At 62.0% G+C, this 922746-nt stretch carries 739 protein-coding genes, 22 tRNA genes, 76 pseudogenes and 2 riboswitches (1 of these 839 cut by a window edge); of the genes and pseudogenes, 330 read left to right on the top strand and 507 right to left on the bottom strand.

The features are described from left to right. Positions 1-1990: the 3' portion of a TonB-dependent siderophore receptor gene (locus AB5975_18310; protein XDR18574.1), read on the top strand. 497 nt of this gene lie to the left of the window's left edge; only the last 1990 of its 2487 coding nucleotides appear in the window; its start codon lies off the left edge, out of view; the stop codon is at positions 1988-1990. Here AB5975_18310 and AB5975_18305 read toward each other — a convergent pair. Continuing rightward, a pseudogene (locus AB5975_18305) lies at positions 1987-2962 on the bottom strand (LysR substrate-binding domain-containing protein). The gene AB5975_18310 and the pseudogene AB5975_18305 overlap by 4 nt on opposite strands. 213 nt (positions 2963-3175) lie before the next feature. Here AB5975_18305 and AB5975_18300 point away from each other — a divergent pair. Together AB5975_18300 and AB5975_18295 are read left to right on the top strand one after the other, a co-directional pair. Further along, positions 3176-3619 (top strand): acetyltransferase, encoded by a 444-nt coding sequence (locus tag AB5975_18300; protein ID XDR18573.1) that lies wholly within the window; start codon positions 3176-3178, stop codon positions 3617-3619. 100 nt (positions 3620-3719) lie between these two features. Further along, positions 3720-4457 (top strand): GntR family transcriptional regulator, encoded by a 738-nt coding sequence (locus AB5975_18295; protein XDR18572.1) that lies wholly within the window; start codon positions 3720-3722, stop codon positions 4455-4457. Between the two features lie 24 nt (positions 4458-4481). Here AB5975_18295 and AB5975_18290 read toward each other — a convergent pair whose 3' ends face one another. Both AB5975_18290 and AB5975_18285 read right to left on the bottom strand, forming a co-directional pair. Then, positions 4482-7562 carry a MexW/MexI family multidrug efflux RND transporter permease subunit gene (locus AB5975_18290; GenBank protein XDR18571.1) on the bottom strand — a complete coding sequence of 1027 codons (3081 nt, stop codon included), beginning with the start codon at positions 7560-7562 and terminating at the stop codon, positions 4482-4484. Further along, positions 7559-8656, bottom strand: a complete 1098-nt coding sequence (locus AB5975_18285; protein ID XDR18570.1) for an efflux RND transporter periplasmic adaptor subunit — start codon at positions 8654-8656, stop codon at positions 7559-7561. Before AB5975_18285 ends, AB5975_18290 begins: the two co-directional genes overlap by 4 nt. 84 nt (positions 8657-8740) lie before the next feature. Between AB5975_18285 and soxR the strand changes: the two genes are divergently transcribed. Both soxR and AB5975_18275 read left to right on the top strand, forming a co-directional pair. Continuing rightward, positions 8741-9196: a redox-sensitive transcriptional activator SoxR gene (gene soxR, locus AB5975_18280; protein ID XDR18569.1), complete on the top strand. Its 456-nt coding sequence runs from the start codon at positions 8741-8743 to the stop codon at positions 9194-9196. A gap of 259 nt (positions 9197-9455) precedes the next feature. Beyond that, positions 9456-9704, top strand: coding sequence for a CsbD family protein (locus AB5975_18275; GenBank protein ID XDR18568.1), 249 nt, complete (start codon positions 9456-9458; stop codon positions 9702-9704). A 52-nt stretch (positions 9705-9756) separates the two neighbouring features. On the opposite strand, the gene AB5975_18270 is transcribed toward AB5975_18275, so the two are convergent. From AB5975_18270 to AB5975_18255, 4 genes are all read right to left on the bottom strand, one after another. Further along, positions 9757-11010, bottom strand: a complete 1254-nt coding sequence (locus tag AB5975_18270; protein XDR18567.1) for an OprD family porin — start codon at positions 11008-11010, stop codon at positions 9757-9759. Between the two features lie 67 nt (positions 11011-11077). Beyond that, positions 11078-12382 carry a CitMHS family transporter gene (locus AB5975_18265; protein ID XDR18566.1) on the bottom strand — a complete coding sequence of 435 codons (1305 nt, stop codon included), beginning with the start codon at positions 12380-12382 and terminating at the stop codon, positions 11078-11080. A gap of 123 nt (positions 12383-12505) precedes the next feature. Next, on the bottom strand, positions 12506-13822 hold the full coding sequence (locus AB5975_18260; GenBank protein XDR18565.1) for a dicarboxylate/amino acid:cation symporter: 1317 nt from the start codon (positions 13820-13822) through the stop codon (positions 12506-12508). Positions 13823-13895: 73 nt separating this feature from the next. Next, a complete protein-coding gene (locus AB5975_18255; protein XDR18564.1) occupies positions 13896-14975 on the bottom strand; it encodes a 4-oxalomesaconate tautomerase in 1080 nt (359 codons plus the stop codon). 147 nt (positions 14976-15122) lie between these two features. Here AB5975_18255 and AB5975_18250 point away from each other — a divergent pair, with 147 nt between their 5' ends. Beyond that, on the top strand, positions 15123-16016 hold the full coding sequence (locus AB5975_18250) for a LysR family transcriptional regulator (GenBank protein XDR18563.1): 894 nt from the start codon (positions 15123-15125) through the stop codon (positions 16014-16016). A gap of 103 nt (positions 16017-16119) precedes the next feature. Here the strand turns inward: AB5975_18250 and AB5975_18245 are convergent, their stop codons facing one another. Continuing rightward, a complete protein-coding gene (locus AB5975_18245; protein XDR18562.1) occupies positions 16120-16416 on the bottom strand; it encodes a DUF3144 domain-containing protein in 297 nt (98 codons plus the stop codon). A gap of 395 nt (positions 16417-16811) precedes the next feature. Here AB5975_18245 and mtlD point away from each other — a divergent pair, with 395 nt between their 5' ends. After that, positions 16812-18956, top strand: a complete 2145-nt coding sequence (gene mtlD, locus AB5975_18240) for a bifunctional mannitol-1-phosphate dehydrogenase/phosphatase (protein ID XDR18561.1) — start codon at positions 16812-16814, stop codon at positions 18954-18956. Between the two features lie 102 nt (positions 18957-19058). On the opposite strand, the gene AB5975_18235 is transcribed toward mtlD, so the two are convergent. Continuing rightward, a complete protein-coding gene (locus AB5975_18235) occupies positions 19059-19532 on the bottom strand; it encodes an N-acetyltransferase family protein (protein ID XDR18560.1) in 474 nt (157 codons plus the stop codon). A 183-nt stretch (positions 19533-19715) separates the two neighbouring features. On the opposite strand from AB5975_18235, the gene AB5975_18230 reads away from it, so the two are divergent. From AB5975_18230 to AB5975_18215, 4 genes and pseudogenes are all read left to right on the top strand, one after another. Next, the gene (locus tag AB5975_18230) at positions 19716-20498 is read left to right on the top strand and encodes an aldolase (protein ID XDR18559.1); all 783 of its coding nucleotides are present in this window, start codon (positions 19716-19718) and stop codon (positions 20496-20498) included. Positions 20499-20542: 44 nt separating this feature from the next. Continuing rightward, a complete protein-coding gene (locus AB5975_18225) occupies positions 20543-21430 on the top strand; it encodes a dihydrodipicolinate synthase family protein (GenBank protein XDR18558.1) in 888 nt (295 codons plus the stop codon). A 76-nt stretch (positions 21431-21506) separates the two neighbouring features. Further along, positions 21507-22720: pseudogene (locus AB5975_18220) on the top strand (benzoate/H(+) symporter BenE family transporter). Between the two features lie 58 nt (positions 22721-22778). Further along, complete coding sequence (locus AB5975_18215; protein ID XDR18557.1) at positions 22779-23996, top strand: MFS transporter; 1218 nt, start codon at positions 22779-22781, stop codon at positions 23994-23996. Positions 23997-24025: 29 nt separating this feature from the next. On the opposite strand, the pseudogene AB5975_18210 reads toward AB5975_18215, so the two are convergent. Next, a pseudogene (locus tag AB5975_18210) lies at positions 24026-25335 on the bottom strand (DUF2235 domain-containing protein). A gap of 227 nt (positions 25336-25562) precedes the next feature. Between AB5975_18210 and AB5975_18205 the strand changes: the two are divergent. The 9 genes and pseudogenes from AB5975_18205 to AB5975_18165 all read left to right on the top strand — a co-directional run bounded on the left by AB5975_18205 (position 25563) and on the right by AB5975_18165 (position 37969). Further along, a pseudogene (locus AB5975_18205) lies at positions 25563-26521 on the top strand (AAA family ATPase). 4 nt (positions 26522-26525) lie between these two features. Continuing rightward, positions 26526-27470, top strand: coding sequence for a DUF58 domain-containing protein (locus tag AB5975_18200; GenBank protein XDR18556.1), 945 nt, complete (start codon positions 26526-26528; stop codon positions 27468-27470). Further along, the gene (locus AB5975_18195) at positions 27467-27961 is read left to right on the top strand and encodes a DUF4381 domain-containing protein (GenBank protein ID XDR18555.1); all 495 of its coding nucleotides are present in this window, start codon (positions 27467-27469) and stop codon (positions 27959-27961) included. Before AB5975_18200 ends, AB5975_18195 begins: the two co-directional genes overlap by 4 nt. Then, on the top strand, positions 27954-29030 hold the full coding sequence (locus AB5975_18190; protein ID XDR18554.1) for a VWA domain-containing protein: 1077 nt from the start codon (positions 27954-27956) through the stop codon (positions 29028-29030). Before AB5975_18195 ends, AB5975_18190 begins: the two co-directional genes overlap by 8 nt. Then, positions 29027-30744: pseudogene (locus AB5975_18185) on the top strand (tetratricopeptide repeat protein). Before AB5975_18190 ends, AB5975_18185 begins: the two are co-directional and overlap by 4 nt. Further along, positions 30741-32375, top strand: coding sequence for a BatD family protein (locus AB5975_18180; protein ID XDR18553.1), 1635 nt, complete (start codon positions 30741-30743; stop codon positions 32373-32375). Before AB5975_18185 ends, AB5975_18180 begins: the two are co-directional and overlap by 4 nt. Before the next feature lie 125 nt (positions 32376-32500). Beyond that, positions 32501-33739, top strand: coding sequence for an exonuclease SbcCD subunit D C-terminal domain-containing protein (locus AB5975_18175; GenBank protein XDR18552.1), 1239 nt, complete (start codon positions 32501-32503; stop codon positions 33737-33739). Continuing rightward, positions 33736-37380, top strand: coding sequence for an SbcC/MukB-like Walker B domain-containing protein (locus tag AB5975_18170; protein ID XDR18551.1), 3645 nt, complete (start codon positions 33736-33738; stop codon positions 37378-37380). Before AB5975_18175 ends, AB5975_18170 begins: the two co-directional genes overlap by 4 nt. Beyond that, positions 37377-37969, top strand: a pseudogene (locus tag AB5975_18165) (glutathione S-transferase). The gene AB5975_18170 and the pseudogene AB5975_18165 overlap by 4 nt, the downstream one beginning before the upstream one ends. Positions 37970-38101: 132 nt before the next feature. Here AB5975_18165 and AB5975_18160 read toward each other — a convergent pair. From AB5975_18160 to AB5975_18110, 11 genes and pseudogenes are all read right to left on the bottom strand, one after another. Then, positions 38102-38281, bottom strand: coding sequence for a hypothetical protein (locus AB5975_18160; GenBank protein ID XDR18550.1), 180 nt, complete (start codon positions 38279-38281; stop codon positions 38102-38104). Positions 38282-38403: 122 nt separating this feature from the next. Then, complete coding sequence (locus tag AB5975_18155; GenBank protein ID XDR18549.1) at positions 38404-39534, bottom strand: lactonase family protein; 1131 nt, start codon at positions 39532-39534, stop codon at positions 38404-38406. Then, positions 39500-39790 carry a DUF5629 family protein gene (locus tag AB5975_18150; GenBank protein XDR18548.1) on the bottom strand — a complete coding sequence of 97 codons (291 nt, stop codon included), beginning with the start codon at positions 39788-39790 and terminating at the stop codon, positions 39500-39502. The genes AB5975_18155 and AB5975_18150 overlap by 35 nt, the downstream gene beginning before the upstream one ends. 63 nt (positions 39791-39853) lie before the next feature. Next, a complete protein-coding gene (locus AB5975_18145) occupies positions 39854-42229 on the bottom strand; it encodes an RND family transporter (protein XDR18547.1) in 2376 nt (791 codons plus the stop codon). A 20-nt stretch (positions 42230-42249) separates the two neighbouring features. After that, a complete protein-coding gene (locus AB5975_18140; protein ID XDR18546.1) occupies positions 42250-43278 on the bottom strand; it encodes a WD40/YVTN/BNR-like repeat-containing protein in 1029 nt (342 codons plus the stop codon). Between the two features lie 184 nt (positions 43279-43462). Continuing rightward, entirely contained in the window at positions 43463-46120 is a 2658-nt protein-coding gene (gene pepN, locus AB5975_18135; protein XDR18545.1) for an aminopeptidase N, read from the bottom strand. Positions 46121-46133: 13 nt separating this feature from the next. Beyond that, positions 46134-46964, bottom strand: coding sequence for a DUF2797 domain-containing protein (locus AB5975_18130; GenBank protein ID XDR18544.1), 831 nt, complete (start codon positions 46962-46964; stop codon positions 46134-46136). Then, positions 46961-47221, bottom strand: a complete 261-nt coding sequence (locus AB5975_18125; protein XDR18543.1) for a YeaC family protein — start codon at positions 47219-47221, stop codon at positions 46961-46963. Before AB5975_18125 ends, AB5975_18130 begins: the two co-directional genes overlap by 4 nt. A 13-nt stretch (positions 47222-47234) precedes the next feature. After that, a pseudogene (locus tag AB5975_18120) lies at positions 47235-48123 on the bottom strand (rhomboid family intramembrane serine protease). Continuing rightward, complete coding sequence (locus tag AB5975_18115) at positions 48120-49091, bottom strand: metallophosphoesterase (GenBank protein XDR18542.1); 972 nt, start codon at positions 49089-49091, stop codon at positions 48120-48122. The pseudogene AB5975_18120 and the gene AB5975_18115 overlap by 4 nt, the downstream one beginning before the upstream one ends. After that, entirely contained in the window at positions 49091-49981 is an 891-nt protein-coding gene (locus tag AB5975_18110) for an NAD(+) kinase (protein ID XDR18541.1), read from the bottom strand. The genes AB5975_18115 and AB5975_18110 overlap by 1 nt, the downstream gene beginning before the upstream one ends. On the opposite strand from AB5975_18110, the gene AB5975_18105 reads away from it, so the two are divergent. Both AB5975_18105 and AB5975_18100 read left to right on the top strand, forming a co-directional pair. Next, entirely contained in the window at positions 49980-51002 is a 1023-nt protein-coding gene (locus tag AB5975_18105; GenBank protein XDR18540.1) for a DUF1853 family protein, read from the top strand. The two genes, AB5975_18110 and AB5975_18105, sit on opposite strands and share 2 nt — an antisense overlap. Before the next feature lie 136 nt (positions 51003-51138). Beyond that, positions 51139-51684 (top strand): cytochrome b, encoded by a 546-nt coding sequence (locus AB5975_18100; protein XDR18539.1) that lies wholly within the window; start codon positions 51139-51141, stop codon positions 51682-51684. On the opposite strand, the pseudogene AB5975_18095 reads toward AB5975_18100, so the two are convergent. Next, positions 51675-52567: pseudogene (locus AB5975_18095) on the bottom strand (1-aminocyclopropane-1-carboxylate deaminase/D-cysteine desulfhydrase). The gene AB5975_18100 and the pseudogene AB5975_18095 sit on opposite strands and share 10 nt — an antisense overlap. Before the next feature lie 97 nt (positions 52568-52664). Next, positions 52665-54700 (bottom strand): annotated as a pseudogene (locus AB5975_18090) (FAD-dependent oxidoreductase). Positions 54701-54892: 192 nt separating this feature from the next. Here AB5975_18090 and AB5975_18085 point away from each other — a divergent pair. The 9 genes and pseudogenes from AB5975_18085 to AB5975_18045 all read left to right on the top strand — a co-directional run bounded on the left by AB5975_18085 (position 54893) and on the right by AB5975_18045 (position 65932). Continuing rightward, positions 54893-56011: a nitrilase-related carbon-nitrogen hydrolase gene (locus tag AB5975_18085; protein ID XDR18538.1), complete on the top strand. Its 1119-nt coding sequence runs from the start codon at positions 54893-54895 to the stop codon at positions 56009-56011. 4 nt (positions 56012-56015) lie between these two features. Then, a complete protein-coding gene (locus AB5975_18080; protein XDR18537.1) occupies positions 56016-57056 on the top strand; it encodes an AraC family transcriptional regulator in 1041 nt (346 codons plus the stop codon). A gap of 279 nt (positions 57057-57335) precedes the next feature. Further along, on the top strand, positions 57336-58481 hold the full coding sequence (locus AB5975_18075; protein XDR18536.1) for a tyrosine-type recombinase/integrase: 1146 nt from the start codon (positions 57336-57338) through the stop codon (positions 58479-58481). Continuing rightward, complete coding sequence (locus AB5975_18070) at positions 58481-60160, top strand: hypothetical protein (protein ID XDR18535.1); 1680 nt, start codon at positions 58481-58483, stop codon at positions 60158-60160. Before AB5975_18075 ends, AB5975_18070 begins: the two co-directional genes overlap by 1 nt. Next, positions 60157-62001 (top strand): integrase, encoded by a 1845-nt coding sequence (locus AB5975_18065; GenBank protein XDR18534.1) that lies wholly within the window; start codon positions 60157-60159, stop codon positions 61999-62001. The genes AB5975_18070 and AB5975_18065 overlap by 4 nt, the downstream gene beginning before the upstream one ends. Further along, a complete protein-coding gene (locus AB5975_18060; GenBank protein XDR18533.1) occupies positions 61998-62414 on the top strand; it encodes a TetR family transcriptional regulator in 417 nt (138 codons plus the stop codon). The genes AB5975_18065 and AB5975_18060 overlap by 4 nt, the downstream gene beginning before the upstream one ends. An 876-nt stretch (positions 62415-63290) precedes the next feature. Beyond that, a pseudogene (locus tag AB5975_18055) lies at positions 63291-64407 on the top strand (alcohol dehydrogenase catalytic domain-containing protein). 45 nt (positions 64408-64452) lie between these two features. Next, positions 64453-64992: a cupin domain-containing protein gene (locus AB5975_18050; protein ID XDR18532.1), complete on the top strand. Its 540-nt coding sequence runs from the start codon at positions 64453-64455 to the stop codon at positions 64990-64992. Between the two features lie 22 nt (positions 64993-65014). Next, positions 65015-65932, top strand: coding sequence for a transporter (locus AB5975_18045; protein ID XDR18531.1), 918 nt, complete (start codon positions 65015-65017; stop codon positions 65930-65932). On the opposite strand, the gene AB5975_18040 is transcribed toward AB5975_18045, so the two are convergent. After that, complete coding sequence (locus tag AB5975_18040) at positions 65927-66592, bottom strand: GntR family transcriptional regulator (protein XDR18530.1); 666 nt, start codon at positions 66590-66592, stop codon at positions 65927-65929. The genes AB5975_18045 and AB5975_18040 overlap by 6 nt on opposite strands. 226 nt (positions 66593-66818) lie before the next feature. Between AB5975_18040 and AB5975_18035 the strand changes: the two are divergent. The 8 genes and pseudogenes from AB5975_18035 to AB5975_18000 all read left to right on the top strand — a co-directional run bounded on the left by AB5975_18035 (position 66819) and on the right by AB5975_18000 (position 74186). Continuing rightward, positions 66819-67861: pseudogene (locus AB5975_18035) on the top strand (3-carboxyethylcatechol 2,3-dioxygenase). 22 nt (positions 67862-67883) lie between these two features. Beyond that, positions 67884-68741 carry an alpha/beta fold hydrolase gene (locus AB5975_18030; protein ID XDR18529.1) on the top strand — a complete coding sequence of 286 codons (858 nt, stop codon included), beginning with the start codon at positions 67884-67886 and terminating at the stop codon, positions 68739-68741. Between the two features lie 11 nt (positions 68742-68752). Next, entirely contained in the window at positions 68753-69547 is a 795-nt protein-coding gene (gene mhpD, locus AB5975_18025) for a 2-keto-4-pentenoate hydratase (protein ID XDR18528.1), read from the top strand. A gap of 13 nt (positions 69548-69560) precedes the next feature. Then, entirely contained in the window at positions 69561-70499 is a 939-nt protein-coding gene (locus tag AB5975_18020) for an acetaldehyde dehydrogenase (acetylating) (GenBank protein XDR18527.1), read from the top strand. 11 nt (positions 70500-70510) lie between these two features. Further along, positions 70511-71521 carry a 4-hydroxy-2-oxovalerate aldolase gene (gene mhpE / locus AB5975_18015; GenBank protein XDR18526.1) on the top strand — a complete coding sequence of 337 codons (1011 nt, stop codon included), beginning with the start codon at positions 70511-70513 and terminating at the stop codon, positions 71519-71521. A 403-nt stretch (positions 71522-71924) separates the two neighbouring features. Further along, the gene (locus AB5975_18010; GenBank protein XDR18525.1) at positions 71925-72257 is read left to right on the top strand and encodes a transposase; all 333 of its coding nucleotides are present in this window, start codon (positions 71925-71927) and stop codon (positions 72255-72257) included. Next, positions 72254-72589: an IS66 family insertion sequence element accessory protein TnpB gene (gene tnpB / locus AB5975_18005; protein ID XDR18524.1), complete on the top strand. Its 336-nt coding sequence runs from the start codon at positions 72254-72256 to the stop codon at positions 72587-72589. The genes AB5975_18010 and tnpB overlap by 4 nt, the downstream gene beginning before the upstream one ends. A gap of 61 nt (positions 72590-72650) precedes the next feature. Continuing rightward, positions 72651-74186 carry an IS66 family transposase gene (locus AB5975_18000; protein ID XDR18523.1) on the top strand — a complete coding sequence of 512 codons (1536 nt, stop codon included), beginning with the start codon at positions 72651-72653 and terminating at the stop codon, positions 74184-74186. A 33-nt stretch (positions 74187-74219) separates the two neighbouring features. On the opposite strand, the gene AB5975_17995 is transcribed toward AB5975_18000, so the two are convergent. The 3 genes from AB5975_17995 to AB5975_17985 form a co-directional block, all read right to left on the bottom strand. Then, a complete protein-coding gene (locus AB5975_17995) occupies positions 74220-74753 on the bottom strand; it encodes an NUDIX hydrolase (protein XDR18522.1) in 534 nt (177 codons plus the stop codon). A 92-nt stretch (positions 74754-74845) separates the two neighbouring features. After that, complete coding sequence (locus tag AB5975_17990) at positions 74846-75697, bottom strand: universal stress protein (GenBank protein ID XDR18521.1); 852 nt, start codon at positions 75695-75697, stop codon at positions 74846-74848. An 11-nt stretch (positions 75698-75708) separates the two neighbouring features. Beyond that, positions 75709-77196, bottom strand: a complete 1488-nt coding sequence (locus AB5975_17985; protein XDR18520.1) for a SulP family inorganic anion transporter — start codon at positions 77194-77196, stop codon at positions 75709-75711. Positions 77197-77597: 401 nt separating this feature from the next. Here AB5975_17985 and mhpT point away from each other — a divergent pair, with 401 nt between their 5' ends. The 5 genes from mhpT (at position 77598) to AB5975_17960 (ending at position 85386) form a co-directional block, all read left to right on the top strand. After that, positions 77598-78812 carry a 3-(3-hydroxy-phenyl)propionate transporter MhpT gene (gene mhpT, locus AB5975_17980; protein ID XDR18519.1) on the top strand — a complete coding sequence of 405 codons (1215 nt, stop codon included), beginning with the start codon at positions 77598-77600 and terminating at the stop codon, positions 78810-78812. 41 nt (positions 78813-78853) lie between these two features. Continuing rightward, on the top strand, positions 78854-80122 hold the full coding sequence (locus AB5975_17975; GenBank protein XDR18518.1) for an OprD family porin: 1269 nt from the start codon (positions 78854-78856) through the stop codon (positions 80120-80122). A 62-nt stretch (positions 80123-80184) separates the two neighbouring features. Continuing rightward, entirely contained in the window at positions 80185-81426 is a 1242-nt protein-coding gene (locus AB5975_17970; GenBank protein XDR18517.1) for an MFS transporter, read from the top strand. A gap of 373 nt (positions 81427-81799) precedes the next feature. Further along, on the top strand, positions 81800-83548 hold the full coding sequence (locus AB5975_17965) for an FAD-dependent oxidoreductase (protein XDR18516.1): 1749 nt from the start codon (positions 81800-81802) through the stop codon (positions 83546-83548). Positions 83549-83742: 194 nt separating this feature from the next. Beyond that, on the top strand, positions 83743-85386 hold the full coding sequence (locus AB5975_17960) for an acetolactate synthase large subunit (protein XDR18515.1): 1644 nt from the start codon (positions 83743-83745) through the stop codon (positions 85384-85386). Between the two features lie 18 nt (positions 85387-85404). Here the strand turns inward: AB5975_17960 and AB5975_17955 are convergent, their stop codons facing one another. Both AB5975_17955 and srpS read right to left on the bottom strand, forming a co-directional pair. Continuing rightward, complete coding sequence (locus tag AB5975_17955) at positions 85405-86055, bottom strand: TetR family transcriptional regulator (protein XDR18514.1); 651 nt, start codon at positions 86053-86055, stop codon at positions 85405-85407. Between the two features lie 5 nt (positions 86056-86060). After that, positions 86061-86840, bottom strand: coding sequence for a solvent efflux transporter transcriptional repressor SrpS (srpS, locus tag AB5975_17950; protein ID XDR18513.1), 780 nt, complete (start codon positions 86838-86840; stop codon positions 86061-86063). Between the two features lie 227 nt (positions 86841-87067). Here srpS and srpA point away from each other — a divergent pair. The 5 genes and pseudogenes from srpA to AB5975_17925 all read left to right on the top strand — a co-directional run bounded on the left by srpA (position 87068) and on the right by AB5975_17925 (position 93497). Next, a pseudogene (srpA, locus tag AB5975_17945) lies at positions 87068-88217 on the top strand (solvent efflux RND transporter periplasmic adaptor subunit SrpA). A 13-nt stretch (positions 88218-88230) separates the two neighbouring features. Then, positions 88231-91379: pseudogene (gene srpB, locus AB5975_17940) on the top strand (solvent efflux RND transporter permease subunit SrpB). Then, positions 91369-92781, top strand: a complete 1413-nt coding sequence (srpC, locus tag AB5975_17935) for a solvent efflux RND transporter outer membrane subunit SrpC (protein ID XDR18512.1) — start codon at positions 91369-91371, stop codon at positions 92779-92781. The pseudogene srpB and the gene srpC overlap by 11 nt, the downstream one beginning before the upstream one ends. 52 nt (positions 92782-92833) lie before the next feature. Beyond that, positions 92834-93217 carry an antibiotic biosynthesis monooxygenase gene (locus AB5975_17930; GenBank protein XDR18511.1) on the top strand — a complete coding sequence of 128 codons (384 nt, stop codon included), beginning with the start codon at positions 92834-92836 and terminating at the stop codon, positions 93215-93217. Next, a complete protein-coding gene (locus AB5975_17925) occupies positions 93204-93497 on the top strand; it encodes a LysR family transcriptional regulator (GenBank protein XDR18510.1) in 294 nt (97 codons plus the stop codon). Before AB5975_17930 ends, AB5975_17925 begins: the two co-directional genes overlap by 14 nt. Positions 93498-93916: 419 nt before the next feature. Here AB5975_17925 and AB5975_17920 read toward each other — a convergent pair whose 3' ends face one another. The 3 genes from AB5975_17920 to AB5975_17910 form a co-directional block, all read right to left on the bottom strand. Then, positions 93917-94921, bottom strand: a complete 1005-nt coding sequence (locus AB5975_17920) for an AraC family transcriptional regulator (protein ID XDR18509.1) — start codon at positions 94919-94921, stop codon at positions 93917-93919. A 104-nt stretch (positions 94922-95025) separates the two neighbouring features. Then, positions 95026-96135: an alcohol dehydrogenase catalytic domain-containing protein gene (locus AB5975_17915; protein ID XDR18508.1), complete on the bottom strand. Its 1110-nt coding sequence runs from the start codon at positions 96133-96135 to the stop codon at positions 95026-95028. Between the two features lie 151 nt (positions 96136-96286). Further along, the gene (locus AB5975_17910) at positions 96287-97222 is read right to left on the bottom strand and encodes a LysR family transcriptional regulator (protein XDR18507.1); all 936 of its coding nucleotides are present in this window, start codon (positions 97220-97222) and stop codon (positions 96287-96289) included. 101 nt (positions 97223-97323) lie between these two features. Between AB5975_17910 and AB5975_17905 the strand changes: the two genes are divergently transcribed. The 3 genes and pseudogenes from AB5975_17905 (at position 97324) to AB5975_17895 (ending at position 99449) form a co-directional block, all read left to right on the top strand. Next, positions 97324-98088, top strand: a complete 765-nt coding sequence (locus tag AB5975_17905) for an SDR family oxidoreductase (GenBank protein XDR18506.1) — start codon at positions 97324-97326, stop codon at positions 98086-98088. A 15-nt stretch (positions 98089-98103) separates the two neighbouring features. Continuing rightward, on the top strand, positions 98104-98553 hold the full coding sequence (locus AB5975_17900; protein XDR18505.1) for a lipocalin-like domain-containing protein: 450 nt from the start codon (positions 98104-98106) through the stop codon (positions 98551-98553). Between the two features lie 351 nt (positions 98554-98904). Next, positions 98905-99449 (top strand): annotated as a pseudogene (locus AB5975_17895) (transposase). Between the two features lie 219 nt (positions 99450-99668). Here the strand turns inward: AB5975_17895 and AB5975_17890 are convergent. The 3 genes from AB5975_17890 to AB5975_17880 all read right to left on the bottom strand — a co-directional run bounded on the left by AB5975_17890 (position 99669) and on the right by AB5975_17880 (position 104966). Then, on the bottom strand, positions 99669-102002 hold the full coding sequence (locus AB5975_17890) for a P-loop NTPase fold protein (GenBank protein XDR18504.1): 2334 nt from the start codon (positions 102000-102002) through the stop codon (positions 99669-99671). A gap of 410 nt (positions 102003-102412) precedes the next feature. Then, on the bottom strand, positions 102413-104125 hold the full coding sequence (locus AB5975_17885) for a hypothetical protein (GenBank protein ID XDR18503.1): 1713 nt from the start codon (positions 104123-104125) through the stop codon (positions 102413-102415). 28 nt (positions 104126-104153) lie between these two features. Further along, positions 104154-104966: an abortive infection family protein gene (locus AB5975_17880; protein XDR18502.1), complete on the bottom strand. Its 813-nt coding sequence runs from the start codon at positions 104964-104966 to the stop codon at positions 104154-104156. 234 nt (positions 104967-105200) lie between these two features. On the opposite strand from AB5975_17880, the gene AB5975_17875 reads away from it, so the two are divergent. Continuing rightward, positions 105201-106106 (top strand): hypothetical protein, encoded by a 906-nt coding sequence (locus AB5975_17875; GenBank protein ID XDR18501.1) that lies wholly within the window; start codon positions 105201-105203, stop codon positions 106104-106106. Positions 106107-106260: 154 nt separating this feature from the next. On the opposite strand, the gene AB5975_17870 is transcribed toward AB5975_17875, so the two are convergent. Beyond that, on the bottom strand, positions 106261-106665 hold the full coding sequence (locus AB5975_17870; protein XDR18500.1) for a hypothetical protein: 405 nt from the start codon (positions 106663-106665) through the stop codon (positions 106261-106263). 192 nt (positions 106666-106857) lie between these two features. Here AB5975_17870 and AB5975_17865 point away from each other — a divergent pair, with 192 nt between their 5' ends. Continuing rightward, positions 106858-107415, top strand: coding sequence for a hypothetical protein (locus tag AB5975_17865; protein XDR18499.1), 558 nt, complete (start codon positions 106858-106860; stop codon positions 107413-107415). Positions 107416-107860: 445 nt separating this feature from the next. Here the strand turns inward: AB5975_17865 and AB5975_17860 are convergent, their stop codons facing one another. Beyond that, the gene (locus tag AB5975_17860) at positions 107861-108211 is read right to left on the bottom strand and encodes a hypothetical protein (GenBank protein ID XDR18498.1); all 351 of its coding nucleotides are present in this window, start codon (positions 108209-108211) and stop codon (positions 107861-107863) included. A 161-nt stretch (positions 108212-108372) separates the two neighbouring features. Here AB5975_17860 and AB5975_17855 point away from each other — a divergent pair, with 161 nt between their 5' ends. Beyond that, positions 108373-108669 (top strand): helix-turn-helix domain-containing protein, encoded by a 297-nt coding sequence (locus tag AB5975_17855; protein ID XDR18497.1) that lies wholly within the window; start codon positions 108373-108375, stop codon positions 108667-108669. A gap of 294 nt (positions 108670-108963) precedes the next feature. Here the strand turns inward: AB5975_17855 and AB5975_17850 are convergent, their stop codons facing one another. The 17 genes and pseudogenes from AB5975_17850 to AB5975_17770 all read right to left on the bottom strand — a co-directional run bounded on the left by AB5975_17850 (position 108964) and on the right by AB5975_17770 (position 124667). Further along, a complete protein-coding gene (locus tag AB5975_17850) occupies positions 108964-109776 on the bottom strand; it encodes a DUF2242 domain-containing protein (protein ID XDR18496.1) in 813 nt (270 codons plus the stop codon). 201 nt (positions 109777-109977) lie between these two features. Further along, a tRNA-Asp gene (locus AB5975_17845) sits at positions 109978-110054 on the bottom strand. Positions 110055-110194: 140 nt separating this feature from the next. Next, a tRNA-Asp gene (locus AB5975_17840) sits at positions 110195-110271 on the bottom strand. 99 nt (positions 110272-110370) lie between these two features. After that, a tRNA-Asp gene (locus AB5975_17835) sits at positions 110371-110447 on the bottom strand. Positions 110448-110512: 65 nt separating this feature from the next. After that, positions 110513-110588 (bottom strand) — tRNA-Val (locus AB5975_17830). A gap of 128 nt (positions 110589-110716) precedes the next feature. Next, entirely contained in the window at positions 110717-111490 is a 774-nt protein-coding gene (locus tag AB5975_17825) for an SDR family oxidoreductase (GenBank protein XDR18495.1), read from the bottom strand. After that, the gene (locus AB5975_17820; GenBank protein ID XDR18494.1) at positions 111487-112698 is read right to left on the bottom strand and encodes an O-succinylhomoserine sulfhydrylase; all 1212 of its coding nucleotides are present in this window, start codon (positions 112696-112698) and stop codon (positions 111487-111489) included. The genes AB5975_17825 and AB5975_17820 overlap by 4 nt, the downstream gene beginning before the upstream one ends. Positions 112699-112714: 16 nt before the next feature. Next, entirely contained in the window at positions 112715-114220 is a 1506-nt protein-coding gene (gene purF, locus AB5975_17815) for an amidophosphoribosyltransferase (GenBank protein ID XDR18493.1), read from the bottom strand. Between the two features lie 42 nt (positions 114221-114262). Beyond that, positions 114263-114820 (bottom strand): CvpA family protein, encoded by a 558-nt coding sequence (locus AB5975_17810; protein XDR18492.1) that lies wholly within the window; start codon positions 114818-114820, stop codon positions 114263-114265. Between the two features lie 191 nt (positions 114821-115011). Next, positions 115012-115662, bottom strand: coding sequence for an SPOR domain-containing protein (locus tag AB5975_17805; GenBank protein XDR18491.1), 651 nt, complete (start codon positions 115660-115662; stop codon positions 115012-115014). After that, positions 115646-116953: a bifunctional tetrahydrofolate synthase/dihydrofolate synthase gene (gene folC / locus AB5975_17800; protein XDR18490.1), complete on the bottom strand. Its 1308-nt coding sequence runs from the start codon at positions 116951-116953 to the stop codon at positions 115646-115648. Before folC ends, AB5975_17805 begins: the two co-directional genes overlap by 17 nt. After that, positions 116953-117846, bottom strand: a complete 894-nt coding sequence (gene accD / locus AB5975_17795; GenBank protein ID XDR18489.1) for an acetyl-CoA carboxylase, carboxyltransferase subunit beta — start codon at positions 117844-117846, stop codon at positions 116953-116955. The genes folC and accD overlap by 1 nt, the downstream gene beginning before the upstream one ends. A gap of 222 nt (positions 117847-118068) precedes the next feature. Further along, positions 118069-118689 (bottom strand): phosphoribosylanthranilate isomerase, encoded by a 621-nt coding sequence (locus tag AB5975_17790; GenBank protein ID XDR18488.1) that lies wholly within the window; start codon positions 118687-118689, stop codon positions 118069-118071. A 61-nt stretch (positions 118690-118750) separates the two neighbouring features. After that, positions 118751-119610, bottom strand: a pseudogene (truA, locus tag AB5975_17785) (tRNA pseudouridine(38-40) synthase TruA). Between the two features lie 130 nt (positions 119611-119740). Further along, the gene (locus tag AB5975_17780; protein ID XDR18487.1) at positions 119741-122479 is read right to left on the bottom strand and encodes a FimV/HubP family polar landmark protein; all 2739 of its coding nucleotides are present in this window, start codon (positions 122477-122479) and stop codon (positions 119741-119743) included. Positions 122480-122550: 71 nt separating this feature from the next. Next, complete coding sequence (locus tag AB5975_17775) at positions 122551-123555, bottom strand: aspartate-semialdehyde dehydrogenase (GenBank protein ID XDR18486.1); 1005 nt, start codon at positions 123553-123555, stop codon at positions 122551-122553. 83 nt (positions 123556-123638) lie between these two features. Beyond that, the gene (locus AB5975_17770) at positions 123639-124667 is read right to left on the bottom strand and encodes a surface lipoprotein assembly modifier (GenBank protein XDR18485.1); all 1029 of its coding nucleotides are present in this window, start codon (positions 124665-124667) and stop codon (positions 123639-123641) included. A 134-nt stretch (positions 124668-124801) separates the two neighbouring features. Between AB5975_17770 and AB5975_17765 the strand changes: the two genes are divergently transcribed. Next, positions 124802-125098, top strand: coding sequence for a hypothetical protein (locus AB5975_17765; protein XDR18484.1), 297 nt, complete (start codon positions 124802-124804; stop codon positions 125096-125098). Positions 125099-125201: 103 nt separating this feature from the next. Here the strand turns inward: AB5975_17765 and AB5975_17760 are convergent, their stop codons facing one another. The 10 genes and pseudogenes from AB5975_17760 to leuC form a co-directional block, all read right to left on the bottom strand. Then, positions 125202-125960 carry a Slam-dependent surface lipoprotein gene (locus AB5975_17760; GenBank protein ID XDR18483.1) on the bottom strand — a complete coding sequence of 253 codons (759 nt, stop codon included), beginning with the start codon at positions 125958-125960 and terminating at the stop codon, positions 125202-125204. An 87-nt stretch (positions 125961-126047) separates the two neighbouring features. Then, complete coding sequence (locus AB5975_17755) at positions 126048-127151, bottom strand: TonB-dependent receptor (GenBank protein XDR22989.1); 1104 nt, start codon at positions 127149-127151, stop codon at positions 126048-126050. A 605-nt stretch (positions 127152-127756) separates the two neighbouring features. Continuing rightward, positions 127757-129184, bottom strand: coding sequence for a TonB-dependent receptor plug domain-containing protein (locus AB5975_17750; protein XDR18482.1), 1428 nt, complete (start codon positions 129182-129184; stop codon positions 127757-127759). 109 nt (positions 129185-129293) lie between these two features. Next, positions 129294-130292, bottom strand: a complete 999-nt coding sequence (locus tag AB5975_17745) for a FecR domain-containing protein (GenBank protein XDR18481.1) — start codon at positions 130290-130292, stop codon at positions 129294-129296. 60 nt (positions 130293-130352) lie between these two features. Further along, complete coding sequence (locus AB5975_17740; GenBank protein ID XDR18480.1) at positions 130353-130844, bottom strand: RNA polymerase sigma factor; 492 nt, start codon at positions 130842-130844, stop codon at positions 130353-130355. 210 nt (positions 130845-131054) lie between these two features. Further along, positions 131055-132167, bottom strand: coding sequence for an aspartate-semialdehyde dehydrogenase (asd, locus tag AB5975_17735; protein ID XDR18479.1), 1113 nt, complete (start codon positions 132165-132167; stop codon positions 131055-131057). 63 nt (positions 132168-132230) lie between these two features. Continuing rightward, positions 132231-133313, bottom strand: a complete 1083-nt coding sequence (gene leuB, locus AB5975_17730; GenBank protein ID XDR18478.1) for a 3-isopropylmalate dehydrogenase — start codon at positions 133311-133313, stop codon at positions 132231-132233. Positions 133314-133367: 54 nt separating this feature from the next. After that, positions 133368-134132: a class I SAM-dependent methyltransferase gene (locus AB5975_17725; GenBank protein ID XDR18477.1), complete on the bottom strand. Its 765-nt coding sequence runs from the start codon at positions 134130-134132 to the stop codon at positions 133368-133370. 90 nt (positions 134133-134222) lie between these two features. Further along, positions 134223-134867 carry a 3-isopropylmalate dehydratase small subunit gene (leuD, locus tag AB5975_17720; GenBank protein ID XDR18476.1) on the bottom strand — a complete coding sequence of 215 codons (645 nt, stop codon included), beginning with the start codon at positions 134865-134867 and terminating at the stop codon, positions 134223-134225. Beyond that, positions 134864-136298 (bottom strand): annotated as a pseudogene (gene leuC / locus AB5975_17715) (3-isopropylmalate dehydratase large subunit). Before leuC ends, leuD begins: the two are co-directional and overlap by 4 nt. 131 nt (positions 136299-136429) lie before the next feature. Here leuC and AB5975_17710 point away from each other — a divergent pair. After that, a complete protein-coding gene (locus tag AB5975_17710) occupies positions 136430-137308 on the top strand; it encodes a LysR family transcriptional regulator (protein ID XDR18475.1) in 879 nt (292 codons plus the stop codon). 62 nt (positions 137309-137370) lie between these two features. Beyond that, complete coding sequence (locus AB5975_17705) at positions 137371-140667, top strand: PAS domain S-box protein (GenBank protein XDR18474.1); 3297 nt, start codon at positions 137371-137373, stop codon at positions 140665-140667. A 57-nt stretch (positions 140668-140724) separates the two neighbouring features. Here AB5975_17705 and AB5975_17700 read toward each other — a convergent pair whose 3' ends face one another. From AB5975_17700 to AB5975_17680, 5 genes and pseudogenes are all read right to left on the bottom strand, one after another. After that, positions 140725-141168, bottom strand: coding sequence for an Hsp20 family protein (locus AB5975_17700; GenBank protein ID XDR18473.1), 444 nt, complete (start codon positions 141166-141168; stop codon positions 140725-140727). Between the two features lie 172 nt (positions 141169-141340). Continuing rightward, on the bottom strand, positions 141341-142312 hold the full coding sequence (locus tag AB5975_17695; GenBank protein ID XDR18472.1) for a tRNA dihydrouridine synthase: 972 nt from the start codon (positions 142310-142312) through the stop codon (positions 141341-141343). Between the two features lie 51 nt (positions 142313-142363). Continuing rightward, the gene (locus tag AB5975_17690; GenBank protein XDR18471.1) at positions 142364-142798 is read right to left on the bottom strand and encodes an acyl-CoA thioesterase; all 435 of its coding nucleotides are present in this window, start codon (positions 142796-142798) and stop codon (positions 142364-142366) included. A 108-nt stretch (positions 142799-142906) separates the two neighbouring features. Then, positions 142907-143739, bottom strand: a pseudogene (locus tag AB5975_17685) (alpha/beta fold hydrolase). 15 nt (positions 143740-143754) lie between these two features. Continuing rightward, positions 143755-144294 carry a TetR/AcrR family transcriptional regulator gene (locus AB5975_17680; GenBank protein ID XDR18470.1) on the bottom strand — a complete coding sequence of 180 codons (540 nt, stop codon included), beginning with the start codon at positions 144292-144294 and terminating at the stop codon, positions 143755-143757. 219 nt (positions 144295-144513) lie between these two features. Here AB5975_17680 and AB5975_17675 point away from each other — a divergent pair. Then, positions 144514-146060 (top strand): IS3 family transposase gene (locus AB5975_17675; GenBank protein XDR18469.1). Its coding sequence is split into 2 segments (ribosomal slippage): positions 144514-145000 and positions 145000-146060, totalling 1548 coding nucleotides; the frame shifts between segments, so codons are not numbered across the junction. 65 nt (positions 146061-146125) lie between these two features. Here AB5975_17675 and AB5975_17670 read toward each other — a convergent pair. The 7 genes and pseudogenes from AB5975_17670 to gltX all read right to left on the bottom strand — a co-directional run bounded on the left by AB5975_17670 (position 146126) and on the right by gltX (position 148613). Beyond that, positions 146126-146201, bottom strand: a tRNA-Glu gene (locus AB5975_17670). A 42-nt stretch (positions 146202-146243) separates the two neighbouring features. Then, positions 146244-146319, bottom strand: a tRNA-Ala gene (locus AB5975_17665). A gap of 62 nt (positions 146320-146381) precedes the next feature. Continuing rightward, a tRNA-Glu gene (locus AB5975_17660) sits at positions 146382-146456 on the bottom strand. Between the two features lie 42 nt (positions 146457-146498). Next, positions 146499-146574: transfer RNA gene (locus tag AB5975_17655), tRNA-Ala, on the bottom strand. Between the two features lie 53 nt (positions 146575-146627). Next, a tRNA-Glu gene (locus AB5975_17650) sits at positions 146628-146703 on the bottom strand. 72 nt (positions 146704-146775) lie between these two features. After that, positions 146776-146851 (bottom strand) — tRNA-Ala (locus tag AB5975_17645). Positions 146852-147132: 281 nt separating this feature from the next. Further along, positions 147133-148613, bottom strand: a pseudogene (gene gltX, locus AB5975_17640) (glutamate--tRNA ligase). Positions 148614-148756: 143 nt separating this feature from the next. On the opposite strand from gltX, the gene AB5975_17635 reads away from it, so the two are divergent. Continuing rightward, positions 148757-149812 (top strand): HlyD family secretion protein, encoded by a 1056-nt coding sequence (locus AB5975_17635; GenBank protein ID XDR18468.1) that lies wholly within the window; start codon positions 148757-148759, stop codon positions 149810-149812. A gap of 49 nt (positions 149813-149861) precedes the next feature. Beyond that, complete coding sequence (locus AB5975_17630; protein ID XDR22988.1) at positions 149862-151352, top strand: MDR family MFS transporter; 1491 nt, start codon at positions 149862-149864, stop codon at positions 151350-151352. 71 nt (positions 151353-151423) lie between these two features. Here AB5975_17630 and uvrB read toward each other — a convergent pair whose 3' ends face one another. Continuing rightward, on the bottom strand, positions 151424-153439 hold the full coding sequence (gene uvrB, locus AB5975_17625; GenBank protein ID XDR18467.1) for an excinuclease ABC subunit UvrB: 2016 nt from the start codon (positions 153437-153439) through the stop codon (positions 151424-151426). A gap of 287 nt (positions 153440-153726) precedes the next feature. Between uvrB and AB5975_17620 the strand changes: the two genes are divergently transcribed. Then, the gene (locus tag AB5975_17620) at positions 153727-154923 is read left to right on the top strand and encodes an amino acid aminotransferase (protein XDR18466.1); all 1197 of its coding nucleotides are present in this window, start codon (positions 153727-153729) and stop codon (positions 154921-154923) included. Positions 154924-154985: 62 nt separating this feature from the next. After that, positions 154986-155061 (top strand) — tRNA-Asn (locus AB5975_17615). A 57-nt stretch (positions 155062-155118) separates the two neighbouring features. Here the strand turns inward: AB5975_17615 and AB5975_17610 are convergent. From AB5975_17610 to AB5975_17530, 17 genes and pseudogenes are all read right to left on the bottom strand, one after another. Further along, complete coding sequence (locus AB5975_17610; protein ID XDR18465.1) at positions 155119-155520, bottom strand: cupin domain-containing protein; 402 nt, start codon at positions 155518-155520, stop codon at positions 155119-155121. A gap of 135 nt (positions 155521-155655) precedes the next feature. Further along, on the bottom strand, positions 155656-156216 hold the full coding sequence (locus AB5975_17605; GenBank protein XDR18464.1) for a DUF1285 domain-containing protein: 561 nt from the start codon (positions 156214-156216) through the stop codon (positions 155656-155658). 10 nt (positions 156217-156226) lie between these two features. Beyond that, positions 156227-156832 carry a DUF4823 domain-containing protein gene (locus AB5975_17600; protein ID XDR18463.1) on the bottom strand — a complete coding sequence of 202 codons (606 nt, stop codon included), beginning with the start codon at positions 156830-156832 and terminating at the stop codon, positions 156227-156229. A 66-nt stretch (positions 156833-156898) separates the two neighbouring features. Continuing rightward, a complete protein-coding gene (locus tag AB5975_17595; GenBank protein ID XDR18462.1) occupies positions 156899-157867 on the bottom strand; it encodes a GTP 3',8-cyclase MoaA in 969 nt (322 codons plus the stop codon). A 110-nt stretch (positions 157868-157977) separates the two neighbouring features. Then, positions 157978-158613 (bottom strand): TetR/AcrR family transcriptional regulator, encoded by a 636-nt coding sequence (locus AB5975_17590; GenBank protein ID XDR18461.1) that lies wholly within the window; start codon positions 158611-158613, stop codon positions 157978-157980. A gap of 1120 nt (positions 158614-159733) precedes the next feature. Beyond that, complete coding sequence (locus AB5975_17585) at positions 159734-160516, bottom strand: TatD family hydrolase (protein ID XDR18460.1); 783 nt, start codon at positions 160514-160516, stop codon at positions 159734-159736. A 30-nt stretch (positions 160517-160546) separates the two neighbouring features. Next, a complete protein-coding gene (locus tag AB5975_17580) occupies positions 160547-161533 on the bottom strand; it encodes a DNA polymerase III subunit delta' (GenBank protein ID XDR22987.1) in 987 nt (328 codons plus the stop codon). After that, positions 161526-162158, bottom strand: coding sequence for a dTMP kinase (gene tmk / locus AB5975_17575; protein ID XDR18459.1), 633 nt, complete (start codon positions 162156-162158; stop codon positions 161526-161528). Before tmk ends, AB5975_17580 begins: the two co-directional genes overlap by 8 nt. A 9-nt stretch (positions 162159-162167) precedes the next feature. Continuing rightward, positions 162168-163370, bottom strand: coding sequence for an endolytic transglycosylase MltG (mltG, locus tag AB5975_17570; protein XDR18458.1), 1203 nt, complete (start codon positions 163368-163370; stop codon positions 162168-162170). 4 nt (positions 163371-163374) lie between these two features. Next, positions 163375-164192: pseudogene (gene pabC, locus AB5975_17565) on the bottom strand (aminodeoxychorismate lyase). Next, positions 164192-165436 carry a beta-ketoacyl-ACP synthase II gene (gene fabF, locus AB5975_17560; protein XDR18457.1) on the bottom strand — a complete coding sequence of 415 codons (1245 nt, stop codon included), beginning with the start codon at positions 165434-165436 and terminating at the stop codon, positions 164192-164194. The pseudogene pabC and the gene fabF overlap by 1 nt, the downstream one beginning before the upstream one ends. 189 nt (positions 165437-165625) lie before the next feature. Next, a complete protein-coding gene (gene acpP / locus AB5975_17555) occupies positions 165626-165862 on the bottom strand; it encodes an acyl carrier protein (protein XDR18456.1) in 237 nt (78 codons plus the stop codon). 203 nt (positions 165863-166065) lie between these two features. Further along, positions 166066-166806, bottom strand: coding sequence for a 3-oxoacyl-ACP reductase FabG (gene fabG, locus AB5975_17550; protein ID XDR18455.1), 741 nt, complete (start codon positions 166804-166806; stop codon positions 166066-166068). Positions 166807-166821: 15 nt separating this feature from the next. Then, positions 166822-167760: an ACP S-malonyltransferase gene (fabD, locus tag AB5975_17545; GenBank protein ID XDR18454.1), complete on the bottom strand. Its 939-nt coding sequence runs from the start codon at positions 167758-167760 to the stop codon at positions 166822-166824. 127 nt (positions 167761-167887) lie between these two features. After that, positions 167888-168897: pseudogene (gene plsX, locus AB5975_17540) on the bottom strand (phosphate acyltransferase PlsX). A gap of 3 nt (positions 168898-168900) precedes the next feature. Continuing rightward, the gene (rpmF, locus tag AB5975_17535) at positions 168901-169083 is read right to left on the bottom strand and encodes a 50S ribosomal protein L32 (GenBank protein ID XDR18453.1); all 183 of its coding nucleotides are present in this window, start codon (positions 169081-169083) and stop codon (positions 168901-168903) included. 13 nt (positions 169084-169096) lie between these two features. Then, a complete protein-coding gene (locus tag AB5975_17530; protein XDR18452.1) occupies positions 169097-169624 on the bottom strand; it encodes a YceD family protein in 528 nt (175 codons plus the stop codon). Positions 169625-169719: 95 nt separating this feature from the next. Here AB5975_17530 and AB5975_17525 point away from each other — a divergent pair, with 95 nt between their 5' ends. Then, positions 169720-170298 carry a nucleoside triphosphate pyrophosphatase gene (locus AB5975_17525; GenBank protein ID XDR18451.1) on the top strand — a complete coding sequence of 193 codons (579 nt, stop codon included), beginning with the start codon at positions 169720-169722 and terminating at the stop codon, positions 170296-170298. A gap of 40 nt (positions 170299-170338) precedes the next feature. Here the strand turns inward: AB5975_17525 and AB5975_17520 are convergent. The 3 genes and pseudogenes from AB5975_17520 to rluC form a co-directional block, all read right to left on the bottom strand. Continuing rightward, positions 170339-171327: pseudogene (locus AB5975_17520) on the bottom strand (S49 family peptidase). A 6-nt stretch (positions 171328-171333) separates the two neighbouring features. Then, complete coding sequence (locus tag AB5975_17515; protein ID XDR18450.1) at positions 171334-172008, bottom strand: HAD family hydrolase; 675 nt, start codon at positions 172006-172008, stop codon at positions 171334-171336. A 3-nt stretch (positions 172009-172011) separates the two neighbouring features. Further along, the gene (gene rluC, locus AB5975_17510) at positions 172012-172968 is read right to left on the bottom strand and encodes a 23S rRNA pseudouridine(955/2504/2580) synthase RluC (GenBank protein ID XDR18449.1); all 957 of its coding nucleotides are present in this window, start codon (positions 172966-172968) and stop codon (positions 172012-172014) included. A 796-nt stretch (positions 172969-173764) separates the two neighbouring features. Between rluC and rne the strand changes: the two genes are divergently transcribed. Beyond that, the gene (gene rne / locus AB5975_17505; protein ID XDR18448.1) at positions 173765-177025 is read left to right on the top strand and encodes a ribonuclease E; all 3261 of its coding nucleotides are present in this window, start codon (positions 173765-173767) and stop codon (positions 177023-177025) included. Positions 177026-177130: 105 nt separating this feature from the next. Here the strand turns inward: rne and murB are convergent, their stop codons facing one another. The 8 genes and pseudogenes from murB to AB5975_17465 all read right to left on the bottom strand — a co-directional run bounded on the left by murB (position 177131) and on the right by AB5975_17465 (position 183951). After that, positions 177131-178150: a UDP-N-acetylmuramate dehydrogenase gene (gene murB, locus AB5975_17500; GenBank protein ID XDR18447.1), complete on the bottom strand. Its 1020-nt coding sequence runs from the start codon at positions 178148-178150 to the stop codon at positions 177131-177133. Further along, positions 178147-178611 (bottom strand): low molecular weight protein-tyrosine-phosphatase, encoded by a 465-nt coding sequence (locus tag AB5975_17495; protein ID XDR18446.1) that lies wholly within the window; start codon positions 178609-178611, stop codon positions 178147-178149. The genes murB and AB5975_17495 overlap by 4 nt, the downstream gene beginning before the upstream one ends. Beyond that, positions 178611-179375: a 3-deoxy-manno-octulosonate cytidylyltransferase gene (gene kdsB, locus AB5975_17490; GenBank protein XDR18445.1), complete on the bottom strand. Its 765-nt coding sequence runs from the start codon at positions 179373-179375 to the stop codon at positions 178611-178613. The genes AB5975_17495 and kdsB overlap by 1 nt, the downstream gene beginning before the upstream one ends. After that, a complete protein-coding gene (locus AB5975_17485) occupies positions 179372-179557 on the bottom strand; it encodes a Trm112 family protein (GenBank protein ID XDR18444.1) in 186 nt (61 codons plus the stop codon). The genes kdsB and AB5975_17485 overlap by 4 nt, the downstream gene beginning before the upstream one ends. 44 nt (positions 179558-179601) lie before the next feature. After that, positions 179602-180602 (bottom strand): annotated as a pseudogene (lpxK, locus tag AB5975_17480) (tetraacyldisaccharide 4'-kinase). After that, positions 180602-181036 (bottom strand): ExbD/TolR family protein, encoded by a 435-nt coding sequence (locus tag AB5975_17475; GenBank protein XDR18443.1) that lies wholly within the window; start codon positions 181034-181036, stop codon positions 180602-180604. The pseudogene lpxK and the gene AB5975_17475 overlap by 1 nt, the downstream one beginning before the upstream one ends. After that, complete coding sequence (locus AB5975_17470; protein ID XDR18442.1) at positions 181033-181668, bottom strand: MotA/TolQ/ExbB proton channel family protein; 636 nt, start codon at positions 181666-181668, stop codon at positions 181033-181035. The genes AB5975_17475 and AB5975_17470 overlap by 4 nt, the downstream gene beginning before the upstream one ends. 67 nt (positions 181669-181735) lie before the next feature. Further along, positions 181736-183951, bottom strand: a pseudogene (locus AB5975_17465) (DNA internalization-related competence protein ComEC/Rec2). Between the two features lie 142 nt (positions 183952-184093). On the opposite strand from AB5975_17465, the gene AB5975_17460 reads away from it, so the two are divergent. Then, complete coding sequence (locus AB5975_17460; GenBank protein XDR18441.1) at positions 184094-184732, top strand: DUF2062 domain-containing protein; 639 nt, start codon at positions 184094-184096, stop codon at positions 184730-184732. Here AB5975_17460 and AB5975_17455 read toward each other — a convergent pair. The 3 genes and pseudogenes from AB5975_17455 to AB5975_17445 form a co-directional block, all read right to left on the bottom strand. Further along, positions 184616-185395: an ABC transporter permease gene (locus AB5975_17455; GenBank protein XDR18440.1), complete on the bottom strand. Its 780-nt coding sequence runs from the start codon at positions 185393-185395 to the stop codon at positions 184616-184618. The genes AB5975_17460 and AB5975_17455 overlap by 117 nt on opposite strands. After that, a pseudogene (locus AB5975_17450) lies at positions 185392-186323 on the bottom strand (ABC transporter ATP-binding protein). Before AB5975_17450 ends, AB5975_17455 begins: the two are co-directional and overlap by 4 nt. Positions 186324-186456: 133 nt before the next feature. Next, positions 186457-187080 (bottom strand): glutathione S-transferase, encoded by a 624-nt coding sequence (locus AB5975_17445; protein ID XDR18439.1) that lies wholly within the window; start codon positions 187078-187080, stop codon positions 186457-186459. Between the two features lie 202 nt (positions 187081-187282). Between AB5975_17445 and AB5975_17440 the strand changes: the two genes are divergently transcribed. The 4 genes and pseudogenes from AB5975_17440 (at position 187283) to AB5975_17425 (ending at position 191707) form a co-directional block, all read left to right on the top strand. Next, positions 187283-189730, top strand: coding sequence for an acyl-CoA dehydrogenase (locus AB5975_17440; protein XDR18438.1), 2448 nt, complete (start codon positions 187283-187285; stop codon positions 189728-189730). Between the two features lie 79 nt (positions 189731-189809). Further along, positions 189810-190219: pseudogene (locus AB5975_17435) on the top strand (PA2817 family protein). Between the two features lie 218 nt (positions 190220-190437). Then, on the top strand, positions 190438-190914 hold the full coding sequence (locus AB5975_17430; GenBank protein XDR18437.1) for a fimbrial protein: 477 nt from the start codon (positions 190438-190440) through the stop codon (positions 190912-190914). 58 nt (positions 190915-190972) lie between these two features. Further along, the gene (locus AB5975_17425) at positions 190973-191707 is read left to right on the top strand and encodes a molecular chaperone (protein ID XDR18436.1); all 735 of its coding nucleotides are present in this window, start codon (positions 190973-190975) and stop codon (positions 191705-191707) included. A 9-nt stretch (positions 191708-191716) separates the two neighbouring features. Here AB5975_17425 and AB5975_17420 read toward each other — a convergent pair whose 3' ends face one another. The 8 genes and pseudogenes from AB5975_17420 to AB5975_17385 form a co-directional block, all read right to left on the bottom strand. Continuing rightward, positions 191717-193180: a hypothetical protein gene (locus tag AB5975_17420; protein XDR18435.1), complete on the bottom strand. Its 1464-nt coding sequence runs from the start codon at positions 193178-193180 to the stop codon at positions 191717-191719. A gap of 49 nt (positions 193181-193229) precedes the next feature. Beyond that, positions 193230-195430: pseudogene (locus AB5975_17415) on the bottom strand (autotransporter outer membrane beta-barrel domain-containing protein). 147 nt (positions 195431-195577) lie between these two features. After that, positions 195578-197158, bottom strand: coding sequence for a hypothetical protein (locus AB5975_17410; GenBank protein ID XDR18434.1), 1581 nt, complete (start codon positions 197156-197158; stop codon positions 195578-195580). A 16-nt stretch (positions 197159-197174) separates the two neighbouring features. Further along, positions 197175-197603 carry a hypothetical protein gene (locus AB5975_17405; GenBank protein XDR18433.1) on the bottom strand — a complete coding sequence of 143 codons (429 nt, stop codon included), beginning with the start codon at positions 197601-197603 and terminating at the stop codon, positions 197175-197177. Between the two features lie 188 nt (positions 197604-197791). Next, on the bottom strand, positions 197792-201136 hold the full coding sequence (locus AB5975_17400; GenBank protein XDR18432.1) for a sugar-binding protein: 3345 nt from the start codon (positions 201134-201136) through the stop codon (positions 197792-197794). Between the two features lie 17 nt (positions 201137-201153). Beyond that, the gene (locus tag AB5975_17395; GenBank protein ID XDR18431.1) at positions 201154-201729 is read right to left on the bottom strand and encodes a hypothetical protein; all 576 of its coding nucleotides are present in this window, start codon (positions 201727-201729) and stop codon (positions 201154-201156) included. 27 nt (positions 201730-201756) lie between these two features. Beyond that, a complete protein-coding gene (locus tag AB5975_17390) occupies positions 201757-204744 on the bottom strand; it encodes a hypothetical protein (protein ID XDR18430.1) in 2988 nt (995 codons plus the stop codon). Between the two features lie 127 nt (positions 204745-204871). Beyond that, positions 204872-206683 (bottom strand): hypothetical protein, encoded by a 1812-nt coding sequence (locus AB5975_17385; GenBank protein XDR18429.1) that lies wholly within the window; start codon positions 206681-206683, stop codon positions 204872-204874. Between the two features lie 524 nt (positions 206684-207207). On the opposite strand from AB5975_17385, the gene AB5975_17380 reads away from it, so the two are divergent. The 4 genes from AB5975_17380 (at position 207208) to AB5975_17365 (ending at position 217099) form a co-directional block, all read left to right on the top strand. Next, positions 207208-208170: a hypothetical protein gene (locus AB5975_17380; protein XDR18428.1), complete on the top strand. Its 963-nt coding sequence runs from the start codon at positions 207208-207210 to the stop codon at positions 208168-208170. After that, positions 208167-213236 carry an RHS repeat-associated core domain-containing protein gene (locus AB5975_17375; protein ID XDR18427.1) on the top strand — a complete coding sequence of 1690 codons (5070 nt, stop codon included), beginning with the start codon at positions 208167-208169 and terminating at the stop codon, positions 213234-213236. Before AB5975_17380 ends, AB5975_17375 begins: the two co-directional genes overlap by 4 nt. Positions 213237-213578: 342 nt before the next feature. Continuing rightward, positions 213579-216020: a fimbria/pilus outer membrane usher protein gene (locus AB5975_17370; protein XDR18426.1), complete on the top strand. Its 2442-nt coding sequence runs from the start codon at positions 213579-213581 to the stop codon at positions 216018-216020. Further along, entirely contained in the window at positions 216017-217099 is a 1083-nt protein-coding gene (locus AB5975_17365; GenBank protein XDR18425.1) for a fimbrial protein, read from the top strand. The genes AB5975_17370 and AB5975_17365 overlap by 4 nt, the downstream gene beginning before the upstream one ends. Before the next feature lie 108 nt (positions 217100-217207). Here AB5975_17365 and AB5975_17360 read toward each other — a convergent pair. From AB5975_17360 to AB5975_17340, 5 genes are all read right to left on the bottom strand, one after another. Further along, positions 217208-217283, bottom strand: a tRNA-Gly gene (locus tag AB5975_17360). Positions 217284-217367: 84 nt separating this feature from the next. Next, positions 217368-217443: transfer RNA gene (locus tag AB5975_17355), tRNA-Gly, on the bottom strand. A gap of 3 nt (positions 217444-217446) precedes the next feature. Continuing rightward, positions 217447-217522 (bottom strand) — tRNA-Glu (locus AB5975_17350). Between the two features lie 91 nt (positions 217523-217613). Continuing rightward, a tRNA-Gly gene (locus AB5975_17345) sits at positions 217614-217689 on the bottom strand. Positions 217690-217691: 2 nt separating this feature from the next. Beyond that, positions 217692-217767 (bottom strand) — tRNA-Glu (locus AB5975_17340). Positions 217768-218100: 333 nt separating this feature from the next. On the opposite strand from AB5975_17340, the gene AB5975_17335 reads away from it, so the two are divergent. Then, positions 218101-218868 (top strand): hypothetical protein, encoded by a 768-nt coding sequence (locus tag AB5975_17335; GenBank protein ID XDR18424.1) that lies wholly within the window; start codon positions 218101-218103, stop codon positions 218866-218868. A 158-nt stretch (positions 218869-219026) separates the two neighbouring features. Here the strand turns inward: AB5975_17335 and AB5975_17330 are convergent, their stop codons facing one another. Both AB5975_17330 and AB5975_17325 read right to left on the bottom strand, forming a co-directional pair. Beyond that, positions 219027-219509 carry a GAF domain-containing protein gene (locus AB5975_17330; GenBank protein ID XDR18423.1) on the bottom strand — a complete coding sequence of 161 codons (483 nt, stop codon included), beginning with the start codon at positions 219507-219509 and terminating at the stop codon, positions 219027-219029. Beyond that, a complete protein-coding gene (locus AB5975_17325) occupies positions 219510-220397 on the bottom strand; it encodes an ATP-binding protein (GenBank protein ID XDR18422.1) in 888 nt (295 codons plus the stop codon). Between the two features lie 76 nt (positions 220398-220473). Between AB5975_17325 and AB5975_17320 the strand changes: the two genes are divergently transcribed. Next, the gene (locus AB5975_17320) at positions 220474-222831 is read left to right on the top strand and encodes a response regulator (protein ID XDR18421.1); all 2358 of its coding nucleotides are present in this window, start codon (positions 220474-220476) and stop codon (positions 222829-222831) included. On the opposite strand, the gene AB5975_17315 is transcribed toward AB5975_17320, so the two are convergent. After that, positions 222821-223309, bottom strand: coding sequence for a glutathione peroxidase (locus AB5975_17315; protein ID XDR18420.1), 489 nt, complete (start codon positions 223307-223309; stop codon positions 222821-222823). The genes AB5975_17320 and AB5975_17315 overlap by 11 nt on opposite strands. Positions 223310-223322: 13 nt before the next feature. Then, positions 223323-223718 (bottom strand): peptide-methionine (R)-S-oxide reductase MsrB, encoded by a 396-nt coding sequence (msrB, locus tag AB5975_17310; protein XDR18419.1) that lies wholly within the window; start codon positions 223716-223718, stop codon positions 223323-223325. A gap of 167 nt (positions 223719-223885) precedes the next feature. Between msrB and AB5975_17305 the strand changes: the two genes are divergently transcribed. Together AB5975_17305 and htpX are read left to right on the top strand one after the other, a co-directional pair. Further along, complete coding sequence (locus AB5975_17305) at positions 223886-225097, top strand: pyridoxal phosphate-dependent aminotransferase (GenBank protein ID XDR18418.1); 1212 nt, start codon at positions 223886-223888, stop codon at positions 225095-225097. A gap of 228 nt (positions 225098-225325) precedes the next feature. Further along, positions 225326-226213 carry a protease HtpX gene (htpX, locus tag AB5975_17300; GenBank protein ID XDR18417.1) on the top strand — a complete coding sequence of 296 codons (888 nt, stop codon included), beginning with the start codon at positions 225326-225328 and terminating at the stop codon, positions 226211-226213. Positions 226214-226267: 54 nt separating this feature from the next. Here htpX and AB5975_17295 read toward each other — a convergent pair whose 3' ends face one another. Beyond that, a complete protein-coding gene (locus AB5975_17295) occupies positions 226268-226918 on the bottom strand; it encodes a thiopurine S-methyltransferase (GenBank protein XDR18416.1) in 651 nt (216 codons plus the stop codon). 101 nt (positions 226919-227019) lie between these two features. Between AB5975_17295 and AB5975_17290 the strand changes: the two genes are divergently transcribed. Then, a complete protein-coding gene (locus AB5975_17290) occupies positions 227020-227787 on the top strand; it encodes a class III extradiol ring-cleavage dioxygenase (protein ID XDR18415.1) in 768 nt (255 codons plus the stop codon). An 85-nt stretch (positions 227788-227872) separates the two neighbouring features. On the opposite strand, the gene AB5975_17285 is transcribed toward AB5975_17290, so the two are convergent. Together AB5975_17285 and AB5975_17280 are read right to left on the bottom strand one after the other, a co-directional pair. Then, positions 227873-229546: a DEAD/DEAH box helicase gene (locus tag AB5975_17285; protein ID XDR18414.1), complete on the bottom strand. Its 1674-nt coding sequence runs from the start codon at positions 229544-229546 to the stop codon at positions 227873-227875. A gap of 464 nt (positions 229547-230010) precedes the next feature. After that, positions 230011-230766: a spermidine synthase gene (locus AB5975_17280; protein ID XDR18413.1), complete on the bottom strand. Its 756-nt coding sequence runs from the start codon at positions 230764-230766 to the stop codon at positions 230011-230013. Positions 230767-230882: 116 nt separating this feature from the next. On the opposite strand from AB5975_17280, the gene AB5975_17275 reads away from it, so the two are divergent. Then, positions 230883-232229 carry a class II 3-deoxy-7-phosphoheptulonate synthase gene (locus tag AB5975_17275; GenBank protein ID XDR18412.1) on the top strand — a complete coding sequence of 449 codons (1347 nt, stop codon included), beginning with the start codon at positions 230883-230885 and terminating at the stop codon, positions 232227-232229. On the opposite strand, the pseudogene AB5975_17270 reads toward AB5975_17275, so the two are convergent. Further along, a pseudogene (locus AB5975_17270) lies at positions 232210-233426 on the bottom strand (winged helix-turn-helix domain-containing protein). The gene AB5975_17275 and the pseudogene AB5975_17270 overlap by 20 nt on opposite strands. A gap of 83 nt (positions 233427-233509) precedes the next feature. Next, a complete protein-coding gene (locus AB5975_17265) occupies positions 233510-233728 on the bottom strand; it encodes a DUF1127 domain-containing protein (protein ID XDR18411.1) in 219 nt (72 codons plus the stop codon). Between the two features lie 97 nt (positions 233729-233825). Here AB5975_17265 and AB5975_17260 point away from each other — a divergent pair, with 97 nt between their 5' ends. Next, positions 233826-234677 (top strand): LysR substrate-binding domain-containing protein, encoded by an 852-nt coding sequence (locus tag AB5975_17260; GenBank protein XDR18410.1) that lies wholly within the window; start codon positions 233826-233828, stop codon positions 234675-234677. A 31-nt stretch (positions 234678-234708) separates the two neighbouring features. Here the strand turns inward: AB5975_17260 and AB5975_17255 are convergent. After that, a pseudogene (locus AB5975_17255) lies at positions 234709-235457 on the bottom strand (sulfite exporter TauE/SafE family protein). A 113-nt stretch (positions 235458-235570) separates the two neighbouring features. Between AB5975_17255 and AB5975_17250 the strand changes: the two are divergent. The 3 genes from AB5975_17250 to AB5975_17240 all read left to right on the top strand — a co-directional run bounded on the left by AB5975_17250 (position 235571) and on the right by AB5975_17240 (position 237607). Continuing rightward, a complete protein-coding gene (locus tag AB5975_17250) occupies positions 235571-236524 on the top strand; it encodes a LysR family transcriptional regulator (protein ID XDR18409.1) in 954 nt (317 codons plus the stop codon). 58 nt (positions 236525-236582) lie between these two features. Next, on the top strand, positions 236583-237038 hold the full coding sequence (locus tag AB5975_17245) for a MarR family winged helix-turn-helix transcriptional regulator (GenBank protein XDR18408.1): 456 nt from the start codon (positions 236583-236585) through the stop codon (positions 237036-237038). Between the two features lie 140 nt (positions 237039-237178). Beyond that, the gene (locus AB5975_17240; GenBank protein ID XDR18407.1) at positions 237179-237607 is read left to right on the top strand and encodes an organic hydroperoxide resistance protein; all 429 of its coding nucleotides are present in this window, start codon (positions 237179-237181) and stop codon (positions 237605-237607) included. A gap of 57 nt (positions 237608-237664) precedes the next feature. On the opposite strand, the gene efp is transcribed toward AB5975_17240, so the two are convergent. Both efp and earP read right to left on the bottom strand, forming a co-directional pair. Next, positions 237665-238234, bottom strand: coding sequence for an elongation factor P (efp, locus tag AB5975_17235; GenBank protein XDR18406.1), 570 nt, complete (start codon positions 238232-238234; stop codon positions 237665-237667). Positions 238235-238282: 48 nt separating this feature from the next. Further along, positions 238283-239416: an elongation factor P maturation arginine rhamnosyltransferase EarP gene (gene earP, locus AB5975_17230; protein XDR18405.1), complete on the bottom strand. Its 1134-nt coding sequence runs from the start codon at positions 239414-239416 to the stop codon at positions 238283-238285. Positions 239417-239545: 129 nt separating this feature from the next. On the opposite strand from earP, the gene AB5975_17225 reads away from it, so the two are divergent. Further along, complete coding sequence (locus tag AB5975_17225) at positions 239546-239944, top strand: hypothetical protein (protein XDR18404.1); 399 nt, start codon at positions 239546-239548, stop codon at positions 239942-239944. Between the two features lie 2 nt (positions 239945-239946). Continuing rightward, positions 239947-240417, top strand: a complete 471-nt coding sequence (locus AB5975_17220) for a GreA/GreB family elongation factor (GenBank protein XDR18403.1) — start codon at positions 239947-239949, stop codon at positions 240415-240417. 71 nt (positions 240418-240488) lie between these two features. Here AB5975_17220 and AB5975_17215 read toward each other — a convergent pair whose 3' ends face one another. Continuing rightward, positions 240489-241427, bottom strand: a complete 939-nt coding sequence (locus tag AB5975_17215; GenBank protein ID XDR18402.1) for a LysR family transcriptional regulator — start codon at positions 241425-241427, stop codon at positions 240489-240491. Between the two features lie 118 nt (positions 241428-241545). Here AB5975_17215 and AB5975_17210 point away from each other — a divergent pair, with 118 nt between their 5' ends. After that, positions 241546-242295: a 3-oxoacyl-ACP reductase family protein gene (locus AB5975_17210; protein XDR18401.1), complete on the top strand. Its 750-nt coding sequence runs from the start codon at positions 241546-241548 to the stop codon at positions 242293-242295. A gap of 40 nt (positions 242296-242335) precedes the next feature. On the opposite strand, the gene AB5975_17205 is transcribed toward AB5975_17210, so the two are convergent. Then, complete coding sequence (locus tag AB5975_17205) at positions 242336-243220, bottom strand: LysR family transcriptional regulator (protein XDR18400.1); 885 nt, start codon at positions 243218-243220, stop codon at positions 242336-242338. 105 nt (positions 243221-243325) lie between these two features. On the opposite strand from AB5975_17205, the gene AB5975_17200 reads away from it, so the two are divergent. The 3 genes from AB5975_17200 to AB5975_17190 all read left to right on the top strand — a co-directional run bounded on the left by AB5975_17200 (position 243326) and on the right by AB5975_17190 (position 247227). Next, the gene (locus AB5975_17200; GenBank protein XDR18399.1) at positions 243326-244513 is read left to right on the top strand and encodes an MFS transporter; all 1188 of its coding nucleotides are present in this window, start codon (positions 243326-243328) and stop codon (positions 244511-244513) included. A gap of 124 nt (positions 244514-244637) precedes the next feature. Then, positions 244638-245018 (top strand): hypothetical protein, encoded by a 381-nt coding sequence (locus tag AB5975_17195; GenBank protein ID XDR18398.1) that lies wholly within the window; start codon positions 244638-244640, stop codon positions 245016-245018. 76 nt (positions 245019-245094) lie between these two features. Further along, entirely contained in the window at positions 245095-247227 is a 2133-nt protein-coding gene (locus AB5975_17190) for a TonB-dependent siderophore receptor (GenBank protein XDR18397.1), read from the top strand. Between the two features lie 148 nt (positions 247228-247375). Here the strand turns inward: AB5975_17190 and AB5975_17185 are convergent. Further along, positions 247376-247465 (bottom strand) — tRNA-Ser (locus tag AB5975_17185). Positions 247466-247663: 198 nt separating this feature from the next. On the opposite strand from AB5975_17185, the pseudogene AB5975_17180 reads away from it, so the two are divergent. From AB5975_17180 to AB5975_17170, 3 genes and pseudogenes are all read left to right on the top strand, one after another. After that, positions 247664-248352, top strand: a pseudogene (locus tag AB5975_17180) (crotonase/enoyl-CoA hydratase family protein). Between the two features lie 111 nt (positions 248353-248463). Next, a complete protein-coding gene (locus tag AB5975_17175) occupies positions 248464-249177 on the top strand; it encodes a lysophospholipid acyltransferase family protein (GenBank protein ID XDR18396.1) in 714 nt (237 codons plus the stop codon). 68 nt (positions 249178-249245) lie between these two features. Further along, positions 249246-250217: a magnesium and cobalt transport protein CorA gene (locus tag AB5975_17170; GenBank protein ID XDR18395.1), complete on the top strand. Its 972-nt coding sequence runs from the start codon at positions 249246-249248 to the stop codon at positions 250215-250217. 33 nt (positions 250218-250250) lie between these two features. Here AB5975_17170 and AB5975_17165 read toward each other — a convergent pair whose 3' ends face one another. Continuing rightward, positions 250251-250982, bottom strand: a complete 732-nt coding sequence (locus tag AB5975_17165) for an amidotransferase (GenBank protein ID XDR18394.1) — start codon at positions 250980-250982, stop codon at positions 250251-250253. A 528-nt stretch (positions 250983-251510) separates the two neighbouring features. Between AB5975_17165 and AB5975_17160 the strand changes: the two genes are divergently transcribed. Then, positions 251511-252311, top strand: a complete 801-nt coding sequence (locus AB5975_17160) for a cytochrome c (GenBank protein XDR18393.1) — start codon at positions 251511-251513, stop codon at positions 252309-252311. Between the two features lie 54 nt (positions 252312-252365). On the opposite strand, the gene AB5975_17155 is transcribed toward AB5975_17160, so the two are convergent. The 4 genes and pseudogenes from AB5975_17155 to AB5975_17140 all read right to left on the bottom strand — a co-directional run bounded on the left by AB5975_17155 (position 252366) and on the right by AB5975_17140 (position 255649). Then, entirely contained in the window at positions 252366-252698 is a 333-nt protein-coding gene (locus tag AB5975_17155; GenBank protein XDR18392.1) for a ribonuclease E inhibitor RraB, read from the bottom strand. Between the two features lie 176 nt (positions 252699-252874). After that, complete coding sequence (locus tag AB5975_17150; protein XDR18391.1) at positions 252875-253111, bottom strand: hypothetical protein; 237 nt, start codon at positions 253109-253111, stop codon at positions 252875-252877. A 124-nt stretch (positions 253112-253235) separates the two neighbouring features. Beyond that, positions 253236-255292 (bottom strand): annotated as a pseudogene (locus AB5975_17145) (LTA synthase family protein). 165 nt (positions 255293-255457) lie between these two features. After that, positions 255458-255649 carry a PLDc N-terminal domain-containing protein gene (locus AB5975_17140; protein ID XDR18390.1) on the bottom strand — a complete coding sequence of 64 codons (192 nt, stop codon included), beginning with the start codon at positions 255647-255649 and terminating at the stop codon, positions 255458-255460. Between the two features lie 113 nt (positions 255650-255762). Here AB5975_17140 and AB5975_17135 point away from each other — a divergent pair, with 113 nt between their 5' ends. Beyond that, the gene (locus tag AB5975_17135; GenBank protein ID XDR22986.1) at positions 255763-256713 is read left to right on the top strand and encodes a ZIP family metal transporter; all 951 of its coding nucleotides are present in this window, start codon (positions 255763-255765) and stop codon (positions 256711-256713) included. 149 nt (positions 256714-256862) lie between these two features. On the opposite strand, the gene AB5975_17130 is transcribed toward AB5975_17135, so the two are convergent. Together AB5975_17130 and AB5975_17125 are read right to left on the bottom strand one after the other, a co-directional pair. Further along, positions 256863-257393, bottom strand: coding sequence for a hypothetical protein (locus AB5975_17130; protein XDR18389.1), 531 nt, complete (start codon positions 257391-257393; stop codon positions 256863-256865). A 60-nt stretch (positions 257394-257453) separates the two neighbouring features. Then, positions 257454-257978: an ankyrin repeat domain-containing protein gene (locus tag AB5975_17125; GenBank protein XDR18388.1), complete on the bottom strand. Its 525-nt coding sequence runs from the start codon at positions 257976-257978 to the stop codon at positions 257454-257456. A gap of 266 nt (positions 257979-258244) precedes the next feature. Between AB5975_17125 and AB5975_17120 the strand changes: the two genes are divergently transcribed. Beyond that, on the top strand, positions 258245-258517 hold the full coding sequence (locus AB5975_17120; protein XDR18387.1) for a DUF3509 domain-containing protein: 273 nt from the start codon (positions 258245-258247) through the stop codon (positions 258515-258517). Positions 258518-258578: 61 nt separating this feature from the next. Here AB5975_17120 and AB5975_17115 read toward each other — a convergent pair. The 3 genes and pseudogenes from AB5975_17115 to aroC all read right to left on the bottom strand — a co-directional run bounded on the left by AB5975_17115 (position 258579) and on the right by aroC (position 261433). Further along, positions 258579-259114, bottom strand: a pseudogene (locus AB5975_17115) (oxidase). Beyond that, a pseudogene (locus AB5975_17110) lies at positions 259114-260267 on the bottom strand (MFS transporter). Before AB5975_17110 ends, AB5975_17115 begins: the two co-directional pseudogenes overlap by 1 nt. 74 nt (positions 260268-260341) lie before the next feature. Beyond that, positions 260342-261433: a chorismate synthase gene (aroC, locus tag AB5975_17105; GenBank protein ID XDR18386.1), complete on the bottom strand. Its 1092-nt coding sequence runs from the start codon at positions 261431-261433 to the stop codon at positions 260342-260344. A 130-nt stretch (positions 261434-261563) separates the two neighbouring features. On the opposite strand from aroC, the gene AB5975_17100 reads away from it, so the two are divergent. Beyond that, entirely contained in the window at positions 261564-262526 is a 963-nt protein-coding gene (locus AB5975_17100; GenBank protein ID XDR18385.1) for an alpha/beta hydrolase, read from the top strand. 65 nt (positions 262527-262591) lie between these two features. After that, positions 262592-263374 (top strand): hypothetical protein, encoded by a 783-nt coding sequence (locus tag AB5975_17095; protein ID XDR18384.1) that lies wholly within the window; start codon positions 262592-262594, stop codon positions 263372-263374. 150 nt (positions 263375-263524) lie between these two features. On the opposite strand, the gene prmB is transcribed toward AB5975_17095, so the two are convergent. Beyond that, the gene (prmB, locus tag AB5975_17090) at positions 263525-264433 is read right to left on the bottom strand and encodes a 50S ribosomal protein L3 N(5)-glutamine methyltransferase (protein ID XDR18383.1); all 909 of its coding nucleotides are present in this window, start codon (positions 264431-264433) and stop codon (positions 263525-263527) included. A gap of 179 nt (positions 264434-264612) precedes the next feature. On the opposite strand from prmB, the gene AB5975_17085 reads away from it, so the two are divergent. From AB5975_17085 to AB5975_17065, 5 genes are all read left to right on the top strand, one after another. Next, the gene (locus tag AB5975_17085) at positions 264613-265203 is read left to right on the top strand and encodes a cysteine hydrolase family protein (GenBank protein ID XDR18382.1); all 591 of its coding nucleotides are present in this window, start codon (positions 264613-264615) and stop codon (positions 265201-265203) included. A gap of 85 nt (positions 265204-265288) precedes the next feature. Continuing rightward, positions 265289-265609, top strand: coding sequence for a hypothetical protein (locus AB5975_17080; GenBank protein ID XDR18381.1), 321 nt, complete (start codon positions 265289-265291; stop codon positions 265607-265609). A gap of 105 nt (positions 265610-265714) precedes the next feature. Then, the gene (locus AB5975_17075; GenBank protein XDR18380.1) at positions 265715-266275 is read left to right on the top strand and encodes a Smr/MutS family protein; all 561 of its coding nucleotides are present in this window, start codon (positions 265715-265717) and stop codon (positions 266273-266275) included. A 70-nt stretch (positions 266276-266345) separates the two neighbouring features. Then, entirely contained in the window at positions 266346-266891 is a 546-nt protein-coding gene (gene folE, locus AB5975_17070; GenBank protein XDR18379.1) for a GTP cyclohydrolase I FolE, read from the top strand. Positions 266892-266950: 59 nt separating this feature from the next. Further along, positions 266951-267322 carry a glutaredoxin family protein gene (locus tag AB5975_17065; protein XDR18378.1) on the top strand — a complete coding sequence of 124 codons (372 nt, stop codon included), beginning with the start codon at positions 266951-266953 and terminating at the stop codon, positions 267320-267322. Between the two features lie 69 nt (positions 267323-267391). On the opposite strand, the gene AB5975_17060 is transcribed toward AB5975_17065, so the two are convergent. Next, on the bottom strand, positions 267392-267994 hold the full coding sequence (locus AB5975_17060) for a glutathione S-transferase family protein (GenBank protein ID XDR18377.1): 603 nt from the start codon (positions 267992-267994) through the stop codon (positions 267392-267394). 145 nt (positions 267995-268139) lie between these two features. On the opposite strand from AB5975_17060, the gene AB5975_17055 reads away from it, so the two are divergent. Next, complete coding sequence (locus AB5975_17055) at positions 268140-269330, top strand: benzoate/H(+) symporter BenE family transporter (protein ID XDR18376.1); 1191 nt, start codon at positions 268140-268142, stop codon at positions 269328-269330. A gap of 113 nt (positions 269331-269443) precedes the next feature. Here the strand turns inward: AB5975_17055 and AB5975_17050 are convergent, their stop codons facing one another. Both AB5975_17050 and AB5975_17045 read right to left on the bottom strand, forming a co-directional pair. Beyond that, complete coding sequence (locus AB5975_17050; GenBank protein XDR18375.1) at positions 269444-271384, bottom strand: methyl-accepting chemotaxis protein; 1941 nt, start codon at positions 271382-271384, stop codon at positions 269444-269446. 251 nt (positions 271385-271635) lie between these two features. Beyond that, complete coding sequence (locus AB5975_17045) at positions 271636-272397, bottom strand: SDR family oxidoreductase (protein XDR18374.1); 762 nt, start codon at positions 272395-272397, stop codon at positions 271636-271638. Between the two features lie 177 nt (positions 272398-272574). On the opposite strand from AB5975_17045, the gene AB5975_17040 reads away from it, so the two are divergent. Together AB5975_17040 and AB5975_17035 are read left to right on the top strand one after the other, a co-directional pair. After that, a complete protein-coding gene (locus tag AB5975_17040) occupies positions 272575-273576 on the top strand; it encodes an NADP-dependent oxidoreductase (protein ID XDR18373.1) in 1002 nt (333 codons plus the stop codon). A gap of 271 nt (positions 273577-273847) precedes the next feature. Then, positions 273848-274765 carry an acyltransferase gene (locus tag AB5975_17035; protein XDR22985.1) on the top strand — a complete coding sequence of 306 codons (918 nt, stop codon included), beginning with the start codon at positions 273848-273850 and terminating at the stop codon, positions 274763-274765. 101 nt (positions 274766-274866) lie between these two features. Here the strand turns inward: AB5975_17035 and pyrF are convergent. After that, positions 274867-275567, bottom strand: a pseudogene (pyrF, locus tag AB5975_17030) (orotidine-5'-phosphate decarboxylase). Positions 275568-275748: 181 nt separating this feature from the next. On the opposite strand from pyrF, the gene AB5975_17025 reads away from it, so the two are divergent. Then, positions 275749-275916, top strand: coding sequence for a DUF2897 family protein (locus AB5975_17025; protein ID XDR18372.1), 168 nt, complete (start codon positions 275749-275751; stop codon positions 275914-275916). 131 nt (positions 275917-276047) lie between these two features. Next, entirely contained in the window at positions 276048-277028 is a 981-nt protein-coding gene (locus AB5975_17020) for an IS5-like element ISPa41 family transposase (protein ID XDR18371.1), read from the top strand. 308 nt (positions 277029-277336) lie between these two features. Here the strand turns inward: AB5975_17020 and AB5975_17015 are convergent, their stop codons facing one another. Next, complete coding sequence (locus tag AB5975_17015; GenBank protein ID XDR18370.1) at positions 277337-277672, bottom strand: ComEA family DNA-binding protein; 336 nt, start codon at positions 277670-277672, stop codon at positions 277337-277339. A 685-nt stretch (positions 277673-278357) separates the two neighbouring features. Here AB5975_17015 and wecB point away from each other — a divergent pair. From wecB to AB5975_16965, 10 genes are all read left to right on the top strand, one after another. Beyond that, on the top strand, positions 278358-279500 hold the full coding sequence (gene wecB, locus AB5975_17010; protein XDR18369.1) for a non-hydrolyzing UDP-N-acetylglucosamine 2-epimerase: 1143 nt from the start codon (positions 278358-278360) through the stop codon (positions 279498-279500). After that, complete coding sequence (gene wecC, locus AB5975_17005; protein XDR18368.1) at positions 279497-280759, top strand: UDP-N-acetyl-D-mannosamine dehydrogenase; 1263 nt, start codon at positions 279497-279499, stop codon at positions 280757-280759. The genes wecB and wecC overlap by 4 nt, the downstream gene beginning before the upstream one ends. 168 nt (positions 280760-280927) lie before the next feature. Continuing rightward, positions 280928-282163 carry a glycosyltransferase family 4 protein gene (locus AB5975_17000; GenBank protein XDR18367.1) on the top strand — a complete coding sequence of 412 codons (1236 nt, stop codon included), beginning with the start codon at positions 280928-280930 and terminating at the stop codon, positions 282161-282163. Further along, the gene (locus tag AB5975_16995; protein XDR18366.1) at positions 282160-283407 is read left to right on the top strand and encodes a glycosyltransferase family 4 protein; all 1248 of its coding nucleotides are present in this window, start codon (positions 282160-282162) and stop codon (positions 283405-283407) included. The genes AB5975_17000 and AB5975_16995 overlap by 4 nt, the downstream gene beginning before the upstream one ends. Positions 283408-283539: 132 nt before the next feature. After that, a complete protein-coding gene (locus AB5975_16990) occupies positions 283540-285633 on the top strand; it encodes a glycosyltransferase (protein XDR18365.1) in 2094 nt (697 codons plus the stop codon). After that, entirely contained in the window at positions 285630-286394 is a 765-nt protein-coding gene (locus AB5975_16985) for a hypothetical protein (protein ID XDR18364.1), read from the top strand. The genes AB5975_16990 and AB5975_16985 overlap by 4 nt, the downstream gene beginning before the upstream one ends. After that, a complete protein-coding gene (locus AB5975_16980; protein ID XDR18363.1) occupies positions 286283-287791 on the top strand; it encodes a glycosyltransferase in 1509 nt (502 codons plus the stop codon). The genes AB5975_16985 and AB5975_16980 overlap by 112 nt, the downstream gene beginning before the upstream one ends. 17 nt (positions 287792-287808) lie before the next feature. After that, positions 287809-289401 (top strand): heparinase II/III family protein, encoded by a 1593-nt coding sequence (locus AB5975_16975; GenBank protein ID XDR18362.1) that lies wholly within the window; start codon positions 287809-287811, stop codon positions 289399-289401. Positions 289402-289450: 49 nt separating this feature from the next. Further along, the gene (locus AB5975_16970; GenBank protein ID XDR18361.1) at positions 289451-289888 is read left to right on the top strand and encodes a hypothetical protein; all 438 of its coding nucleotides are present in this window, start codon (positions 289451-289453) and stop codon (positions 289886-289888) included. Positions 289889-289962: 74 nt separating this feature from the next. Then, positions 289963-291720: a hypothetical protein gene (locus AB5975_16965; GenBank protein ID XDR18360.1), complete on the top strand. Its 1758-nt coding sequence runs from the start codon at positions 289963-289965 to the stop codon at positions 291718-291720. A 47-nt stretch (positions 291721-291767) separates the two neighbouring features. Here the strand turns inward: AB5975_16965 and AB5975_16960 are convergent, their stop codons facing one another. The 30 genes and pseudogenes from AB5975_16960 to mtnA all read right to left on the bottom strand — a co-directional run bounded on the left by AB5975_16960 (position 291768) and on the right by mtnA (position 329166). Further along, positions 291768-293267 (bottom strand): heparinase II/III family protein, encoded by a 1500-nt coding sequence (locus AB5975_16960; protein XDR18359.1) that lies wholly within the window; start codon positions 293265-293267, stop codon positions 291768-291770. Positions 293268-293418: 151 nt separating this feature from the next. Beyond that, on the bottom strand, positions 293419-294507 hold the full coding sequence (locus AB5975_16955; GenBank protein XDR18358.1) for an acyltransferase family protein: 1089 nt from the start codon (positions 294505-294507) through the stop codon (positions 293419-293421). Positions 294508-295837: 1330 nt separating this feature from the next. Next, entirely contained in the window at positions 295838-296719 is an 882-nt protein-coding gene (gene rfbA, locus AB5975_16950) for a glucose-1-phosphate thymidylyltransferase RfbA (protein ID XDR22984.1), read from the bottom strand. 5 nt (positions 296720-296724) lie between these two features. Beyond that, positions 296725-297620: pseudogene (gene rfbD, locus AB5975_16945) on the bottom strand (dTDP-4-dehydrorhamnose reductase). After that, positions 297617-298687: a dTDP-glucose 4,6-dehydratase gene (gene rfbB, locus AB5975_16940; protein ID XDR18357.1), complete on the bottom strand. Its 1071-nt coding sequence runs from the start codon at positions 298685-298687 to the stop codon at positions 297617-297619. Before rfbB ends, rfbD begins: the two are co-directional and overlap by 4 nt. 102 nt (positions 298688-298789) lie before the next feature. Further along, on the bottom strand, positions 298790-300787 hold the full coding sequence (locus AB5975_16935; GenBank protein XDR18356.1) for a polysaccharide biosynthesis protein: 1998 nt from the start codon (positions 300785-300787) through the stop codon (positions 298790-298792). A gap of 58 nt (positions 300788-300845) precedes the next feature. Next, positions 300846-301859 carry a glycosyltransferase family 4 protein gene (locus AB5975_16930; protein ID XDR18355.1) on the bottom strand — a complete coding sequence of 338 codons (1014 nt, stop codon included), beginning with the start codon at positions 301857-301859 and terminating at the stop codon, positions 300846-300848. Then, positions 301856-302827, bottom strand: coding sequence for a UDP-glucose 4-epimerase family protein (locus AB5975_16925; protein XDR18354.1), 972 nt, complete (start codon positions 302825-302827; stop codon positions 301856-301858). Before AB5975_16925 ends, AB5975_16930 begins: the two co-directional genes overlap by 4 nt. Beyond that, positions 302827-303927 (bottom strand): DUF1972 domain-containing protein, encoded by a 1101-nt coding sequence (locus AB5975_16920; protein ID XDR18353.1) that lies wholly within the window; start codon positions 303925-303927, stop codon positions 302827-302829. Before AB5975_16920 ends, AB5975_16925 begins: the two co-directional genes overlap by 1 nt. Further along, entirely contained in the window at positions 303917-305008 is a 1092-nt protein-coding gene (locus tag AB5975_16915; protein ID XDR18352.1) for a glycosyltransferase family 4 protein, read from the bottom strand. The genes AB5975_16920 and AB5975_16915 overlap by 11 nt, the downstream gene beginning before the upstream one ends. Then, positions 305005-305712, bottom strand: coding sequence for an acyltransferase (locus AB5975_16910; protein XDR18351.1), 708 nt, complete (start codon positions 305710-305712; stop codon positions 305005-305007). The genes AB5975_16915 and AB5975_16910 overlap by 4 nt, the downstream gene beginning before the upstream one ends. After that, positions 305709-306557 carry a hypothetical protein gene (locus AB5975_16905; GenBank protein XDR18350.1) on the bottom strand — a complete coding sequence of 283 codons (849 nt, stop codon included), beginning with the start codon at positions 306555-306557 and terminating at the stop codon, positions 305709-305711. Before AB5975_16905 ends, AB5975_16910 begins: the two co-directional genes overlap by 4 nt. Continuing rightward, positions 306517-307782, bottom strand: coding sequence for a hypothetical protein (locus tag AB5975_16900; GenBank protein ID XDR18349.1), 1266 nt, complete (start codon positions 307780-307782; stop codon positions 306517-306519). Before AB5975_16900 ends, AB5975_16905 begins: the two co-directional genes overlap by 41 nt. Before the next feature lie 2 nt (positions 307783-307784). After that, the gene (locus AB5975_16895) at positions 307785-309221 is read right to left on the bottom strand and encodes a hypothetical protein (protein ID XDR18348.1); all 1437 of its coding nucleotides are present in this window, start codon (positions 309219-309221) and stop codon (positions 307785-307787) included. 3 nt (positions 309222-309224) lie between these two features. Beyond that, a complete protein-coding gene (locus AB5975_16890) occupies positions 309225-310496 on the bottom strand; it encodes an O-antigen translocase (protein ID XDR18347.1) in 1272 nt (423 codons plus the stop codon). Between the two features lie 3 nt (positions 310497-310499). Next, positions 310500-311612: a DegT/DnrJ/EryC1/StrS family aminotransferase gene (locus AB5975_16885; protein ID XDR18346.1), complete on the bottom strand. Its 1113-nt coding sequence runs from the start codon at positions 311610-311612 to the stop codon at positions 310500-310502. Beyond that, complete coding sequence (locus AB5975_16880; protein XDR18345.1) at positions 311605-312072, bottom strand: acyltransferase; 468 nt, start codon at positions 312070-312072, stop codon at positions 311605-311607. The genes AB5975_16885 and AB5975_16880 overlap by 8 nt, the downstream gene beginning before the upstream one ends. Beyond that, positions 312065-313039 (bottom strand): dTDP-4-dehydrorhamnose 3,5-epimerase, encoded by a 975-nt coding sequence (gene rfbC, locus AB5975_16875; protein ID XDR18344.1) that lies wholly within the window; start codon positions 313037-313039, stop codon positions 312065-312067. The genes AB5975_16880 and rfbC overlap by 8 nt, the downstream gene beginning before the upstream one ends. Positions 313040-313114: 75 nt before the next feature. Continuing rightward, positions 313115-314176 carry an LPS O-antigen chain length determinant protein WzzB gene (locus AB5975_16870; protein ID XDR18343.1) on the bottom strand — a complete coding sequence of 354 codons (1062 nt, stop codon included), beginning with the start codon at positions 314174-314176 and terminating at the stop codon, positions 313115-313117. A 242-nt stretch (positions 314177-314418) separates the two neighbouring features. Next, positions 314419-315852 (bottom strand): MBL fold metallo-hydrolase RNA specificity domain-containing protein, encoded by a 1434-nt coding sequence (locus AB5975_16865; GenBank protein XDR18342.1) that lies wholly within the window; start codon positions 315850-315852, stop codon positions 314419-314421. 102 nt (positions 315853-315954) lie between these two features. Then, positions 315955-316218, bottom strand: a complete 264-nt coding sequence (locus AB5975_16860; GenBank protein ID XDR18341.1) for a lipopolysaccharide assembly protein LapA domain-containing protein — start codon at positions 316216-316218, stop codon at positions 315955-315957. A 19-nt stretch (positions 316219-316237) separates the two neighbouring features. Further along, on the bottom strand, positions 316238-316534 hold the full coding sequence (ihfB, locus tag AB5975_16855) for an integration host factor subunit beta (GenBank protein ID XDR18340.1): 297 nt from the start codon (positions 316532-316534) through the stop codon (positions 316238-316240). Positions 316535-316726: 192 nt separating this feature from the next. After that, positions 316727-317785, bottom strand: coding sequence for an acyltransferase family protein (locus tag AB5975_16850; GenBank protein ID XDR18339.1), 1059 nt, complete (start codon positions 317783-317785; stop codon positions 316727-316729). Between the two features lie 91 nt (positions 317786-317876). Further along, positions 317877-319552 (bottom strand): annotated as a pseudogene (rpsA, locus tag AB5975_16845) (30S ribosomal protein S1). A 124-nt stretch (positions 319553-319676) separates the two neighbouring features. Then, on the bottom strand, positions 319677-320363 hold the full coding sequence (gene cmk, locus AB5975_16840; GenBank protein ID XDR18338.1) for a (d)CMP kinase: 687 nt from the start codon (positions 320361-320363) through the stop codon (positions 319677-319679). Further along, positions 320360-322665, bottom strand: a pseudogene (locus tag AB5975_16835) (bifunctional prephenate dehydrogenase/3-phosphoshikimate 1-carboxyvinyltransferase). Before AB5975_16835 ends, cmk begins: the two are co-directional and overlap by 4 nt. Before the next feature lie 94 nt (positions 322666-322759). Next, on the bottom strand, positions 322760-323854 hold the full coding sequence (gene pheA / locus AB5975_16830; protein ID XDR18337.1) for a prephenate dehydratase: 1095 nt from the start codon (positions 323852-323854) through the stop codon (positions 322760-322762). Beyond that, positions 323854-324939, bottom strand: a complete 1086-nt coding sequence (gene serC / locus AB5975_16825) for a 3-phosphoserine/phosphohydroxythreonine transaminase (GenBank protein ID XDR18336.1) — start codon at positions 324937-324939, stop codon at positions 323854-323856. The genes pheA and serC overlap by 1 nt, the downstream gene beginning before the upstream one ends. A 98-nt stretch (positions 324940-325037) precedes the next feature. Then, positions 325038-327803, bottom strand: coding sequence for a DNA gyrase subunit A (gene gyrA, locus AB5975_16820; GenBank protein ID XDR18335.1), 2766 nt, complete (start codon positions 327801-327803; stop codon positions 325038-325040). A 286-nt stretch (positions 327804-328089) separates the two neighbouring features. Continuing rightward, positions 328090-329166 (bottom strand): S-methyl-5-thioribose-1-phosphate isomerase, encoded by a 1077-nt coding sequence (gene mtnA / locus AB5975_16815; GenBank protein ID XDR18334.1) that lies wholly within the window; start codon positions 329164-329166, stop codon positions 328090-328092. A gap of 110 nt (positions 329167-329276) precedes the next feature. On the opposite strand from mtnA, the gene ubiG reads away from it, so the two are divergent. From ubiG to AB5975_16800, 3 genes are read left to right on the top strand one after another with little or no spacing between them, the layout of a single operon-like run. Continuing rightward, entirely contained in the window at positions 329277-329975 is a 699-nt protein-coding gene (gene ubiG / locus AB5975_16810) for a bifunctional 2-polyprenyl-6-hydroxyphenol methylase/3-demethylubiquinol 3-O-methyltransferase UbiG (GenBank protein ID XDR18333.1), read from the top strand. Positions 329976-329977: 2 nt separating this feature from the next. After that, positions 329978-330649, top strand: a complete 672-nt coding sequence (mupP, locus tag AB5975_16805; protein XDR18332.1) for an N-acetylmuramic acid 6-phosphate phosphatase MupP — start codon at positions 329978-329980, stop codon at positions 330647-330649. 21 nt (positions 330650-330670) lie between these two features. Beyond that, a complete protein-coding gene (locus AB5975_16800) occupies positions 330671-331411 on the top strand; it encodes a YciK family oxidoreductase (protein ID XDR18331.1) in 741 nt (246 codons plus the stop codon). A 122-nt stretch (positions 331412-331533) separates the two neighbouring features. Here AB5975_16800 and AB5975_16795 read toward each other — a convergent pair. The 7 genes and pseudogenes from AB5975_16795 to AB5975_16765 all read right to left on the bottom strand — a co-directional run bounded on the left by AB5975_16795 (position 331534) and on the right by AB5975_16765 (position 339264). Continuing rightward, positions 331534-332318 (bottom strand): annotated as a pseudogene (locus tag AB5975_16795) (TenA family transcriptional regulator). A gap of 30 nt (positions 332319-332348) precedes the next feature. After that, the gene (locus AB5975_16790) at positions 332349-334805 is read right to left on the bottom strand and encodes an EAL domain-containing protein (GenBank protein XDR18330.1); all 2457 of its coding nucleotides are present in this window, start codon (positions 334803-334805) and stop codon (positions 332349-332351) included. 124 nt (positions 334806-334929) lie between these two features. Then, positions 334930-336762 (bottom strand): ABC transporter ATP-binding protein, encoded by a 1833-nt coding sequence (locus tag AB5975_16785; protein ID XDR18329.1) that lies wholly within the window; start codon positions 336760-336762, stop codon positions 334930-334932. Continuing rightward, complete coding sequence (locus tag AB5975_16780; protein XDR18328.1) at positions 336755-337387, bottom strand: DsbA family protein; 633 nt, start codon at positions 337385-337387, stop codon at positions 336755-336757. Before AB5975_16780 ends, AB5975_16785 begins: the two co-directional genes overlap by 8 nt. 3 nt (positions 337388-337390) lie before the next feature. Beyond that, the gene (locus AB5975_16775; protein ID XDR18327.1) at positions 337391-338323 is read right to left on the bottom strand and encodes a rhodanese-related sulfurtransferase; all 933 of its coding nucleotides are present in this window, start codon (positions 338321-338323) and stop codon (positions 337391-337393) included. 109 nt (positions 338324-338432) lie between these two features. Continuing rightward, on the bottom strand, positions 338433-338729 hold the full coding sequence (locus tag AB5975_16770) for a BolA family protein (GenBank protein ID XDR18326.1): 297 nt from the start codon (positions 338727-338729) through the stop codon (positions 338433-338435). 10 nt (positions 338730-338739) lie between these two features. After that, positions 338740-339264 carry a DUF2059 domain-containing protein gene (locus AB5975_16765; GenBank protein XDR18325.1) on the bottom strand — a complete coding sequence of 175 codons (525 nt, stop codon included), beginning with the start codon at positions 339262-339264 and terminating at the stop codon, positions 338740-338742. Between the two features lie 154 nt (positions 339265-339418). Between AB5975_16765 and AB5975_16760 the strand changes: the two genes are divergently transcribed. After that, a complete protein-coding gene (locus AB5975_16760) occupies positions 339419-340813 on the top strand; it encodes a class II fumarate hydratase (protein XDR18324.1) in 1395 nt (464 codons plus the stop codon). A 45-nt stretch (positions 340814-340858) separates the two neighbouring features. Here AB5975_16760 and AB5975_16755 read toward each other — a convergent pair whose 3' ends face one another. After that, positions 340859-341821 carry a DMT family transporter gene (locus AB5975_16755; GenBank protein ID XDR18323.1) on the bottom strand — a complete coding sequence of 321 codons (963 nt, stop codon included), beginning with the start codon at positions 341819-341821 and terminating at the stop codon, positions 340859-340861. Between the two features lie 193 nt (positions 341822-342014). Further along, on the bottom strand, positions 342015-343508 hold the full coding sequence (gene pap / locus AB5975_16750; protein XDR18322.1) for a polyphosphate:AMP phosphotransferase: 1494 nt from the start codon (positions 343506-343508) through the stop codon (positions 342015-342017). A gap of 136 nt (positions 343509-343644) precedes the next feature. Between pap and mnmC the strand changes: the two genes are divergently transcribed. The 5 genes and pseudogenes from mnmC (at position 343645) to AB5975_16725 (ending at position 350961) form a co-directional block, all read left to right on the top strand. Then, positions 343645-345609, top strand: a complete 1965-nt coding sequence (gene mnmC / locus AB5975_16745) for a bifunctional tRNA (5-methylaminomethyl-2-thiouridine)(34)-methyltransferase MnmD/FAD-dependent 5-carboxymethylaminomethyl-2-thiouridine(34) oxidoreductase MnmC (protein XDR18321.1) — start codon at positions 343645-343647, stop codon at positions 345607-345609. 143 nt (positions 345610-345752) lie between these two features. Beyond that, positions 345753-347538 (top strand): annotated as a pseudogene (locus AB5975_16740) (N-acetylglutaminylglutamine amidotransferase). 3 nt (positions 347539-347541) lie between these two features. Beyond that, the gene (gene ngg, locus AB5975_16735) at positions 347542-349287 is read left to right on the top strand and encodes an N-acetylglutaminylglutamine synthetase (protein XDR18320.1); all 1746 of its coding nucleotides are present in this window, start codon (positions 347542-347544) and stop codon (positions 349285-349287) included. A gap of 181 nt (positions 349288-349468) precedes the next feature. Next, positions 349469-350653: an osmoprotectant NAGGN system M42 family peptidase gene (locus tag AB5975_16730; protein XDR18319.1), complete on the top strand. Its 1185-nt coding sequence runs from the start codon at positions 349469-349471 to the stop codon at positions 350651-350653. Between the two features lie 80 nt (positions 350654-350733). Then, a complete protein-coding gene (locus AB5975_16725) occupies positions 350734-350961 on the top strand; it encodes a YheU family protein (GenBank protein XDR18318.1) in 228 nt (75 codons plus the stop codon). Here the strand turns inward: AB5975_16725 and csrA are convergent. After that, entirely contained in the window at positions 350958-351140 is a 183-nt protein-coding gene (csrA, locus tag AB5975_16720) for a carbon storage regulator CsrA (protein XDR18317.1), read from the bottom strand. The two genes, AB5975_16725 and csrA, sit on opposite strands and share 4 nt — an antisense overlap. 120 nt (positions 351141-351260) lie before the next feature. Next, a pseudogene (locus tag AB5975_16715) lies at positions 351261-352068 on the bottom strand (SDR family oxidoreductase). A gap of 239 nt (positions 352069-352307) precedes the next feature. On the opposite strand from AB5975_16715, the gene AB5975_16710 reads away from it, so the two are divergent. Then, positions 352308-352460, top strand: a complete 153-nt coding sequence (locus tag AB5975_16710) for a DUF3309 family protein (GenBank protein ID XDR18316.1) — start codon at positions 352308-352310, stop codon at positions 352458-352460. A gap of 75 nt (positions 352461-352535) precedes the next feature. Here the strand turns inward: AB5975_16710 and AB5975_16705 are convergent, their stop codons facing one another. The 3 genes from AB5975_16705 to AB5975_16695 form a co-directional block, all read right to left on the bottom strand. Continuing rightward, entirely contained in the window at positions 352536-354200 is a 1665-nt protein-coding gene (locus AB5975_16705; GenBank protein ID XDR18315.1) for a cation acetate symporter, read from the bottom strand. After that, the gene (locus AB5975_16700; GenBank protein ID XDR18314.1) at positions 354197-354508 is read right to left on the bottom strand and encodes a DUF485 domain-containing protein; all 312 of its coding nucleotides are present in this window, start codon (positions 354506-354508) and stop codon (positions 354197-354199) included. The genes AB5975_16705 and AB5975_16700 overlap by 4 nt, the downstream gene beginning before the upstream one ends. Positions 354509-354750: 242 nt before the next feature. Then, on the bottom strand, positions 354751-355611 hold the full coding sequence (locus AB5975_16695; protein ID XDR18313.1) for a glycine betaine ABC transporter substrate-binding protein: 861 nt from the start codon (positions 355609-355611) through the stop codon (positions 354751-354753). A gap of 197 nt (positions 355612-355808) precedes the next feature. On the opposite strand from AB5975_16695, the gene AB5975_16690 reads away from it, so the two are divergent. Then, entirely contained in the window at positions 355809-357377 is a 1569-nt protein-coding gene (locus tag AB5975_16690) for a beta (1-6) glucans synthase (protein ID XDR18312.1), read from the top strand. A 121-nt stretch (positions 357378-357498) separates the two neighbouring features. Here the strand turns inward: AB5975_16690 and AB5975_16685 are convergent, their stop codons facing one another. After that, positions 357499-357876, bottom strand: a complete 378-nt coding sequence (locus tag AB5975_16685; GenBank protein ID XDR18311.1) for a hypothetical protein — start codon at positions 357874-357876, stop codon at positions 357499-357501. A 190-nt stretch (positions 357877-358066) separates the two neighbouring features. On the opposite strand from AB5975_16685, the gene AB5975_16680 reads away from it, so the two are divergent. Together AB5975_16680 and AB5975_16675 are read left to right on the top strand one after the other, a co-directional pair. After that, a complete protein-coding gene (locus tag AB5975_16680) occupies positions 358067-359365 on the top strand; it encodes a serine/threonine protein kinase (protein XDR18310.1) in 1299 nt (432 codons plus the stop codon). Next, positions 359358-360182 (top strand): VacJ family lipoprotein, encoded by an 825-nt coding sequence (locus AB5975_16675; protein ID XDR18309.1) that lies wholly within the window; start codon positions 359358-359360, stop codon positions 360180-360182. The genes AB5975_16680 and AB5975_16675 overlap by 8 nt, the downstream gene beginning before the upstream one ends. A 68-nt stretch (positions 360183-360250) precedes the next feature. Here the strand turns inward: AB5975_16675 and AB5975_16670 are convergent. Together AB5975_16670 and AB5975_16665 are read right to left on the bottom strand one after the other, a co-directional pair. Continuing rightward, positions 360251-361398 (bottom strand): annotated as a pseudogene (locus AB5975_16670) (patatin-like phospholipase family protein). Positions 361399-361424: 26 nt separating this feature from the next. Beyond that, positions 361425-362360 carry a lipid A biosynthesis lauroyl acyltransferase gene (locus AB5975_16665; protein XDR18308.1) on the bottom strand — a complete coding sequence of 312 codons (936 nt, stop codon included), beginning with the start codon at positions 362358-362360 and terminating at the stop codon, positions 361425-361427. A gap of 111 nt (positions 362361-362471) precedes the next feature. Between AB5975_16665 and minC the strand changes: the two genes are divergently transcribed. The 7 genes from minC (at position 362472) to AB5975_16630 (ending at position 369074) form a co-directional block, all read left to right on the top strand. Further along, complete coding sequence (gene minC / locus AB5975_16660) at positions 362472-363233, top strand: septum site-determining protein MinC (GenBank protein ID XDR18307.1); 762 nt, start codon at positions 362472-362474, stop codon at positions 363231-363233. A 109-nt stretch (positions 363234-363342) separates the two neighbouring features. Beyond that, positions 363343-364155 carry a septum site-determining protein MinD gene (gene minD / locus AB5975_16655; GenBank protein XDR18306.1) on the top strand — a complete coding sequence of 271 codons (813 nt, stop codon included), beginning with the start codon at positions 363343-363345 and terminating at the stop codon, positions 364153-364155. A gap of 3 nt (positions 364156-364158) precedes the next feature. Next, entirely contained in the window at positions 364159-364413 is a 255-nt protein-coding gene (gene minE, locus AB5975_16650; protein XDR18305.1) for a cell division topological specificity factor MinE, read from the top strand. A gap of 148 nt (positions 364414-364561) precedes the next feature. After that, positions 364562-365197: an RluA family pseudouridine synthase gene (locus tag AB5975_16645; protein XDR18304.1), complete on the top strand. Its 636-nt coding sequence runs from the start codon at positions 364562-364564 to the stop codon at positions 365195-365197. Positions 365198-365304: 107 nt separating this feature from the next. Continuing rightward, complete coding sequence (locus tag AB5975_16640; GenBank protein XDR18303.1) at positions 365305-366594, top strand: M18 family aminopeptidase; 1290 nt, start codon at positions 365305-365307, stop codon at positions 366592-366594. Positions 366595-366708: 114 nt separating this feature from the next. Next, positions 366709-366876, top strand: coding sequence for a hypothetical protein (locus AB5975_16635; protein XDR18302.1), 168 nt, complete (start codon positions 366709-366711; stop codon positions 366874-366876). Between the two features lie 44 nt (positions 366877-366920). After that, positions 366921-369074, top strand: a complete 2154-nt coding sequence (locus AB5975_16630; protein XDR18301.1) for a mechanosensitive ion channel family protein — start codon at positions 366921-366923, stop codon at positions 369072-369074. A 6-nt stretch (positions 369075-369080) separates the two neighbouring features. On the opposite strand, the gene AB5975_16625 is transcribed toward AB5975_16630, so the two are convergent. Beyond that, positions 369081-369794: a UTRA domain-containing protein gene (locus tag AB5975_16625; protein XDR18300.1), complete on the bottom strand. Its 714-nt coding sequence runs from the start codon at positions 369792-369794 to the stop codon at positions 369081-369083. A 328-nt stretch (positions 369795-370122) separates the two neighbouring features. Between AB5975_16625 and AB5975_16620 the strand changes: the two genes are divergently transcribed. The 6 genes and pseudogenes from AB5975_16620 (at position 370123) to AB5975_16595 (ending at position 375421) form a co-directional block, all read left to right on the top strand. Then, positions 370123-371181, top strand: coding sequence for an ABC transporter substrate-binding protein (locus AB5975_16620; GenBank protein ID XDR18299.1), 1059 nt, complete (start codon positions 370123-370125; stop codon positions 371179-371181). Positions 371182-371337: 156 nt separating this feature from the next. Continuing rightward, positions 371338-372144: an alkaline phosphatase family protein gene (locus tag AB5975_16615; GenBank protein ID XDR18298.1), complete on the top strand. Its 807-nt coding sequence runs from the start codon at positions 371338-371340 to the stop codon at positions 372142-372144. Next, positions 372141-372980 carry an ABC transporter permease gene (locus AB5975_16610; protein ID XDR18297.1) on the top strand — a complete coding sequence of 280 codons (840 nt, stop codon included), beginning with the start codon at positions 372141-372143 and terminating at the stop codon, positions 372978-372980. The genes AB5975_16615 and AB5975_16610 overlap by 4 nt, the downstream gene beginning before the upstream one ends. Then, positions 372970-373764, top strand: a complete 795-nt coding sequence (locus AB5975_16605; protein XDR18296.1) for an ABC transporter permease — start codon at positions 372970-372972, stop codon at positions 373762-373764. The genes AB5975_16610 and AB5975_16605 overlap by 11 nt, the downstream gene beginning before the upstream one ends. 1 nt (position 373765) lies before the next feature. Next, positions 373766-374753 (top strand): annotated as a pseudogene (locus AB5975_16600) (ABC transporter ATP-binding protein). A 14-nt stretch (positions 374754-374767) separates the two neighbouring features. Then, positions 374768-375421: an HAD family hydrolase gene (locus AB5975_16595; GenBank protein ID XDR18295.1), complete on the top strand. Its 654-nt coding sequence runs from the start codon at positions 374768-374770 to the stop codon at positions 375419-375421. A 103-nt stretch (positions 375422-375524) separates the two neighbouring features. Here AB5975_16595 and AB5975_16590 read toward each other — a convergent pair whose 3' ends face one another. Beyond that, on the bottom strand, positions 375525-376487 hold the full coding sequence (locus AB5975_16590; GenBank protein ID XDR18294.1) for an NAD(P)H-quinone oxidoreductase: 963 nt from the start codon (positions 376485-376487) through the stop codon (positions 375525-375527). Between the two features lie 140 nt (positions 376488-376627). Here AB5975_16590 and AB5975_16585 point away from each other — a divergent pair, with 140 nt between their 5' ends. Together AB5975_16585 and AB5975_16580 are read left to right on the top strand one after the other, a co-directional pair. Further along, complete coding sequence (locus tag AB5975_16585; GenBank protein ID XDR18293.1) at positions 376628-378709, top strand: carboxy terminal-processing peptidase; 2082 nt, start codon at positions 376628-376630, stop codon at positions 378707-378709. A 118-nt stretch (positions 378710-378827) separates the two neighbouring features. Further along, complete coding sequence (locus AB5975_16580; GenBank protein XDR18292.1) at positions 378828-379748, top strand: EAL domain-containing protein; 921 nt, start codon at positions 378828-378830, stop codon at positions 379746-379748. A 29-nt stretch (positions 379749-379777) separates the two neighbouring features. Here AB5975_16580 and AB5975_16575 read toward each other — a convergent pair whose 3' ends face one another. From AB5975_16575 to AB5975_16540, 8 genes and pseudogenes are all read right to left on the bottom strand, one after another. Then, entirely contained in the window at positions 379778-380146 is a 369-nt protein-coding gene (locus tag AB5975_16575) for a hypothetical protein (GenBank protein ID XDR18291.1), read from the bottom strand. After that, complete coding sequence (locus AB5975_16570; protein ID XDR18290.1) at positions 380143-380481, bottom strand: multiprotein-bridging factor 1 family protein; 339 nt, start codon at positions 380479-380481, stop codon at positions 380143-380145. The genes AB5975_16575 and AB5975_16570 overlap by 4 nt, the downstream gene beginning before the upstream one ends. Positions 380482-380598: 117 nt before the next feature. Further along, positions 380599-381039 carry a YkvA family protein gene (locus AB5975_16565; protein XDR18289.1) on the bottom strand — a complete coding sequence of 147 codons (441 nt, stop codon included), beginning with the start codon at positions 381037-381039 and terminating at the stop codon, positions 380599-380601. Positions 381040-381327: 288 nt separating this feature from the next. Then, entirely contained in the window at positions 381328-382092 is a 765-nt protein-coding gene (locus AB5975_16560; protein XDR18288.1) for an FKBP-type peptidyl-prolyl cis-trans isomerase, read from the bottom strand. Positions 382093-382321: 229 nt separating this feature from the next. Then, complete coding sequence (gene pcaQ, locus AB5975_16555) at positions 382322-383254, bottom strand: pca operon transcription factor PcaQ (protein ID XDR18287.1); 933 nt, start codon at positions 383252-383254, stop codon at positions 382322-382324. Positions 383255-383294: 40 nt separating this feature from the next. Next, positions 383295-383657 (bottom strand): nitrite reductase small subunit NirD, encoded by a 363-nt coding sequence (gene nirD, locus AB5975_16550; GenBank protein ID XDR18286.1) that lies wholly within the window; start codon positions 383655-383657, stop codon positions 383295-383297. Further along, positions 383657-386210: pseudogene (gene nirB, locus AB5975_16545) on the bottom strand (nitrite reductase large subunit NirB). The gene nirD and the pseudogene nirB overlap by 1 nt, the downstream one beginning before the upstream one ends. A 302-nt stretch (positions 386211-386512) precedes the next feature. Next, positions 386513-390528 (bottom strand): annotated as a pseudogene (locus AB5975_16540) (molybdopterin-dependent oxidoreductase). Positions 390529-390726: 198 nt separating this feature from the next. On the opposite strand from AB5975_16540, the gene map (AB5975_16535) reads away from it, so the two are divergent. Next, positions 390727-391569 (top strand): type I methionyl aminopeptidase, encoded by an 843-nt coding sequence (gene map / locus AB5975_16535; protein XDR18285.1) that lies wholly within the window; start codon positions 390727-390729, stop codon positions 391567-391569. A gap of 87 nt (positions 391570-391656) precedes the next feature. Here the strand turns inward: map (AB5975_16535) and AB5975_16530 are convergent. From AB5975_16530 to AB5975_16515, 4 genes are all read right to left on the bottom strand, one after another. Continuing rightward, positions 391657-391733, bottom strand: a tRNA-Asp gene (locus AB5975_16530). A 13-nt stretch (positions 391734-391746) separates the two neighbouring features. Further along, positions 391747-391822: transfer RNA gene (locus tag AB5975_16525), tRNA-Val, on the bottom strand. Positions 391823-391992: 170 nt separating this feature from the next. Then, positions 391993-392069, bottom strand: a tRNA-Asp gene (locus AB5975_16520). A gap of 13 nt (positions 392070-392082) precedes the next feature. After that, positions 392083-392158: transfer RNA gene (locus AB5975_16515), tRNA-Val, on the bottom strand. Positions 392159-392374: 216 nt separating this feature from the next. Here AB5975_16515 and rdgC point away from each other — a divergent pair. From rdgC to sugE, 3 genes are all read left to right on the top strand, one after another. Beyond that, positions 392375-393295 (top strand): recombination-associated protein RdgC, encoded by a 921-nt coding sequence (gene rdgC, locus AB5975_16510; protein XDR18284.1) that lies wholly within the window; start codon positions 392375-392377, stop codon positions 393293-393295. Positions 393296-393418: 123 nt separating this feature from the next. Then, positions 393419-394393 (top strand): bile acid:sodium symporter family protein, encoded by a 975-nt coding sequence (locus AB5975_16505; protein ID XDR18283.1) that lies wholly within the window; start codon positions 393419-393421, stop codon positions 394391-394393. A 104-nt stretch (positions 394394-394497) separates the two neighbouring features. Beyond that, a complete protein-coding gene (sugE, locus tag AB5975_16500; GenBank protein XDR18282.1) occupies positions 394498-394815 on the top strand; it encodes a quaternary ammonium compound efflux SMR transporter SugE in 318 nt (105 codons plus the stop codon). A 9-nt stretch (positions 394816-394824) separates the two neighbouring features. On the opposite strand, the pseudogene AB5975_16495 reads toward sugE, so the two are convergent. The 4 genes and pseudogenes from AB5975_16495 to AB5975_16480 all read right to left on the bottom strand — a co-directional run bounded on the left by AB5975_16495 (position 394825) and on the right by AB5975_16480 (position 399770). Continuing rightward, positions 394825-396702 (bottom strand): annotated as a pseudogene (locus AB5975_16495) (1-acyl-sn-glycerol-3-phosphate acyltransferase). Between the two features lie 112 nt (positions 396703-396814). Continuing rightward, the gene (locus AB5975_16490) at positions 396815-397648 is read right to left on the bottom strand and encodes an amidohydrolase (GenBank protein ID XDR18281.1); all 834 of its coding nucleotides are present in this window, start codon (positions 397646-397648) and stop codon (positions 396815-396817) included. A gap of 24 nt (positions 397649-397672) precedes the next feature. Beyond that, positions 397673-398947, bottom strand: a complete 1275-nt coding sequence (locus tag AB5975_16485) for an MFS transporter (protein XDR18280.1) — start codon at positions 398945-398947, stop codon at positions 397673-397675. Positions 398948-399038: 91 nt separating this feature from the next. After that, entirely contained in the window at positions 399039-399770 is a 732-nt protein-coding gene (locus AB5975_16480) for a GntR family transcriptional regulator (protein ID XDR18279.1), read from the bottom strand. Positions 399771-399923: 153 nt separating this feature from the next. Here AB5975_16480 and AB5975_16475 point away from each other — a divergent pair, with 153 nt between their 5' ends. Next, positions 399924-401102: an MFS transporter gene (locus AB5975_16475; GenBank protein ID XDR18278.1), complete on the top strand. Its 1179-nt coding sequence runs from the start codon at positions 399924-399926 to the stop codon at positions 401100-401102. Between the two features lie 125 nt (positions 401103-401227). Continuing rightward, complete coding sequence (locus AB5975_16470) at positions 401228-404707, top strand: NahK/ErcS family hybrid sensor histidine kinase/response regulator (protein ID XDR18277.1); 3480 nt, start codon at positions 401228-401230, stop codon at positions 404705-404707. Here the strand turns inward: AB5975_16470 and rmuC are convergent. Both rmuC and AB5975_16460 read right to left on the bottom strand, forming a co-directional pair. Beyond that, on the bottom strand, positions 404679-406052 hold the full coding sequence (gene rmuC, locus AB5975_16465) for a DNA recombination protein RmuC (GenBank protein XDR22983.1): 1374 nt from the start codon (positions 406050-406052) through the stop codon (positions 404679-404681). The genes AB5975_16470 and rmuC overlap by 29 nt on opposite strands. 205 nt (positions 406053-406257) lie before the next feature. Next, positions 406258-406677: a tetratricopeptide repeat protein gene (locus AB5975_16460; protein ID XDR18276.1), complete on the bottom strand. Its 420-nt coding sequence runs from the start codon at positions 406675-406677 to the stop codon at positions 406258-406260. A gap of 949 nt (positions 406678-407626) precedes the next feature. Between AB5975_16460 and AB5975_16455 the strand changes: the two genes are divergently transcribed. From AB5975_16455 to AB5975_16445, 3 genes are all read left to right on the top strand, one after another. Further along, positions 407627-407851 (top strand): hypothetical protein, encoded by a 225-nt coding sequence (locus AB5975_16455; GenBank protein XDR18275.1) that lies wholly within the window; start codon positions 407627-407629, stop codon positions 407849-407851. 249 nt (positions 407852-408100) lie between these two features. Next, positions 408101-408583 carry a hypothetical protein gene (locus AB5975_16450; GenBank protein ID XDR18274.1) on the top strand — a complete coding sequence of 161 codons (483 nt, stop codon included), beginning with the start codon at positions 408101-408103 and terminating at the stop codon, positions 408581-408583. Positions 408584-408730: 147 nt separating this feature from the next. Further along, positions 408731-409996, top strand: a complete 1266-nt coding sequence (locus tag AB5975_16445) for an OmpP1/FadL family transporter (GenBank protein XDR18273.1) — start codon at positions 408731-408733, stop codon at positions 409994-409996. A 42-nt stretch (positions 409997-410038) separates the two neighbouring features. On the opposite strand, the gene AB5975_16440 is transcribed toward AB5975_16445, so the two are convergent. Continuing rightward, complete coding sequence (locus AB5975_16440) at positions 410039-410968, bottom strand: LysR family transcriptional regulator (GenBank protein XDR18272.1); 930 nt, start codon at positions 410966-410968, stop codon at positions 410039-410041. A 114-nt stretch (positions 410969-411082) separates the two neighbouring features. Here AB5975_16440 and AB5975_16435 point away from each other — a divergent pair, with 114 nt between their 5' ends. After that, positions 411083-411343, top strand: coding sequence for a DUF2798 domain-containing protein (locus tag AB5975_16435; protein ID XDR18271.1), 261 nt, complete (start codon positions 411083-411085; stop codon positions 411341-411343). 228 nt (positions 411344-411571) lie between these two features. On the opposite strand, the gene AB5975_16430 is transcribed toward AB5975_16435, so the two are convergent. From AB5975_16430 to cobO, 14 genes are all read right to left on the bottom strand, one after another. Then, positions 411572-412123 carry a glutathione peroxidase gene (locus AB5975_16430; protein ID XDR18270.1) on the bottom strand — a complete coding sequence of 184 codons (552 nt, stop codon included), beginning with the start codon at positions 412121-412123 and terminating at the stop codon, positions 411572-411574. Between the two features lie 46 nt (positions 412124-412169). After that, entirely contained in the window at positions 412170-412292 is a 123-nt protein-coding gene (locus tag AB5975_16425) for a hypothetical protein (protein XDR18269.1), read from the bottom strand. Then, a complete protein-coding gene (locus AB5975_16420) occupies positions 412289-413482 on the bottom strand; it encodes an MFS transporter (GenBank protein XDR22982.1) in 1194 nt (397 codons plus the stop codon). Before AB5975_16420 ends, AB5975_16425 begins: the two co-directional genes overlap by 4 nt. 73 nt (positions 413483-413555) lie before the next feature. Continuing rightward, positions 413556-413960: a MarR family winged helix-turn-helix transcriptional regulator gene (locus tag AB5975_16415; GenBank protein ID XDR18268.1), complete on the bottom strand. Its 405-nt coding sequence runs from the start codon at positions 413958-413960 to the stop codon at positions 413556-413558. Between the two features lie 69 nt (positions 413961-414029). Next, entirely contained in the window at positions 414030-414752 is a 723-nt protein-coding gene (locus AB5975_16410; protein XDR18267.1) for an adenosylcobinamide-GDP ribazoletransferase, read from the bottom strand. A 1-nt stretch (position 414753) separates the two neighbouring features. Further along, the gene (gene cobC / locus AB5975_16405) at positions 414754-415320 is read right to left on the bottom strand and encodes an alpha-ribazole phosphatase family protein (protein ID XDR18266.1); all 567 of its coding nucleotides are present in this window, start codon (positions 415318-415320) and stop codon (positions 414754-414756) included. Beyond that, positions 415317-416372, bottom strand: coding sequence for a nicotinate-nucleotide--dimethylbenzimidazole phosphoribosyltransferase (gene cobT, locus AB5975_16400; GenBank protein ID XDR18265.1), 1056 nt, complete (start codon positions 416370-416372; stop codon positions 415317-415319). Before cobT ends, cobC begins: the two co-directional genes overlap by 4 nt. Next, positions 416369-416890 carry a bifunctional adenosylcobinamide kinase/adenosylcobinamide-phosphate guanylyltransferase gene (cobU, locus tag AB5975_16395; protein ID XDR18264.1) on the bottom strand — a complete coding sequence of 174 codons (522 nt, stop codon included), beginning with the start codon at positions 416888-416890 and terminating at the stop codon, positions 416369-416371. The genes cobT and cobU overlap by 4 nt, the downstream gene beginning before the upstream one ends. Before the next feature lies 1 nt (position 416891). Then, the gene (locus AB5975_16390) at positions 416892-418346 is read right to left on the bottom strand and encodes a cobyric acid synthase (GenBank protein ID XDR18263.1); all 1455 of its coding nucleotides are present in this window, start codon (positions 418344-418346) and stop codon (positions 416892-416894) included. Further along, the gene (gene cobD / locus AB5975_16385) at positions 418343-419335 is read right to left on the bottom strand and encodes a threonine-phosphate decarboxylase CobD (GenBank protein XDR18262.1); all 993 of its coding nucleotides are present in this window, start codon (positions 419333-419335) and stop codon (positions 418343-418345) included. Before cobD ends, AB5975_16390 begins: the two co-directional genes overlap by 4 nt. Beyond that, positions 419328-420236 (bottom strand): adenosylcobinamide-phosphate synthase CbiB, encoded by a 909-nt coding sequence (cbiB, locus tag AB5975_16380; GenBank protein XDR18261.1) that lies wholly within the window; start codon positions 420234-420236, stop codon positions 419328-419330. Before cbiB ends, cobD begins: the two co-directional genes overlap by 8 nt. Further along, positions 420233-420883: a 5,6-dimethylbenzimidazole synthase gene (gene bluB / locus AB5975_16375; GenBank protein XDR18260.1), complete on the bottom strand. Its 651-nt coding sequence runs from the start codon at positions 420881-420883 to the stop codon at positions 420233-420235. The genes cbiB and bluB overlap by 4 nt, the downstream gene beginning before the upstream one ends. Beyond that, positions 420880-422175: a cobyrinate a,c-diamide synthase gene (locus AB5975_16370; protein XDR18259.1), complete on the bottom strand. Its 1296-nt coding sequence runs from the start codon at positions 422173-422175 to the stop codon at positions 420880-420882. Before AB5975_16370 ends, bluB begins: the two co-directional genes overlap by 4 nt. Then, a complete protein-coding gene (gene cobO / locus AB5975_16365; protein ID XDR18258.1) occupies positions 422172-422783 on the bottom strand; it encodes a cob(I)yrinic acid a,c-diamide adenosyltransferase in 612 nt (203 codons plus the stop codon). The genes AB5975_16370 and cobO overlap by 4 nt, the downstream gene beginning before the upstream one ends. A 118-nt stretch (positions 422784-422901) precedes the next feature. Next, positions 422902-423124, bottom strand: a riboswitch (cobalamin riboswitch). 235 nt (positions 423125-423359) lie between these two features. Between cobO and AB5975_16360 the strand changes: the two genes are divergently transcribed. Next, positions 423360-424724 carry a sorbosone dehydrogenase family protein gene (locus AB5975_16360; protein XDR18257.1) on the top strand — a complete coding sequence of 455 codons (1365 nt, stop codon included), beginning with the start codon at positions 423360-423362 and terminating at the stop codon, positions 424722-424724. An 11-nt stretch (positions 424725-424735) separates the two neighbouring features. On the opposite strand, the gene AB5975_16355 is transcribed toward AB5975_16360, so the two are convergent. The 6 genes from AB5975_16355 to AB5975_16330 form a co-directional block, all read right to left on the bottom strand. Next, on the bottom strand, positions 424736-427282 hold the full coding sequence (locus tag AB5975_16355; GenBank protein ID XDR18256.1) for a DUF6543 domain-containing protein: 2547 nt from the start codon (positions 427280-427282) through the stop codon (positions 424736-424738). Positions 427283-427457: 175 nt separating this feature from the next. Continuing rightward, complete coding sequence (locus tag AB5975_16350; protein ID XDR18255.1) at positions 427458-427991, bottom strand: C40 family peptidase; 534 nt, start codon at positions 427989-427991, stop codon at positions 427458-427460. A 139-nt stretch (positions 427992-428130) separates the two neighbouring features. Then, a complete protein-coding gene (locus AB5975_16345; protein ID XDR18254.1) occupies positions 428131-428775 on the bottom strand; it encodes a C40 family peptidase in 645 nt (214 codons plus the stop codon). A gap of 127 nt (positions 428776-428902) precedes the next feature. After that, positions 428903-429610 (bottom strand): DnaA regulatory inactivator Hda, encoded by a 708-nt coding sequence (gene hda, locus AB5975_16340; GenBank protein XDR18253.1) that lies wholly within the window; start codon positions 429608-429610, stop codon positions 428903-428905. A gap of 181 nt (positions 429611-429791) precedes the next feature. Further along, positions 429792-430865, bottom strand: coding sequence for an AI-2E family transporter (locus tag AB5975_16335; GenBank protein ID XDR18252.1), 1074 nt, complete (start codon positions 430863-430865; stop codon positions 429792-429794). Positions 430866-430877: 12 nt separating this feature from the next. Then, positions 430878-431945: a DUF2066 domain-containing protein gene (locus tag AB5975_16330; protein ID XDR18251.1), complete on the bottom strand. Its 1068-nt coding sequence runs from the start codon at positions 431943-431945 to the stop codon at positions 430878-430880. A 255-nt stretch (positions 431946-432200) separates the two neighbouring features. Between AB5975_16330 and purM the strand changes: the two genes are divergently transcribed. The 4 genes from purM to AB5975_16310 all read left to right on the top strand — a co-directional run bounded on the left by purM (position 432201) and on the right by AB5975_16310 (position 435013). Further along, positions 432201-433259, top strand: coding sequence for a phosphoribosylformylglycinamidine cyclo-ligase (gene purM, locus AB5975_16325; GenBank protein ID XDR18250.1), 1059 nt, complete (start codon positions 432201-432203; stop codon positions 433257-433259). Further along, positions 433259-433912, top strand: a complete 654-nt coding sequence (gene purN, locus AB5975_16320) for a phosphoribosylglycinamide formyltransferase (GenBank protein ID XDR18249.1) — start codon at positions 433259-433261, stop codon at positions 433910-433912. Before purM ends, purN begins: the two co-directional genes overlap by 1 nt. Positions 433913-433920: 8 nt before the next feature. Continuing rightward, positions 433921-434631, top strand: coding sequence for a DUF3108 domain-containing protein (locus tag AB5975_16315; GenBank protein ID XDR18248.1), 711 nt, complete (start codon positions 433921-433923; stop codon positions 434629-434631). Positions 434632-434830: 199 nt separating this feature from the next. Then, positions 434831-435013 carry a hypothetical protein gene (locus AB5975_16310; protein ID XDR18247.1) on the top strand — a complete coding sequence of 61 codons (183 nt, stop codon included), beginning with the start codon at positions 434831-434833 and terminating at the stop codon, positions 435011-435013. Between the two features lie 46 nt (positions 435014-435059). Here AB5975_16310 and AB5975_16305 read toward each other — a convergent pair whose 3' ends face one another. From AB5975_16305 to AB5975_16275, 7 genes are all read right to left on the bottom strand, one after another. Continuing rightward, entirely contained in the window at positions 435060-435599 is a 540-nt protein-coding gene (locus AB5975_16305; protein ID XDR18246.1) for a DUF2058 domain-containing protein, read from the bottom strand. Between the two features lie 26 nt (positions 435600-435625). Continuing rightward, complete coding sequence (mazG, locus tag AB5975_16300; protein XDR18245.1) at positions 435626-436459, bottom strand: nucleoside triphosphate pyrophosphohydrolase; 834 nt, start codon at positions 436457-436459, stop codon at positions 435626-435628. 62 nt (positions 436460-436521) lie between these two features. Next, complete coding sequence (gene relA, locus AB5975_16295; protein XDR18244.1) at positions 436522-438762, bottom strand: GTP diphosphokinase; 2241 nt, start codon at positions 438760-438762, stop codon at positions 436522-436524. Positions 438763-438858: 96 nt separating this feature from the next. Then, positions 438859-440217: a 23S rRNA (uracil(1939)-C(5))-methyltransferase RlmD gene (rlmD, locus tag AB5975_16290; protein XDR18243.1), complete on the bottom strand. Its 1359-nt coding sequence runs from the start codon at positions 440215-440217 to the stop codon at positions 438859-438861. Beyond that, positions 440218-441117, bottom strand: coding sequence for a cysteine synthase CysM (gene cysM, locus AB5975_16285; GenBank protein XDR18242.1), 900 nt, complete (start codon positions 441115-441117; stop codon positions 440218-440220). 167 nt (positions 441118-441284) lie between these two features. Then, positions 441285-442658 carry a sensor histidine kinase gene (locus AB5975_16280; GenBank protein XDR18241.1) on the bottom strand — a complete coding sequence of 458 codons (1374 nt, stop codon included), beginning with the start codon at positions 442656-442658 and terminating at the stop codon, positions 441285-441287. A 3-nt stretch (positions 442659-442661) separates the two neighbouring features. Continuing rightward, on the bottom strand, positions 442662-443381 hold the full coding sequence (locus AB5975_16275) for a response regulator transcription factor (GenBank protein ID XDR18240.1): 720 nt from the start codon (positions 443379-443381) through the stop codon (positions 442662-442664). Between the two features lie 194 nt (positions 443382-443575). Here AB5975_16275 and AB5975_16270 point away from each other — a divergent pair, with 194 nt between their 5' ends. The 4 genes from AB5975_16270 to AB5975_16255 all read left to right on the top strand — a co-directional run bounded on the left by AB5975_16270 (position 443576) and on the right by AB5975_16255 (position 448250). Beyond that, positions 443576-446329 (top strand): response regulator, encoded by a 2754-nt coding sequence (locus AB5975_16270; GenBank protein ID XDR18239.1) that lies wholly within the window; start codon positions 443576-443578, stop codon positions 446327-446329. 61 nt (positions 446330-446390) lie between these two features. After that, positions 446391-447380 (top strand): 2-hydroxyacid dehydrogenase, encoded by a 990-nt coding sequence (locus AB5975_16265; protein ID XDR18238.1) that lies wholly within the window; start codon positions 446391-446393, stop codon positions 447378-447380. Positions 447381-447411: 31 nt separating this feature from the next. Beyond that, positions 447412-447849 carry a hypothetical protein gene (locus AB5975_16260; GenBank protein XDR18237.1) on the top strand — a complete coding sequence of 146 codons (438 nt, stop codon included), beginning with the start codon at positions 447412-447414 and terminating at the stop codon, positions 447847-447849. Beyond that, on the top strand, positions 447846-448250 hold the full coding sequence (locus tag AB5975_16255) for an META domain-containing protein (protein ID XDR18236.1): 405 nt from the start codon (positions 447846-447848) through the stop codon (positions 448248-448250). The genes AB5975_16260 and AB5975_16255 overlap by 4 nt, the downstream gene beginning before the upstream one ends. A gap of 35 nt (positions 448251-448285) precedes the next feature. Here AB5975_16255 and AB5975_16250 read toward each other — a convergent pair whose 3' ends face one another. Beyond that, positions 448286-448750 carry a TlpA disulfide reductase family protein gene (locus AB5975_16250; protein XDR18235.1) on the bottom strand — a complete coding sequence of 155 codons (465 nt, stop codon included), beginning with the start codon at positions 448748-448750 and terminating at the stop codon, positions 448286-448288. A gap of 85 nt (positions 448751-448835) precedes the next feature. Between AB5975_16250 and arsC the strand changes: the two genes are divergently transcribed. From arsC to AB5975_16235, 3 genes are read left to right on the top strand one after another with little or no spacing between them, the layout of a single operon-like run. Further along, the gene (gene arsC / locus AB5975_16245) at positions 448836-449189 is read left to right on the top strand and encodes an arsenate reductase (glutaredoxin) (GenBank protein ID XDR18234.1); all 354 of its coding nucleotides are present in this window, start codon (positions 448836-448838) and stop codon (positions 449187-449189) included. Further along, entirely contained in the window at positions 449186-449791 is a 606-nt protein-coding gene (gene wrbA, locus AB5975_16240; GenBank protein XDR18233.1) for an NAD(P)H:quinone oxidoreductase, read from the top strand. The genes arsC and wrbA overlap by 4 nt, the downstream gene beginning before the upstream one ends. Further along, entirely contained in the window at positions 449784-450197 is a 414-nt protein-coding gene (locus tag AB5975_16235; protein XDR18232.1) for a DUF2069 domain-containing protein, read from the top strand. Before wrbA ends, AB5975_16235 begins: the two co-directional genes overlap by 8 nt. 40 nt (positions 450198-450237) lie before the next feature. Here AB5975_16235 and AB5975_16230 read toward each other — a convergent pair whose 3' ends face one another. Both AB5975_16230 and ttcA read right to left on the bottom strand, forming a co-directional pair. Beyond that, positions 450238-450909 (bottom strand): DNA-3-methyladenine glycosylase I, encoded by a 672-nt coding sequence (locus AB5975_16230; GenBank protein ID XDR18231.1) that lies wholly within the window; start codon positions 450907-450909, stop codon positions 450238-450240. 4 nt (positions 450910-450913) lie between these two features. Continuing rightward, on the bottom strand, positions 450914-451738 hold the full coding sequence (ttcA, locus tag AB5975_16225; GenBank protein XDR18230.1) for a tRNA 2-thiocytidine(32) synthetase TtcA: 825 nt from the start codon (positions 451736-451738) through the stop codon (positions 450914-450916). 262 nt (positions 451739-452000) lie between these two features. Between ttcA and AB5975_16220 the strand changes: the two genes are divergently transcribed. Together AB5975_16220 and AB5975_16215 are read left to right on the top strand one after the other, a co-directional pair. After that, the gene (locus AB5975_16220; protein XDR18229.1) at positions 452001-452600 is read left to right on the top strand and encodes a Yip1 family protein; all 600 of its coding nucleotides are present in this window, start codon (positions 452001-452003) and stop codon (positions 452598-452600) included. A gap of 131 nt (positions 452601-452731) precedes the next feature. Further along, a complete protein-coding gene (locus AB5975_16215; GenBank protein XDR18228.1) occupies positions 452732-453226 on the top strand; it encodes a SprT family zinc-dependent metalloprotease in 495 nt (164 codons plus the stop codon). An 87-nt stretch (positions 453227-453313) separates the two neighbouring features. Here the strand turns inward: AB5975_16215 and fpr are convergent, their stop codons facing one another. Continuing rightward, positions 453314-454093 carry a ferredoxin-NADP reductase gene (gene fpr, locus AB5975_16210; protein ID XDR18227.1) on the bottom strand — a complete coding sequence of 260 codons (780 nt, stop codon included), beginning with the start codon at positions 454091-454093 and terminating at the stop codon, positions 453314-453316. 118 nt (positions 454094-454211) lie between these two features. On the opposite strand from fpr, the gene finR reads away from it, so the two are divergent. Beyond that, complete coding sequence (gene finR / locus AB5975_16205) at positions 454212-455138, top strand: LysR family transcriptional regulator FinR (protein XDR18226.1); 927 nt, start codon at positions 454212-454214, stop codon at positions 455136-455138. Here finR and AB5975_16200 read toward each other — a convergent pair. The 3 genes and pseudogenes from AB5975_16200 to AB5975_16190 form a co-directional block, all read right to left on the bottom strand. Next, positions 455135-455500 (bottom strand): diacylglycerol kinase, encoded by a 366-nt coding sequence (locus AB5975_16200; protein ID XDR18225.1) that lies wholly within the window; start codon positions 455498-455500, stop codon positions 455135-455137. The genes finR and AB5975_16200 overlap by 4 nt on opposite strands. 73 nt (positions 455501-455573) lie before the next feature. Beyond that, positions 455574-456223: pseudogene (erdR, locus tag AB5975_16195) on the bottom strand (response regulator transcription factor ErdR). A 179-nt stretch (positions 456224-456402) separates the two neighbouring features. Continuing rightward, positions 456403-457113: a tRNA-uridine aminocarboxypropyltransferase gene (locus tag AB5975_16190; protein XDR18224.1), complete on the bottom strand. Its 711-nt coding sequence runs from the start codon at positions 457111-457113 to the stop codon at positions 456403-456405. A 218-nt stretch (positions 457114-457331) separates the two neighbouring features. On the opposite strand from AB5975_16190, the gene AB5975_16185 reads away from it, so the two are divergent. Further along, positions 457332-457751, top strand: a complete 420-nt coding sequence (locus AB5975_16185) for a quorum-sensing-regulated virulence factor family protein (protein ID XDR18223.1) — start codon at positions 457332-457334, stop codon at positions 457749-457751. Positions 457752-457766: 15 nt separating this feature from the next. On the opposite strand, the gene AB5975_16180 is transcribed toward AB5975_16185, so the two are convergent. Beyond that, on the bottom strand, positions 457767-457976 hold the full coding sequence (locus AB5975_16180) for a hypothetical protein (GenBank protein XDR18222.1): 210 nt from the start codon (positions 457974-457976) through the stop codon (positions 457767-457769). A 160-nt stretch (positions 457977-458136) separates the two neighbouring features. Here AB5975_16180 and AB5975_16175 point away from each other — a divergent pair, with 160 nt between their 5' ends. Next, complete coding sequence (locus AB5975_16175; protein XDR18221.1) at positions 458137-459258, top strand: LOG family protein; 1122 nt, start codon at positions 458137-458139, stop codon at positions 459256-459258. Between the two features lie 49 nt (positions 459259-459307). Here AB5975_16175 and recX read toward each other — a convergent pair whose 3' ends face one another. The 4 genes from recX to AB5975_16155 all read right to left on the bottom strand — a co-directional run bounded on the left by recX (position 459308) and on the right by AB5975_16155 (position 462575). After that, positions 459308-459778 (bottom strand): recombination regulator RecX, encoded by a 471-nt coding sequence (recX, locus tag AB5975_16170; protein ID XDR18220.1) that lies wholly within the window; start codon positions 459776-459778, stop codon positions 459308-459310. 20 nt (positions 459779-459798) lie between these two features. Further along, entirely contained in the window at positions 459799-460866 is a 1068-nt protein-coding gene (gene recA, locus AB5975_16165) for a recombinase RecA (GenBank protein XDR18219.1), read from the bottom strand. 103 nt (positions 460867-460969) lie between these two features. Then, a complete protein-coding gene (locus AB5975_16160) occupies positions 460970-461452 on the bottom strand; it encodes a CinA family protein (protein XDR18218.1) in 483 nt (160 codons plus the stop codon). Between the two features lie 64 nt (positions 461453-461516). Continuing rightward, the gene (locus AB5975_16155; GenBank protein XDR18217.1) at positions 461517-462575 is read right to left on the bottom strand and encodes a hypothetical protein; all 1059 of its coding nucleotides are present in this window, start codon (positions 462573-462575) and stop codon (positions 461517-461519) included. A gap of 186 nt (positions 462576-462761) precedes the next feature. Between AB5975_16155 and mutS the strand changes: the two genes are divergently transcribed. Then, positions 462762-465335 (top strand): DNA mismatch repair protein MutS, encoded by a 2574-nt coding sequence (gene mutS / locus AB5975_16150; protein XDR18216.1) that lies wholly within the window; start codon positions 462762-462764, stop codon positions 465333-465335. 140 nt (positions 465336-465475) lie between these two features. Then, positions 465476-465799 (top strand): ferredoxin FdxA, encoded by a 324-nt coding sequence (gene fdxA, locus AB5975_16145; GenBank protein ID XDR18215.1) that lies wholly within the window; start codon positions 465476-465478, stop codon positions 465797-465799. Positions 465800-466333: 534 nt separating this feature from the next. Here fdxA and rpoS read toward each other — a convergent pair. From rpoS to AB5975_16105, 8 genes and pseudogenes are all read right to left on the bottom strand, one after another. Beyond that, on the bottom strand, positions 466334-467341 hold the full coding sequence (gene rpoS, locus AB5975_16140) for an RNA polymerase sigma factor RpoS (protein XDR18214.1): 1008 nt from the start codon (positions 467339-467341) through the stop codon (positions 466334-466336). 108 nt (positions 467342-467449) lie between these two features. Next, positions 467450-468307, bottom strand: coding sequence for a peptidoglycan DD-metalloendopeptidase family protein (locus AB5975_16135; GenBank protein XDR18213.1), 858 nt, complete (start codon positions 468305-468307; stop codon positions 467450-467452). A gap of 229 nt (positions 468308-468536) precedes the next feature. Next, on the bottom strand, positions 468537-469175 hold the full coding sequence (locus AB5975_16130) for a protein-L-isoaspartate(D-aspartate) O-methyltransferase (GenBank protein XDR22981.1): 639 nt from the start codon (positions 469173-469175) through the stop codon (positions 468537-468539). Positions 469176-469210: 35 nt separating this feature from the next. After that, the gene (gene surE, locus AB5975_16125) at positions 469211-469960 is read right to left on the bottom strand and encodes a 5'/3'-nucleotidase SurE (GenBank protein XDR18212.1); all 750 of its coding nucleotides are present in this window, start codon (positions 469958-469960) and stop codon (positions 469211-469213) included. Continuing rightward, the gene (gene truD, locus AB5975_16120) at positions 469948-471006 is read right to left on the bottom strand and encodes a tRNA pseudouridine(13) synthase TruD (GenBank protein ID XDR18211.1); all 1059 of its coding nucleotides are present in this window, start codon (positions 471004-471006) and stop codon (positions 469948-469950) included. The genes surE and truD overlap by 13 nt, the downstream gene beginning before the upstream one ends. After that, positions 471003-471476 (bottom strand): 2-C-methyl-D-erythritol 2,4-cyclodiphosphate synthase, encoded by a 474-nt coding sequence (gene ispF, locus AB5975_16115; protein ID XDR18210.1) that lies wholly within the window; start codon positions 471474-471476, stop codon positions 471003-471005. The genes truD and ispF overlap by 4 nt, the downstream gene beginning before the upstream one ends. 76 nt (positions 471477-471552) lie before the next feature. Then, positions 471553-472406: pseudogene (fghA, locus tag AB5975_16110) on the bottom strand (S-formylglutathione hydrolase). An 8-nt stretch (positions 472407-472414) separates the two neighbouring features. Next, the gene (locus tag AB5975_16105; GenBank protein XDR18209.1) at positions 472415-473527 is read right to left on the bottom strand and encodes an S-(hydroxymethyl)glutathione dehydrogenase/class III alcohol dehydrogenase; all 1113 of its coding nucleotides are present in this window, start codon (positions 473525-473527) and stop codon (positions 472415-472417) included. Positions 473528-473634: 107 nt separating this feature from the next. Between AB5975_16105 and AB5975_16100 the strand changes: the two genes are divergently transcribed. Beyond that, the gene (locus AB5975_16100) at positions 473635-474531 is read left to right on the top strand and encodes a LysR substrate-binding domain-containing protein (GenBank protein ID XDR18208.1); all 897 of its coding nucleotides are present in this window, start codon (positions 473635-473637) and stop codon (positions 474529-474531) included. Between the two features lie 69 nt (positions 474532-474600). Here the strand turns inward: AB5975_16100 and ispD are convergent, their stop codons facing one another. The 23 genes and pseudogenes from ispD to rpsB all read right to left on the bottom strand — a co-directional run bounded on the left by ispD (position 474601) and on the right by rpsB (position 500710). Next, positions 474601-475308 (bottom strand): 2-C-methyl-D-erythritol 4-phosphate cytidylyltransferase, encoded by a 708-nt coding sequence (gene ispD, locus AB5975_16095; protein XDR18207.1) that lies wholly within the window; start codon positions 475306-475308, stop codon positions 474601-474603. Then, complete coding sequence (gene ftsB, locus AB5975_16090; GenBank protein XDR18206.1) at positions 475305-475586, bottom strand: cell division protein FtsB; 282 nt, start codon at positions 475584-475586, stop codon at positions 475305-475307. The genes ispD and ftsB overlap by 4 nt, the downstream gene beginning before the upstream one ends. Before the next feature lie 166 nt (positions 475587-475752). After that, the gene (gene eno / locus AB5975_16085) at positions 475753-477042 is read right to left on the bottom strand and encodes a phosphopyruvate hydratase (GenBank protein ID XDR18205.1); all 1290 of its coding nucleotides are present in this window, start codon (positions 477040-477042) and stop codon (positions 475753-475755) included. 154 nt (positions 477043-477196) lie between these two features. Further along, on the bottom strand, positions 477197-478042 hold the full coding sequence (gene kdsA, locus AB5975_16080) for a 3-deoxy-8-phosphooctulonate synthase (GenBank protein XDR18204.1): 846 nt from the start codon (positions 478040-478042) through the stop codon (positions 477197-477199). A gap of 3 nt (positions 478043-478045) precedes the next feature. Then, positions 478046-479673: pseudogene (locus AB5975_16075) on the bottom strand (CTP synthase). Between the two features lie 269 nt (positions 479674-479942). Continuing rightward, positions 479943-481225, bottom strand: a pseudogene (tilS, locus tag AB5975_16070) (tRNA lysidine(34) synthetase TilS). A gap of 141 nt (positions 481226-481366) precedes the next feature. Then, positions 481367-482314 carry an acetyl-CoA carboxylase carboxyltransferase subunit alpha gene (locus AB5975_16065; GenBank protein XDR18203.1) on the bottom strand — a complete coding sequence of 316 codons (948 nt, stop codon included), beginning with the start codon at positions 482312-482314 and terminating at the stop codon, positions 481367-481369. A 107-nt stretch (positions 482315-482421) separates the two neighbouring features. Beyond that, complete coding sequence (dnaE, locus tag AB5975_16060) at positions 482422-485946, bottom strand: DNA polymerase III subunit alpha (protein ID XDR18202.1); 3525 nt, start codon at positions 485944-485946, stop codon at positions 482422-482424. A gap of 178 nt (positions 485947-486124) precedes the next feature. After that, complete coding sequence (rnhB, locus tag AB5975_16055) at positions 486125-486748, bottom strand: ribonuclease HII (protein XDR18201.1); 624 nt, start codon at positions 486746-486748, stop codon at positions 486125-486127. Between the two features lies 1 nt (position 486749). Next, complete coding sequence (gene lpxB / locus AB5975_16050; protein XDR18200.1) at positions 486750-487877, bottom strand: lipid-A-disaccharide synthase; 1128 nt, start codon at positions 487875-487877, stop codon at positions 486750-486752. Position 487878: 1 nt separating this feature from the next. Beyond that, positions 487879-488655 carry an acyl-ACP--UDP-N-acetylglucosamine O-acyltransferase gene (gene lpxA, locus AB5975_16045; GenBank protein ID XDR18199.1) on the bottom strand — a complete coding sequence of 259 codons (777 nt, stop codon included), beginning with the start codon at positions 488653-488655 and terminating at the stop codon, positions 487879-487881. Further along, positions 488652-489092, bottom strand: coding sequence for a 3-hydroxyacyl-ACP dehydratase FabZ (gene fabZ / locus AB5975_16040; protein XDR18198.1), 441 nt, complete (start codon positions 489090-489092; stop codon positions 488652-488654). The genes lpxA and fabZ overlap by 4 nt, the downstream gene beginning before the upstream one ends. A gap of 114 nt (positions 489093-489206) precedes the next feature. Continuing rightward, positions 489207-490262, bottom strand: a complete 1056-nt coding sequence (lpxD, locus tag AB5975_16035; protein ID XDR18197.1) for a UDP-3-O-(3-hydroxymyristoyl)glucosamine N-acyltransferase — start codon at positions 490260-490262, stop codon at positions 489207-489209. Position 490263: 1 nt separating this feature from the next. Further along, positions 490264-490767 carry an OmpH family outer membrane protein gene (locus AB5975_16030; GenBank protein XDR18196.1) on the bottom strand — a complete coding sequence of 168 codons (504 nt, stop codon included), beginning with the start codon at positions 490765-490767 and terminating at the stop codon, positions 490264-490266. 44 nt (positions 490768-490811) lie between these two features. Beyond that, entirely contained in the window at positions 490812-493175 is a 2364-nt protein-coding gene (bamA, locus tag AB5975_16025) for an outer membrane protein assembly factor BamA (GenBank protein XDR18195.1), read from the bottom strand. A 74-nt stretch (positions 493176-493249) separates the two neighbouring features. Then, positions 493250-494601: pseudogene (gene rseP / locus AB5975_16020) on the bottom strand (RIP metalloprotease RseP). A gap of 71 nt (positions 494602-494672) precedes the next feature. Further along, on the bottom strand, positions 494673-495863 hold the full coding sequence (ispC, locus tag AB5975_16015; protein XDR18194.1) for a 1-deoxy-D-xylulose-5-phosphate reductoisomerase: 1191 nt from the start codon (positions 495861-495863) through the stop codon (positions 494673-494675). Continuing rightward, positions 495860-496675, bottom strand: coding sequence for a phosphatidate cytidylyltransferase (locus tag AB5975_16010; protein ID XDR18193.1), 816 nt, complete (start codon positions 496673-496675; stop codon positions 495860-495862). Before AB5975_16010 ends, ispC begins: the two co-directional genes overlap by 4 nt. Next, positions 496675-497430: a polyprenyl diphosphate synthase gene (uppS, locus tag AB5975_16005; protein ID XDR18192.1), complete on the bottom strand. Its 756-nt coding sequence runs from the start codon at positions 497428-497430 to the stop codon at positions 496675-496677. Before uppS ends, AB5975_16010 begins: the two co-directional genes overlap by 1 nt. 15 nt (positions 497431-497445) lie before the next feature. Then, the gene (gene frr, locus AB5975_16000; protein XDR18191.1) at positions 497446-498003 is read right to left on the bottom strand and encodes a ribosome recycling factor; all 558 of its coding nucleotides are present in this window, start codon (positions 498001-498003) and stop codon (positions 497446-497448) included. Further along, complete coding sequence (gene pyrH / locus AB5975_15995) at positions 498000-498743, bottom strand: UMP kinase (protein XDR18190.1); 744 nt, start codon at positions 498741-498743, stop codon at positions 498000-498002. The genes frr and pyrH overlap by 4 nt, the downstream gene beginning before the upstream one ends. Before the next feature lie 180 nt (positions 498744-498923). Then, entirely contained in the window at positions 498924-499787 is an 864-nt protein-coding gene (gene tsf, locus AB5975_15990; protein ID XDR18189.1) for a translation elongation factor Ts, read from the bottom strand. Positions 499788-499972: 185 nt separating this feature from the next. Continuing rightward, entirely contained in the window at positions 499973-500710 is a 738-nt protein-coding gene (gene rpsB / locus AB5975_15985; protein ID XDR18188.1) for a 30S ribosomal protein S2, read from the bottom strand. A gap of 345 nt (positions 500711-501055) precedes the next feature. Between rpsB and map (AB5975_15980) the strand changes: the two genes are divergently transcribed. The 4 genes and pseudogenes from map (AB5975_15980) to AB5975_15965 all read left to right on the top strand — a co-directional run bounded on the left by map (AB5975_15980) (position 501056) and on the right by AB5975_15965 (position 506184). Then, a complete protein-coding gene (map, locus tag AB5975_15980; protein XDR18187.1) occupies positions 501056-501838 on the top strand; it encodes a type I methionyl aminopeptidase in 783 nt (260 codons plus the stop codon). 42 nt (positions 501839-501880) lie between these two features. Further along, a pseudogene (locus AB5975_15975) lies at positions 501881-504582 on the top strand ([protein-PII] uridylyltransferase). 30 nt (positions 504583-504612) lie between these two features. Further along, positions 504613-505812 carry a succinyldiaminopimelate transaminase gene (gene dapC / locus AB5975_15970; GenBank protein XDR18186.1) on the top strand — a complete coding sequence of 400 codons (1200 nt, stop codon included), beginning with the start codon at positions 504613-504615 and terminating at the stop codon, positions 505810-505812. A 141-nt stretch (positions 505813-505953) separates the two neighbouring features. Beyond that, entirely contained in the window at positions 505954-506184 is a 231-nt protein-coding gene (locus AB5975_15965; GenBank protein ID XDR18185.1) for a hypothetical protein, read from the top strand. Positions 506185-506240: 56 nt separating this feature from the next. On the opposite strand, the gene AB5975_15960 is transcribed toward AB5975_15965, so the two are convergent. Continuing rightward, positions 506241-507887, bottom strand: a complete 1647-nt coding sequence (locus tag AB5975_15960) for a Na+/H+ antiporter (protein XDR18184.1) — start codon at positions 507885-507887, stop codon at positions 506241-506243. Between the two features lie 308 nt (positions 507888-508195). Between AB5975_15960 and AB5975_15955 the strand changes: the two genes are divergently transcribed. From AB5975_15955 to AB5975_15940, 4 genes are all read left to right on the top strand, one after another. Then, positions 508196-508543, top strand: coding sequence for an ArsC family reductase (locus AB5975_15955; protein ID XDR18183.1), 348 nt, complete (start codon positions 508196-508198; stop codon positions 508541-508543). A gap of 31 nt (positions 508544-508574) precedes the next feature. Continuing rightward, positions 508575-509609 carry a 2,3,4,5-tetrahydropyridine-2,6-dicarboxylate N-succinyltransferase gene (gene dapD / locus AB5975_15950; protein ID XDR18182.1) on the top strand — a complete coding sequence of 345 codons (1035 nt, stop codon included), beginning with the start codon at positions 508575-508577 and terminating at the stop codon, positions 509607-509609. Between the two features lie 81 nt (positions 509610-509690). Further along, entirely contained in the window at positions 509691-510896 is a 1206-nt protein-coding gene (locus tag AB5975_15945) for a cysteine desulfurase (protein XDR18181.1), read from the top strand. Then, positions 510893-511303 (top strand): SufE family protein, encoded by a 411-nt coding sequence (locus tag AB5975_15940; GenBank protein ID XDR18180.1) that lies wholly within the window; start codon positions 510893-510895, stop codon positions 511301-511303. The genes AB5975_15945 and AB5975_15940 overlap by 4 nt, the downstream gene beginning before the upstream one ends. A gap of 162 nt (positions 511304-511465) precedes the next feature. Here AB5975_15940 and tcdA read toward each other — a convergent pair whose 3' ends face one another. Continuing rightward, entirely contained in the window at positions 511466-512275 is an 810-nt protein-coding gene (gene tcdA, locus AB5975_15935) for a tRNA cyclic N6-threonylcarbamoyladenosine(37) synthase TcdA (protein XDR18179.1), read from the bottom strand. A gap of 119 nt (positions 512276-512394) precedes the next feature. Between tcdA and AB5975_15930 the strand changes: the two genes are divergently transcribed. Continuing rightward, positions 512395-514983, top strand: a complete 2589-nt coding sequence (locus tag AB5975_15930; protein ID XDR18178.1) for a glycosyltransferase — start codon at positions 512395-512397, stop codon at positions 514981-514983. Between the two features lie 30 nt (positions 514984-515013). Here the strand turns inward: AB5975_15930 and AB5975_15925 are convergent, their stop codons facing one another. From AB5975_15925 to AB5975_15910, 4 genes are all read right to left on the bottom strand, one after another. Beyond that, complete coding sequence (locus AB5975_15925) at positions 515014-516162, bottom strand: DUF1120 domain-containing protein (protein XDR18177.1); 1149 nt, start codon at positions 516160-516162, stop codon at positions 515014-515016. A 98-nt stretch (positions 516163-516260) separates the two neighbouring features. After that, complete coding sequence (locus tag AB5975_15920) at positions 516261-518480, bottom strand: fimbria/pilus outer membrane usher protein (protein XDR18176.1); 2220 nt, start codon at positions 518478-518480, stop codon at positions 516261-516263. A 44-nt stretch (positions 518481-518524) separates the two neighbouring features. Next, the gene (locus AB5975_15915) at positions 518525-519238 is read right to left on the bottom strand and encodes a fimbria/pilus chaperone family protein (GenBank protein ID XDR18175.1); all 714 of its coding nucleotides are present in this window, start codon (positions 519236-519238) and stop codon (positions 518525-518527) included. Between the two features lie 106 nt (positions 519239-519344). Continuing rightward, positions 519345-519992, bottom strand: coding sequence for a DUF1120 domain-containing protein (locus AB5975_15910; protein XDR18174.1), 648 nt, complete (start codon positions 519990-519992; stop codon positions 519345-519347). Positions 519993-520198: 206 nt separating this feature from the next. Between AB5975_15910 and dapE the strand changes: the two genes are divergently transcribed. The 3 genes from dapE to AB5975_15895 are packed head-to-tail and all read left to right on the top strand — an operon-like array spanning position 520199 to position 522558. Further along, positions 520199-521350: a succinyl-diaminopimelate desuccinylase gene (gene dapE, locus AB5975_15905; protein ID XDR18173.1), complete on the top strand. Its 1152-nt coding sequence runs from the start codon at positions 520199-520201 to the stop codon at positions 521348-521350. Then, on the top strand, positions 521350-522162 hold the full coding sequence (locus AB5975_15900; protein XDR18172.1) for a putative RNA methyltransferase: 813 nt from the start codon (positions 521350-521352) through the stop codon (positions 522160-522162). Before dapE ends, AB5975_15900 begins: the two co-directional genes overlap by 1 nt. An 18-nt stretch (positions 522163-522180) precedes the next feature. Further along, positions 522181-522558, top strand: coding sequence for a hypothetical protein (locus AB5975_15895; protein ID XDR18171.1), 378 nt, complete (start codon positions 522181-522183; stop codon positions 522556-522558). Between the two features lie 64 nt (positions 522559-522622). Here the strand turns inward: AB5975_15895 and AB5975_15890 are convergent, their stop codons facing one another. Next, positions 522623-522832 (bottom strand): cold-shock protein, encoded by a 210-nt coding sequence (locus tag AB5975_15890; protein ID XDR18170.1) that lies wholly within the window; start codon positions 522830-522832, stop codon positions 522623-522625. 247 nt (positions 522833-523079) lie between these two features. Between AB5975_15890 and plsB the strand changes: the two genes are divergently transcribed. The 3 genes from plsB (at position 523080) to AB5975_15875 (ending at position 526749) form a co-directional block, all read left to right on the top strand. Further along, positions 523080-525551, top strand: a complete 2472-nt coding sequence (gene plsB, locus AB5975_15885; protein XDR22980.1) for a glycerol-3-phosphate 1-O-acyltransferase PlsB — start codon at positions 523080-523082, stop codon at positions 525549-525551. A 76-nt stretch (positions 525552-525627) separates the two neighbouring features. Then, a complete protein-coding gene (locus AB5975_15880) occupies positions 525628-526026 on the top strand; it encodes a YbaY family lipoprotein (protein XDR18169.1) in 399 nt (132 codons plus the stop codon). Positions 526027-526059: 33 nt separating this feature from the next. After that, positions 526060-526749 (top strand): DUF4197 domain-containing protein, encoded by a 690-nt coding sequence (locus AB5975_15875; GenBank protein XDR18168.1) that lies wholly within the window; start codon positions 526060-526062, stop codon positions 526747-526749. Between the two features lie 36 nt (positions 526750-526785). Here AB5975_15875 and AB5975_15870 read toward each other — a convergent pair whose 3' ends face one another. Together AB5975_15870 and AB5975_15865 are read right to left on the bottom strand one after the other, a co-directional pair. Beyond that, the gene (locus tag AB5975_15870) at positions 526786-529851 is read right to left on the bottom strand and encodes an efflux RND transporter permease subunit (GenBank protein ID XDR18167.1); all 3066 of its coding nucleotides are present in this window, start codon (positions 529849-529851) and stop codon (positions 526786-526788) included. A 6-nt stretch (positions 529852-529857) separates the two neighbouring features. Continuing rightward, complete coding sequence (locus AB5975_15865) at positions 529858-530958, bottom strand: efflux RND transporter periplasmic adaptor subunit (GenBank protein XDR18166.1); 1101 nt, start codon at positions 530956-530958, stop codon at positions 529858-529860. 283 nt (positions 530959-531241) lie between these two features. Between AB5975_15865 and AB5975_15860 the strand changes: the two genes are divergently transcribed. Continuing rightward, positions 531242-532483 carry an acyl-CoA dehydrogenase family protein gene (locus AB5975_15860; protein XDR18165.1) on the top strand — a complete coding sequence of 414 codons (1242 nt, stop codon included), beginning with the start codon at positions 531242-531244 and terminating at the stop codon, positions 532481-532483. Between the two features lie 36 nt (positions 532484-532519). Here AB5975_15860 and AB5975_15855 read toward each other — a convergent pair whose 3' ends face one another. Next, positions 532520-533905 (bottom strand): LLM class flavin-dependent oxidoreductase, encoded by a 1386-nt coding sequence (locus AB5975_15855; GenBank protein ID XDR18164.1) that lies wholly within the window; start codon positions 533903-533905, stop codon positions 532520-532522. Between the two features lie 237 nt (positions 533906-534142). Here AB5975_15855 and AB5975_15850 point away from each other — a divergent pair. Further along, positions 534143-534783: pseudogene (locus AB5975_15850) on the top strand (TetR/AcrR family transcriptional regulator). 232 nt (positions 534784-535015) lie between these two features. On the opposite strand, the gene AB5975_15845 reads toward AB5975_15850, so the two are convergent. Next, entirely contained in the window at positions 535016-535792 is a 777-nt protein-coding gene (locus AB5975_15845) for a class I SAM-dependent methyltransferase (GenBank protein XDR18163.1), read from the bottom strand. Between the two features lie 103 nt (positions 535793-535895). Here AB5975_15845 and AB5975_15840 point away from each other — a divergent pair, with 103 nt between their 5' ends. After that, positions 535896-536516: an energy transducer TonB gene (locus tag AB5975_15840; GenBank protein ID XDR18162.1), complete on the top strand. Its 621-nt coding sequence runs from the start codon at positions 535896-535898 to the stop codon at positions 536514-536516. Between the two features lie 2 nt (positions 536517-536518). Here the strand turns inward: AB5975_15840 and AB5975_15835 are convergent, their stop codons facing one another. From AB5975_15835 to ppc, 7 genes are all read right to left on the bottom strand, one after another. After that, positions 536519-537208 carry an extensin family protein gene (locus AB5975_15835; GenBank protein XDR18161.1) on the bottom strand — a complete coding sequence of 230 codons (690 nt, stop codon included), beginning with the start codon at positions 537206-537208 and terminating at the stop codon, positions 536519-536521. Next, entirely contained in the window at positions 537208-538038 is an 831-nt protein-coding gene (locus AB5975_15830) for an oxaloacetate decarboxylase (GenBank protein XDR18160.1), read from the bottom strand. Before AB5975_15830 ends, AB5975_15835 begins: the two co-directional genes overlap by 1 nt. A 28-nt stretch (positions 538039-538066) precedes the next feature. Further along, complete coding sequence (locus AB5975_15825; GenBank protein ID XDR18159.1) at positions 538067-538936, bottom strand: DUF72 domain-containing protein; 870 nt, start codon at positions 538934-538936, stop codon at positions 538067-538069. A gap of 3 nt (positions 538937-538939) precedes the next feature. After that, on the bottom strand, positions 538940-539230 hold the full coding sequence (locus AB5975_15820; protein XDR18158.1) for a hypothetical protein: 291 nt from the start codon (positions 539228-539230) through the stop codon (positions 538940-538942). Positions 539231-539361: 131 nt separating this feature from the next. After that, positions 539362-540036, bottom strand: coding sequence for a tRNA (adenosine(37)-N6)-threonylcarbamoyltransferase complex dimerization subunit type 1 TsaB (tsaB, locus tag AB5975_15815; protein XDR18157.1), 675 nt, complete (start codon positions 540034-540036; stop codon positions 539362-539364). Positions 540037-540127: 91 nt separating this feature from the next. Further along, positions 540128-540778: an adenylate kinase gene (adk, locus tag AB5975_15810; protein ID XDR18156.1), complete on the bottom strand. Its 651-nt coding sequence runs from the start codon at positions 540776-540778 to the stop codon at positions 540128-540130. Positions 540779-541035: 257 nt separating this feature from the next. Continuing rightward, on the bottom strand, positions 541036-543663 hold the full coding sequence (gene ppc, locus AB5975_15805) for a phosphoenolpyruvate carboxylase (protein ID XDR18155.1): 2628 nt from the start codon (positions 543661-543663) through the stop codon (positions 541036-541038). 165 nt (positions 543664-543828) lie between these two features. Here ppc and AB5975_15800 point away from each other — a divergent pair, with 165 nt between their 5' ends. The 3 genes from AB5975_15800 (at position 543829) to AB5975_15790 (ending at position 545703) form a co-directional block, all read left to right on the top strand. Further along, positions 543829-544173 (top strand): pilin assembly protein, encoded by a 345-nt coding sequence (locus AB5975_15800; protein ID XDR18154.1) that lies wholly within the window; start codon positions 543829-543831, stop codon positions 544171-544173. A 274-nt stretch (positions 544174-544447) separates the two neighbouring features. After that, on the top strand, positions 544448-544861 hold the full coding sequence (locus tag AB5975_15795; protein ID XDR18153.1) for a DUF4398 domain-containing protein: 414 nt from the start codon (positions 544448-544450) through the stop codon (positions 544859-544861). Positions 544862-544911: 50 nt separating this feature from the next. Further along, positions 544912-545703, top strand: coding sequence for an OmpA family protein (locus AB5975_15790; GenBank protein XDR18152.1), 792 nt, complete (start codon positions 544912-544914; stop codon positions 545701-545703). Positions 545704-545807: 104 nt separating this feature from the next. Here AB5975_15790 and AB5975_15785 read toward each other — a convergent pair whose 3' ends face one another. The 15 genes and pseudogenes from AB5975_15785 to AB5975_15715 all read right to left on the bottom strand — a co-directional run bounded on the left by AB5975_15785 (position 545808) and on the right by AB5975_15715 (position 561875). Beyond that, positions 545808-546134, bottom strand: a complete 327-nt coding sequence (locus AB5975_15785) for a hypothetical protein (protein ID XDR18151.1) — start codon at positions 546132-546134, stop codon at positions 545808-545810. After that, a pseudogene (locus AB5975_15780) lies at positions 546131-547052 on the bottom strand (alpha/beta hydrolase). The gene AB5975_15785 and the pseudogene AB5975_15780 overlap by 4 nt, the downstream one beginning before the upstream one ends. Further along, positions 547024-548301 carry a flavohemoglobin expression-modulating QEGLA motif protein gene (locus AB5975_15775; protein XDR18150.1) on the bottom strand — a complete coding sequence of 426 codons (1278 nt, stop codon included), beginning with the start codon at positions 548299-548301 and terminating at the stop codon, positions 547024-547026. Before AB5975_15775 ends, AB5975_15780 begins: the two are co-directional and overlap by 29 nt. A gap of 51 nt (positions 548302-548352) precedes the next feature. Next, positions 548353-548900 (bottom strand): annotated as a pseudogene (locus AB5975_15770) (hypothetical protein). A gap of 29 nt (positions 548901-548929) precedes the next feature. Further along, positions 548930-549634 carry a TetR/AcrR family transcriptional regulator gene (locus tag AB5975_15765; GenBank protein XDR22979.1) on the bottom strand — a complete coding sequence of 235 codons (705 nt, stop codon included), beginning with the start codon at positions 549632-549634 and terminating at the stop codon, positions 548930-548932. A 144-nt stretch (positions 549635-549778) separates the two neighbouring features. Beyond that, entirely contained in the window at positions 549779-551281 is a 1503-nt protein-coding gene (gene lysS / locus AB5975_15760) for a lysine--tRNA ligase (protein XDR18149.1), read from the bottom strand. A 93-nt stretch (positions 551282-551374) separates the two neighbouring features. Further along, a protein-coding gene (gene prfB, locus AB5975_15755) for a peptide chain release factor 2 (GenBank protein ID XDR18148.1) occupies positions 551375-552470 on the bottom strand; the annotation gives its coding sequence in 2 pieces (ribosomal slippage) (positions 551375-552397 and positions 552399-552470; 1095 coding nt in all). A 131-nt stretch (positions 552471-552601) separates the two neighbouring features. Next, positions 552602-553606 carry a Wsp signal transduction system regulator diguanylate cyclase WspR gene (gene wspR / locus AB5975_15750; protein XDR18147.1) on the bottom strand — a complete coding sequence of 335 codons (1005 nt, stop codon included), beginning with the start codon at positions 553604-553606 and terminating at the stop codon, positions 552602-552604. Positions 553607-553657: 51 nt separating this feature from the next. After that, positions 553658-554671, bottom strand: a complete 1014-nt coding sequence (gene wspF, locus AB5975_15745; GenBank protein XDR18146.1) for a Wsp signal transduction system protein-glutamate methylesterase WspF — start codon at positions 554669-554671, stop codon at positions 553658-553660. After that, positions 554668-556971, bottom strand: a complete 2304-nt coding sequence (locus AB5975_15740) for a hybrid sensor histidine kinase/response regulator (protein ID XDR18145.1) — start codon at positions 556969-556971, stop codon at positions 554668-554670. Before AB5975_15740 ends, wspF begins: the two co-directional genes overlap by 4 nt. Then, entirely contained in the window at positions 556968-557633 is a 666-nt protein-coding gene (locus tag AB5975_15735; GenBank protein ID XDR18144.1) for a chemotaxis protein CheW, read from the bottom strand. The genes AB5975_15740 and AB5975_15735 overlap by 4 nt, the downstream gene beginning before the upstream one ends. Beyond that, on the bottom strand, positions 557630-558904 hold the full coding sequence (locus AB5975_15730) for a CheR family methyltransferase (GenBank protein XDR18143.1): 1275 nt from the start codon (positions 558902-558904) through the stop codon (positions 557630-557632). Before AB5975_15730 ends, AB5975_15735 begins: the two co-directional genes overlap by 4 nt. Continuing rightward, complete coding sequence (locus AB5975_15725; protein XDR18142.1) at positions 558901-559407, bottom strand: chemotaxis protein CheW; 507 nt, start codon at positions 559405-559407, stop codon at positions 558901-558903. Before AB5975_15725 ends, AB5975_15730 begins: the two co-directional genes overlap by 4 nt. Positions 559408-559412: 5 nt before the next feature. After that, positions 559413-561035: a methyl-accepting chemotaxis protein gene (locus tag AB5975_15720; GenBank protein ID XDR18141.1), complete on the bottom strand. Its 1623-nt coding sequence runs from the start codon at positions 561033-561035 to the stop codon at positions 559413-559415. 159 nt (positions 561036-561194) lie between these two features. Continuing rightward, a complete protein-coding gene (locus tag AB5975_15715; GenBank protein ID XDR18140.1) occupies positions 561195-561875 on the bottom strand; it encodes a tellurite resistance TerB family protein in 681 nt (226 codons plus the stop codon). Positions 561876-562092: 217 nt separating this feature from the next. Here AB5975_15715 and ydcS point away from each other — a divergent pair, with 217 nt between their 5' ends. The 5 genes from ydcS to AB5975_15690 all read left to right on the top strand — a co-directional run bounded on the left by ydcS (position 562093) and on the right by AB5975_15690 (position 567515). Further along, entirely contained in the window at positions 562093-563244 is a 1152-nt protein-coding gene (gene ydcS, locus AB5975_15710; GenBank protein XDR18139.1) for a putative ABC transporter substrate-binding protein YdcS, read from the top strand. An 88-nt stretch (positions 563245-563332) separates the two neighbouring features. Continuing rightward, positions 563333-564364: an ABC transporter ATP-binding protein gene (locus AB5975_15705; GenBank protein ID XDR18138.1), complete on the top strand. Its 1032-nt coding sequence runs from the start codon at positions 563333-563335 to the stop codon at positions 564362-564364. A gap of 1 nt (position 564365) precedes the next feature. After that, the gene (locus AB5975_15700; GenBank protein XDR18137.1) at positions 564366-565277 is read left to right on the top strand and encodes an ABC transporter permease; all 912 of its coding nucleotides are present in this window, start codon (positions 564366-564368) and stop codon (positions 565275-565277) included. Further along, positions 565267-566073, top strand: a complete 807-nt coding sequence (locus tag AB5975_15695) for an ABC transporter permease (GenBank protein ID XDR18136.1) — start codon at positions 565267-565269, stop codon at positions 566071-566073. Before AB5975_15700 ends, AB5975_15695 begins: the two co-directional genes overlap by 11 nt. Before the next feature lie 17 nt (positions 566074-566090). Then, complete coding sequence (locus AB5975_15690) at positions 566091-567515, top strand: gamma-aminobutyraldehyde dehydrogenase (protein XDR18135.1); 1425 nt, start codon at positions 566091-566093, stop codon at positions 567513-567515. 69 nt (positions 567516-567584) lie between these two features. On the opposite strand, the gene AB5975_15685 is transcribed toward AB5975_15690, so the two are convergent. Beyond that, positions 567585-568691: an NADH:flavin oxidoreductase/NADH oxidase gene (locus AB5975_15685; GenBank protein XDR18134.1), complete on the bottom strand. Its 1107-nt coding sequence runs from the start codon at positions 568689-568691 to the stop codon at positions 567585-567587. 108 nt (positions 568692-568799) lie between these two features. Here AB5975_15685 and AB5975_15680 point away from each other — a divergent pair, with 108 nt between their 5' ends. Next, the gene (locus AB5975_15680; protein XDR18133.1) at positions 568800-569045 is read left to right on the top strand and encodes a hypothetical protein; all 246 of its coding nucleotides are present in this window, start codon (positions 568800-568802) and stop codon (positions 569043-569045) included. Between the two features lie 149 nt (positions 569046-569194). Here the strand turns inward: AB5975_15680 and recJ are convergent, their stop codons facing one another. Beyond that, positions 569195-570904, bottom strand: coding sequence for a single-stranded-DNA-specific exonuclease RecJ (gene recJ, locus AB5975_15675; GenBank protein ID XDR18132.1), 1710 nt, complete (start codon positions 570902-570904; stop codon positions 569195-569197). 8 nt (positions 570905-570912) lie between these two features. Beyond that, a complete protein-coding gene (locus AB5975_15670; GenBank protein ID XDR18131.1) occupies positions 570913-571455 on the bottom strand; it encodes a YaeQ family protein in 543 nt (180 codons plus the stop codon). Between the two features lie 131 nt (positions 571456-571586). On the opposite strand from AB5975_15670, the gene AB5975_15665 reads away from it, so the two are divergent. Further along, on the top strand, positions 571587-572786 hold the full coding sequence (locus tag AB5975_15665) for a CaiB/BaiF CoA transferase family protein (GenBank protein XDR18130.1): 1200 nt from the start codon (positions 571587-571589) through the stop codon (positions 572784-572786). 20 nt (positions 572787-572806) lie between these two features. Beyond that, positions 572807-573682, top strand: a complete 876-nt coding sequence (locus tag AB5975_15660; GenBank protein ID XDR18129.1) for a TIGR02285 family protein — start codon at positions 572807-572809, stop codon at positions 573680-573682. A 183-nt stretch (positions 573683-573865) separates the two neighbouring features. Here AB5975_15660 and AB5975_15655 read toward each other — a convergent pair whose 3' ends face one another. From AB5975_15655 to xerD, 6 genes are all read right to left on the bottom strand, one after another. Further along, the gene (locus AB5975_15655) at positions 573866-574147 is read right to left on the bottom strand and encodes a DUF3509 domain-containing protein (GenBank protein XDR18128.1); all 282 of its coding nucleotides are present in this window, start codon (positions 574145-574147) and stop codon (positions 573866-573868) included. Positions 574148-574226: 79 nt separating this feature from the next. Further along, a complete protein-coding gene (locus tag AB5975_15650; GenBank protein ID XDR18127.1) occupies positions 574227-574646 on the bottom strand; it encodes a response regulator in 420 nt (139 codons plus the stop codon). Between the two features lie 131 nt (positions 574647-574777). Next, positions 574778-576187: a threonine synthase gene (thrC, locus tag AB5975_15645; GenBank protein XDR18126.1), complete on the bottom strand. Its 1410-nt coding sequence runs from the start codon at positions 576185-576187 to the stop codon at positions 574778-574780. 61 nt (positions 576188-576248) lie between these two features. After that, positions 576249-577553: a homoserine dehydrogenase gene (locus tag AB5975_15640; GenBank protein ID XDR18125.1), complete on the bottom strand. Its 1305-nt coding sequence runs from the start codon at positions 577551-577553 to the stop codon at positions 576249-576251. 83 nt (positions 577554-577636) lie between these two features. Further along, a complete protein-coding gene (locus AB5975_15635; protein XDR18124.1) occupies positions 577637-578380 on the bottom strand; it encodes a thioredoxin fold domain-containing protein in 744 nt (247 codons plus the stop codon). A gap of 153 nt (positions 578381-578533) precedes the next feature. Continuing rightward, on the bottom strand, positions 578534-579430 hold the full coding sequence (gene xerD, locus AB5975_15630) for a site-specific tyrosine recombinase XerD (protein XDR18123.1): 897 nt from the start codon (positions 579428-579430) through the stop codon (positions 578534-578536). Between the two features lie 68 nt (positions 579431-579498). Between xerD and AB5975_15625 the strand changes: the two are divergent. Beyond that, positions 579499-581303, top strand: a pseudogene (locus tag AB5975_15625) (cation:proton antiporter). 3 nt (positions 581304-581306) lie between these two features. Here the strand turns inward: AB5975_15625 and AB5975_15620 are convergent. The 6 genes from AB5975_15620 to ffh all read right to left on the bottom strand — a co-directional run bounded on the left by AB5975_15620 (position 581307) and on the right by ffh (position 585385). Continuing rightward, positions 581307-581714 (bottom strand): acyl-CoA thioesterase, encoded by a 408-nt coding sequence (locus AB5975_15620; protein XDR18122.1) that lies wholly within the window; start codon positions 581712-581714, stop codon positions 581307-581309. A gap of 94 nt (positions 581715-581808) precedes the next feature. Next, the gene (gene rplS, locus AB5975_15615; protein XDR18121.1) at positions 581809-582159 is read right to left on the bottom strand and encodes a 50S ribosomal protein L19; all 351 of its coding nucleotides are present in this window, start codon (positions 582157-582159) and stop codon (positions 581809-581811) included. A gap of 42 nt (positions 582160-582201) precedes the next feature. After that, on the bottom strand, positions 582202-582954 hold the full coding sequence (gene trmD / locus AB5975_15610) for a tRNA (guanosine(37)-N1)-methyltransferase TrmD (GenBank protein XDR18120.1): 753 nt from the start codon (positions 582952-582954) through the stop codon (positions 582202-582204). Positions 582955-582957: 3 nt separating this feature from the next. Beyond that, positions 582958-583494: a ribosome maturation factor RimM gene (gene rimM / locus AB5975_15605; GenBank protein XDR18119.1), complete on the bottom strand. Its 537-nt coding sequence runs from the start codon at positions 583492-583494 to the stop codon at positions 582958-582960. A gap of 5 nt (positions 583495-583499) precedes the next feature. Further along, on the bottom strand, positions 583500-583751 hold the full coding sequence (gene rpsP, locus AB5975_15600; GenBank protein ID XDR18118.1) for a 30S ribosomal protein S16: 252 nt from the start codon (positions 583749-583751) through the stop codon (positions 583500-583502). Between the two features lie 257 nt (positions 583752-584008). Further along, entirely contained in the window at positions 584009-585385 is a 1377-nt protein-coding gene (gene ffh, locus AB5975_15595) for a signal recognition particle protein (protein ID XDR18117.1), read from the bottom strand. A gap of 229 nt (positions 585386-585614) precedes the next feature. Here ffh and AB5975_15590 point away from each other — a divergent pair, with 229 nt between their 5' ends. From AB5975_15590 to AB5975_15580, 3 genes are all read left to right on the top strand, one after another. Further along, a complete protein-coding gene (locus tag AB5975_15590) occupies positions 585615-586424 on the top strand; it encodes an inner membrane protein YpjD (GenBank protein XDR18116.1) in 810 nt (269 codons plus the stop codon). Between the two features lie 9 nt (positions 586425-586433). Further along, positions 586434-587639, top strand: a complete 1206-nt coding sequence (locus AB5975_15585; GenBank protein ID XDR18115.1) for a transporter associated domain-containing protein — start codon at positions 586434-586436, stop codon at positions 587637-587639. A 274-nt stretch (positions 587640-587913) separates the two neighbouring features. Then, complete coding sequence (locus AB5975_15580; protein ID XDR18114.1) at positions 587914-589212, top strand: MFS transporter; 1299 nt, start codon at positions 587914-587916, stop codon at positions 589210-589212. A 32-nt stretch (positions 589213-589244) separates the two neighbouring features. Here the strand turns inward: AB5975_15580 and purT are convergent, their stop codons facing one another. The 5 genes from purT to AB5975_15555 all read right to left on the bottom strand — a co-directional run bounded on the left by purT (position 589245) and on the right by AB5975_15555 (position 592390). After that, on the bottom strand, positions 589245-590426 hold the full coding sequence (gene purT / locus AB5975_15575) for a formate-dependent phosphoribosylglycinamide formyltransferase (GenBank protein XDR18113.1): 1182 nt from the start codon (positions 590424-590426) through the stop codon (positions 589245-589247). Positions 590427-590502: 76 nt separating this feature from the next. After that, the gene (locus tag AB5975_15570; GenBank protein XDR18112.1) at positions 590503-590970 is read right to left on the bottom strand and encodes a VUT family protein; all 468 of its coding nucleotides are present in this window, start codon (positions 590968-590970) and stop codon (positions 590503-590505) included. 64 nt (positions 590971-591034) lie between these two features. Then, positions 591035-591232, bottom strand: coding sequence for a DUF1289 domain-containing protein (locus AB5975_15565; GenBank protein XDR18111.1), 198 nt, complete (start codon positions 591230-591232; stop codon positions 591035-591037). Continuing rightward, on the bottom strand, positions 591222-591746 hold the full coding sequence (locus tag AB5975_15560; GenBank protein ID XDR18110.1) for a gamma carbonic anhydrase family protein: 525 nt from the start codon (positions 591744-591746) through the stop codon (positions 591222-591224). The genes AB5975_15565 and AB5975_15560 overlap by 11 nt, the downstream gene beginning before the upstream one ends. Positions 591747-591790: 44 nt before the next feature. Next, a complete protein-coding gene (locus AB5975_15555; GenBank protein XDR18109.1) occupies positions 591791-592390 on the bottom strand; it encodes a CoA pyrophosphatase in 600 nt (199 codons plus the stop codon). A 123-nt stretch (positions 592391-592513) separates the two neighbouring features. Here AB5975_15555 and AB5975_15550 point away from each other — a divergent pair, with 123 nt between their 5' ends. The 4 genes and pseudogenes from AB5975_15550 (at position 592514) to AB5975_15535 (ending at position 600047) form a co-directional block, all read left to right on the top strand. Next, positions 592514-593071: an NUDIX hydrolase gene (locus AB5975_15550; protein ID XDR18108.1), complete on the top strand. Its 558-nt coding sequence runs from the start codon at positions 592514-592516 to the stop codon at positions 593069-593071. Between the two features lie 25 nt (positions 593072-593096). Continuing rightward, the gene (locus AB5975_15545; GenBank protein ID XDR18107.1) at positions 593097-593651 is read left to right on the top strand and encodes a murein L,D-transpeptidase family protein; all 555 of its coding nucleotides are present in this window, start codon (positions 593097-593099) and stop codon (positions 593649-593651) included. Positions 593652-593811: 160 nt separating this feature from the next. Then, positions 593812-595494 (top strand): ShlB/FhaC/HecB family hemolysin secretion/activation protein, encoded by a 1683-nt coding sequence (locus AB5975_15540; protein ID XDR18106.1) that lies wholly within the window; start codon positions 593812-593814, stop codon positions 595492-595494. A gap of 27 nt (positions 595495-595521) precedes the next feature. After that, a pseudogene (locus AB5975_15535) lies at positions 595522-600047 on the top strand (hemagglutinin repeat-containing protein). Between the two features lie 70 nt (positions 600048-600117). Here AB5975_15535 and gspN read toward each other — a convergent pair. The 12 genes and pseudogenes from gspN to AB5975_15475 all read right to left on the bottom strand — a co-directional run bounded on the left by gspN (position 600118) and on the right by AB5975_15475 (position 610539). After that, complete coding sequence (gspN, locus tag AB5975_15530) at positions 600118-600777, bottom strand: type II secretion system protein N (GenBank protein ID XDR18105.1); 660 nt, start codon at positions 600775-600777, stop codon at positions 600118-600120. After that, positions 600774-601160, bottom strand: coding sequence for a type II secretion system protein GspM (gspM, locus tag AB5975_15525; protein ID XDR18104.1), 387 nt, complete (start codon positions 601158-601160; stop codon positions 600774-600776). The genes gspN and gspM overlap by 4 nt, the downstream gene beginning before the upstream one ends. Then, positions 601157-602230, bottom strand: coding sequence for a type II secretion system protein GspL (gspL, locus tag AB5975_15520; GenBank protein ID XDR18103.1), 1074 nt, complete (start codon positions 602228-602230; stop codon positions 601157-601159). Before gspL ends, gspM begins: the two co-directional genes overlap by 4 nt. After that, positions 602227-602817, bottom strand: coding sequence for a prepilin-type N-terminal cleavage/methylation domain-containing protein (locus AB5975_15515; GenBank protein XDR18102.1), 591 nt, complete (start codon positions 602815-602817; stop codon positions 602227-602229). The genes gspL and AB5975_15515 overlap by 4 nt, the downstream gene beginning before the upstream one ends. After that, positions 602814-603182, bottom strand: coding sequence for a type II secretion system protein GspI (locus AB5975_15510; protein ID XDR18101.1), 369 nt, complete (start codon positions 603180-603182; stop codon positions 602814-602816). The genes AB5975_15515 and AB5975_15510 overlap by 4 nt, the downstream gene beginning before the upstream one ends. Next, positions 603179-603609: pseudogene (gene gspH / locus AB5975_15505) on the bottom strand (type II secretion system minor pseudopilin GspH). The gene AB5975_15510 and the pseudogene gspH overlap by 4 nt, the downstream one beginning before the upstream one ends. A gap of 3 nt (positions 603610-603612) precedes the next feature. Next, positions 603613-604047 (bottom strand): type II secretion system major pseudopilin GspG, encoded by a 435-nt coding sequence (gene gspG, locus AB5975_15500; protein ID XDR18100.1) that lies wholly within the window; start codon positions 604045-604047, stop codon positions 603613-603615. A gap of 17 nt (positions 604048-604064) precedes the next feature. Next, positions 604065-605267: a type II secretion system inner membrane protein GspF gene (gene gspF / locus AB5975_15495; GenBank protein XDR18099.1), complete on the bottom strand. Its 1203-nt coding sequence runs from the start codon at positions 605265-605267 to the stop codon at positions 604065-604067. Positions 605268-605270: 3 nt separating this feature from the next. After that, a complete protein-coding gene (locus tag AB5975_15490; GenBank protein ID XDR22978.1) occupies positions 605271-606719 on the bottom strand; it encodes a GspE/PulE family protein in 1449 nt (482 codons plus the stop codon). Then, positions 606719-608473, bottom strand: coding sequence for a type II secretion system secretin GspD (gene gspD, locus AB5975_15485; protein XDR18098.1), 1755 nt, complete (start codon positions 608471-608473; stop codon positions 606719-606721). The genes AB5975_15490 and gspD overlap by 1 nt, the downstream gene beginning before the upstream one ends. Positions 608474-608476: 3 nt before the next feature. Next, positions 608477-608902, bottom strand: a complete 426-nt coding sequence (locus AB5975_15480; protein ID XDR18097.1) for a pilus assembly protein PilZ — start codon at positions 608900-608902, stop codon at positions 608477-608479. Then, complete coding sequence (locus AB5975_15475; GenBank protein ID XDR18096.1) at positions 608899-610539, bottom strand: lipoprotein UxpA; 1641 nt, start codon at positions 610537-610539, stop codon at positions 608899-608901. The genes AB5975_15480 and AB5975_15475 overlap by 4 nt, the downstream gene beginning before the upstream one ends. A 224-nt stretch (positions 610540-610763) precedes the next feature. Between AB5975_15475 and AB5975_15470 the strand changes: the two are divergent. Then, a pseudogene (locus AB5975_15470) lies at positions 610764-612838 on the top strand (PhoX family phosphatase). 40 nt (positions 612839-612878) lie between these two features. Here AB5975_15470 and gspK read toward each other — a convergent pair. Next, positions 612879-613844 (bottom strand): type II secretion system minor pseudopilin GspK, encoded by a 966-nt coding sequence (gspK, locus tag AB5975_15465; GenBank protein XDR18095.1) that lies wholly within the window; start codon positions 613842-613844, stop codon positions 612879-612881. A gap of 145 nt (positions 613845-613989) precedes the next feature. Between gspK and tatA the strand changes: the two genes are divergently transcribed. The 3 genes from tatA to tatC are packed head-to-tail and all read left to right on the top strand — an operon-like array spanning position 613990 to position 615271. Then, complete coding sequence (gene tatA / locus AB5975_15460) at positions 613990-614223, top strand: twin-arginine translocase TatA/TatE family subunit (protein XDR18094.1); 234 nt, start codon at positions 613990-613992, stop codon at positions 614221-614223. Continuing rightward, positions 614223-614513: a Sec-independent protein translocase protein TatB gene (gene tatB, locus AB5975_15455; protein ID XDR18093.1), complete on the top strand. Its 291-nt coding sequence runs from the start codon at positions 614223-614225 to the stop codon at positions 614511-614513. Before tatA ends, tatB begins: the two co-directional genes overlap by 1 nt. After that, positions 614510-615271: a twin-arginine translocase subunit TatC gene (tatC, locus tag AB5975_15450; GenBank protein XDR18092.1), complete on the top strand. Its 762-nt coding sequence runs from the start codon at positions 614510-614512 to the stop codon at positions 615269-615271. Before tatB ends, tatC begins: the two co-directional genes overlap by 4 nt. Positions 615272-615311: 40 nt before the next feature. Here the strand turns inward: tatC and AB5975_15445 are convergent, their stop codons facing one another. Both AB5975_15445 and purL read right to left on the bottom strand, forming a co-directional pair. Continuing rightward, on the bottom strand, positions 615312-615623 hold the full coding sequence (locus tag AB5975_15445) for an NGG1p interacting factor NIF3 (protein ID XDR18091.1): 312 nt from the start codon (positions 615621-615623) through the stop codon (positions 615312-615314). Positions 615624-615626: 3 nt separating this feature from the next. Continuing rightward, positions 615627-619525, bottom strand: a pseudogene (purL, locus tag AB5975_15440) (phosphoribosylformylglycinamidine synthase). A gap of 232 nt (positions 619526-619757) precedes the next feature. Here purL and mltF point away from each other — a divergent pair. After that, complete coding sequence (mltF, locus tag AB5975_15435) at positions 619758-621215, top strand: membrane-bound lytic murein transglycosylase MltF (GenBank protein XDR18090.1); 1458 nt, start codon at positions 619758-619760, stop codon at positions 621213-621215. Between the two features lie 11 nt (positions 621216-621226). Here mltF and tadA read toward each other — a convergent pair whose 3' ends face one another. From tadA to AB5975_15405, 6 genes are all read right to left on the bottom strand, one after another. Further along, positions 621227-621706, bottom strand: a complete 480-nt coding sequence (gene tadA / locus AB5975_15430; protein XDR18089.1) for a tRNA adenosine(34) deaminase TadA — start codon at positions 621704-621706, stop codon at positions 621227-621229. Continuing rightward, positions 621706-623088: a multicopper oxidase family protein gene (locus tag AB5975_15425; GenBank protein ID XDR18088.1), complete on the bottom strand. Its 1383-nt coding sequence runs from the start codon at positions 623086-623088 to the stop codon at positions 621706-621708. The genes tadA and AB5975_15425 overlap by 1 nt, the downstream gene beginning before the upstream one ends. A 204-nt stretch (positions 623089-623292) precedes the next feature. Then, on the bottom strand, positions 623293-624870 hold the full coding sequence (gene guaA, locus AB5975_15420; protein ID XDR18087.1) for a glutamine-hydrolyzing GMP synthase: 1578 nt from the start codon (positions 624868-624870) through the stop codon (positions 623293-623295). A 78-nt stretch (positions 624871-624948) separates the two neighbouring features. Then, positions 624949-626418, bottom strand: a complete 1470-nt coding sequence (guaB, locus tag AB5975_15415; protein ID XDR18086.1) for an IMP dehydrogenase — start codon at positions 626416-626418, stop codon at positions 624949-624951. Between the two features lie 86 nt (positions 626419-626504). Further along, entirely contained in the window at positions 626505-627062 is a 558-nt protein-coding gene (locus tag AB5975_15410; GenBank protein XDR18085.1) for a sugar ABC transporter ATPase, read from the bottom strand. 47 nt (positions 627063-627109) lie between these two features. After that, on the bottom strand, positions 627110-627865 hold the full coding sequence (locus AB5975_15405) for a sulfite exporter TauE/SafE family protein (GenBank protein ID XDR18084.1): 756 nt from the start codon (positions 627863-627865) through the stop codon (positions 627110-627112). A 97-nt stretch (positions 627866-627962) separates the two neighbouring features. Between AB5975_15405 and AB5975_15400 the strand changes: the two genes are divergently transcribed. The 4 genes from AB5975_15400 (at position 627963) to leuA (ending at position 633183) form a co-directional block, all read left to right on the top strand. Continuing rightward, on the top strand, positions 627963-628841 hold the full coding sequence (locus AB5975_15400; GenBank protein ID XDR18083.1) for a LysR family transcriptional regulator: 879 nt from the start codon (positions 627963-627965) through the stop codon (positions 628839-628841). Positions 628842-628927: 86 nt separating this feature from the next. Further along, complete coding sequence (xseA, locus tag AB5975_15395; GenBank protein XDR18082.1) at positions 628928-630307, top strand: exodeoxyribonuclease VII large subunit; 1380 nt, start codon at positions 628928-628930, stop codon at positions 630305-630307. Between the two features lie 3 nt (positions 630308-630310). Next, positions 630311-631138 (top strand): peptidoglycan DD-metalloendopeptidase family protein, encoded by an 828-nt coding sequence (locus tag AB5975_15390; protein ID XDR18081.1) that lies wholly within the window; start codon positions 630311-630313, stop codon positions 631136-631138. 371 nt (positions 631139-631509) lie between these two features. After that, the gene (gene leuA, locus AB5975_15385; GenBank protein ID XDR18080.1) at positions 631510-633183 is read left to right on the top strand and encodes a 2-isopropylmalate synthase; all 1674 of its coding nucleotides are present in this window, start codon (positions 631510-631512) and stop codon (positions 633181-633183) included. 152 nt (positions 633184-633335) lie between these two features. Here the strand turns inward: leuA and AB5975_15380 are convergent, their stop codons facing one another. From AB5975_15380 to zwf, 3 genes are read right to left on the bottom strand one after another with little or no spacing between them, the layout of a single operon-like run. Beyond that, entirely contained in the window at positions 633336-634016 is a 681-nt protein-coding gene (locus tag AB5975_15380) for a bifunctional 4-hydroxy-2-oxoglutarate aldolase/2-dehydro-3-deoxy-phosphogluconate aldolase (protein ID XDR18079.1), read from the bottom strand. A 17-nt stretch (positions 634017-634033) separates the two neighbouring features. Next, positions 634034-634747 (bottom strand): 6-phosphogluconolactonase, encoded by a 714-nt coding sequence (pgl, locus tag AB5975_15375; GenBank protein ID XDR18078.1) that lies wholly within the window; start codon positions 634745-634747, stop codon positions 634034-634036. Then, positions 634734-636203, bottom strand: coding sequence for a glucose-6-phosphate dehydrogenase (gene zwf, locus AB5975_15370; protein XDR18077.1), 1470 nt, complete (start codon positions 636201-636203; stop codon positions 634734-634736). The genes pgl and zwf overlap by 14 nt, the downstream gene beginning before the upstream one ends. Before the next feature lie 211 nt (positions 636204-636414). Between zwf and hexR the strand changes: the two genes are divergently transcribed. Next, a complete protein-coding gene (gene hexR / locus AB5975_15365) occupies positions 636415-637278 on the top strand; it encodes a DNA-binding transcriptional regulator HexR (protein XDR22977.1) in 864 nt (287 codons plus the stop codon). Here hexR and AB5975_15360 read toward each other — a convergent pair. From AB5975_15360 to edd, 10 genes and pseudogenes are all read right to left on the bottom strand, one after another. Then, a complete protein-coding gene (locus AB5975_15360) occupies positions 637271-638125 on the bottom strand; it encodes a D-hexose-6-phosphate mutarotase (protein ID XDR18076.1) in 855 nt (284 codons plus the stop codon). The two genes, hexR and AB5975_15360, sit on opposite strands and share 8 nt — an antisense overlap. A gap of 117 nt (positions 638126-638242) precedes the next feature. Further along, a complete protein-coding gene (locus AB5975_15355; GenBank protein XDR18075.1) occupies positions 638243-639586 on the bottom strand; it encodes a carbohydrate porin in 1344 nt (447 codons plus the stop codon). Between the two features lie 40 nt (positions 639587-639626). Continuing rightward, the gene (locus tag AB5975_15350; GenBank protein ID XDR18074.1) at positions 639627-640781 is read right to left on the bottom strand and encodes an ABC transporter ATP-binding protein; all 1155 of its coding nucleotides are present in this window, start codon (positions 640779-640781) and stop codon (positions 639627-639629) included. A gap of 3 nt (positions 640782-640784) precedes the next feature. Next, entirely contained in the window at positions 640785-641630 is an 846-nt protein-coding gene (locus AB5975_15345; protein ID XDR18073.1) for a carbohydrate ABC transporter permease, read from the bottom strand. Continuing rightward, positions 641623-642531 carry a carbohydrate ABC transporter permease gene (locus AB5975_15340; GenBank protein XDR18072.1) on the bottom strand — a complete coding sequence of 303 codons (909 nt, stop codon included), beginning with the start codon at positions 642529-642531 and terminating at the stop codon, positions 641623-641625. Before AB5975_15340 ends, AB5975_15345 begins: the two co-directional genes overlap by 8 nt. A gap of 181 nt (positions 642532-642712) precedes the next feature. Next, positions 642713-643998: pseudogene (locus AB5975_15335) on the bottom strand (ABC transporter substrate-binding protein). 145 nt (positions 643999-644143) lie between these two features. Beyond that, positions 644144-645598, bottom strand: a complete 1455-nt coding sequence (locus AB5975_15330; GenBank protein XDR18071.1) for an ATP-binding protein — start codon at positions 645596-645598, stop codon at positions 644144-644146. Continuing rightward, on the bottom strand, positions 645579-646304 hold the full coding sequence (gene gltR / locus AB5975_15325; protein XDR18070.1) for a two-component system response regulator GltR: 726 nt from the start codon (positions 646302-646304) through the stop codon (positions 645579-645581). The genes AB5975_15330 and gltR overlap by 20 nt, the downstream gene beginning before the upstream one ends. Before the next feature lie 165 nt (positions 646305-646469). Next, the gene (locus AB5975_15320; GenBank protein ID XDR18069.1) at positions 646470-647432 is read right to left on the bottom strand and encodes a glucokinase; all 963 of its coding nucleotides are present in this window, start codon (positions 647430-647432) and stop codon (positions 646470-646472) included. Beyond that, positions 647429-649255, bottom strand: a complete 1827-nt coding sequence (gene edd / locus AB5975_15315) for a phosphogluconate dehydratase (GenBank protein ID XDR18068.1) — start codon at positions 649253-649255, stop codon at positions 647429-647431. The genes AB5975_15320 and edd overlap by 4 nt, the downstream gene beginning before the upstream one ends. Before the next feature lie 264 nt (positions 649256-649519). On the opposite strand from edd, the gene gap reads away from it, so the two are divergent. The 6 genes from gap (at position 649520) to AB5975_15285 (ending at position 656248) form a co-directional block, all read left to right on the top strand. After that, positions 649520-650521: a type I glyceraldehyde-3-phosphate dehydrogenase gene (gene gap, locus AB5975_15310; protein ID XDR18067.1), complete on the top strand. Its 1002-nt coding sequence runs from the start codon at positions 649520-649522 to the stop codon at positions 650519-650521. Positions 650522-650767: 246 nt separating this feature from the next. Next, a complete protein-coding gene (locus AB5975_15305) occupies positions 650768-651280 on the top strand; it encodes an RNA polymerase sigma factor (GenBank protein XDR18066.1) in 513 nt (170 codons plus the stop codon). Positions 651281-651367: 87 nt separating this feature from the next. Then, a complete protein-coding gene (locus AB5975_15300; GenBank protein ID XDR18065.1) occupies positions 651368-652330 on the top strand; it encodes a FecR domain-containing protein in 963 nt (320 codons plus the stop codon). Between the two features lie 126 nt (positions 652331-652456). Further along, complete coding sequence (locus tag AB5975_15295) at positions 652457-655045, top strand: TonB-dependent receptor (GenBank protein XDR18064.1); 2589 nt, start codon at positions 652457-652459, stop codon at positions 655043-655045. A gap of 141 nt (positions 655046-655186) precedes the next feature. After that, the gene (locus AB5975_15290; GenBank protein XDR18063.1) at positions 655187-655780 is read left to right on the top strand and encodes a biliverdin-producing heme oxygenase; all 594 of its coding nucleotides are present in this window, start codon (positions 655187-655189) and stop codon (positions 655778-655780) included. A 54-nt stretch (positions 655781-655834) separates the two neighbouring features. Further along, entirely contained in the window at positions 655835-656248 is a 414-nt protein-coding gene (locus tag AB5975_15285) for a YbaN family protein (GenBank protein ID XDR18062.1), read from the top strand. Here AB5975_15285 and arcD (AB5975_15280) read toward each other — a convergent pair. Next, a complete protein-coding gene (arcD, locus tag AB5975_15280) occupies positions 656228-657655 on the bottom strand; it encodes an arginine-ornithine antiporter (GenBank protein ID XDR18061.1) in 1428 nt (475 codons plus the stop codon). The two genes, AB5975_15285 and arcD (AB5975_15280), sit on opposite strands and share 21 nt — an antisense overlap. A gap of 436 nt (positions 657656-658091) precedes the next feature. On the opposite strand from arcD (AB5975_15280), the gene arcD (AB5975_15275) reads away from it, so the two are divergent. The 13 genes and pseudogenes from arcD (AB5975_15275) (at position 658092) to AB5975_15215 (ending at position 673682) form a co-directional block, all read left to right on the top strand. Continuing rightward, a complete protein-coding gene (arcD, locus tag AB5975_15275; protein XDR18060.1) occupies positions 658092-659519 on the top strand; it encodes an arginine-ornithine antiporter in 1428 nt (475 codons plus the stop codon). Positions 659520-659552: 33 nt separating this feature from the next. Then, positions 659553-660812 (top strand): arginine deiminase, encoded by a 1260-nt coding sequence (gene arcA / locus AB5975_15270; protein ID XDR18059.1) that lies wholly within the window; start codon positions 659553-659555, stop codon positions 660810-660812. A gap of 69 nt (positions 660813-660881) precedes the next feature. Further along, positions 660882-661892: an ornithine carbamoyltransferase gene (locus tag AB5975_15265; protein ID XDR18058.1), complete on the top strand. Its 1011-nt coding sequence runs from the start codon at positions 660882-660884 to the stop codon at positions 661890-661892. Between the two features lie 69 nt (positions 661893-661961). Then, positions 661962-662891: a carbamate kinase gene (arcC, locus tag AB5975_15260; protein ID XDR18057.1), complete on the top strand. Its 930-nt coding sequence runs from the start codon at positions 661962-661964 to the stop codon at positions 662889-662891. Between the two features lie 56 nt (positions 662892-662947). Next, positions 662948-663316 carry a DUF5064 family protein gene (locus AB5975_15255; GenBank protein XDR18056.1) on the top strand — a complete coding sequence of 123 codons (369 nt, stop codon included), beginning with the start codon at positions 662948-662950 and terminating at the stop codon, positions 663314-663316. Positions 663317-663475: 159 nt separating this feature from the next. Beyond that, positions 663476-664984 (top strand): sigma-54-dependent transcriptional regulator, encoded by a 1509-nt coding sequence (locus AB5975_15250; GenBank protein ID XDR18055.1) that lies wholly within the window; start codon positions 663476-663478, stop codon positions 664982-664984. A 127-nt stretch (positions 664985-665111) separates the two neighbouring features. Next, positions 665112-666317: pseudogene (gltS, locus tag AB5975_15245) on the top strand (sodium/glutamate symporter). A 278-nt stretch (positions 666318-666595) separates the two neighbouring features. Next, complete coding sequence (gene gcvH / locus AB5975_15240; GenBank protein XDR18054.1) at positions 666596-666979, top strand: glycine cleavage system protein GcvH; 384 nt, start codon at positions 666596-666598, stop codon at positions 666977-666979. A gap of 11 nt (positions 666980-666990) precedes the next feature. After that, positions 666991-669846, top strand: a complete 2856-nt coding sequence (gene gcvP, locus AB5975_15235) for an aminomethyl-transferring glycine dehydrogenase (protein XDR18053.1) — start codon at positions 666991-666993, stop codon at positions 669844-669846. Between the two features lie 152 nt (positions 669847-669998). Then, on the top strand, positions 669999-671375 hold the full coding sequence (locus AB5975_15230; GenBank protein XDR18052.1) for an L-serine ammonia-lyase: 1377 nt from the start codon (positions 669999-670001) through the stop codon (positions 671373-671375). Between the two features lie 27 nt (positions 671376-671402). Further along, the gene (gene gcvT, locus AB5975_15225; GenBank protein ID XDR18051.1) at positions 671403-672524 is read left to right on the top strand and encodes a glycine cleavage system aminomethyltransferase GcvT; all 1122 of its coding nucleotides are present in this window, start codon (positions 671403-671405) and stop codon (positions 672522-672524) included. 365 nt (positions 672525-672889) lie between these two features. Then, complete coding sequence (locus AB5975_15220; protein XDR18050.1) at positions 672890-673102, top strand: cold-shock protein; 213 nt, start codon at positions 672890-672892, stop codon at positions 673100-673102. A gap of 91 nt (positions 673103-673193) precedes the next feature. After that, the gene (locus AB5975_15215) at positions 673194-673682 is read left to right on the top strand and encodes an RDD family protein (GenBank protein ID XDR18049.1); all 489 of its coding nucleotides are present in this window, start codon (positions 673194-673196) and stop codon (positions 673680-673682) included. A 60-nt stretch (positions 673683-673742) separates the two neighbouring features. Here AB5975_15215 and lptG read toward each other — a convergent pair whose 3' ends face one another. Together lptG and lptF are read right to left on the bottom strand one after the other, a co-directional pair. Beyond that, the gene (gene lptG, locus AB5975_15210) at positions 673743-674804 is read right to left on the bottom strand and encodes an LPS export ABC transporter permease LptG (GenBank protein ID XDR18048.1); all 1062 of its coding nucleotides are present in this window, start codon (positions 674802-674804) and stop codon (positions 673743-673745) included. After that, positions 674797-675912, bottom strand: coding sequence for an LPS export ABC transporter permease LptF (gene lptF, locus AB5975_15205; GenBank protein XDR18047.1), 1116 nt, complete (start codon positions 675910-675912; stop codon positions 674797-674799). Before lptF ends, lptG begins: the two co-directional genes overlap by 8 nt. Positions 675913-676213: 301 nt before the next feature. Here lptF and AB5975_15200 point away from each other — a divergent pair, with 301 nt between their 5' ends. The 5 genes from AB5975_15200 to rlmF all read left to right on the top strand — a co-directional run bounded on the left by AB5975_15200 (position 676214) and on the right by rlmF (position 682680). Further along, positions 676214-677707 carry a leucyl aminopeptidase gene (locus AB5975_15200; GenBank protein ID XDR18046.1) on the top strand — a complete coding sequence of 498 codons (1494 nt, stop codon included), beginning with the start codon at positions 676214-676216 and terminating at the stop codon, positions 677705-677707. Positions 677708-677755: 48 nt separating this feature from the next. Beyond that, on the top strand, positions 677756-678184 hold the full coding sequence (locus AB5975_15195; GenBank protein XDR18045.1) for a DNA polymerase III subunit chi: 429 nt from the start codon (positions 677756-677758) through the stop codon (positions 678182-678184). 5 nt (positions 678185-678189) lie between these two features. Then, positions 678190-678555, top strand: coding sequence for a DNA polymerase III subunit chi (locus AB5975_15190; protein ID XDR18044.1), 366 nt, complete (start codon positions 678190-678192; stop codon positions 678553-678555). A gap of 164 nt (positions 678556-678719) precedes the next feature. Then, positions 678720-681566: a valine--tRNA ligase gene (locus AB5975_15185; GenBank protein XDR18043.1), complete on the top strand. Its 2847-nt coding sequence runs from the start codon at positions 678720-678722 to the stop codon at positions 681564-681566. A 163-nt stretch (positions 681567-681729) separates the two neighbouring features. Next, positions 681730-682680 (top strand): 23S rRNA (adenine(1618)-N(6))-methyltransferase RlmF, encoded by a 951-nt coding sequence (rlmF, locus tag AB5975_15180; GenBank protein XDR18042.1) that lies wholly within the window; start codon positions 681730-681732, stop codon positions 682678-682680. Between the two features lie 50 nt (positions 682681-682730). On the opposite strand, the gene AB5975_15175 is transcribed toward rlmF, so the two are convergent. Then, complete coding sequence (locus tag AB5975_15175; protein ID XDR18041.1) at positions 682731-683012, bottom strand: HU family DNA-binding protein; 282 nt, start codon at positions 683010-683012, stop codon at positions 682731-682733. Between the two features lie 370 nt (positions 683013-683382). Between AB5975_15175 and yejK the strand changes: the two genes are divergently transcribed. Beyond that, on the top strand, positions 683383-684390 hold the full coding sequence (yejK, locus tag AB5975_15170) for a nucleoid-associated protein YejK (protein XDR18040.1): 1008 nt from the start codon (positions 683383-683385) through the stop codon (positions 684388-684390). Here the strand turns inward: yejK and AB5975_15165 are convergent. The 4 genes from AB5975_15165 to AB5975_15150 all read right to left on the bottom strand — a co-directional run bounded on the left by AB5975_15165 (position 684338) and on the right by AB5975_15150 (position 687164). Beyond that, complete coding sequence (locus AB5975_15165; GenBank protein ID XDR18039.1) at positions 684338-684679, bottom strand: GIY-YIG nuclease family protein; 342 nt, start codon at positions 684677-684679, stop codon at positions 684338-684340. The genes yejK and AB5975_15165 overlap by 53 nt on opposite strands. After that, positions 684672-685148: a nuclear transport factor 2 family protein gene (locus AB5975_15160; GenBank protein ID XDR18038.1), complete on the bottom strand. Its 477-nt coding sequence runs from the start codon at positions 685146-685148 to the stop codon at positions 684672-684674. The genes AB5975_15165 and AB5975_15160 overlap by 8 nt, the downstream gene beginning before the upstream one ends. A gap of 71 nt (positions 685149-685219) precedes the next feature. Next, positions 685220-686500, bottom strand: a complete 1281-nt coding sequence (locus tag AB5975_15155) for a CynX/NimT family MFS transporter (protein XDR18037.1) — start codon at positions 686498-686500, stop codon at positions 685220-685222. A 13-nt stretch (positions 686501-686513) separates the two neighbouring features. Then, complete coding sequence (locus tag AB5975_15150; protein XDR18036.1) at positions 686514-687164, bottom strand: FadR/GntR family transcriptional regulator; 651 nt, start codon at positions 687162-687164, stop codon at positions 686514-686516. Between the two features lie 138 nt (positions 687165-687302). On the opposite strand from AB5975_15150, the gene AB5975_15145 reads away from it, so the two are divergent. After that, complete coding sequence (locus AB5975_15145; protein ID XDR18035.1) at positions 687303-688553, top strand: alkaline phosphatase family protein; 1251 nt, start codon at positions 687303-687305, stop codon at positions 688551-688553. On the opposite strand, the gene hisC is transcribed toward AB5975_15145, so the two are convergent. The 10 genes from hisC to AB5975_15095 all read right to left on the bottom strand — a co-directional run bounded on the left by hisC (position 688501) and on the right by AB5975_15095 (position 696423). Further along, positions 688501-689547 carry a histidinol-phosphate transaminase gene (hisC, locus tag AB5975_15140; protein ID XDR18034.1) on the bottom strand — a complete coding sequence of 349 codons (1047 nt, stop codon included), beginning with the start codon at positions 689545-689547 and terminating at the stop codon, positions 688501-688503. The genes AB5975_15145 and hisC overlap by 53 nt on opposite strands. 2 nt (positions 689548-689549) lie before the next feature. Then, positions 689550-690875, bottom strand: coding sequence for a histidinol dehydrogenase (gene hisD / locus AB5975_15135; GenBank protein XDR18033.1), 1326 nt, complete (start codon positions 690873-690875; stop codon positions 689550-689552). 126 nt (positions 690876-691001) lie between these two features. Continuing rightward, positions 691002-691637 carry an ATP phosphoribosyltransferase gene (hisG, locus tag AB5975_15130; GenBank protein XDR18032.1) on the bottom strand — a complete coding sequence of 212 codons (636 nt, stop codon included), beginning with the start codon at positions 691635-691637 and terminating at the stop codon, positions 691002-691004. 92 nt (positions 691638-691729) lie between these two features. Further along, on the bottom strand, positions 691730-692995 hold the full coding sequence (murA, locus tag AB5975_15125; GenBank protein XDR18031.1) for a UDP-N-acetylglucosamine 1-carboxyvinyltransferase: 1266 nt from the start codon (positions 692993-692995) through the stop codon (positions 691730-691732). A 23-nt stretch (positions 692996-693018) separates the two neighbouring features. Next, positions 693019-693258 (bottom strand): BolA family protein, encoded by a 240-nt coding sequence (locus AB5975_15120; GenBank protein ID XDR18030.1) that lies wholly within the window; start codon positions 693256-693258, stop codon positions 693019-693021. A 117-nt stretch (positions 693259-693375) separates the two neighbouring features. Continuing rightward, positions 693376-693678 carry a lipid asymmetry maintenance protein MlaB gene (locus AB5975_15115; GenBank protein XDR18029.1) on the bottom strand — a complete coding sequence of 101 codons (303 nt, stop codon included), beginning with the start codon at positions 693676-693678 and terminating at the stop codon, positions 693376-693378. Then, on the bottom strand, positions 693675-694322 hold the full coding sequence (locus AB5975_15110) for a phospholipid-binding protein MlaC (GenBank protein ID XDR18028.1): 648 nt from the start codon (positions 694320-694322) through the stop codon (positions 693675-693677). The genes AB5975_15115 and AB5975_15110 overlap by 4 nt, the downstream gene beginning before the upstream one ends. A 9-nt stretch (positions 694323-694331) precedes the next feature. After that, a complete protein-coding gene (gene mlaD / locus AB5975_15105; protein ID XDR18027.1) occupies positions 694332-694817 on the bottom strand; it encodes an outer membrane lipid asymmetry maintenance protein MlaD in 486 nt (161 codons plus the stop codon). Next, positions 694817-695614, bottom strand: a complete 798-nt coding sequence (gene mlaE, locus AB5975_15100; protein ID XDR18026.1) for a lipid asymmetry maintenance ABC transporter permease subunit MlaE — start codon at positions 695612-695614, stop codon at positions 694817-694819. The genes mlaD and mlaE overlap by 1 nt, the downstream gene beginning before the upstream one ends. Then, entirely contained in the window at positions 695614-696423 is an 810-nt protein-coding gene (locus tag AB5975_15095) for an ATP-binding cassette domain-containing protein (GenBank protein XDR18025.1), read from the bottom strand. Before AB5975_15095 ends, mlaE begins: the two co-directional genes overlap by 1 nt. 248 nt (positions 696424-696671) lie before the next feature. Between AB5975_15095 and AB5975_15090 the strand changes: the two are divergent. The 10 genes and pseudogenes from AB5975_15090 (at position 696672) to AB5975_15045 (ending at position 703683) form a co-directional block, all read left to right on the top strand. After that, positions 696672-697645: pseudogene (locus AB5975_15090) on the top strand (SIS domain-containing protein). Between the two features lie 12 nt (positions 697646-697657). After that, complete coding sequence (locus AB5975_15085) at positions 697658-698182, top strand: KdsC family phosphatase (protein ID XDR18024.1); 525 nt, start codon at positions 697658-697660, stop codon at positions 698180-698182. An 8-nt stretch (positions 698183-698190) separates the two neighbouring features. After that, the gene (gene lptC / locus AB5975_15080) at positions 698191-698763 is read left to right on the top strand and encodes an LPS export ABC transporter periplasmic protein LptC (protein XDR18023.1); all 573 of its coding nucleotides are present in this window, start codon (positions 698191-698193) and stop codon (positions 698761-698763) included. After that, positions 698750-699274: a lipopolysaccharide transport periplasmic protein LptA gene (gene lptA, locus AB5975_15075; GenBank protein XDR18022.1), complete on the top strand. Its 525-nt coding sequence runs from the start codon at positions 698750-698752 to the stop codon at positions 699272-699274. Before lptC ends, lptA begins: the two co-directional genes overlap by 14 nt. Further along, positions 699275-700000: an LPS export ABC transporter ATP-binding protein gene (lptB, locus tag AB5975_15070; GenBank protein ID XDR18021.1), complete on the top strand. Its 726-nt coding sequence runs from the start codon at positions 699275-699277 to the stop codon at positions 699998-700000. Between the two features lie 175 nt (positions 700001-700175). Continuing rightward, a complete protein-coding gene (locus AB5975_15065) occupies positions 700176-701669 on the top strand; it encodes an RNA polymerase factor sigma-54 (protein XDR18020.1) in 1494 nt (497 codons plus the stop codon). Positions 701670-701748: 79 nt separating this feature from the next. Next, positions 701749-702057: a ribosome-associated translation inhibitor RaiA gene (gene raiA / locus AB5975_15060; protein XDR18019.1), complete on the top strand. Its 309-nt coding sequence runs from the start codon at positions 701749-701751 to the stop codon at positions 702055-702057. Positions 702058-702069: 12 nt separating this feature from the next. Continuing rightward, positions 702070-702534 (top strand): PTS IIA-like nitrogen regulatory protein PtsN, encoded by a 465-nt coding sequence (gene ptsN / locus AB5975_15055; protein XDR18018.1) that lies wholly within the window; start codon positions 702070-702072, stop codon positions 702532-702534. 2 nt (positions 702535-702536) lie between these two features. Next, entirely contained in the window at positions 702537-703391 is an 855-nt protein-coding gene (gene rapZ, locus AB5975_15050) for an RNase adapter RapZ (GenBank protein XDR18017.1), read from the top strand. 19 nt (positions 703392-703410) lie between these two features. After that, positions 703411-703683 (top strand): HPr family phosphocarrier protein, encoded by a 273-nt coding sequence (locus AB5975_15045; GenBank protein XDR18016.1) that lies wholly within the window; start codon positions 703411-703413, stop codon positions 703681-703683. Between the two features lie 45 nt (positions 703684-703728). Here AB5975_15045 and AB5975_15040 read toward each other — a convergent pair whose 3' ends face one another. The 6 genes from AB5975_15040 to pmbA all read right to left on the bottom strand — a co-directional run bounded on the left by AB5975_15040 (position 703729) and on the right by pmbA (position 708982). Continuing rightward, positions 703729-704622: a ZIP family metal transporter gene (locus AB5975_15040; GenBank protein XDR22976.1), complete on the bottom strand. Its 894-nt coding sequence runs from the start codon at positions 704620-704622 to the stop codon at positions 703729-703731. A gap of 11 nt (positions 704623-704633) precedes the next feature. Then, a complete protein-coding gene (locus AB5975_15035; GenBank protein ID XDR18015.1) occupies positions 704634-705245 on the bottom strand; it encodes a superoxide dismutase in 612 nt (203 codons plus the stop codon). Position 705246: 1 nt separating this feature from the next. After that, positions 705247-705708, bottom strand: coding sequence for a hypothetical protein (locus AB5975_15030; GenBank protein ID XDR18014.1), 462 nt, complete (start codon positions 705706-705708; stop codon positions 705247-705249). Between the two features lie 28 nt (positions 705709-705736). Continuing rightward, entirely contained in the window at positions 705737-707113 is a 1377-nt protein-coding gene (locus tag AB5975_15025) for a class II fumarate hydratase (protein ID XDR18013.1), read from the bottom strand. Continuing rightward, positions 707106-707507, bottom strand: a complete 402-nt coding sequence (locus AB5975_15020) for a FagA protein (protein XDR18012.1) — start codon at positions 707505-707507, stop codon at positions 707106-707108. The genes AB5975_15025 and AB5975_15020 overlap by 8 nt, the downstream gene beginning before the upstream one ends. A gap of 128 nt (positions 707508-707635) precedes the next feature. Beyond that, a complete protein-coding gene (pmbA, locus tag AB5975_15015) occupies positions 707636-708982 on the bottom strand; it encodes a metalloprotease PmbA (GenBank protein ID XDR18011.1) in 1347 nt (448 codons plus the stop codon). A gap of 109 nt (positions 708983-709091) precedes the next feature. On the opposite strand from pmbA, the gene yjgA reads away from it, so the two are divergent. Then, positions 709092-709613, top strand: coding sequence for a ribosome biogenesis factor YjgA (gene yjgA, locus AB5975_15010; protein XDR18010.1), 522 nt, complete (start codon positions 709092-709094; stop codon positions 709611-709613). A 57-nt stretch (positions 709614-709670) separates the two neighbouring features. Here yjgA and tldD read toward each other — a convergent pair whose 3' ends face one another. The 8 genes and pseudogenes from tldD to mreB form a co-directional block, all read right to left on the bottom strand. Continuing rightward, complete coding sequence (gene tldD, locus AB5975_15005; protein XDR22975.1) at positions 709671-711110, bottom strand: metalloprotease TldD; 1440 nt, start codon at positions 711108-711110, stop codon at positions 709671-709673. 42 nt (positions 711111-711152) lie between these two features. Beyond that, positions 711153-711965: pseudogene (locus AB5975_15000) on the bottom strand (carbon-nitrogen hydrolase family protein). An 8-nt stretch (positions 711966-711973) separates the two neighbouring features. Next, positions 711974-715795, bottom strand: coding sequence for a YhdP family protein (locus AB5975_14995; GenBank protein XDR18009.1), 3822 nt, complete (start codon positions 715793-715795; stop codon positions 711974-711976). 82 nt (positions 715796-715877) lie between these two features. Next, positions 715878-717335: a ribonuclease G gene (gene rng / locus AB5975_14990; protein ID XDR18008.1), complete on the bottom strand. Its 1458-nt coding sequence runs from the start codon at positions 717333-717335 to the stop codon at positions 715878-715880. A gap of 57 nt (positions 717336-717392) precedes the next feature. Next, on the bottom strand, positions 717393-718001 hold the full coding sequence (locus AB5975_14985; protein XDR18007.1) for a nucleoside triphosphate pyrophosphatase: 609 nt from the start codon (positions 717999-718001) through the stop codon (positions 717393-717395). Positions 718002-718033: 32 nt separating this feature from the next. After that, positions 718034-718522: a rod shape-determining protein MreD gene (gene mreD / locus AB5975_14980; protein ID XDR18006.1), complete on the bottom strand. Its 489-nt coding sequence runs from the start codon at positions 718520-718522 to the stop codon at positions 718034-718036. Continuing rightward, positions 718522-719528, bottom strand: a pseudogene (gene mreC / locus AB5975_14975) (rod shape-determining protein MreC). Before mreC ends, mreD begins: the two are co-directional and overlap by 1 nt. Positions 719529-719724: 196 nt before the next feature. Beyond that, complete coding sequence (mreB, locus tag AB5975_14970; GenBank protein XDR18005.1) at positions 719725-720762, bottom strand: rod shape-determining protein MreB; 1038 nt, start codon at positions 720760-720762, stop codon at positions 719725-719727. A 205-nt stretch (positions 720763-720967) separates the two neighbouring features. Here mreB and gatC point away from each other — a divergent pair, with 205 nt between their 5' ends. From gatC to AB5975_14940, 6 genes are all read left to right on the top strand, one after another. Beyond that, a complete protein-coding gene (gene gatC, locus AB5975_14965) occupies positions 720968-721255 on the top strand; it encodes an Asp-tRNA(Asn)/Glu-tRNA(Gln) amidotransferase subunit GatC (GenBank protein ID XDR18004.1) in 288 nt (95 codons plus the stop codon). Positions 721256-721270: 15 nt separating this feature from the next. Beyond that, positions 721271-722722, top strand: coding sequence for an Asp-tRNA(Asn)/Glu-tRNA(Gln) amidotransferase subunit GatA (gene gatA, locus AB5975_14960; GenBank protein XDR18003.1), 1452 nt, complete (start codon positions 721271-721273; stop codon positions 722720-722722). An 11-nt stretch (positions 722723-722733) separates the two neighbouring features. Continuing rightward, positions 722734-724179, top strand: a complete 1446-nt coding sequence (gene gatB, locus AB5975_14955) for an Asp-tRNA(Asn)/Glu-tRNA(Gln) amidotransferase subunit GatB (GenBank protein XDR18002.1) — start codon at positions 722734-722736, stop codon at positions 724177-724179. A gap of 146 nt (positions 724180-724325) precedes the next feature. Then, positions 724326-724700 carry a septal ring lytic transglycosylase RlpA family protein gene (locus AB5975_14950; GenBank protein XDR18001.1) on the top strand — a complete coding sequence of 125 codons (375 nt, stop codon included), beginning with the start codon at positions 724326-724328 and terminating at the stop codon, positions 724698-724700. Positions 724701-724760: 60 nt separating this feature from the next. Continuing rightward, on the top strand, positions 724761-725804 hold the full coding sequence (locus AB5975_14945; protein ID XDR22974.1) for a calcium/sodium antiporter: 1044 nt from the start codon (positions 724761-724763) through the stop codon (positions 725802-725804). 10 nt (positions 725805-725814) lie between these two features. Continuing rightward, positions 725815-726189 carry a carboxymuconolactone decarboxylase family protein gene (locus tag AB5975_14940; GenBank protein XDR18000.1) on the top strand — a complete coding sequence of 125 codons (375 nt, stop codon included), beginning with the start codon at positions 725815-725817 and terminating at the stop codon, positions 726187-726189. Positions 726190-726253: 64 nt separating this feature from the next. On the opposite strand, the gene AB5975_14935 is transcribed toward AB5975_14940, so the two are convergent. The 4 genes from AB5975_14935 to AB5975_14920 form a co-directional block, all read right to left on the bottom strand. Next, positions 726254-727612, bottom strand: coding sequence for an amino acid permease (locus tag AB5975_14935; protein XDR17999.1), 1359 nt, complete (start codon positions 727610-727612; stop codon positions 726254-726256). A 56-nt stretch (positions 727613-727668) separates the two neighbouring features. Then, a complete protein-coding gene (locus AB5975_14930; protein ID XDR17998.1) occupies positions 727669-728610 on the bottom strand; it encodes an AEC family transporter in 942 nt (313 codons plus the stop codon). 155 nt (positions 728611-728765) lie between these two features. Then, entirely contained in the window at positions 728766-729326 is a 561-nt protein-coding gene (locus tag AB5975_14925; GenBank protein XDR17997.1) for a response regulator transcription factor, read from the bottom strand. Further along, positions 729326-730582, bottom strand: coding sequence for an ATP-binding protein (locus AB5975_14920; protein XDR17996.1), 1257 nt, complete (start codon positions 730580-730582; stop codon positions 729326-729328). Before AB5975_14920 ends, AB5975_14925 begins: the two co-directional genes overlap by 1 nt. Positions 730583-730783: 201 nt before the next feature. Between AB5975_14920 and AB5975_14915 the strand changes: the two genes are divergently transcribed. The 13 genes from AB5975_14915 to AB5975_14855 all read left to right on the top strand — a co-directional run bounded on the left by AB5975_14915 (position 730784) and on the right by AB5975_14855 (position 746555). After that, positions 730784-731500: an SIMPL domain-containing protein gene (locus AB5975_14915; GenBank protein ID XDR17995.1), complete on the top strand. Its 717-nt coding sequence runs from the start codon at positions 730784-730786 to the stop codon at positions 731498-731500. Positions 731501-731829: 329 nt separating this feature from the next. After that, on the top strand, positions 731830-733455 hold the full coding sequence (locus AB5975_14910; GenBank protein XDR17994.1) for an ABC transporter substrate-binding protein: 1626 nt from the start codon (positions 731830-731832) through the stop codon (positions 733453-733455). A 147-nt stretch (positions 733456-733602) separates the two neighbouring features. After that, positions 733603-735195, top strand: a complete 1593-nt coding sequence (locus AB5975_14905) for an ABC transporter substrate-binding protein (protein XDR17993.1) — start codon at positions 733603-733605, stop codon at positions 735193-735195. Between the two features lie 229 nt (positions 735196-735424). Further along, positions 735425-736804, top strand: coding sequence for an OprD family porin (locus AB5975_14900; GenBank protein XDR17992.1), 1380 nt, complete (start codon positions 735425-735427; stop codon positions 736802-736804). Between the two features lie 78 nt (positions 736805-736882). Then, complete coding sequence (locus AB5975_14895; GenBank protein XDR17991.1) at positions 736883-738493, top strand: ABC transporter substrate-binding protein; 1611 nt, start codon at positions 736883-736885, stop codon at positions 738491-738493. 93 nt (positions 738494-738586) lie between these two features. Further along, on the top strand, positions 738587-739597 hold the full coding sequence (locus AB5975_14890) for an ABC transporter permease subunit (protein ID XDR17990.1): 1011 nt from the start codon (positions 738587-738589) through the stop codon (positions 739595-739597). 10 nt (positions 739598-739607) lie between these two features. Beyond that, positions 739608-740534 (top strand): ABC transporter permease subunit, encoded by a 927-nt coding sequence (locus AB5975_14885; GenBank protein XDR17989.1) that lies wholly within the window; start codon positions 739608-739610, stop codon positions 740532-740534. A gap of 10 nt (positions 740535-740544) precedes the next feature. Further along, the gene (locus tag AB5975_14880; protein ID XDR17988.1) at positions 740545-741513 is read left to right on the top strand and encodes an ABC transporter ATP-binding protein; all 969 of its coding nucleotides are present in this window, start codon (positions 740545-740547) and stop codon (positions 741511-741513) included. Beyond that, complete coding sequence (locus AB5975_14875; GenBank protein XDR17987.1) at positions 741513-742481, top strand: peptide ABC transporter ATP-binding protein; 969 nt, start codon at positions 741513-741515, stop codon at positions 742479-742481. The genes AB5975_14880 and AB5975_14875 overlap by 1 nt, the downstream gene beginning before the upstream one ends. A gap of 271 nt (positions 742482-742752) precedes the next feature. After that, positions 742753-743577 (top strand): helix-turn-helix domain-containing protein, encoded by an 825-nt coding sequence (locus AB5975_14870; GenBank protein XDR17986.1) that lies wholly within the window; start codon positions 742753-742755, stop codon positions 743575-743577. A 64-nt stretch (positions 743578-743641) separates the two neighbouring features. Further along, positions 743642-745048: an NAD(P)/FAD-dependent oxidoreductase gene (locus AB5975_14865; GenBank protein ID XDR17985.1), complete on the top strand. Its 1407-nt coding sequence runs from the start codon at positions 743642-743644 to the stop codon at positions 745046-745048. Positions 745049-745081: 33 nt separating this feature from the next. Further along, complete coding sequence (locus AB5975_14860; protein XDR17984.1) at positions 745082-745423, top strand: cupin domain-containing protein; 342 nt, start codon at positions 745082-745084, stop codon at positions 745421-745423. Positions 745424-745475: 52 nt separating this feature from the next. Further along, on the top strand, positions 745476-746555 hold the full coding sequence (locus AB5975_14855) for a polyamine ABC transporter substrate-binding protein (protein ID XDR17983.1): 1080 nt from the start codon (positions 745476-745478) through the stop codon (positions 746553-746555). A 33-nt stretch (positions 746556-746588) separates the two neighbouring features. On the opposite strand, the gene AB5975_14850 is transcribed toward AB5975_14855, so the two are convergent. Next, entirely contained in the window at positions 746589-748172 is a 1584-nt protein-coding gene (locus AB5975_14850; protein ID XDR17982.1) for a peptide chain release factor 3, read from the bottom strand. Between the two features lie 618 nt (positions 748173-748790). On the opposite strand from AB5975_14850, the pseudogene AB5975_14845 reads away from it, so the two are divergent. The 4 genes and pseudogenes from AB5975_14845 (at position 748791) to AB5975_14830 (ending at position 752176) form a co-directional block, all read left to right on the top strand. After that, positions 748791-749443 (top strand): annotated as a pseudogene (locus tag AB5975_14845) (ABC transporter permease). A 14-nt stretch (positions 749444-749457) separates the two neighbouring features. Beyond that, complete coding sequence (locus AB5975_14840; protein ID XDR17981.1) at positions 749458-750372, top strand: glycine betaine ABC transporter substrate-binding protein; 915 nt, start codon at positions 749458-749460, stop codon at positions 750370-750372. Beyond that, the gene (locus AB5975_14835; protein XDR17980.1) at positions 750369-751022 is read left to right on the top strand and encodes an ABC transporter permease; all 654 of its coding nucleotides are present in this window, start codon (positions 750369-750371) and stop codon (positions 751020-751022) included. The genes AB5975_14840 and AB5975_14835 overlap by 4 nt, the downstream gene beginning before the upstream one ends. Beyond that, complete coding sequence (locus AB5975_14830) at positions 751019-752176, top strand: betaine/proline/choline family ABC transporter ATP-binding protein (protein XDR17979.1); 1158 nt, start codon at positions 751019-751021, stop codon at positions 752174-752176. Before AB5975_14835 ends, AB5975_14830 begins: the two co-directional genes overlap by 4 nt. A gap of 105 nt (positions 752177-752281) precedes the next feature. On the opposite strand, the gene AB5975_14825 is transcribed toward AB5975_14830, so the two are convergent. From AB5975_14825 to AB5975_14815, 3 genes are all read right to left on the bottom strand, one after another. Beyond that, on the bottom strand, positions 752282-754711 hold the full coding sequence (locus tag AB5975_14825; protein XDR17978.1) for a TonB-dependent siderophore receptor: 2430 nt from the start codon (positions 754709-754711) through the stop codon (positions 752282-752284). A 108-nt stretch (positions 754712-754819) separates the two neighbouring features. Beyond that, positions 754820-755782 carry a FecR domain-containing protein gene (locus AB5975_14820; protein ID XDR17977.1) on the bottom strand — a complete coding sequence of 321 codons (963 nt, stop codon included), beginning with the start codon at positions 755780-755782 and terminating at the stop codon, positions 754820-754822. 20 nt (positions 755783-755802) lie between these two features. Beyond that, on the bottom strand, positions 755803-756300 hold the full coding sequence (locus AB5975_14815; protein XDR17976.1) for a sigma-70 family RNA polymerase sigma factor: 498 nt from the start codon (positions 756298-756300) through the stop codon (positions 755803-755805). A gap of 494 nt (positions 756301-756794) precedes the next feature. Here AB5975_14815 and AB5975_14810 point away from each other — a divergent pair, with 494 nt between their 5' ends. Next, positions 756795-757958 (top strand): type III PLP-dependent enzyme, encoded by a 1164-nt coding sequence (locus AB5975_14810; protein XDR17975.1) that lies wholly within the window; start codon positions 756795-756797, stop codon positions 757956-757958. Between the two features lie 39 nt (positions 757959-757997). Here AB5975_14810 and AB5975_14805 read toward each other — a convergent pair whose 3' ends face one another. The 3 genes from AB5975_14805 to AB5975_14795 all read right to left on the bottom strand — a co-directional run bounded on the left by AB5975_14805 (position 757998) and on the right by AB5975_14795 (position 760074). Next, complete coding sequence (locus tag AB5975_14805; GenBank protein XDR17974.1) at positions 757998-758531, bottom strand: hypothetical protein; 534 nt, start codon at positions 758529-758531, stop codon at positions 757998-758000. 109 nt (positions 758532-758640) lie between these two features. Further along, complete coding sequence (locus AB5975_14800; GenBank protein XDR17973.1) at positions 758641-759390, bottom strand: tetratricopeptide repeat protein; 750 nt, start codon at positions 759388-759390, stop codon at positions 758641-758643. A 3-nt stretch (positions 759391-759393) separates the two neighbouring features. Continuing rightward, positions 759394-760074 carry a Fe2+-dependent dioxygenase gene (locus AB5975_14795; GenBank protein XDR17972.1) on the bottom strand — a complete coding sequence of 227 codons (681 nt, stop codon included), beginning with the start codon at positions 760072-760074 and terminating at the stop codon, positions 759394-759396. Positions 760075-760296: 222 nt separating this feature from the next. Between AB5975_14795 and AB5975_14790 the strand changes: the two genes are divergently transcribed. Next, entirely contained in the window at positions 760297-762603 is a 2307-nt protein-coding gene (locus tag AB5975_14790) for a TonB-dependent receptor (GenBank protein XDR17971.1), read from the top strand. 102 nt (positions 762604-762705) lie between these two features. Further along, a pseudogene (locus tag AB5975_14785) lies at positions 762706-765260 on the top strand (PepSY domain-containing protein). 57 nt (positions 765261-765317) lie between these two features. Here AB5975_14785 and AB5975_14780 read toward each other — a convergent pair. The 21 genes and pseudogenes from AB5975_14780 to trmJ all read right to left on the bottom strand — a co-directional run bounded on the left by AB5975_14780 (position 765318) and on the right by trmJ (position 783960). After that, the gene (locus tag AB5975_14780; GenBank protein XDR17970.1) at positions 765318-766109 is read right to left on the bottom strand and encodes an amidohydrolase; all 792 of its coding nucleotides are present in this window, start codon (positions 766107-766109) and stop codon (positions 765318-765320) included. After that, a complete protein-coding gene (locus AB5975_14775) occupies positions 766097-767245 on the bottom strand; it encodes a pyridoxal phosphate-dependent aminotransferase (protein ID XDR17969.1) in 1149 nt (382 codons plus the stop codon). The genes AB5975_14780 and AB5975_14775 overlap by 13 nt, the downstream gene beginning before the upstream one ends. Positions 767246-767384: 139 nt before the next feature. Further along, positions 767385-768848, bottom strand: a complete 1464-nt coding sequence (gene der, locus AB5975_14770; protein XDR17968.1) for a ribosome biogenesis GTPase Der — start codon at positions 768846-768848, stop codon at positions 767385-767387. A 116-nt stretch (positions 768849-768964) separates the two neighbouring features. After that, a complete protein-coding gene (gene bamB / locus AB5975_14765) occupies positions 768965-770107 on the bottom strand; it encodes an outer membrane protein assembly factor BamB (protein ID XDR17967.1) in 1143 nt (380 codons plus the stop codon). After that, a complete protein-coding gene (locus AB5975_14760; protein ID XDR17966.1) occupies positions 770108-770749 on the bottom strand; it encodes a tetratricopeptide repeat protein in 642 nt (213 codons plus the stop codon). A gap of 39 nt (positions 770750-770788) precedes the next feature. Continuing rightward, a complete protein-coding gene (gene hisS, locus AB5975_14755; GenBank protein ID XDR17965.1) occupies positions 770789-772078 on the bottom strand; it encodes a histidine--tRNA ligase in 1290 nt (429 codons plus the stop codon). Between the two features lie 25 nt (positions 772079-772103). Then, positions 772104-773213: a flavodoxin-dependent (E)-4-hydroxy-3-methylbut-2-enyl-diphosphate synthase gene (gene ispG, locus AB5975_14750; GenBank protein ID XDR17964.1), complete on the bottom strand. Its 1110-nt coding sequence runs from the start codon at positions 773211-773213 to the stop codon at positions 772104-772106. A 3-nt stretch (positions 773214-773216) separates the two neighbouring features. After that, entirely contained in the window at positions 773217-774251 is a 1035-nt protein-coding gene (locus tag AB5975_14745; protein ID XDR17963.1) for a RodZ domain-containing protein, read from the bottom strand. Beyond that, complete coding sequence (gene pilW / locus AB5975_14740; GenBank protein XDR17962.1) at positions 774248-775009, bottom strand: type IV pilus biogenesis/stability protein PilW; 762 nt, start codon at positions 775007-775009, stop codon at positions 774248-774250. Before pilW ends, AB5975_14745 begins: the two co-directional genes overlap by 4 nt. 14 nt (positions 775010-775023) lie before the next feature. Continuing rightward, positions 775024-776169 carry a 23S rRNA (adenine(2503)-C(2))-methyltransferase RlmN gene (rlmN, locus tag AB5975_14735; protein XDR17961.1) on the bottom strand — a complete coding sequence of 382 codons (1146 nt, stop codon included), beginning with the start codon at positions 776167-776169 and terminating at the stop codon, positions 775024-775026. A 28-nt stretch (positions 776170-776197) separates the two neighbouring features. Continuing rightward, a pseudogene (ndk, locus tag AB5975_14730) lies at positions 776198-776622 on the bottom strand (nucleoside-diphosphate kinase). Between the two features lie 88 nt (positions 776623-776710). Further along, on the bottom strand, positions 776711-776911 hold the full coding sequence (gene iscX / locus AB5975_14725) for a Fe-S cluster assembly protein IscX (GenBank protein ID XDR17960.1): 201 nt from the start codon (positions 776909-776911) through the stop codon (positions 776711-776713). A gap of 10 nt (positions 776912-776921) precedes the next feature. Then, a complete protein-coding gene (gene fdx / locus AB5975_14720) occupies positions 776922-777263 on the bottom strand; it encodes an ISC system 2Fe-2S type ferredoxin (GenBank protein XDR17959.1) in 342 nt (113 codons plus the stop codon). A gap of 3 nt (positions 777264-777266) precedes the next feature. Beyond that, complete coding sequence (gene hscA / locus AB5975_14715; GenBank protein XDR17958.1) at positions 777267-779129, bottom strand: Fe-S protein assembly chaperone HscA; 1863 nt, start codon at positions 779127-779129, stop codon at positions 777267-777269. 42 nt (positions 779130-779171) lie between these two features. Then, positions 779172-779693, bottom strand: a complete 522-nt coding sequence (gene hscB, locus AB5975_14710; GenBank protein XDR17957.1) for a co-chaperone HscB — start codon at positions 779691-779693, stop codon at positions 779172-779174. Positions 779694-779701: 8 nt separating this feature from the next. Beyond that, entirely contained in the window at positions 779702-780025 is a 324-nt protein-coding gene (gene iscA / locus AB5975_14705) for an iron-sulfur cluster assembly protein IscA (GenBank protein XDR17956.1), read from the bottom strand. 25 nt (positions 780026-780050) lie between these two features. Then, complete coding sequence (gene iscU / locus AB5975_14700) at positions 780051-780437, bottom strand: Fe-S cluster assembly scaffold IscU (protein XDR17955.1); 387 nt, start codon at positions 780435-780437, stop codon at positions 780051-780053. A gap of 46 nt (positions 780438-780483) precedes the next feature. Then, on the bottom strand, positions 780484-781698 hold the full coding sequence (locus AB5975_14695; GenBank protein ID XDR17954.1) for an IscS subfamily cysteine desulfurase: 1215 nt from the start codon (positions 781696-781698) through the stop codon (positions 780484-780486). Positions 781699-781744: 46 nt separating this feature from the next. Beyond that, positions 781745-782236 carry a Fe-S cluster assembly transcriptional regulator IscR gene (gene iscR, locus AB5975_14690; protein XDR17953.1) on the bottom strand — a complete coding sequence of 164 codons (492 nt, stop codon included), beginning with the start codon at positions 782234-782236 and terminating at the stop codon, positions 781745-781747. A gap of 179 nt (positions 782237-782415) precedes the next feature. Continuing rightward, on the bottom strand, positions 782416-783201 hold the full coding sequence (cysE, locus tag AB5975_14685) for a serine O-acetyltransferase (protein XDR17952.1): 786 nt from the start codon (positions 783199-783201) through the stop codon (positions 782416-782418). Positions 783202-783204: 3 nt separating this feature from the next. Next, the gene (gene trmJ / locus AB5975_14680; GenBank protein ID XDR17951.1) at positions 783205-783960 is read right to left on the bottom strand and encodes a tRNA (cytosine(32)/uridine(32)-2'-O)-methyltransferase TrmJ; all 756 of its coding nucleotides are present in this window, start codon (positions 783958-783960) and stop codon (positions 783205-783207) included. A 151-nt stretch (positions 783961-784111) separates the two neighbouring features. On the opposite strand from trmJ, the pseudogene suhB reads away from it, so the two are divergent. Then, positions 784112-784929, top strand: a pseudogene (gene suhB / locus AB5975_14675) (inositol-phosphate phosphatase). Positions 784930-785036: 107 nt separating this feature from the next. Here the strand turns inward: suhB and AB5975_14670 are convergent. The 6 genes from AB5975_14670 to queA all read right to left on the bottom strand — a co-directional run bounded on the left by AB5975_14670 (position 785037) and on the right by queA (position 791100). After that, entirely contained in the window at positions 785037-785579 is a 543-nt protein-coding gene (locus tag AB5975_14670; protein ID XDR17950.1) for a glycine zipper 2TM domain-containing protein, read from the bottom strand. Between the two features lie 118 nt (positions 785580-785697). Then, positions 785698-786606 (bottom strand): protein translocase subunit SecF, encoded by a 909-nt coding sequence (gene secF / locus AB5975_14665; GenBank protein ID XDR17949.1) that lies wholly within the window; start codon positions 786604-786606, stop codon positions 785698-785700. 10 nt (positions 786607-786616) lie between these two features. Continuing rightward, positions 786617-788479: a protein translocase subunit SecD gene (gene secD, locus AB5975_14660; protein ID XDR17948.1), complete on the bottom strand. Its 1863-nt coding sequence runs from the start codon at positions 788477-788479 to the stop codon at positions 786617-786619. A gap of 63 nt (positions 788480-788542) precedes the next feature. Further along, positions 788543-788878, bottom strand: coding sequence for a preprotein translocase subunit YajC (yajC, locus tag AB5975_14655; GenBank protein XDR17947.1), 336 nt, complete (start codon positions 788876-788878; stop codon positions 788543-788545). A gap of 42 nt (positions 788879-788920) precedes the next feature. Continuing rightward, a complete protein-coding gene (gene tgt / locus AB5975_14650; protein XDR22973.1) occupies positions 788921-790036 on the bottom strand; it encodes a tRNA guanosine(34) transglycosylase Tgt in 1116 nt (371 codons plus the stop codon). 14 nt (positions 790037-790050) lie between these two features. After that, a complete protein-coding gene (gene queA, locus AB5975_14645) occupies positions 790051-791100 on the bottom strand; it encodes a tRNA preQ1(34) S-adenosylmethionine ribosyltransferase-isomerase QueA (GenBank protein XDR17946.1) in 1050 nt (349 codons plus the stop codon). 106 nt (positions 791101-791206) lie between these two features. Here queA and AB5975_14640 point away from each other — a divergent pair. After that, positions 791207-791291 (top strand) — tRNA-Leu (locus tag AB5975_14640). Positions 791292-791413: 122 nt separating this feature from the next. Here the strand turns inward: AB5975_14640 and AB5975_14635 are convergent. The 3 genes from AB5975_14635 to AB5975_14625 all read right to left on the bottom strand — a co-directional run bounded on the left by AB5975_14635 (position 791414) and on the right by AB5975_14625 (position 795455). Next, complete coding sequence (locus tag AB5975_14635; protein ID XDR17945.1) at positions 791414-793909, bottom strand: TonB-dependent siderophore receptor; 2496 nt, start codon at positions 793907-793909, stop codon at positions 791414-791416. Between the two features lie 101 nt (positions 793910-794010). Continuing rightward, the gene (locus tag AB5975_14630) at positions 794011-794952 is read right to left on the bottom strand and encodes a FecR domain-containing protein (protein ID XDR17944.1); all 942 of its coding nucleotides are present in this window, start codon (positions 794950-794952) and stop codon (positions 794011-794013) included. Next, positions 794952-795455, bottom strand: a complete 504-nt coding sequence (locus AB5975_14625; protein XDR17943.1) for a sigma-70 family RNA polymerase sigma factor — start codon at positions 795453-795455, stop codon at positions 794952-794954. The genes AB5975_14630 and AB5975_14625 overlap by 1 nt, the downstream gene beginning before the upstream one ends. 304 nt (positions 795456-795759) lie before the next feature. Here AB5975_14625 and AB5975_14620 point away from each other — a divergent pair, with 304 nt between their 5' ends. The 3 genes from AB5975_14620 to AB5975_14610 all read left to right on the top strand — a co-directional run bounded on the left by AB5975_14620 (position 795760) and on the right by AB5975_14610 (position 797975). Then, the gene (locus tag AB5975_14620) at positions 795760-796407 is read left to right on the top strand and encodes a trypsin-like peptidase domain-containing protein (protein ID XDR22972.1); all 648 of its coding nucleotides are present in this window, start codon (positions 795760-795762) and stop codon (positions 796405-796407) included. A gap of 103 nt (positions 796408-796510) precedes the next feature. Further along, positions 796511-796990 carry an N-acetyltransferase family protein gene (locus AB5975_14615; GenBank protein XDR17942.1) on the top strand — a complete coding sequence of 160 codons (480 nt, stop codon included), beginning with the start codon at positions 796511-796513 and terminating at the stop codon, positions 796988-796990. 97 nt (positions 796991-797087) lie between these two features. Then, positions 797088-797975: a bestrophin family protein gene (locus tag AB5975_14610; GenBank protein XDR17941.1), complete on the top strand. Its 888-nt coding sequence runs from the start codon at positions 797088-797090 to the stop codon at positions 797973-797975. A 14-nt stretch (positions 797976-797989) separates the two neighbouring features. On the opposite strand, the pseudogene phnE reads toward AB5975_14610, so the two are convergent. The 4 genes and pseudogenes from phnE to AB5975_14590 form a co-directional block, all read right to left on the bottom strand. Next, positions 797990-798756: pseudogene (phnE, locus tag AB5975_14605) on the bottom strand (phosphonate ABC transporter, permease protein PhnE). Further along, positions 798753-799580 carry a PhnE/PtxC family ABC transporter permease gene (locus AB5975_14600; protein XDR17940.1) on the bottom strand — a complete coding sequence of 276 codons (828 nt, stop codon included), beginning with the start codon at positions 799578-799580 and terminating at the stop codon, positions 798753-798755. Before AB5975_14600 ends, phnE begins: the two are co-directional and overlap by 4 nt. Then, positions 799574-800383, bottom strand: a complete 810-nt coding sequence (locus AB5975_14595; protein ID XDR17939.1) for a phosphonate ABC transporter ATP-binding protein — start codon at positions 800381-800383, stop codon at positions 799574-799576. Before AB5975_14595 ends, AB5975_14600 begins: the two co-directional genes overlap by 7 nt. Further along, complete coding sequence (locus tag AB5975_14590) at positions 800380-801234, bottom strand: putative selenate ABC transporter substrate-binding protein (GenBank protein ID XDR17938.1); 855 nt, start codon at positions 801232-801234, stop codon at positions 800380-800382. The genes AB5975_14595 and AB5975_14590 overlap by 4 nt, the downstream gene beginning before the upstream one ends. A gap of 138 nt (positions 801235-801372) precedes the next feature. On the opposite strand from AB5975_14590, the gene selD reads away from it, so the two are divergent. Together selD and mnmH are read left to right on the top strand one after the other, a co-directional pair. After that, a complete protein-coding gene (gene selD / locus AB5975_14585; protein XDR17937.1) occupies positions 801373-802407 on the top strand; it encodes a selenide, water dikinase SelD in 1035 nt (344 codons plus the stop codon). After that, positions 802407-803519: a tRNA 2-selenouridine(34) synthase MnmH gene (mnmH, locus tag AB5975_14580; protein ID XDR17936.1), complete on the top strand. Its 1113-nt coding sequence runs from the start codon at positions 802407-802409 to the stop codon at positions 803517-803519. Before selD ends, mnmH begins: the two co-directional genes overlap by 1 nt. 138 nt (positions 803520-803657) lie before the next feature. On the opposite strand, the gene AB5975_14575 is transcribed toward mnmH, so the two are convergent. The 16 genes and pseudogenes from AB5975_14575 to hmpA form a co-directional block, all read right to left on the bottom strand. Then, on the bottom strand, positions 803658-804044 hold the full coding sequence (locus tag AB5975_14575; protein ID XDR17935.1) for a lysozyme inhibitor LprI family protein: 387 nt from the start codon (positions 804042-804044) through the stop codon (positions 803658-803660). Positions 804045-804064: 20 nt separating this feature from the next. Further along, a complete protein-coding gene (locus AB5975_14570) occupies positions 804065-804604 on the bottom strand; it encodes a hypothetical protein (protein XDR22892.1) in 540 nt (179 codons plus the stop codon). A gap of 66 nt (positions 804605-804670) precedes the next feature. After that, the gene (locus AB5975_14565; protein ID XDR22891.1) at positions 804671-807196 is read right to left on the bottom strand and encodes a TonB-dependent siderophore receptor; all 2526 of its coding nucleotides are present in this window, start codon (positions 807194-807196) and stop codon (positions 804671-804673) included. 76 nt (positions 807197-807272) lie between these two features. Then, positions 807273-808244 carry a FecR domain-containing protein gene (locus AB5975_14560; protein XDR22890.1) on the bottom strand — a complete coding sequence of 324 codons (972 nt, stop codon included), beginning with the start codon at positions 808242-808244 and terminating at the stop codon, positions 807273-807275. Beyond that, positions 808241-808770: pseudogene (locus AB5975_14555) on the bottom strand (sigma-70 family RNA polymerase sigma factor). Before AB5975_14555 ends, AB5975_14560 begins: the two are co-directional and overlap by 4 nt. Before the next feature lie 56 nt (positions 808771-808826). Then, on the bottom strand, positions 808827-809390 hold the full coding sequence (locus AB5975_14550) for a GNAT family N-acetyltransferase (GenBank protein ID XDR22889.1): 564 nt from the start codon (positions 809388-809390) through the stop codon (positions 808827-808829). A 180-nt stretch (positions 809391-809570) separates the two neighbouring features. Next, positions 809571-809954 carry a YkgJ family cysteine cluster protein gene (locus AB5975_14545; protein XDR22888.1) on the bottom strand — a complete coding sequence of 128 codons (384 nt, stop codon included), beginning with the start codon at positions 809952-809954 and terminating at the stop codon, positions 809571-809573. A 126-nt stretch (positions 809955-810080) separates the two neighbouring features. Then, entirely contained in the window at positions 810081-811208 is a 1128-nt protein-coding gene (locus AB5975_14540; protein ID XDR22887.1) for a hypothetical protein, read from the bottom strand. A gap of 113 nt (positions 811209-811321) precedes the next feature. Further along, a pseudogene (gene alaC / locus AB5975_14535) lies at positions 811322-812528 on the bottom strand (alanine transaminase). A 266-nt stretch (positions 812529-812794) separates the two neighbouring features. Further along, entirely contained in the window at positions 812795-813682 is an 888-nt protein-coding gene (cyoE, locus tag AB5975_14530; GenBank protein XDR22886.1) for a heme o synthase, read from the bottom strand. An 11-nt stretch (positions 813683-813693) separates the two neighbouring features. After that, complete coding sequence (gene cyoD / locus AB5975_14525; protein XDR22885.1) at positions 813694-814026, bottom strand: cytochrome o ubiquinol oxidase subunit IV; 333 nt, start codon at positions 814024-814026, stop codon at positions 813694-813696. Continuing rightward, entirely contained in the window at positions 814026-814652 is a 627-nt protein-coding gene (cyoC, locus tag AB5975_14520; protein XDR22884.1) for a cytochrome o ubiquinol oxidase subunit III, read from the bottom strand. The genes cyoD and cyoC overlap by 1 nt, the downstream gene beginning before the upstream one ends. A gap of 3 nt (positions 814653-814655) precedes the next feature. Further along, positions 814656-816674 carry a cytochrome o ubiquinol oxidase subunit I gene (gene cyoB, locus AB5975_14515; GenBank protein XDR22883.1) on the bottom strand — a complete coding sequence of 673 codons (2019 nt, stop codon included), beginning with the start codon at positions 816672-816674 and terminating at the stop codon, positions 814656-814658. A gap of 3 nt (positions 816675-816677) precedes the next feature. Next, entirely contained in the window at positions 816678-817619 is a 942-nt protein-coding gene (gene cyoA / locus AB5975_14510; GenBank protein XDR22882.1) for a ubiquinol oxidase subunit II, read from the bottom strand. Positions 817620-818178: 559 nt separating this feature from the next. Further along, positions 818179-818685 (bottom strand): disulfide bond formation protein B, encoded by a 507-nt coding sequence (locus AB5975_14505; protein ID XDR22881.1) that lies wholly within the window; start codon positions 818683-818685, stop codon positions 818179-818181. A 388-nt stretch (positions 818686-819073) separates the two neighbouring features. Continuing rightward, a complete protein-coding gene (gene hmpA, locus AB5975_14500) occupies positions 819074-820252 on the bottom strand; it encodes an NO-inducible flavohemoprotein (protein XDR22880.1) in 1179 nt (392 codons plus the stop codon). Positions 820253-820406: 154 nt separating this feature from the next. Between hmpA and norR the strand changes: the two genes are divergently transcribed. The 15 genes and pseudogenes from norR (at position 820407) to AB5975_14425 (ending at position 860897) form a co-directional block, all read left to right on the top strand. Further along, positions 820407-821963: a nitric oxide reductase transcriptional regulator NorR gene (norR, locus tag AB5975_14495; protein ID XDR22879.1), complete on the top strand. Its 1557-nt coding sequence runs from the start codon at positions 820407-820409 to the stop codon at positions 821961-821963. A gap of 191 nt (positions 821964-822154) precedes the next feature. Further along, positions 822155-843657 (top strand): annotated as a pseudogene (locus tag AB5975_14490) (BapA/Bap/LapF family large adhesin). Between the two features lie 63 nt (positions 843658-843720). Beyond that, positions 843721-845157, top strand: coding sequence for a TolC family outer membrane protein (locus AB5975_14485; protein ID XDR22878.1), 1437 nt, complete (start codon positions 843721-843723; stop codon positions 845155-845157). Further along, a pseudogene (locus AB5975_14480) lies at positions 845154-847321 on the top strand (type I secretion system permease/ATPase). The gene AB5975_14485 and the pseudogene AB5975_14480 overlap by 4 nt, the downstream one beginning before the upstream one ends. Further along, positions 847318-848502 (top strand): HlyD family type I secretion periplasmic adaptor subunit, encoded by a 1185-nt coding sequence (locus AB5975_14475; protein ID XDR22877.1) that lies wholly within the window; start codon positions 847318-847320, stop codon positions 848500-848502. The pseudogene AB5975_14480 and the gene AB5975_14475 overlap by 4 nt, the downstream one beginning before the upstream one ends. A gap of 141 nt (positions 848503-848643) precedes the next feature. Beyond that, positions 848644-849543 (top strand): chemotaxis protein, encoded by a 900-nt coding sequence (locus AB5975_14470; protein XDR22876.1) that lies wholly within the window; start codon positions 848644-848646, stop codon positions 849541-849543. Between the two features lie 88 nt (positions 849544-849631). Beyond that, positions 849632-849943 (top strand): hypothetical protein, encoded by a 312-nt coding sequence (locus tag AB5975_14465; GenBank protein ID XDR22875.1) that lies wholly within the window; start codon positions 849632-849634, stop codon positions 849941-849943. Further along, positions 849940-850674: a YkgJ family cysteine cluster protein gene (locus AB5975_14460; protein ID XDR22874.1), complete on the top strand. Its 735-nt coding sequence runs from the start codon at positions 849940-849942 to the stop codon at positions 850672-850674. Before AB5975_14465 ends, AB5975_14460 begins: the two co-directional genes overlap by 4 nt. 268 nt (positions 850675-850942) lie before the next feature. Further along, positions 850943-852106 carry an efflux RND transporter periplasmic adaptor subunit gene (locus AB5975_14455; GenBank protein XDR22873.1) on the top strand — a complete coding sequence of 388 codons (1164 nt, stop codon included), beginning with the start codon at positions 850943-850945 and terminating at the stop codon, positions 852104-852106. Further along, positions 852103-855195 (top strand): multidrug efflux RND transporter permease subunit, encoded by a 3093-nt coding sequence (locus tag AB5975_14450; GenBank protein XDR22872.1) that lies wholly within the window; start codon positions 852103-852105, stop codon positions 855193-855195. The genes AB5975_14455 and AB5975_14450 overlap by 4 nt, the downstream gene beginning before the upstream one ends. Before the next feature lie 9 nt (positions 855196-855204). After that, a complete protein-coding gene (locus AB5975_14445; protein ID XDR22871.1) occupies positions 855205-855879 on the top strand; it encodes a heavy metal response regulator transcription factor in 675 nt (224 codons plus the stop codon). Continuing rightward, positions 855854-857251, top strand: a complete 1398-nt coding sequence (locus tag AB5975_14440; protein XDR22870.1) for a heavy metal sensor histidine kinase — start codon at positions 855854-855856, stop codon at positions 857249-857251. Before AB5975_14445 ends, AB5975_14440 begins: the two co-directional genes overlap by 26 nt. A 156-nt stretch (positions 857252-857407) precedes the next feature. Beyond that, positions 857408-857632: a hypothetical protein gene (locus AB5975_14435; GenBank protein XDR22869.1), complete on the top strand. Its 225-nt coding sequence runs from the start codon at positions 857408-857410 to the stop codon at positions 857630-857632. Positions 857633-857837: 205 nt separating this feature from the next. Beyond that, the gene (locus AB5975_14430; protein XDR22868.1) at positions 857838-859172 is read left to right on the top strand and encodes an OprD family porin; all 1335 of its coding nucleotides are present in this window, start codon (positions 857838-857840) and stop codon (positions 859170-859172) included. 234 nt (positions 859173-859406) lie between these two features. After that, positions 859407-860897 (top strand): sensor domain-containing diguanylate cyclase, encoded by a 1491-nt coding sequence (locus tag AB5975_14425; protein XDR22867.1) that lies wholly within the window; start codon positions 859407-859409, stop codon positions 860895-860897. Here the strand turns inward: AB5975_14425 and AB5975_14420 are convergent. Beyond that, entirely contained in the window at positions 860894-861370 is a 477-nt protein-coding gene (locus tag AB5975_14420) for a PA2169 family four-helix-bundle protein (GenBank protein ID XDR22866.1), read from the bottom strand. The two genes, AB5975_14425 and AB5975_14420, sit on opposite strands and share 4 nt — an antisense overlap. Positions 861371-861572: 202 nt before the next feature. Here AB5975_14420 and AB5975_14415 point away from each other — a divergent pair, with 202 nt between their 5' ends. After that, entirely contained in the window at positions 861573-861794 is a 222-nt protein-coding gene (locus AB5975_14415) for a DUF3820 family protein (protein ID XDR22865.1), read from the top strand. A 147-nt stretch (positions 861795-861941) separates the two neighbouring features. Here AB5975_14415 and AB5975_14410 read toward each other — a convergent pair. From AB5975_14410 to ptsP, 3 genes and pseudogenes are all read right to left on the bottom strand, one after another. Continuing rightward, positions 861942-863683, bottom strand: a pseudogene (locus AB5975_14410) (PTS fructose-like transporter subunit IIB). Then, a complete protein-coding gene (gene pfkB / locus AB5975_14405; protein XDR22864.1) occupies positions 863680-864627 on the bottom strand; it encodes a 1-phosphofructokinase in 948 nt (315 codons plus the stop codon). Before pfkB ends, AB5975_14410 begins: the two are co-directional and overlap by 4 nt. Further along, positions 864628-867480: a phosphoenolpyruvate--protein phosphotransferase gene (gene ptsP / locus AB5975_14400; GenBank protein ID XDR22863.1), complete on the bottom strand. Its 2853-nt coding sequence runs from the start codon at positions 867478-867480 to the stop codon at positions 864628-864630. 284 nt (positions 867481-867764) lie between these two features. Here ptsP and cra point away from each other — a divergent pair, with 284 nt between their 5' ends. Both cra and AB5975_14390 read left to right on the top strand, forming a co-directional pair. Then, positions 867765-868760, top strand: a complete 996-nt coding sequence (gene cra / locus AB5975_14395; protein XDR22862.1) for a catabolite repressor/activator — start codon at positions 867765-867767, stop codon at positions 868758-868760. A gap of 2 nt (positions 868761-868762) precedes the next feature. Continuing rightward, complete coding sequence (locus AB5975_14390; protein XDR22861.1) at positions 868763-869539, top strand: TatD family hydrolase; 777 nt, start codon at positions 868763-868765, stop codon at positions 869537-869539. Between the two features lie 39 nt (positions 869540-869578). On the opposite strand, the gene ampE is transcribed toward AB5975_14390, so the two are convergent. The 3 genes and pseudogenes from ampE to AB5975_14375 form a co-directional block, all read right to left on the bottom strand. After that, positions 869579-870409, bottom strand: a complete 831-nt coding sequence (gene ampE, locus AB5975_14385) for a regulatory signaling modulator protein AmpE (protein XDR22860.1) — start codon at positions 870407-870409, stop codon at positions 869579-869581. Continuing rightward, positions 870406-870976: pseudogene (gene ampD / locus AB5975_14380) on the bottom strand (1,6-anhydro-N-acetylmuramyl-L-alanine amidase AmpD). Before ampD ends, ampE begins: the two are co-directional and overlap by 4 nt. An 87-nt stretch (positions 870977-871063) precedes the next feature. After that, the gene (locus AB5975_14375) at positions 871064-873223 is read right to left on the bottom strand and encodes a DUF1631 domain-containing protein (protein ID XDR22859.1); all 2160 of its coding nucleotides are present in this window, start codon (positions 873221-873223) and stop codon (positions 871064-871066) included. A 242-nt stretch (positions 873224-873465) separates the two neighbouring features. Between AB5975_14375 and nadC the strand changes: the two genes are divergently transcribed. Next, positions 873466-874314 (top strand): carboxylating nicotinate-nucleotide diphosphorylase, encoded by an 849-nt coding sequence (gene nadC / locus AB5975_14370; GenBank protein ID XDR22858.1) that lies wholly within the window; start codon positions 873466-873468, stop codon positions 874312-874314. Between the two features lie 58 nt (positions 874315-874372). On the opposite strand, the gene trxB is transcribed toward nadC, so the two are convergent. Beyond that, a complete protein-coding gene (gene trxB, locus AB5975_14365) occupies positions 874373-875335 on the bottom strand; it encodes a thioredoxin-disulfide reductase (GenBank protein ID XDR22857.1) in 963 nt (320 codons plus the stop codon). Positions 875336-875657: 322 nt separating this feature from the next. Here trxB and cysZ point away from each other — a divergent pair, with 322 nt between their 5' ends. Then, positions 875658-876386 carry a sulfate transporter CysZ gene (gene cysZ, locus AB5975_14360; protein XDR22856.1) on the top strand — a complete coding sequence of 243 codons (729 nt, stop codon included), beginning with the start codon at positions 875658-875660 and terminating at the stop codon, positions 876384-876386. A 36-nt stretch (positions 876387-876422) separates the two neighbouring features. Here the strand turns inward: cysZ and AB5975_14355 are convergent, their stop codons facing one another. Further along, positions 876423-877739, bottom strand: a complete 1317-nt coding sequence (locus AB5975_14355; protein XDR22855.1) for a methyl-accepting chemotaxis protein — start codon at positions 877737-877739, stop codon at positions 876423-876425. A 178-nt stretch (positions 877740-877917) separates the two neighbouring features. On the opposite strand from AB5975_14355, the gene AB5975_14350 reads away from it, so the two are divergent. Then, positions 877918-879108 (top strand): glycosyltransferase family 4 protein, encoded by a 1191-nt coding sequence (locus tag AB5975_14350; protein ID XDR22854.1) that lies wholly within the window; start codon positions 877918-877920, stop codon positions 879106-879108. A gap of 127 nt (positions 879109-879235) precedes the next feature. Here the strand turns inward: AB5975_14350 and AB5975_14345 are convergent, their stop codons facing one another. Both AB5975_14345 and AB5975_14340 read right to left on the bottom strand, forming a co-directional pair. After that, positions 879236-879718, bottom strand: coding sequence for a glutathione peroxidase (locus AB5975_14345; protein ID XDR22853.1), 483 nt, complete (start codon positions 879716-879718; stop codon positions 879236-879238). A gap of 145 nt (positions 879719-879863) precedes the next feature. After that, positions 879864-880349: a peptidylprolyl isomerase gene (locus AB5975_14340; protein XDR22852.1), complete on the bottom strand. Its 486-nt coding sequence runs from the start codon at positions 880347-880349 to the stop codon at positions 879864-879866. On the opposite strand from AB5975_14340, the gene AB5975_14335 reads away from it, so the two are divergent. After that, entirely contained in the window at positions 880348-880650 is a 303-nt protein-coding gene (locus AB5975_14335; GenBank protein ID XDR22851.1) for a DUF3565 domain-containing protein, read from the top strand. The two genes, AB5975_14340 and AB5975_14335, sit on opposite strands and share 2 nt — an antisense overlap. 31 nt (positions 880651-880681) lie before the next feature. Beyond that, on the top strand, positions 880682-882769 hold the full coding sequence (gene pta, locus AB5975_14330) for a phosphate acetyltransferase (protein ID XDR22850.1): 2088 nt from the start codon (positions 880682-880684) through the stop codon (positions 882767-882769). Between the two features lie 61 nt (positions 882770-882830). Here the strand turns inward: pta and AB5975_14325 are convergent, their stop codons facing one another. The 8 genes from AB5975_14325 to AB5975_14290 all read right to left on the bottom strand — a co-directional run bounded on the left by AB5975_14325 (position 882831) and on the right by AB5975_14290 (position 895338). Next, positions 882831-883529: an OmpA family protein gene (locus AB5975_14325; protein ID XDR22849.1), complete on the bottom strand. Its 699-nt coding sequence runs from the start codon at positions 883527-883529 to the stop codon at positions 882831-882833. 109 nt (positions 883530-883638) lie between these two features. Next, positions 883639-884283, bottom strand: a complete 645-nt coding sequence (locus tag AB5975_14320; GenBank protein XDR22848.1) for an MBL fold metallo-hydrolase — start codon at positions 884281-884283, stop codon at positions 883639-883641. Positions 884284-884581: 298 nt separating this feature from the next. Continuing rightward, entirely contained in the window at positions 884582-885274 is a 693-nt protein-coding gene (locus AB5975_14315; GenBank protein ID XDR22847.1) for a sensor histidine kinase, read from the bottom strand. Next, positions 885271-886878, bottom strand: a complete 1608-nt coding sequence (locus AB5975_14310) for a response regulator (protein ID XDR22846.1) — start codon at positions 886876-886878, stop codon at positions 885271-885273. Before AB5975_14310 ends, AB5975_14315 begins: the two co-directional genes overlap by 4 nt. Positions 886879-887037: 159 nt before the next feature. Further along, positions 887038-889755: a LuxR C-terminal-related transcriptional regulator gene (locus AB5975_14305; protein XDR22845.1), complete on the bottom strand. Its 2718-nt coding sequence runs from the start codon at positions 889753-889755 to the stop codon at positions 887038-887040. Between the two features lie 292 nt (positions 889756-890047). Then, positions 890048-891412, bottom strand: coding sequence for a DUF1329 domain-containing protein (locus tag AB5975_14300; protein XDR22844.1), 1365 nt, complete (start codon positions 891410-891412; stop codon positions 890048-890050). Between the two features lie 25 nt (positions 891413-891437). Further along, positions 891438-893324 carry a DUF1302 domain-containing protein gene (locus AB5975_14295; protein ID XDR22843.1) on the bottom strand — a complete coding sequence of 629 codons (1887 nt, stop codon included), beginning with the start codon at positions 893322-893324 and terminating at the stop codon, positions 891438-891440. Between the two features lie 331 nt (positions 893325-893655). Beyond that, positions 893656-895338, bottom strand: coding sequence for a fatty acid--CoA ligase (locus AB5975_14290; protein XDR22842.1), 1683 nt, complete (start codon positions 895336-895338; stop codon positions 893656-893658). 161 nt (positions 895339-895499) lie between these two features. Between AB5975_14290 and AB5975_14285 the strand changes: the two genes are divergently transcribed. The 3 genes from AB5975_14285 (at position 895500) to AB5975_14275 (ending at position 898370) form a co-directional block, all read left to right on the top strand. Next, entirely contained in the window at positions 895500-896465 is a 966-nt protein-coding gene (locus AB5975_14285) for a 2-hydroxyacid dehydrogenase (protein ID XDR22841.1), read from the top strand. A 54-nt stretch (positions 896466-896519) separates the two neighbouring features. Beyond that, positions 896520-897518 carry a methyltransferase gene (locus AB5975_14280; GenBank protein XDR22840.1) on the top strand — a complete coding sequence of 333 codons (999 nt, stop codon included), beginning with the start codon at positions 896520-896522 and terminating at the stop codon, positions 897516-897518. A gap of 39 nt (positions 897519-897557) precedes the next feature. Next, positions 897558-897697: riboswitch (yybP-ykoY riboswitch) on the top strand. Between the two features lie 88 nt (positions 897698-897785). Next, positions 897786-898370: a TMEM165/GDT1 family protein gene (locus AB5975_14275; protein XDR22839.1), complete on the top strand. Its 585-nt coding sequence runs from the start codon at positions 897786-897788 to the stop codon at positions 898368-898370. 42 nt (positions 898371-898412) lie between these two features. Here the strand turns inward: AB5975_14275 and AB5975_14270 are convergent, their stop codons facing one another. From AB5975_14270 to AB5975_14255, 4 genes and pseudogenes are all read right to left on the bottom strand, one after another. Further along, positions 898413-899231, bottom strand: coding sequence for a M48 family metallopeptidase (locus AB5975_14270; GenBank protein ID XDR22838.1), 819 nt, complete (start codon positions 899229-899231; stop codon positions 898413-898415). A 76-nt stretch (positions 899232-899307) separates the two neighbouring features. Further along, positions 899308-899927 (bottom strand): annotated as a pseudogene (locus AB5975_14265) (SOS response-associated peptidase). 15 nt (positions 899928-899942) lie between these two features. Next, positions 899943-900203 (bottom strand): DUF2007 domain-containing protein, encoded by a 261-nt coding sequence (locus AB5975_14260; GenBank protein ID XDR22837.1) that lies wholly within the window; start codon positions 900201-900203, stop codon positions 899943-899945. Next, the gene (locus tag AB5975_14255) at positions 900203-900385 is read right to left on the bottom strand and encodes a CPXCG motif-containing cysteine-rich protein (GenBank protein XDR22836.1); all 183 of its coding nucleotides are present in this window, start codon (positions 900383-900385) and stop codon (positions 900203-900205) included. The genes AB5975_14260 and AB5975_14255 overlap by 1 nt, the downstream gene beginning before the upstream one ends. Before the next feature lie 121 nt (positions 900386-900506). Between AB5975_14255 and AB5975_14250 the strand changes: the two genes are divergently transcribed. Beyond that, positions 900507-901676, top strand: a complete 1170-nt coding sequence (locus tag AB5975_14250) for a 1-acyl-sn-glycerol-3-phosphate acyltransferase (GenBank protein XDR22835.1) — start codon at positions 900507-900509, stop codon at positions 901674-901676. Positions 901677-901796: 120 nt separating this feature from the next. On the opposite strand, the gene AB5975_14245 is transcribed toward AB5975_14250, so the two are convergent. Continuing rightward, positions 901797-902057: a hypothetical protein gene (locus tag AB5975_14245; protein XDR22834.1), complete on the bottom strand. Its 261-nt coding sequence runs from the start codon at positions 902055-902057 to the stop codon at positions 901797-901799. A 159-nt stretch (positions 902058-902216) separates the two neighbouring features. Between AB5975_14245 and AB5975_14240 the strand changes: the two genes are divergently transcribed. After that, the gene (locus AB5975_14240; protein ID XDR22833.1) at positions 902217-902423 is read left to right on the top strand and encodes a hypothetical protein; all 207 of its coding nucleotides are present in this window, start codon (positions 902217-902219) and stop codon (positions 902421-902423) included. A gap of 57 nt (positions 902424-902480) precedes the next feature. Here the strand turns inward: AB5975_14240 and AB5975_14235 are convergent, their stop codons facing one another. Then, positions 902481-903065, bottom strand: coding sequence for a YajG family lipoprotein (locus AB5975_14235; GenBank protein ID XDR22832.1), 585 nt, complete (start codon positions 903063-903065; stop codon positions 902481-902483). A 145-nt stretch (positions 903066-903210) separates the two neighbouring features. Between AB5975_14235 and AB5975_14230 the strand changes: the two genes are divergently transcribed. After that, positions 903211-903444, top strand: a complete 234-nt coding sequence (locus tag AB5975_14230; protein ID XDR22831.1) for a hypothetical protein — start codon at positions 903211-903213, stop codon at positions 903442-903444. A 599-nt stretch (positions 903445-904043) separates the two neighbouring features. Further along, the gene (gene mqo, locus AB5975_14225) at positions 904044-905552 is read left to right on the top strand and encodes a malate dehydrogenase (quinone) (GenBank protein ID XDR22830.1); all 1509 of its coding nucleotides are present in this window, start codon (positions 904044-904046) and stop codon (positions 905550-905552) included. 56 nt (positions 905553-905608) lie between these two features. Here the strand turns inward: mqo and AB5975_14220 are convergent, their stop codons facing one another. The 4 genes from AB5975_14220 to AB5975_14205 all read right to left on the bottom strand — a co-directional run bounded on the left by AB5975_14220 (position 905609) and on the right by AB5975_14205 (position 907522). Beyond that, the gene (locus AB5975_14220) at positions 905609-905899 is read right to left on the bottom strand and encodes a PA4642 family protein (protein XDR22829.1); all 291 of its coding nucleotides are present in this window, start codon (positions 905897-905899) and stop codon (positions 905609-905611) included. 67 nt (positions 905900-905966) lie between these two features. Further along, positions 905967-906437: a hypothetical protein gene (locus AB5975_14215; protein ID XDR22828.1), complete on the bottom strand. Its 471-nt coding sequence runs from the start codon at positions 906435-906437 to the stop codon at positions 905967-905969. Between the two features lie 51 nt (positions 906438-906488). Further along, complete coding sequence (locus AB5975_14210; GenBank protein XDR22827.1) at positions 906489-906962, bottom strand: WbuC family cupin fold metalloprotein; 474 nt, start codon at positions 906960-906962, stop codon at positions 906489-906491. Between the two features lie 2 nt (positions 906963-906964). Beyond that, entirely contained in the window at positions 906965-907522 is a 558-nt protein-coding gene (locus tag AB5975_14205) for a hypoxanthine-guanine phosphoribosyltransferase (GenBank protein ID XDR22826.1), read from the bottom strand. 162 nt (positions 907523-907684) lie between these two features. Here AB5975_14205 and upp point away from each other — a divergent pair, with 162 nt between their 5' ends. Together upp and AB5975_14195 are read left to right on the top strand one after the other, a co-directional pair. Continuing rightward, on the top strand, positions 907685-908323 hold the full coding sequence (gene upp / locus AB5975_14200) for a uracil phosphoribosyltransferase (protein XDR22825.1): 639 nt from the start codon (positions 907685-907687) through the stop codon (positions 908321-908323). A gap of 2 nt (positions 908324-908325) precedes the next feature. Further along, entirely contained in the window at positions 908326-909600 is a 1275-nt protein-coding gene (locus AB5975_14195; GenBank protein XDR22824.1) for a uracil-xanthine permease family protein, read from the top strand. A gap of 118 nt (positions 909601-909718) precedes the next feature. Here AB5975_14195 and hemH read toward each other — a convergent pair whose 3' ends face one another. Both hemH and AB5975_14185 read right to left on the bottom strand, forming a co-directional pair. Beyond that, on the bottom strand, positions 909719-910732 hold the full coding sequence (gene hemH, locus AB5975_14190; protein ID XDR22823.1) for a ferrochelatase: 1014 nt from the start codon (positions 910730-910732) through the stop codon (positions 909719-909721). A 13-nt stretch (positions 910733-910745) separates the two neighbouring features. Next, positions 910746-911651 (bottom strand): TIGR01777 family oxidoreductase, encoded by a 906-nt coding sequence (locus AB5975_14185; protein ID XDR22822.1) that lies wholly within the window; start codon positions 911649-911651, stop codon positions 910746-910748. A 186-nt stretch (positions 911652-911837) separates the two neighbouring features. Between AB5975_14185 and AB5975_14180 the strand changes: the two genes are divergently transcribed. From AB5975_14180 to AB5975_14160, 5 genes and pseudogenes are all read left to right on the top strand, one after another. Next, positions 911838-912824, top strand: a complete 987-nt coding sequence (locus AB5975_14180; GenBank protein XDR22821.1) for an NAD(P)/FAD-dependent oxidoreductase — start codon at positions 911838-911840, stop codon at positions 912822-912824. 100 nt (positions 912825-912924) lie between these two features. After that, a pseudogene (locus AB5975_14175) lies at positions 912925-913892 on the top strand (YbgA family protein). Beyond that, positions 913882-914781 carry a MerR family transcriptional regulator gene (locus tag AB5975_14170; GenBank protein XDR22820.1) on the top strand — a complete coding sequence of 300 codons (900 nt, stop codon included), beginning with the start codon at positions 913882-913884 and terminating at the stop codon, positions 914779-914781. Before AB5975_14175 ends, AB5975_14170 begins: the two are co-directional and overlap by 11 nt. After that, complete coding sequence (phrB, locus tag AB5975_14165; protein ID XDR22819.1) at positions 914772-916199, top strand: deoxyribodipyrimidine photo-lyase; 1428 nt, start codon at positions 914772-914774, stop codon at positions 916197-916199. The genes AB5975_14170 and phrB overlap by 10 nt, the downstream gene beginning before the upstream one ends. A gap of 11 nt (positions 916200-916210) precedes the next feature. Beyond that, a complete protein-coding gene (locus AB5975_14160) occupies positions 916211-916909 on the top strand; it encodes an SDR family oxidoreductase (protein ID XDR22818.1) in 699 nt (232 codons plus the stop codon). A gap of 56 nt (positions 916910-916965) precedes the next feature. On the opposite strand, the gene AB5975_14155 is transcribed toward AB5975_14160, so the two are convergent. The 6 genes from AB5975_14155 to hemA form a co-directional block, all read right to left on the bottom strand. Beyond that, positions 916966-917484 (bottom strand): acyloxyacyl hydrolase, encoded by a 519-nt coding sequence (locus AB5975_14155; protein XDR22817.1) that lies wholly within the window; start codon positions 917482-917484, stop codon positions 916966-916968. A gap of 105 nt (positions 917485-917589) precedes the next feature. Then, complete coding sequence (gene murI / locus AB5975_14150) at positions 917590-918387, bottom strand: glutamate racemase (protein ID XDR22816.1); 798 nt, start codon at positions 918385-918387, stop codon at positions 917590-917592. Beyond that, complete coding sequence (locus AB5975_14145) at positions 918380-919135, bottom strand: molybdopterin-synthase adenylyltransferase MoeB (GenBank protein ID XDR22815.1); 756 nt, start codon at positions 919133-919135, stop codon at positions 918380-918382. The genes murI and AB5975_14145 overlap by 8 nt, the downstream gene beginning before the upstream one ends. Further along, positions 919129-919959, bottom strand: coding sequence for a peptide chain release factor N(5)-glutamine methyltransferase (gene prmC, locus AB5975_14140; protein ID XDR22814.1), 831 nt, complete (start codon positions 919957-919959; stop codon positions 919129-919131). Before prmC ends, AB5975_14145 begins: the two co-directional genes overlap by 7 nt. After that, positions 919959-921041, bottom strand: a complete 1083-nt coding sequence (gene prfA, locus AB5975_14135) for a peptide chain release factor 1 (protein ID XDR22813.1) — start codon at positions 921039-921041, stop codon at positions 919959-919961. Before prfA ends, prmC begins: the two co-directional genes overlap by 1 nt. Then, positions 921038-922315, bottom strand: coding sequence for a glutamyl-tRNA reductase (gene hemA / locus AB5975_14130; GenBank protein ID XDR22812.1), 1278 nt, complete (start codon positions 922313-922315; stop codon positions 921038-921040). Before hemA ends, prfA begins: the two co-directional genes overlap by 4 nt. Positions 922316-922746: the final 431 nt, after the last annotated feature.

Here is a 922746-nt window from a genome sequence, read left to right as displayed (position 1 = left end):
CACCGTGATGACCCGCAAGATGCTTGACGACCAGAACCTGAACACCCTCGAACAGGTACTGGACAAGACCCCTGGCATCACCGTGTATGACTCGCCCATGGGCGGCAAATACTTCTACTCCCGTGGTTTCAACCTGGACGGCCAGTACCAGTACGACGGCGTGCCGCTGGACGTGGGTGGCAACTACGTGCAGGCCAACAGCTTTTCCAGCGACATGGCGTTCTACGACCGCGTCGAAATCCTCAAAGGCGCGGCCGGGATGATGAAGGGCTCCGGCTCCTCCGCTGGTGGTGTCAACTTCGTGCGCAAGCGCGGCCAGGACAAGGCCGCGACCACTGTCACCCTGTCCGCCGGCAGCTGGGACAACTATCGCGGCCAAGTCGACGTAGGCGGCCCGCTGAACGAGTCGGGCAGCGTGCGGGGCCGCGCGGTGGCAGCCCTGCAGGACCGCCAGTATTTCTATGACACGGCCAAGCGCCAGGACCAGATACTGTATGGCGCCATCGACTGGGACGTCAGCGCCGACACCACCCTGGGCTTCGGCCTGGCCTACGAGGACGTCGATGCCACACCGTGCTATGCCGGCGTGCCACGCTACGCCGATGGCAGTGACCTGAAGCTGTCGCGTTCCACCTGCCTGGGGGCCAGTTGGAACGACCTGCAAAGCCAGCGTATTACCGGCTTTGCCGACTTCAAGCACCGCTTCAACGATGACTGGACACTGAACTTCGCCTCGGTCTACACCCACAACGACCAGGACATCGAATACGCCTACTCCGAAGGCACGGTGCCGGTCGGCGCCAACACTGCCAGCATGGCCGTCCGCGCCGGTCGTTTCGACTACGACCAGGACGACTACGGCTTCGATAGCTATATCGATGGCAAGTTCGAGGCGTTCGGCCTGCAGCACGAGCTGATCATCGGCGCCAACGCCAGCCGGCAGAAAACCCATGATTACTTCGCGCTGATTCTACTGGACGGCAAGCAGAACCCGTTCAACCCCTCCCCGAACTTCCCTCGCCCGTCCAAGGACGATTACCTGGTCAACCCGACCCGTGGTGGCAGCGTACCAACCGATTCCACCACCACCCAATACGGCACCTACGCCAACCTGCGCTTGAAGCTGGCAGAGCCGCTTACCCTGGTACTGGGCGCGCGGGTCAGCTGGTACCGCAACAAGAGCGACTCCTACACCGAGTTCTACGATTACTGGGTGAACAACCGCAGTGAGGAAAACGGCCAGGTCACGCCGTTCGCCGCCGTGCTTTACGACCTGAACGACCAGTGGACCGCCTACGCCAGCTACGCCGACATCTTCCAGCCGCAGAGCGACAAGGTGAACGCCGAGCGGCAGCCACTTCAGCCCAAGACCGGTGCCAACTACGAGATTGGCATCAAGGGCGAGCTGCTTGACGGCGCGCTGAATACCTCGTTCAACCTGTTCCGCACCGTCGAGAACCACCGCGCGGAAAGCGACTACATCGAGACCTGCCCGTCAGGCGACGGGTATTGCTACACCGACAGCGGCAAGGTGCGCGCGCAGGGTTTCGAAGCCGAGATCAGCGGCTCGCCGATCGAGCGCCTGCAACTGTTGGCGGGCTACACCTACACCCAGACCAAATACCTGAAGACCATCGAAGACAGCGACCCCACCGAGCTGACGTTCACCTCCAGCTTCATTCCACGGCACATGTTCAAAGTGTGGGGTGACTACCAGCTGGGCGGTGCCCTGGAACGCTGGACCCTCGGTGCCGGTCTGAACAGCCAGAGCGAGAACTTCCGCACCACCCGCAACACCCGCGTCGAGCAGGCGGGCTACACCGTGTGGAACGGCCGCGTGCAGTATCGCCTGGACCAGAACTGGACCGTCGCCCTCAACGGCAACAACCTGTTCGACAAGAAGTACTACGCCACCATCGGTGCGCCGGGCTGGGGTAACTTCTATGGTGAGCCGCGTAACTTCATGGTGACCTTGCAGGGGGCGTTCTAAACCTGGCCACCGTCCAACGAGCGCACGCCGCCCATGTAGTGCTCCAGGCGGCTGCGCAGCCAGCGCTCGGCGGGGTCGCTGTCGGTAGTGCTCAACCAGACCATCGCCAGCTCCAGCGCCGTGGTTTTCGAACGGCAACTGCTCAGCCTGCAGGTTGCCCCAACGCTCCATGCCCTGTGCGGCATAGTCCGGGCAACAGGCCAGCAGGTCGGTGCCAGCCAGAATCGCCGGCAGCGAACTGAACTGCGGCACCGACAACACCACCTTGCGTTCGCGGCCAATCTCTTTAAGCCAATCGTCTACCACACCCTGGGTGTTGGCGGTGGGCGAAACCTGAACGTGCGGGCGGGCGCAGAACTCATCCAGTGTCAGTGGCGTGGCCGACTTGTCGGCGCGCACTACCCTGCCCTGCATCGTGCGCAGTACCTTGCGCTTGGCATTGGCAGGCAGCCCCTTGGTCTGGCTGATGCCGACCGTTACATCGCCCGCTGCCAGCAAGTCGGGGATGCGCCAGTAATCCACATGCTGCACGACCACCACCACATTCGGCGCCTCGACCCGCAACGCCCGCAACAGCGGCGGCAACAGCCCGGACTCGACGTCATCGGACAAACCGATGCGGAAGGTCATCTTGCTGGTCAAGGGGTCGAAATCGTGGGTCAGGCTGAGGGCGACGGACATCGCATCCAGGGCCGGGGTGAGGTACTTGATCACCTCTTCGGCCCTGGCCGAGGGCTCCATGCGGTTACCCACACGGACCAGCAACGGGTCGTTGAACATCGCACGCAACCTGGCCAGCGCGGCGCTGACCGTGGGTTGGGCGACGAACAGCTTTTCCGCGGCACGGGTGAGGTTGCGCTCCTGCATCAGGGCTTCGAACACCACCATCAGGTTGATATCGGCTTTGCGCAGTTCGTTGCGGTTCATTGGCGCCCCCGGCCCGTTCGTGTTGTGCGGGTTCAATTCCAGCATCGACAAGCAGCCTAGTCGAGTCAAAACCTGCAGCGCACCGCCATTGCCCCACACTGCGCAATCCGGGTAATCTTCCGCACTCTTCCCTTCCGGCCTCCCCTGCCGTGCACCGCCCAGGCGTTAACTCGCGAAGCGGTCATTCATGATGCCGACCCCGCATGGCCGCCACCTGTTGGCGCGCCCATCCGCCATCAATTCACTCAGGATGACCGCATGATCATTCGCCAAGGCATCGCTGCAGACTACCCGCAGTTGCTCGACATCTGGCTGCGCGCCGTACGCGCGACGCACCACTTTCTACAACCCTGCGACATCGACGCGCTGTTGCCACAGCTGCGTGACCTGTATTTTCCGGCCGTCGAGCTGTGGGTTGCAGTAGACACCGATGACCAGCCACTGGGCTTCATCGGCTTCAATGATAACCACGTGGAAATGCTCTTCGTCGACCCCGCGCGCCACGGCCAGGGCATTGGCCGCGCACTGCTGGATTTCGGCCGCCAGTCGCGCAGCACGATGAGTGTCGATGTCAACGAGCAGAACCCGCAGGCAACAGGGTTTTACCAGCACTATGGCTTTGTCCAGACCGGCCGCTCGCCGCTGGACGGTGAAGGCCGCCCGTTCCCTTTGCTGCACATGAGCTTGCCCGCCGATCCATGACCGACACTGGGCGACCAACCTGCAGAGGGCCGGTGAAGCGTTCGAAATTCTGTCGCTGATACACTATCAAGCGATGAAGTTTGCGAGACCGAGCAAAGGTATGAACCCGACGCGCTATTCCACCGTGGCAAAGGACTTGATGGAAGGCATTGCCAGTGGCCGCTACCCGGTAGGCAGCCTGCTGCCGACCGAGTTCGAGCTGTGCGACCTTTACGAGGTGAGCCGCCATACGGTGCGCGCAGCGATCGACCAGTTGCTCAACCAGGGGCTGGTGTCGCGGCGCAAGCGCGTGGGCACTCGGGTCGAGGCCAGCAGCCCGCGCGGCGGCTATTCGCAATCGCTGGCCAGCGTGGCCGACCTTGCACACCTGGCCGAAACCCAGCAGCGGGAAATCCAGAACGTGCGCCACTTCGTCGCCGACCTGAGCGAGGCCACGCGGCTGGGGTTGGTGCCGGGGGAGCATTACTTCTGCGTGTCGAGCATTCGCGTCGACCGCCTGCACAATGCCGCACCGCTGTGCTGGACCGATGTGTATGCACAGCGCGACCATGCCGAGGTTATCGAGCTGGCGCGCGAACACCCCGACCAGCTGATTGCCGGGCTGATCGAGCAGCACTATGGCCGGTCGATCGCCGTGGTCGACCAGCAGGTGCGGGCGGTGTTGCTGACCGCTGAAATGGCCCGGGTGCTAAGGGCCGAGGCGGGTTCGCCTGGGCTGAAGATCACCCGTCATTACCGCGAGGAAAACGGTGACCTGATGGCGGTTTCCGAGACCGTGCACCCGGATGACCGCTTTACCCTGGTCACCCAGATGCGTCGCGACCGTTCGCCATCCTGATCGCGCAATCGGGGCTGCTGCGCTTCACATACCCAGAACGCGTTCAGCCTCCAGCAACTGCTGCGCCCGCCCCGTGGTCACCCGATGATCTCGCGCCAACCACCGATAGATCGTCGGCAACACGAACAAGGTAAATAACGTCCCCACCAGCATCCCGCACACAATCACCACCCCCAGCCCGAAGCGGCTATTGGCCCCGGCACCACTGGCGAACAGCAGTGGCAGCACGCCAAAGGTCATCGCCGCCGTGGTCATCAACACCGGCCGCAAGCGTATCTGCGCAGCTCGGACAATGGCGGCAGCACGATCAAGGTTGTCGCGCACCTGGATCTCGTTGGCGAACTCCACCATCAGGATGCCGTGCTTGCTGATCAGGCCGATCAGCGTCACCAGGCCAATCTGCGTGTAGATGTTCAACGTGGCCCAGCCCAGCGCCAGCGGCAGCAGTGCGCCGCAGATCGACAGTGGCACGGTCACCAGAATGATCAACGGGTCGACCAGGCTTTCGTACTGCGCTGCCAGCACCAGGTAGATCACCACCAAGGCAGCGAGAAACGCCCACATCAAGGCAAAACCCTCCTGCACATACTGGCGCGACTCCGATTGCCAATCGTGGCTGAAGCCCGGCGGCAGTTCGGTGGTGAGCTGTTCGAGAAATGCCACGGCGTTGCCCATCGACACTCCTGGCGCCGGGATCGCCTGCAGGGTACTGGCGTTCTGCTGATCGAACTGCAATAGGCGGTTGGGCGCCACCTCGATATCCAGGTGCACCACCGTAGCCAACGGCACCAGGCTGCCGTTTTCGGCGCGCACGTATTGACGATTGAGCGCCGCAGGCGTCAGGCGCTGGTCCTGAATACTCTGCGGGATCACGTCATAGGACCGCCCGAACAGGGCGAAACGGTTGAGGTACTGCTCGCCCACCAGCACCCCCAGCGACTCGCCAATGGCCTGCATGCTGATGCCCAGGCTAGCCGCCTTGGCGCGGTCGACGCGCACCTTGACCACTGGGTTGTTGTAGTCGAGGTCGCTGTCCACCACGGCAAACAGCCCGCTGTCGCGGGCGCGCTGCTTGAGCACCTCCATGGTCTGGTACAGCTCGGGGTAATCCTGGGCACTGCGCAGCACCATCTGCACCGGCAGGCCGCCACTGGAACCCGGCAGCGAAGCGACCTGGAAGGCGAAGATGCTGCTGCCTTCGATATCCGCCACTGCCTGCTGCAACTGTGCCTGCACCTGCGCGGCAGAACGCTCGCGCACCTGCCAGGCGCTGAGGTTGATGCCACCAAAACTGGCGGCCGGGCCGTCGGTGCCGTTGATGATCCAGGTGTCGGTGGTTTCGCCGATGGACTTCATCACCTCGTCCAGTTTCAGCGCAAAGTGCTCCACATATTCCAAGCTGGCATGCTGCGGCGACTTGATGGCGGTCAGCACCGCCGCCTGGTCCTCGGCCGGGGCCAGCTCACGCTGGGGCAGCAGGTACAGCCAGGGCAGGCTCAGGCACACCAGCAGCGCCACGCCGCCACTGATCCAGCGATGTGTCAGGGTGTAGGCCAGCACCCGTCCATAGGCGCCAGTCAACCCAGCGAACAACCGATCGGCCATGTTGGCCATCGCGCCATGCTGCTGTCCGGGTTGCAATAGCAACGAGCTCATTACCGGCGACAACGTCAGCGCCACGATGCCCGAAACGATCACCGCTCCCGCCAAGGTCAGGGCAAATTCGCGGAACAGCGTGCCGGTCAGCCCGCCCATCAGCCCGATCGGCGCATACACCGCCGCCAGGGTCAGGGTCATGGCGATCACCGGCCCGGCGATTTCCCGTGCCCCGATCAATGCCGCAGCGACCGGTGACCTGCCCTCTTCGATATGCCGGTGCACGTTCTCCACCACCACGATGGCATCGTCCACCACCAAGCCGATGGCCAACACCATCGCCAGCAACGTCAGCAGGTTGAGGCTGAAGCCGAACAGCAACATCAGGCCCGCGGCACCGAGCATCGACAGCGGGATGGCAACCACCGCAATCAGCACGCTGCGCAGCGAACCCAGGCACAGCCAGATCACCAGCACCACGATCAGCATCGCCTCCACCAAGGTGCGCAGTACTTCATGGATCGAAGCGTCGATGAAACGTGCGGTCTCGTAGGCCAGCGCCACATGCACACCGGGTGGCAGGGTCTGCTGAATCTGCGGCAACAGTTGGCGAATACCCTCGACGATCACCAGTGGGTTGCCGGTCGGCGTGGGGAACAGCCCCAGGTGCACGGCAGGCCTGCCATCCATGGTGGCGCTGGTCTGGGTGGCCGCCGCATTCAGCTCGACGGTGCCGACATCGCGCAGGCGTACCAAATCGGTGCCATCGTTGCGAATGATCAGCTCACGGAAGTCCTCGACCCGGGTCAGGTCGGTGTCCACCTGGATGTCGGCCAGCACGTATTGTCCGCGCACCTGGCCCGGCGTCGCCTGGTAGTTGTTGGCACGCACCGCCTGCGCCACGTCCGCTGCTGTCACCCCGCGCCCAGCCATCTGTTCACTGTCCAGCCACAGGCGCATGGCCAGGCGCTGCCCGCCAAACGACTGCACCTTGGCCACGCCGTCGATGCCAGAAAACTGCGGTTCCACCACCCGCGACAGGTAATCGCTCAGCTCCGGTATCGACAGGCTGTCGCTGGCAAAGCCCACGTAGGCTACCGCCGTGGAGTCGCCAGCCGAAAGCTCTACCACCGGGTCGTAGGCCTTTTCCGGCAGGCGATAGCGCACCTGGTTGACCTTGGCCATGGTCTCGGCCAGCGCCTGGGTCGAGTCGCGGTTGAGCACCATGCGCAACGTGATCAGACTGCGCCCCTGCTGCGAGGACGACGACAGGTAGTCGATGCCCTCGACCGACGACACCGCCTGGGTAATCGGCTGGGTCACAAAACCCTGCATCAGCTCGGCGGAGGCGCCGGGGTACTCGGTACTGATGGTAATGGTCGAGCTTTCCAGCAAGGGGTACTGGCGGATCGGCAATTTGCCCATGGCAAACAGCCCCATCAGGATGATCAGGCTGCTGACCACCAGCGCCAGCACCGGCCGGCGCACGAAGACATCGGTAAACTTCACGACTGCCGCCCTCCCTGGTTGGCCTGCAGGCTGTCCTGCGCCACGGGCTCGACCGGCATGCCGTCACTGAGCTTCAACTGGCCGGAAACCACCACCCGGTCACCGGGCGCCAGGCCGGACGTGACCTCCACCCGCCCTTGCCAGCGCTCACCGGTGGTTACCCGCACCCGGCTGACCCGAGTGCCATGCGCCGGGTCCTGGGTCGCAACGAATACCGTCTGGCCATAAGCGGTGTAGGTGATCGCGGTTTCCGGCACGGCCAGCACGGTCGACGGCTGCGCGGCATCCAGGCGCACGCCAGCGTACATGCCCGGCTGCAACTGCCCATCCGGGTTCGGCAAGGCTGCCTGCACCTGCACCAGGCGCGCCTTGCTGACCACCGGATCGACCGCCACCACCCGGGCCTGGAAGCCTTGCCCGCGCACTGCGTCCACCGTCAGTGCCAGCACTTGCCCGACGTGCACTTCGGGGGCAGCCTGCTCGCCCAAGGCAAAATTCACATGCAACTGGCTGATGTCAGCCAGGCTGACAATCGCCTCGCCGGCGCCCAGGTATTGGCCCTGATGCACCCGACGGATGCCGAGCTTGCCGGCAAACGGTGCGCGAATGGCCTTCTGCGCGATCAACGCCTCGACATGCTGCAGCTCACCACTGGCCACGTCCACGGCAGTGGCGGCGTTGTCCAGCAGCTCTTGCGACACGGCATTCATCGCCCGCAGCTTGCGGCTGCGCTGCAGCACCACTTCAGCGTTACGCAATTTTGCCCGCAACTGCACCCGCTGGGCCTGCTCCGGCGCGTCGTTGAGCTGCACCAGCAACTGCCCGGCCGTTACCGTCTGCCCCGACTCGAAGGCGATGCGGGTAATGCGCCCCGCCGTCTCAGCCGCCACCTGCACCTGGTTGACCGCCTCCAGCTCCCCCGAAGCAAAGTTCTGCCGCGCCAGCTGCACCTGCTCGGCCGTGGCCAAGGCCACCTTGGTCGCCGGCCACGCCGCCGCAGCGGGTGGCGCCGAGCCGCTACCCACCAACGCATAGGCAGCGGCCAGCACACCGGCTACAGCGCCGGCCCAGGCCAATAACGTCCGTTTGTTCATGCAGAGCTCCGATCATGAGGAAAGCGGTTGCGGGGAAGATCGGGCAGGACTATAAGAGCTCAACTTAACTTGAGGTCAACACGCATGGCGGTGGACAACACGCGAATGCTCACAGTGGGTGAAGTGGCCAAACGCAGTGGCGTGGCGGTGTCTGCGCTGCATTTCTACGAAACCAAGGGGCTGATCGCCAGCGTCCGTACGGCGGGCAACCAGCGCCGCTACCCCTCACTGGTGCTGCGTACACTGGCGATTATCAAAGTGGCACAGCGCACCGGTATTCCGCTGGAGGACATCAAGCAGGCATTCAGCCGTTATGCGCCCAACAGCAAGCTTACGGCGGCGCAGTGGGGCGAGATGTCCACGGCCTGGCGCGAAGACCTTAACGCCCGGATTCGCACGCTGGAGGCGTTGCGCGACAGCCTGGACAACTGCATTGGTTGCGGTTGCCTGTCACTGGAGGACTGCCCGCTGCGTAACCCCGAGGATGTGCTGGCCAAGGAAGGTAGCGGGGCGCGAATTCTTGAGAAGAAGGCCCGCTAGCCTCGCCCTCTCAAGCCAGGTGCGATCCCTTGTAGGAGCGGCCTTGTGTCGCGATCGGGCTGCAGGGCAGCCCCGGCAATGTGTGCGTCGTTGCTGAGATCCTGGGGCCGCTTTGCGGCCCGATCGCGACACAAGGCCGCTCCTACAGGGACCGCGTGGCCTGACGGTAATAAGCAATCGTTTGGAACCATTGCGGCCTGCCAACGCCCTAAGCCTGTGCTGTTAACCCTAGCCGTTCACAGGAAGGAACTAAGCCATCATGAAACGCGAACAGATCGAAGGTGTTGCAGAGAACCTTGCAGGCAAGGCGCAGAGCGCTGTCGGCCGGCTGGTCGAAGACCCCTCGCTGGAGGCCGAAGGCGATGCGCGTCAGGCTGCAGGCCAGGTGACCAAGACCTATGGGGATGCCCTGGACACGGTGTCTTCGTTCGTCAAGGAAAAACCTATCGCCGCGCTGGCAATCACCGCCGCTGTCACACTGGTGATTTCTCGCCTACTGCGCCGTTGACCCAGGGCGCAGCAGCCGGTTCAGGGCCGGACATGTGGTCCGGCCTGCACCCTCACCAGATGGCGATATCGTAGGTAAGGTACAAGCGATTGCTGTCGCGCCCGCGGGCAAAATCCGAACGATAGATATAGTTGCGCAGCTTCACACCCAAACCTTTCAGCGGCCCGCCCTGCACCACGTAGGCAAGCTCGGCGTCACGTTCCCACTCCTTGATGCCCTCGGCACCCGAGCGGCCATTATCGCCACTCAGGTATCGCGCCATGAAGGTCAGGCCCGGCACGCCTGCTGCCGCAAAGTTGTAGGCGTAGCTTGCCATCCAGGTCTTTTCTTCTTCCTCGATGAACTTGCCGATGCCGACGTTGCTGAACGAATACACCGTCGCACCGCTGATGTAAGGCAACCCTGCCTCACCGTCGAGCACCTGGTAGCCGGCACCGAGGGTATGGCCCGAATGGGCATAGGCCATCTGCCCGCTGAACATGTCGTTGTCGATTGCGCCGCCCTGGGCGGCACCGCTGTCGCGGCTCTTGAAATAGCGCAGGTCAGTGCTCAACACACCACCCGCCAGCGGCAGTTCGTGTACCAGGCCGGCGAAGTCCTGCCGGTAGAAGTGCTCGAGCTGGCCATGGAAGTAGCTCAGGCGCAGTTGTTTGCTGACGGCATAATCGGCGCCGGCGAAGTTGAAGTCACCGGACCTGCCGCCCGCGTACCCATCCAGGTACAGGCCGGTGCTGTCCGATGAATCACGCTGTTTGAAGCGGTCCAGGTGGCCCGCTGTCAGTGTCAGCCCGTCGATATCCGTACTGGTCAGCTGGGTACCCTCGTACGTCTGCGGCAACAGCCGCGCGTCGTTGTAGACCAGCACCGGCGTTTTCGGCAGCAAGGTACCGTGCTTGACCACAGTCTGCCCGACGCGGGCCTTGGCCGTTACCCCGGCGCTGGCAAATTCGTCCGCCGCACGACCGTCGTCATGAACCGGCAGCAGCCCGGTGCCGCTGCGCCCACGGCCAGAGTCCAGCCTGACACCCACCAGCCCGAGGGCGTCCAGCCCCACGCCCAATGCGCCGGGCGTGAATCCGGATTGGTAGTCCAGCAGAAAACCCTGTGCCCACTCCACCCGCTCGCTTTTGGCGCTAGCGGCAGCACGTGCACTCATGCCGTGTTCGTCGCGGAAATTCTCGTTGAAGTAGACGTTGCGTAGTTGAAGCTTGAGCTTGCTGTCATCGACGAAACCGGCAGCGCCGGCAACAGGCAGCCAGCCGCAGAGCAGGCCACACGTGGCCCCACGGAACACAGCACGGGACATGATCGGTACTCTTGTTGTTGTTTTCAGGATGCACAAGGTGCCGGGCGCCGGGCAGCGCCCGTAACGCTCAGACGAAGAAGGACAAGGCCCCTGTGAGCAAAGCCAGTGCAGTGATCACCAGCGAGGTGAGCACGGCCCACTTGAAGGTCGCCTTCTGGAAGTCACCGATGTCGCGGTCGACCATGCCGACCAGCAGCAACGTCGACGCCACCAGCGGGCTCATCAGGTGCACCGGCTGGCCGAGCACCGAGGCGCGGGCAATTTCCAGCGGGTCGATGCCGTAAGCCGCTGCGGCGTTGGCCAGGATCGGCACCACGCCAAAGTAATAGGCGTCGTTGGACAGCACGAAGGTCAGTGGCATGCTGGTCAGCGCCACCACCAACGGGAACCAGTGGCTCCATTCTTCGGGAATCCAGTCCACCAGGGTTTGCGCCAGGGCGTCGACCATCTTGGTACCCGAGAAGATCCCGGCAAAGATACCCGCGGCGAACACCAGCAGCACCACCGTCATGGCGTTACCCGAGTGCGCCAGAATGCGCGCCTTCTGCAGTTCCAGCTGTGGGTAGTTGATCATCAGCGCGGCGACGAAGCCGATCATGAACAGGATGGCGGCATGCATCAGCCCCATTACCAGCGCAGTCATGACGGCGATGACCAGCAACAGGTTCACATAGGCCAGGCGCGGGCGCTTGTACGGGTTGTCGCCGAGGATTTCCTTGATGTAGCAGTTGCCGCCACCGGACTCCAGGGCGATGTTGCCGATGCGGCGGCGTTCGGTGCGCCCCAGCAGGAAGGCCGTGAACACCACCCAGGCCGCACCGCCAATCATGGTCGGCAGCATCGGGATGAAGTACTCGCTGGCGTCCAGCCCAAGCGCGGCAATGGCCCGCGTGGCCGGCCCGCCCCACGGGCTCAGGCCGCTCATGATGCTTAGCGACAGCATCGACACCGTGGCCAGAATCATCGGGTTCATGCCGATACGCTTGTAGAGCGGCAGCATGGCGGCACAGGTGATCATGTAGGTGGTCGTGCCATCGCCGTCCAGTGCCACCAGAAGTGACAGCAGTGCAGTGCCGATGGCGATCTTGACCGGGTCGCCATTTACCCGCTTGAGGATCTTGCGGATCAGCGGGTCGAACAGGCCGGCATCGATCATCAGGCCAAAGAACAGGATGGCAAACAGCAGCAGCGCTGCCGATGGCGCAACCATTTTCAGGCCGTCGAGCATCATCTTGCCCAGTTCGGGGGCAAAGCCGCCGATGACGGCGAACACGATCGGGACAACGGTCAGCGCAACGATAGGCGACAGGCGCTTGCTCATGATCAGGTAGGTGAAGGTCACCACCATGATCAGGCCCAGGAGTGCGAGCATGGTCTTTCTCTCTTGTTTTTATTGTGCGTGGCCGCCCGCCGGGCAGGCAGCCTCCAACCCCACTCGGCATCGCTGCGACGCTGAGTGGAATTTTGAGTCAATGTTCAGTAGTACGAAGGGCGTTCAGCCCTGGCGGTGCGGCTCGGCGGGCCAAGTGGCCTGGCCAGGCGTAGCGCAATCCGGCTGTACCGGTTGTTCACCGTTGAGTGTGCGCAGCAGCGTATCCCGCTCACAGGCATTCTCGGACAGCGAGATCACCACGGTGGCCACTGCATTGCTGGCAAGGCTGGTCAGGGCGCGGGCTTCAGACATGAAGCGGTCGACGCCGATCAGCAGCGCCAGGCCGGCCAGAGGGATGTCGTGAATCACAGTCAGGGTCGAGGCCAGGGCGACGAAACCACTGCCTGTCACCCCGGCGGCGCCTTTGGACGACAGCAACATGATCGCCAGCATGGTCAGCGTCTGCCCCAGGGTGATGTCGATGTTGCAGGCCTGGGCGATGAAGATGGCCGCCAGCGACAGGTAGATGGCTGTGCCGTCGAGGTTGAACGAGTAACCGGTTGGCAACACCAGGCCTACCACACCTTTCTTGCAGCCCAGCTTTTCGAGCTTTTCCAGCATGCGCGGCAGCACCGGCTCGGTGGACGAAGTACCCAGCACCACCAGGAATTCCTCGCGAAAATAGCGCAGCAGTTTCCACAGGCTGAAACCATGGGCACGGCAGATGCCACCCAGTACGACCAGTACGAAGAACGCACAGGCGATGTACAGCGTACCCACCAGCTTGGCCAGGGCACCGAGCGAGGTGATGCCGTACTGCCCGACGGTAAAAGCCAGCGCACCAAAGGCACCCACCGGCGCAAAGCGCATCAGGTAGCCAAAAATGCGGAACACCATGGTCGAGGCAGACTCCAGCACATCCAGCACTGGCTTGCCCTTGTCCCCCATCGACGACAGGGCGAAGCCGCTGAGCACGGCAATGAACAGCACCGGCAACACTTCACCCTTGTTGAAGGCACCGATGAAGGTATCGGGAATGATGTGCATGAAGAAGTCGACCACGCCCAGCTTGGCTGCCGACGCGGTGTACTGGCTGAGGCCTTCGGTGCTGAGGGTGGCGGGGTCGATGTTCATGCCCACACCCGGTTTGAACAGGTAAACCGCCGCCAGGCCAATCACCAGGCTCACCACCGTCAGGCCCAGGAACAACAGCAACGTCTTGCTCATCAGGCGCCCCAGCGAGCGCTTGTCGGTCATCCCGGCGATGCCGGTGACAATGGTGCAGAACACCACCGGGGCGATCATCATCTTGATCAGCTTGATGAAGGCGTCGCCCAAGGGCTTGAGCGCAACGGCCTGTTGCGCCCAGAAGTGGCCGACCAATACGCCCAGCAGGACGGCGCAAAGGATCTGGAAATACAGCGATTTGGCGAGTTTCATGGGGCATCACCATTGTTGAAATTGTGCGGATGCGCTTGGTGCATGTATGAAGCAGGCGGCATGCCGCCTTTGACTACCCTGCCAGCCTGCGCAAGGTAGGGGCGTAGACAAAGCCTGAGAAGAGCCGCCGAGCGGTTCGTACCACCGAAACCTGGGTTGTCTTGCCGTCGGCAGCACTGCGCGACAGCGCCACATCGATACCGCCGCTCGGGTGCTCCAGGCGCACGTCGGTCAACTGCCGGGCGCCCTCGCCAAGCAGGTCGCCAATTACCGTACCGGGGCTGACGCAGGCTGTCGCCAGCCCTACCGCCCCGGTGATGGCCAACGCACGGTGACAGTTGTGCGGCATGAAGTAACGCACCTGCAATGTGCCGTCGTAGCGTGGCGCAGACACCAGCACCGGCTTGGGGATTACCATGCCACTGACGTCGCCAAGGCCCATGGCCTTGCCAGCTTTCAGGCGCAGTGCTTCAAGGCGCTTGAGCAGTTTTTCATTGGCGTCGAGTTCTGCAGGGGTTTCCGATCCGGTCACCCCCAGTTGACTGGCCTGCACGACCATCATGGGCATGGCCATGTCGATGCAGGTTACCGGTACGCCATCGATCACATCCGTGGCCTTGCCGGTGGGGAACAGCTTGCCGGTCTTGCTGCCCACGGCATCGAGAAAGGTCAGGTGCACCGGGGCGGCAGTGCCCGGTACGCCATCGATTGCCGTGCGGCCTTCGTAGCGCACGATACCGCCGGGGGTTTCCACCAGCGAATTGACCAAGGTACCGGTGTTCAGGTTACGGATGCGGACCAAGGTCTTGCCATCCTGCCCTTTGACCAGGCCTTGCTCGATGGCGAACGGGCCCACGGCGCACAGCATGTTGCCGCAATTGGGCGCGGTGTCGACACGGCGCTGGGCAACCATCACCTGAACGAACAGGTAATCGACATCAGCCTCGGGGTGCAACGAAGGGCTGACGATCGCCACCTTGCTGGTTTGCGGGCTGCCGCCACCGATGCCATCGATTTCCAGCTCATGGCCAGAGCCCATCAGGTTGATCAGCAACTCGTCACGTTCGACCACATTGGCAGGCAGGTCCCAGGCGTGGAAGAACGGCCCTTTCGAGGTACCACCGCGCATGAGTACGCAAGGAATACGTTGCATGATTTTGCACTCTTGTTGATCAATGGACATCATTGATGCTGTGAGCAAAAGAGTGACAGGCCTGGATAAATCAATCCAATGCAAATATCGTAGCCATTATTGCGATTCAAACATCAATCAAACACGGCGACAGTAGCGGGTTTTCTTATGGAATATGAGCTGCAAGACATCAGATCTTTCGTGAAAATCGCCGAACTCGGCAGTTTCCACGAAGCCGCCGAAGCACTTCACCTTTCCCAGCCGGCCTTGAGCCGGCGGATCAAGAAGCTGGAGGAAGGCCTGGGCACCTCGCTACTGGAGCGCACCACCCGCCGGGTCAGCCTGACCAGCGTGGGCCGCGACTTCCTGCCCAAGGCCAGGCGCCTGCTGGATGATTTTGAAGACTCGATCCTCAGCATTCGCGAGCTGGCCGAACGCCAGACCGGCCAGGTTACCCTTGCTTGCATCCCCACCGCAGCGTTCTACTTCCTGCCGTCGGTGATCCGCGATTACAACGAGCAATACCCGAAAATCCGCATTCGCCTGCTGGACCTTAGCGCCAACGACGGGCTCGAAGCCGTGCTGCGCGGCGAGGCCGATTTCGGCATCAACATGATGAGCGGCCAGCACCCGGACATCGAGTTTGTCACACTGGTGCAAGAGCACTTTGTGCTGGCCTGCAGGCGCGACCACCCACTGGCGAACCGGGCCTCCGTTACCTGGACGGAACTGGCTGACTACCGCCTGATCGGCGTCGGCCGCCTGAGCGGCAACCGCATGCTACTGGACCACGCGTTGTCCGGGCTCAACCTGCGACCCAAATGGTTCTACGAAGTGCAACACCTGTCCACGTCGCTGGGCATGGTCGAGGCCGGGCTGGGTGTGTCCGCCATGCCCAGCCTGGCCATGCCCGACGCCGACCACCCGACGCTGGTCAGCGTGCCGCTGATCGAGCCGCAGGTTAGCCGCACGCTGGGGTTGGTATACCGGCGCGGCGCATCGTTGTCGCCTGCGGCGGAGAAGTTCGTTTCGATCTTGCTGGAGAAATGGACCAATCGCTGAGGCTTGGCCCACCCTGCCGCTGCCTCATCTGTGACCACCCACAGGTTCCCCGTTGAGTGCAGGGATACGCTATCCCTGTGGGAGCAGGCATGCCCACGCAGCCTCAGTCGTTCTTGCCCAGCATGTACTGGTCAAAATGCTCGATATGCTCGTCAAGGTTGTCCTCGAGCATCATCCGGTACTGCTCACAGAAGTACTTCAGAATCTCTTCCCGCGCGGCGCCAAGCTCGGCGCCGCTCTTGAAGCTGCGGGCGCTCATCCAGGCGCTGAAGCGGGCGGCACCGAAGGTCAGCGAGGCGCTTACCTTGCCCAGGTCTTCGAACTTTTCGATCTGCTGGTTCGCCAGTTCGATGTGCGCATCGGCACGGTCATAAAAAGCCTGGTCGGTAGCTTGGGTCATTGCGGTTCACCTTGTTGCGGGATTGGAGCGGGAGGCCAAGCCTTGCATGTCGCGGCGCATACGTGCAAGGCTGAAAAAGGATCACCCATGACGAAAAAGGACGCAAACCACCTTATGCTTGGAATCACACGTATCCATCGCTATTTGCGCCCACTGCCTGCAAAACCGACTGCAGCCAGTGGGCGTGACCTCAAGGCCAAACGCGCCGCCCGCCTCGCTTCAAAGGTTGCAAACCTCCTCTGCACTCCCCGCTCTGCCCCGCCTTATCTCTGTGTCACGCCTGAGCGTGCACCTGACAAACGCGTGCCCCCGACCTGACTGCCGACGCTGCAGTTCACACGCCGTACTCGCTTGCTACAGGCGAGATGTCCGACGCACCCACGGGGCAACACTCGATGCTTTTCTTCCAAGGTAAACAGCTTCTCAGCGCCATCTTCGATATGGATGGCACCCTCTTCGACACCGAACGCTTGCGCTTCAAGACACTCAAGCAAGCCTCTCTTGAAATCTTCGGCAAAGCGCTGAGCGAGGACACTTTGATCGGCTCGCTGGGTTTGAGCGCGAAAAAAGCCGAGGCCCTGGCCAAGGCGCATAACGGTGAAGACTTCCCATACACCGAGATCCGCAAACGCGCGGATGAACTTGAGCTGGCGTACGTGCGCAATCACGGCGTACCGATCAAGGCCGGCCTGCTGGAGGTACTGGAACGCCTGCGCAAATCGGGCTTGACCATGGCGGTGGCCACGTCCAGTCGCCGTGCCATTGCCGAGGAATACCTGATCAACGCCAACGTGCTGAAGTACTTCGACATCACCGTCTGTGGCGATGAAGTCAGCCAGGGCAAACCCCACCCCGAGATTTTCCTGAAAGCTGCCCGCGCGCTCAATTGCGAGCCTGGCCAATGCTTCATGGTCGAAGATTCGGAGAACGGCATGCTGTCGGCCATCCGTGCTGAAGGCCAGGCGATACTGATCGAGGACATCAAACCGCCTGCCCCAGAAATCAAGGCGGCCGCGCTCAAGGCCTACCGCAGCATGACCGAGTTCCTGGCCGACTTGAGCGAGTGCGTTCCCGACCTGGGCATGCCCGAACTGAACGAAAGCTTCCCGGCCTCCATGAACCAGTTCCGCGTGGGCATTCATGGTTTCGGCGCCATCGGGGGTGGCTACCTGACGCAGGTCTTTTCCCATTGGGATGGCTACACCCGGCCTTGTGAAATCATCGCCGCGACGCGCTCGCGCATGCTGCGCGAAAGCGTCAATGCCTTCGGCCGCTACAGCGTGCGCTATGGGGCTACATCGTTCGACCAGACCATCGACAACGTGCGCATGATCGACCTGGACGATGACGACGCGGTAATCGGCATGTACACCACGGCCGAAATCATCGGCCTGAGCCTGCCCGAGCAGGCCATCCGCAACCAGGCGAAGGTGATTGCCAAAGGGCTGCTGCAACGTTTCGAACGACGTGGCCGTGAGCTTACGTTGCTGATCGTGCTTAACAAGGTGGGCGGCGCCGCGTTCGTGCGCCGCCATGTGCAAGCGGAGTTGGCCTTGCTGTGCCCGCCAGCCATCGGCAAGCAAGTGCTGGAAAAGACCCATTTCGCCGAAACGGTGGTCAGCCGCATCGTCTCCAAGCTCAGCAACGACGCACTGGTGCGGCAACTGCGCATCAAGTCGCAGATGTTCCAGAACAGCCTGGAAGACGAGCCGGCAGTTGCCACAAAGGCATCGACGCCAGTGCCTGAATACGAACGCCTGATCGGGCGCTTCAGGCCCTTTGCCCAGCCCAGCAGCGCAATGAGCCAGCTGCACCTGATCCTGTTCAACAGCGAGCCCGACATGCCGCTGTATGTAGAGCACGGCAGCGACCTGCTCGAACGCCTGCGCCAGGTGAAGACGGTGCCTGACATTGCCCAGATCCAGGTCATCAAGAACCGCCTGTGGAACGGCCCGCACGCCATCGTTGCCTGGTACGCCAGCCTGCTGGGCCATGACTCGGTAGGCCAAGGCATGGGCGACGCGCGCGTATGCGAGCTGGCCGAGCGCCTGATTCGCCAGGAAGTCGGCCCCGCACTGGTGGCGGAGTACCCGCAAATGGCAGAGGTGGTCAGCCGTTTTGCCGATACCTTCCTGGAGCGCTGTAAAACCTCGTTCAAAGACCCTTGCGCCCGGGTGGGACGCGACCCGTTGCGCAAGCTACAACGCAACGAACGCATCCTCAGCAGCATCGACCTTGCCCGCAAGCAGGGTATTGAAACCCCGGCGCTGGCCTTTGGCGCCGCCCTGGCCATTCACCATGCCCTGCGCTGCAAGGACGACAAAGCGCTGGAGGCCCAGGCCATCAGGCAGGTTTACAGGGACAACGGCGCCAGTGTCGAGGCTGTGCTTACCCATGACGTTGACTGTAATGGCAAGCGTTTTCCTGGGCTGGACCCGATCACGGACGCGCAGCTGATCAGCGCCATTTCAGACGCTTTCCGGCAGTACCCGCAAAGGGATGTAGCAAACCGACTGGACGACCTTTGCATAGGCGCTTGAACCATTGACGCCGCAGCAACGGGCTATGCCCTGTAGGTGCGGGTTCACCTGCGAAGTATCCAACGTGGCAGATGACACCGGCTTTGCCGGTGTTTTCGCGCATCAGGGCCTTATCTTTACAAAAACAAGCTCTGGGTCACCTTCGTCCAAGTTTTCAACCTGACCACTGCCGATAAAACCGCACTTTGCAAGCAGCGCCTGCATCGGCAGGTTCGACGCGTTGGTCGAGGTGAACAACTTGGTCCCAAAGGACCGGGATTCCAGCCCACGCAGAATGGCTGCGCCTACGCCACGGCGACGCGCCGAATCCCCTACCACCACCAGCGCAATGAAGTCCTGCCCGAAAAACGACTTGTCCAGTACGCCATAACCCAAGAGCACCGCAGTGTTGGCAGCGTCCGTTGCCGCCCAGCAATGGCCGCAGGCTACCGAGTAGGCAATGAATGCCCGCCGGCTTTCTTCGCGCTGCGCAATAACATCCAACGCAAAGAGTGCATCGAGGTCGGCTTCGCAAGCGAGCCGCACGTGTAAATCCAGAAACATGCTTAGACCGTATCGAGGGTTGGATCTGCTCATGGTACTCGCCTGCCACGACCGGTTCATGGTTATGAGGGCAGCAAGCTTGCGAGCATGAGGTTGCAAAGCTGTCACGCGGAGGTGTCACGCAAAGCTTGAAAATGACACAAGGTGTCATTAAGATCGCCAAGTGTCCTGAAAACACCCCTGGTCACTCAGCCTTTCATCAAGCAGGTACCGCCCATGACGACCACCATGCACACCCCCAAGGACCAGTTGGTCAAACTCGCCCAGCAGCAGATGCTGACGGCGCTGGCCGACAATACCTACACCGCCCGGCAAAAACTTGCCCTCACCTGCCGCATCCTCTTCGACGGCGGCCACGACTCTGGCCTGGCCGGGCAGATCACCGCGCGCGCCCAGGAACCTGGCACTTATTACACCCAACAACTGGGCCTGGGCTTCGACGAAATTGCCGCCTCCAACCTGCTGGTGGTGGACGAAGACCTCACCGTGCTGCAAGGCCGTGGCATGGCCAACCCGGCCAACCGCTTCCACAGTTGGCTGTACCGCGCCCGCCCCGACGTCAACTGCATCATCCACACCCACCCGCTGCACAGCGCGGCCCTGTCGATGCTGGAAGTGCCGCTGGCCATCTCGCACATGGACCTGTGCCCGTTGTTCGACGACTGCGCATTCCTCAAGGAGTGGCCCGGCGTGCCGGTGGGCAACGAGGAAGGCGAAATCATCGCGAAGGCGATTGGCGATAAGCGCGCGATCCTGCTTTCTCACCACGGTTTGCTGATTGCCGGTGGTTCGATCGAAGAAGCCTGCGTGCTCGCCCTGCTGTTCGAGCGCGCGGCAAAGATGCAACTGCTGGCCATGGGCGCCGGTGACATCCGCCCCATCCCCGAAGCACTGGGCAAAGAAGCCCACGACTGGATCTCCACCCCCAAACGTCATGGTGCCGCGTTCAGCTACTACGCGCGCCGTGCCTTGCGTGCCCATGGCGACTGCCTGGGCTGATCGAAGCTGTACTCTTTCCTCAACAACGGCAAAGGTGCCTGGTCATGTCTACTTCTGTAATTCGCGGCGTCATCGGCTACACCATCACTCCCTTCACTGCAGACGGCACACTCGACCTGGATGCCCTGGGCATGTCCATCGATAGCCTGATCGCAGGCGGTGTGCATGCCATCGCACCGCTGGGCAGCACCGGCGAAGGGGCCTACTTGTCCGACAGCGAATGGGAAACCGTGGTGCGCTTCAGCCAGGCACGCATTGCCGGGCGCGTGCCCAGCGTGGTCAGCGTGTCCGACCTGACCACCGCGCGCACCGTGCAGCGCGCCCGCCTGGCACAGGCCTGCGGCGCTACCGCTGTGATGGTGCTGCCCATCTCGTACTGGAAACTCACCGAAGCGGAAGTGATTGCCCACTACAAAGCAGTCGGCGCGGCCATCGACATCCCGATCATGCTCTACAACAACCCGGGCACCAGCGGCACCGACCTGTCGGTGGAACTGATCCTGCGCATCCTTGGCGAAGTACCCAATGTGACCATGGTCAAGGAAAGCACCGGCGACATTCAGCGCATGCACCGCCTGTTCAAAGCCACCGATGGGCAGGTGGCGTTCTACAACGGTTGCAACCCGCTCACCCTGGAAGCCCTGGTGGCCGGCGCAACGGGTTGGTGTACCGCCGCGCCCAACCTGATCCCGGCACTGAACCTGGCGCTGTGGGACGCCGTACAGCACGGTGAGCTGGCCGAAGCCCGCACGCTGTTCTACCGCCAGTACGAGCTGCTGGAGTACATCACCCGCCGTGGCCTGCCCACCACCATCAAGGCCGGCCTGAAAATGCTCGGCCAGGATGTCGGCGCGCCGCGCCTGCCCCTGCAACCGCTGGATGGACAGGGCAGCACTTACCTGAAAAGCCTGCTGGTAGCGCTGGCCAACTGACCCTCAAACCTGCCCGGCAGCCAGTCGCTGACGGGCAGCGTACTTCTGCAGCACCTGACCATTACCAGAGGCCATCATGGACGCGCCTGCACAAAGCTCTGCAACCCCGTTAAAGCTGACAGACATCCTTCACCCGGTGATAGCCGGGTTCGTTTCGGTCATCGTCAACTACGGCGGTACATTCATCCTGGTGTTCCAGGCGGCCAAGTGGCCGGGCTGAGCCCGGAACTGACGTCATCGTGGGTCTGGGCAGTGTCGATCGGCGTCGGCCTCAGCGGCCTGGCGCTATCCTGGTACAGCCGCGAACCGATCATCACGGCCTGGTCCACGCCAGCCGCCGCGTTCCTGGTCACCGCCCTGGCCAATGTGCCTTATAGCGAGGCCGTAGGTGCGTACCTGCTGTCAGCCGCAGGCTTCGTGGTGCTGGGGCTGAGCGGGTGGTTCGAGCGCCTGGTCCGGCTCGTTCCGGGCGGCATTGCCGCCGGCCTGCTGGCGGGCATCCTGTTGCAGTTCGGCATTGGCGCCTTCGCCAGCCTGTCGGTCGACCCCGCCCTGGCCGGGCTGCTGATTGCAGCCTATGTGGCATTCAAGCGCTTCACCGCCCGTTACGCCGTGGTCGCCATTCTGTTACTGGGCCTGGGCTACCTGTTGCTACAGGGGCACGTGGGCCTGACAACCTTACGGCTGGAGTTCGCCTCACCGGTGTTCACCGCACCCACGTTCTCCGTCAATGCCGCCCTCAGCGTGGCCCTGCCACTGTTCCTGATCACCCTCACGGGGCAGTACATGCCTGGCATGCTGGTGCTGCGCAATGACGGCTTCAAGACCAGCGCCAGCCCGATCGTCGCGGTCACTGGCCTGGGTTCGTTGCTGATGGCCCCTTTCGGCTCACACGCCTTCAACATCGCCGCTATCACGGCGGCCATCTGCACCGGCAAGGAAGCCCATGAAGACCCGAGCAAGCGCTGGGTGGCGGGGATCGCTGCCGGTGTCTGCTACATCCTCGTGGGGGTGTTCGGCGTCACCCTGGCGAGTGTGTTCATGGCCCTGCCCGCCACCTTCATCACCACCCTGGCAGGCCTTGCACTACTGGGCACCATCGGCGCCAGCCTGGCCAGCGCAATGGCCGATGCCCGCTCACGCGAGGCCGCACTGATCACCTTCCTGGCAGCGGCTGCGAATATCAGCCTGCTCGGCATTGGCGGGGCCTTTTGGGGCTTGGTGATTGGCCTGCTGGCCCATGCTGCGCTGAACGGTCGCCTGCCCGGCTTCGGCGGCGCCTCCCGCTAACCGGGCTTCCACCTCCTTGCTGTGCGCCAAAGGCGCACGCCGTTCGACAGGTATCGACATGCCCCAAGCTGGCCCCAAGCTACTCACTCAAATTGCTGCCGTGCACTTCGTCAGCCATGTACACATCATGCTGATCCCGGCGCTACTGCCCGTGCTGCCTGGCCTGCTGGGGGTGGGCTTCGTCGAGCTCGGCGTAGCCCTGGCGGTGTTCAACATCGTTTCGGCCCTGGTACAGGCCCCGCTGGGTTATGCCGTCGACCACTATGGAGCGCGTAAAGTGCTCAAGGCCGGGCTGTTGCTGGGCAGCCTCAGCTTCCTGCTGCTGGCGGCCAGCCCCAGTCACGCGGTATTGCTGGTGGCAATGGCCATGGCCGGCCTGGCCAATGGCGTGTATCACCCGGCAGACTATGCACTGCTGGCCAATGGCATCGAGCCGGCACGCCTGGGGCGGTCGTTCTCTGTTCATACCTTCGCCGGCTTCCTCGGCTCGGCAGTTACGCCGGCACTTTTCCTCGGCATCGCCACCGTGTTCGGCACACCGGCAGCCCTGGCGGTGGGCGCGGTGTTCGGGGTAGCTGCGCTGCTGCTGATATCGATACCGGGCAGTGGCGTGTACCAGGCCGCCAGGCCTTGCAACAAAGAAGGCGCAGGCCTGGCGCCAACAACAGGCCGCCTGCGCGTGTTCACACCGATGATCGGCGTGCTGACGGTGTTGTTCATCCTGCTCAACCTGAGCACCAGTGCCATCGAGAAGTTTTCCGTAGCCGCCCTGATTCAGGGCCAAGGCCTGACACTGGCCTGGGCCAACACCGCACTCACCGCTTTCCTGCTGTGCAGCGCTGCCGGTGTACTGTGCGGTGGCGCCTTGGCCGACCGTACCCGGCGCCACGGTCTGGTGGCGGCGCTGGCCTTCGCACTGGCAGCGGCACTGACCGCGCTGGTGGCCCTGGGGCTGCTGCAGGGCTGGGCACTGGTGGTTGTATTGGGCGCCATTGGCCTGCTGACCGGGGTCATCGCCCCATCGCGGGACATGCTGGTCAAGGCGGCGGCGCCGCCAGGTGCCGAGGGCAAAACCTTCGGGCTGGTGTCGACCGGGTTCAACATCGGCGGCGCCCTCGGGCCGGTGGCGTTCGGCTGGATGCTCGACCAGCACCTGCCCAACGGGGTTTTCATCGCATCGGTCATGTTCATGCTGCTGACGGTGCTGCTGACGCTGGCGCAGGAGGCGTACCTGGCCAGGGCCCGCAACGCTGAACGACTGGCGCGCACCCTGTAGAAGCAGCCTTGCCCAGTCATTTCGATGGCTCAGTGTGCCGGGTTCGCATGCACCACTCGCCCGCCTGCCCCCGGCCGATTGACGAACAGCACATCCAGCACACTGTTGCGCAAGCCCTTCAGTGCATTCCAGTTCGCCGACGCATGCACGTACTTCTCGCGCAACAGCTGCTGCTCTTGCTCACTCAACCCCAGCTGGGTAACTTCTCCAAGGGCAAACGCATGCAACTTGCGGCTAATCGCCAGCAATTCATCCGGCACCCCATGTTCAGCCTGCCCGCCCAACGGCGCAAACGGCACGCCAGCCCGTACCGCCAACGCCCGCATCACGCTCAAGTACACCCGGGACAACTGCCCCGCCACCTGCCGCTCGCGGTACACCGCTGCGTACACCTGCTTTTGCGCCTCATCCGGTCGGCCGCCGGCAATCGGCTCCTCCCAGGTCGTTACTTGCGGCCTGGGTTCGCCCATATTGGCAAACGCCGAAGCCAGCAAGGCACTTGCCGTGGCATGCACGCGGCTCTGCTCGGCACGCATACCCACCGGCACACGCTGTGACTGCGGCTTGCACAGCAGTACCTGTTCCAACGTGGTTTCCGGGTACCCACCCCCTATATTCGAGTGCACGCCCGGCAGCACGATGTCGTGACCACTGCACACCAGCGGGAAGTTGTGCCGCAGCTCGTCCCCGCCACCAGTTGCACCACCTGTCGGGCTATACCCGCAGCCAGCCCCAGGCGCAGGTTGCCATGGCGGCCGTTGGCGGGATCGAAGTCACCCTGCAACGGCGCGATGATCGCCGCTACGGTGTCGAACAGGCCGATAAAGTTGATCGAGGTTTCACACACCACCGGCAACACCCCGCCCGCGCCATCGTTCAGCAGGTTGGCCAGGTGCCGCACCGCCGCCGCTCCGCGGCTGAACCCGAACAGATCGAACTCGACCCGCTCCAGCAGTGCCTGCGGATGCGCCCGCTGCCACACCTGCAGTTGCTCGGCCATGCCCTGCAAAGCCTCGGCAACCCGCGCCTCGGCCCCCGTACGCCCACGCCCGGTGGCAGAGGCGTAGACATGGTCGGCTTCACCGGCCAGGGTGCCCACGCCCTCCACATATTGTTTCAAAAACGCCTGCGGGCCATTGGCATTGGCTGCATCTGCCGGATACAACGCATGCAAAAGGGCCACATTGCTCAAGGCATTGCCATAACTGCAGCCCTTGCTGCCCTGCTCATCCATCGCCGTGGCATTGTGCTGGTTGTTACCAGTGCCATCGAAGAACACGCCAAAACGCAGGGTGACCGGCGTTGGGGTTGGCGTGCTGCCGCTGCTCATTTTCATCATCGTGCCTTCTGCTTGCCCAAAAAGCACAAGCAGGCGCCAGCACACCGGCGCGGAACATCAGGCAATGGCCAGCCATACGTAAGACATTTCTGTAGCAGCACACCCCAGCGCGAAGATAAATTTACCCGCCGCCATTAGTCGCCGCCCCCCGGATGGATTAAAGTATCAGCCCTTGCCAGGGCAGCTGCCTTCAGCCGCCTCAGGCCCTCTACCAGGAACCGTCGCCGATGGAACACCGTGAAGCGCTGATCGCGCTGCGCACCTTTCTTCTTCCCAGATCCTAGGCCAGGAGAAACTGGTCGAGCGGCTGTTGATCGTGCTGCTGGCCGACGGCCACATGCTGGTCGAAGGTGCCCCGGGCCTGGCCAAGACCAAAGCCATCAAAGAACTCGCCGAAGGCATCGAGGCACAGTTCCATCGCATCCAGTTCACCCCCGACCTGCTTCCGGCCGACATCACCGGCACAGAAATCTACCGCCCGGAAACCGGCAGTTTCGTGTTCCAGCAAGGGCCGATCTTCCATAACCTGGTGCTGGCCGACGAAATCAACCGTGCCCCGGCCAAGGTGCAGTCCGCGCTGCTCGAAGCCATGGCCGAGCGCCAGGTCAGCGTGGGCCGCAGCACTTACGACCTGTCGCCACTGTTCCTGGTCATGGCCACGCAGAACCCGATCGAGCAGGAAGGCACCTACCCGCTGCCCGAAGCCCAGCTCGACCGCTTCCTGATGCACGTAAAAATCGGCTTCCCCGACGCAGCGGTAGAACGGCGCATCCTGGCGCAGGCCCGTGGCGAAGCCCTGGGCGGCGAGACCAAGCCCGAGCGCCGGGTCAGCCAACAGGCCATCTTTGCCGCGCGCAAGGAAATCCTTGGCCTGTACATGGCCGATGCGGTGGAGGAATACCTGGTGCAGTTGGTCATGGCCACCCGCACCCCGGCCAAGTTCGACACGGAACTTGCCGACTGGATCGCCTACGGCGCCAGCCCGCGCGGTTCCATTTCGCTGGACCGTTGCGCGCGTGCCCACGCCTGGCTGGCCGGGCGCGACTTCGTCAGCCCCGAAGACATCCAGGCCGTGCTGTTCGACGTGCTGCGCCACCGCATCATCCTCTCGTTCGAGGCCGAGGCGGCAGGGATCGACCAGGACCGCGTGGTCCAGCGCATCCTCGACGTCGTCGCCGTTGCCTGAGCCCATGCCCACTGCGCAGCTGACCGAACCTGGCATCCGCATCGGCCTTGCCGAGCTGATCGACATGCGCCACCGCGTGCGCGAAATCCAGCTGTTTTCCAAGCCCGGCCAGCGCAGCCCGCTGGTGGGCCTGCACCATTCCAAGCTGCGTGGGCGCGGCGTGGACTTCGACCAGGTGCGCGTGTACCAGGCCGGCGATGATGTGCGCAACATCGACTGGCGGGTCACTGCACGTACCCAGGAACCGCACACCAAGCTGTTCCACGAAGAGCGCGAGCGGCCAATCTTCATCCTCGTCGAACAAAGCCAGCGGCTGTTCTTCGGTTCGGGGCTGATGTTCAAATCGGTGCTGGCGGCCCAGGCCGCCGCACTGTTCGGCTGGGCCGCGCTGGGCCACAACGACCGCATCGGCGGCCTGGTGTTCGGCGACAACGAACACCACGAAATCAAACCCCGGCGCAGCAAACAAAGCCTGCTGCAATTGCTCAATCGCCTGGCCAAGGTCAACCAGTCGCTGCACACCGAGGCCACGCCCGGGGCCGACAGCCTCGGCCTGGCCTTGCGCCGTGCCCGCGAAGTGCTGCGCCCCGGCAGCCTGGCCATCGTGATCTGCGACGAACGCTCGCTCAGCGCCCAGGTGGAACAGCACCTGGCCATGCTCTCGCGGCATTGCGACCTGCTGTTGTTGCCGGTGTCCGACCCGCTCGACCATGCCCTGCCCGCCGCCGGCCTGCTGCGCTTCGCCCAGCGCAGCGCCCAGCTGGAGCTGGACACCCTCGACGCCAACCTTCGCCAGGCCTACCGCCAACAGGCCGAAGCACGCATCGAGCGCTGGGAGGTGCTGGCGCAAAAGCTGCGGGTGATACTGATGCCACTGAGCACGCAAAGCGAAATGATCGAGCAACTGCGCGAGTACCTGAACGCCCAGCGCCCACGGAGCGCGTCATGAACCCGCTCGATCAATTGCACCCGCTGATCGCTCCGGCACCGATCAGCCTGTGGCCACCGGCACCGGGCTGGTGGCTGCTACTGGCCGTGTTACCGCTGCTGGGCTGGGGCCTGTGGCGGCTGCGTCGCTGGCGCCCGGGCAAGCGCCGCATCGTGCGCGCCGAGCAACCTCTGGACCCGGTGCGCGTGGAAGCCCTGGCCGAGCTGGCCCGCCTGCCACGCCCGTACGACGGCGCCCCGGCGGGCGCCTGGCTGCAACAGATCAACGCCCTGCTCAAGCGCCTGTGCCGCAACCACTACCCAGGCGCCAATAGCCACACGCTCAACGGCCGCCAGTGGCTGGCATTTCTCGACAACCGTTGCCCGGCCGCCGGCCTGACCCGCTGGATGGTACTGGTCGAAGGCGCCTACAAACCCGAGTGCAAACTCGACGACAAGGCCATTGCCGGGCTCAGCCAAGCCGTCGAAACCTGGATCCGCAAGCATGTTTGAACTGGCCTGGCCGTGGGTCTTCGCCCTGTTGCCGCTGCCTTGGCTGGCGCGCCTGCTGCTGCCGGCCGCCGACAGTGGCGAGCCGGTACTCAAGGTAGGCTTCCTCAGTGAACTGGAAGGCCTGGCCGGGCGCCGTGCGCGGCTTAACCTGCCAACCTGGCGCCAGCAGGCGCCGTTCGTCGTCATCTGGCTGCTGCTGCTGTGCGCTGCTGCTCGCCCGCAATGGCTGGGCGAACCGGTGCCAGTGGCCGCCAGCGGCCGCGACCTGCTGGTAGCGGTGGACGTGTCCGGGTCGATGGACTTCCCCGACATGCAGTGGAAAAACGAAGACATCAGCCGCCTCGACCTGGTCAAAGCGCTGATGGGCGATTTTCTGCAAGACCGTGAAGGCGACCGCGTGGGGCTGATCCTGTTCGGCAGCCAGGCGTACTTGCAGGCGCCGCTCACCTTCGACCGACGCACCGTGCGCACCTTCCTCGACGAAGCGCAAATCGGTATCGCCGGCAAGAACACCGCCATCGGCGACGCCATTGGCCTGGCGGTCAAACGCCTGCGCCAACGCCCGGCTCAAAGCCGAGTGCTGGTACTGATCACCGACGGTGCCAACAACGGCGGGCAGATCCACCCACTGACCGCCGCCCGCCTGGCGGCCCAGGAAGGGGTACGCATCTACACCATCGGTATCGGCGCCAACCCCGAAGCCAGTGGCACCCCCGGCCTGCTCGGTCTCAACCCGAGCCTGGACCTGGACGAAGCCGCCCTCAAGGAAATTGCCGACATCACCCACGGTGCCTACTTCCGCGCCCATGACGGCGCCGAGCTGGACGCCATCGGCGACACCCTCGACCAGCTGGAGCCGGTGGCCCAGCAACCGACCCAAGCCCGCACTGCTCAGGCCCTGTACGCCTGGCCATTGGCCCTGGCGCTGCTGCTCAGCGTGCTACTGGTAGTGGCCGTGCAGTGGCCCGACAACCTGCTGCAACGCCTGCTGCGCAAGCCGCGTTTCCTGCAGCCGCACCCCGAATGGCGCCAGCGTTTGAAGCGCCTGCGCTTGAGGAGGCGGCGATGATCGACCTATGGCCGCAATGGCTGCGTCCGCTCTGGTTGCTGGCGGTGCCCCTGCTCGGCTGGCTGCTGTACAAGCTGTGGCACCGGCGCAAACGCGCCGGGCGCTGGCAGATGATTTTGCCGCCCGCCTTCCATGGCGTATTGCTGGGCGGTGGCAGCGGCAGCACCAGCAAATTGCCGTGGATAGCCCTGGGCCTGGCCTGGGCGCTGGTGATCCTGGCCTTGCTCGGGCCCAGCTGGCAGCGCGTGGAAGAAAGCCGCCAACGGCCGGCCGACCCACTGGTGATCCTGCTCGAACTGACCCCGCAGATGCTCGCCGAAGACAGCCCGCCCAACCGCCTGGAACAGGCCCGGCGCAAAATCCTCGACCTGCTTGAACACCGCCGCGACAGCCAGACGGCGCTGGTGGTGTATGCCGGGTCCGCGCACACCCTGGTGCCGCTGTCCGACGACCTGGCCACCACCCGCAACTTGCTCGAGGCCATCGACCCATCGATCATGCCCAAACCCGGCCAACGCGCCGACCTGGCCGTGCAAAAAGGCCTGGCGCTGCTGGCCCAGAGCGGGCTCGGACAAGGCCGCCTGCTGCTGATCGCCTCGGCCCTCAGCGCGCCAGAGCGCCAGGGCATTGCCCAGGCCCTCGGCCGCCAAGGCCCAAGCCTGCTGATGCTGGGCATCGGCAGTCGAGAAGGCGCCCCCGTGCGCCAGGCCAACGGCGAATACCTCAAGGACGACCAGGGCGGCATCCTCCTGCCACGTCTGGACAGCGCCAGCCTCAAAAGCTTTATCAGCGGCACCGGCGGGCGCTACAGGCATGCCCGTATAGACGACCTCGACCTGCGCGGACTGGGCCTGTTCGACAACCCACGGGTCGGGCGCAATGACGGCCAGACCCTGCAGCTGGACAGCTGGGCCGACCAGGGTTACTGGCTGCTGATCCCATTGCTGCTGCTAGCCGCCTGTGCCGGCCGGCGCGGCTGGCTGTTCTGCCTGCCTCTGCTGCTGGCCTTGCCGCAGCCCAGCCAGGCTTTCGAATTCAACGACCTGTGGCTGCGCCCCGACCAGCAAGGCCAGCGGCTGCTGGAGCAAAATCGCCCGGCCAGCGCTGCGCGCCACTTCCAGGACTCGCAATGGCGCGGCATGGCCTTGTACCAGGCCGGCGACTATGCCGGAGCCGCCGAAGCATTTTCCCAAGGCGACACCGCAGCCGCCCACTACAATCGAGGCAATGCCCTGGCCCACAGCGGCGAACTGGAAGCCGCCCTGGACGCCTACGAGCAAGCCTTGGAGCGTCAGCCCGACCTGCAAGCCGCGCTGGACAACCAGGCACTGGTGCAACAACTGCTGCAGCAGCGTGAAGCCAAGGCCGAGGAACAACCGCCCAGCAGTGATGCCCAAGGCACACCTGGCAGCGAAACCGAAGGCAACAGCAGCTCGGCTGGCAGCCCGGCCCAAGGCACACCCGGCAACGACCAGGAAGCCAACGCCGAACAAGCTGGCGAAAGCAGCAGCAACAACCAAGCCGCACCCGGCAACCAGGCCGGGGGGACGACAGCGTCATCCAGCCGCCACAGCGCCCGGTGTCCACCAACCTCGATACCGAACAGCGCCAGGCCCTGGAACAATGGCTGCGGGAAATCCCCGACAACCCGGCGGAGCTGCTGCGGCGCAAGTTCTGGTATGAACAGCAATTGCATCAGGAAAACCCACGATGAGTCGCTTCGGCGTCTTTCTCCTCACCCTGCTATGGGCCGTTCTGGCTCAGGCCGAACCGCTGCTGCAAGCCAGCGTCGACCGCACTCGCCTGGAGGCCGGCGAAAGCCTGGAACTGACCCTGGAAAGCCAGGACGTTACCCAGTTCGGCAAGCCCGACCTACGCGCCCTGGAAGGTGACTTCGAAGTGCGCGGCACGCGCCAGCTGAACAGCTTGCATACCCTCGACGGCGAAACCCGCGCCAGTACCCGCTGGATCATCACCCTGCTGCCACGGCGCAGCGGCAGCCTGCGCATTCCCGAGCTGCAACTGGGCCAGTCGCACAGCCAGGCCATCGAACTGCAAGTGCTGCAAGCCGATGCCAGCCGCCCGGACAGCGCCTCACAGGTGTTCATCGAGGCCACCCTCGACAGCAACGACGTCTATGTCCAGGCACAGGCCGTGCTCACCCTGCGCATCTACCACTCGGTAGCCCTGTACGACGACAGCAGCCTGACCCCGCTGCAACTGGAGAACGCCAAGGTCGAGCCACTGGGCGAATCACGCACCTATGAAAAGGAAATCAACGGCGTGCGTCACGGCGTGATCGAAACCCGCTATGCAGTGTACGCCCAGCAAAGCGGCAGCCTCGACATCCCGCCACTGACGTTCACCGCCACGGCCGCCGCCAGCAACGACGAGGCGCCACAGGCCAACGGCACCGCCCGCGCCGGCCGCCAGGTGCAGGTCAGCTCGCTGCCGTTGCGCCTCACTGTTCGGCCTATTCCGGCCGCCTGGCCCGCCGGCGTGCCGTGGCTGCCAGCGCGCAACCTGACCCTGGAAGAGCACTGGAACCCCGACCCCGGCAGCCAGAAGGTGCAAATTGGCGACTCACTGACGCGCAACATCACCTTGCGTGCCGAAGGCTTGTCCAGCACCCAACTGCCGCCGCTGCCGGCCACGGAGATCATCGGCCTGCGCCGCTACCCCGACCAGCCGCTGTTGCGCAACGAAATCAACGAACGCGGCATGACCGCCAACCGCGAAGAGCGCGAAGCCCTGGTGCCCACCCACGCCGGCACGTTGGCCTTACCGGCGCTGGAAGTGGCCTGGTGGAACACCCGCGAAGACCACTTGGAACACAGCAGTTTGCCAGCGCGCACCTTGAACGTGCAGGACAACCCGGCGCTGAGCGCCGACACCCCGGCGGGCGAAAACAGCAACGCCAGTACCCTGCTGTGGCCTTGGCAGCTAGCCACACTGCTGTTCGCCCTGACCACCGTGCTGGGCTTTGCCCTGTGGTGGCGCGCCCGCTCGCGGCCTGCGGTGCTGCGTGCCGCGCAGAACGGGCCAAGCCCGCGTACCCTGCTGGATGACCTCAAGCGCGCGTGCCAGGCCAACGACCCACAGGCCACGCGCCAGGCGCTGGATGCCTGGGCCCGGCAACAGCCGGAAACCCTGGCCGAGATGGCGGCGCGCTTCGTGCCGTTGTCGGATGCGCTGGATGGGTTGAACGGGGCGTTGTACAGCGAGAGTGGCCAATATTGGCAGGGGGAGGATTTGTGGCGGGCGATCGGGACGATTCCGCCGGCCGAGCAGGTGCTGTTGCCGGCGGGTGAGACCGGCACCTTGCCGCCGCTTTATCCCAAGTAACGCGCTGCCTGCACGATCCCTGTAGGCGCGGCCTTGTGTCGCGATTGGGCCGCACAGCGGCCCCACGCTTGGGTTACCATACCGCCCTTCCCCCGCTTGCCCGATTCGACACCAACAGGTCATCCATGCGTCTGTTTCATACCTCCGACTGGCACCTGGGCCAAAGCCTGCACGGCCAGGAACGCGACTTCGAACACGCCTGCTTCCTCGACTGGCTGCTCGGCCAGCTGCACCTGCGTCAACCCGATGCGCTGCTGATCGCCGGCGATATCTTCGACACGGTCAACCCGCCGGTCAAAGCCCAGGAACGCCTCTACGACTTCATCGTCCAGGCCCACGAGCAACAGCCCAAGCTGGACATCGTGATGATCGCCGGCAACCACGACTCGGGCTCGCGCATCGAACTGCCCGCCGCGCTCATGCGGCGCCTGCGCACCCATGCCCTGGGCCGTGTGCACTGGCTGGACGAAGGCCAGCTGGATGCCGAGCGGCTGCTGATTCCGCTGACCAACGGCCGTGGCAAGGTCGCTGCCTGGTGCCTGGCCCTGCCTTTCCTGCGCCCGGCTGAAGTGACCGGCCCGCACCTGGGTGACGACTACCTGCAAGGCATCACCCAGGTGCACCAGCAACTGATCGCCGCCGCGCAAAAAAAGCGCAAGAAAGACCAGGCGCTGATCGCCATCAGCCATGCACACATGGCCGGTGGATCCGTGTCGGAAGACTCCGAGCGCAGCCTGATCATCGGCAATGCCGAGGCGCTGCCGGCCAAGCTGTTCGACAAGGCCATCAGCTACGTTGCCCTGGGCCACCTGCACAAACCGCAGAAGGTCAACCGCGAAGAGCGTATTCGCTACAGCGGCTCGCCGATTCCGCTGTCGTTCGCCGAAATCAACTACCCACACCAGGTGCTGGAAGTGGAGCTGGACGGCGCTGGCCTGGTCAGCGTCGAACCGCGCCCGGTACCGCGCGCGGTAGCCCTGCAACGGGTGGGCCCGGCACCGTTGGGCGAGCTGCTGCAGCAACTGGCCGACCTGCCGGTGATCGACCTGCTCGAAGACCCCAACCGCCAACCCTGGCTGGAAGTGCGGGTTGTTCTGGACGAGCCGCAACCCGACCTGCGCCAGCAAATCGAAACCGCGCTGGAGGGTAAGGCGGTACGGCTGATCCGCATCAGCGCCGAATACGCTGGCCGCACCAACGCCGAAGATGACGACTTGGCCTTTGTCGAACTGGCCCAGATGACCCCGCAAGATCTGTTCAGCCGTGCCTGGGAGCAAGCCTACGGCAACCCCGCCGACGAGCAGGCGCTGGCCGACTTCGCCCTGCTGTTGCAGGACGTGCAGCAGGAAGAGGAACAGCCATGAAGATTCTCGCCATCCGCCTGAAGAACCTGGCATCGCTGGCCGGCCCGGTCGAAATTGACTTCACCGCAGAACCCTTGGCCAGCGCGGGCCTGTTCGCCATCACCGGGCCGACCGGTGCCGGCAAGAGCACCCTGCTCGACGCCTTGTGCCTGGCGTTGTTTGGCACCGTGCCACGGCTCAATGACATCGGCCGAGAGGCCAAGGTGCCGGATGCCGACGGCGAAATCCCCACGTCAGACCCCCGCAACCTGCTGCGCCGTGGCACCGGCAGCGGTTTTGCCGAGGTCGATTTCGTCGGCATCGATGGCCGCCGCTACCGTGCCCGCTGGGAAGCCAACCGCGCCCGCGACAAAGCCAACGGCAAACTGCAACTTAGCCGCCAGAGCCTCTACGATCTCGACAGCGAGCAAGTACTGGCCAGCGCCAAGAACGAGTTCAAGCCACTGGTCGAGGCCAGTCTGGGCCTGAACTTCGAGCAGTTCACCCGTGCAGTGATGCTGGCCCAGAGCGAGTTCGGCGCGTTCCTCAAGGCCGACGACAAAGAGCGCAGCGAACTGCTGGAAAAGCTCACCAACACCGCCATCTACACCCGCCTGGGCCAGCGCGCCTTCAGCAAGGCGCGTGAAGCCGGCGAGGCGCACAAAGCCCTGAATGACCGCGCCAGCCACTTGTTGCCGATGGCCGTCGAAGCCCGTACCGAGCTCGACCAACGCCTGGAGCAGGCGCAGCAACAGTTCAAGGCCGACCAAACCGGCGAGCGCCAACTTGAGCAGCAACGCAGCTGGCTGAATGAGCAACGCCAGCTGCAAGCCCAGCACGTCGAAGCCGGCACCGCACTGCAGGCCGCTGAACAGGGCTGGCAGTTGCTGGCCGAACCCCGCCTGGACTTGGTACGCCTGGAGCGCCTGGCGCCACAACGTCACCAATTTCATCGCCAACAGGCACTCAGCGCACAACTGGCGCCAGTGGCCGCGAAAATTGCCGAGCAGCAACAGCAGCAAGACGCACTGCAGGTGCGTACCCACGAGCTGGAGCAGGCGCTGAACGCTGCCCGCCAAGCGCTGGCCGATCGCCAGGCCCAGCATGGCGAAAACACCCCACGCCTGCGCCAGGCCTTTGCCGCCCAGGACAACCTGGCCCGCCTGGACCAGGAGCTGGCCACCCAGCGCAGCAGCAACCAACAGGCTGAACAGCAAGTCGCTGACGGCCAGCAGCAGCTGCAGCAGTTGGAAGACAATCAGCAGCGCAGCCTGCAGCAACTGGCACAGATCGACACCGCGCTTGCCGACAGTCAGCACCTGGCGGGCCTGACCGATGCCTGGCACGCCTACTTGCCGCAACTTAAACAGGTGATGCTGATAGGCGGCCGCCTGAGCAAAGGCCGCGACGAGCTGCCCGGCCTGCAGGCCCTGGCCAGCCAGGCCAATGCACACTTGCAGGCCGAGCGTGACGCCTACGACCTGCTGTTCCGCGAGGCCAAGGCCGAACCACAGGCCCTTGCCGAGCAGATCGACCTGCTGGGCGGCATGCTGCAGGACAACCGCAAGCAGCAGCGCGCCGTCGAGGAACTGTCGCGCCTGCACGCCCGTGAACGGGAGCTGCGCCAGCAGTTGGACGCCGCGCGCGAACGGCAGCAGCAGGCCATGCAGCAGCGCCAGCAGCTGATTACCGAGGGCACCGCCGCCAAGGCCGAGCTGGAGGCCGCCGAACAGGCGCTCACCCTCACCCGCCAGTTGCTGGAGCGCCAGCGCCTGGCACGCAACACCAGCGTCGAAGAACTGCGTGGCCAATTGCGCGACGGCGAACCCTGCCCGGTATGCGGCAGCGCCGAACACCCGTTCCATCAGCCCGAAGCGCTGCTGCAGAGCCTGGGCCGCCATGACCAGGCCGAAGAAGACGCCGCCCAGAAACAGGTCGAAAGCCTCAACAGCAAACTGGTGGAGCTTCGTACCCAGCTGGGTGTGGTCAATGCTCAACTCAAGGACTACCAGCAGCAACAGCAACACCTGAGCGAACAGCTGCAGCCAATAGTGGCCCAGGTACAGGCGCACAGCCTGTGGCCTGCCCTCGCCCCGCAGGACGACATCGCCCGTAGCACCTGGCTCGACAGCCAACTGCGGCGCCTGGACGAACACATCGGCCAGGACGAGAAGCGCCAAAAAGTCCTGCTAGCCCTACAAAAAGACGCCGCCCGCCTCAACCAGCAACTGCAGGCCGCCCACGACGCCCAGCAGCAGGCCCAGCGCCACCTGGAGCAACAGCACCAGGCCCTGGCCAACGATGAGCAGCAGTTGCAGCAAGGCCTGAGCGACCTGGCCGGGGTTCTGCCCGAGGAAGCCCTCAAGGCCCTGAACGAAGACCCGGCCAATGCCTTCCTGGCCCTTGACCAGCAAATTGCCCTGCGCCGGCAACACCTGGAACAGCGCAAGGACGAACAGGAAGAACAGCAAGCCCGCCAAACCCAGCTGGACAAACTGCGCGACCAACAACAGGCGCGCGTGCAAGGCCAGCAGCAGTTGCAACAAAAGCTGGCTACCCTCGACGAGCAACGCCAGCAAGCCCAGGCCTCGCTCGGCGAGCTGCTCGGCGAACATGCCAGCGCCGAAGCCTGGCAACAGCACATGGACACCGTGCTGGAGCAAGCCCGTGCCCTTGACGCCGACACCGCCCAGCACCTGCAGGAACTGCGCACCCAGGGCGTACAACTGGCCAGCGAGCTCAAGGCCAATGCCCAGCAGCAACAGGCGCTGACCAGCGAATGCCAGCAGTTGCAGGGCCAGATCGCCCAATGGCGCAGCGAGCACCCGGAACTGGATGACGCCGGGCTGGACCGCCTGCTGGGCATGGATGATGCCCAGGTGAATGAACTGCGCCAGCGCCTGCAAAACGCTGAAAAGGCCATCGAACAAGGCCGGGTGCTGCTGCAAGAACGTGAGCAGCGCCTGCAGCAGCACGCCGCGCAAATGACCGTGGACACCTCGGTCGAAGCCCTGGAGCAAGCCCTGACCGAGCTACGCGAGCGCCTGACCCTGCACGAGCAACAGTGCGCAGAATTGCGCGCGCTGCAGGCCGACGACCAGCGCCGGCAGCAGGCCCACCAAGCACTGGCGGCAGAAATCGATGAGGCTCGCCAGCAATGGCAACGCTGGGGTCGCCTGAATGACCTGATCGGTTCGGCTTCGGGCGACGTGTTCCGCAAGATTGCCCAAGGCTACAACCTCGACCTGCTGCTGCACCACGCCAACGCCCAGCTACGCCAGCTGGCCCGCCGCTACCGCCTCAAGCGCGGCGGCAGTGCCCTGGGCCTGCTGGTACTGGATACCGAGATGGGCGACGAACTGCGTTCGGTGCACTCGTTGTCGGGCGGGGAAACCTTCCTGGTATCGCTGGCCCTGGCCCTGGGCCTGGCGTCAATGGCCTCCAGCACCCTGCGCATCGAATCGCTGTTCATCGACGAAGGCTTCGGCAGCCTCGACCCCGAGTCGTTGCAACTTGCCATGGACGCCCTCGACGGCTTGCAGGCCCAAGGCCGCAAGGTGGCGGTGATTTCCCACGTGCAGGAAATGCACGAGCGCATCCCGGTGCAGATCCAGGTGCGGCGCCAGGGTAATGGCCTGAGTGACGTGGAGGTGTGTGGGTGATCCTCTACTCGTTCCGCCGCTGCCCCTGGGCCATGCGCGCGCGCCTGGCCCTGCGCTACGCCGGCTGCGCGGTGGAAGTACGCGAGGTGGCGATGAAGAACAAGCCGGCAGAATTGCTGGCCTTGTCGCCCAAAGGCACGGTGCCGGTGCTGGATACCGGTGCCGGAGTGCTGGAAGAGAGCCTGGACATCATGCGCTGGGCGCTGGCGCAAAATGACCCGCAGGATTGGCAACTGCAGGCAGACCCTGCGGCGGCGCAGCACGCTGAAGCCCTGATTGCGCGCAACGACACTACGTTCAAGGCGCAGGTGAACCTGTACAAGTATGCCGAGCGTTACCCGGCGTATCCCCGCGAGCATTACCGCCAACAGGCCGAAGCCTGGTTGGCGGAGCTGGAAGGCCTGCTCGAAGGCCGGCCTTACCTGCTGGCCGATCATCCGAGCCTTGCCGATGCCGCGTTGCTACCCCTGATGCGCCAGTTTGCCGGGTCGAACCGCAGTGGTTCGCCGAGGCGGCTTATCCGCAAGTGCGGAGCTGGCTGGAGGGGTGGCTGGCTTCGGAGCTTTTTAAGTGGGTAATGGCCAAGTAATCAGCTTTCGACTTTACGCGAAGCCCTGTGGGAGCGGATTTACCCGCGAAGCAGGTCGCGCGGTGCATGGCAAGGGCTTCGCCCTTGTTCGCGGGTAAACCCGCTCCCACAGGGTACGCGTGAGGCTTGGCATCAGTGGTTGTGCTTGCCACTGAGGGCCGCATGGAAATTGGCACTCTGGCGCAGGTACTGCTCGGTGTAACTGTGGGTAGCAGAAGCCTTGCCGCTGCTGTCGGCATGGGCGTGCGCTGGCAGTACGACCGATGCGGAAATGGCGGATGCGGCAATGACCGGGAAGAGATTGAAGTTCATCTGGGCTGACCTCGACGGCGGTGGTTTGACAGTGGCCCGTTTGGGCCTTGGGTCAAACTTACGCCGCCGACGCCGAACGCAAAAATTCATTGCAGCAGTATCGATTATCACGCCGATCGATATCACTCGATGAACTTCAGGTCCGAAGGTGCTTCCTGCTTCAGTGTCTGCACCGTCTCCAGCAGCTTGCCACTGCGCGGATCGCGGCGCATCACCACGATCTGGTTGCTCTTCTGGTTGGCCACCAGCAGGAAGTTGTCACTGGGGTCCAGGGCAAACTCACGGGGATGATCACCTTCCACCGAGCGACGTTGCAGAAACGCCAACTGGCCATCGTCCTTGCCCACACTGAACACAACGATTTCGTTGGCCGTTCCGCGATTGCTCACGTACAGGAAGCGCCCATCTGCCGACAGGTGCAAGCCTCCCGCCGCCTTGGCCGCAGGGTCCTGCTGTTCGGCCAGCGGCAAGCGCTGGCGCTCGAGCAAGGCATCGTCCTTGACATCGAACATCACCACTTCGCCACTCATTTCCAGCGTCAGGTAGGCATGCCGGCCCTTGGCGTCAAACAGCAGGTGACGCGGCCCGCTACCTGGCGGCAAGTCCACCGAGGCCGGGATTGCCGGGCTCAACGGCTTGTCCACACTGGCACCGTCGTAGCGGTAGATGAACACCTTGTCTGCACCCAGGTCGCAGGCATACACATGCTGGCCATCGGGCGACAGCACCAGTGAATGCACGTGGGCACCGGCCTGACGCTCGGGGTTGACCCCACTTGCCTTGTGCCGGGCCTGTTGCACCACGGCCTTGAGCTTGCCGTCCTTGGCCACCGGGATCACCACCAGGCTGCCGCCGGGGTCGGGCTTGACCGCGTAGTTGGCCACAAACAGGTAACGCTGGTCACGGCTGAGGCTGGCGTGAGTCGGTTCGTCACCTTGGGTGGCCACCTGGTTGAGCGGCTTGATCTCACCCTTGGCACTGACGCTGAAACTACTGGCATGCCCACCCTGGGTTTCATTGACCGCGAACAGCAGGCGCTGGTCGGCCGACAGCACCAGCCATGAAGGGCTGACGCTCTTCACCACTTGTTGCGGTGTGGGGTCGATGTGGCCGGCCTTTTCATCGAACTGGTAGCGGTAGATACCCTGGCTGGCGCCATCGGTGTAGCTGCCCACCAGCAAGGTGGCGGCGTGGGCATTGATTGTCAGGCTCATCAGGCTAGCGGTCAGCAGGCTCGTCCAGGTCCGGTTCATCTTGGTCTTCATCCGGGGCGCGAAAGGCACTCATACAGACTAGCCGATGCGCGCCGTTGGCATCGTTGAGTTGCCACTCATCGCCGGTGGCAACGGCGCCGGCGACTTGCTCGGGGGTGAATGACCAGCGGCGCAGTTGGCGGCCGTCCATGCATTCGATGGTAAGGCCGGACTCATCGGCGGTGAAGTCGAAGGCGTGCAGGCCGTCGATGAGGAGCATGTCGCAGGACTGCAGGGCGTTGGCGAGGGGGGACATGGGGGTACCTGTGGAAGAAGTGGCGGCATTATAACCTGGGGCCGCAAAGCGGCCCCCTGCCATTTAATGGGCGAAAATCGACCCACCCTCCTTGCCCACCATTTTTTCAGGCTTGATGAGGAACCGCGCCAGGGCCGGCAGCAGCCAAAGCGCGCCAAACATGTTCCACAGCAGCATGAAGGTCAGCATCAAGCCCATGTCCGCCTGGAATTTGATCGCCGAGAAAATCCAGGTGCACACGCCGATGGCCAGGCACAAACCGGTGAACAACACCGCTTTACCGGTCGAACGCAGGGTCTGGTAGTACGCTTCCTGCAACGGCAAGCCGGCGCGCAGGAAGCTTTCCAGGCGGCTGTAGATGTAGATACCGTAGTCCACGCCAATTCCCACACCCAGCGCCACCACCGGCAAGGTCGCCACCTTCACCCCGATGCCCATGTAGGCCATCAGTGCGTTGCCCAACACCGACGTCAGCACCAGCGGCAGCACGATGCACAGCGTGGCAGCGAACGAGCGGAAGGTGATCAGACACATCACTGCCACGCAGATGTACACCAGGATCAGGATGGTCAACTCGGCTGACTTGATCACTTCGTTGGTCGCAGCCTCGATCCCGGCGTTGCCCGCTGCCAGCAAGAATTGCAGGCCCTCCTTGTTGTGGCTGTCGGCAAACGCCTTGGCCACGGCGGTAACCCGCTCCAGGGTTTCAGCCTTGTGGTCGTTGAGGAACACCAGCACGGGTGCCAGTGAGCAGTCGCCGTTGTACAGGCCGTCGGCACGAGCAATGGAGTTGTTGAGGATGTCCGGGTTACGCGACAGGGTTTCCCATTTCAGGCTGCCCTCGTTCATGCCCTTGATCACCTGCTTGGACACGGTCACCAGGGAAATAGCCGACTGCACGCCCGGCGTGTTCTGCATGGTCCACATCAGCTCGTCGATCGGTGCCATGGTCGAGTGGACAGAGCACTTCTCCGACGGGGTCTTGACCATGATCACCAGCACGTCGGAGCTGGTCGAGTAGTTGCTGATGATGAAGTTGTTGTCCTGGTTGTAGCGTGAGTCAGGGCGCAACTCCGGCGCGCCCTGGTCGAGGTCGCCGATCTTCAGGTTCTGGCTGTACCACAGGCCACCGGCGAAGGCGACCAGTGCCAACAGCACCGAAACCGGCGCCACCTTGGCACTGGCAAAGTTCGACAACAGCCGCCAGAACGGGTGCTCGCGCGTCGCGTCCTTCTTGCTGCGCTCGATGGCCTTCTTGCTGATGCCAACGTAGGAAATGGCCACCGGCAACAGGATCAGGTTGGTGAACACGATCACCGCCACGCCAATGGAGGCGCCGATGGCCAGCTCGCGAATCACCCCGATGTCGATGATCAGCAAGGTGATGAAGCCCACCGCGTCGGCAAGGATAGCGATCATCCCCGGCAGGAACAGCTGGCGGAAGGTACGCCGTGCCGCGGTCAGGGCGTTGTCGGCGTCACTCGACTGCAAGGCAATACCGTTGATCTTCTGCACCCCATGGGAAATACCAATGGCGAAGATCAGGAACGGCACCAGCATCGAGTACGGGTCCAGGCCAAAGCCCACCGCATGCATCAGCCCCAACTGCCAGACCACCGCCACCAGGGTGGTGATGAGCACGGCGATGGTGCTGCGGATACACCAGGTGAACCAGTACAGCAGTACCCAGGTGATGGCCAGCGCGACGCCGAAGAACATCGCCACCATCACCAGGCCATCGATCAGGTCACCGACCTTCTTGGCGAAGCCGACGATGTGAATTTTCACATTGGGGTTTTGTGCCTGGAACTTGTCGCGGACCTTCTCTTCAAGCAGGTGCGAGAACTGTTGGTAGTCCAGTTTCACCTGTTTGCCTGGGTCTTGCGGGTCGGGATAGCTTTCCAGCAGCGGTACATCGACGATGCTGGACTTGAAGTTGTTGCCCACCAGGCGCCCCACCTGGCCGGACTTGAGCACGTTGTCACGCAGGGTGTCGAGGCTGTCCTGCGAGCCGTTGTAGGTGTTGGGGATTACCTCGCCACCGGAGAAGCCCTCTTCGGTGACCTCGCTCCAGCGCACACTGGGGCTCCACAGCGACTTCAGCCCGGCACGGTCGACACCGGGGATGTAGAACACTTCGTCATGGACCTGGCGCAGGGTCTCCATGTAGTCCTTGTCGAAGATATCGCCGTTCACCGCCTCCACCGAGATGCGCACGGTGTTGCCCAGGTTGGCCAGGTCGTTGCGGTGCTCCATCATCTGCTCGATGAACGGGTGCTGCAGCGGGATCATCTTCTCGAAGCTGGTGGACGGGCGAATCTGCGTGGCCTGCCAGAACAGGAAAATGCTGACCAGCACGCACAGGGCGATGACCACGGGGCGATTGTTGAAGATCAGGCGTTCAAGCAGCGTGGCCTTGTCCTGGTGATGCGGGTGCATGGTAATGCTCTCCCTGCTGGTCATCGGCTCACCCCCTCGGCGCCCTGGGCATCAGCCAGGTGTACGCCACCCTGCCCCACCAACAGCAGGCCGCCGTTGGCCAAGCCACTGACGCCGGCCAGGGCGATGCGGTCGGCACGGTTGTACACGCTGAAGGTTTGCCCATCATCGGTGCTGCGCAACACACTGCCGCCATTGCCGACCAGCACCAGGCTGCCATCATCGACAAGCGTAGCGCCTGCCAGGCCGAATTCGAGGTTACCGCGTGCGGCCTTGAGTTCGATCGGCTGCCAGCTGTCACCGAAGTCGCTGGAGCGGAACAGGTTGCCGCGCAGGCCGTAGGCCAGCAGTGTTTGCGGTTTGGCGGTACCGATCACGCCGAACAGCGAGCCCTCGTAGGGGCCCTGTACCTTGGCCCACGTCTGGCCGTTGTCGGCGGAGCGGAACATGCCGCCCTGCTCGCCGACGATGAACAGGCCGGCTTCGCGCACCCGAGCGATGCCGTTCAGGTGCAACTGGTCGGGGTTGTCCAGCCGCTCGGCCACGTCTTGCCAGTGCTGGCCACCGTCGGTGGTTTCCAGCAAGGCGCCGTAGGCCCCCACGGCAAAGCCGTGCTGGGCGTCGAGGAAGGTGACATCGAGCAAGGGGGCTTCACGGGCGAGGTCTTCGTATTGCTTGCTCCAGGTCGCGCCGCCGTCGCTGCTGGCGAGGATCTGCGCGTCATGGCCGACTGCCCAACCACGCTTGTCGTCGAGGAAGTACACCGCCGTGAGCAGTTGCCGGGTCGGTACACGGGCTTGGGTCCAGGTGCTGCCCTGGTCATCGGAGAACAGGATATGGCCACGATCACCCACCACCACCAGGCGCTTGCCAGCATGGGTGGCGCCGATCAACAGGCTTTGGCTGGCCTTGGCCGATTCGGTGGAATATTCGTCGGCCCCGGCGGCCTGGGCACTGTCGGCCCACACCCCCAATGCCAGTGCCAGCACTGCGCTGGCCGCCCATGGCCAGGCACCACGCCTGGCTGGCGCCTGTAGCTGTTCCCTCATGACTGCCCCCTGTTGTGTTCTTGTTGGTGGGTCAATGCATTGCAGGTACTGCGAAAAGCCTGATCTAGAGGCCTGCAATAGCTTGAGGGGATCGTAGCGGGGATGTTTGCGGGAATACAACGGGCGGGGTGTTATGTTTTGTTATCCGGGAATGCAGGGGGCTGCTGCGCAGCCCCCTTGGCCCTTAAGCCAGGCTCTTGCTCACAACCTCATACACATCACTGGACAGCTCACCAGAAGCGAGAATCCGCTCCAGCTCACCTTTCATCAGGGCCTGGCGCGCCTCGTCATACTTGCGCCAGCGGGTCAGCGGCGCCAGTTGGCGCGAAGCAATCTGCGGGTTCAGTGCATTCAGCTCGATCACCAGGTCCGCCAGGAAGCGATACCCCGAGCCATCGGCCGCATGGAAGTTGACCAGGTTCTGACCGGCAAAAGCACCGATCAGTGCACGCACCTTGTTCGGGTTCTTCAAGGTGAACGCCGGGTGCTGCATCAGCGCCTTGACCCGCGCCAGCCCGCCCGGCAAGGCGCTTGCCGCCTGCACGCTGAACCACTGGTCCATGACCAGCGGGTTGTCCTTGAAGTGCTCGGCAAAGGCTTCCAGCGCCTTGGCACGCTCGGCTTCGAACGGCGAGTTGACCAATACTGCCAGCGCGGTCAGGCGCTCGGTCATGTTGTCGCAGTGCTCGAACTGCTCCAGGGTCGCTTCCAGCACCTGCGGCTTGCCGCTCTGCATCAAGTACGACAGGGCGATGTTCTGCAAGCTGCGGCGGGCAAAGTGCTCGGCAGACGCCACATACTCGGTGCTGCGCGACACTTCTCGGTTGGCCTGATAGCGCGCCCACAGGGCGTCGAACAGTTGCTCGGCGATCTGCTGGCGGGCGAATTCGCGGGCGGCGTGGATGGCGTCCACATCGGCCACCTGGCTGATCTCGGTGAGGTAGGCCTCACCCGGCAGCGAGAGCATTTCGGCAACCATGGCCGGGTCCAGCGACTCGTTGCCGAGCACGGTGCCCAGGGCGGTGATCAGGCGCTGGTCGAGCTTCAGCGCTTCGCCGCGCTGATGCTGGCCGATCAGCTCCTGCAACACCTGCACCGACAACTGCTGGCCCGCTTCCCAGCGGTTGAAGCCGTCGCTGTCGTGCTGCATCAGGAACATCAGCTGGTCGCGGTCGTAGGGGAAGCTCAGCTTCACCGGGGCGCTGAAGCCACGCAGCAGCGATGGCAGCGGTTTGGCCTGGATGCGCTGGAAGGTGAAAGTCTGCTCGGCTTCGGTCACCGACAGCACGCGGCTGGTGCCCTGCGCCGTCGCTTCACCGGCCAGTTGCAGCGGCAGGTCGTTGCCTGCGGCGTCCAGCAGGCCCAGCTCCACCGGGATCACGAACGGCAGTTTTTCAGCCTTGTCCGGGGTTTGCGGGCAACTCTGGCGGAACGTCAGGCTGTAGGTCTGCGCAGCGGCGTCATAAGCTTCGCTGACCTCCAGGCGCGGGGTGCCGGCCTGGCTGTACCAGCGTTTGAACTGGGTGAAATCGACGCCGTTGGCATCCTCCATGGCCTTGATGAAGTCGTCGGTGGTCACCGCCTGGCCATCATGGCGTTCGAAGTACAGGTCGCTGCCCTTGCGGAAGCCTTCGGCACCCAGCAAGGTTCGCACCATGCGCACCACTTCGGCGCCCTTCTCGTACACGGTCAGGGTGTAGAAGTTGGAAATTTCGATGAAGCTGTCCGGGCGCACCGGGTGGGCCATGGGGCCGGCGTCTTCGGCGAACTGGTGGGTGCGCAGGTAGGCGACGTCTTCGATGCGCTTGACCGTGCGCGAGTTCATGTCGGCGCTGAACTCGGCATCGCGGAATACCGTGAAGCCTTCTTTGAGCGACAGCTGGAACCAGTCACGGCAAGTGACACGGTTGCCCGACCAGTTGTGGAAGTACTCGTGGGCGACCACGCCTTCGACGCGCTGGTGCGCGGCATCGGTGGCGGTCTCGGCACGGGCCAGCACACAGCTGGAGTTGAAGATGTTCAGGCCCTTGTTTTCCATGGCGCCCATATTGAAGTCGTTTACCGCGACGATCATGAAGATGTCCAGGTCGTATTCACGGCCATAGACTTCTTCGTCCCAACGCATGGACTTCTTCAGGCTGACCATGGCGTGGTCGCACTTGTCGATGTTCTCGGGTTCAACATAGATGCGCAGGATCACGTCACGGCCGGACTGGCGGGTGAAGGTGTCCTCTACGCACCACAGGTCGCCGGCCACCAGGGCGAACAGGTACGCCGGCTTCATGAACGGGTCTTCCCAGGTCGCCCAGTGGCGGCCGTCTTCGGCCGGCCCGCTGCCGATCGGGTTGCCGTTCGACAGCAATACCGGGTAGCGATGCTGCTCGGCGATCACCGTGGTGGTGAACGTGCTCATCACGTCCGGGCGGTCGAGGTAGTAGGTGATCTTGCGGAAGCCCTCGGCCTCGCACTGGGTGCAGAACATCTTGCCCGACTTGTACAGGCCTTCCAGCGCGGTGTTGCTCTCGGGGTGGATCTTCACGCTGGTGTCGAGGGTGAACCGCTCGGCCTTGGGGTGCAGCGTCAGGCTGTCGGCTTCAAGCTGGTAGTCGCCCGCCTGCAGTTCCAGGTCGTCCAGCGAGGCCCGCAGCAATTCCAGCTGCTGACCGTCGAGCACCAGTGGCGGCAGGCCGGCACCGCGTGCCGGGTTGCGGCGCATGACCAGTTGCGCGTGAACCAGGGTGTGGTCCTCGAACAGCTCGAAGGTCAGGTGCGTCTCGTCGATCAGGTACTCGGGCGCCTGGTAATCCTTGAGGTAGATCACTTGCGGTTGTTCGGTACGCATGTGCAGGTCCTTTTTACTGGAGCACGGCCAACTGGTAGGCCGTGTACTTGCGAATGTTGATCACACCGGTGTCGAAGATCAGGTACTGGCCCTTGATGCCCAGCAGCGTGCCTTCGGCCACCGGGTCCTTGTCGAGGTTGAAGCTGACGATCTTTTTCGGGTAGGCCTCGACCGGGTACTTCATCTGCACCACTTCGGCATCGGGCAGCGGCTGGATCGCTTGCAGGCCAAAGCGCCCCTGCAGCTCGCGCAGGCCGTCGGCGCAGGCATCGAAGATCTGCTCGCGGATGGCCGGCAGGTCGAGCACCTCGGCGTCGCCCTTGAGCAGCGCACGCCAGTTGGTGCGGTCCGGCACCTGACTGCGCAGCACGTCTTCGACCAGGCCCGACTGCTGACGAGTAGCCACGCGCATGATCGGCAGGGCCTGGCTGGCACCCTGGTCGAGCCAACGGGTGGGCAACTGGGTGGCGCGGGTGATGCCGACCTTGATCCCCGAAGAGTTGGCCAGGTAGACCACGTGGTCGGTCATGCAGAACTGTTCACCCCACGACGGTTCGCGGCAGGTGCCGGCGTCGTAGTGGCATTTTTCCGGGGCCATGATGCACACGTCGCACTGGGCCAGCTTGGTCATGCAGGGGTAGCAGTAACCCTGGCTGAAGCTGGTCTTGGTGCGCTTGCCGCAATGGCTGCAGTGAATGGCGCCGAGGTATTCCAGGCGCAGACGCTGGCCGATCAGCGGGTTGACCGGCACCTGTGTGTCATCCAGGCAGAAGCTGTACTGCACCACCGGCGCCTGCAGGCTTACCGCCATTTTGCTCAACGAGCCACGAGCGAGTTCGATCAATGTACCGAGTCCGACTTGAACAGAATGTTGGCGATCGGCGCGGACTTCGATGCGCATTCCTGCGGGCCCATGTAGCCGGTACGCTGGTCTTCAGGCAAGTTTTTCATTTCCCAGGCGATGACCGCCTGCAGCGACAGCTCTTTCTGCTCGGCAGTGAGCTTGCGGCCATCCGACCATTTGCCGATTTCCACGGCCAGTTTCAGGCTCTCGTAGATTTCCGGGGTGATGTTTTCAATCATTTGCGCGAAAGTGGACATACAGTCTCCTGATTCAAGCCGACAGTTTACGCCGGGCCAGCGCCCCACCCAAGAGCCCGGTCAGGCATCCGATGAGCAGCCCGCCGACGTGGGCGGCATTGGCGATCTGGCCAAGGCCGAGGGTGCCGACCACACCGGTCAGGCACACCACCAGCCAGATCAGCATCATCACCAGCACACCCTTGGGCAGGTTGAAGTAACGGTTGGGCGCCAGCCACTGGAACAGCCACACATGCCCGAGCAGGCCGTACAGCACGCCGGACAGGCCGCCAAACAGGCTTGGCCCGCTGGTGTAGTGCTGGGCCAGGTTGGAAACCAGGCTGAACAACAGGGTCAGGCCCAGCAGCATCCAGGGCCCTTGGCGCAGCTCGATGCGCTTGCCCAGCTCCCAGTACCACAGGCTGTTCATGGCCAGGTGCAGCACGCCGAAATGCAGCAGCATGGGCGATACCAGGCGCCACCACTGGCCTTCGTCCAGGCTTTGCGCCAGCGAGCTGAAGTACAGGTAGTCGCCCTGGACGCGGAAGTCGAGGAAAGTGAACCAGCTGATGGTGGTGAAGTTGTCACCCAGGCTGGTGAGGCCGGCGACAATGAAGCACAGCAGCAGAGTGAGGGTGGTGACCTTGCAGGCTTTGGCTTGTTCTACCAGGGAGGGTTGTGCGGGGCTGATTCGCGGGCAGGCCCGCTCCCACAGGGGCCTGTGCAAGTTCGAGGTCGGCGTTGCCGTCGGGGTAGCGCTGGTACAGCTGCAGCACGTCTTGGGCCAGGGTATCGGGGGCCCAGAGGACCTGGGCATCGCCCTCCTCGCTGACCCGGTGTGGCACCTGCAGGCGCTGCAGCAGGTGAACGAAGCCGCTGAGGTCGACCGACAGCGGCAGGCGCATCACTTCGATAATGTTCATTGGTTGGCCTGTGGGCGGTCGACGTCGACCCAGACGAACTTGTGCGGGTCGATGCGGGTTTCATCATCCAGCCGGTAGGCGGCCAGCTTGCCGTAGAGCACGGCGCTGTAGTCCAGGCAGGCCAGGTTGGCGCGGATCGGCGCCGGGCGGCCGCTGCGCCAGTAATGGCCAACGAACAGCAGCGGCTCGTCTTCGTCATAGCGCAGCAAGGCGTTCTTCTGGCTGTGGCTGAGCGGGGTACTGGCCACCTCCGCGGGCAGGGCATCGGGCTGGAACACGATGTCGCCATAGGTTTGCGGGTCTTCTTCCCAGAACTTGGTGCGGAAGAACGCCCGGGTCAGGCCATCACCGCCAGTCAGGGTCAAGCCGTCCGGCAGGCGCATGTCGGTACCGCGCAACAGGCGGTTGCACACGGTGTCGGCAAAACTGCCGCTGACCGCCGAAGCCTGGATGAAGTGTTCATCGATGCGCCCGTCGGGGTATTGCTGGCGCAGCGGCTCGATCAGGCGCGGGTCCCAGCAGGCGTGCACCAGGCGGAAACGCCCAGCGTCAACGAACAGTGGCAGTTGGTAGAACCAGTTGACGAAGTCGTGCCAGTCGCCGGGGTGGTGGGCGAATTGGGTCAGGGTTTCATCGATCAGCCGGGCATGGCGTGGCGTGTGTTCACGTACATAGGCCTTGCCGCTGCCGGGCAGCGCCGGGGTCACCCAGCCCAGGGCGTTGTACTCGTGGTTGCCCATGATGCAGAACGCCTGGCCGGCTTCGACCATGTCGTGGACGATGTGCAGCGCCTCGCGGATACGCGGCCCACGGTCGACGATATCACCGAGGAACAACGCCTGGCGTCGCGGGTGGCGCCACACGCCGGCCACGCGCTTGTATCCGAGAGTGTCGAGCAGGCGTTCAAGGGTCAGCGCACAGCCGTGCACGTCACCGATGATGTCGAAACTTCGCGCCGGATCGAACATCAGTCGTCCCTGCTCCCCAGGCGGCTGCCCCACCCCAGCTTGGTGCGGCAGACCTCGTAGTAATTGTGGTCCAACGGGTGGATCAGGCGCAGTTTCTGCGGTTTCTTGCTCACCGTGATGGTGTCGCCGGGGGCGCAGGTGAAGTGGTTCTGGCCGTCACAGGACACCTGCGGGTAGATCTGCAGGTCCTTGGAGACCACGATCTTCAGCTCGCTGTTGCCATCGACCACGATCGGCCGCCCCGACAGGGTGTGCGGGTACATCGGCACGATCACGATAGCGTCGAGCTTGGGGTGCATGATCGGCCCACCGGCCGACAGCGCATAGGCGGTGGAGCCGGTGGGGGTGGCGACGATCAGGCCGTCGGCCTTTTGGCTGCAGACGAACTGGCCGTCGATGTAGATCTCGAACTCGATCATGCGCGTGGACTTGCCGGGGTGCAGCACCACGTCGTTCAGCGCATCACCCTGGCCGATGGCTTCGTGGTGGCGGCGCACCTCGGCCTGCAGCAGGAAGCGGTTTTCTACCAGGTAGTGGCCATCGAGCACCTGGGCGACCTTCTCTTCCAGCTCGTCGGGGCGGATGTCGGTGAGGAAGCCCAGGTTGCCACGGTTGATGCCCAGCACCGGAATGTTGTGCCGGGCCAGGGCACGGGCAGCGCCCAGCAGGCTGCCGTCGCCGCCGACCACGATGACCAGGTCGCAGACCTCGCCCAGCAGCTTGCGGGTGGAGGTTTGCAGGCCATGGCCAGGCAGCACTTCGGCGATGGTGTCCTCGAGGATCACGTGCAGGTGGCGATCGAGGAGGAATTTTTTCAGTCGGCGAATGGTGTCGAGCACCTGCGAGCTGCCAAGGCGACCGATGATACCGATATTGCGAAATTGCTCCATGGGGCTCCTGCGAGGCTCTGCGGCGGGTGACGATGCGCCGATTATGGGCGAAAGCACCGGGCAGCGGCAAACCGGCTATGCTCGCAGGATGACGCCATTCACCTTGCTCCAAGACCTGCCCCGACAATTGCAGCGCCCCGCCGTGCGCGATTTGGCCTGGGCCCTGCTGTCGCCGCCACTGCTCAGCGCCCCGCCCTGCCCCCAGCGCCACCCGCTGGCAGGCAGCCTGTGGGCGCAGCAGCCACAACGCCTTGAACAGTGGTTGCGCGGGCTGGATGACGACGACCGCCCGTTGCGCGAATGGCTGGCGAAACTGGGCAGCCGGCGCCTGGGGCATTACTACGAACGCCTGTGGCAATTCGCCCTGGGCCAGGCGCCGGGCATCGAACTACTGGCGGCCAACCTGGCGATTCGCGACGGCGGGCGCACCTTGGGCGAGCTGGACGTGGTACTGCGCGACGGCGACGGCGTACACCACCTGGAACTGGCGATCAAGCTGTACCTGGGCCCTGAAGGCGGCGGGCTCAACCCGCACACCTGGCTGGGCCCAGGCTGCCATGACCGGTTGGGGACCAAGCTTGCGCATCTGGCCGGGCACCAGTTGCCCATGTCCAAGGGCGCGCACAGCCGCGAGCTGTTGGCCACGCTGGGGGTTGAGCAGGTGCAGGCCCATGTATGGCTGGGCGGCTATCTGTTCTATCCGTTGCCTGGGCATGCCGAGCCACCCGCCGGGGCCAACCCGCAGCACTTGCGCGGGCGCTGGGTGCGACGGCGGGACTGGGAGATGGCAGAGGGTGAGCATTGGCAGCCGCTGCAGCGGCATGCCTGGCTGGCACCGGCGCGGGTCGAAGCAGGCGAATGCTGGACGGTGGAGCAATTTGCGGCATGGTTGCATGTGCTGGAGCGGCAAGCGCCGGCACAGTTGCTGGTGAGGTTGGAGCAGGCGGGTGATGGTGTATGGCAGGAGGTGGAGCGGGTGTTTCTGGTGGCTGACAATTGGCCATTTTTACCCGAGGCATGATGTCGCCCGTTAAAAAGGCCGGTGCAGGCAACACAATTTTCACAGACCCAGCGCAAAGATTTGTTCCCGGTAACCTTTACAGTGGTACCTGAGCGCCAGCAAGAGCGCCATTCCGACCTGATGACGAGGACCGATCATGGTTTCATCCACCCCCGCGACCCATTACGCACGCCTGTCCATCGCCCTGCATTGGCTGATGCTGGTACTGCTGGCCGCTGTCTACGCCCTTATCGAACTGCGTGGCCTGTTCCCCAAGGACAGCGCCGAACGCAACCTGATGAAGGACCTGCACTTCATGCTCGGGCTCAGCGTGTTCGTACTGGTCTGGCTGCGCCTGGCCATGCGCCTGAGCCGCCCGACCCCGCCCATCGTGCCCAAGCCGCCAGCCTGGCAAACCGGCCTTGCACACCTGATGCATTTGGCGCTTTACCTGCTGATGATCGGCCTGCCGCTGGCCGGCTGGCTGATCCTCAGCGCCGCCGACAAACCGGTGCCGTTCTTCGGCCTGGAACTGCCACACCTGATCGGCCCGAACCCGGACCAGGCCAAGTTCATCAAGGGCTGGCATGAACGTATCGGCAGCTGGGGCTACTGGCTGATCGGCCTGCACGCACTGGCCGGGCTGTACCACCACTATGTTCAGCGCGACAATACACTGTTGCGCATGCTGCCCTACAAGTAACCGCGCCGGCCCTGCAGGCCACCTGTGTGGACGAATATCAGGCGGCTGCCGGGCGTGAACAGCCCGGCAGCGACCTGATTACGCAGGGCCAGCAGGGCCTTGCCGGTGTAGAGCGCTTCGAACGGCACCCCCGTGTGTTGCTCGCACTCGGCAATGAAGGCCAGCAGTTCATCGTCGAACTTGCCGAAACCACCACGGCAGGCGTCGTGTAGCTGGTAACCAAGCGTGCCGGCCAATGCAGCTACCGTCTCCGGCACACCATGAGCCCTGGGCACGGCAAGTGCGCCATGTACCGCATGTGCCCCCGCCTCGGCCAGCACCAGGCCGGCCAAGGTAGTACCCGTTCCAGCAGCCAGCCACCAGGCGTCGTAGCCCGACCACCCCAGCGTCGCAATTTGCGCCTGCGCCTGCTGCATGATCAGCGCGCAGCCCTGCGCGCCAGCTTGCCCGCCACCGCCTTCGGGGATGCAGTGCCAGCCTGGGTAACGTGCCTGCCAGGGGCCCCAGAAACCGGGCTCGTTGCGTGCGCGGTAGCCGCCATAGCCCAACCAGTGCAGCGCCATGCCCAGCGCCTGCAGGTCACGCACGGTTGGCGTGTCCTGGGCGTGACCGCGCAGCAGGCCGACAGTGGCGAAGCCGAAGCGTTTGCCAGCGGCGGCCAGGGCGTGCAGGTGGTTGGAATGGTTACCGCCGAGGCTGATCAGCCCGGGGGCGTTATCGGCACTGGCCTGATCCAGGTGATGGCGTAGCTTGAACCACTTGTTGCCGCTGATCAGCGGGTCGATCAGGTCCAGACGCAGGATGGCGGCTTCGACCTGTGCGGTTGCCAGCCAAGGCAGATCCAGGCGTTGCAGGGGGCTTGAGGAAGGTCGAATACAGGCATGGCCGCAGTTTACAGGGATGGACGAAGCGAAAGGTTACGCGATCCTTGTGCGAGCGGCCTTGGTCGCGAAAAGGGCCGCGAAGCGGCCCCTGCCCATTCAAAGCTCAGCCGCTAATCGCGACCCCTGGTTGATCGCCCGCTTGGCGTCCAGCTCGGCCGCCACATCCGCGCCACCAATCAGGTGCACCGACTGCCCCGCCGCCACCAGCCCGTCCTGCAACTCGCGCAGCGGTTCCTGCCCGGCGCAGATCACCACGTTGTCCACCGGCAACACCTGCGGCTCGCCGTCCGCCACGCGAATGTGCAAACCGGCATCGTCGATACCCAGGTACTCGACGCTGTTGAGCATCTGCACCCGCTTGTTCTTCAACCCGGTGCGGTGAATCCAGCCGGTCGTCTTGCCCAGGCCATCACCCACCTTGGACTTCTTGCGCTGCAACAGGTAAACCTGCCGTGCCGGGGCATGCGGCTCGGCCTTGATCCCGGCCACCCCACCGCGTGCCTCAAGATGGGTATCGATGCCCCACTCTTTCCAGAATGCGTCACGGTCCTGGCTGGAGGCCACGCCCTGGTGCACCAGGTACTCGGACACATCAAAGCCAATGCCTCCCGCGCCAATCACCGCGACAGCCTTGCCCACCGGCTTGCGCTCGAGCAACACATCCAGGTAGCTGAGCACCTTGGCATGCTCCACACCCGGAATGGCTGGGGTACGCGGGGCGATACCGGTGGCCAGGATAATTTCATCAAAGCCACCCTCCACCAGTGCCTGCACATCGACGCGAGTATTCAGGCGCAGCTCCACGCCCGTGCTTTTGACCTTGTTGCGGAAGTAACGCAGCGTTTCAAAGAATTCTTCTTTGCCCGGCACCCGCTTGGCCACGTTGAACTGGCCACCGATTTCGCTGGCGGCGTCAAACAGGGTCACGGCATGGCCCCGCTCGGCCGCCACGGTGGCCGCCGCCAGGCCTGCCGGCCCGGCGCCGACCACGGCGATACGCTTCACCGCGCGCACAGGCAAGTAGTTGAGTTCGGTTTCGTGGCAGGCACGCGGGTTGACCAGGCAACTGGTCAGCTTGCCGCCAAAGGTGTGGTCCAGGCAGGCCTGGTTGCAGCCAATGCAGGTGTTGATTTCGTCGGCTCGGCCAGCGGCGGCCTTGTTGACGAAATCCGGGTCGGCGAGGAACGGTCGAGCCATCGAGACCATGTCGGCATCCCCCTCGGCCAGCACCGCCTCGGCCACTTCCGGGGTATTGATGCGGTTGGTGGTGATCAGCGGAATGTTCACCACACCGCGCAGTTTGGCGGTGACTTTGCTGAACGCCGCACGCGGCACCTTGGTGGCGATGGTCGGGATACGCGCTTCGTGCCAGCCGATGCCGGTGTTGATCAGGGTCGCACCGGCCTGCTCGATAGCCTTGGCCAGCAGCTCGATTTCGTCCCAGGTGCTGCCACCCTCGACCAGATCGAGCATCGACAGGCGGAAGATGATGATGAAGTTCGGCCCTACCGCACCACGCACCCGGCTGACGATTTCCACGGCCAGGCGCATGCGGTTTTCATAGCTGCCGCCCCAGCGATCGGTGCGGTGGTTGGTGTGGGCGGCGAGGAACTGGTTGATGAAGTAGCCTTCCGACCCCATGATCTCGACACCGTCGTAACCGGCGCGCTGGGCCAACGCCGCACAATTGACGAAGTCGGCAATCTGTTTCTCGATGCCCGCCTCGTCCAGCTCCTTGGGCTTGAACGGGTTGATCGGCGCCTGGATCGCGCTAGGCGCCACTTGCCGTGGGCTGTAGGCATAGCGCCCGGCATGCAGGATCTGCAGGCAGACCTTGCCACCGGCGGCGTGCACCGCCTCGGTGACGATGCGGTGCTTGTCAGCCTCTTCCTCGGTGCTGAGCTTGGCCGCGCCGGAATACACCCCGCCTTCATCATTGGGCGCGATGCCGCCAGTGACCATCAAGCCAACGCCACCCCGGGCGCGCTCGGCAAAGTACGCGGCCATGCGCTCGAAACCACCGGGGCGTTCTTCGAGGCCGGTGTGCATCGACCCATCAGGGTACGGTTGCGCAAGGTGGTAAAGCCTAGGTCCAGCGGAGCAAGCAGGTGCGGGTAGCGGTCGGCGGCCATGGAAAGGTCCCCTGGTGGCGTGATCACGGTATGCGGGCACCTCACTGGTCGGCGGGGCCCGTCGTTTGTCTGTCAGCGACATTAAACAGCCGTTTGAATTGGCTCAATGATCGAAACTGACAAGTTATTGATCCTGGCATACAGCGCGACTAACCTAGGGGACCCTCACTGTCCAAGGTGCCGTACTGCTTCATGCGAAAACTCCTGGCAAGCGCCCTGGCGCTGGTGATGATCGCCGCGCTTTGCGGCTACGGTTTCTGGACTCAACAGCGCCCGGAAGGCCACTACCTGTCCGACCTGCGCATCGAGTTGGCACTCAACCATGGCGTGCCGGGCGAGCATGGCAACCTGCTCGGTGTGGAGCCGCTGCTTTACCCAGGCGACTACCAGAACCTGCAACGCCTGCACCGCAAGCTCGCCGCTTACCTGGAGCAAGCCCGAGCCCAAGGGCTGGTGGGCCCACGCACGGTGGTGGTGCTGCCAGAGCACATCGGTACCTGGTTGTGGGCGCGCGGTGAGAAAAACGAGCTGTACCAGGTCACTCAGAGCCGCGAGGCTCAACAATGGCTGGAGCTAAGCAACCCGCTGCGCTACGGCCTGGCCATGCTTGGCGCCGACGGCGACGACTGGCGTGCCGATGCGCACCTGCGCATGAAGGCCGAGCAGATGGCCGCAGACTACCAGCAACTGTTCGGCGGCCTTGCCAAGGAGTTTGGCGTCACCTTGGTGGCCGGCTCGATCGTGCTGCCCGAACCCTACGTGAAACAAGGCGTGCTGCATGCCGGCCGTGGTCCGCTGTTCAACAGCAGCGTGGTGTTTGCCGGCGACGGCTCGCTACTGGGCCAGCCCCAACGCCAGCAATACCCTGACAGTGAAATGCGTCGCTATGTCCACGACGGCCGCCAGCACCCGCTGCAAGTCGTGCAGACTCCCGCCGGGCGCCTGGGGGTACTGGTGGGCAGTGACAGCTGGTACCCGGAAAACCACCAACAACTGGCACAGCAAGCAGTACAGCTGATCGCCAACCCGGTGTTCCTGAGCGGCAAAGGCAGCTGGGAAGCGCCATGGCGTGGCAATCGCCACCAGGAGGCCACCGCTGGGCTGGCCCTGCAACGTGGCGAAGTCAGCGAGCAGAACGCCTGGCAGCGCCTGACCGAGGCAGCCGGGGCCGGCGTCAGCAGCATGAGCGTGTTCATGCGCGGGCAGTTCTGGGAACAGGCCAGCGACGGCCAGGGCTTTGCCCGCCAGTCGGGTGAACTGCTGGCGGGTACTCCTAGCCATGGCGCCCGCCTGCTGAACCTGTGGCTGTAGGCCCATGGCCCGCCCCCGCGTACGCCTCGGCGACCTTTCAGTAGGCTTTGTCCAGCCGCTGACCGAAGCCCTGCGCGAGCGGGGTCATGACCCCGAGCCCCTGTTGCTGCGCTATGGCCTGGATGCCCCACGCCTTGCCGAAGCCGGCGCGCGCTTGTCGATCCCCCGCTACATGCACCTGGGCCACGCAGCCATCGAGCTGAGCGGCGAAGCCGCACTCGGCCTGCACATGGGGCGCTTGAGCCGCCTGGCACATGCCGGCCTGGCCGGAGTAACCGCCGCCCAGGCCCCCACCCTGGGCGAGGCGGCGCGCACGCTGCTGCGCTTCGAGCCCCTGTACGCGGCCAACTACCGTGGCCGTTCCAGCTTCGTGGAAGATGCCCAGGGCGCTTGGTTGCGCTTCTATTCCATCAGCCCCTACAACGCCTACAACCGCTTCGTGGTCGATTCACTGCTTGCCGGCTGGCTGGCGCAACTTGCCGACCTGGCCGGCATGGCGATACAGGCAGAACGCCTTAGCATCGAATTTTCCGCCCCCGCCTATGCTGCGCGCTATCAGGCGCTGTGCAGCACGCCAGTGCAATTCACGGCCGAAGCCAATCAACTGCGGCTAAGCCGCGCAACACTGCAACTAGCCAACCCCAGGCACTGCCCGAGCACCTGGCAGCACCTGCTGCAACTGTGCGAAGCAGAGTTGCTACAGCGCACACGGGTACGCAGCCTGGGCGAGCGCATCACCCATCTGCTGGGCCCGCTGCTCAATGGTGGCCGTGAACCGGACCTGGAAGAAGTGGCGCTGCACCTGCAGCTGCCAACCTGGACCTTGCGTCGCAAACTCGCCGAGGAAGGCACGCGGTTTCGCGACCTGCTCAACGAAACACGGCGCGACCTGGCAGAGACCTACATCCGTGACACGGAGCTGGCCTTTGGCGAGATTGCCTATCTGTTGGGGTTTGCTTCAGCCGAGGCCTTCCAGCGCGCGTTCAAGCGCTGGACGGGCCTCACGCCGGGGGAGTTCCGCCGCAGCCAGCGCCGGGCGGGTTAAAGCTCGGTGGCATCGTCGGCCGGTTCCGGGGTGTCCAGTTCATAAGCCTGGGTTTCGAGTAGTTCTTCCTGATATTCATCCATAGCCCTGCGTCCTCTTTGCTCATTTTGTCTTCGTGGGTATCGCCTTCAGCCTAAGCAGGTGGGATGAAGCGATGATGACAAGCGTATGATCCGGTACGTAGCAACCGTTACATCGTTGTGCTATTTGCATATTAGACCTTTTTGAGGAGGTGGGGAGCAGCGCCCCATCACAAGGCTAATGCACGGAGGGATGCAGATGGAGCTTGTATGGAGTACTGAGGATTTCTTGATCGCAGGGCGTCCTTACCCCGGGTTTCCCATTCTGCTTTGGGACTCAATGGCCAGTTGCACCGAGGCTAATCAGTTCCTTCGTCACTACCTGCTTCGCGGGAGCATAGGTTCCCGAAACTCTTGGCCCAATACCGGACGAGCAATATTCGACTTTTTCAGTTTTTTGCAGGTGCATGAACTTGATTGGCGAGAAGTAGATCGTGGTGACGCTAAGAGCCTTGTAGCTGCTTATCGAGATTATTGCTTGCACACATGCGGATTAGCAAAGACAACTACACGGCAACGCCTGACGTATATTTGCAGTTTCTACGAGTTCGCGCTTAAAAATGGCTGGATAGAGCGCCTGCCTTTTAGTTATGAGGAGCGGTTTGTACAGCGCACTACGAGCTTCCTTCAGCATATTTCCGTCAAGGGTGGCAAGTCGCTAGCAAAAGATGTAATGCCCCGCCACCACAAGAATCCTCCGAAATTTTTAGGCATGACCGAAATCAGGTCTCTTCTTTCTGCATCGGAAAATCAGCATCACCGAGTCATGATTAGGTTAGCACTACACACCGGCCTCCGCCGCAACGAACTTGCAACTTTCCCACTGACTTATATTTTCGATCCTGACAAGGCTAACCGAACCGAGCGAAATCTTCGTATTCGACTCGATCCTTACGACGGCAGCGGTATGGAAACCAAGGGTAACAAGGCGAGGCATATACATTTCAGTCGGAAATTCATGAAAGAGCTTCACCACTATGCCTCCAAAATTCGCGGAGAGCGAGCATCACTGAAAAACAACCAAAAGACATTACTTCTCAACCAGTTGGGGGAACCTTTTGGAAGCGACGGAAAAAGCTTAAATCGGATCATTGCCGACATTGGAAAGAAGGCCGGAATCAAAGTCAATACACATATGCTACGACATACTTACGCAACTCACACCCTCGTTAATCTTCGGCGCAACCCTCAAAATGGAATTGATCCGCTAGTATTCCTTCAACGTCAACTTGGCCACAGCTCAGTTCATACCACAATGGTTTACCTGCACCTTGTCAATGAAATGGTAGATGAGGCGATATTGGCATATGATGATGAGTTAAGCGAAATGACGGAAGACGACTAATGGGTAGGCGAAAAACATTCATTAGGACTGAGCTGAGCACTCCAGAAGATGAGCGCGCTCTCGCCACAGAAAGAAAAACAATAATACCATCGGAATCTATCCCACCGAAAAATACCATAGTCAATTTCAAGCGTAACGCAATCGGCAGTCGAAGCTTTGATTTCACACCATGGTATGGCGTCAAAATAGATACCATCACTTATGCGTGTCAACGCCAAATTGAGCGCTTTCTGGCGGGTCAAGACAACATCATATCGACCTCAACCATCAGTGCATACTGCCACACTGGACTACGCAGCTTCCTAGAATACTGCTCCCTCAGGGCAAAAGCCATTAGACGAAAGCTTACACCCTCAGATATAGATAGAAATCTTATCGATGGTTACCTGCACTATCTAAAAAAATTAGCTATTACAACCACATCCCAAAAAGAATATTACGCCAAAGCGAAGGCAGTACTCAGAGCGCTTGGACTGCGTAGGGTATTCCCCCTCATCAGCACCGGCGACAATGCTACTTTTCCGAAAAATCCATTCCCGAACAACTCCCGAAAATACAAGAGCGCAACTGCACTATCAAAGCGAGAACGAAAGGATTTCACAAAAGCGCTACAAGAAGCCATTGGACCAATTTGGATGGTGGATACTAGCATTACAGCGAACCTTTTATCATTCGCACTACTAGCAATAGCACTCCATACCGGACGCAATACTACCCCCTTGCTGGAAATGGACCGCAACTGCTTGCACCCACATCCGAAAGAGAACACCGCATTCTTAGTTTTATGGAAGCGACGCGGCCACACCCACAGCAGAGTGGCTCTTAGGGTGAAAGCGAACACAAAACTTCGGCTTGAATCCATGTTCAGCGTGAAAAATAGCGTAGAAAATCTTATCCGTCGAGTCATGGCCCTGACAGAGCCACTAGATTCAGAGGCTCCGGATGAGTATAAGGGGCGTGTGTGGTTATATCGCAGTCGCGCCAACGCTTCAACCGGACAAGTCACAGCACTAACAAGCATGGCATTACACAAATCGATAGACCTGCTTGTTAAAAACTACTCTCTTAAGGATAGTAACGGAAAACCACTGCGTATCAACATTTCGCGACTGCGGAAAACTTTCGCAAACCGCATCTTCGAACTATCAAATGGGGATCTCTTAATCACGGCAGCTGCCCTCGGCAACACCCCACGCGTAACCGATCAAAACTATCTGGCGCCTGGAGAAGATAGTCGCCGAAACTGGCAATTCATGGGAGGCATATTAGTAAATGAATTACTGACCGCTACCATTGGTGCGACTTATAAGGAAACCCCTACCGGCCGCTGCGCTGACCCAGTCAATGGCCAATATGCACCAAAGCGAGAAGGTGCGACTTGCATGAACTTCATGAGTTGCTTGCGGTGCAAACATTACGCAGTGACTTCTCAGGACCTATATAAATTATTCAGCTTCTACTTTCGGGTTCTAGCAGAACGCTCACGAATGGACAAACGCCGCTGGGCCCGAGATTACAGTCATATCCCTCGCTTGATTGACGACTATATCGTTGCTGAAGGATTGCGTCGTAAAATCTTTAAAGCATCGATGATTGATGCTACACGTGAGCACGCTAGGTCTCAACCGCACCCGTTCTGGTCAGTAGACCTTGTTGGAAGCCTGGAGATTTTCTCATGAGCCACTCTACCCTGGATGTGATCAAACTTAAATCCTTCCCCGGCCAGCCTATCGATACACTTGGACTACTTGAATCGGAACGCGATAGTCTAATCATAGCCGCAACCAAAATAAATGGACAGTGGACCACAATTAGCCGGTACGGAGATAACATCTGGCATCTACGTGACCAGCCAAGTAATGTCCCTGACAGCAGGAGGAAAATAAACTTTGACAATGTGCCATTAGCTTTCCGCACAGTGATGAAAGCGATGATGTACCGGCACATAATGCGGGGTCGTATCGGTTCAGCGCGACCCAAGGGCGGCACAACACGGGTCGCCTTTGAGCACTCACTCCCATTCTTTCGGTACTTGGAAAAACTTAAGATCTCCAAGCTATCCGAAATATCACCTATAATCACCCAAAACTATGCCACCACTTACAAAGATCGCAATGCAAATTCGGGATTTTTTACATCGGTTGAAGTCATCTACGAACTAAGCCAGTTTACTGACCAACCAATGCCACAGCATCCATGGCCCGACACCTCCGCATTTATACTATCAGGCAGCGCAGGAAAATCTCGCGGAGGCGCAACTCCGCTCATCCCAGATGATGTATTTTGCACACTCTTCTCGCATGCGTATCAGCAATTAGAAAACAGCAAAATAATACTTGATCTCCGTGACGAACTTGATGTCTTGGCAGTAGAGTGGAAGGGTCGTACTCACGGAGGTCTCAATCTTGCTAAGACACGGTACCTGAAGGCTAAAGGTTGGAGCGGCGGAATAATGAGGCTGTCAAAATCGCTAAATAGTCTACGCACCGCCTGTTACATTGTGCTTGCAAGCACTTCAGGCTGTCGAAATCATGAGCTATGTAATTTGCAGATAGGTTCGCATCACTGCACCGAGGACGATGAAGGTACGATATATCATTGGATGCGCTCCAAATCCGAAAAAACTGATGCAGGGATAATTAAATGGATGATCCCAGAAGTAGGCGTACTTGCCCTGCGCGCCATGGAACGCTGGTCCACGCCTTACCGCGCATTGATCGCTGAGGAAATTGTTCGGCTATATCGTATCAACCCACACCACGCGCAAATCGCTGAGGCAGAGAAGCACCGAAACTCGCTATTTCTGAGCATCGACAGGACTGGAAAATTGAGAGTCCGCACACTTACCCTCGCAGGTTGGCAAAAAAACCTACAAGCATTCGCCAAAAATTGCGGACTTAGCTGGAACCTTACCAGCCATCAATTTCGTCGCAAGTTCGCAAACTACGTCGCGCATAGCAAATTTGGCGACTTACGCTATCTCAAGGAACATTTTGCTCATTGGACTTTAGATATGTCCTTGGGTTATGCGATGGATGATACCTGGGGACAGCATCTGGATCTTGACCTTTATGACGAAATTCAAGACGAACTGGTAGATATAAAAATCACCACTGTAAGTGGCTGGATAGAGGGTGAGAGCCTGGCAGGAGGATACGGATTGGCTATTAAAAAATGGCAGAGGGAACCACATAATCTACTGATATTTAAAGACCATGCTGCGATGATCAAATCCATCGCTGAAAGCACTTGCATCCGCAGCAATGGACATGCATGGTGCACTGCAGATAGTGATGCCTGCATCGGCAACACCATTGAGCGCACTCGCTGTAGTGGTTGTGATCATTCGGTCATCGGACCGTCTCATGCGCCGATGTACCAGCGTCTTTATAACGATCTCAAAGATTTGAGAAACTGCACTGACATCGGCGAGTCTGGTCGCCGACGTGTAGAGCGCGACCTCAGCCGCAGCCAAGAAGTATTAACCCAACTCGGAATGCCACAGGATCTGATTTCGTGAAGCCTAAGACGAAGGCTGTGAACAACTACAAGCCGGCTGCGGATCGTGAAAAGGATCTGAAGCTAGCCCTCAGTCGTATCAAAAAGGGCCGCGCCCACACTGGCGAGACCAAGCTCAGTATCGCGGCAGTAGCTCGCGAGGCGGGCGTCTCAACAGCGTTAATTCACAACCAGTACCCCAGAATTGCGGAGGCGATCCGCGATGCTCAAGGGCGCTCAAGCCGTGCTACGCGTGATTCAAAACATCAAGAGTTGACTGCCGAACGTAATAAAGGCGCTGGATATCGCTCAGAAATAGCGGAGCTTCGGGCGAAAATAGCACGACTAGCATCACTCAATGAGGTGTTGCTGGAAGAGAACCTTGTGCTCAAAGCTAAGCTAAAGGACATGAAGGTCATCGAAATTGTGAGATGAGCTCAACCCAAATTTTTGAGCACTGTCAATTCAAGGTGGCGGCAGACGCCCACCTTACCAACCGCTGCCGGACCTCAGAAGGCCCATCTGGTGAGCAGCCCTACACGGAGAATCGTGTGTCCCGCGTCGCTGAACCCCGTCTACTCGAACCACAGCTTGCTGAACGAGTACAGCTTTGCGCTGCGCCAGGACATCGAGATACTCGATCCAAAACCACTCGCGATGGTTGTCAGCGCGACGACCAGCTCATAATTCCATCAGGACGATCCTGCTTTAAGAGGCACCCACGAGGTCCCTTTAGGGCAGCGGTGTAAACCTGTTTTTTTCACTGTAAACCACTGTGGTTTACAGTGAAAAAAACTAGTTTACAAGGCCCTACTGGCGGGGCTTTCCGGCGATTCGACTCCTACCAGAGCACTCAAATTCACACCACTTTCTCCTCCCCTAGCCGATTGGTGCTGAGACAGAGCCGGTCATCGCTGTTACGCCGCGTCTTCTCCAACCCCAGCTCAGCGCCTAGCTAGGAATTACTCAGGCACCTGACTACGTGATCAGCAGGTCTAGGCGTTGTAAAGTTCCCGCCCAGGTGATCTTCCATCTGTCGAAATGCCTCTTGCATGCTAGCATTCCAGTGAGGCATGATAAATCCATAACTACAAACAAGCGGTGCCCATCATGGTCAGCATTGCGTGCAAAGACTCATCGCCCCTCTTGTCACGCCGGCATGTGACGAGATCCTCCAATGGCTGCCATCGAGGCAACCTTCTCCGACTCGTTTTCCCAGACAGATAAACCCTTTCGCTATCGCGAGCTGGAGGGGTTCCCTTCTGTTCAGTGCCCACGGCCTCTGGCCCAATGAAAATAAGGAAAATAGAAATGAGCATGATGAAAGCTGCCCGCCTTCATAAGGTTGGTCCGACCTTCCAACTCGACTCGATCGAGGTCCCTGAGACCCCGTGCACATGACGTGGTGGTAGAGGTGAAGGCTTGCAACTTGGTACCTAACCTTCGCAATGTCATCGAGAGCTACTCCACTTGGTTCCCCTACCTCCCGCTTCCGAAGCTGCCGGCGGTTTACGGTTTGGATGCTGCCGGCATCGTCAAAGAAGTGGGAGAAGGCGTGCACGGCATCAAAGTCGGAGACCGCGTGTACGTGAATCCCGGCCGTAGCTGCGGCTCCTGTCATGCCTGTCTGCGCGGTCAGCACATAAACTGCACTGCGTTCACCTTCCAGGGCTACTTCGGGTTTGGCCCAGGCTCCCAAGAAATCTTCGAAGACTACCCCTACGGCGGATTGTGCCAATACATGACCGCGCCGGCATCGGGCTTGGTCAAGCTCCCTGAAGCGATATCCTTCGAGCAAGGATGCCGGTTTGGCTATCTCGGCACCGCCTATTCGGCCCTTCGGAAAGCAGGTGTGTGTTCTGGTCAGTCTGTGCTGATCAGTGGCGCCACCGGAACGCTAGGACTCGGGGCCGTCCTGCTTGCCTTGGCCATGGGGGCTACAAAAATCTTCGCGATGGCTCGTAACCGCCAACTCTTGGAGCGAGTTCGCGCTCTCGCCCCAGATCGTATTTTGACGATTTCCGTCGGCGATGAGCCACTGGGTGATTGGGTACGTAAGCACACTGATGAGCTCGGTGCTGACGTCTTCATTGATGCGGTTGGCCCTGGCGCTCCTCACGAACTTACCGTTGACGCAATTGGTGCCCTTCGCCGCGGCGGCCGCATGGTGGATATCGGGGGTATGTCTGAGGACCTGCCAGTACCGATGTTCAAACTCATGTGCTTCCAGATCAGCGTGATCGGCTCCCTCTGGTTCACTGTGGCAGAAGGTCAGGACATGGCTGAAATGGCTGCCGCTGGCACCTTGGACCTATCGGTATTCGACCAGGAAGTATTCGCCATCGAACAGGTGAACGAGGCGATGGATGCGATAGCAGACCGCAAAGGCGGTTTCACCAACGTTGTAATCAATCCCAGCCTGACCTGAAACGCAGCGCCGCTCGATCGGGCGGCGCTCAGTCGGAGATCCAACATGAAAGTGAGACGAGTAGTTGCAGGCACGCAGAATGGTAAAGCTGTATTCCTAGCCGACGGTTTCGCGCCTCAGACCCATGAGTACAAAAATATTCCAGGATTCGCTACTTCTTTAATATGGCAAACGGTGGCATCTCCGTCCCTTCCTGAAGCATTTGACGATCCAGTTCAAGCCAGCTCTTCACTGCTGCCTCAGCCTGGAGAAACCAAGTGTCTGGCGGTGAGCTTCCCGCCTGACTCAATCTTCCAGTCCTCGGATTTCAATCCCGAGGAGGCCCATGCTGAGCAGCAACGCCACCTGCTTGGACTGTATGAATGCTTCGACCTTGAGCGACCAGGCATGCACGCATCTCCGACAGTCGACTACGGCATTGTGGTCAAAGGCCCTCTCATTCTCGAACTGGACGACGGCCAGATCAGGGAGCTCGCGAGCGGAGACATCGTGGTGCAGCAAGGCAATATACATGCTTGGCGAAACCCCGGGACCGAACCTGCGTTGGTTACATTCGTCCTGATTGGCGCCCACGTCCTGCGGTAAAAAATTACATAGGATAATAATAATGAAAAGTTATGTAACACGCGCCGGCGTTGCTAGCGCGTTCGGATGCTCTTTGCTCGTTTCTTCGCTATGTTACGGTACTGAAAGTGGAGATACCGTTTGGCCGCTAGGCGTACAGACCGTTCTTCCGGCAATCCTGCCCCCACCAGGTGAAACCTCTTTGTACAGTTATACCGCCTACTACAAGGCGGATAGCTTTAAAGACAACAGTGGCAAATCCTCTGTCCCAGGGTTCAGCTTGGAGAATTTTGTTCAAGCTATTCGTGTGGTGCACACGTGGGACGTGAAATTCGATAGCGGCGTTACTCTCAGCAGCGGAATCATCGGGTCAGCGAACAAGATCAAGGTTGAGGCATTCGGAAACAGTGATACAGACTCCGGCTTCAGGCAGCTGTACCTTACCCCTCTATATGTCGGCTACTCGCCTTCCGAAAACTTGCACTTGCTAACGGGATTCAGTGCCTTTGTCCCATTGGGAAACTATGACGGTAATAAGTTAGCGAATAGCCCGCCAGGCTATGCGAGCTATACTCAGGAATTTGACCTAACCTGGTTCCCCCACCCTAACTGGGAGGTCTCGATTGCACCGACCTTCACCATCAATGCGAAGAACGACGACACCGACTATCGCTCGGGCAACGTGTTCAACGTCGACTACCTGCTTGGCTACAGGCTGCAGTCCAATCCCAAGGTTCAGCTGGGTTTGGTGGGATATTACACCAAGCAGGTCACCGATGATCGCTACGACCATGGTGACCTCGATGATGGGAACCGGCTGAGTAAATTCGCCGTTGGCCCCCAAATCTTCTATGCGTTTGATCAGAAGTCAGGGGTCGTGCTCAAGTGGATGCGTGAGACCGCGGTCAAGAACGGTCCCAAAGGCGACTCTCTATGGCTTGAGTTCGCTTTCCCGCTATGAGGCTAGCTTCTCAGCCTCAGGCATTTTAGATACGACATCCTTCGCCACACTGTGAATATGGCTCGCAGCCGCATTGGCTGCAGCCTTTTTGTTCCTGGTTTTAAGCGCTGCAAGAATCTCATCATGCTCATCAGTAGCAGCCCCCAAGTGCACTTGGAAGCCGCAGGTTTGCACGATGAAAAAGTCGGATAGCTCGAAATTTGCTACTTGGCGTGACGAGAGTATTGGCGATTTCGCCATTGAGTGCAGCACGCGATGGAATTCTACGTTCAAATTCCGATAACTGTCGGCAGCATCGCTGTGAGCTGGATTGATGCTTCTAATTTTGTCGTTGATCTCGGACATACGCAGCACATCATCAGGGGAGCCACGCTCAGCAGCAAGCCCTGCGATAAGCGCTTCGTTGTTCGCAAACATTTGGTAGAAGTCATCAACTTCCAAACGTGTAGGGTGCACAACCTCACATCCAACCTGGGCAGTGATCACGACAAAGCCCCTCTCCTGCAGGCTGTTCAGTGCGGTCATGATTGGCTGACGACTGACACCCGTTTCCTCGCTGATTTCCTTTACCAGGATTTTTTCACCGAACGCATATCTACGATTCAGTAGGCGTTCCAAAATGTGCTGATAGATAGCGGTCTTCTTGTTTGCCACTTGCATCGGTGTGATCTTCCTAGGACTGAGTGCGCGATTCAACATTTCGCTAACTGGCTTGCATACTAGCATTTCGGATAGTAAACCAGATTTTCGCACCAATCGCTTCGTCATCCGTCGCGACCCATTCCCAACGCGTGAATCCATACGACGATGAGCGGGCATCTCTAAGCTTGCATGCTAGCATTCTAGCGTGCATGATGATCAGGCAGACAAAAACAAATCTACCTGCATGGCGCTGCCCCTCTGCCGTAAGGCATTGAGGAAAGCGCTCATGCCGTCCCAGTGCGAGGCGGCCTGCACTGGGGCACGACGTAAAGGTTTCGTATCGATGAACGCTTACCTGCATTGCCTATCGCACACGCCCCTCATTGGGCATTTCGATCCGCCCAAGAACGTGCTCGATGAAGTAGATGAGGTGATCCGCGCCGCCCGTGCACGCATCGCCGCTTTCGATCCTGAGCTCGTGGTGCTTTTCGCTCCAGACCATTACAACGGCTTCTTCTACGATGTCATGCCCCCTTCTGCCTGGGCATGGCGGCAGAAGCCATCGGCGATTTCGGCTCGCTCGCCGGCACCCTGTCTGTCCCCAAATCCATCGCTGAAGCTTGTGCTGAGTCTCTGCTGAGCAATGGCATCGACATGCCTGTTTCGTATCGCATGCAGGTCGACCACGGCTTCGCTCAACCGCTCGAATTCCTTCTCGGCGGCCTGGACAAGTATCCGGTCTTGCCGATCTTCGTGAACTGTGTGGCCCCGCCTCTGCCTACCTTCGAGCGAGTCAGGTTGATGGGTGATGCGGTCGGTCGATTTACGCGCACCCTGAACAAGCGGGTGCTGTTCCTGGGATCGGGGGGCCTTTCACACCAACCTCCAGTTCCGGAGTTAGCCAAAGTCGATGCCCGGATGGCTGATCGGCTCATGGGCAGTGGCCGCAACCTGCCAGAAGACGAGCGCACCGCTCGCACCCAACGCGTGGTCATCGCAGCTGAGCGATTTGTCGAAGATCAGAACACCCTCCACCCGCTGAATCCCGAGTGGGATCAATACTTCCTCGACGTTGTTGAGCAGGACCTGTTGAGCGATCTGGATCAGCTCCCCAACGCACATCTTTCCGAATTGGCCGGCAAATCCACGCATGAGGTCAAGGCCTGGGTCGCTGCGTTCTCAGCGCTCGCTGCCCACGGCGCATACACCGCAACTGATCGCTACTACCGAGAGATCCCGGAGTGGATCGCAGGCTTCGGCTCTATCAGTGCGCACTCTCAGCGCTAACAACCTTCACGGAGAATCAATCGTGACTGCAATTACTGAAAAAGACACCAGCAAATTCGTTCGCGTCCAAGACGGCGAGCTGGATCTGAATATTCATTACAACGACTGCGGTGAAGGCAAAGAAACGGTTGTCATGCTGCACGGTTCTGGCCCTGGTGCTAGCGGCTGGGCCAACTTCAATCGCAACATCGAGCCACTGGTAGAGGCTGGCTTCCGGGTCATCCTCATGGACTGCCCTGGCTGGAGTAAAAGTGATTCGATCGTCAGCACAGGCTCTCGCTCCGATCTTAATGCCCGTGTTCTGAAAGGTTTGGTCGATAAGCTGGACCTGGACAAGGTGCACTTGCTCGGCAACTCCATGGGTGGCCATACAGCCGTAGCCTTCACGCTGACTTGGCCTGAGCGCGTAGGCAAACTCGTGCTTATGGGCGGAGGCACCGGCGGGGTCAGCCCATTCGTATCAATGCCGACTGAAGGCATCAAATTACTCAACGGCCTGTACCGCGAGCCAACGATCGAAAACCTCAAGAAGATGATGAACATCTTCGTCTACGACACCAGCGACCTCACCGAGGAACTGTTCCAAGCGCGCCTGGACAACATGCTGGCTCGAAAAGACCACCTCGAAAATTTCACCGCGAGCCTCGCTGCGAACCTCAAGCAGTTCCCTGACTTCAGCCATCGCCTCGGCGAGATTCAGGCCGAGACCCTCGTAGTTTGGGGTCGCAATGACCGCTTTGTCCCGATGGACACCGGCCTACGCCTGGTTGCCGGCATCCCCAACTCTCAACTGCATGTCTTCAACAAATGCGGCCACTGGGCCCAATGGGAACACGCGGACACGTTCAACCGCATGGTTCTCGACTTCCTCACCCACTGATCGAGGTCACGATGAACATTACACAAGAGACCCTTGAGCGCTTGGCGGCTGATCTGCGCAGAGCTGAAGGAAAGGGCGAGCCTGTTGGACCACTGCGTGACGTGATCGGCGCCACAAACGTGGAAAGTGCCTATGCGATTCAACGCTTGAACCAAGCCCATGCCATCGCAAATGGACAGCGTCTGGTTGGCCGCAAGATTGGATTGACCAACCCCAAGGTCCAGGCCCAGCTGGGCGTAGACCAGCCGGACTTCGGCTGCCTGTTTGCAGACATGGCGTACGGCGACAACGAAGTGGTTCCGTTCGAACGTGTTCTGCAGCCCAAAATCGAGGCAGAAATTGCACTGGTTCTGGAACGCGACCTGCCTAGCGCTTCCACAACTTTCGCAGACGTCATCGCCGCAACTGGCTGGGTTCTCCCGGCGCTTGAAATTGTCGGCAGCCGCATTGAGGGCTGGAACATCAAATTCGCCGACACCGTGGCTGATAACGCATCAAGCGGGTGTTTTGTCCTTGGCGGCCCTGCACAGCGCATTGATGGCCTAGACCTGCGCGGCGCAACGATGCGGCTCTCTAAAAACGGTGAGGTCGTCAGCTCTGGCAGTGGTGCCGAATGCCTGGGTAATCCGCTGAATGCAGCTGTTTGGCTCGCTCGCACAATGGCTGAGTTTGGTGAACCTCTCAAAGCAGGCGACATCATCCTCACAGGTGCCCTGGGACCGATGGTCGGCGTAAGCGCAGGTGATCATTTTGAAGCCGAAATCGAAGGCCTTGGCCGCGTCGGCGTGTCGTTCAGTGTCGAGTGATGGAGATCTAGAAATGACTACAAAACGCAAAGTCGCCATTGTCGGCTCCGGAAACATCGGCACCGATTTGATGATCAAGATCCTGCGCAATGCCAAGCACCTGGAAATGGCCGTGATGGTTGGTATCGACGCTGCTTCTGATGGTCTGGCCCGCGCAGGCCGAATGGGCGTGGCTACCACTCACGAAGGTGTCGCTGGCCTGGTCAAAATGCCAGAGTTTGCTGACATCGATTTCATCTTCGATGCTACCAGTGCCGGTGCTCACGTCAAAAACGACGCCATGCTGCGTGAGTGCAAGCCAGGCATCCGGGTGATCGACCTTACTCCGGCAGCTATCGGCCCTTACTGCGTACCAGTGGTTAACCTCGAAGAACACGTCAACGCGCAGAACCTGAACATGGTCACGTGCGGCGGCCAGGCAACTATTCCAATGGTCGCTGCAGTATCGCGTGTTGCCAAAGTGCATTACGCAGAGATCGTCGCATCAATTGCCTCCAAATCGGCGGGCCCAGGCACCCGAGCGAACATCGACGAATTCACTGAAACCACCTCGAAAGCCATCGAAGTCATTGGCGGCGCAGCCAAAGGTAAAGCCATCATCATCATGAATCCGGCTGAGCCTCCTCTGATGATGCGCGACACCGTCTACGTGTTGTCTGAAGCAGCGGACCAGGATCAGGTTGAGGCCTCCATTGAAGAAATGGTTGCCGCAGTGAATGCGTATGTCCCCGGCTACCGCCTCAAGCAGAAAGTGCAGTTTGAAGTCATCCCTGAATCTGCCCCACTGAACATTCCCGGCCAAGGCAAATTCAGTGGCCTGAAGACCTCTGTTTTCCTTGAGGTCGAGGGTGCTGCCCATTACTTGCCATCGTACGCAGGCAATCTCGACATCATGACTTCTGCTGCGTTGGCTACCGCCGAGCGCATGGCACAGTCGATGAGCCAAGCCTGAGGAGCGCAGATATGAACGGTAAAAAGCTCTACATTTCGGACGTGACCCTGCGTGATGGTATGCACGCTATTCGTCACCAGTACTCACTGGATCAGGTCCAGGCAATCGCTCGAGCACTGGATGTCGCCAAGGTCGATTCGATCGAAGTAGCCCATGGTGACGGCCTTCAAGGCTCCAGCTTCAACTACGGCTTCGGCGCACACACCGATATCGAGTGGATCGAAGCTGCCGCCGACGCGGTGAAGCACGCCAAGATTGCAACACTGCTGCTCCCAGGGATTGGTACTCTACACGACCTCAAAGCGGCCTATACCGCAGGCGCTCGCGTCGTCCGTGTCGCCACCCATTGCACCGAGGCAGACGTCTCCAAGCAGCACATCGAATACGCCCGTAAGCTCGGCATGGACACGGTTGGCTTCCTGATGATGAGCCACATGCAGACCCCCGAAGGCCTCGCGCAGCAGGCAAAACTGATGGAAAGCTACGGTGCCACCTGCATTTACGTCGTCGACTCCGGCGGCGCGATGAATATGGATGACATTCGTGAGCGCTTCCGCGCAGTGAAAGGGGTGCTTGATCCGGCCACTCATACCGGTATCCACGCACACCACAACCTGAGCCTCGGCGTAGCCAACTCGATCGTCGCCGTGGAGGAAGGCTGTGACCGCATCGACGCGAGCCTGTCAGGCATGGGCGCCGGTGCTGGTAATGCCCCACTGGAAGTGTTCATTGCGGCAGCAGACAAGCTGGGCTGGAATCACGGCACTGACCTGTACGCCCTGATGGACGCAGCAGATGACCTGGTTCGCCCACTCCAGGATCGCCCGGTACGTGTTGATCGGGAGACTCTCGCGCTCGGCTACGCCGGTGTGTATTCGAGCTTCCTTCGCCATGCAGAAGTTGCAGCTGCGCGCTATGACATCAAAGCAGTAGACATCCTGGTCGAGCTGGGCAAACGCCGCATGGTCGGTGGCCAGGAAGACATGATCATCGATGTCGCACTGGATTTGCTGAAGCGCTGAGGTTCGCAGACAGCTCCACGCAAGCTGTCTGCAGCAATCCCCTCCCGTCAGGGAGGGGGTCTATGAGACAACAATAAGAGAGACCACCCGACATGAATGCCTCGCAAAATCCCTACTGGCAGCACCTCCGAACACGCAGTGATCAGCCCACCTACTCACTCTTTTCTGAGTGATTACTGAGCTGATGTAGCTCCACATTACTGGCGTTACTAAAACCACAATCACGTGTTTTCTGAAGACCTTTCAAGGGCTTCGGAGGGGGTCGCTATGACTGACAAAACTGACAAGACCAAACTTTTCGTAACCGTCCGGCCAACTCACCTTCCTGACCCCGACGCCAAAGGCGATGGTGTCCACCTAATTTAAGTGGACACCATTTCTAGCCTTTTAAGCGGGTCTTTCCATGCAGTCACAACGCCGTTCCTATTCAAAATCCTTCAAGGCCCAAGTTGTCCAAGAGTGCGCCCAGCCCGGCGCATCGATTGCCAGCGTCGCGCAGAAGCACAGCCTTAACGCGAACCTCGTACATAAATGGATTAGGGTACTCACGAACAAAACTATGGCGCTGCAACCTGCTTTCATTCCAGTGCCCTTGCCGCTAGCCGGAGGACATTCGCAGGCAGCTTCATCAAGTATCTGCATTGAAATCCAGCACCCGCGTGGCACCGTCAAAGTGAACTGGCCGACCGAAAGCGCTGTCGCCTGTGCCACCTTTCTGCGAGACCTGTTGGAATGATTCGGATCGATGCCATCTGGCTTGCCACCGAGCCTATGGACATGCGCGCCGGTACCGAGACCGCGCTGGCCAGGGTGATCGCGGTGTTCGGTGTGGCGAAGCCGCACTGCGCATACCTCTTCGCTAATCGCCGTGCCAACCGAATGAAAGTCTTGGTGCATGACGGTGTGGGCATTTGGCTGGCAGCGCGACGATTGAACCAAGGCAAGTTTCATTGGCCCGGCATCCGTCACGGATCGGAAGTCGAACTCGATAACGAGCAACTTCAAGCCTTGGTACTGGGTTTGCCGTGGCAGCGGGTCGGCGCAGGCAGCGCGATCACAGTGCTTTAGCCCCTGCCATTAGCCCATCGGTTTATCGCTGTTGACGACCTGCTCTGACACAATCAGCGGCATGACTTCCTCGCCCAATCTCGACCAGATGACACCGGAACAGCTGCGCGGCTTGGCCGAACAGGCTATGCAGTTGCTGTCCCAGGTCGACTCCATGAGCCAGAAAATCCAACGCCTCGAAACGGTCAACGAGCAACTGGCTCATGAAATCGCCATCCTCAAGCGACACAAGTTCGCCAAGCGCAGCGAGCAACTGAGCCCCGACCAAGGCAGTCTGCTTGATGATCTGCTCGATACCGATATCGCAGCTATCGAAGCCGAGCTGAAGGCAGCCAATCCGCCGGCCGCACCGGCCGAGCCACGTCATAAGCCCAAGCGTGCACCACTGCCGCCGCAGTTTCCGCGAACCGTGATCCGTCACGAACCAGAGAATACTCAGTGCGTGTGCGGCTGCCAGCTTCAGCGAATCGGCGAAGACGTCAGCGAGAAGCTCGATTACACTCCGGGCGTGTTCACAGTTGAGCGGCATGTGCGTGGAAAATGGACGTGCCGTCAGTGTGAAACACTGATCCAGGCGCCTGTACCGGCCCAAGTGATCGACAAGGGCATCCCGACCGCAGGCCTTTTGGCCCACGTGATGGTGGCGAAGTTCGCCGACCATTTACCGCTGTACCGGCAGGAGAAGATTTTTGGTCGGGCCGGACTGCCCATCGCCCGTTCGACACTGGCGCAATGGATCGGACAGACCGGTGTGCAGCTCCAGCCTCTGGTCGATGCGCTGCGTGAGCATGTGTTGGCCCAGGGCGTGATCCACGCCGATGAGACCCCGGTTCAGATGCTCGCACCAGGCGAAAAGAAAACCCACCGCGCTTACGTGTGGGCCTATAGCACCACGCCTTTCTCGGCCCTAAAGGCCGTGGTCTACGACTTCAGCCCCAGCCGTGCCGGCGAACATGCGCGTAACTTCCTGGGCACGTGGAACGGTAAGCTGGTCTGCGATGACTTCGCCGGCTACAAGGCCAGCTTCGAGCTGGGCATCACCGAAATCGGCTGCATGGCCCATGCACGCCGCAAATTCTTCGACCTGCATGCAGCCAATAAAAGCCAGTTGGCGGAGCAGGCGCTTCACTCGATTGGCGGGTTGTATGAAGTCGAGCGACACGCCAAGGAAATGAGCGACGAAGCCCGCTGGCGATTACGTCAGGAAACAGCGGTGCCCATCGCTGAAAAACTGCATGAGTGGATGTTGGCCCAACGCGAACTTGTGCCCGAGGGTTCGGCCACGGCCAAGGCCCTGGATTACAGCCTTAAACGCTGGGTAGCGCTGACGCGCTACCTGGAAGATGGTGCTGTGCCCATCGACAATAACCAGATCGAGAATTTGATCCGGCCGTGGGCGCTTGGGCGCTCGAACTGGTTATTTGCCGGGTCGCTGCGCAGTGGAAAAAGGGCGGCGGCAATCATGAGCCTGATCCAGTCGGCGCGTATGAATGGGCACGATCCGTATGCCTATCTCAAGGATGTACTGATGCGGCTTCCGACACAGCGGGCGAGCGAAATCACGCAATTACTCCCGCAGCATTGGATGCTTGCCTGAGGCAGGCTAAGTGGACTTCGCCAAATAGTCAGCTCAAAGGCTGATTGGCATCAACAATTCGGAAGCGACTTTTCTCAGCATGTAGGTTTCGCGCAGAATTGACTGCCCCATCGAAGACTCGTGACGCTGCATGACGGCTTCATTGTGTGCGATGGCTTCATGCAGGTTGATCCAGACAGGCCGCATACCATTAGCGATTTCGTGGCTTTCCATTCTCACCGGCTCTAGCTGGGGCGCTACTTCGCATTGATAAAAATGCGAGGTCATGTGCATCAGATCGTACTGTGGCTTTTGGTAGGGCCGGTACTCCTCGATGTAACCGTAGTGCTGGAGCACCTGTATTTCACGAGCACCAGTCTCTTCCTCAAGCTCACGCTTCAGGCCTGCGACAATGTCCTCGTCACCATCAAGGCCGCCTCCAGGAAAGCTGAAATCGTTATAGCGCTCGGTGAACAGCAACAGGATCTGTTCACCCCGCATCACGATGCCGCGAGCTGCATGTCGACGGAATACTCTGCCCTGCTTGGATTTCAGCTCGGGGTGAACAATTTCAGTTATGAGTTGCATGTGGTCTCGTAGCGGCAAGATCAGTTAGTCATCGTCCAGGGTGGCCACGGTATTTCCTCAGTTCTGGAAATACTGTGGCCAGTGGAACTGGCTCAGCGAAGCAGCAATAAGGGTACAGTGGATGTACGCAGCATCGTCGTGGTCGTGCTGCCTATCAGAAAGTGCCTGATGCGTGAGTGCCCGTACGCCCCCATGACCAAGAGGTCAATGCCGTGCTCTGCCTGATACGCATGCAGTGTGGACTCTACTTCGCCTGGGCGGATCTCGGAATGCACCAGCGAGCCGGAAGACGCAAGCGTGGTTCGTGCCTTCTCCAGCGCGTTCTGGTTGTCTTCAGAATCCGTTCCAACCATGACGATATGAATTGGCAGGCCTTCGCACAGCGGGCTTGAAGCAAGCATCTGTAAGGTCTTGTGGCCTGTTGCGCTGCCGTCAAATGCCACCATGACCGTTTCAGGTTTCCTGAAATGGCTGGTTGTAATCAGGGTGGGGCGGTGGATAGTTCGGACTATCGCTTCAATCTGGCTGCCAAGACTTTGGGCACTGCGCGTGCTGTCCTCACCGACTCTTCCAATCACCAGTAACCGAATATCGTCTTGGAGATCGCTCAGGCTCTCGACGAGATGGCCATGGCGCTGCTTCATATCAGGTGACATGGCGCCAGAGTGAACTGTTCGCTCGCGAGCTTTTTCAAGCATGTGCTGCCCATGCTCCAACGCCAGTTTTGCCCGCTGCGCATCCAGCATGGCCAACTCTTCCAGCAGATGTTCTCTGCTACCGAGACCGATATTGCCGCTGAGGTCAGCGGATGCAGGATATTTCTCCTTATCCAGCACATGAAGCAAGGTCAGGGGAGCGCTGAGTCGTTGCGAGGCCCATGCTGCGTAATCGCAGACCGCCAATGAGGATTGTGAGTTATCAATGCATGCCATTACGCGGGTCATTGTCGTTCTCCTTAGTGGCTCATGAGCTTGTCGATGGCACCGGGTTTGTCATGCACGCCGAAGCGGTCAACGATTGTCGCGCTGGCTTCATTGAGACCGAGCACTTCAACCTCAGCGCCTTCGCGTCGGAACTTGATCACGACCTTATCCAGCGCTGCGACGGCGGTGATATCCCAGAAATGCGCCTGTGTGAGATCGATGGTGACCTTGTTGAGCGCCTCCTTGAAGTCAAAAACCTCAGTGAACTTGTCCGCAGAGCTAAAGAACACCTGGCCCACGACGCGGTAAGTCCGATGCGATTTCGTCTCTTCAAGAGTGCTCTTGATATCCAGGTAGTGCCCGACCTTGTTTGCGAAGAACAGGGAGGCCAGCAGCACACCTACCAGTACGCCGTAAGCCAGATTGTGAGTGGCCACGACGACCACGACGGTCGCCACCATGACGAGGTTGGTCGACAGCGGATGCTCTTTCAGATTACGCAAGGAATCCCAGCTAAAGGTGCCGATGGACACCATGATCATCACAGCCACGAGTGCCGCCATAGGGATTTTGGAGAGCCACTCGCCAAGAAATACCACCATCAGCAGCAGGAAAACGCCGGCACACAATGTCGAGAGACGGGTGCGGCCACCAGATTTCACGTTGATGATCGACTGGCCGATCATGGCGCAACCTGCCATGCCGCCAAGCATGCCGGCAGCGATGTTGGCCACACCCTGGCCTTTGCACTCGCGGTTTTTGTTGCTGGTGGTGTCGGTAAGGTCGTCGACGATGGTCGCGGTCATCATTGATTCGAGTAGACCCACTACTGCCAACGCAGCCGAGTACGGGAAAATGATGCGCAGGGTTTCAAAATTCAGCGGAACTTCAGGCCAGAGGAAGATCGGGAGCGTATCAGGCAGTTGGCCCATGTCACCGACGGTGCGGATATCCAAACCGAGGTAAATGGCGATGGCAGTCAGCGTCAGAATGCACACCAATGGAGAGGGAATCACCTTGCCGATTTTCGGTACATACGGGAACAGGTAGATGATTCCCAGGCCCGCAGCGGTCATGGCATAGACATGCCAGGTGACATTGGTCAGCTCAGGCAATTGCGCCATAAAAATCAGAATCGCTAATGCGTTTACGAAGCCGGTGACTACCGAGCGTGAAACAAAGCGCATCAACGAGCCGAGCTTCAGGTAGCCGGCAAGGATTTGAAGTACGCCACATAGTAGCGTCGCGGCCAGCAGGTACTGGAGTCCATGCTCTTTTACCAGCGTAACCATCAGCAGTGCCATGGCGCCTGTCGCCGCCGAGATCATTCCGGGGCGCCCGCCGACAAAGGCGATGACAGCACAGATACAGAAGGAGGCGTAGAGACCGACTTTGGGATCTACCCCGGCGATGATGGAAAAGGCGATGGCTTCCGGGATCAGCGCGAGTGCGACCACCAGCCCCGCGAGCACGTCGGCACGGACGTTGGAAAACCACGTTTGTCTAAGTTTTTGCAGCATATAAATATCCAAGGCAAAGCATCGCGCACGCCAAGGGAGTGGCGAGCGAATCGATACAAATTCAAATTTTGAGGATTTTTTGCTGTGTGCTTAAGGTGTAAAACCAGGCGTACAGCAGTGAGCACCCGCGAGCGAGGCTAGCGGAAGCAGGTTGTTGCGAGGGGGCGTAGCGCTAAGGCGGCGTAGGCTGCCAGTAGATCGTTTGGAGTACAGTCATGCTGATGTTCCTGTAGCTCAAGGGGTATGCGGAGCCGAAGTATACAATGAAGCCATCGTCGATTGCGACCCGCTGGCAGGCTCTGCATGACCTACGTCAGATACAGGCTTATTCAATGGGTATACCTGCGGGCAAGGCTTTGTTTTCCACCCGTTCTTGTCCGAGCTGGTCTGTGTGCTGAGGGGTGGAGTTGGCCAGACGGTTACAACTTTTCATCACCATCGCGCTTTGCTTCCTCGTAGCATTGATGGAAGGCTTGGATCTCCAAGCCCCAGGGATCGCGGCTCACGGCATGTCTGCCGACTACAGCTTGGATAAGCTGGAAATGGGCTGGGTCTTCAGTGTTGGCGTACTTGGTATGCTCCCAGGCGCTTTCATTGGCGGCCGCCTTGCTGATCGCTATGGCCGGAAGAAAGTACTCATCGTCTCGGTTGCACTATTCGGCATCTTCTCCCTCGTCACTACGGTTGCCTGGAGCTTCAGCGCGTTGCTGTTCGCCCGGCTCCTGACAGGCGTGGGGTTGGGAGCATCGCTGCCCAACCTGATCGCACTCGCCTCTGAAGCCGCTGGTGAGCGCATGCGAGGCACGGCAGTAAGCTTGATGTACTGCGGTGTACCGCTGGGGGCCGCGTTGGCAGCCGCCATTGGGCTGCTGGATTTCGGGGCTGGCTGGAAGCTCGTCTTCTACGTCGGCGGCGTGGTCCCTTTGGTCATCGTTCCCTTGCTGGTTCTCTTCCTGCCCGACGTGTACAAGCAATCAATTGCAGCCACCACCACGATCGAAGTTCCCTCCACCAAAGCCATCCTGGTTGAAGGCGGTGCACTGAAGAAAACCCTGCTCCTGTGGGTTAGCTTCTTCTTCACACTGATGGTCACCTACATCCTGATCAACTGGCTGCCAAGCATCCTGATTGGACAGGGATTCAAACCGAGCGAGGCAAGCGTCGTCGTATTGGCCATGCAGCTTGGAGCGGCCGTGGGTACGTTGATGCTCGGCGTTGCCATGGATCGCCTACCTATCTGGGCCATGTCGGCACTGGTTTATGGGGGCATTCTGATTTCCTTGGCCTGCCTGACCGTGGCGGCTTCACTCCCTACCATGATCGGTGCAGGATTCTTGGCCGGCATCTTCACAACGGGTGGCCAGTGCGTGCTCTACGCCCTTGCTCCTCAGTTCTATCCCGCCAATGGCCGGGCGACCGGGACCGGCGCAGCACTCGCTGTCGGTCGTATTGGTGCCATGACGGGACCACTCGTCGTAGGAAAAATGATGGTCCTGGGGGCCGGTGCGGGCGGCGTAATGTTGGCCTCGGCGCCGGGCATCGTTCTAGCGGCTATCTCGCTGCTTTATCTCTCGTCTCTGAAGAAGCGCCCTGAGCTGAGTGCTTCAGCGGTTTGACCGAAATTGCGTCATCACAAAAACAAAAAAGAAGACACGACATGAGCAAATCAACAACTATTGCATTCGCCGGGCTGCTGGCTATGCATGCTGCTTCACTCCAGGCAGCCGGGTTCGTGGAAGATTCGAAAGCTAAGGTAACGCTGCGCAACTATTACTTCGATCGCAATTACATCAACCAGACGCCGCAAGCTGCGGCGCGAGAGTGGGCCCAAGGCTTCATCGTCAATTTCAACTCGGGCTTCACCGAGGGCGTGGTCGGCTTTGGATTGGATGCTCAAGCCATGATGGGTTTGCGCCTGGACTCCTCACCAGACCGGGTAGGCACTGGCCTCTTGCCGTTCTCTGCCGCCACCAGGGAGCCCGCTAAGGATTACTCCGAGCTAGGGCTCACAGCGAAGATCAAAGTTTCCAAAACCGAGCTGCAGTACGGCACTGTGAGTACGTTCTTGCCGATCGCATTCGCAAGTCCAACACGGCTGCTGCCACAGACTTTCCGCGGGACCTACCTGCGCTCGCAAGACATCAGCAATTTGTCACTGCACGCGGGGTGGTTGGACCGAATCAACCTACGAGATTCAACTGATTACCAAAAGATGCGAGTTTCAGCGCCGAACGGACGTTTCAACGGAGCTGCGGAGTCTGATGCCTTCTATTTCTTGGGCGGCGATTACGCCTGGTCCAAAAACCTAACCCTCAAGTACTACTACGCAGAGCTGGAAGACATCTACGACAAGAACTACCTCGGTTTCGTCGACACCCGTGAGCTGGGTTCAGGACGGCTCACTTCCGACTTCCGCTTCTATGACTCCAAAGACAATGGATCCGCAAAAGCTGGGCAGGTAGACAACCGCAATACTGCATTGATGATGACCTACCAGCTCGGCGTGCATCGTCTCGGCGTTGGCTTCATGCAGCTGACCGGCGATACCGCTATGCCCTATCTCTTTGGTACTGAGCCTCTGGTGATAACCGAAGGCACCCTAAGCTCGGAGTTCCTAAACCCTAAAGAGAGAAGCTGGCAGGTCAAGTACGACTATGACTTCGCTGGGGTTGGCGTCCCAGGACTGAAGGGCATGTTGCGTTACGTCAGCGGGGACAACATTGATCTTCCGAACCTTGGCGGCGGCAATCTCAAAGAGTCGGAAAAAGACGTCGAGCTTTCCTATGTCATCCAGAGCGGTACCTTCAAAGATGTGGCACTCCGAGTAAGGCACGCTTGGTATCGAAATGATTTCGGTCCTGGCGCTACTCACCGTGATGACAATGAGCTGCGAGTGAACGTCGACTACACATTTGCTTTGTGGTGAAACGACGCGCTAGTGCCGTTTCAATCCGGGGAAGAAAAAGAGTGACGACATAGGAGTTGAGCATGACAGGTCGCAGCACACTAGGGATCTGGTTTACTTTTCTGTTTGGTGCGATCTGCGCGCTTGGCCCAATGTCAATTGACATGTCCTTGCCTGGGATTCCTAACTTGGAGCATGAACTGGGTGTGCAAGGGGGAAAAGGCTCGTTGACCTTGGCGATATTCCTCGCTGGGTTCTGCTCAACACCTCTTGTCAGCGGGCTGATCGCTGATCGCTTCGGTCGTCGCATCACGCTACTAGTCAGCCTATTATGCTACAGCCTCGCAGCTTTAGCCTGTTCACACTCCAGTGACTTCACGGCTCTGCTTGTGGCTAGAGCTTTCCAGGGTGCCGCTGCCGGTGCATGTGTTGCCCTTCCGTTCTCGATTGTCAGAGAGAGTCTTCCAGAACAGACAGCACGCACCCATATAGCCAGCTTGACGGCGGTTGTGGGTCTCGGACCATTGATCGCGCCATTGCTTGGCGGCGTGATCACTGATTTCTGGTCCTGGCGTACGGTTCACCTGGTACAGGCGCTGGCGGGGGCCGCCATTTGGCTTGGGCTCTGTTTAACCTATAAAGAAACACTTATACCGACCCTGCGTAAGCAAATCTCGTTCACCTCAGCAGTCATTCGATGCGCGGCATTTTTGAAGAACCTGGTTTTTTCCTGCTCATCAATCATCTATGCCGCTTGCTTTACCATCATGTTCGTATTCATCACGGCTTCGCCAAAAATTTTTTACGGTGATTACTCTGTAACGGGGCTTCAATTTTCATTGCTTATTTCTCTCATCTCAGGTGCCGCGTTTTTTGGCTCCTTGACCACCGCTGCCTTGAACCGTCGAGGCTGGACCGACAGAAGGGTCATGGTGATCGGCTGTTCAGGCTTACTGATTAGCATCGCAGCACTCGTACTGCAGAGAACGCTCGGCGAAATTTCGTTAACCATGCTTGTCGTATTTACCAGCCTAACGATCTATTTTTTTGGATTGGTATCCCCAGCAGCAACCCACAGTGCACTTTCAACGGCAACGGAGGATAGAGGCACCGCCTCAGGACTCCTCCGGACTGTTCAAATGCTTTTCTCCGCAGGGATTAGTGTGACTCTTCCTTGGTTCTACGAGCTGATGCCGGCCTTGAGTGCAGCGTTGCTGTTGATGAGTTTCTGCCTAGCTGCGGCCCTCATTGCTCTGGTAGGTATGATAGCTACTTGTCGCCCCATATCAGAAAGAGAAGAAATTGAAGCGGTTGAAAAAACTTAACTGCTTGCGCGCTGAGTGCCCCCAGGGGATGGGCAAAAGCAGGCACTAGAGAGGCTGACGAAATGCAGCTTCGGCCTCGTTGTCTACGCCATGCTTGCATGCTGGCATGCAAGCATGGGTTGGCGGCAGGCTACTCCTCGCACTTTGCGTTGACCTGATTGCCCTGAACCTAAAGAACAATAAATATCCGGAGGTCCCATGCAGCAGCCCCTCATCACATACGCGCACTCTAAGTCGCAGCGTTCTGACGTTCGTCCTTAAAAGCTGGCACTACCTGACGCCTAGTTCGTCGGCGTTCCGGTTTCCAGCACCAAAACTGATCCGAGCCTTTGCGAGCTCGAAACGACCTTTGTAACGCCTGGAGAATAAGAAAATGACTACCTCCAATAGCTTTGACACCGATGTTTTGGTGATCGGCACTGGCCCTGCTGGTGCGACCACTGCCCTAGCACTCGCCACCTACGGTGTGCGGGTAAAAATGGTCACCATGTTCAACTGGCTGGCAAACTCGCCGCGCGCTCACATCACGAACCAGCGTGCCATGGAGGTCGTGCGTGACCTTGGGTTGGAAGAGGAGGTGGTGAGAGCGGCCACGCCCTGGGATCAGATGGGCGATACGCTGTTCACCACCAGTTTGGCAGGTGAAGAAATCGCACGTATGCGCACCTGGGGCACTGGCGACAAACGCAAGGGCGACTACGTCCAGGGCAGTCCATGCACCATGCTGGATCTCATCCAGCCTGAAATGGAGTCTATCCTGCTCAAGCATGCTGCAGCACGCGGTGCTCAAGTGAGCTTCAACACCGAATACTTGAGCCATAAGCAGGATGCCGAAGGTGTAACTGCTCGCATGAAGGACGTTCTGACCGGTATCGAATACGAGGTCCGAGCGAAGTATCTGGTGGGCGCCGATGGAGCCAACTCCAAAGTAGCCAAAGAAATCGACCTACCGATCGTAGGCGAGATGGCAAGGGCTGGAACCGCTTACGTCATTTTCAACGCAGACCTGAGCAAGTACGTAGAACACCGTCCAAGTATCCTGCAGTGGATCGCTACTCCAGAAGCTGGTTTCGGTGAGATCGGCATGGGTTTGTTGCGCGCCATCCGTCCGTGGGATCAGTGGATTGCGGGTTGGGGCTTCGACATAACCAAAGGCGCTCCGGATCTATCCCCAGAAGTGGTACTAGACAAGATTCGTCTTTTGGTCGGTGATCCCAAGCTGGAAGTTCAGATCGAACGCATGTCGACCTGGTATGTAAACCAAGCACATGCCACCGAGTACTCCCGTGGCCGAGTGTTCTGTGCTGGCGACGCTGTTCACCGTCACCCACCATCAAGCGGCCTGGGCTCCAACACCTGTATGCAGGATGGCTTCAACCTTGCCTGGAAGCTGGCTTACGTTCTTAAAGGCTTTGCCGATCCGAATCTGCTGGAAAGCTACACCGCAGAGCGTGCTCCCGTGGGCAAGCAGATCGTGGCACGTGCCAACCAGTCGCGTAAGGACTATGCCCTGCTGAAAGAGTGCTTCAACTTTGGCAATGGCGTGGACACCATCGCCAAGCTGCTTGATCGCATGCGTGACCCCAGCCCGGCTGGTGTGGAAGTTCGCATGAACCTGCAGAAGGCGCTGGAAATCAAGAGTCGCGAATTCAACGCTCAAGGTGTCGAGCTGAACCAGCGCTACGTGTCCTCTGCCGTTAAAGCTGATCCTAGGGATGGTGTTGAACTCTGGGCTCGTGACAAAGAACTGTACCTGCAGGCTACCACTCGCCCTGGTGCCAAGCTTCCTCACGCTTGGCTAGTTAACGAAAGCGGCCACCGGATTTCTACACTCGATGTCGTGGGTAAAGGGCAAATGACGCTTATCACGGGCCTTGCCGGCCAGGCATGGGTGGCTGCTGCAGAAAGCTTAAACCAGCCATTCCTGAAAACCGTTGTAACAGGCGCAAAAGGGACCGCGGACCTCTACTGCGATTGGCAATCGGTTCGTGAGATTCACGAGGCAGGCGCGCTTCTGGTTCGACCTGATGGCTATGTCGCTTGGCGGCACAGCAACGCTGTTTGGTCGGCCGACGAAGCAGTTTCAGAACTGCAGCAGGCTCTCCAAAGCGTCCTCGGTTAAGCATTACCTCGGAGGCCCGGCTCGATGCCGGGCCTTCTTTTTATTTGCTCCAACTGCGCTGGAGGCCACTCGGCCGCTGCGCTGCAAACACTAGATGTAAAAACCAACCGATAAGAGCCCGTGGGAGAGTGGCGCACCTGCTGCTGCGCCTCCCTCTCAGGTCCAAACTGCCTCGAGTGCGATGAGGGTGAACTATGGCTAAGGCCGCTGATGTCGTTGTGCAATGCCTGGAAAACGAAGGTGTCGAGTATGTATTCGGCATTCCCGGTGAGGAGAACCTCGACCTACTGGAATCCCTGCGCAAGTCGAAGATTAAGCTGGTATTGACCCGTCACGAGCAGTCCGCGGGCTTCATGGCCGCCACCTATGGTCGCCTGACCGGCAAGACCGGCGTCAGCCTGTCGACCCTCGGCCCTGGCGCGACCAACTTGGTGACCGCCAGCGCCTACGCCTATCTCGGCGGCATGCCGATGATGATGATTACCGGCCAGAAGCCGATCAAGAAGTCCAAGCAGGGCCGCTTCCAGATCATCGATGTGTGCGGCATGATGGACCCCATCACCAAGTACACCCACCAGTTCGCCTCGGCCGACAACATCCCGGCACGCATGCGCGAAGCCTTCCGTCTGGCTGAAGAAGAGAAACCGGGCGCCGTGCACCTGGAACTGCCGGAAGACATCGCCGCCGAGCAGACCGACAGCTTGCCAATTCCACCGAGCCTGCACCGCCGTCCGCTGGCCGAGCACGTGGCCATCGAAGCTGCCATCGAGAAACTGCGCACCGCACGCAGCCCTATCCTGGTAATCGGTGCCGGCGCCAACCGCAAGATGACCGCCAAGGTCCTCAAGCAACTGGTCGATAAGACCGGTATCCCGTTCGTCACCACCCAGCTGGGCAAGGGTGTGGTTGACGAGCGCAGCCCGCGCTTCCTGGGTAATGCTGCGCTGTCGTCCGGTGATTTCGTGCACCGTGCAATCGAAGCGGCCGACCTGATCGTCAACATCGGCCACGATGTGATCGAGAAGCCGCCGTTCTTCATGCTCCGTGGCGGCACTGAAGTCATCCATATCAACTTCCGTTCTGCCGAAGTCGACGCCGTGTACTTCCCGCAGATCGAAGTGATCGGTGACATCGCCAACGCCGTCTGGCAGATCGCTGAAGGTCTGGGCGACACCTCGCACTGGGACTTCACCCGTCTCATGGCGATTCGTGAAGCCAACGAAGCCCAGATCGCCGAAGGCGCCGACGATGACCGCTTCCCGGTCTATCCTCAGCGCCTGGTGGCCGACATCCGTCGCGTGCTGCCGTCCGAAGGCATCGTCGCTCTAGACAACGGCATCTACAAGATCTGGTTCGCCCGTAACTACAAGGCGCACAAGCCCAACACCGTGCTGCTCGACAACGCCCTGGCGACCATGGGCGCCGGCCTGCCGTCAGCCATGGCCGCCCATTTGGTGTACGCGGATCGCCCGGTGATTTCGGTGTGTGGCGACGGTGGCTTCATGATGAACAGCCAGGAATTGGAAACCGCGGTTCGCCTGAACATGCACATTACCGTGGTAATCCTGCGTGACGACGGCTACGGCATGATCCGCTGGAAGCAGGCGAACATGGGCTTCACCGATTTCGGTCTGGACTACGGTAATCCGGACTTCGTCAGATACGCCGAAGCCTATGGTGCCCATGGACACAGGGTGGAAAGCGCGGATGCATTGCTGCCACTGTTGGATCATTGTATTGCCAACCCCGGCGTTCACGTCATTGACTGCCCGGTCGACTACAGCGAGAACGACCGCATCCTGAACAGTGAACTGCGCGAGCGAGCGCTGGCGGTGTAATCAGTGGCAGAAACGGCGCTACTGCTGACAGTACTCTGTTGAGGCTTGCGGAACTTGAACCTCCTCACACAGAAAGTGGCGAGGAGGCTCCTTGAGCAACGCCAAGAATGATCTCAGCGCGGCTTTGATGACTTGAGACGGTTGATGCTGGCTGCGTAGGCCCTCATAAAGCAACCCGGTGACCAACCCTTTGAAGACGGCTATCGAAGTGTGAAGGTCCAGAGTCTGCGGCAATTCACCTTGAATAATCGCATGCCTAAGCACCTGATGAATGTACTGCAGGAATCGATTACTCGCTTGCTCCATGCGGCTATGGATCAGACCCGATTCGTCCACCCCCTGATAAATCAAGATTTCCGAGAACTGCTTTGACTGGGGGCTGTTAACAGCATCAAGCATGGCGGTCACCACTGCTTCCCAGGAGAGTTCGATCCCGTCGTCGGCGGAGAACTCCAATTCAAGTGGATGCTGCCGCGATGTCAGCACCGCCTGAAGTACTTCTTGCTTCCCATTGAAATGCCAATAAACGGCGCCACGAGTGACGCCTGCCTTTCGGGCTATTTGGTCCAGCGTAGCGTCTGGAACTCCTTGGGCAGCGAACACCTCGACAGCCGCGTCGATGATGCGCTGTCGTGTCTCCTCAGCCTCGGCTACCGTCTTCCTGGCCATTTTAACTAGGGCGCTTTCTTTGACGCGCGACCGATGGCGCGCTCTATATTCTGCTTGCTCAATAGCAGAGCTTTTTTGATGGTGTCGGACTGCTTGCTCGCTCTGGAACTCGGCATTACGACTGCGAGGGAGTAATAGCCAAGGTAGGTATCCAAAAGCGTTGCGAATGAGCAAACGCCATCGATATGTTCATCCAGATCGCTTGCCACCCCACTCGCCCTGACTTCACTCAGCTGTTTGATCAGCGCCTGTCGTTCGAGCGTGTTTGGGGTGAACACTGGAAGTTGATCACTGAGTGCTGCTGGGAGTGACTCCTCAGGCAGCGCTGCCAAAAGGACCTTACCTGCGGCGGTCGCAGCGGCGGGCACATTGATGCCAATCGGGAACACCACACGCAGCTCTCGTTCTGACACGATGCGATCCAGCACGTAGATTTTATCGCCGGCTAGAGAAGCCAGGCAGACCGACTCTTCAAGCTCCTCCGCCAATGAGCGTAAGTACGGCTTTACCAACGAAAGAATGTCTGATTGTGCCTGGTTGATGAGCTGGCCAAGCGCCGGCCCAAGGCGGAAGCCTCCGCTAGGGCCCAATGCCTCAACCAAAAACTCTTCTTCCAGGGCGTTGATGATTCTCTGGACGGTAGAGCGCGGCAGCCCGACCAACTGCGCGATAGCCGCCAAACTCAAGCCATTCGGATGACTGCCAAGGGCTCGCATTATCGAAGCAGCTCTGGCGATGACTTGAATACCCCCCGCCTTTCCACCGATTTCGTCTGATTGGTTCATATCTCTCCTCAGCGTGCACCGCTGCAGCATCTGTTATGGCCGCCACTTTAGAGCTCCGTGCCTCGCCTAGCCAGTCACACGTTCCAAACACCCATCTCACCAAAGTTCGACCGATGGTCGTTACTGCTTGCTTGCGCTCATCGTACCGCATAATGATACACTTGCCCACATTGTGATTCAGCAATTACAAGTCCCCGCCATAGGGGGCGCAGAGATGGAGCAAATCGGTGAGACAGATACGATCCTCGCGTGCATTACATGCAATTCCTCTAACGGCGCTGATGCTGGTGACCGCCTGTGGTGAAAAAGACCACGTCGCCTCAGCTCCGCCCCCCCCCTGACGTGGGCGTATACACCGTCCGCTCACAATCTCTGACCCTAACAACCGACCTGCCCGGCCGGACCTCGGCCTACCGGGTAGCGGAAGTGCGCCCACAAGTATCGGGGATCCTTCAAAAGCGGTCCTTTGTTGAGGGGACTGAGGTCAAGCTGGGTCAGCAGCTCTATCAAATTGACCCGCGTACCTATGAGGCGCAATTGCGTCGGGCCGAAGCTAATCGAACTACTGCGCAGAACCTGGCGCGACGATATGAAACGTTGTTGAAAACCAAGGCTGTGAGCAAGCAGCAGTACGACGATGCCCTTGCCGCATGGAAACAGGCGGAGGCCGACTATCAGGTCGCTCGTATCGACGTTCAGTACACCCGTGTGCTTTCGCCGATCTCAGGCCGCATCGGACGGTCGACAGTTACCGAGGGTGCACTCGTTACTAACGGTCAAGCACAGTCGCTCGCCACTGTTACTCAGCTGGACCCGATCTATGTTGACGTCACTCAGCCGATCACGAAGCTGCTGGGCCTGCAACAGGCATTGGAGTCAGGGCGACTTCAGAAGACAGGTGAGAACCAGGCCGAAGTCAGCCTGACCCTGGATGACGGTAGTGCTTACCCAATCCCGGGCACCCTTAAGTTTTCTGAGGTCAGCGTTGATCCGACCACAGGTTCAGTAACCCTTCGCGCCGAATTCCCGAATCCTAATCGCAAGTTGCTTCCAGGCATGTTTGTTCACGCCCTCCTGAAGGAAGGTGTGCAGCAGGCGGCGATCCTGGTTCCACAACAAGCCATCAGCCGCGATACGCGTGGCGTGCCAAGTGTCTGGGTGGTGAAGGCCGACAACACTGTTGAGGCCCGCGAGGTCCAGACCCTACGAACTGTGGGCAACGCCTGGCTGATCAGCAAAGGCGTATCCGAGGGAGAGCGAATCGTGACCGAAGGTGTTCAACGTGTCCGCAGCGGCATCGCCGTCAATGCGGTAGAAGCCAAAAATGTGGATTTGGTAGCTGACTTCGCCGCTACCACTGAAGCCTCGGCTAACTGAGGGGGCGCCGTAAATGTCTCGCTTCTTTATCGACCGGCCGATCTTCGCTTGGGTTCTCGCTATCGTGGCAATGCTCGCCGGCGCGCTCTCGCTGGCCAAGATGCCGATTAGCCAATATCCAAACATCGCGGCCCCTGCCGTTTCGATCCAGGTCAGCTACCCAGGTGCTTCTGCACAAACCGTCCAGGACACGGTGGTCCAGGTCATTGAGCAACAGCTCAGTGGTCTTGATGGGTTCCGATATATGTCGGCTGAGAGCGCCTCTGACGGCAGCATGACCATCATCGTGACCTTTGAACAGGGGACCGATCCGGACATCGCTCAAGTTCAGGTGCAGAACAAGCTGCAACTGGCGACACCTCGTTTGCCGGAGGAAGTTCAGCGTCAGGGGCTTCGCGTAGTGAAGTACCAGATGAATTTCTTCTTGGTCATGAGCTTGGTGGATCGCTCGGGGAAGCTCGATAACTTCGACCTGGGCAACCTGATCGCTTCACAGCTTCAGGATCCCATTTCGCGCATTCCAGGCGTCGGTGATTTCCAGCTGTTTGGCTCGCCTTACGCAATGCGTATCTGGCTAGATCCAGGCAAGCTCAACAGCTATCAGCTGACACCTACTGATGTAGCCAATGCTATCCGGGAACAGAACGTCCAAGTGTCCTCTGGCCAGTTGGGTGGACTACCAACTCGCTCAGGCGTCCAGCTGAATGCCACCGTTCTCGGCAAGACGCGCATGACAACGCCTAGCCAGTTCGATGAGATCTTGGTCAAGGTGAACGCGGACGGCTCACAGGTACGAGTGAAGGATGTCGGACGTGCCGAACTGGGGGCTGACAGCTTCGCCATTTCCGCGAAATACAAGGACTCCCCAACCGCAAGCCTGGCGCTGCGTTTGTCCACCGGTGGCAACCTGCTGGAGACCGTAGAAGCTGTCAAGAAGCTGATGGAGGAGCAGAAGGCCTATCTGCCAGATGGCGTGGAGGTCGTTTATCCCTACGATACAACACCTGTCGTTGATGCCTCGATTGAGTCGGTAGTACACACTATTTTTGAGGCGGTGGTACTGGTCTTCCTGGTTATGTATCTGTTCCTACAGAGCTTCAGGGCCACACTGATCCCCACCCTGGCAGTTCCCGTGGTGCTGCTCGCCACATTCGCACTTCTGCCCTATTTCGGCCTCAGTATCAACGTACTCACCATGTACGCCATGGTGCTCGCCATCGGCTTGCTGGTCGATGATGCGATCGTCGTGGTCGAGAACGTTGAGCGGCTCATGCACGACGAAGGGTTGACGCCACTTGAGGCTACCCGTAAGTCAATGGACCAGATTTCCGGGGCCTTGGTGGGTATCGGCATGGTGCTGTCGGCTGTGTTCGTACCGATGGCTTTCTTTGGTGGATCCGCTGGCATCATCTATCAACAGTTCGCGATCACCATCGTGGTCTGCATGGGACTGTCGATCTTTGTCGCGCTTGTGTTCACTCCAGCACTTTGCGTGACCATCCTCAAAGCTCCGGAAGGCGTTTCCCACCACGAGAAAAAGGGCTTCTTCGGCTGGTTCAACCGCATCTTCGACCGCGGCACTCTGCGATTCGAGCGAGGCGTCGGTGCAATGCTGAAGGGGCGCGGTAGATACCTGCTTGCGTTCTTGCTGATCACTGGAGGAACCGGCTATCTGTTCACCCAGATCCCGAAGGCATTCCTGCCCAACGAAGATCAGGGCTTGATGATGATCGAAGTGCGTACGCCGGCAAATGCTTCAGCGGAGCGCACCGAGGGTGTGCTTCAAGAGGTGCGAGACTACTTGAGCAATGATGAAGGTGCGTTGGTTGAGCACTTCCTGACGGTGAATGGTTTCAACTTTGCTGGTCGTGGTCAGAACTCGGGGCTGGTACTGATTACCCTTAAGGATTGGAAGGAGCGTCACGGCGCTGGGCAAGACGTATTCAGCATCGCGCAACGGGCTAATCAGCATTTTGCCAAGATCAAAGATGCCAGCGTCATGGCGTTCGTGCCCCCTGCCATTCTGGAAATGGGGAACGCGATGGGCTTCAACTTGTACCTACAGGACAACCTAGGTCTTGGTCATGAAGCATTGATGGCAGCTCGAAACCAGTTCCTGCAACTGGCAAGCGAAAACCCCAAACTCCAAGCAGTGCGTCCAAACGGTAAGGACGACGAGCCGCAATTCCAGGTGAACATTGATGACGAAAAGGCCCGTGCGCTGCAGGTAAGCATCGCGTCTATCAACGAAACGATGTCGGCAGCCTGGGGCTCGATGTATGTCAACGACTTCATCGACCGCGGTCGGGTCAAACGGGTGTACGTACAGGGCGAAGACATCTCGCGAATCTCTCCAGAAGACTTCGATAAATGGTACGTGCGCAATAGCCTTGGCCAGATGGTTCCGTTCTCGGCGTTTGCAACCGGTGAGTGGGCGAACGGCTCACCGAAGCTGGAGCGCTACGGTGGCATTTCTTCCCTGAACATCCTCGGCGAGCCAGCCCCTGGATACAGCACTGGTGACGCGATGATTGCCATCGCTGAAATCATGCAAAAGCTGCCTGCTGGCATCGGCCTGAGCTACACCGGTCTCTCTTATGAAGAAATACAGACTGGCGACCAGGCACCGTTGCTCTACGCATTGACTGTGCTGATCGTATTCCTGTGCCTGGCCGCACTGTATGAAAGCTGGTCGGTACCGGTCTCGGTGATCATGGTTGTTCCTCTGGGTATTTTGGGCGCCGTGCTGGCAACGCTTTGGCGCGACCTGACGGCGGATGTGTACTTCCAGGTGGGCTTGATGACGACAGTTGGCCTGTCCGCCAAGAACGCCATCCTAATCGTGGAGTTCGCAAAGAGCTGTATGAAAAGGAAGGTTATCCGATCGTCAAAGCTGCGATAGAGGCCGCCAAGCTGCGTTTGCGTCCGATTTTGATGACCTCGCTGGCATTCACATTCGGTGTGCTGCCGATGGCCATTGCATCGGGCGCAGGCGCTGGGAGCCAGCACTCCATTGCTACGGGCGTCGTCGGAGGCATGATCACAGCAACCGTGCTGGCCGTCTTCTTTGTTCCGCTGTTCTACGTGGTAGTTGTCAAGCTTTTCGAGGGGCTCATGAAACGAAAGCCAAAAGCGGTCAAGGAGGTGACTCATGAAGTTTAAGTCGCTCCCCGTCTTTGCATTGCTGATGCTCAGCGGATGCAGCTTGATGCCCGACTACCAGCAGCCAGCCGCCCCCGTGCAGGCGCAATGGCCAACGGGCGAGGCCTACGGCGGGCAGGGAGACCAGCGTAGTATCGCGGCGGCTCTCCCCGAGGCAAAAAATTTCTTCAAAGATCCAGCGCTGGTCCGCCTCCTCAATGCGGCGTTGGAGAACAACAGAGATCTTCGAATCGCTGCCAAAAATGTTGAATCCTACAGAGCGCTTTACCGTATCCAACGAGCGGAGCGGTTTCCCACACTTGATGGCGAAGCATCTGGAAATCGAACCCGCTTGCCTGATGATTTGTCCCCCACCGGCGATTCTCGGATCGATAGCCAGTACCAAGTCGGCCTGGTGACTGCCTACGAGTTGGACTTATTTGGCCGAATCCGAAGCTTGTCCAGCCAAGCGCTTGAAAAGTATCTGGCTACTGAGGAGGCGCAACGCAGCGTTCAGATCGCACTGATAGGCGATGTGGCAACCACTTATTTTCTGTGGCGAACCGACCAAGCACTTTTGGAGCTGACCGAAGCGACGCTGACCAGCTATGTCGAAAGCCTGGCAATGATCGAGTCCAGTGCAGCGGCGGGTACTTCGTCGGAGCTGGATGTTCGACAGGCGAGGACGCTGGTTAACCAAGCCCAAGCACAGCAGGCTTTGTACACCCGGCGTATCGCGCAGGATGTAAACGCACTGCAATTGTTGCTGGGCTGCAAGATTCCAACTGATTTGCCACAAAACTTGCCACTGGCCATGAGTGCCATAGGGAAGGTTCCAGCAGGGCTACCAGCAGATCTGCTACTAAACAGACCGGACATCCGTTCTGCCGAGCATCAGCTTATCGCCGCTAATGCAAACATCGGGGCGGCTCGTGCGGCATTTTTTCCACGCATAAGCCTGACAGCGTCAGCGGGCTCAGCCAGCAGCGATCTGGACGGACTATTCAACGGCGGATCTGAAAGCTGGAGCTTCGCTCCACAAATCAGTGTGCCGATCTTCAATGCAGGAAAGCTGCGAGCCAATCTCGATTACGCTGAAATTCAGAAGGATGTGGGCGTTGCGACTTATGAAAAGAGTATCCAAACGGCTTTCCGGGAGGTAGCCGACGGCCTCGCTGCGAGGGGAACTTATGGCAAGCAGCTTCGTGCTCAGAACGAATTGGTTGATAACTACAAATCGTATTTTGGCTTAGCGCAGCAGCGATACGACCAGGGCATTGATAGCTACTTGACAGTACTGGATGCCCAACGCGAACTGTTCGCCTCACAACAGAAGCTATTGAATGATCAGCTCGATCAAATCAACAGTGAAGTCCAGCTTTACAAAGCCCTTGGGGGCGGCTGGAGCGTAAGCCAGAACTGAGAATCTGGGGCAGCGCCTTACAGAAGTGCTGCCCTACTTTTCAAGAGAATGCTTGAATAAATTCTTCGACCTAAAGTGGCGAGCCAACGCCAATTTTAAATCGGGAGCAATAGCAATGTCGTTGACATCAGCAAGCGCGATAGAGGTTCGCTTTGATAAGCGTCCTGACGATGATGTTCTTTTAGCCATAGACGAGCTGGTCAACGTGCTCCGCACCGAGCCGGGGTGCATGAGCTACTCGATAATCGCGCTAAACAAATACTTCAGCTCGATGATTATTAGCGGCTTCTGGACCAACGAAAAGGATATGATTGATCATTTTTCAAATTCGAGTTTCGCAGCGTTGATAGCGTGCTTGACATCCAGCTGCCGAAGCATCTGCTTCAGATCATTATTTATGGATAGTGAAATACGGAGCCAACATGCAGAGCCCTGAAAAAATCTTGCTGAATGCAGACTTACATAGTTTAATCACTTTCTTGGTGGTGTACCAAGAGAAAGGAGTGACACGAGCATCCCAACGCTTGGGGGTAAAACAGCCAGCCATCAGCAATACCATAGCCAAGCTTCGCAAACGATTTGGCGATGAGCTCTTTTTGGGTAAGCGGCCTTGGATACCAACAGAGCGCGCTGACCAGCTCGCTACTGCTCTAGGACCTGCATTCCACACTTTGCAGGAGGCACTCGCCAGCGTGGATAAAGAGAGCGCTCAGTAAGTTAAGTGCAATATTTAAACCGCCTTCCCCCAGGCGGCTTCACCCTATTCCAAATCGAAGACGTAAAAAAACTATGGCCTAACGGCCATAGTAAAGGGAGGTTATTTATACCATCCAAGGAGCCAAAATTAAGGCCACTACGCGCTCATCTGAGAAGCAACGACTTAAAGAATTTTGGTAAAAAAGCCGCTTGCGGGCAAGCGGCAACACCAAAGGGCAATGAAGGACACTCGCTTGGTACAAGGAAGGGTACCGCGCCTCACTTCATCGAGATGTACAGTAATGGAAAACCTCCAACCGGTGAAATCAAACATAATAATAGTCACTATCGATAGACTTCTTCGCTCAACACCACCCTGCTTGTTCAACTACAATTTATCATAGGACTACACTATTAGCAGACGCTGAACAAAGCTCATTTATCCCCCTCTCCGCTTGATCGTCATGGAAGGTGATTCTCCGAATCGCTGCTTGTAATCAGAGGAAAATCGACCGAGATGGGTAAAGCCCCATTTCAATGCGGTGGACGAAACTTGAACGTGAGCATGCTGCGGGGTCTCGAGCTCTACACGAACGCGCCGCAGGCGAATCTCCTTCAAGAATTGCATCGGTGACAGTCCGCGGAAGCGTTGAAAACTCAGCTGAACTGTTCGAGCAGTCACGCCAGCGTGCCTTGCAATCTGCGAGATCGTGAGGGGCTCTTGAGCATGCTCTTCCATGAACTCCTCAATCATCCGTACAACCGCGGGGACTACTTTCTTTTCGGCCGAATCCCGCAGCGCCTGGCTGTGATTACTTTCATGGAACTCGAGCAAAGAAGAGGCCAGCACCTCACCAATTAGGCTTTGTAGATGCGATGAATGTAATGACTTGGACGACAGCTGGCTGTAAGCCCACCCCAGTGTCTGCAGCCAATTCTGGCCAGCGAAGGTATCCATTGGCAACTGAGGCTGAAAGGAAATGTCCTGCTTGATACTCCTCCCCAGCTGACGTTGAAGCATGGTTTCCAGCAGCGTTCGATCAATACGGACGAGCAGCTTGTCAGTGCCAGGGAAATGATTGAAGAAGGAGTGCCGGTGGTAGTTGAAAACGGTGGCATGCCCCGGGTTGCAGTTGAGGCGTAACTGATCACTGATCACGTGTTCATGGCCAGTGAGGACCGACTGGACCAGCACGATATTATCCAGCTTCCCTGGATGGATAGCGACCTCTCCCCCAAAGGACATTCTGGCAACCCCAGCCTCGCCAGCCGACCGATGAAAAAATTGAGCCTTGAACTCGGTTCCCTTTTTTTCAAGCCGGTTCTTGCAAAACATCCGCTCACCGCACAGCACTGCCTCCTCAAGATTCGACGACTCGCAGACGCTGAAATCCGCGAGAACCTGATCAGATGGTACGAATGGGGCGACGTTGGGCCAGGCCATAGAGAGCCCTCAAAAAGGCAATGAGTTATACGAGCAACCTAGCAACAAAAGGGAACTGAGAACAACGTCATGGCGACGATCTGTATCGTCGCCCTGCTCCGCCATTAGCTGTGCACGATGTAGTAGTTCAGGAAGCCGCTGGCATCGGTTTTGATGTCTTCAAGGGCTTCGTTGAGCTGGTCCAGTGTGTAGGGTCGAGGTGCCCACTGATTGGTGTCGAGCAATCCCGTTCTGATCAACGCCATCAGCTCCTGGGCTTCTGCGGTGGTGAACCACAGGGAGCCGATGTACTGAAGCTGTGTACACATGAACGGGTGAGGATCGATAGGAATAGGTCCGCTGACACCGCCGATCTGTACGATCTTTCCTCCCGACGTAACGGCGTTCATGGCCGAAACAGAAAGCTCCGCCGGAGCCTTCGCGCCAAGCGTATCAACGACTGCATCAACTCCGCACGTAGCCATTTCACGAATGCTTGAATGCAAGTCGGTACTCGTGATTTGCAGCGTGCGAATGCGCTTTGGGGCCAGTTGGCGGAGCCGTTCGAGTGCAGTCCCATCTCGTGCTGCCACGATGATATCCGTCACGCCCATCGCTACTGCGGCCAGTGTCGCACCGATACCCAAGGTTCCAGAAGCCCCCAGTACCAGCAAGCTCTGACCTGGCGTGAGTTCGAGCTTTTTCAACGCAGAGTAAGCAGTGCCTAGGTATCCAAGGCGTGTGGCTAGCTCGAATGACAAGTCGTCAGGCAAAGTGATCAGGTTACGCGCAGGTGCTCGGAGAAATTGGGCGTACCCGGCATGGCGATACTCGCGGAATACCTCTTTCGAAGACGGGCTGAATCCGAAATAGCCCATGAAGGTATAGCTAGCGCACCGCGTCGGAAGTCCGACCAGGCACTGTTTGCATGTACCGCAACTCAGTCCAGGATTGACGTAGACCCGGTCGCCTTCCTTGAAATCTTTCACAGAGCGACCAACCGATACCACGGTGCCAGCGGCGTCCAAACCGAACACAGCAGGCAGCTCAGGCAGCGGTAGAAACGGGTACCACTCCGGGAAATTTGTGACGACGTTGCGCAGATTGGGGATAACAGCGCAGGCGGCAGTTTTGATCAGGACGTCATGCTCTCCAACATCAGGAAGAGGAATTTCGTCCACGGTAAATTTGCCACCAACTTCGTGGAGGCGAGCGGCCAACATCGTACCTGGCATGAAGCAAACCCTCTTTTTTTCGTTGTCAGGGCTGTGGGGCTCTTGGGAGCCGTTAAGGTGTGACCGGCGCATCCGAGGCCACAGCTCTAATTATCCGCTCGACTTCAAACGTAGCTATCCAGGCCCAGTAGCCGCTATACAGATAACGAAATTAATTGGCATCACTCGGTGCGGGTTGAGGTGATGCAGCCAGATTTTGGGCCAACTGACGCAGCCAGCGATTAGCCGGGTCAGCATCATCCCTCGGATGCCAAGCCATCACGAGTTGGAAAGGCTCGCTTTTAAACGGCAACTCAAACGTCTCGATGGCTTCGTGCTGGGACTGAATAAGCATGCGAGGCATCGTACAGACCAAGTCCGTCGACATCAGGACCCCTGGGACCATCCCAGCGGTCGGCACGGTAAGGTTGATCCTTCGGCTCATGCCGGCGGAGCGCAAATACTCATCCATGTAACCCCTGAAGCTCTCCCGTTCTGGCGATACGACAAGATGATTGAGTTCACAGTACCCATCCAGGGTAAGAGGCTCGCGTCCACGAGGGTGATCTTTGCGCTGCGCCATGACGAACTCATCGTTCCCCAGTGCTGTGAGTTTTACCCCCTGCGGAACGCCGCGGCTTGAGTCGATCAGCAGATCGAAAAAACCCTCCTCCATTTGCCGTCCTATGAGTCCAGGATCAACGGCATTGAGAGACACCTGAATCTGCGTGCCTGCGTGCTTGGTGATTGAGGCGATCAACGGCTCGCAGATGGTGCTCAAGGCTGTATCACAGGCGGCTATCCGGAAGACCCTCTTGTCGTTCAAAGGATCGAATCCCAACTCACATTGAATGACTGAACCGAGAGTCTTCAATGCCGAGCGAAGAGGTCCCCGCAACGCCAAGGCCCGGGCAGTAGGGGTCATGCTCCGGCCTTTTTGTATAGGGACCAACAGCGGATCGTCCATGAGCTCGCGCAAGCGTGACAGCTGTGCAGACATTGCTGGCTGGCTGATATGAAGCCGTGTAGCTGCCCTGGTCACGTTCAGCTCAGCCAGTAACGTGTCAAGCGAAACCAAGAGATTGAGGTCGATACGCGATAGGTCCATGACCAATCCATCCTGATGATAGGTCGCATAACGATAAACAATTTCATGGATAGCTTCACGGGAATCTATTGTTCTCCCAGAGCATTTATTGGGAATCAATCATGACCAAGCAGAAAGTACTGATAACAGCGGGAGCATCTGGTATCGGGCATGCGATCGCGCTGGCATTCAACAGCCGCGGCGCCGACGTCACGGTAGTCGACATCGACACTGAGGGCTTAAGCCGCCTCAAATTAGAGCATCCTTCTATCCGCATCGCAGTGTGCGATATAGCTGATCGCAGCAGCCTTGAACTCAGCATTCCAGGCATCATCGATGCCATGGGTGGTTTAGATGTTCTCGTCAACAACGCTGGGGTATCCGGCCCCACCGCTCCGGTTGAGCAGCTTGACCCTGATGTGTGGGACAAGGTCATGCAGATAAACCTGAATGGTACCTTCAACGTTACGCGCCTGGCCGTTCCTGCGCTCAAGCGTTCATCCCGCCCCTCAATCATCAACATGTCTTCTGTTGCGGGACGACTGGGCTACCCCGATCGTTCCCCCTACTCGACCAGTAAATGGGGACTGATTGGTTTCACTAAGAGCCTTTCACGCGAGCTCGGCGCGTATGGGATCCGTGTAAACGCCATTCTGCCCGGAGCTGTCGAAGGGGAACGCTTTGAGAACGTGCTCAAAGGTAGAGCCAGTCTCAGCGGCAACTCCGTGGAGGAAGAACGTAGGAAGGCGCTTTCGGTTCAATCCCTCCAACGCCTCGTGGACCCGAAAGACATTGCAGAACTAGCAGTCTTCCTGGCATCGGACGCAGGCAAGTCAATCTCTGGGCAGCTTTTGCCAATCGATAATGACATGCAGCAGACGATGTGAGGTACGACTATGAGCATGCGAGAAAAACTGATTGGAACCTGGGTGCTCGAAACCTACACAGAATACCCAGTGGACGGATCTGCCCCTGTATACCCCTTCGGTGAACATCCTGAAGGATTCATAATCTACTCGGCAGATGGCTATATGTCGGCTCAGTTGAGCATGCCGAATCGAGCATCGTTTTCATCAGGTGACTGGTTCGAGGGTACTGATGCGGAGTACCGCTCTCAAGGCCTGTCGTACATCTCCTACAGCGGCCCCTTTGATGTAGACGAACACTCGGGTGAGCTCACCCACACCATCGCAGTCTCGATGTTCCCGAATTGGATAGGCCAAGTGCAGCCGCGAACCGTGAAGCTTGTAGGAGATACGTTGGAACTGGGTAATACCAGTCAATATCGGTCGTTAGGACGTGCGGTGAATGCACGGATCCTCTGGAGTCGAGCAAGTCGCATTCTTGGCTGAAGCGCTGAAATACGATTTGGAGTGCACCCTTCCTTTGTCAGGTACGGCTTGGCTTGCACTTCCGGCCTGACGAGGAATTGACTCTGGTGGTTCAGGGATAGGTCGCGTTGTATGGTGCGTTAAGGCGCGGCCTTCGAATTTGACTGACACGCCTGTCAGCTCGTGTATCCTTACAGCTGAGGGCTGCAACTGCGCATCTGTCGGGACTGGGTACCAGCAAAAGCCCCCCGCAACTTTGGCAGCAGAGGAAGCTGGTTTCTCTGAGGTAGTGACGACGGGCATAGCCGGTCGGATTCTGAACCCAAGGTCGCAAGGCTGGGAGCTAAAGGATCGCTGCGACTACCCCTCAAAATTTTCTCGACCCTCGGGACACCAGCGGCGTTCCATTCGCGTCTAGTTTTTTAGGACGATTACATCACCGAAGAAAACCCAGTTCGGGTGGTCGACGTTTTCGTCGATGAACTCGACCTGGGAGCACTCGGCTTCGAGGGTGTCGATCCGGCTGCAACGGGTCGTCCGGCCTACCATCCAGCAATCCTGCTGAAAATCTACATCTATGGCTACCTCAACCGGATTCAGTCCAGCTGCCGGCTTGAGCGCGAGGCAGAGCGCAATGTCGAGCTGATGTGGCTAACGGGCCGGTTGGCTCCCGACTTCAACGAATGCCGACTATCGCCGGGACAACGGCAAAGCCATTCGCAGCGTGTGCCGGCAATTCGTGGTGCTGTGCCCAATCGATCATTGCCATCGACGGCAGCAAATTCAAAGCCGTAAATAACCGCGACCGCAACTTTACCCAGGGCAAGATCAAGGCGCGAATGCAGCACATCGAGCAGAGCATTGACCGCTATCTTGCGGCGATGGATTCGGCGGATCGGGCAGCGCCCGAGGTCGCCGAGGCAAGCAAGCAGCCGCAGGTGGCATTGCGCTCATCAACCGCTGTCGGCTGGCTCAAGGATGTTACTGAGTCGTTTACCGCCGGGTTGATCGGCATGGCGTCTATGCTCTGCTTGGCCACCGTGCTGACCGTTGTTCTCAGTCTGATGGTCAAGCAAAAAGCCTAGGCAGTGAGTTGGGTGTAAGGGAGCAGGCCCATCAAGTGAGCCTGCCACTTTTCACATGTAGAGAAGATCACCCTCATTCTCCCGCCAAGCGTCCAGGTGTCTTTTCAGAGTGCATAAGGAATCCTCATGCTCTGGGAACCGGGCCGGATTGATCGCATCGCAGCGTACCTGGGCTTCGTCAAGACCAATGAAATCTTCAACCGCCTCCCGACTGAACATTTTATGTACCTTGGAAACTCGATCCCTTACCGAATGGCTTTTGCCAGTGCTCATCATGGCCGAGACGATCTTTGCAAAGTCCTCGTCGTCCTTGATGGCTTCTGCCATCCAACGTCGAGGCTCTTCATTGCTCTTCGCGTAATCCCTCCAGCGATACAACAGCGATACAAGGTCGTCCTCTGCGATCAGCGCGACGTCGGCTGCAGCGTGGGCTCTGATGATTTTCACCCAGAGCGCCTTCATCGCCTCCACGGTTCCTTCATCTAGTGCGGGATCAAATTTATCCCTATCACCAGGCTTGTTATCTGCGGGGTCGCTTAAGTGGATAAGCATTGCAGCCACTGATAGCGCTTTGGTCGTGCGGAGCGCCTCCAAAACCAGCCCGCCACGTTCCGCAGGAGGAATCGCTTTGAGATACCAAGATGTTGCTCTCCACGCAGATACGTATGGAGAGCTGAAAGGGTCGCCACGAAACCGTACCAGCTTCTGAGCAATACTGAACATTCCTGGTAGAAGCACCGCAGCATTGTCTGGAGGGAGACGGTCAACGGACTCGTCGAGCCTACTGACCAACGAGGGGAGCAACCCATCAGTTTCGATATAAGCGACGGCAGCGGCTAACTCCTTCTCTGATGCTGTCGCCTCTAAAAACTCCACGAAGCGACGCTCTGATACCTCTCCAAGTGCCGTCTGCAGCTCAAAGTATCTTGGGAAGTAGCGAGACGAACAAACCCGCTTTGCCACCAGCCATTGACTTCGGAACCCACCGTCGTAGTGGGTACCGCCTAGCGCCCATTCGAGCGGTGGGAAGAGTTCCTTGAGCGTGTCACGGGCCACTGACCGGCGCTCCTCCGGCACCTTGTTCAGCAGTTGCTCAACACCTTGCTTTACCACCTCTTGGCGGCGCTCGTTCACAGCATTGCGCTCTTGCAGAACCAGATCCCGTTCTCGGAACAATGCTTCGTGTAGATCTGGCTCGAAGACGCGCAGTGTCTCCAGGACAAGGAAATCCACGATATTCACTTCGAAGACGCTGCCCGAAGCGTGCAGTGGCATATGCACGGTGATAGATGAAAGCAGGCGCTGCGCATCTCGCATGTTACGCAGTCTGGGTTGGATGCAGCCGACCAGAGCGTTGCCCCATCGAACTTGATCAAACCCATTGGCCTCGGTCGCGAGCCATCCGGCTACTTGGGTAAGCTGCTCACCAAAGATCCGATAAACCATGTGCGCTGGCACTGCAGGCAGGTCGAAGCTCGCCTGGACGATTTTTTCAAGGAAGGCACGACCATTGTTGTCCGCCACCGGATCAAGCGCTCGCTCAACAATGCTGGGCTGGAACAGCAACACGAAGACGATGTTCGGCAGGTTAGCGTTGGCCTTGACCTGCCTTACCAGCAGCCGGATCTGATCAGGTTCTAACCGGTCGATGTCATCGACGAAAACAATCAGCGGCTTGGTGAGCTTGCCAAGACGCTTCTCCAGCGCTTCGCGGACCTTGTCCAAGGGTTCGTTGCTCTTATCACGCCCCCAAAATCGCAACACACGGCCAATCCCAGAAGTGACAATCGAAAGGCCAGCCAGTGCCGCAGCAACCACGGCAACGGTTGGGAGATCGAATCCGATAGCTGATGCGGCAACAATTACGGAAGCATTTGTCAATACAGCGGAGATCTGCACATTGGATTCACCCGCTTTTTTAAGTGGAGCACTCGCTCCTTCCAGGATTGCTCCGTAGCGTCTCAGGGCTTCCGCCCGGGCAATTGCAGCTTTGGAATTCTCGCCACCCAATCGATCGGCGATCTGGCCAAAGAGGGCTCTGGAAATAGCGTTGCCATCGCCCCATTGCCAAGGATTGAAATCAAGCCAGTCCGCAGCCTTGTCCTGGGATTCAAGCCTCTCAATCACGAGGTATTTCAGGGAAGACTTACCAAACCCCCACCCACCGCGGATGGCGAAAACACGACCCTCACGTGGACTGAGTTCGGATAGCACATCTGCTATGTGGCTTGCAAAGTCGGCTCGCCTAAGGAGGTCCTCGGATTTCGTCCGGATGGGAGCTTCAGAGCCAACCTCAACGGATTGATGCACTGTAGGTTGCTCAGGGGAGCCTGCATTGTTGCGGGCGGACCACCACGCTCTCAGCCGAGCGATCTTGCCAGTCATTGCCCGGCCTGCCGGTTAGTTGCGCAGGTACGCTCATACCAACGCGACATCTGGGAAACGGTAGGACTGCGCCCCACACAATGACTTGCTCCTTCAACTCCAGTGCTCCGACACATAGCATCCATCCATTCAGCCTCCGAAATGATCCGGCCATCCTAGCCGATCAGCAGCATGGCCAGTGACCTGTTTCGGATTGCCTCATCAGGCTGACCGGTGGTCGAGCCAGCTACTTGCAAGATGGAACCGTTTGATCAAGCAAGGTATGGGTGGATGGTGGCTTACGGCCGTTGAGCTATTACCCCAAGCTAGTTTTTACGACAGTCCAAATCGGCTAGCCTGGCCGCGCAGTGGATTCTAGATATCGCCTACCAGCTCACAGGCGCGAGCTGGTTATGACTACTTCAGCGTCTTCACTCCTCTAGTTCAAAATCCAAGGCTCTCAACACAGCGACAAGGGCTTGATCACAACCTTCGGCAAGGTGAAAGAAATGGGCTCGAAAATTGCCATGGGTAGTTCGGGCTTCTCGAATGGCGACAGCTTTTTTCTCGTGAGTAGCATGACCTCGAATCTCATTGCGTAGCTCATGAAGCCTTCTCATAGGCGCCAGAATTTCCCTGGCATCATCGGCGCTGATCGAGCTTGCCACTAAGATTTCGTACAACAGCTTAAGCGAGCGCCATGTAGACTCGAGAACGCACCCTTTTCCTTCGGCTACTTTGCGCAATGGCTTGTCGAGAAAGCCTTCCACCAAGCATTGATCAAGAGCCATGATTTCATCACCCCATTCCTTGGGTGAATCTGTGGCAGGTGCTAGCACGCTGTCGAGCAACGCCTCTCCGCGAGGGTTCCACCATGCTGGCTTTCGTTTGTCTAGTTCACGCACCTTACGCTTGAGGGAATCCAGCGGCTGATATTCAGTGTACCAATCACCTTCAATATCCGTTCTATATGCTCGCTGAGAGATTGGAGCCTTTGGCCATTCGTTGAAGGCCTTCCAGTACAGCTGCTCATCGTATGGAAGTTTCGAGAGATCCCAGATCCATACATGAACCTGCCCGGCCTCATTGATATCGTAAGACTTCAGAAACCAAGCCCCTCTGCAAGAAATGCTCCGGTCTTCCAGCGTGTATTTTTCCGGATCCCCTTTGAAGCGATTAAGCACCTCTGCCCTGAAAAAAGCCGGCGAAATCTGCCAGGGAAGATCGCTTTCCTCGAAATAACTGACGATGTGCTCGGGGCTGCAAGAGGTCTCGACCTGGCGGTCATTTTTGCGGTCATAGATTTTAAAGACCGCATAATCACGATCTGGATCATCGTCAAAATCCTTGCGCCACACTTCTTCTTGCTCTTCAACCGTGGTCCTTGACCTAACCACCATAGCCCCATTCGCGAAGCTAGCTCGCCTTATCGATCCACCGTGGAAAAACAGATCCGACTCGTCTCGGTGATATCGAGTGGCGCCATGCCAGCTGTCGAAGCTACCCGGCACGTATCTGGTGAAATCAAATTTTAGGACCAACGCCAAGTCCGCAAGGGCCATGTAGTTGTCCAAATCTTTACGAAGAATCGTGACAACCTCGCGACCCTCTATCTGGTCGGGAACTGCCAACGTCAAGATTCTGATGACATCTTCGATGTCGCCATTGTCGTTGAGCCGACAGTACGCTTTCCGCTCTTCGACATAATGGACGTCGAGGCAATGCACGAGCTTTTGGTTAATCTCGATCGGCGTTGGTCCGGTATGAACTCCCTCAAGACGTCGACGGATGACAAGTGGCTCCCCCCCAGCTAAGGCAGATCCGCTGTCATCAGGGAAAGCGGGTTCAATGTAGACGCGGTGTCCTTCACTTGAACTCCAGGACCTTTGAATGCACCAGGTTGCATTGGTAGTTAGCGTAAGATTATGTAGCGCACTCCCATCTGGCGGAGTGACATTGTCAATTGGGGCGAGCGCCCCCACGATGAGCAGGAAGGGTGCACTCACGTAAATCACAATCTCGTCTGATTCCGCGTTTGCTGTTATGTACTGCACAGCCTGCTCAGCATTTACATACCAAGGATCATCCTGGTCTTTCGGAGCCGTCGCCAAAGCAATCAAAGGTTTGGTATCGAAACGACGCATGTCCACTCCCGCAAGCTGGTTGATGATTTCAGGTGTTGGTCCGGTAAGCCTGATCGTGCAAAAAGATGATCGCAGAAGCAGTCATATTCATCGTGTACTTCGCCACGTGCTCCGGCACTACCTTCTGCACCTCCCCGGCCCCATGCGACGTGCTCACTTTGTTACGAAGCGTACCGACGGTCATCAGTGGCTGCTCCCAGAAAGAGTCCATCGCCGTCTTCTCCATAATGGTACGAATAAGCTTGGCTGTTGTGTCTCCCTGGGAATACCCGAAACCCTTCTGGCCGCAGATCACCTTCATGACGCTCTCATAGCTGCTGTTGCACTTGGTGACGCAGTCACCGAATTTTCCGTGCCGAAAATCCTCCAGAGCTGCCATGAACTCGGAATTGGCATTAAGGAAAGCTGGCTGACGTAAAAGCTTCAGAGCGGGCTCAATCGCCGTCTCGTGGATAGCTTGGCTTTCCCTTGGGATAACCTTCGCGTGCACACGAATTCCGGTGAACTTAGTGAGCTCTCCCCTGTACATTTTCTCAGTGGTTTGCCATACCGGTTTCGTAACGAAATAGGGAAGATCGTCAATGTTCAAAAACTCGTTTAAACGATCAATCACAGGCTCATGGTAACCGCCGATGTAATGCCATCCGTCCTGATGGACAAGATACTCAATGGCATCAAGGAAATGAGGGTCACTGCAAGTGTGCAGAAAGCTGAAGGCGTCATCAGCGTAGGAGACGTTCTTGTTTCCAGATAGGTTTTGGCGCCCGGTGAGATAGGAGAGCTTATCGTGTAGAAACTCAAGGGTCTCGACCATTCCGGGGCCCACGTCGCGGATGAGCATGAACGTCCTTTGCCGAAATTGCTCTGTAAGCTGCTTTTTCGGCTGGCTCTGACTATCCTTGCGGCGCGAAAAAACATTGAAAATATTCCCAATCACCGCAGTACCCTGCCTCCGTTTAAAGGAACATCATAGACAGGAAAGATATCCCATTGCCATCACAGTGCTTGTGACCGCTGCTACCGCGAGCCAGCACGGTATGCATGGCTTTAATCACAGAACCCCAAGGAGTCATCAGTGCTAGATCGGATCGCAGAATGGAAGCGGGTTTTTGAGACCGAGGAGAACGCCATCACTAAGGCGTTGAATCAAATGGCGTGGGACATCGCAGCGTATTCATGTGTCGTAGAGATGGTGCGGCAAGCTCCCACGGTCAGCGGTGAAAAACAGCTAAACATTTTGATCATGGACATGCTGGCGAGCGGATTCTGGGCAGGGACGATGCAGGGAATCCGCAGACTCGTGGAAGTCGAACCTATCCGCGGCCCGAGAAGTGTGTGCTCATTAGGTAGCTTGATCGCTGACATCCGCGCCTCGCGTGGAAAGCTCACGCGCCTAGTATACGTCAGGGATATCGCGGAGCTGAACTACAACTACCACAGTACACACGCCGCTTATGACACCTTTGCTACTGAGCAACTCCAACAGGGAAAGCGTTCGTATTGGGTGCCCTCGAAATACCACTATGAGCTCGCGGTTAAGCGGCACGAGGAGTTCGACTGGCTAAGCGGGGTAAGCGCAGGTGCATCCACACCAGATGATCTAATACGAATCGAGGTATTCGACATGCTGGAGTCCCGCCTAGGCCGGCTTTCGTCCGTCATTGAACATGTGAACGTGGATATCGCCCACGCTGCCACTGAGGCCAGTCGTCAAGGGCGCATGCTGGAGCGGTGGGGTCTGGCAGATGCCAAGCAAGCTTTGCGTGAAATTGCAGAAATCGCCCAGGTAGTGGGCTCCTGGTTCTGCTACAGCGGCGCTGGCACTGTTTTGCCATCCGCCAATTTCGATCAGTTCGCTCATTTGGATAGCCCCTTATTCCAAGGTGACCGTGCCAAGCTGCAGGAGGTTTGGACGGACTTTGATCGCGAAGCACAATCATGGCACCTGGTCGATCCCGCAGAGTGGATGCCGAGCCAATAGCGAATATTGAAAGGATCAGAAAGGCGCTTGACCAACCTCGCTAGGAATCCGCTCACTGGAGTACCTCGCACAGGCTGTCGACCTCAGCGCCCGTTAGCTCATTGCGCGCAGCTTTGCCAAATCAATGGATGAATGACTGACCGGACCAAGTCCCTCATGCGTCCTTTGCGCCATACCCGGCATGGCACTTGGGGCATTCCCACTGACCGACAAATCGGAATTCACTAGCCAAGTCGGTCAAGCGCATCTTGCGTTCATCGCTGTCCCAGCAGGCCGTGCAAAAGCGACCGACCTCGCCTTCAAAGGTATACACCCCCTCTGAGTTATAGGTGGGTTTGCCTTTATCTCGCTGCTCGATCAGCTGCTTCAGCCTGACAATCTCCTCTTGCGCCAATGCCAATTTCATCTTCAACTCCCCAGACTCAAGTTTCGCATCAGCCAAGGCACTGTGAAGATCTGCCAGTATCATTTTGAAATCCGCATCTTCAACCTTTTTCGAAAGGTCTCGCAGCTTCCCTGACGCTTCAAGCGCCTGCTGAATCAGAGCCATCAAATCCATAGAAATACACCACCTTGCTTAGTGATATCGGTTGAACGTAGTCAATTGGATGATTGTAGGTGCGAAAGCGAAAAAGGTTGGCCCCTTAGCCGCTCAGCCAGCCTTTATCAGAAGGCCGTGCCTGAAGGCGATCTTGACCATCTTCATCGTGCCGGCGGAAAATCATCGGCGACCTTAATCCTCGAGCTGAGTATGGATGAGCATCGCGATCCACCTGTACGACTCGACTATTTCCGCTTAGTCAAACGCCTCAACGAGCATCTGGCCAGCCTTGGTCAGGAGCGCATAGATGAGGACATACAGGAAGCTTGGGCCGGGTACTTTCAGGAAATGGCCCTCACTCAGGACGAAATCGACACTATCGGCCCTTGGTACAGCAAGCATTACTCCATTAGTCTCTCAATCCCTTCGCTGCGTCAGTGCGTGGAGCATCTTCGCCGACACTCCACCTTGCCAGACCGGCGTATCACTGGCGGAACCGAAAGCGATGCGGTCGCCATCCTAGAAGCATGCGCAGCACTGGAGCTCGATAGATATAGGCTTTCCGACGCGCTTTTCCAGGCTGCCGCATTGGTTCATCACGCGGCCTATCGTGTGGATCTTCCAAACATTGATCCAGAATACATCCGGCAGGAGATAGAGGGCCGCGCACGGCTCGCAGATTACTTCTCTCGTGACATTCTCAATGAGGCCCAGAAAGGTGTTGGAGCCGCAGCCAAACTAGGAAGAACGCTTTTTCCACGACATTGAGCATCATGATGCCCCGACCAAGGCGACTGGTACGCTTGGGCGAAAGACTCATTTTTTCTGTCACGGCGTGCGATACGAGACGACTTAGCGAGCAGCCACCGCCGGTCACTTAAGCCTGCGTCGCGATGCCCGTTATAGATTGGTGTGGGCCGGTGAAGATGGGCCGGACCTAAGTGATCCGGCTCAAGCTTGAGCACTAGAAATACAAGAGTGGTGTGATCAGAAACGATAATCGACCCTGAGGCTAGCGCTGCTGGGAGCACCAGGGTAGCTGGAGTTGTCGCATCATGAACGACGGATGGTGAGTGGAGAGCTAGACGCGTACGCGAGCAACAATGACCTTTCGAAATCGCAAGTTCGAACGGGGCGACATTGAAAACTGGGCGTCAGCGTAAGCGGAGCCTCAAGGCTCGTCGGAAAACTGCTAGATTCCTCACTCGGGCACTTAATGCTCCGAATGCAAACGATAAAGTACCTCTTCAAAGCCGTGCGTGCTTCGAGCAGCGGGATCAGGATAGTAATAAACCCTTCCATCCTGGAGAGTGAACCTTACAGCTCCTTCCAGTTGGTTTTGCGCAATCTCTGTAAGAGCATTCATTTCCCATCCCTTGCCTCCTCTTAACCAGCCAGGAGAAACGAGCTGAAGGGATTCCAACGACATCCCCTCCTGACCCGATTCAATCCATGTGATGAGGGATGGTAGAGAATCGATAAACACCGTAGTGCGGGTATCAAAGCCCTCATCACATGTCACCACAGTGGCATGGAACCACGGTGACATTTGAGGCTTCAGCATGACGTGCCACCCACGCTGCCCTGGCTCAAGAAGTGCTGCCAGACCTTTGACCTCCGCCCTGCTGTCGGAAACGAACATAACAATGCCTCAAAATGAACAGTATACTGTGTAGCGATATACTGTTCAAAACGGCTTCATCGTTCCTTTTGCGGATTGAGCAAATGGAACTGAAAAAAGCTTTCGGAAAGGTGTTTCGCTGGTTCCGGAAAGAGCGCGCGATCAGCCAGGATGATTTATCCGAGGTTTCCGGCCGAACCTATATCAGCTCACTCGAACGTGGCATGTATTCTCCGACGATTGAAAAGCTCGACGCCTTGGCGCCGATGCTGCACATTCATCCAGTCACCCTGCTGGTATGCACTTATGCCGAAAGAGAGGGGGTCTCGACCGAGCTTTTGCTAAAACGGGTGCAGGAAGAGATCAATCTGTCGGAAGCGCCTTGGAAATCATCCAACTGACGATGAGTGCCGCATGCCGCTGGGCTTGCAGCGCACAAGTGTAGAGTGCGACACGCTTACCCCCACCAAACAGCAATTCACTCCGAGCATTTCGGTATCTGGCCAACCGCCTGTCGCATTCACAATTCAACATCAAAAAACGTTAGGTCCCATAAGGCACTGAGCCTCATGGCATTTTCTTGAAGTAACGGTTAACGACGCTCCGGAAGAAAGGAGTGATAAACGTAGCAGGTGTTCAGGAAGTTATCGCGGGGTGTCTGTAACAGGGGATGTGTACAGCCTGTACCGGCTTTATCAAAGGGAAGGCGGCACAGCCTCGGCAGGCTGTGCATCCTGCTGCACCTGAATCGGCGCAGCCTCCACGGGCGGTGCGACCGGCTGCGAACCCTGACTGTCATCCACCACCGGTGCCGCGACTGCCTCACTTGCCGGGGAAACAGCCGCAGGCGCGGGTGCAGCTTCCTGGGCAGGGGCAGGCGCCACTGGGTTCGCCGCAGCCTGCTCGGGCAACCCCAGGTCAACCGCCGGCTTTTCAACCTTCGGCACTGGTGCGTCGACCTTGGCCTTTTCGACCTTCTTCGGTTTGGGCAAATAGCTCTCCACCAAGGCGAAATAGCGGTCATAGAACTGCGCCGCAGTCACGGTCTCGCTGGCTACCTTGACCATCGAGTCGTCACTGGAGCCGATCGGCATCGACACCGACCCCAGCACGCCCACACCCAGGCTGGCGGAGGTATTGGACTTTTTCAGTGCATAACGGTCCTGCAGGGCGTTGGCGAACATGGTCGAGCGCTGTTCGTCGCTCACATCCGGCGCGCAGGTGACGTTGAAGCTGATCTGCAGGTGGTTCTCGCTGTTCTGCTGGAAGCTCTTGTTGCCCACCACCTGGTTGGCACCGCTGCTGGTAATGATGTACCCCTGGCTGAGCAAGGCACGCCTGGCCGCCTCGCAAGAGCCAGCATCGCTCACCGGAAAGCTGCGCGAGAACGTACCTGAGTCATCGAAGTTTTCGTGCTCATAGACGGCCGCTTTTTTCGAGGAACAACCGGTCACGCCCGCCAGCACCAGGGCCAGCCCGAGCGCACCAAAGACGGAAGATCTGGTCATTGCGAATTCCGGGTATGTCGAGAAGGTGCCTATTGTGCAACACAGCAGGCAGGCACAGGAACCGCTGGTCGGTGAAGAACCTGTCAGGTTGGTGTAAATCTGGGTAAAGGCAGGCAATTTACCAGGCGCCAGAACGAAAAAAGCGACCCGAAGGTCGCTTTGACGTTGCTTCAAGGCGTTCATGGGGCCTTGAGGCGAAGATGGCGCAGCGGACGGGACTCGAACCCGCGACCCCCGGCGTGACAGGCCGGTATTCTAACCGACTGAACTACCGCTGCGTATCATTCAGGCTTGCGCCCGATTGAAACCTGGGTCTACCCTTGCGCCGCAATGGCATCGGGCAGGCACAAAAAAAGCGATAACGTGATCGCTTCTCTTGTGTTTGCTTCAAGGTGTTCTAGGGACCTTGAAACGAAGATGGCGCAGCGGACGGGACTCGAACCCGCGACCCCCGGCGTGACAGGCCGGTATTCTAACCGACTGAACTACCGCTGCGTATCGTTCAGGCTCGCGCCTGATTGAAACTGGGATCAGCCCAAGGCATTTGCCTTGTGGCTTCAGACCGGTGCCAGGCACCCATCTGTTACTGAAAAATGGCGCAGCGGACGGGACTCGAACCCGCGACCCCCGGCGTGACAGGCCGGTATTCTAACCGACTGAACTACCGCTGCGCAGTGCGTTCCTCTCTGGCTATCGACTTCTTGCGAACCCGATGCTTTAGGAACATCTCAGGAAGTGGTGGGTGATGACGGGATCGAACCGCCGACCCTCTGCTTGTAAGGCAGATGCTCTCCCGGCTGAGCTAATCACCCTCGCGATGTTGCTTGTTGCGTTTGCTTCGCTGAGGCCGCGAAATTTACGCAGATGGCGGAGCTAAGTCAATAGCCCCATTGAATTTTTTTCAAAAAAGACAAAAGCGGCATAGGTTGGACGGGAAGCCTCAGGTGTAGATCATCTTGCGGGTCATGCCGCCATCGACCACGAACTCCTGGCCGGTGACGAACGCCGCCTGGCGCGACAACAGCCAGGCAACCATGGCCGCCACATCTTCCACCGTCCCTACCCTCCCCGTCGGGTGTTGGGCATGATCGGCCTCGGTCAACGGCTCGGCACGGCGCTGCGACGGGTCACGGGCATCGATCCAGCCCGGGCTCACCGCATTGACGCGAATCTCCGGGCCCAAGCTCATGGCCAGAGCATGGGTCAAAGCCACCAGGCCGCCCTTGCTTGCCGCGTAAGCTTCGGTGTCGGGCTCGGACTGCCGCGCCCGAGTAGACGTCAGGTTGACGATCGCCCCATTGTGCGCACGCAGGTACGGCGCACAATGCTTGGCCAGCAGCATCGGGCCGTTGAGGTTGACCGCCAACACCCGGTTCCATTGCGCCAGGCTCAGGCTTTCGAGGGTCTGGTTGTGCGGGTTGGCAATGGCCGCATTGCACACCAGCGCGTCCAGCCGACCGAACTGCCCGAGCACTTCGGACACCCCGGCACTGACCTGGGCCTCGTCGGCAACGTCCATGGTGATGAACCAGGCGTTGTCACCCAACGCCTTGGCCACCTTGGCGCCGCGCTTGCGGTCCAGGTCACTAAGCACCACCTGCCAACCTTCGCAGATCAACCAAGCGGCAATGCCCAGGCCGATGCCGCGCGCGGCACCGGTGACCAAGGCTACCCGGCCATTGTGGCCTGGGGTACTGCCGCTGATTTCGATCACAGTGCAGCCAGCCCGCGCGCCAGGTCGGCTTGCAGGTCGGCCACGTCTTCCAGGCCTACGGCAACACGGATCAGGCTGTCGCGGATACCCGCAGCTTCACGCTCCTGCGGCGACAGGCGACCATGGGAGGTGGTGGCCGGGTGCGCGATGGTAGTTTTGCTGTCACCCAGGTTGGTGGTGATGGAAATCACCCGGGTGGCATCGATGAAGCGCCAGGCACCCTCTTTACCGCCTTTGACTTCAAAGCTGACCACCGCACCAAAACCGCTCATCTGGCGCTTGGCCAGTTCGTGCTGCGGGTGGCTCGGCAGGCCTGCGTAATGCACCTTTTCCACGCCTTCCTGCTGCTCCAGCCATTCGGCCAGGGCCTGGGCGCTTTCGCAGTGCGCACGCATGCGCAGGCGCAACGTTTCCAGGCCCTTGGTGAAGATCCAGGCGTTGAACGGGCTGAGCGTCGGGCCTGCGGTACGCAGGAAACCGACCACTTCTTTCATCTGCTCGGCACGGCCGGCGACCACACCGCCCATGCAGCGGCCCTGGCCGTCGATGAACTTGGTGGCCGAGTGGAACACGATATCGGCACCCAGTTTCAGCGGCTGCTGCAGCGCCGGGGTGCTGAAGCAGTTGTCCACTACCAGCATGGCGCCATGGGCATGAGCGATTTCACTGAGCGCGGTGATATCGACCAGCTCGGCCAGCGGGTTGGACGGCGATTCGACGATCAGCAGCTTGGTGTTGGCCTTGATGGCCTTCTCCCAGCCATTGAGGTCGACCAGTGGCACGTAGTCCACTTGTACGCCAAAGCGCTTGAAGTACTTCTCGAACAGGCTGATGGTGGAGCCAAACACGCTCTGCGACACCAGTACATGGTCACCGGCGCTGCACAGCGACATGACCACGGCCAGGATTGCCGCCATACCGGTGGACGTACCCACGGCCTGCTCCGCGCCTTCCATTGCAGCCAGGCGCTCCTCGAAGGCACGCACTGAGGGGTTGGTGTAGCGCGAGTAGACGTTGCCCGGCGTTTCGCCGGCAAAGCGCGCAGCAGCATCAGCCGCTGTGCGGAACACATAGCTGGAGGTCAGGAACAGCGCTTCGCTGTGTTCGCCTTCCGGTGTACGGTTTTGACCGGCGCGCACCGCCAGGGTGTCGAAACCGACACCCTCGAGGTCACTGTCCAGTCGCCCGGCATCCCATTGATCCGTCATGCCGTCGCTCCCAAAATCAGTTGTTGTAGAGGTCGATGATCGCGCTGACGGCCTGGTTCTTGACCTTGGCCAGGTCATTACGGGCCTGCTCGATACGCTCGAGGTAGGCTTCGTCGATATCGCCGGTGACGTACTCACCGTTGAACACCGCGCAATCGAAATGATCGATCTTGATCTTGCCGCCACCGACCGAGTCGATCAGGTCTGGCAGATCCTGATAGATCAGCCAATCGGCGCCGATCAACTCGGCCACCTGTTCGGTGGTACGGTTGTGGGCGATCAGTTCGTGAACACTCGGCATGTCGATGCCGTAGACGTTGGGGTAGCGTACTGCAGGGGCTGCGGAGCAGAAGTAGACATTTTTGGCGCCGGCTTCGCGGGCCATCTGGATGATCTGCTTGCAGGTGGTGCCGCGCACGATCGAGTCGTCCACCAGCATCACGTTCTTGCCACGGAATTCCAGCTCGATGGCGTTGAGCTTCTGGCGCACTGACTTTTTGCGCGCGGCCTGGCCGGGCATGATGAAGGTACGGCCGATGTAACGGTTCTTGACGAAACCTTCGCGGAACTTGACGCCCAGGCGGTTGGCCAGTTCCAGCGCAGCAGTGCGGCTGGTATCCGGGATCGGGATGACCACGTCGATATCATGCTCAGGGCGCTCGCGCATGATCTTGTCAGCCAGTTTTTCACCCATGCGCAGACGGGCCTTGTACACCGAGATACCGTCAATGATCGAGTCCGGGCGGGCCAGGTAGACGTGCTCGAAGATGCACGGCTGCAACTTCGGCGCTTCGGCGCATTGCTTGGTGAACAGCTGGCCTTCTTCGGTGATGTACACCGCTTCGCCCGGCGCCAGGTCGCGGATCAGGGTAAAGCCGAGCACGTCCAGGGCCACGCTTTCCGAGGCGATCATGTATTCCACGCCTTCATCGGTATGACGCTGGCCGAACACCACCGGGCGGATGCCGTGGGGGTCGCGGAAGCCGACGATGCCGTAGCCGGTGATCATCGCCACCACGGCGTAACCGCCGACGCAGCGGCTGTGTACATGGGAAACCGCCGCGAACACGTCTTCTTCGGTTGGCTGCAGCTTGCCACGCACCGCCAACTCATGGGCGAACACGTTCAGCAGCACTTCCGAGTCGGAGTTGGTGTTGACGTGGCGCAGGTCGGACTCGTAGATCTCCTTGGCCAACTGCTCGACATTGGTCAGGTTGCCGTTGTGGGCCAGGGTGATGCCGTACGGCGAGTTGACGTAGAACGGCTGGGCCTCGGCCGAGGTCGAGCTGCCCGCCGTCGGGTAGCGCACGTGGCCGATACCGATGCTGCCCACCAGGCGCTGCATGTGGCGCTGCTGGAACACGTCGCGCACCAGGCCATTATCCTTGCGCAGGAACAACCGGCCGTCATGGCTGGTCACGATACCGGCAGCGTCCTGGCCGCGGTGCTGGAGGACCGTAAGCGCGTCATACAGCGCCTGATTGACGTTCGACTTACCGACGATACCGACGATGCCACACATGCGACGCAACCCCTACTTTGACGAAACTTGAGTGAATAGCGCTCAGGGCTTGGACGGCCCGAGCAACTGTTCCTTGAACGGAAGATCAGCGGGAGCGCTGATCAACCCACTGGGCGACCACTGACCGGTGAAACCCAGAATCAGGTTTTTCGACCAATCGGCGACCAAGAGAAATTGTGGTATCAGGCGTGATTCCTGCCACCAGGTGTCCTGTTGAACCGGCCCCAGGCTGATCAGGCCTATGGCCACCACTACCAGCAAGGCCCCGCGCGCGGCACCGAAGGCCATGCCCAGGAAACGATCGGTGCCGGACAGCCCGGTCACGCGGATCAGTTCGCCGACGAGGAAGTTGACCATGGCCCCCACCAGCAAGGTGGCGACGAAAAGAATGGCGCAGCCAGCGATGACGCGCATCGATGGCGTCTGGATATAGCTCTCAAGATACACCGAGAGCGAACCGCCGAACATCCAGGCAACCGCACCGGCAATGATCCAGATGAGCAAGGACAAGGCCTCTTTGACGAAGCCGCGCTTGAGACTGATCAGTGTGGAGACGGCGATGATCGCAATGATCGCCCAATCAACCAAGGTAAATGCCACGGTGCTGCCTGCAGACGTTTGAGGCGGCGCATTTTACCAGAGCAGAGGGCTGGGAGTAAGCGGAATGTCGGGGATTAGCGCCACCTGGGTGTGGGAGCGGCCTTGTGTCGCGAAAGGGCCGCAAAGCGGCCCCAGCAGTTCTGGCTGTACTGCAGAGATCTTAGGGGCCGCGCAGAAGCCTACGGCCTGAATTAGCTGCGTTCTGGCTGGAACCTCACCACAAAGCCCTTGAGGCTGTTCTGGCGATTGATCGCATCACGCACGCGCTCGGCTTCGGCCCGCTCGATCAACGGCCCGACATACACCCGGTTCATGCCACCCGCCGAGCGGATATAAGCGTTGTAACCCTGGCTACGCAGCGTTTGTTGAAGTTTTTCGGCACCGGCACGGTTTGACAGGCTGGCCAGCTGGATCGACCAGCTGACTGGCAGACCATTGACGTCGATCTTCGAAGGCGCTGCCGGCGCTGGGGCTGCAGCGGCCTTGGCCTCGACCTTTGGCGCTGGCGCGGGTGCTTGCGGCTTGGGCGGTTGAACCTGTGCCTGAGTCTGTGGTGACGGGGTAATGGGCTGGCTGGGCGTGCTCGCCGGCGCAGTGGCTTCATCGATCACCACCGGCGCCTGCTGAGGCGCCTCCGGGATCACCTGCGGTTGCGGCACGGCAACCGGCTCCACCTTCACTTCCGGCAGGCTGGGCATGGCCGGTGCCTGCGGGGTTTCGACGTGCACCTGGCGCATCTCGTCCTCGCGGCTGAACAGCATCGGCAGGAAGATCACCGCCAGCGCCACCAGCACCAGCGCACCGACCATGCGCTGCTTCATCCCTTTATCCAGCACTGCCATCTACTCCACCCTCCTGGGCATGCCGCTCCAGCCATTCCAGCGCCTGGGCGACACAGAAAAACGAACCGAACAGCAGGATCTGGTCATCCGCCGTCGCCTGCGCGCATTGCCCTTCAAGGGCGGCGTCGACGCTGGCATAAGACTTCACTGCGGCGCCATGGTTCGTCAAGGCCGTGGCCAGTTCCGCAGCCGGGCGGCTGCGCGGGGTGTCCAGCGGCGCCACTGCCCATTCGTCGACCAGGCCCTGCAGCGGCGCGATAACGCCGCCCAGGTCCTTGTCGGCGAGCAAGCCGAACACCGCGAAACGGCGCCCATTCAGCGGACGGGCCGCCAGGCGGCGGGCCAGGTACTGCGCCGCATGCGGGTTATGCCCGACATCCAGCAACAGCTCAACTGGCTTGCCCTGCCAGTTCAGCTGGCGGCGGTCGAGACGCCCGGTGATACGGGTATCCAGCAATGCCTGGCGAACCTGCGCCGCATCCCACGGCAGCCCCATCAACAGGTAAGCCTGCAACGCCAACGCGGCGTTTTCCATGGGCAGGTCGAGTAAAGGCAGGTCACTCAGCGCTACCTGCGCACCATTGGCCGCGGTACCACGCCAGCTCCAGCTGCCATCGGCGCTGGCCAGGTCGAAATCACGACCGCGCAGGAACAGTGGCGCGGCCAGTTCGCCAGCCTTGTCCAGCAACGGCCGTGGCGGGTCCAGGTCGCCGCACAGGGCCGGCTTGCCGGGGCGGAAGATGCCGGCCTTCTCGAAGGCCACAAGCTCGCGGGTATCGCCCAGGTAATCGACATGGTCGACGCCGATGCTGGTCACCAGGGCCAGGTCGGCGTCCACCACGTTCACGGTGTCCAGCCGGCCACCAAGGCCCACTTCCAGCACCACGGCATCCAGCTGCGACTGGTAGAACAACCAGAACGCGGCCAGCGTACCCATCTCGAAGTAGGTGAGGGAAATATCGCCCCGCGCCGCCTCAACGGCGGCGAAGGCTTCGCACAAGCGCTCATCGCTGGCTTCTTGGCCCTCGATCAGCACCCGCTCGTTGTAACGCAACAGGTGCGGCGAGCTGTACACGCCGACCTTGAGGCCCTGGGCACGCAGCAACGAAGCCACGAAGGCGCAGGTCGAACCTTTGCCGTTTGTGCCTGTTACCGTCACCACGCGTGGCGCCAGCTTGCCCAGCGCCAGCCGGGCAAGCACCTTCTGCGACCGCTCCAGGCCCATGTCGATGGCCGAGGGGTGCAACTGCTCGAGGTAGGCGAGCCATTCGCCCAGGGATCGTTGTTTCATCACGCGACGGCAGCCGCCTCACGCGCTTGCTCCGGGGTGTCCTGGCCGGTCATCTGCGCCAGCAGGCGGGCCAGACGCGGGCGCAACTCGCCACGGGAGATGATCAGGTCGATGGCACCGTGCTCCAGCAGGAACTCGCTGCGCTGGAAGCCTTCTGGCAGCTTCTCGCGGACGGTCTGTTCGATCACGCGCGGGCCGGCGAAGCCGATCAGCGCCTTTGGCTCACCGACGATGACATCGCCGAGCATTGCCAGGCTGGCAGAGACACCACCGTACACCGGGTCGGTCAGCACCGAGATGAACGGGATGCCTTCTTCGCGCAGGCGTGCCAGCACGGCCGAGGTCTTGGCCATCTGCATCAGCGAGATCAACGCCTCCTGCATGCGCGCACCGCCCGAAGCGGAGAAGCAGACCATCGGGCAGCGATGCTCCAGGGCGTAGTTGGCCGCGCGCACGAAACGTTCGCCGACGATGGCGCCCATGGACCCGCCCATGAACGAGAACTCGAAGGCGCTGACCACGATCGGCATGCCCATCAAGGTGCCACTCATGGAGATCAGCGCGTCTTTTTCGCCGGTCTGTTTCTGGGCGCCGGTCAGGCGGTCCTTGTACTTCTTGCCGTCACGGAACTTCAAGCGGTCGACCGGCTCCAGGTCGGCACCCAGTTCGGCACGGCCTTCGGCGTCGAGGAAGATGTCGATGCGCGCACGTGCGCCGATGCGCATGTGGTGGTTGCACTTGGGGCAGACATCCAGGGTCTTTTCCAGCTCCGGACGATACAGCACGGCCTCGCAGGACGGGCACTTGTGCCACAGCCCCTCAGGCACCGAGCTCTTCTTCACCTCGGAACGCATGATCGAAGGGATCAGTTTGTCGACTAACCAGTTGCTCATGCTTTCTTTCTCCAGTATTGGCAGGCGGGGGGCGGTGTCGCCGGCCCTGCCCTGCCCTTGAGCTCAAAATCTTTTACAAAACGATGGTGGACCGGCCGCCGGGGCTTCCAGCGCGCCACTCCACCGCTAATGTGTTTTCTTGCCGCCATAAGCGCTGGCGGCGGCCCCGCAGGGCTGCGAAAGCTATGGACGATGGCGCGCAGCCAGCCGTCACATCTGCCATCACGCCTGCTTCACCGCTCGCATGAACGCCTCGATCTTCGCCGCGTCCTTGATGCCCTTGGCCTGTTCGACGCCGCCACTGACATCCACCGCATAAGGCCGTACCTGGGCAATGGCCTGGCCAACGTTATCGGCTGACAGCCCGCCCGCCAGAATGATCGGCTTGCTCAGGTGCGCCGGTACCAGTGACCAGTCGAACGCTTCACCGGTTCCCCCAGGCACGCCCGCCACGTAGGTATCCAGCAGAATACCGCGGGCACCTGCGTACTGCTTACAGGCCGCCTCCAGGTCGTCGCCAGGGCGCACACGCAGGGCCTTGATCCAGGGGCGGTGGTAGCCTTCGCAGTCCTGCGGGGTTTCGTCGCCGTGGAACTGTAGCAGGTCCAGCGGAACCACTTCGAGGATCTCGTTCAGCTCGCAGCGCGAGGCATTGACGAACAACCCGACCGTGGTCACGAACGGCGGCAGCTCGGCGATGATCGCCCGCGCCTGGCGCACGTCCACCGCCCTCGGGCTTTTGGCATAGAAGACGAAGCCGATGGCATCGGCACCCGCTTCGGCGGCGGCCAGCGCATCTTCGATGCGGGTAATCCCGCAGATCTTGCTGCGAACATAGCTCATGGAACGCGAACCCTGGTTATTGCGGCGAAAGGCCGGATGTTAGCAAATGGCTTTTCGCCCGTCAGTCTGCCAACGCCTCGTAACCGCTCAAAAAGTGTGGGCCGATGTAACGCTTGGGCAGCGCAAATTCCTCGGGGTACTCCACCTGCACCAGATAAAGCCCGTACGGGTGGGCGGTTACCCCACCTTCGCGGCGGTTACGCCCTTCGAGCACCTCGCGCGCCCAGGTGACTGGGCGCTCACCGGCGCCAATGGCCATCAGCACACCGGCAATGTTGCGCACCATGTGATGCAGAAAAGCAGTGGCACGCACGTCCAGCACGATCATCTGGCCATGACGGGTAACGCGCAGGTGGTAGATGTGCTTGATCGGTGACTTGGCCTGGCACTGGCTGGCGCGGAAGGCGCTGAAGTCGTGGGTGCCGAGCAGAAACTGCGCGGCCTCGGCCATGCGCTCGACGTCCAGCGGACGGTGGTTCCAGGTCACTTCCTCGGCCAGGTGCGCCGGGCGGATCGGGTCGTTGTAGATGACATAGCGGTAGCGCCGGGCGCAGGCCTTGAAGCGGGCATGGAAGTCGGCCGGCATTGGCTGCGACCAGACAACGCTGATGTCGTGCGGCAGGTTGAAGTTGGTGCCCATGGTCCAGGCGCGCTCGTCACGCACGGCACGGGTGTCGAAGTGCACGATCTGCCCGCTGCCATGGACCCGGCGTCGGTACGCCCGGCGCAAATCACCGAAATCGGCTCGTTGGCAACCTTGGACAGGGCTTGTTCCAGGGCCTGCTGGACACTCGGTACACCGCTGGCCTGGCGCTGCCAGCCGCGGTAGCGCGCGCCCTTGTATTCCACGCCCAGGGCGATACGGGAGAAGCCTTCGGCCGCGGATTCGGCGGTAGCGGTGTCGATGATGTCCAAGCGCATGAAACCTGTGGGTGTACGGAATGGCGGGGATTATAACGACAACGGCAGCCGTGTAGGGCTGCCGTTGGATATGCACTGCGTTTGAGGGCCTCTTCGCGGGCTTGCCGCGAAGAGGCCGGCGCAGTCAACCTCAGACCAGGCGAGAGAGCATGTCCTCGGCTTCCTGGCGCTGGCTGTCGTCGCCGTCCTTGACCACTTCGTCGAGGATGTCGCGCGCACCCTGGCTGTCGCCCATGTCGATATAGGCACGGGCCAGATCGAGTTTGGTAGCCACTTCGTCACTGCCGGAGAAGAAGTCGAAGTCCAGGTCGTCCAAAGGCTCGGGCTCGGGCTGCGCAACCGCGTCCTCGCGGGTGAAGTGCGGCTCCAGCGATGGCGATTCGAGGCTCTGCGACAGCTTGTCCAGCTCGGCGTTGACGTCGTCCAGCTCCGAGGCAAAGCGCTTGGCTGCGGGCGAGTCGTCTTCCAGCGACAGGGACAAGTCGAAGTCCGACGGCATATCGAACTCGGACACTGGGTCAAATGCCGGCTCGCTGTCGAAGGCGGCCAGTTCGGCGGCGACATCAACCGGTTCTTGCGCCAGCGCGTCAGGAGCAGCTGGGGCAACCGGCTCGCTGATATCGAGGTCGAAATCAGACAGGTCCACGGCAGATTGTGGCTCAGCCTGAGCCAGCATGGCCTCGAAATCAGCGTCGGCGCTGTCTTGCAGCTCGGCATCCACGGCGAACGGCTGTTCTTCTGGCTGAGCGTCTTCCAGCTCTGGCTCATCCAGCACAGGCTCGGCGATGACCAACTCGTCGGGCACAGGCTCCTGGGCCATCGGCTCATCCAGCAACGGCGCTGCCAGCGGGTCTTCCTCGGGCAGGTCTTCACCCAGGCTCAGGTCGAATGCGCTGTCCAGATCCTGCTCATCCAGGCCCGAAGCATCGAGTGTCGGCACGTCATCGAAGGCCTCCAGCTCTGCTTCAGGCTCTGCTTGCGCGACAACCTCGGGTTCGGCCTCTACTTGTGGCTCGAACTCAGGCACCTCGTCAGGCACCACATCCGCAACCACCGGGGCCTCGGGCTCGTCGTGCAGCAGCTCCTGCACGTACTGTTCATCCATCTCGGCAGCCAGCGCCGCCGCACCCAGGCCGGCAGCAGCCAGGCCGAGCATGGCAGGATAACGCTCTTTCAGCCCGGCGACTTCGGCAACGTTCTGCTCGCCGGCCGACAGCTGGCGCTCCTGCTCGGCGAACGCGCTCTGGTCACCCTGGCGAGCGTACACATCCATCAGCTTCAGACGCAGGTCGTCACGCTCCGGCGCTGCGGCCACAGCGGGCTCCAGCAGGTCGGCGGCGCGATTCAGACGGCCTTCGGCCAGGCACTGATCGACTTCTGCAAGCAGTGCGGCGTGCGGGTCTGCTTGTGGTTCAAGCTCGGGCTCTGCCTCGGCAACGGGTGCCGACACTTTTTCCGCAGCGACAGCGGCGGCGGCGGAAGCTGCGACCACAGCCGGCGACAGGGTCACGCTCGGTTCCGAGACTTCGACGCCATCGAGGCTCTCGGTATCGCTGTCGAAGCCTGTGCCCTGCTCTTCTTCCAGCGCACGCGCCATGCGCAGGTGCTTTTCAGCTTCTTGCTGGGCCTTGCGCTTGCGAGCCAGCAGCAATAGCAGAAGCAGCAGCACCAGGAACGCGCTACCGGCGATCAGCCACAGCAACAGCGGGTTGCCCATGATTTCGTCGACAACTCCTTGCGACTGGGCGGCAGGCGCCGGCTTGGGCGCGGTGGCGGCGGCAGGTGCCGGCTTGGCCGCTGGCGGCACGCTCGCCGCCGCAGGGGCCGAGGCCGGTGCAGCAGCCGCTGGGGCCGGCGTGGCTGCGCCTTGGGCTTCAAGGCGGGCCAACTGGTTGTTCTTCAGCTCGATAAGACGCTGCAGCTTGTCCAGCTGGCTCTGCAGGTCGCTCATGCGGCTCTTGAGTTCTTCATTGTCGCGGCGGCTGGTGTCAAGGCTTTCCTGGGCCACCGCCAGCTTGTCATTCAACGCCTTGGCCTGGCCGGCACCGGCCTGGTTGCCCGGGCTGACCAGGCGCAGGTTGTCGCCTTGGGCGATACGCGACGGCGCGGCCTCGGCAGCGCCACGGCGGGTGGCATCCAACTGGCGCGCACGCGGCCCCAGGCGGCGGCCTTCTCGCCAGGCGGCATATTGTTCGGCCACCTCGCTGTTCGCCTCGGCCTGCGCAATGTTCTGGATCTGCTGCTGGTCGGGCAGGCGCAGCACCTGGCCAACCTTCAACTGGTTGATGTTGTTGCCAATGAAGGCGTCCGGGTTCAACGCCTGGATCGCGATCATGGCCTGCTGGATAGAGCCACCCTGGGTGTTGCGCGCGGCAATTTGCCACAAGGTGTCGCGGCGCTGGGTGGTGTAACTGCTGGCACCGGTTGTAGCCGGCGTGACATTGCCCGCCGCCGGTTTGTCGCCCTGGGCCTTGGCCTGGTCGAGCAACACGCTGTAGTCACGCAGCAGGCGGCCCTGCGGCCACATCACCTGGACCAGAAACTTGACCACTGGCCCTGGCAGCGGCTGGCTGGAAGTCACCCGCAGCACGCTCTTGCCGTTGGGGTTGATCACCGGTGTGAAGGTCAGGTCTTCGAGGTAGGTCGGAAATGCCACCCCGGCCTTGCTGAACTCTTCCGGTGGCGCCAGGCTCGGCGCCACTTCGGCGGCTTTGAGGTCGCGCACGTCGAGCAATTCGATCTCGGCGTCCAACGGCTGATTCTGTGCCGACTTCAGGGTCAGCTCCCCCAGGCCCAGCGCATTCGCCATGCCAGACGACAGCGCGGATGCTGCAGCCATGGCCAGAACCAGTTTGCGAATTCGAAGCATGACCTCTTCCTTTGTATGAATCGTCCCGAAACCTGCATGCGGAGCAGGACAAAAGTGCTCGACAGTATCTTTTACGGCATGTGTTTAATCAACAATTGCGCCACTTGCACGGCATTGAGTGCGGCGCCTTTGCGCACGTTGTCGGTGGTCAGCCAGAGGTTGAGCTGCTGGTCTTCATCAACACCGTGACGTACACGACCAACATAGACCACGTCTTGGCCCACTGCGTCACCTACCGGGGTCGGATAATCATCACGCTCCACCAGCTCAACACTTTCGGCGCTCTCCAGGGCCTGATTGACCGCTTCCAGGTCAACCGGGCGACGGCTCTGCACGGCCACACTGAAGCTATCGCCGAAAAACACCGGGACTTGAACACAGCTCACGGAAATCTTCAGTTCAGGCAGCCCCAGCAGCACGCGCAGCTCGCTGACCAGCCGGCGCTCCAGTGCCGTATGGCCCTGTTCATCGGCAGCACCGACCTGGGCCAGCAGGTTGAACGCTACCTGGCGGTCGAAGAAGCGCGGCTCCAGCGGCCGGGCGTTGAGCAGTTCGGCGGTTTGCCGGGCCAGTTCGCTGACCGCTTCACGGCCTTGCGCAGACACCGCCAGCGCGGCCATCACCTGTACCCGCTCGATGTCCAGCAGGCCCTTGAGCGGCGCCAGCGCGACCGCCAGGGCAACCGCCGCCGAGCACGGGCTGACAATACGCGCCGGCAGGGCCAGGCCCGTCAGGCGTTGCGCGTTGGCTTCAGGCACCAGGGCCAGGCCACCGTCCAGCTCACCGGACAGGTCGATGACCGTGCAGCCCGCCTGCAGCGCCTTGCCGGCAAAGCTGCGGCTGACGGCGGCGCCAGTGGCGAAGAAAGCCAGTTTTACCTGGGCGAAATCGAAGCTGTCGACCTCGCGCACCTTCAGCTTCTTGCCGGCGAACATCACGCTGCTGCCTGCCGACTCCATACTGGCCAGCAGGTGCAGGGTGGCGACCGGGAACGCCAGTTCTTCGAGCACCTGTACCAGGGTTTCACCGACGCTGCCGGTGGCGCCGACGACGGCGATATCGAATGTAGGGTTCATGATGCGGTCTGCCTCTGGCGAAACGGGAGCGGCACTTTACTCGCATTGCCCGATCGAGGCCAACGCCGTCGCTAGGCTGGCAGTCAGAACTGCTTCTCCAGCTTGAGGCTGACGCTGTTGCGCTCCCAGCTGTACAGCCAGTCGACGTTGCTGTTCACCTTGTTGTACTTGAAGGTCAGGCTGGGTACCAGGTCGTGGAAGGCCAGGCCCGGTGCGCGCACGATAAAGGTATAGCCCTGCTCCTCTTCATGACGCCGGTCATCGAGCAAGGCACTGTAGGCGTCGTACTGGCGGGTGCGCCAGGAGGCGAACAGCACAGTGCTCAGGCCGATGTCGAAGTCCTTGGCAACGCCCAGGCGCAGGCCCCTCTGGAAGTAGGCTTCGGTAGCATCGCGGGTGTTGCGGTCGGTGAGGTCGAAGCCGCCGAACAGCACCCACTGCTGTGGCAGGGCTTGCCACAAAGTGGCGTACACGGAGGCTGCGCTGCCGTCATAGGTGTCCGCGGCCTGGCGGCGGTAGGCCATGTCCTTGTATTCGCCTTCCAGCTTGAGCATGCGCGTGACCGAAAGGTTGTGCATCCATTCACCGCGCAGGCCCCAGGCTGAGTACATCGGGTCACTGCCAATGCGGTTGTATTCGAACTGTGGGCCCAGGCTGTACTGGTTGCGCCCGTCCTGATAGCTGTAGCCGGTGTTACCGATGAAGGTGTCTTCGTTGTACTTGCTCTCTTTGTCGTAAGCCTGCCCGTAGGCGAGCGCCCGGCCGAATACGCCATGGTGGCCGGACAGCGCTACGCGCTTGTTCAGTGTGGCTTCGTAGTCGATGCCTTGTGCCGACACTGCCTTGGGCATCTTGCGCTCGACCAGGTACACCCCGTCACTGGTTTCCAGGCGGTAGTGGGTGGTGCTCTCCGAGGACTGGTTGAGGTTGTCGTTCCAGGTCGGGCCGATGGCAAGCGAGCCTTGCCAGCTTTCGCGGTGGTCCAGCGCCTCGATGAAACTGTCGACGGTATTGCCCAGGCCCTGGTTGCGCGCATCGGCTGGGCCCAGGCTTTGGCTGATCTGACGGAAAGCCTCAGCTGACTCGCGGTCCTTGCGGTTTTCGAACAGCACCCGGGCCAGTTCGAGCTGGCCGGGAGAAAGTCGCCCTGCAACGTCAACAACTGGCGGTAGTGCGCCTCGGCTTGCTCCAAGTCGCCACGCGAGCGAGCCAATGCGCCATCGGCGTAGGCCAGCAGCATCCGGTCGTGGCCTGGCAGCGCGACGTAGCGGGCGCGGAATGCAGTCACAGCCGCCCATTGCTGGCGCTGCACCGAAACATAAAGGGCACGGCCCAGGTCATCAAGGTTGTTCTCTACCCGGTACGTCTGGCCATCGATGACCAGCGTCGTGCCAGCGATTTCGTCCTTGAGCAGCTCTCGCTCCTGACGGTTGGCGCGGTATTCAATGCTCTGGTTCAGGCGCAGGTTGGTGTCCTGGTCGGCCAAAGCAGTGAGGGGGAAAGAAAGCGGGAGGGACAGCAACAAGACGTAATGCAGGCGTGAAGGCTGGGGCATTGCTTGGCTCTCGGGGGGCCTTGAAATAGCTGCAATCAGGGCCGCAAGGCGGCCCTGATGCACTTAACTGACCAGCATCAAGCGGGTCGGCTTACTTCTTCACACCACCGAACGCGGTGTCGTAGTTACGGTTTTCGAACTTGGCGATACCGGCCAGGGAAGCGGCAGCGCCCGCGCCGAAGAAACTGCCCTGAGTGGTGCCCTTGGACAACTGCGCGTTGTTGGTCGGGTTGAGTGCCAGGGCCGCGCCAGAGAAGGCAGCGGTCGATTTGTCGATGTTGGCCGCCAACTGGACTTTCAGTGCACCGTTAGCCAGGTTACCGGTCAGGGTCGGGGCAGCAGCGCCGAAGCTCGCAGTCAGGTCACCCGACAACAGGTTGCCACCGGAGTAGTTGCTGATGCCCTGGACGGCATAGGAAACGTTGGTGGTCGGCAGCACGCGCCCCGTGGTATCACCGGAGTAGTAGACGACGCGGGTCGGGTCATTGTTGGTACCGTTCTGCGACCATTCGCCGAAGTAGACTTGCTGGGTGGAAACCTGCTTGAAGTCAAAGTTACCCAGGGTAGCGTGCGATGGCGGCATCATGGCTGTAGTGATAGTGGTCACACCATGGGTATCAGCCGCGACCATGCCCTTGAGGCCGCTGAACGCAACTTTCGTACCGTTGTAGAAAGCCGACACACCCACGGCAGGCGCGCCCGCTTCACCGGGATGATTGGTAGAGTTGCCTTGGGCGCCACCCACTACGATGGCGCCTGTGTAGCTCTGCCCCGAGGCGGTGTCAGCCTGCGCAACACCAGCCAGACCCAGGAGTGCAACTGCAAGTACGGAAACATTGAACGCTTTCATTTCATAATCCATTGATAAGTTAATAGTATCCAACACACAAGCACGTCCGACGTTCGGCGCCGTTCACCCGTCCATAATCAATTCACCTCAGAAGTTTGCTGTTAAACCGATTTTCAGTGTTCGGCCTGGTGCGGGCATGGCCGACCGGGTCAAAGGGTCCAAATAATAGAGATTGGTCAGGTTGGTGCCGACCAACTCGACACTCACGTCGTCGGTGAGCTTGTAGTTGACATACGCGTCATAGGTCACAATGTCATCCCAGGACAATGGCGTATTCAGGTAGTAACTAACCATGGGATTACCGCTGTAGTTACTGTGAAACTTGCTGTCATGTCCCTTGTAGTAAATGACACGCCCACCCACTTCCAGGCGACGGTCAAGGAAACGTGCGCCCAACCCAAGGTTGGCGGACCATTCAGGCATTGCCATACCCACCAGGTAACCACCGATAAAGCCGTCATCCACGCAGTTCGGGGTAGCGCCGGTGGCGTCCAGTTGCATCGCCGAGTTTTCATCGCACACTTCATTCTTGAGCACATGCGCCACGCTCAAGTCAGTGAAAAAACCGCCATTATCGTATCGGCCTTGTAACTCAACGCCTGCGGTAGTTTGTTTCTCTATATTGGAGAACACCAACTGCGGGCTACGCTCGATGACGTCATTGGTCGTGTTGTGATAATACGTTAGCTTTACATCCGCCTGCTCACTGCCCCACCAACCACTCAGGTTATGGATATAGGCGACTTCATAGTTATGCGCATGTTCAGGCTTCAAGTCCCATGGCGTCAGCGAAGCCGAGAAACCAACGGTACTTTCGAACATGCTTGGGTAACGGATCGCTTCGCTGTAACGAAGGTAAAATCGGCCGTTCTCCGACGTGTAGAATGTGGCGGACAGGTTGGGCACCCACCCCTGATCCTTGCGGTGCCGCGCAGAGGTATCGACTGCCTGATTGACCAGATTACCCTCACTGTCGACAGCATCTGCAGCACCGCTGTACAGGGCAGCGCTGCATGTCACTATTTCCTCGCCAGCGGCTGCAGCCGCGATGCACGGGTTGTTACTACGCTGATACTTTCCCTTGCCGTCATGCGCCCAGTGTTTTTTCTGGTCCACATCGAGAACGTACGGCGTACTCGCTTCAATAGATGCCTTATCAGCCTGCCGTTCGGCTTCGCTATAGCCGAACATGTCCCAGAACATTTGTGCGAATTGAAGTTTTTCATCCACAACTGCGCGCCACTCCTCCTGCGACAGCTGTTTACGCGTGGTATACCAGAGCTCTTTACCGCTTGGGACAACCTGAGTACTCACGCCCGTGTCACGCTGCTGACGCTTGAGAAAATCATCGAACGACCAGTACGAGGAGTAGCGCCCACCCGCTGTGAAGCGTGCAAAGGAAACGGGCTGCCAATCGAAGTTGAAGTTGTATTCCTGCTCTTCGCGACGCCCGGCCCTGGGAAACAGACGCGTTGCCGAGAACGTGGTCGGGTCATAGATGCTGTCGCCCGAACTTAGCTTTTCATGCTGGTAGCTCCCGCCCAACGTCAAATCCAGGCTGTCGAGCAACTTCAACTTGTTGCTGACCGTGAGCCCGGCCCGGTCATGCTTGGCATTGGCCACAGCGGTATTACGAAACTCGCGATTCTGCGCCGTGGTTTCGTTGGGAACGCCACCCGAACTGTAGGTATCGCTGACGGTCCGGGTCATCCACAAGTTCGAGTAGAAGTCGACCCAGCGGTTGTCTTCTGGGTTGAGCTTGTACTCCACGTTATAGGCCTTGCTGTCTACATGGCTCAGCGGCCACTGCGGCACGCCGTAGGTCGCGGCATCATAGGTACTCCCCGGTGTGAAAAATGAAATACGCGAGGGCAGGATCTCGCCATACAACGAGTCAGTGGCACGGTAGCCAAATTCCAGGCGCTGGCCCTCGTCGATCTTCCAGGTAGCCTTGGCCAGCCACGACTCCATCTTGCTGGAACTGTTCGGTACTTCATCGCCAGGCTTGTAGATGCGCGCCAGATTGGGCACGTAGTCCCACTTGCCATCCACCAACTCGCCACTGGCGTAGTAACTGCTCTTTTTCTTGCCCGCGTAGTGGTTGCCCTTTCCCGGTAGGCGTAGGCGCCCATCAGGTCGAAATGCTCCTGGCGCGTACCCAGTGCCAACCGGTAGGCCTTGTCGTCGCTCGACAGCAGGTCGTTGCTGCTACTGGTGCGCGGGTGCTTGTACAGCGACGGGTCGTAGTACGAATTGATCGGAATGTACTGGTAATCCGCACCGGGCATCTGCCCGGTCATCAGTGTGGGCAGCTTCGGGGATACCGAATTGTTGCTGCCCTCGATCTTGAACTCGCCGCCGAATGCTTCGCCCTCCTTGAGGATGTCATCGACGCTCAGGGTATTGGCCACCACCGCGCCGCCGACACCGCTGTAGACATTGCGCTCCAGGTTCGGCCCCTTGATTACCTTGATCGAACCGATCAGGTTGGGGTCGATGTAGTTGCGGTTGTTGGCCCCCATGTAGCCGCGGTACACGGTCAGCGCCTGCTCGGTGCCGTCGATGGTCAGCGGCACCCGCCCAGGGCCCTGGATGCCACGTACGTTCGGGTCCAGCGCACCGCTGTTGCGGGCGTCGCCGCTGTAGACGTTGAGCATGCCCTTGAACACGTCGGCGGGGGCGGCGCCCTTGTAGCGCTCGATCTGCTCCTTGCCGGCGTAGACGGTGGAAATGTCCTGGTCGTAGATGTCGCTGTAGCCCTTCTCGTCCCGCGAGCGGCCGTCACGCTGGCCGTACACGTAGGTCGGGTGAAGGTCATCGGTGCCAGCGCTGGTGGCCGATTGCAGGTGGATCACCGGGCGGTCGGGCCCGCCACTCAGGCTGAAGCTGATCGGCAAACCACTCAGCAATTGCTTGAGCGCACCTTCCAGAGAGAAACGGCCCTGTACCGGGTTGGCGTACAGGCCATTGAAGGCCTCGCCGGTCAGGTAAAGCTCGGCGCCCGCCTGGCGTGCCAGCTGCAACATGGCATCTTCAAGTGCCCCGCCCTTCACATCGAATTGATGGTACTGGCCGGCCTGGCTGCGTGCGTCGCCAGCCGGGTCGGTGGCGGCCATGGCAGGCAGTACCGGCGTGGCGCCGCAGCAGGCCAACAGTGCCAGCTGAATCCCCAGGCTCAGCGTTCCACGTTGGGGGGCAAGACGCCCTGAAGCTCCCTTTGACATCGTTTCCAAGCACCCTAGCTAAAGACAAATAAGAGTTATTTGCATTCATTAACGTGCGAAGCTGGAAAACACAGTAGAGCGATATGATCTATTAAATGGTTTTTTTAGATCAGTAAATCAGCATTAGACCTGGAAGCTCCAGCACCCGGGCATGTGCCTGCCTGGCCAACTGCCTCAGGGAGTCATCGACGTGGTCGACCCGTGCCACGGCATTCACCGGCAGGCGCCGCAGCGCATCGCCGCGCACCAGCGTCAACCCTGCGCGATAACGGCCTAACTGCTCGACTGCCTGGGCCAGGGTCTGCTGGCGCAGCACCACCCTGCCCTCCTGCCAGCTGGCCAGTTCCTCCGGGGATTGCTCCAGTGGCTTGAGCCCGGCATGTGGGCCGAAATACAGACTGTCGCCTTGCTGCAGCACGGCAGATGCCGAAACATCGTCCAGGCCATGGGAAACCAGGTTGATTTCAACGCTGTGCTGCAGCACGCCCACCCAGCCAGAGCGGTCATCCCTGTCGACCGCGACCAGATAACGAGTGCCACGAGCGGTGATGGTTGCCCCTGGCGTGCTGACAGTGAAGGGTCGTGGCTCCGCTTCGCCAACGGGTGAAGGGCTGAAGACTGCCTCGCCGTGCTTGAGGCGCACCATACGTCGCTGGCCGTCATACGCGATGCTGAGAATACTGCGGCTGCCCAGCACAAGCTGGCTACCATCGCCCAATGTGACATGGCGCACTTCGCCATAGCCGGTCTGGTAGTCGGCGCCCAGGCCCTGCACCCAGAATGGCGGTGCCAGCCACAACCAACAGGCCATCGCGAATCCGCTGAGTACGCCACCACTGGCCCATGGCCGTTGCCATATAGCCTGTAGCCAGCCCTGCGGCCCGGCGGCGCGAGCTGGACGCGGTGGCCGCACATACCCCTGACGCAGCGCCGCACTGGCTTGCCAGGCGCGGTCGAAGCGCTGGGCGACGGCAGCATGCCGGGGGTCGGCTTCCAGCCAACGCCGATAGGCCGCTTGCTCGGCGGGACCGAGGCGACCTTGGCGGTGTTTCATGACCCAATCGGCGGCCTTGCGCTCGATCGGGTCAACAGGTTCTGAGGGGTTCACGGTGCGATGTTTGCTGCCTGTTGGTGTTTTTCTGGTAGCCCGGCCAGGTCAGCGCCTGGTCTAGTGATCAGGCTCAAGCCCTCGGCCGATCCTGGCCAGGGCACTGGCCAGGTGTTTTTGTACGGAACTTGTGGAAATTCGTAAATACTCGGCAGCCTCTTTGTGCGTCATGCCCTCCACCCGGCACAGCAGGAACACGTTGCGGGTGCGCTCGGGCAGCAACTCCAGGGTTGCGTGCAGGCGCTCAAGCTCTAATGCGCCCAGGGCCTGGTCCTCTGGCGAACTGGCTTCATCGATCAGGCCGTCGAAGATACTGGCCGGCTCGGCCTCGTAGCGCTTGCTGCCATAGCGCCGATGATGGTCGATCATCAGGTTGTGGGCAACGCGGAACAGGTAGGCCGGGGTCGCGAGCAGCCGCTCTACTCCATCCATCTGTGCCAGGCGCAGGAACGTTTCCTGGACGATGTCCGCTGCCAGGCTGGGCGTGCAGTTCTTGCGCAGCAGGTAGCGGTGCAAGGCGGTGGCATGTTCGTTGAAGAGTTGTTCCAGCACGTCAGCACTTTCCTATGCTCAGGCAAACTGGGGAGGCCGATTATAATGAGAATATTTCTCGTTAAGCCAGGCATTTTGCCACTCCAGGACGCCGCTGTTACAAAACAAAAAAAGCCTGGCAGAAGGCGATTTTTGTAGGAGCCGCGCCGCATGCTGGTAATAAAAAACCCGCGCTGTCACCAGCGCGGGTTTTTAGTCAAAGCAGAGCGATCAACGCTCCAGCAGAATCCGCAGCATGCGGCGCAGCGGTTCGGCGGCGCCCCACAGCAGCTGGTCACCCACGGTGAACGCGCCCAGGTACTGCGAACCCATGTTCAGCTTGCGCAGGCGGCCAACCGGGATGTTCAGGGTGCCGGTGACCTTGGTTGGGGTCAGTTCCTGCATGCTGATTTCACGCTGGTTAGGCACCAGCTTCACCCATGGGTTGTGCTGGCTGATCATGCCTTCGATGTCGGCGATCGGCACGTCTTTGTTCAATTTGATGGTCAGCGCCTGGCTGTGGCAACGCATGGCGCCGATTCGCACGCAGATGCCATCGACCGGGATCGGGCTCTTGAAACGGCCGAGGATTTTGTTGGTCTCGGCCTGTGCCTTCCACTCTTCGCGGCTCTGGCCGTTCGGTAGTTCCTTGTCGATCCACGGGATCAGGCTGCCAGCCAGCGGCACGCCGAAGTTTTCGGTCGGGAACGCTTCGCTGCGCATGGCCTCGGCAACCTTGCGGTCGATGTCGAGGATGGCGCTGGCCGGGTTGGCCAGGTCTTCGGCAACGGCGGCATGGGTGGCGCCCATCTGCTTGATCAGCTCGCGCATGTTCTGCGCGCCGGCACCCGAGGCCGCCTGGTAGGTCATGGCGCTCATCCACTCGACCAGCCCGGCTTCGAACAGGCCGCCCAGGCCCATCAGCATCAGGCTGACGGTGCAGTTGCCGCCGATGTAGTTCTTGGTACCGGCGTCCAGCTGCTGGTCGATGACCTTGCGGTTGACCGGGTCGAGAACGATCACGGCGTCATCCTGCATACGCAGGGACGAAGCGGCGTCGATCCAGTACCCCTGCCAGCCGGCTTCACGCAGCTTGGGGAAGACCTCGTTGGTGTAGTCGCCGCCCTGGCAGGTCAGGATCACGTCGAGGGTCTTGAGTTCTTCAATCGAATAAGCGTCCTTCAGTGGCGCTGTATCCTTGCCCACGTTCGGGCCCTGGCCGCCAACATTGGAGGTAGTGAAGAACACCGGCTCGATAAGGTCGAAGTCCTGCTCCTCCAGCATCCGCTGCATGAGCACGGAACCGACCATACCGCGCCAACCGATCAGACCTACACGTTTCATCGCAACTACACCTTTGCTAAAAGTGGGCCGCCACCGGGAATTTTGGGTGGCGGGCCAGAGAGATTACAGATTCCGCAGCGCTGCGACTACTGCGTCGCCCATTTCCTGCGTACCAACTTTGCGGCAGCCTTCGGAGAAGATGTCGCCGGTGCGCAGGCCCTGGTCCAGAACCAGGCTCACGGCCTTCTCGATCGCCTCGGCGGCAGCCGACTGATTGAAGCTGTAACGCAGCATCATCGACACCGACAGGATGGTCGCCAGCGGGTTGGCGATGCCAAGGCCTGCGATGTCCGGCGCCGAGCCGTGGCACGGCTCGTACATGCCCTTGTTGTCGGCATCCAACGACGCCGAAGGCAGCATGCCGATGGAACCGGTCAGCATGGAAGCTTCATCCGACAGAATGTCACCGAACATGTTGTCGGTCACCATCACGTCGAACTGTTTGGGGGCACGAACGAGCTGCATGGCCGCGTTGTCGACGTACATGTGGCTCAGTTCCACATCCGGGTAGTCCTTGGCCACGTCTTCGACCACTTCACGCCACAGCTGGCTGGAGGCCAGGACGTTGGCCTTGTCCACCGAGCACAGCTTCTTGCCGCGCACGCGGGCCATGTCGAAGCCGACACGGGCAATGCGGCGCACTTCGCTCTCGCTGTAAGGCAGGGTGTCGTAGGCCTGGCGCTCGCCGCCTTCCAGCTCGCGCTGGCCACGCGGGGCACCGAAGTAGATACCACCGGTCAGCTCACGAACGATGAGGATGTCCAGGCCCGAAACGATTTCCGGCTTCAGCGACGAGGCATCGGCCAGTTGCGGGTAGAGGATGGCCGGGCGCAGGTTGGCGAACAGGCCCAGTTGCGAACGGATTTTCAGCAGGCCGCGCTCCGGGCGAATGTCTCGCTCGATCTTGTCCCACTTCGGGCCACCCACGGCGCCCAGCAGCACGGCATCGGCCTGGCGCGCACGCTCCAGGGTTTCGTCGGCCAGTGGCACGCCGTGCTTGTCGATGGCGGCACCGCCGATCACGTCGTGCGCCAGGCTGAAACCGAGCTGGAACTTGTCGTTGGCCAGCTCCAGCACCTTGACCGCTTCGGCCATGATTTCCGGGCCGATACCGTCACCTGGGAGAATCAGAATCTGCTTGCTCATGCTTTCCTCTATCCATTCACGCGGTGCGGCCAAACGGGCCCCACCGAAAAGTGCTTAACGCTCGGCCCACAGCACCAGCACATCGGTGCTGAACGAGCCATCGGCCTCGATTTGGTAATACTGCCGTACTTCTTCGCCCATGGCTTGCTGCAATTGGCGGATGGCCACTCGCATCGGTTCTGGGGTGCGCATGCGCTCTACCCAGGTGTTCCACTCCAGGCGCAGCGGCTGACGGGTGTGGCTGCGCACATGCAGGCCGGCTTCGCTGACCTGGCGCTGCCATTCGGCGGCGGAGTAGTCGCGCACATGGCTGGTGTCGCGCAACACTTCGACCGTTTGCAGGTAGGTGTCGAGCAACGGGCTGCCCGGCGACATCACGTCGATGAACGCCGCCACGCCACCCGGCTTGAGCACCCGGCGCACTTCGCGCAGGGCCAGGCCCAGGTCGCTCCAGTGATGGGCCGAGTAGCGGCTGAAGACGAAGTCGAACGAGGCATCGGCGAACGGCAGGCGTTCGGCGGCGCCGCGCTCGGTGGCGATATTGGCCAGGCCGCGCTCGGCAGCGGCGCTGGCGACCACGTCGAGCATGGATTGCGAGAGGTCGTAGGCGACCACCTCGGCGACCAGCGGGGCGACGTGGAAGCTGACATGACCGGCACCGCAGCCCAGGTCCAGCACGCGAGCATGGGCCTGCCCTGCCAGCTCGGCTTGCAGCAGGGCAAACTCACTGCCCTGGGCGTGCACGGCGCTGCTGAGGTAGGCGTTGGCCTGTTCGCCGAACTGGCGTTGGACCACGTCGGTGTGGGTGGTGCTGGTCATGGGAGCATTCCTTTCGATTGTCATCACCAGTGCCGGCCTCATCGCGGGACAACCCCGCTCCCGCAAGGCCAGCACTCACTGCTATATCACTCAGGCATCACGGAACAGCCAAGGCTGCCCGGCGCGGTGCTTGCCTTCGAAGGCCTTGATCGCATCGCTGTCCTGCAAGGTCAGGCCGATATCGTCCAGGCCGTTGAGCAGGCAGTGCTTGCGGAACGCGTCGATCTCGAAGTGCAGTACCTTGCCATCCGGGCGAGTCACTGCCTGGGCCTGCAAGTCGATGGTCAGTTGGTAGCCGGGGTTGGCTTCGACCTGCTTGAACAGCTCGTCCACTTCCTCATCGCTGAGGATGATTGGCAGCAAGCCGTTCTTGAAGCTGTTGTTGAAGAAGATATCGGCAAAGCTCGGCGCGATGATGCTACGGAAGCCATACTCGTCCAGCGCCCACGGGGCGTGCTCGCGGCTGGAGCCGCAACCGAAGTTCTCCCGCGCCAGCAACACGCTGGCACCCTGGTAGCGCGCGTGGTTGAGCACAAACTCCTGGTTGACCGGGCGCTTGCTGTTGTCCTGGTAGGGCTGGCCCACGTCCAGGTAACGCCACTCGTCGAACAGGTTCGGGCCAAAGCCGGTGCGCTTGATCGACTTCAAGAACTGCTTGGGGATGATCTGGTCGGTGTCGACGTTGGCACGGTCCAACGGCGCGACGAGGCCAGTGTGCTGGGTAAAGGCTTTCATGCTGCGCTCCCTTGGATCAACTCGCGGACATCGATGAAATGGCCGGCTACCGCAGCAGCGGCGGCCATGGCCGGGCTGACCAGGTGGGTACGACCACCGGCGCCCTGGCGGCCTTCGAAGTTGCGGTTGGAGGTGGACGCGCAATGCTCGCCGCTCTCCAGGCGGTCCGGGTTCATCGCCAGGCACATCGAGCAGCCCGGTTCACGCCATTCGAAACCGGCTTCGAGGAAGATCTTGTCCAGGCCTTCACGCTCGGCCTGGGCTTTGACCAGGCCCGAGCCCGGTACGACGATGGCTTGCTTGACGCTGGCGGCCACCTTGCGGCCCTTGGCGATTTCCGCCGCGGCGCGCAGGTCTTCGATACGCGAATTGGTGCACGAGCCGATGAACACGCGGTCCAGTTTGATATCGGTGATCGCCTGGTTGGCGATCAAGCCCATGTACTTCAACGCACGCTCGATCGAACCACGCTTGACCAGGTCGGCTTCGGCAGCCGGGTCCGGTACGCGCTGGTCGACGGCCAGGACCATCTCGGGCGAAGTGCCCCAGCTGACCTGTGGCTTGATCTGGCTGGCATCCAGCTCGACCACGGTGTCGAACACGGCGTCTTCATCCGACACCAGGTCTTTCCACGATTCGACCGCTTGCTTCCATTGCTCGCCTTTCGGCGCGTACGGGCGGCCTTCGACGTAGGCAACGGTAGTGGCGTCGGTCGCCACCAGGCCCACACGGGCACCGGCTTCGATGGACATGTTGCAGATGGTCATGCGGCCTTCCATCGACAGTTCGCGGATGGCGCTGCCAGCGAACTCCATGGCGTGGCCGTTGCCACCGGCCGTGCCGATCTTGCCGATCACGGCCAGCACGATGTCCTTGGCGGTAACGCCGGCTGGCAATTGGCCTTCCACGCGCACCAGCATGTTCTTCATCTTCTTGGCGACCAGGCACTGGGTGGCGAGCACGTGCTCGACCTCGGAGGTGCCGATGCCATGGGCCGAAGGCACCGAAGGCGCCGTGGGTGGAAGTGTGCGAGTCACCGCAGACCACGGTCATGCCCGGCAAGGTGGCACCCTGCTCCGGGCTGATGACATGGACAATACCTTGGCGCTCGTCATTCATCTTGAATTCGACGATGCCGTATTCGTCACAGTTCTCGTCGAGGGTCTGCACCTGCAGGCGCGACACCTGGTCGACGATGGCCTCGATACCGCCCTTGCGCTCTGGCGTGGTCGGCACGTTATGGTCGGGCGTGGCGATGTTGGTGTCGATGCGCCACGGTTTGCGGTTGGCCAGGCGCAGGCCTTCGAAGGCCTGGGGCGACGTCACTTCGTGGATGATGTGGCGGTCGATGTAGATCAAGGACGAGCCGTCATCACGGCGCTTGACCTCATGGGCTTCCCAGAGTTTGTCGTAGAGCGTTTTGCCAGCCATCAGACTGTTCCTCATCAGCGTCTTTCTATGCCAAAGACCCCTTGGCTTGTACGGACGATGCTAGGGGGTTAGATTGAATAACTCAAATTCATAATTTTTATGCTTTGGATAACCCAAAGGAATACAAAACCATGGACCTGGCCAACCTCAGTGCCTTTATCGCCATAGCCGAAACCGGCAGCTTTTCCGGCGCGGCTGAACGCCTGTTCCTGACCCAGCCGGCCATCAGCAAACGCATCGCCGGCCTGGAACAGCAGTTGGACGTGCGCCTGTTCGACCGCCTGGGCCGCGAAGTCACCCTGACCGAAGCCGGGCGCGCCCTGCTGCCACGGGCCTACCAGATCCTCAACGTCCTTGATGATACCCGACGGGCGCTGACCAATCTGACCGGGGCCGTGAGCGGTCGCCTGACCCTGGCCACCAGCCATCACATCGGCCTGCACCGCCTGCCCCCGCTGCTACGGGCGTTCACCCGTCAATACCCGGCGGTGGCGCTGGATATTCAGTTCATGGATTCGGAACAGGCCTACGACGAGATTCTGCATGGCCGCGCCGAAATTGCCGTGATCACCCTCGCGCCCGAACCGCATCACCTGGTCAAGGCCGTGCCGGTGTGGGACGACGCCCTGGACTTCGTCGCCGCCCCCGAGCACCCACTGGCCAGCAACCAGGCGGTCAGCCTGGCTGACGTCGCCCGCCACCCAGCGGTATTCCCCGGCGGCAATACCTTTACCCACCATATTGTCCAGCGCCTGTTCGAAAGCCAGGGCCTGACGCCAAACATCGCCATGAGTACCAATTACCTGGAAACCATCAAGATGATGGTGTCGATCGGCCTGGCCTGGAGCGTGCTGCCACGCACCATGCTCGACGAACAGGTTGCACCCATCGCTTTGCCCGGCATACAGCTGTCGCGCCAGCTAGGCTACATCTTGCACACGGAGCGTACGCTATCGAACGCGGCCAGGGCATTCATGGCCCTGCTCGACAGCCACGCAGGGCCCGCCTGACCGGCCGTCAGCCAGGTATTTCCGATTCCAAGGACGCGTCATACGCCAAAGGTCTGGTACCGATGCCCAAATCAGCAAACCGCTTTTTGCGCCTGCCGCGAATACCTGCGGCTGATCCCCAGGAGTCCGAGCAGGCCTGGCAGAACGCGCCACAACTGCTGGCCGCGCTCAACGGCGCGCGCCTGGGCGCCTGGCTGTGGGACATCGAAAGCGGCAGGGTCAGCTGGTCGCGGGGCACCCAAGCCCTGTTCGGCTTCGATCCGCAGCGGCCACTGCCCGCCGATATCGATTACCTGGACCTGCTGCCCGAGGAGGATCGCGCCCGCACCCGCCAGGTGTTCCAGGCGGTGTTCAACGGCGAGCCCGTGGAGCAGGCCATGCGCCACCGTATCCGCTGGCCGGACGGTAGCCTGCACTGGCTTGAGATCAACGGCAGCCTGACCCACGACCCGCAGGGCCGGCCGCAGATGATCGGGGTGATCCGCGAAATCACCCGCCAGCGCGAACGGGAAACGGCGCTGATCAATTCGGAAAAGCGCTTCGCCACGCTGTTCCACCTCAGCCCCAACGCTATTTTGCTGACCCGTCGGCACGACGGCATGATTTTCGAAGTGAACCAGCATTTCGAGGACATGTTCGGCTGGCCCGGCAGCCAGGTGATCGGCAAGACCAGCCTGGAGTTGGGCCTGTGGGTCAACCCCGAACAGCGCCACCAGGTCATGGAATCCACCCGCGCCAACGGCGGCCCGCTGATCATGGAGGTGCAGTTCCGCGCCACCAGCGGCAAAGTGCATGACGGCATCCTCTGCACCCAGGGTATCGAGCTGGAGGGCGTGACCTTCCTGATCAGTACCTTCGTCGACACCACCGAACGCAAGCGCGCCGAGCAGGCCCTGAAAGACAGCCAGGAGCGCCTGGACCTGGCCCTGGACTCGGCGCAGCTGGGCACCTGGGACTGGCACATCCCCAGCGGCATGCTCTACGGCTCGGCCCGCGCCGCGCAGCTGCACGGCCTACCGCCGATCCCCTTTCATGAATCGTTCGATGCGTTTTTCGAAGGGGTACCGGAGCAGGAACGCAATTCGATGCGCCAGGCCTACCGCAGCCTGCGCGAAGGGCCTGCGGGCAATTACCAGATTACCTACCGGGTGCAGCTGGAAAGCGGCATTTCACGCTACATCGAAAGCCGCGCGCGGCTGTACCGCGACGAGCAGGGCAACCCGCTGCGCATGGCAGGCACCCTGCTCGACATTACCGACCAGGTGGAACGCGAGCAGCGCCTTAGCGCCTCGGAGGAGAAGTTTGCCAGCCTGTTCCAGGTCAGCCCCGACCCGATCTGCGTCACCCGCCAGGACACGGGCCAGTTCATCGAGATCAACCCGGCATTCACCCAGACCTTCGGCTGGAACGGCGAACAGGTACTTGGCCGCACTGCAGAAGAGATCGGCCTGTGGGCCGAGTCCATCGAGCGCGCGCAACGTATCGAGCGAGTGATCCGCGAGCAGGCCCTGAGCAACGTTGCCGTGGTGGTCAATCACCGCAATGGCGCGCCCCTGACCTGCGTGATTTCCAGCCGCCTGATCACCGTCGACGACCAGCCCTGCAGCGTTACCACCCTGCGCGACATTACCCAGCAGCAACGTGCCGAGGCCGCGCTCAAGTCCAGCGAAGAAAAGTTCGCCAAGGCCTTCCACTCCAGCCCCGACGCCATCACCATCACCGAACGCCACAGCGGCCGCTACCTGGAAATCAATGACGGCTTCTGCCGCCTGACCGGTTACAGCGCAGCCGAAGTGGTGGGCCACACGGTGTACGAGATCGGCATCTGGGCCGACGACAAGCAGCGCAGCGCACTGCTGGCCGAACTGCGCGAGCGTGGCCGGGTGCACCACCGCGAGATGCTCGGGCGCAACAAACGAGGCGATATCCTCACCGTTGAGGTTTCGGTGGAACCGATAACCCTCAATGAAGTGGACTGCCTGCTGCTGAACGCCCGCGACGTCAGCCAGCTGAAGAACGCCCAGGCACAGATACGCCACCTGGCCTACCACGACCCGCTGACCAACCTGCCAAACCGTGCCCTGCTGATGGACCGCCTGAGCCAGCAGATCGCCCTGCTCAAGCGCCATAACCTGCGCGGCGCCCTGCTGTTCCTCGACCTCGACCACTTCAAGCACATCAACGATTCGCTGGGCCACCCGGTGGGCGACACCGTGCTGAAGATCATCACCGCCCGACTGGAGGCCAGCGTGCGCCTGGAAGACACCGTGGCGCGGCTGGGTGGCGACGAATTCGTGGTGCTGCTCAGCGGCCTGGAAGGCAGCCGCGAACTGGTGGAAGAGAAGGTGCGCGAGCTGGCCGACACCCTGCGCGAACTGCTGGCCGAGCCGATGTCGCTGGATGGCCAGCGCCTGCAGGTGACACCCAGCATCGGCGTGGCACTGATCCCCGACCACGGCGCCACGCCGGCCGACCTGCTCAAGCGTGCCGATATCGCCCTGTACCGGGCCAAGGACTCGGGACGCAACACCACCCAACTGTTCCACACCACCATGCAGAAGGCCGCCAGCGAGCGCTTGCGCATGGAAAACGACCTGCGCCTGGCATTGGCCCGTGGCGAACTGGCGCTGCACTTCCAGCCGCAGGTGGATGCCCGCGACAACCGCATTGTCGGCGCCGAAGTGCTGCTGCGCTGGCACCACCCTCAACTGGGCCAGCAACCGCCCGCACAGTTCATTCAGGTGCTGGAAGAAAGCGGCCTGATCCTTGAAGTTGGCAGCTGGATTCTCGACGAAGCCTGCGACGCCTGCGCCCGCATGCTGACCGACGGGCTGATCGACGCCGATGACTTCAGCCTGTGCGTGAACATCAGCCCCAGGCAGTTCCGCCAGAACGACTTTGTCGGCCGGGTGCTGCGCAGCCTGGACGACTATCGCCTGCCGCGGCATATGCTGAAACTGGAAATCACCGAAGGCATTGTCATCCAGAATCTGGAAGACACCATCAGCAAGATGCGCGAACTGAAGCGCTACGGGGTGAGTTTTGCCATGGATGACTTTGGCACCGGCTATTCCTCGCTGACCTACCTCAAGCGCTTGCCGGTGGATGCGTTGAAGATCGACCAGACCTTCGTGCGCGATGCACCGATCGACCCCAACGACGCCGAAATCGTCCGCGCCATCGTCGCCATGGCCCGCAGCCTGGACCTGGCGGTGATTGCCGAAGGGGTGGAGCTGACCGAACAGCTGGAGTTTCTCGAACGGCTGGGCTGCCACCTGTACCAGGGCTACCTGCACAGCCGGCCGCTGCCGTTGCCGGAGTTTCGGCAGATGCTACTGGAGGCGCCCGCAGATTATTGAGCCGGCGTGTAAACGCAAGAAGGGCACCCGAGGGTGCCCTTCTTCACATCTGCGCCTTCAGTTCAGCGCTGGCTTGTCGCCATTGATCGGGATGCGCTTGGCCTTGGCTTCTTCAGGCACGATGCGCAGCAGGTCGATGCTGAGCAGGCCATTGGCCAGGCCGGCGGCCTTGACTTCGATATGGTCGGCCAGGCGGAACGACAGCTTGAAGGCGCGTTGCGCGATACCTTGGTGCAGGTAGGTCACCTCAGTGGCGCCATTTTCGCGCTTGCCACCGGTTACGGTCAGGACACCTTTTTCAACCTGCAGGTCGAGGTCCTGCTCCTGGAATCCGGCTGCGGCAACCACGATGCGGTAGTGGTCATCACCATGCTTTTCCACGTTGTAGGGCGGGTAGCTGCTACCGGCCTCATTACGCGCCGCGGACTCGAACAGGTCGTTGAAACGGTCGAAACCAACGGAATGGCGGAACAGTGGAGCGAGAGAGAAAGCGGTGGTCATGGTCATAAACTCCTGAGAATCAGCAAGTAAGTCATTACGCGACCCGACTTCGGCATCGCGTACTCAAGAGATATGGCCGAGGGAAATGCTTTCAAGGGGCAAGCAGAAAAAATCTGATTTCTTGCACGGGATCTGGTGGCTGCTTCGTCGGCAACCCCGCGAAGCAGCCGACTCAGGCAACACATGCTTCCAGAGCTTGAGGCTCAACCCCAAGCAAACGGCTGATCCGCGCGCAATCATCCTCCCGACGCAACTCGGCAAACAACACCACCGCTTCGGGGTAACTGCGGGTCAACATCGCCAGCCACTGCTTCATCCGCCCTGGCGCATAGCGCGGCGACAACTTGTTCTGGGCCTGGCGCCAGAACTCGCGCAACAACGGCAGCAGGTCATCCCAGCTCATCGGCTGATAGTCGCGCCCCTCACGCGCGGCGGCTATCTGCAGGCCCAGGTCTGGGCGCGACACCAGCCCACGGCCCAGCATGATATCTTCGGCCCCACTGACTTCACGGCAACGCCGCCAGTCGTCGACGGTCCAGATCTCGCCATTGGCGAACACCGGCACCTTGACCACATCCTGTACCCGCGCCACCCACTCCCAATGCGCGGGTGGCTTGTAGCCCTCGACCTTGGTCCGTGCGTGCACCACCAGGTGCGCAGAACCGCCTTCGGCCAGCGCCGTGGCGCACTCCAGCGCCCCATCAGGGCTGTCGAAGCCCAGCCGCATCTTCGACGTGACCGGGATATTTGCCGGAACCGCACGGCGTACTTCACGCACGATGGCATGCAGCAACTCCGGCTCCTTGAGCAGCACGGCACCACCGCGTGACTTGTTCACGGTCTTGGCCGGGCAACCGAAGTTCAGGTCGATCACCGGCGCCCCCAATTCACAAGCCAGCGCGGCGTTCTCCGCCAGGCACACCGGGTCCGAACCCAGCAACTGCACGCGCATGGGCACCCCGGCAGCCGTGCGCGCGCCCTGGCGTAATTCGGGCGCCAGCTTGTCGAACGAAGAAGGCGGCAGCAGGCGGTCGCACACGCGAATGAACTCGGTGACGCACCAGTCGATACCGCCCACGCGCGTCAGCACGTCGCGCAGGATGTTGTCGACCAGCCCCTCCATGGGGGCCAGGGCAATTTGCATGTTGGGGTCTCGGGGTAAAAAGCCGGCAGTCTAACAAAAATTGCCGGCGATTCAGGCGCCGATCAGCGCCGGACCGTAACCCTCGATGAATTCCGCCGGCATACGCTTGGGTTTACCGCTGGACAACTCGATGCAGGCAAAGGTGGTTTGCGCGCGCAGCAGGGTTACACCGTCACGTGGGCGCTTGAGCTGGAAGCGCCGGGTCATGCGCAGCCGCTGGTCCCAATCGATGATCCAGGTGGCCAGTTGCAGCTCGTCGTCCTCGTAGGCGGCAGCCAGATAATCAATTTCGTGACGCACCACGGCCATCGCCCGGTCCAGGCGCCGATACTCGGCCAGGTCCAGGCCCAGGCGCTGGGAGTGGCGCCACGCGCAGCGCTCCAGCCAGGTGACATAGACTGCATTGTTGGCGTGGCCGAGGCCGTCGATATCCTCGCTGCCGACGCGCAGGTCGATGACGAAGGGTGTTGCCAGGTCCCAGCTCATGTTCGCTTCCTTGGCGCAAAAAGTGAATTTAGCAGCGACCTGCAGAAGAATGTCCAGCCCTACCGCCCTGACACGGCCACTCCTGCAACGACAGGGGCAGCCTGCCAATCAGGCGCTTTGCCGCGCCGGTGCGGCTGCGCGGGCCAGCAATTCGAGCACGGCTTCACCCAGACGCGGGTCAGCCAGCACCCGCTGGTGGCCGCCCTCTTCCAGCAGCATCAGGCGGCTATCGAACCAGGCCTTATGGATTACATGGGCTTCATCGGGAGCCACCAAGGCATCATCGGCGGCATGCACCACCAACCCCGGCAATTCCAGCTGGTAACCGGTCACATCCAGCCGCGCGATCTGCATGCCCACATCCCGCTCAATCTGGCGAATGAACGCCGCCCGTGCCCGCGCCGGCAACCCCAGATGATGGGCAAAACCTCGCAACACGCCTAGCAGCCGCGCCGGGGCCGCAATGCTTACCGCCGATTCTGTGCGCAACCCCATCTGCAGGGCCAGCAACACACTGGCCCCCCCATGGAATGGCCAATGACCGCACGCAGTGGCGGTAACTCGGCGGCAGCCTCAAGCAGCGCTCGGGCAAACAGCACCACATTGGCCTGCTCGCCAGGCGAACGCCCATGCCCCGGCCCCTCCAGCGACACTACCGTGTGCCCGGCCTGGACCAGGGTTTCGATCAAGGCGGCAAACTGGGTCGGGCGCCCTTCCCAGCCATGCATCAGCAGCACGGTCGGCCCCTGGCCCCAACGCAAGGCCGACAGGCCGAAGCGCAGGGTAATGCGCTCGGCGCTGGCCAGCATGGGCAGCTCCCAGTCCCGCGGCGGCAGGTTGCGCGGGGTCATGAAGGCACGACGCATCTTGCCCGCGACATGCTCAGGGGCCAGGCGGCCCAGGGTGCCATTGACACCACGAATCCAGCTCAGGGTGGTCATCGCCATGCTCCAGGGTTAAAGCACCGCCGATTTGGCGGCGCGCAGAATACGGTCAGACAGGTCACTGGTACCCAAGGCCCGCGCCAGCGCCAGGCCACCGACCATCAGCGCCAGGTCGGCCAGCGCCTTGTCGGCATCCTCAGGGCGGTCAACCATTGCGGCGGTCATCAATTCGATGTGCTCGGCCAGCACCTCACGGAAAACCTCCGGCAGGCGCTGCATTTCGCCCAGTGAGTTAGGCAACGGGCACGCGTGCACTTCGGCGTCCCGGTGCTTGCGCGACAGGTAGAAGGCCCCGGCCAGCGCACGCCGCCCGGCACCATCGAGATTGGGGTCGATCTGGGCGAGCAAGGCGCGGCGCTCGCCCAACAGCTGGCGGAATGCTTCGAGCATCAGCTCGTCTTTGCTGTCGAAGTGGGCATAGAAGCCGCCGACGGTCAGGCCTGCCGCGCCCATCACCTGACTGACGCTGGGCTCCGCCGGGCCATGCTGGATCAGCGCACTGCGCGCAGCTTCCAGAATGCGTTCACGGGTTCTGCTCTTCTTGTCGCTCATCAGGGCACTCACCATGCAAAATATGATGATCGAAATATTATTCTCATCATATTTTTTTGCAAGCAAAATATTCAACCGTCGGTCGGTAGTGGTTTTTGGGAGAGGGGAGAAAAACAAAAGGCCCATTCAATAAGCGAATGAGCCTTCCCGCCGCGTCAGGATAGTTGTCGTGTGAGTTGATTCGATGAGTCTTGGTCGGTGGGCGGAAGTGAGAGCCGTGTGGCGCGTTATTCGATAGAGCATCGGGAGTGGGTGGTGCGGCAGATGATGCCGCCCTTGAACCGGACGGTGCCGGAGCTGGTGGAAGCGACAGGCATTACTGATGCCACCCTGTATGCTTGGCGCAAACAGGCCAGAGCAGCGGGAGCAGTGGTGCCGGCAGATGGACAGCAGGCCGACCAGTGGTCGAGCCAGGACAAGTTTCGGGTGGTGCTGGAAAGCGCCAGCCTCAATGCGGCTGAGCTGGCGGAGTACTGCCGGCGCAAAGGCCTGTATGTCGAGCAGATCAACGCCTGGCGCGAAGCCTGCGAGCAGGCCAACAGCCTGGCTCAGCCGAGCAAGACCCGGCGCGAACGCGAAGAGGAAAAGGCCGCGAAGAAGCGCATCAAGCAGCTGGAGCGTGAACTGCGGCGCAAGGATGCGGCGCTGGCAGAAACCGCAGCTCTGCTGGTGTTGCGAAAAAAAGCCGAGGCGCTCTGGGGGAAGGACGAGGACGAATGATCAGCGCCCCGGATCGCCGTGAAACGCTGCAGTTGATCGAGGGCGCCGTGGCGGCGGGAGCGCGGCGGGCGCAGGCCTGCGCCGAACTGGGCCTGTCGCTGCGCAGCCTGCAGCGCTGGCAGCACTGCCCGGAGGATCGGCGTCCTTCGGCACAGCGAGCTGAGCCGGCCAACAAGCTGACCCCGCAAGAGCGCTGCCGCGTGCTGGAGGTCGCCAACCAGCCCGAGTTTGCCAGCCTGCCGCCGCAGCAGATCGTGGCGCGGCTGGCCGATCAGGGCACCTGGCTGGCCTCGGAGTCGACCTTTTACCGGTTGCTGAAGGACGCCGAACAGCAGCATCCGCGCGGCCGTAGCCGCCCACCGGTGAAACGAGCGCTGACGACCCATGTGGCCGACGGCCCGAACCAGCTGTGGTGCTGGGACATCACCTGGCTGCCGACCACGGTCAAGGGCCGTTACTTCTACTGGTACATGATCAAGGACGTCTACAGCCGGAAGCTGGTGGCCAACGAGGTGCATGAAAGTGAAAGCGCCGAGCAGGCCGCCCAGCTGCTACGCCAGGCCTGCCTACGTGAACAGCGGGCAGGCCAGCCGCTGGTACTGCACTCGGACAACGGCAGCGCGATGAAGGGCTCGACCATGCTGGCGGCCATGCAGAACCTGGGTGTGATGCCCTCGTTCAGCCGCCCGCGGGTGAGCAATGACAACGCCTATGCCGAGGCCTTGTTCCGCACGGCGAAGTACTGCCCGCTGTGGCCGGAGCGGCCCTTCGACACGCTGGAGCAGGCCAGGAACTGGGTGAACAGCTTCGTGGCCTGGTACAACCATGAACATCGCCACAGCGCCCTGAAGTTCGTGACCCCGGCGCAGCGACATACTGGCCAGGCAGAAGAGTTGCTGCGCAAGCGTATCGAGCTGTACGAGGCGGCGCGTGCACGGCACCCGGAGCGCTGGAGCGGCAACATCAGGAACTGGGTGCTGGCACCAATCGTGTGCCTGAACCCGGAGCGGGAAGCGGTACTGCAGCAAACATCAAAGGCAGCGTGACACGCTCACGCGACAACTACCTTGAAAATCGCCGCCTTTAAAGTCCCGCAAAACGCGGGTAAATGTGGCGTCCCCTAGGGGACTCGAACCCCTGTTACCGCCGTGAAAGGGCGGTGTCCTAGGCCACTAGACGAAGGGGACGTAACCTTCGCGAAGGTCCACTTGCGTGAACCCTGGCAGAAATGGTGGAGCTAAGCGGGATCGAACCGCTGACCTCCTGCATGCCATGCAGGCGCTCTCCCAGCTGAGCTATAGCCCCGAAACAAAAGGCTCATCAATAATCGACGAGCCTTTTTAAGCCCTGCAAAACGCAGGAAAAAGTGGCGTCCCCTAGGGACTCGAACCCCTGTTACCGCCGTGAAAGGGCGGTGTCCTAGGCCACTAGACGAAGGGGACGTAACCTTCGTGCCGGCCCGCCAAAGCGAACCGCGGCAAAATTGGTGGAGCTAAGCGGGATCGAACCGCTGACCTCCTGCATGCCATGCAGGCGCTCTCCCAGCTGAGCTATAGCCCCAGATTTATAGCCTCGCGGCCCAGCGACATCGTGAAACATCGCTTGTGTAAAACTGGCGTCCCCTAGGGGACTCGAACCCCTGTTACCGCCGTGAAAGGGCGGTGTCCTAGGCCACTAGACGAAGGGGACGAACCTTCTTACCTTCAAGACCCGGTTGCTGGACCCGGTCTTGCTTATCAGCCTTGGCTGCTAAGCGGAATTTGGTGGAGCTAAGCGGGATCGAACCGCTGACCTCCTGCATGCCATGCAGGCGCTCTCCCAGCTGAGCTATAGCCCCACAATGTCGCGTTGAACCGAAGCGCTGGCTGGGTGCCTGGCGTTTCGTTTTCGTTCATCGCTGTGGACGGGGCGCATATTAAGATCGGATTGCAAAGCTGTCAAACTAATTTTTCAAAATATTCAAAAAAATTTTCACAGATAACAATCACTTACCGCCCTGCCCCAGTTCTTGGAGGTTTAGTTGAACCTGCAGGAGCGGGCTTGCCCGCGAATGCGGTGTTGAATTTACCATCGCATTCGCGGGCAAGCCCGCTCCTACAGGTTAGGGGTAAAGCTGAATCAGGCGATGGAAGCCAGCAGCTTTTCCCACTCTTTGTTTTCTTTCTTAGACACACCGCCCAGCAGGTCCAGGGCCTGGCGCAGGCGGTAGCGGGTCAGGTCGGGGCCGAGGATTTCCATGGCGTCCAATACCGAAACCGAGCTGGCCTGGCCGGTGATGGCGGCGAACATCAGCGGCATGGCATCACGCAGCTTCAACTCCAACGCCTCGACCACGGCCTGGATGCAACCGGTGATGCGCTCTTTTCCCACTGGCGCAGGCTTTCGAGCTTCCACAGGATCAGCTGGATCACCTGGCGCACCTGGTCGGCCGACAGTTTCTTGCTTTCGAACAGCTTGGCATCCAGCTTCAGCGCACCTTCGAAGAAGAACCCGCCCAGCGGGGCAACCTGGCTGAAAGTCTCGACCCGGCCCTGCACATGCGGGGCGATCTTCATCATGTAGTCGCTGTTGAACGCCCACTTCTGCAGACGAGTGGCAAACTCTTCGACCGGCAACTCGCGCAGCCACTGACCATTGAGCCAGGACAGCTTCTCGATGTCGAAGATCGGGCCGCCCAGCGAGATACGCGACAGGTCGAAATGTTCGACCATCTCGGCCAGCGAGAATTTCTCGCGCTCGTCAGGCATCGACCAGCCCATGCGGCCCAGGTAGTTGAGCATCGCTTCCGGCATGAAGCCCATGCGCTCGTAGAAGGTGACCGAGGTCGGGTTCTTGCGCTTGGACAGCTTGGACTTGTCCGGGTTGCGCAGCAGCGGCATGTAGCACAGCTTGGGCTGCTCCCAGCCGAAGTACTCGTACAATTTGATCAGCTTGGGTGCCGACGGCAGCCACTCTTCCCCACGCAGCACGTGGGTGATGCCCATCAGGTGGTCGTCGACCACGTTGGCCAGGAAGTACGTCGGCAGGCCATCGTTCTTCATCAGCACCTGCATGTCCATGCGGTCCCACGGGATTTCGACATCGCCGCGCAGCATGTCCGGCACCACGCAGATACCTTCGCTCGGGACCTTCATACGGATCACGTGCGGCTCGCCAGCATCCAGGCGGCGCTGCACTTCTTCGGCGCTCAACAGCAGCGCGCGGCCGTCATAGCGTGGGGTTTCGCCGCGAGCTTGCTGCTCGGCGCGCATCTGCTCCAGCTCTTCGGCGGTGCAGAAGCAGTAGAAGGCGTGGCCGGCGTCAACCAGTTCCTTGGCGTATTTGGCGTAGATATCGCCACGCTCGCTCTGCCGGTATGGGCCATGCGGGCCGCCCACGTCCGGACCTTCGTTCCATTCGATGCCGAGCCAACGCAAGGCGTCGAAGATTTGCTGCTCCGACTCGCGCGTGGAGCGCAGCTGGTCGGTGTCTTCGATGCGCAGGATGAACTCACCGCCGTGCTGCTTGGCAAAGCAGTAGTTGAACAAGGCGATGTAGGCGGTGCCGACATGGGGGTCGCCGGTAGGCGATGGCGCGATACGCGTGCGTACGGTGGTCATGGAGAGTCTCGAACGAAAGATGAAACAAAGGCGGGATGTTAGCAGGAGGCAGGCACCGGGCTCCAGCAATGGCGCGAACGTCACTTGTCGACAGGCCCTGCGGCGCTGTTAAATTTGTTTACATTTTTGGAACGATAGTCCCCATGCCTGCTCAACTCAAACGCCGCCTGGCGATCTTCTTTACTCTGGTGGCCATCATCGCCCTCGCCTTCCTGGCCCACTGGTACTTCAAGGGCCGCTTCTACGAGAGCACCGACAATGCCTATGTGCAGGGCGAGATCACCCGTATCTCCAGCCAGCTTGGCGCACGTATCGACACTGTGCCGGTCGAGGACAACCAGCACGTCAACAAGGGCGACCTGCTGGTGCGCCTGGAAGCCGCCGACTTCGAACTGGCTGTCGAGCGCGCACACGCCGCCTTGGCCACCCGCGAAGCCGAGTACGCGCAGGCACAGAGCCGCCTGACCCAACAAGGTAGCCTGATTGCCGCTGGCCAGGCTCAGGTGGCGGCCAACCAGGCCACGTTCGACCGCTCACGCCTGGACCTGAGCCGCGCCGAGAAGTTGCGCAAGCCGGGTTATGTCTCCGAAGAGCGGGTCACCACCCTGTCGGCGGACAGCCATGTTGCCGGCTCCCAGGTCGACAAGGCCCGGGCCGACTTGCAGAGCCAGCGCCAGCAGGTCAACGCCCTGAACGCCGACCTGAAACGCCTGGATGCGCAAATTGCCAACGCCCGCGCCGACCTGGCCCAGGCCGAGCTGAACCTGACCCGCTGCGAAATCCGCGCGCCCATCAGCGGTACCATCGGCCAGCGCAATGCGCGCAATGGCCAGGTGGTACAGGCCGGCGCTTACCTGCTGTCGATCGTGCCGGACGAAGATATCTGGGTGCAGGCCAACTTCAAGGAAACCCAGATTGGCCACATGCAGCCTGGCCAGCGTGCCGAGCTGTTGTTCGACAGCTACCCCGACACCCCCATCGAAGGGCGGGTGGACAGCCTGTTCGCCGCCTCGGGCGCGCAGTTCAGCCTGCTGCCGCCAGACAACGCCACCGGCAACTTCACCAAGGTGGTGCAGCGTATCCCGGTAAAACTCACCTTCAGCGCCGACAACCCGTTGCACGGGCGTATCCGCCCTGGCATGTCGGTCACCGCCACCGTCGACTTGCGCCGCGAAGACGAAGGCCAACATGGCCGGTGATACGTTGCTCCGCCCCACTGCGGAGCCGACTCGGCGCGACTGGATCGCAGTGATGAGCGTGATGCTCGGTGCCTTCATGGCGGTGCTGGACATCCAGATCACCAACTCCTCGTTGAAGGACATTCAGGGCGCATTGTCAGCGACGCTGGAAGAAGGCTCATGGATTTCCACTTCGTACCTGGTGGCGGAAATCATCATGATCCCGCTGACGGCCTGGCTGGTACAGCTGCTGTCGGCGCGGCGCCTGGCCGTGTGGGTATCGGGCGGCTTCCTGCTGTCGTCGCTGCTGTGCTCGATGGCCTGGAACCTGGAGAGCATGATCCTGTTTCGCGCCTTGCAGGGTTTCACCGGCGGCGCGCTGATTCCGCTGGCATTTACCCTGACACTGATCAAGCTGCCCGAGCACCACCGCGCCAAGGGCATGGCGATGTTCGCCATGACCGCCACTTTCGCGCCCTCCATCGGCCCCACCCTGGGCGGCTGGCTGACCGAGAAATGGGGCTGGGAGTACATCTTCTACATCAACATCCCACCAGGCCTGGTGATGATTGCCGGCCTGATGTATGGCCTGGAGAAGAAAGAAGCGCACTGGGAACTGCTGAAAAGCACCGATTACGCCGGCATCGTCACCCTGGGCCTGGGGTTAGGCTGCCTGCAGGTGTTTCTGGAAGAAGGCCACCGCAAGGACTGGCTGGAGTCGAACCTCATCGTCGGCCTGGGGAGTGTGGCCCTGGTCAGCCTGATCACCTTCGTCATCTTGCAGTTTTCCAAACCGCACCCGCTGATCAACCTGCGCATCCTGGGTAACCGCAACTTCGGCCTGTCGAGCATCGCCAGCCTGGGCATGGGTGTGGGCCTGTACGGGTCGATCTACCTGTTGCCGCTGTACCTGGCGCAGGTGCAGGGCTACAACGCCTTGCAGATTGGCGAGGTGATCATGTGGATGGGTATTCCGCAGCTGTTCCTGATCCCCTTGGTGCCGCAACTGATGAAGGTGGTGTCACCCAAGGTGTTGTGCGCGTTGGGGTTCTGCCTGTTCGGGGCTGCCAGTTTCGGCTCTGGGGTGCTCAACCCGGACTTTGCCGGGCCGCAGTTCAACCACATCCAGATCATCCGCGCCCTGGGTCAACCGATGATCATGGTGACCATTTCGCTGATCGCCACAGCGTATATCCAGCCGCAGGATGCAGGGTCGGCGTCGAGCTTGTTCAATATCCTGCGTAACCTGGGCGGGGCCATCGGCATTGCCCTGCTGGCCACCCTGCTGGATGCGCGGACCAAGGTGTATTTCGACTACCTTCGCGAATCGGTGGTGCCGAGCAACCCCCAGGTAGCGGAAAGGCTGGCGCAACTGGCGGAGCGCTTGGGCAATGACAACGCGGCGCTGGGCAAGCTGAGCGAGATTACCCACCAGCAGGCCATGATCATGGCTTACAACGATGCGTTCCATTTTGTCGGGATAGGCTTGGCGGTAAGCATGGTGGCGGTGTTGCTGACCCGGAAGTTGCCGGAAGGGTTGAAAGCCGGGGAAGCACATTAAACACTCAAGGTGCTACGCGGCCACCGTGGGGGCGGCTCTTTCGCGACACAAGGCCGCCCCCACGTCATACTTCAGCTGGTAATCAACCGCTCGCGCAACTGGCTGATCTCGTCGCGCAACTGCGCCGCAGCCTCGAACTCTAGGTCGCGAGCGAACTGCATCATTTTCTCCTCCAACTGCTTGATACGCTTGGTGATCTCGCCCGGCGTACGCAGTTCGGCCTCGTAACGGGCGCTCTCCTCCGCCGCCTTGGCCATGCCCTTGCGCTTCTTGCTGCGCGCTCCAGGTACCGTGGCACCTTCCAGGATGTCGGTGATGTCCTTGACCACGCCCTTGGGCACGATACCGTTGGCCTCGTTGAACGCGATCTGCTTCTCGCGGCGGCGCTCGGTTTCATCGATCGCTCGCTGCATCGAGCCCGTCACATTGTCGGCGTAGAGGATGGCCCGGCCATTGAGGTTACGCGCAGCACGGCCAATGGTCTGAATCAGTGAGCGCTCGGAACGCAGGAAGCCTTCCTTGTCCGCATCGAGGATCGCCACCAGTGACACCTCGGGCATGTCCAAGCCTTCGCGCAGCAGGTTGATACCTACCAGCACATCGAAGGTGCCCAGGCGCAGGTCACGGATAATCTCCACTCGCTCTACAGTGTCAATGTCCGAGTGCAGATAGCGCACCCGCACGTCGTGATCGGCCAGGTAGTCGCTAAGGTCTTCGGCCATGCGCTTGGTCAGGGTTGTCGCCAGCACACGCTCGCCTGCCGCGACACGCTTGCGGATCTCGGACAACAAGTCATCGACCTGAGTCAGCGCCGGGCGTATTTCGACCTGCGGGTCGACCAGGCCGGTCGGGCGCACCACCTGCTCCACCACGCGCCCGGCATGCTCTGCTTCGTAGGGGCCAGGGGTCGCTGAAACGAAAATGGTCTGCGGGCTGACATCCTCCCACTCGTCGAAACGCATCGGCCGGTTGTCCAGTGCCGAAGGCATGCGAAAGCCATACTCGACCAGGGTTTCCTTGCGTGAGCGGTCGCCCTTGTACATGGCGCCGACCTGCGGAACGCTGACGTGGGATTCGTCGATCACCAGCAGCGCATCGGGCGGCAGGTAGTCGTACAGGGTAGGCGGCGGCGCCCCGGCCGGGCGCCCGGACAGATAGCGCGAGTAGTTTTCGATGCCATTGCAGTAGCCAAGCTCGAGGATCATCTCCAGGTCGAAGCGGGTGCGTTGCTCCAGGCGCTGCGCCTCGACCAGCTTGTTGGCCTTGTGCAGGTATTCCAGGCGCTCCTTCAGTTCTTCCTTGATGCCCTCCACTGCTTCCAGCAGCGTTTCACGCGGGGTGACATAGTGGCTCTTGGGATAGAAGGTGAAACGCGGCAGCTTGCGGAAAACCTCGCCGGTCAGCGGGTCGAAGGCGGCGATGTTCTCCACCTCATCATCGAGCAGCTCGATGCGGATGGCCTCCAGGTCCGATTCCGCCGGGAAAATGTCGATCACATCGCCCCGCACGCGGAAGGTGGCACGGGCAAAGTCCATTTCATTGCGGGTGTACTGCAAGTCCGCCAAGCGGCGCAGCAGCGCGCGCTGGTCGAGCTTGTCGCCACGGTCCACGTGCAGGACCATTTTCAGGTAGGTCTCGGGGCTGCCCAGGCCATAGATGCACGAGACGGTGGTGACGATGATGGCGTCGCGCCGCTCCAGCAGCGCTTTGGTCGCCGACAGGCGCATCTGCTCGATGTGGTCGTTGATGGAGGCGTCCTTCTCGATGAAGGTGTCCGACGACGGCACGTAGGCTTCCGGCTGGTAGTAGTCGTAATAGGAGACGAAGTACTCCACCGCATTGTTGGGGAAGAACGCCTTGAACTCGCCGTACAGCTGTGCGGCCAGGGTCTTGTTCGGCGCCAGCACCAACGTCGGGCGCTGCACGTGCTGGATGACGTTGGCAATGCTGAAGGTCTTGCCCGAGCCCGTCACGCCGAGCAGCGTCTGGTGCGACAGCCCCGCCTCGATGCCTTCGACCAACTGGCGGATGGCCTCGGGCTGGTCGCCTGCCGGCTGGAAACGGGTGACGAGCTGGAACTCGGACATGACGGACCTCGCGGCGCTGCGGTAACTGTAAATTTAGCCAGTAGTCTATACCCAAATGCGCCCGCTCGGGGGCGCTTTCAAGGCATAGCTGTGAACGCGTGTAACGGTGGACCCGGCAATTAGACCAATGGTCGAAAAATATTTGCGCAAATAACCGGAAAAGCTGCGCCAGAGTGTCGCGGTGACCGGTCGGTATCACTATACTGACTCCCCGTTTGTGCACCGCTTCAGTGCATTCGGCTGGAGCGTGTACGTCCTATCACTCTCCAATCAGAGCCGAAGTAACAATGAGCCTGTTTTCCGCTGTCGAGCTGGCACCCCGCGACCCTATCCTGGGCCTCAACGAAGCATTCAACGCCGACCCACGTACCGACAAGGTCAACCTGGGCGTGGGCGTGTACTGCAATGAGGAAGGCCGCATCCCGCTGCTGCGCGCCGTGATCGAAGCCGAGACCCAGCGTGCCGCACAGCACGCCTCGCGCGGCTACCTGCCGATCGACGGCATCGCCACTTATGACCAGGCCGTGCAAAAGCTGATCTTCGGCGCCGAGTCGCCACTGCTGGCCGCTGGCCGTGTGGTCACCGTACAGGCCGTCGGTGGTACCGGCGCACTGAAAATCGGTGCCGACTTCCTCAAGCGCATCTCGCCTGACGCCGTGGTCGCCATCAGCGACCCAAGCTGGGAAAACCATCGCGCGCTGTTCGAGTCGGCCGGTTTCCCGGTGCAGACCTATCGCTACTACGATGCGCCGACCAACGATGTGAACCGCGGCGGCATGCTGGAAGACCTCAACGCCCTGCCATCGGGCTCGATCGTCGTGCTGCACGCCTGCTGCCACAACCCGACCGGCGTCGACCTGAACCTGGACGACTGGAAAAATGTCCTGGAGGTGGTCAAGGCCAAGGGCCACGTGCCGTTCCTCGACATGGCCTACCAGGGCTTTGGTGATGGCATCGCCGAAGACGCCTTCGCCGTTCGCCTGTTCGCCGAGTCGGGCCTGGAGTTCTTTGTTTCCAGCTCGTTCTCCAAATCGTTCTCGCTGTACGGCGAGCGCGTCGGCGCACTGTCGGTCGTCACCGCCTCCAAGGACGAGAGCACTCGCGTGCTGTCGCAGGTCAAGCGCGTGATCCGCACCACTTACTCCAACCCACCAACCCACGGTGCAACCATCGTAGCCACCGTGCTGAACAGCGCCGAACTGCGCCAGATGTGGGAAACCGAACTGGGCGAAATGCGCCAGCGCATCCACGGCATGCGCAAGCAGATGGTTTCGCTGCTGGCCGAATATGGCGCCAATCGCGACTTCAGCTTCGTTGGCCGCCAGGTCGGCATGTTCTCCTACTCGGGCCTGACCGTTGATCAGGTGGCCCGCCTGAAGAACGATTTCGGCATCTACGCCCTGGACACCGGCCGTATCGCCGTGGCCGCGCTGAACCAGAGCAACATCCATGTGGTCACCAAGGCTATCGTGGAAGTGCTGTAACTCATTGTTTTGCCTAGGGGTGGCTTGACTTCCCCTGGGCAATCAGTAAGATACGCGCAGATTCCGCGATAGCTCAGTCGGTAGAGCAAATGACTGTTAATCATTGGGTCCCTGGTTCGAGTCCAGGTCGCGGAGCCAAACACTGAAAAAGCCCCCAGATGCGCAAGCAACTGGGGCTTTTTCGTTGCATCGGGTTTATTGGCCCGGCGCTTCGGTCACCGGCTTGCCCTCATCCACCAGGCTCCAGACCAGCAGCTTGGCAGGCTGGGTCTTGCTGGCATTACGTGACACGCTATGCACGGTGCCGGGCGCCTCGTACCAGTACTGGCCGGCCTTGTAGGTCTTTTCCTGCTCGTTGTTGAGCTTCGATACCACCGCACCTTCCAGCACGTAGGCCATCACTGCACCTGGGTGCTGATGCGCAGGGGACGCTTCGCCGGGTGCGTAGCTGACGGTAAGCATGACGGCGGTTTTGCCGGGGGCATTCGAGGGTTGTTGCTGCTGCAGGACTGTGACCTGGTCGGCAACGTCGCCGTGGGCCCAGGCGGGGGTTTGGGCGGCGAGCAGAGCGAAAAGGATGAGCGTTGAGGGTTTCATGCTGGGCTTCTCCTGGATGGCAATTGCCAGCAGGTTAGGCCCTGACAGGCTGAAGACAAATGGCCAATCCTGGGGAAAATCAGGAGGCCGATTGTTGCCAGTGCCGGCCTTTCGCGGGCACTGGCAACAGAGCATTCAGCTGCTGCGCCCAATCGGATAAAACTCGCCCTGGCTCCATACTCCAAGCCATTCCTCACCCTCGATCTCACGCGGCACCGCCAGCTCCACCAGTTGGTAGAACACATTGCGGTGTATCAACGCCTCAAGGTTGCTGCGCATCAGCACATACGGCGACGGCTCCTGCGTCACCGGATCGATGACCACCCGCAGAGGATTGTCCGGCCCGGCCTCGACCTGGTCCTCGACATTGCTGGTAAAGCGCAGCACTTGCTGCTTGCCCTCGCCCTGCACGTCCAGCGCTACAGCCACGAACGGGGCATCGTCAACGCGAATGCCAACCTTCTCGACCGGAGTAATCAGGAAATAGTCATCGCCATCGCGGCGAATGATGGTAGAAAACAGCCGCACCATCGGTTTGCGCCCGATCGGCGTGCCCAGGTAGTACCAGGTGCCATCGCGGGCAATGCGCATGTCGATGTCGCCGCAGAAGTCCGGGTTCCACAGATGCACCGGCGGCAGGCCCTTGGCCTTGGGGATCTGCGCCAGAAGGTCATTGGCCTTGCCGGAATCGCTCATCACGCTTGCCTCATTCACTCATGCCCAGAAGGCTACGAGCGTACTCGCGCATCGGCGCACCAAGCAAATCCTCCGGGGTATTGTCGTGGAACGTCAACAAACCGCCACGACTCTTGATGCGGGCGGTGTCGATCAGGTAGCGGGTATTGGTTTCGATCAGCATCATCTGCACCACGCCACTGTCCCAACCCACGCGGTCGACGGCCTGTTCGTCGTACCACTCGTCACCATTGCCGATGCGGTCGTCGGTGCGCGCGAAACGCGTATACAACACGTAATCGGCGCCTACCGAGCGCGCCTGGGCAATGGCCTCCTCCAGGCCCAACGGGCCCTGGGCGCGGCGTACCAGCGGGAAATACTCGACGAAGCTCTTGAAGGCTTGCTCTGCCACTGCGTTCTGCCGTGGCACTGGCCCCTTGCCCGGCGGCACGAATGCACCCTGGCCGATGAAAATGAACGAGTCCGGTTGCAGGCGGATCGACAAGGTGCGGCGGGTTTCACTGTGATCCAGCAGACCGGCATCGCTCATGTGATAGCGAACGCCCTCGCCCATATCACTGACATTCATGCAGCCGCCCAGCGCCATCAGCGCCAGCAGCAAGACCAGGCTACGCATCTTTCCTCCAGTGGCCGGCGACGAAAAACCGGCGAATAGCCGGCGGATGCAGCTTTTGCGCCAGCTTCAGCCACCGATCACCTTCATCACCGTAACGCCCCCGGAAAACGCCAGCTCCTGCTTGTCTGCCAACGCCTTGACCAACAACCGTTGCAGGGCTGGCAGCGCCTGATGGCGTGGCTTTTCCAGCAGGTCACCGACGAAGTGGCGGTTGCCTGACGACAGACAGCCATGCAACCAGCCCGTTGAAGACAGGCGCAACCGTGAGCAGGTACGGCAAAACGGCACAGTCTCGTTGGCGATAACACCGAAGTAGCCCTTGCCGGGGATTTGATAACGCAAGGCAGTGGCATCCAAGGGCGCGTCGACCTGGGCATAGGTATGCTTGCCGCCAATCAGCGTGAGCAGCTGGTCGAGGCCGACGAACTGCTGCAGGAAAGCATTGTGATCACGGGCCAGATGGCCCATGCGCATCAGTTCGATGAAGCGCAACTCGAAGCCGCGCTCAAGACAGTATTCCAGCAGCGGCAGCACCTGGTCGAGGTTCTGCCCACGCATCGGCACCATGTTCACTTTCACCTGCATGCCCAGGGTACTGGCTTGCTGCATACCCGCCAGCACGCAGGCCAAGTCGCCGCCTCGGGCGATACGGCGGAAGGCTTGCGGGTCGAGGGTGTCGAGGGAAACATTCAGGCGACGAATACCGGCCGCCTGCAACTGCGGCAATTTGCGCTCCAGCAGCTGGCCATTGGTAGTCAGCGAGATATCGTCGAGATCAAGTTTGGCCACGCCAGCCAGAAAGGCGTCCAGGCGCGGGCTGATCAGCGGTTCACCGCCGGTGATGCGCAGGCGCTCGACGCCGGCAGCTTCGATCAGGTAGGCCACGCCACGGGCCAGGGAGTCTGCTGAGAGTTCGTCCTGCGCCGCCACCAGGCGCTTACCGTCGGGTACGCAGTAAGTGCAGGCGTAATTGCAGGCAGCCGTCAGGCTGACACGCAGGTTGCGAAAGCGCCTGCCTTGACGATCGACAATCATGAATGACTCCGGCATGGATGATGAGGGGCAGGCGAAACCTAACTCATAAATCAGGTTTTTGCAAGCCCCCACCGCACCCTACCGACTTCAGCGGGAAGTGACGAAGCGCTTCAGTTGGTTGGTTCCGGGTCGCGCTTACGCTTGTTGCCCATACGCACGCCAATGTCCATCAGAAACTGGAAGAAGCCTTCCTGGTCTTCCAATACATTGCTCCAGAACGGCGAGTGGTACAGCGCCACGGCGCCATGCACCAGCGCCCAGGCGGCGCAGTAATGGAAGTACGGCGGCACGTCTTCGAGTTTACCTTCGCTGATACGACCCTTGATCAGTTGGGTCAGGCGATCGAAGTTGGAAGCGCGGATGCTGTGCAACTGCTCGACCATTTCTGGCACCTGGTTGCCCTTGACCACCTTTTCTTCAAGGCGATCGAACAGCCGGTATCGTTGCGGATCGCGCATGCGGAACTCGAAGTAGGCGCGCGACAGGGCTTCCTTGTCACGGTCGACGTCGGCCGAGTGCAACAGCGCGTTCAGGTCGCGCTCGTAGTCGAGCATCAGGCGCAGGTAGATTTCCGCCTTGGACTTGAAGTGCTTGTAGATCGTGCCTTTGCCGATGCCCACGGCGTCGGCGATCATCTCGACGGTGACGCTGTCTTCGCCCTGTTCGAGAAACAGCTTGAGCGCGGTGTCGAGGATTTCCTGTTCGCGACGGCGAAACTCACGGACCTTACGAGGTTCTTTCTGCATGGGAAGGACTGGATGACAATCGAAGCGGTTTATTATGCCTAACTTGCGGGAAATTGCACGGATCATCCAAGCATGGCAGTGTTTCACGATGCATACGGCCATGCGATGCGGGAGGAACGGAACGGCGGCGTATTCCAAATCTGTTTAAAAAACGACCAATATGCACTGGCACTGCGCCAAACCTGACCAATACTTGAAGTGTTGGCGCGGCGCATCCCCCCAAGTGGCGCGCCGATAAAGGTGCTCAGGGACCGCGTACCTTTGTTTTACTCCTAATGGTCTTAACCCGGATTCCTCCCCCAGAACCCGGGTTTTTTTTTGCTTACGCGACGGGCCGCAAAGCGGCCCGCACTCCCGCTCGACATTTGTACTGTGCTTTTGATCTTGATCTTGATCTTGATCTTCGCGACTTCAGGAGGCCGAGCGCAGGCCTTGCGGAGGGAGGTGACGGGCATGGATGCCCGTCAAGCGCTGGGCCCCAGGATGGGGCCTGCAGCGCGGTCCTCCCGGGAGCAAGGCCGGAGTGAGGGAACCCCGGAGCGCAGCGCAGGGGCCGGATGATGGGAGCGCAGCGTTTTTTGGTTACTTTTTGTCGCGTTTGACAAAAAGTGACTCGCCGTAAGGGCGAAAAGGTGAGTCAGCGTCGCCATCGCAAACGGACTGTTCGCTGAGTCAAAACAGACAAATTCTGCTTTTTGCTTTTTGCTTTTTGCTTTTTGCTTTTTGCTTTTTGCTTTTTGCTTTTTGGATATGGGCCTTCACACCGAGTAAACATTCATTCGCGCGGGTGGCGCACAGTCACCTTTCCGCCCTTACGGTGGGTCCCTTTTTGTCGTGGCAAAAAGGAACCAAAAACCGTCCGCTCCCATCATCCGGCCCCTACGCTACGCTTCGGGGTCCCCTCGCTCCGGGCTTGCTCCCGGGAGGACCGCGCTGCAGGCCCCATCCTGGGGCCCAGCGCTTGACGGGCATCCATGCCCGTCACCTCCCTCCGCAAGCCCTGCGCTCGGCCTCCTGAAGTCGCAATCTGCGTCGCCTGAACTACCGCGCGCTTAGAAGCAAAAGCCGAAGCAAGAGCAAGAGCAAGAGCAAGAGCAAGAGCAATCAGGCTCGTGCTCTATCAGGCCACCCGCGCCAACGGGAACAACCGCTTGAAGTTGGCGGTGGTCTGCTCGGCCAGTTGCTCATAACTGGCCCCGCGCAACGAAGCCACATACTCCGCCACTTCCCGCACATACTGCGGCAAGTTCGGCTTGCCGCGATACGGAATCGGAGCCAGATAAGGCGAATCGGTCTCCACCAGCAACCGATCAACCGGCACCTGCCGCGCCACCTCACGCAGGGCATCAGCATTGCGGAAGGTCACAATGCCAGACAGCGAAATGTAATACCCCAGGTCCAGTGCGGCCTTGGCCATGTCCCAGTCCTCGGTAAAGCAGTGCAGCACGCCAGCCTGCGGCAAGCTGGCCTCGCGCAACAGCGCCAAGGTATCGGCACGGGCCGCCCGCGTATGCACGATCACCGGTTTGCCGGTCTGCCGCGAGGCCTCCAGGTGCAAGCGGAACGAGGCCTGCTGCAGCTCGGCAGCCTCCGGCTCGTAGTGGTAATCCAGCCCGGTTTCGCCAATCGCCACTGCATGCGGGTGGGCCAGTTCGCGCAACAGCCATTCCAGCGCCGGGGTTTCGCCTGGAGCCAAGTCCAGCGGGTGCACACCCACCGAGCAGTCGACGTCAGCGTACTGCTCGCTAAGCGCCTTCACCGCGCCAGCATTCTCGGCACTCACGCCAATGCACAGGAAATGCCCGACCCCGCGCTCACGCGCCGCCTGCAGGGCAGCATCGAGCGAGCCCTGGTGGGCGCTGAGGTCAAGACGGTCGAGGTGGCAATGGGAATCTACAAGCATGGGATAACAGCACACATGAAAAATGGGATATCAGCGGGCGCCGGGCAGTTGCAGCCAGTGGGCCAGCAGCGATTCAAGCAGCAGGGCACGGTTGAGGTTGGCCTTGCCCAGCACCTTCTGGCGCTGCTCAAGGATCCACGCCTGCACCTCCAGCACCTTGGCCTGACGGCTCTTCTGCGCAAGGTATTGCACCACCTTGCGCATATCCGCCAAGCCTAACCCCTCCTCGTCCTGGGTCAACTGGTAGCGCAGGATCAGGTGCGCCCAATCGCAGAACCAGTCGAACAGCCGCAACAACGGTACAGCGTTCCAGGCGTCGGCCAACTGGCTGGGCGATTGCTGCTGCTTGAGCAGCTTCTTCACCCCGTCGGTAACCAGCGCGCGTTGCTCGCGCACACCCTGAGCCTGCAGGCTAACCGCCATCAATGGCGAACCGGCGGCCAGGGTCAGCAGCTCATCGCGCTCAGCCTCATCACTGTCGGGCAACGCGCCAGCCAGCCAAGCCTGGCTCTGGGCCAGGCTGGGCTGCGGGCAGGCAACCTGCTGGCAACGACTCTTGATCGTTGGCAACAGGCGACTTGGCTGATGCGTGACCAACAGCAGCACGGTATCGCCGGAAGGCTCTTCAAGGCTTTTCAGCAGCGCGTTGGAGGCGTTGACGTTCATCGCTTCCACCGGCTCGATCAACACCACCTTGCGCCCACCCAGTTGCGCCGTCTGCACCACGAAGGCCACCAGCTCACGGACCTGGTCGACCTTGATCGGTTTGTCGGCTTCCTCGGGTTCGAGGACAAAGTTGTCCGGGTGGCTGCCAGCCTTGAGCAACAGGCACGACTTGCACTCGCCACAGGCCTCCAAGCCCAGCGGTCGCTGGCACATGAGGCGGGCCATCAGGCGCTCGGCCAACGCTCGCTTGCCGATGCCTTGGGGCCCGTGCAGCAAGTACGCATGGGCGTGCTGGCTGCGCCCAGCCAGTTGCTGCCACAGCGCTTCCTGCCAAGGGTAGGCCTCAGCCACGGCAACGCTCCACAATGCCTGGCAGCAGAGCGTCGATGTCACGCTGCACGGCCTCCAGGGATTGTGCGGCATCAAGCAAGCTGTAGCGCTGCGGCGCACGCTGGGCGCGCTGCAGGTACGCCTGGCGCACGGCTTCGAAGAAGGCCTGGCCCTCCTGCTCGAAACGGTCCAGGCGGCCACGGGCTGCGGCGCGGGCCAGGCCCACTTCCACCGGCAGGTCGAAGACCAAGGTCAGGTCCGGGCGCAGGCCGCCCTGGACGAACTGCTCCAGGGTTGCGATACGCTCGACCGACAAACCACGGCCACCGCCCTGATAGGCATAGGTGGCATCGGTGAAACGATCACACAGCACCACGGCCCCACGGGCCAATGCCGGACGGATCACCTGCGCCAGGTGCTGGGCGCGCGCGGCGAACACCAGCAGCAGTTCAGTGTCGGCCGCCATGCTTTCATCACTGGGCGCCAGCAGCAGTTCGCGCACCCTTTCCGCCAACGGTGTACCACCAGGCTCACGGGTCAGCACCACGTCCAGGCCGTGCTCGCGCAGGCGCGCGGCCAGGTAGTCGCGATTGGTGCTCTTGCCCGCGCCTTCGGGGCCTTCCAAAGTAATAAACAAGCCGCTCACAGGCAGTCCTCAATGTTGTTCGTCAGGCGTTGGCCGTTCGGCCGCTTGCGCACCGCCGGCAGGGGCATCCTGCACGGGCGGTTCATCGGGCGCTGGCTGCGCGGCCGGCTCGTCCGCCGCTGGCGGCTCAGGCTGCTGCGCGTCGTCGGCGTCATCCACGCCTGGCTTGGTGTCTTGCTGCGGCGCGGGGCTGGAACGGTAGTCCGCCCGGCGCTTGAGCTGGAACTCGCGCACCGCCGAGTTATGATCATCGAGGTCATCGGAGAACACATGGCTGCCATCGCCACGAGCGACGAAGTACAGGCTGGTGCCATCGGACGGGTTCAGTGCCGCGTGAATAGCCTCGCGGCCAACCATGGCGATCGGGGTCGGCGGCAGGCCTGTCATGGTGTAGGTGTTGTAGGGCGTAGGCTCGCGCAGGTCGGCGCGGGTGATCTTGCCGTTGTAGCGTTCACCCATGCCGTAGATCACTGTCGGGTCGGTCTGCAGCATCATGCCCAGGCGCATGCGCCTCACGAACACGCCGGCAATCTGCCCGCGCTCCTGCGGAATTCCGGTTTCCTTTTCCACAAGGGAGGCCATGATCAACGCCTGGTACGGGTCGCGATACGGCAGGTCGGTCGTGCGTTCGGCCCACTCCTTGGCCAACACTTCATCCAGGCGCATGTAGGCCTGCTGCAGCAACTCGACGTCACTCATGCCCCGTACGAAGCGGTAGGTGTCCGGGAAGAAGCGGCCTTCGGGGAACACACCGGTATGGCCGAGCTTGTCCATGACCTCGGCGTCCGACAAGCCCTCCAGGGTATGTTTGATCTTTTCATGCTTGGCCACGGCCGAGCGCACCTGGCGGAAGGTCCAGCCTTCGACCAAGGTCAGGTTGTACTGCACCACGTCGCCCCGGCGCCAGGCATCGAACAGCTGCTCGACGGTCATGCCGGGGGTAAGGCGATACTCTCCGGTATGCAGCGGGGTACCCGCCATGTTGAAGCGCCAGTACAAGCGCAACCAGACGGCGTCGTCGAGCAACCCTTCCGTTTGCATGCGATAGAACATGCGGTTGGGGGTAGTACCATTGGGCACGTCGAGCAGGCGCTCCTGCGTCACGTGCAAGGGCTGCTCCAGGACCGAGTTGACCTTCCAGGCCGACCAGCCTAGCGCCAGGCCGGCGAGGATCAGACCCATTTCCAGCAACAGCAGGAATTTACGTCTCACGAATTCAGGTTTCCAGTAACGTACGGGCAACGGCCTGCAGTGTTCGGGTGAGCGGGCCCGGCGACCAGTTTAGCGCGGCTACGCCACGTACGGGCCAGACACCGTAGACGCTGTTGCAAACAAATACTTCATCAGCCTGCTCCAGCGCATCGTAGGGCAGGTCGCAGACCTGCACCACAATACCCAGCAGTTGGGCCTGCTCAGCAGCAACGCGCCACGCATCACCCCAGCCACACCACAACGGCCAAGGTCGGCGGTGAGCAGCACGCCATCACGTACAAGGAACAGATTGCTGTACACCCCTTCGATCACCCTGCCCTGCCCGTCACGCATCAACCCTTCGGCATGTTCACTGTCCTGCCACTCGGCACGGGCCAGTACCTGCTCAAGGCGATTGAGGTGTTTGAGGCCGGCCAGCAAGGGTTGTTCCCCAAGGCGTGTCTGGCAAGGGAACAAACGCACGCCGTGTTCGGCATGCTCGACAGGATAGCTGGGTAATGGGCTGCCTTGCAGGATGCGCCGCGGCGCGGCACCCGCAACCGGCGCATAGCCACGCTGGCTGTCGCCACGCGTAAGAATGAGTTTGGCGACGCCTTCACCGAGCTGGCTGGCGTAACGCAGCAGTTCGTCGCGCACCAGCGCCAGGTCGGCGCCGATCGCCAGGCGCTGACACCCCAGCGCCAGGCGTGCGAGATGACCGTCCAGCAAGCTGGGCCGACCGCCACGCACGGCGATGGTTTCGAACAACCCATCGCCGTAGGCCAGGCCGCGATTCTGCAGGTTGACTGCAGTCGCCGGCTGGCCATCGATCCAGCTGTGCATCAACCGGCGAACCGGCGGAACACCAGCGAGCCGTTGGTGCCGCCAAAGCCGAACGAGTTGGACAACACCACGTCGATCGGCATGCTGCGCGCCTGGTGTGGCACGAAGTCGAGGTCGCAACCTTCGTCCGGCTCGTCCAGGTTGATGGTGGGCGGGGCCATCTGGCTGTTGATGGCCAGCACGCTGAAGATCGCTTCCACCGCACCCGCGGCACCCAGCAAGTGGCCGGTCATCGACTTGGTCGAGCTGACCGCCAGCTTGTAGGCATGCTCGCCGAATACGCGCTTGATCGCAGCCACTTCGGCCACATCGCCCGCTGGGGTCGAGGTGCCGTGGGCGTTGATGTAGCTGACTTCTTCCGGCTGGATGCCAGCATCGCGCAGCGCGTTGGCCATGCAGCGGGCAGCGCCTTCACCGGTGTCGGGTGGCGAAGTCATGTGGTAGGCGTCGCCGCTCATGCCAAAGCCAACCAGCTCGGCGTAGATGGTCGCACCACGGGCCTTGGCATGCTCCAGCTCTTCGAGTACCAGGGCACCGGCACCGTCGGACAGCACAAAGCCGTCACGGCCCTTGTCCCACGGGCGGCTGGCACGGCTTGGCTCGTCGTTGCGGGTGGACAGTGCACGCGAAGCACCGAAACCGCCCATGCCCAGGCCGCAGGCTGCCATTTCGGCACCACCGGCGATCATCACGTCAGCTTCACCGTAGGCGATATTGCGCGCGGCCATGCCGATGCAATGGGTGCCGGTGGTGCAAGCGGTGGCGATGGCGTAATTCGGCCCTTGCAGACCCAGGTGGATCGACAGGAACCCGGAGATCATGTTGATGATCGAACCTGGCACAAAAAACGGCGAAATGCGGCGCGGCCCCGAATCGTGCAGGGTGCGGCTGGTTTCTTCGATGTTGGTCAGACCACCGATACCCGAGCCCATCGCCACGCCAATACGCTCGCGGTTGGCGTCGGTGACCTCAAGGCCAGCATTACGCACCGCCTGGAAACCGGCCGCCAGGCCGTACTGGATGAACAGGTCAAGCTTGCGGGCCTCTTTGGCCGACAGGTACTGCTCAACCTCGAAGCCTTTCACCGAGCCGCCAAAACGGGTGGAGTAGGCAGACAGGTCCGTGTGTTCGATCGGACCGATGCCACTGCGGCCAGCCAGAATGCCCTGCCAGGTGCTCGGTACATCGGTACCCAGTGGCGACAGCATACCCATACCGGTGACCACGACGCGTCTACGCGACACAGTACTCTCCTTTTCTAATAACAGAGTCTCTTGCGATTACATTCAAGCGCTGGAATGGAATGGCAACAGGCTCTTGGTGCGCGGTGAGCGAAGCCGGCTCGCCAAGATGCAGCGCGTTCGCAAAGAAAAAACCGCACGCCGGCAAAGGCAGTGCGGTTTTTCTCGTCAAGAAGCGACGACTACAGCGTCTTAGGCCTTGTGGCTGTTGACGTAGTCGATAGCGGCTTGAACGGTAGTGATTTTCTCGGCTTCTTCGTCAGGGATTTCGGTCTCGAATTCCTCTTCCAGAGCCATCACCAGCTCAACGGTGTCAAGCGAATCGGCACCCAGGTCATCGACGAAGGACTTCTCGTTGGTCACTTCATCTTCCTTCACGCCCAGTTGCTCGGCGACGATTTTCTTGACGCGTTCTTCGATGGTGCTCATACCTAGTTTTCACTCCTAATGGACATATGTCAGGCAGCTGGCCGGTGGCTAATTTTATAGAAAGACGTTCGCTTTTCAAGCGAAACGCACCTTCAGGCTAGTCACCGCACCCGCTGCCTGGAATCTGGTTGCAGCTTTATAACGGATTTTAGGCTCGCAGTATGACTCTTTTTTTACGAAATCCGTCACATTGAGTTGCAGTGTTACATGTACATCCCGCCGTTGACCGGCACGGTAGCGCCAGTCACGTAGGCTGCACCGTCGGACGCCAGGAACGAAACCACCTTGGCGATTTCGTCGGCCTGGCCCAGGCGGCCCAGCGGAATCTGGGTCTGCAGGGCTTCGCGCTGCGCTTCTGGCAGTTCGCGGGTCATGTCGGTGTCGATGAAGCCCGGGGTCACCGAATTGACGGTGATGCCGCGCGAACCCACTTCACGCGCCAGGGCACGGCTGAAGCCTTCCAGGCCAGCCTTGGCGGCCGCGTAGTTGGCCTGGCCAGCGTTGCCCATGGCACCGACGACCGAGCCGATGCTGATGATACGGCCCCAGCGTGCCTTGGTCATGCCGCGCAGCACGCCCTTGGACAGACGGTAGAGGCTGTTCAGGTTGGTGTCGATCACGTCGAACCACTCATCGTCCTTCATGCGCAGCATGAGGTTGTCGCGAGTGATGCCGGCGTTGTTGACCAGGATTGCCGGTGCGCCGAACTGCTCGGCGATGGCGCCCAGCACAGCTTCGACGGACTCGGCGCTGGTCACGTTCAGTTCCATGCCGGTACCGGCGATACCGTGCTCTTTCAGGGTGGCAGCGATGCGCTCGGCGCCGGACGCCGAAGTGGCGGTGCCGATCACGGTCGCGCCCTGGCGGCCCAGCTCGAGGGCGATGGCCTGGCCAATGCCACGGCTGGCGCCGGTGACCAGTGCAACTTTACCTTGCAGGCTCATGCAAGCTTCTCCAAATCAGGCCAGCGCCGCACGGGTGGCGGCGACGGCGTCAGGGGTATTGAGGTTGTAGGTGGTCACGCCGTCGGCGCAACGCTTGTTCAGGCCAGCCAGAACCTTGCCCGGGCCACACTCGACCAGGTTGACCGCACCATTGGCGGCCAAGGCCTGTACGCACTCGACCCAGCGTACCGGCTGATACAGCTGTGCCAGCAGGTCGTGCTTGAGGGCATCGAGGTCGGCGGCGACTGCGGCGGTGACGTTCTGCACGACCGGGATCTGCGGGGCCTTCCATTCGATGGCGTTGACCGATTCGGCAAAGCGCTCGGCAGCCGGCTTCATCAGGGCACAGTGCGACGGTACGCTGACCGCCAGCGGCAGGGCGCGCTTGGCACCCTTGGCCTTGCACAGCTCCATGGCGCGGTCTACCGCAGCCTTGTTGCCGGCGATGACCACCTGGCCTGGCGAGTTGAAGTTCACGGCGCTGACCACTTGGTCTTCAGCCGCTTCGGCGCACAGCTCAACGACCACAGCATCGTCCAGGCCGAGGATGGCGGCCATGGCACCATGGCCGGCCGGCACGGCTTCCTGCATCAGCTGGCCACGGCGCTCGACCAGGCGAACGGCGTCTGCCAGGGTGATGCTGCCAGCAGCTACGAGGGCGCTGTATTCGCCCAGGCTATGACCAGAAACGAAGGCTGGCTGTGCGCCGCCCTCTTCCAGCCACAGGCGCCACAACGCGATGGACGCGGTGAGGATGGCCGGCTGGGTCTTGTCGGTCTGGTTGAGTTGCTCCTCCGGGCCTTCCTGGACCAGCTTCCACAGGTCGTAACCGAGTGCCTTGGAGGCCTCCTTGAAGGTTTCGACGATCACTGGCTTCTCGGCGCCGAGTTCGGCGAGCATGCCCAGCGACTGGGAACCTTGACCGGGAAAGACGAATGCGAGAGATGCAGACATAGAACAAGCCCTTATGATCTTGTCGTCGGATAGGGTGCGCCAGGCCCTGGGCCAGGCGCGGAATCTGAAAACTTGGATGGATGCACAGACCAAGCGGTCACATTTAAGCACTTCATGGGCAAAACGCCTAAAGCAACAGGTCTTCGAGGCGCCCATGCAAGCGCTGCGGCAGGTTTTCCTGAATCTCGATCAACGCCCGCTGAATGGCACTCTGAAAGCCCTGCACGCCCGCCGAGCCATGGCTCTTGATGACAATGCCCTGCAACCCCAGGAAGCTCGCACCATTGTGCCGCGCCGGCGCCAGGTCAGCCTGCAGGCGTTTGAGCAGCGGCATCGCTACCGCCCCGGCGGCCCGCGATAACACGCCACCCTTGAACAACTGCTCGATGCGCGCGCCGATCATGGTTGCCAGCCCCTCGCTGGACTTGAGCAGGATATTGCCGACAAAACCGTCGCACACCACTACATCAGCCTCGCCACGGTACAGCCCGTCACCCTCGACAAAGCCTACGTAGTTGAGCCCACGGGCGTTCTGCAACAGGCTGGCCGCCAGCTTGACCTGCTGGTTGCCCTTGATGTCCTCGGTGCCGATATTCAGCAGCGCCACACGCGGCCGATGCACGCCCAGCGCCTGGGCGGCCACCGAGCCCATCACAGCGAACTGGTAGAGGTTCTCGGCGCTGCAATCGACGTTGGCCCCCAGGTCGAGCAATTGGCAGTAACCCGCCTGGGTCGGAATCGCCGCCACCATGGCTGGCCGATCGATACCCGGCAAGGTCTTGAGCACGAAGCGTGATAGCGCCATCAGCGCACCGGTATTGCCAGCACTGACGCAGGCCTGAGCCTTGCCGTCGCGAACCAGCTCAAGGGCGATGCGCATCGACGAGTCCGGCTTGCCGCGCAACGCCTGAGATGGCCGCTCGTCCATGCCGATCACCTCACTGGCGGCGACAATCTGCAGGCGCGCGCGATCCGCAGCCGCAAGGCCGCTGACAAGATCTTCTAGGAGGGAGGGTTGACCGACGAGGGTCAGGTGCAGCGAGGGGGTAGCCGAAAGGCAGGCAATGCTAGCCTGGACAATGCTGCGGGACCGAAGTCCCCGCCCATTGCGTCGATCGCGATGATCTGAGCGGACAAGGATTACTCGTCAGCGCCCTTATCGACCACTTTGCGACCACGGTATACGCCTTCTGGCGAAACGTGGTGGCGCAGGTGAACTTCACCGGTGGTTTTCTCTACCGACAGCGCGTTTTCCGACAGGGCGTCGTGCGAACGGCGCATGTCACGGGCAGAGCGGGATTTTTTGTTCTGCTGAACAGCCATAATTGATTAACTCCTAAACGTTTGGGTCACGCTTTAACTGCGCCAAAACACTGAACGGGTTGGACCGCGATACCTCGTCCTTGCTCGAATCGGGCTCGTCTGCGCCCGCCGGCTGCTGGCATTCTTCCGGATGATGAGCAGGCACGATTGGCAAGGCGAGCAGAAGCTCCTCCTCGACCAGCGCCTGCAGATCCAAAGGATCTTCGCCCAGTTCCAGCACGTCATAGCCTTTCGGCAACGACTGGGTATTCGCACCCTCCTTCACCACGGCGTAAGTACATTCGCTGTGGATCGGTAGGGTGACCAGCTCAAGACAACGCTGGCAAACCATCTTGACCTCGACGTCCAGCTCGCTGTGGATAACCACCACGTGCTGTTCATCTCGTTCAAAATCGAACTTCGCCTGCACCGTACCGACATTGTCGGAAAGCGGGTCGCAGAGTCTTTCCAAATCAGCGAGTTGCAGCGAACCGTTAAGGGTTACGCCACGATCGGCTAATTTGCGCGGGTCAACGTGAGGTGGAATCGGGTCATTCAACATAGGCGCAGCATTCTAGGGATGCCCCCGCCCCTGTCAAAGGAAATTAGGCGGCATCGTGCGTGATAGAATTGGTTCAACCGAACCCGGAGTCTACCATGCTTCCTTTGTTACTGGCTTCCAGCTCTGCCTATCGCCGCGAACTGCTTGCACGCCTGCGCCTGCCCTTCACCTGGGCAAGCCCCGACATAGACGAGCAGCGCCTGGCCGACGAGCCTGCCGTAGAGCTGGTACGCCGGCTTGCCAGACAAAAGGCCGAAGCCCTGGCAGACAGCAACCCAGGGCATTTGATCATCGGTTCGGACCAGGTGGCCGTGTTGGGCGAGCAGGTGCTGGGCAAACCCCACACCTTCGAGCGGGCTTGCGAGCAGCTGCTGGAGTGCAGCGGGCAGCAGGTGAGCTTTCTGACCGGACTGGCATTGCTCAACAGCGCGACCGGGCACTGCCAGGTGGACTGCGTGCCATTTACGGTGACGCTGCGCGAATTGAGCAGGGAACGGGTGGAGCGCTATGTGACGGCGGAACAGCCGCTGGATTGCGCCGGGAGCTTCAAGGCGGAGGGTTTAGGGGTAAGCTTGTTCCAGAGCACGCACGGGTGCGATGCGACCAGCTTGATCGGCCTACCATTGATTCGATTGGTGGATATGCTGACCAAGGAAGGCGTTGTCATCCCTTGAGACTTGGGGGCGCTTGCGCCCCCAGCGACCTCAGCGCGAATCAGCGCAACTGCGGCCCTTGAAAGCCCATCCACATCGCCAGGTGCTCAGCCACGCTGGCCCCCACGCGCTTGGAGAAGCGATCGAACGGCGATTCCTGCACGGTGAAGTCGACCAACTCCTTCTCACCAACGATCTCGCGCGCTACATAGCTGGCACTGCCCAGCCCATCCACCAGCCCTAGCGCCTTGGCCTGCTCACCCGACCACACCAGACCACTGAACAGCTCCGGGTGCTCCTTGTCCTTCAGCCGCTCGCCGCGCCCCTGCTTGACCATGGCAATGAACTGGTTGTGCGTGGTGTCCAGCACGCCCTGCCAGAATCGGGTCTCTTCGGGCTTTTCCGGCGAGAACGGGTCAAGGAAGGCCTTGTGCTCGCCTGACGTGTAGGCGCGCCGCTCCACCCCCAGCTTCTCCATGGTGCCGACAAACCCATAACCGGCCGCCGTCACACCGATCGAGCCCACCAGGCTGGCCTTGTCGGCGTAGATCTCGTCCGCCGCACTGGCAATGTAATAGGCCCCGGAAGCACCAAGGTCCGAAATCACCGCATACAACTTGATGGCCGGGTATTCGGCACGCAGACGACGGATTTCGTCATACACGTAGCCTGCCTGCACCGGGCTGCCACCCGGGCTATTGATACGCATCACCACAGCCTTGGTCTTGCTGTCCTTGAACGCATCGCGCAGGCTCTTGACGATGTTGTCGGCGCTGGCAGCCTCCTGATCGGCAATCACCCCACGCACCTCGACCAGCGCGGTATGGCTGGCGCTGCGCGAGGCGGCCTTGTCCATGTCCATCAGCGGGGTGAACAACACCAGGATGCCGAACAGATAGACGAAGGTCAGCAGCTTGAAGAAGATCCCCAGCGCCGCGAGCGGCGCTGCTCCTGCACGCTGGCCAGCAAGGTCTTTTCCAGCAGCTTCCAGCTTTTGCGCTCTTCGCGCTCCTCGGGCTCGGCCTCGGGGGCCTTCCATTCGTCTGCCATGCTTACCTACCTTGGAAGTGGAATTGCAGTACCACCCAGCCACTCGCGCAGCTGGGAAAAGTGATCGATGCAAACCTGCGGCCCAAACTCGGCCAGCGCCTGTAGCGACATGGCACCATAGCCCACCGCCACCGAATGCATGCCGGCATTGCTGGCCATCTGCAGATCGAATGCAGAATCTCCGACCATCAGCGCACGCCCCGGTTCGACGCCGCAATGCGCGAGGATCTCCTCAAGCATCAGCGGGTGCGGTTTACCACGGGTTTCGTCGGCAGCGCGGGTGATGTCGAAGAACTGCTCCCAACCATTGGCCTTGAGCACCCGATTCAACCCGCGACGAGCTTTGCCGGTGGCCACCGCCAGGCGGTAACCCTCGGCGCGGAAGGCATCCAGCGACTCGACCACGCCCTCGAACAACGGCGAGGGCTGCTGATCCAGCGCCATGTAGATATCGGCATAGTGCTGACGAAAGCGCTCCACCTGCGCAGGCGCCAGGTGCGGGTACAGCGTATGAATGGCCTCGCCCAGGGCCAGGCCGATGATGCCCTTGACTGCATCGTCGCCACTGGGCGCCTCGCCAGCACGCTCGGCGGCGGCATTCATCGCCTCGACGATACGCCCGATGGAATCAGCCAGCGTGCCGTCCCAGTCGAAAATCAGTAGCTCATAGCCCTTTTTCATAGATCAGGATGCACTCAAACGCTCAATGGTTTTCGCCCACACCTCATCCACCGGCGCCTCGAGTTTAAGCTCGCCTCCGTCCGGCAGCGGCACGGTCAGCGCATAGGCATGCAGGAACAGGCGCTTGCCGCCCAGCTCGCGAATCTCGCGACTGAAGTCTTCGTCACCGTATTTGCTGTCGCCGGCAATCATGTGCCCGGCGTGCAGGGTGTGCACACGGATCTGGTGGGTACGACCGGTGATCGGACGCGCCTCGACAATGGTGGCGAATTCGCCAAAACGGCGCAGCACGCGGAACAGGGTCAGTGCCTCCTTGCCCTCGTCGTTCACCTCGACCATGCGCTCACCGGAACGCAGGTTGCTCTTGAGCAATGGCGCATTGACCTGTTTTTTCGAGGTCGGCCAATGGCCACGCACCAGCGCCATGTAGCGCTTGTCGACACCATCGCCGCGCAGGGCGGCATGCAGGTGGCGCAGCATGCTGCGCTTCTTGGCGATCATCAGCAGGCCGGAGGTGTCGCGATCCAGGCGGTGCACCAGCTCCAGCTCCTTGGCATCCGGGCGCAGTTGGCGCAGCGCCTCGATCACCCCAAAGCTCAGGCCGCTGCCGCCGTGCACGGCAATGCCGGCGGGCTTGTTCATCACGATCAGCGCCTTGTCTTCGTAGACAATCGCGGCCTCCAGGCGCTGCAACAGGCCCTGGGCCACCGGTGCCGGTTCGTCACGTTCCGGCAGGCGGACGGGCGGCACCCGCACGATGTCGCCGGCCTGGATTTTGTACTCCGGCTTGACGCGGCCCTTGTTGACCCTCACCTCACCCTTGCGCAGGATGCGGTAGACCAGCGTCTTGGGCACGCCCTTGAGGGCCGTGATGAGGAAATTGTCGATGCGTTGGCCGGCAAGCTCCGGCGCGACTTCGATCAGCTGAACGCCGGAAGTCGGAGGGGTATTGGTCGTCATGGCGGGATCATAACAATTTTTTATGGAATTGAAGCACTTAATCATTGCTGCTATAGTCGCGAACGCCGCCAAAAGCGGCAGGCCAGCGGCACCAGGCTCTTCGCCGGTCCCTGACCTTCGCAATTCTCCAGGACGCGAGGCCGTCCTACGGGGTTTTCGCCAGTTTACCGAATTGCCTGGAATCGCCACCAGCGCTGTGTAGAGAAGACCGAAAAAAAACGACAAGTGCGGTGTTTCACCTGCTTACCCGATTCTTTTCGCTGCACCTCTGCCCGCGAGTCGCTTCCACGCAACGCCCGGCGAATGCTTCGGAAATACCTGCCTTGGACATGAATGGCGCCAGCGCAGAACCAGCGCTGGCGAAAAATGCAACCCGTTGCGGATTCAGCGCGCGGCAGCACCCGAATTATCAGGGATACGTGCAGGGTGGAGATGCACAGCCCTCGGACCGTGTAGCACCGCGTCCGGCCACCAGCCCACTCACGGCTGGCGAGCGGATAAGGTCCTGAACAGATGCCTCCGGGCGTCCACGGCTGACGGTTGATTCCTCCTCCTGACTGAGTGCACAAGGCCCGCTTGGTTGATTCGGATACCTATTCGAAGCCACCGGGGCCTTGTTGGCACCGCAGCAAACAGGACGCGTCGTCGCGACAACGGCAGGCTGGGCAACCGGCTGGTGCCGAACGTCGCTCGACACGGGGGTGGCCCGGCCACCCTTTGCGCACCTTGGCACCGACCATGAGACGTCGTGTGTGCCGAACGCCGTTTCCGGCAGCCCGGAAACCGACGGTACAACATGAAAAGAATGCTGATTAACGCGACTCAACCCGAAGAGTTGCGTGTAGCCCTGGTGGACGGCCAACGTCTCTACGACCTGGACATCGAGTCCGGTGCGCGCGAGCAGAAAAAGGCCAACATCTATAAAGGCAAGATCACCCGCATCGAACCCAGCCTCGAAGCCGCCTTCGTCGACTTCGGCTCCGAACGTCACGGCTTCCTGCCGCTGAAAGAAATCTCCCGCGAATACTTCAAGAAGGCCCCTGAAGGCCGGGTCAACATCAAGGAAGTACTCAGCGAAGGCCAGGAAGTCATCGTCCAGGTCGAGAAGGAAGAGCGCGGCAACAAAGGCGCCGCCCTCACCACCTTCATCAGCCTGGCTGGCCGCTACCTGGTTCTGATGCCCAACAACCCGCGTGCCGGCGGCATCTCCCGCCGCATCGAAGGCGAAGAGCGCAACGAACTGCGTGAAGCCCTGAACGGCCTGACCGTGCCGGGCGACATGGGCCTGATCGTGCGCACTGCAGGCCTGGGCCGCAGCAGCGAAGAAATGCAGTGGGACCTCGACTACCTGCTGCAGCTGTGGACCGCCATCAAGGAAGCGTCCCTGGACCGCGCCGCGCCATTCCTGATCTACCAGGAAAGCAACGTCATCATCCGCGCCATCCGCGACTACCTGCGCCAGGACATCGGCGAAGTGCTGATCGACAGCATCGACGCCCAGGAAGAAGCCCTCACCTTCATCCGCCAGGTGATGCCGCAGTACGCCAGCAAGGTCAAGCTGTACGAAGACAGCGTGCCGCTGTTCAACCGTTTCCAGATCGAAAGCCAGATCGAGACCGCCTTCCAGCGCGTGGTCGACCTGCCTTCCGGCGGCTCGATCGTGATCGACCCGACCGAAGCCCTGGTGTCCATCGACATCAACTCGGCGCGCGCCACCAAAGGCAGCGACATCGAAGAAACCGCCTTGCAGACCAACCTGGAAGCGGCCGAGGAAATCGCCCGCCAGCTACGCCTGCGTGACATTGGTGGCCTGATCGTCATCGACTTCATCGACATGACCCCGGCGAAAAACCAACGCGCCGTGGAAGAACGCGTCCGCGAATGCCTGGAAGCCGACCGCGCCCGCGTGCAGGTTGGCCGCATCTCCCGCTTCGGCCTGCTGGAAATGTCCCGTCAGCGCCTGCGCCCGTCGCTGGGCGAAAGCAGCGGCATCGTCTGCCCACGCTGCTCCGGCACCGGCATCATCCGCGATGTCGAGTCGCTGTCGCTGGCCATCCTGCGCCTGATCGAAGAAGAAGCCCTGAAGGACCGCACCGCCGAAGTGCGTGCCCAGGTGCCGATCCCGGTGGCCGCGTTCCTGCTCAACGAGAAGCGCAACTCGATCACCAAGATCGAACTGCGCACCCGTGCGCGCATCATCATCTTGCCAAACGACCACCTGGAAACCCCGCACTTCGAAGTCCAGCGCCTGCGCGACGACAACCCGGAAGTGCTGAACAACCAGTCCAGCTACGAGATCGCCGCCGCCGAAACCGAAGAAGCGCCGCAGCCGACCGCCACCCGCACCCTGGTACGTCAGGAAGCTGCTGTGAAAACGGCCCCGGCACGCGCCAATGCGCCGGTACCGGCCGCCGCTGAAGAGCCGCAGGCTGCCGCACCGGTCGCCCCTGCCCCGAGCGCTCCGGAGCCAAGCCTGTTCAAGGGCCTGGTGAAGTCGCTGGTCAGCCTGTTCGCCGGCAAGGACGAGCCTGCCGCCGCACCGGTGGTTGCCGCCGAAAAACCGGCCGCTGAGCGCAGCCCACGCAACGAAGAACGCCGCAACGGCCGCCAGCAAAGCCGCAACCGCAACGGCCGCCGCGACGAAGAGCGCAAGCCGCGTGAAGAACGTGCCGAGCGCGCACCGCGCGAAGAGCGCCAGCCACGCGAGGAACGCGCACCGCGCGAAGAGCGTGCACCACGTGAAGAGCGCGCCCCACGCGAAGAACGTGCGCCGCGCGAAGAGCGTGCACCACGTCAGCCACGCGAAGACCGCCGCAGCAACCGTGGCGAAGAGCGCGTACGCGAGCTGCGTGAGCCGCTGGATGCTACCCCGCCAGCCGAACGCGAAGAGCGCCAGCCGCGCGAAGAACGTGCAACCCGCGAAGAACGTGCTCCACGCGAAGAGCGTGCACCGCGTGAAGAGCGTGCTCCACGTGAAGAGCGCGCACCTCGCGAAGAGCGTGCCCCTCGTGAAGAACGTGCTCCACGCGAAGAGCGCGCCCCTCGCGAAGAACGTGCCCCACGTGAAGAACGTGCCCCGCGCCCACCACGCGAAGAGCGTCAGCCACGTGCCGCAGAAGAAGCGGCCGAACAGGCTGCCGAGCTGGCCGAAGAGCAACTGCCAAACGATGAGCTGCTGCAGGACGAGCAGGAAGCCACCGATGGCGAGCGCCCGCGCCGCCGCTCGCGTGGTCAGCGCCGTCGCAGCAACCGTCGTGAGCGCCAGCGCAACGCCAATGGCGAGCTGATCGACGGCGAAGAAGAAGGCAGCGAAGAGCAACCACAACAGCACCAGGCCACTGAGCTGGGTGCCGAACTGGCCGCCGGCCTGGCAGTGACTGCCGCTGTTGCCACCAGCAACATCAGCACCGACGCCGAAGCCCAGGCCAACCAGCAGGCCGAGCGCGCCACCGCTGAAGTCGCCACCGCAGCAGAAACTGACAACAGCGAAGCCGCCCAACCCGTCGAGCAGGTTGAAAAGGTAGAGCAGGTCGAAGCTGTCGCCAAGGCTGAGGAAGTGGCCGTAGCACCTGCGGTCGAGCAACCGGTTAGCGAGCCAGTGGCCGTGGTCGAGGCAACCGCCGAGCCTGTGGTCGAAATCGCTCCGCAGGCCGCCGTCGAAGCGACACCCGTTGTCGAGCCGGCCGTGGTTGCCGAAACCGTGGCTGCTGAAGCGCCAGTGGAAGCCCCAGCCGTGGAAGCCGGTGAAATCGAACAGGCCCCGGCCGTTGTCGAAGCGGCTTCGGTTGCCGAGCAACCCGCACCGGTAATCGAAGCTCAGCCAGAAGCAGTGGCCGAGCCTGCACCCGTGGTCGTCGAACCTGCAGCGATCGAAGCCCCAGCCGCAGTAGAGCCGGCCACCGTCATGCTGGCGAACGGCCGCGCGCCGAACGACCCGCGTGAAGTGCGCCGTCGCAAGCGTGAAGCCGAGGCTGCCGCCAAAGCCGCACAGGAAGCTGCCGCCACCGAGGAGCCAGCCCTGGAAGCCGCCGATGAGCACAAGCCTCATCACGGTTGATAGCCAAGGCTGAATAAAAAGCCCCGCCAGTGCGAACTGGCGGGGCTTTTTCTTGGCCAAGTGAACGTGGTCGCTGGGTTGGGGCCGCTACGCTGCCCCCTTCGATCAGTAGAGGTTAGGCTCCATTTCCAGCTCAACCCCGAAACGCTCCAGGATATCCGCCTGGATCCGCAGCGCCAGCGCCTGCATCTGCGCCCCGCTCGCCTGGCCATAGTTGACCAACACCAGCGACTGCAGGCGATGCACGCCCGCATCACCATCGCGATGCCCTTTCCAGCCCGCCTGTTCGATCAACCAACCCGCCGCCAACTTCACCCGGCCATCAGCCTGCGGATACGCCACAACGGCCGGATACTGCGCACGAATATGCTCGACCAGACCAGCCGGCACCACCGGGTTCTTGAAGAAGCTCCCAGCATTGCCAAGTTCAGCCGGGTCCGGCAGCTTCTCGCGGCGAATGCTGCAAATTGCATCACTGATCGCCTGCGCAGTCGGCTCGGTTACGCCCTGTTCCGCCAGGCGCTGACGCACTGGGCCGTAATCCAGATGGGCCTGCAGGGTGCGTGTCAGGGCAAAGCGCACACGCAGGATCAACCAGCGCCCGGGGTTGCGCTTGAAAAGACTGTCGCGGTAGCCAAAGGCACACTCCGCCAAACCGAAGTCACGCAGCTCGCCGGTCTCGCGGTCCAGGGCTGTCAGGCCGGCGAATACGTCCTTGATCTCTACCCCATAAGCACCCACGTTCTGCATGGGTGCCGCGCCCACGGTACCAGGGATGAGGCTGAGGTTCTCCAGCCCGCAATACCCCTGCGTCAATGCCCATTGTACGAATGCATGCCAAGGCTCACCGGCCTCGGCCTCGACCACGACGCGCTCGCCATCGTCACTGAGCACGCGCCGGCCACGGCTGGCCATGTGCAGCACCAACGCATCGATATCACGGGTCAGCAGCAGGTTGCTGCCGCCACCGATCACCAACACCGGGAGGCCTTGCTGCTGCGCCTGGCTCAGCGCCTGGCGTACCTGCAGGTCATCCTGCGCCTGGCTGAAATAGCGCGCCTTCACGTCGATACCGAAGGTGTTGTAAGGCTTGAGCGATACCTGCTCCTGCCACTGCACTGTCATAGCCGCCCCTTGATTTCCAGCACCAGCGCCTGGCAAGCCGCTTCGACCAGGTCGAGCACCTGCTCGAACCCGTCGGCGCCGCCGTAGTAAGGATCTGGCACTTCATCCAGCGCCCCCTGGTAGCGGCGCAGGAACAAGTCGAGCTCACCCACTGCAGTGGACGGGCGCAGGGCGCGCAAATCGCGCAGGTTACTCTCGTCCATGGCCAGAACCAGATCGTATTCGGCAAAGTGCGAAGCCCTGACCTGCTGGGCGCGCTGTTGCGACAAGTCGTAACCGCGCGCCAGCGCCGCCTTGCAGGTACGGCTGTCTGGCGCCTTGCCGACATGCCAGTCGCCGGTACCGGCCGACGCCACCTGCACCTTGTCGGCCAGCCCGGCGACCTGCAATTGATGGCGCAGCACGCCTTCGGCAGTGGGCGAGCGGCAGATGTTGCCCAGGCACACGAACAGAACGCGCATCAGGCCTCCAGCAAGCGCCGTACGCGCTCCAGGTCTTCGGGGGTATCCACACCCACGGCAGGCGCCTCGATAGCGTCCTCGACGTGAATGCGCACGCCGTGCCACAGCGCACGCAGTTGCTCCAGCGCTTCAGTCTGCTCGAGCCAGCATGGGCCCCAGCCGACGAAGTCTTGCAGGAAGCCGACGCGGTAGGCGTACATGCCGATGTGACGGCGATACGGCACGCCCTCCGGCAGCACGTTGCGGTCCTTGGCAAAGGCATCGCGAGCCCAGGGCAGCGGCGCACGACTGAAAGTCAGGGCCAGGCCGTTCTTGTCGCTCACCACCTTGACCGCATTGGGATTGAACACGGCTTCCGGCTCATGGATGGGCTCTGCCAGGGTGGCAATACCAGCCTCCGGGTGGGCTGCCAGGTTGGCGGCCACCTGATCGATGATCACCGGTGGGATCAGCGGCTCGTCGCCCTGCACGTTGACCACGATGGCATCAGCCGGCAAGCCGAGGTGCGCGACCACTTCAGCCAGGCGGTCGGTGCCGGATTCATGGTCGGCACGGGTCATCAGCACTTCGGCGCCAAAGGCCTGGCAGGCCTCGAGGATGCTGGCGTCGTCGGTGGCGATGACCACGCGGCTGGCACCGCTCCTGCGTGCCTGCTCCCACACATGCTGCACCATCGGCTTGCCGGCGATCGGCAACAACGGCTTGCCCGGCAAACGCGTGGAGCGCAGCCGGGCGGGGATCACCACGGTGAAGTTCAGGCTCATTTGTCCAGACGCTCGTCGTCGGTCAGGGTACGCGCCTCGCTTTCGAGCATGACCGGGATACCGTCGCGAATCGGGTAGGCCAGGCCCGCGCCCTTGCTGATCAGCTCGGTCTTGTCGGCGCTGAGCTTGAGCGGGCCTTTGGTGATCGGGCAGGCCAGGATATCGAGCAGTTTGGTGTCCATTGAAAGCTTCCTTTAGGCCAGGTGGCCGGAAATTGAAAACGGGCTCAGGGCTTGCGCAGCAAACGCTGTAGCTGGTTGTCTAACCAGGCGCTGAAAGCCGGCGTGGGCTGTGCCTCGACGGCCAGGTACCACCAGTCGTCAGCGGCAAAGGCCCGGCATTTCACCGCGTCCTTCTCGGTCATCACCAGCGGTAACTGCGGGCTGAAGGCCAGGCTCTGGGCGCTGAATTGCGCATGGTCGGCGAAGGGGTGCGGCACCGGCTGCCAGTTTAGCCCCAGCAGGGTATTGAAGAAACGTTGCGGGTTACCGATACCGGCCACCGCATGCAGGCGCTGGCCTGCGGGGAAATGGTCGAGCGCACGGCGCTCGCCGCTGCGCAGGTTAACCAGCGCGGACGGCTGCAGGCAAAAGCCAAAGCCATCGGCGCGGTCAGCATTGGCACCATTGAACAGCACGGCATCTGCATCCAGCAGGCGTTCGGCGGGCTCGCGCAAAGGGCCGGCCGGCAGGCAGCGGCCATTGCCCAGGCCACGGGCGGCATCGATCAGCACCAGTTCCAGGTCACGGGCCAGGCGGTAATGCTGCATGCCGTCGTCGCACAGGATCAGGTCGAGCGGTTCGCTGGCCAGCAACGCCTGCACGGCGCGGGAACGGTCGGGTCGATCATCAGCGGCACGCCGGTGCGCTGCACGATCAGCAGCGGCTCGTCGCCCGCCTGGTCGGCGCAGTAATTGGCCTGCACGCGCCAAGGTAACTGCGGCGGCTTGGCCCCATAGCCACGGCTGACCACGCCCACCTTCAGCCCCTGTTGGCGGCAGTGTTCGATCAGCCAGAGGATCATCGGCGTCTTGCCGGTGCCGCCCACGGTGATGTTGCCCACCACGATCACCGGCACTGGCGCCCGATAGCTGGCGCTTTCGCCACTGAGAAAACGTGCCCGTTTGCGCGTGACCACACGGCGATACAAAGCCTCCAGCGGTCGCAGCAGCGCCAAAGCCGGGTGCCCGGCGTACCAGGCGGCGAGCAAACGGTCGGCGAAAGCCATCAAGGCGTGCCCTGGGCCGCCTCGACGGTGGTCATGCGCAACTGGCTGAAACCGAGCTTGCCGGCGGCATCCATTGCGGTGACCACAGCCTGGTGCGGGGTCTTGCCGTCGGCGCTGATGGCCAGCGGCAGCTTGTTGTCGCCGCCCGACTCACGCTCGATGGCCTCGCTCAAGGTGGCCAGGTCGCTCTTGGGCAGCAGGTGGTTGTTCACCGAATACACGCCTTCGGCGCTGATGGTGATTTCCACCAGTTTGCCCTGATCGGCCGGCGCCTGCTCGGCACTGGCAGCTTCAGGCAGCTCGACGCGCAGCTGGGTCTCGCGAGTGAAGGTGGTGGTGACCACGAAGAACAGCAGCAGGACGAACACCACGTCGATCAGCGACGCCAGGTTGATGTCGACGTTTTCCCGCTGGCGATTGCGCCGGAACTTCACGCCTTGCCTCCGGCCACTTCCACTTCACGGTCGCCCTGGATCACTTCCACCAGCTTGATCGCTTCTTGTTCCATGCCCACCACCAGCTCATCGATGCGGCGCAGCAGGAAACGGTGGAAGAATACCGCCGGGATACCGACCATCAGGCCGGCCGCCGTGGTAACCAGGGCCTTGGAGATACCACCGGCCAGCACGGCGGCGTTGGCGGTCATCTGCGAGCCCATGAAGGCGCTGAAGATGTCGATCATGCCCAGTACGGTGCCCAGCAGGCCCAGCAACGGAGCCATGGCAGCGATGGTGCCGAGGGTGCTGATGTAGCGCTCCAGTTCGTGGATGACACGCGAAGCGGCTTCCTCGATGCACTCTTTCATGATTTCACGACCATGGCGCGAGTTGGCCAGGCCCGCAGCAAGGATTTCGCCCAGTGGCGAATCGGCGCGCAAGGCTTTGAGCTTGTCACTGGTCAGTTGCTTGTCCTTGATCCACATCCACACCTGGCCCAGCAGGTGCGGCGGGGTGACGCGGCTGGCGCGCAGGGTCCACAGGCGCTCGACGACGATAGCCATGGCAGCGATGGAACTCAGAATGATCGGCAGCATCATCCAACCACCGGACTTGACCAATTCCCACACAGTAAACGCCCCTTCGGAAAAGGCCGCCACTCTACCATAGGACCGCTGGGGGCTCATCTGCCGGAGGTCAGGGAATTGCGACCTCACGCCAGAATCGCCGCTGCACCCGCACACCTTCCGCTTCCCCGTGCCGCCCCAGCACCACCCGCAACGCCCCCTCCACCGCCGTGTCATGCATCACCGCCCCGTGCCGCCGATACCGCTCCACGACCTGCGCATGCGGGTGCCCGAAGCTGTTGTTGCGCCCACGCGAAACCAAAACCCCACGCGGTGCGGTAGCACGGATGAACGCCTCGGTGGACGAACTGCGGCTGCCATGGTGTGGAGCCTGCAGCCAGTCGATTCCGGGCACTTCAGTGGCTGCCAGCCAGGCCCGTTCGGCGCCAGCCTCCATATCACCAGCCAACAACAATCGCTCGCCCTGGGCCTCGACCAGCAGCACGCAGGAGCGGTCGTTGCTGCTCTGCCCATCAGCCCAGTGCCACAGCGAAAAGCGCACGCCGTCCCATTCCCACTGTTCACCACTCACACAAGGCTGCAGCTCAAAGTGTTCCAGCGCTTCACCACCGATAACCCGCTTGACCGGCAAACCCCGCTGAATGGCCCCCGCCCCACCCGCATGGTCGGCATGCGCATGGCTGATCACCATCAGGTCTAGGCTGGCCACCCCCAGCTTATGCAAAGTCGGCAGCACCACTCGCTCCCCCAGGTCACTTTCGCCCTTGGCCGGCCCGGCGTCATACAACAGGTTGTGGTGCTGGGTACGCAACAGCACCGCCAGCCCCTGGCCAACGTCCAGCTGCCAGACCTCGACTTGCCCGAGCGGCACCGGCTCCCTGGGCACCCACAGCGCCAGCAGCATCACCGCTCCCAACCCGCGCAGCGGCACACCGCGGGGTAGCAAAACCAACAACGCACCCAGACAGACCAACAGCCAGGCCCACAGTGGCAAGGCCGGCGGCACCCATGCCGGGCGCTGCTGCGCCACCAGTGCCAGCAGCCGGAACAGCCAATCCAGCAAGCCGCCCGCCAGCCACAACAGCGCCTCCCCTACTCCGCCCAGCGGCAGCAACAACGTACCCAGCAACGCCAACGGCAAAACCGCCAGGCTGATCCACGGCACTGCCACAAGGTTGGCCAGCGGTGCACTCAGGCTTACCGGCAAGCCTGTAGCCAGCAGTACCGGTAGCAAGCCGATGGCAATAACCCATTGCGCACGCGTCCAAGCCTGCCAAGGCCGCCAAGCGCCCAAGCGAGCACTGAAGCAATAGATGAGCGTGGCCACGGCAGCAAACGACAGCCAGAACCCAGGAAGCAGCGCCGCCAGCGGCTCAACCAGCAGCACAGCAACGAGCGCCAGCAACAAGGGTAAAAAAGCCCCAAGGTGGCGAAAGCGCAGGCGCCAGAGCAACACCACAGCCAGCATCAGGCAGGCGCGCTGCACGGGCACACCGCCGCCGGCCAACCAGCCGTAGCCCAGCGCCGCGGTCATGGCCAGACCGCAGGCCCAGGGTAGCCATGGCAGCCGTGCCGGCCACAGCCCCCAACGCGCCAGCACGGCAACCAGGCCGTAGAGCAAACCGGCGACCAGGCCGATATGCTGGCCAGAAATTACCAACAGGTGCACCGTGCCGGTGGCCTGCAATGTCTGCCAGTCCTCCCTGGCCAGGCCCGCTCCATCGCCCAGCACCAACGCCACCAACGCTTGCTCACGACCATTGGCCTCGACCGCAAGCAAGCGCTGACGCAGCGCATCGCGCCAGCCACCGGTCACGGGAGCCAGCAGCTGCCCCGCCTTGACCGTGCCCGTGGCGCCCACTCGCCGCGCCAGCAAATAGGCCTCCCGGTCCGGCCCATGCGGATTGAGCAGCCCAGCCGGACGCTGCAAGGTCACGGCCAGCCGCCACTGCTCGCCCGCCCTCAGTGTCGGCCCTTCGAACCAGCTCAATTGCAGGCGCTGCGGTAGTTCGGCCCGCCGCGAGCGTGCCGCCTCCAACTCGAAACGCACGCCTTGTGCTGTTCGGGTCGGCAAACCAACCACCCGCCCTTCCAGCCACAGGGTGCGGCCATCCAGACCGCTAGCCAGGCGATCATCGAGCGCCTGCTGCGCAGACCAGCAAGCCCAACAGAAGCCCAGGAGAAAACAGCCCAACGGCCAACCCCGGGTAAACAGGCTGACGACAGCGCAGCCGGCCAGCACCAGCAGCCATCCGACCGATGGCAACGCGGGAGAAAGCCCAGGCACAAAAGCCCGAGCGCGAGCGCAAACATCCCTGTGCGCATGAGGTAGAGCTCCAGAAGGCAAATTACCTTCTGAGGCATAGCCCATTTGCCGGCAACGCTTGCTCAACAATTGTCACAAACTCTAAACGAGCCTGAGCAGGATTAAGGGCATACTTCCCGGATCAACGCTCCGGGAGCCTACATGCCGCGCCGACTTTTCAAACGCTACATGCCGGACCCGACCAGCATTCGGGAACACAAGTCCTTACGCTTTTTCGGCAAGTTGCTGCACGACCCGAACCTCTGGCACCTGAACCGCCATTCGGTGGCACGGGCCATGGGCGTTGGCCTGTTCGCCGCGCTGATCCCGATGCCCGCGCAGATGCTACTGGCTGCCGCGCTGGCCATTCCGGTGCGCGGCAACCTGCCTATCGCCGTCAGCCTGGTGTGGCTGACCAACCCACTTACCATGCCACCTGTGTTCTTCGTCACCTACATGACAGGCGCCTGGCTGATGCAGGTGCCGCCACGCAGCTTGCCCGATGCGTTGACCTTCGAGTGGATCACCGACCAGTTGGCCACGGTGTGGCAACCGTTTCTGCTGGGTTCGGTGGTGTGCGGGGTGGTGCTGGGCATCGTCGCCTACTTCACCACACTGTTGTACTGGCGCTGGTGGATTGGCCGGCAGTGGCGCCGGCGCAAGCTCAGGTGTTCGCAGCAGGGGTCATGCACGCATGCCGCGACCGCTGACCAGCAGGCGCACGCACAGCAGGTAGAGCACCGCAGTGGCCACCAGCATGAAGGTGATCGCCGTGCCAATGCTGATATCCGACACCCCTAGGATGCCGTAGCGGAATGAGTTGACCATGTGCAGCACCGGGTTGGCCAACGACACGGTCTGCCAGAACGGCGGCAGCAGGTTGATCGAGTAGAACACGCCGCCCAGGTAGGTCAGCGGCGTCAGCACGAAGGTCGGGATGATCGAGATATCGTCGAAATTACGGGCGAACACCGCGTTGACGAAGCCCAGCAGCGAGAAGATGGTGGCAGTGAGCAGCACCACGATCACGGTCACGCCCAGGTGATGCACCTGCAGGTCGGTGAAGAACATCGACAAAATGGTCACGATCACCCCAACCGCCAGACCGCGCAGCACGCCCCCCAGTACATAGCCGACCAAGATGGTGTGCGGCGACACCGGCGACACCATCAGCTCTTCGATCGAGCGCTGGAACTTGCTGCCGAAGAAGCTCGACACCACGTTGCCATAGGAGTTGGTGATCACCGACATCATGATCAGCCCCGGCACGATGTACTGCATGTAGGTGAAACCACCCATATCGCCGATCTGCCGACCGATCAGGTTACCGAAGATGACGAAGTACAGCACCATGGTGATCGCTGGTGGCAGCAACGTTTGCGGCCAAATGCGCAAGAAGCGCCGCACCTCGCGGTAGACGATGGTGTTCAGGGCGACCCAGTTGGTGCGCAGTTCCACACTCATACGGCCACCTTCGACAAGTTTTTTTCCACCAGGGACACGAACAGCTCCTCAAGTCGGTTGGTCTTGTTGCGCAGGCTCTGCACCTCGATGTTCTGCAGCGCCAGCTGGCCGAACAGCGCGGTGATGCCGATGTCCTTGTCCACCTGCACCTCCAGGGTATGCGGGGTCAGCAGCCGGCTCGGGTAGCCTTGCAGCACAGGTGCACTGGCCAGGTCCTGCTTGAGGTCGAGCACGAAGGTTTCCACATGCAACTTGCCCAGCAACTGGCGCATGCTGGTGTTCTCGACGATGGTGCCGTGGTCGATGATGCCGATGTTACGGCACAGCTGCTCAGCCTCTTCCAGGTAATGGGTGGTGAGGATGATGGTGATGCCCTTCTGGTTCAGCTCGGTGAGGAAGCTCCACATCGAGCGACGCAACTCGATGTCCACACCCGCGGTGGGCTCGTCAAGGATCAGCAGGCGCGGCTCGTGGATCAGCGCGCGGGCAATCATCAGGCGGCGCTTCATGCCGCCGGACAGCGAACGCGACTGCACATCACGCTTGTCCCACAGGCCCAATTGGGTCAGGTACTGTTCGGCGCGTTCCTTGGCCAGCTTGGGCGGGATGCCGTAGTAGCCGGCCTGGGTCACGACAATGTCGAAGGTTTTTTCGAACTGGTTGAAGTTGAACTCTTGGGCACCACGCCCAGGCAACGCTTGAGCGCCGAGGGCTCGCGGTCCAGGTCGTGGCCAAACACGTTCACCGTGCCACTGGTCTTGTTCACCAGGGTGGAGAGAATGCCGATGGTGGTGGACTTGCCGGCGCCGTTGGGGCCGAGCAAGGCGAAGAAGTCGCCTTCGGCAACATCGAGGTCGATGCCTTTGAGGGCCTGAAAGCCATTGCCGTAGGTCTTGGTCAGCTGTCGGATGGACAGGGCGGAACTCATAGCGGGTCACTTACCGAGGAAAAAGGTGCAGGACACGCCAGGTAAAGTCACTGGCGCAGTGAGTACGGCCATGGTGCAAGGCAAGGCCGCACAAGTACAGTCACATCTATTGATAATGACTATCGAAGCAGGGTCAGGTGAGCGCCGTCATCACCGCGGCCTGGTAGGCCGGGCGCTGTTTCAGGCGCTCATACCAGGCTTCGAGATGGTGCATGGCCGGGCGTTCGATGGGCATTTCGAACCAGGCGTAGATGAAGCTACCCAGTGGGATGTCGCCCATGCCGATCTGGTCACCGGACAGATACGGCTGCTTGGCCAAGGTTTCGTCGGCAATGGCCAGCAATTGCGCGCACTGCTTGTGCGCGGCGTTGATCGCCACCCAATCGCGCTGGTCTTCCGGGGTGCGCAAAAGGCCCCAGAACAGCGGGCGGAAGGGTGCGGCGAAGGACGAGGTGGTCCAGTCCATCCACTTGTCGGCCAGGGCGCGCTGGCGTGGGTCTTCGAGGTACCAGCCCTGCTCGGCGCCGTACTCGGCGCACAGGTAGCGGACGATGGTGTTGGATTCCCACAGGGTCAGGTCGCCGTCTTCGAGCATCGGCACCAGGCCGTTGGGATTGCGGGCGCGGTAGTGCGGCTCGTTGACCACACCGAAAGCGCCGCCGGCGTCGATGGAGTCGAAGTCCAGGCCCAGCTCGTGGGCGATCCACAGCGCCTTGCGCACATTGCTCGAATTCTTGCGACCCCAGATCTTCAGCATGGCAACGTCCTTATGAATGCACAGGTGTTGCAGTCTACTCCAGACCCTCGCCGCCTGTACCCATGAAGAAACCAGCACAGGCAAGCACATGAACTGAAACTCCCGCTGCCACACCCTGTCACTGTTCAGAACATGCCGTTCACAGCGTTGCGTCTAAGCTGTCTGGGACGGCTCAAGCCCTTGGTTCCAAGGAGGACCGATTATGTTGCTGTTGTGGTTGGTAGTGCTGGTGATCGGCGCGGCATACCTCACGCATCGGCGCCTGGCGCCCTTGCAGATTCTGGGCATCATGGCGGCCTACGTGCTGCTGATGGGCATTTTCAGCAGTGCACCCGGCTGGTTGCTGACCCTGATCTGGGGGGTACTGGCCTTGAAAATCGCCCTGGTTGCGCTCCCGGACTGGCGCCGCAAGGTGTTCACCGGGCCGGTTTTCAACTGGTTCCAGCGTACCTTGCCGCCCATGTCGCAAACCGAGCGCGAAGCGATCGATGCCGGCACGGTGTGGTGGGACGGCGAACTGTTCAGCGGCCGCCCCGACTGGCGTACCTTGCTGGCCTACCCGGCACCGAAACTGACCGACGAAGAACAGGCCTTCATCGACGGCCCCACTGAAGCGCTGTGCGCCATGGTCAGCGACTGGCAGATCGGTCAGGACCTGGACCTGCCACCCGAAGCCTGGGGTCACATCAAGCAGCATGGCTTCTTCGCCCTGATCATCCCCAAGAAATACGGCGGCAAAGGCTTTTCGGCCTACGCTCATTCCCAGGTGGCGATGAAACTGGCCACCCGCAGCGGCGATCTCGCCTCCACGGTGATGGTGCCCAACTCGCTCGGCCCGGCCGAATTGCTGCTGCATTACGGCACCGACGAACAACGCAACCATTACCTGCCACGCCTTGCCCGCGGCGACGAGATCCCCTGCTTTGCCCTGACCGGCCCGTTGGCCGGCTCCGATGCCGGCGCCATGCCCGACACCGGCATCATCTGCAAAGGCCAGTGGAACGGCGCAGAAGTGCTGGGCCTGCGCCTGAACTGGGAAAAGCGCTATATCACCCTGGGCCCGGTCGCGACCTTGCTGGGCCTGGCCTTCAAAGCCTACGACCCGGACCACCTGTTGGGCGACGAGCAGGAGCTGGGCATCAGCCTGGCCTTGATCCCCACCGACACGCCTGGTGTCGAAATCGGCAAGCGCCACCTGCCGCTGGGCGCCGCCTTCATGAACGGCCCCAACAGCGGCAAGGACGTGTTCGTGCCGCTGGACTTCCTGATCGGTGGGCAGGCCATGCTCGGCAAGGGCTGGATGATGCTGATGAACTGCCTGTCGGTAGGCCGTTCGATTTCCCTGCCTGCGGTCGGCACCGGCGCGGCCAAGTACACCAGCCTGGTCACCGGCCAGTACGCCAATATCCGCGAACAGTTCAACGTGCCACTGGCCGCTTTCGAAGGCATCCAGGAATCGCTGGCACGCATTGGCGGCAACGCCTGGCTGATGGACAGCGCCCGCCTGCTGACCGCCAAGGCCGTGGACCTCGGTGAAAAGCCTTCGGTGCTGTCGGCGATTCTGAAGTACCACCTCACCGAGCGCGGCCGCGAATGCATCCAGCACGCCATGGACGTGCACGGCGGCAAGGCCATCATCATGGGGCCGAACAACTACCTGGGGCGCAACTGGCAAGGGGCACCGATCTTCATCACGGTCGAAGGCGCCAACATCCTTTCGCGCAACCTGATGATCTTCGGCCAGGGCGCCATCCGCTGCCATCCGTTCGTGCTCAAGGAAATGGCTTTGGTCGGCCGTGAGGACCGTGACCAGGCGCTGCGGGAGTTCGACGAGCTACTGATGAAGCACATCATGTTCGCCGCCGGCAACGCGGCCAGCACGTTGGTGTTCAACCTGGGGCTAGGGCGCTTCGAGTCGGTACCGGGTGATGCATTGAGCCAAGGGTATTTCCGCGCCCTCAACCGCCAGGCTGCCGCTTTCGCCCTGCTGGCCGACCTGTCGATGATGCTGCTGGGTGGCGCGCTCAAGCGCCGCGAACGCCTGAGTGCGCGCCTGGGCGATGTGCTCAGCTACCTGTACCTGTCCAGCGCCGCGCTCAAGCGCTACCACGACCTGGGCTCACCCGAGCACATGCAGCCACTGCTGCGCTGGGCCATGGAAGAAAGCCTGGGCCAGGCGGAAAAGGCGCTGGACCGGCTGCTCGACAACTTCCCCAACCGATTTGTCGGTTGTGTTCTGCGCGTGCTGGTGTTCCCCTTCGGCCGCCGCCATACCGGGCCGAGCGATGAGCTGGATGCCGAAGTGGCGGCGCTGATCGGCCGCAGCAAGGGCGACCCGGCGCTGGAGGAATTGCTCGCCGGCTGCTTCCGACCCCAGGCCGAGGGTGACCCGGTGGCAGCATTGCAACGGGCCTGCAACCTACTAGACGAGACTGCGCCACTGCACAAAGTGCTGCATCAGGCGCTTAAGGAGGGCAAGGTACAGCCGGCACCTGGGCAGTCGGCCATCGATGCGGCAGTCCAGAGTGGTGCATTACAGGCTGACGAGGGTCAACGCTTACAGGCGGCGGAGCAGGCACGCCGGGCAGTGATCGATGTGGATGCCTTCGACAAGGCGCAACTGCTTCCGGAGCAGGGCAAGGTGCGATGAAACAGGGGGCCGTTTTGCGGCCCCTTCCCCAACCGGCGTATACTCCGGCCCCGTTTCAACCACCCCGAGGACCGCCCCCATGGCCACCCCCCATCAGGCATACCACCTACAACTTCTGAACCACCTGCGCACCATTCTGGCTGCCCTGGGGAAGCCGAGCAGGTACCGGAGGAAAGCCACGTCCTGTTCCTCGAGCGCTTTGACGAGTTGTTGACCCTGCTACCGCAGGACCCACTGGAAAGCCAGTACCTGGGCCAGGACCTGATCTGCCAGGTCATCCAACGTTACCCGCAAATCGCTCACCTGGTGCCGCGCGACCTGCTGTGGTTCTTTGCCGGCGATTGCCTGCACTTCATGCCGGATGAAGAACTGGCCTTGTACCAGGCACTGGAAGAACGCCGCTACGAATGCGAACAGCGCGGCGAGGCATTCGACTGGTTCGAACAGAAGCAGCTACTGGCGTCGGCAACAGCTGATACCCGCCACTAAGCTCGCGAAGTACCGCTATGGCGAAGGCGTGTTGAACTACACAAGCGCTTCCCTTTTTTCCCGGGAAGCTCAGCCTTCGCCTACAGACCCCCTGAGGTGCCCTGCGTACTCTGCCGACGCGCTGAGACACATGAGTTTCCAGCGATCAACCAGACAGGGTTCATCCAATGAAAAAAACACTATCCGTGCTTGCACTTAGCCTCTGCAGCAGCGCGGCAATGGCCTCGATCATCAACTTCGAAGGTACTGTCAGCGGGCCTGGCACCTGCCCGATCGAAGTCGTTACCCCTGGCGGCCCAAGCCTGCCGCTGATCCACCTGGGCAACTATAATACGTTCAACTTCACCAAGGTCGGGGAAGAAACCTCTCCGAAACACTTCGCATTGCGCGTCCCGGCAAGCTGCGTGACCGGTACTCAACAGGCCTACGCGACCTACCAGGCAGGCTACGGCGCCGACCAGACCAATCCCAACCTCTATGCCCTCAAAGACGGCCTGGGCTACAGCACCGGCCTGGGCCTGGCCATCAACGACCTTGCAACCCGCCTTGCGCCGGGTACTGAGTCGATGAGCTACGAGGTTAACGACACTACCGACACCGACATGGTGTTCTCGGCGCGCCTTGTCACCACTTCGGCAACAGTGACCGAGGGGCAGATCGACACCAACGTCTCGTTCTCTGTCGATATTCGCTAATTCAAGCCCCCTGGCACTGCCAGGGGTATTTCGTTTCGCCAATGAAACCGGCCCGACCATGTCTACTACTCTGCTGCGCAAGTACGCGCTCAGCTTCGCCTGTCTGGCGACGCTTTCTTCAACCACCGAAGCGGCCTTGACGATCAGTGCCACGCGCGTTGTCCACCCTGGCGACCAACACAGCAGCTCGATCGTTGTCGCCAACCCAAGCAACATTACCTACGCCACGCAAGCCTGGGTCAACACCGCAGCCGACGACACCAGTACCGCTGTCCCCTTTGCCGTATCCCCGACCTTGTTCAGGCTCGACCCTAAGCGTGAACAACTGGTCAAGATAAACGCACTGCCAAACAACCTGCCCACCGATCGAGAATCGCTGTTCTACTTCAATGTTCAGGAGATCCCCCAGATAGACAGCGGGCAGGACAACGTACTGAAAATCGCCCTGCGCACCCGCATCAAGCTGTTCTATCGGCCCAGCCAGGTGAAGGGTGTGCCCGAGCAGCACCTGGACAGCCTGCAGTGGTCATTGGCAAGCAACAACGGCAAGACCTTCCTGCAGGTCCTTAACCCCACGCCCTATCACTTCACCTTTGGGCGCTTGGAAGTGGGCGCACCGGGCAAAATCGAAAAAATCGATACCGCCTTGATGGCCATGCCTATGCAGACGCAGTCCTTTGAACTGAAGACAACCCAGGCCAGCAAGGGCCTTCAAGTACAGTTCACCACGATCAACGATTATGGCGGCACCACACGCCTGGTAGAAAAACCGCTATCCGTAACGGCCATTTAGCACGACCGCTCAATCGCGCAGGCCCAGGTCAAGCAGCGGGAAGTTTGCTTCTTCTGGCCAGGTCTCGCCCTGATCAAAACTGACAAAAACCCTGACGCTTAACTTGTCGCGCTTAAGCGACATCAAAAAAGGCTTGGTCGCCTTGACCGTATCGTCGAACCCCAAGCCGTTTTGCACCTCCGCCGGGGTCAAGGCATGTTCTTTGAGCACTTCTTGCGTCGATGGCTGCCCCTGGGTGTCCACGCCGCCGACGACCAAGGTGACCCTGTGATCCGCATGAATGTATTTCCAGGCAGCAAGGGTAATGGTCAAGCCATCAGCCGGGACCTGGGACAGGTAGACCGTATCATTCGAGGATGGGTGAACGTCCGGCCTGGGAAGCCCTTGATTCAAGGGCAAGCACAACACTAACCGGGATAATGACGTATGAACGTTACCACCCGTTGTTTCTGTCACCTCAAAATACACAGTCAACACCTTGCCACTGTGTGGCGCGATCCTGTCCAGCGGGATCTCGTACTCATGGGGGAAGCCCGACGCTTCTGCACTTGTCTGATAGCTGCCCACACGCCCAGGCTCGCCCCAGAAAACCTCGATCGTTTCACCGGGTAACGCCGCCCCTGTTGGCACCTTGACCCGCATGTAAGTCATGCGTGAATTCAGGTCCAAAACAACCTGCTGCTCCTCTCCCACAGCATGGGAAACCTCTGGCCAGCTCAAATCTCTGGGCACCGGCGCCGCATCGACCTGCAACTGGACGACTTTCGGCTCCACTGGCGTGCTTGGGTTACCGGCATAGTCACATAGCAGGTAGTGTGCAAAACGCGCCCCATCCCCTCGATCCAGGATGACATCGCCAGGAATCTCCACTGTGACGGGGAGATCCCCCTGCTCGAGGACTTTTTCGGCGACAAGATTGTTTTCATACAATTGCGTGTCCCAGAACCAGCGAATATGGTCTCCAGGCACAAAGGTCTGATAATCCGGAAGCAGAGCGATAACAGGATCGTGACGATTTAGGTAATCCTCCGTTATGCCATCTCTCATCACCTCATCATCGAACAACAGGGCCCCGCGGTCCGCCCCCAGGCTGGGCCCCGTCAAGTCCAGGGTTATCGTTAGCGGGGCCGAATCCTGTTCAGCCCCGTTGTACGCTTTGACCCTGTAGGTCAAATCGGGCGTAGCGTCATTCTTGAGATCTTGAACGGGAATCTCGACGAAGTAATCATCTGCGGCAATGGGTGCCGTCCATTGCTTGAGCGCACCTACCTGTACGCCGTCCCACATCAGCATAAGTGTCTCTGGCCTCCCAGGGGTTGGGGGCGAACCACTGTCCCAGGGCGTGACATCCACACGTAGGGGGGCTTTGAGCAAATCGAGAGGGATGACGTTCAGCGCGCCACCCACCAGGTTTGCAAGCGAGCCTTCCACCCACGGTGGAGGAAAAAGCGCGTCCGACTTGTTGCTTGGCATCACTCAACCTCCAACGTGAATGGTTTGCTGCTATAAAGGTGCCTGCTGCTTACCAGCTGTAACGCACGCCCAGGTTGGCACCCCAAGGTTGTTCCAGCGCCTTGCCATTGCTGTAGTCGAAATCGGCATGCAGTTGCAGGCGCTCCGTCAGCGATACCGCTACCCCCATGCCTAGCTCCGCGCGCGAGCCTGACAGGTCGTTGTCGAAACGGTGATCGTTGACCTTGACCAGGTTGTTGTTGGCGAATTCGTGCACATAAGCCAGGCGCACATAAGGTTGCAGCCACTGCCCACCCTCAAGCTTCAAGGTACGCCCCGCCGTGGCGCCGGCCTTGCCCAGCACCGAGTGCGTCGTATCACCGTCGGCCTTCAAGCCATTGTCCAGGTGGTAGTCCTTGCCCTGGATACCAACGACCGACAGTTGCCCGAAAGGCTCGACGAAATAGCCATCATTCAGCGCCAGGTGGCGACCGAACTCTACCGACGCCCCCACGCCAACGTTGTCATAATCGCCCTCGGTACGCTGGCCATCACTGAGACTTACCTTGGCCTGGTTGTCGAAGCGGTTCAGCTTGACCACGCTGTCGAGGTAATAGCCGGTCTGGGCATCCAGCCAAGTGGCATACAGCCCCAGGTAATAGCTTTTCACCTCGCCCGAAGCGCCTCGGGTCAGGTTCAGGTCTGAGCTGCTGTAGCCCGCCATAACCCCGGCCAGCCATTGACCATCGCCCCACGGCAACGGCGTATCGGCCCCCAGCGAGAAGCCCTGCTGAACTTGGCTGTAGGGCGTACCGGTCGAGGCCGAAACGTTATATTTGTTGCCATAGCTGCGGGCCCACAGGCCCGCATTGCGCTCGTCAAGCCGCAACTCACCCATGCGGCTGCGCAGGGAAGACAACTCGCCGTACCACACCGTGGGCGCAGTATTGAACAAGGCCATGGCCGCCTCGGTACCTGGGCTTATCGTTTTGGTCGCGCCATCCAGGAACCAGTCATTGCCGCGCTGCACAAGGCTATAGGAGAACGCCCCGAGGTCCACCGGGCCGTTAAGCAGCGAGAACTGCGCATCCCCCGCCGCCGCATGAACCAGGTGCAGGCTGTTTTCCTGCGTGGGTTCATTGCCGCTGCTGCCGACCAGCAGACTATGGTTGCCGGTTGCCGTGCCGGTGATGTCCAGGAAGTCGGTTTCGCCTGTACTGAAATCGGCATCCATGATGAACGTGCCACTGCCCGACAAGTTGCCAAGGGTCAGGCGCTGGTACTGCGTGGCTTCACCGAAACGTACCGCCCCCCCGCCATGGCCAGTTGTGCGACCTCACTGTCCTCGACCATGTTCCAGCGCCCGCCGTCATTCAGTGCCAAGCTCTCGACATTGGTCAGGCGCCCGGTCAGGCTGGCCTGGTTGCCCAAGGTCAGCTTGGCGCTGGAACCGTCCTCCACCAGGACATCACCTACCAGGTTGCTACCCTCCACCAGCATCGTAGCGTTGGAGCCGTTCGCCACTTCCAGCAGGTTGCCATTGCTGCCAACCAGCGTAGTACCGCCGCTGATGGTGATCGCCGCATCGCCGGGCGCCTGGTTTGCGCTACCCACCCGGATGGCAGCGCCATTCTGGCCCTCCACCCGCGAGCCCTGCAGATTGAGCGATGCAGCTTCAGTCGAAAGCGCATCGCCCACCACCCGGATGCCATCCGTGGCACCGGTCAGCTGGCTGTTGGTCGCATCCAGCCGAGCATCGCCAAATAGCAAAGCAGCACCGGCTGCCCCGGTACTCACCAGGGTGCTGTCGGTCAGGGAAAGATGAGAACTCCCGGCCACCCTGGCACCGCCGACCCCGCCTTCGATATGGCTGCCCGTTACCGACACCGTTGAACCCGCCGTCGCACTGCGCAGTACATCGAGGCCAAACAGGTTGCTGGTCAGGCGCGAGCCATTGGCGATGGTTGCCGAAGCACCGCCATTGACCATGACTGCAGCGACACCCGTGGCGGATACCGTGGAGCCCTCAAGCTGTAGACCTCCGCCTGTGCGCACGTCGATCTGCTGAGTGGTAGCCCCCTCGGCTACCAAGCGCCCGCCGTCATTGACCCTGTAGCTGTCAACCGGGGTACTGGCACCGATTTGTTGCTCATCGTCCACCAGCGCCAGGGCACCTGCAGGCCCAGTGAAGAGCACAGCAGAGGCGCCTAGCAAGAGTTGCCCAATGGCTGACGCCAAGGGGGACAGGGTGAAGTTGCGCCTTTTGATCATTGCACTTTAGCCTCATCGATTAACCCGCAAACGGGCAGCAAAAACGTGAGAAAGGCTATTAAGAAATCACCCAATCGCGAGTAGGAAAAGTCCTGTAATTGATGCGACTTTTCAGCAAACCCAGCCCGCATGCCGGATCGCCAACACTCAAGGACGAACAAGTAGGCATTCGGCGGTAAACGAGTGCATGGATACCACTGCCACGGCAGGCTCGGATGTGATCGTTTTACCATTACGTTCAAATGCATAAATGAAAGTCGCCAGCCCATCATAAGTAACTGCCTGATTGAACTCGTAAATCGGCTTCAGGCCATCGGCATAAGGGATTCGCCAAACGAACCCGGTGGGTGGGTTAGTCGCATTCAACTGAATAGTTTTTTCAAACTTAGCATTTGGTATATCGAGCCCACCAGGAGCAGTTCCCTGGGTCGCCGTCCAGGTCAGTGTCAAGTCTTCACCGTTGGCCAACCATTTGCTCAGGTCAGGGATATTGATACGCACATCAGGGTTAACATCAGTTGGATCCGCAGGGTCAAACAACGAAGTGCAGTTCAGCCACAGGCGCCCTCCGCTTACAAAACCACCCAGGATCTCCGCAGCTTCCGGGTGTATGACAATAGCCTCCACCACAATTGGCTGAGGTCCAGAAGCAGCCTTGTTCGGCACACCTGCACGGCTGACTTCATAGTGAGCAAAGCGGTTGCCGTTGTCGTGTCGAAGAATGTATGCCCACGGGATGGTCACTTTGATTTCGTTGCCAGGGTCGGCCTGCTCAAGTTTATAATCCGCTTCGATGACATGTTCATCGGTGTAGTAAAACTCAACCAGATCATCTTCCGCGAATGCAGCGTCGATCGTTACTCTCAACTCGGCATCGGCGCCATCATCGTTCTCGGTCAGGTGATTTTTCTGGTTATCATTGCCTCCATATACATCCGGCAGGGCCATTTGCGGATTTACAGGCCCCGGCCACTCCGGATCAGGGTCGGGCACGATCGGGCCAATGCGCTCAAGGTTGACATCGAATGTGTCACTCTCACCGCCCAATGGGTGATCGCCACGCCGCACTTCATACGTTACATCGACCGGTTTGACGCCTGTAGAGCCTTTGCCGTAAATATCCAGAATAACACTGGCAGGAATAGCCTGCTTGACCGGGAACGTACCCACTGCCCGCTCAGCGAAATCATGTGTGCCCCAATGGAGGGTAATCAGATCCGACGATTTGAAATGCTGGAAGGCATCAATCTGCACTTCTATACCTTTAAGCACGGCGTCCTGATCCACCACACCGTTGTTCATGTCTAACACCAGAGGCTTCTGGAAATCCGCCGGGACAGGCAAATTCCCTAGCGCCACCGTAACGCGCGTGGCCCTAGACACGGCACTGCGATTACCGGCCTTGTCCTGAAGAATGTAGGCGATAAGGATGCCACCGTCCCCCTCATCCTCAATAACATTCTGAGGCACCGGTATCGTCAGAGGCACTGTAGTGACAAGCGCGGTGCCGTCTGGTACCAGGTCACCCGGATCAACAGGCACTTGCTTGCGCCAGACCCACCCTACGGTATCTTTAGCATCCCAACCGGGATAAGTGGTGTCACTCGGAAGTGGATAGCCAGGCAATGTGAGCTCAACCGAACCAATATTGGTGTCTAACACGGCAGCAATAGCCGGGAATGGATTGGGCATTTGATTGGGGTAGGGAGCGACACGATCAAAGATCAAGTGTAACGGGGAAAATCTACAGGCAGGGGGTTGTTATAAGGGACGACCCTGATAAAAAAGTATGACCGCCTTCACCCCATCTTTTTACCTGATCCTTATCCAGAGTAACGTCAAAGGGGAAAACACTGTTTCTATCATACTGACCATTGTGCAGCTCCTCCTCGGCCCCACCGTCTGGCAGATGCAACAGCCACATCTGGTCAAACTCCCCTACATTGGGATCACCTGCTGCCCCCCAATCAGTGATGGTCAAATCAATATCGACTGCATCATCTGTCAAGGCCGAGCTCAGCATCGTATTATCGGTGGGGTCTGCTATCAGGGCCGGATCGATCTGAGGTGAGACAGGCGCAAAAACACGCTTACGGCCTGAGGGCTTGCTTTTTTTACCGCTCACCTTTTCTTTAATTTTTACTTTAATTTTCCCTTTCAATTCTACTTTCATATTAGACACTCAACATAAGGGGCTGCGCGGACAGCTACGTGATCATTGAAATCCACATCCTCCCCCCGCACAACTGGCAAATTTGTCAGTTGCCAACATGGCCGTTATATTATCTGCGTACCGGCCAAAACAAAAAAAACCCGCGCTAGCGCGGGCTCTCAAGGGGTAGCAAGGCTACAAGCACAGGATCAACTCTGCCCACTCAAACGATCAACACCATCATAGTAATAGTTCGAGGTCCCCCCCGCCTTGACGACTGACCTCAGCCTACCCGTGGCGTCATATTCCATTTCCATGCCCTCACCATCGTCTTCAAGGTTGCCGTCATCGTCATACGTCAACCTCTGCTCGGCTGTATACCCTTCATAGCTATTGGTTATTTTGCTGAGCTGCGCAGGGTCTTCATATTCGAAGAAGTACTCGGCCACATTTTCACCCGGCGCGTCCGTGTCTTTATCTGTCAGTTCGGTGATAACCAGCACAATATTGTCCAGGGCATCAAACTCAAATGCCTGGCCACGGATCACATGCCCTTGCGGGTCGACTGGGGCCAATTCGCCACTGCATTTATAGTCATACAAGCGACCGCGACTCTCGTACGCATAGACCTCGTTCCTGAGCCAGTTTTCTCCGTTCAGCACACCGCCAGCTCCCGAATTAAAGGGCTTGTGCTTTGCGTAGATGTTTTTCAACCGCTCATTGACATCTGCAGACGCGGCGGGTTGAAACACCTTGCCCCGAACACGATCAGCGTACACCTCGGCTTGTCGCCGCTGGTCTTCTCCCGGCTCCCCTGGCCACAAGGTTTTCACCACGATGCGGTCACATTCATCGTACCGCTGGGTCAACGTCTGTATCTCACCCTTCATATCGAAACGGCGAAGCGTCTCACGATCGAAATCGTCATATTCCAACTGAGTAATGAGGAAGTTGTCGCCATCACGCGTTGCGATTTCCGACGTTCTGCCCAGCGTGTCGTACGCGAACATTGCTACCGTCGAGCCCAGCGTGGTCTGCAGCAAACGCCCGGCCGCGTCATACTCATAGTCTTGCACCTGGCCCAGCACATCGGTGTAGCTCAGCATGCGTTCGCGGTAGCTGAATGCATACTGCATTTCAAAGACTTCGTCGCCCTCCTTGCGCCTCTCCAACTTCATCTGCCCGGTACTGAAATACTCCCTTTCCAGGGTTTGCCCATCTTCGGTACAGCTCAACAGCCGGGCGTTTTCCGAATCGTACTGGTAATCAGCCGTGAACCGGCTGGATACTCGCTTTAGCGGCTCTTCACCCAACACGGGGTTATATTCGTAATCGACCCATTGCTTGGAGGGCGTAAACACCCTCTCCGGCCGGTTTTGCCCAGGTTTATAGTACAGAGTGCGCTTACGCCCACCCGTATCAGACTTGTATAGCCGCTTGAGGCCATCGAAGGTTTGTGTGCCCAGCTCGATGCCATTGACACCGATGTATGCCGGAAGGTCGCCACTGTCGAAGTCCGCATAGCGGCGGGTTACCACCGACCTGTCGGGGAGGGTCTGCTCCAGCAACCGGCCGAAGGGATCGTAAGTACTCAGCGTGACGGACTGATCGGCCGCCACTTCCCGGGCCACACGCCCCAGGCCATCGTAATGATAGGTATGTTGGCTGTATGCAACGGTATCGTCCCTGGACTTGAAGCGCCTGACCTGGGTGGGTTCATCGAACCGGTTGAACCAAGTTTCGGTCACGCCACTTGCGTCAGCGCGATCTTCTGACTCCCGCCAACTGCGCTTGATAGGCATAAACGCCGAGTTCTGGTTACCCACCGGGTTCGTCTCTTCAACGTGGCGGATAGCATCAGGCCCAATTTGCCACGCCTGCTGGCCCCAGTCATCGTAGCCATAGCGCACCGTCAACGGCAGGTCGACTGGACGGTGAACCCCCTGCTCGGAAACCTCATCCGCCATCCAGTCGTATTCGGTTTCTTCCTCAAGTTGGCCGTAAGCGTTGTAAACAGCCGAATAGCTCTTGCGATACGCCTGGCGTCGCCATACTTCGGCACTATCGGCGTCCATACGCTCCTCTTCGAATACACGGCCCAAACCATCGAGTTTCGATCGGGTCGTTACGCGCTTGACATCGCTCGACGTCTGCACAGCCGGTTCGTCAAGAACCGCCAGCACATAGCTGTAAGTGCGATAGGCCCTGTAAATGGGATCGTTGGGTGCAACGGTCTCACTGATCACACGGGCCAGTCGATCATAGGCATAGGCAATTTCCACATCGTTGTCATCCCGGTTGAACAATGGCTCACCGATCAATGCCGAGTGCTTCAGGACGATAGTTTTCTGAACATCGCGAAGGGTGCCGTCTTCCAGCGCTTGGCCATGATCGAAGCCCGTCACCACTTGAGTGGCCACCAAGGCTGGATGGTGTTCCACGACCTCTGTCGTGTAGGTGTACGACGTGGTCGTATCCTGGTCGCCCATGGTGAAAGTCGTGATGCTTGGCCGCCCATAACTCAACAAGTCCGCTGTGGATTCATGGTAATCGGTAAGCGAATGGCTCAGCGGTACCGGCACCTTGGCGTCACCTTGCAGCTCAAAAAAATGCTGTTCTTTTTCCACGAGCCACTGTTTGGCAATATAGTCGGGCGTGCCGTCGGGCAGCGGAACCGGGTCGAGCGCTTTATAGACGAACTGCGTGCGCGTGGTTGCGGCCTCGCCTACGGATGATGGGTTAATGGTCTGGCTCTTGCGCCAGCGCACAAAGTTCTGCGGGTCTGCCGGGCAACTGCCCAGCTCGCCTGCAGCGGGGTAATATTCGTACAACGTCTCGACGCCCGTGGCGGGCACTTCGCTTATCAGGTTGCCAAACACGTCATAGGTGGTAGCGTGTTCGGCCTTGCCAATCGCCGCATTTCCCTCCACTTGCCAGGTCTGGGTCGAAAGGCTCGCCAGCTGGAAGTTCGCAGGTTGCTTTATGAAGGGCTCCGCCGGATTGCCAGGGTATTGGCTGACCGTGGTATTCACACATTGGCCCTGAACCTGTTTTACCTCGACACTGCGGTGGAAGCGGTCGTAGGTTGACAAGACGGTGCGATCCGCCTGTCCTGGGCAGCGCTCGGTGGTTTTACTCCAATAGGAATAGTTGGCATCCGTCACCTCGTAGAGGTTATCGCGGCCATTGTTGTTCCAGACGATTGAGCTGCCATTGCCCACGAAGTTGGTCGTGGAATAGTCATACTCGGTCACTGTATCGGGTTGGCCAAAACCCGGAACAATGCGGTGGCGCTTGACCCGCGGCAAATATTGCTCAACCCCTGGGAGCTTGTGGCCAGGGTCACCGTCAACACCGTACTCGATATGCTCGACCGCGCCCGTCGGCGTTCGCACCCGGCTCACACAGGTTTGCCCATGCACCTGCTGGTAGGAAAACTCCCAGTACGCCAATTCATCGGTGGGCAACACCACACGTTCCAGCCGCCGCCCGTTGAACTTGAGGGTGTAACTGGCCCTCGCCTCCGGTTGATCCGGGTACAAGGTGATGACCATATCGCCCGAGTACTCAATCAACAACAGGCGAGCTGGCCGCCCCCACCCACACCTGAATCAAACACTTCACTCAGGCAGGGGGTACCTGGCAATTGCGGATTGTCACGATAGACGAACTCCAAGCAACGCCTTGAATCGGCATAGATTTTTTTCGGCAGCATCAACTTCCTTGTACCGATATTAACGGGCTGCAGCACTTCCGTCAGTGGTGTGTCCTTGTGCTCGACCCGGTACAGCCCATCGCCATCCTTGTGAAAATGGAAAAAGTCCAGCTTTTTCTCGCTAATACTCTCCACGCCGTCCACTGTAAATCGCTCACCGGTATACAGCGAAAGTGCCCCTCCCCCGGCAGGGTAGGCATCCTCGATGAAACTACTTAGATTGATATCCCAACCTTGCCCATATCCAAAGTCCCCCGCCCCCATCGAGCTATAGCTGAGCCTCAATGGAAACTCCACCCCCCCAAGATAGTCACCACGCAACACAGGCAACGCGATACTCAGGCCATACTGGCCTGTACGCGGATCAACACCATTACTGATGAAACTCAAGAAATTGAACGCACCGGAATGCAACGCCGTTTTACCAGACATACCAAGCCTCCTAAATAATCCATTTGATTAGTTGATCGCGTAAGTCAGCTTGTCGCGACTACCCTGCAGACCATTCGCCAAATGGAATGAAACCCTGAGCTTATGCCAATTACCGTTCTGATCCATCAGGCGGAACGACAAGGGCTTTTCCAGTTCGGCTCGCCACTGCCTTTCAATGGGGTTTTCTTTGTCGTAAATAATAGGCAGGTCCGATACCCGGTGCAGAGCAAAACAAACGTCGCCCGCCGCAGCTTTATAGTCATCAAGCAGCTCTGTATCCAAATAGGTATCGAGCTGGGTTTGGTATTGCACCAACGCCTGCAACAAGCCGTCATGTACAAGGTATTTTTCAGGGTCCTCTGGGTTGTCTGTTTCGTTACCGAGCTGGCTGTTCTCACGAACAAATGGGGTGAACGCATAACCGGTAAAACTGCAGTACTTTTCCCTTCGCTGATCAGACTCCCAGCGCATCGTCGACACGGGGCTGTCGTCTTCGAACTTCAGCCTGAGAAACTTCAGTGTCTGGAAGGCATCATCTTTTGCTCCCGCCAGTATCCAATAGTCGGTGGTATCGTCTACCTTGTGAAAGTCTTCATCACCCACGCCTTCCCAGCCTTTCACCGGGACACGCGTGAACGTGTAGGCATCCCTGGAAAAAACAGGCACGGACTCAGCAACCACCGTTACTTTCTGGGTACCGTCGACGTAATCGGTAGAGCGATAGACTGCATTATCGTCACCTTTGAACTGGGCAGCCACTTCCAGCGTGCCAACGGCGGTACTCTGCAGGAAAAACCGCTTGTATCGGGTACTGTCTTCCCCTCGCGCGCTGCCCTGCATAACCTGAGTACGTGATCCCACCCGATTGGCACTATTATTCACGACCCAATTTTTAGGGCCGTCGCCTGGTTCAAGGCCTTCTTCACCGTCAGGTAGGAATTCAAGCACCTTGCCGCCCTCAACGTTGTACAGTTTGAGGCTGGCGAGTTCTTTATCGCTGATCGGTGGCGAAATAACCCCCGGCCTATCAACTTTTGTCTCGATGGTTATTCTTACTTCAATCTGCTGCATACCGTTGGCAAAACATTTGCCAACGCTGAGCAGTTCGACGGCAAACCTGAGAAGGCCATCCCAGCTACTGGCCACGGGTGCGGCGGTTGCGACCGGTCGGTGTTCGATGATTGCGTACCCGTTCCGCGAGTCATTGTAATCGGCCATTACTACGGTAACCGGCAATTGGGCGTTCTCGGGGGGGGTATCGACACCGTTCTGGTCTACATCACCTTCTCCAAACACATGCCACGTCAGGTCGCTGGGCGCATCCGTGACTTTGAATGGCACGGTGGCGTTGGGCTTGTAGCCCGCCACATAGAATGGCTCGACAAAATAGCGCTGGGGCCAGTTCACGATTACCACTGTCGCCTCGGCATAGGCGTTCGTTCGAGTATCCGTGACGCGAATGACCTGGAACAGGATTTCGGGTTTACCTGGTTCGATCATTGCCGGCGTGAAACGGGCCTTGCCATTACCCAGGTCTTCCAACCTGCCCAGGTCCAACTCGTATGCGCTGCTGTGGTCGCGCTTGTCGAGGTTACCGGCCCGTCCCGGTCCTCGTGAAGCGCGTAATGCTTGCGGTGTATCGATCTTATCCCACTTAAGGGTACCGCCATTCACGCTTGAGGCAGACAGTTCGATCGGCACTCCATTGGCGCCGGTGACCATGATTCGAGGGGATATCTGCACCGGCTTGACGTGCTCGACCACCACCGCACTACGTGACTGCTCACTGCCACTGCCATCCAGGTACTGCCCCGTCACCACCGAAACCTGGCTATCGGCGATGAACCGATCTGCATCGCCCGACGAATAAATGCCGGCGGCGCTAATTGTGCCACTGGCAGAAACACTCCTCAGGTTAGCGGTTGCCCACGCCGTGACGGGCGTAACCCCATTGAGCGCGAAGGGCACGCTTCCCTGCGCCACGGTACTTGCCGTGGCTGGGTCTACCCGGTAGGTGTTTTCTGTGGGCGAAATCTGACCAAAGCCGACCACATCGGCTGGCTCGTACTTGTCAGCGTCTTCGTACGTGTAGCGATACGCGTTGGGTATCCGTACCGGCCTGAGTACCTGAGCCAATGGCTCGCCACGCTTGCGATCGTTGATTGGGTCAAGCAACAGCGAGCATGAATGCTCGGCCCCTGTGGCGGCTGTGCCGGGACTTAGATAGGGGAAGTTGTTGCCGGGTTGCGGAAGCGTGCCCTGCAGCAGATGCGAGCGTAACTGCATCATCAACACCACCGCGCCATCGCCTTCGCTAGCGGCCTTGTCCTTGAACAGTTTGTCTGTCTTGGCCCCCCAAGGTGCCCTCTGGGTCAAAACCTTGATGCTCTTGGGCGACATCGACGCGTAATCTTCGCCATCGAACTCGACCAAGGTATAGACCTGGCGAGCGCTAGGTTGGTTGAGCCAATGGTCGTAAACCGCTTTGCCTATCTGTTTCGATGCATAGTCGGTGGTACCCAGGTCACATTGCAGCGTATCGGTCCGGGCATCTGAAAGCGCCAGCACCAATTGGGTATACTGCCCGCTCACGCTTTGCTGCAGTTTCAGCTCTATGTGCGCGCTGACCGCATAGCGCATGGCCTCATTCACACTGTGAGCCCGCAACAGTACAGGCGGGCTGCCCGGCAAATAAGCATGCTGAATGTAATCGCCCGAGAGCAGGGTCATTCGCACGGTCGTGACGGCCGACAGCAAGTTGGCCTCTTCGAAATACAGCTGTGGCGGGCCAAATACCAGGTTGCGAAACTCGCCACGCAACTGGCCGCCCTCGTCCAGGTCAAACGCCATGCTCATGGGTTCGATGAACGTTTGATTGGTATAGCTTTGTAGCCACTGGTCCGACAATAACTGGTTGATCTGATCTCGCCCCACTTGGGCAATAGCAGACCAACCCGCCATGACCGTGCCGCCAGCCAGCTGCTGGAGTATCTGTTCTTTAGTAAGGTTTGTCACGACCAATCCCTCGCTTCATCGAGCCTGTTCAGCCCTGCAAATAAATTCAAGCGGCCCGCTTTAAGTGGCCGTTCCTTCACTGTTTCAACACGGCAAATAACCGAGCGCATCCCGACAACGCTCACCTTCATACCTTGAGCGTCAGGTCTAGTTTCGGAAAGTCCGTCCATTGGACGCCATCGAAACTGACACTGGCCCAAACCAAAAATTTTTGGTCCGGCTGTAGCTTGCTCAACAGCTCATGAGTCAGTAAATCGTCTACACCCTCTTTCACCTGCAACTCGGTAACCGGCACCTGATCGCGCAACACTTCCGTTACCGGTACCGACCCAGCCCCTATACCACTAAGGTGAATGCTCAGTAGCTGGTCTTTCTTGATAAATAACCAGGGTTCCAACTTCAGCCTGCCACCCGCGGGCACCAACACCAGCTCTTCATCGGCGTTTGCATCCGGGCAATCAATAGGTTCATACCGTGTTTCATCCACCGGCAACACCAGCAACTTCACCGCTTTACTATCCCAATGAAGCCCTGTATTCGTTTCCACTATCCGATAAAAAACTTCGAACCGCTTGGGCGGCGTGACACCCATATTGGCCGGGACAAACTCGGCAGGCACGTTGAATACCAACGGGCCTTCCGCATCTGGGTATTGAATGATTGTTCGGCCACCGTTCGGGTCGCCTTGCCAGTGCACTTCAACGTGTTCATCCGGGCGCAGATCGGCTTCGCTGGGGATGAGGACGTAGGCCCCATTTCTCCTGATATCCCAGGCATTAATATTATATTCATCTGCCGCACCGGCATTTGTGCTGCCCCTGACAGTAGGCATGGGAGGCACTGCGCGAGGCGCCGTCACGTCTAGTGGCACTGCGTCTGACGTCAACGAGGCGCCTTCACGCGCGTACTGGTAAAAAACCTGTACCGCCCCCAGGCTGGCAAGTAACAGTGCCGGTTCGATCAGCAGGGAAAATCGCCCGGCGACCAGGCTGCTTTCATCCAGACGAATAACTTGCACGCTGGCTTCGCCCGACGGCAACACCCAGGCCAGCAGCAAATAGTCACCTACGGCAGGCTGCGGATAACCGTCGATGATAATCGGTAAACCGTCTGGGTAGTTGCCAGGATCAATTTCGCTACCACCACCATTGCCCACCTTAGGTGCAGGCAACAGTGTACCCGTGTCCTCTGCGTCGCTGATCAAGAACGTTTGCGTACGCGAGGGGGCAAGTTCGCGACCGTCCTTGAGTTTAACGGTATAACTCATTTCAAGACGCCCACCCACATCGACTGTATTCAGGTCCGATTTGGGTATCAACCATTCCAACGGCTCACCGTTGAACTTCTGTTCCGGGCGCAACGGCTTTTCCAGCTTTGACAACTCTTGCCCCGCACTTCTGAAGCGTCGAACTGTCAATGTAACCTGATCACCGTCCTGAATGGCCTGGTAAGCAGCCGCCACCACGTGGGCATGCTGCTGCAACTTATCTTTATTGATCTTCAAACCGTGCGATTGCAGTACGTGCACCACCGGTAGTCTACTGGGACCACGCAAACCCACATAACAGAACTGCCGCATAGACTCTGGCGCTGTCACATCATTAACCTGGTACGACAGGAACGCATAACCGCCACTGGCATTCGTCACGGTCCGATTATCTATGTTTAAAACTACATTATCCGGGTCTTGTACCAGGGTGACCTCCCTGACCAAGTCAAATGGGACACCCTCCCGATCCACCCCTAACCAATTGGAATAAACACGGTCTCCGAGACTCAGCCCTGCCCCTCGAATAACGGCGCTGAGGCTGTCGCTACCCAAGCGGTCCAGGTCCACTTCAAGGCTCTGCGTCAACCCTTCAATGACCGGCTTGGGATGGATGAAAGTTGCGCCCTCCCCCACGCTGCCGATCGCGCAGTTTTCCGTTTTTGAAATCATTGCTCTTACTCCATATCAGGCTTGCCGGAACCAAGTTTTACGCCTGCAACCGGTGCTCGACCACTGGCAAAAATACTAGGCCCAAGCCCGTGCCCGGCGGCACTGCACGTCTTGGCTGGGCCTGCGCCCTACCTGTTATTTATGCCAGGTGCCAACCGAATCCAGCTGTTTTAGCCTGAGCGTTACCGGGCCATCCCTGCGAGGAGTGGCCTGCTAATCAGCAGCTTGATCAATAAACAACGGAGTTCGACCATGATAAATACAACACGGGGAAGCCGTACCCACCGCGCCCCATCCCCGCCTCTTCTCTTGACGTTAACGTTCATTTTTTGTGGCTTAATTACCCCCTATGCCAGCGCAGGTACAATTACCCTGATTTCAGCGCCAACCGGAGACTTTGGAGAACGCCGTTGCACCATTGATATCCCCCAGCCGGTGCAGGAAAAACATTAAAACTCTCCGTGGCGGAGCGCGGGGGGATAGGCGTGGGTAATTGCTATGACATCAAGCCCAGCGATATCGTGATGCACGATATTCCCTCCTCCGCAGAAATCCTGCTGACCGATGATTGGTTGTGCGACACGAAATTAGACGATACGTTTTACACAGAGGACGACCCCGAAGATAACAAAAGCTTCGTTATCCGACTGGAGACGACGCGCAATCCCTCGCAACTCCCTGAAATTGGCATTGACCGCCTGACAGAGTTCGAGGTAGGCAAATACATTGACTACACCAACGATGCCGGCGAAAAACCTGTCGGTTTCAAACTGGCCGCCAAAACCCACAATGACGCAGGAAGAATCACTAGGAAACTGAGTTGCCTGCAAATAAACATTTCCGAAGACTCCAACACACCAACACTCACGCCTGTGCCCTTGGGCGAAAAGACGACCACCACGATAGAAAAAGAACACGACCACGAGTTTGATTGCGCAAGCGACGAAGTCATGGTCGGCCGTGCGCACAGTGGCGATGAACACGGTGATCATAAAGATGACTGGACGAAATACACCTGCCAGACCGTGAAAGGCGATGGGAAGGTGAAGATTGTGATTAAACAGGATTATACCGCCGCCAGGATCTCTGAATGTGGCAGGCGCAAACCTGAAAGCACGAGCGAAAAACAGCCCGACAAAAGCTGTACAGAAGCCGTTACTTACAACAAAGATAAGGTCGACCCCATTTACTTCACGTGCCCGACGGACAGCGTGATGGTCGGGCGCGGCCATAAAGGCGATGAAACTGGGTACACCACCTACCGCTGCGCCACGCTTTACAAAGACACGGAAGCTGTCGAAAACAAAATGATCGTCGTACCCGGTGATTGGGAGAAGGAAGTCAAGGAGTCAAATTCCGATTTCACCTGTGGCCTTGGCAAAGTCATGATCGGCCGCGCGCACAAGTCCGACGAAAATGGCCCTACCAAATACCGCTGCGGCCAGCTGTTCTACCCAACCAACCCGACAACGCAGGTGACCCCATGAGCAGCATGGCCGCGCACTCCAATGCCAATAACTTCGCCGTCGAAAAGCGTGTCGACCCACGTACCGGCCAATATGGGCTGAGCATCGCGATTCCTGAATTGGTTGCCGACAGCGGCGCCGGTGCCAGTTTCTCGCTAAACCTGGCCTACAACTCAATGGCCGCGGGCGATGTCGGGTATGGCGAAGGATGGGATTTGAACCTTTCCCGCTTTGTCGAGCATGCCTACCCTGAAGGCGGTGGCGCCCTGTCGCTGTTTACCGGCGAACAGTTCACCGTGGACGGCATCGAGAGCATCAGCGAGAAAAAACTCGATACCTTCCACTTCCACAAGGATGGCGAAGGGCGCTTCCGCGTCGTGCACCGTAGCGGCGTGGTCGAAATACTCGAAGAGATGGGCGCGGGCGCACAGCGTGCAGCCTTGCCGACGCGCATCTACGCACCCTCCGGGCACTGGCTCGAACTCACCTACGCAAGTAACTCGGTTACCCCGGGTTGGTTTTGCTTGACGCACGTACACAGCGGGCATCCCGATGGCGCAGGTAAAGGCCGCCTGTTGCTGCAGGTAACCTACGGCGGCACGACTGAGTTCACCCTGTACCCTGGCGCCGATGATGTGCAAGCCAGCCAGGTACTGAAGTTCAAGGGGCGACAACTGCAGAATGTGGTACTGCCCGACCAGACTCAGTGGCAATTCGACTACCAGACCGTGCATGGGCAGACCTGCGTGACCAAAGTGGTCTCGCCCACAGGCGCTGTAGAGCACATCGAATACGGCATCGACGGGGATCCTGGCCATGCATTGCCGGGCGTCGACAAGAAGCTGCCACGGGTCAAACGCCATCGCGTTCAGCCAGGGCAAGGCCAGCCGGAAATGCGCACGGACTATGACTACTCCACTGAAAACTTCATGGGTAATGGCAGCACCATTACCTGGCGCAACAACGGGCGCGACAATTTGTACGACGTTGTCGACCCAGGCTACAGCTATTGGTGCAAGACCACCCAGCGTTGCCCGGGCCAGGCTGACCGCACCGTCACCACCCACTACGACCGCTTCCACCGCAGCACCCAGGAAACCCGCGCTCAGGGCAAACAGGTCACCCGAACCCAAATCGTCTATCACGGCGAGTTGGGCGACCCCTTCAGCAAACAGCCGCCCATTTACCTGATGGCGAATACGGTAACGACCTCTTGGGAAATGGAGGACGATGCCAACAAAAAGCGCTTTGAAACCATCACCACCGAATACGATCGAGAGGGTAACCTCACCAAGGAAATTCAGCAGGATGGCGGGTACACCGTGCTGGAGTACTACGACGCCAACGGCGAACCTGGCAAATGCCCCGCTGATCCGAACGGCTTCAAGAAGCATGTAAAAAGCCAGACGGTCTACCCGAGCACGCTTGCCAACGTGGTAGAAGGCGCCACCGTGCTACGCACCGATTTTACCTATGGTGCGCTGGGGACCCTGCAGGGTCGCATCGACCTGCCCGAACACGGCGAAATCGCCTCGACATGGCTGGCCATCGAACAGGAAGTGCTGACGGACGCCGCCAACCCGCAGGCCCTGCGCGCCCTTAGCACGGTCAAACGGACCTACCTCAGCAGCCCCAGCAATGCTCACTACCACGGCCGCATGAGCAAACGTGAAACTACACTGCATGCCGAGCATGATGGGACGAAGCTGGGTAAAGTGCTGGCCGACACCACCACAACGCTTGAGTGGAAGTACAGCCTCTCCTCGCACAAGGCGCTGGGCGATGTCCTGCAGACCACCCAGACGACCATCGGGCATAACCTGAGCCAGAAGGTTTCTAAACAGAGCCAGCATCCGCTGACAGGCCAGGTGCTGGAAAACCTCGACATTCACGACACGGTCACGCGCTTCAGCTATGACACAAGCAATCGGCTGACCAGCGAAACCTCCGCACCGGACGATGACGAAAAGCGCGCCACTGTCCGCTATCGCTATGCCGTGTCGGCTGAGCAGAACCTTCAGGAAACCGAAGACAACCTGGGCGTAATCAGCCGCGTGTTGTTCGACGGCCTCAACCGCATCATCAAGGAAGAGCGGGTATGCGAGGCGGTGGCCTCGAAGGCCAGGCAACAACAGACGTATCAGGTTTATTCCGCCGCTTACAACGCCTTCGGCCAGCTGGAAAACGAAACCACCTACGACCAACTGCCCGACCGCGAACTGGCCTTGACCAGCCAGCATCGATACGACAACTGGGGTAACCGTTGCGCTACCGTGCGCCCGGACGGGGTGACCGTGTTCACCGACCGCTCCCCGTTCGGCGCCGAGGGGGATATCGTCACCACCTGGGAGGAGTACCCGGACCAACCCGGTGTGCGAAATAGCCAGAGCACCACCTCCTTCAATCGCTTCGACAAACCAGAACAGGTGCAAACGCTGGATGAGCACGGTGCCTCGGCATCGACACGCGCCTACAGCTATGACGGCTTTGGCCGCAGCGTCGCAGAAACCTATACCTTCGGCGTGCCGGCAAGCGGCAAGCACACCGCACGTGCCGAACACAAACGCACCACCGGTTACAGGTACGACATCTGGGGGCGCATGCAGCGCACCGATCGCGCGGACGGCTCGGCGTTGAGCCGGGAGTTTGCCCACCACAGCACCGATGAACTGGCGACCACCCTGCTGCTGCACCCGCAACGCAACGATGAAGGGCGTTCGGTGTGTGGACGCGAGTTCGACGATATCGACCGCCTGGTCAAAGTGACCGTTGGCCCCCACCAGGAAACGCGCGAGTACAGCGGCTCACAGTTGCTGCCAGAGAAGCGAATCATGGGCTCTGGCCGCACGTTCAACTACGAGTACGACCTGGCGGTCGGCACCGCGCCAACACGTATCACAGCGGGGAAAAACCAGAAGCCTTCCAGCTTCAAGTACAGCATGGCCTCCGCAGCCATTACCGAAGCGCAGAACGAGCAAGGTACACGCAGCTACAGCTACACCGACCAGGGTTACCTGCTGAGTGAAAGCTGGGCAGACAAACAATCGGGCGATGTCTACACGCGCGACTTCGTCTATTCGTTGCAAGGGCGCATGCTGACGTGCAGCGACAGCGACAACAGCCGAAAAGCATACGAATACGATGAACTTGGCAGGCTGCACTCGATCACCCAAGGCACGCTGCAAGCGGTATTCACTTACAACAGTGCAGGCCTGTTGCATACCACGCTGACCACCAACAACGCCGAGGCCGCCAACCCGCAGAAACTGCTGTGCACCCAGGCCTATGACCACCGCGGCCGGGAAACGTCGCGCACCCTCAAGCTGAGCCGGCTTGACACCACCCTCGATGAGCGCGCGCTCGAACAAGTGTGGCGCGACGACAACATGCTGCACAGCCGCACGCTGATCAAAGCCGGTACGGCGGTGCTGACGGAGCGCTTTGATTACGATGACCGTGACCGCTTGTACAACCACAGGTGTGAAGGCAGCGCGCTGCCTACCAACAGCAAGGGCCGTGCAATCACCAACCAGGCGTTTGAGTTCGACGCGTACGACAATATCTACTTTTGCCTCAGCGAGTTCGCGGATGGCGAAGTCGACGAAGCGTTCTACGAATACTTCGAAGATTCACCGTTCCAGCTGAAAAGCGTAAGCCATACGCTGACAGCCGATTACCCCGCTTTGGTGAAGTTCAGCGAGGACGATTACGACGCCGATGGCAACATGCTCAAGGACGAGCAGGGCAACCGCCTGGTGTACGACGAGGATACCGGCCAACTGGCCAGCGCTGCGGCACCGGGCGGCACGGCCCTGGCCAACTTCCGCTATGACGGCCACGGGCAACTGCTGGGCGTGCGCCACGGTGCGCAGGCCGAGGAGCAACGGCGTTACGAGGGCTATCGGGTCAGCAGCACCTTGCGCGATGGCTTGCTCACCGAGTACCTGTTTGCAGGCGACTCCCCGCTGGGGCTGCAACAGTCGGGCAAAAGCAACGAGACACGCCTGTACATGGCCAGCAACAACAACAGCGTCATCGGCGAATGCGCGGCCAATGATGAGGTGCATGAAGCCAACTACAGCGCCTATGGGGAGGTGCAGGAAGGCAAGCTGCTGGGCCTGCTGGGCTTCAATGCCGAAGCGCGCGAGCAGGCACTGGGCTGGTACCTGCTGGGGCGCGGCTACCGTGCCTACAACCCCAGCCTGATGCGCTTCCATAGCCCGGATAACCTGGACCCTGAACTGGCGGGCATCAACCCGTACGTGTACTGCCTGGGCAACCCGGTCATGTGGCAGGACCCTACCGGGCATTACAGCCGCGGCTGGGGCTCGAACGATGACCCGGTGAAAGAGAAGCAGAAGCGCGGGGCTGAGTTCTGGCTGAACATTGGCGTTTTGGTAATGAACATAGGCTTGACCATTGGCTTTGCCGTGATGACCGCAGGTGCCGCCACCCCGCTCGTCATTGGCGTACTGGCGGTAGGTATCACCGCAACGCTTGCATCGGCGGCTACACAGGTTGCCGCGGAGTTTGTGAAAGACCCGGAAAAGAAAAAGAAATTGGGCATCGCGTCTATGTCACTGTCCATCATCGGCACGATGACGTTGACGGCAGGGATGGTCAAGGCAGGGTTCGACAAACGTGCTGCGGCCAGGAGGCAAAGCGTTGCCGAAGTGGGGGATGCTGGGGGTGCCGGTGACGGGGGCCTACGGCGTAACAGCACAAGGAGCAACGGGGCCCAAACAGATGACATTTCACCAGTAGAGGACAATTTGCCAGCGGACATAAATCAGCCGTCTGCGCGCTCATCGAGCGCGGATCGTAATCCACCTCCAGCTCCAGCTTTGCCACAACGTGCCGTACCTGAACCAACCCCTGACTACGACACATCACCACGTGGCTCATTGATCACGGTTGAGCTAGAGCAAACGGACATCATGGGTGTTCCCTTGGCTCCAATTAGTAGCTCCAGACTTCTCAGGGTCACCGGGACTAGGGTGAAATCAGCCATTCCAGGAGGGGCACGTACTAACTCCTTCGCTACTCCAGAAGCTGCCCAGGCGTTTGCTAACACGCTTCAAAAATAACTAGCGCCAACAGGTTCGGCGCTGCAGATATCATCTGCAGCGCCGTTCTTCTTACGGGTTTTTGTGTTTCACCATCCTGACCCAAAAACACATCGACTTATCCCCTCCCCCCCCCAGACTAGCCCTACAGTCCTCCCCCAACTTTCTCCTTATCTTTCCGCCCCACCAAGCGACCGCCTCATTCCAACCCCAAACGCCTCGCTTGTCACCGCCAGCACCGCCTAACCGCCGCGCTCCAATGTCCAAACCAGGCATCTGTCATGCTCAAGCCCTTCAAACACCAGCAGGCGCTGTCACGCCTGCGCTTCCACCCTTCCCGCTCTCAGCGCAAGCCTGCTGAGCATGCCGGCCCTGGCCGCCCCCGCCGACCTGCAGTTCGAGCCCGGCTTCATTCGCCAAAGCCCAGGCCAACCCGCCGATGCCGGCGCCCTCGCGCTGCGTGCCCTGGCCGAGCAGCGCCCACTCGCCGCCGGCCGCTACAGCCTGGAGCTGTACCTGAACCTCAGCCCCTTGGGCAAACGGGACATCACCCTCGACGACAGCCGCGATGGGCAAACCCTGGCGCCATGCCTGAGTGCCGATCTGCTGGATGAAATCGGTGTGCGCGAACAACACCTGGGCGCCAGGCAACCCGGCGATGAAGGCCACTGTATCGACCTGCCCACGCAACTGGCCGGCGCCAGTGCCGAACTGGATGCGGGCAAGTTGCGCCTGAACCTGTCGATACCACAGTCCTACCTGCGCCGCGATACCAGCGGCGCCATTGCCGAGCACCACTGGGACGAAGGCATAAACGCCGCCTTCGTCAATTACCAGGCCTCGGCCCAGCACAGCAACCGCCGCGGTAACGGCACCCACAACAGCCATGACCTGTACCTGAACAGCGGCGTCAACCTGTACGGCTGGCGTCTGCGCAGCCAGCAGGCGCTGCGCGAAAACCGGCAGGGCGAGCTGCGCTGGACGCGCACCAATACCTATGCCCAACGCGACCTGCCGGCACGCTGGGGTACCCTCACCCTCGGCGAAACCTTTACTCAAGGCGAGGTGTTCCGCAGCTTGCCGTTCAAAGGCGTGAAACTGGCCTCCGACACCGAGATGCTGCCAGACGCCATGCAAAATTACGCCCCCGTGTTGCGCGGCGTGGCGCAAACCTACGCCAAGCTTGAGGTGCTGCAGAACGGTTACCCACTCTATTCCACCTTCGTCGCCCCTGGCCCATACGAAATCGACGACCTGGCCGTGGGCGCCAGCAGCGGTGAGCTGGAAGTGGTTCTGACCGAAGCCGATGGCCAGGTGCGCAACTTCATCCAACCCTACTCCACCCTGGGCAACCTGATGCGCGCAGGCGTGTGGCGCTACGACCTGGCCCTGGGCCGCTACCACGGCGCATACGAGGCCGACACCCCCGCGTTGTGGCAAGGCACGCTGGCCCGCGGCATGGGGTGGGAAAGCACGCTGTACGCTGGCGTGCTCGGGGGTGACTACTACCGCGCCGCCACCCTCGGCCTTGCGCGCGACTTCGGGGCGTTTGGCGCGCTATCGCTGGACGCCACCCAGGCCACCAGCGACCTTGGCCCAGCACTGGGCCAAGTGCAAGGCAACAGTTTTTCGGCCCGCTACGGCAAGGCCTTCGACAGCGGAACCAACCTGCGCTTCGCCGGCTATCGCTATTCCACTGTCGGCTACCGCGACTATGACGAGGTGGTGCAGCAACGCAACGCCTCCGATCACTACCTGGGCAACCGCCGCAGCCGGCTGGAAGCCTCGGTGTACCAGCACTTCGGCAGCGCCGGCAGCCTCAGCCTGACCCTGTCGCAGGACGACTACTGGCACAACAGCCTGCAACGGCGCCAGTACCAGGCGCAATACAACACGCAGCTACCGCACAATATCAGCCTCAACCTGTTCGCCTCGCAGTCGCTCAATTCGTCGCGCCACAACGACCGCATCATCGGCCTGAGCCTAAGCCTGCCCCTGGACTTCAAGCACGCCTCCAGCGCGACCTTCGACATGCAGCACAGCGCTGGCAAGCACAGCGAACGCGCCAGCCTCAGTGGCCACTTCGATGACCGGCGCCTGAACTACCGCGCCACGCTGGCCAACGACACCCAGCAAAGTGGCAGCCTGTCGTTGGCCTACCAGGGCAGCCATGCCAACTACGGCATGGGTTACAGCGAGTCCGCCGATTACCGCAACCTATCGCTGAGCAGCAGCGGTGCCCTGCTGGCGCACGGCGGCGGCATGCTGCTGGCGCCGTTCATGGGTGAAACCAATGCCGTGGTGCATGTGCCGGGCATCGAAGGGGTTGGCGTGGGCCAGGCACAACAGGGCAAGACCAACCCTGCGGGCTATGCACTGGCACCGTACATGCGCCCCTATCGGGCCAACCAGCTGGTACTGCAACTGGACCAGCTCGACCCGGAAATCGAAATCGACAACGGCACCACGCAGGTGGTGCCACGCCGCGGCGCCGTGGTGCTCGCCAAGTTCCCGGCGCGCCGGGTCAACCGCCTGGTACTGACCCTGTTGCAAGCAGACGACCGCCCCCTGCCCTTCGGCGCACAGGTCAGCGATGCCCAGGGCCAGGTATTGGCCGTGGTCGGCCAAGGCGGCCAGGCACTGGTCGCCACCCACCTCGAGCAGCAGCAACTGCTGGCCAGGTGGACGGCGGGCAGCGAGCAGCAATGCCGCTTCGATATCACCCCCGCCACCTTGCCGCTTGAACAAGGCTATCGCCTGCAAACCTTGCGCTGCGAAGCTTCTTCCGACTGGAACCGCCAATGAACGCCACCCATCGCCTCACCCTGCTATCCACCTTGCTGCTGGTCAGCCTGCCCTTCATTCACCTGCCGGCTGCCCACGCTGCGTCAGGCTGCGTCATCAACAATGGCCCAGGCCCTGCCACCTTCACGGCAGATTTCCAGAATGTGTGGGTGCCCAGGGACTTGCCGATCGGCGACCAAATCACTCGACTGCGGGTTCCCGTGACCTCCGACCCGGCAAACAGGGCTGTCTCTTGTCACAACAGCTCCGATCGCCTTCTGGAAGCGCAAGCCGACTACACCGCGCCGTTTGCCTACGATGTGCCAGTGCGACTTGGCAGCGGGCGCTTCGCCAATAGCATCATCAGAACCCGGACCCCGGGGGTTGGTGCCGTCATCGAACTGGGCCACCCGTTCAGCGGCGGGGCACCCAATACGTTCAGCTCAAGCACGGGCGACACCTTCCTGCCTTACCGCGGCACCAACATGGCCAGCATGGCCATCCCGATCCTGATCGGTCCGATCAGCATGACCGTCACACTGGTCAAGATCGGGGCCATGGCGCCCGGGCCAGTCTTGCTGGATGAAGAAGTAGCCCGTGGCAGCACCTCAGATCAGCCTGACGCCTTCCGCCTGCGAATCAGCGGCAACCTGAACCAGGCACAGTGCACATTGAAAAGCGATGCGGTCAGTGCCGACCCGGTCGATCTGGGCAGCCATACCGTGGCGGACTTCCCGGGCAGGGGCAGCACCACGACCAGCATGCCGTTCCATATCACCCTGAGTGACTGCGAGGACGACCCCAACTCAAGTACCGCTACGGCCTATATCTACCTGACAGGCACCGATGGCTCGGCCGCCATCGACCCTAAACTGGGCCTGTTCAGCTTGGGCAACGGTTCGACGGCGACCGGTATTGGCATCCAGATAACCGATGACAGTGGTGTTCCCGTGCCATTGGCAGAGCACGTATCGACCAACCAGAGGCTTCAGCTGCCTGTAACCCGCCTGCCTTATCGTGCGCACTTCTACCAGACGAACGATCGGGTGACCCCTGGCGTGGCAAAGGGCGCGCTCGATTTCACCATCAGTTATCGCTGAGTGCAGCCCTGCCCTGCGCGAACGCGATGTTCGCACAGGCGGGGCGCAAAAATCAGGCACGCAAAAACGCAAAAAGGAACCCGAAGGTTCCTTTTTGCGTTACATGTTTGGAGCGGGAAACGAGACTCGAACTCGCGACCCCGACCTTGGCAAGGTCGTGCTCTACCAACTGAGCTATTCCCGCATTGTGAAACTTTACCGCTACGGCGTGAAGCGCCATCAAGACCTTCACCACCACTGCACCGCATAGACGCCACAGTATTTAAACTGGAGCGGGAAACGAGACTCGAACTCGCGACCCCGACCTTGGCAAGGTCGTGCTCTACCAACTGAGCTATTCCCGCAAATGGCGTCCCCTAGGGGACTCGAACCCCTGTTACCGCCGTGAAAGGGCGGTGTCCTAGGCCACTAGACGAAGGGGACACACAACACTTTTCAGTGCACCAGGTTTGAACCTCACGATTCAGCCTGGGTTTTCTTTTCCTGCCCCGCCGTTAAGCGTTGCCGGAGAAACTGGAGCGGGAAACGAGACTCGAACTCGCGACCCCGACCTTGGCAAGGTCGTGCTCTACCAACTGAGCTATTCCCGCATTGGCGTCCCCTAGGGGACTCGAACCCCTGTTACCGCCGTGAAAGGGCGGTGTCCTAGGCCACTAGACGAAGGGGACACGCTACAAGCATTACTGCTTGCTTTCACTCCCTGCCGCGTTTCGCTGTGTGCTTTACGCTGCAAGTGGCGCGCATTCTATGGATGGTTGGTACAGGCGTCAACCCCTTTGTAGAAATTTATTTAAATCAATGACTTCCGGGTATACCCAGCGCTGTTTCAGGCAGCCCACAGGCGTTTGCCGTTGATTTTCTGGCGTCAAGTCAGCATTAATGTGCCAGCATCCAGTCATGGCGCAGTTTGCCGATAGAAAAAGAGAATGGCTGCCTGGGCCTCTCGCGAGCACGCTCGCTCCTACACTCAATAATGCAAACCTATTCATGAGGCATTAACGGTGACACCACTTCTGATCACCCTGCTCATCGTGGCGGGCATCGCGCTGCTGATCGTGATCGGCTACCTCAACAATGTGGTCGAGAACGGCAAGCTGGAACGCGCCCGGACGAAGATCGAACTGGCCGACCGCCTGCGCCGCTGTGGCGAAATCACCGAGACCTTCCCCGGCCAGTTCATGACCCCAGCCCTCAAGCTGCTGCTGACACGCCTGGAGCTGAACCTCAACCAGCGCCTGCTGGCGGTGGACAAGCACAATGCCGAACTCAAGGCGCGCATCGCCGAACTGGAAGGGTTGATTGCCCTGGGCGACAGGATACCGGTGAACAACCCGCCGAACCCGATCCACACTGAGGTCAAGGCAAAGGACGTGCGCTTCTTATTGGAGGCCATGCACAACCAGGTGACCCGTGCGGCCCAGGAAGGCTTCCTGGCCACGCCCGAGGCCAAGCACTGGATCAAGGAAATTCGCCATATCCTGGTGCTGCTACATATCGAGTTCTTCAACAACCTCGGCCAGCAGGCCCTGCAGAAAGGCCAGCCCGGCCAGGCGCGGCTGGCGTTCGAGCGCGGCGTGCAATACCTGCGCAAACAGCCGGAGCCGAAGGTGTATGAAGAGCAACTGACCTATCTTGAGAAACTGCTGGCCCGCGCCAACGCCCAGGTGCTGGACCGCATGACCCCGGCCGAGGACGAGCACAACGAATTGACCGACGGGCTCAAGACCGATGAAGAGGAAACCTGGAAGAAGAAGGTGATGTACGACTAAGCCCTGCGCCGTTCCCCTGTAGGAGCGGCCTTGTGTCGCGATGGGCCGCAAAGCGGCCCCGGCGACTTCAGCGTTAATGCATAGATCCGGGGCCGCTTTGCGGCCCATCGCGACACAAGGCCGCTCCTACAGGGATAGCGCCGGCCATTGGACAGTGGTCAGCAGTCAGTCAGCTCAAGGAAGATCGCCGCCAACCGCTCCAACCCCACCTGATCTGCTTCACTGAACCGCCCAACCTTCGGGCTATCCAGGTCCAGCACCCCAATCAACTTGCCTTCCTTGACCAACGGAATCACCAGCTCGCTGTTGGATGCGCTGTCACAGGCAATGTGCCCTGGGAACGCATGCACATCTTCCACCCGCTGGGTTTGCCGCGTAGCCGCCGCTGCCCCGCACACGCCCTTGCCGAATGGAATGCGCACGCACGCCACCTGGCCCTGGAACGGCCCCAGAACCAGTTCTTCGTTTCGGTTCAGGTAGAACCCCGCCCAGTTCAGGTCGTCCACCTGGTTAAACAGAAACGCCGAAAACTGCGCGGCATTGGCGATGAAATCACGCTCGTCGGCAAACAGTGCCTGCACTTGCGCTGCCAGCAGGTTGTAGCCGTCGAGGCCTGCGCCACTGGCATTGATGTCGATCATTTACTTTTGCTCCAGCAATTGCAGCCCAACCCAATAGCGGGCGAACTGATAGGCACAACGGCCATTACGGTTACCGCGCCCGGTGGCCCAGCGCACGGCGAGGATGTCGAGCTGCTCGTCACGCTGCCAGGCCAGGCCCGCAGGGCGTGCCAACTGGCCGATCCAGTGCTCGACAACATTCAGGAAGTGGTCCTGGGTGAACGGGTAGAACGACAGCCACAGGCCAAACCGGTCAGACAGGGCAATCTTGTCTTCCACCGCTTCGCTGGGGTGCAACTCGCCGTCCACACGCTTCCAGTTCTCGTTGTCGCTCTCTTTCTCCGGCACCAGGTGGCGGCGGTTGGACGTGGCATACAGCAGCACGTTGTCTGGTGCCTGCTCCAGCGAGCCGTCGAGCACGCTCTTGAGCACGCGGTAGTCGCCCTCCCCGGCTTCGAACGACAGGTCGTCGCAGAACAAGATGAAGCGTTGCGGCAACTTCTGCAGTTGCTCCACCACCCGTGGCAGGTCGGCCAGGTGGTCGCGTTCGATTTCGATCAAGCGCAGGCCGGCGCTGGCGTGCTCGGCCAGCAAGGCGCGTACCAGCGACGACTTGCCGGTACCGCGCGAGCCCCACAGCAGCGCGTGGTTGGCCGGCAGGCCGTTGATGAACTGGTGGGTGTTACGCCCTAGCTGGTCACGTTGTTTGTCGACGCCGATCAGGTCGGTCAGGCGGATGTCCAGGCTGACTTCCAGCGGTAGCAGGTAGCCGCTGCGGCCATCGCGCTGCCAGCGGGCGGCCAGGGTGGTGCCCCAGTCGATGTTCGGGCGCGGTGCCGGCAACAGGGGTTCGAGGCGCGCCAGTACCGATTCGGCGCGGTCCAGGAAAGCAATCAAGCGAGCGTCCATGACGACTCCTAACAAGACAGGTGAGATTTCCAGCTGAATGTGTGACAGGCCCGCCAGCTGCCGGGGCTATTCGGCTATGCTTGCGCAGCGCAAGGAACGTGAAACCGGCTCGGGACTCATGGATATCAAGTTCACCAATCGCCTGTCATACAAGCAAGCCCGGTTGACAGTCCTGGTCGGCTTCATCCTGGGAACATTGCTCAGTCTCATCCAGATCGGCATCGATTATGCCAGCGAAGACGCGTCCATCAACCGTGAAGTGCGCGCCTTGCTGCAAATCAGCCACAACCCGGCCTCGCGCATTGCCTACAACATCGATTCCGAGCTGGCGTTGGAGCTCACCCGGGGCCTGCTGCAGTCGCCGGCCATCATCCGCGCCCGGCTGATCGACAACAACGAAACGGTGCTGGCCGATGTCGAGCGGCCAAGGCTGCAGGACCGCTACCGGCTCCTCAGCGACTTCCTGTTTGGTGAGCAGCGCCAGTTCAAAGAGCGCCTGTTCCTGACCCATATGCCAGAGGAATACCTTGGCACCCTGTATCTGGACGTCGACACCTACGCCTTCGGCAGCCGCTTTCTCGACCGTGCCGGCATCACCCTGCTCAACGGCTTCGCCCGCAGCCTGGTGCTGACCGGCATCCTGCTGGCGCTGTTCTACATGATGCTGACCAAGCCGCTGGTGACGGTGATCGGTGCGCTCAGCGGCAGCGACCCGCGAAAACCCCGGCAAACGCGCCTGGAATGCCCGCATGGTCATGAGCACGACGAAATCGGCGTGCTGGTGAAGGTCGCCAACCAGCAGTTCGTCAGCATGGCCACCGAAATTGAACAGCGGCGCACGGCAGAAAACCGCCTGACCCAGTACCTGAACGAACTGGAAGACATCGTGTCGGCGCGCACCGACGAGCTGAAAGCCAGCAACAGCAGCCTCAGCCTGTCCAACCAGGAGCTGGAGCAAGCCCGCCGCCGCGCGCTGGACATGGCCCAGGCACGCGCCGCCTTCCTGGCCAACATGAGCCACGAAATCCGCACCCCGCTCAACGGCATGCTTGGCATGATCGCCCTGGCGCTGGACAACCCGCTGCCCAGTGAACAACGCCAGCAACTGGCAATTGCCCACGATTCGGGCAAGGTGCTGGTGGAGCTGCTGAACGATATTCTCGACCTGTCCAAGTTCGATGCTGGCCAGCTGGAGCTGGAGCGTATCCCCTTCGACATGGGGTCGATGGTGGAAGACACCGCCAACCTGCTGTCGCAGAACACCGCGCAAAGCGTGGAACTCACGTGCCTTATCGCCAGCGACTTCCCTAGCAGCGTGCTCGGCGACCCCACGCGGGTGCGGCAGATCGTCAGCAATCTACTGTCCAACGCGCTCAAGTTCACCCGCTTCGGTCGCGTCGATGTGCGCCTGGTGACGATCGTCGGCGGTGTGCGCCTGGAGGTACGTGACACAGGCATCGGCATCCCCGAAGAGGCCCAGGCGCGCATCTTCCAGCCCTTCACCCAGGCCGGTGCCGGCATTACCCGCCAGTACGGCGGCACCGGCCTGGGCCTGGCGCTGACGCGCAACCTGTGCAAGGCCATGCAGGGCCACCTGCACATTCGCTCCGAGCCGGGCTTTGGTAGCTGCTTTACCGCCGAATTACCGCTGGCCGTGCACACCGAAGCCATCCCGCCGGTGCCCCTGCATGGCCACGTGGCCGCCCTGAGCGCAGGCGGTAGCGGGCTTGATGAACTGCTGCAGAACTTGCTGCCCGCCTGGGGCCTGACCTACCAGCGCCATGACAGCAGCGCCACGCTGGACGGCGCCGCGATCGACCTGTTGATCAGCGACGATGTGGACCACCTGTTCGAACTGCGCCAGGCACTGAAAACCCCGATACTGCTGGTGACCGCCTACGGCAACTTCCTGCCCAACGAGCAGTCGCTGGCCTTGGCCCCGTTGCATCAGCTGGCCCGGCCACTGGCGCGCAACGCCCTTTACCAGACGTTGCGCCGCACCTTGCAAGGCCATGAGCCCGAACACCCGCTGGCCACCCCGGCCATTACCCTGGAGCAAGGCCGCGCGCGGATTCTGCTGGTAGAGGACAACCCGGTAAACCAGTTGGTAGCCAAGGGCATGCTTGCCAAGCTTGGCTGCCAGGTGCAATTGGCCACCCAGGGCGCCGAGGCGCTGGAACTGTTGCAGCATGACGACTTCGACCTGGTGCTGATGGACTGCAACATGCCGGTGATGGATGGCTACGAGGCCAGCCGGCGCATCCGACAGAGCGGCCGCTGGCCCGAACTGCCAATCGTTGCCCTCACCGCCAACGCCATGCCCGAGGAGCGCGAACGCTGCCGGGCGGCAGGCATGAACGACTACCTGGCCAAGCCGTTTCGCCGCGAAGAGCTACTGGCCCTGATCGACCACTGGGTGCCGCTCAACGGCTGAGCAAGCGCTCGATGTCCGCTTCCAGGGCCTGTGGCTTGGTGGTGGGGGCATAGCGCGTGACCTGACCGCTGGCAGGGTCGATCAGGAACTTGGTGAAGTTCCACTTGATCTTCTGCGAGCCGAGCAAGCCCGGTGCACGCTGCTTGAGTTCGACGTACAGCGGGTGGGTGCCGGGGCCGTTGACCTCGATCTTGCGAAACAGCGGAAAGCTCACACCGAAATTGCGCTCGCAAAACTGCGCGATTTCACGCGCATCGCCCGGTTCCTGCTTGCCAAACTGATTGCATGGAAAGCCCAGCACCACCAGGCCGCGCTCGCGGTAGGTTTGCCAGAGTTGCTCCAGGCCCTTGTACTGTGGGGTAAAGCCGCACTGGCTGGCGGTGTTGACCACCAGCAGCACCTTGCCTGGGTAGTCGCCGAGCGTTTTGTGCTCGCCGCCGAGGGTCACGCAGGGGATGTCCAGCATCGATGCAGCCATGATCGGGCTCCGGTCAGTCGCGTGGGCGCAGGTCGATGCACACCGAGTTGATGCAGTAGCGCAGGCCGGTCGGTGGCGGGCCATCGGGGAACACGTGCCCCAGGTGCGCGTCACAACGGGCGCAGGTGACTTCGGTACGGATCATGCCGTGGGAAGTGTCACGGATCTCGATCATGGCGCTGTCTTCGATCGGTGCGTAGAAGCTCGGCCAACCGCAGCCCGAGTCGAACTTGGTTTGCGCGTCGAACAGTGGCAGGTTGCAGCAGATGCAGTGGTAGATGCCGTCGCGGCGTTCACTGTTGTACTTGCCGCTGAATGGCCGCTCGGTGCCCTTGAGGCGGCATACCTGGTATTGCTCGGGGTCGAGCATCGACCGCCATTCATCCAGGGTTTTTTCGATCTTTTTCATGTAGGGACCTCGGCAGGCTGAATTTCACCCCGCGCCGTCTTTTCCGGGGCGCGGGTGGCACGTATATTAGTTGGCTTCGTGTGCCAGGCGTTCAGTCTGGCACCCGCTTCCTGCCGTTTCAAACCTTTCGGCATGGGTTGCGCGTTTTCTCATATCGGGATCCCATCATGCAGTTCAGCAAATCGAACAAGCTCGCCAATGTCTGCTACGACATTCGCGGCCCAGTGCTCAAGCACGCCAAACGTCTGGAAGAGGAAGGCCACCGCATCCTCAAGCTGAACATCGGCAACCCGGCGCCGTTTGGCTTCGAGGCGCCCGATGAAATCCTCCAGGATGTGATCCGCAACCTGCCCACCGCCCAGGGCTACAGTGACTCCAAGGGCCTGTTCAGCGCGCGCAAGGCGGTGATGCAGTACTGCCAGCAAAAGGAAATCGAAGGCGTCACCATCGAGGACATCTACCTCGGCAACGGTGTGTCCGAGCTGATCGTCATGTCGATGCAGGCGCTGCTGAACAACGGCGACGAAGTGCTGATCCCGGCCCCCGACTACCCGCTGTGGACCGCCGCCGTGAGCCTGGCGGGCGGCAAGCCGGTGCATTACCTGTGCGACGAGCAAGCCGACTGGTTCCCCGACCTTGAAGACATCAAGGCCAAGATCACCCCGAACACCAAGGCCCTGGTGATCATCAACCCGAACAACCCGACCGGCGCCGTCTACTCCAAAGAGCTGTTGCTGGGCATGCTGGAGCTGGCCCGCCAGCACAACCTGGTGGTGTTCTCCGACGAGATCTACGACAAGATCCTGTACGACGAAGCGGTGCACATCAGCACCGCCTCGCTGGCACCCGACCTGCTGTGCCTGACTTTCAACGGCCTGTCCAAGTCGTACCGAGTGGCGGGTTTCCGTTCTGGCTGGCTGATCATCTCCGGGCCCAAGCACCACGCCCAGAGCTACATCGAAGGCATCGACATGCTGGCCAACATGCGCCTGTGCGCCAACGTGCCGGCCCAGCATGCCATCCAGACCGCGCTGGGCGGCTACCAGAGCATCAACGACCTGGTATTGCCGCCAGGCCGCCTGCTGGAACAGCGCAACCGCACCTACGAGCTGCTCAACGACATCCCCGGCGTAAGCTGCGTGAAGCCGATGGGTGCACTGTATGCGTTCCCGCGCATCGACCCAAAGGTGTGCCCTATTCTCAACGATGAAAAGTTCGCCCTTGACCTGCTGCTGTCGGAGAAGCTGCTGATCGTGCAAGGTACGGCGTTCAATTGGCCGTGGCCGGACCACTTCCGCGTAGTGACCCTGCCGCGCGTGGACGACCTGGAAGCGGCGATTGGCCGGATTGGCAATTTCCTGCGGACTTATTCGCAGTAGGGTTCGACGGCATTATTGTGGTGGCGCTCGATCTCACAGGCGCCACTAACCTCAAGGCATACCTCGCTTCTTACATCCTGCAACGCTCTATCCCACAGCCCCCGCGCCATCCTCTGCCATACTCCGCCGTACACAGTTTGAAATAGTCGCCCGATTGAATCGGCACGGCAGGCCCCTTATATACCCCGCAGTAAGCGACAACTCATCCGTCAGGAGAACGTAACAACCATGATGCGCATTCTGTTGTTTGTAGCCACCAACCTTGCGGTGGTGCTGGTTGCAAGCATTACCCTGAGCCTGTTCGGTTTCAACGGGTTCATGGCCGCCAACGGGGTCGACCTGAACCTCAGCAGCCTGCTGGTGTTCTGCGCCGTGTTCGGCTTTGCCGGCTCCCTCGTCTCGCTGTTCATCTCCAAGTGGATGGCGAAGATGAGCACCGGCACCCAGATCATCAGCCAACCGCGCACCCGTCACGAACAGTGGCTGCTGCAAACGGTCGAAGAGCTGTCCCGTGAGGCGGGCATCAAAATGCCCGAAGTGGGTATTTTCCCGGCCTACGAGGCCAACGCCTTCGCCACCGGCTGGAACCGCAACGACGCGCTGGTAGCCGTGTCCCAAGGCCTGCTGGAGCGCTTCTCGCCCGATGAAGTGCGTGCGGTACTGGCCCACGAAATCGGCCACGTTGCCAACGGCGACATGGTCACCCTGGCGCTGGTGCAGGGTGTGGTGAACACCTTCGTGATGTTCTTTGCACGCATCATCGGCAACTTCGTCGACAAGGTCATCTTCAAGAACGAAGAGGGCCAGGGCATTGCCTACTACGTGGCCACCATCGTTGCCGAGCTGATCCTGGGCATCCTGGCCAGCATGATCGTGATGTGGTTCTCGCGCCGCCGCGAATACCGCGCCGACGAAGCCGGTGCGCAGCTGGCTGGCACCTCGGCCATGATCGGCGCCTTGCAGCGCCTGCGTGTGGAACAAGGCCTGCCCGTGCACATGCCCGACACCATGAAGGCCTTTGGCATCAATGGCGGCCTCAAGCACGGCCTGGCCGGGCTGCTGATGAGCCACCCGCCGCTGGAAGACCGTATCGAGGCCCTGCGCCGTCGCGGTTGATCCACCTGGTAATGTTGAAAGGGCGACTTCGGTCGCCCTTTTTGCATGCGCCGGTCAGCGCTTGACCCGGTACACCCGCTCCAACAGGCTGCAAGCCCCGGCCTGCAAAAACTTCGGGCTCTCCTGAATAAGCTCCACCACCTCCAGCTCATCCATCTGCCACCCCGCAAACCCCTGCAGCACTTCTTTATCCCCTACTGAAAACGGCGGGCCGCCCAGCAGCGACTGGTCATAATCCAGGGTCACCAGCAACCCCCTGCAGCCCGCAGGCAGCCACGCCGACAGCAACCGCATGTACGCCGCGCGCATCTGCGGCGGCAATGCGATTAGCGCCGCCCGATCATAAAGGCCCACGCAGTCGGCGATATCCTCCGCCTGCAGCGTAAAGAAATCGCCACACCACAGCTCGATTTCGCCACTGCGCCAAACCTCGAAAGCTCCATGCTGCAAAACGTCGGCATCAAGCCCATGTTCACGGAAGAAGCCCTCCACCGCCTGCCGAGACAGCTCCACACCAAGCACGCGGTACCCCTGCCCAGCCAACCAGGCCAGGTCCAGGCTCTTGCCGCACAGCGGCACCAGCACACGACTGGCCGGCGCCAGCTGCAACTGTGGCCAATACTTCTGCAGGTAGGGGTTCACCTGCGCCTGATGAAAGCCAATCTGGTTATCGGCCCACCGCTTTTGCCAGAACGCTGGCTCCATGATCACTCCCGATTTTTAGATGGTTTTCCGGTAAAACTTGGTTTGGATTTCGATGTTTATTTGATCGAAGATGATTGCATCTTAACCTTCAGGACCTTGCCATGCTGCCCAGCCTGTTCATTTCCCATGGTTCCCCCATGCTCGCGCTGCAACCCGGCGCCAGCGGGCCGGCGCTAGCCGGGTTGGCCAATGTGCTGCCACGGCCAAAAGCGGTCGTGGTGGTGTCGGCGCACTGGGAAAGCCGCGAGCTGCTGGTTACCGGCAGCGCACAACCAGAAACCTGGCATGACTTCTACGGCTTCCCACCGGCCTTGTATGCGGTGCAATACCCGGCGCCGGGCGAACCTGCCCTTGCCGGCCAGGTCAGTGAGTTGTTGAAAGCGGCGGGTCTACCCGCGCGGCTGGACGCGCAGCGGCCGTTCGACCACGGCGCCTGGGTACCGTTGTCACTGATGTACCCTGATGCGAGCATTCCAGTGGTGCAGGTTTCACTGCCCAGCCAGATGGGCCCGGCGTTGCAGGTCAAGGTGGGGCAGGCGTTGGCGGGTTTGCGCGACGAGGGCATTTTGCTGATGGGGTCGGGCAGTATCACCCATAACCTTGGGGAACTGGACTGGCATGCCGGGCCGGACGTGATCGAGCCCTGGGCGCTGGCATTCAGGGATTGGGTGGTGGACAGACTGCTGGAAGATGACCAGACATCTTTGCTGGATTACCGCAAGCAGGCGCCCTATGCGGTGCGCAACCATCCCAGTGATGAGCATTTCCTGCCGCTGTTCTTTGCCCTCGGGGCTGGGGGCAAGTTTGGGGTGGTACACCAAGGGTTTACCCTGGGGGCGCTGGGGATGGACATTTATCGGTTCGACTGAAGAGCGCAGGGCGCGCTTTGCGCCGTAAAATCCCACAGGCAAAAAAATCCCCAGCCTAGGCCGGGGATTTTTCATTGCGCAAGGATCAATCCTCGCGGTAGCGACGCAGCTTCAGCTGCTTGCCAGCCACGCGGGTGTCCTTGAGCTTGGACAGCAGCTTCTCCAGGCCGTCTTCCGGCAGCTCGACCAGGCTGAAGCTGTCGCGTACCTGGATACGGCCAATGGCGTCACGCGCCAGGCCACCCTCGTTGAGGATCGCGCCCAACAGGTTCTTGGCAGCGATACCGTCACGGGCACCCAGGGCGGTACGGCAACGTACACGGCCTTCGGCCAGCGGCAGCGGCGCGCGGCGCTCGCGGTCACCACGGTCAGGGCGCTCGCCACGGTCAGGACGCTCGCTACGCGGGGCACCAACGCCCGGCACCAGCGGCTGCTCACGCTCTACCGCAGCCAGGTCCAGCGCCTGGCCATTGGTGGCTTTGCGCAGCAAGGCCGAAGCCAGGGCACGCGCACTGCAACCCAGGTCGCTGGTCAGGCGGTCGAACAGCTCGCCGTGGGTGGCTTCAGCTTCAGCTACCAGTGGCGCCAGGCTCGACGTCAGCTTCTTGATGCGAGCATCCAGCACGGCCTGAGCATTCGGCAGGCGCGCTTCGGCAACTTTCTGCCCGGTAACACGCTCGATCACCTGCAGCATGCGGCGCTCACGCGGGGTGACCAGCAGCAATGCGCGGCCATCGCGACCGGCACGGCCGGTACGGCCGATACGGTGTACGTAGGACTCCGGGTCGTACGGCATATCAACGTTGAACACGTGAGTGATGCGCGGTACGTCCAGGCCACGGGCAGCGACGTCGGTAGCAACGACGATATCCAGGCGGCCATCCTTGAGCGAGTCGATCACACGCTCACGCTGGTTCTGGGCGATGTCGCCGTTAAGCGCGGCAGCCTTGTAGCCCTTGGCTTCCAACGCGGCGGCCAGGTCCAGGGTGGCTTGCTTGGTGCGCACGAAGGCGATCAGTGCGTCGAACTCTTCCACTTCCAGCAGACGCAGCACAGCCGGGATCTTCTGGTCGGCGTGGACCATCAGGTGGGCCTGCTCGATCGCGGTAACGGTCTGGGTCTTGGTCTGGATCTTGACGTGCTTGGGTTCGCGCAGGTGACGCTCGGCGATCGAACGGATCGACGACGGCAGGGTAGCGGAGAACAGGACGGTCTGACGGGTAGCCGGGATTGCGTCGAAGATCACTTCGAGGTCATCCATGAAGCCCAGCTTCAGCATCTCGTCGGCTTCGTCCAGTACCAGGTACTGTACGGTCGACAGGACTTTTTCGTCACGACGCAGGTGGTCGCACAGACGGCCCGGGGTGGCCACGACGATTTGCGCGCCATTACGGATTGCGCGCAGCTGTGGGCCCATCGGGGCACCACCGTAGACGGCGACAACGTTAACGCCCGGCATCTGCTTGGCGTAGGTTTCGAAAGCGGTAGCAACTTGCAGCGCCAACTCACGGGTTGGCGCCAGGATCAGGGCTTGCGGTTCGCGCTTGCTCACATCGATCTTGTTGAGGATCGGCAGGGCGAAGGCAGCGGTTTTGCCGGTGCCAGTCTGCGCCTGGCCGATCATGTCGTGACCGGCGAGGATGATCGGGATCGATTGTTGCTGAATGGCGGACGGCTCTTCGTAGCCGGTAGCCACAACGGCAGCAACAATGTTCGGATTAAGATCGAGAGCGGCGAAGCCGCCGGTTTCCTGGGTCATGGGTCTGCCTCTAGGTGCATCCGCAAAGACCCATGCTCCAAAGCTGCACATGCCTTGAAAGACCGTCAGGTCACCCAGGCAGCTTTGGCGGCGGGGATTTGCGAAAACGATTGAAAAAGAAAACTTGGGAAGGTCCGCCTAGCGGACGTGCAGCCGAAGCTGGACTCGGAGGATTTGCACCACCTGATTTTGAGGTCCGCTAAAAGACCGGCGCGTACTATACCCGAAATAGTGGGGGACGTGAGGAATTTTTTCAGGGTGCAGGGCCACTGTCGGGCCATCAATTACTCCTCGCTGAATCGATAATGCCCTGCCCCCTGACGCGCTCAGTGTAGGAGCGGCCTTGCGTCGCGATAGGGCCGCAAAGCGGCCCCTGCAATGTACGCGGCGAAGCTGAGATCCTGGGGGCGCTTCGCACCCCTTTCGCGACGCAAGGCCGCTCCTACACTGACCGCGTCAGGCATTCAAGTAGCTGGCCGAATCTCGCAAATCAACCCCTCCAGGCTATAACCCAGTCGCGGCGCCAGCGCCTCGGCCCGGGCCCGCAAGCCATCCAGGTCCAACGCCTGCTCCAGGTCCGCCGGCACCAGCAAGATCACATTGCCCTCCTTCACCGGCAACTCCCAGTAATGCCGGTGGTACAAGCCGCGCAGCAACGCCGCGCCCAGCGGCTTGCCGTCGTCGGTGGCCCACTGGTTGATCACCAGCCAGCCGCCTGGGTTCAACTGCTGCTGGCAGTTCTCCAGGAAGTTCCATGCCAAGTGCCCCACACCCGGCCCATGGTCGGTGTACAGGTCGACGAACAACAGGTCGGCCTTCTCCGCCGTGGGCAGCAACTCGATGGCGTCACCGATGCGCACGTACAACCGAGGGTCGTCATCCAGGCCCATGTACTCCATGGCCAGGCGCGGCACATCAGCGCGCAACTCGATGGCCTCGATGTCATCAAGCGGCAGAAACTTCATGCACGCCTGGGTCAGCGTGCCGGCCCCCAGGCCAAGAAACAGCGCGCTCTCCGGCTGTTCATGGCACAGCGCGCCCACCAGCATGGCACGGGTGTAGTCGTACTCCAGCCAGCTGGGGTCAGCCGTGAACACGCAGCTTTGCTCGATGGCATCGCCGAATTCCAGAAAGCGGTAGTCGTCCACTTCGTACACGCTGATGACGCCAAAGGCATCCTCCACCCGTGCCAGCAGCCGCTCTTGCCGTTCCGCCGTCATGCTCACCACCCACCCGCGCAAAAACGCGCATTGTCCGCCAACACCCTTGATGCAACAAGCGCAGCGCCAACTGTTACCATGGCCTGAAGCCTACAACCGACAAGACCGAGCCCGAGATGAACCAACCGTGGAGCCCTGACAGCTGGCGCGCCCTGCCGATCCAGCAGCAACCGACCTACCCCGATGCCGCGCACCTGCTGAAGGTTGAACAGACCCTGGCCAGCTACCCGCCGCTGGTGTTCGCGGGCGAGGCACGCGAGCTGCGCAGGCAGTTTGCCGAGGTGACCGAAGGCCGTGCGTTCCTGCTGCAGGGTGGCGATTGCGCCGAGAGCTTCGCCGAGTTCTCGGCGGCGAAAATCCGCGACACCTTCAAGGTGCTGCTGCAAATGGCCATTGTCATGACCTTTGCCGCTGGCTGCCCGGTGGTCAAGGTGGGGCGTATGGCCGGGCAGTTTGCCAAACCGCGCTCATCGGGCGATGAAACCATCGGCGACATCACCCTGCCCGCCTACCGAGGCGATATCGTCAATGGCATCGGCTTTGACGCCAAAAGCCGCATCCCCGACCCGGAGCGCCTGCTGCAGGCTTATCACCAGGCCACCGCCAGCCTTAACCTGCTGCGCGCTTTCGCCCAGGGCGGGTTTGCAGACCTGCACCAGGTGCACAAGTGGAACCTGGACTTCATCGCCAACTCGGCGCTGGCCGACAAGTACCACCAGCTGGCCAACCGCATCGATGAAACCCTGGCTTTCATGCGCGCCTGTGGCCTGGACAGTGCGCCGCAGCTGCGCGAAACCAGCTTCTTCACGGCCCACGAAGCATTGTTGCTGAACTATGAAGAAGCCTTCGTGCGTCAGGACAGCCTGACGGGTGACTACTACGACTGCTCGGCGCACATGTTGTGGATCGGCGACCGCACTCGCCAGCTCGACGGCGCCCATGTGGAGTTTCTGCGCGGCGTGCACAACCCGATCGGGGTCAAGGTTGGCCCAAGCATGAACCCAGAAGAGCTGATCCGCCTGATCGACACGCTCAACCCGGCCAACGACCCTGGGCGCCTGAACCTGATCGTGCGCATGGGCGCGAACAAGGTCGGCGACCACCTGCCGGGGCTGATCCGCACTGTCGAGCGCGAGGGGCGCAAGGTGTTGTGGAGCTCGGACCCGATGCACGGCAACACCATCAAGGCCAGCAGCGGCTACAAGACCCGCGATTTTGCGCAAATTCTGGATGAGGTGAAGCAGTTCTTCCAGGTGCATCAGGCCGAGGGCAGCCATGCCGGCGGCATCCATATCGAGATGACCGGGCAGAACGTCACTGAATGCATCGGCGGTGCACGGCCGATCACCGAGGACGCGTTGTCTGATCGGTACCACACCCATTGCGACCCGCGAATGAATGCCGATCAGTCGCTGGAGTTGGCGTTTTTGATTGCCGAAACGCTCAAACAGGTGCGGCGCTAAGTGCCCGGCGCAGCTGGCTGCCCTCTATGCGCGGGCAGTTCAGTTGCACCCTCTCCAGACCCAACCAGTTGGCCAGTCGCAACAAATGGCCCGCCAGCGCGTCATACCCCTCCTCGTCTAGCCCAGGTGTTTCTGCATGCACGGCGTGCACTGCCAGTTGCCCTTGGGTGCGTTCGGCACGCAGGTCTACCCGCGCGACGATCCGTTCGCGGTATAGAAACGGCAGCACGTAGTAGCCATACACCCGTTTGTGCGCCGGGGTGTAGATTTCCAGGCGGTAGCGGAAGTCGAACAAGCGCTCGGTACGGTTGCGCTCCCAGACCAGCGAATCGAACGGCGACAGTAGCGCGCTGGCTTCGATGCGCCGGGAATGCGCGGCATACCAGCGCAATAGCCGGGTTGCTTCCACCCCTGCACCGCGACCGCTTGCAAGCGACCGTCGGCCAGCAGCTCGGCCAGCGCCGCCTTGCCCTGCGCCGGCTCCAGGCGAAAGTAGTCGCGCAGGTCACGTTCGGTGCCAACACCCAGGGCAGCGGCGGCGTGAAGCATCAAGCCCTGATGCGCCTCGGCCTCGCGGGGTAGTGTCTGGTCGAGGATCGCCTTGGGCAAAACCTTTTCCGGTACATCGTAAAGCCGCTCAAAACCACGGCGGCCCGCCACAGTCACTTCGCCTGCGGCGAACAGCCACTCCAACGCGTGCTTTTCCTCGCTCCAGTCCCACCAGGGTCCGGCGCGTTCCTCGCGGGTGGACAGGCTGCCCGCGCCCAGTGCGCCCTGTTCACGAACAGCAGCCAGTACCCGGGCGATCACGTCCTGGCGCTCGCGGCCAAACTGCGCGAGCTGGCGGTAGATACCGCGACCATCGGCAGCATGGGCCATGCGCCAGCGCAGCAGCGGGTACAGGCTCAATGGCAGCAGCGAGGCTTCGTGCCCCCAGTATTCGAACAACTGGCGCTGGCGGCCCCGGCCCCAGGCAAGCTGGTCGAGGGTGGCAGGCGAATAGTCGCCCAGCCGGGAGAAAAGCGGCAGGTAGTGGGAGCGAACCAGAGCGTTGACCGAGTCGATCTGCAGCACGCCCAGGCGTTGCAGCATGCGCTTCACTGCGGGCAGGGTTGGCGGTGCTTCCGGGTGTTTGCCGAAGCCTTGGGCAGACAGTGCCAGGCGGCGGGCCTGGTTGATGGACAGCTTGAGGGACAAGCCTGGTCTCCTTGTATTGCCTGCTCTGGCCTCTTCGCGGGTAAACCCGCGAAGAGGCCGGTAAGCCCAACGACAAACTTAGCCTATTTACGCAGCGGATCATCCCAGAAATGCCGCTCGGCCTCTTGTTGGATATCCGCCCGGCTCAACCCCAGGTCATGCAAGGTTGCATCACTGAGGCGGGCCAGTTCCTGCCGCTGGCGGTACAGCTGCAGCCAGCGCACCGGGCGCTGCAGGGCCGCATGCCACAGGTGGTTCAGGGAAAAGGCAGGTTGCTGGATGCTGCTGACATGACCTTTCATCGTGAAGCCCTCCGTGTTGGATGGCCTCAGTTTCACGCCGGGCTTAAGATCAATCCAACGAATGTTTCTGATGCGATGCATCTCGGAGATTGATGCAATGTCCCAGTACCAGAGCCTCGATGCGGACGTGCTGCGCACCTTCGTCGCCATCGCCGAGCAAGGCGGCTTCACCCGCGCCGGTGAGGTGGTCAACCGCACCCAGTCGGCGGTAAGCATGCAGATGAAACGCCTGGAAGAAGACATCCTGCAGCGCCAACTGTTCGAGCGCGATGGCCGCCAGGTAAGGCTGACCGCCGAAGGCCAGGTGCTACTGGGCTATGCCCGGCGCATCCTCAAGCTGCACGGCGAAGTGTTCAACACCCTGCGCATGCCGCACATGGTCGGGCTGGTGCGCATCGGCACACCAGACGACTACGCCATGCGTTTCCTGCCGACCATACTTTCGAGCTTTGCCCAGGCCTACCCGCTGGTGCAGGTGGAGGTGCACTGCGACTCCTCCAAGCAGCTGATGCTGCGCCAGGACCTGGACCTGACCATCGTCACCCGCGAGCCGGGCAACGAGGTTGGCCAACTGCTGCGTCAGGAACGCCTGGTGTGGGCTGCCGCCGAAGGCTTTTGCCCACAGGAACAGCGGCCGATGCCGGTGGCGCTGTTCAACACTGATTGTTTCTGCCGGGCCTGGACCTGCAATGCCCTGGAAGCCCAGGGCATTGATTACCGCATTGCCTACACAAGCCCCAGCTTGGCGGCGATCTTTGCCATAGTCACGGCCGGCTTGGCCGTGACGGCGCAGTTGCAAAGCCTGATTGGCGGAAACATTCGCATACTGGGTGAACAGGATGGGCTACCGCAGCTGCCAGTGGCCAATGTGATGCTGGTGCGCGGTACTCAGCACCCTTCGCCTATTACCGATTGCATGGCGGACTATATCGTCGAAGGGTTCAAGTAATTTGGGGCTGCTGCGAATGGGCCGCAAAATCTCAAAGCTCAAACCCCAGCATCACCGCACACACAACCAGAAACACACAGAACATCGCCCGCAATACCTTCTCCGGCAGCGCATGGGCCAACTTCACCCCCAACTGATACTGAGCAAGCCACCCACCGCCAACGGGATCCCCACTCCCCAGTCAACGCTGTGGTGCACGCCATAGGTCACCAAAGTCACCAAGGTACTCGGCGCGGCAAGTGCTAGCGACAGCCCTTGCGCCACCACCTGGGTGGTACCGAACACACTGGTCAGGATCGGCGTGGCCACTACCGCCCCGCCCACGCCGAACAAGCCGCCCATGGTGCCGGCAAAGCTGCCCAGCACGCCCAGCCATGGCCAGGCATAACGCAGTTCGGCACTGGGCGGCGACACCTTCATGAACATCCGCGCCACGTTCCACACCGCCAGCGCCACCAGAAAGCCGACAAAGCCCAGGCGCATGGAATGCGCATCCAGCCCAACCGCCCAGATCGACCCCAGCCACGCGAACAAGAAGCTGCACGCCGACAGCGGCACGGCATGGCGCAACTCGATGCGGTTGCGCTGGTGATAACGCCACAGCGCCAGCAGCACGTTCGGCACCACCATCACCAGCGCCGTCCCCTGTGCCAGCTGCTGGTCCAGGCCAAACAGCACGCCAAGTGCCGGAATCGCAATCAACCCGCCACCAATGCCGAACAAGCCACCCATGGTGCCCAGGGCTGCACCCAGTACGATATACAACAACCACTCGATCATCAGGGCCTCGCCCGCCAGTGCCAATAATGCCAGCATGCTAACGACTGTGCGCTGGCGGGGAAACGCACAGCAGCGCACAATGGCTGTGCGCTTTTCGCAAAAGCAAGGCAGCCATGAGCCCCGATACCCTGACCGACCAACTGAGCCTGTTCCTCGATGTGCTGGAAACCGGCAGCTTTTCTGCCGCCGCTCGTCGCCACCCGCTGACGCCTTCTGCGGTAGCCCGGCGCATCGACAACCTTGAAAGTGCCGTCGGCAGCCGCCTGTTCACTCGTAGCACCCACGCCGTGAGGGCCACTCCTGCCGGCAATGCATTTGCCGAGCGGGCCAGGCGCATCATCGAGGAACTGCGCCTGGCCCGAGCCGAAGCGGTGTCGCTGAGCAACGCCCCCGAAGGGCTGATCCGCATTGACGCCCCCGCCGCGTTCGGCCGCCGCCACCTGGCCCCGGCGATTGCCGACTTCCTGGTGGCCTACCCAGGCCTGGACGTGCAACTGCGCCTGATCGACAGCTTCGTCGATCTGCATGGCAGCCACCTGGGCGAGGTCGACCTGGTACTGCGCGCCGGCCCCTTGGCCGACACCCGCCTGGTCGCCACGCCGCTGGCCTACATGGTGCGTATCGCCTGTGCCAGCCCCGCCTACCTGGCAAGCCGCGGCATACCCACCTGCCCCAGCGAACTGCCAGGGCATGACGGGCTGGACTGGGACGGCCTAGCGCCGCCGTTTGCCTGGCGCTTCAGCGTAGCCGGGCAAACCCGCCTGTACCGCCCCGCACGCATGCGCATGGCCGCCAACAACGCCGAAACCCTGTTGTTCGGCGCCCTCGCCGGCTTAGGCATAGCCCACCTGCCCACCTGGCTCATCAGCGAATACCTGCTGCGCGGCGAGTTGATCCCGTTGTTTTGCGAGGGCGGCCTGCCGGAAGCCGAGAGCAGTGGTATTTACGCGCTACGCCTGGAACACGAAACGAACTCTCGCAGCCGTTTGCTGCTCGAATTCCTCAAGAGCCGCTTCAGCCCGATTCCACCCTGGGACCTGGCTTTACGCAGTGAACTGCGCGAGTAATGCGCGCACTAATGATCAGCGTGCCAGAATTTCCCATTGATTACCTTGAAGGACCTGCATGAACGCCGACACCCACGCATCCTGTGACGAGCTGCTGCTGGACAACCAGGTCTGCTTCGCCCTGCACTCCACCTCGTTGCTGATGACCAAGGTCTACAAACCGCTGCTGCAGGCGCTGGGCCTGACCTACCCGCAATACCTGGCCATGCTCGTGTTGTGGGAGCGTGACGGCCTGACCGTGGGCGAAATCAGCCAGCATCTGCTGACCGACCCAGGGTCGCTGACCCCGCTGCTCAAGCGCCTGGAAAGCGAAGGCCTGTTGCAGCGCAATCGCAGCCGCGAGGATGAACGGGTGGTGATGGTGCATCTGACCGACAAGGGCCGCGCCCTGCAACAGCAGGCCAAACAGGTCCCGCAGTGCATCCTCAAGGCCAGCGGGCGCACCCTGGAGCAATTGCAGCAACTGCAGGCGGACCTGCTGGACCTGCGTGAGAGCCTGCAGAAAAACCTCTGAGGACTATGCTGTGCTGTGGCCGTTCGGATGAGCGGTGACGATTTATCTTGCGCACTAACTAATTGCGCGCTAACTTAAATCCCACACCAACCCGCGCCCTCCTGCAAACGGGAGCGCACAGCACATTAGCGAGGCTCAAGATGCAAAAGGTCACTCCGCTGTACATCGCAGAAGCTACCTCCACCGGTGGGCGCGACGGCAAATCCAAGTCCAGCGACGGCAAGCTGGTCGTCAGCCTGAGCACCCCCAAGGAACTGGGCGGCGCTGGCGGTGACGGCACCAACCCTGAACAGATGTTCGCCGCCGGATATTCGGCATGCTTCATCGGCGCCCTGAAATTCGTGGCCGGGCAAGAGAAGAAAGCCCTGCCGGCAGATGCCTCGATCACCGCCAAGGTGGGTATCGGGCAGATCCCGGGCGGTTTCGGCCTGGACATCGACCTGCACATCAACCTGCCGGGCCTGGCCCAGGCGGATGCCGAAGGGCTGGTGGAGAAAGCGCACCAGGTCTGCCCGTACTCCAATGCCACCCGCGGTAATGTGGATGTACGCCTGCATGTGACGGTGTAAGGCCCAGGCATAAAAAAACCCGGCCAAGGCCGGGTTTTTTGCGTCTCGCAAGAAGAATTACTTCTTGGAACGGCCTTTGAAGCTGTTGTCGCGAGTGTCGATGTCGATCCACTCGTCGATCTGGATGAAGTCGGCAACCTGGATCTCGGTGCCGTTCTTCAGTTTGGCAGGCTTCATGACCTTGCCCGAGGTGTCGCCGCGAGCAGCGTTCTCGGTGTAGACAACCTGACGGCTGATGGTGGTCGGCAGTTCAACCGATACCAGGCGGCCTTCGAAGAACACGGCTTCGCAGATGTCTTCCATGCCTTCTTCGATGTACGGCAGAACGGCGTCGATGTCTTCGGCGTTCAGTTCGTACATGGTGTAGTCGGTGGTGTCCATGAAGGTGTACGAGTCACCGCTGATGAACGACAGGGTCGCTTCTTTGCGATCCAGGATCACGTCGTCCAGCTTGTCGTCCGCACCGTATACGGTTTCGGTCTTGTAGCCGGTCAGCAGGTTCTTCAGCTTGGTCTTCATGATCGCGCTGTTACGGCCCGACTTGGTGAACTCAGCTTTTTGAACCAGCCACGGGTCGTTGTCGATCCGCAGGACGGTACCGGGTTTCAGTTCTTTACCAGTTTTCATTACGAAGTATCCGAATCTGGATGGATTTATAAAAATCGAGGCCGCGTATCATAGCGAATTTCGGTAAAAGTGTACTAGCGCTGTGGCAAGGTCCGGCTGAGCGGCCTGTCTCACCACCCAACGCCGGGCATGTTGCTGCAGTTCTGGCCAATGCTGGCGGGCCGCCTGCCAGGCCTGGCCCATGTCGAAATCCATGTTCCAGGCGCGCCACAGGCCAAGCAAGGCGGCATCGGCATCGCCTGACAAGCCACGGCGATAATGCGCCAGAAACGCTTCGAGCTTTTCCCAATGGGCATTCTCGTCCTGCACATAGATGTGCCACAGCATCGGCTGCCCCGCCCACTGCGCACGCACGAACGAGTCCTCACCGCGCACGGCGTTGAAGTCGCAACTCCACAACAGCCTGTCGAAGTCGTCCTGGCTGACGAAAGGCAGCACCTGTACGGTCAGCGCCCCACGCGTGCGCACATCGCCCACCTGCAGTTGCGCCTCGCCAAGCCACTGGCTGAGCCCTGCGACGATGCGCCCTTGCGGCACCAGCAGGTGACACGGTTGCGCACCTGTAGCCAGGGCATCGAGCCAGCTGGCCAACTGTGGGTTTTCGTAGGCGAACAGCGAGACCAGCAACGCCCCCGGCACAGGGTTTACGCCAAGCCCTTGCAGGAAGGTTTGGCGCGCATCGGCGGACTGCTGGAACGCGTCACGCCGCGCCAGCAGCGAGCCCTCGCGCAGCAAGCCACCGGTTCTTTCGGTAAACCCCGGGAAGAAAAACACCTTGCGCAGGCCGTTGGCCTGCGGTGAAGGCAAGCCATGGCAACCCTCCACCCAATCCTCGGCGCTAAGGTACTCAAGGTTCAGCCACAGCGGCGGCAGCGGGCGGGCACGCATGGCTTCGACATAAGCCGCCGGTAGCTGGCAGGCGAACGCGCCGATCACCACATCGGCCGGCACCACCGGCAACCACTGCGCCGGCCAGTGGCGTACATCCACACCGTGCTGCCACTGCTGCGCAGCGGTGGCATCGGCACCGGGGCACATGGGCACGAAGGCGTTGAGGTCATCCACCCACAGGCGCACGGCCATGCCATGCTCGGCCACCAACTGCCGGGCCAGGCGCCAGGTCACGCCGATGTCGCCGTAGTTGTCGACGACGCTGCAGAAGATGTCCCAGGTGGCGTTCATGCGCCCCTCCCGTGCTGATGCAAAAACCGCGAATTCTGCGCATAAATTGTCGCCGACAAAAGCACCTGCGCGGAAAAATGCCCATGCGCATGCGACAATGCACCCCGACCACCTTGCCAGGAGGCTGCCATGCCCCGCCACCGTGAACTGAAAATCACCCTCAAGCCGTTGCAGTTGATCCTGTGCGTTGCCTTGGGCCTGTGGCTGGGCGCCGTGGCCATTGCCGTGAGCCTGTGGCTGGCCCAGCAATGGTGGCCACAGCAGGTACAACCTCTGGCCCAGGCTGCAGCACCCAACGCGTACCGCCCCGCCGCACCACCTGCGCCGGCTGCGGCCCAGGATACCCAGGCCGAAATGTTCGAGCGCTACAAGGACATCCTGCACAAGCAGGAACTGCAACAGGCCGCCGACGCCGCCCAGGGCAACCCGCGCAACCTGAACAGCCCCAAGTGCCAGTTCTGGCTGCAGCAGAACCGTACCGCGCCCACCGACAAAAGCCAGGCCAACGTGCTGGAGTTCTGTTACTGACCATGAACAAGCCCCACCTGCTGGCGCTGATCGTCGCCACCCTCGAGCACGACCTGGATGTGCTGACCCGCGCAGCGCAAACCGCCTACGAGGCCGCCACCGCCGAAGAGAACATTGCCGAGAACAAGTACGACACCCTGGGCCTGGAGGCCTCGTACCTGGCCACCGGCCAGGCCCGCCGCAGCGGGGAAATCCGCCAGGCGCTGTTGATTTACCAGCAACTGCTACTGCGTGACTACGACCCGGCGCGCGGGGTGCAGGTGAGCAACCTGGTGACGCTGGAGGATGAGCTTGGTGGGCAACGCCGGCTATTGCTCGGGCCAGAAGCCGCTGGGTTGAAAATTGGCGAGGGGGATGGGCTGGTGACAGTCATTACCCCACGCTCGCCGTTGGGGCAGCAGTTGATGGGCAAGAAGATCGATGACGAGGTGAATCTGGGCCAGCAGTTATTGTTCATTGTTGATGTTGCCTGACCCGGCCTCTTCGCGCCTGGCCTAACGCGGTCATTGCAGGAGCGCATCAACCCAGGAAAAGTGCTGCAACGTCAAAGGGCCTGCAAAGCATCGAACCGCCCCGCCAACCCCTGCTCGGCAAACTGCTCCACGACAAAATCGATGAACGCCCGGGTCTTGCCCGGCATCAGCTTGTGCTCGGCGAAATACAGGCTGATATGCCCATCATCCACGTACCAGTCCGGCAACACCCGCCGCAGCCGGCCTGCCTGAAGGTACGGCACGGCAAACGGCAAGCTCACCAGGGCAATACCCAGCCCTTGCTCGGCCACCGCGCAAGCCGCGTCCGAATCGCTCATGGTCATCGCCTGGCGCAATTGCAGTGGCTGCTGCGCCTGCCAGCGACTGGTCAGCGGCCATGAGCGCACCCGCCCGGTCTGCGGTGAACGAATCAGAATACCCTCATGGCGGTGCAGCACCTGCGGGTCGTCGATTGGCGCGTGCTGCTGCAGATAGGCCCGTGCCGCCACCAGCACCCGGTGCGCCGGGGTCAGCTTGCGCGCCACCACGCCTGGCGGCAGTTCGAAACCACCGCCAATCGCGGCATCGAAGCCTTGGCCAATCAGGTCGACCTGGCGGTTGTCGAAATGCCAATCCGGGGTAATCGCCGGGTAGCGGCGCAAGAATTCGCTCAGCAACGGCAGCACGTACAAACGCCCGAACACCGTGCCCATGCTCACCCGCAGCAACCCGGCCGGCTGGCCTTCGGCGCTGGCCAGGTTGGCCACGGCGTACTGGATAGTGCGGAAGCTGTCGCTGACCTCGCCAAGAAAACGCCGCCCTGCTTCAGTCAAGGTCAGCTTGCGGGTACTACGCTGGAACAACCGCACACCCAGACGCGCTTCCAATTGGGCAACATGCTTGCCCACAGCAGCCGGGGTAATGCTCAGGCGCCTGGCCGCCTCGGCAAAACTGCCGACTTCGGCACTGCGGATGAAGCATTCCAACGCGTTGAACGATTCCACGGCCATGATTAGCAACCCAAGGTTTACTCTGCTGATAGTGATTGCCATCTTATCAGCAGGTAATCAAGCGCCGATACTTTGCCCATCCAAGGCATTTCGGCCTGGCTTCCAGCAGGAGATCAGCATGTCCAAGCAACTTTCACTCGAAGGCAAAGTGGCCCTGGTTCAGGGCGGTTCCCGCGGTATTGGTGCGGCCATCGTACGGCGCCTGGCCCGCGAAGGCGCGCACGTGGCCTTCACCTATGTCAGCTCTGCCGGCCCGGCAGAAGAACTGGCCCGCGAAATCAGCGAAAACGGTGGCAAAGCCCTGGCCCTGCGGGCCGACAGCGCCGATGCAGCGGCCGTGCAACTGGCAGTGGATGACGCCGTGAAGGCCTTCGGCAGGCTGGATATCCTGGTCAACAACGCCGGCGTGCTGGCGGTGGCCCCGCTGGCCGAATTCGACCTGGCCGACTTCGACCGCATGCTGGCGGTGAACGTACGCAGTGTGTTCGTCGCCAGCCAGGCCGCCGCACGCTACATGGGCCAGGGTGGGCGCATCATCAACATTGGCAGCACCAATGCCGAGCGCATGCCGTTTGCCGGCGGTGCGCCGTACGCCATGAGCAAGTCTGCGCTGGTTGGCCTGACCCGCGGCATGGCGCGTGACCTCGGGCCGCAGGGCATTACCGTGAACAACGTACAACCGGGGCCAGTGGACACCGACATGAACCCGGCCAGCGGCGAGTTTGCCGAGAGCCTGATCCCGTTGATGGCGATCGGCCGGTATGGCGAGCCAGAGGAAATTGCCAGCTTCGTGGCTTACCTGGCGGGGCCTGAAGCCGGGTACATCACCGGGGCCAGCCTGACGGTGGACGGTGGGTTCGCAGCCTGATTGAAGGTTTGCCTGTTCCGGCGAGAAAACCGGAACAGGTTCAACCATTCCCAGCACCCAGACGCTGTTCCATCACCTCCAGAAAAGCCCGAGCAGCAGGCGTCGGGCTGCAGGACCACACGGCATACAGGTGCCGCACCGGCGCATCCACCACCCGCGCCAGCGCCACACCTTCAAAGCCCTGGGCCACCCGCTCCGGCACCAAACCCACCGCCATGCCCCGCTGCACGAACTTCTCCACCAGGCGCACATGACCGATCTCGAACTGCACCCGACGCTGCAACCCCGCCGCCTGAAACGCCTCATCGGTCTGCCGTCGCGCTCCGGTGCCTTCAGGGAAGTCCACCAGCACTTCGCCCGCCAGGTCAGCCAGCGCCAGCTGCCCCCTGCCCGCCAGCCGATGCCGCAACGGCAACAACGCCACCAGTTCCTCCCTGGCCAGCAAACGGTGCTGCACGCCCTGCACCACCTCGCCCTGCCACAGGCCTATGAAGCCCACGTCCAGGCGCCGCTCGAGCACATCGGCGATCAGCAATTCACTCTTGGCCGTCAGCCAGCGTACATCCACGTCCGGGTAACGGTCGTGGAACACCGCCAACAGGTCGACCAGGTCCAGCGCGGTGAGCGAGCTGATTTCGCCAATCGCCAACCGCCCGCGTACCTGGCCGCAGGCCGCCGCCACGTCATCGGCAATGCGCCCAGCCGCTTCCACCGCCGGTCGGGCACTGAGCACAAAGGCCTCACCTGCCGGCGTCAGGCGTACCCGCCGCGAACTACGCTCGAACAGGCTCACGCCCAGCTGTGCCTCCAGCCGCGCCACCTGATGGCTGAGGGCCGACTGCACCACATGGCAACGCTCGGCCGCGCGGGTAAAACTGCCTGTGTCGGCCACGGCAAGGGCGTATTCGAGCTGCTTGAGGTTCATCGATCTATCTGCTTTCAAGATTGATAAGTTGAAAACTATACATTGGTGTCATGACACACACTTCCTGATAATCATCCCAACACTACCGCCCGCCACGAGAACCGCATGCACACCCCCACTCTCAGCCGCGCCCTGATCCTGCTGATGGCTACTGCCACCGGCCTGGCCGTGGCCAGCAACTACTACGCCCAACCGCTGCTGCACAGCATCGCCCAGCAGTTTGGCTTGAGCACCGCCAGCGCCGGCAGCATCGTGATTGCCGCGCAGCTCAGCTATGGCGCCGGCCTGTTGCTGCTGGCACCGCTGGGCGACCTGTTCGAGCAGCGCCGGCTGATCACCGTGATGACCGTTATTTCCACCCTGGGCCTGGTCATCAGCGCCTGTGCGCCAAGCCTGCCCTGGCTGATCCTTGGCACAGCGCTGACCGGGCTGTTCTCGGTGGTGGCGCAGATCCTCGTGCCGATGGCCGCGACCCTGAGCGAGCCGCATCAGCGAGGGCGCGCGGTCGGCACGCTGATGAGCGGCCTGCTGCTGGGCATTCTGCTGGCGCGTACCGCTGCCGGCTTCATGGCCGAGTTGGGCGGCTGGCGCAGCATCTACGTGCTGGCCGCCGTGCTGATGGCGATCACCGCCGTGGCGCTGTACCGCAGCCTGCCGCAACACCACAGCCATGCCGGGCTGAAGTACCCGGCGCTGATCGGCTCGGTGTTCCGCCTGTTTCTTGAAGAGCCGGTACTGCGCCTGCGCTCGTTGCTCGGCCTGCTGTCGTTCAGCCTGTTCGCGCTGTTCTGGACACCGCTGGCATTTTTGCTGGCTAAAGGCCCCTACCATTATTCGGATGCGGTTATCGGCCTGTTCGGCCTGGCCGGCGCAGCGGGTGCGTTGTCGGCCAATTGGGCCGGGCGCCTGGCCGACCGTGGCAAGGGCTCGCTGGGCACCACCGTCGGCCTGGTGGTGTTGCTGCTGGCGTGGCTGCCGCTGGGCTTCGCCGAGCAGTCGTTGCTGGCCTTGCTGCTGGGCGTGCTGATGCTCGACCTGGCGGTGCAACTGGTGCACGTGAGCAACCAGAATGCGGTGATCGCCCTGCGGCCCGAAGCGCGCACGCGGCTCAATGCCGGGTACATCACCTGCTACTTCATTGGCGGGGCACTGGGGTCGTTGCTGGGTACACAGTTGTTCCAGCGCCAAGGCTGGATGGGCATTGTGGTCGCAGGGTTGGTCATTGGCGGGCTGGCGTTGTTGGCGTGGGGGCTGGCCGAGCGCAAGCGCAAGAAAACCCTGCCACTGGCATGAAACGTTTCAATCAACCATGGCGACAAAGCACCGCACGACCCTCCGTCGCATGGCCGTTGACTTGCCTGCCTGGGCAGCGCTCAGTAGGCGCTGGAAAATGCCCTTTCCCTGACAGGACGACTTTATGACAAGACTCACGGTGCAATCCGGCGATTTCTTGCAAGGTGAAGGCGAGTATCGCAACGGATCGCTCACACTCAAGACTCCGCGCAGCCCCTCCCCCGGCGAGCGGATTTCCCTGGCCCGCATCAGCGACTTGCGGCTGGCCAGCCTGGAACCGAGCCGCAGCCTGGGCAGCGCCTTGGGCTGGGGCGTGGCCGGCGCCCTGGTGGCAGGGCCAGTGGGGCTGCTGGCCGGGCTGTGGCTGGGTGGCAAGGAAGAGGAAGCGACCTTCCTGGCCACCTTCAAGGATGGGCGAAAGCTCTTGGCCATCACCGATGGCAAGACCTGGTCGAAAATCGATGACAACTGGCGGCAGCACAAGCGGCCGACCGGTACAGGTTGAATTTCGCGGGGCCCCGATCGTTCTCTGTTGAAGGCGGCTGTTAAGATGCCGCCTTTTTCATGGTCGGAGCCCCCGCATGCCCTCGCGTCACCCCCGCCTGCCCCTGAGCCTGCTCAGCCTGGGCCTGGCCCTGCAGTGCCAAAATGTGCTTGCCGAAGACAGCGTGGTGCTGGCCCCACTGCAGGTCTCCGACACCTACGCCAATGACGGCTACCAGGCACGCCAGGCCGCTGTGAGCGGCTTCCAGCCTGCGCCGTTGCTCGATACACCGGCCTCTGTCAGCGTGTTCAGCCAGCCACTGCTGGAAGACCGCCAGGTGCGCATGCTCAGCGAGGTGCTGCAAAGCGACGCCTCGGTCGGCGAAAGCTATGCGCCCATCGGCTACTACGAGAACTTCAATGTACGCGGCTTCGAACTGAATGCCGCCAGCAGCTATCGCATCAATGGCCAGACCATCGCTGGCGAGCAGAACGTGGCCCTGGAGAACAAGCAACAGGTGGAGCTGCTCAAGGGCCTGTCCGGGCTGCAGAGCGGCGTTTCAGAACCGGGCGGCCTGATCAACTATGTGACCAAGCGCGCCGAAGAGGTACGCAGCCTTACGGTGTCGACCAACGAACAAGGCGAACGCTACCTGGCCACCGACCTGGGCGGTTGGTTCGGCAGCGAAAAGCAGTTCGGCCTGCGCGCCAACCTGGCCCACGAAGATATCCGCTCCTACGTCGACCACGCCGACGGCAAGCGCGACTTCGCTTCGTTGGCATTCGACTGGCAGATCAACCCAGATGCCACCCTGCAGCTGGATGCCGAGTACCAGCACCGCGAACAACGCTCGGTGCCGGGTTACCAACTGCTCGGCGGCACTGAAGTGCCCCATGGCATCGACCCGGATGATCGCTTGGCCTACCAGCACTGGGCAAAGCCTGTGCAAAGCGACTCGCTGAACCTTGCCGGGCGCTTCGAGTACCGTTTCGACGAGGCCTGGACCGGCACCTTGAGCGCCTCGCGCAGCAAGGTGGTGATCGACGACTACAGCGCGTTTGCCTGGGGCTCGAGCGAAGGCGCGTTTTTCGGCAGTAATGGTGACTATGACATCTACGACTTCCGCAGCCCCGACGACACCCGCCGCACCGACGAGGCGCAGGCCATGCTCAACGGGCGGTTCGATGCGCTAGGTGTGGGGCATGAGTTGACCATGGGTGCCAGCGCGCAGCGGCGCACACTGGATCAGCGGCCCAGCTATATGGAATGGGTAGGCACAGGCAACATCCATACCGGTGCGCCCGCCTTTGACCCCTCCGACAATCCCATCAAGTCTAGCGAGCGCCGCCTCGATAGCCGCCAGTACGGCCTGTTCATCAGCGACCGGATCAGCTTCAACGAACAATGGCAGACCGTGCTGGGCGCCCGAGAAGTGCGCCTGGATGAAAAGACCTGGGACGAAAACGGCCTTGCCGGGCGCCACACCCGTCAATACGAGCTGCTGCCCAGCGCCGCGATCATCTTCAAACCGCAGCCCAATACCACGGTATATGCCAGCTACGCCAAAGGCCTGTCAGCGGGCGGTACTGCCCCCTGGTTCGCCGAGAACACGTTCGAGATCCTTGCGCCGACAACCTCCCACCAGCTGGAACTGGGCCTCAAGCACGACTGGCAGGGCCTGAGTTTCAGTGCCGCGCTGTTCCAGATCCGCCAGGCTTACCAGTACGCGCGCCCTGACGGTGCCGGCCACTTCACTTACGTGCAGCAAGGCCAGCAAAAAAACACCGGCCTGGAACTGGGCGCCAGCGGCTGGGTGACCTCGAACTTGCAGTTGCAGGCCAGCGCAGCCGCCATTCGCGCACGGGTGCAGAACAGCGGTACCGAGGCTTATGAAGGGCACCAGGCGATCAACGTGCCAAAATTCCGAGCAGCGATGCACGCGGAATATTCGCTGCCGGTTCCGGGGCTGGCGCTGTTGGGCGGGGCGCGGTACAGCGCCAGCAAGTACGCGAGCCAGGCGGGGAATGTGGAGGTTGGCGGGTATACCGTGTTCGATCTCGGCAGCCGCTACCGTACCCGTATTGGTGGGTATGACACGGTGCTGCGGTTGACCGTGGATAACCTGTTCGACAAGCGCTATTGGCACGATGTGGGGGATTATCTGGGGGATAACTACCTGTTCCAGGGCGCGCCACGTACCGCCCGGCTTTCGGCTTCGGTCAGTTTCTAAGCTTTTGGGGCTGCTTTGCGGCCCACTCTGAAATTGACGCGATCCCTGTGGGAGCGGCCTTGTGTCGCGATGGGCTGCGCAGCAGCCCTAATGGCCCTGAAAACAAAAAGCCCCCGAGCTTTTCAGCGCGGGGGCTCTTCGTAGAATGTGGCGGTGAAGAAGGGATTTGAACCCTTGATACGATTTCTCGTATACACACTTTCCAGGCGTGCTCCTTCGACCACTCGGACACTTCACCGTTTCTCTTCAAGCCGTGCGGCCCGTCGAGGTGCGCTAATTTAGTGAAAGACATTCCCTTTGGCAAGCACTTTTTTCAAATTTTTCATGTATTTGCATTTGAGGCGCGGTGAACGCTGACCGACCAGTCAGCCTTGCTGCTTTACCTGGCCTCTGGCGCTGGGTAACGTCGTCGCCACGCCAACAAAAGGACTCTGCCATGAGCGAGCTGATTACCTACCACGCCGAAGACGGCATCGCCACCCTGACCCTCAACAACGGCAAGGTCAACGCCATCTCGCCGGACGTCATCACTGCCTTCAACGCAGCGCTGGACCGCGCCACCGAAGAGCGTGCGGTGGTGATCATCACCGGGCAGCCGGGCATTCTGTCAGGCGGTTACGACCTCAAGGTGATGACCAGCGGGCCGAAGAGGCCATCGGCCTGGTCACTGCCGGCTCCACCCTGGCCCGCCGCTTGCTGTCGCACCCGTTCCCAGTCGTGGTCGCCTGCCCAGGCAATGCCGTGGCCAAAGGTGCCTTCCTGCTGCTGTCAGCCGACTACCGCATTGGCGTGGAAGGCCCGTACAAGGTGTGCCTGAACGAAGTGCAGATCGGCATGACCATGCACCATGCTGGCATTGAACTGGCTCGCGACCGCCTGCGCCGCTCGGCCTTCCACCGCTCGGTGATCAATGCCGAAGTGTTTGACCCACAGGGTGCGGTGGATGCCGGCTTCCTCGACAAGGTCGTGCCGGCCGAGCAGTTGCAGGACGCGGCGTTGGCCGCCGCGCGGGAACTGAAGAAGCTGAACATGCTGGCGCACAAGAACACCAAGCTGAAAGTGCGCAAAGGGCTGCTGGAGGCGCTGGACAAGGCAATCGAGCTGGACCAGCACCATATGGGCTGACCGCACCGGCCCCTTTCGCGGGTAAACCCGCGAAAGGGGCATACGCCAAGGTTTGCCCCAGCCAGTGCACATCCGTACACTCCCCGGCGACTGTCTGGTGTGAGCCGTACCATGCTTTATTCATTGCGCATGCTTTTGCTGGCGCTGCATTTTCTTGCCGTTGGCGCCGTGGGCCTGCTCATTGGCCTGTGCCGCCCGTTCAACCCCGACAACAGCCGCCTGTTCGCCCACCTCTACAGCTTGCCGGCCACCTGGCTGATGCGCATCAAGGTCAAGGCTGAGGTCGGCCCGCTGTGGGACCAACCGCCCGGCTGTGTGATCGTTGCCAACCACCAGTCCAACTTCGACCTGTTCGTACTGGGCCAGGTGGTGCCGCAACGCACCGTGGCCATCGGCAAGAAAAGCCTGGGCTGGATCCCGCTGTTCGGCCAGCTGTTCTGGCTGGGCGGCAACGTGCTGATAGACCGCAAGAATGCCTACCAGGCACGCAAGGCCATGCAGAAAACCACCCGTGTTCTGCAGAACGACACCTCGATCTCGATTTTCCCCGAAGGCACCCGCAATGCCGGTGAGCGTTTGCTGGCGTTCAAGAAAGGCGCGTTTCACATGGCCATCGAGGCCGGTGTGCCGATCGTGCCGGTATGCGTCAGCCGCTATGCCGGGCGCCTGAGCCTGAACAGCTGGCACCCACGCACGGTGATCGTGCGCTCGCTGCCACCGATTGCCACGGCGGGCATGACCCTGCAGGACCTGCCGCAACTGATCGAGCAGTGTCGGGGGCAGATGCAGCAGTGCATTGACCGCATGGAAAACGAGCTGGCCTGATCCGGGTTGCTCTTGAGCCGGGTACAGACCAAGCTGTACCCGTGTTCAACCGGAATAAGCGGACAACCATGGGGCGAGTCGTGGCATCGGCGGTGTACAGCGCCGGCAGAAAGGTCACCAACATCAGCATCGACGAAGGCAGCGAGTGGGCCCGCAAGCCGGGGCATTTCGTGTGGATCGGCCTGGAAGAGCCCAACGCCGAGGAACTGGCCAACTTGCAGTGCCAGTTCAACCTGCACGAACTGGCCATCGAAGATGCCCTGGAAAAGCACAGCCGGCCCAAGCTTGAAACCTTCGGCGACGCGCTGTTCATCGTCACCTATTCGCCAGTGCGCCACGAGGGCAAGCTGGAGTTCATCGAAACCCATATCTTCGCTGGCAACGGCTATATCATCACCTGCCGCAACGGCCACTCCAAATCCTACGCCATGGTTCGCCAGCGCTGCGAGGCGCGGCCATTGCTGCTGGAGCATGGCGAAGACTTCGTGCTGTATGCCCTGCTCGACTTCGTGACCGAGAACTACCAGCCGGTCAGCGAGGCCATTCATGGCGAGATCGAAGAGCTGGAGCAAAGCGTGCTGGGTGGTTCGCTGCAAGAGGATGACATCCGTCGCCTGCACAGCCTGCGCCGCGATATCCTGCGCCTGCGCCGCTACGTGGCACCGATGGTGGAAGTGAGCGAAGAACTGCAGCGGCTGAACTTCCCATTCATCGACAAGAACATGCGCCCGTACTTCCGTGATGTGCAGATCCATGTGACGCGGCAGATGGAGGACCTGGCCGGCATCCGCGACATCGCCAGCCAGACCATCGAGATCGGCATGCTGCTGGAGTCGTCACGGCAGAGCATCGTGCAGCGCAAGTTCGCAGCCTGGGCGGCGATCCTGGCGTTCCCCACGGCCATTGCCGGGGTTTACGGAATGAACTTCCAGAATATGCCGGAGCTGAGCTGGCACTATGGGTACTTTGCGGTGCTAGGGGTGATAGCGGCGGGGTGCACAGGGTTGTATGCCAGTTTCAAGAAGTCGGGCTGGCTTTGAAATTGTCGGGGCCGCGTCGCGGCCCCTTTGCCATCATGCAGCGGTATCTTTGCTCGCCGGCTGCTGGATAAAGCGCAGCATCCACTCCCCCACCAGGTCGCCCTGGTGCTCGGTGGCCAGGCTGGCCACAGCCTTGTGGTACACCTCGTCACCCAGGTAGTCCTGGCGCGCATCGAGCAGCGCGCGGGAGTAGTCATGCACGAACTCCGGGTGGCCCTGGAAGCACAGCACCTGGTCGCGAATGTGGTACGCCGCGTTCGGGCAGAAATCGCTGGAGGCAATCACCGTCGCGCCTTCCGGCAGCTCGGTCACCTGGTCCTGGTGGCTGATCAGCAAGGTCAGCTCCGACACCTCCGGGTCCATCCACGGCGCATGCGCCGCCAGCGAGTAGCGATGGATGCCCACGCCCCAGCCTTTCTCGGCCCGCTCGGCCTTGCCACCCAGGGTCAAGGCCAGCAATTGATGGCCAAAACACACACCCAGCAGCTTCTCACCGCGCTCGTACAACTTGAGCAGGTAGGCCTTGAGGGTTTGGATCCACGGGTCGGTTCCGAACGAATCGGCTTTGCTGCCCGTCACAAGGTAGGCATCGAACACTTCGTTGTCGGCGGGGTAGTCGCCGTTCATCACGTTATACACACGGAATTCGGCGGCGATCGGCTGACGCGAGAAGAGCTGCTCGAACATCCTGCCGTAGCCCTGATACTGCGCGGTCAACTCCGGTCGCAGGACATCGGTTTCAAGGATGCAGACGCGTAACGACATAGGGGTAGTCCTGAACGACATGGGTGGGAATCTGCTGTAGAGACTGACGCGAAAGGCACGTACAAGCAAGTAGGCTGCACTGACGAACGGTCACATTTCGTCGGTGCGCCGCTGGCACTTGCGCCACCGTCTAGCCAGAGCATGCCAGCCAGCTGGCACATGGCCTCATAGCAAAACGAAATCATTGAATCTGGCCATTAGAACAAAGGGTTCTCAAACATGGATGACGCACACCCTACTGTTGGTTGTATATCCACGTTCAAGAGGCAAGCAGTTCAGGCGCCACACAACGCTACTGCGATCGACCCGAAACGCGACAAGGAAGCCAACGGGTATTCAGGAATAACAACAAGAAGGCGGTCCGCCATGTTCAGACAATCGAAACTTCGCCAAGCTGGGCTTATTCTCTTCGCCACGACTTTGCTGCTGATCCTGCCGAACCTCACACGTTTGTTCGGCTGAGTGCAGCGGTGGCGGCAATGGCCAGCGCACAGGTAACCTGCTGACCTCGATGGTCGGAGATTGCCCATGCGCCACTGCCTTGCCCTGTTAGCGTTGCTCCTGAGCCTGCCACTGTCGGCGGCGCAACTGCACCTTGAACTGGGCGTCACTACGCGCCAGTGGAGCAGCGCCGAACTGCTTGACCACCCGCAAGCCCGGGATATCAGTATCGAGCAGGACGTTTCCTACAAACGCCCCATGCGCTACCGGGCAGTGCCGCTGGCCACACTGTTGGAGGGCGTGAACGCCAGCGATCACCTGCAGGCCGTGGCGCTGGATGGGTTTGCCGCCGAGATGCCCGCCGCACCACTGCTGCAGCAAGGGCCGGCACAGGCCTGGCTGGCCGTGGAAGACCCCGGCAAGCCGTGGCCGCCACTGGGCCAGGGCAAGCCAAGCGCGGGGCCGTTCTACCTGGTGTGGACTGCACCGGAGGCCAGCGGCATCCGGCCGGAACAGTGGCCGTTTCAGGTGTCCACTCTGCGCAAACTGGCCCCGGTGGAACAGCGTTTTCCCGCATTGCTGCCCGACCCGAAGCTGCCAGCCGACAACCCTGTGCGTCAGGGCTTTGCGTTGTTTCAGCAGAACTGCCTGGCATGCCACCGGCTGAACGGCGCGGGGGACGCGCAGGTGGGGCCGGATTTGAATGTGCCGCACAACCCGACCGAGTATTTTCAACCCGCCTATCTACGCAAGTTGATACGTGACCCGCAGAGCCTGCGACGGTGGCCGCAGGCGAAAATGCCTGGGTTTGCCGAGAGTGTTTTGAGCGAGCAGGAGTTGGATGCGCTGTTGGCCTATTTGGGGCATATGGCTGGGCGCAGGCCCTGAAGGCGGTGCGTGCTTCTTCGCAGGCAAGCCCGCGAAGAAGGCAACACAATACGTTCAGGCAATGGGCCGCTCTTGCTTGACGCCCCAACCTTCCACCTCTCCCCCATAAGGTGTCACCAGCTGCTCGAATGCCTCTTCGAAGTCACCGATCCCACCATGGGTGGCGTACATGACCTTGCTCAGTTCCAGGTGCCAGGCACCGTCACCCAGTTCCTTCACCTGGGCATTGAGCGATTCCCCGCGAAACTGCCCAGCCGCACGGCGGGCCCCTGTTTCATCCGGGAAAACGGCGTAGAACTCGATGGGGTGGACCTGGGTGAAGTCGAAACCGCCTGCTTTCATCTGGCGCAGGACGTTGCTGCTGATATCGTCGTTCTGGCTGCTCATGAATCGTCCTCCTGAATAAAGCAATGGATAGACTTTCCGTGCACTACGCACCTGCCGGCAGCGGCCGGGCAGTTCGAGCTGATGCAAGACGCGAATTGATGCAGTGCCCACCCACAGATCAGGCAAGCACCTTCCACCAGCGTAGTGCCTGCAAGAGCACCACGCAAACGTGTGGCTCAGAGCGCTTCGTGGATGCTGGTGATGGTCACGCCGCTATGCTCCTTGAGCCAGCGGGCGGTCGGGGAAATGGTGCGGTCCTGGAAGTCGTTGAGGTCCAGCTCGTCCATCACCGGAAACAGGTGCGAACGAATGGCCCGCGCGGCGTCCTCTTCGCTGGGACAGTGCTCGGCCCGCAGCGTCATGGTGGACGGTTCGCCTTTCTGATCGGCAAAGATGACTTCCCACTCTTTCATTGAACGCGCCCTCTCAATTCAAGAACACCAGTTGGGTGATGCCTGAATAAGTGACCTTGGGGCTGAAGGAATGTTCAGTCCGCTTTAACCGCGAATGGGCCGCATAGCGGCCCGGTTTACGGCCTTACTTAGGTGTGCCGTGCACGACACCGGCGGTGTTATCCAGCAGGCTCTTGGTCGCGGTCTGGATATACGCTTCCAGCTTCTTGAGCATTTCCGGCTGGTCTGGGCTTTCGATCAACTCGGCCTTGAACTCGCTGCCCAGCTGGTAGCGGTACATGCGCGGGGACATGTCCTTGGACTCGATCAGGATGCGGTCGCCCTGCACCAGGCCGACGATCTGTTCGCTGCCAGACGGTTTGATCATGCCAACGCCCTGGTCGCCCTCAGGCAGGTTGAGCAGGTCACGGCCCCAGCACTGATGACGGGTCTGGCCGCCCAGGCGGCCCATGATGGTCGGCACAATGTCGACCTGGGTACCCACCGTGTGGTTGACCGCACCAAACTTCTCCTGAATGCCCGGGGCAATCAGCAGCAGCGGTACGTTGAACCGGCCAAGGTCCAGCTCGGTGACCTGCTGGTGGTTGCCAAAGCCATGGTCGCCGACGATGACGAACAGGGTGTCCTTGAAGTAAGGCTCTTTACGCGCCTTCTCGAAGAACTGGCCCAGCGCCCAGTCCGAATAGCGCATGGCGGTCAAGTGCTCGTCCAGGCGGCCCTGGCCAGTCACCTTCTCTACCGGCAGGTCTTTGGGCAGCGCATAGGGCGTGTGGTTGGACAGCGTCTGCAGCAGCGCGTAGATCGGCTTCTTGCCGTCGTGCTTGGCCAGCTCCTCGTTGCCGCGGTCGAACATGTCCTGGTCAGACACACCCCAGGTCGGGTCGGAGAACACCGGGTTCACGAAGTCGTTACGGCCGATGAAGGTGGTCATGCCCTGGTTACCGAAGAAACCGGACTGGTTGTCCCAGGCAAAGTCGCCGTTGTAGACGTACACGTCGTCGTAATCACGGGCGCTGAGCAAGGCCGGCAGGCCAGACAGCTTGTGGCCGCCTTCCGGGGTCTGCATCAGGTATTCGAAACCTGGCAGGTTGGGGAAGCAGGCCATGGTGGCGAACATGCCCTGGTGGGTATGGGTGCCATTGGAGAAGAAACGGTCGAACAGCAGGCCCTCTTTGGCCAGCTTGTCGAAGTACGGGGTAATGTTGTTGGGGCTGCCCAGCGCGCCTACCGAGTGGCCGGCGAAGCTTTCCATCAGGATCACCACCACATTCTTGATCGGCAGGGTGCGCTCAGCCGGCGGCACGAAGTCGCGGCGGATGGCTGCCTCGTCGGCATCGACCAAGGTGTCGTTGGCGGTCAGCAGCTGCTCGCGCACGCTTTGCGTGGCCAGGTTCTGCTCCAGCACCGGCTTCCAGATATTGGCGCGGTCCTCGCCGAAGCGGCTCTTGGCAGCGTCGATCAGGGTCAGGGTGCCGTTCAGGCCCAGCTGGTTGACGAAGTTGGAGTCGGTGGTGAAGGCATCCCCCAGCGCATCGGTGGGCCCTGGCGCAGGGTGCCACGGGCAGCGACCACGGCCACCAGCAAAATCACCATGAACACCGCCACACGCTTGTACCACGGCGCCACGCGCTGCAGGCCATCGCCACGGGTCGCGCGGTCGATACCTTTGAACAGCAGGCTCAGCAGCCAAGTGCCGAAGGCCCAGGCCAGCAGGTAGCGCACCACCGGGAAACCGTACCAGAGCATGCTCATGACGGTTTTCGGGTCTTCCTTGATGTACTGGAACACCAGGCCGTTCAGGCGCTGGTGGAACTCGCGGTAGAAGTCCATTTCCATCAGGCCGAGGAACATCACCACGCTCGAGGCGAGGGTCAGCCAGAAACGGAACACGCCGCGCCGCGCCATGGCCCAAGGGCTGAGGATGGCCAGCAGCAGCGGAATGCTGATGTACACCACCACCCGCAGGTCGAAGCGCAAGCCGTTGACGAAGCCTTCGGCGACGGTCGAATAAGGGGTCTCGCCGATCATGTCGCTGTTGTAGACCAGCAGCGCCAGGCGCACGAGGCTGAGCATCAGCATGATCACCAGGCCGCTGAGCAGCGTGTAGGCCAGGTGGGATTTCAGGGTCGGCGAAAGCGACGTTCGCGCGCCCTGTTGCTTCAAGGCGTCCGTGTTAGCCATGAATGGGAAGGTCCTAGGATTGCGGTTTGCGAAGAGGCGGTGGCGCTAGACCAACGCAGCATTGTGCGGGTGCGGATTCTGTTTAAACCAATGTGAAAATTTTGTCACGGCCCCATTACCGCTTATGTCTGTTTCACCGCACCCGCAGCGAGCAACTCACATGGCTCAGATCCGCACATTCCCCCGCGGCCCGGCAATCGCCCAGATCACCAGCCCTACCACCGGCAGCAGGGCAATGAGCAGTATCCACAACACCTTGATGCCCACCTCGCTGCCACTCTTGATCACATTGAGGATGGCCCAGATGTCCAGCGCCAGAATGATCAGCCCGATCAGGCTGTTGAATGTAGACCCCATGCCTAAACTCCTGTCCAGAGGCTTTGCTGCACAGCATAGTCAGCTATCGCGCCAATAGAAGGGAATCCTTGGCGATTGGCGCAGGTCCCTGAGTAGACTGCCAGTATTCATTGATTCGAGGTTCGCATGCCCCCGCCCATAGCCAAAGCGCCGCTCCATCCTCACTGCTGCACGCCTGGCGCCAGCAGGTTACCAGTACCCCTTGGCTCAGCGCCGGCCTGGGGCTGAGCCTGCTGGCCGTGTGCGTGCTGCTGGCCGCCAGCTTCTGGAACGCAGTGAACGGCGACCATGCCGACAACCTGCACCTGGCCGTACTGGGCGGGCTGTCCGGTTTTGGCGCCACCGCGCTGGGCGCGGTGCTGGCGGTGGTGCTGCGCGATGTCAGCGCGCGTACCCAGGACGTGATGCTGGGCTTTGCCGCCGGCATGATGCTGGCCGCCAGCTCGTTTTCGTTGATTCTGCCGGGCCTGGACGCTGCCCGCGAGATCACCGGCAACGGCCCGGCTGCGGCGTTTACCGTCGTGTTGGGCATGGGCCTGGGGGTGCTGCTGATGCTGGGCCTGGACCGTTTCACCCCACATGAACACGAAAGCACCGGCCCGTGCGGCCCCGAAGCCGAGCGCATCAGCCGAGTCTGGTTGTTCGTGCTGGCGATTACCCTGCATAACCTGCCTGAAGGCATGGCGATTGGCGTGAGCTTTGCCAACGGCGATATGAACATCGGCCTGCCGCTGACCAGCGCCATTGCCATCCAGGACATCCCCGAGGGGCTGGCCGTGGCGTTGGCCTTGCGTGCCACGGGCCTGTCGAACCTGAAGGCCGCGCTGGTGGCGATAGGGTCGGGGCTGATGGAGCCGCTGGGGGCGGTGATCGGGCTGGGGATCTCGACCGGCTTTGCCCTCGCCTACCCCATCAGCATGGGGCTGGCGGCGGGGGCCATGATCTTTGTGGTAAGCCACGAGGTGATTCCCGAAACCCACCGCAACGGGCACCAGACAGCAGCGACCCTGGGGTTGATGGGTGGGTTTGCGGTGATGATGTTCCTGGATACCGCATTAGGCTGAGGCTAAACACCGGCCTGTAGGAGCGGCCTTGCGTCGCGATGGGGCGCGAAGCGGCCCCAGCATTTTCAGCTTCGCCGCATAAAATGCCGGGGCCGCTTCGCGGCCCTTTCGCGACACAAGGCCGCTCCTACAAGGAACCGCGCCAGGCTTTAGATGTGTACGGCGACTTTCAGGGCTTCCAAGGCCGGCTCGACCTTGATGCCCAGCTCTGCTCCCAGCTTCAGCACCCGCGCCAGGTCGTTCTGCCCCACCATCACCATCTGCAGTTCGTCGTCCAGCAGTTGGCTGAAGTTCAGCAGCACATAACCACCGGCCTCCTTGTTCAGCGCGCCCATCTGCACCTGGATGCGATTGAGCGCGGTCAGTGGCTCGGTACGGGCCAGCTGCTTGGGCTTGAGGGTAAACGGCACGCTGTTGTCGAACGAATCGCTGATCTGCTGGAACAGGTCCTGATAGCTGTCGGCCTGGAACACCACGGTGTCCGGCAGGCTGCCCAGCACCACCCATTCGCCCAGCGGGATCGGGAAGCTGTCGTCGTAATTGATATCAGGGTTGGCGGCCAGGAAGGCGACAGGGTCGGCGTAGGCCTCGGCGGCCTCGGCGGCGATGCGCTCGATGTCTGCCTCGCGCATGCAGCCGGCGCCAATGAGGCTGATGAATTCGAGCAACTGAGTTTTCATGAAAGGGGGCCTGCGACGGGTGAAAAGTCGCCAAGGATAGCCGCAAATGCCCCCAGGCGGTTAGCCGGCCAGCGCTTGCAGGCGTGCGGCGGCGTCCACCGCGCCCATGGTCTGGGCCGCCATCAGCGCCGTGGCGCCGCGTGCATCCTGGCGCGCCGGGTCGGCGCCCTGGGCCAACAAGTAGTCGATGATTTCGCTGCGGTTGAACATGGCTGCCAACATCAGCGCAGTACGCCCATCCTGCGCGGCGGCATCCACTGGCACACCGTGCTCAAGCAACAGGCGAATCATCGCCAGATCCCCCTTGAACGCTGCACCGGCAATAGGCAGTTGGCCGTTGTCGTTGGCAATCAATGGGTCGGCACCTTGCGCCAGCAACACGCGCACCGCGTCATGCTGGCCATGGTAACTGGCCAGCATCAGCAGGGTGTCGCCCTTGTGGTTGCGCAGGTTGGGCGGCAGGCCACTGGCAAGCAGGCGCCCGAGCATGTCGGCGTCGCCCTGACGGGCACGTTCGAACACCTGCTCGGCGAATGCAGCGGCTTCGTCATCGTTCATGGTGGCGGGTGCGGTTTGGCTGGACATCGGGAACCTCCTGGCATATTTGATTGCCCAAGTTTTCGTCAGGCATGCCATTGCGGTCAAAGGTTCAGATTCTATAGGGCCGATAGGCAAATCCCGACCCGTGCAAAATGCACTGTGCAAAATGCACGACCATGCAGCCTGCACGATGCCGCTTCCGTAAATAACCCGTAAGAGCCTGTATTTACTGGGCTTTTCGCTAATCAGCGTTCTGGCACGGTCACTGCAACCATCAACTCACGTCTGCCCTACAACAGCCAGGAGTTGATATGGACCTCATCCAGCAAAAGTTCGTTTCGGTATTTTCGGCCTATCAGGTGAATACCCAAGCCCGCCCCGATGGCGGTGTGCTGCTTACCCTGCGTGCGGCGGATGGCAAGGTTACCCGCCGGGTGCTGACCTATGGGCAACTGCACAGTGCCGAACAGCTGTCCTGGGCGATCAGTGCCATCCGTCGCGACTTGGCCGAGCAGGCCAGTGAGTTGCCGGTGATTACCATGCTGCAGAGCCAACAGCGGTTTGCCTTGCCGACCTACCGTTGAATTTGAAACTGCCTGACATGGCCTCTTCGCGGGCTTGCCCGCAAAGAGGTCGGTAGGGCCACTACAGTTCGTCAATCCCCAAAAACGCCCGTGCAGCCACATCCCCGGTGAACCGCGCCTGCACGCCCTGCTCGCTGCCGTACAAGCGCAACGCCAGGCAAAACGGCGTGTCGCCCAGCTCAACCCAGCGGCGCGTCCCCGCCGGTATCACAAGCTGGTCACCTTTCTCGCACAGCACCGAATACACCCAGCCGCCCAACCGCAGGCCCACCTGCGCACGCCCTCCGACCACGGCAAACACCTCGTCGGCGTCATGCACATGCTCATCGCGCACATCGACCTGTACCGGGTCCTCACCGTCACGGTTCAACAGCACGAACGCCTTGCTGCCATGCCCCGTCATCAACTGGTCCAGGTATACACGGCAAGCGCCCAGCACCTCATCCTGGGCCGTACCGGGCGCACCCGCAGGCCATGCTCGGCATGGGCAAAGCGCACTCCGTGCTCGGCCAATGTGGCAGCGATGTCATCGTGGTGAGTCAGCACCTTGTTCGGCAGTGCCGGGCTGTCGGGGTGGAAAACGCTGAGAATACTCATCAGGGGCGGGTCCTGGTCGATTGCGAACGAAGGGCAATGATAACGGCTGCGGCCAAGGCTGCGGCACTGGCCATACCAAAGGTGAAGGTGGGGCCCAACAGCTTCCAGCTGTAGCCTGAGTACAACGCCCCCAACGCACCGCCGGTACCCGACAGCGCCGCGTACAGCGCCTGGCCCTGACCCTGCTGACGGGCGCCGAAGCTGGCCTGCACAAAGGCAATGCTGGCGGCATGGAAGCAGCCGAAAGTGGCCGCATGCAGCAACTGGGCGAATATCAGCACGGCCGGCTCACCTGCCAGATTGCCCAGCAACAACCAGCGTATGGCCGCCAGCAGGAAGCTGGCCAGCAACACCCGCTGCACGCTGAAACGGGCGAACAGGCGGCTCATGACCATGAACATCAGCACCTCGGCCACTACCCCCAGCGCCCACAACAGGCCAATGGCACCGCGCGTGTAGCCCAGGTGCTCCAGGTGCAGGGTAAGGAACGTGTAATACGGCCCGTGGCTGAGCTGCATCAACGCCACGCAGGCGTAGAACGCCATCACCCCCGGGGCGCGCAACTGCTGCAGGAAGCCACCCGCGCCGCTGCGCTCGCCCTGCTCCAGCGGCTGGGCATTGGGTACCCACAGGCTGGCGGCGACGATGCCAGCCATGATCGTGACCAGCGCCACCGGGTAGATATCCAGGCTCAGCCATTCGAACAAGCGGCCCAGGCCAACTACCGTGAGAATGAAGCCAATCGAGCCCCACAGGCGCACCTGGCTGTAGCGCGACGTTTGCCCGTGCAGGTGGGCCAGGGTGATGACTTCGAACTGCGGCAGCACCGCATGCCAGAAGAACGCGTGCAGGGCCATCACCAGTGCCAGCCAGGCGTAGCTTTTGCCGAAGAAGATCAGGGCGAAGGTGGCCAGTGTCGACAACGCGCCCAACCGCACGATCAACAACCGCTGGCCGGTACGGTCGCCCAGCCAGCCCCACAGGTTGGGGGCGATGCAGCGCATCAGCATGGGGATGGCCACCAGCTCGCCGATGCGTGCCGGGAAAAACCCAGGTGGTCGAAGTACAGCGCCAGGAAGGGGGCGGTGGAGCCTAGCAGGGCGAAGTAGAACAGGTAGAAGCTGGACAAGCGCCAGTAGGGGATGGGCTGCATGAGATAGCCTTGTGGCGACCTGCATCGGCCTCTTCGCGGCGGTTAGACGCCGCGAGGAGGCCGGCACGGGTGGATCAGAGCTGGCCCAGCACCGGGGTATTCACCTTCACATCGGCATTTTGCGCGCGGTGACGCAGCAGGTGGTCCATCAGCGCGATGGCCATCATCGCCTCGGCGATCGGCGTGGCACGGATGCCCACGCACGGGTCGTGGCGGCCTTTGGTGATGACGTCCACCGGGTTGCCGTCGATATCGATCGAGCGGCCTGGGGTGGTGATGCTGGAAGTGGGTTTCAACGCCAGGTGGGCAACGATCGGCTGGCCCGAGGAGATGCCACCCAGGATGCCGCCAGCGTTGTTGCTGAGGAAGCCTTGCGGGGTCAGCTCGTCACGGTGTTCGGTGCCGCGCTGGGCAACGCTGGCGAAACCGGCGCCGATTTCCACACCTTTGACCGCGTTGATGCTCATCAGTGCATGGGCCAGTTCCGCGTCCAGGCGGTCGAAGATCGGCTCACCCAGGCCAGGCATGACACCTTCGGCGACCACGGTGATCTTGGCGCCCACCGAGTCCTGGTCACGGCGCAACTGGTCCATGTAGGCCTCAAGCTCTGGCACTTTGTCCGGGTCGGGGCTGAAGAAGGCGTTCTGCTCCACCGATTCCCAGGTTTTGAACGGGATTTCGATCGGGCCCAGCTGGCTCATGTAGCCGCGCACGGTGATGCCCTGGCTGGCCAGGTACTTCTTGGCGATAGCACCGGCCGCCACGCGCATGGCGGTTTCACGGGCCGAGCTGCGGCCACCGCCACGGTAGTCGCGAACGCCGTACTTGTGATGGTAGGTGTAGTCGGCGTGGGCCGGGCGGAACAGGTCCTTGATGGCCGAGTAGTCCTTGGACTTCTGGTCGGTGTTGCGGATCAGCAGGCCGATCGAGCAGCCGGTGGTGCGGCCTTCGAACACGCCGGAGAGGATTTCCACCTCGTCGGCTTCCTGGCGCTGGGTGGTGTGACGGCTGGTGCCGGGCTTGCGCCGGTCGAGGTCGTGCTGCAGGTCGGCGAGGGAAATTTCCAGGCCTGGTGGGCATCCATCGACAATGGCGACCAACGCCGGACCATGGCTCTCGCCAGCGGTGGTGACAGTGAACAGCTTGCCGTAGGTATTGCCGGACATGGACGCTCCGCGAGATCTGCCTGAAATGGACGAAAAGCAGGCAGTATACAGATGGATGGGTTGTCTGTGCTGGCCTTCGAACCTTCCCGCAAACATTGGGTCAAAGCACCATCTCCCCATGTAGTACCGCATGATGCCGCGCCTCGTCGCTTTCCTCTTCCTGCTGTGCACCGGCCTGGCCCAGGCCGCCGCACCCACCGTACTGCAACGCCCGATCGACCTGGACACCGGCCAAGGCGTGTTGCACGGCAGCCTGCTGCTGCCACAACAGGCCACGCCGCCGCCGGTGGTACTGATCATTGCCGGCTCCGGCCCCACCGACCGTGACGGCAACAACCCGGCCTCGGGCAGGGTCGACAACCTCAAGCGCCTGGCCCTGCTGTTGGCCAACGAGCACATCGCCAGCGTGCGCTACGACAAGCGCGGCGTGGCCGCCAGCCAGCCGGCCACACCTGACGAGCGTGACCTCAGCGTGGAGCGCTATGTAGCCGATGTGGTCGCCTGGAGCCACAAGCTCAAAGCCGACCCGCGCTTCGGCCCGCTGATCCTCATCGGCCACAGCGAAGGGGCACTGATCGCCAGCCTGGCCGCCGAACAGGCCGGTGCCAGCGCGGTGATCACCCTGGCCGGCAGCGGCCGGCCTATGGCCGACGTATTGCGCGAGCAACTGGCCCTGCGCCTGCCCCCGGCGCAACTGGCCGGTGGCAGCGCCCTGCTCGACCGCTTGCAGGCCGGGCAAACCAGCCTCGAAGTGCCGGCACCCTTGCGCCAGGTGTTTCGCCCCAGCGTGCAGCCGTACCTGATCTCGCTGTTCCAGCAAAACCCGGCAGCCGCCTTTGCCCGCCTGCCCATGCCCGCGCTGATCGTGCAGGGGCGCAACGATGTGCAGGTGGACGTGGCAGACGCCCAACGGCTGAAGGCGGCCAAGCCGGACGCGCAGCTGGTGCTGATCGACGGCATGAACCACATGCTGCGCATCAGCCCCAAAAGCATGAGCCAGCAGCGCGACAGCTACCTCAACCCCGAACTGCCGCTGGCGCGCGAGCTGGGTGAGCGAATTGTGACGTTCATCCAGCATTTGCCTTCGGCGTGAGGCAATGGGGCTCAGGTCTCGGGCAAGCCTGCCGATACAGCAGGCATAGCCGAGGACAAGCCCTGATGACCATCGCCCCCGCCGCCGTAGAGCCGGCCGAAGCCCCCCAGGAAAGCCCCGCCCTGCCCTGGGCCGAGCTTGCCGCCGAACACTTCCAGCTGCTGCGCCTGGCCGCACTGCCCACCGACCGCAGCACCGGCGCCCGGCCGCTGCGCTTTGTGCAGTTCGGCTATGCCGAGCGCCATGACAAGGCGCACAGCCTGCTGCGCATGGAAATCCAACTGCCCGGCCAGAAGGTGCACAAAGAGCAGAACCGCCTGGACATCCGTGTCGACCATGCCGAGCGCCTGGTGCGCATTGGCAATGAGCATGGCCTGCAACTGGAGCCCGTGAACCGTGGCATCGGCCGCTTCATGCTGGCCCAGGCGGCGCAGTGGCTGCAGCGCAAATGGTCGCACTACCAGGTAGTGGGCATGGCGTTGCCAAGCAAGGATGCGCTGAACGAAGACTCCCGCCTGCGCCGTGACAACTGCCTGCGCGGGGTAGGTATCGAGGTGGAATACGAGGACAGCCAGCACCTGAAGGGCCGTACCGTGGACATGACCGTCGGCCAGCTGAAGGCCGCCTGGAGCAACGAGCGCCTGCAGCGGGTTGACATTCTGGATGCTGCCAACCTGTTGCAGCAGGCGGACCAGCAGTTGCAGGAAAAAGAAGCGCAACTGCGCGAGCGCGATGAGCGGGTGGCCAAGTACCACCGCGAAGACAGCGGTTTGCGCTTCACCATTACCTGCCTGGTGGCGTTTGCGGTGTTTCAGGCAGGGTTGTTGATCTGGATTGCCACCCGCTGAGGCCGCTTCAGCCGGTGGGGATTGGGGCCGCTTTGCGGCCCATCGCGACACAAGGCCGCTCCTACAGGGGCAGCGTAACCTTGGGGGAAACGCGTCTGCCTGTAGGAGCGGCCTTGTGTCGCGATGGGCTGCAAAGCAGCCCCAAATGGGTCAGACCCGGGCCTTGAACAATTCCTGATGCTGGCGGCACTGCTCAGCCGTCAGCATGAACACCCCATGCCCGCCGCGCTCGAACTCCAGCCAGGCAAAGTCCACTTCAGGGTACAACGCCTCGACATGCACCTGGCTGTTGCCCACTTCGACAATCAGCAAACCTTTGTCGGTCAGGTGGTCGGCCGCTTCGGCCAGCATCCGCCGTACCAGGTCCAGGCCGTCGTTGCCGCAGGCCAGGCCCAGCTCGGGCTCGTGGTGGTACTCGGCCGGCATGTCGTCGAAGTCTTCGGCATCGACATACGGCGGGTTGGACAGGATCAGGTCGAAACGCTGCCCCGGCAAACCGCCAAAGCCATCGCCCTGCACGGTATACACGCGGGTGTCCAGGCCATGGCGCTCGATATTCTGGTTGGCCACTTCAAGGGCCTGGAACGACAAGTCGGCCAGCACCACCTCGGCCTCGGGGAACACCTCCGCGGCGACGATGCCGATGCAGCCCGAGCCCGTGCACAGGTCGAGAATGCGTGCCGGCTCGCTGGCCAGCCACGGCTCGAAACGTTTTTCGATCAGCTCGCCAATCGGCGAACGCGGCACCAGCACCCGCTCGTCGACGATGAACGACATGCCGCAGAACCAGGCCTCGCCCAGCAGGTAGGCGGCCGGCACGCGTTCTTCGATACGGCGTTTGAGCAGGTGCTGCAGGCGTACCCGCTCGTCGTCCTCGAGCATGCAATCCAGGTAGCTGTCGGCCACCTCCCATGGCAGGTGCACCGCACCGAGCACCAGCAGGCGGGCCTCGTCCCAGGCGTTGTCGGCACCGTGGCCGAAGAACAGGTCGTGCTCGTGGAAGCGGCTCACCGCCCAGCGGATGTAGTCGCGCAACGTGCGCAGACGGGATGTGATCACGGGGTACTCCTATTTCAGACCGGACAAAAGTCTAACAGTCCCACCCGCACATTTGTTCGTTTGCCTTGCCCAAAGGCTAGCCACAGGCCAGTAACCATGCCGCTTGCGTTGTCAACCATTCCCATTGGCGTCAAGGCAGGGGACAATAGGTATACAAAAGCCCTTCCAAGGAGCCCTTGATGTCCGTTCCAACCACGATGTTCCGCCTCACTGGCCGCGACTACCCGCCGGCCAAGCTGAGCCACGCCAGCCTGATCATCATCGATGCGCAAAAGGAGTACCTCAGCGGTCCCCTGCAGCTGTCGGGCATGGACGAGGCCGTGGCCAACATCGCCAGGTTGCTCGACGCCGCGCGTAAAAGCGGCCGTCCGATCATCCATGTTCGCCACCTGGGCACTGTCGGTGGCCGCTTCGATCCACAGGGGCCGGCCGGCCAGTTCATTCCGGGGCTCGAGCCACTGGAAGGCGAAATCGTCATCGAAAAACGCATGCCCAACGCATTCAAGAACACCCAACTGCACGAAACGCTGCAGGCGCTGGGCCACCTGGACCTGATCGTCTGTGGTTTCATGAGCCACTCCAGCGTCAGCACTACCGTTCGCCGCGCCAAGGACTATGGTTACCGGTGCACCCTGGTGGAAGACGCCTCGGCCACCCGCGACCTGGCCTTCAAGGACGGGGTGATCCCGGCCGCACAGATTCACCAGTGCGAAATGGCCGTGATGGCCGACAACTTCGCTTGCGTGGCACCCACCGCCAGCCTGATCTGAACCACTGGCAAGACCGCCCGGCAGCCGGGCGGAACCCGATGGGCGGCAGCAGGTCGAATTCCGGATATCCACAGAGGAGAGCGGAATGAAGCTTAAAGGCAGTTTCGACGCCAAGCGCCTGCGCACGCGCGAGCCGCGTAACTGGGGCGCCCGCCTGGCGGCCGGCCTGTCGGCGCTGCTGGCGACCCTGGGCGTGCTGCTGGCCATGGCCGGCTTTGCCGGCCTGCTGGGCAACTACCCCGCCCTGCAGGAACTCAATGCCAACAAACCGCTGTCCAGCATCCTTACCGGGGCTGGGTTGCTGCTGCTATGGCTGGGCGTGCGCTTCTGGCGGCGCAGCCGTATCCGTTTGCGCCGCGGGCGGGAATTGAACCTGTCGCCGCACCTGATGAAAAAACACGACTGACAGCTATGCTGCGGTCGCGCCCCTTGTGGGAGCGGCCAATCAGACCCGACATGGCTGCACAGGGCCCCACAGTCGCGTAAACTACGCCGCCTACGTGGAGGCATCATGCAAGACGACGATTTTTCCCTGTTCAAGGCCGAAGTGCGTGGCGTAAAGCAAATCCGCCACGACCGCGCCGAAGTCGGCAAGCCCAAGGCCGACCGCCAGAAACTGGCTGGCCTGCGCCAGGCGGCGACCGTGCGCAGTGACAAGGCCCTGGTCATCGACGGCATGTCCGACCTGTTCGTCATCGACGTAGGCGCCGAAGACGAACTGATGTGGCGCCGCGACGGCGTGCAGGAAGGCCAGCTGCGCAAGCTCAAGCTGGGGCAGATCCCGTTCGAGGGCAGCCTCGACCTGCACGGCATGACCGTGGAAAAGGCCCGCGAAACCCTGTGGGACTTCATCGCCGAAGCCACCAAACTGGAAGTGCGCTGCGTGCGGGTGACCCACGGCAAGGCCGCACGCCTGGATGGCAAGCGCCCGATGATCAAAAGCCACGTCAACACCTGGCTGCGCCAGCACCCGCAGGTGCTCGGTTTTGCCTCCTGCAGCGCCCGCCATGGCGGCACTGGCGCGGTGTATGTGATGCTCAAGCGAACCATGCTCGAAGGCCGCGACGAGTAACGCCGCGCTTGCAGCGCCGCCCTCACCGCCGTACCCTTCGTTTTTGCGATTTTTTCCCACAGGTAGATCCATGTCCCTGGAACAGAACTACACCGAGATCCTCAGCCAGATTGGCGAGGACGTCTCCCGTGAGGGCCTGCTCGACACGCCCAAGCGGGCTGCAAAGGCGATGAAGTACCTTTGCCGCGGTTATGAGCAAACACTGGAAGAGGTCACCAACAACGCGCTGTTCAGCTCTGATAACAGCGAAATGGTGCTGGTCCGGGACATCGAGCTGTATTCGATGTGCGAACACCACATGCTGCCGTTCATCGGCAAGGCACACGTGGCCTACCTGCCCAAGGGCAAGGTCCTTGGCCTGTCGAAGGTGGCGCGCATCGTCGACATGTACGCCCGCCGCCTGCAGATCCAGGAAAACCTCAGCCGCCAGATCGCCGAAGCCGTGCAGCAGGTTACCGGTGCCGCCGGTGTGGCCGTCGTGGTCGAAGCCAAGCACATGTGCATGATGATGCGCGGTGTCGAGAAGCAGAATTCGACCATGATCACCTCGGTGATGCTGGGTGAATTCCGCGAAAACGCCGCCACCCGCAGCGAGTTCCTCAGCCTGATCAAGTGATTGGCTGCTGACCCCGAGCCGACCCCTGCGGGTCGGCTTTTGCATTTCAGGAGTTGCCCATGATCGTCAAAGCCCTGCGGGTTGGCCTCGGCCAGCTTATCGTCTTCGGTGACTGGATCAGCCGCCCGGCCAAGCGCAAGCGTGACGCCGCCGCCCAGGCCCGCGTCGAGCAAGCGGCCAAGGGCCTGGCGCTGTACCAGTTCCATGCCTGCCCGTTCTGCGTCAAGACCCGCCGCACCCTGCATCGCCTGAACGTACCGGTAGCGCTGTGCGACGCCAAGAACGACCCGGTGCACCGCCAGGCCCTGCAGGAAGGTGGCGGCCGGGTGAAAGTGCCTTGCCTGCGCATTGAAGAAGCCGGCAAGGTGACCTGGATGTACGAGTCCAAGGCCATCATTGCCTACCTGGATGAGCGGTTTGCTTCGGTCTGACAGGTCGTAGCTTTCGTGTATCGGCCTCTTCGCGGGCAAACCCGCGAAGAGGCCGATACAAGCTGAAGATCATCCCACCATCGGCACATGCCGTGGGTGGCTGCTGACCCGCTCCAGCCAGGCCCTTACCGCCGGGTAATCGGCCAGGTCGAAACCGCCCTGCTGCGCCACATGGGTGTAGGCATACAACGCCACATCGGCAATCGAGTATTGCTCACCCACCAGGTACGGCGTCATCTGCAGCTGCCGCTCCATCACCTTCAGCGCCTTGTAGCCGCCCTTGTGCAGCTTGCGGTACTCCTCCAGGCGCTCGTCCGGCAGCCCCAGGTAAAACTGGATGAACCGCGCCACGGCGATGTACGGCTCATGGCTGTACTGCTCGAAGAACTGCCACTGCAACACCTGCGTGCGCAGGCGCGGCTCGCTGGGCAGGAACTCGCTGCCATCGGCCAGGAAGTTGAGAATGGCGTTGGACTCCCACAGGTAGCTGCCGTCCTCCAGCTCCAGTACCGGCACCTTGCCGTTGGGGTTCATCGCCAAAAACTCGGGCGTTTCGGTCTCGCCCTTGAGGATGTCCACCGGGTGCCATTCATACGGCCGACCCAGCAAGCTCAACATCAGCTTGACCTTGTAGCAGTTGCCCGACTGGTAGTCGCCATAGACCTTGTACATCGCCCCTCCACTGCCAAGCAGTTTTGCAATTGCGCCCAATAGTTGGTGACTGTACGGCTAAATGCAATGGCCGCTGTATGGCAAGGATCAACCTTGCGCGCTGTAGTCTGAAAAAACTGCTTACACCTTTACAAGGATTTTGTTCATGACCGATGCCACCTCCGCACGCCTGCGGCCCCTGGCAGACACCTCTCCGTCGGCTGTGGTTGCAGGCTTCATTGCCATGCTCACCGGCTACACCAGTTCGCTGGTACTGATGTTCCAGGCCGGCCAGGCGGCCGGGCTGACCACTGCGCAGATTTCGTCATGGATCTGGGCGCTGTCCATTGGCATGGCGGTGTGCAGCATCGGCCTATCGCTGCGCTATCGCACCCCCGTCACCGTGGCCTGGTCCACCCCAGGCGCTGCCTTGCTGATCACCAGCCTGGGCGGGGTCAGCTATGGCGAAGCCATTGGCGCCTATATCACCTGTGCCGTACTGGTCCTCATCTGTGGCCTGACCGGCAGCTTCGAGCGCCTGGTCAAACGCATTCCGGCCTCGCTGGCCTCGGCACTGCTGGCGGGCATCCTGTTCAAGATCGGCAGCGAAATCTTCGTCGCCGCCCAGCACCGCACGTTGCTGGTGCTGGGCATGTTCTTCAGCTACCTGCTGGTCAAGCGCCTGTCGCCACGCTACTGCGTACTGGCCGCGCTGTTGGTGGGCACGGCATTGTCCGGCGCGCTGGGCCTGCTGGACTTCAGCGGCTTCCACCTGGAAGTGGCCAAACCAGTATGGACCACACCCAGCTTCTCGTTGGCGGCAACCATCAGTATCGGCATTCCACTGTTCGTAGTGGCCATGACCTCGCAGAACATGCCCGGCGTGGCCGTGCTGCGTGCCGACGGCTACCAGGTGCCCGCCTCGCCGCTGATTTCGGCCACCGGCTTTGCCTCGCTGCTGCTGGCGCCATTCGGCTCGCATGGGGTCAACCTGGCGGCGATCAGCGCAGCGATCTGCACCGGGCCGCATGCCCATGAAGACCCGAGTAAACGCTACACCGCGGCGGTGTGGTGCGGGATTTTCTACGGCATTGCCGGGGTGTTCGGGGCGACCTTGGCGGCATTGTTTGCGGCATTGCCTAAGGAGCTGGTGCTGTCGATTGCCGCACTGGCGCTGTTTGGTTCGATCATGAACGGGCTGACCGTGGCCATGAGCGAGGCGCGCGAGCGTGAGGCGGCGGTGATTACCTTCATGGTCACGGCTTCGGGGTTGACCCTGTTCTCGATAGGCTCGGCATTCTGGGGGATTGTGGCGGGGGTGCTGACCTTGATGATCCTGAATCCGCGCAGGGGATGACGGTAGAGAGGCGCTGGGGTTGAGATTGAGCGCCGCCCGCGCGGCGCTCGATCTCAAAACCCACAAAGCACTTTGAACCTGGCACCTGGCACCTGGCACCTGGCACCTGGCACCTAAAGCCTGAAATGCTCCACCATCCCTTTCAAATCAGCCCCCAACTGCGCCAGCTCCACACTCGACCGGGCATTGTCCCGCATCGCCAACGCCGCCTGATCCGCACTACCGCGAATCTGCGTGACGCTACGGCTTATCTCCTCCGCCACCGAGCTCTGCTGCTCGGCCGCCGCGGCGATCTGCTGGTTCATCTGCTGAATCAATGACACCGCCGCGGCAATGCTGCCCAGCGCACTTTCCGTCTGCAGCGCATCGGCCACCGCCAGGCGCACCAGCTCGGCACTGCCACGGATCTGCGCCACCGATTGCTGGGCATTACCGCGCAGGCTGGCGACCAGTGTCTCGATCTGCTCGGTGGATTGCCGGGTACGCCGCGCCAACGCGCGCACCTCATCGGCCACCACGGCAAAACCACGCCCTTGCTCACCGGCGCGAGCTGCCTCGATGGCGGCATTGAGCGCCAACAGGTTGGTTTGCTCGGCCACGCTCTTGATCACTTCCAGCACGTCGCCGATGGTGTGAATTTCGGCACTGAGGCTGTCGATGCCAGCGCTGGCGGTTTCCGCCGCCGCCGCCAACTGCTCGATGCGCTGCATGCTCTGGCGCACCACCTGCTGGCCGGTGTCGACTTTCTCGTCCGCTGCCTGGGCCGCTTGCGCCGCCTCTTCGGCATTGCGTGCCACATCGTGCACGGTGGCGGTCATCTGCTGCATGGCGGTGGCGACCTGCTCGGTTTCTTCCTTCTGGCTGCCCACCTCGCGATTGGTCTGCTCGGTCACCGCCGACAACGCCTGGGCGTTGCCAGCCAATTGTTCGATGCCCTGCTGCAGGCCGCTGACAATACCCGAAAGCCCCGCCGCCATCTGCTGCATGGCCTGCATCAGTTGCCCCACCTCGTCCCGGCGCGGCGCCTGGGCGTCCAAGCCCAGCTCACCCGCAGCGATACGCTGGGCGCGGGCGATGACATGCTGGAGAGGGCCGACGACCGCACGGGTAATCATCCAGGCCGCCAATACACCGACGATCAAGGCCAGCACCGTGGCCAGGCCGATGGCAACGGCATTACGCTGCAGCTCGCCCTGCAGAGCCTGCTCCTGCCCCAGATAGGCCTGGTCGACTTGCCCGGTCACTTGCTCGGCACTGGTTTGCAACTGCGCCTTTAGCCCCTGCTCGCGGGCCAACTGGTCGGTGTATTCGTTGAGTTTTTCCGAGAAGCTGCCAATGTGCCCGGCCACTTCGCCAAGCACACTCTGGTAACCGGCATCGCCAACCGCACCCTGTAGTTGGCTGACCAGGCTGGCGGCCTCCACCGTCTGGGCAATTCGCTCCTGGCTCACGCCCTCTTCGCCCTTACGGCTTTTTTCCAGGCGCACCCGCGCTTCGTCCATGGCCTGCAGCATCAGCCGCGACACCTGTGCCACTTGCCCAGCTTGCTCAAGGAACTCGCCACCCTGCTGGCCCTGGGACTGCTTGAGCGTGTACACACCGTCATCGGCCAGGCCGGCCTGCAGCACATCGAGGTTGTTGGCCACGCTGGACACCGACCAACTGGCCATGTCCAGCGCCAGCTCCTTGGCCTGCACGGCCTCGACAAAGGCCTCGAATGCCTGGCCATAGGCAGCAAGATCGGTTTGCGCCGCCGCCAGCGCCGGCAGGCCGCGGGCACGTTCGACCAGGCCCTGCAGGCCGCTGCGCAAGGCCTCGGCCTGCTGCAGGTCGGAGCGCAGGGCAAACGCCTGCTCGTGCTGGCGCAAGCGCAACAGGTCGGTATTGAACTGGGCCAGCTGACGCAAGCTGTCGAAGCGCTGGCCGACGCCATGCAACGCGGCGATGCCGATGGCCGCCACCGCCAGCGTCAACAGCAGCACCAGGGCAAAGCCCAGGCCGAGTTTGCGGGCCATGCCCAAGTTGGCCAGCACACCGTGCTTGCTCGCGCCCATCGCCGACTCCCCTTCTGCTTGCGAGGTTATCCGAAGGCCAAGGGTGGCAACGTTGCCAGCCGATGAACAAGGGCCTGGCGTCAGAATAGTGTCAAATAGCTATGAGCGTGTCGTTATCAGCTTGCCAGAGGTCGCCCTGGGTGCTGGTATTCGCGGGCTTGCCCGCTGTCACACGAAGCGCATCCGACCTCAGGGCAGCCCTGTACCTGTGGGAGCGGGCGCGCCCGCGAAGAAGGCCACGCGCTATCCGCTCAGATCGCCGTAGCCCCACCATCGACCGTCAGGCAATGCCCGGTGGTAAACGCCGCACCGTCGCTACACAGGTACAGCACCGCACTGGCGATTTCCTCGACCTTGCCAATGCGCCCCACCGGGTGCATGGCGGCGGCGAACTCGGCCTTGCGCGGGTCGGCCTCGTAGGCACGGCGGAACATGTCAGTGTCGATCACCGCCGGGCACACGGCGTTCACGCGGATGCCCTTCTTGGCGTACTCGATGGCCGCCGACTTGGTCAGGCCAATCACCGCATGCTTGCTGGCGCTGTAGATGCTCATCTTCGGCGCCGCCCCCAGCCCCGCCACCGAGGCCGTGTTGACGATGACCCCACCGCCCTGGGCCAGCAGCAAAGGCAGCTGGTACTTCATGCACAACCACACGCCCTTCACGTTCACACCCATGATGGCATCGAACTCTGCCTCGCTGCCTTCCGCCAGACGGTGTTGCTCGATCTCGACCCCAGCGTTGTTGTAGGCATAGTCCAGCCGACCGCAGGTGGCGATCAGGCGCTCGTGCAGCTGGCGCACCTCGGTGTCGCGGGTAACGTCGCAGGCAATGAACAGCGCTTCGCCACCCGCCGCGTGGATCAGCGCCACAGTGGCTTCGCCGCCGACCGGGTCAAGGTCGGCCACCACCACCTTCAGGCCCTCGCGGGCGAAAGCCAGGGCGGTTGCCCGGCCAATACCGGCGGCAGCGCCAGTCACCAGGGCTACCTGGCCAGAAAAGGTCATGCTCATCGCGTGCTCCTGTGGGGGGTTAGGTGGGGTTCAGAGCATAGCCAGCCACCGCTCGGCCGGGCAGCATCATCACACCAACGGTTGGGCTACCATGCCTGTCAGTGATGTTAACGACCTGCCTAAATCAACAAGGTAGATTGAACACCTCACTCCCTCCACTGCCCACAAGGACCCGCCATGACCCAGACCAACCGCCGCTTCCTGCTTGCCAAACGCCCGGTCGGCGCCGTGCGCCGTGACGACTTCAGCTTCGAGACCGTGCCCGTCGAACAACCCGGCGAAGGCCAGGTGCTGGTGCGTAACCTGTACCTGTCGCTGGACCCCGCCATGCGCGGCTGGATGAACGAAGGCAAGTCCTACATCCCGCCCGTGGCCCTGGGCCAGGTAATGCGTGCGCTGGGTGTGGGCGAAGTGGTCGCCTCCAACCACTCGGCATTCAAACCAGGCGACCACGTCAGCGGCGCGCTTGGGGTGCAGGACTATTTCACCGGCGAGCCCCAGGGCCTGCACAAGATCGACCCCAACCTGGCCCCCCTGCCCCGCTACCTGTCGGCGCTGGGCATGACCGGCATGACGGCCTACTTCGCCCTGCTGGATGTTGGCCAGCCCAAGGCCGGCGATACCGTGGTCATCTCCGGCGCGGCCGGTGCGGTGGGCAGCATTGTCGGGCAAATTGCCAAGGTCAAAGGGTGCCGCGTGGTCGGCATTGCCGGCGGCGCCGAGAAGTGCCGGTACCTGCTGGACGAGCTGGGCTTTGACGGGGTGATCGACTACAAAGCCGAAGACGTACTGGCTGGCCTGAAGCGCGAATGCCCCAAAGGCGTGGACGTGTACTTCGACAACGTCGGCGGCGAGATCCTCGATGCCGTGCTGACGCGCATCAACTTCAAGGCCCGCATCGTGATTTGCGGCGCGATCAGCCAGTACAACAACAAGGAAGCGGTGAAGGGGCCAGCCAACTACCTGGCGCTACTGGTGAACCGTGCGCGTATGGAAGGGTTTGTGGTGATGGACTACAGCAAGGACTACGGCAAGGCCGCGCTGGAGATTGCCGGGTGGCTGGCCAGTGGGCAGGTGAAGAGCAAGGAAGATGTGGTGGAGGGGTTGGAGACCTTCCCCGAGACGTTGCTGAAGCTGTTCAGTGGGGAGAACTTTGGCAAGTTGGTGCTGAAAGTCTAACCCTCAAAAGCCTGCGCCGCCCCTCCTTTAGGAGCGGCGCCCCATTGAAGTCGGGCCTCAGCCCGTGTTGTGGCACTTTCACCGCTTGCAGTTTCCCCCTTCCACCGTACATTCAGGCATCTACAAGAACCCATTGCGCAAGGTAGCGACAAGGTGGGCAACCAATGCAGCAACGCTTGAATGCCGGACTCGACCTTTGCAGGATCGCCGCCTGCTTCATGGTGATAATCCTTCACATCGCATCAGCCGGGGCACTGCAACTGGATGACAACTGGATGTCCTCCAACATCTACAACTCCTTGGTCAGGTCTTGCGTCCCCTGTTCCTGATGCTGTCTGGCGCCCTGCTGTTGAACCGAACAGAGGGTGCAATCACGTTCTACCAGAAGCGCTTTGTGCGCATACTGCCGCCGCTGCTGTTCTGGTCGGTGTTCTATGCGCTGTGGCGCACGACCCTGGGCACCGGGCACGGCAGCTTGTGGCAAGCGGCAGTGGCCATGCTCCACGGCCCTGTCTACTACCACCTCTGGTACCTGTACGCGATCATCGGCATTTATTTGTTCATGCCCTACATGGCCAAGGTCTACCAGCATTGCGGGGCACAGGAGAAGCGAGTGTTCCTGGGCCTGTGGCTAGTGATCAGTTGCCTGCTGCCCACCGCCGCACAGTTCAACCCTACATTGGCCAACGTGGTCCATACCTATGAGCTGTTTACGTTCATGGGGTTTGCCGGCTATGCATTCCTGGGCGCCTATGTTTACGAACAAATTCGGCTGCACGGCCCGGGCAACGCCTGGGTAAACCTTGCCGGCTTCGCCACCAGCGGCGCCCTGACCGCCGCCGCCACGCATGCCGTGTCCATGCAGCACGGCGAGCCCAACCAGGTTTTCTATTCCTACGTATCTCCGTTGGTGGTGCTGGCCGCCATCTGCGCCTTTCGCCTGCTGCTTGCGCTGGGCGGGCACCTTGTACAGCACAGTAAGCTGCTGGCCGAGCTGTCGGGTTGTACGTTGGGGCTGTACTGCTTGCACGTGTTCATCATGAACAGGGCCAGCATCTTCTATGGCCCGCTGATCGAGGGGCATTCGCTGGCGTGGTTGATACCGTTGCTGGCAGTGGCTGTTTTCGTGCTGACTTTGGTACCGATCTACTTGCTCAGGCTGTTCAAGCCGGTGCGCGCAGTGATCTGATTCCAGCTACCGAAGATGGGTGAAAAACCTGCACACACAGCCTGCAGAAACAAAAAAGGCCAGCACGCTCGTGCTGGCCTTCTTCCACAATCGCAGGCTACTTACGCGCGAATCTCCGCCACCACTGCCGCCAGCGCTTGCGCTGGGTCGGCTGCCTGGCTGATCGGCCGGCCGATCACCAGGTAATCCGAACCCGCATCCAGTGCCTGGCGCGGAGTGAGGATACGGCGCTGGTCATCCTGCGCGCTACCCGCCGGGCGAATGCCCGGGTCACCAGTTGCAGCGACGGGTGCGCCGCCTTCAGCGCGGGGGCCTCAAGCGCCGAGCACACCAAACCGTCCATGCCGGCCTTTTGTGCCAGTGCCGCCAGGCGCAGCACCTGCTCCTGCGGGTCGACGTCCAGGCCAATGCCAGCCAGGTCTTCGCGTTCCATGCTGGTCAGCACGGTCACGCCAATCAGCAACGGCTGCGGGCCGCTGCGCTTGGCCAGCTCTTCGCGGCAGGCAGCCATCATGCGCAGGCCACCGGAGCAATGCACGTTGACCATCCACACACCCATCTCGGCGGCGGCCTTTACCGCCATGGCGGTGGTGTTGGGGATGTCGTGGAACTTCAGGTCGAGGAACACTTCGAAGCCCTTGTCGCACAGGGTTTCGACAATGCCCGAAGCGCTGCTGGTAAACAGCTCCTTGCCAACCTTTACCCGGCACAGCGCAGGGTCAAGCTGGTCAGCCAGCTTCAGGGCGGCCTCACGGGTAGGGAAATCCAGGGCGACGATCAGGGGCGTCTGGCAGGCGGACATGGCAGGGTCTCTTGGCAAGTCGAAAACGGCGCGCATTGTAAACGAAGTGACGCAAGCTTTGGGGCCCGCGGGTCACGGAATTGGCCCGGCAGTGGCTGGCTTCTATAATTGAACCAATGGAACGGGCAAATGCTCAAAATTCGTACAAGCGCTGCCCACTAGCCGCTATAGGAGAACGACAATGCCCTGGTATGCCTGGCTGATCCTCATCATAGCCCTCGGCTCCATCGTCGGTGGGTTGATGATGCTGCGCGACACGGCAAAAAAATTGCCACTGACCGAAGACCAACTGCGCAAGGTGCATGAGCGCAATGCCGAGGCAGATGCCAAGGACGCGCAGGACCGTTAAAAGGGTTAAACAATGGGTTTGAGACGCCGTGGCTTCAGGCAACTTTTTGACGCTCGGCAAAACACTTAAGGAATCTCCGAACAAGCCTTCAGTTATGCGAGAATCCCCGCAACACCTGATCCGAGCCGCCCATGAGCCAGATGAGCTTTTCCGACTTTGAGTACGCCGGCAAGCGCAAGCAAACCCGCCGAGAGCGCTTCCTCGCCGAAATGGATCAGGTGGTGCCCTGGGCAGGCCTGCTGGAGCTGATCGAACCGTTCTACCCCAAGGCCGGCGGCGGTAGAAAACCCTATCCTCTGGAAACCATGCTGCGCATCCATCTGTTGCAGAACTGGTTCTCCCTGAGCGACCCGGCCATGGAAGAAGCGCTCTACGAAATCACGCCCATGCGCCAGTTCGCACGCCTGACGCTGAGCGCGCCAATCCCCGAAGACACCACGATCATGAACTTCCGGCACTTGCTGGAGAAGCATCAGCTCGCACCGGCAATCCTTGCGGTCATCAATGGTTATCTGCAGGAAAAAGGCCTGTCGCTGCGCCAAGGCACCATCGTCGATGCCACCATTATTCATGCCCCCAGCTCGACCAAAAATAAAGAAGGCAAGCGTGATCCCGAGATGCACCAGACCAAGAAAGGCGGTCAGTATTTCTTCGGGATGAAGGCGCACATCGGTGCCGATGTCGAGTCCGGCCTGGTGCATCACGTCCATGGCACCGCTGCCAATGTGGCCGATGTCACGCAGGTGGCTGAACTGCTGCATGGCGAAGAAAACGCCGTGTATGCAGATGCCGGTTACACCGGTGTCGAAAGGCGCGAAGAGCATGAAAATCGGGGGGTGATCTGGCAGATTGCAGCGCGTCGCAGCACCTATTCCAAGCTGAACCAGCGCAGCGTACTGTACAAAGCCAAGCGCAAGATCGAGTTCTGCAAGGCTCAGACACGGGCCAAGGTCGAGCATCCGTTTCGCGTGATCAAGCGGCAGTTTGGTTACGTGAAAGTACGTTTTCGTGGGCTGATGAAAAACACGGCTCAGTTGACCACGCTGTTCGCCCTGGCAAACCTGTGGAGGGTTCGAAAACAGCTCATGGGTATGGGTGAGGTTCGCGTTTAACACGGAGAACCGGTCGAAAAAGCTCTCCGTACATGATTTTTCGGTCACTTTTCGTCCAATGACGCTGTAGGTGCCTGGAAAATTGCAACTTGCCGCGGCTGCACGACAAGTTGATCGGAGCATCCTTAATTAACCTATTGTATTGTCTCGTTTTTTATTTTTATAAACGCCCCCCCTTTTCCAAACAAAGCCGCACCCACAAGCGATTGCATCTCTCTTGTGGGCGCGGCCTCGCGCCGCGATGGGCTGCAAACCAGCCCCAAAAAAGCAATTAGCAGCCCCAAGCCAGCTGGCTGCCTGCCCGTCCCTTACTCCACCATCACCTTGTCACGATTCCGCTCCAGCAGGGCATTGCCTATCCCCTTGATCTCCAGCAGTTCATCCACCGAAGCAAACGGCCCATGGGCCTCGCGGTAGGCCACGATGGCTTCGGCCTTGGCCTTTCCTATCCCGTTCAACTCCTTCTGCAAAGTCAGCGCATCGGCCTTGTTCAGGTCCAGCCGAGGCGCTTGCTGGGCCTGCGCCTGAGCCACCACGGGTACCGCTTCGGGCGCCGACGGGGCGCTGGCCGGTGCTGCGCTAAGGGAGAACGACAGGCTGGCGAACAGTGGCAGCAGCAGGTACGACAGAACGTTGTTACGCATGGAAGAACACTCCTTGGGTTGGTCGATTTTCAGCAGCCGCTTTCCTTCGGCTGCGCAACTAACCCTAGCGGCCCTGCCATTTTGCGAACAACAACTAGGCCCGTTTAATCGTTACGGGATCAGACATTGAAAAAACCAACTTCGGCCATCCAAAAATGATGGCGTTACGCCATGTTTCAAGTTAACTTCATGAAAAAGAGGCAATGGCAAAACGCCGCCAGGTAAATTCCCGTTTAACCTCGGCTTCATTCAGACCAAACGCCGTTGCTTTTCCTACAAGCCTTGCCGGACAAGGCCCCCGCCCGTTCGTCGTATACGTTAGTGATATTGACTTTGTTGGCATGATGTCTGAATAACATCAAACAATCGTTTTTATTGATGACTTATACGCAAATAGGATCCAATCCATCGATAATCCATAGGAAAATTCCTCGGATCACGGAAAAATACGTGCCAGATGGGATGTCATAATGATGACGAAATGATAAATTTGCGGACTTAGGACAACCGCTTCGCTTGAAGGATCCGAGCAGAATGAATTTTTTTTCACCTCCCCCACTGACCTTGCCCGATTTCCATCGTGCGGCGTCAGCAGGCCACCCCCGGCCGACCTGAGCAACACCCCAGATCCTTGCCCGTAGCACCTGTTCCATCCGCCTTTACTCACACACAGAAGACCGTCGCCGTGTCCCTCAAGACCCTCATCGTATTTGGCACCCGCCCAGAAGCCATCAAAATGGCACCGCTGGCCCTCAACCTTGCCCAGGACGACCGTTTCGAGTCGCGCGTCTGCGTCACCGGCCAACACCGCCAGATGCTTGACCAGGTACTGGAGCTGTTCGAGATCAAGCCCGACTACGACTTGAACATCATGAAGCCCGGCCAGGACCTGACCGACGTGACCACTGCCATCCTGCAGGGTCTGAAACCTGTGCTGGCCGAGTTCAAGCCCGATGTGGTGCTGGTGCACGGCGACACCGCTACAACCCTGGCCACCAGCCTGGCCGCTTACTATCAGCAGATTCCGATCGCCCACGTGGAAGCGGGCCTGCGCACCGGCAACCTGTATTCGCCATGGCCGGAAGAAGGCAATCGCCGCCTGACCGGTGCCTTGGCCGCGCTGCATTTCGCGCCCACCTCCACCTCGCAGGACAACCTGCTGCGTGAAGGCACCGATGCCGCGACCATCTACACCACCGGCAACACAGTGATCGATGCACTGCTGGAAGTCGTTCGCAAGCTGGAAAGCCCAGCACTGAAAAACCAGTTCGAAGCCCAGTTCAGCTTCCTGAACCCAGAACGCCGCATGGTGCTGGTCACCGGCCACCGCCGCGAGAACTTCGGTGATGGCTTCGAACGCATCTGCCAGGCGCTGGTGCAAACCGCGCGTCAATTCCCTGACGTGGACATCGTCTACCCCGTGCACCTCAACCCGAACGTGCGCGAACCGGTGAACCGCCTGCTGGCCGACGTCAACAACATCCACCTGATCGAGCCGCTGGACTATCTGCCGTTCGTTTATCTGATGACCCGCTCGTACCTGATCCTCACCGACTCCGGCGGTATCCAGGAAGAAGCCCCAGCGCTGGGCAAGCCGGTACTGGTCATGCGTGACACCACCGAGCGCCCAGAAGCCGTGGCCGCCGGCACCGTCAAGCTGGTGGGGACCGACGTGGAATCGATTACCGAAAATCTGGCGAAACTGCTCACCGACGACGCGACCTACCGCGAGATGAGCATCGCCCACAACCCTTACGGCGATGGAAAAGCGTGCGCGCGAATCCTCGACGCACTCTCCGCATTCTCTAACTCCAAGGACGCAGCATGAGCTTCAACAAGATTTCCGTCGTAGGCCTGGGCTATATCGGCCTGCCAACCGCCGCCGTTTTCGCAGCCCGCAAGAAGCACGTTATCGGTATCGATGTTAACCAGCACGCAGTCGACACCATCAACCGTGGCGAAATCCACATCGTCGAGCCCGAGCTGGACATGGTGGTACACGCTGCCGTGACCGAAGGTTACCTGCGCGCCTCCACTGTTCCAGAAGCCGCCGACGCCTTCCTGATCGCCGTACCGACCCCGTTCATGGACGATCACCAGCCGGACCTGAGCTACATCGAGTCCGCCAGCAAGGCCATCGCGCCTGTGCTGAAAAAGGGTGACCTGGTGATCCTGGAGTCCACCTCCCCGGTCGGCGCCACCGAACAGATGGCCTTCTGGCTGGCCCAGGCCCGCCCAGACTTGAGCTTCCCGCAAACCCACGGTGAAGACTCCGACGTGCGCATCGCCCACTGCCCCGAGCGCGTACTGCCAGGCCACGTGCTGCGCGAGTTGGTAGAAAACGACCGCATCATCGGCGGTATGACCAAGAAATGCTCCGAAGCGGCTGTACGCCTGTACCGCACCTTCGTCGAAGGCGAATGCATCGTCACCAACGCCCGCACTGCCGAAATGTGCAAGCTGACCGAAAACAGCTTCCGTGACGTGAACATTGCCTTCGCCAACGAACTGTCGATCATCTGCGACAAGCTGAACATCGACGTGTGGGAGCTGATTCGCCTGGCCAACCACCACCCACGCGTAAACATTCTGCAGCCTGGCCCAGGTGTTGGCGGCCACTGCATCGCCGTGGACCCATGGTTCATCGTCAGCCAGACCCCTGAGCAGGCTCGCCTGATCCGCACCGCCCGCGTGGTCAACGACAGCAAGCCTGAGTGGGTGATCGACAAGGTCAAGATGGCCCTGGCCAACTTCCTGATCAAGAACCCGGGCAAGTCGGCCCATCAAGTGAAAATCGCCTGCTACGGCCTGGCCTTCAAGGCCGACATCGATGACCTGCGCGAAAGCCCGGCCCTGAGCATTGCCGAGCGCCTGGGCAACGAGCTGGAAGCCACACTGCAACTGGTCGAGCCGAACATCGAAGCCCTGCCGCAGCGCCTGTCGCGCCACGAGCACGTTGATTTCGTTTACGCCCAGGACAGTGCAGATATTCACGTTCTGCTGGTCAAGCATCGTGAGTTCAAAGAAACCTTCAACGTTCGTGACGCTGCATTCGTAATCGATGCTGCCGGCGTTACTCAAAACTGAAGTCTTTGCTCCGATGGAACATTTTGATCCCGCCCTCACGCTTTACCGGTTAACCCGGCGAGCCGTGGTGGCTGGTCAAAATGTTCAAGCATCTGTGTTTACGCAATGTGGCAGATCCCGTTCCTCATTGCGGATTGTTTCTGCCACATCGATGCAGGTGTCGCGATCATGAAAAAAATAGCCATGATCGTATGGAATGAGTTTCTGAATGATGCCCGTGTGCTCAAAGAGGCTCAGACCCTTCAAAAAGCAGGTTACCAGGTTCGGGTGTTCGCACTGCACAAACCTGGTGTTACCCAGCCATATGAAACCTTGGTTGACGGTATTCAAGTACTGCGCGTAAGACCTGACCTGCTCTCGATCTGGCCGGCAAGAAAGCAGCGCCCGCTGGAGACAGCTGCCAAGGCGGGCCCGCAACGAGAATCTCGCACTTCTGCACTCATGTTGTTGCTCCGCGCTTGCGCACGAGGCTGGGCGCATCTGAAGTTCTTCGCCTATGTCGTTAAGTATCGGCCTGACGCGGTACATGCTCACGATGTGAATACGCTGCCCACGGGTTGGCTAGCAGCCATTGCAAGCCGTGCAGCGCTGGTTTATGACGCCCATGAAATAAGCACCAGCCGAGAAGGCTACAAAGGCATCCGGCGGGTAGTTGGCGTTATCGAGAAGCATCTGATGCCCCGTGCAGCGGGAGTCATCACAACCACTGAAGCTCGCTCCAAGTTCTTCGCCAGAGCGTATGGTGTTCCACGCCCTACGATTCTTCAGAACCGACCACGTTACCTGTCGAGTTCCCGCACTAACCGAATTCGTGATGAATTGGGCCTGGAAAAGCAATGGCCCATCGTCCTCTATCAAGGTGGCCTACAGCAAGGCCGCGGCTTACACAAGCTTGTGCATGCTGCAGCCCTTGTTCCTAACGCCTACTTCGTCTTCGTCGGCGGCGGCCGCTTGACACAATCGCTGATCAACCTAAGCCAGTCGCTGGGTGTGAGTGATCGTGTGCATTTCATTCCAACTGTCAAATTGGCTGAGCTGCCTGAATACACTGCTTCCGCAGACATTGGTGTTCAGCCCATTGAAAACACTTGCTTCAACCACTTCACTACAGACTCAAACAAGCTGTTTGAGTATTTGATAGCCGGCCTTCCCATTGTCGCGACCAACTTGCCTGAGATTAGAAAGGTTGTTGAGAAACATGAGGTCGGTTTGCTTCTGAACGGAAAGGATATCCAAGCACTCGCAACCGCAGTGAAAACCTTGGTTGATAACCCAGACATGCGAAAAGTCATGGCGGGCAACTCGGATCGTGCGGCATTGGAACTTAACTGGGAAGAACAGGAAAATAAATTGGTTGAACTGTACAACCAGTTACTTCGTAGAAGCGTTGGGGTCCGCTCATGAGCCCTAGAATCCTGATTCTCAGTTTCTATTACACGCCTGACCTCTCCGCAGGAGCATTTCGTGCAGAAGCACTGGTGAAGTCGCTTCAGCATGAGCTTGGGGACAATGCTCAGATCGACGTGATTACGACACGCCCGAATCGCTATCATAATTATATAAAAGATGCACCAAAACTTGAGCAAAGTGGATCTCTCAGCATCCGAAGAATCGACCTTCCCAGCCATCAAAGCGGGATAATTGATCAAGCGATTGCATTCGCTGCGTATGCCAAAGCGGTCCTCTCATCGTTGAAGCATCAAAAATATGATTTAGTTGTAGCTACCTCTTCCAGACTAATGACTGCCTCACTTGGAGCCTTAGTAGCGAAACGAGTTCGAGCAAGCCTATACCTCGATATTCGCGATATTTTTGTTGACACTTTACCCGAGCTGTTCCCGTATCGACTTGGCAAGTTAGCCGCGACTATTTTTTCGCCAATCGAACGTTGGACAATTCGCCAAGCAAGTCGTGTAAACCTGATTTCACCAGGATTTCTACCGTACTTTTCACGGCGATATCCGGAGCTTGAGTTTGCACAGTACACCAATGGTGTTGACGAATTATTTTTGCGAATGAGGCCCTCGGAACCTCGTTCGATGAGTACTGATGAGAAGGCGAAGCTACGTATAGTCTATGCCGGAAATCTCGGTATCGGTCAAGGCTTGCATATCATCATACCTAAATTGGCTAAGCGATTAGAAGATCGCGTTGAGTTTCATTTGATTGGCGCGGGCGGGGCTTCAGATCGACTGTTTCGGGAACTACAGTTGCATGGTGTTTCCAACGTTTTGATTAGCCCGCCAATGAAGCGCGACAAATTACTTAAGGCTTACGAATCGGCAGATGTACTGTTTCTACACCTGAACGACTTGAAGGCGTTTCGAAAAGTACTGCCATCTAAGCTCTTCGAATACGCAGCAACAGGTAAGCCTATCTGGGCCGGGCTGACTGGCTATGCGCGTCGATTCGCCAACCACCGTATAAACAATATTGCTGTTTTCTCACCCGGCAATATAGAAAGTGCTATCGAGGCTCTTGAGAAACTAATTTTGGAGCCCGTTTGTCGAAAAGACTTTGTCGCCGAATACTCCAGGTCGTTCATCAAGCAAAAAATGGCTCAAGACATATACCAGACCCTCCCTGCAAAACGCAAAAATGATTCTGCACCGGAGAGCACGAACACGCTTGCGAATACTGAAACATGACTCAAATTATCATGGAAGATTATATAGAGCACATAAAAATTTAATAACCTGATTAGCGCCAAGCAATCAGGTACATTTCAAAACAGTTAACACTTATCAATATTTCAGTTCTAAGTTTTACGGGGAAGGCACATGAAAAAATGGGGGCGTCGATGGCTAAAGAAAATGGCGCAAAGTCTAGGTATCTACGAGTCTTTGGTGAAAAACCGAAAGGTAGCCATTCGCATTGGAGTGGAGAAGAATGAGCCACTTCCAACTGTCGAAGTAGTTGAAAGCAATCGCATCACCTTGACTGCCTCCCCTCAGTGGAACAGTGCCGCTGTCAAACCAGGTGATACCGTTTCCGTTCGTGTTGCAGTGACATATGAAAATACTGCCGATCTCAACCGTAAAGCGCTGCTGCTGGTTAAGCTGCTGGATCTTGATGGCGAAGAGATTATCGAGCTAGGCGGCAAGCTTGCACGCTCGACAAAGCTGAACTCGTATTATAAATACCTGCCTTGCACCCTTGGTAAAGTAGTAACGCTTCACGAATTTAAAGTACCTGATGGTGGCGTCAACCTTGAAATTGGATTCTGCACGTTCAACGCAGCTCCTAACGATGCCATTCATATTGATCAGATTGAAATAATCTCGCGGCAACTCAAGGAGGAGCTGATTCAACTGATCCCTCCTTCTGCTGAGGTTCAGGCGATCAGCATCTTGGGCTGGCCAGAATACCCAGAGAACGGCAAACCATATGTAATCGGTGTCATGGATGAATTCACAACCGGCTGCTTCGAGCAAGAAGTCAATCTGATTCAACCACGGCCAGATAACTGGTATGCCCTGGCTGAAAAGTACAAGCCGGCCGCGTTCTTTATCGAGAGCGCTTGGAAAGGTAACCAGGGTAGCTGGCAGTTCCGAGTTGCAGAATACTCCAACAAGCCTGGCCCAGAAATCGCGTTAATGTCCCAATACGCTAGAGAACGTGGAATCCCCATGGTCTTTTGGAATAAAGAAGACCCCGTTCACCATGACAAGTTCATGTGCAGCGCGAAATTAGCCGATCATATCTTCAGTACGGATGCTAATACCCGCCCTTCGTATCGCAAGAAAACGGGCAATTCGAATGTTCATGCCCTTCCCTTCGCTGCGCAGCCAAAACTGCACAAGCCTGCTCCTCTGGAAGGACGTCTTCAGCGTGCCTGTTTTGCAGGTAGCTGGTATGGCAATCGACATGCGAAACGTGGCCGTGCAATGCGCTGGTTGCTCCAAGCCGGCAACAAACACGGCCTGGACATCTACGATCGTAACTTTGGAACCGGACTTTTTTCATTCCCCGAAGAATATCAGGCCGGCATCAAAGGCAGCCTTCCGTACAAAGAGCTTTGTGCCGAGTACAGCAGGTATCGGCTGTTCCTCAATGTAAACTCCGTAACTGATTCGCCTACGATGTTTTCACGTAGGGTATTCGAGCTCATGGCGTGCGGTACTCCTGTAGTCAGCACCTACGCTAAAGGTATTGAGGAACTCTTCGAGTCGGACGCTGTATGGATGGTGAGCAGTGAGCAGGAAGCTGAAGAAGCTATCCATACACTGCTGACAGATGACAAAGAATGGCGCAGACGTAGCTTGCTTGGTATCAGAGAAGTATTCAGCAATCATACCTATGCACACCGAATCAACCAAGTATTCACGAGCGTTGGCATGCCGCCCGTGAGCAACGTCAACCCCAATATTTTGTTGGTTGCGAAAGCTTACGATGAGATTGATGTACACAGCTTGGTAAAACTGTGTGACCAGCAAATTTATCGTGAATTCTCGATGATTATTGAGTGTCATGGCGGACCGGACCTCCTCGGATTACCAAGACCAAACGGAGTAGAACTGGTTCCACCAGGATATTTCGCTAGCGCTTCGTTCGAGAAAAAAGCACTGGAATACAGCGCTCTTGGCTGGTTGAACCCGCTGGCTGGCTATGGACGTTATTACCTGCGCGACCTGGCAAATGCGATGAGCTATCAGCCAGATGCTAAAGGCTGGGCCAAGTCGCTCAATCGGGACACATTTGATTTCAATCATGAAGCCCAATTGGACGGTGCACTTTGGGACCCTAAGGCTTTCTTGGAAAGCTGGCGTTTTGCCGAAGCAGGCACGCTAATCACTGCACCACAGCTATATTGTGCCGACAGCAGAGAGTTTTACAGAGCCATGAGTAATCAGAAGGTATCGGGGTTTAAATGATGACCATTAACAAGCGTGTACTTGTCTGCGCCGCCCCCGACTTGAACTTCATTGACGGCTCTTCAATCTGGGCTCAAACCATTACTCTGGCGCTAGCGAGCACCCAATGCGCCGTCGTAGACTTTGTAGCAAAGAGCAAACCAGAGCGACACGAGCTTTTTCAACCCTTAATTGATCACCCAAACGTTAACATTATCGATGGCACGCACTCGCGTTATTGGAAGGGTTCGTCTAAGCGGCGCCTTGACCTCACTCAAATGGCGGAGCTTGCTGTAAAGCTCTCACTTGAGGAAAAATATGACGTTTGCTTGGTACGCGGCCTTGAAATCGCAACTAACCTTCTGAAGCACCCCGAGATTTTCAGTCGAACATGGGTTTATTTGACCGATATCCCGCAGGATGTTGAGCATTACTCGTCCGAGCAGCGTGACCTCATGCGCAAAATGCGGCGGGCTGCGCTAAGGTACTTTGTCAAACTCAGGGTTTTGCGGCCTTATGGAAAGCGCTTGCCCCTGGTCTTGATGACAGCAAGATTGATATCTACACGCCTGTCATCAATGACTTTAAAGTGCCATCGAAGCCGCTTTCCGAGCGAAATCGTATTGCGATATACGCGGGAAAATTCAAAAGCCAGTGGAAAACACTGGAAATGGCTGAAAGCTGGCCAAAAGTTCACAACCTCGTCAACGGCAGCCAATTTATTGTTATTGGAGATAAAATCCATAACGACGCCAAGGCGAAGGAATATAGTGCACGAATGAAACATGCACTGGAAAACACTGCGGCCCTTAACTGGCTTGGCGCCAAAAGTCGCGAAGGTGTATTTGATGAGTTAAAGCTAGCGAAGGTCGGGCTTTCATGGCGCGATGAAAGCATGAACGACACCGTAGAGTACTCTACGAAGATTCTTGAATATGGCGCCGCTGGTTGTGCCGCCATTCTGAACCGAAATTCTTTGCACGAGCAACTGCTCGGTAAAGACTATCCTCTATTTGCCAACAGCATCGAAGAGTTCGAATCGGCGCTGGAGGTCGCGTTGCTGGATGACGAGAAATCGCAGCTGGCTGCTGAACGTCTTCAATCACTAGCAAGCCGGCATACATTCTCGGCCCGGGTGAAAATGATTCATGAGTGGCTAATGACCAGCCAAGCGATTATCGCCGACAAGCCACCCAGCACAAAGAAGCTCAAAGTTTTGGTAGCCGGACACGACCTGAAATTTTTTGGCACCTTGCAGCAAAAGCTCCAAGAGTCTGGATCTTTTGAATTTACCGTGGACCAGTGGAAGGGTCACGATCTTCATGACAAACAGGCCAGTCTGAAATTACTTAAAGACGTAGATATCATATTCTGTGAGTGGTGTCTTGGGAATTTGAAGTGGTTCTCAAACAACAAACTTCCACATCAAAAGCTAGTAGCGCGATTCCATGCTCAAGAATCGAAGCTTCCATATGTAGCAGAAGCTAACTGGAAAAACATTGACCATATTGCTTTCGTAAGCGAGAGCATTCGCACTATTGGACTAAGTGCCCTCAAAGGATTTCCAATTGAGAAAACCAGTGTTATCCCAAATATTTTGGATGACTCTAAGTTTACCGCCAAGAAAAAAACAGGTGATGCAGCATTTACGCTTGGCATGATCGGTGTAGCGCCAAAGAGCAAAAGATTGGACCGAGCAATCGACCTTCTGGAAGTCCTTCTAGAGCAGGATTCACGCTATTGCCTCCGCATCAAAGGAAAGCATCCTCTTGATTATGGGTGGCTTTTGAAGCGCAACGAAGAGCGTAACTATTACTCTGCCCTATTCCAAAAAATTAACAGCAACGCAAAACTCAGACATAAAGTCATTTTTGATCCTCCTGGAGATAATGTGAATGACTGGCTGACGATGGTTGGATATGTACTTTCCCCGTCTGATGCGGAATCCTTCCATATGGCAGTAGGCGAGGGAATGCTTAGCGGCGCAGTTCCAGTTATTTGGAACTGGAACGGTGCTTCTCAAATATGGCCTAAAGAGAACATCATCAACTCATTAGATGACGCAATAAAATTGATTGTATCCGAACGAAACAACATCGGCACAATCAAGCACGAGATGTTATTGAGGAACTATTCGCCAGAATTGGTATCCAATCAATGGAAAAATATTCTTCAATAATTCAATGAGCTGAGTTAATGCTTATCAAACGTCCATCCGATCTGACTTGTCTAGCTAAAAAAAGCGCGATCGATTTTATTAAAAAAAATCTTACGACCAATAATCGTAACGATCTAAAAACACTAGAGTCCTGCGCAAAAAATAACGTAGTGGAGCTGCGCGGGTTCGCGCGCGAGACTATTAATCTGCGTAATTTTGACTGGAATGAGTTCGGAAAAGATCGTAGTTGGTGGTGGCAAATTCAAGCGTTGCCATTCTTAACTTGGTTCATTTCAAGCTATGATCTTCAGACACCCGAAGAACGAGAAACTTACTATAGTTACTGCCTTGATTGCCTGAACAACTGGCAAACGAATAGCATGTCCAATAAAGCTTCTCCACTCGCTTGGCACGATCATGCCGCTGCGTTTCGGGTGCGTAATATCGTGAATTGGGCGATATTCACTTCGCATGCAGGTCTCATCCCCTCAGACGAAAGTGCTAGAAAAAATATTCTGAATCTGATTGAGAAGCATCTGAAGTGGCTGGCAGAGAGCAGTAACTACTCCAAGCATACAAATCATGGATTTGATCAGTCCCTGATAATGTATACGATCGCAATGTATTTCGGAGAAAATTATCCAAAATATATAGAACTTGGTCAACGACGCTTGATTGATGAGCTTGACTTCGCCTTCACCGAGCAAGGTGTGCATAAAGAAAATAGTCCAGGCTATCAAAAATTTATGCTGTCTCGACTTAATAATCTTTTATCGCTCAGCGACCTAGGCGACAAAAAAATCTCAACGCGCGCGGAAGAATTTACCGACAAAGCAACGGCATTTCTAAAAGCGATTACTATGCCCAACGATTTACTTCCAATGATTGGAGATACTCGTTGGGATGATAGAAGCAAAAGCGAGGTCCTTTCTGAGCATCTAATCATTCACGATTATTCGGCCTCTGGATACCTGATTGCCAAAGGCAAAGACTCCACGTCTAAAGACTTCTATCTCGTCTTCAAAAACTGCCATGATTCAAACTATCATCGCCATGATGATGATCTCTCGATTATATTCTACTATGATGGAAAACTTGTATTTGGAGACGGCGGGCTTTTGAGCCACAACGAAAAGGATGAGAAGAGGATCTTTGTAAGATCCCCACTCGCGCACTGCCTACCAATATTGCCATTTAAAGCTGAACGTGATCGCTCAAAATTAGTGTCCACCCCAACACTAAGAATCGATGAATCGGGACGATTCTATGGCACCAGCCATATGTTCGGGAAAAAAGTCGAGCGCTCAATTGATATTTCGAACATTCGATCTGGACAGATAGTAATTACAGACTCGAGCTCTACGGGTGTACCAATCAACTCAAACTTTCTAATTCCAGAAAAATCCAGCATGCGATTCAAAAACAGCTCGGTTACATTGAGCTTCGATAGCTTTGAAGTCCGCTTGGACACAGGTGAAAAGCACCTAGAGGCATCCACGTGTCTTGGATGGAATGCACACGCCCCTGAGTTCAGCGCCATTATCTCTAAACATCTCGGCATAACGGAAGATGTTAGTCGCCTATGGATTTCTACAGGGGAAGAAAATATTATAACTGTAAATTTTAGATAATTAAAAACAGCCTTTAAAGCCAACCTCACTACTAAACAGCGTAAACATCATGAAAAAACATATTGTACCAGCCCTTCTCGTTGCTCTCTTTGTTGCCGGCTGCGGAGAAACCAAAGCTCCCGAATCTACCCAGCATCAGGACACTAAAACAAAGCAGTCTTTGGTAAGTGGACCCGACAGCAAACAAACCCTGACGCTTGCAGACGGTACCGTATTGAACTTCAATGGCAAGCTCATTCGTGAGACTGTTTCGAAAAAGGAAGAAGGTGATTTTCAACGGTATATTTTCGAGCTGCCGCAAGAGTCTATGGCTGTTGAAGGTGAAATCTTCGCCGCTCTCGCCAAGTCCGGTTACGCTCGGATCGTAAAAAATAGCGATAAAGACGTGTACTCCGTGCATTACAAGAAAAAAGGACAAGCCCCTATTGGCGCGACCTACACAAATGTTGAAAAAAGCACTCAGTTGATGCTGCTGTGGAAAATCTAAGGTAAATCTGGTTCTAGCAAGGTCGTGCATCAAGCTCGGCCTTGCCATCAAACTTACACGCGTCCAGGAGCTGAGTGTCTGATATGTTTTCATTTTATGCAGACGCAAAAAATTTTATTTTCTGGCTTAAATCTGTAGGCCTGAAACTTACACGGATCGTTCCACTTCAGACCCTGATTGTGGTTACTGCGACACTTGTATCCCAAGCATCTTTGCTTATTTCATATTTTCTACCACTAAAAGTAATAATAATAATAGGCTCAGGTAGAACGCCGAACTACTTCCCATCTTACTTGCAAAGTATCGATCACAAAAATTTGGTCATAGCGCTAAGTATTGCGACTGTACTTTTTTACGGCCTCTATGCATTGGCGGAAAATGTTATCGTAAAATTTTCCGAGCGTGGCGCACTACAGTTAATTCAAAAAAGCCAAAAGATTGTTTTATTTAACAACCAAGATGAACTTGCCGCCCAAGCGTATCAACGTTACTCTCGCAGCCTAGCAGCAGGAATATTTATTTCCGCTGCAAGCACAGGCCTTTTAATTATCAATCCGTATCTCTTTGCCACTTTAGCGATCTATGGCATAATTTTCACAACTATAATATCTATCATTTATAAAAAAATTGAAATTTTCAATTCCATCAGCAATACAAGCAAGCTGTCAAATCTTGCCGCTTCGCTCGGCTTTCTGCTAACTTTCTTCTATATCGTTGGAGAGTACCTTACCTTAGGAAACTCCAGTGCCTTGATCGCAATTGTTTCAATTCTAATAGTTAGACAAACGCTACAGCGCCTTAGCAATTTAATAGTAGACCTTAACTATCTGCACCTAAATCGCATACAGGTGAATGCACTGTTCTTCCATGGGCACGCACTAACTTCTCCTGACCAAGTTAAAGACCAAGATTTTTGGAAAGCCTTGGAGCTATCGGAAAGAAATACTTGGATTCAAAGCGCACTAAATGAAGTCACTGACGACTCTATTAATGTACTATCATCCAAATGGTTTCAGGTAGCCACTACTGACACAGCGGCCTTCGAGGTCACTGTCCGTTCAGAGAAAAATAGCGATGATAGAGTATATCTTGTTAAACTATTTAATAAATCAAGACGCGATTTGGCACTACAAGAGGCTACCATCTTAGCCGCATGCAGGGATCTTAAACTCCCAACCTTGGAATTTTCTGGCACTACGATGGTACAGGGCTTTCATTGCGTAATTTTTCTTATGGATGGCGAGACCCAAATTACGTTCCGGGAAGTTAAAGCAAAAAAACTAGAGTTGTTTGGAAGTCTGCTTGCTATTGAGCCCCCTGCGTCACTTGCTTCTCGCTTCTTACGTTCGAAGCCTTTGCTCTGGGGCCGTTTGAATGATGCAATGATTGACAGGATCGCTGTAGCGGCCAGTGATGATTCCACACGCGAGAATATCAAGGCATTCAAGTCTGAGCTGCCTGCGATCAAGGCCACCTTACAAAAACTGCCTTTACAGTTTGTGAATACAGATATTACGCCCGACACAGTAAGAATTGACCGCAGTGGCCATGCAAAGCTAAGCCAATGGGGAAGGTGGACGCTAGAACCTATTGGTGCATGCTGGCCCGTAACGGAAAGTGAACTTAAATGTATTTCGCCCTGGATAAAGAAATCCAGGGCAGTTCGAAAGTCACTAGCCAATGTCGATAACAAAGAGATTTTACTGGCTGCCTTTGTACACTCATTTGAACGTTGCGTAGCACGTCAACAGTTTTTGGCAGCGAACGAATTGGTACCGGAAATATTAAGAATTAATTGCGAAATCCAAGCCCTGACGCCTTCACTGGCTTGAGCTAGCAAATTTGGCAGAAAGAGACTTCCTCTTTCTGCCAATGCTGCTCAGAAATTAATACCTGAAAAATTGAATGAAAACTTACGCTCAGATTTGATTGGCGCTTTGTATGCCACACGCAATGTCTGCGCTAGATTATGTCTATCGCTGCCAATGTAATGAATCGTGGTAACAACCCATTCGCCATCAAACTCTTCCGGCTTTATTACTCCCAGAACGGAATAGTCTCTGTACAACCATACCCCGCCGCCTTCAAACCGAATATGAATATCTGGTGCAAGCACAAAACCATGCTCACTTTCTGACTTCTCAGTTGCAGAAATGTAATCAGAAACCCGTAGAGAATTATTAGTTAACTCGAACCGTCGACTAACCTTTAAACCCGGCATGCGCTGCTGTTGTCCGGCGAGGACAAAGCCTTCATCTGTTTCATGCCACTCAGTAAACTTAGATTCACCGTTAGTTTTGCCGCGATTTGAATACTGAACATTATCTACAGATACTGTACTATGGTGATCAGCATTTCTCAGCGCGTTAGTCGTCTCTTTATCTACTTGATCCGAATAGCCTGGATCATCGAAAATCATTTGCCCATCGAGTTCAAGACAGAACGATAAATCATCATCCTGTTTGTGGTTCGCTGAATGCCAGGCGCAAACGGAAACAAAATGGATACGGCGCCTTGAGTCGGACTGTTTCACATAGGAAAAAAATCCATTCTCACAGAACAGTCTATTATTTGGAAGCCCAAGAGAAACAACATTTTCTTCAGAGGGGACTATTTCAGGGCACAACTTCCGAATACTCGCATTCGGACGCCTGAAGGAGTCGCCAACTGGAATATACTCTCCGTTAGTCCGAGTGAAGAAATTTAGCAACTTCTTTGTCGCACCTAACAAATCTATGTTGCCAAAGTCAGTTTCAAGGTTGTCAAATTTCGATGCTGCCTTTAGAAATTTATTGGCAACAGGATAATTATACTCTTGATACGATATAGAGTGCTCCTGAGTCAAGCCACTGGAATCAAATATACTCTGGAGTGACTTAAGCCCCCTACTGACAACGTACTGCACTACACCCTTATCGGGATGGCCAACAGTCGAAATTGCATTAAGAAGCGAGATATCGGCCATGACCCCATGATTATGTCCGCTTCTATATACCTTCTCCGACAAGAGCGTTGCCATGTCTATACGCAATATTTCTTCACAGCATTCTGATACTACACGATCCTCTACCGCTAAGAATTCATTTCTAAGTCGCAATATTTCATCAATACGTATGGATGTTGTATGATCACCAATGCGAGTACCAACCATATCGTTGGCTTTCTTTTTCTTACAGTGGAAATCATGAAAACTTACGATGACAGCTCGCTTAGTTTCCAAGGGTACGGTTTTAATCAGCCATCGTAGACTCAGGAAATTGTGCCGCCAGTTAAGCACTTTGAATGGGTCCATAGCCCAATCTATGGGCTCGATCAATTGGACATTATCAAACTTTCCATATTTAAGTAAATACACAGATCCATCCACACTGTTGCCCACTAATTTTTCCTCGACGAATTCGCAAGCTGAAAACAAACCATGCAAATTAGAATTTTAACTTATGCGGAGCTCAGATGAAACTCCGCACGCAGCAATTTAGCGAGACTCGAATCTTGCATCCGCCCAGCTACTTGATTTAAACCAATCCAACTTAAGTCACCTGCAGTCGTGTCGTGACCATATTGCGCTGGAAATACTTATTATGCAAATTTTTGCCAATTCGGATGAATGGCTTTTCCACAAAATTATAGATTATTGTAGCCACAAAGATAGTGATTACAGTTGCCAAAAGCATCCTTGAGAACCCTAATGTATCGCTCCAAATAGGCGGATTGTACTTCAATAGAATCTTAATAATCAGGAAGTGCGATATGTACATGGAATAGGAAATGTCACCCAGGAAACTCAGTATACTGCTCTTAAAGATTTCGACATTAGCTTTTTCTAGAACAACAACACCCGAGACGAGAACTATGGCTCTAATCCCATATCCCTGCGGACCAAATCCGGGCTTATAATTCGCGGCAAACATAACCACAAATAGTCCGAGACAGGCCCAAAAATAAGCTAATGCGGGCGCCCGAGGTATAACAATGCTCTTATTCATATAGAAACTGGCAAACATCATACCAACCACAAACTCAAGCAAGTAGGTTGAAGACAGCATCTTGAGAATCCCAGCCCACTGAGATGTCGTTGGTAAATCTAAAGTCTTGGCAGCACTGAGTTCCACAGAGCCATTAAAAATCAGGTTGAGCGAGACAATGCTTGTAACCAGTATCGCAGAAGCCAGTAGCGCCCGATGTTTATGACTGATTGAAATAGCCAAGCAAAAAACGGCGTAAAACAAAATTTCATACGTCAGCGTCCAAGGTGGCCCCATGAGATTGAAGCCAAATGTGGGTGCGGGCATATTATAATCTTTATTAAGGGGTACAACTGACTTCAGTAGCTCTACGGCAGGTTGATTACTATAGATTGTGAGGCAGCCGACCACCCAGCATATAATTAAGGCCGGGTAAACTCTAAACACCCTTCTTGTCAAGAACGAGCCAGGTCTATTCGCCTCTTTGCTAGCAGATGCAACCATGATAATAAAACCGCTTATCATGAAGAATATATCAACACCTGACGCGCCCGACTGCAATAGGTTTCTACCCAAGTTTGCATCAGCATAGACATTGTTCAACAATCCACGAAAGTGAAAAAGTACAACAATGAGCGCGGCGATGCCTCGCATGTAATGAATTCCAAGAAGCACTCATTTCTCCCCAAGTTTAAATCGCACCGAATTTTCCAGCGCCAAATTTCTATTGCCCATAAGGACGACAGCATCCATGCCTTGCAGATAAGAACCAAAGCTTTATGCGGCACATGAACGAATTGTATATCTAAAGCTTTCGGGAACCAAGCACATGTAAAAATGTCGCATGATGTCGACTCAATAAGAATGGCTGCGCTCTTCAATTTAACAGACCCATCCGGAAACCCTGCATACCGAGCTTCACGCGGTCCTCATTGGTTTTCGGCTCATTTCAGTCTGTACCTCCCCGCAGAAGTCCATTTGGCGCCCTTCGAGGTCTGAGATTTTGTAGAGTCTCCGTCATCAGCGGAAGGAATTCTTTGATGGCAACGCGTTACGAATTCTCGGATGAGGACAGGACTGTGGTTCCCAATCTATTCAGCGAAACCAACGGGCGGGGGGGGGCGCAGCCCGAAAGATCGCCTTATGCTCGATGGCGTGCTCCGGGTGCTCTGTACTTTGCTCAGTTGCCGCGTGGCGAGATATGCCAGAACGCTTTGGCCCGTCGTCAACGGTCTATCACCGGTTCCGAGGCAGGCAAAAAACACAGGATATTCAATCAGATACTTAGACGCTTGTACCAGCGATGGGATGAGCAAGGCGTGATCGGTTGACAAATGTGGATATTCGACTCAATCGCCGTACCTGCTACCAAAGCCTCATCTGGCACTGGGAATAAAAGGGGCCTGACGGTCATGCTTTAGACCCCAGTCACGGTTGTATAACAATCAGAATCCACATGCTTTACCACAACAACGCGACACCGTTGCGCTTCCTTTTTTCTGGCGGTCAAGCCAGAGACATCAGCTACGCTCATCCACTGTTGGACGAAGTCAGTACTCCATTGAGCCAATGGTGGCCGCTCGCACAAACACAGTAAATGGCTTTTTCCCAGCAACGGCTACGCAGCTATTGCGACCTATTTCGAATGCAACACGTCAGGCCGCTGCCTTCAATGAAGCGCAAAACCAAGTATGCCTACCACGACCGTTTATTTGACCCACGTGCAGACAGCACAACATCCTCGAATACATGTACGGCTGGCAGAACGAGACCCGCCCGATAGTTATCCGCTGGAACAAGCTCACGAGAAGCTATTCCGCTATGATCTCGCTGGCTTGTTCCATGCGGTGTTGGTGACATCTCTTTAGCTTTCAGCAATCAAGCATCTAGAACAAAACAGGGGCACCGTCAGCGGATCGCTGTGTGCTCTCAGCATGGACTTCTCAGGAGAATAGTTGGGCCAATCCATAAGCAACCCGACTTATCAATAAACCCTATCCCCCACCAACCGCTTCAAATACTGCCCATACCCATTCTTGGCCAACGGCTCAGCCAGCTTCAACAGCTGCTCCGCCCCAATCCACCCCTGCCGGTACGAAACCTCCTCCGGACAAGCCACCTTCAACCCCTGCCGCCGCTCAATCGTGGCGATGTACCCGCTAGCCTCCAGCAGCGAGTCATGCGTCCCGGTATCCAGCCAGGCATACCCGCGCCCCATGATCTCCACGGACAGCCGGTTCTGCTCCAGGTACACCCGGTTCAGGTCGGTAATCTCCAGCTCGCCTCGAGGAGAAGGCTTGATGCCCTTGGCGATTTCGACCACGTCCTTGTCGTAGAAGTACAAGCCGGTTACGGCATAGCTGGACTTCGGCTTGGCGGGCTTTTCTTCCAGGCTGATTGCCTTGCCCTTGTCATCGAACTCGACCACACCGTAACGCTCGGGGTCGTGCACGTGGTAGGCGAACACGCTGGCGCCTTCGCCGCGGTCCATGGCGTTGCGCAGCAACTGCTGGAAGTCATGGCCGTAATAGATGTTGTCGCCCAGCACCAGCGCCGACAAATCGTTGCCAATGAAGTCTTCACCAATCAGAAACGCTTGCGCCAGGCCGTCTGGCGAGGCTTGCACGGCGTAGCTGATGTTGATACCCCACTGGTGGCCGTCGCCCAGCAGTTGCTCGAAGCGAGGTGTGTCTTGTGGGGTGGAGATGATCAGGATGTCCTGAATGCCCGCCAGCATCAACGTGGTCAGCGGGTAGTAGATCATCGGTTTGTCGTACACCGGCAGCAGTTGCTTGGAAATTGCCAGGGTCGCGGGGTGCAGGCGGGTACCCGACCCGCCCGCCAGAATGATGCCTTTACGCTTCATAGTGGTCATTTCTCGTGTATTTCCGTGAGCATGCGGGCCACTCCCTGGCGCCAGTCTGGCAGGTTCAGGGCAAAAGCCTTCTGCAGTTTGTGGGTATCAAGACGTGAATTGGCCGGTCGCTTGGCCGGGGTCGGGTAGGCGTCGGTCGTCAAAGGGTTGACCTGTTCGGCGTGGGTTTTCAACGCCACGCCTTGTGCCGCCGCCTGCTCGAGCACGAAGCGGGCATAACCGCACCAGGTGGTTTCGCCGCCAGCCGCCAGGTGGTACAGGCCGGCCAGGGCCGGGTTGCGACGGGTGGCGGTGATGGCGTGGGCGGTGATGTCGGCGATCAGTTCGGCGCCAGTCGGGCGCCGTGCTGGTCGTCGATCACGCCCAGGCTGTCACGTTCGCCGGCCAGGCGCAGCATGGTTTTGGCGAAGTTGTTGCCGCGGGCGGCATACACCCAGCAGGTGCGGAAGATCAGGTGCTGGCAACCGGCAGCCTGGATGGCTCGTTCGCCTGCCAGCTTGCTTTCGCCATAGGTATTCAGCGGGCCAACTGCGTCGTCTTCGCGCCAGGGCTGGGTGCCCTGCCCAGGGAACACGTAGTCGGTGGAATAGTGCACCAGCAGTGCGCCGCAGTCGGCGGCAGCACGGGCCAGCACGCCGACGGCTTCGGCGTTTACCTTGAAAGCTTGCTCGCGGTCGCTTTCGGCCTTGTCGACGGCGGTATAGGCGGCGGCGTTGACGATGACATCTGGGGCGTAGGCGCGCACGGTTTCGGCCAGGCCTGGCAGGTTGGCCAGGTCGCCGCAGTGCGCCTGGCTGCGGCTGTTCAGCGCCAGCACCTGGCCCAGCGGGGCCAGGCTGCGTTGCAGCTCCCAACCTACCTGGCCGTCCTTGCCCAGTAGCAGAAGTTTCATGCCGAGCGCCCTGCGTAGTTCTTCTCTACCCAGTCGCGGTAGCTGCCGGACTGTACGTTCTGCACCCACTCCTGGTTGTCGAGGTACCAGGCCACGGTCTTGCGAATGCCGGTTTCGAAGGTTTCAGCGGGTTTCCAGCCCAGCTCGCGCTCCAGCTTGCGGGCATCGATGGCGTAGCGGCGGTCATGGCCGGGGCGGTCGGTCACGTAGGTAATCTGTTCGGCGTAGGGCTTACCGTCGCCGCGTGGGCGCAGTTCGTCCAGCAGTGCGCATACGCGGTTGACGATTTCCAGGTTGGGCTTTTCGTTCCAGCCGCCAACGTTGTACACCTCACCGGTGGTACCGGCTTCCAGTACGCGGCGAATGGCGCTGCAGTGGTCTTTGACGTACAGCCAGTCGCGAATCTGCTGACCGTCGCCATACACCGGCAGTGGCTTGCCGGCCAGGGCGTTGACGATCATCAGCGGAATGAGTTTTTCCGGGAAGTGGTACGGGCCGTAGTTGTTCGAGCAGTTGGTGGTCAGTACCGGCAGGCCGTAGGTGTGGTGATACGAGCGCACCAGGTGGTCGCTGGCGGCCTTGCTGGCGGAATACGGGCTGTTTGGCTGGTACTGGTGGGTCTCGGTGAAGGCCGGTTCGTCGGCGGCCAGCGAGCCGTACACTTCGTCGGTGGATACATGCAGGAAGCGGAACGCCTGGCGTGCCTGGTCATTCAAGCCACCCCAATGGGCGCGGACGGCTTCCAGCAGGCGGAAGGTACCAACGATGTTGGTTTCGATGAAGTCTTCGGGGCCGTGGATAGAGCGGTCGACGTGGGACTCGGCAGCAAAGTTGACGATCGCGCGCGGCTGGTGCTCCTGCAGCAGGCGGGCTACCAGCTCAGAGTCGCCGATGTCGCCGTGCACGAAGATATGGCGCTTGTCACCCTGCAGGCTGCTCAGGGTTTGCAGGTTGCCTGCGTAGGTGAGTTTGTCGAGGTTGACCACAGGCTCATCGCTACCCGCCAGCCAGTCGAGCACGAAGTTCGCGCCAATGAAACCCGCACCACCAGTTACCAGAATAGTCATCGTTCAGTTTTTCCCATTTCCCGCTGTCAAACTTCACTGCGTTTGAAGTTCATATGGGCGTTGCTTTGCAGGCAACACCTGTTCTGTTTGTTTGTGCCGCGCTCAGGGCTCCAGACGCCGACGCTGGTACAGCCAATCGACAATTTCCCCGCCGGGCACATAGCCGCTCACGGTGTCGCGCAACAGCTGGCGCACGGTGGCGAAGTCATCGACCGAAGAGGCGGCCCGCAGCGCCTCCAGGCGCTGCTTCAGCACATCCCAGGGCAGGTAGTCTTCGTTGGCGCTCATGATCATGGGGTGGCGCGTGGCAATCACGTTGTCGCCGATCAGCAACTCTTCGTAAAGCTTCTCACCCGGGCGCAAGCCCGTGAAGTTGATGGCGATATCGCCCAGCGGGTTGCGCTCGGAGCGAATGCTGAAGCCGGACAGGTGAATCATTTTTTCCGCCAGCTCCACAATCTTTACCGGCTCGCCCATGTCCAGCACGAACACATCCCCACCCTGCCCCATGGAGCCGGCCTGAATCACCAGTTGCGCGGCCTCGGGAATAGTCATGAAGTAGCGGGTGATTTTTGGGTGGGTCACGGTCAGCGGCCCGCCAGCCTTGATCTGCTTGTGGAAGAGCGGGATGACCGAGCCCGACGAGCCCAGTACGTTGCCGAAACGCACCATGGTGAAGCGGGTTTTGTTCACCTGCGACACGTTGCCGGTGTCGCCCATCAACACGGGTGCCAGCTCGCGGCTAAGGGCCTGCAAAACCATTTCGGCCAGGCGCTTGGTGCTGCCCATCACATTGGTGGGGCGCACGGCCTTGTCGGTGGAAATCAACACGAAGTTGGCAACACCGGCCTGCAGCGCGGCCTGGGCGGTGTACAGGGTGCCGAACACGTTGTTCGACAGGCCTTCGGCAATGTTGTGCTCGACAATGGGCACATGCTTGTAGGCGGCGGCGTGGTACACCGTATCCACTTGCCAGGCACGCATCACGTCCAGCATCTTGGCCTGGTCACGTACCGAGCCGAGGATCGGGATCAACTGCACGGCCAGCCCTTCGCGAACGATGCGCTGTTCCAGCTCGCCGGCAATGGTGTACAGGTTGAATTCACTGTGCTCGAACAACAGCAAGGTACGCGGGGTTTGCCCGAGAATCTGGCGGCACAGTTCGGAGCCGATCGAGCCACCGGCGCCGGTCACCATCACCGTCTGGTCGATGATGCAGTGCTGCAACAGGTCGCCTTGCGCAGGCACCGCGTCGCGGCCCAACAGGTCGGCGATGTCCACTTCCTGGATGTCGTCCACCTTCACCCGGCCGCTGGCCAGGTCCATGAAGCCGGGCACACTGCGCACGTGCAGCGGGTAGCCTTCCAGCAGGTTGAGGATTTCACGGCGACGGCTGCGGCTGACCGAGGGCAACGCCAGCAGGATTTCTTCGGCAGCAGTGTCGTCGATCATGCGTTGCAGCTGTTCTGGCTGATACACCTGCAGGCCGGCGATCACCCGGTCGGTGATGCTGGCGTCGTCGTCGATGAACGCCACCGGGCGCATGGCCTTGCCCATGCGCAGGGCCGCCACCAACTGGTTGCCTGCAGAGCCCGCACCGTATACAGCTACCCGTGGCAGGCCGTCATCACGGTTGGCGAAGGGCACGTGCTGCACGGCGGTGGCGAACCAGTCACCGAGGAAGTACTGGCGCATGGCCAGGCGCAGGCCGCCGACCATGATCAGGCTCAGCCACCAGTAGTTGAAGGTGATCGAGCGTGGCACCACGTTCTGGTGGTTGCTGGCCCAATAGATGATGAAGCCCAGGATCAGCGCCGACAGGGTCACGGCCTTGATGATGGCGATCAGTGCATCATTGCCGAAATAGCGCATCACCGCCCGGTACAGGCCAAAGCGGATGAACAACGGAATCGAGATGATCGGCGCGGTGATGAACAACCAGGTGTGATCACGAACAGGGTTGGCCAGGTCGTCGATACCCAGGCGCACGACAAACGCCATCCACAGCGCGAACCAGACCAGAACCACATCCGTCGCTACCTGAATCAGCCGTTTGTGACGTCGAGGTAGTCCAAGCAGTCTTGAGCGCAGCTTATCCATAAAACCTCTTAGGGCTTTCCAAAGTGACATGTCTACTGTCTTCGTCCTATCACTTTAGCTAGTGTTCGAGTTCACCGGCGCGCCAGCGCACGGCCAGATATGCCAATGGCAGGTAGGCGATGATCACGCCCCACACGCCGTCCAGGCCCAGTAACAGCACACACAGGGCTACCGGCAGTAGCCAGAACAGGTTGATCACTGCCACCGCCAGGGTGACCGGTAGGTGTTTGCCATAGTGCCGCGAGGCAAACTGGTAAGCGTGGCTGCGGTGTGCTTCGTACACCTTGTCACCGCGCAACAGGCGGCGGATCAGGGTGAAAGTGGCATCCACGACGAACACCCCCAGCAGGATCAACCAGCACCAGAACAACTGCGGCGAAGCCCATGCGGCCTGCAGCGACAGGCCCGCCAGCACGATGCCGAGGAAGCCGCTGCCGGCGTCGCCCATGAAGATCTTGGCTGGCGGGAAATTCCAGAAAAGGAAGCCCAGCGTGGCCGCAGCCAGCAACAGCGGCAGCGCCATCAACTGCGGCACACCGGCCAAGGCCGACAGCAGCACCATGCCCAGGCAGGCGGTGACCGCTTCGACGCTGGCAATACCATCAATGCCGTCCATGAAGTTATACAGGTTAAGCATCCACACGGTGTAGAACGCCGCCAGAATGAAGCCGAACCACTGCAGGTCGAGGGTAAAGCCGAACACCTGCAATGGCGCCAGGCCACCCAACCAATACAGCATCCACGCGGCTGCAGCGAAGTGGCCGAGCAAGCGCCAGCGGGCCGCGATGTGCCCGTGGTCGTCCATGAAGCCGATGACCGCGATCAACGCCCCTGCCCCACCAATGGCAACCAGCGCCGCCAGCGGCACGGCACCGACCAGGCCCAGCACCGGCAAGCAAGCCAGAAAGCTCAGCACAATGGCCACACCGCCTCCCCTTGGCGTAGGCACGGTGTGCGAACTGCGCGCGTTGGGCACGTCGATGATCTGCTTGTTCAGGGCGTAGCGCCGCAGTGCTGCGGTCAACAGCAGGGATGCACCTGCGACCAGGGGGATAAGCCACCATGCCGTCATTTGTCTTGCTCTTTCAAAAAGTTGAGTGCCGTGGCCCGCAATGCCTGGTCCACGTCCAGCGGGGGCTGCCAGCCCAGCAATTCACGGGTTTTGCCACTGTCTACCTGCAACGAACCGCACAAACGCTGGGCCAGGGCGCCCTTGCCGGCCAAGGTCGCCGCCCCCTTCAACCAGGCAGCGGGAACGGGCAGCAACCTGGCGGGCTTGCCCAGTGCCTGGCCAAGCCGTTGCAGCAACTCGGTGGTGGACAGGTCGTGGCCATCGCTGGCCATGAACGTCTGGTTGGCCGCTGCCGGGTGATCGATACAGGTAAGCAGCAGGTCCACCAGGTTATCCAACGCCACCAGGCTGCGCTTGTTGTGAATGGCGCCGAATGGCAGCGGCACGCCTTTGCTCAGCCAGTTCATCATGCTGCGGAAATTGGCTTTTACGCCTGGGCCATACACCAGAACCGGGCGCACGATTACCACTTCCAGCCCGGTTTGCGCTGCCAGTTGGCGCAGGCCATCTTCGGCTTCACGCTTGGAAATACCGTAGGGGTCTGATGGCGCAGGGGCTTCGTCGGCCGAAAAAGGCTGGCGGCCGTCGGTGGTTTCACCGTTCACCTTCACCGAGCTGACAAAAATGAAGCGCCGCACGCCGGCCTGGGCAGCTGCCCGGGCCAGGCTCAAGGTGCCTTCAACGTTTACCCGACGGAACTCGGCCAATGGGTCGGTTGCGGTTTCCCGCATCACATGCACGCGCGAGGCCAGGTGAATCACGGTGTCCACTTGCTCGAAATGGCCGGATGCCACATCCACCGCCGCGAGTTCCCTGAAGGGCTGGTAGTCGACACCGGCCAGCCGCTGGCCGGGCAGCTTGCGCACCAACGCCCGCGGCGCCCAGCGGGCGTCGCGGGCTAGCCGCTGCAGCAGCACCGTGCCGACGAAACCACTGCCGCCTGTGACCAGAATGCCTTGCTCGACCATCAACGATTACCCAGCAGGCGGATGAACACACTGCGGTACTGCTCCGCCACCACCGACCAGCGATAACGGCGGTTGGCAATTTCATGCAGGCGCGTCGACAGGTTTGCACGCGCCTCGGCATCGCCCAGCAGCGCCTGCACATGGTTGCGCAGCGAGGCGCTGTCGGCAAAGTACAGGGCCTGGTCTTCGGTGGTGGCGCGGTTGAACGACACATCAAAGGCCACCACCGGAAGGCCCAACCACATGGCTTCCACCAGCGAAGGGTTGGTACCGCCGGCGCTGTGGCCATGCAGGTACACCGTGGCATTGCTGCGCAGCGGGCTCAATTGCTCCACATCGTAGATCGGGTCCAGCAGGTGAATGTTGCTCACCCCTTCATACTGCTTGCGCAGTTGCACCCCGTATTCGCTGTGGTTCCAGTTGCCGATAATCGCCAACGGCATGCCAGACCCGGCAAAGGCCTCGAGAATGACATGGATGTTGTTCTCCGGCTCGATGCGGCACACCGTGAAGGCGTAAGGTGCAGCAAGGAACGGGTACGCTTGACGGGCTTGCACGCTCGGCTCGCCGGCTCGGGCCTGGTCACCACCGTAGGCAATCAATTCGCTGGGCTTGTTGTATTCGGCGGTCACGTATTCCTGCAACACCTTGTTGTCGGTGATGACAGCGTGAGCAAAGCGCACCGCCACTGCTTCGGAAAGTTTCAGGAACCAGCGGGCGAAGTTGGACCACTTGGCGCGCTTCCATTCATAGCCGTCGATGTTCACCACGATCGGCTTGCGCGTCAGTAGACGCATGAATGGCAAGGCGATGCAGCCGGAAACCCCCAGGATCAGCATCAGGTCATGCTTGCGGTACGCGTGCAGCATGCTCAGCACGTCGTACGGAATGCTTTGCACGCCATTGGCCTTGAGGTTCAGGTAAACCAGACGGGCACGTTCAAAAAACTTCGGGCGCTGGGGGTAATGCGGTGCGCTGCAATACACGGTGAGTTCACAGTCACTGGGCAGGTTGCGCACCAATTGTTCGGTCAATGTTTCCCAACCACCGTATTGAGCGGGCAAACCTACCGTACCAATCACTGCAATCTTATAGGTCATCAAACACCATCACGATATTTTTCTGGAAGTTGGCGGTGGAAAACTCACTCGCTTTCATGCGTGCGTGCTCGGACAATGCCTGGCACGCCTGTGGGTCCTGCGACAGGCGCGCAACCGTGCGCAGCAACTGTTGGTGGTGCTTCGAATCGATCTGGTAACCCTCTACCCCATCGCTGACCAGTTCGACCGGGCCGCCTACCGGGGGCACGATGGTGGGAATGCCGAATGCCATGGCCTCGAGAATGGTCAGGCCAAAGGTTTCCACCCAGCCATCCACATGGGACAGGTTCAGCACCAGGCTGGCCTCGCGGTAAAACTTCGCAACATCTGCGCTGGCCGGGCTGAGCACCAGGTTTGCCGGCAGCGCCTTGCCTGCGAAGTAGCTATCCACTTCCTGCGGGCTGGCGTTGAGTACCAGGGTAAATTTCAGCAGCGGGTCGCCAGCCAGCGCTGTGGCCAGGGCGACAAACTCGTCCACCCCTTTGTAACCCTTCAACGACGCCAGCATCAGCACATTGAAACGGCCGGCATGCAAGTGTTGGTACGGCGTGGCCATCGCCTGCTGTTGAAAGCCCTCGGCCAGGCCGTTATACACAGTCACTGCTGGCACCCCGGCCACACCCTCTTGCACCTGCAGGTACTTCGACACGTAGACCACCTTGCTGGCACAGCCGGCTATCACCCGGCGCAAGAACGCCTTCAACAGCGCTGGCCGAATGGAGGTTTCGTGCACGTGGTACACCACCTTGGCACCGCGCAAGCGTGCAGCCAGGGCGGCGCCAAAGGGCAGCATGGTGTTGATCAACACCACGTGCCCTGGTTGCACGCGGCGCAGCATGCTGAAGAACAACGCCACCTGAGAGCCGGCATAGGCCAGCAAGGTCAGCCAGCGGTTGTCGAAACGCTTGTATGCAAACTTGCAGGTGCGAACCTGCAATTCGTCGAGCACGCCGTGGCCACTGCTGCCTACATGCAGCGTGCAATCGGCGCCACTTTGCTGAAGTGCGGTAATAGTCTGGTTCAGAACCCGGGGGCTACCACTGTAGTCATTCAGTAGATGGACAAAGTGCAACGTTTTCATGCCGCCCCTTCTTCAGCAACCCGCGCCTTGATGAACTTGGCCGGCACACCGCCATAAATCGAGTTCTTGCGGTAAACACCCGCAGCTACCACCGCCCCTGCAGCAAACACGCAACCGTCTTCGATCACCGCGCCATCAAGCACGGTTACCTTGGCACCGAGCCAGCAGTTGCGGCCAATCCTGATGCCCTGGCGGGTTACGCCTTGCAGGCGGATGGGTTGCAGCGGGTCTTCGAAGTTGTGGTTTTCCGAGTGAAAGCTGACAAAGTTGCCGATGATGGTATCGCTGCCAATCTCGATGCCGCCGGCGCAACCCAGGAAGCAACCGGCACCCAGGCCGACGTTGTCGCCAATCACCAGGCCCTTGCCGATGTTGGCCAGGCTGCCGGTGCATTCGATGATGATGTGCTTGTTCAGTGACACGGCGGTGCCGAAGCGTATGCCGTCATTGGACAACGCATCCACAAAGCAGCCTTGATCGATCACCAGCCCGGGGCCGTAGTCGATCTTGCTTACTTCCTTCAGGGTTACCCCCGAGCCGATGAACGCCAACCGCCGCCGGCGCAGGCGAATCACCCCGCGACAGGCCATCAGCAGCTTGCTCACGATCAGCCCAAGCAGGTAGCCCGACGAGATCCGCCGGTCGATTACCATTGGGCGCTTCTTGACCAGCAACACCAGTTTTTCGAGCAAGGCATGCATCATTTCACGGCCCTCACCTGGGTAAACAAGGCTTTGACGAAGGCCGGGCTGCGGTAGGCAACCGCCTTGCGGATAGCGGCGTAGACCAGATACAGGTCAAGCAGGCCGCGCTGCAGCAGGCTGTGGGAATGAAAGCTGATGCGCAAACCGTGAATCATTTCTTCAAAGCGGAACAACGCGCGCTCAGGGGTATCGGCGCTGTGCTCGGACAGGTCGTGGGCAATTTCCACATCCAGTACGCAGGCCTTGGAGTAATAGCCTTCGTAGCGGATGAAAAAGTCGGTGTCGGTGGCATAGAAGCGCAGCCGCTCGTCGTAGAACGGTTTCATGCGCTGGAAGCACTGGCGAGTGAAAATCAGCCCGCTGTTGATGCCAAGCAGGTTTTTCGAGGCCACCAGGCCGGGGGCCACATCGGGGGTAAGGCGGCCCATGAACAGCCAGCGCTGGCCGGGGCTCACCAGTTGCCCATGGCTGACCAAGCGGGGCATGAACACGCCTACCTGATCGCCGTCTGGCGCACTGCGCACCTGGCCGATCTGCGCCAGGCAGCTGGACAGGCGAACGTCCGAATAGTTGGTATCGTCGTCCGAGATCATGAAAAGCTCGACGCCAGCAGCGAACGCCTCTGCGGCGACCTGGTTGTAGATCACCGACAAGCGTTGATTGTGCGCCTCGTACCAACGCACACCCGGGCACGGCTGCGCCACGCCAGGCGAGTTGTTCCAGACGTACAGTTGCAGGTCGATACCCTCTTCATGCAGCAATGCCTGCTGTGCAAGCAGCGACTGCAGGGCAATCGAGTCCTGGCTAGTTTTCCGATACAGAACGATCAGTACTGCCAAGCTCAACTTTTGTTCTTCTGTTTTCACCAATGATCACCATCACCACGATCGCGAATATGTAAAGGACCACGCTGTTCGTATAGGACTGGAAAAAGAACGAGCTCAGGAAGAACGGGTAGCTGGCAATCACGAAGTTGCCCAAGCCGTTTTTCCACGCGCTGGCATGCGGCCTGTCCCGAACGATGATCGTCACCAGCTTGTGATACCAAAGAATCAACCCCGCCATGATCAGCGCCCCGACCCATCCGCAGGTGGCCAGCAGGTTGAGCCAGAACGAGTCGAACCAGTACGGCTGGCCTGGCCCTACCGAGCCGAAGCCATAGCCCATCGGGTGCGCATTCAGCACCTGGTACATATGCAACCACTGGCGCTCACGGTCCAGTGCGGACAAATCCTGGGTGTAGCCCATCGACAGGTAGGCGAAGATCGCCATGGTCAAGCCAAAGAACTGCAGGTAACCCAGCAGCGAAATCAGCCAGGCCGTACGCAGCACCCTGGTCACCACCAGCATCGCGCAGATACACACCAGGCCGATCATGGCCGTACGCACCGAACCAATTGCGATCAACACACACAGCAGCAAAAACGCAGCGCTCAATAGCAGACGCCGGGTAAGCGACCAATCGCGCCCGCTGAGCAACACAGCCAGCGTCATGGCGGCGGTGTTCAGGATGACAGCGGAAAACTCCAGCGTGCCGGTGAAAAAACCGGAAATCCGCGGCAGCCCGTCACGCATCGAGTTATAGGGCTGTAGCTCGTAGCCTTTGGCGCTTAGCAACGGCCAGTACCAGAACTGCTCGACCGAGGCGATGGTCAGGTACTGGTACAGTGCATACAGGCCGGTGAGTACGCTCATGGCCAACACCGACCAGTACACATGGCGCAGCTTTTTCTCGGTCGACACCGCCTGCGCCCAGATGGCCACAGCCATGCCGACAAACACCGGCACGGCCAGTGCACGGAACATACGCACCGATCCCGCACTTAAGTCGCCAAACAGCAGGTACAGGAAGGCGAAGAACAGCACAATCAGCAACGACCGGCCGACTTCGAGGTTAACCATGCCACGCGCAGTGATGCTGGCCAGGGCACGCAGTAAGAGCCACATGACCAGCAACAGGCTGATCATTTCACGCCAGCCGGCAAAGGCGCTGCCCAGCCCCAATGTCAGGACGATGTAATCGCTCAAGAAAAGCAGGCAGAACAGCACGCCGATAAAGATCTTGATCACACTCACCCTCGCGCTCTAGCAAACCTGGCCAGCCGCAACAGCGTGACCTTGATCAGGATCTTGATGCGCGGCACCCAGGCGTAGGAAAGCAGCGTTCGCAACGCCAGGTTTGTGTCCATACGGCACAGGGCGTCGAAAACATCCGCAGGGATCATGCTAGTGACCTTACCTGTCGGTTTCATGAAATCGAGATTGCCCGACCACGGCAGCATGGCCGTCAGCTGGTTTTCGCTGTATTCACCCCGTTCGATGCAGGCCAGGTAGCGCGCTTTCACCGCTTCCACCGAGTTCACCTGTTGCACGGCTTCGACCACCGCTGCGCTGGGCTGCGGTTGCTCGATGCTGGCCAGCAACTGGTCGACGCTGGCCACCTTCAGGCTGTCTGCAGGGGAATAGCCCTGAATCGGCGCAACCAGCCCAACACAACGCCGGCCCTTGAGCAATTGCTCGGCGAACGCCGTACCGCCAGGTATCGGGTAGCTGTCCAGGTAGAAGTCGGCTTTTTCCGCAAAGGCCAGGTAGTCCTTGTACGGCAGGTGGCGGCGAATGAAAAAACGTCTGGGGTAACGCAGTTTCACTGTCCACCACCAAGTGTTGGTCAGTGGGTTGGCACCAATGATCCAGCACTCGGCGCTCGGGAACCTGTCAAGAATGGCCTTAATCGATGGGCGCATGTCCAGCCCGCCATGGGGCTTGTACTTGGCGGCAGAGGCTGCGCTGAACACCTTGATCCGCTCATGCGCAGGCACAGCGTCCGGCACCTTTGCTCCGCTGGTTTCAATCGGGATCGCCAGGAAGCTCTTTTGGCAGGTGAGGTGCTTATTCTTGTCCAGGTGATGCCCGTAGGCGCTGATCTCGAAGTACACATCGGCCACCGAAGCACCAAAGCTGAACACATGGTCCGCGTGGTTGACAAAATACACCGTCACCGCAGCGCCACGCTGCTGTTTCAGCAGGCCACAAGCAACGGTGGTGATTATGTCGTCCGGATGGATATGCAGCACCACCTTGTCGTATTGGGCTAGGGTGTCGACAATGGATTGCAGCCGGGCGCACGGGTCATCGCCATGCGCCACTTCGATATGGGCAAAATAGCCGGCCAGCCGTTCGAGCACCTGGGGTTTAGCGCTGCGTGCAACCAGCAGGTCCACAGGCTCTTGGTGCATGTGCGCCAGGCGCTCCATCAGTCGGGTGTGCCCGCCTTGCAGGTAGGGCTCGCTGACCACATGCAGGCAACCCCGCGATTTGCCGCTGGCAGCCGGTACCGTGACCTGGCTGGCGCACTGGGCGACCAGGTGGCGCTCCAGTGTTGCAGCATCATAGATACCCAGATCCACCGCCCACAGCAGTGCGCCATAAACCTGCGCCTGTATCAGGGCTTGGTCAGGTTCGCCGTCAAGAATGCGTCCGTGTAACTGTTCGATGACGTCCTTCATCATTACTCAGCTCCGCGCCGTATTCCCAACAATGGTGTGCAAACGGCGGAACACCGCAAGATACATGACTATTCCGTACAGCAGGTAGTTAACAGCGTAGGCAAGGGTAACCTTTTCATATCCCCACAACTGGGTTAAATAAACCGTCAATGCGTACAGCGAGAGCGTCGAAAGAATCTCTGTCACCAGATACAACCGAGTAAGCGCCTTGCCTAGCATCAGGTAGGCCATCAACCAACTCACTACCTTCAAGCTGTCTCCGACCATCTGCCATGCGAACAGTTCACGCATGGGCAGAAAGGACTCAGAGAACAGCACGTGAATGATGAAATCCCTGAGCAGATATATGACCAGGCCAGCGGAGACAGTCAAAGGCAGGATCAGCTTATACCCCTGTATGATTTCCCTACGCAGCTCACCTGCATCAGAAAGCTCGGAAAGCCTTGGCAGGTAATAGACGGCCAGTGTTGTGGTGATCAGCATGAGGTAGGCCGTGCTCAGACGCCACATGGCCTCCCAATAACCTGCATGATCCCACCCCAATTCCGTGCCCAGATAGTCACGGATGAACACATGGCACACGGGTATCGAGCACGCTGTCACCACAGCCATCAAGGCAAACTTGCCAAGCCTGGACAGCGACTGCTTGTCCAGCTCCCCGATGAAGTCGGTGATGCGGAACCATTGCGTTCGCATGCAAATGACAAGTGTGGCCATAAAGCTCAATGACTGGTAGACCGCCAGCGAAACCAACGCTCCGTACAGCCCCAGCTTTACTGTCAACGCACAGGTCACTGCCAGCGATATCAGGCTGCCAAGAATGTTGGCGAGTACATAGCGCTGCACATCCTTCTTGCCGTTCAGGATGCCGAGCAGCAGTGAGTTGAACGCAAAGAACACCAAGGTGCAGGCAAACCACACCAGTACAGGTGCAAGCGTTTCGTCATTGAAAAACCAGCCTGCCAAAGGTGCCTGCAAAACCACAATCAGCACGGCCAGCACCGCCGAGATCAGCAGTGACAGCGTGCCGGCGGTACGCCAGATCTTGCGTTGCTCAACCGGTTCATCCGCAAACTCCGCCGTGTACTTGGTAACGCCGGTGCTGACAGCACCACTGGCCAGAGTGGTGAACATAGTCACGGCATTTTGCAGCTGCCCGATAGCAGCGTATCCCGCTGGCCCTACATAAAGGGCCAGCACTTTGTTAAGCCCCAGCAATGTCGCCATCTTTACAAAAACAGCAATAGCATTCAGCAAACTGGTCTTGATCAACGTCATTAATTAATGCCCGGATACAGTAAAGCTGTTGCAGGCATCAATGACCGTCTGGATATCCGCTTCGCTCATGGTAGGGTCTACAGGCAGGCTGATTACCTTGTCATGAATCCTTTCCGTAAGCGGCAGATTCAAACCATGGTACTGGCTGTAGGCCTGCTGCTTGTGAGGAGGGATCGGATAGTGGACCAGTGTCTGCACGCCCTGCTCTCGCAGGTGCTGCTGCAGCTCGCTCCTGTATGCCGTACGGGCAACATACAGATGCCAGACATGCCCTTCGGCAGATGCAACCTGCGGCTGGGCAATATGCGGATTGTGAATACCAGCACGATAACGCGCAGCGATATGCCGACGCCTGGCGATCTCGTCGTCAAGATGCTTGAGCTTCACGTCCAGCATTGCAGCCTGGATTTCATCCAGCCGACTGTTCACACCTACGTACAAGTTCTTGTATTTTTCGTGGGAGCCGTAGTTTCTGAGAGCCCTCAGCACTTCCGCCAATTCGGGGTCCGAGGTCGTGATAGCCCCTGCATCGCCCAGCGCTCCCAGATTCTTACCTGGATAGAAGCTGAAACCCGAGGCATCTCCCCAACTCCCCGCACGCTTGCCATCAATGGAGGCACCGTGTGCCTGGGCCGAGTCTTCGAGCACGAGCAATCCGTACTCGGTGGAAATTTCGTTGATTGCTTTCATATCAGCAATCTGCCCATACAAGTGAACAGGCAAGATGACACGCGTTCTGTCGGTGATCGCCCGGCGAATGAGGGATTCGTCGATATTGAACGTTGCAGCATCTGGTTCGACAAACACAGGCTCCAACCCACTGGCAGTAATTGCCAGAATGCTGGCAATGTAGGTGTTGGCCGGGACGATAACCTCATCCCCCTGCTTGATTCGCCCAAGTTGTTTCCAGGCAGTCAGGGTCAGCGTCAGTGCATCAAGGCCGTTTGCTACGCCAATACAATAGGCAGTACCGCAATAAGCGGAAAAGTTGCTTTCAAAGCGCGCCAGTGCGTTACCGCCGATGTACCAGCCAGAATCGATGACATCGGCACATGCCTGCAGCAACTCTTCACGATATTGTTTATTAACGGCCTTGAGATTCAGAAAATCAACCATGCTCTAGCTCCCTTATTATTTTTGCAGGATTACCCACTACCACGCAGTAGTCGGGTACATCCTTGGTCACGACGGCACCAGCACCTACCATGGCATGACGCCCAATTGTGACGCCCGGGAGCAATGTCGCATTGGCCCCGATGCTGCACCCCTCTTTCAGCACCGTAACTTCATAAGCTTCGGGGTAGCACTTGGAGCGCGGTACCCTGTCATTGGTGAATGTAGCATTAGGGCCTATAAAGACATTGTCCTCTATCACCAGCCCTTCCCAGAGAAACACACCACTTTTTACAGTGACATTATCCCCCAACACCACGTCGCCCTCGATCAGGGTATGGGCGCAAATATTGCAGTTGCTGCCAATCTTTGCCCCCTTGAGGATGACCGCGTATTGCCAGATTCTGGTTTTTTCCCCGATGGCATCGGTTTGCACATCGGCCAACGCATGAATACTAGTCATGTGCGACCAACCTCTTGAAGTCGTCATAACCGCGAATATAATCGCGCTCGTCGTAAGTCTCACTGGCAATGACCATCAGCACGCAATCCTCGCTGAAGTCATGCATTTCCCGCCAGACCATGTTCTTGATGAGCAAGGCTTTGTGTGGCGCATCAAGCAAATGATCAACTCGACCGCTCCCGTCATCCAATGTCATACGGCAACTGCCGGCTAAGCAGATGATCAGTTGCTGGAGATCTCGATGAGCGTGAAACCCCCGGCTGACACCTGGTCTTGTACCAAAAATGTAATAAACGCGGCGGATCGCAAATGGAATGTTCAGCGCTTTCTCTATGCTGATCAGGCTGCCGCGGTCGTCACCGATAATTGGAAGCTCCAGGTCCTCTGTCTGCCCCCTAAGAATCAGGGGCGGCAGATCTGCCTCGCCAAGCGTAGGTGCTACTGCATCCTTGTCACTGATCAACAACCCTTCCACTTGCGGCCATTCGATCGCCAGATCTGGGTCATTCCAGGCAATACTGCGCTCATGCTCTTTGGAGTACACATTGGTAGTCCGGTACTGGAAAACAGTGTCATCCTCCAACGCAATAAAACCGTGGGCAAATCCTTCTGGCACCCACATCATCTTGCGGTTGGCTGCGGACAGCTCCATTCCTACCCACTGGCCGAAGGTAGCTGAACCTTCGCGAATATCCACAGCTACATCGAATACTGCCCCCTGAACCACACTCACCAACTTACCCTGGGCAAACGGATAAAGCTGATAGTGCAGCCCGCGCATAACTCCCTTTTTGGACAGCGAGCAATTTTCCTGAACAAAAGAGGGTGGAAGGGTTATGCCTTGCACACTAAGCAACGCATGGAATTTTGGCTCACTGTAAGACTCATAGAACCAACCCCTGTCGTCCTCGTAAACAGTGGGCTCAAACACTACAACGTCCGAAATATTTGTTTCTATGAGCTTCACGCAACCAGCCTCTTTTTAAAATTCACTAATACAGTTCAACATATCCTGCCTCGGGCAGGCCTGATATCTGGAAACTCAGGCACGCTTGAGGCGGCGCATCCTTTCAGCAGAAACCAGATGAGTAAACGAAGCCAGCAGGACGCCAAGCACCAGCCCCGCGAACGCGCCCCCCATAACAATCAGAAGCTTGCGTAGCCGGACTGGGCTATCTGGGACTTCAATGGCTCCATCCTGTTGAAACACCTCAATAACAGCAGCATTCAGCGTCAGGTTGCGATAAAAATCGAGCTTCTCCTGAACCTCACGTAAATCGGCGACGAAAGGGTCATCGGACTCCCTTGCACGAAGGTTCGCAAGCTCGGCCTCCAGCGCCTGACTGCCCCGCATATAAGTCAATGCACCCTGCATGCTGCCAGACACTTCAGCGTTTAACCCATTGGCAATGATGGGTGGCTTGCTCAGGCTAACTGCCCTGGCAACTTTCAGTGCCTCTTCCAAACGAACAATCTGGTCTTCACGTTGCCTGTGTGCCGCGTCCCTCGCACTCCGAACCTGTTGCTCCAGGTTTTTTACCAGCACTTTCACTTCCGTATCAGCATCTTCCACCAGCGTTTTTTTTGCGCGGTCGCTGGCCATTTCCGAAAACCGCGTTACCCACTTCACGCTCATGTCAGGGTCGTCGCTCAACGCCCTGACTAGAATGCGCCCGGCACTGTCTCCTGCCACAGGGTCTACAGTCAATACCTTGCCAAACTGATCATAAAGTGCATCCTGAGAACCTTGGCGAGCAGCCTCAGGAAGATTAGGCAAATAGACGGTACGGAAAAACTGGCGCCGCAGTGATTCGGACTGCAGGGAACGGAGGTAGATCTCGTAAACGTCCTTAGGCGTGAATATCTCGAGACCGCTGGCCTCGGTACGCCCGTAATTAAGCTGTGCAATGTCATTTTTTGTGGGAGGAAGGATAAAAGACTTTGCTTCGTACAAAGGCGTCTTGAGCGAAACATATACAAACGCAGCTACGGTAACTAAAGCGATACTCGACAAGATAAGCAGCTTGCGGTTCCACAGCACATCCCAGAGCTCGAGGACATCAAGGTCATCATTTCCGACTTCACGGCTACGTTCATTTCGCATTTATTCTGTTTTTCCTCAGATCCGATCACTTGCATGATTCCTGTGCTAGCAAGGCTAAGCCTTGGCTCCGACAGATCCGTCATCAGGATCTGCCGAACCTCAGCGTAGCGGCAATTTGCTACTCCACCGCAAACCGCACGAAACGGCTTACAGCTTTAGCACTAATCCGACCTAAGAGGAAGACACCGCCTACAAAGTTCCACCGCAGCTCCGCGAACCGACGGCCTGCGACCCGCGACCTGCTAAGAGGCAACCATGACGTCGACCTCTATTCCGTCCTGAACACTGCGCCTGACGAGCGCCTGGGCCAAGACCATCTTCGCCCGCGCCTCTCCATGAACCAGGACAATTTTCCGGGACGCATGAGTACCGTCAAACGCGAAACTCACCAAACCCTCCTGATCCGCATGGCCACTGTACCCCGGTAAAGTTACTATTTTTGCGCGCACCTCATACATCCGCCCATCCAGATCAACCTGCACAAACCCTTCCGCCCCTTCGCTAGCCTGTATCACCGCCCCCGGCGTACCCTTGGCCTGATAGCCCACAAACATCACCTCATGCCGCGGATCTGCCAGCATGGCCTTGAGGTAATTGACGATACGCCCACCCGAGCACATGCCATTGCCGGCAATCACAATCGCCGGGCGACCGGTACTCTTGAGGTAGTTGACCACCTGCTGGTGGCGAGCATGGGTATCCACGCTGATCAGCTGACTGAAGCCGAGCGGATCACGCCCTTCAGCAACACGCGCCCTGGCCTCGTCATTCCAGTATTCGTGCAGCTCCCGGTAAACGCTGGTGATGCGCTGAGCCAGAGGCGAGTCGAGGATGATGGGCAACTGGGACCAGTCGATCGGCTCACCCTCAGGGGCTGGACCGGCTGCGCCCAGTAGTGCCTTGCGGTGCAGGATATCTTCCAGCTCAAACAGCACTTCTTGAGTGCGACCAAGACTGAATGCAGGGATCAGAATAGTGCCCTTGTCGGCGAGGGCGCGATCAATGGCATCTTCCAGCCGCCGCCTACGGTCGTCGACATGCGAATGCAGGCGGTCGCCATAGGTACTTTCCAGTACGAGCACATCAGCACGCTCTGGTGGCTGAACCGGACGCAGCAAGGGGTTGCCACACGCACCCAGGTCGCCGGAGAACACATAACGGCTGTTGGATTGCCCATGCTGCATGTCGCACTCGACATAAGCCGAGCCCAACAGATGGCCTGCGCGCTGCAAGCGAATGCGGCAGCCAAGGCCGGGATGCTCAACCAACGTGTGCCACTGCTCGAACGGCAGCGGCACAATAAGGTCACGAATAAAATCGATATACCGCGCCACCTGCGCAGGCTCACTGCTGATGGTCAGTTTGTAGGCATCTTCCAGCACCAACGGCAGCAGCCGGGCTGAGGGCTCGCTACACAGGATGGGGCCGCGATAGCCGGCGGCAAGCAGCGCCGGGATTCGACCAACGTGGTCGAGATGTACGTGGGTGATAACCAGAGCCCGGATACCCTGAATGTCGAAGCCGAGCGCCGCGCTTTCCGCACCCGGCGCCGCTTCGCTTCCCTGCTCCAGGCCGCAGTCGATCAACAGGCTGGTTGACGGATCGACGTGCAACTGGTGGCAAGACCCGGTGACGCCGCGGGTACCACCGTGATGGGAAAGGCTGGGATATTCCATGCTGCGCACACTCGCCTGGGCCGAAAATGAAGTGCGCTATTACTCCATGTCAACCGATGTATGCATAGGTGAAAGTTTCCTAAGCAGGTGTAGGAAATTTCCTTAATTTCCGCTTAGTGCCGCCTGTCGCGCAGAGGCCCTGATTTTGCGCTTGCTGCGCTGCACACCATAAGCCCCCAGCAATGGCCCTACCGCCAGACCAATGACCAAAGCTGCCAGTACCAGTACGGCTACCGGCATGGCCGGCGCGGCCCAACCGAACAGAACCAACGACACGGCCTGCTGGTTCTCCAGCACGAAGAACAGCACCACAGCCGCCAACAGCAGCACGAATACCGCCGCCAGGGCGCGCTTGAGGTTACGCATCAGATTCCTCCTTGGTTGATCAGGCTTCAGCCTCGTCTTCTTCATTGACCCGATCACGCAGCTCTTTGCCGGGCTTGAAGTGCGGCACGAATTTACCTTCGAGGCTGACCGACTGGCCGGTTTTTGGGTTGCGACCCACACGAGGTGCGCGATAGTGCAGCGAGAAGCTGCCAAAACCGCGAATTTCGATGCGATCGCCAGTGGCCAGGCATTGTGACATCTGCTCAAGCATGGTCTTGATGGCCAGCTCCACGTCCTTGGACGAGAGCAGCCCCTGATGGGTGACAATACGTTCGATCAGCTCCGACTTCGTCATATTTTTCCCTTCGTTATCAAGCAGCTAGATCATTGCTTAACCAGTTTGTAGCACGCCGGGAAGGTTTTGAACAGGGTGGTTCTTGACTTAATAAAAAAATTCAAGATTGAAGTTTTACAAGAATGGTCTAGCAGAAGGGGCTCACCATGACCCAACTCAGCGCGGGCATGCCAGCCACCCCCGCGCGCACCCTCACGCCAATTGCCGTCGAGGCCATTCATTCGAAAAGCGCCTTCTCATCAGCAATGCTGGCTTTTCCACCAGCTGCCACGACACATACCCTGCCAACCAAGAAGCCGGCACTGCGGCCAACATTAGCCAATACGGCCCGGCCCACGGCATCGCTCCCGCCAAAATCTGCTGGATCGGAAATGCATACAGATAGATCCCGTAGGAATAGTCCTGCACCAAAGAAGGCAGCCTCAATTGCGGGCAATACGCAAAATACAATGTCGCGTAAATAGTCAGGGTGGCGAAGGTAAATACCTCAAAGCGCCCACCCTTGCTCAATAAGAACAATCCAGCGCATAAGAGCAAAAGCCAGCCGGCATGCGGAATCATCGCCCTGCACGAATAGAACGCCGAGCCCGCCAGGAAACACACCACCAGCTTGAACGGGTAGTCTGCATAGGCAGGATGCAGGGTGTGCAACCCCAGCGAGACCAGCAGCGCCATCAGCGTCAGCCCCGATGCCGGCCAACGGAAAAACCTGGCCACAAGCACCAACGCCCCGAGAACCAAGTACATGCGCATTTCAAGCGGTATGGTCCACAAACTGCCATTGACCGAAACCCCTTGGAAGCGCGGGGTAAACGTCACTCCAGGCAGCACGAACTGGGCATCCTTGAAAATCAGCAGTGGGCTATAGAAGTACTTGTATACCTGGCCTTGCGAGAAATACTCGGCAAGCGGCAGCGAGGTAATCACAGGCCCCAGTACGAAAGCCATGAGGAACAAACACACCAACAGACCGGGCAGAATCCTGAGTGCACGCGCCAGGTAGAAATCCTTGACGCTGTTCCTCTCACCACTGGCAGCGATCAAAAATCCGCTGACCATGAAGAACACTTCTACACCTAGGCTGTGCACCGGCACCGGCATCCCCAACTGCATCCCCGGATCAGTGCAGCTCAGGCACTCCAGGTAAGAGAGCGCGAAGGAATGCCCAACCACCACCGCAGTTGCCGCCAGCAACCTGATGATCAGGAAATTGTTATCACGCCCACGACCTTTCATAACGTCGCCAAACATCAACATAACCGACCTGCCCCTCCGATTAGAGCCATTTTCGGCACAAAAAAGGGCGACCCGAGGGTCGCCCTTTTTACCGATCAAACAGAACTCAGTTCTGCTTGGCCATTGCTTCGCGCAGCAGCGCAGCCATGGTGGTGTCGGCAGCCGCTTCCGGAGCGTTTTTCAGGCTCTGGATGGCTTCGCGCTCTTCAGCGTCGTCTTTCGATTTGATCGACAGGCTGATAACGCGGGACTTGCGGTCAACGCTGATGATCTTGGCTTCGATCTCTTCGCCTTCCTTCAGAACGTTACGCGCGTCTTCAACGCGGTCACGGCTGATTTCGGAAGCTTTCAGAGTAGCTTCGATGTCGTCGGCCAGGGTGACGATGGCGCCTTTGGCGTCAACTTCTTTCACGATGCCCTTGACGATAGCGCCCTTGTCATTGACAGCAACGAAGTTGGAGAACGGATCGTCTTCCAACTGCTTGATGCCCAGGGAGATGCGCTCGCGCTCTGGGTCGACCGACAGGATGACGGTTTCCAGCTCGTCGCCCTTCTTGAAACGACGTACGGCTTCTTCGCCGGTTTCGTTCCAGGAGATGTCGGACAGGTGAACCAGACCGTCGATGCCGCCGTCCAGACCGATGAAGATACCGAAGTCGGTGATCGACTTGATGGTACCGGTGATCTTGTCACCCTTGTTGAACTGGCCGGAGAAGTCTTCCATGGGTTGGACTTGCACTGCTTGATGCCCAGGGAGATACGACGACGCTCTTCGTCGATGTCCAGAACCATGACTTCCACTTCGTCGCCAACCTGAACGACTTTCGACGGGTGGATGTTCTTGTTGGTCCAGTCCATTTCGGAAACGTGTACCAGACCTTCAACGCCTTCTTCCAGCTCAGCGAAGCAGCCGTAGTCGGTCAGGTTGGTAACGCGAGCTTGTACGCGAGTACCTTCTGGGTAACGGGCAGTGATAGCTACCCACGGATCTTCGCCCATCTGCTTCAGACCCAGCGATACGCGGTTGCGCTCGCGGTCGAACTTCAGAACGCGTACGTCGACTTCGTCGCCAACGTTAACGATTTCCGATGGGTGCTTGATGCGCTTCCAAGCCATGTCGGTGATGTGCAGCAGGCCGTCGATACCGCCCAGGTCCACGAATGCGCCGTAGTCGGTGAGGTTCTTGACGATACCCTTGACTTGCTGGCCTTCCTGCAGGGTTTCCAGCAGGGCTTCGCGCTCGGCGCTGTTCTCGGCTTCCAGCACGCTGCGACGCGAAACAACAACGTTGTTGCGCTTCTGGTCCAGCTTGATGACCTTGAATTCCAGCTCTTTGCCTTCCAGGTGGGTGGTGTCGCGCACTGGGCGGACATCAACCAGGGAGCCCGGCAGGAACGCACGGATGCCGTTAACGTCGACAGTGAAGCCGCCTTTAACCTTACCGTTGATAACGCCCTTGACCACTTCTTCGGCGGCGAAAGCTGCTTCCAGAACAATCCAGCACTCGGCGCGCTTGGCTTTTTCACGGGACAGTTTGGTTTCGCCAAAGCCGTCTTCGACCGCGTCCAGCGCAACGTGCACTTCGTCACCGACCTTGATGGTCAGCTCGCCAGCTTCGTTGTAGAACTGCTCGAGCGGGATGACGCCCTCGGACTTCAGGCCAGCGTGTACGGTAACCCAGTCGCCGTCGATGTCGACAACGATACCGGTGATGATCGCACCCGGCTGAAGATTGAGGGTTTTCAGGCTTTCTTCAAAGAGTTCTGCAAAGCTTTCGCTCATTTTAATTCCTGTAGATTCGGGCGAAACAAACGCCCATAACCACATTCCAGACAATGTGGGTTCGTTTTAAGTAAAGGAAAGCCGGCAGGACGTTGACTGGTGCCCCTGCCTGCTTTCCTGGCTATCAGGCGAGATCGCGCTGGGCGATTTCACTTCTGATACGTTGCAACACCTGCTCGATGGACAACTCGGTAGAGTCCAACTGAATGGCATCGGCCGCTGGCTTCAGCGGGGCCACTGCACGTTGGGTGTCGCGCTCATCACGCGCACGAATCTCATCCAGCAGACTCGACAGACTAACATCTTCACCCTTGCCCTTCAACTGCAGGTAACGGCGACGTGCGCGCTCCTCCGCACTGGCGGTGAGGAAGACCTTCAATGGCGCGTCCGGAAACACCACGGTACCCATGTCGCGGCCGTCGGCGATAAGCCCCGGCACGTCGCGGAATTCACGCTGGCGCACCAACAGTGCATCACGCACGGCCGGCAGCGAGGCCACCATCGACGCACCCGCGCCGACGGTTTCGGTACGGATGACGTTGCTGACGTCCTCACCCTCGAGGATGATTTGTTGCAGCTTACCGGGCTCGGCGGCGATGAACTGCACATCCAGATGGGCGGCAAGCTTGGTCAGCAACTCTTCGTTGGTCAGGTCGACGCCGTGGTTGCTGGCATTGAATGCCAGCAACCGGTAAAGCGCGCCAGAATCCAGCAGCTTCCAGCCCAGCTCTCGGGCCAGCAGGCCGGCGACCGTGCCCTTGCCCGAGCCGCTCGGCCCGTCGATGGTGATGACCGGTGCCAGCAAATTCACGACTTGCCCTCTTCCGCCACGCGGATGCCCACTTCGGCGCACAGTGCCAGGAAGTTGGGGAACGAGGTGGCGACGTTGGCGCAGTCGTGGATGCGGATCGGCGCACTGGCGCGCAGCGAGGCCACGCTGAAGGCCATGGCGATGCGGTGGTCACCATGCCCGTGTACTTCGCCGCCGCCCAACTGGCCGCCGTCGATGATGATGCCGTCCGGGTCGGCTCGCACTTGATTCCCAGCGTGATCAGGCCGTCAGCCATGACCTGGATGCGGTCGGACTCCTTCACCCGCAGCTCTTCGGCGCCACGTAGCACTGTGCGCCCTTCAGCGCATGCAGCCGCGACGAACAGCACCGGGAATTCGTCGATGGCCAGCGGCACCAACGCTTCTGGAATATCGATACCTTTGAGCTGGGCACCGCGCACACGCAGGTCGGCCACTGGCTCGCCGCCGACTTCACGCTGGTTTTCCAGGGTGATGTCGCCACCCATCAGGCGCAGAATGTCGATTACGCCGGTACGGGTCGGGTTGATGCCAACGTGCTCCAGCACCAACTCGGAGCCTTCGGCGATAGAAGCTGCCACCAGGAAGAACGCCGCCGAGGAAATGTCGGCCGGCACTTCGATGCGGGTAGCGGTCAGTTTGCCGCCGGACTGCAGCGAAGCGACTGGGCCGTTGCTTTCGACCGAATAGCCGAAACCACGCAGCATGCGCTCGGTGTGGTCACGGGTAGGCGCAGGCTCGGTGACAGTGGTCTTGCCTTCGGCGTACAGGCCAGCCAGCAGCAGGCAGGATTTTACCTGGGCGCTGGCCATCGGCAGCGTGTAGGTCAGCCCCTTGAGCTTGTGGCCACCACGGATGGTCAGCGGCGGGCGGCCTTCCGGACCGGTCTCGACCACGGCACCCATTTCGCGCAGCGGGTTGGCCACACGGTTCATCGGGCGCTTGGACAGCGAGGCGTCGCCCGTCATGGTCACGTCGAACGACTGACCGGCCAACAGGCCCGACAGCAGGCGCATCGAAGTACCGGAGTTACCCACATACAGCGGGCCAGGCGGCGGCTTGAGGCCATGCAGGCCGACACCATGAATGGTCACTCGACCATGGTTGGGGCCTTCGATGACCACACCCATGTCACGGAATGCCTGCAGGGTCGCCAGCGCGTCTTCACCCTCGAGGAAGCCTTCGACCTCGGTAGTGCCTTCGGCCAGCGAGCCGAGCATGATCGAGCGGTGGGAAATCGACTTGTCGCCCGGTACGCGAATCCGCCCGTTCAGGCGGCCACCCGGTTGGGCCAGGAAAATCAGATCGTTGGCGTTCATAGCGTCCACATAGGCCCGGCGGGCCAGGATTTTACTGAAATGCTCGCGGGCAACCCGAGCGCGGGTGAATACACCCAGCAGTTGGTGCCCGTCCCCTTCAGCGATCGCGTCGCGCAAGGCGTCGAGATCGCTGCGATATGTATCAAGCGTGCGCAGGACAGCGTCGCGGTTGGCGAGGAAGATGTCGTGCCACATGGTCGGGTCGCTGCCGGCGATTCTTGTGAAATCGCGGAAGCCTCCCGCAGCGTACCGGAAGATCTCGAGGTTTTCATTGCGCTTGGCCAGCGAATCGACCAAGCCAAAGGCCAGCAGGTGCGGCAGATGACTGGTGGCGGCCAGCACTTCATCATGGCGCTCGACCGACATGTGCTCCACGTCGGCATCCAGCGCACGCCACAGGCGGTCGACCAAGGCCAGCGCCGCCGGGTCGGTTTCGACCAGCGGCGTGAGAATCACCTTGTGCCGACGGAACAGGGTGGCGTTTGAGGCCTCTACCCCGCTTTGCTCGGAGCCGGCGATGGGATGGCCTGGAACGAAGCGTGGCAGGCGCTGCCCGAAAACGGCGCGCGCCTCACGAACGACGTTGCCCTTGGCACTGCCGACGTCGGTGATGATCGCATCACCCAGGTCGAGCCGGGCCAAGCGGGCCAGGACTTTCTCCATGGCCAGGATTGGCACGGCCAGCTGGATGACATCGGCACCGACACAGGCAGCAGCCAGGTCTTCTTCGCAGCGGTCGACCACGCCCAGGGCCACGGCCTGCTTGCGCGAAGGGGCATCCAGGTCGACCCCGACCACTTCCCGGCACAGGCCGCTTTCACGCAGGCCCTTGGCGAACGAGCCTCCGATCAGGCCGAGGCCGACCACGACCAAGCGGTTGATGATTGGCGCGGGTTTGGTTTTTGCTGCATTTACCACTGATGCGAACCCTGTTCTGAAATCTGGACAGCCTGTGAGACCGCAGGGGGCTGCTTTGCAGCCCATCGCGACACAAGGCCGCTCCTACAAGGGACTGCGTACTCCTGTAGGAGCGGCCTTGTGTCGCGATGGGCCGCGCAGCGGCCCCGGCAACCTTGAATCAAAGCACCGCCTTTGGATAAGAGCCCAGCACCTTCAGCGCCACAGCCTCCTGGCTGATCTGCTCGAGCACCGCCTTGATCAGCGGGTCGCGGTGGTGGCCAACGAAGTCGATGAAGAACACGTAGGTCCACTTGCCGCTGCGCGACGGGCGGGTCTCGATACGGGTCAGGTCGATGCCGTTCTGGTGGAACGGCACCAGCAACTCGTGCAGGGCACCTGGCTTGTTGCTCATCGACACGATGATCGAGGTCTTGTCGTCACCGGTCGGTGGCACTTCCTGGCTACCAATCATCAGGAAGCGCGTGGAGTTGTCCGGGCGGTCTTCGATTTTCTCGGCCAGGCGGGTCAAACCGTACAGGTTGGCCGCCATGTCGCCGGCGATCGCCGCCGAGTTCCACTCGCCCTTGACCCGTTTGGCCGCTTCGGCGTTGCTCGACACGGCCACGCGCTCAACGTTCGGGTAATGCGCGTCCAGCCACTTGCGGCACTGGGCCAGCGACTGGGCGTGGGAATAGATGCGGGTGATGCTGTCGGTCTTGGTGTTCTCGCCCACCAGCAGGTGGTGGTGGATACGCAGCTCGACTTCGCCGCAAATCACCATGTCATGCTCGAGGAAGCTGTCCAGGGTGTGGCTGACCGCACCTTCGGTGGAGTTTTCCACCGGCACCACGCCGAAGTTGACGGCACCGGCCGCCACTTCACGGAATACTTCGTCGATGGCCGCCATTGGCCGGCTGACCACCGCGTGGCCGAAGTGTTTCATGGCCGCGGCTTGGGTGAACGTACCCTCGGGGCCGAGGTAGGCGACTTTCAGCGGCTCTTCCAGGGCCAGGCACGACGACATGATTTCGCGGAACAGCCGCGCCATCTCTTCGTTGCCCAGCGGGCCCTTGTTGCGCTCCATCACGCGCTTGAGCACCGCAGCCTCACGCTCGGGACGGTAGAACACCGGCTTCTCGCCTTCTTTCAGCGAGGCGGTCTTGACCCGGGCCACTTCTTCGGCGCAACGGGCGCGGTCGCTGATCAGCTCGAGGATTTTCTCGTCGAGGCTGTCGATGCGTACGCGCAGCGCCTTGAGCTCCTGTTCGGACATCAGCCGTGCTCCTTCTCGAATTCAGCCATGTAGCCCACCAGCGCGTCCACCGCCTCCAGGCCCAGGGCGTTGTAGATGGAGGCGCGCATGCCGCCAACCGAACGGTGGCCCTTGAGATTGAGCAGGCCACGGGCGTCGGCGCCGGCGAGGAAGGCCTTGTCCAGGCGCTCATCAGCCAGGCGGAACGGCACGTTCATCCACGAACGAGCATTGACGCTGATCGGGTTGGTGTAGAAATCGCTGTTGTCGATGAAGCCATACAGACGCTCTTTCTTGGCGCGGTTGCGCTGCTCCATGGCGTCGACGCCACCCTGCTCTTTCAACCACTCGAAGACCAGGCCCGAGAGGTACCAGGAGTAGGTGGCCGGGGTGTTGTACATCGAACCGTTGTCGGCCGACACCTTGTAGTCGAGCATGGTCGGGCAGCTGCTGCGGGCGCGGCCCAGCAGGTCTTCACGGACGATCACCACCACCAGGCCGCTTGGGCCGATGTTCTTCTGCGCGCCGGCGTAGATCAGGCCGTACTGCGACACATCGATCGGACGCGAGAGGATGTCGGACGACATGTCGACGACCAGCGGCACGTCACCGGTTTCCGGCACCCAGTCAAACTGCAGGCCGCCAATGGTCTCGTTGGACGCATAGTGCACGTAGGCCGCGCTCTTGGTCAGGCTCCACTCGTTCTGACCTGGGATGGCCAGGTAATCGTATGGCTTGGCGCTGGCGGCGACATTGACGTTGCCAAAGCGGCGCGCTTCCTCGATGGCCTTCTTCGACCAGATACCGGTTTCGATGTAGTCGGCGGTACCGTTTTCCGGCAGCAGGTTCAGCGGGATTTCAGCGAACTGCTGGCTGGCACCACCCTGCAGGAACAACACCTTGTAGTTGGAGGGGACGGACAGCAGGTCACGCAGGTCCTGCTCGGCCTTTTCGGCGATGGCCACGTAATCGTCGCTGCGATGGCTCATTTCCATCACCGACAAGCCCTTGCCACGCCAGTCCAGCATCTCGGCCTGGGCGCGCTGCAGGACAGCGTCAGGAAGCGCGGCAGGGCCTGCGCAGAAGTTAAAGGCTCGTTTGCTCACATCCACTCTCGCTCTGCCAAATAGAACAAATTCGTTGTTGCCTGCTGCAATCAGTCAAACGGGGCGACCTTGGTCGCCCCGCTCGGGTTTACGCTTGCTTACTCTTGCGGGGCCTCTTCGGCGCCAGCAGCTTCTTCGTTGTCTGGCGCTTCAGCCTCGACACCCTCCTCGTCCGCCTCGACCACATCATCGAGTTCGTCCTCGGACGGCTCCTGGATACGCTCCAGGCCCACCAGCGTCTCATCAGCCGCCAGCTTGATCAGCGTAACGCCCTGGGTGTTACGGCTCAGGCTGGATACCTCGCCAACCCGGGTGCGCACCAGCGTACCCTGGTCGGAGATCAACATGATCTCCTCGCCTTCCTGCACCTGGATAGCACCGATCAGCAGACCGTTGCGCCCCTTGGTACCCATGGCGATCACACCCTGGCCACCACGGCCGCGACGCGGGAACTTGGACAGCGGGGTGCGCTTGCCGAAGCCACGCTCGGACGCGGTGAGGATCTGCGAGCCCGACTCGGGGATCAGCATGGAAATGATGCGCTGACCTTTACCCAGTTTCATGCCGCGCACACCACGCGCGTTACGGCCCATTTCACGCACTACGCTCTCGGCGAAGCGGATGACCTTGCCGGCGTCGGAGAACATCATGACTTCTTTGGCGCCGTCGGTGATGGCCGCTGCAATCAAGGTATCGCCTTCCTTGAGCTTCAAGGCGATCAGGCCGTTGGAGCGCGGACGGGCGAACTGCACCAGCGGGGTCTTCTTGACGGTGCCGGAGGCGGTAGCCATGAAGATGTACGCGCCGGTCGGCTCCGCCACCCACTCCGGAGTGTCGCCGTCTTCTTCGTCGACTTCCTCGGCCTCTACCAGCTCACCTTCGAGCACGGTGTCATCCGCTTCTTCCAGCTCTTCGTCGAGGTCGGCGTTCTGCTGCAGCGCTTCGAGGTCGATCTGCAGCATGGCGGTGATGCGCTCACCCTCCTCCAGCGGCAGCAGGTTGACCAGCGGGCGACCACGGGCAGCACGGGACGCTTCGGGGATTTCGTAGGTCTTCTTCCAGTACACCTTGCCCTTGCTGGAGAACAGCAACAGGGTGGCGTGGCTGTTGGCGACCAGCAGGTGCTCGATGTAGTCCTCGTCCTTCACGCCAGTCGCCGACTTGCCTTTGCCGCCACGGCGCTGGGCCTGGTAAGCGGACAATGGCTGGGTCTTGGCATAACCACCGTGAGAGATGGTGACCACGCGCTCTTCTTCCGGGATCATGTCGCCGTAGTTGAGGTCGTGGCTGGCATTGAGGATTTCGGTACGACGGGCATCGCCGTATTCGGCGCGAATGGCCTCCAGCTCTTCGCGGATCACTTCCATCAGGCGCTCGGCGCTGCTGAGGATGCGGATCAGTTCGCCGATCTGCTCGAGGATTTCCTGGTACTCGGCCAGCAGCTTCTCGTGCTCCAGGCCGGTCAGGCGGTGCAGGCGCAGGTCGAGAATGGCCTGAGCCTGCTCAGGCGACAGGAAGTACTTGCCATCATGCAGCCCGTACTGTTCCGGCAGGTCCTCTGGGCGGCAGGAGTCGGCGCCAGCGCGCTCAACCATGACCTGCACGGCGCTGGATTCCCACGGCGTGGAAACCAGGGCTTCCTTGGCTTCGGACGGGGTCGGCGAGGCCTTGATCAGGGCAATGACCGGGTCGATGTTGGACAGCGCGACCGCCTGGCCTTCAAGGATGTGGCCACGTTCACGGGCCTTGCGCAGCTCGAACACGGTACGGCGGGTCACCACTTCACGGCGGTGACGGACGAACGCTTCGAGCAGGTCCTTGAGGTTGAGCAGGCGCGGACGGCCATCGACCAATGCCACCACGTTGATGCCGAACACGCTCTGCAGCTGGGTTTGCTGATAGAGGTTGTTGAGCACCACCTCCGGCACCTCGCCGCGACGCAGCTCGATGACGATGCGCATGCCGTCCTTGTCGGACTCGTCGCGCAGCTCGGTAATGCCTTCGATCTTCTTCTCTTTGACCAGCTCGGCGATCTTTTCGATCAGGCGTGCCTTGTTCAGCTGGTACGGCAGCTCGGTGATGACGATCTGCTGGCGGCCGCCTACCTTGTCGATGTCTTCGATCTCGGAGCGGGCACGCATGTAGATGCGGCCCCGGCCGGTGCGATAGGCCTCGATGATGCCCTGGCGACCGTTGATGATGCCGGCAGTCGGGAAGTCTGGCCCAGGAATGAACTGCATCAGTTCATCAATGGTGACGTCCGGGTTGTCGATCAGCGCCAGGCAGCCGTCGATGACCTCGCCAAGGTTGTGCGGCGGAATGTTGGTCGCCATGCCCACGGCGATACCGCTGGAGCCGTTGACCAGCAGGTTGGGAATACGGGTCGGCATGACCGCCGGAATCTGCTCGGTGCCGTCGTAGTTGGGCACCCAGTCGACGGTTTCCTTGTGCAGGTCGGCCAGCAGCTCGTGGGCCAGCTTGGTCATGCGCACTTCGGTGTATCGCATAGCCGCGGCGTTGTCGCCGTCCACCGAACCGAAGTTGCCCTGACCGTCGACCAGCAGGTAGCGCAGCGAGAACGGCTGGGCCATACGCACGATGGTGTCGTAGACCGCGGTGTCGCCGTGCGGGTGGTACTTACCGATCACGTCACCGACCACACGGGCGGATTTCTTGTACGGCTTGTTCCAGTCGTTGCCCAGTTCGCTCATCGCATAGAGAACGCGACGATGCACGGGCTTCAAGCCGTCACGCGCATCGGGCAGCGCTCGCCCGACAATCACGCTCATCGCGTAGTCGAGGTAAGACTGTCTCAGTTCGTCTTCGATATTGACCGGGAGGATTTCTTTGGCCAGTTCGCCCATGAGAAGCCTGATTCCTTTTTCTGGTGAAACTTCGCAGCTCCATCAAGGGCCGAACGAAGCTCGCCGCCGCAGCGCATATGGGTGCGACGACTTACGACAAATCAATGAGTTGTGCCATGGATCTGCGCAATGAAGGCCGCCGTGATGGGCGGTCCTGGAAACTGCCGGATGTTATCACAAAGGCGGGGGCGGTGGGGAGATGTGGCAGGTGGTCTCAGGTGGGTTTGAATCTTGAATTTTCATTGCCTGTACCGGCCTCTTCGCGGCGGTACAGGCAATACAGGCATCAGTGCAACCGCTTACGGCAAATCAGCTGGGCCAGCTTGGCAGTATCCGGGCGCTCGACGATGCCGCGCTCGGTCACGATCACATCGATCAGGTCGGCCGGGGTCACGTCGAATACCGGGTTGAACACCTCGACATCCGGCACCGCCGGGGCACCGCCAAAGTCCAGCCACTCGTCGGCGTCACGCTCCTCCAACGGGATATCCTCGCCCGTGGCCAGGTTCAGGTCGATGCTGGTGCTCGGCGCTACCACCATGAACCGCACACCATGATGCATGGCGCTGACCGCCAGCTGATAGGTGCCGATCTTGCTGGCCACGTCGCCGTTGGCGGCAATGCAGTCCGCCCCCACCACCACCCAGGTGATGCCTTTGGTCTTCATCAGGTGGGCCAGCGCCGAATCGGCGCACAGGGTCACCGGGATGCCTTCGTTGGCCAGCTCCCAGGCGGTCAGGCGCGAGCCTTGCAACCAGGGACGGGTCTCGCCGGCATAGACCCGCTCGACCATGCCCTCCAGGTAACCGGCGCGAATAACCCCCAGTGCGGTACCAAAGCCGCCGCTGGCCAGGGCGCCGGCGTTGCCGTAGGTGAGCAAGGCCTGGGCATTGCCCTGATGGCGACGGATCAGCTCGATACCTTGCTGGGACATGGTCAGGTTGGCTTCACGGTCGCTTTCATGGATAGCCACGGCTTCGGCTTCCAGCGCGGCGAGCACGTCTTCGTCCGCTCGCAGGCGCAGCAGGCGCTCGCGCATGCGGTTCAGCGCCCAGAACAGGTTGGCAGCAGTGGGGCGCGCTTCGGCCAGGGTGAGAAAGTCTTCTTCCAGGTCCATCTCCCAATCGCCACCCTGGGCCAGCCGCTCTTCAAGGGCCAGCACCAGGCCGTAGGCGGCGGCAATGCCGATGGCCGAAGCCCCGCGCACCACCATGTCGCGGATCGCCGCAGCCACCTGCGCAACATTGTCGCAGGCCAGCCAGCGCTCTTGCGACGGCAGCAGACGCTGGTCGAGCAGGTGCAAGGCGCCGCCCTGCCAGCGGATCGCGGTCACCTTCTCCGCCGCCAAAAGTCGCTCGCGCATCACCTCTCCCTGTCGTTCGGATATCAAAAGCCGGCGATTATAGCGACCCTTGGGGCTGAGCGCTCGGGTATACTCCGGCGCAATTTTGCGAAGTTTCAGAGGACTGTTCAATGAGCAACGTCGACCGCGCCGAAATCGCCAAGTTCGAAGCGCTGGCCCACCGCTGGTGGGACCGCGAAAGCGAGTTCAAGCCGCTGCACGAAATCAACCCGCTGCGCGTCAACTGGATCGACGAGCGGGCCAGCCTGGCCGGCAAGAAAGTGCTGGACGTAGGCTGTGGCGGCGGCATCCTCAGCGAAGCCATGGCCCTGCGCGGCGCCACGGTCACCGGTATCGACATGGGCGAGGCACCGCTGGCAGTGGCCCAACTGCATCAGCTGGAGTCGGGCGTGCAGGTGGAATACCGGCAGATCACCGCCGAAGCGCTGGCCGAGGAAATGCCTGAACAGTTCGACGTGGTCACCTGCCTTGAAATGCTCGAGCACGTGCCCGACCCGTCTTCGGTGATTCGCGCCTGCTACCGCATGGTCAAGCCTGGCGGCCAGGTGTTCTTCTCCACCATCAACCGCAACCCCAAGGCCTACCTGCTGGCCATCGTCGGCGCCGAATACATTCTGAAAATGCTGCCGCGCGGCACCCATGACTTCAAGAAGTTCATCCGCCCGTCCGAGCTGGGTGCCTGGAGCCGCGATGCCGGCCTGCAGGTAAAGGACATCATCGGCCTCACCTACAACCCGCTGACCAAGCACTACAAGCTCAACAGCGACGTCGACGTCAACTACATGATCCAGACCCTGCGCGAGGAATAAGCATGCGTTTGCGAGCAGTACTCTTCGACATGGACGGCACCTTGCTCGACACGGCGCCGGACTTCATCGCCATTTGCCAGGCCATGCTCGCCGAGCGCGGCCTGCCGGCCGTTGACGACAACCTGATCCGCGGCGTGATCTCTGGCGGCGCGCGCGCCATGGTTGCCGCCACGTTTGCCATGGACCCGGAAACCGAAGGCTTCGAGGCCCTGCGCCTGGAGTTCCTCGAGCGCTACCAACGCGACTGCGCGGTACACAGCAAACTGTTCGATGGCATGGCCGAGCTGCTGGCCGACATCGAAAAAGGCAACCTGCTGTGGGGCGTGGTCACCAACAAGCCGGTACGCTTCGCCGAGCCGATCATGCAGCAACTGGGCCTGGCCGAACGCTCGGCACTGCTGATCTGCCCGGACCACGTGAAAAACAGCAAACCCGACCCCGAACCGCTGATCCTGGCCTGCAAAACCTTGAACCTGGACCCGGCCAGCGTGCTGTTCGTCGGCGACGACCTGCGCGACATCGAGTCTGGCCGCGACGCTGGCACCCGCACGGCGGCGGTGCGCTACGGCTATATTCATCCAGAGGACAACCCGAACAACTGGGGCGCCGACGTGGTGGTGGACCACCCGCTGGAGCTGCGCAAAGTGATCGACAGCGCGCTGTGCGGCTGCTGAACTAGAGACAGGGAATACACAATGTTCGACTACACCGCCCGCCCCGACCTGCTGCAAGGCCGGGTCATTCTGGTGACCGGCGCCGGCCGTGGCATTGGTGCTGCTGCTGCCAAGGCCTATGCCGCACTGGGTGCCACCGTGCTGCTGCTGGGCAAGACCGAGGCCAACCTGAACGAGGTCTACGACCAGATCGAAGCCGCCGGGCACCCACAGCCGGTGGTCATCCCGTTCAACCTGGAAACCGCCCTGCCCCACCAGTACGACGAGCTGGCGGTCATGATCGAAGACCAGTTCGGCCGCCTCGACGGCCTGCTGAACAATGCCTCGATCATCGGCCCGCGCACGCCGCTGGAGCAGCTGTCGGGCGACAACTTCATGCGTGTGATGCACATCAACGTCGATGCCACCTTCATGCTCACCAGCACCTTGCTGCCACTGCTGAAGCTGTCGGAAGACGCCTCGGTGGTGTTCACCAGCAGCAGCGTCGGGCGCAAGGGCCGGGCTTACTGGGGCGCCTACGGCGTGTCGAAGTTCGCCACCGAGGGCCTGATGCAGACCCTGGCCGACGAACTGGAAGGCGTGGCGCCGGTGCGCTCCAACAGCATCAACCCGGGCGCCACGCGTACGGCGATGCGGGCTCAGGCTTACCCCAGCGAGAACCCGCAGAACAACCCGCTGCCGGAAGAGATCATGCCGGTGTATCTGTACCTGATGGGGCCGGACAGCAAAGCAGTCAACGGGCAAGCGCTCAACGCCCAGTAAGGCTTGAGACTGCCGGGGCTGCTGTGCAGCCCATCGCGACGCAAGGCCGCTCCTACAAGGGTACGCGATCTCTTGTAGGAGCGGCCTTGCGTCGCGATGGGCCGCGCAGCGGCCCCAAGGCCCTAACCCGCCGCCAACGCCGGGCGCATACGCCCCTGCTGGCGCCCTTCCAGCTGCATGCACCGTTCCAGGAACAGGTACATGCAGTCGTAACTCTTGCAAATCGCCCTGCGCAACTCGGTACGCAGCCCCAGCGTCGGGTTCTCACCGGCCAAGGTACAGATGATCTCCAGCGCCTCCCACGGGTGCGCATCGTCATACTGGGCGTGCATCTTCAGCCACTTCATCGCCCGCTTGCGCTGGTCTTCCGGGAAGCCTTGCGCGTAAGTATCGGTCGAGCACACCACCGCCGACCACTCGCCGGTCGCGCCTTCGATGGCATAGTTGGTCGCCGCCATGGAAATGGCCAGGTTCTCGGTGGCACACACCCGCCAGCACCAGTCGTTCAGGCCGTTCAGCTCGGGCGGCACTTCCTGCGCCTGCAATTCGTGCAGGTGCACGCCGTGCGCCTGGCACCAGTTCACCCAGTAGTCGGCATGGTTCAACTCGACGCGAATGTTGCGCATCAGCCAACGCCGGGCCATGTCCTCGCCCTGGTGCCGGCCGTAGCGGGTCTTGGTCAGGTTATGCGCCATGTACAGCGAAAACTGCTCCACCACCGGCCAGCCACCGATCAAGTACTGGCGGATGGTCGATTGTTTCAGCTGGCCATCGCGCAGACGCGCATAGAACTCATGCTCCACCACCCGACGCTTGCTCTCGCGGCAGTCTTCAATCAGTTGCTGGGCCCATTGGGGGTAACTGGCGGGTCCATCAAAGGCCCGATACGTACGAATGCATCAATCACTTTCAGCTCCTTGATCCTTGTGATTTCTAGCTAGCGAAACGTGCCAGGTGCCCGCTGCAACAGAGGCCGGGCGGCGATCCGTTGGCGCTGCAGACTGTCACAGGTGAACACCTGGGGGCGTTCGATCAGGTAGCCCTGGGCGTAATCCACGCCAATTTCCTGCAAGGCCTGCTCGATCAAGGGTGTTTCGACGAACTCGGCAATGGTGCGCTTACCCATCACATGGCCGATATGGTTGATGACCTCGACCATGGCCCGGTTGACCGGGTCGTCGAGCATGTCCTTGACGAAACTGCCGTCAATCTTCAGGTAATCCACGGGCAAATGCTTGAGATAGGCGAACGAGGACATGCCAGCGCAGAAATCATCGAGCGAAAAGCGGCAACCCAGCCCCTTCAACTCGTTGATGAAACGGATGGCGCTGCCCAGGTTGGCGATGGCACTGGTTTCGGTAATTTCAAAGCAGATCATTCGCGGCGGGATGGCGTACTCGACGAACAACCGCTGCAGGTATTCGAGAAACTTGTCGTCGCCGATGCTCGACCCCGACAGGTTGATCGCACAGATCGACAACGGCCCTTCGCGCCCTTCGTCCAGGCACTGGCGTATGACCAGAAACACATTGCGCACCACCCAACGGTCAAGCGCGGTCATCAGGCCGTAGCGTTCGGCCGCCGGGATAAAGCTGCTGGGCAGGATGGTACGGCCGCTTTCGTCGTGCAGGCGCAGCAGAATCTCGATGTGCCCCGGGCCTTCGAAGCTTTTCAGCGGGGCGATTTCCTGGGCATACAGGCAGAAGCGGTTTTCTTCCAAAGCCACATGCAAGCGCTGGATCCAGGCCATTTCGCCGAAGCGCATGGACAGTTCGCTGTCATCGGCATGGTACACCTGCACACGGTTGCGCCCCTTCTCCTTGGCCATGTAGCACGCCATGTCGGCAGCGCGCAGCGAAGCCTCCAGCGTGCCCGGGGCCTGGGCCATGTGCACCAGCCCGATGCTGACCGTGGTGACGAACGGCCGCCCTTTCCACACGAAGTGCAGGCTCTGCACCATCTGGCGCAATTGCTCGGCGATGCGCTCGGCCTGATCGGGCGGGCAGTTTTCCAGCAACACGCCAAATTCGTCGCCACCCAGCCGCGCCAAGGTATCGCCTTCGCGCAGGCCGGACTGCAGTACGGCGCAAATGTGCCGCAACAGCTCATCGCCAGCCGCATGGCCGCAAGTGTCGTTGACCAGCTTGAACTGGTCGAGGTCGAGGAACATCAGCGAGTGCCGCCCGGCCTGGCGCGCCAGGCCGTTGAGCGCCTGCTCCAGGCGGTATTCGAACTCGCGGCGGTTGGCCAGCCCAGTCAGCGCATCGTGGGTGGCCTGCCAGGACAGGTTGGCGATGTACTGCCGCTCCTGGGTCATGTCGTGCAGCACCAGTACGATACCGCTGACCTGGCCGTCACTGACGATAGGCGAACCGACCAGGTTGATTGACACGGTGCTGCCGTCCAGCCGCTGAATCAACCTGGCGTGTTCCGCGCCGCCCTTGAGACTGCCACTGAGCACCTGCTCGACCAGGCTGCGACCCTCCTCCTCGGCCTGTTCGTCAACCAGGCTGAACATTGCCGACAGCGGCAGGCCCAGCGCCTGGCTGGCTTGCCAGTGAGTCAATTGCTCGGCGGCCGGGTTCATGTAGCCGATACTGCCCTCCACATCGGTGGTGATCACCGCATCACCGATGGCTTGCAACGTGATCTGCGCCCGCTCTTTTTCTTCCTGCAGGGCGCTGGCAAATGCCTGGCGCTGAGCCAGCAGCTTGCTGGATCGGCGCCAGGCAATGGTAATCAGCACCATTGCCGTCAGCAGGTTAGTGATCAGCAGCACCCGCAGCAACATGCGCGAGCCTTCGCCCAAGGCATCTCTGAACGCTTTGGCCGCAGGCGTGACCCCTTCGTTGATGGTGACGATACGCGCCTTCCAGTCGCTGACCGTGCCGGCATCAACCGGGCCACTGCTCAAGCGCTGGCGCATCTCGCCAGCCAGCACATCCAGCTTGGCCAGGTAATCGTCGCCGACATCCCAGTAGTCGATGGCCGTCTGCATGTAGCTGACGTTGCGGAAATTGCGGTAGAACCAGATGATCCGCTCGACATCGTCAGGGTGGTTGCCCCCTTGCAGCACTGCCTGGCGCGCGGCCTCCAGATCAGGGTTGGGACGGTCGAGCACCTCGCGCAACTGATGGTCGCCCTGAGGTACGGTAATGGCCTGGCGATAACGCTGGTAGGTGCTGTCGTCGCGTGTTTCAGCGTACAGGTTGAGGTAGTAGATGGCGTCTTTCTGCGCCTTGGACCACAGGCTTTCGCCCGCGACATACGCGCGCACGGCCGAGAGCGTATAAAGGCTGAGGCTGCCCAACGCCACCTGGAGGACCACAACGGCGATGAAGGGCCAGGTGATACCGAGCAACTTTGGCGCTTCTAGAGTGCGATGTCCCTTCATGGAGTCCCTGTCACAGAGCAGATAAGGCGCAAATCAACCCAGACAAGCACAGCGTAGGCCATTTGCCATCGTTGTGGAGGGGATTTTTATGACAGGGAATCGGGGGATTTGTACATCCTGAAATTCAGCTCTGCTGCAGGTGCCCATACAGCTTGGCATACAACCCGCCTTCGGCAATCAGCTGCTGGTGGTCGCCATCTTCAGCCACATGCCCACTATCGAACACCAGTACTCGATCAGCCTGCTTCACCGCCGAAAGCCGGTGGGCGATGATCAGCGTGGTGCGGCCGCTGAGGAAGCGCGCCAGGGCCTGATGCAGGTTGTACTCGGTGGCGGCATCCAGGGCCGATGTGGCCTCGTCGAGGATAACCACCTTGGGCTCGGCCAGCACCATGCGGGCAATCGCCAGGCGCTGCCGCTGGCCGCCAGACAAGCGCACCCCAGAACGCCCCAGCACACTGTCCAGGCCCTGGGGCAAGGCAGCGATGGTGGCATCCAGTTGAGCAATGTGCAGCGCCTGCCAGCAGGCATCGTCACTGCAATCACGGCCCATGGTCAGGTTGGCACGCACGCTGTCGTTGAACAGTGACGGGTGCTGCAACACCACCGCGACGTTCTCGCGCAGGGTTTCAAGGCCGATTTCCTGCAAGCTGGCCCCGCCGAAGCGGATGGTTCCGGCCTGGGCGCTGTAAAGGCCCAACAGCAGTTGCACCAGGGTGCTCTTGCCGCCGCCGCTGGCACCGACAATCGCCACCTTCTCGCCTGGGGCAATCGACAGGTCGAGATGCTCCAGCACCGGCTCGTCGGCATAGGCAAAGCGCAGGTCGCGCACTTCGATACCCACGGTCTGGCGACCGGCGAACGGGTCGCTGGCGGCGGGGTACTGCGGCTCGTCGTCACGCGCCAGTAGCTCGTTGAGGCGGCTCAGCGCACCACCGGCGGCGTAATAGGCATATTGCAGGTTGAGCAGTTGCTCCACCGGGCCGATCATGAACCACAGGTAGCTGAACACCGCCAGCATCTGGCCGATCGACAAGTCTGAAAACAACACGGTAAGCATCGCCGCGGCGCGGAAGATGTCGATGCCGAACTGGAACAGCAGGCCACTGGCACGGCCACTGGCGTCGCTTTTCCATTGAGAGTCCACGGCGTAGTCGCGCACCTCACGGGCACGCAAGCCCAACCGGCCAAGGAAATAGCCCTGGCGGTTGCCCGCGCGGATTTCCTGGATGGCATCGAGGGTTTCCGCCAGTGCCTGGGTAAAGCGCGCGGTGCTGTCGTTTTCGAGCTTTTTCAGGTGTTTTACCCGCTTGCCCAACTGCACGGTGAAGTAGATCACCAGCGGGTTGAACAGCAAGATCAGCAAGGCCAGTTGCCAGTGCATCCAGATCAGGATGGCTGCCGTGCCGGTCAGGGTCAGCATGGCCACCAGGAAGCGGCTGAGGGTTTCGCCGACGAACTTGTCGAGGGTGTCCAGGTCGGTGACCAGGTGGGTGGTCACCGTGCCGCTGCCCAGGCTTTCGTATTCCTTCAGCGAAATACGCTTGAGCCGCTCGATCAGGCGAATGCGCAGGCGGTAGACGATATCCTTGGCCAAGCCGGCGAACAGCTTGGCCTGAATCACGTTGAACGCCAGCGCAGCCAGGCGCAGGCACAGGGTGAGTGCCAGCATCAGGCCAATGTAGCCGGCGGCCACCTGCCAGCTGGACGGCAGCAGGTGGTTCATCCACTTCAACGCGGCATCACCATGGCCGAGCAGCACCTCATCCACCAGCAACGGCAGCAGCAGCGGAATGGGCACACTGCAGCATGCCGCCAGCACAGCGATGAGGTTGGCAGACCAGAGGTTTTTCTTGTGATGCAGGGCCAGGCGGCGGATTTCCGCCCAGCTCAGTCGATCGGCCGCACTGTATGGCTTGCCCGGCACCGGGTCGGGTGACCCAGGCACATCAAGCACAGGCAGCCTGCTGCAGCCAACGGCCGAGCAAGGGTTGCAGGCGCTCCAGCGGCTGATAGCCGTTGGTCAGCAAGGCCAGTTGGCCGTTGCGCTCGGCCAACAGGGTCGGGAAGCCGGCGATACCCAGGTCCTGCGCCCAGGCGAAGTCGGCCGCTGTGGCAGCACGGGTGTCGGCACGGGCGAAGGTTTCGGCGAACACGGCACGGTCGAAGCCGGCCTGTTCAGCCAGCTCGACCAGCTGTGGCGCGGTGGTCACATCCATGCCTTGCTCGTAGAACGCACGCTGGATCAGCGCCAGCAGCGGCCAGACGCGCTCGGCGTCCAGCTCACGGGCTGTGACCAGAGCACGGCAGGCCGGCTCGGTGTCGTAGACGAAGCCGTCGGGCATGGCACCCTCGAAGCGGAACGGCTGGCCGGTAGCCTCAGCCACCGCCTGCCAGTGTTCGAGGATGTACTTGCGGGTGGAGCTGTCCAAGGCGCTGCCGCCGGTACGCAGCCCACCCGGCACCAGACGGGTGGCAACGCCTGCCTCACGCGCCTGGGCGATCAGGGCCGCGGCCACTGGCGCGAAACCCCAGCACCAGGAGCACATCGGGTCCATCACATAGATCAGGCGTGCAGACATGCATCAGGCCTCGGCTTTGTAGTTGTAACCGATCGGGTGCGGCAGGTTGCGGGCCTTGGCCAGCTCGATCTGCTTCTGCCGGTCGATGGCACTGCGCCGGGTCTTTTCGCTCAGGGTGTCCCAGCAATGCGGGCAGCTGACACCTGGCGAATAGTGCTCGGACGCACGCTCCTGTGCATTGATCGGGTGGCGGCAGGCGTGGCACTGGTCGTACTCGCCTTCGCTCAGGTCATGGCGCACCGTGACGCGGTTGTCGAAGACGAAGCAGTCGCCGTCCCACAGGCTTTCTTCCTGAGGCACTTCCTCGAAGTATTTCAGGATGCCGCCCTTAAGATGATAGACCGCATCAAAGCCTTCACCGAGCATGTAGCTGGAGGCTTTTTCACAGCGGATGCCACCGGTGCAGAACATGGCCACTTTCTTGTGCTTGCTCGGGTCGAAGTTGGCCTTGATGTACTCCGGGAATTCACGGAAGGTTTCGGTCTTCGGGTCGATGGCGCCCTTGAAAGTACCGATGGCCACTTCGTAGTCGTTACGGGTGTCGATCAGCAGCACTTCCGGGTCGCTGATCAAGGCGTTCCAGTCCTTGGGCTCGACATAGGTGCCGACTGCCTGGTTGGGGTCTACGCCCGGCACGCCGAGGGTGACGATTTCTTTCTTGAGCTTGACCTTGGTGCGGTAGAAGGGCTGTTCGTCGCAGTACGACTCTTTATGGTCGACATCGACCAGGCGCGGATCGTTGCGCAGCCAGGCCAGCAGGCCGTCGATGCCTTCGCGGGTGGCCGACACGGTGCCGTTGATGCCCTCGTGGGCCAGCAGCAGGGTGCCTTTGACGTTGTTGTCGAGCATGGCTTGCAGCAGCGGCTCGCGCAGCTCGATGTAGTCTTCCAGGGTGACGAACTTGTACAGCGCCGCGACGACGATGGCTTGGGACATGAAGCAGATTCTCCAGGTGGTTGCCCTCGTAAGGGGCGGACCGGATTGACAAATAAAAACGCGCCGACAAGCGGCGCGTTGCGAATTCTACCAGAACGACAAAAAGGTTTCAGTGCCCGCCGCCCGCACACACCGGCGAGGCCGGTGCAACGCCGACCTTGGCCCACTCTTCGGCGGTGTAGGTGTGGATAGCCAGGGCGTGGATCTCACCCATCAGCTCACCCATGGTGGCATAGACCTTCTGGTGGCGCTTGACGCTGTTCAACCCGGCAAACTGCTCGCTGACGATCACTGCTTTGTAGTGGGTCTCCTGACCACGACTGTGCATGTGGCTTTCGTTGAGCACTTGCAGGTGTTGCGGCGCCAGCGTGGCCAGCTGCTGTTCGATACGCTGTTGCATGGTCATTGCGGCGTACTCACTTCTTCGCAGGGGCGGCGGCCTTGCCTGCGTTCGGGTCCAGTTCCTTGGTCATGTCTTCCAGCAGCTTGTTCACCACCGGCACTGCTGGTTCCAGGCTCTGTTGGGTCAGCTGCGCCGACTGCTGGGTAACCTTGGGCATTTCACGCAGCACTTTCTTGCCCAGTGGCGATTCATAGAACTTGACCAGGTCCTTGAGCTCCTGCTCGGTGAAGGTCTGGGTGTACAGGTCGACCATCTTCGGCTTCAGCTTGTTCCAGCCGATGGCGTTGTCCAGTGCCGCGTTGGCCTTGGCCTGGTAGCTTTCCAGTACCGGCTGTTTGGCGGCCGGGGCCTTGGTCTGGGCGAAACGCTGGGCGAACATTTGCTGTACTTGCATGTACACCGGGGTGCCCAGCTTGTCGGCGTTGGCCAGGGTCAGGAATTTCTCGGCAGCAGCGTTGTGGCTGGCGGTGGCAGCGAGTACCTGGCCGCTGGCGCAAACCAGGGCAACGGCGGCACAAAGGACACGGAGACGGGTCATTGCATTTCCTTCAAAGAGACGGAGGCGGGTACCTCAGAGTAGAGCATTCTGCGCCGTGGTGGCGATGTGCTCAAGTGGCACGACGAGCGACGGAACCGCTCGGTCGAATCAGGGCCTAAACTGCGATTTCGAACTACACAGGAGTGAGTACAGAATGAGCCGTATCGAGACAGACAGCCTGGGCCCGGTCGAAGTTCCGGAGGACGCCTACTGGGGTGCGCAGACCCAGCGTTCGCTGATCAACTTCGCCATTGGCAAGGAACGCATGCCCCTCGCGGTGCTGCACGCCCTGGCACTGATCAAGAAGGCCGCGGCGCGCGTCAACGACCGCAATGGCGACTTGCCGGCCGACATCGCCCGGTTGATCGAACAGGCCGCCGATGAAGTGCTGGATGGCAAGCACGATGACCAGTTCCCGCTCGTCGTCTGGCAAACGGGCAGCGGCACCCAGAGCAACATGAACGTCAACGAGGTTATTGCCGGGCGCGCCAACGAGCTGGCCGGCAAAGGCCGTGGCGGCAAGGCGCCAGTACACCCCAACGACCACGTCAACCGCTCGCAAAGCTCCAACGACTGCTTCCCCACGGCCATGCACATTGCTGCTGCGCAGGCAGTGCATGAACAGCTGCTGCCAGCGATCGCCGAGCTGTCGTCAGGGCTGGCCGAGTTGTCGGCGCGCCACAACAAGCTGGTGAAAACCGGCCGCACGCACATGATGGACGCCACACCGATCACCTTCGGCCAGGAGGTTTCGGCCTTCGTCGCGCAACTCGACTACGCCCAGCGCGCCATCCGCGCCACCCTGCCGGCGGTGTGTGAACTGGCCCAGGGCGGTACCGCCGTGGGTACCGGGCTCAACGCCCCGCATGGTTTTGCCGAAGCCATCGCTGCCGAGTTGGCGGCGGAGTCCGGGCTGCCATTCGTCACCGCGCCCAACAAGTTTGCCGCCCTCGCTGGCCACGAACCGCTGACCAGCCTGGCCGGGGCCCTGAAGACCCTGGCTGTAGCCCTGATGAAAATCGCCAACGACCTGCGCCTGCTGGGCTCTGGCCCGCGCGCGGGACTGGCCGAGGTGCGCCTGCCGGCCAACGAGCCGGGCAGTTCGATCATGCCGGGCAAGGTCAACCCGACCCAGTGCGAGGCACTGTCGATGCTGGCCTGCCAGGTGCTGGGCAATGACGCGGCGATTGGTTTTGCCGCCAGCCAGGGGCATTTGCAGTTGAACGTATTCAAGCCGGTAATCATTCATAACCTGCTGCAATCGGTCGAATTGCTGGCCGATGGTTGCCGCAATTTCCAGCTGCATTGCGTGGCGGGTATCGAACCGGATGCCCAGCAGATGGCTGCGCACCTGGAACGCGGGTTGATGCTGGTGACCGCGCTCAACCCGCACATTGGCTATGACAAGGCAGCGGAAATTGCCAAGAAGGCTTACAGCGAAGGCAAGACCTTGAGGGAGGCGGCATTGGAGTTGAAGTATCTGACCAATGAGCAGTTCGACCAGTGGGTGCGGCCAGAGAACATGCTGGCCCCAGGGGGGCATGGCTAACTCGGCCAGCCGCTCATTACCCGGGCATTGTGGGAGCGCGTAGGCTTAATGAACCTGGGCCAATCGCGCTTTGCGGGCCCGCCACCCGGCCACCAGCGATGGCCCCAGCGCCACCACCGCCGAGCCGAACACCACGGTTACCGCTCCCACATAGCCCAGGGCATTGATGTCCTCGGCATGTACGTACGCTGGCCAAATCACCGCCGCCAGCGCCACCGCGACAAAGGTCACCAGCGGCGTCAGCGCCAGGGTGGCACTCACTCGCGACGCCTCCCAGTGCGCCAGCGCTTCGGCAAACGCGCCATAGGCCACCAGGGTATTCAGGCAACAGGCCAGCAGCAGCCAACCTTGCACTGGGGTCAGTTGCAGCGCTTCCAGCGGGTGCACCCAAGGCGTGAGCAGCGCGGCGCAACTGAGGTAGATCACCATCATTACCTGTTGCGAATGCCATACGGTCAGCAATTGCTTCTGGCTCAGGGCGTAGAACACCCAGATGCTGGTGGCCAGCAGGATAGTCAGCACCCCGGTGGTGTAGGTGCCCAGCGACGTCAGCAGTTCTTCCAGGCGCTGGTTGAAAAACAGCCCAAAACCCGCCAGCAGAATCAGCAGGCCCACGCCCTGCCCCAGGCTGAAGCGCTCGCGGAACACGAATACGCTGGCCACCAGTAACAGCACCGGGCCGATTTGCACCACCAGTTGCGCGGTGCCGGGGCTGAGCAGCTTGAGACCGATCAGGTACAGCACGTAGTTACCCATCAAGCCAAGCACGGCCAGCACCACCAGGCCTTTGCCCTTGGGCGTAAGTTTGCGCACGGACGGCAAGCGCCGCTGAGCCGCCAGCCAGGCGAACAGCAGGCCGCCGGAGACCGACAAGCGATACCAGGTGACGGTGATCGGGTCGACCACTTGCAGCACCTGCTTGAGCTTGATCGGCAAGATACCCCAGAGCAGCGCCGTCAGAAGCGCCAGGAACAGCCCATAGCCCCAGCGGCCGGAAGTGGTGTGCATAAAATCCTCGATCAAACCCGTGGTGGGGGTGATTGGATTCTACGGACTTGGAGGGCCGTGGCGGGAAAGCGTGCCGAGAAAAGAATTCATCAGGTCATTCTTCGGCGGCATGGCTTGGTAAATGTGATGCCTGTTCTGGCCTCTTCGCGGGTAAACACGCGAAGAGGCCAGAACAGGCAACCAGGAACTTCGATTATTTCTTGTCCTTGGCAAACGCCGCTTCCAGCGCCTGGTTGATGGTGCGCAACACCTTCACCCGCGCCCAGCGCTTGTCATTGGCCTCCACCAGCGTCCACGGTGCAATCTCGCTGCTGGTGCGGTCGACCATGTCGCCCACTGCCTGGGTGTACTCGCCCCACTTGTCACGGTTGCGCCAGTCCTCCTCGGTGATCTTGTAGCGTTTGAATGGGATCTGCTCGCGCTCTTCGAAGCGCTCCAGCTGGGTTTGCTGGTCAATCGCCAGCCAGAACTTGACCACCACCACGCCGGCGTTCACCAACTGCTCTTCAAAGTCGTTGATCTCGCTGTACGCGCGCATCCAGTCGGCCGGGCTGCAAAAGCCTTCCACCCGCTCCACCAGCACCCGGCCATACCAGGAACGGTCGAAGATGGTGAACTTGCCACGCGCCGGTATATGCCGCCAGAACCGCCAAAGGTACGGCTGGGCGCGCTCTTCTTCGGTGGGTGCGGCAATCGGCACGATGCGGTACTGGCGCGGGTCCAGCGCAGCCGCCACGCGGCGGATGGCACCGCCCTTGCCGGCGGCGTCGTTGCCTTCGAACACCGCCACCAGCGCATGCCGGCGCATATGCTTGTCACGCAGCAGGCCTGCCAGGCGGGCCTGTTCGGTGACCAGCTGTTCCTGGTAGTCGGCCTTGTCCAGGCGCAAGGTCATGTCCAGGGCGCCAAGCAGGCTGCGGTCGTCGATGCTGCGGCCAAGCGGGGCCACGTTGCCCTGGTGCTTGCCCTTGGGGTTGTTGGCCAGGGCGGCTTGCAGGCTTTCCAGCAGGATGCGCCCCACCGCCAGGCTGCGATAATTCGGGTCGACCCCTTCGACGATATGCCACGGGGCATAGTCGCGGCTGGTGCGGCGCAGCACGCGCTCGCCAAAGCGCACGAACCGGTCGTAGGTTTCTGACTGCTGCCAGTCCAGCGGGCTGATCTTCCAGCTGTGCAGCGGGTCGTCCTTGAGCGATTTCAGCCGTGCCTTCATCTGCTTCTTGGACAGGTGGAACCAGAACTTGATGATCAGCGCACCTTCGTCACACAGCATCTGCTCCAGGCGCTCGGCGCCCATGATGGCCTGATCGAGCACGGCGTCCTTGAACACCCCATGCACCCGCCCCTGCAGCATCTGGCTGTACCAGTTGCCGAAGAACACGCCCATCCGCCCCTTCGGTGGCAAGGCCCGCCAGTAACGCCAGGCGGGTGGCCGGGCCAGTTCCTCGTCGGTCTGCTGGTCGAACGTGAGCACATCGATCATGCGCGGGTCCATCCACTCGTTGAGCAGTTTTACCGTCTCACCCTTGCCGGCGCCTTCGATGCCGTTGATCAGCACGATCACCGGGAAACGCGCCTGCTGCTTGAGTTCGTACTGGGCTTCGAGCAGGGCCTCGCGCAAAGCGGGCACCTCGGCGTCGTAAGCCTCCTTGTCGATGCTGTGGCCGATTTCGGCAGATTCGAACATGCACTGGCTCCTTCAATGGATAACCAAGACTAGCGGATTTCATTTCTGCCTGTACTGGCCTGTTCGAGAATGAACGCGCTCCCACAGCTGACCCGGATGACATAAAATCTCGCCATCCGCTGCAACCGAGCCAACCATGTCCACCCTCCTCCAGCACGCCCAGATCGACTGGGACGACCAGGGCCGCCCCCACTCGCGGCAATACGACGACGTCTATTTCGCGGTCAACGAAGGCATTGAAGAAACCAAGCACGTGTTCCTCGGCCAGACCCGCCTGGCCGAGCGCTTTGCCAACCTGGCGCCGCATACCTGCGGGGTGATCGGCGAAACCGGTTTTGGCACCGGGATGAATTTTTTCTGCGCCTGGCAGCTGTTCGACCAGCACGCTCACCGCGACGCGCGCCTGCACTTCGTCAGCGTCGAAAAGTACCCCCTTGGCCACGCTGACATGGCCCGCGCCGTAAGCCTGTGGCCTGAGCTAGCTGCCTATACCGAGCCGCTGCTGGAGCAATACGTGGCGGTACACCCAGGTTTTCAGCAGTTCACCTTCGCCAATGGCCGGGTCACCCTCACGCTGTTGATCGGCGATGTGCTGGAACAGCTGCCGCAACTCGATGCACAGATCGATGTGTGGTTCCTCGATGGCTTCGCCCCTGCCAAGAACCCCGACATGTGGACCCCAGAGCTGTTCGCGCAGCTGGCGCGGCTATCGCACCCGGGCACAGTGCTGGGCACGTTCACCACCACCGGCTGGGTACGCCGCAGCCTGGTCGAAGCTGGCTTCGCCATGAAGAAGGTGCCAGGCATCGGCAAGAAGTGGGAGGTGATGAGCGGCGCCTACGTCGGCCCCGTCCCCGGCCCCAAAGCCCCCTGGTACGCACGCCCAGCGGTTGCACAAGGGCCGCGCGAAGCGCTGGTGATCGGTGCCGGGCTCGCCGGCAGCACAACCGCTGCCAGCCTGGCCCGGCGTGGCTGGCAGGTCACTGTGCTGGAGCGCCACGAAGCCCCGGCCCAGGAAGCTTCGGGCAACCCGCAAGGGGTGTTGTACCTCAAGCTGTCTGCCCATGGCACCGCGCTGTCGCAGATGATTCTGTCCGGGTTCGGCTACACGCGGCGCCAGCTCCAGCGCTTGCAACGTGGCCAGGACTGGGATGCCTGCGGCGTGCTGCAGTTGGCCTTCGACGCCAAGGAGGCCGAACGCCAGGGCAAACTGGCCGCCGCCTTCGACCACGACTTGCTGCACGCGCTGGAGCGCGCCGAGGCCGAAGCCATCGCCGGGGTGGCCTTGCCAGCCGGTGGGTTGTTCTACCCCGAAGGGGGTTGGGTGCACCCGCCGGCGCTGTGCCAGCAGCAGTTGCAGCACCCAGGTATTCGCCTGCTGACCCACCAGGACGTCATCGAGCTGCGCAACATTGGTCAACACTGGCAAGCCTGGGCTGGCGATCGCCTGCTGGCCAGCGCACCGGTGGTGGTCCTGGCCGGCGCTGCCGATGTGCGCCGTTTCGAGCCTTGCGCGCAGTTGCCGCTCAAGCGCATCCGTGGGCAGATCACCCGCTTGCCGGCCACCGCCAGCAGCCGGGCGCTGCGTACCGTGGTGTGCGCGGAAGGCTATGTGGCACCACCGCGCGGGGATGAACATACCCTGGGCGCGAGTTTTGATTTCCACAGCGAAGACCTTGCGCCGACGGTGGCCGAACACCAGGGCAACCTGGCGCTGCTGGACGAGATTTCCGTCGACCTGGCGCAGCGGCTGGGCGTGGCTGAACTGGACGCTGAACAGTTGCAGGGGCGTGCAGCGTTCCGTTGCACCAGCCCGGATTACCTGCCAATCGTCGGGCCGCTGGCCGACAGCCAGGCGTTTGCCGAGGCCTATGCGGTGCTGGGCCGGGATGCGCGGCAGGTGCCGGATGTGGCCTGCCCATGGCTGGGCGGGTTGTACGTGAACAGTGGGCATGGCTCGCGCGGGTTGATCACAGCGCCGTTGAGTGGCGAGCTGGTGGCGGCCTGGGTGTGCGGGGAACCGTTGCCGTTGCCCCGCGCGGTGGCAGAAGCTTGTCATCCGAACCGGTTCGCCTTGCGTAGGTTGATTCGGGGCAAGTGATAGCTCTCGGGGCGTAGTGCGCCCCCAGGACTCAACGTCATATAACAGATTGTTCTAAAACTCTCGCAAAGTACACAGGTCAGTTCCTGAAGGTGCCCTAATCCGGGGCACCACCTCCCCAACGGAAAAACCGGTAAGGACTTATGTGCGGATTAGCAGGAGAGTTGCGTTTCACCCCTATCGACCAAGCCCCTCGCCCAGCCGACCTGGCTGCGGTAGAGCGCATCACCCATCACCTGGCGCCACGCGGCCCGGATGCGTGGGGCTTCCATAGCCAAGGCCCGATTGCCCTTGGCCACCGGCGCCTGAAAATCATGGACTTGTCCGATGGCTCGGCGCAGCCGATGGTCGACAACACCCTGGGCTTGTCACTGGCTTTCAACGGTGCCATCTACAACTTCCCCGAACTGCGCCAGGAACTGCAAGACCTGGGCTACAGCTTCTGGTCCGACGGCGATACCGAGGCTGCTCAAGGGCTACCACGCCTGGGGCGCGGCACTGCTGCCCAAGCTCAACGGCATGTTTGCCCTGGCCATCTGGGAGCGCGATAACCAGCGCCTGTTCCTGGCCCGCGACCGCCTCGGCGTGAAGCCCTTGTACCTGTCGCGCAACGGCGAGCGCCTGCGCTTTGCCTCTACCCTGCCGGCGCTGCTCAAGGGCGGCGACATCGACCCGATGCTCGACCCGGTGGCGCTCAACCACTACCTGAACTTCCACGCCGTGGTGCCAGCACCGCGCACCCTGCTGGCCAACGTGCAAAAGCTGGAACCCGGCACCTGGATGCGCATTGACCGGCATGGCGAAGTAGAGCGCCAGACCTGGTGGCAACTGCAATACGGCGCCAACCCGGACGAGCGCGATCTCGACCTGGAAGGCTGGACCACCCGCGTGCTCGACGCCACCCGTGACGCCGTGGCCATTCGCCAACGGGCTGCCGTCGACGTGGGTGTGTTGCTGTCCGGCGGGGTCGATTCCAGCCTGCTGGTGGGCCTGTTGCGCGAAGTGGGCGTGGACGACCTGTCGACCTTCTCCATCGGCTTCGAGGACGCCGGCGGCGAGCGCGGCGACGAGTTCCAGTATTCCGACCTGATCGCCAAGCACTACGGCACCCGCCATCACCAACTGCGCATTGCCGAACACGAAATCATCGACCAGTTGCCGGCCGCGTTCCGCGCCATGAGCGAGCCGATGGTCAGCCACGACTGCATCGCCTTCTACCTGCTGTCGCGGGAAGTGGCCAAGCACTGCAAAGGCGTGCAGAGCGGCCAGGGCGCGGACGAACTGTTCGCCGGTTACCACTGGTACCCGCAGGTGGCCGGCGCCGAGGATGCCTTTGCCGCCTACCGCGACGCCTTCTTCGACCGCAGCCATGCCGAGTACCGCGATACCGTACAGGCCCCTTGGCTGTTGGAAACCGACGCCGCCGGTGACTTCGTGCGCGAGCACTTCGCCCGCCCCGGCGCACGGGACGCGGTGGACAAGGCCTTGCGCCTGGACAGCACGGTGATGCTGGTCGACGACCCGGTCAAACGGGTGGACAACATGACCATGGCCTGGGGCCTCGAAGCACGCACGCCATTCCTCGACTACCGCCTGGTGGAACTGTCGGCACGCATCCCGGCGCGCTTCAAGCTGCCCGACGGCGGCAAGCAGGTGCTCAAGCAGGCAGCACGGCGGGTGATCCCGCACGAGGTAATCGACCGCAAAAAGGGCTACTTCCCGGTGCCGGGCCTGAAACACCTGGAAGGTGCCACCCTGGGCTGGGTGCGTGAGCTGCTGACCGACCCCAGCCAGGACCGTGGGCTGTTCAACCCGGCCATGCTCGACCGCCTGCTGAGCAACCCCCATGGCCAGCTGACACCGCTGCGCGGCTCCAAGCTGTGGCAGCTGGCGGCGCTGAACCTGTGGCTGAGCGAACAAGGAATCTGACCGATGAAAGCCCATGAAATCGCTTACGGGCAGCGCCTGCTGCGCGGCCAGGCGCCGTCCTATGAGCGCCTGCAGGCGCGCCTGGCCGGCGACGGCAGCCAGCCCCACGACCAGCCGCGAGCCGTGCACTGCGGCTGGGGCCGGCTGCTGATCGGCCACACCTACCCCGACCCGGTTTCGCTGGCCGAGGACTTGCTCGACGAATGCCCCGGCGAGCGCGATATCGCCCTGTACGTGGCCGCGCCCCAGCAATTGCTGGCCCAGGCCCCACAGCAGTTGTTCCTGGACCCGTCCGACACCTTGCGCCTGTGGTTCACCGACTACCGCCCGGCGCAGCGGGTGTTCCGCGGCTTCCGCGTGCGCCGGGCGCAGAACCCCGCCGACTGGCAGGCGATCAACACCCTGTACCAGGCACGCAGCATGCTGCCGGTGGACGCCGAACTACTGACCCCTCGGCACCTGGGCGGCCCGGTGTACTGGCTGGCCGAAGACGAAGACAGCGGCGCTGTGATCGGCAGCGTCATGGGCCTGAACCACGCCAAGGCGTTCGATGACCCTGAGCATGGCAGCAGCCTGTGGTGCCTGGCCGTGGACCCGCACTGCACCCGCCCAGGCGTGGGTGAGGTGCTGGTGCGCCACCTGATCGAGCACTTCATGAGCCGGGGCCTGGCCTACCTCGACCTGTCGGTGCTGCACGACAACCGCCAGGCCAAGCGCCTGTACCAGAAGCTGGGCTTTCGCAACCTGCCCACCTTTGCGGTCAAGCGCAAAAATGGCATCAACGAGCAGTTGTTCCTCGGGCCCGGGCCGCAAGCCGACCTTAACCCCTATGCCCGCATCATCGTCGACGAGGCGTTGCGCCGGGGCATCGAAGTACAGGTGGATGACGCCGCTGGCGGCCTGTTCACGCTGAGCCTGGGTGGGCGGCGCATTCGCTGCCGTGAATCGCTCAGCGACCTGACCAGTGCCGTGACCATGACCCTGTGCCAAGACAAGCGCCTGACCCAGCACGCCCTGCACAACGCTGGGCTGCAGGTGCCGGCGCAGCAACTGGCGGGCAATGCCGACGACAACCTGGCGTTTCTCGACGAGCATGGCGCAGTCGTGGTCAAGCCGGTCGACGGTGAGCAAGGCCAGGGCGTGGCGGTGAACCTGACCTGCATCGACGACATCACCCGCGCCGTGGCGCACGCCCGCCAGTTCGACAGCCGCGTGTTGCTGGAAAGCTTCCATGCCGGCTTCGACCTGCGCATCGTGGTGATCGGCTACGAAGTGGTGGCCGCCGCCATCCGTCACCCGGCGCAGGTGCTGGGCGATGGCAAGCACAGTGTGCGCCAGTTGATCGAGGCCCAGAGCCGCCGGCGCCAGGCCGCCACCAGTGGCGAAAGCCGCATCCCGCTGGACGACGAAACCGAGCGCACCTTGCGCGCGGCGGGCTTGGGCTATGACGACGTGCTGCCTGCCGGCCAGCGTCTGGCCGTGCGGCGCACCGCCAATCTGCACACCGGCGGCACCCTGGAAGACGTCACCGAGCGCCTGCACCCGGTACTGGCCGACGCTGCTGTGCGCGCTGCTCGGGCGCTGGAAATTCCGGTGGTGGGGCTGGACTTCATGGTGCGTGACGCCGGGCAGCCGGAGTACGTGATCATCGAGGCCAACGAACGTGCCGGCCTGGCCAACCATGAACCGCAGCCAACGGCCGAGCGCTTTATCGACTTGCTGTTTCCGCATAGCCGACCTTTGGCCTGACAACTGCTCGGCGTTTTGTAGGAGCGGCCTTGTGTCGCGAAAAGGGCCGCAAAGCGGCCCCAGCAATCTAAGCAGCGAAGCTGAAATCCTGGGGGCGCTTCGCACCCCTTTCGCGACACAAGGCCGCTCCTACAAAGACCGCGCCACAGCCTGGAATATCAACCCGACCGGAGGCCTGGACATGTCCGAACGACTCCCCGAACCCGATCTCGACTACCTCAAACGTGTGCTCCTGGAAATGCTCGCCATCCCCAGCCCCACCGGGTTCACCGATACCATCGTGCGCTACGTTGCCGAACGCCTGGACGAACTGGGCATCCCCTTCGAGCTGACCCGCCGTGGCACCATCCGCGCCACCCTCAAGGGCCGGCAAACTTCACCCGACCGGGCCGTGTCCGCCCACCTCGACACCATCGGCGCCAGTGTGCGCCAGCTGCAGGACAACGGCCGCCTGGCCCTGGCGCCAGTGGGTTGCTGGTCCAGCCGCTTCGCCGAAGGCAGTCGCGTCAGCGTGTTCACCGATACCGGGGTGTTCCGCGGCAGCGTTCTGCCGCTGATGGCCAGCGGGCATGCCTTCAACACCGCCATCGACCAGATGCCTATCAGCTGGGATCATGTGGAAGTACGCCTGGACGCCTACTGCGCCACCCGCGCCGACTGCGAGGCACTGGGCGTGAGCATCGGTGACTTCGTGGCCTTCGACCCTTTGCCCGAGTTCACCGAAAGCGGCCACATCAGCGCCCGCCATCTGGACGACAAGGCTGGCGTAGCCGCATTGCTGGCAGCATTGAAGGCCGTGGTGGAAAGCGGCCGGCAACCTTTGATCGATTGCCACCCGCTGTTCACCATCACCGAAGAAACCGGCTCAGGGGCAGCCGGTGCCCTGCCTTGGGACGTCAGCGAGTTCGTCGGCATCGACATCGCCCCGGTGGCGCCCGGGCAGGCGTCCAGCGAGCATGCCGTGAGCGTGGCCATGCAGGACTCGTCGGGGCCTTACGACTACCACCTGTCCCGGCACCTGCTGAAACTGGCCGGCGACCACGACTTGCCCGTGCGGCGTGACCTGTTCCGCTATTACTTCAGCGACGCCCATTCGGCCGTGACGGCGGGGCACGATATTCGCACTGCGCTGGTGGCGTTTGGCTGCGATGCCACCCATGGGTACGAGCGTACCCATATCGACAGCCTGGCAGCGCTGAGCCGGTTGTTGTCGGCGTACCTGTTGAGCCCACCGGTGTTCGCCAGCGATTCGCAACCGGCCAATGCGTCGCTTGAACGCTTCAGCCATCAGCTGGAGCATGATGCGCAGATGGAGAGCGATACGCGGGTGCCGACGGTGGATAGCCTGGTTGGCAATAAAGGCTGAAGGCCCTGGGGCTGTTATGCAGCCCCAAAACTCGAATGTTTCGCGTAGCATGGCCACACCTACTTCAGACACCACCCACCATGCTGATCCCCTACGAGCAACTGCAAGCCGAAACCCTGACCCGCCTGATCGAGGACTTCGTCACCCGCGACGGCACCGACAACGGCGACGACACCCCGCTGGAAACCCGTGTGCTGCGGGTGCGCCAGGCCCTGGCCAAAGGCCAGGCGTTCATCCTGTTCGACCCGGAAAGCCAGCAGTGCCAGTTGCTGGCCAAGCACGATGTGCCCCGTGAGCTGCTCGACTAGCAGCTCTTGCCTTGTTTGGCCTCCTGGATGCGCTTGTATACCTCGGCCCGATGCACCGGGACCTCGCGCGGCGCATCCACGCCAAAGCGCACCACCCCCTCACGGGTTTCCACCACCCTGATGCGAATATCATCGCCAATCACGATGGTCTCACCCACTTCGCGTCCTATTACCAGCATGGTCCGGTCCTCCACCGAAAGGGAAAACCGGAGCCTGCCGTGTCGGCATTCCCCTACTCAATAGCTCTGCAGTGAATCAGAAGAACCCTACTCCGCCAGGTAAAATCTCCTACAGATTATTCATCGCGCCTGGGCCTTGGTGCGCATTTTCACCGCCATTTCCGCCATCTCGTCATACAGCCGCTCGGGGGCCTGGCGCTTCAATTGCCAGGCTTGGCGCCCTGCTTCGTGGGGCAGTATCAGAAACTCACCCGCGGCGACCTGCTGATGGATGTAATCGGCAATGTCCGCCGCGCTGATCGGCGAGCCTTCCAACAGCTTGCCAACCTGCGCCTTCATCGCCGGGTTCGGCCCACGGAACGAGTCCAGCAGGTTGGTCTGGAAGAACGACGGGCACACCACATGCACGGCCACTTCCAGCTGGCGCAGCTCCACCAGCAGGCTCTCTGAGAGTGCCAGCACGCCGGCCTTGGCTACGTTGTAGTTGCTCATGCCCGGGCCCTGCATCAACGCGGCCATCGAGGCGACGTTGATGATGCGCCCCTTGCTGCGCTCCAGCAGCGGCAGGAACGCCTTGCAGCCCTTGACCACGCCCATCAGGTTGACCGCGATCTGCCAGTCCCAGTCCTCAAGAGACAGCTCGGCGAAGAATCCGCCGAAGCGACCCGGCGTTGTTGACGATCACGTCGATGCCGCCGAACTGCTCGGTGCAGGCCTGGGCCAGTGCGGTGAGCTGGCTGTAGTCGCGTACGTCGCAACGCTGGACAAACCCTTCGCCGCCGGCTTCGCGCACCCGCTCCAGGGTTCCGCGCAGGCCGCTTTCGTTGACATCGGCCAGCGCCAGGCGCCAGCCCTCGCGCGCCCAGCGCAGGGCGATCTCGCGACCGAGGCCGGACCCGGCGCCGGTGATCATGATGCGGTTTTGCATGGTGGCTGGCCTTGTTTCAAGTGGTTGTGCCACGAGTCTAATCAAGGCCGAGTAGGCAGGCAGGGTTCATCAGGGTAGTGAATGGCCGGGCATGACCATGCGGTCAGTCCCGGCCCAGCCAGCGACAGGGCCAGTGCAGGCAGCACACAGATGGAATCTTTCATAAGCGGCACCGGTCCGAACATACAAGAGGCCAGCAGTCCGAGGCCCTTGACCCTCAACCACGCAAGGATTCTGTCATGACCACGATTCTGATCATCATCCTGATCCTCCTGCTGATTGGTGGCTTACCGGTCTTCCCGCACTCGCGCAGTTGGGGTTATGGCCCGTCGGGCATCGTTGGTGTGGTGCTGGTGATTCTGCTGGTGTTGTTGTTGCTTGGCATGATTTGACGCCACACCTGGCGCAGGACCAAAACGACAACGCCCCGATTGACGGGGCGTTGTGTTCAAGCAAGAAGCGTTTTTTTAGTGGGACACCGCCCCACTGGCACCCAGGCCCGTCTGCGAACGCACGAACTGCGGGTAGAACAGCGCACGCTCGTCATCAGCAGCCTTGGACTTGTCGGTGACCGAGAAGAACCAGATGCTGACGAAGGCAATGGCCATCGAGAACAGCGCCGGGTACTCGTACGGGTAGATTGGCTTCTCGTGGCCAAGGATCTGCACCCAGATGGTCGGGCCGAGGATCATCAGCGTCACCGCACTCACCAGGCCCAGCCAGCCGCCGATCATGGCGCCGCGGGTGGTCAGTTTCTTCCAGTACATCGAAAGCAACAGTACCGGGAAGTTGCAGCTGGCGGCGATGGAGAAGGCCAGGCCTACCATGAAGGCGATGTTCTGCTTCTCGAACAGGATGCCCAGGCCGATCGCCAGCACGCCCAGCGCGACGGTGGTGATCTTCGACACGCGGATCTCGTCCTTGTCGTTGGCCTTGCCCTTGCGCCAGACGCTGGCGTACAGGTCATGGGACACCGCCGAGGCACCGGCCAGGGTCAGGCCGGCAACCACCGCCAGGATGGTGGCGAAAGCCACCGCCGAGATGAAGCCGAGGAACACGCTGCCACCTACCGCATTGGCCAGGTGCACCGCTGCCATGTTGTTGCCACCCAACAGTGCGCCGGCGGCGTCTTTGAAGTCCGGGTTGGTGCTGACCAGCAGGATCGCGCCAAAGCCGATGATGAAGGTGAGGATGTAGAAGTAGCCGATGAAGCCGGTGGCGTACAGCACGCTCTTGCGCGCTTCCTTGGCATCGCTGACGGTGAAGAAGCGCATCAGGATATGCGGCAGGCCAGCGGTACCGAACATCAGAGCCAGGCCCAGCGAGAACGCCGAGATCGGGTCTTTGACCAGGCCGCCGGGGCTCATGATCGCCTCGCCCTTGGCATGCACCTTGATGGCTTCGGAGAACAGCGTGTTGAAGTCGAAGCCCACGTGCTTCATCACCATCAGCGCCATGAAGCTGGCACCGGACAGCAACAGCACAGCTTTGATGATCTGTACCCAGGTGGTGGCCAGCATGCCGCCGAACAGCACGTACAGGCACATCAGGATACCGACCAGGATGACCGCCACGTGGTAGTCCAGGCCGAACAGCAGCTCGATCAGCTTGCCGGCACCCACCATTTGCGCGATCAGGTAGAAGGCCACCACCACCAGCGAACCGGAGGCCGACAGGGTGCGGATTTCCTTCTGCCCGAGGCGGTACGAGGCCACGTCGGCAAAGGTGTACTTGCCCAGGTTGCGCAGGCGTTCGGCAATCAGGAAGAGGATGATTGGCCAGCCGACCAGGAAACCGATCGAGTAGATCAAGCCGTCGTAGCCAGAGGTGAACACCAACGCGGAAATACCCAGGAACGAGGCCGCCGACATGTAGTCGCCAGCAATCGCCAGGCCGTTCTGGAAGCCGGTGATCTTGCCGCCGGCCGCGTAGTAGTCCGCTGCCGACTTGTTGCGTTTGGAGGCCCAGTAAGTGATGCCGAGGGTGAAGGCGACGAAGGCCACGAACATGGCGATGGCGGAAACGTTCAGCGGTTGTTTCTGCACCTCGCCGGTCAGGGCATCGGCGGCCCACACGGCGGGTGCGAAGGCTCCGCAGGCCAGTACGGCCAGGGCTTTGGCGTGGCGAATCATTGTTGCGCCTCCTTCAGGATTTCCTTGTTCAGCTCATCGAATTCGCCGTTGGCGCGGCGTACGTAGATGGCGGTCAGGACGAATGCCGAAACGATCAGGCCGACGCCCAGGGGAATGCCCCAGGTAATCGACGACTCAGGGCTGAGCTTGGCGCCCAGTATGTGAGGACCGTAGGCGATCAGGAGGATGAAGGCGCAGTACAGGCCGAGCATGATCGCCGAGAGCACCCAGGCGAACCGTTCGCGTTTGGTAACCAGCTCCTTGAAACGGGGGCTGTTTTGTATCGAGAGGTAAATGCTGTCGTTCATTGTTTTTGTCCTAGCAGCACAGATAGGGGATGGAACCCACGCCCTTACTTTATGCGGCTGTTGAACGCCAACCAGACGACCTTAGTCTTAGATGCAACGGTGTTTTACCGATTGCGTAACAAAGTGGCGGCCCTTTCGCGGGTAAACCCGCTCCCACAGGGATCACACAGGCGTTGAAACCTGCGCAGTACCTGTGGGAGCGGGTTTACCCGCGAAGAAGCAAAATTGGCAGTAACGGGTTGTTACTTGCCAGTCCACTCCTTCACACGATCAGGGTGCTTGGCCACCCAATCCTTGGCCGCGGCTTCAGGCTTGGCACCTTCCTGAATCGCCAGCATCACCTCGCCAATCTCGTCCTTGGACTGCCAGTTGAACTTCTTCAGGAACTCCGCCACTTCCGGAGCCTTGGTCGCCAGTTCCTTGCTGCCGATGCTGTTCACGGTTTCCGCCGCGCCATACACACCTTTCGGGTCTTCGAGGAACTTCAGCTTCCACTTGGCGAACATCCAGTGCGGAACCCAACCGGTCACCGCAATCGACTGCTGCTTGGCGTAGGCACGGCCCAGTTCCGCAGTCATCGCGGCGCCCGAGCTGGCCTGCAGCTTGTAGCCGGTCAGGTCGTAGTCCTTGATCGCCTGGTCGGTTTTCAGCATCACACCGGAGCCTGCGTCAATGCCGACGATCTTCTGCTTGAAGCTGCTATCGGTCTTGAGGTCGGCGATGCTCACCGCCTTGACGTACTCGGGGACGATCAGGCCGATCTTGGCATCCTTGAAGTTCGGGCCGTAGTCGACCACGTTGTCCTTGTTCTTGGTCCAGTACTCGCCATGGGTCACCGGCAGCCAGGCCGACAACATGGCATCGAGTTTACCGGTTGCCACGCCCTGCCACATGATCCCCGTGGCCACGGCCTGCAACTTCACGTCGTAGCCGAGCTTTTGCTTGATCACTTCGGCGGCCACGTTGGTGGTCGCCACGCTGTCGGCCCAACCATCCACGTAACCTATGCTTACTTCTTTAGCCATTGCCTGTGCAGCGCTCATGGCCATTACCAGGGCGGTGCCCACACCCAGGAAACGTCGCATTTTTTTCAAAGTCGCCATCAAAGCATCCCCTCGTCAGGTCTTGGAGATTGCATCATCTTCCTGCAACACAGGTCGACCTGATCCAGCTGCGACCTGCACCCGCCCCATATGCGACAGCACTGTGCCATTAGCGCCATCGGCCTACGCCGGCCTGCGCGATCCTTGCATGCCAAAGCATTGGCGCCGGGCTACTATCTACCCTTTTGCGCCTGACGATGGACCGCCCGATGCCCAGTTCTGCCCGCCTGCTGTTGCCGTTGTACCTGCTTGCCTGCCTGTTGGCCCTGCTTGGGCTTGGAGGGCTCTGGTACGGGCTGGGTAAGCCGGTACACCTGGCCGATGCGGCCAGCCCGACGCACAAGCTGCAGTGCGCCTCGTACACGCCGTTCGACAAAGACCAGTCACCCTACGACCAGCCATTACAGCTGCGCCCGGCACGGATGGACGCCGACCTTGCTTTGCTGGCTGAGCGATTCCAGTGCATCCGCACCTATTCCATGAGCGGCCTTGAGGCAATCCCGGCGCTGGCACGCAAGCATGGCCTGAAGGTGATGTTGGGCGCCTGGGTCAACGCTCACCCGGCCGACACCGACAAGGAAATCGACCTGCTGATCGCCACCGCCAACGCCAACCCGGATGTGGTCAGCGCGGTGATCGTCGGCAACGAGACACTGCTGCGCAAAGAGGTGACCGGTGCACACCTGGCCAAGCTGATCGCCCGAGTGAAGCAACAGGTCAAAGTGCCGGTGACCTACGCCGATGTCTGGGATTTCTGGCTGCAGCACCCGCAGGTGGCACCGGCGGTGGACTTCCTGACCATCCACCTGCTGCCCTACTGGGAGGACGAACCGCGCGGCATCGACGATGCCTTGGCCCACGTTGCCGACGTGCGCCGGGTGTTCGGCACGCGCTTCGCGCCCAAGGACATCCTGATCGGCGAAACCGGCTGGCCCAGCGAAGGCCGCCAGCGCGAGACCGCTGTGCCCAGCCGAGCCAACGAGGCGCGCTTCATTCGCGGCTTTGTGGCCATGGCCGAAAGCAACGGCTGGCGCTACAACCTGATCGAAGCCTTCGACCAGCCGTGGAAGCGTGCCAACGAAGGTGCTGTAGGCGGTTACTGGGGGCTTTACGATGCCGACCGGCAGGACAAGGGCGTGCTCGAAGGGCCGGTGAGCAACCTGCATTACTGGCCACAGTGGTTGCTGGCGAGTGCGGTGTTGATGTTGGTCATGTTGATGCTCGCCGGGCGCCCCGCGACTGTGCAGGCGGCAGTGTTGCTGCCACTGCTGGCGGCGTTTGGCGCGGTTTGCCTGGGGCTGTGGGGCGAGTTGATGCGCACCCATGCACGCTTTGTCGGGGAGTGGGTGTGGGCGGTGGCACTGGCCGGGCTGAACCTGCTGGTATTGGCCCATGCGCTGCTGGCCTTGGCGCAACGGGCCGGCTGGCGCGAACGTTTATTCGCCTGGCTGCAGGCGCGGGCCGGCTGGCTGTTGCTGGCGGCGGGTTTTGCCGCAGCGGTGAGCATGCTGGCGATGGTGTTCGACCCGCGCTACCGCAGCTTCCCCAGCGCTGCGCTGGCGTTGCCGGCGCTGGTGTATGTGCTGTGGCCGGTAAGGGCGCGGCGGGCGGAGGTGGCGCTGCTGGCGTTCATCGTCGGCGCCGGGGTGGCGCCGCAGCTGTTCGTGGAAGGGCTGGAGAACCAGCAGGCCTTGATCTGGGCGGTAGTGAGTGTGCTGATGACAGCAGCGTTGTGGCGGAGCTTGCGAATGACTCGAAAAGCCTGAAAACACAGGTAACTGTAGGAGCGGCCTTGTGTCGCGATGGGCCGCAAAGCGGCCCCAGAATTCGAGAAGCAGCACAGATTGCCGGGGCCGCTGCGCGGCCCATCGCGACGCAAGGCCGCTCCTACACAGACCGCGTCGCCTTGGCTTTTCTTACAAGCCGCAGCCCCGCTAGCACCAGCGCAAACACGGCAATGCTGGCGGTGTACAACACCAGCGCAGGCACCGCGAACACCAATGCCACCACCGCCAGCCACCAGCCGGCGCGGCCGGAAACCACCTGTGCCAGCAGCGCCAACGCCAACCCACTCCAGGCCAACACCTGATGATGAATACCCAAGCCCAGCAGCGCGCGTACTTCACACTGCCAATACGCCGCAGGCGACGTGCACAGCCCTACCCACTGGCCATCCTCCATCAGCCCATAGCGCACGCCGTAACTGGCCGCGAGCCACAACCCCAGAAGCAGTACCAGCAGCGCAGCCGGCAGCGAACGAGACATCCAGTTCTCCAATAGCGGTAATCGAATTCATCCATGATCGCTTAAGCCCGGTTGTAAGGCAAAATCACAAACCTGCAGCTATGTTGCAGATAACCAGCACACCAAAGGCCACCGCGCCAGGCAACTTTGCCTGCGTTGATGTGGTCCTAGCCTGCACACTGCTCGACCTTGCGTTCTTTTGGGGGATTACATGCTTCGATCTTTGCGCCTCGCTGCCTTGCTCGGCAGCCTGCTTATGGCTGTGGCCGCTTCAGCGCGGGATATCGACGCCGCGAGCTACGGCTACCCCTTGACCAACCCGTTCGAAGCCACCATCGCCACCACGCCGCCGGACCAGCGCCCGACCCTGCCCAGCGACGACGAAATCAACCAGTCCGACTACAGCCTCAACCTGCGCCCGGAGCGCGAGTTCACTCTGCCCGACAACTTCTGGGCGGTGAAAAAGCTCAAGTACCGCCTGGCCCGCCAGGATCACGAGGCACCACTGATTTTCATCATTGCTGGCACCGGTGCGCCCTACAGCAGCAGCATCAACGAGTACCTGAAGAAGCTGTTCTACCAGGCTGGTTTCCACGTGGTGCAGCTGTCGTCACCCACCAGCTACGACTTCATGAGCGCCGCCTCGCGCTTTGCCACCCCCGGCGTCAGCCAGGAAGACGCCGAAGACATGTACCGGGTCATGCAGGCCGTGCGCGCCCAGCACCCACGCCTGCCAATCAGCGAGTTCTACCTCACCGGCTACAGCCTGGGCGCGCTCGACGCCGCCTTCGTCAGCCACCTGGACGAAACCCGCCGCAGCTTCAACTTCAAGCGCGTGCTGCTGCTGAACCCGCCGGTCAACCTGTACACCTCGATCAACAACCTGGACAAACTGGTGCAAACGCAGGTCAAGGGCATCGACCGCAGCACCACGTTCTATGAGCTGATGCTGCAAAAACTCACTCGCTACTTCCAGGACAAGGGCTACATCGACCTGAACGACGCCCTGCTGTATGACTTCCAGCAGTCGCGCCAGCACCTGTCCAACGAGCAGATGGCCATGCTGATCGGCACCTCGTTCCGTTTCTCGGCGGCCGACATTGCCTTCACCTCCGACCTGATCAACCGCCGTGGCCTGATCATTCCGCCGAAGTTCCCGATCACCGAAGGCAGCAGCCTCACGCCGTTCTTCAAACGCGCCTTGCAGTGCGACTTCGACTGCTACATGACCGAGCAGGTGATCCCCATGTGGCGTGCGCGCACCGATGGCAACAGCATCCTGCAACTGGTGAACCAGGTCAGCCTGTATGCCCTGGAAGACTACCTGCGCAGCAGCGACAAGATCGCCGTGATGCACAACGCCGACGACGTCATCCTCGGCCCGGGCGACATCGGCTTCCTGCGCCAGGTGTTCGGTGACCGCCTGACCCTTTACCCCCACGGCGGCCACTGCGGCAACCTCAATTACCGCGTCAACAGTGACGCCATGCTGGAGTTCTTCCGTGGTTAACAAACTCCTCTTCGCCACTGCCCTGCTGGCCGCCGGCCCAGCCCTGGCCGCCGAAACCGCCCCTCGGGCCAGCGTGATCGAGGCCGACCCGCAAGTGACCGCCGCACCACTGGCGCCCGAAGCCGACGGTTTTCTCGACCCGCTGCGCGAACTGAAATTCAACCCGGGGCTGGACCAGCGCGAGTTCGAGCGCTCCACCCTGGAAGCGTTGAACGTGTACGACCCGCTGGAGTCGATCAACCGGCGCGTCTACCACTTCAACTACCGGCTGGACCAATGGGTACTGCTGCCGCTGGTGAGTGGTTACCAGTACGTCACCCCGCGCTTCGTGCGTACCGGGGTGAGCAACTTCTTCAACAACCTGGGCGATGTGCCGAACCTGTTCAACAGTGTGCTGCAGCTCAAGGTCAAGCGCTCGGCAGAGATCACTGCCCGGCTGATGTTCAATACCATCATTGGTGTGGGCGGGCTATGGGACCCGGCGACCAGCATGGGCCTACCACGCCAGAGCGAAGACTTTGGCCAGACCCTGGGCTTCTACGGTGTGCCAGACGGGCCCTACCTGATGCTGCCGGTGCTGGGGCCATCGAACCTGCGCGATACCACCGGGCTGGTGGTGGACTATGCGGGCGAGCAGGCCATCAACTACCTGAACGTGCCCGAAACCAGCACCGACCACCCGGAAATTTTTGCCCTGCAGGTGGTGGATAAGCGCTACACCACCAAGTTCCGCTATGGCCAGCTGAACTCGCCGTTCGAGTATGAAAAGGTGCGGTATGTGTATACCCAGGCGCGCAAGTTGCAGATAGCCGAGTAACCTGTGCCGGCCCATTCGCGGCGGTTCGCCGCCTCGATGAACCCGCGAATGGGCCGTAACTGACAACGTCAAATCCCCAGGAACTGACACAACTCCCGCTTCTTGGCCAAAGCATCCCGTCGCCCCAACTCGATCAGTTCACTGCAATAACTCGCCTCGAACAGCAGATAGCTCAACACCCCCGCTCCACTGGTCCGCGTAGCCCCGGCCCGCGCAGGAACAAGCGCAACGCCGCCGGCAGCTCACGCCGGTGCCGGGCGGCGATTTCGTCCAGCGGCTGGCTGGGCGCCACGACCAGCACCTCGACCGGCGCCAGCCCCAGGCGCCGGGCATCCAAGTGCGCTGGCAGCAAGCGGCTCAGGTGGTTGAGCCGCTGCAGCAACTCGATGTCGTCTTCCAGGCTGTCGATGAACGTGCTGTTGAGCATGTGCCCACCGATCTGCGCCAGGCTCGGCTGCTGGCCACTGAACACGCGCTGAGTGGGCAACGGCGGTGCCGGCCGCTGCGGGTTGCCGCTGACCCCGACCACCAGCACCCGGCTGGCGCCCAGGTGCAGGGCCGGGCTGATCGGCGCCGACTGGCGCACCGCACCGTCACCGTAATATTCGTCGCCCAACTGCACCGGGGCAAACAGCAGCGGAATGGCCGCGCTGGCCAGCAGGTGGTCGATGGTCAACGGCGTGGGCACGCCGATGCGGCGATGGCGCAGCCAGGCTTCGATGGTGCCGCGCCCTTGGTAGAAGGTGACCGCCTGGCCGGACTCGTAGCCGAAGGCGGTGACGGCCACGGCGCGCAACTGCTCGGCCGCCAGAGAATGGCCGATACCATCCATGTTCAAGTGTGCCTCCAGCAGGCTGCGCAGTGGGCTGCTGTCCAGCAGCGCCACCGGCGCCTGGCCACCCAGGCCCAGCAGGCTATGGCCAACGAAACGGCTGGCTTGGCGAACGACTCCGGGCCAGTCACTGCGTATGACCAGATGGCTGCGAAAGTTCTGCCAGAAGGCAGTAAGCCGTTGCACGGCCTCGTTGAAATGAGTGGCGCCGCTGGCCAGGGTAACGGCGTTGATGGCACCGGCAGAGGTACCGACAATGACCGGGAACGGATTATGTGCGCCGGCAGGCAGCAACTCGGCAATGCCGGCAAGGACGCCAACCTGATAGGCGGCGCGGGCGCCGCCGCCAGAAAGGATAAGACCGGTTACCGGGGGTGGGGCCATGAAGTCCTTCCTGGATCAGCTATTTTTCAGCGCTTTTTCTTCTCATACAGCCGTGGTGCACCCTCGGGCCGTGACTTGAACCGGCGGTGCGCCCACAGGTACTGCTCCGGACACTCGCGCAACACACCCTCGACCCACTGGTTGATACGCAGGCAGTCGGCCTCTTCGCTTTCGCCTGGGAAATCCGCCAGTGGCGGGTGGATTACCAGACGATAGCCGCTGCCATCCTCCAGGCGCTTCTGGGTGAACGGAATAACCTGCGCCTTGCCCAGCCGGGCGAACTTGGTGGTGGCGGTTACCGTGGCTGCGGGGATGCCGAACAGCGGCACGAAAATGCTCTGTTTGGCGCCGTAGTCCTGGTCGGGTGCGTACCAGATCGCCCGGCCCGAACGCAGCAGCTTGAGCATGCCACGCACGTCTTCGCGCTCCACTGCCAGCGAGTCAAGGTTATGCCGCTCACGGCCGCTGCGCTGGATGAAATCGAACAACGCGTTGCCATGCTCGCGGTACATGCCGTCGATGGTGTGCTGCTGGCCCAGCAGCGCGGCGCCGATTTCCAGGGTGGTGAAGTGCACCGCCATGAGGATGGCGCCCTGCCCCGCCTGCTGGGCGGCCTGCAGATGCTCCAGCCCCTCGATATGGGCCAGGCGCGCGAGCCTGGCCTTGGGCCACCACCAGCTCATGGCCATTTCGAAGAAGGCGATGCCGGTAGAGGCGAAGTTGGCCTTGAGCAAACGCTGCCGTTCGTCGACCGACAGTTCCGGGAAGCACAGCTCCAGGTTGCGCGCGGCGATGCGCCGACGCTCACCGGCGAAGCGGTACATCACGGCACCCAGTGCGGCACCGATTTTCAACAGCACCCGGTACGGCAACTGGACCACCAGCCACAGCAGGCCCAGGCCCAGCCACAGGCCCCAGAACTTGGGGTGAAGGTAATAGGGACGAAAACGCGGGCGTTCCATTGAAGCATCCGGAAAGACAAAGGCCGCGCATTCTACAACGGATCAGCGCATGTTGCGGGCAACCGGTGTTCTCGTTATAAGTCAGGGCACTTTTTTCGCAGCAAGCCGTCTATGCAGACCATGAGCCCAAACCACACACCCGACACCGCCTCCGTGTTCCAGCTCAAGGGCAGCATGCTCGCCATTACAGTACTGGAACTGGCGCGCAATGACCTTGAAGCCCTTGACCGCCAGTTGGCGGCCAAAGTCGCCCAGGCACCGAACTTCTTCAGCAACACGCCGCTGGTGCTGGCGCTGGACAAGCTGCCGGCCGACGAAGGGGCAATCGACCTGCCCGGCTTGATGCGCATCTGCCGCCACCATGGCCTGCGTACCCTGGCCATCCGCGCCAACCGCATCGAGGACATCGCCGCCGCCATCGCCATCGACCTGCCGGTGCTGCCACCGTCCGGCGCGCGCGAACGGCCGCTGGAGCCCGAGCCCGAGGTGGTCAAAAAGCCCGAACCCGCCCCGACGCCACCACCGGCCCCCGAACCCGAAGTGCGCCCGACCCGCATCATTACTGCGCCAGTACGCGGCGGCCAGCAGATCTATGCTCAGGGTGGCGACCTGATCGTTACCGCCTCGGTCAGCCCGGGTGCGGAACTTCTGGCCGATGGCAACATCCATGTGTACGGCGCCATGCGTGGCCGCGCCCTGGCCGGCATCAAAGGCAATACCAAGGCGCGGATCTTCTGCCAGCAGATGACCGCCGAAATGGTTTCAATCGCCGGCCAGTACAAAGTCTGCGAAGACCTGCGCCGCGACCCGCTGTGGGGTACCGGCGTGCAAGTCAGCCTGTCTGGTGACGTGTTGAACATCACCCGTCTTTAACGGATACTTGCCAGCATTTTTAGAGCAACTTTTTTACCGTTGCCGTCATTTACGCTATTTCAGTTATTTGCAGGGACTTGTGTCCCGACTATTTTAGGGGTGAAACACCTTGGCCAAGATTCTCGTGGTTACTTCCGGCAAGGGGGGTGTGGGCAAGACCACCACCAGCGCCGCCATTGGTACCGGCCTCGCACTGCGCGGCCACAAGACCGTCATCGTCGACTTCGACGTGGGCCTGCGTAACCTCGACCTGATCATGGGCTGCGAACGCCGCGTGGTGTACGACTTCGTCAACGTGGTCAACGGCGAAGCCAACCTGCAGCAAGCCCTGATCAAGGACAAGCGCCTCGAGAACCTGTACGTGCTGGCCGCCAGCCAGACCCGTGACAAGGACGCGCTGACCCAGGAAGGCGTGGAAAAGGTATTGATGGAGCTGAAGGAAACCTTCGACTACGTCATCTGCGACTCGCCGGCCGGTATCGAGAAAGGCGCGCACCTGGCCATGTACTTCGCCGACGAAGCCATCGTGGTCACCAACCCCGAAGTGTCCTCGGTACGTGACTCTGACCGCATGCTGGGCATTCTGTCGAGCAAGTCGCGCCGCTCCGAGAACGGCGAAGAGCCAATCAAGGAACACCTGCTGATCACCCGCTACCACCCAGAGCGCGTGGAAAAGGGCGAAATGCTGAGCATCGCCGACGTCGAAGAAATCCTGGCGATCAAGCTCAAGGGCGTGATTCCCGAGTCCCAGGCAGTGCTGAAGGCCTCCAACCAGGGTATCCCGGTCATCCTCGACGACCAGAGCGATGCCGGCCAGGCCTATAGCGATACCGTCGACCGTCTGCTGGGCAAAGAAAAGCCCCTGCGGTTCATCGAAGTGCCGAAGCAAGGATTCTTCGCGCGACTGTTTGGAGGCAAGTAAACCATGAACCTTTTTGACTTCTTTCGTGGCAGACAGAAACAGACCAGCGCGTCGGTAGCGAAAGAGCGTCTACAGATCATCGTGGCGCACGAGCGCGGCCAACGCAGCGAGCCGGACTACCTGCCGGCGCTGCAGAAAGAACTGCTGGAGGTGATCCGCAAGTATGTGAACATCGGCAACGATGACGTGCATATCGAGCTGGAAAACCAGGGCAGCTGCTCGATTCTGGAGCTGAACATCACCCTGCCGGATCGCTGATCAGGCTAAAGCTGGGGCTGCGTTGCAGCCTTTCGCGACACAAGGCCGCTCCCACAAGGGTTATGCACTCCCCTGTGGGAGCGGCCTTGTGTCGCGAAAGGGCCGCAAAGCGGCCCCAGCGTTTTCTGCTACTTTCGTGAGAACTGCAATGCCGCTGTCGAATGTCCAGATCCTCTTCGAAGACGCCGCCATCCTGGTGATCAACAAGCCGACCCTGCTGCTGTCGGTGCCCGGCCGCGCCGAGGACAACAAGGACTGCCTGATCACCCGCCTGCAGGAAAACGGCTACCCCGACGCACTGATCGTGCACCGTCTGGACTGGGAAACCTCCGGCATCATCCTGCTGGCCCGCGATGCCGACAGCCACCGCGAGCTGTCGCGCCAGTTCCACGACCGCGAAACCGAAAAATCCTACACCGCCCTGTGCTGGGGCCAACCCGCGCTGGACAGCGGCAGTATCGACCTGCCGCTGCGCTACGACCCGCCAACCAAGCCACGGCATGTGGTGGACCACGAGCAGGGCAAGCATGCCCTGACGTTCTGGCGCATCGTCGAGCGCTGCGGCGACTACTGCCGTGTGGAGCTGACGCCGATTACCGGGCGTTCGCACCAGCTGCGCGTGCACATGCTGTCCATCGGCCACCCGCTGCTGGGTGACCGGCTGTATGCCAACCCCGAAGCGCTGGCGGCCCATGAACGGTTGTGCCTGCATGCGTCGATGCTGAGCTTTACCCACCCGGTCTCGGGGGAGCGGTTGAAGTTCGAGTGCCCTGCACCCTTCTGATTTTTGGCTGGCTGTTCCGGCCTCTTCGCGGGCTTGCCCGCGAAGAGGCAGACACAAATTGTCGACATTCTGCGCTAAACTCGCGCCACTGCTGTCTGGAGTGAGCTATGCGCGACGCACTGAATACTGGCCTTATCGACTTCCTCAAGGCCTCCCCCACGCCCTTCCACGCCACCGCCAGCCTGGCCCAGCGCCTCGAGGCTGCCGGCTACCAGCGCCTGGACGAACGCGACAGCTGGGCCACCGTGCCTGGCGGCCGTTATTACGTCACCCGTAACGACTCTTCGATCATCGCCATCAAGTTGGGCAAGCAGGCCCCACTGTTGAACGGCATCCGCATGGTCGGCGCCCACACCGACAGCCCGTGCCTGCGGGTCAAGCCACAGCCCGAACTGCAGCGCCAGGGCTTCCTGCAACTGGGCGTGGAAGTGTATGGCGGTGCCTTGCTGGCGCCGTGGTTCGACCGCGACCTGTCGCTGGCCGGACGCGTCACCTACCGCCGTGACGGCAAAGTCGAAAGCCAGCTGATCGACTTCAAGCTGCCGATCGCGATCATCCCCAACCTGGCCATTCACCTGAACCGCACCGCCAATGAAGGCTGGGCGATCAACCCACAGAACGAGCTGCCGCCCATCCTGGCCCAGGTCGCCGGTGACGAACGTATCGACTTCCGCGCCCTGCTCACCGAGCAACTGGCCCGCGAGCACGAGCTGATCGCCGACGTGGTCCTGGACTACGAGCTGAGCTTCTACGACACCCAGGACGCCGCGTTGATTGGCCTGCACGGCGACTTCATCGCTGGCGCCCGCCTGGACAACCTGCTGTCGTGCTATGCCGGCCTGCAGGCCCTCTTGGCCGCTGACAGCGACGAAACCTGCGTGCTGGTGTGCAACGACCACGAAGAAGTCGGCAGTTGCTCGGCCTGCGGTGCCGACGGCCCGATGCTGGAGCAGACCCTGCAGCGCCTGCTGCCCGATGGCGACTCCTACGTGCGCACCGTCCAGCGCTCGCTGATGGTGTCGGCCGACAATGCCCATGGTGTGCACCCCAACTACGCCGACAAGCACGACGGTAACCACGGGCCCAAGCTCAATGCCGGCCCAGTGATCAAGGTGAACAACAACCAGCGTTACGCCACCAACAGCGAAACCGCCGGCTTCTTCCGCCACCTGTGCATGGCCGAGGAAGTACCGGTGCAAAGCTTCGTGGTGCGCAGCGACATGGGCTGCGGCTCGACCATCGGGCCGATTACCGCCAGCCACCTGGGCGTGCGCACGGTGGATATCGGTTTGCCTACCTTTGCCATGCATTCCATTCGCGAGCTGTGTGGCAGCCACGACCTGGCGCACCTGGTGAAGGTACTGACCGCCTTCTACCGTAGCCGCGAATTGCCTTGATGCAGGCAGGTGCAAGCAGGCCCGGGCCTGCTTACACCTGCTCAAGGTCAATCCCGCCTCGCTTGCCAAGCGCTATGCTTGTTACATGGCCCCACTGCATAAGGATTGCTGTCCATGTCCCCGTTCCTGTCCCTGTTCGTGCCGGTGTTCCTGTTCCTGCTGCTGCTGACCATCGGCTTCAGCATGCGCGAGCGCAATATCGGTGTGCTCATGATGTGGATCGGCACTTTGGGGATCTTCGGCCTCACCTGCTGGAAGATCCTCGAGAAACTGCCGACATAAACCTCTACACTCGGTCAATCGTTTGACCTGAGGTAGATTTGCCAGTGCCTGCCCTCCTGCGTTACCTGTTCCTGCTGCTAGTGCTGTTCATCACCCCGGTACAGGCGGCGGGCCTGCCCGGCCTGCTGGGCGGCAGTGCGCCCGCGCAACCGGAGGCCACCGAGCCGCTGGGCAAGTCGCTGGACGAGGTGATCAAAAACCTTGAAAACGATCAGCAACGGGCCAAGCTGCTGGCCGACCTGAAAAAGCTGCGCGACGCCACGAAGCAATCGCAACCCAGCGTCGAGCAAGGCGTGCTCGGCCTGATCGGCGGCGCCCTGCATGACTTTGAGAAACAGTTCAGCGGCGATGCCAGCCCGTTCCACCGCTGGGCCGCGGAAATCGAACAAGCCCAGGCCGAGCTGAGCGAGCTGATGGTGCCGGTGCACCAGTGGCCTGCGATCCTGTTCGGCTTTGCTGCAGTGATTGCCGTGTGGAGCGTGCTGGCCTACGCCTTCAACTGGGTCGGTCACCGGGTACGCCTGCGCTTTGGCCTGAGTGAAGAACTGCCACAGCACCCGCGCACCTGGGACCTGGTGCGCTTCGCCCTGCGCAAGCTCGGCCCCTGGCTGGTGGCGCTGGTGTTCACCGTGTACCTGAGCTTCGTGCTGCCACCGTCGCTGGGCAAATCGCTGGCGATGGTGTTGGCCTACGCGCTGGTGGTCGGTACCTGCTTCTCGGCCATCTGTGTCATCGCCTTCTCGCTGCTGGACGGCCCACACCGCCACCGCGCCCTGCACATCCTGCGGCACAAGGCGTTCCGCCCACTGTGGCTGATCGGCAGTTTCGCCGCCTTTGGCGAGGCAATGAGCGACCCACGCATGCTGGTGGCCCTCGGTACCCACCTGGCCCACGCCCTGGCCACCCTGGCCAACGTGGTTGCAGCACTGTGCACCGGGCTGTTCATCCTGCGCTTTCGCCGCCCGATCGCCCACCTGATCCGCAACCAGCCATTGTCGCGGCGCCTGACCCGCCGCACCCTCAGCGACACCATCGAGATCCTCGGCAGCTTCTGGTTCATCCCAGCGCTGATCCTGGTGGCCATTTCGCTGTTCGCCACCTTCGTCTCCGCCGGTGACACCAGCACCGCCCTGCGCCAGTCGCTGATGTGCACGGTGCTGGTGGTGGTGTGCATGGTGCTCAACGGCCTGGTTCGCCGCCACGCCGCCAACCCCAAACGCGCCAACAAACGCCAGGCGGTGTACACAGAGCGCCTGCGCAACTTCGGCTATTTGCTGGTGCACCTGTTCATCTGGCTGGTGTTCATCGAACTGGGCCTGCGCGTGTGGGGCGTGTCGATGATCAGCTTCGCCGAAGGCGACGGCCACGACATCAGCCTGCGCCTGCTGGGCCTGGCGGGCACGCTGATCGTCGCCTGGCTGGTGTGGATCCTGGCCGACACCGCCGTACACCATGCCCTGGTGCGCTCGCGCCGGGGGCTGGCCAATGCCCGCGCGCAAACCATGATGCCGCTGATCCGCAACGTGATGTTCGTGATCATCTTCATCATTGCGGTGATCGTCGCCCTGGCCAACATGGGCATGAACGTCACACCGCTGCTGGCCGGTGCCGGTGTCATCGGCCTGGCCATCGGTTTTGGTGCGCAGTCGCTGGTGGCCGACCTGATCACCGGTCTGTTCATCATCATCGAAGACTCGCTGGCCATCGACGACTACGTGGATGTCGGCGGGCACCTGGGCACGGTGGAGGGGCTGACCATTCGTACCGTGCGCCTGCGCGATATCGACGGCATCGTGCATACCATCCCGTTCAGCGAAATCAAGAGCATCAAGAACTACTCGCGGGAGTTCGGCTACGCGATCTTCCGCGTGGCCATCCCGCACAGCATGAACATCGACCAGGCGATCACGCTGATTCGGGAAGTGGGGCAAAAACTGCGCAATGACCCGCTGATGCGCCGCAACATCTGGTCGCCGCTGGAGCTGCAGGGGGTGGAGAGCTTCGAGTCGGGTTCGGCAATCTTGCGGGCACGCTTCAAGACCGCACCGATCAAGCAATGGGAAGTGTCGCGGGCGTTCAACCTGGCGCTCAAGCGGCAGCTGGATGAGGCGGGGCTGGATCTGGCGACGCCGCGGCTGTCGGTGCAGGTGGTGACGGCCGGTGGAGGAACAGTCGCAGACTCCGGTTCCTCCAGTTAGGGCGTCCTAGCCAGCCAGGGCGCGGATGCGGATGGCATCATGCCGCCAGTACTCCAGGTCACAGTCGATCAGGTGCCCATGCTGGTCGCTGTTGACCCGAGTGATGTGCAACCCCGGGCTACCCACCGACACCTTCAACGCCCCCGCCGCCTCCACCGGCAACGCCGTCGGCAAAATTTCAAAGCACACCTGCCCATACTCGATGCCATACACTCGCCCATAAATCTCCGTCAGCGACTGCGCCAGATCCTGTTCGAGAATCTCCGGGAAATACCGGGGGTTGAGGTAGTGCTCGGCATACAGCACCGCCCGCCCGTCAATCCGCCGCAAGCGGCAGATAAGCACCACGCTGGACAACGCCGGCAACTGCAAGCGCGCGCAGATGGCCGCCGAAGCCGGCTGCAGCCGCGCCGACAGCAGTTCGGTACTGGCCACCCGACCCTGCTCGCGCACCATGGCATGGAAGTGACTGCGCTCGATCAGGTCGTAGGTCAACCGCTCGGGCGCGACAAACCAGCCGCGGCGCTCTTCGCGGTAGATCAAGCCCTGGGCCTCCAGCTGGGCTAGCGCCTCGCGCAGGGTGATACGCGTGGTGTCGAACACCTCGCTGAGCCGGCGCTCGGCCGGCAGCTTGCCGCCCGGCGCCAACAGGCCGTGCTCGATCTGCTCCTGCAGGGCATGGCAGATGGCTGTTACCGCTCGCGGTGGCATCGGCTGCATCAAGGGTTACCTATCTGGACTATTCCAGCCCCAGAACAGGGCATTTGGAGAATAGTGCAAGCCTAGGCAGGGCTGATGAACATCCTGTGACAAGGTTGCGCCCAGAGCACTGCCAGAATCGGGCCAGCCCAGCAAAACCGGGGCTGCGCCATGGTCTACGCTGTATTGCCAGGAGCCCTCGGCCACCTGCGCGGGCCCTTCCCTACATCAAACTGTCACGCAAGCGGCCTACCTTGGCTCAAGGTTTGCTGACCTAGACCAAAGGTTCCAGGCAACGGTTTCACTCATAACAACGATCGGTAAAAGGCACCCACCCAAGGAGCTACGGATGAAAAAGTTGTTCATGGCGTCACTGCTCGGCTCTGCCATCGCGTTCTGCACCTCGGCCATGGCCGCGGACCTCAAGGCCCTGGAAGATGCCGCCCGCAAGGAAGGCACGGTCAACAGCGTGGGCATGCCCGATGCCTGGGCCAACTGGAAAGGCACCTGGGAAGACCTGGCCAGCAAGTACGGCCTCAAGCACAGCGACACCGACATGAGTTCGGCGCAGGAGATCGCCAAGTTCGAAGCCGAGAAGGACAACGCCAGCGCCGACATCGGCGACGTGGGTGCCGCCTTCGGCCCGATCGCAGTGACCAAGGGCGTCAGCCAGCCCTACAAGCCAAGCACCTGGGACCAGGTGCCGGAGTGGGCCAAGGACAAGGACGGCCACTGGGCACTGGCCTATACCGGCACCATCGCCTTCATCATCAACAAAGACCTGGTCAAGGAAGGCGAACGCCCGACGTCCTGGCATGACCTGGAAAAAGGCAAGTACAAGGTCGCCATCGGCGACGTCGGCACCGCCGCCCAGGCCGCCAACGGCGTGCTGGCCGCGGCCATTGCCTACAAAGGCGACGAGAGCAACGTGGCGCCGGGCCTGCAGCTGTTCACCAAGCTGGCCCAGCAGAAGCGCCTGTCGCTGGCCAACCCGACTATCCAGACGTTGGAAAAGGGCGAAGTGGAAGTTGGCGTGGTGTGGGACTTCAACGGCCTGAGCTACCGTGAACAGATCGACCCCAAACGTTTTGAGGTGCTGATCCCGTCGGACGGTTCGGTGATTTCCGGCTATACCACGGTCATCAACAAGTACGCCAAGCACCCCAATGCGGCCAAGCTGACCCGCGAGTACATCTTCAGCGACGCCGGGCAGATCAACCTGGCCAAGGGGCATGCGCGGCCGATCCGTGCCGAGCACCTGAAGCTGCCAGCGGATGTGCAAGCCAAGTTGCTGCCTAACGAGCAGTACGGTGCTGCCCAGCCGATCAAGAACGCCGAAGCCTGGGAAGCCACCTCGAAGAAACTGCCGCAGATGTGGCAGGAGCAAGTGATCATCGAAATGGAGTAAGGCAGGACCATCCTGGGGCTGCTGCGCAGCCCATCGCGACGCAAGGCCGCTCCTACAGGGCCCGCGTCGCCCCAGAGGTTTTCGCTGTCCCTGTGGGAGCGGCCTTGTATCGCGAATGGAGGGCGAAGCCCTCCCGGTTCCTTTGCGGAGTATTGAATGAGCCACAACGTCATCCTGGTCCTGCTGGACGGCCTCAACTACCAGGTCGCTCACCACGCCATGGGCCACCTGCACGCTTACGTCGAGGCCGACCGCGCCGCGCTATACCGGGTGGAATGCGAGCTGCCGTCGCTGTCGCGGCCGCTGTACGAATGCATCCTCACCGGCGTGCCGCCGATCGACAGCGGCATCGTGCACAACAACATCAACCGCCTGTCCAACCAGCGCAGCGTGTTCCACTACGCCCGCGAGGCCAACCTGGGCACCGCAGCCGCGGCCTATCACTGGATGAGCGAACTGTACAACCGCTCGCCCTTCGACCCGCAGCGCGACCGCCACACCCATGCGCCCAAGCTGCCGATCCAGCACGGGCTGTTCTACTGGGACGACCGTTACCCCAACTCGCACCTGCTGGCCGACGGCGAGTACCTGCGCCGCCGTCACGCCCCCAACTTCCTGCTGGTGCACCCGATGAGCGTTGACGACATCGGCCACCGTCACGGCCTGGACAGCAGCCAGTACCGCAACGCTGCGCGCAGCGTGGATATTTTGCTGGCCGACTACCTGCCGGGTTGGCTCGAAGAGGGCTATCAGGTATTGGTTACCGCCGACCATGGCATGAACAACGACCGCTCGCACAACGGCCTGCTGGCCGAGGAGCGCGAAGTGCCGCTGTTCGTGTTTGGCGACGCCTTCAGCCTGGACCCGGCCGCCAAACCGCTGCAGACCGAGCTGTGCGGCACCATCTGCGAGCTGCTGGGCGCCGCGCACGACAAAACGGTTTGCCGGGAGTTGCTGAAGTGAATGGCGGCGCCCGTGGCCGCTACCTGGCCCTGCTCTGCCTGCTGCCGTTCGCCGTGTTCTTCGTCATCTTCCAGGTCGCCCCGCTGGCCTGGGTGGCGACCAACAGCCTGCAATCGGACGCCGGCTGGGGCATCGACAACTTCAGCAAGGTATTCGCCTCGAAGTTTTACCTGCAGGCATTGCAACGCAGCCTGGAAATCAGCTTCTGGTCGAGCCTGTTCGGCATCGTCATCGCCACCCTCGGCGCCTATTCACTGCGCCGGGTGGACTCGAAGCTGCGCGACTTCGTCAGTGCCTTCGCCAACATGACCAGCAACTTTGCCGGGGTGCCGCTGGCCTTCGCCTTCATCATCCTGCTGGGTTTCAACGGCGCACTGACCCTGCTGCTGAAGCAGGTCGGCCTGCTGGAAGACTTCAGCATCTATTCCAAGAGCGGGCTGATCCTGGTGTACACCTACTTCCAGATCCCGCTGGGCGTATTGCTGCTGTACCCCGCCTTCGACGCGCTGCGTGAAGACTGGCGCGAGTCGGCCGCACTGCTGGGCGCCAACCACTGGCAGTACTGGCGGCACATCGGCCTGCCGGTGCTGACCCCGGCACTGCTGGGCACGTTCGTCATCCTGCTGGCCAACGCCCTCGGTGCCTACGCCACCGTGTACGCACTGACCACGGGTAATTTCAACGTACTGCCGATCCGTATCGCCGGCCTGGTGGCCGGCGACATCAGCCTCGACCCGAACCTGGCCAGCGCCCTGGCCATGGTGCTGGTGGGGCTGATGACGCTGGTCACGGTGGTGCATCAATGGCTGCTGAAGAGGAGCTACCATGCGCGCTGACGCCCTTTCCGGCGGCTGGTACCATCGCGTGGTGGTGTACCTGCTGTTCCTGATCCTGCTGCTGCCATTGGCCGGCACCCTGCTCTACTCGCTGGCCACCAGTTGGTCGGCCAGCCTGCTGCCCAGTGGCCTGACCCTGAAATGGTATGCGGCATTGTGGAGCGAGCCGCGCTTTCTGGCAGCCTTCGGCCAGTCACTGCTGGTGTGCGTGGGCGCGCTGTTGCTGTCGGTGGTGCTGATATTGCCGCTGCTGTTCGTGGTGCACTACCACTTCCCCAAACTCGACGCACTGATGAACATCCTCATCCTGCTGCCCTTCGCGGTACCGCCGGTGGTGTCGTCGGTGGGGTTGCTGCAACTGTACGGCAGCGGGCCGATGGCCATGGTCGGCACACCGTGGATCCTGATCGGCTGCTACTTCACCATCGCGCTGCCGTTCATGTACCGGGCCATTACCAACAACCTGCAGGCCATCAACCTGCGCGACCTGATGGACGCCGCGCAGTTGCTCGGCGCCAGCACCTGGCAGGCAGCACTGCTGGTGGTGCTGCCCAACCTGCGCAAGGGCTTGATGGTGGCGTTGCTGCTGTCGTTCTCGTTCCTGTTCGGCGAATTCGTATTCGCCAACCTGCTGGTCGGCACCCGCTACGAGACCCTGCAGGTGTACCTGAACAACATGCGCAACAGCAGCGGCCACTTCAACAGCGCACTGGTGATCTCCTACTTCGCCTTCGTGCTGATACTGACCTGGGTCGCCAACCGCCTGAACAAGGACAAGACCTGACATGAGCTTCGTCAGCGTACAGAAACTGCAGAAGAGCTACGCCGGCAGCCCGGTATTCGAGAACATCGACTGCCACATCGAACGCGGCGAGTTCGTCACCTTGCTGGGCCCGTCCGGCTGCGGCAAATCCACCCTGCTGCGCTGCATCGCCGGGCTGACCCCGGTGGACAGCGGGCAGATCCTCCTCGACGGCCACGACATCGTGCCGCTAAGCCCGCAAAAACGTGGCATCGGCATGGTGTTCCAAAGCTACGCACTGTTCCCCAACATGACCGTGGAGCAGAACGTCGCCTTTGGCCTGCGCATGCAAAGTCAAAGCCGACGAAAGCCAGCTGCGAGTGCGCGAGGCCCTGGAGCTGGTTGAGCTGGGCACATTCGCCGGGCGCTACCCGCACCAGTTGTCTGGCGGCCAGTGCCAACGCGTGGCCCTGGCCCGCTCGCTGGTCACCCGCCCGCGCCTGCTGCTGCTCGACGAGCCGCTGTCGGCACTGGATGCGCGTATCCGCAAGCACCTGCGCGAGCAGATTCGCGCCATCCAGCGCGAGCTGGGGCTGACCACCATCTTCGTCACCCACGACCAGGAAGAGGCGCTGACCCTGTCCGACCGCATCTTCCTGATGAACCAGGGCCGCATCGTCCAGAGTGGTGATGCCGAAACTCTGTACACAGCGCCTGTGGACCTGTTTGCCGCCGGCTTCATCGGCAACTACAACCTGCTCGACGCCGACAGCGCCAGCCGCCTGCTGCAGCGCCCGGTGGCCAGCCGCCTGGCGATCCGCCCGGAGTCGATCACCCTGGGCGTGAACGGCGAACTAGACGCAGAAGTGCGTAGCCACAGCCTGCTGGGCAACGTGATTCGCTACCGCGTAAAGGTGCGCGAAGTGGAGCTGGTGGTCGATGTGCTCAACCGCTCGCCGGCAGACCTGCACGCGGACGGAAAACGGGTAAGCTTGTCGATCGACCCCACGGCGCTGCGGGAAGTGGCCTAAGGAGACTCAACACAATGGCACTGGCAATTTTCGATCTGGACGAAACCCTTATCCACGGCGACTGCGCGTCGCTGTGGAGCGAGCAGATGGCCCGGCTGGGCTGGGTCGACGGCAAGGATTTCCTGCGCCGCGACCATGAACTGATGGAAGCCTACGGCAAGGGCCACCTGCAGATGGAGGACTACATGGCCTTCAGCCTGGAGCCGATTGCCGGGCGTACCCTGGAAGAAGTCGAGCACCTGGTGGAGCCGTGGGTGGAAGACGTGATCGAACCGATCATCTATGGCGACGCCTGCCGCTGCATTGCCGAACACCGCAAGCGTGGCGATCGCATTCTGATCATTTCTGCTTCGGGGACGCACCTGGTGGGGCCGATTGCGGCGCGGCTGGGGGTGGACGAGTACCTGGCAATCGAGCTGGAGGCGGTGAACGGGGTGTATACCGGCAAGACCCACGGGGTGCTGACCTACCGCGAGGGCAAGATCACCCGGCTGCTGGAGTGGTTGGATCAGGAGCAGGAAAATCTGGAGGGGGCGAGTTTCTATTCCGACTCACGCAATGACCTGCCGTTGTTACTGAAGGTGGACCATCCGCATGTGGTGAACCCCGATGCGGTATTGCGTGAACATGCCCAGACCAATGGCTGGCCGATCCTGAGCTGGACCTGAAAGTACTTCATTGCCTGTTCTGGCCTCTTCGCGGGTGAACCCGCTTCCACGAAAGGGTGCGATCCCTGTGGGAGCGGGGTACCCGCGAAGGGGCCAGGCCTGCTTACACCAGGCTCGCGTCGATCACCATCACCAGCTTTCCTGACACCTGATTGGTCTCAAGCTCGGCATACGCCGCCTGGGCAAACTCCACCGGGTAGGTATCGACCAGCTGCGGCGACAAGCGCCCTTCGGCAAACAGCGGCCACACCTGCTGCTGCAACTCACTCAGCAGTTCGGCCTTGAAGCCGTCATCACGGTTACGCAGCGTGGAGCCGGTAATCTCCAGGCGCTTGCCCAGCACCTGCGCCAGGTCCAGCTCGAACTTGCGCCCGCCCATCAGGCCGATGATCACCCAGCGCCCGTCACGGGCCAGCAGCTTCAGGTTGAGCTCACCGTAGCTGGCGCCCACCGGGTCGAGAATCACGTCGAACGGGCCAAAACCTTCCAGCGCGTCCAGGTTCTCGTTACGTACCACACCACCCGCGGCACCCAGCGCTTGGCAATAAGCCAGGCGGTCCTGCGAACCGACGCTGACCCACACCGGGCTGCCAAACGCCTTGCACAGCTGGATGGCGGCCGAGCCAACGCCACTGGCACCGGCGTGCACCAACACCTTCTCGCCAGCCTTCACAGCACCGAGCTGGAAGATGTTCAGCCAGGCGGTGGCATACACCTCCGGCAACGCCGCTGCTTCCTGCAGGCTCAGGCCTTCGGGCACCGGCAGTACGTGACGGGCATCGACCACCACTTCCTCGGCCATCGCGCCGCTGGCCAGCAGCGCGCAAACGCGGTCGCCCACCCGCCAATCGGCACCCGCACCTACCTCTTCAACCACCCCGGCACACTCCAGGCCCATGTACGGGCTGGCCCCTGGTGGTGGCGGGTACAAACCTTTCATCTGCAGCAGATCAGCGCGGTTCAGCCCCGCTGCGGCCACGCGAATGCGCACTTGGCCCGCGTCACAGGCCGGGCGTTCGGCCTCGACCCACTCCACATGTCCGTCAACGCCTTGCAATGCCTTCACAGTGCCTCCATAGTTGAATCATGACTGGGCCTGGGGAACGCACACCCCAGGCTTTTTGCAGTATTTGCCCGGTTCCATGGAACCGGCAACGGAAAAGACGGCCTACTATGCGTGATCAATTGCCTCCACGTCGAATCAGCATGAAGCATTTCCTCCCAAGCACCGCCCTCGCTGTCATGATCGGCCTGGGCAGCCTCACGCTCGGCGGCAATGCGGCGGCCGCCAACAAGTGGGACAGCCTGCAACCGGACCGCGACGAGATCGTCGCCAGCCTCAACGTGGTGGAATTGCTCAAGCGCCACCACTACAGCAAGCCCCCCCTGGACGATGCCCGCTCGGTCATCATCTACGACAGCTACATCAAGCTGCTGGACCCGGCGCGCAGCTACTTCACCGCTGCCGACATCGCCGAGTTCGACAAGTGGAAAACGCAATTCGACGATTTCCTCAAGAGCGGTAACCTGGACCCAGGCTTCACCATCTACAAACGCTACCTCGACCGCGTCAAGCAACGCCTGGACTTCGCCCTGGCCGAGCTGAACAAAGGCGTGGACAAGATCGACTTCACCACCAAGGAAACCTTGCTGATCGACCGCAAGGACGCACCGTGGATGAAGGACCAGGCCGAGCTCGACGACCTGTGGCGCAAGCGCGTGAAAGACGAAGTGCTGCGCCAGAAAATCGCCGGCAAGGAACCCAAGCAGATCCAGGAAACCCTGACCAAGCGCTACAAGAACCAGCTGGCGCGCCTGGACCAGACCCGTGCCGAGGATATCTTCCAGGCCTACATCAACACCTTCGCCCAGTCCTACGACCCGCACACCAACTACCTGTCGCCGGACAACGCCGAAAACTTCGACATCAACATGAGCCTGTCGCTCGAAGGCATCGGCGCGGTGCTGCAAAGCGACAACGACCAGGTCAAGATTGTGCGCCTGGTGCCGGCAGGCCCGGCCGCCAAGACCAAGCAAGTGGCCCCGGCCGACAAGATCATCGGCGTGGCCCAGGGCAACAAGGAAATGGTCGACGTGGTCGGCTGGCGCCTGGACGAAGTGGTCAAGCTGATCCGCGGCCCGAAAGGTTCGGTGGTGCGCCTGGAAATCATCCCGGCCAGCAACGCACCTAGCGACCAGACCAGCAAGATCGTGTCGATCACCCGTGAAGCGGTGAAGCTTGAAGAGCAGGCAGCGAAAAAGTCGGTACTCAAGCTCAAGCAGGACGGGCGTGACTACAAGCTGGGCATCATCGAGATCCCGGCCTTCTACCTGGACTTCAAGGCCTACCGTGCAGGTGACCCGGAGTACAAGAGCACCACGCGTGACGTGAAAAAACTGCTCACCGAACTGCAGAAGGAAAAAGTCGACGGCGTGGTCATCGACCTGCGCAACAACGGCGGCGGCTCGTTGCAGGAAGCCACTGAGCTGACCAGCCTGTTCATCGAGAAAGGCCCAACCGTGCTGGTGCGCAACAGCGATGGCCGCGTCGACGTGCTGGAAGACGAAAACCCAGGTGCCTTCTACAAAGGCCCGCTGGCGCTGCTGGTGAACCGGCTGTCGGCCTCGGCTTCGGAGATCTTCGCCGGCGCCATGCAGGACTACCACCGCGCACTGATCATCGGTGGCCAGACCTTCGGCAAAGGCACCGTGCAGACCATCCAGCCACTCAACCATGGCGAACTGAAGCTGACCCTGGCCAAGTTCTACCGGGTTTCTGGGCAAAGCACCCAGCACCAAGGCGTGCTGCCGGACATCGACTACCCGTCGATCATCGACACCAAGGAAATCGGCGAGAGCGCGCTGCCCGAAGCCATGCCGTGGGACACCATTCGCCCGGCGATCAGGCCGGCGTCCGACCCGTTCAAGCCGTTCCTGGCCCAGCTCAAGGCGCAGCATGAAGCACGCAGTGACAAGGATGCCGAGTTCACCTACATCCGCGACCGGCTGGCCCTGACCCAGAAGCTGATGAATGAAAAAACCGTCAGCCTCAACGAACAGGAACGCCGTGCACGCCATGATGAAATCGAGGCCAAGCAACTGGCGCTGGAAAACGTCCGCCGCAAGGCCAAGGGTGAAGAGCCGCTGAAAGAGCTGAAGAAAGAGGATGAAGACGCGCTGCCGGCCGAAGATGAAAACACCAAGCCGGAAGACGACGCCTACCTGTCGGAAACCGGTCGCATCCTGATCGACTACCTCAGCGCCAGCACCAAGGTGGCCAAGAAGTAAGGCAACGCGGCAATGATGGCAAATTAATGTGACCTGTCATCAAACAGTCATCGCGCTGTCGTGAAATACGAGGGCCGGGCATGCAGATGCCCGGCCCTTTCATTTTCAGGATTACGTCATGACCGTTGCCGAACAGCTCGATGCCTTGAGTGCCATCCTGGCTCAACGCAGTATCCACAGCTTGTTCCAGCCGATCATGTGCCTGAGCGAGCAACGGGTGTTCGGCCATGAAGCGCTGACCCGTGGCCCTTCCAACAGCCCGCTGCACGCGCCGCTGAACCTGTTTACCATCGCCCGCCAGGCCGGCCGCCTGACCGAGCTGGAGGCCGCCTGCCGGGAGAGTGCCTGCCGACGCTTCAGTGAGCAGCAACTGCAAGGCAAACTGTTTCTCAACATCTCGCCCGAATCGCTGCTGGAGCCACACTACCCCTCCGGCCTGACCCTTAAACTGCTCGAACAGGTCGGGCTGCCCCCCAGCCGGGTCGTGATCGAGTTGACCGAACACACCCCCACCGACGACTTCCAGCTGCTGTCCAATGCCCTGCACCATTACCGCGATATGGGCTTTTCGATCGCCATCGACGACCTGGGGGCGGGCTATTCGAGCTTGCGCCTGTGGTCGGAGCTGCGCCCCGAATACGTGAAGATCGACCGGCATTTCATCGACGGTATCCACCGCGACCCGCTCAAACGCGAGTTCGTCGGCTCAATCTTGCAGATCGCCCGGGCGTCAAAGGCGCAGGTGATTGCCGAAGGCATCGAGCTGGCGGAGGAACTGGCGGTGCTGAGGGAGATGGGGGTAGACCTGGTGCAGGGTTACCTGCTGGGACGGCCGCAGGAGCTGGGGGTGCGGGAACTACCGGCGCTGACGAGCCTGCCGCCGGCCGAGCAACCGACAGTGCGCTTGAATGCCACGATCGGGCAATTGCTGGAGCTGCTTGGACGGCATCAGCACCTGAATGTACTGGAGGTGGTGGATGCGGACGGCAGGGCCTGCGGATTGATCCACAGGGATGCACTGCTTGTTACGGCCTCTTAACAGACCGATTCACCCGTGAAGAAGCCTGATCAGGCAGACTCGGGGTAGCTGTACTCGAACACCCGGACCACCTCGGAGGCATGCCAAGAAGCGGCCTCCATACCATCGACCGGCCCGGTAAACCGCCCCAGCCGCTCGACACACTCAAAAAAGCCAGTACGCGGCAAACGGCTGGCGCCCTGGCTGATCACCAGCGAACTGCGCAAGGGCTGCTCGGCACGGGCATCCAACACGGCCAGGTATTCCAGCGCGGCGGTCAGCGTCTGCATGGCCGGGCTGGGTAGTTGCAAGCGCTCGATCAACGCTCGGTACGTCAGCAGGTGACGTTGTCGACGGGCCAGGTCAAGCTCGCCCAGCAGGTTATCCCAGTGCTGACGGCTGATCCTGACCTGGCTCATGATGGCTCGCTCCAGCCAGCCACCCCAAGATGCCAGGCCAAGGCGCGGCGGATGGCAGCATCCGGTTGGCGCTCGCCCGATTCGATCATGGCCAGATACGCCGGGCTCACCCCGACATTGCGCGCCAGTTGCTCAGGGGCAATGCCCTTGGCCTGGCGAATCTGGGCGACTTCGCTGAAGGCCGGTAATGGCGCACTGGCTGCCCCCACCTGCGCTTCACTGACAACCGCCTCGGCAGGTGCCTGCCCCGCAGCCTTGAGCAAGGCCTGGTATTGCTCCCAGGGAACGACTGCGTACTCGGGCTGACCGTCCCGGCTGATGACCTGAATACCCATTACAAACCCCTTTAAAAAGGATTACAGCATGTAATCCGTAGGCATAACCCTTATGCCAATTATATTACCAACTCTGGGGTCTGTGCAGTTGAGGTGCAGTGAAGGCTCAGGCCGCTCTTAGTGCGTATTGCGTTCCAGCCGCAGCGCCTGCGGGGTGGCTGGCAGGCGCTCGACCACGCGCAGCCGTTCGGGCGCCTGGCTATCGCGCCAGGCTTTGAAGCGCGCCAGCTCGTCGGACACGGTTTTCAGCACCCAGCCCAGCACCGCGATGTCATCAAGAAAACCCACCCCCAGCAGCCAGTCGGGGATGGCATCGATGGGGCTGACGAAATACAGCAGGCCAGCCACGATGGTGACCAGCGCCCCAGGGCTGATGGCGCGGTACTCGCCGCGCCACCAGGCCAGGCACAGCGACTGTAACAGCTTCACATCTTCACGCAGCTGGCCGAGGCGCGGGCCTTTGCGCGCCACCGCGAACAGCAAGGCCGGCAAGCGGCCGCGGCTGAGCAGGCGCTCGGCCAATGGCAGAAAGCGGGCGAAATTCCAGGGTGCGCTCATGGAGCCTCCGAGAGGAAAAGGTTATCCACATTTATTGTGGATAACCTTGTGAACAGGGCGATATTTCTGACCTCCGGTGCCTGCCAGGCAAGGGTCCCGGTCAGATCGGGCGTTTTTTACACAGTCGTTTCACACCGGGGCTGGCTAAGCCGCAAACGATTTGCGTCAGAAACGTCCTACATCTTTACGCTTCATCTCCTCGGACAGTATCAGCTGTTGCAGGTTCGTCCAATCGGCACAAACGAAAACGCCCCGTCAGTGCGGGGCGTTTGCGACTACCAGCCAATGTTACTTGGCAGGTGCTTCCGTAGGCGCTTCGGCCGGGGCCTCACCTTCAGGCTCGGCACCTTGCAGCTGGGCCGGGTCCTTGATGGCGATCAGTTCCAGGTCGAACACCAGTACCGAGTTGGCAGGGATCAACGGGCTCGGGCTTTGTGCGCCGTAGGCCAGTTCAGCCGGAATGAACAGCTTGTATTTCTCGCCAACGTGCATCAGCTGCAGGCCTTCGACCCAACCTGGGATCACGCCGCTGACCGGCAGGTCGATCGGGCTGCCACGCTCTACGGAGCTGTCGAATACCTTGCCATCGATCAGCTTGCCTTCGTAGTGGACAGTGACCACGTCAGTCGGCTTAGGCTGCGGGCCGTCGGCCTTCTTGACCACTTCGTACTGCAGGCCCGAAGCGGTGGTGACCACGCCTGGCTTCTTGGCGTTTTCTTCGAGGAATTTCTTGCCGGCGGAGGCGGCTTCTTCGCTGGCCTTGGCCAGGCGCTCTTCGGCGCGCTTCTGCAATGCGGTGAACGCTTCTACCAGCTCTTCATCCTTGATGCGCTGCTCTTTCTTGCTGACGGCGTCTTCGATGCCGAGGGCGACTGCTTTGGAATCAAGGTCTTCCATGCCTTCCTGAGCCAGGCTCTTGCCCATGTTCAGGCCGATACCGTAGGAGGCTTTCTGCGCCGGAGTCTTCAGCTCGGGGCTGCTGGCCTGTTGGTCACAGCCAGCCAGTACCAGGCCTACCAGGGCAACCGCAGCCGCCAAACGATGCTGTTTCATGCTATTTCCTTGTTCATGCGCCATAAGGGCAATCAGGGTAAAGCCGCGAGCTTAGCAGGCGGCCATGACCAATGGCTACCGGCATAGGAGCGGGTTTTAGTAAGGAAGTTCAGTTGTTAAACGCTTATTAATGTGAGCGTTTGCAGCCATTGGCCAGTATTGACCCGTTGTGCCGTTTTTGCGCGGTCCAACCAGGGATTTATTTCGCTGGATTCTGAAAAGCCTGCAATCAGGGGTATTGACCCTCGCGATACTCCCCTGCCACCTCACGCAGTACCTCGCACACCCATTGCCCCGGCAAGCTTTGCGGCAGGGCGGCGTTACGGCAGATGCCGACCGAACCGCCCGGCTCGCGCACGCCCAGGTCGAGCTCGACCAACTCGCCATGGCGCAGGTCCAGCAAGACCGCGTCGCGGGGCGCCACCCACAGTCCATCACTGCCCAGCAGGTAACGCCGGCTCAGGGCCAGCGACAAGGTTTCCAGGCGCTGCGCCGGCATCTGGATACCGCATTGCACAAACAGGCTGTCGGCATGCTGGCGGATGGTGGTGCCCGCCGGTGGCAGCACCAACGGGTAACGCCCCACCTGGGCTCGCTCCACCGGCGCGCTGGCCAGCAGCGGGTGACCGGGGCGTACCACCAGGCTCATCGATTCGCTGTACAGGTGCTCGAACGACAGGCCCTGGATCTGCGGGCTGTCGGTCATGCGCCCGACCACAAGCTCCAGTTCGCCCAGGTGCAGTTGGCCGAGCAGCTGAGCACTGACCCCGGTGACCACACTGATCACCAGCGCGTCATGGCGCTGGTGCAGGCGGCACAACACCTCGGGCATGAGCAGGCCCTCGACCGTGGACAGCACGCCTATACGCACCTGTGACGGCGCCCGCGCTTCGCCACGCAAACTGCTGACACCATCGCGCAGGGCCTGCACGCTGGGCCCGGCATAACGCATGAAGCGCGTCCCGGCGGGGGTCAGCTCGACACCCTGACGGCTGCGCGCGAACAAGCGCGCCTCCAACAGGTCTTCAAGTTCCTTGAGGGTTTTGGAGATGGCCGGCTGGCTGATCGCAAGCACGTCGGCAGCCCTGGCCAGGCTGCCCTGCCGGGCAATCTCCAGGAAGCACAGCAGGTGGCGGTATTTAATGCGGGTATCGAGGTTCATGCGGCAAGCTTAACGCATCGCCGCAAGCAGCAGCTGAACATCAGGCCACCGCCAACTCCACCGCCTCGCCATTGAATCGCACCGACCACACCCGAAGCTGTTGCCCGGCATCCTCCAGGCACTCGCCGCTCTGCAGGCTGAAATGCTGCTTGTACAACGGCGCCGCCACCACCAACTCACCCTGCACACTGCCTACCAACCCACGGCCGATGATGTTGGCGCCGGAACGCGGGTCGCGGTTGTCCACGGCATACAGCGGCTGGGCCTGCCCCGGCAGGTAGAACAGCGCCACCTGGGTGCCATCCAGCCACACGACCACCCCGGACTCGGCTACCAGGTCTTGCACCCGGCACACCACCTGCCAGGTCGCTTGGGTTTTCACAGCAGCATTGGACAGGTTCATCAGACAGCCTCCTCGACAGTTGGAATCAGGTGCAGCGGCGCAGCAGGCCGGCGTTGTTCGCGTTCGCGCACGAAGTGCATGTCCGGGTCGGCACGCCGGTCATTGACGAAGGTGCGGAAGCGCTTGAGCTTCTCCGGGTCGTTGAGGGCGTTGGCCCATTCGCATTCGTACTGGTCGACCACATGCTGCATCTGCGCTTCCAGCTCGCTGGCCAAGCCCAGGCTGTCGTCGATGATCACCTGCTTCAGGTAGTCCAGCCCACCGTCCAGGCTCTCGCGCCAAACCGAGGTGCGCTGCAGCTTGTCGGCGGTACGGATGTAGAACATCAGCACGCGGTCGATCAGGCGTACCAGGGTTTCGTCGTCCAGGTCGGTGGCGAACAGTTCAGCATGCCGTGGGCGCATGCCGCCGTTGCCGCACACGTACAGATTCCAGCCCTTGTCAGTGGCGATCACGCCGATGTCCTTGCTCTGCGCCTCGGCACATTCGCGGGTGCAGCCGGACACGGCGAACTTGAGCTTGTGCGGGCTGCGCAGGCCTTTGTAGCGGTCCTCCAGGCGCAGGGCCATGCCGACACTGTCCTGCACGCCGTAACGGCACCAGGTGCTGCCCACGCACGATTTCACCGTGCGGGTCGATTTGCCGTAGGCGTGGCCGGTTTCGAAGCCGGCTTCGATCAGCTCGCCCCAGATCAGCGGAAGTTCATGCAACTGGGCACCGAACAGGTCGATGCGCTGGCCGCCGGTGATTTTGGTGTACAAATCGTACTTCTTGGCCACCTGGCCAATGACGATGAGCTTGTCGGGGGTAATTTCCCCCCCCCGGTATGCGCGGCACCACCGAGTAGGTGCCGTTTTTCTGCATGTTGGCCATGAAGGTGTCGTTGGTGTCCTGCAGCGGCACCAGCGCCGGGTCCATGATCGGCTGGTTCCAGCACGAGGCGAGAATATTGCCCACCGCCGGCTTGCAGATGTCACAGCCAACGTGGCCTTTGCCGTGGCGTTCGAGCAGTTCGCCGAAGGTGCGAATACCCTCAACCCGCACCAGCCCGTAGAGTTCCTGACGGGTGTAGGCGAAGTGCTCGCACAGGCTCTTGTCCACCGCCACGCCGCGGGCGGTCAATTCATGCTCGAACACCTGCTTGAGCAGGGCCGCGCAACCACCGCAACCACTGGCAGCCTTGGTGCAGCCCTTGACCGCCGCAAGATCGCTGCAACCGCTGTCGATGGCCGCGCACACCGCGCCCTTGCTGACGTTGTGGCAGGAGCAGATGGTCGCGCGGTCGGGCAATGCGTCAGCGCCCAAGGCCGGTGCGCCACCGCCTTGCGGCAAGATCAGCGCTGCCGGGTCGGCCGGCAAGGCAATGCCGTTCTGGGCGTATTGCAGCAGGGTGTCGTAATAGCTGTTGTCGCCCACCAGCACCGCGCCGAGCACATGCTTGCCGCTGGCGTCCACCACCAGCCGGCGGTAGGCGCTGTTGGCCTCGTCGATGAAGCGGTAGCTGCGCGCGCCAGGGGTGGCGCCGTGGGCATCACCGATCGAGCCGACATCCACACCCAACAACTTGAGCTTGGTCGACATGTCGGCGCCGGTGAACGCGACCGCCGCCTCCCCCATCAGCAACGCCGCCAGGTTGCGGGCCATGCCGTAGCCTGGGGCAACCAGGCCGAAAACGCTGCCGTTCCACGAGGCGCACTCTCCAATGGCAAAGATGCGTGGGTCGCTGCTGCGGCAGTGATTGTCGATCACCACACCGCCGCGCGCGGCGATCTCCAGGCCGCAGGCTCTGCCCAAGGCATCCTGTGGGCGGATACCAGCGGAGAACACGACCAGGTCGGTTTCCAGGTGCTCGCCGCCGTCGAAGTTCATGCGATAGCGGTAGCTTTCACCGTCGTTGATCGACTGGGTGGCACGTGACAGGTGCACCCCCACGCCCAGCGCCTCGATCTGCGCTTTAAGCGCGGCACCGCCCTCACCGTCCAACTGCACCGGCATAAGCCGTGGAGCGAATTCAACGACGTGGGCCTCCAGGCCCAGCGACTTGAGGGCGTTGGCGGCTTCCAGGCCAAGCAGGCCGCCACCGACCACCACGCCACGACGCGCACCGGCTGCGGCAGCGCGAATGCCATCAAGGTCGTCCAGGGTGCGGTACACCAGCCGGGCATTGCCGCTGGAGCCTTCGATCGGCGGTACGAAGGGGTAGGAACCGGTGGCCAGCACCAGTTGCTCGTAGCCGTATCGGCCCTCGGCGGTGACCACCTCGCAGCGCTCGCGGTCGATCTCCAGCACAGCCTCACCCAGGTGCAGGTGCACGCCGTTGGCGTTGTAGAAATCGTGCTCGCACAGGGCCAGGGTTTCGGCACAACTGCCACCGAAGTATTCGGACAGGTGCACGCGGTCGTAGGCGCGTTGGCGCTCTTCGCCGAACACCCGCACCTCGAAGCGCTGCAGGGCGCCACGGCTGACCAGTTGTTCGACGCAATGGTGGCCGACCATGCCGTTGCCGACGATGACCAGTCGCTCTCGTTGCCCGCTGCTCACTGTTGCCTTCATAAGCCGATCCTCGATCAAAAAAAAGGCGCCTGGAGCCGAAGCTCCAGGCGCCTTTGCCTGTATTCATCACGGTAGGGGCCCGGGTTGATCGCCGTTGATCAGCGGGGCTTGTTGTATTGGAGATAAAGCAGGGACTGTGCCAATTGCTTTATCTGTGCCGGTCTCTTCGCGGGTAAACCCGCGCCCACAGGGATCTCCAAAGGTCGGCAGACTTGTACGGTACCTGTAGGAGCGGGTTCACCCGCGAAGAGGCCGGCACAGGTATGCACATTCACAGTGCACAACAGCCCATCCCGGTGCGCTCAGTACACATCGCGCCTATACCGCTTGGCCTTGTTCAATGTTTCGACATAGGCATCCGCATCCACTTTCCCGTGCACGGCAATGACTTCACGTAACGCCGCATCCACATCCTTGGCCATGCGCTGGGCATCCCCGCAGACATAAAAATACGCGCCTGCCTCCAGCCATTGCCATACCTGTGCTCCCTGCTCTCGCAGGCGTTGCTGTACATAGATCTTCTCGGCCTGGTCGCGGGAAAACGCTGTATCCAGCCGTAGATGACCACCTGCCTGCCAGGCCTGCAATTGTTCCCGGTAATAGAAGTCGGTTGCCGCGTACTGCTCGCCAAAGAACAGCCAGTTACCGCCTTTCGCCCCCGCGCCTCCCGTTCTTCGAGGAAGGCGCGAAACGGCGCAATACCAGTGCCAGGGCCAACCATGATTACCGGCACATTGTCGTCCTCGGGCAGGCGAAAGTGCTTCGACACCTGCGGGAAAATTGCCACCTTGAGTGCCTGCGCACGGTCAGCAAGGAAGCTTGAACACACGCCTTTACGTTTGCCATAACGCACCGTGGAAACCGTCAGGTGCACCTGCTCCGGGTGCGCCAGCGGGCTGGAGCTGATCGAGTAGAGCCGCGGCTGCAACGGCTTGAGCAGCTCCAGCCAGTGGGCCAGTGGCAACTGCTGGGGGAAGGCGCGCAGCACATCGGTCAACTGCCGGCCCCACAACCAGTCCTGCAGCTCGGCCTTGCACGCGGGCTGCAGCAGGCGCTGCAGGTCGGGCGCATTGCCTGCAAATGCTTGCAGCTGTTGAGGGCTTACCTTGGCAATTTCCAGATGCGCCTGCAGGGCTTCGGCCAGTGGCATGGCAGGCTGGCCTTTCAACTCGACCAAGGCCTGGCCATCAAGCTGCGTCAGTGCCAGCAGCTCGTCGACCAGAGCCGGGCAATTGCGCGGCCACACGCCCAAGGCGTCACCGGCGGCGTAGGTGAATCCGCTACCGCTCAGGTCGAAGACCAGCTGGCGGGTTTCCTTGCTGGCACCGGGGCCATTGAGCAGGCGATTTTCCCGCAAGGTGGCAGCCCAGGGTTGTTGCTTGCTGTAGGCCGCCACGGGTGCGGGGTCGCTGGCCGGTAGTGGCGCCGTGGCACTGCCCAGCTCGGCTAGCAATGCCTCGAGCCAGCCCGCAAAGGCTTCGTCAAAATCCGGCTCGCAGTCCACCCGTTGCAGCAGGCGCCGCCCTCCCAGCTCGGCCAGACGCAGGTCGAGCTTGCGGCCAAAGCCACAGAACTGATCGTAACTGGAGTCGCCCAGGGCCAGCACGGCATAGGGCAGCTCGGCGCAGTGGGCGCCCCCCTCGCCCTGCAGTGCCTGCCAGAATGCCGCCGCGCTGTCGGGTGCATCGCCATCGCCAAAGGTACTGGCAATCAACACCACACTGGCAGCGCCCTGCAGCTGGCTTGGGCTGACCGCCTCCATGCAGCGCAGTTGCACACTCAGGCCGGCACCGCGCAGGCGCTCGGCACAGCGTTCGGCCAGCAGCTCGCCGTTGCCGGTCTGCGAGGCCCACAGCACCTGATGCAGTGGCACTGTCAGCGCCGCTGGGGGCGCAGTGGCGGGCTGGGCGAACAGCCCGGCCAGCAAACCGTCGACGAACAGCCGCCGGTTGGCAGCCAGCGGCGCACTGGCCGGCAGGGCGGGCACGCCCTCGGCGCGGGCTTGGTCCAGGCCCAGCAGGAAACCTTGCAGGTAATGGCGCTCTTCTTCGGCCAGCACCGGGGTCGGCAGGGTGTCCAGGCCAAGCAGACGGGACAGGGTGGCGGTCGGCATGCGAGCAGGCTCCGAAGTGGCAGTGTTCAGGTCAAGGGCATCGATGCGCTCACTTGCGACCCGCTCCAGGGCCACGGCGCAATGTTTGAAGGCAGGCTGCAGTGACAACGGGTCGACCGCATCGCAGGTCACGGCATTGATTGCCAACTGCTCGCCGATCAGGTCGTTCCAGTGAAACGGCGCGAAGCAGTTGCCCGGCATGACCCGGTCGCTGATACGCGCCGGTAGCACGGCTTGACCACGTCGCGAGCGAATGGCCACCTGGTCCTTTTCTGCCACTCCCAACCGGGCAGCATCTTCGGGGTGGATTTCGACAAAGGGACCAGGCTCCAACTTGTTCAGCGCCGGCACCTTGCCGGTCTTGGTGAGGGTGTGCCATTGGTGCTGCACGCGGCCGGTATTCAGCACCATGGGGTAGTCGTCATTCGGCAACTCCGGCGCCGGCAGCCAAGGCCGAGCGAAGAAGCGCGCCTTGCCGCTGGCGGTCGGGAAGGCCAGGGCCGGCCGCTGCCCCTGGGCATCGAGCAACAGCGCCTGGCTGCTGCCGTCGTTGAGGTAGCGCAGTGGGCTTCGCGCCTGTTCACGGCCCGGCGCACAGGGCCACTGGCGCGGTTGCGTACGCAGTTCGGCATAGCCGATGCCGCGCAGATCGTAGCCGGTCAGCGGGTTGTGGAAGCGGCGAATTTCCTCGTACACCGCTTCGGCATCGGGGTAGTCGAATGCGTCGGCATAGCCCATGGCACAGGCCACACGGGCAATGATCTGCCAGTCGGGCAGGCTTTGCCCTGGCGGCTGGACGGCGCGCGGCATCAGCGTCAGGTTGCGTTCGCTATTGATCATCACACCCTCGCCTTCGGCCCACAGCGCGGCCGGCAGCAAGATGTCGGCGTAGCGGTTGGTTTCGGTGTCGAGGAATGCATCCTGGGTAATCACCAGTTCGGCCTCGCGCAGCCCGTCGATTACTTGCTGGCGGTTGGCGACACTGGCCACTGGGTTGCTGCAGATGATCCAGCAGGCTTTCACTTCTCCGGCCTTCATCTGCTCGAACAGCGCCACCGTGCCCTCACCGCCTTCGCTGCGCAGGCTGCCCGGCGCCAGCTGCCACTGCTGCTCGACAAAGGCGCGGTCCGTTGCCACCAACGCCGAGCGCTGGCCTGGCAAGCCAGGCCCCATGTAGCCCATCTCGCGGCCGCCCATGGCATTGGGCTGGCCGGTCAGCGAGAACGGGCCGCTACCGGGGCGGCAGATGGCGCCCGTGGCCAGGTGCAGGTTGCAGATGGCGTTGCTGTGCCAGGTGCCGTGGATGCTCTGGTTAAGGCCCATGGTCCAGCAGCTCATCCAGTTGCTGGCGCTGCCGATCCAATCGGCGGCCTGGATGATATCGGCCTCCGCCAGCCCGGTGATGGCGGCTACGCGCTCGGGGGTATAGTCGTCGAGGAAGGGTGGCAGTTCGTCCCAGCCTTCGGTGTGGCGGGCGATGAAGTCGGGGTTGGTGTGGCCGTTGCGCTGCAGCAAGTGCAAAAAGCCGTTGAGCAAGGCCATGTCGCTGCCTGGGCGTACTTGCAGGAACAGGTCAGCCTTGTCGGCGGTAGCGCTGCGCCGGGGGTCGACGACGATCAGCCTGGCCCCGGCCTTGACCCGGTCGAGCAGGCGCAGGAACAGAATGGGGTGGCAGTCGGCCATGTTGGCGCCGATCACCAGGAATACGTCGGCGTGCTCGAAGTCCTGGTAGCTGCCGGGTGGGCCATCGGCGCCCAGCGACAGCTTGTAGCCGCTGCCGGCGCTGGCCATGCACAGGCGCGAGTTGGACTCGATATGGCGGGTGCGGATAAAGCCTTTAGCCAGCTTGTTGGCCAAGTACTGGGCCTCCAGCGACATTTGCCCGGACACGTACAGCGCGACGGCGTCAGCGCCGTGCTGGTCGATGATGCCGCGCAGGCGCATGGCAGTGTCGGTGATGGCCTGGTCCATGCTGGTGCGCACCGGCGGCTGGCTACGTTGCTGGCGCACATAGGCGTCAGCCATGCGCCCGGCGGCGCTCAGCGGCAGGTGTGCGGTGAGGCCTTTGGTGCACAGGCGGCCGAAGTTGCTGGGGTGCTGCTTGTCGCCACTGATCTTGCCGACCTTGCCATCGGCAACGCTCATGACGATGCCGCAGCCAACGCCGCAGTAGGGGCAGACGCTGCGCACTTCGCTGTTGGCCATGGGCGGGCTCCTGTGGGGAACGCAAAAAGGCGCCGGCTGCTCCGGCTTGCGCAAGCAAGCGGGGCAACACGGCGCCTTTGTCGTGAGGTTGTGTGGGCTGTCGACGTTGACCGCCCTGGATGGGAGGTAAGTCAGCAATTAATGGGCCAGCCGCCTCACGCTCCCACAAAGGCCGTGCTGTGGCCTATCTTGCGCACCATGCGGTGGCAACTTCACAGCCCCAGGCGCTATGCTGGGGCACATTCCAGCATGAGCAACTGCCCTCCCCCTATGTCTCAGGTGATCATCAAGACCCCCGCCCAACTCGACCTGATGCGCCGCGCCGGCCAACTGCTGGCCCAGGTGTTCGCCGACCTCGACAGCTTCATCCGCCCCGGTGTCACCACCATGCAGATCAACGATCGCGCCGAGGCATTCATCGTCAATACACTCAAGGCGCGGCCAGCGAGCAAAGGCCAGTATGGCTTCCCCTACTCGCTCAATACCTCGGTGGACCATGTGGTGTGCCACGGCATACCCAAAGTCGATGAAGTGCTCAAGGAAGGCTCGATCATCAACGTCGACATCACCCTGGAACAGGGCGGCTACATTGCCGACTCTTCGAAGATGTATGGCATCGGAGCGATCAGCGATGAAGCCCGGCGGTTGGTCGACACTACCTACGACGCATTGTGGAAAGGCATCGAGCAGGTGCGCCCTGGGGCGACGCTGGGTGATATCGGCCATGCCGTGCAGGCCCATGCCGAGGCTGCGGGCTACAGCGTGGTACGCGAGTATTGCGGGCACGGCATTGGCCAGCAGATGCATGAGGGGCCCGAGGTGCTGCACATTGGCCAGCGCGGCATGGGCATGAAGCTGAAGCCGGGCATGGTGTTTACCATCGAGCCGATGATCAACCAGGGTAAGCGTGGCACGCGAGAAATGAAGGACGGCTGGACGGTGATTACCCGTGACCACAGCCTGTCGGCGCAATGGGAGCACACCGTGGCAGTGACCGAGCAAGGGTTCGAGGTGCTGACGCTGCGGGAGGAAGAGCGCTGACGCTGAAACTGCAGGCACAAAAAAAGCGACCCTAAGGTCGCTTTCTTTGTTACTTCCGGGTGTTCAGTGGGCCCTGGAAGTGGAATATGGCGCAGCGGACGGGACTCGAACCCGCGACCCCCGGCGTGACAGGCCGGTATTCTAACCGACTGAACTACCGCTGCGCTATACATCGAGTGGTGGGTGATGACGGGATCGAACCGCCGACCCTCTGCTTGTAAGGCAGATGCTCTCCCGGCTGAGCTAATCACCCATGTCTCTCGGTGTGGCGCGCATTCTACGGGCGACTTTGCGCTCTGGCAAGCACTTATCGAAGTTTTTTCAAACTTGGATCAAACAGCAAAATACAGGCACAAAAAAAGCGACCCTAAGGTCGCTTTCTTTGTTACTTCCGGGTGTTCAGTGGGCCCTGGAAGTGGAATATGGCGCAGCGGACGGGACTCGAACCCGCGACCCCCGGCGTGACAGGCCGGTATTCTAACCGACTGAACTACCGCTGCGCTATACATCGAGTGGTGGGTGATGACGGGATCGAACCGCCGACCCTCTGCTTGTAAGGCAGATGCTCTCCCGGCTGAGCTAATCACCCTTCGTCTCGGTGTGGCGCGCATTCTACGGACGGCCCCATACCCTGGCAAGCACTTTTTAAACTTTTTTCAAAAAAAACCTCATGCCTTTCAAAGACCTAGCGTTGGCGTGCGTTTCTTTCCCGCATTAGTCACTGCTGGCCCTGTGACAGGGCTGGCCTCAGATCAGCGCACGGAGAATAATGCCCGCCTTATGCATTAAGGAGAGATTGCCCCTCATGTGGTTCAAGAACCTGCTGACCTACCGCCTGACCCAGGAAGTTCCGTTCGAGCCTGAAGCGTTGGAAGCCGCCCTGGCCAGCAAGCCGGCCCGCCCATGCGCCAGCCAGGAGCTGACCACCTACGGTTTCGTCGCGCCGTTCGGCAAAGGCGAAGACGCTCCCCTGGTGCATGTCAGCGGCGAGTACCTGCTGATTGCCGCACGCAAGGAAGAACGCATCCTGCCTAGCAGCGTGGTCAACGACGCGGTCAAGGAAAAGGTCGAAGAGATCGAGACCGAGCAAATGCGCAAGGTCTATAAAAAGGAACGCGACCAGATCAAGGACGAGATCATCCAGGCCTTCCTGCCGCGCGCGTTCATCCGCCGCTCGATGATCTTCGCCGCCATCGCCCCGCGCCTGGGCGTGATTCTGGTCAACTCGGCCAGCGCCAAGCGTGCCGAAGACCTGTTGTCGACCCTGCGTGAAGTGATGGGCTCGCTGCCGGTGCGCCCTGCCACGGTAAAAGTTGCACCGGTTGCCACCATGACCGACTGGGTCAAGTCGCAGCAAGCCGCCGAAGGCTTCCATGTGCTGGACGAATGCGAGCTGCGCGACACGGCCGAAGACGGCGGTATCGTGCGCTGCAAGCGCCAGGACCTGACGGGCGAGGAAATCCAGCTGCACCTGAGCACTGGCAAGGTAGTGACCCAGCTGGCCCTGGCCTGGCAGGACAAGCTGTCGTTCATTCTCGACGACAAGATGGTCATCAAGCGCCTGAAGTTCGAAGAGCTGCTGCAAGAGCAAGCCGAGCAGGACGGTGGCGATGAAGCTGCGCAGCAGTTCGATGCCAGCTTCCAGCTGATGATGATGACCTTTGCCGAGTTCCTGCCGGTGCTGTTCGAGGCACTGGGTGGAGAAGAGATTCCGCAAGGGGTCTGATGTTCTCTTGAAGGACCGGTGCTGGCCTGGAAGTGATTTTTTGCCTGCACCGGCCTCTTCGCGGGTAAACCCGCGAAAGGGCCAATAAAATCCACACAGCTATAAAAAGAAAAGGAATTGCCCATGCGTGCCCTCGCCGCCTTAAGCCGCTTCGTCGGCAATACCTTCGCCCTGTGGGTGCTGGTTTTCGCCGTGCTGGCTTTCCTGCAACCGCAATGGTTCATCGCCCTCAAGGTGGCCATTGTGCCGCTGCTGGGGCTGGTGATGTTCGGCATGGGCCTTACCCTCAAGCTCGACGACTTCGCCGCCCTCGCCCGCCAGCCTTGGCGGGTGATGTTGGGCGTGGTCGCGCACTTCGTGATCATGCCCGGCATGGCCTGGCTGCTGTGCCAGCTGTTCCACCTGCCGCCGGAAATTGCCGTGGGCGTGATCCTGGTTGGTTGCTGCCCAAGCGGCACGGCATCGAACGTGATGGTCTGGCTGTCGCGTGGCGACCTGGCGCTGGCCGTGGCGATCGCTGCGGTCACCACCCTGCTGGCACCGCTACTGACCCCGGCGCTGATTTGGTTCCTGGCATCGGCCTGGTTGCCGGTGTCCTTCATGGACATGTTCTGGTCGATCCTGCAGCTTGTCATGCTGCCGATCGTGCTCGGCGTGCTGGCCCAGCGCTTGCTCGGTGCCCGCGTGCAGGCGGCGGTGCAGGTGCTGCCACTGGTGTCGGTGGTGAGTATCGTGATGATCGTGTGTGCGGTGGTGGCGGCCAGCCAGGCGAAAATCGCCGAGTCGGGGTTGCTGATCATGGCGGTGGTGATGCTGCACAACAGCTTCGGCTATTTGCTGGGGTACCTGACCGGCAAGCTGTGCAAGCTGCCGCTGGCCCAGCGCAAGTCACTGGCACTGGAGGTGGGCATGCAGAACTCCGGGCTTGGCGCGGCACTGGCAGCAGCGCACTTCTCGCCACTGGCGGCGGTGCCGAGCGCCTTGTTCAGTGTTTGGCACAATATTTCCGGGGCGCTATTGTCCACCTGGTTCCGGCGGATGAATGAGCCGGCGGTGGAAACCGAAGCAGTGGAACCCGCCCGCACAGGCTTGCCCTGAAACCTTCAGGTGTGCACCATAGTGGCCACTGTGAGGACGACCTCACGACGCACCGCGTGACCATTCCGGGACGGCCCCATCATTCAAACGATGGAGACACACTCATGTCCTGGATCATCCTGTTCTTTGCCGGCCTGTTCGAGGTCGGCTGGGCCGTCGGCCTGAAATACACCGACGGCTTCAGCAAGCCGATTCCCACCGTACTTACCGTCGGCGCCATGGTCATCAGCCTTGGCCTGCTGGGCCTGGCCATGAAGGAGCTGCCACTGGGCACCGCCTATGCCATCTGGACTGGCGTCGGTGCCGTGGGCACGGTGATCGCTGGCATCATCCTGTTCGGCGAATCGATGGCCCTGGTACGGCTGGTCAGCGTGGCACTGATCGTCTGCGGCCTGGTCGGCCTTAAAGTCAGCGCCAGCTAACCCCCTCCCCTAGCGCAGGTTACCGCGCAAACGGCTGACCTGCTCGCGCAACAACTCTGGCTGCGCCGCCTCCACTGGGATGGCGGCGCCTGCCACAATGGTCACCCGCGACCACAGGCGCTTGAAAAAGCCCTTGGCCGGGTCGCGGCTGAAGAAGCTGCCCCACAGCCCCTGCAAGGCCAGCGGAATCACCGGCACCGGCGTTTCTTCGAGGATGCGGTTGACGCCGCCCTTGAACACATCGATTTCGCCATCACCGGTCAACTTGCCTTCCGGGAAGATGCACACCAGCTCCCCCTCGGCCAGGTACTGGGCAATTCGCGCGAAGGCGCGCTCGTAGGTCGCCAGGTCTTCGTTACGCCCGGCTATCGGGATGGCGCCAGCGGTGCGGAACACGAAGTTGAGCACCGGCAGGTTGTAGATCTTGTAGTACATGACAAAGCGGATCGGCCGGCGGATAGCCCCACCCAGCAGCAGCGCATCGACGAATGAAACGTGGTTGCACACCAGCAACGCCGCGCCTTCGTCAGGGATGCGTTCAAGGTCGCGATGCTGCACGCGATACATCGAATGGCTGAGCAACCAGATCAGGAAGCGCATGGTGAACTCGGGCACGATCCTGAAGATGTAGGCGTTGACCGCGATGTTGAGCAGCGACACCACCAGGAACAGCTGCGGGATGGTAAAGCCTGCCAGCCCCAGCAGGCCAATGGTGAGCACCGCCGACACCACCATGAACAAGGCATTGAGGATGTTGTTGGCCGCGATCACCCGGGCCCGCTGGTCTTCGGCCGTGCGGGCCTGGATCAACGCATACAACGGCACGATGTAAAAGCCGCCGAATACCCCCAGACCGACGATCGACAACAAGATCCACCAGGCCTGGCTCATGCCCAGCAGCGCCAGCCAGTCGTGCGGCGCCGCCGCAGCCGGAACATCACCGGAATGCCACCACCACAGCAAGCCGAACAGGGTCAGGCCGAACGAGCCGAACGGCACCAGGCCGAATCTCCACCTTGCGCCCGCTAAGGCGCTCGCACAGCAATGAGCCCAGGGCGATACCCACCGAGAACAGCGTCAGCACCAGGGTCACCACCGTGCCGTCACCGTGCAGCCAGTCCTTGGCGTAGGCCGGGATCTGCGTAAGGTAGATGGCGCCGACGAACCAGAACCACGAGTTGCCGACGATCGAGCGCGACACCGCTGGCGGCTGGCCCAGGCCCATGCGCAGAATCGCCCAGGACTGCTTGAAGATGTTCCAGTCCAGTGTCATCTGCGGCGATGCGGCGGCAGCCCGGGGGATCCAGCGGCTGGCCAGGTAGCCGAGCACCGCCGTGCCGACCACGCCACCGGCCACCACCGAGGCGTAGCTGTCGGCCGACATCATCACCCCGGCACCGATGGTGCCAGCGAGGATGGCGAGGAAGGTGCCGGTTTCCACCAGCCCATTGCCGCCAACCAACTCTTCCTCACGCAGGGCCTGCGGCAGGATTGAATACTTCACCGGGCCAAACAGTGCCGAATGGGTGCCCATGCCGAACAGCGCCACCAGCATCAACGCCAGGTGGTTGGTGATAAAGCCCAGCGCACCCACTGCCATGATCGCGATTTCGGCCAGTTTGATCGCGCGGATCAACGCGTCCTTGGCGAACTTTTCACCGAACTGCCCGCCCAGTGCCGAGAACAGGAAAAACGGCAGGATGAACAGCAAGGCGCACAGGTTGACCCAGATCGACCGGTCGCCGTCGCCCAGGCTGAGCCTGAACAGGATCGCCAGAATCAGCGACTGCTTGAACAGGTTGTCGTTGAAGGCACCCAGCGACTGGGTGATGAAAAACGGCAGGAACGCCGCTTGCCGAGCAAGGTGAATTGCGAGGAGTGACTCATCGTCCATGGTCCTGAGGGCTTTTCAATTGGAGGCGCGCCGGGCACGCCAGGCCACAAATCTGCATGGGAAATGCGTTGACTGGCAAGCCGAGCCTTCAGAACAGGTACTGCATCACTCGAAACCGAACAACGCCTGCGCGGTATCCAACAACAAGGCCCGGCGCAACTGCGCCGAACAGCCCAGGGCGTCGAACTGCTCGACAGCGGTGCCGAAACTCACTGCCGATTCATGCTGGGTATGCGGCCAGTCACTGCCCCACATCAACCGCTGCGCCCCGTAATGGGCTTCCAGCGCGCATAGCGTCTGACGGGCGAATGAAAGGTTCTCCTCGGGCGAACCTTCCAGCCGATAGATGCCAGACACCTTCACCCAGACCTTGCCCCGTCCGCCCAGGGTCAGCAGCTCGGCGAACCCCGGCTGGCCGAGGCCACGGCGGGCATCGGGCCGGCCAAAATGGTCGATCACGATGTCCAGCCCATAGGGTTCGAGGGCCCGCACCAACGCCGGTATGTCGGCCACTTGCCGATGCAGCTCCAGGTGCCAGCCCTGCTCGCCAATGCGCTCCAACATAGGCCGCCATTCGGCGCCGGTCAGGTCAGGCAAGGCCTGCCCCATGAGGTTCAAGCGCACACCCCTCACGCCCAACCTTGCCATTTCGTCCAGGCTCGCCCGTTCGACATTTCGCTCCAGCATCACCACCCCGCGCAATTGCCCCGGCACGGTCTGCAAGGCACTGAGCAGGTAACGATTGTCGGTACCGAGGAAGCTGGGCTGAACCAGCACGCCATGGCTGAAACCATGGGCCAGCAACTGGCCCAGGTAGTCGCCCAGCGGCGCATCGTAGCTGGGCGCGTAACGCCGCACGCTGGCCAGGTTCAACCCACGGCTGAATACGTGGGCGTGGCTGTCGATGGCAGTCAGGTGTAAAGCAGGAGCGTCGGGCATGGTTCTCATACAAACAAGGTCAGGTTACTTGGCAGCAGCACCGGCCATTTCCGGCGCGGGTGCAGATTCAAGGTTACGGCCACGGGTTTCCGGCAGGCACAGGGCAGCGATCACCGCCACGCCATAGGCAATGCCAGCATCGATGCCAATGGCACTGCCCAGCGACATCGACTCACTCATGTGGCCGACCAGGAACGGGAATACCGCCGACAGCACGCGGCCAAAGTTGTAGCAAAAGCCCACCCCGGCCCCGCGCACATCAGCTGGGTACAGTTCATTGAAGAACGCGCCCAGGCTGGCCGGGATGCCGGCAGCGAAGAAGCCCAGCGGGAAGCCGAGGAACAGCATCTGGGTATTGGTCAGCGGGAAGAACACATAGGCCTGCACGGTCAGCACGCAGCACAGCGCGAACAGCAGGATGTTCTTGCGGCGCCCAATGCGGTCGATCAGCAGGCCACTGACCACGCAGCCGCACCAGAAGGCCAGGATGATCACCGCCAGGTAACCGCCGGAGTTCAGCACTGAAAGGTTGCGTTCGGTTTTGAGGAAGGTCGGCAACCAGGTCATCACCGCGTGGTAGCCACCGTGAGCACCCAGGCCGAGCAAGCCGCCCAGCAGGGTCACGCGCAGCAGTTCCGGGCGGAAGATGCCAGCCATCGACTGCAGGAAGCGGGTGGGGATGGCGTTTTCTTTCTGCAGGCGCTGGAAGCTGTCCGGCTCGGGCACATTGCGGCGTACCCAGATGATCAGCAGTGACGGCAGCAGGCCGACGAAGAACATGACCCGCCAGGCGAATTCCTGCGGCACCAGCGAGTAGATCAACGTGAACAGCGCCACCGCCAGGCCCCAACCCACGGCCCAGGCGCTCTGTACCGTGCCCATGACCTTGCCACGATATTTCGGGTTGATGGTTTCGGCCATCAACACCGCGCCGGCCGCCCATTCGCCACCGATGCCGAAGCCTTGCATGGCCTTGACGAACAGCAGCGGGTAAAAGCCGGTGACGAATGCCGAGAGGAAAGTGAAGAAGGAGAACCAGAGAATCATCCATTGCAGGGTTCGCACACGGCCGTAACGGTCGGACAGCGTGCCGCCCAGCCAGCCACCGATTGCCGAGGTCACCAGGGTCAGGCCACTGATCAGGCCGGCATCGCCCTTGCTCAGGGAGAACGCAGCGATCAACGCAGGGATAGCCAGGCCGAACATCTGCACTTCAAGCGCATCGAGCGACCAACCGCCGAAGCAGGCCCAGAACGTCTTGCGTTCCCGTGAAGTGATCTGGCGATACCAACTGAACATGATTGTTATCCTTTTAGTGTGTTGCGGGCAGGCGAAGCCACTGCGCCGTGGCAAAGCGGCGCAGACGGGTAACGGGGGTGAAGCGGCCGGCTTAGCGGATGTCGATGCGGTAGCGGAAGTGCTGCGCATGGCCGCGCGAGCGGCGCCATTCCAGCGGCTGGCCGGCGTAGTCACGGGCCAGGCGCTCGATCACCACCACCGGGCTGTCGACTGGTAGTTGCAATAGGCGGCCATGCACCGCGTCGACCGCTTCGGCAGTCAGGGTCTCTTCGGCGTAGGCGACTACCTGGCCGCACAGTTCTTCGTAGATCGGGTACAGCAGCGGGCCCTTGCTGTTCAACTCCACATCCAGCAACGGCTGGAAGGTCTGGCGCGGCAGCCAGATTTCCTCCGCCAGCACGGGCTGGGCGCCAAGCAGACGGGTACGAACGATGCGGATCACATCGGTTTCGAGCGCCAGGCCCAGGGCCTCAGCCACCGCCGATGGCGCCGCCAGCGGCTCGATGGACAGGATGCGGCTTTCTGGCACCACGCGCTCGCCATTGGCGGCCTCGAAGCGAAAGAAGCGAAACAGCGAAGACTGGAACTGTGGGCGGCGGATAAAAGTGCCGCGGCCCTGCTGGCGTTCCAGCACGCCTTCGGCCACCAGCACATCGACGGCCTTGCGCACGGTGCCGACCGACATATCGAATTCGGAAGCCAAGGCTGCTTCGGTCGGGATCGCTTCGCCGGGGCGCCAGCGGTTGTTGGCGATCTGCTCGACCATGTGGTCGCGCAGTTGTTGGTAGCGGGGCAGTCGAGCATCACCGGTCAATGGGTGCATGGGTCTCGCTCTCGTCTTGTTATATAAACATATATATGAATTTTTCGTGAGTATTCCCCGTGGCATACGGGTTGTCAATCCTCCGCCTGTCGCCAGGCACCGCGCCTGGCTTATGCTTGTGCCTGGGAACACCAGAACAACAAGGACGTGGCAATGCTCGCCGCCATCAAACGCTACCCGCACACCGTACGCCTGCTGCTGCTCACCACCTTCAGCCTAACCGTCGCCCGCGCCCTCACCCTGCCCTACCTGGTGGTGTACCTGGCCGACAACTTTCAGCTGCCGATCAGCCAGATCGGCCTGCTGATCGGCGGCGCGCTGATCATTGCCTCGCTGCTGAGCCTGTATGGCGGCCATCTGGTCGACACCTTGCGCAACCACACGCTGGTCAGCGCCAGCACACTGCTGTTCGCCCTGGCCTTCATCGGCGCGGTCGCCAGCCGTTCGGCGCTGTTGTTCTTCTTGTGCCTGGTGCTGATCAACCTGGCCCTGGCAGTGGTCGACATCGCCGCCAAGGCGGGCTTCTGCGCGTTGCTGCCGGTGGAGGAGCGGGCCGAGGTGTTCGCCATCAAGTACACCCTCAGCAACGTCGGCTACGCCGCCGGCCCGCTGTTGGGCGTGGCCATGCTGGAGCTGAACGACCATATGCCGTTCATCGCCTCTGCCGTGCTTGGCCTGGTCATGTGCGTGGCTTACTGGCGCCTTGGCGACCGCAGCCTGCAGGCCAGCGCACCCGAAAAGCCTGCGGCCGGCTTCGGCCAGGTGGCGCTGGGGCTGGCGCGTGATCGCCGGCTGGTGTGCTTCACCCTGGGCGGGGTGCTCAGCGCGGTGGTGTTCGGCCAGTTCACCGCCTACCTGTCCCAGTACCTGGTGGTAACCAGCAGCCCGGCCGAAGCGGCGCGCCTGGTCGGCTACCTGGTGACCACCAACGCGGTGACGGTGATTGCCCTGCAGTACCTGATTGGGCGCCGCATCAGCCGCCAGCGCCTGATGCCCTGGCTGCTGGCCGGCATGGGCCTGTTCATTGCCGGGCTGCTGGGTTTCGCGCTGGCCGGCTCGGTACTGGCCTGGTGCCTGGCGATGCTGGTGTTCACCCTGGGCGAGATCATCGTGATCCCGGCCGAGTACATGTTCATCGACCTGATCGCACCGGAACACTTGCGCGGGGTGTATTACGGTGCGCAGAACCTGTCCAACCTGGGGGCGGCGCTGGGGCCGGTGATGGTGGGGTTCGCCCTGGTGCATCTGTGGCCGGGGGCGATCTTCTACCTGCTGGTGTTGTCGGTGATACTGGCGGGCGTGTTTTATGGGATGGGCACCCGAAAAGATTGATGTTTTGTTTCAGATCAATCACGCGCAAGCTCAGGCCTACAACCATCGTCTGCGCTGACGAAGCGGCACCTGCGTGCCAGACTGATTGATCGGGACCGCGTTACCTTTTTTGCTTCGGAGTCTTCATGTCGTTGTCCAGCGGGCTGATCGCCGTGGTCGCCCTGGCCTATATGGCCATCATGTTCGCCATCGCCTTCTATGGCGACCGCCGCAGCACGCCGTTGCCGCCGAAGCTGCGTGCCTGGGTGTACAGCCTGTCGCTGGCCGTGTACTGCACCAGCTGGACCTTCTTCGGCGCCGTCGGCCAGGCCGCCGAACAGCTCTGGGCGTTCCTGCCCATCTACCTGGGTCCGGTGCTGCTGCTGATCTTCGCGCCTTGGGTGCTGCAGAAGATGGTGCTGATCAGCAAACAGCAGAACATCACCTCGATCGCCGACTTCATCGCCGCGCGCTATGGCAAGTCGCAGACACTGGCGGTGGTGGTGGCGCTGATCTGCCTGATCGGCGTGCTGCCGTACATCGCCTTGCAGCTCAAGGGCATCGTGCTGGGCGTGAACCTGCTGATCGGCGCCAACGCTGATGCAACCGGTACCCGCGTGCAGGACACCGCGCTGGTGGTGTCGCTGGTGCTGGCACTGTTCGCCATCGTGTTCGGCACCCGCAGCCTGGACGTGACCGAACACCACCGTGGCATGGTCCTGGCGATTGCCTTCGAATCGCTGATCAAGCTGCTGGCCTTCCTCGCCGTCGGTATCTTCGTGGTCTTCAACCTGTATGACGGTTTCGACGACCTGTTCAGCCAGGCCCGCCAGTCGATCCACCTGCAGGACTATTGGCAGGAGACCATCAACTGGCCGTCGATGGTGGTGCAAACCGCCGTGGCGATGATGGCGATCATCTGCCTGCCACGGCAATTCCATGTGACCGTGGTGGAGAACATCGAACCCCAGGACATGCGCCTGGCGCGCTGGGTCTTCCCAATGTACCTGGCACTGGCCGCGCTGTTCGTGGTGCCGATTGCCCTGGCCGGGCAGATGCTGCTGCCAGGCACGGTGATTTCCGACTCGTTCGTCATCAGCCTGCCACTGGCCGAGGCGCACCCAAGCCTGGCCCTGCTGGCGTTCATCGGCGGCGCCTCGGCGGCCACCGGCATGGTCATCGTCGAGGCCGTGGCGTTATCGACCATGGTGTCCAACGACATGCTGCTGCCCTGGCTGCTGCGGCGCAACAACGCCGAGCGGCCGTTCGAAGCGTTCCGCCACTGGATGCTTTCGGTACGCCGGGTGACCATCGTGGTGATCCTGCTGCTGGCCTATGTCAGCTATCGCCTGCTGGGCTCTACCGCCAGCCTGGCGACCATCGGCCAGATCGCCTTTGCCGCCGTGACTCAGCTCACCCCAGCCATGCTCGGCGCGCTGTACTGGAAGCAGGCCAACCGCCGTGGCGTGTTCGCCGGCCTGGCCGCTGGCATTTTCCTGTGGTTCTACACCTTGGTGCTGCCAATCGCCGCGCACAGCCTGGGCTGGTCGCTGCAGCTGTTCCCAGGGTTGGCGTGGCTGCACGGCAACCCGCTGAACCTGCCGATCAGCCCGCTGACCCAGGGCGTGGTGCTGTCACTGGCGGGCAACTTCACCCTGTTCGCCTGGGTGTCGGTGCTGTCGCGCACGCGGGTTTCCGAACACTGGCAGGCCGGCCGCTTCATCGGCCAGCAAACCAGCGCCCGGCCCAGCAGCAAGCCGCTGCTGGCGGTGCAGATCGACGACTTGCTGACCCTGGCCTCGCGCTTTGTCGGTGAGGAGCGCGCGCGGCAGAGCTTCATCCGTTTCGCCTACCGCCAGGGCAAGGGCTTCAACCCCAACCAGAACGCCGACGGTGACTGGATCGAGCACACCGAACGGTTGCTGGCCGGGGTGCTCGGCACCTCGTCGACCCGCGCTGTGGTCAAGGCCGCCATCGAAGGCCGCGACATGCAACTGGAAGACGTGGTGCGCATCGCCGACGAAGCCAGCGAGGTGCTGCAGTTCAACCGCGCCTTGCTGCAAGGCGCCATCGAGAACATCAACCAGGGCATCAGCGTGGTCGACCAGAACCTGCATCTGGTGGCCTGGAACCGTCGCTATCTGGAGCTGTTCAACTACCCCGACGGGCTGATCAGCGTCGGCCGGCCTATTGCCGACATCATCCGCTACAACGCCGAACGTGGCCTGTGCGGTCCGGGCGAGGCCCAGGTGCATGTGGCGCGTCGTCTGCACTGGATGCGCCAGGGCCGCGCGCACTCCTCCGAGCGGCTGTTCCCCAATGGCCGCGTGATCGAACTGATCGGCAACCCGATGCCCGGCGGCGGCTTTGTCATGAGTTTCACCGACATCACCCCGTTCCGCGAGGCCGAACAGGCCCTGCGCGATGCCAACGAAGGCCTTGAGCAACGGGTGGCGGAGCGCACCCACGAGCTGTCACAACTGAACCAGGCACTGTCCGAAGCCAAGAGCCAGGCCGAAGCGGTAAGCAAGTCCAAGACCCGCTTCCTGGCGGCGGTCAGCCATGACCTGATGCAGCCACTGAACGCCGCCAGGCTGTTCTCCGCCGCCTTGTCGCAGCAGGCCGAGGGCATGAATGAAGAAGCCCAGCAACTGGTGCAGCACATGGACAGCTCGCTGCGCTCGGCCGAAGAGCTGATCAGCGACCTGCTGGACATCTCACGCCTGGAGAATGGCAAGATCACCCCGGATGCCAAGCCGTTCGCCCTCAACGAACTGTTCGACACCTTGGGGGCCGAATTCAAATTGCTGGCGGCGGAAAAAGGCCTGGAGTTCCGCCTGCGCGGCAGCCGCCTGCGGGTGGACAGCGACATGAAACTGCTGCGCCGGGTGCTGCAGAACTTCCTCACCAATGCCCTGCGCTACGGCAAGAGCCCAATCCTGCTGGGCGCGCGCCGACAGGGCGAGCGCCTGTGGCTGGAGGTATGGGACCGCGGCCCGGGCATTGCCGACGACAAGCTGCAGGTGATCTTCCAGGAGTTCAAGCGCCTGGACAGCCACCAGACCCGCGCCGAGAAGGGCCTGGGCCTGGGCCTGGCGATCGCCGACGGCCTGTGCCGGGTGCTGGGGCACCCGCTGGAAGTGCGCTCATGGCCGGGCAAGGGCACGGTGTTCCGCGTCAGCGTGCCGATTGCCCGCCAGGCCGCCCCGGTGCCAAGTGCCCCGGTGGAGCAACAAGGCGGCCAGCCACTGGCCGGGCTGCAAGTGCTGTGCGTGGACAACGAAGACAGCATCCTGATTGGCATGAACAGCCTGCTCAGCCGGTGGGGTTGCCAGGTATGGACCGCGCGTAACCAAGCTGAATGCGAAGCCCTGCTGGCCAAAGGCATGCGCCCGCACCTGGCGCTGGTGGACTACCACCTGGATGACGGTGAAACCGGCACCGGGCTGATGGGCTGGCTACGGGCGCGCCTGGGTGAACCGGTGCCCGGTGTGGTGATCAGTGCCGACGGCAGCAAGGAAACCATCGCCCTGGTGCATGCATCGGGCCTGGATTACCTGGCCAAGCCGGTGAAGCCAGCAGCCCTGCGCGCCATGCTCAATCGCCATCTGAGCCTGGTTCAGTAACCGCCTCGTCAGGCAGTGCCTCGTCGGACAGCGCCCGCTCCAGCAGGTCTGCCGGCAGGCTCTTGCTGGCCCGGGCGCCCAGCAACTTCAGCTGTTCGCTGCGGCTGACCAGGTTGCCACGCCCTTCGCACAGTTTATTGCGGGCGGCGGCATAGGCCTTGTCCACCTGCTGCAGGCGGTTGCCCAATTCGTCCAGGTCCTGGATGAACAGCACGAACTTGTCGTACAGCCAACCGGCGCGCTCGGCGATCTCGCGGGCGTTCTGGCCCTGGCGTTCCTGCTTCCACAAGCTGTCGATCACCCGCAGGGTGGCGAGCAACGTGGTGGGGCTGACGATCACGATCTGCCGGTCGAAGGCTTCCTGGAACAAGTTCGGCTCGGCCTGCAGGGCTGCCGAGAAGGCCGCCTCGATGGGTACGAACAGCAGCACGAAATCCAGGCTGTGCAGGCCTTCGAGGCGGTTGTAGTCCTTGCTCGACAACCCTTTGACGTGGCTGCGCAGCGACTGCACGTGCTGTTTGAGCGCGGCCTCGTCATTGCCGGCAACGAACTGCTGGTACGCGGTAAGGCTGACCTTGGCGTCCACCACCACCTGCTTGTCGCCAGGCAGCATGATCAGCACATCGGGCTGGAAGCGCTCGCCATCGGCGCTCTTGAGGCTGACCTGGGTCTGGTATTCACGGCCTTTTTCCAGGCCAGCATGCTCCAGCACCCGCTCGAGGATCAGCTCGCCCCAGTTACCCTGGGTTTTCTGGCCCTTCAGGGCTTGCGTGAGGTTGGTGGCTTCGTCGGAGAGGCGCAAGTTGAGCTGTTGCAGTCGTTCCAGCTCCTTGCCCAGCGAGAAGCGCTCGCGGGCTTCTTGCTGGTAGCTTTCCTCCACGCGTTTTTCGAAGGACTGGATACGCTCCTTGAGCGGGTCGAGCAACTGCCCGAGGTGCTGCTGGCTGGTCTGGGCGAAGCGCTGCTCGCGCTCGTCGAAAATTTTGGTGGCCATGTCGGCGAACTGGGCGCGCAGCGTGTCACGGGCCTCCTGCAGGTCTTCCAGACGCTGCTGGTGGCTTTCCTGCTGCTCACGCAGTTCGGCCTCAAGGCGGGCGGTTTGCGCTTCCAGCCGGCGCAGTTCGGCTTCACGGTTGGCACGTTCAAGGTGCCAGGCGTGAGCTGCGTCACGGGCGTTGTCGCGGTCTATCTGCAGCAGCTCAAGCTCGCGGCCCTGGGCGGCCAGCTGGGTCTGCTTGACGGTGTTCGCTTCGCTGAGGTCGCTGACTTCGTCGCGGCTGGCGTCCAATTGCGCCTGCAAGCCGGCCTGAGCCAGTTGGGCGGCGTTCAGACGCTCTTCGAGCAAAGCCTGCTCACCTTGCCGCGCGCCCTGGCGGCGCTGCACCTGCATGACCCACCCCAGGCAGGGTAAAGCGCCTGCCACCAAGCCCAGCAGAATGCTGGCCAGATCCACTGTCATGCTTACCCCGAAAGATCCTGGACGATTGATGCGCAGCTTATCAGCCTGAGCACTGTGTTGCCTGTGCGGGCCTGTTCGGGGTCAGCACACCTCAGCCAGGAAACCACTGCCGCAACAGCCGCCGCGCTTCCTGCGACCCCTGCCCTGCCGCAAGCTCCAGCCAATAGCGCGCCTGCTCAGGCTCGTTATGCTGGCACTGCCGCGCGTACTCCAATTGCGCCCGCCGATCCCCTGCACGGGCGGCCTGGCGCAGCAGCTCATGGCCAATGCGCCGGTCGCGGGCGTTGCCACAATCGCGGCACAGCATCTGCCCCAAGCGGCTTTGCGCCACCACCACGCCCTGGCGCGCTGGCTGCTTCAACAGGCGCCCGGCCAGATGCTTGACCTGGGGCTTGTCGCCCAGGCGCGGGCTGTCGAGCAGCCACAAGGCCACTTTCAGGGAAAAGCGTTTGGCGGGAGGCGCAGGTGTCGATGCAGCGGGGCTGGCGAGGTGTTTACCGCGGAACTTCATGAGCAACAGGTTTGGCAACTCGAAAGGCGCGCCACTCTACTCTTTTTTTTTCACCCTGACCTGTCGATTTCTGGAGGATTGAAAAAAAATTTCAATGATCTTTTCTTGACGTTTTCAGGAGGGTGACCACCCGGTCTGTCGGGGCATGTCGATTGTCGGACAGTTCCTTCTATTGCTGGCACGCCCGTGCTAGAGCAAGCGCCCGGGACAATCCACAGTTCCTGTGGATAACTCGGTGGACAACCCTCTCCTATTCCCCGCAAACCCCCGTAAATTGGGGGCTTTGCTCAAACTGACGATTTTTTCACCAGCTAAAAATAGTGTTTTTTTTCATTGACTTAACCATGCAGTCAAGTCATTGGCGAGGTTCTCGAAGCCTGTTGCCAGGCTGTTACAGAGGATGCCCCGAATGTGAACAAGTGCACCATAACCCTCCAATTGAGTGCACGAAAAGGGCACATCGGCCCGCATACGGGCCATTTGCCCCCTCTTCACAGCAGCGAGAATTCGCGCCATACTGCGCGGCTCACCTGAACAAACGTAGTGCTTGCTATACCTGTGCACTTGCGGTAAGGTGCGCCTCGTTAGTACCAAGCTGAAAGTCAATTCTGGCCACAAGCGTCCTTGCAGAACCGCTCCCCCAAGAGCGACCCTGCTGAAACCAGGACCGGCCCATTCAATGATTCTGTCGCCAGCCTTGCGCTGTTCAAGCACGAATCACATGACAGATTGATCAGGATCCCACCCCGACGGCCTAGAACCTTGGCCCCGGCGTGCTGCCTGCCTTCCGAAGTACCTACCAGTCAGCCCAAGCGCCCACATTTGATTGCGCCCCCTCTGGCTGCCCTGTTCCAGTCAGGTTCGTTCGTCCCTTAATAAAGGCGTCACTGGAACGTTTCTATCATGCACGGATCATATCCCCGTGTTTAAAGCAGGAACCTCCAACAATATGCAAACTCATCATCAAATTCAGGCTGCCATTGGCACCCTCTCCCAGGCCTTCTCGCCGTTGAAGTGCCTTATCGTTGCCCCACGCAAGGGCAGCTTCAGCTTTACCCTGGTAGACGAACACGGCGTTGCCTGCCACACCGAGCGCCTGTACCCCGAACAGTACAGCCGCAATGAACCGCTGCAGGCAGTGATCGCCCGGACTCGCCAGTCGCTCACCGCGTGAGCGGCGAATACCGCGTCATTCAAGCGCTGAATCATCGAGTCGCAAGCCTGCCTGAACGTTCTTGGCGTAATTGCCTTAGGGCATATAGCGTGGAACGTCAGGCAGCAATCGATTTAAAAACAGCTCTTTACACCACGATTATCACACTACACTTCAACTCGAGCGGTGCTTGCCGCTTCCGGCGGGCCTGATCATTCACCAGCTGCCAAGCTCCAGCGCCCGTCCGGCCCTTACCTGCTCGAGGGCATCATGGGTATCGCGGCGAATGAATTGTGTCTGTATGTGATCCGACCCACCCTGGTCTACCTGAACCGTCACTGCGCCAGCGCCGAAGCCTTGCTGCTGGGCATCGCCGCCAGCCAGTCGGCACTCGGCTCAGCCTTGCATGACCGGCGCGGCCACGGCCTCTACCGTATTGGCGAACATCGTCACCAGGCGCTCTGGGACGATTATCTAGCCCGTGACCCCGACCTCGCCAGCCTGATCCGCGGCCTGGCCAGCCAACACGCCTTCCTGGGTGGCCCGCACTTGGAGCTCACCGTCAACCTGCGCTATTCCACTGCGATTGCCTGGATGCTCATCGAAGAGCAGGCCACCCCACTCCCTGCCGCTGACGACTTGCTTGCACTGGCGCGGATCTGGCGCCAAATTTTCAACCCTCAAGGCCGCCTGCGCGACTTCACCCATGCCTGGCATGCCTGCATAGATCAGAAATTGCCACAGGCATCTTGAGACACGTCCTACAACTGAACCGGAAAAAAGGGAATTTTGGTCGGATTGTCCTACAAAACCGCTCTAACTCCTGCGATTGAGCCTATAGCGCGGCGCGTGATTTGTTGGTAGCTTTTCGCCCCGGAGATCCCAAGGAGTTTTCTAATAATGAAAAAAGTAATGCTCAAAACCTCCCTCGGCGTTGCCGTTGCTCTTGCATCCAGCCAACTGCTCGCCAGCGGCTTTGCGCTCAACGAACAGAGCATCAGCAGCATGGGGACAGGTTTCGCGGGACGTTCTTCTTCTGCCGATGATGCCAGCACCGTGTTTGGCAACCCTGCAGGCATGTCCCGCCTCAAACGCGAACAATTCACCGTGGGCGGCGCTGCCGTCATCGCCAAGTCCGATATCTCGGGCCCGGGCAGCAACCTCGGGGGGGAAACCGATGGTGACATGGTGCCTTTCGTTGGCGTACCCATGGGTTACTACGTCAAGCCAATCGATGACCACTGGAGCGTCGGCTTCGGTGTCTATGTACCCTTCGGCCTGGTAACCGACTACGGCAGCGATGATGCCGCACGTTACTGGGGCAAGAAGAGCCACGTCGAGGTAGTCACCTTCCAGCCGACCGTCAGCTACGCCTTCAACGACAAGGTATCTATCGGTTTCGGTCCTACCATCAACCGCATCAAGGGTGAGCTGGGCTCGAGCCTGATCAACCCGTTCACCCCAGGCCGCAACGACGGCGAAGTAAAGATCAAGGGTGACGATACCGCCGTTGGCTACAACATCGGCGTTCTGGTACAGGCCACCGACCGTACCCGCGTCGGCCTGACCTATCACTCGATGGTGGACTACAAGCTCGAGGGCAAGACCCGCGTCAGCACCCCGCTGATCGGGCCATTCAACGGCAACAAGTTCGACGCCAGCTTGAAGATCAAAACGCCTGAGTCCGTCGACCTCTCGGTTACCCATGAGCTGGACGACCAGTGGACCCTGTACGCAGGTAGCACCTGGACGCGCTGGAGCCGCCTGAAAGACATCACCGTGCAGAACGATGTCCCCGCACCGCTGGCAGGCTCGGCGTTCCAGACCATTACCGAGGAACAGAACTGGCATGACACCTGGGCTCACGCCATTGGTGCATCGTACAAGGTCAACAAGGAGTGGGTGCTGCGCACCGGCTTCACCGTCGACCAGTCGCCAACCAACAACCACGACCGCTCGCCACGCATCCCGACTGGCGACCGTAAAGTGTTCAGCGTGGGTGCTGGCTGGAGCCCGAGCGACGACATGACCATCGACGTTGCCTACTCCTACCTGTGGGAGGAGGACACCAAGGTCAACCAGGTCAGCGCGACCAAGGGCAGCTACCAGGCCAAGTACGAGAACAGCGCTCACGGTATCGGTGCATCCCTCACCTACCGCTTCTGATTCGTACGCGTCACATGAAAAACCGCCCTCGTGGCGGTTTTTTCATGCCTGCACCTGACAGCGAGCCCCCAGACAGTCGCGCAGGTAGTCCATGAACACCCGCACTTTGGTGGTCATGGCAAAGCGGTCGGCCAGGCACAGGTAGATATCCATCGGCTCGGTCTGGGCATAGGCCTGGCCGCTGTCGCTGAATTCGAAAAGCGGTACGAGCGCACCGGAGGCGAGGTGAGGCCGGACAATGAACTCGGCCAGGCGGGCGATGCCACCATCATGCAGTGCCATTTGGGTCAGGGCATCGATATCGTCACTGATCAATACGCTGCCGAACTCCGCGTCAAAACGCAGCCCGTCGCGCACGAAGCCCCAGCGCAGAAACCGCCCATCCACCGGGTAGCGAAACACCAGACACCGGTGAGTGAGCAATGACTCGGGCGTAGCGGGTACACCTGCGCTGTGCAGGTATCCGGGTGAGGCACAGCAAATGAACGGGATGCGGGCAATGTGCCGGGCCAGCAGTTGGTCTTCCAGTTGCGGGGCAATGCGCAGGCTTACGTCGATGTCTTCACGGGCATGGTTTACCCGGCGATCAGTCGTTATCAACTCTATCGAAAGTAGGGGATATCGGGCACTGAATGCGGGTATCAGCGGCGCCAGCACGTGTCGGCCAAAGGCGGACGTCGAGGCGATGCACAGCCGCCCCTGGGGCTCGCTGTCTGGGGTTGTAACCGCCTGTTCGGCCAAGGCCAGGTCACGGTCGATGTGCTTCACGCGCTCGTAATACTGGGTGCCTGCAGGCGTCAAGGCCATGCTGCGTGTGGTGCGGCTGAGCAGGCGTACCCGCAGGTGGCCTTCGAGTCGCGCCAGGTTCTGGCTGACGGCTGCCGGGCTAAGGCCGAGATTACGCGCACCAGCGGCGATGCTGCCAGCCTCGACCACCTTGATGAAACAGCGGATGGCGTTGAGCAGGTCCATGAAACGCTCTTTGATTCGTAAGAATTTCTTTATAAAGAACTCAATAGCGCGGGTCTACAGTTACGTGCCGGAGCATTGCTAACCTGCGCCTCCATTCAACTTTCAGGAGTTCGCATGAGCAACCTGTCCCAGTCGCGCAGCCGACGCAAATTGCACCCGGTCGCCACGCCCTATGTTTTCGCGTTCTACATGTCATCGATCATGGCGCTGTTGATGTGCTTCGTGATCACCGCGGCTAATGCCGGGGTGACACCGGAGTATCTGGGCAATGTGCTCAAGGCTTATCAGTTGGCGATGCCAGTAGCGTTTTTGTGTGTGCTGGTGGTCAGGCCGGTGGTGGTGCGATTGGTGGCGATAACGGTGCACGCACAGTAACCCACCCAACCACGGCCCGGCTCTTGATCTTGATCTTCGCGACTTCAGGAGGCCGAACGCAGGCCTTGCGGAGGGAGGTGACGGGCATGGATGCCCGTCAAGCGCTGGGCCGGATGAGGGGAGCGCAGCGTTTTTTGGTGGGCCTGCCCCGTGACAACAGACGCCAAGAAGCGATACCTACATCGCTATCTTGGAGGTTGTCATGTACCCAACCACCACGCACTTCAGCTACGGCTGTGAAGCGATGGCCTTTTCGATGGCTGCACGGAACGCAGGATCATCCGGTTTGGTCAGGCTGGAGAAGTTACCAATCACCTTCCCCTTACGATCGACAACATACTTGTAGAAATTCCACTTCGGCGCACTGCTCTGGCTGGCCAGCTCCGCAAACAGCGGTATCGCATCCTTGCCCCGCACAGCTTGCGTCTTGGTCATGGTGAAGGTAACGCCATAGTTGGCATAGCAAACCTTGGCGGTCTTTTCGCTATCGGCGTCTTCCTGCTTGAAGTCATTGGACGGCACGCCCAGCATTTCCAGGCCCTGCCCGTGATATTCCTTGTACGTCGCCTCAAGCCCCTCGAATTGCGGGGCAAAACCGCAATAGCTGGCGGTGTTCACCACCACCAGCGGCTTGCCGGCAAAGCGCTCGCACAGCTCGACCTGCCCCTTGCCGCGCAACTCTGGCAGGCTACCCTGCAACAATGCCGGGCAATCGGCAGCCCAGCTTGATGTGCTGGCAAGCAGGGCCAGCACCGGCACCGTCAACCAATGTGCACGCATGACTCGTTTCTCCCGCATGACAATCCTTGAGCTTGCAGGGTAGCGCCTAACAAACACTCATGCCCAGTTGCATCAGCGCCATCCCACCTTGATGCCAGCCCCACCACACCAGTGCCAGCAGCAGCAGGGCGGCGATGGCCAGCAGCCCACGGGCCAGGTAGCGGTTCATGCGGCCTGGGCCTGCAGGCGGGCGACCGGGCGTTCGCGCACCGGCCAGTTGAGGGCTGCGGCCAGCAGGCTGAGCAGGATGGAAATCTGCCAAACCAGGTCGTAGCTGCTGGTGCGGTCATACACCACCCCACCCAACCAGCCGCCCAAGAACGCACCTAACTGGTGGAACAAGAACACGATACCGCCGAGCATGGACAGGTTACGCACCCCGAATACCGTGGCCACGGTGCCATTGGTCAGCGGCACCGTGGACAGCCACAACAGGCCCATGGCGATGCCGAACAGGTAAGCACTGAACTCGCTTACCGGCGCCCACAGGAATAGCACGATCACCACCGCTCGCAGCAGGTACAGCCCGGTCAGCAGGCGCGGCTTGGACATGCGCCCGCCCAACCAGCCAGCAGTGAAGGTTCCGACGATATTGAACAGGCCAACCAACGCCAGCACCGTGGTACCGGTGGTCGCAGCCAGGTGCTGATCAACCAGGTAGGCCGGCAGGTGCACCCCGATGAACACCACCTGGAAGCCGCAAACGAAGAAGCCCAGTGCCAGCAACCAGAACCCAGGATGGGAACATGCTTCGCGCAGCGCCTGGCCCAGGGTCTGCTCGGCACCATGGCTGGGCAACGGGCGGTCGCGCAGCAGGCCGACGAAGGGCACGATAAACGCCACCATCAGGCCCAGCACCAGCAAGGCTGCGGACCACCCCAGCCACTGGATCAGGCCGAGGGTGCCCGGCAGCATGGCGAACTGGCCAAACGAACCGGCGGCGCTGGCAATGCCCATGGCCATGCTGCGCTTCTCTGCCGGTACGGCACGCCCGACCACGCCGAGGATGACCGAAAACGATGTGCCAGACAGGCCGATGCCAATCAGCAAGCCGGCACTGAGCGACAACGACCAGGCGGAGTCGGCCATGCCCATGAAGACCAAGCCGATGGCGTAGAGAATGCCACCGATGATCACCACCCGCGCTGCGCCCATACGGTCGGCCAAGGCACCGGCGAATGGTTGCGCCAGCCCCCAGACCAGGTTCTGCAAGGCAATGGCAAAGGCGAACACCTCCCGCCCCCAACCAAAATCGGCGCTCATCGGCGCCAGGAACAAACCAAAGCCGTGCCGCACACCCAGGGACAGCGCCAGGATCAAGGCCGCCCCCACCAATACCCACCCGCTGGTTCGCCACACCGAAGTCATTGTCGTTTTCTCCAGCACATCGCAAGGTTTTTGCGGGTATATACCCGCTTATAGTCGTATCAATTCACGCCAGTTGGTCCAGCAAACGCACCAGTTCATCCCGCGGCCCTTCGCCCAACCGCTCCACCAGCTTGATCTGGGCTTGTTCCCAGGCCGGATACGCAGCACGCAGCAGCTGCGTACCGGCCTCGGTCAACAGCACCACACGGTTACGCTGGTCGTCGCCATCAGCCAGGGCCACCAGCCCTTCCGCCTCCAGCACCCGCAGGTTGCGGCCTAGGGTACTGCGCTCCAGGCCCATGGCCTCGGCCAAGGTGGTGATACTGGGGCGGTCGAGCCGTTGCAGGTGTCTCAGCAAGGAAAACTGCGCAACATTGACCCCGAAGCCGGAGAGGGCCTCGTCGTAATGCCGGCTCACCCCACGGGCGGCACGACGCAGATGGGTACAGATGCATTCACTGGTCAGCATGGATACGTGTATATACCCGCACCTTAGATGTTGCAAGAAATTTCATATCTGCGTAGGCCTGAAAAGACTTCAGAGGCCCAAGGCCAACCCCAGCACCACCGCCAATTCGAGTAACTCGAGCAGCGCGCCGGCAGTATCCCCAGTGGCCCCACCCAGCCGTCGGTACATCAGATGTCGCAGCCAGGCAAACACCGCCACCGCCAGCAGCACTACCCATCCGCCCAAGAGCAGGCAGAAAAGCGCACAACACAGCAACACCCACCCGGCAGCACGCCGGGGCAGATGTTCGGCCAGCGCCTGCCCCAACCCACCGGGGCGCACATACGGCGTGCAAAGGAACAACCCCAACATTGCCGTTCGCCCGATCAACGGCGCCAGCAGCAATTGCGCCCCGACACCCTGCTCGACCAGCACCCATAAGGCGCAAAACTTCAACAACAGCACCAGCACCAGGGTGACCACGGCAATCGGCCCGCTGCGCGGGTCCTTCATGATCTGCAGGGTGCGTTCACGGTCGCCGAAGCCACCCAACCAGGCGTCTGCGCTGTCCGCCAGGCCATCCAGGTGCAAGGCGCCACTGAGCAGCACCCACGCTGTCAGCAGCAACGCCGCATGCAGCGGCGCCGGTGTACCTTGCAGCAGATGGCTGGCCAACCACAACAGCAGCCCGAACAATAGCCCGACCAGCGGGTAGTACAGCAGCGAACGCCCCACCTCACGCGCTGCCGGCATGCCCGGCAAGCTCACCGGCAGGCTGCTGAGAAACTGCAAGGCGATCAAGAAAGGCAGCATCTCAGCGGGCCTCGACCAACTGCCCGTCAACACCCGGCACCAGGCGCATCAACGCGCCATGCCCGACTTCGACCTGCAGCAATTGTTCCCTCGGCAAACCCCGGGCACGCGCCAGCAACAACCGCATTACCCCGCCATGGGTGACCAACAGCACGCGCTTGCCGGCATGTTGAAGGTGCAAACGCTCGACAGCTGCCAGCACCCGTTCGGCAAACGCCTCGACCGGCTCGCCGTTGGGCGGTGTGAAGGCGTAAGGGTCCGCCCAGAACCGCCCAAGCGCGTCGGCCTGGTGCTCCATGATCTGCGCGGCGCTACGCCCCTCCCAATCGCCGAAATGCAGCTCTTGCAGGGCAGGCTCACGCTGCACCGGCACGTTCAACCGCGCGCCCAGCTCATCGGCGAACCGCGCACAGCGCTGCAGCGGCGAGCTGACCAAAACCTGCCACGGGCCGGCCTCGGCCACGGCACTGCGCATTTGCGCCCACCCCTTGTCGGTCAGGGCATCGTCAAGGCTGCCGCGCAGGCCGCCCTGTTCCGTTTCACCATGGCGCAGCAGGTCGAGGATCATGCCGGGCGGTCCGCCACCGCGGCCTCGGCAAAGGTCGCCATTTGCCCATGCAGCGCACAGGCCAGGCGCAGCAGCGGCACCGCCAGGGCAGCACCACTGCCCTCGCCCAGGCGCAGGCCCAGGGCCAGCAACGGCTCGGCCTGCAGCGCAGCCAGCAAGGCCTTGTGCCCAGGCTCGGCACCCTGGTGGGCGAACAGCAGCCAGGCCCGGCACTGCGGGTTAAGATGCACTGCCACCAACGCGGCGACACTGCAGATGAAACCATCCACCAGCACCGCAACACCCGCCTGCGCGCAGCCGATGTAGGCGCCAGCCAACGCCGCTATCTCGAATCCGCCAACACAGCCCAGCGCCTGCAACGGGTTTTCAGCACGCAGGCCGTGCAGGCGCAGCGCCCGCTCGATGACCTCGGCCTTGTGCCGCACGCCGGCATTGTCCAGCCCAGTGCCTGGGCCGCTCAGCTGTGCCGCCGGGCAGCTCAGCAGGACGCTGGCCAGGGCTGCGGCGGCCGTGGTGTTGCCGATGCCCATCTCGCCACCGATGAACAGCTGAGCACCCTGTTCAGCGGCGCGCAGGGCGCTGTCGCGGCCGGCCTGCAAGGCTGCTTGCAACTGGTTCTCGGTCATCGCGGGCTGGCAGGCAAAGTTGGCGGTGCCGGCGCCCAGGCGCAGATGGCGCACACCGGGCAGCTCCAACTGCGCGTCGATGGTGCCCAGGTCGACCACTTCCAGGCTGGCTTGCAGTTGCCGCGCCAGTACACTGATCGCCGCACCGCCGCCGACGAAGTTACGCAGCATCTGCCCGGTCACCGCCTGCGGGTAGGCCGAGATGCCTTCTTCGACCACCCCGTGGTCGCCGGCAAAAATGGTAATTGCGACCTGATCCAGGATCGGCCGCTCACACCCTTGCAGGCCTGCCAACTGGATAGCCAAGCCCTCCAGCTGGCCGAGTGAGCCGGCAGGTTTGGTCAGTTGCTGCTGACGGGCGTGGGCCTGGTCCATGGCATCGTTGTCGAGGGGATGGCAGGCGTCACGCCACCAGGCTTGGGTCATAGTGCAGGTCCTTTGAGCATTAGGGGCAGGCCGGCCACCGTCAGCACCACGCGCTGACAGCGTTCGGCCACGGCTTGGTGCAGCCAGCCGGCCAGGTCGACATAGCGCCGGGTCAGCTCGCCCATGGGCACGACGCCCAGGCCGGTTTCGTTACTGACCAGGACAAGGGTGCCAGGCAACTGCTCCAGGCAGGCCAGCAGGGCATCACGCTCCTCGGCCAGGCGCTGGTCGTCTTCCAGCATCAGCAGGTTGGTCAACCACAGGGTCAGGCAATCCACCAGCAGGCATCGCCCTTCGGCCGCTTCGGCGCGCAGCACCGCGGCCAAGGCCAGGGGTTCTTCGATCAGCCCCCAGTCATCGGGGCGGCGCTGGCGATGCAGCAACACGCGTTCGTTCATTTCACCATCCAGCGGTTGGCTGGTGGCGATGTAGGTCACTGGCAGGCCACTGGCGCTGGCCAGCTGTTCGGCCAGCCGGCTCTTGCCGGACCGGGCGCCGCCGAGGATCAGGTTGCGCATGTCAGGCCACCCCGCACAGTTGGCGCAGCAGCGCGGTGTCCAGGTGCTTTTCCACCAGGTCGGCCAGGCGCTCGATGTCGCGTTCGCGCAACGCTTCGTAGTCGATCGCCTGCACATCCTCCAGCCCGGCCCAGCGCAGCAGCGCGGCACACGACTGGCTGCCTTCGAACAAACCGTGCAGGTAGGTGGCGAGGATCTGGCCATCCGCGCTGACAGCGCCATCACAGCGGCCATCGGCCAGTTGCACGGCAGGTCGCTCAAGGGCTGGACCCGAGGTGACCCCGGCATGAATTTCATAACCGGCAACCGCTGCAGCTTCAAGGTTCAGTGTGCCGGCAACGTTGCGCAGTTGCTTCTCGGCTTCAAGCACCGTGGCATAGTCAAGCAAGCCGAGCCCCTGGCTTGAGCCGGCGGCCCCTTCCAGCCCCAGTGGGTCATGCACTTGGCGCCCGAGCATCTGCAAGCCACCGCAGATACCGATCAGCTTGCCACCATAGCGCAGGTGCCGCTCGATGGCCTTGTCCCAACCGCGCTCGCGCAGCTGTGCCAGGTCACCGCGCACACTCTTGGAGCCCGGCAGGATGATCAGGTCGGCAGCCGGAATCGGCTGGCCTGGGCCGATGAACTGCAGGTCTACCTGCGGGTGCAGGCGCAGCGGGTCGAAGTCGGTGTGGTTGCTGATGCGCGGCAGTACCGGCACGATCACCTTGAGTACACGCGCGAGCTTGGCGCCCTGGCGCACATCGATACCGTCTTCGGCTTCCAGATGCAGGTCGGTGACGTAGGGCAGTACGCCCAGTACCGGCTTGCCGGTGCGTTGCTCCAGCCAGTCCAGCCCCGGTTGCAGCAAGGCGATATCGCCACGGAAGCGGTTGATCACAAAACCTTTGACCCGCGCCTGCTCACTGGGCGACAGCAATTCCAGCGTGCCCACAAGATGGGCGAACACACCGCCACGGTTGATGTCGGCGACCAGGATCACCGGGCAGTCCACCGCTTCGGCAAAACCCATGTTGGCGATGTCGCCGGCACGCAAGTTGATCTCTGCCGGCGAGCCTGCGCCCTCGACCATGACCACCGGGTACGCGGCGCTCAGGCGCTGGTGCGATGCCAGCACTGCCTGCATGGCCGTGGCCTTGTAGTCGTGGTAGGCCACTGCATTCATGCTGGTGACTGCGCGGCCATGAATGATCACCTGGGCACCGGTATCGCTATTGGGCTTGAGCAATACAGGGTTCATGTCGGTATGGGGTGCCAGCCGGCAAGCCTGAGCTTGCACTGCTTGAGCACGGCCGATTTCACCGCCATCGGCGGTCACTGCGCTATTGAGCGCCATGTTCTGCGGCTTGAAGGGCACCACACCGACACCCTGGCGCAGCAGCCAGCGGCACAGCGCGGTCACCAGCGTGCTCTTGCCGGCATCGGAGGTGGTGCCTTGCACCATGAGAGTGGTCATGCCGTTTCCTTTTGATAAGCCGCCAGGGCCTGGGCCAGGCGCTGTTCGTCCGCCGCGCAAGCCGGCAGCCCCAGGCGCACCGCCGCTGGTTGTTCGAACAGGCGCACCAGAATGCCGCGACGGGCGAGAAAGTCGTGCAGTTGTGCCGCATGCTCGCTGCGCACGTACTGGAACAGGTCGCAGCCACCGCTGGGCACCAGGCCGGCACTGCACAATATTGCCGCAAGCCGCTGGCTGGCGGCAGCACAGCGCTCGGTCTGCTGGCGCTGGGCGGCTTGGTCAGCCAGGCTAGCCTGGGCCAGCACCCGGGTCGGGCCGTTGACGGTCCACGGGCCGAGCAACTCGGCCAGGCGTAGCAGCAGGCTGTGCTCAGCCACGACAAAGCCCAGGCGCACCCCGGCCAGGCCGAAGAACTTGCCGAACGAGCGCAGCACGATCAGGCCCGGCCGTTCGGCGCAATCCACCACGCTGTCTGCCGGGGTGTTGTCCATGAAGGCTTCGTCGACCAGCAGCCAGCCACCACGAGCAGCCAGGCGAGCATGCCAAGCCAGCAGGCGTTCGCGCGATACCCGGCGGCCGGTCGGGTTGTTGGGGTTGACCAACACCAGCACATCGAGGCTGTCGAGCGTCGCCTCGACCTGCGCTTCATCCAGCTCAAGCAGTTGGTGGCCCGCCCGTTGCCAGGCATACGGGTGCTCGGCATAGCACGGCGTCAGCACGCCTACCCGGCCCGCTGTGCGCAGCAGCGGCAAGGCCTGGATCGCGGCCTGCGAGCCGGCTACCGGCAGCAGCTGGCGGGTGCCGTAAAACGCGCGCGCGGCGTCTTCCAGGCCGTCCTCGGTCTCCGGCAGGCGGGCCCAGGCATCGACGGGAATCGACGGAATCGGGAACGGCCAGGGCGCAATGCCACTGGACAAGTCGAGCCACTGCTCACGGGCGATACCGTATTGCCGCACCGCGCGCAGCAGGCGACCACCGTGTTCAAGCATTGATATAAGCCCCCAGGCAGATCACCAGCAGCCACAGCCACACACCGCGCTGCACCAGGCCCCAGCCGCGTTCGATGGCGTCGGCATCGGCCATCGGCCCCTCGCCCAGGCGTGGGCGCTCATGCAGCTCGCCGTGGTACACCGCCGGGCCACCCAACTCCACGCCCAACGCACCGGCACCGGCAGCCATCACCGGGCCGGCATTGGGGCTGTCCCACAGCGGGCCTTGCTTGCGCCAGCAGGCCAGGGCCAGGCGGGTCTTGCCCAGTAGCGCGTAGGTCAGCGCCACCAGCCTTGCGGGTACATAGTTGAGCACATCGTCGATGCGCGCCGCGCACCAGCCAAAACGTTCGAAGCGTTCATTGCGGTAGCCCCACATGGCATCCAGCGTATTGCTCAAGCGGTACAGCACCACACCCGGCGCACCCGCCACCACAAACCAGAACAACGCGGCGAACACCGCGTCGCTGCCGTTCTCCAGCACTGACTCGGTGGCTGCTCGAGCTACCGCCGGCTCGTCCAGTTCGCGGGTTTCGCGGCTGACCAGGTAACCGACCCGGCGCCTCGCCTCTTCCAGGTCGCCCTGGCGCAAGGCGTTGGCCACCGGCAGTACATGCTCGCCCAGGCTGCGCAGCCCCACGGCGCAATACAGCGCCAGCACGTCCACCAGCCAGCCGATGTACGGCAGCCACGACAGCACCAGTGCCACCAACGTCAGCGGCACCACCGCCAGAAACCAAGCACTTACGCCGTGGCTGCGCCAGCCACGTCCGCCGGCATTCAGGCGACGCTCAAGGTTACTGGCCATATTGCCGAAGGCCACCAAAGGGTGGCGCCGCTGCGGTTCGCCCAGCAAGGCGTCCAGGGCAACCCCAGCCACGGTCAGCAAGGCCACGCTCATTGACGCTCTCCCCATTGGTTTTCGTAAAGCATTTCACTCAAGGGCCGCTCTTGGGCCCAGTTTTCCTGCACCAGCATGGGCACCGGGTAGAACTCGGTGACCGGCCCCAGGCACAACACCGCAACGGGCTTGGCCCCGGCCGGCATGCCCAGCAACGCTGCCAGCGCAAGCGGGTCGAACAGCGACACCCAGCCCATCCCCAGTCCTTCGCCACGCGCAGCCAGCCATAGGTTCTGGATGGCACAGGCCAGCGAGGCCAGGTCCATTTCCGGCAGGGTACGGCGGCCGAAAATGTGCGGCTCGCGGTTGTCCATCAAGGCTGCCACCAGCAGCTCGGCACAGTCGTTGATGCCTTCTACCTTCAGTTTCATGAAGTCATCGGCTCGCTCGCCCAATGCCTCAGCCGTGCGTACACGCTCCGCTTCTACCAAGGCCTGGATGCGGCTGCGCAGGTCTCGCTGGGTAATCCGGATGAAGCGCCACGGCTGCATGAGCCCGACACTGGGCGCCTGGTGCGCGGCGGCAAGCAAGCGGGCAAGCAGCTCCGGCGCCACCTGGCCACCGGCAAAATGGCGCATGTCGCGGCGCTCACCGATGGCCCGGTAGATCGCGGCGCGTTCAGCGTCGCTGTAAGCGTGTTCGCTCATGGCCGCAACAGCGCCGCCGCCGCATCGGGGTTGGACGGGAAGTAGAAGTGCACGTAGGAAGCGGTCAACCGACCCAGGCGATACACCGCTTCGTTGCCCCGCCCGCCGTTGGGGCTCAGGCCACGAGCGATCGGTTCCAGCGCAGTGCTGGTCAGCGAGTGGTGATAGGTGTGCCCGCGCAAGGTACCCTCCGGCAGTTCCACCGCCTGCAGCGCCAGGGCCGCCAGGCGCTTCTGCATGGTCGCCTCACCCGGCAGCAGCCCCAGCAGCTCGGCACGTTCGCCTGCCACGTCAGTCAGGGCATCGAGCAGGTACAGCATGCCGCCGCACTCGGCCAGCAACGGCTTGCCCTGCGCATGATGGGCGCGAATCGCTGCGCACATCGGTGCGTTTGCGGCCAATGCGTGGTGATGCAGTTCGGGGTAGCCGCCCGGCAGGTACAGGCTGTCTACCGGTGGCAGCTCGCGGTCGTGCAGCGGCGAGAAAAACGCCAGCTGTGCGCCAAGGTTGCGCAGCAGGTCGAGGTTGGCGCCATAGGTGAAGGCAAACGCCTCGTCCCGCGCCACACCAATGCGTACACCTGCCAACGAGGTAGAGCAGGCCTGCGGTTCGGGCTCGGCAAAGGTTACCGGCGGCGGCAAAGCCGCGTCGCAACTGGCGCCCAGCGCCTCGGCAGCAGCATCCAGGCGGGCCTCCAGATCATTCAGCTCGCTGGCCTGCACCAGCCCCAGGTGGCGGCTAGGCAGCTCGATGCCACGCTCGCGGGACAAGCCGCCATACCAGCGCAACCCTTGGGTCAGGCTGCCTTCCAGCAGTTGCGCATGGCGCAGGCTGCCCACCCGGTTGGCCAGCACGCCGGCGAACGGCAGGTCGGCCTGATAGCGCGCCAGGCCCAGAGCCAGGGCGCCGAATGTCTGAGCCATGGCCGTGCCGTCGATCACCGCCAGCACCGGTACGCCGAAATGGCGGGCCAGGTCGGCGCTGGACGGGGTGCCGTCGAACAGCCCCATCACCCCTTCGATCAGGATCAGGTCGGCCTCGCCGGCAGCGTCCCACAACAGGCGACGGCTTTCATCTGCACCGATCATCCACAGGTCCAGCTGGTACACCGGCGCGCCACTGGCCCGCTCGAGAATCATCGGGTCCAGAAAGTCGGGCCCGCACTTGAACACCCGCACCTTACGCCCGAGGTTACGGTGCAAGCGTGCCAGAGCAGCAGTGACAGTGGTCTTGCCCTGGCCAGAGGCTGGTGCCGCGATCAGCACGGCGGGGCAGTGGCGCGATCGACTCACAGCTCGACGCCCTTCTGTGCGCGGATACCGGCCTGGAAAGCGTGCTTGAGCATGCCCATCTCGGTCACGGTGTCGGCCAGTTCGATCATTTCATCCTTGGCCGCACGGCCAGTGACGATCACATGCTGCATCGGCGGGCGGGCCTGAATGTCGGACAGCACCTGGTCCAGGTCGAGATAGCCATGCTTGAGGGCGATGTTGAGCTCATCCAGTACCACGAACTGCACACTTGGGTCTTGCAGCAACTGGCGCGACACCGCCCAGGCGGCTTCAGCGGCAGCAATGTCGCGCTGGCGGTCCTGGGTTTCCCAGGTAAAGCCTTCGCCCATGACGTGGTAGCGCACTTGCTCGGGGAAGCGGCGGAAGAACAGTTCTTCGCCGGTGCTGTTGCGGCCTTTGATGAACTGCACCACACCGCACTGCATGCCATGGCCCAGGGCGCGTGCGAGCATGCCGAAGGCCGAGCTGCTCTTGCCTTTGCCGTTGCCGGTCAGCACCAGCAGCAGGCCGCATTCGTTGGGGGAATTGGCGATGCGTTCGTCGATGACCGCCTTCTTGCGCTGCATGCGCGCCAGGTGGCGTTCGTCGCGTTCGGTGGATTCGCTCATGGGGTTCTCCGCTGGCTGGCACCACGGCAACGCGCGGCGGCAGGTAATAGGCAGGCAAACGGAGAACGCGCAGGGGCCATGGCAGGGCGCCACGGTGCACCGCGCATCACCCTCCGTGATGCCGTTGGCAGTAACAGGCCGGTCTCCGGGCTTGTGAGTGGGCGTTAGGCCCTGGCCTGCGCGCCTTCCCGGATGCTGGCATCCAGTGGCCTTGCGCGGCCTTCTGCTCACTTACCGTTGCGGGGGCAGCGCCGGATTCGCGCCATGCAGGCGCCCACCGGCTTCCCAGTTTCACCCTGCCCAGTCGAAGCTGGCAGGGCACCTGAAACACGCGCGAAGGTTAGAGGGTTGCACCGGGAGCGTCAATCGAAGCGGGTGTTGCAGCTATTTATGCTCTTGATCTTTATCTTGATCTTCGCGACTTCAGGAGGCTGAACGCTGAAGTCGCAATCTGCGTCGCCTGGACTATCGCGCGCTTTGAAGCAAAAGCCGAAGCAAGAGCAAGACCAAGGGACGGAACCCTGCGCGCCCTCGCGCCCTCTCAATCCCATAGGCCTGCTTCAGAGGACGCTGCCCATGAACCGCCTGTTGCCTTGGTTAGTCGCCGCCAGCCTGGCAGGCTGCGGCGAAACGGCCCTGTTGAACGTAAGCGAGGGCAGCGGGCCAACACCCGAGTTGCCTGCCCCCGTCACGACATTGATCCCCACCGTGAACATCGCCCCCGCAGTCGGCTGGCCAAAGGGCGGCAAGCCCACCGCAGCACCAGGCACTCAGGTCACCGCTTTCGCCAGCGGCCTCGACCACCCACGCTGGCTCTACTTGCTGCCCAACGGCGATGTGCTGGTAGCCGAAACCAACGCGCCCCCAAAGCCCGAAGATGGCAAGGGTATTCGCGGCTGGGCCATGGGCAAGGCGATGAAGCGCGCCGGTGCGACCGCCCCCAGCGCCAACCGCATCACCCTGCTGCGCGATGCAGACCATGATGGTGTGGCAGAAATCCGCACCCCGTTCATCGAGGGGCTCAACTCCCCCTTCGGCATGACGCTGGTAGGCAAGAATCTATATGTTGCCGACACCGACAGGCTGCTGCGCTTTCACTATGAACCAGGCGCCATGCAGATCACCGAAAAGGGTTACCTGGTTACCGAGTTGCCCGGCGGGCCGCTGAACCATCACTGGACCAAGAATGTAATCGCTAGCCCCAACGGCCAAAAGCTTTATGTGACGGTTGGCTCGAACAGCAATGTGGGTGAAAACGGCCTGGACAAAGAACAGTCGCGTGCCGCGATCTGGGAAGTGGACCCGGCAAGCGGCAATCATCGGCTGTTCGCCACCGGCCTGCGCAACCCCAACGGAATGGCCTGGGAGCCTCGCAGCGGCGCCTTGTGGACGGCGGTCAACGAACGGGACGAAATCGGCAGCGATCTGGTGCCGGACTACATCACATCCGTCAAAGAAGGTGGTTTCTATGGCTGGCCCTACAGCTACTACGGGCAACACGTAGACGAGCGAGTGCAGCCACAGGCCCCGCAGAAGGTAGCCCAGGCACTGACACCGGATTATGCCGTCGGCCCGCACACCGCATCGCTAGGGCTGGCATTCATAGAGCCTGGCGTACTGCCAGCACCCTTTGAACAAGGCGCACTGATAGGCCAGCATGGTTCGTGGAACCGCAAACCACACAGTGGCTACAAGGTGATATTCGTGCCATTCGACCACTCAGGCAAACCTGCAGCCCCCCCCATCGACCTGCTGACCGGGTTTCTGGATAGAGAGGACAATGCGATGGGGCGACCGGTGGGCGTGATCAATGATGGCCGCAGTGGTGTACTGGTGGCCGACGATGTCGGCAATGTAGTCTGGCGAGTAAGCATGACCGCCAGGGCCCGATTGAACCAGGGCACTGCTGCTCAAACCAGGCCAAACAGCAGTCCCGAATGACAAACCCGATATCAGGCTGGGAAAAAACGTTGCGCCAGCGCAGGCGTACGGAACTGCGCCCGATAAGCGGCCACATCGAACAGTAGCCCCGTACGCAAGTCATACACCGGGCCGGAAACAGGCTTGCCGGTTTGGGCCAACGTCACCTTGATAAAGCGATAATGCTCACCATACACCTGCTCCAGGCCCTCGATGCGCAAGTAGTTACCCGGTAGCATCAGTGATTCACCCTCCTGCCAGAAGATAGAAAACGCGCTGATCGGTGTTGCCCCCCTATATCGCCCAGCCACCAGCTCGAACACCACCGAACTGTCGTCGAACAGCCCAGGCAAACTGCCCGGCGCCCCGGCGAAGGGCAAGCAGGCGAACTCGGTAACCTTGTACGGGTTTTCGGTGAACGAAGTCAGGTCGGTATTGACCAGCACATCACCCACCCGCAAATGGCCGTTTCGATAGAACTCGCCACCGGTACCACGCGAGCGGTGCCCACCGCGATACAACGTGACCTCGTTGCTCTTGGGTAGCCGCCCCAGGCTATCGGCCAGATCATTGATATAACTGTCTTCATCGCCGTACTGGTACCGTCCGGTGCGCATGACATCGTTCACGGTGGACTCGTTGCTGGTGTACCACTCGACCAGCGAATTGAAGTACTCATGGCCGTAGCGGTAGGAATAGCGAGGCAAGCCATCAACCTTGACGCAATCCAGCCCACGCTCGTCCAGGTCTGGTGCCCGCCCATTAGGCAGCTCGGCGACAGGCCACTTCTCCAGCAATGCTTTCTGGCGCTGTAGAGACTGCTCGGCCAGCCGCGTGCTCGACGCGTCATCAATGGCTGTGTAGGTATCCCAGAACGGCGAGGGAACACTTGGCATGCCTTCCACCGCCGGAGGGCTGCCGCCCAGCAACCGAGGAGGCCCCAGCAGCTCCCACTCACCCGCCGCGTTCAAGCGCACGGGCCTAAGCGGGACGAAGGCATAGGGATTGTTTACGGGCACCACTAACCAGACGGCCAGTTCATGACTGTATCGCACCCGGTAAGTGAGACCATTCAATGTAATCCAGCACTTGCCATCGTCAGTCATGCGAACACCACGCAGGCGTCCACTCGCGCCCAACTCACCACTCACCAGCGCGTTGGTCTCCTCGCCCTCCACTAAGCGTGTGGCACTGCTATCGGCTTGCCAGACCTCTAGCTCGACACCAACTTCATGGGGTGGTGCCTGGCGCAAAACACTCCCCAGACTTGGCTGTGTCGTTACATCCAACAAGTTGAAACTTGCGAACACGCTGTCGAGCACTGCAGAACGCAGTGCACTCATGCGCGATTGCGCGTCTGTCGCGTTAAGGGCTTCATCAATATCCAGGGCGACCTTCGCCACACCCGCCCCGAGCAACATCAGGGATATCGGCCACCCCAAAGGAACGAAGCCGCCGAAGACGCCGATGAATGCTGACAGATAACCGCTGAGCATTGCCTTGCGCAAACTTGTGTTATCACGCATCAGTTGCGCATTACGGCGCATCTCGTCGAGCGCCTGCTCTATGATGCAGGTGAAGAAGTTGCCATTGAGCGGACGCTCGAACAGCTTGAGCGCGATCAACGCCGCCTCATCCGAACGGCTGTCAGCGATGCCTTTTAGGTGCACCTTGATCAACTGCTGCCTGGCGGCATCGTGCCGGTTGCCATGCCCTTGCGCGATAAAGCTGTCCAATGCCTGCGGCGTTTGCCATCGCGTCACAAGCCAGCGGACCATTTCCAGCTCGGAATCGAATGCCCTGAGCGCCTCAGCGTGCCAAGGCAAGTACGCCAATACCCTTCCACCCTGTGCGTGGAAGGTGAACAGGCAGCCCCTGTCTCCCTCGCCAAACACGTAGCGAACGACCGTGAGCGGAGGCTCGTCATTGTCCTGACGCAACTTCTGCAGGGTGGGCAGCTCTACGCCCGAAAGCGTCTCGCTTACCATGGCGCACAGATGTCGCCAGTCCGACTGCGAGATCCGCTGGCAAGTCAGCGCAAGCCTTCCTTCACCCAGCAGGTTGACTTTGGCCAGTACTCGAAAACTCTTCTCGTGAGCCGCCCAAAAACGCTCGACCTCTCCGCGGTAGAGTGATGCGAAATCCAGTGCCCACAAGTCCTGCTGCACCGCGCTACCCAGCATGCGGACTTCATTACGCTCGTCGTAAAAAGCCGCGTGAGGCCCCTGCCAATAGAAGCCGCCGCGCAGGTCCAGCTCATCTACAGCATCCTGAAAGTAGTCATCGAACCGCTCTACTACCAGCTCGGTAAGCACCAGCGACTTCTGTGGCGGCCCTCTGTGCTGCCACCCCGTGAAACTGCGGCTGCTGGAACTCTCGGTATTGAACTGGTGCCACCAGACGAACCGCGGATCCACACGCTTGCCAGTGTGTTTGAACACAATCTGCTCTGCGTGCCTGCTCGCTAGCAGGTAGGGATCAGGGTAAGCGTGCAGCACTTCATCGACCAGCCGGATCAAGGGGATCACGGCATCAGCCAATTCAAGGCTATGACGGGTTTGTTCTTCGATCTTGCTCATGACCCACTCCAGATGACACCCAAAGAAGGCATCATCGTCTTGCCATGGCATGAATCAGCGGTAGGTGTGCACTGCCACGAAGCGTGACGCGGTGGCCAGACCTGCAAGGCTGGACAAAACCTGCGCTGCAGGAACCGCGCTCAGCGGCTCCTGCAACGCCACACCCCAAGCGCTGTCAGGGGTTCTGTGCGAGGTGCCCTTGCGGGATCACACGCTTGGCCTGCAGGTAGGCTTTGGCCCAGTAGCTGTTGGACAGGTAGTCCAGGCGCACGGTACCGCCGGTGGAAGGGGCATGCACGAAGCGCCCTTCCCCAACATAAATGCCGGCATGGCTGACCTGCGAGCCACCACTGGTGGCGAAGAACACCAGATCACCGGACTGCAGCGACTTGGCGTCAACCGTCGGCGCGCGCATGACGATCATTTCTCGCGTGGAACGCGGCAGGCTGATGCCGGCAGCATCACGGTACACATATTTGATCAGGCCGCTGCAGTCGAAACCGGAATCCGGTGTATTGCCACCCCAACGATAAGGCGTACCCACCAGCCCAATGGCGCGAATCAACACGTCATCGGCAATCGGCGAAGGGTTGGGTTGGCTGTAGGTGACCTGCGGCTGTACCACAGGGGCCGGCGCAGGCGCACGGCTGGAGCAGGCAGCGAGTAATGCCGCCAGGGAGAGAAATGCGAAGCGCGCCATCTTTACCATGGCCAGAACATCCTGTCTGAGACCGCTGCGCCGCAGCCGAAAAGAGTTGAGAATTTAGATTAGACGCTTTCTGTAAATGCGCACGGCGGCGAGCTTTTTTCAAAGCATCGCCGCCGCGGCAGGGTACATCATTTTGCCATCAGTTGCGCGCGATGTTGGTCGGCGCCATGGCCAAGGCTCGCTTGGCTTCGATGAAGGTCTTGCTCCAGTAGCGGTCACCGAGGCTGTCGATGCGCACACCGCCGCTGCGGCGGCTGCTGGAGTGGATGAACTGGTTGTCACCCAAGTAGATGCCAGCATGGCTTACGCGACCGCGGCCATTGGTGCTGAAGAACAGCAGGTCACCTGGCTTGAGCTTGTTGCGGGCCACTTTCGGGGCATCGACGTTGATCATTTCACGCGTGGAGCGCGGCAGGGTCATGCCCGCCTCTTCGCGGAACAGGTAGCCGATGAAGCCACTGCAGTCGAAGCCGGACTTTTCCGAGGTACCACCGAAGCGGTAGCGGGTGCCGATCAGCGACATGCCGCGCTCGAGAATGCTGTCAGCCAGCACTGGCAGCTGGTAAGGCTTGCTGCTGGAGAACGACTCCAGGTCATCTTCAGTGGCCAGCTCCTCCGGCTCGCCGAATACCGACGAGGACGAGGCTTTGGCCTTGATTGCCGATTGTGCGGCGATCGGGGTGTGATCCTGAGGCTCTGAATGAGACGCTGGGCCTTGGGCCGCGCAGCCAAAAAGCAGGGTCACGAGTGCGAGTGGCACGAGGGGTGCGAAGCGCTTCAGCATGGGCACGACCGTGTCTGTAATCCTTTAGAAGGGTGAAACTATGCCCTCTATCATGGCCATTTGCAAATTTTATCGAAAAAGATGTGACTTTTTTGTTTTGCCGCTCTGGCCCAGCGTTTTCAAGGGGTTACCAGCCCAGGGTTTCTTTCAGGAATGGGATGGTGAGCTTGCGTTGCGCCTGCAGCGAAGCCTGGTCGAGGCGTTCGAGCAGGTCGAACAGCGCACTCATGCTGCGCGCACCGCGGGTGAGGATGAAGTGACCGACTTCGTCGGTGAGGTGCAGACCACGGCGCGAAGCACGCAGTTGCAGGGCCCGCAGCTTGTCTTCGTCGGACAGGCCACGCATCTGGAATACCAGGGCCAGGGTCAGCCGCGACTTCAGGTCCGGCAGCTTCACCGGCAGTTCACGCGGTGATGCCGAGGCAGCCAGCAGCAAGCGCCGGCCACTGTCGCGCAGGCGGTTGAACAGGTGGAACATGGCTTCTTCCCAGTCAGCCTTGCCGGCGATCACGTGCAGATCGTCGATGCACACCAGTTCGTATTGGGCCAGGTAGTCGAGCAAACCTACGCCACGATCGAGCAGTTGCGCCAGTGGCAGGTAGACAGCGGGTTCGCCCCGTTGCTGGAAGCGATGAGTGGCGGCCTGCAACAGGTGGGAACGGCCAACACCCTGCTTGCCCCACAGGTAGATAAGGCTCTCGGTCCAGCCGGCGTCGGCTTCGCATAGCCGCTCGACGTAACCCAATGCCGCAGCATTGGCGCCCGGATAGTAGTTGATGAAGGTGGCGTCATCGCGCAGGCGCACACCCAGGGGCAACTGGATCGGTGGTTTCATGCTCGCGGGCGGTCTACAGGACCGCAGGGGGCCTTTGGTGAACAATGTGCAAAGTCTATACCTGCAACGCGGGGCGCACAATCTCGGCTGCAGATAGCGCAAGCAAAATCAACAAGTTGCACTACTTTCAACCGTTGCAGAGGCTGCCATGTACCGGGCGGGCAGCACGGCAGCCCCACCGTTACAAGTCAGGATCGATATCTCCCGCGTACATGTCCGACTCCTTGTACAGGTCATGCATATGCCGCAGCAACACCATGATCACCGCCGCCACCGGCAAGGCCAGCAGCACCCCGGTAAAGCCGAACAGCTCACCACCGGCCAGGATGGCGAAGATAACGGCTACCGGGTGCAGGCCAATGCGGTCCCCCACCAGTAGCGGGGTCAGCACCATGCCCTCCAGCGCCTGCCCGACCATGAACACCGCAACGATGCCCAGCATCGGGTACAGGTCGCCGCCGAACTGGAACAGGCCAGCCACCAGCGCGGCACCAATGCCAATGATGAAGCCCATGTACGGCACGATGGCAGCAAGGCCGGCGAGCATGCCGATCAGTAGGCCCAGTTCGAGCCCCACCAGCATAAGCCCGGCCGAATAGATGATGCCCAGGGCCAGCATTACCATCAGTTGCCCGCGCACGAATGCCCCCAGCACTTCATGACACTCGCCCGCCAGGCCCATCACTTGCGGCTCACGCTGGCGCGGCAGCAGGCCGCGCAGCTTGCCCATCATCAGGTCCCAATCGCGCAGCAGATAGAAGCCCACTACCGGGATCAGCACCATATTGGCCAGCCAGGCCATCAACGCCAGGCTCGAAGCGGTCGCGTGGGACAACAACATGCCAACGATATCGGTGGTCTGGCCCATGTGCGCACCGATGGCGGCCTTGATCTTGTCGAACTTCCAGAAGCCATCGGCCAGGCCCAGACGGCTCTGCGCCCAAGGCAGCGCCACCTGTTCGAGCCAGTCGAGCATCTGCGGCGCCAACTCGTACAGACGCACCAACTGCTTGGCAAGCATCGGCACCAGCACCAGCAGCAAGGCCAGCAGCACCAGGGTGAACAGGCCGAACACCACCACCACGCCCCAAGTGCGCGACAGGCCCAGGCGTTCGAGGCGATCGACCAGAGGGTCGGCCAGGTAGGCCAGCAGAATGCCGACCAGGAACGGGGTAAGAATATTGTGCAGGCTATAAAGCAGCACAGCGATAAGCAGGGCGGCACCCAGCCAGATCCAGCGACGCATGTCGGTCACGGTGTGCTCCCCTTACCAGCGAAAACGCAGGCCGTCGAACGGCTTGGGCGCAGGCTGCGCGGGCGCGGGCTGCCCGGCGACGGCATCGGCGGCTGGCGCTGGCGTAGCAGGCACTACCGGCGCCTGCTCTGCCGGCATTTCCTGCAGCTTGGCCAGGCCAAGCTGGGCGCGCAGCTGCTCACGATTGCCAGTCACCCCGTAGGTCAGGGTAGTGCCTTCGGCCATTTGCAAACGAGGGCCATACGGCTCCAGTACACGGGCCAGCTCGGCGTAGCGATGCAGGTTCATGCCCTGCACTTGCACTTGCATTTGGCTGCTGGCGCCCGGCCGGGTGACGTAGCGCGGCGCCAGGCGGCTGCTTACCGCCAGCATCACCGCATCGGCAAGAGCTGCCTGGTCCGCGCCCTCGGCACTCCCCTGCTCACGCTGGTCGCCCAGCCACAGCCGCCACTTAGCCTGCCACTTGCCGTCGGCCTCCTGGGCATGTACCGCCAGCAATGCATCGGCGCCATAGCGTTCTGAGGCTTCGCGCAGCGGCGCCGGATCGCTGCCTTCGATCTGCTTGGCATTGGCGACCAGTTGCTCCTGCAGGTCGCCCAGCGGCAAGCGCAACGGCAGGCCACGGTGCTGGGCGGCGCGACGCAGGGGCTGGGCAGTCGCCTGGCCATCACCGACCAGGTTGCTGCCTTCGACGCTGTCGTTCAGCCACCACCCCAGGATCGAGGGCCGGTTACTGCCCCACAGGGCCAGGCCAGCCTTGCGCAAAGCACGCTCGGTGCTGCCGGGGTCGAACTCGACCACCACCGACTCGGGCGGGCCGGCTTCGCTGCCCACTTGATTGATGATTTGCTGTGGGTCCTTACGCAGCTCGGCCAATGCCGGGCTTTGTACGGCCTTTGGATCGCCGGTCAGGCGTAGCGCCAGCGTGTCGAGGGCGTTGACGGTGGCTGCTGTACGGGCTTCGGCACCCTGCCCGGTCACCGGCTCGCGTACCTGATAAAGGCCTGAGACATTTTCAGCCACGGCTGTGGCCGAGATCAGCGCCAGGCAACCGGCTGCCAGAATATTGAACAAACGCATGGAGGATTCCTGTCCAGTCGAGCATGAAGCTCGCTACTTGCAGCTTATACACATGCAACCGCATCAACCACCCTCGGCCCTTTTTCAACAATTTACCGCCCTGCCCGTCGGCCTGAGGATGGCCGCTGCCCGGCAACCCTGATAAAATCGCGCGCCTTCACAGACCACTGACGTTTCAGGCAGCCGCCGCTTACCCGCCGGCCTTGGCCGTCATGGTCGTTTTTAAGAATCCCTCCCTCCTAAAGGCCTGGATCAATGAGCAAGCAACCCTCCCTGAGCTACAAGGACGCCGGTGTAGACATCGACGCCGGCGAAGCACTGGTCGAACGCATCAAGGGCGTGGCAAAACGCACCGCACGCCCTGAAGTCATGGGTGGCCTGGGTGGCTTCGGCGCCCTTTGCGAGATCCCGGCTGGCTACAAGCAGCCGGTGCTGGTCTCCGGCACCGACGGCGTCGGCACCAAGCTGCGCCTGGCATTGAACCTGAACAAGCACGACAGCATTGGCCAGGACCTGGTCGCCATGTGCGTCAACGACCTGGTGGTATGCGGCGCCGAGCCGCTGTTCTTCCTGGACTACTACGCCACTGGCAAGCTGAACGTTGACGTGGCTGCCACCGTGGTCACCGGCATTGGCGCCGGTTGCGAACTGGCCGGCTGCTCGCTGGTCGGTGGTGAAACCGCCGAAATGCCTGGCATGTACGAAGGCGAAGACTACGACCTGGCCGGTTTCTGCGTCGGCGTGGTGGAAAAGGCCGAAATCATCGATGGCTCCAAGGTTGCCACTGGCGACGCACTGATCGCTCTGCCGTCCTCGGGCCCGCACTCCAACGGCTACTCGCTGATCCGCAAGATCCTCGAAGTGTCGGCTACCGACATCGAAAACACCCAGCTGGACGGCAAGCCGCTGACCGACCTGCTGATGGCGCCGACCCGCATCTACGTCAAGCCGCTGCTGCAACTGATCAAGAACACTGGCGCAGTCAAGGCCATGGCCCACATCACCGGTGGCGGCCTGTTGGACAACATCCCGCGCGTGCTGCCGAAAAACGCCCAGGCCGTGGTTGACGTGGCCAGCTGGCAGCGCCCTGCGGTATTCGACTTCCTGCAGGAAAAAGGCAACGTCGACGAGCACGAAATGCACCGTGTGCTGAACTGCGGCGTGGGCATGGTCATCTGCGTCGCCCAGGACCAGGTCGAAGCGGCCCTGAACGAACTGCGCGCCGCCGGTGAACAGCCATGGGTGATCGGCCACATCGCCGAAGCCGCCGAAGGCGCCGCCCAGGTCGAGCTGCAGAACCTCAAGGCACACTGATGCCGAGCAAGACCTGCAATGTAGTGGTACTGCTGTCGGGCTCCGGCAGCAACCTGCAAGCCCTGATCGACAGCTGCCAAGGCCAGGACAGCCCGGTGCGCATCCGTGCGGTGGTTTCCAACCGCGCCGATGCCTACGGCCTGCAACGCGCCACGGCAGCGGGCATCGAAGGTGCCGTGCTTGACCACACCCAGTTCGACGGCCGTGAAGCTTTCGATGCCGCCTTGATGGCGCGCATCGACGGCTTTGCGCCGGACCTGGTGGTGCTGGCCGGCTTCATGCGCATCCTCAGCGGCGGCTTCGTGCGCCACTATCAGGGCCGCCTGCTCAACATCCACCCGTCGTTGCTGCCCAAGTACAAGGGCCTGCATACCCACCGCCGGGCGCTGGAAGCAGGCGACGCCGAGCATGGCTGCAGCGTACACTTCGTGACTGAGGAACTCGATGGCGGCCCACTGGTCGTACAGGCTGTGGTACCGGTGGCGTCTGACGACACCGTCGAAAGCCTGGCCCAACGGGTACACCGTCAGGAACACCTGATCTACCCGCTGGCGGTGCGCTGGTTCGCTGAAGGGCGCTTGCGTCTTGGCGAACAGGGCGCATTACTGGACGGCCAGCCACTGGCGGCCAGCGGTCACTTGATTCGATCCTAGGAGAATTTATGCGTCGCGCCCTGCTCTTGGCTCTCGCCGTGCTCGCCCTGCCCCTCCAGGCAGCTGATCTGAAGCCCTTCTCGGCCAGCTACACCGCCGACTGGAAGCAGCTGCCCATGAGCGGTACCGCCGAGCGCAGCCTGGTCAAAAATGCCAACGGTACCTGGGACCTTAATTTCAAGGCCTCCATGATGATCGCCAGCCTGACCGAGCAAAGCACCCTGCGCCTGGAAAACGACACCCTACTGCCGCAGAAGTATCACTTCGAGCGCGGCGGCCTGGGCAAGGCCAAGAAGGTCGACCTGAACTTCGACTGGAGCGCCAAGAAGGTCACCGGCAGCGACCGTGGCGATGCCGTGAGCCTGCCGCTGAACCGCGGCGTGCTGGACAAGTCGTCCTACCAGCTGGCCCTGCAGCATGACGTGGCCGCCGGCAAGAAGAGCATGACTTACCAGGTGGTTGACGGTGACGAGATCGACACCTACGACTTCCGCGTGCTGGGCACCGAAAAGGTCACAACCAAGACCGGCCAGGTCGATGCGGTCAAGGTCGAGCGTGTGCGTGATCCAAGCCAGAGCAAGCGCATCACCGAGCTGTGGTTCGCCAAGAACTGGGACTACCTGCTGGTGCAACTGCGCCAGGTAGAAACCGATGGCAAGGAATATGTGATCGTGCTGCAAGATGGCACGGTGGATGGCAAGTCGGTGAAGGGTAACTGAGCCAGCGCCGCCTGCTGTACCCGAAGCCCCGCCCAGTGCGGGGCTTTTTCATGCCCGGCCGAAAGCAACCCTTGTGGGAGCGCTCTGGCTTTCATGAAACTTGTTTCATGCCCGTTTTATTTACTTAGCCTGCTAACAAACTCTATAAAGAGGGTGTGCGACACACTGTCGCAGCCATCTGAAGAAGTGGAGTTTACCGATGACTGTCCAAGTAACCGAACGCGACGAATCGAAAATGTCCCACGAAGGCCTGGCCGCTGGCGTGCGGATCTGGGATGTGCACCAACAAGGCCAGCTGGTGGGCATGTTCCATAATGAGCATGAAGCACACCAATACCGTGTAGAGCTGGAAGACCTGGAAAACCAGCGCACCACGCAATGACCCAGTCTTCAAATGGAAAACCCCGCCAAGGCGGGGTTTTTCGTTTTTACCACATCAGATCATCAGGGATCTTGTAGGCCGCGTACGGGTCATCTTCGTCCGCTTCCTCGACATGGGTATTGAGCAACAGGATACGGCTTGGGTCGCGCTCCTGGATTTTCACCGCCGCCTCACGAGGAATGATCTCGTAACCGCCGGCATGGGCGACCACGGCAAGCGCGCCGTTGCTCAGCTTGGTTCGCATCAAGGCGTTGACCGCAATACGCTTGACCTTCTTGTCGTCGACGAAGTTGTAGTAGTCCTCAGTGTTCAGCTTGGGCAGGCGGGTGGCTTCGATCAGTTGCTTGACCTGCGCGGCACGGGCCTTCTGCTCGGCCTTTTCCTGCTGCTGGCGATTCAGCTCCTGGTCGCGCTTGACCTTTTCGGCCATGGCTTCCTTGGCTATGCGCTGCTGGCTGTCGTCGACTTCGACCTGGCCTTTGTGCTCCATGCGCTTCTGTTTCTTTTCAGCTTTGTTGGTCTGCGAGACCTGTTTCTGGTTGACCAGACCGGCTTTGAGCAATTGGTCGCGAAGGGAAAGGCTCATGAATGTTCACTCACTTATGCAACAGCTCAGCCGCAGCTGGGCAGGTTCTTTTCCTGACGTTTGGCCTCACCCCAAAGGGCGTCCAGCTCGTCAAGGTTACAATCTTCAATGGGGCGGCCACTGTCGCGCAATGCCTGTTCGATAAAACGGAAGCGTCGCTCGAACTTGCGATTGGCGCGGCGCAGGGCGTTTTCCGGGTCGTGCTTGAGGTGGCGAGCCAGGTTGACCGCGGCGAACAGCAAGTCACCCACTTCATCTTCCAGGGCATCGGCATCGCCATCAGCCATGGCCTGCAGCACCTCATCCAGCTCTTCACGGACTTTGTCCAGCACCGGCAATGCCGCCGGCCAATCGAAACCGACCGTGGCCGCGCGTTTTTGCAGTTTGGCTGCCCGCGACAGCGCCGGCAAGGCTGCCGGCACGTCGTCGAGCAGCGACAGCTGTTCGGGCTGGGCTTTTTCCGCGCGCTCTTCGGCCTTGATTTCTTCCCAACGCGACTTGACCTGGGCCTCGCTCAAGCTGGGGGTATCCACCGGCGCGTACAGCTCGCCGGTGGGGAATACATGCGGGTGGCGGCGGATGAGCTTGCGGGTGATGCTGTCGACCACGCCCGCGAACTCAAAACGCCCCTCCTCCCGGGCCAGCTGGCTGTAATAGACCACCTGGAACAGCAAGTCGCCCAGCTCACCTTGCAGGTGCTCGAAATCGCCCCGCTCGATGGTGTCAGCGACCTCGTAGGCTTCTTCGATGGTGTGCGGGACAATACTCGCGTAGTTCTGCTTCAGGTCCCATGGGCAGCCGTACTGCGGGTCGCGCAGACGGGCCATGAGGTGCAGCAGGTCTTCGAGGGTGTAGGTCATGTAAACAGGTCCTTCGGCGGTGGCTTCTTCGCGGGCGAACCCGCGAAGCAGGCGACGCAGTCTCAAGGGGTACGATTACGCCGCGTCTCGATGATGTTCGGCAGCTGCGAGATCCGCCCCAGCAGGCGACCCAGCGCGTCCAGGCCTGGAATCTCGATGGTCAGCGACATCAGCGCGGTGTTGTCTTCCTTGTTCGAGCGGGTGTTCACCGCCAATACGTTGATCTTTTCGTTCAACAGCACCTGCGACACGTCGCGCAGCAGGCCCGGGCGGTCGTAGGCACGGATGACGATGTCGACCGGGTAGGTCTGCACCGGGATCGGCCCCCAGCTCACTTGGATCATGCGCTCCGGCTCCTTGCCTGCCAGTTGCAGCACCGAGGCGCAGTCCTGGCGGTGAATGCTCACGCCACGGCCCTGGGTGATGTAGCCGACGATGGCATCGCCCGGCAGCGGCTGGCAGCAACCAGCCATCTGCGTCAGCAGGTTGCCGACACCCTGGATCTGGATGTCGCCACGCTTGCCGGTACGAGGCCCGGTTGGCTTGCGCGGCACCAGCTCGATCTGCTCGATGCGCTCGGGCTCCAGCAACTGCTGGGCGGCATTGACCAGGTGCGCCAGGCGCAGGTCGCCAGCACCGAGCGAGGCGAACATGTCCTCGGCGGTCTTGACGTTGGTCTTCTCGGCCAGGCGTTCGAAGTCCACTTGCGGCAGGCCCAGGCGGCTGAGCTCGCGCTCGAGCAAGGTCTTGCCGGCAGCGACGTTCTGGTCGCGCGCCTGCAGCTTGAACCAGTGGACGATCTTGGCCCGCGCTCGCGAGGTGGTGACGTAGCCCAGGTTGGAGTTCAACCAGTCACGGCTGGGGTTGCCATGCTTGCTGGTGATGATCTCCACCTGCTCGCCGGTTTGCAGGCTGTAGTTCAGCGGCACGATACGGCCGTTGATCTTCGCGCCCCGGCAGTTGTGGCCGATCTCGGTATGCACGCGGTAGGCGAAGTCCAGTGGCGTGGCGCCCTTGGGCAGGTCGATGGCGTGGCCGTCAGGGGTGAACACATAGACCCGGTCGGGCTCGATGTCGACCCGCAACTGCTCGGCCAGGCCACCGATGTCGCCCAGCTCTTCATGCCATTCCAGCACCTGACGCAGCCAGGAGATCTTCTCTTCATAGTGGTTGGAGCTGGGCTTGACGTCGGTGCCCTTGTAGCGCCAGTGGGCGCACACCCCAAGCTCGGCTTCTTCGTGCATGCCGTGGGTACGGATCTGCACCTCCAGCACCTTGCCCTCGGGGCCGATTACCGCTGTGTGCAGCGAGCGGTAGCCGTTCTCCTTGGGGTTGGCGATGTAGTCGTCGAACTCCTTGGGAATGTGCCGCCACAAGGTATGCACGATACCCAACGCGGTGTAGCAGTCGCGAATTTCCGGCACCAGCACACGCACTGCACGCACGTCGTAGATCTGGCTGAATTCCAGGCCTTTGCGCTGCATCTTGCGCCAGATCGAATAGATATGTTTCGCCCGGCCGCTGATGTCGGCGTTCACACCGGTGGCCAGCAGCTCGTTCTGCAGTTGGTTCATCACGTCGCTGATGAAGCGCTCGCGGTCCAACCGGCGCTCGTGCAACAGCTTGGCGATCTGTTTGTACTGGTCGGGTTCGAGGTAGCGGAAGGACAGGTCTTCCAGCTCCCACTTGATGTGGCCGATACCCAGGCGGTGCGCAAGCGGTGCATAGATGTCGAACACCTCACGCGCGACGCGCAGGCGTTTTTCGTCGTCGGCGGCCTTGACCGCACGGATTGCGCAGGTGCGTTCGGCCAGCTTGATCAATGCCACCCGCACGTCGTCGACCATGGCCACGAGCATCTTGCGCAGGTTCTCGACCTGCGCCTGCGAGCCCAGTACCAGCGACTGGCGTGGGCTGAGGCTGGCACTGATAGCGGCCATGCGCAGCACGCCGTCGATCAGCTTGGACACGACCGGGCCAAAACGCTGGCTGACTTCGGCCAGGGTAACTTTGCCCTCGCGCACCGAGCGGTAGATGACCGCTGCCACCAGGGAATCCTGGTCGAGCTTGAGATCGGCGAGAATTTCGGCGATTTCCAGGCCCGCCTGGAAGCTCGACGTACCGTCCGCCCAGGAATGCTTGGCCGGGTTGCCCTTTTTCTCTACTTCATGAGCAAACTCGCAGGCTTCTTTCAGCGCTGCGCGATCCAGTGCCGAATCGACGCTTACCACATGGTCCAACCATGCTTCGAGATTGATACTGCCGTCAGTGTTGACCGGCTGGTGCACTCTCACCTGTACCATCTTTGTTATACCTTTCCATACAGCGCACCACGCGGGTGCGCTGGCGATCACCGTGCGGCCGCCATTCCATGGCAACCGCACCAAGGGGCCAGTCAGCTAGCCCGCTTCGAATAACGCCATGGCCTCGACATGCGCCGTCTGAGGAAACATGTCGAGAATCCCGGCCCTTTTTAACCGGTACCCCTGACCGACCAGCACCTGGGCGTCTCGCGCCAGCGTGGCCGGGTTGCACGATACATAGACCAGCCTGCTGGCCTTGAGGCGGGCGATGCCTTGCACCACCTCGAAAGCACCGTCGCGCGGTGGATCCAAGAGTACCGCAGAAAAGCCCTCGGCGGCCCATCCGGTGCCTGCCAAAGGCTGCGATAAATCGGCCTGAAAAAACCGTGCGTTATGCACATTGTTGTTCCGGGCATTGGCTGCTGCCCGATCGACCATGGCCTGCACACCTTCTACTGCCACCACCTCGCGCGCCTGGCGGGCCAGCGGCAGGGCGAAGTTGCCCAGGCCACAGAACAGGTCCAGCACGCGCTCGTCGGCCTGTGGTGCGAGCCAGGCCAAGGCCTGCTCGATCATGGCCGTGTTGACCTGGGCATTCACTTGCACGAAGTCGCCAGGGCGCCAGGCCAGTTCCAGCTGCCAGGGCGCCAGGGCAAAGCCCAGTTGCGCGGCCGGGTCCACGGGTGCCGGCTCACCTTCGCCTTGCAACCACAGCTGGGCATTGGCCTGCTCGCAGAACGCCTGCAGCCTGGCCAGGTCCTCGGCCGGTAGCGGCGCCACGTGGCGCACCAGCACCGCCTCGGCAGTGCCGCTGAATAGCTCCACATGGCCTAGCGCCTGCGGTTTGTTCAACGAGCGCAGCACCGTCGGCAAGTGCCGCAGAATCGACTGCAAGGGCTGTACCAGCACAGCGCAATCATCGATGGCAATGATGTCCTGGCTGGCTTCGGCACGGAAGCCTACCTCCAGTTGACGCGCCTTGATGTCCCAGCGTACGGCCACGCGAGCCCGGCGCCGGTAGCCGAATTCCGGCCCGCTCAAGGGGGCGGCCCATTCCTCGGGCTGCACGCCGGCTACCCGCTGCAGTTGCTCAGCCAGGGTGCGCTGCTTGAGCGCCAGCTGCGCTTGGTGCGGCAGATGCTGCAGGTTGCAGCCACCACAGCGGTCGTAGTAGCGGCACGGCGCCTCACGGCGCTCGGGGCTTGCCTGCAGCAAACGCTCGAGGCGGGCCTCGACCACTTTGCCACGGGCATTGAGCACGCGCGCCTCCACGGCCTCGCCGGCCAGGGCACCACTGACGAACCAAGTGCGCCCTTCGTGGAACGCGATGCCACGGCCGTCACCGGCCAGGCGCTCGATGTCCAGGCGTTGTTTCTTGCCTACGGGAATCTGGGCGCTGCGGTTGCCGCCGGTCGGCTGGAAGCGCAGGCCACTGTTGGTTTTTTTCTTGGACATTTAGCTCGGGTCAAACAGGCCGGTGGACAGGTAACGGTCGCCACGGTCGCAGATGATCGCGACCATCACGGCATTTTCCACTTCGCGGGACAGGCGCAGCATGGCAGCGACCGCACCACCGGAGGACACACCGCAGAAAATGCCCTCTTCACGGGCAAGGCGACGGGTGGTGTCTTCGGCTTCCTGCTGCGACATGTCGACCACACGGTCGACGCGGGTGGCGTCGAAGATCTTTGGCAGGTATTCCTCGGGCCAGCGGCGGATACCTGGAATGGCCGAGCCTTCCATCGGTTGCAGGCCGATGATCTGCACCGCCGGGTTTTGCTCCTTGAGGTACTGCGAGCAGCCCATGATGGTGCCGGTGGTGCCCATGGAGCTGACGAAATGGGTAATGCTGCCCTGGGTCTGCTGCCAGATCTCGGGCCCGGTGCTGTTGTAGTGGGCAATTGGGTTGTCGCCGTTGGCGAACTGATCGAGCACCAGGCCACGACCTTCGGCCTGCAGCTTCTCGGCCAGGTCGCGGGCGCCTTCCATGCCCTCCTCCTTGGTCACCAGGATCAGCTCGGCGCCATAGGCGGTCATGGCGGCCTTGCGCTCGGCAGTGGAGTTGTCGGGCATGATCAGGATCATCTTGTAGCCCTTGATCGCCGCCGCCATCGCCAGGGCGATGCCGGTGTTACCGGATGTGGCTTCGATCAGGGTGTCGCCAGGCTTGATCTGCCCACGCAGTTCGGCGCGGGTGATCATCGACAGCGCCGGGCGGTCCTTCACCGAGCCGGCAGGATTGTTACCTTCGAGCTTGAGCAGGAGGGTGTTGCTGGTTTCACCAGCAATGCGCTGCAGGCGAACCAGGGGCGTATTGCCGACGCAATCGGCGATGGTTGGGTACTGCAAGGTCATGGCGTATTTCACAATCCGGACGGCAGGGGCGCCTATCATACCGGCAAACCCTCCGTGGCCATATCACGCAATCTGTGGTGCATATAGCTACAAGCTATAAGCTATAAGCTGCGACCTGTGCCAGCCTTTTCGCGGGTAAACCCGCGCCCACAGGGATTGGGCTGCCTTCAGGTGAAATGTGGTACCCGCGAAGAGGCCGATACATGTGACGGCAAACGCATCCACAGCCGCAACCCATGCTTGCCATTCTGCGCCCACAAGGTCCCACCCTGGCGCTGGATGGCGCTGCGGGCAATGCTCAGCCCCAGGCCAAAACCACCATCCCCCGGTCGCGAGCCATCCAGCCGCGAGAACGGCGCGAAGATCCTCTCCAGGTCTTCTTCGGCCACCCCGCCGCCCTCATCCTCCAGCCACAACCACCAATAGCTACCCTCACGCTGCCCGCCCAACCGCACGACACCCTCGGCCGGTGAATGGCGGATGGCATTGCGCAGCATGTTCTCCAGCGCCTGGGCCAGGTGGTTGAGGTTGCCCTGCACCCAGCAGTCGGCCGGCACTTCGCAGCGCAAGCGGGCAGGCGACCAGCCGCTTTCATAGCAGGCATTCTCAGCCAGCAGCTCCCAAAGCGCGTGCACTTCGATCGGTTCCAGGTTCATCGGCGCACGTTCGGCGTCCTGCCAGGCCAACTGCAGGGTGCCCTCCACCAGCTGCTGCATGCAGTCCACCTCACGGGTCAGGCGCTCACGCAGGCGTTGCAGGTCGGTTTCGCCGTCGCAAGCGACCCGCAACCGGCTCAGCGGCGTGCGCATTTCGTGGGACAAGTCGCGCAGCAACTGCTGCTGCATGGCCACCGTGCCCTGTAGCCGCTCGGCCATCTGGTCGAAGGCACGGGCCAGCTCGCCCAGCTCGTCGTGCCGGGCGATGGTGCGCGAGTCCAGGCGTGCCGACAGCTGATCGGCGCGCCAGGCATTGGCCTGCTCGCGCAGCTGGTTCAGCGGCACGATCAACATCCGGTACAGGCCCACGCACAGCAACAAGGTGAACAGACCGGGGATGATGCCGTTGGTGACAATGCGCCACAGCAAGCGGTACTGGTCCGGGTTGAACCGCTGTGGCAGCTCGATCACCAGCATGCCCTGCTCCGGCGCCCCCGGGAAGGGTATGCGCACCCACGGCTGGTCGACGCTGCGCCGGCTCATCGGCCAGTCGACACCGCGCAGGCGGGTCAGCCGCTGCATGATCTGCGGGTTGAGGGTAGCGCTGTCGAGCGGCCGCAGGTTGATGTCGAGCACGCCCACCCAGCCCCGTTCACGCTGATGCATCGCCGCCACCCACTGGTCCAGCCCCGCCCGCCCACCGCTGCGCCAGGCCTGTTCAGCCTCGCCGGCGTAGCCCCGCAATGCCTGCCGGGCCGGCTCCGATAGGAAGGCATTCTGGGTTTCCATGTGCCGGCCCCAGGTGTAACTGAGGCCGATCATCAGCAGGCAGAAACCCACCAGCAAAATGGCGAGTTTCCAGAACAGCGAGTGGCGATCCAGCATGGCTCACTCCGCCTCGCCGGCGCTGAGCACATAACCCTTGCCCCACACGGTGCGTATCTGTCGTTCGTGGTAGCCGATACCCTTGAGCTTGCGACGGATCTGGCTGACGTGCATGTCCAGGCTGCGGTCATGCCGCGAATAGCCGCGCTGCAACACCTGCTGGTACAGAAACGGTTTGCTCAGGACCTCTTCGAGGTTGCGGTTAAGGATGTCCAACAACCGGAACTCGCTGGGGGTCAAGCCTGCCAGATGGCCATCCAGGCGCACATCGCATAGCTCCTCATCGAACTCCAGCTCACCGCAGCCAGCCTGCTCCAATGGAGCTTGATAGCGCCGCTCAAGGGCCACGCGGCGCAGAATCGCCTCGATGCGCACCTGCAACTCGGCCATGCTGAACGGCTTGGGCAGGTAATCGTCGGCCCCTCGCTGAAAGCCGCTGATACGGTCGGCCTCGGCCCCCAGCGCCGACATCAGGATCACCGGTGTGGCGCTACGCTTGCGCAATTGCGCCAGGGCATCCAGGCCATTGAGCCCCGGCAGCAGGATGTCCATGAGCACCACATCGAAGATTTGGCGACCCGCTGTTTCCAAACCCTCCAGGCCATTACGGCACCAGGTGACCTGAAAACCACCCCGTTGCAGCTCTTCGTGCAGATAGGCACCCAGGACCGGGTCGTCCTCGATGGCGAGGATATTGGAGTTGTGAATAGCTACAGGATTCATTGGCAACTGCCATGCATTCTCAATTGTGCAATTATTGAGCATCCACCGCCTGCCAGGCAACCGCCCTGCGACCAATGCCCCGGCAATGCTGCAAATCAGCTATTGAAAGAGGTGCAATGGTGCGGCAGGCGGAGTAACTTCGCGGCTTGACCGTCACCACCTGACGGCTACCAGGCACATCACAGGAGGCGAGTGTGCTCGATCGTTTGGGAATTCGCAGCCGGGTACTGCTGCTGGCACTGCTGCCGGCCGGCTTGATGGCCCTGGTGCTGGGCAGTTACTTCACCTGGCTGCAACAGAACGACCTGCGCACCCAGTTGCTGCAGCGCGGCAAGATGATCGCCGAACAACTGGCGCCACTGGCAGCACCTGCCATGGCCCGGCTTGCGCCTGCGCAACTGGAACGCATTGCCGCACAAACCCTGGAGCAGGCCGATGTGCGCGCCGTCGCCTTCCTGGCCCCGGACCGCACGCGCCTGGCCCACGCCGGCCCGAGCATGCTCAACCTGCCACCCAGCGGCGGGACCGGCACGCAACTGCTGCAGCGCAGTGGCAATGACGCCACCCGCTACCTGATGCCGGTGTTCGGCCACCACCGCGACCTGGCCACCGATGCCGTGCCGGCCGAAGCCGAGCGCCTGCTGGGCTGGGTAGAGATCGAGCTGTCGCACGACGGCACGCTGCTGCGCGGCTACCGCAACCTGTTCACCAGCCTGTTGCTGATCTTCGCCTGCCTGGTCCTCAGCGGCCTGCTGGCGCTGCGCATGAGCCGCACCATCAACGACCCCATCGAACGCATCAAGCACGCGGTCAACCAGCTCAAGGACGGCCACCTCGAAGAACGCCTGCCGGCCATGGGCAGCCATGAGCTGGACGAGCTGGCTCGCGGTATCAACCGCATGGCCGAAACCCTGCAAAACGCCCACGAAGAACTGCAGCACAGCATCGATCAGGCCACCGAGGACGTGCGCCAGAACCTGGAAACCATCGAAATCCAGAACATCGAGCTTGATATGGCGCGCAAGGAAGCCCTTGAAGCCAGCCGTATCAAGTCAGAATTCCTGGCCAACATGAGCCACGAGATCCGTACCCCGCTCAACGGCATCCTCGGCTTCACCCACTTGCTGCAAAAAAGCGAGATGACGCCGCGCCAGCTGGACTACTTGAGCACCATCGAGAAGTCCGCCGACAACCTGCAGGGGATCATCAACGAGATCCTCGACTTCTCCAAGATCGAGGCCGGCAAGCTGGTGCTCGACAGCATTCCGTTCAACCTGCGCGACCTGATCCAGGACACCCTGACCATCCTTGCCCCGGCCGCCCACGCCAAGCAGTTGGAATTGCTCAGCCTGATCTACCGCGACACGCCGTCCTCGCTGATCGGCGACCCGTTGCGGCTCAAGCAGATCCTCACCAACCTGGTCAGCAACGCCATCAAGTTCACCCGCGAAGGCACGATCGTGGTGCGCGCCATGCTCGACGACGAGCACGAAGACCACGCGCAACTGCGCATCAGTGTGCAGGACACCGGCATCGGCCTGTCGCCGCAGGATGTGCGCACACTGTTCCAGGCCTTCAGCCAGGCCGACAACTCGCTGGCCCGGCAGCCGGGTGGCACTGGCCTGGGGCTGGTGATTTCCAAGCGCCTGATCGAGCAGATGGGCGGCGAAATCGGTGTCGACAGCACTCCGGGTGAAGGTTCGCAGTTCTGGATCAGCCTCAACCTGCCCAAGGCTCACGACGATGTCGAGGAGCTTCCGCTGCAGCCACTACTGGGCCGCCGCGCAGCCATTGTCGATGGCCACGAACTGGCGCGCCAGGCGCTGGAGCACCAGCTGGAAGACTGCGGCCTCAGCGTGAGCCTGTTCGCCTCCTACGACCAATTGCTGCATGGGGTGCAGGCCGCCAGCCAAGCCGGCCTGCCGTTCGAGTTCGCCGTGCTCGGGGCCAACCTGGGCAACCTGTCGCCCGAGCAACTGGGCCACTATCACCAGCAGCTTGAGCGTTACCATTGCCAATGCGTGGTGCTGTGCCCGACCACCGAGCAGGCGCTGTACCACCCGTACCTGCCCAACGGCCATGGCCAGTTGCTGTCCAAGCCCACCTGCACCCGCAAGCTGCGGCGCCTATTGCTGGAGCTGGTGCAGCCGCGTCGACCGCTGGCCGAGGTGAACAACGTCAACGGCCAGCGCCAGCCGAAAATACTCTGCGTCGACGACAATGCCGCCAACCTGCTGCTGGTGCAGACCCTGCTCGAAGACCTGGGTGCTGAGGTGCTGGCCGTCGACAATGGTTATGCTGCGGTACAGGCCGTGCAGGATGAGCCGTTCGACCTGGTGCTGATGGACGTGCAGATGCCTGGCATGGACGGCCGCGCCTGCACCGAACAGATCCGCCTGTGGGAAAACACCCAAAGCGGCAACCCGCTGCCGATCGTCGCCCTCACGGCCCATGCCATGGCCAACGAAAAGCGCGCGTTGCTGCACGGCGGCATGGATGACTACCTGACCAAACCGATCAGCGAACGGCAACTGGCCCAGGTGGTGATGAAATGGACCGGCCTGAGCCTCGGTGCACCGCACCAGGCGCAGGCCGAGTTGCCGGCCAACGGCGATGAACTGAAGGTGCTCGACCCGGAAGAGGGCCTGCGCCTGGCCGCTGGCAAGGCAGACCTGGCGGCCGACATGCTGAGCATGCTGCTGGCCTCGCTGGATGCCGACCGCGAAGCCATACGCGCTGCCCGCGAGGCCAATGACCGCGAAGGGCTGATCGAGCAGGTGCACCGTCTGAACGGCGCCTCGCGCTATTGCGGCGTGCCGCAGTTGCGGGCAGCGTGCCAGCGCAGCGAGACGTTGTTGAAGCAGGACAATCCGCAGGCGCAGCAGGCCCTGGATGAACTGGACAGTGCGATCGGCCGGCTGGCTGCGCAGGCGCGGCTGAGCGCCTGAGTGCCTGGCTTGATACAGGCAACCACCACCCCAAGACATGCACCACAAAGGAAACCCCACCATGCGCGCCCTGTTGTTCAGCAGCCAGCACTACGACCAAGAAAGCTTCACCGAGGCTGCCAACGGCACGTCGCTGGAGCTGCATTTCCAGCCCGCCCGCCTGACCCTGGACACCGCCGCACTGGCCGATGGTTTTGAGGTGGTGTGCGCCTTCATCAATGACGAACTCGACGCCACGGTGCTGCAGCGCCTGGCCGCAGGTGGCACACGGCTGATCGCCCTGCGCTCGGCCGGCTACAACCACGTAGACCTGGCTGCCGCCCAGCGCCTGGGCCTGGCCGTGGTACGCGTGCCGGCCTACTCGCCACACGCCGTGGCCGAGCACGCCGTGGCGCTGATCCTGGCGCTCAACCGGCGCCTGCACAGAGCCTACAACCGTACCCGCGAAGGTGACTTCACCCTGCACGGGCTAACCGGCTTCGACCTGCACGGCAAAACCGTGGGCGTGGTCGGCACCGGCCAGATCGGCGCCGCCTTCGCCCGCATCATGGCAGGGTTCGGTTGCCAATTGCTGGCCTACGACCCCTACCCCAACCCAGAGCTGCTGGCCCTTGGCGCGCGTTACCTGCCCCTGCCCGAGCTGCTGCGCGAAGCCCGCATCATCAGCCTGCACTGCCCGCTGACCGAACACACCCGCCACCTGATCAATGCGCAAAGCCTGGCCCAGTTGCAGCCCGGCGCCATGCTGGTCAACACCGGTCGCGGCGCGCTGGTCGATACCCCTGCGCTGATTGACGCGCTGAAAAGCGGCCAGCTTGGCTACCTGGGCCTGGACGTCTACGAAGAAGAAGCCCAGCTGTTCTTCGAGGACCGCTCCGACCTGCCACTGCAGGACGATGTGCTGGCCCGCCTGCTGACCTTCCCCAACGTGATCATCACCGCCCACCAGGCCTTCCTCACCCGCGAGGCGCTGGATGCCATTGCCCAGACCACGCTGGACAACATCAACCGCTGGGCGGCAGGCAATCCACAGAATCTGGTGATGGGTTAGTGCTAGGATACGCGGCATTTCTGGAGGACCCATGGTCGAGCACGATTTCCGCTACACCCTTTTCAACCCGCAACACACCCTGATCGAGTGCCGTGCCTTGGTGCCGGGCCGCTACCAGGTCACTGGCAACGGCGGCTCGATGCACAAAGGCGACACCCTGCTGGTCACCCTGAAGGGCAGCAAGGACTTGTCCATGCGCCTGACCGTGGAGAGCGTACGCCACCTGATCAACCCACGCGGCCAATGGGTTGCCGTGGCTGCTGGCCCGGTGTTCAACGAGCTGGAAATCCTCACCTGGCAGGTCGAGTGCGACAACTGCGACGCCGTGCTGGACTTCGAGTTCGCGGTAGATGCCAAACTGGGCAAGAAAGCCCGCCAGCCTGCCGCCAGCGCGCGCATTGCCGAGCTGGGCTGGGTCAGCCGTGGCGAAAAACACCTGTGCCCCCATTGCCAGGAGAGCGCCGCGTGAAAAACCTGCTGACCGGCGCGCTGATTGCCACCGGCCTGCTCGGCTGCGCCGCCGAACCGTCCAAGCTGCAGCAGGAGCGCAGCTATGTGTTGGAGTGGATTGGCGAACGACCACTGATGGACTACAGCCACCTGACCCTGACCCTGGCCAGCGACGGCCGTGCCTACGGCAACGGCGGCTGCAACCACTGGTTTGCACCGTACACGCTCGATGGCGAGCACCTGAGCTTCGGCAAGGTCGGCAAGACCCGCAAGCTGTGCGCACCGGCGCTGATGGAGCAAGAAAAGCGCTTCCTGCAGGCGCTGGAAACGGTAGAGCGTTGGGACGTATCGCCGGTGGAGCAGATGCGCTTCTGGCCGGCCGAGGGCAAGCCGCTGCGCTTCTGGCCTGAAGAAGGCTGATAATCAATGGGGCCGCTTTGCGGCCCCGGACTGCATCAGGCGCCTTTCAGCGCCTTGATCTTGGCTTGCAGCCCTTCCAGCGTCTGCTCGCCCAGCAACTGCTCACGCACCTTGCCCTTGTCATCGATGATGTAGGTCACCGGCAGCGCCTCGCTGCGCGGCAGGTCATAGCGCTCGGCCGGGTCCTGGGCCAGCACGGTGAAACCGATACCCAGGGTTTCAGCGGCCTGCTTCAAGTCCTGCCCCTGCAAACCATCGAAGTTCACCCCCACCACCTTGATGCCATCAGCCGCCCACTGCTTGGCCGCTGCGTTCAGTTCCGGGATCTCGGTACGGCACGGCCCGCACCATTCAGCCCAGTAATTGAGCACCAGCCAGTGCCCTTCGATCTGTTCGGCCTTAACCGTATTACCGTGTTGGTCCACGCCATAATCGGCACCGCAACCACCGAGCAACAGGCTCGCGGTGATGGCCAGTACTGCTGCCAGACGCCTTGCCATGGGTCAATCCTTCTCGAGTTTTAAAGCAAATTGGTCAGTCGCTGCGGTTAGAATAGCCGCCACACCCAGCTGGATGCGACCCGACATGACTGACCTCACGCTCTATCATAACCCGCGCTGCTCGAAATCCCGCGGCGCGCTGGAACTGCTCGAAGCCCGCGGCCTGGCACCGACCATCGTGCGCTACCTCGAAACCCCGCCCGACGCAGCCACCCTCAAGGCCCTGCTCGGCAAGCTGGGCATCGCCCCACGCCAATTGCTGCGTACCGGCGAGGACGAATACAAAGCGCTCAACCTGGCCGACCCGGCACTGACCGACGCGCAACTGATCGAAGCCATGGCCCAGCACCCCAAGCTGATCGAACGGCCGATTCTGGTCGCCGGTGACAAGGCCGTGGTCGGTCGCCCACCGGAAAAAGTGCTGGAGATCCTGCCGTGAGCGTGCCCTACATCCTGGTGCTGTATTACAGCCGCCATGGTTCCACCAGCGAAATGGCCCGGCACATCGCTCGCGGCATCGAGCTGGCCGGCATGGAGGCACGCTTGCGCACGGTGCCGGCGATTTCCACCGAATGCGAAGCGGTGGCCCCGGATATCCCAACCAGTGGCGCGCTGTACGCCACCCTCGACGACCTGCGCCATTGCGCCGGCCTGGTACTGGGCAGCCCGACCCGCTTCGGCAACATGGCGGCGCCGCTGAAGTACTTCCTGGATGGCACCAGCAGCCTGTGGCTGGGCGGTGAGCTGGTCGGCAAGCCAGCGGGCGTGTTCACCTCCACCGCCAGCCTGCACGGCGGCCAGGAAACCACCCTGCTGTCGATGATGCTGCCACTGATGCACCACGGCATGCTGGTAATGGGGCTGCCCTACAGCGAGTCGGCGCTGCTCGAAACCCGTGGCGGCGGCACCCCTTACGGCGCCAGCCACCACGCCGGTGCCGATGGCAAACGTGAACTCGACCAACACGAGATTGCCCTGTGCCGCGCCTTGGGCCAACGCCTGGCGACCACGGCCAAGGCCCTGGAGGCCGCGCGTGGCTAAAAAGCCCAAGGTGTTGCCGCCGCTGGAATGGCTGGCACCTCGCCTGCGCCTGACGCGGGCGTTGAGCCTGGCGTTCTTCTTCGGCCTGATCGCCCTGCTGGTGGTGAACAACCTGTGGTTCGCCAACCTGCATGGTGCGCGGGTCGAGGTGATCCTGGCGATCGAACTGGTGCCGTTGCTGTTGCTGCTGCCAGGCATGCTGACAGGCAGCGCCCGGGCACATGCCTGGACCTGCTTCGTGGTGAATATCTATTTCATCAAGGGCGTGCTGGCGGCATTCGACCCGGCGCGAGCGGTATTTGGCTGGGTTGAAGTGCTGGTGAGCCTGGGGCTGTTCATTGCCGGGCTGCTCTATGTGCGCTGGAAGTTCCAGCATGAGCGGCGCCTGGCGGGCGAAGGCAGTTAGACGCTTCGCGGGCTTGCCCGCGAAGAAACCAACACACCCGTCAATGGTTGACGGTATGCGCCAGCATCACCGACAACTGGCACAGCGGCCGACCGCTCTCTGCGTGCCACTGGTTGAATGCCTGCTGCACCAAGGCCAGGTCACGCTGGCTGGTCGGTTGCTTGTCTATCACCTTCTGCGCGATCAACGCCGCCGCCATGTCATCGGTAGGGATGAAGGTGTCCTTGCCAACCATGCGCAGAAAACGCGGCGCCGACAACCCGCCCAACTGGTTGCCATGCTTGGCCAGGTACTTCCACAAGCCGACGATATCGGTCACCGGCCAGTCGGCGATGAACGCGCCGAAACTGCCCTTTTCCTTGGCCACGTCGAGAATCATCTGCGCATTGCGCGGCACGCTCTTGAGCTTGCCCAGGTGGCGGATGATGCGCTCGTCATGCATCAGCCGCTCCAGGTGCTCGGCGCCCATCAGCACTACCTTTTCCGGGTCGAAGCCGAAGAACACCTGCTCGAACGCCGGCCACTTGGCATCTACCAGGCTGTGCTTGAGCCCGGCGCGGAACACGCGCAAAGCCAGGGTCGACAGGTAGCGGTCGTCACTGATGTCGCGCAATTGCGCCGGGGTGCGCGGCTGCGGCAGAAAGGCCTCCAAGGCCTGGGCCGAGCCAAAGCGGTTCAGGCAGTACTCGTGCAGCCACTGGTAATCGCGCATAGGCTCAGATGTTCAGCACATCGAGAAAACGCGGGGTGGCGTTTTCGTCGATCTTCAGGCTGGTGAAATCGAACAGGTTGCGGTCGGCCAGTTGCGATGGCGCCACGTTCTGCAGCGCCCGGAAGATACTCTCGGTACGGCCCGGGTGCTTGCGCTCCCACTCCACCAGCATGTCCTTGACCACCTGGCGCTGCAGGTTTTCCTGCGAGCCGCACAGGTTGCACGGGATGATCGGGAATTCCTTCATGTCCGAGTAAGCCTGGATGTCCTTCTCGCTGCAGTAGGCCAGCGGCCGGATCACCACGTTGCGGCCGTCGTCGGCGCGCAGCTTCGGCGGCATGCCCTTGAGCGCGCCGTTGAAGAACATGTTGAGGAAGAAGGTTTCGACGATGTCGTCGCGGTGGTGCCCCAACGCCATCTTGGTCGCGCCGATTTCGTCGGCGAAGGTGTACAGGGTGCCACGGCGCAGGCGCGAACACAGCGAGCAGGTGGTCTTGCCCTCGGGCACCAGCTCCTTGACTACCGAGTAGGTATCCTTCTCGACGATGTGGTACTCGACGCCCAGCTCCTTGAGGTAGGCCGGCAGCACATGCTCGGGGAAGCCCGGCTGCTTCTGGTCCATGTTCACCGCGACGATCTCGAACTTGATCGGCGCCACCTTCTGCAGGTGCAACAGAACGTCGAGCATGGTGTAGCTGTCCTTGCCGCCGGACAGGCAGACCATGACCTTGTCGCCATCCTCGATCATGTTGTAGTCGGTGATGGCTTCGCCGGCGAGACGACGCAGGCGTTTTTGCAGTTTGTTCTGGTTGACCGAGAGGGTGCCCATAGCGCTTGGATCCGCGAGGTGTGACAAAAGCCGGCTATTTTACGCACAAACGCGGCATCGCTGTAGGCATTCCGATAAAGACTTCAATGTAATCAACAGCACGCCTTACAGCGCAATTTGCTCTAAAAAGCACGGTTTGTGCCGGTAACCGCTTCCTATACTGCGACATAAGGCCACATTACCGCTTGCATCGGTGTTCGGGCCTCGGGCCGCTTGCGCTCCATCTGGGGGGCGTTTGGCAACATTGAGAGGAGTGATCGGCATGATTCATCACGTTGTGGGGCTGTTTACCCATCCCGATCAGGAATGGCGGGAAATTCGTGGCGAAGAAGAAACCATCAGCCACATGTACCTGACGCACACCCTGATCCTGGCGGCAATCCCTGCCATTTCAGCCTTTATTGGCACAACCCAGGTGGGCTGGGTGATCGGCGACCGGCCGGCAGTGATGCTGACCATGGAAAGCGCCATCTGGATGAGCATCATGTCGTACCTGGCCATGCTCGCCGGGGTGGCGGTAATGGGCGCGTTCATCCATTGGATGGCTCGCACCTACGACGCCAACCCTTCCATGGCTCAGTGCATCGCCTTTGCCACCTACACTGCCACCCCCTTGTTCATCGGTGGCCTCGCGGCACTGTACCCGCACCTGTGGCTGGGCATGCTGATCGGCACTGCCGCCATCTGCTACACGGTGTATTTGCTGTATGTCGGCTTGCCGACGTTCATGAACATACCGTCCGACGAAGGCTTCCTGTTCTCCAGCTCGGTGCTGGCGGTGGGCCTTGTGGTATTGGTGGCGATCATGGCCGCCACGGTGATTATCTGGGGACTGGGCGTGGGGCCCGTCTACACCAACTAGAACAGACTCAACCAACACTGGGGCATCAACCAGGGGCCGCCGCAAGGCGGCCTCTGGCTGTGCGCTGACCGGTGGCTCGGCAGGCCGCCGATGCTTGCGGCATAATGCCCGGTCAGGAGAACCGCCCCACCATGCCCGAGCTGCTCAAAGAACGCGTCGAAACCTGTTACCAGCAAGCCGAAACCTTTTTCAAACGCCCCTTCCCGCGCCCGGAAGTCAGCTTCAAGCTGCGCGGGCAGAAAGCAGGTGTCGCCCACCTGCACGAAAACCTGCTGCGCTTCAACCTGCAGCTCTACCGTGAAAACCAGGAAGACTTCCTGCGCCAGACCGTGGCCCATGAAGTGGCGCATCTGGTGGCCCACCAACTGTTCGGCGATAGCATCCAGGCCCATGGCGAGGAGTGGCAACTGATCATGCGTGGGGTGTACGAGCTGCCACCCAACCGTTGCCACAACTATGAGGTGCAACGGCGCGCGACGACCCGCTACATCTACCGTTGCCCGTGCCCGCAGGGTGATTTCCCGTTTACCGCGCAGCGGCACAAGCTGGTGCGCCAGGGGCGGCGCTACCTGTGCAAGCGGTGCCGGGCGATTCTGGTGTACAGCGGCGAGACGCGCGTCGAATAGGCACACCGACCGCCCCACAAACAGCGCATTTCTCAGAAGCAATAAAAAAGGCGACCCCAGGGTCGCCTTCTTGTACCAGCCTGCGCCTTACTTCTCGACGAAGGCTCGTTCGATCAGGTAATCACCCGGCTCGCGCATGCGGGCAGAGACTTTCAGGCCGAAGCTGTCCAGCACTTCGCTGGTCTCGTCGAGCATGCTCGGGCTGCCGCAGATCATCGCGCGGTCGTCCTGCGGATTGATCGGTGGCAGGCCGATGTCACTGAACAGCTTGCCGCTGCGCATCAGGTCGGTCAGGCGGCCCTGGTTTTCGAACGGCTCGCGGGTCACGGTCGGGTAGTAGATCAGCTTTTCGCGGACCGACTCACCGAAGAACTCGTTCTGCGGCAGGTGCTCGGTGATGAACTCGCGGTAGGCCACTTCGTTCACGTAGCGCACGCCGTGCACCAGGATGACTTTTTCGAAGCGCTCGTAGGTTTCCGGGTCCTGGATGACGCTCATGAACGGCGCCAGGCCAGTACCGGTGCTCAGCAGGTACAGGTGCTTGCCTGGGTTCAGGTCGTCGAGCACCAGGGTACCGGTAGGCTTCTTGCTGATGATGATCTCATCGCCTTCCTTCAAGTGCTGCAACTGCGAGGTCAGCGGGCCGTCCGGCACCTTGATGCTGAAGAATTCCAGGTGCTCTTCCCAGTTTGGCGAGGCGATGGAATAGGCACGCATGAGCGGGCGGCCGCTTTCCTGCTGCAGGCCGATCATCACGAACTGACCGTTCTCGAAGCGCAGCCCCGGGTCGCGGGTGCACTTGAAGCTGAACAGGGTGTCGTTCCAGTGGTGCACACTGAGGACACGTTCGTGGTTCATGTTGCTCATCGATGGGGCTCCTGAAGAAAAACGCGGCGCGCAAAACGCGCAGTTGCGCGATAGTTTAGGGGCAGCGACAATATCTGTTAACTGGATTATCAAGATATGTGTTATCGGTTATATCGATATGCGATTCACACTTCGTCAACTGCAAGTCTTCGTCGCCGTCGCTCAGCACCAAAGCGTCTCTCGGGCCGCTAGCCTGCTGTCGCTGTCGCAGTCGGCCGCCAGCACCTCCATCACCGAACTGGAGCGGCAATCGAGCTGCCAACTGTTCGACCGTGCCGGCAAACGCCTGGCCCTCAATGCCCTGGGCCATCAACTGCTGCCACAAGCGGTGGCCCTGCTCGACCAGGCCAAGGAAATCGAAGACCTGCTCAACGGCAAGTCCGGTTTCGGTTCGCTGGCGGTCGGCGCCACGCTGACCATCGGCAACTACCTGGCCACCCTGCTGATTGGCAGCTTCATGCAGACCCACCCGGAAAGCCAGGTAAAGCTGCACGTACAGAACACTGTGCATATCGTGCAACAGGTAGCGCACTACGAAATTGATCTAGGTCTAATCGAAGGCGACTGCAACCACCCGGACCTGGAAGTGCAGCCGTGGGTCGAGGACGAACTGGTGGTGTTCTGCGCGCCGCAGCATCCGCTGGCCAAGCTGGGCCGTGCCGATATAGACAACCTTTCGCAAGAGGCGTGGATCCTGCGCGAGCAAGGCTCAGGCACACGCCTGACCTTCGATCAGGCCATGCGCCATCACCGCGCCAACCTCAATATCCGCCTGGAGTTGGAGCACACCGAAGCGATCAAGCGCGCAGTGGAGTCGGGCCTGGGTATCGGTTGCATTTCACGCCTGGCCCTGCGTGACGCCTTCCGCCGTGGCAGCCTGGTACCCGTGGAAACCCCGGAACTGGACCTGATGCGCCAGTTCTACTTCATCTGGCACAAACAGAAATACCAGACGTCGGCCATGCGTGAGTTTCTCGAGCTATGCCGCAACTTCACTGCGGGCTTTACCCGCAGTGACGAAATTGTGTTGCCGCCAATCGCTTAAAGCAGGATCACGCCCCACACCAGCGCCACCATGGTCAGTGCCACCAGTTGTGCGGCGCTGCCCATGTCCTTGGCATTTTTCGACAGTGGGTGGCGCTCCAGCGAAATGCGGTCGATGGCCGCCTCTACCGCCGAATTGAACAGCTCGACGATCAGCCCCAGCAGGCACACCGCGATCATGATTGCCCGCTCGGCACGGCTGACCGGCAGCCAGAAGGCTATCGGGATCAGCAGCACGTTGAGCAGCACCAGCTGGCGGAATGCGGCCTCGCCCTTGAAGGCGGCGCGCAGGCCGTCCAGCGAGTAGCCGGCGGCGTTGAAGATGCGTTTGAGGCCGGTCTGGCCTTTGAATGGCGATGTCATGTGAGTCACTTCACAACAGAAAGGCCAGCAGACTAGACCGGCTCGGGTCAAAAAAGCGTGAAGCCACGCGCAGTCAGTTGCTGGCAACCGATTCAAGTTGTTGCAGCAGCAGCGCGGCCTGGGTCCGGGTACGCACGCCCAGCTTGCGGAAGATCGCGGTAACGTGGGCCTTGATGGTCGCTTCCGACACGCTCAGCTCATAGGCGATCTGCTTGTTCAGCAGGCCTTCGCAGACCATGGTCAGTACGCGGAACTGCTGCGGCGTGAGGCTGGCCAAGCCCTCGCTGGCGGCCTTGGCCTCGGCCGAGACATCCACCTTCTCGAACGCCTGCGGCGGCCACCAGACCTCGCCATCGAGCACCTTGCGCACCGCATCCTGGATCACTTCCAGGGGGCTGGATTTGGGAATGAAACCACTGGCGCCAAACTCGCGGGACTTGACCACCACGGCGGCCTCTTCCTGCGCCGAAACCATAACCACGGGGATCTGCGGGTATTGCCCACGCAACAGCACCAGCCCGGAAAAACCGTAGGCACCCGGCATGTTCAAGTCCAGCAGCACCAGGTCCCAGTCGGCTTTTTCGCTCAGGCGGGTTTCCAGTTCGGCAATGCTCGCGACTTCGACCAGGCGTACATCCGGGCCCAGGCCAAGGGTAACGGCCTGGCGCAGGCGCCACGGAACAGTGGGTGGTCATCGGCAATCAGGATTTCGTAAGTGGCCATCGATCTAAGGATCCTGTTCTGTGCCAGGCGCTTGGGGGTAAAGGAGGCGCCCGGCGGGGAATCGGCGCCAAGGATGCCGAGCACGGTCAAGGGTGGTCAAGCCAATCGCCCTGCCGTCTCGCCCACCCTGGCTGCCAGCTCCGTCATTATGAACCAAAGCAGGGGTTGTGCCCCTTGGACTATAGGAAGGTATGCAAACGTTGGTGGGTGTCGTCCTGCTCGTCCAGCGGCAGGCGCTGCTTGCCGCTCAGGTAATGCAGGCTGAACACATCCAGGTACGCATCCAGCGCCTGGGAGGCCTGGCTGTCGCCGGCCAGGTCCAGGCACATGGCCGCGACTTCCGCCGTGCAGAAATGATCGTCGCGCTTGGAGCGACGCAAGCGGTAGCGCGACATCTGTTCGGCCTGCAGGCTCAGCACCGGAAAACGGTCCAGGTACGGGCTTTTGCGGAACATCTTGCGTGCTTCGGTCCAGGTGGCATCCAACAGGATGAACAGCGGGCGCTTGCCAGGCTCGCGCACCACCTCGCTGACCACCCGCTCCTGAGCAACGAACTCGCCCGGGAAAACGATATAGGGCTGCCAGCGCGGGTCGTCGAGCAAGGCCAGCAGGCGCTCGTCAACCGAGGTGCGCAACCAGCCGAAGGCCGCGGTGTCTTCGATCAGGTCGGCAATCAGCCAGCCGGTGTTGGTGGGCTTCAGCGGCTCGGTGTCATGCATCAGCAGGCATACACCGGCGTCAGCCTTCACCCGGGGCTTCCAGGCACACAGGCAATGGGTAGCGATGACCCGGCAATCCGGGCAACGCTCTGCTCGCGAGCCACGGGCGATGAAAGGCTTGTTGCTGCGGGCCAGGCGTTCGGCGCGCAGGCGCGCTACCGCATGGCTCATGCCGGCAGGCCTCTGGACAGGTTGGAAATGGGCACAAGGATGACTCGGAGAAAACAAGGGTGCCAGTCTACCAGAACAGGGGGCAATTGCTGTGCAGGCGGCAAGGTGGCCCTTATAATCGGGGTTTTATCGCGCCCGGTAGTCACCACCGCGCGATTTCACGGAACGCCGTCGACCCGCGCATGTCAAAGCGCCAGTCATCGAACCAGGAGAGATTCATGCTGCGCCTTATCGCCCCCGCCCTGAGCTTGTTGCTCGCCCTGCCTCTGGCAGCCCAGGCGGCTTCCAAGCAGGATTACGACCTGAACAAGATGCTGGAGAAGGTTGCCAAAGAGAGCAGCGTCGGCACCCCGCGTGCGATCAACGAGGACATCCTCGATCAGGGTTACACCGTTGAAGGCAAGGCGCTGGTCAACCACCTGAGCGTGCGCCAGAGCCACGCTGAACGCATGCAGGCCAACCCTGCACAGGTGCGTAGCCAACTGGGCGACAGCGTCTGCCGCAATAGCGGTTTTCGCAACCTGATGTCCAAGGGCGCGGTGATGGTCTACCGTTTCACGGTTTACAAGACCAACCAGCCAATCATGGACCAGGCCTTCGACAGTGCCAGTTGCGTTGCCGGCAACAAGAAGAAGTAAAGGCAGCCCTCCCAGCTATACCTTCTCGTCCTCGCGGGCACTCCAGTGCCCTTCGGCGGCGTCGGCGCGCATCTCGGCCAATAACGCCTGCAAATAGCGCGACTGACACTCCAGCCCCGCCAACCTGCGGCGGCACTCGGCCTCAAGGCTCAGGTGATGCACCTGGGCCGCGTTCTCCAGCTGCTGAAAGAGCTGCCGGTCCACCTCGATGATCAAGCGATGCATACCGCCACCTCCTGCATCGATACGTTTCGCCCTACCAGTTAACCAAACCCATGCGGCCGGTGGCCGCATGCCGACGGGCGGCGGTGGCAAACAGCCCGGCACAATCGGTCGCGAGGGTCTAGATTGAGGTCAGAGGTATTGGTGCAGAAGGAGACGTTGCATGCCTTACCAATCGAATGAACTGCTGTTCAGCCACTTCCGTGACAACAACATCGACTTGAACCACATCGACGCACAACTGCAACTGGTTGCACCCGACAGCCCCAACCTGCCGCTGTACCGCGACATGATGCTGACCATCCTGCGCATGGCCCACGACGACAGCGACCGCTGGAACGCCAAGATTACCCTGCAGGCCCTGCGCGAGCTGGACCACTCGTTCCGCACCCTGCAGCGCTACAAAGGCCGACGCAAGGTGACCGTGTTCGGTTCGGCGCGCACCCCGCTGGAACACCCCATGTACGCCCTGGCCCGCGAGCTGGGTGCCACCCTGGCGCGCTCCGACTTGATGGTCATCACCGGCGCCGGCGGCGGTATCATGGCCGCCGCTCACGAGGGTGCCGGCAGTGCCCACAGCCTGGGCTTCAATATCACCCTGCCCTTCGAACAACATGCCAACCCCACGGTGGATGGCACCGACAAACTGCTGCCGTTCCATTTCTTCTTCATCCGCAAACTGTTCTTCGTCAAGGAAGCCGACGCTTTGGTATTGTGCCCCGGCGGCTTCGGCACCCTTGATGAAGCGCTGGAGGTCCTGACCCTGATCCAGACTGGCAAGAGCCCGCTGGTACCGGTGGTACTGCTGGACTCGCCAGGCGGTAGCTTCTGGCGCGACTGCCTGGACTTCATCAGCCGCCAGTTGGAAGAAAACCGCTACATCCTGCCCAGCGATCTGAAGCTGGTGCGCCTGGTGCACAGTGCCGACGAGGCAGTGGAGGAAATCAACCAGTTCTACAGCAACTACCATTCCAGCCGCTGGCTCAAGAGCCAGTTCGTTATCCGCATGCATCACCCGCTCAGCGAGGCCGCGCTGTATGACATCCAAGAAGGCTTTGCCGACTTGCGCCTGAGTGGCAAATATCACCAGCAAGCTGATAGCAGTGCCGAGCATGAAGTAGGCAATTTCAATCACCTGACCCGCCTGTCATTCGCCTTCAATGGCCGCGACCAGGGCAGGCTGCGCGAGTTGGTGGATTTCATCAACTTGCCCGAGAACTGGGCCAAGCCGCAACCCATGCATACCACGCAGCGGGCCAGGGAGGCGTTGAAGGTCAGTTCATAGGTGTTTGCTGCAGGGGGGCCGCAAAGCGGCCTCAGCCTTTCAGCAATGCTCAGTAATCGTCGAGATCACGCCCACTGAGCAGGCGGCCGATCATGTCCATGGGGAACCCACGGTATGCCAAAAACCGGGTCTGCTGGGCACGACTGCGCGGGTCTTGCGGGCGCTGCCCGGCAAACTTGCGCTGCCATACGTCATGCATACGCTCGCGCCAATCCACTTCGCTCTCGCGCAATGCCTGCTCGATATCAGCACGCGCCAAGCCACGCTGCCCCAGCTCCTCACGAATACGCGAAGGACCGTAGCCAGAGCCTGAACGATAGCGGATGAAGCTTTCGAGGTAACGGGCTTCACTCAGCAGCCCTTCTTCGGCGAGCCGGTCGAGCTCAGGCTCTATCAACTCGTCCGAAGCGCCGCGCTGACGCAACTTGCGCGTCAGCTCGACGCGACCGTGCTCACGTCGCGCGAGCAGGTCCATGGCTGTCCGCCGGATGGCGACGGGGGTGTCGAGTACGGCGGACATATTGGCTATCTACCGCGCAATCAATAACCGGCTTCGGCGTCAGCCACATCGTCGGCACTGGCATCAACGGCGGCAGCCTTGCCGGCTTCAGCGGCAGCACCGGCTTTCAACAGCTTTTCACGGATCTGCTTCTCGATCTCGGCACCAATAGCCGGGTTTTCCGCCAGATACTTGGCAGCGTTGGCTTTACCTTGACCGATCTTGTTGCCCTGGTAGGCGTACCAGGCACCGGATTTCTCGACCAGGCCCTGAGACACACCCAGGTCAATGATCTCGCCGTTACGGTAGATACCTTTGCCGTAAAGAATCTGGAACTCGGCCTGACGGAACGGAGGCGATACCTTGTTCTTGACGATCTTGACGCGGGTTTCGCTACCGACCACTTCGTCGCCTTCCTTGACCGCGCCGGTACGACGGATATCCAGACGCACCGAGGCGTAGAACTTCAGGGCGTTACCACCGGTGGTGGTTTCCGGGCTGCCGAACATCACGCCAATCTTCATACGGATCTGGTTGATGAAGATGACCAGGCAGTTAGCGTTCTTGATGTTACCAGTGATCTTGCGCAGCGCCTGGGACATCAGGCGAGCCTGCAGGCCGACGTGCATGTCACCCATCTCGCCTTCGATCTCGGCCTTCGGCACCAACGCGGCCACGGAGTCGACGATGATCACGTCAACGGCGTTGGAGCGCACCAGCATGTCGGTGATTTCCAGGGCCTGTTCGCCAGTGTCCGGCTGCGAAACCAGCAGGTCGTCGACGTTGACGCCCAGCTTGCCGGCGTACTCAGGGTCGAGGGCGTGTTCGGCGTCGACGAAGGCGCAGGTGGCACCGTTTTTCTGAGCTTCGGCGATGACCGATAGGGTCAGCGTGGTCTTGCCCGACGATTCCGGGCCGTAGATCTCGACGATACGGCCTTTTGGCAGGCCGCCGATGCCAAGGGCGATGTCCAGGCCCAGCGAGCCGGTGGAGATGGCCGGAATGCCTTGACGCTCCTGGTCACCCATGCGCATGACCGCGCCTTTACCGAATTGACGTTCGATCTGACCCAGGGCCGCAGCCAAGGCGCGCTTCTTGTTGTCGTCCATTGAAATCCTCACGTGTTCGACTTGGCCCTGACGGCCGGAATACCTGTATAAGTAGCCAGTATTATTCCACAGGCCGGCGCCCGCGCAAACCCCTGTCGTCGATTTACTCGGCACCAAGCTGTAACAAGCCGTCTAACGCGGCGATCACCGTCTGTCGGCGCACCGCTTCGCGGTCACCGTCAAACTGGCGGCGCTCGCTGAACACCCGGTTGCCATCGCCCCAGGCCAGCCACACGGTACCTACCGGTTTGGCTGGCGAGCCGCCGTCGGGCCCGGCCACCCCGCTCACCGCCACGGCAAAGCGCGCCCCGCTGGCAACCTGGGCCCCGCGGACCATGGCTTCGACGACTTCCTGGCTGACCGCGCCTACCTGGCCGAAGAACACCTCGGGCACACTCAGCAGACGGGTTTTCTGGGCGTTGGAGTAGGTCACGTAGCCAACCTCGAACCAGGCCGAGCTGCCAGGTACGCGGGTAATGGCTTCGGCAATGCCACCGCCAGTGCAGGATTCGGCGGTGGTCACCTGCGCATTGAAACGGCGCAGGTGTTCACCCAGGCGGGTAGCAAGCGTGGTGATCGGGTCCATGTCGGGGCTCCTTGTAAACGGCCCTCTACCCTATCACCCCGCGTCGGGCCCTGGCTCAGGAAACCTACAGGCTGTCCCGGGCAATTTCGCTGAACGCACGCTCGTCGCGCCGACCGAGGCGCGGCAGCCCTTCAGGCCACTCCTCGCGCCAGTCGAAGCCGTCCAGCTTGCGCATGTCTTCGATTGCCGAACGCCACCAGATCACTTTGCACGCGCGCTGATAGTCATCATTACTCATCACGCTGCCGTACAGCAGCTTGCGGCCGATGCCCCGCAGCTCGCGCGGCACCCGCTTCAGGCTCCACTTCACCGACAACCGCGCCAGCCACGAAGGCACAGGACGATACGCCGGCACCTTGAGGGCCAGGCTTGGCATCTGCGGATGGAAGCCCTCGCCGTGCTTGGCGAAGAAGATTTCCAGGATGGCATGCACGTACTGTTTCATCGCGAAGTAGTGGCTGATCACCCCACGCGCTTCGTTGACCTGCGCCCCGTGCAATTCGAAGGAAAAGGCGATCTGTTCGATGGTGTGCAGGTCACCGGTGTAGGGCGTCCAGGCATCGATGCGGGGGATGGCGCGCTCGGCAATGCCGACATTGCAGCGGGTGAAACCCATGACGCCGCTGTTGCAGAGCCGCAAATCATCGGCCGGCGCATTTCCAGCCTCGGCCAGCCCGGCGCTGAAGCGAAGGTAGTCACTGCTGCGCGACGCCTCGGCCCAGCTCGTCTCCACTTCATCGACCAGGAACTGGCCGGCATCGACCTGGCTGAACAGCTTCAACGGCGATTGCAGGAACACCGTATCGGTATCGATGAACACGGTCTTGTCCGCCCACTGCCCGGCCTGAGCAATGGCGCAGGCCTTGCGCCGGTGGGTGTAGCCGCCGTCGCCGGTCCAGGCCTGCAAGGTCTGCTCGTCCAGCGTGATCACTTCCACCGGCCAGCCAGCAAAAGCCTGTGGCTGATCGGTAAGTACACGGATCACTGGCAGCTCAGCCGGTTTGCAACGCGCCATGGCGGTGAGGATGCTGAGTTTGGCCTCCAGCTGATAGATCCGGCGCTCGCCATAAAGGAGGTAGATCAGCTGTTGCTTTACATAGGGAACTGGGCTGGACACATTCATCGTACGGGTCACGGCTAGAGGCGTTTGTCGAGGGCCGCGCATTCTAGAGGTTAACGCCGCACGGCTCCACCTTTGCCGCCAGGCTGCGCGAACATGCCCCAATGCCTGCGCCTGCATCTCGCTGAAAAAGCCTGTACCATTGCCGGTTTACCCTTGCCAACCAGATCACCCGCTGTAAGGCCCTGAATGTCAGATCTTTCCGCACACACACCGATGATGCAGCAGTACTGGAAGCTGAAAAACCAGCACCCAGACCAGCTGATGTTCTACCGCATGGGCGACTTCTACGAAATCTTCTACGAAGATGCGAAAAAAGCCGCGAAACTGCTGGATATCACCTTGACCGCCCGCGGTCAGTCGGCCGGCCAGTCCATTCCCATGTGCGGGATCCCGTTCCATTCGCTCGAAGGCTACCTGGCCAAGCTGGTCAAGCTGGGCGAATCGGTGGTGATCTGTGAGCAGATTGGCGACCCAGCCACCAGCAAGGGCCCGGTGGAGCGCCAGGTGGTGCGCATCATCACCCCTGGCACGGTCAGTGACGAGGCCCTGCTCGACGAGCGCCGCGACAACCTGATTGCCGCGCTGCTCGGCGACGAGCGCCTGTTCGGCCTGGCCGTACTGGACATCACCAGCGGCAACTTCAGCGTGCAGGAGATCAAGGGCTGGGAAAACCTGCTGGCCGAGCTCGAGCGGCTGAACCCGGTCGAGCTGTTGATCCCGGACGACTGGCCGCGCGATTTGCCTGCGGAGAAACGCCCTGGCGCCCGCCGCCGCGCACCGTGGGACTTCGACCGCGACTCGGCGCGCAAGGCCCTGTGCCAGCAATTCGCGACCAAAGACCTCAAAGGCTTCGGCTGCGACAAGCTGACCCTGGCCATCGGTGCCGCCGGCTGCCTGCTGACCTACGCCAAGGAAACCCAGCGCACCGCCCTGCCCCACCTGCGCAGCCTGCGCCACGAGCGCCTGGACGACACGGTCATCCTCGATGGCGCCAGCCGCCGCAACCTGGAGCTGGACATCAACCTGGCCGGCGGGCGCGACAACACCCTTCAGTCGGTGATCGACCGCTGCCAGACCGCCATGGCCAGCCGCCTGCTGAGCCGCTGGCTGAACCGCCCGCTGCGCGACCTCAAGGTACTGCAGGCACGCCAGGATTCGATCCGCTGCCTGCTCGACAGCTATCGCTTCGAGAAGCTGCAGCCGCAGTTGAAGGAAATTGGCGATATCGAGCGGATCCTCGCTCGCATCGGCCTGCGCAATGCCCGCCCGCGCGACCTGGCGCGCCTGCGTGATGCCTTGGGCGCATTGCCCGAGCTGCAGAACGCCATGACCGAGCTCGAGGCACCGCACCTTGCGCGCCTGGCAGCCATCACCGGCACCTACCCGGAACTGGCCAGCCTGCTGGAGCGGGCGATCATCGACAACCCGCCGGCGGTGATCCGCGACGGCGGCGTGCTCAAGGCCGGCTATGACAATGAGCTGGACGACCTGCTGGCGATCAGCGAAAACGCCGGCCAGTTCCTGATCGACCTGGAAGCCCGGGAAAAGGCTCGCACAGGCCTTGCCAACCTCAAGGTCGGCTACAACCGCGTGCACGGCTACTTCATCGAGCTACCGACCAAGCAGGCCGAGCAGGCCCCAGGCGACTACATTCGCCGGCAGACGCTCAAGGGCGCCGAGCGCTTCATCACCCCGGAGCTGAAGGCATTCGAGGACAAGGCACTGTCGGCCAAGAGCCGCGCCCTGGCCCGCGAAAAAATGCTGTACGACGCCCTGCTGGAAACCCTCATCAGCCACCTGGCGCCGCTGCAGGACAGCGCCGCTGCCCTGGCCGAACTGGATGTACTCAGCAACCTGGCCGAACGTGCACTGAACCTTGACCTGAACTGCCCGCGCTTCGTCGACGAGCCGTGCCTGCGCATCGTGCAAGGCCGCCACCCGGTGGTGGAGCAGGTATTGACCACGCCGTTCGTGGCCAACGACCTGGGCCTGGACAACAGCACACGCATGCTGATCATCACTGGCCCGAACATGGGCGGTAAGTCCACCTACATGCGCCAGACCGCCTTGATCGTGCTGCTGGCACACATTGGCAGCTTCGTGCCGGCGGCCAGCTGCGAGCTGTCGCTGGTCGACCGCATTTTCACCCGCATCGGTTCCAGCGATGACCTGGCCGGCGGGCGCTCGACGTTCATGGTCGAGATGAGCGAAACCGCCAACATTCTGCATAACGCCACCGACCGCAGCCTGGTGCTGATGGACGAAGTCGGCCGCGGCACCAGCACCTTCGACGGCTTGTCGCTGGCCTGGGCCGCCGCCGAGCGCCTGGCCCAGCTGCGTGCCTACACGCTGTTTGCCACGCACTACTTCGAACTGACCGTGCTGCCGGAGAGCGAGCCGCTGGTGGCCAACGTGCACCTGAACGCCACCGAGCACAACGAACGCATCGTTTTCCTGCACCACGTGCTGCCTGGCCCTGCCAGCCAGAGTTACGGCCTGGCCGTGGCGCAACTGGCCGGCGTACCGACAGTGGTCATCCAGCGTGCCCGCGAACACCTGGGGCGCCTGGAAACCACCAGCCTGCCGCACGAGCAGCCCCCGGCCGCAAAAGCCAAGGATGCGCCGCAGGTACCGCACCAAAGCGACCTGTTCGCCAGCCTGCCACACCCGGCCATCGAGAAGCTGGGCAAGCTGCAGCTGGACGACATGACCCCGCGTCAAGCTATCGAAATGCTATATCAACTAAAGAACCTGTTATAACGGCGCCCACTACAAGCTGATAGAATCCGCCGCGGTTTGCTGGTGCTGCAGGTTATTAGCCTGGCCTGCAGCCACATACCTGTAAACCGCGCGGCCCTGAGAGGAAGGGCCGCCGCCGTCGCCTGAGGAGAGAATTAGAAATGACCTTCGTCGTCACCGACAACTGCATCAAATGCAAATACACCGACTGCGTGGAAGTCTGTCCGGTGGACTGCTTCTACGAAGGCCCGAACTTCCTGGTCATCCACCCGGACGAGTGCATCGACTGCGCCCTGTGCGAACCGGAGTGCCCAGCGCAAGCCATCTTCTCGGAAGACGAAATCCCTGCAGGGATGGAGAACTTCATCGAGCTGAACGCCGAACTGGCGGAAGTCTGGCCGAACATCACCGAGCGTAAGGATGCCTTGCCTGACGCCGAAGAGTGGGATGGCAAGACTGGCAAGATTGCCGACCTGGAGCGCTGATAACGCCCAGATGCGAAAAAGGCCCCTCGGGGCCTTTTTTGTTTTCTGCGGGCAAAAAAAGGGGCGGTTTGACCCGCCCACATTTTTTCCGTAGTCCCTGCTTGTCCCAAACATCATCCTGATGAAATCGCTTCTTGCGACGTCCTTGGCCTTCGTCCTGAAAGCCTGTGCATGTCCCTGTGCACAGTTCGAATACTAGCGGGTTGAGCCGGACGGGCAAGCGCGAACCCTCACAAGGTATTGCCGGGGACATATTCCCTCACAGCAAAATAAGCCATTGTTTTCAATGAGTTGGAAAAATACAGAGGCTGAAAACGACAATGATTTACTGAGACTTGCATAGATAGCTTACAAAACAAGTAAGAAAAGGCTTACATGGAATGTTACTGGGGTAGCGCAATACACATTGGATATCTGTTATGCCCAGGTTTTGAGGCAGCTTTGCAGCCCTGCAATCTCGGATGGGGATAACTCTTTTAGCCACACACAAAAACGCCCCGAGGTCATCGGGGCGCTTTGTGTTACGAGCCTTCGCTACTGGAACAACGACTCGCTGGACAAGCCGTTCTTCTCCAGGATCTCGCGCAAGCGCTTAAGCCCCTCTACCTGAATCTGCCGCACCCGCTCCCGGGTCAGGCCGATCTCCAGGCCAACATCTTCAAGGGTACTGCTCTCATGCCCGCGTAGGCCAAAGCGCCGCACCACCACTTCACGCTGCTTGTCGGTCAACTCACCCAGCCACTGATCGATGCTCTGCGACAGGTCATCATCCTGCAGCAGCTCGCACGGGTCGGTCGGGCGGTCGTCGGTCAAGGTGTCGAGCAGGGTCTTGTCCGAGTCCGGGCCAAGCGGCACATCCACCGAAGACACCCGCTCGTTCAAGCCAAGCATGCGCTTGACCTCGGCGACCGGCTTCTCCAGCAACGTGGCGATTTCTTCTGGCGAGGGTTCGTGGTCGAGTTTCTGGGTCAGCTCGCGTGCAGCGCGCAGGTAGACGTTCAGTTCCTTGACCACATGGATCGGTAGGCGGATGGTGCGGGTCTGGTTCATGATCGCCCGTTCGATGGTCTGGCGAATCCACCAGGTCGCATAGGTCGAGAACCGGAAACCACGCTCTGGGTCGAACTTCTCGACCGCACGGATCAGCCCCAGGTTGCCCTCCTCGATCAGGTCGAGCAGCGACAGGCCACGGTTCACGTAACGACGGGCAATTTTTACAACCAGGCGCAGGTTGCTTTCGATCATGCGCTTGCGGCCGGCAGGATCGCCCTTTTGCGACAAGCGCGCAAAGTGCACTTCTTCTTCCGGCGACAGCAGCGGCGAGAAACCAATCTCGTTGAGATACAGCTGGGTGGCATCGAGCGCCCGGCTGTAATCGATGTACTTGTGTTGCTTGAGCGAAGAGCCCGACTTGGCCCTCGTCCGAACCGAAGATACAGCAGGTTCGTCTGACACCACATCCGTTTCCAAAACGATACCCGTCTCCATCAGGAGGACGTCATCGTCGATGTCAAACTCCGGCACTTCTTTACTGAGAGCCATTGTTATAGTCCTTTGCTGAGTTCGAACTCAGACTCGAGCGGCACCTTTATCCCTGGCAGCGCTTGAGCCTGTCCCCTCTACATCACAGGAACAGGCCGGGTACAACGATCAACGGCGTGGCAGGAACTGGAGCGGATCGACGGGTTTGCCCTGGCGGCGAATCTCAAAATGCAGCTTCACCCGATCTGTGCCCGTAGACCCCATTTCAGCAATCGACTGCCCTGCCTTGACCTGCTGCCCCTCCCGAACCAACAGCCTGCGGTTATGGCCGTAGGCACTGACGTAGGTATCGCTGTGTTTGATGATGATCAGCTCGCCGTAGCCCCTCAAACCACTCCCGGCGTAAACCACCGCACCATCAGACGCAGCAAAAACAGGCTGTCCCAAATCACCGGCGATATCAATGCCTTTATTCAAACTACCGTTTGAAGCAAATTTTCCAATCAACACGCCGTTGGCAGGCCAGGTCCAGCCGCCTACCGCGCGCTCCGCAGCCGGCACGGTGGCAACCACTGGCGCACTGGTGGAAGGGGCCGGAGTAGCTGGTTTGCTGGTGCTGGCCGGCGCCGTGGCGGGGCTGCCCACAGGCCGCCGCGTGACCGTGGTGCGGCTCGACGAGGAAGGGTTGGATACCACCGTGGTACTGCTGCTAGAACCGCTGCTGAAACGAATCGCTTGGCCCGGGCGGATGGTGTAAGGCGCCGGGATACCGTTGCGTGCGGCCAGCTCCTTGTAGTCCCAGCCATAACGGAAGGCGATGGAGAACAGGGTGTCGCCAGGCTTGACGATGTATTGCCCGGAAGTCACCGCCGGGCGCTTGGGCACGCTGTTGTTGCGGTCGACCACCCGCGCGCTGTTGCTGCTGGTGCTCGAGCAACCCACCAGTAGCGTGCCCATGGCCAATGCAATCACCAGAAGCTTGAAACCTGACCCGTCCTTGCGCTGCCGAATGACTGTGTGACCCACCCGCGCTCCCCTCATGGTGCCGAAAACGATATGAAGACAAGAAATGCAATATTGTTGCAATTATAACCAAGCCAGCCGGTATTGGCAGACTGGAGCAATAGGCTGTTGCAAAGCCCCGGTGTACGCTGGCGCTTCGCCCCGCCAGATAGACAGGGCGAAGCGGCAAGAATTCGCTGCAGGCCCAAAAATACCGCGTGGTGCCTACCCAAACAGCCAATGCAAGCTGGGCTCAGGCCAACGGACCATTGAGCAGCGGCACGAAACGCACAGCCCCCAGCACGCGACGGGAGAACCCATGCTCCTCGCGCACGATCAGCATCAGTTGCTGCGCTTCGCCGGCCGGCCCCACCGGGATGACCATGCGGCCTCCAGGTGCCAGCTGGTCGAGCAATGCCTGCGGCACTTCCGGCGCCACGGCAGTGACGATGATGCCGTTGTACGGCGCCAATGCCGGCCATCCCTCGCAACCATCGCCCCAGCGGAACACCACGTTGCGCAGGTTCAGCTCCACCAGGCGTTCTTTGGCCCGATCCTGCAATACCTTGATGCGCTCCACCGAGAATACCCGCTCGACCAGCTGGGCCAGGATCGCCGTCTGGTAACCCGAGCCGGTGCCGATTTCCAGCACCTTGTCCAGCGGCCCGGCTTCGAGCAGCAGCTCGCTCATGTGGGCAACCATGAACGGTTGCGAGATGGTCTGGTTGTGGCCGATCGGCAACGCGGTGTCTTCATAGGCGCGATGTGCCAGCGCCTCGTCGACGAACAGGTGGCGCGGGGTACGACGGATCACGTCGAGCACCTTGGTATTCGACACACCCTCTTCGCACAGGCGCTGGATCAGCCGCTCCCGGGTACGCTGGGAGGTCATGCCGATACCACGCCGCAGCATATCGTCCTCGCGCATCAGAGCAGGCCCTCCAGCCAACCGTCGAGCTGCTCGAAGGCATCATTGAAGGTGCGATCGAGTTGCAGCGGGGTGATCGATACGTAGCCCTGCATGACCGCGTGGAAGTCGGTGCCCGGCCCCCCATCCTCGGCATCACCGGCCACGGCAATCCAGTAGCCTTCCTTGCCGCGCGGGTTGACCACCTTGGTCGGCGCCGCCGCCCGCGCCCGATGACCGAGGCGGGTGAGCTGGATGCCACGGATGTGCTCCAGCGGCAAGTTGGGGATATTGACGTTGAGTACGGTGCGGGGCGGCAGCGCCAGGCGCGACTGTGCCTCGACCAATCGACGGGCGATATAGGCAGCGGTCGGCAGGTTGTCCGGCTGGCGCGACAACAGCGAGAACGCCAGCGAGGTACCGCCGAGGAAACGGCCTTCCAACGCCGCAGCGACCGTACCCGAATACAGCACGTCGTCGCCCAGGTTGGCACCGAGGTTGATCCCCGACACGACCATGTCTGGCGCCTGTGGCAACAACCCATTGAGGCCCAGGTGCACACAGTCGGTTGGCGTGCCGTTGAGGCTGATGAAGCCGTTGGCCAGGGTCTGCGGGTGCAGTGGCCGGTCCAGCGTCAGCGAACTGCTGGCGCCGCTCTTGTCTTGATCCGGGGCGATCACCGCGCACTCGGCGTAATCCGCCAGCGCAGCGTGCAACGCGGCGATGCCGGGTGCGGTAACACCGTCGTCGTTCGAAATCAGAATACGCATGGGCTGTCCGTCTGCCCTGCCGACACCAGATCCACGACTTCACGCACCACCACGGTGGCGAAGCATCCGGCCGGCAGGACGAATTCCAGTTGCAGGATATCAGGCTCGGGATAATGCCACGTCAGGCCGCCAATAGGGAGCCGCAGAATTCGCCGTTCGTGATCCATGCCCGCCTGGGCCAACCACTGGCAAAGTGCCGGCTGCCGTGCGCCAACGGCGTTTTCCAGCTGGGCAGTGGCTGCGCCAGCAGGCGAGGCGCCCTCGCCCCACATAGGGCCAGTCGGGTGCAGATCGAGAATCGCCAGGCGCGGGTCGGCACATTCCGCCTCACCGGCCGGGAAGAAACTACGGCTGTCAGTGAACGCCAGCAGGTCGCCGACCTGGGCGCGAGCCCAGCTGCCGTCAGCGACACGCGCAGCCAGCAGTTGATTGAACAGGAAGCTGCGCCCAGCCGAAAGCAGCCGCGAACGCACGTTGCGCTGCTCAGGCAAAGCCTTGCGGGCAGCCCACTCGAGGGCGTCATGCACGTTACCACCGCCGTGGCCGAAGCGCTGGGTGCCAAAATAGTTGGGCACACCGTTCTGCTTCAGCTGTTCCAGGCGCGTGTCCAGCGCCTGGTGATCGGCTGCCAGAGCCGTCAGGCGCAGGGTAAAACCGTTGGCCGAATGCGCGCCGCGCTGGAGCTTGCGCAGGTGGCGCACCTGCTTGAGCACACGCAGGCTGGCATCCTCGGCCCGCGACAGGTCCGGGTCGGCCTTGCCCGGCAGGTGCAGGCTGAACCACTGGCGGGTCAGCGCCTGGCGGTCCTTCAGGCCGGCATAGCTGATGCTGCGCACGGGCACGCCTGCGGCACGGGCCAGGCGGCGGGCGGCCTCTTCAGTGTTCAGGTCACGCTTCTCGACCCACAGCCACAGGTGCTCGCCCTGCCCCGACAGGGGGATATCCAGCACTTCGTCGACCTGGAAATCCTCGGCCACCGCCTTGAGTACGGCGGTGCCCAACGGTTCGCCCGATGCGCGCGGGCCCAGCAGTTCCAGTTCGGTCATGCTGGCAGCAGCAGGGCGACCGAATGCACGGCAATCCCCTCCTCGCGGCCGGTGAAGCCCAGCTTTTCAGTCGTGGTGGCCTTGACGTTGACCTGGTCGAGCTCGACCTGCAGGTCTTCGGCGATCAGCTGGCGCATGGTCTCGATGTGCGGGGCCATCTTCGGCGCCTGCGCGACGATGGTGGCGTCGACATTGCCGACCTTCCAGCCCTTGGCCCTGACGATGCCGACCACATGGCGCAGCAGCGCTCGGCTGTCGGCCCCCTTGAACTGCGGGTCTGTGTCGGGGAAGTGCTTGCCGATGTCGCCCAGCGCCGCGGCGCCCAGCAAGGCATCGCTCAGGGCGTGCAGCAGCACGTCGCCGTCGGAATGGGCCAGCAGGCCGTATTTGTGGGGGATACGCACCCCGCCCAAGGTAATGAAATCACCGTCGCAGAAACGGTGCACATCGTAGCCATGGCCAATACGCATAGAAAAACGCCCTGAATGAGTCAGGGCGTGATTCTACCTGCTTTGCAGCGGGTTTGGCGGCTTTTGGCCCAGGGTGCTACACCCGCCCCAGTGCCACCGCATGATGGCGCAGGTGCTCCTCGATGAAGCTGGCAATGAAGTAGTAGCTATGGTCATAGCCCGGCTGCAGGCGCAGGGTCAGTGCATGGCCCCCTTTGCGTGCGGCCTGCTCCAGCGCTTCGGGCTTGAGCTGTTTCTCGAGAAAGTCGTCACGGTCGCCCTGGTCAACCAGCAACGGCGGGCACTCGCCGGCAGGGGTTTCGGCCAGCAACACGCTGGCATCCCACTCGCGCCAGCGCGCCCGATCTTCACCCAGGTAGCGGCTGAAAGCTTTCTCGCCCCACGGGCAATCCATCGGGTTGCTGATGGGGAAAACGCCGACACCGAACGGTAGCGCCCTGGGTTGCGCAAGGCGCACACCAGCGCGCCATGCCCGCCCATGGAGTGGCCGCTGATGCTGCGCTCGCCCGACGCCGGGAAGTGCGCTTCGATCAGGGCTGGCAACTCCTGTACCACATAGTCATGCATGCGGTAATGCTGGGCCCAGGGCTGCTGGGTGGCGTTGAGGTAGAAGCCGGCCCCAAGGCCGAAGTCCCACGCGCCATCCGGGTCGCCCGGCACCTGCTCGCCACGCGGGCTGGTGTCGGGGGCGACGATGATCAGCCCAAGCTCGGCGGCCAGGCGCTGAGCGCCGGCCTTCTGCATGAAGTTCTCGTCGGTACAGGTGAGGCCACTGAGCCAGTACAACACCGGCAGCTTCTCACCCTGTTCGGCCTGCGGCGGCAGGTACACGGCGAACACCATGTCGCAACCCAGCACCTTGGAGTGATGCCGGTAACGCTTGTGCCAGCCGCCGAAGCTCTTCTGGCAGGAGATGTTATCCAGGCTCATGGCGTACCTCAGAAGTGGATCACGCTACGGATGCTCTTACCTTCATGCATCAGGTCGAAGGCCTTGTTGATGTCTTCCAGGCCCATGGTGTGGGTGATGAAGGTGTCCAGCGGGATTTCGCCCTTCTCGGACATTTCCACGTAGCTTGGCAGCTCGCTGCGGCCTCGCACGCCGCCGAACGCCGAACCGCGCCATACCCGGCCGGTAACCAGCTGGAACGGACGGGTGGCGATTTCCTGGCCGGCACCCGCCACACCAATGATCACCGACTCGCCCCAGCCCTTGTGGCAGCATTCCAGGGCCGCGCGCATCAGTTGCACGTTGCCGATGCACTCGAAGGAGAAGTCCACGCCACCGTCGGTGAGGTCGACAATCACTTCCTGGATCGGGCGGTCGTAGTCTTTCGGGTTGACGCAGTCGGTGGCACCCAGTTGACGGGCGATTTCGAACTTGGCCGGGTTGATGTCGATGGCGATGATACGCGAGGCCTTGGCCTTGACCGCACCGATCACCGCCGACAGGCCGATACCGCCGAGGCCGAAGATGGCCACGGTGTCACCCGGCTTGACCTTGGCGGTGTTGAGCACCGCGCCGATACCGGTGGTGACGCCACAGCCCAGCAGGCAGACCTTTTCCAGGGGGGCTTCCTTCTGGATTTTGGCTACGGAGATTTCCGGCAGCACGGTGTACTCGGAGAAGGTCGACGTGCCCATGTAGTGGAACAGCTGCTGGCCCTTGTACGAGAAACGCGTGGTGCCGTCCGGCATCAGGCCTTTGCCCTGGGTGGCACGAATGGCCTGACACAGGTTGGTCTTGCCCGAGAGGCAGAACTTGCACTTGCCGCATTCCGGGGTATACAGCGGGATCACGTGATCACCGACAGCTACCGAGGTCACGCCCTCGCCTACCGCTTCGACGATCGCGCCGCCTTCGTGGCCGAGAATCGACGGGAAGATACCCTCCGGGTCCGCCCCGGACAGGGTGTAGGCGTCGGTATGGCAAACACCGCTGGCGACCACGCGCAGCAGCACTTCACCGGCCTTGGGCATGGCCACGTCGACTTCGACGATTTCCAGGGGTTTCTTGGCCTCGAAGGCTACGGCAGCACGGGACTTGATCATCAAAGGTCTCCAGACAGAGGGTCGATTCAGACTTGCAGTGTAATTCAGCCGCTTTTGATGAATAATCCGGGCAAAGACAAAACATTATTGCCATACAGGGATAATCAATGAGCAGCCGCTGGGAAGGCATCGACGAATTCGTCGCCGTAGCCGAATCAGGCCAGTTCACCGCGGCCGCTGAACGGCTGGGAGTATCTTCGTCACATATCAGCCGGCAGATCGCTCGCCTGGAGGAGCGCCTGCAGACGCGCCTGCTGTACCGCAGCACCCGCCGGGTAACCCTGAGCGAGGCCGGGCAGACCTTTCTGCAGCATTGCCAGCGCCTGCAGGATGGCCGCGAGGAAGCCCTGCGCGCCATGGGCGACCTGGCCAGCGAGCCCAAGGGTTTGCTGCGCATGACCTGCGCGGTAGCCTATGGCGAGCGCTTCATCGTGCCACTGGTAACGCGGTTCATGGCGCTGTATCCGCAACTGCGGGTGGATGTGGAACTAAGCAACCATACCCTCGACCTGCTGCATGAAGGCATGGACCTGGCCATCCGCCTGGGCAGGCTGGCCGACTCTCGGCTGGTGGCCACCCGCCTGGCACCCAGGCGCATGTACCTGTGCGCCTCGCCGGCCTATCTCGAGCGCTATGGCCGACCACACAGCCTTTCGGAGCTGGCGCGGCACAATTGCCTGGTGGGCAGTTCGGATTTGTGGGCGCTGCAGCAGGATGGCCGTGAAATCAGCCAGCGGGTGCAGGGCAATTGGCGCTGCAACAGTGGGCAGGCGGTGCTGGATGCGGCGTTGCAAGGGATAGGGTTGTGCCAACTGCCGGATTATTACGTGCTGGAACACCTGAACAACGGTGCGCTGGTGTCACTGCTAGAGGCGCACCAGCCACCAAATACAGCGGTATGGGCGCTATATCCGCAGCAGCGGCACCTTTCGCCGAAGGTACGGCGGTTGGTGGATTACCTGAAGGAAGGGTTGGCGGGGTTGCCGGAATATCGTCTCGGCTGAAGGAGTGCGCTGCTTGTACTGGCCCTTTCGCGGGCATGCCCGCGAAGAAGCCAGCACTGGTCCAAAGCCTTAGCGACGCCCTGCCCAACGCTGGCGCAACCACTCCAGGTCTTCCGGCCGGGTCACCTTGATGTTGTCACTTCGCCCTTCAACCAGCCGCGGCGCTTGACCGGACCACTCGATGGCCGAAGCCTCATCGGTCACCACGACATCCGACACCAGGCACTCGGCCAACGCACGGTGCAACGCACCCAGGCGGAACATCTGCGGCGTATACGCCTGCCAGATGGTGCTGCGGTCCACGGTAGCGCTCACCCGGCCATTGCCATCGGCACGCTTGAGGGTATCGCGCGCCGGCACCGCCAGCAGGCCACCCACCGGGTCGTCTGCCAATTCCGACAACAGCTTGTCCAGGTCGCTGCGCGCCAGGTTTGGCCGCGCGGCATCGTGCACCAGTACCCAATCGCTGTCCGAGGCCCCTTGGGCATGCAGCACCAGCAAGGCGTTGAGCACCGAGTCAGCGCGCTCACGCCCACCTGCCGCGCGCTGGATGCGCGGGTCGCTGGCGTAGCGCAGGCCAGGCCAATACGGGTCGTCATCGGCAATGCTGACTACCACCCCTGCAAGCGCCGGGTGGCCAAGAAAACAATCGAGGCTGTGCTCGAGAAGGGTCTGCCCAGCCAGCTCCAGGTATTGCTTGGGGCGGTCGGCAGCCATGCGGGCACCAACGCCCGCAGCAGGAATCACGGCCCAGAAGGCCGGCAAGGTATTGATCATTTCTGTGGCAACTGGAAGAGGGTTTCGCCCTCTTTGACCATCCCCAATTCATGGCGAGCCCGTTCTTCAACGGTCTCCATGCCTTTTTTCAGCTCCAGCACTTCGGCATCGAGCACGCGGTTACGCTCAAGCAAGCGCTCGTTTTCGGCATGCTGGTCGGCAATCTGCTGCTTCAGCTCGGTCACTTGCGCCAGGCTGCCGTTACCCACCCACAGGCGGTACTGCAGGCCACCCAGCAGCAGGAGCAGAACGAGGAACACCCAATAGGGACTGCGCATCACGTTATCCAGGTTAAAAAGGCTGCCGCATACTTTTTTACGGGGCCTCGAATAGCACGAAGCCTGGCCGAGGCCAGGCTTCGTTGACAGAAACCCGTTGGAACGTAGTTAAGTTCAGTACGAACGTTCCTACCGCTCCGGCTGCTGCCTTTTTACCATCTCTTGCTTAGCCGCGAAACTCGGCACGACCACGGTAAACCGCTTTGGCGCCCAGTTGCTCTTCGATGCGCAGCAGCTGGTTGTACTTGGAAACGCGGTCGGAACGGCACAGCGAACCGGTCTTGATCTGACCCGCGGCAGTACCCACGGCCAGGTCGGCAATGGTCGAGTCTTCGGTTTCACCGGAACGGTGCGAGATCACTGCAGTGTAGCCAGCAGCCTTGGCCATCTGGATCGCTTCCAGGGTTTCGGTCAGCGAGCCGATCTGGTTGAACTTGATCAGGATCGAGTTACCGATGCCCTTCTCGATGCCTTCCTTGAGGATCTTGGTGTTGGTCACGAACAGGTCGTCACCGACCAGCTGGACTTTTTCACCGATCTTGTCGGTGAGGATTTTCCAGCCAGCCCAGTCGGACTCGTCCAGGCCGTCTTCGATCGAGATGATCGGGAAGCGCTCGGTCAGGCCTTTCAGGTACTCGGCGAAGCCTTCGGCGTCGAACGACTTGCCTTCGCCGGACAGGTTGTACTTGCCGTCTTCGTAGAATTCGGAAGCCGCGCAGTCCAGGGCCAGGGTCACGTCGGTGCCCAGCTTGTAGCCGGCTTTTTCGACCGCTTCGGCGATGGCGCCCAGGGCGTCTTCGTTGGAAGCCAGGTTAGGCGCGAAACCACCTTCATCACCTACGGCGGTGTTCAGGCCACGGGCCTTGAGCACGGCTTTGAGGTGGTGGAAGATTTCGGTACCCATGCGCAGGCCGTCGGAGAAGGTCTTGGCGCCAACCGGCTGAACCATGAACTCCTGGATGTCGACGTTGTTGTCGGCGTGCTCGCCACCGTTGATGATGTTCATCATCGGCACCGGCATCGAGTACTGGCCAGGAGTGCCGTTCAGGTTGGCGATGTGCGCGTACAGCGGCAGGTCCTGGTCCTGGGCGGCAGCTTTGGCGGCAGCCAGGGAAACAGCCAGGATGGCGTTGGCGCCCAGCTTGGCCTTGTTCTCGGTACCGTCCAGTTCGATCATGGCGCGGTCCAGGGCCTTCTGGTCGGAAGGGTCCTTGCCCAGCAGCAGCTCACGGATCGGGCCGTTGATGTTGGCGACGGCCTTCAGCACGCCCTTGCCCAGGTAACGGCTCTTGTCGCCATCACGCAGCTCCAGCGCTTCGCGCGAGCCGGTGGAAGCACCGGACGGCGCGCAAGCGCTGCCGATGATGCCGTTGTCGAGCAGTACATCGGCTTCCACGGTGGGGTTGCCACGCGAATCGAGAACTTCACGACCTTTGATGTCGACGATTTTTGCCATTGTTGTAAGCACTCCAGAATTTGACGAAAACAACTTAGCTTAGGAAATTCTTGCCGTTCACCGGGCGGACTTGCTTTGGGCAGGCCAGGTGAAGGGAGCCCCTGACCGACTGGTCAGGGGTGGATCGGGCGGTACTTTACCCGAGAAATGAGCTTTACGCGGTTTCTACCGTCGGAAAACTTTTCACCAGGTCGTCCAATTGCTTGAGCTGGGCCAGGAACGGCTCCAGTTTGTCCAGGCGCAGGGCGCATGGGCCATCGCACTTGGCGTTGTCCGGGTCGGGGTGGGCCTCGAGGAACAGCCCGGCCAGGCCCTGACTCATGCCGGCCTTGGCCAGGTCGGTGACCTGGGCACGGCGGCCACCCGCCGAATCGCTGCGGCCACCCGGCATTTGCAGGGCGTGGGTCACGTCGAAGAACACCGGGTACTCGAACTGCTTCATGATGCCGAAGCCGAGCATGTCCACCACCAGGTTGTTGTAGCCGAAGCTCGAACCACGCTCGCAGAGGATCAACTGGTCATTACCGGCCTCTTCGCACTTGGCCAGGATGTGTTTCATTTCCTGGGGGGCGAGGAACTGGGCCTTCTTGATGTTGATCACCGCGCCGGTCTTGGCCATGGCCACCACCAGGTCAGTCTGCCGCGACAGGAAAGCCGGCAACTGGATGATGTCGCACACCTTGGCGACGGGCTCGGCCTGGTAAGGCTCGTGTACGTCGGTAATCACCGGCACGTTGAAGGTGCGCTTGATCTCTTCGAAGATCTTCAGCCCTTCTTCCATGCCTGGGCCACGGTAGGACGTCACCGACGAACGGTTGGCCTTGTCGAAGCTGGCCTTGAACACATACGGGATACCGAGCTTTTCGGTAACCCGCACATACTCTTCGCAGACCTTCATTGCCAGGTCACGGGATTCCAGGACGTTCATGCCGCCGAACAGGACGAACGGCTTGTCGTTGGCGATCTCGATGTTACCGACGCGAATGATCTTCTGGGTCATTGATCAGGCCTTGTTCTTCTGAGCCAGAGCTGCCTTGACGAAACCACTGAACAGCGGGTGGCCGTCACGTGGGGTCGAAGTGAATTCTGGGTGGAACTGGCAAGCGACGAACCATGGGTGGTCCTTGGACTCGACCACTTCCACCAGCGCGCCGTCTTCGGAACGACCGGAAACCACCAGGCCTGCGTCGACCAGCTGCGGCAGCAGGTTGTTGTTCACTTCGTAGCGGTGACGGTGACGCTCGGTGATCACGTCCTTGCCGTAGCAGTCGTGCACCTTGGAACCGGCAGCCAGCTGGCAGTCCTGAGCACCCAGGCGCATGGTACCGCCCAGGTCGGAAGCCTCGTCGCGGGTCTCGACGGCACCGGTGGCATCGGCCCACTCGGTGATCAGGCCGACCACAGGGTGGCCGCTGTTACGGTCGAATTCGGTGGAGTTGGCGTCTTCCAACCCATCACGTTACGGGCGAATTCGATCACCGCCACTTGCATGCCCAGGCAGATACCCAGGTACGGCACCTTGTTCTCACGGGCGTATTGCACCGCGGTAATCTTGCCTTCCACGCCGCGCAGGCCGAAACCGCCAGGCACCAGGATGGCATCGGCGCCTTCGAGCAGGCTGGTGCCCTGGTTCTCGATGTCTTCCGAGTCGATGTAGCGCAGGTTGACCTTGGTGCGGTTGGTGATGCCGGCGTGGCTCATTGCCTCGATCAGCGACTTGTACGCATCCAGCAGTTCCATGTACTTGCCGACCATGGCAATGGTCACTTCGTGCTCTGGGTTGAGCTTGGCATCGACCACTTTGTCCCACTCGGACAGGTCGGCGCCATTGCACTGCAGGCCGAAGCGCTCGACGACGAAGTCGTCCAGGCCCTGTGCGTGCAGTACGCCCGGGATCTTGTAGATGGTGTCGACGTCTTCCAGCGAAATCACCGCACGCTCTTCAACGTTGGTGAACAGCGCGATCTTGCGACGCGACGAGGCATCGACCGGGTGGTCGGAGCGGCAGATCAGCACATCAGGCTGCAGGCCGATGGAGCGCAGCTCCTTGACCGAGTGCTGGGTCGGCTTGGTCTTGGTTTCGCCAGCGGTGGCGATGTACGGGACCAGGGTCAGGTGCATCAGCATGGCGCGCTTGGAACCCACTTCGACGCGCAGCTGGCGAATGGCCTCGAGGAACGGCTGCGACTCGATGTCACCCACGGTACCGCCGATTTCCACCAGGGCCACGTCGGCATCGCCGGCGCCCTTGATGATGCGACGCTTGATTTCGTCGGTGATGTGCGGGATGACCTGGATGGTCGCGCCCAGGTAATCACCACGGCGCTCCTTGCGCAGCACGTGCTCGTAGATACGGCCGGTGGTGAAGTTGTTGTTCTGGGTCATGGTGGTGCGGATGAACCGCTCGTAGTGGCCCAGGTCGAGGTCGGTCTCGGCGCCATCGTGGGTGACGAACACTTCACCATGCTGGAACGGGCTCATGGTGCCCGGATCGACGTTGATGTACGGATCCAGCTTGAGCATGGTGACCTTCAGGCCCCGCGCTTCCAGGATGGCCGCCAGGGAAGCCGAGGCAATGCCTTTCCCCAATGAAGAAACAACACCGCCCGTGACGAATATGTAGCGCGTCATGAAAAACCCTAGAAGTCTGCGTTAAGGCGGCCAGCGCCGCCGGAGAAAGCGAAGGAAGGCCGAAGCCCCCGATCACCTGCGTCAATCACAGTGCATCTCGAAAAACTGCCGCGTCTGTACAGACCAGGGGTATCCCCGGCATGGAGCTCGCTCGTCATTTCCAGAATCAGCCCAGCAAAAAACTGCTTGGTAATCGGCAACCCCTGTGTTTTCGCGGAACCCACAGAAGTTGTATCAAGAAGGGAGGGTAGTCTACCGGAATGTACCCTTCAGCTCAAACCTTGCGCGTTCGTCGGTAACTGCCAATGCAGCTGGCAATCCGCCTGCACCTGCCTGGGCAAGTTGGCCACTGCCAGCAGGCGTTCGCCCCGATACAGCAGCGGCAGGCGCGAACGCAGGAAATGCGGCACTTGCTGCTCGTTGAGCAGGCGCTTGAGGTCGCGCCGTCCACGGCCGGGGATCTCCAGCATTTCACCACCCAGGCGGTAGGCGATGCGCAACCCATCGAGCTGGCCTGCGCCAACAAGACGCACACTACCATTGCCCGGCAACAGCAACGGCTCGTCAGGATCAGCCCAGGCCAGCTGGCCGATGGGTGTCTTCAGCCAATCGCCACTCAACCACCAGACGCGCCCTTGGCTACGCAGCAACCGCCCATCGGCAAGCGACCAGACTGGCTGGGCATCGGCGCCGGCATCGCGCAGGTCTGCCCAGCCAGCCCAATGCCGCGTGTCGGGCAAACGGGTGCGCTGGCTCAGCCAATATTGCAAGGCATTGCGTTGACGGGACGGCGAAAGCGTCGCCAGGGCAGCCAGGCCGAGCGATGGTAGCGCCGACCACGCGGCGGGTGCCCCCTCCTGCGCGCGCGCCAGGTCGGCCTGGGCCAGCTCGTCCAGCAGGCCCAGGGCCTCACCCAAGTGCTCTGCAGCGCGGGCGAGGTTCTGACTGGCTTGTGGCCAACGTTGTTGCAAGCGCGGGAACACCTCGCCGCGCAGGTAGTTGCGGGCGAAATGTGTGTCAGTGTTCGACGGGTCTTCGATCCAGGCCAGCCGGTGGGCGCTGGCGTAGTCCTGCAACTGTTGCCGGGCACACCCCAGCAACGGCCTGGCCAGGCTGCCCTGCCCTAGCGCCCGCTGCCCCGGCATTGCCGCAAGGCCACGCAGACCGGCGCCGCGCAGCAGGCGGAACAGCAGGGTTTCAGCCTGGTCGTCGCGGTGCTGGCCGGTGAACAGGATGTCGCCAGGGCCGAGCGTTTGCTTGAAAGCGGCATAGCGGGCGTCGCGAGCGGCCTGTTCGACACTCGCGCCAGGGCTGACCTGGACGTGGATGACCTGGAGTTCGATGCCGAGATTGTCGCAGATGGCTTGGCAATGGGCAGGCCAGGCGTCAGCGGCGGTTTGCAGGCCGTGATGGACATGAATGGCGCGCAACGGGGGGACGCGTGGTTGCGGGCGTAGTCAGCCAGCAGGTGCAGGAGGACGGTGGAGTCGAGGCCGCCGGAGTAGGCGATGTACCAGTTGGGGGCATTGAGCCAGGGGTTGAGGTTGATCATCTAGCCCTCGCTCGATTCAACAAATCATTCGCGGGCACGCCCGCTCCCACAAGTATGCCGCTAGCCCCGAGGGTAGAGCATTACCTGTGCAAGCGGGCGTGCCCGCGAACACCGGCAAAGCCGGTGCCCGTCATCTCGCTATCAGAGGCCGTAGCTCATCAGGCGCTCGTAACGGCGTGCCAGCAGCGCGTCGTTGTCGAACTTGCCGAGCATGTCCAGTTGCTGCACCAGGTCGGCACGGATGGCTTCCGACATCTTGGCCGGGTCACGGTGGGCGCCGCCCAGCGGCTCCTGGATGACCTTGTCGACAATGTTCAAGCTCTTCAGGCGCTCGGCAGTGATGCCCATTGCCTCGGCGGCGTCAGCGGCTTTGTCGGCAGTCTTCCACAGGATCGAAGCGCAGCCTTCCGGCGAGATCACCGAGTAGGTGGAGTACTGCAGCATGTTCAGTTGGTCGCACACGCCGATGGCCAGTGCACCGCCAGAACCACCCTCACCGATCACGGTGGCGATGATCGGGGTTTTCAGGCGCGCCATCACGCGCAGGTTCCAGGCGATTGCCTCGCTCTGGTTGCGCTCCTCGGCGTCGATGCCTGGGTATGCACCTGGGGTGTCGATGAAGGTCAGGATCGGCATTTTGAAGCGCTCGGCCATCTCCATCAGGCGGCAAGCCTTGCGGTAGCCTTCCGGGCGCGGCATGCCGAAGTTGCGACGCACCTTCTCGCGTACTTCGCGGCCCTTCTGATGACCAATGACCATGACTGGCTTGCCGTCCAGGCGGGCGGTGCCGCCTACGATGGCAGCGTCATCGGAGAAGTGGCGGTCACCGTGCAGCTCTTCGAACTCGGTGAAGATGTGCTCCAGGTAGTCCAGGGTATAAGGACGACGTGGGTGACGGGCCAGGCGGGCGATCTGCCAGCTGGTCAGGTTGCCGAAGATGCTTTCGGTCAGGGTGTTGCTCTTGTCTTGCAGACGGGCAATTTCATCGCTGATGTTCAGCGAGTTGTCGTTACCTACCAGGCGCAGGCCTTCGATCTTGGCTTGCAGGTCGGCAATCGGCTGTTCGAAATCGAGAAAATTCGGGTTCATAGTCATCCGTCTTGGGTCTACGGCCAGGCGGCCGGCCGGTTGATCCGTTTGGCGCCATACCTTAAGGGATCAGGCGCATTCAGGTCGAGATTAAATGTTTTGTCGGTTCAACGATATTGCAGGAAGACGTTCTCACGCCCGAACTGGTCACGCAGCGCCTGAATCAGCCCGTCGGCCGGGTCGATCGCCCACTGCTCGCCGAACTGCAACATGGCCTTGGCGTCGCTGCCGGTGTACTCCAGGGTGATCGGGCAAGCACCGCGATGGCGGGTGATCAGCTCACCCAGCCACTTCAGCCGGTCGCCCTTCAGGGCATCGTGCGCCACTTTCAGGCGCAGGCTCTCGGCCAGCTTGGTGCGTGCGTCTTCCATGGTCATGACCTGCTTAACCCGCAGGCGCAGGCCGCCGGAGAAGTCGTCGTTGCTGACCTCGCCTTCGACCACCACCATGGCATCGGCCTGCAGCAAGGACTGTGCCGCGATGTAGGCATCTGCGAACAGGGAAGCCTCTATGCGCCCGGAGCGGTCATCCAGGGTAACGAAGCCCATCTTGTCGCCCTTTTTGTTCTTCATCACCCGCAAGGCGATGATCATGCCGGCGATGGTCTGGGTTTCGCGCGACGGCTTGAGGTCGATGATGCGCTGGCGGGCGAAGCGGCGGATCTCGGTCTCGTACTCGTCGATCGGGTGACCGGTCAGGTACAGGCCAAGGGTGTCTTTTTCGCCCTTCAAGCGCTCCTTGAGGGTCAGCTCGCGGACCTTGCGGTGGTTGGCATAGACGTCGACTTGCGCCTCGTCGAACATGCTGCCGAACAGATCGACGTGACCGCTGTCAGCGGTGTGGGCCGCTTGCTCGGCAGCCTTGATGGCCTCACCCAGCGCCGAGAGCAAGGTCGCACGGTTGATGTCGATGTTGGCCTGGTAGGCCTTTATCTCGTCATGGAAGTGCGGGCCCAGCCGGTCCAGCGCGCCGCTGCGCACCAGCGCATCGAGGGTACGCTTGTTCACCCGTTTGAGATCGATGCGGTCACAGAAGTCGAACAGGTCCTTGAACGGGCCGCCCTGGGCACGGGCCTCGACGATTGCTTCCACCGGCCCTTCGCCGACGCCCTTGATGGCACCCAGGCCGTAGACGATACGGCCGTCGTTGTTGACGGTGAACTTGAAGTCGGAGAAGTTCACATCTGGCGCGTCCAGACGCAACTTCATGCTGCGAACTTCTTCTACCAGCACCACCACCTTGTCGGTGTTGTGCATATCCGCCGACAGTACCGCAGCCATGAATGGCGCCGGGTAGTGGGTTTTCAGCCAGGCGGTCTGGTAAGACACCAGGCCATAGGCTGCGGAGTGAGATTTGTTGAAACCGTAACCGGCGAACTTTTCTACCAGGTCGAAGATGTTACCAGCCAGGTCCGCATCGATATTGTTGGCCACGCAACCTTCGATGAAACCACCGCGCTGCTTGGCCATTTCCTCGGGCTTTTTCTTACCCATCGCCCGGCGCAGCATGTCGGCGCCGCCCAGGGTATAGCCTGCCATCACCTGGGCGATCTGCATCACCTGTTCCTGGTACAGGATGATGCCGTAGGTGGGCGCCAGTACCGGCTTGAGGCCTTCGTACTGGTAGTCCGCATGTGGGTAGGCCAGCTCGGCGCGGCCGTGCTTGCGGTTGATGAAGTCGTCCACCATGCCCGATTGCAGCGGGCCGGGGCGGAACAGTGCCACCAGTGCGATGAGGTCTTCCAGGCAGTCGGGCTTGAGCTTCTTGATCAGCTCCTTCATGCCCCGCGATTCAAGCTGGAACACGGCCGTGGTTTCGGCCTTCTGCAACAGCTCGTAGGTCTTGCGGTCATCCAGCGGGATGAAGTCGATGTTCAAGTCGGGCAGGTTGTTCTTGGCCTGCTCGCGGTTGATGATCTCCATCGCCCACTTGATGATGGTCAGGGTACGCAGGCCGAGGAAGTCGAACTTCACCAGGCCGGCGGCCTCGACGTCATCCTTGTCGAACTGGGTGACCAGGCCACCGCCTTCTTCATCACAAGCGATCGGCGAAAAATCGGTAAGCTTGGTCGGCGCGATAACCACACCACCGGCGTGCTTGCCGGTACCCCGGGTCACACCTTCCAGCTTCAGGGCCATGTCCCAGATTTCGCGGCCGTCTTCGTCGCTTTTGAGGAAGTCGCGCAGGATTTCTTCCTGCTCGTAGGCCTTCTCCAGGGTCATGCCCACTTCGAACGGGATCATCTTCGACAGGCGATCGGCCAGGCCGTAGGACTTGCCCTGCACCCGCGCCACGTCACGCACCACCGCCTTGGCGGCCATGGTACCGAAGGTGATGATCTGGCTTACCGCGTTACGGCCGTAGGCCTCGGCCACGTAGTCGATGACCCGGTCGCGGCCGTCCATGCAGAAGTCGACGTCGAAGTCGGGCATGGAAACACGTTCAGGGTTCAGGAAGCGCTCGAACAGCAGGTCATAGGCCAGCGGGTCAAGGTCGGTGATCTTCAGTACGTAGGCCACCAGCGAGCCGGCACCCGACCCCCGCCCCGGGCCGACCGGCACATCGTTGTTCTTGGCCCACTTGATGAAGTCCATGACGATCAGGAAGTAACCGGGGAAGCCCATCTGGATGATGATATCCAGCTCGAACTTCAGGCGGTCGAGGTAAACCTGGCGCTTCTCTTCGTAATTGGGCGTGGTGTCTTTCGGCCACAGCACCGCCAGGCGCTCTTCAAGGCCCTCGTAGGACACATGCCGCAGGTAATCGTCGATGCCCATGCCGTTGGGCGTCGGGAAGTCAGGCAGGAAGTATTTGCCCAACTGCACCTGGATGTTGCAGCGCTTGGCGATTTCGACCGTGTTGGCGATGGCGTCGGGCAGGTCGCTGAACAACTCGGCCATTTCCTCGGCCGACTTCAGGTACTGCTGGTCGCTGTAGCCACGCGGGCGGCGTGGGTCGTCGAGGGTCCAGCCTTCGCCGATGCATACACGGGTTTCGTGGGCGTCGAAGTCCGACTGCTTGATGAAACGCACGTCGTTGGTGGCCACCAGCGGCGCGCCAAACTTGTCGGCCAGGGCTACCGCAGCGTGCACGTATTCTTCGTCGCGGGCGCGATTGGTGCGCTGTACTTCTACATAGAAGCGCTCGGGGAACATGCCCATCCAGTCTTGCAGCAGGGCTTGGGCTTCATCGTCTCGACCATTGAGCAAGGCCATGCCGATGTCGCCTTCCTTGCCCGCAGACAGGGCAATCAGGCCTTCGCTGGCGGGGGCGATCCATTCACGCTGGAGGATGACCAGGCCGTTTCGCTGGCCGTCGGTCCAGCCCCGCGAGATCAATTCGGTGAGGTTGCGATAGCCCTGGGGGTTCATGGCCAGGAAGCAAATGCGCGACAGCGGGGCTTCCGGGTCGGCACCGGCCAGCCACAGGTCGGCACCGCAGATCGGTTTGATGCCGGCGCCCATGGCCGTTTTGTAGAACTTCACCAGCGAGCACATGTTGCTCTGGTCGGTGATCGCCACCGCTGGCATGTTCATCCCGGCCAGCGCCTTGGCCAGCGGTTTGATCCGCACCAGACCGTCGACCAGCGAGAATTCGGAGTGGACGCGCAGGTGAACGAAGGGAACCGACATGGAAGATCCTGTAGCAGTGCTTAACGACAAGGGCGGGATTGTAGCTTAAATGGGGAGGGGATTTGGGGCTGCGTCGCAGCCCTCCGCGGGCACCCCCGCTCCCACCGAGAGATTGCTGCCATCAGCAGCGACGCCGCACCTGCGGCAGCGGGCAAGCCCGCGAAGCGGCCCTGGCAGGTCAGATCAGGGAATCGGTGACGCCTTCACGCGCTTCCCACGCCGCCCGCACCGGGGCAAACGAACGCCGATGAATGGGCGTAGGCCCCAGGCGCGCGAGCGCCTCAAGGTGCACGGGAGTCGGGTAACCCTTGTGCCCGCCGATGCCATACCCTGGGTAGATCAGTTCGAATGCGCTCATTTCCCGATCACGGGTTACTTTGGCCAGGATCGATGCCGCCGCAATGGCCGGCACCTGGCTATCGCCCTTGACCACAGGCGACGCCGGCACGGCCAGCTTCGGGCAGCGGTTGCCATCGATCAAGGCCAGCTTGGGGGTAATGTGCAGGCCTTCCACCGCACGTTGCATGGCCAGCATGGTGGCTTGCAGGATATTCAGGCGGTCGATTTCCTCGACCTCGGCGCGGGCGATGCAGAAGCTCAGGGCCTTTTCGCAGATCTCGTCGAACAGCGCCTCGCGTTTGGCCTCAGTGAGTTTCTTCGAATCGTTCAGGCCAAGAATCGGTCGCGCAGGGTCGAGGATCACTGCCGCCGTAACCACTGCGCCGCACAGCGGGCCACGGCCCACTTCGTCAACGCCGGCAACCAGGTCTTCGACCAGGTTGAAGTCCAGTCCAATTTGCATGTCAGCGGTCCTTGAGCAGGGCCAGTACCGCCTCGGCCGCCTGGTTGGAGGCGTCACGGCGCAGGGTGCGGTGAATTTCGTCGAAACGTTCGGTCTGTTGGCTACCATCGCGCACCAGCGGCGCAAGGGTGTTGGCCAACGCTTGGCTGGTGGCTTGGTCCTGCAGCAGCTCGGGCACCAGCTCGCGCTGGGCCAGCAGGTTCGGCAACGACACGTAGGGGCTTTTCACCAGGCGCTTGAGAATCCAGTAGGTCAACGGTGCCAGGCGGTACGCCACCACCATCGGCCGCTTGTACAGCAGCGCTTCGAGGGTCGCGGTGCCCGAAGCGATCAACACCGCGTCACAGGCCGCCAGGGCTTGGTGCGACTGGCCATCGAGCAAGGTCAGCGGCAGCTGGCGCCCTTCAAGCATGTGCTCGACCTGGGCACGCCGCGCAGCGTTGGCACAGGGCAGCACAAAGCGCACACCCGGCACCTGCTGACACAGGTGCTCGGCTGCATCGAGGAATAACGCGCCCAAGCGCCCTACTTCACCACCCCGGCTACCGGGCATCAGCGCCACTATCGGCCCTTCGCCCAGGCCCAGTGCGGCACGCGCGACCGAGCGGTCAGCTTCAAGCGGGATGGTGTCGGCCAGCGGGTGGCCGACAAAGCGCACCGGTACACCTTGCTCTTCGTAGAAGCGCGCCTCAAACGGCAACAGCGTCAGCATCAGGTCGCAACCTTCGCGAATCTTCAGCACACGCTTCTGCCGCCAGGCCCACACTGATGGGCTGACGTAGTGCACGGTCTTGATGCCGGCCTGACGCAGTTTCAGTTCGATATTGAGGGTGAAGTCCGGGGCGTCGATACCGATGAAAACGTCGGGTTTTTCGTCGATCAACGTCTGGATCAATAGCTTGCGGCGCTTGAGCAGCTCGCGCAGGCGCCCCAGTACTTCGACCAGGCCCATGACGGCCAGGCGCTCCATGGGGAAATAGGATTGCAGGCCTTCGGCTTCCATCAAAGGGCCGCCGACGCCGATAAAACGTACATCAGGGTGACGTGCCTTGAGGGCACGCATCAAGCCTGAACCCAGAATATCGCCGCTGGCCTCACCGGCGACCAGCGCTACGCAAAGCTGGGCCATATCAGCGTGTAATACCGCGGGCGGAGCTCACGATCGACTGACGGAACAGCTCGACCTCAGGATGTTGCGCGGCCGGCTCGGCCAGTTCCTTGAGCGCGTCTTCGACGGTCAGGCCCTGACGGTAGACAATCTTGTAGCAACGACGCAGCACGTGGATCACCTCGTCGCTGAAACCACGGCGGCGCATGCCCTCGAAGTTCATGCTGCGGGCTTCGGCCGGGCTGCCGAACACGGTCACGAAAGCCGGAACATCCTTGCCAATCGCCGTACCCATGCCGGAAAACGCGTGGGCGCCAATGTGGCAGTACTGGTGAACCAGGGTGTAGCCGGACAGGATCGCCCAGTCACCCACATGCACATGACCGGCCAGCGCCGTGTTGTTGACCAGGATGCAGTGGTTGCCGATGACGCTGTCGTGGCCAATGTGGGCGTAGGCCATGATCAGGTTGTGGTCACCCACGGTGGTCTCCGCGCGGTCCTGAACAGTACCACGGTGGATGGTCACCCCTTCGCGGATCACATTGTGATCGCCAATCACCAGGCGCGTCGGCTCCCCCTTGTACTTGAGGTCCGGGGTGTCTTCACCGATCGAGGAAAACTGAAAGATACGGTTGTGCTTGCCAATACGGGTCGGCCCCTTGAGCACAACATGCGGGCCGATAACGGTGCCCTCCCCGATTTCTACATCAGGGCCAACGATCGACCAAGGGCCGACCTCGACCCCATCGGCCAGCTTGGCCGACGGATCGATAATGGCCCGAGGATCAATCGAATTCATAGGGAGCGTTCCGCGCAGGTGATTTCTGCCGAGCAAACCGGTTTGCCATCGACCAGGGCGCGGCATTCGAACTTCCAGATCATGCTTTTGCGGCTGAGGAACTTGGCTTCCAGCACCAGCTGGTCACCCGGCAGTACCGGCTGACGGAAACGCAGTTTGTCGGAACCGACGAAATAGTACAGGGTGCCATCGGCCGGCTTGGCATCGAGCATCTTGAAACCAAGGATGCCGGCCGCCTGGGCCATGGCTTCGATGATCAGGACGCCCGGCATGATCGGGTGCGCCGGGAAGTGGCCATTGAAAAACGGCTCGTTGATGCTGACATTCTTGTAGGCACGAATGCTCTGGGCCTCGAAGTCCAGATCCGTCACACGATCCACCAGCAGGAACGGGTAGCGGTGAGGCAGGTATTCGCGAATCTCGTTGATGTCCATCATTTCGGGGGGGAAGCCTGTAATAAGAATAGGGAGCGCAGGTGCTGACCACACGCTCCTTTTGCAATCCAAAGAGGAGCCAGCTAGCGACTGTTCACTCTTGCTCAGGGAATGGTATCAGCCTTCTGATGTCGGCAGGCCACCTGAGGTCACGGTATCGACGCGTTTTTCCAGCTGCTGAAGACGTTTGGCCATGTCATCCAGCTGGCGGATACGCGCAGCGCTCTTGCGCCAGTCAGCCAGAGGCTGCATGGCTGTGCCGGATGAATAGGAACCGGGTTCGGTGATCGAACGGGTTACCATTGTCATCCCGGAAACAAATACGTTATCGCAAATATCGATGTGCCCCACCAGGCCCACGCCGCCGGCCAGCATGCAATGCTTGCCGATGCGTGTACTGCCGGAGATGCCTACGCAAGCGGCCATAGCCGTGTGGTCACCGATCTGCACGTTGTGGGCGATCTGGATCTGGTTGTCGAGCTTGACCCCGTCCCCGATCCGCGTGTCGGACAGCGCACCACGGTCAACGGCAGTATTGACGCCGATTTCCACGTCATCACCAATGGTGACGCCACCAATCTGGGCAATCTTGCGCCAGATGCCCTTCTCATTGGCAAAACCGAAGCCTTCGCCGCCGATCACAGCACCCGACTGGATGACCACACGCTTGCCGATGGTGACGTCGTGATACAACGTAACCCGCGGCGCCAGCCAGCCGCCCTCACCTACAACGCAACGCGCACCGACGAAGCAATGTGCGCCGATGCTGACATCAGCCTCGATACGTGCACCACTTTCGATGACCGCGAACGGCCCGATGCTGGCGCTGGCGTCTACCTGCGCGTCCTCAGCCACCACGGCGCTGGGATGGATTCCCGCCACAGCCTTGGGTTTAGGGTCGAACAGGTGGGAAATACGCGCATACGCCTGGTAGGGGTCGGCCACGATCAGGGCATTGCCAGCGAAACTCTCGGCATCCGCGGCCTTGAGCAATACCGCACCCGCCTGGCAGTTATCCAGGTACTTGCGGTACTGCGGGTTGGCGAGGAAGCTCAACTGACCGGGGCCAGCCTCTTGCAAGGTGGCCAGCCCGGTAATCTGCAGCGCCTCGGGCCCCTTGAGGGTGGCACCGAGGGCCTCGGCCAGTTGGCCTAGCGTCATGGTCACACTCATATCAACGGGCTTGGTTCATGCGCTCGATGACCTGGCGGGTGATGTCGTACTGAGGTTTGACATCGATGACCGCACCACGCTCGAGAACGAGGTCGAAACCGCCTTTCTTGATCACTTCCTCGACGGCGCCATCCAGCTTCGGCTTCAGCTGCTTGAGCATATCGCGGTCAGCGACGGCCTTGGCTTCGTTCAGCTCCTTGGACTGGAACTGGAAGTCGCGGGCCTTTTGCTTGAACTCGAGCTCCAGGCGCTCACGCTCCTGCTGCTGCATCTTGTCACCGCCCTTGATCAGGCGGTCCTGGATGCCCTTGGCGCTGCTTTCCAGGCTTTTCAGCTTGGTCAGTTGCGGGCCGAACTTCTTCTCGGCATCGACCGCGTACTTCTTGGCGGCATCCGACTCGAGCAGGGCCATCTGATAGTTCAGCACGGCTACCTTCATTTCGGCGAAAGCCGGGGTGGCGACCAGCGCCGCGGCCACTACGGCCAGTTGAGCCAATTTACGCACGATGCACTCCTGGATAAACCGTTGTCATTAAGCAGGGGCCGACCTTAGAAGGTCTGGCCCAGAGAGAATTGGAACACCTGGGTATCGGCATCGTCCGGCTTCTTGACCGGCATTGCCAGGCTGAAGCTCAGCGGGCCCAGTGCGGTAATCCAGGTGACACCCAGGCCGACCGAACTGGCCATGCCCGAGAAGCCGACCTTCTCGCAATCAGGTTTGTTGCCGCAATTGGTGTCGAACACGTTACCCACGTCCCAGAACACGGACGTGCGCAGCGAACGCTGATCCTTGACGAACGGCAGCGGGAACAGCAATTCGACGCCACCTTGAACCAGCACGTTGCCACCGAACGGCAGCGGATCCTGGTCCGGGTCACGGATGGTACCGGGTTTGCCGTTAGGATCATCCGCGCCACGGCTCGGGGTACTGCGCGGGCCCAGGCTGCTGTCCTTGAAGCCACGGACAGAGTTGAAGCCACCTGCGAAGTAGTTCTCGTAGAACGGCAGGCCCGATGTACTGCCATAACCATCACCATAGCCCAGTTCGGTGTGCAGGCGCAGGGTGTAGTCGTTGCTGATCGGCTGAAACAGCTGCCCACGGTAGTCGAGCTTGAAGAACGACAGGTCGCTGCCCGGAATGGTGGATTCCAGGGTCAGGCTTTGCGAGTGACCACGGGTGGCCAGCACGCCTTTGTTCAAGGTCGATTCGGACCAACCGATCGAAGCCTTGAAGTTCAGGAAGTTGTCGCCTTCCTGGTCGAGGAAATCGAAGATCTCGTCAACGGTGTACTTACCGGTCTTGATCTTGTCCTGCTGCACGCTCAGGCCGTAGGTCAGGCGCGAGGTTTCGCTGATCGGGTAGCCCAGGCTCACGCCGGCACCGTAGCTGTCGACCGCATAGCTGGCCACGTCGACGTCGAGGTCGTCGTAGTCGGTGCTGCGGTAGAAGGCGTTGTAGCCCAGGCTGACGCCATCGGCAGTGAAGTAGGGATCAACGAAGCCGAAGTTGTAGCGGGTCTGGTATTCCGAACGGGTCAGGCCGACGGATACTTTGTTACCGGTACCGAGGAAGTTGCTCTGGCTGATCGAACCACCGAGGATCAGGCCGGCGCTCTGGGCGAAACCGACGCTGGCGGTGATCGAGCCGGAGGCCTGCTCTTCGACGCTGTAGTTGACGTCGACCTGGTCGTCGGTGCCCGGCACCGGTGGGGTCTCTACGTTGACTTCCTTGAAGAAGCCCAGGCGCTCCAGACGGGTCTTGGACTGGTCGATCAGGTAGGTCGACGCCCACCCGCCTTCCATCTGGCGCATTTCGCGGCGCAGCACTTCGTCTTCGGTCTTGGTGTTGCCGCGGTAGTTGATGCGGTTGACGTAGGCACGCTTGCCCGGGTCGACCACGAACATGATGTCGACCGTGTGGTCCTGGTCGTTCGGCTGTGGCACGCCGTTGACGTTGGCGAAGGTGTAGCCTTCGTTACCCAGGCGGCGGGTGATCAGCTCGGAGGTGGTGGTCATCACCTTGCGCGAGAATACCTGGCCTGGCTGCACCAGCAGCAGCGACTTGACCTGGTCTTCCGGCACCTTGAGGTCACCGGACAGCTTCACGTCGCGAACGGTGTACTTCTCGCCTTCGTTGATGTTGACGGTGATGTAGACGTGCTTCTTGTCCGGCGTGATGGACACCTGGGTGGAGGCGATGTCCATGTTGATGTAGCCGCGGTCCAGGTAGTAGGAACGCAGGCGCTCCAGGTCACCGGAGAGTTTTTCACGGGCGTACTTGTCATCGTTCTTGAAGAACGACAGCCAGTTGGTGGTCTTCAGCTCGAACAGCTGCCCCAGGGTTTCATCATCGAACACGTTGTTGCCAACGATGTTGATGTGCTGGATGGCGGCGACGGTGCCTTCGTTGATCTTGATCTTCAGCGCCACACGGTTGCGCGGCTGCGGCACCACTTCGGCGTCGACCTCGGCCGAGTAGCGGCCCTGGGCCACGTACTGGCGCTGCAGCTCGTTACGCACACCTTCGAGGGTGGCACGCTGGAAGATTTCGCCCTCGGCCAGGCCCGATTGCTTCAGGCCCTTCATCAGGTCTTCGGTGCTGATCGCCTTGTTGCCTTCGATCTCGATGCTCGACACCGACGGGCGCTCGACCACGTTGATGATCAGCACATTGCCATCGCGGTTCAACTGGATGTCCTGGAAGAACCCGGTCTTGAACAGGGAACGGGTCGAGTCCACCAAGCGGCGGTCATCGGCCTGGTCGCCGACGTTCAGCGGCAGGGCACCGAACACACTGCCGGCGGAAACCCGCTGCAGGCCGTTGACGCGAATATCGGAGATGGTGAAGGACTCGGCGTGAACTTCAGCGATCATCAGTGCGGACATGACCGCAGTTAGCAGCAGACGTTTCATGAAGTCCTTTTATTCCAACTGGCAATAAACAACCTACCGCCACAAAACGGCAGGTTCGCAATTGAGCGAAGCTTTTATAGTCGACCCAGATCGTTGATCAGGGCGAGCAACATCACCCCTATGACCAAACTGATACCGATCTGGACCCCCAACCTTGCACCCGATCGGATAGCGGACGACCGCGCGCCCACTCGACCAGGTAAAACAGCAAATGCCCCCCATCCAGTACTGGAATGGGCAGCAGGTTAAGAACCCCCAGGCTTATGCTCAGGTAGGCCAGGAAATTCAGGAAATCCCCCACGCCGGACTGGGCTGAAGCGCCCGCCACTTTAGCAATGGTTATCGGTCCACTCAAGTTTTTTACCGAGAGCTCCCCGAACAGCATTTTCTTCAGCGATTCAAGGGTCAGGACGCTCATGTTCCAGGTGCGCGACAAGCCCTCACCCACCGCATCCAGCGGGCCGTAGCTGACTTCGCGGAGCATGTTGGCAGGCCATTCGCCACCTTTTACCCCGGCACCCAGATAGCCACCAACTGCCTTGCCCTCGCCCTTGCGGGCCAGGGTCACCGGCAGCTCCAGGGCCGCACCGTCGCGCTCCACACGCACCACTACTTTGGCATCTGGGCGGGCGCGAACACTGTCGACTACTTGCTGCCATTCAGTGACGGCCTGGCCATCGACAGCCAGCAACTTGTCACCGGTTTTCAGGCCCGCAGCGGCTGCCGGCCCCTTCGGATCGATCTCGGCAAGCACTGGCGTGATCGCCGGGCGCCAAGGGTGCAGCCCCAGAGACTGGATCGGGTCCGGCTCGTCAGCGCCCTTGAGCCAGCTGTCCAGCTTGACCTGCAGTTGGCGCTCAGCGCTGGCGCCCTCTTCAAGCACGCCAACCTGCAACGTACCGCTCTCACCCAGGCGACGAACCAGTTGCAGATTGACCGCTGACCAACCGTTGGTCGCTTTGCCATCGATAGAAACGATTTCCTGACCTGCGGTCAGACCGGCCGATGCTGCCAGGCTGCCACTATCGACCGCACCGATTACCGGACGGACCTGCTGGGTACCCAGCATCGCCAGCACCCAGAAAAACAGGATAGCCAGCAGAAAGTTGGCAATCGGGCCTGCCGCGACGATCGCGATACGCTGGCGTACCGACTTGCGATTGAACGATTGCCCAGCCAGCGCTGGCGGCACATCGCCTTCGCGCTCGTCGAGCATCTTGACGTAGCCCCCCAACGGGATAGCCGCAACCACGAACTCGGTGCCGTGGCGGTCATGCCAACGCAGCAGCGGCGTGCCGAAGCCCACCGAAAAACGCAACACCTTGACGCCACAGCGGCGCGCCACCCAGAAGTGGCCGAATTCGTGGAAAGTGACCAGCACCCCCAAGGCCACAAGGGTGCCGATAATCATGTAGAGCGCTGTCATGTCCATCTCCGAATGATGTTCAGCGGGCCGGTGTCACGCCCAGCCCCCTCACGAACCGTGGCGAGCCTGCATCAGCGACCGTGACGCCTCAGCCACTCACGGGAAAGCTCCCGGGCACGCTGATCGGCGGCAAACACCGCGTCCAGCGACGGCAGCGGCACGACGGGCTCCTGGTCGAGTACCTGTTCGATCATACCCGCGATCTCCGGGAAGCGGATACGCCGCTCAAGAAATGCCTCGACCGCCACTTCGTTGGCCGCATTGAGCACGGCGGGCGCGCTATTGCCGGCCTCGGCAGCCTGCCGCGCCAGGCGCAGGCAAGGGAAGCGTTGTTCGTCGGGCGCCTGGAAATCCAGACGGGCGATGGCGAACAGGTCCAGCGGCGCGACCCCGGAGTCGATCCGTTCAGGCCAGGCCAAGGCATTGGCGATCGGTGTGCGCATGTCCGGGTTGCCCAGTTGCGCGAGCACCGACCCGTCCACATAGTCGACCAGCGAGTGGATCACGCTCTGCGGGTGCACCACCACCTCGACCTTGGCCGGCGCAGCATCGAACAGCCAGCAGGCTTCGATCAGTTCGAGCCCCTTGTTCATCATGCTGGCCGAATCCACGGAAATCTTGCGCCCCATGGACCAGTTAGGGTGCGCGCAGGCTTGTTCCGGGGTCACGTCCAACAACGCCTCGACCGGCGTCTCGCGGAACGGACCACCGGAAGCGGTCAGCAGGATCCGGCGCACACCAACGGCACTCAAGCCTCGGGCGTAGTCGCCAGGCATGCACTGAAAGATCGCGTTGTGCTCACTGTCGATCGGCAGCAACACGGCGCCACTGCGCCGCACTGCCTCCATGAACAGCGCGCCCGACATCACCAGCGCTTCCTTGTTGGCCAGCAATACCTTCTTGCCAGCCTCGACAGCCGCCAGCGTAGGGCGCAGGCCGGCGGCACCGACAATGGCCGCCATCACTGCATCCACTTCCGCTGCCGACGCCACCTGGCACAGCCCGGCCTCGCCTTCCAGCACCTCGGTGGCGCAGCCGGCTGCAGCCAGGCTTGCGCGCAGCCTTGCGGCTGCCTCGGCGCTCGGCACCACGGCGAACGCCGGGCGATGACGCACGCACAGCGCCAACAGCTCGTCGACGCGCGAATAGCCACTGAGGGCAAACGCCTGATAGCGATCAGGGTGCCGCGCGATCACATCCAGCGTGCTCAGGCCGATGGAGCCAGTGGCCCCGAGCACGGTAATACGCTGCGGGCGACTCACATCACACCCCATTCGGCAGCCCACAACAGCACCGCAAAAATCGGGATTGCCGCAGTCAGGCTGTCGATGCGATCAAGCACGCCACCGTGGCCGGGCAGCAGGTTGCTGCTGTCCTTGATGCCGGAGCGGCGCTTGAACATGCTTTCGGTCAGGTCACCGACTACCGAGGCCATGACCAGCAGCGCGGCGCCCAGCAGGCCGAGCAGGACCTGACCAAAGCTCCAGTCGCGGCTGATGCCGACACCCAGGGTAATCAGCAGGCTGACCGCCAGACCACCGTACACGCCCTCCCAGCTCTTGCCCGGGCTGACTTGCGGGGCCAGCTTGCGCTTGCCGAACGCCCGCCCAGAGAAGTACGCGCCAATGTCGGCAGCCCACACCAGCACCATGACCGACAGGATCAACCCGTTGCCCAGCGGCCAGTGCTTGAGCAGCACCAGCCCCTGCCAGGCGGGCAGCAGCACCAGCAGGCCGATCAGCAGCCGGCAGGCAGCACTGGCCCACAGCTCGCTGCTGCGCGGATAGGTCAGCACCAGCCAGGTTGCCAGCCCCCACCAGATCACCGCGGCGCCCAGCACCCAGGGCGCCAGCTCTGGAAGGATGTACAGCAGCATCAGCGCCCCGGCGACCACCGCGGCATAGGCAATACGCAGCGGCTGGGCCATCAGCCCGGCAAGGCGCGCCCACTCCCAGGCACCGAGGGTCACCACGAAGCCGATGAACAGGGCGAAATCGCCACCGTTGAGCAGGAAGAAACCGCCCAGCGCGATCGGCAGCAGGATCAGCGCAGTAATGATGCGTTGTTTAAGCATTAAGCACGAGCTCCAGCCTCGACCTGCTCGCTGGTCTTACCAAAGCGGCGCTGGCGCGAAGCGAAATCGGCCAGGGCATTGCGCATGGCCTCGTGTTTGAAGTCCGGCCAGTACAGGTCGGAGAAATACAACTCGGCATAGGCCAGCTGCCACAGCAGGAAATTACTGATGCGGTGCTCGCCACCGGTGCGGATGCACAAGTCCGGCAATGGCAGCTCGCCGGTTGCCAGGCAGGCCTGCAAAAGGCCCGGGGTGATGTCTTCCGGGCGCAGGTGCCCAGCTTGCACTTCCCGCGCCAGCCGCTGGGCGGCCTGGGCGATGTCCCACTGGCCACCGTAGTTGGCTGCAATCTGCAGGATGAAGCGATTGTTACCGGCGGTCACTGCCTCGGCTTCGCGCATGGCAGCCTGCAGCTCAGGGTGGAAACGCGAACGGTCACCGATGATGCGCAGGCTGATGTTGTTTTCATTGAGGCGCTTGGCCTCACGGCGCAGGGCCGAGAAAAACAACTCCATCAGCGCACCCACTTCTTCGGCGGGGCGCTGCCAGTTTTCGCTGGAGAAGGCGAACAGGGTCAGCACCTCGACCCCGGACTTGGCACAGACTTCGATGACCGCGCGAACGGCGTCGACACCCGCCTTGTGCCCGGCAACGCCGGGCAGCAGGCGTTTCTTCGCCCAGCGGTTGTTGCCATCCATGATGATCGCGACATGACGCGGCACCGAGGACGGCACCGCTGGCTTGGTCTTTTCCATTAAAAAACCCCGGCCTTAAACGGCCATCAGGTCCTTTTCCTTGGCTTTGAAGGCAGCATCGACTTCGGCAACGAACTTGTCGGTCAGCTTCTGGATCTCATCAGCGGCGCGACGTTCTTCGTCTTCACTGATTTCCTTGTCCTTGGTCAGCTTCTTCAGGTCAGCCAGGGCGTCGCGGCGCACGTTGCGCACAGCTACCTTGGCGTCCTCGGCCACACCGCTGGCCTGCTTGGTGTAGCCCTTGCGGGTTTCCTCGGTCAGGGCCGGCATCGGCACACGAATGGTGGTACCGGCGCTGGATGGGTTCAGGCCCAGGTCGGAGGTAAGGATGGCCTTCTCGATGGCAGCGCTGAGGTTCTTGTCGTGAGCGACGATCTTCAGGGTGCGAGCATCTTCGACGGTGATCGCGGCAACCTGGTTCAGCGGCATTTCGCTGCCCCAGGCAGTGACCTTGACGGTATCCAGGATGCTTGGGTGCGCGCGACCAGTGCGGATTGCCGCCAGGTTGCGGCCCAGGGCCTCGAGGGACTTGGTCATGCGCTCCTGCGCGTCTTTCTTGATGTCGTTGATCATGCTTGGCCTTCCTCGATCAGAGTACCTTCAGCGCCACCCACCACGATGTTCAGCAGGGCGCCAGGCTTGTTCATGTTGAATACCCGCAATGGCATCCCGTGGTCGCGACACAGAACGATTGCAGTCAGGTCCATCACACCCAGCTTGCGATCCAGGACCTCGTCGTAGGTCAGGTGATCGAACTTCTCGGCGTGCGGGTCCTTGAATGGATCGGCAGTGTACACACCATCGACCTTGGTCGCCTTCAGCACCACATCGGCATCGATTTCGATGGCACGCAGGCAGGCTGCGGAGTCGGTGGTGAAGAACGGGTTGCCAGTACCGGCGGAGAAAATTACCACATCCCCGGAGTTGAGGTGGCGAATAGCTTTGCGACGATCGTAATGATCGGTGACACCGACCATGGAAATGGCCGACATGACCAGGGCCGGGATGTTCGAGCGCTCCAGCGCGTCGCGCATGGCCAGGCCGTTCATCACGGTGGCCAGCATGCCCATGTGGTCACCGGTGACACGGTCCATGCCGGCTGCGCTGAGCGCGGCACCGCGGAACAGGTTGCCACCGCCGATCACCAGGCCGACCTGGACACCGATCCCTACCAACTGGCCAACTTCAAGGGCCATACGATCCAGCACTTTCGGGTCGATCCCGAAGTCTTCCGAGCCCATCAGGGCCTCGCCGCTAAGTTTGAGCAAAATGCGTTTATAGCGAGGTTGGCGACCACTCACCTGCTGAGCCATTGCGAGTCTCTCCTGCGGCGTACTTTTAGAAAATTCATGCGGGCTGTTTGCAGCCTGCTAACTGTAGCGTGGCACCGTTTTGGCGCCAGCGGCGGCGGGCCTTATAAACCCTTTGCCGTTTTGACAAAGAGGCTGCGCGCGTGAGCGGGCAGCCTCTTTGGGGCGACAGACGAGGCTGTCTTACTGCTTGGCAGCAGCTACCTGAGCGGCAACTTCAGCAGCGAAGTCGTCGACTGGCTTCTCGATGCCTTCGCCTACTTTGAAGTAGGTGAAGGAAACGATTTCAGCACCGGCTTTCTTGGCCAGTTCACCAACCTTGACTTCTGGGTTCATGACGAAGGCTTGCTCTTTCAGCGAGGCTTCGGCCTTGAACTTGGTGATACGGCCGTTGATCATGTTTTCAACGATGTTTTCCGGCTTGCCGGCGATCTTGTCGGCGTTCAGCTGCAGGAAGACACCCTTCTCGCGCTCGATGGCCTCGGCGGAGATTTCCGACGAATCCAGGAACTCAGGGTTCGACGCTGCAACGTGCATGGCGATGTTTTTCGCCAGCTCTACGTCACCGCCTTTCAGAACGACGACAGCGCCGATCTTGTTGCCGTGCAGGTAGGCACCGACAACGTCACCTTCAACGCGCACCAGGCGACGGATGTTGACGTTCTCGCCGCACTTGGCAACCAGGGCTTCACGAGCAGCTTCACGCGAGGCGATCAGCGGAGCAGCATCGGTCAGCTTCTGGGCGAAGGCTTCTTCGAGGCTTTCGGCAACGAAGTTCTTGAAGTCGTCTTGCAGGGCCAGGAAGTCGGTCTGCGAGTTCACTTCCAGCAGGACGGCGGATTTACCGTCGGTCTTGACGGCGATAGCGCCTTCAGCAGCGACGTTGCCAGCCTTTTTGGCGGCCTTGATGGCGCCCGAGGCACGCATGTCGTCAATGGCTTTTTCGATGTCGCCGCCGGCCTTTTCCAGGGCCTTTTTGCAATCCATCATGCCTTCGCCGGTACGCTCGCGCAGTTCTTTTACCAGCGCTGCAGTAATTGCTGCCATTTCAAAATCCTCTTGGAAAGTTTTTCAACCATTCCACCCGTTGATCACGGGCGTTCAATTCTGCTAATCCGCTGTTTTCATTTCAGCACGCCCATGATGCGGGGCCGATGCTGACAGCAGGATTTCAAGGTGGCAAAAAGGGGGCAGAGCCCCCTTTTTGCGTGCCAAGTAGACGCTAGCGCCTATTACTCAGCAGCAGGTGCAGCCGCTTCTTCAACATAGACTTCGGTGCCGCCAGCAACGTTGTTGCGGCCGCGGATGATGGCGTCAGCCATCGAAGTCATGTACAGCTCGATGGCGCGGATGGCGTCGTCGTTGCCTGGGATGATGTAGTCAACACCTTCCGGGCTGCTGTTGGTATCGACAACGCCGATAACCGGGATGCCCAGCTTGTTTGCTTCGGTGATAGCAATGCGCTCGTGATCAACGTCGATCACGAACAGGGCATCAGGCAGACCGCCCATGTCCTTGATACCACCCAGGCTGCGGTCCAGCTTTTCCAGATCGCGCGAACGCATCAGGGCTTCTTTCTTGGTCAGCTTGGCAAAGGTGCCGTCTTCGGCCTGGGTTTCCAGGTCGCGCAGACGCTTGATCGAAGCGCGGATGGTTTTGTAGTTGGTCAGCATGCCGCCCAACCAGCGGTGATCAACGTATGGCGAACCAGCGCGAGCAGCTTGCTCGGCGACGATCTTGCCGGCGGAACGCTTGGTGCCGACGAACATGATCTTGTTCTTGCCCTGAGCCAGACGCTCTACGAACGCCAGAGCGTCGTTGAACATTGGCAGGGTTTTTTCCAGGTTGATGATGTGGATCTTGTTACGCGCGCCGAAAATGTACTTGCCCATTTTCGGGTTCCAGTAACGGGTCTGGTGGCCGAAGTGCACACCGGCCTTCAGCATATCGCGCATATTGACTTGGGACATGATAGTTCCTTGATAAGTCGGGTTGGGCCTCCACGCGTCCCAATGACCAACCCGCAAATTCGAGAATCCGGGGCACCCAGGTCATCGTGTCGACACGTGTGTGGGTTTAAGCTGACGGGGTCGTCCCCGAAAGCGGCGCATGTTATACCACAGACCGCGAGCGAACGAAACCCGGATGAGGTCGCGTCCGTCAGCGGTTTTTGCAGCGCCCCGTCAAACAGGCCAAAATGCCTCCTGTAGAGAGCAGCATGGCCGCCTTTATCCCGACAGAATGCCGCCCTGCTCTGCTAGAATCCGGCCTTTCCCGTTTGTTCGCGCCGCATGCGGCGCTGTAGAGAGCCTGTAATGACCGTCAACATCAAGACCGCAGAAGACATCGAGAAGATGCGCATCGCCGGCCGCCTGGCCGCCGACGTGCTGGAAATGATCGAGGAACACGTCAAGCCCGGTGTTACCACCGAAGAGCTCGACCGCCTGTGCCATGACTATATCGTCAACGTCCAGCAGGCCATCCCGGCGCCGCTCAACTACAAGGGCTACCCGAAGTCGATCTGCACCTCGATCAACCATGTGGTCTGCCATGGCATCCCCAACGACAAACCGCTCAAGGACGGTGACACGCTGAACATCGACGTCACCGTGATCAAGGACGGCTACCACGGCGATACCAGCCGCATGTTCCACGTCGGTAACGTGCCGGTATGGGCCGAGCGCCTGTCCAAGGTTACCCAGGAGTGCATGTACAAGGCCATCGAGCTGGTCAAGCCGGGCTGCCGCCTGGGCGATATCGGCGAAGTGATCCAGAAGCACGCGGAAAAGAACGGCTTCTCCGTGGTGCGCGAGTTCTGCGGCCACGGCATCGGCAAGGTGTTCCACGAAGAGCCGCAGATCCTGCACTACGGCCGCGCCGGCACCGGCATGGAGCTTAAAGAAGGCATGACCTTCACCATCGAGCCGATGATCAACCAGGGCAAGGCCGACACCAAGGTGCTGGGCGACGGCTGGACTGCCATTACCAAGGATCGCAAGCTTTCAGCCCAGTGGGAACACACCCTGGTGGTGACCGCGACCGGCTACGAGATTTTCACCCTGCGCAAGGACGACACCATCCCGCGCACTTCGGCCTGACCTCGCCCCCCACAGGCCACCCCACGACAGGAATGTGACGCGATGCCCCAGGTGGATCCCGAGCTGTTCGACCGTGGCCAGTTCCAGGCGGAACTGGCCCTCAAGGCGAGCCCTATCGCCGCCTTCAAGAAAGCCATCCGTCTGGCCGGCGAGGTGCTCGACAAGCGTTTTCGTGCTGGTAGCGAAATCCGCCCACTGATCGAAGCCCGCGCCTGGCTCGTCGACAACATCCTGCAACAGGCGTGGAACCAGTTCGACTGGGGCGACCAAAGCGGCATCGCCTTGGTCGCGGTAGGCGGTTACGGGCGCGGTGAGCTGCACCCGCACTCGGACATCGACCTGCTGATACTGCTGGGCGCTGCCGAGCACGAGCAGTACCGCGACGCTATCGAACGCTTCCTTACCTTGCTGTGGGACATCGGCCTGGAAGTGGGCCAAAGCGTGCGCACCGTCGACGAATGCGCCGAACAGGCCCGCGCGGACCTGACGGTCATCACCAACCTGATGGAAAGCCGCACCATCTGCGGCCCAGAGGCCCTGCGCCAGCGCATGCTGGAGGTGACCAGCACCGCGCACATGTGGCCGAGCAAGGAGTTCTTCCTGGCCAAGCGCGCCGAGCTCAAGGCCCGCCACCACAAGTACAACGATACCGAGTACAACCTGGAACCCAACGTCAAAGGGTCGCCAGGTGGCCTGCGCGACATCCAGACGGTGCTGTGGGTGGCCCGCCGCCAATACGGCACCCTGAACCTGCATGCGCTGGCCGGCGAGGGTTTCTTGCTGGAAAGCGAGAATGAACTGCTGGCCTCGTCCCAGGACTTTTTGTGGAAGGTGCGCTACGCCCTGCACATGCTTGCCGGACGCGCCGAAGACCGCTTGCTGTTCGACCACCAGCGCAGCCTGGCCACACTGCTGGGCTACGGCGACGACAACCCCAAGCGGGCGATCGAGCAGTTCATGCAGCAGTATTACCGGGTGGTGATGAGCATCAGCCAGCTGTGCGACCTGATCGTCCAGCACTTCGAAGAGGTCATCCTCGCCGACGAGGAAAGTGGCAGCACCCAGCCGCTCAATGCGCGCTTCCGCCTGCATGACGGCTATATAGAAGCGGCCAACCCGAACGTGTTCAAGCGCACGCCGTTCGCCATGCTGGAAATTTTCGTGCTCATGGCCCAGCGCCCGGAAATCAAGGGCGTACGTGCCGATACCGTGCGCCTGCTGCGCGAGCACCGGCACCTGATCGACGACACGTTCCGCACCGATATCCGCAACACCAGCCTGTTCATCGAGCTGTTCAAGTGCGAAATCGGCATTCACCGCAACCTGCGGCGGATGAACCGCTACGGCATCCTTGGCCGCTACCTGCCGGAGTTTGGCTTGATCGTCGGGCAGATGCAGCATGACCTGTTCCACATCTACACAGTCGATGCGCACACCCTCAACCTCATCAAGCACCTGCGCAAGCTGCAATACACGCCGGTATCCGAAAAATTTCCGCTGGCCAGCAAGCTCATGGGGCGCCTGCCCAAGCCCGAGCTGATCTACCTGGCCGGCCTGTACCACGACATCGGCAAGGGCCGCCAGGGCGACCACTCGGAAATCGGCGCGGTGGACGCGCAAAAATTCTGCGAGCGCCACCAGTTGCCGGCCTGGGACAGCCGCCTGATCGTCTGGCTGGTGCAAAACCACCTGGTGATGTCGACCACTGCCCAGCGCAAGGACTTGTCCGACCCGCAGGTGATCAATGACTTTGCCCTGCACGTGGGCGACGAGACCCGCCTCGATTACCTGTACGTGCTGACCGTGGCCGATATCAACGCCACCAACCCCAGCCTGTGGAACTCATGGCGGGCCAGCCTGCTGCGCCAGTTGTACACCGAGACCAAGCGCGCCCTGCGTCGCGGCCTGGAAAACCCGCTGGACCGCGAAGAGCAGATTCGCCAGACCCAGTCATCAGCGCTGGATATCCTGGTGCGCGAGGGCACCGACCCAGACGACGTGGAACAATTGTGGTCGCAGCTGGGTGACGACTACTTCCTCAAGCACAACGCCGCCGATGTGGCCTGGCACACGGATGCAATTCTCCAGCAACCGGCCGATGGTGGGCCGCTGGTACTGATCAAGGAAACCACCCAGCGCGAGTTCGAAGGCGGCACGCAGATCTTCATCTACGCCCCCGACCAGCACGATTTCTTCGCCGTGACGGTGGCGGCCATGTCGCAGCTGAACCTGAACATCCACGATGCGCGCATCATCACGTCGAGCAGCCAGTTCACCCTCGACACCTACATCGTGCTGGACAACGACGGTGGCTCGATCGGCGACAACCCGCAGCGGGTAAAGCAGATTCGCGACGGCCTGACCGAAGCGCTGCGCAACCCCGAGGACTACCCGACCATCATCCAGCGCCGAGTGCCGCGCCAGCTCAAGCACTTCGATTTCCCACCGCAGGTGACCATCCTCAACGATGCCCAGCGGCCAGTGACCATCCTCGAAATTACTGCACCCGACCGCCCTGGTCTGCTGGCCCGGCTGGGCGGATTTTCCTGGAGTTCGACCTGTCGTTGCAGAACGCCAAAATCGCCACCCTCGGTGAGCGGGTGGAAGACGTGTTCTTCATCACCGATGCCGACAACCAGCCGCTGTCGGACCCGCAGCTGTGCAGCCGCCTGCAGGAAGCCATCGTGCAGCAGCTACAGGCCGGCCAAGGTAGCGACACCAGCCCGACCCGCGTGACTTTTTAACGATTAGACGATTGACGAGACCTTGCGCAGATGAACCATGCCTTGACCCAGCTTCAGCCTTACCCGTTCGAAAAGCTCCGCGCCCTGCTGGGCAGCGTGAAGCCTGCGGCGGACAAACGCGCCATCGCCCTGTCGATCGGTGAGCCGAAGCACGAATCGCCGGCGTTCGTCGCCCAGGCCATGGCCGACAACCTCGACAAGCTGGCGGTATACCCCAGCACCCTCGGCTTGCCGGCCCTGCGCCAGGCTATCGGCCAGTGGTGCGAACGGCGCTTTGGCGTACCGGCCGGCTGGCTGGATGCCGACCGCCACATCCTGCCGGTAAACGGCACCCGTGAAGCCCTGTTCGCCTTCACCCAGGCCGTGGTCAACCGTGCCGATGACGGCCTGGTCATCAGCCCCAACCCGTTCTACCAGATCTACGAAGGCGCAGCACTGCTGGCCGGTGCCACCCCGCACTACCTGCCGTGCCTGGAAAGCAACGGCTTCAACCCCGACTTCGACGCCGTCCCGGCCGAGGTATGGAAGCGCTGCCAGGTCCTGTTCCTGTGCTCGCCAGGCAACCCCACCGGCGCGCTGGTGCCGATGGACACCCTGAAAAAGCTGATTGCACTGGCCGATGAGCACGACTTCGTGATTGCGGCCGACGAATGCTACAGCGAGCTGTACTTCGATGAGGACGCACCGCCACCGGGCCTGCTGACCGCCTGCGCCGAACTGGGCCGCAGTGACTTCAAGCGCTGCGTGGTGTTCCACAGCCTGTCCAAGCGCTCCAACCTGCCGGGCCTGCGCTCGGGCTTCGTCGCTGGCGATGCCGAGATCATCAAGCCGTTCCTGCTGTACCGGACCTACCACGGCTGTGCCATGCCCGTGCAGACCCAACTGGCCAGCGTCGCCGCCTGGCAGGACGAGGCACATGTGCGCGCCAACCGCGACCAGTACCGAGCCAAGTACGATGCCGTGCTGGATATCCTGCAACCGGTGCTCGACGTACAACGCCCGGACGGCAGCTTCTACCTGTGGGCCAAGGTGCCGGGCAACGACGATGCCGCCTTCACCCGTGACCTGTTCGAAGCCGAACACGTGACCGTGGTGCCAGGTTCGTACCTGTCCCGCGAAGTCGACGGCGTGAACCCCGGTAGCGGGCGTGTGCGCATGGCCCTGGTTGCCCCCCTGGCCGAGTGCATCGAGGCGGCGGAGCGTATTCGCGCGTTCTTGCAAAAGCGCTGAGCCGTCCTGAAAACCTTGCCGACCGGCAGGGCAGATCGACGCCGTCGAATTGCCCTACCGGCCAGGCTGAATACGCCAATATCGCCCCAATCACCCCGACCTTAAGGTTAAGCCTCCTCCACCGCAGACGAGGCAACACCCATGACCCGGATCAGCAGCGATATATGTCAGGATGCCAAAAGCTGGCTCCTCGAAATGGACGACAACGGCGACGGCAAGGTTTCGCTGGAAGAATTCAAGAACCGCTTCGACAACTTGCACAGTAGCGATGAGAGGGATGCCATCCTGGCACTGATGGATGTGAACGGCGACGGTTTCATAGAGGTGGGCGAAACCCTGCTGCGCCTCGATGGCTCCCCTGCCTGCAAGTAAGCCAGGCAACGCCCGTGCTCTCGGTGAGCGCGGGCAATCCTCGCCATTTCGACGCCCTACCTGACTTGCCCAAGGTTCGCTTCACTCATGTCCAGCTCCCCCAGGACCTGGCGCACCACTTCATCACCGACCAGGTGCTGGCGATGCAGGTTGTATAGCTCCAACCGCTGCGCCCTCAGTGCACGCAAGCGCAAATGCCGCTCCAGCAGGTCCATCTGCTCGGCCAGCGCCTTGGCTTCGGCGCTGTCGTTGTAGCTGTCCAGCTCATCCCGGTATTCTGCCATCAACCGCGCTTTCAGTTCGGTCGCCAAGGTCGCCTGCGCGGCGTCCTGCGGCGCATTGCTGTCGATCACCTCCTCTGCCTCCAGGGCATGGATCGCCGCTTCGGCCGTGCGCCGCCAGGCTTCCTGCACTTCCTGGCGCAGGCGCTCGTCCGGGCTCTTGGTCACCCCGCGCAGCAACAACGGCAACGCGATACAGGCACTGATCAACGACAGCAGGATCACCCCGGCGGCAATGAAGATCAACAAGTCACGTTCCGGGAAGGCCTTGCCCGCCCCCATCAGCAACGGCACCGACATCACACCTGCCAAGGTCACCGCACCCCGCACCCCGCCCAGGGTCAGCAGCCAGCAGGAGCGCGCTGTAGGCATCAGCACCAGCGCCGGTTTGCCACGCCAGCGACGCACCACGCCGATCGAGCGCCAGATGCTCTGCACCCAGATGTAACGCAGCAGGATAAGCGCGGCAAAGATCGCCACCACATCCAGGCAGCGGTAGGCCAGGGTCGGCCAGACGGTGGGTTCGTGGCTGACCACCGCCTTGATGATGTCCGGCAACTGCAGGCCCAACAGCAGGAAGATCAGGCCGTTGAAGGCGAACTCCAGCAGCGACCAGACGCTGCGGTTGAGCAGGCGGGTGCTGGTTTGCCGTGGCAGCAGGTCGAGCCAGCTCTGCATCATGCCCGCCGCCACCGCCGAAAGGATGCCCGACACGCCAAGACGCTCGGCCAGCACATAGGCAGCAAATGGCAACAGCAGCATGAACACCACATGCGTGGCTGGGTCGTCCCAGCCGCGAGCGATCATCCAGGCGCGCAGGCGGCCGACCAGCCAGCTCAAGCCCACACCCACCGCCAGACCGCCAAGCGCGACCAGGACAAAACTGAAGCTTGCATCGGTCAGCGAGAACACCCCGGTAATCGCCGCTGCCAAGGCAAACTTGAAGGTCACCAGGCCCGACGCATCGTTCATCAGGGCTTCGCCCTGCAGCATGTGCATCAGCGGCGTGGGCAGGCGGTCTTGGGCAATGGCCGAAACCGCCACGGCGTCGGTTGGCGAAAGTACCGCTGCCAGGGCGAAGGCCACTGGCAACGGGATGCTCGGCAGCAGCCAGTGAATGAAGTATCCAGCCCCAACCACGGTGAAAAGGACCAGCCCGACGGCCAGCGCCACCACGGGCCCGCGAATGCGCCACAGCTCCCGCTTGGGGATGCGCCAGCCGTCGGCAAACAGCAGCGGCGGCAAGAACAGGAACAGGAACAGTTCGGGGTCAAGGGCCACATGCAGGCCCAGTGTCGGCAAGGCCAGCAAGGCACCGGCGGCGATCTGCACCAGCGGCAAGGGCAGCGGAATCATGCGGCCGACCAGCTTCGACAGGCTGACCAGCGTCAGCAGGATGAGGACGGTGTAGGCGGACTGCATCCGGGAGAGCTTCCTTTGTGAACCAGAAACGATAGCAGGGCGAAACATCGCCATTGAAACAATATGTTAGCGGCGACCGACGGTTTGGGGCCGCTGCACGATAGTCGCAGGTGGCAGGTGAATATGTAACATGATGATACTTCTTCGTCTGTGAGATCGAGCGCCGCACGGCCGGCACCCAATCGCCGACCCACTGCAAGACTCAAGGCGAGCACACCCGTGGCGCTCACAGTTTGGTTCCCGCATAATCCCGCGACTGACATCGAAAAACGGAGAGATTGGGGCAACCTGCACCCCCAATGTACACAATGACCTACACGCTCTACGGCATAAAAGCCTGTGACACCATGAAAAAGGCGCGTACCTGGCTCGAAGACAAGGCCATCGCCTACGAATTCCACGATTACAAGACCCAAGGCATCGACCGTGACAGCCTGAACCGCTGGTGCGACGAACACGGCTGGGAAGTCATCCTCAACCGTGCCGGCACCACATTCCGCAAGCTGGACGACGCCAGCAAGGCAGACCTCGACCAGGCCAAGGCCGTCGAGCTGATGCTGGCCCAGCCGTCGATGATCAAACGCCCGGTGCTGGACCTTGGCGCGCGTACCCTGGTCGGCTTCAAGCCCGACCTGTACGCCGCTGCCCTGGCCTGAGCCCCTACCCTATTTCGCACGAGGTAATCACATGTCCAATACCCTGTTCAGCCTGGCCTTCGGTGTCGGCTCCCAGAACCGCCAGGGCGCCTGGCTGGAAGTGTTCTACGCACAACCTTTGCTTAACCCGAGCGCCGAACTGGTTGCTGCGGTAGCCCCTGTTCTCGGTTACGAAGGTGGCAACCAGGCCATCGCCTTCAGCAACGGCCAGGCCGCCCAACTGGCCGAAGCCCTGAAAGGCGTTGATGCTGCCCAGGCCGCCCTGCTGACCCGCCTGGCCGAGAGCCACAAGCCGCTGGTCGCCACCCTGCTGGCCGAAGACGCTGCCCTGACCTCCACCCCAGAGGCCTACCTCAAGCTGCACCTGCTGTCGCACCGCCTGGTCAAGCCACACGGCGTCAGCCTGGCCGGTATCTTCCCGCTGCTGCCGAACGTGGCCTGGACCAACCAGGGCGCGGTCGATCTGGCCGAACTGGCCGAGCTGCAACTGGAAGCGCGCCTTAAGGGCGAGCTGCTGGAAGTGTTCTCGGTGGACAAGTTCCCGAAAATGACCGACTACGTGGTCCCGGCCGGCGTGCGTATCGCCGACACCGCCCGTGTGCGCCTGGGCGCCTACATCGGCGAAGGCACCACCATCATGCACGAAGGCTTCGTCAACTTTAACGCGGGCACCGAAGGCCCAGGCATGATCGAAGGCCGCGTGTCCGCTGGCGTATTCGTCGGCAAAGGTTCGGACCTGGGCGGCGGTTGCTCGACCATGGGCACCCTGTCCGGTGGCGGCAACATCGTCATCAAGGTCGGCGAAGGCTGCCTGATCGGCGCCAACGCCGGTATCGGCATTCCGCTGGGCGACCGCAACACCGTCGAAGCCGGCCTGTACATCACCGCCGGCACCAAGGTGAACCTGCTGGACGAGAACAACGAGTTGGTGAAAGTGGTCAAGGCCCGCGACCTGGCTGGCCAGACCGACCTGCTGTTCCGCCGCAACTCGCTGAACGGCGCCGTAGAGTGCAAGACTCACAAGTCGGCCATCGAGCTGAACGAAGCACTGCACGCCCACAACTGAGAACCTTGTCGGGTTTGAAGTGTTAAGATCGGGTCTGGCGCCAACGCGCCAGACCCGATTTTCATTCCAGGCCCCGCGAACATGTTCCAGCCCTCCCCCTGGCGTGCCGACTTTCCCGCCATCGCCGCCCTGCAACGGCAGCACCAGACCTACCTGGACAGCGCCGCCACCAGCCAGAAGCCGCAAGCCCTGCTCGATGCCCTGAGCCATTACTACGGCCATGGCGCAGCCAACGTGCACCGTGCCCAGCACTTGCCCGGTGCGCTGGCGACCCAGGCCTTCGAAACCAGCCGCGACAAGGTCGCCGCCTGGCTCAATGCCGCAGACTCACGGCAAGTGGTGTTCACCCACGGCGCCACCTCGGCACTGAACCTGCTGGCATACGGCCTGGAACACCGCCTCGAAGCCGGGGACGAAATTGCCGTCAGTGCCCTGGAGCACCATGCCAACCTGCTGCCCTGGCAACAGCTGGCGCACCGGCGCGACCTGCGCCTGGTGGTACTGCCGCTGGACGCTCATGGTTGCATCGACCTGAACCAGGCACTGCAACTGATCGGCCCGCGCACCCGCGTGCTGGCAGTCAGCCAGCTGTCCAACGTACTGGGTACCTGGCAACCGCTACCGGCGCTGTTGGCCCATGCCCGCGCCCAAGGCGCGCTGACCGTGGTCGATGGTGCCCAGGGCGTGGTGCACGGCCGCCATGACGTGCAGCAACTGGGGTGCGACTTCTATGTGTTTTCCAGCCACAAGCTGTACGGCCCGGACGGCGTCGGCGTGCTTTATGGCCACAGCCAAGCGCTGGGGCTGCTGCGCCACTGGCAGTTCGGTGGCGAGATGGTGCAACTTGCCGAGTACCACAGCGCCAGCTTCCGCCCGGCACCGCTGGGGTTCGAGGCAGGTACGCCGCCCATAGCCGGGGTGATCGGCCTTGGCGCAACCCTGGGCTACCTGGCCAGCCTCGATGCCCAAGCGGTCGCGGCCCACGAAACCAGCCTGCACCAGCACCTGCTGCGCGGCCTGGCTGACCGCGAAGGCGTGCGCATACTCGGTACGCCACAGGCGGCCCTGGCCAGCTTCGTCATCGAGGGCGTGCACAATGCCGATATTGCCCACTTGCTCACCGAGCAAGGCATTGCCGTGCGCGCCGGTCACCACTGTGCCATGCCGCTGCTGAAAGGCTTGGGCCTGGAAGGCGCAATTCGGGTGTCGCTGGGCTTGTACAACGACAGCGATGACTTGCAGCGCTTTTTCACGGCGCTGGATCAGGGCCTGGAGCTGCTGCGATGAACATGCCGGAGCAGGCACGCCAGGCGCTGGACGCTTTTGAACAGGGCAAGGGCTGGGAGCAGCGCGCGCGGCTGCTGATGCAATGGGGCGAGCGACTGGAACCGCTGGCCGAGACTGAAAAGACCGAAGCCAACCGGGTGCATGGCTGCGAAAGCCTGGTCTGGCTGGTGGCCGAGCAGGTCGACGGCTTGTGGCGGTTCAAGGCCAGTAGCGATGCACGCCTGTTGCGCGGGCTGCTGGCGTTGATGCTGGTGAGGGTGCAGGGGTTGGCCAGTGACGAGTTGGCCATGCTCGATCTGCGCGCGTGGTTTACACAGCTGGGGCTTGAGCGCCAACTGTCGCCGTCGCGCAGCAATGGGCTGCATGCGGTGCTGCAGCGGATGGCGGAGTTGGCGTCCAACCGCTAAATCCAGGGCAACGCTGCTCCCTGTAGGAGCGGCCTTGTGTCGCGATGGGGCGCGCAGCGGCCCCCACATTTTCAGCTTCGCCGCCAAAATTGCTGGGGCCGCTTTGCGGCCCTTTCGCGACACAAGGCCGCTCCTACAAAGACCGAGTAGGCCTGAGAATGGTTACTCAGGTTTGATACGCTCCGAAGGGCGCCGCGCACCGGCCACCAGCTTCTCGATCGCCTTGCTGGCTGCCACCATGCCAAAGGTCGCGGTCACCATCATCACCGCGCCAAAGCCACCCGCGCAGTCCAGCCTTACGCCCTCACCCACGAAGCTTTTCTGCAGGCAAACGCTGCCATCGCCCTTGGGGTAACGCAGCTGTTCGCTGGAGAACACGCACGGTACGCCATAGTTGCGGCTGACATTGCGCGAGAAGTTGTAGTCGCGGCGCAGGATTGAGCGCACCCGCGAAGCGAGCGGGTCGTTGAAGGTCTTGTTCAGGTCGGCGATCTGGATCTGCGTCGGGTCGATTTGCCCACCCGCACCACCGGTGGTGACAATCGCGATCTTGCGCCGCCGGCACCAGGCGATCAGCGCCGCCTTGGCCATCACGCTGTCGATGCAGTCGATCACGCAATCCAGCTGCTCATGGATGTACTCGACCATGGTCTCGCGGGTGACGAAGTCAGCCACCGCATGCACCTTGCACGCCGGGTTGATCGCTCGCAGGCGTTCGGCCATGACCTCAACCTTGGGCCGCCCCACCTGGCCTTCCAGGGCATGGGCCTGGCGGTTGGTGTTGCTGACGCAGACATCGTCCAGGTCGAACAGGGTGATTTCGCCCACGCCACTGCGGGCCAACGCTTCGGCCACCCAGGAGCCCACTCCGCCAATACCGACCACCGCCACATGGGCCTGGCCCAGGCGTTGCAGCCCCTGGTCGCCGTACAGCCGGGCAACGCCGGCGAAGCGTGGATCTTCTGTGCTCATGTTCATACCCCAAAAAACCGGCGCGCATTATATGCCAGCGGGCCCATCGCCTGCATCGTTAGGAAAGAGACTACCAACCCTGCTTTAATGTCCTATCACTTCGACACAAATGGACGACAATGTCTTCACGTAAATTCGGCCTGAACCTGGTTGTGGTGCTGGCCATCGCCGCGCTGTTCACCGGGTTCTGGGCACTGATCAACCGCCCGGTTTCCGCCCCCGCCTGGCCAGAGCAGATCTCTGGCTTTTCGTATTCGCCATTCCGCCTGGGTGAAAGCCCGCAGAAGGGCCAGTACCCTACTGACGACGAGATGCGCCAGGACCTGGAGCAGTTGAGCAAACTGACCGACAGCATCCGTATCTACACCGTGGAAGGCACCCAGGCCGACATCCCGCGCCTGGCCGAGGAGTTCGGCCTGCGGGTGACGCTGGGCATCTGGATCAGCCCGGACCTGGAACGCAACGAACGCGAAATCGCCACCGCCATCGAGCTGGCCAACACCTCGCGCAGTGTGGTGCGGGTAGTGGTCGGTAACGAGGCGCTATTCCGCGAAGAAGTCACCCCGGAAAACCTGATCAAATACCTGGATCGGGTACGTGCGGCCGTAAAAGTGCCGGTGACCACCAGTGAGCAATGGCACATCTGGAAGGAACACCCAGAACTGGCCAAGCACGTCGACCTGATTGCCGCGCATATCCTGCCCTATTGGGAGTTCGTGCCGATGAAGGACTCGGTCGAGTTCGTCCTCGACCGCGCCCGTGAGCTGAAGCACCAGTTCCCGCGCAAACCCCTGCTGCTGTCGGAAGTCGGCTGGCCAAGCAACGGCCGCATGCGCGGGGGTGCCGATGCCACCCAGGCCGACCAGGCCATCTACCTGCGCACCCTGGTCAACACCCTCAACCGCCGTGGCTACAACTACTTTGTCATCGAAGCCTACGACCAGCCGTGGAAAGCCAGCGACGAAGGCTCGGTAGGCGCCTACTGGGGCGTGTACAACGCCGAGCGCCAGCAGAAGTTCAACTTCGACGGCCCGGTGGTGGCGATCCCGCAGTGGCGTGCTCTGGCGGTGGCCTCGGTGGTGCTGGCGATGATCGCCCTGATGGTGCTGTTCATCGACGGCTCGGCCCTGCGCCAGCGTGGCCGGACCTTCCTCACGTTCATCACCTTCCTGTGCGGGTCGGTGCTGGTGTGGATCGCCTACGACTACAGCCAGCAGTACAGCACCTGGTTCAGCCTGACCGTGGGCGTGCTGCTGGCCCTCGGTGCGCTGGGCGTGTTCATCGTGCTGCTCACCGAAGCCCACGAACTGGCCGAGGCCGTCTGGATACACAAGCGCCGCCGCGAGTTCCTGCCGGTGCAGGCCGACAGTGCCTACCGGCCCAAGGTGTCGGTGCATGTGCCGTGCTACAACGAACCGCCAGAAATGGTGAAACAAACCCTCGACGCCCTGGCTGCCCTGGACTACCCCGATTACGAAGTGCTGGTGATCGACAACAACACCAAGGACCCAGCCGTGTGGGAGCCGCTCAAGGCCCACTGCGAGAAGCTCGGCGAGCGCTTCAAGTTCTTCCACGTCGCGCCCCTGGCCGGTTTCAAGGGTGGCGCGCTGAACTACTTGATCCCGCACACGGCCAAGGACGCCGAAGTGATCGCGGTCATCGACTCGGACTACTGCGTCGACCGCAACTGGCTCAAGCACATGGTGCCGCACTTCGCCGACCCGAAAATTGCCGTGGTGCAGTCGCCGCAGGACTACCGCGACCAGCACGAAAGCGCCTTCAAGAAGTTGTGCTACAGCGAATACAAGGGCTTCTTCCACATTGGCATGGTCACCCGCAACGACCGTGATGCGATCATCCAGCACGGCACCATGACCATGACCCGGCGCAGCGTGCTGCAAGAGCTGGGCTGGGCCGAGTGGTGCATCTGCGAGGACGCCGAACTGGGCCTGCGGGTATTCGAGAAGGGCCTGTCGGCCGCCTATGCCCACAACAGCTACGGCAAAGGCCTGATGCCCGACACCTTCATCGACTTCAAGAAGCAGCGCTTCCGCTGGGCCTACGGCGCCATCCAGATCATCAAGCACCACGCCGGCGCCCTGCTGCGCGGCAAGGGCAGTGAGCTGACCCGTGGCCAACGCTATCACTTCCTGGCCGGCTGGCTGCCATGGATCGCCGATGGCATGAACATCTTCTTCACCGTCGGTGCGTTGCTGTGGTCGGCGGCGATGATCATCGTGCCGCACCGGGTCGACCCGCCACTGATGATCTTCGCCATCCCGCCACTGGCGCTGTTCTTCTTCAAGGTCGGCAAAATCATCTTCCTCTACCGCCGTGCGGTGGGGGTGAACCTGAAGGATGCCTTTGCGGCGGCGCTGGCGGGGCTGGCGCTGTCACATACCATCGCCAAGGCGGTGCTGTACGGGTTCTTCACCAGCAGCATGCCGTTCTTCCGCACGCCAAAGAATGCCGACAGCCACGGGTTGCTGGTGGCGATTTCCGAAGCGCGTGAAGAGCTGTTCATCATGTTGCTGCTGTGGGGGGCGGCGCTAGGCATCTACCTGGTGCAGGGGCTGCCGAGCTCGGACATGCGCTTCTGGGTGGCGATGCTGCTGGTACAGTCGTTGCCTTATCTGGCGGCGCTGGTGATGGCGTTCCTGTCATCGCTGCCCAAGCCTGCACCCCAGGTACATCCCGCGCACACTTGACCTGGACTGCCGGCCACCTGCAGCTCATCCTCACAGATAGATGAGCTCCAGCGTGGCCGCCCCATCGATGAGCGTCTCGTCACGCAGGTCGAGCTGGCGCATAGGCGCAACATACAGCTCGACCATCAGCATAGCGTCGAGCTGCCTGATCAAGGTAGGCCCGGCAGCAGTGCGTTCGCTGGCCGCGAACCCGTGCAGGCGATTGTCGGTGTGAAGGAACGCTGTTCGTGGGGTTGGCTCCCAGCCAGCACCACCTTGAGAGGAATACAGGGGTTGCAATGCAAGCCCATCGCCTACCACCGCACCGTCGAACCGCAACGACCACGCCAGGCTGTCGCTGGCCTTTTTACCCGCGCCAAACAAGACAGAACGTGCAAGGCCTTGCACATGGGCGAACGTTCCTGACTGGCGGTTGTCAATCGCGCGAAGGGCAAACCGAGTGGGGCTGTCACAAGTCACCGCGGCGGACAAAGACCGTCGCAAGGTACTGGTTTTACTGGCAGACAACTCCCCGGTCGCGATCACGCCAAAATCCACGAGGCCGTCATTGCCCAGATGCAATTTACACGCTGCGGGTACAACATTGGCTTGCAGTGCCAGGCTCACGGCAGCATCGTCGACAGCCATCATGCCACTTGCCTGCAGCTCGGCCGTGCTCGACAGATCCGACGTTGCGTCGAGCCATGCATCAACGGTCAGGCGAGCCGTGAAGGTTGTGCCTTGAAGGGGTACATTGGCCTCTAGTGGCGCGAGCTGCATTGCTGGCAACCAGTGAACCTTGTCGCCCTTCATCTGCCAGGGGCTGCGCGCGCTTGCTGCTCCCAAGGCCACCGGACGGCCATCGAGCCGCGCATCAGAAAGCAGCAGTGAATACTGCCCTCGCTCAGCAAAACCGAAAACATCGCCATTGATGCCATCAGCCAGATAGCTGAGGACCATATCGGTATCTCTGGAACACTGGACTGTCATCTGCAGGTGCCGCTCTCCCAGTAGGTAGCGATTGCCTTGTTTCTGCAACTGGGTCTTGTTGACCTTGCCGTAATCGATCTGGGGCTGGCCGAGCGTAATCTGACAACCCTGTGCGGCCGCAGCACAGCTCATGCCCATCAACAGCAAGGCCAGGCACAGCTGTCTGCACACGCATTCAGATCGCATGGCAGCGTGCGGTGGTCGTTTCATAATATTGCTCCGGGTCCGGGCTGTCGCTGAGGGTGAACTCAAGGGCACAACCAGAGCCGTCTGGCGAGGTCACGTGGTAGCGCTCTTCCTCTTGGAAGTCATGCAGGAATATCAAGCCTCCGGCCTGCACCATGGTCACGAAGCTTCCGTTGGCATCCACTACCATGGAACTGTCCGCCAAGGGCAGGCCCGTCGCCCTGCAAAGTCTGCAACAGCACGCGCCTGGTCCGCTCGACGATGAAACTCAATTGGGAAACCGCGCCTCGACCTGCCCGTACGATGCCAAGGCTGTTGGCCAGATCGACACTGCGCGGCAGGCTTCGGGGCTGCACCTGCACTCGATTGTCTGCGTAGGGGGTAATCCGTGAGGCAATGGCTCGGCCTTGGCGATCGGTCCATACGGGGCCGCTGGGCGTATCGACCTTCACCCCGTGAAGATCACCCACTTCGATGAGCGCGAAAGTATCCTGAATGGAATAAGGTGCTAGCGTGATGCCCTGTGCATGCCCAAGGGCCCCACCGCGCAGGTTGGCTGCCAGGGTTCGTGCAGAATCGCCAGTCTTTGAGTAATCCAGCTGCACCTGGCTGAAGGGGGCCAGCCAGGAAACCCCCACACTGGGTAGCAGCGCCGGATCATGGCTATCGTGACTGCCACTCAGGCGATAACCTAACGTATCGCTGACCTGTTCTCGCAGGTTGAATGAAGAACGGTAGTGGTCACCTGAAGCTCGGGTCGAGGCACCAAGACGACGATTGGTGCCCAATGGCACGCTAGCGCTCATGTAAAGAAGACGCCCTCGATCATCTGCTCCTCTGAGGCTCCATTCCACACCAGCATTCAATGACACCTGCCCCAACGTCGCTCCCCAGCGCAGGTTTGCCTGGCTGCTGGTCTGGCCATTACGCGTGCGCGATTGGCCGCCCCCGACACTGAAGTTGCCCAGCCCAGTGCCCTGCCATGACAGGCCGACGCTGAAAAAATCGCGCAAGCCCTCCAAGCGACCTGACGGCTCAAGCGCCTGCTGGAGGTCCTGATAACTTTGGCTCTGCAGCCCATAGGTCAAGCCCGCTCCCCATCCGCCGGCAAACTGCTGGTTCAGGGTCATCTGGCTTTGCATCCCCCTCTCCTGATGCAACGGCTGCGAGTAGCCCAGCGACCATTGCATCTGAGCCTGCGTCCACGGCTGAGCACCGAGCGCGAACCCGGTAGCCTGATAGCTGTCGGTCGCAATTAGCCCTCCCCCCACTTCCAAGCCATCAAGCACACTCCCGCTCCACCCGGCGCTAAGCACCCAAGGTGACGCGGCGCGACTGTGGCGAAGTTGACCAATGCCGAACTGGTATCCTCCTGACAACCCCGCCGCCATCGGCGAGGCAGGCAAGGTCAGGCGACGCTCCTCACCGTCCGCTTCATGGATAACCATTTCCAGTTCAGCAAAGGCATCGACTGGCGCAGGGCTATCAATGGAAAACGGGCCTGGCGGCACGACGGTGGCATACACCAGGCGGTTGCGCTGGTAGATCTCCACCCTCGCTTGGGACTTGGCGATGCCTTGAACCACGCGACGTTGTTGTAGATGGCCCAACGCCTGCTCGGAAAACAGCTGAAAACCGTCAACCGAAACGCCGCTCAGCACGGGGTTACCCATCTGGATCTGACCGACCTGCAGGACAGTCGCCTGATCGGCGAACGTTCGCTGGGCGTAGGCTTCCAGTGCGTTGAGCCGACTTGCCTGTTGCCCCAGACTGGCAATCTGACGGCTGCGCACGATCCAGTCCCCCAGGTTCAAACCCGGCTCGGTAAGGGCAGTCCAGGATCTGCTGCTGCCGTCCTTGAAACGCGTATCGAGCATCGACACGTCGTAGTTGAACATTGCAGCGAACCCACCTGAGTCATAAGCCGAAAGGTCATCACCTGCGGCGGCCGGGCGCAGGGCTTGCGCAGGCACCACCATGGTCACACTGGCGGACTGAGGGTCTGCCTGTATCTGACTCTGTGGGTAGCTTGACAGCAAGTCGATGCAGGAGCCCTGGCTTTCGCTCGCCGCAGCCGTCGGCAACCGAATCCCACCCGCCTCGAGCAGGCCAGTGTCAATGCACAAGCTGCCGTCGTTCAGAAAGCGTGCCTGTACCGTTCCTGATCGTGAGCCGTTTATAGTCAGGCTCACGATGTGATTGCCTGGGGTGAAGCGCGGCATGTCACGAAAGTAGGCCGCAAGCTCCTCACTCAAACCCCGTTGACGCAGGAGTTCGAGATCGAATGTCAGGCCATCGCTGGCTCTGCACTCAAGAAATAGAAAGGCCCAAGGGAGCGCCATCAGACATTGCCAGTTCGCTGTTCGGCTGCTCTTGGCCCGCCCATTCAATTGCCGCCCCTGAGTAACGGCGCTTCAAATTCATCGACGGCAAAGCCGTACACTGTGGCCGGGAACAGCCTGACACTTTGCGGGGCCTGTGGGGCTGGCGATTCCAGGCGAACCTCAAGCGACTCGCCAGGCAAAATGTAGGCGCGTGGCAAGTAGCCTTGCGCATTCGCAGGCATCAACCTCACTTCCTGCGCCAGCCTAACCACATAGGGCGTCGGGTTATCAACCTGTAAACCTTGCGTGCCGTAGCGCCACTGCAAGCCCTCCCAGGGCGAGCGGTTGGGGGCCAGGCCCTTGGGGTGAATGATGACCGGCAGGTTCTGCCTTACACTGACCCCCACCCTGGCAATACGCTTACCGGCCACTTCCTGCTGTGGCACGCCTTCGAATACAACCCGCTTCAACCGCTGGGTGTGCAGAGGCGCGGTTGCACGCAGCATGAACCTCACCTGCTGCTGCTCGCCGGCCTCGACACGCCAGGCGGGCTGGGTGAGGAACAACAGGGGCTCCTCATCCTCCGGCAGGTTCTGCAGGGTTACCAGTAACAGCGCTGGGGCTGGATCATCATTTCGCACCGTGATCGTTGCCTCGCCTTCGGCTTCATTGACGATCACCACGGAAGTTTCCGGGACCATGCCGGCGGCCTGGGCGCCGCTGATCGACAGCAGCATGCAGCCAGCACTCAACAGCAATTGCTTCAATTTGCTCATGCTCGACTCGATACAAGACAGGCTCGCTGCCCGAAAGGCAGCGAGCGAGGGAAGGGACCGAGCCCGCGCTTGCCATCGTAGCGACAAGCGCGCGCTCGGTGCGCCCTTAGAGGTAGGACACCTCGATGGTCGAAGCACCATCGATGGTGATGTCGTCGGTGACCGTCAGGTTCTTGAGCGCGGAGATGCTCATGTCGACCTGCAGGTCAGCGGTCAACTGCTTGATGGCAGTAGGTATCTGCGCGTCTACCGCAAAGCCGTGAAAGTGGCCCTCCTTACCGTTGTACAGGCTGAAATTAATTGAGTTGCTGTCCGGCGCCCAGGATTTGCCGCTGTCGGCCGTAATCAGACGAGTCACTGAACTGTTCCCGTCGACGACAACAGAGCTTCCAATCCCTTGCAGGAAATAAGCCCCAATACGCTGATCGAGATCATTGGTACCCAGGCCGAACGTAACGTTGGAAGGCAACATATTGCTGTCTGCCCGACCATCAACGCCCCGCAAGGCGAACCGAGTTGGCGCACCACAGTTCACGGCAAGCTGCTGGGGCTGCGATTTGAACCGGGTCACGCGATCCTCTCTGAGCTCGGCAGCCGTGATGACACCAAAGTCGAACGTTCCGCCTCCGCTGAGCGACGGCGTGCATGCACTTGGCTTGATCACTCCGCTGACGATGACATCTGTAGTATTGGCGAACACGGCTGTACTGCATCCCAGTGCCATACCCATGGCAATCCACTGCTTGATATTCATAGCGCTCTTCTACCTTTCGATACGAGTTGGTTGACCCTCTAGGGGCCGATGCAACCTACCCCCACCCGCACTGCGTATTCAGCGTGAAATACCTCCCCTCAAGGCAAGCGTTCTGTTGCGATCAATCGACACCACACGCTTCACACATAGGTTTTGCTTTAAACTACCGCTCCTTGCCTGCCTTGCCCTGCTTTCGGAGATTTACCATGACGGCGCCTGCCGAGCTCTCGCCTACCCTTCAACTGGCCTGCGACCTGATCCGCCGTCCCTCGGTCACCCCCGTCGACGCCGACTGCCAGGCGCAGATGATGAACCGCCTGGGCGCCGTGGGCTTCGAGCTGGAACCAATGCGCATTGAAGACGTCGACAACTTCTGGGCCACCCACGGCAGCCAGGACGGCCCGGTTCTGTGTTTCGCCGGCCACACCGACGTAGTGCCCACCGGCCCGGTGCAGCAATGGCAGCATGAACCGTTCGAAGCACTGATCGACGCCGACGGCATGCTCTGCGGCCGAGGCGCCGCCGACATGAAGGGCAGCCTGGCATCCATGGTGATCGCCAGCGAGCGCTTCGTGCAGGACTACCCCAACCACCGCGGCAAGGTCGCGTTCCTGATCACCAGCGACGAAGAAGGCCCGGCCCACCACGGCACCAAGGCAGTGGTCGAGCGCCTGAAAGCGCGTAACGAGCGCCTGGACTGGTGCATTGTCGGCGAACCGTCCAGCACTACCCTGCTGGGTGATGTGGTGAAAAACGGCCGCCGTGGCTCGCTGGGCGCCAAACTGACCGTGCGCGGCAAGCAGGGCCATGTGGCTTACCCGCACCTGGCACGCAACCCGATCCACCTCGCCGCCCCGGCGCTGGCAGAACTGGCCGCCGAGCACTGGGATGAAGGCAACGCATTCTTCCCACCCACCAGCTTCCAGATCTCCAACCTCAATTCCGGTACCGGCGCTACCAACGTGGTCCCGGGCGAGCTGACCGCGCTGTTCAACTTCCGCTTCTCCACCGAGTCCACCGTCGAAGGCCTGCAGGCGCGGGTGTCGGCGATTCTCGACAAGCATGAACTGGACTGGTCGATCGACTGGGCACTGTCGGGCCTGCCATTCCTCACCGAACCGGGCGAACTGCTCGACGCGGTAGCGTCCAGCATCAAGGGCGTCACCGGGCGCGACACTCAGCCGTCCACCAGCGGTGGCACTTCCGATGGTCGCTTCATCGCCACCATGGGTACCCAGGTGGTCGAACTGGGCCCGGTCAATGCCACCATTCACCAGGTGGACGAGCGGATCCTGGCCAGCGACCTCGACCTGCTGACCGAGATCTACTACCAGACCCTGGTCCGGTTGCTCGCCTGATGCTCGCCTGCCCTCTTTGCCAGGCGCCCCTGGCGCAAGTCGACAACGGTGTGGCGTGCCCGGCAGGCCACCGCTTCGACCGCGCCCGCCAGGGTTACCTGAACCTGCTGCCGGTGCAGCACAAGAACAGCCGCGACCCAGGTGACAACCAGGCTATGGTCGAGGCCCGCCGCGACTTCCTCGACGGTGGCCACTACGCGCCGGTCGCCCGTCGCCTGGCCGAGCTGGCTGCCGAGCGTCAACCTGGCGCCTGGCTGGACATTGGCTGCGGCGAGGGTTACTACACCGCGCAGCTCGCCCAGGCCCTGCCGGCCGCCGACGGTTATGCACTGGACATTTCCCGCGAAGCGGTCAAGCGTGCCTGCCGCCGTGCACCGGAAGTCACCTGGATGGTCGCCAGCATGGCCCGTGTGCCGCTGGCCGACGCCAGCTGCCAGTTCATCGCCAGTGTGTTCAGCCCGCTGGACTGGGCCGAGGCCAAGCGCCTGCTCAGCCCTGGCGGTGGGCTGATGCGGGTCGGACCGACCAGCGGCCACCTGATGGAACTGCGCGAAGTGCTCTACGATGAAGTGCGCCCTTACGCCGACGACAAACACCTGGCCTTGATCCCTGAAGGCATGGCCCATGCCCACAGCGAAACCCTCGAGTTCCGCCTGAGCCTGGCTGCGCCCAAGGCCCGCGCCGACCTGCTGGCCATGACCCCGCACGGCTGGCGCGCCAGCGCCGAAAAACGTGCCCGGGTGATCGACCAGCCCGAGCCGTTCGAAGTTACGGTTTCCATGCGTTATGACTATTTCGTGCGCCAAGACTGAGCACACCCGGAGCCCTTTATGCGCCAACCTGATATCGAGATCTACCTGAAGGACGCCGACGTCGACCACAAGCAGATTGCCGAGTGGCTCACCCAGGCAATCGGCCCGTGCAGCGAATGGCAGCAGAAAGGCCATACCTTCAAATGTCGGGCCGGTAACATTCCGGTCACCTGGTTACCCAAGGCTGTAGGGAAATGGAACAGCCTTTACTTGGAAAGCGACCAGACGCCGTGGGCTGATGACGTGGCCTGCGCCCACGCCGCATTCGCCGCACTCGGTGTGGAAGTACGCTGCGCGCCGGGTGGCTGGGTCGAGGAAGACGGGGAAGAAGATGCCGACCGCTGGGTCCGCATCAGTGCCGATGGTGAAGAGGAAATCACCTGGCGTACCAGCTGAAACAGGTTGCTTCAGGCTGCAAGTTACACGGTCAACTTGCAGCTTGAGGCCTACCGCAAAAGGCTCAGAGGCCCACTACGTCTTCGGCTTGCAGGCCTTTCTGGCCCTGCACGCAGGCGTATTCCACCCGCTGCCCTTCGACCAGGGTACGATGCCCCTCACCGCGGATCGCCCGATAGTGGACGAATACATCCGCACCACCTTCGCGCTGAATGAAGCCATAACCCTTGGCATCGTTGAACCACTTTACATTCCCAGTCTCACGAGACGACATCTGAACTACTCCGGTTTTTTATTGTGAAGATCGCCTTGCAGGCATGAGGCGACCTGCCCCGTGCCAACGCCGCTTGCTGAAATATCCTGCAAGTGGCAGGCCGAGTATATGACACAGAACAAAAAAAATTGATGACGGTCCCGCAGTTGGCCGATTTTTGCTGAACTTACGCCGATACGGCAGACTAAATAGCTGGATACTCACCTGAAAATCACACCCAGGGCACACACCCCATGACCCGTTCCCCCTGCACCGCCTGATCTTCGGCGGCCTGCGTCGCCTGTTGTACCTGTGGGTGCGCTCCGAGACCATCAACCAGTCTTCCATGACCCTCAACCTCGACCGCAGCCGGCCAGTGTTCTATGCCCTGCCCTCGCCGTCGCTCACCGACCTGGCCGTGCTCGACCACGAATGCACCAAGGCGGGGCTGCCGCGCCCGGTGCTGCCGGTAGCCGTCGGCCCACTGCAAGAGCCGGCCGCGTTCTTCTACCTGACCCCCGACCCGGACTGGCTCGGGCGCCAGGACAAAAGTGGTGCCCCGCCTACGCTTGAGCGCCTGGTGGCGGCGGTCAGCCAGCATGCCGAAGAAGATGCGCAGATCATTCCAGTCAGCGTGTTCTGGGGGCAGACCCCGGCCAGCGAATCCAGCCCATGGAAGCTGCTGTTCGCCGACAGCTGGGCGGTGACCGGGCGCCTGCGCCGGCTGCTGACCGTACTGATTCTGGGGCGCAAGACTCGGGTGCAGTTCTCCGCGCCGATCCACCTGCGTGAACTGGTGCAGCACAACAAAGGCCACGCGCGCACCGTGCGCATGGCCCAGCGCCTGATGCGCGTGCATTTTCGCAACCTCAAGACTGCCGTCATCGGCCCGGACATCTCGCACCGGCGCAACCTGGTCAAGGGGTTGGTTCACGCGCCACTGGTGCGCCAGGCCATCGCCGACGAGGCCCAGCGAGAAAACCTGCCGCTTGCCAAGGCCGAAGCCCAGGCACTGCGCTACGGCAACGAAATCGCCTCGGACTACACCTACACCGTCATACGCTTTCTCGAAGTGGTACTCAGCTGGTTCTGGAACAAGATCTACGACGGCATCAAGGTCAACCACATCGAACAGGTTCAGGGCATAGCCCCCGGCCACGAAGTGATCTACGTGCCGTGCCACCGCAGCCACATCGATTACCTGCTGCTGTCGTACCTGCTGTTCCGCAACGGCCTCACCCCGCCGCACGTGGCTGCGGGCATCAACCTCAACATGCCAGTGGTGGGCAACCTGCTGCGCCGCGGTGGCGCGTTCTTCATGCGCCGCACCTTCAAGGGCAACCCGCTTTACACGGCGGTGTTCAACGAGTACCTGCACACCCTGTACACCAAGGGCTTCCCGGTCGAGTACTTCGTCGAAGGCGGCCGCTCGCGTACCGGGCGCATGCTGCAGCCGCGCACCGGGATGCTGGCCATTACCCTGCGCAGCTTCCTGCGTTCGTCACGTACGCCAATCGTGTTCGTGCCGGTGTACATCGGCTACGAGCGCGTGCTCGAAGGCCGCACCTACCTGGGCGAACTGCGCGGCGCCAGCAAGAAGAAAGAATCGGTGCTCGACATCTTCAAGGTGTTCGGTGCACTCAAGCAGCGCTTTGGCCAGGTCTACGTCAACTTCGGCGAACCGATCCGCCTGGCCGGTTTCCTCGACCAGCAGCAGCCCGGCTGGCGCGAACAGGATCACGGCCCGCAGTACCGCCCGGATTGGCTCAACGCCACCACCACCCGCCTGGGTGAAACCGTGGCCCGTCACCTCAACGAGGCGGCCGCCATCAACCCGGTCAACCTGGTGGCCCTGGCTTTGCTGTCCACCAGCCGCCTGGCCCTGGACGAGCGCGCCCTGACCCGCGTGCTCGACCTGTACCTGGCCCTGCTGCGCCAGGTGCCCTACTCGCCGCACACCACCTTGCCCGATGGCGACGGCCAGGCGCTGATCGAACACGTGCGCAGCATGAACCTGGTGGCTGAGCAGAAGGACGCCCTGGGCCGCATCCTCTTCCTGGATGAAGGCAATGCGGTACTGATGACCTATTACCGCAACAACGTGCTGCACATCTTCGCCCTGCCGGCGCTGCTGGCCAGCTTCTTCCTCAGCAGCTCGCGCATGAGCCGCGAACTGCTGGGCCAGTATGTGCACGCGCTTTACCCCTACCTGCAGGCCGAGCTGTTCCTGCGCTGGGCGCCGGAGCAGCTGGACGAGGTCATCGACCAATGGCTGGCCGCGCTGGTCGAGCAAGGCCTGCTACGCCAGGAGAACGACGTGTACGTACGCCCGGCGCCAAGCTCGCGGCAGTTCGTGCTACTAACCCTGCTCGCCCGCACTATCACCCAGACCCTGCAGCGCTTCTACATGGCCACTTCGCTGCTGATCAACAGCGGGCAGAACAGCCTCAGCGCCGAAGCGCTGGAAGACCTGTGCGTGATGATGGCCCAGCGCCTGTCGATTTTGCATGGCTTGAACGCCCCGGAATTCTTCGACAAGACGCTGTTCCGCCACTTCATCCAGACCCTGCTGCAGCAAGGCGTGCTGCACACCGACACACAAGGCAAGCTGGGGTATCACGACAAGCTCGGCGAGCTGGCCGAGGGCGTGGCCAAGCGTGTGCTGTCGGCCGAATTGCGCCTGTCGATCCGCCAGGTGGCCCTGCACCGTGACGACGGGCTGGAATCTTCGACCATCTGAGGCTTTATCCGTCGGGAAAATCCGCTACAGTCCCTGGGGTTGGCCACAAGCCAACGCCAAGGACTTCGGAGATACCATGAAAAAGCTCTTTATGCTGTGTTGCGCATCCCTGCTCGCAGCCTGTTCCAGCCAAACCCCATCCAACCAGGCCAGCCTGGACGGTGAAGTCTTCTACCTGCAGCGTATCGCCCTGCCACCTGCCGCCACCCTGAGCGTGGAACTGCAGGACGTGTCGCTGATGGACGCACCCGCCGTAACCCTGGCCCGCCAGGCCGGCCCGGTCAAAGGCAACGTACCGTTGCCGTTCCACCTCACCTACGACCCGGCCCAGGTCAAACCTGGCCACCGCTACGCGGTAAGCGCGCGCATCGAGCTGGATGGAAAGCTGCTGTTCATCAATACCGAACACCATGGTGTCGCGCTCGACGGCAGTGACCCACAATCGGTACGTATCAAAGTCGACCCGATTCGCTGATACCCGTATTCATCCGTTTACAAGGAAAGCTTCATGATCCGCACTTCCCTGCGCTTCACTACCCTGTGCGCCGGCCTGCTGCTGTCGGCCAGCGCCCTGGCCTTGTCGCTGGGCGACCTGAGCCAGAAAGACGCCACTGGCGGCCTGAAAGATACCCTGACCCAAGGCGCACAGCTCGCCGTCAAGCAGTTGAGCACCCCAGGTGGCTTCAGCAACAACCCCGACGTGCGCATCGAATTGCCTGGCAACCTGGGCAAAGCGGCCAAGGCCATGAAGATGTTCGGCAAAGGTGAACAGGTCGATGCCCTTGAAGCCAGCATGAACAAGGCCGCCGAAGCCGCCGTGCCGCAGGCCCAGGCGATTTTGGTGGATGCCGTGAAGAACATGAGCGTGACCGATGCCAAGGGCATTCTCAGCGGTGGTGACGACTCGGCCACCCAGTACCTGAACAAGAGCAGCCGCGAGCAGATCCGCGCCAAGTTCCTGCCAATCGTCAAGCAGGCGACCGACAAGGTCGGCCTGGCCCAGCAGTACAACAACTTTGCCGGGCAGGCGGTGGCACTGGGCGTGGTCGACGCCAAGAGCGCCAGCATTGAGAACTACGTGACCGAAAAGGCGCTGGATGGCCTGTTCGAGATGATTGGCAAGCAGGAGCAGAGCATTCGCCAGAACCCGGCGCAGGCGGCTACCAGCCTGGCCAAGAAGGTCTTCGGCGCCCTGTGACGGCCCAGGGGGAGGGCTATGCCCTCCCCCGCGCCTTCAGCCCTTTTTCACCCTGAACCACGCCGCATACAACGCCGGCAGGAACAACAGCGTCAGCACCGTGGCCACGATCAAACCGCCCATGATCGCCACCGCCATCGGCCCGTAGAACACACTGCGCGACAACGGGATCATCGCCAGCACCGCCGCCAACGCGGTCAGCACGATTGGCCGGAAGCGCCGCACCGTGGCCTCGATGATCGCCTGCCAACGCTCCATCCCCGCCGCGATGTCCTGCTCGATCTGGTCCACCAGGATCACCGAGTTGCGCATGATCATCCCCGCCAGGGCAATGGTGCCGAGCATGGCGACAAAGCCGAACGGCTGGCGGAACACCAGCAGGAACAGGGTCACGCCAATCAGCCCCAGCGGCGCGGTGAGGAACACCATCACCGTGCGCGAGAAGCTGCGCAACTGGATCATCAGCAGGCTTAGCACCACCACCACGAACAACGGCATGCCGGCGTTCACCGACTTCTGCCCACGCTCGGCGTCTTCAACCGTGCCACCCACTTCCAGCAGGTAACCATCGGGCAGCTTGGCACGGATGTCCTGCAGGGTCGGCAGAATCTGTTTCACCAGTGTGGCCGGCTGCTCCTTGTCGTAGATATCGGCGCGCACGGTCACCGTCGGCAAGCGGTTGCGGTGCCAGATAATGCCTTCTTCAAAGCCGTACTGCAGGGTCGCTACCTGCGACAGGGCCACGCTCTGGCCGTTGTCGGTGGGCAGCGCCAGGCTGCCGAGGTTGCCCAGTTCGCTGCGTTCCTGCAGGGTGCCGCGCAGCAGGATCTCGATCAGCTCATTGTCCTCGCGGTACTGACTGACCGTGCTGCCGATCAGCGAACTCTGCAGGAAGCTCGCCAGGTGCGCGGTACTCACGCCCAGGGCGCGGGCACGGTCCTGGTCGATTTCAAGGAACACGGCCTTGCTCGGCTCCTCCCAATCCAGATGCACGTTCACCACATGCGGGTTCTCACGCACCTTGTCAGCCACTTCCCTGGCCAAGGCACGGGCCTTCTCGATGTGTTCGCCGGTGACCCGGAACTGCACTGGGTAGCCCACGGGTGGGCCGTTTTCCAGGCGCGTGACCCGGGCACGCAAGTCTGGGAACTGCTGGTCCACGGTGTCGATCAGCCAGCTGCGCAGGCGCTCGCGGTCTTCCATCGACTTGGCCAGCACCACGAACTGGGCAAAGCTGGCTGCCGGCAGTTGCTGGTCCAGCGGCAGGTAGAAGCGCGGTGAACCGGTGCCCACATAGGCCACATAATTGTCGATGCCGTCCTGCTGCTTGAGCAGCGCCTCCAACTGCTTGACCCGCTCTGCGGTATTGGCCAGCGAAGCGCCTTCGGCCAGCTTCAGGTCAACCATCAACTCCGGGCGCCCGGATGCCGGGAAAAACTGCTGGGGCACAAAGCGGAACAGCACGATGCTGCCGACAAAGGCGGCAACGGTCAGCAGAATCACCGTCTTGCGCCGCCGTACACACCACTCCACCACCCGCCGCACACGCTGGTAGAACGGCGTGGCGTAAGGGTCTGGCGCGTGGCCGTCCTTGCCGTGGCGCGCGGCATGCAGCTTGGCCAGGTCTGGCAGCAGGCGCTCGCCCAGGTACGGCACGAACACCACGGCCGCCACCCACGAGGCCAGCAACGCAATAGTGACCACCTGGAAGATCGACCGGGTGTATTCGCCGGTGCTGGAGGCCGCCGTGGCAATCGGCAGAAAACCTGCCGCCGTGATCAGGGTGCCGGTGAGCATCGGGAAGGCCGTGCTGGTCCAGGCATAACTGGCCGCTTTAAGGCGGTCGTAGCCCTGCTCCATCTTGATCGCCATCATCTCCACGGCAATGATCGCATCGTCCACCAGCAGGCCCAGGGCCAGCACCAGCGCACCGAGGGAGATCTTGTGCAGGCCGATGCCAAAGTAATGCATGGCGGCAAAGGTCATGGCCAGCACCAGCGGGATGGCCAGCGCCACCACCAGGCCGGTGCGCAGGCCCAGCGAGAAGAAACTCACCAGCAGCACGATGACCAGCGCCTCGGCCAACACCTGGACGAACTCCCCCACGCCGGCCTTCACCGCCGCCGGCTGGTCCGAGACCTTGCGCAGCTCCATACCGGCCGGCAGGTTGTGCGCCAGGCGTTCGAACTCACCTTCCAGGGCCTTGCCCAGTACCAGGATATCGCCGCCGTCTTTCATCGACACCGCCAGGCCAATGGCATCCTCGCCCATGAAGCGCATGCGCGGCGCGGGCGGGTCGTTGAAGCCACGGTGCACCTCGGCCACATCGCCGATGCGGAAGGTGCGGTCACCCACGCGAATAGGGAACTGGCGGATCTGCTCGACGCTGTCGAATCGCCCGCTCACGCGCAGCTGCAGGCGCTCGCTGGGCGTCTCGAAGAAGCCGGCGGTGCTCACCGCGTTCTGCTCTTGCAACGCCTTCTGCACGGCTTCCAGCGGCACGCCCAAGGTGGCCAGCTTGAGGTTGGACAGCTCGATCCAGACTTTCTCGTCCTGCAGGCCGATCAGCTCGACCTTGCCCACGTCCTTGACCCGTTGCAGCTGGATCTGGATACGGTCGGCGTAGTCCTTGAGCACCGCATAGTCGAAGCCCTCGCCAGTCAACGCATAGATATTGCCGAAGGTGGTGCCGAATTCATCGTTGAAGAACGGGCCCTGGATTTCCGGCGGCAAGGTGTGGCGGATGTCCGCGACCTTCTTGCGGATCTGGTACCACAGCTCGGGGATGTCCTTGGAATGCAACGAGTCGCGGGCCATGAAGGTGACCTGCGATTCGCCGGGGCGGGAGAACGAGACAATCTTCTCGTACTCGCCGGTTTCCATCAGCTTCTTCTCAATACGCTCGGTCACCTGGCGCGACACTTCTTCGGCGGTGGCGCCGGGCCACAGGGTGCGAATGACCATGGCCTTGAAGGTGAACGGCGGATCCTCGCTCTGGCCGAGCTTGGTGTAGGACATGGCGCCAATGGCCGCCAGCAAAATCATCAGGAACAGGACGATCTGGCGGTTGCGCAGCGCCCAGGCAGAAAGGTTGAAACCCATCGGGACTTACTCCTTGGCCGTCAGGTTCACTACACGGTTGCTGCGGTCCACAGGCCGTACCGCCTGGCCCTCGCGCAGTACATGGCCACCGGCGGCAACCACCCAGTCGCCGGGGGCAAGGCCCTCGAGCACCGGTACGCTGTCGCTGCCGTAGGCGCCCAAGCGCACCACTGCCCGCTCCAGGCGGCTGTCCTTGTTCACCCGCCACACGTAGGCCTGGCCGTTTTCCGCCGTCACAGCCGACAGCGGTACCGCCAGCGGGATCTGGCCTTCATGGGCAATGAACACCCGGGCGCTCTGGCCCAGCTCGGCCGGTGTGGCCGCCGTGGCAAAGGCGATACGCGCCGCGAAGGTGCGCGAACGCGGGTCGGCAGCCGGTGACAGCTCGCGGATGCGCCCCTGGAAACGCTCCTGCGGGTGCGACCACAGCTCCACGCTTACCGGTTGGCCCACGGCAAAGCGGGCGAACTGCTGCTCCGGCAGGCCGATGGCCACTTCCCGCTCGCCATCGGCGGCGAGGGTGAACACGGTCTGCCCGGCGGCGACCACCTGGCCCACTTCAACCTGGCGCTTGGCAATCACCCCGGCCTGTGGCGCACGCAGCACGGCGTACTCGGCCTGGTTGCCGGCCACGTCGAACTCGGCCTTGGCCTGCTTCAAGCGGGCAAGGCCTGCACGGTAGAGGTTTTCGGCATTGTCGTACTGCGAGTGGCTGACCATCTGCCGCTCCAGCAGCTTCTGGTAGCGGTCGCGCTCGGCACGCACCAGCGACAGGTTGGCCTCGGCGGCCGCCATCTGGGCGCGGTTGGCTTCCAATTGCAAGCGCACGTCTTGCGGGTCCAGTTCGGCCAGCGGCTGGTCGGCCTTGACCCGCTGGCCCTCTTCGACCAAGCGCTTGCTGACCTTGCCGCCAATGCGGAAAGCCAGCTCCGGCTCGAAGCGCGCACGCACTTCACCGGGGTAACTGTCGGCAGCGGCTGCGGCCGGCTGCGGCTGCACCACCAGCGCCGGGCGGGGCGCGGCAGGTGGGGCGGCTTCCTGGCCGCACGCCGCCAGAAACAGCACGGCGGCGGCGGGCAAGGCGATGGACAAGGCATGGCGCAACATGATGAATCCTTTCGCGGTGGGCACTTCGAATATTTGTACTGGCGGGTATATTAAGTCAGCCGAGCGATGGCGTGAAGCCAGCGTTACAAAGAAATCCTGGCGCTTTTCCAACCGCTACCCGCTGTTGTTCGGCCCACAGCCAATCAACAACTTGCCCTGTCCCGCCACAGCCCGCAAACTGCGAAACACGCCGCAAACCCCGGCCCCCGTGCGTTTCAGCGCTCGGCACGACCTGTGCAATCACCGGGTACATACCCCTCCTTCATGTACCTGGAGTATTCCGATGACTGCCCTCGAACAACACCTGCCCGTCCCCGCCAACGGCACCGACTACGCCACGCTTGCCGCACGCTTCAGGCCCATCTTCACCCGCATTGCCGATAGCAGCGTGGAGCGCGAGCGCAACCGTACCTTGCCCCATGCACCTATCCAGTGGCTGAAGGAGGCCGGCTTTGGCGCCGTGCGCGTGCCGATCGAGCATGGCGGTGGCGGGGCATCCTTGCCGCAGTTGTTCCAGTTGCTGATCGAGCTGGCCGAAGCCGACTCCAACGTGCCCCAGGCCCTGCGCGGCCATTTCGCCTTCGTCGAAGACCGCCTCAATGCCCACGCCAGCGCACCGCAGGATGTCTGGTTCCAGCGTTTTGTCGCCGGTGACCTGGTGGGTTGTGCCTGGACCGAGATCGGCGCAGTGAAGATTGGCGATGTCATCACCCGCGTTTCGCGCCTGGGTGAGCAGTGGGTAGTCAACGGCACCAAGTACTACAGCACTGGCAGCCTGTTCTCCGACTGGATCGACCTGTTCGCCCGGCGCGAGGACACCGGCGCCGATGTAATCGCTGCCATCCGCACTCAGCAGCCCGGTATCCGCCAGAACGATGATTGGGACGGCTTCGGCCAGCGCACCACCGGCAGCGGTACTTCGGTGTTTGAAAATGCCGTGGTCGAGGAAGAGAACATCATCGATTTCGCCACCCGTTTCAAATACCAGACCGCGTTCTACCAACTGGTGCTGCTGGCGGTGATCACCGGCTCCGGGCGTGCAGCCGTGCGCGACTTCGGCCAGGAAACCAGCAAGCGCACACGGGTATTCAGCCATGGCAACGGTGCTGCCGTCAGCCAGGACCCACAGGTGCTGCAAGTGATCGGCAAGGCCTCGGGCCAGGTGTATGCCGCCGAAGCTGCGACCCTGCGTGCCGCCGAGGCCATCCAGCAGGCCTACCTGGCACGCTTCGCCAATGATTCGGCCGCTGAGCAGCAGGCCAATGTGGTTGCCGAGCTGGAATCGGCCCAGGCGCAAGTGGCCACCATCGATCTGGTACTGCGCGCCACCAGCGACCTGTTCAATGCCTTGGGCGCTTCCACCACCAGCACCAGCCGCCAGCTCGACCGCCACTGGCGCAACGCCCGCACGGCGGCTTCACACAACCCGGTGATCTACAAGGAGCGGATTATCGGCGACTGGCAGGTGAACGGTACCGAACCACCGTATGTATGGCAGATTGGTGGGGGTGCCAAGCAGTCCTGAGTCATCGACTGGGGCTGCTGCGCAGCCCCGGGTATTTCAGACAGGTTCGGCTTGACGGGCAAGGTCGCGGTAGCCAGCGGCCGGGTGGCTGGCCGGCAGCCGTGGGCCGTCGCCGAACAGTTTCTCGCGCAGGGTGCCGGGGCGGTACTCGGTCTTGTAGGCGCCACGTTGCTGCAGCTCGGGCACCAGCAGCTCGACCACATCGCGGAAGGTTTCGTGGGCCAGGGCATAGGTCAGGTTGAAGCCATCGACATCGGTTTCTTCGACCCAGGCCTGCAGTTCATCCGCCACAGTTTGCGCACTGCCGACGATCAGCGGGCCAAAGCCGCCAATGCCGACCCAGTCGGCCAGTTCCTGCACCGTCCACTGCTTGTTCGGGTCGGCGGTGGAAAACGCCTCCACAGCCGATTGGATGGCATTGGTGTGGATATGCTCCAGCACCTGATCGGGCTGGTACTCGCTGAAGTCGATGCCGGTCCAGCCTGAAATCAGCGCCAGGGCGCCTTCGTAGCTGGCGTAGCTTTTCAACTCCTGCCATTTGGCTTGGGCCTTGGCGTCGGTTTCGTCGACTATCACCGTCTGCATGTTGAAGATCAGCACCTTGCGCGGATCGCGCCCTGCCTCGGCGGCCCGGCGACGAATGTCGGCCACGGTCTTTTTCAGGATGACCTTGGAGGGCGCGGCGACGAACACGCACTCGGCGTGGCCCGCGGCGAAGTTTTTACCACGGCTGGACGCCCCTGCCTGATACAGCACGGGAGTGCGTTGCGGGGACGGTTCGCACAGGTGTATGCCCGGAACCTGGAAGTGCTTGCCCTGATGACGGATCTCGTGGACTTTGCGCGGGTCGGTGAACAGGCCGGTCTCGCGGTCGCGCACCACCGCACCGTCCTCCCAGCTGCCCTCGAACAGCTTGTACAGCACCTCCAGGTACTCGTCGGCGTAGTCGTAGCGAGCATCATGGTCGCTCAGCGCCTTCTGTCCCAGGTTGCGTGCACCGCTGTCGAGGTAAGACGTGACGATGTTCCAGCCGATGCGGCCCTTGGTCAGGTGATCCAGGGTCGATAACCGACGGGCGAACGGGTACGGGTGCTCGAAGGTGAGCGAGGCGGTCAGGCCGAAACCAAGGTGCTCGGTCACCAGTGCCATCGGGGTGATCAGGGCCAAGGGGTCGTTCACCGGCACCTGGGCCGCCTGACGGATGGCCGCGTCGCCATTGCCGCCCAGCACATCGTAGATGCCGATCACGTCGGCGATGAACACACCGTCGAACTTGCCGCGTTCCAGCAGCTTGGCCAGGTCGGTCCAGTAGTCCAGGTCCTTGTATTGCCAAGCGCGGTCCTTGGGGTGGCGCCACAGGCCGGGCGACTGATGGCCGACACAGTTCATCTCGAAGGCGTTCAAACGAATTTCACGTGGCATGGGGACTCCTGTTCAATAGGCTCGGCACCCTTGTCAGGCACCCTTGATGCTCTATCAACACGATTCATGCCAACAAAATAATGCTTATAAATCAGTAATTTATTTAAAAACACAACAACCTGGTGCCTGAACGACGACATCACTGTCGATCAACTGTCGGCTGGCGGACAGCAGGCAATGTGACCGGGTTTTAGCCGGATCGCGCTTGACCCGTTAAGATGGTGATTCTTCAACCAGATGCAGACCACAATGTCCAACGACGCACCCATCGGCCCGGGCCGGCCCAAGGACCTGGCCAAGCGCGAGGCGATTCTCGAAGCGGCCAAGACGCTGTTCCTCAGCCTTGGCTACGCCAACACCAGCATGGATGCGGTCGCTGCGGCGGCAGGTGTTTCAAAACTTACCGTGTACAGCCACTTCACCGACAAGCAGACCCTGTTCTGCTCGGCGGTCATGGCCACCTGCCAGATCCAGCTGCCAGACCTGCTGTTCGAGTACCCCGAGGGGGCACCGGTGGACGAAGTGCTGCTGACCATTGCCCGTGGCTTCCAGGCGCTGATCAGCAGTGACGAGGCGGTCAAGCTCAGCCGCCTGATCATGGCCCAGGGCAGCCTGGACCCGAGTTTTGGCGAGTACTTCTACGAAGCCGGACCCAAGCGTGTGCTGGCCGGGATGGAAGCGCTGCTGCGCGGCGCACATGAGCGCGGGCTGCTGCGCGTCGACAACCCGTTGCGAGCGGCGGAGCACTTTTTCTGCCTGGTCAAGGGTGCCCGGATTACCGCTTGCTACTGGGGTGCGCAGCACCACTGGAAGGGGATGAAGCCGAGGCGCATGTGCGCGAGGTGGTAGGGGTGTTCTTGCGGGCATTCAAACCCTGAGGCAGCAGGCTGACTGTACTGAGCCTATCGCTGGCAAGCCGGCCCCCACAGGTAGAACGTAAAGCTGTCAGGCGATGCAATCACTGTAGGAGCGGCCTTGTGTCGCGAAAGGGCCGCAAAGCGGCCCCGGCAATTTTCGCGTGAGCGCCAAAATCCTGGGGCTGCGTTGCAGCCCTTTCGCGACACAAGGCCGCTCCTACAACGACCGCGCTTGCCGGTCAGATTTCAGGAATCAGGCTTTCAGCGCTTTCTTCGGGTAAATGTCATACCGGCTCGACTTGCCTTCCAGGCTATGGCTGGGCTTCGGCCCGTCGATGATCGGCGCCTTGCGCGGGCGCTTCACCACCACCCGGTGGCTGGCCAGCGCCAAGGCTGCTTCGAGCAGGGCCGGGGCATCCAGGTCATCACCCACCAACGGCCGGAATACGCGCATTTCTTTTTTCACCAGCGCACTCTTGTCCCGGTGCGGGAACATCGGGTCGAGGTAGATCACCTGTGGTGGCTCGCCTTCCCAGGCGCGCATGCGCTCGATGGCGTTGCCGGTCAGCAGGCGCATGCGCCCGACGATCGCCCCCACTTCTTCATCCGCGCGAGCCCGTGCCAGGCCATCCTCCAGCAGCGCGGCAATCAGCGGCTGGCGTTCGATCAGGGTCATCTGGCAGTCCAGGCTGGCCAGTACGAACGCGTCCTTGCCCAGCCCCGCCGTGGCGTCCAGCACTTGTGGCCGCACGCCTTGGGCAATGCCCACGGCCTTGGCGATCATTTGCCCGTTGCCACCGCCAAACTGGCGCCGGTGCGCGGCCTGGCCTTCAACGAAGTCCACCCGCACCGGCCCAGGCGCCTGGGGCCCCAACTGTTGAATCTGCAAGCCATCAGCGCCAACCTGCACGGCGAAATCAGCGGCCTCGTCGTGCAGCGGCAGCTCCAGGCGCTCAGCCCACGCAGCGGCTTGCGCCGCAAATTCAGCCGACAACGCCTCGACCCGGATACCTGTGCCCTGCTCTTCCATCACATACACCTGAAAATTGAACCCCGCCATTAATGTATCGGCCGTCACAGCCGATACAGGCAATATCCCGCTATTCTGCCAGAGCACAACGCGCGCGACTGCCATGTCAGATACTCTTCCCATCGGCTTGACCTATTTGTCGCCAGTCGGCAACTACAGTCAGCACAACACCCAGGCACTCGGGGGCGTCAGCCACCTGTGGCAGGATTTTTTTGCCCGGGCCATGGCCGAGCAACAGGAAGAGCCGGTAGACAGCGTCAGCCAGTCGTTCGCGCAATACGACCAGCACAGCGGCGAACCCGTCGGCGGTGCGCGTGCGCTGGCCATGATCGACGCCCAGCGCGCCTGCCCGGTGCAAGACACCGTGGTGGCACCACCCGAACCGCTGTTCCTGCCCAAGGCAGAGCTTGAAGCCAAGTTGCTGCCACCGGCCCCCGAGCCGTTCAGCGCCATCGAGCTGATCGAGCAGCAACGCCAGCTGGACATCAACAACAGCTGGCTGCGCCCCGTCGTGATGAACCAGGGCCAACCGCTTGCCGAGCCCGGCCCAGGCCCTGCTCCGCGCTCGCTGTTCCTGCCCATCGCCGAGTTCGAGACCAACCTGCTGGACCCAGCACCCGAGCCGTTCGACCATGCCACCCTGGCCAAGCAGCAGAACGACCTGGAGTTCGACATGCACTGGGCGCGCCCGGTGGTGCTGAACAATGTGCGCGTTCACGCCTGAGGCTAACGGCAGATCTGCCAGCGCCCCATGTCCATGTGATAGTGATTACGGTGCGCGGCGTTGTAGTCCGGGCCAAGCACCGTGCTGAAACTCTTGCAAGCCGCCTGCTGCACCTGACGCAAGAACTCCGCCCTCTGCCCACCCGCCTGCCAGTCACGCGCCAGCACGATGCGCTGACCGTCCTGCAAGCGGAAACCGCTTATATCCAGCGCATTGGCCGTCGCGTGCTGGCTCAAGCGGCCTTGCTTGCGGTGGTAGACATTGCGGCAGGCAAAGCTGCCCAGGTGATCGACTTGCGCCACGGGTTGGCCCAGTAACCGCTGCGCCACCGGTTGCAACCCATGCTTCTCGAACAGCGCATAGGCCACCGCCAACGGGCAACTGGCCAGGAAGCTGCTGCTGAGCCGCGCCTGGCCGCCGTCAATGCGCCAGATATTTTGCAGCGGGCAGTCGGCCGAAGCCTGACTGTCAGCTTGTGCCCGGTAGCGCAGTTGGCTGGTTTCAAGCGCTTGACGGCACAACGCCGGGTCATCGCGCAAGCGCGAAAGCTTGTACGGCGTCAGCAGGTTGGGCGGCTGGCGCACGTCCAGCGGCGCCCACGGGTTCCATGCGCCAGGCAGGCGCCAGCCGAGGTGCCAGGCCAGGCCCGCCAATAGCAGCAGGCCGGCCAACAGCGCCAGCACTGCCCTCATCAGCGGCGAAACAGGTCGTTGAGCTGAGCGAACGGCAGTGCCTGCTCACCATAGCCGAACGTGCCCTCATCACGAATTTCCAGCGCGGCCCGGTGCAAGGCCCCGAGTGCAGCACGGGCCAGCGACGAACCAACACTGATACGGCGCACCCCCAGGTCCTGCAACTGGTTCACGCTCAGCGGCACGCCCGCCATGCCCATCAGCACATTCACCGGGCGCGGTGCGACGGCTTGCACCACCGCGCGCACTTCTTCCACCGTGCGCAGGCCGGGGGCGTACAGCACATCGGCGCCGGCCTCGGCATAGGCTTGCAGACGCAGGATGGTGTCGTCCAGGTCCATGCGGCCGTGCAGCAGGTTTTCTGCCCTGGCGCACAAGGTGAACGGGAATGGCAGGCTACGCGCCGCCTGCACAGCGGCGCGCACACGCTCCACGGCCAACCCTAAATCGTAGATGGGCGCATCACTGCGGCCACTGGCATCTTCGATGGAGCCACCGACCAGGCCGACTTCGGCAGCACGCAGGATGGTCTGGGCACAGGTTTCAGGCAAGTCGCCAAAGCCGTTCTCCAGATCGGCGGCCACCGGCAACGCGGTGGCATCGACGATCTCGCCGGCATTGTCCAGGGTATCGTCCAGGCTCAAGGCGCCTTCGGCGTCTGGCCGACCCAGGCTGAAGGCCAGGCCCGCACTGGTGGTGGCCAGCGCTTCGAACCCCAGGCTGGCGAGCAACTTGGCAGAGCCGGCATCCCACGGGTTGGGGATGACGAACGCGCCTTCGCGCGCGTGTAGCGCCTTGAAAGCTTCGGCTCTCAGGGTTTGCACGTCCATGGTTCAACCTCCGGCAGTCAGGGAAAGGTCAGAGTAGCCCCAGTTGTTCGACCTCGGGCGCGCGGGGCAATTCCGGCAAAGGTGCAAGGCCCGGCAGGCGTGCCATCAGCCGCTGGTGAAAGCGCTGAGCCAAGGCGGCTGCCAAGCGGTTGTCCGATGTGTGCAGGAAGATGTACGGGTTGCGGCCCTCCTCGATCCAGCCAGCAACCTTGTCTACCCAGGGCGTAAGGAAGGTTTCGTTGGCCTGCAGTTCGGGATGGCCAATGAAGCGCACCTGCGGATGCTGGCTGAAGGCGGCCGGCCGTGGCGGCACCTTGGGCTTCTTGGACTGCGCATGCAGCACGGCAGGGTCGCGGGAGGTGCAACTGAACAGCGCACGCGGGTCAAGGCAGATACGTTCGACGCCACGTTCGTGCAGCAAGCGGTTGAGCAGCCGCTCTTCCTCCCCCTTGGCGAAAAAGGCCTGGTTGCGCACTTCCACCGCCACTGGCACGGCAATTTCATCGAGGAAGTGGCATAGCTCGCCCAGGCGTGCAGGGCCGAACTGAGCCGGAAGCTGCAGCCAGTAGGGCGATACGCGCTGGCCCAGCGGGGCCATCAGCCGGGTGAAATCGAAGGCAGGCTCAAGCTGATCGCGCAGGTCGCCCTCGTGGCTGACGTCCCTTGGAAACTTGGCGGTAAAGCGAAAGTGCGCGGGCATCACCTGCGCCCAGCGGGCAATGGTGCCGGGGGCGGGGCGTGCGTAGAAGGTGGTGTTGCCTTCGACGGCGTTGAACACCTGGCTGTAGAAGCCAAGCATTTCATTGCTGCTGGCGTCGGCGGGGTACAGGTAGTCGCGCCAGGCGTTTTCGCTCCATGACGGGCAACCGAGAAAGTAAGGCAGTGGGGATGGACTCATCCACTAAATGTACAGGTCGAGCCCCAGTACTTCCATGTCCCAGTCGTTAAAACCGGCGGTGCTCAGGTAGCTGGCCAGCGCGGTGGCAGTGCGGCGGTCACGGGCGCGGGGGAAGACCATGTCCTGCTGGCGGGCTGGCAGGCCACCGCTGCGGCGGCGGGCGGTGGCTTCCTGCGGGGCGGTTTCGGCCTCCTCGACCACCTCGGCATCGTCGATGGCCTCGTCACGCACCGCTGCCTTGCGCGGGGCGCGCTTGACCGGATAGGACTGCGAGGAGAAACCGTCGATACGCATGGCATGAGCACTCAGGACCAATGATGGCAATTTAGCAGCATCAGAGTTCCGTCGCTAATGCTTGAGTGATAACTGGACCACAGATCGCACAAAAGGTTTTAGCGTGATCGGCGATAACCGACGAACAGCACTCAGTGCTTCTTGGGCGTAGCTACATTATCGCGCAGATACACCGGTTGCGCCTGCTCGGCGACGATTGCCTCGCCACGTGCCCAGGCAAAGGTCGCCAGGCTGAGCACGTCCAGGGCATTGGGCAACGCGCCAGGGTTGCTGGCCGCCACCTGCACCGCCAGCCGCTCTGCGTAGCCCCACCCGGTGCCGGCACCGAACCACTCGCCATTGCTGCCCGCCGGCAGAGCCACCTGCTCAGGCGGCAATACCGCCTCACGGCCGACCAGGCGCATTTCGCCCGCCGTAGCCTGGTAGCAGCCCCAGTACACTTCATCCATGCGCGCATCAATGGCAGCCGCCACCTGCTGCACGCCCTGCTCGCGCAACGCACCCTGGGCCAGTGCGGCCAGGTTGGACACCGGCAGCACCGGGCGCTCGAGGGCAAAGGCCAGGCCCTGGACCACGCCGATGGCGATGCGCACACCGGTGAACGCACCTGGGCCACGGCCGAAGGCAATGGCATCCAACGCATTCAATGCCACGCCAGATTCGGCCAGCAGTTGCTTGATCATCGGCAGCAGCTTCTGGGCATGCATGCGCGGGATCACCTCGTAATGGCTGGTTACCTTGCCGTCATGCAGCAGCGCGACGGAACAGGCTTCGGTGGCGGTATCCAGGGCCAGCAGGGTGGTCATCGAACGGGTATCCAGGTGCGAATGAAAAGAGCGGCAGTATAAACGACAACGGCCCGCAAGCGGGCCGTTGTCGATGTGCGTCAATCCAGGATCAGCTCAGGGCTGCCAGGACCTTGGCAGTGATGGCGTCGACCGAACCGACACCTTCGATGTGGCTGTACTTCGGCTTGCCAGCATTGGCGGCCGACAGCTTCTGGTAGAAGTCCACCAGCGGCTTGGTCTGGGTGTGGTAGACCGACAGGCGATGGCGAACGGTTTCTTCCTTGTCGTCGTCGCGCTGGATCAGGTCTTCGCCAGTGACGTCGTCCTTGCCTTCCACTTTCGGCGGGTTGTACTGAATGTGGTAGGTGCGGCCCGAGGCCAGGTGCACACGGCGGCCAGCCATGCGGCCGACGATTTCTTCGTCATCCACGGCAATTTCGACCACGGCGTCGATGTCGACACCAGCAGCCACCATGGCTTCGGCTTGCGGGATGGTGCGTGGGAAGCCATCGAACAGGCAGCCGTTGGCGCAATCAGGCTGGGCGATGCGCTCCTTGACCAGGCTGATGATCAACTCGTCGGAAACCAGCTGGCCGGCATCCATGACTTTCTTCAGTTCCAGGCCCAGCGGGGTGCCGGCCTTGACGGCGGCACGCAGCATGTCACCGGTGGAGATCTGAGGGATACCGAACTTTTCGGTGATGAACTTTGCCTGAGTACCTTTACCGGCCCCGGGAGCTCCCAGCAGAATTACGCGCATCTCGTGCTCCTCAAATTTTTTTATGAAATTCAATGGATTCGGCAACCAGGGCCAAGTCCGGAAAATCGGGTATGACCATAAATCGGTCAGAAGGCTGCTCAAGATACACAGCGCTCGGCAGCCAGACAAGCGTCCCAAAGTTGCAGGAATGCGCCACTTGCGGCTCAGCAGACTGGCGGTTGCGCCCGGCGCAACCACCCTCCCCGTCCTTGTGCCGGGCCTGCTCGGCACTCGCCAGGCATGGCCCGGGCATGCCCTCAGCCGGTGTTGCGCAACCCGGCGGCAATACCCGCCACGGTCACCAGCAAGGCCTGCTCCAACGGGCTGTCCAGAGCGGCTTCGCGGCTGCGCGAGCGAGCCAGCAACTCGGCCTGCAGGCGGTGCAGTGGGTCCAGGTAGGTATTGCGCAGGCTGATGAATTCCAGCGTCTCGGGGCTGTGCGCCAGTAGCACCGGCTGCCCGGTCAGGCCCAGCACCACCTGGCACGACTGCGACAATAGGTCGCGCAGGTGCGCACCTAAAGGAAGCAAGTGCGGTTGCACTAGACGTTCGTCGTAGGCCTCGGCAATTTGCGCATCGGCCTTGGCCAGCACCATTTCCAACATATCGATGCGGGTGCGGAAGAACGGCCACTGCTCGCGCATCTGCGCCAGCAACTCACCCTGGCCACGGGCCAAGGCGTTGCTCAGTGCGGTCTCCCAGCCCAGCCAGGCCGGCAACATCAGCCGGGTCTGGGTCCAGCCGAAGATCCATGGGATGGCCCGCAGGCTTTCGATGCCCCCGGCGCGGCGCTTGGCCGGGCGGCTGCCCAGCGGCAGGCGCCCCAGCTCCTGTTCTGGCGTCGACTGGCGGAAGTACTCGACGAAATCGGGGTTCTCCCGCACCACGCTGCGGTAAGCCTTCACACCATCGGCGGCCAACTGGTCCATCAACTCGCGCCAAGCCGGCTGCGGTGGCGGAGGTGGCAGTAGTGTGGCTTCGAGTACGGCCGCCAGGTACAGGTTGAGGTTTTGTTCGGCGATACCCGGCAAGCCGAACTTGAAACGGATCATTTCGCCCTGCTCGGTAGTGCGAAAACGCCCCGCCACCGAACCCGGTGGCTGCGACAGAATCGCCGCATGCGCCGGGCCACCGCCGCGCCCAACGGTGCCGCCACGGCCGTGGAACAGCAGCAGCTCGACCTGATGCTCGGCGCAGATTCGCACCAGGTTTTCCTGGGCACGGTACTGTGCCCAGGCAGCGGCGGTGGTGCCAGCGTCCTTGGCCGAGTCCGAGTAACCGATCATCACTTCCTGCGGGCCACGCAGGCCGGCGCGATAGCCCGGCAGGCCGAGCAGGCGCTGCATCACCGGGCCGGCGTTGTCGAGGTCGGCCAGGGTTTCGAACAGCGGCACCACGCGCATGGGGCGAGTCAGGCCAGCTTCCTTGAGCAGCAGTTGCACGGCCAGCACATCCGAGGCGGCACCCGCCATGGAGATGACATACGAGCCCAGCGAGGCAGCCGGCGCGGCGGCGACTTCTCTGCAAGTGGCCAGCACTTCGGCGGTATCCGCCTGCGGTTTGAAATGCGCAGGTAACAGCGGCCGGCGGTTTTTCAGCTCGGCCTGGAGGAACCCGATTCGCTGCTCTTCGTCCCAATCGGCATAACGCCCCAGGCCCAGGTAATCGGTGATCTCGGTCAGCGCATCACGGTGGCGGGCAGCGTCCTGGCGCACGTCCAGGCGGCCCAGGAACAGGCCGAAGGTAACGGCGCGGCGCAGGCAGTCGAGCAGCGGCCCCTCGGCGATCACACCCATGCCGCAATCATGCAGCGACTGGTAGCACAGCTCCAGCGGCGCGATCAGGTCGCGGTTATCCACCAGCACCTCGGCACCGGCCGGCTGGTTGCTGGCCAGGGCCGAGTGCGCCCAGGCTCGTGTCGCCCGCAAGCGGTCGCGCAGTTGCTTGAGCACGGCGCGGTAAGGCTCGGCACTGTCGCCGACCCGTTCGCGCAGGGCGTCGTTGGCCTGCTGCATCGACAGCTCCGCAGCCAATGCATCGATGTTGCGCAAGAACAGGTCGGCGGCCATCCAGCGCGCCAACAGCAGCACTTCGCGGGTGACGGCAGCGGTCACGTTGGGGTTGCCATCACGGTCACCGCCCATCCACGAGGCAAAGCGGATTGGCGCGGCCTCCAGCGGCAGGCGCAGGCCAGTGGCCTCCAGCAGGGCCTTGTCGACCTTGCGCAGATGGCTGGGGATGGCGTGCCACAGCGAATGCTCGATCACTGCGAAGCCCCACTTGGCTTCGTCTACCGGCGTGGGGCGGGTGCGGCGGATTTCTTCGGTGTGCCAGGCTTCGGCGATCAGCCGGCGCAGGCGTTCGCGAACCTGCTGGCGCTCGGCCGGGCTCAGGTCGCGGTGGTCCTGCGCGGCCAGTTGACCTGCAATGGCGTCGTATTTCTGGATCAGCGTGCGGCGGGCTACCTCGGTGGGGTGAGCGGTGAGCACCAATTGGATGTCGAGCTTGGCCAGTTGTCGGGCCAAGGCATCGTTGCTGTGGCCAGCCTGCTTCAGACGCGCCAGCAACTCAGGCAACACCCGCGCTTCGAAAGGCTCGGGCTGATCGGCGTCGCGGCGGCGGATCAACTGGTACTGTTCGGCCATGTTGGCCAGGTTGAGGAACTGGTTGAAGGCCCTGGCCACAGGCAACAGGTCGTCTTCGGCAAGGTCCGCCAGGGTCGAGCTCAGTTGCTCACCGGGGCCACGGCGGTCGGCCTTGGCACTGTGGCGAATGTCCTCGATCTTCTGCAGGAACGCATCACCGTGCTGCTGGCGAATGGTTTCGCCAAGCAGTTCACCCAACACATGGACATCTTCACGCAAACGCACATCGATATCGGTCATTGGCCCTCTCTTTGGCGCGGCTCTGGCGCACTCCTGTACACAGCTCTGTCAAAGAGTGCCCCTTGCCGCGCAGCCATGGCAAGCCGTGATCGGTCAAAGCAAACTAAAGTGAAAGCACAGCACTCCCATGCCATGCAGCCTTAGCAGGCGTAACCAGAGGTCATCATGAAAATCCGTGAACTCGCCCAGCACTGGGAACAGAATGCCGCTGGCACGCTCAGTCGCACAGGGCATGTCTTGCATCTGGACCTGGAGTCCGAGGCGCGCCTGGCCGCGCTGATCGACATGTACCCCAAGCGCACCGCCGAAGAACTGCTCGGCGAACTGGTCGCCGCCGCCCTCGAAGAACTTGAAGCCAGCTTCCCCTATGTGCAGGGCCGGCAGGTCATCGCCACCGATGAAGAAGGCGACCCGCTGTACGAGGATGTCGGCCCTACTCCACGCTTTCTCACCCTGTCGCGCCAGCACCTGCACAGCTTGAGCAACACTGCCGTCGATAACGAAAAATAGCCTGCCCTCCATGTTCCGGGCCCCTGAAAGGCCCGGAATACCGCCCTCGGCCGAGAAAGTTCCAGCAAATCCTCGCTGACCAATCAGTCAGAAAAAAATCCGCTCGCAGCGCATTTTTTTCTGAACCATTCGAAAAACGGTCGAGTCGGAGCCAATAGCCATCACGCTAAAACCCTGCACACTGCCCTCGTGCACCGTTGAGCTGAAGCGCGCGGTTTTGTCAGGGATTGAGCGATGGACTGCTACGGACATCGTCGTTATCAGGAGTGATCCAATGGAGCTGACCATCATGAAGACCCGCACCCGCAAACTGTCATCCACTCATGTGCGCGGGTTCAAGCTGGCCGCGCTGGCCCTCGGCAGTAGCCTGGTCCTGGCCGGCTGTGCGGGCAACCCACCCACCGAGCAGTATGCCGTTACCCAGTCTGCTGTGAACTCCGCCGTCAGTGCTGGCGGTACCGAGTTTGCCGCCGTGGAAATGAAAGCGGCCCAGGACAAGTTCAAGCAGGCCGAGATCGCCATGCATGACAAGAAGTACGACGAGGCCAAGCGCCTGGCCCAACAGGCCGAGTGGGACGCACGCCTCGCCGAACGCAAGGCCCAGGCGGCCAAGGCCCAGAAGGCCGTGCAGGATGCCCGCCAGGGCATTCAGGACGTACGTGAGGAAGGCCTGCGCAGCGCTCAGTGAGCCCTGCCCCGCCAACCTTAGCCTTCGCACACGATCAAAGGATGAACACTATGCGCAAACACGTCATGATTCCCGCCCTGCTGGCCCTGAGCGTCGGTCTCGCTGCCTGCTCGCACGACCCGAATGCCAACCTGGAAGCGGCCCGCACCAATTTCTCCTCGCTGCAGAGCGACCCGCAATCGAGCAAGGTCGCGGCCCTGGAGACCAAGGACGCCCAGGACTGGCTGAACAAGGCCGACAAGGCCTACATGGACCGTGAAGACCAGAAGCAGGTCGACCAGCTCGCCTACCTGACCAACCAACGTATTGAAGTGGCGAAACAGACCATTGCCCTGCGCACCGCCGAAGGCGAGCTGAAAAATGCCTCGGCCCAGCGTGCCCAGGCCAAGCTGGATGCCCGCGACGCGCAGATCGCCAAGCTGCAGGACAGCCTCAATGCCAAGCAGACCGACCGCGGTACGCTGGTGACCTTCGGCGACGTGCTGTTCGACTTCAACAAAGCCGAACTCAAGAGCAACGCCTACCCGAACATCACCAAGCTGGCCCAGTTCCTCCAGGAAAACCCGGAGCGCAAGGTGATTGTCGAGGGCTACACCGACAGTGTCGGCTCGGCCAACTACAACCAGAGCCTGTCCGAACGCCGCGCAGGCTCCGTGCGCATGGCACTGGTGCGCGCCGGCGTGGACCCTGCACGCATCGTGTCCCAGGGTTATGGCAAGGAGTACCCGGTAGCGGACAACGGCAGCAACTCGGGGCGGGCGCAAAACCGTCGGGTGGAGGTGACCATCTCCAACGACAACCAGCCGGTGGCACCGCGTACGGTGAGTCAGGCCCAGCAGTAAGACTGGCCAGCTGAAATGACAAGCCCCGCGATCGACGCGGGGCTTTCTTTTGCCTGTTCCGACCTCTCGCGGGCACGCCCGCTACGGGGCCGATACAGGCAACATCACTGCACCTGCTGTGGGGTTTCCTCGCCCATGCAACGCACGGCGCGCTTGCGGTTGTCCACCAGCACGCCGGTCAGGCCTTTTTGCTGGGTGTCGAACAGCACCAGCACGCCGTCCACACACTGGGCCACCTGCGCCGCCGGGTCCAGCGACACCTTGTAGTCTTCGCCGGGGATGGTCTTGAGCATGGTGAAGTCCTGCAGCAACAGGGCATCCTCGGGTTTGGCGAAATGCAGGTAACCGTAGTACCACAAAGCCCCCACCGTCACGATGATGCTACCGATGCCGGTCAGGATCAGCGGGATGGCGTTGCGTTCTTCACTCATTGCTTGTTCTTCTCGTCAGGGAAATTGGGCACTTCGGCAAGCCGCCGCAGGCCGTTGAAATGGCTGGGATCATCAAGGAAACGCAGCATCACCTGGCGCCAGGTCGGGTCAGCGAAGGTCTGTACATGGCCGCCTCGGGTCAGTTGCAGCACCCTTGGTGCTGGTGCGTGCTGGTACAGGCGAATGCCGTTGTCCATCGGCACCAGGTTGTCGTCGATGCTGTGGAAGAACAGTTTGGGCGGGCTGCTCAGCTGCTCGATCGAACGGATCGCGCTGTCGCCGTCCGGCACCAGCCACGACAGCGGCACCTGCAGCGGCCAAGTCATCCACGAGGTGCTGAGGGCATAGCGCCCCACCTCGCGGTAACTGGCCGGCACGCCATCGAACACCAGCGCGCTGAAGCGCTGGCGCTGCTCAGGGTGGGCCGCCAGATAATGAATGGCCATGGCGCCACCCAGGCTCTGCCCCAGCAGCACCAGTGGCTTGCCCTTTACCTCGGGTGCCTGGTCCAGCCAAACCATGGCGGCGGCAATGTCCTGGTACACGTCCGGCAGGCTCGGCTGGCCCTGGGACAAGCCGTAGCCGCGATAATCGATCATCAACACCTGGTAACCCTGCTCCGGCAGCCAGTAGCTCCCCCCAGGTGTCCAGGCAGGTTGCCGCCGTTTCCATGCAGGTGCAGCACCGTGCCTTTGACATCGACCCGGCCTTGGCCGGCAGCCACCAGCCGTGCAGGCGCAGGCCATCAGCAGTGTTCAGGGTGACATCGCGATACGCCAGCTTGGCCCGCTCAGGGGTGAAGGCCTGGCCACGCTCGGGGTAGAACAGCAGGCTGCTGCAGCCGCCAAGCCCCAGCAGAACCAAGCCCAGGGCCAGCAGGCGGCAGCACTCAGAGAATGTTCGCGTAGTCGGCTTCAATACGATCCAGGCTCAGGTGGTTGAGGAAGTTGGAGAAGCACATCCAGGCCGACAGCGCGTTAAGGTCGCGGAACTGTTCGGGCAGGTACTTGGGTGGCTCGACCAAACCCTCCTCGACCAGCTGACGCAGGGTGCGCATGTCTTCCAGGGTGGTCTTGCCACAGAACAGCAACGGGATCTGTTCGAGCTTGCCCTTCTTCACGGCCAACTGAATGTAGTTGTAAACCATGATGAAGCCCTTGAGATAGGACAAGTCCTTGGTGAATGGCAGGCCATTGGGCACCGAGCCGCGGAACACCCGGCTGGCGTTGCTGTAGCTCTGCGCCATCTCGAAGCCCTGCTCGCGGAAGAAGTTGAACACCTGGAGGAAATCGGCGCCCTCCTCGACCATGTGGATCGCGCGGGTGCGGTTGGTGAGCTTGCGCAAGCGGCTGGGGTAGGACGCAAAGGCGATCACTTCCATGAGGATGGCCAGGCCTTCCTGGGTCACCGTCGACGAGGGCGGGCCCTTGGCCAGAAAGGTACAGATAGGCTGGTTCTGGCCATTCAGTGTGGTGCCCACGTGCACCAGCCCTTCGTGCACCTCCAGGGCGCGCACGTCGCGGACGTTGAACATGGCGTCGGCGCGCACCTTGATGTAGTCGGCACCGGCCGCAGCATCGGCGACGATGCCGTCAGACTCGAATACGCGAATGGTTTCCTCGGCCTCGCCGAACACCTTGTTCAGCCGGCGCTGGAGAATGTCCACGGCCTCCTTGGCCGTCAGATTCTTGGGTTCGTCCTTGAGGTCGCCACGGCCGTCAATGTTGTTCAGGTAGTCTGAGAACATCATGCCGAGGTCGGCCAGGGTCGGGTCACCGGCGTGGAAGGCATCCGAGGCCGCGCCGTACAGCTCCTGGGAGATCAACCCGAAGTCCTCGGTGCCGCGCGCTTCGAGCATGCGCACGACCATGCGGTACTCGCGGCACATGCGCTTCATGATCTGGCCAACCGGGTTGAACTGGCCGAGCTGGCGAATGATGTCGCGCTCGATGCCCTGAAACTCGGCCTTGACCGCGCTGGAGTCGAACGACAGCGGGCGCGACTGGTAGTAGGCGCGGTCAACCGCCGGCGGCTCCTTGCCCTTGGCCTTGAGGAAGCCCTGGCGAATGTTGTCGTCCCACTTCACCGCGTCCAGGACCCGGATCGGGGTCTGCGCCGCGACGATGCGGTCGGACAGGGCGCGGATGGTTTGCTGGTATTCGTCCACCGGGGACTCCTTTCTAGTACAAGAAACCTGCCCGCGAGGAAGCCAACACGGTCATTTGCCGGAGCGCTGGAACCGCGCCACCTCGACGAACAGGTCGGAGTTGGCCGGGTCGTCCAGATACGCCAGCACCCGCGCCGACGGGCTGTCGATCAACACGCCATCGCCGTTGTCTTCTGGCACCTCGGTGCTACGCCCGGTCAGTTCTTTCTTGTCCACCGCCTGCTGCACCTGCTCGACATCCAGGTTGTAGACCACCAGTTCCTTGCCATCGACGATGTCGAAACCGCCAATCAGGAAGTTGCCACCCAGGCGCTTGGGCACACCAGCCGACAGGTACCAGCGGTTGCCGTGGCGCGACACAGTGAACACGTATTCTTCAGGGGCCTTGCCCTTGGCCGTGGCCACTGCCTTGTAGGCATCGCCACCGCTGCGGCTGATGGTCAGCTTCAGCGGCTCGCCCAGGCGTCCTTGCTGCTCCACTTGCCGAGCAGGGCCTTGGGCGCCGCCTGGTTGCTGGGCAATGGCTCATGGAAGGTCACCAGACAACCGCCCAGCAGCAGGAATGACAGAGTCAACAACACCACACGCCAGGCTTTCATCAGGTTCTCCTTGAAAAGTCGATCTCGGCTCAGGCCGATGCCAGCACAAGCTGCAGGTATCGGGTAAGCATAGCGAGCATCTGCCCATCGGCTTGCGCATTCGCATCCTTGAGCAGGCCCTGATATTCCATCTGCTCGATAATCGCCGTCAACATCTGGGCGTCCTGTTCCGGTTGCCGCGAACCCACTACCTGCAGCAATTGCCGGGTGCCGTGCAACAGGATCTGCTCATGGGCGCACACCAGCTCGGCCAGGCGCGGGCAAAGCAGCGCCTCCTGGCGGAAGGCCTGCTCGGCCATCAGGAAGTCACGGCGGTTCAGCAGTTGCCGCTGCACATAGTCAGCGGTCATGCGCGCCACTTCGTCGGCCAACCGCGCCCGTGCCTGCTGGCTGCCATCGCCCTGGGCCAGCAACTGGCGCAACACCACCTCGGTGTTGGCCCACAGCTTGGCCATGTAGGCCGCGCTCCGCTCGACGTACTGGGCGAAGGTATCGGTGAGCAGGTCCTCGATGTCCTTGAAGTAGTAGGTGGTGGCCGACAATGGCACACCAGCCTCGGCGGCCACTGCGCGGTGGCGCACGCCGCGTACACCATCGCGCACGACGATGCGCATGGCGGCGTCGAGGATCAGCTGGCGACGCTGTTCGCTGCCTTGGCGGGCAGTCTTGCGCCCTTGGTATTGCACGCTTTCGGCGACGGCGGTGGCAATGCCGGCGGCGCCCTGGTCAGGCATGGCGGGTGTCACGGGTATACCTCATTGGACAACGTTTCATCAGTGCCGGCCTCTTTGCGGGCGTGCCCGCAAAGAGGCCAGTACAAACAACATAAAGCTTCAGGCAAGAAAAAGCCGCCTCGAAAGGCGGCTCGTTCAAATCACTCAGGCCTGCGGACGCATGTGCGGGAACAGGATCACGTCGCGGATCGACGGCGAGTTGGTCAGCAGCATCACCAGGCGGTCGATGCCGATACCCTCACCGGCGGTCGGCGGCATGCCGTACTCCAGTGCACGCACGAAGTCGGCGTCGTAGTGCATGGCTTCGTCGTCACCGGCGTCCTTCTCGGCCACCTGGGCCAGGAAGCGCTCGGCCTGGTCTTCGGCATCGTTGAGCTCGGAGTAGGCGTTGGCGATTTCACGGCCACCGATGAACAGCTCGAAGCGGTCGGTAACGGCTGGGTTGTCGTCGTTGCGACGGGCCAGCGGCGACACTTCGAACGGGTACTCGGTAATGAAGTGCGGCTGCTCCAGCTTGTGCTCAACCAGTTCTTCGAAAATCATCACCTGCAGCTTGCCCAGGCCTTCGTGGCCCAGCACCTTGGCACCGGCCTTCTTGGCGATGTCGCGGGCGCGGTCGACGTCCTGCAGGTCGGCAGCGGTCAGCTCGGGGTTGTACTTGAGGATCGAGTCGAACACCGACAGGCGCACGAACGGCTCGCCAAAGTGGAACACCTTGTCACCGTACGGCACGTCGGTGCTGCCCAGTACCAGCTGCGCCAGCTCACGGAACAGTTCCTCGGTGAGGTCCATGTTGTCGCGGTAGTCAGCGTAGGCCTGGTAGAACTCGAGCATGGTGAATTCAGGGTTGTGACGAGTCGAAACGCCTTCGTTACGGAAGTTGCGGTTGATCTCGAACACCTTTTCAAAGCCACCCACCACCAGGCGCTTGAGGTACAGCTCCGGCGCGATGCGCAGGAACATGGCCATGTCCAGGGCGTTGTGGTGAGTTTCGAACGGCTTGGCCGCCGCGCCGCCTGGAATGGTCTGCAGCATCGGCGTTTCGACTTCGAGGAAGTCACGCTCGATGAGGAACTTGCGGATGTGCGAGATCACCTGCGAACGCACACGGAAGGTGTGGCGGGTTTCTTCGTTGACCATCAGGTCGACGTAACGCTGACGGTAGCGCTGCTCGGTGTCGGTCAGGCCGTGGTGCTTGTCGGGCAGCGGGCGCAGCGACTTGGTCAACAGGCGCACATTGGTCATTTCGACGTACAGGTCGCCCTTGCCGGAACGGGCCAGGGTGCCTTCGGCACTGATGATGTCGCCCAGGTCCCAAGTCTTGACCGCAGCCAGGGTTTCTTCGGGCAGGGTTTTGCGGTTGACGTAGACCTGGATACGGCCAGTCATGTCCTGGATAACCATGAACGAGCCACGGTTGAGCATGATACGGCCGGCAACCTTGACCGGGATCGCGGCTGCTTCCAGCTCTTCCTTGGTCTTGTCCGCGTACTGTTTCTGCAGGTCGTTGCAGTAGCTGTCGCGACGGAAGTCGTTGGGGAAGGCGTTGCCCTTGGCGCGCTCGGCGGCAAGTTTTTCCTTGCGCAGGGCGATCAGGGCATTTTCTTCCTGTTGCAGGTCTTGCGATTCGGTCTTGAGGTCGCTCATGTCGTCATTCTTTCCATCAGGTATTCGTTGCCCTTTTCGGGCAGGGCACGCGATACCGGCGGGCAGCCAGGTATCGCGGCAGTGGAGTGCGGCTTACAGCCCTTGCTTGAGGCTTGCTTCCAGGTACTGGTCGAGGTCGCCGTCCAGCACTTTCTGGCAGTCGCTGCGCTCTACGCCTGTGCGCAGGTCTTTGATGCGCGAGTCATCCAGTACGTAGGAACGGATCTGGTGGCCCCAGCCGATGTCCGACTTGCTGTCTTCCAGCGCCTGCGATGCGGCGTTGCGCTTCTGCATTTCCAGCTCGTACAACTTGGCCCGCAGCATTTTCATGGCGGTGTCTTTGTTGGCGTGCTGGGAGCGTTCGTTCTGGCACGCCACCACGGTGTTGGTCGGTACGTGGGTGATACGTACGGCCGAGTCGGTGGTGTTCACGTGCTGACCACCGGCACCGGAGGAGCGGTAGGTGTCAATGCGCAGGTCGGACGGGTTGATCTCGATCTCGACCTTGTCGTCGATTTCGGGCGACACGAACACTGCCGAGAACGAGGTGTGGCGACGGGCACCGGAGTCGAACGGGCTCTTGCGCACCAGGCGGTGCACACCGATTTCGGTACGCAGCCAGCCGAAGGCGTACTCGCCCTTGATGTGCACGGTGGCGCCCTTGATGCCGGCGACTTCACCTTCGGAAAGCTCGATGATGGTGGCGTCGAAACCGCGCTTGTCAGCCCAGCGCAGGTACATGCGCAGCAGGATGTTGGCCCAGTCCTGCGCTTCGGTACCACCAGAGCCGGCCTGGATGTCCAGGTAGGCGTTGTTCATGTCCATCTCGCCGCTGAACATGCGACGGAACTCAAGCTTGGCCAGGTTTTCTTCCAGCTCTTCCAGCTCGGCCACGACGTCGCCGACGGCGTTTTCGTCATTTTCCTCGACGGCCATGTCGAGCAGGTCCTGGCAGTCACCCAGGCCGTTGGACAATTTGTCCAGGGTCTCGACCACCTGCGCCAGCATGGCACGCTCGCGGCCCAGGGCCTGGGCGTACTCGGGCTTGTTCCAGACGTTGGGGTCTTCCAGCTCGCGGTTGACTTCGATCAGGCGGTCATGCTTGTGATCGTAGTCAAAGATACCCCCGAATGGACTGGGAACGCTCGGTGAGGTCCTTGATGGTGTTCAGGATCGGTTGGATTTCCATGGGCTGGCTACTCGCACGAATTCGGTGAAAAGCCTGCGAGTATAACCGAGTCCGCTGCATGGCGGCAGACCCGCCGGGCGGTAGTCTGTTCAGAAAGCTGCACCGCGCCTACACGGTCCGCGCAATCCTGCTCAGGCGATGCCAACCTGATTACGCCCGCTGTTCTTGGCTTGGTACAGGCCTTTGTCCGCTGCCGAGATCAGCTGCCGGCAATGGCTGCCGACGGCCGGGGTCTGGGTAGCCAGGCCAATGCTCACGGTCAGGAACGATTCGGCCACCGGCGCAGTATGCGGGATGCCCAGGCCAAGCACGGTTTGACGCAGCTTTTCGGCCACCAGGCGTGCCCCGCCTGGCGAGGTGTTGGGCAGCACCAGGGCGAACTCTTCACCGCCATAGCGCGCCGGCAGGTCGGTCGGCCGCGAGCACGAGCCACGAATGGCTTCGGCCACCTGGCGCAAGGCCTCGTCGCCGGCCAGGTGGCCGAAGCTGTCGTTATAGGCCTTGAAGTAGTCCACGTCGATCATCAGCAACGACAGCTGCTGCTGTTCACGCATCGCCCGGCGCCATTCCAGCTCCAGGTACTCGTCGAAATGGCGGCGGTTGGACAGCCCGGTCAGGCCATCGGAGTTCATCAGCCGCTGCAGCATCAGGTTGGAATCGAGCAGTTGCTGCTGGCTGACGCGCAAGGCGCGGTAGGCCTCGTCGCGCTGCAGCAGCGTCAGGTAGGAGCGCGAGTGGTAGCGGATACGCGCCACCAGTTCGATGGTGTCCGGCAGCTTGACCAGGTAATCGTTAGCCCCGGCGGCAAACGCCGCGCTCTTGACCAGTGGGTCTTCCTTGGTCGACAGGACAATGATCGGAATGTCCTGGGTCGCCGGGTTGTTGCGGTACTCGCGCACCAGGGTCAAACCGTCCAGGCCAGGCATGATCAGGTCCTGGAGAATGACCGTAGGCTTGATGCGCATGGCCTGGAGCACCGCCTGGTGCGGGTCGGCACAGAAGTGGAAGTCGATGTTGTCCTCATTGGCCAGACCACGCCGCACCGCTTCGCCGATCATTGCCTGATCGTCGACCAACAGCACCATCGCCGAGTTCTCGTTGGTGGTCGCGAAACCTTCGATCGGTAAGTCATTCATACCTGTTCACCCGATCACTACCGGCCTTGCGGCGTGATTCAATACGTTTCGTCATTTTGCGAAAAAGTCCGTCAAGCGCCCGGCTATGCGTTCCAGCGGGCGAATTTCCACTGCGGCATCAATGGCCGCAGCAGCTTTGGGCATGCCGTACACCGCGCTGCTGGCCTGGTCCTGGGCAATGGTCAAAAAGCCCTGCTGACGCATCAGCTTCAGGCCTTGGGCACCGTCACGGCCCATGCCGGTGAGCAGCACGCCCACGGCATCACCATTCCAGTAACGTGCCACACTCTCGAAGAACACATCGATCGAGGGCCGGTAGATTTCATTGACAGGCTCGGCAGTGTAGGCCAGTTGGCCGTTCTGTAGCAGGCGAATGTGGTGGTTGGTCCCCGCCAGCAACACCTGCCCTGGCTGCGGCGGTTCACCTTCACGGGCCAGGCGCACCGGCAGGCCGGCTGCGCTGCTGAGCCATTCGGCCATGCCTGCGGCAAACACCTGGTCCACATGCTGGACCAGCACGACGGCCGCCGGAAACGCTGCCGGCAAGCTCTTGAGCAACACTTCGAGCGCCGCCGGGCCGCCCGCCGACGAGCCAATTGCCACCAGCCCGCGACGCTGCGAAGCCTCGCGCAGCGGAGCGGCTACCGGCCTTGCGGCTGGGGCACGCTGCTGACCGACCAGCCAGCCGATATCGAGGATTTTGCGCAGCAGGGGGGCCGCCGCTTCGCGGGCATCGCCAGCACCCAACGCCGGGGTGTCGACCACATCGAGAGCGCCATGGCCCATCGCCTCGAACACCCGGTGCACGTTTTGCTTGCGGTCGACCGTGACGATGACGATGGCGCACGGGGTTTCGGCCATGATCCGCCGGGTCGCCTCGACACCGTCCATCACCGGCATGATCAGGTCCATGAGAATCAGGTCGGGCAGTTGTTCGCAGCAGCGCTGCACCGCCTCGGCACCATTGCTGGCCACCCACACCACCTGGTGCGCGGGCTCGAAGGCCACTGCCCGGCGTAACGCCTCCACGGCCATGGGCATGTCATTGACGATGGCGATCTTCATCCCTGAGCACCTCCGATCAGCTCGACTACAGCATCCAGCAACGCATCGTCGTGGAAACTGGCTTTCGCCAAATAGTAGTCCGCGCCAGCATCCAGACCACGCCGTCGGTCTTCCTCACGGTCTTTGTAGGACACCACCATCACCGGCAACGACTGCAGCCGCTGGTCGCGACGCACCAGGGTGACCAGCTCGATGCCGTCCATGCGCGGCATGTCGATGTCGGTGATCAGCAAATCGAAGTCCTCACCGCGCAGGGCGTTCCAGCCGTCCATGCCATCGACTGCCACTGCCACGTCGTAGCCACGGTTACCCAACAGCTTGCGCTGCAGTTCGCGCACGGTCAGCGAATCGTCGACCACCAGGATGCGCTTGCGGGCCACCCCACGGGCACCGCTGCTGCCGCGCTCGATGCGCTCCAGGCTACCGGTGCTGAGCAGTTTTTCCACCGACCGCAGCAAGTCTTCGACATCGACGATCAGCACCACCGAGCCATCATCGAGCAAGGCACCGGAGGAAATGTCCTGTACCTTGCCCAGCCGTGGGTCGAGGGGCATCACCACCAGCACCCGTTCGCCCACCAGCCGCTCCACGGCCACGCCGTACAGCTGCTCGCGCTCACGGATCACCACCACCCGCAGGCTGGCTTCGTCGCTTTGCCCGGCCGGGCGGTTGAGCAACTGGCTGGCGGCCACCAGGCCAATATGCCGGCCTTCGTGCCAGAAGTGCTGACGCCCTTCGATCTGCACGATCTGTTCGGCGGTCACTTCCAGCGTGCGTTCGATATGGGCCAGCGGGAAAGCGTAAGCCTCACCGCCCACCTCGACCACCAGGCTGCGCACCACCGACAGGGTCAGTGGCACCTGCAGATGGAAGCGACACCCCTGCCCCGCCACCTGAGTCAGCTCGATCGAGCCGCGCAGCTCGCGGATCATGTGCTGCACCGCATCCAGCCCCACGCCGCGCCCGGACACTTCGGTAACCTTGTCGCGCAGGCTGAAACCGGGCAGGAACAGGAACGTCAGCAGCTCCGCTTCACTCATCCGCGCCACCGTGTCGGCCGGCGACAGGGCACGCTCGACGATGTTGCTGCGCAAGCGCTCCAGGTCGATGCCGGCGCCATCGTCGATCAGCTCCAGGCTGAGCATGCCGGCCTGGTGCGACGCCCTCAGGCGGATCTCCCCCTCGTCCGGCTTGGCCGCCAGCAGGCGCCGCTCGGGCAGTTCGATGCCGTGGTCGACGGCATTGCGCAACAAGTGGGTCAGCGGTGCTTCGAGTTTTTCCAGCACATCGCGGTCGACCTGGGTTTTCTCCCCTTCCACCACCAAGCGCACCGGTTTGCCCAGCGAGCGGCCCAGGTCACGGACCATGCGGCTCTGCCCAGTCAGCACGTCGGCAAACGGCCGCATTCGGCAAGCCAGAGCCGTGTCATACAGTAATTGTGCACGCTGGCTGGCCTGCCAGCCGAATTCGTCCAGGTCCGCAGCCTGTTGCTGCAGGATCTGCTGGGTTTCCGCCAGCAGGCGCTGGGTTTGCGCCAGGGCTTCGAGCACCTCGCTGCGCTGGCCACTGTCTTCCAGCTGCATACGCAAGCCATCGAGCGCCTGCATGCCTTGGCCGTGCATGCGTTTGAGGCGCTGCAGGGTGGCCAGGTAAGGCTTGAGCCGCTGGGTTTCCACCAGCGACTTGCTGGACAGGTCGAGCAGGCTATTGAGGCGGTCGGCGGTAACACGCAGTACCCGCTCGGCACCTTCCCCGGCGCGCTTGCCGGCCTTGCGCCGCAGGGCCGGCTGGGGCTCGGGCTCTGGTTCCGGCGGTTCGGCTGGCACCACCAACGGGGCCGACGTCGGGGTTGCCGGGGGTGGCTCCGGCAGCACGGGTGCCACCAACGGCGCCGCAGGAATGGCAGCAGCGCCTGGGTCAAGCAGGTTGGCCATTTGCGCAAGAAACACCGGCAAGGTCGCCTGCGCGCCGGCATCGCCTGGCGTGGCGATGCGCATCAGCAGGTCGGTGCCTTGCAAGAGTGCATCGATATGCTCGGCGGTCAGCCGCAGACGGCCTTCCTGGGCCGCTACCAGGCAATCCTCCATGACATGGGCGACACTGACGCCCGCATCCACCCCGACGATGCGCGCGGCCCCCTTGAGCGAGTGGGCGGCGCGCATGCAGGCCTCGAGCTGGTCGGCCTGGGTGGGATTGCGCTCCAATGCCATCAGGCCGGCACTGAGCACCTGGGTCTGCGCCTCGGCCTCTAGGCTGAACAGTTCGAGCAACGATGCGTCGCGCATTTGCTCTGGGGTCATGACAAGCTCCGCTGCACGGCAGACAGTAAGTGTTGATCGTCCAGCACCCGCACACTGCGGCCGCGCCACTGCAGGACTGCGGCGGTGAAGCGTGTGGCGTCCTGGCCGCTGCCAAGCAACAGTGGGTCGAGCCGGTGAATACCGTCGATTTCCTCGACGGCCATCACCACCGGCCCACCTTCGGCGGCCAGAATCAGCATGCGTGGCATCGCCCGGCCGCCACGCTGCTCGGCGGTACCGGCTTGCACACCCAGCAAGTCAGCCAGTGACAGGCACGGCACCAACGCACCGCGCACATTGGCAACCCCCTGCAGCAGCCGCGAGCGCTGATGCGGCAGCGAATGCACCGCCTGCAACGGGGCGATCTCGGCCAGGCAGGCGGTAGCCAGCGCCAGCCACTCTTCGCCCAGGCGGAACAGCAGCATGGAGCGGCCGGTGTTTTCTTCGACCGGCTGCGCTACTGCAGCCTGGTGGTCCTGCATCAGCGCATAGCGGTCGAGCAAACGCGTGGCCGCGGCGGCATACACCTCGCAATTGCGGCAATGAACATGCTGCTCCAGCAGCGGGCACTGCTTGTCGCCATGCACGCCAATGCGGTTCCAGCAGTCGTCGATGTGCGCGTCATCCTCGGCCAGCAACTGCATCGCGGATTCACTGTTCATCGTTCAGACTCCCGGCCAGCCCGCGCCGCCCGTTCCTGCAGGCGCCGGGCACCGGCCAGGTCACCCTGGGCCGCCAGCAAGGCCGCCAGGTGCACCAGCGCCTCGGGGTGCTGTGGTTCCAGGTACAGGGCCTTGCGGTAGTGGGTCAGCGCCTGCTGCGCATCGCCTTCGGTATCACTGAGCAGCCCCAGCCAGTAGTACACCTGCGCCGACGGCGGGTACTGGCCCAGGTAGCGCTGGCACTCGCCCCGGGCCTGCTCGCTGGCACCGGCATTGGCCAGGCGGGCAATGCTGGCCAGCAACTCACTGGCCCCCTCGTGCTTGTGCTCGCGGGCCGGCGCCGGCCTGGCCGCCACAGGCAACACTCGCAGCGGCGGTGGCAACGGCGCGCTGGGCGGTGGATACCCCGCTGTGGGCAACGTCGCCAACGTTCGCTTCACCGGTTGGGCGGGTACCACGTCCATCGGGGCGCTGTCGCCTTCCTGACGCACATAGGCAAACGACTGGGGGATCCCCAGCGGACGCATGCCCAGGCGTGCCAGCAAGCTGCCCTCGGCCGGGCCGATGAACAGCACACCCTGCAGATGCAGCAGGCGTTTGAGCACCTCGAACACACGCTGCTGGGTCGGCACGTCGAAATAAATCAACAGGTTGCGACAGAACACGAAGTCATACAGGCCATCGCGGCTGGCCAACGCCGGGTCAAGCACGTTGCCCACCTGCAGGCTGACTTGCTGGCGTACCCGTTCATGCAGGCGATGGCCTTCGTCGAGGGCATCGAAGTAGCGCTCACGAAAGCCCAGTTCGCTGCCACGAAAGGCATTGCGCCCATACACGGCCAGCCTTGCCTTGGCTACCGAACTGGGGCTGATGTCCATAGCATCAATCAGCAATGCCCCTGGCGCGATGCCAGCGTCGAGCAAGGCCATGGCCAGCGAATACGGCTCCTCGCCGGTCGAGCACGGCAGGCTGAGCAGGCGCAATGGGCGTGCACCCGCCAGCTGGGCCAGGCGTTTATGGGCCAGGCTGGCCAGCGCAGTGAAGGATTCGGGGTAACGGAAAAACCAGGTTTCCGGGACGATCACCGCTTCGATCAGCGCCTGTTGCTCATCCGCCGACTGCTGCAGGCGCAGCCAGTAATCGTCCAGGTCCATCGCGCCTGCAGCCACGCAGCGCTGGCGCAGTGCGCGCTCGACCATGGGCGCGCCCACCGACTCCACGTCCAGGCCAATGCGCTCGCGCAAGAAGCGGAAGAAACGCTGTTCGTTCATGTAGGCATCCCTGTCGGGTCTTGCGTGTACAGCAATTCGTGCACAGCGTCGGGCAGCAGGTCATTGACTTCGATGCGCTGCAGCATGCCCTGGGCATCCTGGCGCACCGGGCCCAGATAAGGCGCATCGCCGGTGTCCACCCCATAGGGCTGAAACTCGTCGGGTTGGCAACGCAGGGTTTCGGTGGCCTGCTCCAGAATCAAACCAAGCTGCAGGCTGCCACGGTAGTGCACCAACACCAGGCGGGTGCTGGTGCGCTGCGCCGCTGGCTGGCCAAAGCTCAGCGCGGCAAGGTCGATCACCGGCACCAGCTGGCCACGATGAGCGAGGATACCGGCGACCCAGGCAGGTGCCTGGGCAATCGGCTTGAGCGGCTGACGCGGCAACACCTCGATCACCTCGTGCACGCTCAGGGCAAAACGCTGCGCCCTGATGCGAAACTGCAGGTACAACGCCCCCTTGGCGTTTTTCGCCCGCGCGGGGCGCGGTTGCAAGTCGTTCATCGCGGTCAGACTTTGAAGCGCGACACGCCGCCACGCAGGCCCGCGGCCACCTGGCTTAGCTCATCGATGGCAAAACTGGCCTGGCGCAGCGACTCGACGGTCTGGGTGCTGGCATCGCTGAGCTGGGCCAGCGCCTGGTTGATCTGCTCGGCACCGGTGGCCTGGGCCTGCATGCCTTCGTTGACCATCAGCACGCGCGGTGCCAGGGCCTGCACCTGGTGGATGATCTGGCTGAGCTGCTCGCCCACCTGTTGTACTTCGAACATGCCGCGGCGCACTTCTTCGGAGAACTTGTCCATGCCCATGACCCCAGCCGACACGGCCGACTGGATCTCGCGCACCATCTGCTCGATGTCGTAGGTGGCGACGGCGGTCTGGTCGGCCAGGCGGCGCACTTCGGTGGCGACCACGGCAAAGCCGCGACCATATTCGCCGGCCTTTTCTGCCTCGATGGCGGCGTTGAGCGACAGCAGGTTGGTCTGGTCGGCAACCTTGACGATGGTGACCACCATCTGGGTGATGTTGCTGGCTTTCTCGTTGAGGATGCCAAGCTTGGCGTTGACCAGATCGGCTGCGCCCATCACCTGGTGCATGGTCTCTTCCATGCGCGCCAGGCCCTGCTGCCCGGAGCCTGCCAGGCTGGAAGCCTGGTCAGCGGCGGTCGTCACTTCGGTCATGGTGCGCACCAGGTCGCGCGAAGTGGCGGCGATTTCTCGCGAGGTGGCGCCGATTTCGGTGGTGGTGGCGGCCGTTTCGGTGGCGGTGGCCTGCTGTTGCTTGGACGTGGCGGCAATTTCGGTAACCGAGGTGGTCACCTGCACCGACGAACGTTGCGCCTGGGCTACCAGGTTGGCCAGTGCTTCGGCCATCTCGTTGAAACCGCTTTCGATGGCACCGAACTCGTCCTTGCGGTCCAGGCTCAGGCGCATGCTCAGGTCGCCCGAGCGCAGCTTGTCGAGGGCATGCACGATACGTTGCATGGGCGCGGTGATGGCGCGCATCAGCAGCAAGCCGCAGATGCCAGCGGCAACGATTGCCAGCAGCAGCGAAACGACCATGCTGCCCTTGGCCGTGCTCACGGCGCTGACGATCTCGTTGGTGGCGGCGTCGGCTGATGCCCGGTTGTTCTCGATCACTTCATTCAAGTGCTTGCGCCCATCTACCCAGGCCGGGGTCAGCACTTCGATGATCAGCCGTTCGGCTTCGGCGTAGTTGTGCTGGCGGTAAGTATCCAGCACCTGGTTGACGATCTTCAGGTAGCCCTCTTCCAACTGCACGAAGTTGTCGAAGCGGGTTTGATCATCCTTGTCCTGGATGGTGGCCTGGTAGCTGGCCATGTGTTGCTTGAGCCGGTCTTCGAAGCTTTTGAACAGCTCCATGTCGGCCGAAGTGATTTCACGGTGGTTGGACAGGCCCACCAGTTGCTGGCTGGTGACGTAGCTATCGACCCAGGCGCTGCGGATCATCGAGCTGTAGTAGACCCCGGGAATGCTGTCGGTCCCTACCGCCTCTTCGGCGGTTTCGATGGTCACCAACCGCGAATAGGCGGCCACGATCATCAGCAGCATGATGGCGATGATCACGGCGAAACTTGCCAGGATCCGTTGGCGCAAGGTCCAGTTTTTCACATTCAGCCCTCAGGAATTCACAACGAGCGGGAAAAATCGCCGAAGTATAGCCTAGAGGCCTTACGGTTTTGCGGGTGAAGTGAAGGGTAAACAGGCAGCAGTGCTGATGGACACGCCATTTGGGCAAAGGCAATTGGGGCCGCTGCGCGGCCCCGATCACTAACCTGCGGCAAGCCGCGCCTGGCTATCCAGCGCCTGGCGCAAGCCTGGGTCCAGGCGCAACTGACGGGCCAGCTCGTCCAGGTAGGCCCGCTCCATGAAGTTTTCCTCGTCGACCATCATCACGCTGGCCAGGTACATCTCGGCAGCCATCTCCGGCGTTTGCGCGGCGCGGGCCACTTCAGCCGGGTCCAGCGGCTTGTTCAACTCGGCATGCAGCCAGTGCTGCAATTCGCGGTCGCTGTCCAGGCGGGTGAACTCGCCCTCGATCAACGCCCGCTCGCGCTCGTCGATATGGCCATCGGACTTGGCCGCTGCCACCAGCGCCCTCAGCACCGCCTGGCTGTGCTGCTCGACCTGGGCCGGCGGCAGGCGGTCGACGGTTTGCGGCTCGCTTGCAGCTACCCGCTGATTGGCCTGCCAGTTGCCGTAAGCTTTGTAGGCCAACACGCCCAGCGCGGCCAAGCCACCGTAAGTCAGAGCCTTGCCGCCGTACTTGCGCGCCTTCTTGTTCCCCAGCAACAAGCCCAGCGCCCCCCCACCCAACAGGCCGCCGCCTGCTCCAGACAACAGCCCGCCAAGCCCGCCTGACGCGCCGCCAGGCTTGTTGGCGCCGCCTTGTTTTTCAAGCAATTGCTGGCCGGACTTGAGGAGCTGATCAAGCAAACCCCGAGTATTCATGCGCGTGTCTCCACGTAAGAAGATTCAAGCGCCAGAGTAAGGCTTGGCGCAGCACACGCCATGCAGGGATTTGCTTCCGGATGTTGCGTTAGCTGGCAAAAAGCCAACTAGACTCGATATCGCCAATACCTCGCACCCGCGCACTACGCTTATAACGATTGCTTCACCGCTTGCTTGATGACTGCCCCGAACAAGATCGCCAAGAAGAGGGAACACCATGTCAGTGCACAAGACCGCATTGCTCGGCGCCATGACTGGCGCCGTGCTGGCCAGCGCCAGCCTGCAGGCCGCCGAACCGCCCAAGGCCCTGGGGGCCGGTGAGGGGCGCCTGGACATCGTCGCCTGGCCCGGCTACATCGAGCGCGGTGAAAGCGACAAGGCCTACGACTGGGTGACCGGTTTCGAGAAGGAAACCGGCTGCAAGGTCAGCGTGAAAACCGCCGCCACCTCGGACGAAATGGTCAGCCTGATGACCAAGGGCGGCTATGACCTGGTGACCGCCTCGGGCGACGCCTCGCTGCGGCTGATCGTCGGCAAGCGCGTACAGCCGATCAACACCGCCTTGATCCCCAACTGGAAAAACATCGACCCACGCCTGCAGAACGGCGGCTGGTACGTGGTCGACAAGCAAGTGTATGGCACCCCGTATCAATGGGGGCCGAACGTGCTGCTGTACAACACCAATACCTTCAAGCAGGCGCCAACCAGCTGGAGCGTTGTGTTCCAGCCGCAGGAGCTGCCTGACGGCAAACCGAACAAGGGGCGCGTGCAAGCCTATGACGGGCCGATCTACATCGCCGACGCCGCCCTGTACTTGAAGTCGGCCAAGCCCGAACTGGGTATCAAGGACCCGTACGAACTGAACGAGGAGCAATACAAGGCCGTGCTGGAACTGCTGCGCCAGCAGCAACCGCTGATCCACCGCTACTGGCATGACGCCACGGTGCAGATGAGCGACGTGAAGAACGAAGGCGTGGTCGCCTCCAGTTCATGGGGCTACATGGTCAATGGCCTGAAGGCCGAGAACCAGCCAGTGGCCTCGACCATTCCCAAGGAGGGTGCGACCGGCTGGGCCGACACCACCATGCTGCACGCCGAGGCCAAGCACCCCAACTGCGCCTACAAGTGGATGGACTGGTCGCTGCAGCCGAAGGTGCAGGGCGACGTGGCGGCCTGGTTCGGCTCGTTGCCGGCGGTGCCGGCTGCCTGTACAGGCAGCCAATTGCTGGGCGCCGAGGGCTGCAAGACCAATGGCTTCGACAATTTCGACAAGATTGCCTTCTGGAAAACCCCACAGGCCCAGGGCGGCAAGTTCGTGCCGTATAGCCGCTGGACCCAGGACTACATTGCAATCATGGGTGGGCGCTGAGGTTGCCTGAATGCCTGATCCTGCCTTTTCGCGGGTTTACCCGCGCAAAGGCAGGATCAGGAGCAAGCCCATTGCCCGGAGCCCACGCATGCCCCTAGCCGTCCAGTTCACCCAGGTTTCCCGCACCTTCGGCGAGGTCAAGGCCGTCGACCAGGTCAGCATCGATATCATCGATGGCGAGTTCTTCTCCATGCTTGGCCCTTCCGGCTCGGGCAAGACCACTTGCCTGCGCCTGATCGCCGGCTTCGAACAACCCTCCAGCGGTTCAATCCGCATCCACGGGGTGGAGGCCGCTGGCATGCCGCCCTACCAACGTGACGTCAACACCGTGTTCCAGGACTACGCACTGTTCCCGCACATGAACGTGTTGGACAACATCGCCTATGGCCTGAAGGTAAAGGGCGTGGCCAAGGCCGAACGCCATAGTCGCGCCGAAGAAGCCCTGGCCATGGTGGCCCTGGCCGGCTACGGCACGCGCAAACCAGCGCAACTGTCTGGCGGCCAGCGCCAGCGTGTGGCCCTGGCCCGTGCACTGGTCAACCGGCCGCGCGTGCTGCTGCTGGACGAGCCGCTGGGCGCACTGGACCTGAAGTTGCGCGAACAGATGCAAGGGGAGCTGAAAAAGCTGCAACGCCAGCTGGGCATCACCTTCATCTTCGTCACCCACGACCAGACCGAAGCGCTGTCGATGTCCGACCGGGTCGCGGTGTTCAACCGTGGCCGCATCGAACAGGTCGACACCCCGCGCAATCTGTACATGAAGCCCGCCACCACCTTCGTCGCCGAATTCGTCGGCACCTCCAACGTGGTACGTGGCGAGCTGGCCATGCAGCTCAACGGCAGCCCGGCCCCCTTCTCCATCCGTCCCGAGCACATCCGCCTGGGCGACCTTGTGGTCACCAGCCACGAAGTGCAGGTAAGCGGCCTGTTGCGCGATATCCAGTACCAGGGCAGCGCCACCCGCTACGAGCTGCAATTGGACAACGGCCAACTGCTGGCGGTAAGCCAGGCCAACGACCGCTGGCAGGCACAGGCACAGGCCTGGCAGACCGGGCAGCGGCTGCAGGCGCACTGGCCCCGCGAGGCAATGACGGTGCTGCAGGAAACCGAGGGCCGCTGACATGAGCACACTGCGCGGCCTGTCCAACCTGCTGTACCGGCGCCCCAACCTGTACCTGGCACTGCTATTGATACCGCCGCTGACCTGGTTCGGCGCAATCTACCTGGGCTCGCTGCTGAACCTGCTGTGGCAGGGTTTCTATACCTTCGACGATTTCACCATGGCGGTGACCCCGGACCTGACCCTGGGCAACTTCGCCGCGCTGTTCAACCCGTCGAACTTCGACATCATCCTGCGCACCCTGGGCATGGCAGTGGCGGTGTCGCTGGCCAGTGCGGTGCTGGCCTTCCCCATCGCCTACTACATGGCGCGCTATACCAGCGGCAAGACCAAGGCATTTTTCTACATCGCGGTGATGATGCCGATGTGGGCCAGCTATATCGTCAAAACCTATGCCTGGACCCTGCTGTTGGCCAAGGGCGGCGTGGCCCAGTGGTTCGTCCAGTTGTTGCACCTGGATGCCCTGCTGCAGGCGGTGTTGGCGGTGCCGGGCGTGGGCGGCAGCACGCTGTCGACCTCGCACCTGGGGCGCTTTCTGGTGTTCGTGTACATCTGGCTGCCGTTCATGATCCTGCCCATCCAGGCCTCGCTGGAGCGCTTGCCACCGTCGCTGCTGCAAGCTTCGGCCGACCTCGGCGCACGGCCGGGGCAAACGTTCGTGCAGGTGATCCTGCCGTTATCTATCCCCGGCATCGCCGCCGGCTCGATCTTTACCTTCTCGCTCACCCTGGGCGACTTCATCGTGCCGCAACTGGTCGGCCCACCCGGTTACTTCATCGGCAGCATGGTCTATGCCCAGCAGGGGGCGATTGGCAACATGCCGATGGCTGCCGCGTTCACCTTGGTGCCCATCGTGCTAATCGCGGTGTACCTGTCCATCGTCAAGCGCCTGGGGGCCTTCGATGCACTCTGAAAAAGCATCACCGGGGCTGCGCCTGGCGGCCTGGGGCGGGTTGCTGTTCCTGCACTTCCCGATCCTGATCATCTTTCTGTACGCCTTCAACACCGAAGACGCGGCGTTCAGCTTCCCGCCCAAGGGCTTCACCCTGAAGTGGATTGGCGTGGCCTTCGCCCGGCCCGATGTGCTGGAGGCAATCAAGCTGTCACTGCAGGTGGCCTGCCTCGCCACGCTGATCGCGCTGGTACTGGGCACACTAGCCTCGGCTGCGCTGTACCGGCGCAGCTTTTTCGGCAAGGAGAGCATTTCGCTGATGCTGATCCTGCCCATCGCCCTGCCCGGCATCATCACCGGCATCGCCCTGCTCTCGGCGTTCAAGACCTTGGGGATCGAGCCTGGTGTGTTCACCATCGTGGTCGGCCACGCCACGTTCTGCGTGGTGATCGTCTACAACAACGTGATCGCCCGCCTGCGGCGCACCTCGCAGAGCCTGATCGAAGCGTCGATGGACCTGGGCGCCGATGGCTGGCAGACCTTCCGCTACATCATCCTGCCCAACCTCGGTTCGGCGCTGCTGGCCGGCGGCATGCTGGCCTTTGCCCTGTCGTTCGATGAAATCATCGTCACCACCTTCACCGCCGGCCACGAACGCACGCTGCCGATCTGGCTGCTCAACCAACTCAGCCGCCCGCGTGACGTACCGGTGACCAACGTGGTCGCCATGCTGGTGATGCTGGTGACCATGCTGCCAATCCTTGGCGCCTATTACCTGACCCGTGGCGGCGAAAGCGTCGCGGGCAGTGGCAAATGACCCTGGAGGAGTCCCCGATGCAAACGCAGATGCTGATCAATGGCCAACTGGTCGCGGGCCAAGGCCCCGCCTGGACCGTGCTCGACCCGGCGCAGGGCACCGCCCTGGCGCAGATCAACGAAGCCACCGAGGCCCAGGTGGACAGCGCCGTGCGCGCCGCCGACCAGGCTTTCGACAGCTGGTCGCAAACCAGCCCCAAAGACCGCTCGCAAACCTTGCTGGCGCTGGCGGACGCCATCGAAGCCCACGGCGATGAACTGGCCCGGCTGGAATCTCAGAACTGCGGCAAGCCCCTGAGCGCCGCGCTGAACGACGAAATCCCGGCGATTGCCGATGTGTTCCGCTACTTCGCCGGTGCGGCGCGTTGCCTGGGCGGCTTGGCGGCCGGCGAATACCTGCCAGGCCACACCTCGATGATCCGTCGCGACCCGCTGGGTGTGGTGGCCTCGATTGCCCCGTGGAACTACCCATTGATGATGCTGGCCTGGAAGATCGCCCCGGCCCTGGCAGCCGGCAATACCGTGGTGATCAAACCCTCCGAAATGACCCCGCTGACGGCCCTGCGCCTGGGCGAGCTGGCCCAGGACCTGCTGCCACCGGGTGTACTGAACATTCTGTTTGGCCGCGGCCAGACCGTCGGCAACCCGCTGGTCAACCATCCAAAGGTGCGCATGGTGTCGCTGACCGGCTCGATCCCCACGGGTGCACACATCATCAGTGCCACCGCCGACAGTGTGAAGCGCATGCACATGGAGCTGGGCGGCAAGGCCCCTGTACTGGTGTTCGACGACGCCGACATCGACGCCGCTATCGATGGCATCCGCACCTTCGGCTTCTACAACGCCGGCCAGGACTGCACCGCTGCCTGCCGCCTGTATGTGCAGGACGGCATCTACGAACGCTTCGTCGAGCGCCTGGGTGAAGCCGTCGCCAGCCTCAAGCCCGGCCTGCAGGAGGCCGAGGACACCGAGCTGGGGCCGCTGATCAGTGCCCAGCACCGCGACAAGGTCGCAGGCTTGGTGCAGCGGGCCATCGCCCAGCCGCACATTCGCCTGGTAACCGGTGGCAAGGCGATTGACGGCGACGGCTTCTTCTTCGAGCCGACCGTGCTGGCGGATGCCCAGCAGGACGACGAGATCGTGCGCAACGAAGTGTTCGGCCCAGTGGTATCGGTCACCCGCTTTACCGATGAAGCGCAGGCGCTGGAATGGGCCAACGACTCCAACTACGGCCTGGCCTCATCGGTATGGACCCGCGACACAGGCCGCGCCCACCGCCTGGCGGCGCGCTTGCAGTACGGCTGCACTTGGGTGAATACCCACTTCATGCTGGTCAGTGAAATGCCCCATGGCGGGCAGAAGCACTCAGGGTATGGGAAGGACATGTCGATGTATGGGCTTGAGGATTACACCTGCGTGCGGCATGTGATGATCAAGCACTAGCCCGCTGAACATACGCGGTTGTTGTAGGTGCGCGCATGCGTTCCTACAACAACCGCGTAAAGGCCTGGATCAGTCCCGCAGATCCGACTCGTGAATCGGGTTGGCCCGGCTGGTCGCGCGCTGGTACTGCGCAGGCCAGGTCGCCTTGTTGCCGCCCAGGTCGTCATCGGCATGCAACGGCCAGTACGGGTCGCGCAGCAGTTCACGGGCGAGGAAGATGATATCGGCCTGGCCGGTGCGCAAAATATGCTCGGCCTGGGCCGGTTCGGTGATCATGCCCACGGTGCCGGTGGCGATTTCCGATTCCTTGCGCACGCGCTCGGCGAAGCGGGTCTGATAGCCAGGGCCAGTGGGGATTTCAGCGTTTACCGAGGTCCCGCCAGAGGACACATCGATCAGGTCTACGCCCAACCCTCGCAGACGTCGGGCCAGTTCAACGGTTTCATCGGGGTTCCAGCCATCTTCGACCCAATCGGTTGCCGATACCCGCACGAACAATGGCAACTCGGCCGGCCAGACCTTGCGCACGGCCTCCACCACTTGCAAGGTCAGGCGGATGCGGTTTTCGAAGCAGCTGCCGTACTCGTCGCTGCGTTGGTTACTCAGCGGCGAGAGGAACTGGTGCAACAGGTAGCCATGGGCAGCATGAATTTCCACCACCTTGAAACCGGCCTTCAAGGCGCGCTCAGTCGAGGCAACGAAGGCGTCGATAACACCCTGGATCTCGTTCTCGGTCAGCTCGCGTGGCGCTGTGTGCTGCGGGTCGAAGGCGATCTTCGAAGGGCCCACCGGCTGCCACCCGCCGTCTTCGAGCTTCACACTACCCTGCTTGCCCAGCCATGGGCGATAGGTGCTGGCCTTGCGCCCGGCGTGTGCCAGCTGGATACCGGGCACGGCGCCTTGGGCGGTGATGAAGCGAGTGATGCGTTGCAACGGGGCGATCTGCGTGTCGTCCCACAGGCCGAGGTCTTCGGCGGTGATGCGGCCATCGGCGGTGACCGCCACGGCTTCGGTGATCACCAGGCCCGCACCACCGACGGCGCGGCTGCCTAAATGGACAAGGTGCCAATCGTTGGCCAGGCCATCGATAGCGGAATACTGGCACATCGGCGAGACGGCGATGCGGTTGGGCAGGGTCAGCTGACGCAGGGTGTAAGGCTCAAGCAGCAGGCTCATGAGGGCACCTCCCAAGGACTCCAATGGTGATCCGGCCCGGACACTCAATTGCACGTCCCTGGCCCAGGTCCGGTCATAACTTCAGACTAGACCAGAATGGGTGGGGGGATGTTCCGTGGGATTTTGGGGTGGCTGGCGGTCGGTCAAAGGCAGATTTTAGCGGGCCCATACCTGATAGGAATTTCAGATGTTCCCTACGACTCAGATCTGGTGTATGTGATCGAGACGTACAACCGGGAAGCAGTGGAAGGCATTGTGTTCTTCTCACTGCTTGGTTTGGCCTCGTTTGTCGCAGCAGGCGTAATGCACTGGCAAAACCGGCAGCGGAAAAAACAATCCGAGATCAGTCAATAGCCGTTGCACCTGACACCGGGGGCGGGTTTACCCGTGAAGAATGTGACGCGGTGAATGGCACCGGCTTTGCCGGTGTTCGCGGGTAAACCCGCTCCCACAGGTACTGCGCAAGCCCTGAACCAGCCGCCGGCCCTCTGGGAGCGTTGGGCTCAGCGTGGCTCCATGTGGGCAATCATCAACTGCACACTTTCATTGCCACGAAACTCGTTCACATCCAGCTTGTACGCCAGTTCGACCCAGCGCACGGTCGGGTTCGGCCACACTTCGCGGTCAACGCCGAAGGCGATGCCATCCAGTCGCACCGAACCACACTCGCTCTTGAGCACCACCTTCAGGTGCCGCTCGCCCACCACGCGCTGCTCCACCAGTTGGAACACGCCGTGAAACAGCGGCTCGGGGAAATGCTGGCCCCACGGCCCGGCATGGCGCAAGGCCTTGGCCAGGTCGAGGTGGAATTCCTCCACGGCCAGGCTGCCATCAGACAACAGCCGGCCTGTCAGGTCTTCCTCGCGCAGCTGGCGCCGCACTTCTTCGTCGAACGCCTCGGCAAACGCCTGGAAATTGCCTTCAGACAACGACAACCCCGCCGCCATGGCGTGGCCGCCGAATTTGCTGATCAGTTGCGGGTGGCGGGCCGCTACGGCATCCAGCGCGTCGCGGATATGGAACCCTGGTACCGAACGCGCCGAGCCTTTCAGCATGCCTTCGCCGGCATCGGCAAAGGCAATGGTTGGACGGTGATAACGCTCTTTAAGGCGCGACGCCAAAATACCGATTACACCCTGGTGCCAGTCGGCATCGAACAAACACAGACCATACGGCATCGACTCGACCGGCAGGTCCTTGAGCTGGGCCAGGGCTTCGCGTTGCATCCCCTGCTCGATGGACTTGCGGTCCTGGTTCAGGTCGTCTAGCTGCTGGGCCATGTCCTGGGCCAGTGCCGCGTCTTCGCACAGCAGGCATTCAATGCCCAGGCTCATGTCGTCCAGGCGACCGGCGGCGTTCAGCCGTGGGCCGAGGATGAAACCCAGGTCAGTCGAGGTGATACGCCGGTGATCGCGGCGGGCCACTTCGAGAATCGCCTTCAGCCCTGGCCGGGCACGACCGGCGCGGATGCGCTCGAGGCCCTGGTGCACCAGGATGCGGTTGTTGGCATCCAGCGGCACCACGTCGGCAACGCTGCCCAACGCGACCAGGTCGAGCAGTTCGCCTATGTTCGGCTGTGCTTGCGTCTCGTAACGGCCCAGGCTGCGCAGTCGCGCGCGCAGGGCCATCAGCACGTAGAAGATCACCCCTACCCCGGCCAACGACTTGCTGGGGAACGTACAGCCCGGCTGATTGGGGTTGATGATGGCGTCTGCGTCGGGCAACTGCTGGCCTGGCAGGTGATGGTCGGTGACCAGCACCTTGAGCCCAGCGGCCTTGGCCGCCGCCACACCCTCGACGCTGGAAATGCCATTGTCCACGGTAATCAGCAGTTGCGGCTGGCGTTGCAGCGCCACTTCGACGATTTCCGGGGTCAGGCCATAGCCATACTCGAAGCGGTTGGGTACCAGGTAATCGACATGGGCCGCACCCAGTAGGCGCAGGCCCAGCACCCCTACGGTGCTTGCGGTGGCACCGTCGGCATCGAAATCGCCAACAATGAGGATACGCTGGCGCTGGTCGAGCGCCTCGACCAGCAGGTCGACACCGGCCTCGATGCCCTTTAGCTGCTGGTACGGCAGCAGGCGCGCCAGGCTTTTGTCCAGCTCGGCCTCGCTCTGCACGCCGCGCGCGGCGTACAGACGGGTGAGCAAAGGTGGCAGATTACCCAGAAATGGCAGGGTCGGCGGCAGAGGGCGAGGTTCGATGCGCATGGGTTGCTTCAGCCACGCTCACCAAGCAGCCACTGCAGTTGTACCTCATGCTGGCCACGGTCGTCGGTGACGAATACCGTGCCTTCGCTGATCATCACGTCCCACTTGATGCTGCGCGGCATGTCGGTCGCCAAGGTTTCCAGCACCTCTTGCGGTACAGCGGCAATGCTCAGGTTCTTCAGGTTCTTGACCGCGCTCACCACTTTGCCCTCCCACACCCGCAGGCTGCCGTAGGCCAGCAGGCTGGTGCGTTCGGTACGGCGCGAGCACCAGGTCAGGCGGTCGGCGTCTGGCTGGCCCACTTCGATCCAATGCAACACGCGATCGTCCAGGCTCTTTTCCCAAAGCGCCGGCTCATCGACATCCGACAGGCCACGGCCAAACGACAAGTTCTCGTTGTACCAGAGCGCATACGCCAACAGACGAACCGCCATACGCTCTTCGGTTTCCGAAGGGTGGCGAGCGATGGTCTGCTTGACGCTTTCGTAGACGTTGCGGTCAAGGTCGGTGAGATTCAATTCGAACTTGTAGGTGGTGGACGGCTGGGCCATGGTCGACGGGCTTCGTGCAAAAGAAAAGTGGCACAGTCTACCCCATCCGCACCTTCCATGCGCCGCAGCAGTACCCGGCGAAACCGACGTGTGATAAAACCACGGCACTGCCCAACTGCCACGGATGCCCCATGTCGACGCCCAGCAAACCCCTCGCCGGCCTTAAAGTTGTCGAACTCGGCACCTTGATCGCCGGGCCGTTCGCCTCGCGTATCTGTGCCGAATTCGGCGCCGAGGTGGTCAAGGTCGAATCGCCCGATGGCGGCGACCCGTTGCGCAAGTGGCGCAAGCTGTACGAGGGCACGTCGCTATGGTGGTTCGTGCAGGCCCGCAACAAACAGTCGCTCACCCTCAACCTCAAGCACCCCGAGGGGCGCGAGATTCTCAAGCGCCTGCTGGCCGAGGCCGACATCCTGATCGAAAACTTTCGCCCAGGCGTGCTGGAAAAGCTTGGCCTGGGCTGGGATGTACTGCATGCGCTGAACCCGCGCCTGGTAATGGTGCGCCTGTCAGGCTTTGGCCAAACCGGGCCGATGAAAGACCAGCCGGGCTTCGGCGCGGTGGGCGAGTCGATGGGCGGCCTGCGCTACATCACCGGTTTCGACGACCGCCCGCCGGTGCGCACGGGCATTTCCATCGGTGATTCGATTGCCGCCCTGTGGGGGGTGATCGGCGCACTAATGGCGTTGCGCCACCGGGAAGTCAATGGCGGCCAGGGCCAGGTGGTGGACGTGGCGCTGTACGAAGCGATCTTTGCCATGATGGAAAGCATGGTCCCGGAATTCGATGTGTTCGGTTTTATCCGCGAACGCACCGGCAACATCATGCCAGGCATTACGCCCTCCTCCATCCACACCAGCGCCGACGGCAAGCATGTGCAGATCGGCGCCAACGGCGATGCGATCTTCAAGCGCTTCATGCAAGCGATCGGCCGCGACGACCTGGCCGACGACCCGACCCTGGCCAGCAACGACGGCCGCGACCTGCGTCGTGACGAGTTGTACGGGGTGATCGATCGCTGGGCCAACAGCCTGCCGCTGGAGCAATTGATGCAGGTGCTTACCACCGCCGAAGTACCGGCCAGCCGTATCTATTCAGCCGAAGACATGTTCAACGACCCGCAGTACCTGGCACGCGAGATGTTCCTGCAGGCCAAGCTGCCGGATGGCAAGCCATTTCGCATGCCCGGCATTGTGCCCAAGTTGTCGGAGACCCCCGGTTCCAGCGAATGGGTCGGCCCGGCCCTTGGCGAGCACACCGAGGCACTGCTCGCCAGCCTGGGCTATGACGCGGCGGCCATCGCCAGCCTGCGCGTAGCAGGCACGGTCTGACTCTGGCGCTGCCCGGTTTCATGCGCGCGGCCCGCTGCCTACGTCACCTGGTCCTGCTGTGCGGGCTATTGCCCGCACTGCTGCTACAGCCTGTCAGTGCCAAGGAACACATCTTCTGGCTGGTGCGCGACCTGCCGCCGTTCACCATTTTCGAAGGCCCGGAAAAAGGCCAGGGGGTGATCGACCAGTTGTTGCCACTGCTGATCGGGCAGATGCCCGAGTACGACCACACCATTTTGCGGGTCAACCGCGCCCGCGGCCTTCAGATGCTGCAAGACCGCAACAGCTTCACCTGCGACCCGACCCTGCTATGGACCCCGGAACGGGCCGAATACGTGCGTTTTTCCATGCCGTCGCTGGGTGTGGTCAGCGGCGGGCTGGTGCTGCGCAAGGAAAACCAGGCGCTGATGGCGCCCTACCTCGACGGCCAGCAGGTAGACCTGCATGGTTTGCTGAGCAACAACGCGCTGAAGCTGGGGATTGTTGCAGAACGCAGTTACGGCACGCAGATCGACGCCATTCTGCGTCAGTTGCCCGACACCGCGCTCAGCCGCCATTATGGCAACGACGCCACTGCCAACCTGCTGCAGATGCAACAACTGGGGCGTTTGCGCCTGGTGCTCGGCTACTGGCCTGAGGTGCGCTATCTCATCCAGCAACAAGGTGGTTCACTGGCTGATTACCAGTTTCATCCTGTGCAGGGGGTAGAACGCTATCAGTTTCTGCATGTGGGTTGCTCGGACAACCCTCTGGGGCGCGAAGCGATTGCGCATATCGATCAGCTGTTACCCAGGCTGCGCCAGGATGTATTGCCGGCGCTGTATGCGCGCTGGCTGGACCCTGCGTTGCAGGAAGACTACCTGGAAGAGAGCAAGCGTTTCTTCGAAGCGCAGTAGTTGCAGCCCATCGCGCCAAAAAAAGCCGCGCCTACAGGCGACTGCGCAGAACCCAAAAAGAAACCCCGGACGCTGGGGAAGACGCCGGGGCCAAGCGAAAGTCCTTGGAGACTTCCCGTGACAGCCCTGCCAGCGCCGGAGCAAAGCGCTGGCCGGCTGCCCCTACTGTGTCTGATAAGCCACTCAGGCAAAGGTTCCCTGGGGTTGCTGACGCTGCTGCAATGCGGCAATCACACACGGCTGCAAACGCCCTTCTGCTATTTGCAAGTCACGGTGCAAGCCATCCACCAAATCGATCAGCAGGCGTTGCTCCTGCAACTGTCGCTCGCTGACCATGCGCCGCAAGGTAATACCGGCAAGGTGGTCATGAACGGTCAATTGGCGATTGCCACTGGCATCGGCGCTGCCGAGGTGTGCCTGATAGGGGGCTAGGGCGTCGTTGAGCAGGCTGCAGATTCTTTCCATCCGGATCACTCGCTGCGTGGTGGGATCTAAAGGAACTGACCAACAGGCACAGCAGAAAGTTCGTCACACTGCGGCTGTCTCAGTGAGCATGCGGGGCCGACATGACAGCTTTACTACACCGCCCTGGGCGCACCTGCAGTGTTTGCAGGGCGTGCTGCAGGCCCGGCATCGACAGCGGCCAGGGCAGCTCGGCGAGCACCCACAGGCCGCGTTTTCTGGCCTCTTGGGCAAGGTTTTGACGATTGGGCGCGGGCTGGCCGACGAACAGCAATGCGCGCGCATTGTGTTGCTGGGCGAGCAAGGCAAGACCGGCCCGCGTTGGCATGGCGTGGTCGAGGATCAGCAAATCGGGGCGATGCTCAGCGCTGAGGCAGGCATCCAGGTCACCGGTGCTCGCGCTGATGCGCACGTTGAAGACACCCTGGCTATTGAGCGCCTGGTGCAGCAGGATCTGGTGGGATGGGCGTGCCTGGTGGATCAACACGTAGGTCTGGTGCATGAGCCGCTCCGGATGGGAGGACCGGCTAATCTAGGCGTTGCGCCCAGCAGGCTGAATAGGGTTTTTCAGAGGCGATCGTGGGAAAAGTCCGAGAAGCTGGGGCCGCGTAGCGGCCCCCCAAACCCACTCAGTTACAGCGGCTTGCCGCGGTTGCCGTGCTGGCTGACAAAGCCCTGTACAGCTTTCAGGTCATTGGCCAGCACCGTGCAACGCTCTTCACGGCTGAACAGGTCGCTGAGGTGCGCCGGCAGTTCCAGCGCCTTGCCCACACCGGCCTTCTCCACCGCTTCCGGGAACTTGACCGGGTGCGCGGTGCCCAGCACCACCATCGGCGTATCCAGGCTACGGCGGCACTCGCGGGCAGCCTTGACGCCGATCGCGGTATGCGGGTCGAGCACTTCACCGGTGGCGGCGAATACTTCGGCAATGGTCTCGCAGGTTTGCTCGTCGCTCACAGCCAGCGAGTCGAACAGCTTGCGCGCTTCGGTCCAGCGGTCTTGCTCGACGCTGAAGCCGCCACCTTGCTTGAAGTTGGCCATCAGCTCGGCAATCGCCCCCCCGTTGCGGCCGTGCAGGTCGAACAGCAGGCGCTCGAAGTTGGACGAGACCATGATGTCCATCGACGGCGACAAGGTCGCGTGCAGGGTGTCCTTGACGTACTGGTTGCCGCTCATGAAGCGGTGCAGGATGTCGTTGCGGTTGGTGGCGACGATCAGCTGGCTGACCGGCAGGCCCATGTTGCGCGCCAGGTAGCCGGCGAAAATGTCGCCGAAGTTGCCAGTCGGTACCGAGAACGCCACCGAGCGCGCCGGGCCGCCCAACTGCAGCGCTGCGTGGAAGTAGTAGACGATCTGGGCCATGATCCGCGCCCAGTTGATCGAGTTGACGGCTACCAGGCGGGTGCCCTTGAGGAACGACTGGTCGGCGAAGCTGGCCTTGACCATTTCCTGGCAGTCGTCGAAGTTGCCTTCGATGGCGATGTTGTGGATGTTGTCGCCGAAGATGGTGGTCATCTGCCGACGCTGCACTTCCGACACGCGCTGGTGCGGGTGCAGGATGAAGATGTCGACGTTGTCGCAACGGCGGCAGCCTTCGATGGCGGCAGAACCGGTGTCACCACTGGTGGCGCCGACGATCACCACGCGCTCGTTGCGCTTGGCCAGCACGTGGTCGAGCAGACGGCCGAGCAACTGCAGGGCAAAGTCCTTGAACGCCAGGGTCGGGCCGTGGAACAGCTCCAGCACCCATTCGTTGCTGTTCAGCTGGCGCAGCGGTGCGACCGCCGCGTGGGCGAACTCGCCGTAGGTTTCTTCGAGGATCTTCTTGAAGTCGGCGTCGGCGATGCTGCCTTCGACGAACGGGCGCATCACTCGGAAAGCCAGCTCGTGGTACGGCAGACCGGCCCACGAGGCGATTTCTTCCTGGGTGAAGCGTGGCAGGTTTTCCGGCACGTACAAGCCGCCGTCACTGGCCAGGCCAGCCAGCAGCACGTCTTCGAAATTCAGGGCCGGTGCCTGGCCGCGGGTACTGATATAGCGCATGGGTGCAAACCTTCGATGCTGGGGCCGGGGCCGCGCTGGCGGCCCGACGGCACTAATTTTGTTAGTTGAGCTGTTCGACGCGAATGCGCACAACCTTGCCGACCACGTCCTGCAGGGCTTCCAGGGCGATGATGGCATCGTTGATACGCTGCTCGACCACACCATGGGTCAGCAGGATCATCGGCACCAGGCCGTCCTGCTCCTCGGCTTCCTTCTGCATGATCGACTCGATGTTGATGCCACGCTCCGAGAGAATGCTGGCCACCTGGGCCAGTACGCCCGGGTGATCCTTGGCCTGAATGCGCAGGTAGTAGGCGCTTTCGCAGGCTTCAATCGGCAGGATCGGGTGGGCCGACAACGAGTCTGGCTGGAAGGCCAGGTGCGGCACGCGGTTTTCCGGGTCGGAGGTCATGGCACGGACCACGTCGACCAGGTCGCCGACCACCGACGAAGCGGTGGGCTCCATACCAGCGCCCGCGCCGTAGTACAGGGTAGACCCGGCCGCGTCACCGTTGACCATGACGGCGTTCATCACGCCGTTGACGTTGGCGATCAGGCGGTCGGCTGGGATCAGCGTCGGGTGCACGCGCAGCTCGATACCTTCGGCGGTGCGACGGGCAACACCCAGGTGCTTGATGCGGTAGCCCAGGGCCTCGGCGTAGTTCACGTCCGCCGTGGTCAGCTGGGTGATGCCTTCGGTGTAGGCCTTGTCGAATTGCAGCGGAATGCCGAACGCGATGGACGCCAGGATGGTCAGCTTGTGCGCGGCGTCGATGCCTTCGACGTCGAACGTCGGGTCGGCTTCGGCGTAACCCAGCGCCTGCGCTTCGGCGAGCACGTCCGGGAAGGCGCGGCCCTTCTCACGCATTTCGGTGAGGATGAAGTTGCCGGTGCCGTTGATGATGCCGGCCAGCCAGTTGATGCGGTTGGCCGACAGGCCTTCGCGGATAGCCTTGATGACCGGGATGCCACCGGCCACAGCCGCTTCGAAGGCGACAATGACGCCCTTCTCGCGGGCTTTAGCGAAAATTTCGTTGCCGTGCACGGCAATCAGCGCCTTGTTGGCGGTGACCACGTGCTTGCCGTTTTCGATGGCCTTGAGCACCAGGTCGCGGGCGATGGTATAGCCACCGATCAGCTCGATGACAATGTCGATCTCCGGGTTGCTCGCAACTTCGAACACGTCAGCGGTAATGGGGGTACCGGTAATCTGGCAGTTCGGGTTCTGCGAGCGCATGGCGATCTGTGCCACTTCAATACCGCGCCCGGCACGGCGGGCAATCTCCTCGGCGTTGCGCTGAAGTACATTGAAGGTTCCGCCACCGACGGTCCCCAACCCACAGATGCCTACTTTGACCGGTTTCACTGTGAACTCCCCATTGAACGGTCGACACGCTTGCCGACCGTGAAACATGCCGTCACCCCATGACGACGGCGTACTTGATTGAATTACTTGGCAAGTGCCAGCTTGGCAACTTGCGGTGCCGGCTGGTAGCCCGGAATGACCTGGCCGCTTTCAAGGACGATGGCCGGCGTGCCATTGACACCGATCGACTGGCCCAGCTGGAACTGCTTGCTGACAGGATTGGTGCACTTGGCGGCCTTGATTTCTTCACCTTCGACCATTTTGTCCATCGCCCCACGGCGGTCGCTGGAGCACCACACCGCCTGCAACTGCTGGTCACCCGGCGAGCCGAGGCCCTGACGCGGGAACGCGACATAGCGCACTTCGATACCGCGACGGTTCAGCTCGGGCACTTCGGCATGCAGCTTGTGGCAGTACGGGCAGGTGGTGTCGGTGAACACGGTGATATGCGACTTGGTCTCGCCCTTGGCAGGATAAACCACCATCTCGGCGGCTGGAATGCCGTTGATGAGCTTGGCGATGCCTTGACGTTCGGTCTTCTCGGTGAGGTTGACCGGCTTGCCGTCCTGGATCTGGAACAGGTAACCCTGCATCACGAACTGGCCGTCGGCGCTGGCGTAGAGCACGCGACCGCCCTGCAGCTTGACTTCATACAGGCCGTTGAGGGGGCTGCTGGCCACGCTTTCCACGGGCACTTCCAGCTCTAGGTTCTGCAACGATTTACGGATGGCCTGCTCGGCACCGGCGTTGCTATCGGTTGCCGCAGCGACGGCAAAGGTACTGGCCAGCGCCAAAGCGGCGGCGGCGAAAAACTGGGTCACGCGCATGGGAACTCCTGAAGGCGGACAGGGGCCGGAGGGCGCCACCTGCGGAAAATACGCGGTGACCGTGCGGCCCTTGGTGCAAACCGCCCAAGCCTACCACATCACGCTGCCGGTGAAGGGGCTGGCAAGGACCGGCCGGCGGAACATGAAAAACATTCATCCACGCGGGTGGTGCTGGGCGTGCAACTGCTGCAGGCGGGCCTTGGCGACGTGGGTATAGATCTGCGTGGTCGACAGGTCGCTGTGGCCCAGCAGCATCTGCACCACACGCAAGTCGGCACCGTGGTTGAGCAGGTGGGTGGCGAAGGCATGCCGCAAGGTGTGCGGCGACAGCGGCTTGTCGATGCCAGCAACCCGGGCATGATGCTTGATGCGGTGCCAGAAGGTCTGGCGAGTCATCTGCTCGCCTCTCAGGCTGGGGAACAGCACGTCGCTGGGGCGGCCGTTGAGCAGTTCGGCGCGGCCATCGCGCTGGTAGCGTTCCAGCCACACCACCGCCTCTTCACCCATGGGCACCAGGCGCTCCTTGCTGCCCTTGCCCATTACCCGCAGCACACCCTGGCGCAGGTTGACCTGGTCGAGGGTCAGGCTGACCAGCTCGGTGACGCGCAGGCCGCAGGCATAGAGCACTTCGAGCATGGCACGGTCGCGCTGGCCGATGGCTTCGCCCAGGTCCGGTGCCTGCAGCAGGGCTTCGACATCGGCTTCGGAGAGTGACTTGGGCAGTGGTTTGCCCAGTTGTGGCATGTCGACCTGCAAGGTCGGGTCGATGGCCACCAGCCTTTCCCGCAGCAGGTAGCGGAAAAAACCACGCAGGCCGGACAGGAAGCGCGCCGTGGAGCGCGGCTTGTAGCCTTGGTCGAGGCGCCAGGCCAGGTGATCGAGGATAAGCTCGCGGCCGGCATCCGGCAGCGACACTGCCTGCTCCTGCAGCCAGCCATTGAACAAGGCCAGGTCACTGCGGTAGGACACTCGGGTGTTGTCGGACAGGCCTTTTTCAAGCCACAGGGCGTCGAGAAACTGGTCTATCAGGGGGTGATCGAGGGCGGGCATGAAGACTCGGTGGCAAACGGCGAATTGACGCTTAGTCTTTCATAACACTGCAGGCATAGGGAGCCCGTATGAGCGAACAGCAGATTCTTCTCAGCGTCGGCGGTATCGGTGCCGCCGCGCTTGCCTGCCAATGGCTGGCCTGGCGCCTGAAACTGCCGGCGATTCTGTTTCTGCTGCTGGCCGGGATCATCGCCGGCCCGGCACTGGGCTGGCTCGATCCCGAAGCACTGTTCGGCCCGTTGCTGATGCCGCTGGTGTCGCTGGCAGTGGCACTGATCCTGTTCGAAGGCAGCCTGACCCTGCACCTGTCGCAGTGGCGCGAGATCGGCAGCGTGGTGCATCGCCTGGTCACCGTGGGTGCCCTGCTCACCTGGCTGGTGATCGCCCTGGCGACCCACTGGCTACTCGGGTTCGACTGGCCGCTGTCGATTCTGTTCGGCACCCTGACCCTAGTGACCGGGCCCACGGTGATCGTACCCATGCTTCGCGTGGTGCGGCCAAAGTCGACGATCGCCAACATCCTGCGCTGGGAGGGGATCATGATCGACCCCATCGGCGCGCTACTCGCCGTGGTGGTGTACAGCTTCATCATCGCCAGCGCCGATGGCAACGGGCTGAGCCAGAGCCTGACCACTTTTGCCGGGGTGATTTTTTGCGGCACAGCCTTGGGCGCGGCCGGCGGGTGGCTGCTGGGCAGATCATGCGCGAGCAGTGGCTACCGGAGTACCTGCACAACCTCGCATCGCTGGCGGCGGTACTGGGCATTTTCATCGCCGCCAACCAGATCATGCATGAATCCGGGCTGCTGGCGGTGACTGTGATGGGCATGTGGCTGGCCAACATGCGCGGGGTCGATGTGCGACAAATCCTGCACTTCAAGGAAAACCTCAGCGTACTGCTGATTTCCGGCCTGTTCATCCTGCTCGCCGCGCGCCTTGACCTGCATGCCCTGCTAGGCCTCGGCCCTGCGGTGCTGGCCTTGTTGCTGGTGATCCAGCTGGTGGCACGCCCGCTCAACGTGTGGCTGTCCACGCTGGGCTCGACACTCAGCTGGCGCGAGCGCGCACTGCTGGCCTGGATTGCGCCCCGCGGCATCGTCGCAGCCGCTGTTTCCGCTATCTTTGCCATCCGCCTGCACCAGGCCGGCCACCAGGACGCCCTGCTGCTGGTGCCGCTGACCTTCGCGGTGATCATCGGCACGGTGGTACTGCAAAGCGCCACGGCCAGGCCGCTGGCACGCCTGCTCAAGGTCGCCGAACCAGCACCCAGCGGGTTTCTCATCGTCGGTGCCAACGAACCAGCCCGCGCCATCGCCAAAGCCCTGCAGCAGCTGGGCTGCCGGGTGTTGCTGACGGACTCCAGCTGGGAAAACATCCGCGCTGCGCGCATGGACGGTCTTCCGACCTATTTTGGCAACCCCGCCTCGCAGCATGCCGATGCCCACCTGGACCTGGTCGGCCTCGGGCACTTGCTGGGCCTTTCTCCCGCTGGCGAAATCAATGCCCTGGCCTGCGCAAGGTTTCGCCATGATTTCGGGCACGGGCGGCTGTTCGTGCTGGCCAGCGGCCTGGAGAAACAACGTAGCGACAAGCACCGGGCGGCCGAGGAGCATCGTGGCCATCTGCTGGGGGCCAACCCGATGACCTACCTGCAACTGGCCAACCGCCTGCATCAAGGCGCCGAGTTGTACAGCACCAACCTCACCGAAGGCTTTGGCTGGGATGCCTACCAGGCACTGCATGGCGAACGTGCACTCCTGCTGTTCGCCCGCGATGGCCATGGCTGGGTGCATGTAGCCAGCCCCGACAACCCGCTGCAGCCGCAACCGGGCTGGACCCTGGTGGCGTTGATCGAGCCAGCGCCAGAACCCTGATCTTCAGGCGCTTGGCAGCACGGGCACCGGGCGCTTGTCCTCGTCGATGGCGACGAAGCTGAACACCCCATGGATCGCCCGCTCACGGCCGTCCAGGTACATGTTCTCGACAAACACATCCACCTGCACCTGCAAGCTGGTATTGCCGACCTTGATCACCGTCCCCACCAGCTCGACGATCGAGCCCGCCGGGATCGGGTGCTTGAAGTCGATGCGGTCGGTAGAAACGGTCACCAGCGGCAGGCGGCAGAAGCGCGTGGCGGCGATGAACGACACTTCGTCCATCCAGGCCAGTGCGGTGCCGCCGAACAGGGTGTTGTGGTGGTTGGTGGTGTTGGGGAACACCGCCTTGGTCACGCGGGTCACCGACAGCTCGGTGCGGCGCTGGATTTCCTGGTCTCGGGTAGTCATGGCAATCACATCTTCGGGGTTTCAAAACGCAAAAAAGCAGCCCGAAGGCTGCTTTTTTCTCGCTAGGCGGCCTCGGCCACCGGGCAAACTGTACTCAGGACAGTTTTTCCTTGATGCGAGCGGCTTTGCCGGACAGGTCGCGCAGGTAGTACAGCTTGGCTTTACGCACGTCACCACGACGTTTCACGGCCAGGCTGTCGATTTGCGGGCTGTAGGTCTGGAAGGTACGCTCTACGCCAACGCCGCTGGAGATCTTGCGCACGGTGAAGGCGCTGTTCAGACCGCGGTTACGCTTGGCGATAACGACGCCTTCGAACGCCTGCAGACGGGAACGCTCACCTTCCTTCACTTTAACCTGAACGACAACGGTGTCGCCTGGTGCGAAGGTCGGGATTTCCTTGCTCATCTGCTCGGCTTCGAGCTGCTGGATGATCTTGTTGGTCATGCTGTGCTCCTAAGATGGATACGTGATCCACCATCGATACGTTTAACTATCGTCCCGCTCGCGGAGATATTCCTCGAGCAGCTTCTTCTCTTCTCCAGAAAGCGAGCGACTTTCCAGAAGATCGGCGCGTCGTTCGAAGGTCCTACCAAGGGACTGCTTCATCCTCCAACGCCGGATATGTGCATGGTTGCCACTTAGCAACACGTCGGGAACACGCTGATCCGCATACACCTCAGGTCGGGTGTAGTGCGGGCAATCGAGCAGACCGTCGGTGAAGGAATCTTCTTCCGCCGAGTCCACATGCCCTAAAGCTCCGGGCAGCAGCCGCGTAACCGCATCGATCAGTACCATGGCCGGCAGCTCGCCACCGGAAAGCACATAGTCGCCAATCGACCACTCCTCATCGACATGAGCCTCGATAAAGCGCTCGTCGATGCCTTCATAACGACCGGCGATCAGGATCAACGATTCCTGTTCGGCCAGGCCTTTGACCGCCTGCTGAGTCAGCTTGCGGCCTTGTGGCGAAAGGTAGATCACCTTTGCCGCAGCTCCGGTCGCTTGCCTGGCGCTAACCAGGGCATCTTCCAGAGGCTTGATTTTCATCACCATGCCCGGACCACCGCCAAACGGCCGATCATCTACCGTGTGGTGACGATCTGTGGTGTAGTCCCGCGGGTTCCAGCAAGTTACCTGAAGCAACCCCTGTTTCACCGCGCGGCTGGTAATGCCGTACTCCGTGATGGCCGAGAACATCTCGGGGAACAACGTGATGACGTCTACGCGAAGGTTACCCATCGTTTAGAAGTCCGCGTCCCACTCAACCCGCATCACGCCTGCTTCCAGGTCGATTGCCAGCACGCATTGCGCCGTATAGGGCAACAGACGCTCGCGATCATCCAGGCTGCCTGCGCAGGGTTTGACCACCATTACATCGTTCGCACCGGTCTCCAACAGGTGATCGACCTTGCCGAACAGGTGTTCGTCCTGGTTGATGACCTTCAGACCGACCAACTGGTACCAGTAGTACTCGTCGGCAGCCAGGTTGGGCAAAAGGCTCCGCGCAATGCAGATTTCGTAACCGCTCAGAAGACGGGCTTCATCGCGATCTTCGAGGCCTTTGAGCTTCACGACCAGGCCCTTTTGGGAGCCACGACCGCTGACCAGCTCGACCTGCTTTACCTTGCCTTCGTGCCGAAGCGTCCAGCGCGGATAATCCAACAGGTTTTCAATCGGATCGGTAAAGGAATACACCTTCACCTCGCCGCGAACGCCGTGAACCGAAAAAATCTTGCCAACGACGATCAGGTCGTCAGCCTTTTCTGGCGTCGCGTTCATACTGTTCAGGCAGCGGCCTTGGCAGCTTCCTTCAGCAGCTGAGCAACACGCTCAGACGGCTGTGCACCCTGGCTCAGCCAGTAGGTGACGCGCTCTTGGTTGACCGACAGTTTAACTTCGGCGCCAGCAGCGATCGGGTTGAAGAAACCTACGCGCTCAACGAAACGGCCATCACGGGCGTTACGCGAGTTGGTCACGGTCAGGTGGTAGAATGGGCGCTTTTTCGAGCCGCCACGGGCCAGACGGATGGTTACCATGTGAACATCGTTCCTATAGTCGGTGCTGCAGTTGATACAGCAGCTGGTACTGCAAATCTGAATGCCAAATAGGCACACGGGTGCCCAAAAGGCCGCATATTCTCGGGGAATACACGGACATTTGCAAATGACTTTTTCGGCAAGGCCATGCCCTACCGTCCAGATTTGCCGGTTGTGCCGCGAAATCCGCGGCCGTTACCCCACTACAGCGGGGGTTCTGGGCGCCAGCCCGACGAAAGGCAGGCACCCGGAATAAGTTACAGCTTCGGCATACCGCCGCCTGGCAGCATCCCGCCCAGGCCGCGCATCATCTTGGCCATGCCGCCTTTGGCAGAGAATTTTTTCATCATCTTCTGCATCTGCTTGTGCTGCTTGATCAAGCGGCCGATGTCCTGCACCTGGGTACCGGAACCCAGGGCGATACGGCGCTTGCGCGAACCGCTGATCAGGTCAGGGTCACGGCGCTCGGCCGGGGTCATGGAGTTGATGATCGCTTCCATCTGTTTGAACTGCTTCTCGGCGGCGCCCTGGGCGTTGCCCATCTGCGACAGGTTGACCCCGCCGATGCTCGGCAGCTTGTCCATCAGGCCACCGAGGCCGCCCATGTTCTTCATTTGTTGCAGCTGGTCGCGGAAGTCTTCGAGGTCAAAGCCCTTGCCCTTCTTCAGCTTCTTGGCCAGCTTGTCGGCCTTGGCCTTGTCGATGGTCTGCTCGGCCTGCTCGATCAGGCTGAGCACGTCACCCATGCCGAGAATGCGCGAAGCGACGCGATCGGGGTGGAACGGCTCGAGAGCCTCGGTCTTCTCACCCATACCGATGAACTTGATCGGCTTGCCGGTGATGGCACGCACCGACAGCGCAGCACCACCACGGGCGTCACCGTCGACCTTGGTCAGTACCACACCGGTCAGCGGCAGCGCCTCGCCAAAGGCCTTGGCGGTGTTGGCGGCGTCCTGGCCGGTCATGGCGTCGACCACGAACAGCGTCTCGATTGGCTTGACCGCGGCGTGCAGCGCCTTGATCTCGTCCATCATGTCGGCGTCGATGTGCAAACGGCCGGCGGTGTCGACGATGACCACGTCGATGAACTTCAGCTTGGCTTCACGGATGGCCGCTTCGGCAATGGCCACCGGCTTCTGGCTGATATCGGACGGGAAGAAGGTGACACCGATGTCGTTGGCCAGGGTTTCCAGCTGTTTGATCGCCGCCGGGCGATAAACGTCGGCGGACACCACCATCACGCTCTTTTTCTTGCGCTCTTTAAGGAAGCGCGCCAGCTTGCCGGCGGTGGTGGTCTTACCGGCGCCTTGCAGGCCGGCCATCAGCACCACGGCAGGCGGGGCGGCGTTCAGTGCGAGGTCTTCGTTGGCCGCGCCCATCAGGCTTTCCAGCTCGGCCTGGACGATCTTCACGAATGCCTGGCCCGGGGTCAGGCTACGCGAGACTTCGGTGCCGACCGCACGTTCCTTGACGCTGTTGACGAAATCCTTGACCACCGGCAGGGCAACGTCGGCCTCGAGCAGGGCCATGCGCACTTCGCGCAGCGTGTCCTTGATGTTGTCTTCGGTCAGCTTGGCCTTGCCGGTGACATGGCGCAGCGTCTGTGACAGGCGGTCGGTCAGGTTTTCGAACATGGTGATCCTTTCAGGCCCAGTAAAAGCCGAGGTTTGTCAGGCGCCCAGGGAAATACACACCCGCCGGGCACAGCAAGGCGGCGATTATAGCGAAGTGCGGCGGCGGCGCACACCTTGGGAGATATTCGGTGGCTTTACCCGCGAATGCCGCGACGCGGCCTACCAGTCTTCCTAGAGCAGCGGAATCTATGCCAAACTCCGTCTCTTTAAGGCTCGCCAACCAGGACTTATGGTCTCCTCTCCCAGCCTCATCCCCAACCTGATCGCTGCCGGCCTATATATAGCTGCGGCCATCTACCAGGGCTCGTACCTGGCCCAGGGCCGCAAGGCCGACAAGCGCCTGCTTGGCCTGCTGGGCGCCGTCGCGGTGCTGGCCCAGGCCGGCGCGCTGTTCTTCCAGTTGATCACCCCGCTGGGCCTGAGCCTGGACTTCTTCAGCGCCGCCAGCCTGATCGCCGTGGCCGTCATCACCCTGACCCTGCTGGCCTGCCTGCGCATACCGGTAGAAAACCTGCTGTTGTTGCTGTTCCCGCTGGGCGCGGTGACAGCGTTGCTGGCGCAGTTCGCACCACCCGGCACGGTGCCACTGATAAACGAAGAACCGGGCATTCTCGCCCATATCCTGTTGTCGATCCTGGCCTATGGGCTGTTCACCATCGCGGTTTTCCAGTCACTGCTGTTGCTGCTGCAGGACCGCCAGTTGAAGAACAAGCACCCGTCCGGGCTTATCCGCAACTTCCCACCGCTGCAAACCATGGAAAGCCTGCTGTTCGGCTTTCTCTGGGCCGGCTGGTGCCTGCTGTCGCTTTCGTTGATCTCCGGCTGGCTGTTCCTCGACAACCTGTTCGCCCAGCACCTGGTGCACAAGACGTTGCTGGCCTGTGTCGCCTGGGTGGTGTTCAGCGTGCTGCTGTGGGGCCGTACCCGCCTGGGCTGGCGGGGCCACAAGGCCATCCGCTGGACGCTGGCCGGTTTCTGCCTGCTGATGCTGGCCTATTTCGGCAGCAAGCTGGTTCGCGAATTCATCTTGCATATCTGACGGCCGCCCATGGACACCCTGCCGTACGCACCGCTATTCGGCACACTGGCACTGGCCCTGTTGTGGTCAGCACTGTTCACCGCCGTGGATGCCGCCCGCTTGCAACTCAATGGCACGCAACGCGCTGGCGAAGATGGCCAGCCCATGCTGCCAGCCCAGGCCCTGGTGCTGTGTGCCAGCCTGGGCAAACTGCTGGTACTGGGCCTGGCCTGCCTGGTGGGCCAGCGCTACAGTGGCGAGCACGGCTTCTGGCTGGCCGGTCTGGCCGCCACCCTCAGCTTGCTGGTGTTCGCCGAATACCTGCCGCGGCGCCTGGCCCGGCGCAACCCGCAGGCGTTCGTCAGCCTGGGCACCAGCCTGCTGAAAGTCCCCCTCGCCCTGCTGCAGCCGCTGGCCTACCTGCTGGACGGCTTCGCCAAGCTGCTGCTGCGCCCGTTCCGCGTACAGCCCACAGCCGTGGCCTTGCATGCTCAGGAATCGGATGACTTCGACGACGACGAGGAACACGAACCACCTCGCCACGGCCTGCTCGACGGCCTGCAGTCGCTGGACAAGGTCACCGTCAACGACATCCTGGTGCCACGTAACGAAGTGGACGGCATCAACCTCGACGAGCCGATCGGGCGCATCATCGAGCAGTTGATCGTCAGCCGCCACACCCGCCTGCCGGTCTACCACAACGACATCAACCAAGTCGAAGCCATCCTCAACACCAAGCTGATCAGCCACCTGCTGCCCAAGGCCGAGCTGACCCTGGATGCGCTGCACAGCGCCTGCTACGAACCCTATTTCGTACCCGAAAGCACGCCCCTGCAAATGCAACTGCTGAACTTCCACAAACAACAACGCCGCTTGGGCGTGGTGGTGGACGAGTACGGCGAGGTACTGGGCATCGTCACCCTGGAAGACATCCTCGAAGAGATCGTCGGCGAGTTCGAGGACGAGCAAAGCCTGGAAAACCCTCACGTGCACCCGCAGCCCGATGGCACCTTCGTCATCGACGGCACGGCTTCGTTACGTGAAATCAACCGCACCTTGGGCTGGCACCTGCCCTGCGACGGTGGGCCGAAAACCCTCAACGGGCTGGTTACCGAAGCGCTGGAAAGCATCCCGGAGAGCGCTGTTTGCCTGAAGATCGGCCGCTATCGCCTGGAAATCCTCGAAACAGAGGACAATTGTGCCAGCAAGGTACTGGTGTGGACCGTGACCCGATAGCTATACTCGGGTCACGCTTACCCAGCCCCGCCGTCACGCCTGCTACCCGCACCCGGCGCTCCACGGCCAGTCCGCTCCACTGACACGCCCCGCGGTCCTGCTTCAACACCCCGAACAGTGCCCGCCCCGCCCCTATCCCCCTTGGGCTATCGTCAGTCGGGCGCGCACAACAACAAAACGCTCCGGCGCCCGCGCAACCGTGCCTGCCCTTTGCATTGCACGCCGACGCTGGCCAAGCCCATGGAGCCGGACCAGACTGTTAGGGACCTACTTAATGACAAGCAGCACCTATGCCCAAGCGCCTGCCGCGCCGGTCAACTCGCCTGCGCGGGTCGCCACCGCCAGCTTCATCGGCACCGCTATCGAGTTCTACGATTTCTACGTCTACGCCACTGCCGCAGCCCTGGTGATCGGCCCGGTGTTCTTCCCGTCCGAGTCGGGCACCGCGCAAATGCTGGCTGCCTTCCTCACCTTCGGTATCGCCTTCCTCGCCCGCCCGCTGGGCTCGGCGTTGTTCGGTCACTTTGGCGACCGCATTGGCCGCAAGTCGACGCTGGTCGCTTCGCTGCTGCTGATGGGCGTTTGCACCACGGCCATCGGCGTACTGCCGGGCTACGACAGCATTGGCATGTGGGCACCGATCATCCTTTGCCTGCTGCGTTTTGGCCAAGGCCTGGGCCTGGGCGGGGAATGGGGCGGCGCGGCCCTGCTGGCTACCGAGAATGCCCCTGAAGGCAAGCGGGCCTGGTTCGGCATGTTCCCGCAGCTAGGCCCTTCGATCGGCTTCTTGGCTGCCAACGGGCTGTTCCTGACCCTGGCCTTGGTGCTCAGTGACGAGCAGTTCCGTGAGTGGGGCTGGCGTATTCCGTTCCTGCTCAGCGCCGCGCTGGTGCTGGTGGGCCTGTATGTACGCCTGAAGCTCGAAGAAAGCCCAGTGTTCGCCAAGGCCGTTGCCCGCCATGAGCGGGTGAAAATGCCGGTGGTCGACCTGTTCTCCAAATACTGGCTGCCAACCTTGCTGGGCGCTGCGGCCATGGTGGTGTGCTACGCGCTGTTCTACATTTCCACGGTGTTCTCGCTGAGCTATGGCGTGACCACGCTGGGCTACAGCCGCGAGACGTTCCTTGGCCTGCTGTGCTTCGCAGTGGTGTTCATGGCCCTGGCCACACCGTTGTCGGCGTGGCTCAGCGACCGCTACGGGCGCAAGCCGGTGCTGATCGTGGGCGGCCTGCTGGCGATCGCTTCGGGCTTTACCATGGAACCACTGCTGACGTCGGGGTCGACCACGGGCGTGGCGCTGTTCCTGGCCATCGAGCTGTTCCTGATGGGCGTGACCTTCGCACCGATGGGGGCACTGCTGCCTGAACTGTTCCCGACTCATGTGCGTTATACCGGGGCTTCGGCGGCGTATAACCTGGGCGGCATCGTCGGCGCCTCGGCGGCACCGTTCTTTGCCCAGAAGCTGGTGAGCATGGGCGGCTTGAGTTGGGTGGGGGGTTATGTGTCGGCAGCGGCGGTGATCAGCCTGATTGCTGTGCTGTGCCTGAAAGAGACTCGCAATACCGAACTGTAAGCAATTGGGGCCGCGTTGCGGCCCCAGTCGAATCAGAACTCTACCTTGACCGCCTGCGAAGCGCGGGTCGCCTTGGCCCGCGCCAGCTCCACCGACTCGTCACGCGCCAGGCACACGCCCATACGGCGGGTACCATTGATTTCCGGCTTGCCAAACAAGCGAATGGCGGTATCGGGCTCGCTCAGCGCCGCCCCCAGGTTGGCGAAGCTGGTCTGCTGCGACTGCCCTTCCGGCAAGATCACTGCCGAGGCCGACGGACCAAACTGACGCACCACTGGAATCGGCAGGCCAAGAATGGCGCGGGCATGCAGGGCGAATTGCGACAGGTCCTGGGAAATCAGGGTTACCAGCCCGGTGTCATGCGGGCGCGGCGACACTTCGCTGAACCACACCTGGTCACCCTTCACGAACAGCTCTACGCCAAACAGGCCGCGACCACCCAAGGCATCGGTGACCGCCTTGGCCACGCGCTGCGACTCAGCCAGCGCCTTGGGGCTCATGGCCTGTGGCTGCCAGGATTCCTGATAGTCGCCCTTCTCCTGACGGTGGCCGACAGGTTCGAGGAAGGTGGTGCCCCCCACGTGGCGCACGGTCAGCAGGGTGATCTCGTATTCGAAGTCGATGAAGCCCTCGACGATCACCCGGCCTTTGCCAGCGCGGCCGCCTTCCTGGGCGTAGTCCCACGACTTCTGCAGGTCGGCATCGCTGCGCAGCAGGCTCTGGCCCTTACCCGACGAGCTCATCACCGGCTTGACCACGCACGGGTAGCCCACGTCGGCAACGGCCTTGGCGTAGTCCTCGAAGGTGTCGGCGAAGTGGTACGGCGAGGTTGGCAGGTCCAGCTCTTCGGCAGCCAGGCGGCGGATGCCTTCGCGGTTCATGGTCAGTTGGGTGGCACGCGCGGTCGGTACTACGTTGAAGCCTTCGTTTTCCAGCTCGACCAGGGTGGCGGTGGCGATGGCTTCGATTTCCGGAACGATGTAGTGCGGTTTCTCGGCCTCGATCACCGCGCGCAGGGCAACGCCATCGAGCATGTTGACCACATGGCTGCGGTGCGCCACCTGCATGGCCGGGGCATTGGCGTAACGGTCGACGGCGATTACTTCGACGCCCAGGCGCTGCAGCTCGATCACCACTTCCTTGCCCAGCTCGCCACAGCCGCAGAGCAGTACACGGGTCGCGGTGGGCGACAATGGGGTTCCGATACGGGTCATTTCAGGTCCTCGAAGGCATCCGGGGCCGCACCAGGCTTGGTGTGGCCCGCTGAAAAAGGACCGCTATTCTACACCATCAACCCGCGACGGCAGCCCGCCGGGCGCGAAATGCCATGGCCAGCCACACGGCGGTGACACCGGCGAACTTCGAGGCCATGGCCGTGCCGACCACCGCCGGGGTCAAGGCCCCGATCATGCCGAAGAAGATGAAGGTGTCCACCGGAATACTCAGCGCCGAGCTCAGCCACAGGCGATCGCGCAGCGGCCGACGGGTGATGCTGAACACCAGCCAGTCGATCAGCTCGGAGATGAAGAACGCAGTGGCACTGGCCAGCGCGATGGCCGGCTCGGAAGTGACATACGACAGCACCAGCGCCACCAGCATGGCGACCAGGGCACCGTGACCGAAGCGGGTCTGCACCATGTCGCGCAGGATGAATACCAGGCCGCCCCAGGCAGACCAGATGATGTCCAGGTGCGGGGCACTGGAGAAGGCGTAGTTGATCAGCACTACGCTGCTGATATAGGCAATCAGATAGAACATGGCGGGTCATCTGTGGGCAAGCCCTACAGAGTACCGCTAGCCCCCTCGACAGGCAACGCCGCGCCTAGAGGACGAGCCCGGCTTGTACTGCGCGCTCATGGCACAACTTCAGCACCGCCCGGCGCTCGTCATTGTCCATCCGCCCCCAGCGGCCGATTTCGGCCACGGTACGCTGGCACCCGGTGCAGATATCCTGCTCATCCAGCGCGCAAATGCTGACGCACGGCGAGGCCACCGGCCGCTCTACCCTTTCACTCATCATCAACCACCAACTCACGTGCATAACGCTGGGCATTGTGCACGTAATGCGCGGCGCTGGCTTCCAGCATGCGCTTCTGCTGCTCGGTCAATTCGCGCACGACCTTGCCCGGCGAGCCCATCACCAGCGAACCGTCTGGAATTTCCTTGCCCTCGGGGATCAGTGCATTGGCGCCGATGATGCAGTGCTTGCCAATGCGCGCACCATTAAGGATGACGGCATTGATACCCACCAGGCTGTAGTCGCCTACCGTGCAGCCATGCAACATGGCGTTGTGACCAACGGTCACCCCCTTGCCCAAGGTCAGCGGTGAGCCCATGTCGGTGTGCATTACCGTGCCATCTTGCACGTTGCTGCCCTCGCCGATGTCGATCAGCTCGTTATCGCCGCGCAGCACCGCGCCGAACCACACGCTGGCATCGGCTTGCAGGCGCACGTTGCCAATCAGCGTGGCATTGGGGGCAGCCCAACTGGTGGGGTGGGTTTCGACGCGCAGGTTACCCAGGCGGTATTTCATGAACGCTCCTCAGGCTGCAACGCAGACGACGGGGTAGGCCCCGTTCAGTTTTTGATGTAACGCTCAGGGGGCTGGTGCAAGCTGATGCCGGCATCGAACAGCACGTTGACCAGCTCGACGATCATGATCGCCGACAACCCCCAGATCTTGTATTCACCGTAGCGATAGCTTGGCACATACCAGCTACGTCCCTGGTAATCGATACGGTGGGTATGGTCACGCGGGTCCTGCCGGAAGAACTCCAGCGGTACGGTGAATACTGCCGCGATTTCGGCGTCGTTGGCGCGGTATTCGACGAAGTCGGGGATAAGCCCGACGAATGGTGTCACTTTCAGGCCATGCAGTGAAATAAGCGGGCTGAGCGGGCCGATCACCTCTACCAGGCCAGGCGGCAGGCCGATCTCTTCCTCGGCTTCACGCAGGGCGGTAAATACCAGGTCTGGGTCTTCCGGGTCACGCCGACCACCGGGAAAGGCGACTTCACCGCCGTGGGTAGACAGCCCCTTGGCGCGCAGGGTCAATACCAGTTCGGGCGCTTCGCTGCGGGTAATGGGCAAGAGAACCGCCGCTTCGGGAAACCGTCGGTCGGTTTCCAGTGATGCGGGGTGATGGTTGCTCATTCGGCGAAGTAGCTCGTCCAGCATTGCGCACGCTCATGTCCAAGGCCTGTCTTGCATGATGCACGAAAGCCGCGAAGCACCCAAGCCCCAGCGCTTGCGGCGGCACGGTGGCCGCGCCAAGATAGCCGTGAACATAAGGATCTACACATGAAATTCTGCAGCGCGTGCGGCCAACCGGTCACTCAACAGATCCCCCAGGGCGACAGCCGCCTGCGGTATGTCTGCGAGTCTTGCCAGACCATCCACTACCAAAACCCCAATATCGTTGCCGGTGTATTGCCGACCTGGGGCAGCCAGGTGCTGCTGTGCCGGCGCGCCATCGAGCCGCGTCGGGGCTTCTGGACCCTGCCCGCCGGTTTCATGGAAAACGGCGAAACCCTCGACCAGGCCGCCCGTCGCGAAACCGTCGAGGAAGCCTGCGCCAGGGTCGGGCCAACGTCGCTGTATCAACTGTTCGATTTGCCGCACATCAACCAGGTGCATGTGTTCTTCCGCGCCGAATTGACGGACCTGGACTTCGCCGTCGGTGTCGAAAGCCTGGAGGTGCGCTTGTTCGAAGAACATGAGATACCGTGGGGCGAGCTGGCTTTCCGCACCGTCACGCGCACACTAGAATGCTACTATCGCGACCGCCTCGGGCAGCATTACCCCATAGGTCATGAATACCTGCCGCCGATGAGCGTCACGACCACCACCTCTACATAGAAGAAGCCTTCAGGGATACCGTTACATGCGCTGGTTGCTTGCCCTTTTCTGCCTTTGCGTTACCTCGGTGTCCCAAGCGGCCTTCACCGAGACCATCATCCGCAAGCCCGTGCCGGCAGCGCAAACGCCCTCGCCTTCGCAGCAGGCCATGCAGCCGTTGATCGACAAGGTGCTGGTAATCAAGTCCGAGCGCCGCCTGCAGTTGATCAGCCGTGGCGAGCCGCTGAAAACCTACCGTATCTCGCTTGGCAAGCAGCCCAAGGGCGCCAAGGAGCGCGAGGGCGACAAGAAAACCCCCGAGGGTTTGTACTGGCTGGACTGGCGCAAGCAGAGCGACCGCTTCAACCTGGCCATGCACATCAACTACCCGAACATCAGCGATGCCGCCCGCGCTACCCGTGAAGGGGTGAGTGCCGGCAGCATGATCATGATCCATGGCACGCCGATCAACGATGAATACCCGGAATGGTACTTCCATACCCTGGACTGGACCGATGGCTGCATTGCCATGCGTAACCGCGACATGCAGGAAGTATGGGAACTGGTACGCGATGGGACGCTGATCGAGATCCGGCCCTGATATAGGGCCTTCCAGCAAAGGTTGTAGGAATCTTCCCGCGACTTTGCGAGAACTTGCCTGACAAGCGCTTAGGCAGGGTACTGCATCCAGGCGAATGACTTAATTCTTAGCATCCACGCAGACGAGTACGAAAACCGTACATCATTTGCGGGGTGCTTCAATGCCGTGCCTGATTCACCGCATCGCCCGTTGGCTGCCAGCCTTTTGCCTGTCAGGCGTGCTGTCCATCACCCAGGCGCTGGCCGACGACCCAGCCAGCCAGCAGTTGCGCGACCAACAGCATGGGCTGCGACAGCTGGAGCAACAGCAGCGTCTTGAGCGCTGGCAGCGTATACCCGCCCCAACCGCCCCCAGCGACACCACTGCCGCCCTCCCGCACCACGCTCGCTGCTGGGCCGTCGATGGCGTGCGCGTGGCCGGCAACCAGCAGCTTTCGAACCCAGCGCTGGCGCCAACCATCCGTGCCCTCACCCCTGCCTGCATGGGCATCGCCGACATCAACCGGCTACTGAAAGCCATCACCCTGCGCTACGTGCAGGCCGGCTACCCGACCAGCCGGCCTTACCTGCGGCAACTGCCAGAAGACGGTGCACCGTTGGATATCGTCATTGTCGAAGGCTTTGTCGAGTCCATTGAACTGGCAGGCCCCGACCTACCCTTGTCCCTCGCCAATGCATTCCCCGGCCTGCTTGGGCAGCCCCTGTACCTGCCGGACCTTGAGCAAGGCCTGGACCAACTCAACCGCCTGCGCGCCTACGAGCTGGGTGCCGCTCTGCTGCCCGGCGAACTGCAGGGCGGTACCCGCGTTGTCGTGCAGCCACACAAAGTGGCTTCACGCTGGCACCTGGACAGCCGCTTCGACAACCGTGGCAGCGAATTGACCGGCCGCCACCGCATCAACCTCGGCATTGGCCTGGACAGCCCTTTGGGCATCAATGACGACCTGCGCCTGTCGATGACCACAACGGTGCTCGAAGCGCCTGGGCAAAGCCAGGGTGTGTCGCTGTACTACAGCATCCCCTACGGCGCCTGGACCGTTGCGCTCAGCGCCAGCCAGCTACGCTACCGGGCGCCACTTCCCCACAGCGACAAGGCGGCCGACGGCAGCAGCAGTTACCAGGGCCTGAGTGTCGAGCGGGTGTTGTGGCGCAACCAGCAAGGCATGCTCAGCGCCAGCATCCGCCTGGACCGCAAGCAACTGATCAACCGCAGCGCTGGCGCGGTCATCGTCCAGCAGAGCCCGACACTGGCCTCGGTAGAGGCCGGTATCAACCTGTTGTGGCTCGAAGAGGGCTTGTGGAATGGCTACTTCGGGGTTGCTCAAGGCATCGACGCCCTGGGCGCTGACCGCTCGCCGCTGGGTGCGCAACGCCTGCGCCCGAACTTTCGCAAGTACCGCGCCAACCTGCTGCATTTGCGTCAGGGCCCGGCCCCTGCCCCGTGGCGCTGGCAGAGCGAGCTGGGTGTGCAGTACAGCCATGACCCCTTGCCTGCCGTCGAACAGTTGCTGGTCAGTGACGACTCGGCTGTGCGCGGCTTTCGCCAGCGCACCTACTCCGGCGCCAGCAGCGCGGTTTGGCGCAACACGCTCAGCCAACCGCTGCCCCTGACCTGGGCCTATCCCATCGAGGTACGCCCCTACATCGGCCTGGACCTGGGCTGGGCCCGCACGGCCGAAGGCAAACCGTCACAGCGCCTGGCCGGGGCCGCCGCTGGGCTGGAACTGAGCCTGCCCGGCAGTCGCCTGCGCCTGGACTATCAACGCGCCTTGTACACCAGCGACCTGCCCCGCCCACTGCTGGAGCCCGGCTTCTGGGTAATGGACTGGACCCTGAACATCTGATTCACCCACAACAAAGAGAACGAGAAAATGCAAACACTCTCGCAGTTACCACCTATCCGCCCAAATATCTTGCGCTGGTCCATCTTCCTCACGTTGCTGGGCCCCAGCGCCGCTCTGGCCCAGAACGGCCTGGATGCAACAGCCGGCCCGGCAGGCACCCCGATCATCCACAACGGCCATGGGGTACCGGTCATCGACATCGTGCCGCCCAACGCCAGCGGGCTGTCGCACAACCAGTTCATCGACTACAACGTTGGCACCCCTGGCTTGGTGTTGAACAACGCCACCGAGGCCGGGCGGTCGCAGCTGGCCGGTGCCCTGGCGGCCAACCCGCAGTTTCAGGGCCAGGCCGCCTCGACCATCCTCAACGAAGTGGTCAGCCGCAACGCCTCCTTGATCGAAGGGCCACAGGAAATCTTCGGGCGCCCGGCCGACTACATCCTGGCCAACCCCAATGGCATCACCCTCAATGGCGGCAGCTTCATCAACACCACCCGTGCTGGCTTCGTGGTGGGAACCCCGGCTTTCGAAGAGCAGCAGCTCAAATACCTGGACACACTCACGGCCAGCAGCACCCTCCAGGTACTGGAAAATGGCCAGAGCAATGCCAGTGGCGCGCTCGAGCTGATTGCACCGCGCGTGGACAGCAAAGGCCTGCTCACGGCCGGCGAAGCGCTCAACATCACGGTTGGTCGCAACCGTGTGGACAGTCGCAGTGGCGACGTTGTGGAACACCTGCCCAGCCCCTCTTCGAGCATTGATGCCAGCCTGTTCGGTGCAATGCGCGCTGGGCGTATCCGTGTGGTGAGCACTGCCGAAGGCGCGGGAGTGCGCATGGGGGCATCACAGGTCATGGGCACCGAGGGCGTCGACATCCAATCGGCAGGCGGTTTGCATATCAGCGGCAACGTCGACAACCCCACCGAGCTACGTAGCGAGCGCGGTACACTGAAACTCACCGCTGCCGATGACCTGATACTTGATGCGGTCAACGGCCAGGCCGCAAGCATCGAAGCCCGCGCCGGCAAGAAGCTCACACTGGACGCCCAGACCCGCAAGCACATCGAGCACAACAACGACAGCTGGAACAAGAAGTTCTTGTTCATCACCCGCGAAACCTACAGCCGCAAAACCACCACCACTCACCAACAGCAGCAGGGCAGTCAATTGCAGGGCAGCGACAGCGTGCTGTTGCAGTCTGGCGAGGACATGCGCCTGGCTGCAGCAAAGGTGGACGCAGGCAACGAGCTGATCGTCGACAGTGGCGCCGGCCTGGACATCGTGGCCGGCATCGATAGCCAGCGCACTGAAGAGCAGGTGCGCCACCGCAAGGATTTATGGCGCGGTGACAGCGATACCGACCAGCTCAAGGAAACCGCAAAGGGCAGTACGCTCGGCGCCAAGCACATGGCGATCAAGGCAAGCGGCAAGCTCGATGTGCAAGGCAGCAGCCTGCACAGCCGCGGCGATTTGGCCATCCAGGCAAAACAGGCAGACATCGGCACCACCACATTGCAGGAACGCGGAACCAAACGCGACTATCGCGGCGACCTGGTATCGGGCACCTTCTTTGGTGATCGCCAAGGCAAGGACACCGAGGGCAAGGCCGTTGCAGGCAGCACGGTCGCCAGCGAGGGCAAGCTCACCGTGGCTGCCGAGCAGGTCGCTATCACCGGCAGCAGCGTGCACGGCAAGCAGGACGCCGTGCTCTACAGCGAAAAAGGTTCGCTGGCCATCGAGGCAGACCACGCCAGCAGCACCTCCACCAACCGCTCCAGCGACAGCAAACTGTTCGGCCTGATTGGCAGCGAACACGAAGGTACAGACCGCAAACAGCAGGTGCTGGTCAGCGACGTCAGCTCGGCCAGCAACCTGCGCCTGGCCAGTGCCGAAGAATTGCGCATTCAGGGCGCCAAGGTCGAAGCGGGCAAACACCTGCAAGTGGAGGCCAAAGGCGACCTGCTGATTGGCAGTGCACAATCGGTCGATGAACGCGAAACCCGCGACCAGCAACGCGGCTTCACGGCCAGCGCCAGGCAAACCCAGGAAGCCGAGGATGGCAAGCCAGAATCCCGCCAGTACGCGGCTGGCGTGGCATATGAGGTCGCCAACAGCACCAGCAAGCAGCGCACCACCCACCAGGTTGCCAGTGAGCTTAAGGGCGCCTCGGTGGGCATGAACAGTGGCGCGCACCTGCAGGTCAAGGGCAGCAAGGTCCAGGCCACTGCCGGCGACCTCGACGTACAGGCTCAGGAAGTGACGCTGGGTGCGGCCCGTAATGAGCGTGACGCGACCACCACTACCACCCATAGCGGTGGCGGGTTGACGGTAACCGGCGGCATCGACCGCTTGGGCAGTTTGTTCGAAGGCCATCACAACCGTGAGGTGCAGACCGAGCGCGAGAGCAAGGTGCAGCGCAGCGCGTTGCAGGCCAGCGGCGATCTGAAATTGCGCAGTGATGCACTGCTCACCGAGACCGCGCACGTCGAGGCCGGCAACTCCCTGCAGGTGACCGCCGAACGCATCGATAACCGCGCGCTGCAGGATACCCAGGAACATGAGCAAAGCCGTGACAACTGGTCTGCCAGCCTGGGCGCCAGTGTCGAGTACCGCGACCTTACCCGCCCCATCGAACGCCTGGTGCTGGGTGAGGAAGCCGCACGCTTCCAGCAAGCCTCGCCCGAAGATGCCATGGCGCCACCCAGCATCGGTGCCGACATGACCGTCGAACACCTCAAGCGCCTGGAAAACCAGCGTCGCAGCTTGGCTCGGGTGAGCGAGTTTTCCGGGGCCAAGGTCGAGGTCAAGGCCGACACCCTCGCAGACCAGGGAACAGCTTGGCAGGCCAACGCCGGCGCGCTGCAGATCGAGGCGCAGCAGCACCAGATGCACGCGGCCGAGAACACCCAGGAAGTGACCGTGCAACGCCTGGCCTATGGCGGCGACGTGCGCCTGGACACCAGCACCGGCGAGGACCTGAACGTACGCGCCGCTGGCCAGGGAGGGTCGCTGGAAAGCAAGGATATCGCCTGCACCGCCGTGCCCGGCAGCCTGTACGGGCAACAGGGTATCCAGGTACAGCTGGGCAGCGATGGCCGCTACGAAGGGGCCCGCATCGATGGCGGCGAAGGTAGCGTGGTCATGCACAGTGCTGGCTCTCTAACCTTGTCACAGGCGACCGACCAGGCCGAACAACAGTCACGCCAGCTCGATGGCAATGCCTGGGCCAAAGTTGGCAACCGTCCGGGCAGCACCGGCGTCAATGGCCGTGGCTATCTCGACCACAGTCAAACGCTGAGCACGCAGAGCACGGCTCAAGTGGCACAAGTCGACGCCAAGGGCGAGGTGCGACTGACCAGCGGTGCCGACCTGCTGCTCGAAGGTACCCGCATTGGCAGCCGCGAGGCCAAGGTTGGCGACATCCTGGTGCAGAGCGGCGGCCAACTGCGGGTCAAGGCCGCCAGCAATACCCAGCAAGCCACAGGCGCCAAGCTGGGCGGCGGCCTGGAGCTGGCGGTCAAGGCAGGCACGACCAAGGGGGAGCATTGGGTGGCCACTTCAGCCACGGCAAACAGGAAGAAAATGCACACCAGGCGATTGATGCCCAGTTTGCCAGCAACGGCGCACTGACCCTGAGCAGCAACGCCCGCGAGGATATCGCCCTGCACCTGCAAGGCCTTCAGGCCTCGACCGAACGAATGACCCTCGACGCTTCGAACGGCGGCATGCTGGTGGAAGCCTCTTCCAACCAGGAGCGACGCGACAACCTCGACATCACCGCCGGCGCCGGTTTCGACATGGCCAAGGGCGCGCTGGATACCCGCGGCCTGCATGGCCGCCTCAAGGTAGAGTTCGACAAGCGCGACAACCTCACCTGGAATGCCAATGACCTGCGCGCCGAGCGCATCGACCTGCAAAGCCGCGGCGATACCCGCATCGAAGGCGCCACCCTGGTAGCGGGGCATATTGGTGGCGTGATCGACGGTGACCTGCGTATCGCCAGCCGCAAGGACCGCGTCGACACCCTGAGCGTCAAAGGGGATGCCAGGCTGAGCCAGGAGAAAAACCCGCAGGGCTATGTCAACGCGGCCACTTCGGTGGCCGGGCCTCTGGGGGGCAAGGTCGAGAAAAAAGCCGGCTCCGCCTTGAGCAAGGCAGACCCAGGGCTCTCGCCGACCCTAAGCCTCGACGTTTCGCACGTGCAGCGTGACAGCGTGGCCCATCAGGCCACGCTCAAAGGCAGCGATGGTATCGACCTGCAGGTGGGTGGCAACGCTCATCTGGTGGGGGCACGTTTGCAGTCGGCCAGGGGCGCCGTGGGGCTCGACGCCGACTCGATCACTCAAGAAACGCTGAGCGGTAATGACTATCGCCGGGACGTATCGATCGATGCGTCCAACTCACCGGTGGACCTGGGCACGGCAATCGCCGATATGGCCAAGGGCAAAGGGGCAGCGGATGGCGAGAATGCGCTGGACCTTGGGTTGTTGAGAACCAGTGGGCATAGCCGCAGCGAGCAATGGGCTTCGAGTGTGCAGGGCAAGAAGCAATAGCCACAAGCGCGACCCAACGCAAGGTTGCTTCCGCATCGACAGTGTCGCCATGCAGTAGCAACCTTGTCGCCTACCAGCGAAGGTCTCGCTGCCCCACCAGTGCCTGTGGCCCAAGCCATTGGGCGCCCCGCAACAATGGGGTCAACGCCGCCTCTGGCTGCAGCTCGAACAGCACCTGTGCCCGGCCCCCGGGCAGGTCGGCATCCACGCTCAATTGATGCTGCCCCGGCTGCGCCAACTGCCCGCGCAGGTGCCAGCCGCTGCGGCAATCCATTTCCAGCCAACCCTGCCCCAAGCCCAGCGACCATGGCTCGCTCAGGGCAAGATCAGCCACTGTCAGCCGGCCTTCGCTGGCTTGACACTCGCTGCCCGCCCCCTGCATACGCAGCGTGCCCTGCCACTGCCCGGCCAACCGATAATCCATGTGTACAGTTGCCTGGGGGCCCATGGCTGCTGCTTCCAGCCGCCAACGCCACGGCCAACCTTCGCCGCGCAGGTGCCAGCCTTGGCCCTGCAAGCCCAACTGTGCGCTTGCCTGCAGGCGCCAAGGCTGTACTGTCCAGCGCAACGGCCCGAGTGGCCCCAACTGCTGCGCCTGGCCTTGCCACAGGCTGCCACTGACATCACGCGCGGGCAGGCCAAGCCCGCGCGCCAACCAATCGGCAGGCAGTTCCACGAGCAATGTCAGTGCGAAAACCAAACACATCCACACCACGCTGCCGCGCCTCATGGCTGCACCACCACGTCGAACTGCAACCCCTTGCCATGCTGCTCCAGCCCCCATTGCAAGGTCTGAACGCCTTCTGCACGCAAGCTCTGCAACCACCCTTGCAGCGCTTGCTCATCGGCCACCTCGCCGCGCAACTGCCAGGCGTTGCCTTGGGCATCGACGTCGGCCAGCTCGATCTGCCGCGCATGGGCCGACTGGCGCAACCGCTCCAGGCTCAACCCCGGCCCGCCGTGCAGGCCGGCGGCCTGTTCGGCCAGCCCGCGCCACAGGCTGAGCTCGCGCCACTGCTCGACGCCTGCGCGCAGGGCCAGGAAGGCCAGCAACAGGGCAATCAATGCCCAGGCAAACGTCAAGCGATGACGCTGCAGCCAGTCCCGGTTCATGAGGCCGCTCCCAGGTCGAAGATCACTTGGTCGCCTTGAATCTGCACCGTGGCGCCAGCGGCAGCGGCCATGTCGCTCCATGGCGGCGTACTGCCCTCGCCTGCCAGACTCAGGTGCCAGCGTTGTCCATCGAAACGCACCGCCTGCAGGCGCCAACCGGGGTTTTCACGCATCCAGGCCTGCAAACGTACTTGCAGGTCGTCCAGCTGACGGGTGCGCAGTTGCTGTTGCAGCGCACGCTCGCGCAGGCCCTTGAGTGCCTGTGCGGCATGCCGGGGGCTGGCTTGCTCGCCAGTCACGGCAATGACCTGGCTGCGCCAGAGTTGCGCCTGGCGCCATTGCTGGCTCAACCAAAGCCCCGCCCAAACCGCTGCCAGCACCAGGCAAGCCGCAAGCAGCCGCTGTTGCTGGCGGGACGGCACCGGCAAAGCGCGCGCCTTGCGGTCGCGATCGAACAGGCCAGGCAGTGAGTCGAGCGATGCAAACGCAGTTGGCCAGTTACCGCTCAGCGATGTCTTGTGCAACTCGTCCCACGGGTGCGACGGCGCGTTACCCAAGGCATCTGGCCAAGCCAGCCAGTGTTCCTGCCCGTCTTCGCTCAGCCCTTTGTACAAGGACATGCCGGGGGTGCGTTGCCATAACCAGGCGCCCCCTGCCTCGGGCAATGGCAGTAACTGCAACTCGGCCCAGCAACGCTCCACCTGCAAACCCCATTCAGCACATTGCCCGCGCCAGTCGTCCAATTGCTGACGCGCCACGACCAACAGGCGAAGGTGCCCGGGCTCACGGGCCAGGCAGGCACAGGCCACCTCATCCGTGGCCTGTAGCAGGCGGTCTTCGAGCAGCAACGGCCATTCTTCGCGCTTGAGGCCGGGCGGGGCCGGCACGCGGAAATGGCTGCAGGCCTCGGCAGGCAGGACCAACGCAATACGCGCCTGCAGGTTTGCCGGCGGCTCACCCTGCCCATCACATTGCACGATACCGCCCTTGACCAGTGCCCACTGCCAGACCCCGCCCGGCCGCAGCAATAGCCATGGCTGGGCCGACGGCCGCCGCCATTCACGTTTCATGAGCGCCCCCATGGGAGGGCGAAGGTGCAGACATAAGGGGCTCCATCACGCTGCAGTTCCAGGCGCACACCACGGCCGGGGTGCGCCGGTTGATCGGAAGGCCAGGCCAGCCAGCGGCCGCCCTGGTAGTACAGAACATTCATTGCACTGACCCGGTCGAGCCGTTCACGCTGTATCCATCGAGGGGCAGCGGCGGCGTAAAGGTCGGCCGAACTTTCCAGCAGCAGGCGCTGCTCACGGGCCTCGAAGCGCAGGCGCTGGCGTTGCAGGCGCGATCCGCCTTCGGCTGCGGGTAGGCCGGTGCTGGCGACCCACAGCAACTGGTGGCTGGCGGGCTGCCAGTCCAGCCAGCGGCTGGCCAGGGGTAGGCGCTGGTCGTAGACCCGGCGCAGTACCGGGCTGTCGAACCGCCGCTCCAGGGCCAGGCAGAACTCCAGCACCGAGCTTTCCTGCGTGGTCACCAGCAGGCGTTCGCGCACCTTGAGCCAGCCATTGACCAAGGCGGCGAGCATGATGCCAAGCAAGGCGGTCAGGGCCAGGGCGACCATCAGTTCGATCAGGGTCAGGCCCGCCTGGTAGCGTTTCATGGGCGCTCCAGAAACACGGTGTACTGGCCCAACGGCAGGCGCTGGTCGCGGTCGGCGAAAAGCCGCAGTTCACCACGGCGTAAGTCGCGCACCCCGGTACGGCGCAGTTGCAGTTGCCAATGACATGGCAAGCCGCCCTGGCTCAGCTCGCCATTCACCTGATTGGCAGCAGGCCAATACTGTTCGACGGCAAAGCGGGTTTGCAGCTCGCGCGCGCACAGCAGGCCAAGGCGGTGCTGCTGCAGGTTTTCCTGCACCGCCAGGCGCTGGCGCAGAACCTGGCTGGTGATGACGGCCAGCACGGCAGCAATCGCCAAGGCCACGGTCACTTCCAGCAAGGTGAAGCCGCACTGACGCGGCTTCATGGCGCCACCTGCAAACGACCATCGCGGTCCCACGCCCAGCGCTGGCCGCCATCAGCCCAGCGCCAACGCACGCTGCCCGGCTGAGCCCAGCCATGGGGGGTGAACATCAGGCGGGGCTGTGGGCTGACGGGCCAGTCCGGTGCAGGCCCTTGGGCCAGTCGCCGAGCGCGACCGCTTCAACCACCCAGGCATTGCCCTCGCGCCGGACGAACTCCGGGCGCTGGCCATTCCAGCGCAGCCCGCGCAATTGCCCGGCATGCCTGGCCAGCGCGGCCTGGCTGCGGGTCTCAGCCACCAGCCGTTGCAGAGCCTGCTCGACACCGACCTGGCCACTGCCGAACCCGGCTACTGCCAGCCCGGTCATCAGCCCGGCGATGGCCAACACCACCAGCAACTCGATCAGGCTGAAACCCCGCTGACCACGCACCGGTTACAGCGCCCAGTTGCCCAGGTCGGCGTCCTGACCTTCGCCGCCCGGTTGGCCATCGGCGCCCAGCGAGTACACATCGACCCGGCCATGCTCGCCCGGCATACGGTACTGGTAAGGGGTGCCCCACGGGTCTTGCGGCAGGCGGCGTACATAGCCGTCACTGCGCCAGGCCCGTGGCAGCGGCTCCTGGGCCGGCTTTTTCACCAGCGCGGCCAGGCCCTGTTCACTGCTGGGAAAGCGCAGGTTGTCCAGCCGATACATGTCCAGCGCTTGCTCCAGGGTAGCCAGGTCGGCCATCACCTTCTGCTTCATGGCCTTGTCCTGGTTGCCCAGCACGCTGGGGGCAACCACGGCAATCAGCAGGCCGATGATGAAGATCACCACCATGATCTCCATGAGGGTAAAACCGCGTTGGCGATTACGTCGATGCTGCATGGCAATACTCCTTGTCGTCACAGTTGCAGGCCCTGGTTGAGTTGCATGATCGGCAGCAGCACCGCCAGCACGATGAACAGCACCACGGCGCCCATCACCAGAATCATCAGGGGTTCGAACAGCGCCATGGCGGTATCCACCTGGCGGGCAAAGCCGCGCTCCTGGTCGTCGGCCACACGCTCGAGCATGTCGGCCAGGGTGCCGCTGGCCTCGCCGCTGCCGACCATGTTCACCAGCAGCGGCGGGAATTGCTGGCAGGCATCCAGCGCACGGTGCAGGCTGGTGCCGCCCTGCACTTGCTGGCGTACCTGCTCCATGGCCAGGCGGATACGCCGGTTGCCGATGGTGTCGGTGGCCACGTGCAAGGCTTCGAGCAGGGCCACGCCGCTGCCACTGAGAATCGCCAGGCTGCGTGCCAGGCGTGCGCTTTCCAGCACCTGCACCAGGCCGCCGATGCGCGGCAGGCGCAACAGCAGTTGGTCGCGGCGCAGACACCAATGCGGCTTGCGCAGCAACCAGCCACCCAGCACGGCGAGCATCAGCGCCAGCCCTACCATCCACGGCCCTGCCAGCACCAAGCCCTGGCTCAGGCCAATCAGCAACGAGGTGATCAGTGGCAGGCTCTGCCCGGCATGGGCAAATTGTTCGGTGAGTTTGGGCACGACGAATGTCATCAGGCCGATGACCACGGCAAGCGACACCCCCATCAGTACCGTGGGGTAGATCAGCGCAGTGCGGGCCTTGTGCTGCTGCCGTTGCACCTGTTCCAAATGATCGGCCAAGCGGGTCAGCACCTGGGCCAGGCGCCCGGAACGTTCGCCAGCCTCGACCAGCGCGCAGTACAGGCCAGTGAAAGGTGCGCCCTGCCGGGCCAGGCTGCGAGCCAGGCCCAGGCCTTCGGCAAGCGAGCCGCGCAGGGCCACCAGCACACTGTGCAAGGCGGGCTGGCGCAGTTGCCGTTCCAGGGTGGCCAGGGCATCGACCAAGGGGATGCCGGCCCCGATCAAGGTGGCCAGTTGACGGGTCAATTCACACAGCTGGGCGCGGCTAAGCCGCTGGCGCCGGGGTCGCTGGACACCGGCTTCGTGGCGCTGCAACTGGCGGGCAAACAGGCCCTGCTCGCGCAACAGCTGGCGGGCGTGGCGCTCATTGTCAGCCTGCAGGCTGGCCTTGTGCGATTTGCCCGCGAGGTCCACGGCCTGGTAGCGATAGGTCGGCATGCCTTAGCCCTGCACCGCGCGCAGCACTTCGGCCAGGCTGGTCTCGCCACGGGCCAGGCACTCGCTGGCCATCGCCACCAGGCTTTGCCGGCGCTCACCGAGGTAGGCCTGCATGGCCAGTTCGCTGGCGCCGTCATACAACAGGCCGATCAGCCCGGCGTCCAGTTCGATGAATTCGTACAGGCCCAGGCGGCCGATGTATCCGCTGCCCTGGCACTGCTCGCAGCCGACCGCGTGGTAACTGCTGCCCAGTGCAGCCAGCTCTGGCCACAGGTCACGCTCGGCCGGTTGCAATGGGTGCGCCACGGCACAACTGCACAAGCGCCGCACCAGGCGCTGGGCCAGTACACCGCGCAGACACGAGGCAATCAGGAACGGCTCGATACCCATGTCACGTAGCCGGGTCACCGCGCCCACGGCACTGTTGGTGTGCAGGGTAGAGAGCACCAGATGGCCGGTGAGGCTGGCCTGCACGGCGATCTGTGCGGTCTCCTGGTCGCGGATTTCGCCGAGCATGATCACGTCCGGGTCCTGACGCAGGATGGCGCGCAGGCCACTGGCGAACGTCAGCCCGGCACGCGGGTTGATGGCGGTCTGGCCAATGCCTGCGATGGCATACTCCACCGGGTCCTCAACGGTGAGGATGTTGCGGCTGCCGTCGTTGAGGCTGTTGAGGCTGGCGTACAGGGTGGTGGTCTTGCCCGAACCGGTTGGCCCAGTGGACAACACGATACCGTTGGGCCGCGCCAGGCAGCTGCGCAGGCCCTGCAACACCGCCGCCGGCATGCCCAGGTTTTCCAGCGCCAACAGGCTGGCCTGCTTGTCGAGTACCCGCATCACCACCCGCTCGCCATGGATGCCGGGCAAGGTCGAGACCCGCACGTCCACTTCGCGTCCCGCCGCGCGCAAAGTGATGCGCCCATCCTGGGGCTGGCGTTTTTCTGCGATGTCCAGGCGGGCCATGACCTTGATCCGTGACACCAGCATCGCCGACAACGCTCGCGGCGGGCGCAGCACTTCGCGCAGGTGGCCATCGACCCTCAGGCGCACCACCAGGCTTTGTTCGAACGTCTCGATATGAATGTCCGAGGCACGCAGGCGCAGCGCCTGGCCGAACAGGCCGTTGATCAAGCGGATTACCGGGGCTTCGTCGTCGCTTTCCAGCAAGTCTTCGATGCGCGGCATCTCGCTCATCAGGCTGTCCAGGTCGACCTGGTCGCCAATCCCTTCGATCAGCGCTGCAGTGGCCGCATCGCCGGCCTGGTACAGCTGGCCCAAGCGCTCATCGAATACTGCGGGCTCCAGGTATTCAAGCGCGCAGGGTTGGCCATGCACGCGCAACAGCTCCTGCAACTGCGCGCTGTCGGCGTCGGGCCTTAGCCACAACTGCCAACCCTGCTCCGTCGCAGCCATGGCCACCCCGCTCAGCCGTGCCTGGCGATAGGGCAGCATCACCAGTCACCGCCTTCCAGGCGCGCGCGGCTGGAGGGAAATACCTGCAACAGTGGCGTGCCCTGTGCAAGGTCTGGCAATTGCAGCGGTGTGGTCTGCTGCAAGGTGCGGTATTTGTCTTCGCTGAGCCCCGCCAGGCTGGGCCCATCGCGCAGGATGCGCGGGCGGATGAACACCATCAGGTTCTGCTTGGTGTTCTTGCTGGCATCGGAGCGGAACAACCGGCCCAGATAAGGGATGTCGCCAAGCAGCGGCACACGCTGGTTGCTGGTGCTCAATTCGTCGCTGATCAGGCCGCCGAGAATCACCAGGCCGTTGTCCTCGACCATGACCTTGGTCTTGATCTCGCGCTTGTTGGTGATCACGTCACTGGCCGCGCTGGAGTCGGCAATCGACGACACTTCCTGGACGATGTCCAGGCGCACGCTGTTGTCGATGTTGATCTGCGGCTTGATGCGCAGCTTCACCCCGACTTCCTTGCGTTCGATGGTCTGGTACGGGTTGGCGTTGTTCTGCGTCACCGAGCCGGTGACGAAAGGCACTTCCTGGCCGACCAGGATCGACGCTTCGGCGTTGTCCAGGGTCAGCAAGGTGGGCGTGGACAGCAGGTTGAAGCCGCTTTTGCCCTTCAGCGCGTTGACCAGCATGGCGAAGTTGAAGCCGCCGCCGAAATGGCCGATGCCCGCCGTGGCACCCGCCGTGGTGGACAGCAAGTCGCCGAGGGCCTCGTTGTCACCACTGGCGGCGGCCCCGGCGATGTTGGCGATATTCACGCCATTGCTGCCGAAGTTGACGATACCGGCACCGAACTTTTCGTCGGCGAACAGCCATTGCACACCCAGCTCCTGAGCGCTGCTGTCCGATACCTCGGCGATGATCGCCTCGACCACCACCTGGGCGCGACGAATGTCCAGTTGCTCGACAATGGCACGATACGCCGCCAGCTCGCTGTCGGGGCCGACCATGACCACGGCGTTAGTGCCCTCTTCGTACTCCAAGCGGATACTTGGGCCTGCGGAGGCGGCCATCACCGGCCTGTCCTTGCTTTCTCCTTCTCCGGGCGCTTCAGCTGGCACCGCACCTTCCTGGCTGAGCCCGCGCAGCACCTTGACCACTTCACCGGCATTGGCATGGCGCAGGTAGATCACCTGGGTACTGCCGCTGCCTTGTGCCTCCTCTGGGCGGTCGAGCTGGCGCAGCAGGCTGGCGATGCGTTCCAGGTTGCTGCGCCAGTCGGTCACCACCAGCTGATGCGCCGCCGGATACGGTGTAATCACCCCAACCCGTGGGTCGATCAGCGGCTTGAGAATGCCCAGGACTTGTTCACTGGCGGCGTTACGCACGTTGAATACCCGAGTGGCCACGCTGTCGCTGCCCTCGCCCTGCTGCCCGCCCGCCTCCACCGGCACCGGTTCCAGGCGTGCGGCCTGGTCGGGGACGATCTTCACGCTGCCGTTGGGCAGGTCGACGGTGGCATAACCCTGGGCGCGCAGTTGGGCCAGGAAGATGTCATAGATGGCATCGGCGTCGTGCAGGTCGACGGTGCGCACGGTGACCTTGCCCTTGACCCTGGGGTCGACGATGAAGGTGGTGCCGGTGATGCGCGACACACTGTCGATGAACTCGCCAAGCTCGGTATCGACGAAGTTCACTTCGTACATCGGCGTGCCGTTGTCATCGAACACCGGTTCTTCAGCGCAGGCCATGGACAAGGCCACGCTCAGCGCGGCCGCCACGCAGTATCTAACAGGCATCGTTCATCCTTGCCGCTTGAAGCCGGTCACGGCAGGGCGTGGCGGCCAGGGCAGGCGTTCGCGCCGCCCCTGGTTGTTGAAAATCAGGCCATCGCTGTCGATGTCCTGCAGCACGATCCCAGGTGCCAGGCGCTGGCCACGGGCTAGAGTGCGTACTTGCTCGCCGTAGCGCAGCACCACCACACTGGATGCCAATGGCTGCGCCTTGAGGCCGCCGAGGTATTGCAGTGGCAAGCGAGTAAGGGCAATGGCACCGTCGTCGATGGGCGCTTGCCAGTGGCCAACCATCAGCCCGGGCAGCGGGCTGTCGACCGCCGCAGGCGCCGTGGCGGGTTGCGGCTGACGGCTCAGTTGCAGCACACACTGTGCAGCGAGCCAGCCGGCCAAGGTCAGGCCAGCGCCCGTGAACACGCGCGAGGCGAGGGTCACGAGGCCAACTGCCGTGGATGCCAGCCCGGGTGCCCCTGCACGTAACGCACTTCGGGCAGTTGCAGCGGCACCAGTTGCCAGTCGGCACCTTGCCGGGCCAGCCAGGCTTCGACCCGCTGCCACAGGGGCTCGCCGGCTTGACTGTCGAATTGCAGGCCAAAGGTGCGGCACAGGCCCTGCACGGGCTCCAGGCCAGTGATGCGCTTGCCTTGCGGGCTGTAGCTGACGCGCCAGGCCTGGCCCTGCCAGCGCGGCAGGTCCTGGCTGTTGTCCAGCAGCAGCGGGTCGCCGAACAATTGTTCTGCAGCGTTCTCCAGCACTTGCTCGACCTGCCGAGCCGGCGCTTCGACCACCGGCGCCGGGTAACCGCCGGTAAGGCTGATCAAGTGTTCGCGGGTGATGGACGCTCCCGCCGGCAGCGGGTAGTCATAACGCAGGCCCGGCAACAGCACGGGCATGCTGCTGTCGTCAGCCAGGGCTTGATGCAGCAGGCGGTCCCAGCTGCCGCCTCGGGTATCGCGGCGCCACAAGGCCTGGGGTGCGCGGGCCAACGGCTGATCGAGCCAGGCCGCGTGGCCGGCACGTTGCTGGCGTAGTTGTGCCTGAAACTGCGCGACGCGCAGCTGCGCGGCAGGCGCCAGTTGTTGTTCAAAGGCCGGGAAGAAGCGCCCGTCGAACTGCCACAGCCCGGCCACACGTTGGCAGCGCAGGCGGAACGCACCGCTGCCCCGGCAGCCGGCGAACAACACCGGCACGCGGCGGCCGCTGGCCTGGGTTACTTCGACCGGCGCCGGCCACAAGTCCTGGCCACGGGCGCACAGCAGCACATCGATTTGCGGCAACCGTTCAGCCAGCCACAGGCCGGGGCCTGTGCCCACATCGGCCATGGCCACCACCAGGTCCGCCTCGCGCCGGGCCTGCTCGAATACCGGCTGCAGTGACTGGTACCACTGTTTGAGCGAAGCTTTCTGGTCCTGGGCATAAGGGTCGGTCACGCCAACCACCGCAATGCGCGCACCGCCGCGCTCGAAGACGTGCAAGGCTTCCAGGCCGAATGCCTGGCGTTGCGCGTCTGCCAGCCCGGCAGCCAAGGTAAGGGGGCTTGCCTGGCGATAGAGCCCTGGGCTGCGTTGTGGCCACAGTACCCGCTCGTCGCTGCTGACCCGCGCTTCGACGCCCAGCAGTTGGCTGCCTTGCACTCCACTTTCGCCCTGGGTCAGGTAAGCCAGGCCACTGCCATTCCAGCCTTGGCCGTTTTCCAGGGTGAGGCTGTTGCCGGCACCGGCCTCGCCGCGCAGCTGCTCCAGCAACGCCGCCAGCACCGCATAGCCGCCCAACTGGGCAGCCCCAGCCTGATTCGCATCGAGCAGCGGCGCCAGTTGCGGGTAGGCGATGCTGGCGCTGCTGCCTGTCATCCATGGCGCGCGGCCCAGGTGGCTGACCGGTCCCAGCCGGGTAGCCGGCACCACGGCCAGGCCAGGTTGGCGGGCATCGAGGGTATCGGCTACATAGAGCAAGTCGAGGTGGGCGTTACCGCCCTGCTGCCCTGGGAAGGCAGTGCAGGCGCCGAGCAGCGGTGCCAAGGCACCGATACCCATCCAGCCGATCACTTCGCGCCTGTGCACACTGCTCGCCATCGCACCCGCCATCCTTTTCCGCGTTCATTCAGGGCCCCGGATGTTGCGGCGTTGGCATTACAGTTTGATGGCAGAAATCCGACAGACATTCCAAATTGATCTGTCAGAAGCTTTTCTAAGAGCGAGTCGTTTTAAAAACCCCTTAACATTTCTGCCAATGAATCATCATATTTTCCCCCTAAAGTCGCGGGTTCTTCTAACTCAGCCAATATAAGGACACCCTGATGAGTCGAGATACCGGCGACAACCTGAACCGGAACCAAAGCGGCAACCTGCCGATGGCCAACGTCATGGACGCCTACCTGAGCCGTCGCAGCGTGATGCGCGGTAGCCTGGGCGCCGCCATCGCAATGATCGCCGGTACCGGCCTGACAGGCTGCTTCGACGGTGGCGGCTCCGATCACGATGACCCCGTCACCGAGCCACCGGTGACCGAGCCGCCAGTCACCGAACCGGAAGTACCGAAACTGGCGTTGGGCTTCCAGTCCATCCCAGGTTCGCGCACCGACGCCTGTGTCGTCGCCGCTGGCTATAGCGCCTACGTGCTGGCGCCCTGGGGTACGCCGCTGAACAGCAACGGCAACCCGTGGAAGTCCGACGGCAGCAACACCTCGACCGACCAGGCCAACGCCATGGGCATGCACCATGACGGCATGCACTTCTTCCCCATCAACGGCAGCTCGGAAGACGGCCTGCTGGCGATCAACTTCGAATACATCGACACCGCGGCCCTGCACCCGGCCGGCCCGACCACCGATGTGAACGGCAAGCGCCCGGCCGAAGAAGTGCGCAAGGAAATCAACGCCCACGGTGCCGGCGTGGTACGCCTGCAGAAAATCAACGGCCGTTGGCAGGTGGTCGACAACGACCCGCTGAACCGCCGCTTCACCACTGCCTCGCGCATGGAAATCACCGGGCCGCTGCGCGGCACCGACCACGTCAAGACCAAGTACTCCACCGCCGGCACTCACTGCCGTGGCACCAACAACAACTGCGGCAACGGCTATACCCCGTGGGGCACCTACCTGACCTGCGAAGAGAACTGGCCGGGCATCTTCGTCAACAAAGGCACCCGCCCCGAGGACCAGCGCCGTATTGGCGTGGGCACCTCCAGTGGCCAGTACAAGTGGGAAAGCGCTGCCGGTGACAGCACCGAGGTGGCCGACGAATTCGCCCGCTTCGACGTGACCATCAAGGGCGCCAGCGCCAGCGACGACTACCGCAACGAAGCCAGCACCTACGGCTACATCGTCGAGATCGACCCCTACAACAGCAGTACCCTGGCCACCAAGCGTACCGCGCTGGGCCGTTTCCGCCACGAGGGCTGCGCCCAGGCCTTCCCGTCGCGGGCAAGCCGCTGGTGTGGTACATGGGTGACGACTCGAACAACGAGTACCTGTACAAGTGGGTGTCCACCGCCGTGTGGGACGCCGCCGACGCCAACCCGGCCGACCGCCTGGCCACCGGCGCCAAGTACCTCGACCAGGGCAAGCTCTACGTGGCCCGCTTCAATGCCGATGGCACCGGCGTATGGCTGCTGCTGGACGTGGGCACCGCCACCAAGGCCGGCAGCACCCTGGGTGCACTGTATGGTGACCTGCCAGGCATCATCCTCAACACCCGTGGTGCCGGCGATGCCGTGGGCGCAACGCCGATGGACCGCCCGGAATGGACCACGGTCAACCCACTGAACGGCGACGTGTACCTGACCCTGACCAACAACAGCGCACGCACCCCGGAAAAGGTCGATGCAGCCAACCCACGTGGCCCGAACCGTCACGGCCACATCATTCGCTGGCACGACAGTGACGACCAGCTGAGCTTTACCTGGGACATCTTCGTGTTCGGCGCCAACGCTGCCGGCACTGCCGACATCAATCGTTCCGGCCTGACCGAGCTCAACCAGTTCGCCAGCCCCGACGGCATGAGTTTCGATAGCCGTGGCATTCTGTGGTTCGAAACCGACAACGGCGAAACCACCTTGACCGACTACACCAACGACCAACTGCTGGCGGTGATCCCCACCGACCTGGTGGATGCCAGCGGCAAGCAGGTACCGGTGAACGCACAGAACCAGGTGGCCCTGCGCCGCTTCTTTGTCGGGCCGAATGATTGCGAGGTGACCGGGATTTCCTTTACCCCGGACAACAAGACCTTGTTCGTCAACATTCAGCATCCGGGGAACTGGCCTTATACCGACAAGGCCACCGATGCTACGCCGGCTGGGGCGACTGTAAGGCCACGGGCTTCGACGGTGGTGATTCAGCGCAATGATGGCGGGGAGATCGGCACCGCCTGATCGATCTGGGGCCGCTCTGCGGCCCCAGTACTCTCAAGCTTTACCAGGCCATGGGCTCCCGGCTACGCACCCGCACCTGCTGTGCTGGCACCCGCGCATGCCATTGCACCACCCCAAGCGCCTCTACCTGAAACTCGCTGCGCATCATCCTGCCCTCCTCTTCGAACGACAGCTGCAACAGGAAGTACCCACTGTTGAGCAGCAAGCCTTCACTCAGTCGTTCGAACGTCTCGTCATCCACCGCCCCCAGCGCCTGGCGCAACGCGGCCGCATCCGCATACCCCGACGCCGGTCGCCCGGTGATGATGCGGCTGAGCAAAGAGCGCGAATAGCGCCCTTCGTACAGCGCTTCCAGCAACGGTAGGTGCTCCAGCCCCAGCGCATTGGCATTCAGGCGCCAGCCGGTGACCTGGGGCAAGGCGCACAGCATCGGATAACGAGCCTGGCGAGCGGCATCCGGCTCCAGCAACAGGTTCAGCTCGCTGGTGTCGAGCATCGGCTGATTGGCCGCCAGCCGTGCGGGTTGCTGACGCAGGTACTGGGCACTCTCGGCGCCCTGCAGACGGGTATCACTGTCGGCGTCGAGCCAGTCGGCCAGTGCATCGACCAGGCGCTCGGCAGCCATGTCGTCGCCCAGCAGATAACGCAATTGGTGCTCGGCACGTTCGCCATCGGCACCCAGCAACGCATTGACGTTGAAGCATGTGTGCTGGTCGTGCACCCGCAATTGCGCCTGGCCCGTGCCAAAATCGTAGTTCAGTGGCTGCCCGCGCAAGGCTTGCCAGAACAATGGGCTAAGCCGCCAGGCGGGGTCCCGCAGAGCCTGCTCGGCATAGGCAAGGCCCGCCTGCTCCATGGCGCGCACCTGCACCCGCTGCTGCAACAGACGCACCTCATCCACCTGGCGCCGACCATCTTCCACCAACCAAGCCATGCCCGCCGCCAGCATCGCCAGCACCACCATCACCATCAACAGGGCCGCCCCCTGCTGTTGCCTGCCACCCATCCGTGCGTGCCTCGCTCGCGAAGTAAAAACGCCAGTCAACACGCCGCTTGTTGCAGGTAGATGGCAATGCCCGTTCGTCATGCGCATGTCATCTAGGCGATGCAGGATTGCCCTTCCTTTTCATGGCCTTACAGGAGTGGTCGCAATGGGTGGCATTGGAATCTGGCAACTGGTGATCGTACTGCTGATCGTATTTCTGCTGTTTGGGACCAAGCGCCTCAAGGGCCTGGGCAGCGATGTGGGCGAGGCGATCCAGGGTTTTCGCAAGTCCATGGGCGGTGACAATGACGCCAGCACACCCGGCCAGGCGCAGATGCAGCAACAGGCCCCGCTGACCGGCCAGGCCACGCAGCAACCGCAAGCGGACCGTCAGGCCTGATGTTCGAGGTAGGCTTCAGCGAGTTGCTGCTGGTCGGCGTCGTCGCCCTGCTGGTGCTGGGCCCGGAGCGCCTGCCAGTGGCGGCACGCACCCTTGGGCGTGGCCTGGGCCAGGCGCGCCGGGCCATGCACGCCTTGCGTACGCAGGTGGAGCGCGAAATCGAGCTGCCCCACCTCGACAGCGCACCCTTGCAGCGCCTGGAACAGGAGATCCGTCAGGGCATCAGCCTGAATACAGAGCCGGCCAATGATGCGGCTACAGTCACGCTACCCAAGGAAAACGCCTCATGAGCAGTGCCATGGACCCGACGGCCAGCATGCCGTTGATTGAACACCTGCGCGACCTGCGCAAACGCCTGGTGCGTTGTCTGGGGTTGGTGGCATTGGTGTTCGCCGGCCTGTTCCCCTTCGCCCAAACGCTGTACACGCTCATCTCCGAGCCGCTTCGGCGCTTTTTGCCGGAAGGCGCGAGCATGATCGCCACCAGCGTCACCTCGCCTTTTCTGACGCCGTTCAAGCTGACCGCGATGTGCGCACTGTTCGTGGCCATGCCGCTGCTGCTGCACCAGGCCTGGGGCTTTCTGGCACCGGGGTTGTACCGCCGTGAACGGCGCATTGCCCTGCCGCTGCTGGTGTCGAGCATCGTGCTGTTCTATGCCGGCATGGCGTTCGCGTTCTTCCTGGTGTTTCCGATGATGTTCGGCTTTTTTGCCAGCGTGACACCGGACGGTGTGGCGATGATGACTGACATCAGCCAGTACCTGGACTTTATCCTGGCGCTGTTTTTGGCATTCGGGCTGGCATTCGAGATCCCGGTGGCGACCTTCATCGTGGTCTGGGTGGGGTTGGCCGATGTGGCCACATTGCGGCGCAGCAGGCCCTACGTGATCGTCGGGTGCTTTGTGGTGGGGATGATCCTGACTCCGCCGGATGTGTTTTCGCAGACGATGCTAGCGGTGCCGATGTGGATACTGTTCGAGGTGGGATTGCTGGCTTGTGCCTGGTTGAAGCGGCCTGAGCCCGGCAAGGAGATTGTGGCCGGCTTATAGAGCCCTTTCGCGGGCTTGCCCGCGAAGGCCTTGATGCAGTCTAGAACTGGGCGAGCTGCCAGACTTCGTAGGCTGGCGTCTCGTAGGGGTGGTTCTGCTTCAGGGCAGCGACGACCTGGGCTACCAGACCGTCAGCCACCACAAGCTCCACCTTCCACTCTTCCACCACCTCGACCTGGCCGGTTTGCCCGAGGAACGGCTGGCTGCCGTCCAACGGGCGGAACTGGCCCTGGCCCAGGGTTTGCCAGGCGCAGTGGTCATAGTCACCGATGCGCCCGCCACCAGCAGCGAACACAGCGGCCTTGACCACTTCGACGTGGCTGGCGGGGACGAAGAAGGCGAGCTTGTACACGCCTTAGTTCACCCACACCCGCGCGTTGCGGAACATACGCATCAGCGCAGCATCTTCCTGCCACTCGTCTGGGCGCCAGGAGTTCTGCACGGCGCGGAATACGCGCTCCGGGTGCGGCATCATGATGGTCACACGGCCATCGCGGCTGGTCAGGCCGGTGATACCACGCGGCGAGCCGTTCGGGTTGGCCGGGTAGGCTTCGGTGACCTTGCCGTGGTTGTCGACGTAGCGCAGGGCCACGCAACCGGACAGATCGGCTTCCAGCAATGCCGCTTCGTTGGCGAATTCGGCATGGCCTTCACCGTGGGCGATGGCGATCGGCATGCGCGAACCGGCCATGCCCTGCAGGAAGATCGAGTTGGACTTCTGCACCTCGACCATGGCCACGCGTGCCTCGAACTGCTCCGAGCGGTTACGCACGAAATGCGGCCAGTACTCGGTGCCCGGGATCAGCTCGTGCAGGTTGGACATCATCTGGCAACCGTTGCACACGCCCAGGGCGAAGCTGTCGGTACGCTCGAAGAAGGCCTGGAAGGCATCACGGGCACGGGCGTTGAACAGCGCCGACTTGGCCCAGCCTTCACCCGCGCCCAGCACGTCGCCGTAGGAGAAGCCACCGCAGGCGACCAGGCCCTTGAAGGCCTCGAAGTCGACACGGCCAGCGAGGATGTCGCTCATGTGCACGTCGATGGCAGCGAAGCCTGCGCGGTCGAAGGCAGCGGCCATCTCGACCTGGCCGTTGACGCCCTGCTCGCGCAGGATGGCCACTTGCGGGCGCACGCCCTTCTTGATGTACGGTGCGGCGATGTCATCGTTGACGTCGAAGCCCAGCTTGACCGACAGGCCCGGGTTGTCTTCCTCGAGCAGCAGGTCGAATTCCTGGTCGGCGCAGTCGGCGTTGTCGCGCAGGCGCTGGATTTGGTAGCTGGTCTCGGCCCACTGGCGCTGCAGCATGCGACGGTCATCGTCGAACAGCACCTCACCGTTCAGGCTGATGGACACTTCACCGTTGTTGACCGGCTTGCCGATCACTGCCACGCAACCTTCACCCAGGCCGGCTGCGCTGAACTGTGCCAGCACGTCCGGGGTGGCATCCTGGCGAACCTGGATGACCGCACCCAGCTCTTCGTTGAAGAGGATGGCTGGCACGTCGCCTTTGCTGTCGGTCAGCGGGTCGAGCTGCAGGTCGAGGCCGCAGTGGCCGGCGAAGGCCATTTCCAGCACGGTGGTGAGCAGGCCGCCGTCGGAGCGGTCGTGGTAGGCCAGCAGATGGCCGTCGGCGTTCAGGCCCTGGATCACGGCGAAGAAGGCCTTGAGGTCTTCGGCGTCGTCGACGTCCGGTGCCTGGGCCGCGATCTTGCCGTAGGTCTGGGCCAGGATCGAGGCGCCCATGCGGTTCTTGCCACGGCCCAGGTCGATCAGGATCAGGTCGGTCTCGCCCTTGTCCATGCGCAGTTGCGGGGTGAGGGTCTTGCGGATGTCGGTGACCGGGGCGAAGCCGGTGATGATCAGCGACATTGGCGAGGTGACGCTCTTCTCCACGCCCTCCTCGCTCCACTTGGTCTTCATCGACATCGAGTCTTTGCCGACCGGAATGGTAATGCCCAGTTCCGGGCACAGCTCCATGCCGACGGCCTTGACGGTGTCGTACAGGCGGGCGTCTTCACCTGGGTGGCCAGCGGCGGACATCCAGTTGGCCGACAGCTTGATGTCAGACAGCTTCTCGATACGCGAAGCGGCCAGGTTGGTGATGGTCTCGCCGATGGCCATGCGGCCGGAAGCCGGGGCATCCAGCAGCGCCAGCGGGGTACGCTCGCCCATGGCCATGGCTTCACCGGTGTACACATCGAAGCTGGTGGCGGTGACGGCGCAGTCGGCTACCGGAACCTGCCACGGGCCGACCATCTGGTCGCGGGCAACCAGGCCAGTGATGGTGCGGTCGCCGATGGTGATCAGGAAGCTCTTGCTGGCCACGGCCGGGTGGTTCAGCACGCGCTGCACGGCGTTGTCCAGGTCCAACTTGCTCGGGTCGAAGTCATCGCCCAGCTCGGCTTCGCGGGTAACCGAACGGTGCATGCGCGGTGGCTTGCCCAGCAGCACGTCCAGCGGCATGTCCACCGGGGTGTTGCCGAAGTGGCTGTCGCTCACGGTCAGGTGCGGCTCTTCAGTCGCTTCGCCGACCACGGCAAACGGGCAACGCTCACGCTCGCAGATGGCCTGGAAACGCTCGAAGTCGACCGCGCTGACAGCCAGCACGTAACGCTCTTGCGATTCGTTGCTCCAGATTTCGTGCGGGGCCATGCCCGGCTCGTCGTTGGGCACGTTGCGCAGCTCGAAGCGGCCGCCACGGCCACCGTCGTTGACCAGCTCCGGGAAGGCGTTGGAGATACCCCCGCGCCCACGTCGTGGATGAAGGCGATCGGGTTGTCGTCGCCCAGCTGCCAGCAGCGGTCGATAACTTCCTGGCAGCGGCGCTCCATTTCCGGGTTTTCGCGCTGTACCGAAGCGAAGTCCAGGTCAGCCGAGCTGGCACCGGTAGCCACCGACGAAGCCGCGCCGCCGCCCAGGCCGATCAGCATGGCCGGGCCGCCGAGCACGATCAGTTTGGCGCCGACGGTGATCTCGCCCTTCTGCACGTGGTCTTCACGGATGTTGCCCATGCCACCGGCGAGCATGATTGGCTTGTGGTAACCGCGCACCTCTTCACCGTGCGGGGTGTTGATGGCCTGCTCGAAGGTACGGAAGTAACCGGTCAGGGCCGGGCGACCGAATTCGTTGTTGAACGCCGCGCCACCCAGAGGGCCTTCGATCATGATGTCGAGGGCGTCGACGATACGCTCAGGCTTGCCGTAGGCCTGCTCCCAAGGCTGTTCGAAGCCTGGGATGCGCAGGTTGGACACGGTGAAGCCGGTCAGGCCCGCTTTGGGCTTGGCGCCACGGCCGGTTGCACCTTCGTCGCGGATTTCACCGCCGGAGCCAGTCGATGCACCGGAGAACGGGGCGATGGCGGTCGGGTGGTTGTGGGTTTCCACCTTCATCAGGATGTGCACCGGCTCCTGCACCGCGCCGTACTGGCGGGTTTCAGGGTTCGGGAAGAAACGGCCAGCCACGTTACCGACGATGACCGAGGCGTTGTCCTTGTATGCGGACAGCACGCCTTCGTTGTGCATCTGGTAGGTGTTCTTGATCATGCCGAACAGGCTTTTTTCCTGAGCCTGGCCGTCGATGTCCCAACTGGCGTTGAAGATCTTGTGGCGGCAGTGCTCGGAGTTGGCCTGGGCGAACATCATCAGTTCGATGTCGTTCGGGTTGCGCTTGAGCCCCTGGAAGGCAGCGACCAGGTAGTCGATCTCGTCTTCGGCCAGGGCCAGGCCCAGGTCGATGTTGGCCTGGGCCAGGGCGTCACGGCCACCGGCCAGGATGTCCACCGAGGTCATCGGCTTGGGCTGGGCGTGGCTGAACAGGTCGGCCGCCTGCTCCAGCTGAGCCAGCACACGCTGGGTCATGCGGTCGTGCAGTTCGGCGGCGATCAGTGCAGCGTCAGCGTCGCTCAGGGTGCCGGCAACGTAGTAGGCGATGCCGCGCTCCAGGCGCTGGATCGACTGCAGGCCGCAGTTGTGGGCGATGTCGCTGGCCTTGCTGGCCCACGGCGAAATGGTGCCCAGGCGCGGCACGACCAGGAACAGGCGGCCGGTCGGCTCCTGTACCGGCACGCTCGGGCCGTACTTGAGCAGACGGCCCAGCACCTGCTGCTGGTCGGCGGTCAGCTCGCCGTCAACATCGGCGAAGTGGGCGAATTCGGCATACAAACCAGTAACAGCGGGGACTTTCTGGCTCAGTTGCTCGAGTAATTTACCGTGGCGAAAGGCAGAAAGGGCAGGAGCGCCGCGCAGGATCAACATCGTCGGGACAGCCTCAGGAAGGGGTGTGCTTAGAGGCCGTGCATTCTAGCCTAATTCGATGGCTTTCGGCACCTGCTCTAAGCCACGGCTGCCGGGCGGCGGAACCGGACTTTCGGGTCAAAAAAAAGCAGTACGCATGCAATCAATGCGGGAACAGCACATAACGCGCTACCAGACAACCTAACCGTTGTCGAGATATGGTTGGGCCAGTCCTTTGCGTATACTGCAACCTATGTTCGCCCACACTGCTTTGCGCCAGCGTTGCGCCAAATGGCTTTTCGCAACCGGACTCTTTCTGCTGCTCGGTGCCTGCGTTGAAAAACCCAGCACCCTCGAGCGCGTGAAGGAGGATGGCGTGCTGCGCGTGATCACCCGCAACAGCCCGGCCACCTACTTCCAGGACCGCAACGGCGAAACCGGCTTCGAATACGAGCTAGTCCAGCATTTCGCCGAAGATCTCGGCGTAAAGCTGCAGATCGAGACCGCCGACAACCTCGACGAGCTGTACGACGCCCTAGGCAAACCCTCTGGCCCGGTACTGGCCGCAGCCGGCCTGGTCAGCAGCGAGCGGCGCAAGGCCCAGGTGAAATACTCGCACCCGTACCTGGAAGTGACGCCACAGGTCATCTACCGCAACGGCCGCCCACGCCCGACCAACGCCAAGGGTCTGGTCGGCAAGAAAATCATGGTGCTCAAGGGCAGCAGCCATGCCGACCTGCTGGCTGAGCTGAAAAAGCAGAACCCTGGCCTGGAATATGAAGAGTCCGACGCCGTCGAGGTGGTCGACCTGCTGCGCATGGTCGATGAAGGGCAGATCGACCTGACCCTGGTCGACTCCAACGAACTGGCGATGAACCAGGTGTACTTCCCTAACGTGCGAGTCGCCTTCGACGTGGGTGATACCCGCGACCAGCGCTGGGCCGTGGCGGCAGGCGAAGACAACAGCCTGCTCAACGAGATCAACGAGTTTCTCGACAAGGCGCAAAAGAACGGCACGCTGCAGCGCCTGAAAGACCGCTACTACGGCCATGTCGATGTATTGGGCTATGTCGGTGCCTACACCTTCGCCCAGCACCTGCAACAACGCCTGCCCAAGTACGAAAAACACTTCAAGAGCTACGCCAAGGTCGAGCAGGTCGACTGGCGCCTGCTGGCCGCGATCGGCTACCAGGAGTCGATGTGGCAGCCGGAAGTCACCTCCAAAACCGGCGTGCGCGGCCTGATGATGCTGACCCAACGCACCGCCCAGGCGATGGGTGTGTCCAACCGACTGGACCCCAAGCAGAGCATTCAGGGCGGCGCCAAGTATTTCATGAAGATCAAGGAAGAGCTCGACGACAGCATTCAGGAGCCGGACCGCACCTGGTTCGCCCTGGCGGCCTATAACGTGGGTACCGGCCATCTGGAAGACGCCCGGACCCTGGCCAAGCGCGAAAAGCTCAACCCGAACAAGTGGCTGGACGTCAAGAAGATGCTGCCACGCCTGTCACAGAAGCAGTGGTACCGGCAGACCAAGTACGGTTATGCCCGTGGCGGCGAGCCGGTGCACTTCGTGGCCAACATCCGTCGTTACTACGACATCCTTACCTGGGTGACCCAACCGCAGCTCGAAGGCCAGGTGGCCGAGGGCAACCTGCATGTGCCTGGGGTGAACAAGGACAAGCCGGCGGATCAGTCGCCGCCGATGTAAGCCAATACAGGTCAGCCTTTGGCCCGGCGGGCCTTGAAGAACTCGCTGAGGATCTGCCCGCACGCCTCCGCCAGCACTCCACCCTCCACCATCACCCGGTGGTTCAGAAACCCTTGGCCGAAGAACTGCCCCTGGCTCTGTACGATCCCCGCCTTGGGCTCCAGCGCGCCAAACACCACCCGCATCACCCGCGAATGCACGATCAGCCCTGCACACATGCTGCACGGCTCCAGGGTCACGTACAGGGTGCTGCCGGGCAGCCGGTAGTTGCTGGCCGCTTTCGCCGCTGCGCGGATGGCCACCATTTCAGCATGCGCACTCGGGTCGCTGTCGATGATCGGCCGGTTGAAGCCCTGGCCAATCACCTGCCCATGCTGCACCAATACCGCACCCACCGGCACCTCGCCCAACGCCGCGCCCTCGGCAGCCAGCGCCAGGGCCAGGCGCATGAACTCCTGATCGCGGCTGCGATCGATGATCTGCGGACGCATCAGACCACCGCGATCGCGGCCATCAGGCCGGTTTCCATGTGGTCGATGACGTGGCAATGGAACATCCAGGTACCTGGGTTATCCGCCACCAGTGCAACCTGGGCGCGCTCGTTCTTGCCCAGCAGGTAGGTGTCGGTAAACCACGGCTCCTTGATGTCGTGGCGATTGGAGCCGATCACCTTGAAGCTCATGCCATGCAGGTGGATCGGGTGCTGGTACTGGGTCATGTTCTTCAGCTCGAAAATGTAGCTCTTGCCCTTCTGCAACGTGGCGATGGGGCGGTCGGCGCAGGTCTTGTCGGTGATGTCCCAGGCCTGGCCGTTGATCTGCCACATGCTGGACGGTTTGTCGGGGTCAGGGGTAACCGTGACGCTCGCCGCCCACTCGAAATTGAAGTTGAGCTTTTCGGCATTCTCCAGGTCTGGCTCGGCGATCGGGTTGGGTGGCAGCGCTGGCGGCCAGTCGCTTGGCGCGTCATTGCTGGCCACTGAACGCAGGGTGCCCAGGCGCACGAAACCGTCGCGCAGGGAGATTTCCTCACCCGCTTGGGGAATGCGGATAGCCAGGCAGATACGCATGCCGGGGCCAAGCCAGTAGTCGTCTTCCAATGGCCGTGGGGTCACTGGGTTGCCGTCCAGGGCATAGATTTTCGCTTCGCAGTTGCCCTTGAGATTGAGGCGGTAGGTCCAGGTGTTGTCCAGGTTCAGCAGACGCACCCGCACCACCTGGCCGGCTGGCAGCTCGGTGACCGAGTCGGCCTGGCCATTGATGGTGATCAAGCGCCCGGCGGTGCCGTTGCGCGCGGCCTCACGCGGGATGCTGAAGGGCAGCCAGGCGCCTTGCTCGTCTACATGCCAGTTCTTCAGGCTCAGCGTGCGCTCATGAAGGAAGCCAGTCGGTTCGCGCTCTTCGACGATCAGCGGCCCAACCAGGCCACGGCCCAGCTCTTCGGAGCTGCTGACATGCGGGTGATACCAGTAGCTGCCGGCGTCTGGTACGCGGAACTTGTAATCGAAATACTCGCCCGGCTTGACTGGCAGTTGCGAGACATACGGCACGCCGTCCATTTCCAGCGGCAGGCGGATGCCGTGCCAATGGATGGTGGTCTCGACCGGCAGGTGGTTGATGAAGCGTACCCGCAACCAGGTGCCCTGGCGCACGCGCAGCTCGGTACCCGGTGCCGACGGGCCGAATGCCCAGGCCTCGGTCTTGAAGCCCGGCACCAATTCGACGTCCAGGGGCGCTGCAATCAGCTCATAATCGTGGCCGGCGTTGTCATCTTCGACCTTGCCCAGCCAGTAACGCGCCGCGCCACCGGCGCCCAGGCCAACCACAACCAGGCCAGTGAGGCCCTTGAGCATTTGTCGACGGGTGAAGGACATCGGTGCGGGTACCTCGTGTTCTGCGCAATCAAGCTGCCAGCATTGGCTGGCGATGAAGGGCGAATACGATACACCTGCAAATGGGAAAGATTAAGTGAAGTCTTGTATCGGCCTGTGCTGGCCCCTTCACGGTTTTACCCGCGAAGGGGCCAGCACAGGAAACAGATACGACAAGGGCGCCTTACGGCGCCCTTGTGGCTCAACTTATTCCCACTCGATAGTGGCAGGCGGCTTGCTCGACACGTCGTAAGTAACGCGCGAGATACCGTCGATTTCGTTGATGATACGGCCGCTGACGGTTTCCAGCAGCTCGTACGGCAGGTGCGCCCAACGCGCGGTCATGAAGTCCACGGTCTCGACGGCACGCAGGGCCACGACCCAGGCGTAGCGACGGCCGTCGCCAACGACGCCAACCGACTTGACCGGCTGGAACACCACGAACGCCTGGCTGGTCTTGTGGTACCAATCGGCCTTGCGCAGTTCTTCGATGAAGATGTGGTCGGCGCGACGCAGGATGTCGGCGTATTCCTTCTTCACTTCACCGAGGATACGCACGCCCAGGCCCGGGCCTGGGAACGGGTGGCGGTAGACCATGTCGTACGGCAGGCCCAGCTCCAGGCCGATCTTGCGCACTTCGTCCTTGAACAGTTCACGCAGCGGCTCGACCAGCTTGAGGTTCATTTCCTCTGGCAGGCCACCCACGTTGTGGTGCGACTTGATCACATGGGCCTTGCCGCTCTTGGCACCCGCCGACTCGATCACGTCCGGGTAGATGGTGCCTTGGGCGAGGAACTGGATGTTTTCCAGCTTGCTGGCTTCGGCATCGAAGATGTCGATGAAGGTGCGGCCGATGATCTTGCGCTTCTTCTCTGGGTCGGCTTCGCCTTCCAGGTTGTCGAGGAACTGCTTTTCAGCATCGGCACGGATCACCTTGACGCCCATGTTCTCTTTGAACATGGCCATCACCTGGTCACCTTCGTGCAGGCGCAGCAGGCCGTTGTCGACGAATACGCAGGTCAGCTGGTCGCCGATGGCACGGTGCAGCAGCGCGGCAACCACCGAGCTGTCAACACCGCCGGACAGGCCCAGCAGGACGTTGGCCGAACCTACTTGTGCACGCACCTGGGCGATGGCGTCTTCGACGATGTTGGACGCGGTCCACAGGGCTTCACAGCCGCAGATGTCCTGCACGAAGCGGGACAGGATGCGACCGCCCTGCTTGGTGTGGGTCACTTCCGGGTGGAATTGCACGCCGTAGTAGCCGCGGGCATCGTCGTACATGCCGGCGATCGGGCAGCTTGGGGTGCTGGCCAGGATGTTGAAGTTGCCCGGCATCTGGGTGACCTTGTCGCCGTGGCTCATCCACACGTCCAGGCCCAGCACGCCGTCGTCGTCAACGTGGTCTTCGATGCCGTCGAGCAGGCGGCTCTTGCCGACCACGTCCACGCGGGCATAACCGAACTCACGCAGGTCGGAACCTTCGACCTTGCCGCCCATTTGCTCGGCCATGGTCTGCATGCCGTAGCAGATGCCCAGCACGGGTACGTTCAGGTCGAACACGGCCTGCGGCGCGCGCGGGCTGTTGGCTTCGTGAACCGACTCGGGGCCGCCGGCGAGGATGATGCCGCGCGGGTTGAATTCGCGGATCGCTTCATCGTCCATGTCGAACGGGTGCAGTTCGCAGTACACGCCGATTTCGCGCACGCGGCGGGCGATCAGCTGGGTGTACTGGGAACCGAAATCGAGGATCAGGATGCGGTGAGCGTGAATGTCGAGGGCCATGACTCAATCTCGTCAGTGGAAATCGGAAACGACGCGGGGCTGTCGTGACAGCCCCGCTTTAGGTTGTAGCTGGAAGCCTCAGCCTACGCGGTAGTTAGGGGCTTCTTTGGTGATCTGCACGTCATGCACGTGCGACTCGGCCATGCCGGCACCGGTGATGCGCACGAATTCCGGCTTGGTGCGCATCTCTTCGATGGTTGCGCTGCCGGTGTAGCCCATGGACGAACGCAGGCCGCCCATCAGCTGGTGGATGATCGCGGCCAGGGCGCCTTTGTAAGGAACACGGCCTTCGATCCCCTCAGGAACAAGCTTCTCGGCGCCGGCCGAGGAGTCCTGGAAGTAACGGTCGGACGAGCCTTGCGCCTGTGCCATGGCACCCAGCGAGCCCATGCCGCGGTAGGCCTTGTAGGAACGGCCCTGGAACAGTTCGACTTCGCCTGGGGCCTCTTCGGTACCGGCGAACATCGAACCCATCATCACGCAGGAAGCACCGGCAACGATGGCCTTGGACAGGTCACCGGAGAAGCGGATGCCGCCGTCGGCGATCAATGGTACGCCAGTGCCTTCCAGTGCGGCTGCGACGTTGGCGATGGCGCTGATTTGCGGCACGCCGACACCGGCAACGATACGGGTGGTGCAGATGGAGCCCGGGCCGATACCGACCTTGACGGCATCAGCGCCCGCTTCGGCCAGGGCCTTGGCAGCAGCGCCAGTGGCGATGTTGCCGCCGATCACCTGCACTTGCGGGTAGGTTTCTTTCACCCAGCGCACGCGGTCGATCACGCCTTTGGAGTGGCCGTGGGCGGTGTCGACCACCACCACGTCAACGCCTGCGGCTACCAGGGCAGCAACACGCTCGCCGGTGTCCTTGCCGGTGCCGACGGCGGCGCCGACACGCAGGCGACCTTGGTCGTCCTTGCTGGCCAGCGGGTAGGCCTTGGCCTTTTCGATGTCCTTGACGGTCATCATGCCTTTGAGGTTGAACTTGTCGTCAACGATCAGGACTTTTTCCAGGCGGTGCTTGTGCAGCAGCTCACGGACTTCGTTCTTGTCGGCGCCTTCGCGGACAGTGACCAGACGCTCTTTGGGCGTCATCACGTCGCGGACCTTGGCGTCCAGGCGGGTTTCGAAGCGTACGTCACGGGAGGTGACGATGCCGACCAGGTCGCCATTCGCCAGTACCGGAACGCCGGAGATGTTGTTCAGGCGGGTCAGGTCGAACAGGTCGCGCACGGTGGCGTCGGCCTCGATGGTGATCGGGTCCTTGACCACGCCAGCCTCGAACTTCTTGACCTTGCGTACTTCGCCGGCCTGCTGTTCGATGGTCATGTTCTTGTGGATGATGCCGATGCCGCCTTCCTGGGCCATGGCAATGGCCAGACGCGCTTCGGTCACGGTATCCATGGCGGCGGAAACCAGCGGAATGTTCAGCTCGATGCCACGGGTCAAACGGGTCTTGAGACTGACTTCATTAGGCAGTACCTCGGAATAGCCAGGTACAAGGAGGATATCGTCGAAGGTCAGGGCTTCTTGGCTGATACGCAGCATCGCGGGGGCTCCCGGGCGGGAAAAATGGAAGCGCGCCATTATACTCATGCACGGCGCGCCGCTCAATGCAAAATAAGGGCCTTCGGTCAGCCTTGTGGCAGTTTTACCTGTACCACGGCCACCGGCTGGTCGAGCCAGTCGGCGAAGCTGTCGAGAAAGGCCTGGGTGAACCCGGCCTCGCCCCAGTTGTTGAAGATGAACCCCAGGTTGGAAAAGGCACATGGCTGCAGGTAAATGAAGCCATTGATGTCATCTTCGAAGCCGCACAGCGGGCACGTGAAGTTATCGCTCACTCCCGGCATCCACTCTTCCAGGCTTTCGAACAGCGGCTCGCCCACCTCGCGCCGGCACTCCGGGCAACCGGCTTCTTCGAGGAAGCCCTCGGTGGGGGTATAGATGCAGCGCTTGAGCATCACTTCCAGGCCGTTGGCCTGCGCGCCGAAAGGCAGTTTTTCCGGGTGCAGGGCCACCTTGCGCGCCCCTGCCGCCAGGGCATGGCCCATGCGGTTGCCGGTGCGGCCACAGGTGGTCAGCTGTTCCTCGACCACCTTTTCGCGCACCAGCCAACGCAGGATGGCGCGGGCACGGGCTTCGTGCACCGGGACGGTAGACAGTTTGGGAACGATGATGCTCTGGGTGTTCATGAACGGGTCAAGCCTGAAAGACTGCGGTAATGGCGCAATTCTACCGCTCAGGCGCTCAGGTAGCGACCGATCAACGCCAGGCCGCTGGCTAGCACCAACCAGGTGACCAGGCGCACGAAAGCTTCACGGGACAGCCGGTTGGTCAACCTGCGCCCCACCCAGAGCCCGACGAACATCACTGGCAGCAAGCAGGCGGCGAGCAGCAGCAGGCTTTGGTCAGCATAAACGCCGGCAATCAGGAACAGCGTCAGGCGCACTACCGTGCTGCAACTGATGAGCGCGCTTTGAGTGGCACGCACCTGCTCTTTGACTTCCAGCCGCGCGCTCAGGTAAAGGGCGTAAAGAAACCCACCGCTACCGAACAAGGCCCCGAACAACCCGCCTGCCGTCCCCATCGGCACCGCCCACAAGCCCGACAGACTGGCCGGCCGCACTTTGACTGCCAGCCCGTACAGCGCATAGGCGGTCACGAACACCCCCATCAACAGCAGCAAGAGGTCGGACTTCAACTGCAGCAGGAACACCACGCCCAACGTGCAACCCAGGGCCATGAACGGCAGCAGCCGCAGCAACTCGCCGCGCACTACATCCCGGCGCGACGGCAGCAGGTTGCCGAAGGCGGCGACAAAGTCCAGCAACACCAGCAGCGGGATGATGCGAGACAAAGGCATGAAGTGGATCAACACCGGGCCGGCCACCAGCGCGGTGCCAAAGCCGGCGATACCGAAGACGATGTAGGCAACGCCGACACCCAGCAGAATGGGTAGCCAATCAAGGCCGGAAAACGACAATTGAGCAAGCATGGCGGCAGTTCCTGGGAAGACAGGCAAAGGTTAGCCAGCGATGAGTCATGCCGACTAATATGCCTTTATCGCCACAGCCATCTCGAAAAGGCATGACATGACGTCGATCCGCCAGTTGCGTTACTTCGTGGAAATCGCCGAATGCGGCAGCTTCAGCGGTGCCGCCGAGCGGTTGTACATCGCCCAGTCGGCATTGAGCCGGCAGATCACGGCGTTGGAACAGCAACTGGGCACGCCGCTGTTCGAGCGCACCGCGCGCCTGCCACGCCTGACACTGGCCGGGCAGGCATTTCTGGAGCGGGCCCGCCGCTTGCTGGCCGACCTGGCACAGGCCGAGCGGGTTACCCGCGACATCGGCGACGGGCTGAAAGGCAGCCTGCGCCTGAACCATTCCAGCACCGTACCGGTGACAGGCCCGTTGCTGGGTCGCCTGGGCAACTACCTGAAGGACAACCCCGGGGTTTCACTGGAGATTGCACAGCAATCGTCGGAGGCACAGCTGGAAGATATTGCTGGCGGGCGGTTGGATATCGGCCTGCTGCGTTTGCCGGTGCTGCGCCAGCATGAAGGTGTGGTGCTGCATGAACTGTTCCGCGAGCCCTTGCTGCTGGCGGTCGCCGCTGGGCATCCCTTGGCCAACGCCCAGCAAGTTCAGTTGGAGCGACTGCGGGAAGAACGCTTCATTTCCATCCCGCACCGAGATCGCGGCGGCTTGAGCTATCTGTCGGCCTCGTTGTGCATGGACGCTGGCTTCTTCCCGCAGGCGGCGCAGGTGTTGTCACGCAAGACGACGCAGTTGCAGCTGATTCAAGCGGGGTTTGGGGTGGCGCTGTTGCCAGCGTGCATGCGCGAAATCGCGCCGGCGTCGGTCAGCTTCGTGGCGCTGGAGGGTGACTGCCAGAGCACAGTGGCGCTGGCCTGTCGACGCGATGCGGGGCAGATGGTGCGGCAGTTCGTAACGACGATGCAGGCTTGAAGCTGCGACCGCGACAGGTCCGACCACAGATGCGGTGACAGGGCCGGGACAGACAACCGGGGCTGATGTCCTTTATGATGCCTGCCATGATCAAAGACCCCTTCGAACGACTCGGCCTGGACCGCGAGGTCCTTACCGTCAGCCAACTCAATGGCCGCGCCCGCGTGCTGCTGGAAGACGTGTTCCGCAGCGTCTGGGTGGAAGGCGAAATCTCCAACCTCGCCCGCCCGGCGTCCGGCCACATGTACTTCACCCTCAAGGACAGTGGCGCCCAGGTGCGTTGTGCGTTGTTCCGACAGAACGCCACACGGGTGCGCCAGGCCCTGCGCGACGGCCTGGCGGTGCGGGTGCGCGGCAAGGTTTCGCTGTTCGAGGGGCGTGGCGACTACCAGCTGATTCTCGACACCGTCGAGCCGGCCGGCGATGGTGCCTTGCGGCTGGCCTTCGAGGCGCTGAAGGAAAAGCTCGGTGCCGAGGGGCTGTTCAACACCGAACGCAAGAAGCCGCTGCCAGCCCACCCGCAACGCATCGGCATCATCACCTCGCCCACGGGCGCTGTGATCCGCGACATCATCAGCGTGTTCGGCCGCCGCGCCCCGCAGGTGGAACTGAACTTGGTTCCTACGGCAGTACAAGGCCGCGAAGCCATCGCGCAGATCGTGCGCGCCATTCGCCTGGCCGACAGCCTTGGCTTCGATGCACTGATCCTGGCCCGTGGTGGCGGCTCGCTGGAGGACCTGTGGTGCTTCAACGAAGAAGCCGTGGCGCGTGCCGTGGCCGCCTGCGTCACCCCGATAGTCAGCGCCGTGGGCCATGAAACCGACGTATCGATCAGCGACTTCGTCGCCGACATGCGCGCGCCCACCCCGTCTGCCGCCGCCGAGCTGCTGGCCCCCGACAACAGCGGCCTGCAGCAACGCCTGGATGGCCTGCAGCGGCGCCTGCTGCTGCGCATGCAGAACCGCCTGACCCACGACCGCCTGCGCCTGGAGTCACTGACCCGGCGCCTGCGCCACCCAGGCGAGCGCTTGCGTCAGCAGGCACAGCGCCTGGACGACCTGGACATGCGCCTGCGTCGCGCCTTCATGCTCAACCTCAACCAGCGCCGCGAACGCCTGGCGCGCCTGGACACCCGCCTGGCCGCGCAGCACCCGGGGCGTAACCTGAAGCTGTTGAAACAACGCCTGGACAGCCTGGCCGAGCGCCTGCCACGGGCCATGCGCGATGTGTTGAAAGACCGTCGCCAACGCTTCCAGGCCCAACTGCAAACCCTGCAGGTGGTCAGCCCGCTGGCCACCCTCGCCCGCGGCTACAGCATCCTGCTGGACGACCAGGGCCAGGCCATTCGCAGCGCCGAACAAACCCGCAATGGCCAGCGCCTCACCGCCCGCCTGAACGAAGGCGAGCTGCTGGTGCGGGTCGAAGACAACCACCAGACCCCGGTCACCCTCTCACTACTGGACTGACACATGCCCCGCCTGTTCGCGCCCCTGCTTGCCCTTTCCCTGCTGCTGCTGGCTGGCGGCGCCCAGGCCAGCTACATCACCCGCACCCTGAACAAACCGGTCCCGGGCGGCGTGGCAGTGGTCGACCTGGGCCCCGCCGCCAGCGCGCCCAGTGCCCGTTTCGACGGCAAGCCAGTGCTGGTGGTGAAGGAACAGGACAACTGGCTGGCCATCGTCGGCATCCCGCTGACCCAGAAGCCCGGCACCGCAATGCTGAACCAAGGCGGGCGCTCCCTGCCTTTCAGCGTCGGCAGTAAAAAGTACCCTGAGCAGCGCATTACCCTGAAGAACACCCGCCAGGTCAACCCGAACCCGGCCGACCTCAAGCGCATCGACCGCGAGCTGGCCGAGCAGATCAAGGCCTACCGCAGCTTCAGCCCGAGCCTGCCGAGTAACCTGATCCTCGACAAGCCGGTCAACGGCCCGCTGTCGAGCAAGTTCGGCGTGCGCCGTTTCTTCAACGGTGAAGAACGCAACCCGCATGCCGGGCTGGACTTCGCGGTGCCTGCGGGCACGCCGATCAAGACCCCGGCCAATGGCAAGGTGATCCTGGTGGGGGATTACTTCTTCAATGGCCGCACGGTATTCGTCGACCATGGGCAGGGCTTTATCAGCATGTTCTGCCACATGTCGAAGATCGACGTGCAGGTGGGGCAGCAACTGCGCCGGGGCGAGGTGGTCGGGCGCGTAGGTTCGACCGGGCGGGCAACCGGGCCGCACATGCACTGGAACGTCAGCCTGAATGATGCGCGGGTGGACCCGGCGATTTTCATTGGCGCGTTCCAACCCTGAGACCTGTGCCAGCCCTATCGCGGGTTTACCCGCGATAGGGCTCACACGGCCTGCAGCAAAACCTCTGTGTTGCGCCTTCGAAAAATACTACGCAAGCATCCAGAAGCACCTAACAAAATCCAGCTATAAAATCTCGCCGAGCAGCTTTTTTTAAGCATTTCTCTCAATTTTCCCCGAACACTTGCCATCCCCCACCCCACTGGTTAAGTTTGAAGGCATGAAAACCTTCAGCACCCTCATCCTGCTCCGACAACATCGCAGCCTCTGCCTGGTCAGCGCCCGACTACCAGGCTGAATCGCGTCGCCTCGCCTCCTCATCTCGTTATTGCTCGGCAGGCCCGATCTCGGCCGCACACAAAAGGATTGCTTCCATGACCATGCTCAAAGACCCTTCGAAGAAGTACCGCGCTTTCCCGACCATCGACCTGCCTGACCGCACCTGGCCGTCGAAGACCATCACCGAAGCACCTATCTGGTGCAGCTCCGACCTGCGTGATGGCAACCAGTCGCTGATCGAGCCGATGGATTCGGAGAAGAAACTGCGCTTCTGGAAGACCTTGGTGCAGGTGGGCGTGAAGGAAATCGAAGCCTCGTTCCCGTCTGCCTCGCAGACCGATTTCGACTTCGTGCGCACCCTGATCCAGGACGGCCACATCCCGGACGACACCACCATCCAGGTGCTCACCCAGGCCCGTGAAGACCTGATCGCCCGCACCTTCGAGTCGCTGCGCGGTGCCAAGAAAGCCATCGTCCACCTGTACAACGCCACCAGCCCGTCGTTCCGCCGCATCGTCTTCAATCAGGACAAGCAAGGCGTGAAGGACATCGCGGTGAACGCGGCCAAGCTGTTCGTCAAATACGCTGCCCAGCAGCCGGAAACCCACTGGACCTTCCAGTACTCGCCAGAAACCTTCAGCGCCACCGAAATGGAATTCGCCAAGGAAGTCTGCGACGCGGTCATCGAGGTGTGGAACCCAACACCTGAACACAAGATCATCCTCAACCTGCCGGCCACCGTGGAAGTGTCCACGCCAAACATCTACGCCGACCAGATCGAGTGGTTCTGCCGCAACGTCAGCCGCCGCGACAGCGTGATCATCAGCCTGCACTGCCACAACGACCGTGGCACCGGCATCGCAGCCACCGAGCTGGGCCTGATGGCCGGTGCCGACCGCGCCGAAGGCTGCCTGTTCGGCAACGGCGAGCGTACCGGTAACGTCGACCTGGTGACCTTGGCACTGAACCTCTACACCCAGGGCATCGACCCGCAGCTGGACTTCTCCGACATCGACGGCGTGCGCAAGGTGGTCGAAGAGTGCAATCAGCTGCCAGTGCACCCTCGCCACCCGTATGTTGGCGACCTGGTCCACACCGCGTTCTCCGGCTCGCACCAGGATGCCATCCGCAAGGGCTTCGCCAAGCAGCAGGAAGGCGAACGGTGGGAAGTGCCGTACCTGCCGATCGACCCGGCCGACATCGGCCGCAGCTACGAGGCGGTGATTCGCGTCAACAGCCAGTCGGGCAAAGGCGGCATCACCTACCTGCTCGAACAGGAATATGGCATCAGCCTGCCGCGCCGCATGCAAATCGAGTTCAGCCAAGTGGTGCAAGGTGAAACCGACCGCCTTGGCCTGGAAATGACCGCCCAGCAAATCTACAGCCTGCTGCACAAGGAATACCTCCAGGCCAACGCGCCATACGCATTGGTCAGCCATCGCCTGCAGGAAGAAAACGGCCACAGCGCCGTGGAAGTGGAAGTGGCCGGTGAAGGCGAAACCACCCTGCACTGGCGCGGCAAGGGCAATGGCGCCCTGGAAGCACTGGTGGCTGGCTTGCCGATTGCCGTGGAGATCATGGACTACAACGAGCACGCCATTGGTGCGGGCACCAATGCCAAGGCAGCGGCCTACATTGAACTGCGCGTGGCCGGTGGCCGCCCGGTACATGGCGTAGGCATCGATGAAAACATCACCACCGCCAGCTTCAAGGCACTGTTCAGCGCGCTGAACCGCTCGCTGAGCCAGCAGGAGGCCAAGGCGGCCTGAGCCCTACGGCAAGCATGAGAAAGCCCGCATCGTTTGATGCGGGCTTTTTATTGCCTGTGCCCGCGATAGGGCCAGCACAGGCACTGCAAAAAAACCGGACAAAAAAGGGGCGCCGACCAAGCGCCCCATAAGCCGTAAAGCACACAACAAATTCAGTTGGCGTCCAGCAGCGCCATCGCCTCCGCACTGCACGCCTCAATCCGCGCCCAGTCGCCGTTCTTGATCCAGCTGCTGTCGAGCATCCAGGTGCCACCCACGCACATCACATTGGGCAGTGCCATGTAGTTGCGCACATTGGCCGGGTTCACGCCGCCCGTGGGGCAGAAGCGAATATCACCGAACGGGCCGCCAAAGGCCTTGATTGCCGCCACACCGCCGCTGATTTCCGCCGGGAACAACTTGAAGCGACGGTAGCCCAGGGCGTAACCCATCATGATTTCGGATGGCGTGCTGATGCCTGGCAGCAGCGGAATTTCACTGTCCACGCCCGCTTGCAGAATGTCCTGGGTAATGCCCGGTGTAACGACGAACTGCGCGCCGGCAGCCTCGACGGCGGCGAACATACTGCGATCAAGCACGGTGCCGGCGCCTACGCACAACTCCGGGCGCTGTTCACGCAGCACCTGGATGGCCTTCAGGCCATGCTGCGAGCGCAGGGTCACTTCCAGGGTACGGATGCCGCCAGCGGCCAGGGCATCAGCCAGCGGCAGGATGTCTTCCTCACGGGCGATGGTGATGACCGGCAGGATGCGCGCCTTTTCGCAAATGGCGTCGATCCGCGCGGCTTTATCAGCCATCGAGAGCTTGGGCTGTGGGCGTTCGAGGGTGGTCATGACTGTGGATCCTTGGCTCATGGGCACCAGTAGATGTCCAGGGGGTCGTGAAGAAAAGCGCGAATCGGCATTTCAGTAAGGTCGTTGCCAGCCAGCGCGGCGCGCAGGGTAGCGAGTTTGCCCTGGCCTTGCACGGACAGCGCGATAAAGCCAGCACTGGCCAGCAGCGAGCGGGTCATCGACAGGCGCTGGTGCGGCACGCTCGGCGCCAGCAAGGGCAGGCAGCGGCGCGGGCTGGCCAAGTCCAGGCCTGCCTCCAGGTTGGGGCTGGCCGGAAACAGCGAGGCGGTATGGCCATCGTCACCCATGCCCAGCACCAGCACGTCGATTGGCGGTAGCGCGACCAAGCCCTGGTCGGCCTTGAGCGCAGCGGCATCGAGGTTTTCCGCCTGCTGGTACAGGCCAACGAAGCGGGCCTTGGCCGCCGCGCCCTTCAACAGGTGGCGGGCCAACAGGCCAGCATTGCTGTCAGCATGCTCCACCGGTACCCAGCGCTCGTCGGCCAGGCTGACGGTGACCTTGGCCCAGTCCAGGTTTTCGCTGGCCAGGTTCTCCAGGAACGGCACCGGGCTGCGGCCACCGGACAGCACCACGCAGGCTTGGCCCTTGGCGGCAATGGCCGCGCGCAGCCGTTCGGCCACGTCGTGCGCCAGGGTTGCAGCCAGTGCCTTGGCGTCCGCCAGGCTATGTGCCTTCACGGCCGCTGGCAGTTTCAGTTCAGATATCCCCATACCACGCCCTCCCATCGCGTGTGATCAGTGCAATCGAGCTCATCGGCCCCCAGGAGCCCGCAGCGTAAGGCTTGGGCGCATCGCCCGCATTACGCCAGCCGGCGATCAACTGGTCGCACCATTTCCAGGCATACTCGATTTCGTCCTTGCGCACGAACAGGTTCTGGTTGCCGCGCATCACTTCGAGCAAAAGCCGCTCGTAGGCATCCGGAATTCTTGCGCTGCGCCAGGTGTCGGAAAAATTCAATTGCAAAGGGCCACTGCGCAGTTGCATGCCCTTGTCCAGGCCTTGCTCCTTGGTCATCACCCGTAAAGAAATGCCTTCGTCCGGTTGCAGGCGGATGATCAGCTTGTTACCGATCTGCAAACGCTGCTCCGGGGCGAAGATGTAGTGCGGCGTTTCCTTGAAGTGGATGACGATCTGCGACAGCTTCTGCGGCATGCGCTTGCCGGTACGCAGGTAGAACGGCACACCCGACCAGCGCCAGTTGCGGATGTCGGCGCGCAGGGCAACGAACGTTTCGGTGTCGCTCTGGGCGTTGGCGTTGTCTTCTTCCAGGTAACCAGGCACCGGTTTGCCTTCGCTGTAGCCGGCAATGTACTGGCCGCGCACCACACGGGTGCTCAGGCCGTCGCCGGTGATCGGTGCCAGGGCCTTGAGCACTTTCACCTTTTCGTCGCGAATGGCATCGGCGGACAGCTCGCTGGGCGGGTCCATGGCGATCAGGCACAGCAGCTGCAGCAGGTGGTTCTGAATCATGTCGCGCAGCTGGCCGGCCTTGTCGAAATAACCCCAACGGCCTTCGATACCGACCTTTTCCGCGACGGTTATCTCCACGTGGGAGATGGAATTCTGGTTCCACTGGGTTTCGAACAGGCTGTTGGCGAAGCGCAGGGCAATGAGGTTTTGCACGGTCTCTTTGCCCAGGTAATGGTCGATGCGGTAGACCCGGTTTTCAGGGAAGAAGCGCGCCACGGCATCGTTGACCCGGCGCGACGACTCAAGGTCGTGGCCGATGGGCTTTTCCAGTACCACGCGCGTGCGCGGGGCCAACCCGACCTTGTCGAGGTTTTCGCAAATGGCCCCGTACACCACTGCCGCGGTGGCGAAGTAAGCGATCAACGGCTGCTCGCCGGGCAGTTGCTCGGCCAGGGCCTGGTAGCCCTCGGGCTGAAGGAAGTCCAGGTGCTGATAGCTCAGCCGGGCAAGGAAGCGCCCCAGCGAAGCAGGCTCGATATCGGCTTCGGGCACATGCCGGCGCAAGTGCGCCTCGATGGTGTCCAGATGCACCTGCGCACTGCCGGCCTCGCGGGCCAAGGCCAGCAGGCGGGTGTCCGGATGCAGCAAGTTGGCCCGGTCGAGCTGGTAGAGCGCAGGAAACAGCTTGCGCAATGCCAGGTCGCCGAGGGCGCCAAACAGGGCAAAGGTGCAAGGTTCGACACTGATCGCAGCCATGATGTTGGTTCTTTCCTAAAGTTGGTCTAGGAATACCGCTTTCACATACGGTTTTCAAGGGATAATGTAGTAAAAACCACAACATTACACACAAGTGTTACAGACAAGTGGTACGCCAACCGCACCGACAGTACGATAGACGACCGTGCAAAAAGCCTGCTGCTTGCGCAGCCGGCTGTCTTCCCGACCCAAGGACACACCCATGGACCGCGTGCGAAACCTCCTGGAACAGATCCAGGGACGCCTCGACGAGCTGAACAAGGCCGAACGCAAAGTCGCCGAAGTCATCTTGCTCAACCCGCAACAAGCCACTCGTTTCAGCATCGCTGCTCTGGCCCAGGCGGCCAAGGTCAGCGAACCGACCGTCAACCGCTTCTGCCGCTCGTTTGGCGTCAGCGGCTACCCGGAACTCAAGCTGCAACTGGCGCAGAGCCTGGCCAGCGGCGCCGCCTATGTCAGCCGCGCGGTAGAAGCCGACGATGACCCGGCAGCCTACACCCAGAAGATCTTCGCCAGTGCCATCGCCTCGCTCGACGGCGCTTGCCAGCAACTGGACCCGCAGCAGGTCAGCCGTGCGGTGGACATGATGATCCAGGCCCGACAGATCCACTTCTTCGGCCTAGGCGCCTCGGCCCCGGTGGCCCTGGATGCGCAGCACAAGTTCTTCCGCTTCAACCTGGCGGTGTCAGCCCATGCCGACGTGCTGATGCAGCGCATGCTGGCCTCGGTGGCGCACACCGGCGACCTGTTCGTGATCATTTCCTACACCGGGCGCACCCGCGAACTGGTCGAAGTGGCGCGCCTGGCACGCGAAAACGGCGCCTCGGTGCTGGGCCTGACCGCCGCAGGCTCGCCACTGGCCAATGCCTGCAGCCTGAGCCTGCACATCCCACTGCCGGAAGACACCGACATCTACATGCCGATGACCTCGCGGATCATCCAGCTGACCGTGCTCGATGTGCTGGCCACCGGCATGACCCTGCGCCGCGGCGTGGACTTCCAGCCGCACCTGCGCAAGATCAAGGAAAGCCTCAACGCCAGCCGCTACCCGATCGAGGACGACGAACTCAACTGAGCCGGTGCGCCTGCAAGCGCAAGTGCGCACGCTGGCCCGGCGCCAGGCTCAGGCCCTCGCCGCTGCCGCTGGCGGCCTCGACACAAACGAAACGCTGGCTCTCGCGCCCACTCACGCCCATCAGCGGGCGGTTGCCGGGGTGCCAGACCACGGTGTCGTCGCTGTCACCCGTGTCGATGCACAGCTCGCGCTGCCACGCCGGGTCCTGCAGCTGCACCCGAGGCGTGCTCGGGTAGACCTTCTGGCAGCCGCCCTTGAGCTTCAGCGCACCCTCCTCACGGCAGGCCTGGCGGTTGAGGCGGTCGTAGCCTTCGATATCCTCTAGCCCAGACAGCGCTATCTCGGACACGTCACTGATGCGCCAATAGGCCAGCAGCGCATGGCTCAACTGGCACGGTTCGCTGTCTTGATGCTCGGTGCTCAGGCTCAGTTCCATGCGGCTGCCCAGGCGAGCATGCAGGTCGACCTGCCAGTCGCACAGGTCCAGCCGCCATTTCAGGCTCACGCCATCCTCGTCCTCGCGGCTGTCCACCAGCTTCCAATCCAGCAGGCGTGCCCAACCGTGGGCCGGCCACAGGTCTTCGCTGGGGTGGCGGCCATACCACGGCCAGCACACCGGCACCCCACCCCGAATCGCCCCTACCTGCGGCCACTGCTCGGCGCACCACAGCCACGGCCGCTCACCGGCCGGTTGAAAGTGCAGCAACTGCGCACCCTGGCGGCTGAATACCGCCTGGCAACGGGGATGATCGATGATCAGCACATCGCGCTGCTGGTAACGCTCCCACTCGAATGTCGGCCTTGGCCGCTGCGAGGAAAAGAAGCGATGGAGCGGATGTTCGGGCATGGTTCAGAGCTCTTGTTGTTTGAGATAGCGCTGTCTCGGCCTATTCCCGACAACCACTGCAGGCCAGTGGGTGCCGGGAACCGAAAATGGATTGGCGTAAATTTACAACAAATGCCCTCAGAATGACGACTGAATCTTCAAACCTGCGACCAGCGCGTTGTCCACCTGGTCTACCCCGCCGGGGCTTTTGATGTACTGCAGGTTGGGCCGCACGGTGAGCCAGTTGGTGACGTGGAAGCCGTAATAGAGCTCGGCGTTGTACTCGGTGCGTTGCAGCGGCACGAAGCCTGGGTTGTCGTAATCGTTGATGCCACTCTGGGCGTTCAGCAGTTCAGCGCGCTTTTTCACGTCGTCATTTACATGAATACGCGCCACGCCAAAGCCGATGTCATCCTTGGGCCGGGCGTCGAAGGCGCCTTTGTAGACCAGCCCCACCTGCTGGTAGTTGTCGACCACGTTGGTGGCCTTGTCGTGCACGGTGAAGTTGGCGAACAGGCTCAGGCCACGGTTGACGTCGCCACCGTGAGCGGTGACTTGCTGCTGCGCCACCACCCACCAGCCGTGCTTGCTGGAATGCGACTTGAAGGCCTCGCCGCTGAGCGCCTGCGGGTTGCCGTTGACGTCGTCAAACACATCGTCGGCCTTGGCCGTGCTGTAGTAGTAGCCCAGGCGGTACTCACCAGGCAGGCCGTTGACCTTGGGTGACCACACCGCTTCCACCGGCAAGATCGCCCCCTTGGTACCACTGCCGCTGAGCTTGAAGCCGTTGCCGGTTTCCAGGTTGGAAGGGTTCTGCTCGAAAGCGCCGACCTGCACGAAGAATTCCGGGGTGATGTTGTATTTCACCCGCAGCGCCCACTGGCTGACCGGCCAGTTGTACCAGATGCCGCCGACCCAGTTGCCCACCTGCGAGCCACAGAAGGCCAGGTTCTGGAAATCGCAAGGGAAGCTGTTGAAGTCCTCGCCCTCGCCGAAGCGGCCGAATTTGACGTCCAGTGCGCCGTCGAAGTACTTCTGCTTGACCCACATCTGCGTCAAGCGCCAAGTCTGACCACGGCCCCACACCTCCTGCACCGAGCTGAACTGCCCAGCGCGTGGGTCGCTGATGCGGTCATTGGACAGGTTGCGGCCGCTGCGCTCGGTGATCGCCAGCTTGAACTCGGCATCGTGCCAGCCAAGTATTTTCTGCAAGTCCAGGTGCGCGCCGAGGGCGAACTGGTCGCTGTAGCGGGCGGTCTTGTCGTCGTTGTAGCCGCCGTGCAGGTTGCCGGCTACCTCGCCGACATAGTCGAGGGTGAAGTCGTAGCCCTTTTCCAGCAGCTCGGTACGGGTGCCGCCCCAGTCGCCAGTCATCCATTTCGACTCACTGGAAAAAGCCTCGGCAGCCTGCACGCCGCCGCTGCCGACAACGGCGAGCAAGGCCAGCGAGCCCAATGTGCTGATGCGTTTGCGCTGTTCCATCCCTTTGCGTCCTCTTTTTCTTATTGATGGTGTAGACGATTCAACGGCCTTTGAAGTGAGCCACGTTGTCCTTTGCGGTTGCCCCAGTGCTGGCCAGGTGCACGCGTTCGCCGCTTTCGGCGTCGAACAGCAGCACCCGAGCCGGGTCGAATTGCAGGTTCAGGGTGTCACCCACCCGGCACGCCACATCCGGCGCCAGGCGGCAGCACACCTTGGTCTGGTTGAGGGTGACGAACACCAGCAGGTCCGGCCCGGTGGGCTCGGTAACCTGCACCTCGGCGCGAATGCCCGGCAGGCCATTGCCCTCTGCGGTGCCCAGGGCGATCTGCTCAGGGCGGATACCCAGAATGATCTCGCGACCGTCCAGCTCGTCGGCAGCCAACCCCAACGGCAGCTCGCAACGTGCCTGGCCACTGTCGAGCAGCGCCAGCACGCGGCCATCCTGCTTGGCCAGGCGCACCGGTATGAAGTTCATTGGCGGCGAACCAATGAAGCTGGCGACGAACTGGTTGGCCGGGTCGTTGTAGATCTGCTGCGGGGTACCGAACTGCTGGATGATGCCGTCCTTCATCACCGCCACCTTGTCGCCCAGGGTCATGGCCTCGATCTGGTCATGGGTGACGTAGACGGTCGTGGTCTTCAGGCGCTGGTGCATCAGCTTCATTTCGGTGCGCATCTCGACCCGCAGCTTGGCGTCGAGGTTGGACAAAGGTTCATCGAACAGGTAGATCTTCGGCCGCCGCGCCAGCGCCCGCCCCATGGCCACACGCTGTTGCTGGCCACCGGACAACTGCGCCGGCTTGCGCGCCAGCAGGTGCTCGATCTGCAGCAGCTTGGCCACCCGCGCCACTTCCTCGTCGATGGCGGCCTGGGGCAGCTTGCGGATTTTCAGACCAAACTCGATGTTCTCGCGCACGCTCATGGTCGGGTACAGCGCATAGGACTGGAACACCATGGCGATGTCGCGGTCCTTGGGGCTCATGCCACTGACGTCCTGCTCGTCGATGAGGATCGCGCCACCGGTGATCTGCTCAAGGCCGGCGATGCAGTTCATCAAGGTGGACTTGCCGCAGCCCGAAGGGCCGACCAGGATCAGGAATTCGCCGTCCCTGATCGACAGCTGGATGTCCTTGAGGGTGTCCGGCAGGCCGCTGCCGTAAGTCTTGTTCACATTGCGAAGTTCGAGCGTTGCCATGGCTTACCCCTTGACCGCGCCGGCTGTCAGCCCGCGCACGAAATATTTGCCTGCCACCACGTAGACCAGCAGGGTTGGCAGGCCGGCGATCATCGCTGCCGCCATGTCCACGTTGTATTCCTTGGCCCCGGTGCTGGTGTTGACCAGGTTGTTCAGGGCCACGGTGATCGGTTGCGAGTCGCCACTGGAGAACACCACGCCGAACAGGAAGTCGTTCCAGATCTGGGTGAACTGCCAGATCAAGCAAACCATGATGATCGGCGTCGACATGGGCAGGATGATGCGGCGGAAGATGGTGAAGAACCCAGCACCGTCCAAGCGCGCGGCCTTGACCAGCGCATCGGGAATGCTCACGTAGAAGTTGCGAAAGAACAGCGTGGTGAAGGCCAGGCCGTAGACCACGTGCACCAACACCAGGCCGCTGGTGGTGCTGGCCAGGCCGAGCTTGCCGAGGGTGAACGAGGCGGGCAGCAGCACGGTCTGGAACGGCAGGAAGCAGCCGAACAGCAGCAGGCCGAAAAACAGCTGCGAGCCACGAAAACGCCACATCGACAGCACATAGCCGTTCAGCGCACCGATGATGGTGGAGATCAGCACCGCTGGCACGGTGATCATGATCGAATTCCAGAAGTAACCGCTGACCGTGCCCCAGGCCTTGACCCAGCCAATGCCGGTAATCACCGCGGGCCAACTCAGCAGGTTGCCGGTACTGATGTCTTCGGGGGTCTTGAAGCTGGTCAGCAGCATCACCACCAGCGGCACCAGGTACAGCACCACAGCGATCAGCAACACCGCGTGTATGGCAATGCGGCTCAGGCTGAGCGCTGGTTTGTCGACAGGGCTATGCATGGCGTTTGCTCCGCAGCTCCGAATACAGGTAAGGCACGAGGATCGCCAGGATCGCCCCGAGCATCAGGATGGCGCTGGCCGACCCCATGCCCATCTGGCCGCGGCTGAAGGTGAACGAGTACATGAACATCGCCGGCAGGTCGGACGAGTAACCCGGGCCACCGGCCGTCATTGCCGCCACCAAGTCGAAACTCTTGATGGCAATGTGCGAAAGGATCATCAGTGCACTGAAAAACACCGGGCGCAGGCTAGGCAGCACCACGGTCCAGTAGATGCGCGGCAGGCTGGCGCCATCCATTTGCGCTGCGCGGATGATCGACGGGTCGACCCCGCGCAGGCCGGCAAGGAACATCGCCATTATGAAGCCCGAGGCCTGCCACACGGCCGCAATCACCAGGCAGTACACCACCCGGTCAGGGTCGATCAGCCAGTCCAGGCGAAAGCCCTCCCAGCCCCAGTCGCGCAGTAGCTTGTCCAGGCCCATGCCGGGGTTGAGCAACCACTTCCAGGCGGTGCCAGTCACGATCATGGACAGTGCCATGGGGTACAGGTAAAGGGTGCGGATAAAACCCTCGCGGCGTATGCGCTGGTCCAGCAGCACCGCCAGCAGCACGCCGATAACCAAGCTGATGGCAATGAACAGGCCGCCAAACACCAGCAGGTTCTTGCTTGCCACCCACCAGCGGTCGTTGTCGAACAGCCGGGCGTATTGCGCAAGGCCTGCCCATTTGTAGGTGGGCAGGAAGGTCGAGGTGGTGAAGGACAGCACGAACGTCCAGAGGATGTAGCCGTAGAAGCCCACCAGGACGATGAACATGCTGGGCGCCAGCACCAGCTTGGGCAGCCAGCGCTGAAGCGCGTCCAGGGGCGAGGCCCGCAGTTGGGCGGTAGTTGTTGTCATGGTTCACCTCAAAGGCGCCGCACTCCCTGTAGGAGCGGCCTTGCGTCGCGATAGGGCTGCGCAGCAGCCCCAAAAGACTCACGGCCAACACCTACCTGGAAGATCGAGTGCGCAGTTTTGGGGCTGCTGTGCAGCCCTATCGCGACGCAAGGCCGCTCCTACAAAGGGAGATGGCGTCGCGTTACCGGGCAGCCTTGATCGCCGCCGCCAGCTTCTTCGCCGCATCGGCCGGATCGGCCTTGGGATCGTTGATGTAGTTGGTCACTACATCGAAGAACGCACCCTGCACGGCCAGCGTGGTGGCCATGTTGTGCGCCATGCTCGGCTGCAGGCCGCCATTCTTGGCATCGGCCAGGAAGTCACTGGCAGAGCGCTGCGCGCAAGCATCGAAGCCATACTTGGCCATGTCGGCCAGCATGTCGTTGCGCACCGGGATCGACCCTTTGTTGGTGCTGAAGACTTTCTGGAAGTCCTCACCCATCACCTTGCGGGCAATGTCCTGCTGGCCGGCAGAAGTGCCTGCGTTGTTCTGCTTGAACACCACCAGCGAATCGATGTTGTAGAGGAAGGCCTTGTCGGTACCCGGGAACGGCACGCACTGGTAGTCCTTGCCGGCGGTCTTCTTCGCCAAGGTCCATTCGCTCTTGGCCCAGTCGCCCATGATCTGCATGCCGGCCTTGCCGTTGATGACCTTGGCCGCCTCCAGGTTCCAGTCCTGGCCTTTGCCATCCGGGTCCATGTAGTTGGCGACCTTTTCAGCTCGGCCAGCGCCTTGACCATGTCCGGGCCGGTCAGGGCCGCATTGTCGAGGTCGACCATGGCCTTTTTGTAACCCTGCGCGCCCATCACCGAGAGCACCACGCTTTCAAACACGGTGCTGTCCTGCCACGGTTGGCCGCCATGGGCGAGCGGGATGAAGCCAGCGGCCTTGAGCTTGTCGGCAGCGGCATAGAATTCATCGAGCGTGGCCGGCGCCTTGTCGATGCCGGCCTTCTTGAAGACTTCTGGGTTGATCCAGAGCCAGTTGGTACGGTGGATGTTTACCGGTACGGCAACATAGTCACCGTCATACTTCACGTTGTCAGCGACCTTCTTGTCGAGCAAGGTGTCCCACTGCTCTTGCTTGGCCACATCCTTGAGCACTTCGCCGTCGAGCAAACCGGTGGCCGCCCAGTCCTGGATATCTGGCCCTTTGATTTGTGCGACACCCGGCGGGTTGCCCGCTACGGCGCGGCTCTTGAGCACGGTCATGGCCGTGGCGCCGCCACCGCCGGCGACAGCGCCATCCTTCCACGTGAAGCCGTCTTTCTCGACCTGGGCCTTGAGCACATCGACGGCCGCCTTTTCACCACCGGAGGTCCACCAGTGCACCACCTCGACACTGCCTTTGGGTTCGGCAGCCTGGGCACTGAGCGGGAGTAAGGAAGCCAGGGAGATTGCGGCAGCGAGACGGAGCGTGGAATTCATCGAAACACCTTTCTTGTTGTTATGCCGTGCAAGTCGATCGCTTGCGTTGCATGGAGTCTAAACAGCACGCCCGCCGCGCCGGGTAACGAAGCGATGCATGAATGTCATCGTTTGGTTACATTGCCGGTACAGGTAACGCAGCGTTTCACTCCACGCCCCGTGGCAGGTACAACGTCACCCGCAACCCACCCTCTCGCAGATTCAGCAAACTCACCTCGCCCCCATGGCTGTGGGCGATATTGCGTGCAATCCCCAACCCCAGCCCATAGCCCTGCTGCTGCCCTGCCAGCCGGAAATGCGGCTCGAACACCTGCTCCAGCTGCTGCTGCGGTACGCCCGGCCCCTGGTCGTCCACCTGCAGCACAAAGCCCTCGGCACTGTCGATGATGCGCAGCCGCGCCCGCTCGCCATACTTGATGGCGTTGTCGATCAGGTTGCCGATGCAGCGTCGCAACGCCAGCGGCTTGCCTGGGTAAGGCGCCAGCGCCCGGCCGTCGACCGTGATACGGCCATCACGCAGATACGGCTCTGCCAGAATCTCCAGCACCTGATTGAGGTCGACCGGCTCTATGTTCTCGTGGATATCGGTGTCCTTAACGCACTGCAAGGCGCCTTTGACCAGCAGCTCCAGTTCGTCCAGGTCCTGGCTGAACTTGGCCTGCAGGCGCTCGTCCTCCAGCAGTTCGACACGCAGGCGCAGGCGGGTGATCGGCGTGCGCAAGTCATGGGAGATGGCGCTGAACAGCTGGCTGCGTTCGGTCAGGTAGCGGCTGATGCGCTCACGCATGCTGTTGAATGCCCGGCTAACCTCGACCACTTCGCTACCCCCGCCTTCCGCCACCGGCGCCACATCGGCGCCCAGCGACATCTCCCGTGCGGCCCGCGCCAGGCGCTTGAGCGGCCAGCTCTGCCAGTGCACCAGCAGGCCGATGAACAACAACAGCAAGGCCGTGGTGAGTACGATGAAACCGATCTGCTGCCGTGGCAGGCGCTCGGCCTCCAGGCTGGTATAGGGTTCAGGCAGCAGCGAAGCGATGTACAGCCACTCACCCTCGCCCAGGCGAATCTGCGTCACCAGCACCGGCGGGTTGAGCGGCTCCAGGGTCAACGAGTAATGCGCCCAAGAACGTGGCAGCTCGTCTAGCTTAAGGCCGCTGTTGAAGATACGCAGGTCGTCGGGGGCGACGAACTCCACGGAAATGTCCATCTGCGACCCTAGGCGCTCGTGCAGCACCTGCTGGAACACATCGATCACCGCCTGCTTACGTGGGGTAATGGGCAATACCGGCATGTCCAGCGGCTTGGCGTTGAGCGACACGAAAAAGCGCGTGCCACCCATGCTGCGCAACTGGTCGAGCACCATCGGCCGATAGGCCACCGGCAGCGAGCGGAAGTAACTGACACTGGCGCTCATCGAGTGGGCCAGGCTGCTGGCACTGGCGCGCAGGCCCTGCAACTGGCTGGCCCGCAGTTGGGCAACCCAGATGATGCTCGACAGGCCCTGGGCCAGCAGCACAACCAACAAGGTCAGCAGCAGCATACGCCCCAGCAATGAGCGCGGCAGCAGGCGCCAGCGCCGCTCAGGGCGCACTGCAGACATGCGCCGCCAACAGGTAGCCACTGCCGCGTACCGTGCGGATCAGCCGGGGTGGCTTGTCGGTATCACGCAGACGCTGGCGCAAGCGGCTGACCGCCATGTCGACGATGCGGTCCAGCGGCATCGGCTCGCGACCACGGGTGGCGTTGCCGATGGTGTCGCGGTCGAGAATCTGCTGCGGATGGTCGAGAAACAGCTTGAGCAGGGCAAAGTCGGCGCCAGAAAGAATCACCTCTTCACCGTCGTGATGGAACAGGCGGTGGCTGACCGTGTCCAGGCGCCAGTCATCGAAGGCCAGCACCGCACTGCCCGGCGCCGCCTGGCCGAATTCGGCGCGACGCAGCAGGGCCTTGATTCGCGCTTGCAGTTCACGGGGGCTGAACGGTTTGCCCAGGTAGTCGTCGGCGCCCAGTTCCAGGCCAATGACCCGGTCGGCCTCGTCGGAGCTGGCGGTGAGCATGATGATCGGCACGCGCGCCTGGCGCGGGTGCTGGCGTACCCAGCGGCACAGGCTGAAGCCGTCTTCGTCGGGCAGCATGACATCGAGGATGACCAGGTCGCAGGGCGTGCTTTCCAGCGCACGGCGAAAGCCTTTGCCGTCGGCTTCGGCATGCACCTGAAAGCCGGAGCGACTCAGGTAGGTTTGCAGCAGTTCGCGGATTTCCTGGTCGTCGTCGACCATCAGGATCGATTTGCCGGCAGTGCTCAAGGTGGTCCTTCCTCTTGTTGTTTGCAGATCTTTTGCCTGCTGTTGGGTGTTGCCTTCTGGGGCTGCTTTGCAGCCCATCGCGACACAAGGCCGCTCCTACACACTGCGCGATCCCTGTAGGAGCGGCCTTGCGTCGCGATGGGCCGCGCAGCGGCCCCCTTACGCCTAGCTATGACCCAAAGCCTGCTGCAAGGCCACCCCGGCTCCCAGCAACCCGGAAAACTCGGCCGTCACCAGCCACACCGGCACGCCAGCAAAATAACCACTCATACAACCCTTGTCGGCAAAACTGGCGGCAAACCCGCTACGCAGGAACAACTCGGCGAAGCGCGGAATCACGCCGCCGACGATATAGACCCCACCTCGCGCGCCCAGCGTCAGCACATTGTTACCCGCCACGCGCCCAAGAAACCGGCAGAACTGCTCGACCACCGCCAGCGCTCGAGGCTCGCCGCCCAGTGCGGCATCGGTGACCTGCGCCGGGGTCTTGTGCCTGGGGGTGTCGCCGTCCAGTGCGCAGATCGCCTGGTACAACCGCACCAGGCCACCCCCACTAAGCACGGTCTCGGCGCTGACATGGCCAATCTGCCCATGGATGTGTTGGTGGATCGCCGCTTCGCGGGCATTGCCCACCGGCAGGTCAACATGCCCGCCTTCACCTGGCAGGGCTTGCCAGTGCTGCTCACCAAGGCGCAGCAGCGAGCCCACACCCAGGCCTGTCCCTGGCCCGATCACCAGCGCCGGCCGCGAAGGGTCGGCCTGGCCGGGGCACACTTCGCGGAACTCCTCTTCGCGCAGGCGAGTCATGCCCAGCGCCATGGCAGTGAAATCGTTGATCAGCAACAGCTGATCGACCTGCAAGGTCTTGCAGAAGGCGGTGCGGCTCAGACGCCAATGGTTGTTGGTGAAGCGGAATTCATCGCCATCAACCGGCCCAGCTACCGCCAGGCATACCGCCGCCAATCCACCGCGGGCGATGCCCTGGCCTTCGAGGTAAGCCTCGATGGCCTGCTCCGGGCTGGTGTAGTCTGCAGTGGCGAAAACCTTCACATCATGTAGCTGGTTGTCACGCCACAACGCAAAACGGGCATTGGTGCCGCCGATGTCGCCAACCAGCAGGTCTTTCATTTGAGGTTCTCCAGGGCCGAAGTGAACGCACTCGCGCCCTGCTCTGCCGGGCTGAACGCCATGCGCATGAAGCCGAACAGCTCGCGCCCGCAACCCAGGTCATTGCCCTGGGGCGCCGGCGGCAGATCGCGGCTGGCCAACTCTTCGGCCGAGACCATGACCCGCAAGGTACCTTCGACACCATCGACCCGCACGATATCACCATCGCGCACACGCGCCAGCGGGCCGCCGTCGTAAGCCTCGGGGCAAACGTGGATAGCCGCCGGGATCTTGCCCGAGGCACCCGACATACGCCCGTCTGTAACCAGCGCTACCTTGTAGCCACGGTCCTGCAGCACACCGAGGAATGGCGTTAGCTTGTGCAGCTCTGGCATGCCGTTGCAACGTGGCCCCTGGAAGCGCACCACGGCGACAAAGTCACGCTCAAGCTCACCGGCCTTGAACGCATCGGCCAGCGACTGCTGGTCCTGGAACACCCGCGCCGGGGCCTCGACCACCTGATGTTCGGCGGCGACGGCGGACACTTTCATCACGCCACGGCCCAGGTTGCCCTCCATCACCCGCAGGCCGCCTTCGGCGGAGAACGGCCGCGCCACCGGGCGCAGGATGCTCTCGTCCAGGCTCTGCTGCGGCCCTTCGCGCCACACCAGCTTGCCGTTGTCGAGGAACGGTTCCTGGGTGTAGCGACGCAAGCCGTGGCCGGCCACGGTATTGACATCCTCGTGCAGCAGCCCGGCGTCGAGCAGCTCGCGGATCAGGAAGGCCATGCCACCAGCCGCCTGGAAGTGGTTGATGTCGGCCTTGCCGTTGGGGTAGACGTGCGACAGGGTCGGCACCACTTCGGAAAGGTCGGCCATGTCCTGCCAGGTCAGCTGGATACCCGCAGCCTGGGCAATCGCTGGAATGTGCAGGGTGTGGTTGGTCGAGCCGCCGGTAGCGTGCAGGGCGACGATGGAGTTGACCAACGCTTTTTCGTCGACGATTTCACCCAGCGGCATGAAGCTGCCACTGGCCTTGGTCATGCGTGTCACCTGCTGCGCAGCCTCGGCGGTGAGTGCGTCGCGCAGCGGTGTGTACGGGTTGACGAACGAAGCGCCCGGCAGGTGCAGGCCCATTACCTCCATCACTAGTTGGTTGGTATTGGCGGTGCCGTAGAAGGTGCAGGTGCCTGGGCTGTGGTAGGAATTCATCTCCGACTCCAGCAGTTCCTCACGGCTGGCCTTGCCTTCGGCATAGCGCTGGCGCACGTCGGCCTTCTGCTTGTTGGAAATGCCGGACACCATTGGCCCACCCGGTACGAAAATGGTCGGCAAGTGGCCGAAACGCAGCGCGCCCATCATCAGGCCAGGAACGATCTTGTCGCATATGCCCAGCATCAGCGCGGCGTCGAACATGTTGTGCGACAGCGCGACAGCCGTGGACATGGCGATCACTTCGCGGCTGGCGATGGCCAGTTCCATGCCCGGCTCGCCTTGGGTCACACCGTCGCACATGGCCGGCACGCCACCTGCGAACTGGCCGACCGAGCCGACCTCACGCAGGGCCTGCTTGATTTGCTCGGGGAAATGCAGGTACGGCTGGTGGGCGGACAACATGTCGTTGTAGGCCGAGACGATAGCCACGTTGGCCGCGTTCATCAGGCGCAGCGTGTGCTTGTCTTCGCTGCCGCAACCGGCCACGCCGTGGGCGAAGTTGGCGCACTGCAGGCTGGCACGCATGGGGCCTTCACTGGCCGCGCCGCGAATCAGCTGCAGGTAACGTTCGCGGGTGGCACGGCTGCGTTCGACCAGCCGCTGGGTGACCTCAAGGATGCGCGGATGCATGTACTGGACTCCAGGCTAATTGTAAGGGCGGTTTACCGGGCATTTCCCCTCCAAACGATTGCGGCCTAGGCTCAAGGTGAGGAGCCCGCTGCATCGGTGGAGGCACGTCGCCCAACCACTCGTTGTATGTTTAAACAAAATACTGCCACTAAAAAGGCTTGTTTTCTATCGGCCAGTGAATAATCTTGTAATTCCAACAACAAAACCGTTTCAGTGAAGCTCCTTTGTGCCACAGGTTTCACTCGGACTGCCAGAGGTACTGCCATGACCCTTCGCATCGCCATCAATGGATTCGGCCGCATCGGGCGCAACGTCCTGCGCGCACTGTATACCCAAGGCTACCGCCAGGACCTGCAGGTCGTCGCCATCAACGACCTGGGCGACAGCGCCATGAATGCCCACCTGCTCAAGTACGACAGTGTGCACGGCACCTTCGACGCCAGTGTCGAGGCCGACCACGAGAGCCTGACGGTCAATGGTGACCGTATCGCGGTCAGTGCCATCCGCAACCCGGGCGAGCTGCCCTGGAAGGCCGAGGCGATCGACGTGGTGTTCGAGTGCACCGGGCTATTCACCGACCGCGCCAAGGCCGCTGCACACCTGGCCGCCGGGGCGGGCAAGGTGATCGTCTCGGCACCCGCCAAGGGTGCCGATGCCACCGTGGTGTACGGGGTCAACCACGACATCCTGCGGGCCTCGCACCAGGTCATTTCCAATGCCTCCTGCACCACCAACTGCCTGGCGCCGATCGCCCAGGTGCTGCACCGCGAGTTCGGCATCGAACAAGGCCTGATGACCACCATTCACGCCTACACCAATGACCAGGTGCTGACCGACATGTACCACAGCGACCCATATCGCGCGCGTTCGGCCACCCAGTCGATGATCCCGAGCAAGACTGGCGCCGCCGAGGCCGTCGGCCTGGTGCTGCCAGAGCTGGCCGGCAAGTTGACCGGCATGGCGGTGCGGGTACCGGTCATCAACGTGTCGCTGGTGGACCTCACCGTCAACCTCAAGCGCGAGGCCACCGCCGAGCAGGTCAACCAGCTGTTCCTTGAAGCCAGCAAGCATTCCAAGGTATTGGGCTACAACGCCTTGCCATTGGTTTCCTGCGATTTCAACCACAACCCGCTGTCGTCCATTTTCGATGCCAACCATACCCGGGCCAATGGGCGCATGCTCAAGGTGCTGGCCTGGTATGACAACGAGTGGGGGTTCAGCAACCGGATGCTGGATAACTGCTTGGCGTTGTGCAGCGCCCGCTAAGATTTGACACACGCCCTGTAGGAGCGGCCTTGTGTCGCGATGGGCCGCAAAGCGGCCCCGACAATTGGTGCTGGAGCCGAGACTTCGGGGCTGCTGCGCAGCCCATCGCGACACAAGGCCGCTCCTACAAGGGACCGCGCAGCGACGGAGCTCTCACAATCTTTACCTTTTCCTAACATTTCACCACTTGACCTACGACACAGATGATAAGCATTATCATTAACCTTTCGTCGACCAGGTTTCCCCGTGAGTCAGTCCCGGTTCAACTCCGTCTTCCTCGTCCAGCGCCTTACCCTGCTGCGTACCCTGCAGCGCATGGTCGGCAACCCCAGCACGGCCGAAGACCTGCTGCAGGAAACCTACCTGCGGGTATCCCGCGCCCTGGGCGAGCGGCCCATCGAGCACATCGAGCCGTTCGTGTTCCAGACCGCGCGCAACCTGGCGCTGGACCACCTGCGCGCACGCCGGGTGCAGGCGCGCATGCTGGTCGACGATGTGCCCGACGAAGTGCTGCACAGCGTGGCCGCCCCCGCCACCAGCAGCGAGGATGCCGCCCATGCCGAGCAGTTGCTCAAGCACCTGAGCATCAGCCTCAATCAGCTAAGCGAGCGCCAGCAACGCATTTTCATCCTCAGCCGCCTGCATGGCGCCACCTACCTGGAAATTGCCGAACAACTGAGTGTTTCGCCCAGCACGGTACAAAAGGAATTGAAACTGATCATGGCGATCTGCATGGGTGTTGCCGAGCGCCTCAAGTGAGCTGAGCGCAGGCGAACGGCAACGCAAAGCCCTTGCCACACCCCGCCTTAGCCTTGATCATTCGCAAAAACCATTCAAGGATTCACCGTGACCGACAGCCCTGCCCCTCGCCCGTCACCTGCCGGGCCCAGTGCCCGTGCTCGTGCCATGGACGAGGCGCTGGACTGGCTGGTACGCCTGCAATGCGCAGATGCCGCAGACACCCAGGCCTTTGAAGCCTGGCTGAGCGCCGCGCCGGAGAACGCCGAGGCCTATGTCGAGGCAGAGGCATTGTGGAACGGTACGCCGTTGCACCAGGCGGCCACGCAGATGCACCAGCAGCAACGCCGCTCATGGCGTGGGCGCCTGCGCAGCCACTGGAAACCCCTGGCCACCGCCGCGGTGCTGCTGGTGGGGCTGTTCACCGTCGGTAACCTGCCCATGCGCCTGCAGGCGGATCACCTGACCGTGGTGGGCGAGCGCCAGCGCCTGCAACTGGACGACGGCGCAAAAGTGCTGCTCAACACCAATTCGGCCTTTGCCAACGACCGTCGGGACGGCCGCCAGGTCGCCCGCCTGTTACAAGGCGAGGCGTACTTCCAGGTACCGGAGGGCGCGCTGTTGCCGCTGGAGGTGCAGGCAGGGCCTGTGCGCGCCCAGGTGCGCGACACCGATTTTGCCGTGCGCTACCTCGACGGCGAGGCCCAGGTGCGGGTGCAACGCGGCGATGTCGACCTGCAAGGCGCACGTGACCAGCGTATCCGCCTGAGTGCCGGCGACAGCATCAGCGTCGGCCCGCAAGGCTTTGGCCAGCGCCAGCGCCCCGACATGCAAAAGGACCTGGCCTGGATCGATGGCCGCCTGGTGTTCGAGAACTGCCCTTTGAGCCAGGTGCTGGCCGAAGTGCGGCGTTACTACCCAGGCTGGATCATCAACCGCAATGCACAGCTGGAAGACGTTGCCGTCACCGGAAACTACCGCCTCGACCAGCCGCTGGAAACCCTGCGCGCGCTGGCCCACATCACCTCGGCACAGCTGCATGAGTACCCGGCGCTGGTCATTCTGAACTGACCCTGAAATTATTTTTACGCGGTCGTGCTACCCCGCTCGTCTCGTTATAGCCAATGCAACTGATTCTTGTTTGAAAACGAGAACAGTCATCACCTATAACAGTCCGCGCGTCTGGGAGCGCTTCCGATGTCCACTGGTCCTACCCGCTCGTCCACCCTTCCCCGCCGTACAGGGCAACTGTCCCTATTGACCCTGGCCCTGCTTGCCAGCGGTGCCTGCAGCCTCCCGGCGCTGGCCGCCGAGCCGGCCCAGGCCAGCAGCCCGCGCATGGGCGACTATCGCTTCAGCATCGGCCAGCAGCCCCTGGTGTCGGCGATCAACGCCTTCAGCCAGGTCACCGGCTGGCAGGTCGGCTTCAGCGCCGAGCTGGCCGACGGCGTGGCCTCGCCTGGGGTACAGGGTTCGCTGCCGCCAGATGCCGCACTCAAGCGCCTGCTGCATGGAACGGGCCTGAGCTTTCGCAAGATCAGCAACGGCAACGTGGTTCTTGAGCGCCAGACCGTCGGTAACGTGATCGCTTTGCAGCAGGTGACCGTCAGCGCCACCCGCAGCGCCCAGGACGTCAGCCAGGTGCCGAGCACGGTCAGCGTGCAGACCCGCGAGCAACTGGACCGGCAAAACGTCAACAACATCCAGGACCTGGTGCGTTACGAGCCGGGTGTGTCGGTGGCAGGTACCGGCCAACGCAGCGGCCTGAACGGCTACAACATCCGAGGTATCGACGGCGAGCGGATCCTCACCCAGGTTGACGGCGTGTCGATCCCGGACAGCTTCTTCTATGGCCCCTATGCCCAGACCCAACGCAACTACGTCGACCCAGAAATCGTCAAGCGCGTGGAAATCCTCCGCGGCCCGGCCTCGGTGCTGTACGGCAGCAACGCCATCGGCGGCGCGGTCAGCTACTTCACCCTCGACCCGGACGACATCATCAAGCCTGGCAAAGACGTGGGTGCACGCCTGAAAACCGGTTACAGCTCGGCTGACGAAAGCTGGCTGACCTCCGCCACCGTCGCCGGCCGCGAGGGTGATTTCGATGGCCTGCTGCACCTGAGCCAGCGCAACGGCCACGAGACTGAAACCCACGGCAGCCACAGCGGTGCCGGCCTGTCGCGCACCGAAGCCAATCCAATGGATGTGCGCACCACCAACGTGCTGGCCAAGCTGGGCTGGAACTACGCCGATGACGCGCGCCTGGGCTTCACCTACGAACGCTACAAGGATGACCGCGACCAGAACATCCTCAGCGCGGTGGGCGGGCCGTTCATTCCGGGCTTTGGCGGCATGGGCTACTACAAGGCGCGCAATGGCAACGACACCATCACCCGCGAGCGCTTTGGCATCAACCATGAGTTCGGCCTGGATTCGCTGGTCGCCGACCACGTCAAGTGGAGCCTGAACTACCAGATCGCCAAGACCGACCAGCACACCGAAGAAGTCTACGCACCGCCTGGCCGCCAGGTGCTGCGTACCCGCGACACCACCTACAAGGACCGCCAGTGGGTGTTCGACGCCCAGCTGGACAAGGCCTTCAGCATCGGCGCCACCGACCATCTGCTGACCTATGGCACCACGATCAAGCACGAGAAAATCACCGGGTCCCGCAGCGGCACCGGCACCTGCCTGACCGTGGGCTCCGGTTGCTCCGCCGCTGGCGCCGAACGCCCGGCAGACGGCCAGGTTCTGGTCAGCGACTTCCCGGACCCGACCGTAAACACCTACAGCCTGTTCGTGCAGGATGAAATCCGCTGGAACAACTGGACCTTCATGCCCGGTGCGCGCTACGACTACACGCGCATGGAACCCAAGTTCACCGACGAATTCCTGCGCGGCCTGGAGTCCACCGGCACGGCACCCACCTCCCAGGACGACTCGGACAAGAAGTGGCACCGTGTGTCGCCCAAGCTCGGCGTGACCTACGCCTTCAACGACAACTACACCTGGTATGGCCAGTACGCCGAAGGCTTCCGCACCCCGACCGCCAAGGCCATGTACGGAAAATTCGTCAACCTTGAGGAAGGTTACCGCGTAGAAGGCAACCCCGGCCTGGAACCGGAAAAGAGCAAAAGCTACGAAACCGGCCTGCGTGGCAACTTCGACGCGGGTAACTTCGACGTGGCGGTGTTCTACAACAAGTACCGCGACTTCATCGACGAAGACGCCGTGCAAAGCGCCAACCTGGAACAGACCTTCCAGGCCAACAACATCAAGCACGCCACCATCAAGGGTGCCGAGGTCAAGGGCCGCCTGAACCTGGACCACTTCGGCGCACCGCAGGGCCTCTATACCCAGGGCTCGATTGCCTACACCTATGGTCGTAACGATGACACCGGTGAACCGCTGAACAGCGTCAACCCGCTGAAGGGCGTATTCGGCCTGGGTTACGAGCAGCAGAACTACGGCGGCCTGCTGAGCTGGACACTGGTCAAGCGCAAGACCCGTGTCGACGACTCCAGCTTCTACTCCCCCGACGGTTCGAGCTCGAAGTTCCGCACCCCGGGCTACGGCGTGCTGGACCTGACCGGCTTCTACAAGGTTACCGACGACGTGACCATCAACGCCGGCCTGTACAACCTCACCGACAAGAAATACTGGCAGTGGGATTCGGTACGCAGCTACGACGGCCAGGGTGAGGCAGCTGTGACCCAGCCAGCCAACATCGACCGCTTGACCATGCCAGGGCGCAACTTCGGTATCAATGTGGTTTGGGATATCTGATCCCTCACGCCTGTACCGGCCTCTTCGCGGGTAAACCCGCGAAGAGGCCGGTACAGGCAACACAAATACTGGCTTTTTTTACTGTCACGCCCCCGCTGTTTCGTCTTGTATCTAGACGCCCCTTTTTCCAAGGACTGCCCCATGACCGAACGCCCAGCCCTGCGCTCCCAGCGCCTGAACCAGATCACCCACGCCCCGCACGCCGAGCTGGATGCCCTGGTCAAATCCCACGCGCCCTTCGACAGCCGCGAAAGCTTCGCCCGTTTTGTCGTTGCCCAGTACCTGTTCCAATCCGAGCTGCAGGCGCTGTACAACGACCCACAACTGATCGCCATCGTCCCCGACCTGGCCGAGCGCTGCCGCGCAGACCAGGCCCGTCTCGACCTCGCTGACCTCGACACCGAAGTGCCGGCCGCCGTGCCAGGTGCCGTGGGCAACCCAAGCCTGGGCGAGGCAATGGGCTGGATCTTCGTCTCCGAAGGCTCCAAACTGGGCGCTGCGTTTCTGATCAAGCGTGCCGTGGCCCTGGAACTGTCCGACAGCTTCGGTGCCCGCCACTTGGGCGAGCCAGCCGGTGGCCGTGCCGAAGGCTGGAAGCAGTTCACCCGCATCCTTGATGGGCTGGAACTCTCGGCCGAAGAGGAAGCCGCTGCCGAGCGCGGCGCGGTTGCCGCTTTCGAGCGTTTCACCGAGCTGCTCAAGCACGCCTATGCCGCGGATGCCGCGCTGGTTTGATACGCCGTAGCCGGCCACCCCTCCGGTGGCCGAACCGTTTTATGCAGTGAGAACATGACCCAACCAGCCCGCTCGAAACTCGCCCGCCTGTTGTATGGAATCCTGGCTTACGTGAGCCTCGGGGTGGGCCTGGTCGCCATCGTGATTCCCGGCTTGCCGACCACCGAGTTCATCCTGCTGGCCGCCTGGGCCGCCACGCGCAGCTCACCGCGCCTTTCGGCCTGGCTGGAGAACCACCGGTTGTTCGGGCCGATCCTGTACAACTGGCGCAACGGCAAGGTGATCCAGCGCCGGGCCAAGGTCAGCGCGACCCTCAGCATGCTGCTGTGCGCCGGGCTGATGCTGACCTTCCTTGAACACCACTGGCCAGTGTTCCTGGCTATCGCCGGCATGACCCTGGGCAACCTGTGGATCTGGTCGCGCCCGGAGCACGCCTGCCCCGCCCCATCACAAGCTCAGCAGCCCTGAATACAAGGCGTAGGCCGCCAGCGCAGCGCCCACCAGCACAGCGGCGAAAATCAGCTTTTCCCAGCTAGTGAACAGGGTCTGGCCTTGCTCATGCTTGGCCCTGGCGAACAGGATCACACCTGGGGCGTACAGCAGCGCCGACAGCAACAGGTACTTGAGCCCGCCCGCATACAGCAGCCACACGGCATACAGCAAGGCAACCAGCGCCACCAGCAAGTCCTTGCGCCGCAACCCCGGCTGCCCGGCATAGGTTTCTGCGCGCACCGCCAGCAGCACGGCATAGGCCGCCGACCACAGGTAGGGCACCAGGATCATCGACGAGGCCAGGTAGATGAGGCTGGTGTACGTACCGGCCGAGAACAGCGTAATCAGCAGGAACCCCTGGATCATGCAGTTGGTCAGCCAAAGGGCGTTGGCTGGCACATGGTTGGCGTTTTCCTTGGCTAGAAAGCGCGGCATGGTCTTGTCCCGCGCCGTGGCAAACAGGATCTCGGCACACAGCAGCGCCCACGAAAGCAAGGCGCCGAGCAGCGAGACCGCCAAGCCAAGGCTGATCAGCAAGGCGCCCCAGGGGCCGACAATATGCTCCAGCACCGAGGCCAGCGAGGGGTTCTGCAGCCCGGCCAACTCCGGCTGGGTCATCACCCCCAGCGACAACACGTTGACCAGCACCAGCAGCGCCAGTACACCGAGAAAGCCGATGACCGTGGCCTTACCCACGTCAGAACGACGCTCGGCGCGCCCGGAATACACGCTGGCGCCCTCGATGCCGATGAATACGAACACGGTCACCAGCATCATGTTGCGCACCTGCTCCAGCACGCTGCCGAACTGCGGGTTGCTGAGGCCCCAGATATCCCGGGTGAAGATATCGGCGCGGAAGGCGAATGCCGCGATCACTACAAAGATCAACAGCGGCACCACCTTGGCTACCGTGGTCACCTGGTTGATGAACGCGGCTTCCTTGATGCCTCGCAGCACCAGGAAATGCACAGACCACAGCAACAGCGAGGCGCAGCCGATGGCAATGGGCGTGTTGCCTTCACCGAAAACGGGAAAGTAGAAGCCCAGGGTGCTGAACAGCAGTACGAAATAACCAACGTTACCCAGCCAGGCACTGATCCAGTAGCCCCAGGCCGAGGAAAAGCCCATGTACTCGCCGAAACCGGCCTTGGCATAAGCGTACACCCCTGAGTCCAGCTCGGGCTTGCGGTTGGCCAAGGTCTGGAACACGAAGGCCAGGGCCAGCATGCCAACCGCGGTGATCCCCCAGCCGATCAACACAGCCCCCACATCGGCGCGCGCGGCCATGTTCTGCGGCAGCGAGAAGATCCCGCCACCGATCATCGAGCCGACCACCAGCGCGATCAGCGCGCCCAGGCGCAGCTTCTGTCCCGGTTCGCTCATGAGCCTCCCTTTTTTCAAGCCCTGTCATGCATTTGTAACCGCTTTGCGGGCCATATAAATGTTGTTACTTATACTGTAGACGCGGGTTAAACCTATAGCACTAATAACTGCTTTGTCTATGCAGCCCTTCTCTCAAAATTAGCAGCAGTACGGCAACTAGAAAAGAAACTGATAAAACTCAAAATTCTTGTGAAAAATTTGCGAAAGCGGCAAAAGCGGCTAGTTTCAAGCTTCGCAGGCTGAACAGAGCGTTTGCTCTAGAAGGACATGGAGGTGCCAGCGCGCAAGGCCTGCAGCTTAAGCTGTCGGCACTCTCCAGGAGCACCCGTGAAGGAAATTTCCTACCTTCACATCGCCTTAAACTGACGCAAGTCAGGTTACGGCAAAGGCGTCGGATCTATTCTGTCGTCAACTTTCTCCTGGCAGGAGTTGTTAAATGTCTGATTCATCCGGAAAACTAAAGCTTGGTGCGTTAGTTGCACTTGTCGTCGGTTCGATGATTGGTGGCGGGATCTTCTCGCTGCCGCAAAACATGGCCGCCAGCGCAGGGGTTGGCGCGGTGTTGATCGGTTGGGGCATCACCGCGGTCGGCATGCTGACCCTGGCGTTCGTGTTCCAGACCTTGGCCAACCGCAAGCCTGATCTGGATGGCGGGGTATATGCCTACGCCAAGGCCGGTTTTGGCGACTACATGGGCTTCTCCTCAGCCTGGGGCTACTGGATCAGTGCCTGGCTGGGCAACGTCGGCTACTTCGTGCTGTTGTTCAGCACCTTGGGCTACTTCTTCCCAATCTTCGGTGAAGGCAACACGCCGGCCGCCATCATTGGCGCGTCGATCCTGTTGTGGGCCGTGCACTTCCTGGTATTGCGCGGTATCAAGGAGGCAGCGTTCATCAACCTGGTCACCACCGTGGCCAAAGTGGTGCCGCTGGTGCTGTTCGCCCTGATCTGCCTGTTCGCCTTCAGGCTCGATATCTTCACCGCCGACATCTGGGCCGTAGGCACACCAGAGCTTGGCAGCGTGATGAACCAGGTGCGCAACATGATGCTGGTCACCGTGTGGGTGTTCATCGGCATCGAGGGCGCGAGCATTTTCTCGTCCCGGGCGGAAAAACGCTCTGACGTGGGTAAGGCCACGGTCATCGGCTTCGTTACCGTGCTGCTGTTCCTGGTGCTGGTCAACGTGCTGTCGCTGGGCATCATGACCCAACCAGAGCTGGCCAAGCTGCAGAACCCGTCGATGGCCGCCGTGCTGGAACATGTGGTCGGCCACTGGGGCGCGGTGCTGATCAGCGTCGGCCTGATCATCTCGCTGCTGGGGGCCCTGCTGTCGTGGGTGCTGCTGTGCGCCGAGATCATGTTCGCCGCCGCCAAGGACCACACCATGCCGGAGTTCCTGCGCCGCGAGAACGCCAACCAGGTACCGGCCAACGCCCTGTGGCTGACCAACGCCATGGTGCAGATCTTCCTGGTGATCACGCTGTTCTCCAACAGCACCTACCTGTCGCTGATCTACCTCGCCACCTCGATGATCCTGGTGCCCTACCTGTGGTCGGCGGCCTACGCCTTCCTGCTGGCACTGCGCAGCGAAACCTACGAACAGGCCCTGGCCGAGCGCAAGAAAGACCTGATCATCGGCGGTATCGCCTTGTTGTACGCCGTCTGGCTGCTGTACGCCGGCGGTGTGAAATACCTGCTGCTCTCGGCCCTGCTCTACGCACCTGGCGCCATCCTGTTCGCCAAGGCCAAGCGTGAGGTAGGCCAACCTGTCTTCACCAACGTGGAAAAACTGATCTTCGCAGCCGTGGTCGTCGGCGCCCTGGTGGCAGCCTTTGGCCTGTACGACGGCTTCCTGACCCTTTGACCCACGTCTTCGTTCAATTGGAGGAATGAAACCATGTCCGCTGAAAAACAGAAGTACGGTGTCCACTCCGAAGCCGGCAAACTGCGCAAAGTGATGGTTTGCGCCCCGGGCTTGGCGCACAAGCGCCTGACGCCGAGCAACTGCGACGAACTGCTGTTCGACGATGTGATCTGGGTCGACCAGGCCAAGCGTGACCATTTCGACTTCGTCACCAAGATGCGCGAGCGTGGCGTGGATGTGCTGGAAATGCACAACCTGCTGACCGACATCGTGCAGAACAAAGAGGCCCTGAAGTGGATCCTCGACCGCAAGATCACCCCCGACACCGTCGGCGTGGGGCTGACCAACGAAGTGCGCAGCTGGCTCGAAGGCCTTGACCCGCGTCACCTGGCCGAATTCCTGATCGGTGGTGTGGCGGGCCAGGACCTGCCACAGAGCGAAGGCGCCGATGTGGTCAAGATGTACAACGACTACCTGGGCCACTCCAGCTTCATCCTGCCGCCACTGCCCAACACCCAGTTCACCCGCGACACCACCTGCTGGATCTACGGCGGCGTCACGCTGAACCCGATGTACTGGCCGGCGCGCCGCCAGGAAACCCTGCTGACCACCGCCATCTACAAGTTCCACAAGGAATTCACCGGCGCTGACTTCCAGGTGTGGTACGGCGACCCGGACAAGGACCACGGCAATGCCACCCTCGAAGGCGGTGACGTGATGCCGATCGGCAATGGCATCGTGCTCATCGGCATGGGCGAGCGCACCTCGCGCCAGGCCATTGGCCAACTGGCGCAGAACCTGTTCGCCAAGGGCGCCGTCAAGGAAGTGATCGTTGCCGGCCTGCCGAAGTCCCGCGCCGCCATGCACCTGGACACCGTGTTCAGCTTCTGCGACCGCGACCTGGTCACGGTCTTCCCGGAAGTGGTGAAAGAGATCGTGCCATTCATCATCCGCCCGGACGAAAGCAAGCCTTACGGCATGGATGTGCGCCGTATCAACAAGTCGTTCATCGAAGTGGTCGGCGAGCAGCTTGGCCTCAAGGGTGGCCTGCGCGTGGTCGAGACCGGCGGCAACAGCTTCGCCGCCGAGCGCGAACAGTGGGATGACGGCAACAACGTGGTGGCCATCGAGCCCGGCGTGGTCATCGGCTACGACCGCAACACCTACACCAACACCCTGCTGCGCAAGGCCGGCATCGAGGTCATCACCATCAGCGCCGGCGAACTGGGCCGGGGCCGGGGCGGCGGCCACTGCATGACCTGCCCGATTGTGCGCGACCCGATCGACTACTAACGACCATTACGCCCGGCCGCACCCACAAAGTGGCGGCCGGGACATCACCGGACTCAAGGAGAAACTGTCATGGCGTTCAACATTCACAACCGCAACCTGCTCAGCCTGGAACACCACACCACGCGCGAGTTGCGCTACCTGCTTGACCTGTCCCGCGACCTCAAGCGCGCCAAGTACACCGGCACCGAACAGCAGCACCTGAAGGGCAACAACATTGCCCTGATCTTCGAAAAAACCTCCACCCGTACCCGCTGCGCGTTCGAAGTGGCCGCCTATGACCAGGGCGCCAACGTTACCTATATCGACCCCAACTCTTCGCAGATCGGTCACAAGGAGAGCATGAAGGACACTGCCCGTGTGCTCGGGCGCATGTACGACGCCATCGAATACCGTGGCTTCAAGCAGGAAATCGTCGAAGAGCTGGCCAAGTTCGCCGGCGTACCGGTGTTCAACGGCTTGACCGACGAATATCACCCGACGCAGATGATCGCCGACGTGCTGACCATGCGCGAACACAGCGACAAGCCGCTGCACGACATCAGCTACGCCTACCTGGGCGACGCCCGCAACAACATGGGCAACTCGCTGCTGTTGATTGGCGCCAAGCTTGGCATGGATGTGCGCATCGCCGCGCCCAAGGCGCTGTGGCCACACGACGACCTGGTCGAACGCTGCAAGAAGTACGCTGAAGAAAGCGGCGCGCGCATCACCCTCACCGAAGATCCGAAAGCCGCGGTCAAGGGTGTGGACTTCGTGCATACCGACGTGTGGGTATCGATGGGTGAGCCGATCGAGGCCTGGGGTGAGCGCATCAAGCAGCTCAAGCCTTATCAGGTGAATGCCGAACTGATGAAGTCCACCGGCAACCCACGGACCAAGTTCATGCACTGCCTGCCGGCGTTCCACAACTCCGAAACCAAAGTCGGCAAGCAGATCGCCGAACAGTACCCAGACCTGGCCAACGGTATCGAAGTGACCGACGACGTGTTCGAGTCACCCGCCTGCATCGCCTTCGAGCAGGCGGAAAACCGCATGCACACGATCAAGGCGATCCTGGTTTCGACCCTGGCTGACCTCTGACGGCGTACCTCGCCCTCCTTGTGGGGGGCGAGGTGTACCCCTCTTCTGCAAATGCAAAGGACATTCCCCATGCGTATCGTTGTTGCATTGGGCGGCAACGCCCTGCTGCGTCGCGGCGAGCCCATGACCGCTGACAACCAGCGCGCCAATATCCGCACCGCCACCGAACAGATCGCCAAGATTCACCCCGGTAACGAGCTGGTCATCGCCCACGGCAACGGCCCGCAAGTCGGCCTGCTGTCGCTGCAGGCCCTTTCCTACAAGCCGGACGAAGCCTACCCACTGGACGTGCTGGGTGCCGAAACCGAAGGCATGATCGGCTACATGATCGAACAGGAACTGGGCAACCTGCTGGCCTTCGAGGTGCCGTTCGCCACCTTGCTGACTCAGGTGGAAGTGGACGCCAACGACCCAGCGTTCAAGGACCCGACCAAGTTCATCGGCCCGGTCTACAGCAAGGAAGAAGCCGAGCGCCTGGCCAAGGAAAAGGGCTGGGTAGTCAAGGCCGACGGCGACAAGTACCGCCGCGTGGTGGCCAGCCCGAAACCCAAGCGCATCTTCGAAATTCGCCCGATCAAGTGGCTGCTGGAAAAGAGCAGTATCGTGATTTGCGCCGGCGGTGGCGGCATCCCCACCATGTACGATGAAAACCGCAAGCTCAAAGGCATCGAGGCGGTGATCGACAAAGACCTGTGCTCGGCGCTGCTGGCCGAACAATTGGAAGCCGACCTTCTGATAATCGCCACCGACGTCGATGCAGCCTACATTGACTGGGGCAAGCCAACGCAGAAAGCCATTGCCCAGGCCCACCCGGACGAACTCGAACGCTTGGGCTTCGCTGCCGGCTCCATGGGGCCGAAGGTTCAAGCAGCCAGTGATTTCGCCCGCAATACCGGCAAGGTCGCCGTGATCAGCTCGCTGGAAAACATCGAGGACATCGTCAAGGGCACCGCCGGCACTCGGGTTTCTACCGAGAAGCCTGGGATCAGCTACCGTTGAATGCAGTCGGCGGGCTCACGGGGCCCGCCATTTTCGACCTTCCAAAGGAGCTAACCATGGCCCAGTACCACCCCGGTCATGTACACATCGAGCGCACTGCGCTGAACAATGCCGACCACAGCTACGACCTGAACATCGAGTACGAGGCCGTGTCGGACCCCAGGGAAGGCAGAGGCATTCAATTCCACATGCATGGCAGCATCGAAGGCAAACCGGTGGAAGAAAAGTTCTTCCTCCCCAAGGACCAGGTACTGCCCAGTTTCCTCATGCTGCTGACCCGCAAGGCCCAGTCGTACCTGGCGCCGCCAAAGAAGTTCGAGACCCTGAGTTCGCCACACAAGCTCTATGACTATATGTTCGCGGACATCCGCGAAAAGCTCGATGTGAAATCGGGCGACCCGATCAAACCTGAACATCTCGAGTGATTTCAGCATTTTGCGGCTGCTTTGCAGCCCAAGGCCGCTCCCACAACTGAATGCGTAAACGTTGTGGGAGTGGCCTAGTGTCGCGATAGGGCCGCAAAGCGGCCCCGGCGATGTTAAGGCATACTACCGCCCTCCCCGGCCACCACCTTTCGCCTCCCCATGCGCATCCACGTCAGCTTCATCGACCGCGTCGGCATCACCCAGGAAGTCCTCGCCCTGCTCGGTGCCCGCAACCTCAACCTGGACGCCGTGGAGATGGTCCCGCCGAACGTCTACATCGACGCCCCCACCCTCAGCCCCGCCGTGCTCGAAGAACTGCATGACGCGCTGTTCGAAGTACACGGCGTGCAGTCGGTGGACGTGGTCGACATCCTCCCCGGCCAGCGTCGCCACCTGCAACTCGATGCCCTGCTAGCGGCCATGAGCGACCCGGTGCTGGCGGTGGACAGCGCAGGCCTGGTGTTGCTGGCCAACCCGGCGCTGATCGAACTGTGCGGCCGTGAATCCGCCGGGCGCTCGGTGGATGAACTGTTTGGCGACCCTGCACTGCTGCAGGCCCTGCTGGACAACAACTTCCACCTGCCCATGCGCGAAATGCAGTTGAACGGCCAGAGCCTGCTGCTGGACGCCATGCCGATCACCAACGCCGGTGGCCTGCTGACGCTGTACCCACCTTCGCGCATGGGCGAACGCCTGTCGGCCCTGCACCACGACCACGCCGAAGGCTTCGATGCCTTGCTTGGCGAGTCGCCGGTCATACGCACCCTGAAGGCCCGCGCCCTGCGCGTGGCAGCGCTTGATGCGCCACTGCTGGTACATGGTGAAACCGGCACGGGTAAAGAGCTGGTCGCCCGCGCCTGCCATGCCATCAGCAGCCGCCATGCGGCACCGTTCCTGGCACTGAATTGCGCCGCGCTGCCCGAGAGCCTGGCCGAGAGCGAGTTGTTCGGTTACGCCCCCGGCGCCTTCACCGGCGCGCAACGCGGTGGCAAGCCCGGGCTGATGGAGTTGGCCAATCAGGGCACGGTGTTCCTTGATGAAATTGGCGAAATGTCACCGTACCTGCAGGCCAAGCTGCTGCGCTTTCTCAGCGACGGCAGCTTCCGCCGGGTGGGCGGTGACCGCGAGGTGAAGGTGGATGTGCGCATCATCAGCGCCACCCACCGCGACCTGGAGCGCATGGTTGCCGAAGGTAGCTTCCGCGAAGACCTGTTCTACCGCCTGAACGTGCTCAACCTGCAGGTGCCGCCACTGCGCGACCGTGGCCAGGACATCCTGATGCTGGCGCACTTCTTCATGCAGCAGGCTTGCACGCAGATCCAGCGCCCAGCCTGCCGGCTGACTCCGGCCACCCATTCGGCACTGCTGGCCAACCCTTGGCCGGGCAATGTGCGTCAGTTGCAGAACGTGATTTTCCGCGCGGCGGCCATCTGCGAGAGCAACCTGGTGGACATCGGCGACCTGGACATTGCGGGGACCTCGGTGGCACGCGGGCAAGAGGGTGAAGTGGCCAGCCTGGAACAGGCCGTGGGAGATTTCGAACGCGAACTGTTGCAGCGCCTGTATGCCAGTTACCCATCGACGCGGCAACTGGCCGGGCGCTTGCAAACTTCGCATACCGCCATCGCCCAGCGCTTGCGCAAATATGGAATACCCGGCAAACCCTGATAGTTATCGTCAAAACTGGCGGATGGTTCAGACTTTTCCTAACCGCGCAGCCGCAATTGACGGGAGTGCTCGCCGTAGAATGGTGACGTTGTAATTTCGCTTGTCACCCTGAACGAAGAGTACCCTGATGATTTAACTCGATTTTTACGGGACACTTGTAGCCGCCTCTTTAGTATTGCTACTGGGGCGTAGTTTGGTCGCACGAATTGGTTTCCTGCGTACTTACAATATCCCGGAGCCTGTTGCAGGCGGCCTGGTCGTTGCCTTGTCACTCTTGGCCTTGCGCAGTTTCGATGTACACGTCCAGTTTGATACCTCGCTGCAAACGCCGTTGATGTTGGCATTCTTCGCCACCATCGGCTTGAGTGCAGACTTCGCCAGCCTGAAAAAGGGCGGGCGCGTGGTGGCGGTGTTTTTGCTGGTGGTCACAGGCTTGCTGCTGGTTCAGAACGCCATGGGCATCGGCCTGGCAACAGCATTGGGGCTCGATCCGCTGATGGGCTTGCTGACCGGTTCTATCAGTTTGTCGGGGGGCCACGGTACAGGCGCTGCCTGGGGCGCAACCTTCACCGAGAGATTTGGCCTGGCTTCGGCATCCGAACTGGCAATGGCCTCTGCCACCTTCGGCCTGGTGCTGGGCGGTTTGATTGGTGGTCCCGTCGCCAGGATGTTGATCAAGCGCGTCAAGGCACCCGGTATCGAAGAAGAAGTTCCGCAGTTACCAAAGGGTTTCGAACACCCGCATAAAGAGCGCCTGATTACGCCATTTACATTTATCGAGACCCTCGCACTTATTGCCGTCAGCTTGCTGGCCGGCACACTACTTAATAGCGCATTGAAAGGCACAACATTTGAACTACCGACCTTCGTCTGCGTACTCTTCGTGGGGGTAGTGTTGCGCAACGGGCTTTCAGCAATCGGCTTTTACCGTGTATTCGAGCGGGAAGTGTCAGTAATGGGCAACGTGAGTTTGTCCCTGTTCCTGGCCATTGCCTTGATGTCGCTCAAATTGTGGGACCTGGCAGCCCTGGCCTTACCCTTCTTCATCTTGTTGGCCGTGCAGACACTGGTCATGGCGCTATTCGCGATCTTCGTGACCTTCAGGGTGATGGGGCGCAACTACGATGCGGCAGTCCTGGCCGCAGGGCACTGCGGCTTCGGCTTGGGTGCGACGCCGACGGCCATCGCCAACATGCAGGCGGTGACCCAGCGCTACGGCGCCTCCCAGATTGCCTTTCTGGTGGTACCGATGGTGGGCGCGTTCTTCATCGACATCATCAATGTCGTCGTGATCAAGTTGTACCTGGCATTGCTCCTCCTTATCGGAGGATGAACCCGGCTCTCAAGGCTGTATCGATTTCAGTACGCCGGATTGAAATCGATACACAACCATTCAGATGCGTCTGCACAAGGGTTTGATCACAAAACCCTTTCTCTCCCCTCGCCAACTGTAGCGTTATCGTTCCACAAAAATGTCAAACGCATTGCAGAAACAATATAAGCATATGATTTATAACGATTTTTTGTGATTGGCCGCGATATTGCTTAGGGAATCGCAACCCAAGAGCGCGGAGCCACCGCGCCCAACGCCCTGCTTCCCGAGGATTCCCCATGAGCGAGTTGCGTTTCACTGAAGATCACGAATGGCTGCGCGTCGAAGCCGATGGCAGCGTCACCGTGGGTATCACCGCCTACGCCCAGAACGCCCTTGGCGATGTGGTTTTCGTGCAACTGCCCGAGTTGCAGCAGTACGAGAAAGGCAGCGAAGCGTCCACCGTTGAATCGGTAAAGGCCGCCAGCGGCGTGTACATGCCGCTGAGCGGCGAAGTGGTCGCGGTCAACGACCAGCTCGAAAACAGCCCAGAGCTGGTCAACGAAGACCCGATGGGCGAAGGCTGGTTCTTCCGCTTCAACCCGGCCGACATGAGCGAAGTCAGCGCACTGCTCGACCAGGACGCCTACGACCGCCTGATCAAAGCCAACGACGACGCTTGAGGAACTGCGCCATGACCATCAACCTCGGCACCGCCAACGAATTCATCGCCCGCCACATCGGCCCGCGCGCCGTTGACGAACAGGCCATGCTCGCCGCCCTGGGCTTCGACTCGCTGGACGCCATGACTGCCGCAGTCATCCCTGACAGCATCAAGGGCACCAGCGTGCTTGGCTCGCACGACGGCCAGAGCGAAGCCGACGCGCTCGCCGCGCTCAAGGCCATCGCCGGCAAGAACCAGCTGTTCAAAAGTTACATCGGCCAGGGCTACTACAACACCCACACTCCGGCGCCGATCCTGCGCAACCTGCTGGAAAACCCAGCCTGGTACACCGCCTACACCCCGTACCAGCCAGAAATTTCCCAGGGCCGCCTGGAAGCGCTGCTGAACTTCCAGACCTTGATCAGCGACCTGACCGGCCTGCCGATCGCCAATGCCTCGCTGCTCGACGAAGCCACTGCCGCCGCAGAGGCCATGACCTTCTGCAAGCGCCTGTCGAAGAACAAGGCCAGCCACACCTTCTTCGCCTCCGTGCACTGCCACCCGCAAACCCTGGACGTGCTGCGCACCCGCGCCGAGCCGCTGGGTATCGAGGTCGTGGTCGGCGACGAGCGCGAGCTGGGCGATGTCAGCGCCTTCTTCGGCGCCCTGCTGCAGTACCCAGCCAGCAACGGTGAAGTGTTCGACTACCGTGAAGTGGTACAGCGCTTCCACGCCGCCAACGCCTTGGTCGCCGTCGCTGCCGACCTGCTGGCGCTGACGCTGCTGACCCCTCCGGGCGAGTTCGACGCCGACGTGGCCATCGGCAGCGCCCAGCGTTTTGGCGTACCCCTGGGCTTCGGTGGCCCGCACGCGGCCTACTTCGCCACCCGCGACGCGTTCAAGCGCGACATGCCGGGCCGCCTGGTCGGCGTATCGATCGACCGCTTCGGCAAAACCGCCCTGCGCCTGGCCATGCAAACCCGCGAGCAGCACATCCGCCGCGAAAAGGCCACCAGCAACATCTGCACCGCACAGGTACTGCTGGCCAACATCGCCAGCATGTTTGCCGTGTACCACGGCCCGGCCGGCCTCAAGCGCATTGCCGAGCGTACCCATGCGCTGACCGCGATCCTGGCCGCCGGCCTGAAGGCCCTGGGCGTACCGGTAGTGGGCACCAGCGCCTTTGACACCCTGACCCTGGCCACCGGTACCGCCACCACCAGCTTGCATGACAAGGCACGCGCCCAGGGCATCAACCTGCGCCAGATCGACGCCGCCCACCTGGGCCTGTCGCTGGACGAAACCAGCAGCCAGGCTGACGTCGAGTCGCTGTGGCAGCTGTTCGCTGGTGACCAGGCACAACCTGACTTCGTCGCCCTGGCCGCCAGCACCGGTTCGCTGCTGCCCACCGCCCTGCTGCGCCAGTCGGCCATCCTCGAACACCCCGTGTTCAACCGCTACCACAGCGAAACCGAGTTGATGCGCTACCTGCGCCGCCTGGCCGACAAGGACCTGGCGCTGGACCGCAGCATGATCCCGCTGGGCTCGTGCACCATGAAGCTGAACTCCGCCAGCGAAATGATCCCGGTCACCTGGGCCGAGTTCGGCAACCTGCACCCGTTCGCCCCGGCCGAGCAGAGCCAAGGCTACCTGCAGATGACCACCGAACTGGAGGCCATGCTGTGTGCCGCCACCGGTTATGACGCAGTATCGCTGCAGCCCAACGCCGGCTCGCAGGGCGAATACGCAGGCCTGTTGGCCATCCGCGCCTATCACCGCAGCCGCGGCGAAAGCCACCGCGACATCTGCCTGATCCCATCGTCGGCCCACGGCACCAACCCGGCCACCGCACACATGGCGGGCATGCGCGTCGTAGTCACCGCTTGTGACGCCCGCGGCAACGTCGATGTCGAGGACCTGCGCGCCAAGGCCATCGAACACCGCGAGCGCCTGGCCGCGATCATGATTACCTACCCGTCGACCCACGGTGTGTTCGAGGAAGCGATCGGCGAAATCTGCGCAATCATTCACGACAACGGTGGCCAGGTGTATATCGACGGCGCCAACATGAACGCCATGGTCGGCCTGTGCGCCCCTGGCAAGTTCGGTGGCGACGTTTCCCACCTGAACCTGCACAAGACCTTCTGCATCCCGCACGGTGGCGGCGGCCCGGGCGTCGGCCCGATTGGCGTCAAGTCGCACCTGGCGCCGTTCCTGCCTGGTCACGCGAAACTGGAAAACACCGAAGGTGCGGTGTGCGCCGCACCGTTCGGCAGCGCCAGCATCCTGCCGATCACCTGGATGTACATCCGCATGATGGGCGGTGCCGGCCTCAAGCGTGCCTCGCAGATGGCGATCCTCAATGCCAACTACATCGCCCGCAGCCTGGAAGAGCACTATCCTGTTCTGTATACCGGCGGTAATGGCCTGGTGGCTCACGAGTGCATCCTCGACCTGCGCCCGCTGAAGGACACCAGCGGCATCAGCGTCGACGACGTGGCCAAGCGCCTGATCGACTTCGGCTTCCATGCCCCGACCATGTCCTTCCCGGTGGCAGGCACGCTGATGATCGAACCGACCGAAAGCGAGTCCAAGGAAGAACTCGACCGTTTCTGCAACGCGATGATCCAGATCCGCGAAGAAATTCGCGCGGTCGAGAACGGTAGCCTGGACAAGGACGACAACCCGCTGAAAAACGCCCCGCACACGGCGGCCGAGCTGGTTGGCGAATGGGCCCATGGCTACAGCCGCGAACAGGCGGTGTACCCGCTGCCGAGCCTGGTGGAAGGCAAATACTGGCCGCCAGTCGGCCGGGTCGACAACGTGTTCGGCGACCGTAACCTGGTATGCGCCTGCCCGTCGATCGAGAGCTATCAGGACGCCTGATAGCTTTCGGGCCCGTTCCCTGAGTTGAGGTGTGGGCCTCTGTGGGAGCGGGTTTACCCGCGAATGCGATGGTGGCTTTACCGCCGCATTCGCGGGTAAACCCGCTCCCACAGGGTTCACCGTCCGTCCTGAAACCCTGGCAGGAGGTCACCATGTCATTGAGTGTCTTCGACCTGTTCAAGATCGGCATCGGCCCCTCCAGTTCACACACAGTCGGCCCGATGCGTGCCGCTGCGCGCTTTGCCGAAGGGCTGCGCCGTGACGGCCTGCTTGCCAGCACCGCCAGCGTCAGGGCCGAGCTGTATGGCTCACTGGGCGCCACCGGCAAGGGCCATGGCAGTGACAAGGCCGTGCTGCTGGGCCTTGAAGGCGAACACCCAGACATTATCGACACCGACAGCATCCCGGCTCGGCTGCAGGCCATCCGCGACAGCGGCCGCATCAACCTGCTGGGCGAGCACAGCATTGCGTTCATCGAAAAGCAGCACCTGGCGATGATCCGCAAGCCGCTGGACTACCACCCCAATGGCATGATCTTCCGCGCGTTCGACGAGGCCGGCCTGCAAATCCGCAGCCGCGAGTACTACTCGGTGGGCGGCGGTTTCGTGGTGGATGAGGACGCCGCCGGCCATGACCGCATCGTCGAGGACAGCACTGTGCTGGCCTACCCCTTCAAGACGGCCAAGGAACTGCTAGGCCATTGCTCTGCAATGCAACTGTCAGTCAGCCAAGTGATGTTGGCCAACGAGGCCGCCTGGCGCCCAGAGGCAGAAACCCGCGCCGGGCTGCTGCGCATCTGGCAGGTGATGCAGGATTGCGTCGAAGCCGGTTGCCAGCACGAAGGTATCTTGCCAGGAGGGCTCAAGGTAAAACGCCGGGCACCAGCCCTGTACCGCCAACTGAGCCGCCACCCGGAGGCCAGCCTGCGTGACGCCCTGTCGGTGCTTGACTGGGTCAATCTCTACGCTTTGGCGGTGAACGAGGAAAACGCCTATGGCGGGCGTGTGGTTACCGCCCCCACCAACGGTGCGGCGGGCATCGTCCCGGCGGTACTGCACTACTACATGCGTTTCGTGCCGGGTGCCAGCGAGGACGGGGTGGTGCGCTTTCTGCTCACCGCTGCGGCCATCGGCATCCTGTACAAGGAAAACGCCTCCATCTCCGGCGCCGAAGTGGGCTGCCAGGGAGAAGTCGGCGTCGCCTGTTCGATGGCCGCCGGGGCGTTGTGCGAAGTGATGGGCGGCAGCGTGCAGCAGGTGGAGAACGCCGCCGAAATCGGCATGGAACACAACCTGGGCCTGACCTGCGACCCGATCGGAGGCCTCGTGCAGGTGCCCTGCATCGAACGCAATGCCATGGGTTCGGTGAAAGCCATCAACGCGGTGCGCATGGCCTTGCGCGGGGACGGCCAGCACTTCGTGTCCCTCGACAAGGTCATCCGCACCATGCGCCAGACTGGCGCCGACATGAAAAGCAAATACAAAGAGACCGCCCGAGGCGGCCTGGCCGTCAACATCATCGAATGTTGACCCGACAACAACAGCAAGGAGTCACCGATGTCCGAAACACTGCTCAAGACCCCACTGCATGCCCTGCACCTGGAATTGGGGGCGCGCATGGTGCCGTTCGCCGGCTACGACATGCCAGTGCAGTACCCGCTGGGCGTGCTCAAGGAACACCTGCACACCCGCGAGCAGGCCGGCCTGTTCGATGTCTCGCACATGGGCCAGATCATCCTGCGCGGCGCCGATGCCGCCAAGGCCTTGGAAAGCCTGGTGCCAGTGGACATCATCGACCTGCCGGTGGGCATGCAACGCTATGCCATGTTCACCAATGAACAAGGCGGTATCCTTGACGACCTGATGGTGGCCAACCTGGGCGACGACACCCTGTTCCTGGTGGTGAACGCCGCTTGCAAGGACCAGGACCTGGCCCACCTGCAAACGCACATCGGCGGCCGTTGCGAGGTGCAGCCATTGTTCGAGCAGCGTGCCCTGCTCGCCCTGCAAGGGCCGGCAGCGGTCAAGGTGCTTGAGCGCCTGGCCCCGGAAGTGGCCGGCATGACCTTCATGCAGTTCCGCCCGGTGAAACTGCTGGGTGAAGACTGCTTCGTCAGCCGCTCGGGCTACACCGGCGAAGACGGCTACGAGATTTCGGTACCGGTCCAAGGCGCCGAAGCTTTGGCCCGCCGCCTGCTGGCCGAGCCGGAAGTACAACCTATCGGCCTGGGCGCGCGCGACTCGCTGCGCCTGGAAGCCGGCCTGTGCCTGTATGGCCATGACATGAATACCGAGACCACTCCGATCGAAGCCAGTCTGCTGTGGGCGATTTCCAAAGTGCGCCGTGCCGAGGGTGCGCGTGCTGCAGGGTTCCCTGGCGCCGAGGCAATCTTCGCCCACCAGCGCGAGGGAGTGGCGCGCAAACGTGTCGGGCTGTTGCCACAAGAACGTACCCCAGTACGTGAAGGGGCGGACATTGTCGATGCAAACGATAAACCGGTAGGTAAAGTGTGCAGCGGTGGCTTTGGCCCGACACTCGGCGCCCCTGTTGCAATGGGTTATATCGAGAGTGAACATGCTGCACTCGACACCCCCCTGTTTGCCGTAGTACGCGGCAAGAAGGTTGCCTTGAAAGTCAGCAAAATGCCTTTCGTGGCACAACGTTACTACCGTGGTTGAAACGGTTCTGTGAAGGTTGTGGGCAGGTTCGACATATTCGTTTTTCGTTTTCGAACCTTCCCAATAACTTTTGAACATGGCGCCAGGCCAGGCGCCACGCCGTTTCCGACAAAGCGGTCGGTTATCGGCAGACGGTCATTTTTCCATACGACCAAGGGCTTGTTTTTCGCTCGGGAGTTGGCGTAGAGTCACTGCACTGTGTTTGCATGGGTCGCAACAGTTCGTGACCTGGGCCAGTAGCCGAGATTTGCTACAACCCGTTCGACGTCTCTTACTTTCCTGCAACCCAGCCCAGTAATCTTTCGCTTACAAACAAGTGCGAAAGTAACTGTCATCAAAATTCAAGCTTCATAGGAAATAAGACAATGGCTGAGCGTCAGAACGGTACCGTCAAGTGGTTTAACGACGAGAAAGGTTACGGTTTCATCACCCCAGAAAGCGGTGCTGATCTGTTCGTGCACTTCCGTGCTATCGAAGGCAACGGTTTCAAAAGCCTGAAAGAAGGCCAGAAGGTTACCTTCGTAGCCGTCCAGGGCCAGAAAGGCCTGCAGGCCGACCAGGTTCAGGTCGTCGCATAAGCGAATACCAGACACCCAAAAGCCCCTGCCAAGTGCAGGGGCTTTTTTTTTGCCCGTAGAATAGCGGCTTCGTCTTCTGGAGCCGTCCTGCATGTCCAAGCCTCTGCTCACACCCCAGGGTGATTTTCCGCCGGTCGGCCTGGGCCGGCGCCTGGCGGCGATGTTCTATGACTTTCTGCTGTGTACGGCACTGCTGATCGTAACCGCTGGTGCCTACAAGATGATCCAGATGTCGATTATCGGCGAGGCGCGTATGCGCGAGCTGACCGAGGCCGGCGCACTGGATGGCGACCCTCTGCTGTCAACGGTGTTGCTGTTCGCCCTGTTCGGCTTCTTTGCCAAGTTCTGGACCCACGGTGGGCAGACCCTGGGCATGCAGGTGTGGGGTGTGCGGGTGCAGAACGCCGATGGCTCGGCCATCAGCCTGTGGCAGGCGCTGTTGCGCTTTGTGGTATCGATCGCCTCATGGCTGTGCCTGGGGCTGGGTTTTTTCTGGGTGCTGATCGACAAGCGCAAGCGCGGTTGGCATGACATCTACTCGGAAAGCCAACTGGTGCGGGTGCCGAAGCAGAAGAAATGACCCAGAACGGGCCTACGAAAAAGCCGACCCTAGGGTCGGCTTTTTATGCAGCTCAGGCCATCAACCCGCTCGGCGCAACAACCACACACCCGCCAGCGCACAGATGCCTGCCGGGATCACCACCGCCAGCAGCGGCGGGAAGCCGAACACCTGGCTCGAAGGCCCCAGCAGGTCCTGGCCGATGCGGAACACGAAGCCCACCAGTACACCGGTGAACACGCGCTGGCCAAGCGTCACCGAACGCAGCGGGCCAAAGATGAACGAGATCGCCATCAGCACCAGTGCCGCCGTCACCATCGGCTGCAGCACCTTGGTCCAGAACGCCAGCCAATAACGGGCGTTGTTCAGGCCCTGGTCGGACAAGTAGTGGATGTAGTCCCACAGCCCGGTGATCGACAGCGACTCCGGCGCCAGAATCACGGTATTGAGCAGTTCTGGCGTAAGCGAAACGTCCCAGCGCTCCTGCGGCGCGTTGACCACTTCGGTGTGGTCGCCACGGAAGTAGGTGGTGCGCACGTCAGCCAGCAGCCAGTGGTCGTCCTGGTACTGCGCGCGGCGGGCGAAGCTCGAGGTGACGATCTTGCGCTCGTTGTCGAAGCGGTAGCGGGTTACACCCAGCAGCAGGCCGTTGGGCTGCACGGCGTTGATGTGCACGTATTCCTCGCCCTGGCGGTGCCACATGCCGCGTTTGGAGCTTTGCGCTTCACCGCCACCCTGGGCCAGGGAACGGTCGGCCTGGGCCTTGTTCTCGGTCACCGGTGCCACGTACTCGCCAATCAGCAGGCCAACCAGCATCAGCACCAGCATCGGCTTCATCACCGCCCAGACGATACGGCCGATGGAAACACCCGCCGCACGCATGATGGTCAGTTCGCTGCTGCTGGCCAGGCTGCCCAGGCCGATCAGGCAGCCGATCAATGCCGCCATCGGCAGCATTTCGTACAGCCGCCGTGGTGCGGTAAGCAGGACGAAGTTGCCCGCTTCCATCACCGTGTAGGTGTCACTCAGGTCGCTCATCTCATCGATGAAGGCGAACAGCGAGGCCAGGCCGAGGATGATCCCCAGCACAGCCAGAATGGCCATCAGCACGCTCTGGCCGATGTAGCGGTCGAGCTTAGCCATGGGCCACCTCCGCACGGCGAGCGGCGCGTTTGAGGCGCAGAGGCTCCCAGTACATCAGACCAAGGCCGATCAGCAGGAACAGGCCGTGGACCCACCACATGCCCAGGGCGATCGGCAGTTTGCCCTTCTCGAGGGCGCCGCGTACGGAAATCAGCATTGTCAGGTAGGCCATGTACAGAAGAATTGCTGGCAACAGCTTGAGGAAGCGGCCTTGTCGCGGGTTGACCCGTGACAGCGGCACCGCCAGCAAGGTAACGACAAACACCAGGATCGGCAGCGATATCCGCCATTGCAGTTCGGCGCGCTCACGCAGGCCTTTCTTGCCAATCAGCTCGGAGGTAGGGATAGCTTCGCGCTCGGTTACCTCCTCGGCGACTTCCGGCTTGGGCAGCAGCACGCCGTAAGTGTCGTACTTGATAGCACGGTAGTCGGCCTGGCCCGGGTTGCCGTCGTAGCGGTAGCCGTTCTCCAGGACCAGGTAGCGGTTGCCGTCGGCCTGGATCTCCTGGTGGCCTTTCTCGGCGACCAGCACCGACGGGGCACGGTCCTTGGTCTTGTCCTGGTTGAAGCGCTTCTCGGAGATGAACACCCCAGCCAGGTTGATGCGGTCATCCGACAGTTGCTCGGTGTAGGTTACCCGCGAGCCATCACGTAATGTCTGGAAGCGGCCCGGCACCAGAGTGTCGAACTCGGTCAGGGCATCCTGCTGGCTGATGATCTGCTGCACCTGGGCTACGCCCAGCGGTGCCAGGCTCAGGCTCAGCCAGGCCACCAGCAGGGCGACCAGGGCAGCCGGCGCCATGGTCAGGCCCAGCAAGCGCTGCTGGCTCATGCCCGTGGCCGACAGTACGGTCATCTCGCTTTCCAGGTACAGGCGCCCGTAAGCCAGGAGAATGCCGAGGAACAGCCCCAGCGGCAGGATCAGCTGCAGGAAGCCCGGCAGGCGGAAGCCCATGATCAGGAACAGCACACCCGGATCGAGCACGCCTTGGGCAGCCTGGGCCAGGTACTTGATGAAGCGCCCGCTCATGATGATCACCAGCAGCACAGCGCTGACGGCGCTCAAGGTCACCAGGACCTCGCGGGACAGATAACGAAAGACGATCAAACCAGACACTCCTGGGTTGTCAGGGCGGACTGCCATGCAATGGCGCCAAACAATGACTTAGTACATCCAAGACCAATGCCGGTTCGCCAAAGGCGAACCTCCATGTAAAGTGCGCGCATTATCCTGTGATTGGCCGCCCCTGTCACTTGGCCGCGCATGAAGGTGCACAACGGGGTTGTCAGCACGCTTGCCGCAGGCTCAAACTGGCAGCTTTTCTGCTGGTGCGCGACGACGCGGCCAGGCCCGTCCAGAGCGCTGGAACGCACAGCGCCATACGTATCGATCATTCGGGGACCCTGACATGGAACTGGTTGTAAAAAGCGTAGCTGCTGCATCCGTAAAAACCGCCACGCTGGTCATTCCGGTAGGTGAAAATCGCAAGCTCGGCGCTGTTGCCAAGGCAGTCGACCAGGCCAGCGAAGGCGCCATCAGCGCCGTGCTCAAGCGCGGCGACCTGGCCGGCAAGCCGGGGCAGACCTTGCTGCTGCAGAACCTCGCGGGCCTGAAGGCCGAGCGCGTGCTGCTGGTTGGCAGTGGCAAGGAAGAAGCCCTGGGTGATCGCGCCTGGCGCAAACTGGTTGCCAGTGTCGCTGGCGTACTCAAGGGCCTGAACGGCGCTGATGCCGTACTGGCTCTGGACGATATCGCTGTCAGCAACCGCGACGCCCACTACGGCAAGTACCGCCTGCTGGCTGAAACCCTGCTCGACGGCGAGTATGTGTTCGATCGTTTCAAAAGCCAGAAGGCCGAGCCACGCGCCCTGAAAAAGGTCACCCTGCTGGCCGACAAGGCCGGCCAGGCCGAAGTCGAGCGCGCGGTCAAGCACGCCAGCGCCATCGCCACCGGCATGGCCTTCACCCGCGACCTCGGTAACCTGCCGCCCAACCTTTGCCACCCAAGCTTCCTGGCCGAACAGGCCAAGGACCTGGGCAAGGCGCACAAAGGCCTCAAGGTTGAAGTGCTGGACGAGAAAAAGATCAAGGACCTGGGCATGGGCGCTTTCTACGCCGTGGGCCAGGGCAGCGACCAGCCGCCACGCCTGATCGTGCTCAATTATCAGGGCGGCAAGAAGGCCGACAAGCCGTTCGTGCTGGTCGGTAAAGGCATTACCTTCGACACCGGCGGTATCAGCCTCAAGCCAGGCGCCGGCATGGACGAAATGAAATACGACATGTGCGGCGCCGCCAGCGTGTTCGGCACCCTGCGTGCCGTGCTCGAGCTGCAACTGCCGATCAACCTGGTGTGCCTGCTGGCCTGCGCCGAGAACATGCCAAGTGGCGGCGCCACCCGCCCGGGTGACATCGTCACCACCATGAGCGGCCAGACCGTGGAAATTCTCAACACCGACGCCGAAGGCCGCCTGGTGCTGTGCGATACCCTGACCTACGCCGAACGCTTCAAGCCACAGGCGGTGATCGACATCGCCACCCTGACCGGCGCCTGCATCGTTGCCCTGGGCAGCCACACCTCCGGCCTGATGGGCAACAATGACGACCTGGTCGGCCAGTTGCTCGATGCCGGAAAGCGCGCCGACGACCGTGCCTGGCAGCTGCCGCTGTTCGACGAATACCAGGAGCAGTTGGACAGCCCGTTCGCCGACATGGGCAACATCGGCGGGCCGAAGGCCGGTACCATCACCGCTGGCTGCTTCCTGTCGCGCTTCGCCAAGGCCTACAACTGGGCGCACATGGACATCGCCGGCACCGCCTGGGTAAGCGGCGGCAAGGACAAGGGCGCCACTGGCCGCCCGGTCCCCCTGCTGACCCAGTACCTGCTGGACCGCGCTGGCGCCTGACGCCGTGAAGCCGGTGGTGCCCTGCGCCACCGGCCGGCGAGACCAACCATGAGCAAAGTCGACTTCTACATCTTGCCCACCGACTCGCTGTCGGCGCGGCTCGATTTCGCCTGCAAACTGTGCGAAAAAGCCTGGCGCCTCGGCCACCGTGTTTATCTGCACTGCCAGGATACTGAACAGCGCAGCGAGCTGGACCAGCGCTTATGGCGTTTCAAGGGCGAGGCGTTCGTGCCCCACGACCTGGCCGAAGTGCATGCCGATGCTGACGTGGCCCTGGGCCTGGCTGACAACGCAGGCGAGCACCACGACCTGCTGATCAACCTGGGCGCCAGCGTGCCGGGTTTTGTCGGCCAGTTCGAGCGGGTAGCCGAAATCGTCGTCGAAGAGCCTGGTATCCGCCAATCAGCCCGTGAGCGATTCCGTTTCTACCGTGAACAGGGCTATGCTCTGCAAGACCACCGCTTACAGCGACTTTGACGACGATGGACAAGCCCTCCCCTTTGCCCGACTCCGCCCACCTGCTCGATGACCTTGAGTCGATCCGCCAGCTGCTTGGCGACGCCGACCTGCAACCGCCGCTGCTGACCGAGACGGTAGAGCAGATCCCGTTGCTGCTGGAAGAGCCTGCCGGCAAACCTGCCCCTGTTGCCAAACCGGTAGCTGTAGAACCCGAGGAAGACCCGCAGACCCGCCGCCAGGACACCCTGCTGCACCTGGAAAGCGAGCTGCGGGCGGCTGCGCAGTTGATCATGCAGGACGTGATCAACGACTTTACCCCGCACATCGAGAACGAGATCAAGCGCCGGCTGGATGCGCGGATCGAGCGGTTGATCAAGCGTTCGGAGTGACCTTCGCGACACAAGGCCGCTGCCACAGGAGGAAGGCGTTCATCTGTGGCAGCAGCCTTGTGTCGCGAAAGGGCTGCAAAGCAGCCCCCGGCCTGTCGCCTAAACCCTGTGCCTTCGTTATACTTTTCGGCTTTCCCGAATAAATGCACAGGGTCCCGCCGCGCATGGATAAGACCTACCAGCCGCACGCTATTGAAACTTCCTGGTACAACACCTGGGAGTCCGAGAACTATTTCGCCCCGCAAGGTGCAGGCGAGTCCTACACCATCATGATCCCGCCGCCGAACGTCACCGGCAGCCTGCACATGGGCCACGGGTTCAACAACGCGATCATGGACGCCCTGATCCGTTTCCGTCGCATGCAAGGCCGCGACACCCTGTGGCAGCCAGGCACCGACCACGCCGGTATCGCCACGCAGATGCTGGTCGAGCGCCAGCTCGAAGCCAAAGGCCAGAACCGTCATGACCTGGGCCGCGAAAAGTTCCTGGAAAAGGTCTGGGAGTGGAAGGATCAGTCCGGTGGCAACATCAGCCGCCAGATCCGTCGCCTGGGCTCGTCGGTAGACTGGAGCCGCGAGCGCTTCACCATGGACGACGGCCTCTCCGAAGCCGTTAAAGAAGCGTTCGTGCGCCTGCATGAAGACGGCCTTATCTACCGCGGCAAGCGCCTGGTCAACTGGGACACCAAGCTGCACACGGCCATCTCCGACCTCGAAGTGGAAAACCACGACGAGAAAGGCCACCTGTGGAACCTGCGCTACCCGCTGGCCGACGGCGCCAAGACCGCCGAAGGCCAGGATTACCTGGTCGTTGCCACCACGCGTCCAGAAACCCTGCTGGGTGACGCCGCCGTGGCCGTCAACCCGAACGACGAACGTTACCAGGCACTGATCGGCAAGTTCGTTGAACTGCCACTGGTCGGTCGCCGCATTCCGATCATCGCCGACGACTACTGCGACCCAGAATTCGGTACCGGTTGCGTGAAGATCACCCCGGCCCACGACTTCAACGACTACGAAGTCGGCAAGCGCCACAACCTGCCGCTGCTGAACATCTTCGACAAGAACGCCTTCGTGCTGGCCAGCGCCCAGGCCTTCAACCTCGACGGCAGCGTCAACGAGCAGGTCGACACCCGACTGCCGGCCCAGTACGCCAACCTCGACCGCTTTGTCGCGCGCAAGCAGATCGTCGCCGACCTGGACGCCCAGGGCCTGCTGGTCAGCATCGACGACCACGCGCTGAAAGTGCCGAAAGGCGACCGCTCCGGCACTGTCATCGAGCCGTGGCTGACCGACCAGTGGTACGTTTCCACCAAGCCGCTGGCAGAACCCGCCATCGCCGCTGTGGAAGATGGCCGCATCCAGTTCGTGCCCAAGCAGTACGAGAACATGTACTTCTCCTGGATGCGCGATATCCAGGACTGGTGCATCAGCCGCCAGCTGTGGTGGGGCCACCGCATTCCGGCGTGGTACGACGAGGCCGGCCAGGTCTATGTCGGCCGCGACGAGGCTGAAGTGCGCACCAAGCATAACCTGGGCGCCGACGTGGTCCTGCGCCAGGACGACGACGTGCTCGACACCTGGTTCAGCTCGGGCCTGTGGACCTTCTCCACCCTGGGCTGGCCGGAACAGACCGAATTCCTCAAGAAGTTCCACTCCACCGACGTGTTGGTGACTGGCTTCGACATCATCTTCTTCTGGGTTGCGCGCATGATCATGCTGACCATGCACCTGATCAAGAACGAAGACGGCACCCCGCAGGTACCGTTCAAGACCGTGTACGTGCACGGCCTGGTACGTGACGGCCAGGGCCAGAAGATGTCCAAGTCCAAAGGCAACGTCCTGGACCCGCTGGACATCGTCGACGGCATCACCCTCGATGCCCTGCTGGAAAAACGCACCAGCGGCATGATGCAGCCCAAGCTTGCCGAAAAAATCGCCAAGCAGACCAAGGCCGAGTTCCCTGAAGGTATCGCCAGCTACGGCACCGACGCCCTGCGCTTCACCTTCTGCTCGCTGGCCTCCACTGGCCGCGACATCAAGTTCGACATGGGCCGCGTCGAAGGCTACCGCAACTTCTGCAACAAGATCTGGAACGCTGCCCGCTACGTGCTGGACAAGGGCGAAGACTGCGGTCAGAACGGCGAAGCCTACGAACTGTCGCTGGCCGACCGCTGGATCATCTCGCAACTGCAGCGCACCGAAGCCGAAGTGACCCGCCAGCTGGAGCAGTTCCGCTTCGACCTGGCCAGCCAGGCGTTGTACGAGTTCATCTGGAACCAGTACTGCGACTGGTACCTGGAGCTGTCCAAGCCGGTACTGTGGGACGAAAACGCCCCGGTCGAGCGCGCCCGTGGCACCCGCCGCACCCTGGTGCGCGTGCTGGAAGTAGCGCTGCGCCTGGCGCACCCGTTCATGCCGTTCATCACCGAAGAAATCTGGCAGCGCATCGCGCCGCTGGCTGGCATCGATGGCAAGACCATCATGCTGCAGCCGTGGCCAGTGGCCAATGAAGCGCGCATCGACGCCGCTGCAGAAGGCGACATCGAGTGGCTGAAAGAGCTGATGGTCGGCCTGCGCAACATCCGCGCCGAGATGAACATCGGCCCCGGCAAGCCGCTGCCGCTGTTCCTGAAGAACGCCAACGCCGACGACCAGCGCCGCCTGCAGGAAAACGAAGCGCTGCTGAAGAAGCTGGCCAAGGTCGAGTCGTTCACCGTCCTCGGCGATGCCGACGAAGCGCCGCTGTCGGCCACCGCACTGGTGGGCGATCTGCAGGTGCTGGTGCCGATGGCAGGCCTGATCGACAAAGACGCCGAGTTGGCTCGCCTGAACAAGGAAATCCAGCGTCTGCAAGGTGAAGTCCAGCGCGTGGGCGGCAAGCTGTCCAACGCCGCCTTCGTCGACAAGGCGCCGCCTGCGGTGATCGAGAAGGAGCGCGCCAAGCTGGCCGAGTCCGAGCAGGCCCTGGCCAACTTCACCGAGCAACATGCGCGGATTGCAGCGCTGTAACAATCTGATAGACCGCAGGGGCCGCGTTGCGGCCCTTTCGCGACACAAGGCCGCTCCTACAGGGACGGCGCCGGTTTGAAGGGCGCCGCTATCCTGTAGGAGCGGCCTTGTGTCGCGAAAGGGCTGCAAAGCAGCCCCACGGCCTGCAACACCGGATCCGACCATGACAGAAAAACCCACCCTGCACCCGCGCAACCGCCACCAGGGCCGCTACGACTTCCCCAGCCTGATCAAGGCCCACCCTGACCTGGCCCGCTTCACCATCACCAACCCCCACGGCAAACCCAGCATCGACTTCGCCAACCCCGAAGCCGTGCGGGTGTTCAACCGCGCCCTGCTCAAGGCCCAATACGGCATCCAGCACTGGGACATCCCCGCCGACTACCTGTGCCCGCCCATTCCAGGTCGCGCCGACTACATCCACGTGGCCGCCGACCTGTTGGCCGACGACAATGCGGGTGAGGTCCCCAAGGGCGCCCAGGTACGTGCGCTGGACATTGGCGTAGGTGCCAATTGCATCTACCCGCTGTTGGGCCACAGTGACTACCGCTGGCGCTTCCTCGGCTCGGACATCGACCCGGTGGCACTGGCCTCGGCCAAGGCCATCGTCCAGGCCAATGGCCTGGGCAAGGCCATCATCCTGCGCCAGCAGGCCAACCGTGCACACATCCTCAGCGGCCTGCTGCAAGAGGGCGAACGCTTCGACCTGACCCTGTGCAACCCGCCCTTCCATGCCTCACGCGACGAAGCCACCCGCGGCAGCCAGCGCAAGTGGAAAAACCTGGGCAAGCAGGACCCCAAGCGCAAACTGCCCGTGCTCAACTTCGGAGGCCAGAACAATGAACTGTGGTGCGAAGGCGGCGAAATCCGCTTTGTCAGCCAACTGGTTGGCGAAAGCGTGCAATATGCCGAGCGGGTGCTGTGGTTCACCAGCCTGGTGTCCAAGGCCAGCAACCTGCCAGGTATCGAGGCGGCGCTGAAAAAGGCGGGCGCCAAGGCCGTGCGCATCATCGAGATGGGCCAAGGGCAGAAACAGAGCCGCATGGTCGCCTGGAGCTTCCATGACGCCGCTGCGCGCCTGGCCTGGCACGCCCAGCGTAAATCACAGGCATGAAAAAACCGCGCCCGGGCAAGCCGGGCGCGGTTTCGTCAACGCTTCAACAATTACTTGTTGATGGCGTCGGTCAGCACTTTGGCTGGAACGAACTTGACGACTTTCTTGGCAGCGATTTCGATGGCAGCGCCAGTCGAAGGGTTGCGGCCGGTACGGGCAGGACGCTCGGAGACTTTCAGCTTGCCAATGCCTGGCAGAGTGATTTCAGCGCCGTTTTCCAGTTGGTCGGCAACGATCTGGCCCAGTTGCTCCAGAGCGTTCTTGGCGGTGGCTTTTGGCGCGGCGATCGATTCGGCGATGTCGGCAATCAGTTGGTCTTTGGTCAATGCCATGGTGGTGTTCCTTCCCTATCAAATTCGATGGTTATGCAGCGAACTACGACGTTATCGGGCCAGCCCCTTTTAGTGGAGGGCCGCGCCAATCGCGTATGTAGATACGTAAATCGGCGTTTGGTTCGACACGACGAAAGCACGCTGCCAGCAATGCGCCACACGAGGGGCGCAAGACCGCGCAAAACTACCACAGGAATGGATAAATATCCGCTGCACGCTTCGATTTAATGCAGGTTTTTCGGGGGTTTTAGCTTAATTCGTACAAAATTGAACAAAAAACGAACAACCGACATATCTGCCAACATACGGCCACTGCATCACCTTGCGTGTAGGGTAAACTTGGCGACTTTTGCAGCTCGCCGAGAATTCCATGCCAATTCGTCATTGCATCGTTCACCTGATCGACAAAAAGCCCGATGGCAGCCCCGCCGTGCTGCATGCTCGCGACTCTGAACTGGCGGCCTCCGATGCCATCGAAAACCTGCTGGCCGACCTCAATGACAGCTATAACGCCAAGCAAGGCAAGGCCTGGGGGTTTTTCCACGGCGAATCGGGGGCCTACCCGCTGAGCGGCTGGCTCAAACAGTACCTGGATGAGGAAAAGGACTTCACCGCCTTCAGCCGCGTCGCTGTCGAGCACCTGCAGAAGCTGATGGAAGAGTCCAACCTGTCCACCGGCGGGCACATCCTGTTTGCCCACTACCAGCAAGGCATGACCGAGTACCTGGCAATCGCCCTGCTGCACCACAGCGAAGGCGTGGCGGTGAACGCCGAGCTGGACGTCACCCCGTCACGTCACCTCGACCTTGGCCAGCTGCACCTGGCGGCGCGCATCAACCTGTCGGAGTGGAAGAACAACCAGAACTCCAAGCAGTACATTTCGTTCATCAAGGGCAAGAACGGCAAGAAGGTCTCGGATTACTTCCGCGATTTCATCGGCTGCCAGGAAGGCGTTGATGGCCCGGGCGAAACCCGCACCCTGCTCAAGGCCTTCAGCGACTTTGTCGAAAGCGAAGACCTGCCGGAAGAATCCGCCCGCGAAAAGACCCAGACCCTGGTCGAGTACGCCACCACCCAGACCAAGCTGGGCGAACCGGTGACGCTGGAGGAACTGTCCAGCCTGATCGACGAGGACCGGCCCAAAGCGTTCTACGACCATATCCGCAACAAGGACTACGGCCTGTCGCCGGAAATCCCCGCGGACAAACGCACACTGAACCAGTTCCGCCGCTTCACCGGGCGCGCCGAAGGCCTGTCGATCAGCTTCGAGGCGCACTTGCTGGGTGACAAGGTTGAATATGACGAAGCTGCGGGCACCCTGATCATCAAGGGGCTGCCGACGACGTTGGTCGATCAGCTGAAGCGCCGCAAGGACTGATTCCCCCAACGCCTTTGAAGGAGGCCACCAGTGCCTCCTTCGCCGACTTGCGCAGCCGCTTCACCAACCGTTCCTGGCGCAACGCTTCGCCTTTATCCGGCCACTGCTCCACATACACCAGCGCCTGGGCCGGGCTGGTCTTGAAGTAGCGGGCGCCCTGCCCCTTCTGATGTGCCACGAAGCGCCGTTGCGGATCATCGCTGATGCCGCAATACAACGAGCCATTGGCCGCCCGTACCAGGTAGACAAACCAGGGTTTACCAACCACAGGTTCGACGACTTCACTCACCTTGGGCCTGCTGGAAGGCGCGCAAACCCTTGAATGCTTGCAGGCGGACCTTGTTCTGCAACAGCGGCGACCAACCCAGCAACATGCCGGGCACCCCAAGCGCCTGCCGCGACCAGCGCCACAGGTCGAACGTGTCGTCATGCTGGCAGATCAGCCCATCGCGAATGACAAAGCGCGCCTGGATGTCATTGACCACGACACGGCCGGTCTGGCTGAACAGGTAGGTTGCCACCCAGTGCGCAGCACCCGTGCGCTCATCAGCGCGGACGCTGTCGAACGTCAGGGTGAAGTTTTTGGCGCGGCTGGTGAGCATCCGCCACATATCGCCCGCGTCCTTGCCGCGCAGGGTCCCGAACACCGGGTCGCTGAAAACGATATCGTCGCTGTAGCAGGCCAGCATGGCCTCGGCATCCAGGCGCTGGAAGGCCTGGTAGAAGCGGGTGATCAGGTCGCGGTTGGCGTCGCTCATGGGGGCTGGTCCGTCCTCGGGTCGAAAGCAGCACGATAATCCGCCCCGAAGGCTTATACCAGTGCCGGCACTCAGACCTTCTCGCTTGTCACCTGTACATGCAACGCCCGCCCGGCACCCAGCCCGAACACGATGGCGCCAGTACCCAGCACCGCGAAAATCCACCCCACTGCCGCCCAGCCCCCGGTCATGTCATGCACCAACCCCACCGCAAATGGCCCCATTGACGCCAGGGTGTAACCGACCCCCTGGGCCATGCTCGACAGGTTTGCCGCAACGTGCGCGTCCTTCGAGCGCAGCACGATCAAGGTCAGCGCCAGGGCAAAAGTACCGCCCTGCCCCAGACCAAGCACCACGGCCCAGCCCCACAGCCCGGAGATCGGTGCATACAGGCAACCGAACAACCCCGCCAGGGTGATCAACATGACCACCACGATAGCCAGCCGTTGGTCCTTGCCACGGGTGGCCAACCAAGGTGCTGTGAGCGAGCTGATCAACTGCACGATCACCGAGCCCGACAGCACCAGCCCCGCCTCGGTCGGGCTTAGGCCGCGGCCGATCAGGATCGACGGCAACCAGCCAAAGACGATGTAGGCCAACGACGACTGCAGCCCCATGTACAGGGTCACCTGCCAGGCCAGCGGGTCGCGCCACAGGCCACGCACGCGATAGGCAACCTTGTGCAGGCCATGCCCGTGCCGGGCCTGAGGCAGCCACACCAGCATGGCCAGCAAGGCCGGCAGCCCCCAGAAGCCCAGCCCCAGCGCCCAACTACCGTCGAAATGCTGGGCCAAGGGTACGGTGGCCCCCGCCGCCATGGCCGCGCCCAGGCACAAAGCCATGGTGTACACACCGGTCAGCGTGCCAGCGTGCTGCGGGAAATCGCGCTTGACGATACCCGGCAGCAACACGCCGATAATGCCGATGCTGGCACCCGCCATCAGGCTACCGAGAAACACCCCGGTGACGCCAAATGTGCTTCGCACCCCGATACCCAGCGCCAGGGTAACCAGAATGCCGACGATCACCCGCTCGCTGCCAAAGCGCCGTGCCAGCGCAGGCGCCAGCGGCGCGAACAGGCCCAGGCACAGCACCGGCAAGGTGGTCAGCAAGCCTGCCTGCGAGGCATTGAGCCCCAGGCCCTCGGACACCTGGCCCAGCACCGGCGCCATGCTCGACAGCGCCGGGCGCAAGTTCAACGCCACCAGCACCAGGCCCAGCAACAAAAACCAGGGCCGCCTCAGCAGCACGGGCTGCTGCTGCACCTGCTCGTCGTCAGCTTCAGCGTCGATCAGCAGCTCATCGAGCTCGCGCTCCTTTGGCGGGGTATTGCGTGTGATTGATTCAGCCATGGCCTTCTCGGAGTCAGGATTCGATGAGGGTACGGCTCAGGCGCTTGGCCCGCTCCGCGTCGCGTTGCTCGATGGCGTCGAGGATCTGCCCATGCAGGTCGAACGTGGCCTGGCAGCGTGGCACGGTCGCCATGTTGCGCTGCAGCGCGGCAGCCACCACCCCGGAAAAGTAACGATACAGCTCGCTTAACGCCGGGTTGTGGGCGGCATCGACCAGCCGTTGGTGAAACACCAGATCACACGTCACATAGGCATCGACATCCCCGTGAAAGTGCCCGGCACTGCCTGCCAGGGCATCACGTAGCGCCTGCAGGTCGGCGTCGGTACGTCGCAAGGCCGCCAGGCCGATAGCCTCGGTTTCGAGGATATGGCGGGTTTCACGGGCCTGCTCGGGGGTGCAGCGCGACATTGCCTGCACCGCCTGCAGCGGGTCCTGGGCCGTGCGCAGGTAGCTGCCATCACCCTGGCGGATTTCTACCAGGCCACTGAAAGCCAGCACGCGCATGGCCTCACGGACGGTGTTACGGCTGATGCCCAGCTGCAGGGCCAGTTCCGGTTCGGTCGGCAGGCGCTGGCCGACCTGCCAGTCGCCCAAAACGATGCGTTCGCGCATACGTTCAACCGCCAGTTCCACCAAGGAACGCTTGGTCAATTCTGTACTCATGCCACTCAACCAATCATCCGATGAATTTGCGCAGCTTACTGGATAGCGGGCAACGCCGTAAACCACCTGTCATTTCTGCCAGTTGTGGGCATAGGCCTTTGTTGCAACGCTCACAACGTACTCTCAAGGTATACGTTGATGCGACGCGTGAACCTGTTGTTACTGCTGCTCCTGGCCCTGCTGCCGGGCTGCGAGCCGGCCCGGCATCCAAGCCAGCCCAAAGCCTTGTTCATTGGCCTTGGCGGCGTGCAATTGCAGCAGTACCTGCAACTGGGCGACGCCACCAACTTGGCGCAACGGCTTTACTACGGCAAGGCCTACGCCGGTGGCATCAATGGCACGGCCAGCGAACAACCGACCTTGAGCGGTCCCGGCTGGGTCACCTTGCTGACCGGCGTGTGGAGCAACAAACATGGCGTTGACTCAAACGCCGACTCACAGCGGGTAAACCCGGCCTTTCCCAGCCTGTTCAAGCGGTTACGCCAGGCTTTCCCTAACGCTTACCTTGCCAGCATCGTCAACTGGCCCCCCATCAACACGGCATTTCTGCTGGAAGACGCGCACGGCGCCGACGTGCGCGAAAGTGGTTTGACGGATGCACAGGTGACCGAACGTACGTTGCAGATCCTCGGCAATACACCTGCCGACTTCACCTTCATTCAACTGGACGAACCTGACCAAGTCGGCCACAACGAGGGTTACGGCCAGCGCTACCTGCAGGCATTGCGCAAGGTGGACATCGAGATCGGGCATTTACTGGACAAGGTGGACCAGCGGCGCCGCATGTTCCCGCAGGAAGACTGGCTGGTTATCGTCAGCACCGACCACGGCCGGGATTATTGGGGAAAAGGCCACGGCAGCGTTTCAGAGCAGGAGAAGAGCATCTTCATCGCCAGCAGCAAGCCGCTGAATCAGGAACTGACCGAACTGAGCATTCCCGCAGAAATGCCTGGCCCCAACAACCTGTATGGGCTACCTGCGCAAACCTCGGTAGCGCCCACGGTGTTGCGCCACATGGGCCTCAAGCTGCAGCCGGAGTGGCTACTGGACGGCACACCTTTGCTGGGCAACACCGGCGTACGCAAGGTGCGGGCCGATGAGAACACAGGGCGGCTGCGCTGGAACAGCAACGCCGATGGCTACCTGACGATCATCAAGAACGGGCAAGTGGTTGCCCAGGTAGCAGCCAGCGACGGGCAATGGACTGATCCGGAGGGCATGGGAAAGCAGAACGATTATGTGCTGGTGCTCGATGGTACACCGGCGGCGGTGCGCAACCGGCCGGCGGCCAAGGCGTTCGTCACCCCAGGCCGCCCCGCGAAGGCTGCGGATACAGTCAGCTCAACGCGTCCAGCAGCGCCTGGTTCATCTCCGGTGTACCGATGGTGATACGCAGGAACTGGGCGATGCGTGGCTGTTTGAAGTGGCGCACGATCACGCCCTGCTCGCGCAGCCGTGCCGCCAGCTCGCCGGCATCCTGCTGCGGGTGGCGGGCGAAGATGAAGTTGGCCGCTGATGGCAACACCTCGAAGCCCTTGGCCTGCAGCTCGCCGACCAACACTTCGCGGCTTTCGATCACCTTGCGGCAGGTTTGCTCGAAGTACTCGCGATCCTCGAACGCCACCGCCGCGCCGACGATGGCCGCACGGTCCAACGGGTAGGAGTTGAAGCTGTTCTTGATTCGCTCCAGCGCCTCGATCAGGTCGGGGTGCCCAACCGCCAGGCCAACGCGCAAGCCTGCCAGCGAACGCGACTTCGACAGCGTCTGGGTCACCAACAGATTATCGTAGCGGTCCACCAGGCTGATGGCCGTTTCACCACCGAAATCAATGTAGGCCTCATCCACCACCACCACCGAATCACGGTTGGCCAGCAGCAATTGCTCCACCGCTTGCAGCGGCATCAAGCAGCCGGTCGGCGCGTTGGGGTTGGGGAAGATGATGCCTGCATTGGGCTTGTTGTAATCCTCGATGCGGATCTGGAACTGCTCGTCCAGCGCCACCTGTTCGAAGGCGATACCGTACAGGCCACAGTACACCGGGTAGAAGCTGTAGCTGATATCGGGGAACAGCAGCGGTGCATCGTGCTGGAACAGACCGTGGAAGATGTGCGCCAGCACCTCGTCCGAGCCGTTGCCGACAAACACTTGCGCCGGTGTCACGCCGTAGTACTCGGCCACCGCTTGTTTGAGGCGATCACCGTTCGGGTCCGGGTACAAGCGCAGGTTGTCGTTCAACTCGCCACGCATGGCCTCCAGCGCCTTGGGCGACGGGCCATAGGGGTTTTCGTTGGTGTTCAGCTTGACCAGGCGGGCCAGCTTGGGTTGCTCGCCCGGCACGTAAGGCACCAGGTCCTTGACGAAGGGGCTCCAGAATCGACTCATGCTCAGTTCCCCTTGTCTTGGGTCAGGATACGGTATTCGGCGCTACGGGCGTGGGCGGTCAGCGACTCGCCACGGGCCAGGACCGAGGCGGTGTGGCCCAATTCGGATGCACCCTGCTCGGAGCAGAAGATGATCGACGAACGCTTCTGGAAGTCATACACCCCCAGCGGCGACGAGAAGCGCGCGGTGCCGGAGGTGGGCAGCACGTGGTTGGGGCCGGCGCAGTCGTCGCCCAGCGCTTCGCTGGTGTGGCGGCCCATGAAGATCGCGCCAGCGTGGCGAATGTGCGGCAGCCAGGCCTGCGGGTCGGCCACCGACAACTCCAGGTGCTCCGGGGCGATGCGGTTGGCCACATCCATGGCCTGCTGCATGTCACGCACCTGGATCAGCGCGCCACGGCCATTGATCGACTTCTCGATGATCTCGGCACGCTCCATGGTCGGCATCAGCTTGTCGATGCTGGCGGCAACGCGGTCGAGGAAGGCGGCATCCGGGCTAACCAGAATGGCCTGGGCGTCTTCGTCGTGTTCGGCCTGGGAGAACAGGTCCATGGCGATCCAGTCCGGGTCGGTCTGGCCGTCGCAGACCACGAGGATTTCTGACGGGCCGGCGATCATGTCGATGCCTACCTGGCCGAACACGTGGCGCTTGGCGGTGGCAACGTAGATGTTGCCAGGGCCGACGATCTTGTCGACCTGCGGCACGCTTTCGGTACCGTAGGCCAGCGCAGCGACAGCCTGAGCCCCCCCGACGGTGAACACACGGTCGACACCGGCGATGCACGCGGCGGCCAGCACCAGTTCGTTGACCTCACCACGCGGGGTCGGCACTACCATCACCACTTCGGCCACGCCGGCAACCTTGGCCGGGATGGCGTTCATCAGCACCGACGACGGGTACGACGCCTTGCCGCCTGGCACGTACAGGCCAGCACGGTCCAGTGGGGTGACTTTCTGGCCGAGCACGGTGCCGTCGGCTTCGGTGTACTGCCAGGAGTCCTGCTTCTGCCGTTCGTGGTACATGCGCACACGGTTGGCGGCCTTTTCCAGGGCTTCGCGCTGGATAGGGGTAATGCGGGTCAGCGCCAGTTCCAGGCGTTCGCGGTTGAGGATCAGGTCTTCAATCGACTTCGCATCGACACCATCGAAACGCTGGGTGAATTCCACCAGCGCGGCATCGCCACGCTCACGCACGGCCTTGATGATGTCGAGCACGCGCTGGTTGACCGCGTCATCAGACACACTTTCCCAGCTCAGCAGATGATCCAGATGTCGGGCGAAATCCGGATCAGCAGCGTTGAGACGGGCAATTGCAGTGGACACGGTCATGGCGAGGGCCTCGATTATTAGCGAATGCTCAGGCGCCCTAGGCTACCAGTCCATCCGCGCGGGCACCTGAGAAAAATGGCTATGACGCGGATAGACGGGCGCGACAGCGAAGGCCGCGCTCAGGAATCAGCCGCGGTGTCGCGATTCGACCGCTTGGCGCAGCGTGTCGATCAAGTTCTGGATGCGGGCGTGCTGCATCTTCATGGAGGCTTTGTTGACCACCAGGCGCGAGCTGATCGTGGCGATCAGTTCCTGGGGCTCCAGGCCGTTGGCACGCAGGGTGTTGCCGGTGTCGACCACGTCGATGATCTTGTCGGCAAGGTTGATCAGCGGTGCCAGCTCCATCGAGCCATACAGCTTGATGATGTCGACCTGGCGGCCTTGTTCGGCGTAGTAGCGCTTGGCTACGTTGACGAACTTGGTGGCCACACGCAGGCGGCCCTTGGGCTCGGGTGCGCCGACCACGCCAGCGGTCATCAGCTTGCACTGGGCAATCTGCAGGTCCAGGGGCTCGTACAGGCCCTGGCCGCCGTACTCCATCAGCACGTCCTTGCCGGCCACACCCAGGTCGGCAGCACCATGCTCGACATAGGTCGGCACATCGGTGGCACGCACGATCAGCAGGCGCACGTCGTCCTGCGTGGTGGGGATGATCAGTTTGCGGCTCTTGTCCGGGTTCTCGGTCGGCACGATACCGGCCTCGGCCAGCAACGGCAGGGTATCGTCGAGAATACGGCCTTTGGAAAGCGCGATGGTCAACATTGGAACGTCGGTCCTTAAGCGGCTGCTGCCGGCCAGGTCATCGACCTGGCCGCATTCAATTCGAAAGGTGCGTCCTTGCACCAGCGGGCTATTTAGCCCGGTACGCGGCGGATTTTTGCGCCGAGCATCTGCAGTTTCTCTTCGATACACTCGTAACCACGGTCGATGTGGTAGATGCGATCGATCAACGTATCGCCTTCGGCAACCAGCGCCGACAATACCAGGCTGGCGGAAGCTCGCAGGTCGGTGGCCATGACCGGCGCGCCTTTCAGCGCCTTGACGCCGGTGACGATGGCAGTGTTGCCTTCGACCTGGATCTGCGCGCCCATGCGGTGCATTTCGTAAACGTGCATGAAGCGGTTTTCGAAGATGGTCTCGATCACCGCGCCAGTGCCTTCGGCAATGGCGTTCAGCGAGATGAACTGCGCCTGCATGTCGGTCGGGAACGCCGGGTACGGGGCCGTACGCAGGTTGACGGCTTTGGGCCGCTTGCCGTGCATGTCCAGCTCGATCCAGTCTTCGCCAGTGTTGATGTCAGCGCCGGCTTCCTTGAGTTTTTCCAGTACGGCTTCAAGGATGGTCGGGTCGGTGTCCTTGACCTTGACGCGGCCACCGGTCACGGCGGCGGCGACCAGGTAGGTACCGGTTTCGATACGGTCCGGCATCACACGGTAGTTGGCCGAGTGCAGGCGCTCGACGCCATCGATGGTGATGGTATCGGTGCCAGCGCCCTGGACGTTGCCGCCCATGGCGTTGATGAAGTTGGCCAGGTCAACCACTTCAGGCTCGCGCGCGGCGTTCTGCAGCACGCTGCGGCCCTTGGCCAGGGCTGCGGCCATCATGATGTTCTCGGTACCGGTCACGCTCACGGTGTCGAAGAAGAAGTGCGCGCCACGCAGGCCACCTTCAGGTGCCTTGGCCTTGATGTAGCCGCCTTCTACTTCGATCTTCGCACCCATGGCCTCAAGGCCGCGGATGTGCAGGTCGACCGGGCGCGAACCAATGGCGCAGCCGCCAGGCAAGGCCACTTCGGCTTCGCCGAATCGGGCAACCATCGGGCCCAGCACCAGGATCGAGGCGCGCATGGTCTTGACCAGTTCGTAAGGCGCAACCAGGGTCTTGATGGTACGTGGGTCGATCTCCACCGACAGCTTTTCGTCGATCACAGGCTCGATGCCCATGCGCCCGAACAGCTCGATCATGGTGGTGATGTCGTGCAGGTGTGGCAGGTTGCCCACGGTGACCGGGCCATCGGCCAGCAGGGTCGCCGCCAGAATCGGCAGGGCTGCGTTTTTCGCGCCCGAAATGCGGATCTCGCCGTCAAGACGAGCGCCGCCAGTAATAATCAGTTTGTCCATTGGAATCTCGCCGCCAAGTTGGCTCAGGTGCGCTCAGCCCAGGCTGCGCTGCTGAAAAATTTCATGGTTACCGCATGGATGCTGCCATTGGCGATCCACGGATTCAGGTGAGCATAGATCGCCTGCTGGCGTTTGACCGGGCTCAGGCCAGCCAACTCGTCGCTGATCACGTTCAACTGGAAGTTGCAGCCTTCGCCTTCAACTTCGACCCGGGAACCCGGCAATTTCTCTTCAAGGAAGCTTTTAACTTCTACGGCCTGCATGCTCAACCTCAATCGGCGCCCGATGCGCACGGGTCGGCCATCATACAAAAAAGCCCCTCGCCTGCGAAGCCCAACGAAGGCTTCGCTGACCGAGGGGCCATCATCCGCGCCGGGCCATCAGGTTGCCAGCACTTCATCAAGGTCGTAGACCCCGGCAATTTCCCGCATGTCGTCGGGCATGCCACGTACCTCGCACGCCTTGCCGGTGGCCTGCGCGTCGCGAATGTACGCAAGCAATAGCGACAAGCCGACACTCGACGACTTCTCGACAGCCGAGCAATCAAGCACCAGACGTGGCTCGCGAGAACCGTCGATCAGCGCCTTGCCCTGCTTGCGCAAGGCCGGGCCGCTGCGGTAGTCCAGCACACCCGCCAGGCGCAGTACGCCCGGCTCGGCCATGCTCACACCGGCCTCACTCATTGGACGGTCTTCTCTGGCGAGTTGTCGGCCGCCTGCTTGGCCTTGGCCACTTCGCCGGCCCAGCCATCGATGGTCTTGTCCAGGTCGTTGCCGTTGCGCTGCATGGCATCGGCGAACTGATCGCGGAACAGTTTGCCAATATTGATGCCATTGACGATCACGTTACGCACCTTCCACTCACCGCCGATGTTTTCCAGGGTGTACTGCACCGGGTACACGGCACCGTTGTTGCCGGTCACCTTCATGCCGACACTGGCGCGCTTGCCGTCATCGGCCTTGGCCGGATCGACAACGATACCCTGGTTGTTGTATTCGAGCAGGGCATTGCCATAGAACTGCATCAGGCTGCGCTTGAAGTTTTCCTGGAAGCGCTGCATCTGCTCCGGGGTAGCCTTGCGCGAGTACTTGACGGTCATGATGCTGCGGGAAATACCGTCTGCGTCCACCACCGGCCCAAGAATGCGGTTCAGCGATTCATAGAAGGCGTTGGGGTTGGACTTGTACTGCTCCTTGTTGGCCTTGAGGTCGCCGAGCAGTTCATTGGTGGTGCCCTGGACCACATCGTGCGGTGTCTGCGCAGCCATGGTCAGCAAGGGGAAGGCCGCCAGCAGGACCAGCAAGCCACGTCGCAGGATCGAAATCATGGAAACTCCTTAATTAGCCGGTTGCGCTTCTTTCGGTTCCTTGCCAACAGAGTTGAGCAGGAACTTGCCAATCAGATCTTCCAGCACCAGTGCCGACTGGGTGTCATGGATGGTCGCGCCCTCCTTGAGCACCTGGTCTTCACCGCCCACGCTGATGCCGATGTACTTCTCGCCAAGCAGACCTGCGGTCAGGATCGAGGCAGTGGAGTCGGTCGGCAGGTTGTCCACCGACTTGTCCAGTTGCAGCGTCACCCGACCGGTGTAGGAATCACGGTCCAGATCGATGGCGGTGACCTTGCCGATGGTCACACCGGCCATTGTCACTTTAGCTCTGACCGTCAAACCGGCGATATTGTCGAAGTAGGCATAAACTTTATAGGTATCGCTGCTCGGGCTGGCCGACAGCCCGCTGACTCGCAGGGCCAGCAGCAGCAGCGCCAGGATCCCGGCCAGGAGGAACAGGCCGACACCGATTTCCAGGGTGCGGTTTTGCATCAGAAATCTCCAAACATCAAGGCGGTCAGAATAAAGTCCAGACCCAGCACTGCCAACGAGGCATAGACCACGGTCTTGGTGGTGGCACGGCTGATCCCTTCTGAGGTGGGCTCACAGTCGTACCCCTGGAAAACGGCGATCCAGGTTGTGACGAAAGCGAACACCAGGCTCTTGACCAGCCCGTTGAGCACGTCGTCAGTGAATGAAACACTGTTCTGCATGTTGGCCCAGAACGAGCCCTCGTAGACGCCCAGCCAGTCCACCGCCACCCACGAGCCACCCCAGATACCGACCACGCTGAAGATCAGCGCCAGCAGCGGCAGCGAGATGAAACCGGCCCACAAACGTGGCGCAACGATGTACTTGAGCGGGTCGACGCCAATCATTTCCAGGCTCGACAACTGCTCGGTGGACTTCATGTTGCCGATTTCGGCGGTCAACGCGGAACCGGCACGGCCCGCGAACAGCAGCGCCGTCACCACCGGGCCAAGCTCACGCAGCAGGGTCAGGGCAACCATTTGCCCTACCGCCTGTTCCGAGCCGTATTTGGTCAGGATGCTGTAACCCTGCAGCGCCAGCACCATGCCGATGAATACCCCGGACACGACAACGATCGCCAGCGACAGCACACCCACCGAGTACAGCTGCTTGGTCAGCAGTTGGAAGCCGCCGCCAATGCCGCCGCGACCGACCAGCGCATGGAACAGGAACAGGCACGAACGCCCGAGCACGGCCAGCACGTCGATTGCCGAACGGCCCAGCAGACGGACACGTTCGAGTAAGGATTTTCTGCGCATCAACGCGCCCCCAGCAGGTCGGCGCGGTAGTCAGGCGCGGGAAAGTGGAAGGGTACCGGGCCGTCCGGGTCGCCTTTCATGAATTGGCGAATCCGTGGGTTGTCCGAGCCCATCAGCTCATCAGGCGTGCCCTGGCCCAGCACCTGGCCATCACCTACCACGTAGATGTAATCGGCAATGCTGGCGGTTTCTGCCAGGTCATGGGAAACCACGATGCTGGTGATGCCCAGGGCGTCGTTGAGCAGGCGGATCAGGCGCACAAGTACCCCCATGGCGATCGGGTCCTGGCCGACGAACGGTTCGTCGTACATGAGGATCTGCGGGTCCAGGGCAATCGCCCGAGCCAGCGCCACTCGGCGCTTCATGCCACCGGACAGCTCGTCGGGCATCAGGTCGATGGCGCCGCGCAGGCCCACGGCCTGCAGCTTCATCAACACGATGTCACGGATCATTTCATCCGACAGCTGGGTATGCACGCGCAGCGGGAACGCGACGTTCTCGAACACGTCGAGGTCGGTGAACAGCGCGCCGCTCTGGAACAGCACACCCATCTGCTTGCGGGCGTCGAACAGGTCGCTGCGCGACAGCGTCGGCAGGTTCTGGCCGGCCACCCATACCTCACCGCTGGAAGGGCGCAGCTGCGCACCCATCAGGCGGAGCAACGTGGTCTTGCCGCAACCCGATGGTCCCATGATGCCGGTGACCTTGCCGCGCGGGATGCGGATGTCGACGTTGCTGAAAATGCTGCGCGAACCGCGTTTGAAGGTAACCCCCTTCAACTCGACCGCGTAGGCGCTATCCACACTCATCTAGACTCCTTGCTAGTGCAGCCTCGTCCTAATGGACGCCGGCCTCCATCAGGAAGGCACACGCACCCCTGGCAGGCCGAATAGCGGCGAACTATAGCACCGCTGACAGCGCCGCCCCAAGGCCAGGCAAGCAGTCGTTCAGCCCCGAGACAGGCTTTGATGACATTCGCTACAGCAATCGAAGGGGTGAGGGTTTTCTTCATTGCGCGTATAATCGCGGCCTTTTCATCAGGCACTGCTTTTTCGACATGAGCCAATCCAGCGAGCTGATCCAATCCGCCCAACGCACCCTGCGCCTGGAACTCGAGGCCGTAGAGGCCCTGCTGGCGCGCATCGACGACAATTTCGTCAAGGCCTGCGAACTCATCCTGGCCAGCAAGGGCCGGGTTGTCGTGGTCGGCATGGGCAAGTCCGGGCACATCGGCAACAAGATCGCCGCAACCCTCGCCAGCACCGGCACCCGGCGTTTTTCGTACATCCGGCCGAAGCCAGCCATGGCGACATGGGCATGATCACCCGCGATGATGTCATCCTTGCCCTGTCGAATTCCGGCAGCACTGCCGAAATCGTCACCCTGCTGCCGCTGATCAAACGCCTGGGCATCAAACTTATCAGCCTGACCGGCAACCCGGACTCGCCGCTGGCACAGGCCGCCGAGGTCAACCTCGACGCCCGTGTCGAGCAAGAAGCCTGCCCGCTCAACCTGGCGCCCACCTCCTCCACCACGGCATCGCTGGTACTGGGTGACGCGCTGGCCATCGCCCTGCTCGAGGCCCGCGGCTTCACCGCCGAGGACTTCGCCTTCTCGCACCCAGGCGGTGCGCTGGGCCGCCGCCTGCTGCTGAAGGTCGAGAACGTCATGCACAGCGGCGATGAGCTGCCTCAGGTACCTCGCGGCACCCTGCTCAAGGATGCGCTGCTTGAAATGTCCCGCAAAGGTTTGGGCATGACCGTGATCGTCGAGCCCGATGGCAAGCTGGCCGGGATCTTCACCGACGGCGACCTGCGCCGCAGCCTGGACCGCAACATCGATGTGCACACCACCCTGATCGACCAGGTCATGACCGTTCATGGCAAGACCGCGCGGGCCGAAATGCTCGCCGCCGAAGCCCTGAAGATCATGGAAGACCACAAGATCGGCGCCCTGGTGGTGGTGGACCGCGAGGACCGCCCGACCGGCGCCCTGAACATGCACGACCTGCTGCGCGCCGGCGTAATGTAAAGGAGCGATGGAATGAACCAGGACCTCATGCAACGCGGCAAGAGCATCAAGCTCGCGGTATTCGACGTGGACGGCGTGCTCACCGACGGGCGCCTGTACTTCCTCGAGGACGGCAGCGAATTCAAGACCTTCAACACGCTCGATGGCCAGGGCATCAAGATGCTCATGGCCTCGGGGGTGACCACCGCCATCATCAGCGGGCGCAAGACCCCGGTGGTCGAGCGTCGCGCCAAGAACCTCGGTATCCCGCACCTGTATCAGGGGCGCGAGGATAAATTGGTGGTGCTTGACGGCCTGCTCGCCGAACTGGGCCTAAGCTATGATCAAGTGGCCTACCTGGGGGATGACCTGCCCGACCTGCCGGTGATTCGCCGGGTGGCACTGGGCATGGCTGTAGCCAACGCCGCACCGTTCGTACGCCAGCACGCTCATGGCGTGACCCAGGCACGCGGTGGCGAAGGCGCGGCCCGTGAATTCTGCGAACTGATCATGCAGGCCCAGGGCACCCTGGACGCTGCCAACGCCAACTACCTGTAAGGCTGCCCATGTTCAGCAAGAAAGCCCGAAACATTGTGCTGCTCGGGGCGATCGCCGCCCTGCTGGTAGCCATTGGCTACTGGAATGTCAGCCCGGAAAGCTTCCTCGACAAGCCGGTGGCCCAAGTCGACGAAAGCGCCATCGACTATTACGCGATCAACGCCCACAGCGTGCAGTTCCTGCCCGACGGCAAGCTGCAGTACGAAATGACCGCCGACAAGGTCGAGCACCTCAAGGCCAGCGAAATTACCCTGCTGACCACGCCGGACCTGCACATGTACCGCGGCACCGAATACCCGTGGCACGTACAAAGCACCCGCGCCGAGGTCAACCCGGACGGTACCGAGGTCGAGCTGATCGACAAGGTACGGGTTGCCCGCACCGACGAAAAGCAGCGTGAAACCATCATTACCAGCTCACGCATGACCGTGTTCCCGCAGAAGCAATATGCGCAGACCGAGCAAGCCGTTAGAATCGACGGCGCCGGTGGCACAACTACGGGCAAAGGAATGAAAGCGTATTTGAAAGAAGGCAAGATGGACTTGCTCTCTAACGTAAGAGGACAGTATGAGGCTCGTTAAAACCCTCCCCCTTTTGCTCAGCCTGAGCGCAGCACTGGGAAGCGCGAGCGCCCTCGCCCTGCCGAATGACCGTGACCAGCCTATCCGCATCCAGGCCGATAACGCCCACCTGGATGACAAGCAAGGCGTGGCCACCTACACCGGCGACGTGATCATCACCCAGGGTTCGATGATGATCAAAGGCAACACCGTGACCATCACCCGTTCCGCCTCCGGCGATATCGACGTGGTGACCTCGGTGGGCAACCTGGCCTACTTCGAGCAGCAGCAGAGCGCAGCCAAGCCGGACAAGATGAAGGGCTGGGGCGTGACCATCCAGTACCAGTCGCAGAAGGACCTGGTGATCCTCACCGACCGCGCCAAGGTCGAGAACGAAGGCAACACCACCGAAGGCGAGAAGATCGTCTACAACACCCAGACCCAGGTGGCGACCGCCGGTCGCGGTGGCAACGTGACTACACCGCGTCAGCGTATCGACATGGTGATCCAGCCCAAGAAGAAGGCCGAGTAAATGGCAACCCTCAAAGCCCAGCACCTGGCCAAGAGCTACAAGGGCCGGCAGGTGGTACGTGATGTCAGCCTGTCGATCGACAGCGGCCAGATCGTCGGCCTGCTCGGCCCTAACGGCGCCGGCAAGACCACCTGCTTCTACATGATCGTCGGGCTGGTCCAGGCCGAACAGGGCCGGGTACTGATCGACAACCTCGATGTCAGCCATCAGCCCATGCATGGCCGTGCGCGCGCCGGTATCGGCTACCTGCCGCAGGAAGCTTCGATCTTCCGCAAGCTGTCGGTGGCCGACAACATCATGGCCATCCTCGAAACCCGCAAGGACCTGGACCGCGAAGGCCGCCGCAAGGAGCTGGAAAGCCTGCTGCAGGAGTTCCACATCAGCCACATCCGCGACAACCTCGGCATGAGCCTGTCCGGCGGTGAACGCCGCCGCGTCGAAATTGCCCGCGCCCTGGCGACCGCACCCAAGTTCATCCTGCTGGACGAACCGTTCGCAGGTGTCGACCCGATCTCGGTCGGCGACATCAAGCAGATCATCCACCACCTCAAGGCCAAAGGTATCGGTGTACTGATCACCGACCACAACGTGCGTGAGACCCTGGATATCTGCGAAACCGCCTACATCGTCAACGATGGCCGGTTGATTGCCGAAGGCGACGCCGAAACCATCCTTGCCAACGATCTGGTCAAAGAGGTTTACCTGGGCCACGAGTTCCGCCTCTGACCCGAGGCGCGCCTGGAGTACCGGCAAATAGCCCCAAAACTACGGGTAAAGTTGTTACGGTACTCTAGGCAAACGCTACAATTTAAGGCATAAAACTTGCTTGATCTGGCGCCTCGGCGCCCTCGTGTAGTGGATGGCGCATGCGCGCCGGCGAACAAGGTATTAAGCCCCAGCCATGAAACCATCGCTCGTCCTAAAAATGGGCCAGCAACTGACGATGACACCGCAGTTGCAACAGGCCATCCGTCTGCTCCAGCTTTCCACCCTGGACCTCCAACAGGAAATCCAGGAAGCGCTGGAGTCGAACCCGATGCTCGAACGTCAGGAAGACGGCGACGACTTCGACAACAGCGACCCGATGGCGGACAACGCCGAAAACAAGCCGGCCGCCGAAGCCCAGGACAATAGCTTCCAGGAAAGCACTGTCAGTGCCGACAGCCTGGAAGACGGTGAGTGGAGCGAGCGCATCCCCAACGAGCTTCCGGTCGATACCGCCTGGGAAGACATCTACCAGACCAGCGCCAGCAGCCTGCCGAGCAACGATGACGACGAGTGGGACTTCACCACCCGCACATCGGCCGGCGAGAGCCTGCAAAGCCACCTGCTGTGGCAGCTGAACCTGGCGCCGATGTCCGATACCGACCGCCTGATCGCCGTCACCCTGATCGACAGCATCAACGGCCAGGGGTATCTGGAAGACACCCTCGAGGAAATCTGCGCAGGTTTCGACCCTGAGCTGGATATCGAGCTGGACGAAGTCGAAGCGGTACTGCACCGCATCCAGCAGTTCGAGCCAGCTGGCGTGGGCGCACGTAACCTGGGCGAATGCCTGCTGCTGCAACTGCGCCAGCTGCCCGCCAGCACCCCGTGGATGACCGAAGCCAAGCGCCTGGTCACCGATTTCATCGACCTGCTCGGCAGCCGCGACTACAGCCAGTTGATGCGGCGCATGAAAATCAAGGAAGACGAGCTGCGCCAGGTCATCGAGCTGGTGCAAAGCCTCAACCCGCGCCCCGGTTCGCAGATCGAATCCAGCGAGCCCGAGTACGTAGTGCCTGACGTCATCGTGCGCAAGGACAGCGAGCGCTGGCTGGTGGAGCTGAACCAGGAAGCCATCCCACGCCTGCGCGTCAACCCACAGTACGCGGGCTTCGTACGCCGTGCCGACACCAGCGCCGACAACACCTTCATGCGCAACCAGCTGCAAGAAGCGCGCTGGTTCATCAAGAGCCTGCAAAGCCGCAATGAAACACTGATGAAGGTTGCCACGCAGATCGTCGAGCACCAGCGCGGCTTCCTCGACCACGGCGATGAAGCAATGAAGCCGTTGGTGTTGCACGACATCGCCGAAGCGGTGGGCATGCACGAGTCGACCATTTCGCGGGTTACCACGCAAAAGTACATGCACACACCGCGTGGCATCTACGAACTGAAATACTTTTTCTCCAGCCACGTCAGCACCTCCGAAGGCGGAGAATGCTCGTCCACGGCGATCCGCGCGATCATCAAAAAACTGGTTGCAGCGGAAAATCAGAAAAAGCCATTGAGTGACAGCAAGATCGCTGGTTTACTGGAGGCACAAGGCATCCAGGTAGCCCGTCGCACCGTCGCCAAGTACCGCGAGTCCCTCGGCATCGCACCGTCGAGCGAGCGCAAGCGACTGATGTAGCCCCTGAGATGTGCCACAGCGTTTGTGGGGCAGGTGCAAGACCTGCTTCTTTATGCACGGGCAACAAAGGAGAAGCTGTATGCAAGTCAATATCAGTGGACAGCATGTAGAAGTCACCCAGCCACTTCGCGATTATGTGCTTGAAAAGCTCGCTCGCGTGGAAAGTCACTTCGACAAGATCACCAACGTGCAGGTCATCATGAAAGTCGAGAAGCTGCAGCAGAAGGTCGAAGCGACCCTGCAGATTCCCGGCGGCGAAGTGGTAGCCAACGCCGAACACGAAGATATGTATGCAGCGATCGACGCCTTGGCCGACAAGCTCGACCGCCAACTGAAAAAACACAAGGAAAAACAGCAAAGCCTGCTGCAAGGTGCAGCTGCCCGCTGATCCCCCTCATCCATGATCCGACTTGAAACCATCCTGACCCCCGGCCGTTCCCTTGTGAACGTGCCGGGCGGCAGCAAGAAGCGCGCCCTGGAAAAGGTCGCCACCGTCATCGCCGATCAAGTGCCAGAACTGGAGATGCAGGACGTCTTCGAAAAACTGGTCGCCCGGGAAAAACTCGGTTCTACCGGTTTCGGCAATGGCATCGCCATTCCGCACTGCCGGCTTGAAGGATGTTCCGCTCCTGTCAGCGCCCTGCTGCACCTTGAAGCACCTATCGATTACGACGCCATCGATGGCGCGCCGGTGGACCTGATGTTCGTCCTCTTGGTGCCCGAAGCCGCTACCGATGCGCATCTGGAACTGCTGCGTCAGATCGCCAGCATGCTCGATCGCAAGGAGGTCCGTGATCGCCTGCGTGCGGCCACCAGCAGTGAGGCCCTGTTCCAGGTTGTCCTGGACGTACAGAACGAGCACTGAACATGCGCCTGATCATTGTCAGCGGCCGGTCCGGCTCCGGCAAGAGCACTGCCCTCGATGTCCTGGAAGACAACGGTTTCTACTGCATCGACAACCTGCCGGCCGGGCTGCTGCCGCAGTTGGCGGAAGACGCACTGATCAACACCGAACTGCTGCAACCGAAGGTTGCCGTGTCGATCGACGCACGCAACCTGCCCAGCCACCTGACGCGCTTCCCCGAATTGCTCGAAGAAGCCCGCGCGCGGAACATCCAGTGCGACGTGCTGTTCCTGGATGCCGACGAAGATATGCTGCTCAAGCGCTTCTCGGAAACCCGCCGCCGCCACCCGCTGACCAACGCCAACCGCTCGCTCGCGGAAGCAATCCGCGTGGAAAGCGATTTGCTGGGGCCGATCGCCGACCTGGCCGACCTGAAAATCGACACCACCAACCTGAACCTGTATCAGCTGCGTGACTCGATCAAGCTGCGCCTGCTCAACCAACCCGAGCCTGGCACTGCGTTCCTGGTCGAGTCGTTCGGCTTCAAGCGCGGCATGCCGGTCGACGCCGACCTGGTGTTCGATGTGCGCTGCCTGCCCAACCCCTACTGGAAGCCCGAGCTGCGAGAGCACTCGGGCCTCGACCAGCCAGTGATCGACTACCTGGCTGCCCAGCCGGATGTCGAAGACATGTACAACGACATTTCGGGCTATCTGCTCAAGTGGTTGCCCCGCTTCGCCGCCAGCAACCGCGCTTATGTCACCATTGCCATCGGCTGCACCGGCGGCCATCACCGTTCGGTGTACATCACCGAGCGCCTTGGCCAACACCTGCAGCAAACCCTGAAAAACGTCCAGGTCCGCCACCGCGACCTCTAGCCCAAGGATCCGCCCCACGATGCCCGCCCGCGAAATCACCATCATCAACAAGTTGGGCCTGCATGCCCGGGCGGCAGCCAAGTTCGTCGGCGTGGCCGGCCGCTTCCCCTGCCAGGTACGGGTTGGACGTGCGCCGGACAAGCTGGTGGATGGCAAGAGCATAATGGCGGTGATGATGCTGGCAGCGGGCAAAGGCACCCAGGTGCACCTGCATACCGAGGGTGAGCAAGACAGCGATGCCATGGACGCGCTGGTCGAACTGATCAACAACTTCTTCGACGAAGGCGAATAAAGCCGGCACACTCCTTGTTGGAGTGCGCGCCAACCTGATGATGAATCAGGACATCGCGGTATCCATCACCATCATCAGACAGAAGCCGATACACAACCCCAGGCTAGCCAGCCGATGGTGGCCATTGCTGCGCGACTCCGGGATGATTTCCTGGGTGACCACTAGCAGCATCGCCCCCGCCGCACAGGCCAAACCCAGCGGCAGCAGGAGTTCGGCAACATTCACCAGCCAGGCACAGATCACTGCGGCCACCGGTTCGACCAGCCCTGACGCAGCGCCTATCAGGAAAGCTTTGAAACGCGGCATGCCCGCCCCGGCCAGCACCAGCGCAATCACCAGCCCCTCAGGCACATCCTGCAACGCAATGCCCATGGCCAGGCTGTCGGCGTCGGCCATGCCGCCACCGGCCGACACTCCAATCGCCATGCCTTCAGGGATGTTGTGCGCAATGATGGCAATGACAAACAGCCAGATACGTGCAGCAATCACCGGCTGATTGTCGGGGCCAACCAGCGCTTCTGGCGAGGCGCCAGACACCTTGAGGTCGACCAGAAACAGGCACAGCGCACCGAACAACAAGCCGAAGCTGATCAGGCCACCCGCGCCCCAAGGGCTGAACCCGATGGACTGGGCGGCATCCAACCCCGGAATGATCAGGGAAAACGCGGTGGCTGCCAGCATCACACCGGCGCCGAAACCCAGCAGCGTGTCGGCCAGCGCCACTGGCATGTTGCGAATGACCAGTACCGGTACTGCGCCCAGTGCAGTGCCCAGCGCACATAGCGCACCGCCCTCAAGGGCGCGAAGCATGCGCGGCTCCAGGTCCAGCCAGGCGAGGCCACGCGCTACCAGCAGCGCGGTGCCAGCCAGCAACAGCAAGGTCCCAAGCGCCAGGCGGAACAGGCGCACACTGCTGACAGACATCACCTCAGAGCGCATACCGGTTCGACTCACTTCAGGGCTTCGAGGTAACGGCGCTCCACTTGCGCCCAGTCAATGACGTTGTAGAAGGCGCCGATGTATTCCGGACGACGGTTCTGGTACTTGAGGTAATACGCGTGCTCCCACACGTCCAGGCCGAGGATTGGCGTATTGCCGTGCATCAACGGGCTGTCTTGGTTGCCACTGCTCTCTACCACCAGGGTTTTCTGCGGTGTCACGCTTAGCCAGGCCCAGCCGCTGCCGAAGCGCGTCAGCGCAGCCTTGGTGAAAGCCTCCTTGAAAGCCTCGAAGCCGCCCAGTTGCGCGGTGACAGCTTGCGCCAGCTGGCCCACAGGCTCACCGCCACCCTGTGGCGACATGACGGTCCAGAACAGGCTGTGGTTGGCGTGGCCGCCGCCGTGGTTGGTCACTGCGCCACGCAGGTTTTCCGGAAGTTGCTTGACGGCGCCAACCAGCTTCTCAACCGGCCATTCGGCCCACTCGGTACCTTCGATAGCGGCGTTGAGACCATTCACGTAGGTCTGATGATGCTTGGTGTGGTGGATTTCCATGGTCTGGGCGTCGATGTGCGGCTCCAGCGCGTCATAGGCGTATGGCAATGCAGGCAGGGTATGTGGCATGTCAGTGAATTCCGTAGGCATGGGTTCTGGGTGCCAGGTCCCGCTGGGCAGCGAGCTCGCTGGCCCCGGCGCTGTGGCGACTTAGCAGGCGCTCGGTACGCGGGTACTGGCCGTACTCGGCGATGAAACTCAGCAGTTCGGTGTAGGTGCGCCCGCTGTGGCGCAAGGCCGCATCACGCAGCGCCTGCGGCAGGCGCGTCTCCTGGCTGGCCTGCAGCAGCCGCTGGTGAGCGGCGCACAAGTAGTCGGCGCTTTCCTGCGGCTGGTTCAGGCGCAGGTGCAAGTCGGCCAGGTTATGGTGGGCGATGACGAAAGCGGCCACCGCTTCGTCGACGTCATGCCAGCGCTCGAACAGCACCTGGGCCAGCGCCAGGGCTTGCAGGTAGTGTTCCCGGGCGTCGACCAGCTCGCCTTGATCGAACAGGCGGTTGGCGGTTTCCGTGGTGCGTTTCCAGTGCTGCATGGCAAATCTCCTTGGCGGTGACGCAGGGTCAGATTCCGCCGGCGGTGAGTTTTTCCGGGTCCAGCAGTGCTTCGAGCTGGTCACGCGACAAATCGGTGTGCTCCAGCGCCACATCGATGATCGGGCGACCTTGCTTGTACGCGGTCTTGGCGATTTCGGCGGCCTTGAGGTAGCCGATGATCGGGTTCAGCGCAGTGACCAGGATCGGGTTGCGCGCCAGGGCTTCCTTGAGCTTGCCCTCGTTGACCTTGAAGGTGGCGATGGCCTTGTCGGCCAGCAAGCGGCTGACGTTGGCCATCAGCTCGATGCTTTCCAGCAGGTTGCGGGCGATCACCGGCAGCATCACGTTCAGCTCGAAGTTACCGGACTGCCCCGCGATGGCGATGGTGGCGTCGTTGCCGATCACCTGGGCGGCGACCATGGCAGTGGCCTCCGGGATCACCGGGTTGACCTTGCCCGGCATGATCGAAGAGCCAGGCTGCAGGCCTTGCAGCTCGATTTCGCCCAGGCCGGCCAGCGGGCCGGAGTTCATCCAGCGCAGGTCGTTGGCAATTTTCATCAGTGCCACAGCGGTAGTCTTGAGCTGGCCAGACAGGGCCACGGCGGTATCCTGCGAACCGATCAGGGCAAACAGGTTTTGCCCTGGGGTGAACTCGACTTGGGTCAGGCCACTGAGTTGGCGGGCAAACACGCCAGCGAACCGGGGGTGGGCATTGATGCCGGTACCCACGGCGGTGCCGCCCTGGGCCAGCGCCTGCAGGCTCGGCAAGGTGGCTTCGAGGTGTGCCTTGGCGCCGTTGATCTGTGCCGCCCAGCCATCCAGCACCTGGCTCATGCGCACCGGCATGGCGTCCATCAGGTGGGTGCGGCCCGTTTTCACATACTGATGCACTTGCGCCGACTTGGCCTCGATCACCTGTACCAGGTGCGCCAAGGCTGGCAGCAACTGTTCGTGCAGGGCCAGCGCGGCACTGACGTGGATAGTGGTCGGGATGATGTCATTGCTGCTCTGGCCACAGTTGACGTGATCATTGGCATTGACTGCCTCACCCAGTACGCGGCTGGCCAAGGTCGCGATCACTTCGTTGGCGTTCATGTTCGAGCTGGTGCCGGAGCCGGTCTGGAACACATCGACCGGGAAATGCTGGATGAAGTCTTCGGCCAACAGTTGCTCGACAGCCTTGACGATGGCTTGGCCCTGCGCGGCGGACAGTTGTTCCAGCTCGATGTTGGCCTTGGCCGCGGCTGCCTTGGCCAGCAGCAGAGCACGAATGAACTGGGCCGGCATGCGCTGGCCGCTGATCGGGAAGTTGTCGACCGCGCGTTGGGTCTGGGCGCCGTACAGGGCCTGGGCAGGCACCTGCAGTTCACCCATGCTGTCACGCTCGATACGGGTATCACTCATCATAAAATCCTTGCATCAGTTCATCGGGAGAAATCGACGGCAGCAGGCGGCAATTGGCCAACTGCAGGGCGTAGGGTTGCCAGCGCTGGTTCTGCTCCTGGCGGTCGAGGTTGCGCAGGTCCAGCAGCGGTCGCCAGGCCTGGTCCAGGCACTGGCAGCGCCAATGCCAGGGCAGCATGCGGTCGCAGGCGGTATCCAGCAGCAGGCGGAAGGAGGTCAGTGCCACCGTCCATGACGAGGTTTGCGTACAGCACACCAGGTAGCGGCCTTCGGCCAGGTAATGCTCGATCAGCCGTGGCTCGTCAGGCTCGAGCGCACAGCGAATGCGCCGGCTGAGCCAGCGCCAGTTTTCCAGGTAGGGCAGTTCGCGGAGGACGGGTTTCATGAACATCATCGCCGGGTGACTGGATAATGATATTCATTATTAAGTGATAAATAGAATCACTTCAAGTATCCGTTAGTGAAAGAAAAACCCGGCACGATGGCCGGGTCTTCGATTTCACTGCATGTTTCTGGCGGCAATTAGCTACCCGCGACGGTCATCCGCTCGATCAGCACCGACCCGGTATGGATATTGCTGCGCGTTTCAAGATCGTTACCGATCGCGACAATTTGCTGGAACATGTCTTTCATATTGCCGGCGATGGTCACTTCTTGAACCGCGTGCTGGATCTCGCCATTTTCGACCCAGAAGCCAGCTGCACCACGGGAATAATCCCCCGTCACCATGTTCAGCCCATGCCCCATCAGCTCGGTCACCAGCAGGCCGCGGCCCATACGGCGAATCAACGCGGCCTGGTCTTCGACGCCGTGGGTGACGAACAGGTTGTGCACACCACCGGAGTTGGCCGTGCTTGGCAAGCCCAGCTTGCGCCCGGAATAGGTGCCCAGCAGGTACGACACCAGCTCGCCTTTGTCGACGAACGGCTTGGCGTAGGTGGCCAGGCCATCACCGTCGAACGCGGCGCTACCCAACGCGCGCGGAATGTGCGGGCGCTCGTCGAGGGTAAGCCAGGAAGGGAACAGGCGCTGGCCAATGGTACCTTCGAGGAAGGACGACTTGCGGTACAGGTTGCCGCCGGAAATAGCCGACAGGAAGCTGCCGAACAGGCCACCGGCCAGTTCGGCCGAAAACAGCACCGGCACCTCGCAAGTGGGAACCGGCCGGGCACCCAGTCGGCTGGCAGCACGCTGTGCAGCGCGAACGCCAATGCTGCGCGGGTCGGCCAGCAAGTTGCCCCGACGGTTCACGTCGTACCAGTAGTCACGCTGCATCTGCCCTTCGCCTTCGGCGATCATCACGCAGCTCAGGCTGTGCCGGGTCGAGGCGTACCCACCGATGAAGCCATGGCTGTTGCCATACACGCGGCAGCCCTGGTGGGTATTGAGGGTGGTGCCATCGGCGTTGAGGATGCGCGGGTCGGCATCAAACGCCGCCGCCTCGCAGGCCAGGGCCATTTCGATGGCCTTTTCGGGTTCGATATCCCAATCGTGGTACAGGTCCAGATCAGGAATTTCACGGGCCATCAGCGCCGCGTCGGCCAAGCCCGAACATTCGTCTTCGGAAGTATGCTTGGCAATGGCCAGGGCAGCGGCAACGGTTTCGCGGATCGCGTCCGGGCCACTGGCCGAAGTGCTGGCCGAGCCTTTGCGCTGGCCAACATAAAGGGTGATACCAAAGCCCTGGTCGCGGTTGAATTCGACCGTCTCGACTTCACGCTGGCGTACCGTGGTGGACAAGCCCTGCTCCAGCGAAACTGCCACTTCGCAGGCACTGGCCCCTTGGCGGCGCGCCTCGGCGATGATCGCCTCGACCTGCTCCTGCAATGCTGGCAGGTCTTTCGGACCTACGCTCTGGACTGCACTCATGGTTCTCTCCACTCAAATTCTGCGTACGGCTTGGGGTCATTCTACGACCGGGCCGGACAAGCGGCCCCCGACTGGTTATCATGGCGACGATTTCTAGCGGACTGCCACCATGGTTGATTCAAACAACGACGCCTTCGACGGCGAAAAAAGCAAAACCCAGATCAAGCGCGAACTGCATGAGCTGGTCGAACTCGGTGAGCGCCTTACCACGCTCAAAGCCGATACCCTGGCCCGCCTGCCGTTGACCGACGAGCTGCGCAAGGCCCTGGCCGAGGCCAGCAAGCACACCGCTCATGGTGCCCGTAAACGCCACATGTCGTTTGTCGGCAAGCTCATGCGCGTGCAGGACCTCGATGCCATCCACGCCCTGCTCGAGCAGATGGACAGCTCGAGCCGCCAGTACAACGAGCGTTTCCACAGCCTGGAGCGCTGGCGCGACCGGCTGATCGACGGCAACGACGAGGACCTCGAGCGCTTCGTCAACGAGTACCCCGACACCGACCGCCAGCAGCTGCGCTCACTGGTGCGCCATGCCCAGCACGAAAAGGCCCGGAACAAGCCGCCAGCCGCCGCGCGCAAGGTATTCAAGTACATCCGCGACCTCGACGAGTTGCAGCGCGGGTTGCGCTGACATACGGGACCGATGTGGCAGCGAGCATGCCCGCTGCCACATCGGTCCCCGCAGCCATCACGCCCCGGTACCGCCCACGGTAATCGCATCCAGCTTCAAAGTCGGCTGCCCGACCCCCACTGGCACCGACTGCCCGTCCTTGCCGCATGTCCCTACCCCGCTGTCCAGCGCCAGGTCGTTACCGACCATCGACACACGGCTCATCGCCTCCGGCCCATTGCCGATCAGGGTCGCGCCCTTCACCGGGGCGGTAATCTTGCCGTCTTCGATCAGGTAGGCCTCACTGGTCGAGAACACGAACTTGCCGCTGGTGATGTCCACCTGGCCACCACCGAGGTTGGCGCAGTAGATACCCTTCTTCACCGACGCAATGATTTCCTGCGGGTCGCTTTCGCCGGCTCGCATGTAGGTGTTGGTCATGCGTGGCATCGGCAGGTGCGCATAGGATTCACGGCGGCCGTTGCCGGTCACCGCCATGCCCATCAGACGCGCGTTCAGCTTGTCCTGCATGTAGCCCTTGAGTACGCCGTTCTCGATCAGCGTGGTGCATTCGGTCGGGGTGCCTTCGTCATCCACGCTCAGCGATCCACGGCGGCCTTCCAGGGTGCCATCGTCCACGATGGTGCACAGGCTCGACGCCACTTTCTCGCCGATGCGGCCACTGAATGCCGAACTCCCCTTGCGGTTGAAGTCGCCCTCCAGGCCATGGCCGACCGCCTCGTGCAACAGCACGCCCGACCAGCCCGAACCCAACACCACCGGCAAGGTACCGGCCGGCGCCGGGATGGCCTCCAGGTTCACCAAGGCCTGGCGCAGCGCCTCGCGGGCATACCCCATCACCCGCTCTTCGGTGAAGAAACGGTAATCGGTACGCCCGCCACCGCCCTGCCCACCGCGCTCGCGACGGCCGTTCTGCTCGACGATGACGCTGACGTTGAAGCGCACCAGGGGGCGCACGTCGGCGGCCAGGCTGCCATCGGCCGCCGCGATCAGGATGCGCTCCCAGACTCCGGCCATGCTCACGCTGACTTGCTGAATGCGGGGGTCCAAGGCGCGGGTAGCGGCATCGACACGCTTGAGCAGCTCGACCTTTTCGGCACGGCTGAGCACGTCCAGCGGGTTGTCCGCGGCATACAGGGCAGTCACCTCCTGGCTGCGGAAGGCCTGCACCGTGCCGTTCTGCCCAGCGCGGGAAATCGAACGGGCCGCACGGGCTGCCGAAGTCAGTGCTTCGAGGTTGATGGCATTGCTGTAGGCGAAACCGGTTTTTTCATCGGATTGGGCACGCACGCCCACGCCTTGGTCGAGGTTGAAACTGCCCTCTTTGACGATGCCGTCTTCCAGCGCCCAGGTTTCCGAGATCTGGCCCTGGAAATACAGGTCGGCGGCGTCGATGCCGGGGCCGGCCAACTCACCCAGTACGCTCTGCAGGCTGTCCAGGGTCAAGCCGCCTGGGGCCAGGAGCTGCTCACTGACGGTGGATAACATCTGGCTCATAGTCACTCCGAGGTGTGCGCAGGCCGCAACGCGCCCTGCGAAAAAAAAGCGCCGGTGCGAAACCACCGGCATGCGCGCCCGAATGGACGCTTGTTCTTCAATGTCGCGCTCGGCAAGCAGTACCGCTTCGCCTTGCGCCTGTTCTGCGACGATGCGCCCCCAAGGGTCGACGATCGCCGCATGGCCATGGGTTTCCCGTGGGCCTGGGTGGGTGCCTCCCTGCGCCGCAGCCAGCAGGTAGCACTGGGTTTCGATGGCCCGGGCGCGCACCAGCACCTCCCAATGTGCCGCGCCGGTCACGGCGGTAAAAGCAGCCGGCGCAGTGATCAGCTCCGCGCCGGCAGCACGCAATGCGCTGTACAGTTCGGGGAAACGCAAGTCGTAGCACACGCTAAGCCCCAGCCGCCCGACGGGCGTGTCGGCCACCACCACTTGGTCGCCATGGGCGTAGTCGTCCGATTCACGGTAGCGGCCGCGATTATCGGCAACGTCCACGTCGAACAAGTGCAGCTTGTCATAACGCGCCACCACCTCGCCGTGTTCATCGATCAGCAGCGAGCAGGCATGGGCCTTGGACTCAGGCCGGCCGACCGGTGGCAAAGGCAAGGTACCGGCAACAATCCATAACTTGAGGTCGCGGGCGGTGCGTTTCAACCATGGCAGAATCGGCCCATCACCCAAGGCTTCGGCACGGCCAATGGCTGCGGCGTCCTTGCGGCCCATGGCGGCGAAGTTTTCCGGCAGTACCGCCAGCCGTGCGCCGCCCAACGCTGCCTGCTCCAGCAGGGCACCGGCACGCTGCAGGTTGGCCAGCACGTCATCCTGGCTGACCATCTGGATTACCGCTGCCTTCATGGGTACTCCTAGCGGGATTTCTCGAAAGGTTTCACAAATGTGATTCTAGGCTCTTTCCACGGGCCTTCGACACGGTAGTGAACGCTGGCAAAGCGCGACACACGATCACCGATCAGTCGATCGACCAGGAACAGCGCCCCGCCCACAGCGGGTGCGCCGACGATCAGCGCCGCCAGCGGCAGATTATTGGTCACCGGCAGGCTCACCTGCAGGTTGGCATCCACCCGGTCGCGCACCATGTCCAGCGTGCCATCCAGCTCGAAGTTGCTCGATGGGCCGGTCACGGTGATCGGTTCGCGGGTCACGTACACGCCGCTACTGGCTACCAGCAAACCCTTGACCCGGTCATAGGCCAGGCCCTTGTCGAACAGGTCGGAGAAGTCCAGACGCAGGCGCCGGCCAATCGAGTTGAAGTTGAGCAGGCCGAACACCCGCAGTGCCTGGGCGCTGCCTTCAACCTCGACGAATTGGCCCGTACGCAGCGCCGCATCCATGCTGCCCGAAAAACGCGTCAGGCTCACCGCGGCAGGCGAACCCGGCCAGCGGCCATCTACATCCAGGCGGAAGTCGCGGCTGGTCACGGTGGGAGCGAAGCCCCAGGCCTTGAGCACATCCGCCAGGTTCTTGCCGTCCAGACGCCCTTTGTACCAGCTGCTGGTTTTGCCGGTTTCACCTTCCCAGCCGCCACCGCCATCGATGCGCAAGCCTTTGAAGTCAAGGTCGATGTCGCTGGCGGTAACGCCACGCGCAGTCGGCCGCAGCTTGATCGAGGCGCTGCCGAACAGGTCGTCACCGCGGTAGAGCTTGTCGATGCTCAGGTCCAGCGCCGGCACCTTGCGCGGATCGAACGAGGCCAGCGGGTCCGGGCCTTCTTCAGCCTGCTGCTCTGCGGCGCTGGCGGCAGGCAGGCGCAAGGTCTGCATGCGCACGACCATTGGCGCGCCCTTGGCATCCGGTACGCGGGCGTTGCCGATGACTTCCTTGCTATCGAGGCGCAAATCCCAGGCCGGGCCGCCTCGAGCCAGCCGCACTACAGCCTGATTCAGGTCCATGCCGAAGGCTTTCAACTGGCCGATGCTCAGGTCGACGCTTTGCAGGTTCTGCCGCGCACTGCCACCGGGGTCGTCACCGGCCAGGCGGGCCGCCTGTTCTTGCCAGGGAGCCAGGTCCAGCGCCTCCAAACGCCCGCGCACCCTCAGGCCTTGGCTGGCAGGTAGCTGGGCGTCACCGGTACCCAACAGTAGCTCGCCACGGCCCTGTGCCAGCTTGTCGGCCGGTGCGGCATAGGCAAAACGTGCAAGGTCGGTATAGGAGGCATCGAAGCGCCGCTCCGGGCCTTGCAGGTTCATGCTGAAGCGGCTGTCGCGGGTATCCGCCGCTGCTTTGCCGAACGGCGCTGGCAGGTCGATCGCCAGGCCCTTGAGGCTGGAGGTGACGCTCAGGCTGTTTTCCCGGCTGCCCAGGCTTAGCTGCAACTGGTACGGCAGGTCGCCGGACGCCGGCAAGGACGGGGTGAACTGCAGCCAGTCGGTCAACGCTTTGAGCGATACCTGGCCATTGGCATTGATACGGGTCTGCATCTGCCCCGCTTGGCCTTCAGCGGAGATTTGCGCCGTCACTGGCTTGCCGAAGGCCTGCAAGCTGATGCCCTTGCCACTCAGGCCCTTGTCGAAGTCGAAGCTGAAGTCACCCTTCAGGCGGTTCAATTCCAGGCTCGGCGGGGCGACTTTCAGCCGCGCATCGCTGGTGGCGAAGTCCACCTGCACTTTCGGCCGCTGCCCATGGGCCAGCGGGATGTCGAGTTTGACCTTGCCCTTCAGTGGCCCCTCACCTTCCCAGCCGGCGAAAATCTCACCGGTGCCGATTGGTGCTTCCTTGAGGATTTTCAGGCCATCGCCCAGGCTGCCGTCGAAATCGCCATCCAGGTAAAGGTGGCTGTGCTGATCACCCTCGACATGCGGAATATCGACCTGTACATCGCTGACTTTGGTGTCGAGCAACACACCGCGCTGGGCCTTGATGCGCACGCCGCTGTCCTCGATGAACACATCGCCATCCACATGCTGCACCTGCGGCCAACCGGGCTGGAAATCCAGGGCCGCGTCATGCACCTTGAAGAACAGGCTGATACTGCGTGCCTCTGGCACCGCGCCATGATTCAACGACCCCTGGTACTGGAAGTAACCTTCATCCACCGCGCCTTTGACGATGGCGCTGCGCAGCCACTCGTCGAGCGCCGGGCTAAGCACTTCAGGCAGGTATTTGGCGGTATAGCGACCATCGCCCTCGGTCAGGCCGACGCGCAGGTCCATGTAATCCTCGCGGCCTTCCTCGAACAATAGGCGGATCAGGAAGTCACCGGCGATCTTGCCTTCTTCGCCCAGCACCTTGAGGTACGGCGCGATCAGGGTGAAACCGTCTTTGTCCAAGGCCCAGGTCAGCTGTGCATTGGCCTTCTGGTAGTGCCAGGGTTTGGCGAAGATCGGGTACAGATGCAGCATGAACGCATCGGTATCCAGGCGCAGCTCGCCGTGGCCCAGGTCACCACTGATGCTGCCACTGACGTTACCGGCGGCTGGCGCACTGTGATAAGCCTCAAAACCCACCTTCTCCAGGTTGGCGGCGAACTGCAAGCGCTGATCACCCTCGGCCTTGGGCCTGGCCTCGAGGCGCACATTGCGCAGCGCACCGGTCACCTTCAAGCCATTTACCACGTCCATGACGTTGTCTGGCAGCGGTGCCAAGGCATCGATCAACGGGGTCAGCGGCGTGAGGTCGAGACGATCAGCCTGTACCTGCCAGCTTTCATCGGCAGCACTCTGGCCAGGGCGCTGCTGCAACTGCAGGTGCGACTCCCAGCGACGCTTGCCGATGTCCATGGCCAACGAGTCGACCACCACATCGAAGCCCTGCTCGCGACGCTGGAACCAGGCGCCCAAGGCCAGGTTATCAAGCTTGGCGGCCTTTCGTCCGGCATAGGCGCCTTGTAGCTCAGGCGCATTGAGCCGTACTACGGCCTGCTGCAGCTGCCCTTTGCCCCAGTCGACCCAGAACTCACCACCTGCGCGCAGGGTGTCAGCTTGCCACTGTCCCAGCAGACTTGGCGGCAGCCAGTGCGACCAGTCACTTTGCGGCAGGCTCAGATAAGCTTCGACCTCGCCATCGCGCCAGGCCTTGGCCGACATACGGCTGTGCAGGGTGAGTGCCAGAGGCTGGCCGTCAGGCAAGGTCGCCCGCAGGTCCACCGCCTGGCGTGCTGGGCCGGCCTGCAGGCCAGCGCTCACATAAGTCAGGGTAAGCGGGTCGCGCTGCCAGGGGTGCAGGGTGACCTGGCTGTCGAATACATCGACGCGGCCTAGCTGGCGCAGGCGCTGCAACAGGTCGGCCGGGTCCAATGGCGCATCGTCCTTCTTGGGTAGGCCTTCGAGGTCCCAGACGCCCTGCTCGTTCTCACGCAGGATCAACTGCAAGCCGCCCAACTGGATGCGTGCCAGGCGCACTTCGCGGGCGGTGAGGCTGGCCCAGACGTCGGGCACCACCATCACGTCATCCAGGCGCAGCGCGGTGGCGCCTTCGCCCAATTGCAGGTCGCGCACCCGCAGCACCGGTGCCAGCCCGCTCCAACGGCCTTCCAAGGCACCCACATGTACAGGGAGGCCCAGCGCCTGCTCGGCCTTGCGCTCTACATCGGCGCGGTACTCGGCGACCAGCGGCACCAGTTCGCGGCCGAGGCTGACATACAGCGCCACCAAAACCGCCAACAGGGCGCATACGCCCAGCCCCCAGCGGGTCAGGGCGACAAGAACGCGGGTCAGACGTCCCATGGCCATGGCCCTCCAAGTCGTTTATCCATGATGGCCCGTAGTGCCGGTTTTGCCAGCCAGACCATCCAGCTGCGTGTTCGAGAAGACCTCAGAGCAGCACCACGTCGTATTGTTCCTGCGAATACATCGACTCGACCTGGAAGCGAATGGTTCGGCCGATGAAGGCTTCCAGTTCCGCCACGTTGCCCGATTCTTCATCCAGCAGGCGATCGACCACCTTCTGGTTGGCCAGCACACGGTAACCCTCGGCCTGATAGGCACGGGCCTCGCGCAGGATCTCGCGGAAGATTTCGTAACAGATGGTCTCGGGAGTCTTCAGCTTGCCGCGCCCCTGGCAGGCCAGGCACGGCTCGCACAGCACCTGCTCCAGGCTTTCCCGCGTACGCTTGCGGGTCATCTGCACCAGGCCCAGCTCGGTGATGCCGATGATGTTGGTCTTGGCGTGGTCGCGCTCCAGCTGCTTTTCCAGGGTACGCAGCACCTGACGCTGGTGCTCTTCGTCTTCCATGTCGATGAAGTCGATGATGATGATGCCGCCAATGTTGCGCAGGCGCAGTTGCCGGGCGATGGCGGTGGCGGCTTCGAGGTTGGTCTTGAAGATGGTTTCTTCGAGGTTGCGATGGCCCACGAACGCCCCGGTGTTGACGTCGATGGTGGTCATCGCTTCGGCCGGGTCGACCACCAGGTAGCCGCCGGACTTCAGCGGCACCTTGCGTTCCAGGGCACGCTGGATCTCGTCTTCGACGCCGTACAGGTCAAAGATAGGCCGCTCGCCTGGGTAGTGTTCGAGGCGGTCGGCGATTTCCGGCATCAGCTCGCCGACGAACTGCGTGGTTTTCTGGAAGGTTTCCCGCGAGTCGATGCGGATCTTTTCGATCTTCGGGTTGACCAGGTCACGCAGGGTACGCAGGGCCAGGCCCAGGTCTTCGTAGATGACCGTGGGTGCGCCGCAGGTCTTGATCTGGGTGCCAATCTGCTCCCACAGGCGGCGCAGGTAGCGGATGTCCTGCAAGATTTCTTCGGCACGCGCGCCCTCGGCTGCGGTGCGCAGGATGAACCCTCCGGCATCCTTGATGTTCTCGCTGTCCATGCAATCGCTGACCACCTGCTTGAGGCGCTCGCGCTCGGCTTCGTCCTCGATTTTCAGCGAAATACCGACATGGCTGCTGCGCGGCATGTACACCAGGTAGCGCGACGGGATCGACAGCTGAGTGGTCAGGCGTGCACCCTTGGTGCCGATCGGGTCCTTGGTCACCTGCACCACAAGGGCCTGGCCTTCGTGTACCAGTGCGGTGATGTTCTCTACCGCCGAACCTTCGCGCTGGGAAATTTCCGAGGCATGGATGAACGCTGCGCGCTCCAGGCCGATGTCGACGAAGGCCGCCTGCATGCCCGGCAGCACGCGTACCACCTTGCCCTTGTAGATATTGCCGACGATGCCACGGCGCTGGGTGCGCTCGACGTGCACTTCCTGCAGCACCCCGTTTTCCACCACCGCCACACGTGACTCCATCGGCGTGATGTTGATCAGGATCTCTTCACTCATGGCAGGCTCTCGTCAAAGGTCTTTTGTAATGATGGATGGCGTATGCACTGCTGGCTACTACGGGTTTGTTACCTCTGGCGTATGCACGGGCGCTTGCCAGCAGGCGATGCCGAACTGGCCAAGCACGTCGGCCGTTTCACTGAGCGGCAAGCCAACCACCGCCGAGTAGCTGCCGGAAAGGTCGGTGACGAACACCGCGCCCAGGCCCTGGATGGCGTAGCCGCCAGCCTTGTCCGCTGGCTCGCCGCTGGCCCAGTAGCGCTGCGCTTCACCGGCGCTGATAGCGCGAAAACGTACTGTGCTGGTGACGCAAAAACTGTGCACGCGCTGGCCATCATCGAGGGCGACAGCGGTCAGCACCTGATGCTCACGGCCTGAAAGGTCTGCCAGCATGGCCAAGGCATCTTCGCGGTTTTCCGGCTTGCCGAGAATACGACCATCGAGCACCACGGCAGTGTCTGCGCCGAGCACTACAGCGGGGCCATCGACACTGGCCAGGCCGGCCGCAGCCTTGGCCCGAGCCAGGCGTTCGACGTAGGCCGGTGCGCTTTCGTTGGCTAGCGGGGTTTCATCGATGGGGGCGCTGATGACGCTGAACGGCACACCGATCTGGGTCAGCAGTTCACGACGACGGGGCGAGCCGGAGGCCAGGTATAGCGGGTTCATGCAGACATCTCCCTGTCAGTGGCGCGTCGCCGTCAATTGATATGCAAACGTCGGCGCAAATCGCGCAGGGCGAAACTGATCCACGGCCAGAGCAAGGCACTGATCACCGCCGACCAGACTAGCGCCAGGGTAGGCAGGCGATTGCCGGTCAGTGCGCTGAGCCATAGCTGAATCAGCTGGGCGATGCCGAAGATCACCAGGATGACCAGGCTTTGCTGCCACATGGGGAACATGCGCAGGCGTTGCTGCAGGGACAGCACCAGGAAGGTGATGAGGGTAAGGATCAGCGCGTTCTGCCCCAGCAGGGTGCCATACAGCACATCCTCGGCCAGGCCCAGCAAAAACGCGGTGGTCATGCCGACCTTGTTCGGCACGGCGAGGGTCCAGAACGACACCAGCAATGCCAGCCACATGGGCCGGAACACTTCCATGAACTGCGGCATGGGCGAAACGCTGAGCAGCAAGCCGATGGCGAACGTCAGCCAGATGACCCAGCCATTGTTGCGGCGTGATGCAGCCATCATTGCCTCCGGGTGTGAGCGGGTGCGGCCGGCGTGACAGGTGCAGCAGCTGGGGCTGCTGACTGCGCGGGCGGTGTAGCCGGCGCTGCCGGGGTGGCTGGCACGGCAGGTGCAGCCTGCTCGCCGGTAGCGGCCGGCTGGCCAGCAGGCGCGTTGCCCTTGCGGTCGGCCTCTTCCTGGGCAATGGCGGCATCGGTGGCACGCTGCTCCGGGCTACGCCGATCACTGAACACCAGCAGCATATAGCGGCTGCGGTTGAGCGCGGCGGTGGGGATGGCACGGACAATGGCAAATGGCTGGCCGGAGTCGTGGATCACTTCGTTGACCGTAGCCACCGGGTAACCGGCCGGGAAGCGCTGCCCCATGCCGGAACTGACCAGCAGGTCGCCTTCCTTGATGTCGGCGGTGTCGGCCACATGGCGCAACTCCAGGCGCTCCGGGTTGCCGGTGCCGCTGGCGATGGCACGCAGGCCGTTGCGGTTGACCTGCACCGGAATGCTGTGGGTGGTATCGGTCAGCAACAGCACCCGCGAGGTGTAGGGCATCAACTCGACCACTTGGCCCATCAGGCCACGGGCATCGAGCACTGGCTGGCCCAGGAACACACCATCACGCTCCCCCTTGTTGATCAGGATGCGGTGGGTGAACGGGTTGGGTCCACACCGATGAGCTCGGCCACTTCGACCTTTTCGTTGACCAGGGCCGAGGAATCGAGCAGCTCGCGCAGCCGCACGTTCTGCTCGGTCAGGGCCGCCAGCTTCTGCAGGCGCCCCTGCAGCAGCAGGGCTTCGGTCTTGAGCTTCTCGTTTTCGGCTATCAGCTCGGTGCGGCTGCCGAACTGGCCGGCCACACCTTGCCAGGCACGCTGCGGCAAGTCGGTGATCCAGTACGATTCCATCAGCACCAGGCCCATCTGGCTGCGCACGGGCTTGAGCACGTCGAAGCGCGCGTCGACAACCATCAACGCGACCGACATCACCACCAGAACGAGCAGGCGAACGCCCAGCGAAGGGCCCTTGGAGAAAAGCGGTTTAATGGGCCGTTCCTCGTGGACGACTCAGGAGGTCATTGGACATGGGACAACGCACCAGCCTGGTTGCGGGTTGACGGATACGGCGCCCCAAACGGGCGCCAGCCCAGCACATACAGGTAGCACTGTGCGTACTACCTGTAAACCGGGCGCTCGTGAACAGCGAGTGGGATCACTCGCTGGAGAGCAAGTCCATCGCGTGCTTGTCCATCATCTCCAGGGCGCGACCGCCGCCACGGGCGACACAGGTCAGCGGGTCCTCGGCGACGATCACCGGCAGGCCGGTTTCCTGGGCCAGCAGTTTGTCGAGGTCACGCAGCAGCGCACCACCACCGGTCAGCACCAGACCACGCTCGGCGATGTCCGAAGCCAGCTCCGGCGGCGATTGCTCGAGGGCGCTCTTGACCGCTTGGACGATGGTCGCCAGCGACTCTTGCAGCGCTTCGAGCACTTCGTTGGAGTTCAGGGTGAAGGCACGCGGTACGCCTTCGGCCAGGTTGCGGCCGCGAACGTCGACTTCACGTACTTCGCCACCGGGGTAGGCCGTACCGATTTCCTGCTTGATACGCTCGGCGGTGGATTCGCCGATCAGGCTGCCGTAGTTGCGGCGCACGTAGGTGACGATGGCTTCGTCGAAGCGATCGCCGCCAACGCGCACGGATTCGGCATAGACCACGCCGTTCAGCGAGATCAGGGCGATTTCGGTGGTACCGCCACCGATATCGACGACCATCGATCCGCGAGCCTCTTCGACCGGCAGGCCGGCACCGATGGCAGCAGCCATCGGCTCTTCGATCAGGAACACTTCACGGGCACCGGCACCCAAAGCCGACTCGCGGATGGCGCGGCGCTCGACCTGGGTCGACTTGCACGGCACGCAGATCAGCACGCGTGGGCTTGGCTGCAGGAAGCTGTTCTCGTGAACCTTGTTGATAAAATATTGCAACATTTTTTCGCACACGCTGAAGTCGGCGATGACGCCGTCCTTCATCGGACGAATGGCAGCAATGTTGCCAGGCGTACGGCCCAGCATGCGTTTGGCTTCGGTACCGACGGCGACGACGCTTTTCTGGTTGCCATGGGTACGGATGGCAACAACCGAGGGCTCATTCAGGACGATACCGCGCTCACGCACGTAAATAAGGGTGTTGGCAGTACCCAGGTCGATGGAAAGATCGCTGGAAAACATGCCACGCAGTTTCTTGAACATGGGAAAGTGACCCTGGGGAAAGCGTGGGTAAAAAAGTGCGGCAAACTCTAACAATGGCAGGGATTTTGGGCAAGGAGCCAATATGTTAAATTGGCTGTTTTTCCGAGCACGCCAGCAGAATTTCGCGGCCGTTAGACCGCCAGAAAGCTGACATGTTCCTCACTACGGACCTAAATTCCGTTCTTTGTTTCCCTTGGAGATCCTCATGGCGCTTGAACGCTGCGACGTGGAAAAGATCGCCCATCTGGCCCGCCTGGGCCTCAATGATGGCGAACTGCCACGCATTACCGACGCCCTGAACAGCATTCTCGGCCTTGTAGACCAGATGCAAGCGGTCGACACCACTGGCATCGAGCCACTGGCCCACCCGCTGGAGGCCAGCCAGCGCCTGCGCCCTGACCAGGTCACCGAAAGCAACCAGCGCGACGCCTACCAGGCGATCGCACCGTCGACCGAAAGCGGTCTGTACCTGGTTCCCAAAGTCATCGAGTAAGGGATAGAACCTGCCATGCATCAATTTACCCTGGCCGAGATCGCCCGCGGACTCGCCGACAAATCGTTTTCTTCCGAAGAGCTGACCCGCGCGCTGCTGGCGCGCATCAAACAGCTCGACCCGCAGATCAACAGCTTCATCAGCGTCACCGAAGACCTGGCCCTGGGCCAGGCACGTGCCGCCGACGCCCGTCGCGCCGCTGGCGAAACCGGCGCGCTGCTGGGGGCGCCGATCGCCCACAAAGACCTGTTCTGCACCAACGGCGTACGCACCAGCTGCGGCTCGAAGATGCTCGACAACTTCAAGGCGCCGTATGACGCCACCGTGGTCGCCAAGCTGGCCGAAGCCGGCATGGTCACCCTGGGCAAGACCAACATGGACGAATTCGCCATGGGTTCGGCCAACGAATCCAGCCACTACGGCGCGGTGAAGAACCCGTGGAACCTCGAGCACGTACCCGGCGGCTCGTCCGGTGGCTCGGCCGCTGCAGTGGCCGCGCGCCTGCTGCCCGCCACCACCGGTACCGACACCGGCGGCTCGATCCGCCAGCCAGCTGCACTGACCAACCTCACCGGCCTCAAGCCGACGTACGGTCGTGTGTCGCGCTGGGGCATGATCGCCTACGCCTCCAGCCTCGACCAGGGCGGCCCGCTGGCCCGCACCGCCGAGGACTGCGCCCTGCTGCTGCAAGGCATGGCCGGTTTCGACGCCAAGGACTCCACCAGCATCGAAGAGCCAGTGCCGGACTACAGCGCCAACCTGAACGCTTCGCTGCAGGGCCTGCGCATCGGCCTGCCGAAAGAGTACTTTGGCGCAGGCCTCGACCCACGCATCGCCGAACTGGTCCAGGCCAGCGTCAAGGAGCTGGAAAAGCTCGGTGCGGTGGTCAAGGAAATCAGCCTGCCGAACATGCAGCACGCCATCCCGGCCTACTACGTGATCGCCCCGGCTGAAGCCTCTTCCAACCTGTCGCGCTTCGACGGCGTGCGCTTCGGCTACCGCTGCGAAGAGCCCAAAGACCTCACCGACCTGTACAAGCGTTCCCGCGGCGAAGGCTTCGGCGTTGAAGTACAGCGCCGCATCATGGTCGGCACCTACGCGCTGTCGGCGGGCTACTACGACGCCTACTACGTGAAGGCGCAGCAAATCCGCCGCCTGATCAAGAACGACTTCATGGCCGCCTTCAACGATGTCGACCTGATCCTCGGCCCGACCACGCCAAACCCGGCCTGGAAGCTCGGCGCCAAGAGCAGCGACCCGGTCGCCGCCTACCTGGAAGACGTCTACACCATCACCGCCAACCTGGCGGGCCTGCCGGGCCTGTCGATGCCCGCTGGCTTCGTCGACGGCCTGCCAGTCGGCGTGCAACTGCTGGCGCCGTACTTCCAGGAAGGCCGCTTGCTCAACGTCGCGCACCGCTACCAGCAAGTGACCGACTGGCACACCCGCGCCCCCAACGGCTTCTGAGGAATTCACACATGCAATGGGAAGTTGTGATCGGGCTGGAAATCCACACTCAGCTCGCCACCCAGTCGAAGATTTTCTCCGGCAGCGCCACCACCTTTGGCTCCGAGCCGAACACCCAGGCCAGCCTGGTTGACCTGGGCATGCCCGGTGTACTGCCGGTGCTGAACCAGGAAGCCGTGCGCATGGCGTGCATGTTCGGCCTGGCCATCGACGCCGAAATCGGCAAGCGCAACGTGTTCGCGCGCAAGAACTACTTCTACCCGGACCTGCCCAAGGGCTACCAGATCAGCCAGATGGACCTGCCGATCGTCGGCAAGGGCCACCTGGACATCGCCCTGGAAGACGGCACCATCAAGCGCATCGGCGTAACCCGTGCGCACCTGGAAGAAGACGCCGGCAAGAGCCTGCACGAAGACTTCAGCGGCTCCACCGGCATCGACTTGAACCGTGCCGGCACGCCACTGCTGGAAATCGTCTCCGAGCCTGACATGCGCAGCGCCAAGGAAGCCGTGGCTTACGTCAAGGCGATCCACGCGCTGGTACGTTACCTGGGCATCTGCGATGGCAACATGGCCGAAGGTTCGCTGCGTTGCGACTGCAACGTGTCGATCCGCCCGAAAGGCCAGACCGAGTTCGGCACCCGCTGCGAGATCAAGAACGTCAACTCGTTCCGCTTCATCGAGCGCGCGATCAACAGCGAAATCCAACGCCAGATCGACTTGATCGAAGACGGCGGCAAGGTGGTGCAGGAAACCCGCCTGTACGACCCGAACAAAGACGAAACCCGCTCCATGCGCAGCAAGGAGGAAGCCAACGACTATCGCTACTTCCCCGACCCGGACCTGCTGCCGGTGGTGATCGAGGACAGCTTCCTCGACACCATTCGCGCCGGCCTGCCAGAGCTGCCGCCACAGAAAGTCGAGCGTTTCCAGAGCCAGTACGGCCTGTCGGCATACGACGCCAACGTGTTGGCCTCCAGCCGCGAACAGGCAGATTACTTCGAAGAGGTAGTGAAGATCGGTGGCGACGCCAAGCTGGCGGCCAACTGGGTCATGGTCGAACTGGGCAGCCTGCTGAACAAGCTGGGTGTCGAAATCGACCAGGCGCCGGTCAGCGCCGCGCAACTGGGCGGCATGCTGCTGCGCATTCGCGACAACACCATCAGCGGCAAAATCGCCAAGACCGTGTTCGAGGCCATGGCCGCCGGTGAAGGCGATGCCGACAGCATCATCGACAGCAAGGGCCTGAAACAGGTTACCGACACCGGTGCGATCGACAAGATGCTCGACGAAATGCTGGCAGCCAATGCCGAGCAGGTCGAACAGTACCGCGCAGCCGATGAGGCCAAACGCGGCAAGATGTTCGGCTTCTTCGTCGGCCAGGCCATGAAAGCTTCCAAAGGCAAGGCCAACCCGGGGCAGGTGAACCAATTGCTCAAAGCCAAGCTCGAAGGGTGATTGTTTTACCCCCGTAATGCTGCGAGGGCTTTGCCCTCGTTCGCGGCAACAGCCGCTTCCAAAGCTACGGCGACGCGCCCAAGGGCTGCGCCGTAGCTTTGGAAGCGGCTGTTGCCGCGAATGGCCGCGCTAGGAGAGCACCTGACTTGCTAAAACGATCCCTCGGCACACTGGCCCTCTTCTCCTTCCTGGCCGGCTGCGCCAGCCACGACATCGACCCACGCGGTTACGACCAGACGGGCACCGCTTCCTATTACGGCTCGCGCCACCACGGCAAACGCACCGCCAGCGGCGAACCATTCAACCAGCACGGCCTTACCGCCGCCCACCGCAGCCTGCCTTTCGGTACCCGCGTACTGGTCACCAACATGGCCAACCAGCGCAGCGTGGTGGTACGCATCAACGACCGAGGCCCGCACACCCGTGGCCGATTGATCGACTTGTCTCGCGCCGCAGCAGAAAAAATCGGCATGCTCCGTAGCGGAACAGCGCGCGTGCGAGTACAAGGGCTTAGCGACTGACGCGACAGGAGTCCGACCATTTTCGACCTGGCCACCCTTCCCACCTTTAGCCTGCTGCAACTGGGCATTGCCCTGCTGTTGCTGATCGGCGGCGCCGAGCTACTGGTGCGCGCCGCGTTGCGCCTGGCACAGCGCCTGCACGTGCGCCCACTGATCATCGGCCTGAGCCTGGTGGCGTTCGGCAGTACCGCGCCACAATTGACCGTGAGCCTGCAGGCTGCCTACCAGGGAGCACCCGATGTGGCGGTCGGCAGCGTGGTCGGCAGCAACATCTTCAACATCCTGGTCATTCTTGGCCTGGCCGCGCTGATCATCCCGCTGCGCGTGTCACGCCAACTGGTGCGCCTGGACATTCCGTTGATGATCATCGCCAGCGGGCTGGTGTACGCATTGTCCACCAACGGTCACCTGGGCCGAGTGGAAGGGGCACTGCTACTGCTGGGCCTGGCTGGTTACCTGGCAATGCTCTGGCACCAGTCCCGCCACTATGCACGCACTTACCCCGCCCCGGATGCTGCCAGGTCCAGCGCCGGGCGCTTCTGGTCAGGCACGCTGCTGCAGGTGTTGGTCGGCCTTGGCCTGCTGAGCCTGGCGGGCCACTTACTGCTGGAAGCCGCCGTCGAAGTGGCTACCGACCTGGGCCTGTCCGAGCGCATCATCGGCCTGACAGTCGTCGCCGTCTGCACCTCCCTGCCGGAGCTGGCCGCAGCGCTGATTGCCGCCCTGCGTGGCGAACGGGAGATTGCCGTGGGCACGGTCATCGGCAGCAACCTGTTCAACCTGCTGGCCGTGCTGGGCCTGACCGCGCTGATCGCCCCAGAACCGCTGTCGATCTCGCCCAACGCGCTGTCTTTCGACTTGCCTGTAATGCTCGGCGTTGCCCTATTGAGCCTGCCAGTGTTCTATTCCGGCTACCGCATCACCCGCGCCGAAGGCCTGGTGTTTCTTTGCCTGTACCTGGTCTATGGCCTGCATGTGGCAGCCTTTACCATGGGCATGCCGCTGGCCGGCCGCCTGGAACGATTGATGCTGTTCTATGTACTGCCGGTGCTCGCCATGGTGTTGCTGTACACCACCGTACGTGCCTGGCGCCGCCAACACTAAGGAAAACAACATGGCTGATAGCAACAAGACCGGCGAGCAAATTCGCCGTCAGGTAATGGGCGATGCATTCGTCGATCGCGCACTGGGCAATGCCACCGACTTCACCCAGCCGCTGCAGGACTTCGTCAATGAACATGCCTGGGGCAGTGTGTGGGCGCGTGACGGATTACCTCTGAAGACTCGCAGCCTGATTACCTTGGCCACGCTGACGGCACTGAAGTGCCCGCAGGAGCTCAAGGGGCATGTGCGCGGGGCGTTGAACAATGGCTGTACGGTCGAGGAAATCCGCGAGGCGTTGCTGCATTGTGCAGTGTATGCGGGCGTGCCGGCGGCGATTGATGCCTTCAGGGCCGCGCAGGAAGTGATCGACAGCTACCAAGGCTGACGCAGCCTTTTCCAGTACCAGCCTCTTCGCGGTCACGCCCGCGAAGAGGCTGGTACTGCCTTGCCTATTTGGCCTGGCGAGCCTTCTTCAGCTTGAAGGCCACCCACAGTACGGCAATCCAAGCCGGGATCAGCATCACCGAGATGCGAATCGGCGGGGTCAGGTACATCACCACCAATATCAGCACGATGAACGCCAGACACAGGTAGTTGGTCAGCGGGTGCCCCAGGCTTTTGTAGAAGGGGATGATGCCGGCAGCCAGCTTGGCCTTGCGGAATTTCAGATGAGTAATGCTGATGCTCGCCCAGTTGATCACCAGCGCCGACACCGCCAGCGCCATCAGCAAGCCAAAGGCCTCGCCCGGCATCAGGTAGTTGATCAGCACGCACAGGCCGGTCGCGAAGGCCGACACGCCCAGCGCGGTCAGCGGTACACCGCTGCGGCTTACCTTCAGCAGCTGGCGCGGCGCATCACCTTGGCTAGCCAGGCCGAACAGCATGCGGCTGTTGGCGTACACACAGCTGTTGTACACCGACAGCGCAGCCGTCAGCACCACGATATTGAGGATGGTCGCCACCAGGTCGCTGTCCAGCTCATGGAAGATCATCACGAACGGGCTACCGCCCTGCACTACCTTCTGCCACGGGTACAGCGACAACAGCACCGCCAGGGCACCGATGTAGAAGATCAGGATGCGGTACACCACTTGGTTGGTGGCTTTGGGGATGCTCTGGCGGGGGTTGTCGGCTTCGGCGGCGGTGATACCCACCAGCTCCAGGCCGCCGAACGAGAACATGATCACCGCCAAGGCCATCACCAAGCCGCTGACGCCGTTAGGGAAGAAGCCGCCGTACTGCCACAGGTTGGCCACGCTGGCATCCGGGCCGCCATGGCCGCTGCTCAACAGCCAGGCGCCAAAGCCGATCATGCTGACGATGGCCACCACCTTGACCAGGGCGAACCAGAACTCCATCTCGCCGTAGACCTTCACCTGGGTCAGGTTGATCAGGTTGATCGCCACGAAGAAGATCGCCGCGGTGGCCCAGGTAGGAAACTCCGGCCACCAGTACTGCACGTAGATGCCGACCGCCGTCAGTTCGGCCATGCCGACCAGCACGTACACCACCCAGTAATTCCACCCCGAAACGAAGCCGGCGAACTCGCTCCAGTACTGGTGGGCGAAGTGGCTGAAACTACCGGCGACCGGCTCTTCCACGACCATTTCGCCCAACTGGCGCATGATCAGAAAGGCCATCAGGCCGGCGATGGCATAGCCCAGCAGCACGGAGGGGCCGGCCAGCTGGATGGTCTGGGCGATGCCCAGAAACAACCCGGTACCGATGGCCCCGCCCAGCGCGATCAGCTGGATATGGCGATTCTTCAGCCCGCGCTGTAACCGCTCGGGCGTGCTCTGGTCTTGCATGAAGTGTCCTTTAGCTCAGTGAGGCAGTGCTGTTGCTGTTATTTGCAGTCAAGGATCTAGATCCATCCGCCCCACTGCAAGATGAAAATACCAATGTTGGTGGTGATTGCCGCCATTAGCGTGGTAATGACGATGATCGACGCCGCCAGCTCATGGTTACCATTGGCCGCCCGCGCCATCACGTAGCTGGCCGCAGCGGTCGGGCTGCCGATGTAGAGGAACAGGATGCCCAACTCCGCACCGCGAAAGCCACACAACCAAGCCCCCAGGGTACCGAGCAACGGCAAGCAGACCATCTTCACCAGGCTGGCATCGATGGCCAGCCGGCCACAGTCACGCAGCGCCGCCAGCGACAAGGTGCCACCGATGCAGATCAGCGCCAGCGGCAGGGTCATCTGCGCCAGGTAGTCGCCCGAGGTCAGCAGCCAGTTGGGCAACGGCACCTGGCCGTAAGCCATCGGGGTAGCCACCAGCACGCTGATGATCAACGGGTTGCTGAAAATGCTCTTGCAGATGCTCCATGGGTCGGACTTGAGGTCCGGGCTGTACACCGCCAGCACCACCGCCGACAGCGAGTTGTACATGAGGATGACCAGGCCCGCGAGCACCGCCCCCAGGGAAATACCATAGTCACCGTACAAACTGGCGGCCAGGGCCAAGCCGATCACGCCGTTGTTGCCGCGAAATGCGCCCTGGGTATAGATGCCCCGGTCGGCCAGCGGGCTGCGCCAGATGGCCAGGCCCCAGGCAATGGCGAAGCCGACCAGGGTGGCAGCGATGAAGTACAGCATGACACCGGGTTTGACTGCTGCGGCCAGGTCGGCGTGATAGATACCGAGGAACAGCAGCGCCGGCATGCACACGTTGAACACCAGCTGCGAGGCGACGCGGTTGAAGTTGTCGTCGATCAGGTGGATGCGTTTGAGCAGCACGCCCATGAACAGCATGGCGAAAACCGGTGCCGTGATGTTCAGCGTCTGGATAAGAAGGGCGAGCATGCGCAAGCGATCCTGGAGGGGGTTGCCATTAGGCGGCTAATAATACGCCAACGGCCGGAATTTGCGGGGATCGCGGGGTGTTATACATAAATTTCTGTCAGTGCCGGCTTCTTCGCGGATAAACCCGCGAAGAAGCCGGCCCTTTGAGCAAAGAATCAGCGCCGAACCGGCCGTTTCTGCAGCTTGCGCTGCAAGGTCCGCCGGTGCATGCCCAGCGCCCGCGCGGTGGCGGAGATATTGCCCTCGTGCTCGTTCAGAACGCGCTGGATGTGCTCCCACTGCAGGCGGTCGACCGACATCGGGTTTTCCGGCACCAGCGTATCCAGGTCGGTGTGCTCCGACAGCAGTGCTGCCAGCACATCATCGGCGTCAGCCGGCTTGCACAGGTAGTTGCAGGCACCGCGCTTGACCGCCTCCACCGCAGTGGCAATGCTCGAATAGCCGGTCAGGATCACCACGCGCATTTCTGGGTCCAGCTCAAGCAGCTTGGGCAGCAGCACCAGGCCCGAGTCGCCGTCCATCTTCAGGTCCAGCGTGGCGTAGTCCGGCAGGTCCTGCTGAGCCAGGATCAAGCCTTCCTCGGCAGAACTGGCAGTGCTCACGCGGAAACCGCGACGGCTCATGGCCCGGGCCATGACCCGGGTGAAGGTGGCATCGTCATCCACCAGCAGCAGGTGCGGCAGCTCTTCGCTTTCGACCTGGTTTTCTTCGCTCATCATTCATCTCCTCGCTTGCCATAGGGCAGGCGCAGTTCGGTCAGGGTGCCACCCTGTTCATGACTATAGAGTTTTACCGAACCGCCCGCACGGGTCACGCTGGCCTTGCTCAAGAACAGGCCCAGGCCGAAGCCTTTGCCCTTGGTGGTAATGAAGGGTTTGCCGATGGCTTCGGCAATGGCCGGCGGCACGCCGGGGCCGTGGTCGCGGATGCTGATGACGATGTCCTGGGCGTCCCAGTCAAGGCGCACTTCCAGGTCATCGGGGCAGGCATCGGCAGCATTGTTCAACAGGTTCAGCAGCGCCTGGGTAAGGTCCGGTGGCGGTGTCAACCGAGGCACCTTGCCGTCGCGCAGACGCTGGAAGCGGTAACTGGCTTCCGGGCGCATCAGGTGCCAGCGGTTCAGCGCTTCGTCCAGCCATGCAGTCACATCCTGCTCGACGATCGCCAGGCGTCGGTTGGCTTCGGCAGCGCGCACCAGCTGTTGCAAGGTTTCCTTGCACAGCTTTACCTGGTCCTGGAGGATCTGCAGGTCCTCCTGCAACAGCGGGTCGGTATGGTCCTGGCGCATTTCGTTGATCAGCACGCTCATGGTCGCCAGCGGCGTACCCAGCTCATGGGCGGCACCGGCAGCCTGGGTGGCCACGGCCAGCAACTGCTCGTCGCGCAGGCTTTCTTCACGCCGTTCGGAACGCAGCTGCTCCTGGCGGCGCAGCTCTTCGGCCATGCGCGCGGCAAAGAAGGTGATCACGGCCGCCGCCAGGGCAATACTCAGCCACATGCCGTAGACCTGCATCTTGTCCCGCGCCATGGGCAAGCCTTCGAGCGGGTAGAACTGCACCAGCAGCAGGCTGTAGGCCGTCAGGGCGATGCCAGACAGGATCAGCGAATACAGCCACGGCAAGGTCACCGCAGCAATCGCCAGCGGCACCAGGTAATACGAAACGAACGGGTTGGTCGAACCGCCGGAGTAATACAGCAAGGCGCTGTGGATCAGCAGGTCACAAGCCAGCTGCAGGGCATACTCCATTTCGGTGACGGGCAGCGACAAGCGCAGGCGCAGGGCCGTGAAGGCACACAGCAGCGAAGACAAGGCCAAGGTGCCGGCCAGCGACAGCCAGGGCAACGGCAGCAGTTCGGTCCAGTAGGCAACGCCCACCGAGCCAGCCTGGGCAGCCAGGACCAGGACCCGAATGACGGTCAGGCGCCAGAGGTTCTGACGGGTAGCGGACAACGGTTGTACGGCAGCGAGCATGAGCTCTCCTGATGAGTGCTCCAGAAAATCGGCTGGAGTATACCGAAGCCTGGCGCCTAGCTGCAGCGATGCGGCAAAGCGCCACACTTTGTCACAGGTTGATGATGGCACTTTTGAACCCACTACACTGTTGCCGGTCTGATGGGCCATGCGTGGAATGGACAACCAGACGCCACGCCTTTTATTGCCAAGGAGTACCACATGCAAATCCCACGTCGCGGCACCGCCTTCATCCTGTCTTGCGGCCTGCTCGCCAGCCTGCCGGCGCTGGCGGCCGATGAACCGCGTTTCAACCAGGTATCGCTGCGTGCCGAAGTCAGCAAGGAAGTGGCGCGCGACCTGATGGTCGTGACCTTGTACAGCGAAGCGCAGAACAGCGACCCGGGCAAGCTCGCCAAGCAGATCACCGAAACCATGAACAAGGCCGTGCAGCAGTCGCGTCAGGTCAAGGACGTGAAGATCAGCCAGGGAAGCCGCAACAGCTACCCGGTATATGACAGCAAGGGCCAGAAGATCACCGGCTGGCGCGAGCGCGCCGAACTGCGCCTGGAAAGCGCCAACTTCCCGGCCTTGTCCCAGCTGACCGCCGACCTGCTGCAAGAGCTGAAAATGGGCGGCATGGACTTCTCCATCGCCCCGGCCACGCGCAAGGCCAGCGAAGATGCACTGCTCAAGGATGCGGTCGATGCCTTCAAGGCACGCGCGCAGCTGGCCACAGAAGCGCTGGGCGGCAAGGGCTACAAAGTGGTCAACCTGAACCTCAACAGCAGCGGCTACCCACGCCCGTACCTGCGTAGCGCACCGATGGCGATGAAGGCCATGGGGGCTGATGAAGCGGCACCAGCGCCGGATATCGAAGCAGGCACCAGTGAAGTGAGCATGAATGCCGATGGCCTGATCGAAGTGCAGATGCCTTAACGGGTTCACGAAACACCTGTGGGAGCGGCTGCGCTCGCTCTCCCAGGTATCGCGTCAAATTCAGATTTTCAGAAGCTTCCTACGCACCATTAAGGTGCCTCCTACATATACTCCCGCCTCGAAACATCCTGCAAAATGCCATCATTTTGCCCGCGCAAACGTTTAACTTCGCCGAAAGTTATACCGATGCGACATCCATGTACGGCCGTACCACTTTTCCGGCGCCAACTATCCTTCTTCCTGTTGCATTGGGAACACCCCCTGCATAAGTATCCGCAGGTCGGCTCACGAGGCCACCTCATCCAAAAAATGACAACAATGAGGCCACCATGCTCAAACACGCAGTCATTCCGTTCCTGCTTGGCGCAGGCTTGCTCACCGGTGCACCGTCGGCCTTGGCCGCGTCCAACCTGGTGTTCTGCTCCGAGGGCAGCCCGGCCGGTTTCGACCCGGGGCAGTACACCACCGGGACCGACTTCGACGCCTCGGCCGAGACCGTGTTCAACCGCCTGACCCAGTTCGAACGTGGTGGCACGGCCGTCATCCCGGGCCTGGCGACCAAATGGGAAGTGTCCGACGACGGCAAGACCTACACCTTCCACCTGCGCGAAGGGGTCAAGTTCCATACCACCGACTACTTCAAGCCCAGCCGCCCGTTCAACGCCGACGACGTGTTGTTCACCTTCAACCGCATGCTCGACAAGGAGCAACCGTTCCGCAAGGCCTACCCCACCGAGTTCCCGTACTTCACCGACATGGGCATGGACAAGAATATCGCCAAAGTGGAGAAGCTCGACGAGCACACGGTGAAGTTCACACTCAACGAAGTCGACGCCGCGTTCATCCAGAACCTGGCCATGAGCTTCGCCTCGATTCAGTCCGCCGAATACGCCGACCAGCTGCTCAAGGACGGCAAGGCCGCCGACATCAACCAGAAGCCTATCGGCACTGGCCCGTTCGTGTTCAGCAAGTACCAGAAGGACGCGCAGATCCGCTTCAAGGGCAACAAGGACTACTGGCAACCCGATGACGTGAAGATCGACAACCTGATCTTTGCCATCACCACCGATGCCTCGGTGCGCATGCAGAAGCTGAAAAAGAACGAGTGCCAGGTCACTTTGTTCCCCCGCCCGGCCGACATCGAGCCACTAAAGCAAGACCCCAAGCTAAAAATGCCTGACCAGGCCGGTTTCAACCTTGGCTACATCGCCTACAACGTGATGGACAAGATCAAGGGCAGCAACGACGCCAACCCCATGGCCCAGTTGAAAGTGCGCCAGGCGCTGGACATGGCCGTGGACAAGAAAAAGATCATCGAGTCGGTCTACCAAGGTGCCGGTCAGCTGGCAGTCAATGCCATGCCACCCACGCAATGGTCCTATGACACCAGCATCAAGGACGCCCCGTTCGACCCCGAAAAAGCCAAGCAACTGCTCAAGGAAGCTGGCATCAAGGAAGGCACCGAAATCACCCTGTGGGCCATGCCGGTGCAACGCCCGTACAACCCCAATGCCAAGCTGATGGCCGAAATGCTCCAGTCCGACTGGGCCAAGATCGGTATCAAGGCGAAGATCGTCAGCTACGAATGGGGCGAGTACATCAAACGCTCCAAAGGCGGCGAACAGGGCGCCATGCTGATTGGCTGGAGCGGTGACAACGGTGACCCGGACAACTGGCTGGGCACCCTCTACGGCTGCGATGCCGTGGATGGCAACAACTTCTCCAAGTGGTGCTACAAGCCCTACGACGACCTGATCAAGCAGGCCAAGGCCACTTCCGACCAGGCCAAGCGCACCGAGCTGTACCAGAAGGCGCAGCACATCCTCAAGGAGCAGGTACCGATCACACCGATCGCTCACTCCACCGTCTACCAGCCCATGAGCGCCAAAGTGAAGGATTACAAGATCAGCCCATTCGGACTGAACTCCTTCTACGGCGTCAGCGTGGACAAGTAGGCTGACCCGGGCACCCGCTGAGCGGCGGGTGCCCTTCCATCCTTGCCACCCTTTCATGTCGTCCTGCTGCTATCCGCCGCGGGAGCGGCGAACTGTTGCCGTCATTCGTACAACGAGGCGGCGCAAACAGACGAAAAAGGACTTGCCATGCGTCACGCTACCCGCCTTTCGACCCTATTGGCCCTGGGCCTGATCAGCCAGTCCCCGGCCCTGCTGGCCAACAACCTGGTGTTCTGCTCCGAGGGCAGCCCAGCCGGCTTCGACACCGCTCAGTACACCAGCGCCACCGACAACGACGCCGCCGAACCCATCTACAACCGGCTGGTCGAGTTCGAACGGGGTGGCACCGCCGTGCAGCCTGCCCTGGCAACTCGCTGGGAAGTGTCCGACGACGGCCTGCGCTACACCTTCCACCTGCGTGAAGGGGTGAAATTCCACAGCAACAAGGCCTTCAACCCAAGCCGCGAGCTCAACGCCGACGATGTGTTGTTCACCTTCAACCGCATGCTCGACAAGGGTCATCGGTTCCGCCAGGCCTACCCTACCGAGTTCCCCTATTTCATCAGCATGGGCCTGGACAAGAATATCGCTCGCATCGAGAAGGCCGGCCCGCTGACCGTGGTGTTCACCTTGAACACGGTCGATGCTGCGTTCATCCAGAACCTGGCCATGAGCTTCGCCTCCATCCTCTCCGCCGAGTACGCCGACCAGTTGCTGGCCAGCGGGCGCCCCAGCGACATCAACCAGCAGCCGATCGGTACCGGGCCGTTCGTGTTCCAGCGATACCAGAAGGATTCGCAGATCCGCTACAAGGGCAACAAGGACTATTGGGCACCGAATGAGGTGAAGATCGACAACCTGGTGTTCTCGATCAACGTCGACCCCTCGGTGCGCATCCAGAAGCTGCGCCGCAATGAGTGCCAGGTCACCCTGCACCCGCGCCCGGCCGACCTGCCGGCGCTCAAGGCCGACAGCACGTTGCAGGTGTTGCAGCAACCAGGCTTCAACCTCGGCTACATCGCCTACAACACCCAGCACCCACCATTCGACCGCCTGGAAGTGCGCCAGGCAATGGACATGGCGGTGAACAAGCAAGCCATCATCCAGGCGGTGTATCAGGACTCCGGCCAACTGGCGGTGAACGCCATGCCACCCACCCAGTGGTCCTATGACGAAAGCCTCAAGGACGCCCCCTACAACCCGGAAAAGGCCAGACAGCTGCTGCAGCAGGCCGGTGTCAAACCTGGCACCGAGGTCACCCTGTGGGCCATGCCGGTGCAGCGCCCATACAACCCCAACGCCAAGCTGATGGCCGAAATGCTTCAGGCCGACTGGAACAAGCTCGGCTTCAAGGTACGCATCGTCAGCTATGAATGGGGCGAATACCTCAAGCGCATGAAAAGCGGTGAGCACGACATCGCCCTGATCGGCTGGACCGGTGACAACGGCGACCCGGACAACTGGCTGGGCACCCTCTACAGCTGCGATGCCATCGGCAGCAACAACTATTCGCTGTGGTGCGACCCGCAGTACGACAGCCTGGTCAAGCAGGCCAAGCAGGTGACCGACCGTACGCAGCGCACCGCCCTGTACCAGCAGGCCCAGCAGCGGCTCAAGCAGCAGGTACCGATTACCCCGGTGGCGCATTCCACGGTGAACCAACCGCTCAGCGTCAAGGTTTCCGAATTCAAGGTCAGCCCGTTTGGGCGCGATGACTTTTCCGGTGTGAGTGTTGACTGATCTTTAGCCCTCAAGGGCCACTTCGCGGGTGAACCCGCTCCCACAGAGATCTTCACAAACCAGGCGTCTGCGCAGATCCCTGGGGGAGCGGTTTACCCGCGAAAAGGCCAGCACAGGCAGCACGCCCCCCCAACTCAGCCCGGCGATCCCGTGGCAACCCAGGCAACACCGCAACACCCACCCGGCCCACAAGGCCGGCAATAACTAGAAAACAATGGGAGCTTCAACCTTGAGAATATTCACCCTGACCGCACTGGCGTTATCCATCAGTGCCTTATCCACCGTGGCCCAGGCCGACCCGCAAAGCCAGGCCTACATCCCGCTCACCCTCAAAGGCAGCAGCGAGCAGGCGCAGGCCAGCGGCTTCATCGACGGCCAGAGCCTGTCTGGCAGCACCCGCAACTGGTACGCCCGCGAACGCGCCGCACGCGCCCCGCTGTGGAAGTACTACAAAAGCGACGGCACCCGCCACCCCACCCACAGCCGGGAAAACTGGGTACAAGGCAGCATCCTCAACTACAGCTCCGGCTTCACCCAAGGCACCGTGGGCATCGCCGTCGAGGCCGCTGGCTACAACGCCATCGCCCTGCAACAGAGCCGCGAAGCTGTCGCCGGCCCCAACAACCGCACCCTGACCCACAGCGATGGCGACCCCATTGGCCAGTGGAGCAAACTGGGCCTGGGCAACATCAAGGCACGGGTGTCCAACACTACCCTTACCCTCGGCCGCCAGTCGGTTGACACCCCGATGATCGCCTACATCGGCAACCGTGCCCTGCCGTCGAGCTTCCAGGGCGCGTTCCTGCACAGCGCCGAGTTCGATAACCTCAGCTTCGACCTGGGCACCTTCGACCGCGTCTCGCCACGTACCGAGCAGAGCCTCAGCAAGTTCCGCAGCGAATACAGCGCCACTGGCGTGGAAACCGACCGCGCCAGCACCGCCGGCATCAACTACCAGCCGTTCAAGAGCCTGAGCACCAGCCTGTACGCCACCAAGGTCGACGATTTCTGGAACCAGTACTACTTCGGCGCCAACCACGTGCTCGGCGACAGCGCAGTGCTCAGCCTGAGCACCGGCCTGAACTACTACAAGACCGTCGACGCCGGCAGTCAGAAAATGGGCAAGATCGACAACGACACCTACAGCCTGTCGTTCGACCTGACCCACCAGGCCCACACCCTCGGTGCCTCCTGGCAGCAGGTCAACGGTAACGAGTACTTCGACTACCTGCACGAAACCAACGGCATCTACCTGGCCAACTCACTGCTGTCGGACTTCAACGGCCCCAACGAAAAATCGCTGAAGATCTCCTACGTACTGAACATGGCGCCCTACGGCGTACCAGGCCTGAAGTTCAACCTGTACAACGCCCGCGGCTGGGGCATCGACGGCACTCACTATCGCGGTACAGCCTACGACGTGAATGGCCTGGATGGCGAAACCCACTACGAGTGGGGGATCGGCACCAGTTACGCGGTGCAGAGCGGGCCGCTGAAAGACACCAGCATCCGCGCCACCTACACCACCCACCGCGCCAGCAAGGCCCAGGGTGATGGCAGCCTGGATGAGTTCCGCGTGGTGACCACCATCCCATTCAACATTCTCTGACCGCCGGCGCCACGGCCCACTTCGCAGCGGGCCGTGGCGACTACGCTGGAATCAATGCAAGCAGGGAGCCTTCAACCCATGCAGAGAGCTTTCATGAAATCGCTACCGCTACGCCTGGCCCTGGCCGCCCTGGTGCTGGGCAGCACCACGCAACTGGCCGCCAAACCACTGGTGGTGTGTACCGAGGCCAGCCCGGAAGGGTTCGACGTTGTTCAGTACACCACGGCGGTCACTTTCGACGCATCGTCCGAAACCGTGTTCAACCGCCTGGTCGATTTCAAGCCCGGCACCACCGACATCCAGCCGGCACTGGCCGAACGCTGGGACATTTCGCCAGACGGCCTGACCTACACCTTCCACCTGCGTCACGGGGTGAAGTTCCACACCACCGACTACTTCAAGCCAACTCGCGAATTCAATGCCGACGATGTGCTGTGGAGCCTGAATCGCCAGCTTGACCCGAATCACCCATGGCATGACAAGACCAGCGTGGGCTATCCCTACTTTGAAAGCATGGCCTTCAAGGAACTGCTCAAGTCGGTGAGCAAGAGCGACGACAACACCGTGGTGATCACCCTCACCCGCCCGGAAGCCCCGTTCCTGCATGACATGGCAATGGGCTTCACCTCGATCTATTCCGCCGAGTACGGCGACAAGTTGCTCGAAGCTGGCAAAACGGCCGAGCTGAACAGCAAGCCGATCGGCACTGGGCCGTTCATCTTCCAGCGCTACAACAAGGATGCACAGGTCCGTTTCAAACCGAATCCCGAATACTTCCGCGGCAAACCACCCGCCGATGCCCTGGTCTTCGCCATCGCTACCGATAGCAACGTACGACTGCAAAAGCTACGCGCCAACGAATGCCAGGTCGCGCTCTACCCCAAACCGGATGATGTGCCGTCGATCAAGGCTGACCCCAAGCTCAAGGTGGCCGAGATCGAAGCGCTGGTCACCGGTTACATCGCCATGAATACCGAGCACCCATACCTGAGCGATGTGCGCGTGCGCAAAGCCATCAACATGGCCTTCGATCGCCAGACCCACGTCGATCAGCTGTTTGGCAAGGGCAACGCGCTGGTGGGCGTCAATCCATACCCGCCGACCATGATCGGTTACAACACCAGTAACAAGAACCCGCCGCGCGACCTCGACAAAGCACGCGCCCTGCTCAAGGAAGCTGGCGTTCCGGAAGGCACGGTGATCACGCTGTTCACCCGCAACGGTGGCGGCATGACCAACCCTAATCCGCGCCTGTCCGCCGAGATGTTACAGGCCGACCTGAAACAGATCGGGCTGAAGCTGGATGTCCGCGTGATGGAGTGGGCGGAAATGCTGCGCCGCGCCAAGAAGGGCGAAGCGGACCTGGTGTCCACCGGCTGGGCAGGCGACAACGGTGACCCGGATAACTTCCTTACCCCGCTGCTCAGCTGTGACGCGGCCAAAACCGGCGAGAACTACGCCCGCTGGTGCAACTCGAAATTCCAGGAACTGATTACCCGCGCCCGCGAGGTGATCGACAACGACGAACGTGCAAGGCTCTATAGCGAGGCATTGAAGGTGTACGATGACGACCAACCCTGGATCAGCATGGCCCATCCGAAGATGTTCACCGCCATGCGTGACAACGTTGAGGGCTACGTGATCAGCCCTCTGACCAACAACAACTTCGCCACCACCAAGGTGAAGTAGAACAACAACGACCGCCGGCAACCCACACGGGCACCGGCGGCACTGCCGTACCGGGCTGATCGCCCCACGGCCTGATGAGGTAAGACCCCGACAATGTTGAGTTTTATTGCCCGGCGCCTTGGCCTGCTGATACCGACCTTTTTCGGCATCACCTTGCTGACCTTCGCGCTCATACGCCTGATCCCCGGCGACCCGGTGGAAGTGATGATGGGCGAGCGCAGGGTCGACCCCGAAATGCATGCCCAGGCCATGGAGCGCCTGGGCCTGAACAAGCCACTGCCGGTCCAGTACCTGGACTACATCGGCAAGCTGGCCCAAGGTGACCTCGGCGAATCGCTGCGCACCCGCGAAAGTGTGTGGAACGAGTTTCTCACCCTGTTCCCAGCCACCCTGGAGCTGGCCTTCGCCGCTTTGCTATTCGCCGGCATTGTCGGCCTGCTGGCCGGGGTGATCGCCGCACTCAAGCGCGGTTCGCTGTTCGACCACGGTGTAATGGGCATTTCACTGGCCGGCTATTCGATGCCAATTTTCTGGTGGGGCCTTATCCTGATCATGTTCTTCTCGGTGAGCCTGGGCTGGACGCCGGTGTCCGGGCGCATCGACCTGCTCTACGACATCGAGCCGAAGACTGGCTTCATGCTGATCGATACCTTGCTCAGCGACGAAGAAGGTGCGTTCAAGGACGCGGTGATGCACCTGATTCTGCCGGCCATCGTGCTCGGCACCATCCCGCTGGCGGTGATCGCCCGCATGACCCGCTCGTCGATGCTCGAAGTGCTGCGCGAAGACTACATCCGTACCGCACGCGCCAAAGGCCTTTCGCCAGCCCGCGTGGTGTTCGTGCACGGCCTGCGCAACGCCCTGATCCCGGTGCTGACCGTATTCGGCCTGCAGGTCGGCACGCTGCTGGCCGGTGCGGTACTGACCGAAACCATCTTTTCCTGGCCGGGCATCGGCAAGTGGCTGATCGAAGCCATCGGTGCCCGTGACTACCCCGTGGTCCAGAACGGCATCCTGTTGATCGCCTGCCTGGTGATTCTGGTCAACTTCGTCGTAGACATCCTCTACGGCCTGGCCAACCCACGCATCCGTCATCAGCGCTGAGGCCCTTGCCATGACTAGCCCGATTGCAAAATCCGTGTCGCCGGCCAGCCCGGTGGACCAGAGCCTGCTCTACCCCTCGCCGTACAAAGAATTCTGGCAAGCCTTCGCGCGCAACAAGGGCGCGGTGATGGGCCTGGCCTTCATGTGCCTGGTGGTGTTCTGCGCCCTGTTCGCGCCGTGGGTCGCCCCGCATGACCCGAGCGAGCAGTACCGCGATTTCCTGCTGACCCCGCCGGTGTGGCTGGAAGGCGGCACCTGGCAGTTCATCCTCGGCACCGACGAACTTGGCCGCGACCTGCTTTCGCGGCTGATTCAGGGTGCACGGTTGTCGCTGCTGATCGGCCTGTCGTCGGTCGTGATGTCGCTGATCCCTGGCATTTTCCTCGGCCTGCTGGCCGGTTTCTTCCCGCAACTGCTCGGCCCATCGATCATGCGCCTGATGGATGTGATGCTGGCGTTGCCGTCGCTGCTGCTGGCGGTGGCCATCGTCGCTATCCTCGGCCCTGGCCTGATCAATACGGTGATCGCCATCGCCATCGTGTCCCTGCCCTCCTACGTGCGCCTGACCCGCGCCGCCGTGATGGGCGAGCTGAACCGCGACTACGTCACCGCCGCACGCCTGGCCGGTGCCAGCCTGCCACGGCTGATGTTCGTCACCGTGCTGCCCAACTGCATGGCGCCACTGATCGTGCAGGCCACCCTCAGTTTTTCCTCGGCCATCCTCGACGCCGCCGCGCTGGGCTTTCTTGGCCTCGGCGTACAACCGCCAACCCCCGAGTGGGGCACCATGCTGGCTTCGGCCCGAGACTACATCGAGCGTGCCTGGTGGGTGGTCAGCCTGCCCGGCCTGACCATTCTGCTCAGTGTGCTGGCAATCAACCTGATGGGCGACGGGCTGCGCGATGCGCTGGACCCTAAACTCAAGAACGCCGCCTGAGGAGAACGCCATGTCACTGTTGCAGATCAACAACCTCAACGTGCGCTTCGGCGACGCCAATGCGGTACCGGTCGTCGACGGCCTGGACCTGGCGGTGGAGGCCGGCGAAATCCTGGCCATCGTCGGCGAGTCCGGCTCGGGCAAATCGGTCACCATGATGGCCTTGATGGGCCTGATCGAAGCCCCTGGGCGTATTACCGCCGACGCCCTCACCTTCGATGGCACGGACATGCTCAAGCTCAGCGGCCGGCAACGACGCAAAGTGGTTGGCAAGGATATCGCCATGGTCTTCCAGGACCCGATGACCGCACTCAACCCCAGCTATACCGTGGGTTTCCAGATCGAAGAAGTGCTGCGCCAGCACCTGGGCCTGAAGGGCAAGGCCGCGCGCCAGCGTGCCCTCGAACTGTTGAAAAAAGTCGAGATCCCGGCTGCAGAAAGTCGCCTGGATGCTTACCCGCACCAACTGTCCGGCGGCATGAGCCAGCGTGTGGCGATAGCCATGGCGATTGCCGGCGAGCCCAAGCTGTTGATCGCCGACGAACCGACCACCGCGCTGGACGTGACCATCCAGGCGCAGATCATGGAGCTGCTGGTCAACCTGCAGAAAGAGCGCAACATGGCGCTCATCCTGATCACCCACGACCTTGCCGTGGTCGCCGAAACCGCCAGGCGGGTGTGCGTGATGTACGCCGGCCAAGCCGTGGAAGTGGGCCAGGTGCCGGAGCTGTTCGACGTGCCCGCCCACCCGTACAGCGAAGCCTTGCTGGCAGCAATCCCCGAGCACAGCATCGGCGCCGAACGCCTGGCCACCCTGCCTGGCATTGTCCCTGGGCGCTACGACCGCCCTGTCGGCTGCCTGCTGTCGCCGCGTTGCCCGTACGTGCAGGACACATGCCGGCGCCAGCGCCCGCCTCTCGACCCACAGGCCCATAGCCTGGTGCGTTGCTTCTACCCGCTGAACCAGGAGGTGGCGTAATGGCCGTCGTTCTATCCGCCCGGGAGCTTACCCGGCATTACGAAGTCTCCCGCGGGCTGTTCAAGGGCCACGCGCTGGTCCGTGCGCTGAATGGCGTGTCGTTCGAACTGGAGGCGGGCAAGACTCTGGCCGTGGTCGGCGAGTCCGGCTGTGGCAAGTCGACCCTGGCACGCGCCCTGACCTTGATCGAAGAGCCATCGTCCGGCTCACTGCAAATTGATGGCACCGAAGTGAAAGGCGCCAGCAAGGCTGAGCGCAAGCAACTGCGCCGCGATGTGCAGATGGTGTTCCAGAGCCCCTACGCCTCGCTCAACCCACGGCAAAAGATTGGTGACCAGCTGGCCGAGCCACTGTTGATCAACACCTCGCTGAGCAAAGCCGAGCGCCGCGACAAGGTGCAGAAGATGATGGAACAGGTTGGCCTGCGCCCCGAGCACTACCAGCGTTACCCGCACATGTTCTCTGGCGGCCAGCGCCAGCGTATCGCCCTGGCGCGGGCGATGATGCTGCAACCCAAGGTGCTGGTAGCGGACGAACCGACCTCGGCGCTGGACGTGTCGATCCAGGCGCAGGTGCTGAACCTGTTCATGGACTTGCAAAAAGAGTTCAACACCGCCTACGTGTTCATCTCGCATAACCTGGCGGTGGTACGGCATGTGGCAGACCAGGTACTGGTGATGTACCTGGGGCGGCCGGCGGAAATGGGGCCTAAAGAGGATATCTACGAGAAGCCGCTGCATCCCTATACCCAGGCGCTGCTGTCGGCGACACCGGCCATTCATCCCGACCCGCTGAAGCCGAAGATCCGCATTGTCGGGGAGCTGCCCAACCCGCTGAACCCGCCGGATGGGTGTGCATTTCACAAACGTTGCCCGTATGCGACGGAACGGTGTGCCAAAGAGGTGCCGGCGTTGCGGCAGGTGAGTACGCGGCAGGTGGCTTGTCACTATGCCGAGCAGTTCCTTTAGCCTTTAGATAGCTGGGGCCGCTTTGCGGCCCCAGGTTCTCAATGCATGAAGAACCAGATCAGAATGATCACCGGAATCGGCACCCCAATCATCCAAAGCAGTATCGAGCGCATGGCCTTTCTCCTTGTTCGATGGTGACAAGAAAGGTGCAGCCCTCATGCCAGCTGTATCAAAAAATTACATCCATATGAATCAACGGTTTACTCCAAAGGCCGCTTGAGCGAACCGTGCAATATGCAGGATCCACACCCTTGCACCTGGGTGTTCTGCAATGCACTATCTCCCAATGACCGCCACCGCCCTTCCTGACGGCCCCGAGCAAACCCCGCTCACCGCCGACACCGTGCTGCGCTACCACCTGTGCTGGAAGCACCGCGACCTCGACGGCGTCATCGCGCTGTACCACCCCGACATCCAGTACCACGACTTCTTCCAGAACCGCGTGCTCGGCTACCAGGCGCTGCGCGACTACGTACGCGCCTGCCTGCCCCACGAAGCCGGCGAAGACATCGTCCACAGCGACCGCATCCGCGTCGATGGCTGCACCGCGTTCATCCAGTACCAGGTCACAGTCCAGGGCGGCGACGGCCTGGTGGCGTTCCAGTCCAGCGAAGCCATCACCGTCAAAGACGGGCTGATCTGGCGGGTCAACGAATACGCCACGCTTGTTCGCCAGAACGGCAGCGGCCACGCCGGCAGCGGCCCACGCCCGGCCACCAGCCGCCTGGGCCTGTCACCCCGGCAGTTGTCGACCATGGCCCAGGACCTGGAGCACTACTTCCAGCGCCAGCGCCCCTACCTGGACCCGGAGCTGGACCTGCAGCAAGTGGCCGACGCCAGTGGCTATAGCCGCAACCAAATCTCCTACCTGCTGAACCAAGTGCTGGGGCAAAGCTTCTACCGCTACGTCAACCAGGCCCGCCTGCAGCACCTGATGGCCAGCCTCGACGACGACCGCGTCGAGGCGACGATCGACGAGCTGGCGTTCAGCGCCGGCTTCAACTCGCTGTCAGCGTTCTACAAGTGCTTCCGTGAACACACCGGGCTCACGCCCAAGGCCTACCTGAAGCAAATTTCCCTGCGTGCACGCACGTAAGACAGCCGCCTACCGACATCACTAGGATCGCCCACAGACCTCGATGGACGTGGAGCCGAACCCGATGCAACCCCTGCGCACACTAAGCCTGTGGATGGACCAGCTTGACGAGCCATTGTGCGCCCGCCCGGCCCTGCGCGAAGAGCTGACAGCGGATGTGTGCATCATTGGCGCCGGCTATACCGGTTTGTGGACCGCCTACTACCTCAAGCGCCAGGCGCCACAGCTGAACATCGCCGTGATAGACGCCAACATCGCCGGTTTTGGCGCCTCGGGGCGCAACGGTGGTTGGCTGATGGGTAACCTGCTGGGCGAAGACCGCCTGCTCGCCACCCTGTCGCCGCAACAGCGCCGTGCCAGCATCGACCTGCTGCACGGTATTCCCGATGAAGTGCACAGCGTGCTGCTACGCGAAGGCATCGATTGCGACTACCGCAAAGGTGGCGTGCTGTACTGCGCTGCGCGCTACCCGGAACAGGAGCGCAGCCTGCGCGCATACCTCGACGACTTGTATCGCCAGGGCATGACCGAGGACGACTACCGCTGGCTACGCCCCGAGCAACTGGACGCGCAGCTGCGGGTCAGTAATGCGTTTGGCGCCATCTACAGCCCGCACACCGCGACTATCCAGCCGGCCAAACTGGTGCGCGGCCTGGCTCGGGCAGTGGAGGCGCTGGGTGTACCGATCTACGAAAACACCCCGGCCATCGACTGGCAGCCGGGTGAGGTGCGTACGCCACTGGCACGGATTCGCTGCCAGTGGATGGTGCCCGCCGTGGAAGGCTACGCTGCCAGCCTGCCGCCGTTGGGCAAACATCAGCTGCCGGTACAGAGCCTGCTGGTGGCCACCGAGCCGCTGCCGGAGGCCACCTGGGCACAGATCGGCCTGAGCCAGGGGCAAGCGTTCAGCGAAAGCAGCCGCCAGGTCACCTACGGCCAGCGCACCGCCGACAACCGCCTGGTGTTCGGCGCCCGCGGAGGTTACCGCTTCGGTGGACGCCTGCGGGAAAACTTCAACCTCCACGAGCACGAAGTCGAGCTGCGTCGCTACTTGTTCGGCGAGCTGTTCCCACAGCTCAGGCACGTGCGCATCACTCACTCCTGGGGCGGCAATCTGGGCATGGCGCGGCGCTTCCGCCCGCACATGCTTTGCGACCGCCAACGCGGTATCGCCCTGGCTGGCGGTTACGGCGGCGAAGGCGTGGGCGCCACCAACCTGGGCGGGCGCACCCTGGCCGCGCTGATCCTCAACCAGCACAACGAACTGACCGCACAGCCCTGGGTACTCGACAACCGCCCGCTTTCCAGCCTGGCCAGCTGGCCGCCCGAGCCCTGCCGTTGGTTGGGCTACAACGCAATCATCCAAAGTTTCGTCCACGAGGACCGGACCCTCGCCAACCCCGCCAGCGCGCCGTGGAGGCGGCGCCTGGCCAGCTCGCTTGCGGACTTCATGGAAGGCTTCATGCACTGACTTCCCTTATCACCTGCACAGGATCCACCGGTCATGAGCATCACCCAGTTCAAGAACACCGCCAGCGCCGTGCTGGACAGTTCCAACCCCGTCGCGGTACCGCTCGGCGAGCCCATTGCAGTGGCCTCGGTCACCTGCGTGGAGCGCAGCGATGGCGTCGAAACCGGCATCTGGGAATGCACCCCCGGGCGCTGGCGGCGGCAGATCGTGCAGCAGGAGTTCTGCCATTTCATCAAGGGCCGCTGCACCTTCACCCCCGACGGTGGCGAGACCCTCTACATAGAAGCCGGAGACGCACTGATGCTACCGGCCAACAGCACCGGCATCTGGGACATCCAGGAGACCGTGCGCAAGACCTACGTACTAATTTTCTGATCCGCTGATCGCCTGCCTTCGATAACAACAGACAAAGCAAGGTAAACCCGACATGCGCACGCTCCTTCTCGCACCCCTGATGCTGGCCGCCAGCGTGGCCAGCGCCGCTGAAACGGTGAAGATCTACAACTGGTCCAGCTACGTCGCTCCCGATACGCTGAAAAACTTCCAGCTCGCCAGCGGCATCGTGCCGACGTACGACGTGTACGACAGCAACGAAACCCTCGACGGCAAGCTGATGACCGGCAACTCCGGCTACGACGTGGTGTTCCCTTCCAACCACTTCATGGCCCGGCAAATCCAGGGCAAGGCGCTGAAGCGCCTGGACAAGTCGCAGTTGCCCAACTGGAAAAACCTCAACCCGGTACTGCTCAAGGCGCTGGAAGTGAACGACCCGGGCAACCAATACGGCTTCCCGTACCTGTGGGGCAGCACCGGCATCGGCTACAACATCGACAAGGTCAAGGCTGTGCTCGGCGACAACGCGCCACTGGACTCGTGGGACCTGATCTTCAAGCCCGAATACATGAGCAAGCTGAAAAGCTGCGGCGTCGCCGTGTTGGACAACGGCCCCGAACTGCTGCCCATCGCCCTGCACTACCTGGGCCTGCCGCACCACAGCCAGAACCCGGCCGACTACGACAAGGCCAAGGCACTGTTGATGCAGGTGCGGCCATACATCAGCTACTTCCACTCATCGAAGTACACCGGCGACCTGGCCAACGGCGATATCTGCGTGGTGGTGGGTTTCTCAGGGGATGTGCTGCAGGCGAAAAACCGGGCTGAAGAGGCGAAGAACGGGGTGAAGGTGGGTTACTCGATACCCAAGGAAGGCGCGCCGATGTGGTTCGACATGGTGGCCATGCCGGCCGATGCACCGGATGAGAAGGCCGGGTATGCCTACATGAACTACCTGCTGCAGCCGGAAGTGATGGCCAACATCAGCAACCATGTGCAATACGCCAACGGCAACCTCAAGGCGGACGGGCTGGTGGACCCGGCGATGAAGGGTAATACGATGATTTACCCGAGCGACGAGGTGATGGGCAAGCTGTATGCGCTGGAGGCGATGCCGGCGAAGATCGACCGCATCAGGACGCGGATCTGGACCAGCATCAAAGCCGGAAATTGAAATGGGGCCGCTTCGCGGCCCCAACTCCAATACTCAATGATGCTCGCGGGTAGCGCGGAACTTGATGTCCGGCCAGCGCTCTTCCATCAGCGCCAGGTTGACCCGGGTCGGCGCCAGGTAGGTCAGGTGCCCGCCACCGTCGATGGCCAGGTTTTCCATGGCCTTGGTCTGGAATTCCTCGAGCTTCTTCTTGTCATCGCAGCTGATCCAGCGCGCCGACCATACGGTGATCGGCTCGTAGGCGCACTCGACCTTGTATTCTTCCTTCAGGCGGCTGGCGACCACGTCGAACTGCAGCACACCCACCGCACCGAGGATGATGTCGTTGCTGCGCTCCGGGAAGAACACCTGGGTCGCACCCTCTTCGGCCAACTGCTGCAGGCCCTGACGCAGTTGCTTGGATTTCAGCGGGTCCTTCAGGCGAACGCGGCGGAACAGCTCCGGAGCGAAGTGCGGGATACCGGTGAAGCCCAGCGCCTCGCCTTCGGTGAAGGTGTCGCCGATCTGGATGGTGCCGTGGTTGTGCAGGCCGATGATGTCACCGGCAAAGGCCTCTTCCAACTGCTCGCGCTCGGAGGAGAAGAAGGTCAGCGCATCGCCGATACGCAGGTCCTTGTTCAGGCGAACGTGGCGCATTTTCATGCCCTTCTCGTACTTGCCCGAGCAGATACGCATGAAGGCGATACGGTCGCGGTGTTTCGGGTCCATGTTTGCCTGGATCTTGAACACGAAACCGGTGAACTTCTCTTCCACAGGCTCCACGGTACGCTCGTGGGCAACACGGCCCAGCGGGCGCGGCGCCCAGTCGACTACCGCGTCGAGCACGTGGTCGACACCGAAGTTGCCCAATGCGGTACCGAAGAACACCGGGGTGAGCTGGCCGTTGATGAACTCGTCCTGGTTGAACTCGTGGCAGGCGCCCTGCACCAGCTCCAGTTGCTCGACGAACGAGTCGTACTGGTCGCCCAGGTGGGCGCGGGCTTCGTCCGAGTCCAGGTTCTGGATGATCTTGGCTTCGGTGCGCTCGTGGCCGTGGCCTGGGGTGTACACCACGATGTAGTCACCGGTCAGGTGATACACGCCCTTGAAATCGCGGTAGCAACCGATCGGCCAGGTAATTGGCGCGGCCTTGATCTTCAGAACGGCTTCGATCTCGTCGAGCAGCTCGATCGGGTCGCGAATGTCTCGGTCGAGTTTGTTGATGAAGCTGACGATTGGTGTGTCGCGCAGGCGGCACACGTCCATCAGGGCGATGGTACGCGGCTCTACACCTTTACCGCCGTCGAGCACCATCAGCGCCGAGTCCACCGCGGTCAGGGTGCGGTAGGTGTCTTCCGAGAAGTCTTCGTGGCCGGGGGTGTCGAGCAGGTTGATCATGTGCTCGCGGTACGGGAACTGCATCACCGAGGTGGTGATGGAGATGCCGCGCTGCTTCTCCATTTCCATCCAGTCGGAGGTGGCGTGGCGGTCGGACTTGCGCGACTTCACGGTACCGGCGACGGCAATGGCCTTGCCCATCAGCAACAGCTTCTCGGTGATGGTGGTCTTACCAGCGTCGGGGTGGGAAATAATTGCGAAAGTGCGGCGCTTCGCGACTTCGGCGGCCTGGTTGGTCATGGGAAATCGCCTGACTGGGGGATTCAAAAAGGGGCGATATCATACCTGAAGTTGGGCCCAGACCAAAACTTGCTGAACCAGTGACACCTGTCCCGGCCCTTTCGCGGGCACGCCCGCTCCCACAGGTTCTGCAAAAGGCTTGAGGACAATAGAGAGCCCTGTGGGAGCGGGCGTGCCCGCGAAGGGGCCGGGACAGGCACAACAAATTCAACAGGCAATCGCTTTATCACGACAGATGGCCGCAGCGCAGTTATTTCAACGCCTACAGTGCATTAAGCCGCTGTTTTTCTCGCCAAAAAACCCACCACCCAGTGATTAACGCTGGCCAAATGCCGCCTCAGATGGGAACCTTTACGCCCACGGAGACGTCCACTCCCCTGCAACCCGCTTCGGTTGGGGACTGGTTTCATCAGCATTTTCGGGCCCGACGGGGTTCGGCTCATGGCCTGATCGCAGCCTTCGGCGTGCGTCACGCTGCTACTCGCGAACACACCAATCGCCGCCAGGACTGGCCGGCAAAAAAGAAGTGTGCTCGCCGACAACACAAGGAGTCCGCCTGTGGCTAAACGCTACGGTAAAGGGCTGTTGGGATGCGCCACCGTGCTCGTCATCCTGGCCCTGCTGATCCACTGGATCGGCATCGACACGATCGCGCGTTATCGCGACGATCTTGGGTTCTACCTGCAAGCGCACCTGATACTGGTGCTGGCTTCGATGGCGGCGGCGTTGGCCGTGGGCATCCCCGCCGGCATTGCGTTGAGTCGACCGCACCGGGTCGACAAAGCCGAGCGCTTCATGCAGTTTTTCAACGTTGGCAACACCATCCCCCCTTGGCCGTTCTGGCCATCGCCCTGAGTATTCTGGGCATCGGCGCCGGGCCTGCGATCTTCGCACTGTTCCTCGCCTCCCTCCTGCCTATCGTGCGCAACACCTACGAGGGCCTGAAAAACGTCCCCGCCTCGCTCAAGGAAGCCGCCACCGGCATCGGCATGACCCCGCGCCAGCAACTGTGGCAGGTGGAACTGCCCAACGCGGTGCCGATCATCGTCGGTGGTGTACGCGTGGCCCTGGCGCTGAACGTGGGTACCGCACCGCTGGCGTTCCTGATTGGCGCCAACAGCCTGGGCAGCCTGATCTTCCCCGGCATCGCCCTGAACAACCAGCCGCAGCTGCTGCTGGGTGCCGCGTGCACCGCACTGCTGGCGTTGGTGCTGGATGCCGCGGTGAGTTTCTCCAGCAAGCGCTGGCTGGAACGTGGCCTGGCCCAATAAGGATAGGGAACGTTATGAAGAAGAGAATCGCCTTGCTGCTGGGCGCGGCCCTGCTGTTCGCAGGATTTGCCCAGGCGGCGGAAAAACCGCTGATCCGCATCGGCGCGCGGGTGTTCACCGAACAGACCGTGCTTGCCGAAATCACCGCGCAATACCTGCGCGCCAACGGCTTCGACGTACGCGTCACCACCGGCCTTGGCAGCAACATCGCGCGCCAGGCCCAGGAAACCGGCCAGCTCGACCTGATGTGGGAATACACCGGCGTGTCGCTGGTGTCGTACAACCACATCGATGAGCGCATGCCCAGTGCCGAAGCCACCTTCGCCAGGGTGAAGGCGCTGGATGCGAAAAAGGACCTGATCTGGCTGACCCCGTCGAAGTTCAGCAACACCTACGCGCTGGGCCTGCCCAAGCAAGTGGCTGACGCCTACCCGCAGGTCAACACCATCAGCGACCTCAACCAGGTGCTGCGCGACGAAAGCCAGCGTACCCACCTGGTGGCGCTGGACACCGAGTTCGCCAACCGCCCCGACGGCCTGGTCGGCCTGCGCGAGATGTACGGCCTGCCGCTGGACCGGCGCAATATCCGCCAGATGGACGGGGGCCTGGTGTACACCGCCATGCGCAACAACCAGGTGTTCGCCGGCCTGGTGTACACCACCGACGGCCGCCTTAACGCCTTCGACCTCAAGCTGCTGGAAGACGACAAGCACTACTTCCCTGACTACACCGCAGCACCCGTTGTGCGCAAAGCCGTGCTCGACGCCAACCCGCAGCTGGTCGCCCTGCTCAAGCCGCTGGCCGAGCAGTTGGACGACGAAACCATGCGCCAGCTCAACGCCAAGGTCGATGTCGAGCACCAGAACCCCACCGCCGTGGCCACCACTTTCCTGCGTGAGCACCCACTGAACAGCGAGGGCCAGCCATGAACCTGATCGATACCTTCAGCCACCTGGACTGGGCACAGGTGCTGCAACTGACCTGGCAGCACATCACCCTGGTGGGCATTGCCGTAAGCCTGGCAATCCTCGTGGGGGTTCCGCTGGGCATCCTGATGACCCGCTTCCCAACCCTCGCAGGCCCGCTGCAAGCCAGCGCCACGGTGCTGTTGACCATCCCTTCTATCGCCCTGTTCGGCTTGCTGTTGCCGTTCTACTCCAAGTTCGGCCAGGGCCTGGGGCCGTTGCCGGCGATTACTGCGGTGTTCCTGTATTCGCTGCTGCCAATCCTGCGCAACACCTACCTGGCCCTGACCAATGTCGAGCCCGGAATCCGTGAAGCCGCACGCGGCATCGGCATGACTTTCGGCCAGCGCCTGCGCATGGTCGAGCTGCCCATCGCCGTACCAGTGATTCTCGCCGGTGTGCGCACCGCCGTGGTGATGAACATTGGCGTCATGACCATTGCCGCCACCATCGGCGCCGGTGGCCTGGGCGTGCTCATCCTCACCTCCATCAGCCGCAGCGACATGTCGATGCTGCTGGTCGGCGCCGTGCTGGTCAGCCTGCTGGCCATCATCGCCGACCTGCTGCTGCAAACCCTGCAACGTGCCCTGACTCCAGAAGGACTGCGCTCATGATCGAACTGAAGAACCTCAGCAAAACCTTCAACGTCAACGGCAAGGACGTCAAAGCCGTCGACTCGGTAAGCCTTACGGTCAACGAAGGGGAAATCTGCGTGTTCCTCGGCCCTTCGGGCTGCGGCAAGAGCACCACGCTGAAAATGATCAACCGCCTGATCACACCGACCTCCGGCCAAGTGTTCATCAATGGCGAAGACACCACCGGGCTGGACGAAGTGACCTTGCGCCGGCACATCGGTTACGTGATCCAGCAGATCGGTTTGTTCCCCAACATGACCATCGAAGAGAACATCACCGTAGTGCCGCGCCTGCTTGGCTGGGACAAGCAAAAGTGCCATGAACGCGCCCGCGAGCTGATGCACATGATCAAGCTCGAACCTAAACAGTACCTGCAGCGCTACCCACGCGAACTTTCCGGTGGCCAGCAGCAGCGCATTGGCGTGATCCGCGCGCTGGCTGCCGAAGCACCGGTACTGTTGATGGACGAGCCGTTCGGCGCGGTCGACCCGATCAACCGCGAAATGATCCAGAACGAGTTCTTCGAAATGCAGCGGGCGCTGAACAAGACGGTGATCATGGTCAGCCACGACATCGACGAAGCGATCAAGCTGAGCGACAAGATTGCCATCTTCCGTGCCGGCAAGCTGTTGCAGCTGGACCACCCGGACACCCTGCTGGCCCACCCGGCCGATGAGTTCGTCAGCAACTTCGTTGGCCAGGACAGCACCCTCAAGCGCCTGCTGCTGGTGCGTGCCGAGGATGCCGCAGACAACGCGCCGTCGGTAAGCCCGGAAACGCCTGTAAACGATGCACTGGAACTGCTTGATGAACACGACCGCCGCTATGTGGTGGTGACCGATGCGCAGAACAAGGCGCTGGGCTATGTGCGCCGGCGCGACATGCACCGCCAGCAAGGCACCTGTGGCGACTTCCTACGGCCGTTCAATGCCACGGCATCGCACGATGAACATTTGCGCATCCTGCTGTCGCGCATGTACGAGTTCAACCGGGCGTGGTTGCCAGTGCTGGATGCCGAACAGGTGTTTTTGGGCGAGGTGACGCAGGAGTCGATTGCGGCCTACCTGAGTTCAGGAAGGTCGCGCGGGGCGAAGACTTCGATCGTGTCGCCGGCTGAAGCAGTGATTTCCTGAACCGGCCTCTTCGCGGGCAAGCCCGCTCCCACAGGGCTCGCGCTTACCCTAGGCTTTGCGCAATCCTGTGGGAGCGGGCTTGCCCGCGAATCAGGCGACGCGGTGTCAGAACCCTACACTGGCCTGCACATAGAAGGTCCGCGGCTCACCCACATAGATGCCGGCATTGTTGTCGCTGGAGCGGGTGAAGTACTGTTTGTCGAACAGGTTCTTCACCCCCGCCGCCAGCTTCAGGTTGGACATTTCTGGCCCGAACTCATACCCGCCACGGGCATGCCAGGTCACATAGCCCGGAATATCGCCATACTGCCCATCGGCACTCGGCTCGGTAATGTAGTCGCCATTGAAGCTGCCATCGGCATTGATCCCGGTGCCCGGCGCACGCTGCTTGGATTGGGCGTAGGCGTCCAGGTTCCAGGTCCAGCGGTTGACCGCGTAACGCACCCCGGCAGTAGCCACCTGGCGTGAATAGAACGGCAGGTCACGCCCCTTGAAGCCCGGAATATCCCCTTCATAGGTTGCACGGGTGTAGGTGTAGCCACCACTCACCGACAGCCCGTCCAGGCGCGGGTCCAGCCCGGCCAGGTCATAACGTACCGAGGCCTCGATACCCTGGTGCTTGGTGGCGCCGAGGTTGGTCCAACCCACATCGTTGCTGATGTACTGCAGCTCGTCATCGAAGTCGATGTAGAACGCGGTCAGCTCACCGGCAAAGCCGCCATCGTCATAGCGCGTGCCGATTTCGTAGGTCTTGGCCTTCTCCGGCTCCAGGCCATTGGCCGTGTTGTTGCCGCTACCGCCCTGGCCCAACTGGAAGTACTGCAGGCTGCCGAACGAAGTCTCGTAGTTGGCGAACACGTTCCACGCATCGGAGATGTGGTACATCACGCTCAGCGCCGGCAGCGGCTCGTTGCTGGTGATGCTGCGCTTCTTCTCCGGCACCGGGCGGTTGTTGGCATCCAGCACCGGGCGGTCGCGCCAATCGGTGTTGATGTGCTCGAACCGGACGCCAGGGGTGATGGTCCAGTTACCCACGTCGATCTTGTCGTCGATGTAGTAGGCACTGGCCTCGGTGCCGCCGCTGCGGTCCTGGAACACGTGGCCATCGGAAGTCGGGGTATACGTGGGCACGTTGTCGATCAGCGCCAGGCGCGTCGATTGCTCGCGCATCGCTTCCTTCAGGTAGCGATAGCCCACGCTGACTTCCTGAGTAGTCGGGCCAGCGAAGAAGATTCGCGAGACGCGGGGTTCGATGGCGAAGGTGTGGTAGTTGCGCGGGTACGACGACAGGGTCTTCATGTCCCGCGAGGCGATGGCGCTGCCGCGGAAGCTGTCGGTGTAGTAGGTCAGCACTTCGAACTGGGTGGCATCGTCGAGCTGGCGCTGCCACTTGAACGATACATCCTTGCGCCGGCCGGCAAAGTAGTCGTAGTCGCGCAGGGACTGGTACGGGTTGCTGTCGTACTGGGCCTGGGTCAAACCGCCGGGCATGTCGGCACGGCCATCGTAATAATGGAAGTTGAGCCAGAACTCGTCGACGTCGGTGGGCGCCCAGTGAGTCTTGAGGATGACGTCGTCGATGTCGTTGCCGTTGTTGCTTTCACGGTAACCGTTGCCGTTAACCCCGGTGTACAGCAGCGCCACGCCCATGCCGTTGTCCGCCGTGCCGCCGACGAAGGCCGACTCGGTGTGTTTCCAGCCGCCATGCTGGGAGGTTTCCAGGGTGGTAGACAACTCCGCCGAGGCTTTCTCGGGGATTGCCCGGGTCACGAAGTTGATCACCCCACCGACGTTTTGCGGGCCATAGCGCACCGAGCCGGCCCCCCGCACCACGTCGATGCTGTCGAGGTTGCCCGAGGAAATCGGCGCCATCGACAGCTGTGGCTGACCATACGGTGCGAAAGCAGCCGGGATGCCATCGATCAGTACCGTGGAGCGCGGCGACAGGCGCGAAGTAAGGCCACGCACACCCACGTTCAGCGACAGGTCGCTGCCGCCGGTGCCGTTGGAGTCCTGCACTTGCACGCCGGGGATACCGCGCAGCACGTCGCGCACGTTCATTGCGCCCTTCTCCACCATCGCCTCGCGGCGCACCACGGTGCGTGCGCCAGGGTGGTTCTGCACCACGCTTTGCTGGGCATCACCCAGCCAGTCACCGACCACTTTAATGTCGGTGGGTGCCAGCTCCAGGCTGCCGCTGCCCAGCTCAAGGGTGGTCGGCAGAGGCTTTATTACAACGGTGTCCTGGGACATCTCGAAGGTCAGCCCGCTGCCTTGCAGCAACTGTTGCAGCGCCTGCACCGGCGCCAGGTTGCCGGACACCGCAGGGGCCTGCTTGCCGGCGACCAGCTCGGGGCTGAAGAACAGCTGCAGGCTGGTCTGCTGACCGAGCTGGGTCAGCGCCGAGCCCAACGGCTGGGCCTGGATCTGGATGGTGTTGCCGGCCTCTGCGGCCTGGCTGTTGACGGCCACGGCACTGACCGCCAGGGCCAGCGCCAAGGCGCGCAAGCGTGGGAAGGGTTTGTTGTTGTTCACGTCGTCGAAACATCCTGGAGAGCGGAATAAACGCCAACCGCATGCAAATGGAAATGCTTGGCAGTTGCAGCTGGCGAGGAAGACGAACGAGCGAAAAAAAACCTGAATCTATTTCGCGATTATTTCGCTGGAGCCGTCTTCATGGGCCTTGATGGCCACGGGGAGGATGCTCGGCAAGGCCCGCAACAGGGCGTCGGTGTCATCGACATTGAAGGTGCTGGACAGGCGCAGTTGGGCGACTTTACCAGGGGCGACCCGTAATGGCTGGCTACGGTAGCGCGAGGCTTCGGCCACGACTTCGGCGAGGGTGGCGTTGTCGAACACCAGCTTGCCCTGGCGCCAGGCCGTCACAGTGGCGGCATTGACTGCGTAGGGTGCGGTGACCAGGCCTTGTGCATCGATATGCGAGCCCTGCCCTGCCGTGAGCTGCGCCAACGAGGCACCCTTGCCCTGCACACGCACTGAACCCTGCTCCACCGCCACACGGGTGCTGGCCGGGTCCAGGCGCACGTCAAAGCGGGTACCGGTTACCGTCACGCGGCCTTGAGCGGTGTCGATGACGAACGGCCTGTCACTGTCGTGGGCGACGCTGAACATGACCTCACCGGCATTCAGGCGAATATGCCGCTGGCCGGCACTGAAGTCGACCTGCACCTGTGTACTGCCATTGAGCTCCAGCTGCGAGCCATCCGGCAGTTCGACCTGACGACGCTCATTGAAAGCCGTCTGCAAGCTGCCCTGATGGTTCAGATGCTGATAGTGCCAACCGCCCCAACCCAGGCCCAGTGCCAATACCGCGACACTGGCGGCCAACGCCTGGCGCACGAACCGCCGACGTGGCAACTGCTGCACCGGGTCTGGTTGGCACAGCGCCTCCAGGCGCTGGCGTGGAATGAAAGCGGCGGCCTGCCACACGCGGTCGAGGTGTTCGTATTCTTCCCGGTGGCGCTCGTCGCTCGCCAGCCAGGCACGCAACTGTTTCTGCAGCCCGGCATCCCGAGGCGCATCCTGCACGCGGGCAAACCATGCGGCCGCCTGCTCGCGGACGGTATCGGTACCGTGCTGTTTCATCGAAAAGGTCTCCTGACTCATCATGCCGACACATCCAAGTGCTCACGCAAATGCCGGAGCGTGCGGATCATATACTTTTCGACCATGTTCTTGCTCAACCCCATGCGCTCGGCGATCTCGGCCTGGGTCAGGCCTTCGAGCTTCTGCCAGATGAACACCTGCCGGCAGTTGAGCGGCAACTCGGCCAATGCCCGCTCGACGCTGTCGGCCAGCTCCAGCGCATGCACGTAGGCCTCTGGGTCACCACTGCCGGTGCTGCCCTCGTCAAAGGCTTCCAGCGCCAGGGCCTGGCGGCGGTCTTCGCGGCGAAAACCATCCACGGCAATGTTGCGTGCGGTCTGGTGCAGGTAGGCGCGTGGCTGCTCGACCTGCTCGCGCGGGTTTTCCAGTACCCGGACAAAGGCATCATGGGTGAGGTCTTCGGCCTGCTGACGACAGCGCAGCTTGCGCGTCCAGGTGCCTATAAGCTCATGGTAATGGTCGAAGAAGCCTTTGTGTCCGGACACGGTCTGGGTCATCAGGGAGGCGGATAAGGGTGCGAATAGTAATGTTTCTCATCAAAACCAGCAAATCCGCCAGTCGGTAACAAAAAATTTATGGGCCATTTCCTGTACGTGGGTACCAGGAAAATGTGGCCATAAATATGAACACCTACGCCCCCTTCACGGGTAGACATGCAGGCACAGGAACAGCAAAAACCCTGTGGGAGCGGGTTTACCCGCGCGGGGGCCGACAGGGTCCATTCCACAATTTTTTACGCTTGAAACATCGTGGGGAACATCAGCCGGTCACACGAGTCGGTTATTCAAATGGCTGGTCGTCGATCCACGCCGATCACGCCCGGATTGCCTGTTGATTCTGCATTCTTCACGCCCTAAAGTGCGCGCCGAACGTCCATGCTGGAAACGATCCATCCGGCTCAAGTACTGAGTAGGCGAACCAAAGTGGGGATACGGAGGACGTTCAGTTTGCAGCCACTTAATCTTTCAGTTTGCCCATGGAGTCCCTGAGCATGTCGATCCAGGTCGAAGACTATTTCGCGCGTGACACCTTCCAGAAAATGAAGGCGTTCGCCGACAAGCAGGAAACCCCGTTCGTACTCATCGATACCCAGATGATCAGCCAGGCCTATGACGACCTGCGCGCCGGTTTCGAATTCGCCAAGGTCTACTACGCGGTCAAGGCCAACCCGGCCGTCGAGATCATCGACCTGCTCAAAGAGAAAGGTTCGAGCTTCGACATCGCCTCGATCTACGAACTGGACAAGGTGATGGACCGTGGCGTCAGCGCCGACCGCATCAGCTACGGCAACACCATCAAGAAGTCCAAGGACATCCGCTACTTCTACGAGAAGGGCGTGCGTCTGTACGCCACCGACTCCGAAGCCGACCTGCGCAACATTGCCAAGGCCGCACCGGGCTCGAAAGTGTACGTGCGTATCCTGACCGAAGGCTCCACCACTGCCGACTGGCCGCTGTCCCGCAAGTTCGGCTGCCAGACCGACATGGCAATGGACCTGCTGATCCTCGCCCGCGACCTGGGCCTGGTACCTTACGGCATTTCCTTCCACGTGGGCTCGCAGCAGCGTGACATCAGCGTGTGGGACGCCGCCATCGCCAAGGTCAAGGTGATCTTCGAGCGCCTGAAAGAAGAAGACGGCATCGAGCTGAAGCTGATCAACATGGGTGGCGGCTTCCCGGCCAACTACATCACCCGCACCAACAGCCTGGAAACCTACGCTGAAGAAATCATTCGCTTCCTCAAGGAAGACTTCGGTGACGAGCTGCCGGAAATCATCCTGGAGCCAGGCCGTTCGCTGATCGCCAACGCCGGCATCCTGGTCAGCGAAGTGGTGCTGGTGGCGCGCAAGTCGCGTACCGCCGTCGAGCGCTGGATCTACACCGACGTGGGCAAGTTCTCCGGCCTGATCGAAACCATGGACGAAGCCATCAAGTTCCCGATCTGGACCGAGAAAAAAGGCGAAGCTGAAGAAGTGGTCATCGCCGGCCCGACCTGCGACAGCGCCGACATCATGTACGAGAACTACAAGTACGGCCTGCCGTTGAACCTGGCCATCGGTGACCGCCTGTACTGGCTGTCGACCGGCGCCTACACCACCAGCTACAGCGCAGTGGAATTCAACGGTTTCCCGCCGCTGAAGGCTTACTACCTGTAATGCAAGACGGGGCCGCAAGGCCCCGTTTTCAATGCTCGCTCAGCGCCGAAACATTGAATAGCTGTCGAAGTACGGCACGTTCACCTCGCTGATACACATCTGCATGATCAGTTTGTTCGGCGCACCTGCGCTGACATAGTGATCCTCCCACGATTTACGATCACGAACCCCCAGCGGTACGCTACCAACTGCGGCAATCGTCACCCCTGAATACTCGGAAACCTCTGGGATCGCCAGCGCTTGGCCACTGACCCAAATGCGCCATAACAATGGCTTGGCGACTTTCGGGTAGTAACCCACGCAATTTCCGCTGCCCAGGTCCCAGGTATCACGATGGGACGCCCCCGCCTCCGACTCCACGGTGACAATCCTGTAGCCAGGCCTGTCGCCCTCGAAGTAACCAAACCAAAAGCGTTGCTGTGCCCGGACTGAATACGGTGATGCAACGGTGAGCCAGTTGTTACAACGCGAGGCAGGCATAGTTTTGAACTCGACAGAATCGAGAATGCCCTGGTAGCCAGGCGTAGTGGAAGTCAGCGTGGCAATGAAAGAACGTTCTTGAATGAATGACATGTCAGCCCCTCGGGAAATGGGCTTTCAGCATGATCATCACGCGCACCGAAGGTAATGTGGAACGGCTACCGGCGCCCACAGGTACCGGGCAGCCCTTCGGGCCGCGCCATCACGCCCCGCGCCGCTCGATCTCCTCGGCATACCGCGCCGCAAAAGCCATCAACACCGGCCCGGCGGCCTGCAAGGTTACCAACGCAGCGCGCAGGAAGTTCATGTTCCCTTCAACCCGCGCGTGTTCCAGCCACTGCCCAGCCTCGGCCAGTTGCCCACGCTCGACCAGCACCAGCGCCAGGCTGAACATCCCACGGAAATCCCCCGCCTCGGCCGAACGCCGATACCAGCGTACCGCCCGCGCCGGGCTGGGCGCCGTGGCAATGCCCTGCTCCAGGTAACGCCCATACAGGTTCATCGACTTGGCATGCCCCATTTGCGCAGCCTTCTCGTAGCACATCAGTGCCTGCCCCTGATTGGCCGGCACACCGCGCCCGGTCGCCAGTAGGTTGCCCAGGTTGTACAGGCCCCAGTCCAGCCCCGCGTCGGCGGCACGCGCATAGTGAACGGCCGCTTGCGACAAACTCACCTCGCCACCCCAGCCATGTTCCAGGCAACGCCCGAGCATGTTGTGCGCCATGGCACTGCCGCCCTGTGCGGCAATGCCAAACCAACGCCGGGCCACGGTTGCATCTTCTTCAATACCGCGGCCATCCAGCAGGATCTGCCCCAACAGCAACTGCGCCTCGACCGCGCCCTGCCCCGCCGCCGCCAAGATCGCCTGGGCGGCCTTGCCGGGGCTTTCTTCGAGCATGGCCTGCAAGCCGGCCACATCCACCACTTCTTCACGTCGCAACAGATAGGACACGGCTCAGACCTCAGCCCAGCGGCGCAGCAGGTTGTGGTAGGTGCCCGTCAGTTGCAGCAGCGAAGGATGGTCTGGCACATCGGCAGTCAGTTGCTGGATGGCGTTGTCCATCTCGAACAGCAGTGCCCGCTGGCTGTCCTCGCGCACCAGGCTCTGGGTCCAGAAGAATGCGGCATAGCGCTGCCCACGGGTCACCGGGTTGACCTTGTGCAGGCTGGTGCCGGGGTACAGCACCAGGTCACCGGCGGCCAGCTTGACCTGCTGCACGCCATAGGTGTCCTGAATCACCAGCTCACCGCCGTCGTAGCTGTCTGGGTCGCTGAGGAACAGCGTGGAAGACAGGTCGGTACGCACCCGCTCCGGGCTGCCCTTGGGCTGGCGCAGGGCGTTGTCGATGTGGAAACCGAAGTTGCCACCTTCGCGGTAGCAATTGATCAGCGGCGGGAACACCTTGTGCGGCAACGCTGCAGACATGAAGCGCGGGGTTTTCCACAAGCGGTCGATCAGCGCAGAGCCGATCTCCTTGGCCAGCGCGTGCCCTTCCGGCAACTGCAGGTTGTGTTTGGCCTTGGCCGACTGATAACCAGCCGTGACCTTGCCATCGGCCCAGTCGGCCTGCTCCAGCGCCTCGCGGATACGGGCCAGTTCATCAGCGTCGAACAGGCCTGGGATGTGAAGCAGCATGGCGGCAGCACCGTTAGGAAATGTAAAGGCGCCAATGATATTGATTCCCTTTTGCGCTGCACAAGCCCCGTTCGCCGCTTAAGACGTTTCAGCTGTATGAAACCGTAAGGGCAAATTGTAAAGATTGTAAATTCTTCACGAATGGTAACGACTCTCAATTGTTAGTCACAATTGCTTACATTAGTATCCGCCGCCTCAACACCTTGGGGAAGGTCCTAAGCAATGCGCCAGTACGTACCATCTGCAGTGAGTTCGCCACGCCTGATCGTGTCTGCCATCGGTGTCGCCCTTAGCGCCTCGTCGGTGTATGCCGCCGACCCGGCCGCCAGCAGCGCCATTACCCTCGATGCCACCAGCGTCAACGGCAAGGCTGAACAAGCCAGCACCGATTACAAGGTCGAGAAGGCCGCCTCGCAGAAGTACACCGCGCCGCTGGTGGACACCCCGCGCTCGGTCACCGTGATCCCGCAGCAAGTGATCAAGGACACCAATGCCCTGACCCTGCAGGACGCCTTGCGTACTGTGCCGGGCATCACCTTTGGTGCCGGCGAAGGCGGCAACCCGCAAGGTGACCGCCCGTTCATTCGCGGCTTCGACGCCCAAGGCGATACCTATCTGGATGGCGTGCGTGACACTGGCGCACAAACCCGCGAAATCTTTGCCATCGAATCGGTTGAAGTGGCCAAGGGCCCGAACTCGGCCATCGGTGGCCGCGGCGCGGCCGGCGGCACCATCAACCTGGTGAGCAAGCGTGCGCACCTGGGCAACTCGCTGGACGGCGCCTGGACCTGGGGCAGCGACCAGACCCAACGCTACACCTTCGACGGCAACTACCAATTCAGCGACACCGTTGCCGGCCGCCTGAACCTGATGACCCACGAAAGCAACGTCGCCGGCCGCGACAAGGTCAACTACGACCGCTGGGGTATCGCCCCATCGCTGGCCTTCGGCCTGGGCACCCCGACCCGCGTCAACCTCGACTACTACCACCTGGAAAGCGACGACCTGCCGGATTCGGGCATCCCGTACAGCATTCCGACCAATGGCAGCGGTGGACGCACCTCGGCGCACCCGAGCAAACCGGACGACGGCGGCGACAGCGATAACTTCTATGGCTTGACCGGTCGTGACTTCCGCAAGAGCCGCGTGGACATCGCCACCTTCGCCATCGAGCACGACCTGACCGACTCGCTGACCATCAAGAACACCCTGCGTCACGGCAACAGCATGCAGGACTACATCCTGACCCAGCCTGACGACAGCAAGGGCAACGTCAACAACGGTAGCGTCTGGCGCCGTGCCAACACCCGTGTCGGCAACACCGCCACCACCACCAACCAGACCGACCTGTTCGGCGAGTTCTACCTGGGCGGCCTGAAGAACAGCTTCTCCACCGGTATCGAACTGAGCCGTGAAGAGAGCAAGCGCTCCACCTACAACGTCGACACCAATACCCGTGGCTCGACCGCCACCACCTGTAACCCAAGCCTGATCGGCGCGAACAGCGGCTACAACTGCACCTCGCTGGGCAACCCGAACCCGGACGACCCATGGAACGGCGCGATCTCGCGCAACTACGCCGGCACCGATACCAAAGGCACTACGCGCGCCCTGTATGTGTTCGACACCCTGGAGCTAACGCCTGATTGGCTGCTGAACATGGGGCTGCGCTACGACCACTTCGACACCCAGTACCGTACTTATGACGCTGCTGGCGCGACCGTCGTGAACACCAAAGGAATCGCAGCCAAAGGTCGAGACAAGAGTGAATTCGTAACGGGCCAACTTGGCCTGGTCTGGAAGCCAGCCGAGAACGGTAGCATCTACGTTTCCTATGCCACCTCCGCGACACCTCCAGGCGCGATGCTTGGCGAAGGCATGGAAGGCAACCCGCCACCAAACAGCACTGACCGCAACGGCAACCTGTTGAGCAGCGACATGGAGCCGGAAGAAACCACCAACTACGAAATCGGCACCAAGTGGGACCTGCTCGACCAGCGCCTGTCGCTGACCGCCGCACTGTTCCGCACCGAGAAGGAAAACGCCCGCGTCCAGGTGGACACCACCACCTACGAAAACGTCGGCGAAACCCGCGTGCAAGGTATCGAACTGTCGGCCAGCGGCAAGATCACCGACAAATGGCAGGTATTCGCCGGTTACACCTACATGCAGGCTCGCCAGATCGACGGCGGCCCGCTGGGCAAGGCCAACGACGGCAACCAGCTGCCGAACACACCGAACAACAGCGCCAGCCTGTGGACGACCTACTCGATCACGCCGAAGCTGACCGTCGGTGGCGGTGCCTTCTACGTGGATGACGTGTACGGCAGCGTGGCCAACACCACCATGGTCGACAGCTACGTACGCTACGACGCCATGGCCGCCTACAAGCTGACCAAGAACGTCGACCTGCAGTTGAACGTGCAGAACCTGACCAACGAGGTGTACTACGACAAGGCCTTCTCCACCCACTTCGCCAACCAGGCGGCCGGGCGGACTGCACTGTTGACCACCAGCGTCCACTTCTGACGAAACACCCTCAAGCCCCGTTCATTCCTGTGAGCGGGGCTTTTGCGTATCAAGGCATAATGCACGCCGCGCAGTGTGCGGCAGTAAGACAAGGTGATCGATGTGGTGAAGAAGACGCTGTTCCAATTGCACTGGTTCTTTGGCATCACCGCAGGCCTGGTACTGGCCTTGATGGGCATTACCGGCGCCCTGTACTCGTTCCAGGAAGAACTGCTGCGTGCGTTCAATGCCGATGTGCTCAAGGTAGAAGTGCGCGCCGAAGGCGTGCTGCCACCGGCCGAACTGGTGCAGCGGGTCGAAGCCCAGCAACATGACAAAGTGTCGATGCTGTGGGTGGACGTGCGCGAAGGCAATGCCGCACGCATCTTCTTCATGCCACCACCGGGCGAACGCCGTGGCGAGCTGCGCTATGCCGACCCGTACACTGGCGAACTAAAAGGCGAAGTAGCCGGGCAAGGCTTCTTCAATCTCATGCTCAACCTGCACCGTTTCCTGGCCATGGGCGACACTGGCCGGCAGATCACCGGTGCCTGCACCCTGATGCTGGTGTTCTTCTGCCTGTCCGGCCTGTACCTGCGCTGGCCGCGCAAGGCGCTGGACTGGCGCACCTGGCTGACCTTCGACTGGGCCAAGAAAGGCCGTGCCTTCAACTGGGACCTGCACGCCGTGGCCGGCACCTGGTGCCTGCTGTTCTATCTGCTGTTCGCCCTGACCGGGCTGTTCTGGTCCTACGAATGGTACCGCGAAGGCCTGAACAAGCTGCTGGCCGACGCGCCAGCGGCCGGCCAGCAGCAGAAGCGCGGCGAAGGCCGTGGCCGCCACGGGCCGCAGAAAGTCGACAAGAATGCCCCGCCGCTGGTGGTCGACTACGACGCCATCTGGTCCAACCTCAAGGACGCCGCAGGCCCAGGCCTTGCCGCCTACAACCTGCGCCTGCCACCGGCTGGCGGCCAGCCGGCCAACCTGTTCTACCTGCTGGACAACGCCGATCACCCTCGCGCCTTCAACACCCTGGTGCTGGACCCGGCCACCGGCCAGGTGAAAAACCACGACCGCTACACCGACAAATCCTTCAAGGCCCAGCTGCTGCAAAGCGTCTACGCCCTGCACGTCGGTGAGTACTTTGGCCTGCCGGGGCGCATCATCGTCACCATCGCCAGCCTGACAATGCCGTTGTTCTTCGTCACCGGCTGGCTGCTGTACCTCGACCGTCGCCGCAAAAAGCGCCAGGTACGTGAGGCCCGTGGCAACGTCGCCAGTAGCAACGGCAGTGGCGATAGCTGGCTGATCGGTTTTGCCAGCCAAAGCGGCTTTGCCGAACAGCTGGCCTGGCAGAGTGCCGGGCAATTGCAAGCCGCCGGCCTGCCAGTGCAAGTGCGCGCCCTGGCCGAGTTGGGCGAAAACGACCTGCGCCAGGCCCGCCGTGCGCTGTTCGTGGTCAGCACGTTCGGCGATGGCGAAGCCCCCGACAGCGCCCGCGCCTTCGAGCGCAAGGTGCTCGGCCAGCCCTGGGTACTGAACGACCTCAGCTATGCCCTGCTCGCCCTCGGTGATCGCCAGTACCCGCACTTCTGCGGCTTTGCTCGACGCCTGCAGGCGTGGCTGGGTGAGCGCGGTGCCAGCAGCGCCTTCAGCCCGGTGGAAGTGGACAACGCCGACCAGGCTGCCCTGCAGCAGTGGCAGCAGGAACTGGCACAACTAACCGGTGCCCAGCCGGTAGCTGCATGGCAACCGCCGAGCTTTGGCAACTGGTCGCTGGTGCACCGCGAACTGCTCAACCCGGGCAGTCAGGGCCAACCGGTGTACCTGCTAGGCCTGCGCCCAGAGGCGCCTGCCAGCTGGGAAGCCGGTGACCTGGTGGAGATCCTGCCGCTCAATGGTCAGCCACGGATCGACGCGTTCCTCAAGGGCATGGCACTGGACGCCAACACCCAGGTGCAAGTGAATGGCCTGAGCGAAACACTGGCCCAAGCCCTGGCTGGCCGCCAGCTGCCAACACGCCGCGATCACCTGATCGGCTTGCAGCCGCAAGCGCTGATCGACGCACTGGTGCCAATCGGCAGCCGCGAATACTCCATTGCCTCGATCGCCAGTGATGGTGTGCTGGAGCTGATCGTGCGCCAGGAACGCCACGCCGACGGCCACCTGGGCCTGGGTTCCGGTTGGCTGACCGAGTACTTGCCGTTGAACGGCACATTGAGCCTGCGCCTGCGAAGGAACAGTGGCTTCCACCTGCCCGAAACCGCTGCCCCACTGATCCTGATCGGCAACGGCACAGGCATTGCCGGCCTGCGCAGCTTGATCCGGGCCCGGGCAAATGCAGGTGAGCAGCGCAACTGGCTGCTGTTTGGCGAGCGTAACCGAGCGCATGACCTGTTGTGTGGGGATGAACTGCAGGGCTGGCTGGACAGCGGCGACCTGGCACGGCTGGACCTGGCGTTTTCGCGGGATCAGGCCGAGAAGGTGTATGTGCAGGATGTGTTGCTGCAGCAGGCTGACGCGTTCAAACGCTGGGTCGCGGAGGGTGCCTGTGTGTATGTCTGCGGCAGCCTGCAAGGCATGGCTGCGGGGTAGATGCGGCGCTCAACGGCATGCTTGGGGAAGCCGCTGTGCAGCAACTGATCGAGGATGGGCGGTATCGGCGGGATGTTTACTGATCAGACATTGATGGAAAGGCATCAGGCCCCTTGTGCTACAAGGGGCCTGACCTGCTGTCAGTGCAACTCGAAGGTATCGGCATCCAGGTTGGCCGGGAATTTGGCCCGGTACGCCGCCAGTTCCGCCGCACTCAACACAGCAGTAAATACCCCGTCCGCCTCGCCGGCGCTCAGCAGGCTCTCGCCCTGGAAGTCCAGCACCTGGCTGTCACCCGAATACGCAAAGCCTTTGCCATCCGTGCCCACCCGGTTCACCGCAGCCACATAACACAGGTTCTCGATACCCCGCGCCGGCAACAGGCGGTTCCAGTGCTGGCGGCGCGCTGCCGGCCAGTTGGCGGTGTACAGCAGCAGGTCGGTGTCCTGGGCATCGCGGCTCCACACCGGGAAGCGCAGGTCATAACAAATCAGCGGGCGAATCCGCCAGCCCTTTACCTCGAACTGCACCTGGCGCTCGCCTGGGGTGTAATGCTTGTGCTCACCGGCCATGCGGAACAGGTGGCGTTTGTCGTAATGCAGGATCTCGCCGTCCGGTCGCGCCCACAACAGACGGTTGCGGTGGCTACCATCGGCCGCCTGGATGATTACGCTGCCGGTAATCACCGCGCTGTATTTCTTCGCCTGGGCTTTCAGCCATTTGTAGGTCGGGCCGTTCTCCGGCTCGCACAAGCTTTCCGACTGCATCGAAAAGCCGGTGGTGAACATTTCCGGCAGGATCACCAGGTCCACTTCGCCCACCTGCTCCAGCAACTCCTCGAAGTGTGCATAGTTGGCCTCGCGGTCGTGCCAGGCCAGGGTGGTTTGCACCAGGGCGACTCTCAGGTTCGGCAGTGTGCTCAGATCGCGCATAGTCGTTCCGCTGCCTGACGCAGCGTCTCCTCTCGTTTGGCAAAGCACAGGCGCACCAGGCGTTGCTCGGGGATGGGTTGCTGGTAGAACACCGACACCGGGATGGTCGCCACGCCGTGCTCACGGGTCAGCCACAGCGACATGTCGACATCGTTCAGGTCCGGGCGGATCTGCGAATAATCCACCAGCTGGAAATAAGTGCCCGCCGTGCGGGCAAAGCTGAAGCGCGAGCCCTCCAGCAAACCGCAGAACAGGTCGCGCTTGGCCTGATAGAACGCCGGCAGTTCATCGATATGCTCGGGGTGCTCGGCCATGAAGTCGGCCAGCGCACACTGCAGCGGTGTCACCCCGCAGAAGTTGACGTACTGGTGCACCTTGCGCAGCTCTGCGCTCAGCGCGGGCGGAGCGATCACGTAGCCTGTCTTCCAGCCGGTAACGTGGTAGGTCTTGCCGAACGAGCTGACCACGAAGGCACGTTGGTACAGCTGCTCGTGGGCCAGCACGCTGGCATGGCGAACGCCGTCATAAACCAGGTGCTCGTACACTTCATCGCTGACCAGGTAAATATCGCGGTCGGCAACGAGCTTTGCCAGCTGGTCAAGGTCTTCGCGGGTGATCAAGGCACCGCTGGGGTTGTGCGGCGAGTTGAGGATGACCATGCGCGTGCGCGGGCTCAGCGCATCGCTGAACTTCTGCCAGTCGATACGGAAATTGCCGTCGCTCAGTTGCACATGCACACAGCGGCCACCGGCCAGCTCCACGGACGGCTCGTAGCTGTCGTAGCACGGGTCGAAGACAATCACCTCGTCACCGGCATGCACCACCGCCTGGATGGCACAAAAGATCGCCTCGGTGGCACCCGGGGTGATGGTCACTTCCTGGTCCGCATCCACCCTGGCGCCATACAGGCGCTCGACCTTGGCCGCCACCTGCTGGCGCAGGGCCGGCAAGCCGGTCATCGGCGAATACTGGTTATGCCCGGCGGCCACGTGCCGGCCTACCGCATCGAGCAGTGCCTGCGGGCCATTGAAATCGGGGAAGCCTTGGGACAGGTTGAGCGCGCCAGTCTGCACGGCGAGCTGGGACATGGTGGTGAAGATGGTCGTGCCGACATTCGGCAGTTTGCTGCGGATCATGGAGCCCTCTTTCCTGGGGTGTATCCGGCACGGGGTGGAGTCCGAGCATAGCGGATCGAGCGGTCAGGAAAAAGGTTGAAACAATAGGGGGATTGCGGTGGATCAAAAACGGGGCCGCATAGCGGCCCCGTTATCACTGCTAGCGCTTGTCGCGGCGCTTCTTCTCGGCCTTCTTGTGGTGCGACATCAAGCGGCGCTTCTTGTTGACCTGGCGGTCGGTGAGGGTGTTCTTCTTGCCCTCGAACGGGTTCTCACCGCCCTTGTACTCGATACGGATCGGCGTACCGACCAGTTTCAGTACGCGGCGGTAGGTGTTTTCCAGGTAACGCGAGTACGACTTGGGAATGCTCTCGGTCTGGTTGCCGTGGATCACGATCAGCGGCGGGTTGGCACCCCCGAGGTGGGCATAGCGCAGCTTGATGCGGCGGCCATTGACCAACGGCGGCTGGTGCTCGCTCACGGCATCTTCGAGGATCTGCGTCAGGCGGCTGGTCGGCCAACGGGTGACCGCCGACTTGAACGCGGCCTGCACCGACTTGTACAGGTTGCCTACACCTGTGCCATGCAAGGCGGAAATGAAGTGAATGTCGGCGAAGTCGACGAAGAACAGCCGGCGCTCCAGCTCGGTCTTCACGTAGGCACGCTCGCCCGGTTCCATGCCATCCCACTTGTTCAGGGCGATGACGATGGCGCGGCCGGCTTCCAGGGCGAAGCCCAGCAGGTTGAGGTCGTGGTCAACCACGCCTTCGCGGGCATCCATGACGAAGATGACCACGTTGGCGTCCTTGATCGCCTGCAGCGTCTTCACCACCGAGAACTTTTCGACTTCCTCGTGGATCTTGCCGCGCTTACGCACCCCGGCGGTGTCGATGAAGGTGTACTTCTCGCCATCGCGTTCGAACGGGATGTAGATACTGTCGCGGGTGGTGCCTGGCTCGTCGTAGACCACCACACGCTCTTCGCCGAGCATGCGGTTGACCAGGGTCGACTTACCAACGTTGGGGCGGCCGATGATGGCGATCTTGATGCCATCCTTTTCGCTTGGGCCAGGAATGCGCACGGCTTCCTCGCCTTCGGCGACTTCCTGGTCGAGGGCTTCGTCTTCGGCATCACGCGGCAGGTGGCCGAGCACGGCTTCCATCAGGGCATTGATACCACGGCCCTGGGAACCCGCCACCGGAATGGCGTTACCCATGCCCATTGGCGAGAATTCGGCGCGGGCAACGTCGGGGTCGATGTTGTCGATCTTGTTGGCAACCAGAATCGCCGACTTGTTCCGCTTGCGCAGGTGCTCGGCGATCATCTGGTCTGCTGCGGTCATGCCCGCACGGGCATCGACCAGAAACAGCACATAGTCGGCTTCTTCGATGGCCATGAGCGACTGCTCGGCCATTTTCTCGTCCATGCCCACTTCGTCACCGGTGATACCACCGGTGTCGATCAAAATGAAGGAACGACCCTGCCAGGTGGCGTCACCGTACTGGCGGTCACGGGTCAGGCCCGACAAGTCACCGACGATGGCATCGCGGGTTTTGGTCAGGCGGTTGAACATGGTGGATTTGCCGACGTTCGGGCGGCCCACCAGGGCTATTACGGGAACCATCGGCTCTCCACTCTCGAATTCTTGAAAATGCAAAGGCCGCTGCAAGGCAGCGGCCGGAGTACGGGCGGCGTTTCCTACGCCGCGGCTTGAAGCCCGCCAAGGCTCCAAGCATAGCTTCAGCGGACGGTCAGTGCCTCGAGCTTGCCGCTGTTGCCGAAGACGTAGATGGTGTCACCGACCACAAGTGGCCGGGCGCGCAGGCCATCGCTGTCGATACGCTCACGGCCGACGAAACGGCCATCGACCTGGCTCAGCAGGTGCAGGTAGCCTTCGAAGTCCCCTACAGCCACGTAGCTGGAGAACACTTCCGGTGCCGACAGCTGACGGCGGGCCATGGTGTCGTTGCTCCACAGGGCGCTGGAAGAGCGCTCGTCGACACTCTCGACAGTACCCGAGGCTTCGCTGACATAGACGTTGCCGTAACCCTGGGCGACACCCACATAGCTGGAGGCATCGCGCTGCCACAGCACGCGGCCGCTTTCCAGGTCCAGGCCCGCTACGCGGCCCTGGTAGGTGCTGACGTAGAGGGTTTCACCGGACAGCAGCAGGCCGCCGTCGATGTCGACCACACGGTCCAGCTCGGAACGGCCCTGCGGGATGGCCACGCGGCTTTCCCACACCGGCACGCCGTTGTTGATGTCCACCGCGACCACCTTGCCAGTGGACAGGCCGGCAATGGCCAGACGGTTGGTGGCGATCGGCGCACCGGTGCCACGCAGGGTCAGTACGGCCGGGGTGTTTTCGTAGATCCAGCGGCGGTCGCCAGTGGCGGCATCCAGGCCGATCAGGCGGTCGTCCTGGGTCTGTACCACCACCACATCACCGTTGTTGGCCGGTGGGGCCAGCACTTCGCTGGTCACGCGGGAGCGCCAGCGCTCTTCACCGGTGCTGGAGTCCAGGGCAATGACTTCACCCTTGAGGGTACCGAGCATGACCAGGCCGTAGCCCACGCCAACAGCGCCGGAAACCTGCAGCTCCAGGTCTTTCTTCCACACCACGTCACCGTTGATGCGATCAAGGGCAAAGACTTCGCCATTGACGTCGGAAGCGTAGATACGGTCGTTTTCGATGGCCGGTACCAAGGTGTTGTAGGTTTTACCCTGGCCGTCACCGATCGAACGGCTCCACTGCTTTTTCAGCACCACTTCCTCGGTGAACTTGGTCAGCTCGGCCGGGGGCAGTTCTTTCTTGCTGTTGCTGCTGCAACCTGCGGCCAGTACGGCCAGGGTCAGCACTGCTGCATGTTTCCAACCGATCACTTACGCGTCCCCTTTAGCCAGGTCATCCAGCTTCAATTGCAGGCCACCGACCGCCGCGTCATCGGACAGCGCAGCCTTGGCTTTTTCGTAAGCGCTGTGCGCGTCGTCGGCGCGACCCAGCTGTACCAGCAGGTCACCCTTCAACTCTTCACGGCTGGCCAGGAAGGCTTTGTCGGCGTCGCCGTCAAGCAGCTTCAGGGCGTCCTCGGCCTTGTTCTGGGCGGCCAGTACGCGAGCCAGACGCTGGCGCGAAATCTCGCCCAGGGTCACGTCGGCCGGCTTGTCCAGCACGCTTTTCAGCTCGGCGGCAGCGTCGTCGAGCTTGCCGGTCTCGACCGCTACCTTGGCCACGAACAGGCTGCCGTACTGGGCGTAGGCGGTGCCGCCGAACTCGCTCTTGAGCTTGCCGGACAGCTCCGCGACCTTGGTGGCGTCTGGCTGGCCAGTCGGCGTCAGGCTGGTTTCAAGCAAAGCCTGATACAGCTGCGAGGCACCTTGCGACTGGTTGTTCTGGTACTTGTGCCAGGTATTCCAGCCCAGCACCACCACGCCAGCCAGCAATGCGCCGGTCAGCAGCGGCTTGCCGTTGCGGTTCCACCAGTCCTTGACCCCTGCCAGGTCATCATCATCGGTACTCGACACCCCAATACTCCTTTTCGCCTATTCGCTTGTTGAACCGCGTTACGCCTGCGCGATCGCGGTTTCCAGGTGCTCTGCAAGAGCATCCCAGGCAATGTTCTGTTGTTCGCCCTGGCCACGCAGGGGCTTCAAGCCAATCTCTTGCTTGGCCAATTCGTCGTCGCCGAGGATCAGGGCAAACAGCGCGCCGCTCTTGTCGGCTTTCTTGAACTGGCTTTTGAAACTGCCACCGCCGGCGTTGACTGCCAGGCGCAGGCCCGGCAGGCGGTCGCGCAGGCCTTCGGAAAGGCGCAGGCCAGCCAGTTCCGCCTGCTCGCCGAAGGCGCACAGGTAAACGTCGATCTGGCGGCTGATGGACTCTGGCACCTTGCCCAGGGTTTCCAGCAGCAGGATCAGGCGCTCGATGCCCATGGCGAAACCAACACCCGTGGTTGGCTTGCCGCCCATCTGCTCGACCAGGCCATCGTAGCGGCCACCGGCACACACGGTGCCCTGGGCACCGAGCTTGTCGGTCACCCACTCGAACACGGTCTTGCTGTAGTAGTCCAGGCCACGCACCAGCTTGGTGTTGATCACGAACGGAATACCGGCGGCGTCCAGGCGGGCCTTGAGGCCTTCGAAGTGCACGCGGGATTCTTCGTCCAGGTAGTCTTCCAGCTTCGGAGCGCCAACCAGCACCGCCTGGGTGTTCTGGTCCTTGCTGTCGAGAATGCGCAGCGGGTTGCTCTTCAGGCGGCGCTGACTGTCTTCGTCCAACTGCTCCAGGCGCGCCGAGAGGAACTCGACCAACGCGTCACGGTAGCGTGCACGGGCTTCACTGGTGCCGAGGCTGTTGAGTTCGAGCTTGACCGCATCCTGGATACCCAGCAGGCCCCACAGGCGCCAGGTCAGCATGATCAGCTCGGCGTCGATGTCCGGGCCGTCCAGGTTGAACACTTCCACGCCAATCTGGTGAAACTGGCGGTAGCGGCCCTTCTGCGGGCGCTCATGGCGGAACATCTGCCCGATGTACCACAGCTTCTGCACCTGGCCGTTGCCGGTGATGCCATGTTCGAGCACAGCGCGCACGCAGGCCGCGGTGCCTTCAGGGCGCAGGGTCAGCGAATCGCCGTTGCGGTCCTCGAAGGTGTACATCTCCTTTTCGACGATGTCGGTCACTTCACCGATCGAGCGCTTGAACAGCTCGGTGAACTCGACGATCGGCGTGCGGATCTGGCTGTACCCGTAGGTGTCCAGCAGGCCGGCCACGGTGCCTTCGAAGTAGCGCCACAGTGGCGACTGTTCTGGCAGGATGTCGTTCATGCCACGGATGGCTTGCAGCGATTTGCTCACGAAAAGTCCTTACGAATTCTGTGTGTCAGCCACGGACGATCAGCGCCGCGTCGGCCTCGACCTTTTCGGCCGCTTTCTGGCGGATGAGTTTTTCCAGCTCATCGACCAGGTTGTCATTGGTCAGTTTCTGCGCAGGCTTGCCGTCGATGTAGATCAGGTTCGGCGTGCCGCCGGTCAAGCCTACATGGGCTTCCTTGGCTTCACCTGGGCCGTTGACCACGCAACCGATCACCGCCACGTCCAGCGGCACCAGCAAGTCTTCCAGGCGCCCTTCCAGCTCGTTCATGGTCTTGACCACATCGAAGTTCTGCCGCGAGCAGCTCGGGCAGGCGATGAAGTTGATGCCACGCGAACGCAGGTGCAGCGACTTGAGGATGTCGTAGCCGACTTTCACTTCTTCGACCGGGTCGGCCGCCAGCGAGATACGGATGGTATCGCCAATGCCTTCGGCCAGCAGCATACCGAGGCCGACGGCAGATTTCACCGTCCCCGAACGCAGGCCACCGGCTTCGGTGATGCCCAAGTGCAACGGCTGCACGATCTGCTTGGCCAGCAGCCGGTAGGCTTCGACGGCCATGAACACGTCGGAGGCCTTGACGCTGACCTTGAAGTCCTGGAAGTCCAGGCGGTCGAGGTGCTCGACGTGGCGTAGGGCCGACTCGACCAGCGCTGCCGGGGTTGGCTCGCCGTACTTCTTCTGCAGGTCTTTTTCCAGGGAACCGGCGTTGACCCCGATACGGATCGGGATACCACGGTCGCGGGCGGCATCGACCACAGCGCGCACACGGTCTTCACGGCCGATGTTGCCTGGGTTGATACGCAGGCAATCGACGCCCAGCTCGGCAACGCGCAGAGCGATCTTGTAGTCGAAATGGATGTCGGCGACCAGCGGCACGCTGACCAGCTGCTTGATCTTGCCGAAGGCTTCGGCGGCGTCCATGTCCGGTACCGAGACACGTACGATGTCCACGCCGGCATCGACCAGGCGCTGGATTTGCGCCACGGTGGCGGCTACATCGTTGGTATCGGTGTTGGTCATGCTCTGCACCGCGATGGGTGCGTCACCACCCACCGGCACATTGCCAACCCAAATTTTGCGGGATTCGCGACGTTTGATCGGAGATTCGCCGTGCATGACTTACTGTCCCAACTTCAGGCGAGCGGTCTCGCCACTGGTGAACGGGGCAACATCGACGGCCTGGCCGTTGTAGCTGACCTGGGCGCCACGGGCAAAGCCCAGACGCACCGCGAACGGCGGCTTGCCGGTCAGCTCGAGGTTGTCCCCCTTGCGCTTGATGGCGCTGAACAGCACCTTGCCGTTGCCGTCGCTGACCTGGGTCCAGCAATCGGCGGTGAACTGGATGGCAACCTTGGCACTGCCAGCCGGTATTGCGGCAGGCTCGGCGGCGACCACGGTAGACGCGGGCGCCGCAGGCGCAACAGCGGCAGGTGCTGGGGTAACCGGTGCTACCGGGGCAGGCGCAGCAGCAGGCGCGGGTTGCGCGGGTGCTTGCTGGCCCGCTGCCGGGGCCGGCACTGCGGCAGCGGCTGGGGCCGCGCTGGTCGGCGCCTGTTCAGCGGCCGCGGCAGGCTGCTCGGTTGCGCCCTGCTCCAGCGCCAACGGCGCGCTTTCGGCCTGCTGGCCGACGGAAACGGCCTGGTCTTCAGGCTCATCGAGCGGGTGAATCTGGGTGGTGCCGTCGGCGCTTTCGACTTCGACGTGCTCCAGGGCAATCTTGGCCAGGTCCTTGCCACGCAGGCTGCCCTGGTCCTGCCACCAAACAAAGCCGCCACCGACCACGGCCACCAGCAACAGCAGGCTGACGCCGCGCAGGATGTTATGCGACAGGCGCACCGGCTCTTCGATGCGGCCCAGCGAATGCACTTCGCTGCCCTTGGCGTGAGTACCGGTGTAGCGGTCGAAGGCCTCTACCAGGGCGGCCTGGTCGAGCTCCATCAACTTGGCATAGGCGCGAATATAGCCACGCGCGAAGGTATGCCCGGGCAGCTTGTCGAAGGCGCCGGTTTCCACGTGGTTCAACGAACTGACAGTGAGGTTGAGCTTGCGGGCCACCTCGGCTTGAGACCAGTCCCGTTTCTCACGGGCCAGGCGCAAAAGCTCACCGGGGTTCTGGCCAGGCGCTACTGCTACTTCGGGATGCGCGGCGTTCATCGTTGCTCCGACAGGTATTGCTGGTATTCCGGCGTACCGGGATAAAGTCGTTGTAATTGCTGGCCCAGTTCGGCCAGTGCGCCCTGCTCGTCGAACACTCTGGCAAGGCGGCTGCCCAGCAGCAGGCTACGGGCGTCGTGGTCGCTCAACTGGCTGAAACGATCGTAGTAGTCCCGGGCCTGCACATAATGCCTGTTTTCGTAGGACAACTCAGCCATTTCCAGCAACGCTTTCGGTTGCCGCTGGTTGAGTTGCAACGCTTTCAACAGATAGGCATGCGCCTGGTCGCGGCGCTCGAGCTTGAGGGCGGTCAGGCCCAGGTTCTCGTACACGCGTGAGCGCTCAGGATACAGGGTATCGGCACTGGCCAGGCGAAACATCTGCTCGGCCTCGGCAAATCGCCCCTGAGCATAAAGGAAACTGCCGTAATTGTTGCTAATTCGTGTGTCGCCGCTGCTGATCTGCAGGGCCTTGCGAAAGTGCGTTTCGGCCAGCGCCGGTTCGCCTTCGGCCTGAAACACCAGCGCCAGGGCAGCGTGCGCGTCGGCATCCCGCCCATCCAGCGCCAAGGCCTTGCCCAGTGGTGCCTTGGCCTGCTCGGTCAAACCCTGTTGCAAATAACCCAGGCCAAGCTGCACATAAGCTCGCCCCGCTTCCACCTTCCCCTGGCGACTGGCCAGGGGGTCGCCCACGCCACCCGACACGCAGCCGGCCAGCAGCGAAAGCGCAAGGATCGACAGCGCGGTGCGCAGGCTCATGGGCGAGGTCCCGGTCAGTGGCTGGCGGCGCTGTCTTGCAGCTCGACGTCTGCGGAAAGCTGGCGAACAGCGATATAGCGTTCACTGCGGCGGGTACGGTCGTTGACCTGGCCAACCAGCTGGCCGCAGGCAGCGTCGATGTCGTCGCCACGGGTGGTACGGGTGGTGACGTTGAAACCACCGTGGTGCAGCAGGTCCTGGAAGCGACGAATGGCGTTGTTGCTTGGCCGCTCGTAGCCCGAATGCGGGAACGGGTTGAACGGGATCAGGTTGATCTTGCACGGTACGTCGCGCAGCAACTCGATCATTTGCGCGGCATGCTCAGGCTGGTCATTGACGTCCTTGAGCAAGGTGTACTCGACGGTGAGCACGCGCTTGCCGCCCAAGGTAGACATGTAGCCCATGCACGATTCCAGCAGCATCTTCAGCGGGTACTTCTTGTTGATCGGAACCAGCTTGTTGCGCAGTTCGTCGTTCGGCGCGTGCAGCGAAAGGGCCAGCGACACGTCGATGTGCTTGGCCAGTTCGTCGATCATCGGTACCACGCCCGAGGTGGACAGCGTGACGCGACGCTTGGAAATGCCATAGCCAAGGTCATCCATCATGATTTTCATGGCGGCGATGACGTTGTCGAAGTTCAGCAAGGGCTCGCCCATGCCCATCATCACCACGTTGGTAATCGCGCGGTCGACTTTGGCAGGGACGGTCCCGAAGGATTTGTTGGCAAGCCACACCTGGCCGATCACTTCGGCGGCGGTGAGGTTGCTGTTGAAGCCTTGCTTGCCGGTGGAGCAGAAACTGCAGTCCAGGGCACAGCCGGCTTGCGACGATACGCACAGGGTACCGCGGTCGTCGGTAGGAATGTAGACGGTCTCGACGCAGCTGCCGGAGGCAACGCGGATCACCCATTTGCGGGTGCCGTCGGCGGAAATGTCTTCACTGACCACTTCCGGTGGGCGAATCTCGGCAACGGCCTCGAGCTTTTCGCGCAAGACCTTGCCTACGTTGGTCATGGCCGCAAAGTCGGACACGCCAAAATGGTGAATCCATTTCATCACCTGGCCGGCACGGAAGCGCTTCTCCCCGATAGAGTCGAAGAATTGTTCCATTTCCGGCTGGGTCAGGCCCAACAGGTTGATTTTGCCAGTAGATGTCGTCATGGATTCACCCTCACCCGTAAGCTTTCGCTTAGCGAGTGGTTACCTCGGTAGCAGCGAAGAAGTAAGCGATTTCGCGAGCAGCGGCAGCTTCGGAGTCCGAACCGTGAACGGCGTTGGCGTCGATCGACTCGGCGAAGTCAGCACGGATGGTGCCGGCAGCAGCTTCTTTAGGGTTGGTAGCGCCCATCAGCTCACGGTTCAGAGCGATGGCGTTTTCGCCTTCCAGAACCTGAACAACAACTGGACCGGAAGTCATGAAGGCAACCAGGTCACCGAAGAAGCCGCGAGCGCTGTGCTCAGCGTAGAAGCCTTCGGCTTCGGCTTTGGACAGTTGCTTGATTTTCGAGGCAACGATTTTCAGGCCAGCTTCTTCGAAGCGAGTGGTGATCTTGCCGATGACGTTTTTGGAACAGCGTCAGGCTTGATGATCGAGAAAGTACGTTGAACAGCCATGGAAAACTCCAGAATATGAGTGTTACGAAAAATTAAACCCGCGAATTATACGCGGGTTCTGGGGGATTGCCTAACCTGCAAGTGACGCTTAGTCGGCTTCGTCGATCCAGGCAGCCTGGATGGCCTCGAGCACTTTCTCACCGCCGCGTGACGGATCGTCGCTGAATTCTGGCAATGCCAGCACCCAACGGTGCAGGTCTACGAAATTCACATAACGAGGATCGACCTCCGGCTTGCTTTCTGCAAGCTGGATTGCGATCTCAAGTACATCAACCCATTTCAGACTCATGTACAGATCCTCAGTGCGGTGCTTCGGCAGCGTGGTTGAGCGAATACTTGGGGATCTCGATGGTCAGGTCTTCGTCAGCGACGACCACCTGGCAGCCAAGGCGCGACTGCGCTTCCAGGCCCCAGGCCTTGTCCAGCATGTCCTCTTCCAGCTCGTCGGCTTCTTCAAGCGAGTCGAAACCCTTGCGTACGATGCAGTGGCAAGTGGTGCAGGCCTTGACACCGCCGCAGGCGCTTTCCATCTCGATGTGATGATCGTGGGCCAGTTCCAGGATGTTGGTCCCGGTCGGCACCTCCACGGTCAGCCCTTCCGGGCAAAACTTCTCATGCGGCAGGAATGTCACCAGCGGCATCGGTTACTCCTCGATCTCATTCAGGTTGCGCCCGGCCAGTGCGGCTTTGACCGTCGAATCAAGGCGACGGGCGGCAAAAGCATCGGTCACCTGCGACAGACGCTTGGTCTGTTGCTCGATGGCAGCGCCATCGGTGCCGGCCAGCAAATCACGTAGTTCTTGCATCTGGAATGCAATGGCGTCGCGCTCGTCACTGCTGAGCAGGCGTTCGCCATCGGCGTCCAGGGCGCCCTGTACCGCTTCGAGCAGGCGCTCGCCGTCCACCTGGTGCTCGCGCAACTGGCGGGCGTGCTTGTCGGAACCGGCATGCTCGAAGGAGTCTTTCAGCATGCGGGCGATTTCGCCGTCGGTCAGGCCATAGGACGGCTTGACCTGGATACTGGCTTCCACGCCCGAACCCAGCTCGCGGGCGGCGACACTGAGCAGGCCATCGGCGTCCACCTGGAAGGTAACGCGAATTTTTGCCGCGCCGGCCACCATGGCCGGAATACCACGCAGCTCGAAGCGGGCCAGCGAGCGGCAGTCGCTGATCAGCTCGCGCTCGCCCTGCAGCACATGGATCATCATGGCCGACTGGCCATCCTTGTACGTGGTGAACTCCTGGGCGCGGGCCACCGGAATGGTGGTGTTGCGCGGGATCACCTTCTCCATCAACCCGCCCATGGTTTCAAGGCCAAGCGACAACGGGATGACATCGAGCAGCAGCAGTTCACCACCTTCACGGCGGTTGCCAGCCAGGGTGTCGGCCTGGATGGCGGCGCCGATGGCCACCACCTGGTCGGGGTCGATCGACGTCAACGGGGTGCGCCCGAACAACGCGCCCACGGCTTCACGCACACGCGGGACGCGAGTCGAACCACCGACCATGACCACGGCGCTGACTTCTTCCAGCTCGACGCCACTGTCGCGCACGGCGCGGCGGCAAGCCTTGAGGCTGCGGGCAACCAGCGGTTCGATCATGGCTTCGAAGGCGGCGCGGCTCAGCTCGCCCTGCCAGGCGCCATGGCTGACACTGACCACATCGGTGTCAGTCAACGCTTCCTTGGCCGCGCAGGCGGTTTGCAACAATGCGCGCTGGGTAGCTGGGTCCAAGTCGGACGACAAGCCAGCCTGCTCGATGATCCAGCCGGCAATGGCGTGGTCGAAATCGTCGCCACCCAAGGCGGTATCACCACCGGTGGCAAGCACTTCGAAGACACCAGCGGTCAGGCGCAGGATGGAAATATCGAAGGTGCCGCCGCCCAGGTCATAGATGGCCACCACGCCTTCGGCGTTCTGGTCCAGGCCGTAGGCCACTGCAGCCGCAGTGGGCTCGTTGAGCAGGCGCAGCACGTTCAGCCCCGCCAGGCGCGCAGCGTCCTTGGTGGCCTGGCGCTGGGCGTCATCGAAATAGGCGGGCACGGTAATCACCGCACCTACCAGTTCGCCACCCAAGGTCGCTTCGGCGCGCTCGCGCAGCACCTTGAGGATATCGGCAGACACTTCCACCGGGCTTTTCGGCCCTTGGACAGTGTCGATGAACGGCATGTGCGACTCACCACCAACAAAGCGGTATGGCAGCTGCTCGCCCAGTTGCTTGACGTCGGCCAGGCCGCGCCCCATCAGGCGCTTGACCGACAGCACGGTGTTCAGCGGGTCGCTGGAAGCGGCATCACGCGCGGCCTGCCCCACTTCGTTGCGCCCTTCGAGGTAGCGCACCGCGGACGGCAGAATGACGTTACCCTGCGCGTCAGGCAGGGGCTCGCTACGACCGCTGCGCAATGCAGCGACCAGAGAGTTGGTGGTACCCAGGTCGATCCCCACCGCCAGGCGGCGCTGGTGCGGCTGAGGGCTTTGACCGGGTTCGGCAATCTGCAGTAGGGCCATGCTTATCTGAATACCTTAGGTGCCATCACGGGCAGCACCGGGTTAATCGTCGAGGCGCTCTTCCAGTTGGCGCACTTCTTGGGCGAGCTTGTCGAGGAACTGCATGCGGCGCATCAGGCGCTCGGCCTTGTCGCGCTCGCCTGGGGCATCCCAGCAGGCGGCAAAGTCCTCGTTCAGCGTGTCCTGGGCAACCTTCAGGCGCTTCTTGAACACACCGACACCATCAAGGTCGGCTTCGTCCTGCAGCTCTTCGAGCTCTTCACGCCACTGCATCTGCTGCAGCAGGAAGTCGGGGTCGTGGACCGTGACCTCCTGGGGCACTTCGTGGCCGCTGATGGCCAGCAGGTAGCGCGCGCGACGCGGCGCACTGCGCAGCGTCTGGTAGGCGTCGTTGAGGGCCGCGGATTTTTCCAGCGCTATACGTTGCTCTCGCTCGGAGGCGTCGGCAAAGCGGTCGGGATGGACTTCGCGGGCCAGCTCGCGATAGCGAGTGGCCAGCTTGTCGAGATCCAGGCGGAAGCTTGGCTGGAGGTCAAACAATGCGTAATGACAAGGAGTACCCACAGCCAGCCTCAAACGTTGAAGCTTTCGCCGCAGCCACACTCACCGCGCACGTTGGGGTTGTTGAACTTGAAGCCTTCGTTCAACCCTTCCTTGACGAAATCCAGCTCGGTGCCGTCGAGGTAGACCAGGCTCTTGGGATCGATGATCACCTTGACGCCGTGGTTTTCGAACACCTGGTCTTCGTCCGCCAGTTCGTCGACGAACTCCAGCACGTAGGCCAGGCCCGAGCAACCGGTGGTGCGCACGCCCAGGCGAATGCCCTCACCTTTGCCGCGCCCGTCGAGGGAGCGGCGAATGTGGTTGGCGGCGGCTTCTGTCATGCTGATAGCCATCAGAACTCCTTACCTCGCAGGCGACTTAGATCAAGCCTTTCTTCTGCTTGTAATCGCGCACGGCTGCCTTGATGGCATCCTCGGCGAGTACCGAGCAGTGGATCTTGACCGGCGGCAACGCCAGTTCTTCGGCCAGCTGGGTGTTCTTGATGGTTTCGGCTTCGTCCAGGGTCTTGCCCTTCATCCACTCGGTGGCGAGGGAGCTGGAAGCGATGGCCGAACCGCAGCCGTAGGTCTTGAACTTGGCGTCTTCGATAACGCCTTGCTCGTTGACCTTGATCTGCAGACGCATCACGTCACCGCACGCTGGGGCGCCGACCATGCCGGTACCGACATCCGGGTCCTCGGCATTCATCTTGCCGACGTTGCGTGGGTTTTCGTAGTGGTCGATGACCTTTTCACTGTATGCCATGGTGCAATTCCTTCCTCATCAGGGAGCCGCTCTTGCCGGCGACTGCTTAGTGGGCGGCCCACTCGATCTTGGAGATGTCAACGCCGTCTTTGTACATGTCCCACAGCGGCGACAGCTCACGCAGTTTGTTGACGGCCTCGCAGACTTTCTGCGCGGCGTAGTCGACTTCTTCTTCGGTGGTGAAACGGCCGAAGGAGAAGCGGATCGAGCTGTGCGCCAGCTCGTCGTTGCGGCCCAGAGCGCGCAGTACGTACGACGGCTCCAGCGATGCCGAGGTGCAGGCCGAACCGGACGATACGGCGATGTCCTTCAGCGACATCAGCAGCGATTCACCTTCGACGTAGTTGAAGCTCAGGTTCAGGTTGTGCGGAACACGGGCAGTCTGGCTGCCGTTGACGTACAGCTCTTCAAGGTCCGAGACCTGCTTGAAGAAGCGGTCGCTCAGGGCCTTGATGCGCGCGTTTTCCGCAACCATTTCCTGCTTGGCGATGGCGAACGCTTCGCCCATGCCGACGATCTGGTGGGTTGGCAGGGTGCCCGAACGCATGCCGCGCTCATGGCCGCCACCGTGAATGATGGCTTCCAGGCGTACACGCGGCTTGCGGCTGACGTACAGCGCACCGATGCCTTTAGGGCCGTAGACCTTGTGAGCCGAGAACGACATCAGGTCGACCTTGAGCTTTTGCAGGTCGATTTCGACCTTGCCGGCCGACTGGGCGGCGTCGACGTGGAACAGTACGCCGCGCGAGCGGGTCAGCTCACCGATGGCGGCGATGTCGTTGATCGAGCCAACTTCGTTGTTCACGTGCATCAGCGAGACCAGGATGGTGTCGTCGCGCAGCGCCGCCTCTACCATGGCCGGGGTGACGATGCCGTCTTCGCCTGGCTCAAGGTAGGTGACTTCGAAACCTTCACGCTCCAGCTGGCGAGCGGTATCCAGGACCGCCTTGTGCTCGATCTTGGAGGTGATGATGTGCTTGCCCTTGGTCTGATAGAAGTGCGCGACGCCTTTGAGTGCGAGGTTGTCGGACTCGGTAGCACCGCTGGTCCAGACGATTTCGCGCGGATCGGCATTGATCAGCTCGGCAACCTGGCGGCGACCGTTCTCGACCGCTTCTTCGGCTTTCCAGCCGAATACGTGGGAACGCGAAGCCGGGTTACCGAAGTTCCCGTCAACCAGCAGGCAGTCGGCCATCTTCTGGGCCACGCGTGGGTCGACCGGGGTGGTCGCGGAGTAATCAAGGTAGATCGGCAACTTCATTTGTCTCTCCTATCAGGCGGTGGCGTCGCTCGTCGTCCCAAAGGGATCAATCGACGGCGGACGTCTCAATCTTGTCCAACTGGGCGGTTCGGCCTGCGACACGACGCAGGTCCTGGCGCTGGGCGACTTCCTGCACCTCACGGCGCATGACGAGGTCGGCCAGGCTGATGCCGCTGAGGAATTCATGGATCTGCTGGCTGAGGTCGCACCACAAGTGGTGGGTCAGGCAGGTATCACCGGCATGGCAGTCCCCGAGACCCTGGCAGCGGGTAGCATCGACCGATTCGTTGACCGCATCGATGACCTGGGCCACCTGGATGGTTTCCATGCCTCGCGACAGCTGATAGCCACCGCCTGGACCGCGCACACTGGAAACCAGGCTGCTGCGGCGCAGCTTGGCGAACAGCTGCTCCAGATAAGAGAGGGAAATGCCCTGGCGCTCGGAAATGTCGGCCAAAGACACCGGCCCATGCTGCGCGTGCAACGCCAGGTCAAGCATGGCGGTCACGGCGTATCGGCCTTTGGTAGTCAGTCGCATGGCTATTGGGTACCACGGGAGTTTCGGGATGTGTGCGAGTATGCGATTCCCGAGCATTTAAGTCAACTATTAGACCTAGTGCTTTAGTCGGGTTTGGCATCGGGAGGCGGGCGCGATTGTAGCAGACGAGGGGCGTGAGCACACGCCCCGTATGTCACTATGATTTCAGTGCGGCGCAATCAATGCGACTGAGTGTCGCGCTTGGCCACCAGGGCGGCTTCGGTGAAGTCATCCTCCGGCAAGGCCGGCAGCTCCTTGGCACAGTAGTCACTGCCCATCTTGGTCAGGGCACCGCACATACCCTCCAACCGCTCGTCGACCGCCTGCAGATGATCGAGCATCTGGCCGATGGCACGCGCCACCGGGTCGGGCATGTCGCCGCTGACACCGTAGGCATCGAAGCCGATCTTCTCGGCCATGGCCTTGCGCTTGGCCTCGACTTCGGTGTCTTCGCTCTTGACGATGATTCGCCCAGGAATACCCACCGCCGTGGCCCCGGCCGGCACCGCCTTGGTCACCACGGCGTTGGAGCCGATCTTGGCCCCGGCACCGACGGTGAACGGCCCCAGCACCTTGGCCCCCGCCCCTACCACCACACCGTTTTCCAGGGTGGGGTGGCGCTTGCCTTTATTCCAGCTGGTACCGCCCAGCGTCACACCCTGGTAAAGGGTGACGTCATCGCCAATTTCGGCGGTTTCGCCAATGACGATGCCCATGCCGTGGTCAATGAAAAAGCGCCGACCGATGGTGGCGCCGGGATGGATCTCGATGCCGGTCAGCCAACGGCCAAAGTTCGACACCAGGCGGGCCAGCCATTTGAAATCACGCTTCCACAGGGCGTTGCCCAGCCGGTGCAGCCAGATGGCGTGCATGCCGGGGTAGCAGGTGAGCACCTCGAAGGCATTGCGCGCAGCCGGGTCACGGTGGAATACGCTTTGAATATCTTCACGCAGGCGTTCGAACATCTATCAGTCCTTCCGTTTATGCGGCTCGCCCCGGACCACTTTCTGGGTCTCGGTCAGGATGCCGCGCAAAATGCTCATTTCCGAACGCTCGACCGCCACCCGCCCATACAGCCGGCGCAGGCGCGGCATCAGGTGCTTGGGCTTTTCGGGGTCGAGGAAGCCGATGCCCACCAGGGTTTTCTCCAGGTGGTCGTAGAACAGCTCCATTTCGTCCATGGTCGCCAGCTCGGTGGCGTCAACCTTCTCGACTTTTTCGGGTGCTTCACCGGCAGCCAGCCAGGCCATGCGCACCTCGTAAGAGAGCACCTGCACAGCAGCGGCCAGGTTCAGCGAACTAAAGTCGGGGTTGGAGGGAATGTGCACGTGGAAGTGACATCGCTGCAGTTCTTCGTTGGTCAGGCCGGCGTGCTCACGCCCGAACACCAGGGCGATCTCCTCGCCGCCATTGGCATGCTCCACCGCCTTGGCCCCGCACTCGCGCGGGCCGATCAACGGCCAGGGAATGCTGCGCTCGCGGGCGCTGGTGCCCATCACCAGGTTGCAGCCGACCAGTGCCTGTTCGAGGCTGTCGACCACCAGGGCGTTATCCAGCACATCGTCGGCGCCCGATGCACGGGCGCTGGCATCCACGGCGGGGAATTCTTTCGGCTGCACCAGCACCAGACGCGACAAGCCCATGTTTTTCATGGCACGCGCAGCGCCGCCGATGTTGCCGGGGTGGCTGGTATTGACCAGAACAACACGAATATTTTGCAGCAAGGTGTTGTGCTCACAGATGCAGGAATCAAGGCCTTCGATCTTACAGAACCGACAGACGTAACGCTATGAAAGCAAATGTGACACTTCTGCCGCCAAAGTTTTCTGCTAGAATGATCGGCTTTCTTCTTTAACATCTCCAGGTGACCCGCCCATGCAGCCTATGCTGAATATCGCCCTGCGCGCCGCTCGCAGCGCCAGTGAACTGATTTTCCGCTCCATCGAACGCCTGGATAGCATCAAGGTGGACGAGAAGAGGCTAAGGACTACGTTTCCGAGGTTGATCGTGCCGCCGAGCAGAAAATCGTCGACGCGCTGCGCAAGGCCTACCCGAACCACTCCATCCAGGGTGAAGAGACGGGCATGCACGCGGGCACCGGCGAAGAAGGCAAAGACTACCTGTGGATCATCGACCCACTGGACGGCACCACCAACTTCCTGCGCGGCATCCCCCACTTCGCCGTCAGCATCGCGTGCAAATACCGCGGTCGCCTTGAACACGCCGTGGTACTCGACCCAGTACGCCAGGAAGAATTCACCGCCAGCCGTGGCCGTGGCGCCCAACTCAACGGTCGTCGCCTGCGTGTCAGCTCGCGCACCAGCCTGGAAGGCGCCCTGCTCGGTACCGGTTTCCCGTTCCGTGACGGCCAGATGGCCGACATGGACAACTACCTGGGCATGTTCCGCGCCCTGACTGGCCAGACCGCCGGCATCCGCCGTGCAGGCTCCGCCAGCCTGGACCTGGCCTATGTGGCCGCTGGCCGCTTCGATGCCTTCTGGGAGTCGGGCCTGTCGGAATGGGACATGGCAGCTGGCGTACTGCTGATCCAGGAAGCCGGCGGCCTGGTGAGCGACTTCAACGGTGGCCACGACTTCCTCGACAAGGGCCACATCGTTGCAGGCAACATCAAGTGCTTCAAGGCCGTGCTGACCGCTATCCAGCCGCACCTGCCAGAAAGCATGAAGCGCTAACCGCAGATTGCCGAAACGCAAAAAGCACCCCTCGGGGTGCTTTTTTTGTGCCCGGCGCCCTCTCCCCCGGCTTTGCGCGATACTTGCGGGGGCAAACGGCGTACGGCTTACTGACCCGCTTCGCTCAGGATCAACTTGCCATTCTTGTCCAGCGGAATGGTCGAGCCCGGCTCACGGTCCATCTTCACCTTGCCTACCTGATCACCAATGGAGTAGGTGACGTTGTAGCCCACCACCTTCTCACTGATGTCGTTGACCGTGTTGCAGCGGGTTTGCGTGGTGGTGTAGGTGTCACGCTCCTGCATGCCCTCCTGCACCTTGTTACCGGCATAACCACCACCTACCGCACCAGCCACGGTGGCGATTTTCTTGCCGGTACCGCCACCAATCTGGTTACCCAGCAGGCCGCCGGCAATGGCACCCACCACGGTACCTGCAATCTGGTGCTGGTCCTTGACCGGCGCTTGGCGTGTGACGGCGACGTCCTTGCAGACCTCGCGCGGGGTTTTTACCTGCTGTTTGATCGGCTGCACGTCGGTAACCTGCGCATACTCAGGCCCCTTGTTGACCAAGCTGTAGGTCGCGACAGCACCTCCGGCAGTCACACCGACAGCACCCAGTACCGCACCCACCAGCATTGATTTGTTCACATGAACCTCCTGATCATACTTGCGGGTCCCACCCGCTTCTCCCAGCCTTGGAGCAAAAAAAAAGGCGCGAGTTCAATACTCGCGCCTTTCGGGCCGCCAAACGGCGTGGAACAGAAGCTTATGGACGCTCGTCCACGCCCTCTGCCTTGGTCGGCGGGATGAGGTCTTCGCTGTTCAGGTTCAGCCAGATCAGTACCACGTTGGCGATGTAGATCGACGAGTAGGTACCGGCCATGACGCCGATGAACAAGGCCAGCGAGAAGCCGAACAGGTTGTCACCACCAAAGAACAGCAGCGCGGCAATGGCCAATAAGGTCGAAACCGAGGTAGCGATGGTACGCAGCAGGGTCTGGGTGGTGGAAACGTTGATGTTCTCGATCAGCGAGGCCTTGCGCATGACGCGGAAGTTCTCACGCACACGGTCGAACACGACGATGGTGTCGTTCAACGAGTAGCCGATGATCGCCAGCACCGCTGCCAGCACCGTCAGGTCGAAGGTGATCTGGAAGAACGACAGGATACCCAGGGTCACCACCACGTCATGGATCAGCGAGATGATCGCACCCACGGCGAACTTCCACTGGAAGCGGAAGGCCAGGTAGATAAGGATGCCGCCCAGGGCCAGGAGCATGCCCATGCCACCCTGGTCGCGCAGCTCTTCACCCACCTGCGGGCCGACGAACTCGACACGCTTGAGGGTTGCCGGGTTGTCGCCGCCAGCCTTCTGCAGCGCGGCAGCTACCTTGTTGCCCAGCTGTGGGTCATCGCCCGGCATACGCACCAGCAGGTCGGTGGTAGCGCCAAAGCTCTGCACCACCGCCTCGTGGAAGCCCGAATCGACCAGCTCGGCCCGCACCGCCTTGAGGTCGGCCGGGCGCTCGTAGGTCAGCTCGATCAGCGTACCACCGGTGAAGTCCAGGCCGAAGTTCAGGCCTTTCTGCCACCAGCTGAACAGCGCCAGCACGGTGAGGAGCACGGTAATGGCGAACGCGACATTGCGTACGCCCATGAAATTGATGGTTTTCATCGCAGCTCCCTCAAACCCACAGCTTCTTGATGTCACGCCCGCCGCAGGTCAGGTTGACCATTGCACGGGTCACCATGACGGCGGTGAACATCGAGGTGAAAATCCCGAGAGACATGGTGACCGCAAAGCCCTTGACCGGGCCGGTCCCCATGGCGAACAGGATGCCGCCGACCAGCAGGCTGGTCAGGTTGGCGTCGATGATCGCGGTGTAGGCGCGGTTGAAACCTTCGTGGATGGCGCGCTGCACCGACATGCCGGCTTTGAGCTCTTCGCGAATACGCGAGAAGATCAGCACGTTGGCGTCCACCGCCATACCCATGGTCAACACGATACCGGCGATACCCGGCAGGGTCAGGGTGGCACCCAGCAGCGACATCAGCGCCAGCAGCAGCACCATGTTGCCCGCCAGGGCGATGGTGGCGATCACGCCGAAGCCGCGGTAGATGGCGATGATGAACAGCGAGACGAACAACATGCCCCACAGCGACGCATCGATACCCTTGGTGATGTTGTCAGCACCCAGGCTTGGGCCAATGGTACGTTCTTCAGCGAAGTACATTGGCGCGGCCAGACCACCGGCACGCAGCAGCAGGGCCAGCTCCGACGATTCGCCCTGGCCGTTCAGGCCGGTGATGCGGAACTGGCTGCCCAGCGGCGACTGGATGGTCGCCAGGCTGATGATTTTCTTCTCTTCCACGAAGCTTTGTACGGCAACGTCCTTCTCGACGCCGTCGACGGTCTGCTTCACATAGCGAGTGACCGGCTTCTGCTCGATGAAGATCACCGCCATGCTGCGACCGACGTTGCTGCGGGTAGCGCGGCTCATCAGCTCGCCACCGTGGCCATCCAGGCGGATGTTCACTTGCGGGCGGCCGTGCTCGTCAAAGCTGGCCTGGGCGTCGGTAACCTGGTCACCGGTAATGATCAGGCCGCGCTCGACCGGGGCGGAACGGCCGCCTTCACGGAACTCGAACACTTCGGTAGTGGCCTTGGAAGCGCCCGGCTCGGCACCGAAGCGGAACTCCAGGTTGGCGGTTTTACCGAGGATACGCTTGGCTTCGGCAGTGTCCTGCACACCTGGCAGCTCGACCACGATGCGGTTGGCGCCCTGGCGCTGTACCAGCGGCTCGGCCACGCCCAGCTCGTTCACGCGGTTGCGCACGGTGGTAAGGTTCTGCTTGATCGAGTATTCGCGGATCTCGGCGACTTTCGCCTGGGTCAGCGCCAGACGCAGCACCGCAAGCTCGTTGCGCTCGGTGGTGGTCAGGTCGAAATCATTGAAATTCTTGCGGATCAGGACACGTGCCTGTTCGCGGGTAGCATCGTCAGCGAAGCCCAGCATGATGCCGCCATCCTGCTGAGGCAGGCTGCGGTAGCGGATGCGCTCTTTGCGCAGCAAGGTCTTGACCTCGCCTTCGTAGACTTTCATGCGGGCAGTCATGGCCTTGTCCATGTCCACTTCCAGCAGGAAGTGCACACCACCGGACAGGTCCAGGCCCAGCTTCATCGGGCTTGCACCCAGGTTGCGCAGCCATTGCGGGGTAGTCTGAGCCAGGTTGAGGGCCACGACGTAATCATCGCCCAGTGCCTTGCGCACGACATCTTTGGCTGGCAGTTGGTCTTCCTGATTGGTCAGGCGGATCAGCCCGCTGCCCTTCTCACCCAGGCTGGCGCCCTTGACGGTGATTTTGGCATCGACCAGCGCCTTGCTGACGCGATCGAGGTCGGCCTGGTTCACCTGCAGCGCCGAGCTGGCACCGCTGATCTGTACTGCCGGGTCATCCGGGTAAAGGTTGGGAGCGGAATAAATGAAACCGACCACCAGTACCAGCACGATCAGTGCATATTTCCACAGAGGGTATTTGTTCAGCATCACGCCGCCCGTTCAAGACGCGGGGCGCGTTGCGCGCCCCGACTGGAAAATAAAACCGGTAACTCAGATAGCCTTGAGCGTACCTTTTGGCAGGGTCGCAGCGATCGCGCCCTTCTGGAACTTCAGCTCGACGGTGTCGGACACTTCCAGTACCACGAAGTCATCGGAAACCTTGACGATCTTGCCGGCGATGCCGCCGTTGGTGACAACTTCGTCACCCTTCTGCAAGTTGCTCAGCAGGTTCTTCTGCTCTTTGGCGCGCTTGGCCTGTGGGCGCCAGATCATCAGGTAGAAGATGACCAGGAAACCGACCAGGAAGATCCACTCGAAGCCGGTACCGGCTGGGCCAGCGGCAGGTGCTGCAGCGTCCGCGTATGCGGCGGGGATGAAGAAGCTCATTGGGCACTCCTAATGTAATTTTCTAATAATGGATGCGGACAGTCAGTCCAAGGGCGGAACAGGAAGCCCGCGCTTGGCGTAGAAGGCGTCGACAAAGGCGGCCAATTTACCCTGTTGAATAGCCTCGCGTAAACCGGCCATCAAGCGCTGGTAATGGCGCAAGTTGTGGATGGTATTCAGCATGCTGCTCAGCATTTCGCCGCACTTGTCCAGGTGATGCAGATAGGCGCGCGAGAAGTTGGTGCAGGTGTAGCAGTCACAGGTCGGATCCAGCGGCGATTCATCATGGCGATGGAACGCATTGCGGATCTTGATCACCCCTGTATCGACGAACAGATGACCGTTGCGCGCGTTACGCGTCGGCATCACGCAGTCGAACATGTCGACGCCGCGGCGCACACCCTCAACGAGATCTTCCGGTTTGCCTACCCCCATAAGGTAACGAGGTTTGTCAGCAGGCATCTGGCCCGGCAGGTAGTCCAGCACCTTGATCATTTCGTGCTTGGGCTCGCCCACCGACAGGCCACCAATGGCCAGGCCATCGAAACCGATGTTTTCCAGGCCTTCGAGCGAGCGCATGCGCAGGTCCTGGTACATGCCGCCCTGAACGATGCCGAACAACGCCGCGGTGTTGTCGGCGTGAGCGTTCTTCGAACGCTGAGCCCAGCGCAGCGACAGCTCCATGGAGGTGCGCGCCACATCGTGCTCGGCCGGGTACGGGGTGCACTCGTCGAAGATCATCACCACGTCCGAGCCCAGGTCACGTTGCACCTGCATCGACTCTTCAGGGCCCATGAACACCTTCGAGCCATCGACCGGCGAGGCGAAGGTCACGCCCTCTTCCTTGATCTTGCGCATGGCACCCAGGCTGAACACCTGGAAGCCACCGGAATCGGTGAGGATCGGGCCTTTCCACTGCATGAAATCGTGCAGGCCGTTGTGCTTCTTGATCACCTCGGTACCTGGGCGCAGCCACAGGTGGAAGGTGTTGCCGAGGATCATCTCGGCACCAATGGCCTCGATATCGCGTGGCAGCATGCCCTTGACCGTGCCATAGGTGCCCACCGGCATGAACGCCGGGGTTTCCACGGTACCGCGTGGGAAGGTGATGCGACCACGACGGGCCTTGCCGTCGGTGGCCAGCAGTTCGAAGGACATTCGACAGGTGCGACTCATGCTTGATCCTCGGGGCCGCGTGGCGCCGGATTGCGGGTGATGAACATGGCATCACCGTAACTGAAGAAGCGGTACCCGTGCTCGACCGCCGCCGCGTAGGCGGCCATGGTCTCGGGGTAGCCGGCGAAGGCCGAGACCAGCATCAGCAGCGTGGACTCCGGCAGGTGGAAGTTGGTGACCAGGGCATCGACCACATGGAACGGCCGGCCCGGGTAGATGAAGATGTCGGTATCGCCACTGAAGGCCTTGAGCACGCCATCGCGCGCGGCGCTCTCCAGCGAGCGCACGCTGGTGGTGCCGACCGCAACCACTCGACCACCACGGGCCCGACAGGCCTCGATGGCATCGACCACATCCTGGCCCACTTCGAGCCATTCTTTATGCATGTGGTGGTCTTCGATCTTGTCGACCCGCACCGGCTGGAAGGTGCCGGCGCCCACGTGCAAGGTGACGAAGGCTCGCTCGACGCCCTTGGCGGCGATCTTTTCAAGCAGCGCCTCGTCGAAGTGCAGGCCTGCGGTAGGCGCGGCGACCGCACCGGCGCGCTGGGCGTACACGGTCTGGTAGCGTTCACGGTCGGCGCCCTCGTCGGGGCGGTCGATGTACGGCGGTAGCGGCATGTGGCCGACGCGGTCGAGCAGCGGCAGCACCTCTTCGGTGAAGCGCAGTTCGAACAGCGTATCGTGGCGCGCGACCATCTCGGCCTCGCCACCGCCATCGATGAGGATGACCGCGCCCACTTTCGGCGCCTTGCTGGCACGCACATGGGCCAGCACCCGGTGGCTGTCGAGCACGCGCTCGACCAGCACTTCCAGCTTGCCGCCGGAGGCTTTCTGGCCAAACAACCGCGCTGGGATCACCCGGGTATTGTTGAACACCATCAGGTCGCCGGGGCGCAGGTAGTCGAGCAGGTCGGGGAATTGCCGGTGCGAAAGCGCGCCGGTCGGCCCATCGAGCACCAGCAGACGGCTGCCATGGCGCTCGGCCAACGGGTGGCGGGCGATCAGGGAATCAGGGAGTTCGAAGGAGAAATCGGCGACGCGCATGATGATGTTCGGTTCGGCAGGGCCGGGAAGTTTAGCCCAATGTGTGAAAATTGACCATGAAAGCCGATTGACCGACCAGCGGCAGCTCTCTATACTGCGCGCCACTGCCCTGATGGCGGAATTGGTAGACGCGGCGGATTCAAAATCCGTTTTCGAAAGGAGTGGGAGTTCGAGTCTCCCTCGGGGCACCAAAATCCGGAAAAAACCGACCTTATGGTCGGTTTTTTTTCGCCTGCACTTTGTTGAACTGCTGCCTCAGCAAATCCCTGTAGGATCGGGCACGCCCACTCCCACAGCTCAATCGTGGCTGGCTTTAGAAATCCGCTCGCAGGGTCAAGGTGTAATTACGCGGATCTCCGTAGTAGTTGGCCGCATACAGCCAACCGACGCTGGAGAAGTACTTCTTGTCGAACAGGTTGTTGCCGTTCAACGAAACGCTGAGGTTCTTGTTGATCTGGTAGGCCACCCGAGCGTTCCAGATGGCGTACCCCGCCTGCTCGATCTTCCCTACCCCGTCCGTACCACCAAAGTTGCCGTGGTAGTTGCGGCTCTGGATGTTGGCGCCAGCACCCACGGTCCACGGGTCCAGTTCGCCAGGCAAGTTGTAATCCGCCCAAAACCGGAACAGGTGCTTGGGCGTATAGGTGTTGAAGGTGCCGCCGGCCTCCGACTCGCCATCGGCTGGGTCGTTGCGGTACTCGGTATGGGTGTAGGTGTAGCCAGCGAACAATTGCAAGCGGTCCAGCACTTCACCGCTGATTTCGGCATCGAAACCTTGGGTGCGCACCTTGCCACCCGCTACGTAGCAATTCTCGCCGCCATTATCGCCGCACAGAGTGGCCTGGGCGCGGTTTTCCTGGTCGACCTGGAACAGCGCGAAGCTGGTATTGACGCGGCCGTCGAACAGTTCGCCCTTCAGCCCCATCTCATAATTGGAGCCGACGATAGGTTTCAGCGGCGCGTTGTCCACGCTCAGCTCGGTCTGCGGCTTGAAGATATCGGCGTAGCTCAGATAAGCCGACCATTGCTCGTTCAGCGCATAGATCAGGCCACCATAGGGGGTGAACTCACCGCTTTCCCGCGAATGAGCCGGGGTTGGCGACACACCGTTGAACCGGTTTAGCTCATAGTCGTAGCTGTAGTTGCTGCTACGCCCGCCGAGCACCAACGTCAGCGGGTCGCTGAGTTTGTAGCGAGTCACCGCGTAAATGCCGCTCTGGCGGATATTGGCCTTGGAAGTACCGGGGTAGGTGTTGGTCCCTTCGGCACCCAATAGCTGATCCATGGTCGGGCGCTGTGGCGAAACCGGGTCGTAGATGTTCATCGGGCCCAGGTTGATGAAGCCGCCTTGCAGGTCGTCAGTCTGCAGATCGCTGGCATTGGCCCCCACCACCACTTCGTGCTCGCGGCCAAATGCACGCCACTTGCCGGTCAGGTTGATGTCGCCGCCCTTGTTGATGTTTTCGAAGTCGTACAGGTAGGCACGCGAACGCATGCCGTTACCGGTAGCCGGGTCTACAGCGCCGCGGCCAAAGCTGTAGAGGATGTAGTTGGTTTCGCGCATGTAGCTGCCAGAAGCTTTCAGGCGCCAGTCTTCGTTGAAATCGTGGGTAACATCGGCGAAGTAGGTGGTCTGTTTGTTATCCCACTTGTTCCAGTCGGCACCGGTGTAGGTGGACCGGCTGACGTTGACCGCACTGCCATCCTTGTTGCGCGGCAGGCCGCTGAAGAACGGCGTTGAGTGCAGGTCTTCCACGCTGGCGCCCGCCGCTACCGTGGTGCGGTCGCTGAGGTCGTATTCAAGGATGCCGTAGAGTACGTTCTTGCGGCTCTCGGCAGTGTCGTAGAAGTAGTTCTGGTCTTCATGGCCTGCCACCAGGCGGCCGCGTAGCGAGCCGTCGGCGTTGAGCGGGGCACTGCCGTCGATGGTCTGCCGGTAGGTGTCCCACGAACCGGCGCTGGCGGTTACCGACAACGAAGGCTCGGCTTTCGGCCGCTTGCGCACCAGGTTGATGGCCGCACCAGGGTTGCCGCTGCCCTGCAGCAGCCCGTTGGCGCCGCGCAAGATTTCGACACGGTCGTACAGCAAGGTGTCGGAGGTGAAGCTGCTGCCGATTGCATAGTAGCGGCGATCGAGCGGCACGCCGTCGTACTGAATGGTTTCCACCTCGAAACCACGGGAGTAGATGTACTTGCCGCCCGATGGGCTCTGCAGGGTGGTGATGCCAGTGGTCTTTTCCAGCACTTCATCCAGCGTGTCCAGGCGCTGGTCGTCCATGGCCTTGCGCGTGACCACGCTGACCGACTGCGGAACATCCTTGAGGCGGTGGGTGCCTTTGCCGATGGTGACGGCATTGGCGGTATAGCTGCCCGAGCCCTCGGTGGTTGCATTGTCCTGGATACCGTTGATATTCAGCGGCTCCAGGTTAAGCGCCTCGCCACCAGAAGCCGCGCTCAGCGGCAAGGGCTGCAGGCCATAGACGTTATTGCCGCGACGCACGGCTTGCAGGCCGGTGCCCGCCAACAAATGCTGGAAACCTTCCTCGATACCGTATTGCCCCTGCAACCCAGGGCTAGAAAGGCCACGGGTCAGCTCCGAGGTATATTGCAGGGTAAACCCTCCCTCACTGGCGAAGCGGGCAAGCACCTGGGCCAGGCTGCCAGAAGCGATGCTATAGGCTTGTGGCGCCTGGACGGATGCGGCCTGGGCGTGCACGCCAGCACCCAGCAAGGCGATGGCCAGCGCACTCAGGGCGAGCGCACGTCGATAACCAGGCACGCGAGCGTTGCCCATGCTGCGATCGGTCATGACGACCGCTGAAGAAGAGCGAATCATTGAGAAATTGTCCCTTTATGTGTGGCAGTTTCACAGGTAAGGACTGATGAGTTTCAAGATCGGGCCAATTCTCATTAACGTTTGTTCACGGTAACCCAGTAGCGGGTGCGGTAATCCACCTGAACCGGCAACGTGGCGGGCAGCGCAGCCAGGATGGCGTCGGTGTTTTCCAGCTGGAAAGCGCCGCTGATCAGTAGTTGCGCCACATCGGATTGGCAGCGCAGCCAACCTGGCCGATAACGCCCCAGCTCACCGAGGAACTCGCGCAGCGGCATCTCGTCGACCAGCAGTTGCCCACGAATCCATTGGCTGTCTTGTTCCCGCGCAGGGGTCACGGCCCCCTGCCCTGCTGCATCGAAAGTGACTTGCTGGCCGGCGTCGAGGGTTTGCCGTGGGCCATGGCTGGGCGTGACAAGCACCGCCCCTTGAAATACGGTCAGTTGGGTCGCCCCCTCGCGCTGGCGGACCAGGAAGCGCGTACCCAAGGCCTCCAGCAACCCCTGCTCGCTGGCAACCCTAAGTGGCCGATGCTGAGGGCTGCTGCTGTCGCGCCCGCTGTCTATCAGGATCTCACCACGACGCAGACTGATCAGGCGCTGATGCGCATCGAAATTCACATCCACCGCAGTATCGGTATTGAGGTCGAGCAATGTGCCGTCGGCCAGCGTCAGCTGTTTGTGCTGGCCCACGTCGGTTGCATAAGCGTTCTGCGGTGCAAGCTGGCGATAACCCACATAGCCAAGTGGCGCGACGATGGCCAACGCCAACAACTGTTTCATCACCTGGCGGCGCTCGCGGTTCAAGGTGCCCATGGCCAGTTGTGGCGGCAGCAGGCCCAGCTGCGCTTGCACCCGCAACGCTTTCTGCCAGGCCCGCTCATGCTCGGGCGCAGCCGAACGCCAGCGGTTGCAGGCAGCACGCTGGGCCGGGCTGACGGCGTCTTCGAGCATCAGCATGTGCCAATTGGCTGCTTGCCGAGCCACTTGCGCAGTGATTCGAGGCTGTTGGTTGGGCATCAGAAGTCTTCTTCGAACAGGATGCAGGCTTGCAGGGCGTTGGCCATGTGCCGCTTGACCGTGCGCTCGCCAATGCCCAGGCGGCGTGCCACCTCGATGTAGGTCAAGCCCTCCAACTGCACCAGCAGGAACACCGAGCGCACCACCGGTTTGAAGGTGTCGAGCAGTGCGTCCAGTTGCTGCAGGGTTTCGCGCATGGACCACTGCTCTTCGGCGGACAGCGCGAACAGCTCGGGAAGTTGCTCGAGCATCTCCAGGTAGGCGCGTTCCAGTGACTGACGGCGGAAATGGTCGTAGACCAACCGCCGGCTCACCGTTGCCAGGTAGGCGCGGGGGCGCTGCAGGCTCAGCTTGGCGCCGGCCTTCTGCTGGGCCTGAAGAATACGCAGGAAGGTATCTTGTGCCAGGTCGGCAGCTTGCGCCGAGCAGCCCAACCGGCGGTAGAGCCATTGCTTGAGCCATCCATTGTGCTCGACATAGACCTGACTCAGATCGTCGTTCATCACGGGTATCCCTCCGGGCGAGGACAGCACCTTAAATGATAACGATTATCAGATCAATTATTCATTGAATGCGCCTTCACAGCGGCCGCAGCGCCATCAGGATTTGACGCCGCACCAATGACTTCAGGGCTTGCAGCCATACCTGCAATCTATTGGTCGCACACAGGATTAGCTCTTAAGCTGTCATTCATCGGATATATGCCGAAAGTATTGTTAGAGTAATAGCACTTAGCCATAGTTGCGCTCCCATTTCTCCACCCCCGTGTGTCTCATGAAAACAATCGCGCCCTGCATGGCGGCAATGATGCTGCTCAGTGGGTGCAATGGAGTGCCAACGTCGTACGTTTCAGATCCTGTCTACAACCAGGCTTTCGTGGTCACCTCCGGTGCCCCACTGCCGATGTTGCTGATGGCCAGCGCCATCCAGTGGAACGAGGATTACGCAGTAACCGCCAAACACACCCCCTTCCTGCGCAACGTGGTCCACGAGGGCCTCGGCGATGTGGTGTTCTTCAAGCACAAGGCCAGCAGCGTGCCGCTGTGGCGGCAGTACGTGCCGGGGGAAGCGGTGACGGCGGTAGGTTTCAACAGTTTGATGATGCCGATGCAGGGCAAGGGCCATGCCCTGCCGTCGTTGGTTCGGCTGGAAGGTACACCGGGCAGCGTCTTCTACTCGGTGCATGACGGCCCGATCACCAAGGGCATGTCGGGCGGGCCGGTGTTCGCCGATGATGGCAAGGTGGTGGGCATCAACGTCGCCATCATTCCCACCCGCGAGATCGACGCCGGCAAGCGCCCAGACCTGGCCGGCAAGGCGCGCATCAGCGTATTCATGTCGTTCAACGAAATCGACAAGGAATGGCGGCGCTATCAGTACCTGCTGGCGCACAAGGCCAAGCCCCAGGCACCGGCTTCGGTCAAAGGCTACGTGGCGGTGGCGGCCAAACCTTGAGTTGAATATGCCGATGCAAAGCGGCTTATGATGCAAGGCTGATGACCTGTTCGTGGGCTTGCCCGCCAATAGGGCCTACCCGCCAGCGCACGAAGGACCTGCCATGCATCTGACCCACCGCCCTGTCCGGCCTGAGGACATCCCTGTCATCTGCGGCTTCCCGCAGAGCCCGGACGAACTGTTCTACATGTTCCCCAAAGCCACCTACCCACTCACTCCCGCACAGTTGAGCGACGCCGTCGCCCAACGCAGCGGCTCCACAGTGGTGGAAGGCAACGGCGCAATTCTGGCCTTTGCCAACTTCTACAAAGCCGAACATGGCGGCGTATGTGCATTGGGCAACGTGGTAGTGGCACCTGGCGCCCGTGGCCACGGTGTAGCACGCTACTTGGTGACCGCCATGGTCGATCTGGCTCGGGAGCAATTCGCAGCCCAAGAACTGTGGGTGTCCTGCTTCAACCACAACACAGCGGGCTTGCTGCTTTATCCACAACTGGGCTTTGTGCCGTGCGGCATCGAGCAGCGGCAAGCGTGGGACGGCACACGGGTGGCATTGGTGCAGATGAAACAAATATTCAGCTAGTAAGATACGTTTGCTCACACACCTCGACGAACAGCACCGAACCATGCCCCCGCCTCGACGTCCGATCCTGCATCCCCTGCGTTTCGAGGCCCTCCGCGTGAAAGACATCATCACTCGCAAGTACCGCCTGGTCGTGAAGACCATCGGCTACATCGGCTGGTCGCTGTTCTGGCTGTTGATCTGGGATGTGCTGGTCACCATCGATTTCATGCTGTTCTTCAACAGCAAGTTCACCCTGCCGCTGATCCCGTTGACCTTGCTGGGTTCAGCGCTGGTGGTGCTGGTGAGCTTTCGCAACAGCAGCGCCTACAACCGCTGGTGGGAAGCCCGCACGCTGTGGGGGGCGTTGGTGAACGGTTCGCGCAGCTTCGCCCGGCAGACATTGACCCTGATCGATGACCCGGATGAAGGCCCGAACCCGGTCAAAGCTACCCTGCTGCGCCGGCATATCGCTTATGTGAACTGCCTGGCGGCGCACTTGAAGGGCGAAAAATGCCCGGACGAACTGATGGCCTTCATACCGCCAGGGGAGTTCGAACGGCGCAACCGCTCGAACAACTTCGCCAACGACATCCTCGGCGGCTCGGCGGCCTTGCTGGCGCGTGAATACCAGGCCGGGCGGCTGGACAGCATCCGCCTGGCCCGGCTGGAATCGACCCTGGTGGACCTGTCCAATGCCCAGGGCGGCATGGAGCGGATTGCCAACACACCGCTGCCCTACCCCTATGTGTATTTCCCACGGCTTTTCATCACCCTGTTCTGCTTGATCGTGCCGGTAGGGCTCGTGGAGTCGCTGGGCTGGTTCACCCCCCTGGCGTCGACGGTAGTTGGCTTCATGCTGCTGGCTATCGAGCGGATCGGGACTGATTTGCAGAGCCCGTTCAGGTTCAGTGAGCACCAGATTCAGATGGACACCATTTGCGAAACGATCGAGCGCAACCTGGAGTCGATGCAGCGGGAGGCGCAGCATGGGGAGCTGGCTTAGGGCCCGGTTATTGGTCAGGCCCGCACGTAACGCTGGCGCAGCACATCGCTCAACGCGTCCACCAGCAACACCAGCACCAGCATCCCGATAATCACCGTACTGGCCTGGGCCTCCTGGAAAAGGCTCAAGGTGGTGTACAACATCTGCCCCAACCCACCGGCACCGACAAACCCCAGCACGCTGGCCATGCGGATGTTGTTTTCCCAGCGGTACAAGCTGTAGGCCAGCAACTGCGGCCACAGGTTGGGCAAGGTACCAAAGCAGAACGCCGCCACCTGGCTACCGCCCTGCAGGCGGATCGCCGCCGCAGGCTCCGGCGGCGCATTTTCCAAGGCCTCGGCAAACAAGCGCCCCAGCACACCAGCGGTGTGCAGCGCCAAAGCCAGGGTACCGGCATTGGGCCCAAGGCCGGCCGCCAATACCGTCAGCGCGGCCCACACCAGCTCTGGAATGGCGCGCAGAGCATTCAGCAGCAACCGCGCGGCGCCCTGCAACGGCCAACCGAAGCGGCCAGCCGCCGGCAGCGCCAGCAACATCCCCAATACCATCGCCAACAAGGTGCCCAGGCCAGACATGGCCAGTGTCTCCAGCGCCCACGCCATACTGCCTTCAGGTGCCCGGCAGACAGGTCCGGGTGCAGAAAACGCCCGGCGTATTCGCCCATCTGCCCCAGCCCGCCGTTGCCGACCAGGGCTTGCAGGTCCAGCTCCAGGTAAGTGAACGAAGCCACCACCGACGCCACGATTGCAGCCAGCAGCAACAGGTTGATCACCCGGTTCATGCCAGCCTCCAGCGCAACAGGCGGCTCAGCAGGTCGGCCAGAATCACCAACAGCAGGAACGTCAGCAGCATGCTGGCTACCTCCGCACCCGCGAACATGCGCATCGACAGGTCGATCTGCTGCCCCAGGCCGCCAGCGCCGACAAAGCCCATCACCACCGAAGCCCGCACCGCGCATTCCCAGCGGTACACGGTGTACGACACAACTTCGGAAGCGGCATTGGGCAGGATGCCGTATAGAAACGCCGCCAGCCGGCCACTGCCCGCCTGCAACAACGCGTGGGCCGGACGCTGGTCCACCGATTCGAAAATCTCGGCGTAAACCTTGCCGAGCATGCCGCTATAGGTGATGGCGATCGCCAGAACACCCGCCGTCGGCCCCAGCCCCACGGCCCGTACGAACAACAGCGCCCAGACAATTTCCGGCACGCTACGCAGGAAAATCAACAACCCGCGCACCGGCAGGCGCAGCAGCCGCGACCACAACCCAGCGCGACCTCCACGAGAGGCGGCGCGCAACGACAAGGCGCGGCTGGCCAGCAGCCCTGTCGGGACTGCAAGCAGCAACGCCAACGCCATGCCAGCGGTGGCCACGGCCAGGGTCTGCAGCGTGGCTTCATACAACAGCGCGATAAAATCAGCATCATGTGCCGGCGGCCAGAAGGCGCTAGTGAAACTGGCGATCTGCTGACGGTTGTCCGCCTGCAACAGCACCCAAGGGTTCAGTTCGCTCAACTGGATACCCGGCCATAGCACCGCCACGGCCAGCAAGGCCAGCAGCAACCGTGGCAACGATGCCGGGTCGCGGGCGTCGGCCCTCAACATCTCGGGATCTGCACGGTCAGGGTAGGCCCCTGGGTTGGTGGCGAAGCCAGTTGTTCGTTGGCGTACAGTGCATCGAGCATGTGCTCGGTAACCGCTTGGGCCGGGCAGTCGAATACCACCTGACCTTCACGAATACCGATCACCCGCGGGAAATGCGCCAGCGCCAACTCGACGGCATGCAGGCTTGCCACCAGGGTCACGCCGTTAGCCTGGGCATGGCGATTGAGCAAGGCCAGGCTGTGATCGGCCAGCACCGGGTCCATGGCCGACACCGGCTCGTCGGTCAACAACACCTGCGGCCGCTGATACAACGCGCGGGCAATGCCCACCCGTTGCAACTGGCCACCCGACAATTGCCCACACTGCACGAACAGCTTGTCGGCCAGGCCCAGCTCGGCCAACACCTGGCGCGCACCCGGCACATCGCTGGGGTATAGCAGGTTAAGCAAACCGCGCAGCACACCCCACTGCCCCAGGCGGCCAGCCAACACCGCTGTCACCACCCGCTGACGCGGCGGCAAAGGCGGCGCCTGATGCACCAGGCCAACCCGCGCGCGCAGGCGCTGACGAGCCCTTGCCGACAACGCCCAAGGCTGCTCACCGAGCAGTTCCAGGCGCCCGCCGCTGGGCTGGATGGCCGTGGCCATCACATGCAGCAAGCTGGACTTGCCCGCCCCCGACGGCCCGATGATGGCGATGCGTTCACCCTGCCCGATGCGCAGGCTGATCGTTTCAAGCGCACGTACCTGGCCATGGCGCAGGCTGGCAGCGTGCAGATGGATTGCCACGTTCGAAGCGGTCACTTGAGCAGGCCGGCCTCGCGTGCGGCTTGTTCGGTGCCCACGTAGTTCTCAGGCTTGGTTTCGATGAAGCGGCTGGCGGCCTGCAGGTCGAGGATCGCCTTGTGCTCCGGGTTGGCCGGGTCAAGGCCAAGGAAGGCTTGCTTGATCTTCTCTTTCAACGCCGGGTCCATGTTGCCGCGCACGGTCCAGTTGTAGTCGAAGTAGGTCGGGGTGGTGGCGAACACTTTCACCTTGCTGGTATCGACCTTGCCTGCATCCACCAGCTTCTGCCACACACTGGCGTTGAGCACGCCACCATCGACCTTGCCAGCCTGTACCCAGGCCACGGTGGCGTCATGGGCGCCGGAATAGGCAACGCGGCTGAAGTACTCTTCAGGCTTGATGTTGTCTTGCTTGAGCATGAAGTAACGCGGCATCAGGCTGCCCGACGTGGACGAAATGGAACCAAAAGCAAACGACTTGCCCTTAAGGTCCGCCAGGCTTTTCACGTCGGGGTTGGCAGTGATGAACTTGGAGGTGAACTGCGCGTCCTGTTCACGCTGCACCAGCGGTGTGGCGGTTGGGTCCTTCAAGTGCACCTGGACGAACGTGAAGCCGCCCAGCCAGGCCAGGTCGAGGCGGTCCGCGGCCAGCGACTCGACCACCGCCGGGTAATCGGCCACCGGTACGAACTTCACGTCCATGCCCAACTGCTTGGCCAGGTATTCGCCCAAGGGCTTGAACTTGCGCTGCAGTTCGGTCGGTGCTTCGTCGGGGATGGCGCTGACCCGCAAGGTTTCAGCGGCCTGAACGACAACGGCGCAGCAAGACAACACAAGGCCGGCGGCGAGCGCCAGGGGGCGTTTGAGCATGGGTGTTCTCCGGTTCAATAACGGGACGATGCCAACAAATCCGCCGACAAGTCCGCCGACAGTGGGAATTATAAGAGGCAAAGGCCCAAAGGCCAGCTTTGCTACAATCGCGCAACAATTTGACCTGCTGAGGTACGTATGAGCGAGCCGATTCGCCTGACCCAGTACAGCCACGGTGCCGGCTGTGGCTGCAAGATCTCCCCCAAGGTGCTGGACGTGATCCTCGCCGAAAGCGGTGCCCAGGCCCTGGACCCGAACCTGTGGGTTGGCAACGCCTCGCGCGACGACGCGGCCGTGTACGCGCTGGACGACGAGCGCGGCGTGGTCTCGACCACCGACTTCTTCATGCCGATCGTCGATGACCCGTACGACTTCGGCCGCATCGCCGCCACCAACGCCATCAGCGACATCTACGCCATGGGCGGCGACCCGTTGATGGCCATCGCCATCCTTGGCTGGCCGGTCAACGTGCTGCCACCGGAAGTGGCGCGCGAAGTGATCCGCGGCGGCCGAGCGGTATGTGCCGAAGCCGGTATCCCGCTGGCCGGCGGCCACTCCATCGACGCCCCTGAGCCCATCTTCGGCCTGGCCGTCACCGGTGTGGTCAGCAAGCGCCATCTCAAGCGCAACGACACCGCCAGCGCCGGCTGCCAGCTGTACCTGACCAAACCGCTGGGCATCGGCATCCTCACCACCGCCGAGAAAAAGGCCAAGCTGCGCGCGCAGGACCAGGGCCTGGCCCGCGACTGGATGTGCACCCTCAACACCCCCGGCAGCCGCTTCGGCAAGCTCGACGGGGTCAAGGCCATGACCGACGTCACCGGTTTCGGCCTGCTCGGCCACCTGGTGGAACTGGCCGAAGGCAGTGGCCTCACCGCACACCTGGACTACACCGCCGTGCCGCGTCTACCCAGCGTCGAGCACTACCTGGCCGAAGGCTGCATCCCCGGCGGAACCCTGCGCAATTACGACAGTTACGGGCACAAGATCGGCGCCCTCAGCGACGAGCAGAAGCACCTGCTGTGCGACCCGCAAACCAGCGGTGGCCTGTTGGTGGCCGTTACCCCGAAGGGCGAAGCCGAGTTCCTTGCCGTGGCCGCCGAACTGGGCCTGCAGTTGTCGCCGATCGGCAAGCTGGTCGAGCGACAGAGCCACGCGGTCGAGGTGATCTGATGCGCCCCGACTGCACCGACTTCCGTCAGCTATTCCTCGACGACGTGCCGATGATGGACATGCGTGCCCCCGTCGAATTCGCCAAGGGCGCCTTCCCCGGTGTCGTCAACCTGCCGCTGATGAACGACCAGGAGCGGCAAAAGGTCGGCACCTGCTACAAACAGCAGGGCCAGGCCGCCGCCATCGCCCTTGGCCACCAGCTGGTCAGCGGCACCACCAAACAGGCACGCATGGACGCCTGGGTGGCGTTCACCCAGGCCAACCCGCAAGGTTACCTGTACTGTTTCCGTGGTGGCCTGCGATCGCAGATCGTGCAAGGTTGGCTACGCGATGAGGCGGGCATTCAGTACCCCCGTGTCAAAGGTGGCTACAAGGCCATGCGCACCTTCTTGCTGGAGACCACCCAACAGGCAGTGGCGCAATGCGATTTCGTATTGCTGGGCGGCCTGACGGGTACCGGCAAGACCGATGTATTGCACCAGTTGGACAACGTGCTCGACTTGGAAGGCCACGCCAACCATCGCGGTTCCAGCTTCGGCAAGCGCGCCACTGCGCAGCCGGCGCAGATCGATTTCGAAAACCAGCTGGCCATCGATGTACTGAAAAAACGCGCCCGCGGCTGCGAGCAGTTCGTGCTGGAAGATGAAGGCCGCATCGTCGGCAGTTGCACTGTGCCGCTGGAGTTGTACCAAGGCATGCAGCAATACCCGCTGGTGTGGCTTGAGGACAGCTTTGCCAACCGCGTTGAGCGCATCTTGCGCGACTACGTGGTCAACCTAAGTGCCGAGTTTATCGCCGTGCATGGCGAGGAAGATGGCCGCCGCTTGTTCGCCGAGCGCATGCTGCAAAGCATGGCCAACATCTACAAGCGCTTGGGTGGCGAACGTTATCAGCGGCTGTCGGAGATCCTGCGCCTGGCCTTGGAAGAACAGCAGCGCAGCGGTGCAGTGGACCTGCACCGGGGCTGGATCGAAGGTTTGCTGAACGAGTACTACGACCCGATGTATGCCTACCAGCGTGCGGCGAAGGCCGAGCGCATCGAGTTTGCCGGGGATGCAGTGGAAGTGCGCGAGTACCTGAAGGCACGGGCGCGGCGACAACCTCACCATTAACACCGGTAGAGCCGAACTCATCAACCGCGTCGCCTGCTTCGCGGGTAAACCCGCTCCCACAGGGACCGCGCTGCACTTGAGAACTGCACCCTACCTGTGGGAGCGGGTTTACCCGCGAAGAGGCCGGTGCAGGCCACCTCATTGCCCCGGGCTGAGCACCCGTTCCAGCTCCGCAGCCCGGTCGCGGGTCATGCTCATCACGCAGGTACCGCCTTCGAGCTGCGCCAGGGTCCCGCCACTGGCCTGCACATGGAACTGGCAATTGCCATCGCGGTAGGCCATCCACTTGCGTTGTACCTCCCGCAGGTTCTTCTGCTGCCCGGCCTCCAGCTTGCCCATCAATTGCTTGTACACCCGGTTCAGGCGCTGGTCCTGTACTTGCGTTTCAGCGTTGATGCACGCGCTCATGGCCACCGTGCTGGAAGCCTTGTCCATGCATTGCCCGTAGGCCGCCGTATAATCTTCTGCCACGGCCAGCGGCAGCACGCAGGCCAGTGCCAGGCCTGCCAGGTAATGCTTGATCATGCTAACCCTCCTTGTGGGAATCAAAGTGACTGCGGCTGTTCTGGCGGCATCAACACCTTGCCCGGCTCGAAGCGCAGCGACGGTATCTGCGTTGCCCAGTAGAGCGCAACGGCCAGCGCCGCAATCAACGCCACATCGAGCCAATTCCAGCCCGGCATGTCGTCGGCGCTGCGCGCCTTCCAGCAATGCCAGGCCTGGCCCAGGCAGAACACCCCCATTGCCGCCAGCCACAGGTAGAAACCGGCGCCAAAGCCGACCCGCTCATGAAACGCGTAGCTCTGGTTGTCCGGCAAGCGGTCAATTCCGAAACTACTGGCGGCCAGGTAGACAGCAGCCAGCCCTGCCAGCAAGGCCAGCCTGCGGAACCGTCGGTGGGCAAGAACCGCCAGGGCCAGCAGCGGGTTGGCGAACCATTGGTACAAACCGAAGGGCATGCCCCATGGCCCGTACAGCAGCATCTGCAAGGCCGGCATGTGGCGCTCGCCGCTCAGCAGCGCGCCATCGAAAAACAGGGCGAGCAGATACAGCAGCAGGCTGATGCTCAAGTAGAAAACGGGCAAGGGACATACCTGGGGAAGCGGGACAGGCTACGACCTTAACTCAGGCCCTGCCCCGCTTCCAAACCTTCAATAAGTGCCGCGCAGGGTCACCATGAAGTTGCGTGGCTCGCCATAGTAGTTGCCGTAGGTCGAGGTACCCACGGTTTCGTAGTACTTCTTGTCGAACAGGTTGTTGCCGTTGAGCGTGACGTTCCAATGGTCGTCGACACGGTATTCGACCAAGGCGTTCCAGATGGCGTAGCCGCTCTGGTCGAAATCGAAGGGCACATTCTGTTGCACCAGCTTGCCGCTGCTGTCGTAGCGGTTGACTTCACCAGTGGCGTAGGTAGCGCTTTGCACCTGCACACCTCCACCCACTTTGAAGTCGCTGAAGATGCCCGGTAGGCGGTAAGTGGTGTACAGCTTGAACAGGTGCTTGGGCATTACCGTGCTCAGCGGGGCGTCGGAGCTGCGGTTACGGTTGAGGTTGAAGGTGTAGCCACCCACCAGCATCCAGTCAGGCAACAGCTCGCCGGACAGCTCCATGTCGATGCCCTTGCTCACGACCTTGCCGTTGGGCACATAGCAGCAGCTACCGGAGAAGCCGGCGAAACTCGCCGGGAAGTTCGGGTCCTGGACCGCTTCGTTTTCGCGGGTGGTGTAGTACAGCGCCACGCTGGCATTGAGCGCACCATTGAACAACTCGCCCTTTAGGCCGGTCTCGTAGGTTTTTCCGGTCATAGGCTCAAGCGCCGTACCGGTTTCGGCGGGGCCGCTGATCTTGCTGGACTGCGGCCGGTAGATCTCCGAATAGCTGGCATAGGCCGACCATTGATCGTCCAGGTCGTACACCAGGCCACCGAACGGCGTGACCTTGGTGCCAATGCGCTGCTCGGGGCTGGTCCTGGACACATTAGTGGTCAAGGCATTGGTGTAGGTCTGCCAGAAGTGGAAGCGCTGGGCACGCGCCCCGACGATCAGGTGCAGCGGCTCGGCCAGCTGCAGGCGCAGGCTGCCATACAAACCATACTGGCGTTGCGAATTGGGGCTGTAGTCACGCTTGTAGTCACGCCCGTTGCCAGGGTCGTCGAACGCCGAGCTGTCGGGGTCGAACACGTTGGCCGGCGAGCCCGATGCAGCGTAGGGGGCGGTGCCCAGCCAACGGCTGTCGATCTTCTGGTAGTCGGCCCCGAAAACCACTTCGTGGTCCAGGCCAAAGGCCTGGAAGTGCCCGGACACGTTAGCGTCGTACAGGTGCTGCTCGTTCTCCTGGCGGGTCGACGTGCCGTACCAGGTCGCGCCGGTATTGGTCACCGGGTCCACCGCGTTCAGGGTGGTGGCGGTCTTGAACAGCCCGAGGTCCCAAGTGTTGGTGTAACTGAGATTGAGCTTCCAATCGTCGTTGAAGCGGTGGTCTACCTTGGCGAAGTACTCGCGCGCGGTGGCATCCAGGTAGGCCCAGTTCTTGGTCAGGCCAGTGTGCCGCGGCAGGTTCAGATCAGCACCGTTGCTATAGCGCGGCACCGCGCTGTTGCTGCCGGTTTCGTGGGACTTGTTGTAACGGGCGCCGAAGGTAAGCATGGTGTCGTCGGTAACGTCCGCCTCAAGCACGCCATACACCAGCGGCCGCTCGGTGGCGCGGTTGTCGGTGAAGTACTGTCGGTCGGTATTGGACATCACCAAGCGCCCACGTAGGCGGCCATCCCAGCCCAGCGGGCCGGACAGGTCGAACTCCTGGCGATAGTTGTCCCAACTGCCGGCCGACAGGGTCAGCTTGAGCTGGTTGTAGGCGGTGGGCCGCTTGCGCACCATGTTGATGATGCCGCCCGGGTCACCCGAGCCGCCATACAGTGCAGCGGTACCTCGCAGCACTTCGATGTGGTCGAACTCGGCCAACTCGAAGATGTTCGACGAGTAGAACGAGCCCATGGCGGTGCCCAACGCCTGCGGCGCAGCGCCGTCGATCTGCAGGTTCTGGATGCTGAAGCCGCGTGAAAGGAAGTCCTGGGTACGGAAGGTGGTGCTCTGGGTGACGATGCCCGGCGTTACTTTCATCGCCTGGTTGATGTCGGTCAGTTGCTGGTCTTCGATCAGTTGGCGGGTCACCGTCGACACCGATTGCGGCGTCTGGCGCAGGCTGGTGGGGCTCTTGGAGCCGACGCTGATCAAGCCTGGCGCATACGAGCCGGTGTTCTCGGTACTCTCGCCCATGCCCTGCCCGGCCACGGTGGTCACGCCCAGTTCCAGCGCGTCACCACTCACGGCCACCAGCGGCTCTGCCACCAGCCGGTAGCCGTTGTCGCTGCGTGCCACCCGGTAGCCGCTGCCAGCCAGCAGCACGGCAAAACCGCTGTCCACCGAATACAGGCCATGCAGGCCACTGCTTTGCAAACCGGCCAGCGCTTCGGGGGTGAAGGCCAGCGACACGGCGGCTTGCTGGGCATAGCTGCCAAGGGCCTCGGCCAGGTTGCCGGCAGGCACATCGAAGCTACGGCGGGCGGCCTCCTCGGCCACGGCCGGCAAGGCCGCAACGGAGAAGACCAGCCCGGCGCAGGACAGGCGCAAGGCCAGGGCTAGCGGGCTGAGGACGGGGTGGCCAGGAAATCGGCGCATGGTGGATCGGCTCCTTGTTCTTGATCGGTTGGCCTCTTGTTTGACGGGCCAGCGCACAGAAGCGGAACCACCTTGATCAATTTTCTCGCGGCGCTGGCTCGACCGTGGTCCACCAGCGACCAAAACCACCGATGCGAATCGGCAGCGCTTCGGCCAGCAGTCTCAGGGCGCGTTCGCTGTCATCCAGCGGCAGTACCGCCGATACCTTGATGGCCTGCATTGCCTGGCGGTCGAAGCGCAGCACGCCGCGCCTTTGCTGCGACAACGCGTCCAACACCTGATCGAGCGGCACGCCTTCGGCCACCAATTGGTGACGCTGCCAGGCTTGGTCCACACGTGCCGGATCGATAGCCGGCAGCGGGCCAAGCCCGTCGCGTGCCACCCAGGCCCGCTCACCGCGCCCCGCGACCAGTTGATCGCCGGACACGGCACTGCGCGCCTCGACACGGGATTCGAGCATGGTCAGCTCGCTGCGTTCGCGCCCTTGGCCGACCACGAAGCGAGTACCCAAGGCCTTGAAGCTGCCCTCGTCGGTTTGCACCACGAACGGCCGCGCCGGGTCATGGCTGACATCCACCAGTACCTGGCCGTGCAGCAGGCGGATACGCCGCTCGCCAGCACTGAACTCGACATCCACGGCGGAATTGCCCGCCAAAGTCAGTTGCGAGCCATCGCTCAGGGTTTGACTGTGCCACTCGGCCGGCGCGGTGTGCAGGTCGGCTAGCCAGTCTCGTGGCGACACACCGGCAAGCGGCAAGGTGCCCAGCAACGAACCCGCCAGCACCAGGCCGAGCAAGGTGCGCCGCGCCAGCGAACGTGGCGCCGAGGGCTGCATGCCGGCGCGTAACCCTGCGCCAACCGGCCCGCGTTGCTGGCGCAGGGCATGCATCTGGCTGATCACCCCTTGCATGCGCCGCAAGGTCGCACCGTGGCGCGGGTCGGCCTGCAGCCAGGCCTCGAACTCACGCGCCTCGGTGGCACCCAGTTCGCCCTCCCCCAGGCACAGGGCCCACTCGGCGGCCTCCTGCTCGATACGGGACGGGTTCACGGTGCGGCAATGTCCAGCGTGCGGTGGCAATGAATCAGGGCTTGGGCCAGGTACTTGCGCACCATACGCGGGGAAATCTGCAGGCGCTGCGCGATCTGTGGCTGGGTCAGCTCGTCCAGGTAGTAACCCACGAATGCTTCGCGTGCGTTTACATGCAGGCCTTCAAGCAGGAAGGCGATCTGTTCCAGCGCCTCGAGCGTGATGAGGATGTTTTCGGGGGGCTGATGCCCTTCCAGCAACTCGGCAGTCAGGGCCAGCTCGCTGAGGTAGGCCTCTTCGATCTGCCGCCGACGGGCCTGGTCAATCAGCAGGCGGCGCGCGGTGGTACTGAGGTAGGCGCGCGAGGCTCGCGCATGCCCAGCAGGGCATCGCGCGAGGCCAGGATACGCACGAAGGTGTCCTGGGCAAGGTCGGCTGCGCTGTGCGAGCAGCGCAGCTTGCGCCGTAACCAGCTGAACAGCCAGCCGTGGTGCTCGCTGTACAGCTGTTCGAGCGGGTACGGGCTCGGTGAGTCGGCTACGGGCATGGGGCACCGGGACACAAGTGAGAATTGTTCCCGAATAGTAGCTATTCGCCGTAAGACTATGCAACAGGTGGTTCGAGCAACAAGCCGTAGATACCCGAGTCGGACAGCTCGCCGGCCACGCACCAGCGCGCCCGCAGGGTGCCTTCGAGCACGAAGCCCTGGCGCTCCAGGGTGCGGGCCGAGCCCTGGTTGCGCGGGTCGATTTCGCCTTCAAGGCGGCGCATGTGCAGGGTGTGGGCAAGGTAGTCGATGAAGCAAGTCAATGCTTCGTCCATGTAGCCCCTGCCCTGCACCGCGCTGGCCAGGCAATAGCCGATTTCGCCACGGCGGGAGACGTCATCGATGTTGAACAGCTGGACCATGCCGATCAGCTCGCCGTTGTCACGGCGGTACATGCCGAGCTTGAGCTGGTCGCCATTGGCATAGGCTTCACGGTCTGCGGCCAGAGCGCTTTCGGCCTCGGCCAGGTCTTGCCAGGGGGCATGGTGCCAATAACGCATGACCTCGGGGTCGGCCATGATCGCCAGCCACTGCGCGGCATCGGCATGGCGCATGGGGCGCAATTGCAGGCGCGGGCTGTCGAGGCAGAGGTCACTGGGGAAACTGCGGGGTGGGGTCACGCCGGATCTCCTGTCCATTGCTGGGGAGATGACAGTTTAACTACATGCGGGGGTGGATGGGCATGGCTTGGGTCTTTTGGTGATGCAGAGATCGAGCGTCGCGCGGGCGGCGCTCGATTTCAAAATCCCCGCAAACGTTCCGACATGCACATGCCAGCCGTTACTGGCAACCTTGCAGTATCAGGCCACCTCAGCGCCATCATCCGGCCAATGCGGCTCGTTGGCCCCTGGCGGCGTGAGCGGTGGCAGCCCATACGCCGCCCGTGCATCGTCGCAGCTTGGGTTGTGCACCCCGCCTTCCCACGACGCCTCGAACTCACGGCAAGGGCTGGAACGGTTGGCATAAATGGTACAAGCCACTTCCTTGCCGATCTCGCCATCAAGGCTGACGCAGCGGCATGGCTTGGCATCGGTGCCGATCATGGCAACGCGGGTGGGGTTGATCTGCACCACCAGGTCATCCGGCACAACGCCCCCGGCAGACTGGCATTCGCCCCAGAAGAAGGACACACGAAAGTACCCGCAGCAGGCGCCGCAGTCAAGGCAAGGGTTATATTCAGACATGATGTCACGGAGGGAAGGTTGTTGTTATCGGGGCTGGCCCGCTGCGCCATTTTCAATCGAATCCGGGGCGGCTGGATAGAGGGCGCCTGCAAAAAAAATTGCCACTGATCCGGCCGCCCGTTTCATTTATCGCAGTGCCTTGTAGGTCGTGGTATCCCAACGCTGCAGGGCTAGGCCCTCGATCGGATCGTAGTCATCACCACACACCTTGCTGAAACCCGTGCGGGTCTCGCCGCAATGTACCAACCGGTCGTGCTTGTCACCCTCGGTCAGTACGGTGTACGACTTACTTCGCATGGCTTGGTACTGCCCCTCGGCAGCGGCCATGGCCTGGTGGTACGCCATCAGTTGCGTGTCGTTCAAGGCCAGCCGCTTGCCCAGCTGAACACCCCAACGGGTCAGGCAGACTTCGGCGAGATGGCGAACGATCAGCCCCGGTTCCTTGAGCACTTTGCCGTCGCTCGCACCATCGCCGGATGCATTACCCACCAGCGTGGCATGGCGCCCCGGCATCGGGTAAACGCAGATCCGCGTGCCACTGGCAATTGACGGGATCACGCAGGCAAACCCTTTGGACCGTTCATCCCGCGAGTAGAAGCCGACGTACTCTTTGACGTTATCAGCCAAAGTGACGCGCTCGGTTTGCACATTGCCGACCCCAGGCACCGGGTCGATGGCAAATATGTTCACCGGGATGGCGCGCAGTACAGGGTCTTGCGCCATGGCATTGGCCAGCATGTGGCAACTGATTCCTCCCCTGCTCCAGCCGACCAGGTTGACCTGGGTTGGAATGCGTGGTTTGCGGAACATGCTGATGATGCGCTCTTGCAGTTCCTGCGGGGTTGGGTGGCGCTCGCCGTAGTCGTAAGTGCGCCAGAACCAGGAGGCTGTGGAGGAAGGGTCCGGGATGGGTACGCCGGCGCTCTTCAGCCGCTCGTAATCCTCTTCGCTGAGTTTGGTGCGCTGCCAGCTGCTCTCCCCTTTGATCACCTGCAGCACATGGTTGACGTTTTCTTCCCAGCCGCGACCGAACAGCTGGCCCGTCCAGTTGAAGTAGCCGCCGGGCTCGACGAACAGGTTGTCATCCTGCAGGTTGCCGCTGCCAGGGCCGTCTACGGCGATCCAGTGGGCGAATTCGCGGCCCTGGTCGTTGCTGGCCAGGGTCGAGACCAGCTCGCCGTTCCAGAAGTTGGGGTTGGTATCGTCGAAGCGGTGGGAGCCGGTGCCGCAGAAATAGGCGGTGAAGACACTCATTCGTGGATCTCTGTGGTGAGAAATGAGTGCTGAAGATAGGTAGGCAGATCGATGGAATGCAGGCGGAAAGCTCTCACCTGAAGAAGGGGGGCCGCAAAGCGGCCCCCTGATAATTACTTGTTGGTCAGCCCGTCAGCCCGGAACATCTGCCGGATCCCGCGAATGGCCTGGCGAATACGGTCCTGGTTCTCGATCAGGGCGAAGCGCACATGGTCATCGCCATAGTCACCAAAGCCGATCCCCGGCGAGACGCAGACCTTGGCCTCGGCCAGCAGCTTCTTGGAAAACTCCAGCGAACCCAGGTGCGCGTATTGCTGGGGATCTTCGCCCACACATACATCGATGCCTTGGGGTTCTCGACCATCCAGCCCAGCTCGTGCAGACCTTTCACCAACAGGTTGCGGCGCTGGCGGTACTGCTCGGCAATGTCGCGTACACACTGCTGGTCGCCCTCCAGCGCAGCGATGGCTGCCACCTGCAGCGGGGTGAAGGTGCCGTAGTCGTGGTAACTCTTGATCCGCGCCAGGGCGTTGACCAATTCGGGGTTGCCGACCATGAAGCCGATCCGCCAGCCTGCCATGTTGTAGCTCTTGGACAGGGTGAAGAATTCCACCGCAATGTCCTTGGCACCAGGCACCTGCATGATCGACGGGGCCTTCCAACCGTCGTAGACGATGTCGGCGTAAGCCAGGTCGTGTACCACCAGCACGTTGTACTGCTTGGCCAGGGCCACCACGCGCTCGAAGAAGTCCAGCTCCACGCACTGGGCGGTGGGGTTGGACGGGAAACCGAGAATCATCATCTTCGGCTTGGGAATCGACTCGCGGATGGCCCGTTCGAGTTCGTTGAAGAAGTCCACACCCGGCACCAGTGGTACCGAACGCACCTGAGCGCCGGCAATGACCGCACCGTAGATGTGGATCGGGTAGCTGGGGTTGGGCACCAGCACCGTGTCGCCCTGGTCAAGGGTGGCCAGCATCAGGTGGGCCAGGCCTTCTTTGGAGCCAATGGTGACAATGGCTTCGCTTTCCGGGTCGATGTCGACCTCGTAGCGTTCCTTGTACCAGTTGGAAATGGCCCGACGCAGGCGCGGAATGCCACGAGAGGTGGAGTAGCCGTGGGTGTCTTCACGCTGGGCAACCTGCACCAGCTTCTCGACGATGTGCGGCGGGGTGGCGCCATCGGGGTTGCCCATGCTCAGGTCGATGATGTCCTCGCCACGGCGGCGGGCAGCCATCTTGAGTTCGGCAGTGATGTTGAAGACGTATGGGGGAGACGATCGATGCGCGCAAAGCGGCGCGGCGAACCTGGGATGGCCATGGCTTCCTCTGAGTACGTAAGCGCCCGGAACCGTCCGAGCGACGCTGGCCGATGTGGCGGCCTGAATCAGAAGATAATGCCGAAACAGGATATCTGTAAAGGAAGATTTCCTGTTTATATATATTTTTTCAGACGTATTTTTTGAAAATACGAAATCTATGTTTCAGGACTGGCCTCTGGTTCATCCGCGAAGAGGCCGACACTGGAAAACACCCATAAAAAAACCCCGGCACATGGCCGGGGTTTTCGTGAAACAGGCAGCAGTATCAGCGTGCGTAAGTCATCAGCACGTCCGCAGCGGTCTGGCTGTCCACACCCATCATCACGCTCAGGGCAGTGACGGTGAGGATGGAGAAGCCGAATACCTTACGGGCCCACTTGCTGTCGTCCTCGGCCTTGTAGCCACCCCAAGCCATGTACAGCCAGTACAGGCCCATGGCAGCCGCCACGGCCAGGTAGCCGAGGCCGGCGTAACCGCCGAGGGTAAGCATCAAGGTGGCGAGCACGAAGGCCAGCACGTACAGCACGATCTGCTTCTTCGCCGCAAGAACACCGCGCGCCACCGGCAGAACCGGAATGTTGGCAGCACTGTAATCCTTGAAGCGGAAGATCGCGATGGCAAAGCTGTGCGGCATCTGCCACAGGCTGAACATCACCAGCAGGGTTACCGCAGCCAGGTCGAAGCTGTTGCTGACGGCGCAGTAGCCGATCACCGGAGGCATGGCACCGGACAGGCTGCCGACCAAGGTGCCGTGCACCGATTTACGCTTCAGCCACAGGCTGTAGAAACCGACGTAGACGATGAAGCCGATCAGCGCGCAGAACGCCGACAGCGGGTTGGCCTGAACATACAGCAAGCTGAAACCCGCCACCCCGAGCAGGGTGGCGTAGATCAGCGCGAGGGGCAGCGACATGCCGCCCTGCACCATGACGCGGTTCTTGGTGCGCTCCATCTTGTGGTCGATGTCACGGTCGATGCAGTTGTTGAACACGCATCCGGACGCGACCACCAGCGAAGTACCGATCACCACCGCCAGGAACAGGGCGAAGTCCACATGGCCCTTCGAGGCAAGGAAGAAACCGCCTGCCACGGAAAGCACGTTACCGAAAATGATCCCCGGTTTGGTGATTTGGATAAAGTGCTTAACGGACATGCAGTCTTACCTCACTTGGCCAACATTTCGAAGTGGATGCTGAACATGATCCACAGCGACAGGCCGACAAGCAGAGCGATCACCATGGTGGTGAACAGGAACGTCGATACGTTGTTGCGTTGCTCTTTCGAGCGGTCCATGTGCAGGAAGTAAACCAGGTGAACAACTACCTGGATCACGGCCATGGCAACGATGATCAGTACGGTCAGGTTCTTCGGCAGGCTGGCGGTCATGGCCAGGCCGAACGGGATCGCAGTCAGGATGATCGACAGTACGAAGCCGATCATGTACGACTTGACGCTGCCGTGGTTACCTTCGTGATGAGTGTCGTGTGCGTTAGCCATTACAGAACTCCCAGCAGGTAAACGACGGTGAATACGCAGATCCAGACCACGTCCAGGAAGTGCCAGAACAGGCTCAGGCAGCTCATGCGGGTCTTGGCGGTCGGCGTGATGCCGTGCTTGTTGATCTGGTACATCATGATTGCCATCCAGATCAGACCAGCAGTCACGTGCAGACCGTGGGTACCTACCAGGGCGAAGAAGCCCGACAGGAAGCCACTGCGCTGCGGGCCGAAGCCTTCGCTGATCAGGTGATGGAATTCATAGATTTCCATCGCGATGAAGCCTGCACCGAACAGGAAGGTCACAGCCAACCAGCCCAGTACACCCGCTTTCTTGCCATCGAACATCTTCAGCATGGCGAAGCCGAAGGTGATCGAGGACAGCAGCAGGAACAGCGTTTCAACAGCTACGAAATCGAGCTGGAAGATGTCATGACCCGACGGGCCGCCGGCAAAACTGCCGGACAGCACCGCGTAGGTGGCGAAGAGCGACGCAAACAGGATGCAGTCGGTCATCAGGTACAGCCAGAAGCCCAGTACGGTCATCTGGCCCGAGTCGTGGTGGTGGTCGTCATGCCCATGGTCGTGACCATGAGCAGCGCCGCCGTGCATTACTTGACTGGACATTGATTACACCCGCTCAAACGATTCGACACGTGCGCCGGCAGGCAGAGCACCTGCTTTGGCCAGCGCTTTCATACGCTCGCCTTCGATGCGCGCCACTTCTTCGGCCGGAACCATGTAGCCCTGGTCGTCACGGGCAGCGTGGCGAACGAAGACAGCGATGGTTGCAACCAGGCTTGCGCCAACCAGCCACCAGATGTGCCAGATGAAGGCAAAGCCGAAGACGGTCAGGAACAGGCCCATGAACAGACCCGTCGAGGTGTTGCTTGGCATGTGGATGGCGTCGAACTTGGTCGCCGGCTTGTAAGCCTTGCCGGTTTCCTTGGTTTCGTGCCATGCATCCAGGCCAACCTGCTCAGGCATGTGGGCGAAGTTGTAGAACGGAGGTGGCGACGAAGTCGACCATTCCAGGGTACGGCCGCCCCATGGGTCGCCGGTCACGTCCAGGTTCTGGTTGCGGTCGCGAACCGATACGTACAGCTGGATCAGCTGGCAAGCGATACCGAACAGGATCAGCACGGCGCCGACAACGGCTACGTACAGGTAGGGTTCCCACAGTGGGTTGTCGGAGTGGTTCAGACGACGGGTCATGCCCATGAAGCCCAGGGCGTACAGCGGCATGAACGCAACGTAGAAGCCCGACAGCCAGAACCAGAAGGCAGCTTTGCCCCACTTCTCGTTCAGGGTGAAGCCGAAGGCTTTCGGGAACCAGAAGGCGAAACCGGCGATGTAGCCGAATACCGCGCCACCGATGATCACGTTGTGGAAGTGCGCAATAACGAACAGGCTGTTGTGCAGAACGAAGTCAGCACCCGGAACGGCCAGCAGTACGCCGGTCATGCCACCGATGGAGAAGGTGACCATGAAGCCCAGGGTCCAGAGCATCGGTGCGGTGAAGCGCACACGGCCTTGGTACATGGTGAACAGCCAGTTGAACAGCTTCACACCGGTCGGGATGGAGATCAGCATCGTCGCCAGGCCGAAGAAGGTGTTGACGCTGGCGCCGGCACCCATGGTGAAGAAGTGGTGCAGCCATACCGCAAAGCCCAGGATGGCGATCGCGCCCGATGCGTAGATCATCGAGTGGTGGCCGAACAGGCGTTTGCCAGAGAACGTCGAAGTCACTTCCGAGAACACGCCGAAGGCCGGCAGGATCAGGATGTAAACCTCAGGGTGACCCCACGCCCAGAACAGGTTGACGTACATCATCGGGTTCCCACCAAGCTCGTTGGTGAAAATGTGGAAGTCCAGATAACGGTCAACAGTCAGCAGTGCGAGTGCAGCGGTCAGAATCGGGAACGAAGCGACGATCAGTACGTTGGCCCAGGTGCAGGTCCAGGTGAAGATCGGCATGTCCATCAGCTTCATGCCAGGTGCGCGCATCTTCATCACGGTGACGAGGAAGTTCACGCCGGTAAGCGTCGTACCCAATCCGGATAGCTGTAGCGCCCAGATGTAGTAGTCGACACCCACCCCAGGGCTGTACTGAATGCCCGCGAGCGGCGGATAGGCAACCCAGCCGGTCTTAGCGAATTCACCAACGCCCAGCGAGATGTTGACCAGCAGCACGCCTGCCAGCAGCAGGTAGAAGCTCAGGGAGTTCAGGAACGGGAAGGCAACGTCACGTGCACCGATCTGCAGAGGAACCGCCAGGTTCATCAGGCCGGTGAAGAACGGCATCGCCATGAAGATGATCATGATCACACCGTGAGCGGTGAAGATCTGGTCATAGTGTTCAGGCGGCAGGTAGCCTTCGGAGCCACCGGTTGCGGCAGCCAGCTGGGTACGCATCATGATGGCGTCGGCAAAGCCGCGCAGCAGCATGATCATCGCGACGATGATGTACATCACGCCGATCTTTTTGTGGTCGACAGTAGTCAGCCACTCGCTCCACAAGTAGGTCCACTTGCGGAAATAGGTGATAAGACCGACGACAGCGATACCGCCGAGCGCGATCATGGCAAGCGTCACCATGACTATCGGCTCGTGATAGGGTATCGCCTCCAGGCTTAGTTTACCGAACATCTCTTACTCCTCTGCACCGGCAGCTGGTTGCATACTCGATTCCACACCCTTGGTTGTGGCCAGATCTTTGCTGCCTGCTTCTTCGTGGCTACGGCCGCGGTTCATGCCTTCGTACTTGTCGACGATCAGCTGGAACTGCTCAGGCGAAGCCTCGCTATACAGCGCGACTGGGTTGTTTTCGCTTGGTTTGGCCAAGGCGTCGTATTCGGCCTTGTCCAGCTTCTTCGGCGACTGCTTGACCTCGGCGACCCACTTGTCGAAGTCTTCCTGAGAGGTGGCAGTAGCCTTGAATTTCATGCCGGTGAAGCCAGCACCGCTGTAGTTGGCGCTGATACCGTCGAACTCGCCGTTTTCGTTGGCGATCAGGTGCAGCTTGGTGGTCATGCCGGCCATGGCGTAGATCTGGCCACCCAGGCCCGGGATGAAGAACGAGTTCATCACGGCGTCGGAAGTGACGCGGAAGTTGACCGGGGTGTTAGCTGGGAAGACGATCTTGTTGACCGTGGCAATGCCCTGCTCCGGGTAGATGAACAGCCACTTCCAGTCCAGCGCGACCACGTCGATCTGCACCGGCTTCACATCGGAATCCAGTGGACGGTATGGGTCCAGCTTGTGGGTGGAGTGGTAGGTGACGTAACCCAGGGCGATGATGATCAGGATCGGGATGATCCACACCGCAGCCTCGATCTTGGTCGAGTGCGACCAGTCAGGGGTGTAGGTGGCTGCCTTGTTGGAAGCACGGTACTTCCAGGCGAACGCCAAGGTCATGATGATGACAGGGATTACCACCAGCAGCATCAGGCCGGTAGCGATCAGGATCAGGTTCTTTTGCTCAATGCCGACCTGGCCCTTCGGGTCGAGCAGGGTCCAGTTGCACCCACTGAGTAAAAGCATGCCTAAAAAGGGCAATATGCCAAACAGTCTGGGGTAACGCTTTTTACTCATCTCACGACCTCTAGATCAGCTTGCTTCAATGCAATTTGTGTTTTGGTAGCCAACACTTCGTCCTGCCAAGTGAGGCATTTCGCGCCCGTACTCGCTCCTGCCTGGGGTCCGACTGCAGGACCTTGGCTTCAAGCGGGTTAGCGGTGCTTATGGTTTCGTAGGCAACAGGCCTGTACTTCAGACCAAGTCCATTTGGTGCGGGAAAACGCGGAGGGGTGTCCGCCCGGTATCGCCGTTGGGCGAAACTTGACGAAGTCAGCAAAAAGGAGCGCTGGGGCTTCCTTCAATCCTGCGACTCGCAAGCAGTGCCGAACGGAAATTGGGGGCGATTGTAGATAGGTCGCCAACCCTTGACTATGACTTATTGAGCAACAGTCTTTTACAGAATACGTAACAATGCTGCTCAATAATTCAACTTCGCGACAGTTTGTCGCACCCCGCTTGCTAGGCCTCAAAGCCGCATTCTGCAAGGCCTAGAGGTTGATCTGGATCAAGCGGTGCGCAACTTTTCGCTCTTCTCATGCGGTGTAAAAGACCCCATGCAATTCGGGACTTTTGTCTAAGCCTGGCGTCGGTTGCGGTAGATCCCGAGCGGAACCAGCACAGCAGTCAGCACGAACGCCACAAGTGCCCATTGCGCCAGCGACAGGCCGAGGATCGGCGGGTACGGCGTGCTGCAGAAGCCATCGACCTGGAACGCCAGCGGCCACAGCTTGGCCAGTGGCAGGTCATCCACGATCGGCTGCAGGGTATCGATGCCGCAACTGACCATGGGGTTGGCGAGTATATACACATGGTTGCCGGCCGCAACGACTCCGCCAATGGCACTGAGCACCACCAGCGCTTCGAAGAAGCTCAAGCTGCGGCGCCCAGGCATCGCTGCGGCGATGAAGGCAAACACGGCAATGAACAGCAGCGCATAACGCTGCAGGATGCACAATGGGCAAGGTGCCTCGCCCAGCACCACTTGCATATAGAGAGCGCCGCCGATCAGCGAGAGGCAGATCAGGCCCAGCAGCACCAGAAAGCGCCGTTCCCGATTCAGGCGCGATGTTTGTTCGTTCATTACCGGTTCCTTCGATGGATAGTGGCAGCGTGGTCCGCCTGCCTGAGCGCAAGTCTACACGCTGGGCAAGGCCTGTGAGCGTGCCGAGGAAGCGGCGTGATAGCGCTGCGCAGGGCTATCCGGTGTGGCTGAGACCGGCCGCAACGACGTCGGTTCAACGCCGAGCGGCAAAAAAACGGCTGCCCGAGTGCCGCGCAGGGGCAAGCCCCTCGACACCCGGGAGTGAAGGATACCGTGATTAAAGGAGGATTAAAGATGAAAGCGCTGTGCCCGGTTTCATCTTTCCTTATATATAGGCAGGAAGGTGTAGTGCCGCAGGGATAACGATATTTGCCTGTACCGGCCTTTTCACGGGCTTGCCCGCGAAAGGGCCGGTACAGGTTTCACATCACTCCAAGGCAGCCGCCGGCCCGAAGAACTCATAACGGCTCTGCTGCTCCGGCACACCCAGGCCCTTCAGCTGGCGCTTGACCGCGGCCATGAAAGCCTTGGGCCCCAGGAAGTAGGCATCCACATCACGCTCCTGCGGCAGCCATTCGGCCAGCAGGTCTTCGCTCAGCAAGCCCACGGCATCGGCTGCAGCGCCACCTTCTGGCTCGGCATAGCAGTAGAAGCGCTTGAGTTGCGGATGACGCGCTGCCAGCCCATCGATCCAGTCACGGAAGGCATGCACCGCGCCGTTACGCGCACAGTGAATGAAATGCACCTCACGGCGGGTTTGCAACGCTGCCTGCAGCATCGCCAAGGTCGGAGTAATGCCTACGCCACCGCTGATCAGCACCAGCGGCTTGTCGCTGGCGGCCAGGGTAAAGTCACCCGCCGGCGGGAACAGCTGCAGGGTATCGCCCACCACCAGCTCATCGTGCAGGTAATTGGAGACCTTGCCACCCGCCTCGCGCTTGACGCTGATCCGGTACTCCTTGCCATCGCACAGCGCCGACAGGGAGTAGTTACGGCGCTGCTCGGCGCCGTCGATGTCCAGCTTCACGCCGATGTACTGGCCAGGCTCGGCCTTGAGTACCGGTTTGCCGTCCACCGGGGCAAAGTAGAACGAGACGATCTCGCTGCTTTCCTGCTCGCGGCGCACCAGGCGGAATTCGCGAGTACCGCGCCAGCCGCCTTCGGCCTCTTCCTTCTCTTTATAGAGGTTCTCTTCAGCACCAATCAGGATGTCGGCCAACTGGCCATAGGCCGCACCCCAGGCATCGATCACGGCAGGGGTGGCGATGTCCTTGCCAAGCACCTCCTCGATGGCGCGCAGCAGGCAGCTGCCGACGATCGGGTAGTGCTCCGGCAGAATCTGCAGGGCAACATGCTTGTTGATGATCTGCCCGACCAGGCCACCCAGTTGTTCCAACTGGTCGATATGGCGGGCATACATCAGCACGCCGTTGGCCAGCGCACGCGGCTGGTCACCGCTGGCCTGGTGGGCCTGGTTGAACAGCGGCCGTACCTCCGGGTACTCACTAAGCATCATCTTGTAAAAGTGAGTGGTCAGTGCTTCGCCGCCGCTTTCCAGCAGGGGTACAGTGGCTTTGATGATTGCACGTTGTTCGGCATTGAGCATTGCAACAACTCCTGAGCCTGTGGCTTCAAATGACTGTTCCTGCTACTACAGCAATCGTGCCAACTTTTATCGCCCGCAAAATCAGGGGTTTGACGCAGGTCATGTCAAAACGACCCACCCCAGCGTATAGTCATATCGACCTACAGGAGTCCATATGACCACAAAGCCGCTGCTGACCGCCCTGCTGCCTCTGGTAAGCGACCTGTCCCGTGATTTGCCCGACCAGGAACGCTACCGCCGCCTGCTGCAGGCCATGCGCAGCCTGCTACCGTGCGATGCTGCCGCACTGCTGCGCCTGGATGGTGAATGGCTGGTGCCGCTGGCAGTGGATGGGCTGAGCCCGGACACCTTGGGCCGGCGCTTCCGGGTCAGCGAGCACCCACGGTTCCAGATACTGCTCAGCCGCCCGGAACCCACCCGCTTTGCCAGCGACTCCGAACTGCCCGACCCTTACGACGGCCTGGTCAACGCCACCGATGCCGACCTTGAAGTGCACGACTGCATGGGCTGCCCGTTGATGGTCGATGAGCGCCCCTGGGGCCTGGTCACCCTTGACGCCCTCACCCCCGGGCAGTTCCAGAGCCTGGAGCTGGACGCCCTGCAGGCCTTCGCCAGCCTGGCTGCCGCCACCGTTACCGTGGCCGAGCGCATCGAGCACCTGGCCCTGCGCGCCGAAGACGAACACCACCGCGCCGAGATCTACCGCCAGGCCAGCGGCCAGGATAAAGAGCTGATTGGCCAAAGCCCCGCGCACAAACGCCTGGTAGAGGAAATTCGCCTGGTCGGTGGCAGTGACCTGACCGTGCTGATTACCGGCGAAACCGGCGTCGGCAAGGAGCTGGTGGCCCAGGCCCTGCACCAGGCCAGCAGCCGCGCCGACAAGCCGTTGATCAGCCTCAACTGCGCTGCCCTGCCCGACACCCTGGTGGAAAGCGAACTGTTCGGCCATGTGCGCGGTGCCTTCACCGGCGCGCATGGCGAGCGCCGTGGCAAGTTCGAACTGGCCAACGGCGGCACGCTGTTCCTCGATGAAGTGGGCGAACTGCCCCTGACGGTGCAGGCCAAGCTGTTGCGCGTGCTGCAAAGTGGCCAGTTGCAGCGCCTGGGCTCGGATCGCGAGCACCGGGTGGACGTGCGCCTGATCGCCGCTACCAACCGCGACCTGGCTGCCGAAGTGCGTAACGGCAACTTCCGCGCCGACTTCTATCACCGCCTCAGCGTGTACCCGTTGCACGTGCCGCCGTTGCGCGAACGTGGACGGGACGTGCTGCTATTGGCTGGCTATTTCCTCGAACAGAACCGTTCACGGTTGGGTCTGAACAGCCTGCGCCTGAGCAATGAGGCCCAGGCCGCACTCATCGCCTACGACTGGCCGGGCAATGTGCGCGAGCTGGAGCACCTGATCGGCCGCTCGGCACTCAAGGCGCTGGGCCAGCACCCCGACCGGCCACGCATCCTCACCCTCGAAGCCATCGATCTGGACCTGCGCGTATCGCCGGCAATGCCAGGTTCGCCGCCCTCCCCCGCGGCCCCGTCGCCAGCGGCCACCCTGCCTGAAGGCGGCCTGCGCGAAGCGGTCGATATCTACCAGCGCCAAGTGATCGAGGCCTGCTTGCAAAAGCATCAGGACAACTGGGCAGCAGCGGCGCGTGAGCTTGGCCTGGACCGCGCCAATTTAAGCCGATTGGCCCGCCGGTTGGGGCTTCGCTGAGACCTACTCACAAAAGGATTAACCCAGAAAGCCATCTGGTTGCTTCCACCCTGGCTGCTATATCTCCCTAACCACCCCATTCTCGACTGCCTGGTCGAGGCTGTGCGTAAAAAGCCCGGAAATGGCTCTGCTACGCAGGTTGTGGCCCGAACAGTCGGGCCGGGGGATCCGGATACCAGCAGGGAGCATCCATGGACAACATCGTCGTCGCCGATAAGCAATCCGAAGTCGCCACTCAGAGCGCCTGGGGCAACATCAATCTCAAAGGGCCAGGCGTCGTGCAGATGCCGGTATCGCCCGACAAGGTGGCCACCGTTACCCAGCGCGGGCAAGACTTGATCGTGACCCTGAAATCCGGTGAAAAGGTCACCATCGGCAACTTCTTCGCCGTGGACCAGGCCGGGGTTGGCAGCGACATCGTCTTCGTCGGCGAAGACGGCACCCTGTGGCACGCCCAGTATGACGCGGCAGCGTTCACCGGTTTCACCTTCGAGGACGTGGCTTCGCTGGACGAACTGGTTGCAGGGATCGGCACCGCCGGTAGCGCCATGTCGACCTTCGCGATTGCCGGGCTCAGCCTGCTCGGTGTCGGGGGTGTGGCGGCTGCGGCCAATCACAGCGGTGGCGGCAGCAGCGGTGGCTCGGACCCTGACACCACAGCACCGGCCACGCCCATCGACCTGCTGGTTTCGCCGGATGGCCTGCGCCTGACCGGCCGCGGCGAAGCGGGCACCACGGTGAACATCCGTGACGCCGCCGGCAACCTGATTGGCAGCGGCACCGTGGCAGCCGACGGCAGTTTCAATGTGGCGTTGAACCCGCCACAGATCAACAACGAAAACCTTGAAGTCACCCTGACCGATGGCGCGGGCAATGTCTCGGCGCCCGGCACTGTCACCGCCCCGGATGTGACGGCGCCGCTGGCACCGACCGACCTGGTCATCGACGCACAGGGCACCACCCTTACCGGGCGTGCCGAACCGAGCTCGACGGTTTCGGTACGGGGCACTGGCGGCGTGCTGCTGGGCACTGGGGTGGCCGGTGCGGACGGCCAGTTCAGCATAACCCTGCAACCGCCACAAACCGACGGCCAGGCCCTTGAAGTCAGCGCGGCAGACGCGGCCGGCAATACGTCGCCTGTGGCCAGCGTCACCGCACCCGACGTCGACAACCCTGACACCACCGCCCCCGACCAGCCGACCGATCTGGCCTTGGCCAATGGTGTAACCCTCACTGGACGTGGCGAGCCCGGCGCCACCGTGCAGGTGCGTGATGCGGCCGGCAACCTCATCGGCAGCGGCCTGGTGAATGCCGACGGTAGCTTCAGCCTTACGCTTTCGCCTGCCCAGGCCAACGGTGAAGCCTTGGATATCCGCCAGGTCGACGCCGTCGGCAACAGCTCGATACCGCTGGAATTCACCGCCCCCGACATCACCCCGCCCGATGCTGTCAGCAATATTTTGGTTGGCCCGGGTGGCGCGGCGCTCAGTGGGCGTGGCGAACCGGGTGCCACCGTCGAAGTGCGCGATGCCAACGGCACCGTGATCGGCACGGGCGTGGTCGGTGCCAACGGCACTTTCCTGATCGACCTGAATCCCGCCGCGCAGCCGGGTGAACACCTGAGCCTGGTGCAGACCGACCCAAGCGGCAACGAATCCGTGGCCCTGGAGTACGACGTTCCGCTGACCACCGCCCCTGATAGCCCGAGCAATCTGGCCATCGATGCCGACGGCACAACGCTCACCGGTACTGCGCCGGCTGGCAGCCGCGTGGAAGTGCATGATGCCAACGGCACCCTGATCGGCAGCGCCATCGCCAATGCCGATGGCAGTTTCAGCATCGAACTGAATCCGGCCCAAGCCAATGGCGAACTGCTGGACGTGGTCGCCATCGATGGCAGCGGCCTTTCGTCGCTGCCAGCGCAGGTCACCGCACCGGACATCACTGCGCCAGCTGCACCAACCGAACTGACAGTCAATGCCAACGGTACTGTGGTTACCGGCCGCGCCGAACCGGGCAGCACCGTGCGCATCCTCGCACCAGACGGAAGCGAGCTGGGCAGCGCCGTGGTCGGCCCGACTGGCGTGTTCAGCATCAACCTGACTCCGCCACAAGTAGACGGCGAAGTGCTGCAAGCGACCGCCACCGATGCCGCTGGTAACACCTCTGTGGCCAGTTCGGTCACCGCGCCGGACATCGATGGGGTCGATACCACGCCACCAGATGCCCCAACCAACCTGGTCATCGGCCTGGCCGGCAGCCAACTCAGTGGTCGCGGCGAAGCCGGGACCACCGTCCAGGTGCGAGACGCCGCAGGCAACATCATCGCGAACGGCACCGTCGGCCCGGATGGCACCTTTACCGTCACCCTGGACCCTGCCGTCATTGACGGCAGTAGCTTGCAGGTGACCCTCACCGATGCTGCTGGCAACGTGTCGCAGCCAGGCTCGGTCACCTCGGCCGACCTGCTGCCGCCCGCACAACCGACAGACCTGGCCCTGGCCGACGGCGTGACCTTCACCGGGCGCGGTGAGCCCGGCGCCACTGTGCAAGTGCGCGACGCTGCAGGTACGGTCATCGGCACAGGTATCGTCGGTGCCGACGGCCTGTTCAGCCTCACCCTGTCGCCTGCCCAAGCCAACGGCGAAGCGCTCGACGTGCGCCTGGTGGATGCTGCCGGCAACACCTCGGCCCCGCTGCAGTTCGATGCGCCGGACATCACCCCGCCCGAGGCCGTCAGCAACATTACTGTCGGTGCCAGCGGCCTGGCCCTGAGCGGCCGTGGCGAGCCGGGTGCCACCGTCGAAGTGCGCGATGCCAACGGCAACGTGATCGGCACGGGTGTGGTCGGTGCCAACGGCACCTTCCTGATCGACCTGAATCCCGCCGCGCAGCCGGGTGAACACCTGAGCCTGGTGCAGACCGACCCAAGCGGCAACGAATCCGTGGCCCTGGAGTACGACGTTCCGCTGACCACCGCCCCTGATAGCCCGAGCAACCTGGCCATCGATGCCGACGGCACAACGCTCACCGGTACCGCGCCGGCTGGCAGCCGCGTGGAAGTGCATGATGCCAACGGCACGCTGATCGGCAGCGCCATCGCCAATGCCGATGGCAGTTTCAGCATCGAACTGAATCCGGCCCAAGCTAATGGCGAACTGCTGGACGTGGTCGCTATCGATGACAGCGGGGTGTCCTCGCTGCCAACACAAGTCACTGCACCCGATATCACTGCGCCTGCGGCCCCGACCGAACTGGCCGTCAGTGCTGACGGTACGGTGCTCACCGGCCGTGCCGAACCCGGTAGCACGGTACGTATCTTGGCAGCCGATGGCACTGAACTAGGCACTGCCGTGGTCGGCCCGACCGGCGTGTTCAGCATCAACCTGACTCCGCCACAAGTAGACGGCGAAGTGCTGCAAGCGACCGCCACCGATGCCGCTGGTAACACCTCTGTGGCCAGTTCGGTCACCGCGCCGGACATCGACGGCGGTGATACCACGCCACCAGATGCCCCAACCAACCTGGTGATCGGCCTGGCCGGCAGTCAACTCAGTGGTCGCGGCGAAGCCGGGACCACCGTGCAGGTCCGCGATGCGGCAGGTAATCTACTGGCCACCGGCACTGTCGGCCCGGATGGCACGTTCGTGGTAGCCCTGAGCCCCGTGGTGAACGACGGCAGTACCCTGCAAGTCACCTTGACCGATGCTGCTGGTAACGTTTCCCAACCGGGCTCGGTCACCTCAGCCGACCTGCTGCCGCCCGCACAACCGACAGACTTGGCCCTGGCCGACGGCGTGACCTTCACCGGGCGCGGTGAGCCCGGCGCCACTGTGCAAGTGCGCGACGCTGCAGGTACGGTCATCGGCACAGGTATCGTCGGTGCCGACGGTCTGTTCAGCATTTCCCTGTCGCCTGCCCAAGCCAACGGCGAAGCGCTTGACGTGCGCCTGGTGGATGCTGCCGGCAACACCTCGGCCCCGCTGCAGTTCGATGCGCCGGACATCACCCCGCCTGCTGCGGTGAGCAACATTACCGTCGGTGCAGATGGCCTGGCACTGAGCGGCCGTGGCGAGCCAGGTGCCACTGTCGAAGTACGCGATGCCAACGGCACTCTGATCGGCACGGGTGTGGTCGGTGCCAACGGCACCTTCCTGATCGACCTCAACCCAGCCGCGCAGCCGGGTGAACACCTGAGCCTGGTGCAGACCGACCCGAGCGGCAACGCCTCCGTGGCGTTGGAGTACGACGTACCGCTGACCACCGCCCCCGATAGCCCGAGCAACCTGGCCATCGATGCCGACGGCACAACGCTCACCGGTACCGCGCCGGCTGGCAGCCGCGTCGAAGTGCACGATGCCAACGGCACGCTGATCGGCAGCGCCATCGCCAATGCCGATGGCAGTTTCAGCATCGAACTGAACCCGGCTCAAGCTAATGGCGAACTGCTGGACGTAGTCGCTATCGATGACAGCGGGGTGTCCTCGCTGCCAGCACAAGTCACTGCACCCGATATCACTGCACCTGCGGCCCCGACCGAACTGGCCGTCAGCGCTGACGGTACGGTGCTCACCGGCCGTGCCGAACCCGGTAGCACCGTACGTATCTTGGCAGCCGATGGCACTGAACTGGGCACCGCCGTGGTCGGCCCGACCGGCGCGTTCAGCATCAACCTGACCCCGCCACAAGTAGACGGCGAAGTGCTGCAAGCGACCGCCACCGATGCCGCTGGTAACACCTCTGTGGCCAGTTCGGTCACCGCGCCGGACATCGATGGGGTCGATACCACGCCACCAGATGCCCCAACCAACCTGGTCATCGGCCTGGCCGGCAGTCAACTCAGTGGTCGCGGCGAAGCCGGGACCACCGTGCAGGTCCGCGATGCGGCAGGTAATCTACTGGCCACCGGCACTGTCGGCCCGGATGGCACGTTCGTGGTAGCCCTGAGCCCCGTGGTGAACGACGGCAGTACCCTGCAAGTCACCTTGACCGATGCTGCTGGTAACGTTTCCCAACCGGGCTCGGTCACCTCAGCCGACCTGCTGCCGCCCGCACAACCGACAGACTTGGCCCTGGCCGACGGCGTGACCTTCACCGGGCGCGGTGAGCCCGGCGCCACTGTGCAAGTGCGCGACGCTGCAGGTACGGTCATCGGCACAGGTATCGTCGGTGCCGACGGTCTGTTCAGCATTTCCCTGTCGCCTGCCCAAGCCAACGGCGAAGCGCTCGACGTGCGCCTGGTGGATGCTGCCGGCAACACCTCGGCCCCGCTGCAGTTCGATGCCCCCGACATCACCCCGCCCGATGCTGTCAGCAATATTCTGGTTGGCCCGGGTGGCGCGGCGCTCAGTGGGCGTGGCGAACCGGGTGCCACCGTCGAAGTGCGCGATGCCAACGGCACCGTGATCGGCACGGGTGTGGTCGGTGCCAACGGCACCTTCCTGATCGACCTGAATCCCGCCGCGCAGCCGGGTGAACACCTGAGCCTGGTGCAGACCGACCCGAGCGGCAACGAATCCGTGGCCCTGGAGTACGACGTTCCGCTGACCACCGCCCCTGATAGCCCGAGCAATCTGGCCATCGATGCCGACGGCACAACGCTCACCGGTACCGCGCCGGCTGGCAGCCGTGTCGAAGTGCACGATGCCAACGGCACGCTGATCGGCAGCGCCATCGCCAATGCCGATGGCAGTTTCAGCATCGAACTGAATCCGGCCCAAGCCAATGGCGAACTGCTGGACGTGGTCGCTATCGATGACAGCGGGGTGTCCTCGCTGCCAGCACAAGTCACTGCACCCGATATCACTGCACCTGCGGCCCCGACCGAACTGGCCGTCAGCGCTGACGGTACGGTGCTCACCGGCCGTGCCGAACCCGGTAGCACCGTACGTATCTTGGCAGCCGATGGCACTGAACTGGGCACCGCCGTGGTCGGCCCGACCGGCGCGTTCAGCATCAACCTGACCCCGCCACAAGTAGACGGCGAAGTGCTGCAAGCCACGGCGACCGACGCGGCCGGCAATACATCGCCAACCAGCGTAGTCACAGCACCGGACATCGATGGGGTCGATACCACGCCACCAGCAGCCCCGACCGACCTGGTCATCGGCCTGGCCGGTAGCCGGCTGAACGGGCGCGGCGAGCCAGGCACCACCGTCGAGGTACGCGATGCCGCAGGTACTGTGCTGGCCACTGGCACCGTCGGCGCCGATGGCAGCTTCGTAATTACCCTGGCCCCTGCCGTAAATGACGGCAGCACCCTGCAAGTGACCCTGACCGATGCCGCCGGGAATGTTTCGCAACCGGGCTCGGTCACCTCGGCCGACCTGCTGCCGCCCGCACAACCGACAGACCTGGCCCTGGCCGACGGCGTGACCTTCACCGGTCGCGGTGAGCCGGGCGCCACTGTGCAAGTGCGCGACGCTGCAGGTACGGTCATCGGTACGGGTATCGTCGGTGCTGACGGCCTGTTCAGCCTCACCCTGTCGCCTGCTCAAGCCAACGGCGAAGCGCTCGACGTACGCCTGGTGGATGCCGCCGGCAACACCTCGGCCCCGCTGCAGTTCGATGCGCCGGACATCACCCCGCCCGATGCTGTCAGCAATATTCTGGTTGGCCCGGGTGGCGCGGCGCTCAGTGGGCGTGGCGAACCGGGTGCCACCGTCGAAGTACGCGATGCCAACGGCACCGTGATCGGCACGGGCGTGGTCGGTGCCAACGGCACTTTCCTGATCGACCTGAATCCTGCCGCGCAGCCGGGTGAACACCTGAGCCTGGTGCAGACCGACCCGAGCGGCAACGCCTCCGTGGCGTTGGAGTACGACGTACCGCTGACCACAGCCCCTGATAGCCCGAGCAACCTGGTCATCGATGCCGACGGCACAACGCTCACCGGTACTGCGCCGGCTGGCAGCCGCGTGGAAGTGCATGATGCCAACGGCACCCTGATCGGCAGCGCCATCGCCAATGCCGATGGCAGTTTCAGCATCGAACTGAATCCGGCCCAAGCCAATGGCGAACTGCTGGACGTGGTCGCCATCGATGGCAGCGGCCTTTCGTCGCTGCCAGCGCAGGTCACCGCACCGGACATCACTGCGCCAGCTGCACCAACCGAACTGACAGTCAATGCCAACGGTACTGTGGTTACCGGCCGCGCCGAACCGGGCAGCACCGTGCGCATCCTCGCACCAGACGGAAGCGAGCTGGGCAGCGCCGTGGTCGGCCCGACTGGCGTGTTCAGCATCAACCTGACCCCGCCACAAGTAGACGGCGAAGTGCTGCAAGCGACCGCCACCGATGCCGCTGGTAACACCTCTGTGGCCAGTTCGGTCACCGCGCCGGACATCGATGGGGTCGATACCACGCCACCAGATGCCCCAACCAACCTGGTCATCGGCCTGGCCGGCAGCCAACTCAGTGGTCGCGGCGAAGCCGGCACCACCGTGCAGGTCCGCGATGCCGCAGGTACTGTGCTGGCCACTGGCACCGTCGGCGCCGATGGCAGCTTCGTAATTACCCTGGCCCCTGCCGTAAATGACGGCAGCACCCTGCAAGTGACCCTGACCGATGCCGCCGGGAATGTTTCGCAACCGGGCTCGGTCACCTCGGCCGACCTGCTGCCGCCCGCACAACCGACAGACCTGGCCCTGGCCGACGGCGTGACCTTCACCGGTCGCGGTGAGCCCGGCGCCACTGTGCAAGTGCGCGATGCTGCAGGTACGGTCATCGGCACGGGTATCGTCGGTGCTGACGGCCTGTTCAGCCTCACCCTGTCGCCTGCTCAAGCCAACGGCGAAGCGCTCGACGTACGCCTGGTGGATGCCGCCGGCAACACCTCGGCCCCGCTGCAATTCGATGCGCCGGACATCACCCCGCCAGCGATCGTCAGCAATATCGTGGTCGGCGGTGACGGCCTGGCCCTGAGTGGTCGCGGCGAAGCCGGCGCCACCGTGGAGGTGCGCGATGCCAATGGCACCTTGCTCGGCAGCGGCGTGGTCACGGCCAATGGCACCTTCCTCGTCGACCTTTCACCCGCCGTGCAGCCAGGCGAGCAACTGAGCCTGGTACAGACCGACCCAAGCGGCAATGCCTCTGCGCCACTGCAGTTCGAAGTGCCGGTCACCACTGCACCTGCCAGCCCCACCGACCTGGTGTTCGCCGAGGACGGCAGCAGTATCAGCGGTACGGCACCTGCCGGCAGCCGTGTGGAAGTGCATGATGCCAACGGCACGCTGATTGGCAGTGTGATAGCGGGCCCCGATGGCAGCTTCACCGTCACCCTCGCCCCAGCCCAGGCCAATGGCGAACTGCTGGATGTGCTGGCCATCGATGGCAACGGCGCTGCGTCGCTGCCGGTGCAAGTCACCGCGCCAGACATCACCCCACCGGTTACCCCGAGCGAACTGGTGATCAATGCCGACGGCAGCGTGGTCACTGGCCGCGCCGAGCCGGGCAGCACCGTACGCGTGCTGGCCGCCGACGGCACCACCGTGCTGGGTAGCGTGGTCGTTGGCGCTACCGGCAGCTTCAGCATCACCCTCGACCCGCCACAGGTAAACGGCGAGGTGCTGCAAGTCACTGCTACCGATGCGGCGGGCAATGCTTCCACCGCTGGCAGCCTTACCGCGCCAGATATCGACGGCGGCGACACCACCCCACCGGATGCCCCGACCAACCTGGTGATCAACGCTGCCGGCAACCAGCTGAGCGGTCGTGGCGAAGCCGGTGCCAGCGTTCAGGTGCGCGATGGCGCTGGCACCGTAGTGGCCACGGGCACGGTCAACCCGGATGGCACTTTCGCCATCACGTTGAGCCCAGCCATCACCGACGGCAGTACCCTGCAAGTCACCCTGACCGACGCTGCCGGTAACGTCTCGCAACCCGGCGCTGTCGCCGCGCCAGACCTGCAGGCCCCGGCGCAGCCAACCGAGTTGGCCCTGGCCGATGGTGTCACCTTCACCGGCCGTGGCGAGCCCGGCGCCACCGTGCAGGTGCGCAATGCCGCCGGCAGCCTGATCGGCACTGGCCTGGTCAACGAGGACGGCACTTTCACCGTCACCTTGTTCCCGGCCCAGGCCAATGGTGAAGCACTGGACATTCGCGTGGTGGACGCCGCTGGCAACAGCTCGACGCCGCTGGCGTTCACCGCACCGGACATTACCCCGCCAGCCGCCGTCAGCAATATCGTGGTCGGCGCCGATGGCCTGGTGCTCAGTGGCCGTGGCGAGGCCGGTGCCACCGTACAAGTACGTGACGCCAACGGCACTGTCATCGGTACCGCCACCGTTGGTGCCAACGGCACCTTCCTGATCGACCTCGACCCCGCCGCGCAGCCGGGCGCTCAATTGAGCCTGGTGCAGACCGATGCCAGCGGCAACGCCTCCGTGGCCCTGCAATATGAAGTGCCGGTAACCACCGCGCCAGCCAGCCCAGGCGACCTGGTTGTGGCTGCGAACGGCAGCAGCATCACCGGTACAGCGCCGGTGGGCAGCCGGGTGGAAGTACACGATGCCAACGGCACGCTGGTCGGCAGTGTGGTGGTGGGTGCTGGTGGCACCTTCACCGTCATCCTCAACCCGGCACAGGCCAACGGCGAGCTGCTGGATGTGGTGGCCATCGACGGCAGCGGCGCTTCGTCGCTGCCTGTGCAAGTCACCGCGCCAGACATCACCCCACCGGTTACCCCGAGCGAACTGGTGATCAGTGCCAACGGCAGCATGGTCACCGGCCGCGCCGAAGTGGGCAGCACCGTGCGCGTGCTGGCCGCCGATGGCACCACTGTGCTGGGTAGCGTGGTGGTGGGCGTCACCGGCAGTTTCAGTATCACCCTCGACCCACCACAGGTGAATGGTGAAGAGCTGCAAGTCACCGCCACCGACGCAGCCGGCAATGCCTCCACCGCCGGCAACATCACCGCGCCGGACATCGACGGTGGCGATACCACGCCACCAGATGCCGCCACCAACCTGGTAGTCGGGCTGGCCGGCGCCCAGCTCAATGGCCGTGGCGAGGCCGGTGCCAGCGTGCAAGTGCGCGATGCCCAGGGCACTGTACTGGCCAGCGGCACGGTTAACCCCGACGGCACCTTCCAGATCACCCTCAACCCACCGGTGAAGGATGGCAGCACCCTGCAAGTGGTGCTGACCGACGCCGCTGGCAATGCCTCCACACCGGCTACGGTGGTTACCCCAGACCTGCAGGCCCCGGCCCAGCCGACCGGCCTGGCCTTGGCCGACGGTGTGACCCTGAGCGGCAGCGGCGAGCCAGGCGCGACCGTGCAGGTACGCGATGCCTCGGGCAACCTGCTCGGTACCGGCCTGGTCAACGAGAATGGCAGCTTCAGCGTCACCCTGTCGCCGGCCCAAGCCAATGGCGAAGTGCTCGACGTCCGCCTGGTCGATGCCGCTGGCAACGTTTCTTCCCCACTGCAGTTCGACGCCCCGGACATCACCGCGCCCGCCGTGGTCAGCAACATCGTGGTCGGTGCCGACGGCCTGACCCTGAGTGGTCGCGGCGAAGCCGGTGCCAGCGTGGAGATACGCGATGCCAATGGCACGCTGATCGGTAGCGGCACCGTGACTGCGAACGGCACCTTCCTGATTGGCCTCGACCCGGCAGCGCTGCCGGGTGAACGCCTGAGCCTGGTGCAGACCGACCCGAGCGGCAACGCTTCCCAGGCCCTGACCTACGACGTGCCACTGGTGGTCACGCCGACCAGCCCAAGTGAACTGGTGGTGGCCGCTGACGGCGGCAGCATCAGCGGCGCTGCCCCGGCTGGCAGCCGCGTGGAAGTGCACGACGCCAACGGCACGCTGGTTGGCAGCATCGTGGTCGGTGCCGAGGGCACCTTCACCGTGGTGCTCACGCCGGCCCAGGCCAATGGCGAGTTGCTGGACGTCGTGGCCATCGACAACAACGGCACCTCGTCGCTGCCGGTGCAGGTCACCGCACCCGACATCACGCCACCTGTAGCGCCGAGCGACCTGGCAATCAATGGCGACGGTACCGTCGTCAGCGGCCGCGCAGAAGCCGGCAGCACCGTGCGTGTGTTGGCCGCCGATGGCACTACTGTGCTGGGCAGCGTCGTGGTGGGGGCCAGTGGCGCCTTCAACATCGGCCTCACACCGCCACAAGTGGCGGGCGAACAATTGCAAGTGACCGCCACCGACACCGCAGGCAATGCCTCCACGGCCGGCACAGTCACCGCACCGATCGTGGACAATGGCGGCGACACCACGCCACCGGCGCCGGCCACCGACTTGGCCATCAGCAACGATGGCCGCACGGTCTCCGGCCGTGGCGAAGTGGGTGCCACTGTAGAAGTGCGCAACGATCAGGGCCAAGTGCTGGCAAGCGGCACCGTTCAGCCCGATGGCAGCTTCAACGTGCAACTGCCAAGCCCGGTGGTGGATGGCTCGGCCCTGCAGGTGACCCTGACCGATGCCGCCGGCAACGTCTCCACGCCCAGCCCGCTGACAGCGCCAGACCAGGTGGCACCACTGCAACCGACCGGCCTGGTGCTGACCAATGGCGACAGCCTCGCCGGCATTGCCGAAGGGGGCGCAAGGGTGGAGGTGAAAGATGCCTCGGGCAACCTGATCGGCAGCGTCATCGTCGCACCGGATGGCAGTTTCAGCCTGACCCTCGACCCGCCACAGGCCAATGGCGAAACCCTGTCCATCACCGTGACCGACGCAGCAGGCAACACCTCGGTGCCGCTGAGCTACGTGGCCCCGGACATTACCGCACCGACGATCGTCACCGAGGTGGTGGCAGGTGATGGCAGCCTAACCGTGTCTGGCCGTGGCGAACCCGGTGCCACGGTGGAGGTACGGATACGCAGGGCGCCGCCCTTGGTAGCGGGATTGTCGGGCCAAACGGTACCTTCGTGGTCGATCTGGATGTACCACTGACCGCAGGCCAAACCATCGTCCTGGTGCAAACCGATGCCGCCGGCAATATCTCGGTGGGTGTCAGTGTGATCGTTACCGATACACCGCGGCCCGAAAGCCCGAGCGACGTGGTGGTGGCCGCTGATGGCTCCAGCGTTTCCGGTACCGCACCGGCAGGTACGCAGGTGCAGGTGCGTGACGCGCAGGGCAATGTGCTGGGCAGCGTCCAGGCCGGCCCGGATGGCAGTTTCACCATCGGCCTGACCCCAGCCCAGGCCAACGGCGAGGCTCTTGCTGTCGTGGCGGTCGATGGCGCTGGCAACAGCTCGCTGCCTACCCCGATCACCGCCCCCGACATCACCCCGCCCAATGAGGCCAGCGAACTGCAACTGAGCGCCGATGGCGGCCTGCTCACCGGCCGTGGCGAACCGGGCACCACCGTGCAGGTCATCAGCGCCGACGGTACCGTGCTGGGCAACGCCCAGGTCGGTGCCGATGGCGTGATCAGCGTGGTCCTGACCCCGCCGCAGACCGACGGCCAGGAGCTGGACGTGGTACTGCGCGACGCTGCCGGCAACAGCTCGACCGCCACCATCGTCGCGCCCGACACCGATGGCCCGCTGCAACCCTCGGGGCTGGCCATCGATACCGCTGGCCTTCACCTCACCGGCCAAGGTCAAAGCGGTTCCATCGTCACCGTGCGCGACGCCAACGGCAACGTGCTCGGCACCGCCACCGTGGGCGGCGACGGCCGCTTCGACGTCACCCTCAATGCAGCACAGCGCAATGGCGAAAGCCTGACCGTCGAAGCCACCGACACCCAGGGCAATAGCGCCGGGCCGGTGAACTTCACCGCACCGGACTCAACCCCACCGCAAGTAGTCACCAGCCCTGCCATCGACGGCACCGGCACCACGGTCACCGGCAACGGCGAACCGGGCGCCACCGTTACCGTGCGCGGGCCAGATGGCAGCGTACTGGGCAGCACGCTGGTCGGCGCTGGCGGCGCGTTCGAAATCACCCTCGACACGCCGCAGACCAACGGCCAGGCACTGACCGTGGAGCAACGCGACGCCGCTGGCAACCTTTCGGCGGCAGTCGACTTGGCGGCACCGGATACCCAGGCACCCGATATACCTACCGGCCTGATCCTGGCTAGCGACGGCAGCAGCCTGAGCGGCAGCGGCGAGCCAGGTGCGCAGGTGACCGTAACCGGCACTGGCGGCGCAGTACTGGGCACCGCAACGGTCCAGCCCGATGGCACCTTCCAGGTCACAATCGACCCGCCTCAGCTCAACGGCCAGACGCTGTCTGTCACCCAAGCGGACAATACGGGCAACGGCTCACTCGCGGGCACCGTGACCGCGCCTGACCTCGAGGCGCCACTGCCGGCGCAAGGCCTGGGCCTTGACCCTACCGGCACGCAGCTCAGCGGCCAAGGCGAGGCTGGCAGCACCGTAGAGGTACGCAACGCTGCAGGCGATTTGCTGGGTACCATCCAGGTGGGTGCAGGCGGCACATTCGAAGTGCCGCTTAGTCCCGCCCAGACCAACGGCGAAGTATTGTCCGTGGTGCTGATCGATGGCGGCGGCAATGCCTCGCCCTCGGCCAGTTTCACCGCTGACGACAGCACGGCGCCAAACGCGCCGGCCGGGCTCACCATCACCCCAGGCGGCAGTGCCATCCAGGGTACCGGTGAAGCAGGCGCCACGGTTGAAGTGCGGCTTACCGATGGCACGCTGGTAGGCACCATCGTGGTACCCGTAGGCGGAAGCTTCACAGTGCCACTGTCGCCCGCCCAGCTGGACGGCCAGGCCCTCAACGTGACCCTGACCGATGTGGCTGGCAATGTATCGCAGCCCGGCCAGATCAATGCACCGGACATCACGCCACCGGCACTGCCCACCGACGTGGCCGTCAGCGGCGATGGCACGGCTGTCACTGGCAACGCACCTGGCGCCACCTCGGTGACCGTGAACGATGGGGCCGGCAATGTGGTCACCGTCGCGGTCAACCCGGACGGCAGTTTCAGCGTGCCGCTGAATACCCCGCAAAACAATGGCCAGACCGTGACCGTGGTGGTGACCGACGCAGCCGGTAACAGCTCGGCGCCGGTCCCTGTCACCGCCCCTGACACAACCAACCCGGAACCTGCGACCGGCCTCACCGTGAGCCCGGACGGCAGCACGGTCGGCGGCACCGCCGAGCCTGGCAGCACAGTGGAAATCCGCAACCCGGATGACACCGTGCGCGGTACGGCAACCGTGGGGCCGGACGGCACCTTCGTGGTAGAGGTCGACCCACCGCTGACGACAGGCGAAACGGTCGATGTGGTCGTGATCGACCCTACCGGCAACCAATCGCCCGAAGTATCGCTGGCTGGCCCGGCCGGTACCGAAGCGGCCACGCCGTCGGCCCTCTCCATCAGCGCCGACGGCTTCCTGCTGACCGGCCAGGGCACGGTCGGCTCGCTGATAACCGTGACCTCCGGGGGCGTCACCCTGGGCACCGCCACGGTCGGCAGCGACGGCACCTTCCGAGTGTTCTTCCAGAATGCCCAGCTCAATGCCCAGACCTTGCAAGTCAGTGCCAAGGTTACCGTCGATGGCCTGCCTTCGGTGCCAGCCATCATCGTGGCCAATGACACCACGGCACCGAACGCACCGACCCAGGTAAACCTCAACGCCACCGGCAGCACGCTGACCGGTCAGGGCGAAGTGGGCGCAACCGTGCGCGTGACAGACGCGCAAGGCACTTTGCTGGGGACTACCACCGTCGGCAGCAACGGCCTGTTCAGCATCAGTTTCTCGCCAGCTGTGGCCAATGGACAGAACCTGATCGTCACCCAGGCCGACGCCGCCGGCAACGTTTCGCTTGCAGCCACCCTGCAGGCACCCGACCTGCAGGCACCGCTTGCAGCCAGCAACCTGAGCCTCAACAGTGCGGCCACCGTGCTCAGCGGGCAGGGCGAAGCCGGTGCCAGCGTTACCGTACGCGATGCCAGTGGCGCGATCCTGGCCACCGGCACGGTCAACCAGAGCGGCCAGTTCCAGGTCACCCTGCCCAGCGCGCAGGTCACCGGCAGCCCGCTGCAAGTCACCCTCAGCGATGCTGCGGGCAACGTGTCCGGCCCGGCCAGCCTGGCCACGCCAGACCGCACGCCACCCACGGCCATCAGTAACCCGCTGTTGAGCCAGGACGGCCGGCAGCTGTCCGGCAGCGGTGAAGTGGGCGCTACCGTGCAGGTACGCAACGCCGCCGGCACCGTGCTCGGAACCGCCACGGTGGGCGCCGACGGTCGCTTCACGGTGACCTTCGACACCCCGCAAACCAGCGGCCAGCCCATCGGCGTTACGCAAGTGGATGCCGCCGGCAACACTTCGCCAGCGATCAACGTGCCAACCCCGGACCTCACCCCGCCAGCGCCGCTGACCAACGTGGCGCTGAACAACAACGGCCTGACCCTGACTGGCCTGGGCGAAGCCGGCGCCACGGTCACCGTTCGCGGCCCGGACGGCACCATCATCGGCACCGGCCTGGTGGCAGCCAATGGCAGCTTTACCCTTACCCTCAACAGCGCCCAGCTCAACGCCCAGCACCTGAGCGTCACCCAGACCGACGCGGGCAACAACACCTCCACCCCCGTGGCCGTCACCGCGCCGGACTTCACCCCACCTGCGGCGCCGACAGCCCTGGCCCTGTCCGGTACCGGGCTGCAACTGACCGGTAACGCCGAGGCCGGCAGCACCGTGACCGTGCGCGATGCCAGCGGCAATGTGCTGGGCACTGCGTTAGCCAGCAGCAACGGCACTTTCCAGGTCACCCTGAACAGCGCCCAGACCAATGGCCAGACCCTGCAAGTGACCGCCACTGACGCCGCCGGCAACGTGTCGACGGCCGCGCCTTACACCGCCGCCGATACCACGCCACCAGCAGCCGTGACCAACCTGGCGGTCTCCGCCAATGGCGTCACCCTGACAGGCAACGGCGAGGCAGGCGCAACGGTTACCGTACGGGCACCGGACGGTACCGTGCTGGGCAACGCCACGGTCGCGGCGGACGGTCACTTCAGCGTGACCTTGTCGCCGGCCGCGATCACGGGTGAAAGCCTCAGCGTGGTTCAAACCGATGCTGCACAGAACGTTTCCCCTGCGCAAAGCGTCACCGCGCCGGGCGTGCTGGCACCGGCCACACCGGACAACCTGGTACTGGCGGCCGACGGCCTGTCGGTGACCGGCACCGCCGCAGCGGGTAGCACGGTCAAGGTGTATGGCCCCAATGGCGTACTGCTGGGCAGCAGCCCGGTCGCCAACGACGGCACCTTCACTGTCAACCTGGGCAGTGCCCAGGCCAATGGCGAAGTGTTGCAAGTGAACGCCACCGGCAGTGACGGCGCAGTTTCGCTGCCGGCTACCTTGCAGGCGCCGGACACCACGGCGCCGCAACCACTGACCAACCTGGTGCTGTCCAACGACGGCCTGGTGCTCAGTGGCCACGGTGAGGCAGGCGCGACCGTTACCGTGATTGGCGAAGGCGGTATCGACCTGGGTACCGCCCTGGTCGACGCCAACGGCAACTTCAGCGTCAACCTGAGTGCTGCGCAGATCAACGGCGAACAGCTCAGCGCCAGCCAAGCCGATGTGGCCGGCAACGAGTCCAATAGCGTCAGCCTGACAGCCCCTGACCGCGTCGCGCCGGATGCTGCTGGCAACCTGGCTTTTGCCGGGGGTGGCAGCCTGCTCAATGGCACCGGCGAAGCGGGTGCGGCTGTGCGTGTTATCGCCGCCGATGGCACGGTGCTGGGCAATGCCACGGTGCGACCCGATGGTACCTTCCAGGTCAACTTCACCTCGCCTCAAGCCAACGGCCAACAGGTGCAAGTGGTGCTGACGGACGCCGCTGGCAACCAGTCTGCCGCCAGCGCCATTACCGCCCCCGATACCACACCACCAACAGCACCCAGCGAACTGGCCGTTTCCGGTGATGGCGTCACCCTCACCGGGCGCGGCGAAGCTGGCGCGCTGGTAACCGTGACCAACCCGGCAGGCGAGGCCATTGGCAGTGCCACCGTCGATGCCAGCGGCCACTTCACCATCACGCTGAACCCTGCGCTGGGCAACGCCGAGCTGCTCAGCTTCACCCAGGCCGATGCGGCCGGCAACGTGTCGCCAGTGGCCACCCTGCAGACCCCGGACTTCACCCCACCGGCGCCGCTCACCCAAGTGGTGATCAATGCCGACGGCAGCGTGGTCAGCGGCCTGGGCGAAGCCGGTGCGACGGTGATCGTCAGCAACGCCGCGGGGGTCGTACTGGGCACGGGCACCGTGCTTGCCGACGGCAGCTTCCACGTCGAACTGTCTCCTGCACAAATCAACAATCAGACACTGTCGGTGCTGCAGGCCGACCCACCTGGCAACGTCAGCCTGCCGGTCAATGTGCAGGCGCCGGACCTTACGCCGCCTACCGCGGCAACCGAGCTGCGGCTCAATGCAGCGGGCGATGAACTGGTTGGTGTCGGCGAAGTGGGCGCCACGGTGCGCGTGTACGTCGGCACTACGCAGATCGGTACCGCCGTGGTGGCAGCCAATGGCACCTTCGTGGTCGAGCTGACGACAGCGCAGCTCAATGGCCAGGTTCTGCAAGTGACCCTGACCGATGCCGCCGGCAACGTCTCGCCAATCAGTTCGGTCACGGCGGTTGACACCACGCCACCGGCCACCGTGATTGCGTCCATCAACGACGGCGGCACACAAGTGGTGGGTACCGCTGAAGCCGGCACCCGCGTCACCGTGATCAACAACAATGGCGACCTGCTCGGCCAGGTGACGGTCGACCCGGACGGCACCTTCGTCCTTGACCTGAACCGCCCGCAAATCAACGGCGAGACACTGACCATCATCGCCCAGGACGCCACCGGCAACCCGTCGGCGCCACTGACAGTGACTGCGCCAGACCTGACGCCACCCGTGCAGCCGACCAACCTGCTGCTCAACCCTGCAGGTACGTCGATGACGGGTACGGCCGAAGCCGGCACCACCATCACGGTACGTGGCCCGAACAACAACATCGTAGGCACGGTGGAAGTCGGTGAAAACGGCCAGTTCACGGTGCCGATCAGCCCGGCGCAGAACAACGGCCAGCTGCTGACGGTGGTATCCACGGACGATGCCGGCAATGCTTCGGTGGCTGTCCCCTACCAGACCAATGACACCTCGCCACCCGACGTGGTAACCAACCTGGCGATCAACAACGCCTATAACGTGCTGACTGGCAAGGGCGAAGCCAATGCCACAGTTACCGTCAGTTTCGGCGGCGTCGTGATTGGGACGGGAGTGGTGGATGCCGCTGGCAACTTCCAAGTAGCGCTTTCGCCAACACCGGGCTCAGCCGCAACCCTGACAGTGACACAGTCCGACGGTATCAACACGTCTGCGGTCGCATCGTATGTCACCCCGCTGATCCCGCCACCGGAGCCACCTACCAACGTGATACTGGGCGGCAACGGCCTGACCTTGACGGGCAGTGCAACTACCGGCGCAAGCATTCGCGTCTACGATGCCGCAGGCAACCTGATCGGCTCAGGCGTGGCTAACCTCGGCGGCACCTTCACCTTGACGCTGAATGCGGCACAGCTCAATGGCCAACACATCTCGGTGACGGCAGTATCGCTGCTGGGCGGCGAATCGCAGCCGGTCTTCCTGCAAGCGACTGACATTACACCACCGGCCAATCCGCTGGTGACCGGCTTGTCCATCAATGGCCTGGTGCTGACCGGCACGGGTGAAGCCGGTGCCACGGTGACAGTGCGCGACGCCAGCAACAACGTGCTCGGCACCGCGCTGGTGAATGGCGGAGGCGTGTTCACCGTCAACCTGAACGCCGCGCAACTCAACGGCCAGGTACTGGGCGTGAGCCAGGCTGACGCCGCGGGCAATGTGTCCGGCAGTACCAGCTACACCGCCGCCGACCTGCAGCCACCTGCCGCGCCGAACAACGTCACCATCAACGGCGCGGGTACCGTACTCACCGGTAACGGCGAAGCAGGCGCGATCGTCACGGTCCAAGGCCCGAGCGGTCAGGTCGGTACTGGCGTGGTCCTCGCCAATGGCACCTTCAGCATTACGCTGACGTCGCCACAGAACGACGGGCAATTGCTGGTAGTGCGCCAGTCGGACGCTGCGGGCAATTTGTCGGCCAGCACCAGCTTGACCGCACCGGACACCACCCCGCCCGCCGCCCCGCTGGCCACCATCAACGCCAACGGCACCGCGGTCAGTGGTTCTGGCCAGATCGGCAGCACGGTCACCGTGCGCAACAGCGCCGGCACCGTGCTGGGAACCGCGACGGTGGGCAGCAACGGCCTGTTCGTGGTCAGCCTGACGGCGGCGCAGATCGACAACCAGGCGCTGAGCGTCACCCTCACCGACAGCGCCGGCAACGTGTCCACCAGCACGGGGCTGACCGCACCGGACCTGACCCCGCCTGCGGCTGCCGGCAACCTGCTGTTCAGTGCCGACGGCAGTACCCTCACCGGTACTGGCGAAGTGGGTGCCACCGTGACCGTACGCAGCGCCAGCGGTACCGTGCTGCAAACCGCAACGGTGCAGGCCAACGGTACCTTCAGCGTGACCCTGAGCCCGCCTCAGGACAACGGCCAGGTCGTCTCGGTGACCCTCAGCGACCCGCGCGGCAACGTGTCGGGCAACGTCAACGTCACCGCGCCGGATGTGGATGCCAACGCGCCGGTCATCGCCAGCGACAACCTGGCCACGGCCACGGTCAACCTGGCACCGGTCACCGCCACCAAGACCTACACCGACAGCTTCACCACGCTGCTGTCTGGCTTCACCAAGACCTACACCTGGACGGTGGCGGCCGGTACCACGGCCGACCCGACCCTGACACTGACCACCAACAGCGTGCTGGCCCTGCTCAACAACTCCAGCTTCACCCTGCAGGTGAAAGACGCCAGCGGCGCCTGGGTGACCATCGCCACCGGCAACACCCAGGGGTTGCTCGACCTGATCGTGCTGCCGCTTGGCCTGCAGGTGGATATCGGCGTGCTGCAAGCCGGTGACTACCGCCTGACAGTCGGCAGTGGCGGCATTGGCCTGGTCACCAACGTCACCACCTCGCTGGACATCACCTCCACTAGCCTGACCCAGTTCACCGGCACCGGCACTGCCACCTCGGGCAACGTCATCACCGATGTGGGCACCGACGGCGCCGTGGACGCCCGTGGCCCGGACAGCGCCGCCGTGCTGCAAGTGTTGAAAAACGGCAGCTACGTCTCGGCCGGTACGTCCACCACGGTGCAGGGCCTGTATGGCACCCTGGTGATCAGTGCCGACGGCAGCTACACCTACACGCCGAACGGCAGCCCGAACAGCGTCGGCAAGGTAGACGTGTTCAGCTACCAACTGGTGCACCCGAACGGCCTGTCCGATACCGCCAACCTGTACGTGCGTATCGACAGCCCGCAGGCCAACGAGGTGTGGAGCAACATCAACTACGCAGCGCCCGCCACGGTGGTCGACGCGGTCAACGATGTCGGCTTCAGCCACCTCACCCTGGCCAACCGGGTGGACACCAGCAGCAGTACGCTGGGTTCGCTGAGCCTGCCCTTGGTTGGTTCGCGCCAGGCGACCTACACCACCACGGTGGCCGCCGATACCACCGCAAACCTACAGGTGGTGGTCAACTCCACCAACCTGTTGAGCTTGCTCAACGGCACCACCATCGAACTGCTCAAGCTCAACCCGGCCACCGGTCAGTACGTGCTGGTGCAGTCGGTGCCGGGTGGTTCGCTGATCAGCCTGCTGGGTGGCGGCGCCGGCTATACCTTCCAGAACCAGGGGGCCGGCACCTACCACGTACGTGTCACCGCCGGCGGCATCGGCCTGCTCAGCTCCATCACCACCAGCCTGAACGCCACCACCACGCACCTGACCGAGTTCGTGGTCAGTGGTGCAACGGCAGCTACCGGTAACCTGCTGACTGACGACAACGTAGGTTCGGCACTGACCGTGCTGAGCGTGCTGACAGCGGCCAACACCTACACCATCCCGGGCTACAACGGGGTGAGCGTTGCCGGCACCTATGGCACCTTGCTGGTGCATGCCGACGGCAGTTACACCTACACCCTCAACGCGGGGCTCACCTCGGCGGCGGTCGGCCAGCATGACACCTTCACCTACGAGCTGACCCACCCCAACGGCACCACCGACACCGCAACGCTGACCATCAACCTGGACAATGCCGCCGGCCTGGTCACGACTACATCGCTGCTGGCCGACAGCGGTGACGAAGCCGTGGCGCTGGCCAGCCTGGCAGCCGCCACCGATGTGATCGCCGGCACCGACGGCAACGACCACCTCGATGGCAGCCAGGGTGGCCACATCACCCTGCAGGGTGGTGCGGGTGACGACACGCTGGTGGTGGTCGACCAGAACTTCGCCAGCGTTGACGGCGGCACGGGGACCGACACCCTCCTGTGGGGCGGCGGTGATGCCAGCATCGACCTGGGCAATCTGGCCGGGCGGGTGCACGACATCGAAATCATCGACCTCAACGACACCAGCTCGGTGGCGCTGACCCTCAACCTGGCGGACGTGGTGGCAATCACCGAAACCGGCACCGACACCCTGGTCATCAAGGGGGACGACAAAGACTCGGTTCACATGACGGACAACTGGACGCTGGTCGGGAACCAAACCGTCGACGGCATCGACTATAACCAATACACGGCTCAGGAGGATCCAAGCCATCACCTGTGGGTACAGAACGGTATCCATGTGGTCTGAAGCCGCTGCAAACCCGCCGAGCCTATGCCCGGCGGCATGGACGACCAGCAGTAAGGGAACTATGTGAAGCGAAGCAGTCCGCTGTCACCGCTGTTGCTGGGAGCCTTCGGGCTCCTGGCCCTTGACTTCCACCCGGTTGCCCACGCAGCCGATGACATAGACCCCCAACTACGCCAGATCGGGCCATCGCTGTTACGCGATGCGCCCGAAGCGGTGCCCGCCCGCCCGCCCATCGGCATGGCCCCGGTCGCCAGCGGCGAGCGCCTGGGGTTGACCGATGCGGTGCTGCAGGCCGCACAGTGGCACCCAAGCATCGCCGAGGCCGTCGGCAACCTGTACAAGCAGGGCGAAGGCATCAACGTCGCCCGCGCCGGGTACTACCCGCAAATTTCCGGCGGTATCCGCACCGGTTATGACACCGGCTACGGCGGCGACCGCAACAGCCAGGCCTTGAACCTGTCGCTCAAGCAAATGCTCTATGACTTCGGCAAGGTCGACAGCGCCGTCAGCGCGGCCCAGGCCGCCGCCGCTCGCGCCCAGGCCAATATCCTGCTGGTGGTCGACGAACTGGCTCGCGACACCGCCTATGCCTGGATCGAAACCCGCCGCTACGAGCAACTGATGACCATCGCCCGCGACCAGGTTCGCGGGGTTGGCGACATTGCCGGCATGGCCCGCCAGCGCAGCGACATGGGCGCCAGCACCCGTTCCGACGTGGTGCAGGCCGAATCTCGTGTGGAAAGCGCCCGCGCCACGCTCGAGGAGTACCAGTCGCAGTACGAGCGCTGGCGCTCGACCCTGGCGGCGCTGATGGGGCGTGTTACCCCACCAGCTCTGACCGAGGATTCACCCGCCGAGCTGAACCAGGCCTGCAAGCGCCCCGCGCAGGGCGATGACCGCCTGCCTGCGGTGCTGATGGCCCTGGCCCAGCGCGCCCAAGGCCAGGCCGAGCTGGCCCAGGCCAAGGCGGAGGCCTACCCGACGGTGTCGTTGCAACCGCAGGTCAACCATTACCTGGACAACGACTACAACCGCGACAACTCACGCATGGACCGCACCCAGGCGGGCATCTACCTCAACGTCGAAGTGCCCATTTACCAGGGCGGTGCCATCAGTGCCCGCACCCGCGCTGCCGGCCATGCGCTGACCGCCGCCGATTCCGCCGAAGATGCAGCACGCCTGCAGGCGCGTCGGGGCCTGGCCGAGGCCATGGCGCAAACCTCCGGGCTGGGCCGCCGGCTGACGTCGCTGGAAGCGCGCCAGGTCAGCATCCAGGAAGCACGCATGCTTTACGGCCGCCAATACCTGGACCTGGGCACGCGGCCACTGCTCGACCTGCTCAACGCCGAGCAGGAGATCTACCAGTCACGCTTCGAACTTGCCGGCACCCGCTCCGACCTGCTGCGCCTGGATGTCGACTGCCTGTACAACACCGGCGCCCTGCGCACGGCCTTTGGCCTTGAGGGGCGCAACCTGCAAGGTGTGGAGATCCAGCCATGAGCGATCCGATCAATGTAACCCTGCCCAACCAGGCGCCTGCCCCAGCGGCCGAAGAAGCTCATCGGCCAGACCTTGGGCCGTGGCTGGAAGTGATGCTTCAGGTCGCACACCACTACCGCCTGGACGTGTCGCCCCAGCGCATTCGCCTGGCCGCCGTGGAGGATGCTCGCCCACTGGACGAAATCCTCCGGCACATGGCCCGCCAGGCCGGGCTGGCCCTGCGCTTCGTGCGCTTCGATGCCAAGGGCCTGCGGCAATGGCGCACGCCGCTGGTGCTGGAGCTGGACGATGGCCAGCTGGCAGTGGTCGAGTCGGTGACCGAAGAGGACGACGTGGCGGTGGTGTTCGCCGGCGACCAGGGCCTGACCTCGCGCCTGCCACGCGACACCCTCAAGGGCCGCATCAACCGCGTTGCCCTGCTGCGCCCGGCAAGGCCGCTGCGTGACGTGCGCACCGACGACTACACCGCGCCCTACGACCGCCACTGGTTCGCCCGCATCGTGCTGCGCGACCTACGCCCCTATGGCCAGGTGATGGTCGCCTCGCTGGTGGCCAACGTGCTGGCGCTGGCCGGGGTGCTGTTCTCGATGCAGGTGTACGACCGGGTGATCCCGGCCGAATCCCTGCCAACCCTTTACGTGCTGTTTGGTGGCGTGGTGCTGGCACTGGTGTTCGACTTCAGCATGCGCCTGCTGCGGCTGAAGGTGACCGACCTGCTCGGCAAACGCGCCGACTTGCGGGTAAGCGACCTGGTCTACGGGCATGCCCTGCGCCTGCGCAACTCGGTGCGGCCGAAATCCACTGGCTCGTTCATCTCGCAACTGCGCGAACTGGAGTCGATTCGCGATCTGATCACCTCAAGCACCGCCACGGCGCTGGCCGATCTGCCGTTCTTTCTGCTGTTCCTGTTGGTGTTCTGGCTGATCGGCGGCGTGCTGGTGTTCATCCCACTGGTCGCGTTGCTGGCCATGGTCCTGCCCGGGTTGCTCGCGCAACGGCGCCTGGCACGGCTTGCCAATGCCTCGATGCGCGAGTCGGCGCTGCGCAACGCCATGCTGGTAGAGAGCATCCAGGGCCTGGACGAGATCAAGGCACTGCAGGCAGAGGCACGCTTCGAGCGGCAGTGGAACCAGTACAACGCCGCTTGCGCGCACACCAACCTGCGCCTGCGCACCCTCACCAACGGCCTGGTGACCTGGACGCAGAACGTGCAGGGCGCGGTGTTCGCCGTGGTCATCGTGATCGGTGCACCCATGGTCATCGCCGGCGACCTCACGACCGGTAGCCTGGTGGCGGCGTCGATGCTGTCGTCGCGGATGATGGCCCCGCTGGCGCAACTGACCCATGTGCTGACCCGCTGGCAGCAAGCCAAGGTAGCCCTCCAGGGCCTGGACAAGCTGATGCAGTCGCCGGTCGACCACCCCGAAGGCGAAGCCCGCGTGCACCTGCCGGCCATCCGTGGCGAGTACCGCTTGCGCCAGGCCAACTTCCGCTACAGCGAAGAGTCCCCACCGGTACTGAACATCGGCCAGCTGGATATCCAGCCGGGCGAGCGCATTGCCGTGCTTGGGCGCAACGGTGCTGGCAAATCGACCTTGCTGCAAGCCTTGGGCGGGGCCATGGACCTGGTACAAGGCGAGATCAGCCTGGACGGCATCGCCATGGCCCACCTCGACCCTGCCGACCTACGCCGTGATGTGGGCCTGCTGCCGCAATACGCGCGGCTGTTCCACGGCACCCTGCGGAAAACCTCACCCTTGGCGCCGGCCAGGCCAGCGACCAGGAACTGGTGGCCGCGCTGGCCACCACCGGCGCGCTGGACTTCGTCCGCCGTCTGCCCAAGGGCATGGACCACCTGATCCTCGAAGGCGGCCTGGGCTTGTCCGGCGGCCAACGCCAGGCCCTGGTGCTGTCGCGCCTGCTGGTGCGCCAGCCGCAGGTGCTGCTGCTGGACGAGCCGACCGCGTCGCTGGACGACATGACCGAGCGCAAGCTGCTGGATAACCTCGAACGCTTCTGCCAGGGCCGCACCCTGGTGATCGCCACCCACCGTCTGAGCGTGCTGCAACGGGTCGACCGCATTCTGGTGCTGGATGCCGGGCGCATCGTCATCGACGACGCGCGCGACGCCGCCCTGGCCAAACTGCAAGGAGCCCAGGCATGAGCAACCATGAACTTCCGGCCTCCTACCTGGACGGGCAGGACGATCAGGCGGTATTCCGCGCCGGCCGCATCATCACCCTTTGCGCGCTGATGCTGGCGGCGTTCCTGGCCTGGGCGGCCTGGTTCGAGGTGACCGAAGTGTCCACCGGTACCGGTAAGGTCATCCCCAGTTCGCGCGAGCAGGTGATCCAGTCATTCGAGGGCGGCATCGTCGCGCAGATGAGCGTGGCCGAAGGCGACCTGGTCGAGCGCGGCCAGGTGCTGGCCCAGCTCGACCCGACCAAAACCGCTTCCAGCGTTGGCGAAAGCGAAGCCAAGTACCGTGCCGCCAAGGCGAGCCAGGCCCGCCTGCAGGCAGAAGTGACCGGCAAACCGCTGACCTTCCCGGAAAGCCTGCGCGACTCTCCCGACCTGATCGATGCCGAAACCGCCCTGTACCAGACCCGACGCCGTGGCCTGGAACAGACCCTGGCTGGCATTCAGGACTCGCTGCAACTGGTGCGCAGCGAGCTGCAGATCACCGAGAACCTGGCGAAGATGGGCGCCTCCAGCCGGGTCGAGGTGATCCGCCTGAACCGCCAGCGTTCAGAGCTCGAGCTCAAGGCCAACGAAGCCCGCTCCGACTACCTGGTACGTGCCCGGGAAGAACTGGCCAAGGCCAGCGCCGAAGCGGACAGCCTGTCGGAAGTGATCCGCGGGCGCAGCGACTCGCTCACCCGCCTGACCCTGCGCTCGCCGGTGCGCGGCATCGTCAAGGACATCGAAGTCAATACCTTGGGCGGCGTGGTGCAACCGGGCGGCCAGGTAATGAAAATCGTGCCGATGGACGAGCGCCTGTTGATCGAAACCCGCATCGCCCCGCGTGACATCGCCTTCATCCACCCCGACCAGGCGGCCAAGGTCAAGATCAGTGCCTATGACTACTCGGTGTATGGCGGGCTGGATGGCAAGGTGGTGGGGATTTCGCCGGATACCCTGCAGGATGAGGTGAAGCCGGAGATCTACTACTACCGCGTGTTCATCCGCACCGAGCAGGACAGCTTGCAGAACAAGGCCGGCAAGCATTTCGCGATCGTGCCGGGGATGATTGCCACGGTGGATATCCGCACCGGTGAGAAGACCATCCTCGATTACCTGATCAAGCCGCTGAACCGGGCCAAGGAGGCCCTGCGCGAACGGTAGTGCATGCCTTGAGTTTTGTGTTGTTGGGGCGACCGAGCGCCGCCCCAACAACACAAAACTCAAGACAATCCCACCAAACCCTAAAGCCCAACCCAAACAGGCCGATAACCGGTTATTCCCTGTTCCCCACCGAAGGTCACCATGGCCACGCAAAATGCCCGCGCGGACTCGCTGTCCCTGCTGCTGTTCACCCTGCGCAGCGGCAAGCTGATGGCAATCAACCTGCTCAAGGTCAGCGAGATCATTCCCTGCCCGTCTCTGACCAAGCTGCCCGAGTCGCACCCCCATGTGAAAGGTGTGGCAACCCTGCGCGGCCATTCGCTGTCGGTCATCGACCTGTCCCGCGCCATCGGTGAACAACCACTGGCCGACCCGCAGGGTGGCTGCCTGATCGTCACCGAGATCAGCCGCTCGCGCCAGGGCCTGCATGTGCAGGCGGTCAGCCGCATCGTGCATTGCCTGAGCACCGACATCAAACCGCCGCCCTATGCCTCGGGCAACCGCTCGTTCATCACCGGCGTGACCCGCGTCGACAACACCCTGGTGCAGGTGCTGGACATCGAGAAGGTCATTCACGCCATCGCCCCGCCCGTGGCGGAGCCTGCGCACGGCACCTTGAGCGAAGAAGACGCAAGCCTGCTGGCCGCCGCCAACATCCTGGTGGTGGACGACAGCCAGGTGGCCCTGCAGCAGTCGGTGCACACCCTTCGCAACCTGGGCATAGAGTGCCACACCGCACGCAGCGCCAAGGATGCCATCAACGTGCTGCTGGAGCTGCAGGGCACCGCGCAGGAGATCAACATCATCGTCTCCGATATCGAAATGAGCGAAATGGACGGCTACGCCTTCACCCGTACCCTGCGTGAAACACCCGACTTCCAGCACCTGTACGTGCTGCTGCACACCTCGCTGGACAGTGCCATGAGCAGCGAAAAGGCGACCCAGGCCGGGGCCAATGCCATCCTTACCAAGTTCTCTTCACCGGAACTGACCGATTGTCTGGTGGTGGCCGCGCGTACCGTGGTATTCGCCGAGCACTGATATATTCAGAGACAATCTCCCCGGCTTGCCGTCGGGGGTGAGTCGGGCATAATTTGCGCCCTTCGCAAGAAAATTGCCGGAATCACGTATGAAGTTTTTCAGCGCCATCCTGATCAGCTGTGCCCTCTTCAGCGGTATTGCCCAGGCCTCAAGCAGCCAGGCCTGGAACGAGCAGCGCCAGCAGATGCTAAAAGCCTGCTTGGCCGCCAGCCAGTTCAAGGACGCCCACGCCCGCGGCAAGCCCGCCGAGTTCGATGACCAGGTGGGCATGAGTGCCCTGCTCATTGAAGGCGTGTACCCGCAAAAGCACATGCAGAAGCGCACCGGCACCGAACTGTGCCTATACGACCGCCAGCACCAGCGTGCCTTCGTCAGCGAATGGAGCCCGGAAGCCAAGTGACCGACAGCTTGCGTTTCGGCTGTACCGGCTGCGGCAAATGCTGCACCGGGCACCATGTACCTTTGACCCTGGCCGAAGCGCGCCGCTGGGCGCAGGATGCAGGCCAGGTAATCGTGCTGATCGAGGCCTTCGTGACCGACGGCCCCGGTATGCCGCTGGAGCAGCGTGATCATGTGCTGCGCCGTTCCCATCCGGTGCAGTGCGGCGACGGCGAGGCACGCGTTTCGGTGACCTTTGCCGCATTCAACCCTGGGCGTTGCCGCAACCTCGACGACAACGACCTGTGCACCATCTATGACCAGCGCCCGCTGGTCTGTCGCATCTATCCGGTGGAAATCAACCCCCATATTCCGCTACGCCCGGACACCAAGGACTGCCCGCCGGAGGCCTGGCAACAGGGCCCGGAGCTGATCCATGGCACGCAGTTGGTCGACGCCGAGCTAAAGGCGCTGGTACAAGCCTCGCGCCAGGCCGACCGCGACGACATTGCCATCAAGGTGGCGGTGTGCCAGGCACTGGGCATGACGACCAGTGCGCTCAAGGGCAATGGGTTTACCGCGTACCTGCCAGACATGGGGGCGTTTGCCACGGCCCTGGCACAGGTGCAGGGAGATGACGCAGCGCAGTGGACCTTGCATGTGCAGGATGAAGCGCTGGCGGGGAGCTTGCAGGGGCTTGGTTTGCGCACGACCAACGAAACCCCGCTGTACTACGCCTTTATCGGTTTCTAGCCAAGACGCACGCCCCCCTTGTAGGAGCGGCCTTGTGTCGCGATCGGGCTGCGAAGCAGCCCCCGGATTTCAGCGTTACCCCATAGATTGCCGGGGCCGCTTCGCGGCCCGATCGCGACACAAGGCCGCTCCTACACGGAATCGTATTCTGCGGCAGGCGAAACTGACAGCGCTGTCAGCCAGCGGTCACGCTGCCGACCCGGTTGGGGGGCTATAAGATTGAATACCGACAACCGTTCCCTCCTACCTGGTCAAGGTGCCCGCACCGATGCGACGTCCGTCCCGCTCAGTCATCCTCGCCGCCTTGGCGCTTCTGGTCCTGGTGGTAGCGGGCATCTGGTTCGGCCAGCGCCAACCCGAACCGGCCGCCCGCGCACAAACCGCCATCCCTGTGCGCGTTGTCAGCGTTGCCCAGCAAGACGTGCCGCGCTATGCCAGCGCCATCGGCTCGGTGCTGTCGTTGCACAGCGTCGAGGTCAGGCCGCAAGTCGAGGGGATACTCACGCAAGTGCTGGTCAAGGAAGGTCAGTGGGTCAAGGAGGGCGACCTGCTCGCCACCCTCGATGATCGCAGCATCCGCGCCAGCCTCGACCAGGCCCGCGCCCAGCTCGGCCAAAGCCAGGCTCAGATCCAGGTGGCCGGCGTCGACCTCAAGCGCTACCGCCTGCTCAGCAGCGATGACGGCGTGTCCAAGCAGACCCTTGACCAGCAACAGGCGCTGGTCAACCAGTTGCAGGCCACGGTCAAGGGCAACCAGGCCGCCATCGCCAACGCCGAGGTGCAACTCTCCTACACGCAGATCCGCTCGCCGGTCACCGGGCGCGTCGGCATCCGCAACGTCGACCCTGGCAACCTGGTGCGCACCAGCGATACCCAAGGGCTGTTCAGCGTCACCCAGATCGACCCGATCGCCGTCGAATTCGCCCTGCCACAGCAAATGCTGCCAACCCTGCAGAGCCTGCTGAAGGCGCCAACCCCGGCGCTGGTGCAGGCCTATATGGACGCCGATGGCGAACGCAGCCTGCTCGGCGAAGGCCATCTGGCACTGATCGACAACCAGATTTCCGCCACCACCGGCACCGTGCGGGTAAAAGCCGAGTTCGACAACAAGGACGGCCGCCTGTGGCCAGGCCAGTTGGTCACCATTCGCCTGCGCACAGCTGTGGAAGAAAACGCCCTGGTGGTGCCGCCGCCCGTGGTGCAACGCGGCGTCGACGGGCACTTCGTCTACCGCCTGGACGGCGACAAGGTCACCAGCGTGCCGGTCAAGGTGCTGTACCAGGACAGCGGGTTGAACATCATAGCCGGGGTCAAGCCGGGCGAGCGCCTGGTGCTCGATGGCCAGTCGCGGCTCAAGCCGGGCTCACGGGTCGAGATCACCCATGACGCCCCCGTGCCGTCGGAAATGGCGGATCGCCGGAGCCAGCCATGAACACGCGCAACGGTGTTTCGGCCTGGTGCATCGACCATCCCATCGCCACCTTGCTGCTGACCTTCGCCCTGGTGCTGCTGGGAGCCATCGCCTTCCCGCGCCTGCCGGTGGCGCCACTGCCCGAGGCAGACTTCCCGACCATCCAGGTCACGGCCCAACTGCCCGGCGCCAGCCCGGAAACCATGGCCTCGTCGGTCGCCACGCCCCTGGAAGTGCAGTTCAGCGCCATCCCCGGCATGACCCAGATGACCAGCAGCAGTGCGCTGGGCTCGACCACCCTGATCTTGCAGTTCACCCTGGACAAGAACATCGACACTGCCGCCCAGGAAGTACAGGCAGCGATCAACACCGCCACTGCGCGCCTGCCGCAAGACCTGCCCAACCCGCCGACCTGGCGCAAGGTCAACCCAGCCGACAGCCCGGTGCTGGTAATGACGGTCAGTTCCGACCAAATGCCCGGCAACGAGCTCAGTGACTACGCCGAAACCCTGCTGGCCCGCCAACTGAGCCAGATCGAAGGGGTGGGCCTGATCAACATCACCGGCCAATTACGCCCGGCCATCCGCGTGCAGGCGCAGCCCGAAAAACTGGCCGCCATCGGCCTGACCCTGGCCGACCTGCGCCAGGCCATCCAGCAAACCAGCCTGAACCTGGCCAAGGGCGCGCTGTACGGCGAGCACAGCGTGTCGACCATCGCCGCCAACGACCAGCTGTTCCACCCCGAGGACTACGCGCAACTGATCGTCTCGTACCGCGACGGCGCCCCCGTGCACCTGAAGGACGTGGCCAAGGTGATCAACGGCGCCGAAAACGCCTATGTCAAAGCCTGGTCCGGCGACCAGCCGGGGCTGAACCTGGTGATCTTCCGCCAGCCTGGGGCCAACATCGTCGATACCGTGGACCGGGTACTGGCCGCCCTGCCCAAGCTGCAAGAGATGCTGCCGGCCTCGGTCGAGGTGTCGGTGCTGCAGGACCGCACCCAGACCATTCGCGCCTCGCTGCACGAAGTGGAGCTGACCCTGATGATCGCAGTGGCCCTGGTGATCGGGGTCATGGCGCTGTTCCTGCGCCAGTGGTCGGCGACAATGGTGGTGTCCAGCGTGCTCGGTGTATCGCTGATCGCCAGCTGCGCGCTGATGTACGTACTGGGTTTCAGCCTGAACAACCTCACCCTGGTGGCCATCGTCATCTCGGTGGGCTTCGTGGTGGATGATGCCATCGTGGTGGTGGAGAACATCCATCGCCACCTGGAGGCCGGCGACGACAGCCGCACGGCGGCGCTCAAGGGCGCTGGGGAAATCGGCTTTACCGTGGTGTCGATCAGTTTCTCGCTGATTGCCGCGTTCATCCCGCTGCTGTTCATGGGCGGTGTGGTCGGCAGGCTGTTCAAGGAATTCGCCCTCACTGCCACCGCCACCATTTTGATTTCGGTGGTGGTCTCGTTGACCTTGGCGCCAACCCTGTGCGCACTGTTCATGCGCCGCCCGCCCGGCGAGCACAAGGGTGGGTTTGGCGAGCGCCTGGTCAAGTGGTATGAAAAAGGCTTGAACCGGGCCCTCGCCCACCAGCGCCTGACCCTCGGTGTATTCGGTGTGACCCTGGCGCTGGCGGTGGCAGGTTACGTGGGCATCCCCAAGGGCTTCTTCCCCCTGCAGGACACCGGCTTCATCCTGGGCACCAGCGAAGCGGCGGCGGATGTGTCATACCCGTCGATGATCGAGAAGCACCAGGCACTGGCCAAAATCATCGGCGCAGACCCTGCGGTGCGTGCGTTCTCCCATTCGGTGGGCGTTACCGGCAGCAACCAGACCATCGCCAACGGCCGCTTCTGGATCGCCCTCAAGCCGCGCGGCGAACGCGATGTCTCGGCCAGCGAACTGATCGACCGGCTGCGGCCCAAGCTGGCCCAGGTACCGGGCATCGTGCTGTACATGCGCGCCGGTCAGGACATCAACCTCAGCTCCGGGCCCTCGCGCACCCAGTACCAGTATGTGCTCAAGAGCAACGATGGCGACGCGCTTAACCTGTGGACCCAGCGCCTGACCGAACGCCTGCGGGAAAACCCGGCGTTCCGCGACTTGTCCAATGACCTGCAGTTGGGCGCCAGTGTCACCCGCATCGATATCGACCGCCAGGCCGCAGCACGTTTCGGCCTGACCACCACCGACGTCGACCAGGCCCTGTACGACGCCTTCGGCCAGCGGCAGATCAGCGAATTCCAGACCGAGACCAACCAGTACAAGGTGATCCTGGAACTGGACGCGCGCCAGCGCGGCAAGGCCGAAAGCCTCAACTACTTCTACCTGCGCTCGCCGCTGACCAGCCAAATGGTGCCACTGTCGGCCGTGGCCCACGTGGCACCGCCCAGCACCGGGCCCCTGTCGATCAGCCACGATGGCCTGTTCCCAGCCGCCAACCTGTCGTTCAACCTGGCGCCAGGCGTGGCCTTGGGCGATGCGGTAAGCATCCTTGATCGCACCCAGCGCGAACTGGGCATGCCCGACTCGATCAGCGGCAACTTCCAGGGTGCGGCGCAGGCATTCCAGAGTTCGCTGTCGAGCCAGCCTTGGCTGATTCTGGCGGCACTGGTGGCGGTGTACATCATTCTCGGTGTGCTGTACGAAAGCTTCGTCCACCCGCTGACGATCATCTCCACCCTGCCCTCGGCCGGCCTGGGTGCGCTGATTTTGCTGTGGGCCATGGGCCAGGACTTCAGCATCATGGGGCTGATTGGAGTGGTGCTGCTGATCGGTATCGTCAAGAAAAACGGCATCCTGCTGATCGACTTCGCCCTCGAAGCGCAGCGCCATCACGGCCTGACACCTGAACAGGCGATTCACCAGGCGTGCCTGACGCGCTTCCGGCCGATCATCATGACCACCCTGGCAGCCTTGCTCGGCGCCGTGCCGCTGATGTTCGGTTTTGGTACTGGGGCCGAGCTGCGCCAACCGCTGGGCATTGCGGTGGTCGGCGGCCTGCTGGTGAGCCAGGCGCTGACGCTGTTCACCACCCCGGTCATATACTTGGCCCTGGAGCGCCTGTTCCACCGCCGCCAGGCTGCCCGAACGGCAGCGCCAAGTGCCAGTTAGGACAAGACCATGCGTGTGCTGATCATCGAAGACGAAGAAAAAACCGCCGACTACCTGCATCGCGGCCTGAGCGAACAGGGCTTTACCGTGGACCTGGCGCGGGACGGCATCGATGGCCTGCACCTGGCCCTGGAGGGTGACTACGCGGTAATCGTGCTGGATGTGATGCTGCCAGGCCTGGACGGTTATGGCGTGCTGCGCGCCTTGCGCGCTCGCAAGCAAACGCCGGTGATCATGCTGACCGCCCGCGAGCGTGTCGAAGACCGCATCCATGGGCTGCGTGAGGGCGCTGACGATTACCTGGGCAAGCCGTTCTCGTTCCTCGAACTGGTCGCCCGCCTGCAGGCCCTGACCCGGCGCAGCAGCAGCCACGAACCGCTGCAGGTGCAGGTGGCAGACCTGTGGATCGATCTGATGGCGCGCAAGGCCACTCGCGCCGGTCAACGCCTGGACCTGACGGCCAAGGAGTTCTCGTTATTGAGCGTGCTGGCCCGGCGGCAGGGTGAAATCCTGTCGAAGACGGCGATTGCCGAGCTGGTCTGGGACATCAACTTCGACAGCGATGCCAACGTCGTGGAAGTGGCGATCAAGCGCCTGCGCGCGAAACTCGACGGGCCTTTCGACAACAAGTTGCTGCACACCATCCGAGGCATGGGCTATGTCCTGGAAAACCGTGCGGGGTAACTCCATCGCGCTGCGCCTGTCGGCGTTGTTCATCCTGGTGGCGCTGGGTGTGTTCGTGCTGATCGGCTCGGCGCTGTACCGCCAGGTCGATCGCAGCCTCGACTTGCTGCCACAGGCGGAGCTGGATGCGCGCTTCAGCGTGCTCGAATCCACCCTCAACCGCTATGGCACACCCGACCACTGGGCCAAGATCAACAACAAGCTCAACCTACTTAGCGAAGAGGACAAGCGCATTCGCTTCTGGGTGGTCAGCAGCAACCCGGCCTATGAATACGGCCACCCCAGCGAGCTGGTGCGTGCCTTCGCCGAAGGGCCGCAAGGCATGCGCGACTTGCGTCTGCCTGACCGGCCCTACCCATACAAAGTACTGGTCAGCGAACTGCCGGCGCTGGGCGAGCGGCCGGCGTTGCGTTTTCTGATCGGCATTGACACCGAAACCTTCTGGCAGGCACAGCACAGCCTGCTGGTGGCGATTGTCGGGCTGGCCGTGCTTGGCGTGCTGCTGGCTTCAGTGCTGGGCTACTGGGTGGCGCGCATTGGCCTGCGGCCGCTGCTGGCGTTGTCCAACGAGGCCCAGGCACTGGCGCCACCTCGCCTGGACGGGCGCTTGCAGACCCACGCGCTGGCCCCGGAGCTGGCGCAGTTTGCCGGCGCCTTCAACGCTGCGCTCGACCGCGTCAGCCAGGCCTATTCGCGGCTGGAAGCGTTCAACGCCGACGTAGCCCACGAACTGCGTTCGCCGCTGACCAACCTGATCGGCCAGACCCAGGTGGCGCTGACCCGTGGCCGCAGCGCCGAGCACTACTTCGAAGTGCTGCAATCGAACCTGGAAGAGCTGGAGCGCCTGCGCAGCATCATCAACGACATGCTGTTCCTGGCCAGCGCCGATCAAGGCAGCAAGGCCACCGCCCTGACCCAGGCCTCGCTGGCCGAGGAAGTAGCGACCACCCTCGACTACCTGGATTACATCCTCGAAGACGCGCAGGTCAGCGTGAGCGTGACCGGCGACGCCCAGGCGCCGATTGAAAAAGCCCAGCTGCGCCGGGCGCTGATCAACCTGCTGAACAACGCCGTGCAGCACACCGCACCACACCAGGTGATCCAGGTGCAGATCGATGCCGGGCCGGAACAGGTCAGCATTGCCGTGAGTAACCCGGGGCCGGCAATTGATGATGAGCACCTGCCGTTACTGTTCGAACGTTTCTACCGGGTGGATGCTGCACGCAGCAACAGTGGTGGTGGCAACCATGGGTTGGGCTTGGCGATCGTCAAGGCGATCGCGCTGATGCATGGTGGGGAGGTGTTTGTACGCAGTGCAGCGGGGGCCAATACCTTCGGTATCCAGTTACCCACCCACAGGGACCGCGTCTAGGACGGTGGTTTGCGGCGAAAGTACTATTGCTTTCTCATGGATCGTTACCTTTTGCGCAACAGTGCTTATCGCACTTCGCTCTGTTTCAAGTGCATTGAAAGGGCTAACTTTACCCCCGTCCTCATTAGCACTTGCACCGCAAGAAGGTAGTTTCAAATGTCCAACAGTATGGGTATTGCCAGCGTCTTCGTCCTGTCTTCCCTGTTGTTGTCGCCCCTGGCCATGGCCGAAGAATCCCAGGCTTTCGTCGCCCGTAATGCTGAGTTCGCCGCTGTCCATCAAGAGGCCCGCGACGCGGTAGCCGCAAATAAGGCAGACGCCGCCAAAGACGCAAAACAGACAGCTTCCAAAGTTTCTGTCGATGCCAATGCCGACAGCTGATCACGCGCTGTCACTGCTCCCGTTTTCCCTTGGCTACGCCATGGGCACCACCGGTGCCGATATGTTAGCCTTTTAAAGCCGCTGCCAATCAGCGGCTTTTTTTATGTGCTTTAACTCTCAGCCCGGCTGTAACGTCACCCTATAAAAAAGACGCACATTCAAAAATAAAAACTGCCCCACCGTCAGACCAAAGGAGCTAGTACCGGTGCCTTCCGCGTTTCGTTTTACCCCGCTTTTCATTGCGTTGACTGCAACGATCCCTTTCGCCGCCCAGGCAGATGAAGACAAGGCTGATGGCTTCATCGAAGGGTCGTCCTTCAACCTGCATTTTCGTAATGCCTACTTCAACCGCGACAACCACAACGCTGGCGTGCGCGACACCCGCGAATGGGGCCAGGGCGCGGTTGCGCGCTTCGAGTCGGGTTACACCCCCGGTGTCATCGGCTTTGGCCTGGACGCCCATGCCATGTTGGGCCTGAAGCTCGACGGCGGTGGCGGCCATGCCGGCACCAGCATCCTGCCTGAGCACATCAAGGACGACGGCGAACTGGGGGCTGCCCCGCACTCGTTCTCCACGGCTGGCGCTGCAGTCAAGCTCAAGGCCTTCGACACCGAACTGAAAGCTGGTGACCTGTTCCTCACCAACCCGGTGATCGCCGGCGGCGAAACCCGCATGCTGCCGCAAACCTTCCGTGGTGTGAGCCTGACCAACACCAGCATCGACGGCCTGCTGCTCGAAGGCGGCCAGGTGAGCTTCACCCACCCCTACAACCAGAGCGGCCACCGCCGCATCGACACCTACTACGGGTCGCTGGACGAGCACGACAAGAGCAAGCACCTGAACTGGGCCGGCGCATCGTGGAGCGGTACCGAGAACATCACCGCCAACCTGTACGCCGCCGAGCTGAAGGACATCTGGAACCAGTACTACGCTGACTTCGACTACACCTACGTGGTCAACGACCTGGTCAGCCTGAACCCGGGCGTGCACTTCTACCACACCCAGGACACCGGCCAGGCCCTGCTGGGCAAGATCGACAACAACACCTACAGCGTGCACTTCACCGTGAACGCCGGGTTCCACAGCATCACCGCCGCCTACCAGCGCGTGAACGGCAACACGCCGTTCGACTACATCAACCTGGGCGACAGCGTGTACCTGGACAACTCGCGCATGTACTCGGACTTCAACGCGCCGAACGAGCGCTCGTGGAAGCTGCAGTACGACTATGACTTCGCCGGTGTCGGCGTGCCAGGCCTGACCACTTCGCTGTCGTACTCGCGCGGTGAAGCCGACCTGACCAAGGCCGCCCAGGACACCACGCATTACGACTACTACCGGGAAGATGGCAAGAACGCCATGCACTGGGAACGCGACCTGGACGTGAAGTACGTGTTCCAGGCGGGTGACCTGAAGGACCTGTCGGTACTGGTGCGCTACGCCACCCACCGTGGCAGCCAGGGTTATGCGTCGATCGACAGCAACAGCGACAACGACGAAGTACGCGTGATCGTGGATTACCCGCTTAACGTGTTCTGATCGCCGTTTGTAAACAATACATATGACTCTGTGGGAGCGGGTTCACCCGCGAACACCGGCGAAGCCGGTGCCAAGCACCGCGGTGGATTCTTCGCGGGTAAACCCGCTCCCACAGGGTTCGGCGTGAAGCCGAAATACAGCTCTGCGCGATTCCGTCGGACAAATCTTGTCCGACAATCTCTGCTTCCCTAGAATATTGCCGCCGCGAATGGCCCTGCCCACGCAGTAGCGAGCATGCCCACCCAATCCCCGCGTTTCCCAGTCTACAGGTCGCACCCCGAACTGATCCTCAACCTGGGCAGTTGCCTTGCCGTGCTCGCCATCGTGGCTATCGTCAGCTACCTGCTGGCCCGCGAGCGCGACAGCGTCGAGCTGTCGGCGGTGCGCGCGTCGAACAACATCGTCCAGCTGATCGAAAGCGACATCCTGCGCAACGCCGAACTGTACGACCAGTCGCTGCAAGGCCTGATCTGGGCCGTCGGGCGCAAGGAGCTGGCGCAAACTCCTGGCCCACTGCGCCAGCGCCTGCTGTTCAATGAAGCGTTCGTCGACCGCAAGCGCGGTGACGTGCTGTGGCTGGACAAACAAGGCAACGTCGTCGGCGATTCCACCAGCAGCGTGCCGCGCAAGGCCAACTTCGGCGACACCGGGGTGTTCAAGGCTCACCAGCACAATGCCAACCTCGGCCTGCTGGTAGGCCCGCCGTTCAAGGCCAAGCTCGGCGACCTGGACTGGTGCATCAGTTTCAGCCGGCGTATCTCCGGCCCCAATGGCGAGTTCGCCGGGTTGGCGGCGGGTGCGCTGCGCCTGTCGTACTTCAGTGAACTGTTCCAGCGCCTGGACATCGGGGATGACAGCAGCATCAACCTGTTCAATACCGACGGGCAGTTGCTCGCCCGCCAGCCCTCCCGCGTGCACGACCCGCTGATCGGCAGCAACTACGCCGAACGGCCCAACTTCAAGCGCATCCTCAGTGAACGCAGCGGCAGCTTCACCGCCCGCTCCGGCGGCAGCGGCAAACCGCGCATGTATACCTTCGCCCGTGTCGCGCAATTGCCCCTGATCGTGTTGGTGGTGCACTCGGCCGACGAGGTGTTTCAATCCTGGCGCCGCACCGCAATTCTGGTCAGCGTCGCCACCGGGGTGCTGTGCGTGGGCATTCTCTGGCTGACGCTGCTGCTGGGCCGTGAATTGCGCCGCCGCCACGAAGCCGAAGAAGGCCTGGCCACGCTGGCGGCCACTGACAGCCTGACGGGCCTGGCCAACCGCCGCCGACTGGATCAGGTGTTGCGCCAGGAATGGGCGCGCGCCCAACGTAACCGCAAGCCACTGGCGGTGCTGATGGTCGATGTGGACCATTTCAAGGCATTCAACCAACGCCATGGCCACGCCGGTGGCGACCACGCCCTGCGCGAAGTGGCCAAGACTATCGAGGCATGTATCCGTCGCCCGGCGGACCTGGCTGCGCGCTATGGAGGGGAGGAGTTTCAGGTGGTGCTGCCAGAAACCGACCTGGCCGGTGCGCAGCTGCTGGCTGAACGCATCCGTGCGAGCGTCGAGGCGCTGGCGCCGTTTGCCGATGATGCCCACGCGGTTACGGTGAGCATTGGCATCGGCCTGTCCGGCACCCAGCATGACCTGAGCAGGGTGCTGGGTGCCGCGGATGAAGCGCTCTACCGGGCCAAAGCCAAAGGCCGCAACCGGGTAGAGAGCCCGGCCGATTAGGAACGGGCGCGGGCGGAGTCGCGCAGGGCTTTGACCTGGTCATGGTTGCGCTGCACGCCTTGCAGCTGCTTTTCTACCAGGCTGTAGGTCGTGTCGCTGGCAGTGCGGCCCAGCTTCACCAGTTTTTCGCGGGCTTCCTTGTAGGCTTTGAGGGCGTGGTCTTCACCGCGCTCCACTTCGTTCAGCACCGCTTCTTCGTCCTTGCCAGTAACCATCGACTTGAGGTTGACCCAGCCGCGGTGCAGGTCGCCGCTGATGCTGGTGGAGGTTTCCGGGTCGCCGCCCAGGCGGCGCACTTCGCTCTGCAGTTCACCGGCCGCGTTGGCGCACTCGCTGGCACGCTGGACGAAGAACGCTTTCAGCTCGGCGTTCTTCACATCATCGGCCGAGGCCTTGAAGCCCTTCTCGCCATCCTTGCTGTACTCGATCAGGTCGTTGAGCACGTCAATCACGTCTTTGTTGGGGTTGCTCATGGTCGAACTCCTTGGCAGGTGATAGTCATCTACACAGGTGCAGCGTTCGTGCCATGCTGCAAGATAAAGAAAAACTCTTATTATTCAGATAGTTACAAAACAAATGACGCGAACTGGCAACGGCGTTCTGCATGATTGCCGCTTGGGGCTTCGTGCAGATTGCAGTATGGTCGGCGCTTTTGAACAACCAGGTGCGCCGTAGATGAAGCCGGAAACCCTCGAACTGCTGGTGACCCGCAGCATGCCGTTCGGCAAGTACCAAGGGCGAATCATTGCCGACCTGCCCGGGGACTACCTGGCGTGGTTCGCGCGCAAGGGTTTCCCGGCGGGAGAACTGGGTGGGTTACTGGCGTTGATGCATGAGATCGACCACAACGGGCTGGGTGATCTGTTGGTGCCGTTACGCAAGAAACATGGGCGCTGACAGGTCAAATCGGGCTTAGTGGGAGCGGCCTTGTGTCGCGAAAAGGGCCGCAAAGCGGCCCCAGCAATCTATGCGGCGAAGCTGAAATCTGGGGCTGCCATGCAGCCCTTTCGCGACACAAGGCCGCTCCCACAGGACGGGGTCAGCTCAGGCACTTTTAACCGGCGCCACCGCCAGCTCCACCTGCTCGCTCTTCTTGATCACCGCATACACCACCGCCGTCAACAGGCTGCCCGCCACGATCGCCAGCAAGTACAGCAGCGCATGGTTGATCGCATTGGGGATCAACAGCACGAACAAGCCGCCATGCGGTGCCATCAGCTTGCAGCCAAAGTACATCGACAATGCACCGGTCAGCGCACCGCCGACGATACTGGCCGGGATCACCCGCAGCGGGTCCTTGGCGGCAAACGGGATAGCCCCCTCGGAGATAAAGCACAAGCCCAGCGCCAGTGCCGCCTTGCCCGCCTCACGCTCGCTCTGGGCGAACTTGCGCCGGGCCAGGAAGGTGGCAATACCCAGGCCGATCGGCGGCACCATGCCAGCGGCCATGGTCGCCGCCATCGGCGCGTAGCTCGACGAAGCCAACAGCCCCACCGAGAACGCATAGGCGGCCTTGTTGATCGGCCCGCCAAGGTCGACGCACATCATGCCGCCCAGCAACAGCCCCAGCAGAATGGCATTGGTGGTGCCCATGCTGTCGAGGAAGTGCGTAAGGCCTTCGAGCATCGCCGCTACCGGCTGGCCAACCACGTAGATCATCACCAGGCCGGTGAACAGGCTGGCCAGCAGCGGAATGATCAAGATCGGCTTGAGCGCTTCCAGGCTGCTCGGCAAGCGCGCCCAACGGGCAATTGCCTTGGCGCTGTAACCGGCAAGAAAACCCGCGACGATGCCACCGATGAAACCAGCCCCCAGGGTGCTGGCCAGCAAACCGCCGATCATGCCTGGGCCAACCCCGGTCGGTCGGCAATGGACCAGGCGATGTAACCGGCCAGCAAAGGCACCATCAGCTTGAACGCAGCCTCGCCGCCAATCTGCATCAACGCCGCCGGCAAGGTGCCCGGCTGTTTGTAGGCCTCGATGCCGAACACGAACGACAGGGCAATCAGCAGGCCACCGGCCACCACCATCGGCAGCATGAACGACACGCCAGTGAGCAGGTGCTTGTATACCCCACTCTTCTCGCCTTTGGCTGCCGTGCTGGCCGCCGCAGCCTCTGCACTGTTTTCCACCTTGGCTTCGGCCAAGGCTTTGTCCAGCGTGGCGCGGGCCTGCTTGAGGGCGATGCCGGTGCCGCAGCGGTAAATACGCTTGCCGGCGAAACGCGCGGTGGGTACTTCGATGTCGGCGGCCAGCAACACCACGTCTGCTGCAGCGATGGCTTCGGCGGACAACGGGTTGCGCGCACCGACCGAGCCCTGGGTCTCGACGGTGAGCTGGTATCCCAGTTGCTGTGCGGCTTGCTGCAAAGCTTCTGCAGCCATGAAGGTGTGCGCAACGCCGGTCGGGCAGGCAGTGACGGCAACGATACGAGCAGCGCCGCTGCCAGCTGCGGCCGGGGTGTCTGGCAATGCGGTCAGCAGTTGGGCGTTGGCGGCCGCTTCGTCGAGGAAGCCCTCGCGATCAGCCAAGGCCTGGGACGGCGTACTCTTGTATAGGCGCTTGCCGACGAAGCGGGCCAGGTCCACCGGGCCGGTGCTGACCACCAGCACCCAGTCGGCCTCGGCGATCTGTGCCGCACTCAGTTGCCGCTCAGGGTGCTCGGCATCCAGCACTTCGACACTGGTGCTCCAACCACGTCGCTGGGCAGCGGCAGCCAGCAGGCGCGCGCTCAGCACACTCGATACCTGGCCGTTGGGGCAGGCGGTGACAATGGCAATGTTCATCGGCAACCCTCTTGTTGTTCTGTCAGTTGCACGGCGGCTTCCAGACATTCCAGTTGCTCGCGGTCACGGATGCCGAAGCCAACCTGGGTGACGGCCTGGGCGGCAATTGCAGTGGCACGAATCAAGGTCTGCGCGGGGGCCTCGCCCTGCAGCAGGCCATGAACCATGCCGGCCACCAGCGAATCCCCCGCCCCCACCGTGCTGGCGACCCGCACCTTGGGCGGGCAGGCATGCACGGCCAGATCGCGGCGGAACCAGCTGACGCCCTGCTCCCCTGCAGAGACCACCACGTGCTCAACGCCAGCGGCCAGCAGGCGCTCGGCGGCAGCGCGCTGCTGCGCCGGATTATCCACAGCCAGACCAAGCACCTCGCCCAGCTCCTCGGTATTGGGTTTCACCAGCCAGGGCGCAGCCTGCAGGCCAGCACGCAGGGCTTCACCGCTGCTATCCAGGGCCACCTTGAGGCCTTGCGCCTTCAGCTGTTCGAGCAACTGACGGAACCAGTCGGCACTGATCCCACGCGGCAGGCTGCCGGCCACCACCACCGCATCATGACCTGGGGCGACCTGCTGCAGCCTGCGCAGCAAGGCGCTGCGTGCCGCCTCATCGACCTCCGGGCCCTGGCCGTTGATATCGGTGACGCGGCCATCGGCCTCGACCAGCTTGATGTTGCTACGGGTTTCGCCCGGCACGCGGACAAAACAGTCGGCAAAGCCGCGCCAGGCGATCAACGCCTCGAAGGGCTGCAGGTTGTCCTGCCCGAGGAAACCGCCGACGGTCACGCTGTGCCCCAGGTCGGCCAGTACCTGGGCAACGTTCAGCCCCTTGCCCGCTGCGTGACTTTGCTGCGCTTGACTACGGTTGACCTGCCCAGGGCGCAGGGTGTCCAGGCCGACGGTGATATCCAGCGCCGGGTTCAGGGTAAGGGTGAGGATCTTGGCCATTCAGTAACGCTCCACCAGCGCGCGAACTGCCGCAGCGCTGTCCTGTTGCAAGGCTTCGCGCGCCAGGGCGCGGGCCGTCTGGTGATCGGCCTGGCGAACCAGTGCCTTGACTTCGGCGATGCTGCGCGCGGATACACTGAGCTCGTCCACGTCCAGGCCCAGCAGCACGGCGACCGCCTGCGGGTCGGCCGCCAGCTCGCCACACACGCCCACCCACTTGCCTTGGGCATGGGCGGCACGCACCGTCATGTCGATCAGGGTCAATACTGCCGGGTGCAGGCCGTCGGCCTGGGCCGAGAGGCTGGGGTGGCCACGGTCGATGGCCAAGGTGTACTGGGTCAGGTCATTGGTGCCGATGCTGAAGAAGTCCACTTCGCGCGCCAATTGCGCTGCCAGCAGGGCCGCCGAAGGCACCTCGACCATGATGCCCAGTTGCAGGTCGGCGACCGGGATTTCTGCACGCAGGCGCTCGACCATGGCCCGAGCCTCGCGCCATTCGTGCACCTGGCCAACCATCGGGAACATGATGCGCAGCGGTCGCTGGTCGGCGGCCCGTAGCAAGGCGCGCAACTGGTCTTCCATGATTTGCGGGCGCTGCAGCGTCAGGCGTACGCCACGTACACCAAGGAACGGGTTTTCCTCGGCGGCGATGGGCCAGTAAGGCAGCGGCTTGTCGCCACCGACATCGAGGGTGCGCACCACCAGTGGCCGCCCGCCCAGGCCATCAAGCACACGGCGGTACTCGGCCTCCTGGGTGGCCACGTCCGGCGCTTGAGGGTGGGCCATGAAAATCAGTTCGGTGCGCAGCAGGCCAACGCCTTCGGCGCCCTGCTCCACCACCTTGGCGATGCCGTTGCTGTCGCCAATGTTGGCGAACACCTCGACGGCATGACCATCACGGGTGACGGCTGGCTCGAAGCGGTTGGCCCAGGCAGCCTGCAGGCGCTGCTCACGCAGGTCGCGCTCGGCCAGCGCCTGTTGCAACTCATCCACTGGCGGCGCCACGCTGACCACTCCACGCTGGCCATCGAGCAGCAGCGGCGTGCCACTCTCCAGCAGCAGAATCGACGCACCTGCGCCGACCACCGCCGGAATGCCCAATGCACGGGCGACGATGGCACTGTGGGCCGTGGCACCGCCTTGGGCGGTGACGATGCCGGCAACCCGGTTCGGGTCCAGGCGGGCGACATCGGACGGGCCGACTTCAGTCATCACCAACACATAGGGTTGCTCGGGTTCAACCTGCGCCTGCACTCCACACAGCTGCGCCAGCACGCGGCGGCCAATGTCGCGCAGGTCGGCGGCGCGCTCGGCGAGCAGGGCATCGTGCAACGACTCCTGCTGACGGGCTGCGGCTTCGATCACGGCCATCCAGGCGGCCGCAGCGCTTTCGCCCTGGGCCAGGCGCTGTTCGATATCGTCGGTCAGGGCCGGGTCGGCAAGCATTTCCTGATGGGTGACGAAAATTTCGCCAATGGCCTTGTCGCTGCGCAGCACCAACGCCTGCAGTTCGCCGTTCACACTGGCGATGGCTGCGCGCAGCTTCTGCCGCTCCTGGGCGCAGGATTCGCCACGCAACGGATAGTCGAACTCACGCTCGACACAGACATGCGCCGGGCCACTGGCAATGCCGGGCGCTGCGCCCACACCCTGGATACGGCTGCCGGCGGCTGGGGCCTGCAGCACTTCGGGCGGGTGATCGGCCATGGGCGTGACGCTCTGCGGCAGCGGTTCAACCTCTTCGCCAAGGCCTTGTTCGATAGCGGCCAGCAGCACCGGCAAGGCATCGGCGGCGATGCCAGGCTCGGCGACCAGCTCCAGCACCTGACCCCGGCGGGCGCCCAGGCTCAGCAGCTTGCTCAGGCTCTTCAGCGACACCGCTGGCTGCGCGCTGTCGACCAGGCGCACACGGATTTCCCCTTCAAAGCCTTTGGCCAGCTGTGCCAGCACCTTGGCCGGGCGGGCATGCAGGCCATGAGGGTTGGCCAGCACAATACGCGCGCTGGGCCAATCCGCCGGCGCTTCGCCGCCCAGCACTTCCAGTACCGCGCGGCTGCTGGTGGCCTGGTAGAGCATCTGCCCACGGCCTTCAATCAGCACTTCGCACAGGCGCTCGAGCAAGGCTTGGTGAGCGGCGCCTAGGCTCGCCAGGCAGAACAAACCGTTGAGCGGTTGGTCGCGATAGCGCAACGGCTGCTGGGGGGTGATGAACGCCAGGCCCGGCTGACGTACCTGACGCTCGCTGTGCAGCCACCAAAGGCCCTCACCCAGCGGCAGCGGCTCGGCTTGCTGCAATACGGCGGCAAAGCCGCTGTCGACACAATCGGCACGTTGCAACAGGCGGGCACCGCGCCAGGCCAGTTCGTCGAAGTCTTCAGCCGGCAGGTTCAGGCCAACCAGCTGCGCATCCAGCGCCAGTGCCTGTGGTGCGCCCTGCAGCAGCTTGAGCAGCGCTTCGGCGGAACTGGCCCGGCGCAGCGCTTCGGCCAGGTCGGTCTCGCCCAGGGCGCGGGTGAGCAGCTGCAGCAGGCGCAGGTGTTCGTCGGAGCGAGCGGCGATACCGATGGCCAGGTAGACCATTTGCCCGTCACCCCAGTCCACACCCTCGGGGAACTGCAGCAAACGCACGCCGGTGGTATACACCAGATCACGGGTTTGCGGCGTGCCATGGGGGATGGCGATGCCCTGGCCAAGGAACGTCGAGCCCTGCACCTCGCGGGCTTGCAGCCCTTGCAGGTAACCCTCGGCGACCAGGCCGTCCCCGACCAGCCGGTCCGCCAGCAGGCTCAATGCCTCGGCCTTGTCGGCGGCCGTCTGGCCCATGGCTATCTGCTCCTTGGCGAGCTCGAGCATGACCTTCTCCTTTTGCAGTTCCCGTTCGGGTACTGGAGTATTGTTGTGAAATTCACATAAAGGGCCAGTTCCGCAGCCTTGCACGGATGGCAGCCGAGGCAGAAAATTCGGCAGCTGAAACGTTTAACCTGACCAGACGGCCACGTTACTCGATAATCTGCCCGGTAAAAAGCCCCATCCTGTCGGACAATTGCGACAATGGTCGTCTGCGCGTGATGCCCGTGCCGGGTCAAACTACCCGGTCCGGCCTTACAGCCAGCCCCGGTAATAACAAGGAAAATTCGGTGAAACTCAGCGATATCGCCCGTCTGGCCGGTGTGTCCGTGACCACTGCCAGCTACGTCATCAACGGCAAGGCTGAACAGCAGCGCATCAGCAACAGTACTGTCGAGCGGGTACGCGCGGTGGTCGAAGCCCACGGCTTCACCCCCAACCCGCAGGCTGCTGGGCTGCGCAGCCGGCATACCCGCACCCTGGGCTTCATTCTCCCGGATCTGGAGAACCCCAGCTACGCCCGCATTGCCAAGCAACTGGAGCAAGGCGCCCGCGCCCGCGGCTACCAGTTGCTGATCGCCAGCAGCGACGACCAGCCCGACAGCGAGCGCCAACTGCAGCAGCTGTTCCGTGCGCGCCGATGCGATGCATTGTTCGTTGCCAGCTGCCTGCCGCCAGAAGATGACAGCTACCGTGACTTGCAGGACAAAGGCCTGCCGGTGATCGCCATCGACCGCCGCCTGGACCCTGCGCACTTCTGCTCGGTGATCAGCGATGACCGCGATGCCAGCCGCCAACTGGCCGCCAGCCTGCTCAATTCGGCCCCACGCAGCATTGCCTTGATCGGCGCACGCCCCGAGCTGTCGGTCAGCCAGGCGCGCGCAGGCGGTTTCGACGAAGCCCTGCAAGGTTATGCCGGCGAAGTGCGCCGCTACCAGGGCGAAGCGTTCAGCCGCGAGTGCGGCCAACGCCTGATGCAGCAGCTGATCGAAGACCTGGGTGGCTTGCCGGATGCCCTGGTGACCACCTCCTATGTGCTGCTGCAAGGGGTGTTCGACACCCTGCAGGCACGCCCTGCCGATTCGCGTCAGCTGCAACTGGGCACCTTTGGCGACAACCAACTGCTCGACTTCCTGCCGCTACCGGTCAATGCCATGGCCCAGCAGCATGGCCTGATTGCCGCCACCGCGCTGGAACTGGCCCTGGCCGCAATTGAGGAAAAACGCTACGAACCCGGCGTGCATGCCGTTGGCCGCACCTTCAAGCAACGCATCACAGCGGCCTGAAAATGCGCCTGATCGACACCCACACTCACTTGGACTTCCCCGACTTCGACGCCGACCGCTCGCGCCTGCTGGCCAACGCGGCGGCACGCGGGGTGGAACGGATGGTGGTGCTGGGGGTTTATCAGGCAAATTTCCAACGGGTGTGGGACCTGGCCTGCGCCAATGAACGCCTGTTTGCGGCACTCGGCCTGCACCCGGTGTACCTCGACGAGCATCGCCCAGAGCACCTGACGCAATTACGCCAATGGCTGGAGCGCCTGCGCGGCGACCCGCGGCTATGCGCCGTGGGCGAGTTTGGCCTGGACTATTACCTTGAGGACCTGGACAAAACGCGCCAACAGGGCCTGTTCGAAGCGCAACTGCAAATGGCCTGCGACTTCGACCTGCCCGCGCTGTTGCATGTGCGCCGCAGCCATGCCCAGGTAATTGCCACGCTCAAGCGTTACAAACCGGTGCGGGCGGGGGTGATCCATGCGTTTGCCGGCAGTTACGAAGAAGCCCGTGAGTACATCAAGCTGGGCTTCCGCCTCGGGCTTGGCGGCGCCGGCACCTGGCCGCAGGCGCTGCGGCTGCGCAAGACGCTGGCGCGGCTGCCGCTGGAGAGCGTGGTGCTGGAGACCGATGCGCCGGATATGGCGCCGGTGATGCACCCAGGGATGCGCAACAGCCCGGAACACTTGCCGGACATTGCCGGGGCGCTGGCCCAGGTGATGGGCTTGGATGTAGAAGAGCTGGCGCAGGCCAGTAGCCGCAATGCCTGCGAGTTGTTTGGCTGGTGAAATCCAGGTGAGCGTGGTTTTTGTGGCGGCGGCCATGAATCAAACCAGCACGGTCCACAGCGCGAACCCGGCATACCACAACACCGCACAGCGCAGCAGCAGCTCCCACAGGCTGTCCAGCCGCCCCAGCCCACGCTGGCTGTCTTCTTCCTCTGGAATGTCATCGGCAATACGCCCGACCCGGGCCACCAGGTGCGCGGCGCTGATGTGCCAGTTGAGCACCTCGTGCAGCATTACCCGTGTCACGGCGAGGAAGTTGCCCACCAGGGCAAAGCTCAGCGCCAGCACCCGTACTGGCAGCCAGTCCATGATGTGCCGCAGCTGCTCGGCACGCGCCTTGAGCGTCGGCTGCTTGCTGTGTTCGCCACACAGTGCCAGCAGTCGATAAGCCAACGCCGCACCGGGGCCCAACACGAAATACCAGAAGATCACCGCGAAAAAGCCCTGGTACACCTGCCACAGCAGGTTGCCTTGTACCCGTACCAGCAGGCTGTGCGGCTCATCGGCCACCAGGCCCAGGTCACGCTCGGCCACATGCAGCGCCGCCTGGTCGTCGCCCCGCCGCCAGGCATCGCGGAACGGGCCCATCGAGGCCTTGGCATCGCCACGGCCCAGGCTGTAGATCAGCACCAGCAGGTGCACCGGCAAGGCCAGCAAGCCATAGGCCACTGGCTCCAGCACATGCAGCAGCAATACCAGCAGCGCGACCGGCGCCAAGACCAGAATGGCCAGCGTCCACCACGGGTGCACCTTACCGCTGCGCTCAAGGCGTACAAGTTCGCCAAGGAAGAACCCATCGCGCTGCACCTGATGGCGCAAAGCCGAGAACTTCTCGACCCACAGCGCCAGCAACAAAACCAGAAAACTCATGCCTCATCCTCATTGTGCTGCAGCGCCTGACGGTAGCGCGGCCAATCGAAGGCCGGGCCGGGTCGGTCTTGCGCTGCGGGGCAATGTCGCTATGGCCCTGGATGCGGCTCAGGTCGATGGCCGGCCAAGCACCGCGGATGTGCCGGGTAAGTTGCTCCAGCACAGCGTACTGGGCATCGGTATAGGGCTGGTCGTCGGTACCCTCCAGTTCGATGCCGATGGAAAAGTCATTGCAGCCCTCGCGCCCGTCGAAGCTCGACACCCCCGCATGCCAGGCGCGGTCACGTAACGATACGAACTGGGTCACCGCACCGTCACGCTCGACGAACAGGTGCGCCGACACTGTCAGATGGTTGATGCTGGCAAAGTAGGGATGTTCATCGGGGTCCAGACAGTTCTGGAAGAACTGCTGCACCTTGCCGGTGCCGAAACAGGCCGGGGCAAGCTGATGTTGTGGATCACCAGCAGGGAAATCGATTCGCCCTCTGGGCGCGCATTGAAGTTCGGCGAGGGGCAGTGGGTGATTCCGATTCCGTGGAACCAGCCAGTGGCACGGTCCAATTGCATGGGGCAGATCCTGAAAACGCCATGAACAAGACAACAGTATGCCCTGTGGCCAACACCGTGTGCATGTGAATGATTGTAATGCTGCCGCTACTGCACCAGCCCTTGCCGCAAGCCGTCGAGCACGGCCTCCAGTGCACGCTCGAACAGCAGCCCGTCATCCAGCACGCGCACTTCGCCCCGCTGCAGTGCCTGGGCCAGGCTGGTGCTGCTCCATTCGCGCACTTTCATGCCGGTGCGATTGGCGAACACCAGCCGGTCACTGCTGTTTATACGTGCCACCAGCTTGCAGCGCAGGGGTTCGTCTTCATCGAGCGCCTCGACCCAGGTGCCGATGCGCAGGCGCTGAGCCTGGTGTAACGCTGCAGCTTGCCCGTCGGCGATCTGCAGCGGCACACAGGCGGGCTCTTCGGCCATTGCCAGCACAATGTCTTCGGCCACCCGTACATCAGCCAGTGGTTGCCCATCGCCACTCGGCAGCACCTGGGCACCTGCGCAGGCGCGCAGGTGCAACTGCTCCAATTGCAGGAAGAACTCGCGGGTGGCCAGCGCGTCCAGGGCCACGCTGGCCAAGCCCCCACGCAGCGCCTTGAGCAGGCCCGGCACCTGCTGCAACAAGGCTTGTGGCTCATGGGGCGCAGTGATGCTGGCCAGCAGCGTGTCCATCGTCTGCAACGCGTCGCGCCATTCCTGGGAATTCTCGCCCTGTTTCAGCCAAGCCAGCAGCAACACCTGGCTCCAGGCCTGTACCAACATGTGTACCACCACCTGCGGCAATACTCGGCCGCGCAGGCGCTGGTTGAGCACATCTTGCACCTGTTGCCTGGCCTGCAGCGTCCGGGCTCGGCCTTCTTCGGCATCACGGGTGCGTTGTTCCAGCAACTCGTTGCGCCGCCGCTCGTCCTGGTTGAAAGCGAGGAAGTCGTCGAGCAGCTCGGTGAACAAGCCGACATCTTCGGCAAAATCATTGAGCAGGCGCTGGACGATTCGCTCTACCCGCAAGTGCAAGCTGTCACGCTGCCCTTCCCTGCCGTATTCCCAGCCAATCGCCGCACCGGCGACCTCGTTGAGCAGCCGGCGCGCCGGATGGCTCGCCCGGCTGAACAGCCCCTTGTCCAACAAGGCCACCTTGAGTAGCGGAATGTGCAAGCGGGCAATCAGCGCCCGCAGGCTGGCCGGCAGGTTGTCGTCGTTGTGGATGAAGGCGAACAGCATGCCAACCAGGTTGATCATGTCTTCGTCGGCCACGGCAAGGCGCCGGCGCGTGCCACTGCGCACGCTGACCCGCAACAACAGTTGCTCAAGCTGCTGGCCGAGCTCGAAATCATCGGCCTCGTGGGTGGCGGGCACGTAGTGCTGCAAATGCGATAGCAGCCGGAGCAGGTCGGCGCAGCTGATCGGCTGGGCGGCAGACACTGCCTGCAAGCGCGGGGCGAACTGCCCGCGCACCGGGGCCAGCAGCGCCTGCACCGAGGCAAAGAAAGCCTGCCCTGCCGCATCCGCGCCCACCGTCTGACCAAGGTTCGCGTGCCCCCTCCGTGCACGCATGCGCTGGTCTTCAGCCCGCCGCCGCGGTGCCGGCTGCAGTTCGGGCAGCACACCGGCGGCGGCCAGCAGTTGGTTGGCTTCGCCATAGATCACATCGGCATCGCGCAGCACATAGCGCTCGAACAGCTTGAGCAGCACCAGCTTGACCCGCAAACCAACCCCAAGGTTACGCCCGGCATCGAGGAAGTAACTGCATAATGCGGCAGGCCCCAACGGGTTGTGCGGCTCGTACAGCGGCCGGTCGAGCAGCGCCTGCAAACGCAAGCCCAACTGCTGCAAGGCAATGCCATCGCGTGACAACACCCGCGCCACCATGCCATCGATGGCGGCAGCCCGCTCCAGTTGGGCCTTGCTGCAAAGGTTGCCCGGCTCGACCTGCTGAGCCAGCAGGTCGATTTGGCCAATGCGCGCAAAGGTGTCGTAGAACGTATCGAGAAAACCACGTTCGATGCTTTTGCGCTTCAGGCGCAAGTCGCGCATGGCCTCGAAGTACAGGCTCTGGTCACAGCAGTCCAAGGCCTTGTCGGCCATTTCGAAAAGGGTGTCGTCGGCGTTGTCGAACAAGTCCTGCAAACCCTGACGCAACTGCAGAGCAGCCTTGTCGCGCACTTGCAGTAGCAAGACCGGAAGGCAAGGCAGAGGCGCACGCCCGCCTCGGTCGATGGCTGCCGCCAAGGGCACCACCTTGCCTTCTTTTTGCATCCTGGACTCCTTGCAGGGTGTCTTGCCCGGACGGGCCCATCATCGTCAAAGCTATGACGCCAAATACTGGTCGCTATTATCGATAAAATTTCGTACAGCTGCCAGCGCCGTTTTACAGGCTGTTCAGTGACCCTGTTTTGCACGGTCTGCTCACCACGCCCGACCAATGGTCATCATCAAGGCGGCTGTACACGCAAGCCCCCTGCCCTATAATCGCCGGCATCTAGCTTGTGGAGCCGAACATGCCGAACCTACGCCTTGCCGACCTGACCGCTGAAATTGAAGCCAACGTGCGCCGCGCATTGTTGGAGGACATCGGCAGTGGCGATATCACCGCGCAGTTGATCCCGGCCGAGCGCCTGGCCAAGGCCACCATCATCACCCGCGAGGATTGCGTAATCGCCGGCACCGCCTGGGTCGATGCCGTCTTCCGCCAGCTCGACCCGCGTGTTGCAGTGCACTGGCAGGTGGCCGACGGTGAACGGGCTACTGCCAATCAGCCACTGTTCCATCTGGAAGGCCCGGCCCGCTCGCTGCTCAGCGGTGAGCGCAGCGCGCTGAATTTCTTGCAGATGCTGTCGGGGGTCGCCACCCGTGCACGCTTCCTCGCCGACCTGGTGGCAGACACCCAGGTACGCCTGCTGGACACCCGCAAAACCCTGCCTGGCCTGCGCTTGGCGCAGAAGTACGCGGTGACCTGTGGCGGCTGCGACAACCATCGCATCGGCCTGTACGACGCCTTCCTGATCAAGGAAAACCATATTGCTGCCAGCGGCGGCGTAGCCCAAGCCGTGGCGGCGGCGCACCGCATCGCACCGGGCAAACCGGTGGAAATCGAGGTGGAGAGCCTGGAAGAACTGCGTGAGGCGCTGGCCGCTGGTGCAGACATCATCATGCTCGACGAGCTCAACCTGGACGAAATGCGCGAAGCGGTGCGTATCAACGCTGGCAAGGCCAAGCTGGAGGCCAGTGGCGGGGTAAACGAAACGACCTTGCGGGTGATTGCCGAGACTGGGGTGGACTACATCTCGATTGGCGCCATGACCAAGGATGTAAAGGCGGTAGACCTGTCGATGCGATTGAGCCTGTGAACTGAACGCAGGCAACAAAAAACCGGCCACTGAGCCGGTTTTTTGTTGCCTTGCTGGATCAGAACGAAGCGTTGGCCAACCCGTCCAGGTAACGCTCCACATCCAATGCCGCCATGCAGCCAGCGCCGGCCGAGGTAATGGCCTGACGGTAAACGTGGTCAGCCACGTCACCGGCGGCGAACACGCCCTCGACGTTGGTGGCGGTGGCATTGCCTTCACGGCCGCCATTGACTACCAGGTAGCCGTCCTTCAAGGTCAGCTGGCCTTCGAACAGCGAAGTGTTCGGGGTGTGTCCAATGGCGATGAATACGCCGTCGACCTTGATCTCGTCACTGCTGCCATCGTTGTTCTTCAGGCGCGCACCGGTCACGCCCATGTTGTCACCCAGCACTTCGTCCAGGGTGGCGTTGAGCTTGAGCTCGATCTTGCCTTCGGCCACGCGCGCGTTCAGCTTGTCGACCAGAATCTTCTCGGCGCGGAAGGTTTCGCGACGGTGTACCAAGGTCACCTTGCTGGCGATGTTGGCCAGGTACAGCGCCTCTTCCACGGCAGTGTTGCCACCGCCGACCACGGCGACCGGCTTGTTGCGGTAGAAGAAACCGTCGCAAGTAGCACAGGCCGAAACGCCTTTGCCCATGAAGGTTTCTTCCGACGGCAGGCCCAAGTAGCGAGCGCTGGCGCCAGTGGCGATGATCAGCGCGTCGCAGGTGTACTTGCCACTGTCACCCTGCAGGGTGAACGGCTTGTTGGCCAGGTCGACAGCATTGATGTGGTCGAAGACGATTTCGGTTTCGAAACGCTCGGCATGCTCTTGCATACGCTGCATCAGCGCCGGGCCGGTCAGGCCGTGGGGGTCGCCCGGCCAGTTGTCGACTTCGGTGGTGGTGGTCAGCTGGCCACCGGCCTGCATGCCGGTGATCAGCAGCGGCTTGAGGTTGGCACGGGCGGCATACACCGCAGCGCTATAACCGGCAGGGCCGGAACCGAGAATGATGACGCGCGAATGACGTACTTCAGACATGTCGAACTCCTGTCGAGCGGGCCGGTATCGGTGTACCGGCTGCGCCAGCTGGAAAATTAAAAAGGACCCACGCAGCACTTGGGGAAGGCTACAACGCGCAGGCCCAGAAAGCGGAAAGTTGAGCGCACTGTAGCGAGGTCGCAAAGATTAAGGAAATATCCTTCGACAATCCACCTCATAGGCATCGTCTATGCTGCGATTTCATCGATAGCCATGCCCCTGACGCTTTTGTTACAGCCCGTTTCCCGCCCGCTACCCGCCTTTCGTCGGCGCGGCAAACTCGGTAAGGTCAGCGCGTTTTCCTTCTGTGCGGAGTAACTAGATGCAAGCCCCTGTCCTCTCTGGCCCCCAGTACCTGCGTGAAGGCCTGAAACTGGTGCTGAGCCCCAACCTGCGGTTGTTCGTGCTGCTGCCGCTAACGGTCAACCTGCTGCTGTTCGGTGGCCTGATCTACTTCGCCGGCCACCAGTTCGGGCTGTGGCTCGATGCCTTGATGCCAACGCTGCCTGACTGGTTGAGCTTCCTCAGCTACATCCTTTGGCCGTTGTTCGTTGCCTTGCTGCTGCTGATGGTGTTTTTCACCTTCACCCTGGTGGCAAACATCATCGCCGCCCCATTCAATGGCTTCCTGGCGGAAAAGGTCGAGGTGGTGGTCCGTGGCGAAGACACCTTCCCAGCGTTCAGCTGGGGCGAACTGCTGGCCATGGTACCGCGCACCTTCAGCCGCGAAATGCGCAAGCTGGGGTACTTCCTGCCGCGGGCCATCGGCCTGTTCATCCTGTCGCTGATCCCGGTGGTCAACGTGGTGGCGGCGCCGCTGTGGCTCATCTTCGGTGTGTGGATGATGGCCATCCAGTACATCGACTACCCGGCGGACAACAACAAGATGAGCTGGCAGGACATGCTCGCCTGGCTGCGCCAGAAGCGCTGGCAAAGCCTGGGTTTTGGCGGCATCACCTACCTGGCGCTGATGATTCCGGGGGTGAACGTGCTGATGATGCCGGCGGCGGTGGCGGGGGCTACGTTGTTCTGGGTGCGCGAGCGCAACTGATCCCAGCGCCCGCCATACCCCTGCCGGGCTGGGGCGTCACTGCCCCAATCGGCTGGAGAACTGCCCCACCACATCCACCACTCGCTTCGCCCCATCCTGAATCTCGACAATCACGCTGCCCGTCTCGTCCGCCAGCGCCAGCCCCTGTTCGGCCTGGCGCTTGCTGGTGTCGATGATCGACACTGCCGCCTGCGCCAGTTGCTCGTTCTGCTGCACCACCCGAGCGATTTCCTCGGTGGCGGTGCTGGTGCGCGAGGCCAGTTGGCGCACTTCGTCGGCAACCACGGCAAAACCCCGCCCTTGCTCGCCCGCACGGGCCGCTTCGATGGCTGCGTTAAGCGCCAGCAGGTTGGTTTGCCCAGCAATGTCGCTGATGGTCTTGATGATCGAACCGATCACCCGCGACTGAGTATCAAGTGCCTGGATGCCCTCGGCCGCCTCTTGCATCGAGGCCTCCAGGCCACGCATCACGCTGACGGTCTGGGTGACTACCTCGGTGGCCTTGCGGGCACTGACATCGGTACCCAGGGAGGTGCTGTAGGCGACATCTGCCGCCTCGGCCACTGCCTGCTCCTGGTTGACCTGATCGGTAATCACCGTGGCGAACTTGACCACCTTGTACAGCACGTCGTGGGCATCGAAAATCGGGTTATACGAAGCCTCCAGCCAAATCACCCGGCCATGGGCATCAATGCGTTTGAAGCGCTCGGCAACGTATTCACCACGGCGCAGCTTGTCCCAGAAGGCCTGGTAGCCGGCCGAGTTGGCCTCCTCCGGCTCGCAGAATATGCGGTGGTGCTTACCGCGAATCTGCTCCAGACGATAACCGACGGTGGCGAGGAAACGGTCGTTGGCGGTGAGGATGGTGCCGTCGAGCTCGAACTCGATCACTGCGGTGGAGCGCATCAGCGCCTTGATCAGGCTTTCGTGCTCGCGCGAGGTCTCGATAGTACGGGTAAGGTCGCTGGAATGCAGGGTGAAGTACTTGATGCGCCCCTCGCTGTTCTTGACCGGCTGCAGGATCGAACGCAGCCAGGCCTCCTGCCCATTGCCGCGCAACAGACGGAACGCGCCGTTCAGGTGCTCGCCCCGGCTGATCGCGCTTTTCATGCGCTGGTAAAAGTCGAGGGTCTTCACATGAGCCGGGACGATGTCCTCGATATTGCGCCCAAGCAATTGTTCGGCACGGTAGAGCATCTCGCTCTCGAAGTTGCCGTTGACCATCTCGATCCGTCCTTGAGGGTCGAGCTGCAGTACCAGCATCTCGCTGTCGAGGCTACTCTTGACCTGTTCCATGGACATCAGGTCTTCGCGCAACTGCCGGATTTCTTGCTTGAGCTTGTTGTTGAACATCACCGCTCTCCTGGAGCGCATCACGTAGTCGAATGCATCTTCATCGGCTGCCGATGACACCTTCTTGAGTGCCGTGCGAGGAAATATTCATAAAGGCGAAAGCGTCAGCGGTCAGGCGTCATCTGTACGTCACATGGCAGTCACATTGGCGCAATCCTGCAGGCGGAAACTTTTTGTCATGAATACACCCGCCCTACGCATTACCCTGGTCAGTGAAACCTTCCCACCCGAGATTAACGGCGTGGCCAACACCCTTGGCCGCCTCAGTGAAGGCTTGCGTCAACGCGGCCATGAGGTCGAGGTGGTACGGCCGCGCCAGGCCGGCGAATCACCCGTGCAAAACGACCCGCACCTGATGCTGTGCCGTGGTTGGGCCCTGCCGGGGTATCCAGGTTTGCAGTGGGGCGAGGTATCGATGCACAAGCTGTTGCGGCGCTGGCGCCGGCAGCGCCCGGATGTGCTGTACATCGCCACCGAAGGGCCGCTAGGTCTCAGCGCCCTACGCGCAGCCAGGCGCCTGAGTATCGCGGTCGTCAGCGGCTTCCACACCAACTTCCCGCAGTACTCCGGCCAGTACGGTCTGGGCCTGCTGGCGCGCCTGCTCACCCACTATCTGCGCTGGTTCCATCGGCGCACGGCGATCACCTTGGTACCCAGTGTCAGCCAGCGCCTGGAGCTTGAACGCCGTGGGTTCGAGCGCCTGGAACTGTTGGCACGAGGTGTCGATGCCGGCCTGTTCAACCCGACCCGGCGCAACCAGGCGTTGCGTGAAAGCTGGGGGCTCGGCCCGGATGATATCGCCGTATTGCATGTCGGACGGCTGGCGGTGGAAAAGAACCTTGGCTTGCTGCGGCCTTGTCTCGAGGCATTGCAGAAAACTTATCCCCAGAAGCGCTTGCGTCTGATCATGGTCGGTGACGGCCCGCAGCGTGCCAGCCTCCAACAGCAGGTGCCAGATGCAGTGTTCTGTGGCGCCCAGCGCGGCGAGGTGCTGGCCGAGCACTATGCCAGCGGCGACCTGTTCCTTTTCCCCAGCTTGACCGAGACCTTTGGCAACGTGGTGCTCGAGGCCATGGCTTCGGGGTTGGCGGTGGTTGCTTATGACGAGGCGGCAGCTGCGCAGCATATTCGCCATGGACACAGTGGCGGGCTGGCCATGCCAGGGGATGAGGCCGCATTCATCGATGCCGCCTGCTGGCTGCTGGAAGAAGAGGAAACCTTGCGCCGGGTGCGCCTGAATGCGCGGCAGCATGCCAGCCGTCAGGGCTGGCCCGCGATTGTCGAGCAGTTCGAGGGGTATCTGCATTCAGCCCAGAACCCATCTGCTGCCGCACCTGCTTCAAGCTTGGGCCCCACGCGATCAGTGTAGGAGCGGCCTTGCCCCGCGAATGGGCCGTACAGCGGCCCCCGGATTTCAGCACTACCGCAACCATCGAGAGGCCGCGTTGCGGCCCTTTCGCGGCACAAGGCCGCGCCTACAGGAAGTGCGTAAAACTTCAGGCAAGTGCTTTTTCTATGGCCTGGACTACCGCCGGGTCATCCGGCGCCGTGCGCGGTGAAAAACGCGCCAGTACTCGCCCATCCTTGCCCACCAGAAACTTCTCGAAGTTCCAGGTGATGTCACCGGGGAACTCGGCCCCCTCACCCGCCAGCAGACGGTACAGCGAATGGCGCTGCGGGCCGTTGACCTCCAACTTGCCCCCCAGCGGGAAGCTCACCCCATAGTTGAGGCTGCAGAAGTCCTGGATTTCCTTTTCGCTACCCGGCTCCTGGCCGGCAAACTGGTTGCACGGCAGGCCAAGCACGTTGAAGCCCTTGTCCTTGTAAACCTGGTAGAGGTTTTCCAGGGCCTTGTATTGCGGCGTGAGACCACATTTGGAGGCAACGTTGACCACCAGCACCACTTGCCCCTTGAACGGTGCGAGCGGCAGCTCTCCGCCGTTCAGCGCGTCCAGTTTCAGGTCGTGAAATGCACTCATGATGAAATCCCCTCTCAGGTTCCCGGTTGCCGCGGGGGCGAATTGCGCCCACTAAAAAGGCGCTCGTCCAAACCGTCCACCTCCCGTAGGAAGGCAAATCGGCTTGCCCGAGCGCCTGGCGACTTTCTGAGCTTAGCGCAGAAAATCAGTGGTGATGGCCACCTTCACCGTGGATGTGGCGGTGAGCGATTTCTTCTTCGCTGGCGTCACGCACGTCGACAACCTTTACCTTGAAGGTCAGGCGCTGGCCGGCCAGTGGGTGGTTGCCGTCAACGGTGACGTCGTCGCCGTCGAGGTCGCGGATGGTGACGATCTGCATCTGGCCGTCCGGTGCCGAAGCGTGGAACTGCATGCCCACTTCCAGCTCGTCGACGCCTTCGAACAGGCTGCGGTTCAGGGTGCTGACCAGCTCGGCCAGGTATTCGCCGTAGGCGTCTTCCGGCTCGATGGTAACGTTCAGCTCGTCACCGGCCTGTTTACCTTCCAGGGCCTTTTCCAGGCCTGGGATGATGTTGCCGGCACCGTGCAGGTAGACCAGCGGCGCGCCACCGGCGGAGCTGTCGATGGTCTCCCCGGCGTCGTTGGTCAGGGTATAGTCGATGGAGACAGCCTTGTTGGCGGCGATCAGCATGGGGCAAGACCTTTTGCAAAAGAATGTAGAGCGGACAAGTGTAACCAAGCCATCGTCCGATTGCGAACGCACCGCGGACGAGCAACGGCCCATCAGTCGGATCACAGGCTTCCATCAGGACGAAGAAGGCCACTGGGTGGCCGAACTGTCCTGCGGCCACACCCAACACCTGCGCCACCAACCGCCGTGGCAGGCACGCCCCTGGGTGCTCGACCCGGCCCAGCGCGCGCAGCACATTGGCCAGCCTTTCGCGTGCGGCTGGTGCGCACAAGGGGCCGATAGCGCTACCCTTGGCCGTTAATTTCTTGCACCGCTTATTTCGAGAAGCACGCATGCAGACATTTTTCATTGCGCCGACCGACTTCGGTGTCGGCCTGACATCCATCAGCCTGGGCCTGGTGCGTACCCTGGAGCGCGCCGGCCTGAAGGTCGGTTTCTTCAAGCCGATCGCCCAACCCCACCCGGGTGACACCGGCCCCGAGCGCTCTACCGAACTGGTGGCTCGCACCCACGGTATCAAACCTCCGGTACCACTGAGCCTGGCCCAGGTCGAGCGCATGCTCGGCGATGGCCAGTTGGACGAGTTGCTGGAGGAAATCATCCGTCTCTACCAGCAAGCCTGTATCGGCAATGACGTGGTAGTGGTCGAGGGTATGGTGCCCACGCGCCACGCCAGCTACGCCGCGCGGGTCAACCTTCACCTGGCGAAAAGCCTGGATGCCGAGGTGATCCTGGTATCGGCACCGGAAAACGAAGTGCTCAGCGAACTGTCCGGCCGGGTCGAACTACAGGCCCAGCTGTTCGGCGGGCCGCGCGACCCGAAAGTGCTCGGGGTGATCCTCAACAAGGTTCGCACCGACGAGAGCATGGCCGACTTCGCCACCCGCCTGCGTGAACACTCGCCGTTGCTGCGCGGCAATGACTTCCGCCTGCTTGGCTGCATTCCCTACCAACCCGAGCTGAACGCCCCGCGTACCCGCGACGTGGCCGAGCTGCTCGGCGCCCAGGTGCTCAATGCCGGCGACTACGAGCAGCGGCGCATGAGCAAGATCATCATCTGCGCACGCACGGTCGCCAACACCGTGCCGCTGCTGACCTCGGGTACCCTGGTGGTCACGCCGGGCGACCGCGACGACATCATCCTCGCCGTCAGCCTGGCAGCAATCAATGGCGTGCCACTGGCCGGCCTGCTGCTGACCAGCGACAGCAAGCCCGACGCGCGCATCCTTGGCCTGTGCCGCGGCGCCCTGCAGGCCGGCCTGCCGATCCTGTCAGTCAGCACCGGCTCGTACGACACGGCCAACCAGCTCAACTCGCTGAACCGCGAGATTCCTGTGGATGACCGCGAGCGCGCCGAGTTCATCACCGACTTCGTCGCCAGCCACCTCGACGCAGCCTGGCTGCACCAACGCTGCGGCACCCCGCGTGAAATGCGCCTGTCGCCGGCAGTGTTCCGCTACCAGTTGATCCAGCGCGCGCAGCAGGCCAACAAGCGCATCGTTTTGCCAGAAGGTGCCGAGCCGCTGTTGGTGCAGGCCGCAGCCATCTGCCAGGCCCGTGGCATTGCCCGCTGCGTACTGCTGGCCAAGCCCGAAGATGTCGAGGCCGTGGCCCGCGCTCAAGGCATTGCCCTGCCGCCCGGCCTGGAAGTCCTCGACCCCGAGCTGATTCGCGGGCGCTACGTGGAGCCCATGGTGGCGCTGCGCAAGAGCAAGAACCTCAACGCACCGATGGCCGAGCAGCAACTGGAAGACCCGGTCGTGATCGGCACCATGATGCTGGCCCTGGACGAAGTGGACGGCCTGGTCTCGGGCCTGGTTCACTCCACCGCCAATACCATCCGCCCGGCGCTGCAGTTGATCAAGACCGCGCCAGGCTCAAGCCTGGTGTCGTCGGTGTTCTTCATGCTGTTCCCCGAGCAGGTACTGGTGTACGGCGACTGCGTGATGAACCCCCACCCCAGTGCTGCCGAACTGGCAGAGATCGCCCGCCAGAGCGCCGAATCGGCGCAGGCCTTCGGCATCGCGCCGCGGGTGGCGATGATCAGTTATTCAAGCGATTCGGCCAGCGATGAAGAAGTCGAGAAAGTGCGCGAAGCGACTCGCCTGGCGCAAGGTGCAGCAGAGGCGTTGCTGATCGATGGGCCTTTGCAGTATGACGCGGCAGCCAACCCGGCCATTGCTCGGGAGCTGGCACCAGGCAGCCCTGTGGCCGGGCGTGCCACGGTGTTCGTGTTCCCCGACCTGAATACCGGCAATACCACGCACAAGGCGGTGCAGCGTAGCACCGACGGGGTCAGCCTGGGGCCGATGTTGCAGGGTTTGCGCAAGCCAGTGAACGATTTGCCACGCGGGGCACAGGTTGACGATATCGTGCATACCATTGCCCTGACGGCGATTCAGGCCAGCGTGGTGCGCTAGCAAATCACTGGGGCCGCAAAGCGGCCCCAGGAATCAATCAGGGATACTGCTGAACCTGACCTTACTGCTGGTCATACTGCTGCCCCGGAATCGGCTTCAGGTTCACTTCCACGCGGCGGTTCTGCGCACGGCCATTGGCGTCGGCGTTGCTGGCGATCGGCTGGTCCGGGCCCATGCCACGTACCGAGATGCGCGAGGCATCCACACCCTGCGAGGTCAGGTAGGTGCTGACTGCCTGCGCGCGGCGCTGGGACAGGTCCATGTTGTGCTGGCGGCTGCCGGTGCTGTCGGTAAAGCCGACCACTTCGATGGTGTTCTGGTTGAACTGCTTGAACGAGCCCGCCAGGTTGTTCAGCGGCGAGTAGAAGCTTGGCGCGATGTTGGCCGAGTCGGTAGCGAAGGTGATGTTGCCCGGCATGATCAGTTTGATCTGGTCACCCTGGCGCTGCACTTCCACGCCAGTGTTGGCCATTTGCGCGCGCAGTTCGGCTTCTTGCTTGTCGGCGTAATAGCCATAACCGGCGGCGGCGGCACCCACTGCAGCAGCACCGATCAGCGCACCCTTGCCACGGTTGTTGTGGTCGATGGCGGCACCGGCGATGGCGCCGGCCAGCGCGCCCAGGCCGCCGTACTTGGCGGTCTTGCTCATCCCAGTGGAGCCCTGCGCCTGACCCTGGTTGTCGTAAGGATTCTGGCTGGCACAGCCAGTCATCAGGGCAGCGGCAGTTGCGACGATAATCAGACGACGCATGGTGAACATGGACAAGCTCCTACTAAAATTCGTAAATGCGGCAGATCTCAAACGGATCTATGCCAGCCTTGGATTGCATCGGCAACGAAAAATTCCATGAAAGTGCCTTCATGTGCCATCAGGCACGCACGAAGGGGTTTTCGCGCATCTCGTCGCCCAGACGGGTGTCAGGCCCGTGGCCGGTCACCACGATGGCCTCCTCGTCCAGCCGGTACAGCCGCTCCTTGATGGAGCGAACGATAGCCCGCTGGTCACCACCCCACAAATCGGTGCGGCCAATGCCACGGCGGAACAGGGTGTCGCCGGCAATCAGCAGTTTGGCGTCGGCGAACCAGAAGCTCATTGAGCCTGGCGTATGCCCTGGCGTGTGAAGGGCCACGCCGCAGCCGCAAGCCAGTTCTTCATCATCGCCCAGCCAGCGGTCTGGCGCCGGTACCGGCGTGTAAGGCACGCCGAACATCTGGCATTGCATCTCCAGGTTGTCCCACAGGGCCTGGTCGTCCTTGTGCAGGTGCAACGTGGCGCCCGTCAGCTCCTTGAGCTTGCCCGAGGCCAGGAAGTGATCGAAGTGCGCATGGGTGTGGATGATGCTTACCAGCGTGAGGCCGTGGGCTTGCAGGCGCGCGAGGATCTTGTCCGGGTCACCGCCCGGGTCGACGACGATGGCTTTCTTGGTCAATGGGTCGCCAATCAGCGTGCAGTTGCACTGCAAGGGGCCTACGGGAAAGGTTTCGCGGATGAGGGTGGTCGGGGCAGTCTTCATGAAGGGCCTGTCTTGGACGCTGCAGCGCCTGTGAGATCGAGCGCCGCCCGCGCGGCGCATCGCGAGCTGGCGCTCGCTCCTACGCTTGTTTCGGGCCAATTGTACCAGCGAGATTTGCGCGCGAACCCTCTGGTGCATGTCTTGATATTGTGCCGTACGAAAAAAAGCGGTCGCGCGCGTCTGTAACAGGCATAACTGGCCCGAAACAAGCGTAGGAGCGAGCACCAGCTCGCGATGCGCCGCGCGGGCGGCGCTCGATCTGAAGGGCGCTGAAAATCCAACGCCATGCTCTGCCGGCCTAAGGCAGGAACAACCTGAACAACCCACCCCCCAGCGCCCCGCCATTGGAGATCTCGATCCGCCCGCGCACCCCGCCGCTTTCATGCAGTGCCGCGATCCGCGCCGCGAAGTACAGGCCAAGGCCGGTGCTGCCGCTGGTCGAGTCGATGCCCTGGATGTACTCCTCCTGGCGCTCGAGCATGTGCTTGGGATAACCCGGGCCGTCATCGTTGACGCAGATAGCCAACTGGTTGTCGGCCTCTTCGATGGTAATCAGCAAGGCGTGCCCGGCAAAGCGGGTGGCGTTGGTGATGACGTTGGCGATTACCGAGGCCACCAGCTCACGGTCGAAGAAGCCAAGCGGGTTGTCGGTGTCGATGCGCCAGGTGGCGAGGATGTCGTTGTGCTTGAGCACTTCCTGGTGCGCCGCCAACTGCGCTTCAATGAAATCATCCAGTTCGTGGTAGTCCGGGCACACCGGCAACTGGTTGATGCCCAGTTTGTACAGCCCAAGCAGCTGTACCAGCATGCCGTTGAGGTGGCGAAACTCGTGCTCCATGATCCCCTGCTCGGCACCACCGCGCAGCTCTTCGGGCAAGCGCTCCACCCACTGGCTATGGGACTGGATCAGCGCTGACAGAGAGCTTTTGAGGTCGTGCACGGTGGAGGCGATCACCGTGGAAAAATCCAGCCCCTGATTGTCTTGATTCATGCGCCGAACACTCGGATGTGCAGTTTGCGGTAACGGTCATAGCGATTGTCGCTGGCAGGGATACCGGCGACGCTGGTCAAGGCGTCCTGGCATTCCTGCATGATCGCGGGCTGAGGGTTGTCACCGCCGATGCGCAGCAGCGCCTGGGCGGTGTTGAGGGCGATGCTGATGTTCTTCGGCTGCATACCCAGCGCTTTGCGGAACAGTTGCAACGCCTCGCCAAGCTGCCCTCCCTGGTAACTGCGTACACCCTGGCGATTGAGGGTGACCGCTTCGGTAATGGCGTTGAGCACGCTGGGGTCGTCCGTCAGCTTGCCCACTTTTTCCATGACCTTCGGGTCATCGCCATAACTTTCCACACAGCTCTTCAGCACGCCGATGGCGGCGGCTTCCTGCCCCATTGCCTGCAACTGCGCAGCAACGGTCAGGGCCGAATCGACCGAGAAGAACTGGTTCATCTTGTCCAGGCGCTGGATCGCCTGTTCGGTCAGCTTGCCGGCTGTTTCCGGGTCGCCCGCCTGCTGCAGGCTGGCAGCCTTCATCATCCGCGCACGCACTTGCAAGCCCTGGTCCTCGGGGTTTTCCTTGGCCACTTCGCTGAGCGTGGTGTTGATTTCGACACGGGTACGGGCATCCAGGCCGAAGCCTGCGTTCTTGCTCATCAGCGCCTGCACCAGGCCGAGGTTGTTTTCGGCATCCTTGTAGCGCGAGCTCTGGCCCTGATTCACCGCATGGCGGAACGCCTTCGATGCACTCTCGAAGTCTTCGTTTTCCAGCGCCAGCTTGCCCAGCGTCGATTGCCGACGCACAGACAGAGGCGATAAACGTACGGCTTCTTCAAGCAGGTTCTGCGCGCGTCGGGTATCACCCTGAGCCACCAGCACCTCGGCCATGCCATCGTAAAGGCCTGGCATGATCGGGAACGCCTTGAGCGCCTGCTCGTAGACACCTTGGGCCTGGGCGTTCTGGCCACGCTTGTGCATCAGTGCGCCCAACGCGGCGTACACCCACGGCTGCGGGCGGCTGGCCAGGATGGCCTTGAGGAACTTTTCAAGTTCCTCAAAACGGTTGAGGTTGCGCAGGGCATCGGCCCGGTAGCGCAAGCACAGCGGTGCCAGGCGCGGGTCCTTCTTGCACAACTCGGCACAAGCGGCCAGCACTTCAGCCGGGCGATTGCGGTCCAGCGCCTGCAGGATCGGTTTGAGCAGCGTCTTGCGCTGGAACAGTTTCTCGACGCGCTGCGCCAGGCCAACCCGGTTGAAGGGTTTGGTCAGGTAAGCATCGGGCTCGTGCTCGATGGCGCTGAGCACGATGGCCTGGCTACTCTCGGCAGTGACCATGATGAACACGCACTCATGGCTGATGTGCTTGTCGATGATCAGGTCTTCGAGCACCTGTTGGCCGTTCTTCTTGCCGTCACCCAGGTGGAAGTCCTGCAGGATGAAGTCATAGCGCTTCTGCGCGCACATGCGCAGCGCCTGCTCGCCGCTGTCAGCGGTGTCCACGTCGCGCACGCCCAACTCACGCAACATGGAACGGGTCGACGTGCGAAAGTCGGTAAAATCGTCGACGATCAGAAAGCTCTTTTGCCCGTACTGCAGCATCAACACGACCTGCCTTGGAATGATTGAAAAATCGCGCGAGGCGATGCCACCGATCGCTGTATCGGCAGCCGGTCGGGAAAGATGAGGGTAGAGCATTACCGGCCACAAACCATGGCCTCATGCCATCACTTTAACGAGCAATGACCTGCAGAGCCAGTATCACGCCAGCAACCCCAGCGTTTTTGCCTTTGCCACCGCCTGGGTGCGTCGCTCAACCCCCAACTTGCTGTTGATGTGGCTGGCGTGGGTCTTCACGGTGTGCAAGGAAATGAACAGCCGCTCGCTGATCTGCTGGTTGGAACAGCCCTGGGCAATCAGTTCGAGCACGGCCAGTTCGCGGCCGCTCAGCGCCTCGCCGGTGCCTGTGCTGGCGGAGGGCACTGGCGGCAGGTGCTTGAGCAGTTCGGCTTGAACCGGGCAAGCGGCCGCTGGCTGCAGTTGCTCATGAAGCCATTGCGGGTGCTTTTCCAGAATTGGCTGGAACGGTTGCAGCACACCGCCATGGGCTGCCTCCAGCAAACCTGGCAGCAACTGCGCGGCCTGCCCTTCCCTGCCTTCGTCCAGCAGTTGGGAAAGCCATTGGCAAAGGGCACTGACGGTGAGCATCATGCCGCCACTGGCCTGGCCACGCGCTACCAGGCTTGCCAGGCGTTGCACGGCATCCTCGCCACGCAACTGGATGCGCTCGAGCAAAGCCTGCTGCAACGCAATATGCAACGGCAGCAGCGGGTGGAACTCCGGTGCTGCTGCCGGTTGCTCGCCACCGTAGGTCTGGCCCAGACGCAGCAGCCAGGACTCGGCCAGATCGGTTCGCCCCTGGGCCAGCCACAGTTCGCATTTGACCAGGGTAATCATGGCCAGGTAATAGACCGGGGGCACATCCCAGATATGCATCAGGCGCTCGGCCTCGGCCAATTCGGCAAAGGCTTCGGCAAAGTGCCCTTCCCGGCCATCGAGCGTGGCAATCACGCAATGACCGATGAGCACACTGATGTCTCGGCACGCCCGCGCCTCGCCCAGCCCTGCACGCAAGCGTGCTCGGCCCTGGGCCGGCTGCAGGCGTGAGACCAGCAGGTAGCCTTCGTAAAGCGTCAGGCGCGCACGCACGGCATACAGCCGCTGCGCCGAAAGCCCCTGCAGGCGTTGCAGGCCCTGGCGCACTTCGTCCAGTGCGCGCAGCACCTCGCCACGGGCGTGCAGCACTCGCGCCCGGTCGTAATGGGCCAGGGCCTCGAACAACGGGTTGCCGACCCGTTGGGCCAGCTCCAGGGCTTCGCGGTTCCAGCCTCGGGCCCGCCAGAAGTCTCCATCGGCAATGGCCAGGTTGGACAGCGTCGACAAACACACCAGGCGTTGGCCATAACGCTTGCTCGGCAGGCTCTGTAGCGCCTCGCCGCAATAGGCCAGGGTGCGTTCGCGGTCGCCACGGCCACGGGCAATGACCCCACTCAGCGCCAGCCACTGGGCCAGCATCGACTTTTGCGCGGTTGCCGAAGGCGCGGGTAGAAAACGGCTGAGGTAGCCGGCCAGTTCCTCGGCTGCGTCCAGCTGGCAAGCCAGGCCCAACGCCCAGCTGTACAGCACGATCAACCGTGGCGTGCTGATCAGCAGGCTGTCGGGCAGGTCCATCTTCCAGCGCAGCAACATACCGACGTTCTGTTCGGCCAGCAGTTGCTCCTCGGACAGGCTCTGCACCAGGTCTGCGGCGACATCCAGGTGGCCGGCACGCAAGGCCTGCTCCACAGCTTCGTCCAGCAGGCCCTGGGTTTCGAACCAACGGCAGGCCCGTATGTGCAGGCCAGCTAGCGGCTCGCTGGCCTGGCGGCTGCGCAACAGGTCGGAGAACAAGTGGTGATAGCGGAACCAGTGGCCATGCTCGTCCAGCGGCACCAGGAACACCTGATGCGCCTGCAGGAAGCGCAGGATCGCGGCACTGTCGTGGCGGCCCCGCAGCGCATCACATAGCGGGGCGCAGAAACGCTCCTGGCAGGCGGTTTCGTACAAGAAGGCCTGCACGTCCACGGGCAGCATGTCGATGACTTCTTCGAGCAAGTAGTCGCGGATCAGGCCCTCGCCGCCATGCAGCGCCTGGGGCAAGGCTTGCTCGTCAGCGCTGTCGCTGGCCGCCAGCTGCCAGAAGCGCAACCCGGCCACCCAGCCGTCGCTGCGCTGAATAAGGTTGTCCAGGGCCTGACCGCGCAGGCCCGTGGGCTGGCGGCCAATCACTGCCAGCGCCTCATCCGCGGTGAGGCGCAGGTCCTGCTCGTTTAGCTCGACCAGCTGCCGTGACAGGCGCAGGCGCGCCAGGTGCCAGTCTGGCCGCTGGCGGCTGGTAACCAGCAACACAAGGCCGGGGGGCAGGTGATTGAGGAAGAACTGCAGGCAGCGGTCAAGCACCGGCCCCTGGGCCAGGTGATAGTCGTCCAGCACCAGCAGCAGCGGCGTATCGGCTTGCAGGTACAGCGCCAGCTCGTCGAGCAGGCCGTCGAGCCACTCTTCGAAGGCGAACGGCTGGTGGCGCTGGCGCATTTTCAGCAGCCCCATGGCCTGGCCGCCCAGTGCTGGGCAGTACTGCTGCAGGCCTTCGAGCAGGCGTTCAAGGAAGCGGCCAGGGTCGGCGTCGCGCTGGCTCAGGCCTAGCCACAAGCTGCGCCAGTGTTCGGGCAGCGCTTCGGAAAATTCGATGGCCAGGGAGCTTTTGCCGAAACCTGCCGGGGCATTGACCAGCAGCAGCCGCCCGCCCAGGCCGGCGTGCAGACGCTGACACAGACGCTGGCGCGGCACATGGCCGTCCGGCAACGGAGGCCGGAAGAAACGCCCGTCCAGCAGGCCCAGGGCCTGACTCGCGAATCCATGCGTACGGGACAGATCTGTCATGGCCGGCTCGTTCTGGTTGGAAGACTACGGCGGTATGGATGTTTGCGAGACTAGCGGGTAACGCGGCGCATTTGAAGATGATGGGCGCAATTGCCACGGAAAAGACTGCGACAAAAAGCAACATGGCTGATGGACAGAGGCCGTAGCGGGGGTGTGGGTGGGTATTCAGCAGATTTATTGCCTGTTCTGGCCTCTTCGCGGGCAGGACCGCGTAGAGGCCAGAACAGAAAAATAGAAACGCCCCGGCAAGCCGGGGCGTTCTGGGGATCACACGGAGTTAGTGGTGTTCAGCTTAGCGAATACCCGACTGGCGCAGCGCCGCTGGTTGGAAGTCGGCCTTGCTGGCACTGAAACCGAAGTCGTAGGCACGCTTCTCTTCGTTCTTCATGCCCAGGGCCAGATAACGACCGGACTGCAGGTCGTAGATGGCTTCCAGGGTGTACCACGGCACCTCGACGTTGTAATACGGCTGGGCGTGGGCCTCGGACACGCGCCACAGCTGGCCACGGCCGTCGTACTGGTCGATGACGGCAGCCTGCCAGGTGTCTTCATCGATGTAGAAGTCTCGCTTGGCATAGATGTGTCGCTGGCCCGGTTTGAGGGTTGCGACCACGTGCCACACGCGGCGCAGCTCGTAACGGGTCAGGTCCTGGTTGATGTGCCCGGCCTTGATGATGTCGGCATATTTCAGCTTGGGGTCATCGAGTTTGAAGGCGTTCGACGCGATGTACAGCTCCTTCTTGCCTTCCAGCTTCCAGTCATAGCGGTCAGGTGCACCGTTGAACATGTCCAGGTTGTCGGAGGTACGCAGGCCATCGGCAGCGGTACCCGGGCCGTCATAGGACACTTGCGGCGCCTGGCGCACGCGACGCTGGCCGGCGTTGTAGATCCACGCCTTGCGCGGCTCCTTCACCTGGTCGAGGGTTTCGTGCACCAGCAGCACGGTCCCAGCCAGGCGCGCGGGCGCGGTCACTTCCTGCTTGAAGTAGAACAGGATGTTGCCTGGGTTGTTCGGGTCGTAGTCCTTCATCTTGTCACGGAAGACGAACTGGTCGGAGAAGTACACCGGGTTGAACGAGCCGTTCTGCTGCGGCGTAGCTTGGGTGACCAGGCGGCTGACACTGCCGCCACGGTAGCGGGTGATGTGGTTCCAGATCACTTCCAGGCCGGTTTTCGGGATCGGGAACGGTACCGCCGTGCGGAAGTTGTTCAGGCCGTTGCCGCCCTCGACCAGGGTGGTCTTGGTGGCGTTTTCCTTGATGGCCGCGAACACATCGGCCGGGACGGTTGAACCTCGATGGGTTTTGAACACCGGGATCTTGAAGGTGTCCGGGTAGCGCTTGAGCATGGCCAGCTGGCCTGGCGAGAGCTTGTCCTTGTACTGGTCGGCGTTTTGCGCCGTGATGGTGAACAGCGGCTTGTCACTGCCGTACGGGTCGGACAGGAAGCCCTTGCCGTCGACGCTGCCCGCCGTTTTCGACAGCGGCTCCCACGCGCCGATGGAGCCGTCGGCATTGCCGGCCTTTTCCGCCCCCATTGGGGTCAGGGTGCTACCCAGCTTGGCCGCCTCGTCAGCGGATACCGCAGCCATGACACTGGTCGCCAGCAGGGACAGGCCCAGCACACCGGCTTGCAGCAGACTTCTGGTCTTGTTCATGTCGTGTCGTCCTGGATCTGAATGCTTAGAAGTTCACGCCGAAGCTGAGGGCGACGAAGTCGCGGTCATCCACGGTGCTGTACTTGCCGTCGAAGAAGTTGGTGTACGACAGGCTTGCCGTGTAGGTGTTCTGGTATTCGGCATCCAAGCCCAGGCTGACAGCCTTGCGGCCTTCCTCGAAGTTGGCGCCAGGGCCCGGCGAGTAGCCGGACACGTCATGCGACCAGGCCACGCTCGGTTTCAGGTTCACCCCAGCGAATACGTCGTTGTAATCCCAGATGACACGGGCGCGATAACCCCAGGACGTGCTGGTGGTGTAGCCATCGTTCTCGCATTTGCGGTTCAGGTTGGTGGTGGATGCACCGGCACCGGCGCCGGCGATGGTGCTGGCGTTGAGCGCCTGGCAGGTGTCCGCTCCGCCCGTGGACGGCAATGGGCCAGGGCCGAACACCGGGTCGCGGCCATAACGGGTATCGTGCGCATTCTCCAGGCCGCCGACGTGGGTGACGCCCAGTTCGCCCACCACGGTCATGCGGCTAGCGCCCATCACTTGGTCGAAGAAGTGCGTCAAGGTGGTCTGGAACTGGGTGATCTCTTTACGGCGATAGCCGTGCAGGTCCTGGCCCGGTGTACCCGCCAGCAGCGAAGCATTGGTCAGTGCGCCGCCCAGAGGACGAACACCGGCAAACAGGATATCGGTGGTGTTCAACTGTACCGGCGCGTTGGGCCGGTAGCTGATCTCACCGCTCCATGCCGTGCCGGTTGGCAAGGTGGTGGAGAAACTGAGGCCGTAGAGTCGAATATCTTCCGGGTACTCGACGAAGTACTGCGAATTACCCGCCACGATCAAGGGTGCCAAGGCTCGCAGCTGTGCCGGCAGGCCGGCGATACCGGAGAACACCGAAGCCGGGGCGCCGGTGGCGCTGAAGATTGGCGCACGGCTGTGGTAGTTCATGAAGTAGGCACCGAATTCGGTGTCCAATGGCTCGAACATGTAGCGCATGGCCACGCCGAACTGCCCGCTGTCACGCGCGTCGCGGTCAGCGCCACGGCGCACCATCACACCCTCTTCGTTGATGTTCACGCCCTGGGTAGCAAGGAATTGCTGGGCCGCGCCCGGCACCGTACGGCTGCTGTTCAGCACGCGCAGGTTGTCGGTACAGCCGTCGGCAATGATGTCCGGCTGCGAGAAGAAGGTGCCGCAGTTGTCGACGACCGTCTGGTCCCATTCAAGCTGGTAGAAGGCCTCAGCCGACAGGTTGTCGGTCAGGCTCTGGGAGATGTAGAACATGTTGACCGGGATCAGGCCTTCCTTGATCTCGGCCCCTGGGCGGCGAAACGCCGACACGTCGATGGGGTTGATCGAGTTGATGCCGCCGCCGATGAAGGTACTTTCACCCCAGCTCACCACCTGCTTGCCAAAGCGCACCGAACCGGGCTGATCGCCGATGGAGTAGTTGTGGTAGACGAAGGCGTCGAGCAGCTCGGCGCCGGACGACTTGGCGCCCTCCTTGCGGTTGGAGTCGCTGATGTCCTTGAACTCGCGGCCTTCGTCCTTCAGCTCGAAGTCGTACCAGTACTTGCCACGCACGAACACGCCGGTGTCGCCGTACTTGAGCTCCAGGTCATGGATGCCTTTGAATATCTTGGAGAAGGTTTCGCCCTTCTTGAAGTTCAGGTGGCCATCGTCGGATGTCTGCGACAGGCCCTTGCCGCCGTTGTTCACCCCGATCAGGTTCTTGTTGGGGTTGGCCGTCGACCAGCTGGCGCCGATGGAGAGCGACGAGTCGAACTGGCCTTCGATTTCACCCATGTTGAAGCTGACAGCGAAAGCAGGACTTGCGAGCGTGGAAGCAAGGCTGACGGCCAAGGGCAACTTGGCCCGGCGCCAGAACAGGTTTGCAGATTTCATCGACGCTACTCCATGTACTTTATTGTTATGGCAGTGAGTCCTTTCAAGAACGGCCCGAGCGACCGGTTTGCAGGTTTGCACCCGCGGCGACACGGCTTGCGCGTGTTGCCCTCCCCCATTCCTGAAAATCCCCTGGCCCCGACTATAGCCAGCAAGGCACAGGCGCTTGATCCCTCTAAAGTGTGATTTGCGCTCCATGCCGCCAACTCGCTGCTATTTGTCCCGATTGCGTGCTGGCAGTGCTCAAGGATGGCGCATTTTTGCCATTTGGCAAGGCGCCAGCCTCTCTAGCATGCGGGTCGCGTTCTGACGCACACGACCCGCAAAGCAGTTACAAGGTGGAAAGGAACGCGCTGTTGCTGGCCTGCCATTGGACGATGTCCTGGCGGATGCGTTTCTTGTCGAGCTTGCCGACGCTGGTCTTGGGAATTTCAGTAACAACGGCGATCTGGCTTGGAATCGCCCACTTGTTGATGTGACCTTGCTCGACAAACGGCTTGAGGTGCTCCTTCAGCGACTTGGCGTCGATGGCGTGGCCATCACGCACCACCAGCAGGGCAAACGGACGCTCACCCCATTGCGGGTCGGCCACCCCCACCACCGCCACTTCGCGCACCGCCGGGTGGCGGCTGACCAAGTCTTCCAGGTCGAGTGAGGAGACCCACTCGCCACCGGTCTTGATCACATCCTTGATGCGATCGCGGATGTCGATGTAACCCATACCGTCGAGGGTGGCGACATCGCCGGTGTGTAGCCAGCCACCCTGCCACAGCTCCTCGCTCTTTTCCGGTTCCTTGAAGTAACCCATGGTCAGCCACGGCGCACGCAACACCAGCTCGCCTTGTGTCTCACCGTCTGCTGGCAGGAAGTTACCGTCGCCATCGACGATGGCTGCCTCGACCAGTGGCACCGGCACACCGGCCTTGATGCGGTAGGTAACACGCTCATCCTCGCTGCCGGCCTGCAACTCATCGTTAAGGTGGGCGGCGGAGATCAGCGGGCAGGTTTCCGACATGCCATACGCAGCAGTCAGCTGGATGCCACGTGCCAGAGCGGCCTGATACAACGAGCGGTTGAGCGAGCTGCCGCCAATGATGATCTTCCAGCCGCCGAAATCCTGCCCTTGCGAAGCCGGGCAGTTGAGCAGCATCTGCAGGATGGTCGGCACGCAATGGGAGAAAGTGACCTTCTCCTCGCGCCAGAGCTTGACCAGCATGTCTGGCTCGTAGCGCCCAGGGTACACCTGCTTCATCCCGAGCATGGTGGCAGCGTAAGGGATGCCCCAGGCATGCACATGGAACATCGGAGTGATCGGCATGTACACGTCGTTACTGCCCAGCAGCCGCACGCTGTCGATACTGCCGGTGACCGAGGCCTCGGCCAGTGTGTGCAGCACCAGCTGACGATGACTGAAATACACACCCTTGGGGTTACCGGTGGTGCCGGTGGTGTAGAAGGTGGTGGCCACCGAGTTCTCGTCGAAGTCAGGGAAGTCGTAGCGCGGGCTGGCGGCGGCCAGCAGTTGCTCGTACTCGCCGACCAGGTCGGGCAAATCGGCGGTCTTGTCCGGGCCGTCGGTCAGCAACAGGGTCTTGTCGACGGTGGTCAACTGCCCGGCGATGGCCTGGTACAAGCCGACGAAGTCGCTATTGAGCAGCACCACGCGGTCTTCGGCGTGGTTCATGGTGTAGAGGATCTGCTCGGGCGACAGGCGCACGTTGATGGTGTGCACCACGGCGCCGATCATCGGAATGGCGAACATGCATTCCAGGTAACGGTGGCTGTCCCAGTCCATCACCGCGACGGTGTCACCGGCCTTTACCCCGGCCTCGGTCAGCACATTGGCCAGGCGTGCGATGCGCTCGTTGAGCTGTGGATAAGTGAGCCGCAACTGGTCGCGGTAGACGATTTCGCGGGTCTTTTCATAGCGGCAGCCAGACATCAGCAGGCGTTTGATCAGCAGTGGGTAGGCGTAGGCGCCCTCGGCGGGCTTGATGATGCGGGTCTGCAACATGGGTATCCCTTTTCTGAAAAGCGGGCCAGACAAATGTGGTAACCACTGTAGTTCGCCAATGTGACGGCTAAATCAGCCGAAGGAATGATTTGGCTACGCGGGGTATGAGTGGCATTGTCCGAGTGATGGATCATCCCTGCCCTGCCAACGGAGCCTTACTGATGCCCAGCCCGCGTCGCGCTGTGTTTCTCGACCACCAATCCCTAGATCTTGGTGACCTCGACCTTTCCCCGTTACGAAGCCAGTTCGATGAGCTCGAACTGTTCGATGCAACCCGCCCGGACCAGGTAAGCCAACGCCTGCAGGGCGCCGTCGCGGTGGTCAGCAACAAGGTCATGCTCGACGCCGCGACCCTGGCCGCCAACCCGCAGCTCAAGCTGATTCTGGTGGCCGCCACCGGCACCAACAATGTCGACTTGGCAGCAGCCCGCGCCCAAGGCATCACGGTGTGCAACTGCCAGGGCTACGGCACGCCGTCAGTCGCTCAGCATACCCTCGCCCTGTTGCTGGCCCTGGCGACGCGTCTGTGCGACTACAACCAGGCGGTTGCCGACGGCCAGTGGGCCAAGGCCAGCCAGTTCTGCCTGCTGGACTTCCCCATCGTCGAACTGGAAGGCAAAACCCTCGGCTTGCTCGGCCACGGCGAACTGGGCGGCGCGGTGGCACGGCTGGCCGAAGCCTTCGGCATGCGCGTGCTGAGCGGACAGATTCCCGGTCGCCCGGAGCGCGCCGACCGGTTGCCGCTTGACGAACTGCTGCCGCAAGTCGATGCGCTGACCCTGCACTGCCCGTTGAACGAGCATACCCGGCACATGCTCGGCGCTCGCGAACTGGGCCTGCTCAAGCGCAATGCACTGGTTGTCAACACTGCCCGTGGTGGCCTGATCGACGAACAGGCACTGGCCGACGCCCTGCGCAGTGGCCACCTGGGCGGCGCGGCCACCGACGTGCTGAGTGTGGAGCCGCCGGTCAATGGCAACCCATTGCTCCAACCCGACATCCCGCGCCTGATCATCACCCCGCACAGCGCCTGGGGCGCGGTGGAATCGCGCCAGCGCATCGTTGGCCAGCTCAGCGAAAACGCCCAGGCCTTCTTCGCTGGTCAGCCACGCCGCGTGGTCAGCTGAGCCCGGCGCCGGCCTCTGCTACACTGCGCCACTTTTTTCCAGGAGGCGTCGTCCATGGACCCGCGCAGTGAAGTGTTGCTCCGCCAGGCAGAGCTGTTCCAGGGGCCGCTGCTGATCGCTGGCGCCCCCGCCGACGACCTGCTCGGCCAGTTGCCCCAGGCCCAGGCCTGGACCTGGCATGCCGGCGATCAGGCCATGCTCGACAGCCGCTTTGCCGGCCGCAGCCACTATGCGGTCGAGCCGCCCGACCTGCCCTTCGACAGTGCCGTGCTGTTCCTGCCCAAGTCCCGCGAGCTGGCCGCCTACCTGCTCAACGCCCTGGCGTCGCGCCTGGCCGGCCGCGAGCTGTACCTGGTCGGCGAAAAACGCGGCGGCATCGAAGGGGCGGCCAAGCAGCTGCAGGCCTTTGGCAAGCCACGCAAGCTGGACAGCGCTCGCCATTGCCAACTGTGGCAAGTGACCATCGACCAGGCACCGCAGGCAAAACCGCTGGAAAGCCTGGCCGAGCGCTTCGAGCTGGCCCTGGAAGACGGCCCGCTGCAAGTGGTCAGCCTGCCGGGTGTATTCAGCCATGGTCGCCTCGATCGGGGTACCGCCCTGCTGCTCAAACACCTCGATGGCCTACCCGACGGCCACATGCTGGACTTTGGCTGTGGTGCCGGGGTGCTGGGTGCCACGCTCAAGCGCCGTTACCCACAAAGCCGGGTGACCATGCTGGATGTGGATGCCTTCGCCGTGGCCGCCAGCCGCCTGACGCTGGCCGCCAACGGCCTGGAAGGCGACGTGATCAGCGGAGATGGCATTGACGCAGCCCCCACCGAACTGAGCCTTATCCTGAGCAACCCGCCGTTCCACACCGGCGTACACACCAATTATCAAGCTTCGGAGAACTTGCTGAAAAAATCAGCCGTTCATCTGCGAAAAGGTGGCGAAATGCGCCTGGTGGCCAACAGCTTCCTGCGCTACCAGCCGCTGATCGAAGGGGCATTGGGCAACTGCCAGGTACGCGACGAGGCCGATGGTTTCCGCATCTATCAGGCAACGCACGGATAAAAACAGCGCTTGCCGAAAGCGTTTTGCCTAGGCAGAATCCGCACCGTCCTAGGGGAGTAGTCTCCCGCGAGCACCCAGCTCGCCCGGTACGCGTCAACATACTTGGTCCACAGACCATGGCGCGTGCGACCCGCCATGCCAGCCTGCATGGAGAGATCCGCATAGACGGATCCAGGGTTTGACAAGACCTATGACACGCACACCTTACCCGGGGCGGGGAGGCTGTACGTGTCATAGCCGTGTCGACCCGCCCCCGTAGGAATCCTGATGCTGGAATCTCTGCTGGTCCCCACCGCTATCGTTGCCCTCGCCGAAATCGGCGACAAGACGCAACTGCTCGCGCTCATTCTCGCGGCTCGCTTTCGCAAACCCTGGCCGATCATCGCCGGCATCATCGCCGCCACCTTGGCCAACCATGCGGCGGCCGGTGCCGTAGGGGCGTGGTTCGGCAGTTTCTTCAGCGACTCGGCACTGCACTGGATCCTGGCCGCGAGCTTTACCGCCACAGCGCTGTGGACCCTGGTACCGGACAAGATGGATGACGACGAGAACCCGGCACGCCGCTTCGGGCCGTTCCTGACCACGCTGATTGCGTTCTTCCTGGCCGAAATCGGTGACAAGACCCAGGTTGCCACGGTGATGCTGGCAGCACAGTACCCGCACCTGATCATGGTCATCCTCGGCACCACCCTGGGCATGCTGATTGCCAACGTGCCGGTGGTTCTGGCGGGTAACTTCGCGGCAGACAAACTGCCGTTGACGCTGATTCGTCGCCTGGCGGCCACGGCGTTCTTCGTCCTGGCGATCGTGGCCGTGTACTCGGCAATGAAGGCCAGTGGCTGGGTAGGTTAAGCAGGGAAGCGGGGCCGCAAAGCGGCCCCAGGGTTCACACAGTTACGGCTTGGCCGCGGCCTGATACAGCGGCATCACCTTCGGAATTGCCGCCTGCAGCGAAGCAATGCGGCTTTCCGACGCCGGGTGAGTGCTCATGAACTCAGGCGGTGCACCCTCGGAAGCCTTGCTCATCTTGTTCCACAAGGTGATCGCGGCATTCGGGTCATAACCGGCACGCGCCGACAGCTCCAGGCCAATCAGGTCGGCCTCGTTTTCGTTGGCCCGGCTGTTGGGCAAGGTCATGGCGTAGTTCACCACGGTGTCGGCCATGGCCATGCTGCTCTGGCCGAGGCCGAAGATGGCACCGGCACCCTGACGGGCCATTTCCACACCGTACGCCTTGGACATGGCCTCGCGGCTGTGCTCACGCAGGGCGTGGGCAATCTCGTGCCCTACCACTGCGGCAATTTCCGCATCGCTGAGCTTGAGCTGATCGATCAGGCCGGTATAGACGATAATCTTGCCGCCCGGGCCGCAGTTGGCGTTGAGTTCGTCGCTCTTGATCACGTTGACTTGCCAGTCCCACTGCGCGGCATCCGGGCGGAACTTGGGCGCCTGGGCGATCAGTCGGTTGGCAATGACCTGCACCCGCTTGGCATCGGCACTGGACTTGTCGAGCACACCCTTGCTCGAGGCCTCACCCAGGGTTTGCTGGTACGACTGGGCGTACATCTGGTTGACCTCATCGGTCGAGAGCATGCTGAACATGTACTGCTGACGCTCGACGCCAACAGCACCTCCGCTGGTGGTGTTCACCGCCTGGCAGCCGGCCAGCAGGATGCCAGCACTCAGCAGGCTGACGACAAAAGACTTACGCATGAAAACACTCCCTATCCACATGCGGCGTATCCTAGGCCGAGTCGCCATTGGCTGCCATAGCCACAGGGAAGATTTATCAAACCGGGGTGAGGCACTCCGGCGCATCCAGTTTCGGGTCATTGACGAAATTGGCCAAGGCCCGCTCACGCAACACCGCAGGCGGGCTGGCCAGCAGCTCGTGCAGGCGGGCAATTGGCGTATCCGGGTCAAGCCAGGCCGCCTGCCCGGCCTCATCCAGTATCAGCGGACGGCGCTGGTTCATGGCCGCCTGGGTCACCACCGCGCAGCTCAGCCACACCTGGTCCTGCACCGGGTAGGCTTCCCACACCGCCGCGAAGTACAGCGAGGCGCCCTCCCCCGGGTCAACCAGTATGGGCGCTTACGCACGCTGCCCCGCCACTCGTAAAAGCCGTTGGCCGGCATCAGGCAGCGGCGCTGGCGAAATGCTTCACGAAACATCGGCTGCTCTGCCAGGGTTTCAGCGCGGGCGTGGGCCGGGGTGCGGGACAGGTCGGTGAGCCAGGCCGGGGTCAGCCCCCAGCGCGCCTTGACCAGTTGCTGCTGGCCGTCGAGCTGACGCTGGATCAGCACCGAAGCCCCGGGCGAGATATTCCATTGGGCCGGCTGACCGACGGGAAAGCCCGGCAGACTGGCAAGGGCCTGGGGCCAGCGAAACAGGGCGTAACGTCCACACATGGGCGAATTCAGAACCTAGCAGATCAAGGTACCGGGGAAACTCTCCGGTTCGTCGCCAACCAGTGGCTGGGCGTCATTGTACGCATCGATCAGTTGCCGTGCGTACTCGGCCTGCTCATCGGCCACCGCAAGCCCCAGCAGCCCTTGCAGCGGCAGCTCGCCCACACCGCCCATCAAGTCACGGCCCACCAGTTGCACGTCGACGCCCTCACTGGCCAGCATACCGACCAGCATTTCGGCTTCGAGCAGGTTTTCCGGTTCGTAGATCCGCCGCATCAGTCATTCTCACCAAAGACATCCAGCATCCACTCCTCGCCATGCACCTGCAGCACGAAACGGATAGGCTTGCAGCACACCTGGCAATCCTCGATGTACTCCTGATCGCCACCGGACAGGTCCACCGTGGTTTCGACTTCTTCGCCACAATAAGGGCAATCGTAGATCGCAGTTTCCAGCATCGCGGCCTCCGGGGTGACTTATGCGTATAATTGCCGGTCTGTTTACAGGGCCTATGTGCGTCCGAGCCGTTTTTCGGAGCCCGCCCCTACCTATTACCCTAGCCGTTTCCAACAAGAGAGCATGATGGGCGAATTCGATGCCATCCGACCGTACGACGACGCTGAGGTCCCTGCCGTTCTGGCACGCCTGCTCAGCGACCCGGCATTCCTCGATATCCTCACCCACTTCCGCTTCCCGCGTGCGGCTGGTGCTCTCGGCTGGTTGCTCAAGCCGTTGATTGCACGCCGCCTGCGCAAGGAATTCGCCGGCGTCACCTGCGTTTCCACCCTGCAGGACAAAGTCGAGTATTACGTCGACCAGACCATCGACCGCGCCACTGACGGCGTTACCTATTCCGGCGTGGAACAACTCAAGGCCGGCACCGCCTACCTGTTCCTGGCCAACCACCGCGACATCGTCATGGACCCGGCCTTCGTCAACTACGCGGTGTACCATGCCGGCCTGCCCACGCCACGCATCGCCATTGGCGACAACCTGCTGCAAAAGCCCTTTGTCAGCGACATGATGCGCCTGAACAAGAGCTTCATCGTGCACCGCTCGATCAGCGGCCGGCGTGAGAAGCTGGCGGCTTACCAGCTGCTTTCGGCCTATATCAACCACTCGATCCGTAACGATGCTACGTCGATCTGGATCGCCCAGGCAGAAGGCCGGGCCAAGGACGGTGACGACCGCACCGACTCGGCGATCCTCAAGATGTTCCACATGAGCCGCAAGGACGAGCCGTTCGGTGCGGTGATCCAGAGCCTGAACCTGACGCCGGTGTCGATCAGCTACGAATACGACCCGTGTGACCAGGCCAAGGCCCGCGAGCTGTACATCCGCGCCACCACCGGTACCTACAAGAAGGCGCCAGGCGAGGACGACAACAGCATCGCCAAGGGCATTACCGGCTACAAGGGCCGGGTGCACATCAACTTCGCCCCGCCAGTGACCGCATACCACGAAGACACCAAGCAGCTGGCGTCGGAAATCGACCGGCAGATTCTGGGTGGCTACCGGCTGTTCCCGGTGCATTACCTGGCGTATGCGATGTGGGATGCCAAGGATGAGGCGTTGCAGGTGCCGAGTGCCGAGAAGGTGTTCCCGACGGATGAGCTGGCAAAAGCCAAGGAAGAATGGCAGCGCCGTCTGGATGCCTGCCCTGAAGAGCAGCGGCCATACCTGGTGTTGCAGTATGCGACGCCGGTGCGTAACCAGTATCAGGTCAAGCAGCAGGCACCTGTGGCCTGAAGGATTGTCGGGGCTGCTTTGCAGCCCAATCGCGACACAAGGCCGCTCCTACAGGGGACCGCGATCTCCTGTAGGAGCGGCCTTGTGTCGCGATGGGCCGCAAAGCGGCCCCAATGGTTCTCAGACCCAGGTACTGAACCAGGACAGCAACAACGCCATCGCCAGGCACGAAAAACCGAGAATATAGAAGTACTTCGGCACCCGCAGGTCGAACGCGTCCACTACCCCTTCGTCCACAGCCATGTATTCGCGGGTCTCGGCCTCGCGTCGCCGTGCACTGTGCAGCAGCAAACCGCCTGGGCAGGTCAGCAGCAGCGCCAGCAGGTTGATCAACTTGGTGGGATGGGCGGCCAAAAACCCCCAGAGCACTTGCAAGGACATCACGCGACCTCGGTGTGAGCAGCGGCAAAGGCCCGCATTCTACCCAAGTCGATCTCCGGCGCCCGGTATGGGCGACAAAGTGTCATTAAATTTCATCTGTCATCCGCTCGTCATCTGAGCAGGCCACCCTGTCGGCCTTTCATGACCCGGAGCTTGTTCATGCTGCACGCCGAAAACCAGGACCGCCTCTACCTCGTTGCCCAGAGCGATGAACAACAGGCGTTGATCGATGGTTTTGCCATCAATGTGCAGGACCGCCAGTGGCTGGTCTACTGTGCGCTGGGCGGGCATATGCATGAAGACTTGCCCGAGGTGGATACCGGGACTGGTTTCAGCTTGCTGGATTTTCACATTGCAGCAGCTTGAGCCAGCAATAAAAAAACCCGCTGCCTGGCAGCGGGTTTCTTTTATGCGCCTAAACGCTTACTGGCCCAGCACCTGCCCAATGGTTGGGTCCTTGAACATGCGGGTCAAGGCATCGCTCAGCACGTCGCCCACCAGTTGGGTGTTGGTGTCCTGATTCGGCGCCATGCCGAAACGCTGGTCCAGCGAAGCACCGTAACGGCCGCTGTAGCTGCGACCGCCGTTACGTACGTCGGCACGGAAGGTGGCGCCGATGGTGGCCTCGGTCACGTACAGGTTGTCTTTCGGCGACTGATATTTCAGTTCGGCCAGGGTCACGGTCAGCTGTGGCGCGTTGTAGGCGTTCGCCGTCGGGGTGAAGCCGAGCAGGCGCACAGCGGCTTCGGCTTGAGCCTGCAGCTTGGGCACCACGTCGTTACCGCTGACGCTGATGGTGCTGGTTTCGGGGTACATGCCACCGCGAGTGCCCAGGGACTGCGATGGGCGGCCATCAACTACCCGGACCACCACTGGCTGGCCATGGCCGACCGGGGCGAGCTGGGCCTTGAGCGTGGGTTGCGGGTTGAGTTGTTGCGGGCTGTGGGCACAACCGACCAGGCTGAGGCTGGCCACGGCGATCAAACCGAACAACAGACGTTGCAACATGCGCGTTTCTCCAGAAAATGCGGCAAAGGCCCACAGTATACCTAGCCAGGCACAGACCAGTCATCGGCCAGCCTCGCTTGTCACAATCGTTTCATGGCCACGCCCTTATCCTTGCGCCAAGCCCTAACGCAAAGGACTCACTGCCATGGCCTCGCTCTGGACTCTGCTCTTCCAACGCCCGCGCCACAACGCCTACGCCCGCCTCGACGCCCAAGGCAAATGCCTGGCCTTCAAGCAATGCAGCCAGGCGCCAAGCGGCAGCGGCTGGGTCCAGGTCGGTGAAATTCAGCTGGCCTGGCTGGGCCGCGAGCTGCCCGCCGACGCCCGTGTTTGCGCGCGTGCAAGCCGCCGTTGGCATCAACGCCTCCTCGCGGCCTGACAAACGCTGCAATAAAAACCACGAATGGCGACATTTCTGCCCGCGACATCGCTATAATCTCCCCCCGATTATAAGGACGTCTCCTGATCGGGCCCCGCACTCGCCGATTGACCCGGCAACTTCACCGCTTCGCCCACAGAGAGCCTTCCACTCAGGTCTTGCATCGGCTGTCGTGCCTGCTTTTCCGGCCCTTCACACTGCATGAACCTGCGGGTTGCCATCGCGCAGTCCCCTTTTGAGGTTCACGTCTCCAAAAGAGCGTGAAAAAACGGTTTTCACAACTTCACAAGAGTGTGGCGAGCAAATGAACAGTCTGGCATGTGCAAAAGCGGCAGATGTGTCCCGAACAGCCCTGAACAGGCGGCAAATGCGCTCATCCCGTATGAGTGTCTGAACCGTTCCATAACGCACGCACGACACCTTGACCATAAGTCGAATTGCCGCACCTGTGGCAAACGGCGTTCAATACACGAACCCGAAGACTGATTGGCGGTGTCCGCGGAAGTTGCAAGAACTGCGAAAAGTCGGACATGGCGACCCTGGCAAACCCAGGTCCTATGCTGTCAATTAGGTAGCTGTAGATTGTGGAGACGCGTTAAATGGCGCAGAACGAATCGGTTGATGTGGTACTGGTAGGCGCGGGCATCATGAGTGCCACCCTGGCCGTACTGCTCAAGGAGCTTGACCCGACCCTGAAGCTTGAGGTCGTCGAGGCGATGGACTCCGGAGCCGCGGAAAGCTCCAACCCCTGGAACAACGCAGGCACCGGCCACGCCGGCCTGTGCGAGCTGAACTACACGCCGCAGGCCGCCGATGGCAGCATCGACATCAAGAAGGCCGTGCACATCAACACCCAGTTCGAGGTTTCGCGCCAGTTCTGGGCCTACCTGAGCAAGAAGGGCAACTTCGGCTCGGCGCGTGCTTTCATCAACCCTGTCCCACACCTGAGCTACGTCGAGGGTGACAAGGGTGTTTCCTTCCTCAAGAAGCGCTTCGAGCTGCTCAAGCAGCACCACGCCTTCCATGAGATGGAATACACCGAAGACAAGGCCGTGATGAACGACTGGATGCCGCTGATGATGCCTGGCCGCCCGGCCGACCAGCACATCGCCGCTACCCGCGTGGCCAAAGGCACCGACGTGAACTTCGGGGCACTGACCAACAAGCTGCTCAAACTGCTGGGTGACTCGCCGGACGCGCAGGTCAAATACAGCAAGAAGGTTGTCGGCCTGCGCCGTAATGGCAGCGGCTGGACCGTGAGCATCAAGGACGTCAACAGCGGCGGCAGCCGTGAAGTCGACGCCCGCTTCGTCTTCCTCGGTGCTGGCGGCGCGGCCCTGCCGCTGCTGCAATTGTCCGGCATCCCGGAAAGCAAAGGCTTCGGCGGCTTCCCGGTCAGCGGCCAGTGGCTGCGCTGCGACAACCCGGAAATCGTCAAGCAGCACCAGGCCAAAGTGTACAGCCAGGCCGCCGTAGGTGCCCCGCCGATGTCAGTTCCGCACTTGGACACCCGCGTAGTGGACGGCAAGACTTCGCTGCTGTTCGGCCCCTATGCCGGCTTCACCACCAAGTTCCTCAAGCACGGTTCGCTGATGGACCTGCCGCTCTCGGTGCGCATGGGCAACATCGGCCCGATGCTGGCCGTGGCCCGCGACAACATGGACCTGACCAAGTACCTGGTCAGCGAAGTGATGCAGTCGATGGAGCAGCGCCTGGAAGCCCTGCGTCGCTTCTATCCACAGGCCAAGGCCGAAGACTGGCGCCTGGAAGTGGCTGGCCAGCGCGTGCAGATCATCAAGAAAGACCCGAAAAAAGGCGGCGTGCTGCAGTTTGGTACCGAGCTGGTCTCGGCCCAGGACGGCAGCCTGGCCGCGCTGCTCGGCGCATCGCCGGGTGCCTCGGTGACCGTGTCGATCATGCTGGAACTGATCGAGCGCTGCTTCCCCGAGCAGGCCAAGGGTGCCTGGGCTGCCAAGCTCAAAGAAATCTTCCCGGCTCGCGAGAAGACCCTGGCAACCGATGCCGCCCTGTACCACAAGATCAGCGCCGACAACGACGTGGCGCTGGAGCTGGTAGAAAGCAGCCCGGCAGCCAAGCATTACGCCTGATCCGCCCGGTAACGAAAAAACGCCCCTCGGGGCGTTTTTTTGTGGCTGGACCTTGGTCAGCCGCGGGCGTTGTCGATAATCTCGATGTACTCAGGTGCATTGCGCTGGTCGGCAATCTGCTCGACGAAGGTTTTGCCGTGCTCGTCCTTGCCATCCAAGTCCAGGCCTGCTTCGACGAAGAAACCGACAAATCGCTCGAAATCGTCGACGCGCAGGCCACGGTAGGCTTTGACCAGCTTGTGCGCCGACGGCGAGGTCACACCATCGGCCGGCTCGAACTGAAGGAACGACTTGATGTAGTCGTCGCTGATTTCGTCACCGATTACCTGTTTCTTGTCTTTACGCATTGCCGACTCCAACTGGACCATCACGGAATTTCGAAGGCCGGCAGTTTACCCCCGCAGGCTACGCGCCTCAACGCGTACGTACGGTACCGGTGTGCAGGTCGGCCCAGATGTGGCCGTTGCCGTAGGTGAGAAATTGCACGTACAGGGTTTCGTTGCGCAACAGGTCCATGATTACGCGGTAATCGCTAACCGGGTAATTCAGGCTCAAGGTGCGGCTTTTTTCGTCATACACGGGCTTTTTAAGGCTCTTGGCGGCTTCACCGTCGAAGGTCAGCAGCACCTGAGCGATGGTCGCGCCCTTGCTCAGCGGTTTGCCCTTCAGGCGCACCTGCAACGACGAGGTGATCGGGATCGGTTGCTGGTCGGACTGGCGCTGGGCACCTACGACCACCGAATAGTCGGTCACTTGCAGCAATTGCTGGCTGGTCGGTGCTTCCTGGCGCAGGGACTGATCATCGGGTGGCAGGAACTGGCTGTGCAGTGGTGCGGCGGCGAGTGGCAGGCTGACGGCCAGCAGGAGGGGAAGAATCGCACGCATGTGAGGCTCCTTGTATGAAGGAGCACTCTAGCATGCCGGGTACAAGCAACATCAATCGAACTGCGCAAGCATCCAGGCCTGGTATTGGGCGACGCCGTCTTCGCCTTCACGTGGCGCCCAGTGTGCATGTTCACCTTCGCCCACCGGCCGGTATGGGCCGGCCTTGCATTCGAACAGGATGCTGTCCGGCTCCAGCACCACCAACCCATGGTAGGTACCGGGCGCCAGGTCCACACCCAGACAGTCGCCACCCGCTTGCAGCACCCGCTTGTCGGTCACGGCGCCCTGCTCGTCGAAGATCAACAGGCCGAAGCGCCCCTTGAGCACGAGCAAGGTCTCCGCCTTGTCGTCGCTCAGGTGGCGGTGCGGTGGAATGTAGGTGCTCGGCTGCAGCCCGACCGCCATGCGGTGGCAAGGATCTTCCATTTCATGGAAGTTGTGGTGCTGCCGCCCACGCGGGTTGGCAGCAGCCTTTTCGGCCAGCCCGGCGAACAGCGATTGGTCGATGAACGCAGGCTGGCGCATGGTCACAGCCCCTTTACGGCGAAGATGCCGTTAGCGTTGCGCCAGTAACCTTTGTAGTCCATGCCATAGCCGAAGATGTAGCGATCGACACAAGGCAGGCCTACGTAGTTGGCTTTGAGGTCCGGGCTGGCCTTGCGGTCGTGATCCTTGTCGATCAGCACTGCGGTGTACACCGAGCGCGCGCCGGCATGCTTGCAGAACTCGATGATGGCGCTGAGGGTGTGGCCCTCGTCGAGGATGTCGTCGACGATCAGTACGTCGCGATCGATGAAAGAGACTTCCGGCTTGGCCTTCCAGAACAGCTCACCGCCGCTGGTCTGGTTGCGGTAACGAGTGGCATGCAGGTACGAGGCTTCCAGCGGGAACTGCAGGTGGGTCAGCAGTTTGCCGGAGAAGATCAGGCCGCCGTTCATCACGCAGAACACCACGGGGTTCTTGTCGTGCAGGTCCTTGCAGATTTGCTCGCCGACATTGGCGATGGCCGCTTCGACTTCGGCTTCGGTGTACAGGCAGTCAGCTTCACGCATGACTTGACGGATATGCTCGAGATCGGCGGACATGGCGCTCTCCGGGGGGTGCATTTTGGAAAAGCGGGCAAAGGTACGCATCCGCTCGTCACAGATCAAGCATTTATGGACTAACGTCCAGAATGACCAGACGACAGCACAGGCTGAATAGATTAATCTAGCGCGGTTTTTTTGCCCGCCTTTCGGAGCCCCCCTATGCCCACTCGTGAGATCCGCCATCCGCTGATCCGCCACAAGCTCGGCCTGATGCGCCGTGCCGATATCAGCACCAAGAATTTTCGCGAACTCGCCCAGGAAGTCGGCGCGCTCCTGACGTATGAAGCCACCCAGGACCTGCCCCTCGAAACCTACGAGATCGATGGCTGGTGTGGCAAGGTCTCGGTTGAAAAAATCGCCGGCAAGAAGATTACTGTAGTACCGATCCTGCGCGCCGGCATCGGCATGCTCGACGGCGTGCTCAGCCTGATCCCTGGGGCGAAGGTCAGCGCCGTCGGTGTTGCCCGTAACGAAGAAACCCTCGAAGCCCACACCTACCTGGAAAAGCTCGCGCCGGACATCAACCAGCGCCTGGCCCTGATCATCGACCCGATGCTGGCCACCGGCGGCTCGATGGTCGCCACCATCGACCTGCTTAAAAAGGCCGGCTGCAAAGAGATCCGCGCCATGGTGCTGGTCGCCGCGCCAGAAGGCATCGAAGTGGTGGAAAAAGCCCACCCGGACGTGAAGATCTACACCGCCTCGATCGACCAGCGCCTGAACGAACACGGCTACATCGTGCCGGGCCTGGGCGATGCCGGTGACAAGATCTTCGGCACCAAGCAAAAGGACGCCTGACCATGCAGGACGGCTTCAACGACCCGCTGTGGCGCCAGGTCGTTTCGGGCGCGCAGATGCTCTTCGTGGCATTCGGCGCGCTGGTGCTGATGCCCCTGATCACCGGCCTCGACCCGAACGTCGCGCTGTTCACCGCCGGCATCGGCACGCTGCTGTTCCAGCTGGTCACCGGCCGCCAGGTGCCGGTGTTCCTGGCCTCGAGCTTTGCCTTCATCACCCCGATCATCCTCGCCAAGGGCCAGTTCGGCCTGGCCGAGACCATGGGCGGCGTGATGGCTGCAGGCTTCGTGTACACCTTCATGGGCCTGATGGTAAAAATCAAAGGCACCGGCTTCATCGACCGCATGCTGCCACCGGTGGTGATCGGCCCGGTGATCATCTCCATCGGCCTGGCCATGGCGCCAATCGCCGCCAATATGGCGATGGGCAAGGGTGGCGACGGCGCGGCACTGATGCCGTACAAGACCGCCATGCTGATCTCCATGCCAGCCCTGCTGACAACCCTGGTCGTCGCCGTGTTCGGCAAAGGCATTTTCCGCCTGGTACCGATCATTTCCGGCGTACTGGTGGGCTTTGCCCTGTCATTCGCCTTTGGCGTGGTCGACACCGCCAAGATCGCCGCTGCACCGTGGCTGGAAATTCCCAATTTCACCGCACCTGCGTTCAACTGGCAGGCCATTCTGTTCATCGTACCGGTTGCCTTGGCGCCAGCGATCGAGCATATCGGCGGGGTGATCGCGGTCGGCAGCGTGACTGGCCGTGACTACCTGAAAAAACCCGGCCTGCACCGCACCCTGCTGGGTGATGGCCTGGCTACCACTGCAGCCGGCCTGTTCGGCGGCCCGCCCAACACCACCTACGCCGAAGTGACCGGCGCGGTGATGCTGACCAAGAACTACAATCCGAAGATCATGACCTGGGCGGCGATTTTCGCCATCACACTGGCATTCATCGGCAAGTTCGGCGCGCTGCTGCAGAGCATTCCGGTACCGGTGATGGGCGGTATCCTGTGCCTGCTGTTCGGCTCGATTGCGGCAGTGGGCATGAACACCATGATCCGCCACAAGATCGACCTGGCCGAAGCACGCAACCTGGTGATCGTGTCGGTGACCCTGGTGTTCGGCATCGGCGGCGTGCTGATCGGCAGTGGTGACGGCCCGGATGACTGGGGCCTGAAGGGCATCGCCCTGTGCGCCATCGTGGCTATTGCCCTGAATCTGATCCTGCCGGGCAACGATGGCTGGAAGCACAAGAAGCTGGATGACCAGTTGCCTTAAGATCGCGGGGCTGCTCTGCAGCCCTTTCGCGACACAAGGCCGCTCCTACAGGGGATCGCGATCTGCTTGTAGGAGCGGCCTTGTGTCGCGATAGGGCCGCAAAGCGGCCCCCAGCTATTCAGGCCTTTTCACACATATCCGCCAACACCCTCACCCATTCCGGGTGATCATTCAGGCACGGCACCAGCACCAGCTCTCGCCCACCCGCCTCTACAAACTGCTCGCTGCCCCGCATGCCGATTTCTTCCAGCGTTTCGATGCAATCGGCGACGAACGCCGGGCACATCACCAGCAGCTTCTTCACGCCCGCCTTGCCCAGCTCGTCCAACCGCGCCTCGGTATAGGGTTCGATCCACTTGGCCCGCCCCAACCGCGACTGGAACGACACCGACCACTTACCATCGGGTATGCCCATTTTCTGAGCAAAGGCCTTGGCTGTAGCCAGGCATTGCCCGCGGTAGCACACAGCGCGCATCTCGGCGCTGGCATCCTTGCAGCAGTCAGCTGCCTGGAAGTCGTGATTACCGGTCGGGTCCAGCTTCTTCAGGTGCCGCTCCGGCAAACCGTGGAAGCTCAGCAGCAGGTGGTCGTAATCCTGCTCCAGGTACGGCCGGGCGCTGGCAGCCAGTGCCTCGATGTAGTCAGGGTGATCGTAGAACGGCCGCAGCACGCGCATCTGCAACGGCAACCCGCGCTCACTGACCGTCTGTTTCGCCAGCTCGACCACCGTGGTCACCGTACTGTCGGCGAACTGTGGATAAAGCGGTGCCAACGTCACCTTGCGCACGCCTTGGGCGGCCAGGCGCTCCAACACTTCGGGCAAAGCCGGCAGGCCATAGCGCATGGCGATTTCCACCGGGCCATGGGGCCAGTGTTCGACCATTGCCGCCTGCAGGCGACGGGTCAGCACCACCAGTGGCGAGCCCTCCTCCCACCAGATCGAACCATAGGCATGTGCCGACTGCTCCGGGCGCTTGACCAGGATCAGTGACACCAGCAAGCGCCGCACCGGCCAAGGCAGGTCGATCACATAGGGGTCCATCAGGAACTGGTTGAGGTAGCGGCGCACATCGGCCACCGAGGTGGAGGCCGGGGAACCCAGGTTGACCAGCAGCAGGGCGTGATCGGTCATGCAGCGTCCTATGTCAGAGGCGGCTGGACAGGTTGTCCAGCGCCGATTGCAGATCGTTGAAGCGGAAGGTGAAGCCCGCCGCCAGCAAGCGCACCGGGCGCGCGCGCTGGCCGCCCAGCAGCAAGGTCGACATTTCGCCAAGGCCGGCCTTGAGCAGCAGCGCCGGTACAGGCAGCAGCGCCGGCCTATGCAGCGCACGGCCCAGCCGCCTGGCGAACTCACGGTTGCGCACCGGCTCTGGGGCGCAGGCATTATAAGGACCGCTGGCATCCTTGTGCTGCAAGAGAAAATCAATCAGGGCGACCTGGTCGTCTATATGCACCCAGGGCATCCACTGCCGCCCACCGCCCAAAGGCCCACCCAGCCCCAGTTTGAAGGGCACGCGCAGGCGCGACAAAAAGCCGCCATCGCTGGCCAGCACCAACCCGGTGCGCACCAATACCACGCGGATTCCTTGCGCTTGAGAACGCTGTGCCGTCTCTTCCCAGGCAATACACAACTGGCTGGCGAAGTCTTCCCGCACCGGTGGTGAGGCCTCGGTCAGCTCGCGTTCGCCGCCGTCACCGTACCAGCCTACCGCAGAGCCGGAAATCAGCACTTGCGGGCGCTGTTCACGGGAGCCCAGCCACGCCAGCAGCTGCTCGGTGAGGGTGACGCGGCTGGCCCACAGCACGTTGCGCCGGGCCGCCGTCCAGGGCCTATCCGCGATTGGCGCACCGGCAAGGTTGACCACCGCATCAAGATGATCGTCTGCTTCCAGTTGCTCCAGGCGGGCGATGCCACGCACGCCACTACCGCAAATTTTCGCCACCTGCTCAGGACGCCGGCTCCATACCGTGAGCCGATGCCCCTGGCCAAGCCAGTACTGGCACAGATGCTTGCCAATCAAACCGGTGCCACCTGTCAGCAATATATGCATGGCTGTGTCCTCGCAGAGTGCGGCGGTGGTCTATTTTTAACATCAAGGCACTTTTTTGACCCGACGCTCTCGGATAAACATAGGCCAACCTACCACCAAAGCGGAATAACCTTATACAAAAGTTCTGCATTGTACAGGTTTGCCTGACAGCGTAGTCTGCTCACAGCAAGGTTTGAAGAGGCCATCATGACAGTACCTATCGCCATCATCGGGGCCGGTATCGCCGGTTTGTCAGCCGCCCAGGCCTTGCAGAAGGCCGGACAATCCGTGCATTTGTTCGACAAAGGCCACGGCAGTGGCGGGCGCATGGCCAGCAAGCGCAGCGAGGCTGGCGCACTCGACCTCGGCGCCCAGTACTTCACCGCCCGTGACCGGCGCTTTGTCGATCAGGTGCAACAATGGGTTGCCGCTGGCTGGGCCGAGCAGTGGAAGCCGCAGCTGTACAACTACCGTGATGGCGAACTCACCCCCTCCCCCGACGAGCAGACGCGCTGGGTAGGCGTGCCACGCATGAGTGCGATCACCCGTGGCCTGCTCAAGGACGTGACGGTCAACTTCGGCTGCCGTATAGCGGAAGTGTTTCGCGGCAAGCAGTATTGGCACCTGCAGGATACCGAAGGCTGCAGCCATGGCCCCTACAGCCGCGTGGTAATCGCCGTACCGGCCCCGCAGGCCACACCACTGCTGGCGGCAACCCCCAAATTGGCCGCCGTGGCCGCCGGTGTACAGATGGAACCGACCTGGGCCGTCGCCCTGGCCTTCCAGTCACCGTTGGATACCCCGATGCAAGGCTGCTTCGTGCAGGACAACCCACTCGACTGGCTGGCCCGCAATCGCAGCAAACCCGGCCGCGACGAGCACCTGGATACCTGGGTACTGCACGCCACCTCGGACTGGAGCCGGCAGCACATCGACCTGTCCAAGGAAGAAGTGATCGAACAGCTGTGGGGCGAATTCGCCGAACTGGTCGGCTGCGTGGTACCGGCGCCCACCTTCGCTCTGGCGCACCGCTGGCTCTACGCCCGCCCCAGCAGCAACCATGAATGGGGCGCATTGGCCGATGCCGATCAGGGCTTGTACGCCTGCGGTGACTGGTGCCTTTCCGGGCGTGTCGAAGGCGCGTGGCTCAGTGGCCAGGAAGCCGCGCGACGTTTGCTCGAACACCTTGAGTGATGTAGCGCTATACAAAAATACTGGTTTGCATAACGGCTAGGCTGTGCTGGAATAAACCTGTACAAGTTTTTAGTAATGTACAGGTTTTTCGGAGGCAGCCATGCTCGACTCTTTCGCCTGCAGCAAGCCGCGTATCGCCATCAGTGCCTGCCTGACTGGGCACAGCGTGCGCTACAACGGCGGCCACAAGGCCTCCGATCTTTGCCGTACACAGCTGGAACAACACTTCGAATGGCTGCCCGTGTGCCCGGAAGTGGCAATCGGCCTGGGCATTCCGCGTGACCCCATTCGCCTGGTAGGCAACCCCGAACAACCCGAAGTGGTCGGCACCCGCGACCCTGGCATGGACCTGACCGGCCCGCTGCGCACCTATGGCGAACAAATGGCGGCTGAGCTCGACGACATCTGCGGCTACATCTTCATGCAGAAGTCACCTTCTTGCGGCCTGGAACGGGTCAAGGTTTACCAGGCCAACGGCCACCCAGCCTTGCATGGCGGGCGTGGCGTCTATGCCCACGCTTTCTGCGCTCTGCGCCGGACCTGCCCGTTGAAGAAGAAGGCCGCCTGCATGACCCCGTGCTGCGCGAGAACTTCATCAGCCGCGTATACGCCTACGCCGACTGGCAGCGCCTGCTGGCCGAAGGGCTGAGCCGTGGCGCCCTGGTGCGCTTTCACTCGCGCTACAAGTATTTGCTGATGGCCAACAACCCGCAGGCCTATCGCACCCTCGGCCGCCTGCTTGGCAGCATGAGCAAGGATGACGACCCGCTCAGCTTCGGCCCGCGCTATTTCAGCCAACTGATGCAGGCCCTGCGCCGCTGCGCCAGCCGCGGCACCCACTGCAACGTGCTGCAGCACCTGAGCGGTTACTTCAAGGATGCCCTGACGCAGCAGGACAAGGCCGAGTTGCAGACGGTCATCGGCCAGTACCAACAGGGCGTCGTGCCGCTGGTAGTGCCCCTGACCCTGCTCAAGCACCATCTGCGCAAGCACCCTGACCCGTACCTGCAGCAGCAGGCCTACCTGCAACCGCACCCTGAAAGCCTGGGCTTGCGCAATGCAGTCTGAAACCTTGCTGCCCATCGGTGAACTGGCCCGCCGTACCGGCGTCAATCCGGTCACCTTGCGCGCCTGGGAACGCCGGTATGGCCTGCTCAAACCCCAGCGCACCGCCAAGGGGCATCGCCTGTACCCCTTGGAACAGCTCGAGCGGGTCGAGGCGATCCTTGGCTGGTTGCAGCGAGGCGCATCGGTCGGTCAAGTACGCGAGCTGCTCGACAAACCCTCCAGCACGCCACCCAAAGGCGACTGGCAGGCCAGGCAGTTCCAATTGACCGAGGCCATCGCCAACCTGTCGCAGCGCACGCTGGACCAACGGCTCAACCAGGCCATGGCCCTGTACCCGGCCGTCACCCTGTGCGAGCAATTGCTGCTGCCACTGCTCGATCTGCTCGACCTGCGGTGGCGCAACTACTTCAATGCGCGGCTTGAGCAAGTGTTTTTCCACAGTTGGCTGCGCAGCAAGCTCGGCGCCCGCATTTACCACGACAACCAATTGCTGCAAGGCCCCGCCGTATTGCTGGTGGAGGACTGCGAGCGGGCCTTCAGCCCAGGCCTGTGGTTGTGCGCCTGGCTGTTCACCAGCAACGGCGTGCCGGTCGAAGTGTTCGAGCACCCAGTCGCCGGCCCGCAACTGCACCACGCGGTCAATGCGCTCAAACCACGGGCCGTGCTGCTGCATCTGGGCCCACGCATCGATGACAAGGCGCTGCTACGCACCCTGCAAGGCATGCCCGGTATCACGCTGCTGGGCGGCGCTACGCTGCCCCTGCACGAAGCCCGCTTGCAGGCTTGCGCGCTGCCCGATGTTTTTCTGTTCGATACCCCGCAGGCGGCATTGCGCTTGCTTCAAGCCCATGACCGTCAGCCTGTAGAGATGAATACCCCATGCACCTGACCTGGCTGCGCAGCGACCTGCGCATCGATGACAACACTGCACTCAGCGCCGCCACCGAGCGCGGGCCGACCATCGCCCTGTGGCTGGTCAGCCCAGGGCAATGGCAAGCCCATGACGACGCCGCCTGCAAGGTCGACTTCTGGCTGCGCAACTTGCGCGCCCTGCGCCAATCGCTCGAAGGCCTGAATATCCCCCTGCTGATCCGCAAGATCGACACCTGGGACCAGGCCCCCCAGGCGGTGCTCGATGTATGCCGCCAACACCAGGTGCAAAGCGTGCACTGGAACGAAGAGTACGGCATCAACGAACAGCAACGCGACGATGCGACCCGCGCGCTGCTGGAGAAGTCGTCCATCCAGGCCTGCAGCCACCTCGACCAGCTGTTGTTCCGCCCTGGCACCATCCTTACCCGCAGCGGCGACTACTTCCAGGTCTTCAGCCAGTTCAAGAAGACCTGCCTGGAACACCTGCACCGCAGCCTGCCTGCCCTGGCCCGCCGGGTGGAGCGTCAGGCACCGCTGCAAATCCAAAGTGACCCGATTCCACAACACGTAGACGGTTTTGAAACCCCCACGCGCGCCTTGCGTGAGCATTGGCCGGCGGGTGAGGCCGAAGCGCAGGCGCGCCTGTCCCGCTTTCTGGACGAAACCATCGACGACTACCAACAATTGCGTGACCTGCCTGCCAAGCCCGGCACCAGCCAACTCTCCACCTACCTGGCCGCTGGCGTGATCTCGCCGCGCCAATGCCTGCACGGCGCACTGGCCAGCAACCGGGGCGAGTTCGACAGCGGCAGTACGGGCGTGCAGACCTGGATCAACGAGCTGCTCTGGCGCGAGTTCTACAAGCACATCCTGAACGGTTACCCACAGGTCTCGCGCCACCGCGCCTTTCGCGCCCATACCGAAGCCCTGCCCTGGCGTGACGCCCCGGCGGACCTGGAAGCCTGGAAACAGGGCCGCACCGGGTTCCCGATCATCGATGCGGCCATGCGCCAACTGCTGCACACCGGATGGATGCACAACCGCCTGCGCATGGTCGTGGCCATGTTCCTCAGCAAGAACCTGCTGATCGACTGGCGCAAGGGCGAGCGACACTTCATGCGCCACCTGATAGACGGCGACCTGGCCGCCAACAACGGCGGCTGGCAGTGGAGCGCGTCCACCGGCACCGACGCTGTGCCTTATTTCCGCATTTTCAACCCAGTTTCTCAGTCTCAGCGTTTCGACCCACAGGGGCGCTTCATCCGGCACTGGCTGCCCGAATTACGCGACATGGATGAGAAAACTATCCATGAGCCGATGAAATCTGATGATCTTTTTGCTAATAATTCGTATCACCGTCCAATGGTCAATCTCGGCAGCAGTCGCCAGCGTGCACTGGAAGCCTTCAAAGGCCTACCACGTCGGCAGGATTAGAGGACAACGTCTTGGCTAACTCACGAAGTTTTTGGGTTACAGGCGCCAGCAACGGACTTGGTCTGGCTTTGGTGGAACGTTTGCTCGAACAAGGGCATCGCGTTGCCGCCAGCGCAAAGGAAAGCGATGAGTTGAATGCTTTGGCAGCACGGCATGGTCGGCACTTTTTGCGCCTGCCCTGGCAGTTGCATGCCGAAGGACAAGCAGTAGCGGCCTGCCAACAAATATGCAATGCGTGGTGTTCGCTGGATGGGTTGATCATCAACGCCGGTACCTGCGATTACCTTGCAGACAATTTGGCCGATAGCGAACTGATAGAGGCCATCGTCACCAGCAACCAACTAGCGGGCGAGCATTGCCTCACACAGGCATTGCCTTTGCTGGCGAAGGGCGTCTCAGCGCAAGTGATGGCGGTGTTCAACCGTTATTCGGCATTGCAGCTGTATGCGCCCACCCAAACGACCGCAGGGTGGAACAACACACCGCAGTGGCTGCGCGAGCAGCGCAAGGCCCTGATGGACCAAGGGATAGCGTTGACCATCGTGGCGCCACAGTCGCTCAAGGTGCCGGTGACGTCGGCACAGGCGATACCGGAGGAGTGGACGGCACAGAGTGTCGCTGAGGAGTTGCTGCGACGGTTGCCGCAGCAAGAACCAGAACTGGTACTGGAGACGCTGGACATCAGTAGCCTGTGGCCTTTGACGCGATAAGGCCTCAAACCGGCCTCTTCGCGGGTAAGCCCGCGAAAGGGCCGGTGCAGGCGAATTCAAAGCGCCATGCGGTAATGCAGGCTGTAGCTCTCTACGCCATCGTTGGGCTGCTTGATTCCCGCGTTGGAATAGTGAATCGCCCGCACTCCGATCTCATGCCCGCCGGCAAAGCGCAGACCAAAACCAATGCGGTCCTCGAACTGGAAGGCCGAGCCTAGCTCATTGCTTTCCAGCTCGGTGCTGGAGAACGCCGCCACGCCGATCCCCGCTTCGATATAGGGTTTCACCGACTCCCCGGCAAATTCGTAGACGAACACTGGCGCGAACGACAGGCTATGGTTGCTCGCGGTTTTGTCGCCATCCCAGTAGGTGTAGGCCCCATCCCAGTAGCCGGTCAGGCGGCCGACACTGGTCTGCCACCAGCTGGCATCCCAATTCGATTGCAGCCCCAGACGGTAGACCATGGTCGAGTCACCGGTCTGCCCCACCGAGAACGACACATCGGCTGCTTGCGCCGATACCACTTGCCCCAAGGTAAAAGCGGCAGCCGCCGCCAAGCCCAGCAGTTTCTTCATGAGAAACATCCTTCTTCCTGATGCTGTTATTAGTCCGCCTCATGTCAGGCAAAGCGGTAGAAAGCGGCAGTGGAACGATAGTTCAGCTGTTTTTCACGTTTTTTTTCACAACGCAAAGCTTTGCACATCGCCGCACTTATGCCACAGCACAGGTAGGATTTTTCTTAGGATTTCTGGATCAGCGCTGGTCCAGAAGCGGGTATCGCCGGCCGGGCCTTCGGCCAGCAGATCATTTGCCCCCAGCAGCCGCTGCAGTTGGCGTGCTACGGCAGCGCCCGTATCGATGACAGCCACATCCGCCGGCACCATGCCGGCCAGCAACGGGCGAAGGAAAGGGTAATGGGTGCAGCCGAGGATCAGCGTATCGCAACCTGCAGCCAGCAGTGGCTGCACGTACCCCCACAGCATCTGGCGCAACACCGGGCTGGTCAGGTCACCGGTCTCGATCAATTCGACCAGCCCCGGGCAAGGCTGGGTAATCACCTGCACATCATTGGCGAAGCGGTCGAGCAAGGCTGCGAACTTGGCACTCTGCAAGGTACCAGTGGTTGCCAGTACACCGACCACGCCCGAACGGGTAGCAGCCGCAGCAGGCTTCACGGCCGGTTCCATGCCCACCAAAGGCCAGGTTGGGTACAACTCGCGCAGGTCTGCTACCGCCGCCACGGTGGCGGTATTGCAGGCCAGCACCATGGCCTTGGCGCCTTGCTCATGGAAGAACCCGGCAATGTGTCGGCAGCGCTGGCGGATATAATCCGGCGACTTCTCGCCGTAAGGCACATGGCCGCAATCGGCCACATACAGCAGCGTCTCGTTGGGCAGCAGGCGCTGGATCTCGGCGAGCACCGACAAGCCGCCGACCCCCGAGTCCATCACGCCGACCGGCGCCGAGCGCTCAGCCATCGCGCTTGCCACAGACAGCACAAGCCGGATCGCGCTTGACGCGCAGCTCGCGGATACGGGTGCCGAGTGCATCGATCAACAGCAGGCGGCCGACCAGCGGCTCGCCGAAGCCGGCCAGCAGCTTCATGGCCTCCAACGCCTGCAGGCTACCCACCAGCCCCACCAGCGGGCCGATGACACCGGCTTCGCTGCAGGTCAGTTCGGCTTCGCTGCCGTGCCCGTACAAGCAGTGGTAGCAAGGGCTGTAGTCACGGCGTGGGTCGAACACCGACAGTTGCCCTTCCAGGCGGATTGCCGCCCCGCTGACCAACGGCTTGCCGGCGGCGACACAGGCCGCATTGACCGCCTCACGGGTAGAGAAGTTGTCGGAGCAGTCCAGCACCAGGTCGACCGCCGCCACGGCGGCCGCAAGCGAATCCTCGTCCAGGGCCTGACGGTGAGCGACCAGGGCGATTTCCGGGTTGATCGCCTGCAGGCGCTGCAAGGCCGAATCGACCTTGGTCATGCCGACGCTGGCACTGTCATGGATCACCTGACGCTGCAGGTTGGTCAGGTCGACGGTGTCGAAGTCCGCCAGGTGCAGCTCCCCCACCCCCGCGGCGGCCAGGTACAGGGCAACCGGGGAGCCCAGGCCACCGAGCCCTACGATCAGCGCCTTGCTCTTCTTAAGCCGCAGCTGGCCGTCGATGTCGATCTGAGCCAGCAATACCTGGCGGCTATAACGCAGCAATTCCTGATCAGTCAGCATGGCAAGCGCCCCAAGGTAATGCGTTCATGGCCGCCCAGGTCCGTGCGGCTGGCCACCTCGACAAAGCCTTGTTCAGCCAGCAAGGCACGTACTGCAGCGGCCTGATCGTAGCCGTGCTCCAGCAGCAGCCAGCCTCCCGGCAAAAGGTGCGCGGGGGCTTGCGCGGCGATCACGCGCAGGTCGTCCAGGCCATCGGCACCGGCCACCAGCGCGCTGCTGGGCTCAAAGCGCACATCCCCGGCCACCAGGTGCGGGTCTTCGGCAGCGATGTAGGGCGGGTTGCTGACAATCAGGTCAAAACGCTCGCCGGCCAGACTGTCGAACCAATGGCTTATCCGCACCTGCGCGTTGTCCAGCCCCAGGCGCAGGCGGTTGCGCTCGGCCAGGGCTGCAGCCTCCTCCACCCGGTCCACCGCCGTGACCTGCCAGGCCGGGCGGTCGCTGGCCAGCGCCAGCGCGATGGCACCGGTACCGGTCCCCAGGTCCAGCACCTTGGCTGGCGCAGCGGGTTGCAGTTCAAGGGCCGTCTCGACCAGCAGCTCGGTATCGGGCCGCGGGATAAGGGTATGCGGCGCCACTTCCAGGTCGATCTTCCAGAAGCCCTGCTGCCCAAGGATATAGGCCACAGGCTCACCGCCACGACGGCGCTGCAGGTAGCCGGCATAGGTCTCGGCATCTTCACTGCTGACGATACGCTCAGGCCAGGTGTGCAGGTAACTGCGCGACTTGCCGATGGCAGCAGCCAGCAGCAGTTCGGCATCCAACCGCTCAGAAGGCGATTCGGGCAACTGCGCGTTGCGCAGCAGGCTGGCGATGATAGTCATCAGTCCCCCAGGGCGGCCAGTTGATCGGCCTGATATTCGGCCAGCAGCGGTTCGATCACCGCCTCTACGCCACCGCTGAGGATGTCGTCCAGGGAATACAAGGTCAGGTTGATGCGGTGATCGGTCACCCTGCCCTGTGGATAATTGTAGGTGCGGATGCGTTCGGAACGGTCACCGGAGCCCACCAGTAGCTTGCGCTCACTGGCAATAGCGTTCTGCGCGGCGCTGGTCTGCATGTCGTTCAGCTTGGCCGACAGCCAGGACATGGCGCGGGCGCGGTTCTTGTGCTGCGAGCGCTCTTCCTGGCACTCGACCACGATACCGGTGGGCAAGTGGGTAATACGGATCGCCGAGTCGGTCTTGTTGACGTGCTGGCCGCCAGCACCGGAGGCACGGTAAGTGTCCACGCGCAGGTCGGCCGGGTTGATTTCGATGGCTGCCTGCTCGTCCGGCTCGGGCAGCACCGCGACCGTGCACGCGGAGGTATGGACACGGCCTTGGGATTCAGTCTCGGGCACACGCTGGACGCGGTGTGCGCCGGACTCGAACTTGAGTTTGCCGTAGACGTTCTCACCCTCGACGCGGGCGATGATTTCCTTGTAGCCGCCGTGCTCGCCTTCGTTTTCGGACAAGATCTCCAGCCGCCAGCCGCGTTTCTCGGCGTAGCGCGAATACATGCGGAACAGGTCGCCGGAGAAGATTGCCGCCTCGTCGCCACCGGTACCGGCGCGGATTTCGAGGAACACGTTGCGGCCGTCGTTGGGGTCCTTGGGCAGCAGCATACGCTGCAGCTGCGACTCCAGCGTCAGCAGTTGTTCCTTGGCTTCACGCACTTCTTCCACGGCCATTTCACGCAGGTCCGGGTCACTGTCCTTGAGCAGCGCCTGGGCACCCTCAAGGTCGCCCTGGACTTTGCACCACTCTTTATAAGCAGCGTAGACCGGCTCGACTTCGGCGTATTCGCGGGAATACGCGCGAAAGCGCGTCTGGTCGGAAATGACCTCGGCATCACCGAGCAGTGCGGTGAGTTCTTCGAAGCGGTCCTGGAGAATATCCAGTTTGTTCAGCAGCGACGCTTTCATTGCGGGGATTTGTCCGTCGAGCCCTCGTTGAGGGCAAAGAGTTCCTGGGCCATGGCCAGCGCATCGACGCGCCCCTCGGCCGAGAGCTTTTTCAACTGCACGCTGGGGGCATGCAGGAGTTTGTTGGTCAGGCCCCGGGCCAATTGGGCCAGCACGTCTTCGGGGTTGCCGCCGTTGGCCAGCAGGCGCTGGGCCTTTTGCAGTTCTTCGTCGCGAAGGCGCTCGCTTTGCTGCCGGTAGGCCTTGAGTACATCCACCGCCGCCAGTTCACGCAGGCGCAGCATGAAGTCCTCTGCCCCAACGGTAACCAGCTCTTCGGCGGCCTGGGCTGCGCCCTGGCGGCTCTTGAGGTTTTCCGCCACCACGTCGTGCAGGTCGTCGACGGTGTACAGGTAGACATCGTCCAACTCGCCTACTTCGGTTTCGATGTCGCGTGGTACGGCGATGTCGACCATGAAGATGGGCTTGTGCCGGCGCTGTTTCAGTGCGCTTTCGACCGCGCCCTTGCCCAGGATCGGCAGCTGGCTGGCGGTGGAGCTGATGACGATGTCGCTGTTGGCCAGTTCCTGGGGGATGTCTGCCAGCAGCACCGCATGCGCGCCGAACTGTTCGGCCAGGATGCTGGCTCGCTCCAGGGTACGGTTGGCCACCACGATTCGGCGTACGCCCTGCTCGTGCAAGTGGCGGGCGACCAGGGTGATGGTTTCGCCGGCGCCGATCAGCAAGGCCTGGCTACGGCCCAGGTCGGCGAAGATCTGCTTGGCCAGGCTGACCGCGGCAAACGCCACCGACACCGGGTTTTCGCCGATGGCGGTGTCGGTACGCACCTGCTTGGCGGCACTGAAGGTGGCCTGGAACAGGCGACCGAGCAACGGCCCGACGGTACCGGCTTCGCGGGCCACGGCGTAGGCGGACTTCATCTGGCCGAGGATCTGTGGTTCGCCGAGTACCAGCGAGTCCAGCCCCGAGGCCACGCGCATCATGTGCTTCACGGCATCGTGCTCTTCGTGCACGTAGGCACTGGCACGCAGCTCGTCGAGGCTGAGGCGGTGATAGTCGGCCAGCCATTGCAGCACGGCGTCGGCGGACAGGTGGTCCTGCTCTATATAAAGCTCGCTGCGGTTGCAGGTCGACAGGATCGCCGCTTCGCGGCTGGATGTCAGTCGGCAGAGCTGCTGCAGGGCGTCTACCAGCTGCTCTGGGGTAAACGCCACGCGCTCGCGTACGTCTACCGAGGCAGTCTTATGGTTGATACCAAGTGCAAGAAAGGCCATGCAAGGTCGCTGGTTGTGACGGGAAGCCGATAATTGTCCTCTTTCGCAGGTTTTAGGACAACCACCGTTCGCTATTGTCGTGATAGCCCTGGCCGACCGGGCCCCAAGGCAGCTCTGTCCACAGCCCTCTCGGCAGAGCGCCGCAGCCGATGCAAGCACGAATCCTGTAGGAGCGGGCTTGCCCGCGAAGAGGCCAGGGCAGGCAAAGCGATTATCTCCGGTCCCCCCCCCGCGCCGCGCTCCTCGACCTGCGCGCTGGTAATGTGACAAATTTCCTACAAAAAACACCTATTAATTAAACTTAGCGATACACCCTTGGCAAAGTTATCCACAACCTTGTAGTCCATTTCCTAAAGTCAGCCCCCCTCTATTGCCTTGCCCAATATCCGTGCCTAGCCTTGCCAATCACTGACCGGGTCAAGTTCCCCATC

The organism is Pseudomonas putida (genome assembly GCA_041071465.1).
GTDB lineage: Bacteria > Pseudomonadota > Gammaproteobacteria > Pseudomonadales > Pseudomonadaceae > Aquipseudomonas > Aquipseudomonas putida_P.
Note: the sequence above shows the minus strand (reverse complement) of the source record. Positions and strands in the feature narration are given on the sequence as shown.

What these genes read in the sequence shown, in the direction of transcription:
- AB5975_18300 (XDR18573.1), top strand. Translation starts at nt 3,176, where the DNA reads ATGATCATTCGCCAAGGCATCGCTGCAGACTACCCGCAGTTGCTCGAC.
- AB5975_18295 (XDR18572.1), top strand. Translation starts at nt 3,720, where the DNA reads ATGAACCCGACGCGCTATTCCACCGTGGCAAAGGACTTGATGGAAGGC.
- AB5975_18285 (XDR18570.1), bottom strand. Translation starts at nt 8,656, where the DNA reads ATGAACAAACGGACGTTATTGGCCTGGGCCGGCGCTGTAGCCGGTGTG.
- soxR (XDR18569.1), top strand. Translation starts at nt 8,741, where the DNA reads ATGGCGGTGGACAACACGCGAATGCTCACAGTGGGTGAAGTGGCCAAA.
- AB5975_18275 (XDR18568.1), top strand. Translation starts at nt 9,456, where the DNA reads ATGAAACGCGAACAGATCGAAGGTGTTGCAGAGAACCTTGCAGGCAAG.
- AB5975_18270 (XDR18567.1), bottom strand. Translation starts at nt 11,010, where the DNA reads ATGTCCCGTGCTGTGTTCCGTGGGGCCACGTGTGGCCTGCTCTGCGGC.
- AB5975_18265 (XDR18566.1), bottom strand. Translation starts at nt 12,382, where the DNA reads ATGCTCGCACTCCTGGGCCTGATCATGGTGGTGACCTTCACCTACCTG.
- AB5975_18260 (XDR18565.1), bottom strand. Translation starts at nt 13,822, where the DNA reads ATGAAACTCGCCAAATCGCTGTATTTCCAGATCCTTTGCGCCGTCCTG.
- AB5975_18255 (XDR18564.1), bottom strand. Translation starts at nt 14,975, where the DNA reads ATGCAACGTATTCCTTGCGTACTCATGCGCGGTGGTACCTCGAAAGGG.
- AB5975_18250 (XDR18563.1), top strand. Translation starts at nt 15,123, where the DNA reads ATGGAATATGAGCTGCAAGACATCAGATCTTTCGTGAAAATCGCCGAA.
- AB5975_18245 (XDR18562.1), bottom strand. Translation starts at nt 16,416, where the DNA reads ATGACCCAAGCTACCGACCAGGCTTTTTATGACCGTGCCGATGCGCAC.
- mtlD (XDR18561.1), top strand. Translation starts at nt 16,812, where the DNA reads ATGCTTTTCTTCCAAGGTAAACAGCTTCTCAGCGCCATCTTCGATATG.
- AB5975_18235 (XDR18560.1), bottom strand. Translation starts at nt 19,532, where the DNA reads ATGAGCAGATCCAACCCTCGATACGGTCTAAGCATGTTTCTGGATTTA.
- AB5975_18230 (XDR18559.1), top strand. Translation starts at nt 19,716, where the DNA reads ATGACGACCACCATGCACACCCCCAAGGACCAGTTGGTCAAACTCGCC.
- AB5975_18225 (XDR18558.1), top strand. Translation starts at nt 20,543, where the DNA reads ATGTCTACTTCTGTAATTCGCGGCGTCATCGGCTACACCATCACTCCC.
- AB5975_18215 (XDR18557.1), top strand. Translation starts at nt 22,779, where the DNA reads ATGCCCCAAGCTGGCCCCAAGCTACTCACTCAAATTGCTGCCGTGCAC.
- AB5975_18200 (XDR18556.1), top strand. Translation starts at nt 26,526, where the DNA reads ATGCCCACTGCGCAGCTGACCGAACCTGGCATCCGCATCGGCCTTGCC.
- AB5975_18195 (XDR18555.1), top strand. Translation starts at nt 27,467, where the DNA reads ATGAACCCGCTCGATCAATTGCACCCGCTGATCGCTCCGGCACCGATC.
- AB5975_18190 (XDR18554.1), top strand. Translation starts at nt 27,954, where the DNA reads ATGTTTGAACTGGCCTGGCCGTGGGTCTTCGCCCTGTTGCCGCTGCCT.
- AB5975_18180 (XDR18553.1), top strand. Translation starts at nt 30,741, where the DNA reads ATGAGTCGCTTCGGCGTCTTTCTCCTCACCCTGCTATGGGCCGTTCTG.
- AB5975_18175 (XDR18552.1), top strand. Translation starts at nt 32,501, where the DNA reads ATGCGTCTGTTTCATACCTCCGACTGGCACCTGGGCCAAAGCCTGCAC.
- AB5975_18170 (XDR18551.1), top strand. Translation starts at nt 33,736, where the DNA reads ATGAAGATTCTCGCCATCCGCCTGAAGAACCTGGCATCGCTGGCCGGC.
- AB5975_18160 (XDR18550.1), bottom strand. Translation starts at nt 38,281, where the DNA reads ATGAACTTCAATCTCTTCCCGGTCATTGCCGCATCCGCCATTTCCGCA.
- AB5975_18155 (XDR18549.1), bottom strand. Translation starts at nt 39,534, where the DNA reads ATGAACCGGACCTGGACGAGCCTGCTGACCGCTAGCCTGATGAGCCTG.
- AB5975_18150 (XDR18548.1), bottom strand. Translation starts at nt 39,790, where the DNA reads ATGTCCCCCCTCGCCAACGCCCTGCAGTCCTGCGACATGCTCCTCATC.
- AB5975_18145 (XDR18547.1), bottom strand. Translation starts at nt 42,229, where the DNA reads ATGCACCCGCATCACCAGGACAAGGCCACGCTGCTTGAACGCCTGATC.
- AB5975_18140 (XDR18546.1), bottom strand. Translation starts at nt 43,278, where the DNA reads ATGAGGGAACAGCTACAGGCGCCAGCCAGGCGTGGTGCCTGGCCATGG.
- pepN (XDR18545.1), bottom strand. Translation starts at nt 46,120, where the DNA reads ATGCGTACCGAACAACCGCAAGTGATCTACCTCAAGGATTACCAGGCG.
- AB5975_18125 (XDR18543.1), bottom strand. Translation starts at nt 47,221, where the DNA reads ATGTCCACTTTCGCGCAAATGATTGAAAACATCACCCCGGAAATCTAC.
- AB5975_18115 (XDR18542.1), bottom strand. Translation starts at nt 49,091, where the DNA reads ATGTTCGATCCGGCGCGAAGTTTCGACATCATCGGTGACGTGCACGGC.
- AB5975_18105 (XDR18540.1), top strand. Translation starts at nt 49,980, where the DNA reads ATGGGGCTCCTGCGAGGCTCTGCGGCGGGTGACGATGCGCCGATTATG.
- AB5975_18110 (XDR18541.1), bottom strand. Translation starts at nt 49,981, where the DNA reads ATGGAGCAATTTCGCAATATCGGTATCATCGGTCGCCTTGGCAGCTCG.
- AB5975_18100 (XDR18539.1), top strand. Translation starts at nt 51,139, where the DNA reads ATGGTTTCATCCACCCCCGCGACCCATTACGCACGCCTGTCCATCGCC.
- AB5975_18085 (XDR18538.1), top strand. Translation starts at nt 54,893, where the DNA reads ATGCGAAAACTCCTGGCAAGCGCCCTGGCGCTGGTGATGATCGCCGCG.
- AB5975_18080 (XDR18537.1), top strand. Translation starts at nt 56,016, where the DNA reads ATGGCCCGCCCCCGCGTACGCCTCGGCGACCTTTCAGTAGGCTTTGTC.
- AB5975_18075 (XDR18536.1), top strand. Translation starts at nt 57,336, where the DNA reads ATGGAGCTTGTATGGAGTACTGAGGATTTCTTGATCGCAGGGCGTCCT.
- AB5975_18070 (XDR18535.1), top strand. Translation starts at nt 58,481, where the DNA reads ATGGGTAGGCGAAAAACATTCATTAGGACTGAGCTGAGCACTCCAGAA.
- AB5975_18065 (XDR18534.1), top strand. Translation starts at nt 60,157, where the DNA reads ATGAGCCACTCTACCCTGGATGTGATCAAACTTAAATCCTTCCCCGGC.
- AB5975_18050 (XDR18532.1), top strand. Translation starts at nt 64,453, where the DNA reads ATGAAAGTGAGACGAGTAGTTGCAGGCACGCAGAATGGTAAAGCTGTA.
- AB5975_18045 (XDR18531.1), top strand. Translation starts at nt 65,015, where the DNA reads ATGAAAAGTTATGTAACACGCGCCGGCGTTGCTAGCGCGTTCGGATGC.
- AB5975_18040 (XDR18530.1), bottom strand. Translation starts at nt 66,592, where the DNA reads ATGCAAGTGGCAAACAAGAAGACCGCTATCTATCAGCACATTTTGGAA.
- mhpD (XDR18528.1), top strand. Translation starts at nt 68,753, where the DNA reads ATGAACATTACACAAGAGACCCTTGAGCGCTTGGCGGCTGATCTGCGC.
- AB5975_18020 (XDR18527.1), top strand. Translation starts at nt 69,561, where the DNA reads ATGACTACAAAACGCAAAGTCGCCATTGTCGGCTCCGGAAACATCGGC.
- mhpE (XDR18526.1), top strand. Translation starts at nt 70,511, where the DNA reads ATGAACGGTAAAAAGCTCTACATTTCGGACGTGACCCTGCGTGATGGT.
- AB5975_18010 (XDR18525.1), top strand. Translation starts at nt 71,925, where the DNA reads ATGCAGTCACAACGCCGTTCCTATTCAAAATCCTTCAAGGCCCAAGTT.
- tnpB (XDR18524.1), top strand. Translation starts at nt 72,254, where the DNA reads ATGATTCGGATCGATGCCATCTGGCTTGCCACCGAGCCTATGGACATG.
- AB5975_18000 (XDR18523.1), top strand. Translation starts at nt 72,651, where the DNA reads ATGACTTCCTCGCCCAATCTCGACCAGATGACACCGGAACAGCTGCGC.
- AB5975_17995 (XDR18522.1), bottom strand. Translation starts at nt 74,753, where the DNA reads ATGCAACTCATAACTGAAATTGTTCACCCCGAGCTGAAATCCAAGCAG.
- AB5975_17990 (XDR18521.1), bottom strand. Translation starts at nt 75,697, where the DNA reads ATGACCCGCGTAATGGCATGCATTGATAACTCACAATCCTCATTGGCG.
- AB5975_17985 (XDR18520.1), bottom strand. Translation starts at nt 77,196, where the DNA reads ATGCTGCAAAAACTTAGACAAACGTGGTTTTCCAACGTCCGTGCCGAC.
- AB5975_17975 (XDR18518.1), top strand. Translation starts at nt 78,854, where the DNA reads ATGAGCAAATCAACAACTATTGCATTCGCCGGGCTGCTGGCTATGCAT.
- AB5975_17970 (XDR18517.1), top strand. Translation starts at nt 80,185, where the DNA reads ATGACAGGTCGCAGCACACTAGGGATCTGGTTTACTTTTCTGTTTGGT.
- AB5975_17965 (XDR18516.1), top strand. Translation starts at nt 81,800, where the DNA reads ATGACTACCTCCAATAGCTTTGACACCGATGTTTTGGTGATCGGCACT.
- AB5975_17960 (XDR18515.1), top strand. Translation starts at nt 83,743, where the DNA reads ATGGCTAAGGCCGCTGATGTCGTTGTGCAATGCCTGGAAAACGAAGGT.
- AB5975_17955 (XDR18514.1), bottom strand. Translation starts at nt 86,055, where the DNA reads ATGGCCAGGAAGACGGTAGCCGAGGCTGAGGAGACACGACAGCGCATC.
- srpS (XDR18513.1), bottom strand. Translation starts at nt 86,840, where the DNA reads ATGAACCAATCAGACGAAATCGGTGGAAAGGCGGGGGGTATTCAAGTC.
- srpC (XDR18512.1), top strand. Translation starts at nt 91,369, where the DNA reads ATGAAGTTTAAGTCGCTCCCCGTCTTTGCATTGCTGATGCTCAGCGGA.
- AB5975_17925 (XDR18510.1), top strand. Translation starts at nt 93,204, where the DNA reads ATGCAGAGCCCTGAAAAAATCTTGCTGAATGCAGACTTACATAGTTTA.
- AB5975_17920 (XDR18509.1), bottom strand. Translation starts at nt 94,921, where the DNA reads ATGGCCTGGCCCAACGTCGCCCCATTCGTACCATCTGATCAGGTTCTC.
- AB5975_17915 (XDR18508.1), bottom strand. Translation starts at nt 96,135, where the DNA reads ATGCCAGGTACGATGTTGGCCGCTCGCCTCCACGAAGTTGGTGGCAAA.
- AB5975_17910 (XDR18507.1), bottom strand. Translation starts at nt 97,222, where the DNA reads ATGGACCTATCGCGTATCGACCTCAATCTCTTGGTTTCGCTTGACACG.
- AB5975_17905 (XDR18506.1), top strand. Translation starts at nt 97,324, where the DNA reads ATGACCAAGCAGAAAGTACTGATAACAGCGGGAGCATCTGGTATCGGG.
- AB5975_17900 (XDR18505.1), top strand. Translation starts at nt 98,104, where the DNA reads ATGCGAGAAAAACTGATTGGAACCTGGGTGCTCGAAACCTACACAGAA.
- AB5975_17890 (XDR18504.1), bottom strand. Translation starts at nt 102,002, where the DNA reads ATGACTGGCAAGATCGCTCGGCTGAGAGCGTGGTGGTCCGCCCGCAAC.
- AB5975_17885 (XDR18503.1), bottom strand. Translation starts at nt 104,125, where the DNA reads ATGCGTCGTTTCGATACCAAACCTTTGATTGCTTTGGCGACGGCTCCG.
- AB5975_17880 (XDR18502.1), bottom strand. Translation starts at nt 104,966, where the DNA reads ATGCTCATCCGCGACGTGGGCCCCGGAATGGTCGAGACCCTTGAGTTT.
- AB5975_17870 (XDR18500.1), bottom strand. Translation starts at nt 106,665, where the DNA reads ATGGATTTGATGGCTCTGATTCAGCAGGCGCTTGAAGCGTCAGGGAAG.
- AB5975_17865 (XDR18499.1), top strand. Translation starts at nt 106,858, where the DNA reads ATGGATGAGCATCGCGATCCACCTGTACGACTCGACTATTTCCGCTTA.
- AB5975_17860 (XDR18498.1), bottom strand. Translation starts at nt 108,211, where the DNA reads ATGCTGAAGCCTCAAATGTCACCGTGGTTCCATGCCACTGTGGTGACA.
- AB5975_17855 (XDR18497.1), top strand. Translation starts at nt 108,373, where the DNA reads ATGGAACTGAAAAAAGCTTTCGGAAAGGTGTTTCGCTGGTTCCGGAAA.
- AB5975_17850 (XDR18496.1), bottom strand. Translation starts at nt 109,776, where the DNA reads ATGACCAGATCTTCCGTCTTTGGTGCGCTCGGGCTGGCCCTGGTGCTG.
- AB5975_17820 (XDR18494.1), bottom strand. Translation starts at nt 112,698, where the DNA reads ATGACGGATCAATGGGATGCCGGGCGACTGGACAGTGACCTCGAGGGT.
- purF (XDR18493.1), bottom strand. Translation starts at nt 114,220, where the DNA reads ATGTGTGGCATCGTCGGTATCGTCGGTAAGTCGAACGTCAATCAGGCG.
- AB5975_17805 (XDR18491.1), bottom strand. Translation starts at nt 115,662, where the DNA reads ATGGCAGTGCTGGATAAAGGGATGAAGCAGCGCATGGTCGGTGCGCTG.
- folC (XDR18490.1), bottom strand. Translation starts at nt 116,953, where the DNA reads ATGAAACAACGATCCCTGGGCGAATGGCTCGCCTACCTCGAGCAGTTG.
- accD (XDR18489.1), bottom strand. Translation starts at nt 117,846, where the DNA reads ATGAGCAACTGGTTAGTCGACAAACTGATCCCTTCGATCATGCGTTCC.
- AB5975_17790 (XDR18488.1), bottom strand. Translation starts at nt 118,689, where the DNA reads ATGAGCTATGTTCGCAGCAAGATCTGCGGGATTACCCGCATCGAAGAT.
- AB5975_17780 (XDR18487.1), bottom strand. Translation starts at nt 122,479, where the DNA reads ATGCTTCGAATTCGCAAACTGGTTCTGGCCATGGCTGCAGCATCCGCG.
- AB5975_17775 (XDR18486.1), bottom strand. Translation starts at nt 123,555, where the DNA reads ATGAACCCTACATTCGATATCGCCGTCGTCGGCGCCACCGGCAGCGTC.
- AB5975_17760 (XDR18483.1), bottom strand. Translation starts at nt 125,960, where the DNA reads ATGAAAGCGTTCAATGTTTCCGTACTTGCAGTTGCACTCCTGGGTCTG.
- AB5975_17755 (XDR22989.1), bottom strand. Translation starts at nt 127,151, where the DNA reads ATGTTCGGCTATAGCGAAGCCGAACGGCAGGCTGATAAGGCATCTATT.
- AB5975_17750 (XDR18482.1), bottom strand. Translation starts at nt 129,184, where the DNA reads ATGTCAAAGGGAGCTTCAGGGCGTCTTGCCCCCCAACGTGGAACGCTG.
- asd (XDR18479.1), bottom strand. Translation starts at nt 132,167, where the DNA reads ATGAAACGTGTAGGTCTGATCGGTTGGCGCGGTATGGTCGGTTCCGTG.
- leuB (XDR18478.1), bottom strand. Translation starts at nt 133,313, where the DNA reads ATGAGCAAGCAGATTCTGATTCTCCCAGGTGACGGTATCGGCCCGGAA.
- AB5975_17725 (XDR18477.1), bottom strand. Translation starts at nt 134,132, where the DNA reads ATGACCAGCACCACCCACACCGACGTGGTCCAACGCCAGTTCGGCGAA.
- leuD (XDR18476.1), bottom strand. Translation starts at nt 134,867, where the DNA reads ATGAAAGCCTTTACCCAGCACACTGGCCTCGTCGCGCCGTTGGACCGT.
- AB5975_17710 (XDR18475.1), top strand. Translation starts at nt 136,430, where the DNA reads ATGGACCTGGCCAACCTCAGTGCCTTTATCGCCATAGCCGAAACCGGC.
- AB5975_17705 (XDR18474.1), top strand. Translation starts at nt 137,371, where the DNA reads ATGCCCAAATCAGCAAACCGCTTTTTGCGCCTGCCGCGAATACCTGCG.
- AB5975_17700 (XDR18473.1), bottom strand. Translation starts at nt 141,168, where the DNA reads ATGACCACCGCTTTCTCTCTCGCTCCACTGTTCCGCCATTCCGTTGGT.
- AB5975_17695 (XDR18472.1), bottom strand. Translation starts at nt 142,312, where the DNA reads ATGCAAATTGCCCTGGCCCCCATGGAGGGGCTGGTCGACAACATCCTG.
- AB5975_17690 (XDR18471.1), bottom strand. Translation starts at nt 142,798, where the DNA reads ATGAGCTGGGACCTGGCAACACCCTTCGTCATCGACCTGCGCGTCGGC.
- AB5975_17680 (XDR18470.1), bottom strand. Translation starts at nt 144,294, where the DNA reads ATGAGCGACAAGAAGAGCAGAACCCGTGAACGCATTCTGGAAGCTGCG.
- AB5975_17635 (XDR18468.1), top strand. Translation starts at nt 148,757, where the DNA reads ATGCCTGCTCAACTCAAACGCCGCCTGGCGATCTTCTTTACTCTGGTG.
- uvrB (XDR18467.1), bottom strand. Translation starts at nt 153,439, where the DNA reads ATGTCCGAGTTCCAGCTCGTCACCCGTTTCCAGCCGGCAGGCGACCAG.
- AB5975_17620 (XDR18466.1), top strand. Translation starts at nt 153,727, where the DNA reads ATGAGCCTGTTTTCCGCTGTCGAGCTGGCACCCCGCGACCCTATCCTG.
- AB5975_17610 (XDR18465.1), bottom strand. Translation starts at nt 155,520, where the DNA reads ATGAAACCCTCAACGCTCATCCTTTTCGCTCTGCTCGCCGCCCAAACC.
- AB5975_17605 (XDR18464.1), bottom strand. Translation starts at nt 156,216, where the DNA reads ATGAGCGATTCCGGCAAGGCCAATGACCTTCTGGCGCAGATCCCCAAG.
- AB5975_17600 (XDR18463.1), bottom strand. Translation starts at nt 156,832, where the DNA reads ATGCGTAGCCTGGTCTTGCTGCTGGCGCTGATGGCGCTGGGCGGCTGC.
- AB5975_17595 (XDR18462.1), bottom strand. Translation starts at nt 157,867, where the DNA reads ATGATTGTCGATCGTCAAGGCAGGCGCTTTCGCAACCTGCGTGTCAGC.
- AB5975_17590 (XDR18461.1), bottom strand. Translation starts at nt 158,613, where the DNA reads ATGCAGAAAGAACCTCGTAAGGTCCGTGAGTTTCGCCGTCGCGAACAG.
- AB5975_17585 (XDR18460.1), bottom strand. Translation starts at nt 160,516, where the DNA reads ATGCTTGTAGATTCCCATTGCCACCTCGACCGTCTTGACCTCAGCGCC.
- acpP (XDR18456.1), bottom strand. Translation starts at nt 165,862, where the DNA reads ATGAGCACCATCGAAGAACGCGTCAAGAAAATCGTCGCCGAGCAACTG.
- fabG (XDR18455.1), bottom strand. Translation starts at nt 166,806, where the DNA reads ATGAGCCTGCAAGGTAAAGTTGCACTGGTCACCGGCGCCAGCCGTGGC.
- fabD (XDR18454.1), bottom strand. Translation starts at nt 167,760, where the DNA reads ATGTCTGCATCTCTCGCATTCGTCTTTCCCGGTCAAGGTTCCCAGTCG.
- rpmF (XDR18453.1), bottom strand. Translation starts at nt 169,083, where the DNA reads ATGGCTGTTCAGCAGAACAAAAAATCCCGCTCTGCCCGTGACATGCGC.
- AB5975_17530 (XDR18452.1), bottom strand. Translation starts at nt 169,624, where the DNA reads ATGTTGAATGACCCGATTCCACCTCACGTTGACCCGCGCAAATTAGCC.
- AB5975_17525 (XDR18451.1), top strand. Translation starts at nt 169,720, where the DNA reads ATGCTTCCTTTGTTACTGGCTTCCAGCTCTGCCTATCGCCGCGAACTG.
- AB5975_17515 (XDR18450.1), bottom strand. Translation starts at nt 172,008, where the DNA reads ATGAAAAAGGGCTATGAGCTACTGATTTTCGACTGGGACGGCACGCTG.
- rluC (XDR18449.1), bottom strand. Translation starts at nt 172,968, where the DNA reads ATGACGACCAATACCCCTCCGACTTCCGGCGTTCAGCTGATCGAAGTC.
- rne (XDR18448.1), top strand. Translation starts at nt 173,765, where the DNA reads ATGAAAAGAATGCTGATTAACGCGACTCAACCCGAAGAGTTGCGTGTA.
- murB (XDR18447.1), bottom strand. Translation starts at nt 178,150, where the DNA reads ATGACAGTGCAGTGGCAGGAGCAGGTATCGCTCAAGCCTTACAACACC.
- AB5975_17495 (XDR18446.1), bottom strand. Translation starts at nt 178,611, where the DNA reads ATGCGCGTTCTGTTCGTGTGCCTGGGCAACATCTGCCGCTCGCCCACT.
- kdsB (XDR18445.1), bottom strand. Translation starts at nt 179,375, where the DNA reads ATGAGCCTGAACTTCACCGTGGTGATCCCCGCCCGGCTGCGCTCCACG.
- AB5975_17485 (XDR18444.1), bottom strand. Translation starts at nt 179,557, where the DNA reads ATGGACACCAAACTGCTCGATATCCTGGCCTGCCCGATCACCAAAGGC.
- AB5975_17460 (XDR18441.1), top strand. Translation starts at nt 184,094, where the DNA reads ATGCCGCGCCGACTTTTCAAACGCTACATGCCGGACCCGACCAGCATT.
- AB5975_17455 (XDR18440.1), bottom strand. Translation starts at nt 185,395, where the DNA reads ATGAGTGTGGAACTGCGCACCAACTGGGTCGCCCTGAACACCATCGTC.
- AB5975_17445 (XDR18439.1), bottom strand. Translation starts at nt 187,080, where the DNA reads ATGCTGAAGATCTGGGGTCGCAAGAATTCGAGCAATGTGCGCAAGGCG.
- AB5975_17440 (XDR18438.1), top strand. Translation starts at nt 187,283, where the DNA reads ATGTTGCTGTTGTGGTTGGTAGTGCTGGTGATCGGCGCGGCATACCTC.
- AB5975_17430 (XDR18437.1), top strand. Translation starts at nt 190,438, where the DNA reads ATGGCCTCGATCATCAACTTCGAAGGTACTGTCAGCGGGCCTGGCACC.
- AB5975_17425 (XDR18436.1), top strand. Translation starts at nt 190,973, where the DNA reads ATGTCTACTACTCTGCTGCGCAAGTACGCGCTCAGCTTCGCCTGTCTG.
- AB5975_17420 (XDR18435.1), bottom strand. Translation starts at nt 193,180, where the DNA reads ATGCCAAGCAACAAGTCGGACGCGCTTTTTCCTCCACCGTGGGTGGAA.
- AB5975_17405 (XDR18433.1), bottom strand. Translation starts at nt 197,603, where the DNA reads ATGAAAGTAGAATTGAAAGGGAAAATTAAAGTAAAAATTAAAGAAAAG.
- AB5975_17400 (XDR18432.1), bottom strand. Translation starts at nt 201,136, where the DNA reads ATGGTCATCACCTTGTACCCGGATCAACCGGAGGCGAGGGCCAGTTAC.
- AB5975_17395 (XDR18431.1), bottom strand. Translation starts at nt 201,729, where the DNA reads ATGTCTGGTAAAACGGCGTTGCATTCCGGTGCGTTCAATTTCTTGAGT.
- AB5975_17385 (XDR18429.1), bottom strand. Translation starts at nt 206,683, where the DNA reads ATGATTTCAAAAACGGAAAACTGCGCGATCGGCAGCGTGGGGGAGGGC.
- AB5975_17380 (XDR18428.1), top strand. Translation starts at nt 207,208, where the DNA reads ATGCACGATATTCCCTCCTCCGCAGAAATCCTGCTGACCGATGATTGG.
- AB5975_17375 (XDR18427.1), top strand. Translation starts at nt 208,167, where the DNA reads ATGAGCAGCATGGCCGCGCACTCCAATGCCAATAACTTCGCCGTCGAA.
- AB5975_17370 (XDR18426.1), top strand. Translation starts at nt 213,579, where the DNA reads ATGCCGGCCCTGGCCGCCCCCGCCGACCTGCAGTTCGAGCCCGGCTTC.
- AB5975_17365 (XDR18425.1), top strand. Translation starts at nt 216,017, where the DNA reads ATGAACGCCACCCATCGCCTCACCCTGCTATCCACCTTGCTGCTGGTC.
- AB5975_17330 (XDR18423.1), bottom strand. Translation starts at nt 219,509, where the DNA reads ATGATCGACATCAATGCCAGTGGCGCAGGCCTCGACGGCTACAACCTG.
- AB5975_17325 (XDR18422.1), bottom strand. Translation starts at nt 220,397, where the DNA reads ATGGACGCTCGCTTGATTGCTTTCCTGGACCGCGCCGAATCGGTACTG.
- AB5975_17320 (XDR18421.1), top strand. Translation starts at nt 220,474, where the DNA reads ATGCTTGCGCAGCGCAAGGAACGTGAAACCGGCTCGGGACTCATGGAT.
- AB5975_17315 (XDR18420.1), bottom strand. Translation starts at nt 223,309, where the DNA reads ATGGCTGCATCGATGCTGGACATCCCCTGCGTGACCCTCGGCGGCGAG.
- msrB (XDR18419.1), bottom strand. Translation starts at nt 223,718, where the DNA reads ATGAAAAAGATCGAAAAAACCCTGGATGAATGGCGGTCGATGCTCGAC.
- AB5975_17305 (XDR18418.1), top strand. Translation starts at nt 223,886, where the DNA reads ATGCAGTTCAGCAAATCGAACAAGCTCGCCAATGTCTGCTACGACATT.
- htpX (XDR18417.1), top strand. Translation starts at nt 225,326, where the DNA reads ATGATGCGCATTCTGTTGTTTGTAGCCACCAACCTTGCGGTGGTGCTG.
- AB5975_17295 (XDR18416.1), bottom strand. Translation starts at nt 226,918, where the DNA reads ATGGAGCCAGCGTTCTGGCAAAAGCGGTGGGCCGATAACCAGATTGGC.
- AB5975_17290 (XDR18415.1), top strand. Translation starts at nt 227,020, where the DNA reads ATGCTGCCCAGCCTGTTCATTTCCCATGGTTCCCCCATGCTCGCGCTG.
- AB5975_17285 (XDR18414.1), bottom strand. Translation starts at nt 229,546, where the DNA reads ATGACCCAGGAAACCGGCGGCTTCGCCGCTCTCGATCTTAATCCGAAC.
- AB5975_17280 (XDR18413.1), bottom strand. Translation starts at nt 230,766, where the DNA reads ATGACGGCGGAACGGCAAGAGCGGCTGCTGGCACGGGTGGAGGATGCC.
- AB5975_17275 (XDR18412.1), top strand. Translation starts at nt 230,883, where the DNA reads ATGAACCAACCGTGGAGCCCTGACAGCTGGCGCGCCCTGCCGATCCAG.
- AB5975_17265 (XDR18411.1), bottom strand. Translation starts at nt 233,728, where the DNA reads ATGAAAGGTCATGTCAGCAGCATCCAGCAACCTGCCTTTTCCCTGAAC.
- AB5975_17260 (XDR18410.1), top strand. Translation starts at nt 233,826, where the DNA reads ATGTCCCAGTACCAGAGCCTCGATGCGGACGTGCTGCGCACCTTCGTC.
- AB5975_17250 (XDR18409.1), top strand. Translation starts at nt 235,571, where the DNA reads ATGAGCCCCGATACCCTGACCGACCAACTGAGCCTGTTCCTCGATGTG.
- AB5975_17245 (XDR18408.1), top strand. Translation starts at nt 236,583, where the DNA reads ATGAACGCCGACACCCACGCATCCTGTGACGAGCTGCTGCTGGACAAC.
- AB5975_17240 (XDR18407.1), top strand. Translation starts at nt 237,179, where the DNA reads ATGCAAAAGGTCACTCCGCTGTACATCGCAGAAGCTACCTCCACCGGT.
- efp (XDR18406.1), bottom strand. Translation starts at nt 238,234, where the DNA reads ATGAAAACTGGTAAAGAACTGAAACCCGGTACCGTCCTGCGGATCGAC.
- earP (XDR18405.1), bottom strand. Translation starts at nt 239,416, where the DNA reads ATGAACGCCACCTGGGACATCTTCTGCAGCGTCGTCGACAACTACGGC.
- AB5975_17225 (XDR18404.1), top strand. Translation starts at nt 239,546, where the DNA reads ATGCCCCGCCACCGTGAACTGAAAATCACCCTCAAGCCGTTGCAGTTG.
- AB5975_17220 (XDR18403.1), top strand. Translation starts at nt 239,947, where the DNA reads ATGAACAAGCCCCACCTGCTGGCGCTGATCGTCGCCACCCTCGAGCAC.
- AB5975_17215 (XDR18402.1), bottom strand. Translation starts at nt 241,427, where the DNA reads ATGGCCGTGGAATCGTTCAACGCGTTGGAATGCTTCATCCGCAGTGCC.
- AB5975_17210 (XDR18401.1), top strand. Translation starts at nt 241,546, where the DNA reads ATGTCCAAGCAACTTTCACTCGAAGGCAAAGTGGCCCTGGTTCAGGGC.
- AB5975_17205 (XDR18400.1), bottom strand. Translation starts at nt 243,220, where the DNA reads ATGAACCTCAAGCAGCTCGAATACGCCCTTGCCGTGGCCGACACAGGC.
- AB5975_17200 (XDR18399.1), top strand. Translation starts at nt 243,326, where the DNA reads ATGCACACCCCCACTCTCAGCCGCGCCCTGATCCTGCTGATGGCTACT.
- AB5975_17195 (XDR18398.1), top strand. Translation starts at nt 244,638, where the DNA reads ATGACAAGACTCACGGTGCAATCCGGCGATTTCTTGCAAGGTGAAGGC.
- AB5975_17190 (XDR18397.1), top strand. Translation starts at nt 245,095, where the DNA reads ATGCCCTCGCGTCACCCCCGCCTGCCCCTGAGCCTGCTCAGCCTGGGC.
- AB5975_17175 (XDR18396.1), top strand. Translation starts at nt 248,464, where the DNA reads ATGCTTTATTCATTGCGCATGCTTTTGCTGGCGCTGCATTTTCTTGCC.
- AB5975_17170 (XDR18395.1), top strand. Translation starts at nt 249,246, where the DNA reads ATGGGGCGAGTCGTGGCATCGGCGGTGTACAGCGCCGGCAGAAAGGTC.
- AB5975_17165 (XDR18394.1), bottom strand. Translation starts at nt 250,982, where the DNA reads ATGTCGTTACGCGTCTGCATCCTTGAAACCGATGTCCTGCGACCGGAG.
- AB5975_17160 (XDR18393.1), top strand. Translation starts at nt 251,511, where the DNA reads ATGCGCCACTGCCTTGCCCTGTTAGCGTTGCTCCTGAGCCTGCCACTG.
- AB5975_17155 (XDR18392.1), bottom strand. Translation starts at nt 252,698, where the DNA reads ATGAGCAGCCAGAACGACGATATCAGCAGCAACGTCCTGCGCCAGATG.
- AB5975_17150 (XDR18391.1), bottom strand. Translation starts at nt 253,111, where the DNA reads ATGAAAGAGTGGGAAGTCATCTTTGCCGATCAGAAAGGCGAACCGTCC.
- AB5975_17140 (XDR18390.1), bottom strand. Translation starts at nt 255,649, where the DNA reads ATGGGGTCTACATTCAACAGCCTGATCGGGCTGATCATTCTGGCGCTG.
- AB5975_17130 (XDR18389.1), bottom strand. Translation starts at nt 257,393, where the DNA reads ATGAAAACTCAGTTGCTCGAATTCATCAGCCTCATTGGCGCCGGCTGC.
- AB5975_17125 (XDR18388.1), bottom strand. Translation starts at nt 257,978, where the DNA reads ATGTCCAGCCAAACCGCACCCGCCACCATGAACGATGACGAAGCCGCT.
- AB5975_17120 (XDR18387.1), top strand. Translation starts at nt 258,245, where the DNA reads ATGGACCTCATCCAGCAAAAGTTCGTTTCGGTATTTTCGGCCTATCAG.
- aroC (XDR18386.1), bottom strand. Translation starts at nt 261,433, where the DNA reads ATGTCCGGCAATACCTACGGCAAGCTGTTCACTGTCACCACCGCTGGC.
- AB5975_17100 (XDR18385.1), top strand. Translation starts at nt 261,564, where the DNA reads ATGATGCCGCGCCTCGTCGCTTTCCTCTTCCTGCTGTGCACCGGCCTG.
- AB5975_17095 (XDR18384.1), top strand. Translation starts at nt 262,592, where the DNA reads ATGACCATCGCCCCCGCCGCCGTAGAGCCGGCCGAAGCCCCCCAGGAA.
- AB5975_17085 (XDR18382.1), top strand. Translation starts at nt 264,613, where the DNA reads ATGTCCGTTCCAACCACGATGTTCCGCCTCACTGGCCGCGACTACCCG.
- AB5975_17080 (XDR18381.1), top strand. Translation starts at nt 265,289, where the DNA reads ATGAAGCTTAAAGGCAGTTTCGACGCCAAGCGCCTGCGCACGCGCGAG.
- AB5975_17075 (XDR18380.1), top strand. Translation starts at nt 265,715, where the DNA reads ATGCAAGACGACGATTTTTCCCTGTTCAAGGCCGAAGTGCGTGGCGTA.
- folE (XDR18379.1), top strand. Translation starts at nt 266,346, where the DNA reads ATGTCCCTGGAACAGAACTACACCGAGATCCTCAGCCAGATTGGCGAG.
- AB5975_17065 (XDR18378.1), top strand. Translation starts at nt 266,951, where the DNA reads ATGATCGTCAAAGCCCTGCGGGTTGGCCTCGGCCAGCTTATCGTCTTC.
- AB5975_17060 (XDR18377.1), bottom strand. Translation starts at nt 267,994, where the DNA reads ATGTACAAGGTCTATGGCGACTACCAGTCGGGCAACTGCTACAAGGTC.
- AB5975_17055 (XDR18376.1), top strand. Translation starts at nt 268,140, where the DNA reads ATGACCGATGCCACCTCCGCACGCCTGCGGCCCCTGGCAGACACCTCT.
- AB5975_17050 (XDR18375.1), bottom strand. Translation starts at nt 271,384, where the DNA reads ATGGGCGCGAGCAAGCACGGTGTGCTGGCCAACTTGGGCATGGCCCGC.
- AB5975_17045 (XDR18374.1), bottom strand. Translation starts at nt 272,397, where the DNA reads ATGAGCATGACCTTTTCTGGCCAGGTAGCCCTGGTGACTGGCGCTGCC.
- AB5975_17040 (XDR18373.1), top strand. Translation starts at nt 272,575, where the DNA reads ATGACCCAGACCAACCGCCGCTTCCTGCTTGCCAAACGCCCGGTCGGC.
- AB5975_17025 (XDR18372.1), top strand. Translation starts at nt 275,749, where the DNA reads ATGCCCTGGTATGCCTGGCTGATCCTCATCATAGCCCTCGGCTCCATC.
- AB5975_17020 (XDR18371.1), top strand. Translation starts at nt 276,048, where the DNA reads ATGAGCCAGATGAGCTTTTCCGACTTTGAGTACGCCGGCAAGCGCAAG.
- AB5975_17015 (XDR18370.1), bottom strand. Translation starts at nt 277,672, where the DNA reads ATGCGTAACAACGTTCTGTCGTACCTGCTGCTGCCACTGTTCGCCAGC.
- wecC (XDR18368.1), top strand. Translation starts at nt 279,497, where the DNA reads ATGAGCTTCAACAAGATTTCCGTCGTAGGCCTGGGCTATATCGGCCTG.
- AB5975_17000 (XDR18367.1), top strand. Translation starts at nt 280,928, where the DNA reads ATGAAAAAAATAGCCATGATCGTATGGAATGAGTTTCTGAATGATGCC.
- AB5975_16995 (XDR18366.1), top strand. Translation starts at nt 282,160, where the DNA reads ATGAGCCCTAGAATCCTGATTCTCAGTTTCTATTACACGCCTGACCTC.
- AB5975_16990 (XDR18365.1), top strand. Translation starts at nt 283,540, where the DNA reads ATGAAAAAATGGGGGCGTCGATGGCTAAAGAAAATGGCGCAAAGTCTA.
- AB5975_16985 (XDR18364.1), top strand. Translation starts at nt 285,630, where the DNA reads ATGATGACCATTAACAAGCGTGTACTTGTCTGCGCCGCCCCCGACTTG.
- AB5975_16980 (XDR18363.1), top strand. Translation starts at nt 286,283, where the DNA reads ATGGCTGAAAGCTGGCCAAAAGTTCACAACCTCGTCAACGGCAGCCAA.
- AB5975_16975 (XDR18362.1), top strand. Translation starts at nt 287,809, where the DNA reads ATGCTTATCAAACGTCCATCCGATCTGACTTGTCTAGCTAAAAAAAGC.
- AB5975_16970 (XDR18361.1), top strand. Translation starts at nt 289,451, where the DNA reads ATGAAAAAACATATTGTACCAGCCCTTCTCGTTGCTCTCTTTGTTGCC.
- AB5975_16955 (XDR18358.1), bottom strand. Translation starts at nt 294,507, where the DNA reads ATGCGAGGCATCGCCGCGCTCATTGTTGTACTTTTTCACTTTCGTGGA.
- rfbA (XDR22984.1), bottom strand. Translation starts at nt 296,719, where the DNA reads ATGAAGCGTAAAGGCATCATTCTGGCGGGCGGGTCGGGTACCCGCCTG.
- rfbB (XDR18357.1), bottom strand. Translation starts at nt 298,687, where the DNA reads ATGACTATTCTGGTAACTGGTGGTGCGGGTTTCATTGGCGCGAACTTC.
- AB5975_16935 (XDR18356.1), bottom strand. Translation starts at nt 300,787, where the DNA reads ATGGATAAGCTGCGCTCAAGACTGCTTGGACTACCTCGACGTCACAAA.
- AB5975_16930 (XDR18355.1), bottom strand. Translation starts at nt 301,859, where the DNA reads ATGACGGCATGGTGGCTTATCCCCCTGGTCGCAGGTGCATCCCTGCTG.
- AB5975_16925 (XDR18354.1), bottom strand. Translation starts at nt 302,827, where the DNA reads ATGGTCGAGCAAGGCATTCTGGTCACAGGCGGCAGTGGTTTCGTCGGC.
- AB5975_16920 (XDR18353.1), bottom strand. Translation starts at nt 303,927, where the DNA reads ATGACCTATAAGATTGCAGTGATTGGTACGGTAGGTTTGCCCGCTCAA.
- AB5975_16915 (XDR18352.1), bottom strand. Translation starts at nt 305,008, where the DNA reads ATGAAAACGTTGCACTTTGTCCATCTACTGAATGACTACAGTGGTAGC.
- AB5975_16910 (XDR18351.1), bottom strand. Translation starts at nt 305,712, where the DNA reads ATGATGCATGCCTTGCTCGAAAAACTGGTGTTGCTGGTCAAGAAGCGC.
- AB5975_16895 (XDR18348.1), bottom strand. Translation starts at nt 309,221, where the DNA reads ATGATGAAGGACGTCATCGAACAGTTACACGGACGCATTCTTGACGGC.
- AB5975_16890 (XDR18347.1), bottom strand. Translation starts at nt 310,496, where the DNA reads ATGACGTTGATCAAGACCAGTTTGCTGAATGCTATTGCTGTTTTTGTA.
- AB5975_16885 (XDR18346.1), bottom strand. Translation starts at nt 311,612, where the DNA reads ATGGTTGATTTTCTGAATCTCAAGGCCGTTAATAAACAATATCGTGAA.
- AB5975_16880 (XDR18345.1), bottom strand. Translation starts at nt 312,072, where the DNA reads ATGACTAGTATTCATGCGTTGGCCGATGTGCAAACCGATGCCATCGGG.
- AB5975_16870 (XDR18343.1), bottom strand. Translation starts at nt 314,176, where the DNA reads ATGCGAAATGAACGTAGCCGTGAAGTCGGAAATGATGACCTTGATGTC.
- AB5975_16865 (XDR18342.1), bottom strand. Translation starts at nt 315,852, where the DNA reads ATGGAATATCCCAGCCTTTCCCATCACGGTGGTACCCGCGGCGTCACC.
- AB5975_16860 (XDR18341.1), bottom strand. Translation starts at nt 316,218, where the DNA reads ATGCGTAACCTCAAGCGCGCCCTGGCGGCGGTATTCGTGCTGCTGTTG.
- ihfB (XDR18340.1), bottom strand. Translation starts at nt 316,534, where the DNA reads ATGACGAAGTCGGAGCTGATCGAACGTATTGTCACCCATCAGGGGCTG.
- AB5975_16850 (XDR18339.1), bottom strand. Translation starts at nt 317,785, where the DNA reads ATGTTTGGCGACGTTATGAAAGGTCGTGGGCGTGATAACAATTTCCTG.
- pheA (XDR18337.1), bottom strand. Translation starts at nt 323,854, where the DNA reads ATGTCCGAACAGGAGCTCAAGGCGCTGCGCGTACGCATCGACAGCCTC.
- gyrA (XDR18335.1), bottom strand. Translation starts at nt 327,803, where the DNA reads ATGGGCGAACTGGCCAAAGAAATCCTCCCGGTCAATATCGAAGACGAA.
- mtnA (XDR18334.1), bottom strand. Translation starts at nt 329,166, where the DNA reads ATGCGCGAGCGACTTTTGGCGGCGGAGAAGGTGACCGCGATCCGCTGG.
- ubiG (XDR18333.1), top strand. Translation starts at nt 329,277, where the DNA reads ATGAGCAACGTCGACCGCGCCGAAATCGCCAAGTTCGAAGCGCTGGCC.
- mupP (XDR18332.1), top strand. Translation starts at nt 329,978, where the DNA reads ATGCGTTTGCGAGCAGTACTCTTCGACATGGACGGCACCTTGCTCGAC.
- AB5975_16800 (XDR18331.1), top strand. Translation starts at nt 330,671, where the DNA reads ATGTTCGACTACACCGCCCGCCCCGACCTGCTGCAAGGCCGGGTCATT.
- AB5975_16790 (XDR18330.1), bottom strand. Translation starts at nt 334,805, where the DNA reads ATGAAGGGACATCGCACTCTAGAAGCGCCAAAGTTGCTCGGTATCACC.
- AB5975_16780 (XDR18328.1), bottom strand. Translation starts at nt 337,387, where the DNA reads ATGTCTGCACGCCTGATCTATGTGATGGACCCGATGTGCTCCTGGTGC.
- AB5975_16775 (XDR18327.1), bottom strand. Translation starts at nt 338,323, where the DNA reads ATGTCCCAAGCCATCGTCGTCGCGGCGCTGTACAAGTTCGTCACCCTG.
- AB5975_16770 (XDR18326.1), bottom strand. Translation starts at nt 338,729, where the DNA reads ATGACCATGCAACAGCGTATCGAACAGCAGCTGGCCACGCTGGCGCCG.
- AB5975_16765 (XDR18325.1), bottom strand. Translation starts at nt 339,264, where the DNA reads ATGACCCGTCTCCGTGTCCTTTGTGCCGCCGTTGCCCTGGTTTGCGCC.
- AB5975_16760 (XDR18324.1), top strand. Translation starts at nt 339,419, where the DNA reads ATGAGCCGTATCGAGACAGACAGCCTGGGCCCGGTCGAAGTTCCGGAG.
- AB5975_16755 (XDR18323.1), bottom strand. Translation starts at nt 341,821, where the DNA reads ATGCACACCACTTCCGGCCGCTGGGGCTATGGGCTGTTCCTGGCGCTT.
- pap (XDR18322.1), bottom strand. Translation starts at nt 343,508, where the DNA reads ATGTTCGAATCTGCCGAAATCGGCCACAGCATCGACAAGGAGGCTTAC.
- mnmC (XDR18321.1), top strand. Translation starts at nt 343,645, where the DNA reads ATGTCCACCCTCCTCCAGCACGCCCAGATCGACTGGGACGACCAGGGC.
- ngg (XDR18320.1), top strand. Translation starts at nt 347,542, where the DNA reads ATGAAAGCCCATGAAATCGCTTACGGGCAGCGCCTGCTGCGCGGCCAG.
- AB5975_16730 (XDR18319.1), top strand. Translation starts at nt 349,469, where the DNA reads ATGTCCGAACGACTCCCCGAACCCGATCTCGACTACCTCAAACGTGTG.
- AB5975_16725 (XDR18318.1), top strand. Translation starts at nt 350,734, where the DNA reads ATGCTGATCCCCTACGAGCAACTGCAAGCCGAAACCCTGACCCGCCTG.
- csrA (XDR18317.1), bottom strand. Translation starts at nt 351,140, where the DNA reads ATGCTGGTAATAGGACGCGAAGTGGGTGAGACCATCGTGATTGGCGAT.
- AB5975_16710 (XDR18316.1), top strand. Translation starts at nt 352,308, where the DNA reads ATGACCACGATTCTGATCATCATCCTGATCCTCCTGCTGATTGGTGGC.
- AB5975_16705 (XDR18315.1), bottom strand. Translation starts at nt 354,200, where the DNA reads ATGATTCGCCACGCCAAAGCCCTGGCCGTACTGGCCTGCGGAGCCTTC.
- AB5975_16700 (XDR18314.1), bottom strand. Translation starts at nt 354,508, where the DNA reads ATGAACGACAGCATTTACCTCTCGATACAAAACAGCCCCCGTTTCAAG.
- AB5975_16695 (XDR18313.1), bottom strand. Translation starts at nt 355,611, where the DNA reads ATGGCGACTTTGAAAAAAATGCGACGTTTCCTGGGTGTGGGCACCGCC.
- AB5975_16690 (XDR18312.1), top strand. Translation starts at nt 355,809, where the DNA reads ATGGACCGCCCGATGCCCAGTTCTGCCCGCCTGCTGTTGCCGTTGTAC.
- AB5975_16685 (XDR18311.1), bottom strand. Translation starts at nt 357,876, where the DNA reads ATGTCTCGTTCGCTGCCGGCTGCGCTGCTGGTACTGCTTCTGGGGTTG.
- AB5975_16680 (XDR18310.1), top strand. Translation starts at nt 358,067, where the DNA reads ATGCTTCGATCTTTGCGCCTCGCTGCCTTGCTCGGCAGCCTGCTTATG.
- AB5975_16665 (XDR18308.1), bottom strand. Translation starts at nt 362,360, where the DNA reads ATGGAACGCCCGCGTTTTCGTCCCTATTACCTTCACCCCAAGTTCTGG.
- minC (XDR18307.1), top strand. Translation starts at nt 362,472, where the DNA reads ATGCAGACCATGAGCCCAAACCACACACCCGACACCGCCTCCGTGTTC.
- minE (XDR18305.1), top strand. Translation starts at nt 364,159, where the DNA reads ATGAACCTTTTTGACTTCTTTCGTGGCAGACAGAAACAGACCAGCGCG.
- AB5975_16645 (XDR18304.1), top strand. Translation starts at nt 364,562, where the DNA reads ATGCCGCTGTCGAATGTCCAGATCCTCTTCGAAGACGCCGCCATCCTG.
- AB5975_16640 (XDR18303.1), top strand. Translation starts at nt 365,305, where the DNA reads ATGCGCGACGCACTGAATACTGGCCTTATCGACTTCCTCAAGGCCTCC.
- AB5975_16635 (XDR18302.1), top strand. Translation starts at nt 366,709, where the DNA reads ATGTCCCCGTTCCTGTCCCTGTTCGTGCCGGTGTTCCTGTTCCTGCTG.
- AB5975_16625 (XDR18300.1), bottom strand. Translation starts at nt 369,794, where the DNA reads ATGCAGCCGATGCCACCGCGAGCGGTAACAGCCATCTGCCATGCCCTG.
- AB5975_16620 (XDR18299.1), top strand. Translation starts at nt 370,123, where the DNA reads ATGAAAAAGTTGTTCATGGCGTCACTGCTCGGCTCTGCCATCGCGTTC.
- AB5975_16615 (XDR18298.1), top strand. Translation starts at nt 371,338, where the DNA reads ATGAGCCACAACGTCATCCTGGTCCTGCTGGACGGCCTCAACTACCAG.
- AB5975_16605 (XDR18296.1), top strand. Translation starts at nt 372,970, where the DNA reads ATGCGCGCTGACGCCCTTTCCGGCGGCTGGTACCATCGCGTGGTGGTG.
- AB5975_16595 (XDR18295.1), top strand. Translation starts at nt 374,768, where the DNA reads ATGGCACTGGCAATTTTCGATCTGGACGAAACCCTTATCCACGGCGAC.
- AB5975_16585 (XDR18293.1), top strand. Translation starts at nt 376,628, where the DNA reads ATGAAGCATTTCCTCCCAAGCACCGCCCTCGCTGTCATGATCGGCCTG.
- AB5975_16580 (XDR18292.1), top strand. Translation starts at nt 378,828, where the DNA reads ATGACCGTTGCCGAACAGCTCGATGCCTTGAGTGCCATCCTGGCTCAA.
- AB5975_16575 (XDR18291.1), bottom strand. Translation starts at nt 380,146, where the DNA reads ATGAGCCAGGTCAGGATCAGCCGTCAGCACTGGGATAACCTGCTGGGC.
- AB5975_16570 (XDR18290.1), bottom strand. Translation starts at nt 380,481, where the DNA reads ATGGGTATTCAGGTCATCAGCCGGGACGGTCAGCCCGAGTACGCAGTC.
- AB5975_16565 (XDR18289.1), bottom strand. Translation starts at nt 381,039, where the DNA reads ATGAGCGCACCCTGGAATTTCGCCCGCTTTCTGCCATTGGCCGAGCGC.
- AB5975_16560 (XDR18288.1), bottom strand. Translation starts at nt 382,092, where the DNA reads ATGAAACAGCATCGTTTGGCGGCTGCGGTTGCCCTGGTAGGCCTGGTA.
- pcaQ (XDR18287.1), bottom strand. Translation starts at nt 383,254, where the DNA reads ATGAACCTCGATACCCGCATTAAATACCGCCACCTGCTGTGCTTCCTG.
- nirD (XDR18286.1), bottom strand. Translation starts at nt 383,657, where the DNA reads ATGAACCTGTCCAATGCTGCTGTGAAAACCCAAGCGACCTGGCAGGTG.
- map (XDR18285.1), top strand. Translation starts at nt 390,727, where the DNA reads ATGCGGTGGCAACTTCACAGCCCCAGGCGCTATGCTGGGGCACATTCC.
- rdgC (XDR18284.1), top strand. Translation starts at nt 392,375, where the DNA reads ATGTGGTTCAAGAACCTGCTGACCTACCGCCTGACCCAGGAAGTTCCG.
- AB5975_16505 (XDR18283.1), top strand. Translation starts at nt 393,419, where the DNA reads ATGCGTGCCCTCGCCGCCTTAAGCCGCTTCGTCGGCAATACCTTCGCC.
- sugE (XDR18282.1), top strand. Translation starts at nt 394,498, where the DNA reads ATGTCCTGGATCATCCTGTTCTTTGCCGGCCTGTTCGAGGTCGGCTGG.
- AB5975_16490 (XDR18281.1), bottom strand. Translation starts at nt 397,648, where the DNA reads ATGCCCGACGCTCCTGCTTTACACCTGACTGCCATCGACAGCCACGCC.
- AB5975_16485 (XDR18280.1), bottom strand. Translation starts at nt 398,947, where the DNA reads ATGTTCAGTTGGTATCGCCAGATCACTTCACGGGAACGCAAGACGTTC.
- AB5975_16480 (XDR18279.1), bottom strand. Translation starts at nt 399,770, where the DNA reads ATGCACCCATTGACCGGTGATGCTCGACTGCCCCGCTACCAACAACTG.
- AB5975_16475 (XDR18278.1), top strand. Translation starts at nt 399,924, where the DNA reads ATGCTCGCCGCCATCAAACGCTACCCGCACACCGTACGCCTGCTGCTG.
- AB5975_16470 (XDR18277.1), top strand. Translation starts at nt 401,228, where the DNA reads ATGTCGTTGTCCAGCGGGCTGATCGCCGTGGTCGCCCTGGCCTATATG.
- AB5975_16460 (XDR18276.1), bottom strand. Translation starts at nt 406,677, where the DNA reads ATGAAGTTCCGCGGTAAACACCTCGCCAGCCCCGCTGCATCGACACCT.
- AB5975_16455 (XDR18275.1), top strand. Translation starts at nt 407,627, where the DNA reads ATGCAAACTCATCATCAAATTCAGGCTGCCATTGGCACCCTCTCCCAG.
- AB5975_16450 (XDR18274.1), top strand. Translation starts at nt 408,101, where the DNA reads ATGGGTATCGCGGCGAATGAATTGTGTCTGTATGTGATCCGACCCACC.
- AB5975_16445 (XDR18273.1), top strand. Translation starts at nt 408,731, where the DNA reads ATGAAAAAAGTAATGCTCAAAACCTCCCTCGGCGTTGCCGTTGCTCTT.
- AB5975_16440 (XDR18272.1), bottom strand. Translation starts at nt 410,968, where the DNA reads ATGGACCTGCTCAACGCCATCCGCTGTTTCATCAAGGTGGTCGAGGCT.
- AB5975_16435 (XDR18271.1), top strand. Translation starts at nt 411,083, where the DNA reads ATGAGCAACCTGTCCCAGTCGCGCAGCCGACGCAAATTGCACCCGGTC.
- AB5975_16430 (XDR18270.1), bottom strand. Translation starts at nt 412,123, where the DNA reads ATGCGTGCACATTGGTTGACGGTGCCGGTGCTGGCCCTGCTTGCCAGC.
- AB5975_16425 (XDR18269.1), bottom strand. Translation starts at nt 412,292, where the DNA reads ATGAACCGCTACCTGGCCCGTGGGCTGCTGGCCATCGCCGCCCTGCTG.
- AB5975_16415 (XDR18268.1), bottom strand. Translation starts at nt 413,960, where the DNA reads ATGCTGACCAGTGAATGCATCTGTACCCATCTGCGTCGTGCCGCCCGT.
- AB5975_16410 (XDR18267.1), bottom strand. Translation starts at nt 414,752, where the DNA reads ATGCTGCCTTTCTTGATCGCCTTGCAGTTTCTCAGCAGCCTGCCGGTG.
- cobC (XDR18266.1), bottom strand. Translation starts at nt 415,320, where the DNA reads ATGATCCTCGACCTGCTGCGCCATGGTGAAACGGAACAGGGCGGCCTG.
- cobT (XDR18265.1), bottom strand. Translation starts at nt 416,372, where the DNA reads ATGACCCAAGCCTGGTGGCGTGACGCCTGCCATCCCCTCGACAACGAT.
- cobU (XDR18264.1), bottom strand. Translation starts at nt 416,890, where the DNA reads ATGCGCAACCTGATCCTCGGCGGCGCCCGGTCCGGCAAGAGCCGGCTG.
- AB5975_16390 (XDR18263.1), bottom strand. Translation starts at nt 418,346, where the DNA reads ATGACCACTCTCATGGTGCAAGGCACCACCTCCGATGCCGGCAAGAGC.
- cobD (XDR18262.1), bottom strand. Translation starts at nt 419,335, where the DNA reads ATGCTTGAACACGGTGGTCGCCTGCTGCGCGCGGTGCGGCAATACGGT.
- cbiB (XDR18261.1), bottom strand. Translation starts at nt 420,236, where the DNA reads ATGAGCGTGGCCTTGCTGACCGTGGCTGGGGTTGCCCTGGACGCCTTG.
- bluB (XDR18260.1), bottom strand. Translation starts at nt 420,883, where the DNA reads ATGAGCGAACACGCTTACAGCGACGCTGAACGCGCCGCGATCTACCGG.
- cobO (XDR18258.1), bottom strand. Translation starts at nt 422,783, where the DNA reads ATGAGCGAATCCACCGAACGCGACGAACGCCACCTGGCGCGCATGCAG.
- AB5975_16360 (XDR18257.1), top strand. Translation starts at nt 423,360, where the DNA reads ATGAACCGCCTGTTGCCTTGGTTAGTCGCCGCCAGCCTGGCAGGCTGC.
- AB5975_16355 (XDR18256.1), bottom strand. Translation starts at nt 427,282, where the DNA reads ATGAGCAAGATCGAAGAACAAACCCGTCATAGCCTTGAATTGGCTGAT.
- AB5975_16350 (XDR18255.1), bottom strand. Translation starts at nt 427,991, where the DNA reads ATGGTAAAGATGGCGCGCTTCGCATTTCTCTCCCTGGCGGCATTACTC.
- AB5975_16345 (XDR18254.1), bottom strand. Translation starts at nt 428,775, where the DNA reads ATGCTGAAGCGCTTCGCACCCCTCGTGCCACTCGCACTCGTGACCCTG.
- hda (XDR18253.1), bottom strand. Translation starts at nt 429,610, where the DNA reads ATGAAACCACCGATCCAGTTGCCCCTGGGTGTGCGCCTGCGCGATGAC.
- AB5975_16330 (XDR18251.1), bottom strand. Translation starts at nt 431,945, where the DNA reads ATGCGTTTGTTCAATATTCTGGCAGCCGGTTGCCTGGCGCTGATCTCG.
- purM (XDR18250.1), top strand. Translation starts at nt 432,201, where the DNA reads ATGAGCAAGCAACCCTCCCTGAGCTACAAGGACGCCGGTGTAGACATC.
- purN (XDR18249.1), top strand. Translation starts at nt 433,259, where the DNA reads ATGCCGAGCAAGACCTGCAATGTAGTGGTACTGCTGTCGGGCTCCGGC.
- AB5975_16315 (XDR18248.1), top strand. Translation starts at nt 433,921, where the DNA reads ATGCGTCGCGCCCTGCTCTTGGCTCTCGCCGTGCTCGCCCTGCCCCTC.
- AB5975_16310 (XDR18247.1), top strand. Translation starts at nt 434,831, where the DNA reads ATGACTGTCCAAGTAACCGAACGCGACGAATCGAAAATGTCCCACGAA.
- AB5975_16305 (XDR18246.1), bottom strand. Translation starts at nt 435,599, where the DNA reads ATGAGCCTTTCCCTTCGCGACCAATTGCTCAAAGCCGGTCTGGTCAAC.
- mazG (XDR18245.1), bottom strand. Translation starts at nt 436,459, where the DNA reads ATGACCTACACCCTCGAAGACCTGCTGCACCTCATGGCCCGTCTGCGC.
- relA (XDR18244.1), bottom strand. Translation starts at nt 438,762, where the DNA reads ATGGTACAGGTGAGAGTGCACCAGCCGGTCAACACTGACGGCAGTATC.
- rlmD (XDR18243.1), bottom strand. Translation starts at nt 440,217, where the DNA reads ATGTCCAAGAAAAAAACCAACAGTGGCCTGCGCTTCCAGCCGACCGGC.
- cysM (XDR18242.1), bottom strand. Translation starts at nt 441,117, where the DNA reads ATGACCTTGCAGTACCCAACCATCGCCGATTGCGTCGGCAATACGCCC.
- AB5975_16280 (XDR18241.1), bottom strand. Translation starts at nt 442,658, where the DNA reads ATGCTGGATCGCCACTCGCTGTTCTGGAAACTCGCCATTTTGCTGGTG.
- AB5975_16275 (XDR18240.1), bottom strand. Translation starts at nt 443,381, where the DNA reads ATGAATCCTGTAGCTATTCACAACTCCAATATCCTCGCCATCGAGGAC.
- AB5975_16265 (XDR18238.1), top strand. Translation starts at nt 446,391, where the DNA reads ATGCGCGCCCTGTTGTTCAGCAGCCAGCACTACGACCAAGAAAGCTTC.
- AB5975_16260 (XDR18237.1), top strand. Translation starts at nt 447,412, where the DNA reads ATGGTCGAGCACGATTTCCGCTACACCCTTTTCAACCCGCAACACACC.
- AB5975_16250 (XDR18235.1), bottom strand. Translation starts at nt 448,750, where the DNA reads ATGGCAAGGCGTCTGGCAGCAGTACTGGCCATCACCGCGAGCCTGTTG.
- arsC (XDR18234.1), top strand. Translation starts at nt 448,836, where the DNA reads ATGACTGACCTCACGCTCTATCATAACCCGCGCTGCTCGAAATCCCGC.
- AB5975_16230 (XDR18231.1), bottom strand. Translation starts at nt 450,909, where the DNA reads ATGCGCGATTACCAGTGGCTGCACGAGTACTGCCTGAACCGCTTTGGC.
- ttcA (XDR18230.1), bottom strand. Translation starts at nt 451,738, where the DNA reads ATGGGCACCCTCTCGGTCAACCAGAACAAACTGCAAAAACGCCTGCGT.
- AB5975_16220 (XDR18229.1), top strand. Translation starts at nt 452,001, where the DNA reads ATGATTCATCACGTTGTGGGGCTGTTTACCCATCCCGATCAGGAATGG.
- AB5975_16215 (XDR18228.1), top strand. Translation starts at nt 452,732, where the DNA reads ATGCCCGAGCTGCTCAAAGAACGCGTCGAAACCTGTTACCAGCAAGCC.
- fpr (XDR18227.1), bottom strand. Translation starts at nt 454,093, where the DNA reads ATGAGCAACATGAACCACGAACGTGTCCTCAGTGTGCACCACTGGAAC.
- finR (XDR18226.1), top strand. Translation starts at nt 454,212, where the DNA reads ATGCGATTCACACTTCGTCAACTGCAAGTCTTCGTCGCCGTCGCTCAG.
- AB5975_16200 (XDR18225.1), bottom strand. Translation starts at nt 455,500, where the DNA reads ATGACATCGCCATTCAAAGGCCAGACCGGCCTCAAACGCATCTTCAAC.
- AB5975_16190 (XDR18224.1), bottom strand. Translation starts at nt 457,113, where the DNA reads ATGAGCCATGCGGTAGCGCGCCTGCGCGCCGAACGCCTGGCCCGCAGC.
- AB5975_16185 (XDR18223.1), top strand. Translation starts at nt 457,332, where the DNA reads ATGCTGCGCCTTATCGCCCCCGCCCTGAGCTTGTTGCTCGCCCTGCCT.
- AB5975_16180 (XDR18222.1), bottom strand. Translation starts at nt 457,976, where the DNA reads ATGCATCGCTTGATCATCGAGGTGGACCGGCAGCTCTTTCAGCAGCTG.
- AB5975_16175 (XDR18221.1), top strand. Translation starts at nt 458,137, where the DNA reads ATGCCTTACCAATCGAATGAACTGCTGTTCAGCCACTTCCGTGACAAC.
- recX (XDR18220.1), bottom strand. Translation starts at nt 459,778, where the DNA reads ATGTCCGCCGTACTCGACACCCCCGTCGCCATCCGGCGGACAGCCATG.
- recA (XDR18219.1), bottom strand. Translation starts at nt 460,866, where the DNA reads ATGGACGACAACAAGAAGCGCGCCTTGGCTGCGGCCCTGGGTCAGATC.
- AB5975_16160 (XDR18218.1), bottom strand. Translation starts at nt 461,452, where the DNA reads ATGGACCCGATCACCACGCTTGCTACCCGCCTGGGTGAACACCTGCGC.
- AB5975_16155 (XDR18217.1), bottom strand. Translation starts at nt 462,575, where the DNA reads ATGAATGTGTCCAGCCCAGTTCCCTATGTAAAGCAACAGCTGATCTAC.
- mutS (XDR18216.1), top strand. Translation starts at nt 462,762, where the DNA reads ATGTCAGATCTTTCCGCACACACACCGATGATGCAGCAGTACTGGAAG.
- fdxA (XDR18215.1), top strand. Translation starts at nt 465,476, where the DNA reads ATGACCTTCGTCGTCACCGACAACTGCATCAAATGCAAATACACCGAC.
- rpoS (XDR18214.1), bottom strand. Translation starts at nt 467,341, where the DNA reads ATGGCTCTCAGTAAAGAAGTGCCGGAGTTTGACATCGACGATGACGTC.
- AB5975_16130 (XDR22981.1), bottom strand. Translation starts at nt 469,175, where the DNA reads ATGACCTCCCAGCGTACCCGGGAGCGGCTGATCCAGCGCCTGTGCGAA.
- surE (XDR18212.1), bottom strand. Translation starts at nt 469,960, where the DNA reads ATGCGTATTCTGATTTCGAACGACGACGGTGTTACCGCACCCGGCATC.
- truD (XDR18211.1), bottom strand. Translation starts at nt 471,006, where the DNA reads ATGACCGAACTGGAACTGCTGGGCCCGCGCGCATCGGGCGAACCGTTG.
- ispF (XDR18210.1), bottom strand. Translation starts at nt 471,476, where the DNA reads ATGCGTATTGGCCATGGCTACGATGTGCACCGTTTCTGCGACGGTGAT.
- AB5975_16105 (XDR18209.1), bottom strand. Translation starts at nt 473,527, where the DNA reads ATGATCAAGTCCCGTGCTGCCGTAGCCTTCGAGGCCAAGAAACCCCTG.
- AB5975_16100 (XDR18208.1), top strand. Translation starts at nt 473,635, where the DNA reads ATGAGCAGCCGCTGGGAAGGCATCGACGAATTCGTCGCCGTAGCCGAA.
- ispD (XDR18207.1), bottom strand. Translation starts at nt 475,308, where the DNA reads ATGATCAATACCTTGCCGGCCTTCTGGGCCGTGATTCCTGCTGCGGGC.
- ftsB (XDR18206.1), bottom strand. Translation starts at nt 475,586, where the DNA reads ATGCGCAGTCCCTATTGGGTGTTCCTCGTTCTGCTCCTGCTGCTGGGT.
- eno (XDR18205.1), bottom strand. Translation starts at nt 477,042, where the DNA reads ATGGCAAAAATCGTCGACATCAAAGGTCGTGAAGTTCTCGATTCGCGT.
- kdsA (XDR18204.1), bottom strand. Translation starts at nt 478,042, where the DNA reads ATGACCCAGAAGATCATTCGCGTCGGTAACATCGAGATCGCCAACGAC.
- AB5975_16065 (XDR18203.1), bottom strand. Translation starts at nt 482,314, where the DNA reads ATGAACCCGAATTTTCTCGATTTCGAACAGCCGATTGCCGACCTGCAA.
- dnaE (XDR18202.1), bottom strand. Translation starts at nt 485,946, where the DNA reads ATGTCGGTTCCCTTCGTTCACCTGCGCGTCCACTCCGAATTCTCGCTG.
- rnhB (XDR18201.1), bottom strand. Translation starts at nt 486,748, where the DNA reads ATGCAAATTGGACTGGACTTCAACCTGGTCGAAGACCTGGTTGCCGGC.
- lpxB (XDR18200.1), bottom strand. Translation starts at nt 487,877, where the DNA reads ATGGCCCAGCTTTGCGTAGCGCTGGTCGCCGGTGAGGCCAGCGGCGAT.
- lpxA (XDR18199.1), bottom strand. Translation starts at nt 488,655, where the DNA reads ATGAATTCGATTGATCCTCGGGCCATTATCGATCCGTCGGCCAAGCTG.
- fabZ (XDR18198.1), bottom strand. Translation starts at nt 489,092, where the DNA reads ATGATGGACATCAACGAGATTCGCGAATACCTGCCTCACCGCTACCCG.
- lpxD (XDR18197.1), bottom strand. Translation starts at nt 490,262, where the DNA reads ATGAGTGTGACCATGACGCTAGGCCAACTGGCCGAGGCCCTCGGTGCC.
- bamA (XDR18195.1), bottom strand. Translation starts at nt 493,175, where the DNA reads ATGAAACGTCTGCTGCTAACTGCGGTCATGTCCGCACTGATGATCGCT.
- AB5975_16010 (XDR18193.1), bottom strand. Translation starts at nt 496,675, where the DNA reads ATGCTTAAACAACGCATCATTACTGCGCTGATCCTGCTGCCGATCGCG.
- uppS (XDR18192.1), bottom strand. Translation starts at nt 497,430, where the DNA reads ATGGAAAAGACCAAGCCAGCGGTGCCGTCCTCGGTGCCGCGTCATGTC.
- frr (XDR18191.1), bottom strand. Translation starts at nt 498,003, where the DNA reads ATGATCAACGACATCAAGAAAGACGCGCAGGAGCGCATGACCAAGTCC.
- pyrH (XDR18190.1), bottom strand. Translation starts at nt 498,743, where the DNA reads ATGGCTCAGCAGGTGAGTGGTCGCCAACCTCGCTATAAACGCATTTTG.
- tsf (XDR18189.1), bottom strand. Translation starts at nt 499,787, where the DNA reads ATGGCAGCAATTACTGCAGCGCTGGTAAAAGAACTGCGCGAGCGTACC.
- rpsB (XDR18188.1), bottom strand. Translation starts at nt 500,710, where the DNA reads ATGTCCCAAGTCAATATGCGCGATATGCTGAAGGCCGGTGTGCACTTC.
- map (XDR18187.1), top strand. Translation starts at nt 501,056, where the DNA reads ATGACCGTCAACATCAAGACCGCAGAAGACATCGAGAAGATGCGCATC.
- dapC (XDR18186.1), top strand. Translation starts at nt 504,613, where the DNA reads ATGAACCATGCCTTGACCCAGCTTCAGCCTTACCCGTTCGAAAAGCTC.
- AB5975_15965 (XDR18185.1), top strand. Translation starts at nt 505,954, where the DNA reads ATGACCCGGATCAGCAGCGATATATGTCAGGATGCCAAAAGCTGGCTC.
- AB5975_15960 (XDR18184.1), bottom strand. Translation starts at nt 507,887, where the DNA reads ATGCAGTCCGCCTACACCGTCCTCATCCTGCTGACGCTGGTCAGCCTG.
- AB5975_15955 (XDR18183.1), top strand. Translation starts at nt 508,196, where the DNA reads ATGACCTACACGCTCTACGGCATAAAAGCCTGTGACACCATGAAAAAG.
- dapD (XDR18182.1), top strand. Translation starts at nt 508,575, where the DNA reads ATGTCCAATACCCTGTTCAGCCTGGCCTTCGGTGTCGGCTCCCAGAAC.
- AB5975_15945 (XDR18181.1), top strand. Translation starts at nt 509,691, where the DNA reads ATGTTCCAGCCCTCCCCCTGGCGTGCCGACTTTCCCGCCATCGCCGCC.
- AB5975_15940 (XDR18180.1), top strand. Translation starts at nt 510,893, where the DNA reads ATGAACATGCCGGAGCAGGCACGCCAGGCGCTGGACGCTTTTGAACAG.
- tcdA (XDR18179.1), bottom strand. Translation starts at nt 512,275, where the DNA reads ATGAGCACAGAAGATCCACGCTTCGCCGGCGTTGCCCGGCTGTACGGC.
- AB5975_15930 (XDR18178.1), top strand. Translation starts at nt 512,395, where the DNA reads ATGTCTTCACGTAAATTCGGCCTGAACCTGGTTGTGGTGCTGGCCATC.
- AB5975_15925 (XDR18177.1), bottom strand. Translation starts at nt 516,162, where the DNA reads ATGAAACGACCACCGCACGCTGCCATGCGATCTGAATGCGTGTGCAGA.
- AB5975_15920 (XDR18176.1), bottom strand. Translation starts at nt 518,480, where the DNA reads ATGGCGCTCCCTTGGGCCTTTCTATTTCTTGAGTGCAGAGCCAGCGAT.
- AB5975_15915 (XDR18175.1), bottom strand. Translation starts at nt 519,238, where the DNA reads ATGAGCAAATTGAAGCAATTGCTGTTGAGTGCTGGCTGCATGCTGCTG.
- AB5975_15910 (XDR18174.1), bottom strand. Translation starts at nt 519,992, where the DNA reads ATGAATATCAAGCAGTGGATTGCCATGGGTATGGCACTGGGATGCAGT.
- dapE (XDR18173.1), top strand. Translation starts at nt 520,199, where the DNA reads ATGACGGCGCCTGCCGAGCTCTCGCCTACCCTTCAACTGGCCTGCGAC.
- AB5975_15900 (XDR18172.1), top strand. Translation starts at nt 521,350, where the DNA reads ATGCTCGCCTGCCCTCTTTGCCAGGCGCCCCTGGCGCAAGTCGACAAC.
- AB5975_15895 (XDR18171.1), top strand. Translation starts at nt 522,181, where the DNA reads ATGCGCCAACCTGATATCGAGATCTACCTGAAGGACGCCGACGTCGAC.
- AB5975_15890 (XDR18170.1), bottom strand. Translation starts at nt 522,832, where the DNA reads ATGTCGTCTCGTGAGACTGGGAATGTAAAGTGGTTCAACGATGCCAAG.
- AB5975_15880 (XDR18169.1), top strand. Translation starts at nt 525,628, where the DNA reads ATGAAAAAGCTCTTTATGCTGTGTTGCGCATCCCTGCTCGCAGCCTGT.
- AB5975_15875 (XDR18168.1), top strand. Translation starts at nt 526,060, where the DNA reads ATGATCCGCACTTCCCTGCGCTTCACTACCCTGTGCGCCGGCCTGCTG.
- AB5975_15870 (XDR18167.1), bottom strand. Translation starts at nt 529,851, where the DNA reads ATGGGTTTCAACCTTTCTGCCTGGGCGCTGCGCAACCGCCAGATCGTC.
- AB5975_15865 (XDR18166.1), bottom strand. Translation starts at nt 530,958, where the DNA reads ATGTTGCGCCATGCCTTGTCCATCGCCTTGCCCGCCGCCGCCGTGCTG.
- AB5975_15860 (XDR18165.1), top strand. Translation starts at nt 531,242, where the DNA reads ATGACTGCCCTCGAACAACACCTGCCCGTCCCCGCCAACGGCACCGAC.
- AB5975_15855 (XDR18164.1), bottom strand. Translation starts at nt 533,905, where the DNA reads ATGCCACGTGAAATTCGTTTGAACGCCTTCGAGATGAACTGTGTCGGC.
- AB5975_15845 (XDR18163.1), bottom strand. Translation starts at nt 535,792, where the DNA reads ATGGAAGAGCAGGGCACAGGTATCCGGGTCGAGGCGTTGTCGGCTGAA.
- AB5975_15840 (XDR18162.1), top strand. Translation starts at nt 535,896, where the DNA reads ATGTCAGATACTCTTCCCATCGGCTTGACCTATTTGTCGCCAGTCGGC.
- AB5975_15835 (XDR18161.1), bottom strand. Translation starts at nt 537,208, where the DNA reads ATGAGGGCAGTGCTGGCGCTGTTGGCCGGCCTGCTGCTATTGGCGGGC.
- AB5975_15830 (XDR18160.1), bottom strand. Translation starts at nt 538,038, where the DNA reads ATGGACGTGCAAACCCTGAGAGCCGAAGCTTTCAAGGCGCTACACGCG.
- AB5975_15825 (XDR18159.1), bottom strand. Translation starts at nt 538,936, where the DNA reads ATGAGTCCATCCCCACTGCCTTACTTTCTCGGTTGCCCGTCATGGAGC.
- AB5975_15820 (XDR18158.1), bottom strand. Translation starts at nt 539,230, where the DNA reads ATGCGTATCGACGGTTTCTCCTCGCAGTCCTATCCGGTCAAGCGCGCC.
- tsaB (XDR18157.1), bottom strand. Translation starts at nt 540,036, where the DNA reads ATGACCACCCTGCTGGCCCTGGATACCGCCACCGAAGCCTGTTCCGTC.
- adk (XDR18156.1), bottom strand. Translation starts at nt 540,778, where the DNA reads ATGCGCGTAATTCTGCTGGGAGCTCCCGGGGCCGGTAAAGGTACTCAG.
- ppc (XDR18155.1), bottom strand. Translation starts at nt 543,663, where the DNA reads ATGACCGATATCGATGTGCGTTTGCGTGAAGATGTCCATGTGTTGGGT.
- AB5975_15800 (XDR18154.1), top strand. Translation starts at nt 543,829, where the DNA reads ATGAAAATCCGTGAACTCGCCCAGCACTGGGAACAGAATGCCGCTGGC.
- AB5975_15795 (XDR18153.1), top strand. Translation starts at nt 544,448, where the DNA reads ATGGAGCTGACCATCATGAAGACCCGCACCCGCAAACTGTCATCCACT.
- AB5975_15790 (XDR18152.1), top strand. Translation starts at nt 544,912, where the DNA reads ATGCGCAAACACGTCATGATTCCCGCCCTGCTGGCCCTGAGCGTCGGT.
- AB5975_15785 (XDR18151.1), bottom strand. Translation starts at nt 546,134, where the DNA reads ATGAGTGAAGAACGCAACGCCATCCCGCTGATCCTGACCGGCATCGGT.
- AB5975_15765 (XDR22979.1), bottom strand. Translation starts at nt 549,634, where the DNA reads ATGCCTGACCAGGGCGCCGCCGGCATTGCCACCGCCGTCGCCGAAAGC.
- lysS (XDR18149.1), bottom strand. Translation starts at nt 551,281, where the DNA reads ATGAGCGACCTCAAGACCGAATCGCAAGACCTGCAACAGGAAGAAAAT.
- wspR (XDR18147.1), bottom strand. Translation starts at nt 553,606, where the DNA reads ATGAATGACTTACCGATCGAAGGTTTCGCGACCACCAACGAGAACTCG.
- wspF (XDR18146.1), bottom strand. Translation starts at nt 554,671, where the DNA reads ATGAAGATCGCCATCGTCAATGACATGCCCATGGCCGTGGAGGCGTTA.
- AB5975_15740 (XDR18145.1), bottom strand. Translation starts at nt 556,971, where the DNA reads ATGACCCCAGAGCAAATGCGCGACGCATCGTTGCTCGAACTGTTCAGC.
- AB5975_15735 (XDR18144.1), bottom strand. Translation starts at nt 557,633, where the DNA reads ATGAACAGTGAATCCGCGATGCAGTTGCTGGCCGAGGATGACGCGCAC.
- AB5975_15730 (XDR18143.1), bottom strand. Translation starts at nt 558,904, where the DNA reads ATGAACGAACAGCGTTTCTTCCGCTTCTTGCGCGAGCGCATTGGCCTG.
- AB5975_15725 (XDR18142.1), bottom strand. Translation starts at nt 559,407, where the DNA reads ATGAACGACTTGCAACCGCGCCCCGCGCGGGCGAAAAACGCCAAGGGG.
- AB5975_15715 (XDR18140.1), bottom strand. Translation starts at nt 561,875, where the DNA reads ATGAATACTCGGGGTTTGCTTGATCAGCTCCTCAAGTCCGGCCAGCAA.
- ydcS (XDR18139.1), top strand. Translation starts at nt 562,093, where the DNA reads ATGTCAGTGCACAAGACCGCATTGCTCGGCGCCATGACTGGCGCCGTG.
- AB5975_15705 (XDR18138.1), top strand. Translation starts at nt 563,333, where the DNA reads ATGCCCCTAGCCGTCCAGTTCACCCAGGTTTCCCGCACCTTCGGCGAG.
- AB5975_15700 (XDR18137.1), top strand. Translation starts at nt 564,366, where the DNA reads ATGAGCACACTGCGCGGCCTGTCCAACCTGCTGTACCGGCGCCCCAAC.
- AB5975_15695 (XDR18136.1), top strand. Translation starts at nt 565,267, where the DNA reads ATGCACTCTGAAAAAGCATCACCGGGGCTGCGCCTGGCGGCCTGGGGC.
- AB5975_15690 (XDR18135.1), top strand. Translation starts at nt 566,091, where the DNA reads ATGCAAACGCAGATGCTGATCAATGGCCAACTGGTCGCGGGCCAAGGC.
- AB5975_15685 (XDR18134.1), bottom strand. Translation starts at nt 568,691, where the DNA reads ATGAGCCTGCTGCTTGAGCCTTACACCCTGCGTCAGCTGACCCTGCCC.
- AB5975_15680 (XDR18133.1), top strand. Translation starts at nt 568,800, where the DNA reads ATGTTCCGTGGGATTTTGGGGTGGCTGGCGGTCGGTCAAAGGCAGATT.
- recJ (XDR18132.1), bottom strand. Translation starts at nt 570,904, where the DNA reads ATGCGCATCGAACCTCGCCCTCTGCCGCCGACCCTGCCATTTCTGGGT.
- AB5975_15670 (XDR18131.1), bottom strand. Translation starts at nt 571,455, where the DNA reads ATGGCCCAGCCGTCCACCACCTACAAGTTCGAATTGAATCTCACCGAC.
- AB5975_15665 (XDR18130.1), top strand. Translation starts at nt 571,587, where the DNA reads ATGTCGACGCCCAGCAAACCCCTCGCCGGCCTTAAAGTTGTCGAACTC.
- AB5975_15660 (XDR18129.1), top strand. Translation starts at nt 572,807, where the DNA reads ATGCGCGCGGCCCGCTGCCTACGTCACCTGGTCCTGCTGTGCGGGCTA.
- AB5975_15655 (XDR18128.1), bottom strand. Translation starts at nt 574,147, where the DNA reads ATGGAAAGAATCTGCAGCCTGCTCAACGACGCCCTAGCCCCCTATCAG.
- AB5975_15650 (XDR18127.1), bottom strand. Translation starts at nt 574,646, where the DNA reads ATGCACCAGACCTACGTGTTGATCCACCAGGCACGCCCATCCCACCAG.
- thrC (XDR18126.1), bottom strand. Translation starts at nt 576,187, where the DNA reads ATGCGCTATATCAGTACCCGCGGCCAGGCACCGGCCCTGAATTTCGAA.
- AB5975_15635 (XDR18124.1), bottom strand. Translation starts at nt 578,380, where the DNA reads ATGCGCGTGACCCAGTTTTTCGCCGCCGCCGCTTTGGCGCTGGCCAGT.
- xerD (XDR18123.1), bottom strand. Translation starts at nt 579,430, where the DNA reads ATGCCCGCCCTCGATCACCCCCTGATAGACCAGTTTCTCGACGCCCTG.
- AB5975_15620 (XDR18122.1), bottom strand. Translation starts at nt 581,714, where the DNA reads ATGACTACCCGAGACCAGGAAATCCAGCGCCGCACCGAGCTGTCGGTG.
- rplS (XDR18121.1), bottom strand. Translation starts at nt 582,159, where the DNA reads ATGACCAACAAGATCATCCAGCAGCTCGAAGCCGAGCAGATGAGCAAG.
- trmD (XDR18120.1), bottom strand. Translation starts at nt 582,954, where the DNA reads ATGGGTAACCTTCGCGTAGACGTCATCACGTTGTTCCCCGAGATGTTC.
- rimM (XDR18119.1), bottom strand. Translation starts at nt 583,494, where the DNA reads ATGAACGCGACGCCAGAAAAGGCTGACGACCTGATCGTCGTTGGCAAG.
- rpsP (XDR18118.1), bottom strand. Translation starts at nt 583,751, where the DNA reads ATGGTAACCATCCGTCTGGCCCGTGGCGGCTCGAAAAAGCGCCCATTC.
- ffh (XDR18117.1), bottom strand. Translation starts at nt 585,385, where the DNA reads ATGTTCGAAAACCTGACCGACCGCCTGTCACAGACGCTGCGCCATGTC.
- AB5975_15590 (XDR18116.1), top strand. Translation starts at nt 585,615, where the DNA reads ATGGTCTCCTCTCCCAGCCTCATCCCCAACCTGATCGCTGCCGGCCTA.
- AB5975_15585 (XDR18115.1), top strand. Translation starts at nt 586,434, where the DNA reads ATGGACACCCTGCCGTACGCACCGCTATTCGGCACACTGGCACTGGCC.
- AB5975_15580 (XDR18114.1), top strand. Translation starts at nt 587,914, where the DNA reads ATGACAAGCAGCACCTATGCCCAAGCGCCTGCCGCGCCGGTCAACTCG.
- purT (XDR18113.1), bottom strand. Translation starts at nt 590,426, where the DNA reads ATGACCCGTATCGGAACCCCATTGTCGCCCACCGCGACCCGTGTACTG.
- AB5975_15570 (XDR18112.1), bottom strand. Translation starts at nt 590,970, where the DNA reads ATGTTCTATCTGATTGCCTATATCAGCAGCGTAGTGCTGATCAACTAC.
- AB5975_15565 (XDR18111.1), bottom strand. Translation starts at nt 591,232, where the DNA reads ATGATGAGTGAAAGGGTAGAGCGGCCGGTGGCCTCGCCGTGCGTCAGC.
- AB5975_15560 (XDR18110.1), bottom strand. Translation starts at nt 591,746, where the DNA reads ATGAAATACCGCCTGGGTAACCTGCGCGTCGAAACCCACCCCACCAGT.
- AB5975_15555 (XDR18109.1), bottom strand. Translation starts at nt 592,390, where the DNA reads ATGCTGGACGAGCTACTTCGCCGAATGAGCAACCATCACCCCGCATCA.
- AB5975_15550 (XDR18108.1), top strand. Translation starts at nt 592,514, where the DNA reads ATGAAATTCTGCAGCGCGTGCGGCCAACCGGTCACTCAACAGATCCCC.
- AB5975_15545 (XDR18107.1), top strand. Translation starts at nt 593,097, where the DNA reads ATGCGCTGGTTGCTTGCCCTTTTCTGCCTTTGCGTTACCTCGGTGTCC.
- AB5975_15540 (XDR18106.1), top strand. Translation starts at nt 593,812, where the DNA reads ATGCCGTGCCTGATTCACCGCATCGCCCGTTGGCTGCCAGCCTTTTGC.
- gspN (XDR18105.1), bottom strand. Translation starts at nt 600,777, where the DNA reads ATGAGGCGCGGCAGCGTGGTGTGGATGTGTTTGGTTTTCGCACTGACA.
- gspM (XDR18104.1), bottom strand. Translation starts at nt 601,160, where the DNA reads ATGAACCGGGACTGGCTGCAGCGTCATCGCTTGACGTTTGCCTGGGCA.
- gspL (XDR18103.1), bottom strand. Translation starts at nt 602,230, where the DNA reads ATGAAACGTGAATGGCGGCGGCCGTCGGCCCAGCCATGGCTATTGCTG.
- AB5975_15515 (XDR18102.1), bottom strand. Translation starts at nt 602,817, where the DNA reads ATGAAACGCTACCAGGCGGGCCTGACCCTGATCGAACTGATGGTCGCC.
- AB5975_15510 (XDR18101.1), bottom strand. Translation starts at nt 603,182, where the DNA reads ATGAAGCCGCGTCAGTGCGGCTTCACCTTGCTGGAAGTGACCGTGGCC.
- gspG (XDR18100.1), bottom strand. Translation starts at nt 604,047, where the DNA reads ATGCAGCATCGACGTAATCGCCAACGCGGTTTTACCCTCATGGAGATC.
- gspF (XDR18099.1), bottom strand. Translation starts at nt 605,267, where the DNA reads ATGCCGACCTATCGCTACCAGGCCGTGGACCTCGCGGGCAAATCGCAC.
- AB5975_15490 (XDR22978.1), bottom strand. Translation starts at nt 606,719, where the DNA reads ATGCTGCCCTATCGCCAGGCACGGCTGAGCGGGGTGGCCATGGCTGCG.
- gspD (XDR18098.1), bottom strand. Translation starts at nt 608,473, where the DNA reads ATGCCTGTTAGATACTGCGTGGCGGCCGCGCTGAGCGTGGCCTTGTCC.
- AB5975_15475 (XDR18096.1), bottom strand. Translation starts at nt 610,539, where the DNA reads ATGGCGAGCAGTGTGCACAGGCGCGAAGTGATCGGCTGGATGGGTATC.
- gspK (XDR18095.1), bottom strand. Translation starts at nt 613,844, where the DNA reads ATGGGTGGCAGGCAACAGCAGGGGGCGGCCCTGTTGATGGTGATGGTG.
- tatA (XDR18094.1), top strand. Translation starts at nt 613,990, where the DNA reads ATGGGTGGCATTGGAATCTGGCAACTGGTGATCGTACTGCTGATCGTA.
- tatB (XDR18093.1), top strand. Translation starts at nt 614,223, where the DNA reads ATGTTCGAGGTAGGCTTCAGCGAGTTGCTGCTGGTCGGCGTCGTCGCC.
- tatC (XDR18092.1), top strand. Translation starts at nt 614,510, where the DNA reads ATGAGCAGTGCCATGGACCCGACGGCCAGCATGCCGTTGATTGAACAC.
- mltF (XDR18090.1), top strand. Translation starts at nt 619,758, where the DNA reads ATGTTCGCCCACACTGCTTTGCGCCAGCGTTGCGCCAAATGGCTTTTC.
- tadA (XDR18089.1), bottom strand. Translation starts at nt 621,706, where the DNA reads ATGCGTCCGCAGATCATCGATCGCAGCCGCGATCAGGAGTTCATGCGC.
- AB5975_15425 (XDR18088.1), bottom strand. Translation starts at nt 623,088, where the DNA reads ATGTCCTTCACCCGTCGACAAATGCTCAAGGGCCTCACTGGCCTGGTT.
- guaA (XDR18087.1), bottom strand. Translation starts at nt 624,870, where the DNA reads ATGGCCCTCGACATTCACGCTCACCGCATCCTGATCCTCGATTTCGGT.
- guaB (XDR18086.1), bottom strand. Translation starts at nt 626,418, where the DNA reads ATGCTGCGTATCAGCCAAGAAGCCCTGACCTTCGACGATATCCTCCTT.
- AB5975_15410 (XDR18085.1), bottom strand. Translation starts at nt 627,062, where the DNA reads ATGAACACCCAGAGCATCATCGTTCCCAAACTGTCTACCGTCCCGGTG.
- AB5975_15405 (XDR18084.1), bottom strand. Translation starts at nt 627,865, where the DNA reads ATGCTTGCTCAATTGTCGTTTTCCGGCCTTGATTGGCTACCCATTCTG.
- AB5975_15400 (XDR18083.1), top strand. Translation starts at nt 627,963, where the DNA reads ATGACGTCGATCCGCCAGTTGCGTTACTTCGTGGAAATCGCCGAATGC.
- xseA (XDR18082.1), top strand. Translation starts at nt 628,928, where the DNA reads ATGATCAAAGACCCCTTCGAACGACTCGGCCTGGACCGCGAGGTCCTT.
- AB5975_15390 (XDR18081.1), top strand. Translation starts at nt 630,311, where the DNA reads ATGCCCCGCCTGTTCGCGCCCCTGCTTGCCCTTTCCCTGCTGCTGCTG.
- leuA (XDR18080.1), top strand. Translation starts at nt 631,510, where the DNA reads ATGACCATGCTCAAAGACCCTTCGAAGAAGTACCGCGCTTTCCCGACC.
- AB5975_15380 (XDR18079.1), bottom strand. Translation starts at nt 634,016, where the DNA reads ATGACCACCCTCGAACGCCCACAGCCCAAGCTCTCGATGGCTGATAAA.
- pgl (XDR18078.1), bottom strand. Translation starts at nt 634,747, where the DNA reads ATGGGGATATCTGAACTGAAACTGCCAGCGGCCGTGAAGGCACATAGC.
- zwf (XDR18077.1), bottom strand. Translation starts at nt 636,203, where the DNA reads ATGGCTGCGATCAGTGTCGAACCTTGCACCTTTGCCCTGTTTGGCGCC.
- AB5975_15360 (XDR18076.1), bottom strand. Translation starts at nt 638,125, where the DNA reads ATGCCCGAACATCCGCTCCATCGCTTCTTTTCCTCGCAGCGGCCAAGG.
- AB5975_15355 (XDR18075.1), bottom strand. Translation starts at nt 639,586, where the DNA reads ATGGAACAGCGCAAACGCATCAGCACATTGGGCTCGCTGGCCTTGCTC.
- AB5975_15350 (XDR18074.1), bottom strand. Translation starts at nt 640,781, where the DNA reads ATGGCAACGCTCGAACTTCGCAATGTGAACAAGACTTACGGCAGCGGC.
- AB5975_15345 (XDR18073.1), bottom strand. Translation starts at nt 641,630, where the DNA reads ATGCATAGCCCTGTCGACAAACCAGCGCTCAGCCTGAGCCGCATTGCC.
- AB5975_15340 (XDR18072.1), bottom strand. Translation starts at nt 642,531, where the DNA reads ATGACAACAACTACCGCCCAACTGCGGGCCTCGCCCCTGGACGCGCTT.
- AB5975_15330 (XDR18071.1), bottom strand. Translation starts at nt 645,598, where the DNA reads ATGTCTGCAGTGCGCCCTGAGCGGCGCTGGCGCCTGCTGCCGCGCTCA.
- AB5975_15320 (XDR18069.1), bottom strand. Translation starts at nt 647,432, where the DNA reads ATGAAAGACCTGCTGGTTGGCGACATCGGCGGCACCAATGCCCGTTTT.
- edd (XDR18068.1), bottom strand. Translation starts at nt 649,255, where the DNA reads ATGCATCCGCGCATCCTTGAGGTCACCCAGCGGCTGGTCGAACGCAGC.
- gap (XDR18067.1), top strand. Translation starts at nt 649,520, where the DNA reads ATGACCCTTCGCATCGCCATCAATGGATTCGGCCGCATCGGGCGCAAC.
- AB5975_15295 (XDR18064.1), top strand. Translation starts at nt 652,457, where the DNA reads ATGTCCACTGGTCCTACCCGCTCGTCCACCCTTCCCCGCCGTACAGGG.
- AB5975_15290 (XDR18063.1), top strand. Translation starts at nt 655,187, where the DNA reads ATGACCGAACGCCCAGCCCTGCGCTCCCAGCGCCTGAACCAGATCACC.
- AB5975_15285 (XDR18062.1), top strand. Translation starts at nt 655,835, where the DNA reads ATGACCCAACCAGCCCGCTCGAAACTCGCCCGCCTGTTGTATGGAATC.
- arcD (XDR18061.1), bottom strand. Translation starts at nt 657,655, where the DNA reads ATGAGCGAACCGGGACAGAAGCTGCGCCTGGGCGCGCTGATCGCGCTG.
- arcD (XDR18060.1), top strand. Translation starts at nt 658,092, where the DNA reads ATGTCTGATTCATCCGGAAAACTAAAGCTTGGTGCGTTAGTTGCACTT.
- arcA (XDR18059.1), top strand. Translation starts at nt 659,553, where the DNA reads ATGTCCGCTGAAAAACAGAAGTACGGTGTCCACTCCGAAGCCGGCAAA.
- AB5975_15265 (XDR18058.1), top strand. Translation starts at nt 660,882, where the DNA reads ATGGCGTTCAACATTCACAACCGCAACCTGCTCAGCCTGGAACACCAC.
- arcC (XDR18057.1), top strand. Translation starts at nt 661,962, where the DNA reads ATGCGTATCGTTGTTGCATTGGGCGGCAACGCCCTGCTGCGTCGCGGC.
- AB5975_15255 (XDR18056.1), top strand. Translation starts at nt 662,948, where the DNA reads ATGGCCCAGTACCACCCCGGTCATGTACACATCGAGCGCACTGCGCTG.
- AB5975_15250 (XDR18055.1), top strand. Translation starts at nt 663,476, where the DNA reads ATGCGCATCCACGTCAGCTTCATCGACCGCGTCGGCATCACCCAGGAA.
- gcvH (XDR18054.1), top strand. Translation starts at nt 666,596, where the DNA reads ATGAGCGAGTTGCGTTTCACTGAAGATCACGAATGGCTGCGCGTCGAA.
- gcvP (XDR18053.1), top strand. Translation starts at nt 666,991, where the DNA reads ATGACCATCAACCTCGGCACCGCCAACGAATTCATCGCCCGCCACATC.
- AB5975_15230 (XDR18052.1), top strand. Translation starts at nt 669,999, where the DNA reads ATGTCATTGAGTGTCTTCGACCTGTTCAAGATCGGCATCGGCCCCTCC.
- gcvT (XDR18051.1), top strand. Translation starts at nt 671,403, where the DNA reads ATGTCCGAAACACTGCTCAAGACCCCACTGCATGCCCTGCACCTGGAA.
- AB5975_15220 (XDR18050.1), top strand. Translation starts at nt 672,890, where the DNA reads ATGGCTGAGCGTCAGAACGGTACCGTCAAGTGGTTTAACGACGAGAAA.
- AB5975_15215 (XDR18049.1), top strand. Translation starts at nt 673,194, where the DNA reads ATGTCCAAGCCTCTGCTCACACCCCAGGGTGATTTTCCGCCGGTCGGC.
- lptG (XDR18048.1), bottom strand. Translation starts at nt 674,804, where the DNA reads ATGGCTAAGCTCGACCGCTACATCGGCCAGAGCGTGCTGATGGCCATT.
- AB5975_15200 (XDR18046.1), top strand. Translation starts at nt 676,214, where the DNA reads ATGGAACTGGTTGTAAAAAGCGTAGCTGCTGCATCCGTAAAAACCGCC.
- AB5975_15195 (XDR18045.1), top strand. Translation starts at nt 677,756, where the DNA reads ATGAGCAAAGTCGACTTCTACATCTTGCCCACCGACTCGCTGTCGGCG.
- AB5975_15190 (XDR18044.1), top strand. Translation starts at nt 678,190, where the DNA reads ATGGACAAGCCCTCCCCTTTGCCCGACTCCGCCCACCTGCTCGATGAC.
- AB5975_15185 (XDR18043.1), top strand. Translation starts at nt 678,720, where the DNA reads ATGGATAAGACCTACCAGCCGCACGCTATTGAAACTTCCTGGTACAAC.
- rlmF (XDR18042.1), top strand. Translation starts at nt 681,730, where the DNA reads ATGACAGAAAAACCCACCCTGCACCCGCGCAACCGCCACCAGGGCCGC.
- AB5975_15175 (XDR18041.1), bottom strand. Translation starts at nt 683,012, where the DNA reads ATGGCATTGACCAAAGACCAACTGATTGCCGACATCGCCGAATCGATC.
- yejK (XDR18040.1), top strand. Translation starts at nt 683,383, where the DNA reads ATGCCAATTCGTCATTGCATCGTTCACCTGATCGACAAAAAGCCCGAT.
- AB5975_15160 (XDR18038.1), bottom strand. Translation starts at nt 685,148, where the DNA reads ATGAGCGACGCCAACCGCGACCTGATCACCCGCTTCTACCAGGCCTTC.
- AB5975_15155 (XDR18037.1), bottom strand. Translation starts at nt 686,500, where the DNA reads ATGGCTGAATCAATCACACGCAATACCCCGCCAAAGGAGCGCGAGCTC.
- AB5975_15150 (XDR18036.1), bottom strand. Translation starts at nt 687,164, where the DNA reads ATGAGTACAGAATTGACCAAGCGTTCCTTGGTGGAACTGGCGGTTGAA.
- AB5975_15145 (XDR18035.1), top strand. Translation starts at nt 687,303, where the DNA reads ATGCGACGCGTGAACCTGTTGTTACTGCTGCTCCTGGCCCTGCTGCCG.
- hisC (XDR18034.1), bottom strand. Translation starts at nt 689,547, where the DNA reads ATGAGTCGATTCTGGAGCCCCTTCGTCAAGGACCTGGTGCCTTACGTG.
- hisD (XDR18033.1), bottom strand. Translation starts at nt 690,875, where the DNA reads ATGACCGTGTCCACTGCAATTGCCCGTCTCAACGCTGCTGATCCGGAT.
- hisG (XDR18032.1), bottom strand. Translation starts at nt 691,637, where the DNA reads ATGTTGACCATCGCGCTTTCCAAAGGCCGTATTCTCGACGATACCCTG.
- murA (XDR18031.1), bottom strand. Translation starts at nt 692,995, where the DNA reads ATGGACAAACTGATTATTACTGGCGGCGCTCGTCTTGACGGCGAGATC.
- AB5975_15120 (XDR18030.1), bottom strand. Translation starts at nt 693,258, where the DNA reads ATGCAGGCCGTAGAAGTTAAAAGCTTCCTTGAAGAGAAATTGCCGGGT.
- AB5975_15115 (XDR18029.1), bottom strand. Translation starts at nt 693,678, where the DNA reads ATGAGTGAGGCCGGTGTGAGCATGGCCGAGCCGGGCGTACTGCGCCTG.
- AB5975_15110 (XDR18028.1), bottom strand. Translation starts at nt 694,322, where the DNA reads ATGATTTCGATCCTGCGACGTGGCTTGCTGGTCCTGCTGGCGGCCTTC.
- mlaD (XDR18027.1), bottom strand. Translation starts at nt 694,817, where the DNA reads ATGCAAAACCGCACCCTGGAAATCGGTGTCGGCCTGTTCCTCCTGGCC.
- mlaE (XDR18026.1), bottom strand. Translation starts at nt 695,614, where the DNA reads ATGCGCAGAAAATCCTTACTCGAACGTGTCCGTCTGCTGGGCCGTTCG.
- AB5975_15095 (XDR18025.1), bottom strand. Translation starts at nt 696,423, where the DNA reads ATGAGTGTGGATAGCGCCTACGCGGTCGAGTTGAAGGGGGTTACCTTC.
- AB5975_15085 (XDR18024.1), top strand. Translation starts at nt 697,658, where the DNA reads ATGAACCAGGACCTCATGCAACGCGGCAAGAGCATCAAGCTCGCGGTA.
- lptC (XDR18023.1), top strand. Translation starts at nt 698,191, where the DNA reads ATGTTCAGCAAGAAAGCCCGAAACATTGTGCTGCTCGGGGCGATCGCC.
- lptA (XDR18022.1), top strand. Translation starts at nt 698,750, where the DNA reads ATGAGGCTCGTTAAAACCCTCCCCCTTTTGCTCAGCCTGAGCGCAGCA.
- lptB (XDR18021.1), top strand. Translation starts at nt 699,275, where the DNA reads ATGGCAACCCTCAAAGCCCAGCACCTGGCCAAGAGCTACAAGGGCCGG.
- AB5975_15065 (XDR18020.1), top strand. Translation starts at nt 700,176, where the DNA reads ATGAAACCATCGCTCGTCCTAAAAATGGGCCAGCAACTGACGATGACA.
- raiA (XDR18019.1), top strand. Translation starts at nt 701,749, where the DNA reads ATGCAAGTCAATATCAGTGGACAGCATGTAGAAGTCACCCAGCCACTT.
- ptsN (XDR18018.1), top strand. Translation starts at nt 702,070, where the DNA reads ATGATCCGACTTGAAACCATCCTGACCCCCGGCCGTTCCCTTGTGAAC.
- rapZ (XDR18017.1), top strand. Translation starts at nt 702,537, where the DNA reads ATGCGCCTGATCATTGTCAGCGGCCGGTCCGGCTCCGGCAAGAGCACT.
- AB5975_15045 (XDR18016.1), top strand. Translation starts at nt 703,411, where the DNA reads ATGCCCGCCCGCGAAATCACCATCATCAACAAGTTGGGCCTGCATGCC.
- AB5975_15040 (XDR22976.1), bottom strand. Translation starts at nt 704,622, where the DNA reads ATGCGCTCTGAGGTGATGTCTGTCAGCAGTGTGCGCCTGTTCCGCCTG.
- AB5975_15035 (XDR18015.1), bottom strand. Translation starts at nt 705,245, where the DNA reads ATGCCACATACCCTGCCTGCATTGCCATACGCCTATGACGCGCTGGAG.
- AB5975_15030 (XDR18014.1), bottom strand. Translation starts at nt 705,708, where the DNA reads ATGCAGCACTGGAAACGCACCACGGAAACCGCCAACCGCCTGTTCGAT.
- AB5975_15025 (XDR18013.1), bottom strand. Translation starts at nt 707,113, where the DNA reads ATGAGTGATACCCGTATCGAGCGTGACAGCATGGGTGAACTGCAGGTG.
- AB5975_15020 (XDR18012.1), bottom strand. Translation starts at nt 707,507, where the DNA reads ATGATGTTCATGAAACCCGTCCTCCGCGAACTGCCCTACCTGGAAAAC.
- pmbA (XDR18011.1), bottom strand. Translation starts at nt 708,982, where the DNA reads ATGAGTGCAGTCCAGAGCGTAGGTCCGAAAGACCTGCCAGCATTGCAG.
- yjgA (XDR18010.1), top strand. Translation starts at nt 709,092, where the DNA reads ATGGTTGATTCAAACAACGACGCCTTCGACGGCGAAAAAAGCAAAACC.
- tldD (XDR22975.1), bottom strand. Translation starts at nt 711,110, where the DNA reads ATGAGCCAGATGTTATCCACCGTCAGTGAGCAGCTCCTGGCCCCAGGC.
- AB5975_14995 (XDR18009.1), bottom strand. Translation starts at nt 715,795, where the DNA reads ATGGCCATGGGACGTCTGACCCGCGTTCTTGTCGCCCTGACCCGCTGG.
- rng (XDR18008.1), bottom strand. Translation starts at nt 717,335, where the DNA reads ATGAGTGAAGAGATCCTGATCAACATCACGCCGATGGAGTCACGTGTG.
- AB5975_14985 (XDR18007.1), bottom strand. Translation starts at nt 718,001, where the DNA reads ATGAACCCGCTATACCTGGCCTCCGGCTCGCCCCGTCGTCGTGAACTG.
- mreD (XDR18006.1), bottom strand. Translation starts at nt 718,522, where the DNA reads ATGGCTGCATCACGCCGCAACAATGGCTGGGTCATCTGGCTGACGTTC.
- mreB (XDR18005.1), bottom strand. Translation starts at nt 720,762, where the DNA reads ATGTTCAAGAAACTGCGTGGCATGTTTTCCAGCGATCTTTCCATCGAC.
- gatC (XDR18004.1), top strand. Translation starts at nt 720,968, where the DNA reads ATGGCGCTTGAACGCTGCGACGTGGAAAAGATCGCCCATCTGGCCCGC.
- gatA (XDR18003.1), top strand. Translation starts at nt 721,271, where the DNA reads ATGCATCAATTTACCCTGGCCGAGATCGCCCGCGGACTCGCCGACAAA.
- gatB (XDR18002.1), top strand. Translation starts at nt 722,734, where the DNA reads ATGCAATGGGAAGTTGTGATCGGGCTGGAAATCCACACTCAGCTCGCC.
- AB5975_14940 (XDR18000.1), top strand. Translation starts at nt 725,815, where the DNA reads ATGGCTGATAGCAACAAGACCGGCGAGCAAATTCGCCGTCAGGTAATG.
- AB5975_14935 (XDR17999.1), bottom strand. Translation starts at nt 727,612, where the DNA reads ATGCAAGACCAGAGCACGCCCGAGCGGTTACAGCGCGGGCTGAAGAAT.
- AB5975_14930 (XDR17998.1), bottom strand. Translation starts at nt 728,610, where the DNA reads ATGCTCGCCCTTCTTATCCAGACGCTGAACATCACGGCACCGGTTTTC.
- AB5975_14925 (XDR17997.1), bottom strand. Translation starts at nt 729,326, where the DNA reads ATGAGCGAAGAAAACCAGGTCGAAAGCGAAGAGCTGCCGCACCTGCTG.
- AB5975_14920 (XDR17996.1), bottom strand. Translation starts at nt 730,582, where the DNA reads ATGCTCGCTGCCGTACAACCGTTGTCCGCTACCCGTCAGAACCTCTGG.
- AB5975_14915 (XDR17995.1), top strand. Translation starts at nt 730,784, where the DNA reads ATGCAAATCCCACGTCGCGGCACCGCCTTCATCCTGTCTTGCGGCCTG.
- AB5975_14910 (XDR17994.1), top strand. Translation starts at nt 731,830, where the DNA reads ATGCTCAAACACGCAGTCATTCCGTTCCTGCTTGGCGCAGGCTTGCTC.
- AB5975_14905 (XDR17993.1), top strand. Translation starts at nt 733,603, where the DNA reads ATGCGTCACGCTACCCGCCTTTCGACCCTATTGGCCCTGGGCCTGATC.
- AB5975_14895 (XDR17991.1), top strand. Translation starts at nt 736,883, where the DNA reads ATGCAGAGAGCTTTCATGAAATCGCTACCGCTACGCCTGGCCCTGGCC.
- AB5975_14890 (XDR17990.1), top strand. Translation starts at nt 738,587, where the DNA reads ATGTTGAGTTTTATTGCCCGGCGCCTTGGCCTGCTGATACCGACCTTT.
- AB5975_14885 (XDR17989.1), top strand. Translation starts at nt 739,608, where the DNA reads ATGACTAGCCCGATTGCAAAATCCGTGTCGCCGGCCAGCCCGGTGGAC.
- AB5975_14880 (XDR17988.1), top strand. Translation starts at nt 740,545, where the DNA reads ATGTCACTGTTGCAGATCAACAACCTCAACGTGCGCTTCGGCGACGCC.
- AB5975_14875 (XDR17987.1), top strand. Translation starts at nt 741,513, where the DNA reads ATGGCCGTCGTTCTATCCGCCCGGGAGCTTACCCGGCATTACGAAGTC.
- AB5975_14870 (XDR17986.1), top strand. Translation starts at nt 742,753, where the DNA reads ATGCACTATCTCCCAATGACCGCCACCGCCCTTCCTGACGGCCCCGAG.
- AB5975_14865 (XDR17985.1), top strand. Translation starts at nt 743,642, where the DNA reads ATGCAACCCCTGCGCACACTAAGCCTGTGGATGGACCAGCTTGACGAG.
- AB5975_14860 (XDR17984.1), top strand. Translation starts at nt 745,082, where the DNA reads ATGAGCATCACCCAGTTCAAGAACACCGCCAGCGCCGTGCTGGACAGT.
- AB5975_14855 (XDR17983.1), top strand. Translation starts at nt 745,476, where the DNA reads ATGCGCACGCTCCTTCTCGCACCCCTGATGCTGGCCGCCAGCGTGGCC.
- AB5975_14850 (XDR17982.1), bottom strand. Translation starts at nt 748,172, where the DNA reads ATGACCAACCAGGCCGCCGAAGTCGCGAAGCGCCGCACTTTCGCAATT.
- AB5975_14840 (XDR17981.1), top strand. Translation starts at nt 749,458, where the DNA reads ATGAAGAAGAGAATCGCCTTGCTGCTGGGCGCGGCCCTGCTGTTCGCA.
- AB5975_14835 (XDR17980.1), top strand. Translation starts at nt 750,369, where the DNA reads ATGAACCTGATCGATACCTTCAGCCACCTGGACTGGGCACAGGTGCTG.
- AB5975_14830 (XDR17979.1), top strand. Translation starts at nt 751,019, where the DNA reads ATGATCGAACTGAAGAACCTCAGCAAAACCTTCAACGTCAACGGCAAG.
- AB5975_14820 (XDR17977.1), bottom strand. Translation starts at nt 755,782, where the DNA reads ATGAAACAGCACGGTACCGATACCGTCCGCGAGCAGGCGGCCGCATGG.
- AB5975_14815 (XDR17976.1), bottom strand. Translation starts at nt 756,300, where the DNA reads ATGACCCAGACCGTGTCCGGACACAAAGGCTTCTTCGACCATTACCAT.
- AB5975_14810 (XDR17975.1), top strand. Translation starts at nt 756,795, where the DNA reads ATGTCGATCCAGGTCGAAGACTATTTCGCGCGTGACACCTTCCAGAAA.
- AB5975_14805 (XDR17974.1), bottom strand. Translation starts at nt 758,531, where the DNA reads ATGTCATTCATTCAAGAACGTTCTTTCATTGCCACGCTGACTTCCACT.
- AB5975_14795 (XDR17972.1), bottom strand. Translation starts at nt 760,074, where the DNA reads ATGCTGCTTCACATCCCAGGCCTGTTCGACGCTGATGAACTGGCCCGT.
- AB5975_14790 (XDR17971.1), top strand. Translation starts at nt 760,297, where the DNA reads ATGCGCCAGTACGTACCATCTGCAGTGAGTTCGCCACGCCTGATCGTG.
- AB5975_14780 (XDR17970.1), bottom strand. Translation starts at nt 766,109, where the DNA reads ATGCGCGATCTGAGCACACTGCCGAACCTGAGAGTCGCCCTGGTGCAA.
- AB5975_14775 (XDR17969.1), bottom strand. Translation starts at nt 767,245, where the DNA reads ATGATCCGCAGCAAACTGCCGAATGTCGGCACGACCATCTTCACCACC.
- der (XDR17968.1), bottom strand. Translation starts at nt 768,848, where the DNA reads ATGGTTCCCGTAATAGCCCTGGTGGGCCGCCCGAACGTCGGCAAATCC.
- ispG (XDR17964.1), bottom strand. Translation starts at nt 773,213, where the DNA reads ATGCACGGCGAATCTCCGATCAAACGTCGCGAATCCCGCAAAATTTGG.
- AB5975_14745 (XDR17963.1), bottom strand. Translation starts at nt 774,251, where the DNA reads ATGAACGCCGCGCATCCCGAAGTAGCAGTAGCGCCTGGCCAGAACCCC.
- pilW (XDR17962.1), bottom strand. Translation starts at nt 775,009, where the DNA reads ATGAGCCTGCGCACCGCGCTGTCGATCCTTGCGCTTTCGCTGCTGGCC.
- rlmN (XDR17961.1), bottom strand. Translation starts at nt 776,169, where the DNA reads ATGACGACATCTACTGGCAAAATCAACCTGTTGGGCCTGACCCAGCCG.
- iscX (XDR17960.1), bottom strand. Translation starts at nt 776,911, where the DNA reads ATGAGTCTGAAATGGGTTGATGTACTTGAGATCGCAATCCAGCTTGCA.
- fdx (XDR17959.1), bottom strand. Translation starts at nt 777,263, where the DNA reads ATGCCGCTGGTGACATTCCTGCCGCATGAGAAGTTTTGCCCGGAAGGG.
- hscA (XDR17958.1), bottom strand. Translation starts at nt 779,129, where the DNA reads ATGGCCCTACTGCAGATTGCCGAACCCGGTCAAAGCCCTCAGCCGCAC.
- iscA (XDR17956.1), bottom strand. Translation starts at nt 780,025, where the DNA reads ATGGCTATCAGCATGACAGAAGCCGCCGCCAACCACATTCGCCGCTCC.
- iscU (XDR17955.1), bottom strand. Translation starts at nt 780,437, where the DNA reads ATGGCATACAGTGAAAAGGTCATCGACCACTACGAAAACCCACGCAAC.
- AB5975_14695 (XDR17954.1), bottom strand. Translation starts at nt 781,698, where the DNA reads ATGAAGTTGCCGATCTACCTTGATTACTCCGCGACCACCCCGGTCGAC.
- iscR (XDR17953.1), bottom strand. Translation starts at nt 782,236, where the DNA reads ATGCGACTGACTACCAAAGGCCGATACGCCGTGACCGCCATGCTTGAC.
- cysE (XDR17952.1), bottom strand. Translation starts at nt 783,201, where the DNA reads ATGTTCGAACGCCTGCGTGAAGATATTCAAAGCGTATTCCACCGTGAC.
- secF (XDR17949.1), bottom strand. Translation starts at nt 786,606, where the DNA reads ATGAAAACCATCAATTTCATGGGCGTACGCAATGTCGCGTTCGCCATT.
- secD (XDR17948.1), bottom strand. Translation starts at nt 788,479, where the DNA reads ATGCTGAACAAATACCCTCTGTGGAAATATGCACTGATCGTGCTGGTA.
- yajC (XDR17947.1), bottom strand. Translation starts at nt 788,878, where the DNA reads ATGAGCTTCTTCATCCCCGCCGCATACGCGGACGCTGCAGCACCTGCC.
- tgt (XDR22973.1), bottom strand. Translation starts at nt 790,036, where the DNA reads ATGTCCTTCGAACTGCTGGCCACCGACGGCAAGGCCCGTCGTGGTCGC.
- queA (XDR17946.1), bottom strand. Translation starts at nt 791,100, where the DNA reads ATGCGCGTCGCCGATTTCTCCTTCGAACTCCCTGATTCCCTGATCGCC.
- AB5975_14635 (XDR17945.1), bottom strand. Translation starts at nt 793,909, where the DNA reads ATGACCGATCGCAGCATGGGCAACGCTCGCGTGCCTGGTTATCGACGT.
- AB5975_14630 (XDR17944.1), bottom strand. Translation starts at nt 794,952, where the DNA reads ATGCCCAACCAACAGCCTCGAATCACTGCGCAAGTGGCTCGGCAAGCA.
- AB5975_14625 (XDR17943.1), bottom strand. Translation starts at nt 795,455, where the DNA reads ATGAACGACGATCTGAGTCAGGTCTATGTCGAGCACAATGGATGGCTC.
- AB5975_14620 (XDR22972.1), top strand. Translation starts at nt 795,760, where the DNA reads ATGCTGCTCAGTGGGTGCAATGGAGTGCCAACGTCGTACGTTTCAGAT.
- AB5975_14615 (XDR17942.1), top strand. Translation starts at nt 796,511, where the DNA reads ATGCATCTGACCCACCGCCCTGTCCGGCCTGAGGACATCCCTGTCATC.
- AB5975_14600 (XDR17940.1), bottom strand. Translation starts at nt 799,580, where the DNA reads ATGTTGAGGGCCGACGCCCGCGACCCGGCATCGTTGCCACGGTTGCTG.
- AB5975_14590 (XDR17938.1), bottom strand. Translation starts at nt 801,234, where the DNA reads ATGCTCAAACGCCCCCTGGCGCTCGCCGCCGGCCTTGTGTTGTCTTGC.
- selD (XDR17937.1), top strand. Translation starts at nt 801,373, where the DNA reads ATGAGCGAGCCGATTCGCCTGACCCAGTACAGCCACGGTGCCGGCTGT.
- mnmH (XDR17936.1), top strand. Translation starts at nt 802,407, where the DNA reads ATGCGCCCCGACTGCACCGACTTCCGTCAGCTATTCCTCGACGACGTG.
- AB5975_14575 (XDR17935.1), bottom strand. Translation starts at nt 804,044, where the DNA reads ATGATCAAGCATTACCTGGCAGGCCTGGCACTGGCCTGCGTGCTGCCG.
- AB5975_14565 (XDR22891.1), bottom strand. Translation starts at nt 807,196, where the DNA reads ATGCGCCGATTTCCTGGCCACCCCGTCCTCAGCCCGCTAGCCCTGGCC.
- AB5975_14545 (XDR22888.1), bottom strand. Translation starts at nt 809,954, where the DNA reads ATGTCTGAATATAACCCTTGCCTTGACTGCGGCGCCTGCTGCGGGTAC.
- AB5975_14540 (XDR22887.1), bottom strand. Translation starts at nt 811,208, where the DNA reads ATGAGTGTCTTCACCGCCTATTTCTGCGGCACCGGCTCCCACCGCTTC.
- cyoE (XDR22886.1), bottom strand. Translation starts at nt 813,682, where the DNA reads ATGTCCGTTAAGCACTTTATCCAAATCACCAAACCGGGGATCATTTTC.
- cyoD (XDR22885.1), bottom strand. Translation starts at nt 814,026, where the DNA reads ATGGCTAACGCACACGACACTCATCACGAAGGTAACCACGGCAGCGTC.
- cyoC (XDR22884.1), bottom strand. Translation starts at nt 814,652, where the DNA reads ATGTCCAGTCAAGTAATGCACGGCGGCGCTGCTCATGGTCACGACCAT.
- cyoB (XDR22883.1), bottom strand. Translation starts at nt 816,674, where the DNA reads ATGTTCGGTAAACTAAGCCTGGAGGCGATACCCTATCACGAGCCGATA.
- cyoA (XDR22882.1), bottom strand. Translation starts at nt 817,619, where the DNA reads ATGAGTAAAAAGCGTTACCCCAGACTGTTTGGCATATTGCCCTTTTTA.
- AB5975_14505 (XDR22881.1), bottom strand. Translation starts at nt 818,685, where the DNA reads ATGAACGAACAAACATCGCGCCTGAATCGGGAACGGCGCTTTCTGGTG.
- hmpA (XDR22880.1), bottom strand. Translation starts at nt 820,252, where the DNA reads ATGCTCAATGCCGAACAACGTGCAATCATCAAAGCCACTGTACCCCTG.
- norR (XDR22879.1), top strand. Translation starts at nt 820,407, where the DNA reads ATGACCACAAAGCCGCTGCTGACCGCCCTGCTGCCTCTGGTAAGCGAC.
- AB5975_14475 (XDR22877.1), top strand. Translation starts at nt 847,318, where the DNA reads ATGAGCAACCATGAACTTCCGGCCTCCTACCTGGACGGGCAGGACGAT.
- AB5975_14470 (XDR22876.1), top strand. Translation starts at nt 848,644, where the DNA reads ATGGCCACGCAAAATGCCCGCGCGGACTCGCTGTCCCTGCTGCTGTTC.
- AB5975_14465 (XDR22875.1), top strand. Translation starts at nt 849,632, where the DNA reads ATGAAGTTTTTCAGCGCCATCCTGATCAGCTGTGCCCTCTTCAGCGGT.
- AB5975_14455 (XDR22873.1), top strand. Translation starts at nt 850,943, where the DNA reads ATGCGACGTCCGTCCCGCTCAGTCATCCTCGCCGCCTTGGCGCTTCTG.
- AB5975_14450 (XDR22872.1), top strand. Translation starts at nt 852,103, where the DNA reads ATGAACACGCGCAACGGTGTTTCGGCCTGGTGCATCGACCATCCCATC.
- AB5975_14445 (XDR22871.1), top strand. Translation starts at nt 855,205, where the DNA reads ATGCGTGTGCTGATCATCGAAGACGAAGAAAAAACCGCCGACTACCTG.
- AB5975_14440 (XDR22870.1), top strand. Translation starts at nt 855,854, where the DNA reads ATGTCCTGGAAAACCGTGCGGGGTAACTCCATCGCGCTGCGCCTGTCG.
- AB5975_14435 (XDR22869.1), top strand. Translation starts at nt 857,408, where the DNA reads ATGTCCAACAGTATGGGTATTGCCAGCGTCTTCGTCCTGTCTTCCCTG.
- AB5975_14425 (XDR22867.1), top strand. Translation starts at nt 859,407, where the DNA reads ATGCCCACCCAATCCCCGCGTTTCCCAGTCTACAGGTCGCACCCCGAA.
- AB5975_14420 (XDR22866.1), bottom strand. Translation starts at nt 861,370, where the DNA reads ATGAGCAACCCCAACAAAGACGTGATTGACGTGCTCAACGACCTGATC.
- AB5975_14415 (XDR22865.1), top strand. Translation starts at nt 861,573, where the DNA reads ATGAAGCCGGAAACCCTCGAACTGCTGGTGACCCGCAGCATGCCGTTC.
- pfkB (XDR22864.1), bottom strand. Translation starts at nt 864,627, where the DNA reads ATGGCCAAGATCCTCACCCTTACCCTGAACCCGGCGCTGGATATCACC.
- ptsP (XDR22863.1), bottom strand. Translation starts at nt 867,480, where the DNA reads ATGCTCGAGCTCGCCAAGGAGCAGATAGCCATGGGCCAGACGGCCGCC.
- AB5975_14390 (XDR22861.1), top strand. Translation starts at nt 868,763, where the DNA reads ATGCGCCTGATCGACACCCACACTCACTTGGACTTCCCCGACTTCGAC.
- ampE (XDR22860.1), bottom strand. Translation starts at nt 870,409, where the DNA reads ATGAGTTTTCTGGTTTTGTTGCTGGCGCTGTGGGTCGAGAAGTTCTCG.
- AB5975_14375 (XDR22859.1), bottom strand. Translation starts at nt 873,223, where the DNA reads ATGCAAAAAGAAGGCAAGGTGGTGCCCTTGGCGGCAGCCATCGACCGA.
- nadC (XDR22858.1), top strand. Translation starts at nt 873,466, where the DNA reads ATGCCGAACCTACGCCTTGCCGACCTGACCGCTGAAATTGAAGCCAAC.
- trxB (XDR22857.1), bottom strand. Translation starts at nt 875,335, where the DNA reads ATGTCTGAAGTACGTCATTCGCGCGTCATCATTCTCGGTTCCGGCCCT.
- cysZ (XDR22856.1), top strand. Translation starts at nt 875,658, where the DNA reads ATGCAAGCCCCTGTCCTCTCTGGCCCCCAGTACCTGCGTGAAGGCCTG.
- AB5975_14355 (XDR22855.1), bottom strand. Translation starts at nt 877,739, where the DNA reads ATGTTCAACAACAAGCTCAAGCAAGAAATCCGGCAGTTGCGCGAAGAC.
- AB5975_14350 (XDR22854.1), top strand. Translation starts at nt 877,918, where the DNA reads ATGAATACACCCGCCCTACGCATTACCCTGGTCAGTGAAACCTTCCCA.
- AB5975_14345 (XDR22853.1), bottom strand. Translation starts at nt 879,718, where the DNA reads ATGAGTGCATTTCACGACCTGAAACTGGACGCGCTGAACGGCGGAGAG.
- AB5975_14335 (XDR22851.1), top strand. Translation starts at nt 880,348, where the DNA reads ATGGGGCAAGACCTTTTGCAAAAGAATGTAGAGCGGACAAGTGTAACC.
- AB5975_14340 (XDR22852.1), bottom strand. Translation starts at nt 880,349, where the DNA reads ATGCTGATCGCCGCCAACAAGGCTGTCTCCATCGACTATACCCTGACC.
- pta (XDR22850.1), top strand. Translation starts at nt 880,682, where the DNA reads ATGCAGACATTTTTCATTGCGCCGACCGACTTCGGTGTCGGCCTGACA.
- AB5975_14325 (XDR22849.1), bottom strand. Translation starts at nt 883,529, where the DNA reads ATGTTCACCATGCGTCGTCTGATTATCGTCGCAACTGCCGCTGCCCTG.
- AB5975_14320 (XDR22848.1), bottom strand. Translation starts at nt 884,283, where the DNA reads ATGAAGACTGCCCCGACCACCCTCATCCGCGAAACCTTTCCCGTAGGC.
- AB5975_14315 (XDR22847.1), bottom strand. Translation starts at nt 885,274, where the DNA reads ATGAATCAAGACAATCAGGGGCTGGATTTTTCCACGGTGATCGCCTCC.
- AB5975_14310 (XDR22846.1), bottom strand. Translation starts at nt 886,878, where the DNA reads ATGCTGCAGTACGGGCAAAAGAGCTTTCTGATCGTCGACGATTTTACC.
- AB5975_14305 (XDR22845.1), bottom strand. Translation starts at nt 889,755, where the DNA reads ATGACAGATCTGTCCCGTACGCATGGATTCGCGAGTCAGGCCCTGGGC.
- AB5975_14300 (XDR22844.1), bottom strand. Translation starts at nt 891,412, where the DNA reads ATGAACAAGACCAGAAGTCTGCTGCAAGCCGGTGTGCTGGGCCTGTCC.
- AB5975_14295 (XDR22843.1), bottom strand. Translation starts at nt 893,324, where the DNA reads ATGAAATCTGCAAACCTGTTCTGGCGCCGGGCCAAGTTGCCCTTGGCC.
- AB5975_14290 (XDR22842.1), bottom strand. Translation starts at nt 895,338, where the DNA reads ATGTTGCAGACCCGCATCATCAAGCCCGCCGAGGGCGCCTACGCCTAC.
- AB5975_14285 (XDR22841.1), top strand. Translation starts at nt 895,500, where the DNA reads ATGCCCAGCCCGCGTCGCGCTGTGTTTCTCGACCACCAATCCCTAGAT.
- AB5975_14280 (XDR22840.1), top strand. Translation starts at nt 896,520, where the DNA reads ATGGACCCGCGCAGTGAAGTGTTGCTCCGCCAGGCAGAGCTGTTCCAG.
- AB5975_14275 (XDR22839.1), top strand. Translation starts at nt 897,786, where the DNA reads ATGCTGGAATCTCTGCTGGTCCCCACCGCTATCGTTGCCCTCGCCGAA.
- AB5975_14270 (XDR22838.1), bottom strand. Translation starts at nt 899,231, where the DNA reads ATGCGTAAGTCTTTTGTCGTCAGCCTGCTGAGTGCTGGCATCCTGCTG.
- AB5975_14260 (XDR22837.1), bottom strand. Translation starts at nt 900,203, where the DNA reads ATGCGGCGGATCTACGAACCGGAAAACCTGCTCGAAGCCGAAATGCTG.
- AB5975_14255 (XDR22836.1), bottom strand. Translation starts at nt 900,385, where the DNA reads ATGCTGGAAACTGCGATCTACGATTGCCCTTATTGTGGCGAAGAAGTC.
- AB5975_14250 (XDR22835.1), top strand. Translation starts at nt 900,507, where the DNA reads ATGATGGGCGAATTCGATGCCATCCGACCGTACGACGACGCTGAGGTC.
- AB5975_14245 (XDR22834.1), bottom strand. Translation starts at nt 902,057, where the DNA reads ATGTCCTTGCAAGTGCTCTGGGGGTTTTTGGCCGCCCATCCCACCAAG.
- AB5975_14240 (XDR22833.1), top strand. Translation starts at nt 902,217, where the DNA reads ATGCTGCACGCCGAAAACCAGGACCGCCTCTACCTCGTTGCCCAGAGC.
- AB5975_14235 (XDR22832.1), bottom strand. Translation starts at nt 903,065, where the DNA reads ATGTTGCAACGTCTGTTGTTCGGTTTGATCGCCGTGGCCAGCCTCAGC.
- AB5975_14230 (XDR22831.1), top strand. Translation starts at nt 903,211, where the DNA reads ATGGCCTCGCTCTGGACTCTGCTCTTCCAACGCCCGCGCCACAACGCC.
- mqo (XDR22830.1), top strand. Translation starts at nt 904,044, where the DNA reads ATGGCGCAGAACGAATCGGTTGATGTGGTACTGGTAGGCGCGGGCATC.
- AB5975_14220 (XDR22829.1), bottom strand. Translation starts at nt 905,899, where the DNA reads ATGCGTAAAGACAAGAAACAGGTAATCGGTGACGAAATCAGCGACGAC.
- AB5975_14215 (XDR22828.1), bottom strand. Translation starts at nt 906,437, where the DNA reads ATGCGTGCGATTCTTCCCCTCCTGCTGGCCGTCAGCCTGCCACTCGCC.
- AB5975_14210 (XDR22827.1), bottom strand. Translation starts at nt 906,962, where the DNA reads ATGCGCCAGCCTGCGTTCATCGACCAATCGCTGTTCGCCGGGCTGGCC.
- AB5975_14205 (XDR22826.1), bottom strand. Translation starts at nt 907,522, where the DNA reads ATGTCCGCCGATCTCGAGCATATCCGTCAAGTCATGCGTGAAGCTGAC.
- upp (XDR22825.1), top strand. Translation starts at nt 907,685, where the DNA reads ATGCCCACTCGTGAGATCCGCCATCCGCTGATCCGCCACAAGCTCGGC.
- AB5975_14195 (XDR22824.1), top strand. Translation starts at nt 908,326, where the DNA reads ATGCAGGACGGCTTCAACGACCCGCTGTGGCGCCAGGTCGTTTCGGGC.
- hemH (XDR22823.1), bottom strand. Translation starts at nt 910,732, where the DNA reads ATGACCGATCACGCCCTGCTGCTGGTCAACCTGGGTTCCCCGGCCTCC.
- AB5975_14185 (XDR22822.1), bottom strand. Translation starts at nt 911,651, where the DNA reads ATGCATATATTGCTGACAGGTGGCACCGGTTTGATTGGCAAGCATCTG.
- AB5975_14180 (XDR22821.1), top strand. Translation starts at nt 911,838, where the DNA reads ATGACAGTACCTATCGCCATCATCGGGGCCGGTATCGCCGGTTTGTCA.
- AB5975_14170 (XDR22820.1), top strand. Translation starts at nt 913,882, where the DNA reads ATGCAGTCTGAAACCTTGCTGCCCATCGGTGAACTGGCCCGCCGTACC.
- phrB (XDR22819.1), top strand. Translation starts at nt 914,772, where the DNA reads ATGCACCTGACCTGGCTGCGCAGCGACCTGCGCATCGATGACAACACT.
- AB5975_14155 (XDR22817.1), bottom strand. Translation starts at nt 917,484, where the DNA reads ATGAAGAAACTGCTGGGCTTGGCGGCGGCTGCCGCTTTTACCTTGGGG.
- murI (XDR22816.1), bottom strand. Translation starts at nt 918,387, where the DNA reads ATGGCTGAGCGCTCGGCGCCGGTCGGCGTGATGGACTCGGGGGTCGGC.
- AB5975_14145 (XDR22815.1), bottom strand. Translation starts at nt 919,135, where the DNA reads ATGCTGACTGATCAGGAATTGCTGCGTTATAGCCGCCAGGTATTGCTG.
- prmC (XDR22814.1), bottom strand. Translation starts at nt 919,959, where the DNA reads ATGACTATCATCGCCAGCCTGCTGCGCAACGCGCAGTTGCCCGAATCG.
- prfA (XDR22813.1), bottom strand. Translation starts at nt 921,041, where the DNA reads ATGAAAGCGTCGCTGCTGAACAAACTGGATATTCTCCAGGACCGCTTC.
- hemA (XDR22812.1), bottom strand. Translation starts at nt 922,315, where the DNA reads ATGGCCTTTCTTGCACTTGGTATCAACCATAAGACTGCCTCGGTAGAC.